Raw genomic sequence first — 906,276 nt, forward strand, 5'->3', positions numbered from 1 at the left:
CACGGCACTGTCGTGGTCGACTCCGAGGGCCGCACGCAGGGTGCGATCGTGGCCGACGTCGAGAAGTCCGACGGTCCGCTGGCGGGGCCGGATGCCGCCGCCCTCGGCGCAGTGCAGGGCGAGCGCGCGTGAACTGGGTCACCGACAACCTCGGGTTGATCTTCGACCTGACTCTGGTGCATCTGCGTCAGAGCATCATCCCGATCGTGCTCGGCTTCGTGCTGTCGCTTCCGCTCGGCTGGGTCGCGTGGCGCTTCCGACTGGTGCGTGGACCCATCATCGTGCTCACCGGACTCCTGTACACGATTCCGTCGCTCGCGCTGCTGATCCTGCTCCCGGCCGCGCTCGGCTACTCGGCCATCAGCGAGTCCAACCTCGTGATCGCACTGACGATCTACGCCGTCGCGATCCTTGTGCGTGCCGTCTCAGACGGCCTCGACTCGGTCGACGACGATGTGCGTCAGGCGGCGACCGCGACCGGATTCGCCGCCTTCCGCCGCTTCTGGGCAGTCGAGTTCCCGCTCGCGGGTCCGGTGATCCTCGCCGGTCTCAGAGTCACAGCGGTCAGCACCATCTCGCTCGCCACCGTCGGCATCCTGATCGGGGTCACGAACCTCGGCTATCTCTTCACGAACGGCCTCGAGCGCCGCATCATCGCCGAGGTGTTCGCCGGAGTCATCGCCGTCGTGGTGATCGCGCTCGTCATCGATCTGATCCTGCTCCTCCTCGGCCGGGCTCTCATGCCGTGGACCAGGGCGGCCGCGAAGCCCGCAGCAGCCCGTGCTCTCGCTGTGGGGGCTCCCGCATGAACCTCTTCCTCGAAGCCATCGCGTGGATGGTCGCGCCCGAGCAGTGGCAGGGGCGTTACGCGCTGCCGGTTCTCCTGGGGCAGCACCTCGCCCTGACCGTGATCTCGGTGGTGATCGCCGCGCTCATCGCCCTGCCGATCGGCTGGCTGATCGGCCACACGGGTCGCGGTCGCGAGATCGCCGTCGCCGTCTCGGGAGCGGCCCGCGCGATTCCGGCCTTCGGCCTCATGGTCCTTCTCGTGCTGCTGCTCGGGGTGCTCCGCATCCCCGAGGCCGCGATCATCACGTTCGTCCTGCTCGCCATTCCCTCGCTTCTCGCCGGGGCTTACACAGGACTCGAGGCGATCGATCGTCGTGTGATCGACGCCGCGAAGTCGATGGGAATGACCGGCTGGCAGGTTTTCTGGAAGGTTGAGGTGCGGCTCGGTCTCCCTCTGCTCGTGGGCGGCATCCGTGCGGCGCTGCTGCAGGTCATCGCGACCGTCACGATCGCGGCCTACGTCAATCTCGGCGGTCTCGGGTGGCCGATCATCCAGGGGATCCCCCTGCGTCGGTTCGACCAGGTGCTCGCCGGCGCGATCATCGTCGCCGTGCTCGCCCTGATCGTCGACCTGATCTTCGCGGCCCTGCAGCATGCCGCCGTGCCTGCGGGCCTGCGCACCGGTCGCCCCACCAGACGCCGGGCGCGGGCATCGGCTCGCCCCGCCGCAGTCGAACCGGCCACAGCCTGAATCGTCCATCATCCGTGATGTCCCCCACAGCAGTCCCAGAGAAGAGGAAGTCCATGTTCACAGCACGAGGCAAGCGTTCTGTCTTCGCCGTCGGTCTTGTCGCCGCGGCAGCACTCGCCCTGACCGCCTGCTCGTCGAGCAACCCGCTCGACGAGCCGTCCGACTCCGGCGAGAGCTCGGGCAGCGGCGACACGATCGTCGTCGGCTCGCAGGCGTACTACTCCAACGAGATCATCGCCGAGATCTACGCCCAGGCGCTCGAGGGCGCGGGCTTCGATGTCGAGAAGAAGCTCAACATCGGTCAGCGCGACGCCTACATGCCTGACGTCGAGTCCGGCGATATCAATGTCTTCCCCGAGTACACCGGCAGCCTGCTCGAGTACATCTCGGACGACGAGGTCGAAGTCACAAGCCCCGACGACGTCTACGCCGCGCTGCAGGAGGCGCTGCCCGAGAGCCTCACGGCTCTCGACTTCGCCGAGGCGTCCGACCAGGACTCGTACACGGTGCTGAAGAGCTTCGCCGAGGAGAACGATCTGACGACGATCGGCGACCTCGCGAACGTATCGTCCGAGGTCACGATCGGCGCGGCCCCCGAGTTCGAACAGCGTCCATACAGCCCGGCTGCGGCCAAGGAGGTCTACGGCGTCGACCTGACGTTCTCGGCCACCGGCCCGACCACGCTCGAGTCGCTGCTCGCCGGCCAGATCCAGGTCGCCGACATCTACACCGCCGACCCCGCGTTCGAGACGGAGGAGATCGTCGCTCTCGAAGACCCCGAGAACCTGATCATCTCGTCGAACGTGGTGCCGATCGTCTCGAGCGACATCGCCGATGACGTCTCCGATGTGCTGAACGCCATCAGCGCCAAGCTGACCGGCGAAGAGCTCGTCGCCCTCAACGTGCTGAGCACCGTCGAGGAGCAGTCGTCCGCCGACATCGCGAAGAAGTGGCTCGAGGACAACGACCTCGTCTGACACTGAGCCGTCTTCACACGAGAGTGCCCGGACCCTCAGGGGTCCGGGCACTTCTGTGTGCTTTCGTGAGACCGCGGTCCGTGGACGAGACCCACGTCTAGGGCGTGGGTCTCGTGCGGGATGGGGGGTCTCGCGGGAGGGGGCGAGAGGGGGAAGGAGTGCGGGCAGGCGGCTAGACCCGGGCATCCTGCCGCGGCACCAAGACCTGTTTGATGATGATGAGGATGGATGCCGCGACCGGCACTGCGACGAGTGCACCGAGCAGGCCGAGCAGCGTGCCGCCGGCGAGTGCGCCGATCACTACGAGCGCTCCGGGCACTGCGACGGCACGGTTCATCACGCGCGGTGTGATCACGTAGGCCTCGATCTGCATGTAGACCACATAGATGAGGGCGAACACCAGTGCCGCGAGGGGGTCGCTGAAGAGCGCGAGACCACTGCCGATGATCCAGAAGATCACCGATCCGACCAGCGGGATCAGAGTGATGCAGAATGCGACGGTCGCCATCAGCGGCGGGAACGGCAGACCGAGGAAGAGATACAGCAGGAACGTGAGTACGGCATTGCAGAAAGCGAGCACGACCATCCCCATGACGTAGGCGCCGACCGAGTCGGTGATCTGCTCGGTGATGTCGCCGGCGCGAGCGCGATCGCGAGCGGGGGCGAGGCGCAGCATCCCGGCCTTGATCGAGGGCAGTGTCGCGACGAAGTAGAGCGTGAGCACCAGAACCACGATGATTCCCGAGATGGCGTTGGCGATCGAGGCGCCGACCTGCAGCGCGCCTCCTCCGATCGTGGCGATGTTGCCCGGGTCGGTGAGGAACTTCTGCACATCGGCGACCAGGGACTCGAACTGGTCGCCGAACTGGGTCTCAAGGGTCGCGTAGATGTCGCTGCGGGTGAACTCGCGGATCATCCCCGGCACGGACTGGATGAAGCTCGCGACCTGTTCGATCACGACGGGCAGCACCGTCCACACCACGAGACCTGCCACGACGACGAGTCCGAGGATCGCGACGACCACGGAGATGGCGCGCGAGAGACCTCGTCGTTCGAGGAAACGCACGGTGGGGTCGAGTCCGAGGGCGGCGAAGAGGGCGAGCGCGATGTAGATGAGCACCGTCGACAGGTTCGCGACGGCCAGGCCGAGCACGATGGCGGCGAGGGCGCCGAGCGTCACGAGGAACCCGAACACGAAGGGGCGGTCGATGCGCGTCCAGAACGACCTGCTCGGCGTCATCGGCTCGACGACGCCAGCGCGAGGGCTGGGCGATGTCGTCGCGTCGTGCGGGGCGGTCGTCGCGACCGCGGTGGCCGCTGATGCAGGGGAGTTCGCGGTCGCGGAGGCGTCGGCGGATGCATCGGTCATCGGGGCCTCGCGTTCGGACGCCGGGGACGGGTCGGATGCGGCGGCGGACGCGCTCGACGACGGTTCGTGCTCTTCTCGGCTCATGTGCTCACGATAGCGTCCGATCGGCGCCCGGCCCGGGAGCATCCGCGTGGTCACGAACGGTGCTCCAGCCCCGTGTTTCCGTAGAGTAGGGGGCATGACCGCCGCCGAAGACCCCCGGGCTGAACTCCTCCGACTGCGCTCGAGCATCGACAACATCGATGCGGCACTCATCTTCATGCTCGCCGAGCGCTTCCGCGCCACGCAGCAGGTCGGGCAGCTCAAAGCCGAGCACGAGATGCCGGCATCCGATCCGGGACGCGAGGAGCAGCAGGTCGCACGCCTCAAGGCGCTGGCCGAGGACGCGCACCTCGACCCGGAGTTCGCCGAGAAGTGGTTCAACTTCGTGGTGGCTGAAGTCATCCGCCATCACACCGAAGCCGCCGAGGGGCGATGATCCGGCCTTCCGGGCGAGTGACAGTGTGTGCAGCACTCACCCGCCCGGGGACCGAACTAAGTTTATTGAATAAACTATGACTGAGGGTACGCAGAACCACCAGGTCTGTCAACCAATTCCGACTCCGGGACCGGCACCATGCTGAACGGCGACGACGCACTCGACACGCAGGCGTCGGTTCGCCGCGCGAACCTGCGTCGGGCGCTGCAGCTGGTGTTCCGCAACCCGGGCTCTGAGACGAGGGCGGGGATCGCCCGCGCCACCGGTCTCACGGCAGCGACCGCCTCATCTCTCGTCGCGGAGCTCATCGACCTGCAGCTGATCGTCGACGGCGAGCAGGCTGCGAGCACCGGCGGCAAGCGGGCGACGACTCTGAGCATCGCGGCCGAACATCACGTCATCCTCGTGCTCGTGATCCGACCGACCGATGCGCGCATCGCGCTCGTCGCGCTCGATGGCACCGAGGTCGAGACGCGCAGGGTCGCGTTCTCCGACGCGTCACGGGATCAGATGCTCGACGACGCCGTGGCCGACATCGCGGCCGAGTACTCCGGTCGACTGCTCGTCGCCGGAGTGCAGCTGCCGGGCACGACCGACGGACGCCGGGTGTTCGAGAGCGTGCAGCTCGGCTGGACGGATGTTCCGCTCGCCGATCGTTTCGAAGCAGTGCTCGGGATTCCCGTGCTGCTCGTCAACGACGTGGATGCCGAGGCGATCGCCGAGGCGGCAAGAGAAGGCGAGTCCTCGGGGTACCGGCTGTTCGTCCACATCGGCACCGGCATCGGCGCGGCGGTGACTCTCGATGGCGAGCTGGCTCCGGGGCCTCGCGATCGCGCGGGCGAGATCGGTCACGTCCAGGTGGAGTTCGGCGATGACGCGCGCACGTGCCGTTGCGGCCGGCGGGGCTGCCTGGAGTCGGCCTCGTCGATGACGGCCATGCTCGGCGACGACTTCGATGACGCCATGGACGACGAGACGATCGCCGCGCTCGCCGCGTCTGCCGACGACGAGCATCTGGCTGAAGCAGCCCGGGCTCTCGCCCGCACCATCAAACTCATCGCTGCAGTGCTCGACGCGGCCGAGGTCGTGATCGGCGGGCCCGCACGGGCGCTGGGCGAGCGGTTCCTGCCACTCGTGCAGGAAGAGGTCGACTACACCGCGACCGGCACCGCGAACGTGCCGGTGCGATACGCCGACTCGGATGCATCGATCTCGACGGGCGTCGCCCAGGTGGCGCTCTCGAGCGCGTTGGGCGTGCGCTGGAGTCCGGCGCAGCTGCGCGCGGCATCCGCTCTTCGCGACTGAGGTGCCGACCCAGCGCCACCGCCGTTCGTAATTCAGCATGAACGGTGTCGACACGCCGGTTTGCGACCGAGGTCGCGCGGATCCATCGACCTCATGCTGAATTGTGAACGCGGGCTGGGCGTGCTCCATGCGGAGGACGCCCAGCCCGCGTTCCGAGATCTCGTCTCGTGTCGGGGTGATCGCGAGCCGGTTCTACTTCACGCTGCCGGCGGTGAGGCCGCCGACGAGGCGCTTCTCGATGAGCATGAACAGGATGACGACGGGCAGGATCGCGACGATCGAGACGCCGAACACGTACTGCCAGCTCGTCTCGTACTGACCGACGAACTTGGTCAGCGCGACCGACAGGGGCTGGTTCTTGTCGGTGGAGAGGATGACGAGCGATGCGGCGAACTCGTTCCAGCAGGCGACGAACGTGAACACGATCGCGGTCACGATGCCCGGCCAGACCAGCGGCAGGTTGATCTTGAAGAGCACGGTGAAGCGTCCGGCGCCGTCGATCTGAGCGGCCTCGTCGATCTCCTTCGGGATGCCCGCGAAGAACGAGTGCATGATCCACACAGCGAACGACAGGTTGAACGCGGCGTTGATGAAGATCATCGCGGCCCACGTGTCGCTGAGTCCGAGCACCGTGAACTGGCGGAACAGACCCGAGGTGAGCACGGCCGGTTGCAGCATCTGCGTCACGATCACCAGGAACAGGAACACCATGCGCCCGGGGAACTTGAAACGGGCGGTGTAGTACGCGGCCGGCAGCGAGACCAGCAGCACGAGCAGCGTCGCGAACACGGCGATGATGATGGTCGAGATCAGGTTGTAGGGCAGCGGGGTCTCGGGGGTCGACCACATCGAGATGTAGTTCTCCCAGTGCCACTCGATCGGCAGGTAGGTCGGGTCGACCGAGCGGATCTGCGACTTCGTCTTGACGGAGCCGAAGAACATGATCAGATACGGCAGCACGAAGATCGCGAGCACCAGGATGCCGGCGGCCATGCGCAGGATGACGCGGGGCAGCGTGACCTGGTCTTCGGTGTATCGGCGCTTGCGCCCGGGGATGCGGGGTGCGGCGTCGTCGCCTGCGGTGGTGACGAGGGCGGTCTCGGTCAGGGTCATGATCAGACCTCCTTCATGGGCTTGACGGCCTTGACGTAGATCGCGACGATCACGATCACGATGAGGAAGGCGACGACCGAGAGAGCGCTCGCGACGTCGACCTTCTTCTGCAGCTCGATGTACTTGAAGATCATCGTCATGATCGTGTCGGCGCCGTAGCCGGGGATCGATCCGGTCATCACCTTGAGGATCGGCAGCGAGTTGAAGACGTTGATGATGTTGATGAGCACCGCGACCGCGAGGGCGCTGCGCAGTTGCGGCAGCACGATGGTCCAGTAGGTGCGCGTCGCTCCGGCGCCGTCCATCTTGGCGGCCTCGAGAGTGTCGGCCGGAACGGTCTGCAGCCCGGCGAGGATCGTGTAGGTCGTGAACGGCAGTGATACGAAGATCGCGATCACGATCGACCACGCGAATGCGGTGGCCGGGTTCTTGGTCCAGCCGTAGCCGACCGCGTCATCGGACAGCCCGATGTCGTAGAGGAACTTGTTGAAGACCCCGAAGTACGGCTCGAGGCTGTAGTAGAAGACCATCGTCGTCATCACGACGGATGCCGCCCACGGCACGATGACCGCCATGCGCACGATCTGCCGACCCGGGAAGGCCTTGTTGAGGATCTGCGCGAGTCCGAGCGAGATCAGCACTGTGAAGGTCACGACCGCGACGACCCAGATGATCGTGCGGAAGATGATCGGCCAGAACTCGGCGAACGTGAACACCGTCACGAAGTTGTCGAAGCCGACCGAGCCCTTGTCGAGGCCCGAGAGCGAGATGTCGCGGGTGGAGTTGAAGAACATCACCCCGGCGGGGAACAGCACCACGCCGATGATGAGCAGCAGCGCCGGGGCGATCCAGGGCAGCGCCTGGAGGAGGTCCTTCCCTCCGGGCTTGCCGCGGGTCGCGCCTGGTCGGCGCCCCGGGGTGCGGGGGCGGCCGGTGGCCGCCCCCGCGAGGTTCGAGGATTCTTTCGTCTGGCTCATGGGAAAACCCGAACCTCTCCGTCGCTTGGTGTGGGCAGTGTCAGCGGGACTCAGCCCGCGTCGACCTGTGCCTGGATCTCGGTCAGGACATCCTGAGCCGGCTTCGACTGCAGCTGGCCGAACAGCGCCTTGAAGGCTCCGTCGGTGGCCGACCACTTCTCGTTCGTCGACGGGTAGAACTGCGCGTCGGGCAGCACCTCGAGGAACGGCGCGAGCGCCTCCTCGCCGGCGAGCTGCTCGGCACCAGACTTGGTGACGGGCAGGAAGCCCTCGGCCTGCACCCACGGCACGTACACGTCGGCCGAGTAGTAGTAGTCGAAGAAGGCGGTGATCGCCTCCTGCTTGTCGCCGTCGTTCTGGAAGGCCATCAGCTGGTCCATGACGCCGAGCGTGAACGGCGAGCCGTCTTCGGTCGGGATCGGGACGATCGAGTAGTCGAGCTCGGGGTTGCCCTCTTCGATCTGGCCCACTGTCGGCGGCAGGCCGACCTGCATGCCGATCTTGCCCTGGATGAAGATGTCCATCAGGGGCGAGCGCTGGGTCGAACCGGGGTCCGCCTGGGTGGCACCGGCGTCGATCATCTTCTTGATCTGCTCAGCACCTGCGAGGTTCTCGGGGGTGTCGATCGTGATCTCCGAGGCATCGCCGAACGAGCCGCCGCCGCCCCACAGCCACACGGCCGCCTCGGCCTGAGCCTCTTCGGAACCGAGCGGCATGCCATAACCGGCCACGCCGCCGCCGAGCGCCGACACCTTGGTGGCGGAATCGAGCAGCTCGTCCCAGGTCGTCGGAGCCTCGACACCCGCCTGCTCGAGCAGCGCGTTGTTGACGAACAGTGCACGGGCGGATGCGATCAGCGGCAGCGCGTAGGCGGTGCCGTCGACCTCGGCGTTCGCGAGGAACGCGTCCTGGAAGTCGGAGTAGGTCTCCTCCGAGACCACGTCCTCGACCGGGTAGAGCAGCTCGTCGCCGACGAATCCGGCGAACGGTCCGCCGTTGTAGATGTCAGGAGCCTCACCGGCCTGGATCTTGGTGGAGACGACCTTCTCGAGGTTGTCCCACGACTGCACCTCGAGGTCGACTTTGATGTCGGGGTTCTCTTCCTCGAACCCTTCGATCACGTCTTCCCACAGGCCCTTGGTGGCGTCGGAGTAGCTGGGCACCAGAAGGTTGAGCGTCGTCTCGCCGTCGGCGTCTCCGCCGCCTCCTGTCGAGCCGCCGAACCCGCACGAAGCGAGCGTGAGCGTGGCGGTTGCCGCCAGGGCAACGGCGCCGAATCGCAGTGACTTCTTCATGTGTATTGCATTCCTCACTGTGTAGGTGGTGCACAGTCGCAAGCACAACTCACGCGACGGTGCGTGTGATCGCCTTCCCTTGGTGGCTGGGCGATCGGTTCAAGCCGGATCGGCTCGAGGAACCCTTCATGGACCGGATCTCCGGAGGGGCGGTGAAACTTGTTCGATTATTTGTCAGGAGAATAAACAAATCAAGAGGAACCTTGCATGATTTCCTCGTGTCGAAATACTATGATCGAATCGACAGCTAAACGATCACAAACTTGCAACATCTGGTCCGGAGGGCCCGACATGACCGAACTTCTGCCCGGCGCACACATGCGCGAAGAACTGAACTCGCAGCCCGAGACCTGGGCTCGCGCGGCCGATCTCCGTGATGCGCAGGCGCTGCTGCCGGCATCCGGAGCCCGCATCGCGGTCGTCGGATGCGGCACCTCGTGGTTCATGGCGCAGTCGTATGCGTTCCTCCGCGAGACCGCGGGGCAGGGCGAGACCGACGCGTTCGCGGCATCCGAGTCGTTCGTCGACCGCGGCTATGACGCCGTCGTCGCGCTGACGCGCTCGGGCACCACGACCGAGGTGCTCGAGCTGGTCGAGCGCATCAAGGGCCGTGTGCCCACGATCGGCGTGATCGGTGACGAGACCTCGCCGCTCGTCTCACTGGTCGACGACGCCGTGCTACTGCCGTTCGCCGACGAGAAGTCCGTCGTGCAGACGCGCTTCGCGACGACCGCTCTGGCACTTTTCCGTGCATCGCTCGGCGAAGACCTCACGGGTGCGATCGACGATGCCGCCGCCGTGCTCGCCGCAGACTACGACGACGAGCTGCGCGATGCCGAGCAGTACTCGTTCCTCGGTCGCGGCTGGACCGTCGGCCTCGCGCACGAGGCCGCCCTGAAGATGCGCGAGTCGTCGCAGTCGTGGACCGAGTCGTACCCCTCGATGGAGTACCGCCACGGTCCGATCGCGATCGCCGCACCCGGCCGCGTGACGTGGCAGTTCGGCCAGGCGCCCGAGGGACTGGCCGCGCAGGTCGAGGCCACGGGGGCGCGTTTCGTGCAGCATCCGGTCGACCCGCTCGCCGACCTCGTGCGCCTGCACCGTGTCGCCCTCGACCGCGCCGTCGCCAAGGGTCTCGACCCCGATCAGCCTCGCAACCTCACGCGATCCGTCATCCTGGATGCATGACCCGATCCACCCGCGGAGATCTCGATGACCAGCCCTGAGGATGCCGCGAGCATCACCGACGTCGTGAGCGACGCATCGAGCGAGAGGCTCGCGGCCGCACGTCCACTGGGCAGCGGCGCTCCGGTGCTGGCCTTCGACGTGGGGGGCACCGACATCAAGTCGGCGCTGTTCGACGCAGACGGTACGGCCCTCGGCCTGCGCCGCACGCCGACCCCGGTGGCCGACGGCGATCGCACCGAGGTGCTGATCGAGCGGCTCGGGGTGCTCGCCGCCGAGCTGCGGGCGGACCACCCCGACGTGGTGCCGCAGGCGGCCGGGCTCGTCGTGCCGGGGATCGTCGACGCGGATGCCGGGCTCGGCGTCTTCGCCAGCAACCTCGGCTGGCACGACTCGCCGCTGCGAGATCTCGCTTCGGCGAAGCTCGGCCTGCCCGTGGCGTTCGACCACGATGTGCGCGCGGCGAGCTGGGCCGAGCACCGCCTGGGCGGCGCTCGCGCGTACTCGAACTCGGTCGTGCTGGTGATCGGCACCGGCATCGCGGGCGCGCTGCTCGTGGGCGGAGAGCCCTACACGGCGGGCGGCTATGCGGGCGAGATCGGTCATTCGCCGATCGCCGACGGACCCGTGTGCGCGTGCGGCGCCCGAGGCTGCCTCGAGGTCGTCGCGTCGGCCGGTGCCATCGCGCGCCGTTATCGCGAGGCGACCGGCATCACCCCCGACGGCGCCAAAGACGTGATCGCCCGCGCCGCTGCCGGCGATCGGATCGCCTCGGAGATCTGGAACTCGGCGCTCGACGCCCTCACTCTGTCGCTCGCGCAGCTCACCGCGGTCATCGCACCCGAGGCGATCGTGATCGGCGGGGGGCTCTCCCGCGCCGGCGGAGCGCTCTTCGACGAGCTGCGAGCCCGACTGGCTGAGCGGCTCAGCTTCCATCGCCTCCCCGAGCTCGTGCCCGCCGAGCTCTCGGGCAACGCCGGCATCCTGGGCGCGGCACTGCGCGCGAGGGAGCTCGCATGATCCTCACCGTCACCCCGAACCCCGCCCTCGACCTCACCTGGCACGTCGAGCGACTCACTCTCGGCGAGACGCACAGAGCGGATGCCGGTGCGGTGCGCGCCGGCGGCAAGGGGCTCAACGTCGCCAGGGTCGCGCACGCTCAGGGCGCCTCGGTGCTCGCGGTGTCGACTGCCGGTGGCCGCAGCGGCGTCGAGCTCGCGGCTGAGCTCGGTGCCAGCGGGGTGCCTCACCGACTCGTGCCTGTGGTGGGAGCGACTCGGCAGAGCATCGCCCTGGTCGACGAGGCGCTCGGAGACACCACGGTCGTCAACGAGCGGGGTATGAACCCGACCGATCCCGAGTGGGCCGCGCTGCTCGGCGAGGTCGTCGACGCTCTGCCCGGCGCGCAGGTGCTGGTGATCTCGGGCAGCCTTCCGCCCGGGGCGCCCGAGACGCTGCTCCCTCTGCTGATCGGCACGGCGCGAGACGCGGGCGTGCCGGTGATCGTCGACACGTCCGGTCCTGCGATGTTGCACGCGGCGGATGCCGGAGCATCCGTGCTCAAACCCAACGCCGCCGAGCTCGTCGAGGCGACCGGCATCACCGATCCGGTCGAGGGCGCCCGCTCGCTGATCGAGCGCGGCGTCGACCTCGTGCTGCTGTCGCTCGGCGCCGAGGGGATGCTCGCGGTCACGGCATCCGAGGTGCTGCACGCCCGCCTCGACGCTCCGCTCGCCGGCAACCCGACCGGTGCCGGTGACGCCGGAGTGGCCGCCTGCGCGGTGCTCTATGCCGACGGCATCCGTGACCCGGCAGCCATTCTGCGACGCGCGACCGCCTGGTCGGCTGCCGCTGTGCTCATGCCGCTCGCCGGCGAGATCTCCGACGAGTGGGAGGCGCTCGAGCAGCGTCTGCTCGTCGCCCCCTACGACCCCACCGTTCGAGAGGACCCTCTGTGACCCTGGTCTCCGCCCGCGAACTGGTGACGGATGCCGCAGCACGCGGCATCGGCATCGGCGCGTTCAACGTGATCCACCTCGAGACCGCCGAGGGGCTCGTGCGCGCCTCCGAGGCGGCGCACCTGCCGGTGATCCTGCAGATCTCGCAGAACTGCGCCGACTATCACGGCGGTCTCGAGCCGATCGCGCTGGCGACTCTCGCGATCGCCCGCCGGGCAGCGACGCCGGTCGCGGTGCACCTCGATCACGCCGAGCGCCCCGAGCTCGTCGACGAGGCCATCGCCCTCGGATTCGGCTCGGTCATGTTCGACGGCGGCGCGCTGCCCTACGACGAGAACGTGGCGATCACGGCTGCCGTCGCCGAGCGGTCCCACGCGGCCGGCGTCTACATCGAGGGCGAGCTGGGCGAGGTCGGCGGCAAAGACGGCGCCCACGCTCCCGGAGTCCGCACCGACCCCGACGAGGCGCGGGCGTTCGTGGCCGCGACCGGCGTCGACGCGCTCGCCGTGGCCGTGGGTTCGTCTCACGCGATGACCGACCGCACGGCATCCCTCGACCTCGAGCTGATCTGCCGGCTGCGCGAGGCGCTGCCCGTGCCGCTCGTGCTGCACGGCTCGTCGGGCGTCGCGGATGCCGTGATCGCCGACGCCGTGCGCGCGGGAATGACCAAGATCAACGTCTCGACGCACCTGAACGGGTTCTTCACCCGGGCGATCCGCTCGACGCTCGACGCCGACGAGAAGCTCGTCGACTCGCGCAAGTACCTGTCGCCGGCGCGTGAGGCGCTCGCCGGGGAGGCCGCGCGGATGCTGCGGCTGTTCGCCCTCGTGCCCGCCGGAGTTGCGGGGTTACCAGCGTGAACACGGGCAGGATGGTGACATGAAGCGCGCCGCCCGCCTGAATGCGATCCTCGACCTGCTGGCCGAGGACGGCGAGGTGAACGTCGACGAGCTCGTCGAGCGCTTCGGCGCCTCGGCCGCCACCACCCGTCGCGATCTCGACTCACTCGCCGAGCAGCGTCTGCTCACCCGCACGCACGGCGGGGCGGTCGCGCACTCGGTCGCCTACGAGCTGCCGATCCGCTACAAGAGCCACCAGCGCGCGCACGAGAAGGAGAGCATCGCCCTGGCCGCCGCCGCGCTCGTCGCGCCGGGCATGGTCGTCGGGTTGTCGGGCGGAACCACCACCACGGCCATCGCCGCAGCGCTCGCCGCCCGAGACGATCTCGCGGCGGGGCCCGGCATCACGGTCGTCACCAACGCCGTGAACATCGCCGCGCAGCTCGCGACACGGCCCGACATCAAGGTCGTCGTGACCGGTGGGGTGATCCACTCGCGCAGCTACGAGCTGGTGGGCCCGTTCGTCGAGCAGCTGCTGAGGGGTGTGCGGCTCGACATCGCCTTCATCGGAGTCAACGGGATGGATGCCGCGGCCGGAGCCACCACGCAGGACGAACGCGAAGCCGCGGTGAACCGCATGATGGCCGAGCGCGCCCGCCGTGCCGTGGTCGTCACCGACAGCAGCAAGATCGGCACGGTGGCGTTCGCGGCCGTCGGCGGCTCGGAGCTGTTCCCCGTGCTCCTGACCGACGACGGGGCGGATGCCGCTGCGCTCGCCGCGTTCCGCGACGCGGGCTACGAGATCCTGACGGCCTGACCTGAGACCCGTGCAGACTCCTGGTGGGGGTGCCGCGACCCCTCTCGCGGCACCCCCGGAGTAGATGGTGTCCTGTCGTTCCCTCACACTCCCCAGTGCACGAGGGTTTCCCCAGTTCGACTGCGCCTCCCTCGCGCTTCGTTTCCGAAGCCCTTCGCTGGCACCTTCTGGAGATAAGGAGCGAGCCACCGATGTTCTGATACATCGAGTGGAGAAAAGATTCAGAGTCCGCTTCCGTGGCACTGGAACGGCGCACTGAGTCCGGTGGATTCGGATGCCGCGGCCAGCGCGACGGCCGGTCGTGCACCGGCCGCCAGCTCGATGTGCACGGCGCCGAGCAGCTCGCAGGCGATGTCGTCTGCCACCACCACGGGTGCGGCGATGACACAGCCGGTGCCGGCGTGCAGCCAGACCCGCGTCATGCCCAGTGCCTCCTCGCCCCAGCGCACCGATGAGCGGCCCAGCTCGCACGCCGAGAGCACCACGGTGTCGGGCGCGCGCGAGATCAGGTCGACGTCGTAGCCGAACAGGGTGCCGTCGAAGAGCTCGAAGCCTGAGAACAGGGGGTTGTCGACCGCGTGGCGGCCGTGGGCGGCGATGTGCAGCACGTCGACCTGCTCGGCGAGCTCGGTGACGGCCGACACTCGCGCGCGCTCACCGGTGAGCAGCCGGGCGTCGGTCCACGCCTCGGCAGCCCGACGCACCTCCTCTTCGGCCCGCGCGACCCGAGGGCCGGTCGCGAATCCGGCCGTCGGACTCGCCGCCGCTGCGTCCTGTGCGCGTTCGGGCGCGGCGCGCGAGGAGTCCGGCAGCGGAGACGCCGACGACGAATCGGTTCGTCGAGGCGGCTCGCCGAGCAGACGCGACACCGAGGTCGCGATCGTGAACGGCGTTCCGCGCATTCCGGGGAGCATCGCCCAGGGGATGCCGCCGAGGATGCCGGGAACCGTCAGGGCGAGACGAGCAGCCCCACCCGACGCCGCGCGGGCAGGTGCGAGGAGTGCGTCGTCGAGCCGGCGCAGCCTGTCGTCGAGCGATCGCGCCACGACGGGGGCCATCGCGCCGCCACGAGTGAGGGCGGCCACGTCGAGGTCGGCGCGGAGTCCGTCGAGAGCGGCCTCGATGTGCGGCAGCGACAGCTCGACGATCGACGAACCGGATGCCGTCACCACGACGCAGAGCAGCTCCTCGCGCGTGAAGACATAGGCGAGGATCGCCGTGTCACCGTCGAGACGAGCCCTGGCCTCGAGCAGTCCGAGGCGCTGGTGGTTTCCACCGACACCGGTCGACGACCACTGCCGGTCACGCACCCGATCCCGCAGCTCGCGTACACGCGCATCAGTCGTCCAGTCCGACCCGGCGAGCTCTGCGCGCAGCATCCGCAGTTCGGCGAGGTCGGCCGAGAGGTCTGCGTCATGCGGCGGGCGCACCGGAGCGACCTGCTGGCTCAGATGCCTGGCGCGCTCCGACCACTCGAACAGCACCTCGGGGTCGCGCGACCGGGCGGCGGCGGCGAGCCCCGTGAACATCAGCTCGGTGCCGTGCATCGCCACGGACGCCTGCAGGTCGAGCGCGCCGAACGACTGCTGCCACGCGGTGAGCAGGTCGAGGCCCTCGGCTGCGGCACGGCGGGCGTCGGCATCCCTGCCTGCAGACGCCGCTCGTACCGCCCGCACCTCGTGAGCGCGCAGGCGCAGCGGAGTCGGGGCGTCGGAGGTGAGCCGCGGCATCCGCCCTCCGTCCGTGAGGCGCGCGGTGAGAGACAGGGCAGTGGCCTCGGTGCGGAACCCTCCGCGGGTGAGCGCTGCGGCGGTGCGCGCGAAGTCCTCGGCATTCGGCGCGGCCTTCGGGTGGGCGAGCAGCCGGGCCTCCAGCCGCACCGCCTCGGCCCGGGCGGCCCAGCTCTCACTCCCCAGCGCGGTGAAGCGACGGGATGCGGTCGCGGCTGCCCGCTCGGCAGCAGGGGCGTCGTGCCGCAGCAGCGATCGTGCGAGGTGGAACTCGGCTTCGCCGCGCGCCTGCCGCATCCGCTGTGCACCGAACCGCACCGCGACCGTGCCGAGCAGTTCCTCGGCCTCTGTCGTCAGGCCCGCATCGCGCAGCACCTCGGCGCGGTCGAGGTCGCTGATCGCTGCTGCGAGGTCGCTCGTGGCGGCCAGAATCGGCCTCGATCGGGTCATCAGCCCGAGCGCCGTCACGAGGTCGCCACCGAGCAGTGCGGCATAGCCGAGGTTGTGGCGGGCTTCGGCGAGTGGTGCGTCTGCCCCGTGCGCCTGATACGCGGCGATCGCTCGCTGCAGATCGGCCGAGCAGTCGTCGAGCCGGTGTCGCTGCATGCTGACGATCGAGCGACTCATCAGGCAGTTGGCGCTCTCGATCGATCCCTCGTCGAGACCGTCGATCGCCTTCGTGAGAAACAGGTCGGCCTCATCCAGGCGTCCGCCGTGCATGAGGAGCGTGCCCAGCTGCCCGTTCGCGAGGGCGATCGTCTCATCGCTGAGGCCAGGGCGCGACAGTGCTTCACGTGAGAGCCGCTCGGCCTCCGCCGGCTGACCCGTCTGGGCGAGCACGTAGGCCATGGTCCCGTCGATGCGTGCGCGCAGATCGCTGTCGTCGGTGCGCGCGGATGCGGTCGTCAGAGCACGCCGCGCCTGCGCGAACCGTCGGGAGTTGGCTGCGTCGACGCCGCGCTGATGCAGCTCGAGAGCAGACAGGGGCACTGCACCAGAATGCCGGTATGTCTGGTCTCGCGGAAGTCTTGCGGCCGCATCCGGCTCCCCGACCTAGGCCGGATGGCTGATCGACGCCCGGATGGCTGACCGTACTGACCCTGTTCGGCAGCCACTCGGGGGATCTTCAGCCATCCGGCCGCCGTGCCGAGCCATCCGGCTTCCGTGCCGAGCCATCCGGCTGCCGTGCCGTCCCGGCCGACGTGCCGAGCCGGCCGCGGCTACCCGCCCGCCACCGGGGAGGGCAGTGTCTTCAGCACGGCGGCGACGGCCTTGGCCGCGGCACCCGCGGTGACACCCTGCGCAGGCACCGAGCCCAGCTGTGCGGCGATGCGACCCGCGACGTACGGCGCCGCGAACGACGTGCCGCTCCAGATCGAGAAGCCTCCGCGATAGTCGTCGGGGTCGATCGTCTCGCGGCGCAACCCGTCGACATCCGCTCTCGTGGTCGCCTGCTCGCCTCCGACGAAGGCCGGTGACGTGCTGACCACGGCGGCGCCGGGCGCGTACACCTGCACCCACGGGCCGATGTTCGAGAACAGCGCGACTGACCTGGTCGAGGGATTCAGGGCGCCGACCGACACATGCGGGGCATCCTTGTCGCGGGGGATGCCGTTGTCGGCTCCGGGCCAGGGCCAGAGGGATGCCGGGAAGGACGGACGGTCGATCGCATCGTTGCCCGCCGAGCACACCACCACGCACCCGAGCTCACGCGCCGCCGTCAGCAGGGCGTGCAGCGTCGTGCTGAAGAAGCCGTCCTTCGGCGTCTCGTGGTAATACCCGAGTGACAGATTGAGGACGTCGATCGGATGCCCTGTCGAGGGGTCCTCGCGGTGTCGCCGCAGCAGCTCGACGACCTGCGCGACCGTCGTCAGGAACGTGCTCTCGTCGATCACGCCGAGCGCTCCGGCCATGCGGATCGACAGGATGTCGGCATCCGGGGCCGTCTGGCGGATGATTCCCGCGATGAACGTGCCGTGCCCGGCGACCGCGTCGATCTCTCCGTCGAGCTGCCCGTAGAGGTCGGGGTAGCGCTCGGGATCGGCGTCGTCAGTGAGACCGATCGGCACGCCGTCGAGCTCGATGTGCCGGGTGACGATGTCGTCCGGCAGCCAATCGTGCACGCCGCACCCTGTGTCGAGCACCGCAACCACCGGGCGGCGACCTCGTTTCGGGGCGGCCGTGCGCTGCGGAGCCGGCCCGAGCCACGTCACCGGCTGGCGGGCGCCTCGCCCGGGCTCGAGGTAGTCGTCGCTGCCGCCGACTCCTCCGCCCGCGCCGCGCACCGGGTTGGTGCGGCTGAACGGGTTGGTGCGGCTGAAGGGATTCGTGCGGCTGAACGGGTTGAGCCCGACCGGATCGATCGACAGCACGTGCTCGAGGCTGGTCCGCGGCATCGGCGTGCCCGAGCTGCGGCGGGCGCGCTGCAGCACGCGCCACGCATCGGGCGGAACCGGAGACTCGCCGCGGGTCGGCTCGTCGGGGGTGGTCAGACGGGCGCGGAGGAAGCCGGGCACTCCTGGGACCAGCGGATCGGCCGCGCGGAGAGCATCCGGAGATTCGATCTCGAGATTCCAGCCGAACGAGCCGGCCGCGTCGCGCAGCTCGCGGATCTCCTGGTCGTAGGCCTCCTGGCCGTTCTCCTGATCCTGCGTGATCAGCAGGCGCTCCTGCAGATACGCCGTGGGGAACGCCCTGACGCCGTCGACGGGTTCGACCGACGGATCGAGAGCCGTCCCCCGCCTGATCGATCCCTCAGCTCGGTCCTGCCAACTCCACCCCTTGGGCTGCTCCATCGTGGGTCCTCTCCTCGCGGGCGAAGCCGCGTCCTGTGCGGGAGTTCCCGCGGTGTGTGCGGGATGCCCCGCGTTCCGTGAGAGAGATCCTGCGAGCTGCGGGAGTCGCCCAGCGGGTGGTGTGCGCGGGCCGTCCCGCGATGTGCGCGGGTGGTCCCGCGGTGGATCACAACTCGAACTGCGGGGTCGTCACGGTTTGCTCCTGATCACCGACCGTCGTGTGGAGGCGCACGAGAGTCAGTCCGTGGGGCACATCGTCGAACATGAAGCGACCGGTGTCGTCGGCCGTCGTCGTGCGGATGTGCTCGCCCTGCGCGAGTTCGATCGCACCCGATGTCGAGTCGACCCAGCCGTCGACGCGGTGCGCGCCCGTCGCGGTGCGCGTGACGTGCAACAGGATGCTGGTGGTGCCGTCGCTGAACTGCAGGGTCAGCGCGTCGGCGTCACCGCGTACGGCACCGAGCGGCTCGTCGATGAGGGTGAGCAGCGCGTACTCCTCCGACAGGCCCTCGGCCGCGACGGTCGCGATCATGCGATCGATCAGGGCGGCGGGCATCGGATCGACGTTGCGCCAGAGTGAGCGCAGCTGCGCGAACAGCTCGGCATCCTCGTGGTTGTCGCCGCCGTGGGCTCCGTCGTTCTCGCTCATGAGCTGCGCTCCGTTCGTGGTGTCGACGCGTCTAGCAGGTCACGCAGCTTCGCGAGGCAGCGCTGGCGGGTGGGGCCGATGCTGCCGACAGGCATCGCGAGATCGGCGGCGAGGCGGGCGTAATCGGGTCGCTCCTCGAAGGCGATCACGCGCAGCAGTCGTTGGCATCGATCGGCGAGGCGATGCACCGCGACCCAGAGGCGCCGGTTCTCGTCTCCGACGGTGGCATGGTGCTCGGCCGACTGCTGCTCAGGAAGCAGTGCGTCGAGAGCATCCGACTCCGTGGTGTCGACCCTGTTGTGCGCCTTGCCGGCCCGCCAGGCCTCGCGGCGGGCGGTGGTGGTGAGCCAGGCCGAGACCGCCTTCGGGTCGCTGATCGAGCGGTGCCCCCGAACCAGTTGCAGCCACGTCGTCTGGATGACGTCTTCGGCGAGCGTGCGCTCGAGTCCGTAGGCGCGCACGACATGCCAGAGCACAGGCGTCATCAGCCGCACGAGTCCGTCCATCGCGCGGCTGTCGCCGTCTCGCCATGCGTCGAAGAATTCGGCGGCTCGCCTCCAGCGAGCCGCGCCGTCGTCCGGTGCAGGATCGAGGCCGGCGCCATCGGGTGCGCCGTCGATCATGAGTCCCATTGTGATCACACCAGTCAGGAGCACGGCAAGAGCTTGCTGATACATGGACTCGGTGTTTTTTTCAGGGCGTTAGCGTGGAGGGGTGATCGCTCTCTCCGTCGTGCTCTTTCTCAACGCCGCTTTCAACGTGCTGGTGTGGCCCCGCTTCTACAAGCGCGTCGCGACAGACCCGCGGGCTCGGGATGCAGACGGCAAGGCCACCACGTTCTTGAAGGTGCACGCCGTGCTGATCGCGATCGCCCTGGTGCTCGCGCTGGTCTCGGTGATCGTCGGCGTCGCGGCGCTCGCCGGAGCGCTCTGAGGGGCAGGCCGAAGACGGTCAGGCCCTAGAAGGTCAGCTCCGGGTGACCGGCTGCTGCAGCTCGGTGATCCAGTCGGCCTGATCTTCGGATTCCGACCGCAGGTAGACCTCGCGGCACGCACCGACGGCGGTGGCGCCGCCGTCGGTGATCGCCTCGTTCAGCGCATGCCAGCTGTCGTCGATCGTCGCCATCGTGCCGAGGTGCATGGCGGTGAACGCAGAATCGACGGCCGGCAGCTCGACGATGACGAGCCCGTCGACCGCGGGGCCGTCGTAGACGAAGCCGACCGTGATGCGCACGCCGTGCTTGTTCATGCCGTACTCGGCGATGGGGAGCCCCGGGGCTCCGCCCGCGGCGATCAGGGCGTCGGCGACCCGGTCGAACAGAGGGCCCACGACAGCCGCGACCTCGGGCTGCGAGGCGACGGTCTCGGTCAGCGACGCGAGTCGGGCGAACGGGAGTGGCTTCTCGCTGATCTCCAGGGCTGACATCATCGTCTCCTCAGGTCGTGGGTGCGTGCCGCCGATCCTACGCGCGCGCACCGACATCCGTCACGTGCGATCTAGCGTCGGCGGCCTCCACGCGTCATCCGGCCCGATCGCGGCCGAGACCCTCCGACTGATCACACGGAGCTGGCGTCTCTGCGCCGCGGTGAGACTCTCGAACACCAGTTCGCGCACGAGCGCATGATGCGCAGGTGTCGACTCGACGACCTTGTCGTGCCCGCTCGGCGTGAGGATTCCCAGCGTGAACCGGCCGTCTGTCGGATCGGTCTCGCGCCGGACCCACCCCTTCGCCTCCAGGCGGGAGACCGCGCGCGAGAGTCGCGAGAGGGTGCAGCTGGCATAGCTCGCAAGGACGCTGAGACGCAGTGTGCGATCGGAAGCGGAGTCGAGCGCGAACAGGATCCCGTGCTCGAAGTGGGTCAGCCCGCTGTCGCGCTGCAGCTGCGCGTCGAGAGCGGTCGGCAGCCGTTCGAGCAGGGTGGCGACGGGCGCCCAGATCTCCAGCTCCTCCGCGCTCAGGGGGTCGTCGATCGAGTGCTCAGGCATGTCATGAGCCTACGCCATCCACGCCCGATTGACTTGCTCACGCAAGTGAAGACCCGTACAGTTACTTGCCCAAGCAAGTCAATGCGCGCTGAAGACCGGCGCGAGAAGGAGTGATCATGGACCTGGGGCTGCAGGGCAAAACGGCGTTCATCAGCGGATCGACGCAGGGGATCGGCTATGCGATCGCGGCCGCGCTCGCCGCGGAGGGCGCCGAGGTGACGCTGAACGGGCGCGATGCCGAGCGTCTCGACGCCGCGGTCGAGCGTCTGCGCGGCGAGCACCCGGGCGCGCGAGTGGCGGGTCTCGCGGCCGACTTCTCGAGTGCCGACGAGGTGGCGCAGCTCACCGAGTCGCTGGGGGATGTGGACATCCTCGTGAACAACGTCGGACTCTTCGGCCTCGCCGACTTCGCATCCGTCGGTGATGAGGACTGGGCGCGGTACTTCGAGGTCAATGTGATGAGCGGCGTGCGGCTGTCTCGCGCGCTTCTGGGCGGAATGCTCGAGCGGGGTTCTGGCCGCATCGTCTTCATCAGCAGCGAGTCCGGCGTCAACGTGCCGGCCGACATGGTGCACTACGGCATGACGAAGGCGGCGATGCTCGCAATCGCGAACGGTCTGGCGAAGCTCACCCGGGGCACGGCGGTCACGGTCAACACCGTCCTCGGCGGCCCCACATTCTCCGACGGAGTGGCTGCATCCGTGGCGGCGGTGGCCGAAGCGCAAGGCCTTCCCGCCGAGGCGATGAAGAGCGCGATCATCGGCCAGAACCGAACCACCCTGTTGCAGCGGTTCATCGACCCGACCGAGATCGCGAACCTGGTCGCGTACCTGTCGAGCCCGCTGTCGTCCGCGACGAACGGTGCCGCCCTGCGCGCGGACGGGGGTGTGCTCACCGGGATGCTGTGATGGAGGACACCGCTCAGGCCACCTCGTACTGCTTCGCGTGCTCGGCCCACCGCGACTCGACGGGCAGAGCGCGCAGCGCGCGGTTGCCCAGTGCGAGGGCGACGGCGACGATGCAGAGCGCCGCGCACACGAGGATCGTCCATTCGCGGCCGATCCAGGTGAGGCCGAAGCCGGCGATCAGAGGCGCGAGCGGCATGGCGCCCATTCCCAGCACGCCGGCCGCGCTGTTGGCCCGACCCAGCAGCTCGGTCGGCGTCGCGACCATGAAGTAGCCCATCATCCCGGCGTTGAGCGCCGGAAGCAGCACCACCGAGGCGCCCAGCACGATGACGATCGCCCACGGCTCTGTCACCGTCGCGAGCACCACCGTGCCGACGGCGCCGCCCGCGAGACCGGCGATCGCGAGCACTCCAGTACGAATGCGCGGCACGAGCAGCGGCGCCACGACGGCACCTGCGAGCATGACCGCACCGACTCCCGCACCGAGCGACCCGATCAGCAGCTCGGAGTATCCGGCCTGCTGGAGTGCGTACATGACGGTCGTGATCGCGGCGTTGAAGCCCAGGTTGATGATCGTGATGATGATGAGCACGCCGCCGAGGTCGGGGCGTGAGAACAGCCAGGCGAACGCCTCTCGCAGCTCGGCCCACGCGCTCGTCCTGGCCGGGGCGGTAGCTGCAACATCGGCGGCCGACTCCGTGGGGAGACCCAGACCATCCGCCGGATCCAGGGCGAGTCCCGCCGTGACACGCCCGTCTCCGACCGGATGCTCTGAGCTTTCCGTGTCCCCGCCCGACCCCTCATCCGCCCCGGTGTCCGCGATTCCGGCGTGCCGCGCCTCTCGCCGCAGCATCCATGCCGTGACTGCGGCGACCGCGTGGCAGAGGGTCATGACGACGCCGACCAGCCAGCCGCCGACGCCGAGCAGGAGCCCGCCCAGGGGGCCGCCGGCCAGCTGCAGCGCGGCATCCCGCCCCTGGTTCGCGGCCTGAGCCCTGCCCATCGCGTCGTCGGGCACGATCTCCTTGATCGCGCTCTCGCCGGCGACGTCGAAGAGCCCGCCGCGGGCGGCGAGCAGCACGTTCGCCGCGAGCAGGGTGCCGAAGGTGAGGGCGTCTGCGAGAGCCAGCAGGGTGAATGCCGCTGCCAGCAGGATGCCGATCAGCGAGCCGATCAGCATGAGCAGGATGCGACGATGCCGGTCGGCCAGGACACCGCCGACGAGTGTGAGGACCAGCCGCGCGACCATTCCTGCGCCGCCGATGACACCCGCCTGCGCCGGGTCGTTCGTGACGATCAAGGCGAGCAGAGGGATCGCGAAAGCGAACAGTGTCGCCGCGAGACCCTTGCTCGTGTCGCTCACGAGCCAGGTCAGATACCGGGCGTTGCGCCAGAGCCGGTGGGGTGCGGTCACGGTCGTCGTCATGACGTCGAGAGTAGTTCCGCAAGAAGAATTGCGCAACTACTCTTGCGCAATGATTCGTGCGAGTAGGATCTGAGCATGGGCGACGGCACTCACGGTGAAGATCCCGTATGGATGACGACGGCCATGCTCAAGGCCTACACGCATCCGCTGCGGCGACAGATCCTTCGTCTGATCGCCCGCCGCGATCACATGCGCGCGGCCGACATCGCCGCCGAGCTCGACGTCGCCGCGAACAGCGTCAGCTTCCACATGCGCACTCTCGCTGACGCGGGCCTCATCGTCGAGGCTCCGGAGCATGCGAGAGATCGTCGCGACCGCGTCTGGGCGCCGGTGAAGGGCGCGATGAGCGTGGGCGACCCCGACCATCCGGTGGCCGACGAGGAGCTCGGCGGAGCCGTGGTGCGAGCCCTGGCCGCCGAGCATCAAGACCTTCTCCAGCGTGTGATCGCGTGGTCGCCCGCGTACTACGGGGGTCGAGCCTCGGGAATCCACGCCGTGTTCCAGCAGCGCACCACCCGGCTCACCGAGGCGGAGTTCACGGCGGTCATGGAGACCTTCGACAGGGCGATGGCAGAGGCCGAAGCCGCGCACGATGACGACGACCCCGAGGGCCGCTTCTGGCAGATCGACCTCGTCGCCGCAGACGACACGATCTGACTCCTACGCGCCCTCCGGCTCGGCGGCGGACTCGCCCTCGGTCTCCTCTTCCGGCTCCCGGTGGCCGCTGAGGATGAGGATGCGGCGCAGCTGCATGGCCGCGAGCACGCCGGGGCCCATCGACCGCCGCACATCGATCGTGCGGTCGTCGACGGTCGCGAGCAGCAGCCTGATCGCGCGGGCCGCCTCACCTCGGGCACGATGATCTGCAGGCGTGAGCGGGTCCTGCTGCGCGATGACCTCGGCGACGGCGTGGCACGCGGCCGAGAGCGGTTCGGGCAGCGCCGCATCGAGTTCGAGTCCGCCAGGGCGGTCCCAGATGGTGTCGGCGACCTCGTCGGAGATGTCGCGGATCAGGTGCGCGATGCGATCGAGTCGCGCGAGTTCCTCGTGGATGTGCCGCGTCTCTCCTCTGCGCCCGAACGCGCGCGGGTTGCCTCGTCGGCTGTCGTCGGCGTCAGACAGTGCGGTGTGAAGCTCCGACGTCGTGTCGGCCAGCGACGCCGCGTCGTTCGCCCACTGCTGTCGTTCCGGCGGCCAGGAATCCGACACGGCCGAGCCGATGTCGTGCAGATGCTCGCTCAGCTGCGTGCGGAAGGCGTCGACCTTCGCCGCGGCGGCGAGAGTGAGCGGAGCAGGGGCGATCACCAGGTTGACGATGAACCCGACGGCCACGCCGACCCCCATCTGCACCAGGTAGCCCAGCGAGTAGTCTTCGGCATCCTGGCCGCCGACGATCAGCACGAAAAGCGCAGCCATGGGCACGTACTCGCGCCCGACGCCGAACCAGCCGGTGCCCGAGACCAGCACTCCGACGCCGACGACGGCGGGGATGCTCCACCACGTCGGGCCGACGGTGAGCACGACGACGGCGGCCAGTCCGATGCCGGTTGCGAGCCCGAGCAGGGTCTGCAGCCCCGATCGCACCGAGCCCATCAACGTCGGATACATGCTGACCAGCGCGCCGAGCGGAGCGTAGTAGGGGTACTCGTCGGTGACTCCGGGCGTGTGCGGAGCGATCAGCCACGCGAGGCCGACCGCCAGTGCGGTCTTGGCGACGAGCAGCAGTCGGGCGGGGTCGACCGCCTCGCGCAGTGAGCGCACGATGCCGGGGCGGTGCGCGCGCACTCGTGTTCTGATGTTCGTCACGGCATCCTCTCGTCGTCCTCCCCGAAAGGTGACGCTAGCCGCTCGGCATCCGTGCTCGCACCCGGTTGCATCTGGCGGTGAGGGCGGGTAGCGGTCGGAACGTGCCGACGCCGGCCGCCCCGTGAGGAGCGACCGGCGCCGAGTTGTGACCGAGTGGTCAGGGGATGGCCTTGCGGAAGGCGAGGAACGAGATGCCCGCGAGCACCACCGTGGCGACGAGGCCCCACAGCGCGAGACCGAGAGCGCCCGCGTCGAGGATCGCCCGCCACACCTCATCCCACAGCTCGAGTCTCGTGGCGAGGAACGCCAGCCCCACGAGGATGAGGCCCAGACCGACGCTCGCGATGGTGAGCACGGTGGGTCCCCAGCTCTTGTAGATCGTTGCTCCGGTGAAGCCGACGACGAACAGGAAGAGGGCGAGGGTGAAGTAGACGGTGAACGCCCCGAGCGGACCCGCCTCCCACAGCCACGGCAGGTAGAACACGTAGCCGTTCACGCCGTAGCCGTTGGTCAGCGTCTCGATGCCGCCGCCGATCAGGAAGACGACGCCCATGAGCGCGCTTCCGAGGATGGCGGTGAGCAGTGTGCCGAAGTAGAAGTCGCGTCGGGTGATGCTCATCGCCTGAGAGAACGGGAAGGTGAGGGTCATCGCCGAGAGCCCGATGGCGAAGAAGTACCAGAGCGGGGCCTGGCCGCCGCCGCCGTACTTCGGCTGGTCGCCGGGGATCATCGCGTAGATCAGCACCGAGATGACGACGGCGGAGCCGAGGACGATCAGCGGCACCCAGATGAATGTCTGCCGGTTGATGAGCTGCAGGCGGATGACGTTGAGTGTGCGTCGCATCAGCGGACCTCCTCTTTCGTGGCGGAGGCTCTGGTGGCAGAGCCCGCCTCGGCCTTCTGGGTGAGACGCACGATCAGTTGCTGCAGCGAGACCGGGGCCAGATCGAGACCGGATGCCGTGACCTCGGCGCGCTCAGCGGGCGACAGCGCTCCGAGTACGGTGACGGAGGCGACTCGGCCGAGCGCCTCGCGGTGCAGCACCTCGCGATCGGCGGCCCAGGCGTCGACCTTGCCGGCCTCGCCGACCACGGTGACGGCACGGTCGCGCACAGCATCCGTGTCTTCGTTGAGCAGGATCTGCCCGTTGTCGATCACGATGACCTTCTCGATGAGGTTCGACACCTCGTCGATCAGGTGTGACGACAGGATGATCGTGCGCGGGTGCTCGGCGTAGTCCTCGAGCAGCCGGTCGTAGAAGATCTGCCTGGCGACCGCGTCGAGTCCCAGGTAGGGCTCGTCGAAGAAGGTCAGCTCGGCGCGCGAGGCGAGGCCGATGATGACTCCGACGGCCGAGAGCTGTCCGCGCGAGAGCTTCTTGATCGTCTGCTTCATCGGCAGCTGGAACTGCTCGATGAGTTCGTCGGCGAGCTCCTGGCTCCAGTTGCGGAAGAACAGGCTGGCGGCCTTGAAGGCATGACGCGGGTAGGCGTCGTCCGGGTACTTCTGGCTCTCGCGAACGAAGCAGACCCGGTTGAGGACGTGCGTGTTCTCGTAGGGGTGCTCGCCGAAGACGCGCACGGTGCCCGACGACTCGAAGTTCTGCGCGGTCAGGATCGACATGAGCGTCGTCTTGCCGGCTCCGTTGCGACCGAGCAGTCCGTAGATCGCGCCACCCTCGAGGGTGAGCGACACGTTGTCGAGCGCGTTCTTCTCCTTGTAGTGCTTGGTGAGGTTCTGCACCTCGATGACGGCGGTCATGCGGGGGTCGTCCCTTCTGTCTGTCGTGCCGGTGATGTCTGTGGTTCCAGGGCCGCGCGCTCGCGGAGCAGTGCGGCGAGGTCGTCGGTACCGAGCCCCAGCGTGCGGGCCTCGGTGAGGAGCGGGTCGATGTAGCGATCGGCGAACGCCGCGCGGCGTTCGCCGAGCAGCAGGTCTTTCGCACCGGTGGCGACGAACATGCCGATGCCGCGGCGCTTGTACAGAACTCCCTTGTCGGTGAGCATGGCGACTCCCTTGGCTGCTGTTGCGGGATTGATCCGGTAGAAGCCGGCGAGCTCGTTCGTCGACGGGGCCTGTGCTTCTTCCGCGAGCGAGCCGTCGAGAATCGAGTCCTCGATCTGCTCGGCGATCTGGAGGAAGAGCGGCTTGCCTTCTTCGATCACGAGTCCTCCGCTGGGTTAGTGGGTTAGTTACTCGACTAGGTAACCACTGCACCTGGGATATGTCAACCCGTTTCTCGGGCAGGCAGCCGTGCGGGGTGCCGGGCGCGTGCCGCGCCTCGCGCCGTGCCCCGTGCCGCGCCTCGCGCCGTGCCCCGCGCCGTGCGGGGCCAGTTCTGCATCCGAAAAGCCGAATTGCGGTGCGAAACTGACCCCGCCTGGCTGATGCGGTGCGGAACTGACCCCGGATGGGCGGTGGCGGTGGTGGTGGCGCCGGGAACGGTGTCAGCCGCGCAGGTCGCGCGCGCGGAAGGCGAAGACCGACGCCGCGACGAACACGAGAGCCAGGCCCCAGGTGAGGGCGAGCCCACCGGCATCCACGCCCTCGGCGAGGGGCGGCTGACGGTACACCCAGGCGTACGGGGAGAGCGCGTTCAACCACTCGAGGTCGTCGGACTGTCGGGCGATCGCCTGCAGGACGTACCCGACCACGGCGATTCCTGCGCCGACGCCCGTCGCCCAGATGCGGCGACCCGTCGCTGCGCCGGCGAGCAGAGCGGCGGATGCCGTGAGGAACGAGAGTCCGGTGAGCGCGGCGCTCGCTCCGACGATGCGCCAGCCTTCGAGGTCGAGCTCGGCCGAGTCGTTCAACGCCCAGACGACGAGCCCCGAGAAGACGCCGAGCCACAGCAGTCGCACGAGCACGGCGAAGGCAGACTCCAGCGCATACTGGCCGCGGCCGATGCCGTGCGCGAGGTCGAGTTCGGCCCGCCCGCTCTCTTCGGCGCCGGCGATGGCGGCCGAGCCCCAGGTGACCGCTGCGATCGTGAACAGAAGGAAGCCGATCAGGCCGAAGAACGTGCTCTGCGCGTATCCGGCGCCGGTCGCGATCTGGTCGTACCCGAGGGTGTCGACGAGTTCCTTCGGCAGCGACGAGATGATGGCCTCGAGCTGGCCGTCGCCGGCGAGACTCGGATACAGCGGCAGATAGAGGAACAGCACCGCGGCGAGGCCGGCGGTCCATCCGAGCAGGCTTCGCCACGACTCGCGCAGGCTGCGCCGGAACACGGGCAGGATGCCGTTCATCGCTGCTCCTCCCTGTCGCGTCGCGATCGTCGGGTCGCGGGTCGGGCGGATGCCGGAGTGGCAGAGGCGCCGTACAGACGCAGCACCGACTCCTCGAGGTCCGGTTCCTCCACGGTCAGATCGCGCACCTCGAACCGGGCGAGCACCTTGACGAAGGGGTCGATCGCGCCGTCGACGGTGCCGGACAGGCTCAGGACGCCGTCGGCATCGTGCATCTCGACCCCGGTGAGACCGGGCACGCGGTCGAAGTCGGCGCGGGTGGATGCGGCATCCGACGTCGCGATCTCGACGCGCACCCGTCGGATCGAACCCAGCCGCAGCGAGGCGACGGCGCCGTCGGCGACCACCCGTCCGTTCGCGAGCACCGCGACCTCGTCGGCGGTCTGCTGGATCTCGCTGAGCACGTGCGAGCTCAACAGCACGGTCTGCCCTGCATCCTTCGCCTCGCGCACCATCTGCAGGAACTCGCGCTGCACCAGCGGGTCGAGGCCGCTGGTGGGCTCGTCGAGGATCAGCAGCTCCGGGCGGTGCATGAAGGCCTGGATCAGCCCGACCTTCTGCTTGTTGCCCTTCGACAGCGTGTGCACGGGACGCGTCAGGTCGACGCCGAGCCGGTCGGCCAGCTCGCGACCGGTGCGCAGCGTCGCCGCGGAATCGCGCTCGCCCGAGACCTGGGCGTAGAACGCCAGCATCCGGTGTCCGCTCGATCGCCCTTCGAGGTGCAGCTCGCCCGGCACGTAGCCGATGCGGCGGCGCAGCGCTGCGCCGCCGTGCCGGGGGTTCTCGCCGAGGACGCGCACCGAGCCGGATGACGGGCGGATGACGTCGACGAGTGTGCGGAGGGTCGTCGTCTTGCCGGCCCCGTTGGGGCCGATCAGCCCGAAGACGGTGCCTGGGCGCACGTGCAGGTCGAGCTCGTGCAACGCGATGCGACTGCCGTAGCGCTTCTGCAGACGGTCGATCTCGATGGTGTCGGTCATGATGCGTCTCCTCTCGGGGTGTTCCCCTCGGCCGCGAGCGCGTCTCGCGCGCCGTCGAGCAGTGCGGTCGTCGAATAGATGCCGTGAGTGAGCAGTTCGAGCGTCGGCAGGGTGGTGCGCAGGAGCCCCGCCGGGCTCAGCTGGTCGGTGCCCAGTGCGCGAGCGATCTGCGCACGCATGACGACGGGGGCGAGTCCGATCAGCGTCAGCAGCATCGTCGTCATCTCGGGGTCGCTCATCGGCTCGAGCATCCCGGCCTCGCGCTGATCGGCGAGCACATCGCGGGTGTTGGCCAGGAAGCTGTCGAACAGGCGATCGGCGGCGGCCGAGCCGTCGGCGAGCATGCGCGCGAGGTAGTCGATGTAGGGTCCGTAGCGTTCGAGGTCGTTGAGGGCGGTGCGGATGCGGTCGCGAGTCGGCGCGACGATGAGGTCGTGGTCCTCGTCGATGAAGACGCCCACGACGTAGTCGTCGCACGCCGTGCGCAGGGCGTTCTTGTCGCCGAAGTGGTGCACGATCAGCGCGGGGCTGACGCCGGCCTCCCTGGCGATCGCGCGCATGCTCGCACCGTCGTATCCGTCGCGGGCGAAGGCGGCGATGGCGGTGTCGCGGATGCGGGCGCGAGCCGTGATGTCGTCAGAAGCTGAACGCATGTACAGCATACTAAACACATGTTCAGTCGCTGTCAAGAGGGGGCGCTCTCGCGTCCAAGGATGCGACGGCTCTGATCGATGCGGCTGAGGCCGTTGTCCCCACCGGGCGGATCAGTCAAGCACTGCACGCGCTGACGATCGCCGCGCAACTCATCGATGAGAGCGACGGTGGTCCGGGGAGTGAGCGTGTCGCCGCACTGCGGGCGTGGCTGGACGCTCGCTTCCAACCGGGATCCTTCGACCATGAAGAGAGCACGGGCCTGTTTCACAGACTCACCGAAAGAGAACGAGAGGTGTCCGCGAATGTGGCGGAAGGGCTCACGAATCAGCAGATCGCGGAACGGCTGCACTTGAGCGTGCGCACGGTGGAGAACCACATCCATCGGTCGATGCGGAAGGTGGGCGCGACGAGCCGGCAACAGCTGGCCCGCATCTTCGACTGAGGATCGCTCACGCCACAGACGTCTCGGTCCGCCCCGATACCCTCAGGGAAATATCGGTCGACCGGCGGTTTCTCGGTCGAATGATGGGTACGTCACTCAGAGACGCCGACGCGAATACCCAATTCTCGATCCTCTACCACTCATGATCGCTCGCACCCGGCTCTTCCCTCGCCAGCCGGAGATGTCATAGACGTGTCAGCCACTCCTGGACATCGCCGCGCTACTGCGCAGTAGGGGAACTTTGAAAATGCGAACTCGTAGAACCGATAGCGGACGCCGCCGGAAGGCCACCGCTGTAGGCGTGACGCTCGCCATCGCAGCGGGACTGCTCACACCCATCGCCATTGCGAATGTGGCCCAGGCAGCGACCGAACTGTTGGTCGACTCCCTCGGTCTCGAGGCTGCTGCAGGCTCTCTCACAGACGGCATATGCGAGTCCACCGTCGGAACGTGCACTCTGCGCGCGGCCATCCAGGAATCCAACGCCATGAACGGCGCCCCCGGTGAGGTGAAGATCGGGGTCGACCCCGACTTCGCGGGTGGAAACATCGCGATCACGAACACCGCCGCCAACCGGATGGTGAGCACGAACCTCTACGCGGCGAACGGTGCGGTAGCCGGTGGCGTCGGTGGAGACAGCGGCGCCAGCTACGAGGTCACCGCGCCGGTCACGATCGATCTGGAACACAAGATCACTGTCCATCCCGCAGGAGCAGGCGACCTCGCACTCGTCCCGTTCCACCTCAACGGGCCCGACATCATCCTTCGTGCCGTCGACGATGTCTGGGGAGGCGAGACCTCCATCTACATCGGACCGATGGCCAAGCGCGTCACCCTCGACGAGATCGAGATTCAGACGGGGACCTACTACCCCGAGCGCTTCTTCGTCGTGCGAGGGGGAGCCGAAGAGATCACGGTCTCGAACTCCACGATCGGCGGCTTCGCCTCCAACGAGAGGGATTGGAACTGGGGCGTGGTCGACGGGACCAGTGCGTCGTTCCCCGTCAAGGGGCTGACTGTCACCGGCAACACCTTCGTCGCCGGCGACGCATCCGGCGCCTGCAACGGAAGCACGGCCGCGGGATGCACCTCGACGCCGGTCGACGCCTATGAGCAGCACATCACGGACCTCGAGTTCACCGACAACGTCGTGCCGAACATCAACCGCTCCTCCTCCTCTGAGGCTCGCGCCCTCGACCTCCGGTACGCCACCGTGGGAGAGCTGAAGGTCAGCGGCAACGCGTTCACCGCCCCCTACTACCGCGCTCGGCAGGCGGTGGTCGACCTGGCATACGCCACCCTCGACAGCTTCGAGATCATCGGCAACGACTTCACGCAGATGTCGGGCAACGGCGATGTCGACGACTCTGCGGCGGCGATCGTGCTGCCCACGGACAGGCGCATCGGCTCCGCCGGCACGATCGCAGACAACCAGTTCGTCGCGACCGGAACCATGAACACCCAGGCCGTCTACTGGGACGGTCTCGAGCCGCCCGACTCCGCGACGAACCTCGCCGACTCGCGCGTCTCGATCGTGGACAACCACTTCGACGGATTCTCGACCAGCACCTCCCGTTCCGGCATCCGGATGACTCAGACCGGCGTGGTCGAGATCGCTCGCAACACGTTCGGCGCTCGGTCCGGAAGCCAGGCCAACACCGTCCTCGAGGAGTTCACCGGCAACGGCTCTGTCGCGGCGACCCTCGTCAGCAACATGAACGCGTCCGCGAACGCGAAGCTGAACACGTGGTGGCCGACCGCGCGCACCAGTGCGAACGTCCAGACCACTCCGATCGTCGCAACCGAGTGCACGGTGCCGCTGGAAGTGGCCCCGCCCGCCGATGCGGTCAACACCACCGACTACACCGCAGGGCGCTATCCCGCCGTGCCCGTCGCGCTCGACGTCTACTGGACTCAGGGCAACGACGCGGAGGTCTACCTCGGCCGCTACGACGTCGCCGCCGACGAACGCCAGACGCTGCAGGTCGCTCTGCCCATGCCCGGTGACGAGCTGCTCGAGACGAACAACGGCGTCGGCCCCGTCGACCCGATCTCGGGAGCGGTGACGGGAGCCCTGCGGGTGCAGACGATCGAACCGGGCACGGGCGCCGCTTCGCAGTACTCGCGAGTCGCAGTCATCGACGGCAGCTGCCGTCCGGTGCTCACCATCGCGCAGGCCACCACGCAGAACGAAGAGACGCACGCCCGCGACCTGCACTTCACGCTCACCTCGTCGATGCAGCTCGACACGTCGACGGTGGCCAGCGATGACTTCGTCCTCGAGGCGACGAGCGCCACGTCCGAGGGACTCGACGGTGTCATCGCCGGCATCAGCACCATCGACCCCGGCAGGCTCAACCCCCGTATCGTCTCGGTCACGGAGGTCGCCGGAAGCTCGGGAACGCAGTTCGATGTGGTCGTCCGCGTCGACGACACCGCGCAGGTGACCGTGACCATCGGCGAAGGTACTGTCGCCATCCCCACGGGGCTTGCGAACATCAGTGCAGCGACCACCGGGAACGAGCGCGCCACCGACAACGTCGTGACGTTCGTGAACCCCATCTCCGCTCAGCCGAGCAAGTTCACGGTCGTGACCGGCGACGAACGGGGCAAGAACTTCACCTACATGCTGGCGGCCGGTGCGCCCGCTCCGACCGAGCAGCTGAAGTTCACGACGAGCATCAGCCAGCCCGCTGGAACGCCCGAGCTGTCGCTGAGCACACCGGCGCCGGTGATCAACGGCGGAGCGTCGCAGACGACTGCCATCGTGGTGACCGCTGCCGCGGGCGACGCGGAGGCCGGTACGAAGACGACGATCGCGGCGACCGTGGCGAGCGGCGACACCAACTACGACGGTCTGCTCGTGCCGGATGTGACCCCGTACCTCTACGCCACCGACCCGGTGATCAACATCGCGAAGCGCGCGTACATCGACGTCGTCGATTCGTCCTCCGTGGCGCAGATCGAGGCCACAGGTACGCCCGCTCCGCGCGACAGCCGACTCACCGACGGACAGCCCGTGTGCTTCGTCTACACCGTCAGCAACACCTGTGTAGACGACTGGGTCACGGTTCTCCGCGACATCCAGGTCAGGGACTCTGACGAGCGGCTCGGCGATGCCGGATTCATCGGCACCGTCCCGTCGCTGGCAAGCGGTGACTCCGTGAAGCTGTTCTCCTGCGTGTCGCTCATCCCCGAGGACACCACGGCAGGCGGCCCGATCGCAGAGTCAGGTGAGGCCCCGTGACGACGCGCGAAAGACGCAGACGGAGCCTTCGGCGACCGGGCTTCGCGGTCGCGGCCCCCCTCGTGGTCGGAGTGCTCATCGCCGGCGGATCGGCAGTAGGGACGTATGCCCTGTGGTCGGCCAGTACGTCGGCCAGCCTCGGCGACATCACCGGTGGCAACCTCCGGCTCGTCTCGATGGATACCACCTGGAGTCAGGTCTCTCCGGGAACCGACAACCCGGAGGAGCTCCCGCTCACCGGTACGCCCACGGACTTCCGGGTGATGCCCGGAGACGTCATCACGATCACCCAGAACGTCGAGTCGTACCTCCAGGGGGACAACCTCAACGCGGGGCTCGCGGTCGACTACGCGAACGGGAGCGACGCCGCTCAGGACGTCGAGGACGGACTGATCGCGCTGTCGTTCCACATCGAGAACGAGGAGGGCGTTCAGGTCGCGCCAGAAAGCGGATCCGCTCCCTTCGGCACGACTCTCGCGATCGGCGGCCTGACCGGCACCGATCAAGGTGTCACGGATGACTGGAAGGTCGTCATCTCTGCAGAGATCCTCGGCGACTACGACTGGGTCGACGGTGAGTCCCTCGACGACGCACCCGCCCAGTGGGCAGCCGGGAACATCGTCATCTCGCTCGAGCAGCTTCGCGAGGGATCCGGCTATGTCGAGGGAGGCAACCCATGAGTCGCAAGACCGACCGCGTGGCCGCAGAGCTGCGCAGGCGCGACCGCGGTCGCGCATACGCAAAAGCCGTGATCGGCGGGCTCGCTCTGGGAGCTCTCGCTGCCTCCACTGTTCCGGCGGCATACGCGCTGTGGGCGATGGATGACTCCGTCGGCATCCCTGCGTTCAACCTCGGGCGGGTCGCCTTCGCGGCGGCGCCGACCGACGGCTCGACAGGCCTCGTCTACAGCAAGGACGGCGCCTCTGTCGAGCTCACCCTTCCGGGCGCGAAGGTGGCTGAGGTTCTCGGCCAGACGGGGCCCGACGCGGCGCCGATCATCTGGACGTTCGATGCCACCGGATGGGCCGACGGCATCACCGGCCTCGTCTACGACGTGTCCGTCACCTCGCAGGTGGCAGGCGACGGCTCGGTGCATGACTTGAGCACCGGGGTCGGGGAAGAGAACACACTTCTCAAGTACTCCACCCTCAAGGTGTATCCCGCTGACGCCGGAGGCGGCTGCGCAGATGTGCCGGCGACTCCCGAAGCGGCCGAAGGGGAACTGCGGAAGAACGTTGTGGTGTTCGAGGCTCAGGAGCATGAGCTCCAGGCGCCGGGCGCCGGAACCAGCGGCGGATCGAGTCAGACGTGGTGCGCGGCGATGTCCTTCATCAACGCGCCCGATGGCAGTTATGTCAATGATGCGTACGCGCAGGGGACCGCCGAGGACGGCAAGGCCTACGGGGCTCTGGACACGTGGAACACGTCTGTCAGCTTCCCGCCCTCGTTGCCGTTGCTGGGCACCTACCTCAACGAGGCCGAAGCCACCGGCGTCGCCGAAGACCAGACGCGACCGCGCGACGTGGATGTCTGGAGTGCGGCGCTGTACCCGGACCCGAGCAACGAGCCGGACATCACGATCGTCCTCGACCCCGCAGTGACCAACCTCAACGCGGCAGTGCCGCAGCCCAGCGATCACTTCGCGACAACGACTTCGAACGAGTAGCACCGTTCGGCACAGACCTCGACGACTACCTGGGCGTCGGGTGAACCAGTCCCTTGTAGAGGGGCTACAAGCAGAAAGAGAAACATGGACAACCACGCATCAACCATCGTTGTCACGGAGGAGCGTAAGCGTCGCCGCGGACTGGTTTGGGTCGGGCTGGGTACGGTCGCGCTCCTTGCGGGGGGCTCGACGTTCGCGCTCTGGAGCGCCAACGACGTCTTCGCCGGCGGCGAGATCACGGCCGGTGACCTCAACCTCGTGCAGACCGCCGACACCTCGTTCTACGACGTGTCCGCCGACCGATCTGACGCGACCGACACCCTCCCGGGCACCGACGGCACTCAGCTCGGCCACCTGATCGACGACGCCTCCTGGCGCGCCGTCCCGGGTGACAAGGTCGCCGCGGCGTTCTCCGCAGACGTCACGCTCGAGGGCGACAACCTCGTCGGCAGGCTCTCCGTCGCCGGTCTGGACGCCATGATCGACGGCAACGCATCCATGACCTGGTCTTACGAGGTCTACAACGAGGGCGCACTGCTCGTCTCCGAGACCGCGGTCCCCGCGGACAGCAGCCTGTTCTACCTGTCTGCACCCGCAACCGGTCAGGCTGACGGCGTCGACGACGGCGCTCCCATGGTCGCCACCGCAGGTGGCACTGCAGCGTCGACCGTCTTCCAGATGACGGATGCCTCTGAGGACGTCACCGTGGTCCTCTACGGCACGTTCGACAGCACCGCCGGTGACGACGGCAAGGCCACTGTCGCGGCGGACGGCAGCTACTCGGATCAGACCGACGCAGCCACGGGTACCCGCGAGGATGCCCTGACCGTCGACACCCTCGCCGAGCTGAAGCTGCAGCTCGACCAGGTCCGCGACACGGGTTCGCAGTTCAAGTAAGCAGTTCCGAGCAGTGGGGCACCCGCGTCAGCGGGTGCCCCACGTCAAGGAGAAGAAAGTGCCTCGCAACCGAATCAGATCTCCCCGGACCCGGCCCGGCGCCGGCCTCCGTCTGGCTCGGGTGCCGGGCTCGCTCTGGCAGGCGCTCGGTGCCGTCCTGGGGGCGATCGCAGCTGGCGTCATCATCGTCGTCATCGCGACTCTGTTCCTCGTCCCTCGCATCCTCGGGGGAGACAGCCTCACCGTGCTCACCGGTTCGATGGAGCCCGGCCTCGGGCCCGGCGACGTCGTCGCGGTGCGGGGGATCGCCCCGGAGGAGGTCTGCGAAGACGTCTCGATCGGCGACATCGTGACCTACTACCCCACCCCGAACGACCCGGCACTCATCACCCACCGTGTCATCGCCAAGACTGTCGGCAACTACGAGGACGGCACTTCCTGTCGACTCATCCTGCAGGGCGACGCCAACTCGGCCCCCGACGAGCCCGTCTCTCCCGAGCAGGTGCGTGGCCTGTTCATGTACGGCATTCCCGCCGTGGGCTGGGCGCGGAGCTGGGTCGAGGACAACAAGATCCTCGTGTTCTCGATCTTCGCCCTCGTGGCAGCGGGGGTCTACGCACTCGATCGGGCACGCCCGCGAACGCGCGTTCGCGCCATAGCAGGGGCGCTGACTGCGCCGGATACGGCTCCGCCGTCTCCTGACGGGAACCGCGAGCCCGGCGCTGACGCGTCGCTCCGGGCACGAGAACTGGACCTTCGTGAGCGAGAGCTTGCTCTTCGTGAGCGCGAGATCGCGCTTCTGGAACAGAAATTTCACTCAACTGCAACCGCTTCAACGTCTCCGTGAGAGGAACACCCATGAGTGCCTATATCGACGTCTCCGGCGACAGCTACTCTCTGAGGCAGCCATCGCGACTGGCGCGCGGCGCGCGATTCCTCGGCGCCATCGCCCTGGTGCTCGCTGTCCTCATCGCGCTGGGGTTGTCCATGGCCCCCGCCAGCGCCACCGTCTTCGGGACTCGCACTCCGACGGAGGAAGCTCCCGGCGGGGCTGCCGGGGCCGAGACCTACGCCACGGGAACCGCCGGCATCACATCGAGCAACGCCACCCAGGCTGACCTGGTCTCGGGCCGCTGGGATGGGCATACGGTTCACCTGGACTGGCGAGGCTCCGAATACGCGACTGCCCAGGCGAGCTTCGTGGGCGAGCGTCTGGTGTCGCCAGGAGACCACGTCTCTCGAACCCTGCATGTTCGCAACGACGGCCCGTCCGACGGCGTCATGGCTGTCGGTCTCGTGCTGGCGGAGACCGTGCCCGCCCTGGCCGCCAACCCGGAACTCGGCGACCACGTCACGCTTTTCTGGGACATCGCCGGCGTGAGCGGCTCAGCGCCGTTCTCCGATCTGCTCGCGCTCGACGACGGACGCCCCGAACTCGTGCAGGTGCAGGTGCCGCGCGATACGGATGTTCCCGTGACGGTCGGCTTCGACGTGCCGGCGGCTCTGACCACTCAGATGAGCGCGAATGCTGAATCGACCGAGCTGCTGTTCGACGTCGTGGTCCAGCTCGAGGGTGACTCGAGCACGACACCCCCGATCCTTGCGGCGACGGGCGGCAGCGCGGCGATCGCCGCGGCGCTCGTGGCTCTCGCGCTCGGCATCGCTGCGACAGGGCTGCTCCTGCTGGCCGCTCGCCGTCGCCGTTGCGACGGGTGTGATGACGCGATCGGACGAGGCGCACCCTGGGTCGCTCGGCGCACCGCATCCGGTGATCGAGAGACGCTGTGCATCGGATGCGCACCTGCGCCCCTTCGCGCCGCCCTTGCCCTGCCGGCCTAGGACCAAGTCGGTTCGGGACGGGCCGTCGAACGGGGCGGGCACGTGCCTTGCCTTGCCTCGTTCTGGCTCGCCGGCTCGGGCGCTCCTAGTCTTGAGGGGTGGACTTCCCCTATAGCCGCCTGCGCCGCCGGCCCGACGTCGAGGCCGATAACCTCCAGGCCTACGACGCGACCGATCTGCTGCTCGTCGAGCGCGCGCTGTCGCTCGGGGTTGATGGGCGAGAGATCGCGGTCATCGGCGACGAGTACGGTGCGATCACGCTCGCGCTGACCTCGGCCGGACTCGACGGCATACGCGTGCACCAGGACCTGGCGACGGGGCGTCGCGCGCTCGTCCGCAATGCGGCGGAGCTCGATCTCACCGGATTCTCGTCGCACGAGCTCGATGCGACTCTGCTCGACGGTGCACGACTCGTGCTGCTGCAGCTGCCCAAGGCGCTCGCAGAGCTCGAGGAGATCGCGGATGCCGTGGCACGCTGGGCCGCGCCCGATGTCGTGCTCGTCGCGGGCGGTCGTGTGAAGCACATGACGATCGCGCAGAACGAGGTGCTCGGGCGCAGCTTCATGCAGGTGCAGGCCGAGCGCGCGGAGCGCAAGTCGCGGCTGGTCGTGGCATCCGCTCCCCGGCCGGTGCCGGCAGAGCCGCCGTTCCCTGTGACGGCGCGGCACGACGGCCTGGTGCTCGTCGCGCACGGCGGTGCCTTCGCGGGGGCGCGCCTCGACATCGGCACGCGCGTGCTGCTCGAGGTGCTCGGCCTCGCCGGTTCACAACTCAGCACGGATGAGCCGGAACGGACGGAGAATGCCCATGAATCGGCCGATGCGGCCGATTCATGCTGCGTTGTGAACGGCGAAGAGTCGAGCCCCGCCCCGGTCGTGGTCGATCTGGGCTGTGGCACCGGCGCACTCGCCGCCACATATGCCCTCGCGCACCCCGACGCGCGCGTGATCGCGACCGACCGATCCGCCGCAGCCGTTGCTTCGGCACAGGCCACCGTCGCCGTGAACGGTGTCGCCGAACGCGTCACGGTCATGCACGACGACGCGGGTTCGGAGCTCGCCGACGCGAGTGCCGACATCGTGCTGCTCAACCCGCCGTTCCACCTCGGCAGCAGTGTGCACACCGGAGCCGCGACCCGTCTGTTCGAGGCCGCCGCCCGCGTCCTCCGCCCCGGCGGCGAGCTGTTCACGGTCTTCAACTCGTCACTCGGCTACCGCGCCGAGCTGACCCGGCTCATCGGCGCGACCGAACAGGTGCATCGCACTCCGAAGTTCACGGTGACGCGCAGCATCCGTCGCTGACCGCATCCGCGCCACGCCCGACCGCGCACGCGCGTCCGAAACCCGCGCAATCCCCCGGTCAGCCGCCGAAACTGAACGCCGATAGAATTGCCGGATTTGCCCCTGACCGGCCATTTCGTTACGTTGGTTGATGGGCCTGACGGCCCGAAGACCAGTCCGCGATCACGTCCTTCTTTCGAATGTGCTGTGCTGCGAAGAGGCGTGGACGTACGGTCGATGCTCTATCGCGGTGGATCCGAAATCCGCCGTCCGCGCCGCCACAGCACCATGTCGAAACGGCCGGGAGGATCACCCGGGCGTAACCGAAGCAGGCTCAGCCCCCGAAGCCGAGCCGCAGGGGAAACGTGTCCGAAATCGCTCTTGAAGCGCGCAATCTGTACAAGGTGTTCGGGAAGAATCCGAGCAGTGCCGTCCGTCGACTGAAGGCCGGTGAGAGCAGATCCGAGGTCGGCGACGCAGGAACCGCCGCCGTCATCGACGCCAGTTTCACCGTGAACCGGGGCGAGATCTTCGTGATCATGGGCCTCTCGGGCTCCGGCAAATCCACCATCATCCGCATGCTCAACGGGCTGCACGAGGCGACAGACGGATCCGTCGTCGTGAACGGCGACCCGATCACGGGCATCCCGTCGTCGCGACTGCGTGAGATCCGCCGCGATCGCATCTCGATGGTGTTCCAGCACTTCGCACTGCTGCCGCACCGCACGGTCGCCGCGAACGTCGCGTACCCGCTCGAGCTCAAGGGCGTCGGCAAGGACGAGCGGCTGAAGAAGGCCGACGAGATCCTCTCGCTCGTGGGTCTCGAAGGGCAGGCCGACAAGCTGCCGTCCGAGCTGTCGGGCGGAATGCAGCAGCGCGTGGGCATCGCCCGTGCGCTCGCCGCCGATTCCGACATCCTGCTCATGGACGAGGCGTTCAGCGCCCTCGACCCGCTGATCCGCCGCGAGATGCAGGAGCAGCTGCTCGAACTACAGGAGAAGCTGCAGAAGACGATCGTCTTCATCACCCACGACCTCAATGAGGCGATGTTCCTCGGCGACCGCATCGCCGTGATGCGCGACGGTCGCATCGTGCAGATCGGCACGCCGGAGGACATCCTGATGGACCCGGCCAACGACTACGTCGAGCAGTTCGTGCAGGATGTCGACCGCGCCCGCGTGCTCACGGCCGCGAACGTCATGGAGCGCCCGCGCCCCGTCGTCGCCGACACCGCCGGTCCGCGCACGGCGCTGCGCCAGATGCGCGACGCGTTCATGTCGGCCACCTACGTCACGGGTCGCGATCGCAAGCTGCTCGGCATCGTCACCGACCGGGATGCCGTCAAGCTGGTGCGTCAGGGCGTGTCGACGCTCGAGTCGATCATCAAGCCGGTGCCTCAGAGCGTGAGCGAGGACGAGGTCCTCATGAACCTCTTCATCCCGTCGGTGGAGTCGCCGCTGCCGCTGGCAGTGGTGGATGCCGCGGGGCGCCTGACCGGCGTGATCCCGCGCATCACCCTGCTGGCCGCCCTGGGCCCCGGCCCCGGAGCCACCGGCGAGCTCACCCTGCCGCTGCTGCCGATGCCGCAGGCCGAGATCGATGCCGTGCTCGACGACGGATGGACCGCCGACCCGCCGGTCGCTGAGCGAGGAGCGCAGCACCGAGACGAAACGCAGCAGACGACAGAGGAGGTGCGCTGATGGATGGTTTCCGCATTCCCCTCGGCAGCTGGATCGCGACAGGGGTCGACTGGATCAAGACGAACCTCGACGGCCTGCTCGACGTCATCTCGTTCGTCGTCAGCTTCCTGGTCGACGGGCTCACCCGCGCGCTGCTGAGCCCGCACTTCGTCGTCATCATCGTGATCGCCGCGTTCATCGCGTGGCTCGTGCGTTCGTGGCAGCTCGCGATCGGCACGGTCATCTCATTCGTGCTCATCGTGGCCATGGGCCTGTGGGTGCCGGCGATGCAGACGCTCGCCCTGGTGCTCGTCGCCGCGGTGATCGCTGTGCTGATCGCGGTGCCGCTCGGCATCTGGTCTGCCCGCAACGCCACCGTGCGTGCGGTGCTCAAGCCCGTGCTCGACTTCATGCAGACCATGCCGGCGTTCGTCTACCTGATTCCGGCGATCGTGTTCTTCAGCATCGGTGTGGTTCCCGGACTCGTCGCGACCGTGATCTTCGCGCTGCCCCCCGGTGTGCGACTGACCGAGCTCGGCATCCGCGGAGTCGACTCCGAGACCGTCGAGGCGGGCCAGGCGTTCGGCGCCAAGCCGGGTCAGATCCTGCGCGGCATCCAGCTTCCGCTCGCGATGCCGACCATTCTCGCCGGCGTCAACCAGGTCATCATGCTCGCGCTGTCGATGGCGGTCATCGCCGGTATGGCGGGTGCTGACGGCCTCGGAAAGATCGTCGTCGAGGCGATCTCGACCATCAACATCGCCAAGGGCGTCGAGGCGGGTCTGGGCGTCGTGCTCATCGCCGTCTTCCTCGACCGCGTCACGGCAGCGCTCGGCGACCTGGGCAGCAACCGCTCGTCGCTGCTCGGCCTGCTGGCGCGTCGTCGCACGCAGAAGCGCCTCGCCGCGGCATCCGCATCGGCATCGGCATCGGCCGACGCTCCGGCATCCGCTCCCGCATCGGCTGAGGCAGCCGATGCGAAGGATGCCGCAGACGCGGCCGAGCGACTGAAGGAATCCCCACGTCGCACCGCCGTCGGCGGTGGCGTGCACTGACTCATCCCTCCCACAAGAGAACACGCAACACAGCAGTACACAGCAACACAGCACATACATACGGAACGAGAGAGATACACATGAAGAAGAAGCTCCTGACCATCGCGGCGATCGGCGCCGCAGCGACCCTGACCCTGGCCGGATGCAGCGGTGACGGCACCGGCGGCACCGGTGGCGGCTCGGGCGGCGGCGACACCGGATCGGGCGACAAGGGCACGATCACGCTGGGCTTCCTGCCCTCGTGGACCGACGGCCTGAGCACCGCCTACCTGCTGCAGGATCAGCTCGAGAAGATCGGCTACACGGTCGAGATGAAGACGCTGACCGAGGCGGGCCCGCTGTACACCGGACTCGCTCAGGGTGACGTCGACATCTACCCGTCGGCCTGGCCCGAGCTCACTCACGCCGAGTACATGAAGACCTACGGCGATGACATCGAAGACCTCGGCGCGTACTACGAGAACGCCAAGCTGACGCTCGCGGTTCCCGAGTACTCCGACCTGAACTCGATCGAGGATCTCGCGGGCAAGGGCGCCGAGCTCGACGGCAAGATCTTCGGCATCGAGCCGGGCGCCGGCCTCACGGCGCAGACCCAGAAGATGATGCCCGAGTACGGTCTCGACGGCGAGTACGAGCTCGTCACCTCGTCGACCGCGGCGATGCTCACCGAGCTGAAGTCCGCGACCGACAAGCAGGAGGACATCGTCGTGACGCTGTGGCGTCCGTTCTGGGCCAACGACGCCTTCCCCGTGAAGGACCTCGAAGACCCCAAGGGCGCCATGGGCGAGGCCGAGGCCCTGCACTTCCTCGGCACGAAGGGCTTCGCCGAGGAGTACCCCGAGGCGGCTGAGCTGATCGAGCAGATCAAGCTCGACGACGCGCAGTACGGCTCGCTCGAAGACATGGTCGTGAACGAGTTCGGCGAGGGCAAGGAAGCGGATGCCGTCGACGCGTGGCTCGAAGAGCACGGCGACGACTTCGACTGGGTCGTCACCGAGTAAGACAGCACTCAGCTGACCCGACCCCTCGGTCGTTGAGCGAAGACGACGGAGTCGACTGAGACGAAACGCGGTACCGATCGTGCATCGGTGCCGCGTTTCGTCTCGCTCGGCTTCGCCGGGCTCGCTCGACGAGCGCCTACGGGTGGCGACGAAGGCGGTGGCGCAACCCCCTCCGCGGCGTGGTGCCGCGAGCGTAGCCTGTGCTCGTGGACGGGTTCGCGGCGGTCGACTTCGGGTTCGCTCGCGAGGTCCTGCAGCGGGGCATCGCGGCGCTGTATCTCGTCGCGTTCCTCTCGACCCTGAATCAGTTCCGTGCGCTCCTCGGCGAGCACGGACTGCTGCCGGCGCCGGTGCTGCTGGACTGGATCGGCGAGAAGAGCGAGCGGCGGCGGATGCTGCATCCGACCCTCTTCCTCCGCATCCGATACTCCGATCGGCGACTCGCGCTGCTCTGTGGGGCAGGGATCGTCGTGTCGGCGCTGCTCGTGATCGGCGTCCCGCAGTGGGGGCCGCCGTGGGTGCCGATGCTGTGCTTCCTCGCGCTGTGGTTCGGATACATGTCGGTGGTCAGCATCGGTCAGACCTTCTATTCGTTCGGCTGGGAGATGCTGCTGCTCGAGGCGGGGTTCCTGGCCGCGTTCCTCGGCTCGAACGACCAGCCGCCGCCGACCGTCGTGATCGTGCTGTTCTGGTGGCTGCTGTTCCGGGTCGAGTTCGGCGCCGGCATGATCAAGATCCGTGGCGGGCAGGAGTGGCGCGACCTCACGGCCCTGACCTATCACCACGAGACGCAGCCGATGCCGGGTCCGCTCAGCCGTCAGGCGCATCTGCTGCCCCGGTGGTTCCACCGCGGCGAGGTCGTCGGCAACCACTTCGCGCAGCTGGTGGTGCCCTTCTTCGTGTTCGCGCCGCTGCTGTCGGCGTGGGTTCCCGGGCCGGTGCCGCAGATCATCGGGGCTGTGGCCGCCGTCATCGTGATCGCGACGCAGGTGTGGCTCGTCGCCACCGGCAACTTCGCGTGGCTGAACTGGGTGACGATCGTCATCGCCTTCTCGGCGATCGGGATGCCGGTCGGCGAGCGAGCGGATCCGGACGGGACTCTCTGGCCCGGCATCCCGTTGTACTGGTTCGTGATCACCACCGCCGTGGGACTGCTCGTCGTGACACTGAGCTGGCCGTCCCTGCGCAATCTGTTCGCGCACCGTCAGCTGATGAACGCGAGCTTCAACAGGTGGCAGATCGGCAATGCCTACGGAGCGTTCGGCACCGTGACCAAGGAGCGCATCGAGATCGTGGTCGAGGGGTCGGTCGACGACGACGGGCTGCTGTGGCGTGAGTACGAGTTCAAGGGAAAGCCGGGTGATGTGCGCCGCGTCCCCCGCCAGTTCGCCCCGTACCACCTGCGACTCGACTGGCTGATGTGGTTCCTGCCTGTCGGGCGCTCACTCGACGACTGGTTCACGGTGTTCCTGCTGCGGCTGCTCGAGGCGGATGCCCCGACGCTCGCCCTGCTGCGCACCGACCCGTTCGACGGCGAGCAGCCTCGATGGGTGCGAGCGGTGTCGTATCGCTACCGCTTCGCGACGCGGACCGAGCGGCGCTCCGACGGTGTGGTGTGGGTGCGCACCCGGCGGCGCATCGTGCTGGGGCCGCTCGGGTTGAAGTAGGCCGGGTGGCGGCCTCTTCTGTCGGCATCCGTCACTCTGGCTCACGTCTTCGGGAGGAGAACTGCTCTTCGGGCGGAGCTTCCGCGCTGATTCCTCCTCCCGAGGCGCAGTTCTCCTCCCCCGGGGGCGTCCCAGACCCGGCGCCGAGCGCGGCGAAACGCCCCGGCCGGGCGCGGGGCCCGGACGGAGCGTTCCGTCTCACTGCAGACGTTCAACTGACCTTCTTGCGGTAGGCGATGATCGCGAACACGTAGGCGACGATCAGGATGCCGACGCACCAGGCGAGGGCGACCCAGATCTCGGTGCCGACCGGCTTCTCGGCGAACAGCGCCTGGATGGTGTCGACGATCGAGGTGACCGGCTGATTCTCGGCGAACCATCGCACCGGGCCGGGCATGGTCTCGGTCGGCACGAACGCCGAGCTGATGAACGGCAGGAAGATCAGCGGATATGAGAAGGCGCTCGCCCCGTCGACCGTCTTCGCACTCAGACCGGCGATGATGGCCAGCCAGGTGAGGGCGAGGGTGAAGAGGAACAGGATGCCGATGACGGCGAGCCACGCGAGCGGGTCGGCTCCGGTGCGGAATCCCATCAGGAATCCGACGCCGAAGATGATCGCCAGCGTGATGCCGTTGGCGGTGAGCGAGGTGAGGACGTGCGCCCAGAGGACGCTCGATCGCGCGATCGGCATGGAGTGGAACCGTTCGAAGATGCCGCTCTGCAGATCGTTGAAGAGCCGGAACGCCGTGTAGGCGATGCCGGATGCGATGGCGATGAGCAGGATGCCGGGAAGCAGGTAGTTCACGTAGTTCTCGGCGCCGGTGCTCTCGCGGAGTGCGCCGCCGAAGACGTACACGAACAGCAGCATCAGGGCGATCGGCGTGACCGCCGTCGTGATGATGGTGTCGGGGCTGCGGAAGATGTGCCGCATCGAGCGGCCGGTGAGTGTCGCGGTGTCGGCGACGAAGTGCGTGCTCATGCTGCGTTCTCCTTTCCGGTTGTGGAGCCCGACTTCGGGCCGACGAGGGTGAGGAAGATCTCCTCGAGGGTGGGCTGCTTCTCGACGTACTCGACCTTCGCCGCGGGCAGCAGGCGCTTGAGCTCTGCGAGGGTGCCGTTCGCGATGATCCGGCCCTCGTGGAGGATCGCGATGCGGTCGGCCAGCTGCTCGGCCTCGTCGAGGTACTGCGTGGTGAGCAACACCGTGGTGCCGGTGTTCGCGAGCTCCGTGATGACGTCCCACACCTCGATGCGTGACTCGGGGTCGAGTCCGGTCGTCGGTTCGTCTAGGTAGATCATCTCGGGATGTCCGACCAGGCTCATGGCGATGTCGAGGCGACGGCGCATGCCGCCCGAGTAGGTGCCGACTTTGCGAGCGCCGGCATCCGTCAGGCGGAACCGCGTAAGCAGGTCGTCCGCCACCTTCGCGGCGTCGGGCAGGTGCCGCAGCTTCGCGACCAGCACGAGGTTCTCTCGTCCGGTCAGGATCTCGTCGACCGCAGCGAACTGCCCGGTCAGGCTGATCTTCTGCCGCACGGCGAGCGGATCGGCGGCGACGTCGACTCCCTGCACGACGGCTGTGCCGGCATCCGACTTCAGCAGCGTCGAGAGGATGCGCACCACGGTGGTCTTTCCTGCGCCGTTCGAGCCGAGCAGGGCGAAGATGGATCCCTTCTCGACCTCGAAGTCGACGCCGCGCAGCACGTGAAGATCCTTATAGGACTTCTCGAGGCCGCGAACGGCAATGGCGGCGCTGGTCATGATCGTGTCTCCTTCTTCCTCGCGTCGTCGACCGCCTTGATCAGGCGGGCGCGCTCCTTGTCGATCCACTGGGTGCCGCCGTAAGCCCGGGCGTAGGTCTCGGCGAACTCGACCGCGTCGTCGCCGACGATGTCAGTGACCGGCGTCGCGCCGATGGCGGCGCGTTCCCACAGGTCGGCGAGGTCGACGAAGATCTGCACGAGAGTGTCGCCGTCGGTGATACCGCCGTAGTACATCGTGTAGCGGTGCTGGGCGCTGGCGACCGACCGGTAGGGTTCGGGCAGCGCGTCGATGCGCTTCTTCGCATCGCGGTACTGCTTCTTCTGTTCGAGCGATCCGGTGATCGCTTCGATCCACTTCGCGGCCATGTCAGTTCTCCTCGTTGTTCGTGTCGGTGTTGTTCTTGTCGTCGGTGCGCAGGCTGTCGATGCGTTGCGTGAGGAAGCTCCAGGTCTTCCAGAACTCCCCGAGCTCCTGCGTGCCTGCCGGGTTGAGGGAGTACACCTTGCGAGGTGGCCCCTTCTCGCTCGGCACCTTCTCGACGTCGACGAGCTTCTTCTGCTCGACGCGCACGAGCAGGGCGTAGATCGTGCCCTCGGCGATGTCGGTGAATCCGTGGTCACGCACGCGGGTCGTGATCTCGTATCCGTAGGCCGGCTGCTCGGCGAGGAGGGCCAGGACGATGCCTTCAAGAGTGCCCTTGAGCATCTCGGTCATCTGTTTGCCCATGAGGGCCTCCGTTCGTTGGTTCAGTACTCAGTGTTGCTGGGTACCGGTACAAAGTAACACTGAGTACTGGTACTTAGCAACACCGAATACTAAACTTCTTCGGAAGTGACGAGGTGGCGCCGTGCGCAACTCAGCACCGATTGCCCAGATCACCGCTGAGCGGGCGAAATCAGCAGGGGAACCGAGCATCCATGCTGAGTTGTGAACGCTGCTCGAGAGGGATGCTGTCCGGGGAACCTCGATTCACCCCGCTCGGGTCGTCCCGGCCATGCGGGGTCGATTTCGCATGTCCGTGGTGATGCGGGGTCGATTTCGCATCAGAAACGGGCCTGCGCGGTGCGTTTATGACCCCGCGTCGCCACGCGGGGCGCTGCGGGCGCCGCCGGGCGGCGAGCCGGTCAGCCGTTGAGGCGCGCCATCGCGACCTGCGCCTCGAGCAGCGGCAGGATGCGGTCTCGGTCGGGCTGCGGGCAGATGTCGAGCGCGTTCGCGAGTTCGAGCGCCAGCGCGGCATGACCCGCGGCATTCGGGTGGAACGGGTCGCCCATCAGCCCCCACGGCACTCCGCCGTTGCCGAGCTCGGTGAAGCGGGCGTGCTGGTCGACGAGGATCACATCGTCGCTCGCGGCGACCTGGCGCACGGCATCCGCGAATTCGGCGATCCTCTCGCGGCCGGGGGCGTTCGCGACGTCGATCGACGGCGGGGTCTGCAGCACCGGAACAGCGCCGGATGCGCGCACACGTGAGACGAACTCGCGCAGCGAGGCGGCGAACGCGGCGGCCTCGACCGTGACCCGATCGGGGCCGGTCGCCATGTCGTTCGTGCCGATCATGAGGGTGACGATGTCGGGCCGCCACGTTGCGACGCGGCGATCCCAGTCGTCCAGGATGTCGGTGAGGCGGTGTCCGCTGATCGCCGTGTTGATGACGGTGTCACGTGTGCGCGCGAGCTCGCCGCGGATCAGTTCGTGCAGATGCTCGGCATAGCTGCGGCCGCCCTGCGTGTGCACGAGTCCGTGGGTGATCGAGTCGCCGGTGATGACCCAGTTCAGCGGCTCGGGGCCGGCGAGCGACGCCGCGATGCGGCTGAGATCGGATGCGGCGGAGGCGGGGGAGACTGCATTCGGCACGCCCTAGAGCCTAGCGGCGGCGTGAGTGGAAGACTGGTCTCATGTCCTCCCCACTGCTCGACCACCTGCTCGCCCGCATCGTCGACAGCGGCCTGCTCGATGATCCGGTCGCCGAGAACGGTCTCGTCTACGGCCGGGCGACCATCGACGCCGCCGGTGCGGTGGTGAAGGTCAATGTCGACCCCGAGCTGGAGGACGACGAGGAGACCCTCGATGACGACGCGCTGATCGAGGCGATCACGCGCATCCTGTCGGTGTCCGAGACGCGGTGGCGTGCGGTGATCGACGAGGTCGCCGACGACATCGACGAGGCGGTCGACGATGAGCCGGTGCTCGAGCAGATCGACCTGCGCGACGATCTCGAAGCCACCTCCGTCGTGGTGTTCGCCGACGCGGTGCTGATCGCCTTCGACGCGCCGAGGCAGTTTCCGGACTCGCGGATCCTGGTGCAGCTCGACGACGACCTCGAGGTCGCCAACATCGAGGTGCGCGACCGCGACGGTGCCGAGGTCTAGACGGTCGACGACCTCGGCGGGCTCACCGGCGACGACCGCCGAGCCCGCCGGGCCTCACAACCACTTCTTGTACTTGAACACCCCGTAGAGGGCGACCGCGAAGGCGGCCATCGCGCCGATCGCCATCGGGTACCCGTGCGCCCAGTGCAGCTCGGGCATGATCTCGAAGTTCATCCCGTAGACCGTGCCGACGAGCGTGGGCGCGAAGATGATCGCCGCCCAGGAGGAGATCTTCTTGATCTCGTCGTTCTGCGCCAGCCCTGCCTCGGTCTGCCGTCGTGCGACGAGAGCGGAATGCACGGTGAGGGCGTTCTCGAGGATCGCGCGGAAAGAATCGACCCGCTCGTTCACACGGATGACGTGGTCGAGCACATCGCGCAGCGACCGCTGCAGCTCCTCGTCGATGCGGTACTTCTCCGACCCGCGGCGCAGCCATTCCAGCATCCCGGCGAGCGGATGCACCGCCCGCTGGAAGTTGATGACCTCGCGCGAGAGCTCGTAGATGCGGCGCGAGAGGGCGTCGTCATCGCTGTCGCCGAAGAGCTGGTCCTCGATCTCGTCGATGTCGTTGAGCAGCCCGGTGACGATCGGCTCGTACCCGTCGACCACCTCATCGAGGATCGCGTAGAACACGGCTTCGGGCCCCATCGCGAGCAGCTCGGGGTGCGCCTCCATGCGGCGGCGGACCGCTGCGAGGTCGGGAGACTCGGCGTGGCGGATCGTCACCACGAAGTCGGGGCCGACGAACAGGTGCAGCTCGCCGAATTCGATCGACTCCTGCTCGTCGCGATAGCGGGCGGGGCGCAGCACCGCGAAGAGCGTGTCGCCGTAGCGCTCGACCTTCGACCGCTGGTGGCCCGAGAGAGCGTCCTCGACGGCGAGTGGATGCAGGTCGAACTCGCGCGCGACGGAGGCGACCTCGATGGGGCTCGGTCGATACAGGCCGATCCAGGCGATGCCGCCGTGGGCGTCGAGCGACCGGTAGGTCTCGTCGAGGTTCTTCGGGGTCTCCACTCGGCGTCCGTGCACGTACACGCCGTTGTCGATGAGGGCCATGATGGGCTCCGTTCTCGCAGGCGCACGCCGAATCAGAGAGGGCGTGCGCAGAATTCGTCAGGGGGCGGAAGACGCCGCCGACGGCTGCGGAGCAAGACCTGCGGGTGCGGAGCCGAAGCTCAACGCACGGATGCGGTCAGACGCGACGCAACGAAGGCGGCGTCGCAACTATCACCGGACATCGCCATCACCGCCTCTCGCGCTCTGAAGGGGTCACGTGACCCGGTGTGCCAGCATACTCCCGCCGTCTGGACGCGGGATCCATGGGTGTAGTGGCGGGACTCCGCACGATTCGAAAAAGCTCGTACCTCCGTCATCTGCGGAAAAGACGACTTTTCAGAATCCTGGTGTATTCTGAAAACCTCACGATTCCGCGCGGTGCGGATTCGCGCGATTATCAGAAGGAAGCGTCGCTGATGAGTTCAGCACCCACCGAGAGTCAGGTATTGCGTCTCGTCACCGAGCGGATTCGCGACAGGATGCCACCCGGCTGGACATTCGATCCGAGTGGGGCCATCGGAGAGCGTGGTGGTGCGGATGCGTTGTTCGTCTTGGTGTCACCAGATCACCGAGCGGCTGAGGTGATCATCGAGGTCAAGGCGACTGTTCCCAGTGGCCGACACGCCCTCGGCGTGCTCCAAGTGCTTCACGAGCGAGCGCGGGCTCACGGCGCCATCCCATTGCTCGTCTCGCGGTATATCCCTCCGCCCGTGCGCGAAAACCTGCAACGAGCGGGAGTGTCGTACGCGGACGCTACCGGCAACATGATGCTGTCGGCCATCGATCCGGGGTTCTATCTCGCGGATCGGGGCGCGGATAAGGATCCCTGGCGCGCTTCTGGGCGTCCTCGTGGGACATTGAAAGGCGACCCGGCGGCGAGGGTAGTGCGGGCGCTGCTCGACTTCGCGCGCCTGTGGCGCGTGAGTGAGCTGATCGATACGTCTGGAGCGTCCACAGGCGCGACGTATCGGGTGCTCGAATATCTCGATGGCGAGGGTCTTGTCGAGCGTGAAGGTGACGGACGTTGGCGGGTGCCCTCATGGGAGCGACTACTGCGCGCGTGGGCGGTCGACTACGACCTCCTCAAGGAGAACACTGTCAGTAGATACCTCGACCCGCGAGGCATCGAGCACTTCCAGACGACCCTCCGCGACCGGGGCGACAAGTACGCCGTGACCGGAGCGGTCGCGTCGCGGGATTGGATCGCAGTCGCCCCCGCGCGATCTGTGTTCGTCTACGTCGATGACGCGCAAAGTCAGGCGGCGGGGTGGGGGCTGCACCCCACAGAAGTGGGTGTGAACGTTGTATTGCTCGAACCACGCAAGGCTGGATCTGTGCATCTCGATCGCACAGGAAGGCTCGAGAACGGCGTGACGCGAGTCTCGGCGGCGCAAGCTGCGGTCGATCTCCTGAACGGACCCGGGCGCGATCCCGCTGAGGCGGAGGCGCTTATCGGATGGATGAAGGAGGATGAAGGCTCTTGGCGACTGAATTGAACCCGGAAACCATACTGGCGCGCTCGGGTCTGCTCGACGCTTTGCACGCGCTCGGCACCCACCGCGAATCGGTTGTTCTTGTGGGCGCGCAAGCCATCTACCTTCGAACGGGCACGGCGGCCGTCGCCCTTGCAGAGTTCACGACTGATGCGGATCTCGCTATTGATCCTCGCCGTCTCGAGTCCGCACCTCTTCTGGAAGCGGTACTGACGGAAGGTGGCCTGATGCGTGACCCCCGGAACTCGAATCCCGGCGCATGGCTCTCTGGTCGGGGTGTGCCGATTGACGTCATGGTGCCTGCCGCCGTTGCAGGCCCTGGAAGACGGAGCGTGGCCCTTCCTCCACACGACAGCAGTGCGATGCGCAAAGCCGTCGGACTTGAGGCCGCGCTCGTCGACAACTCGATCATGACCGTTGGAGGGTACGAGGCAGGCGATAGCCGCGTCTTCGATGTTCGGGTGGCGGGCGCTGCAGCTCTACTCGTCGCGAAGCTGCACAAGGTAGGAGAACGCCTGGATGATCCTCGTCGCAGCGACGCCAAGGACGCGCACGACATCTTCCGCATCCTCGTTGCGACGCCGACCGGCGCACTCAAGAATGGGATTGACGGTGCGCTCAGGCACGACGTGAGTGCTGGAGTGACGTCTCGGGCACTCGTTATGCTCCAAGAGCTCTTCGCCGAGGGAGCGGGTGCGCCCGGCTCGGCGATGGCGGGGCGGGCGGAGGCAGGTATCGGCGATCCGGCTCAGACTTCGCTCGCAGCAAGCGTTCTCGCGGCCGATCTGCTGCGATCCCTCAATGAGTGATGACTCTGCGTCCAGATGTTCGCGCTTCAGCAGGTTCTGTACGCGCCATCTATGCCACCGCTCGCGTCAGCAGGCGTCGATACCGACGAGTTCGGCGCTCTTCTGCCACAGCGCCTCGGCGAGGGAGGCATCCTCGATGCGGGGGTTCACGCGACGTGTCAGCACTCGCTCGTCGTAGTACTCGCCCGAGATCCAGGTCTCGTCGGGCGTGCCCTCGATGAACCAGCTCAGGGTGCTGCCGCCCTTCTCGCTGGTGATCAGCAGCAGGCGCTTGAGCGGGGTGCGGTAGACGAACCGCATGAGCGTGTTCGAGTCCGAGGCGAAGTTGGTCTGCACGGTTCCGGGGTGGAAGGCGACCGACGTCACTCCCTCGTCGTGGAACTTCGTGTGCAGGCTCTTCGTGAACAGCACGTTCGCGAGCTTCGCGTCTCCGTAGGCCCGGTTCGCGCTGAAGTTCTTGCGGTTGTCGAGGTCGTCGATGTCGAGCTTTGCGAAAAGGCGGTGCGCGACGCTCGACGTGTTGATGATCGCCGCGCTGCCCGTGCGCAGCTGGGGCAGCAGCAGGTTCGTCAGCAGGAAGGGCGCGAGGTGGTTCACCTGCATGGTCTTCTCGAAGCCGTCGACCGTCGGGGTCGGGTCGCCGAAGATACCTCCCGCGTTGTTCGCGAGCACGTCGATGCCGCCGTCGCCGACGGCATCCGCGATCTTCGTCGCGAGCTCGCGCACGTCGTCGAGCCTCGCGAAGTCGGCGGTGAACCACTCGGCACCCGTGTCGGCGGCGACCGCCCGCGTCTTCTCGACAGAGCGGCCGACCAGGATCAGTCGGTGGCCGGATGCTGCGAGTTGACGCGCTGCGGCTGCGCCGATGCCGTCGGATGCTCCGGTGAGCACGACCGTCTTCGGGGTCATGAGGCTGCCTTCGGGGCAGGCTCGGCAGCCGCGTCCATCGCACGGCGACTGCGCGCGACATAGACGGTGTTCGACGATGTCCCGCCCGTGACGGCGTTCGCGAAGTCGACCACGTGGGCGATCGCATCATCGAACACCGCGTGCATCTCGCGCATGAAGTCGTCGTCGGGCGGATCATCCGACCACAGCGCGAAGACGCCACCGGCTGCGAGGTGCCGGTCGAGTGCGCGCAGGCCGTCTGCGGTGTAGAGGTCGGCGTGGGTGGGGTCGAGCTGGTGGCGCGGCGAGTGGTCGACGTCCAGCAGTATCGCGGAGTATCCGCGGTGGTCATCGCGCGGTGCTGCCCGAACCAGGGCGAAGAAGTCGTCTTCGACCAGAGTCGTGCGCGGGTCTTCGACGAGCTCAGCCGAGACGGGCAGCAGCAGCCTTTGATGCCAGCCGATCACCGCGCCGAGCCGGTCGACCACGGTGAGCGAGGCCACACGCTCATCGCGCAGCGCCGCGACGGCCGTGTATCCGAGCCCGAGGCCACCGACGAGGACCGAGAGATCGTCGCCGTCGACAGCGGCCAGGCCGAGGTTCGAGAGCTCCTCCTCCGCCACCGTGAACAGGCTCGACATCAGGTATTCGTCGCCGAGCCTGACCTCGTAGACCTCCTGGCCGACAGCGGGCTCGGTGCGTCGGCGCAGTGTCAGCTCGCCGATCGGCGTCTCCTGCCAGTCGAGCTCTTCGAATCTCGTGATCACTGCGGAGTCTCCCGGTCGTCGTCTGCGCTCGGCTGCGCGGGCTCCCCTGTTCTGGCCCGGGGCGGGGGAGCTGTCGTCGCGGAGGGCAGGACGATCCGCTCGGGCTCCGGAGCAGGCGCGTCTGCAGGGGGCGCGGGCGTCGCGTGCGCGGGCAGCTCGCGGGCCACCTGCTTCTCAAGCACCTGCACGGCTTCGTCGCTCAGCAGGATCAGCCCTTCGAGCTCGTCGCGCACACGGCGGTACGCCACGTTGCGCTCAGCCTGCGTGGCGGATTCGTCGACGGCGACCTTGAGCAGCTGCTGTGCGCGGTCGAGACGCTTGCGCTCGGGGTCGGTGAACGTCGAGTCGCGCAGTCTGCGGGCATCCTTCTCGGCGATCTCGAACGCCACAGCATACGCGCCCACCGCGTCGAGGTACTCCGAGACCTGCCGCTCGGTGACAGTCGAGTCGGCGGACGGAGGGCGCAGTGCATCCGCTGTCTTCTTGGCCCGCAGGAACGCGGCGACCAGCGGCTGGCGGCCGTCGCTCATGGCGGGGAAGGCGATGAGCTTCGCGACGTCGAGCTCGTAGTCGAGCCAGCGGGCGGTGATCTCGTCGTGCTCTGAGAAGAGACGCTCGAGCAGGGTGTTCGGTGCGACCGAGGCCCGTGTGTCGACGACCGCCGGGCCGATGCGCTTCGCGCGGCCGCTGCGGGCCTCGAGCTGCGCGGTCTTGATCTCCGCCTTGAGTCGCAGAGTCTCGATGCGTCGTTCATGGCGGCGCTTCGCGCTGCGCTCCCACGCCTTCGCGGCACCTCCGGCCATGCCGAGGATGGGGAAGACGAGCCACCAGTAGTTGCCCGCAAAGATCCAGAAGCCCCGGATGAACTCGTCCATGATGTCCTCAGCCTACTTCTCGGGTCAGGCGGCGTCGTGGCGATCGACCGGCCCGAGGTCGGGCGCGAGGTGCGAGCGCGGCTCCTGTGGCGGCGGTATCTGAGCTGATCGTTGGGCCGCGACGGCTGCCGGGGACCAGCATCATGGCATTGCCGCAATGGTGGGTCCGCTATCCCAGAAGATCGGTGATCTCAGGTCCGCCGTCGCTGCCGACGAGCGTGAGACTGAGTTGGGCCCGCTCAGACAGCTGCAGGGCGCTCTCCGAACGGGCGATACGCGCGTGCGTGATTCGATCTAGTCCTGCCCCAACCAGGGGTGCGCAGGTTCGTAGCGTCGCGTCACGAGCGAGAGTGTTTGTCGAGCCCCCATGCATCACGATGTTGCGTTGGCGATAGAGCCTGCGCATTGCGCTGCGTACGTGCGCCTCGACGTCGTGCAGCGTTGGGCGCTTGGCAGACATCAGGCGGATCATGCGCGACTCCGCGGCCCGATCGGACGGTGATCGGAGAGACAGGCTTTGGCCGCTTGCAAGGGCGGACGCAACGATCGCGCTTCGCTGCTGGTTGGAGGATGCTACTGCCAATCGTTTCGACACAAGGTCCTGAGTGGCCGGAGAGTGCTTGTATGAGAGGGCCGTGAGATCAGCTCGCGGCCAAGAGCACGCCACGAGCGATGCCAGCCGGTCGGCTGCGATAGCGCCTCGACCAGCTTTCGAGTCCTCGGCGTCTTGTGATGAGACCAGGAGCGCCTCGACCGCCGCCCAACCGGATGCGATCGCGGGGCCCGGAGAGCCGAGGTTGAGGACTGACGCTAGCTCGAGGGCGTCGTCCAGGTCGGTGCGGTCGTTGACGTCGTAAAGGCGGGACTCAGCGACGAGGGACAGCACAAATGCACCGCGACTCGTCCGTTCGAGTCGAAACGGGTGCTCCGATCCCGAGACCCAGATCGATCCCTGCGGTTCGGGAGCCTCATCGCGACCGCGTGCGAGTGTCGCGCGCGACACAAGCCGATCGACTCGCTCGGTTGCGAGCAGTGCTGCGCCGAGCGGATCGCGGCTCCGTACCCGGTAGGTGAAGCCTCCTACTTGCCGCACCCCTGAGGTGTTGCTCCCGTTGTCTGTCAGCCACTGGCTCACAACAGAAGCAGACCGCCACGTCGGTTCTCGTTGAGTCAGGGCCGTATTTGCCCGTGGCACGGAGCGGAAAGGAACCACGACGTCATAGTCCTTCTCGGGGCGGGTAGCTAAATCCGCTGCGGACACGAGGAGGCCCTTGAGTGTCGATTGCGTCCTGATGTGTTGGTGAACCCAGCTTCGGAGGAATGGGAGGCTGTACCCCGAGTCCAGTAGATGGGCTCCGACCGCGCGCGCAAACCGCTCGATCGACGGCCGCTTGCCGCCCCGAAGCAAGCCTAACCATCGGTCGATGTAGCCGGTGGCCGCCATCTCAGACAACTCCCGAAGGCGACGGACATGTCGGGTTCCATCCTGGAGCGAACTGCGGAGCGTCTCCGTGAGGTGTTTGCGGAACGCTGCCTCGCCGATCGCGGGATCGCGACCGGCAATCCGCTCGGCGTCTTTTGCGAGCCATGCAACCGCTCCGTCGCTCAGCACTCTTCTCGCCCGCCACTCGGTCGCTTCGATGAGTTCATCCAGCACAAGGCATGTCCCGACATCCCACAACCGTCTTTGCCATGGCGAGGTTGCTTGGAAGAAGTCGAGCAGCCGCGCCCCCACCAGGTCTGCGTACAACGAAGAACCGAACGCTTCGTCTGCTGGCGCGACGATTCCACTGGCGGTGACTGCGGCGTTGCTCATCATGCGATCATGCCGTAAACTTCAGACAGGCGTTACCGCGCCGAAAGACTAAAAGTGGAGCACCGCCTTCGGGCCGTCCTCCACTTTCTTTCGTTTCAGAGAACAACGTCCGAAGTCCCATGGCGGTCTCACCCGCCCCCAGCCTTCGCGGGCGTGCCGGAAGAGGATGCCCGCGCACCAACGCTGACTCGCTAGAGGCGCCTGGGTTCCGAGATCGTGATCGGGATGCAGAACCGATCCCGAAGTCTGGGGTCCGAACTCGTGCCCGGGATACAGAACTCGCCCGGCGCGTCGAGTCCGGACCTGTGCCCGGCGGACGCTCCCGGTTAGCCTGTGCGCATGATCATCGACGATTTCCCGCGTGACCTGCTGATGACCGGGGTGATCTTCGGGATCGCCGCATTCGTGTGGGCGGGGTGGGCGCAGGAGCGTCCGCCGAAACACTGGATCTGGCGCGTGATCCTCGGTGTGCTCAGTCTCGGCGGCGCGGCTCTGGCCGGGATCAGTCTGCCCGCGGCGATCCGCAACTGGTCGGCGCCGACGGCGATCAGCTGGGGTGGCACGGCCTCGACCTGGTATCTGGTGGTCTTCTGGATCGAGGTTGTCGTGATCATCGTGCTCGCGATCTGGGCGACGAGACGCAAGCGCACCGACCTCATCGCCCCGCTCGTGCTGGCGGTCGTCGGCATCCACTTCATCCCGCTCGCTTGGGTGTTCCAGCAGCCGGTCTTCGTGTTCGCCGGCGCACTCATGGCCATTGCCGCGCTGGCCGCTGCGCTGGTGCCCGACAGAGACGCCGCCCGGAGCTTCTGGTGCGGCATCGTGGCGGCGCCGATCCTGCTCATGGTAGGCACGATGTGCGCGGCGATCGCGTTCGGGAGGCTCTGAACCGGCATCCTGGCTCTGAGCGGACTGCAAATACTCAATTTCCGTAATTACGAACTTTTGATAAGTTCGGATCATGGAACCCGACGACCAGAGCACGATCGAGCGCCGACTGGCCGACCTCGAGCACGAGGTCGCACGGCTCTCCGCACTCGCTGGTCACTCCGCCGCATCCGCTGACGGTGCGGAAGACGGTGCGGAATTGGAGGGGATGGATGCTGCGTCAGACCCCGCCGGCTCCGACGATCCGCTCTGGTTCGTGAACGAGCTCGGCCGTCGCGCGCCAGGTGTGGTGATGATGGCCGGTGCGGTCGAGACGCAGGCGGGGCCGGTGCGCTGGCAGTACGGGCTGCATGCAGAAGGGCTGCTCGCGCACGATTGGAGCGATCTCGCCCGTCCGCTCGAAGCCCTGGGGCACCCGGCACGCATCGAGCTCGTGCGCCAGGTGATGCGCGGAGCGCACACGACGGCCGAGCTGCTGCAGCTCGAGCACCTCGCCTCGTCGGGCCAGCTCTACCACCACCTGCGGCAGCTCGTCACTGCGGGGTGGCTCGTCTCTCCGCGCCGCGGGTACTACGAGGTGCCGGCTGCCCGCGTGGTGCCCCTTCTCGTCCTGACCATGATCGCTTCGAGCTGAGGAGCCCACCGTGACCACCCCCTCGATCCCTTCCCCCGACCTGCACGACCACCAGAGCGCACCGGATGCTCCGCGCCGCCGCCCCACTCGAGCGATCCTCGCCGTGATCGGCGCGGCTGCAGTCGTCGGTGTCGCGCTCGGTGCGGCGATCGGTCCGCAGCATCAGACGGTCAGCGCGTCGACCGCGGGCGATGAGGCGCTCGCCGACCGCATCCGCTCTCTGCCCGGCAGTCTCGACAGCTTCCGCGCACTCTCGGTCGCCGAGATCGGCCCCGACGGGGCCGTCTTCGCGGGACTCGGCGATGCCGACCCGGCGGACCCCGGGGCCCCGACCGCCGACACGGTGTTCGAGCTCGGATCCATCACCAAGACCTTCACCGGCGCGCTGTTCGCCGATGCGATCGAACGCCGCGAGGTCGACGCCGACGATCAGCTCGCCGAACATCTTCCCGAGCTCGAAGGAACGGCCGCCGGTGAGGTGACGCTCGCGTCGCTGTCGCAGCATTCCTCGGGTCTGCCCGGACTCGGCGCCACGGCTGAGGCGGAGGCACTGAGCGGCGTCCTCCTCAACGAGAACCCCTACGCGACCACCACGACCGAGCAGCTGATCGCCGACGCCGCGGTCGCGCCGGTCGACCCCGATCAGGGTTCGGTCTATTCGAACTTCGCCGTCTCGCTGCTCGGAACGGCGCTCGTCGAGGCGGCGGATGCCGGTGACTACGCGGCGCTGCTGAGAGAGCGCATCACGGAACCGCTCGGCATGGACGACACGATCGTCGCCGCGACCGCCGACGAGGTGCCCGCCGATGCTGTGCCCGGATTCCTGGTCAACGGCGTTCCCGCTCCTCGGTGGTGGGGAGAGGGCTACCTGCCCGCCGGCGCGTCGACGTTCACCACCGCGGCAGACCTCGCGCTGTGGGCGCAGGCCAACCTCGACGGCAGCGCCCCGGGCACAGCAGCCCTCGACCCGACCGCGCCCATGGGAGAAGGGGTCGAGATCGGATGGGGATGGATCACATCGGCCGCGTTCGACGGCGACGGCCTGCAGACCTGGCACAACGGCGGAACCGGGGGATTCCGCACCATGCTCACGCTCGACCGCGAGGACGGCACCGCCTTCCTCGCGCTGTCGAACACAGTGGCCCCGGCCGACTACATCGCCATGTCTTATGTGTCGGGCGCGCCGATTCCCGCGGTCGACGGTGCATCCGTCGGCATCGCGTGGGGCATCTTCGGGCTCGCACTGGTGCTGAGCCTGGTCGCCCTGATCCGCGCGTTCCGGGTCAAGGCGCTGCTGCCGTCGATCGGCGACCTGATCTGGGCGGCCTTCGGCCTCCTGCTGCTTTGGCACAGCGGGCCGTGGTTCTCCGTCGGCGGCTGGCTGTGGGGCATCGCGTTCGCGCCGGCGCTCGCCGCGATCGGCATCCTCGTTCTCCGGGCGTCGCGGGCTCGCCTGCCCTTCGTCCCTCGCCGCCGCGCCTGGTACTGTTGGGCGGTCGCCGTGCTCGGCGCGGTGCTCGCCGTGGGGGTCACCTTCCTCTGGTGACCTGGTGCCGCGCCGCCCGATCTGCCAGGTCGTCGGGTGAGGACGGCGGGGCCGCCCGATCTGCCCGGTCGTTGGGCGAGGACGGCGGGGCCGCCAGACCCGGTCGTTGAGCGAGGACGGCGGAGCCGCCCGAGACGAAACGTCGCCACTGCACCGGAGGCCCCGGCTCAGAGTCCGAGCTTCTCCGCGCAGGCGACGCAGTGCGTGGCGAAGGGGCGAACCTCGAGCCGTGCTTCTGGAATCGGTCGGCCGCAGTTCGCGCACATGCCGTAAGTGCCGGCATCCAGGCGAGCGATCGCATCATCGACCTGCCGGAGTTCGGATGCCGCCGCCTCGGCGAGCCCGGTCAGCCGTGACCACTCCGACGAGAGTGTGACGCCCTCGGGGTCGTGCTCGTCGTCGTCGTTCGAGCCCTCCCGGTCGTGCATCAGCTCGGCGAGGGTGGCCCCGGTCGCTGCGACTCGCTCTGCAGCCCGGGTGCGCAGCTGTTCGAGGCGAGCACGGGCATCAGGGGTCATCTGCGCACTCTAAGACGGGGCTCCGACATCCGGCCCGCCCGACCATCGGCACCAGTCGTTCACCCAGCGTTCCGTTTCGAGTACGGCGGTCTCGTAATTCCCTGTCACCTTCGCGAGTTGGAATACTCGTGTTCTCGGAATTCGGGAACATCTCCTCCCGAAAGGTCATCATGCGCCGCTTCACCCTGCCCGCCGTCGGCCTCCTCGGCCTCGCCGCCCTCGCCCTCACCGGCTGCCAGAGCCCGACCGCCGAAGCGGCTCCCGCCGACCCGAACGCTCCCATCACGATCGCGACGCTCCCCGTCGGCGACGACCCCACCGCCGAGAACCCCATCGAGGTCTTCGCCGAGCTGCTCGAAGAATCCACCGGCCGCGACGTCGAGATCACCGACGTGCCCGACTATCTGAGCGTCGTCGAGGCGATTCGCGCCGACCACGTCGACATCGGCATCATGAGCGGTTTCCCCTCGGCCCTCGCCGTCAACACGGGCGAGGTCGACGCACTCGTCGCCTTCCAGGGCGACGGCAAGCCGGTCTCGACCTGCGTCGTGCTGAATGATTCGCCGGTCCAGACGGTCGAGGACCTCGAGGGCAAGACGGTCGCGTTCGCCGATCAGGCATCGAGCTCGGGCTACTTCATGCCGGTGTACATGCTGTTCGAGGCGGGCCTCGAACAGGGCACCGACTACGAGGCGATCTTCGCGGGCGGCCATGAGGGCAGCTTCGCGGCCCTGCAGCAGGGACAGGTGGATGCCGCCTGCACCGCCGTCATGCTCACAGAGCTCGGTGCCCCGATGTTCCCCTTCGCCGACGGCGAGTGGCGCGCGGTCGGCGAGAGCCCTGCCATGGACATCCAGGGTGCGGTGCTCGGCCGTCAGTCGCTCGATGACGAGACCCGCAAGGTCATCCAGGACGGCATCGCCGAGGTCTTCTCGCCCGAGAACGCCGAGGCCCTCGGAGCCTACGGATCGTTCGCCGCGTCCGAGCAGACCGTCGACCCCGACGGCTCGTCGTTCGAGTCCTTCGCTGAGATCGCCGCGGTCGCCGGCGTCGAACTCAAGGACCTCAAGTGACGAACCCGAGCGTTTCGTCTCGCTCCGCTCGCTCAACGAGCGACGAAGTCCTGGTCGTTGAGCGACGAGCGGAGCGACGAGACGAAACGTCCTCCACCCGCACCCCTACCGCCGAGCTGCGTCAGTCACTGCCGCTCGTGTCGGTGCGCGACCTGAGCGTCGCGTACGACATCACCACGGTGCTCGACGGCGTCGACCTCGACCTGTTCCCCGGTGAGATGGTCGCGCTGCTCGGCGCTTCGGGTTCGGGCAAGTCGACGCTGATGCGCAGTCTCACCGGCTTCGCGCCCATCTCGGCCGGGTCGGTGCGCGTCGCGGGACACGATGTCACCAACCTCGCCCGGGGCGAGCTGCGCACCCTGCGGTCTGATGTCGGCCAGGTGTTCCAGCAGTTCAACCTGATCCCGCGACTCAGCGTCATGACGAATGTGCTCACCGGAGCGCTGCACGGTGCCGGTCCGATCAACATGATCGGCGGCTTCTCGGGCGCGCATCGCCGCCGCGCGCTCGAACTGCTCGACCGGGTCGGCATCGCGCACAAGGCCAATGCCCCTGCGCGCTCGCTCTCGGGCGGCCAGCAGCAGCGCGTCGCGATCGCCCGCGCACTCATGCAGCAGCCCAAGGTCATCCTGGCCGACGAGCCGGTCGCGTCACTCGACCCCAAGCTCGCCGACTCGGTGCTCGAGCTGCTGCGCGAGATCGCGACCGAAGACGGCATCCCGGTGCTGGTCAGCCTGCACGTGCTGCCGCTCGCGCTCGCGCACAGCGACCGCATCATCGGACTGCGGCACGGGCGGATGCTGGTCGCCGGCGCCACATCACAGCTGGATGCCGCGGCGCTGTCGCCGCTCTACGACGACGAGGAGCACGACGATGACGCTCACCACTGACCCGCGTTCGACGGGCGGCCCGACCGGCAACACGGCGGGTGGCAAGGCAGACCGTCCGAACATGCGCCCCGCTCTCGATGCGGGGGAGCGGTCGCGCCTGGAGCGCGCCTTCCGCATCCCGCGTGCTCGGTTCCTGATCGGTCTGCCGATCGCGGCGCTGCTGCTGATCTGGTCGTTCAACGGCGCCGAGTTCAACTTCATCAAGCTGGGCGACGGCGCCGTCAACATGGGCGAGTTCCTGTCGAGGCTGTTTCCGCCGGACTTCTCGAAGATCGGCACGATTCTCGCGCTGCTGCTCGAGACGTTCCAGATGGCGGTCGTCGGAACCGTGCTGGGCGCTGTGCTGTCGCTGCTCGCCGCGTTCGGAGCGTCGTCGAACATCGCACCCAAATGGGTCTACTACCCGACGCGCTGGGTGATGAACATCATCCGCTCGGTGCCCGACCTCGTCTTCGCGCTCATGTTCGTCTCGGCCGTCGGACTCGGCCCGTTCGCCGGCATCCTGGCCATGACGCTCGGATCCATCGGATCGATCGGCAAGATCTTCGCCGAGGCCATGGAGCAGGTCGACCGCGGACCCGTCGTCGCGATGGAGGCCGTCGGCGCTTCCAAGCGGCAGGTCATCCAATACGGCATCCTGCCGCAGTCCGCACCCCTGCTCACCTCGTACACACTGCTGCTGTTCGAGGGCAATGTGCGCGGAGCGACCATCCTGGGCCTCGTCGGCGCCGGTGGAATCGGCCTCGAGCTGACCACCGCGATGCGCATGTACGACTACGGCCACCTCAGCGCCATCATCATCTGCATCATCGTGCTCGTCACGGCGATCGACCAGGGCAGTGCCCTCATCCGAAGGAGAATCACATGACCATCGCAGACATCGACCTCGTGCTCAGCGCCCCCGTCAACCTGCGCGATCTCGGCGGAATCCCGATCGACGGCGGCGTGCTGCGCGAGGGGCTCGCCATCCGCACCGACGACCTCGCCTACGTGCCGACCGAGGTGGCTGCACAGCTGGTCGCCGCCGGGCTCACCGCGATCATCGACCTGCGCTCGCCGCTGGAGGTCTCGGTCACCGGTCGCGGACCGCTCGCCGACTACCCCGTGGCCTACCACCACCTGCCGTTGATCGCGGATGTCGGGGAGTCGATGAAGCGGGACGCCCCCGAGCTCACCCACGACGCGATGGGGCGGATGTACCTGCGCATGGTCGAGGTCGCCGCACCACAGCTCGTCACGGCGCTGAACGTGATCGCCCACACCCCGGGAACCGCGGCGTTCCACTGCGCCGCCGGACGTGATCGCACCGGTGTCGTCGCGGCGATGCTGCTGCTCGCGCTCGGAGCGGCAGATGACGACATCGTCGCCGACTACGCCCTCACCGGCGGCAACATGGTCGCGATCATGCAGCGCACCGCTCCCGTGATGGGCGCGATGTGGAAGGCGCTCGGCTTCGACGCGGATGCCGCCGGCGCGAGCTCCGCACTGCTCGGAGGTTCGATGGAGGTGTCAATGCGCACCCTGCTCGACACTCTTCGCGAGCAGCACGGCGACGCTCTCGCTCCGCTGCGAGCGGCCGGGCTGTCGGAAGCGACGATCGCACGTCTTCGCGAGCGGGCGCTCGCCGCGTGACGACCGTCGATGTGGATGCCGGGGCGGCGGTCCGTCGTCGCCCCGGTCGTCCGCGGGATGAAGACATGGACGGCATGATCCTCGCCGCCACCCTCGAGATCATCGACGCGGGGGAGGACGTGACGGTCAGCCGCGTGGTCGCGCGCAGCGGGGTGAGCCGGGCGGCGCTGTACCGTCGCTGGCCGTCGCTCACGACGTTGATCGCTGCGGCCCTCGATGTCGGGCGTCTGGTGCCGCCGGAGTATCCGGACGATGTCGATCTTCGCGATGCGCTGTTCGACGGGCTGGGGCTCGGCGAGAACGGAGTGGCGCTGTCTGTCGCGGCATCCGGCTATGCAGAGGAACGTTTCCGTCAGCGCATCCGTCTGGTGATGGCCGACCGTGCCCTGCAGAAGGCGTACTGGCAGTCGCACGTGTCGCGCCGACGAGTGCCGTTGCTGAACGCGCTGCGCGCAGGGATCGCTCGCGGCGAGCTGCGGGCTGATCTCGATGTTGAGGCGTGCTTCGACGCGATCGCCGGCGCCGCGTACTACCAGATCGTCGTGCGCGGCGACCGGATGGACGACCCCGCAGTAGCCACCCGCATGCGCTCCGCTGTCGAGGTGGTCTGGCGCGGGATGGTCATCGCCTGAGCCCCGCCCCTGTGTTCCGGTGCGTTCGGCTGTTGGATTCCCGGATGGCGGGCGAACCGTCGTTGTCCTTCCAGCCATCCGGGATTCGATCAGCCATCCGAACCCAGACGAAGGGCATCCGATCCGCGCCCAAGTGTGCGGGCTGGGCTGGCGGGTGCGTTCGGCTGATGGATTCCCGGATGGCGGGCGAATCGTCGTTGTCCTTCCAGCCATCCGAGATTCGATCAGCCAACCTGGCGTCAAGCGTCCAGCAGCCTCAGCCACCCCGCGAGCCTGTCACTCGCCCGGATGTGGGTCGCCTCGCGGGCGCCGCCGTCGAGCAACCTGAAGCCGCGCCGGCCGGGGTGGCGTCAGCGTACTTGCCTGCCGTGCCGCCAGCACGTTCTGCCGGGTGGCGTCGATGCGCCTTCTGGGGTGGTGTCAGGTGACCCGCGGGGGTGGCGTCAGCGCGCCTCGGTCGTCTCCGCACTTGATACGACCTGAACCGTGTCTGTCCGCACGCCGGGGTGGTCGCGTTCGAGCGCTGCGCCCTCCATGTCGACGTTGGGGAGGATGCGGTCGAGCCACCGCGGGAGCCACCAGGCAGACCGGCCGAGCAGATGCATCAGGGCGGGCATGAGCAGCATCCGCACGACGAAGGCGTCGAGCAGCACACCGAAGGCGAGACCGAAGCCGATCGAGCGGATGATGGTCGACTCCGAGAAGATGAAGCCGCCGAACACCGAGACCATGATGAGCGCCGCAGCGATGACGACCGAGCGGCCGGCCCGGAAGCCTTGCGCGACGGCATCCCGAGCCGAGGCGCCGTGCACATACGCCTCGCGCATGCCCGAGGCGAGGAACAGCTGGTAGTCCATCGCCAGCCCGAACAGGATGCCGACGAGGATGACCGGCAGGAAGCTCAGGATCGGGCCGGTGCTGTGCAGGCCGATGATCTCGGCGCCCCAGCCCCACTGGAACACCGCGACGATGAGGCCGTACGTCGCGAAGAGCGAGAGCACGAAGCCTCCGGTCGCGATGATGGGGACGAGCAGCGAGCGGAACACGACGATCATGATGAGCAGCGACAGCCCGACGACGACCACGAGGTAGAGCGGCAGGACGCCGGCGAGTGCCTCGGAGATGTCGATGTTGGTCGCGGCCTGCCCGGCGACGCCGAGCGTGATGCCCCCGTCGAGCTGCGGCAGAGCACGGATGTCCTGCACGAGCTTCTCGGTCGACGCGCTGTTCGGGCCCTCGGCGGGGAGCACCTGGAACGCGAGCAGGGTGTTGTCGTCGGAGGTCGCGATCGGCGCGACGGCCACGACGTCATCCTGGTCGGCGATCTTCTGGGCGACCTCGACCTGCGTGGCGAGCAGGTCGTCGTCGCTCACCGCGTCATCGAGAGTCGCGGTGACGAGCAGCGGCCCGTTGGCTCCCTGGCCGAACTGCTCGTCGACGACGTGGAACGCACGATAGCTGGTCGAGTCGGAGGGCTCGCTCGCGCCGTCGGGAAGACCGAGGCGCATCGACATCGAGGGGATCGCGACGATCAGCAGCGCGATGACGCTGACGAGCACGGTGACGACCGCGCGCAGCGTCGACATCCGCTTCACAGGCTTGCCCGCGGCGTGCGGCTGCCCGATCGTGGCGCGAGCCTTGCCGCTGAGCAGTCGCGTTCCGACGAGCCCGAGGATCGCGGGGGCGAGCGTGATCGCGACGAGCACGGCGACGGCGACGCAGACCGCTCCGACCGTGCCCATGAGCCCGAGGAAGGGCACGCCCGTCACGTTGAGGGCCAGCAGGGCCACGATCACCGTGGTGCCCGCGAACACGACAGCGGTGCCCGAGGTGCCGGTGGCGAGGCCGATGGACTCGCGCACCGGAACGCCGTTGAGCAGCTGCTTGCGGTGCCGGTTCACGATGAAGAGCGAGTAGTCGATGCCGACGGCGAGTCCGAGCATCACACCCAGCACCGGAGTGACGGACGCCATGTCGACGACGCCCGAGAAGGCGAGGGATGCGGTCACGCCGACGCCCACGCCCACGACGGCTGTCACGATCGGGAGTGCTGCGCCGATGAGCGTGCCGAGCATCACGATCAGCACGACGGCCGCGAACGCGAGGCCGATCGCCTCGCCGACGCCGAAGATCTCGGGAACGCCCTGGGCGATGTCGGTGCCGAAGTCGACCTCCACGCCGTCGATCGGCGACGAGTCGAAGTGCTCGATCGTGCCCTGCTTGACCTCTTCCGAGAGCTCGAGGCGGGGGTCTTCGAACGAGACGTTGACGATCGCGGTCGAGCCGTCATCGGATACGACGCCGATGCCGTCCGTCAGATCGAGCAGCGTGGATCCGAGGTCGGCCTGCTCGGCGTTGGACTCGAGCTCGGCGCGCGAGTCGTCGATGGTCTTCTGCTGCGCGTCGAGCTCGGTTGCCTGCGCATTCAGAGCGTCGATCTGCGCATCCAGAGCGGCGAGCTGCTCGGCGGGAGCACCGCCCGCTTCCGCCTGCGACCGCGCGGTGGTCAGCTGCTCGAGTCCGGCCTCGAGCTGGGCCCGACCGTCGTCGAGCTGCGACTGACCGGCATCCAACTGGGTGCGGCCATCGGTGATCTGCGCCTCGCCGTCAGTGAGCTCCTGCTCCTGATCGGCCTGCTGCTGCTGGGCGTCGAACGGGTCGACGACCGAGGCCACGCCGTCGAGATCTTCGGCGCTCGTCGCGAGGTTCGAGATCTCCTGCTTCTGCTCCTCGGTGAAGGCTGAGCCGTCGGTCGTCTGGTAGACGACGGTTCCGGTGCCGCCCGCGGTGTCGGGCAGCTTCTCGGCGAGCTGGTCGGTGACGGCTCCCGACGCGGTGCCCGGGATGTCGAAGCTGTTGCTCAGCGTGCCGCCGAGAGTGAGGAAGGCGCCGACGCCCAGTCCGAGGATGACGACCCACGAGACGATCACCGTCCACGCCTTGCGTGCAGCGAACGAACCCAGGCGGTACAGCAGTGAAGCCAAAACGATCTCCTTCAGACGGATAGATCATACGGGGCGTCTCGTCTAGTGTTCTGTGGTTATCCTGAACGTGTGGTGAACGAGCATCGAAGCGGCCCCGTGCGCAGCACGGCTGCCCGTGAGGCGATCCTCGACGCGACGTCTCGCCTGTTCCACAACCAGGGGTACGACCGGCTCACGATCGAGGGCATCGCGAAAGAGGCAGGGGTCGGCAAGCAGACCATCTACCGCTGGTGGCCGTCGCGCGGAGCCCTGATCGGCGAATGCCTCGCCGAAGGTCGACTCATCCCCGTCGACTTCGTCGTCCCCGACACCGGAGACCTGGCCGCGGACGTCGAGACCTGGCTTCGCAGCGTGCTGTCGATCCTCGAGGCTCCCGAGGGAGGCGCTCTGCTGCGCTCGCTCGTCGCAGCCGCGACGGAGGATGCCGGCGTCGGAGCACACCTCGGTGAGAGCCTCGGTGTCGAGAAGTACCTCACCGAGCGCATCCGCGGTGGCATCCGTGACGGACAGCTCGCTGAGGACGCGCCTGTCGAGCAGCTCGGACGAGCGATCCTCGGAGCGATCATCGTCGAGTCGCTGGGGCGCGAGCACCATGACCCCGATTCGATCGTGCGGCTGACCCGCTTCTTCTTCTCTCGGTAGTCCTCCGGCGCGGGCTGCGACTCATCGCACGGCCAGCGAGTCTGGGCGCAAGGAGGCGACGACCGGCCCTGTTCCTGGGGCTGCTGCGCATCTTCGGCCTCACCGAGCCACCGCCGTCTGGCTGCCCGTCTGCGCGTCCAGGCCCGATCGGTGCCCGAACGCGAACGATGCCGCATCCGCTCCTCGCCTCGGCCGGGCAGCCTTCGTCGTCATCTCACTCACTGCGGCGTCCACGCGGCTCTGACGCGAGACGAGCACGAGTTCGGTGCCGTCGCTGCTCTGTTCGACCGCGACGCGTCGACTCTCGGCGATGCGGTTCATGACTCCCACGGCGAATCCACGGAGGAAGCCGCTGCGTGCCCGACGCCTTTCGCCCTCGCGACACTCGGCATAGAGGTCGCGGTGCGTGAGCCACCATGCGCGCATCGCGACCATGGCCTGCACCTCGAGGCTCGCGGTCAGCGTCTGCGCCTGCTGCACGTCCGACGCATGACCCACCAGATAGAGGGCGGCGACCGTCGGGAACTCCCCGACGAGAGGCCGCACGGTCTCGAGCGCTCGGGCGACTCCGATCCCGATCTCGCGCAGGTCTTTCGCGTAGACGCCGCGGAACAGCATCCGCTCGGTGATGATCTGCTCCTGTGCCTGCCCCAGGAGCCCCCGTCGTTCGTCGATCTGCGCCTGCTCGATCCCGTATTTCACGATCAGGCGCTCGGCGTGCTCGGTCAGTGCCTCGGCCTCTTCAGGCGTCGTGCTCTCGGCCTTCGCAAGCAGTTTGGCGATCAGGTCGAGTTTGGCTTCGGTCATGGCATCCCCCTTGGATCTGTGATGCCTCGAATCCTGCGCGGGGGTGCCTACATTCGGGCATCGGATTCCGGGCCCTGGGGATATCTCCAGACGAGTGGATGCCGGTGCAGAAGACGACGCCGCTCCAGATGCAGGCTCAGATCACAGATGCAGGCTCAGAATTCGGTTTCTGGACCTGCAACTGTCATTCGGGCATGCACCTGTGACCCAGGGTGACCTGTGATCCGAGCCGGCGCGTGGCGACGGAGCAGACGAAACGGGCAGGCCTCAGCCCAGGATCAGCGTGATCACGGTCGCGCCGCCGCCACCGAGGATGAGCGCGATGATGACGCTCCAGGCGATGATGCGCAGGCGACGATTGCGCTTCTCCCCGAGATCGCCGTAGTCCTCGCTCAGCCCGTCGCCGCTCATGCGCTGACCGGCTCGCTGACCGTCGGGCCGAAGGCTGCGGGCAGGGTGGCCTGCGAGCGCTCGCGGATCTCGGCGACGGGAACCGTGAAGACGTCCTGCACCTCGAGCTTCGCGCCCTCGGAGTCGGTCACGCCGATGCGCATCACCGGGTAGTCGCGGCCTTCGCAGAGCCCACGGAACTTCACGTCGTCCTCACGCGGAACCGTCACGATGACGCGACCGGTCGACTCGGAGAACAGGGCGGATGCGGCATCCACACCGTCGCGCTCGATGATCTCGTTGAGCCAGACGCGTGCGCCGACGCCGAAGCGCGAGACGCCCTCGGCGAGGGCCTGTGCGAGGCCACCCTCCGACACGTCGTGCGCCGACGAGATCAGCCACTCGTCACGAGCCGCGCCGAGCAGGCCCGCGAGGCGCTTCTCGCCCGCGAGGTCGACCTTCGGCGGCAGTCCACCGAGGTGCTGGTGCACGGTCTCGGCCCACGCCGAACCCGACAGCTCGGTCGAGGTCGTGCCGAGCAGGTAGATGTTCTGGCCCTCGTCCTGCCACCCCGAGGGGATGCGGCGCGAGACGTCGTCGATGATGCCGAGCACGCCGACGAGCGGGGTCGGGTGGATCGGCACGTCGCCGGTCTGGTTGTAGAACGAGACGTTGCCGCCGGTCACAGGGGTGCCGAGCTCGTAGCATCCGTCGGCCAGGCCGTCGACGGTCTGCCCGAACTGCCACATGACCTCGGGGTTCTCGGGAGAGCCGAAGTTCAGGCAGTCGGTGATCGCGGTCGGCACGGCGCCGGTGACGGCGACGTTGCGGTACGCCTCGGCCAGGGCCAGCTGTGCGCCCGCATACGGGTCGAGCTGGCAGTAACGGCCGTTGGCGTCGGTCGAGATCGCGAAGCCCAGGCCCGATTCCTCGTCGACCCGGATCATGCCGGCGTCGTCGGGGAACGAGAGTGCCGTGTTGCCGAGCACGTAGTAGTCGTACTGGTTGGTGATCCAGCGGGTGTCGGCGAGGTTCGGCGAAGCGACCAGGTTGAGGAACTGCTCGCGCAGCACCTCGGGGTCGTTCGACCGGGGCAGGTTCTCGGCGGCATCCGCCTGCAGTGCGTCGATCCACGTCGGGTACGCGACCGGGCGGTCGTAGACCGGGCCGTCGACCGCGACGGTCGAGGGGTCGACGTCGACGATGCGCTCGCCCTGCCAGTCGATGATGAGGCGGCCGTCTCCGGTGACCTCGCCGAGCACCGAGGTCTCGACGTCCCACTTATCGACGACCGCGAGGAACGCGTCGAGCTTCTCGGGGGCGACGATCGCCATCATGCGCTCCTGCGACTCCGACATGAGGATCTCCTCAGCCGTGAGCGACGGATCGCGCAGCAGCACGTTGTCGAGCGAGACCTTCATGCCGCTGTTGCCGTTGGCCGCGAGCTCGCTGGTGGCGCACGAGATTCCTGCGGCACCGAGGTCTTGGATGGCCTCGACGAGCTCGTCGCGGTACAGCTCGAGGCAGCACTCGATGAGCACCTTCTCGGCGAACGGGTCGCCCACCTGCACCGCGGGGCGTTTGGTGGGGCCGGTGCTGTCGAACGAGTCGGATGCCAGGATGCTGGCGCCGCCGATGCCATCGCCACCCGTGCGGGCACCGAACAGCACGACCTTGTTGCCGACGCCGGTGGCGTTGGCGAGCTTGAGGTCTTCGTGACGGAGCACGCCGACCGCGAGAGCGTTCACGAGGGGGTTGGCCTGGTAGACGGAGTCGAAGACCGTCTCGCCGCCGATGTTCGGCAGGCCGAGGCAGTTGCCGTAGAAGCTGATGCCGCTGGTCACGCCGTGCACGACGCGGGCCGTGTCGGGGTGGTCGATCGCGCCGAAGCGCAGGGCGTCCATGATCGCGACCGGGCGTGCGCCCATCGAGATGATGTCGCGGACGATGCCGCCGACGCCGGTGGCCGCGCCCTGGAACGGCTCGATGAACGAGGGGTGGTTGTGCGACTCGGCCTTGAAGGTGACGGCCCAGCCCTCGCCGACGTCGATGACGCCCGCGTTCTGGCCCATGCCCACCATCAGGCGTTCCTTCATCTCGTCCGAGACCTTCTGACCGAAGCGGCGCAGGTAGTTCTTCGACGACTTGTAGGAGCAGTGCTCCGACCACATCACGGAGTACATCGCCAGCTCGCCGGAGGTCGGGCGTCGGCCCAGGATCTCCTTGATGCGGGCGTACTCGTCATCCTTGAGGCCCAGCGCTGCGTAGGGCTGTTCCTTCTTCGGAGTCGCGGCTGCGTTCTCGACGGAGTCGGGGACGTGCTTGTGGGCAGGTGCAGGGGCGGTGGTCACGCGCACTCCTAGATGAGGGGCCGGCGGGGCATGGCCAGTCTACCGGGGGATGCCGGGGCCGATCGCCGGTCAGGACGCGGCGGCGAAGCGGGGTTCCCGTGTCGAGGTTCTGTGGTCGAAAAGGCGTCCTCTGCGCGGTGGGTGGTCAGAAAAGCATCCGAATCGTGGTTGAGGGATGCGTTTTTGACCACCCGAGGAGCGCTGCGCGACATCGCCGGTCAGGATGCGGCGGCGAAGCGCCCCGCGAGAGTGCGGGCGGCCTCTGCGAAGGCGGGCGGGCCGACGACCGTGAACGGGGCATCGAAGCGGGTGATCGAGGCGAGGATGCCGACCCACGACCACGATCCGACCGTGACGCGACACGAGGTCTCGTCGATGGGCTCGACAGTGCCGTCGCCACCGATCCACTTCGCGACCTCTCGGGCAGGCAGAGCGAGCACGAGCTCGCCGATGCAGGGCCAGCGGTCTTCGGCATCCGATCCCTTTGCCCGCGCCGCGAGGTAGGTCTGCGCGTCGGCCGAGGGCAACTCGCGCGGGGTGAAAACGGGGCCGGTCGGGATGCGCAGGGCCATGCGATCGAGTCGGAACGTGCGCCAGCCGTCGGCCTCGAGATCCCAGGCGAGCAGGTACCACCGGCCCTCCCGGGCGACGACGGCGTGTGGTTCGGTGCGCCTGGCCGGGCGGTCGCGGCGCTCGCCGTAGTCGAAACGCAGCACTACTCGATCGCGCACAGCCGCGCTGACTGCCTCGAGTACCGCCGGATCGACCCGCGTCTCGTTCTCGGCGCCGGTGAAGCGGATGCCGTCGACCCGATGTCGCAGGCGCGACGGCATCACCTGCCGCACCGTCGCGAGCGCCCGCGCGGCGCCTTCGTTGATGTCGATCCCCGTTGCCGGCACGCTCTGCAGACCGACCGCGATGGCGACGGCCTGCTCGTCGTCGAAGAGAAGAGGAGGAAGCTCCGAGCCCGCCGCCAGCCGGTATCCGCCGTCGGGACCCTTGATCGCGCTGATCCGGTACCCCAATTCGCGCAGCCGATCGACGTCTCGTCGCACCGTGCGGGGAGTGACATCGAGCCGGTCGGCGAGCACCTGCCCCGGCCAGTCGCGCTGCGTCTGCAGCAGCGAGAGCAGGGCGAGCATGCGCGAGGAACTGCCGGTCATATCTTCATTCTGCGGTAAGTAGAGGACTGAAACTGTCCGCTTCTGCTGTGAGTGTGAGTCTCAACGGCATCCCCGCCGTTCGAATCCAACGAGGAGACCCCATGACCATCGCAACCACCACCCACCTGAACTTCCGCGGCACCGCCCGTCAGGCGCTCGAGTTCTATCAGGGCGTCTTCGGCGGAGACGTGACAGTCGCCACCTACAGCGACGTCGGGATGCCGGCGGGCGTGCCCGGCGCAGACAAGGTCGTGTTCGGGCAGGTAGAGAACGCCGACGGCTTCCGGCTGATGGCGTATGACATCCCCGGCGCATCCGAGGACCCGGACGCGACGGCGGGCACGACCTCGCGCGAGAACGGGACGACCATCACCGACCGCACGTTCTTCCAGTCGCTGCGCGCAGACTCGCTCGATGAGATCACCGGATACTGGAACGCTCTCGCAGACGGCGGCTCTGTCGTCGAGCCGCTCGTTTCGTCGGCCTGGTCGCCCGGATTCGGGATGCTGACCGACCGTTTCGGTGTGACCTGGGTGCTCGACGTGAAGGCGGCGTACGCGGGCTGAATCGGTTGGCGTTCACAACTCAGCATGAACTGCGTCGAATCGGCCCGAAACCGCAGATTTCGATCCGGATCGTCAGGTTCTTGCTGAGTTGTGAACGCCGGAGGGTGGTGCTACCCGTCGGGGAGCTGACGGCTAGCCCTCGCCGCCTTTGCCTTTGTCCTTCTCGCCTTTGTCGCCCTTGCCGGAATTTCCGGGGTTCCCGTTGTTCCCTGGGTTCCCGCTGTTCCCGGGGTTCCCGCTGTTCCCGGGGTTCCCGCTGTTCCCGGGGTTCTCGCTGTTCCCTGGGTTCCCGGGGTTCCCGTTGTTCGCGGAGTCCTCGGGGTCGGAGACGACCTCGACGGGGGCTGCCGGCGCTTCCGCGGGCACTTCCACGGGCGCTGGCTCGGCCGGCACTCGGACCACCGGTACAGCCGCTGTTCTCGAGAACTCGGCGGATGCGGGGGCGGTGAATGCCGTGAGCCCGGCGACGATCGCCCCCGTCGCGACCAGCCCGGCAGCGCCGGCGAGCACGCGGTTACGGGTGCGGGTGCGAGAGGCAGCGCCAGCACCGGAGCCAGCGCCGACACCGGTGACCGCCGTGGCGCTGGTGTCCGGGGTTGCCGGGAGCACGGCCGTCGCACCGGTCGGCGACGAGTCGACGGCATCCGATCGCCCTGCGTCGGATTCCGCCGCGGCGCCCGCGGTCGGGTCCGCGCCGGGATGCTCCGCGGGGGCCGCGCCCACGGTCGGATCCGCATCCGCATCCTTCGCGGGGGCCGCGCCCGCGGTCGGGTCCGCGCCGGCCGACGCGACGATGGCTGCCGCCGCCGCAGCGACCGCGGAACCGTTGGCGTCAGCGGCGTAGCCCCGGAGCAGACCGCGTGCGGCACGAGCGACCTCGGCCGCCGTCGGTCGCTCTTCGGGCTCGAGCCGCGTCATGCGGGTCAGCAGATCGCGCCACTCCTCGGGCACCGTCTCGGAGATCGCGGGCGGTTGCGCGAGTCGGGCGATCGCCGCTGCGCGTCCGGAGCCGAGCGCGGCGTACCCGGTCTCGCCGCTCAGGGCCTCCAGCACCACCAGGCCCAGCGCGAAGATGTCGACCGGAGTGCTGGGGTCGGCGTCGCGCAGCTGTTCCGGCGCCATATAAGTGAGTGTGCCGAGCACGATCCCCGGGGTCGTGAGCCGAGTGTCCTCGATCGAGCAGGCGATGCCGAAGTCGGCGAGCTTCGCGGTGACGGGGCGGCCCGAGCGCCCTCGAGCCAGCAGCACGTTCGACGGCTTGACGTCACGGTGCACGATTCCCGCGGCGTGCACTGCAGCGAGACCCTCGGCGAGGTCGCGGGTGATGCGCGCGACGTCTCGCGGCGGCAGGGGACCTTCGGCCATGCGCGTGGCGAGCGTCGGTCCGTCGACGAACTCCATGACGAGGTACTGGGGTCGTCCGGGGGCGAGCTGCGCGTCGTAGAGCGTCACGAGCGAGGGGTGACTCAGCGAGGCGAGGAGCGCCTTCTCGGTGTGCGCCCGCTCGATCGACGCGACCGGGCCCTCGCCGTGGATCATCTTGATCGCCACGATGCGCCCGAGGTGAGTGTCTTCGGCGCGATACACGGTCGCCATGCCGCCCTGCCCGACACGGTCGTGCAGCACGTACCGTCCGTCGAGGAGCGCCGCCGTCGGGGACACCACTTCCAGGGTCATCGCTTCGTCCTTGCACCAGCATCCGGGTCATGCATCAGAAGAACCTAACCGGCGTGAGCGGAGCTCGTCACAGGGCTTGACGTGGTGGCGAATTGGTGAGTGTGTCGCTGTGGCGGGTTCGAGGTTGCGCAGGTGCCGCGCATCACGATGCGGCCCCGCCGGTCGAGGGTCTGATTCGGTGCGGGGTCAAAAGTGCATCGGAAACGGCCGGTTCGGATGCGTTATTGACCCCGCTCCGCCGTGATCATGGCCCGCCCGACGACGGGGCGACGCGCTGTCAAGGGTCTGCTCCCTCTCAGGCCCCTCGCGTAGAAAGGTGGCAGATCGAAAGGACGTGGCATGGCCGCAGGCGACATCGAGACCTTCCAGCGTGACGGGATCTGGTTCAACCGCATCGAGGGCGAATCGCGCACCCTGGGTTCGAGCTTCGGCACTCAAGACGAAGCCGTTCGGGCCGGCCGCGGAGCAGCGGCCGCGCGTCAGGTCCGGCACACCGTGCGCGCCGACGAGGGTCCGTCCGACACCGGAAACCTGCACGACTGGCATCCACGCGACCTCATGAACTGATGCGCCCTGATTCTGTGGAGCGATCAGAGCGACGGATGCTGTTGCAGGCCTGCATCAACGGCGCCCATCCGGCGACAGAGCACCCGGCGTTGAGCGCCGACGCGACCCTCTCCGCAGCCGACGCGGCGCGCGCCGTTGCCGCGGGAGCGAACGCGATCCACGTGCACCCGAAGGATGCCGCGGGTCACGACAGCCTTGCTGCCGCTGACGTCGAACGATGGCTGCGGGCTCTGAGAGCCGCGTGCCCCGACGTGCCGATCGGCGTGACGACCGGAGCGTGGATCGAGCGCGACGTCGAGCGGCGGTTGGCCGCGATCGAGGAGTGGACGGAAGTCCCCGACTTCGCATCCGTCAACTGGCACGAGACAGGCGCCGACGACGTTGCCGAACTGCTGCTGAGCCGAGGAGTGGGAATCGAAGCGGGCATCTGGGACGCGACAGGCCTCGAGACCTGGAGTCAGTCGCCTGTCCGCAGCCGATGCACACGCGTGCTCATCGAGCTGCCCGACGAGGCCGCCGAGGTCGTGCGGCGCCACGCCGAGGGGCTGATCGCGCACGTCCGGCTCGACGAGCCGAGCATCCCGATCCTGCTGCATGGGGAACTGCGATCGGCGTGGCCCGCGTTCACGCTCGCCGTCGAGCTCGAGCTCGATTCGCGCATCGGACTCGAAGACACACTGTCTCTGCCCGACGGGCGGACCGCCCCCGACAACGCGACGCTGGTGCGCACTGCGGGCGGGATCGCCTTCGCCGGCTGACCGGACCGGCATACTGACCGTCACTCGCCGAAACGAGAATCGCGCGGCGGGAGGGCCTTCCTTAGTGTGGAAGCTTCACGCTGTGAAGGAGTACTCGTGTCTGAGACCACGACCACGACCGCCGGTCGCGCCGGTCGTTCGGCGACGGCGATCGCATGAGCATCCGTCGTTCCGATGCCGTCGTCCGATGTCGGTTCGTGGGCTGAGGGCCGCTCGCCATGACCGATGACCGCGCGCGCACTGACCCGCATCCGTTCGACTCCCGCACGAGGTTCGACCTCGATCGGCCCGAGAGCCGCAAGTGGAGCCTGCACCCCGGGCGCATCGGCGCGTGGGTCGCCGAGATGGACTTCGGCGTCGCGCCCGTGATCGCCGATGCAATGCACCGAGCGATCGACGAGGAGAACCTCGGATACCTGTCGCCACCGCTCGCCGCCCGGCTCGGTGAGGCCACCGCCGAGTGGATGCAGGGCGAGTACGGCTGGGCGATCGATCCCGAGCGCGTGCATCCGGTGTCCGATGTGATGGCCGCGCTGCGGGTGGCGGTCGAGGAATATGCGCCCCCCGGGTCGCCCGTCATCGTGCCGACGCCCGCATATATGCCGTTTTTGACATATCTGCCCGCGATCGGACATCCGGTGATCGAGATCCCCGGTGTCGAGGTCGACGGGCGCTGGCATCACGACCTGCAGCGCATCGATGAGGCGTTCGCCGCAGGTGCTCGCACGCTCGTGCTCTGCAACCCGCACAATCCGACCGGCACGGTGGTCGAGCGCGCTGAGCTGGAGGCGCTCGCGGAGATCGTGGGGCGCCACGGCGGCCGGGTGTTCGCGGATGAGATCCATGCGCCGCTGCGCTTCGACGGCCGACCGTTCATCCCCTATGCATCCGTGTCGGAGGCGACGGCCGCGCACACCATCACCGGCACGAGCGCGTCGAAGGCGTGGAACATCCCCGGACTGAAAACCGCTCAGCTGATCACCTCGAATGACGCCGACCAGCAGCTGTACCGCCGGTTCGGGTTCTCGGTGCAGCACGGCGCCGCGACGCTCGGCGTGGTCGCGTCGACTGCGGCGTATCGCGAGGGCAAGCCGTGGCTCGACGGAGTGATCGACTACCTCTACGAGTCGCGACACCTTGTGGGATCCCTTGTCGCCGAACACCTTCCCGGCGCGATCTATCGCCAACCGGACGCGACCTACATCGGCTGGATCGACACGAGCGAGCTGGGCATCGAGGGTGCGCCTGCAGCGTTCTTCCGCGACCGTGCCGGAGTCGTGCTGACGGAGGGCGCGCTGCTCGGACGAGGGTACGAGGATTTCGTGCGGGTCGTGTTCGCGACTCCGCGGCCGATCCTGCGCGAGGCGTTCGCCGCGATGGGGGATGCCGTTCGGGCACGCTGACGCGAGCATCCGCTCGGTGGCGCAGTGCCGATCGCGCCGGTTCCCGGGATCGATCGCGTTCAGCGGATCGATCGCGCCCCGAGCGTCGTTGCGCCTCGCGGGCGCCGGATGCGGGGTCGAAAACGCATCTCCCGCCGGATGCGGGGTCAAAAACGCATCCCTAGTGGGCCTTTGCGGTGCGAAACTGACCCCGCACCGCCGGGGGGTCGAGAACGCACCGCGCCACACAACCTGTCTGGGCAGTACAGCTAGACCCGCGGCCCGGCGTCGAGTCCGAATCGCTCCGCTGCTGCCGCGAACTCCAGGTCGAAGGTGAGGATGCTCTCGATCGCATCGCCGATCTCGAGCGCGGTGGCCAGGTGCAGCGCATCCAAAGTGCGTAATCCGCTGTGCAGCTCGACGGCCCGCGCGAGCGTGTCATCGCTGAGTGAGACGAAAGCCACGCGATCGAGCAACTCCTGCGCGGCATCCGTGCTGATCGCGCGCCGGTCCGCGACGGCATGCAGTTCGACCGCCAGCAGTCGGGAGGAGACGAAGGCCGTGCCGTCGGCGAATGCCCGGCGCATCGCTGCACTGCCGTCCTCGTCGATGAGTGCCTTGGCCGCTGCAGAGGTGTCGAGGTAGATCACAGCCGGTCGGACCGAAGGTCGTCGAGGATGTCTCGGGTCGAGCGTTCACTCGTGGCGGCGGGTGTGGGGAGCGCCCCGGACTTCGATGGCATCGTCACGCGGCCCGACGACACGAGTCGCTCCCAGGCGGTCTGTGCAGGGGGAGCCAGCTCAGCGATCGGGCGCCCGCGGTCGGTGATGATCAGCCGCTCCCCGGCAGCCACTCGCGCCAGCACCTTCGCGGTCTGCTGATTGAGTTCCGTCTTCGTCACCCTGGCCATACCCCCGATTCTACGCTCGATCTAGTAGAAGTAGTAGATCGCGTCTCTTGCTCGCTCTCCCTCATCCTGCGCGGGGGTTCGGACATTCCGCCCTGGTCATATGCGGGTCAATGACCAACGTGCAGGCCTCATCATGCGGGGTCGATTTCGCATCCGAAACGGCCGGTTCCGATGCGAAATTGACCCCGCATCGGCTAGGAGCGAGACGAGACGCGGTCAGGCGGTGCGGTCGCGCAGCGCGGCGGTGATGCGGTCGACCGCCTCGGCCATGACCGGGCGGGGCAGGGCGAAGACGAAGCGCGTGTATCCGATCGCGGCCTCGCCACAGGCGGCACCATCCGTCATCGCGACCCCGGCGTGCTCGCGGAACCACTCCCCGAGATCCCCGGTCAACCCCGTCTCGCGGAAGTCGAGCAGCGCGATGTAACTGCCCTCGGGCACGATCATCCGCACGCCGGGCAGCTTCTCGTCGACGAGCTGCGCCAGCATCCGTCGGTTGCCGTCGAGGTACTCGACCACCCCATCGAGCCACTCGCGCCCGCCGGTGTAGGCCGCGATGTTCGCGACGACGCCGAGCGTCGAGGTGCCGTGTCCTGCCCAGAATCCGAGGCTCTCCCAGAGCGCGGCGTCGGCGTCGTTCGAGAGGATGACCTGCGCGCACTTCAGGCCGGCGAGGTTCCACGCCTTCGACGCAGACGTCGCGGTGAGCGTGTGGGTTGCTGCGGCATCCGATATTGAGGCGTAGGGGATGTGCTGAGCCGGCGCGTAGACGATGGGCGCGTGGATCTCGTCGGAGAACACCCGCCCGCCCGCATCCGTCACGACCGAGGCGATCGCGAGCAGCTCGTCACGGGTCGCGACGGTGCCTAGGGGGTTGTGCGGGTTGCAGAGCACCAGCATCTCGCCGCCGTCGCGGAACGCCTGGGCGACGGCATTCAGGTCCATGACCCAGCGTCCGTCGACCTCGACGCTGGGCACCTCGATCACCCGGCGGCCGCGCATCGGCGGCACCAGGAGGAACGGCATGTATGCGGGCGTCGGCACGATGATCGCCGAGCCGGGAGTCGTGAAGTGGTCGATCGCCAGTTCGAATGCGGCGATCACATCGGGCACATGGTGCACCCGCTCGGGCGAGATCTCCCACCCGTACGAGTCGGAATACCAGCGGGCCGTCGCCTGCGAGAGATCCTTCGCGAGCTTCTCGGGCAGGTATCCGGTGACGCCCAGGTCCAACGCATCCTTCACGGCGGTGCTGACGGCAGGGGCGAGTCCGAAGTCCATCTCGGCCACGAACGCGCCGATCATGTCGGGGAAGGTCGTCCATTTGAGGCTGCCCGCCGCGCGCAGGTCGTCTTGAGTGATCTGGTCGAACGTGCCCGTGGTCATACTTCAATCCTTCCATCCATGGGGAGCCCTCGGTCCGGATGCGGAAGGTCTGAGCTGTGCACTCGTCGACACCTGCATGTCCGGATCACACATGATGCCGAGAACGACGGGTTCGGCCTGTATCCGTGATGTGAGCCTGCATCTGTGAGGGCCGCCCGAGCGCGGCCCCGCACCGAGGGCGTGCCGCGTGCGGGGTCACTTCCGCACCGGAAACCGAGGCCAGCGATGCGTTTTTGACCCCGCACCGAGAGCGCTCGCCCGAGCCACACCATTGAGCCACCCCCGCACCCGTGCCAGGATTGCCCCGACTCGGCTCACCGGGGGCGGGGACGAAGGGATTCTCATGCAGCTGGCGATGATCGGACTCGGCCGGATGGGTGCAAACATCGTGCGCCGCCTCATGCGCGACGGGCACGAGTGCGTGGTCTATGACGTGAATGCCGATGCGGTGCAGGCGCTGGTCGCCGAGGGAGCCACGGGCGCAGACAGCATGGCCGACCTGGCGTCGAAGCTCGAAGCGCCGCGGGCCGTGTGGATGATGGTGCCCGCCTCGCTCACGGGCATGGTGGCCGATCAGGCGGCGGAGGTGCTCGATGAGGGCGACATCCTGATCGACGGCGGTAACTCGAACTACCGTGACGACGTGCGCCGGGCGAAGACCTTCCGTGAGCGCGGCATCCACTATGTCGATGTGGGCACGAGCGGTGGCGTCTTCGGGCTCGACCGCGGCTACTGCCTGATGGTCGGCGGCCCGGACGAGGCCGTGCAGCGCATCGAGCCCGTGCTGCGCACGATCGCCCCGGGCGTCGGCGAGATCGAGCGCACCCCCGGTCGCACGGGAGACCTCACCCCCGAGGAGCAGGGCTACCTGCACTGCGGACCGTCGGGCGCGGGGCACTTCGTGAAGATGGTGCACAACGGCATCGAGTACGGCATCATGGCGTCGATCGCCGAGGGCCTCAATCTGCTGCACAACGCGGATGCCGGAGTGCGCGAGGCCGAACACTCCGCCGAGATCGCCCCGCTGGAGGAGCCGGAGTTCTACCAGTTCCCGATCGACACGTCGAAGGTCGCGGAGCTGTGGCGCCGAGGATCCGTCATCTCGTCGTGGCTGCTCGACCTCACGGCCGCCGCGCTCTCCGAGAACCCGACGCTCGACGGTCTCGCCGGCCGGGTGTCCGACTCGGGCGAGGGGCGCTGGACGGTCAAGGCCGCGGTCGACGTGGGGGTGCCCGTGCCGGTGCTCGCGGCGTCGCTGTTCGAGCGCTTCGCCTCGCGCGGTGAGGATCAATTCGCCAACCAGGTGCTGTCGGCCATGCGTCTGCAGTTCGGCGGACACCAGGAGCTCCCCGCCGGAGACGTGCTCGAGGCCGGCTCGCGCAAGGCCGACTCCGACAGCGCATAACCGAGTTCTCCCGGTTCGCCGAGTGAGGTCCGCGGAGGTCCGCGTTCACAACTCAGCAAGAATCGGGGTCGTGCGTGGGCTCGGCCCCGGAATCCCGCGGGACCGATGCGTCGGCCGACTCGTTCGTCCTGAGTTGTGAACCGGCCGACCCGGCGCCGCCAGCCAGAGACGAAGCCCCGACCCGAGAAAGGCATCCACATGACCACCGTCACGCGTCGAGCCACCCCGCACGACGCCGACCGCCTCGCCGAGATGCTGCACGCCTTCAACACGGAGTTCGACACCGAGACCCCGGGGGTCGAGGTGCTCGCCGAGCGATTGCGCACGCTGCTGGCCGGAGCCTCGACCTTCGCGGTCATCGCCGACGACCCTGCCGCGGGAGTCGCGCTCGTGACCCTGCGCCCGAACGTGTGGTCTGGCGGACCGGTCGCGCTGCTCGACGAGATGTACGTCTCGCCGGAACAGCGCGGCACGGGCGTCGGGAGCGCGATCCTGCAGCAGATGGTCGAGATCTGCAGGGAACTCGGCGTCGCAGCGATCGAGATCAACGTCGACGAGTCGGATGCCGGCGCGATGCGCTTCTACGAACGGCACGGGTTCAGCGGCGCCGACCCCGACACCGGCGAGCGGGCGTTCTACTTCTATCGGTCGCTGGAGGCGGGCGGCTAGCTGCTCCGCACACGCGGCCGGTTAGTCTGACGCCATGGATCCCTTCCTCACCATCGTCCTCTTCTACGTCGCCGGGTTTTTGATCGGCATCCTGATCCTGTGGCTCGTGATCTACACGGCTGTTCGATCTGCGCTGACGTCGCACCGCCAGGCCCTGGCAGAAGAGGCTCGACCGGCGCGGCCCTACGTCGGGCGGTGAATGTGGGCACGGTTTTCACGCTCTCGGGCGCGGAAGCCGCCGGGCTCGACCCTGAAATCCTCGACGTCTGGAGAGCCGCCTTCGGCGACGCCGAGGATGCCGAAGAGTGGCGATCATCCGTCTGGGATCGGCATCGATCGCGGGCGGGGTTCCGCCTGGTCACGGCGCGTGACGGCGAGCGGATGCTGGGCTTCGCGTGGGGACACACCGGCGAGCGGGGTCAGTACTGGTCTGACTTCATCTCGCGCGAGGTCGGTCGGGGTGTCGACGACTGGATCGGCGGTCATTTCGAGTTCGTCGAGCTCGCGGTGATGCCCGATGCGCGAGGCCGCGGAATCGGGCGTCGATTGCACGACGCGCTCCTCGCCGATCTGCCGCATGAGCGGGCACTGCTGTCGACGTCGGCCCGCTCAGATGATCCGGCCGTTCGTCTCTACTCGTCACGCGGATGGGTCACCCTCGCGACCTATGGAGAGGATCGGCAGGTCATGGGGCGGGTTCTCGCCTAGACCAGGCGCGCATCGACTCGAGAGATCAGTCGCAGGCGATCCCGTCACCGTCGCGGTCGAGGTCATAGATGTCCGAGCCGACGATCTGCACCGGGCCCTGCACATACGCAGGTCCGTTCCCGCTGCCTCCCGCGCAGTCGACGTCGCTGGAGATCGGCACGCACGCTCCGGTGTAGTTCGGATCGCATCCGCCGCCGCCCTGCTGCACGAGCGGAACCGGCGCAGGTGCGGGAGCCGGCGCGGGAGCGGCGACGGGGGCCGGCGCTTTGCTCCCGATCGCGGTCACCTCGGCGACCGGCGGCACGGAGACCGCCTCGCTGACGACCTCGCGAGACACTTCCACGCCATCGACCAGGGTGACCCGATACGTGATCACCTTCACGCCGTTCACGCCCGCGGCGACGAGCGCTGTGGCGCCTTGATCGAGCTGAGGGTCGTCGACGGTGGTCGCCTCGAACGCAACGGGCACTTCTTCGGTCGCCGTCTCGAACGTGGTCGGCGTGGGGGTCGGGCTGGGCGCCGGAGTCGATGTCGTCACCGCTGCGAAGTTCTGCGGCTCGGATGCCGTCGGTGTGCCTCCGCTGTTCGCGCTCGCGATGCCGCCGCCTGTGACCAGCAGTGCGGCGAGGCCCAGGGCGACCACGCCCGACATCCTCGACCGGAGCCCGAGCGCGGGGAGAGGGCGAGCGACCATCACATAGAGGGCGACGCCGACCATGACCGTGGCAACCAACAGGATGGCGATCGGCGACAGCCGGGCGAGCACTCCTCCGACCACGAGTGCGCCGATGATGATCCCGGCGTTTCGCCAACCCGCCCGTCGCTTCGTGGCAACGGATGCTGCGGGTGGGGCAGGCGGAGCCATCTGAGTCGTCACGGCCGCAGCTGGCGACGGTGATGTGGCATCCGTCCAGCGATGGCCGTCCCACCAGCGCAGCTGATTCGGATTCTCCGGATCTGGATGCCAGGAGGCAGGCGGCAATGACATGAGAGTTCCCCTCGACAGTGAGGCGACGAATCGCCAGCGCCCCCAGAGCGCTGTGACCTGTATATCGGTATGTGGACGCGGCGTACAAGTAACGATTCAGTCCTGATCGCTTCGACCGGCGACGCACCATGGCCGCGATGAGCGTCCGCGCTCGCCGCTATGCTGCTCCGATGACCAGCCAAGAGCAGGAGCCCGCATCGTCGTTGATCCATCAACCCCCGGAGCTGCAGCGACGACGGGTGTTCGCGATCACCATGCTCGCGCTGTGGGTGGCCGCACTCGGGCTCTCGATCTTCGGTCTCGTGATGGGGAATCCCAACTGGCTGACCCTCATTCTCGGCACGGGATTCACGGTCTACTCGCTGGTGTTGCTACGCCGCGTTCGGAAAGACGTGCAGGCTTTCGAGACGGAACACGGGGTCGACGCCGCCATCCAGCGCTGAGGTCGCCCCGAGCGGATCGACGGCGCCCCGATTCCACCTGAGCGAGCCGCGGCGCAAGATACTGCACTGTCCTCATATGTATGCTTTGCTACTTCGTGCGGTCGCGATGGCAGGCAAAGACGCCGACACGTCTCTCGACTGCTCGAGCGGGCCTCGGGCACCCGAACCATCCCGGGGTCCGCTCGACAACCTCGGGGACGCGAGTGCCGACGAACGGGCGCGCGATCGCGCGCCCGAGAACTCCCGAGGCACGTGCGCGCCGGGAGGGATGCTGGTCAACCGCATCTGATCCAGCCTGAACAGACGCCAGCCGCGGCGGCCTTAGGCAACTGCCCCGCTTCGAAAGCCCCCTACGGCCGCAGCAAGTCGATCTCTGAGCGATGGCTGTTTGATGGCCGAGCGTGTTGCCTGAATGAGACGGACGGCCCGCGCGTGACTCTTGGCAATCGATCGTGCCGCACTTCGCGATCCCGCCCCTTGGATCGTCCAGTCGAGTGATACCCGTCGCTTGTTCCCTCTTCGCCACAGAGTCGAGGCCGTAGAGACGACGAGGGCAGTCATCAGCCCGATACCAGTCGCGAAGCCGCGCGACGTCCACGTCGGGATAACGATGAAGAAGAACAGCAGCGACACCGCGACCCCTACCAACCATCCGAGGATCCGAGTCAATCGATCGGACGCAGCCCGCACGGTCGATACCGCGAACAGGCAGGCGGACGTTTGCAAGGTCGTGAGCGTCGCGTACATGGTGACCGCGAAGCGCGGGTCGAGAGTGGTCGTTGAATCCACCTGGTCCGCCGAGGCGACGAACGCGGCCATCGCGACTCCTGCCCCGGCAGCGACCACGACGTTTGCGATCAGGACAATCCATACGGGCCTGCGCGATCGAACGCGCAGGGTTCTCGAAAGCGCACGCATGGTGACTCGCGTGCGTTCGGCTTTCGCGAGAGCTAGCTCGCGTTCGAAGACGATGAATCCTCCAAGCTGGACAGCAAGGAACAATGTCGCGCCGAGGACCGGGACGATCACGAAGAGAGTTCCAGCAATCCCGGGCTTCGCGATGCAGGCGATCACGATCAGCAGAAGCGCCGGAACAAGCGAGCTCACCATTGCTTCTGCGATCATGCCCAGAGTCCGCTGAGTCTTCGCCGCGTCGACGGTTGCGGCCAGCTGCCCGCCGATGACGATGGCATAGAAGGCCAGAAGGATTGGCACGAATACCCCGAACGCCCAGCCGATGTGACCCAGGACTGCCTCCCCTGCCGCACTAGCCAGGCTCCAAACCACGGTTCCATCTAGCCCAGGCAGCGTCGCTATCAAAGAAGCGAGGACTACCATACGAGGCTTAGCGCGGCAATTTCTGCGAGCGATTCTCGAGTCGGCCGGGAAGCTTGAGTGTCGGAGATAGCGTGTCTGCCAGTCATGGAGACAAACCTATGGATGAGAACTGCAGCGTGCGGGAGGACACCGATACTCTGGGTTCACCGCCTGCATCGAAGGAGATCGGCGAGATGAGACCCCTGCGCTACTCGATCAACGTCACGCTCGACGGCTGCGTCCATCATGAGGCGGGGGTCGCTCCCGATGGGGAGCTGATGCAGTTCTGGACCACCGAGATGCAGCGGGCGGATGCCGTGCTCTATGGCCGAACGACCTACGAGATGATGCAGTCGGCCTGGCGTCGCCCGGCATCCGGTGTGTGGCCCGACTGGATGGATGAGTGGGAGGTCCCGTTCGCGGAAGCTCTCGACAGTATGCCGAAGTTCGTCGTGTCGCGCACGATGGATGCCGTCGATTGGAACGCCGAGCTGGTGAGGGGCGACCTGGCCCAGACGGTTCAGCAGCTCAAGCAGCCGCCTGGCGAAGGACTGTCCGTCGGTGGCGTGACTCTTCCCCTTGCGCTCACCGAGCTGGGGCTGATCGACGAGTACACGTTTGTCGTGCACCCGATCATCGCCGGCCACGGGCCGCGGCTGCTCGACGGGTTGAGCGAGCGCACCCGGCTCGAGCTCATCAACCGCCGCGAGTTCGCGTCGGGAGCGGTGGCGACGGCGTATCGGCCGGTGACCTGACGATGGTGCGGCGGTCACTCGTAGCGGCGGTGCCGTCTGTGCCTCGAGACGCGTTGCACTTCTAGCCCGCGATATCAGACGTCGATCGGGCGCGCGACGGACGATCGCGAGCCCACTTGCTGGAGTTATTGCGTCGGTTCGATTGACGCGCCGATCGACCGTGCCAGCGCACGCGAGCCCGTTGAGCGAGGCCGGCGGAGCGGCCCGAGTCGAGACGCCGCACCCTCGTTTCGTCTCAGTCGACTTCGTCGTCTTGCTCAACGACCGGTCCCCAATGAGCTCCATTCTCGCAACCCAAGCCCGACACCGGCATATCAGTTTGTGTCCCCATATGTATGCTTTTATATCTCAAATGGACGATTTCGATGGTGAAGAAGACGTATTTGACGCCATTCGAACACCGGCGCCGCATCAGTGCCGGTGCGCCCGTCCATCCGACGAAAGGAACATCACTATGCAGATCGAATTGCGCGGTGTCGCCGAAGCGTGCCTCGACCGCAGCACGCTCGAGATCGAACGATCGATGCCGCTTTCTGTGGAAGACATCTTCCGCGAGCTCGGCGACCTGGACGAGCGGATCGAACGGGCGTTCATCGACGCGGAGACCCAGCAGGTGCGCAGCTATGCGCGCATTCTCGTCGACGGCAAGGTCGCTCGTCTCGAGGATCAGGTCGACGACGACTCGCGCGTCATGGTGTGCGTCGTCGCTCCGTGTGACGGCTGATCAGACGTCTCCCTCGGTGCGGTGGTCGAGCTCACTGCTCGGCCACCGCCCTCGTCCAGCCCGCCGCCGCACCTCTCAGCGCGAAAGAAAGAGCATGGAGTTTCAGGACACGAGATACAACCGACAGCTGTTGATGCCGCAGATCGGGGAGGCCGGCCAGCGGCGCCTCTCTGAGGCCAGCGTGGTCACCGTGGGAGCCGGCGGCGTGAAGTCTCCTCTGCTTTACTACCTCGCCGCGGCAGGTGTCGGACGCATTCACATCATCGACTTCGATGACATCGAACTCAGCAACCTCAACCGCCAGATCCTTTACCGGACACACGACATCGGCAGGCTGAAGGCAGAGACGGCAGCCGAGGAACTGCGAGAGCTGAACCCGTCCATCGACATCTCGTACTCCACCGACAGAGTCACGCCGGAGAACATCGACGAGATCCTCGGCGGCTATTCCGTCATTCTGGAAGGCGGGGATGGACCCGAGCAGCGCCTCCTGTGCAATGCGTTCGCCCTGCGCACGCGCACCCCCATGGTTCACGTCAGTGCCCAGTACGGATACGGGTACGTGTTCACGATGGTGAACGAAGAAGACCCCTGTCTCCAGTGTGTGTACCCCGATCTGCCCGAGAGTCGCAGAGGACCGGTTCCCGTATGGGGCATATCCACGGGTCTCTCCGGAGTCCTGGGTGCCAATGAGGTGCTCAAGACCATCCTCGACAAGGGCGATCTCGCTCGTGGATATCTCCTGTCGTTCTCGAACTTCCAGAACGACTTCATTCGAATCCCCATCGAGAAGCGGGACGAGTGCGCGGCATGCGGCCGCAGATGAGCGACACCGCGAGTGCGGTTCGACGCGCCGCTCTCTTCGGCTCCGCCATGGATGCGGTGGGAACAGGCGCATTCGTCAGCGCGGCGGCGATCTTCTTCGCGACCCAGAGCGGTGTCAGCCCCGTGACCGTGGGAATCGGGCTTACCATCTCGGCGGTGAGCGGCGCGGCGGCTTCGGTTCCCGTGGCCCACATCGCCGATCGTCTCGGACCGCTGCGCGTGTTCACCCTCTCCTATGCGCTGCGTGCCATCGGCATGCTCGGGTGGCTCTTCGTCGGTGGTGACGTCGCCTTCCTCGTCTACTCGGCAGTCTTCGGCGCCGTAGACCGCTCGGCGGCGTCGCTCACCCGCAGCATCATCGCTGCTCCCCTCCCGGAGGACGAGGCCGTGCGCCTCTTCGGTCGCATGGCCCTCCCCACCAACCTCGGCTACGGACTCGGCGCCGGCCTCGCCGGGCTCGTGATGTTCTTCGACTGGCCGCTCACCGTCGTCCTGATCGTCAATTCGGCATCATTCGTCGCGGTCATCATCATCTACCGGTCAGCTCTGCACGGCCGAGATGTCTCAGATGCGCGCGTGCGGCCCTCCGCATTGACGTCGTGGACCTCATTCACGACCGCTTTCGGATCGCCACAGCGACTCAACATCACCTGGGAGAACTTCGTGTTCTCGTTCCACCGAACACTCCTCAATGTGTACCTGCCCCTCTTGGTGGTCACTCATTGGGAAGATTTCGCCTGGATCGTCCCCGCCGCATTCGTCGTCAACGCCGCGGTCGTCGCATTCACCCAAGAGAAGGTGAACATCTGGGCGACTGCCGGCGCTCACCATGCCATCGCCTGGGCCGCTTCCGGGATCATCCTCGGAGTATCCGTCCTGCTGCTGTCGACGACGGTGCCCACCTCGGAGAACACGAGGGGAGTGATCGCGCTGGTGGTGCTCATCCTGCTGCAGATCCTCGCCGAGATCCTGCACTCCGCTGCCCTCGCGGTCTACATGGTCAAGCTCAGCAGGCGTGACGCGCGGACCACCGACATGAGCGCGATGAACCTCGGCGGACAACTGCAGAACGTCGTCGGGCCCTCCGTCTTCGGCGCCATTGTGAGTCCGCACGCATGGGTTCTCGGCGTCGCCGTCGGCGGCTGCATCATCATCACCGGACTGCGTGCATCCGCAGTCGGCCGCCGAAGGTGGTTCGCCGATGACTGACTCCGACGCCGGAGAGCGTTGGGATTGGGAGTACAGCATCCGCAACAGCGGTCGGAGGGACCCTCTACCCATCGTCGACGCCGTGATCGAGATCGCTCAGCCCGAGCAGCGTCTCCTCTACATCGGGATCGGCGACGGGCGGAACTTCCTCCCCCTCATCGACGCCGGTCTCGACATCGTCGGATGCGAGATCTCGAGGGTCGGCATCGATCGGCTTCTGGAAGAACGGCCGGACGTTGCGAACCGCGCTTTCTTCGGGAGCTTTGACGACGTCTTCGGCGGGGCTGACTTCTTCGACGGGGTCGTGGTCTCGCGCGTCCTTGTCGACAGCGACCTCAGCGTCACCGAGGCTCGGCTGCGAAGCGCTCGACGACTGCTGCGCCCCGGGGGCTTCATCGCTGCCCAGTGGACTGCCGCCGGCACCGATCCCTGGCCCGGATGGACCCGAGCCGACCTCGACGAGAAGGCGAACCTGCACCTCACATACGAAGACGACGGGGTGCGCAAGGTCTACCTCTCGTTCAGAGGATGCGTGGAACTTCTCGAGGGTGCAGACTGTGCGGTCGAGAGTGGCCTCACGGCCGTCGACCTACCGCGCGTCGCGGCGCCCGGAGGAATCGTTCGAGACTGGATCACCATCGCCAGCCCCACGGGGTGAGGGGCCACCCAGAGCCCGCGTCGAAGGAGATCGGCGAGATGAGACCACTGCGCTACTCAATCAACGTCACGCTCGACGGCTGCGTCCATCACGAGGCGGGGGTCGCTCCCGATGAGGAGCTGATGAGCTTCTGGACTGCCGAGATGGAGCGGGTGGATGCCGTGATCTACGGCCGAACGACCTTCGAGATGATGCAGGAGGCCTGGCGTCGCCCGGCATCCGGCGCGTGGCCCGACTGGGATGGGAGAGTAAGAGATCCCGTTCGCAGAGGCCATCGACCGCATGCCGAAGCACGGGCCGCGGCTGCTCGACGGGTTGAGCGAGCGCACCCGGCTCGAGCTCATCAACCGCCGCGAGTTCGCGTCGGGAGCGGTGGCGAACACCTATCGGTCGGTGCGCTCGGCTTGATCACGGCGATACCTGTCTGCTCCCCGCCGCGTCACCAACGCGGTGAAGCCGGCGTAGGCGCCGAAGATCGCCACATGTCCCAGCACGAGGATCCACAGGCCGGCGCCGGCCTGATAGACGAAGCTCAGGTAGATCAGCAGGAGGATGCTGCCCAAGGATCCACCGATGCCTGCTCCGATGGCCATACTTCGGTCGACCTTCGATGCGTCGAAGTAGCTCGGCGCCGTGAACCTTTCAACGAACGCGCCGAGTGCCGCGGTCAGACCCGAGACGATGCCCGTGATGACCGTCGGAATCATGATGAGCGGGATGAGCCAACCGATGGAGGCTTGCGAATCGGGCAGGTGACGGATCATCATCACCGCCTGCACTGCCGCCATCACCACGGTGAAGAGCACGAAGCCGAAGACGGTGAGGGCGAGGGTCGGGACGCGCGTCTTCGAGACGCGTCCGCCTGGGGGAGCAGCGCGCCGTTCGTGAAGATCATCCCCCATGCCGCGACTCTATTGTCGGCACGGTCCAGGGGCGCGGAGTCCTGCTCCGACCTGTCACAGGTGTCCGTGAGTGCAACCGCTGGACGCCCTGCGGTGAACGCCCCCCGGAGTCGTCGGTAGCCTGTTCTAGTGCCCCGTCCCCGAAGTGAAGCCGCGCGCCAATCCGTGCTCGAGGCGATGCGCGCTGCCGTCGTCGCTGGCACCTACGAAGCGGTGACGATCGAGGGACTCGCCGAGACCGCAGCAGTCTCCAAGCAGACGATCTACCGTTGGTGGCCGTCGAAGGCGGCGATCCTCGGCGAGGCGCTGCTCGAGGGAGACCTGCCAGGAGCGGACCCCGCAGTCGCGATGAGCGACGACATCCGGGCCGACCTGCACGCGTGGTTCTCGGCGATGTCGGCCGGGCTCGCGAAGCCCGAGGGTGTCGCACTCGCCCGGGCGCTGATCGCGGTGACCGCCACCGACCACGAACTCGGCCTGGCGCTCAACGAGCGTCTCGCGGCACCGATTCGCTCGTGGGTCGCCGAACGGATCGCGCGCGGGCAGTCGGCAGGCGAGATCCGGGCCGACGTGGATGCCGACGCGATCGCCGACCAGCTCGTCGCCATGGCGTCGTACGCGGCGCTCATCGGTCAGCCCTTGAGCGCAGAGCGCGTTGACGAGACGGTGACGCGACTGCTGCGAGGGATCGCGCGGTAGGCAGTGCGTGCCGCTCGTTGCGAAGCGGTAACGGCGGCAGTTTGTGGCAGGCTCGGCCGATACGTTTAGGCCGATGAAAACTCCACTCCGCCTCGCGACGGCTGTCGCTGCTGTCTTCCTTCTCGCCTCCTGCAGCGCTCCCGCTGCTGACACGACCGACGCGACGTCGGCTCCGACCGAACAGGTCGAAGAAGTAGAGGAGGCACCTGAGCCCGTCGATCTCACCGGCGTGTGGAAGCAGACGAACTCCGGAGCAGAAGACAGCTTTCAGTCGGCCACGATCGCCGGGCAGACTATCGAAGTCTTCTGGAACAGTCCCGACATGCAGGCGATTTACTGGGCCGGAACGGTCGAGGTCCCGACCGACGGGTCGACGTCATTCACCTGGGATTCCGCGAACGACAAGACCAAGACGGACAACGCCCTCATGGCGTCGAGCGATGACACGAAAACCTTCACCTATGCCGACGGTGAGCTTTCGTATGAGCTCACAGCTCTCGGCACGACGATGACGGTTCGCCTCGCGAAGCAGTGATCGGCTTTCTCTGATGCTCTCGCTGGACTGGATTCTCCGAAGCGCCGACGTCAGGCCCGACGAGGCCATGGTGATTCGCCATGCCTACGTGCGTGAACATGAGGACAGCGGGCTCCAGGGCATCCATGCCGACTCGACCGACGACGAGATCCTTTACTACACGAGCCGGCAGAGTGCGACGCAACGAGTCTTTCCCGTCACACCCCCGCGGTATTGGATCGTCTTCATCCGTGAAGACGGAGGCCGTGCTCGGTTCTGGGCTGTTGTCGAAAACCACGGTGAGGCTTGGAACGACGGCAGGCAGCGCGCTTTCACCCTGACGGTGTCGGAGCAGATGGCCGACCTGCGGAACAGGCTCGTCATCGGCTGGAAGTCTCCCCGCGCCTGGTGGATCAACGGGGGAACGGCCGCTCCGTACCCGGTGCTGGAGATCGCAGATGCCAAGCCGATTCCGTTCCCCGGGTTCGATGGCCTGGTTCTCGACTACCCCCAGCTTCAGGCGGTCATGCGTGACCACCGATACGCGTCGTGGCGCACAGCACTGGCTTCGGTGAAGGGGATATATCTGATCACCGATACGCGCGATGGTCGTCACTACGTCGGCAAAGCCGATGGGGCTGAGAGCATCCGTCAGCGTTGGGCGGTCTACGCCACGAACGGACACGGTGGGAATGTCGAGCTGCGGAATCTCGATCCTTCGACCTTCCGATACTCGGTTCTCCGCGTATTCGATCCGGCGACGCCCGAGCGCGACGTCAACGAGGCTGAGGATCACTACAAGCGTGCGCTTGACTCGCGACGCTGGGGATTGAACCGAAACTGAGCGCGGAGCCGATCGACGAGACGGTCGCTCGGCTGCTGCGGCAACCGCGCGGTAGGCAGTTCGGGCGAAGTCGACGGCGGATAACCTTGCCATGAGTACTCGACGTCGACGACGGGAGCTGAAATGGTCATCGCTGACATCACCGTCGTTCCGGTGCCGACGGAACGCAAGGCCGCATACCTCGACTTCTCGAAGCGGATGGCGGAGGTCTACCGCGATCACGGTGCCATCAGCGTCGTGGACTACTGGCAGTCGAGCGATTCAGCCGACCCGGCTGACTTTCACGCAGACGGGGCGTCGTACGAATCGGGCGAGCTCAAGAGCATCGCCGAACTCGTAGGAACGAACGCTGGGGAGTCGGTCGTGGTCACGGTGACGACCTGGCCGTCGCGCGAGGTTCGTGATCGCGGGACCGCTGCCGTCACGAGCGATCCTCGCGTGCTCGAGACGCTCGATGAAGACCCCGTCTTCGATGGAAGTCGCGTGATCGGCGACAGCTTCGAGATCGCGATGAGCGTTCAGCAGGAAGAGTGACGGGCTCCGGTTACGGGGTGCAGTAGGCGAGCATCGCGTCGGTCGCTGTGCGCATCTCCGTCGTCGCGGCGTCCAGGCCCGTGATGTCACCCGCGATGGCCTTCTCGCCTTCGGCGGCGAATGCGTCGATGCTCGTCGTCCACGAGTCGCGGAGTGTGACGAACTCCTCGGGACCGTCGACACCGCGGATGTTCTCGGCGACGTTTCTGACCTCGTCGAGCGCAGCCTGTGCGGCCTCGGGGGTCGGCGAGCTGACGCTGCCGATCACGCCGGTCACCTGCGCGGCCTGAGCTGCGACCTGTCCGCAGGCCGCGATGGTCGAGGCCTGCGAGCATCCGGACAGCAGCAGGATGCCGACGGCGAGCGTTGCGAGCGCGGGGAGCTTCTTCATGCGAGCCACTGTAGGCGGGGGAGATGTGAGGTCTACGATCCTTGCTGTTCGCCGTCCCGGATGAGGCAGAGAGAAGGCCCCTGCACAGCATCGCGCGCGGTGGCGCGACGCCGTGGTTGGTCTCACACGAGCGACCGCCCACTATTGCGAGGACAACCGCGACCGCACGCCAGCACCTGAACTGCCGATCGTCACTTGTCGTTTTGCTGCAGCCTGGGACGAAGCGAGATGGAAAGAGTCGCGGTACACCTCGCGTCCCACCGCATCGGGATCCGGTCGCGCGCCTGCACCACGGTCTAGAGACTCTGTGCGGCGATGTGTCCTACGTCTACTTGGTGGGTAGTCCTCCGGGTCCAGAAGGGATGCCCCAGGCTCGCGACATACGAGCAGGCGCAGAGCACTTCGTCCGGCGGCGGCGTAAACAGGTATGCGCCTCTGCTGTCTGTTCTTGCGGCATCATGTGATGAACCACGTTCGAAGGGGAACACATGGCGACCAAGACTGCACGAATCAAGGCCGGCTTCACACTGGGAGGCGAGCAGGCAGAGGCAGACCCGCTCGCCGGTGAAGCGTTCGTAGAATCGGGACTGTATGAGGTGATCGCCGATCGCCGCGACCCTCGGTGTTTTCTGATCGGCCGAACCGGGTCCGGCAAGTCCGCGGCGCTTCAGCACCTCGAAGACACTGAGCCGGACCATGTGATTCGGATCACGCCTGAAGACTTATCCCTGCCTTACATCACTGATCTTCAGGTGATTCGGTACATGGACTCGCTCGACGTGAAGCTTGATCTCTTCTGGATCGCGCTGTGGAAGCACGTACTTCTCGTCGAAATCATCCGCCACCGATACGGTGTCACCTCGCCCGAGACAAAGCAGCGATTTCTCGTGGGACTGAAGGAACGACTGGTTAGGCAGCCCGGGAAGCAAGCCGCACTCGACTATCTTGACGAGTTTGAAGGAAAGTTCTGGTGTGACGCCGATGAGAGAGTTCGTGAGATAACCGACAGGTTCACGGAACGGTTGGGCGTCGATGGGAGCGTCTCCGCTTCAGTGGCGTCCTTCGGTGTGAAGGGCGCCGTCTCTTCTGCCACCGAACAGACAACTGAATCCAAGTCGGAGATGGCCGACCGCTACCAGCGCATTGTTAACGAAACGCAGTTGTCAAAACTGAATCAGATGCTCACGGTCCTCAACGACGAGATTCTGGATGAAGCGAACTTTACGTATGTTGTGATAGACGATCTCGACAGAGACTGGGTGGATGAACGACTGTCGAATGACCTCATTCGTTGTCTATTCCGAACGGTGCTCGACATGCAACGCGTCGCGAACTTGAAGATCGTCGTCGCCCTGCGATCCAACATTTTTCAAGAGCTGGATTTTGCTGCTAGCGGTGGGCAAGAAGAGAAGTTCCGAGCTCTGGTGCTTGAGATGAGGTGGACTAAGCCATTGCTCGAGGAAGTTCTTGATGAACGCGTCAAGCTTGCGGCTGAATCGTCGAATCTCACTGCCAAGTCATTTCGTGACCTCACGCCCCATTCCAATAACACGCGCGGGAATCCCATCCAGTACATCCTGCAGCGCACTTTGCTTCGGCCCCGCGACGCGATCGCCTTCGCCAACCAGTGCTTCGCTGTAGCAGCGGGGAAGCACCGGCTGAGTTGGGAAGACATCCAAGCGGCTGAGCGGCAGTACTCCGCCAATCGGTTGCTCGCACTCCGCGACGAATGGAAGCAAACTTACCCAGGAATCGACCAAGTTGTCGTCAAGTTTCGCGGCGCACCGGCACGAATGACCAGAGACGAGTTTCAGGATCGCCTCGATGAGTGCATGCTGCTTATGACTGCTCCAGAGTTCACGGGTGTGAGGTGGATGACGGATCTGTCACGCGCAATGTGGGAATCTAGCGCTGGCGAAGCTTCCTGGAATGAGCTTTACCAACCGCTGCTGGCGTTACTTTACCGAATTGGACTTGTGGGTTGTGCGCTTACAGGAAGCGCCGCACCGCTGTTCTTCGCCGACGACGCTCTTCTCGTGGAGTCTGAGTCAACCGTGGACCGTTGCGAGTGGTTTCACGTGCACAGGATGTTCCATAAAGCGCTCGACGTTGTTCGTACGGGCGAGCGGAGGGAGCAACAGGCGTCATCTGCGCCGAGCCAGAGTGCCAAAGCCGAAGATGTTTCGCAATCAGTGAGTTGAGCCCGCAAGGATGACAGTTTATTGAAATGAGGAGGGCCCCTCCCGTTCGGGTCGGGAGGGGCGTGGTCATCGGGCTGCTTACTGCACCGACCATCCACCATCGGATGCCAGCACCGCACCGTTGATGTTCACGGCGTCGTCCGACAGCAGGAACGTGATCGATGCGGCGAGGTGCTCGGCGGTCGCGACCGTCGGGATCGCCTGCTGGAACGGGGCCAGGCGGCCGGAGCCGTACTCCGACATGTTCGGGGGCATCGGGATGCCGGTGGCGACGCCGCCCGGAGCGACGGAGTTCACGCGGATGCCCTTCGGTCCGTACATGAAGGCCGCGGACTTCGTGACGCCGACGATGCCGTGCTTGCTGGCCGTGTAGGCGTTGCCCGACGCGTTGCCGCGCAGACCCGCTTCGCTCGAGACGTTGAGGATTGAGCCGCGGCCGGCCTTCTCCATGATCGGGAGCACCGCGCGCATGAGCTTGAACGGGGCGGTGAGGTTGATGGCGATGACGCGGTCCCAGACGGCATCCGTCGTCTCGCCTGCGGGGGAGAAGTCGTCGTTGATGCCGGCGACGTTCGCGAGGGCGTCGATGCGGTCGCCCGCGGCGGCGATGACGGCGTCGATCGCGTCCTGCTTGGTGAGGTCTCCGGCGACGGTGGTGATGTCGGCATCCGGCAGCTCGGCCTTCAGCGCGTCGAGCTTGTCGGCGGCGATGTCGGAAGCGATGACGCGTCCGCCTTCGCGGGCGATGCGGGATGCGGTGGCCTTGCCGATTCCGGACGCCGCACCCGTGACGATCACGGTCTTGCCGGCAAAACGTCCGGTGGTGGGCTTCTCGATCCAGCCCTCCGACTCGTCGGCCTCGGGGATCTCGCCGCCGTTGGCTGCGCGCACGAGGTCGTCGACGACGGACTGCGGCAGCTGTCCCTGGCTCATCGCGACGAGCTGCTGCAGCGGCAGTCCGAGCACGGGGGTGAGGAGCTCGGGGTCAGCGTCCGTCTGCTCGAAGAGCGCGCGGATGAGCGGCCCGCCGGTCGGGTCGTTCAGCCAGTCGCCGATGGTGGAGTGCGCGGTGAGGGCCATGAGGGTGCTCCTTGGGCTTAGGTTTCGCAACGGTGCGTCTACTTATGAAACAGTGTAAACCCGAACGCGATCGTGTGCTCACAGCGAGGGCAGCCCGTCCATTGGCGGGTACTCTGATGTCCCCGCACCGGCTTCTGGCGGACCGACGCGTGGCGAGCTTTGGGGTGTCCGATCTCGAAGACGCCTCAGCATCCGCCGCCACCGGCGGCGACATTCTCGATGATTTACGTGCGGGGCGCTCACCGGGACGGACCTCGGGTCAAACGCCATCAGTATCAGGCTAACCTCGAGCCGCAGTTCGCCCACTTAGCCTTGACGCGTTGGCGCCCGCGCTCGCTGGGACACCCATGTCTGGTGCGACTAGTCGTGCGACTCTGCGGCTGCCCGACGGATGGCGATCAGAAAAGGTTCGTCCTTTGGGCGCGTCGTTTCATCCAGTTCGGAGTAGGGCTCGATCGACTCGTGTCTTGGGTTGATACCGAGCATCCACGCCGACCAAGCGTCGTGGACATCCTCTGCTTGCACATTGATGCCCTTCGCGCGCATGAGTACGGCGCAGGTCAAGAAAAGTCGCTCGGCTCCATCCTGCACGGAGCTGTCCTCGGGGAGCGCAGAACGTATGCGCGCGGCATCGGCGGCCAGATAGTTCACCGTGGCAACAGCCTCCCAGCCAAGAGCGTCACGTACAACAGCCCGAACACTATCGGCACGATCCGCTCGACGTTGCCAAGTTGACGGAGGCCGGCCTTCACCTTCACGAGACGCACCTCTGGCGCATCACCCTCGCTGAGCACGGCCCACTCCTCAAGGAACGGTTTCACCGGCAGGTGGTCCGCCTCGATCTGGTTGATCACCGCGAACTTCGCCTCGCTTAGCTTCCGGTAGTTGCGCAGGAGAAACCACCAACATGCAGCGACTGCGATGCCGGCCACGCAGACCGAGATCGGCAACAGGGCCGGCACGTCGGTCTCGCTGCGCAAACCCACTACAGCGACAAGCATCGTGTTCACCGCCAAGAAGGAAGCATTTGCGAGCGCACGCCGCGCGGACATGCGGTCCGCCATCTCGACCGCCAACTTGTAGATCTCCATCACCCGAGGGTCGGGCGACGGAGCTAGAGTCTGCCGACGCCTCAAGATCAACGTGGGCCGCCCACGAGGGCTTTCAGGTTGTCCCAGGTCCATGTGAAGAGCTTGTCGCTAGCGGTTGCGGTGCTCGGCTTCGCGCTGCCAGTCTTGTAGCCCGCGAGCAGGAAGTAGGGCACGCCCTCTTCCTCTGCGATGCGCAATTCCTCGGCTACGCCAACCGGGTGTGTGTTCTGTCCGCATAGGACGATGACCAGCCCCGCGGCCTTGACGCGACGTCGGGCCTCGGCCCTCCAGTTTGGCCACGCGGTTTTAATGGGCCAGTCCGCGATCTCGAACGGCGTTTCAGGGTTCTTTGCCTGACCGACGAGCAGGTCCTTCAGACGTGCCTTGTTGTCGTAGTTAAGACTAATGAATGCGCGCTTAGCCAAGAGAGGCTCCCTAGAAAGCTACGTGTGCCGAGATGAATCTCGACAAATGAGATCGTGTCACGAACCACCGACATCGAGATCGTTCCTTGATGCAGGCAATGCGACCGCCAGTCCTAGCACCGCGGCCACCTTCGCTAAAGGCGCCGTCGATACGTCGTCGCCGCGCTCAATTCGCGCGACCGTGGGTCGAGAGGCGTCCGCACGCTTGGCAAGCTCGCGTTGGATCCAGGGGCACGCGATGCGCGAATCGCGATTTTGACCGCAATCTCCGGCATCGTCGCGCCGGACGTCTGATCGCGGTTCTCGGTCGTCGTCACACCATGGGCTTGACGTGTGACTCGATGAAGGCGATTTCGTTGGGGTCGAGCTTGTGCCTCGCGTAAAGCTGTTGGTCAATCTCGGGGATCGATCTCGACCAGTCGATCTCCGACCCGGTCGTGAAGTCTTGAGCCGGCACATACTCCCAGACGCGCGCAAGATTGTCCTGCGTGACTTTCAACACGCCAAGCAAGGTGCGCGCGAACTTGGACTTCACGTACTTGAGGCACGCCTCCGCCTGGGCCTGAGTATCGAAGGCGCCGATGGTGATGAACGTGCCTGTCACTGCCGTCGCGGGCTCCAACGCGATCGGGGGAGCAAGCGTCTCGCCGAATGCTCCAGACCCGTTTGCCTTTGGCAGCGCGACTTTGTGCTTGAAAAGCGCAACGGGGCCCGTGATGTAGTCGCTACGGATCCAGCGATACGAGCGCTTCCTGCCATCGAGCCCAAGAACGCGCATGTATTCGGCGCCATCAGTGGGCCTCTCTTCAAAGAAGACCGCAGCGAGACGCTCGAACGCTCGCGAGTCCAACTTGAACTGATTCCCGCCCGACATCAGCGCTCGCAGTTGAGGATGCTCGTTGTGCATGGTTTGCGTGTAGCGGTAGACGCGATCATTTGAGATTCCGAGAGACACCAGCGACGAGCTGTGCTGTTCAGTGAGCTTGTGGATGATCGAGTTCAGCTCGGGGTACTTGGTGAAGATTCCGATCGGCTCGCCGGTACGCGTGGTGTCGCGATACGTGACCACGACACCACCCTTGATGTCAGTTCCGGGAAAGAGGGAAGCACTGTCGGGCACGTAATGGGGAACCGTGAGATGCGGATCTTCTAGCATCTTTGCATTCCAGGCCTTCGGCGTGTACCCGGCGTTGAACAGGAACCGGGCGGGAGTGATAAGTACCGCCTTCTCGCCTACTTCGTAGGCCGCCTCCATGAAGCGGTGGTAGATAGGCATCTGGTTGGTTGCGTCGCCCTGAGCTTCCTCTTGGTAGGGAGGGTTGCCGATGACGACGTCGAACTTCTTGCTCATGATCAGTTTCCTTCCGTCAACATCTCGTCGACGATCTGCTCGCGCTCCTGGGCACTCATCCTGGTGATGTCACCGAACCTGAAGTGTCCGGATTCCTGAAGCCATTCGCGACGCTCTGACACGCCGCCCGAGACCGACTCGATCGTGATCTTGTGCAGCAGCTCGTTGTGGCTCATCTCGAAGATCTGCTTCGTGAGAATGTGGCGCAGGCGTTCTTCGCGGTCGGGGATTTTGTCCGCAAGACCCGCATCGAGGCGTCGCACTAGCTCCATCAGGAACAGGCCGGCGGTCGAGAAGAGGTCAGCGAATGTCTTCGACTCGTCCGAGAAGATGCCAGGGTTATCCGACTCCAGCGCATCGACCATCGTCTCGACAACCACGCGGGGGGTGAAGACCAGCGACGTCTTCTGGTGCGGGATATACGCGAAGATGTCCTCAGTCTGCGACTCGTCGAAGTAATCAGCGAGCGCCTCTTTCTTGTCGAGGAACTCCTGCACGGCCTTGTCGAAGACTGCCTCATCGAACATCCCCGGGATCGAAACAACAGTGCCATCCTCCTCGGTGACGTCCTGCCCATCGCGCAACACGCGGAAGTCAGCCTCAGTGATGCCGGTGATCTCCTCGAAGACGTGGTCAGGTGTGTAGTCATCGAAGTTCGCCAGACGAAGATCTCGGTCCCCGTACGCCATGAGGAACATCGGGATCGTGCGTGAGAACCCGCGCAGGTGCGAGCGCGCGTCATCCATCGTCTGGTTCGCGCGCTTCTGTTCCTTCTTCGTCTCTTCACGGCTCACGACGTCGTGAGTGATCGCGTCGGTGCGCGCATTCACCAGCGCGAGGATGTCGGCGTTGAACGACTCATCGTGCGCAACCTTGTCCTGCACGATGGCCGCAGCGTCCGCTTCAGTGGCGGCATCCTCCAACGCATCCTCGAATCGCTTCTCAGCGATGCTTCGCTCCGTGAGAACGCGCTCGACGTCAGCCATCACACGGGCCTCGGTCTGCTTCTCATCCCGCTCGACCTGCTTGGCTGAGAGTCCGTACTCCTGGGCGAGCTTGTCACGAATCTCGCGGACCTTATCGTTCACCAGCTTCGCGACCTGTCGAGCGGTGGCCAGCGGCGACCCCTCGCGATCAACCGGCGCGATGTCCTCGATGCGCCAGACGGGCTTGCCGAGCTCCGCAACCTTGGGATTGATGACGGTCTCGACGTCGACCTGGACGTTGCCGTCCGGGTCAAAGGAAGGGGCCGGCTCCGGGAGGCCGATAGTGCCACCCGACTTCGTCTTGCCCTGCTTCGCCTCCGGCAGCTTCTCCAGGATTTCCTTGACGTGCTCCGAGTACCGGAAGATTCCCGCCACGTTGGCGAACAGAAGGTTCGAGAGGAATCCACGGCGAACGACTTCACGAGCTTTGTAGACCTGCGGGAAGGTCAATACCTGTGCGGCATCGAGCTCAACCATTCGGCCCTCGGAATCTTCACCGATGACGGGGAAGAAGTTCAGGAGCTCACGAATGTTCTCCTGTCGTACGCTCTGGTCGCCCGACGGGGTCGAGCTGAGGTTGTTGGCGAACGCGTCGAAGATCGTGAGCGTGCGCTCGGGAGCGAAGTCGAAGATGTACGCATTCTTCTTCTGGAACACCGTGCCGGCGCGCTCGAACGTGCACGGGTTCTGCGCACGGAACGCCGCCTGCATGTAGAGCGCCGGCGACGAGAGATTCGACAGCATGATGACTGCAGTCCATTCGGGTACAGTGACGCCCGTCGTGAGCTGCCCAACCGACAGTGTGATCGTCCTGCCGCCGACGTTCTCGGCTGCGTCGATCGCGCCGCGCACGGTGTCCAACGACTTCCCGACAACAGCCAGATCGGCATCGTCGTTGCGCCCATCACCAGCAGCGAGGACGACCTCGTAGTCCTTAAACACGGGATGGTTCTTCAGGAGACGCCGGAGCGCCTTCGCAGAGGCCACCCGGTTCAGCAGCCAGAACGAGTGACGGATTTCATCGCGCAGCTCGGGAGTCGAGAACGGGTACTTCTCGTTCGTCGCGAGACAATCGAGGAACTTTATGACCTCCGCCTCGTGCTCGAAGAAGCCGCTGTCCTTCGTGCTGAAGAACTCGTTCAGATCGAACGTGTAGTCGATGTTCGCGCCATCCTCGTCGCTGGCAACACCGACGGCAAGTTGATCCGTGATCATCCGCGAGATCTGGTATGTGAGCATGTTGAGGCGTGGGAGAGCGCCGTACGGATTCTCTACGGCATCGTCGTCCCAGTTCTCGCGAGCCATCTGCTCGTCCTCATACGTCCAGTTGAAGATCTGCTCGTTACCGAACCGCCCAGAGCTCAACGCTTTGAACGGGGTGCCAGAAAGGTGCAGCGTCCACGCGCGAGTGATCTGGTCGAACGCGACATCGGTCTTTGTCGTATCGACACCCTCATGGGCCTCGTCGATGACCAACAGGTCCCACTCAAAGTCAGCGATGTGCCGAAGCTTCCTGTGAACCCCGCCAAAGTACTGCGAGCCCTTGAGGTCCTGGAGGGAGACGAATTCGACGATCCTAGGGTCTTCGCTCGCGTCATCTGCAAGGTGCTTCACCCACTGATCGCGCGTCATCGCAGAGCGTGAGGCGAGCGACGGCGACTCAGACACGAACTTATACGTCGTCTGGTGCCCGATGAAGCGGGAGAAGTCGTCGAACCACGAGTTGGCGATCGCGGGCCGGTTTGTGACGATGAGCACCTTCCTTGCGCCGATCTTCCGCATCAGATCATAGGTCGTGAGCGTCTTTCCGAACCGCGGCTTGGCGTTCCACAGGACTTCATTGCCGCCCTCGTTGAACACCGAGAGCGCTTGCTCGACCGCAGCGCGCTGTTCGGGGCGCAACTCATAGTCGTCCTCGCCCACCATCTGGAAGTCAGAGAAATCCTGGCCTGCGAACGAGTTGAAGTAGTCGAGAGAAGACTTCGACGCGCCCCTGAACTTGTGCCATTCGGTGCGCTCGGGCTTGAGCTCGCGCTCCACGCCGACCTGACGCAGATACGCGTGGAAGTCGCCATCGCGGAATGCGCCGCCCGCTTCCGAGGTGAAGAGGGCGCGACGCGACCAGTTCTGCACCTTGGCCACGGACAGCTGCGAAGCCTGCTGGTTGATGCGCGTGGCGGCACTGTCCTGCTCCGTGTAGCCGATCTTCTCCCAGCCGTCGTATTTCGGGATGTCAGGCGTCGACCACGAGTAGATTAACGGGGTGATTTCTCGGTAGGTCTTGATGTCCGGGCTAGTCATCGGCTCTCACTTCCTTGTGAACTTGGTCGATTCGGCACTGCTGGTAGGTCGCGTAGACCGTGAAGTCGAAAGCGCCGACACCTGCTCCACGAAGCGAGGCAAGAGTGAACGGATCGCGCTGCACGAGGCCGGGCACGTTGAGTACCCGGTGCCACCATGAGAACTCAATCGGCTCGCCGTTGGCATCGAGGCCTGTGAGCGTGTCTCCCAGCGCAACGTTCGCACCGATGAGGTACACCGCTGAGCGGTACATGTTCGTGCGGGAGCTGCAGACCACGCCATGGGCTGCATGGAACGCAGCGAACTCAGCGAGCAGTCCAGCGCGTGCCGCGATCAGATTGTCTTCCAGCAGCTCAACACCGTAGATCGACGCGAGCGCGAAGAGCGACTCGGTCGGCCAGAACTCCGGCTGATAGCGCTTCTCGATGGCGTGAAGCTTGCGCCGCAGAATCGCGATCAAGAAGTTGCCGTCTCCAGCGCTCGGCTCAAAGAAGGTCTTGTCGACGAACCCCGGCCCGGTCTCCAGCTCAGCACACACCAGATCGAGCATCTGCTCCACCATGCGGCGAGGAGTAAATACCTCGCCGTGAGCTTTCACTCGTTCGCGTGACTTGATGAGCTCTTCGCTCAGTTCATCACGCGAGGCCACGGTAAAAGCTTGACCGTCTGGCCTGAGGGGTGCGGCGGTCATGACTCTCTTCTGGGGTGCAGTGGTGTTGCTTGTATAAACAACTTACGTGATTGCTCTGGTCCGGCGGCGAAGTCGGGACCTCGTGTCACCTGTACTTCGTTCCGTTTGTGTTCGCGGATGGGGAGGAAAGCTCGATACGCATGTGCTGATCATGGCGCGTCAGTGATTCGTGAAAGGATCATCGCTTCTGCGCATTCTGGTCAGAGCCCACCGACGCGACGAGCGCACGCCCCAGCTCTGCAACCCGTGTGACCAACTCCTCCGGCCCGCCGCTCGCATCCACCGCATGCGCAACAACCGTCGTCCCGGTCGACGCGATCTCGTACCGCCGCGGCTCCACATCTCCTGACACATACAGCAGATGCACCTCGGGCACATGCGCTGCGATCGCGTATGCCAGCCCTTGGTACACATCGGCATTCGGGGGCGAGCCATCATTCTCGCCCCACACCTTGTACTTCGTGTCCGCCACAGCGACAACCCGGCCGCGATGCGAGATGACGATGTCCGGCCTCATCCTCACTTTGCCGCCGGTGTCCAACCGCCAGTCCGACACCTGCAGATCGACCTCGAAGCCGTCGGGTCTAAGCGATGCCCGCAGCACCGACCCGACGAAGTCCTCGTACACCTTCGCGACCTTGAGCAAGAACGCCGAGCCGGAACTCGCGCCCTCTGCGTGCGCCCACGATGTCGCCTCGAGGATCCATTGCGCGAGGCGCAGCGCCGGCTGGTAATGCGCGTTCAAGCGAGTCTCGGCCGGCAGAGTCACCCGACCGCCAGTCCGCAGATCTGAGATCTCGGAGAACATTCCGAGCAGCGGGCCCAGTTCGTCGACGATGTGACGGGGCAGCTGCTCGAGCCGCACCAGCGCGCGCAGCGCCGCCTTGACGATCCGGTTCTCCGCGACGTCCTCGGTGTAGTCGTCGTAGGTCAGCTCGACCGGGACCGGAATGCCAGGCCGCGCCTTGAGCTGGCGCGCCACATCCCATCGGCCCCGAATCACCGTGCCCGTCTCCTCGACGGACACATAGCCCTTCAGCAGCCCCCGTCCCGTCGCTGCCTCGACCGCTTGGATCAGCGCTGAGGCCAGAGCCGACGGCAGATGTTGATCGGCCGCGAAGGCGAACGTAGCATGGCTCACGTCAGCCTGCACGCCCGAGTACGACGCCATGAAGATCAGGCTCCGCAACGGAGTCTTCGGCCTAATGATCAGTCGAAGTTCGTCGAGACCGACGACTCCCACACGCGTGACGTCGGTGATTCGCCAGATTCCCGAGTCCCCTGTCGGAGACACGCGACAGAACTTCAGCTCTTGCAGACGCACTGCCTGTGACGTGGTCAGCGAGACGAAGGATTCGCCTTTCTCAGCGATCTCCTCGACACGGATGCCGAACGTCGTCGAGGTCATGTCTCCGACGCTGCCGCCTCGGCGCCAGACGCGCCGAGACCGGCGAGCAGCGTCTTCAGCCCGTACTTCACGTGCACGTCGACACCGGTTCCGATGTGACGCTCCTCGAGCAACGGCAGGATGCTCTCCTCCCACACCGCGTGCAGGTCGTCCTCTTGGAGGTCCTCTGTTCGAAGCAGATGACTTGGACCTACGCGATCTTCGCGATCGCGAATGCTCGAGTTGAGGCGCTCGAAAAGCTCGGCCACTGGCAGGGTCTGCGGGTGGTGCGCCGCCCAGCGAACGAGGATGTCCTTCACCGGCGCGACATCGGGGTGCAGCTCGAAGAACGAGAAGCGGCGGCGCATGGCCGAGTCGAGAAGCGCGATCGATCGGTCCGCGGTGTTCATCGTGCCGATAATGAGCACGTTCGCCGGGAGGGTGAACGATTTGCCGCCGTCATCACCCGAGCCCGCATACAGCACGTCGATGGCGTCATCGCGGTACTCGAGCAGGTAGTAGAGCTCACCAAAGACTTTGCTGATGTTCGCGCGGTTGATCTCATCGATCATCAGCACGTGCGGAACATCCGGGTTCTTGCGCGCCTCGTCCGCGATCTCGCGGAGCGGGCCGCGCGTTAGAGAGAACGACAGCTGGCCGGCAGCATCCGTCACCGGCCGATATCCGGCGAAGAAGTCCTCGTACGTGTACGAGGGGTGGAACTGGATGCGCTTGATGACGCTGCCCGGCTTGCCGAGTCGGTCCGCGAGGGCGCGGGCGACGTAGGTCTTGCCAGTTCCGGGCGGGCCGTACAGGATCACCTGCCCGCGCCGGTGGAGAGCGCTCGTCACCTTGCCGAGCCATGCTTCATGCAGGTGGGTGGCGTCGGCGAGTTCCGTGAGGCTGATCTCTGAGGGCAAGAACCCCCGCGGGTGTGGGACGTCGGGCGAGGGATCCGACAGCGGAGAGGACTCGAGTTCATGCTCTACGTCGTCTCCCTTCTTCCACCGACCCTCAAGATCGCCATAGAGAGCGATGGGCTTGCCTTCTTTTACCTGCAGAGCAATCACGATCTTCTGGAGGTCAGCATCCGGATCATCGGAGAAATCGCCACCGATCTCTCCGATAAACGCGTCGCGGATCCGCGCACGATGGTCAAGCGATATCACCGGTCCGAAGAACCCGGGATGCACAAGGTAGAGCAGCGAGTATCGCTGGGTAGGGAATCCGTCGTCCTTGCCGAGGACGAGCTCGCGCCAGCGGAGGGGGTCGTCGAGAGCAAGCTGCTGCTCCTCATCACTCAGTTCGCTCCAGTCGAGGAGGACATCCAACACGACGGTAATTGCACGGTTGATATGACCCTGCATCCCGCGCCCGGGGTTGAAGGCGCCGCCGGTAAATGCGGCGTCGAAGACTCGTGGAATCTCCACAGGGTGGCGCATGGCCCCAAGGACTGACTCCACCCGTTCTCGCTTCTTTGCGTGACCCATGACCTTGGCGATTGGGAGCAGCTGAAACGCCAGCACCTCGGCCATGAGAAGCTTTACATCGTCCGTCGCATCGGCGAACTGCAGCTCGAGGTTCGCATTGAAGCCCTTTCCTTCGACCTTCTCCGCTGCCGTCCATAGGGCGTGCAGTTCGCGAATGTTCCCTGGGGTCCAGACCTCGCGAGACGGTGCGAAAGCGGACAGCCCTCTTCGGAGTCCCTCCTCGACGACTACCTCGGCCGCAGCAAGCAATGTTCGCTGGCTAGAATCTCCGCTCACCCAGCGCTCCGGGAGCGCGCGCTCGATCTCGTTTCGTTCGTTATCGCGCTTGATGGCTTTCAGCCTTTGGGCTTCGGTGAAGAGCTCATTGCCCGGATGCTCATCGAGTGCGGCGAGGCCGCTCGCCGTGATGGCCCATTCCCCCGCGAGGGATGGGTTCTTCCGCAGCCAGCCCGCCGGGACGAACTCGGAGCTGGCGAAGCGCCAGTTTGTTTCGCCTCGAGGCTTGTTCGCCGTGTTGATCTCCGACTCATACGGGGTGAGGGGGGCCCGGGCCAGCGATTCTCTCCAGATGTCGCCAACAGGAACATACGAGCCATCAGGTGCTCGCTCAGCGAGGATCTCAAGCGCAATCCGCACTCGCTCGGCCGTTTTGAGTTCTTTCTCCATCGTGCTCCTCGGATCAACCTGTTGCGAGTCTAAGAGAGTGAAATTCGTCCGGAAGGATGCTCAGGCCCTACCACCGCTCACCTTCTTGAACCACAAGGCGACCTGCGACTGGAATAGTTCACGGACCAGATCATTGTCGAGCGCGCCGTCTACTCCGCGCAGTCGGCCCTGCGTAAGTTCTCCGCACACCACAGACCATGCGTATCCGATTGCAAGGGTGAACGAGCTGGCAACCGCTCCCGAGATCACACCGCCAACAAGCGTGCCCGCTCCCGGGATGAGCTTCAGCAGTCCCGCGACAGCGCTTCGCCCAGCAGCGGAGACGGCCACGGTTGCCGCGGTTGCCGCGATCGACGCGGTGTCGACTCTGACGCCATAGATCGCCGCTACTCTCGCCATCATCCCGAGTTGTATGGGAACGAGCACGCCTGCGTCAGCTACAGGGATGGGGATGGCGCCGACCGTCAGCGCCGCCGTGGCGGCCGCGCGGACAGCTGTTTGAGCCTGCTTGCGCTTTCTTGCCAGATCGACCTTTTGGGCTGCAGCGAACGCAGCTTCAACACCCTCGGGAGCTGCGCGAAACGTCGCATCGACCAGGTTGGTGAGCCCATGCTGGACTTGACCGGTGAAGTCATCGGCAGTCGACATTACAAGGATCGGACGGCCCCCTACAATCGGCAGGTCGAGCGCCGCGATGTGATCCGCAAGAGCCAGTGCATCGGTGTGGTACTCGCCAGCTCGCGACTGTACCTGCGTCAAGACCGCGACGACCGGCAGATCAAGCGCATGCAGGCGACGGATGAACTCCGCCTCGGTGTCCTCGAACCGGCGGTCGGTCGATCGGACGCAGTACCAGGCGACATGGATCTGCTCACGGAGCGGCTGCTGACGCATTCGCTTCAGATACTCGCTGAGTTCCTTGATCAGCTCATCGGTGTCCTTGCCGATCTCGAGCCCGCGGGTGTCCAGTAGGCCGAGGAAGCCAGAGCGGTGGATGTAGAGATGCTCATCCATGGTCACGGGGTCGCCGACTCCCGTGGGGGCAACCTCCTCGCCGAAGATCGCATTGATGAGGGTGGACTTGCCGACGCCGGTCTTGCCGAAGATAGCGAGGTTAAAGCGGCCGATTTCATCCGCCTGCTCTTTCCATTGAGTGCGAAAGTCGTTCTCAGAAAAGGTCTCGCCTGTCATCGCACACTCTCTCCGAGGCCGGAGCCTCTGACTTAGCCGGGGTGCCCCTCGATCTTGATCAGCGTATCGGGGTGCTGACCGCGTCCGTCGATAGGCGCGTGGCTGACGAGACGCGCGCGCGAGTCGGTCTCGAAACGAATCCTCCGGCTAGTCATCCCCGCATTCGCTGACTCCTGCCGTTGATCGTCGGCGCCGGCTGAGTCCGTCCGCAGGCAAACGATCACCCGAGCGGAGCGTGCGGATACTTAAGTCGTCGCGGCGGCCGGTTCGCGGTGTTCGAATGCAGTGCTGTGCCGGGTGCCGACGAGATCATCAACCAAACCGAGACCGACGTTCTGAGTTCCGTCACCGAGCAGGTCAGCCTCCTGCTCAACCTGGCTCCTATCGAGACGGACGAGTTCACCGCCCTGGTGCCAATCACGCATGGCGGGAGAGTCGTGGTGAGCACGAGCGCCTGGATGCCTGCAGCGGATGATGCTGATCAGGGTGGCATCTGTCGCCGTGTTCGTTCGGAGTGATGCAGAGAAGCTCGCGGAGCTCGTCTCTTTTGTCGAAGAAGGGTTGCTCGCATTGGAGGTTACTAGTCGCATCCCGCTGACCGAGCTTCCCGGGTTGCATCCGAAGGCGGCCGGGCAGAATCTCGGTCAAGGTCAAGGTCAAGGTCAAGGTCAAGGTCAAGGTCAAGGTCAAGGTCATCGTCATCGTCATCGTCATCGCGTAGCGTCTGCCGAGCACACAACGCTGGCGTCCGCAACGTCAATGACGAGTTCGATGGGTCGCTTGTCGAGGCGTCCGTGAGTGCCGCTATGGTGAGGGAAACGAATTGGGCTTGCACAGCAAAAATCCTGTGGAGAGACTATTGACTTATCACATCTACGTCGACAAATCAGGCGCGCTAGAACTATTCACTGGACGCGACGAAAAGCTACTTGAACAGGGTTCCTTCGTGCTTGAGTCCGGTGGATCTCAAGCCGTTGCAAAGCTCGCGGACGGATACTGGGACGTGTGGCTGCGGATACCCAATGACTCATCAGAACCGCTTGGCGTCGCCAGACCGGGAAAGCGGATCGGAGAAGTTCATATGAAGGAAGGCTTCCCGCATATTTGGGAAGCGTATCAATGGGCAGACGATGGCTCAGGGGTCGCGACCGTACCATCACCGTACGGCTCCGGTTCGATCGGTGCAGCAGTACTGGAGTTGCTCAGACTGCGCTGAGCGGGTCGGGAAGTATGGGTTCTACAGTCTCATCGACGCCCCGTCAGAATTTTCGAGGCCCGAGTGGACGTTCGATTGACCCATTAACGTTCTTGACCTGATGAATCCGCGCCATTTCGACGGCTCATAGGTAGGGGCTAGACCCGCTCCCGCCAGGAGATCCCGCGCCCGGCAATCCGCCTCCCGGCCTCCTCGGCCGCGACCGGCTCACCAACATCCGCACCGACCTCAAGTCCCACAACTGAATGCACGATGGTCCCGTCATACACGTGCACGAGGTTGTACCCCTGCGCAGCATCCTGCCCGCGTGTCGCTCCCACCGGCTGAGCGAGATCCTGCCCGTACGCACTCGACGATGCCGCCGACACCGGAACCCCCGCGAACGTGCCGAACGACGGGTGGTGCACATGCCCCGACAGGATCCCCCGCACATCCGACCCCGCCAGCACCGCAGCCAGCGCCGCCTGTTCGCGCAGCTCGACAGTCACGGCGAGGTCGAGCACCGTCGGCAGCGGCGGGTGATGGATCAGCAACAGCGAACCCTCCGGCGCAGGCGCCGACAGCTCCGCAGACAGCCACTCCAACTGAGCCTCGTCGACCCGCCCCCAGTGCTGCCCGGGAACCGTCGAATCCAGCACGATCACCCGCATCCCACCGAACCAGCGCACCTCGACGACAGCATCCGAAGCGCCACCGGCAAGCCCCAACTCCGCCCGCATCGCCCCGCGCTCGTCGTGGTTGCCCATGGCCCACACCACCTCACACCCCAGCGCATCCACCGCTGGCTCCACCAACTCCCGCAACCGCCGATACGACGACGCGTCCCCTCGATCCGCGAGATCCCCCGTGAACAACAGGGCGTCAGGCTTCAACCCCGAAGACACCAACCGCGACAGCACAGATGACAGGTTCGCATCGGCATCCGCCCCACTGCCATACAGCGGTGCGCGTTCACCGGGAAGGTGCGTATCGGAGATGTGCACGAAAGTGTGCGATGGGCGAGAGTGCTCGGTAAGGATCATTTCTCTTCCAGTGAGACGACGAACAAGTACAAGACAGAAGTCAGACGGCGGCGGCAGTCGACCCGGGCACGAGGGTTCCGACGAACGGCTGCCGGACGGTCTCCGCAGAATCAGAATCCGAATCCGCAGTCAGCAACCGCTGCATCGTCTCCACAGCCGCGGCGGCAACCGCCTCGACCGGAATCCGCAACGTGGTCAGCCCCAGCAGATCCGCACCGGGCAGGATGCCGTCGCACCCCGTCACGCTCACATCCCCGGGCACAGCCAGCCCCGCAGCACGCAGGGTGCGCATGACCGCCAACTGCCGATAGTCCGACGCGCACATCACTGCCGTCGCCCCAGAACGCACGGCATCCACCGCCTCATCCACTCCGTCGGTCGGCGCCGCTCCCGCCGACACCAGAGTCACCGACGCCCCGCCGGCAATCAGCGCCTCTTCCATCGCCGAAGCCCGCAGATGCTCAGCGAACGAGACATCCTCGGCACCCGAGAGCACGACCACGCGCCGATGCCCCAACGACAGCACATGCGCCGCCAGCATCCGCCCATGCTCCGGGTCGTCGTAGTGCGCAGTATGAATCCCCTCAGCCGTCTCGACGCGCCCCGCGCGCACGATCGGCACCTGGTCGGCGAAGGGCTCGAGCTGCGCGGCCGTGATGCCACCGGTCGCGACGATCAGTCCGGCGACGCGCATGCCGAGCAGCCGGTGCAGCGCGTTGACCTGCTCGGCTCCCTGTTCGTCGGCGCCGATCGTCACGGTCACGAGGTCGAGGCCACGCCTATGCGCTTCATCTTGCAACCGCGAGAACAGCAGACCGTAGGCCGGGTTGCTCGCGTCGCGCAGCATCAGCCCGACCGTGCCGGTGCGCCCGGCGGCGAGCTCGGCGGCCATCGTATTGCGCACGTATCCGAGGCGCTCGGCCTCGGCGAGGATGCGCTCCTGCGTCTCGGGCGCGAACCGCCCCTCGCCCTTCAGCGCTCGGGTCGCCGTCGCCCGGGAAACCCCGGCGGCCGCCGCCACGTCGCTCACCGTGACTCGCAAGCCAGGCCCACCGGGCTCCACAGAACTCACGCGCGAGCCTTCTTGGCCTTGCGGGGCGCTCCGGCGCGCGAACCTCGTCCATACACGAGATACATGGTGACACCCATGATGATCATCAGCAGCACTGTGTAGACGAACGTGATCGGCATCGCGTCGAGATTGTTCTCGCCGCGCGTGCTCTCTTGAATCGCCACACCGAGCGGCTTGAACAGCGGGTGGTAGAGGAAGATCGCCGCGTCGTAGTCGTCGAGCAGGCTGTTGAAGTTCAGCGCCGTGATCGCCGCGGCCGTCGGCAGCACCAGCGGAACCAGCACCTTGCGGAACGTCGTCAGCGACTTCGCTCCGAGAATGCGCGAGGCGTCTTCGAGCGAATCCGGCACCGACGCGAACCCGGCCTTGAGCAGACGCAGCGTGAACGGGATCTTCACGCAGATGTAGGCGATGAGCAGCAGGATCGGCGTGCCGGTGAGCACGAGTCCGCCCACGATCGCCCGGGGCTCGTCGAACGCGGTCACCAGGGCGAGCGCGATCAGCACGATCGGCAGGATCCACGGGATGTGCAGCACATACTCGATCGCGGTGGTCAGCAGGTTGCGGTGCTTCTGCAGCATCCGCGCCACGAACAGCAGACCGCCGACCACGACGATCGAGGCCACGGCGCTGTAGACCACGCTGACGATGAACGGACGGATCGCCTCGGCGCTCGAGAACACGGTGATGTAGTTGTCGAGGGTGAAGCTGTCGAGCGTGATGGACCCGGCGAGGATGCTGCGCGCATCGACGAACGAGAAGATCACGATCAGCACGACCGGGATCAGGTAGATCACCCACAGCAGGTAGGCGACGACGTGCACGACGACGTTCGCGAACGGGTTGCGGATCTTCTGCTTCTGGATCGGCGTCGCAACCTTGGCGACCGAGAAGTACACGCCCGACTTCTCGAAGCGGTTCATGATCGCGAGCAGGATGATCGTCGCGATGCCCAATACGATCGCCAGGAGAGCCGCGATGTCTCGAGTGATCGGGCTGCGCGAGAGGTCGATGATCAGCGGCGCCACGGTCTGGAAGTCGGGCCCGCCGAGCACGAGCGGAGCGGTCAGCGCCCCGAGCCCGATCAGGAAGGTCAGCACGGTCACGGCGAACAGCATCGGTTTCATCACCGGCAGCACGATGCGGCGCAGGATCGTCCACGTCGAGGCGCCCATCAGCTTCGCGGCCTCGATCGACGCGTAGTCGACCTTGCCGAGCGATGACGACAGGAACAGCATGTGGTTCGTCGTGGTCGCGAACGTCATGACGAAGACGACGGCGAAGTATCCCGAGAACCAGTCGCGGTCCATGTCGGGCCACCAGTTGACCATCATGTTCGTGAAGAACCCGAACCGGCCGTAGATGAAGTTGTAGCCGGCGGCCAGCACGATGCCGCCGTAGATCAGGGTGGTGGCATAGCCGAGCCAGAGGATCTTCGCGCCGCGCACCTGGAAGTACTTCGTCACCAGCACGATGAACACACCGACCACGTTGACCGTGATCGAGAGGGTGATCGCGAGCACGAAGCTGTTGCCGAGCGTCTTCAGCGCGCGCTCGCTGCCGAACAGTTTCTCGACGGCACGGATGCTGAACTGCCCGTCGGGGAAGAACGTGACGCCGAGCAGTGCGGCGTTCGGCAGCACGAGGAACGCCGCGGCGAACCAGATGACGATGATGCCCGTGATCCAGGCGAGCGGCGAGCGGAGCATCGCCTTCACGCTGCCGGGCTTTCCTCGTTTGCGGGGCCGCGGTCCCGGCGTCTGACCCTCGACGACCGCGTGGGTGGTCAAGGAGCCGGCTTCTCCGGTCACGGCCGCTGACGGCGGGACCGCGGGGTCTGTGTTGTTCTGCGAGTTCTGGGGAGTCGACATGTCACGCCGCCGGGTACTGCAGGATCCAGCGGGGATCCACGTCGACGCGCACCGCGTCGCCCGGGTTCCACTGGCGGGCGCTCGCCGCAGCCGGAACGCTGACGCGCAGCGCAGCATCCTCGGCTCTCACCGTGTAGACGCTGTGGCTGCCGTGGTAGGTGCGATCGACGATCGTGCCATCGAGCGAGGCGGATGCTGTCGAGCTGTCGCCGGCCTCGGCGAGGTGCAGCTTCTCGGGCCGCACATAGCTCTCGGCCGTCGCATCCAGTCCGCCGCCGAGGCTCGTGATCTGCGCCGGGCTGAGGCGGTTGTTCTCGCCGATGAACCGGCAGACGAACGGCGTCGCACTGCGGTCGTAGATCTCCTCAGGAGTGCCCACCTGCTGCAGTGTGCCGGCGTCGAGCACGGCGATGCGGTCGCTGAGGGTGAGGGCCTCTTCTTGATCGTGGGTGACGTAGACCGTGGTCACGCCGACCTCGTGCTGCAGGTCTTTCAACTGCTCGCGCAGCTGCACCCGCAGTTTGGCGTCGAGGTTCGACAGCGGCTCATCGAGCAGCAGGATGCTGGGGGTCAGCGCGAGCGCGCGGGCGATCGCCACGCGCTGCTGCTGCCCGCCAGAGAGCTCCGACACGTTCTTCTCGAGCTGCGAGAGCGCGAGCCCGGTGCGGTCGGCGATCTCGTCGACGCGACGGCGCTGCTCGGCCTTCGACGTCTTCTGGATCGACAGCCCGAACGCGATGTTCTCGCGCACGTTCATGCTGGGGAAGAGCGCGTAGTTCTGGAACACCATGCCCACGCCGCGCTTCTCGCTCGGCACACGCGTGACGTCGCGCCCGTCGATCAGGATGCGCCCGCCGGTCGGCTCGACGAACCCGGCGAGTGCCCGCAGGGCGGTGGTCTTGCCGCATCCGGACGGACCCAGGAGGGTGAAGAACTCACCCTCCTGGATCTCCAGATCGAGGTGCGAGACCGCATGGTGATCGCCGAATGCGACCTCGACATCTTCGAAACGGATCATGCTGTCTTTCCGGCTAAGTGGTGAAGAGGGGTTCGGTTCGATCAGCCGATGTACTCGAGCGTGACCTTCTCGACCCACGCGCCGAGGTTCTCGCTCACGAAACCGAAGTCGATGTCCTGACGGTCGAGGGTGCCCATGAGCTCGACGACCTCGGGGTTGGCCTGCTCGACCGCGCCCTCGTTGACGGGCATCGAGTTGAACTCGGCCGCGAACTCGCCCTGCACCTCGGCGCTGCCGAACCAGTCGATGAACTCCTGGGCCTTCTCCTCGTTGCCGGTGCCGTTGATCTGCGCGATCTGCTCGGTGACATACGGCACGCCGTAGTCGGGCACGATCATGCCGGTCGTGGTGCCGTACTCCTCGTCACGGGCGGCGATGCCGCTCGAGGGGAGCACGCCGTAGTCGATCTCGTCACGCGTGATGCGGGCGTAGAGGTCGGTGCCCTCGACCGCGGGCGAGCCGTTGGCGTAGTACGCCTCGACGAGCTCCCAGCCCTCGTCGCTGACGTCCAGGTCGCCGTCTTCGTCGAGGTGACGCGACAGGATGCTGGCGAGCACGAGCTGCGGGGTGGCCTGGCCGAGTGCGGGGTTGACCTCGTAGCGGCCCGCATACTCCTCTGTCCAGAGGTCCTCCTCGTCGGAGGGCGCGTCGGTGATCCTGTTCTCGTCGTAGACCGTGACGATGGCCTGCTCGACGAGCGGCCAGAAGGCCCCGTCGGCGGGGTCGCCCGCGTCGGCGGGAACCTCTCCGCTCCACTCGGGCTCGTAGGCCGTGATCGCCTCTTCAGCCTTGAGCTGCTCGAAGAACATGTTGTTCAGACCGAACACGACATCGCCGACCGGGTTGTTCTTCTCGGCGATGATGCGGTTGGTGAGGTCGGCGCCGCCGAGGCCCACGATCTCGATGTCGATGCCGGCATCCGCTGCCTTCTCGGTGATCCACTCGCCACGGCCGTCGCTGTTCGAGTTGGTGTAGACGATGAGGGTCGCATCCGACCCGCCGTCGCTCGAGCCGCCGTCGGGCTCGGTGCTGCCGCCTGTGCAGCCGGTCAGGGTCACGGCCGCCACCGCAGCGATTCCCAGGAGAGACCAGCGCTTCTTTCGGATGTCGACCATGGTCGCCTTTCTCGTCATCGAGGTGTGTCTGATCTGACTTTACCCCGGAGTTGTGGTTTATGTACAACGATTTGTCTGATTCTTAGCCGCGTTCGCGCGACCGCACTCAAGATAGGCGGCGGAGATGAACACACGGGGAGTGCGGGGTGAACGGTGCCGTGATGAAGAGCATCGACTTGCGTCCGACGCGGTCGCCGAAGTGGCCGAAGAGAATGCCGCCGATCGGCCGGGAGACATAGCCGGCGAGCAGGATCACGAACGACAGCGCGGCGCCGAGAGCCGGGTCCATCGTCTCGGGGAAGAACAGGATCGGGAACACCAGTCCGGCTGCTGCGCCGTACAGCAGGAAGTCGTAGTACTCGACCGTGGAGCCGAGGAAACTCGAGATCAGTGCTCGGCGCGACTGCTTGCGGGTCGGCTCGTACGTCGCCGTATCGTGGCGCGAGGTGAGTGATTCTTCGGTCATGGTGTCTCCCCAGATGGCCGGAACTCGCCCGCGCATCGTCGCATCGGGCGCTCCCGAGCATCGGGCACGGAAGCCCGACCGCGAACGTCGTGTGCCGCAGGGTGGAACGGCGGCGTGGTCCGGGGGATGCCGGCGAGACCCCTCTTCTGGGGTGAGGCTCGTGTCGTGGCGGTGGGTCTCGCGCAGGGATGTGGGTCGTGCGCTCGTGGGGTGCCCGCTTCTCGGCGAGACCCCTCTTCTGGGGTGAGACTCGTGTCGTGCGGGTGGGTCTCGGCCCGGGATGTGGGTCGTGCGCTCGTGGGGTGCCCGCTTCTCGGCGAGACCCCTCTTCTGGGGTGAGACTCGTGTCGTGCGGGTGGGTCTCGCCGCGAAAGCTGGGTCTCGCCGACCGGCCAGCCAGCCCGCCGGCCAGCCTGCCCGCCGGATCTGCGACTACTCGAACCCGCCGGTGAGCCTTCCCCGCATCCGCTGGCTGCTGTCGTTCATCCCGACGATCTCGACCGTCTTGCCGAGCGCCGTGTACTTCGTCTCGATCGCGTCCAGAGCCGCGACCGTCGATGCATCCCAGATGTGCGATCCGCTGAGGTCGATGACGACGCGATCGGGATCCTCCGGGTAGGAGAACAGCGTCGTCAGGTCGTTGCTCGAGGCGAAGAACAGCTCGCCGGTCACGGTGTAGGTGACGACGTCGCCGTCGACCGAGCGGGTCACCGAGACGAAGTGCGCCACCCGCCGCACGAACAGCACCGACGCGACGAGCACCCCGCCGACGACACCGACCGCGAGGTTGTGCGTCAGCAGCACCAAGACGACGGTGGCGATCATCACGAACGTCTCGCTCTTCGGCATCCGCTTCAGGGTCGACGGCTTGACGCTGTGCCAGTCGAAGGCTCCGATCGCGACCATGATCATCACCGCGACGAGGGCCGCCATGGGGATCGTGCTGACGAAGTCGCCGAACACGACGACCAGCAGGAACAGGAAGATGCCGGCGCAGAACGTCGAGATGCGGGTGCGTGCGCCCGAGGCCTTGACGCCGATCATGGTCTGGCCGATCACGGCGCATCCGCCCATGCCGCCGAAGATTCCCGAGAGCATGTTCGCCACGCCCTGCGCCCACGACTCCCGCGTCTTGTTCGAGTGGGTGTCGGTGATCTCGTCGACGAGCTTCGCGGTGAGCAGCGACTCCATGAGTCCGACCAGCGCGACCCCGAGCGCGAACGGCGCGATGATCGTGAATGTCTCCCACGTCAGCGGCACGTTCGGGATGAAGAGCTCGGGCAGGCTCTTCGGCAGCTCGCCCTGATCGCCGACCGTCGGCACCGTGATCGCGAACGCCATCACCACGGCGGTCACGATGATCACCGACACGAGCGGCGCCGGCACGATCGTGGTGATCTTCGGCATCGCGATCATCACGACGATTCCCAGCGCGACCAGCGGATAGACCATCCACGGCGCGTCGATCAGCTGCGGGAACTGCGAGCTGAACACGAAGATCGCCAGCGCGTTCACGAACCCGACCATGACGCTGCGCGGAATGAACCGCATCAGCTTCGCGACGCCCAGCACTCCGAGGAGCACCTGGAAGATGCCGGCGAGGATGACCGTCGCGATGAAGTAGTCCATCCCGTACGCCGGCGCGACCGGTGCGATCACGAGCGCGACGGCTCCGGTCGCCGCTGTCACCATCGCCGGACGCCCACCGAGGAACGCGATCGACACCGCCATGATGAACGACGAGAACAGACCCACCTTCGGGTCGACGCCCGCGATCACCGAGAACGCGATCGCCTCGGGGATCAGCGCGAGCCCCACGACGAGGCCCGCGAGCACTTCGCGCGTCAGCATCCGCGGACTCTTCAGCGCCTGAAGCACCGTGGGGTTCGCCCGATAGCGGGCACGATCGTCGACCGCAGTTGCAGACATGGGGATGCTCCAGAGAGGGTGCCCGGTGGTGGGGCAGAACAGTTAAGGGTACGGCGGATGCTGGAGGGGCGCGTCCCTCCGGCCGTTGAGCGAGCGCTCTCACGGGGATGGCGCGTGTCGTCTCCGTCGGCTTCGCCGTCTCCGCTCAACGACCGAGAGAAGCACCTGGGAGCGATGTGCTCACTCTGAGGATGAAAAGCGCGGCGGAGTGACAACTCTATGAGCGCATTTCATGGGCTATCTGCGCTCAGATTTTGCACATACGCCGCTGCGGGCGGATACTCATCCCATCCGCGCCGCACGTCTCGGCCGGGGAAACGACATGCACAGCACCCCTGCTCTCGCACCTGAGACGACCATCGCCATCGTCGGCGCTGGCCGTCTCGGCGGCGTACTCGCACGAGCGCTGCGCACAGCGGGCTTCGTCGTCCTGGGTCCCCTCGGGCGGGACGACCGGATGCCGGATGCCGATGTCGCCCTGCTCTGCGTTCCCGACTCGGCCATTGCGGCGGTGGCCTTCGCCGCGCGGCCCCATGCGCGCCTCGTCGCCCATGTCTCGGGTGCGACGCCGCTCACCGACGTCGACTTCAGCCTGCACCCGCTGCAGACCTTCACCGGCAAGGAGACGTCCGAGGCCTTCCGCGACATCGGCGTGGCCGTCGACGGCCGCACGCCAGAGGCGCTCGAGGTGGCCGAAGCGCTCGCGCGGGCGCTCGGTGCGAACCCCTTCCGCGTCGACGACGCCCACCGCGCGGAGTATCACGCCGCGGCATCCTTCGCCTCGAACTTCGTGCTCACCGTGCTCGATGCGGCCGAACACCTCGCGCGGGATGCCGGGGTGGATCGCGCACACCTCGCACCGCTCGTGCGCCAGACGGTCGACAACTGGGCGGCATCCGGCGCAGCATCCGCACTCACCGGGCCGATCGCTAGAGGTGACGAGGCGACCGTGGCGCGGCAGCGCGCAGCATCCGCCGACTACCGAGAACTCTTCGACGCACTCGCCACCGCCACCCGCGCGGTCGCTGGACGCGCACCGCGCGCGGCCACCACCGACACGAACGACGCGGACACGACCGCCACCGACACGACCACCGACACGACCGCCGATCACGCGGCCACGACCGAGGAGCCCGGGGCATGAGAATCCTGCGCACGATCGCCGAGGTGCGAGCAGCGGTCCGCGACGCCAAGGCAGCGGGCCGGTCGGTCGGACTCGTACCGACCATGGGCGCGTTCCACGAGGGGCATCTCTCGCTGATGCGCGCGGCACGGGAGCAGGACGCCCTCGTCGTCGTCTCGCTGTTCGTCAACCCGACCCAGTTCGCCGCGAACGAAGACCTCAGCACCTACCCGCGCGACGAGGCTCGCGACGCCGCGCTCGCCGAGGCCGAGGGCGTCGACATCCTGTTCGCACCAAACCCGGCCGAGATCTACCCCGACGGCTTCGCCACGAACATCCACGTCGAGGGCATCACCGATGTGCTCGACGGCGCGAGCCGCGGGCCCCACCACTTCGACGGGGTCGCCACGGTCGTCACCAAGCTGTTCGGCATCGTTGGCCCCGACGTCGCCTACTTCGGCCAGAAGGATGCGCAGCAGGTGCTCGTCGTGCGCCGGGTCGTGCGCGACCTCGACCTCGACGTGCGGATCGTGGCCTGCCCGATCGTTCGCGAGCCCGACGGACTCGCCATGAGCTCGCGCAACGTCTACCTCGACGCGGGCGCACGCTCCCAGGCGACCGCACTCAACCGGGCGCTCGACGCGGCGGATGCCGCCCACCGAGCGGGGGAGCGCGACGGCATCCTGCCTGCTGCCCATGCTGTTCTGGCGGAGGCGGGAATCGACGCCGAATACCTGGAACTCCGGGATGCCGAGACCCTGCAGCCCGTGACCCGCATCGAACGAGACGCGCTGCTGCTCGTCGCCGCCCGTGTGGGTGCCGCGCGACTCATCGACAACCACCTGCTGACCGCCACCTCGGCCATCGAGAGCGGCTCGACCACCGAGACCAACACGACCCCCGACGGAAAGGGCGACGCGTGATGCGACGCACGATGCTGAAGTCGAAGATCCACCGCGCGACCGTCACGGGCAGCGATCTGCACTACGTCGGCTCGATCACCGTCGACCCCGACCTGCTCGAAGCCGCCGACATCCTGCCGCACGAGCAGGTGCACGTCGTCGACGTCGACAACGGTGCGCGCTTCGAGACCTACACGCTGGTCGGCGAGCGCGGGTCCGGCGTGATCCAGGTCAACGGTGCCGCCGCCCGCCTCGTGCGCACCGGCGACACCATCATCGTCATCTCCTACGCCGACTACTCGCCCGAAGACCTCGCCGATTACGAACCCGTCGTCGTACACGTCGATCGGTCGAACTCGATCGTCCGCGTCGACGACGCCGTCGGTGAACTGGTGGTGACCTCATGAGCGCCCACGCCGCACCGACGAAGCGCCTGACCCTGCGCGATCTCGACGCGAAGAAGCATGCGGGTGAGCCCATCGTCATGGTCACCGCCTACGACTTCCCGAGCGCGCAGATCGTCGAAGAAGCCGGCGTCGACATGGTGCTCGTCGGCGACTCGGCCGCGATGACGGTGCTCGGCTACGACAGCACCGTTCCGGTCACGACCGACGAGATGCTGATGCTCACGAAGGCCGTGCGGCGCGGACTCACCAAGCCGCTGCTCGTCGGCGACCTGCCCTTCGGCTCATATGAGGCATCGGACGAGATCGCCATCGCGACCGCGCAGCGCTTCATCAAAGAGGCGGGCGTCGACCTGGTCAAGATCGAACGCGGCGGCGCCACCGTCGAACGTGCCCGCGCGCTCGTGAATGCCGGCATCCCTGTCGTCGGACACGTCGGACTCACGCCGCAGACCGCCACCTCGCTCGGTGGATACCGCGCACAGGGGCGCACGGCCGATGCCGCGCTCGCCGTGATCGACGACGCCCTCGCGTTGCAGGATGCCGGAGTCTCGGTGCTGGTCATCGAAGCAGTGCCGTCGGAGGTCACCGCGGCACTCGCGCCCCTGCTGCGCATTCCGCTGATCGGCATCGGAGCCGGAGCGGATGCCGACGGCCAGGTGCTCGTCTTCCACGACCTGCTCGGCATCTACGCCCGCGGAGTCGCCAAGTTCGTCAAGCGCTATGCCGACGTGCGGGGCGTGTCGGTCGCCGGGGTCGCAGCCTATGCGAGCGAAGTGCGTGAGGGCGTATACCCAGGGCCCGAGCACGGGTACGGGATGGCCGACGGCGAGGCCGCACGGCTGCAGGAGCTGCTCGCGGGGCGGTAGGCCGCGGCATCCGGCATCCGGCATCCGGCATCCGGCATCCGGCGTCCGGCATCCGGCGTCCGGCATCCGGTTTCCTGTGCGCCAGCGAAGGCGATGTGCGCTTGCGAAGTCCGGATCCCGCGTCTCCGGCCTTCGGAAGCGCACGCGGACTTCGGAAGCGCACGCGACGCGCGGGCGACTTCCCGATCCTCACGCCTCCCAGCGAAGGATGTCGCCCGGCTGGCACTGCAAGACCTCGCACAGTGCGTCCAGGGTCGAGAAACGCACAGCCTTGGCGCGGCCGTTCTTCAGCACTGCGAGATTCGTCGGGGTGATGCCGATGCGCTCGGCCAGCTCGCCGACTCCCATCTTGCGCCGCGCCATCATCACGTCGATGTCGACCACGACGGGCATCAGATCACCTCGTTGTCGAGCTCCGCGCGCAGCGACTGTGCTTCGGTGTCGCGCTCGATCGCCTGCCGCAGCAGCGCCTTCATGACGACGACGAGCAGGGCGATGCCGCCGAGCACCACGCCCGCGCCGCCGATGAGCGCCACAAGTCCCGGTGCGGCCGAGCCCGGTGCGAGTATCGCAGCGAGGATCCACATGAGCGCTGCGGCCACGAGGATCGCGCCGATGATCACGTCGATGTAGCGGAACGACGAGGTCGAGAAGATCGATCCGCGGCGCACCTTCGTCAGCAGCATCCACACGCAGATGCCGAAGACCTGCAGGGTTCCGACGCCGAGAACCATGATCGATACGAGCGCGATCCGGCCCCACAGCTCTTCGGCGCCGAGGTCGATCCACAGCAGCGGCACGATGAGCGCCTGCACTGCCACGGATCCGATCAGCGCCAGCACGATCACGACTTTCAACACGACGATCGTCGACTTCGCCATGACTCCACCTCTCATCGAGAAACAACAGAAATCTATCGTTAATCGTTCGATATGGGAAGTCGGCGGATGCAGGGGCGCGGCCCTTCGGGAGGAGAACTGCCGCTCCGGAGGAGATCTGCCGCTGGAAGTCGGCGCTTCAGGAGGGGATCTGCCCCTCGGGAGGAGGGATTCGCGGGAAGTCTCCTCCCGAGGCGCAGTTCTCCTCCCGAAGAGGTCGGGTTCTCCTCCCGAAGAGGTCGGGTTCTCCTCCCGAGGGTGAGGGCTTCGTGATGCGCGTCTTGCCGATGCGGCCTGCCGAACGGGGGCGCGTGCCTACTCCGCGCGGCGCACCCGAAGCACCAACGCGACCACTGCGAGCACGATGACCGCGACCCCATATCCCACGCACACCGCGCCGAGCCCGAACACCCCGACCAGGGTTCCGGCGACGACGGCGGGCACTCCGAATGCGAGGTACGCGAGCAGGTAGATCACGGCGAACGTGTCGGCGCGGTCGGTGGCGGGGATGCGCGGTGCGAGCGAGGCGACGACTCCTGAGAAGGCGGTGCCGAAGCCCATGCCGGTCACGGCCGTCGCAGCGAGGTAGAAGGGGAGCGACTCGACGCCGAGGGCGATGAGCGACAGCGCTGTTCCTGTCGCGAGGGTGGCGGTGCCGAAGATCACAGAGGTGCGCGGTCGGCGATTGCGGAACACGAACGCGGTGATCGCGCCGACGCCCGCCAGCATCGCGACTGCGAGCCCCTGCCAGACATGGGCTTCGCCGCCGAGCTCGGTGCGCACGATGGTGGCGCCGAGCGAGAGGAAGAGGCCGCCCGTCGCCCACCCGGCGATGATCGCCGGTGCGCCGCGCCAGAAGTCCGAGCGGATGCCGGCGGGCACCGACAACCGGAAGCTCAGCGACCGCCACGCCCCCGCATGCAGCGGCGCGGTCTCGGGTGCGAGGAAGAACAGCGTGGCGAGCACGAGGTAGATGACGGTGAGTGGCGCGAAGACGTCGAACAGCGGCTGGCCGGTCACGTCGAGGGCGATGCCCGAGACGAGTGCGCCGAGCGCCAGCCCGATTCCGGGGCTCAGGGCATTCCAGAGGGCGGCGACCCTCGAGCGTCCGCCGGGTGCCAGATCGAGCGCGGCGGCCGAGAGCGCGGCGATGAGCACGCCACTCGCGGCGCCCTGCAGGATGCGCGCGAGCATGAGCGTCGCGACCGAGTCGGCGTGCCAGAAGAGCAGCATGCTTGCCGCGAGCAGCAGCAGTCCGCCGATCGCGACGGGGCGGCGTCCGATGTGGTCGGAGAGCGAGCCGGCCGAGAGCAGCGCGAGCAGCAGGGCGATCGCGTAGACGGCGAAGACCGCACTGATGACGATCGCGTCGAAGCCGATCTCGGCGGCGAGCACGGGGTAGAACGGCGAGGGAGCGCTCGCGCCCATCATCATCGCGATCTGCGTCACGATCGCCAGCGCGAACCCGAACCGCGGGCGGCGGATAGCGGATGCTGACGCCGTGGTTGTGGCGGTCGGTGACGTGGTGGTCATGCGTGCTCCCGCAGGGTCGGTCTCGAATCATTGGGTTCGACAATCATCGAACTATCGGAGCGTACTCGCGTTCCATCGATTGTTCAACTATTCTCGAACCATGCCAGGCGAACTTCCGCATCCGGATCGCTCCGAGATCCAGCTCACTGACGTGCTCTTCGCGCTCAGCGACCCCGAGCGCCTGGCCATCGCGCGGCAGCTCGCCGACGGTCCGCTCGACATGGCTGCGTGCCACGCGACCGATCCGAACCTCCCCAAGTCGACCAAGTCGCACTTCATGAAGGTGCTGCGCGAGGCGGGCGTCATCCGCAACGAGCCCCTCGGTCGACGGCGGATGCTGACGCTGCGGCGCGACGACCTCGACGCGCTGTTCCCCGGGTTGCTGGAGTCCGTGCTGCGCGGCTGAACTCCGGGCCGCGGGCGCGGAGCGAGCTCGCCGCCTCGGGAGGAGATCTGCTCCTCGGGAGGAGAGATTCGCGCGACGCCTCCTCCCCAGGGACAGTTCTCCTCCCGAGGGTGTGCAAGACCTACCGGAAGTACGACGCCCCGTTGAGGTCGAGCACCGTACCCGAGGCCCATACGGCAGTGGGTGAGGTGAGGTAGGCGACGGCATCCGCCACCTCTTCGGGTGTGCCCACGCGGCCGAACGGGCTCTGCTCGCGGATGCTGTCGCCCTGCTCGCTCTCGAGCTTCGCCGACTGTCGCTCGGTCGCCACCATGCCCGGCGCGACGGAGGTCACCGAGATGCCGTGCGAGGCGAGCACCAGTGCCATCGACTGGCCGAACGCCTGCAGCCCCGCCTTCGTCGCGGCGTATGCCGGATGGTCGGCCTCGCCGCGGAACGCTCCACGCGACCCGACGTTGACGATCGCCCCACCCGATCGGCGCGCGATCATGTGCTGCGCCACGAGCATCGTCACATTCGACGCTCCGAGCAGGTTGACCGACACCATCGCAGACCACGCGGACTGCCACTCGGCATACGACGTCGAGTCGACGCGATGCTCGTTGGCCGCACTCGGCGCCACCGCAGCGTTGTTCACCAGGATGTCGAGTGAACCCAGGGCGGCGATGGCCTCATCGACCACGCGCTGCGCCTCGGCAGGATCACCGAGATCGCCTCGCGCGAGCGCATGACCGGAACCCTCGAGCGATGCGAGGGTCTCTTCTGCGGCGACCCGATCCCGGCCGTAGTGCACGACGACCCGGTCACCTCGTCGAGCGAGCACCTGCGCGACCGCGCGGCCGATGCCGCGCGAGCTGCCCGTGATCAGCGCATGCGCCATCTCAGGACGCGACCTGTGCGCGACCGATCGCGCGCACCGGGGGCTCGATCTCGGCCCAGACCGAATCGAGTGAGAGGTGCAGCACGCCGGCGATCGCCGCGATGGTCGAGAAGGCGGGCGTTGCGACGCGTCCGGACTCGATCTTGCGCAGGGTCTCGGGCGAGACGCCCGCATCGAGGGCGACGCTCAGCATCGACCGCTCGCCACGTGCTCGTCGCAGCAGGGCGCCGAGACGCTCTCCGCGTTCGACCTCGGCGGGAGTCAGCGGCATCCGAACCATCATGTGCCCATTCTAATCCCGGGATAGTATTACCGGGATAGTTATTGGAACTGATGCCGGATGCGGAGACAACCATGATCGAGATCCTCAACGACGACCAGCTCGCCCGGGCGCGGGAAGCCGGCGCGCTCGTCGGCAGCATCCTGCAATCGCTCAAGCAGCGCACGACGGTCGGTGTGAATCTGCTCGACCTCGACCGCTGGACCAAGCAGATGATCGAGGATGCCGGCGCGGTGTCCTGCTACGTCGACTACGCCCCGTCGTTCGGCCGCGGGCCCTTCGGTCACTACGTCTGCACGGCAGTGAACGATGCCGTGCTGCACGGGATGCCGCACGACTACGCCCTCGCCGACGGCGATCTGCTCACCCTCGACCTCGCCGTCACGCTGCGCGGGATCTCGGCGGATGCCGCCATCAGCTTCGTGGTCGGCGGCGGCGGTGGCGGCGGCGGTGCCGGTGCCACCGCCAGCGCAGCATCCGATCTCGCGATGATCGACGCGACCGAGCGCGCGCTCGCCGCAGCCATCGCCGTGGCTCGCCCGGGCGCCCGCATCGGCGACCTCTCGCATGCGATCGGCACGGTGCTCAGCGATGCGGGCTACCCGATCAACCTCGAGTTCGGCGGCCACGGCATCGGCTCGACGATGCACCAGGACCCGCACGTCGCCAACGACGGACGCCCCGGCCGCGGTTACACGCTGCGCCCGGGCATGCTGCTCGCGCTCGAGCCCTGGGTCATGGCCGACACCGACGTGCTGGTCATCGACGAAGACGGCTGGACCCTCCGCAGCGCCATCGGCTGCCGCACGGCCCACACCGAGCACACGATCGCGATCACCGAGACCGGCGCCGAGATCCTCACGCTCGCGCGCTGAGAGTCACTTCTTCTGCGACCCGCTCCGCACGCGGCGCACCGCACGACCGGCCAGGTCTTTGAGCCGCCCGCCGGGCCACTGCCGACGCAGTTCGACGGTGCCACCGCGTCCGGCGACGGGCGTGCAGGTGCGACCCGCGAACAGCGGTGAGCGTCCGGCTGCGGCGAGCGTCTCGGCATCCGCGGTGAGGGGGACGTCGAAAGTCCAGCCCGCGCGACGCACCGTCACGAACAGCTTCGCGCCGCGCGTCTCATCATCGGGCCGGAACACCCTCAGAGGGTCGATGGCGACGGCGATCGCGCCGAGATTCCGCGGTTGCAGACGCGCCACGCGACGCTCGACTCCGGCGGCCTTGTCGCGCCACAGCAGCTCGACATGATCGTTCTGCAGCTCGCGCCCTGCTTCGACGACCCCGGTCGGCAGGCCGTCCATCGCGATGGGCAGCGATGTCATCACGCCCGTGCCGGACTCGAACACGAGAGCGTCCTGCCCGTCGCGGGTGATCGAGACATCGATCGTCAGATACAGCCCGCCGCCGCGCGACCACCGCGCTGAGGTCACGACCGCGCGGCATGCGAGCTCGGCCTCGAAACGGGCGAACGTCAGCAGGTCGGCACGCCGGTCGGCGCGGAGCAGTGCGGCTCGGATGCGGTTCGGAAAGGCCAGGCCCCCGTCGACACCGGGACCGAAGCGACGTCGCGCGAGCGGGATCACGACGTCGAGCAGACGTGCGCGGTACTCCTCGGGATACCCGGCGTACTTCTTGCCCGACACCCGCTTGAGGATCTTGCCGCGGAACCAGTGCCGCAGCAGCCTGTCGCGCAGGCGCCCGGGCTCGGTGTACCGCTCGACCAGGTCGAGAACGGCCTCGAGGTGGGGGAAGTACGTCTCGGGTTCGATCCGCGATGAACTCGCACTGCCCGCGTGCTTGACCCACGCGTAGCACGGCTGGCTCGCGAGGATCGAGATCGTCGACGCCTCGAAGTATGCCCGCATCACGAACAGGTGATCCTCGAGCCGCACCTTGCCGTCGGGGAAGCGGATGCGCTTCTCGCGCAGGAACGAGGTGCGGAACATCTTGTGCGGCGTGAGCATCTCGAGCAGCGGATCCTGGCCGAGGCGGGCGCGCGGGATGTCCTTCCGGAAGATGCGACTCGGCAGCCGGCGTCCGATGCCCACCTCCTTGCCGACCACGACATCGGATGCATGCTGGTCGGCGTAGTCGCACAGGGCTTCGAGGGCGCCGTCATAGAGCCAGTCGTCCTGATCGACGAACTGGATGTACGTGCCGCGTGCATCGTCGATGCCGTGGTTGCGCGGGGTTCCCGGCCACCCCGAGTGCGGCAGGTACGCGACGCGGATGTAGGGACGATCGCGCGCGATCTCGACCAATCGGGCCGCTGTCTCCTCGCCCGAGCCGTCGTCGCACAGCAGCACCTCGAACCGGTCGTGATCGAGTGTCTGTCGATCGAGAGAGGCGATCAGCTCGTCGAACGCCGCCCCCGGTCGGAACACGGGGACGACCACGCTCACCCGGACGGAAGTGGACGCAGGGGAAACGGCAGGAGAATTCGACATCACCATCAGTGAAACATCGCCGGCTGTGGAGCGCAGGGGGCTTGCTTTCAGGAATACGCCGTGCCATCGGTACCGGATTCCCACCCGGCACTCAGCCTTAACGATATATCGTTGACTATCGCTCACCATTTCCGGGAGGTCATCATGAACAACGCATTCCCCTCGAACCCGTTCGGCGGATCCGGCTTCGGCTCGGGCCCCGGCGGACCCGCATCCGCGATCTTCGATGCCATGGAGCAGCTCCGCAAGACGTTCGAGCAGCGCCCCAGTGGCGGCTCGCGCATGGCGAAGGGCGACGTCCGCACCGCGGTGCTGTCGCTGCTCGCCGAGAAGCCGATGCACGGCTACCAGATCATCAACGAGATCGCCGACCGCAGCGGCGGCACGTGGAAGCCCAGCGCAGGCTCGGTCTACCCCACGCTGCAGCTGCTCGCAGACGAGGGCCTCATCGAGGCTGACGAGCAGAACGGTCGCAAGACCTACTCGCTCACCGAAGCCGGCCGTGCCGTCGCCGCCGAGCACACCGAGACGCGGGCGCCGTGGGAGTCGCAGTCGAAGGGCGAGGGCTCGCACGACAACCCCCGCTACAGCGCACTGCCCAAGGCCGGCGTCGACCTCGCCGCGGCAGCTGCGGCCGTCGGCCGCAGCGGCAGCACCGAGCAGGTGCAGCAGGCGGTCGAGATCCTCGACGAGGCCCGCCGTAGGCTGTACTCGATCCTCGCTCAGGACTGATCGCACACGACCCAGGGACGACACATGACGGATGCTGCGGCGCAGGGCGCCCATCGTGCCCGGTACCGCCGCATCGTGTCGTTCGCGGCGCGCGAGTTCCTCAAGGTCTGGTGGTTCGAGCTCGTCCTGCCGCGCTTCGGCATGAGTGCGCTCGCAGAGCGCACCCGCGCCCCGCGCATGCAGCGCTTCGCGAAGCGGTTCCACGTGCTCGCGGTCGAGCTCGGCGGACTCATGATCAAGGTCGGGCAGTTCATGTCGTCGCGCCTCGACGTGCTGCCCCCTGAGATCACGAAAGAGCTCGAGGGGCTGCAGGACGAGGTTCCGGCCGTGCCGTTCTCCGGCATCCGCGCCGCCGCCGAGGCCGAACTCGGCATGCCGCTCGAGCAGGCGTACGCATGGTTCGACGAGAATCCGGTGGCCGCGGCATCCCTCGGTCAGGCGCACCGCGCGCGCCTGTCTGCGCAGGATGCCGCCGACACCGGCCTCGGCGACGTGGTCGTCAAGGTGCAGCGCCCCGGCATCGACGAGATCGTCGCGGTCGACCTCGCGGCTCTGCGCCGCGTGGCGCGGTGGGCGATGCGCGTCAGGCTCGTCAGCGACCGGGTCGACGCCCCCGGCCTGGTCGAGGAGTTCGCGCAGACGAGCCTCGAGGAGATCGACTACCTGCACGAGGCCGCGAGCGCCGAGCGTTTCCGCGAGAACTTCGCCGGAGACCCGCGCGTCAGCGCCCCCGAGATCGTCTGGGAGCGCTCGACGCGTCGCGTGCTCACGCTGTCTGACGTCACGGCGATCAAGATCAACGACACGGATGCTCTGCGCGCGGCGGGCATCGATCCGTCGGAGGTCGCGGATGTGTTCGCCGAGGTCATGTTCGACCAGGTGTTCACGCACAGCTTCGTGCACGCCGACCCGCACCCCGGCAACATCTTCGTGACGCCCGAGCCGGAGTCCACGGCGGGCAGGAACTTCCGCCTCACCTTCATCGACTTCGGCATGATGGCCGAGGTGCCCGACACTCTCCGCAACGGCCTGCGCACGCTGCTGATCGCGGTCGCCGGTCGCGACAGCCGCGGGCTGGTCACCGCAGCTCAAGAGATCGGCGTGCTGCTGCCGTCGGCCGACACCGCCGAGCTCGAACGGGCGCTCCGGGCGCTGTTCGCCCGCTTCGGCGGCATGGGCTTCGCGGAGCTGAGCAAGGTCGACCCCCGTGAGTTCACGGACTTCGCCGACGAGTTCGGCGACATGGTGCGCTCGCTGCCGCTGCAGCTGCCCGAGAACATGCTGCTGCTGATCCGCGCGGTGTCGCTGACCTCGGGCATGTGCTCGAGCCTCGACCCCTCGTTCAACGTGTGGGATGCCGCCGAGCCCTACGCCGCACGGCTGCTGCGCGACGAGTCGGGCAACCTCATGCAGGACATGGCGCAGCAGGCCATGGAGACGGCCGCCGTCACCTATCGCCTGCCCAAGCGCATCGACGCGATCATCACCCGCGTCGACGACGGCAACGTCACGTTCGACACGTCGGCCCTCGAACGCCGCCTCGACCGACTCGAGGGCATCGCCCGACGCATCGGGTCGGGGGTGCTGTTCGCCGCGATGCTCGTCGGCGGCGCGCTGCTCGTTCCTTCCCTTCCGCCGCTCGGCATCACCCTCATCTGCGTCTCGGCGCTGCCGCTGCTGCACTCGGTCTTCGGCGGGCGCCGCGGCCTGCGCTGACGCGGCTCGCGGCGTCCGGCAATACCACCTCTCAATCGAGATGCGGCTGTTCGTGCGCGCCTCGTCCGCGTGAGGTTCGCCCGCACGCGCCGACACGAACCGTCACGTGTCATCCGTGAGAGTTCTGAGCACTCTCGGAGCAAAGAATCGTCGATCATAGGTGTCACCGGGTACTTGGCGGAGGATGCGCAGATCGACGAGTTGACCGACAAGCTTGTTCGCCCGCGTGTACGACAGGTTCAGATCTGACTCCACCTTTCGCACGGTGAAGGATGGATTGGCTACGGCAAGATCGACCAGCGCGTGGGCGGAGTCTGCTCGAAGGGTGGAGGCTCTCACGAGTTCTTTTAGTTCCGTCTGTACTGCCACTAGCGCGACCATTTGGCGACGGGTCTGATCCGCCGCGGCTTGCAGACCGCGTGCGAAAAAGCGTACGAAACTATCCCAGTCTCCGTCGGCGCTGACTCCGAAAAGCATGTCGTAGTAGTCCTGGCGGCGCGACTCAAACCAAGGTGACACCGTGAGCGTGGGTTCCTCGAGCACTCCACTGAGCTGGAGATGCAACACGATGAGGAACCGTCCCAGTCTGCCGTTGCCGTCGCGGAAGGGATGGAGAGTCTCGAACTGGTAGTGAGACATCGCAGCTGCAACGACTGGATCGATGTGGCCGCCGTGAGGCCGCTGCATCCAATCGGCGAGATCGCGCAGGTTCGCCTCCAGCTGGAGGCCGGGGGGCGACGGGATGAATCGGGCCGCATGCGCGGGAAACCCGAGCACGTCGGCATCGGGACGTCTGCCGATAACGACCTGGTTGTCTCTTACCCGCCCCGACACGGCATGCAAGGGCGTGCCCCTCATCAGGACTCCCTGTAGCTCGCTGAGCAACGAAACGGAGATCGTCTGCCCTCGCGCGATCTTGTCGAACCCAAGGTTGGCCATTCGAACGTAGTTCAGGACCTCGACGAGTTCGGCGGTGGAGGCGTTGTTCTCGTCGGCTGTGAGAACGGCAGCCAGAGGAGCGTACGTCCCCTCGAGCGCGGAAGTGCTCTGTGCCTCTCTTCGCAACGTGGGCAGCCGGAGCAGCTGAGGGTTCGGTAGTTGCCGGGAGGTACTGTCGAGTGCGGCCAATGCCGCGCGGGCATCGGACACGGCCAAAAAGGTTGCAGTGGTCAGATCGGGCATTTCGCTCGCGAGGGGCACCGGCACGAACGCTTTGTGGGCCCAGGGCCCGAGTTGGGGGTCGTGGCCGTCGATCGGCACGAGTGATCCCATGGCTGAGTTCTGGAACATTTGAAGGTCCACAATGTAACTCTATGGGGTCATGAAGCACATTTGAAGTGCGGGAATGTTCCTTTCGTGTTGAGCTATGTCTGCTGCGATCGGAGCCTGTCCTCGGCACGGCATTCGATCCGGCCGCAGAATGCCGGCATGGGAGAATTGGTTCCCATGGACACTCCGGACGACAACCCCACCTCACGGACCGACGCTCCGAAGACCAACACCGCAGCAGTCCGCCAAGCCGCGAAGGCCACGGAAGCCGCGCAGAAGATCGTCCGCGACATCGCCGCGGTGCCGCCGCGCGGCGTGCACCCGGCGCTCGTGCCCGGCGTCTCGGTTGAAGAGACCGGTCGCACGTACCGCACCGATCCGCTCGTCTTCGGCATCGCGGTCGCGCTGACCATCGCCTTTATCGCCTGGGGAGTCTTCGCGGGCGACAACCTCTCTGGAACGACCGCGACCGTGCTCGCATGGGTCGTCGAGTACTTCGGCTTCTTCTTTACGACGATCGCCACCGTCATCCTCGTCTTCATGCTGTTCATCGGCTTCAGTCGCTACGGACGCATCCCGCTCGGCCGTGACGACGAAGAGCCCGAGTTCTCGATGTTCTCGTGGATCTCGATGCTGTTCGCCGCCGGCATGGGCATCGGTCTCGTCTTCTGGGGCGCGGCCGAGCCGCTGACCTTCTTCGAGACCCCTCCGCCCGGCACCGTCGAAGCCAACACTCTCGAGGCCATGCACACCGCCCAGGCCCAGGTGCTCTACCACTGGGGCCCGCAGGCGTGGGCCTTCTACGCACTCGTCGGTGGCGCGATCGCCTATGGTGCGTTCCGCCGCGGTCGCACCCCGCTGATCTCGTCGATCTTCGCTCCGCTGCTGGGCGAGGGCCGCACGACCGGCCCCCTCGGCCGCACGATCGACATCTTCTCGATCATCGTGACCCTGTTCGGCACCGCCGCATCGCTGGGCCTCGGAGCCCTGCAGATCGGCCACGGCGTCGAGATCGTCAGCGGCATCGGCGAGCTCGGCAACGGTGTGCTCATCGCGGCGATCGCCGTGCTCACGGCCTGCTTCATCGCATCCGCCGTCTCGGGCGTCTCGAAGGGCATCCGCGCGCTGTCGAACATCAACGCGGTCGTCGCGCTGCTGCTCGCCTTCTTCGTGTTCTTCGTCGGCCCGACGCTGCTCATCCTCAACGTCATCCCCTCCGTCGCCGTGCAGTTCCTCGGCGATCTGCCCGAGATGGTCGCCCGCTCGGCATCGCAGGGCGATGAGGCGCAGATGTTCCTGTCGAGCTGGACGATCTTCTACTGGGCGTGGTGGATCTCGTGGTCGCCGTTCGTCGGCATGTTCATCGCCAAGATCTCGCGCGGCCGCACGCTGCGCCAGTTCGTGTCGGTCGTCATCGTCGTGCCCGCCGTCATCTCGCTCGTGTGGTTCGCGATCTTCGGCACGACGGCGATCCAGCAGCAGATGGACGGCGCGAACCTCACCGTGGATCCGCCCGAGGAAGTGCTCTTCGGCGTGCTCGAGAACCTTCCGTTCCCGCTGATCACGAGCATCGTCCTCATCCTGCTCATCTCGATCTTCTTCATCACCGGTGCCGATTCGGCCTCGCTCGTGATGGGCACGCTCTCGCAGCAGGGTCGCCCCGAGCCGTCGCGCTGGGTCGCTGTGGTGTGGGGTGTGCTGGTCGGAGTCATCGCCGCGGTGCTGCTCGTCACCGGCGAAGAGGGCAGTGGGCTCAAGTCGCTGCAGAATGTCACGATCATCGCCGCTCTGCCGTTCGCGGTGATCATGGCGTTCATGATGGTCGCGTTCATGAAGGACCTGCGGCGGGATCCGATGATCCTGCGCGAACGCTATGCCCGTATGGCCGTGCGCCACAGCGTCATGGCCGGTCTCGAGGAGTACGGCGACGACTTCGCCCTCGTGCCCGTCGAATACGACCACTCCGAAGACGACCTCGCCTGGATCGACGAGGCCGACGTCGACGACAGCCTCGCCGAGGTCTACGCGACGGCGACCGAGGCGATCGACATCATCCCGGCCTCCGACGGAACCGCTGCGGATGCGGGTGCCGATGCGGATGCGGATGCTGATGCGGATGCCGGTTCGGGTTCGGACCCCGGTTCAGACGCGGCCGGCCTCGCCGAGCGCCCTTCCTGACTTCACGCCGAATCGACCCCGCACACGGCTTCTGCTCGGTGCGGGGTCGATTTCGCATCGGAATGGGCCGTTTGGGGTGCGAAAGTGACCCCGCACGCGGTCCCGGATGCGAAAGTGACCCCGCACGCGAGTCGCGAGGGGGCAGCAGGCAGGGAACTCAGCTGACGACGGATGCCGCGCCCGAAGCGGATGCCGAACCTGCCGCACCCGAAGCGGATGCCGAACTCGCCGCGCCCGAAGCGGATGCTGCACCATCCGCGACCGTCTCGACCGGCACCGCCGCAGCGTCGGTGATCCTCGCCGCCATGCCCGCGAAGATGAAGCCGTGGAACGGCAGTACGCCGAGCCAGTACAACCGGCCGGCGAGCCCTCGGGGGAAGAACACGGCGCGCTGCTCGTAGCGCGACCCGTCGCCGTCGGGCAGGGCGCGCAGCTCGAGCCACGCATCGCCCGGCACCTTCATCTCGGCGCGCAGGCGCAGCAGTCCGCCGCTCGCGGGTGACGAGTCGGTCGCTCGTCCGGGCTCCTCGACGGCCTCGACGCGCCAGAAGTCGATCGCGTCTCCGACCCGCGCCTCTGCCTTGCTGCGGCGTCCGCGGCGAAGGCCGACTCCGCCGACGAGGCGGTCCATCCACCCGCGCACAGCCCACAGGAACTTCGACGAATACCAGCCGTTCGACCCGCCGATGCCGATGATCACTCGCCACAGGCTGTCGACCGGTGCGGCGGTGCGCAGCTTGCGGGTATCGGTGAACACGGTGCGTCCGGCCCAGTCCGGGTCGCTCGGCAGGGGATCGCTCGGAGCGCCCGAGACTTCGGCATCCTGCCAGCTCGTCTCGATGGTGTCGGCGGCGTCGCGACCCAGCGCGAGCGAGACCGCCGTGCGGTACGGGGTCAGCCCGCCCTCGGGCTGCGGAATCAGCTCGTCGATCGCGTGGTCCTTCACGATGCACTCGTTCTGCAGCGACGCGACGAGCGGGCGTGCGATCGACCGCGGAACCGGCGTCACGAGATTCACCCAGTGCGAGGCGAGACCGGGGGTCAGCACCGGCAGAGAGGCGATCGCACGCTGACGGAGTCCGGCTTCGAGCGCATAGCCGTTCATCATCTGGCCGTAGCGCAGCACGTCTGGCCCGCCGATGTCCACTGCGCGATTCACCTCGTCGTCCACGCGGGCAGCACCCAGCAGGTAGTGCAGCACGTCGCGCACGGCGATCGGCTGGATGCGGTTGCGCACCCACTTCGGCGCCGGCATGTACGGCAGCACATCGGTGAGGTGACGGATCATCTCGAACGACGCAGAACCCGAGCCGATCACGACGCCCGCCTGCAGCACCAGCGTCGGCACACCCGACTCGAGGAAGATCTCGCCGACCCGCACGCGCGAGCGCAGATGCGGCGACAGCTTCACGTCGTCGGGGTGCAGGCCGCCGAGGTAGACGATGCGTCGCACGCCGGCCTTCGCCGCGGCATCCGCCACCGTGGTGGCCGCTCGCTCATCGCTCTCTTCGAATCCCTTGCCCGCGGTCATCGAGTGGATCAGGTAGTAGACGACGTCGACGTCTTTCATGGCCTCGGCGACGGCATCGGCATAGTCGGCCGAACCCTCGACGATCTCGCACTCGGCACCCCAGGGGAAGGATGCCGCTCGTGCGGCGTCACGCGCCAGTGCGCGCACCCGGTATCCGGCGTTCAGTAGTCGTGGTGTCAGCCGTCCGCCGATGTATCCGGTGGCACCGAGCACCAGGGCGCGAGGCGCGGATCCGTCGTCGCGGGGGAGGGCGCGCAGGGCCTCTTCGTGCCCGGTGGGCTGCGTGAGCTCGGTCATGACTCGAGCGTAGGCGCGATACTCGAAATTTTCACTAGGCTGGCGAATCACTAGTTCATCTAGTAATCTTTTGGCCGAGGAAGGGAATCGCATGTCGACAGCAGCACAGCACGCCACACGGCGCGATCTCCGCTCGCGCCGACTCGCCCCGATCGACTCCGTCGATCTCGCTCCGCTCTCGGCCCGTGATGCGGTCGGTCGCGCGACCGGAATCCGCCGCATCCCACTGGCCCCCGCCCGCCCGCCGCTCTGGAAGTCCGCCGGAGTCGCCGGCCTCATCGCGGTGATCGCTGCAGCAACTTTGCCGCTGGCTGCCTCCGCACTCGACATCCCCCTGTGAGTCGACACCACAGGATCCCGACCACAGACCACCGCTGAGAAGAGAAAGGAGCCCCCCATGGGACTCGATGACAAGATCAAGAACGCCGCACAGGACATCGCCGGCAAGGCGAAGGAAGCTGCCGGCAAGGTGACCGACAACGAGAAGCTCGAGGCGGAGGGCCGCGCCGATCAGGCGAAGGCCAACGTCAAGAAGGCTGGCGAGAACGTCAAGGACGCTTTCAACAGCTGACACCAGCGACACAGCGCGGGGAGGTGGCGGAAGCCGCCTCCCCGCCGTTTGTGCGTTCCGTCCTCTGAGACGCGGATGCCGCAAGAGAAGGAAGATGGCACGATGTCCGATCCCCTGAAGAGCACCACCCCGAACCTGTGGCAGCGACTGATCCGTCGTCTGCGACCCGGCGCGGACGAACCACGACGTCTCACGGTCGACGACGTCACCGTGGTCGACCGCCCGATGCTGCGCCGCGCAGTCGCCGGCACGGTGGTCGGCAACCTCATGGAGTGGTACGACATCGGCATCTACGGCTATCTCGCCGTGATCATCGGCCGCGCGTTCCTGCCCGATGCATCAGCCGGTGCGCAGTCGCTCTTCTCGCTCGGCGTGTTCGCGGTGACCTTCATCGCCCGTCCGCTCGGCGGCGTCGTGCTCGGCCAGCTCGGCGATCGGCTCGGCCGTCAGCGCGTGCTGGCCTTCACGCTGATCATGATGGCCGCGGCGACGTTCCTCATCGGCGTGCTCCCCGACTTCTCGGTGATCGGCATCTGGGCGCCGATCCTGCTCATCGTGCTCAAGCTCGCGCAGGGCTTCTCGACCGGTGGCGAGTATGCCGGTGCCACGACGTTCATCACCGAATACGCGCCGGACAAGAGTCGCGGGTTCTATGCCTCGCTGCTCGACCTCGGGTCGTACATGGGCTTCGCGATCGGCGCCGCGTTCGTGTCGATCCTGCAGCTGACGCTGTCGGCAGAGACGATGCAGGGCTTCGCCTGGCGCATCCCGTTCCTCGTCGCACTGCCGCTCGGGCTCATCGCGATCTACTTCCGTCTCAAGATCGAAGACACCCCCGCCTTCCAGGAGGCGAAGGAGTCGGCCGAGCGTGCAGCCGACGACGCGCAGAAGGCCGCCGATGCGCCGAAGGGCGTCCTCGCGCTGATCCGCGCGTACTGGCGCGAGCTGCTGACCGCTTTCGTGCTCGTCGCCGCGGCCAACACCGTCGGCTACGCTCTCACGTCGTACATGCCGACGTACCTCACCGGCACGCTGGGCTATGACGAGGTGCACGGCACGCTGCTCACGCTCCCGGTGCTCGTGGCGATGGCCCTCAGCATCCCCCTGACCGGCAAGCTGTCCGACCGCATCGGGCGCAGGAAGGTGCTGTTCATCGGCTCGATCTCGGCGATCGTGCTCGCGGTGCCGTCGTTCCTGTTCATGATGCACGGCGAGATCTGGTCGACCCTGCTCGGGCTCGTGCTGCTCGCCTTCCCGGTGACCTTCTACGTCGCGAACCTCGCGTCGTCGCTGCCCGCGCTGTTCCCCACGTCGTCGCGGTACGGCGGCATGGGCATCTCGTACAACCTCGCCGTCGCGCTCTTCGCCGGCACGGCGCCGGTCGTCATGGAGGCGCTCGTGCAGCTCACCGGCTCGTCGCTCGCGCCGGCCTTCTATGTCATCGGCACGTCGATCGCCGGTTTCATCGCCGTGGTCGTGCTCAAGGAGTCGGCGCGCAGGCCGCTGCCCGGCGCGATGCCGAGCGTGCAGACGATCGAGGAGGCCGTCGAACTGGTCGAGACGCAGGAGGAGAACCCCGATCTCGATCTCGACGAGCTGTTCCCCGAGCGGGTGGTCGTCGCAGCGGATGCCGAGGGTGAGGCGAACGCTCAGGCGAAGACCGACCCCGGAAGAGTCTGATCAGAGCGTCGGGTGGCCGGCCGATCCGTCGGCCGGCTCTCGGCGATCACTCGCCGGAGGACTCGGATTCCTCGTGCGAGCGGATGACGTCGCGCAGTTCCTGGTCGAGATCAGACGCCTCTTCGATGGCCGACGTCATGCCGGCGAGGAAGCGGGTGACGACCGCGCGCTCCTTGTCGCTCATCTCGTCGACGAGCGCCAGCATCCGCCTGTGCATCGCACCGAGGGTCTCGCGCACCTCGTCGTCGCTGCTGACCGTCGGCACCACGATTCCGGCGCGTCGATCGGTCGGATGCGGCTCCCGCTTCGCGTGCCCGCCCTTCTCGAGGCGGTCGATGAGGGTCGTCGTCGATGCGGTCGAGATGTCGAGCATGCGGGCGATGTCGATCGCGCGCACGATGCGTCCGGCCCGCTGCTCGCGCAGCAGGAAGCGCAGGGCGACGAGGTCGGTCTCGTTCATCTTCATCGAGATGCGTGTGCGTTCCCGCATCGCGGTCTCGGCCGATCGGTAGCGACGCAGCAGGTTCAGGACGTCGACGGTGCTCGCGCTGTCTGCCTCGGGGTACCAGTAGCCGGAACGGCCGAACTCCTCAGAGCGCTCCATCACGCCACCTCGCCATCATCGCTCAGGCTTTCTTCACTTCCACGGGGTTCCGCCTCGCGTGCGAGCATCTCGGCCGCGCCGGACTCGACCTCGGCCGGCACGATCCGCAGGATCCCGCCGGTGATGGCGTCATGTTCGGCGGTGACGATCTGATCGATCCGCCACGCAGGCACGGAGGGAAAGTCCGCGCGCAGACGGTCGATCATGTCGGCGTACATGATGTACCCGGCATCCTCGAGTGCGAATCGCTCGACCATGAGGCCCCTTTCCCAGAATTCCATCATCTCACCTCATCAGAGTGGCTGGTCGCATTGGATTTCGCTAGGCAACCTGGTTACCTGTTTGTCGAGTACCATGGAAGGGTCAGGGGGTGACGCATGAGCAGCAGTACCGAGATGGCGACGCGGGCGAGTGAACTCGTCGCGCGTGTCGATGAACTTCGCAGGGCCGAGGCCCAGTTCGGACGACGTCTTGCCGCCGTGCGCGCGCCGAACGACACCGACCGCGAGGCGATGAGGTACATCCTCGACGCCTCTGACGACTCCCCGGCGACGCCGGGCGGCCTCGCCGCTCATTTGAACGTCAGCACGGCCGCGATCACCAGTCTGCTGCGTCGCCTTCAGGAGCGCGGTCAGATCGTGGTGGGGCCGCATCCTGCCGACGCCCGCTCCAAGGTGCTGCGTCCGTCGCTGCGCGATCTCAACGCGCAGGCAGATGAGTTGACGCAGCGCATCGAGTCGCTCGCCAGTGAGTTCACCCCGGATCAGACCGACGCGATCACTCGGTTCCTGCGACGCCTGGCCGAGGAGATCGGCGACCTCCCGTAGCTCGGACTGTGATTTAGCTAGGTAACCTAGTAATCTATTTCTCAACGGAGTTTTCGTTGAGGGAGAGATCATGGGACGTCTGACGTACGGCAACACAGCAACGCCGATCGAACTCGACGATCGGCTAATGACTCACCTGCGGCTCGTGATCGTGACGAAGCTGCGACGCAATGAGTCGTTCCCGCTCACGCTCGCGATGGGCGACGGCATCGCCGAGACCATCTGGGTGCACGCGTCGATTCCCCTGCGCTTCTCCATGTCGCAGGAGGTGGATGTCGATCGTGCGCTGGTGGTGGCGATGATGAACGCCGCCAGCTCCGCGGGAGGCCTCGATCTCACGCGCGAGGAGTTCGCCCGGGTGGTCGACGGCTCCCGCACCCTGCACGCGATGAGTGCGTGACCCATGTCTGCACGCATCAGGAATGCCGCCAAGGCCGTGACCAGTGCGCGGGTGCGCTCGGCATCCCGGCCCCGAGGCCTGTGGGTCGAGGTCGATCCCGGCTTCCACGTCGGGAACGACCGCAGGCAGTTCCTCGGGTCGATCACCGGGACGCCCCGCGAGGGATTCCGTGCGTTCGGGGCGCAGTCCGATTTCATCGGTCAGTTCGATCGCCTCGACGACGCGAAAGCCGCGGTCGCTGCGGCGTCGGTGATCACCGAGGATGCGGCCCAGGTCGAACCGCTTCTGGGCTGAGAGCGCGGAGGCAACGACTCCGGCGCCGGAACGATGATTTTCGACGACCCCCTCGGGCGTGTACCGTCGTTGCTATGACTTCGATCGAATCGATTCGACGCCCCGCCGTTGACCGGGCCACCCGTCGCGCACGAATCGCGGTCTCTGCGCTGTTCCTCACGAACGGCGCCCTGTTCGCCAACATCCTGCCGCGGTACCCCGAGATCAAGGCCGCTCTCGAGCTCGACAACGTGGGCTACGGCCTGGCGATCGCCGCATTCCCCGCCGGAGCCATCGCCGCCGGGCTGTTCGCCGCTGTGCTGATCCGCCGATTCGGCTCGGGGCGGATCGCCGTGATCGGCACGATCGCCACAGGTCTCGGGCTGCTCGCCGCGGCGCTCGCGCCCTCCGGCATCCTGTTCGCCGTCGCCCTGCTGCTCGGCGGAGCTTTCGATGCGATCACCGACGTCGCGCAGAACGCGCACGGACTGCGAGTGCAGCGGCGCTACGGCCGCTCGATCATCAACTCGTTCCACGCGATCTGGTCGATAGGTGCGGTGCTCGGTGGCGGCATGGCTGCGGCGGCGATCGCCCTGCAGCTGCCCCTCGGTGTGCATCTCGGCATCTCGACCGCGGTGTTCGCGGCGGTCGCCTTCACGGCGCTCTGGTTCTGCCTGCCCGGTCACGATGAGGAGGCGGATGCCGAGGCGACGGCCGAACCGGTCGAACTGCAGACAGCGGTGCGTCGTGGCCTGAGGCCGCGCACCGTGATGATGCTCATCGCGCTCACGCTCATCGCTATGGCCGGGGCGATCGCCGAGGATGCCGGCAACTCGTGGGCGACCCTCTACCTCAGCGAGTCCCTCGGCGCCGCGGCCGCGATCGCGCCCCTCGGGTTCATCGCCCTGGTCGGAGCGCAGTTCATCGGACGGATGCTGGGCGACGGCATGACCGACCGCTTCGGCCAGCGCGCCGTGGCCCGCGTCGGAGGCCTCATCGCCGCCGGGGGAATGGCCCTCGCGCTCATCTTCCCGAGTGTGCCGGGAACGATCGCCGGATTCGCCGCGGTCGGCTTCGGCATCGCGACGCTCATCCCGGCGGCGATGCATGCGGCGGATGAACTGCCGGGTCTGCGACCGGGAGCCGGGCTCACGATCGTGTCGTGGCTGCTGCGGCTCGGGTTCCTGCTCTCACCGCCGTTCGTCGGCTTCATCGCCGACACCGAGAGTCTGCGGGCCGGGCTGATCGTGGCACCGGCCGCGGCAGTGGTCGCGGTGCTGCTCGCCGGCGTGCTCGAGAAGCGTCGCCCGCGGGGGTAAGTGGCGAGCGGCGGGCTTGCACCGCGCGACGGTCACCACTTCGGGGGCCGACACGCCACTTGCCGAACCGGACGCGGTTCGGGGGACGACATCTGGTGTGTCGGCCCCCGAAGCGGGGGCGTCCGGGAGGCCCCGAGCGAACCTCAGAGGGCGGTGTAGCCGCCGTCGACGAGGTGGTAGCTGCCGGTGATGAAGCTGGCGGCGTCGCTGGCGAGGAAGGCGATGAGGTTCGCGACCTCGTCGGCCTGGCCGAGACGGCCGATCGGGTGCTTGCTGACGAGGAACTCCTTCGCAGCGGCATCCATGCTGGCGAGCAGCGGGGTGTCGATGAAGCCGGGGCCGACCGAGTTGACGCGCACGCCCTGAGCGGAGTACTCGAGGGCGGCCGACTTGGTCATGCCGACGACCGCGTGCTTGGCCGCGACATAGGCGGGAGAGCCGGCGAAGCCGACGCTGCCGAGAATCGAGGCGATGTTGACGACCGAGCCGCCGCCGTTCGCGAGGATCGAGGGGATCTGCGCCTTCATGTTGCGGAACACGGCGTTGAGGTTGATCGAGATGACCTTGTCCCACGCGGCGTCGTCGTATTCGGCGGTGGGGGCGGATGCTCCGCCGATGCCCGCGTTGTTGACGCCGATGCGCAGCGGGGCGAGAGTGTTCGCGAGCTCGACCGAGCTGGCGATCCAGTCGGTGTCGGTCGCATCTCCGACGGATGCCTCCGCGGTGCCGCCGGCGGCGCGGATCTCTTCGACGACCGCGTTCGCGTGCTCCGCGTTCAGATCGTTGACGACCACGGCTGCGCCGTTCTGAGCGAGCAGCAGAGCGGTCGAGCGTCCGATTCCGCTGCCTGCTCCGGTCACGATCGCCGAGCGGTTCGAGACGTCGTACTGAGCCACGAGTGACTCCTCTTCCGGACGGTCGCGGTGCCGGGAGATCTTCTCGGACGGTCCGTCCTCGGCTTCCAGCCTACGCCTCCGAAGAGGAGATGGATTCGTCTGAATGAATCTCGGCCGGTCAGTCCAGGATCCGGATGGAGGCGCGCTCGACGACCGGCATCGGAATGAGCACGGCGTCGAGCGGGCGCTCACCGAGCAGCATCTCGACCGCTGTGCGCCCCATCACGTCGTAGGGGAGCCGGGCCGTCGTGAGCCCCGGTCGCTGGAAGCCGGCGAGCTCCTCGTCGTCGAAGGAGGCCACCGAGATGTCGTCCGGCACCTTCAGCCCGCGCTCCGCGATCGCCTGATACGTGCCGAATGCCACGCCGTCGTTGCCGGCCAGGATCGCCGTGATGTCGGGGTGCGCGTCGAGCATCTGCAGCGTGCGCGTGTATCCGATGTCGGGGTTCCACTCGGGGACGTCCATGATGAACGGCTCGACGCCGGCCTCGGCGAAGGCGGTGCGGATGCCGTCGAATCTCGGTCCGATGGTCACCGAGTGCAGGGGGGACGAGACCGCATGCGGGTTGTTGCCGATCACGCCGACGCGGCGGTGGCCGGCATCCGTGAGCAGGCGCGCCATCGCATGGCCGGCGACACGCTCGTCGGGGAGTACGGAGGGGTGGCCCGTCGTCGACGTGCCGTTGACGATCACGACCGGTACGTCGGCGGGTGTCTCGGGCACCTCGATCATGCGGGCGCCGAGAAGTCCGATCAGGATGCCGTCGACCCGGCGATCGATCATCGCCTGGATCTCGTCGGAGATGGTGGCGTCGTCGCCCTCGGTCTCGGCGATCAGAACGGTGTGGCCGTGCTCCTTCGCCGCAGACAGCAGGCCGCGGATCATCTCGGAGGCATAGCGAGTCACGGTGATCTGATCCGAGATGAACCCGAGGGTCTTCGTCTTTCCGAGGCGCAGGCTCTGGGCCGCGGGATTCGGCCGGTAGCCGAGCTCCTCGGCCGCGGCGCGGACCCGGCGCGCGGCATCGGCGGAGAGGCGCGAACCCGGCCGGTCGTTGAGGATCATGCTCACGGCGGTCTTCGACATGCCCGAAAGCGCGGCGACGTCGGCGAGCGTCGGCCTGCGATCGACGTTCTTCGGCACCGAGTTCCTCCTGTCGTGACGTCTCCAGCTTAGGCAGTGCATGCGGTGCCGCGGAACCACGGCGGTTGAATTGATTTAGCAAAATCGTTGCGGCCGCACATCGGCGGTGCTAATCTCGGCGATGCTGAATCAATTTAGCTTTGTCGTCGGGACTCACTTACCTCGCTGCGAAGCCATTCACTCAGGAGAGAACATCGTGGTTGATCTCACTCGCAGGGCTCTGTTCGGCGCGATCGGACTGGGGATCGTGGGCACCGTCGTCTCATGGCCGAGACTCACCGGTGCCGACATCCCCGGGCGCGGCACAGACACGCTGACGGTCGCCCTCTTCGGCACCGCGCAGGACGCGGTGGCGCGTCAGGCGCTGGTCGACGGCTTCCAACGCAAGCACCCCGGCATCTCGGTGCGCATCGTGGCCATCCAAGGACAGGACTGGAGCGAGTACTTCGCCAAGATCCTCACGATGATCGCGGCCGGCACGCCACCCGATGTCGTCACGGTCGCGACCGAGGGGGCGCAGCTCTTCGCGTCGCGCCTCGCGCACCCGCTCGACGCCTATGTGCGCCGCGACGCGTCGGAGATGCAGGAGTACTTCGACGACGTGAATCCGACGCTCATCGAGGCGTTCATGTACCAGGGCAGCCTGTTCCAGATGCCCGACAACTTCAACGCGGCGAACGTCTTCTACAGCACGACGGCCATGGAGCGCGCGGGGCTGGAACGCCCCGCCGACAACTGGACGCTGGAGGACTTCCTCGGCACCGCCCGTGCGATGAAGAACAGCGCGTCGGGGCAGTTCCTCCCGTACTTCTGGAACAACAGACTGTGGGGCGGCGTCGTGCCCTGGCTGTACGTGAACAACACGAGTTTCCTGCGCGAGGAGAAGGCGACCGGGGGCGATTGGCTCTGGGACCGTTTCTATCCCGACCAGCCTGCCCGCAGCGGAGGCTATGTGTGGAAGCAGGCCGACGCGCTCAACGAGCACGCGGTCGAGAGCTTCTCGGTGCTCGAGCGCATGGTCTCGGAAGGACTCGCCGCGAACCCCGCCCAGGGCGGCGGAAACGAGCTGGTCTCCCTGTTCTCCACGGGCTCGGTCGGGATGACGCCCGCCGGAGGCTTCTGGGTCAGCGGCCTCGAGGAGGCGGGCGTCGCGAACGACGCCTATGACGTGACCTACTTCCCCCGGATGGCGGGGCAGCGGCACCAGTTCGGGGCGGGAGGCTACGCGATCATGGAGACCTCGCCCCGCAAGGACGAGGCGTGGGAGTGGCTCAAGTACTGCGTCTCGGTCGAGGGCATGACCATCGCCCACCCGAAGCCCGACTCGTCACTCCCTCGTCGCTCGCTCAACGCCGAGCTCTACGGCGCGGGGGTGGGGCCTGCGAACTGGGAGGTCTTCTACGACACGCTCGACAAGTTCCCCGACACCGGTCCGATGCCGGCGCCGCCCCAGCAGGCCGCCGTCGAATCCGCTCTGCTCAAGAACGTGGTGTCGACCATCACGAACGGTCCATCCGGGGTCCGCCGAGGGCTCGAGACCATGCAGCGAGATCTCGAGCTCGCGCTGGGGGGAAACTGATGTCCGAGAACACCACCCGCACTCTCACCGTGCCGCCGGGGTCCCGACGCGAGACCAGCACGGTCGCCCGTTCGGGGCGATCCATCATCTGGGTCTTCCTGGCACCCACCCTGATCGGCCTCGGGCTGTTCAACTTCATCCCGATCATCGGGTCGTTCGTCCTGGCCTTCTTCCGCTGGGACATCATCTCCGAACCGGTCTTCGTCGGATTCGACAACTTCGTCGACCTGGCCGCCAACCCGACCGTGAGCGTGTCGTTCCTGAACACCATCGGCTTCGTCGTCGTCGCCGTGATCCTGCAGCTCGCGGTCGCGCTGGTGCTCGCGGTGCTCGTGCAGTCGAGGATGCCGAACTGGCTGCGCACCTTCTTCCGGTCGGCGCTGTTCTTCCCGCTGATCCTGTCGGCGGCATCCGTCTCGCTGATCATGGCGTACCTGTTCAATCAGGAGTTCGGGCTCGTGAATCAGACGCTCAACCTGATCGGCATCGCCGATGTCGGATGGTTGACCACCGGACTCGGCGCGAAAGTCGTCGTGCTCCTGGTCTACGTGTGGCAGAACTTCGGGTTCACGTTCCTGCTCTTCATCGGCGGGCTCGCCGCGATCCCGAGTGAGGTCTACGAGGCATCCTCGCTCGACGGCGCGGCGGGGTGGACCCAGTTCCGCATGATCACGCTGCCCCTGGTGAGTCCGACGCTGCTCGTGGCATCCGTGATGGCGATCATCAACGCCCTGCAGATCTTCGACCAGCCGTGGGTGCTGACCCGCGGTGGCCCCGGTGATGAGACCCGCACCGCCGTGATGGTGATCTATGAGTCCGCTTTCCGACAGCTCGACTTCGGGGGCGCGTCGGCCATCGGCATCGTGCTCACACTTCTCATCATGCTCGTCACGGCCATCCAGTTCCGGCTGAGCCGCCGATTCGTCTTCTACGGGTGAGGCCCATCATGACAACGACAGTGGTTACGAAGCGTTCCTGGCTCTACACCCTCGGCACGGGCGGCAAGTTCGCCCTGCTCGGACTCGCGGCCCTGCTCACCCTCGGGCCCGTCGTCTGGACCCTGATCACGGCGCTGTCGCCGACCGACAGCGTGACTCAAGAGGTCAGTGTGGGGTTCGGAGCCTTCGCCGACGTCTTCGCCAAGATCCCGATCTGGCTCTACGCGTGGAACAGCGCCCTGGTGGTGATGCTGGTCGCCGCCGGTCAGATGCTCTCCGCCGCGATGGCCGGCTATGTCTTCGCCAAGTTCGAGTTCCGCCACAAGAAGCTGATGTTCGCGCTGATCCTCGCGACGATGATGGTTCCGCTGCAGGTGACGATCGTCCCCGTGTTCATGCTGGTGAGGGGCATGGGCCTCGCTGACACCCTGCTCGCGCTCATCGTGCCTGCGCTTCCCACCGCGTTCGGTACCTTCCTGATGCGGCAGTACTTCATGGGCATCCCGACCGAGCTGGGCGAGGCCGCTCAGCTCGACGGGGCCGGACCCTGGCGCACGTTCTTCGGGGTCTATCTGCCGCTGGCCACGCCTGGACTCGCGATCGTCGGCATCCTCGCTTTCAACTATCACTGGAACGAGTTCTTCCGACCGCTCATCATGACCATCAGCGACCAGAACTTCACGCTGCCGCTCGGCCTGGTGACGCTGCAGGGCAACCTCGGCACGGGCAGCGTCTCGACGGTGCTCGCCGGGGTGATCCTCTCGATGATCCCCGCACTCCTGGTGTTCTTCTTCGGGCAGAAGCCTCTGCGCGAAGGCCTCACGGCGGGCGTCGGCAAGTGACGCACGCCCTCCTCAAGTAGAAAGACGACTGCCCCGGTGACCCCCACTAACCTCTCCCCGGTCCGCACCACTCGCCCGCGAGCGCACTTCGCGCCCCGGAACAACTGGATGAACGATCCGAACGGACTCGTCTTCCACGACGGCCTGTACCACCTGTACTTCCAGTGCAACCCGCACGGGGTCTCGCACGCCGACGTGAGCTGGGGGCACGCCACGAGCACCGATCTCGCACGATGGACCGAGCACGACCCGGCCATCCTCTGGGACGACACGGCGCAGATCTACTCCGGCTCCGTCGTCGTCGATCACGGCAACACCTCAGGGTTCGGCACGGCCGAGGAGCCCCCGCTGGTGGCGCTCTACACCGCGGCCGCCGACGGGCACCAGGCGCAGGCTCTCGCGTACAGCACCGACGGGGGATACGTCTGGACGAAGTATCGGAGCAACCCGGTGCTCGACCGGGGCACGAGCGACTTCCGCGACCCGAAGGTGTTCCGCTACGACGACGGGGCCGACGCGTACTGGGTCATGGTCGCGGTCGAGGCTGAGGACCGGCAGGTGCTGTTCCACCGCTCCGACGACCTCACGACGTGGACCTATCTGTCGTCCTACGGGCCGGCCGGCCCCGTCGGCGGAGTCTGGGAGTGCCCCGACATGTTCCGGCTCGTCGTCGACGGTGATGAGGACGACGTGCGGTGGGTGCTGCTCATCAGCCTCAACCCGGGAGGCATCGCTGGGGGTTCGGGAACCCACTACGTCGTGGGTGAGTTCGACGGCACGACCTTCCGGGCGACTTCGCCCCTCCCGACTCCCGCGCCCGAGCTCCTGGTCGACCGCAGCCAGTCGCGTGAGGAGCTGGAGGCGTACGACTGGATCGACTTCGGTCCCGACTGCTACGCCGGCGTCACGTTCGACGGCCTCGCCGGGAACGAGCGGACGCTGATCGCCTGGATGGACAACTGGCAGTATGCCGGCAGCATCCCTCACGATGAGTCCTCCGAGTACCGCAGCGCGATGACTCTTCCTCGCAGGCTCTCGCTCACCCGCGACCGCAGCGGACTGGTGCGTCTGCGGCAGGCGCCGGCGATCGAGGTCGGACCCGATGAGATCACCGAGCTCGGCTCGCTGACGGGTCGCGTCGCCGTAGCGGCGGGGTCGGGGGATGCCGGCCCGGCGGATGCTGCGCTGGCGGATGCGGTGCGGATCCGTGTCACGGCGACGTTCGACGATGCAGACAGCGTCGAACTGCGCATCGGGGCCGTAGACGGCGGCGAAGTCGTCATCCGGCAGAGCCGCGCGAGCGGACGCATCGACGTCGTCCGACCCGATGTGGTGCCCCCCGCGGGGGTGGGCGCGTCGATGTCGATGCCCGTCGCGCGTGCGGGGGAGATCGATTGGGAGATCTGGATCGACGCCCTGAACGACCGGGTGTCGTCGCTCGAGCTGTTCGCGGAGGACGGCGACCGGGTGCTCACCGCGTTGATCCCCGCATCCTCACACCGCACCTGTGCGCTGGCGGCCGTGGGGGGAACACTGCGCGAGGCGCGCGTCGCTCTCGCAGAGGTGCCGCGCTGACGGTGTCGTGCTGAGGTAGCCGGCGCGACGGCTGCGGTCGCGCGAAGTCATCGACCCATCGCGGAATACCCCGAGAGGGTATACGCTTGTTCTTTATACCCCCCAGGGGTACTAGAACGAGAGATGGAGACATGATGACGAAGAACGAGTTCCAGGTGACGGGCATGACCTGCGGGCACTGCGAGATGTCGGTGCGCGAAGAGGTCTCCGAGATCCCCGGTGTCGAAGACATCCAGGTGAGCGCGCAGACCGGAAAGCTCGTCGTCACCGGCTCGGCATCGATCGACGATGCGCAGATCCTGGCCGCCGTCGCAGAGGCAGGCTATTCGGCGGTGCGGACGGCATGAACGCCGGCGCACGGCTCGGCCTCTTCGGGGCGGGCCTCGTGGTGGCGTTCGGCGCGGCCTTCGGGCTCGCCGGCGTCATCATTCCCGCGAGCGCGGTGAGTGACTGGACGAAGGGTGCGGAAGTGGACGATCACGATGCTCATGTCGAGAGCGCTGCGGGCGCGGGTGAGTCGGCGACTGCCGCTGCAGACCTGAAGGGCCTTTCGCTCGGCCTCGACGGATACGTGCTGTCGCCGGTGGAGGCGCCGGCATCCCCGGGTGAGCCCGGTGAGCTGGCATTCCGGATCGAGGATGCCGCAGGCACCCCCGTCACGGCCTATGCCACGGCGCACGAGAAGGAGCTGCACCTGATCGTGGTGCGCTCAGACGGGAGCCGGTTCCGTCACGTGCACCCGTCGCTCGACGAGGCCACGGGAACGTGGTCGCTGCCCTGGGAGTGGACGGAAGCCGGAACCTATCGCGTCTTCGCGGACTTCACGCCCGCAGGCGCCGATGCCGCATCGCTCACGCTGACCCGCACGGTTCAGGTGGCGGGAGAGGTCACGCCCGTCGCGCCGGAGCCGACCCGTGTCGCGCAGGTCGACGGCTACACGGTCTCGGTCGACGGGGATCTCGAGGCGGGCACGATCGGTGATCTCACCTTCACCGTGACTCGCGACGGCAGACCCGTCACTTCCTTGGAGCCGTATCTGGGGGCCTTCGGTCACCTCGTCGCGCTGCGCGACGGCGACCTGGCTTACCTGCACGTGCACGCCGCGGGTGACGAGCCCGCAGCGGGAGAGACGTCAGGACCCGAGATCGCGTTCGCCGCCGAGGCTCCGACTGCGGGGCGCTACCTGCTGTACCTGGACTTCCAGGTCGACGGCACGGTGCGCACCGCAGAATTCGTGCTCGACGCCGGTCAGTCTCACGGCTCGACCGAGTCTGAGGGCGATTCGCACGACGACGGGCACTGAACCGTCGAGCCCGCCCCTGCCGCAGCTGATCGCTGCGGCCCACAGCTGCAAGCCAGAGAAGGAACGAACATGAGCACGTCAGCACCTGCGAACGCGGGGACCGGAGTCGAGCTGGAGATCGGCGGCATGACCTGCGCCTCCTGCGCGATGCGGATCGAGAAAAAGCTGAACAAGCTCGAGGGTGTCGTGGCGACCGTCAACTACGCGACCGAGAAGGCCAAGGTCACCGTCCCGGAGGGTTACGATCCGGCCGCGCTGATCGCCGAGGTCGAGAAGACGGGATACTCGGCGTCGATCCCCGCCCCGAAGGGTGCGAAGAACGATGCCGGGTCAGCCGGGGATGCCGACTCGGATCCTGAGCTGCGGTCGCTGCGCAACCGACTGATCGGCGCGATCGTGCTGACGGTGCCCGTGATCGCGATGGCCATGATCCCGGCGCTGCAGTTCACGTACTGGCAGTGGGCGTCGCTCGCGCTGGCGGCCCCGGTGATCGTCTGGGCGGCGTGGCCGTTCCACCGAGCCGCGTGGATGAACCTCAGGCACGGCACCGCCACGATGGACACGCTCATCTCGCTGGGCACATCGGCCGCGTTCCTCTGGTCGCTGTACGCGCTGTTCTTCGGCACGGCAGGCACACCCGGCATGACGCACCCGTTCGAGTTCTCGCTCGCCCCGTCCGACGGGGCCGCGAACATCTACCTCGAGGTCGGCGCCGGCGTGACGATGTTCATCCTCGCCGGGCGCTACTTCGAGAAGCGGTCGAAGAAGCAGGCGGGTGCCGCGCTGCGCGCGCTGCTCGAGCTCGGCGCGAAAGACGTCGCCGTGCTGCGCGGTGGCGTGGAGACGAAGATCCCGGTCGAGGATCTGCGGGTGGGCGACCAGTTCATCGTGCGGCCGGGCGAGAAGATCGCGACCGACGGTGTGGTGGTCTCGGGCACATCTGCCGTCGACGCGTCGATGCTCACCGGTGAAGCGGTGCCGGTCGAGGTCACCGAGGGCGACACCGTCACCGGCGCCACGACCAACGTCGGCGGGCGGCTCGTGGTTCGTGCGACCCGGATCGGCTCCGACACCCAGCTGGCGCAGATGGCCCAGCTCGTCGAGGACGCTCAGACCGGGAAGGCCGAGGTGCAGCGGCTCGCCGACAGGATCTCGGGCGTCTTCGTGCCGATCGTGATCGTGATCGCCGTCGTCGCGCTGGGCGGCTGGCTCGGCGCGGGGTTCCCCGTGAGCGCGGCATTCACCGCGGCGGTGGCCGTGCTCGTGATCGCGTGCCCGTGCGCGCTCGGTCTGGCGACGCCCACTGCGCTGCTGGTCGGCACCGGGCGCGGTGCACAGATGGGAGTGCTCATCAAGGGGCCGGAGGTGCTGGAGTCGACCCGCAGGATCGACACCGTCGTGCTCGACAAGACCGGGACGGTGACCAGCGGCAGGATGACGCTCGTCGACGTGGTCGTCGAAGCCGGCACCGACCGCGCGGAACTCCTGCGGCTGGCCGGTGCGCTGGAGGATGCCTCGGAGCACCCGATCGCCCAGGCGATCGCCAAGGGTGCGACGCAGGAGGTCGGGACCCTGCCGATGCCAGAGGACTTCGCGAACATCGAGGGCAAGGGAGTGCAGGGGATCGTCGACGGTCACGCCGTGCTCGTCGGCCGGGATTCGCTCCTCGCCGAGTGGTCGCAGACGTTGAGCCCCGAGCTCGCGTCGATGAAGGCCGACGCCGAGGGCGAGGGCAAGACGGTCGTGGCGGTGGGCTGGGACGGCCAGGCACGCGGCATCCTGGTCGTGGCCGACACGGTGAAGCCCAGCAGCGCCGAAGCGATCGCCCAGCTCAAGGCGATCGGGCTGACGCCCATCCTGCTCACCGGAGACAACGACGCGGTCGCCAGGCGGATCGCGGCGGAGGTCGGCATCGACGAGGTCATCGCCGAAGTGCTCCCGAAAGACAAGGTCGACGTCGTCACGCGACTGCAGCGCGAGGGCAAGATCGTCGCGATGATCGGTGACGGCGTCAACGACGCCCCCGCCCTCGCTCAGGCAGACCTCGGCATCGCGATGGGCACCGGGGCGGACGTCGCGATCGAAGCATCCGACATCACCCTGGTGCGCGGAGACCTGCGCAGCGCGGTCGACGCGATCCGGCTCTCGCGCAGGACGCTCGGAACCATCAAGACCAACCTGTTCTGGGCCTTCGCCTACAACGTCGCGGCCATCCCGGTCGCCGCGCTCGGAATGCTCAACCCCATGCTCGCCGGCGCGGCGATGGCACTGTCGAGCGTCTTCGTCGTCGGCAACAGCCTCCGCCTGCGGGGGTTCCGGAGCGTCGCTTCGCCTGCGCGGCGGGCCGAGCAGGCACCGCGGCTCGGTGCGTGACCAGAGCGCCGTGCGGTCGAGATCGACCCCACGGCGCTCTCCTGTCACGGAACGATGACTGCGCGTCCGCGAATGCTGTTCGCGGCGAGATCCTCGTAGGCCTGGGGGCCGTCGTCGAGAGAGTAGGTCTTGGTCTGCACGTGGATCTTTCCCGCGCGTGCAAGATCGAGCACCTCGATCAGTTCCGAGCGCGATCCCCAGTAGGGGATGCGCACGGCCGCGTCGTACGCGATCGAGCCGAAGCCGAGGGACATGCTTCCGCCGCCGATGCCGACGATCGTCACGTCCGAATCGAGAGCCGCGACGCTCTGCGCCAGGGCCATCGTCGGGTTCGCTCCGACGAAGTCGAACACGGCATTCGCGCCGAGGCCGCCGGTGATCTCGCGGATCTTCTCCGCCGCTGACGCATCGCTGATCAGCACGTGGTCTGCGCCGACTTCGGTGGCGAGCTCGAGCTTCTCGTCGTTCACGTCGAGCGCGATGACCGTGGCGCCAGAGAGCGCCTTCAAGATCTGGATGCCGACGTGGCCGAGCCCACCGGTGCCGATGACCACGGCGTAGGTGCCTGCGCCGAGCTTCGGCAGCGAGCGCTTGATCGCGTGGTACGGAGTGAGGCCCGCGTCGGTGAGAGAGACGTTCTGCACGGGGTCGAGGTCGCCCAGCGGCACGAGGTGGCGGGCGTCGTCGACGATCATGTACTCGGCCATCGAGCCCTGGCTCCCGAGACCGGGAGGGCGGATGCCCTCAGCGGCGGCGTTCGTGCAGTAGTTCTCCATGCCCTGCGTGCAGTTGTGGCAGCGACCGCAGCCCCAGGGCCCATAGACCGCCACGGCATCCCCGACCTTCAGCGTCGAGTCGACGCCCTCGCCGATCTCGTGCACGATGCCTGCGCCCTCATGGCCGAGCGTCAGGGGCAGCGGATAGCTCTGCTCGAGGTAGTCCTTCTCGGGGAGGGTCATGACGTAGTCGTCGGAGTGGCAGACGCCGCCTGCGGTGATCTTGAGCAGCACCTGGCCGGGGCCGGGCTTCGGGATCGGAATGTCGACGACGACCGGGGGCTTGCCGATCTCGACGTAGCGGAGAGCTTTCATGGTGTCTTCCTTCCAGCAGATCGAGTGGTCTGCCGCGCGGTGCGGAAGGCGGGAACGCTCGACCCTGCCACTTCAATTATCGAACGAACCTCTTGACATCCACCTCTCTCAGGCATAACGTACAACCAAATGGTTGCACAAAGAGAACTGAGCGAAGCGGAGGTCGACCGTGTGTTCCACGCACTGGCGACGTCGACCCGGCGTGACATCCTGCGCCGGACGATCGAGCGGGAGCAGTCCGTCTCGACCCTCGCCTCCGAATACGAGATGTCGTTCGCCGCGGTGCAGAAGCACGTGGCCGTGCTCGAAGCAGCGAACCTCATCGTCAAGCGCGCCGAGGGACGCGAGCGGCTCGTCCGCGCGAACCCCGAGATGATCGCCCGAGCCAGGGCGCTCCTCGCCCGATACGAAGAGCTGTGGCGGTCGCGCATCGCCCGACTCGACGAGCTGCTGGCCGACCCTGCGGCGAACTCAGGGACCGGTCGGTCCGACGACGACACCATCGATGAACCACGAACCGAAGAAGGAGACTGACAATGCCTGTCACCGATGTCACCACTGATGCCGAGAACCTGACGATGACCCTCGTCGCGGACTTCGCGGCCCCCGTCGAGCGCGTCTGGGACGCCTACAGCGACCCGCGCCAGCTCGAGCGCTTCTGGGGTCCTCCCGGATGGCCGGCCACGTTCACTGCCTGGGACCACACCGTCGGCGGCAAGGCGAACTACACGATGAACGGCCCCCGCGGCGAGAAGGCCTCCGGCACGTGGGAGTTTCTGCGCATCGAAGCGCCCCACAGCCTCGAGGTGCTCGACGCGTTCGCCGACGAAGACGGCACACCCGACCCCGACCTGCCCTCCATGCGCATGGTGTTCACCTTCGAGCCCACCGATCAGGGCACACGGATGGTCACCACGAGCTACTTCGCGTCGGCGGACGCACTCGAGCAGGTCGTGGCTATGGGTGCGGTCGAGGGCTCGAGGCTCGCGATGAGCCAGCTCGACGCTGTGCTGCAGGACCTCCGCGATTACGCGCAGGGCAAGGGTACGCAGGTCGAACTGCTCGACGACACCCACGTGCGCATCACGCGTCTCGTCGAGGGTCCGCGCGACCTGGTCTGGCGTGCGCACAACGACCCCGAGCTCATGAAACAGTGGCTGCTCGGACCCGACGGGTGGGAGATGACCGAGTGCGTCGTCGCGACCGAAGCAGGCCAGACCTACCGCAACTCGTGGGCTCCCGTGGGCGACACCGAGGGGCAGCCGTTCGGCTTCGAGGGTGAGGCGCTGCTCATCGACGCGCCCCGTCGGTCGGTGCAGACCGAGCGGATGATCGGGATGCCGGTGGAGACGCTGAACGACCTCAACCTCTACGAAGAGGACGGCGCGACGCTGATCACCCTCTACATCGAGTACCCCGACAAGGAGACGCGCGACATGATCCTCGCCACCGGCATGGCCGACGGCATGGAGACGTCGTACGCCCGTCTCGAGCGAGAGCTGCTCGCGGTCTGACGTTCACAGCGCCGGCGCGGCCGGGGTGCGGGGTCGATAACGCATCCCGGCTTCGCTGTGGGGTCAATAGTGCACCGCATCCGCGGGTTTCCGGTGCACAAGTGACCCCGCACCGGCCGCAGCCGCACCACCGGCCGCAGCCTCACCACCGGCTGCACCGGCCGCCCGCTCAAGCGGGAGAGGTCACAGCGCGGCCTTGCGATCGGCGCGGCGCGGCCTGCGCGTCGACCAGATCGCCAGCGCGATGAGCACCGGCTGGAAGAACAGACGCACGAAGCGCTTCATGTCGGTGTCGAGGCCGAAGGCATCACGGTGCTGCGTCCACTGTGCGATGTTGCCGGGGAAGACCGCGACGAAGAACAATGCCGTGATCACGCCGACCAGCCCGCGACGCTTGCGCGCGACGAGCAGGGCCGCGCCGAGACCGACCTCGACGACACCCGAGGCGAGCACGGTCACATCAGGATCCAGCGGCACCCAGTCCGGCACCTGCGCCCGGAACTCGTCGCGGGCGAAGGTCAGGTGCGAGACGCCGGCGAACAGGAGGAAGGAACCGAGGAAGACCCGGCCGACGGTACGCGCGACACTCTTCTTGGGCATGGTGCGAGTGTACGCGGGCTCTGCTGCCGAAGCGCCGCCTGCCTCAGATCAGGCGGCGCAGCGCCTCTTCGAGCGAGATGCCCTGCGCTTCGGCGCTGTCGCGCAGCCGCGCGTGCTCATCGCTCGAGAGTGCCAGGCTCACCACGATCGGATCGTCGACGGGGGCGTCGAGGCCATCGAGCAGATCGGATGCCTCGGCCCAGAGCGGTTCCGCGATGACCGTCGTGGCGGCGGGGGCGGAAGACGTCGCCGCGGTGGAAGGAGCGGTGACTGAGGAAGCATCGGATGCCGGCGCCGCCGCAGCGATCGGTGCGGATGCCGCGGCGGCAGCCCCGGCATCCGTCGCCATCGTGAAACCGGGGCCCCGGCGCGGCTCCTGCTTCGCCTGGTAGGCCTTGGCCGCAGCGTTCGCGCGCTCGTCGGCCGCCTCGTTCAGGGGGTGGCCGGCGTGGCCCTTGACCCACGAGAACTCGACGTCGCGCCCGCGGATGGCCTCGTCGATGCCCTCGAGCAGATCGCGGTTCAGCACCGGCCCGCCGTCTGACTTGCGCCAGCCCTTGCGCTTCCACCCCGGCATCCACTTGGTCACCGAGTCGATCACGTAGCGGCTGTCGCACTCGATCATCAGCTTCTCGGAGATGCCCGCGGTCGCCTGCAGCAGTTCGAGCACGGCCCGCAGCTCACCCTGGTTGTTGGTGCCGTGCGGTGATCCGCCCGCGGCCCAGTTGTCGTCGTCGATGTACCAGGCCCAGCCGTTGGGGCCGGGGTTGCCCAGGGCAGAGCCGTCTGCGGCGGCGGTGATCGTCATCCCTCAACCGTAGCCGCGACCGGCGACACCGCCCGCTGGCCTGCGCCTTTCGCGCGCTGCCCGGCCGCGACATAGTGTGGGGTGATGCCTTCCGACTTCACCTGGAACTCCTGGATCGGCAGCGCGGTGGCGATCGGCACCGCGATCGTCGTCGCCGCAGCCGCACTCGCTCTGCTTGCTCTGGTCGCCGCCCTGATCAGCCGGCGAGTGCCGTGGGTGCGTGATCTCGCCCGTCGAGTGCGCAACGCGATGATCGTGACGGCGGCGGTGGTCGCGATCTGGATCGCCGCGTCCGTCACCGAACCCGCAGAGCAGTCGTGGTGGCCGGCGGTCTCGAGGATCTTCTTGATCGCCACGATCCTGACCGGGTCGTGGCTTCTCGCCGCATCGGTCTCGTTCGGCTTCGAGAGGCTCATCGACCGCGAAGAGACAGTGCTCGTGGGTCCAGAGGCGCGTCGTCGTCGCACGCAGCTCCTCGTCATCCACCGCCTCGTGCTGGTCACGATCGGCGTCCTCTCGCTGGGCACCGTGCTGTTCACCTTCCCCGAGATGCGCGCGGTCGGCACGAGCCTTCTCGCATCCGCCGGCATCGTCAGCATCATCGCCGGCCTGGCCGCGCAGTCGATCCTCGGCAACCTCATCGCAGGAGTGCAGGTGGCGTTCACGGATGCCGTCAAGGTGGGCGACGTCGTGGTCATCCAGGGGGAGTGGGGCCGTATCGGCGAGATCAACCTGTCGTACGTGGTCGTCTACATCTGGGATGAACGGCGACTCGTCGTGCCCTGCAGCTACTTCACGACCACGCCGATCGAGACCTGGACCAGGAGATCCGACAAGATCCTCGGCACGGTCTACCTGGATCTCGACTGGCGGGTGCCTATGGACGAGCTGCGTCAGGAGTTCCAGCGCATCGTCGAAGCGTCGCCGGCGTGGGACGGTCGTTCGTCCGACGCGGCGGTCACGGAGGCGCAGGGCGGGTTCGTCACTGTGCGTCTGGTGATGTCGGCCAAGGACTCGGGAGATCAGTGGACGCTGCGCTGCGAGGTGCGGGAGAAGATCATCGGCTGGCTGCAGCGGGAGCACCCTGACGCGCTTCCGCGCACACGGGTGGATCTGGCGCCGCAGCTCGCGGACTGACGCCCCGAGCCGTCGCCGACGTCAGTCTTCGGGTTCGGGTTCGGGGTCGGGTTCGCGGTTCTCGATCGAGAACGACTCGGGCGCTGGCGGTGCGACGGGGAAGGCGACCGAACTGACCGACACACCCGCGCCGAGTCCCAGGCCGATCGACAGCGGGTCGACCGTCGGCACCTCGTCGAGCACCTCCGACTCCGAACGCTCGAGCGGCTCAGAGGGCAGAGTCCACTGGTTCTCTTCTTCGTCGGTGCGCTGCTGGAAAAGTCCCATGGGTCCCATTCTCGACCTGCCACACGGCAGGGCGGCCGGATTCACACCGGATTGATCGGTTCAGGCGGATGCCTCACGCACCGCGTCGGAAAGTGAAGTATCCCGCGACATGGCCGTGGTTGACGACGCCGGTTCCGGTGCTCAGCATGCGCGCCGAAGTCGTCGCGCCTGACTCCACGAATGTGTAGCCCGTGTGCTCGAGTCGCCAGCCGATGCGCTCGATCTCGCTGAGGAAGTAGCCGACGTGGTCGTCGCTCACGAAGTCGTTCTCCGCAGAACCCCATGACGACGGCTGTCCGGTCAGACGACTGACCTCCGCCTGCAGGTGCAGCAGTGCATCGCCGCGGTCGTATGCGTCCCGCGACAGCTGCAGCAGGCGCGTGGCCTCTTCGGTCGTCGGCATGATGTTCCCCCTCTTGTCGTCTTCCATCATCCACAGCGATGTCGATCCGCTGCGGTCGGCTCGCACGGTGCGGAGGCGTCAGGCGGATGCCTCACGCACCGCGTCGACGAGTTCTCGCCACGGGCCGTCGAGTGCGGAGTCGGGAAGCTCGCGCTCGCGCTCTTCCGACGGCGTGCGCACTCTGATCAGCCAGACGAAGCGGTCTGCACCCGAATCGGCGTCGCTGTCGGCATCCCACGGGCAGCTGTCGATCATCGCGATCCAGTGGTTCGTCTCGGCCGGGTCGGGTTCGACCCGCCACTTGCGACGGATGCCGGCGATGCCGCCCGAGCGCACAACCGCGATGACGACCTGCGGGTCAGTCGGTGCGGGGGACTCGCTCATCTTCATAGACTCCCACGGTCGCCCACGCACGTCGAGCGGCTGCGCCCGTGGCGTCGTCGATGGCGGATGCCGCGGCGACCGTCGCATCGGCGAACTCGGTGAAGTTCGCGGTGCTCGACAGGCCGCCGGTGAGTGCGCGATACCAGACGGTTCCGGCGGTCTCCCACGCGTTGCCGCCGAGGTCGATCGCGAAGAGGGCGAAGGCGCGATTGGGGATGCCGGAGTTGATGTGCACGCCCCCGTTGTCTTCGGTCGTGCGGACGAAGTCGCTCATGTGCGCCGGCTGCGGATCTTTGCCCAGTTCGTCGTCGTCGTAGGCGGTGCCCGGCTCGATCATGGAGCGCAGGGCGCTGCCCTGCACGGCATCCGTGAAGATCTCTGCCCCGATGAGCCAGGTCGCCTCTTCTGCGCTCTGCCCGAGCAGGAACTGCTCGGTGAGCGCGCCGAAGACGTCGGCGATCGACTCGTTCAGCGCACCCGGCTGCCCCTGGTACTCGAGGTTGGCGGTGTACTGCACGACGCCGTGCGCGAGCTCGTGACCGATGACCGTGGTCGATGAGGTGAAGCCGACGAACACCTCGCCGTCGCCGTCGCCGAACACCATGCGCTCGCCGTCCCAGAAGGCGTTGTCGTAGTCGACGCCGTAGTGCACGGTCGCGTCGAGTGGTGCACCGGCGTCGTTGAGCGAGTTGCGGCCGAAGGCGGAGAGCAGCATCTCGAACGTCGCCCCGAGTCCGTCGAACGCCTCGTTGACCGACACGTCGTCGACCGGGCCGTCGTCTTCGCTGCGCACGATCGCACCGGGGAGATTCTGCGTGTTGCCGGCGTCGCTGATCGTGCGATTCGGAGCGTCTGACAACTCGGCGACCAGGTCGCCGTTCTCGTCGATCGAGAGGTCGAGACGTGCGCGGAACGGCGGTCTGCCTGCCGTGAGCGTCTGCCGCGCGGCGGCGGCGGCACGGGGGTAGCGGCCCGACTCGGCGAGGCGCGCGAGCAGGTACGAAGGGACGACTCCTGGTATTTCGGTGTGGCTGCTCATGTTCAGACCCTACGCCGGGGGTCCGACGTTCTGGCAAGGGCGATGCGGTTCGGCGGGCTGATGCGGCGTACGCCACGGAAGGCCGAATGCACCTGAGAAGGCCGGATTCTCGGCATCCGGCCTTCTCTGGCGCACATGGCCTCCGCAAGCGAACTGGGCATGGCGCGGCAAGCGACCTGGGCATGGCGCGGCAAGCGACCGGGGCTGCCCGACGCCGCCCCGACGCTCCCAGGAACCACGCCCGCGAACTCGCGTAAAATCGGCACAATGACCGATGCTCCCTCCGACGCTGCACCCGACCTCGGACCCGGCATCGACCCCGAAGACCTCGCCACCACGCTGCGGGTGCTCTCGGAACTGCACCAGATCGACAACGAGCACCCCGACTTCGTGGCCGTGCGCCATGCGACCGCCGCGATGTTCAAGGCCGTCAAGCGCGTGCGTCGCAAAGAGATCCGCGATGCGATCGCCGACGCCGACAGGGCCGTCGTCGCCCGCACCGCCACCGGCGCCCCCGACCGCATCGACGACGAGACCCGCGGCCACGATCTGGCGACCAGCGTCGTCGACGCCCCGATCGCCGGCGAACTGCTCAAGCCCCGCAACTGCTACATCTGCAAGCAGCCGTACACGCTGGTCGACGCGTTCTATCACCAGCTCTGCCCCGACTGCGCGCGCTTCAGCCACGGCAAGCGCAACGCTCGCACCGACCTCACCGGCAAGCGTGCGCTGCTCACCGGCGGCCGCGCCAAGATCGGCATGCACATCGCACTGCGGCTGCTGCGCGACGGCGCGCACACCACGATCACGACGCGATTCCCTCGCGACGCGGTTCGGCGCTTCTCGGCGCTGCCCGACTCGGGTGACTGGCTGCACCGCCTGCGCGTGGTCGGCATCGACCTGCGCGACCCCGCCCAGGTGATCGGTCTCGCCGACTCGGTCGCGGCTCAGGGGCCGCTAGACATCCTGATCAACAACGCCGCGCAGACTGTTCGCCGCTCGCCGGGCTCCTACTCACTACTGGCGGATGCCGAGCTGCAGCCGCTTCCCGACGGTCCGCTGCCTGAAATGGAGACGTTCGGTCACACCGTCGACCCGCATCCGCAGGCGCTGCAGGCATCGGTCGACTCGCATCCGCTGCTGTCTGTCGCGGCCCTCGGCGGCACCGTCGCCGAGCAGGGAGGCCAGGCGCTGACCGCCGAAGACCTCGCACGGCTCGCCATGGCCCCCGGGTCGTCGTCGCTCGAGAAGCACGCCGACGGCACCGCGATCGACGCCGGCGGTCTCGTGCCCGACGTGAACACCTCGAACAGCTGGGTGCAGTCGATCGACCAGGTCGATCCGCTCGAGATGCTCGAGGTGCAGCTCGCCAACACGACCGCGCCGTTCCTGTTGATCAGTCGTCTGCGCGCCTCGATGGCCGCATCGTCGGCGAACCGCAAGTACGTGGTCAACGTCTCGGCCATGGAGGGGCAGTTCTCGCGCCGCTACAAGGGCCCCGGACACCCGCACACCAACATGGCGAAGGCCGCTCTCAACATGCTCACGCGCACCAGCGCCGGCGAGATGCTCGAGACCGACGGCATCCTGATGACCGCCGTCGACACCGGCTGGATCACCGACGAGCGCCCGCACTACACGAAGGTGCGTCTGGCCGAGGAGGGCTTCCACGCACCGCTCGACCTCGTCGACGGAGCCGCCCGCGTCTACGACCCGATCGTGCGCGGCGAGGCCGGCGAAGACATCCACGGCGTCTTCCTGAAGGACTACGAGCCCAGCCCCTGGTGAGTCCGGCCCTGGGCTGAGGGCCGTCCGGCGTTCGACATCCGGTCGTTTGGCATCCGGCAGCCGGTCTCCGACGTCCGGCATCCGGCGTCCGGGTTCCGGCCATCTGGCTGACGATTCCCCGTATGGCTGGCTGAACGCGCCTCGCCGGTCAGCCAGCCGGGAATCGGTCAGCCAAATGGGCGGGAGCCGTTTACAGGAGCGGTGTCATCGAGCGCGTATCTCGAGGTTCGCCGACGCCCAGCTGCCGAGCTGGTCGAGGATCGGCAGCAGTCCGCGACCGCTGTCGGTCAGCGAGTACGAGACCGTGACCGGCGGGCCGGCGTCGACTGCGCGGGCGACGAGCCCTGCCTCGGCGAGTTCGGCCAGGCGGTCGGAGAGCACGGTGTCGCTGATGCCCGAGACCGCGCGCCGCAGCGAGACGAAGGTCGAAGGGCCGCCGCCGAGTGACGAGACGATCATGCCGTTCCAGCGTTTGCCGAGCACGCTGAAGGCCAGTGTGACGGCGGCGTCGCACACGTGACGCTCTTCGTCGATCTCGGCCATGCGACCATCCTACCTGTGCTACGTTAACGCGAGTCGCTAAGAAAAACAGAGTGACTACGAAAAACGAAAGGCACTTCTCATGTCCCTGTTCCGCCTGGATGCCAGCATCCTTCCCGCGTCGTCCGCCAGTCGTTCGCTCGCCGACCTCGTCGAAGCAGAGTGGACCGCGTCGCACCCGGACTCCACGGTCACCCGCCGCGATCTCGCCGCCGACCCCGTGCCCGCGACCGCCTGGGCGGATGCCGTGACCGGCGGCTTCGTCGACGAGGCGCAGCGCACTCCCGCTCAGAACGAGGCCCGCGCCCTCGCCACCACCTTCGCTGACGAGCTGATCGGCGCCGACGCGCTGCTGTTCGCCGTGCCTCTCTACAACTACGGCGTCTCGCAGCACTTCAAGACCTGGTTCGACCTGGCCTACACGGACCCGCGCATCGACCCGCAGGGCACCGCTCTTCGCGGCAAGCCCGCCACTCTCGTGACCGTGCTCGGCGGCAACTACGCGCCGGGAACCCCCAAGGAGGGCTGGGACCACTCCACCGGATGGCTGCGCCGCGTGCTCGAGGACGTCTGGGGCCTCGACCTGCGCATCGTCGAGCGGCCCTTCACCCTCGTGGGCGTCAATCCCGCGCTGGACGCCTTCGCCGACACCGCCCGCGAGCTCAAGGAGAACGCCGAGCAGTCGGCGCGCACCTACGGCCGCGAGCTCGCCGCACTCCGGAGCGACCAGGTCGCCTGACCTCCCGGCGGCGTGAGCGGACACCACGTCGCCACCCGTCCATCCCGGCCTGTCCATCTGCAGGACGAAAGCACGGATGCAGGATCGGAACACGGTTTCCGGGCCTGCATCCGTGCTTTCATCCTGCATTCGGTGCGGGGGTAGGCGCTCGGCCGAGAGGCCCCAGCCGAGAGGTCTCAGCCGAGAGGGGTCAGGCGAGCGGCCCGGGGAACGGATGCGGCAGCCACACCGTCACGTTCAACCCGCCGCCCTCGACAGCCGTGAGCACGAGCGAGCCGTCGTGCGCCTGCGCGATGCGCTGCACGATCGCGAGGCCGAGGCCGACACCCACGTGATCGTCGCCATCCGCGGGCCCGTCATCGCGCCCAGGTTCGCCAGCGCGAGCACCCCTCACAGCACTAGTACTCCCGACACCTCGAGCTCTCCCCACGCTGCGGGTGCGGTCGGCGCCCCGCTGGAAGGGCTCGGCGAGCGTCGCCACAAGATGGGCGGGCAGTACGTCTCCGGTGTTCTCGACCACGAGCGCCACGGCATGCGGCAGCGTGTGCATGCGCACGACGACGGTGCCGTCGACGGGGCGATTGTGCACGATCGCGTTGTGCACGAGGTTGGTGATGAGCTGCTGCAGCAGGGCCGGCGAACCGAGCACGTTCGCGGTGTCGCCGCCGACGTCGATCGTCACGTCGCGACGCTCGGCGAGCGGAAGCAGTGTCTCGGCTGATTCCTCGGCCAGCAGCGAGAGGTCGACCGGCTCGCGAGTGAACGTGCGGCGCTCGGCGCGGCTGAGCATCAGTAGCGCCTCGGTCAGCTCGATCGCGCGGGCGTTCACCTCGTACAACCGGTCGATCAGCGCGTCGACGTCGCGATCGGGGTCGTTGCTCGCGACCTCGAGCATCGTCTGCGAGATCGCCAGCGGTGTGCGCAGCTCGTGCGAGGCGTTGGCCGCGAACCGCTGCTGTTCGGCGAGGTGCGCCTCGAGCTGCTCGAGCATCGAGTCGAACACGTCGGCGAGGTCACGGAACTCGTCGCGCGGGCCCTCGAGCGCGACGCGGTGCGAGAGCGACCCCTGAGCCGCGAGCTGCGCGGCTTTCCCGATGCGGTCGAGGGGAGCCAGCATCCGACCGGCGATGATCCAGCCGCCGCCCAGCCCGATCGCGAGCAGCACGAGCATCATCACGATGGCGGCCGGGATGAAGGCGCGGATCAGATCAGAGCGGTTCGGCACGAAGAAGTCGTTGCTGATGTTCACATCTGGCACGTACCGCAGCAGGTAGAGGGCGACGGCCGCGAGCAGCCCGATGCCCGACACCACGACGACGCCCGCATAGCTCAGGGTGAGCTTCCAGCGGGCGCTCATGCCGCGGCGCCGTTTCGGGCGGATCGGGTCAGCCATCGGCATCCGTCCCGATGCGGTAGCCGACGCCCGGCACCGTGAGGATCAGCCAGGGCTCACCCAGTCTCTTGCGCAGCGACGAGACGGTGATGCGCACGGCGTTCGTGAACGGGTCTGCGTTCTCGTCCCATGCCCGCTCGAGCAGCTGCTCGGCGCTCACGACTCCGCCGGCCGCATCGATGAGCACCTCGAGCACCGCGAACTGCTTGCGGGTGAGGGCGACGTATCTGCCATCGCGGAACACCTCGCGGCGGAACGGATCGAGCCGCAGCCCCGCGATCTCGAGCACGGGCGGCCGCACACGCTGGCGCCGACGGTCGAGCGCGCGCAGCCGCAGCACGAGCTCGCGCAGCTCGAAGGGTTTGGTGAGGTAGTCGTCTGCGCCGATCTCGAACCCGGTCGCCTTGTCGTCGAGACGGTCGGCCGCGGTGAGCATGAGGATCGGGATGCCGCTGCCCGACGCCACGATCGAGCGGGCGACGTCGTCTCCCGACGGGCCGGGGATGTCGCGGTCGAGTACCGCCAGATCGTAGGAGTTGATGCTGAGCAGCTCGAGCGCCGTGTCCCCGTCGCCGGCGATGTCTGCGGCGATGGCCTCGAGTCTCAGTCCGTCGCGCACGGCCTCTGCGAGGTAGGGCTCGTCCTCGACGATCAGCACCCTCACGACACAGCTCCCATGTGCTCAGAGCTTACGCACCCCGACATATCGGGAGCATATGCAAAAGCGCATACGGCGTCGCAACAGGCCCCCTTCTTGACTGAGGACATGAACACACGCACTGCCCTCAGACAGCGACGCCTCACCGCGATCATCGGTGTCGCCCTGCTCGCCGCGGCCATCACGGGCTCGGTCGTGCTGATCGGCCAGCAGTCGCTGGCCTCGGCATCCGTCCCTCCGACCGTCTCGCCTGCATCTCTCACCGAGGCCGACGGAATCATCCGCGATGAGGGCGCCGTGTCGGTGTTCGACGAGACGCCCGCCGTGACCAACCTCGACTCCGATCTGCTCGCTGCCGTGCGTGCCGCCGCTACTGCCGCCGAACGCGACGGCGTGCGCATGCATGTGAACAGCGGATGGCGGTCGGCCGAGTACCAGCAGGTGCTGCGGCAGGATGCCGTCGTCGAATACGGGTCTGAGGAGGAGGCCGCGCGCTGGGTCGCCACCCCTGAGAACTCGGAGCACGTGTCGGGGGATGCGATCGACCTCGGTCCGCTCACCGCACAGGACTGGTTGGCGCAGCGCGGCGATGAGTTCGGTCTCTGCCAGATCTACGCGAATGAGCGCTGGCACTTCGAACTGCGTCCGGCGGCCGTGGCGAACGGCTGCCCGCTGATGTACGACGACCCGACCGCCGACCCGAGGACTCAGCGATGACGACCGCGCTCACGACTGCGCACCTCACGCTCTCGCGCATGCACGCACCGACCCTGCGCACGCTGCCCGACGCGATCGCGGCGAACGTCGAGCGGATGCGGTCGGCCACCGACGCCCGCATCATGGCGGTCGTCAAAGCCGACGGTTACGGCCTCGGCGCCGTCACCGTCGCTCTCGCCGCGATCGGCGCCGGGGCCGCGTGGCTGGGCGTGACCGATGCGGGGGATGCCGCAGAGCTGCGCGATGCGGGCATCGAGGTGCCGATCCTCGCGTGGCTGAACCCGGCGGGGGTCGACGTCGCGCAGGTCGTCGCGGATCGCGTCGACGTCGCGGTCGGCTCCGTCGACGAGCTGCGGCAGCTGATCACCGATGCGTCGTCGCTGCCCGGTGGACGCGTGCGGGTGCATCTGCACATGGACACGGGGATGTCGCGGGGTGGGGTGCCGCTGCAGGACTGGGCCGAGCTGCTGCGGGTCGCTCGCTCGGGCCGCGACCGCATCGAGGTGGTCGGGGTCATGGGGCATCTGCCAGACGCCGACGCTGCTGACCCTGCGATGAACGCCCCGGCTGTGCTGCGGATGAGACACGCACGGGATGCCGTGCTGCGCGCCGGGTTCGGCCCGCTGATCGTGCACCTCGCGGCGACGTCCGGCACGCTGACCGACCAGGCGACGCACTTCGACATGGTTCGCGTCGGCGCCGGGCTGGTCGGCATCGACCCATCGGAGACCGTGTCGCTGCAGGGGGCCGCGCGGCTGACGGCGTCGGTCGTGCACAGCAGCGTCGTGCCTGCGGGCACTCCGATCGGGTACGGCGGCGCGTACGTGACCGAGCGTACGACCCGCCTGAGCGTGATCGGCGTCGGGTACGCCGACGGCATCCCGCGGGAACTCGCGCCGGGCGCAGCCGTCGCGATCGACGGCATCCGCTGCCCGATCGTCGGGCGGGTCTCGATGGACCAGATCGTCGTCGATACGGGTGAGCTGGTCGTGCCCCGGGGTACGACCGCCGTCGTGTTCGGACCCGAGGCGGGCGCGGTGCCGACCGTGCAGGAGTGGGCGAGATGGGCGGCGAGCATCCCGCACACGATCGTCACGGGCATCGGAGCACGGGTCGAGAGGGCGATCGCGTGAGAGTGCTGGTCATCGGAGGAGGTCAGAATGCCGAACACGAGGTCTCGCTCGCATCGGCGGCGGCGGTCGCAGAGGCATTGCGTGTCGGAGGACACGACGTCAGCACGGTGACGATCTCGCGCGAAGGCGTCTGGGAGGTGGTGGGCGTCTCGGAGGGTGCCACCGCCGCCCACTCTCTCGCTCTCGCAATGCCGCTCATAGCCGCCACGGATGTCGTATTCCCCGCGGTGCATGGAGCGCTGGGTGAAGACGGCGTGCTTGCTGCGCTGTGCGCACTCGCGGGGGTTCGCGTGGTCGGATCCGGTCCGCGGGCGGGGGCGATCGGGATGGACAAGTGGGCGACGAAGCTGGTCGCCGAGGCAGCGGGGCTGCGCACGGCCAGGGGACGTCTGATCGATGCGGCCGACTGCGGGGACTTCGAGTTCGAGGGCCCCGTGGTCGTGAAGCCGGTGTCGGCCGGATCGAGCTACGGTGTCTCGCTCGTGCGTTCGGAGCTGGAACTCGGGTCCGCGATGCGCGAAGCGGCGCGGTTCGACCGACGCATTCTCGTAGAGGAGGTCGTGCACGGGAGGGAGATCGACGTCGCCGTGATCAAGCAGGCCGGCGGAGTGCGCTGGGCGGCCCCGCCGCTCGAGATCCACGCCGCAGGGCTGTTCGACACCGGCATGAAGTATGACGGCAGTGCGCAGTTCACGGTGCCGGCGCAGCTCTCGGCTGCCGAGACGACGTCGCTCGCGCGGGCGGCGCTGACCATGTTCGACGCTCTCGGATGCGCAGGTGTCGCGAGGATGGACTTCTTCCTCACCGCCGAGGGGCCGGTGCTGAACGAGGTCAACACGATGCCGGGGTTGACCGCGGCATCCCAGGTGCCGCGGATGTTCGCGGCAGCCGACGTGTCGTACGTCGCGCTGGTGTCGCGCCTCGTGCGCGCCGCCGAGGTGCCGGGGCGGTGAGCGCGCGCGTCGGCTGGCCCGATGTCGTGAAGGGCGTCTGCATCATCCTGGTGGTGCTCTGGCATGTCGTGACCAAGCACGCGATCGAGGTCGACGGCGCCGGTGCGATCACCGGCGCCTGGGCGACGCTGAACGCACAGCTGCTGCCGCTGCGGATGCCGCTCTTCTTCCTGATCTCGGGGATGTTCGACGGCAGCGTCGTGAATGCTCCCGCGGGGACCCCATGGCGGCGTCGGGCCGGGCGGCTCGCTGCGGCCTACGTCATCTGGGTGGTGATCCAGACGTTCGTGCTCGCCCTCACGCCGGACTTCGACACCGCCAGAGCCGAGAACGGATGACAGCTGCTGGCGCAGCTCACGATCAGCCCGACGAACCTCTGGTATCTGCTCGCCCTCGCGGTGTATCTGCTCGTCGCACGCCTGGTGCGGCACGTGCCGACTGCCGTGGCGCTACCGGTCGCGTTCGTGATCGCTGCGGTCGCGGCTGCGGGGGTCATTCCCGACCTCGGCAACCTGTGGCAGCTGGTGCAGAACCTGTTCTTCTTCCTCGCGGGGTTGCGGATGCGGTCCCTGATCGAACGATTCGCTGCGGCATCCACTCCGCTGCGCACGCTCATGCTCGGAATGGCATATGTCGTCGCGGCCGGTGCGGTCGGAGTTCTCGGCATGCGTCAATGGCCCGGCGTCTGGCCGCTTCTCGCGGTCGTCGCCGTCGAGTTCGGGGTCGCGGCATGCGCGATCATCCATCGGCACCTGGGTGTCGTCGCTCGGCCGCTGCGGTGGGTGGGGCAGCGCACGCTGCCGATCTACGTCATCCACATGATCCCGCTCGCCCTGATCGACGGCGCGCTGCGCGGAGCCGGGTGGGTGGCGACACCGACGGTCGAGGTCATCTGGCCGATCGTGCTCACCGCGGTGGTGATCGCCGTCTGCCTCGCGGTGCATGCCGGCCTCGTGCGGGTGGGGCTCGGGGTGCTCTTCGACCCGCTGCGACCGATCGACCGTATCGCTGAGGCCCGGACGGCTCAGGCCCGGTTGGCTGGCTGAGGCCCGGCTGGCTGCGGTACGGATGGCTGGCTGAAGCCCGGATGGCTGGCTGATGAGCCTCATTCGGTCAGCCATCCGGGTGAGGGCCAGCCATCCGGCCGGCTCAACGCCGGCCGCCTCAGAGCCGATCGACGCCCGTCACCGTGAGCACGGCGGCGCCCTCCTCGTCGGAGGCGGCGAGGTCGACGGTGGCGGAGATGCCCCAGTCGTGGTCACCGGCCGGATCGTCGAGGATCTGACGGACGGTCCACTCGGTCGCGCCTTCGGTTATGAGCAGCAACTGTGCGCTGCGCGCGTTCGCCCCGGTGAGGAACTCATCATGGTCGGCGAAGTAGCCGTCGAGTGCATCTGACCAGGCATCGGCACCGAATGACGGGTCGAGCTCTGCGAGCGCCGAGACGTCTTCACGGGCCGCGAGCTGCACCCGGCGGAACAGCTCATTGCGCACGAGGGTGCGGAAAGCGCGGGTGTTCGATGTCAGGCGCTTCGGAGCAGGTGGCACGATGGGCTCGTCGTCCGGTCCGTGCAGCACGCCGTTGACCAGCTCCTCCCACTCGTCGAGCAGGCTCGAGTCGACCTGGCGCACGAGTTCGCCGAGCCACTCGATGAGGTCGCGCAGGTCTTCGTCCTTCGCCTCTTCGGGAATGGTCTGCGACGCCGCCCGATACGCATCCGACAGGTATCGCAGCACCACGCCCTCGGAGCGCGCGATCTTGTAGTACGCGACATATTCCCCGAACGACATGGCCCGTTCGTACATGTCGCGCACGACCGACTTCGGATGCAGTTCGAAGTCGCGGATCCACGGCTGCGCGGCGCTGAAGGTCTCGAACGCGGCCGTGAGCAGCTCATCGAGGGGCTTCGGGTAGGTGATCTCCTCGAGCAGCTCCATGCGCTCGTCGTATTCGATGCCCTCGCGCTTCATCGCGGCGACGGCCTCGCCGCGGGCGAGGAACTCCTGCTGCCCGAGGATGGCCCGCGGGTCGTCGAGCGTCGACTCGACGATCGAGATCATGTCGAGCGCATAGGAACCTGTGCCCGTGCCGGCGGCCGGATCGCGGTCGAGCAGCTCGAACGCCGCGAGGGCGAACGGCGACAGCGGCTGATTCAGGGCGAAGTTCGGCTGCAGGTCGACCGTGAGGCGGATCTCACCGTCATCCGTCTGCTCGACGACGCCGGACTCGAGCAGGGTGCGGTAGATGCCGATCGCGCGCAGCGCCAGCTCGCGCTGCCTCTTGCGGGGCTCGTGGTTGTCATATACCAGGGCGCGCATATTGCCGAAGACGTCTCCGCCGCGACCGATCACGTTGAGCATCATGGCGCTCGTGATCTGCATGTGCGAGGTCAGGGTCTCGGGCTCGGCGTCGATCAGCTTGCGGAACGACGGCTCGCCCCACGACACGAACCCGTCGGGTGCCTTCTTGCGGATGATCTTGCGCTTCTTCTTCGGGTCGTCGCCGGCCTTCTTGATCGCCGCGATGTTGTCGCTCTCGTGCTCCGGTGCCTGCGCGACCACAGTTCCGGCGGTGTCGAAGCCGGCGCGGCCCGCTCGTCCCGCGATCTGGTGGAACTCGCGCGCGCTGAGCTGCCGCATCCGGGTGCCGTCGAACTTGGTCAGAGCCGTGAGCAGCACCGTGCGGATGGGCACGTTGATGCCGACGCCGAGAGTGTCGGTGCCGCAGATCACGCGCAGCAGGCCGCGCTGGGCGAGCTGCTCGACAAGTCGTCGGTACTTCGGCAGCATCCCGGCGTGGTGAACGCCGATGCCCGCACGCAGGAACCGCGAGAGGGTCTTGCCGAAGGCGGTGGTGAAGCGGAATCCGCCGATCAGTGCCGCGATCTCGTCGCGCTGCTCGCGCGTGGCTACCTTGGTGCTCGACAGCGCCTGCGCCCGCTCCATCGCGGCGGCCTGCGAGAAGTGCACGACGTAGATCGGGGCCTGGCCGGTGCCCAGCAGGTCGTCGATCGTCTCGTGAATAGGCGTCGTCTCGTAGAAGTAGTGCAGAGGCACGGGGCGCTCGACACCCGTGACGGATGCCGTGTCGCGGCCGGTCCGGCGGGTGAGGTCGCTCGACAGCTGCGACACATCGCCGAGGGTCGCCGACATGAGGATGAACTGTGCCTGCGGCAGCTCGAGCAGCGGTACCTGCCATGCCCACCCGCGGTCGGGGTCGGCGTAGAAGTGGAATTCGTCCATGACGACCTGGTGCACCGCGGCATCCGTGCCCTGACGAAGGGCGAGGTTCGCGAGGATCTCGGCGGTGCAGCAGATGATCGGCGCATCGGGGTTGACCGAGGAGTCGCCCGTGATCATTCCGACGTTCGAGGCGCCGAACACGTCGATGAGGCTGAAGAACTTCTCGCTGACCAGCGCCTTGATCGGTGCCGTGTAGAACGAGCGACGACCCTCGACGAGCGCGACGAAGTGCGCGCCCACCGCGACGAGCGACTTGCCGGTGCCGGTGGGCGTCGACAGGATCAGGTTGTTGCCCGAGACGATCTCGATGACCGCCTCGTCCTGCGCGGGGTAGAGGCTGATGCCGGTCGACTCCGCCCATTCGACGAACGCCGTGTACACGGCATCCGCATCGGATCCGTCGGTCAGCGTCGTGTGGTCGAGGATCGCAGGCATGGTCCCTTGATCATCCCATCTCGAGGCGCCGGCAGACGCGTCCGGTATTCAGCAAGGAACCGGAGGAGACGGTCGGGATCGGGCGATTCCAAGCGCTCAGCCGACGTGCATGCTGAATTGTGAACGGCTCAGACCGAGGTCGCGGCGCGCAGCGCGATGCGGATCATGTCGCCGAAGGTCTGCTCGCGCTCCTGGGCGGTGGTCTGCTCGCCCGTGACGATGTGATCCGACACGGTGCAGATGGCCAGGGCCCGGCGGCCGTGGAACGCAGCGAGGGTGTACAGGCCGGCGGCCTCCATCTCGACGCCGAGTGCGCCGTGCTGCACGAACGGCTCGGTGAGCTCGGGGCGGGTGCTGTAGAACTGGTCGCTCGAGAACAGCAGCCCCACGTGCACGGCGGCGTCGAGCGGCTCGGCCTCGCTCGCCTCGACCGCGGCGCGCAGCAGGCCGAAGTCGGCGACGGGTGCGTAGTCGAGTCCGTGGAAGCGCACCCGGTTGATCCCCGAATCGGTGCACGCGCCGTTCGCGATGACGATGTCGCGCACCTTGAGCTTCTCGGTCAGTGCTCCGCATGATCCGACGCGCACGATGGTCTGCACGTCGTACTCCTCGAACAGCTCGCTCGCATAGATCGCCATCGAGGGCTGACCCATTCCCGAGCCCTGCACCGAGACGCGGTGGCCGTTCCAGGTGCCGGTGTAGCCCAGCATCCCGCGGGTCTCGGAGTACAGCTCGGCGTCGTCGAGGAAGTTCTCGGCGATCCACTTCGCGCGCAGCGGGTCGCCAGGGAACAGGACGATGGGGGCGATCTGACCGGGCTGTGCGGCGATGTGCGTGCTCATGGATCCAGCGTAACCAGGGCACTGATGTGGACGCCGGGAGGGCGGCTCAGCCCTCGCGTCGCCGCACGATCTCGCCGATCCAGATCGGGGCGAAGGGGGAGGTGCAGCCGGGGGCGGTGGGGTAGTCGGCGAGCACCTGCAGGCGCTCGCCGATCTCGAGTGCCCTGGCCCGCAGCTCGGGGTGGAAGATGCCGATGTTCGCGAGCGTCTCGTTCATCGCCCACTGCAGGCGCTTCGGTGCATTCACGAGGTCACGCTCGATCAGGTCGAGCAGGTGCTCGAGGTCGAGGCCCTCGGCATCCTTGGCCACGCGCACGGTCGTGAGCGACCAGGCGGCAGCGGCGACCGTGGGGTCGGAGTCGTCGAACCAGCGCAGTCGCAGCTCTTCAGCGAGCGGGGTCTTCTTGGCGACGTAGTTGACGAACCAGTCGTTGACCTTGGGAGCCTGCGTCTGGCGCAGCATCGCGTCGAGCTCATCGGAGGTGAACTCGCGCGGTTTGCAGATGAGCAGCGCGAGCAGGCGGGCTGACGTTTCTCCGGTCGCCCACAGCTCTTTCGCGAGGGGCTGGTCGGTCTTGATGCGCTTGGCCACCCCGCGGAGCCGGCTCAGGTTCATGCCGTGGTCGTCGCCGCGCTTCTCGTTGGCGGCGCGCATCTTCGGATCCTCGAGCGCGGCCAGTTCGGCGAGGGCTTCGGGCACGGTCATGTCAGACATGAGACCAGGGTAGGCCTCGGGCGCTTGTCAAGGCCCGGGTTTCTGCGAGCGTCGGGCCGTAATCTCGCATGCACGCAGACCGAACGCCGACGAGAGGAACGCGCATGACCCGCGACAGCAATGACATCAGCACCGAGTCGTCTCCCGGCGCCGAGGAGAACGACAACCTCGGCAGCGAAGACAACAAGGGCGAGCCGGCGACGGCCGTCCCCTCGGGCCCGGCCTCAGACGACGACGGCGACGTGCTCGCCGACGACCCCGAACAGGACTGACACAGCGACATCGCGTTCACAACTCAGCATCAATCCCGCGAGGAGCCCAAGAATCGTCTCCAGGGTGCCCGTAAGCGGACGAATGTGCTGAGTTGTGAACGGGGCAGCGCGCTCACTCCTCTTCGACGAGCTCCCCGCGGATGCGCCGGAGGTCTTCCATCAGCGACCCGATCAGGATCCAGTGCGTCGACGACGGCGGTCGGATGACGAGCGGCGCGGTGAGCGCGGGGATCGCCGAGGTCAGGGTCTCAGGCTCGGGTGACACATCGGCGATCTGCACGGCCAGCCGCACGTCGTGCCCCGCACGTCGCAGCTGCTCGGCGATCGCCGTGACGGCCGGCTCCTGGCCGATCGAGTCGTCGTAATGGTCGAAGTATGCGCGGGTCATGCCGATGGTCTGCGTCACGATCGGCGACAGCCGCTCGAGCAGCGCACGCATCTCGCGGAGTTCCTCGCGGTGCGTCGAGCGACGCGGGTTCAGGGTGAGGGATTCCTCGCCTGCCGCGATGGAGGCCTCTGCGGCATCCTTCATCGGGCGTAGCAGCCGCGCCTCGAGCATGAGCTCCTGCAGCTTCGCGGGCGTCTGCGGTTCAGGCAGCGCATCGGCCAGGCGGTCGAGGCTCGCGGCGAGCTCGCTGCCGAGCAGCCCGAGATCGCGGCGGGCGGGAGCCACGAGCACCGGCGGCACGATCAGCGCGTTCACGACGATGCCGATGACCACCCCGATGAGGGTCTCGAAGATGCGCGCGATCGCATAGTCGGGGGTCGAGCCGAGTGCGAGCACGAGCATCGCCGAGATCGCGACCTGGTTTCCCGTGCCGGGGGTCGCCTTGAAGGCCCACGCGACCAGCATCGCCACGACGATGGCGAGCAGCACGATCCAACTCGGCGAACCCAGCAGCAGGCCGAGCGCCACCGCGATCACGACGCCGACGATCACACCGATGCTGCGCTCGAGCGCCTTCGACAGCGACTGGTTGACGCTCGGCTGCACGACGAGAAGCGCCGCGATCGCCGCGAACACCGGCAGCTGCCCCGGAACCACCCACCCGGCCAGCAGCCACGCGGCGATCGTCGCCGCGGCGGACTTCACCACCTGCAGCAGGGGTGAGCGCTTCGAGGCGCGGATCGCGGCATGGATGCGCATGTGCTCAACGCTACTCGCGCGCATGCTCGGTCGCGGCGCCCTCGATGTCAACCCCATCGCGCATCCCAGGCGCATGCACCTGAATGGGACCACACGAACGACGAACAGTGAGGAGCATCACATGGCGCAGATCATCGAGACCATCGACGTACACGTTCCGGTCGACATCGCTTACAACCAGTGGACGCAGTTCGAGAGCTTCCCCCACTTCCTCGACGAGGTCGAGTCGATCGTCCAGATCGACGACACCCACAACCGCTGGACCGTCAAGGTCGGCGGAGCGGTGCGTGAATTCGACGCCGAGATCACCGAGCAGCACCCCGACGAGCGCGTCGCCTGGAAGAGCGTCGGCGGCGACACCGAGCACGCGGGCGTCGTGACGTTCCACAAGCTCGAAGAGCTCACGACTCGCGTGACGGTGCAGATCGACTGGGAGCCCGAGGGCCTTCTCGAGAAGGTCGGCTCGCTCGTGGGCGCGGGCTCGCACGCGGTGAAGAAGGACCTCAAGAACTTCAAGGAGTTCATCGAGAAGCGCGGCGCCGAGACCGGTGCCTGGCGAGGCGACGTCGACGCCTGATCGACCCCTGATCCGAGGCCCGGCCGGTGGTGCCCCCATCACCGCCCGGGCCTCTTTCGCTGCCTGCACGGCGCCTGCCTGCGGCTGGCCCGCGGTCGCCTAGGGTGCTCCGGCGCAGAAGATAGGGCATCCTCCCGATGCCGACACGGCACCTCAGAGCGGAGTGTAGGGACATCCCAACTGAGGAGATGTCATGTACGAGCACCCCTACTTCGCCGAGAAGATCAGCGAGTACGAGAACGAGCGTCTGGAGCGGGCGGCCGAACGCCGCCGCTTCCTCGCCCAGCACGCCGATCAGATCGTCCCGCGGGCTCCGGGCGCGGTCAGGCGTCTAGGACAGCGGATGCTGAGCGCCCTCACCCATCCGCGGTCGACTGCGCCGGATGCTGTCGCGAACGCTGCGCCGGATGCTGTCGCCTCGCCCGTCGCCACGACGGCTGCTCCGCGTGTGGCGCGGGTCGCCGCGCCCGCCGAGATGGCGACCGCTGCACCAGTCGACCGGTGCGTCGCCGTCGCCTGCGACCCCGTGCCGGCTCGGTGAGTCCTACCTCTCTGCAACAGGTCGCGTCACCCCGCCCGGATGTCGGAGGGGAGTGGGACGATGAGTGCATGTCACTCTCCGCCGCGGGCGCTGCGATGGTCGGCCGGGAGGCCGAGATCGCGGTCATGCGCGGGCTGTTCGACCGAGTCGTCGAAGGGGTTCCTCTCGCGGCGCTCGTCGAGGGCGAGGCGGGCATAGGCAAGTCCCGGCTGCTGCGCGAGTTCGGCGCCGAGGTGGTCAACCGAGCCGATGTGCACGTCGGGTGGTGCCTCGATCTCGGAGCATCGCGCACACCGTTCGGGCCGATCACCGGAATCCTTCGCTCGATCGTCACCCGCATGGGCGCAGATCGCGTGCGCGAAGAGCTCGGCGTCGGCGTCGAGGCTCTGGGCATGCTGCTGCCCGCGCTCAATCCCACAGAGCGTTCGCAGAGCAGCCCCGACAGGCTGCGCGATGCCATCGCCGCCCTCATCGAGGCCGCAGCCGAGCACGCGCCGCAGGTGCTCGTCGTCGAAGACCTGCACTGGGCAGACGAATCGACCCTCGCGCTGCTCTCCTTCCTGCTCCGCACGCTGACCCACGGGCGCATCCTTCTGCTCCTCACCTGCCGCTCCGACGATGTCCGCCGCGGAGACGCGGTCAGCCGGTTCATCGGCGAGGCCACCCGTGCCCGCCTGCTCGAGCGGGTCACTGTCGAGCGGCTCGAGATCTCGGCGGTTCGCCAGCTCGCCGAATCGATCACCGGGCAGCCCCTCAGCGACGTGGCGCTCGAGCGCATCCAGGACCGCGCCGAGGGAGTCCCCTTCTTCGTCGAAGAGCTCGCGGGCTGCTCTTCGGGGCCGCTACCCGGCAGCCTGCGAGATCTGCTCCTGGCCCGTTTCGACCGCCTCAATGACGACGCGAGACGAGTGGTGCAGGTGGTGTCGGGGGCCGAGCGGCCGCTGACCCATCCGCTGGTCACCCAACTCGCGGGGCTGCCCGAAGTGCGCCTCGATGAGGCGATCCGCGAGGCGACGCTCAGCGGCATCCTGGTCGTGGCCGACGACGACTACCGATTCCGGCATGCGCTGCTGCGCGAGGCCGTGCACGACGATCTGCTTCCGGGCGAGAGGGCGCGGCTGCACCGAGCGTATGCCGAGGCGCTGGAGGAGAACTGCGACGACTCCGACACCGCCGACTCGGCCGCGCTCGCCTATCACTGGCAGCTCGCGCAAGACGACCGACGAGCGCTCGCCGCGGCCGTCGCCGCGATGTTCGACGCCAAGTCGCGGTTCGCCTTCGCGAGCGCAGCCCGATTCGGAGAGCTCGCCCTCGATCTGTGGATCCAGGTTCCTGATGCCGAGAGCGTCGTGGGCCTCGACCGCCTCGAGATGCTCCGAACGCTGGGGTCGGTGCTGCGCAATGCCGGTGACGGCGAGCGGGCGCTCGCTGTGGTCAATCTCGCGCTCGACGAGGTCGACCCCGACGCCGTCGACCCACGGATGCACGCTCGGCTGCTGCGCGACAAGGCCTATTACATGATGCATCTCGGTCGCTCAGGGCCGATCCAGCTGCTGCAGCAGTCGCTGGAGATCCTCGAGCGGCAGGTCGACGACGATCGACTGCGCGCTTCGGTGCTCAACCAGCTCGCGAGTCGGTACATGATCGCCGGGCGCCTCGACGAGGCGATCGCCCTGGCGACCGAGGCGGGCACGCGCGCCGTGCGGGCAGGTGCCGAGGGTGAGGCGTCGATCGCCGCGAACGTGCGCGGCGGTGCTCGGGCTCACCTCGGTGATCTCGAGGCCGGGCACCGGGAGTATGCGGTCGCACTCCGTCTGGCACACGGTGCGAGCCCCGAGATGCGATACCGAGTCAACTACTCCGACCTGCTCGGCCTGCTCGGGCGCTATCGCGATGCCGTCTCGGTCGCCGAAGACGGCCTGGCCAGAGCGCGAGCGTTCGGCGTCGAGCGCACGACCGGCGCGATCATGGCGCAGAACATGGCCGTGCCGCTGCTCGAGTTGGGCGAGATCGAGCGCGTCGAGGGTCTGCTGGCCCGTGAACGTGCTCAGCGGACGCTGCGCATCTCTCATATGTACTCCACGATGACCCGCGTGCGGGTGCTCTCGTGGCGGGGGCGGCACGACGAGGCCGCCGAGATTCTGCGCGAGTGGCACCCCGCGTTCGAGGAGACCGGTCGGGTCGAGCGGCAGATCTGGTACGACGAGGTGATGATGCGCGTCGCCGTCGCCGAGGGGCGCGGAGACCTCGCAGGGGCGCTCGACGAGATCCGCGCGATGCTCGCCGATGAGGGTCCGGTGTTCCTGCACCAGAGGCGGCTTCTGCTCGAAGCGGGCTGGTTGATCGCCGAGCTCCGGGCGGCAGGTGTCGACGTCGCTGAGGCAAGCGACGAGGTCCGGGCCGCGTGGCTCGCCCAGCCGGAGCAGCTGCTCGGCGACGCGTGGTGGTCGATCCTCGATGCCCTGCTGGTGCCTTCGGGGCCGGCGCTGCGGGCGGCCGTCGACCTGGCGGACTCAGACGACGTGCCGGTGACCTTCCGTGTGACCACGCGGCTCGAACTCGCGCGGCTGCTGGTCGGGGCAGGGGAGCGGGCCGAAGCGGCAGCGGTCCTCGGACATGCGCTGCACGAGGCCGAGCGGCTCGGCCACGTGCCGCTCGTGCGCATCGTGAGCGGGTTCTCCGCGGCGGCGGGCCTGTCCGCAGCATCCGGCATCGTCACTGGCGCGGCTGATGCCGACCCGCTCACGGCACGCGAGCGGCAGGTGCTCGACCTGATCGCCGAGGGCCTGAGCAACCGACAGATCGGTGAGCGGCTCTTCATCAGCGTCAAGACAGTGAGTGTTCACGTGTCGGCTGTGCTGCGAAAACTCGGCGTCAGCACGCGCACCGAGGCGGCGGTTCTTCAAAAGAATCAGAACTTCGGGGTTTCACGTCAGGATGCCGTGGTACGTTGAGCTTGCGCGTATGTCGGACGTTCCGTCACGGCGCAGGCCGCGCAAGCGGCCGTTTGAAAAAGAAAGTAGAAAACACATGGCCACTGGCACTGTGAAATGGTTCAACGCTGAAAAGGGCTTCGGCTTCATCGCTCCCGATGACGGCACGGACGACCTTTTCGCCCACTACTCGGCAATCACCGGCTCCGGTTTCAAGGAGCTCCGTGAGAACCAGAAGGTCGAATTCGACGCTGAGCGTGGCCCCAAGGGCATGCAGGCTGCGAACATCCGCGCTCTCTGAGCGCGAGCAGACTTCCTGAAGCCGGTCGGATCCTCACGGATCCGGCCGGCTTTCTGCATGCCCGGGGGACTTCCTCGAGGCGGGCATGATCGACGAGCCCCGCCGCTCAGTTCCCGCGCGGGGCCAATACTGCATCCGAGTGGGTGCGCGGGGTCAAAACCGCATCCGAATCGGGCGTGGGCGATGCGTTTTTGACCCCGCACGCGGGGCGCGGATGGCTGCCCGGTGCGGGGCCAATACTGCATCCGGATGCTGGCGGGGTCAGTTCCGCATCCGAAGGCCGGTGCGGGGTCAAAACCGCATCTGAATCGGGCGTGGGGGATGCGTTTTTGACCCCGCACGCGGGGCACGGATGCCGGCCAACGCCGAGAACCGAGATGAGGCTTGCCTAACTTTCTGTTAGATTAGGCCAGGCTTACCAAAGCCTGGCGCCCCTCCGCGCCGCACCCCCTCATCCCAACCCGAAGGGAATGCCTGTGCGCACCTCTCGTCTTCTCGCCGCCGGTGTCGCCGCCGCCCTCGCCCTCGGCCTCGGCCTCACAGCCTGCGCGACGTCGTCGAACGACTCGAACTCCGACTCCGCCGGCGGAAACTCCGCTGATGACAGCGCCTTCCCCGTCACGATCGAGCACGTCTACGGCGAGACCACGATCGAGGAGAAGCCCGAGCGTGTCGCGACGGTCGCGTGGGCCAACCACGAGGTGCCGCTGGCCCTCGGCATCGTGCCGGTCGGCATGAGCAAGGCGAGCTGGGGCGATGACGACGACAACGGCATCCTGCCCTGGGTCGAGGAGAAGCTCGACGAGCTCGGTGGCGAAGAGCCCGTGCTGTTCGACGAGGCCGACGGCATCGACTACGAGGCCGTCGCCGACACTCAGCCCGACGTCATCCTCGCCTCGTACTCCGGCCTGACGCAGGAGGAGTACGACACCCTCTCGAAGATCGCCCCGGTCGTCGCGTATCCCGAGGTCGCCTGGGGCACCCCGGTCGACGAGATGATCGAGATGAACTCGAAGGCACTCGGTCTCGAGGCCGAGGGTGAGGCCCTGATCGACGACCTGCACGCCGACGCCGAGGCCGCTCTCGAGGAGAACAGCGCGCTCAAGGACAAGAAGGTCCTGTTCGCCTACATCGACCCGAGCGACCTGAGCCAGGTGGGCTACTACACCGCGATCGACACGCGCCCCGGCTACCTGCACGACGACCTGGGCCTTCCGCTGCCGTCCGTCGTCGAGGAGAACGCCGACAGCGACCAGTTCTACCTGACGGTCAGCTCTGAAGAGGCCGACAAGTTCGCTGACGTCGACGTCTTCGTGACCTACGGCGACGACTCGCTCATCGCGACGCTGCAGGCAGACCCGCTGCTGTCGAAGATCCCGGCCATCGCCGAGGGCCGCATCGCGATCCTCCCGGATGCCACTCCGATCGCCGCTTCGGCGAACCCCTCGCCGCTGTCGATCCCGTGGGGTCTCTCCGACTACCTCGGCCTGCTGGCGGCACCGCTCGCCGCGAAGTGACCTTCAGCGTCACCCTCGCGCACTGAATTCCCGTGACCGCTGTCACCATGCCCATGCCGGGCGCCGCAGACCTGCGGCGCCCGGCATGGGCGCGCTCGCTCTGGCTGCTCGTCGGCCTCGGAGTGCTGCTCGTGCTCTGCATCCTGTCGATCTGCTTCGGTGTGCGCGCCGTGAGCATCGACGACATCTTCGCCGCGCTCAGCGGGCAGGATGACACGCTCGCCCAGGCCGCGATCATCAAGCGTCTTCCGCGCACCGTGCTCGCGATCCTCGTCGGCGCGGCTCTCGCCCTCTCCGGCGCGACGATGCAGGCGGTCACCCGCAACCCGATCGCCGACCCCGGCATCCTCGGCGTCTCGAACGGCGCCTCGCTCGCCGTCGTCATCGGCCTCGCGTTCATCGGCCTCACCGACGCCTACAGCCAGATGGCTCTCGCCATCATCGGAGCCGCTCTCGCCGCGGCCTTCGTCTACACGGTCGGCTCGCTCGGCCGCGGTGGCGCCACACCTCTCAAGCTCGCCCTCGCGGGTGCGGCCACGTCGGCCGCTTTCGCCTCGCTCATCAGCGCCATCATGCTGCCGCGCGTCGACCTGCTGCAGGCTTTCCAGTCGTGGCAGATCGGCGGCGTCGGCGGTGCCGAATGGCCGCGCATCGCGATCACCGCTCCGGTGCTCGCACTCGGAGCGCTGATCTGCTTCATCAGCGCTCGGGGCATGAACTCCCTCGCCCTCGGCGATGACATGGCCAAGGGGCTCGGCGAGCACGTGTTCCGCACGCGCCTCATGTCGGCCCTCGGCGCCGTGATCCTCGCCGGCGCGGCCACCGCGATCGCGGGTCCGATCGGCTTCGTCGGTCTCGTCATTCCGCACGTCTGCCGGATGCTGATCGGTACCGACCATCGCTGGCTTCTGCCGTTCTCTGCGCTCGCCGGCGCTGCTCTGCTGCTCGCGAGCGACATCGTCGGTCGCGTGATCTCGCCGACATCGGAGGAGATCCAGGTCGGCATCATCACCGCCATCATCGGCGCCCCGTTCTTCATCTGGATCGTCCGTCGTCAGAAGGTGCGTGAACTGTGAGCACCATCGACCGGGCTGCGGCCCAGACTCCTGCGGCATCCGAACGCACTCGCGACTCCGTTGCGGCGATCATCGCCGGCCGTCGTTCGCGCCACCGCCGCCACGCCGTCGCGACCATCGTGCTCGGCGCGATGCTCGTGGTGCTGTTCACCGTCGCCCTGATGATCGGCAACACGTTCTATCCGCTCGACGACGTGATCCGTGTGATCCTCGGCGAGACGGTTCCCGGCGCCTCGTTCACTGTCGGCGAGCTGCGCCTGCCTCGGGCGGTGCTCGCTGTTCTCGCCGGATTCGCGTTCGGCATCGCGGGCGTCTCGTTCCAGACGCTGCTGCGCAATCCGCTCGCCTCGCCCGACATCATCGGCATCTCGAACGGCGCGGGCGCCGCAGCCGTGTTCGGCATCGTGGTGCTGTCGCTGAACGGTCCGGTCGTCTCTCTGCTCGCGCTGGGCGGCGCGATCGTCACGGCAGGGGTCATCTACCTGCTGTCGATCAAGAACGGCTTCGCCGGCACGCGCCTGATCCTGATCGGCATCGGCATCGCGGCGATGCTGCAGAGCATCATCTCGTACATGCTGTCGAGAGCGGCGAGCTGGGACATCCAGACCGCGATGCAGTGGCTCACCGGCAGCCTGAACAACGCCTCGTGGGAGCGCGTGATGCCGCTCGCGATCGCCGCCGCAGTGCTCCTGCCGCTGCTGCTCTCGCAGGGTCGGGCACTCGGTGCGATGCAGCTCGGCGACGACTCGGCATCCGGTCTCGGTGTGCGGGTCAACACCACCCGCCTGCTGTTCATCCTGGGCGCCGTCGCGCTGCTCGCCTTCGCGACCGCCGCCTGCGGCCCCATCGCCTTCGTCGCGTTCATGGCCGGTCCGATCGCCGCCCGCATCACCGGCCCCGGCGCGAACCTGCTGCTTCCGAGCGCGTTCGTGGGGGCCGTGCTGGTGCTCGGAGGCGACCTCATCGGCCAGTTCGCGTTCGGCGAGCGCTACCCGGTCGGCGTCATCACCGGTGTGCTCGGTGCTCCGTACCTCATCTTCCTGCTCATCCGCACCAACCGCTCGGGAGGCTCCCTGTGACCGAGGCGCACACCCTGACGGCCGAGTCCGTCACCCTCGCCTATGGCGACCGCACGATCATCGACGGACTCGACCTGGCGATCGCCCCCGGCAAGATCACGACGATCGTCGGAGCGAACGGATGCGGCAAGTCGACGCTGTTGCGCTCGCTCGCGCGCCTGCTTTCGCCGACCGCCGGCCAGATCGTGCTCGACGGCAAGTCGGTGCACGCGCGCCCCACCAAGGAGGTCGCTCGCATCCTGGGTCTGCTGCCGCAGTCGCCCGTCGCGCCCGAGGGCATCGCCGTCGCCGACCTCGTCGGTCGTGGTCGGCATCCGCATCAGAAGATGCTCGCCCGCTGGAGCGCCCACGACTACGAGATCGTGGCGGATGCCCTCGAGGCGACCGGCACCACCGACCTCGCCGACCGCAGCGTCGACGAGCTCTCGGGTGGCCAGCGTCAGCGCGTGTGGATCGCGATGGCGCTCGCGCAGGAGACCGACATCCTGCTGCTCGACGAGCCGACCACGTTCCTCGATGTCGCGCACCAGGTCGAGGTGCTCGACCTGCTCACCGACCTGAGCGTCTCGCGCGGCACCACGATCGTCATGGTGCTGCACGACCTCAACCTGGCCGCCCGCTATGCCGACGAGCTCGTCGCGATGAAGGAGGGCAGGGTGCACGCCACCGGTGCTCCGCAGGACGTCGTGACCGCGCAGCTCGTCGAAGAGGTCTTCGGCCTCGCGAACCAGATCACCATCGACCCGGTCTCGGGAAAGCCGATGGTCACCCCTATCGGAAGGCATCATGTCCGCTGAGACGACGACCGAACGCCCCACCTACGTGCTGGCTCGCGCCGAGGTGCGCGCGGTCGAACGGGTGTCGCCGAACTTCGTGCGCGTCACGTTCGGCGGTGACGACCTCTTCGAGTTCGGCACGCCGGGAGACGTCTTCGACTCGCGGATCAAGATCGTGTTCCCGCCGGCATCCGGCATCCTTCCCCAGCTCGACCGCGAGACCGACGACTGGTGGGGGTCGTTCCTCGCCGTTCCCGAGGAGGAGCGCGGATCCATGCGCACCTACTCGGTGCGCGACCTGCGGGTGACGGATGCCGGCACCGAGCTCGACGTCGATTTCGTGCTGCACCTGGCACCAGGACTCACGGGTCCCGCGTCGAGGTGGGCCGATGCGGCCACCGCCGGCCAAGAGCTGTTCATCGTCGGACCACGTCGAGGGGTCGCTGCGGCGGCCCACGGTGGGGCCGAATACGAGCCCGGCACCGCTGCGTCGGTCCTTCTCGCCGGTGACGAGACTGCGGCTCCCGCGATCGCCCGCATCCTCGAGGACGCCCCGAACGACCTGCGAGGCTGCGCGTTCATCGAGGTGCCGTCGCCCGCCGACATCCTGCGCATCGACGCTCCCGCGGGAGTCGAGGTGCACTGGCTGCCCCGCGATGCCGGTGAGCCCCACGGTGTGCGGCTCATCCCCGCCGTGCTCGAGTACCTCGGCGATGCGGATGCCGCCGACGAGCTCGATGTGAAGGACATCGAGTCCGAGGACCTGCTCTGGGAGACGCCCGACTACTCGGGCCTCGGCGAGGAGATCGCGGCGGCGGATGCCCCCGCCGAGCGCTACTTCTGGATCGCCGGCGAGAGCGGCGTCGTCACGACACTGCGCCGTCACCTGGTCAAGGACCTCGGCATCGACCGCTCGCAGGTCGCCTTCATGGGCTACTGGCGCCGCGGCGTAGCTATGCGCGGCTGAGGCGCCGTCGCTCGGCGAATCTCACCAAGCGCCGACGCTTCTCAGGACGCGCTCCACGTGACCGGCGGCAATCGGGGCCTGGGGCGAGCCCTCACCCTCGCCGCCCTGGATGTCGGACACGCGGTGGTGGCGACGGTCAGAGGCGACCACACGCTGCCCGACCACGAGCGGCTGACCGTGATGAACCTCGACGTGCGTGACCGCGCGGCGGCACACGAAGTCGTAGAGCACGCTGCCGGGGTGCGCGGCAGCATCGACGTGCTCGTGAACAACGCCGGCTACGGCGTGATCGGGGCCGTCGAAGAGGCCTCGGAAGAGGATGCTCGCGCGATCGTCGACACGAATCTGCTCGGACCCCTCTGGCTGAGCCAAGCGGTCATCCCGATCATGCGCAGTCAGGGCAGCGGCCACATCGTGCAGATCTCGACGGTGGGAGCCGTCGGGACGATGCCGATGCTCGGCCTCTACAACTCCACCAAATGGGGCCTCGAGGCGTTCAGTGAGGCGATGGCGGGGGAGGTCGGACGATTCGGCGTCCGCGTCTCCCTGATCGAGCCGGGCGCGCTCGACACCGAGTGGGCGGGCTCGAGCATGCGGTTCAGTTCGCCCCTGGCCCCCTACGACGGCAACGAATCGAGATGTTCGGCACTGCCGAGGTGCCCTGGCCTGCGGCTGAGTCGGGAGGCGGCACGACACCGCAGGGTGCTGCCGCGGCGATCCTCGCCCGAGTCGGGGCGACGGACGATCCCCGCCTCCGCGTGCTCGTCGGTGACGACGCGCCCGCCCAGGTCGCAGCGGCTCTCTCGCTGCGCCAGAAGGACTACGCCCTCGATCCACGCTTCCCGACCGCTTGACGCGCTGCCCTGCCGTGCGCCGTCGACGCGAGCGCTCGTAGTGTGAACGACTTGGTGGCGCACGGGGATGCCGCGTCGTAGCATCCCAGTGAGATCGTTCGCCGATGGAGGAGGCCGCAGTGACGCAGCACACGCTCGAGCTATCGGAGGTCGATCTGGTCTACGACGTTCACGGGCCGCTGCCGACCGTGGATGGTCGCCCTCCGCTGATGATGATCGGCCAGCCGATGGACGCGAGCGGATTCCAGGCCCAGGTGAAGCTGTTCGACGATCGCACCGTCGTGACCTACGACCCGCGTGGGTTGGGCCGCAGCACGCGCAAGGACGGCGGCGTCACGAACGAGCCGGAGACCCAGGCCGAGGATGTCCACGCGATCATCGAGGCGCTCGGCGCCGGCCCGGTAGACATGCTCGCGAGCAGCGGCGGTGCGGTGACCGCACTCGCTCTGGTCACGGCACACCCGGGTGACGTCGCGACCCTGGTCGCCCACGAGCCGCCGATCGACAGCGTGCTGCCGGATGCCGAGGCTGTCCACCGTGCGCGGGTCGCTTACACGCAGGTGTATCAGGACAAGGGGTGGGGCGCAGGGATGGCGGCGTTCGTCGCGATGACCTCGTGGGAGGGCGAAGTCACCGATGAGTATCTCGCGCAGCCAGCGCCTGACCCCGCGGCATTCGGGATGCCGACCGATGACGACGGCTCGCGGGACGACCCGTTGCTGTCAGAACTCTCGTGGGCGGTTCCCCTCTACGTGCCGGACATCGAGGCTCTGAAGGCGGCGCCCACCCGGATCGTCGTGGCCGTCGGAGAGGAGTCGCTGAAGGTCTACACCGGCCGCACTGCGATCGCCCTGGCCGAGCAGCTCGGCCAGCAGGCGACGGTCTTCCCCAGTCACCACGGCGGCTTCATGGGCGGCGAGTTCGGCTATGCCGGTCAGCCCGAAGCGTTCGCGGCGAAGCTCCGCGAGGTGCTCGACCGGGCGTAGGGCTGCGGCTGCAGCGTGGGCGTCCTTACGCGCTCTCGCGCACCACGAGCTCGGTGTCGAGGATGACGGAGCGGGGGGAGGCGCCGGCGATGACCTCGAGCAGCACGGCGACCATCTTCGCGCTGATCTGATCCCAGGGCTGACGCATGGTCGTGATCGGCGGCTCGTGGGTCGCGGCGAGGCCCGAGTCGTCGAAGCCGGCGATCGCGATGTCCTCGGGCACACGGCGCCCGGCGCGGCGGGCGGCGGCGATGGCTCCGGCGGCCATCCGGTCGGATGCGGCGAAGACCGCGTCGACGTCGTGCTCGAGCATCCGGGTCATGGCCGCCTGCCCTGACTCGAACGAGTAGTCGCCCACCTCGACCAGGGTCTCGTCGAACAGCTCGCCGAGCTCTTCGCGGAAGCCGACCAGGCGGTAGCGACCGCCGGGGGTGTCGTCGGGACCCGTGATCATGCCGATGCGGCGGTGGCCCTGCGCCACGAGGTGCGCGGCCATCGTGCGGGCCGAGGCGACCTCGTCGACCGAGATCGTCGAGAGCTCGCGTTCGTGTCCAAGGGGCAGTCCGCAGCAGACGGTGGGGATGCCGACCTCGATCAGCTGGTCGAGCAGAGGATCGGACTCGTGCGACGAGATCAGCATGACGCCGTCGACGTGCCCCGCACTGAGGAACTGTGCGACGCTCTCGCGCTCGGCAGGGGTTCCGGCGACGAGCAACACCAGGGTCATCGCCCGCTGTGCCAGGGCTTCGGCCGCACCGCGCAGCAGCAGCGCGAAGGTCGGGTCATCGAACAGCAGCTGCTGCGGTTCGGTCAGCAGGAACGCCAGAGAACCGGCGCGGCCCGTCGCCAGACTGCGGGCGTGGTGGTTGGCGGTGTAGCCGGTGGCGAGGATCGCCTCTTCGACAGCCTGCCTGGCATCGGGGGACACCCAGTGCCCGCCGTTGATCACCCGCGAGACCGTGCTGCGGGACACCCCCGCCTGCGCCGCGATCTGGCGGATCGTCGGCTTGCGCTTCGCGCTGACATCACTCATCGCCTGTGACTCTACCCACAGCATCCCGTCCAGCGGTAGTCCAACCTGGGACCGGTCTCAGTTCGATAACGGCGGTTGTGGCCGAGGGGCAACCTGGGGTAGAACTGAGACCGGTCCCAGTCAGTCTCATGAGTCAGGCTGAGACCGGTCCCAGTCGATTGAGCGACTGCACGACGGGACCGCACCACGAACCACACCGACCCGATGGAGTGCCGATGACCTCGCCCCACGCCTGGCCTGAGCTGCGCGGAATCGCCTATGGCGGCGACTACAACCCCGAGCAGTGGTCGCCCGAGACGTGGCGTGACGACGTCATCCTGATGCGCGAGGCCGGGGTCAACCTGGTCAGCGTCGGCATCTTCTCGTGGGCGCTCATCGAGGTCGCCGAGGGCGAGTTCGACTTCGCCTGGCTCGACGAGCTGCTCGACCTGCTGCACGCGAACGACATCAAGGTCGACCTCGGCACGCCCACGGCATCCCCGCCGGCGTGGTTCTTCGCGAACCACCCCGACGCCCATGTGATCGACCGCGAGGGTCGCACGATGGGCTTCGGCTCGCGCGGCATGGCCTCGCACTCGTCGCCGGCCTACCGCGAGGCGATCGTGCGGATCGCGGATGCACTCGCGACGCGCTACGCGCAGCATCCGGCCGTCGTGCTGTGGCACGTGCACAACGAGTACGGCGTTCCCGTCGGCGAGGACTACTCGCCCGCCGCGGTCGCCGCCTTCAGGCTCTGGCTCCAGGAGAAGTACGGCTCCCTCGACGCGCTGAACAGCGCGTGGGGCACCGCCTTCTGGGGTCAGCACTACTCGGCATGGGAGCACGTCGGTGCCCCGGCCATCGCCCCGAGCGTCGTGAACCCGGCCCAGCGCCTCGACTTCGCGCGCTTCACGGATCACCAGCTGCGCGCATGCTTCATCGCCGAGCGCGACGCGATCCGCGCGCACGCCACGCAGCCTGTCACCACGAACTTCATGGCCAACCAGAGCTGGACCACCGACCTCTGGGCCTGGGGCCGCGAGGTCGACATCGTCTCTGACGACCACTACCTGTGGGCCGCCGACGAAGACGCGCACATCGGGCTCGCGATCGCGGCCGACCTGAGCCGCTCGGTCGGCGGGGGCAAGCCGTGGATCCTCATGGAGCACTCGACCTCGGCCGTCAACTGGCAGCCGCGCAACATCGCCAAGCGTCGCGGAGAGATGAAGCGCAACTCCTTCACGCACCTCGGCCGCGGGGCCGACGGCATCCTGTTCTTCCAGTGGCGCGCGGGCCGCTCGGGTGCCGAGAAGTTCCACTCCGCGATGCTGCCGCACGCCGGCACCGAGTCGCGGGTCTTCCGCGAGGTCGTCGATCTGGGCACCGCGCTCGGCCGCCTCGACGAGGTGCAGGGCAGCACGGTCAAGGCCGACGTCGCGATCCTCTGGGACTTCGAGTCGTTCTGGGCACAGGACCTCGAGTGGCGCCCCTCCGAAGACGTCACGCACGCCGCCCAGGTGCGCCGCTTCTACGAGCAGCTGTGGCGCGACGGCATCACGGTCGACTTCGCTCTGCCCGGGCAGGACCTCTCGGGCTACCGCCTGGTCGTCGCGCCGGCGCAGTATCTGCTCAGCACCGCGGATGCCGCGAACCTCACCTCGTACGTCAAGGAGGGCGGCACGCTGCTCGTGTCGTTCTTCTCGGCCATCGTCGACGAGAACGACGCCGTGCACGCCGGTGGCTTCGTCGCCCCGCTGCGTGACGCGCTCGGCCTCACGGTCGAGGAGTTCCTGCCGCTGCGCGAGGGCGAGAGCCACGGACTCGACTGGGTCGACCACGAGGGCATCGTCGCCGACGTCTGGCAGGAGGACATCGCGCTCGAAGGAGCCGAGGTCGTCGCGAACTTCTCGGGCGGCCCCGGCGAGGGCGAGCCCGCGATCACGCGCCACCGCCACGGCGCCGGCACCGGCTGGTACGTCGGCACCCGACTGGATGCCGCGGGAATGCGCGCACTCCTGCACGAGGTCTACGCCGATGCCGACGTCACCCCGTCGGGTGTCGCCGAAGGTCTCGAGGTCATCACCCGCCACGGCGCCGACGCGGTCTATCGCATCGCCGTGAACCACCGTGATGACGACGTCGAGCTCGAAGCCGCAGGCGTCGAGCTCCTCAGCGGCGCCGAGATCTCGGGCGCCCTGACCATCGCGGCGCGCGGCGTCGCCGTCATCCGCACCTCCCACTGACAGCACGACCCGCACGACCCTGCACCACCTCGAATCACACAGCAACACCCACCCCGGTCGCGATGACGCGCAGCGCATCGTCGGCCACGACAGATAGGAAAACGCATGCGCAAGCACATCGGAGTCGGCGCACTCGCTCTGGCCGCGGCCGTGGTCCTCGCGGGCTGCTCCGCCGGCGCACCCGAAGGCGGCGACGACGCCGCATCCGGCGACGGCGCGGAACTCGTCATCTGGACGGATGCGGAGCGCGAAGCCGCGATCACCGCCGCCGCCGAGGCATTCGAAGAGGAGACCGGAGCCACGGTCACCCTCGTGCAGAAGAACTTCGAAGACCTCCGCAACGACTTCATCGCGCAGGTCCCGACCGGCGAGGGCCCCGACATCACCGTCGGCGCCCACGATTGGCTCGGCGCGCTGGTCGCGGCCGGTGTCGTCGACACGATCGACCTCGGCGACAAGGCATCGGAGTTCGAGCAGGTCGCCCTCGACGCCATGACCTACGACGGCCAGCTCTACGCGATGCCGTACTCGCTCGAGACCATCGCTCTCGTGCAGAACGTCGACCTCGTCGGTGCTGAGGCCCCGGCCACCTGGGACGACATGATCGCGAAGGGTGTCGCTGCCGGCACCGAGCGTCCGTTCGTCATCAACACCGGCGGCGAGACCGGCGACGGCTACACGATGTACGGACTGCAGACGTCGTTCGGCGCCCCCGTCTTCGTGCAGGACGACACCGGCTCGTACACCAGCGAGGTCGGCATGGGCGGAGCGCCCGGCGAGGCGTTCGCCACCTGGCTCGGCGCCAACGGCTCGAGCGGCACCGGATACATCTCGACCACGATCGACTACGACATCAACAACGAGCTGTTCGCGTCGGGCAAGGCCCCGTACACGATCCAGGGCCCGTGGGCCATCAGCGCCTTCGAGGGTGTCAACGTCGCCGTGAACCCGATCCCCTCTGCGGGTGGCGAGGCCGCCGCGCCGTTCGTCGGCGTGCAGGGCTTCTACCTCTCGAGCAAGAGCAAGAACGCGCTGCTCGCCCAGGAGTTCCTCACGAACTACCTCGGCACCGAAGACGCGCAGCGTGCGCTCTACGAGGCCGACCCCCGCATCCCCGCGTGGTCGACGCTCGCCGAGGAGGTCTCGTCAGACCCGATCACCGCCGGCTTCGTGGCATCCGCTCAGTCCGGCGTTCCGATGCCGTCGATCCCCGAGATGGGCTCGGTCTGGGATCTGTGGAACGCCGCGCAGGCGCAGATCATCAACGGCGCCGACCCCGTGTCGACGTGGAACACCATGGTCGCCGACCTCGAGACGACTCTCGCCGGTTGACCCCGCCAGACGGGGAGGGGCCCGAAACCCTCCCCGTCTCGCGATCCTCAGACAGGACGCACACATGACGATCCAGGCACCTCCGGCCGAGGCCCCCACCCCCGTGGTGAAGCCCTCGCGCGAATCCCACGCCCGCCGCTTCCGCGGCCTCGGCTGGGGCTTCCTCATCAAGCTCGCGCTGATGGCGTTGGTCAACGCCTTCGGCATCATGACCGCGATCTCGGCCTGGAGCGCCGAGTCTTGGATCGTCCTCGGCGTCGTCGTGCTACTGGTGATCATCGCCGACTGGGTGTACTTCACCCGCAAGGCGCTGCCGCTGAAGTACCTGCTGCCCGGGCTGATCTTCCTGCTCGTCTTCCAGGTCTTCATCTTCGGCTACACGGCGTACATCGCCTTCACGAACTACGGCACCGGTCACGTCGGCACGCAGGAGCAGGCGGTCGAGGCCGCGCTGATCCAGGGCGAGCGTCGCATCGACGGCTCGTCGGACTACCCGCTCTCGATCGTGCAGCGCGGCGGCGAGCTCGGCTTCGCGATCGTCGACGACGACGGTGACGTGCAGGTCGGATCCGCGACCGAGCCGCTGACCACCGCATCCGATGCCGAGATCGGCACCACCGGCGCCCCGAGTGAGGTGCCCGGCTGGGAGGTCGTCCCACGGGCGACCGTGCTGACCGACCCGACACTCGGAGCGACGATCAAGGACCTCAGGGTTCCGGTCTCGGACGACCCGAACGACGGGTCGATCCGCACCCGCGAGGGGTCGACCGGCTCGGTCTACGAACCCACGCTGGTGTGGGATGCCGAGGCGCAGACGATCACCGACACGCAGTCGGGCACGGTCTACACGGCCACGGATCTCGGCGCGTTCGTCGCCGAGGACGGCACGGCGCTGCCGACCGGTTGGTCGGTGAACGTCGGCTTCGCCAACTTCGTGAAGCTGTTCACGGATGCGAACCTCGCCGGCACCCTGCTGAGCGTCACCGTGTGGACGTTCGCCTTCGCGATCCTGTCGGTCGTACTCAGCTTCGCCGTCGGACTCGGTCTCGCGATCGTCTACAACGACCCCCGCGTCAAGGGCCGCCGGTTCCTGCGGGCGCTGTTCATCCTTCCCTATGCCTTCCCGGCGTTCATGGCCGCGCTGCTGTTCCGCGGCATGTTCAACGCCGAGTTCGGCGTGATCAACGACCTGTTCTTCTTCGGCTCGCAGATCAACTGGCTCGGCGACCCGTGGCTGACCCGAGCCGCGGTGATCTTCGTGAACGTGTGGCTGAGCTACCCGTACTGGTTCCTCGTGTGCACGGGCGCGCTGCAGTCGCTGCCGGGCGAGACCCTCGAGGCCGCCGAGATCGACGGCGCCAACAAGCTGCAGCGCTTCCGGGCAATCGTGCTGCCGCTGCTGCTCGTGTCGACCGCACCCCTGCTGATCGCCTCGTTCGCGGTGGCCTTCAACAACTTCACCGTGATCTACACCTTCAACAACGGCGGGCCGGCCATCGCCGGCGCTCCGTACGCACTGGGCTCGACCGACATCCTCGTCTCGGCCATCTACGACGTCTCGGGCGTCTCGGGTGGTGCGGCCGACTACGGCCTCGCGAGCGCGCTGTCGATCATCGCCTTCATCGTGGTCGGCCTCATCTCAGCGCTGAGCTTCCGACAGACCCGCAAGCTCGAGGAGTACCAGTGATGAGTGAGACAAGAGTCATCGTGACCGGTTCATCGAAAGAAGCGGATGCCGCGCGCGCAGGCGCCCGACGGCGTCGGTGGTGGAGCGAGGTCGGCTGGAAGTACATCCTGGCCGCGGGCGTGCTGTTCTTCGCCGCGTTCCCGCTCGTCTACGTGCTGTCGGCGTCGCTCAACCCGAACGGCAGCCTCGCGGCATCCAGCGCCCTGTTCAGTGCGTTCGACCCCGCGAACTACATCGCCCTCGGCGAATCCCGCTACTGGGTGTGGTTCGGCAACACCCTGCTGATCGGCGGCGTGACCGCGGTCGGCTCCGTGCTGATGGGTGCCTGCGGCGCCTACGCGTTCTCTCGCTTCCGCTTCAGCGGTCGACGCGCGAGCCTCACGACGCTGCTCGTGCTGCAGATGTTCCCGCAGGCGCTCGCCTTCATCGCGATCTTCCTGATGCTGCAGACCATCGGCGACGTGGTTCCGGCGCTCGGCATCAACTCGAAGATCGCGCTGATCTGCGTCTACCTCGGCGGCGCACTCGGTGCGAACACCTTCTTGATGTACGGGTTCTTCAACACGATCCCCGTCGAGATCGACGAGTCGGCGAAGATCGACGGCGCCAGCCATGCGCAGATCTTCTGGCGGCTCATCATGCCGCTGGTCGTGCCGATCCTCGCGGTCGTCGCCCTGCTCGCGTTCCTCGCGGCCTTCGGCGACTTCATCCTGTCGAAGATCATTCTCACCTCCGAGGACAACTGGACCCTCGCCGTCGGCATGTACCAGTGGGTCTCGAACCAGCTGACCTCGCGCTGGGGGCTGTTCGCCGCCGGTGTCGTCGTCGCCGCCGTGCCCGTGCTCGCGCTGTTCTTCTCGCTGCAGAAGTACATCGTCGGCGGGCTCACCCAGGGATCCGTCAAGGGCTGATCCTCTCTTCCTGCACTGCTCGAAAGGCCGTCATGCACCGTCGCACGCGTTCCCTTCTCTCCACCGCCCTGGCCACGGTCACCGCCGTCGCCCTGATCGGGGTCGCGCTGCCGGCGTCGGCCGCGTCGTCCGCGGCATCCGTGCCCGCGGCCGTCGCATCCGCCGAGCCGGTGGATGCCAGCATCACCGTCCCGCGAGTCGAGAACCTGCCCGCCGACTTCATCGGCGGCGTCGACGTGTCGTCGGTGCTGTCGCTCGAGGAGTCGGGCGTGGTGTTCCGTGACGCCGCGGGCACGCCCGGCGATCTGTTCGAGATCCTCGCCGACGCCGGGGTCACCGACGTGCGCGTGCGCGTGTGGAACGACCCGTTCGACGCTAACGGCAACGGCTACGGCGGCGGCGACGTCGACGTGGATCGGGCGATCGAGATCTCGCAGCGGGCGACGGATGCCGGGCTCGGCGTACTCGTCGACTTCCACTATTCCGACTTCTGGGCCGACCCCGCGAAGCAGCAGGTGCCCAAGGCGTGGGAGGGCCTGACGGCCGATCAGGTCGCCGCGGAGGTCGGCACGTTCACCCGCGATGCCGTGCGACGACTGGTGGATGCCGGAGTCGACCTGCGCATGGTGCAGGTGGGCAACGAGACCAACGGCGGCGTCGCCGGAGTGCGCGGCTGGGACGACATGGCGAAGGTGTTCTCGGCAGGCTCGGCCGCCGTGCGCGCCGAAGCGCCCGACACTCTCGTCGCCGTGCACTTCACCAATCCCGAGCGCGCCGGCTTCTATGCCGACGTCGCCGCGCAGCTCGACCGCCGCGACGTCGACTACGACGTGTTCGCGTCGTCGTACTACCCGTTCTGGCACGGCACACCCGAGAACCTCACGTCGGTGCTCTCGCACATCGCCGAGACCTACGGCAAGAAGGTCATGGTCGCCGAGACCTCGTGGGCGTTCACGCTCGACGACGGAGACGGCCACGGCAACGTGATCGACCTGCCCGCCGAGGCGACGCAATACCCCGTGAGCGTGCAGGGTCAGGCCGATGCGGTGCACGCGGTCGTGCAGGCGGTCGCCGACGTCGGCGAGGCCGGCATCGGCGTCTACTACTGGGAGCCCGCGTGGCTTCCGGTGGGGCCGCCGTCGCAGCTCGAGCAGAACAAGGTGCTCTGGGAGCGCGACGGCTCGGGGTGGGCTTCGAGCTTCGCGGGCGAGTACGAGCCCCATGATGCAGGCCAGTGGTTCGGCGGATCGGCGTGGGAGAACCAGGCGCTGTTCGGCTTCGACGGCACGGCATCCGATGCCCTGAACATCTTCTCGTACGTGCGCACCGGGGCCCAGGCTCCGCGGGCGGTCGAGTCGGTGCAGCCCGTGGCGCTGCAGCTGGTCGAGGGTGATGCGGTCGACCTGCCCGACGAGGTGTCCGTGCTCTACAACGACGGCTCGTCGGAGCAGCAGGCGGTCACCTGGTCTGACGCGGCGCAGTACATCGAGGGCATCGGCGAGTACGCGATCTCGGGTGTGACGGATGCGGGCCTCGCGGCCTCCGCCACTGTGACGGTCGCCGCGCGGAACTTCCTGCGCAACCCCGGCTTCGAGGATGCGGACACGAGCATGTGGAGCGTGAACGGATCCGGGCTCACGCTGCGTGCGTGGGACGACCCGCGCAGCGGAACCCACTCGGCGCACTTCTATTCGGCATCCGCGTACTCGTTCGAGCTGTCGCAGACGGTGACCGGGCTGCCCGCAGGGTCGTATGTCGCGCGGGCGTCGCTGCAGGGTGACGGGGAGGGCGCCGACGGACGGGCGTCGCTGTCGCTGTCGGCCCCGTCGACCGCCGGTGCCGCTGCGGCCTTCGGGTTCGACGGCTGGCGGGTGTGGTCGACGCCGACGACCGACGCGCTGCAGGTCGGGGCCGAGGGCACGGCTGTCGTGCGAGTCTCCGCGGCTCTTCCGGCGGGGGCGTGGGGAACGATCGACGATCTCGAACTCGTGCGCGAACCGGTGCCCGGTGCCGATACCTCACAGCTGCGCGAGCGGCGCGATGCGGCTGCGGCTCTCGACCTGGCGGCGTATGTCGAGGCGTCGACGGATGCGGTGCCGGGTGCGATCGCGCGAGCCGACATCGTGCTCGCGGCGACCAGCCCGAGTGCATCGGCTGTCGCGGGTGCGCTGGATGCACTGGATGCCGCCGTCGACGCGCTCGTGCTGAAGGACTCGGCGACGGCCGCGCCGGCGCGGGGAGTGCTGTCGCACGACAACGGCCATGACACCGGGCTGCTCGACGGCGACTTCACGCTCACCATGAACCTGTGGTGGGGGTCGAACGCCACGAAGCTCCGGGTGTTCGAGAACGGCACGCTGATCGAGACGGTGCCGCTCACCTTCGGCGGGAGCGCGGCGCAGACCGCGCAGGTCGCCGTGACCGGGAAGGGGAACGGCAGCTACGTCTACACCGGCGAACTGGTCAACTCGAGGGGCGTGACGGCGGTGAAGCCCGTGACGGTGAAGGTGACGGATGCCGCCCCCGGCGTGCCCGTGCTCTCGGCCGACAATTGGGACGGCGACGGCTCGTACACGCTCACTGCCGACATGTGGTGGGGCACGAACGCGACCTCGTACCGCCTGTACGAAGACGGCGCGCTGATCTCCCAGGGCGACATGGTCGCGAGCAGTCCCGCCGCGCAGCGGGTGGCGGTGCCGGTCGCCGACCGTGCGGTGGGGAAGCACACCTACCGCGTCGAATTCGTGAACGCCGCCGGCAGCACCCAGAGCAAGACGCTCACGGTGACCGTCAAGCGCTGACGGCGCACGGCGAGAGCCCGGCATCCTGAGGCGGATGCCGGGCTCTCGGGCGGTTCGCGGATTACTTGCTGAGGAAGTCCTTCAGTGCGGCGTTGACCTCGTCGGCGTGGGTCCAGAGCAGACCGTGCGGGGCGCCCTCGACCTCGACGTAGGTCGCGGCGGGCACGGCCTGGTGGAACCGGCGGGCGGTGGCGTCGATGGGCAGGATGTTGTCCTTCGTGCCGTGCAGGATCAGCGTGGGCTTGCCGGCGTCGCGCACGGCGTCGACATCTCCACGGAAGTCCTCGATCCACGACGAGACCACGGCGTAGGCCGCGACCGGGGCGCTGGTGACCGAGAGGTTCCAGTTGGCGTCGACGACCTGCTGGCTGATGCGGCTGCCGAGGTTCTCGTCGAGGTTGTAGAAGTTGTTGTAGAAGTCAGTGAACCAGGCGTAGCGATCGCCCTTGGCTGCGGCCTCGATGCCGTCGAAGACATCCTGCGGCACGCCCTCGGGGTTGTCGTCGCGCTGCACCAGGAAGGGCTCGAGCGAGGCGAGGAACGCGAGCTTGGCGACCCGGTCGTGGCCGTACTTCGCGACGTAGCGGGCGAGCTCGCCGGTGCCCATCGAGAAGCCGACGAGCACGACGTCGCGCAGGTCGAGGGTCTCGAGCACCGTGTTGAGGTCGGCGGCGAACGTGTCGTAGTCGTATCCGGTGCCGACCTTCGACGACTGGCCGAATCCGCGGCGGTCGTAGGTGATGACGCGGTAGCCCTGCGCGAGCAGCTCGCGGGTCTGGCGCTCCCAGCTGTGTCCGTTCAGCGGGTACCCGTGGATCAGGACGACGGGCTGGCCCGATCCCTGGTCTTCGTAGTAGAGCTCGATCGGGGTGCTGTTCTCGTTTCCGACGGTGATGTAACCCATGATCCTGATCCTTTTCGGTGTGGTGAGAACGGTCGTTCTCGGCTGATGTTGTCCACTGTAGAGAACGCTCGTTCTCATGTCAAGTACACTGAGGACATGACGGAGCAAACGGTGCGTGAACAGATCCTTGCGGCGGCGGACGAGCTCTACTACCGCAAGGGATACGCGGCTGTCGGCATGGACGAGCTGAGGGCCGCCGCCGGCGTGTCGCTGCGGCGCCTCTACGCGCTCTTCCCGTCGAAGACCGACATCGTCACGGCGGTCCTCGCCCGCAAGCACGGGGAGTGGGAGTCGGGTCTGACGGGGGCGGTGGCGGATGCCGGTGCTGACCCGCGCGACCGACTGCTCGCCGTCTACGGGTATCTCGAGGACTGGTTCTGCACCGACGACTTCCGCGGCTGCGCCTTCATCAACGCGTTCGGCGAGCTCGGCGGCACCAACCCCGAGGTGGCGAAGATCGTGCGCGACCACAAGGCCTCGTTCCAGGAGTACATGGCGGGGCTCGTCGTCGCGGCGGGGGCGCCCGCATCCCTCGCTGCACAGCTGTCGATCCTCGCCGAGGGTGCGCAGAGCACCGCGGCCATCGCCGCGGATCCGCAGGTCGCCGTGCAGGCGCGCAATGCGGCCGAGGTGCTGATCGACGCGGCCGTCGCGGCCTGAGAGACGATCTTCGCCGAAGATTTAGCTAGCCTGGCTAGCGTTTTCGGGTGCCGGTGTCAAGGCTGGTGCGCTCCCGTGCCCGCGCGCGTATGGTGCGAGCATGGAATCCCGGATGCAGGACATCGGTCGCCAGACGATCATCATCGCTTCGGCGACCTTCATGCTGATAGCCGCGGCCGTCGGATCCGGCGCGTTCGGCGGCACCTCGGTGAGCGAGCTGCAAGATGGCGCGCTCTCGGCCCAGGGGTCGTATCTCGCCCCGGCCGGCCCCGCCTTCTCGATCTGGTCGCTGATCTACCTCGGACTCATCGCCTACACGGTGTGGCAGGCGCTTCCGGCGCAGCGGGCGGACGAACGCCAGCGCGCGGTCGGCGGATGGATCGCCGCTTCGATGATCCTGAACGGGCTCTGGCTCGTGACGGCGCAGTTCCTGTCGCTTCCGCTGACGGTGCTCGTGATCGCGCTGCTGCTCGCCACTCTCGCCCGGGTCATCGTGATCCTCGGCCGCAGCCGCGCCCGCACCTGGCCCGAGCGCATCGTGGTCGACGGTGCGAACGGCCTGCACTTCGGCTGGGTCACGATCGCGACCGTGGCCAACACGACAGCGTGGTTCACGCAGATCGCCCCGGCAGCGTGGGCAGACCAGGCCGAGATCTGGGCCGTCGCCGTGCTCGCCGTCGTGCTCGTGATCGGCGTGGCCAGCGCCCTCGTCACTCGGCGCATCGCCCCTGCCCTCGCGACCGCGTGGGGTCTCGGCTGGCTGGCCGTCGGTCGTCTGACCGGCGAACCCGAGAGCACGGTCACCGCGATCGCCGCGATCGTCGTCGCGGTCGCCCTCGTCGCGGCGGGTGTCTGGGGAGTGCTGCGTCGTCCTCGCGCCGACATCGCCCTCTGACTCTGCGCTCGGTCGCGAATAGCCTGTTCTCATGAGTGCGGATCAGCTGAGCTTTCACACGACGATCGGTGTCGAGGTCAAGGGCGAGACGTGGAGCTGTGTCGAGATACCCGGTTCCGCTGAGTTCTTCGGCACCGGGAAGTCCGTCAGGGTCGACGCCAGGGTCGACGACCTCGTCATCGAGAACGTGGGTGCGATGGTGACGGGCACCGGTGGCCACATGGTGTCGCTGAATGCGAAGGCGCGTAAGTCGCTGGGGAAGGACATCGGTGACACGGTCGCGGTTACGATCACGAAGCGTTGATCACGCACACCGTTCACTGTTCAGCACAGATCTCGGCGGCGATGCCGGAAGCCCCCGGATTCTGACGTCGGAGCCACGCTCATGCTGAATTGTGAACGGAGAGCGACCGAGACCTTTCAGAGGACGAGCCGGTAGCCCATTCCCGACTCGGTGAGCAGGTGCTCCGGAGTGCTGGGCTCGGCCTCGAGCTTCTTACGCAGCTGCGACATGTACAGGCGCAGGTAGCCCGAGTCGGAGACCTGCTCGCTGCCCCAGATCTCCTTGAGCAGATCCTGCCGGGTGACCAGGGCACCGGGATGCCGGGCGAGGTGCTCGAGCATGCGCCACTCGGTGGGAGTGAGGTGAACTCGGGAACCCGCACGCGTCACCGTCTTCGTCGAGAGGTCGACCACGACGTCACCGAACCCGACGGTCGACTCGCCTCCGGCGGGCACCGACCGACGCGACAGCGCCCTCAGCCGCGCGAGCAGCTCGTCGACCTGGAACGGTTTGGTGACGAAGTCGTCGGCTCCGGCATCCAGCGCCTCGACCTTGTCGGCCGAACCGGTGCGACCCGAGACGACGATGATCGGCACGGTGGTCCAGCCGCGCAGCGCCTGGATCACCTCGATGCCGTCGAGTCGCGGCATGCCGAGGTCGAGCATGATGATGTCGGGGTGCGTCTGCGCGGCGGCGGCCACAGCAGCGGCACCGTCGGCGGCCACGACCACCTCGTAGCCGTGGGCGGCGAGGGTGATGCGCAACGCCCGCACCATCTGCGGGTCGTCGTCGGCGATGAGGAGCTTCACTCCGTCTCCTCCTGCGTGAGATCGGGTTCTCCTGCCAGAGGCAGTGAGATGACCATGGTGAGTCCACCACCCGGGGTGTCCTCGGGTGTCAGGGTACCGCCCATGCCCTCGGTGAACCCGCGCGACAGCGCGAGGCCGAGGCCGAGGCCAGCGGTGTTGTCGGTGTCGCCGAGACGCTGGAACGGCTGGAAGATGCGGTCGTGCTTCTCAGCCGGCACGCCCTTGCCCCGGTCGATGATGCGGATCTCGGCGTGGTCGCCGATGGTGCTCGTCGACACGATCACGCGACTGTCGGTCGGCGCGTGGCGGTGCGCGTTCGCGATGACGTTCACGAGCACCCGCTGCAGAAGCACCGGATCGGCCGCCACGGCCGGCAGATCGGCATCCAACGCCAGCTCCACGTCGTCGGGACCGAGGGCGAGTTCGTCGACGGCCGCGAGCACGGGACCCGCGACGTCGAGTCGCATGTTCGAGACGGCGAGAACGCCAGCCTGCACGCGGCTGACATCGAGCAGATCGGTGACGAGTGACGACAGGGTGGCGAGGCTCTCGTCCGCGGTGGCGAGCAGCTCTTCCCGATCGGATGCCGACAGGCCGTGCGCCCCGCGGAGTCCACCGATCGCGGCGACCGCCGAAGCGAGCGGGCGACGCAGATCGTGGCTGACCGCCGAGAGCAGGGCGCTGCGCACCTGGTCGGTCTCGGCGAGAGCAGCGACCTCGCGCGCGGTGGCGCGCAGATCGGTGTGCTCGATTGCGGCGGCGAGCTGGGCGACGATCGCGTCGAGCAGGCGCCGAGCCGGGGTGTCGAGGGGTTCGCCGTGAAGTTCGAGCACGGCGGGTGCTGGCCCGCCTGCGCCGACGGTGACAGTCGTGGCTCGGCCGTCGGGGACGGGTTCGCCGTCGCTCGCCAGCACTTCGCCGTCGGCGGTGAGCAAGCGCACGCCCGTGAGACCGAACGCCTCGCGGGTGCGGCTGATCATGGCGAGCACGGCGTTGTCCCCGCGGAGCACATTGCCGGCGACGGCGGCGAGCAGCTCGGCCTCGGCGACAGCGCGCTGGGCCGTGCGCGCTCGTCGGGCGGCCTGGTCGACGATGATGCTGACGAGCACGGCGATCACGACGTAGAGCGCGAGCGCGAGCACGTGCAGAGGGTGGGCGACCGTGATGGTGAAGAGCGGTGCGACGAAGAGGAAGTCGAGCGTGATGCCTGACAGCACGGCGGCGAAGACTGCGGGGCGTGCCCCGCCGACCAGCGCCACCACGACCACGAGCAGCTGGTACGCGAGCACCTCTGCAGTGATCGATTCGGGGCTGCGGAAGGTGAACAGCATCCACGACAGCAGTGGCCCGAACACCAGCGCCACGACGAACCCGAGCAGCTGTCGGCGCCATCCGAGCGCGCCCCCGGTGATGCGGGGGAGTGCAGCGCGTCCGCCCGCGGCGGCGTGCGTCACGATGTGCACGTCGATGTCGCCGGAGCGGCGGATGACCTCCGATCCGATGCCGGGTCCGGTCAGGGCCGCCGCGAGGCGACCGCGGCGGCTGACGCCGATCACGAGCTGCGTGGCGTCGGCGCCGTGCGCGAACTCGACGAGAGTGCCGGGGATGTCGTCGCCGATGATCTGGTGGAAGCTGCCGCCGAGCGACTCGACGAGCGACCGCTGTGCCGCCAGAGTCCCTGGAGTCTCGTCGCGCAGTCCGTCCTGCGTGGCCACGTGCACTGCGAGCAGCTCGCCGCCGGCCGAGCGGGCGGCTATCCGCGCACCGCGGCGCAGCAGCGTCTCGCCCTCGGGGCCGCCGGTGAGGGCGACGACCACGCGCTCGCGTGCCTGCCAGGTGCCCTCGATGCCGTGGTCGGCGCGATAGCTGCGCAGCGCGCTGTCGACCTCGTCGGCCAGCCAGAGCAGCGCGAGCTCGCGCAATGCGGTGAGGTTGCCGAGGCGGAAGTAGTTCGACAGCGCGGCGTCGATGCGCTCGGCCGGATACACGAGGCCGGCCGACAGCCGGTCGCGCAGCGACTGCGGCGCGAGGTCGACGACCTCGATCTCGTCGGCCGCGCGCACCACGGCATCGGGGATCGTCTCCTGCTGCGCGACGCCGGTGATCTTCTCGACCACCGCGTTCAGCGACTCGATGTGCTGCACATTCACGGTCGTGACGACGTCGATGCCCGCATCGAGCAGTGCGTTGACGTCCTGCCAGCGCTTCGTGTTCTGCGAACCGGGGGTGTTGGTGTGGGCGAGCTCGTCGACGAGGGCGATCTCGGGGCGACGCGCGAGCACCGCCTCCAGGTCCATCTCGCTCAGAGGCACGCCTCGGTGCAGGTCGATGCGACGGGGCACCTCGGGGATGCCGATGGTCTGCGCCGCCGTCGCCGCGCGCTCATGCGTCTCGACGATCGCGATCACGACATCGCGGCCCTCATCGAGCAGTCGGCGACCTTCGACGAGCATCTCGAAGGTCTTGCCGACACCGGGCGCTGCGCCGAGCAGCACGCGGAGTCGGCCGCGCCGCGGCATCCGCTCTGCCGTCATCAGCCCTCCTGCTCATCGAGCGCGAGATTGAGTTCGGCGACGTTGATGCGCTCTTCGCCGAGGAATCCCAGATCCCGCCCTTGAATCCTAGACTCCACGAGGTCGCGCACCTGCTGCTCGGGCAGGCCGCGCTCGTCGGCCACCCGCGGCACCTGCAGCAGGGCGTAGGCGACGCTGATGTGCGGGTCGAGGCCCGAGCCGGATGCCGTCACAGCGTCGGCCGGCACGGCGCCCGGGCTCACGCCCTCGCGCCCGGCGATGGCCGCCTGGCGCTCGCCGATCGACGCGACGAGATCGGGGTTCTCTGGGCCGAGGTTGCTGCCACCCGAGCTGGTTCCGTCGTAGCCGGCGCCCGCGGCAGAGGGGCGTGACTGGAAGTACTCGGGAAGGGCCTCGCCTTCGGCATCCGTGAAGGACTGACCGATCAGCGAGCTGCCCTTGTCGTCGGCAAGCGGCGAGCCGTTCGCCTGCCACGGAAGGAGCAGCTGGCCGATGCCGGTGACGACCAGGGTGTAGCCGACGCCGAGCACGAGGGTGAGCACGAGCATCGCGCGGATGGCGACGCCGGCGGTGCGGGCCATGGTGCGGGTGGAGGACATGAGATGCCTTTCAAAGTCGGAGGGTTGTGTGTGACCACTGCGGGGGCCGACACGCCAGTCGGAGGACCGGCGACGGGGTTGCGTCCGACATCTGGAGTGTCGGCCCCCGATCTGGGGTCAGAAGCCGGGGATGAGGGTGATGACGAGGTCGATCAGCTTGATGCCGATGAACGGTGCGATCACTCCGCCGAGGCCGTAGACCAGCAGGTTGCGCTGCAGGATCTGCGAGGCGCTCGCCGGCCGGTACTTCACTCCGCGGAGTGCGAGCGGGATCAGGAAGACGATCACGATCGCGTTGAAGATGATCGCGCTGGTCACGGCGGATGCCGGCGAGTGCAGCTGCATGATGTTGAGCGCCGCGAGTCCGGGGAAGACGCCCATGAACATCGCCGGGATGATGGCGAAGTACTTGGCGATGTCGTTGGCGAGCGAGAACGTCGTGAGAGCTCCGCGGGTGATGAGCAGCTGCTTGCCGATGCGCACGATGTCGATGAGCTTGGTCGGGTCCGAGTCGAGGTCGACCATGTTGCCGGCCTCCTTCGCCGCCGACGTGCCGGTGTTCATCGCGACGCCGACGTCGGCCTGGGCGAGAGCGGGGGCGTCGTTCGTGCCGTCGCCGGTCATGGCGACGAGTCGGCCGCCCTCCTGCTCGCGCTTGATCAGCTCGAGCTTCTGCTCAGGAGTCGCCTCGGCGAGGAAGTCGTCGACCCCGGCCTCCTTGGCGATCGCGGCGGCGGTCAGCGGGTTGTCGCCCGTGATCATCACCGTGCGGATGCCCATGCTGCGCAGCTCCTCGAACCGCTCGCGCAGGCCGTCTTTCACGATGTCCTTGAGGTGCACGACGCCGAGCACACGGTCGGTGGCCTCGGCAGCTGCCCCGGCCCCGGCCACTTGGCTGGAGATTCCCCGGTCGGCTGACTGATCGACGGCATCCGCCCAGCCATCCGTGACCTGTCCAGCCATCCGGGCCGAAGAAGAGCCCGCCGCGCGCTTCACGGCGACGACCAAGGGGGTGCCGCCGCTCGAGGCGACACGGTCGGTGAGCTCGGTCAGCTGGGCGTTCGTGTCAAGTCCGAGCCAGGCGCTGATCGCCGAGCCTGCACCCTTGCGGATCTGCGTGCCATCGGGCAGGTCGAGGCCCGACATGCGGGTCTGTGCAGTGAACGGCACGACGACCGCTCCGGCCGGCTCGGCGATCCGGATGCCGTGCGACGCGGCCAACTCGACGATCGACGCGCCTTCCGGGGTGGGATCGGCGAGGGACGAGAGCGCGGCGACGCGCAACAGCTCCTCGGCGTCGACTCCTGCGAGAGGCAGCACCTCGTGGGCGCGGCGGTTGCCGTAGGTGATGGTTCCGGTCTTGTCGAGCAGCAGGGTCGTGACGTCTCCCGCGGCCTCGACGGCACGGCCCGACATGGCGAGCACGTTGCGCTGCACGAGACGGTCCATGCCGGCGATGCCGATGGCCGAGAGCAGGGCGCCGATCGTGGTCGGGATCAGGCACACGAGCAGGGCGATCAGCACCGGGATGCTGACGGGCGAGGCCGCATACGACGCGATCGGGTTGAGCGCGAGCACCACCACGACGAACACGATCGACAGGCTCGCGAGCAGGATGTTCAGCGCGATCTCGTTGGGGGTGCGCTGGCGGCTCGCGCCCTCGACGAGGGCGATCATGCGGTCGACGAACGTCTCGCCGGGCTTCGAGGTGATGCGCACGACGATGCGATCAGACAGCACGCGTGTGCCACCGGTGACGGCGCTGCGGTCGCCGCCGGATTCGCGGATGACGGGGGCGCTCTCGCCCGTGATGGCCGACTCGTCGACGGTCGCGATGCCGGCGATGATGTCGCCGTCGCCGGGGATCAGCTCACCCGCCGTGACGATCACGATGTCGTCGCGCTGCAGCTCGGCCGATGAGACGTCGACAGCGTCCGACCGCTCGGCCAACGCATCCGCTGCGTCATACCTGACGACCTTGCGGGCCATAGTGCTGGTGCGGGTCTTGCGCAGGCTCGCGGCCTGCGCCTTGCCGCGGCCCTCGGCCACCGATTCGGCGACGTTGGCGAACAGCACGGTCAGCCACAGCCAGATCGCGATGCCCCAGGTGAACGGCGCGGGCACCGGGGTTCCGCCCGAGTCGGCGGGGCCGCCGAGGAACGGCTCGGCGATCGCGAGCACCGTCGTGAACGCGGCACCGACCCAGACGAGCAGCATCACAGGATTGCGCACGAGAGATGCGGGGTTGAGCTTGCGCAGCGCTCCCGGAAGAGCCTGGGTCAGCTGCGCCCAGCCGAACGAGCGGGGCGGTTCGGCGGGAGTGGCTTCGGATGCCGCAGCATCCTGCTGTTCTGGGTCCCCGCTCGTTGAGCGAGCGGAGCCTTCCTCGGTCGTTGAGCGAGCGGAGCGGGACGAAACGTGAGATGTCATGTCAGACGAGTCCTTCAGCGAGGGGTCCCAGTGCGAGCACGGGGAAGTAGGTGAGTGCCGTGATGATGACCGTGACGGCGGCGAGGAGGCCGACGAACTGCGGTCGGTGCGTGGGCAGGGTTCCGGTGTTCTCCGGCACGCGCTGCTGCGCGGCGAAGGATCCGGCCAGGGCCAGCACGAGCACGATCGGAAGGAACCGGCCGAGCAGCATCGCGATGCCCAGTGCGGTGTTGAACCACGGGGTGTTCGCAGTGAGGCCGGCGAAGGCGGAGCCGTTGTTGTTCGACGCCGAGGTGAAGGCGTAGAGCACCTCGCTCATGCCGTGCACACCGGGGTTGAGGATGCTGGTCGCCTCGACGTCGGCGCGGATGCCGGGGATCGCGAAGCTCAGGGCCGTGCCGATCAGCACGAGCGTGGGCGTCACGAGGATGTAGAGGCTCGCGAGCTTGATCTCCTTCGGGCCGATGCGCTTGCCGAGGTACTCGGGGGTGCGCCCGACGAGCAGTCCACCGACGAACACCGCGATGATCGCGAGCACGAGCATGCCGTACAGGCCCGAGCCGACGCCGCCGGGCGCGACCTCGCCGAGCATCATGTTGAGCATCGGCATCATGCCACCGAGCGCCGTGTACGAGTCGTGCATCGAGTTGACGGCACCGGTCGAGGTCAGGGTGCTGGCGCTACCGAAGAGGGTCGAGCCGAGGATGCCGAAGCGCACCTCCTTGCCCTCCATGGCGGCGCCGGCGAGTTCGGGTGCTGAGCCTCGGCCGGCGAGCTCGAGGGCCGAGAGCGCGAAGGTCGAGACCAGGAAGATCGTGCCCATCACGGCGGCGATCGCGTAGCCCTGGCGGTTGTCGCCGATCATGCGACCGAACGTGCGGGGGAGTGAGAACGGGATCACGAGGATCAGCAGGATCTGCAGCAGGCTGGTCCATCCGGTCGGGTTCTCGAACGGATGCGCCGAGTTGGCGTTGAAGAAGCCGCCGCCGTTGGTGCCGAGCAGCTTGATGGCCTCCTGTGACGCGACCGGTCCGCCGGGAATGGTCTGCGTGCCGCCCGAGACCGTGGTCACATCGGTGAAGCCGGCGAAGTTCTGCACCACGCCGCCCGCGATCAGGGCGATGGCGGCGATCAGAGCGATCGGCAGCAGGATGCGTCCGAGCCCGCGGATCAGGTCGACCCAGAAGTTGCCGATCGTGGTCGAGCCGCGGCGCGAGAGGCCGCGGATCAGCGCGACCGCGACGGCCAGACCGACGGCGGCCGAGACGAAGTTCTGCACAGTGAGGCCCGCGAGCTGCACGGTGTAGCCCATGGTCTGCTCGGGCGAGTACGACTGCCAGTTGGTGTTCGCGACGAACGACGCCGCGGTGTTGAAGGCGAGCCCCTCGGGCACGGCCGGGAGTCCGAGCGACTGGGGCAGGAAGCCCTGCAGACGCTGCAGCCCGTAGACCAACAGCAGACCGACGATCGAGAACGCGAGCACGCTGCGGGCATACGCCCGCCAGGTCTGCTCGGATGCCGGGTCGACGCCGATCAGGCGGAAGATGCCCCGCTCGGCCTTCAGATCACGGGGAGTGCTGAAGACGCGCGCCATGTAGTCGCCGACAGGGCGGTAGAGCAGCACGAGGGCGACGACGAGCACGGCGGCTTGCAGGATGCCGAACCAGAGTTCGGTGCCGGCGCCCATCAGAACTTCTCCGGGGCGACGAGAGCCACCACGAGGTAGACGACGGCGGCCACGGCGAGGGCGGCGGCGATGATCTCGAAGACGATCACAGTCGTTCCACCCCCTTCGCAACCAGGGAGACGAGGGCGAACAGCGCGAGAGTCAGCGCGATGTAGATGATGTCGAGCACGAGACTCGATACAACTCCCGTGCAGACCGGAATATCGCGATCCTCACGCTTTGCCTACGGGGGCGTGCAGGATGCATGCGACTTGCTCACAACTCGGGGTCGTACGGACTTTTCTCGCGCCGCGTTGTCGCATCCGCTCGTCGCCGTTCGTGGTTCAGGTAGGAGGCGACCGGTTCAGGGGCCTCAGACATGAGAGGCGCGGTGACGACGTGTACAACGATCCGATGATGGCGAGTGTTCTCTACCGACTTGAGGCCGAAGAGGCGGAGCAGACCATCGAGCGGCGCCGCGTCGCCCTCGAGCACCCCGGCATGATCAGGCGGCCGTCACTGTGGGCTCGCGCTCGCCGCGTCTGGGAGGGCGCCCCTTCTCGCCGAAGCCTCGAAGGGGAATGATCGTGATGACGGCCGGTTCGCTGCAGGTCCCGCTCGTCCGACCGGATGGAGAGAGCACGCATGACTCGAGGGGGCGGCATCCAGGGGTCGCGGTGCGGAATGACGCGATGACGGCGGATGCCGGGCGGTCGCGTCGCGCTGATATCGATGAGCGAGTCGCCCACGTTTACCGCGAGGAGTGGGCGAGGATCGTCGCCGGGCTGACTCGGCGCTGCGGTGATCTCGGGCTCGCCGAAGAGATGGCCGCCGAGGCGTTCGCCTCCGCTGTCGAGCGGTGGCCGGGCGAGGGCGTGCCGCCGAATCCGGCTGGGTGGATCACCACCACGGCCTATCGCAAGGCCATCGATCGGCTGCGCCGGGAGTCGTTCCGCGACGCGAAGCAGCGGGAGGCGCTGATGCTGCAGGATCCCGAACCTCCCGAGCCGACCGGCGCCATCGATGACGACCGGCTGCGCCTGCTGTTCACGTGCTGTCACCCGGCCCTGTCGCTCGAAGGGCGCGTAGCTCTGACCCTTCGTGTGGTTGCCGGCCTCACGGTCGAGGGGATCGCGCGAGCCTTCCTGATGCAGGAATCCGCCGTGCGGCAGCGCATCACGCGGGCGAAGTCGAAGATCAAGACCGCGCGGATCCCCTATCAGGTTCCCGCGCCCGAAGACCTGCGCGTGCGCATCGACGGGGTGCTGGCCGTGCTCTATCTCGTGTTCAACGAGGGCTACTTCGCGTCCGGCCCCGACGTGCCGGCGCTGCGCACCGAGCTGACCACCGAGGCGATTCGGCTCACAAGACTCATCAGAGAGCTGCTGCCCGACGACGCAGAGGTCGCGGGGATCCTGGCACTGATGTTGCTCAGCGAGGCGCGCTCTCCGGCCAGGATCTCGACTGAAGGCGAGCTGGTGCGACTCGATGAGCAGGACCGCGGGCTGTGGAATCGTGAGCTGATCGACGAAGGCCTGTCGCTTCTCGCCCGACTGCGTGGCTCGGCACCCGGTCGTTACACTCTGCTCGCCGAGATCAACGCGGTGCATGCGTCCGCGGCGGATGCGGGGCGCACAGACTGGCAGCGCATCGTCGAGCTCTACGAGCAGTTGGAGCGCGTCGACCCGAGTCCGGTCGTCACTCTCGGCAGAGCCGTGGCGATCGCCGAGCGGGACTCGCCGGAGCGGGCTCTGGTCGTCGTCGAGTCGCTGCGCGATGTACTGGCGGACTTCCACGGCTTGCATGTGACCCGGGCCGAGCTGCTACGCGCAGCGGGCAGACCAGCGGATGCCGTGGACGCCTACGACCGCGCGATCTTGCTCGCGAGCAACGACGCCGAGATCGCCCACCTGACCCGGCGCCGCGACGAGATCGCGGTGCCACCGGTGCCCGGACCCTCCGGGACCATGACGAACGGAGAGAGCAGATGAGCAACAAGTACCTCGTGATCCACATGACCGACCCGACCGGCGAGACGATGCCGCGCGATGCCGACCAGCGTCTGCTCGGTGAGTGGGCGCAAGAGGGTGACGCGGCCGGACGGCTGGGCGACGGCGCACCCGTGGCCGGCCCCGAAGAGGCGAAGTCCGTGGCGGTGCGAGACGGCAAGGTGCTCGTCACCGACGGCCCGTTCCCCGAGTTCAAGGAGTGGTTCGCGGGGTATGACATCGTCACCGCCGAGTCGATCGACGAAGCAGCGAGCTTCATGGCGAAGCATCCGACCGCCGTGATGGGGAGGGTCTACATCCTGCCCGTGGTGAAGCTCCCCTGGGACGAGGACTGAGGCCGCGCTCGAACGCGCTCTGCGCAACTGAAATGCTGCTATACAGCTTTCCGGTGAAGACGCATTACCGTACAATGGGGTGATGTCTACCGCAGAGTTCCATGGTTATGTCGGCGTCCAGAGCCGAGGCCTCATCGCCCTGCCTGCCAGCGTCCGCGAGCGTCTGCATCTGAACGAGCCGGGGACGCAGCTTGAGGTGACCGAGCGTCCGGACGGAGTCGTGGAGCTTCGTGCGGCGGTGCCTGTTCCCGCCGACCAGGCGTGGTTCTGGACCGAGCGTTGGCAACAACGCGAGCGCGAAGTGGATGAACATGTGAGTGCCGGCCGGGTGGCGTCCTTCGCGAACGGGGATGCCTTCCTCGAGAGCCTCGATGCCGTCGAGTCGGAGCAGTGAAGTTCGAGACCACCCCGAGCTTCGATGGCGATGTGCGCAGGCTGAAGCCCGCTCATCTGGCCGAATTCAGGAAGGTTCTGCGAGAGAAGTTCATTCCCGCCTGCGACGCATACGCCGAGGCCCCATCCACTCCGTGGCCGGCATCACTGAGAGTGAAGTCCGTGCGATCAGCCCCGGGGATACTCGAGATGACATGGTCGTTCTCCTCGCCTGACGGTCGCGCCACGTTCGAGATCGTCACCGTCCAAGGTGAGCTGCGCATCCGTTGGCGTCGCGTCGGCGACCACGACGTCTTCAGGAACCCGTAGGCGACAGCTCAGCGAGGAAGCCGAGTGGTCTGCCGCTCGAGGCCCGTGTGCCGGTGGCAGTTGGCACCGCGCGTCTGAGCCGGACCCGGCACCAACCGCGACCGCAACCAGCATCGTCGGCACTGACTGCCACCGGAACGAACGCGCAGCGGCCCCACCGGATCTACACTCAGCGAGTGAGTGCGACGCGACGGCGGCTGGGAGCGGGGACGATCATCGTCCTGGCGCTCATCGCCGTGGCACTGGTCTGCATCGTCACGGGCGTTCTTCCGCCCTCGGATGCCGGGGCGCTCGGCGCCCGCATCGCGCCGGTGCTCGGGTTCGTCATCGCGATCACGATCGTCGCGGAGCTTGCCCGGGATGCCGCGGTGTTCGACGTCGTCGCACAGCGTCTGGCTCGGTGGGGGCAGGGGCGCGTCATCCTGCTCTGGTTGTCCGTCGTGGTGCTCGCCGTCATCAGCACGGTGTTCCTGTCGCTCGACACCACGGCGGTGATCGTGACGCCGGTCGTGGTCGTGCTCGCGCAGAGCGTCGGCATCCCGCCCCTGCCGTTCGCACTCGTCACGGTGTGGCTGGCGAACACGGCATCCCTCGCACTGCCCGTCTCGAACCTCACGAACCTGCTCGCGGCGCGGTCGATCGGTGACGACCCGCTCGCGTTCCTCGCGCTGAGCTGGGCGCCGACGCTCGTCGGGGTGCTCGTGCCCGTGGTGATCCTCACACTGCGACATCGGCGCACGCTCTTCGGCGGGTATCGCGCTCCGACCGGCGGAGACCCTTCCGACCGGGTGCTCTTCTGGGCGGCCTCCGGCATCCTGCTGCTCCTGATGCCCCTGCTCGCACTGACCCATGACGTGTGGATCCCTGCGACGGTCGCCGCGCTCGTGCTCATCGTCGTGTTCGGCATCCGGCGTCGTCATGTGCTCCGACTCTCGCTCGTGCCGGGGCAGGCGATCGGCCTGGCGGCGGCCCTGTTCGTCGTGGTCGAGACCGCGCACGCGAACGGCATCCTCGACTTCCTGTCGGTCCTCGCGACCAGCGGCCACGCGCCCGCAGAGCTGCTGCGTCTCTCGGCAGCGGGCGCGCTCGCTGCGAACGGGGTCAACAACCTGCCCGCCTACCTGATCCTCGAACCCACAGCCGGCGACCCGGTCGCGCTCATGGCACTGCTGATCGGGGTGAACCTCGGCCCGCTGATCACACCGTGGGCGTCGCTCGCCACGCTGCTCTGGCACCACAGAGTGGTGTCGCTGGGGGTCGAGATCCGCTGGGGCAGCCTGATGCTCTGGGGTGCGATCGTCGCCGTGCCGACGGTGCTGGTGGCCACGCTCGTGCTCACGTTCGTCGCTGGCTGAGACCGATCATTCCGGCGCCGGCCCCGGGTAGGGAAAAGGGCAGCGACTCAGGTCACGGGATCTGGGGGAGGTCCGCAGCACGACATGGGGAGTGTGTGCCGGGTGAGGGTCGCTGCCCTACGCCTCAACGCTACGCACATCACGTCCGATCTGGTGAAATTTCAGTGCCTGATGTATGGTGCGTCGGCATGACACCGGCATAAAGTGTGCCCGTGGGCGACATCAGCGCATCTCTGCCGATTCGGCCGCGGCAGCTGATCCGCGACCAGGTCTTCGCCACGCTCGCCGAAGAGATCATCTCTGGGCGCATGCAGCCCCTCGAAGAGATCCGCGACCAGGATCTGCAGGCCGAATACGGCGTCTCCCGCACGCCCATCCGCGAAGCCCTGAACCGCCTCGCCGACCTCGGGCTCATCGAAGTCAGCACCAACCGGTTCACTCGCGTCGCCCCGGTCGATCTCGACGCACAGGCCGACCGCGTCGAGACCGCCGTCGCGATGATCGGATACTGCGCGGTCAAAGCCGTGCCGACCTACACCGACGAGCAGGTCGCGTCGCTGCAGGAGCGCATCGACGGACTGCTCGCCGCCGGCCTCGCAGGAGCCTCCACCCGCGAAGGTCTCAGCCTCTGGTATGCGCTGTGGGGTGAGATCGTGCTGAGCGCCCACAACCAGACGATGATCGACATCCTCGACGGGCAGCTCGCCCTGCACCTGACCAGAACCGTGCCCGCGCAACCGGTCGCCGCCGAGCTCGTCGACTTCATGCGCACGGGTCTCGAGCAGCTGCGCGCGCTGTTCGAGCGACGAGATGGCATCGGCGTACGCGAGATCATCGAACCGCTGTTCCTGAGATCGACGATCGATCCGCTCCGCGCGGCGGCTGCGTTCGCCGCCGCATCCGCCTCCAGCGACCCGACACGCATCGGCCGATCACCCGGGGAATGACATGCCCGACCGGCGGATCGACAGACTGAACTCCACGCGACTGCTGGGAGGGGTCGAGCAGCCACTGCCTCTCATCACCTCGAGAGCGGATGCCGTCGTCGACTCACTCGCGCACTCGATCGAGTCGGGCGAACTGGCCCCCGGCGATCCCCTGTCGGTCACGGCCCTCGTGCAGCGCCTCAACGTCGCCGCCGGCACCGTGCGATCCGCCCTCGGCGCACTCGAGGCGATGCACCTGATCGACCACCGACTGAACAGGGCGTCGGTCGTCGTGACACCGACCCCCGCGTGGTTCGTCGCCGTCGCCGCCGAATGCTCGGGCCTGTCGATCGCGGCGGCCGACCTCGGAATCGCGCAGGCGACCGAGGCGCAGATCGCCGAGTTCGCCACGAGGGCGGCGACCGTCAGAGAGCTCTGGGAGACCGACGACAACGACCAGGCCGTCGGGGCAGAGGGACTGTGGGAGCTGCTCGACCTGCTCGCGGCGTTCTCGCGCAATCGATACCTGAGCACCCTGCACGCGTCGAAGAGACCGGCGCTGGTGCTCGGCATCCGCTCGCTCTGCCGACCTCGCAACCCCGCGATGCTGCGATCGGTCGTCGACGCGCTCGTCACCGCCGCGCGCGATCGCGACCGTCTCGAGGCGACCGACCTGGTGAGAGACCTCTACACCTTCGTGGTCGACGGAGTCACAGACCTCTGACCCGCTCCGGTCGCAGTCTGCGTCGCTCGGACGGACCCGAAGCGGCACGAACTGCGACTGGAACGTACGAGTGGCAGGGGCGAGGGCAGGCGCGAGATGGGCTCAGACGCGCCGCATCTCGGCCGCGAGTGCCGCGTTCGTCTCGTCGAACCGCCCGGTGATGTTGTCTCGCACCTCGGGAGACTTGTTCTGGCTCAGCTTGGCGCGCGCATCGAAGCGGTCGACACGCATCCTCAGGCCCACGGTGCCCTTCGCCGCGCGACGCGTGCCGGCCTCATCCTCCGACAGGCTGCGCCCGTGCGGGGTGCCCTTCTCGAAGTGGTCGGTGAGCTGCGCGAGCATGGCGTAGTTCTCCTCCTCGCTGAGGATCTCGGGTGTGCCGTAGAGGTGGGCCGTGACGTGGTTCCAGGTCGGCACCAGGTCTCCCGGCGCGTAGAGGCTGGGCGACACGTAGTCGTGCGGGCCCTGGATGATCACGAGCACTTCGTGGTCTCCCAGCTCGTGCAGCTGCTCGTCGGGGCGGCCGAAGTGACTCGCGATCACGATCTCGTGCTCGTCTTCGATCAGCAGCGCGGGATAGTGCGAGGCGACCAGTCCGGTGCTCGCGGGCGACACGAACGTGGCCCACGGGTTGCCGCGGATGAGGCGCTTCACCTCGTGTGGGTCGGTCATCAGGTAGCGGGGCGTGTGGCGCATGAGAAATCCTCTTTCAGGGGTTTGTGGCGGGTCGGGGACGGTTCAGACGAGTGCGCACCGCGAGAGCGGCGCACAGGATGACGGCTATGCCGCCCAGTGCGGTGGGCCAGCCGATCTGCTCGTGAAGAAGCAGTGCGGCCCAGGCGATGCTCATCACGGGCTGAACCAGCTGGATCTGGCTGACAGGGGCCATGGGCCCGATCGCGAGCCCGCGATACCAGGCGAAGAATCCGAGGAACATGCTGACCACGGCGAGGTAGGCGAAGGCGAGCCATTGCACGGGCGAGGCGGTCGGCGGGTCGGTGAACGCCGAAGCCAGGCTCAGCGCGAGCATCAGCGGCGCCGCGAGCACCAGCGCCCACGAGACGGTCTGCCATGAGCCGATCTCTCGCGCGAGCAGCCCGCCCTCGGCGTATCCGATGGCCGCCGCGAGCACCGCCCCGAACAGCAGCAGATCGGCCCAGTGGAGTTCGCCGAGACCGCCGTTCTGCAGCGACGCGAAGACGACAGCCGCGGCGGCACCCAGGGCGGCGAACCACCAGAACTCTCGTCCGGGATGCTCTCGAGTGCGCAGCACCACCATCACGGCGGTCGCTGCCGGCAGCAGGCCGATCACCACGGCGCCGTGGCTCGCGGGCGCAGCGGTCATCGCGAACGACGTCAGCAGGGGGAATCCCACGACCACGCCGCCGGCGACGATCGCGAGTCGCCACCACTGCGCCCTGGTGGGCGGATGCTGACGCGTCGCCGCCAGCGCCAGGGCGGCGAGTGCTGCGGCGACGACCGCGCGGCCGGATCCGATGAACAGCGGCGAGAGGCCGCCGACCGCGATGCGGGTGAAGGGGAGAGTGAAGGAGAAGGCAGTGACGCCGAGGAGACCCCACCAGAGTCCGGCGCGTGAGGATAGCGGTGTACGCGGCCGGACGATAACGCTACTCTGTTCCTTCATGAGTGAGGATAGCAGTGACCGGATCGTGGCCGGACTCCGTCGGTGGATCGCATCGGCTCCACCGGGCGCCCGCGTGCCGTCGAATCGTGCCCTCGTCGCCGAGTACGGTGCGAGTCCCGTCACCGTGCAGAGGGCCATGGCACGCTTGGCGCGACTGGGTCTGGTCGACTCGAGACCGGGGGCGGGCACGTTCGTGCGGGCGCAGCGACCGCCCCGCGCTGCGGACTACGGCTGGCAGACATCCGCCCTCGGGGCGCCTCCCGCCCGACTGGCCGGCCTCACCTCGACGCAGCGCACCGTCGCCCCCGATGCGATCGGCATGCACTCGGGGTACCCCGCCGTCGAGCTGCTTCCCGAGCGGCTCGTCCGCCAGGCGATCACCCGCGCGGCACGCACCTCCGCGGCGCTCACCCGCTCCCCGGCCGCCGGGCTGCCCGAACTCCAGGCGTGGTTCGCCGCCGAGCTCGCAGCATCCGCACCGGCAGACGTCACGCCGGCATCCGCGAGAGACGCCCTCGTGATCGCGGGCAGCCAGAGCGGGCTGAGCTCGATCTTCCGGGCCGTGGTCGGTGCAGGCCAGCCGCTGCTGATCGAATCGCCCACCTACTGGGGTGCGCTGCTCGCCGCTGAGCAGGCCGGGGTCGTCCTGGTGCCGATCCCCTCGGGTCCGCACGGCCCGGATCCGGATGCCGTCGAGCGCGCCTTCATCGAGACCGGGGCTCGCGCGTTCTACGCGCAGCCCACGTTCGCGAACCCGTCCGGTGCCAGGTGGCCCGCGTCGACAGGCCTCGCCGTTCTCGAGAGCGTGCGACGACACGGTGCCTTCCTCATCGAAGACGACTGGGCGCACGACCTGGCGATCGACGGCGAGCCATCGCCGCTCGCCGCGCTCGACGACGACGGCCACGTCGTGTATCTCCGTTCGCTGACCAAGAGCGTGTCACCGGCGCTGCGGATCGCCGCGGTGATCGCCCGGGGGCCGGCGCGCGAGCGCATCCTCGCCGACCGCGCCGCCGAGTCGATGTACGTGAGCGGGGTGCTGCAGGCGGCTGCCCTCGACGTGGTGACCCAGCCCGCATGGCGGAGCCACCTGCGCGGGTTCCGCGATCAGCTGCGGACTCGGCGCGACCTGCTGCTCTCGAGCCTCGCCGAGCACGCTCCGACCGCGACCGTCGATGTGGTTCCCGCCGGCGGCCTCAACCTGTGGGCACGGCTTCCCGACGGAACCGATGTCGACGCGGTCGTCCGGGAGTGCGAGTCCCGCGGACTCGTCATCTCGCCCGGGGCGGAGTGGTTCCCGGCCGAGCCTTCGGGCGCCTATGTGCGCCTCAATTACGCCCACGCCGACCCGTCACGGTTCACGGAGGCGGCCGAGATCCTCGGCGGTGTCCTCGCGGCATCCTGACGGCTGCCCCATCGAGCGGCCACCTCGTCGAAGCCGACATTGCCGACTGAGACCCACCGCGTGCGCGTGGGTCTCAGGCAGAAAGGTGGGTCTGGTGCAGAAAGGTGGGTCTCGGGCGAGAAGGTGGATCTCGCCGGAAGGGCGGGCAATCAGCTCTCCGGCGGGCCCTCGGGGCGGTGCGCGCGACGACCCTGCACGACGACCGGCCGTCCTGCGCGCTCCTGCCCGGGCAGCGGTCGCGAGCGCCGACCGTAGATGAGCTCCGACGAATCGAGCAGCCACGGCACCAGCGTGATCGAGACCCCGTGCACGAGCATCAGCTGGTTGGCGAGGCGACGCGAGCGCCGGTTGTGCAGGAACGTCTCCCACCAGTGCCCCACGATGTACTGCGGCAGGTAGACCGTGACCACCGACGAGCCGTGCTTCTCGCGGTACTGGGTGATGAACTGCGTCACCGGCTGCGCGAACGACCGGAACGGCGACTCGACGATCACCAGCGGGATCGGCACCAGGTGGTCGGCCCAGTCCTTCTGCAACTGCGCGGCATCGTCGGATGCCACGGCGACGTGCACCGCCAGCGTCTTGCCGTGCTTGGCGGCGACCGCATAGTCGATCGCCTTGATGACCGGTTTCTGCAGGCGGTTGACGAGCACGATCGCCAGGTCGCCTGTCGCGCCGAACTTCGTCGTGTCGTCGATCGCGATCTCGTGCTCGACGTCGCGGTAGTACCGCTTCACGCCCATCATCAGGAACGCCAGCACCGGGATCGCGAAGAACACCAGATACGCGCCGTGCGTGAACTTCGTGATCGTCACGATCAGCAGCACGGCGACCGTCATCGCGGCGCCCACCGAGTTGATGATCAGACCGATCTTGGCCGAGCGGCGATCGGATGCCGAGGCGCCGTCGACCCCCGAGCCCGGCGTCTCCTCAGCCGGGCCGCGAAGGATGCGCCTCCAGTGACGCACCATGCCGATCTGCCCGAGCGAGAACGACACGAAGACGCCGATGATGTACAGCTGGATCAGCGTGGTGAGCTTCGCCTGGAAGATCACCAGCACGGCGATCGCCGCGATGCCGAGCATGATCATGCCGTTCGAGAACACCAGGCGGTCGCCGCGGGTGTTCAGCGACTTGGGGGCATAGCCGTCACGGGCGAGCACCGAGCCGAGCAGCGGGAAGCCGTTGAACGCCGTGTTCGCCGCGAGCAGCAGCACGCACGCGGTCGCCGCCTGGATGATGAAGAACAGGATGCTGCCGCCACCGAACGTCGCCGAGGCGATCTGCGCCATCAGGCTCGGCTGCGGGTTCGAGCAGTCGAACCCGATCAGGTCGCACGAGTTCTCGGCGTAGTGCACGCCGGTGATCAGCGCGAGCGCGGTGAGACCCGCAAACAGGCAGGCGGCGATCGAGCCCATCAGCACGAGCGTGGTCTGCGCGTTGCGCACCTTGGGCGTGCGGAAGGCGGGCACGCCGTTCGACACCGCCTCGACGCCGGTGAGGGCCGAGCATCCGCTCGAGAACGCGCGCAGGATCAGGAGGATGACGGCGGCCTGGCCGAGGTCTTCGGAGTGCACGGCGAACTCGGCGCTCGACGCCACCGGCGCATCACCGAGGAACGTGCGGAAGAGCCCCGTCACGATCATGAAGCCGACCGAGCCGATGAACACGTACGTCGGGATGGCGAAGACGAGCGAGGCCTCGCGCACCCCGCGCAGGTTCACGATGATGATCAGGATCACGAATCCGACCGCGAGCTCGACCCGCGCCGGGTCGAGCCCGGGCACGGCCGAGATGATGTTGTCGACACCGGAAGCGACCGACACGGCGACCGTCAGCACGTAGTCGACCAGCAGGGCCGCCGCCACGATGACGCCGGGAATCTCGCCGAGGTTCTTCGAGGCGACCTCGTAATCACCGCCACCCGACGGATAGGCCTTGATGAGCTGGCGGTAGCTGAGCACCACGACGATCAGCAGCACGACGACGGCCACCGCGACGATCGGCGTGAACGACAGGAAGGTGAGACCGCCGATGAGCAGGATCATCACGAGCTCCTGGGGCGCGTAGGCGACCGAGCTCAGCGCATCCGACGCGAAGATCGGCAGTGCCATCTTCTTCGGGAGCAGCTGATCATCGACCTGCGCGCTCGTCAGCGGGTCGCCGATCAGGATGCGCTTCACGCGAGGAGGAGCGTCTGTGTTGCCGCGGGTTTCTTCTGACACGTCGGGCGACACTACGCTCTCGAACGCTTCCCTCACGGGTTCCTCACGGAATCCCTACGGGTGCTCGGGCGTCCCTAACGGAATCCTCACGGCCCCCGGGTGCCGGTCTCCGTCAGTCCTGATGGGGGCGGGGCATGTACCACTCGGTGAAGGCGGTCGCCCGCCCCTCCGCATCGAGTCGGACGATCCAGAGGTTCACGTAGTCGCGCTCGTCCGGATACTTCGTGCGCCCCTCGATCACGACGAATTCATCGTCTTCGCGCACTATCCACCAGTCGAACGTCCACGTGTCCGGTTCGTCGAGGTCCTCGAGCCAGCCCGCGACGATGTCGGCTCGGCCGACGCGCGGCTCGGCGTCGGGGCTGGTGAGGTAGATCGCGTCTTCACTGAAGAGCGCGGCGATCTGCTGTGGATCGTTCGACCTCCAGGCCTCGACGTACGCCTCGGTCCACTTCTCTCCTGCGCTGGTCATGTCCTCCGTTCTAGACCCGGCCTCCGACATCGTCAAGGTTCTCGACTCCATCGACGATGCACAGCCACTTCCGATCACGGACGGATAACGTCGAAGGCATGACGTCCCTTCAGGTCACCGACGACGCGATCCAGCAGACTCGGGAGCTCCGCGACGAGTTCCAGCGCTTCCTGCGCGAATACGAGTTCGGCATGCGGGAGGTCGAGACGAAGATCGGGATCCTGCGCGACGAGTTCACGCACCACCACGCATACAACCCGATCGAGCACGTCAAGAGCCGGTTGAAGACTCCCGACAGCATCGTCGAGAAGATCGCCCGCAAGGGCATCGCCGAGCCGGACTTCGAGCGCATCCGCTCGGAGATCACCGACATCGCCGGCGTGCGCGTGACCTGCAGCTTCGTCGCCGACGTGTATCGCCTGTTCGACCTGCTCACCGCACAGGACGACGTCACGGTGCGCACCGTGAAGGACTACATCGCCACTCCGAAGGAGAACGGCTACAAGAGCCTGCACGCGATCATCGAGGTGCCGGTGTTCCTGTCGACCGGGGCGCTCGCGGTGCCGGTCGAGGTGCAGTTCCGCACGATCGCGATGGACTTCTGGGCCAGCCTCGAACACAAGATCTACTACAAGTTCTCGAACCAGGTGCCCTCGCACCTCGTCGAGAGCCTGACCGATGCGGCCGAGGCCGCCGCGGAGCTCGACAGTCGGATGGAGCGCCTGCACCGCGAGGCCCACGGCGTGCCGCAGCGCCAGCTCGCGCCGCCGCCCCCGCCGCACGTCGTGCAGGTCTGACCCGCCGCCCGCGAGCGCGGCGGTGTTGCCCGCAGTCGCACACCCCTGGGAACATGGGCAGGTGGTGAAAACGCAGCAGCCCCCGGTCTCCGACGTCGAGCAGATCATCGGGGAGCTCCCCGGTCTCGATGATCGCGGGCGCCAGCTCTGCGAGTGCGACCACGGTGACGACGAGGCGTATGCCGCGTGCGGACGCAAGGCCAAGTGGCGCGTGACCGTCGACTGCGTCTGCGGGGAGAACCACCCTCGTCGTGTCGAGATCCTCTGCTCCAGATGCCTGCGCACCCTGCGTCAGCTGCAGGACCGCGACACCATCACCGCGCGCCGCCTCTAGCGACAGCTCTCACGCGACCATCCGTTCGCGTCTCCGCTCCGAACAACCGCTGACCACACCGTCGGCGGTGCGAAGGAGCAGACCATGGCACAGCGCAGCAAAGACCCTCAGCGCAGCAAGGGCAGACGATTCATCTTCTGGGCCGCACTCTCGGGTGTGATCAGCGGAGCCGTCTTCCTCGCCACCGCCGAGCTCTTCGCGCTGATCTTCGCGCGCTCGGCGAGTCCGATCCTCGCGGTCGGCGGGTTCGTGATCGACATCGTGCCGCAGCCGTTCAAGGAGTTCGCGATCGCGACCTTCGGCGAGTACGACAAGATCGCGCTGCTGGTCGGTCTCGGTCTCGCGGTGGTGATCGCGTCAGCGATCGCCGGAATCCTTCAGCTGCTCCGTCCCCCGCTCGGCGTGATCGCCCTGCTGGTCGCGGGCGCGCTCTCCACCGCGGCGATCGTGACCAGGGCGGGTGCCACGCCCCTCGCGTTCCTTCCTCCCGTTCTCGGAACCATCGCGGGCTCGATCCTCATCGTCCTCCTGATCCGCCGTCTGAAGACGTGGAAGGTGTCGGCCGTTCCTGTCGTGATGACCGACCGCAAGGGCGAGGGTCTCGTCGCGACCGGCTCGGAGACGGTGGGCCAGGATGCCGAGCAGCCGCCGAAGGCGATGGGGCGCCGTCAGTTCTTCATCCTCGCGGGCATCGCCAGCGCCTCCGCCGTCGTGGTCGGCATCGCCTCGCGTGCGGTGAGCATGACCGTCGCCTCCGTGGCGACGATCCGCGAGGCGCTCACGCTGCCCTCGCCGAAGTCGACCGTGACCGTGCCGAACGGCGCCGAGCTCGACATCCCCGGCCTCACCCAGCTCTTCACCCCCAACAAGGACTTCTACCGTGTCGACACGGCGTTGACGGTGCCCACCATCGACCCCAGCACCTGGCGCCTTGTGATCGACGGCATGGTCGATCAGCGGGTCGAGATGAGCTTCCAGGACATCCTCGACATGGGCCTCGATGAATACGCGATCACCCTCACATGCGTCTCGAACGAGGTCGGCGGCGACCTCGTCGGCAACGCGAAGTGGCTCGGTGTGCCGCTGCGCGATGTGCTCGCGAAGGCCGGCGTGAAGTCCGGAGCCGACATGGTGCTCTCGAAGAGCGTCGACGGCTACACCGCGAGCACGCCGCTGTCGGCGCTGACCGACGACAACATCGACGCGATCCTCGCGGTGGGCATGAACGGCGAGCCGCTGCCGCTCGAGCACGGGTTTCCGGTGCGCATGGTCGTGCCCGGTCTGTACGGCTACGTGTCGGCGACGAAGTGGCTCACCGAGCTGAAGGTCACGACCTTCGACAAGGATGAGGCCTACTGGACTCCGCGCGGCTACAGCGCCGAGGCGCCGATCAAGTTCGCCTCGCGCGTCGACACCCCGAAGGTCGGCCAGGCGGTCGACGCCGGACGCATCCCGATCGCGGGTGTCGCCTGGGCGCAGACCGTGGGAATCGAGCGCGTCGAGGTGCGCATCGACGAGGGCGATTGGATGCCGGCGACGCTGTCTGCCCCGGTCAACGAGAACACCTGGGTGCAGTGGTTCATGGAGTGGGATGCCACTCCCGGCACGCACTATGTGGCTGTGCGGGCGATCAACAAGAACGGCGACATGCAGATCGAAGAGCGTGCGCCGATCGCCCCGAACGGCTCTTCGGGCTGGCAGCGGTCGCTCATCCGCGTCTCGTGATGTCGGCGCGTCCCGCCGGCTCTCGCCCTAGGGTGGGAGCCATGACGTCGCTCCCCGCCTGCGTGATCACCGTCTCCGACCGCTCATTCGCGGGCGAACGAGAAGACCGGGGCGGACCCATCGCGGTCGGCCTGCTGAGGGATGCCGGGTGGCACTGCCCGGATGCCGAGGTCATCGCCGACGGGGCGACCTCCGTCGCCGACGCGCTGCGTCGGGCGGTCGCCCGTGGCGTGCGGCTGATCGTGACGACGGGCGGAACCGGCGTGGGCCCGCGTGACCAGACCCCGGAGGGCACGCGTCGGGTGATCACCCGCGAGGTTCCGGGCATCGCAGAGGAGCTGCGTCGCAGTGGTCTGGCCGACACTCCGCTGTCGGTGCTGTCTCGCGGCGTCGCCGGCGTCGTCGACCCGGCAGGAGTCCTCGTGGTCAATCTTCCCGGGTCGCCTCGCGCCGTGGCATCGGGGGTTCCCGTCGTGCTGACCGTCGCCCGACACGTGGTCGACCAGGTCGAGGGCGGTGACCACTCGTGAACGAGGTGCGGATCGCCGCGATCTCAGACGAGCGTCTCGACGTCGACGCGCACCTGGCCGCCGTCGACGACCCTGCCCTGGGTGGCGTCACGACCTTCATCGGCCGCGTGCGCGACAACGACCCCGACGCGGCGACTGCCGTGGTCGGGCTCGAGTACAGCTCGCACCCCGACGCCGAGTCGACGCTGCGACGCATCGCCGAGCAAGCGGCAGCGGATGCCGTCGGCGACGCCAGGGTGGTGGTGGCTGTGAGTCACCGCATCGGTCGCCTCGACGTCGGCGACGCGGCCGTGGTCATCGCGGTCGCCGCGGAGCACCGGGCGGAGGCCTTCGACGTGTGTCGCGCGGTGATCGAGGACATCAAGACGTCGCTGCCCGTGTGGAAGCGTCAGGTCGAGTCCGACGGGTCGACGTCGTGGAAGGGCATCGGCGGCTGAGCTGCGGCCCTGATCAGCCGCGGCGGCCGGCTCAGCCCGTGCGCTTCCGAAGTCCGTGTGCGCTTCCGAATGCCGTTTCCGGCATCCGTGGACTTGCGAAGCGCACAATGACTTGCGAAGCGCGCCCCCACGTCCGCCGTCCCGCGCGCGACGGTCACATGCGCGGAAGCGTCATCCCCCGGCGAAGGGCGGCAGCACGTCGATCAGCTGAGCGTCGTCGAGCGATCGGTCGTCGTCGCTGCGTACGCCGTCGACCATGACCGCGCAGCGCGGAAGGATGTCGGCGAGCGCCGGATGGTCCGCCACGACCGCGGCGCGGAGGGCCTCGAGCGAGGTCTCGCCGCGTTCCTCAGCGTCGACGCCCGCGGCCTCGGCGGCGGCGGCGAAGTATCGCACCCGGGTCATCGCGATTCTCCCTCGCGCACCCAGTCGCCCGAACGGCCGCCCGACTTAGCGACGATGCGCACGTCTTCGATGACCACAGACCGGTCGAGGCCCTTGATCATGTCGACGATCGCGAGCGCACTCACCGAGACGGCCGTGAGGGCTTCCATCTCGACGCCCGTGCGGTCGGCGGTGCCGACGGTCGCCTCGACGTGCACACCGTCGTCGACGATGTCGAGCTCGACGTTGGCCCGGTGCACGCCGATCACGTGCGCGAGCGGCAGCAGCGTCGGGGTCGACTTCGCGGCCTGGATGCCGGCGATCCGGGCGACCGCGAGCACGTCGCCCTTGGGTGCGGTGCCGTCACGCAGCGCCGCGATCACGTCGGCACTGCAGCGCACGAAGCCGCGCGCGGTGGCGGTGCGGACGGTCGGCTGCTTGCCGGTCACGTCGACCATGTGGGCGTGGCCGGCCGAGTCGAGATGCGTGAAGCTCATTCGACCAGCATGACATCGATCGCATCGCCCACGGCGACGGCCTCGACCTCTGCGGGCACGATCGCGAAGGCGTGCGCACGGGCGAGACCGCCGGCGAGATGCGAGCCAGAGCCGCCGGCGGTCGCCGGGCGCACAGTCCTGTTCGCGAGGTCGACGACGGCGGGAAGGTACTGACGCCGCCCGGGAGGGGTGGTCCAGGCAGCATCGGCGGTGAATGATGCGCGAGGGCGATGGATCTCGGTGCGACCCTGCAGCGCGAGCAGCGCCGGCCGCACGAAGACCTCGAACGACACCGCGACGCTCACGGGGTTGCCCGGCAGGCCGAACACGAGGGTGCCGGTGTCGAGCACACCGAACGCCTGCGGCTTGCCCGGCTGCATCGCGACGCTCGCGAACTCGACCTCGCCGCGGCCGTCGAACGCTCCGCGGACGGGCTCGTAGGCGCCGGCGCTCACCCCACCCGTGAACACGATCACGTCGGCACCGCGCTCGACCGCCGTCGCCGTGACGGTGCGCACGGCCTCGGCGTCATCGGCGACACGGGCGGCGAGCACGACCTCGGCGTCGGCATCCGCGACGAGCATCTCGAGCAGGGGACCGTTGGAATCGGGGATGCGGCCGCGGGTCGCAGTCTCGCCCGGCTCGAGCAGTTCGCTGCCGGTCGAGACGACGGCCACCCGCGGCGCTCGGGTCACGGTCACGTTCTCGACCCCGGCGGCGACGGCAGCCGAGAGCTGGAAGGCGCCCAGACGCTCGCCGGCATGCACCACGGCATCCCCGGCTCTCAGGTCGGCGCCACGGCGACGGATGAAGGCTCCGGCAGCGGCCGGCGCGCGCAGCACACGCACGTCTCCCAGGGAGTCGGCGAGACCGTCGGCAGTGTCTTCGAAGGGCACGATCGCATCCGCCGCGGTCGGGGCAGGCGAGCCGGTCATGATGCGCGCGGCCTGGCCTGCCGCGAGTGGCGGGTCGTCAGACACCCCGGCAGGCAGGTCTGCGACGACGCGCAGCACGACCGGGTTCTCTTCGGATGCCGAGGCGACATCCGCCGCTCGCACCGCGAAGCCGTCCATCGCGGAGTTGTCGAAGAGGGGGATGTCGTGGGCTGCCGTCGCGGGCTCGGAGAGGGTGCGGTGGGCGGCGTCGCGGATCGCCCGTGTCTCACCGCGCAGGGTGCGCACGGCGTCGAGCACGCGGGTGAGCTGCTCTTCGACCGACCGGCGGCCTCCGCCCGCGGCGCTCATGCCGACACCGCCGAACGGATCGCGATCTCGTGCTGTCTCGAAGTGAGGGCGTCGATCATGGCGAGGCGTCCGAGCAGCGGCTCGCCCGCGCCGGTGACGAGTTTGACGACCTCGCCCGCCAGCATCCCTCCGACCTGCACGCACAGCGCGCCGAGCACGCCGACCTGCGCGCAGCTGGGTGGCTCGCCTTCGGTTCCGAGCGGGAAGAGATCGGTCAGCACGACCGGATCGTGCTCGGGCGGGTTCGACCAGAACACGGTGGCCTGGGCGTGCCACTCCTGCACGGCTCCCCAGACGAGAGGGATGCCGAGGGCCTCGGTCGCGGCCGCGACGTCGCGGCGCGTGGCGAAGGAGTCGCTGGTGTCGACCACGATGTCGGCACCGGCGAACAGGCGCCCGGCGTTCTCGGAGTCGAGTCGCTCGGCGGCCAGCAGCACCTCGGCGTCGGGCGACAGAGCGGTGATCGCGCGAGCGGCGGAGGCGGTCTTGGGGCGGCCGATGTCCTCGACCCGGTGCGCGAGCTGCCGCTGAAGGTTGGTGAGCTCGACCACGTCGTCGTCGATCACGGTGATGGTGCCGATGCCGGCCGCTGCCAGCGCGAGCAGCACGGGGGAGCCGATGCCACCCGCTCCGACGACCGCGACGTGGGCGGCCGAGAGTCGGCGCTGCCCCTCTTCGCCGATGCCCGCGAGCACTGCGTGCCGAGCCGTGCGGACGAGCTCCGCCGGATCGAGGGCGGGGGCGGGGGTGACGAGCGGCTGCATGGCACCAGGCTATGCCCGGGGTGCGACGTTGCGGTGAGCTGAGCGAGATTCGTCGTTGTTCAGGACTGAACGAATACGGACGAGGTGTTGTTCATCCGCAGATGCGGTCGATTCTGCCTTCTGCAACCGCATTCGCGGTAATGTTCACGCATGCAGACCTTTCGAATCGCCCGCGCCGCGCAGCTGCTCGGCGTGAGCGACGACACCGTGCGGCGCTGGGTCGATCAGGGGCTGCTTCCGACCACGGATGCCGTGCCTGCCGAGATCCCCGGTGATGCCCTCGCAGCGCGGGCAGTCGAGCTGGCCGATGAGGCACACGAGACGAGCGACGCCCACTCGAGCGCCCGCAACCGCTTCGTCGGCATCGTGACCCGTGTGCAGATCGACGGTGTGATGGCGCAGGTCGACCTGCAGTCCGGCCCGCATCGCGTCGTCTCCCTCATGTCGGCCGAAGCGGCACGCGATCTGCACCTCGAGGTGGGGTCTCTGGCCACGGCATCGGTCAAGGCGACGCAGGTCGTCGTCGACGTGCCGAAGGGCTGACATGCGCCGCACGCCGCGCAGAACCATCGCGATCGCACTGGCTGCCGCCGCGCTGGCGCTCAGCGGGTGCGCGGCTGGGAGCCAATCGCCGACCGAAGGCGCCGGGGGCGCGGTGAGCGGCGATCTCACGGTCTACGCCGCTGCGTCGCTGTCGGGCGCCTTCGACGAGATCGGCGACGCGTTCGAGCAGGAGAATCCCGACGTGCGGTTCACCGGCGTGTACGACGGCTCGTCGACGTTGGCCACCCAGCTGCTCGAGGGTGCACCCGCCGACGTGTTCGCCTCGGCGGACGAGGCCACCATGCGCAAGCTCGAGGATGCCGCGGTCGACCCGACCCTGTTCGCCTCCAACACTCTCGTGATCGCGGTTCCCGTGGGCAACCCTGGCCGCGTCGAGACCCTCGCCGATCTGGCCGACGTCACGACGGTGCTCTGCGCACCCGAGGTTCCCTGCGGCGCGGCATCCACGACCCTGTTGTCGTCGACCGGAGTCGATGTCGACGCAGCGAGCCTCGAGCAGAACGTCACCGCGGTGCTCACCAAGGTCGCAGCCGGTGAAGCGGACGCCGGGCTCGTCTACGCCACCGACATGGTCGGGCGTGACGATGTCGAGGCGATCGTGCCCGACGGCGCCGACGAGGTCGTCAACCACTATCCGATCGCAGCGCTGTCTGAGGCATCGAACTCGGCCGGCGCTGAGGCGTTCATCGCGTTCGTGCTCTCCGAAGAGGGCCAGCGGATCCTCGCCGACCACGGCTTCGGGGCGCCGTGAGCGCCGCGGGATCGCACGGATACGCGCCGCGCACGCTGGCGATCCCGGCGCTGATCGGCTTGGCGTTCCTCATCCTGCCGCTCGCGGCTCTCGTCGCCCGCGTCGAGTGGTCGACCTTCATCGCCGACGTCACGTCAGAGGCCGCACGCTCGGCGCTGCTGCTCTCGCTCGGCACGGGGCTGATCGCGACGCTGCTGTGCATCGTGATCGGTGTGCCGCTGGCACTGACGATCGCCCGCTCGGGCCCGCGCCTCGCCGCCGTGCTGCGGGCGGCCGTCACGGTGCCGCTCGTGCTGCCGCCGATGGTCGGCGGCGTCGCGCTGCTCTACCTGTTCGGACGAGCGGGGTGGTTCGGCGGTCTCGGTCTCTCGTTCAGCACCCCGGCCGTCGTGCTCGCGCAGACCTTCGTGGCGCTGCCGTTCCTGGTGCTGGCGGTCGAAGGTGCCGTGCGCACCTCCGGCGTCGAGTACGAGCGCACGGCCGCGGCGCTGGGCGCCGGACGCTGGACGATCCTGCGCCGCATCACTCTGCCGCTCGCGGCGCCCGGCATCGTCGCCGGGGTGGTGCTCTGCTTCGCTCGCGCGATCGGCGAGTTCGGCGCCACGGCGCTCTTCGCCGGCAACCGCCCCGGGGTCACGCAGACCATGCCGCTCGCGATCTACACCGCCTTCAACGGCGCAGGCGTGACGCAGGGGGCCGCAGTCGCCCTCGCGCTTCTGCTGCTCGCCACCGCGATCCTCGTGCTGCTGCTCGTGCGCGGATGGCGTCCCGGGGCGGCGCGATGACCGGCGCCGAGGGCCTTCGTGCCCACGTCGTCGTGCAGCGTGAGCACTTCGTCGTCGACGTCTCGTTGCAGGTGCCCGCCGGCGCGACCGTGGCCGTGATGGGTCCGAGCGGCGCGGGAAAGTCGACGCTGCTGCAGGCGATCGCCGGACTCCAACCGCTCGATGCCGGAGAGATCGCGGTCGAGGGGCGCGTCGTCGATCGTGTCGAGAAGCCGCGGCTGCGCACCGAGCCGATGCGCCGGGAGGTCGTGCTGCTGGGGCAGAAGCCGAGGTTGTTCCCGCATCTGTCGGCGCGCGAGAACGTCGCGTTCGGCCCGCGCGCTGCGGGCACGGACGCACGCGCGGCCCGTGCGGGTGCCGACGACTGGCTCGCGCGCGTCGGGCTCCCCGGGTCCGGAGAGCGGATGCCGCACGAGCTGTCCGGGGGTGAGCAGCAGCGCGTCGCCGTCGCTCGGGCACTCGCCGCATCTCCCAGGGTCGTGCTGCTCGACGAGCCGCTCGTCGCCCTCGACCCCGAAACAGCCGGCGACATCAGGCGGATGCTGCGCGACCAGCTCGTCTCGACCACGACCGTCGCGGTCACTCACGATGCGGCGGATGCCGTCGCGCTCGCCGACCGGTTGATCGTCGTCGAGTCGGGCCGCGTCACCCAGTCGGGGCTGGTGCGCGATGTGCTCGCCGCCCCGGCATCCGGTTTCGTCGCCTCCATCGCCGGGGTCAACCGCCTGGTCGGGGTCGCGAGTGGGGGAACGTGGCGCAGTGGCGACGTGCGGCTGACCAGCGCGGATCCGGCCTCGCGTGCGCTCGCGGCGACCGACGGTGCCGCGCTCGCCGCGGTCTTCCGCCCAGGGGATGTGCGGGTCGCCGAGGCTGGCCAGGAGTCGTGGCCGGCTGTGGTGACGCGGATCGAGCCCACGCTGGGGGGCGTGCGCGTGCACACCGATGCCGGGGCCGTCGACCTGTCGCTGGATGCTGCCGGAGGGGTGGCGGTCGGCGATGGGATCCGGCTGCGGATCGACCCGGCGCTGGTGCGGTTCGTCTCGGTGCTCTGAGCTGCAGCCAGCTTCGTGATCAAGTACCCCGCCGTGCTGAAGAAGCTATTCCGTCATGCCCTCGTTGACAGCTTCGGCACGAAGGGTGAACCCGCCGAGCTCGATCGCCCTCGTGGCAGCCCGCATCGACTCTTCGATGCTGTCTGTGGACGCACGCGCCTTCTCCGACTGCACGAACTCGACGACGATCTCATGGTCCCCCGGCATCGGAACGACCGCGAGTTCGAAGTCGCTGCCGTGCGTTTGCAGAAGTGAAGTGAAATGGATTCAAGCTATCCAGGTCTCGGGGGGGCGAGCAAGAGGGATGGGAAGAGTCGACCGAGTAGATGACCCCGTGGAGACCTGGCAATATGCCGGTGCTCCCGGCGGTGCGAACCCCCGTGCCGTACGCGCGGGTAGTCTCGGAACATGTCGGGGAGTGGGGAAGCGCGATGACGGCCGTACCGGTCGTGATCGGTGTGCGCTCGCCGAATCCCGTGATCGCAGCTGGTACCGCGCCCGCATCGCAGGGCCTCGTCGACACCCACGGCCGAGTCCACCGCGATCTGCGCATCTCGCTGACCGATCGCTGCTCGCTGCGCTGCACGTACTGCATGCCCGAGCAGGGCAACGAATGGCTCGCGCGCACCAGCATCCTGTCGACCGACGAGATCGTCGAGGTGGCGCAGGTTGCGGCCTCGCTCGGCATCCGTACCTTCCGCCTCACCGGCGGTGAGCCGCTGCTGCGTGCCGACATCGTCGAGGTCGTGCGGCGGGTCGCCGCGATCGAGGGCGAAGACGGACCCGTCGAGGTCGCGATGACCACGAACGGCATCAGCCTCGCGAAGAAGCTGCCCGACCTGATCGACGCCGGCCTCACGCGCCTGAACATCAGCATCGACACGGTGGATCGACAGCGCTTCGCCGACCTCACTCGGCGCGACCGCATCGACGACGTGTTCGAGGGCATCGCGGCAGCGGCGGCATCCGAGCTGCGTCCGCTCAAGCTCAACACCGTCGCGATGCGCGGTGTGAACGACGATGAGCTTCCCGAGCTGGTGGCGTTCGCGATGGAGGTCGGTGCGCAGCTGCGCTTCATCGAGCAGATGCCGCTCGACGCCGGGCACACGTGGGATCGCGCATCGATGGTCACGCGCGAGGAGATTCTCGAGAAGCTCGGCGCACGGTGGAACCTCGAGCCCGTTCCCGGGCGCGGCGGAGCACCGGCCGAGAAGTGGCGCATCGACGGCGGCCCGCACGAGGTCGGAGTGATCGCCTCGGTCACCGCCCCGTTCTGCGGTGCATGCGACCGGCTGCGCCTGACGGCCGACGGTCAGCTGCGCAACTGCCTGTTCTCCAATGCCGAATACGACCTGATCGGGGTGCTGCGCGGCGACGGAGCATCCGAGTCCGATCGGCGTGCCGGCGGGATCGCCGACATGCTGCGCTCGTGCGTGCACGGCAAGCTGCCGGGGCACGCGATCAACGACCCCTCATTCCTGCAGCCGGCCCGCGGCATGAACGCCATCGGCGGCTGAGTCAGCGCCGCTTCGCGTTCACAATTCAGCAGAGAACGCGCGTTCCGCGCGTCCAGAGTGCGGATCCGGCGCAGTTCCGGCTGTTGATGCTGAATTGTGAACGGCGAGAAGACGCCTCAGTCGAGGAACTCTCGCGCAGCCGCCGACAGTGCCGTGACGCCGACCTCGATGGTCGGGTGGATCTCGGGCGCGAAGAACGGCGAGTGGTTCGTCGGGATGTCCTTGTCGAGTGTCCCGGCCGCCGCGGACTCCGCGAACTTCGCGGCGTCGATCCCGCCCCAGAACCAGAACACCAGGGGCGCGCCGGTGTCGCGGGCGAACCACGAGACGTCCTCGCTGCCGGTGAACATGCCGGGGTCGATGACGGCAGCCTCGCCGAGCGCACGCTGCAGCGCCGACGTGACGCGTGCCGTGGCATCCGCATCGTTGATCGTCGGCGGCAGGGTGTGGTCGGTGCGGATCTCGGGCTCGCGCTCGGCTCCGGATGCCGCAGCCTCGGCGCGCACGATGCGCTCGACGCTCGCGAGCACCTTGTCGCGCATCTCGTCGTTCGGGTAGCGCAGGCTGAGCTCGAGCTTCGCCTCGGCGGGAATGATGTTGTTCTTGAGGCCTGCGTGAATCGAACCGACCGTCACGACGGCGACGTCGCGGGGGTCGACCTCGCGCGAGGTGATGGTCTGCAGTCGCATGACGGTCGCGGCCGCCATGACGACGGGGTCGATCGTCGAGTGCGGGCGCGAGCCATGACCGCCGCGACCGTGCAGCACGACGGTGAGGCCGTCGGATGCCGCCATCTGCGTGCCCGGGCGCACGCCGATCGTGCCGGCGGGCAGGGGAGTGACGTGCTGGCCCAGGACGACATCGGGGTGCGGCACGAGGTCGCGCAGCCCGGCGTCGAGCATGGCGCGGGATCCGGCTCCGTACTCCTCGGCCGGCTGGATCAGCACGACCACGGTTCCAGACCAGTCGGCCTTCTCGGCGACGAGCTTCTCGACCGCGCCGATCATGGCGGTGACGTGCATGTCATGACCGCAGGCGTGCATGACGGGCACGGTGTTGCCGGAGGGGTCGATGCCGGTCGCGGTGCTGGCATAGGCGAGGCCGGTCTCTTCGCCGACGGGCAGCGCGTCCATGTCGGCGCGCGCCCACACGACGGGGCCTTCGCCGTTGCGCAGGATGCCGACCACGCCGGTGACGCCGATGCCCTCGTGCACCTCGAGGCCGAGATCCCGCAGGTGACCGGCGGCGATGCCGGCGGTGCGCGTCTCCTGGAACGAGAGTTCAGGGTGCTGGTGCAGGTCTGTGTAGAGCGCTTCGAGGTCGATCGTCATGGCCCCGAGCCTAGTCGCGGCGGTCAGTCGCGGCGGTACGACTCCAGTGTCGGTCCGGGGTGCAGCACGCCGTTGACGATCGAGCGGATCGCGAACTCGCTGGCCTCGCCCAGGTCGAAGACATCGCGGTGCAGCAGCCACTGCAGCTGCAGCCCGTCCATCACGGCGAGGATGCTGGCCGCAGCGGTGGCGACGGTGTCGGGCTCTGTCACACCCTCCTGCGCGCACAGCAGGTGGAACGCGTCGGTCACCTCGCGCCGCAGGGTCGTGTAGCGCTCTTCGAAGTACTCGCGGCCGGGGTGGTTGTCGGTCACCGACTCCGACGACAGCACGGTGTAGGCCTGCACGATGCCGGGACGCAGCTCGTTCGCGACGGCCGTGCGCACCAGGTGCAGGAAGAGCTCGGGCCCGCCGGGGATGTGCTTCTCGGCGAGGTCCTCGACATCGGCCTGGTCGCGGTAGGCGAGCACCTCGAGCAGCAGCTTCTGCTTCGAGCCGAAGTGGTGCAGCACCCCGGCGTGGGTGATGCCCACCTGCTCGGCCACATCGGCGAGGGTGCCGTTCGTCGAACCCTTGTTGCCGAAGATCTCGACGGCGGCTTTGAGGATCTGCTCGCGCTTCTCCCGGGTGGCAGGCCGGACGGACGTGTGGGCGACAGCATCCTTCGACATGGTCCATCCTCTTCTGCACCGAATCCTGCACTGGATCGTACTTGCCAACTCTACTTACTGACGGGTAACCTCGCACCAGCTTACTTTCTCGCCAGTAAGCGAATGAGGTCGGATGCCCGCGCACCGACAGCCACACAGCACAACGACCCGTGCCCAAGGAGAAGCAATGAAGCTCAGAAAGTCCATGATCGCTGTCGCGGCGATCTCCGCCCTCGGCGTCTCGGCCCTCGCCGGCTGCGCAGCCGGCGGATCGAACGACGCAGACAGCGGAGCCGGTGGTGCGGCCCTGACGATCGCCAAGCCCGACGGTGCGATCACCACCGAGTCGAACAACCCCTACGTCGGCGACTCGTCGGCCTCGAAGTACGGCTACGGCAAGGTCATCTTCGAGACCCTCGCCCTCGTGAACCAGACCGGCGACCGCGGTGTCACCCCGTGGCTCGCCGAGAGCATCGAGTGGAACGACGACTACACGGCGCTCACCGTCGTGCCTCGCAAGGACGTCACCTGGAGCGACGGCGAGCCCTTCACCGCCGACGACATCGTCTTCACCTACGAGCTCGTCTCGACCCCGGCGCTCGACACCGCGGGCCTCAAGTTCGAGGGCGCGACCGTCGAGGGCGACGCCGTGACGCTGAACTTCGGCGAGTCGAAGTACGTGAACCAGGCCCGCGTGCTGCATGTGCCGATCGTTCCCAAGCACATCTGGGAGAACCTCGACGAGCCCGCCACCGACCCCGTCAAGGGCGACGACCTGGTCGGCACCGGCCCCTATGCGCTGTCGAACTGGTCGACAGAGTCGGTCACCCTCGAGGCGCGCGACGACTACTGGGCCGGCGACCTCGCTGTTCCCGAGCTGCACTACGTCTCCTACGGCGACAACACCGCTCTGACCACCGCGCTCGCGCAGGGCGAGGCCGACTGGGCGCAGGCGTTCATCCCGCAGATCCAGGAGCAGTTCCTCGACGCCGACCCCGAGCACAACAAGTTCTTCGTCGCGCCGACCACCGGCTCCGCGACGCTGTTCATGAACCTGCAGCAGAAGCCGTTCGACGATGTGGCGTTCCGCCAGGCCCTCGCCTGGGTCATCGATCGCGACGCGTACGTCGACATCGCCCGCGAGGGCGCGAGCGAGCCGGTCTGGTCGGTCACCGGACTCTCGTCGATCCTCGAAGACGAGATCCAGCCCGAGTTCCAGGGCCAGGAGTACTCGGTCGACGCCGAGAAGGCGCGCGATCTGCTCGAGAGCGCCGGTTACACGTGGAAGGACGACGCGCTGATCGACCCCGACGGCACGCCTGTCTCGTTCACGCTCTCGGTGCCCTCGGGCTGGAGCGACTGGAACACCGCGCAGGAGCTCATCGCCGAGGACATCACCGAGTCGATCGGCGCCGAGGTCAAGATCGACATGCCCGACTGGGGCGGCTGGGCAGGACCCCGCGACGACGGCTCGTTCTCGGCCATCATCCACTGGCTCGAAGACAGCGGCACGGCCTATGGCCTCTACACGTCGACGATGGACCCGCGCTGGATCTCGCCCGAGGGCATCGCCGGATTCAACTTCGGTCGCTTCGAAGACCCCGCGGCGACCGAGGCGCTCAACACCTACGCCAACGCGTCGTCCGATGACGAGCGCACCGCGGCCATCACGACGCTCGAGCAGATCTTCGTCGAGCAGGTCCCGGCGATCCCGCTCGGAGCGCACCCGCTGCTCGGCGAGTACAACACCCGCAACTACGTCGGGTGGCCTTCGGAGGAGGACCCGTATGCCTCGGGCGACCCGACTCAGCAGAACATCGTGCAGATCCTCACGAAGCTGAAGCCGGCCGAGTAAGCAGTCCCGGGGGCGCGTTTCGTCTCGGTGCTTCGCTCCTCGCTCAACGACCGGTGATTCCCGGTCGTTGAGCGAGCGGAGCGAGGCGAAACGCGCCCCACCCGACCGACGAAGGACCCCTCATGTCAGAACCCCTGCTCACCGTGCGCGACTTCTCCGTCGTGTACGACGTCGATCCACCCGTCGAGGCGGTGAAGAACGTGACGCTCGAACTGCAGCGAGGAGAGATCCTCGGTCTCGCAGGAGAGAGCGGATGCGGCAAGACCACCCTCGCGTACGGCGTGCAGCGCCTGCTGCGGGCACCGGCCGTGATCGCGGGCGGCAGCGTGACCTTCCACGATGCATCCGGTGTCGATGTCGACATCAATGCGCTCGACGTCGACGCGATGCAGAAGTTCCGCTGGGACAAGGTGTCGATGGTGTTCCAGGGTGCGATGAACGCACTCAACCCGGTGGCGACGATCGGCTCGCAGCTCGAGGACGTGTTCGAGATCCACCGCCCCGGCATGAATCGCAAGCAGCGCAGGGCTGAGGCCGAGGAACTTCTCGAGATCGTCAAGGTCGGCCGTCAGCGCACACGTTCGTTCCCGCACGAGCTGTCGGGCGGCATGCGTCAGCGCGTCATGATCGCGATGGCCCTGGCCCTGCGTCCGCAGCTGATGGTGATGGACGAGCCGACCACGGCTCTCGACGTGCTGGTGCAGCGCGAGATCCTCAAGCAGATCTCGCAGCTGCGTCACGAGTTCGGCTTCTCGGTCATCTTCATCACCCACGATCTGCCGCTGCTGCTCGAGATCAGCGACCGCATCGCGATCATGCGCGAGGGCGAGATCGTCGAGCTCGCCTCTGCCGAGCAGATCTGGACGAACCCGCAGAACGACTACACGAAGACACTGCTGTCGTCGTTCCCCCGTCTCACCGGTGCGAGAGGAGTGCTGACCCGATGACCACTCTCGAGTTCGCCGATGTCACCAAGGTCTACAACGTCAGAGGAGCCGGTCAGCTCAAGGCTCTCGACAACGTCAGCTTCACCCTGAACTCCGGCCAGACCATCGGTCTCGTCGGCCAGTCGGGCAGCGGCAAGTCGACCATCGCGAAGATCCTCACCCAGCTCGAGACCCCCACGTCGGGCGAGGTACGTCTCGACGGCAAGCCCATTCCCCGGCGCGGCAAGGGCCTGCGGAAGTACCGCCAGCAGCTGCGCATGGTCTTCCAGGATCCGTTCGCCTCGCTCAACCCGTACCACTCGATCAGATACCACCTCGAGCGGCCGATCCGGCTCGACGACGTGGTGCCCAAGAACGAGACAGAGGCCGAGGTGCGCCGGCTGCTCGAACGCGTGCGCCTCGATGCGGATGCCGTGATCGACCGCCGCCCGCACGAACTCTCCGGTGGCCAGCGTCAGCGCGTCGCCATCGCCCGTGCGCTCGCGTCCCGTCCGTCTCTGCTGGTCGCCGACGAGCCCGTCTCGATGCTCGACGTGTCGATCCGCCTCGGGGTGCTGAACCTGCTCGCCGATCTGCAGCGAGAAGAGGGGCTCGGAGTGCTCTACATCACCCACGACCTCGCCACCGCGCGGCATTTCAGCGACAAGATCATGGTGCTCAACCAGGGTCGCGTCGTCGAGTACGGCGACGCCGACGACGTCATCCTCAACCCGCAGGACCCCTACACGCGCGAGCTGCGGGCGGCGTCTCCCGACCCCGACAAGCACTTCGCGACGACCGGCTCGCACGGAGGTGCACTGTGACCACCGCATCCCCTCAGCTCCCGATCGCCGACGACGACCGCGACGCACTCGAGGTCGGCACCACCGCGACCACCGCGCAGAAGGGGAGGAAGCTCGTGCCCTGGCGGTTCTTCGCCGGACGCGCCGGGTTCTACCTGTTCACCCTGTGGGCGGCCATCACGATCAACTTCTTCCTGCCCCGGTTCATGAAGGGTGACGCGGTCAGCTCGTACCTCGCGCGCAACCGCAACGTCAGCCCTGAGGCGGCCGACTCGCTGCGCGTTCTGCTCGGCATCGACACCGACAAGTCGATGTGGCAGCAGTACCTCGACTACTGGGCCATGCTGTTCCGCGGCGATCTCGGCATCTCGACTCTGCACGGTCTGCGGCCGGTCACCGAGGTGCTGGCATCCGCTCTGCCGTGGACGCTCGGCCTGGTCGGCATCGCGACGATCATCTCGTTCGCGCTCGGCACGGTGGGCGGCGCGATCGTCGGCTGGAAGCGCGGCAGCAGGCTCGACGCGCTCATCCCGATCACGACGTTCTTCAACACCATCCCGTACTTCTGGCTCGGACTCATCGCGATCGCCATCTTCTCGTCGACGCTCAAGTGGTTCCCGTCGTCGCACGCCTATGACAAGGGCCAGTCGCCCGAGTGGAGCCTCGACTTCATAGGCCAGGTGATCATGCACGGCACGCTGCCGGCGGTCACGATCATCATCGCGTCGCTCGGCGGATGGATGCTGGGCATGCGCAACATGATGCTCACGGTGCTCGACGAGGACTACATCACGGTCGCACAGGCCAAGGGCATGCCGAACAAGCGTGTTCTGTGGGCGTACGCCGCCCGCAACGCGGTGCTGCCGCAGATCCAGAGCTTCGCACTCTCGATCGGGTTCATCGTCGGCGGCACGATCGTCATGGAGATGGTCTTCAGCTACCCGGGCGTCGGCAAGCTGCTGCTCGACGCCACCAATGCGAAGGACTTCGCCCTCATGCAGGGCGTGTTCCTGGTGATCACGCTGTCGGTGCTGGTCGCCAACATCCTGGCGGACATCGTCTACGCATACCTCGACCCGCGCACGCGCCAGACGGAGGCCTGACATGAGCGTTCCCACCTCGACCGACACCACGGCCCCGGACGGCAGCACGATCCCCACCGGGATGCCGGAGACCGCGACGTTCCGCACTGCGAGCGACGCGACGCCCCCGCGCAAGACGTTCTGGTCGCAGCTCGCGCAGTCGTTCGCGATGTTCCGCAACCCCAAGTCGATCGCCGGCCTGATCATCCTCGGGGTGTTCGTGCTGATCGCGATCTTCGCGCCGCTGCTCGCACCCTACGGCCCGACGCAGAAGGACCGCACGGCTCTGCGCCAGCCGCCGTCGCTCGATCACTGGCTCGGCACCACCCACATGGGTGAAGACGTGCTCAGCCAGCTGATCTTCGGCACGCGCGGCGTCGTCGTGGTCGGCTTCCTCTCGGCCATCATCGCCACGATCATCGCCATCACGATCGGCGTCATCGCCGGATACGTGCGCGGTTGGAAGAGCGAGTCGCTCTCGGCTCTCACCAACGTGTTCCTGGTGATCCCCGGCATCCCGCTGATCATCATCGTCGCCTCGCAGTTCGAGAACCCGCCGCTGATCGTGATCGCCGCGGTGCTCGGGCTCACGGGCTGGGCGTGGGGTGCGCGCGTGCTGCGCGCGCAGACCATGTCGCTGCGCAACCGCGACTTCATCCAGGCGGCCCGCGCCAACGGCGAACCGCTGCACCGCATCATCACGGTCGAGATGCTGCCGAACCTCATGGCGCTGATCGCGTCGAGCTTCGTCGGCACGGTGACCGCGGCGATCCTCGGCCTCACCACCCTCGCCTTCATCGGCGTGATCCCGGTGAGCAATCTCAACTGGGGCACGATCCTCTTCTGGGCGCAGCAGAACGGCGCCTTCCCGCGGCTGTGGTGGTGGTACGTGCCCGCCGGCCTCTGCATCGCGATCATCGGCGTTGCGCTGTCGCTCATCAACTTCGGCATCGACGAGTACGTCAACCCGAGGCTGCGGTCGGCGGGTGAGCGCGCCCGTGCGATGAAGAAGAAGGGGCTCAACGTGAACGACCCGGTGACGGCGGTGCGCAGCGTTCCGATGACCGACTCGGGTACCGTGCAGAGCGCCGCGGATGCCCAGACGAACCAGACACACGACACGAAGACACAGAACACGAAGTGATGACCTCTCAGACCCTGACCGAATCCCTGCCCTACCTCGACCCCGAGCTGCCGATCGCCGCGCGCGTCGCCGACCTCCTCGACCGCATGACGGTCGAGGAGAAGGTCGGGCAGATGCTGCAGCTCGACGCCCGCGACGACCTCGATGACCACGTGCTCGGCAAGCACGTCGGCTCGATCCTGCACACCTCGCCCGAGCGGATCATCCGCGCGAACGAGCTGACTTCGCAGACGCGGCTGCGCATCCCGCTGCTCGTGGCCGAGGACTGCATCCACGGCCACTCCTTCTGGCCCGGCGCGACCATCTATCCCACGCAGCTCGGCATGGCGGCGACGTGGGATGCCGAGCTGGTCGAGAAGGTCGCGCGGGCGACCGCGGTCGAGGTCGCGGCCACCGGCATCCACTGGACGTTCTCACCGGTGCTCTGCATCGCGCGCGACCTGCGCTGGGGCCGCATCGACGAGACCTTCGGCGAAGATCCGTTCCTGATCGGCGAGCTCGCCTCGGCCATGGTGCGCGGCTACCAGGGCGAAGGCCTTGATGACCCGACCGCGATTCTCGCGACGGCCAAGCACTTCGCCGGGTACTCCGAGACGCAGGGCGGGCGCGATGCGAGCGAGGCCGACATCTCGCGGCGCAAGTTGCGGTCGTGGTTCCTGCCGCCGTTCGAGCGGGTCGCCCGCGAGGGATGCCGCACGTTCATGCTCGGCTACCAGACCACCGACGGCGTGCCGATCACGGTCAACGACTGGCTGCTCAGCGACGTGCTGCGCGGCGAGTGGGGCTACACCGGCACCCTCATCACCGACTGGGACAACGTCGGCCGCATGGTGTGGGAGCAGCACGTGCAGCCCGACTACGCGCACGCCTCGGCGGCTGCCGTCAGCGCCGGCAACGACATGGTCATGAACACGCCGGGCTTCTTCGAGGGCGCACTCGAAGCGGTGTCGAACGGGCTCCTCGCGGAGGACGCCTTCGATGACGCGGTCGCCCGCATCCTCACCCTGAAGTTCGAGCTCGGCCTGTTCGAAGACCCGCGGCTGCCGCAGGACGACCTGGATGCCGTGGTCGGCAGCGCCGCGCACGCCGAACTCAACCTCGAGACCGCCCGCCGCTCGATCGTGCTGCTCGAGAACGACGGGACTCTGCCGCTCGATGCCGCGTCGCCCCTGAAGGTCGCCGTGGTGGGTCCGCTCGCCGACGACGCGCAGACGCAGCTGGGTGACTGGGCGGGTGGCTCGGGTCAGGCCGGGTGGCTCGACGGACAGCCGCGCGAGATGATCACCACCGTGCTCGACGGCATCGCAGGCGTCGACGGGTGGGCGGTCACGCATGCGCGCGGCGCCGAGATCCTCACGCTCGAGCAGGACCCTCGCGGCGCGAAGTTCCCCGACGGACAGCCCCGGCCCGCGGTTGTGGTGCCGAGCGCACCCGACGAGACGCTGATCGCCGAGGCGGTGGCGGCTGCGGCGGCATCCGATGTCGTCGTCGCTGTGGTCGGAGACCGCATCGAACTCGTCGGCGAAGGACGCTCGACCGCGACACTCGAACTGATCGGTGGGCAGAACGCCCTGCTCGACGCACTGATCGCGACGGGCAAGCCCGTGGTGGTCGTGCTGCTCGCTTCGAAGCCGCTCGTGCTGCCGGCATCCGTGTCGCAGGCCGCGGCCGTCGTCTGGGCGGCGAACCCGGGCATGCAGGGCGGCCGCGCGCTCGCCGAGATCATCTCGGGTGCGGTCGAGCCGTCAGGGCGACTGCCGATCTCGTTCGCGCGCCACGTCGGCCAGCAGCCCACGTACTACAACCAGATCCGCGGACAGCACGGCGACCGCTACGCCGACCTGACGCAGTCTCCGGCGTGGGCGTTCGGTGAGGGGCTCTCGTACTCGACCGTCTCGTACGGCGACCTGTCACTCGCATCGACGACGCTGGGCCGTGACGAGACGATCGTCGCCGAGGTGACGGTGACGAACACGGGTGCGCGTCCGGTGCGCGAGACCGTGCAGGTCTATGTGCGCGACTCCATCACGAGCGTGAGCTGGGCCGACCGGGAGCTCAAGGCCTTCCGTCAGGTCGACCTCGCACCGGGGGAGTCGGCGCGCGTGCGCCTCGAGCTGCCGGTCGCGGAGTGCTCGATCGTGGATGCCGCGGGCGACCGCCTCGTGGAGCCCGGCGCGTTCGAACTGCTCGTGGGTCCGAGCTCGCGCGACGAGGTGCTGCTGGCGACGCCGTTCACTGTCGTCTGAGCCCCGCGCCGCCCGCGCCCGTGCTCCGGGCCCCTCGAGACCGTGATGCTCGTGTGAGACCCGCGTTCTGCACGCGGGTCTCACGCGGAGATGTGGGTCTCACGCGGTGGTGCGGGTCTCACGCGGAGATGTGGGTCTCACGCGGTGGCGTGGGTCTCACACGGCGACGAGGATCTCGCCGGCTCGCGCGTCAGTCCTCGTCGCGCAGGCGCTGCGGGCCCGCGCCCTGGCTGCTGAGGGTGTCACCCGGGTTGAGCAGGCCGCACGCCTTCATCGACAGGCAGCCGCAGCCGATGCATCCGGTGAGTTCGCGTTCGAGGCGCTCGATGCCCTCTCGGCGCTTCTCGAGCTCCCGTTTCCAGCGTCGTGACGCGCGCTGCCAGTCCTCGTGGCTCGGTGTCTGCGTCAGCGGCACGTCGGCGAACGCGTGCTGCACGTCGGCGAGGGGGATGCCGAGGCGCTTGGCCACCGTGATGAGCGAGACCCTTCGCAGCATGTGGCGGGCGTAGCGACGCTGGTTGCCGGCCGTGCGGGTCGAGGCGATGAGGCCGAGACTCTCGTAGAAGTGCAGGGCCGAGGGGGCGACCCCGGTTCGCCTGCTCATCTCGCCGATCGTCAGCGGCTCGTCAGGTCCGTGGACGCTGCGGTCCGTGTCGGCGTCTTCGTTCATCCCGACCTCCTCGATTTGACCTCAAGTGTACTTGAGGTCATACGGTTGCAACCGTGACCCGAACGGAGACCGCCACCCTATGACCTATGTGATCGCCCTTCCCTGCGTCGATGTCAAGGATCGTGCGTGCATCGACGAGTGCCCTGTTGACTGCATCTATGAGGGCGAGCGCTCGCTGTACATCCACCCCGACGAATGCGTCGACTGCGGTGCGTGCGAACCCGTCTGCCCCGTCGAGGCGATCTACTACGAAGACGACTTGCCGGAAGAATGGCAGGACTACTACAAGGCCAACGTCGAGTTCTTCGACGAACTGGGATCCCCCGGTGGCGCCGCGAAGCTCGGCATCATCGAGCGCGACCACCCGATCATCTCCGCACTTCCGCCCCAGGAGGCACCCGAATGAGCAGTCAGCAGCACCCCGCAGCACCGGTCCCCTCCGAGGTCGGTGAAGGACTCAAGGCCGCGTTCCGCGCGCATCCGGCGGGAGTCGCGATCATCACGGCGTCGACGCCCGCGGGCCCGGTCGGACTCACGGCATCCAGCGTCGCGTCCGTCGCGGTCGATCCCGCCGCGATCGTCTTCTCGGTGACCAGGGCGACCGGCAGCGCCGGGGCGATCCTCGGCGCCGACACCTTCGTCGTGCACCTGATCGACGACGAGCACTCCGCTCTGGCGCAGAGCTTCGCCGTGAGCGGCGCCGACCGCTTCACACCAGACCAGGGCTGGAGCAATCTGCCCACGGGTGAGCCGTATCTGCCCGGAGCGCGCGTGGCGATGCGAGCGCACCCGATGACGACTGTCGCGGTCGGCTCGTCGACCGTGGTGATCGCCGAGGTCGACGAGGTGCTCCTCGGGCAGCCCGGCCGCCCGCTCGTGTACCTCGACCGCCGATTCCACTCGCTGCCGAACGACCAGAACTCGCACGACCAGAACTGAAACCCCACCGAAAGGAACAGCATGACCTCTGCGTACACCCTCCCCGAGCTGCCGTACGACTACTCGGCTCTCGCCCCGCACATCTCGGGCAAGATCATGGAGCTGCACCACTCGAAGCACCACCAGGCCTACGTGACCGGCGCCAACACCGCCCTCGAGCAGCTGGCTGCGGCCCGCGACTCGGGCGACTTCGCCGCGGTGAACAAGCTCGAGAAGGACCTCGCCTTCAACCTGGGTGGTCACATCAACCACTCGGTGTTCTGGGAGAACCTCTCGCCCGACGGCGGCGGCAACCCCGAGGGTGAGCTCGAGGCGGCGCTGACCGACGCGTTCGGCTCGATCGACGCCTTCCGCGCCCACTTCACGGCGACCGCGCTCGGCGTGCAGGGCTCGGGCTGGGCCGTGCTCGCGTGGGACAGCGTCGGCGCTCGTCCGGTCATCTTCCAGCTCTTCGACCAGCAGGGCAACGCGCCGCTCGGCGTCACCCCGCTGCTGCAGCTCGATGTCTGGGAGCACGCCTACTACCTCGACTACCTCAACGTGCGGGCCGACTACGTCAAGGCGTTCTGGGAGCTCGTCAACTGGTCTGACGTGCAGCGCCGCTTCCAGGCGGTGCAGGAGAAGACCGCCGGGCTCATCGTCGCCCGCTGAGTCACGAACATCCCGTCGGCAGCCCATTCGGCTGACCGATCCCCGGTGGGCTGGCGAATGCCGCGGCATCCGTCAGCCCACCGTGCGATTCCCAGCCATCCGTACCGTGACGTCCGGGCCGCGGCATCCGTGCCGCGGCATCCGTGACGGCCGAGACGCCCCACCGATCAGCGCAGCTGGGCGAACCTCTCGACCTCGCGCGTGGGTCCGACCACGAGCACGATGTCGCCGTCGCCCAGCACCGTGGTCGCCTCGGCGTTGCGCCACTCGCCGTGCGTCGTGCGGTACGCCGCGATCGTGACGCCGTAGGTCGAGCGCACCGCGCCGTCCGTGAGGGTGATGCCCTGCAGATGCGCGGGCGCGACCGTCTTCACCACGGCATAGCCACGATCGATCTCGAGGTAGTCGGCTGCGGCGCCGCGCACGAGGTGTGCGACGCGGCGCCCCATGTCCTTCTCGGGATAGATGACGCGGTGCACACCGAGCTGCTCGAGCACGGCGCCGTGTCGTTCGTCGACGGCTTTCGCCCAGATCACGGGCACCTTCATGGTCAGCAGCAGCGAGGCGGTGAGGATCGATGCGGTGACGTCGCTGCCGATCGCGACGACGACCCGGTCGAACTCGCCGATCGCCAGCTGCTCGAGCACGTCGATGCGCGTCGAGTCGGCACGCACCACCTGCGTGAGCTCACCGTTGAGCGATTGCACCAGATCTTCGTCGGCGTCGATCCCGAGCACTTCGGTGCCCGACGCCATCAGCTCGAGAGCGAGCGACGTGCCGAATCGGCCCAGGCCGATGACGGCCACGGAGTCGGCCTCGGCGATCCGCCGGGCATCCTGTCTGAAGGAGAGGAACTTGGACACGAGGGTCCTATCGTGCGTGGTGAGTGCGTCGATCAGCCGATCGCGGGGCGCTCTTTAGGAAGATCGTAGGCGGTGGGTCTTTCGCGCAAGGCCAGAGCAGAGCCCAGTGTCAGGGGTCCGAGCCTGCCGAGGAACATGAGTGCGACGAGGATCAGGTGTGCGGCCGGCGGTAGATCTGCCGTGATCCCCGCCGAGAGGCCGACGGTGCCGAAGGCCGACACCACCTCGAACAGCACGCGGTCGAGATCGAAGTCGGTCATCGCCAGGATCGCGATGACCCCGGCCATGACCGCGCCGAGTGCGACGATCACGACGGTGATCGCCTCACGGTGCACGGCGCGCGAGAGCCGCTTTCCGAAGATGTTCACCGCCGCACCGCCGCGCAGCTCCGTCCACATGATGAAGAAGAGCACCGCGAAGGTGGTGACCTTGATGCCGCCCGCCGTGCCCGCCGGCCCGCCGCCGATGAACATCAGCACGTCGGTTCCCAGCCAGGTCTCGTCGTGCATCTGAGTGATGTCGACGGAGTTGAAGCCGGCCGTGCGCGCCTGCACGGAGTGGAAGAACCCGGCGAGGATGCGGTCACCGGGCGAGAGAGCGCCGAGGGTTCCCGGGTTGTCCCACTCGAACAGCAGCACGTACGCGGTGCCGATCACGAGCAGCGCGATCGTCGCCGAGAGCACGATGCGGGTGTTCATCGTCCAGTGCAGCGGGCGGCGGAACTCGCGTCGCAGCTGTCGGAGCACCGGGAAGCCGAGGCCGCCGAGGATGATCGCCGCGCAGATCGGCAGACACACCCAAGGGTCGCCGACGAAGCCCATCAGGCTGTCTGTGTAGAGGGCGAATCCCGCGTTGTTGAAGGCGGAGACGGCATGGAACACGGCATGCCACGCCGCACGCGCGGGGTCGTAGCCATAGCCCGTGAGGAATCGCACGAACAGCAGGATCGCGACGATCACCTCGATCACGAGGGTGGTGACGAGGATGCCGGTGGCGATGCGCTTCATGCTCCCCGCGCCGGGCGTCTTCGTCTCGGTGCTCGCAAGCATCCGTGATCGCACCGAGAGGCGTCGCGCGAGCACGAGGCCGACGAGCGCCGCGAAGAGCATGATGCCCAAGCCGCCCAGCTGGATCAGCGCCAGGATCACGACCTTGCCGAAGGGGCTCCAGAAGACCGCGGTGTCGACGACCACGAGCCCCGTCACGCAGACGGCGGAGGTCGCGGTGAACAGGGCGTCGATCGGCGGCGTCCAGGTGCCGTCGCTCGACGAGAGCGGCAGCATGAGCAGCAGCGTCCCCGCGATGATCACCGCTCCGAACCCGGCGGCGATGACCTGGGCGGGGGCGAGGCTACGACGCCGACCGGCGGCGCGACGGAGCAGGGTCACGGATGGACACTACCGGCAACTGGGGGCTCCTGCGGAATGCCGCACCCGGTGAGTGCCGCCGCCCGAGTTCACGCCCCTCGGGAGGAAGTCCGCCGGGAGGAGATCCCCCCTCGGCAGGAGATCCCCCTCGAGAGCAGGGCACGCCTTCGGGAGGAGATCACCCCTCGGGAGGAGAATGCCGCGGCATCCGTCCTCCCGAGGCGCAGTTCTCCTCCCGAGAGGTTGCGATCAGGCCAGCAGCTCGCCCGCGAGGGCCTCGATGCGCTGACGGATGTCGTCGCGGATCGGACGCACGGAGTCGATACCCTGGCCGGCCGGGTCGTCGAGCTTCCAGTCCTCGTAGCGCTTGCCGGGGAAGAACGGGCACGCGTCGCCGCATCCCATCGTGATCACGACATCGGATGCCTGCACGGCTTCGGTCGTGAGCACCTTGGGCTGCTCGGCGGTGATGTCGATGCCGAGCTCGCCCATCGCCTCGACCGCGATCGGGTTGATCTGGTCGGCGGGCATGGAGCCGGCAGAGCGCACCTCGATGCGGTCGCCGGCGAACTCGCGGAGGAAGCCCGCGGCCATCTGCGAGCGTCCGGCGTTGTGCACGCACACGAAGAGGACGGAGGGCTTGGTGGTGGTCGTCATGATGTCTCCAGGGTAAGCGAGCGCGCGGGTTCGGGCGACGTCGACGGAGTCCTGCCGATCTGGATCACGGTCGGTGCGGCGCAGCAGCTTCCGGCATCCGCTTCACCGAAGTCGCCTGATCCACCGCAGACGCCGGTGTCGGGGAGGGCGAGCTCTTTGCGTGCTGCGGCCTCGTGATCTCCGGCCAGCTGTGCGGCGACGCTGCGCACCTGCTCGTACCCCGTCAACGCGAGGAATGTCGGCGCGCGGCCATACGACTTCGCACCGACGATGAAGAGCCCGGGCTCCGGCTGCGCGAGCTCGCGTGCGCCGGTCGCCGACACCGAGCCGCACGAGTGGATGTTGGGGTCGATCTCTGCGGCGATGCCGGCGACGGCCTCGAGGGAGGTGTCGAGGTCGATGCGCAGCTCCCGCAGGATGCCGGTGTCCGGCCGGAAGCCGGTGAGCGCGAACACCCGTCCGACAGCCGCCAGCTCGCGGCCGTCCTCGGCGACGATCGTCATGCCGTCGACCTCAGTGCGGAACTCCGCGACGCGGAATCCCGTGACCAAGTCGACCACGCCCGCGTCGATGACCTTGCGTGCGCGAGATCCCAGCGCGGCGCGCTCCGGAAGCTCGTCGCCGCTGCCGCCACCGAAGACGTTCGCGGCGCTGCCGCGGCGAAGCAGCCAGGTCACGCGGGTTCCCGGTGCCCGGCGAGCCAGCTCGCTCAGGCGCAGCACCGTGTGGGTGGCCGAATGGCCGGCACCCACGACGACGACGTGCTCGCCGGCGAGCTCTGACACGTCGGCCGGGATGCGGTACGAGATGAGGTCGGATGCCGCCCGTTCGCCGACTGCAGGGAAGCCGTCGGCGCCTGCCGGATTCGGCATGCCCCACGTGCCGCTCGCATCCACGACGGAACGGGCGAGGATGCGGGACTCGATTCCGTCGACGTCGACGGTGTGCACGACGAACGGCGAACTCTTGCGCCCTGCGTCGACGACCTTGTCGCGCCCCTGGCGGGCGACTCCTGTGACGGTCGTCGCGTAGCGGATGCGGCCTCCGAGGGCACCCGCGAGCGGCGCCAGGTAATCGCTCACCCACTCCGCCCCGGTCGGGTATCCCGACGCAGGAGCGCTCCACCCCGTCGGCTCGAGCAGGCGACGCGCGGCGGCGTCTGTCAGCTCGGGCCATGCCGAGAACAGGCGCACGTGGCCCCACTCGGAGACGGCGGTCGCAGGCTCGCGTCCCCGTTCGACGACCACGACGTCTTCTCCGCGTTCGACCAGATGTGCTGCTGCGGCAAGGCCCTGCGGCCCCGCTCCGATCACGACGACGGGCAGTTCAGACATCGCATCTCCTCAGATCGAAAATCATCAATATGAAAAGCGTCGCGCACGTATCGAAGAATGTCAATACGTGAGAGTATGGTCGCATGACGCTTCCGGTGACCATCCAGCAGACTTCGTGCTGCGCACCGGGTGCTGCAGCCGCCCTGCCCGTCGCCGAGGCCGAGCGCATCGCGCGCCTGTTCAAAGCTCTCGGGGATCCGACGCGCATCCGCCTGCTGTCACTCATCTCGTCTGCAGAGGGCGGCGAGGCTTGCATCTGCGATCTCACCGATCCGGTCGGCCTGTCGCAGGGCACCGTCTCGCACCACATGAAGCTCCTGTCCGACGCCGGCCTCGTCACTCGCGAGCAGCGCGGCAAGTGGGCGTACTTCTCCCTCGCCGATGGCGCGCTCGACGCGGCGGGCGAGGCGCTGCGACAGGTCTGATTCGTTCAGGCGCCCCGCGGTAGGCTGGTTCTGTGGCCCTTCACTCGATCGCCGGCTCGACGCGCGCTCCGCACGAGCTGCGTTCGGCGACCCCGATGAGGAAGTCGATGCGGGTCGTCATGCACCCGGGCACGAACGGCTGGACCAGCGTCTGGGGCACACTCTCACACGGCGAGATCGCGGGCTGCCCGCCGCCACGCGACTAGATCACGCCTCGATGGGGTGTGGTCTTCCGCGCCGTTCACCCCTTCTCCCGCGTGAGGTCTCTTCGTGTCCATTTCTTCCACCCGTTCCCGTCTCCGTCTGGCTCCGCATGAGCTGTGGCGCGGCATCCGCAACAACGCCCGCAGCGACGTCCTCGGCGGTTCGCTCCTGCTCGCCGCAACCGTCGCTGCGCTGATCCTCGCCAACACGTCCGCGGTGTCGTGGTACGAGTCCGTGCGCGACTTCACCTTCGGCATCCCCGAACTGCACCTCGACCTCAGTGTCGGCGCCTGGGCGGCCGACGGTCTGCTGGCGATCTTCTTCTTCGTCGTCGGACTCGAGCTGAAGGAGGAGTTCGTCACCGGGCGCCTGCGAGACCCTCGTCAGGCAGCGCTGCCGATCGCCGCCGCCGTCGGCGGGGTGATCGTCCCGGCGGTCATCTTCGCCGTGATCAACGCCGGCGACGGTGACGCCCTGCGCGGCTGGGCGATCCCGACCGCGACGGACATCGCCTTCGCCGTGGCCGTGATCGCCGTGGTCGGCAAGTTCCTGCCGCCGGCACTGCGCGTCTTCCTGCTGACGCTCGCGATCATCGACGATCTGATCGCGATCACGATCATCGCGACGTTCTACACCGACACGATCAGCTTCCCGTGGCTCACGCTCGCGCTGCTTCCGCTCGCCGGATTCGCCTTCCTCGTGCAGAAGGGCGTCCGTGCGTGGTGGATCCTCCTGCCCCTCGCCGTCGCGGTGTGGGTCTGCATCCACGCCGCAGGAATTCATGCGACCGTCGCCGGCGTGCTGCTGGGCTTCGTCGTGCCCGTCGTGCCCACCGAGCGTGCACGTGTGCCCCGGGGAGTGGATGCCGAGGGCGAGCCGGTGTACGACGGCCTCGCCCCGCACTTCGCCGATCGCTGGGGAGTGGTCGCGACGCTGTTCGCCGTGCCGGTCTTCGCCTTCTTCGCGGCCGGAGTCACGATCGGCGGCGTCGAGGGACTGCGGTCGGCGCTCACCGACCCGATCGCGATCGGAATCATCGTCGGACTCGTCCTGGGCAAGCCGATAGGCATCCTCGCGACCACCTTCCTGCTCAGCCGCGTGCCGGCGCTGCGTCTCGACGAGACGCTGCGCTGGCCCGACCTGACGGGCATGGCCTTCATCGCGGGAATCGGATTCACGGTCTCGCTGCTCGTCGGCGAACTCGCCTACGGGTCGAGCTCGGTCGCCGACGAGCACGTCAAGATCGGCGTCCTGCTCGGCTCGCTCATCGCAGCGGTCATCGGCGGCGGCATCCTCGCCCAGCGGAACGCCGCAGCACGACGGACGCGACTCGAGGTCTGATCAGGCAGGGGCTCGCGACAGATGAGTCGCGAGCCCCTGTGAGATCGGTGTCCGGCAGCGTCGGCCGGCCTCTGAATCCGCTCAGCCGCGGCGCGAGCGCTGCTCGCCCTGCACCGGGATCGGGCCGGTGACGCTCAGCTCGTCCTCCCAGCACTGGATCCCCGTGACCTCCGGCATGCGCGCCCTCGTGAAAACGGGGTCGAGTCCAGCGCGGCGCTGATCGGAGTAGTCGCGCAGCAGCTTGAACGCGATTCCCGACAGCAGTGCGATCGCGACGAGGTTGACGACCGCCATCAGCCCCATGATGCCGTCGGCTGTGTTCCAGATGATGTCCGCCGAGGCGATCGAGCCGAGGAAGATGATCACGACGACGAGCACGCGGTAGGCGGTGAGGACCGAGGGCTTGCTGCTGATGAACTCGATGTTCGATTCGCCGTAGTAGTAGTTGCCGAGGATCGAGCTGAACGCCAGCAGGAAGATGATGATGCTCAGGAGCACGTTCGACCACTCGCCGAGGTTGCCGACGATCGCGTTCTGAGTGAGGCCGATTCCCCGGGTCGCGTTCGCGAGGTCCGGCGTCGAGACGAGGATGATGAACGCGGTGATCGAGCACACGAGGAACGTGTCGAAGTAGACGCCGAGCGTCTGCACGAGTCCCTGCTTCACCGGGTGCGTCACGGCCGCGCTGGCTCCGGCATTCGGGGCGGAACCGAGTCCGGCCTCATTCGAGAACATGCCGCGCTTGACGCCCGTCATGATGATGGTTCCGAGCGCGGCGCCGACGACCTCGTTGAATCCGAACGCCTGGGTGTAGATCGAGGCGAAGACCTCGGGGAGGCGCTCGAAGTTCATGCCGACGATCACGAGGCCGAGCAGCAGGTAGCCCAGTGCCATCGCCGGCACGACAGCCTGCGTGACGCTGGCGATGCGACGGATGCCGCCGAAGACGACGAGGGCGGTCAGCACCGCGAGCACGGCGCCGATGACCCAAGGGATCCACCCGATCTCGCCGCCGAAGCTCGATGAGATGGTCGCACTGATCGTGTTCGCCTGCAGGGAGCTGAACGCGAACGGGAAGCAGATGATCAGGATCACCGCGAACAGGATGCCCATCCACCGGGCCTTGAGGCCGTGCTGCATGTAGTACGCGGGACCGCCGCGGAAGCCGTCCTTGTCACGCACCTTGAACGCCTGGCCGAGCGTCGACTCGATGAAGCTCGATGCTCCGCCGATGAACGCCATGGTCCACATCCAGAAGATCGCGCCCGGGCCGCCGATGGCGATCGCGGTGCCGACGCCTGCGATGTTGCCCACGCCGACGCGAGACGCCGCTGAGATGGTGAACGCCTGGAACGCCGAGACGGACTGCGGCTCGCCGTTCTCCTTGCGCGGGGTGCGATCAGTGAGAGTGCGGAACATCTCGGGGATCATCCGGAACTGCACGACGCCTGATCTCGCGGTGAAGTAGAGGCCGAGGACCACGAGGATCGGCAGCACCACCCACGTCCAGAGTCCGTCGCCGGCGGAGAGCACGAAGTCGTTGAGCGCGTCCATTGAATCAGTATGACGGGATGCTGCAGGGCGCTGCGGTATTCCGGTTCTAGACGAGTCGCGCAGTCGTCCCGCGGACGTTCAGCTCGTAGGGGAGTTCGGCGGGTATCCCCGTGGCCTCTCCGTCGGCGAGCTTGGCGAGCACGGCATCCGCTGCACGCTCACCCTGGCCGAGAGGGAACTGGTCGACGGTGCTGAGGCGGAAGAACTCGCCGAGCTCATGGCCGTCGATGCCGACGATGGAGAGGTCGTCCGGCACCGCGAAGCCGAGGTCGCGGGCGGCGAGGATCGCACCGATCGCCATCTCATCGGATGCCGCGAACACGGCGGTGGGCCGGGGCCCCGGGCGTCCGAGCAGCTGCTTCGCCGCGCGGTATCCGCCCTCGACGGTGAAGTCGGCGGGTTCGAGGAAAGCGGGGTTGAGGGGGATGCCGGCCTTCGCCAGCGCCTTCTCGAACCCGAGACGACGATTCGTCGGGATGTGGAAGTCGATGTCGAACTCGGGGTTCGCGCCGATGTGGGCGATGTCGTGGTGCCCGAGACCGATCAGGTGCTCGGTGGCGAGCTGTGCGACGGCGACGTCATCGACGGTGAGCGTGTCGAGCTTGGGGTTGGGGCCGCCGATCGCGATCACCGGCAGGCCGAGGTCGAGCAGGTGCTGCGTCTCGTCTGCGTCGAGCTCGATCGACACCGCGATCACGGCGTCGACCCGCTGCCGCCGCAGGAACGTGTCGAACACGTGGCGGCGCACATCCTTGTCGGCGGTGATGTTGTAGAGGGTGATGTCGTAGCCCTCGCGCATCAGCGCGGACGACACCCCCGACAGCACCGTGCTGAAGAACCAGCGGTCGAGAAACGGCACCACCACGCCGATGTTGCGGGTGCGACCCGATGCCAGGCTCGAGGCGCGAGACGACACCACGTAGCCGAGCGCCGAAGCCGCCTCCTGCACGCGCTGGCGGGCCGACTCGGACACGTGGCCCCGGCCGCTCAGTGCGCGCGAGACCGTCGCGGTCGAGACGCCGGCGAGCCGGGCGACCTCATCGATGCTCGCCATGGGATTCCTCTCTGAACCGTTCCGGTCGCAGTTCGTGCCGTCGGCTGGTGCCGTGGGCGGCGCGAACTGCGACCGGAGCGTGATGCGAAGTTACGCCGTGGTGTACCAGACAGCCGTGTCGACCGGCACAGCGCCGCCGTCGAACAGCTGGCTCTGCAGGATCACGAACGCGTCTGCGGGCAGCGGGATCGGCTCGGTGCCCAGGTTGGCGAGCACGTGCACGTCGCCGCGGCGGAATGCGACCGCATCCGCTCCTGCGTCCTCCCACACCAGCGAGCCGCTGCCGAAGCCGTACTCGCGGCGTCCGGCGAGCAGGCGCTTGTAGAGCGCGAGCGTCGAGGCCGGGTCGACCTCTTCGACATCGCGCGAGTACGAAGCCCAGTCGGCCGGCTGGGGCAGCCACGACGCGCCGGTCTCGTTGAAGCCGAACGCCGGAGCATCCGCCTCCCACGGCAGCGGCACGCGGCATCCGTCTCGTCCGTAGCGCTCGCCGTTGGTGCGGAACCACGTCGGGTCCTGGCGGAACGCGTCGGGGATCTCCATCGCCTCCGGCAGACCGAGCTCCTCGCCCTGGTACAGGTAGGCCGACCCGGGGAGAGCGAGCATCACGGTCGTCGCCGCGCGGGCGCGGGCGAGGCCGATGGCGGTGTCGGGCTTGTGCGGGGTGTTCGGGCCGATGCCCTCACCCTGCGGGTTCTCGGCGGTGAGCGCGAGACGCGACGCGTGGCGCACGACGTCGTGGTTCGACAGGACCCAGGTGCTCGGAGCACCGACCGCGCCGAACGCGTCGAGGGATTCGCGGATCACGGCGCCGAGAGCCTTCGCGTCCCACTCGGTCATCAGGTACGGGAAGTTGAACGTCTGGTGCATCTCGTCGGGGCGCACCCACAGAGCGGTCTGCTTCAGCGTCGGCATCCAGGCCTCGCCGCACAGCGCGCGGTCGCCGTCGTATTCGGCGAGCACCTTGTGCCAGTCGCGGTAGATGTCGTGCACGCCGTCCTGACCCCAGTACGGCACGTTCGCCTCGCCGCCGCCCATCGAGTCGGCGTCGGCCGGCGGGGTGTAGTCGGGCAGGCCCTCGGCCTTGATCATGCCGTGAGCCACGTCGACGCGGAAGCCGTCGACGCCGCGGTCGAGCCAGAAGCGCAGGATCGAGCGGAACTCCTCGCGCACCTCTTCGTTGTTCCAGTCGAAGTCGGGCTGCGTCGGGTCGAAGATGTGCAGGTACCACTGGCCCGGCGTGCCGTCGGCCTCGGTGACGCGCTCCCACATGCCGCCGCCGAAGACGGACTCCCAGTTGTTCGGGGGGAGTTCGCCGTTCTTGCCCTTGCCGTCGCGGAAGATGTACCGCGCGCGCTCGGGGCTGCCGGGGGCTGCCTTCAGCGCCTCCTGGAACCAGGCGTGCTGAGCGGACGAGTGGTTCGGGACCAGATCGACGACCACGCGGATGCCGCGCGTGTGCGCCGCGTTGAGCATGGTGTCGAAGTCATCGAGCGTGCCGAAGAGCGGGTCGACGTCGCGGTAGTCGGCCACGTCATAACCCGCGTCGCGCTGCGGGCTCGTCATGAACGGGCTCAGCCAGATCGCGTCGACGCCGAGCTCCTTCAGGGAGTCGAGTCGGCTGGTGATGCCGGGCAGGTCGCCGATGCCGTCGCCAGAGGCGTCGGCGAAAGAACGGGGGTAGATCTGGTAGATGACCGCGGTGCGCCACCACTCGGAACCGGGGGCTGCGATCTGCTCAAGCTGTGCCATGGCATCAGGTTAGTGCAAACGCTTGCAGGTCTGCCACCATTGCGATCGAATCGATTCGGGCGAGCAGTATTCCGCGGCGCTCCGCAGCGACTTGCAGCCCGGGAGTATGCTTCGGGCATCCGACGACTGGAGGCTGTCATGGTTCCCGAGATCAACTATTGGGCCGTTCTGCTCGCGACCGCTTCGAGCATGATCGTCGGCACGATCTGGTACTCCCCGAAGGTGTTCGGCACGCGCTGGTCGAAGCTCGCGAACGTCGACATGGACCGGCCGGGTTCGAGCGCGACGATGGCGATCATCACCACCGTGTTCGTGAGCTTCGCGACGGCCTGGGTGCTGGCCGGAGCATCCGCCATCGCCTGGCACTTCTACGACGGGTCGTTCTTCTGGGCCGCGGTCGTGACGGGTGTGTTGCTGTGGGCCGGATTCACCGCAGCCCGGTTCATCACGCACGATGCGTTCGAGGGGCGCCCGACCGCGCTGACCACCATGAACATCGCTCACGAGCTCGTGACGATCGTGGTCATGGCGCTGATCATCGGGGTCTGGCCGCCGGCGCTCGGCTGACTCGTCGCGGGTCTCGCGGGTCTCGCGGGGTCGACACGCCGGATGCGCCGAAAGACTAGACCTTTGCTCCTTCCGTCGTTACTTCCTGGTATGCCAGCATTTTGGTAGTGGCCTCCTGGTCGCCAGCGGACCGCACTCTCGGGCCGCGGTTCCGACCGAGGGGGTCTTGATGTCCGGTTCGTCGCGTCGATCGGCTCCATGGATGATCGCCGCCGCGCTCGTCGCTGCAGCGCTGGTCGCGGGCGCGACGACCGCAGCCTCCGGTGATGGCCCCGCCGACGACCCCACGGCCGCGCCCGACCCCAGCCTGTCTGTCGCCCTGGCCTACGAGTTCCTCGACGCCCGCGTCGACGAGTTCTGCGATGGCGCCGGGCGCTGCCTCCCTCGCAGCTACGAGGGCGGCTTCTTCACCGACCTGCCGACATGGGACTTCACGCCCTCCTTCGTCTACGACGACGCACTCGTGGTGATCGCGTACACGGCCCGCGGGCTGCCGGACGACATCCGTCGCGCGCAGACCGTCGGCGACACCCTGCTGTTCGTGCAGGAGAACGACCCGATCGGCGACGGACGCGTCCGCACGTCGTACGAGCCGCACGGCATCCGGCAGGGGCGAGTCGAGATCACCGGCCCCGGCACGTTCACGGGCAACCAGGCGTGGACGGGAATGGCGCTGGCGCGTCTCTTCCACGCGACCGGGGAGCAGAAGTACCTCGATGGGGCGGTGCGGATCGCCCAGTGGATCCAGGCGAACACCGCCGACACGGTGCGGGCGCCCTTCGGCTACACCGGGGGTGAGCTCGAGAACGGCTCGTCGCTGGAATGGAAGTCCACCGAGCACAACAGCGACATCGCCGGCTTCTTCACGCAGCTCGCCCAGCTCAGCGGCGACTCCGTGTGGGCCGACCGGGCTGCCGTCGCCGCGACCTTCGTGACGGCGATGCAGAGTGCCGACGGTCACGTCGACACGGGCACGCTGCTGGACGGCTCCACGGTCAACACCCGCCCGATACCGCTCGACGCGCAGACATGGAGCTCGATCGCCACCGGCGACCCGCGCTACGACGTCTCGCTGGACTGGACGCTCGCCAACCTGATCGCCACCGACGGGCAGTACCAGGGGGCGTCGATCAGCGACGCCGACGTGTCGAAGGTGTGGTTCGAGGGATCAGGCCACCTGGCGCTCGCGCTCACGCTGCGCGATGCCGTCGGCGACGCCGACCGGGTGGAGTCGCTGCTGAACAGCATCCGCCTTGCCCAGCGCGATGCGCCCAACGGTGATGGCAAGGGGATCGTCGCGACGTCGACCGACGGCCTCGACTCGGGCTTCGGCGACCTCTACTACGCCAGCCTGCACACCGGCGCGACGGCGTGGTACCTGCTCGCGGCCGCCGGCGACAACCCGTTCAGCCTCCCCGCCGACTGACCGGAGGCTCGGACTTCCGTCGGCTCGGTTGCGTGGCCGATTTCGCACCCCTCGTCCCGATGCGGGGTCAATAACGCATCCGATTCGGGCGTTTCCGGTGCGAAAGTGACCCCGGCTGCGTGCGGGGGTGCGAAAGTGACCCCGGCTGCGTGCGGGGGTGCGAAAGTGACCCCGGCCAGCAATGCGGATGCCGCGGCGACCAGGCACCGCTGCGCTGCTGACGGGCGCTGCTGACAGGCGCGCCTGCGTGCCCTTCGACTGCGGGCGGTGCTTACGCGGCGACGCGGGCGACCGCGGCGACTGCGCTCGTGAAGAAGTCGAGTCCGTCGAGGCCCGAGCGCATCGCGGCCGAGGTGTCGGGTCCGAAACCGGCCTCGGTGGCGTGCTCGGGGTGCGGCATGAGCCCCACGACGTTGCCCGCCTCGTTGGTGAGTCCGGCGATGTCGCGCAGCGATCCGTTGGGGTTGACACCCGCATAGCGGAACGCCACGAGGCCCTCGCCCTCGAGACGGTCGAGCGTCTCTTCGTCGGCGATGTAGCCGCCGTCGGCGTTCTTCAGGGGGATCGTGATCTCCTGGCCGGTGCGGAACCGGTTGGTCCAGGCCGTGTCGGAGTTCTCGACGACGAGCTTCTGGTCGCGACGCACGAAGTGCTGGTGGTCGTTGCGGATCAGGCCGCCGGGCAGCAGGTGCGCCTCGACGAGCATCTGGAAGCCGTTGCAGATGCCGAGGATCGGCATGCCCATGGCGGCCGCGTCCTTGACCTCGCTCATGATCGGCGACAGTGCGGCGATCGCTCCGGCGCGCAGATAGTCGCCGTAGCTGAAGCCGCCCGGCAGCACGAGGGCGTCGACGCTCTCGAGGTCGTGCGAACCGTGCCAGAGGGCGACGGGCTCGGCGCCGGCGATGCGGACGGCGCGCTGCGCGTCGCGGTCGTCGAGCGAGCCGGGGAAGGTGATGACGCCGATGCGCGTGGTCACTCGGCGACCTCGATGCCCACGACGTCTTCGATCACAGAGTTGGAGAGCACCTCGTCGGCGAGGCGACGGGCCTCGGCGAGGATCTCGTCGGTGACCTCGCCCTCGACGGTGAGCTCGAAGCGCTTGCCGATGCGGACATCGGTGAAGCCCTCGACGCCCAGGCGGGAGAATGCGCCGGAGACGGCCTTCCCCTGCGGGTCGAGCAGTTCGGGCTTGGGCATGACATCGACGACGATGGTGGGCATGAACGGCTCCGGAAGTCGCGGGCGGACGGGCGCCACCAGTCTACCGGCTCGAGACTCGCTCGATTCGCGTGGTGATGAGGCTCAGGCGTGGAAGACCGTGTGCAGGTCGCCGATGGCCTCGCGGCCGCCCAGGCCGTCGATCTCGAACAGCACCGAGATGCCGATGACGTGGCTGCCGAGGCGCTCCACGAGCTCACGTCCGGCGGCGAGCGTGCCGCCCGTGGCGAGCACGTCGTCGATCAGCAGCACGCGCGATCCGGCGGGCAGGTCGTCGTGCATCTCGATCGTCGCGGTGCCGTATTCGAGGGCGTAGTCGACGGATGCCGCGGGGCGGGGCAGCTTGCCGGCCTTGCGGATCGGGATGAGTCCCACGCCTGCGGCGATCGCGGCGGCTCCGGCGAGGATGAAGCCTCGTGCCTCGATGCCCGCGACCACGTCGAACTGCCCCGCGAACGGCGCGATGATCGCGTCGGTCGTCGCCTGGAGGGCCTCGGCGTCGGCGAGCAGTGGCGTGATGTCGCGGAAGATGATCCCCGCCTCCGGGTAGTCCGGGATGCTGCGGATCAGTGATTCGGCGCGGACGAGGGCGGGGGAGAGTTCGGTGTCGGGCACTGGTCAAGGGTACGTCGGGTCCGAGCCGCGCGACGATTCGCGGAGGTCCGGACGTTTCACGGAGTGTTCGGCGCCCATCGTCCGCGATCCGTCGCATGATCCGCGAAGCGTCGCCGCCGCGAGGGCTTGACTTCGTGGGAGCGCTCCCATAGAGTCTCTCTTCAATGCATGGGAGCGCTCCCACAGAGTGACCACGGGAGCCCCCGCGCATCGCCCCTGAGCACCACCAGCACCACCCCCGCACTACCCACCACAAAGGAGTGAACTGTGAACACACGTGCCCGCAAGCGGATCCTGACGACAGCAGCCGTCGCATCCGTCTCCGCCCTGGCCCTCGCCGGCTGCGCCTCTTCCGACTCGGGTGACAGCGCCACCGGTGACGAGAAGGTCACGCTGACCGTCACCACGTTCGGCACCTTCGGATACGACGACCTCTACGACGAGTACGAGAAGGCGAACCCGAACGTCACGATCGAGGCGACCAACATCGACACCGGCGGCAACGCCCGCACCGACGCGTTCACGAAGATCGCCGCAGGCTCGGGTCTCAGCGACGTCGTCGCGATCGAAGAGGGCTGGCTCGGCGCCATCATGGACGTCTCCGACACCTTCGTCGACCTGCGTGACTACGGCATCGAAGACCGCAAGGCCGACTGGGTCGACTGGAAGTACGGACAGGCGACGGATGCCGAGGGCCGTGTGATCGGCTACGGCACCGATATCGGTCCGAGCGGCATCTGCTACAACGGCGCAGCTTTCGAGGCGGCCGGACTCCCGAGCGACCGCGAGTCGGTGGCCGAGCTGCTGAACGGCGATTGGGAGAACTACTTCGCGGTCGGCGCCGACTACACGGCGAAGACCGGCAAGGCCTGGTACGACCACTCCGGCTTCGTCTGGAACGCCATGGTCAACCAGCTCGACGAGGGGTACTACACCTCCGACGGCGAGCTGAACGTCGAGGACAACGCCGAGCTCAAGGAGCGCTTCGAACTGCTCGGCACCGCGACCGAGGGTGGCCAGTCCGCCGCCCAGACCGCGTGGGACTGGAACGGCGGCAAGTCGTTCGTCGACGGCACCTTCGCCACGTTCGTCTGCCCCGGATGGATGCTCGGAGTCGTGCAGGGCCAGGTCGAGGCCGGCGGCGGCGATGCTGCGACCGGCTGGGACTTCGCCGACGTGTTCCCCGGCGGCGCAGCCAACTGGGGTGGCGCCTTCCTGTCGATCCCCGAGAGCTCCGAGCACAAGGAAGCCGCGGCCGACCTGGCCGACTGGCTGACGCAGCCCGAGCAGCAGGTCAAGCAGTCCGCAGCCGCGGGCAACTTCCCCTCCACAGTCGAGGCGCAGGAGACGCTCTCTGCGGAGGCGACGCCGAACGCGTTCTTCAACGACGCTCCCACCGGTGCCATCCTCGCCGAGCGTGCGAAGGGCGTCGTGGCGCAGTTCAAGGGCGCCGATGACTCGGTGATCCAGGAGAACGTCTTCGGTCCGGCCCTCAGCGGCCTCGACCGCGGCGAGACCGACACCCAGGGCGCCTGGGATGCCGCGGTCAAGCTCCTGGACGAGCTGGTCGACTGACCCGAGACCTCTCCGGTCGTTGAGCGAAAAGGGCTCACCGCGCGTTTCGTCTCGGTGCTTCGCTCCTCGCTCGACGACCGGGGGTGGCCTCCGCATCCGGTCGTCGAGCGAAGACGACGAAGTCGCCTGAGACGAAACGCGTCACCCGAAGAAGGAACCCTCATGACTCTCACAGTGGAACGCCGCGAGACGGCATCCGAACTGCCGAAGACGAATGCCGCCGGCCGGCGTCCCTGGCGGCACCGCCTCTCGCGGTTCGACCAGAACGCCTCCCCGTACTTCTACATCTCGCCGTTCTTCCTGCTGTTCGGCCTGGTCGGACTCTTCCCGCTGCTCTACACGGTGTGGGTGGCCGTGCACGAGTGGGACCTGCTCAAGGGGCAGGGCGAGTTCATCGGCGCCGGGAACTTCGTCGAGATCCTCGGCGACGCGATGTTCTGGAACTCGATCTTCAACACTCTGAGCATCTTCCTGCTGTCCGCCATTCCGCAGCTCGCGGTCGCTCTGGTGATCGCCTACCTGCTCGACCGCGGCCTCCGCGCTCCGACGTTCTGGCGCATGAGCATCCTCATCCCGTTCGTGGTCACGCCGGTCGCGGTCGCCATCATCTTCTCGAGCATCTTCAACGAGGCCGACGGTCTCGCCAACAACCTGCTCAATCTGATCGGCATCGCCGACCAGGAGTGGAAGCACGACACCGCACTCTCGCACCTGGCGATCGCCGTGATGGTGAACTTCCGCTGGACCGGCTACAACGCCCTCATCCTGCTCGCCGCGATGCAGGCGGTGCCGCGAGACCTCTACGAGTCCGCCGCCATCGACGGCGCAGGAGCGGCCCGTCGCTTCTTCTCGATCACGATCCCCACGATCCGCCCGACGCTGATCTTCGTGATCATCACGGCCACGATCGGCGGTCTGCAGATCTTCGCCGAGCCGCGCCTGTTCGACGTCTCGACCGCGGGTGGCATCGGCGGCAGCGACCGGCAGTTCCAGACGACCGTGTTGTTCCTCTGGGAGCTCGCGTTCTTCCGTCGAGACCTCGGCGAAGCATCCGCCGTGGCGATCCTGCTGTTCCTGCTCATCGTCGGCATCGGAGTGATCAACTTCCTCATCTCGAGGCGGATCTCGACCGGGGACGCCCCGAAGAACCGCGCCGCACGCCGACGCGCACGCACCGCCGCGGCCGCGGCTGCGACGGCCGCCGCTGCCGGCACGACGATCGCCACCACGACAGAGGAGAACGCGCGATGACCGCCACCCAGGCGCTGAGCGTCCCCGAGAAGATCCGCAGGCGGCGAGGCGCCGTCGGCGGAAACGCCGGAATCGGCAGCCGCCCCGGCTTCCTCACCTACGGCCTGCTCGCCGCATTCATCATCGGCAGCGTCTACCCGCTGTGGTGGTCGGTCGTCGTGGCGAGCGGCACCAACTCGACGCGCGGCGAGACCCTGCCGCTGATCCCCGGTGGCAACTTCTTCGCGAACGCCGCCAAGGTGTTCGATGCGATCCCGTTCTGGCTGGCGCTGGGAAACTCGTTCCTCATCTCGGGCATCATCACGATCTCGGTCGTGACGTTCTCGACACTGGCCGGATACGCGTTCGCCAAGCTGCGCTTCAAGGGTCGCGACGGGCTGATGATCTTCGTGATCGCGACCATGGCGATCCCGACGCAGCTCGGCATCATCCCGCTCTTCATGCTGATGCGCGAGCTCGGCTGGACCGGGTCGATCGGTGCGGTCATCGTGCCGACCCTGGTCACGGCCTTCGGTGTCTTCTTCATGCGTCAGTATCTGGTCGACGTGATCCCCGACGAGCTGATCGAGGCGGCGCGCATGGACGGCGCGAACCAGTTCCGCACCTTCCTCACCGTCGGCCTCCCGGCGGCTCGGCCCGCCATGGCGATCCTCGGCCTGTTCACCTTCATGACCGCGTGGACCGACTACCTGTGGCCGTTGATCGTGCTCTCCCCGCAGAACCCGACTCTGCAGACGGCGCTCAGCCAGCTGCAGTCCGGCTACTACATCGACTACTCGATCGTGCTCGCCGGCGCGGTGCTCGCGACCCTTCCGCTGCTCATCCTGTTCGTCATCGCAGGGCGTCAGCTGGTCAGTGGCATCATGGCGGGCGCGGTGAAAGGATGACCCCTATGACCCGTGCTTTCCCCGAGAACTTCCTGTTCGGCGCCGCGACAGCGGCGTACCAGATCGAGGGGGCCGCTTTCGAAGACGGGCGCACCGCGTCGATCTGGGACGCCTTCAGCCGCGAACCGGGTGCGGTGATCGGCGGCGACAACGGCGACGTGGCGTGCGACCACTATCACCGCTACCCGCAGGACGTCGCGCTCATGAAGGAGCTCGGTCTGCAGACCTACCGCTTCTCGACCTCGTGGTCGCGGGTGCGTCCTGACGGCGGCGCGGTCAACGCGAAGGGCGTCGACTTCTACGAGCGCCTCGTCGACGAGCTGCTCGCGAACGACATCCTGCCGTGGCTGACCCTGTATCACTGGGACATGCCGCAGGCACTGCAGGAGACCGGCGGCTGGACCAACCGCGACACGGTCGGCCGCTTCCTCGAGTACGCGGGCACGATGCACGACGCGCTGGGCGACCGCGTGAACGTCTGGACCACTCTGAACGAGCCGTGGTGCTCGTCGTTCCTCTCGTACACCGGCGGCGAGCACGCCCCCGGGCACACGAGCGTCGCCGAGGGGCTGCTCTCGGCCCACCACCTGCTGCTCGCCCACGGTGAGACGGTGCGTGAGCTGCGCGGTCGGGATGCGAGCCTCAACCTCGGCATCACCCTGAACCACACCGTCGCCGACCCCGCCGACCCGACGAACCCCGCGGATGTGGATGCCGCTCGTCGCGTCGACGGTCAGTTCAACCGCTGGTTCCTCGACCCGATCTACCGCGGCGTGTACCCGGACGACATCATCAGGGACATCAGGGCGGTGGATGCCGACGCCGTGGCGCGATTCGCGGATGCCGTGCACGACGGCGACCTCGAGACGATCTCACAGCGCATCGACACGCAGGGCGTGAACTACTACCACGGCGATTTCGTGTCCGGCACGGCGCCGGCGGAGATGCCCGTCAGCGGAGGGCCGGCGACCGGGCGGGCCGCCCGCAGTCCCTACCCGTCGAGCGAGGGCATCTACGCCGTCGAGCGCGGTCTGCCGCGCACCGCCCAGAACTGGGAGGTGCAGCCCGAGGGGCTGACCCGCCTGCTGCAGCGCGTGTGGACCGAGTACGCCCAGCCCGCGGGAACCGTGCTCTACATGACCGAGAACGGCGCCGCTTACGACGACGTCGCGGTCGTCGAAGACGGCGAGACGCGCGTGCATGATGAGGATCGCACCGAGTTCCTGCGTCTGCATCTCGCAGCCGTGCTCGACGCGGCGGATGCCGGAGTCGATGTGCGCGGCTTCTTCTACTGGTCGATGCTCGACAACTTCGAATGGGCGTGGGGCTACGACAAGCGCTTCGGCATCGTGCGCGTCGACTACGACACTCAGGAGCGGAGTCTGAAGGACTCCGGTCGGGAGTACGCTCGCATCATCGCCGCTCGCGCTCTCTGACGCCGGGCGGCGGCAACTGGGAGCATCCGGCCTCGCCGCCGGACGGAGGGAGAGTCGTGTCATCACGAGCGACCATCGAAGAGGTGGCATCGGCCGCAGGAGTCTCACGGTCGACGGTGTCGCGCGTCGTCAACGGCTCGACGGCGGTGAGTCCTGAAGCCCTCGAGTCGGTGAAGCGCGCCATCGAGCAGCTGAGCTACGTGCCCAACCGAGCGGCTCGCTCGCTGGCGTCGAGGCAGACGCACGCGATCGCGCTGATCGTGCCCGAAGACACCACGCGCTTCTTCGGCGACCCGTTCTTCGCAGCGATCGTCGCGGGCATCACGGGTGCGCTCCGAGGCTCGGACTACCTGCTCAACCTGCTCATCGCCAGCGACGACCCCGGCGACAAGATGACGAGCTTCGTGCGCAACGGCGGTGTCGACGGTGCGCTCATCGTGTCTCACCACACCAGCGATGCGTTCATCGACCGGGTCGCCGACGCGGTGCCCGTGGTATGGGGCGGGCGACCGGTGCGGATCCGCGAGGGCGACTACGTCGTCGACGTCGACAACGTCGCCGGGGCCCGCACGGCCACCCAGCACCTGATCGATACCGGGCGCACGCGCATCGCGACGATCTCGGGGCCCGTGACGATGGTCTCGTCGGTCGACCGTGTGCAGGGGTTCCGCAGCGCACTGGCTGACGCGGGTCTCTCGCCGTTCGCCGAAGAGGCGGGTGACTACAGCGAGGTCAGCGGAGCGGATGCCGCCCGCCGCATCCTCGCCGAGGGCCGCCCCGACGCGATCTTCGTCGCCAGCGACCTCATGGCCCGCGGTGCGCTCACCGCGCTCCGCTCGGCCGGCATCCGTGTTCCCGAAGACGTCGCGCTCGTCGGGTTCGACGACTCGTCCGTCGCGCTGAGCACAGACCCGCCGCTCACCACGATGCGGCAGCCCATGTACGCGCAGGGCGAGGCGATGGCCGGAGTGCTGCTCTCACGCCTCGCCGGTCGTGACCCCGCGCACACGACGATCCTGCCGACCGAGCTGGTGGTGCGCGCCTCGTCGTAGCAGCCGTGCAGCGGTTCGGCCCGGCGCGCCAGGGGAACACGGATGCGGACCATACGCCCCTCCAGGTCGGTCCGCATCCGTGAGTCTTCGGACGATCAGCTGATCCGGTACTGGTGCCGGCGCCGAGATAGCTGATCGATGTTCGCAGGCCACGGCAGCGTCGCCCACGGACCGTGGCGCTTCGCCGTCACTGCTGCCGCGAAGTCGGCCCAGACATCGCCGTACTTCTCGAACGATTCCTCGTCGAGGTTGCCGTCGCTCCAGTGCATGACGCGTCCGGCGATGTAGCTCAGGCCGAAGTCGGTCCACGACACGAACGACGGCCGAGTGTCGACGCTGATCCGGTGGATGATGCGACGCGCCTCGGCGACGTCGGCGTACCCGAGCGCCACACCCCAGGTCGCCATCGCCACGGCCTGGCCGAGTGCATATGCGTCGAGGGTGCGGACGTAGAGGTCAGGCGTCACGACCTCCTTACCGACGCGCTTTCGCACCTCCTGCTCGATGTGCGCGATGCCGCGGGAGAACGGTCGCGCGTCGCGCTCGTCTCCGCCCTCGGCGGCGATCGCGGCGAGCCTCGGTGTCGGTGGTGGAGAACAGCTCGGAGGCCGCAAGCCTCGGGGCCGCGCGAACCATCCTGTGGTGCTCATCACACTCCTGAGGGTGAGGCCGGGGTCACTCATAGCTTGAACAACTATTCAGTCGCTAATATATAGCGTCCGGGGGAGAAATCGAAGTCGTCCGATGCTGGGGAGCGGGACACGAATGGCACGTTCAGACGAACACAACCGGGCATCGCGAGAACGGTCTCGCGAAGCCATCCTGCGGGCAGCGATCGAGATGTTCGCCGAGCGCGGGGTCTCGGGTGCGAGCATCGCCGAGATCACACGGCATGCCGGGGTGGCCCAGGGGCTCGTCAGCTATCATTTCGGCGGCAAGGAGCAGCTCGTCGCGGCTGTGATCGATCGTTGGTACGAGGCGCTCTTCGAGATCCCTCAGGTCGAGGGTTCTGCCGATGTCCGTCTCGCGGGGATCATCGACGGTGCGCTCGCAGCCGCTGGCTTCGCACTGCCGCTGCAGCGAGCGGTCTTCGCGATGCAGCAGCAACCCGGCACGCACCGCATGTTCGCCGAGGCGGAGACGCGGTTCATCGAGCAGGCGATCGCGTCGGAGAACGCGGTGCGCGCGATCTTCCGCGAGAGGGGGGCTGCGGATCCTCCGCTCGAGGAGATCATGCTGCGCACCACCCTCGAGGGCGTCTTCATGAAGTACGCCGTCTATGGCGACACCTATCCGCTCGAAGACGCGCGACGCTGGGTGCGCCGCCTCTACGGCCTGCCCGAGCCCGAGGCGCCGCTTCCGCTGACACTCGCCCCGCGCGATCCTGACGCGAGGACGAGGGCCTCCGGGGCCCTGCGCGACGAGGAGTGACCGCGCCGCGGTCGGCCGTCGACCGCTGGCCGTGTCAGCCCAGCTGCATCCGAGCGAACGCACCGAGCACGACGCGCTCCGACTGCACGAGGTAGCGCTCGAGCTCGGCCGCGCCCTCCTGCGCACCGCGCGTGAGGAAGGTGTCGAGCACGGCGCGGTTCTTGCGCACGAACGGCTCGTGGAGCGATCTAGGGTCATCGATCTTCAGGAACGCCAGTCTCAGCTCGGCCGCGAGGTCGCGATAGGTGCGGGCGAGGCGCGGGCTGTCGGCGAGATCGACCAGGGCGACGTGGAACGCCATGTTCGCGCTGCCCACCGCGCGCCAGGTCTCGCTGTCGTCGAGGAGCGCATCGTGGGCGGCCGCCTCTGCGGCGAGCACCGCCTGCTGCATCCGCTGCACCGAGGGGTGCTCGGGCTCGGAGTGCAGAAGCGCCGTGCACTCGATCACCCGGCGTGCGCGGTAGATGTCGATGACGTCGGCGATCGACGGCGAGGCGACGGAGACGCCGCGGTGCGGCACGTGCTCGAGAAGGCCCTGCTCGGAGAGCGCGCGGAACGCCTCGCGCAGCGTGTTGCGCGCGACACCGAAGTGCTCGGCGATGGCCGACTCCGACAGCCGTGAACCGGGGGCGAAGGCTCCGTCGATGATCTGCTGACGGAGCGCATCGGCGAGCATGCCCTGCTGGTTCATGCCTTCATCGTAGGCGGCTGGCCCGGCCGATTGTTCGAGGAGGGAGCACTGACAACATGCGAATGCAACCCGGTCGTAGCACAGCCGAAACAAAGTTGTTGAACAATAATGCTCGATCCGTTCTACACTGGGTGTCACTCGACACCCACCAACGACGATGGGAAATCCCCCGCAATGTCAGAGAACACCGCACCCCCGCTGTCCGCAGAAGACGAAGTCCGCCTCGCCGGAGCGAAGAGACGCGCAGGGCGCAGCGCCGTGATCGGCGCGATCTTCCTGATGGCCACCAGCGCCATCGGCCCCGGATTCATCACCCAGACGGCCACGTTCACCGCGACGATGGGGGCCGCCTTCGCGTTCGCGATCCTCGTCTCGATCCTCGTCGACATCGCGGTGCAGCTGAACGTGTGGCGCATGATCACCTCCTCGGGCAAGCGCGCCGGAGAGCTCGCCAACAGCGCCATCCCCTTCTCGGGTCACCTGATCGCCGTGCTCGTCGTGATCGGCGGTCTGGCCTTCAACATCGGCAACATCGCGGGCGGCGGACTGGGCCTGAACGCCCTGCTCGGCATCGATCCCAAGCTCGGCGGTGCACTCACCGCGGCACTCGCGATCATCATCTTCCTCATCAAGAAGGCGGGCCCGGTGATGGACATCGTGCTCGTGGTCCTCGGCGTCGGCATGATCGTGATGACCGTGATCGTCGCCGTGATCGCCCAGCCGCCGATCGGCGAGGCCCTGCGGCAGACGTTCGTGCCCGACGAGCTGAACTTCGCCACCATCACGACGATCGTCGGCGGAACCGTGGGCGGATACATCACCTACTCGGGCGCCCACCGCTACCTCGACTCCGGTCACACCGGCCCGGAGCACGCCGGCCCCGTGATGCGCGCCGCAGCGAACGGCATCCTCGTCACCGGCATCATGCGCTACGTGCTGTTCCTCGCGATCCTCGGTGTGGTCGCCTCGGGCGTCTCGCTCGACCTGTCGAGCCAGGCGGCGAACCCCGCAGGGCAAGCCTTCGGCGCCGTGCTCGGCGACGCGGGACTGCGCATCTTCGGGGCGATCTTCTGGGCCGCTGCGATCAGCTCGGTGATCGGCGCGGCGTACACGTCGGCGACCTTCCTCTCGACCTTCACGAAGAAGCTCAGGGGCGGCTGGCCGCTGCAGCTGGCCACTGTCGCCTTCATCGTCGTGTCGCTGATCGTCTACCTGTCGATCGGAACGGCGCCCGCTGCGATCCTCGTCTTCGTCGGCGGTTTCAACGGACTCATCCTGCCCATCGGCCTCTCGGTGTTCATGTACATCGGCTGGTTCCGTCGTGATCTGCTGGGCTCGAAGAAGTACCCGATGTGGCTGCTGATCGCCGGCACGGTCGTCACGCTGCTCACCTGGTACATGGGCATCGTCTCGGTCGGCCCCATCTTCGCCTTCCTCGGAACCGGAGCGTGACCCCATGACATCGATCGACCTGAACTCCGACCTCGGCGAGAACGTCCCCGACCGCATCGTCAGCGATGACGAGAGCATGCTCGGTCTCGTGACGAGCGCGAACGTGGCGTGCGGCTTCCACGCGGGCAGCCCCGAGGGCATCCGCGAGACTCTCGCCAACGCGGTGGCCGGAGGCGTCGTGATCGGCGCGCACCCCGGCTACCGCGACTACGAGAACTTCGGTCGCACGAAGGTCGAGATCGACTCGGCCACGCTGCAGGCCCACGTCGAGTACCAGCTCGGAGCACTGATCGGTCTCGCCACCGCCGTCGGCGGAAAGGTCGCCTACGTCAAGCCCCACGGAGCGCTGTACAACACGATCGCGCGCGACGAGAGGCAGTCGAAGGATGTGGTGGCGGCCATCCGCGCGATCGATCCGAGCCTCGTGCTGCTGGGGCTGGCCGGCGGCGTCGTGCTCGACGTCGCCGAGCGCGCAGGGCTTCAGACTGCGGCAGAGGCGTTCGCCGATCGGGCGTACCAGCCCGACGGTCAACTCGTCTCGCGCACCGAGACGGGCTCAGTGCTCCACGATCCCGTCGCCGTCGCCGAGCGCATGGTGCGCCTCGCCGGCGAGGGAGTGATCCGCGCGGTCGACGGCACCGACGTGCCGGTCAGTGCGCAGTCGATCTGCGTGCACGGGGACAGCCCCGGTTCGGTGGCCATGGCGGCCGAGACCAAGCGGATGCTGCAGGACGCGGGCATCACGATCGCGCCGTTCGCGGGCGTCTGACATGACCGTTCTCGCGACCGCCGGCCAGCTCGCCGATGCGCGTGCGGCGCGTGCCGCCATCCGCGCAGGGCTCTCCGAGCCGACCAGCGGGGTCGCGGTCGGACTCACGCAGGCGAATCTCATCTCCGTGCCCGCGGACTGGGCCTTCGAGACACTGCTCTTCGCACAGCGCAACCCGAAGCCGTGCCCGGTGCTCGAGGTCATCGAGCAGGGAGAGGTCGAGTCACGGCTCGCGCCGGGCAGCGACATCCGCACCGACATCGGTCGGTATCGCATCTGGCGCGACGGCGAACTGGCCGAAGAGGTCACAGACGCGACGGCAGCCTGGGCGGAGCATCCGGATCTCGTCTCGTTCCTCATCGGATGCAGCTTCACGTTCGAATCCGGACTCCTCGAGGCGGGCATTCCGATCCGTCATCAGGAGCTCGGCCGCAATGTGCCGATGTACCGCACCACCGTGCCCTGCGTTCCGGCGGGCCGTCTGAGCGGTGAGATGGTCGTGTCGATGCGCCCGATCGCGGCCGACCGAGTGGCGGATGCCGTGCAGATCTCGGGCCGGACCCCCGCGGTGCACGGTGCTCCGGTGCACATCGGGGATCCGGCATCCCTCGGAGTCCTCGACCTGGCCCGGCCCGACTTCGGAGACGCCCCCGAGATGCGCGACGGAGAAGTGCCGGTGTTCTGGGCGTGCGGCGTCACCCCACAGGCCGCGATCATGGCCTCGAAGCCGCCGTTCGCCATCACGCACGCACCGGGCTACATGTTCATCACCGATGTGCCGGATGCGGAGTACATCGTCTGATGCGCATCCTCACCGCATCCGATCATGCGCTTCTCATCGAGGCGACCGACCTCGACGAGGCGATGCGTCTGAACCTCGCCTGGGACGAGGTGCGCGGTGTCGTCGAGCGCATCCCCGGCGCTCGCACCGTGCTCGTGCGCTTCGATCCGCTCGTCGTCTCGGCCGCCGACCTCGCAGACGTGCTCGCGGCGACCGAGATCGACACCGCCCACCTGCCGACCACCGGTGAGGTCACGGTGCCGGTGCGATACGACGGCGAGGATCTCGACGAGGCGGCGTCCCTGCTGGGAGTGTCGGCGTCAGAGCTCGTGAACCGCCACCTCGCTGCCGATTGGAAGGTCGCCTTCTCGGGCTTCGCCCCCGGGTTCGGCTACGTGGTGAGCAGCGATCCGCTGTTCGACGTGCCCCGGCGCTCGTCACCCCGCACCCGCGTGCCTGCGGGATCGGTGGCGCTCGCCGGAGCGTTCACCGGCGTGTACCCGCGAGAGAGTCCGGGCGGATGGCAGCTCATCGGTCGCACGGACGCCCTGATGTGGGACATCGACCGCGACCCGCCTGCCCTGCTGTCGCCCGGCACGACCGTGCGGTTCGAGAGCGTGCGCGAGCAGGTCGTGATGCCGGCACTGGTGTCGGAGAACGCAGATGAAGCAGCCGACACCCGGCGCGGCGCCGATCGACACGCCGCCGCGGCAGCGCCGACTCCGGGTTCTCCAGCACCCGCCGCGGTCGAGATCGTGCGTCCGTCACTGCAGCTCCTGGTGCAGGATGCCGGTCGCCCCGGCTTCGCGGCGCTCGGCGTCTCGGCGTCAGGGGTCGCCGATCGTCGCGCGATGCGCGACGCGAACCGTGCAGTGGGCAATGCGTCCGACGCCGCCGTGCTCGAGAGCGTCGGGGGTGCGGTGCTGCGCTTCCGTGGTGCCGGGGTCGCCGCTGTCGCGGGTGCCGTCGGCTCTCTCGCACTCATCGATGCCGGCGGCGTGACGCGTCAGATCGACCACGGCGTGCCCTTCGCCACGGTCGACGGCGACGAGCTCACCCTCGGACACCCCGCCAGTGGACTGCGCTACGTCATCGCCGTCCGTGGCGGTGTGGCCGCAGAATCGGCGCTGCACAGCCGCGCGAGCGACACCCTCGCCGGTCTCGGGCCAGCGCCGCTCGCCGCGGGCGACGTGCTCGGTGTGGGCGACTCGGCACCGCATCCCGTCGAGCCCGAGACCACACCGCGGACGCTCCCTGCTCCCGGCGACCTCGTCGACCTCGAGATCACTCTCGGTCCGCGTGACGACTGGTTCACGACCGCAGCGCTCGCGGGCCTCACCGGCCAGGAGTGGACGGTGACGCCGCGCTCGGATCGGGTCGGCATCAGGCTCGAGGGCGCCGTGCCCCTGGAGCGGTCGGTCGGTGGCGAGCTGCCCAGCGAGGGAGCAGTCACCGGCGCGATCCAGGTGCCTCCGGACGGTCAGCCCGTGCTGTTCCTGCCCGATCATCCGCTCACCGGCGGATATCCGATCATCGGTGCTCTCACCGATCGCAGCCTCGACCTCGCCGGCCAGCTGCCGCCCGGCGCGCGAGTTCGTTTCATCGTCAAGGAGACCTCATGACCAAGGTGCTGATCGCGAACCGCGGAGAGATCGCCGTGCGCGTCATCCGCGCCTGCGCCGAAGCCGGATACACGTCGATCGCGGTCTATGCCGACCAGGATGCCGACGCGCTGCACGTACGACTCGCCGACGAGGCCCTGGGCCTCGGGGGAGACACGGCTGCGACGACCTACCTCTCCATCGATGCGCTGCTCGCTGCGGCGCGGAAGAGCGGCGCGGATGCCGTGCACCCCGGCTACGGATTCCTGTCGGAGAGCGCGGAGTTCGCGCGAGCGGTCGAGGGCGCCGGTCTCATCTGGATCGGACCCTCGCCCGACAGCATCGACGCGCTCGGCGACAAGATGACCGCGCGCCGGATCGCGCAGCGCGTCGGAGCACCGTTGGCGGCCGGCACCGACCAACCGCTGGCCGGCCCGGCAGAGGCCGTGGCGTTCGCCGAGCAGCACGGGCTTCCGATCGCCATCAAGGCTGCATTCGGCGGTGGTGGGCGAGGTCTCAAGGTGGTGCGGGAGCTCTCCGAGGTTGCCGAGGCCTTCGACGCCGCGACCCGTGAGGCGATCGCCGCGTTCGGCCGCGGCGAATGCTTCGTCGAGCGGTTCCTCGAGAGCCCACGCCACATCGAGGTGCAGGTGCTCGGCGACGGGCTCGGCGGCATCGTGGTGGTCGGCGACCGCGACTGCTCGATGCAGCGACGCAACCAGAAGCTCATCGAGGAGGCGCCGGCTCCGGGGCTGTCGAAAGATCAGCGCGCGCGGTTCCATGACGCGGCCAGGGCGATCTGCGCCGAGGTGCAGTACCGCGGTGCGGGAACCGTGGAGTTCCTCCTCGCCGCTGACGGCACGATCTCGTTCCTCGAGGTGAACACCCGGCTCCAGGTGGAGCACCCGGTCACGGAGGAGGTCACCGGCACTGATCTGGTGCGCGAGCAGTTCCGCATCGCCTTCGGCGAGGGGATCTCCTTCACCGAGACCCCGACACCGACGGGGCACGCGATCGAGTTCCGCATCAACGCGGAAGACCCCGGTCGCGGCTTCCTGCCGAGCCCCGGCCGCGTCGCGTCACTGCGCATCCCCGGTGGCCCCGGGGTGCGGTGGGACAGCGGGATCGAGGCGGGCGATGTCGTGCAGCCTGCCTTCGACTCGATGATCGCGAAGCTCGTCGTGCACGCCGACAGCCGTGATGCGGCACTCGTGCGGGCGAGACGGGCGCTGCGCGAACTCGAGGTCGGGGGCCCGGCGACCGTCATCCCGTTCGATCTGCTCGCGCTCGACGACGAGGCCTTCGCCACCGAGACCTTCGCGGTGCACACGCAGTGGATCGAGAGCACGTTGCTGCCGCGCTTGGAGCCACAGCTGCGGCCGGCCCCGGCTCCGGATGCCGCTCTCCAGCGCTTCCCCGTCGAGATCGACGGACGCCGCGTCGTGCTCGGGCTGCCGGTCGGTCTGCTCGCCGGACTCGGCGGGCTGGCGGATGCGGGAGCAGAGCCGTCGACATCCGATCCGACCGAGCTGCGCTCGCCGGCGCCCGGCACGCTCGTGCGCTGGCTCGCCGACGACGGTGCGAGCGTTGCGGAGGGTGACCCGGTGGCCGTACTCGACGCGATGAAGATGGAGACCACGGTCGCAGCTCACCGCACCGGCGTCCTGTCGCACCGGGTCGAGCTCTCCGCGATGGTCGCTCCCGACGCGGTCCTCGCGATCATCGCCTGAGCGCGACTCGCCGCCGCACGCGAAGATCCCGGATGCCGCAGCTGCAGCATCCGGGATCTTCAGGTTCGCGGGTCGAGCGTGATCAGGCGGGGTCGCCGCCCAGCGGGCCCACGGCCTCGAGGGGCCTCGGGTCGTCGGCGCCGGTCTTGCGCGCGCGGGCGATCGCGTTGCCCACGTGGTAGATCAGCAGCGCGGCGACCGTGCCGAGCACGATGCCGCCGAAGGCGAAGTCGCCGAGCTGCATCGAGAATCCGGCGACGCCGATCACGAGCGACACGGCGGCCGTGTACTGGTTCACCGGACGCGAGAAGTCGACCCTGCTGTCGACCCAGATCTTGATGCCGATGATGCCGATCAGGCCGTAGAGAGCAGTGGTCGCACCGCCGAGCACGCCGGCGGGGATCGAGTTGAAGACCTCGCCGACCTTGGGCGAGAACGCCAGCAGGATCGCGAAGAGCCCGGCGACCCAGTACACGGCGGTCGAGTAGACGCGGGTCGCGGCCATGACGCCGATGTTCTCGCCGTAGGTCGTCGTGCCGGATCCGCCGAAGCCGCCGGCGATGGTCGTGGCGACACCGTCGGCGATCAGCGCGCGACCCGTGTGCTTGTTGATGGCGGGGTCTTCGGTCATGGTTGCGACGCCGCGCACGTGGCCGACGTTCTCGGCGACGAGCACCAGGACGACGGGGAGGAACATCGCGATGGTCGACCAGGTGCCAGGGGCGATGAAGTCGGGGAGCTGGAACTCGGGCAGGCCGACCCAGGGTGCGTCGGCGATGAGCTCGGCGGGCGTCTTGCCGCCGCGCAGGGCGTTGGGTACGTCGAAGGACCCGGTGAAGGCGGCGTAGATGAAGCCGACCGCGACGCCGAGGAAGATCGAGATGCGTCCGAGGAACCCGCGGAACAGCACCGCGAACAGGATGATCGCGACGAGCGTGATGGTCGCGGTCACGGGGTCGAGCTGGAAGTTGTTCCACGCGGTCGGGGCGAGGTTGAAGCCGATCAGAGCGACGATCGCACCGGCGACGACCGGAGGCATCAGCGCGTCGACCCAGCGCAGGCCGGCGAACTGCACGACCAGACCCACGGCGGTGAGCAGGATGCCGACCGCGACGACTCCCGCCAGGGCTGAGCCGGTGCCACCCGCAGCGACCGCGGCGGTGATCGGCGCGATGAACGCGAACGACGAGCCGAGGTAGCTGGGCAGCTGGTTCTTCGTGATCAGCAGGAAGATCAGCGTGCCGAGGCCGCTGAACAGCAGCGTGGTCGAGACCGGGAAGCCGGTCAGGGTCGGCACGAGGAACGTGGCACCGAACATCGCGACGACGTGCTGGGCGCCGATCGCGATCGTGGCCGGCCAGTTCAGGCGCTCTTCGGGCTTGACGACGGCGCCGGGCTCGACAGTGCGGCCGTTTCCGTGGGTCTTCCACAGGGGCATGCGGGCTCCTCAGGATCGGGGGAGGGGGAGTGCTGGAGCAACACTACCGATTCCTGAGTGTTCCCTGGGTGCGCGTGGACGCTCCCTCGGGCGGACTTCTGCGCCTCGGGAGGAGAATTCTCGAGGATCTCTCCTCCCGAGACGCAGTTCTCCTCCCGGGAGGGTGTGGCGTCAGGCTCCGAGGCGCTCGATCAGCTCGCGGTAGCGGGCGGCGGTGCGCTCGACGATGTCCTCGGGAAGCACGGGCGGCTCGCCCTGCTTGTCCCAGTTCGAGGCCAGCCAGTCGCGCACGATCTGCTTGTCGAAGCTCGCCATGCGCTCGCTCGGGGTCGAACCGATGCGCCAGGCCTCGGCATCCCAGTAGCGCGACGAGTCGCTCGTGAGCACCTCGTCGGCCAGGCGCAGCGTGCCGTCGCCATCCGTGCCGAATTCGAACTTGGTGTCGGCGAGGATCAGGCCCTTCTCCTCCGCGATCGCAGCGGCCCTCGTGTAGAGCGCGAGCGAGACGTCGCGCAGCTCGGCTGCCCGCTCGGCGCCGACGAGCTCGACGACCCGCTCGAAGGTGATGTTCTCGTCGTGCTCGCCCATCGGCGCCTTGTATGCCGGGGTGAACAGCGGCTCGGGAAGGCGGTCGCCGTTCTGCAGGCCCGCAGGCAGCGGGATGCCGCACACGGTGCCGCTCTCGGTGTATTCGGCCCAGCCGGTGCCGGTGATGTAGCCGCGCACGACGCATTCGACCGGCAGCATCTCGAGCGACTGTGCGAGCATGGCGCGGTCGGCGACGCTCGCGGGGATGTCGCCCTCGACGAGGTGGTTCGGAACATCGCTGAGCCGGCTGAACCACCAGCGGCTGAGACGCGTGAGCAGCGCGCCCTTCTCGGGGATGCCCGGCGACAGCACGAAGTCGAACGCACTCACGCGGTCGGAGGCGACTACGAGGATGCGGGTGTCGGCGGCGTCATCCGAGGCGTACAGGTCGCGGACCTTGCCCGAATAGATGTGGCGCCAGCCGGGGATGGTCTGCGCGTTGCTGTCCGAAGGTGTGCTCACCCGCCCATTATCCCGGTAGACGTCGCCGGTGTCGTGTCAAGGGCTGGTGCGACCGCTGCGGCATCGGCGACGCTCGAACCGAGGAAGCGGAGGAACCATGACGAAGGACCTATCGACGGGTGATCGGGTGAGCTGGAACACGCCCCAGGGACGAACGCACGGCACGGTGGTGGAGAAGCGGACGAAGGACTTCCGGTTCGCCGGGCAGAGCTTCACCGCCTCGGACGACGAACCGGCTTACATCGTGAAGTCGGAGAAGAGCGGCGACGAGGCCGCGCACAAAGGTTCGGCGCTCCGGAAGCTGAGCAGCTGAGCTGAACCCCGCCGCGGTACGGCTCGTGTACGCGGATCGGCCGCTCACGCCGGAGCAGCTCGCCGCCACGCTGAGGTAGAGCGGGCGAACTCGGCGTCCGTCTTGTCGACCGGTATGAAGGAGCGTACAGTCCACGTGGACTATTTGAGGTGGAGCACGTGTCGAACGAACCTGCGGAGCGACTGACCCCGATGGGGGTGATGATCCTGGCGCTGCTGCGCGAGGGCGACATGCATCCCTACGAGATGGTGCGCCTGATGCGCGCTCGCCGCGATGAGCGACCGGCCCGCCGAGTTCCGCATCGCGCTCGCTGAGGCGCACAACCTCGAGCGACCCGACGTCATCGAGTGTCTCCACTCCCGACGTGAGGCCCTCGACGAGGGGCACGTGATGCACCGCGACGGACTGATCGGTGCTCGACGAAAGGGCGCACCCGAGCAGGTGCTCGTCGAGTTCGAGCGCCAGGAGGTGCTGCTCGAGGCCGAGCTGCGCTGGCTCGACTCGCTCCTCGACCGGCTCGAGGCCGAAACGTTCCCCTGGGGGCCCACGGCTTTCGAGAACACCGACCGCTACCTCGCACAGCGAAAGGCTGCACAGCAATGACCGAGTCTCCCTCGACCGGACGTCCACCCGCGGCATCCTCGTCCTCCGGTCCGTCGACCGGCACGTTCGCCGCCGGTCAACGCCCGGCCAGCCCGTGGCCCGCACTGTGGGCGCTGGTCATCGGCTTCTTCATGATCCTCGTCGACACCACGATCGTCTCGGTCGCGAACCCGGCCATCAAGGCGGCGCTCGACCCCACCACCAACAACCTCGACAACGTGGTGTGGGTCACCAGCGCCTACCTGCTCGCCTACGCGGTGCCGCTGCTGATCACCGGACGCCTCGGCGACCGCTTCGGCCCGAAGAACATCTACCTCATCGGCCTCGCGATCTTCACGCTCGCATCGCTCTGGTGCGGACTGTCGGGCTCGCTCGAGATGCTCATCGCGGCGCGCGCAGTGCAGGGGCTGGGTGCCGCCTTCATGACGCCGCAGACGATGGCCGTCATCACGCGCACGTTCCCGCCCGACCGTCGCGGCGCGGCCATGGGCTTGTGGGGCGCGACCGCCGGTGTCGCGACTCTCGTCGGACCCCTGGTGGGCGGGCTGCTCGTCGACGGCTTCGGCTGGGAGTGGATCTTCTTCGTGAACATCCCCGTCGGCATCGTCGCGTTCGTGCTCGCCTGGCGTCTCGTGCCGAAGCTGCAGACCAGTCCGCATCGCTTCGACATCCTCGGCGTCATCCTGAGCGCCGTGGCGCTGTTCCTCATCGTCTTCGGACTGCAGGAGGGCGAGAAGTTCGACTGGGGCGTCATCTGGGGGCCGATCTCGGTGTGGAGCCTCATCATCACCGGCCTCGTCGTGCTCGCCCTGTTCATCGTGCAGCAGGCGCGCACGCGCAGTGAGGCGCTGGTGCCGCTCGCGCTCTTCCGCGACCGCAACTTCTCCGGCGCGAACGTCGCCATCGCCGCCGTCGGGTTCACGGTGACGAGCATGTCGCTGCCGATGATGTTCTTCCTGCAGACCGCGCGAGGGCTCACTCCGACCGAAGCCGCGCTGCTGCTCATCCCGATGGCCGTGCTGTCCGGGGTGCTCGCGCCGTTCGCCGGCAAGCTGCTCGATCGCGTCGACCCGCGCATCATCCTCATCCCCGGTCTGCTCTGCGTGGTCGTCGCCCTCATCTGGTACTCCGCGCTGATCAACATGGGCACCGAGATCTGGATGTTCCTGCTTCCCTCCGCCCTGATGGGCATCGGCAACGCGGGAATGTGGGGGCCGCTCGCGACCACCGCGACCCGCAAGTTGCCGCCGCGCCAGGCGGGTGCCGGTGCGGGCATCTACAACACGACCCGTACCATCGGATCGGTCATCGGCTCGGCATCCATCGCCGCATTCATGCAGTCGCGCCTCGAGGCGAACCTGCCGGGTCTCGCCGATGCCCCCTCGGGCATCAGCGGCGGCGGTTCGCTCCCGCCCGAGGTCGCCGAGGGGTTCGCCTCAGGAATGTCGCAGGCGATCCTGCTTCCCGCGTGCGTGATGGTCGTGGCTCTCGTCGCATCGCTGTTCCTCGGACGCTACGACAAGACGGATGCAGCGGCCCCGTCCGCACCCGCGGAGGCGCCCGCTCCCGCGGCGTGACCCGCCATTGACGATGAGCCGGGTCTTCTGCACCATCGTGCGGAAGACCCGGCTCTCCACAGTCGCCGGGTCGCCGCGGCGAACCCGATTCGCTCGGGTGGCGACGCTGGCTACCGTCGGTCCGTGCCGACGGTCATGCGGGTTCGCGGATACCGATTCTTCTTCTACAGCAACGAGGGATCGGAGCCGCCCCACGTACACGTGGAGCATTCCGGAATGACTGCCAAGTTCTGGCTTGCGCCCGTAAGCTCTGCATCAAGATCGAGGTTCAGCGACGATGAGCTGCGCTCACTGCAGCGTCTCGTGAACCGGCATCGGCATCGTTTCGAGGAGGCGTGGCATGAGCATTTCGGTGGATGACGCGGTCGCCGTCGGCGTCTCTTTCGACGATCGAGAGATGCATGTGCGCATCAGGGACGGACGGACGATCAGTGCACCTCTCGCGTGGTTCCCGCGTCTTGCCACCGCGACGGCCGCGGAGCGCAGGGATTGGCGACTGATCGGCTCAGGGGAGGGCATTCAGTGGAGTCGGCTCGATGAAGACGTGTCGATCGCGGGGTTGCTGCATCACCCCTGACCGGTCGTCGAGCGAGGCCGGCGAGCCGCCCGAGCTGACACGCGCTGACCGGTTTGCGCCCGGGAATGCCGATGTGATGTCATCGGGCGATGACGATCGAGCTCACGAGGCCCACCACTGACCTGTTCGACTCCTGGGCGGCGGCCGTCGCCGAATTCGGCGACGGGCACGTCGACGGATCAGGTCTCCAGACACCTGTCACCCCGGACCGCGCGACGCTCGATGCCCTCATCGAGAAGTCGACGCTGCTGGCCGACACCACGGCCGACCTCCCCGAGGATGCCGTGCACAACGACCTGTATTGGATCGTCGACGACGGCGAGGTCGTCGGGTTCCTGTCGTTCCGGCACGAGCTCAACGAGTGGCTCCGTGAGGCGGGCGGCCACATCGGGTACTCGGTGCGCGAGTCGCGACGGCGTCAGGGCTACGCTTCAGCGGCGCTGCGTCTCGGGTTCGAGCGGGCACGCGAGATCGGACTCGACCGCGTGCTCGTCACGTGCGACGACGACAACGTCGGCTCGTACCGCACGATCGAGGGTGCCGGAGGCGTGCTGCAGGACGTCAGCGACCAGTCGGCGCGGGGCCACGCGATGCTCCGCCGATACTGGATCACCCTCTAGCCGCGAGCGCCGGGGCGGGCACGACGTCGGACGTCAGGCCGGGCTCGCCGCGGTGACGGGCGGATGCTGCGGCGGGGCGCGCGCGGCATCCGAAGCTGTGCCCGTCTGAAGCGGTGCCGATCCGAACTCGTGCCTGCCAGAGGCCGGGCACTCGGGCTACTCCGCGACGCGGGCGGCGATGTCGGTGCGGAAGTGCGAACCGTCGAGCGTGATGCGGCCGATCGCCTCGTAGGCACGGTCGCGCGCGGTGCGGAAGTCGGATGCCACGGCGACGACGTTCAGCACCCGACCACCGGTCGCGATCAGCGAGCCGCCGGGTGCATCGGGGCTGGCTGTCGCGGCGTGCACGAGGCGCACACCCTCGACGGCCGCCGCATCGGCGAGGCCCTCGATCGGCCGGCCGGTCTGCGGCGCCTCGGGGTAGCCCTCGCTGGCGAGGACGACCGTGATGGCGACGTCGTCGCTGAAGACCGGCTCCGGCTGGTCTTCGAGAGTGCCGGATGCTGCGGCGAGCAGCAGCTCCGACAGTGGAGTCACGAGGCGAGGCAGCACGATCTGCGTCTCGGGGTCGCCGAAGCGGGCGTTGAACTCGATCACGCGCACACCGGCGGGAGTCAGGATGAGACCCGCGTAGAGGAGGCCGATGAACGGGGTGCCTTCTTCGTCGAGCTGACGGATCACGGGCAGGGCGACATCACGCGTGACCTCTTCGACGAAGGCCTGCTCGCTGCCGAACTGGTCGGCGAGCCACGGCAGCGGAGAGTAGGCGCCCATGCCGCCCGTGTTGGGGCCTTCGTCGCCGTCGAGCGCGCGCTTGAAGTCCTGCGCCGGGCTGAGCGCGCGCACGGTGTCGCCGTCGCTCAGGAAGAACAGCGAGACCTCGGGGCCCGAGAGGAACTCTTCGATGAGCACGGGGCCGGAGGGCAGATAGTGCTCGGCGTGCGCGAGGGCCTCGGCGCGATCCGAGGTCACGATGACACCCTTGCCTGCGGCGAGCCCGTCGGCCTTGACCACGTGGGGGGCACCGAGGTCGTCGAATGCGGCCTCGACCTCGGCGGTGGTGGTGGCGCGCACCGCTCGTCCGGTGGGCACGCCGGCGGCATCCATGATCCGCTTGGCGAAGGACTTCGACCCCTCGAGCTGAGCCGCGGCCTTGCCGGGGCCGAAGACAGGGATGCCGTGCGCGCGCAGCACGTCGGCGACACCCGCGACCAGCGGCGCCTCGGGTCCGACGACCACGAGGTCGACGCCGTGCTCGTTGGCGAACGAGGTCACGGCCGCCCCATCGAGCATGTCGAGGGTGACCGGCGTCGCGTCCTGCGCGATTCCGGCGTTGCCGGGGGCGACGAAGATCTCGTGCTCCGCGGTCTCTGCTCGCAGAGCGAGGATGATCGCGTGCTCACGGGCACCGGAACCGAGGACGAGAATCTTCACCCGTCCAGACTACCGAGGCGGGCGCGCGCGTTTCGGCTGGTTGCGCCTCAGAGTTCGACCGGGCGCTCCGCCGAGGCGTCCCATGGCACGGTCCAGCCGGCGGCGTCGAACAGCGCATCGAGCACCATCGCCGTGAAGCCCCACACGATCGTGCCGTCGACATCGAACGCCGGCCCCTTCCAGGTGCGACCCATGCGGTGGATCGTCGACGTGAAGCGGGTCGCCGGGTCGAGCAGCTGCGCCACGGGCACTCGGAACACATCGACCGTCTCGGCATGATCCACGGCCGCGACGCGCGACGGCGAACGCCACCAGCCGAGTACGGGGGTGACCATGTGGTTGCTCGCGGCGAGCGGGATCTCGGTAAGAGTGGCGAGGATCTCGACGCCGGCCGGGTCGAGACCCGTCTCCTCCTCGGCCTCGCGCAGGGCGGTGGCGACGGCATCCGCATCCGACTCCTCGGCCCGGCCACCCGGGAACGACACCTGCCCGGGGTGCGACGACAGCGTGGCCGCTCGGCGCTGCAGCAGCACGTCGAGGTCTGCGGCCATGGTCGCGGAGTCGGTCTGCGCCGGGATGCTGTCGAGCTTGCCGAACAGCACGAGCACGGATGCCGCATGAGCGTTGCCGTCGACCGGAGGCAGGGGCCTCGTCCAGCCCTCACTGCGCTGCGCCGCGGCGAGCAGCTGGGCTCTCGCGCCGTGCAGGGTATCGGGACTGTGGCTCATCGCCTCGAGCCTATTCCTGCGCCGGGCGGTGGGGGCGGATTCCTGTGTACGCCAGCGGAGTCGATTCGCGCGTGCGAAGGCCGAATCGTCGCGGCGCGGCCTTCGCACGCGTGAATCGCCTCGCGAAGCGCACACGCCCGCAGCAACGAACCGGCTCGGCGTACCCTGTTCCCATGCCCTCCAGGAAGATCGACATCATCGACGGCCGCGCGGCGCTCGATGAAGTCGGGAGAGCGGATGCCGCAGGCGAGAAGCCGCAGCGCACCGATCTCGCGACGGCCGTCCGCTACCTGCTGCAACTGCTCGACGAGAAGGCTCCGGGCAACAGCGTCGAGGTTCGAGTGCCGCCGTTCGGCGCGGTGCAGGTGATCCAGGGCCCGCGGCATACGCGCGGCACTCCGCCGAACGTCGTCGAGATGGACCCCGCGACCTGGATCGCCGTCGCCACGGGCAAGGAGCACTGGTCGGATGCCGCGGGTGCGGGCCGGGTCAGTGCCTCAGGCACCCGCGCGGATCTGTCTGACGTCCTGCCGCTGCGTCCCTGACCGAAGACGTCTGACCTGTCCAGACGCCAGCCCGAGGCCGCATCACGGCGACGCCGAGATGCTCGGCAGACCGGCACCCCACCCACAGGCAACGGTGGGAGAATGGATGCATGTCCTCCCACGATTCCTCCCAGACGGTCGAGGCGACCGTCCGCCGCGTGCCGCGCTTCGGTGTGTTCATGGGCATCGGCGTCGTGCTCGGAATCATCGCCGCCGGCATCCTGACGATGATGGGCAGCTTCGAACCCTCTGAAGCGGCAGGCGTCGTCTACCCGCCCGGACAGGTGTTCGGATTCCTGCTGCTGTGGACCGTGCCGATCGGCTTCGCCCTCGCGAGCGTCGTCGCGCTGATCCTCGAGCGCCTCGCCCGCCGCCACGATCACGTCGTGACGGTCGAGCACGAGACGATCATCGAGAACGACTGACCCGGTCGCGCGCAGCAGGCCCGGTCAGGCCAGCTCTGCGATGATCGGCCGGATCGCCGCGTCGAACGACACCACGTCGCGCCGCAGTCCGTCGGTCACCGCGACCGTGAGAGCGCCGATCCACCAGATCCCCCGCTGCGAGAACGGCAGCACCTGCACGTTGAGCTCGAACGAATGCGCACGCCGCCCGATCTCGCGCTCGAACTCGGCGATCGCACTCGCATAGGCACGGTACGCCTCGCCGCCGATGTTGCCGTTGCCCGACCTGCTCGCCATCGAGCTGCGGATCGACGCGACGTAGCGATCGTGCGCGACGCGGGCGAAGTGCATCGCCGACTCCGCATGCGGCGCGATCGCCGCGGCGAGCTGCTCGGCTCCGGTCGCGGGCAGCGCCACGAGCGTGTCGAAGCCCTCGACGAGTTCGAGCGGCACGCCGGAGGGGTGCGCTCGGGGTTCGACCGTCATGTCCCAGTAGTCGCGCCACTGCTTCTCGAGCTCGGGCGTCACCTCGACGGCATCCGGTGCTCTGACGGGCAGATCGCGCAGGCTCGGAAGGTCTTCCGGAGCCCGGATGCCGAGCGATTGGCGCAATGCGAGCGCGACGAGCACCGGAACGCTCGCGTCTTCGCGGATCAACCACTGCGGCTTGTCGGCCATGGCCCCATCGTAGGAGATCGAGGGCGGGGAGAGGAGGGCCCCGCGGGCGGTAGGCTGGAGGGGTGGCTGCCTCCCCCACCAATCCCTATTCCGAAGCCGGCGTCGATACCGCTGCAGGCGATCTCGCCGTCGAGCTGATGAAATCTTCCGTGCGCGCTACGCACGGCCCTGAAGTGCTCGGCGGTGTCGGCGGATTCGCCGGACTGTTCGACGCGAGCGCGCTGCGCGACTTCCGTCGCCCGCTGCTCGCGACCAGCACAGACGGCGTCGGCACGAAGGTCGCCATCGCGCAGGCCATCGACAAGCACGACACGATCGGCCAAGACCTCGTCGGCATGGTCGTCGACGACATCGTCGTGGTGGGCGCCAAGCCGCTCTTCATGACCGACTACATCGCCTGCGGCAAGGTCTTCCCGCAGCGCATCGCCGACATCGTGCGCGGCATCGCCGAGGCGTGCACCGCCACCGGCACCGCACTCATCGGCGGCGAGACCGCAGAGCACCCCGGTCTCCTCGGCCCGCGCGACTACGACGTGGCAGGAGCCGCGACCGGAGTCGTCGAGGCCGACGGCATCCTCGGGGCCGATCGCGTGCAGGACGGCGACGTCGTGCTCGCCGTCGAGTCCAGCGGACTGCACTCCAACGGCTACTCGCTCGTGCGCCACATCGTCACGAACGCCGGCATCGGCTATGGCGACAACGCCGCCGACTTCGGCAAGACCTGGGGCGAGGCTCTTCTCGAGCCGACGCGCCTCTACACGCTTCCGCTGCTGCGTCTGATCGAGCAGCTCGGCGGGGGAGTGCACTCGCTCAGCCACGTCACCGGCGGCGGCATCGCGGCGAACCTCGCCCGTGTGCTCCCGCAGGGCAGCTGGGCCGAGGTCGACCGCAGCACGTGGTCGCCGAGCCCGGTCTTCCGCGTGCTCAGTGACATCGCGGGATCGACGCTGGAATCGGCCGAGGGCACCTGGAACCTCGGCATCGGATTCCTCGCGATCGTCGCGGCCGACAAGAAGGATGCCGCCATCGCGGCGCTCGCGGCAGACGGCATGCCCGCGTGGCAGGTCGGAACCGTGGGCTTCGGCGCGCGTCCGGCAGGAGAGTTCGAACAGGGCGCCAAGGGCGTCGACGGTGGAGCTGTGCGCCTGGTCGGCGCCTATGCGGACGGAGCGAAGTAAGAGTCCATGTGCGGCATCGTCGGAATGGTGGGCTCTGCCCCGGTCAATCAGGACATCTACGACGCACTCCTGCTGCTGCAGCACCGCGGCCAGGATGCGACGGGCATCGCGACCGCTGAGGCGAACGGCGTGATGCACAACGCCAAGGCACAGGGCATGGTGCGCGAGGCGTTCCGCACCCGTGACATGCGCGGGCTCCTCGGCAACGTCGGGCTCGGTCACGTGCGCTACGCGACCAAGGGCACCGCATCGAACGAAGAGGAGATGCAGCCGTTCTACGTGAACGCGCCGTACGGCATCATCCTCATCCACAACGGCAACCTGACGAACACGCGTGAGCTCACGGCCGACATGGCCCAGCGCGACCGCCGTCACCTCAACTCCTCGAGCGACACCGAGCTGCTGCTCAACGTGCTCGCCGGCGAGCTGCAGAACACCACCTCGACGGTCGACCTCGATGCAGACCGGGTCTTCGAGGCGGTCGAGCGCACTCATGAGCGCATCGAGGGCGCCTACGCCGTCATCGCGGTCATCGCCGGCTACGGCCTGCTCGCGTTCCGCGACCCGTTCGGCATCCGCCCCCTCATCCTCGGCCGTCGTCCGTCGACCGTCCCCGGCGCAGAGGGCCGGGACGAATGGGTCGTCACGAGCGAGTCGCTGGTGCTCGAGAACGCCGACTACGAAGTGGTCCGCGAGGTCGAACCCGGCGAGGCGATCTTCATCACGAACGAGGGTGAACTGCACAGCAGGCAGTGCGCGAAGGATGCGACGCTCGCGCCGTGTGCGTTCGAGTACGTCTACCTCGCTCGACCCGACTCGGTCATGAACGGCGTCTCGGTCTACGAGTCCCGCCTGCGCATGGGCGACAAGCTGGCCGACACGATCGCCAAGCACGTGCCGATGGACAAGATCGACGTCGTCATGCCGATCCCCGACTCGTCTCGGCCCGCGGCCATGGAGGTCGCCCGCAAGCTGGGCATCGAGTACCGCGAGGGCTTCTACAAGAACCGCTACGTCGGCCGCACCTTCATCATGCCCGGCCAGGCCGTGCGCAAGAAGAGCGTGCGTCAGAAGCTGAACGCGATGTCGACCGAGTTCCAGGGCAAGAACGTGCTGCTGATCGACGACTCGATCGTGCGGGGCACGACGTCGAAGGAGATCATCCAGATGGCGCGGGATGCCGGTGCCACCTCGGTGACGTTCGCGTCCGCAGCGCCGCCCGTGCGGTACCCGCACGTCTACGGCATCAACATGCCGTCGCGTCACGAGCTCATCGCCCACGGGCGCACGATCCCCGAGATCGCCGCCGTGCTGGGCTGCGACCACCTGGTCTACCAGGAGGTCGAAGACCTCAAGTCCGCGATCACCGAGGGCTCCGTGCTGAGCGACCTCGACATGAGCTGCTTCGACGGCCGGTACGTCACCGGCACGGTCTCCGACGAGTACCTCGCGTGGGTGGAGGGGTCGCAGACCTCGTGACCTCGGGTGCGCAGCCGCTCTGGCGGGGTCGCGCCCTCGCACTGATCGGCATCGTGCTGGTCGCCTTCTCGTTGCGCTCGGCCGTGGCATCCCTGTCGCCCGTGCTCGACCACGTCGCCGACGACTTCGCGGTGTCGTCGGTCGTCGTGGGTCTGATCGGCGCAGCGCCGCCGGTGTGCTTCGCCGTGTTCGGCCTGCTCACCCCGCTGTTCGAGCGCCGTTTCGGACTCGAACGCGTGGCGGTGGTCGCGATCGCGCTGATTGCGACCGGACTTGTGCTGCGCAGCCTCGCCGTCGACTCGACATCGCTGCTCGCCGCGACGGCCGTGGTCTTCGCCGGAGTCGGCTCGGGCAACGTGCTGCTGCCGCCGCTGGTCAAGAAGTACTTCCCCGATCGGCTCGGTCTGATGATGACCGTGTACTCGACGACCATGGCCGTGTCGACGTTCGTGCCGCCGCTGGTCGCGGTGCCGCTCGCCGACTCGGCGGGGTGGCGGGTCTCGCTGGGCCTGTGGGGCGTGTTCGCCGCGATCGCGCTGGTGCCGTGGGTGGCGATGCTGGTCACGAGTCGAGCGGATGCCGTCGCTGCCGCACCTGTCCGAGTCGACCCGGCCTCGGCAGAGGCCGAACGCGACGGGCACGACGCAGCGTCCATGGCGACCGGCCCGATCGCGACGAGGCCAGCGAACCCCCGGGTCTTCGGTCGGCTGTGGCGCCTGCCGATGGCCTGGTCCATCGCGCTGGTGTTCGCGGCATCGTCGACGCTGGCCTACGTCTCGTTCGCATGGCTGCCATCGATCATGATCGACGTGGGTGGCGTGACACCGGCGAACGCGGGGCTGCTGCTCTCGCTGTTCGGTCTGATGGGTCTGCCGTGCTCTCTGCTCGTGCCGATCCTCATCGTCCGGTTCCAGGCCACGCGCCCCGTGTTCTTCATCTCGATCGCATCCGGCCTCATCGGACTCCTCGGATTCATCTTCCTCCCGACAGTGGGACTGCCGATCTGGGTCGTGTTCTTCGGTCTCGCACCAGGGCTCTTCCCCCTCGCACTCGTGCTGCTCAGCATCCGCGCACGCACGCCCGAGAGCGCCGTGGCGCTCAGCGGGTTCGTGCAGAGCATCGGATATGCGGTCGCCGCGGTGTTCCCGCTGCTGATCGGTCTGCTGCACGACGCGACCGACAGCTGGCTGGTCCCGCTGTGGGTCCTGGTCGGCGTGCTGGTCGCCGTGATCCCCGCAGGATGGGTCGCGGGTCGCCGCCGCACGATCGAAGAGGACTGGGAGCGCCGGCACGGTCGCTGGTGACTGCGCCTGCGTCGAACGGGGCGGCGTGAGGCTCAGCGCCCGGGGGAGCTCAGCGCGCCCGTACCTCGTCGCCGACGCTGATGGTGCCGCCGAGCCACTCCGCTGATCCGTCGGCCTCGTCCTGCGGCGGAAGCAGCAGTCGGCCGAGCGTCGGCTCGTCCTGGTCGAACGACTGGGTGAGGGTCTTGAGCACCTTCGCGTCGCGAGCGCCGGTGTCGGGATTGGCGTGTGTCGCCAGGCATCGCACGATCGGGCCCGCGGTGCGGAACGACACCTGACCGATGCTCAGTTCACCCGTCCAGTCGAGTTCTGACCACGGGGCGACATCGTCGATGACGACGTTCGAGCGGAATCGGCGGTCATCGATGCTGAAGCCGAGGGCGTCGCTCAGCGCGTCGACGCTGCCGCGACTGTGCACCGAGACGTAGCCGCGAGCGCGGTCCTGGAATCTCGACGTCACTCCATCGCCCACCAGCACGAGTGGCAGTCGCCCCGGGCGTCCGAGCCGCCGGCCCTCCGCACTCGCGAGCACGAACTCGGTCACGGCATCCGCGAGCTCCACACGACCGGCGTCGTCGAGTCCCGCCTCGACGAGCAGTGCTCCGGCGTGCTCGATGCGCACGCGCTGCCGAGCATCGTCGTAGTCGGTGCGCAGCGCCGCGAGCCCGGGGAAGTCCTGCAGCGAGAGGCCCTTCGCCTTCGGCCAGTGGTCGAGCCCGTCGCGGTGCTCCGGATCGGTCGCATCGGCGAAGCGGAAAGCCAGCACGCGATCGCCCGCGATCCGGCCGTCGGGTTGCACGGTCAGCGAATCGACGGATTCGGGAGTGAAGCCCTTGATCGGGTGACGGAAGAGCGAGACGACACGAGCCATGAGGAGATCCTCTCAGGTCGATCGATCGGTACCCGTTCCGGGTACGACGAAACCCCCGTGCATCGCACGGGGGATTCGACGACGAACGAATCGGCTGTCAGGCCTTTTCGAGTTCGTCCTCGTCTTCGTCCGCATACTCGTCGGCCCACTTATCGACGTATGCGTCTTCAGCGTCGCTCGGGTGCGCGAGTTCGCGCTCGAGCGCCGAGTAGTTCACCGACGGACTGAACGACTTCAGTTCGCGGGCGATCTTGGTGTGTTTCGCCTTTTGACGGCCACGGCCCATGCCTGAGACCCCCTCACGAGTTAAGCTGCGGACAATCATCTGCCCGAGTCATTCACGACACCGGCTGAGGGCCGGTAAGAGTAGCATTCAGAATAGCACGCGGCCAGACCGCACTGGCCCGTTGGCAGCTGGTGAAGGGAGCGATCGTCATGACCGACAACACCTCGACGCCCAACGACGAGGCCGCACAGAACGCGACACTGCAGAAGGCCGTGATCGTCGGGATGCAGCCGGGGCAACCCGAGCGCGTGATCGAAGAAGCGGCGCGGTTCGCACGCCTCCTCCGGGTTCCGCTCGTGGTCGCACACGTCGACGTCACGCGCTTCGTCACCTACGAAGATCCCGATGGCTATGTGCACTCGGCCCCCATCGACATCAACCTCAACGCCGGAGCAGCCGAGTTCGAAGCCGTGCAGGCCGAGGCCGCTGCCGCCCTCGACGGAACGGGCCTGACCTGGACGGCGCGTCAGCTCGTGGGCGACCCGGCTCTCGCCATCAAGCAGCTCGCCAACAAGCTCGATGCTCAGCTGATCGTCGTCGGCACTCGCAAGCGCGGCATCGGAGAGTCGATCCGGGAGTTCTTCACCGGATCGGTCGCCGCCCGGCTCGCGCATCGTCAGCAGCGGCCCGTGATGGTCGTGCCCCTGCAGGAGTCGGTTCCCGACTCGCAGCCCGAGATCTGGACCGAATAGGGTTCGTCCGTCCTTTCCCGGTACGGATGGCTGGTCGATGCCCGCCCGGCTGGTCAGATCGACCGGATGGCCCATCCGACCGGGAGAGCGTCAGCCATCCGTACGAGCAAAGCCCCTCTCGTCGAGCGACGGGAGGGGCTTCGGACCGTATGGCGAGGCGAGGTCAGCGCCCGAGTGACGCCAGCGCCGTCGTGATTCCACGCGCGGCAGCGTCCAGGCCGTCCTCCAGCTGCGTGACGACGGATGCCGGCAGCGTGCCGCCCTTAGCCACATGGGTGCGGAGGTCGGTGCGCACTCGGGCGCGGAAGGCGTTGATGACGGCATCCGCCCGATGCATCTCCTCGCGGCTGATGATGCGCTCGTCGTCACCTGCGGTGCGCGGGCGCGACTTGGATGCTGCGCGGTCGTCCTTCTCAGCCGTGGCCAGGTCGGCGCGAAGGCTCTTCATGGCCTCCTTGACGCTCTGACGCACCTCATTGGCGATCAGTCGCACCGAGTCGGTGAGGCCCGCCTCGATGCCAGCGAGGTCGCCTTCCCGCGAGGTGAGCTCGGCGCGTCCGGCACCCGTGATCGAGTAGATCGTGGTGCGGCCGTCGACGGTCTTGCTGACCAGGCCCTCTTCTTCGAGCTTCGCGAGCCGCGGGTAGATGGTGCCGGCGCTCGGCGTGTAGGTGCCACCCGTGCGATCGGTCAGCGCCTGGATGATGCCGTAGCCGTGCTGAGGCGCCTCGGCGAGCAGCGAGAGCAGGTAGAGCCTGAGGTCGCCGTGGGAGAAGACTGCGGGACTCATGCTTCCTCCCATTCGGGGTCGTTCTCGATCGAGCTGGGCGTGCGGCGAAGAACGGTGACGCCGCCCGAGACGGAGTTCGCGCGCAGGTCGACGAAGCGACCGGCGAGCTCGCCGGAGGAGCCGGTGTAGTTGTTGATCCCTGAGGATCCGCGTTCGACGCCGTCGATCAGCAGACGTCCGCTCAGCGAGCGCACGACGTAGTTCGCGGCGAGCGACTCGTCGAGGCGCACAGTGGTGCCGCCCGAGACCGAGTTGATGTTGATCGCGTTGACGTCGCCGGCGGCGTCGACCAGGGTCGACCCCGAGACGATGTCGACGGTGGCGCGACGGATGGTGCCGGTCACTGCCACGTCTCCCGAGACGCTGTTCGCACTGATCGAGCCCGTGAGGCCGCGCACCTGCACGTCGCCCGACACCGAATTGACCGTGAGGTCTCCGATGAGGGTGTCGACGATGAGGTCGCCCGAGACGGTGTTGAGGCGGGCGTCGTTGCGGATGCCCGAGACGAGTGCGCCGGCGCTCACGACGCCGAGATTGAGGGCGATCGAGCGGGGCACGGCGACGCTGACCTCGGCCTTGGGGCCGCCCGAGCCGAAGTTGCGGAACACCTCGAGGAAGTTGTCCCAGCCGAGCTGCGGGTGGTCGATCTCGACCTCGCCGTCATTCGCCTCGATGCGAAGGTCTTTGGTGGTGACACCGTGCACCTCGATGCGGATGCCGGGTTCGTCGTGCGCGATGACGTCGACCTGACCGCCGACCAGACCGATCTTCAGTCGGATGACGTTCTCGATGTCGATGACGCGTTCTTCGCCGGGGGCGATGAGCCACTTCTCGGTCATGTCTGCTTCTCCTGGTTCGAGGGAACACGATATATCGTGTGTCGCAAGAATAACACGATATATCTCGATCTTGTCAAGAGGGGGATGCGTGGGTGTGCGGTTTGCAGGATCCCGGCACGTCCGCAGGACGATTCGGCCCGGATTCTCATGCAGACGGGCTTCGGTCCTGCAAACGGGCCAGGGGTCCTCAGATGAGCGGCGGGGTGTGCCAGATGCGGTCGATGTAGTCGCGGATCGAGCGGTCGGACGAGAAGAACCCGGTGCGGGCGACGTTGAGAATGGCTGAGCGGGTCCAGGAATCCTGGTCGGCGTAAGCGGCATCCACTCGTTCTTGTGCCTCGATGTATGACGCATAGTCGGCGAGCACCATGAAGCGGTCTTCGTAGAGCAGGTTCGAGACCACGGGCTCGAACACCGAACGGTCGCCGCGAGAGAATGCACCGGATGCGATCAGGTCGATCGCCCGGCGCAGCCCCTCGTCAGCCTGGTAGAACTCCTGGGGCCGGTAGCCGCGGGCCGACAGGTCGGAGACCTCGGGCTCGCTCTTGCCGAACAGGTAGAAGTTGTCGTCGCCCACGAGCTCGCGGATCTCGACGTTCGCCCCGTCATCCGTGCCGATCGTGAGGGCGCCGTTCAGCGCGAACTTCATGTTGCCGGTTCCCGATGCCTCCTTGCCGGCGAGCGAGATCTGCTCCGACAGGTCGGCTGCGGGGATCACCCGCTCGGCGAGGGTCACGTTGTAGTTCGGCGGGAAGACGACCTTCAGCCGGCCCTCCAGTCGCGAGTCGGTGTTCACGACCTCGCCCACGGCGTTGATCAGGTGGATGATGCGCTTCGCCATCGCGTATCCGGGAGCGGCCTTCGCGCCGAAGATCGCGGTGCGCGGCACGACATCCGACACGGCGATCCGCCCCGAGATCACGCCCTCGTAGGTCGTGACGATGTGCAGCACCTTGAGCAGCTGCCGCTTGTACTCGTGCAGACGCTTGACCATGACGTCGAGCATGTGGCCGTCGCTGATCTCGACGCCGCCGCGCTCGCGCAGCACGTCGCTCAGGCGGCGCTTGTTCGCGGCCTTCACCGAGGCGAAGGCGGTGCGGAACTCGGCATCCTCAGCGAAGGGTTCGAGTTCGCGCAGGCGTTCGAGGTCGGTGGCCCAGCCCTCGCCGATCGCGGCGGTGATGAGCGACGAGAGCTCGGGGTTGGCGAGACGCAGGAACCGTCGAGGTGTGACGCCGTTCGTGACGTTCGTGAACTTCTCGGGGAAGAACGCGTCGAAGTCGTGGAGCACCTTGTCGCGCAGCAACTGGGAGTGCAGCTCGGCGACGCCGTTGACCTTCGCTCCGGCAACCGTCGCGAGGTAGGCCATGCGTACGGAGCGCACCGGATGCTCGGCGATGATCGACATGTTGCGCACGAGCATCTCGTCATCGCCGAAGCGCTTGCGCACCGCCACGAGGAAGTCGTCGTTGATGCGATAGATGATCTCGAGGTGGCGGGGCAGCAGTCGGCCCAGCAGTTCGACCGGCCAGACCTCGAGGGCTTCGGGAAGCAGCGTGTGGCACGTGTAGGCGAAGCACTGCTGCGTGATCGCCCACGCGGCATCCCAGTCGAGGTGCTTCTCGTCGATGAGCACGCGCATGAACTCGGGCACCGCGATCACCGGGTGCGTGTCGTTGAGCTGGAAGATCACGCGCTCGGGCAGGTTCGCGAGGTCGAAGCCGTCGGCGAGCATGTTGTCGAGGAAGTCGTGGATCGATGCCGCGACGAAGAAGTACTGCTGCTGCAGGCGCAGCTCCTTGCCCTGCGGAGTCGAGTCTTCGGGGTAGAGCACCTTCGAGATGTTCTCGGCGTAGGTCTGGGCCCGCACGGCCTCTTCGTAGTCGCCCGAGTTGAAGATGCGCAGGTCGAAAGCGCTCGTGGCGACAGCGCTCCAGAGTCGGAGAGTGTTGACTCGGCCGTTCTGGAACCCCGGCACCATGTAGTTGTACGGCACGGCCTGCACGTTCCACGCGGGGATCCAGCGGCTGCGCGTGACACCCTCGTCGTCGTACTTCTCGGTGTGGCCGCCGAACGCGATGGTCTGCGCATCTTCGGGCCGGGCGAACTCCCACGGCGAGCCGAGGGTGAGCCAGGAATCGGGCTGCTCGACCTGCTGGCCGTCGACGAAGGTCTGGCGGAAGATCCCGTACTCGTAGCGGATGCCGTAGCCGATGCTCGGCACGCCCATCGTGGCGAGCGAGTCGATGAAGCAGGCGGCGAGTCGACCGAGCCCGCCGTTGCCGAGGCCGGGCTCGACCTCGTGGGCTCGGAGCTCGTCGAGGTCGATGCCACACGATGCCAGGGCCTCGGCCGCCACGTCGGTGAGGTCGGCGGCGAGCAGGTTGTTGTCGAGCTGGCGGCCGAGCAGATACTCCGCCGAGAGATAGCAGACACCCTTCGCCTGGGTCTCCTTCTGACGACGCAGATCTTCGAGCCAGCGCGCCATCAGGTAGTCGCGCACGGTGTGCGCGAGGGCGAGGTAGCGATCATTGGCGCTGGATGCCGACAGCGCGACGCCCCGATCGAGATTGAGGTTCTGCAGGAAGCGCTTCGTGAACTCATCCGCGGTGCTCGGCGGAGCGATCACGGGAGCGAGGGCGAGCGGATGCGTGGCGGAGTGTGATTCGGGCACGTGTCGACCGTAGCGAGCGCCGGGTCGATTCGTGTGACGAGCGGATGAAGAATATCGGTCGGGCACAGCGCTTGACCTTGACGCTGCGTCAACTTCTACCGTGGAGTTATCGAAGAACGGAACCACGGAAGGAGGAGGCGATGAGCGGTCGCGACTGGTCGATCCAGGAGATCGCCCGACTCGCGGGCACCACCAGCAGAACGCTGCGTCACTACGACGACGTCGGCCTACTGCCACCCTCGCGCATCGCGCACAACGGCTATCGCCACTACGACGAGGCCGCGCTCGTGCGCCTGCAGCGCATCCTGCTGCTGCGCGAGCTCGGACTCGGACTGCCGCAGATCGCCGAGGTGCTGAGCCCGGTGAATGCGCGGCAGAGCGAGGAGTCCGCTCTCGAAACCCACCTCGCGCTGCTGCGCGAGGAGCAGAACCGGCTGGCGCGTCAGATCGCGTCGGTCGAGAACACCATCAACGCACTGAAAGGAGGTGAAGAACTCATGGCAGAGAACATGTTCGACGGTTTCGACCACGCCCAGTACAGGGAGGAGGTCGAAGAGCGTTGGGGTCGCAAGGCCTACGCCGACAGCGACCGCTGGTGGCGAGGGATGACCGACACCGAACGAGCCGACTGGCAGCAGCGCGTCTCCGACCTCGGTCGCGACTGGATCGCCGCCGCAGAGAGCGGCATCGACCCGGCATCCGCCGAGGCTCAGGACGTCGCCCGCCGCCACGTCGAGTGGCTCACCGGCATCCCGGGAACCCCCGCGGCCGTGCCGGGCGGTGACGTGAAGGGATACGTCATCGGGCTCGGCGAGATGTACGTCGCAGATCCGCGCTTCGGCGCGAACTACGCGACGTCGGGCGGTGGCACGCAGGGCGCGGCGTTCGTCCGCGACGCGCTCCGCATCTACGCGGAGGGCAACCTGTAGGACGCCGCGCGGCATCCGCATCCGCCTCCGCGCCCGTCAGCCTCCGCTGCGGGGTCAATTTCGCATCGGAACCGCGTGGTTCAGGTGCGTTTTTGACCCCGCACGGCGTCGGGCGTGCGTTTGTGACCCCGCACGGCGTGGGAGGTGCGCAATTGACCGCACGAGCGAAGCGACGAGACGAGACGCTCCGCTTTGCACAGATCGAGACACCACGGCAAGGCCGAGATCGGATGCCGGGAGTGGGCGTAGGGTCGGGTCATGGGCCACCGCCGCAGACGCACCGATGCCGCGCCGCTCTTCGCCGCCGCAGCTGTCGCCTACACCGCGAACGTCGCCCTCGGTTCGGCCGTCGCCGCCAAGGTCATCGACACCAGCAACTTCCGCTGGCTGCATCATGCGATCTACATCGCCACGTGCGTGGCCGCCGCCACTGCCGTCTCGTCCGCGATCTGGGGCAGGCCGAAGCACTCGAGCCGCCGCGCCGCACTCGCGCTCGCGCCGGTTGCCGCGCCGCTCGCCGCCATCCCGTACCTCGGCACGCACAGCCGCCGGCATCCGCTCGTCGCGCTCGCCGCAGCACCGTTCATCGTCGCGGGCCTCATCTGCTCGCGCATCACCACCGACCGGAAGTGAACGCATGGAACTGCTCGACGCCATCCGCCGCCGCAAGACCACGAACGGGCCGTTCCTGCCCGACCCGGTGTCGGAGGAGCATCAGCGCATCCTGCTCGAGGCTGCGGGCCGCGCACCCTCGCAGCTGAACAGCCAGCCGTGGCGGTTCGTGGTCATCGAGAACCGCGACACGATCGATCAGATCGCGCGCATCTCGGGCGAGAGCATGACCGAGGCCATGTCGAACGGCACGTTCTTCGAGCGCTACAAGCCGTACTTCCGCTTCAGTCAGGCCGAGATGGAGGAGAAGCGCAGCGGGATGCTGTTCGACAAGCTCCCCGCGGCCCTCCGCCCGTTCACGAGCCAGGTGTTCACGAAGCGCGGTCAGAAGCTGATGAACACGTTCGGCGTGCCCAAGACCCTGGGCGAGGAGAACCACAAGCTGGTCGGCGGCTCTCCGCTGCTGCTCGGCGTGATGCTCGATCGCAGCGAGTACCGGCCCGGCCAGCTCTCGTCGTTCTACTCGGTGTTCAGCATGGGCGCCGCGATGGAGAACGTCTGGCTCACCACGGTCGAGCTCGGCATGGGCATCCAGTTCATCTCCTTCCCGATGGAGGTTCCGGGTCGCTGGGACGAGATCGTGAAGCTGCTGCGCGTGCCCGACGATCTCGAGCTCATGGCCGTGTATCGCCTCGGCTACCTGCCGCCCGAGCAGCGCCGCCCCGCGATCGACTGGTCGAGCCACCAACGTAAGCTCGCCTCGCAGTACGTGTTCCGCGAGAACTGCGACGAGCCTCAGCAGGGCTGGGACGCTCCGCCCCCGGGTGCTGACGCGCCGCGGGCCTGACGCTCAGCCGTGGATCACCGCGCGGTCACGCACCAAGTGCTGTCACTCTTTGGCCCGTCCTGATGACTTCCGGGGCTTCAGCGGAGGCACGTGGAGTTTCGGGATGGCCCGGATGAGGAACTTGTCGAAATGGGGAACTGTGAACGCCGCGAACCCGTGCTCGGGGGTGTACAGAAGTCCCATGTTGATCAGTTCCGCGCGCGTGGGACCGAGATTCTGAGACGTTCTGCCCATGACGTCTGCCACGTCCGAGGCCTTCTGTGGCTCTGAACCGAGCTGTGCCATCGCCCGGAGATAGGCGCGCTGCAGCTCCGTCGCGCGATCGAGACGCACCCGGAAGAATGATTCATCGAGCTTGGACTCGTAGGCGGGGACGGCAGCCTCGACGTCCTCGCGAGAGATGACTGGGCCGTCCGCGACGGTCCACACGGCATAGCCGAGCTCCTGGAGGAAGTACGGATACCCCCCTGTGAGGGCTAACGCTTCGTCGAGCGCGTCGTCGTCGTACGCGGCACCCTCGTCCGCTGCGGGTTGGGTCAGAGCCAATCGCGCATCGTCCTCGATGAGATTGCCGATCGACGGAAACTTGAAGAGTCTCTCTGCGTACGATTTCGCATCGCCAGCGAGCTCAGCGATCTGCGGAAGTCCTGCCCCGACCAGAGTCACGGGCAGCTTGCGCTGAACCATTTTGTGGAGTGCTTCGATCGTCGCACCCAACTGGATCTTGCTGAGGAACTGGACCTCGTCGAACAACAGAACGACACCGCGGCCTCTCTCTTTCGCGGCCTCGCCGAGCGCGACGAACACGTCTGTGAGATCGAGAGCCAGGTTCGCGTGATCAGCGAATCCTTCGGCTGCGTCGACGTCCAGGCCGGCGGTCCATGCGCCTGTGGCATCGACGGTGAGAGTGAATGATCGCAATACTGCTGCAGCATGGGTGAAGCGATCGGTCCACTTCGCCTTCGGAGACAACTCGAACAACGCTGTGCGCAGTTTCGAGGCCAGCGCAGTGCGGAAATGAGCTTCGTCGTTCTTGCTCACCTCGAGCTCGAGCACCACCCAATCCTTCGCGAGCGCCTTCGTGCGGAACTGCCCGAGGAGAACCGTTTTGCCGACCCCACGCAGGCCGGTGATGATCATCGATTGCTCGGTTCGGCCATGCTCGATCCGCGCGAGCAGTAGATCGAACGATCCGAGCTGGTCATCTCGTCCGACGACGGCTTGAGGCTCGGCGCCAGCGTTCGGAGTGTATGGATTGGTGAGTGCCTGCACAGAACGATTTTACGTCTTTTAGGGTGGTTTATTGGAATACAATAAACCACCGAAAGCTAGATAAACAACGAGCCTCAGCCCCCGCTCTTGCGGGGCAGGGGCTTCAGATCCTGCAGCGCCGGGCCCTCGATGCGCGTGCCGTCCGCCTCGAATCGCGACGCGTGCAGGGGGCAGTCCCAGGTGCACTCCTCGTCGTTCCAGGCGAGCACTCCGCCGAGGTGCGGGCAGACGGCCGAGACCGCACGGGTGACTCCGCCGACCGTCGAGATGGCCACGGGGCGTCCGCTGCGGTTGGCGACCACGCCTTCACCCTCCGACGGCTTCGGAACCGGCACCGGGTTGCGCTCGGCCTCGACCCATCCGCTCGTGGCGGCCGCAGCGACCTTCGCTCCTTCGGCGGCTCCTCTGGCGAGATCGGCCGGCACCGTCAGCCTCGTGCCGAGCTTGACCATCCATGACGGTCGGTCATGCCAGCTGGCCCCGAGGATCTCGGCGGTCAGGCGAAGAGCCGCGGCCGGCGCGTTCGACAGGCCCCACTTGGCGTATCCGCTCGCGAAGCGGATGCTGCCGAGCCCCCGCGGCATCGCACCCACGAACGGGATCTGATTGTGCGACTCGTAGTCCTGCGCCGACCAGCGGTGCGTCTCTTCGGCATCCGGAAAGTACTGCCTCGTCCAGTCGATCAGATCGTCGACCGCGGCGGCCTCGCTGTCGGAGCGCCCGACCGGATGCCCGTTGCCGCCGACGATGAGCTGCGCCGTGCCGCCCGGGCCGTCGGCGGAAGAGACCGGACGGATCGACCGGCTGGGGGAGTCGAGCGAGATGAAGGTCGACTCGGGCACCTCGCCTGATACGCGGAACGAGACGCAGTACGAGCGGAAGGCGCGCATCTTGGTGAAGTACAGCCCGCGGTCGAGGATCGGATAGCCGGTCGCGATCACGATGTGCTCGGCGAACATGGGCCCGACCGGGGTCTCGACGCGCGGTTCGGGAAGCACGTGAGTGGCGGTCACCCTGACTCCCGTGTGCAGTGTGCCGCCGGTCGCGAGCAGCTCCTCCGCGAGCGCCTGAGCCACGAGCGCAGGGTCGATGGTCACCTGATCGTCGAGGGCTGTGGCGCCGACGACGGGGAACGCCGCCTCACCGAGCTCTGCCCGTGTGAGCATCCTCGTCTGAAGGCCTGCTTCGCTCGCCGCCTCGTGCACCGCGCGCACCGAGTCGAGACTGCTCGGATCCTGCGCATACGAGTGGTCGATCCGACGCTCGTAGCTGACCCCCGCGTGGTCCGCGAAGCCGACCAGCCAGTCCATGCCCTCACGGTTTGCCTCGACGTACGCCTGCAGAAGGGAGGCGGAGTGGTGCCTGCGGATCTCGGCGAGGCGCTTGCCCTGCAGCAGGGTGAGCTTGCCGGTGTTGCCGCCGGTCGCCAGCTCGGCGACCTCGCCAGCCTCGATCACAGCCACATCGAGCCCCGCGCGCGTCAGCATGACCGCGGTGGTGAGGCCGGTGAGGCCCGCGCCGACGATGATCACGTCGTGCCGTGCGCCGGGGTCGAACGGTGTGCCGATGGGCGGAGTCCGGTCGAGCTTCCACAGTGGCTTCATGGCATCAGTCTTCGCCTCGGCGTCGCTCCGTCACACCCGGTTGACAATCAGCGGATGCGTTGCAACCGCGCGGCTAGAGTTGTCGCGTGACTCTCCGCAGCCTCCTCCTCGTCTTCGCAGGAGGCAGCATCGGCACGGCGGCGCGGCTCGGGGTCGCACTCTGGATCCCGGATGCCGGGGGCTTACCGGTCGCCACCCTCCTGGTCAACGTGATCGGGGCGCTGCTGATCGGCATCCTCGCCGCGCGACTGCCGCAGGCCACGGGGCAGACCACGGGGCTGCGGGTGTTCCTCGGCACCGGTGTGCTCGGCGGCTTCACGACCTACAGCGCCTTCATGACGGGCACGGATGCGCTCTGGGCGGATGCTCCGCTGCTCGCGTTCTCGTATGCGGGCGGCAGTCTCGTGCTCGGCCTTGCCGCTGCTGCTCTCGGGCTGCGTCTCGGCCGCCCTCGCCCGAGGGCTCATGTCGAGGGAGCCCGCTCGTGACCCCGTTGCTGTTCATCGGAGCCGCGCTCGCCGGAGGTGTGGGAGCCGCGCTGAGGTACCTCGTCGATGTCGGCATCGCGAGGGTCGCCGGGCGGCGCTTCCCCTGGGGCATCTTCGCCGTGAATCTCACCGGATCGTTCGCCCTGGGTGTCGTGACCGCGGCGCTGCCCGACCAGGCATTCCTCCTCGGTGCCGGTCTGCTGGGCGGCTACACGACCTTCAGCACCGCGATGCTCGACACGGTCGCGCTCTGGCGTGACGGCGAGCGCAGGGCATCCGCGTTCAACGCCGTCGGGATGCTGCTGCTCGGTCTGCTCGCGGCCGGCCTCGGTCTGGCCTTCGGCTCGCTGCTCTGAGCTCGCTGCTCTGAGCTCGCTGCTCTGACCACGCTGCTCTGACCACGCCACAGCGGGCGCAGATCTGTGCTTGCGCGCCTCGCCTCGATCAGGCTATTCTCCTTGCTAATCGTTTAACTGCTAACCGTTTAACAGACACGATCCCGACGCAGCGACGATTCCCTGCACCGTCAAAGGAGACATCGATGCCCCGCACCTCCCACCGCGCCCTCGGCGCCCTCGCCGCGTCCGCGGCAGCCGTCCTCGCTCTCAGTGCCTGCTCACCCGCCGCCGGAGGCGAGAGCTCGTCGGGCGGCGATGTGACCCTCAGCTATGCCATCTGGGACGAGAACCAGAAGCCGGCGATGGAGGACATCGCGGCGGCGTTCGAGAAGGAGAACCCGAATGTCACGATCGACATCCAGGTGACTCCCTACAAGGAGTACTTCACCAAGCTGCAGACCGCCGCCACGGGCGGGTCCGCCGCCGACGTGTTCTGGATGAACGGTCCGAACTTCCAGCTCTACGCCTCGAACGGCCAGCTCGCCCCGCTCGACGACGCGGGCGTGGATGCCGCCGACTACCCCCAGGGCCTGATCGACCTCTACACGTTCGACGGGGCGCTCTACGGGGCACCGAAGGACTTCGACACTGTGGCGCTCTGGTACAACAAGGCGCTCTTCGACGCCGCCGGCGTCGAGTACCCGAGCGCAGGCTGGACCTGGGACGACTTCACCGCGGCCGCCGCCGCGCTGACCGACCCGGGGAAGGGCCAGTTCGGCGTCGCCGCGAGCCAGTACGGGCAGGAGAACTTCTACAACTCGATCGCCCAGGCGGGCGGCGAGGTCATCTCGGCCGACGGCACCGAGAGCGGCTACGGCTCGCCCGAGGCGCTCGCCGGCATCGAGCTGTGGACCGACCTGATCGAGGCGGGGTCGTCGCCGACCGCGCAGCAGATGACCGACACGAACCCCGAGGACTTCTTCCTGTCGGGCAAGGTCGCGATGTTCCAGAACGGCTCGTGGGCAGCGATCGCCTACGGCGACAACGCCGACATCGCCGACACGGTCGACGTCGCTCCGCTCCCCGAGGGGCCGGAGGGCAACCAGAGCGTGATCCATGGCGTGGGCAACGTCGCCAACGCGAAGAGCCCCCACGTGGCCGAGGCCAAGGCGTTCGCCGCCTTCGCGAGCGGCGAGCAGGCGGCCGAGATCCAGGCCGAGACCGGCACCGTGATCCCCGCGTTCAACGGCACCCAGCAGGGCTGGGTCGACGCGCTGCCGCAGTACGACCTGCAGGTCTACATCGACGCTCTCGACACCGCGGTGCCCTACCCGGTCTCGAAGAACACGTCGGCGTGGACGAGCATCGAGAGCGAGGTGCTGTCGCAGGTCTGGTCGGGCGCGGTCGCCCCCGAGGCAGGCCTGAAAGACCTCGCCGGGCAGATGCAGGCGGCGCTGGATGCCGAGCAGGAGTAGTCGCTCATGACCGTCACCGCGTCGCCCCCGCGCGCGAAGGCAGAGCGGATGCCGGAGGCCACGAGCCCCGGCATCCGCCGCCGGCGGCGCAACCCGGGCGCCTCCCCGTGGTGGGCTCTGGTGTTCATCGGACCCACCGCCCTCGGCATCGCCGTGTTCTACCTGTGGCCGACGGTGCGCACGCTCATCATCTCGTTTACCAAGTCGGGGCCGTTCGGCGGCGCCGAGTGGGTCGGGATCGAGAACTACGCCCGCCTGTTCCAGGACCCCGAGCTGATCGGCGCGCTGCGCAACACCGCGCTCTACACGGTCATCGCCCTGATCGGCATCCCTCTGGCCGTCGGCATCGCCGCGCTGCTGAACACCTCGGGCCTCAAGGGACGCAGCGCCTACCGCACGCTGTACTTCATCCCGGTCGTCACGATGCCCGCCGCGATCGCACTGGTGTGGCGCATGATCTACAACGGCGATTACGGAGTGCTCAACGCCGCGCTCGGCTCGGTCGGCATCGAGGGGCGCAGCTGGCTCACCGATCCGAACACCGCCCTCGTGGCCATCGCGGTCGTGGGCATCTGGGCAGGCCTCGGAACCAACATCGTCATCTTCCTCGCCGGTCTCCAGGGCATCCCCGACACGATCATGGAGGCCGCCGACCTCGACGGCGCCGGCCCGGTGCGCAAGTTCTTCTCGATCACGATCCCCCTGCTGTCGCCGTCGATCTTCTTCGTCAGCGTCATCAGCGTGATCGGCGCCCTGCAGGTGTTCGACCTCATCTACATGATGCTGGGGCGCAGCAACCCGGCCATGCCCAACACCCGCACGGTCGTGTACCTGTTCTACGAAGCGGGTTTCCTCGACAACGACCGGGGCTATGCCGCCGCCGTCGCCTTCCTGCTGCTCGTGATCATCCTCGTGCTCACGGTCGTGCAGTTCCGTCTGCAGAAGAAGTGGGTGCACTATGAGTGACGTCTCGCTCGACACGCGCGCCGTCGTCAGCGCCTCGCCCGACCGCTCGGCAGGGCGAGCGGGCAAGCCCCGCAACCGCGCGATCTGGATCGTGCACGTGGTGCTCCTGGTGGGCGCGATCCTGATGGTCTTCCCGTTCATCTGGCAGCTGCTGACCTCGTTCAAGACGCTGTCGGACTCCGTGCAGGTGCCGCCGAGTCTCCTCCCGCGCGAGTGGGTGTTCACGAACTTCGCCGAGGTCTTCGACTCGATGCCCTTCGCGCAGATGTTCGCCAACTCGGTGCTTCTGACCATCGGGCGCACGATCGGTCAGGTCGTGCTGTGCACGATGGCCGGCTACGCCTTCGCCCGCATCCCGTTCCCCGGACGCAACGCGCTGTTCGTGGTCTTCCTCTCGGTGCTCATGGTGCCGTCGCAGCTGTACCTGCTGCCGCAGTACGAGATCATCCAGGCGCTCGGGTGGCTGAACACCCTGCAGGCGCTGATCGTGCCCGGGATCTTCAGCGCGTTCGGCACGTTCCTGATGCGACAGTTCTTCATGTCGATGCCCGCCGAACTCGAGGAGGCGGCGCGCATCGACGGGGCGAATCCGTGGCAGACCTTCTGGCGGATCATGGTTCCGCTCGCGAAGCCTGGCATCATCGCTCTCGTGGTGTTCACTGTGCTGTGGTCCTGGAACGATCTGCTCTGGCCGTTGATCGTGACGACCGACCCCGCCAAGATGCCGCTGTCGGTCGGGCTCTCACAGCTCGTCGGCATCCATGGCACCGACTACCCGGTGCTGATGGCAGGAGCGCTGCTCGCGACTCTGCCGATGCTGGTGACCTTCATGATCCTGCAGCGGCAGTTCATCCAGGGCATCGCCTTCAGCGGATCGAAGGGCTGACCCATGGCAGAGCGCAGGCAGCAGTCGACGACCTCGCGGCGTCCGACCCTTCGGATGGTCGCCGAACGCGCGGGGGTCTCGACGGCCACCGTGTCGTATGTGTTCTCCGGGCGATCGGGTGCGGCCTCCGGGTCCGGCGTCGCCGAAGCCACAGCCGCCAGGGTGCTCGCGGCGGCCGACGAGCTCAACTACCGTCCGAACATCGCGGCGCGCACGATCCGCACCGGTCGCAGCGGCATGGTGCAGCTGTCGCTGCACATGCTCAGCGACCCCTGGTCGCTCGCGGTGGCGGATGCCGTGAACACCGAGGCGAACAAGCACGGACTCACGACGCTGATCCTCGCCGACGGCGACTGGCACGCGGCACTCGACAGGGTCGAGAGCGACGTCGCCTACCTCGACGGCGTGGGGATCGACGAGGATGCCGAGCGCAAGCTCGCCGATCTCGTGCAGCGCGGTCAGCGGCTCGTGGTGTTCTCGGAGCACCTCGAGCCCGCCGGCTTCGACGTGGTGCGCTCCGACGCGATCCCCGGTTGCGAGCTCGCGATGGACCACCTGCTCGAGCGGCGCACGGCGATCGGATGTCTCGCCGCCGAGGGCGCCGTGCGTCTCGCGCCGACCCAGGTCACCCGGTACACGCCGTACCTCGAGAGGATGGCCGCCGCGGGTCTCGATGTCGATCCCGACTGGACCGTCACATACACCGAGGGGCAGGCCAGTGCCTTCGCCGCGGCGGTGCGGCTGCTGTCACGCGCAGACCGGCCCGACGCGATCTACGCGACCACCGACTTCGCGGCCATCGCGGCCATCAATGCGGCGCACATGCTCGGACTCCGGGTGCCGCACGACGTGGCCGTGATCGGCGTCGGCAACACTCCCGACGCGCAGCTCATCGCCCCCACCCTGACCACGGTCGGCCCGACCGACTTCTACGACCGGCAGGCGCGCATCATCATCGACCGCGCGCTCGCCGCCGACGATTCAGCCGGGCAGCTGCACGAGTTCGCCTGGTCGCTGTTCCCCGGCGCGTCGACCGACGTCGACGCGCCCACCGCTCATTCGCGCTGACGCTGCCGTCTGCGCGCACATCTCTACTCTCAGAAGGGCCACCGTGGATCTCACCATCGGACTCATCGGCTTCGGCGCGCGCGCCACACTGCGCGAGGAGGTGCACCGCCCCGGTCGGGGGTCGCGCATCACCGCGGTCTGCGACCCCTCGGAGCGGGCTCGTGACGACGCCCGGCGCCTGCTTCCGGATGCTCTCGTCACCGACTCGCTCGACGAGCTGCTCGCCTCAGGCATCGACGCCGTCATGGTGCTCACGCCCGACGACACGCATGCGGCGCTCAGCATCCGCGCCCTCGAAGCCGGTGTCGCGGTGTTCTGTGAGAAGCCTCTCGCGATCGACCTCGCCGACGCCGACGCCATGCTCGAGACGGCCCGACGCACCGGAAGCCGCCTCTACATCGGCCACAACATGCGCCACATGCCGGTGATCACGCTGATGCGCGGGCTCATTCAGGACGGCCGGATCGGCGACGTCAAGGCCGTGTGGGTGCGCCACTTCGTGGGGCACGGCGGCGACTACTACTTCAAGGACTGGCACGCCGACCGCCGCCGCACGACGGGACTGCTCCTGCAGAAGGGGGCGCACGACATCGACATCATCCACTGGCTCGCGGGCGCCTACACCGAGCAGGTCGCGGCCATGGGCGAGCTCAGCGTCTACGGCGACATCACCGACCGCCGCGACCGCACCGGAGAGCGGATGCCCGACTGGTTCAGCGTCGACAACTGGCCGCCGACGTCACTCACAGGGCTCAACCCGGTGATCGACGTCGAGGACATCTCGATGGTCAACATGCGCCTCTCCGGCGGCATCCTCGCCTCGTACCAGCAGTGCCACTTCACGCCCGACTACTGGCGCAACTACACGGTGATCGGCACCGAGGGGCGCATCGAGAACGTCGGCGACACGGCCGGCAGCGAGGTCAGGCTGTGGAACCGCCGCCACCGCGGAGCCGCCGACGCCGATGAGACGTTCATCGTCCCCGAGGCGGAGGGCGCAGGTCACGACGGAGCGGACGCGCTGCTGGTGGCGGAGTTCCTGCGATTCGTGCGCGACGGGGGAATCACGGAGACCTCGCCGGTGGCGGCTCGCGAAGCCGTGGCCGCCGGCATCCTCGCCACCGAGTCGCTGCGCGGCGACGGCTCGGCCATCGAGATCCCCGCGCTGGATGCCGATCTCGTCGCCTACTTCGAGCGCGGTCAGGTCGAATAGGCGGCGCGCCGGGCGCCTGTCGTACTGGCGGCGCCCGTCGTCGCCGCAGCGCCCCGAGCGAACCCTCAGGTTCGGGCTGCAGAATGTACAAACGTACATGTACGCCCGTACAGGGGTGATCGCTGGGGGTCCGGAATGAGCGATGGCACGCGCCGCCGCCGTGACCCTGAAGCGCGCCGTCTCGAGATCGTCACCGCCGCCGCAGAGCTGATCGTCGAGATCGGTGTCGACGCATTGACGCACCGCAAGGTCGCAGCGCGAGCCGGGGTGCCCCTCGGCTCGACGACCCAGTACTTCGCCACCCTCGACGACCTGCGCGAAGCGGCGATCGGGGCGCTGGCCGCCGAGATCGAAGCGCGCATCGACGCGACCCGGCGAGCCGTGGTCATCGAGGGAGTGACGCCGGAAGGACTCGCTCGCCTGGTGCGCCGAGGGCTCGACGACGCCCGCGCTGTGCAGGCCGACCGAGCCGTCGTCACCGCCGCCGTGCACGACCCGCGTGTCCGTCAGTTCGCCCGACTGTGGTCGGACGAGATCGTCGGCTTCATCGCCCCCGTTCACGGAGTCGACAGAGCCAGGGCCGCAGCCGTCTTCATCGACGGCGTACTCTGGCACTCTCAGATCCACGACGAGCCGCTCGACGAAGAGCTCATCCGCGACGCCCTCGCCGGGATCCTCACTCCTCAGGCGTCGAACCCCGCACCCGCCGCCGCAGCATCCGCCTGATCAGCAGAGAGAGAATCCGCCTTGTCGAACCTCGCCGTCCTGAGTCTCAAGAACCGCGCACTGATCGCGTTGATCACGATCGTCGCCGCCGTGTTCGGTGGACTCGCTCTGACGAACCTCAAGCAGGAGCTCATCCCGTCGCTCGAGCTGCCCAACCTGATGGTCATGACGACCTACCCCGGCGCCTCGCCCGAGGTCGTCGAGAACGACGTCTCGACGCCGATCGAGTCGGCGATCCAGGGTGTTCCCGGCCTCGAGGGCACGACGGCCACGAGCACCACGAACGCCTCGATCGTGCAGGCGACCTTCGCCTACGGCACGAATCTCGCGACCGCGGAGCAGAAGATCCAGCAGGCGATCAACCGCATCTCGGGTGAGCTTCCCGAAGACATCAGCCCCCAGGTGCTGGCGGTGTCGATCGACGACTTCCCGGTGATCCAGGTCGCCGTCACGGGGTTCGATGACGCCGAGAACGCGCAGGCGGAACTCACGAGCGTCGCGATCCCGGAGCTCGAGGACGTCGACGGCGTCAACGCCGCGCAGCTCATCGGTGGCGTCGGCCAGCGCATCACGATCACGCCCGACGTCGCGAAGCTCGCGGCAGCCGGTCAGAGCACGCAGGCCATCACCACGGCCCTGCAGCAGAACGGCACGCTGTTCCCCGGCGGCGACATCACCGAGAACGGTCAGACGCTCACGGTGCAGACCGGTGCGAAGATCACCTCGGTCGAAGAGCTCGCCGCGCTGCCGCTCGTCGGCACGAACGAGACGATCGGCGACGTCGCCACCGTCGTGCAGAAGACCGATCCGATCTCGTCGATCTCGCGCGTCGACGGCGAAGACGCCCTCTCGATCTCGATCACCAAGCTGCCGGCCGCCAACACCGTCGAGGTCTCGCAGGGGGTCATCGCGGCGCTCGACACCATCGGCGAGGCGTTCCCCGACGCCGAGTTCACCATCATCTTCGACCAGGCGCCGTTCATCCAGCAGTCGATCGAGACCCTGGCGACCGAGGGAATGCTCGGGCTCGTCTTCGCGGTGATCGTCATCCTGGTCTTCCTGCTGTCGATCCGTTCGACGCTGGTGACGGCGATCTCGATCCCGACCAGCGTGCTCATCACCTTCATCGGCCTGCAGGCGTTCGGCTACTCGCTCAACATCCTCACCCTCGGTGCGCTCACGATCGCGATCGGCCGCGTGGTCGACGACTCGATCGTCGTGATCGAGAACATCAAGAGGCACTACGTCGGCGATGCCGACAAGGGCGATGCGATCCGCCTCGCCGTGCGCGAGGTGGCGATGGCGGTGACATCGTCGACCATCACCACGGTCGCGGTGTTCCTGCCGATCGTCTTCGTCGGCGACATGGTCGGCGAGCTGTTCCGCCCGTTCGCCGTGACCGTGTCGATCGCCATGGTCGCCTCGCTGCTCGTGTCGCTGACCATCGTGCCGGTGCTCGCCTACTGGTTCCTGCGCCCAGGCAAGCCGCTGCTCGACGAGAACGGTGTGCAGATCGACCCGGAGCACCCGGATGCACCGCTGACGCCGCTGCAGCGCGCCTACCGTCCGATCCTCGGCTGGACGCTGAAGCACTCGGGCGTGACCGTGATCCTCGCGGTCGTCGTGCTGGGTGCCACGCTGGCGGCGGCGCCGCTGATGAAGATCAACTTCCTCAGCGACTCCGGTCAGAACACGATGACCGTCACTCAGGACCTCGGACCCACCGCGAGCCTGGAGACCAAGTCGGAGGCGGCGATCGCCGTCGAGGATGCGCTGCTCGACATCGACGGCGTCACCCACGTGCAGGCCTCGATCGGCTCGAGCGGCTCCGCGCTGCGCGATGCGTTCTCGGGCGGCGCCGGAGTCACGTACTCGGTGCTCACCGACGGCGACGCCGACCAGGAGAAGCTGCGCGCCGCCGTGCAGGACGCGATCGAAGACCTCACGGACGTCGGCGAGGTGACCGTCGCATCGTCGGCCGGATTCGGATCGAGCGACATCGAGATCACGGTGTCGGCGTCGAACTCCGACGACCTGCAGGCCGCGACGACTTCCGTGGTCGACGAGCTCGACGGACGAGAGGGCATCGGACAGGTCACCGACAACCTCGCGGCCGCTCTGCCGTACCTCGCCGTGGTCGTCGACCGCGACGCCGCGGCGCAGCGCGGGCTGTCGGAGGTGGCCGTCGGGTCCATCGTCTCGAACACGATGCGCCCGCAGCAGGTCGGGACGGTCGAGATCGACGACACCGCGCTGACCATCTACCTCGCGTCGTCCGAGCCGCCCACGACCGCGCAGGCCCTGCGCGAGCTGGCCATTCCGAGCGCGCTCGGTGTCGTGCAGCTGCAGGACATCGCCACGGTCGAGGAGCGCAACGGCCCGACCTCGATCACCACCGAGCAGGGACGCCGCACCGCGACGATCACCGTGCCCCCGGCATCCGACAACCTCGCTGTGGCGACCCAATCGGTCACCGAGGCGCTCGCCGCGGTCGACCTGCCCGACGGCGCATCGGCCGAGGTCGGCGGTGTCGCCTCGCAGCAGGCCGACTCGTTCTCGCAGCTCGGTCTCGCGATGCTCGCGGCGATCCTGATCGTCTACGTCGTGATGGTCGCGACCTTCAAGTCGCTGCGGCAGCCGCTGCTGCTGCTCGTCTCGGTGCCGTTCGCGGCGACCGGCGCGATCCTGCTGCAGATCATCACGGGCGTGCCGCTCGGCGTCGCATCGCTCATCGGTGTGCTGATGCTCATCGGCATCGTGGTGACCAACGCGATCGTGCTGATCGACCTCGTGAATCAGTATCGCGAGAAGGGTCTGTCGACGATCGATGCCGTGCGGGCCGGCGGCGAGAAGCGTCTGCGGCCGATCCTGATGACGGCTCTCGCGACGATCCTCGCCCTGACGCCGATGGCGCTCGGCATCACCGGACACGGCGGGTTCATCTCGCAGCCGCTCGCGATCGTCGTGATCGGTGGGCTGCTGTCGTCGACCGTGCTGACGCTGATCGTGCTGCCGACGCTGTACAACCTCGTCGAGGGTGCGAAGGAGCGGCGCCATGCCCGCAGGGCGGGTTCGGGCGATGACGGGTCTGCGCCGGCGGGCGAGGGCGAGCCTTCCGACGGGCCCGCGCCAGCGGACGGGCTGGCCCTCGCGAGTGTCTCGTCCGGCGGCACAGCTGGCGCTTCCGAGCTGCCGCACGCGAACCAGCTGACGCGACGGGAGCTTCGCGAGCGCGGCGAGTAGCCGCATCCCTCGTTCACAATTCAGCAGGACTGAGCTCGATGCCCGTCCGGGAGCGTTTCCCGGGCGGGCATCGGCGCGTTGATGCTGAGTCGTGACGCGGGGGCGAGCGAGATCAGTCGAGCGTGATGCCCCATTCGAGGGTCCAGGTCTCTCCGGGATTCAGGCGGCGCAGGCCGATCCCGCTGTTCAGGGCATCGGCGGGCGCGGTCATGGGCTCGATCGCGACGGCGAGGGACTGCCCCGGATACTTGTCGGTCGTGTAGACCTGCACGAAGTCGAATCCCGCACCCTGCCAGAGGGTGAGCCGGCGCCCGTCCGGTGCGGTGAGCGAGTGCCGCACGAGTCCGTCGGCGTCGCGTTCGAGGCCGGTGAATCCCGTGTCGAGGGTGAGGTCTCCGAGGCGCACGCCGTCGCGCAGCGCAGCATCCGCCGGGTGGGTGCCCGTCGGCAGCATCCGCTCGTCGGTGGTGACGGCGGTCTGTGCCGGCACGCGCAGCACCAGTTCGTGCGGATCGACATCGCCGATCGTGACGAACGGATGCGTCCCGAGTGCAACCGGTGCGGCCGTGGCGGAGCGGTTGGTCAGCGCGTGCGTCACGTCGATCCCGTCGGCGCGCAGAACGTAGGTGACGCTCGTCTCGACCAGATACGGGTAGCCCGTCTGGGGGAAGATCGTCGCACTCAGCGTCGTCCCTGAGGCGGTCTCGGAGAAGTCGTAGGCCGTGAACCGCAGCAGTCCGTGGCTCGCATTCGTGAACTTCGGCTCCGTGATGGCGAGCTGCCGCTCGGTGCCATCGTCGTTCCAGAGTCCGTCCCTGACTCGATTCGGCCAGGGTACGAGCACCACGCCCGAGCACGAGGGCGTCGGCGAGTCGAGCGGATACGGAGCGATCAGGTCGACGGAGCCGATGCGAAGGGAGCGGAGCGAGGCGCCGACCTGCGCGATCTGAGCGCTGACGTCGCCGAGCTGGAGGTGCACCTGTGTGCCGGTGAGGGATGCGGAGTTCACTCCGCAATCGTATGGCGACCCGCGTCGGCCATGGGACTGGGGACTCTTTCAGGTGCGACCGCTACACTTGATGCGTCGGCTTCGGACACCCGCGCAGTGCGCGGACGTTTTTGTGTAAGAAGTGTGAGTCCAGGGGCCGATGGTGAGCGTCGCTCGACGCTAATCAACCATCACATGAATGGCCCCGGCCGCTGACAGTCCGGAAACCCCGCGTGGTCGTATCCGATCGCGCGCAGGGTACCGCGCGTGTGCGCGACGCCGTTCTCGTGGCGAGAACTCAGAAGGACACCCCATGCCCAAGAACAAGAAGCCCCGCGGCGGACGCCCCGCCGCCAACTTCGAGCCGCGTTACGGCGCGAACAAGACGTCGTTCCACGACCGCCACAACGGTGGCCGTGACGGCGCGCGCGACACCCGCGATTCCCGTGATGCTCGCGGCGGACGCGCGGATGCCGGTGAGCGGCGCACCCCGGCGGCCGGATTCGACCGTCGCCCCGGCAGCCGCAGCGTCGGCCACCGCGGCTACCGCCCGGCCGAAGAGGGTGGCGCGCCCAAGCAGCGCTGGTCGTCGCAGGAGCGCGCGGGTCGCGACGAGTCGCGCGGCATCCGCAACCGTGCCGAGTCGGGTCGCCGCGAGGCGCCGCACAACCGCGACGACCGTCCTCGCTACAACGACCGCTCCTCCACGGGCTTCGACCGCCCGCGCCGCGATGACCGTGGCGGCCAGCGTCCGACCGGTCCCGGCACGTACCGCGATGAGCGCACCGGCCAGCGTGACGACCGTTCTCGCCGTGACGACCGCGGTGCCGGCACGCAGCGCCAGGGCTTCCGCGACAACGATCACCGCGATGGCGGACGCCCGGGTCGTGACGACCGCCGTGACCAGCGTTCCGGTGGCTTCCGCGACGACCGCGGTGGTCAGCGCTTCACCCGCGACGACCGTCCTGCGCGTTCGGGTGACCGCACCGAGCGTCCGCGCTTCGACCGCGCAGCATCCGAGCGTCCGCGCTTCGACCGTGATGACCGTCCTCGTCGTGACGACCGTGGCGCGGGCCCGCGTCGTGATGACCGTGGCGGCGCCGAGCGCTCCGAGCGCTCGTACGACGCCGACCGTGCGCGTCGTGCCTTCGACCGTGACCGCACTCAGCGGTCGATCGAGGGTGGCCGCGACGAGCGTTCGCGTCCCTCGACCGGTGGCGCGTACCGCACCGATCGTCCCCGCCCGCTGACGTCGGACACCCGCGGGCGGCCGTCGCGCAACGAGCGACCCAGCCGCAACGACTGGAACGCCACATCGAGCGCGGCACCCGGCAAGAAGTTCGAGCCGACCGACGACGTCGTACACGAGCGCCTCGAGGCGAAGTCCGTGGCGGCCGTCGAGGTCGACGGTGTGACCTTCGGCGACCTCGGTCTCGGTTCCAACATCGTCGAGACACTCGTCGGCATGGGAGCGGCGACGCCGTTCCCGATCCAGGCCGCCAGCATCCCGGCAGTGCTCAAGGGTCGCGACGTCCTCGCCCGAGGCCGCACCGGCTCGGGCAAGACCATCGCCTTCGGTGCTCCGCTCGTCGAGCGCGTGCTGCAGTCGCAGGCAGGCAAGCGTCGTGAATTCGGCCGCAAGCCCCGCGCGATCATCCTCGCTCCGACGCGCGAGCTCGCGCTGCAGATCGACGGCACGATCCAGCCGATCGCCCGCAGCGTCGGCCTCTTCACCACGCAGATCTACGGTGGTGTGCCGCAGGGTCGCCAGGTGGGTGCGCTCAAGAAGGGCGTCGACATCGTCATCGGAACGCCCGGTCGTATCGAGGACCTCATCAACCAGGGCAAGCTCGACCTCTCGGACTGCCGCATCGCGGTGCTCGACGAGGCCGACCACATGTGCGAGCTCGGATTCGTCGAGCCCGTTCAGCGCATCCTGCGTCACACTGCCGACGGCAGTCAGAAGCTCCTCTTCTCGGCCACGCTCGACCGTGAGGTCGCAGCTCTCGTCGACGAGTTCCTCGTCGACCCGGCCGTCTACGAGGTCGCCGGTGAAGACCAGGAATCGAGCACCATCGAGCACCGCGTGCTCGTGATCGAGCACCGCGACAAGGCCGACATCCTCACGTCGCTCGTCGACCGCGACGGCAAGACCCTCGTCTTCGCCCGCACCCGCGCCTACGCCGACATGCTCGCCGAGCAGTTCGACGACGCCGGCATCCCCGCGGTCTCGCTGCACGGTGACCTCAACCAGGCCAAGCGCACGCGCAACCTCGAGCGTCTGACGTCGGGTCGAGTGAACGTGCTCGTCGCCACCGACGTCGCCGCCCGCGGCATCCACGTCGATGACATCGATCTGGTCGTCCAGGCCGATGCGCCCGACGAGTACAAGACGTACCTGCACCGCTCGGGTCGCACCGGCCGCGCGGGTCGTTCGGGTCGCGTCGTCACGCTGATCACGCGTCAGCGCCAGCGTCGCATGACCGAGCTGCTGCAGCGCGCCGAGATCGACGCGCCGTTCGAGAACGCTCGTCTGAACGACGACCTGATCGAGGAGATCGCCGGTCGCATGCCGACCGCGTCAGACCTCACGGCCTGATCCGTCACTTTCGAAGGCCCCGACCCTCCTGCATCCGCGGGGGCGGGGCCTTCGCCATGTGAAGGGTGCGAGGCGCTGCGCCTGGGGAGGAAAACTGCGCCTCAGGAGGAGCATTTCGGGCTTTTGGTCCTCCCGAGGCGCAGTTCTCCTCCCGAGAGGCGCTGAAGAGTCCTGGGAGGCGCTGAAGAGTCCTGGGAGGCGCTGAAGAGCGCCGAGAGCACGTCAAGAGTCCCTTGAGGTGCTCGAGAGTGCGCGAAGGCGGCAGTCGGATGCCGCGCGGCGGCGCTCCCGTCAGGTCAGCGCGTGCTCGTGGATCGCCGTCGTCAGCGTCGTGCCGTTGAGGTCGAGGTAGAGCACCTGCTCGGTGATGGTGAGGGTCATGGTGTTGCGCCGCTCGATGAGCGGTGCGGCGGAGTCGATGAAGCCCGGGTCGAAGCTGAAGACCCGGATGGCCTCTGAGCGGTGGATGCGCTTGTCTGCCCAGGGAGCCATGACCTTCGCCGGGTCGCGGTGCGTGTAGACGACGGTGCGCTCGGCCAGTCGGCTGCCGTAGTGCAGGCGTTCGGCGTCGGGTGCTCCGATCTCGATCCAGGCCGTGATCTGGCCCGTGAGGTCGCGCACGAGGACGGCCGGCTCGTCGGTCTGCGAGATGCCGCCACCGAACGTGATGCCCTCGGCGAACTCGAGGCCGTACGCGAGCACGCGGGTGAGCATGTACTCATCGGTCTCCGAGGGATGCCGCGCCGCACGCAGCGAGAAGTCGTCGTACACACCGCGATCCATGTCGGCGAGTTGGACTTCGAACGTGTGCATGGTGGAGCCGATAGCCATAACGACCGAGCCTACGCGCCCTGGTCGCCGCGCTCGACCGCTGCGCCCCCAGAAGCGCTGACCTCAGAACAGCATCGGCTGCGCGGGGGCGGGGGTCGGCGTGAATGCGGGTGCCGGGCGGCCGTGCGGTGCGGACGCCCGGATGCCGCGCACCGGGTAGTCGTCTTCGTGCTGGCCGTCGAGGCCGTGCAGTCTGATCAGCGGTCGTGCCCGCTTGGCGAGCCATTGCCGATAGCCCTTGGGCGCCTCGGCTGAGACGCCCGGATACAGACCCCGATATGACGAGACGAGGTCGGGACGGAACTCGCCGAGCCACTGCATGAACCAGGGCTTCACGCCAGCACGCAGGTGGAGAGCGCCGTAGATGACGCGATTCGCACCCGCCTCCTTGATGCGACGCAGGGCCGTGTCGATCGCCTCGACCGAGTCGGTCATGTGCGGCATGATCGGCATCAGGAACACGGTCACCCGGAATCCCGCATCCCGCAGTGCGCGCACCGTGTCGAGTCGTGCCTGGGTCGTCGGCGTGCCCGGTTCGATCGCCTTCTGCAGCTCGTCGTCGTACATCGCGATCGACATCTGGATGTCGACGGGCACGCGCTGCGCCGCCTTCACCAGCAGGGGGATGTCGCGTCTGATCAGCGTGCCCTTGGTGAGGATCGACATCGGGGTGCCCGACGCGGCCAGGGCCTCGATGATCCCCGGCATGAGCTTGTAGCGGCCCTCGGCGCGCTGATACGGATCGGTGTTCGTCCCCAGAGCGACGGTCTCGTGCTCCCAACTGCCTTTGCGCAGCTCTCGCTCCAGCACTTCGACGACGTTGACCTTCACGACGATCTGCGAGTCGAAGTCCGAGCCCCCGTCGAGATCGAGGTACTCGTGCGTACCCCGAGCGAAGCAGTTGTGGCTGATGACGCCGTTGGCGACGAAGTCTCCTGTGCCGGTCGTGATGTCGAGGAGGTCCTGCTTGCCCGGGAGTTGGGCGATGCCGACGACCTTCAGGTCGGCGACGCTCTTCACCGCAGTCCCCTCGATGGAGAGCTTGCGAGTGATCGCCGGCGAACAGATCGCGAAGAATCGTTGGCGGCTAGGAAGCCCGCCGACGACCCTGACCGTTCGCACCCCGTTCGGGCGTGCCCCTTCGACGAGGTGGGGTATATGGAACTCGCGCATGCCACGCTCGATCAGCGTGATGATGTCCGCGTCCTTGTTCGAAATCCGCAGGACGCCACGGGAGCAGCTGCCCTCCGCATCGAAGATCCCGGCAAGGAATCCCGCGAACCAGTCAGGTTCCGGTGCTTCGGGAGTCTTCACCAGGGATTCGATCGTCTCGACGTGACGCCTGGCGGCCGTGTGAATCGCGTCCGCAGCACTGCGCGTGTCGCTGGCGACCGCGAAGGGGCGAGTTCTCGTCGGCACCCCCTCCTCCTCGAGGAACCGACGAGTCCTGTCGAGAGCCTCCCGGTCGATGAGCGCGAGACGGAAACTGTGGATCTCGCGTGTTCTGGTCTCGCTCGCGTACGTGCCGTGGAAGATCATGCCGTCGCCGCGAATCATGCCCGAGAGATAGCCGCGGCGATACCCGGTCGAGAGCACATCGACTGACGCCCCGGCGGTTCCGACCCCGAATCCCATGAGCCGATTGTTGGTCGTGAGATGCGGACGTTGCCCGGAATCGGCATCCGACACATGCTTCCAGCCGCGCTCCGTCAAGAAGCGGTGATCTCCACTCGCGACGAGTTCCGTCCCGTCGGCGAGCGTGACTCTGTGTGCACGCTTCCGCGTCGACCATTTCGCCTTGATGGTCGTGCGAACGTAGCGTCGATAGCTGCCCTGTCGCTCGGTTCCGATGATCTCATCGCCGATCTCGAGTGAACTCAGAGGGCGCTGACGCCCGTCCGCGCAGAGGATCAGAGTGTCCGGCGATAGGCAGTACACACACGCATGACTGCAACCGCGGTAGGGGTTGATGGTCCACGCGAACGGCATGCGCGATGCGCCGGGAACATGGTTGAGCGCGGACTTCGACAGCACCTCATGGAAGGTCATGCCCGCGAAGTCGGGAGTGGTCACCGTGCGGAGCACACCGGTGCGCTCTTCGAGGCCGGGCAGCGCTGCGGCATCGACGTCGCCGAGTTTCTGTCCTTGCCACCGCATATCGACCATTCGAACATAGATACGATACAAGGTCAACCCGGAGTGGGACTTCTGTTCGATCGGACTTAAGGGACAATGGGAGCATGTCCTTCCCGCCGCAGCCTCAGCATGCGGCACAGCGCTCCCCGATCCGCGGACCCGCATTGCCCATCGGTCTCGCGGTCACCACGATCGGCATCCTGCTGTCGATCGCGGGCGCGCCCATCGCCACTTCGGTGCCCGCCGAGATGGCGATGCCGGAGCCGCTGGCGGTGCAGGAGGTGCCGGCGGTCGAGGTCGGCGCGACCACGGCGGCCGACCCGTGCTCAGAGCCGAGCGTGCTCGAGGCGATCGCGGTCGCCGACGATTCGGCGATCATCGCCGGCTTCGGCGGCGGCGAGAGCTTCCGTGCCGCCGTCGTCGCGGGCAATGCGCCCTGCATCGCGCTCGATGACCCCGCCCATGTCTGGGTGGTCGTGAACAAGGCGCGTCCGCTCGTGCCGGTCTCTTTCGCTCCGTCTTCGCTCGCCGACCTCCCGGTGCAGATGACGACTCGCTCCGGGCAGGCCCGGACAGATGTCGCTGCGGCGGTCGGAGAGATGGCCGACGCTGCGGCCGCCGAGGGGGCGGGGCGCATCGGCGCGAACAACGGCTACCGGTCGTACGACCTTCAGGTCGCGACTCACGCCGCGCATGTGCGCAACAGCGGCCAGGCGGGGGCGGATGCCTCGTCGGCGCGCGCCGGACACAGCGAGCACCAGACCGGGCTCGCCCTCGATCTCGTGGCCTGCGACTCGTCGTGCGGAGCCATCGAGGCGTTCGGCGCGACCGTGCAGGGCGAGTGGATCGCGGCGAACGCCTGGGAGTACGGCTTCATCGTCCGCTACGAGCAGGTCGGTTCGGGCATCACCGGGTACAAGCCCGAGCCGTGGCATCTGCGCTACCTCGGCCGTGAGCTCGCGGCCGCGTACCACCAGGGCGGATACCACACGCTGGAGGAGTTCTTCGGGCTCCCCGCTGCTCCCGATTACGCGCACTGACCGCAGAGCGACGGTCTCGAAACGGCCGGATTGCGGCATCCGACAATGGCGGTACCCAGTCCCACGGTTTGTGGGATGCATTCTCACAACGGGCTGTCGTGGTGTCGGCGACCCGGCATAGAATCGCCGGAGCAATGACGCACGAACGTTCGGGAGGACGCCATGGAACGCGACATCTACGAAGAGGATCACGAGGCATTCCGCGACCTCGTCAAGGACTTCGTCAAGCGCCACGTGAACAACGAGGCCATCGAACGCTGGGACGCCGCGGGTGAGATCGACCGGGCGACCATGCTGGCGGCCGGCGAGGCGGGCCTGATCGGTCTGTCCGTGCCCGAGGAGTTCGGCGGCGCCGGCATGCTGCAGGACTACCGATTCCGCACCATCGTGATGGAGGAGGTCATCGCGTCGGGCGCAGGTTCGCTGGCGGGTGCCTTCGGCATCCAGGACGATCTGGCGGTGCCGTACCTCGTGCACATGGGCACGCAGGAGCAGAAGGAGAAGTGGCTGCCCCGCATGGCCACCGGTGAGGTTCTGGGCGCGCTCGCCATGACCGACCCCGGCGCCGGCTCGGACCTGCGCGGCATCAAGACCAACGCCAAGAAGGTCGAGGGCGGCTACATCCTCAACGGCGCCAAGACGTTCATCTCCTCCGGCTCGACGGCCGACGTCGTCGTGACCTTCGTCAAGACCGGCGAGGGCAATCGCCCCGACGCGTTTAGCCTGCTGCTCGTGGAGAAGGGCATGGAGGGCTTCGACCAGGGCAAGAAGCTCAGCAAGATGGGCTTTCACGGCTGGGACACGGCAGAGCTCAGCTTCACCGACGTGTTCATCCCCGACGAGAACCTGATCAGCGGCAAGGAGGGTCAGGGCTTCATCCAGCTGATGCTGAATCTGCCGCTCGAGCGTCTGTCGATCGGTGTGGCCGCGGCCGCAGCCGCCCAGGCGGCGCTCGACTGGACCGTCGCGTACACGAAGGACCGTGAGGCATTCGGCGAGCGCATCGCCGACTTCCAGAACACCCGCTTCCGTCTCGCCGACATGGCGGCGACCACCGATGCGATGTGGGCCTACATCGACCGCGCGCTGCTCGCCTACAAGAACAGCACGCTCACCGCCGAGGACGCCGCGAAGGTCAAGTTCTGGGCGACCGAGCGCGAGTGGGAGGTGCTCGACATCGGCGTGCAGCTGCACGGCGGCTACGGCTACATCATGGAGTACCCGATCGCGCGGGCCTTCACCGATGCCCGTGTGCACCGCATCTACGGCGGCACGAACGAGATCATGCGCGACCTCGTCGGTCGTCAGATCGTCGGCAAGCGCTGACGCATCGCAGGTTCGAAGGGCCCCGGATGCCGGCATCCGGGGCCTTTCGCGTGCGCGGCGGGTCTGTGCCTAGTGGATCGTCCTCACCGGGCACGGATTCGGACGGCAGGCGCGACGCGCCGGAGCCGGATGTCGGATCACGGCAGGCCGAACGCCGGGATCCGAATCTGTGCTCGGTAGACATCCGGCCGGAGCTGGCGGGCGGTCGAAGAGTGGTAAGAAGGATGCTACTCGAGTAGCATCTCACCATGACGAACGCCAAAGTGAGTCTGAGTCTGAGCGAAGGAGATATCGCGTTCCTCGACCTGGAGACACTGAGCGGTAGGTACGCCTCTCGCTCGGCCGCGGTCCAGGATGCTGTTCGGCTCCTGCGCGAGAGTCGACTCGCCGATGCTTATGCAGAAGCCTTCGCCGACGGGTACGACGACGAGTGGGACGCCGCTGACACCGATGGGCTCGCGTCCGCATGACGGATCCATCCATCCCCCTCTTGCGACGGGGGCAGATCGTCCTCGTGTCCTTCGATCCGGTGATCGGATCCGAAACGAGCAAGACCAGACCGGCGGTGCTCGTGAGCAACAACGCCGCGAACGCTGTGGCCATGCGGTCACCGCGCGCAACCGTGACCGTCGTGCCCGTCACGTCCAACATCGTCCGGCTATGGCCGTTCCAGGTGCTTCTACCCGCCGATGCGACCGGTCTCGCGCAGGATTCGAAGGCGCAGGCGGAGCAGGTGCGCACCGTCGCCGTCACCAGGATCGTGCGCCCGATCGGCTGGGTGCCGGCCGATCTCGTCGCCGCGATCGATGATGCCCTTCGACTGCATCTCTCGCTCTGAGGCTCGAGCGCGTTCAGCTCGAGGTGTAGAGAGCGGAACCCGGGCGCGGGCACAGCTTCGGAGCGCAGCCGGCGACGCGCCGTCGCAGGGGCGATCGCTCAGCGTGGCATCGCCCGACTCCGAAGTTGTGCGCGGGAGCGGGGAGGTAGGCGGTCGCGACGTCAGCGCGGCAGGCGTGCTCCGACGCCGGCCCTCCGCAGCCGGTCGGCGATCAGGATGCCGAGGGCGGTGGCTCCGAGGCAGCTGGCGAGGGTGACGGCGAAGAACGTGATCTGCAAGGGGAGCTCGAAGCTGCCGAGGTTGAACGACGCCCACGCGAGCACCGGGTAGACGACGCCGACGATCGCGGCGCCGAGGTAGTGCAGCCAGGTTCCCCAGTAGCGCCACAGCACGAAGAGGAACGGCAGTTCGGTGAACGCCGCCCACCACAGGTTGGTGGCCACGCTGCTGAAGCCGTATCCCGAGAACGGCACGATGACGAGCCCTGTCAGCAGGCCCACCAGCAGACCCACGAGGGGGCGGCGCAGCAGGCGCAGGGCGATGACCGAGGGAAGCAGCCACAGACCGGCCAACCCGACGCTGACGAAGGGGAGACCCGGGAAGAGGACCGTCGAGATCCAGTTCGCCGGGGCCAGCAGCGCCGCACCGGCGACGCCCAGCGCGGCACACGTCAGGAGGATCGCCGTCGGGACGCGGAAGCGCGAGCGTCGGCCGGTGCGGGGTCGATTCTGCATCTCAGGCGGCGACTTCCGGTGTGTTTCTGATCCCGCCTCGGGCGTCCGGTGCGTTTCTGACCCCGCCTCGGTCCCCTGACCCGTGTTCGGCTTCGGCTCCGCAGCATCCGTCCCGCTCATGAGAGGGGCTCCGCTGCCGCGTCGCGGGCTGCCTTCGACGTGGGCGACGCCGCGCCGATCTTCCAGTATCCGCAGAAGCTGACCGCGTTCTTGTCGACACCGCGCTCGCCGACGAGATGCTTGCGGGCGCCGGAGGCCAGGGACTGCTCGCCGGCCGCATAGGCGTGGAACGGCGCCTCGGGCAGTGTCAGTTCGCGCAATCGGGCGAGGGCGAAAGACCCCGGGTCGAACTCGTGCGGGCGCACGAGCCAGACGATGTCCACACCCGACGGATGCGAGAAGTCCAGCGCATCCTCCTGGGACGGCACCTCGATGATCGCCGTGCCTGCGGCGTGCGCGGGGAGCGAGGCGCAGATCGAGGCGATCGCGGGCAGCGCCGTCTCATCGCCGACCAGCACGACGCGATCCGTTCCGCGCTGCGGGTTGAACGTCAGCCCCTCGTCGATGATCAGCACGTGCTCGCCGGGCGTGCAGGTCTCCGCCCATCGCGACGCGGGGCCGGCAGTGCCGTCGGCCGCCGACCCGTGCAGCACGAAGTCGACGTCGATCTCGGCACCCGACTCGTCGGTCGCCGGGCGATACTCGCGCACGCTGTAGTTGCGCATGACGGGTCGCTCGCCGTCGGGGATGCGCAGGAACTTGAGATACCCGAACATCTTGTTCGCCTTCGCGGGAACACGGTCGAGGCCGGCGTCGCCGCCGATCGGCAGGAACAGGCGGAACCACTGATCGAAGCCCATCGGACGGAACTCCTCGACCTCGCCTCCCCCGAGAGTGACCCTCATCCAGTGCTCGGAGAGGCGCTCGGTGCGCAGCACGCTGAGATGGATGAGCTCGGCAGACTCGGGCTTGACCAGTTTGCTGTATGCCATGCGGGCGCCTTTCAGGGCAGCTGCCAGGGGAAGAAGAGCACGAAGATCGCGGCGGATGCGGCGATCGAGACGACGATGAAGACGGTGTCGCGCGTGCGGAACGGTACGAGGTGGCGTTCGGTGCGCGTCGTGTGGGCGCCGAAGGCGCGGGAGTCCATCGCGAGAGCGACGCGTTCGGCGTGACGGATCGCTCCGGCGAGCAGCGGCACGATGTAGCCCCAGCCTCGGGCGATGCGCGCGAACGGACCGCTGCCGCCGTGATGGCCACGCACCCGATGCGCGGCGCGGATCACTGAGAGCTCGTGGCCGAAGCGCGGCACGAACCGGAAGGCGGCGAGGGCCGTGTAGCCGATCCGGTAGGGCACCCGCAGCTGCTGCACGCTGGCGCGCACGAGGTCGGGGCCGGTGGTGGTCAGGCCGCCGATGAGCGCCAGGGCGACGATCGAGCCGAGGCGCAGAGCCGTGGCGAAGCCGATCTCGAGAGCGCCCTGATACAGCGTCCAGGAGCCGATCTGCAGCGCGGCACGGGTGTCATCGACGAGCGATGCATCGACCCACAGCGAGAACCCGACTCCGATCGCGAGCATGCCGACCGGCAGCGCGACGAACAGCAGCGCGGCGGTTCGCCACGTCACGCGGGAGCCTGCGACGATCAGCGCGAGAGACAGCACAAGAAAGACGGCGGGTGTGGCGAGGTCGCGCACGAAGATCAGCAGCACCATGGCCGGGGCGACTCCGACGACCTTCGCCAGCGGGTTGAGCGCGTACAGGAACTGACGAGGAGAGGATGCCGAGACGGCGGCGTACGGGTCGAAGGCGCGCGCGCTCATGCGATCGCCTGCCCCGCGTCGGCCAGCACGCGCTGCAGTGTCGGGAGTCGGAGTCCGGCCTCGACGAACGGAGACTCATCGCGGAAGAGCACGTCGGTGCGATCGGCGGCGTGCACTCGACCGTCCCTGAGGATCACGGTGTGCGAAGTGTGCTCGGCGACGAGCTGGAGGTCATGGGTCACGATGACGATCGTCGTTCCCTCAGCGCGCAGGTCACGCAGCAGGGCGAGGAGCTCGGAGGCCCGCGCGCGATCCTGACCGAAGGTCGGCTCGTCGAGCGCGAGCACCTTCGGGCGGGTGATCAGGGCCGTGCCGACCGAAAGGCGGCGCTTCTCTCCGCCCGACAGCAGGAACGGGTGCACATCGGCTTTGGCTTCGAGTCCGAAGCGGGAGAGCATGGCATCGACGCGCTCGCGCGTCTCGGCATCCGGCGTGTGCCGCAGCCGAAGCCCGTGTGCCAGCTCGTCGAACACCGTGTGCGCGATGAACTGGTGCTCGGGGTTCTGGAACACGAACCCGATGCGGCTCGCGAGCTCGCGGGGCGACGCCGAGCCGGGGTCGATGCCGTCGACCGTCACCTGCCGCTTCGGCGGCGGCACGACTCCGGCGAGTGACTGCAGCAGGGTGGTCTTGCCGGCACCGTTCGTGCCGATGATCGCCGTGAGGGTTCCCGGCTCGATGTCGAGATCGATGCCGTGCAGGATCTCGGTGCGGTGGCGGCGCACGGTGAGGCCGCGCGCGCTGATGATCGGGGCGGTCGTCGGTCGCGAGGGTGCATCCGCCTGCAGGACGGACGCACGGATGCCGGATGAGACAGCGGTTTCTGATCCTGCATCCGTGCCCTGGTCCTGCAGACGGGACACGGCGGGAGTCGTGGACGCCGTGAGCGTGGCAGGGGTAGCGGCCCCAGCGAGTGCCGTGGCGAGCTCTGCGGGCGTGAGCGGCAGCTCGTCGAAGTGCGTCCCGGCATCCTGCATCCGCAGTGCCGCCAGAGTCGCCCCGGGGAGCCAGACCCCCATGGCCATGAGTTCGGCGGCGTGCGTGCGGATGATCTCTGCCGCCGGGCCGTCGAACGCCACGCGACCCGCGCGGTCGAGCACGATCGTGCGGGTGACGAAGCCCATCGCCGCGTCGAGGTTGTGCTCGACGAGCAGGATGGCTCGATCGCCGGCCGCGATCACATCGGTCAGTGCGGCGTAGACATCGTCGATGCCCTGCGGGTCGAGGTTCGCCGTCGGCTCGTCGAGCACGATCAGGGGCGACCCCATGGCCAGAGCGCACGCGATCGCGAGGCGCTGCCGCCCGCCGCCCGACAGTCGGTCGGGATTCTCGTCTCGGCGCTCCCAGAGACCGACGCGACCGAGCGCATCCGCAGTCCTGGCGCGCACCTCGTCGAGCGGGAGCAGCAGGTTCTCGGGGCCGAATGCGACCTCGTCGTAGACGGTGCCGGTGACGATCTGCGCATCCGGGTCCTGGAAGACCATTGCGACATGGGTGCTCAACGATGCGGTGTCGGCGTCGGCCGTGCTGACGCCGCCGGCGTGGACCGACCCCGTCATGGTCGCCGGCACGGCATGCGGGATGAGCCCGTTGAGCGCGAGAGTGAGCGTCGACTTGCCCGAACCCGAGGGGCCGAGGAGCAGCACGACCTCGCCGGGTTCGATGTCGAAGGTGACGCGCTCGGGAGAGGGGCGCACAGCATCGGCGTGGGTGATCGAGAGGTCACGCACGCTGAGAAGGGGCGCGGATGAGCGCACGGCATAACCCCGGTTTCGGCGATCGGTACCGTTCTAACTTAGCTGAGCCTTACCTGAATCACCACGCGTCGGATGCGGTGGATCAGCGCCGTGCGACGCCCGCGCGACTCAGCGACGAACCGATCGCGAGCCCGGCTGCCGTCCACGCGATCGGACCGAGCACAGCGATCACCAGGTAGGCGATCTGCAGCCACGGAGCGAAGGCTCCGAGGTCGACCGCGAAGAACACCACGACTGCGACGATCACCCCAATCACGCCGGCCGAGATGAAGAAGCGCCAGGGCCCCCACGAGCGGTAGCGGGTGAGCGCGGCGATGCCCTCCTGGATCGCGCCGAACAGCAGCGCGGTGCCGATGAAGCGCAGCGTCCAGGCCGGGTTGAACGCGCTCGAGATGAAGGCGGCGATGACGTGCGTGATGAGGGCCACGAACGGTCGGCGCAGCACCTCCTGGGCGATGATGCCCGGCAGGACGTGCGAGCCGAGGACGAGGCCGTAGAGGTACGGAGTGACCACGATGACGACCGGCGTGATGAGGCCGGCGATCCCTCCGAGAATGCCTGTGGCGACGCCGATCGCCGCGCAGACCAGCAGCACGCGGGTCGTCAGGACGGGGGAGGGGGCCACTCCTCCAGCCTACTGTCGACCATTGGCGACTCGACTGGCCGTTCGGCCAGTAATAATCCCCGACTCTGGTGTGTGGACGGAAGCCGGGCGTAGCTTGAACGGCGGTGCGGTAACGCAGTCGCACCGTGATCATCGGGAGAAGCGCATGGGTCGAACACCCCTCCGGATGGCAGCGGCCACAACCCTGGCAACGCTGTTCATCGCATCGACGGCAACCGCCGGCTACGCGAGCACGGAGGAGGTGAATCACCCCACCCCGGTCGAAGGCACGCCCGGTCACTACATCGTCGTGCTGAAGTCCGATCCACTCGCGAGCTACACCGGCGACGTCGACGGCCTCGAGGCGACGAAGCCCGCCGAGGGCGAGCAGCTCGAGCGGCAGTCGCAGGACTCGCAGCGCTATGTCGAGCATCTCGAGTCCGAGCAGCAGACGATCGCGCAAGAGGTCGGCATCACCCCTGAGAACACCTACCAGGTGGTGCTCAACGGCTTCAGCGCCGACCTGTCGGGAGAGCAGGTCGACAAGCTCCGGGCATCGAAGGACGTCTACGGCGTCTACCCGGACTTCATCCGGCACCCCGACGCGCAGACCGCGACGGACTTCCTCGGTCTCGGCGATGACAAGAAGGGCCGCGGCGGCGTCTGGCAGCAGACCGGCGGCGTCGACAAGGCGGGCGAGGGCGTGGTCGTGGGTGTCATCGACACCGGCATCGCCCCCGAGCACCCGTCGTTCGACGGCAAGAAGCTCAAGAAGCAGCCCAAGAACGACAAGCGTCACAAGGGAAGCCAGCCGTACACCGACGGCACTTTCGTCTACTTCGACAAGTCGGACGGCGGTCAGTTCCAGGGCACGATGGTCGAGGCCCAGGAGTGGGACAAGGGCGACTACTCGTCGAAGCTCATCGGAGCCCAGTACTTCTACACCGGCGCCGAGGCGGCCGGATTCGACTTCCAGTACGACTACCTGTCGCCGCGTGACGGCGACGGCCACGGGTCGCACACCGCGAGCACGGCGGCCGGCAACTTCGGCGTGAAGGCCTCGATCGAGGACGTCGACTTCGGCAAGGTCTCGGGTGTCGCACCAGGTGCCAAGGTCGCGGCCTACAAGGCCTGCTACGTCGGACCCGACGAGGCGGTCACGACCGACGACATCTGCGCGGGCAGCGACCTGATCGCAGCGATCGACCAGGCCGTCGCCGACGGGGTCGACGTGATCAACTACTCGATCGGCGGCGGCGCGGCATCCACCGTCCTCGCCCCCGAGGACATCGCGTTCTTCAACGCGGCAGCAGCGGGCGTCTTCGTGGCGACCAGCGCCGGCAACGACGGCCCCGACTCCGTCACGGCCGATCACGCGTCGCCGTGGTACACCACGGTCGCCGCCTCGACGATCCCCACGTGGGAGGGTACCGTGCAGTTCGACGGCTTCGCCCAGGCGGGCGCGTCGGTGAGCGTGCCGTTCGGCACGACGGTCACCGGGCCGTCGATCTACGCGGGCGACGCGCCGGCCGCAGGTCAGGCTGCCGCCGATGCGGCTCTGTGCCTTCCCGGCACGCTCGATGCGGCGAAGGTCACGGGGCACATCGTGGTCTGTGACCGAGGCGGCAACGCTCGCGCCGAGAAGTCGCAGGTCGTGAAGGATGCCGGTGGCATGGGCGTCGTTCTCGTGAACGTGCCCGGTGCCGCCGACTCGCTCGACAACGACTTCCACGCCGTGCCGACCGTGCACCTCGCGTCGGTGCACCGCGCGGCGGTGCTCGCCTACGTGCAGGGCGGCGTCGACCGTCCGATCACGCTCGTGGGCGAGAACACGACCGGAGTGGTGACGCCCGTGCCGCAGATCGCCGGATTCTCGAGCCGCGGCCCGATGCTGGCAGACGGCAGCGACATCATGAAGCCCGACATCGCCGCCCCCGGAGTCGCGATCCTCGCAGCCACGCAGAACGCTCCGGGCGAGAAGCCGACCTTCGGCATCCTGTCGGGCACGTCGATGGCCTCTCCGCAGATCGCCGGTCTCGCAGCGCTCTATCTCAGCGAGCGGCCCAACGCCAAGCCCGCCGAGATCAAGTCCGCGATGATGACCACCGCGTACGACACGGTGAACCCCGACGGCTCTGCCAACAAGGACCCGTTCCAGCAGGGCGCAGGTCAGGTCGACCCGAAGCGCATGCTCAACCCGGGTCTGCTCTATCTGAACGACGTGCCCGACTGGGTGGCGTTCCTCGAGGGCAAGGGCCTGGCCGACTTCCCCGGAGAGCCGATCGACGGCAGCGACCTCAACGTCGCGTCGATCTCGATCGGGTCGCTCGCGAGCGCGCAGACGGTCACCCGCACGGTCACCGCGACCGAGAAGGGCACGTTCACGGCATCCGTCGATCTGCCCGGCGTGAACGCGACGGTGCAGCCGTCGACGCTGAAGTTCGACAAGCCGGGTCAGACCGCGACCTACACGGTCACGTTCGACAACCAGAGCGCGCCGGTCGAGCAGTGGGCGACCGGATCGCTCACCTGGACGAGCAAGAAGAACACGGTGCGGTCGCCGATCGCGGTGTTCCCGGTCACGGCGGATGCTCCGGCCGAGGTCGAGGGCACGGGAGTCGACGGTGCGACCACGGTCGACATCACTCCCGGCGTCGACGGCGCTCTCGCGCTCGGGGTGTCGGGCCTGACTCCGTTCACGCTGCTGGAGGACCCGGACGGCCGTGTCGTCGGGCACTCGGGTGACGAGGCATCGGGCGACGCGAACAAGGACGTGTCGTGGATCGTCGACGTGCCGGAGGGCACCACGCTCTCGCACTTCGACCTCGACTCGTCGGATGACACGGGCAGCGACCTCGACCTCACGGTCTATCGGGTCGTGAGCCCTGACGACCTGCGCTACTACGAGCGCTGGCAGTCGGCGACGGGCTCGGCCGACGAGCAGGTCACGTTGCCGGCTCCGACGGCGGGCACCTACCTGGTGGTCGCGAACGTCTACTCGACCTCGGCTCCGCTGACGTGGGACATGACCTACGCCAACGTGCAGCCCGAGGGCGAGGGCGCGTTCACGGCGACCCCGAACCCGATCGAGGCCGTGCGCGGCCAGGCGACGAGCTACGAGCTCAGCTGGACCGGCCTCACCGCCGGCACCCGCTATCTCGGACTCGTGCAGTACGGAGAATCCGCCGTGCGCACGATCGTGACGGTCGACGCGCAGTAGCGGTCACCGACGACGCCCCGCGTTCTCCGGAGCGCGGGGCGTCGTCGTGCGGCAGCGTCAGATCTTGCGACCGCGGGGCATCAGCCGCACGTCGGGCAGGGGAGGCGCGGGGATGCGCACGTCGTGTCCCTCGACGACGCCGAAGCGATCGGATGCCGCCTCCCACTCGGTGCGCGCCTCGACGATCTCTTCGTGATCACGACCGGCGAAGTTCCACCACATGACGATCTCGTCGGCGAAGGGTTCGCCGCCGATGAGGAAGAGCAGCGCACCCTGCACGCTCGACACCTCGACGGCATCCCTCGAATCGCCGAGGTAGAGCATGTCGTTCAGTGCGACGTCGTGCGTCGCCACCACAGCATCGCCCTCGACGAGCAGCAGGGCGTGCTCCCACTCGGGTCGCAGCGGCAGTCGGATGCTCGTGCCGGCGCGCACTGCGATCTCGGCACCGACGATGGGGGTGTGCACGGTGGCCGGCGAGGCGACGCCGGCGAACTCGCCGAGCACGACGGTGGCCGCGGCCGCAGTGCCCTCGTCGGCCTGAAGCGCGACCTGGGGCAGATCGGTGTGGCGCTCGAACCCACCCGGTCCCTGGCGTGCGCCGTCGGGCAGCACGACCCAGAGCTGCAGGGCGTCGAGGGGAATGGGGTCTTCGCCGATCGAGTACTCGGAGTGCGAGATGCCGTTTCCGGCGGTCATCAGGTTGAGCTGCCCGCGCCGCAGGTCGGCGTCGCTGCCGAGCGAGTCACGATGGCGGATCTCGCCGACCAGCGGCCAGGTCACGGTCTGGAGTCCGATGTGCGGGTGCGGCTCGACGCGCATGCGGGTGTCGGCGGGGCCGAACCGGTCGAGGAAGCACCAGGCGCCGATCGTCGGCAGATTGCGGTGCGGCAGCACGCGCAGCACGCTCATGCCGCGCACCCCGCCGAGGGGGACCTCGCGCGGTTCGAGGACGATGCGGCGCTCGCCGATTCGGGGCGCGGCCCCGTCGACCTGGCCGGACGCGGTCTCCGTCATCGGATTCTCCTTCGCGTGGGTGCGTCTGCACTCGGGAGCGCGAGAGACTCATAAGCTCGGCGGATGATCGCTCGACGCACTCCCATTATCCTGCTCACCCTCGGCGCATCGGTCGCCCTGCTGTCCGGCTGTGCCTCGGGCGGGGATGCCGGCTTCTGCGGCCCGCTGCTCGAGGACTCGCAGACGTCGGCAGCCGCCTTCGCACCGGTGATCCCGGGGATGAACACCGAGGGGGATGTCGCAATGAGGCTCGCGCTCATGGACAAGGTCGAACCGACCGCGGAACTGGCCGACGACCTCGAGGCATGGAAGGGCTATCTGACGGTGGCGGCGGATTCGATCACCGACGACCCCACCGCGCTCATCGACGCGTACGACGACGACGTCAAGGCGTCAGGCGAAGCTCTGTCCGACTATTACTCGGGCACCTGCCTGCAGTAGTCCGGCCTCGGCGGGGTCCGACCCGAGTCACGCCTCGGCCGGTGCAGTCCCCGGCCGCTTCGGCCAGCGGATCTCCGCGCCGGTGATCTCGTGCGTCGTCAGGTACTTCGCGATGTACGGGCACAGCGGCACGATCGCGTCGCCGGATGCGGCAGCATCCGTGAGCGCCTTCTCGGCGAGGATGCCGGCGAGACCCTGCCCCTGGAACGCGGGGTCGATCTCGGTGTGGATGAAGCGGATGGCGCCGGGGCGCAGTTCGAACTCGGCGTAGCCGGCGAGCGTGTCATCCGAGCGGATCTCGTAGCGGGATTCTGCGTCGTCGCGGGTGACGGTGATGTCGGTCATCGGAATCTCCTTCGGGCGTCTGCGTCAAACCTACGCCCGCTGAGTCGTGGAGGGGCGGGCCGAAGTCGGCGGGGGTCGTTACGCTGGAGGGATGCCGCAGACTCCCCGTGACCCGTACGAGGATCTGCCGTACGCAGATGAGCCCTGGGACGGCAACTGGGAACCCTCCGAGCCGCCCGAGCCCATGGACTGGGAGCCTCAGGGTGCCGGGTTCGAGCCTCCGCTGGACTGGGGGCCCGGTCCTGTGACGCCCGTGACGACGAAGGCCGGGCGGTCGGCGTCTCGCCCGACGACGTCCTCCGCGGCATCCGCCCCCGTGGCGCGGCGCGCCACTCCCAGCCGGTATCCGTCGGCGGCCGAGGCGCTGCACACGGTGTTCGGCTACGACGAGTTCCGCGGCGACCAGGCGGCGATCGTCGATCAGGTCATCGGCGGCGGCGACGCGGTCGTGCTCATGCCGACCGGTGGCGGAAAGAGTGTCACCTATCAGGTGCCCGCTCTCGTCCGCGAGGGCACGGGGCTCGTGATCAGCCCGCTCATCGCGCTCATGCACGATCAGGTCGACGCGCTTCGGGCGAACGGTGTCAATGCCGCCTATCTCAACTCCACGCAGGCGATCGACGAGCGGCGCGAGGTCGAACGGGCGTATGTCGCCGGCGAGCTCGACCTCATCTACGTCGCCCCCGAGCGATTGTCGTCGCCGCAGACGACGGCGCTGCTGCAGCGAGGCACCCTCAGCGTCATCGCGATCGACGAGGCGCATTGCGTGTCGCAGTGGGGTCATGACTTCCGCCCCGACTACCTCGCGCTCGGAGACCTGGGCGAGCGGTTCCCCGGGGTTCCCCGCATGGCGCTGACGGCCACCGCCACCCGCGCGACGCACAAAGAGCTCACCGAGCGCCTGCGGCTCGACACGGCCAAGCATTATGTCGCCAGCTTCGATCGGCCCAACATCCAGTACCGGATCGTGCCCAAGGTCGATCCGCGCAAGCAGCTGGTCTCGTTCATCCGCGCACAGCCCGAAGGGTCGGTGGGCATCGTCTACGCACTGAGCCGCAAGTCGGTCGAGCAGACAGCGACGTACCTCGCGGCGCAGGGGTTCGACGCTCTGCCGTACCACGCGGGTCTGCCCGCCGACGTGCGCGCGAAGAACCAGTCGCGGTTCCTGCGCGAAGACGGTGTGGTGATGGTCGCGACGATCGCGTTCGGTATGGGCATCGACAAGCCCGACGTGCGTTTCGTCGCCCACATCGACCTGCCGAAGTCCGTCGAGGGGTACTACCAGGAGACCGGTCGCGCGGGCCGTGACGGCGAGCCGTCGATCGCCTGGATGGCCTACGGCCTGGGCGACGTGGTGCAGCAGCGCCGCATGATCGATCAGAGCCCCGGTGATCGCACGTTCAAGATGCGCCTCGGGCAGCACCTCGACGCGATGCTCGCTCTGTGCGAGACGGTCGAATGCCGTCGCCAGAACCTGCTCGGCTACTTCGGCCAGGAATCACAGCCCTGCGGCAACTGCGACACCTGTCTCGAGAACCCCGAGACGTTCGACGGACTGGTTCCCGCGCAGAAGCTGCTCTCGACGATCGTGCGACTCAAGCGCGAGCGCAATCAGTCGTTCGGCGCCGGGCATCTGATCGACATCCTGCGCGGGGCCTCGACCGAGCGCATCCGTCAGCAGGGCCACGAGAAGCTCGCGACCTACGGCATCGGCGCCGATCTGTCGGATCAGGACTGGCGCAGCGTCGTCCGCCAGCTGCTCGCGCGAGGGATCATCGTCGCACAGGGCGACTACGGCACGCTCGCCCCCGGCGAGCAGTCGGTCGGTGTGCTGAAGGGCGAGACACCCGTTCCGCTGCGCAAAGACACGATCGGCCGACCCGCGTCCAGTCCACGGGCGCGCAAGGCGAGTGCGGCGGATGCTCTCGACGCCGGCGACCGTCCGCTGTTCGAGGCGCTGCGTGCGTGGCGCGCCGAGACCGCGCGCGAGCAGGGGGTTCCCGCCTACATCGTCTTCGGCGATGCCACGCTGCGCGCGCTCGCCGAGCACAGGCCGGCCTCGCTGGCCGACCTCGACGGCATCACCGGCATCGGCGCCAAGAAGCGTGACGCCTACGGCGAGGGCGTGCTCGCGGTGATCGCCGCGGCCTGACCCGCGGCGCATCCCGCGGCGCATCCCGCGGCGCATCCCTCGACTCGTCGCTCAGCGCAGGGGAAGCACATCATCGAGGTGTGCCGTCAGGTGCGCGGCGATGTCGACCGCGTCGCGGTCGTACAGCCATTGGTACTGCAGGGCTACGCGGTCTACAACCCGCTGCAGACCGCCCGATTCGGCACGTGGCCGGTGCTGAGCGACCTCGTCACGACGTGGGGGCCGATGGTCGTCGCCGCGACCTGGGGATCGATCATCCTGCAGGTGGCGTTCCCGCTCATGCTGCTCACGCGGCCGACGCGTCTCATCGGTCTCCTCGGCATCCTCTCCTTCCACATCGGCATCGGCGTGCTGATGGGGCTGCCCTGGTTCTCGCTCACGATGATCGCGATCGACTCGATCTTCATCCGCGATCGGACCTGGGCGCGTCTGAGCTCCGGCACGAGACGGCGTTGGGATCAGGCGCAGACCGCCCCGCCCCGCCCCGCAGGCGTGGAGGTCTGAGGTCGCGCTCTCGCGCGGACTGTGGTCTGACGACAATCCGTCGGAGAGTTGTACCCGCAGGTAGTTGGAGGATGCATACACAGCAGTTCACTCCTGGTTGTGGCAGACCTACCATGGACGTATCCCCACTTCCCTCTGAGAGGAACGCTCATGGTCGACGCCGCCGTCCGTCCGAAGACGACTCGCCCCCACGCCGATAACGCAGACGCGAACCTGCAGTTCGATGTCGCCCGCGTCACCGACCTGCTGATGGGCACCTGGGCAGACACCCGCCGTGAAGCGCGCGAGCTGATCAAGGACTCGGCTTTCTGGCGTGACGACGAGCTCGGCAAAGACGAGCACCGCGAGCGTGTGCTCAGCCAGCTGCACCTGCTCGTCGAGAACAAGGCCGTGCACCGTGCGTTCCCGAAGTCGCTGGGCGGCGAAGAGAACAACGGCGGGAACATCGCCGGCTTCGAGGAGCTCGTCGTCGCCGACCCGAGCCTGCAGATCAAGTCGGGCGTGCAGTGGGGCCTGTTCGGTTCCGCGATCCTCCAGCTCGGCACGACGGAGCACCATGAGAAGTGGCTGCCCGGTGTCATGGACCTCTCTATCCCCGGCGCTTTCGCGATGACCGAGATCGGGCACGGCTCCGACGTCGCCGCTGTCGGGACGACCGCGACGTACGACGCGAGCACCCAGGAGTTCGTGATCAACACGCCGTTCCGCGGCGCGACCAAGGAGTACCTCGGCAACGCCGCCCTGCACGGAGTCGCCGCGACGGTGTTCGCGCAGCTGATCACGAACGGCGTCAACCACGGCGTGCACTGCTTCTACGTGCCGCTGCGCGGCGAAGACGGCGTCGACCTGCCGGGCATCGGACGCGAGGACGACGGACTCAAGGGCGGCCTGAACGGCATCGACAACGGCCGTCTGAGCTTCGACCACATCCGCATCCCCCGCACGAACCTGCTCAACAAGTACGGCGACGTCGCTGCCGACGGCACGTACTCGAGCGCGATCGACAGTCCCGGACGTCGCTTCTTCACGATGCTCGGCACGCTGGTGCAGGGCCGCGTCTCGCTCGATGGTGCGGCTTCGTGGGCCTCGGCTCTCGGTCTGAAGATCGCGATCACCTATGCCACGCAGCGCCGTCAGTTCGACGGGGCCGACGGGCAGGAGGTCGTGCTGATGGACTACGGCAAGCACCAGCGCCGCCTGCTGCCTCGGCTGGCCACGACCTATGCGCAGATCTTCGCGCACGACGAGTTCCTGCAGAAGTTCGACGGAGTGTTCTCGGGTCGCACCGACACCCCCGACGACCGCGAGGATCTCGAGACTCTCGCCGCGGCCCTCAAGCCGCTGTCGACCTGGCACGCGCTCGACACGCTGCAGGAGGCGCGCGAGGCCTGCGGCGGTGCCGGCTTCATGTTCGAGAATCGCCTCGTGGGTCTCCGGGCCGACCTCGACATCTACGTCACGTTCGAGGGTGACAACAACGTGCTGCTCCAGCTCGTCGGCAAGCGGCTGCTGACCGACTACGCCCAGCAGTTCACGGGCAAGGATGCCGCGGCTCTCGCCAAGTTCGCCGTCGGGATGACCGCGGGCAAGCTCTTCCACGGAGCGGGCCTGCGTCAGTTCGGCCAGTCGGTCGTCGACCTCGGTCAGGTCTCGCGCTCGGTCGAGAACGGTCTGCGCGAGGAACAGCAGCATCTGCTGCTCGCCGAGCGCGTGCAACAGATGGTCGCCGACATCGCCGGTCGTCTGCGCCCCGCGGGCAAAGACAAGGTGCTCGGCGCGAAGCTGTTCAACGAGAACCAGGCCGAGCTGATCGAGGCGGCCCGTGCGCATGCCGAGCTGCTGCAGTGGGAGGCGTTCACGGATGCCGTCCATCGCGTCGAGGAAGCCGACACGAAGAAGGTGCTCACCTGGCTGCGTGACCTCTTCGGACTGCAGCTCATCGAGAAGCACCTCGCATGGCACCTCATCAACGGGCGTCTCTCGACGCAGCGCGCCGCCGCGGTCTCTCGCTACATCGACCGCCTGTGCGCCCGGCTGCGTCCGTACGCCCTCGACCTGGTCGACGCCTTCGGATACGAGCCCGAGCACGTCCGCGCGCCGATCGCCTCCGGTGCTGAGCGAGAGCGCCAGGACGAGGCCCGCGAGTACTACGCGGCGCTCGCAGCATCCGGCGAGGCACCTGTGCTGGAGAAGACGCTGAAGAAGAACGCGAAGCGCTGACGCAGCGCACTGCCTGAACGCGTGGCCGGGGTTTTAGCCGGACAACGAGAACCGGCCGGGATCGTGAGATCCCGGCCGGTTCTTCGTGTCGGTGTGATGAGGGCGGCTCGTGCCCAGAGACTATGCGCCGGGCTGGGGCGGATAGGGCGCAGCGGGCGGCTGCGGGCCGGCTGCCGGAGGATGCGGATGCGGATGCCGCGTCGGAGGGTGCTGAGCCTGTGCGTACTGCGTCGGTGCGTGCTGCGCTCCCGGATACGGGGAACCCGTCGCGTCGCCGGGGACGGCGGTGCGGGGATCCGTCAGCCGGGATTGCGAGCGTACGCGCAGCAGCACCGCAGTGAAGGTGAGGTACATCAGTCCGGCTGCTGCGCCTCCGCCGTAGAGGAGCAGAGACGGCACGAGCGTGTTCATGCTGCGTGGCAGAGCGACGAGCAGGTTGAAGGCGACACTCGGTGCAGCGATCATCACGACGCTGCCGAAGAGCAGCACGACCGCAGGAAGGACGAGCGCGAAGGGCGACCAGCGGCTCACGGTGATGCCGGCGATCACGAGCAGCGTGCCGACGATCGTCGCGGAGGCCGCGTCGGGTCGCAGATCGAACTGGAACCGCTGCAGGGCGAAGAGCACCCCCTCGGCGATGCCCCACGTGATCGCCCAGGCGCCTGCGGCCAGCAGCAACGGTGCGATGACGACGCCGATCGCACCCAGCGCACCGCCCTTCGGCCGTGGATCTCGGCGGACGAGCGCGAGCACCAGGCCCATCGCGCTCAGCGCGGCGAGTATCACCAGCGGCAGGCCGTAGACGAGGCCGTCGACCCACTCGCGGGGTGCGACGCGGTAGATCCACGTCAGCGTCACGGGGAAGAACGCGGCGATGAGCGGTGCGATCATGAACGCGCCGACGACGATCAGTCCGGCTGAACTCCAGACGCCGGTCAGGACGACGACGATGAGCAGCACGACCCCGAGAGTCTGCAGCAGCAGAGGGCCGATCAGCGGCCCGAACTCGCCATCGAAGCCATACGCGAAGAGCGTGAGATTCATGGTCTGTCCGCCGAGGGACAGGAGTATCAGGGCGATCGGCGTGAGCACGAGGGCGATCGCGCTCGTGATCAGGCGTGCGGTCATGGTCGAACGGCGCATAGGACTTCCCCTCCGGAGTCGTAGCCCCACCGTATCGACTGCACTGCGCGGGTGCACAGCCTTGCGCGAGTAGTGTCGACCTGGCCCATCCGCACCGAATCGAGGAGTCCGAGATGACCCGTGTCAACGCCTACGCCGCACCCAGCGAAGCCGCACCGCTCGAGAAGACCGTCATCGAGCGTCGAGAGCTCGGCCCGAACGACATCCTGATCGACATCGCCTTCGCCGGCATCTGCCACTCCGACATCCACACCGTGCGCGGTGACTGGGGGCCGCAGAGCTACCCGCTCGCGCCGGGCCATGAGATCGCCGGCATCGTGGCCGCGGTCGGGGCCGATGTCACGAAGCACTCCCTCGGCGACCGCGTCGGCGTCGGATGCCTGGTGAACTCCTGTGGCGAATGCCGCAACTGCCGGCGCGGCGACGAGCAGTTCTGCTCGAACGGCGCGATCTTCACCTACGGCAGCACGGATCGCGACGGCACCATCACGCAGGGTGGATACTCCGAGCAGGTCGTCGTGACCGAGTCCTTCGCCGTGCGCATCCCCGATGCGCTCGCGCTCGACGTCGCAGCACCTCTTCTCTGCGCGGGGATCACCACGTACTCCCCGCTGCGGCACTGGAACGTCGGCCCCGGCACGCGAGTGGCGGTCGTCGGGCTCGGTGGACTCGGACACATGGGCGTGCAGATCGCCCACGCGCTCGGCGCCGAAGTGACCGTGCTGTCGCAGACCCTGAACAAGAAAGACGACGGCCTGCGCCTCGGAGCAGACCACTACTACGCGACGAGCGATCCTGAGACGTTCCGCTCGCTACGCGGATCGTTCGACGTCATCCTCAACACGGTCAGCGCCGTCGTCGACCTTCGCGCCTACCTCGGTCTGCTCGACGTGGGTGGGTCGATGGTCTGCGTCGGGGCTCCGGCAGAGCCACTCTCGGTCAATGTCTCGTCGCTCATCGGCGGACGGCGGTCGCTCGCCGGGTCGAACATCGGGGGCATCCAGGAGACTCAGGAGATGCTCGACTTCTGCGCCGAGCACGGCATCGCCTCCGAGATCGAGGTGATCAGCGCGTCGCAGATCAACGAGGCCTACGAGCGCGTGCTCGCTTCTGACGTGCGCTACCGCTTCGTTATCGACGCCGCGACCTTCGCGGACTGACGGTAGAGAGGGGAGCTCCCGGGGTACGCCCGGGGAGCTCCTCTGTTGTTCGGGCTCGCTGTCGGCGGCTCGCTTCGCTGAGATTGACATCGCTGGGGATTGTCTGGGTTCCCCCCACCTCGTCCGCTTTCTCTCACCTCTGCTCGCCTCTCACCTCTGCTCGCCTCTCACCTCTGCTCGCCTCTCACCTCTGCTCGCCTCTCACCTCTCTTCTTCCTCCCTCTCGTTGTTCCGTCTTCTTCCTTCCTTTTCCTCTTCGTGTCGCATCGCGTCTCGCGTCTCGCGTCTCGGGTCTCGCGTCTTCATCTCTCGTCTTCGTCACTCCTCTCTGTAGACGTCCTTTCTCTGTTGTCCTCTGCTCCCGCTTCTCCTTCGGCGCTCGTCATCACTTCTTCGGGTTGTCTGCGCGTGCCGGAGGTGCGACGATTCTGCGCTGTATTGGGAGATTGGAATATGGCTTTGATCGGGGGTAAATGCGAGCGGTTTCGGGTCTCGAATGTCGGTGGCTGCGGGTTGACTAGGGGGTATGAACAGCACTGCGGAGCTTCTGGATCGGGTCATCGCTGACCTGGATGCGGTGCTGTCCGACGACGCGCTGGCGGGGCTGAGCGATGCGGAGCGGGTCGCGGTGTTGCAGGGTGCGGGGGCGGCGTTCCGGCGTGCCGAGGCGGTGATCGTGGAGACGGTTGCGACGGCTGACATGGGTGACTTTCCGCATGCGGCGGGGTGTCGGGGGCTGACTGAGTTGTTGCAGCGGACGCTGTTGGTGGATGTGCGGGGTGCGAGCCGGGTCGACAGGGTGGTCGATCTGGTGCGGCGGCCGTTGAGTCTGGCGGGGGAGAGGATGCCGGCGCGGTGGTCGGAGATGCGGTTGGCGCTGCTGGACGGGGTGGTCGGTGTCGCGGGGTTTCTGGCGGCGACGGGTCCGATCGAGCGGGTGTGGGATCGGCTCAGCGTCGAGCAGCGGTTGGCGGCCGATGTCGCATTGGCGGGGTGTGCGCGCGGTCACGGACTCGACGCGGGGGACGACGAAGACCCGGATGCTGATGAGGCCCGGGATGCTGATGAGGATGTGGCTGGTCCGTCGCCGACGGTGCAGGACTTGAAGGGCCTGGCGGAGGATCTCGCGTCGATGTTCGACCCGGATGGTGAGGAACCGAAGGATGAGGATGCGCGTCGTCGGCGGGGGATCACGATCGGCCGGTTGAAGGACGGCATGCATGCGATTCGCGGGTACCTGACCCCCGAGGCGGCGGCGCAACTGCAGGTGATCATGGATGCGTTCCTCAACCCGAAGGGTGACGGCCCGCCGATGCCGGGGGTGTTCTTCGCCCCGAGTGACGGTTCCGGTGGTGACGTGGATTCTCCTGATACCGACTTTTCGCCTGCTGACGCTGACGCTGACGCTGACGCTGACGCTGACGCTGACGCTGACGTGGAGGCGGATCCGGAGGAGACCGATCCGTTCAACTCCGATCCGCGGTGTGTGCTCGATGACCGCACCGCGGCGCAGAAGCGCCACGACGCCCTGACCGCAGCTCTCGGCATCGCTGCCCGGCACAAGGACACGCCCACCCTCGGTGGAGCATCACCGGTCGTCGTCGTGACCGTCGACGCGAAAGACCTCGCCACCCACACCACCACTGCGACCGGTGCGACCGGTGCCGCCGGTGCCGTCTTCGGAGGTGCCGCCTTCGGAGCCGCTGGGGGCGGAGCGAGTGGAGTGAGCGGTAACGGTGGGTGGGCGACGATCCCCGGATCCGGCGCCCATGTGCCCGTCTCGGTCGCGGCGCAGATCGCGTGCTCGGGAGCGATCCAGCGGGTCCTCATGGATGAAGGCCGCATCATCGGGATCACGACCACCGACCGGGTGTTCACGGTGCACCAACGGCGGGCGATCATCGCCCGCGACAAGGAATGCCTGATCCCCGGATGCCACGTCTCCGCGTCGTGGTGTGAGATCCACCACGTCACCGAACACTCCAGGGGCGGCCCGACGCATACGGATAACGGTGTGCCGTTGTGCTGGTGGCACCACCGATCCCTCGGCACCTCCGGATGGGAGATCCGCATGAACGACGGACTCCCCCAGGTCCGCGGACCGGCATGGTGGGACCCCGCACAGCGATGGCGCACACCTCGACTCAGCCTCCCCGACCCGGTGGTCGTTCGGCGTGCACCGATTCGAGTCTGACCAAGCTGTGGTGCTTCTCGCGGATGTCGACATGGGGTGCCACCGCAACAGTGTGCCCGCATGAGCAGCGGGCGTTCAGTCCATCGGATCGGGCTAGCGGTAGAACTCGAGGAAGTTACTGCGGGTCGTGGCATGCAACTCATGGATGAGGTCGCCGGCGCGTTCGCCGTCGCGGTCCTCGAGCGCGGCGGTGATGGCGCGGAGGAACTCGAGCGCCTGTTGCGGGGTGCGCAGGTTCTCGCGCGGCGTGAGGAACCGCACGAGCTGCAGCGACATCGTCTCCGCCTTCGTGCGCAGCACCGAGTTCGGCGAGGCGCGGACGACGACGAGGAAGTACTCGCGGATCGCCTGCCCGAGTGCCGCGAGGTCGTCACCGTTCACCGCCTCGTCGACGCGTGACAGCTGGCGTCCGAGCTCGGCGATCTGATCGTCGGTCAGGTCGGCGCTGTTCGAGCGGGCGACGTGCTCGTGGATCGCACCGGTCACGAAGAGACCTTCATTGATGGCGGCGACGTTCACTGGAGCGACACGCGTGTGGCGGTGCGGCACCAGCTCGACCACGTCCTCCTCGGCGAGTCGATTCAACGCCTCACGAATCGGCGTCCGCGACGAGCCGAGCCACGTCATGAGCTCCTCGTCATGAAGGATCTCGCCGGGTTCGAGGGTGCCATCGAGGATGGCGCCCAGGATGGTGTCGTAGACGTCGTCGCGCAGCAGGCGCCGCGGCTGTGGTGCGTCAGTCGTAGGCATCAGGCCACCTCGTTCTCGGTCGACGTCGATGACGTTGATGATGGCGACGCAGTCGATTCGGCCGCATCGCGTGCCATCACGCTTGCGGCGCCCGCGGTGAAGTACTCCTGAGCGGCTTCGGCTGCGGCGTCGGCATCGCCCGCGGCAGTCGCAGCGGCGAGTGCATCCAGAGCAGCCGACGTGCCCGTCGCATCGAGCGCTCCAGGGCGAGCCGTGATCATCCGGGTGACATGGGGAACCGATTTCTCGCGGATGCGCAGCACGAGCGTGTTGCGGTATCGGTCGAGGAACACGTTCATCAGCGCGTCGACGATCCGAGCGCGCTCGAGCGCGTCGACGCTGCGGCTCACGTGGTCATGAAGAGTGCGGATCTGCTCTTTGTCAGCGTCAGTGAGCAGCGGAACGGCCTCGCGGATCGTCGCGGAATACACCACTCCGAGCATCTCCATCTCCTCCGTGAAACGCGTCGTGTCCAACGGCGCGACCCGGGTTCCGCGCTGGGGGAGAACCTCGATGAGTCCCATCCCGGCCAAGCGGTTCACGGCCTCTCGGATCGGGGTGCGCGACGCCCCCAGCCATGTCTCGAGCTGCTTGTCGGAGATCGGCTCGCCTGCGGCCAGGTCGCCGGAGACGATCGCATCCAGAAGCGTGTCGTAGATCTGGTCACGGAGCAGCTTTCGAGGCATCCGTGCTGGCGTTGTAGGAACCGGCATGTTCTCGATGCTAACCCGCAAAAATCTAAATATCTAATATATCAATTGGGGCGGCCTCGCGACTCAGGCCGCCATCACGCGGCGTCCGCCATCGGCGCCGGCACTGACACCGGGGCCGGGGCCGGGGCTGAGGGTGAGGGTGAGCCCACTCTCGCCACAGCCGCAGCCGCATCCGCAGCCGCAGCCGCAGCTGTATCCGCCCCCGCATCCGCATCCGCAATCGTCCTCGCGATGCGTGCGATCTGCTCGCTGGCGCTGCCATCGCCGTAGGGGCACGGGAGATCGGCGAGATGGTCGGCGCCGGCCTCGAGCATGCGGTTCGCAGTCGCGGCGATGTCGAGTTCGGGGGTGACGAGCTCGGCGAATCCTGCGTCGACGGATTCGGGTCGCTCGGTGCTGCGTCGAACCACCAGAAGCGGACGCTGAAGCACCGTGCACTCCTCTTGAAGTCCGCCGGAGTCCGACACGAGAAGACTCGCACGCGACGCGAGGGTCAGGAACTGCACGTGATCAGCCGACTCGGCGATCAGGATGCGGTCGAGCAGGGGAGTGAGGCCGAAGCGGTCGATCGCGGCGCGCGTCCGCGGGTGCGCGAGCATCAGCACCGGAGCATCGATGTCGCCGATCGCGTTCAGCACCCTGGAGAGCGCCTCGCGGGTGTCGGTGTTCTCGGGGCGATGGATCGTCGCGAGAACGAACCGCTCGGGCACGCGGCCTCCGGGGAAGAACGTCTCGATCGGTGCCGGGTCCTGCATCAGCGACTGCTGCGTAGCTTCGACGATGGTGTTGCCCGTGACGATGATGCGTTCGGCGGGGATGCCCTCGCGACGGAGGTTGTCGGCGTTGTGCGCGGTGGCCGCGCAGTGGATGTCGGCGAGAACGCCGACGACGAGGCGGTTCAGCTCCTCGGGCATCGCACGATCGTGCGAGCGCAGCCCCGCCTCCACATGGATCACCGGGATGCCCGCGTAGTTCGCCGCCTGCGCTCCCGCCGACACCGCGTTCGTGTCGCCCTGCACGATGACCGCTTTCGGTGCCCTCTCGGTGAACAGGGTCGTGAGTGCGCGAATCGCGGTCGCGATCTGGGTGCCGCGATCCTGCCCGCCGACGCCCTGCAGCACGACGTCGGGTTCGCCGATGCCGAACTGCTCGAGGAACTGGCCGGACAGCTCCCGGTCGTAGTGCTGCCCGGTGTGCACGACGAAGGCCCGCTCTCCGAGCTCGCGGATGACAGGGGCGAGCTTGATGATCTCCGGCCGCGTGCCGAGCACGACCGCGATGTCCCTCCGGTCGATGACCGTTGCCAGGCCCTGCCGCACTGCCGTCCCCGGATCCTGCTGCTTCACGTCGACTCCCAAATATCAGTGGATTTGTGCTTACCACTTAAGTATGTCATTCTCTAATCATCCAATATGTTAGTTTGATGAGAGAGGCGGGTAAATGCTGATGGGCTCCCTGGAAGAGCAGCTGCGCCCGCAACTGCTCAGCGGCCTCGCATACGAGCGGCTGCTGGCGGAGATCATCAGCGGTCGGCTCGAGCCAGGACAGCGGCTGCGTCTCGACCTGCTCGCGCACAGCTGGGCCGTGTCGCGGACTCCCGTTCGGGAGGCGCTGCAGCGTCTCGCGGACATGCGATTGGTCCACGTCTCACCGAACGCGGGAACCCGCGTCGCTGCATGGTCTAATGCCGACATGATCGAGCGTGCCCGCATCGTCGGTGCGCTGCTCGAGGGAGTAGCGCTGGCAGCTCCGACGGCAGATCGTGGCACCGATCGCGAGGCGGATGGCGCGGCGGGGGATGCTCTTCTTCCCGATTCGAGCTGCGAACTGATGGTCTATCTCGACCTCGCTGAACGGCTCATCTCCCGCGATCTCCGTCGCCTCGGCGCGCACCTCGTGCGAGACCACATCGACCCGCTCCGACTCTTCGTCGATCGAGAGACTGCCCACCGGCACGGCGTGAACCTCGAGCCCGGGCGCAGGCAGCGCCGAGAGCTGCTCACCGCTGCGCTCGCCGCCCTCGATCGACGCGATGCGGTCACGGCCGGCGAGACGCTCGCCGCGTTCTCGGCGCGCTTCGTCAGTGCTCTCGCACCCGCACCCGCATCGGCATCCGCGCCCGCCTAGCTCGCGTCTTCCGTCGCCCCCTGCCTCCCCGGCAAAACCGCACTGATCAGTGCACTACCTGGCTCGCGATGCCCCGTGCGGCGAGCTCATTCGAAAGGAAACACATGAACAAGTCCACCAAGATCACCGCAGGTGTCTTACTCGGCGGCGTCGCCCTTCTCGGAGCTGTCGCGCCCGCGAGCGCGCAGACCCCTGGTACGGCCGTCGGCACACTGGCGCAGGCGGCGTTCGCATCCGATGCCTGGGTGCAGGGCGCGCAGCCGACACTGAGCGCGACGGGCACGGCCGTCGTCGACCTTCCGGCGGTCGGGGCGACCGGCACGATCTCCAGCGGAGGGCTGTGCCTCGACTACGCCGCTGCGGGCGAGCCCATCGCGGCGGTGTGCGACGGCTCCGCGAACCAGCTCTTCAGTGCCGAGCGGAGCGCTGACGGCGCGACCTTCTCGCTGAACGCGGTGAATCGACCGATCGAGACCCGCCGTCTCACGATCGGCGCCTCCGCGGACCAGGGCAAGCTCATCCTTCGCGCATACTCGACCGCAGGCACCCCCTGGCTCAAGAGCGGACTGACCGCGAGCCACTCGAGCGTCGTGCTCGACGGCGCCTCGGGCGGCCTCATGCCCACGTTCTCGGGAACGGGCGAACCCGGCCTGTCGGTCGAGGTCCGCGGCCAGGACGACATGCTTCTCCTCACCACCGTGGTCGCCCCGAACGGCACGTGGAGCGCGCAGTCGACCGTCGAATTGCCGGAGCAGTCCTACACCGTGACCGCGGTGCAGAACGACGGCACCGATACCAGCACCGACGAGCTCACCTTCACGGTCGTCGCAGCCCCGATCGCTGACCCGCTGCTCGCGGGTGGTGCGGCGATGGTGCTGGCAGTCGGCGCCGCAGCCGTCTTCGGCATGCAGAGCCGACGCGCAGCTCGCGTCGCATCCTGAACCCGCCCCTGTCGCATCCGAGCCCGCCGAACGAAACGAAGGAAGACAACATGTACGGAGCGAATCCCCCCATCGTCGGCACGGCCCTCGGCGGCACGCTCGCCGCGACAGGCGCCGATCCCACATGGCCGCTTGTCATCGTCGCTGTGTGCATGGCGGCAGGCACGTTATTACTGATCCGCGATTCGTATCTCCGCCGCTCGGCGGGGAATGTCGTCGACGCCTGATCGGCTGTCGCGACGCAGAGCGGGTGCGTTCGGAGATCTCCCCATCGCCGAACTCCACCCTTCGATCGGCACCCCACTTCGTCGATCGACAGTCCGCAGCGCCGGTCCGACCGCTGATCTCCCCATCAGTCGGTCGGATCGCCCGGCGATCCCCGTGATCGGCGCACCAGGACACCGGGTGTGGACGAGCTCTTGCTCGTCCACACCTTCTTTTTTCGCCCTCGCTGCGTTGAACCGAGGGCACCTCTCCGCAGCCCTGTGCGGCACCTGTGAAGTATCAGATGAATTGAAGATTAGATGATCTAATCATGTAAAATATCAACGTCGGAACAACTCGACATCCATTCCTTTCCAGAGACGAGCGCAGCCATGACCACCGCCCACCCGATCGTGCGACACGAGCCCTTGCGACGGGACCGTGGGCCGGCGGCGACGCCGGCGGCATTGCCCGTGCGGCACCACAGGCTCGACCGTGCCGCACGCGTCGTCTTCGCGCTCGCACTGGTGGCAGGCATCGTCTGGATGCTGGTGCAGGCAGACGTCGTCCGTGCCTGGGAAGCGCATCTCGCCGCGTGGTGGATGAATCCGTGGGTCGATTGCGGCGCGACCGCCTTCGAAGACACCTACATGCTCTGGATCAGCGAGAACCACCTCGTCGGTTTCCAGGTCACGGCAGAGTGCACCGCCGTCATCCTCCTCGCCCCGCTGCTTGCCGTCGGCGCCGGACTCATGCTCTCGACCCGGGTGAGCTGGCTGCGGGGGGTCATCGGCATCACCGCCTCGGCGGTCGTGATGCTGCTCGTCAACCAGGTGCGGCTCGCGCTGATCGGCTGGTCGACCCAGCAGGGAGGCCTCGAGGCGGGCTACGAGTTCGGACATCGATTCGCCGGCTCGGTCGTCGGCATCGCGGGGTTCGCGCTCGGCTTGATCGTGCTCATCGCTGTGACAGGCTTCCGCCGTCGTGGTGGTCGTCCTCGTGGCCGTTGATCGACTGACCCCGCCAGGCCGCGCCACAGGATCCTCATGACCTCTCTCCTCGGTTCCATCTCCCTCGTCCTGACGGTGATGTTCCTCGCGTACATGACCTTCATCCTCATCCCCTACGTCCGGCATCGAAAAGAGCAGCCGGGAGACCCCGCACTGTTCGAGTGGCACATCTTCGTGCCCTGCCGTGATGAGGCGGCGGTGATCGCGACCACGATCGCACGGCAGCGCGAGAGGTTCCCCGCTGCTCATCTCTGGGTGATAGACGACGACAGCGACGACGACACCTCGGCGATCATCCAGGCACACGCCGACCTCGACCCGTTCGTGCACCTCGTGCAGCGCCGCCGCCCGCTCGCGCGCACAGGCAAGGGCGACGCGCTGAACACCGCGTACGACCACCTGTGCCGTTGGCTGCCTGCCGACGCCGATCGCGACCGCGTCATCGTCGCAGTCGTCGACGCTGACGGGGAGATGGCGGCGAACGCGCTCGCAGCGGTGGCCTCGGACGACTGCTTCGGCGACCCCGTCGTGGGAGCCGCCCAGATCACCGTGTGGATGAAGAACCGCGACGACCGGACGCCTTATCCGGAGAAGGGGCGAATGGCGAACGCCTTCGCCCGGTACCTGATCAGGATGCAGGACGTGGAGTTCCGCACTGTCATCCTCGCGATGCAGTCGCTGCGGTCCAAGACCGGCACCGTCGGGCTCGGCGGCAACGGGCAGTTCACCAGGCTCTCCGTGCTCGATCGGATCGGCGAAGGGTATGGAGCGCCGTGGCACGGCGCGCTTCTCGAGGACTACGAGCTGGGGCTGCACGTGATCCTTGCCGGGTATGAGAACCGCCAGGTCCACGACACGTACGTCGCGCAGGAGGCACTGCCGAGCCTGCGCCGCTTGCTCGCCCAGCGCACCCGGTGGTCGCAGGGCAACATCCAGTGCGTGAAGTACATCTCCGACATCGTGCGTTCGCGACACTTCGACAGCTCGGGAGTCCTCGAGTGCCTCTACTACCTCTTCCTTCCGTTCCTCCAGATCATCGGGCTGATCGTCATCGTCCTCACCCTGGTGTTCCAGGGGGCCGCCATCGCCTCCGATCCGGCCGCGCTCGAGGGGCTCGTCGACCATGCCTGGGCGTTCGTTCTGCTCGGGCTGCTGTTCGGAATCGGCCCGTTCGCCATCTGGGGAGTGCTGTACAAACTGCGTTGCGAGCCCGGGGCGACGTGGCTGCAAGCCGTGGGCTGGGGCGCGGGACTCTTCTTCTTCGTGCAGTACATCCTGATCTCGGTGACCAGAGCGATGCTTCGAGTGGCATTGCGCCGCAACGGCTGGGCGAAGACGCGTCGCAACGCCGAGACCCACGTGGTCGGTCCGGTCGCGGTCGATGTCTGATTCGCCCGGGGATGGCGGTGAGGAGCGGTCCTCCGGCTCGGGCGCAGGCTCAGGCAGGGGAGCAGGCGTTCCGCCCCGTTCGCGGATCGGCATCATGGCGTGCGCCGCTGTGGCGATTCTTCTCGACGGTGCCATGGCGCTCGCCGGAGCGAGCATCCTGTGGCACAGCGGCGGTCGCACGGTCGTCGACGGCGCGTGGGTCTTCCAGGTGGGCTGCATCCTCATCGTCGCTGTGATGCTGGGTGTCAGACCACGTCTTGTCGCGTCGGTCAACGTCGAGTGGATCGTGATCGGGGCGGATGTCGCAGGGCTCGTCTCGCTGATCGCAGTCTGGCTCTCTTCCGGGCGCTACTTCATCGGCTGGCTCGCGACCTTCGGAGCGCTCGTGCTCATGCTCGCGTCGATGTGGCAGCTGCTCGCCGTCGTCATCACCCGCCGCACGCCTGTGTCAGCATCGCCTCGGTGGCAGGGGCGAGAGCGGGTCGGAGGGTCGCTCGCCTCGGTGCGCGCGCTGTCGGTCTGGGCGGGCCTCGCCGCTCTCCTCGTGCTGGCGCCTGTCCATGGCGGCGACCCCGACATCCTCAGCGGGCTCGTGGTCCTGATCAGCGGCGCGACCTTTCTGTCCTTCGCGGCGCGCACCTGGATCACCGCCCTCGCCCGTGCGTCCTGATCCGCGCACTCATGTCGGCGGTCGTCGCTAGCGTGGGAGGATGACCTCTCTCATCACCGGCCCCGACCGACGCGAGCGATGCGGCTGGGTCGGCGACGACGCGGAATACCGCCGGTATCACGACGAAGAGTGGGGCACGCCCCTGCACGGCGACAGGGCGCTGTTCGAGAAGATGGCGCTCGAGGGTTTCCAGGCGGGGCTCTCGTGGATCACCATCCTCCGCAAGCGCCCCCGCTTTCGCGAGGTCTTCGCCGGATTCGCGCCCGAGCTGGTCGCCGAGTTCGACGAATCAGATGTGGAGCGGCTCATGGCGGATGCGGGGATCATCCGCAACCGGGCGAAGATCGAGGCCACGATCGGCAACGCCCGCATCGTGCGCTCGATGGCAGAGGGCGAGCTCGACGAGCTGATGTGGTCGTTCGCGCCGGAGCCCGGCATGCGACCCGCGTCTTTCGCAGACGTTCCGGCGGTGACGCAGGAGTCGACGGCGATGAGCAAGGAGCTGCGTCGTCGAGGCTTCAGATTCGTCGGCCCGACCACCATGTACGCCCTGATGCAGTCGGCGGGCATGGTCGACGATCATGTCGCGGGATGCTGGCGAGCCTGAGCCGAGAGGTCGGCGAAGCGCGCCTTCGAGATCATCCAGGCCCTCGATATACTCGTTGATCGGGGGGATCGTCCAGCGCAGCGCGCAGGGCGAATGCAGAGCGCGGTCTCCCATCCGACCGTGAGGAGCATGGGTGGCCACGCGCATGGCATCGACACCGCCGACGCTGGCGGGGTACAGCTATGTGCGCCCGCTGGGCTCCGGCGGGTTCGCCGATGTCTTCCTGTACGAACAGGACATGCCGCGACGCGTCGCCGCTGTGAAGGTGCTGCTGGCGGATGCGGTGAACCGCGAGGTGCTGCGCACCTTCAACGTCGAGGCTGACATCTCCGCGAGGCTCAGCGCACATCCCTCGATCGTGACGATCTACCAGGCGTCGATCTCTGCCGACGGTCGCCCGTACTTCGCCATGGAGTACTGCCCCGACACCATGAGCGCCCGCTACAAGAAGGCGCCGTTGGCGCTCGCCGACGTGCTCGACACCGGCGTGCGCATCGCCGGTGCGCTCGAGACGGTGCACCGGGCAGGGCTTCTGCATCGCGACATCAAGCCGTCGAACGTGCTCATCAACTCCCTCGGGGCTCCCGTGCTCGCCGACTTCGGCATCGCGGCCGCCGTGATCGACGAGGGCGACGGCGAGACGATCGCGATGTCGGTGCCGTGGAGCTCGCCGGAAGTGCTGCAGGAGCGCGTCTCGGGGTCGGTTCCGAGCGAGATCTGGAGTCTCGGCGCCACGCTGTACACGCTGCTCGCCGGACGAAGCCCGTTCGAAAGGGCAGACCGCGGCTCCAACTCACGCGACCAGCTCACCGATCGGATCATCAAGGCGCGCTACACCGCCGTGCCCGTCGACGGCATCCCCCCGATCATCGACGACATCTTCGCGACCGCGATGCACCGCGATCCGGCCAAGCGGTTCGCGAGCATGGCCGACTTCGCCGAACGACTCCGCTGGGCGCAGTACGAGCTGGGCCTGCACCCGACGGCGTTCGAGGCGGCATCCGCTGAGTGGGCCGCCGCGGCTCCCGTCAGCTTCTCGGACTCCACCGCCCGCGGCCCGGTGATCACGACGGTCGCACCGGACTCGCGCCGCGCAGAGCGTGCCGCACGACAGCAGGCGATGCCGCGCGACCGCGACGAACTGCCCGCCGCGCGTGCGAAGACCCGCTCGCCGCTCGTCGCCGGTGTGATCGGCGCGCTGATCGGAGCCGCAGCGCTCGCCGCAGTCGGCATCGTCGCCCTCCACCTCACCGGAGTTCTGTGATGGCGATCGGCGATCGCGCCCGCGCGCAGGCGAACCCTCGATCGCGGGGGCGCCTGATCACGGCGATCTCCGGCATCGCCGCTCTGGCAGTGGTGCTCACGCTCGCCATCACGGCGCAGGGCTACCAGTCGCAGGAGGTGCCCCGGCTCGAGTCGTCGGTCTGGGTCATGCGCGACAGCGGTCAGTACGCACGCGTGAACACCGAGCTCGCCGAGATCGACACGGTGCGCAACGTCGACGACCCGGAAGCGGTCTGGCAGAACGGCTCCGCGGCGGTGATCTATGCGCAGGGCAACAGACAGCGCTGGGACGTCGACCCTGCAAGCCCCTCCGATCTGCTCTCCGACTCGTCGGAGGAGGGCACGCCGATCGCGTCCGAGCCGACACCGGCCGGCACGCGTGAGATCCTCTCCGCCGGGGCGTACGTGGCCTATCGCACCGACACGGGTCAGGTGTCGGTGACCACGCTCGACACCGGCGCGGCCACCGCTCTCGTAGACCCGTTCGCGGGCGTCGAGGTCGAGGAGGGCGAGGATCCTCCGACGTACACAGCGGATGCCATCGGGCTCTCGCCCGAAGGACTGCTGGTGCTCTACTCCTCGGACGAGGGCGCGATCAGGCGGTTCGACATCGACGAGCACCGGTTCCTCGGCGATCCCGAGTCCGTCTCCGCAGCTCCGGATGCCGCAGAGGGCCTGGCCCTCACCGTTGTGGGAGAGCGCTGGGCCATGCTCCAGACGGGCACGGGCGAGCTGTGGCTGCAGGGTCGCGACGAACCGATCGAGCTCGATGTCGCCGAAGACGCGCGCCTGCAGGAGGGCGCCGACGCAGGTGAAGCCGTGTCGATCGCCGACTCCGACGGCCTCGTGTCGGTCGACCTCGCCTCGGGCGAGTCCGAGCGCGTGGCGGAGGCGACTGGCGTCCCCGCCACGCCGGTCGTCGTCGAGGGCGAGATGTACGCGGCCTGGCTCGACACCGGTGCGGGAACCCTGTGGGCGGATGGCGAGACCGTTCCGCTGCGTGTTCCGGACGAGGCCCTCGACTCCTCGACGATCGAACCGGTGTTCCAGGAGAACGGCGATCGCGCGGTGCTGAGCGAGATCGGCACCGGTCTCATCTGGACGGCCCCTGACGGCGTGCTGATCCCGCTCGAGCAGTGGGCGATCGAAGACGACACCGAGCAGCAGGAGGGCACGATCATCGTCGAGGACGTGGCCGAGCAGATGCCGCCCGTCGCCGTCGACGATGCGTTCGGCGTGCGCGCGGGCGAGCAGGTGATCCTGCCGGTGCTGCTCAACGACCATGATCCGAACAAGAAGGACGTGCTGTCGATCGACCCCGAGTCGGTCTCGGGGGGACTCGGCGACCCCGCGTTCGGCGATCTGACTCTCGTCGCCAACGGGCAGTCGCTCGTCGTCGCCGTCAAGGCGGGGTCGGGGCAGGCCAGCTTCACGTATGCGGTCACCGACGGCGCCGCCGTGTCATCACCGGCGACCGTGACGCTGAACGTCGTCGATCAGGAGAGCAACTCCGCACCCGTGTGGTGCGGGGTCGACGCCTGCCAGCAGGAGTGGCCGACACCGCAGCTTCTTCCCGGCGGCAGCACCGTCGTCTCGGCCTTGTCGGGCTGGGTCGACCCCGAGGGCGACCCGTTCGTGCTCAGCGACGCCTACGAGACCGACTCCTCGTCTCCCGTCATGGTCGTGCCGATGGCAGACGGGCGGGTGGCCATCCGCCACACCGACCCCAATGCCGCCGACGCGGTGATCTCAGTCACCGTCGTCGTCGAGGACGTGCACGGTGCGACCGCCGAGAAGACCCTCGATGTGCAGGTCACCGGCAGCCCCGCCCTGGTCGCCTCGCCTGTGGCGCTGACGGCCCGTGCCGGAGAGCTGCAATCGGTGCGCATCTCCGACCACCTGTCGGGCGGATCCGGCTCGTACCGTCTGGTCGACGCCGTGCAGACCGCGGCGACGGCTCAGGGGCTCGAGGTCAACCCGAACGCGGCATCGGGCACCGTCGAGATGACTGTGGCCGAACCCGGCCAGTACGTCGTGACCTACACCGCTCAGGACGTCTCGACCCAGGCCGAGCAGTCGGCTGTCATCCGCATCACCGCGGTCGACGGATCCGCCGGCCTCGCGATGGCGCCCCTCACCGCGTTCGTGCGCGAGGGTGAGGACACGACGGTCGACGTGCTCCGTGCTGTGCAGAACACCAGCGGGCGCGTGCTGATGCTGGCGGATGCCGTGAGCTCCACGCCGCAGCTCGGCGTGCGCGTGGTCGGCAACGAGAGCATCCGTGTGAACGGCACGACGGAGGACGGCGAGCCCGGGGTGATCGGCAAGGCCACCGTGACCGTCGCCGACGGAACCGGAGCCGCGGTGCAGGGCACGGTCACGGTCTTCCTCACTCCGCCGTCGACCGTCACCCGCCCGATCGTGTTCCCCGATGCGATCACCGTCCGCGCCGGTTCGCTCACGCGCATCAACGTCGCGGCGAACGATGTCGCCCCGCGTGGCGAACCCCTGGTCGTGCTCCCCGAGGTGACCGGGTCGGGCGAGTCCGGCGAACTCGTCTTCGCCGACCGCAACGCGCTGCGCTACCTCGCGCCCACGACGCCGGGCACCTACCGCCTCACCTACTCGGTGTCGCTCGAGCGCAATCCGGCTCTCTCCGACAACGGCGTCGTGACTGTCACGGTCGTTCCTCCGGGCACGAACCGCGCGCCGACGCCGTCGACACTGACGGGTCGGGTCCTCAGCGGCCAGACGGTGTCGCTGCCCGTGCCGGCGACCGGCATGGACAGCGACGGCGACCGAGTGACCCTCGCGGGCATCGACCAGCCTCAGAAGGGCTCCGGCACGGCGACGATCTCCGCCGACGGCGATGCGATCGTCTACCGGGCGCCCGCCGCCGGCGTCGACGGCGGCCAGGTGACCTTCCGCTACACGGTGCGCGATCCTCAGGGCGAGCAGGGCACAGGCGTGATCCGGGTCGGTGTGCTCGACGCCGACATCGACGATGCGGCTCCCGTGACCTTCAGCGACTACGTGCGCGTCGAGGCGGGCTCGACCACCCCGATCGTCCTCGACCCGCGTCTGAACGACCTCGACCCGGCGCAGAGCGACCTCGAGATCACCGAACTCGTGCCCAACGCGCCTCCGGTCAAGGGCAACCCGCTGTACGACCGCCTGAACGCGCTGATCGACTCCGACACCTCGCTCGAAGACGGCCGCATCGTGCTCCGCGCAGGCGACACCGCCGGTACGAATTCGTACTTCTACACTGTCAGGTCCACGCGCACGTCGAGCACGTCGCAGGGGCTCATCGTGGTCACCGTGACCGACGGCGCCGTCGCCGACCAGCCGAGCGTCGCCGACACCGTGCTCACCGCGCGCGACCGGGAAGACCTCCCGGAGCGCGGCATCGATGTCGTGACCGACCGTGTGAGCTGGCCGTCGGGTGATGTCTCCTCGCTCACGCTGAGCCTGTGGGGCGACCAGCCCGGATTCACGGTGCAGGGCGACCGCATCGTGGGTGCCGCGCCGGAAGACGGTGCGCTGGTGCCGTTCCAGCTCAAGGGCAAGGGGGCCGGAGGTCGAGACGTGGTCGCCTACGGGTTCCTGCGCATTCCCGCCTTCGACGACATGCAGGTGCAGCTGAAGCCCGGCACGACTCCCGTCGTGGTCGACGAAGACGCGTCGGTCTCGTTCGACGCGGCCGACTACGTCGACCTGATCTCCTCGGACGCCGTCGAGGTGGGGTCCGGGCAGTTCAGCGCGCAGCGCGCGGCCGCGTCGTGCTCCGCCGAGGGGTCGGGCGGCGTGACCTACCAAGCCGGCAGGGAAGCGCCATGGTCGGACACCTGCCTGGTTCAGGTGCGGCTGCAGGGTCAGGAGCGCTGGTCGTTCATCGACGTGCCGATCAGCATCCGTCCTGCGGAGCCCCAGCTGCTGCTGTCGTCGATCTCGCACACGATCGCTCCGGGAACCACCGAGACGGTCGACATGTACTCGAACATGGCCGCCTGGGAGGGCGGCCGCGAGGGCGACGCCGGATCGCTCGAGTATCGGATCGTGTATTCGGGGTCGGCCTTCATCGTCACGCGCACCGGCTCTCAGCTGACCATCGAAGCGCGAGCGGACGCCAGGCCGGGCAACACCGAGAACGTCAGCGTCACGGTGCCGCAGTACGGTGAGCCGTCGGCATCGGTCCGCCTGGTCGTCGGCGCGGCTCCGCCCGATGCGCCGCGGGGCGCGACCTTCACGACGCAGTGCATCGTGACGAACCCGAGCTGCACGATCGATGTCGTCGACGTGGCGGGGGAGTACGACCCCTTCGCGGGCAAGCCGGGATCCGGCCTCCGACTGATGTCGCTCGGCGCGGGTTCGCGGTGCGATGTCGCGTCGGTCTCGACCTCGGGAAGCACGTCGATCACTGCGACCTGGCCCGGCGGAGGGCAGGCGCCGGGTGGCCAGTGCATCATCCCGTTCGTCGTGTCGGATGCGCAGGGGCGCACCGGCACCGGAACCCTCACCCTCGACCTGCAGGGCTTCCCGCAGGCGCCCGCCAGCGTCACGACCGTCGGATTCACTCGCTCGACCGTGGTGCTCGACGTGCCGCTCGGCGAGGCAGGGCGCGCGCATCCCGGCGTCACCGGCGTGACGATCCTGCAGGACGGATCGCCGGCGAACGCGTCGTGCAGCCCGGCGGGAGGCGTCTACCGCTGCACCGTGAACGGGCTCGTCAACGGGGCACCGCACGTCTTCACCGCCGCGGCCGTCAACGCGGTCGGAACCTCAGCGGCGACGTCACCGCACACCAGTTGGGCGTATGCCGCCCCAGAGGTGTCGGACGCGACCGCCACGCCCGTCTATCGACCCGACGGCACCGAACGCGGACGCGGCATCGTCGAGCTCGCGGTCGCCGCGTCGGACGACTCGCTCGCCTTCCGCATCGAGGAGACCGGCCAGGTCATCAACCGCACCGGTGCGACGACGACGGCCGAGATCGCGTTGTCTCCGGGCCCGCAGAACATCACGATCGTCCCGATCAGCCAGTTCCAACCGCCGACGGGCGACGGCGGCAATGAGGGCGGAGCCTTCCGCACGTCGGTCACGGCCGCGGGAACCGTCTACTTCGACCCCGCAGGCACTCAGGCGCGCGCGACGTCGAACACGTCGATCGACGTCTCGGGCGTCGCTGCCCAGCCCAACGGCAGCGCCCTCGGAGTCGACGTCGTCTATCTCGCGTGGCGCTCGGGCGATGCGAGCTGCAGCGCCGACGGCAACGGGCGGCTGCGCGTCTCGGGCGCGGAGGCGCAGTCGTCGTCCCCCACGCTCGCCCAGCTCGCCGAGTACTCGACCTATCGAGTCAAGGCCTGTGCCTCGAACGGTTTCGGCGTGGCGGAGTCGAACACCACCGAGGTCTTCACCTTCACGTTCGTCGAAGGCCCCAAGGGCAAGACCAACTACACGGTTGCGACGCAGCCCTCGGTGCAGGACAACCGCTATTCCTACGGCCTGGAGTCGCCGCCCGAGATCGATGCGCGGGACGGCTTCATCGCGCGGTACAACCTGTACGGATCGTGGCTCGAGAACTTCGAACTGAGCTCCGACGCGTCGCCGCTGCCGGTCGTCGCGCGGTCCTGCCACTCGGTGCTGACCACCTACTGCTCCGATCCGATCGAGATCACCGCGAGGACCGTGCCGACGACGGTGGCCGTGCAGTTCCAGGAGTGCGTGCCGGCGAATCCTGACGACCTGTTCGTCGTCAGCCGCGCTGCGCGCGGATCGTACTCGACCATCTTCACCCCGGACATCGTCGACGGGATCTCCGTGATCGACACGAGGATCACCTGGACGGGCGCCTACGCCCCGCTCAAGGCGATCACGCACCGCGCGCCGCTGTGCACGCAGCCCGAGCCGGATCCGGTCGACCCGCCTGATGATCCGACAGATCCTTCCGAACCGACCGACCCCGAGGGATGAGCGCTCAGATGACGACTCCCTACGCCCCACCGCCCTGCACCGCGCAGGCGCCCGAGACGAATACGGTTGCCCTATGCCCGCTCCCTCCGTTGCTCCCGTGACCATCGCTCCCGAACAGGCCTCCTGGTTCGCGGAGACGTTCTCGATCCTCGCCGCCAACGTCGAACAGGCCATCCTCGGCAAGCGGCACGTGATCGAGCTGGCGCTCGCCGCGGCCGTCAGCGGCGGGCATGTGCTGCTCGAGGACTTCCCAGGCACCGGCAAGACGGCCCTCGCCCGAGCCATCGCCCAGACCGTCACGGGCACGAGCACGCGCATCCAGTTCACCCCCGACCTGCTTCCGGGTGACGTGACGGGCATCACGGTCTACGACCAGAAAGAGGGGGCGTTCGAGTTCCACGCCGGCCCCGTCTTCGCGAACATCGTGCTCGCAGACGAGATCAACCGGGCGAGCCCGAAGACGCAGTCGGCGCTGCTGGAGGTCATGGAAGAGGGCACGGTCACGGTCGACGGCGTCACGCGTCCGGTGCCGTCGCCCTTCCTCGTCATGGCGACGCAGAACCCCATCGAACAGGGTGGCACCTACCGGCTGCCCGAGGCGCAGCTCGACCGCTTCATGATCAAGACGTCGATCGGCTACCCCGACGAGGCGGCGACCATGCGCATCCTTCAGGGTGCTGCGCAGCCGAAGCACGTGCTCGACGGCATCGTCGGCACCGACACGATCCTCACGATGGCCGAGATGACCCGCGGCGTGTATGTGAACCCGCTGGTGTCCGACTACATCATGCGCATCGTCGATGCGACGCGACGCGCCTCCGAGGTGCGTCTCGGCGCCAGCGTGCGAGGCGCGATCGCGCTCTCCCGCCTCGTGATGACGTGGGCGGCGAAGAGCGGCCGCACGTTCGCCACCCCCGACGACGTCAGAGAGCTCGCGGTCGTGGCACTCGCGCACCGCCTCGTGCTCGAGCCTGAGGCCGAGTTCGACGGCGTCACCGCGGTCGCCGTGGTGGGGCAGATCCTGCTCGACGTCGAGCCGCCGCGCGAGAACGGCACTGCGTGAGCTTCAGCACCGAGTCCCGTCTGACGCGCACGACGGCGGGCACCAGCACGTCGACGCGCACGTCGACGGTCACGCGCTACGACCGCACGCGCCGAGGACCCGTCCGCGGCGCCGTCTTCGGTGTCCGCCGTGCAGCCCGAACCACGCGACGCGCGACCCGCACGGCGGTCGCGTGGGTGCGGGAGACGGTCACGTCGGCCGGGATGCTGGTCGTCGTGGCCCTCGTGCTCTGCATCGCCGCAGGGCTGCTCTTCGGATGGGTGGAGGCCTGGGCGGTGGCGGCGATCGCGCTGGTGCTGCTGATCGCGTGCGTCCCTTTCATCCTCGGCGCCCACGACTACCGCATCGAGCTGACGCTCGATCGCGACCGCGTGGTCGCCGGTGCGGAGATCGGTGCGACGCTTGACGTGCGCAACAACGGCGAGCGTCTGTCGCTGCCGGGCATCGTCGACGTTCCCGTGGGGGAGGGACTCGTCGAAGCACACGTTCCGCTGCTGCGCCCCGCCGCCCACCACCGCGAACAGCTCACGATCGCCGCGCACCGTCGCGGTGTCATCGACGTCGGACCCATGACCATCACCCGCGGCGACCCGATCGGCATCCTCCGGCGGGAGCTGCGATGGCCCGACGTCCAGCGCATCCATGTGCACCCGGTCACGGTTCGTCTGCCCAGCACGAGCGCGGGCCTGATCCGCGACCTCGAGGGCACGCCGAGCTCGACGCTGGTCGACGCCGACCTGTCTTTCCACGCGGTGCGCGAGTACGTCGTGGGTGACTCGCAACGGCACGTGCACTGGAAGTCGACAGCGAAGACCGGAAAGCTCATGGTGCGTCAGTACGAGGAGTCGCGTCATGCTCGCATCGCGATCATCCTCGACCTCGACGCCGAGTCGTATGAGAGCGATGACGAGTTCGAGAACACGGTCAGCGCCGCCGCATCGCTCGCTCTGCAGGGGGTGCGTGACGGCCGCGAAGTGCTCTTCTCGGTGAGCAACGAGATCCCTGAGCACAGCCGCGCCGAGGTGCTGTCGATCCGCACCCTTCCCACCGTGACGCCCAAGGCGCTGCTCGACGCGACATCGACCATCGATCCGGCCGACCGCGTGATGCGCCTCGAGGCCGTCGCGGCGCTCACCGCGCAGTCCTACCCCGATCTGTCGATCGGATTCCTGCTGACGGGCTCGCGCATGCCGCTCGAGCGGCTGCGCCATGCCGCGGTCAAGCTGCCTGCGGCGGTCGAGGCGGTCGCGGTGCGCAGCGAGCTGGGCGAGCAGCCCACGATGCGCACGGCACGGGAGCTCGCCGTGATGACTCTGGGCGCGCTGGGCGATCTTCCGCAGATGCTCGCTCGTGGAGCGCTGCGATGAGCGCCGCGGGCCCCCGGCGCGGTGTCGCGAGGTCGCGACGCTCGTTCCCGCTCTCAGCCGTGACGCTCTGGGCGCTCGGATATGTGCTCGTCGGTGTCGGCCTCGCGACGGCGGCTGCGTGGCCGGTCTACGAGTCCCCCCGAGCACTGGCGGTCGGCCTGATCGGCGGACTTCTCGGCATGGCCGTCGCCGTGCTGACGCGGGTGCTCCGGTGGGGCATGCTGATCGGATCTCTCGCGGCGGCCGGCACCTACCTGGTCGTCTCGGTTCCGCTCGCGATCCCTTCGGCGCTCTCGTCGATCCCTGCGTTCCTCGGCGGCCTCCGCGACGCGGTGCTGGGGGTCGTGCTCGGGTGGAAGCAGATGCTGACGCTGAACCCGCCGCTCGGCGAGTACCAGGCGGTGCTGATCCCGTTCCTCGTCGTGATGCTGTTCGGCACGTTCATCGCGACTCTCCTCGTGCTCGAGGGCGGCCGTCGGGCCACGATCGCGGTTCCCGTCGTGACGGCGATGAGCGTCTTCGGCATAGCCTTCGGGGTGAGCGGCACGACGGCTCCCGTCTCGGTGCTGGGCGTGGCGCTTCCGGCTCCGCGGGAATGGCTGATCGGCGTCGCGCTCTTCGTGACCGCTCTCGTCTGGCTGGTCGGCCGCTCGCGACTGCAGCGTGCGCAGGCGCTGCGCACCGTCGCCGCGGCGAACATCTCGCGTCGGGCGACCCCGGTGTGGCTGACCATCCGTCGTCATCTGCTGTCGGCAGGGCTCGCCGTGATCGCCCTGGTCGCCGGATTCGCCGTCGCACCCGCGGCGGCCGGGTGGAGCGACCGCTCGGTGCTGCGCGACGAGGTCGAGCCCATGATCGTCGTGCAGCAGCAGGCGAGCCCGCTCAGCGCCTACCGCTCGTGGTTCGCCGGCGGCAGTCTCGATGACACGGTCGTGCAGATGGAGGGCGACCCGGGCGCACTCGAGCGCCTCCGACTCGTCACCCTCGACTCGTATGACGGCGAGGACTTCCACATCGCACCCGACGACCGGTTCAGCAGGTTGCCCCGCACAGCGATGCCGGGTGCCGGTCGTGTCTCGCTCGGGATCACGATCGGAGACGCGTACCGCGGCATCTGGGTGCCGTCGCCGGCGGGTCTCGCCGAGGCGCCCGACTTCTCCGGCTCGCGCGCCGAAGCGCTCGCCGACGGCTTCCATGTGAACTCCGGCGGCGATACCGCGATCACCGTGGCGGAGGCGCCCGGCGGCGGAGAGGGACTCGTCCCGGGCGACCGCTACACCGTGCTCGTCGACGCGCCAGGTGCCCCCGGCGAGGTCTCCGCGCTGCAGGGCGGCACCTCGAACCTCGACACCGACCTGTATCCGGCGCTCACCGAGTGGGCCGAGATGCAGGAGCAGCCCCGCACGGGAGCCGGATACCTCGAGATCATCGATCGCCTGCGTTCGCGCGGCTACCTCAGCCACGCGCTGATCGACGACGACGCGGCAGCGGGGTGGATCGCGTCTCTGAAGGAGTCGGAGGGCTACGCGTTCGCGCCGAGCTATGCGGGGCACTCCGCCGCCCGTATCGAGGAGCTGTTCACCGACATGGTCGAGCAGGAGCGAAGGGCCGGGTCTGATGCCGCACCCGAACTGCTGGTGTCCGCCGTCGGCGACGACGAGCAGTTCTCCGTGGCGGCTGCGCTGCTCGCCGAGCACTGGGGACTCGAGTCCCGAGTCGTGATCGGCGCACGGCTCGCGGCGGCAGAAGAGGTTCCGGGCATTCCGGCCTGCACCGAGACCTGCACGGGCGCGAACATGAGCGCCTGGGTCGAGGTCAGGGGCTCCGGCGGCGAGTGGATGCCGGTCGACACCACGCCGCAGTATGCGATGCTGCCGAGCTCCATCACCGAGGGCGAGCAGCTGCCGGAGCATCCGACGGTGCCGGAGCAGCCGCGCTCCGAGGCGCTCGACCCGCCTCAGGCGCAGAGCGACTCGAACAACGACGCGCCCCCGCTCGAGGCGCCGCAGTCCGAGGTCCTCGCCTTCCTTCTGCCGATCCTCCGAGCGGTGGGGCTCGGCCTGCTCGCTCTCGCGCTGCTCGCTCTGCCGTTCCTGGTGCTGCTCTTCGCCAAGAGGCAGCGCGCCAGAACTCGCCGCACGGCCGAAGACCCCGAGGTGCGTCTGGCCGGGGCCTGGGAGGAGCTGGTCGACGTGTACGCCGATCACGACGTGTCGATGGATGCCGAGGGCACACGATCGCAGCGGGCTCTGTCGACCGACCGCGAGGCTGCTGACCGCCTGGCGGTGCTCGTCGATCGCGCGGTCTTCGCCGAGCATCCTCCGACGAACGACGATGCGAGCGCCGCCTGGGCGATCGTGGATGCCGAGCGAGCCGAACTGGCAGCATCCGGCAAGTGGTGGCACCGCATCGCCAGGCGCGTGCGGCCGGCGTCGTTCATCGCCCGGATGCGGGCTGCGGGCGGTCGGGGCTACACAGGAGCCAGGCCTGCTCTCGCTACGCTCGGTGTGACAGGGTCGTTCGGCGACCGGAAGAAGGGGAACCCATGATCGCGCCCGTGGATAGCGGCTTTGCCATGATGCTCGCCATCGTCGGCGGCGTCGGCCTGCTCGTCGGCCTCGCCGTCTATCTCTGGTACGCCTTGGCGCTGTCGCGTCTGTTCCCGCGCCTCGACGGAGAAGGCTGGAAGGGCTGGGTGCCCGTCCTCAACGAAGCCGAGATCCTGGCGCGAGGAGGAGTGCCCGCGTGGTCGGTGGTGTTCTACTTCATCCCGATCGTGCAGCTGTACGGCATCTACCTCAAGGTCGTCGCGACCCACCGCATCAATCGCAGGTTCGGTCGCGGCGCCGGCATGACGGTCCTCGCCATCCTGCTGCCCCCGGTCTGGGCGACCGTCCTCGCTTGGGGCGCCCCGCCGTACCCCGAGGGCGAACGACTGGCCGCGCTGCAGCCGGGTTCTCGCCGCAACGCGCAGCCCGCCGCCGCACCGGCCAGGGATGCGTCGGGCTACACGATCCCGTCGCTCGCTCCGCACGCCCCGAATCAGCCGGATGCCCCCGCGTTCGTGTTCCCCGACTACGCCGCGCCGACCCGTGCGAACGCGCAGTCCCCGGCGGATCCGGGGGGTGCGACCGGCGCTCCCTCGGGTTCCGACGGCGGTGCCCCGTCCGCATGGGGAGCGCCGCCGCAGAAGCCGCAGTCCCCGGTCGGGCCCCCGCCTGTTCCCGGGGCGACGCCCGCCGCGGGAGCCCCGCCCGTTCCCGGAGCCCCGCCCGTTCCTGTCGCCGGGCAGCCTCCGGCTCCCGGTGCCCCCGCTGCATCGTTCGCTCCGCCACAGCCTCCTGCTCCTGCTCCTGGCTTCGCGCCGCAGCCGCCTGCCCCGCAGCCGCCTGCCCCGCAGCCGCCCGCCCAGGTAGCTGCCCCCGCTCCCGCGTCTGCGCCTCCGGTCGATGCGCACCCGACGACCGGAATCATGGCAGCGATGGGCGGCGACCCCGTGGCCCCTGTCACGCCGCAGGATCCTGCGCGTCAAGAACCCACCGCTGACGACATCGCGGTGCAGCCGCCTGCGCCTCCCGCGCCCGTATCCACGCCTGCCTCTCCGTTCGAGACGCCGGCAGAGCATGCGTCGTCCGCGCCGCCCGCCGGAGAACCGCAGCGCGCGGTGCGGCCCGCGCCGCCGTCGTTCCGCGACGGCGGGCTCTCGTCCGAGCACCCGCAGATGCCGACGATCCGTCCGGTCCCGTCGGCGGCCGGTGATGTTCCGGTGGCTCCAGAGGTCCCGTCTGCCGCAGACCTGAGGGTGGCCGAGACGCCACCCGCACCTGCCGCAGATGCGCCCGCGGTGCCGCGGGCGCCTGCCGCAGAGCCCCTTGCGACGCCCCTGGGCGGCCTCGCGGCGGATGTCGACAAGACGGTCGTCACCCCGCGTCCGACAGACGATGTCGACGACGACCTCGACGCCACGGTCGTCGTCGCCCGCAGGCGCGGCGTGCGTCGCTCGCTGGTGCTCGATGACGGGCGCACGTTCTCGCTGTCGGGCGCGAGTGTCGTGATCGGGCGCAACCCGATCGGCGAGCCGGGCGAGCAGCGGCTCGCGATCTCCGACACCACCCGCACGCTGTCGAAGACCCACGCCCGACTCGTCGTGCATGACGACGAGTGGCGCCTCACCGACCTGCACGCCACGAACGGCGTCGTCGTGGTCGAGGAGAACGGCACCGAGACGCTGCTCGATCCGGGCGAGAGCGTCACCGGCAACGGCCGCTTCATCCTCGGTGAAGTGGGGATGCACGTGATCGCGGAGCGCGATTCGTGACCGTCTCGTCGGTTGTCCTGAACGTCGCGTCCCTGACCGACACCGGGCTCAAGCGCACCGCGAACGAGGACTCCGTGCTCGTGGCGTCCCCCGTCTTCCTCGTCGCAGACGGCATGGGCGGACATGAGGCCGGCGACCGCGCGAGCGCTGCGGTGGTCGACGCGTTCGAGCCGCTTCGCGGGCTGACGGTCGAGGTCGCCGACATCGGCGACGCCCTGAGCCGAGCCTCGGCCGTCGTCGACGACATCTCCGCCGACCACAAGCGCGGGGCGGGCAGCACGGTGACCGGTGTCGCACTCGTCGATCACGAAGGCGCTCCGCACTGGCTCGTCTTCAACGTCGGCGACTCCCGCGTCTATCGGCACCACGGCAACGAACTGACTCAGCTGACGATCGATCATTCGCTGGGGCAGGAGCTGGTGGATGCCGGTGAGCTCCGCGCAGAGGATCTCTCGACGTTCTCGCAGCGCAACGTCATCACCAGGGCGATCGGCGCGCCCGACAGCACTGCCGACAGCTGGCTGCTGCCGGTGGTCGACGGCGAGCGACTGCTGCTCTGCTCCGACGGACTCAGCGGTGAGGTGAGCGACGAAGCGATCCGGGCCACGCTGACCATGAACGGCCGACCTGAGTCGGCCGCTGCGGCTCTCGTCAGCCGTGCGCTCAAGGCGGGTGGTCGCGACAACGTGTCGGTCGTCGTGATCGATGTGATCTCGGGAGGCGCGCGCACGCGTCCGGACGACAGCGAGGCCGGCCGCGAGGCCGCATCCACCTCTCTCACCGACTCGAGCCTCGAGGGCACCACGATCCCGGTTCGCGTCAGATGACCGACGACGAACCCGAGGTCGAAGAGACCGTCATGCTGACCCGTCGCGATCGGCGCCGGGGTGGGGCGGTCGCGGCTCCGTCGACAGCGCCGACCGAGTCGGAGACGGCGAAGGCCGTCGCGGACGGCGCGGTGGGTGCCGATGATTCCGCGGACGCCAGGGACGCCGACTCAGCTGACGATAGTGCGGGGCCCGGGGACCTCGATGAGGCGACCGTCGTCGTCGACCGGAAGACGTCGAGATCCGATGCACCGGCCGATGCTCTCGAAGGAGAGCAGGAGCAGGAGCAGGAGCTTCTCGATGAGGCGACCGTGCTCGTCTCCCGCACGCCGCGGCGTGTGCGACGGAAACGATCGGAACGCCCCGACGAACAGGGCGATGCCTCCGGCGATCCTGCCCCTGCCAACGAACCCGGTGCGGCACCCCTCTCGTTCGAGGCGCCGATCGACGCTCCGGCACCGGAGATCTACCGACCGCGTCCAGCGCCCCTCGGCCCTTCCGCGCCTCCCGTGGTGATCGGCGCCGCCGCGCCCACGCGCGCGGTGGATCCGGAGCTCCCGTCCGTCGCGAAGCAGGGCCTGCGATGGAGCACGGCCACCCTCCTCGGGTTCGCAGCCGCCTGTGTCGTCTCCGTCGCCGGACTGGTGGCGCTGGGCTTCGTCGTCTTCGCCTGACACTCGCACCCGGGCCTCGAGCGCCTCAGCCGAACCGCTCATCGCCGGCGCCGGGCCCCGGGCTGTTGAGCAGCCCGCCCTCGCGTTCGGCCTCGGCCGGGTCCACGGCCGGCTGCTCTCTGCGGCGACGCAGCACGATGAGGATGCCGAGCACGCCGAGCAGGGTCGCCCCGCCGATGGTCGTGAACAGCGCGGCCTCCCGTGTGAGCAGGAACGGCGAGGCCCCGTGGTCGGGGTCTACGGCCGCGGCGGGAGGGCGGGCCGCGCTCTCGGTGGTGTCGAAGTAGGGGCTCACCGGCCCTCGGGTCGTCTCGTCCGGGAGCAGCTCGATGGCGGCGAACGGCTGGATGAACCCCCAGCCGTTGACGTCGTCGCGCTTGTCGGCATCGTCGCGCAGGGCCGTGGCGGTGAGTCGGTACGCCCATCCGGCCGGCGGGTCCTCGGGGTGCGCCTCGGCCACCAGCGCCGCGGCGGCGCTCGCGTATCCGGTCGCGAAACTCGAAGCGGGAGCGTCGGCGGCGAAGATGCAGTCTCCGCCGCCGAGCGCCGCACTCAGCACGTTCATGCCGGGTGCCGTCACGCCGACCTGGGGGCCGTGGATCGATGCATCGTTCGCGCGGCCGCTGGGGTCGGCGGCACTGACGCCGAGCACCTGCTCGTACGCCGCCGGGTAGCGAGGGCCGTCCTCCGCATCCGGGTCCGACGCCCTGTTGCCGCCGCTCGCAACGACCAGGGCGCCGACGGCCGAGGCGTGCTCCACTGCCGCGCGGAGATCGGGGGAGTCGGTCGTCTGCGACATCGAGACGTTGATGATGTCAGCGCCGTTGTCGGCAGCCCAGTGGATGCCGTCCGCGATGCGCTGCGACGTCGGTCCGAAGCCCTTGTCCTTGTCCTGCTGCTGGTCACTGCGGAAAACTCGCACGGAGAGCAGCTGCGCGTCGGGTGCGAGCCCGACGACCCCGGAACCGTCGACCGGCTGTGCCGCGATCTGGCCGGCGATCGCGGTGCCGTGGCCGGTGGTGTCGGTCAGACCATCGGCGCGCTCGCCGTCGCCCACGAGGTCGACACCGCCGATCACGACTCCGGCGAGATGCGGGTTTCCCGCATCGATGCCCGAGTCGACGATGGCGACGACGACCCCTCTGCCCGTGGCGACGCGGTTGGCCTCCTCCGCGCCGAGCAGAGCGAGGGCCTGCGGTGCCTCCGGACTGTAAACCACAGTGCCCGGAGTGCAGGCATCGCCGGCGGTGGCGGCCGGCACGGCCGAGCCGTGCGCCGCGAGCGATCGCGCAGTGGAAGCGGTCGGTGCGCTGGGTGCCGCTGCCGATGCCGGTGCACTCGACAGGATGGCGCCGAGCGCGATCGCGCCCACCAGGAGGGTCGGAAGGGCGGCTCTGCGTCGCCGCATCACTTCGTCCCTGAGCCGGGCGACTCTCTGGCCGCGTCGGAGGTCAGCGCAGGGCCGGCCGCGAAGAACTCGATCCACGCGTCGGACACGCGCCCGACGTCATCGGGGGAGTAGCCGAGCTGAGCGATGGGGCCGGTGGCCGCATCCTCTGCGCTCTGCTCCGCGGCGGCGCCGGGGATCGCGAACGCGGTGCCCGATTCGTCGATGAGCACGGCCAGGCCGACCGAGTCGTCGGATGCTCCGCTCACTTCGACGAGGGCGCCGCCGCCGACCGAGACGTCGACGCCGGAGCGCTTTTCCGGCAACTCGGTCGTGGTCGCTCCGAGCACGGTGCGTGCATCGTCGGTGACCATCGCGCACGGCGTCTCACCTGCCGCGAGCGTCGTCAGCGGCAGGGTCGGCCAGTCCTCACCGCCGACATACGGAAGCGTCTCCACGTCAGCGATCTCCGCGGGGGACACCTCCTGTTCGGCGCCGGCGTCCTGCCCGCTGCCGAGCAGGTAGAGCTGGTAGGCGAGTGGACTGAGGCGAGCGATCTCGCCGGTCGCGAGCGCCACATAGCGCTCCTCCGCCGGGCTGCCCTGCGTGTGGATGATCGTCCCCGCCGTCAGATCGGTGCCGGGAACCGAGGCTCCCATCGCGTTGAGGCTGATCGGCTCGAGATCGTCGCCCGACTCGAAGAGATTGAGCCAGCGTCCGTCGACCTCGAGGATGTCGCTGGTGCCGAGTCCGACGGCGCGGAGCACGGCGTTGGCATCGTCCGCCGGAACGGCGTAACGGAGACCGTCGGCGATCACGAACAGCTCGTCGCCGCGCTGGACGACGGCGCCGGTCCCGGTCGAGATCTGGGCGATCGGCTTGCTCGACAGCGATACCGACGCGCCGGCGGTGTCGTCGATGCAGGCCGTCCACGAGGAGTTGATCAGGGCGCTCGGTGCCGGCAGGTCGTCCGGTGCGCCGAGGATGCCGATCGAGGGGCCGACCGGGATGCCGTCGAGTGCGGCCTGATCCGTGCGTACGACCTTGAACTCACCGGCGGGGATCAGCAGCCGCGCACTGGCCGTGTTGATGACCGGATACAGGGTTCCTTCCACCGAGACGTAGCGAGCCCCGGTGTCGGTGGCGACGATGAGGCGGTTGTTCTGCCAGTCGCCGGGGAGTCCCGGCTGCATGATTCCCCAGAACACCCCGACGAGGATGACGCCGATCGTGAGCGCGACTCCTGCGACGACCGCGCGCAGCGGCTTCGCAGGGTCGAGCTCCTTGCCCCCGGGGGCTCCACCGGTGAACGCCGAGAGCAGTCGTCGCCTGCTGAAGCCCTGGGCTTCGATCAGATCCTTCTTGGTCGCCATGGGTCAGACGAGCCCGGCCGTCGTGACGCCGAGCGGCAGCAGCAGCGCGAGGGCGAAGACCTCGACCGTGTCGCCGAGCCTCGTGAGCCGCAGACGTGCCTTCGGTGTCAGCAGCGTGAGACCGACGAGGATCACGGTGGCGACGACGAGGATGAGGAGCATCCAGGTGCGGACATCGGGAAGGGCCAGGGCTACGGTGACACCGGTGGCGGCGAGTCCGATCGCGCCGATCGCCATGAGCACGAGCACACCGAGGCGGGCGTAGATCTGTCGCGACTGGAACATCATCCCGACGAATGCGAGCACGCACAGCAGCGCGCCCCAGACGCCGCTTGCGGCGACCAGCGGCGTCGCAGTCAGGGCCGCGAGGCCGAGCGCGGCTCGGAGTGCGATCAGGGTGCGCGTGCCTGCCGCGGCGCGACGCTTGACCTCGTCGGCGTCGATCGGCTCCGGCGCCGCGAACATGTCGGCATCGCTCTGCGGCGAGATGACCCGGATGCGGGTGGAGCTGAGCGCGAGCCAGGGGATGCCGTTCGCGAGCAGTGCGGTGGTGGCGAGCATGATCGCGTACGGAGCGAGTGCGTCGCCGAAGATCGCGGCGGTGGTCGCGGTGATGCCGATAGAGGCGCCGAGCGCGATGGGCACGAGGTGGATCTCGGGCTTCTCCTGCGTCACGGCGAGGCCGACGCCGCCGACGATGACGAGGCCCAGGCCCATGGCGGCGAGCGGCCAGCCCCAGATGCTCTGCACCGGAACGGCGAGGAAGCCCGCGAGTCCGCCGTAGGCTGCGGCGGTGAGACCGAGTGCGTGTCCGGCCTCCGGCTGATGGAGACGCATGAGCACGGCAGCCGCGACGCTGAGCACGATGGCCCCCGATGCCGCGATGATCGCCGGCACGAGGGAGGTGGGCGGAGTCGCGACCAGCAGGAGCGCGCAGAGGGCGAGGAAGGTGAGACTGACGAAGAGGGCGGTGCGCGAGCTGTCTGCCGGCGTCCAGGAGCCGTGCTGCTCGGCCGTGGCGTCGATCACCGCTTCGACGACGTCGTCGTAGACACGCGGCTCCTGCATCAGGCCGCCGCGGACGAGTGTCAGAAGCTCACCGTCGTGCACGCCCTGCGCCGCTGCTCCACGAGCGGGGTCGAGGGGTGTGCCGTCGGCCCGCTGCAGCGAGTAGCCGCCATGCGTGAGCGTCGGGTCGAGCACACCGAGACTCCGAGCGAAGCCGGGGATGATCTCGACGAGCGGGATCTGCGACGGCACGCCGACATCGAGCCGGCGGTCGTCGCTGACGACGGAAAGCCGCAGCACGGTGCCTGCCGTTGCGCTGCTCTGAGTCATGGAACGATGCCCCCTCCATGGTGTGCAGCCGAGCGGGAGGAGACCCGTGGCTGCGCATTCCGCCTTTCACCCTAGTTGAGGCGTGCGGCAACGCGTAGTCGCGGGGCGGGACGTTTTCTCCTTCGACCGCACGATCACCGCGCGGATGCCGGCGGGGTCGGCTCCGCGATTTCTCCATCGAACGCACGAACGCCGCGCGGATACGGCTCGTGTCCTGGCGCATCCGGACGATCTGATCTAGCCTTTCACCTGAAACGAATCGTGGGGGGTTGTTTCGAAGTCGTCCCAAGACAGGGATGCGCTCCCCCGCACGTGTGTCCGTGAGGACCGGAGGGAGTGAGTTATGGCTGATGTCATCTCCGCAGAAGAAGGGGCTCTGCGCCGCGGAGCCCAGGCGGTGCGGGAGACCAAGTCCGGGATCGACCAGCAGACCAAGAAGGTCCGCAGCGAGATCGAGCAGCTGCGCGGCTTCTGGACGGGTGCGGCTGCCGCATCGTTCTCGACGCTGATGTCCCGCTGGGACGAGCAGGCTCGTCAGCTCAACGAGGTCCTCGTGACGCTCGAGGATGCCCTCGCCGGCACCGAGCGCGACCAGGCCGCAACCGAAGAAGCTCACCAGCAGACCATCTCGGGCCTCGGCTCGATGATGGGTTCCTGAGCGAAGACCACAGAGATTTCAAGGAGAACATGATGCAGTCGATGTCAGTTCGCCCGGAGCAGGTCAACGCTCTGGCAGCGCAGATCCGCAGCGGGTCGCAGGGTATCCGTTCAGAGCTCGACCGTCTCGAGTCCGAGGTCGGCAAGCTGCGTGCGGCGTGGGATGGTTCCGCGCAGCAGGCCTACGACCAGGCTCAGGCCAAGTGGAACCGCTCGCTGAGTGAGATGCAGCAGCTTCTCACCCAGATCGCGGGCAAGACCGAGGAGATCTCGGGCCAGTACGTCCAGACCGACAAGTCGGCCGCCGGACGCTTCGGAGCCTGATCCCGTGGCGCGGGCCCGACGCAGAGATGCGCCGGGTCCGCGCCGTCTGCTGTGCTGTTCGGCGACTGAGCCGGAGGGCGCAGCAGATGTCACGGGAATCGCCGTTGTCAACAGGGAGGGACGTCGATGGTCATCGCATTCGACTTCGAGCAGATCTTCGCTGAGCTCAAGCGCATCTCGCGCGAGCTCGAGCATTTTCCGGCGGCTGAGGAGGTCGCGATCGTCGAGGGCGGTGTGTCGGAGACGACCAGCACCTTCCGGGGCGACCTGCGCACCGCGGCGCTGACGATGGGCTCGGCCACGACGAAGACGATCGAGGCGTTGAATCAGGCGCAGAACACGATCCGTGCGGCCGTCATGCAGATGGCGGAGCAGGATGCGGCCCTCGCCGATGAGAGCAAGATGATCATCCAGCTGCTGGATTCCGCGGTCGCCCAGGCCGACGAGACTCCGGTCGCGGCGGGAGCCAACCGCACCGGCGACGGCGGTGGCGCAACCGAACCCCGTGTCGATGTCGACGCCGGAGCGGATTCCGGCGATACGACCGTCGAGGCCGACTACTGATGAGGCGTCCGCACCGCCTCCTCGCGGTGCTCGGCGCGATAGCGCTGGGCGGGATGATCGCCGTGCCGTCGAGCGCGGCGGCGGAGGACCTCGCCTCGGGCCTGTGGTGGTTCGACCGCGGAAACGTCCAGGAGGCCCACGACGCCGGTTTCGACGGCTCCGGCGTCACGGTCGCGGTGATCGATACGCAGATCAATCCAGACGTCGTCGGGCTCCGCGGTGCTGATCTGCAGGTGCCCGAGAACACCTACTGCCACGACGCCGCCGGTGCTCCCATCCCCGCCGTGTCCACGGACTACGTGGCCGCCGCACACGGCACCAACGTCGTGTCGATGATCCTCGGCACGGGGGAGGCACCCGCTGGCGGCGTGCCGATCAAGGGCGCCGCGCCCGGCGCCACGGTGAAGTACTACTCCGCCGGTCTCGAAGATCAGGATACGGGCGAGGTGTCGTGCGCGCTCGAGAACGGTGAGCAGTCGACCACCGATGATCACGGGTTCGCGGCCGAGGCGATGTCCTTGGCCATCTCCGATGCGATCGACGAGGGTGCGGACATCATCTCGATCTCCAGCACGGGCTACGTCTTCCTCCTCGGGGCGACCGCCAAGGCTGTCGCGGCAGGAGTCCCGATCATCGCCGGCCTTCCGAATGAAGGCGGAGTCGGCGGTCAGCCCGCCGGTCTGAACGGCGTGGTGGGGGTGCAGGCATTCGGCTCTGACGGAGCGATCGCCACGTGGCCGAGCGGAGAGCCCAACCTGAGCGACGACGTCGGGACGGCCGCGCCCGGAATCGGGATCCTCGTGCAGGGCACCGAGGCGTCCTGGGACGAGCAGGAGCTGGTTCGCGGCACGTCGTTCGCGACGTCGATCGTCTCCGGATTCCTCGCGGTGGTGAAGCAGAAGTATCCCGAGGCCACGGGCAACCAGCTGCTCCAGACCCTGATCCATAACTCGGGGACCAAGGGTGAGCACGAGCCCGAGTGGAACAACAGCACGGGATTCGGTGCCGCCTCGCTGACCGGCATGCTCGCGGTCGACCCGACGAAGTATCCCGACGAGAATCCCTTCTTCGACGCGGACGATCCCAATGCGGTGCCGAATGCCGATGACGTGGCGACGTTCGCCGCGGATCTCGAGGTCGACTCCTCGCCCGAGCCCACGCAGACGAGCGCTGCACCCGAGCAGCCCTCGGCAGACGGCGCGGGCGTGACGCCCTGGGTGATCGGCGGCGGCGTCGTCCTGCTCATCCTGCTCGCCGGCGGCATCGTGCTCGCCGTCACACTCACCAGATCTTCGAAACGACGCACCGACCACACAGGGGGGCAATCATGACCGGCAGGTACGAAGCCGAGTTGAATCGCATCCGGGCCATCGAGGACTGGCGGATCCCCAAGGCCGCAGCGCTGAGATCCGCACTCGATTCCCTGCACGACGCGATCACGACGGTCACGTCATCCGAGGCCTGGGACAGCAAGACGCGGGATGCCGCGAACGCGGCCCTGAACGACATCCAGAACCAGATCCGAACCATCGGCGACGCCGTGACCGCCATCGACTCGGCGGTCACGTCGGCGAACAACGCCCGCCGAGCAGCCAACGACGCCGAGCTGCCGTCGTCGACGGTCGATCCGTTCTGGTCGAACGTGGCGAAGGGAGCATCCGTCGTGGTGCATCCCGTGCTCGGTCCGCTCGCGGCCGACAAGGCGATCGACGTGATCGGTGATTTTCTGGGTAACCAGCGCGAGGCAGAGGCCGAGCGCATGGTGAAGAGCATCGAACAGTCGCTCGAGCGGCCCAGCGCCTCGCTCCGATCGTCGACCGAGACCCTCCGCGCAGTCCAGTACGTCAAGTACGACGACGGTCCCGGGGGCGGCGACAGCGGGGGCGACGGGCCCTCGATCGACAGCCCGTCCATCGAGTACCCCGGCGGTGGCAGCGGTCCATACGGAGTTCCCGGCGGCGGATATCAGCCTGGCGGTAGCGGTGGTGTCGGCGAGTACCAGCCGCCGGTGCAGACGAACCCGGAAGATCCGCAGTATCCGACGTTCCCGACCGACCCGACGTTCCCGACCGACCCGACGTTCCCGACCGACCCGACGTTCCCGACCGACCCGACGCTCCCTGCCGATCCGGCCTTGCCGGACGGCCCCGGAGGAGTGGACATCGATGATCCCACGGTCGACTTCCCGGGCGGCGGAGTACTGCCCGGCGGCCCCGGTGGCGGAAGCGGTGGCGGCTATCCGCTGAACCCCGGCGGAACCTTCCCCGGAGGGGGGACCCCTGGTGGTCTGCTCCCCGGTGGTGCGGGCGGCGGCGGTATCGGCGGGATCGTCGGCGGTGGTGCCGGCGCGGCGGCGATCGCCGCGGGGTCGAAGATCGCCGGAATCGGCAGCGTGGGCGCCCTCGGCAGCTCGGGCCTCGGCGGTGCGTCCGGAGCAGGGCTCAAAGCGGGTGGCGGTCTTCTCGGCAACTCCGCGCTCGGCGGCGGCGCCGGCGGTTCGGGCGGCGCGGCAGGTTCTGCTCGCCCCGGGGGCATCGGCGGTGTCGGAGGCGTCGGAGGTGCCGGTGGCGTCGGGGGTGCCGGTGGGGCCGGAGGTGCGACCGGTTCGTCGGGCGCAGCCGGCTCGGGCATGCGTCCCGGCATGGGCATGATGGGCGGCGCGGGAGGCGACGAGGAGGAGAAGGCCAAGCGCTCCGGTCTCGGCGGACCGATCGCCCCCAAGCTCGAGGACGAGGACGAACGAGGGCCTCGCGCCAAGGGCGCGCAGGCGGGCTCTCGCGACGACCACGCAGGCTGATCCGCGTGAGCGGAAGAGGGGGCGTGCGGCCGAGGCCGCACGCGGTCGATAGGGTGCAGGTGTGTCAGTCGATATCGTAGAGCGCCGCCGCATCGTGCTCCAGAGCGAGGATCGGCGCATCGATCTCTCGCTCCCGTTCGACGAGACCCTCGACGAAGCACTCATCCTCAGTGGACTCTCGACGGCCGATCGTTTCGTGACGATCGGTCCGGGCGGATTCGAGATCCCCGGTGACACCGAGTGCGAAGACCTCGTGGACGGAGGTCTCTACGCGCTCATCGACCGCACGGCGCTGGCGCCGCAGGCTCGTCCCGCGGTCGCGGGCACACGGCCGTCACGTGCAGACCACGGTGCCCGATGGTGGATGCTCGCGGTCAGCGGGCTGCTGCTCGTCGCGGTCTTCGCGCAGGGCGCAGGAGGTCCACTGCTCAGGCTCCTGATCGGTCTCTTCCTCGTGGTCGGTGCCGTGAGCGGAGCGGTGGCATGGTCGCGCCGGGATTCGGCGGCAGGCGTGCGCGGCATCCTCGGCGTCCTCGCTCCGGTGCTCCTGTCGTTCGCCGCGGGCGCTCTTCTGATCCCGGCTGAACTCGATGCGAGTGCGCACCTCTCCGCCGCCTCCGGTTTCCTCGCGGCCGGCATCACCACAGCGGTCATCGCCGTCTCGGCCCGAGCTCGTCCGATGCGGGCGGCCGCAGGGACCGCGACCGTGCTCCTCGTCGGCCTCGCGGCGGTCTGGGGCCTCGCGCTTCTGCTGCGCTGGGGTCCGGCCGAGGCCGCGGCCATCTCGCTGGGACTCGTCCCCCTCGGACTCCGCGCTCTGCCGAGCAGTCTGGTGAACCTCCCCGAGGGGTACTTCATCGACTACAAGCACTTCATGACCAGTCGCTGGACGGTCCGAGGGACCATTCCCGAATCCGTCGGGCTGCTGCGACCCGAGCGCATCATCGCCGTCGTCGACGATTCCTCGGCACGACTCATCGCCGGGACAGCGGTGCTCAGCATCGTCGCCGCGCTGATGACCCCCATCGCGTTCCTCCGTCCATGGCCGGACGATCCTTTCGTGATCTCCGGCGGTATCGCGCTTCTCGTCTGCGTGGGCCTCGCGCTGCTGCTGACGCCCCGACACACGACCTCGCGCATCCTCCGCTGGCTTCCCCGTGCGTCCGCCGCCGTCGTGTTCATGGTCGCCGGCCTGCAGGCAGCCGCTGCGCTGGGCGCTGGCTTCCAGGTGCTCGGGGCCCTCGCGCTGTTCGCCGTCGGTCTCACAGCGGTCGCCGTCATCATCCCCGTCTCGCGCGGAGCGAGCTCGCTCATCTGGTCGCGCTTCGGAGACGCCTTCGAATGGCTCGCCGTCGCGCTCGCCCTCCCCGCGGCGCTCCTCTACGCGAATGCGCTGTCTCTCGTTCGTGGAATGATGGCGGGATGAGCGGGAACGGCGAACCACAGCTCCGGCCGGGCGGTGGCACCATCCCACCCGTGCATCCGGGGCCCAGCCAGCCCGGGGAGATCCCTGCGCTGCCGCCGGCGTTGATCGCGGCTCCGCCCGGTGTCGACGGCGCTCCGCTCCGATCCGGATCCACGCCTCCCGCGCCCACGCCGATCGCCCAGACTCGGGCCAGAGCGAGACGCCCTTCTGACGGGCTCGGCCCTGCTTTCCTGGGCGTGCCCGCAGGGACGGCAGCGAGGATCGCCGCCTTCACTCTCGATGCCGCTGCAGTGATCCTCGCCGCGGCGATCGTCCTCATCACCACCCGCAGCATGCTCCTCGCAGGGCTCACGGTCGCCGAGCTCGCGATCTTCCTGTGCGTGCTCGAAGCGCGCACCGGTCTCACCATCGGCAACGCCGTGCTGCGTCTGCGAGCCTCTCGCGGCGACCGGCCCTTCTCGCCGGGCATCGGTCGCCAGTTCGTGCGCGCGATCATCACCGGCGCCGGTTTCCTGGTGGCGGTCGGCAGCTGGGTCGTCGTCGCGTCGAGCGCGTGGGATCGCGGCGGACGCCGTCAGTCCTGGGCGGATCGCGTCGCCGGCACCGTCGTGGTCTCGGTCCCGCCCCGTGCAGCTGCCGAAGCACAGCAGAAGGCCTCGGTCATCGAGGCCGCCGCCCCGTTGGCGCCGCCGCAGGTCGTGCCCCTCGGTGCACACCCGTCCGTCGTCGACGAGGACTCCGAGCCGACCGACGCCCGCGCGGCCTCGCACCGCACCGAGACTCCCGCACCCGCGGCACAGGGCGACGACAGGCCGCTCTTCACCGTCGCGCCGGCAGCAGCACAGCAGAGCGATGCCGCTGCCCCGGCATCCGAGTCCGGAGCGCTCCTCCTGATCTTCGACACCGGGCAGCGTGTCCAGCTCGGGCTGCCGCTCGCGGCGAACCTCGGACGCGCGCCGGTGGCCAGCGTGCACGACGACCGACTCGTGATCGTGACCGACCCCGACTCCTCGGTGTCGAAGACGCACCTGCGTCTCGAGCACTCACGCGGCCGCACCTGGGTCACCGACTTCGGATCCACCAACGGCTCCGACATCCGATCCGACGACGGGCAGACGACCGAGCTCGTCGCGGGCGAGCGCGTCCTGCTCGACGACGCCGATCGCGTCAGGATCGGCAACCGCAGCTTCACCATCAGCCTCCTGCTGGGCACCGACAGCAGCGCCGGAGAGAGAGCATGACAGGACCCCGTCTCGCGCCGCCCCGCGTCCCCTCCGGAAAGCTCCCCGTTCAAGCGCCGCCCGAGCTGCAGCCCAACGACGGCGGCATGGGAATCCTCGGATCCCTTCTGCCGATGCTGGGCAGCGTGGGTGCGATCGTCATGGTCACGATGTCGAACCAGTCGGTGACGGGTCTGCTCACCGGAGGCATGTTCCTGCTGTCGTCGCTCGGTTTCGTGGCGGTGAACGGCTGGCGTCAGCGATCGCAGCGACAGGCTGCGACCCTCGGCGCACGCCGCGAGTATCTCGCGTACCTGACCGAGCTGCGTCAGACCGTGCGGGTCGCAGCCCGGCAGCAGCGCCGCGCCGCGAACTGGCACCTTCCTGCACCTTCAGCTCTCCCGTACATCGCCGAAGAGCGCACCAGGGTCTGGGAGCGCGGCATGAACGACCCAGACTTCCTCTCGGTGCGCGTCGGAACGAGCGACCAGCCGCTGTGCGTCTCGCTCGAGGCGCCCGAGCTCCCTCCGCTCGCGCAGCTCGACCCGGTCGCCGCCTCGGCCGCGCATCGTTTCATGCTGACGCACGAGCTGCAGAAGAACCTTTCGCTCGGCATCACGCTGCGCGACTACGCCCGCGTCGAGATCACGGGAGACGAGACCGAGTCCCGCGGTCTCGCGCGCGCCATGCTGCTGCACCTCGCGACCATGCACGACCCCGACACGGTGCAGATCGTCATCGCCGCTGACGCGGCCGTTCTGCCGCAGTGGGAATGGGCCAAGTGGATGCCGCACACGCATTCGCGCACGGTCAGGGACGGCCTCGGTGCCGCCCGCATGATCGGCTCGCAGCTGTCCGAGCTCGAGGACATGCTCCCCGCCGAGGTCCGTGAGCGGCCGCGCTTCGCCCGTGACGGGTCCGGCCCCAAGGTGCCGCACATCGTGATCCTGACGGATGGTGTCACCACCTCGTTCAACGACGTGCTCGTGAGCGGTGGCGGCGTGCAGGGGGTGACCGTGATCGACCTTCCCTCCCGGTGGGGCGATCTCGAGGACCCGAACGCCCTGCGCATCGCGTTCGAACCAGGCGGCAAGGGCAGCCGAGCCGAACTCGTCAGTCTGCAGGTGTCCGCGCGCCCGTTCGAGGCCGACGCGATCAGCATCGTCGAGGCCGAGGCGACCGCTCGCCGGCTCATCGCCCTCTACTCGGGCGGCACGACGATCACGAAGAAGAAGAGCTCGACCGATCAGGCTGAGCTCGTCGAGCTGCTCGGCCTTCCCGACGTCCGTGACCTCGATCTCGACGCGGCCTGGTCGCCTCGACTCGAGCGGGACCGACTGCGGGTGCCCATCGGGCAGACGGAAGACGGCAGCCCGCTGATCCTCGACATCAAAGAGTCGGCTCAGCAGGGCATGGGCCCGCACGGACTCATCATCGGTGCGACCGGTTCGGGAAAGTCGGAGGTGCTCCGCACGCTCGTGCTCGCGCTCGCGATGACGCACTCGCCCGAGCAGCTCAACTTCGTGCTCGTCGACTTCAAGGGTGGAGCCACCTTCGCAGGCATGGCTGACATGCCGCACGTGTCGGCGATCATCACGAACCTCGGCGAGGAGATCTCGCTCGTCGACCGCATGCAGGATGCTCTGCAGGGCGAGATGGTGCGCCGTCAGGAGCTGCTCCGGGCGACCGGACCGTTCGCCAACGTCGCCGACTATGAGAAGGCCCGCCGTGGCGGTCGCACCGACCTCGCTCCGCTTCCCGCTCTCCTCATCGTCGCCGACGAGTTCTCCGAGCTTCTGTCAGCCAAGCCCGAGTTCGTCGACACCTTCGTGAACATCGGCCGACTCGGCCGTTCGCTGCAGGTGCATCTGCTGCTCTCGTCGCAGCGCCTCGAAGAGGGCAAGCTCCGCGGCCTCGACACGCACCTGTCATATCGGATCGGCCTGCGCACCTTCTCGGCCGCCGAATCCCGCACCGTCCTCGGAGTCCCCGACGCCTACCACCTGCCCACGCAGCCCGGCGCCGGAATCCTGAAGTCCGACACCGAGACCATGACGCAGTTCCGTGCCGCCTACGTGTCAGGACCCCCGCCCCGCCGTCGGCGCCGTGCGGCATCCGGTTCTGCGCAGAGCACCGGATCGACAGCCGTCGAGCTCTTCACCGCCGCGCCGGTGTGGCGGGCCGAGACGACGGTCGAGGAGCCCGAGGTCATCGTCGACGCCGAGCCAGAAGAGAAGCGCAACACGTTCGAGATCGCCGTCGAGATGATGAGCGGACGAGGGCAGGCGGCCCACCAGGTGTGGCTGCCGCCGCTCGAGACCCCCGCCACCCTCGATCAGCTGTTCGGCGATCTCGTCGAAGACCCGGCCCTCGGACTCATCTCCCCGCGGTGGAGGAGTGCGGGCGCGCTCACCGTGCCGCTCGGAATCGTCGACGTGCCGCTCGAGCAGCGCCGCGAGAATCTCGCCATCTCGCTCGGAGGCGCGGCCGGTCACATGGCGATCGTCGGCGCGCCGCTCAGCGGCAAGAGCACCCTCGCCCGCACCGCGCTGGTCGCCCTCGCCCTCACGCACACACCGCAGGAGGTGCAGTTCTTCGTCATCGACTTCGGCGGTGGCAGTTTCACCGGCCTGCAGCGGTTCACGCACATCAGCGGCGTGGCCACGCGCTCGGAGCCCGACATCGTGCGCCGCACGGTCGCCGAGGTCACGAGCCTGCTCAACGCGCGCGAGGTGTACTTCCGTCAGAACGGCATCGACTCGATCGACACCTACCGGCAGCGTCGCGCGCAGGGGCTCGCGGATGACGGGTACGGCGACATCTTCCTCATGGTCGACGGCTGGGGAACCCTGCGCGCGGAGTTCGAGATGCTCGAACCGCAGATCCAGGCCATCGCCGCGCGCGGACTCACCTACGGCGTGCACATCATCATCACGGCGTCGCGCTGGATGGAGGTCCGCGCCAACATCAAGGACCTCATCGGCACCCGCATCGAGCTGCGTCTCGGCGACCCGACGGACTCCGAGGTCAACCGCAAGGCCGCCGAGAACGTCACGGCGATCCCCGGTCGCGGTCTCAACGAGAACGGCCTGCAGATGCTCACGGCGCTGCCGCGCATCGACGGCGTCGACGACGCATCCTCGCTCGCCGGCGGCATCGACGATCTCGTCACCCGCGTGGCATCCGCGTGGCACGGCCCCGCTGGGCCCAAGCTGCGTCTGCTACCCTCGCGCATCAGCCACGCCGACCTCCGGGCAGTGGCCGCTGCTGCGTCGGCGGACGGCTCGGAGCCGCGTGAGATCCTGCTCGGCATCGACGAGGCGAACCTCGCGCCGTTCTCGATCGACCCGCTCGATGAGCCGCTGCTCTATCTCTACGGCGACGCCGACTCGGGCAAGTCGTCGATGCTCCGTGGTGTCGTGCACGAGATCACGCGCCTCTACGGTCCGACCGAGGCGAAGATCTTCGTCGTCGACTACCGCCGCGCGCTGCTCGGCGAAATCCCGCAGGAGTACCTCGGCGCCTACCTCACCTCGCACGAGATGACCGAGGGCGGGATGAGCGAGCTCGCGCAGTTCTTCCAGAGCCGCATTCCCGGTCCCGATGTCACACCCGACCAGCTGCGCTCTCGGTCGTGGTGGAAGGGTGCAGAGGGCTTCGTGCTGATCGACGACTACGACCTCGTGTCGACGTCGCAGGGCAACCCCGTCGCGGTGCTCGCCCCGCTGCTCGCGCAGGCGGCAGACCTCGGCCTTCACGTGATCCTCACGCGTCGCACCGGTGGAGCGAGCCGTGCCGCCTACGATCCGATCATCCAGCGCATGACCGACCTGGGCGCCACCGGCATCCTGCTCTCGGGAAACCCCGAGGAGGGGCAGCTGATCGGCAAGGTCAAGGCGGCCCCGGCCATCCCCGGCCGTGCTCAGATCGTCAGCCGCGACCGCGGGCTGGTCGCCGCCCAGCTGCTGTGGGTGCCGCCGAGCTATCAGTGATCGTGAGCGAGACGACCACGGTCGAGACGGTCTGGGTTCCCGGCCACGCCGGATGGCCGGGCCAGCAGCGTTCGACGACCGGGCTGACCGTGCTGGGTGTCGTGATCGCCACCGCGATCCTGTTCTATGCGGCGACGCTGGTGGCCGACCCCGCCCCGGCCATGAAGGTTCTCGGAGCGGGAGTCGTCACGACCGTCGGTGTCGCGGTCTGGCTGCTGACGACCCACCTCAGGGTCTCGCGCGTGACGGTCGTCCGCCCGGTCGTCGACGGACCGAGCATCGTGTTCGGTGGCGTTGCGCAAGCCGTCTGGCCGTTGCGCGCTCTCGTCCTGGCGGGGATGCTGCTCCTCGCCGGGTGGACATGGTCCGTCTTCACCGTTCCTGCGGAGCGGATGACGATGCTCACGTTGTTGGGAATCCCCGTCATCGGGCTCGCCGTGGTTGTCGCCGGCGCACGAGCCTGGTTCACTCCGCCCTCTCGTCATCGACTGACGCTGCGCCCTGACGGCCTCGAGCTGCGAATCCCGCGCAACGACGTGAGAGCGACCTGGGACGAGTTCTCAGACGCATCGCTGGACGGTGACCGTGTCGTCATCCGGACGACGACGACACGTCCGTCATCATGGGCGACCCGCGATCTCGCGAGTGATCCGGTTATCCTCGCCGAGCTCGCGTCGTTCTACGCGCATCATCCCGAGGCGCGAGCCGAGATAGGCGCTGCGACCCTCGCGCGTCTGAGGTCCGGAGACTTCTGAGAGGCCGGGGTAGCGAAACGCCCGAGCCTGAATCGGACGTCAACGGGTCGCGTCGGCGAGGTGACGTGCGTCGTGGCTCAGCACCTTGACGATGATGCCGTGGCGACGCAGCTCCTTGGCTGTGCGTGCACCCTCTTCAGCGTCGCGGCCCAGAGCGTTGATGTTCGCCACGACGAGCACGTCTCCGGTCTTCAGCGTGCCGATGAGGCGCGACAGTCGATCGCTCCAGCTCTCGAGGATGTCGGGGGCGGGATGACGGAAACCCTCGATCGGCACCCCGAACCGGGTGAGGTCGTCTCGCTGCTCGACCACCGAGGGCATGCCCTCGCGCGAGACCACGAGTCCGACCAGGCGTGACCCGTCGGGGCGTGCGAGCCAGAAGTCGCGGTTCTGCTGCAGTTCGGTGAAGCACTTGGGGCACTCCGCGGCCGCGTGCGGCAGATGCAGCGGACTCGTCAGGGCCTCGTCGACGGATGCCGTCGCCTTCATGGGATCGATCGTCTCGCTCATCGCGCACCTCCGGCATCCATTCTGCCCTGATCGGAGCCTGCGCGGTGACCTTTCAGAGCATCCCGAGTGCCCGAACCGCTTCTCGTTCCTCGACGAGCTCGGCCACCGAGGCGTCGATGCGCGCACGCGCCCAGTCGCTGATCTCGAGCCCCTCGACGATCTGCCACTCTCCGTCGACCGAACGCACCGGGAACGACGAGATCAGACCGGCCGGAACGCCGTACTCGCCGTGCGAGACCACTCCGGCCGAGGTCCAGTCGTCGGTGCCGTGCACCCAGTCGCGCACGTGCTCGATCGTGGCGTTCGCGGCGGACGCCACGGAAGACGAGCCGCGCACCTGGATGATCTCCGCCCCACGCTTCGCGACCCGAGGGATGAAGGTCTCGTCGAGCCACGCGGGCACATCGCCGACGATGGCCTCGAGGGCACTCGCGACCGGCTTGCCGCCCACGGTCGCATGCGAGACGTCGGGGAACTGCGTCGCCGAGTGGTTGCCCCAGATGGGCACACGGCGAATCGTGTCGACCGGCACCGCGAGTGTCTGCGCGAGCTGCGCCTTGGCGCGATTCTCGTCGAGTCGGGTGAGCGCGGTGAATCGTTCGGCGGGGATGCCTTCGGCCGAGGCCGCGGCGATCAGAGCGTTCGTGTTCGCCGGGTTGCCCACCACGGTCACCCGAACCCCGGGCGACGCGTTCGCGGCGATCGCCGCGCCCTGCGGGCCGAAGATGCCGGCGTTGGCCGCGAGCAGGTCTCCGCGTTCCATCCCGGGACCGCGCGGACGAGCGCCGACGAGCAGCGCGAGGTCGCACCCGTCGAAGCCCACGGCGGGGTCGTCGGTCACCTCGACGTGCTCGAGCAGGCCGAACGCGCCGTCCTGCAGCTCGAGGGCCGCTCCCTCGGCGGCGCCCAGCCCCTGCGGGATCTCCAGCAGTCGCAGCCGCACCTTCTCTTCGGGGCCGAGCAGGTCTCCGGCGGCGATGCGGAAGAGCAGTGCGTATCCGATCTGTCCGCCTGCACCCGTGAGCGTGATCGTGGTCGTCATGACTCGAGCCTACGACCGTGAAGGGGCCGCCGTGCAGAGTACCCTCGTGGCATGACCTTCAACCCTGACGCGGATGTCTCCGGCAACACCGCCCGCCGACGCGGACGCGGCGCCGTCGTCGCCGGAGCGGGCGGTGTGGGCCTGCTCGGCATCATCGCCCTGATCGCCGGACCGCTGCTGGGCATCGACCTGACGGGCCTGTTGGGCGGCGGCGCGACCGGCGGCGGGTCGGAGCCGTCCGAGGGAAGCGTGATCGAGAACTGCCTGACCGGCGAGGACGCCAACGAGAACGTCGACTGCCGGGTGGCAGCCTCGCAGCTCGCGCTCGACGGCTACTGGGAGGACCACGTCAAGGGGTACCGCCCGCCGCAGCTCATCATCGTCGACGGCGCCACCTCGACCTCGTGCGGTACCGCGTCGAACGCCGTCGGTCCGTTCTACTGCCCGCCCGATGAGACGGTCTTCATCGACCCCACGTTCTTCGACCTCATGCAGCAGCAGTTCGGTGCGTCTGCCGGCGACCTCGCGCAGCTCTACATCGTGGGCCACGAGTGGGGACACCACATTCAGTACATCACCGGGGTGATGGATCAGTACCCGAACAACGGCACGGGGCCCGACAGCAACGGCGTGCGCATCGAGCTGCAGGCCGACTGCTATGCGGGCGCCTGGATCGGGCAGATGACCCAGGAGAAGGACCCGGACGGTGTCCCTTACCTGTTGGAGCCGACCGAGGCGGAGATCACCGACGCGCTGAACGCCGCGAACACGGTCGGCGACGACAACATCCAGGAGCAGTCGTCCGGTTCGGTCAATCCCGAGAGCTTCACGCACGGCACCAGCGAGCAGCGCAAGTTCTGGTTCGCGAACGGATACCAGAACGGTCTCGATGTGTGCGCCGACCCCCTCACGGCAGCACCCGGAGAACTGTGACCATGAACCTCGACGCGCTGTATCCGTCCATCGAACCGCATGAGACCGGCGAGCTGCTCGTCGGCGACGGGCATCGCGTCTATTGGGAGGTCAGCGGCAACCCCGCGGGCAAGCCCGTGGTGTTCCTGCACGGCGGTCCGGGGAGCGGCACGTCCCCCTGGCAGCGCCGGTTCTTCGATCCGGATGCCTATCGGATCGTGCTGCTCGACCAGCGCGGCTGCGGGCGTAGCACCCCGCACGCGAGCGCACCCGATGCCGACCTCCGCTTCGTCACCACCGCGCACCTGATCGCCGACATCGAGCTGCTCCGACGCAACCTCGGCATCGAGCGGTGGCAGGTGTTCGGCGGATCCTGGGGCAGCGCGCTCGCGCTCGCCTACGCGCAGGCGCATCCGGATGCCGTCAGCGAACTGATCCTGCGGGGCATCTTCACGCTCCGCCGCGCAGAGCTGGAGTGGTTCTACGAGGGCGGCGCCGCCGCCCTGTTCCCCGACCTCTGGGAGGAGTTCATCGCTCCCATCCCGGTGCTCGAGCGCTCGCACATGATCGAGGCCTATCACCGGCGTCTGTTCGATCCCGACCCGGCCGTGCACGAACCGGCGGCAGTCGCCTGGTCGCGGTGGGAGGCCTCGACTGTCACCTTGCGGCCGGATGCCGCGCAGATCGAGGCGATGTCCGACTCGCACACGGCAACCGCCTTCGCCCGCATCGAGAACCACTTCTTCGTGAATCGTGGATGGTGGACCGAGGGGCAGCTGATCGCCGGTGTCGACGGCATCCGTCACATCCCGACCGTCATCGTGCAGGGGCGCCACGATGTGTGCACGCCGATGATGACCGCGTGGGACCTTCATACCGCCTGGCCCGAGGCCGAGTTCGTCGTCGTCGACGATGCCGGACACTCGGCGACCGAGCCCGGCATCCAGCGAGCACTGCGAGCCGCGACCGACCGCTTCGCCGGCTGATCCCGCCCGGCGGCCGAGCGCACCTCAGGCGCGCAGCGCAGCGGTCAGAGTCTTCAACAGCCCGATCGTGCCGCCGTTCGCACGGAATCGCGTGAGGCCCTCGCTCACCGCCGCACCCGTCCGCGAGGAGACGAACCACGGCGGCTTGGGCAGGATGCTGAAGCGCCCGCCGCCGTTGACGATCGGAAGCGACCGCGGGAACGGCCGGAAGGGCCCACGGATCACCGAGCGCTCGACGCGATCGAGCAGGAGCGCGTTGTGGACGATGCCGATGCCGCTGCCGACGTCGGCGATCGTGCTGCCGGGGAACCCTCCCCAGGTCATGGTCGGGGTGATGAAGCCGAAGGCGGTCCAGCCGTTGATCGCGATCGAGCCGTAGCGAAGGGCCGCGATCGAGCGGTCGAAACCCGCGCCGAGCATCTTCTCGGTCGACGGGTCGATCAGCAGGTTCGCGCCGAGCGTGCCCTGCAGCCGCTCGTTCGCGTAGGCCACGGCCCCATCGAGGAACTCCTGACCGGTGCCGGGCACCGAGACGACGCCCAGCACTGGAGCGAAGTACTCCGTGCTCTGCAGAGCCGTCGCGTCATCGTTCTCAGAGATCTCGACCAGGAGGCGATCGCCGAGCACGAGGGCGTCGGGGTACGCGTCGGTCGCGAGGTGCATCCGCGAGGGGGCGCCGGGGTACCAGATCGGCCGTTCCGGAGCGTTCGCGTAGGCGCGGCGCAGAGCGGCTCGGAAGTCGTCGGCCTGAGCCCAGTCCGACGACAAGATCACGACCTGCCCGGCGATGCAGTTGTGCCCGCTGTTCTGCAGGCGCATGGTCGCGACGTGCTCGGCCTGATAGGTGAGATCGGCCTCTGTCCATTCGCCGGGAACGACGATGATGGGCGACACACCACCGAGCTCGGCCGTGATGGGCTTCTTCAGCAGCGGGCGATTCTCACGGCGTCGACGTGTTGCCGCCGCTCCCGTGCCCCACACGATGGCGTTGAAGGTCGCGTCCGATCCCGTGACGTGCACGTGTGCGAGGTCGGGGTGGCCGGTCAGGTAGGCGCCGACCTCGGGTCCGCCGCGGGTGATGCGCAGCAGCCCAGGGCCGATCAGGGGCGCGAGCGCCCGCTTGTAGATCGGCACGAGCGCATCCTGCGTCGGATTGACCTTGAGCAGTGCCGTGCGGTTGTGTGCGAGCAGCTCGTAGAAGACGTCGAGCACGGGGATCGAGGTGATGTTGCCGGCGCCGAGCACGAGGCCCACGCCCCCTGAGCCCGACGGAGTGCGCTGTGCGAGCCCGGCTGCGGCGCGCGCGCCGTTCGGAGTGACGCCGGGTTCGAGCCAGACCTCGCCCGTGTAACCCGAGAGCAGGAACCGGTCGATGCCGGTGAGGGGGAAGGCGTGCACGCGAGTGCGTCCCCCGGGAGCCCGGTCGATCGTGATGCCGTCGAGCGGGTTGGTGCCGTTCGCGAGGCGCGAGAGCGTCGCGATGTAGGCGTCCAGGGCGCCGAGCACGCTGTAGGGTCCGCTGAGCCATTCCTCTCCGCGCAGAGGATGCCGGCCGTCGAGGCCCTTCGACGCGGCTGCTGTGTTCGCCCAGTCCTCGGCGGCGGCGGCGACGCTCGAGCGCACGGCTCGCAGGAGGGTGACCCGCTGGGCGAGCGTCAGGGAAGACCAGGTGCTCGCACCGGCCTGCAGATCGTGGATCGCGGTGTCGAGCCGATCGCGCTCGGCCTCGCCGGGCTCCGGGGTCGTCGTCGAAGCGGCGGGCGTTGTCGCAGAAGTCATCGGCGTCTCCTTCGGGCGGGCTCCCAGCTTATGCGGCGCACTCCGGTCAGGCGTCGATGTCGGCGCGGCGCAGGCGGTAGCGGCGCAGCGTGAGCAGGCTGGCCGCCATCAGCAGGGCGGGAAGGATGCTGAACGCGAGCACGATGCCCGTGATCGCGGCATCCGGCTGCTGCGCGGTCGCGCCCGCGACGCTCGAGACGTATCCCGTCGCGGCGAGCGTGAGGGAGACCGCGCTCGCTCCGAGCGCGAACCCGACGGTCTCGCCCGCCGTCCACACGCCCGTGAAGGTGCCTGCCCTGCCTCTTCCATTGCGGCGCTCGTCGTGCGAGATCACATCGGGCAGCATCGCCATGGGCAGCGACTGCAGTCCGGCGTAGGCGATGCCAGCCACGGCGATCGAGCCGTACATCCAGGTCCCGGGCGTCCAGACCGCGAGAACGAGCGATGAGGCGGCGATCAGGAAGATGATGCTGGCGAGGGTGAATGCCCGCTCCTTGCCCAGGCGTCGCGCGACGAGTGTCCAGCCCGGCGTCGCGAGCAGGGCAGGCCCGACGAGCGCCAGGAACACGAGCGTCACGGCGTCTTCCGAGCGCAGTACCCAGGTGGCGACGTACTGCGCGCCGGCGAGCATCGTCCCGGTCGCGAGCGCCTGCAGCAGGAATGTGCCGAGGAGAGCGCGGAACGGCTGACTGTCCCGGAGAGTGCGCACGCCGGCGGCGTACTGCTCCCGGAGTCCCGTCGGAGCGACCGCCGTCGGGCGTTCGTCCGCGTCCATGTGGCGGGCGGCGGCATCCGCTGTCCGCGATGCGATCAGCATGCCGACGCCGATGACCACGCCCGCGACCGCGCCCATCAGCAGGTACCCGGTGACAGGGTCGGCGCTGGCGCCCCTCAGCTCGGGGCCGCCGGCGCCGAAGAGCAGGATGGACGCGGTGAGCACCACGACACGCCACCCGAGCAGCCGGGTGCGCTCGTCGTAGCCCGAGGTCAGTTCGGCGGGCAGCGCGACATACGGCACCTGGAAGAGACTGAAGGATGTCGCCGAGGCAAGGAACGCGAGGAGCACACAGACGGCGCCGGCGGTGGGCCCCCAGGACGGCGGCACCGCGAAGGTGAGCGCGAAGAAGACCGGAAGGGTGAGGGCGCCGACGACCATGAATCCCCGACGCGACCCCGTCCGCGCGTACTGACGGTCCGACGCGGCGCCGATCAGAGGGTCGATGACGACGTCCCAGATCTTCGCGCCGGTGACGATGAAACCGGCGGTGAGCGCGGCGACACCGAGGTTGTCGGTGAGGAAGTACGTCAGCACCAGCCCGGGGAGCGTCGCGTACCCGCCTGTGCCGAGCGAGCCGATCGCGTAGAGGGCGACCGTGCGGGCGGACAGGCGGACGGATGCTCGTTCGGGCCGAGCCGCGGTGCTCATCGCGCCAGTGTATCGGTGCGCGAAGAGCCCGCTTCAGGTCAGATGAGCGAGAGCTCGCGGAGCTTCGACTCGACGTCTGCGTTCGACGGCTCGACGTGGTGCGAGGAGTCGGGGTAGACCACGACGGGGATGTTCATGCGGCCCGAGATGTCCTTCGCGATGTCGGCCGCAGACGGGTCGGCGACGAGGTCGACGTAGGTGTACTCCACGCCGAGCGAGTCGAGCTGCTTCTTGGTGCGGATGCAGTCGCGGCACCAGTCGGCGCCGAACATCGTGATCGCGGAGTCTGCAGGAGAAGTCATGTATCCAGCGTAGAGCCGCGTGGCTGGACGGGCGCCGAGATGAAGATGCCGACAATCGATCGTTGCTTACTAAGGGTAGCCTTACCTATAGTTGGAGCATGAACAGCGCGTGCGAGCATCTCGAAGACCCCGACTGGGAGAACATCGAGGGGGTCGTGCTCATCGCCGGCGATTCGACCGATGCCGGAGCCATCGCCGCGATCGCCGCGCGGCTGCCCTGGGACGCAGAGGGGGTCATCCTTCTCGAGGCTGCCGCGCGCATCCAGTTCCGCCACATCGACGTGCCCGAAGGGGTATCCGTGCGCTGGCTCCTGCGCGGCGACGGCATCCGTCAGCACGCGAAGGGCGAGCGCCTCGCGAATGCCGTGCACTCCTGGTGCGTCGAGTGGACGTGCGCGGAGCCCGCGCTGCAGTGGACGGTCTGGCTCGGCGCTCATACACCGCCGCACGTGGCGAGGATGGCGCGCAGCCTGCTCGGCGTCACCAACTGAGTCTGCGAGTCCGATGTTCGCCGACTCGGTGTCCGCGGGCGGGTTCAGCGGGTCGCGAGCGCCGGAGCGCCGACGGTGGCACCGGCGCTGATCGCATCGAGCGCGCGGCGAAGCGACGAGCTCGACGTGTGCGCCGTGTACGGGAAGTACACGACCTCGACGCCCACCTCCGCGAACTCCCGCTCGAGCCGCAGACCCTTGTCGGTGCCGCGCCAGTCGTCGCCCTTGAAGAAGTGCGTGAACTGCACGTCTCGCCACGAGTCCATCTTCGACGGACTGGTCTCGACGTACACATCGTCGACGAACGAGATGTGACGGACGATCTCCGCCCGCTCGGCGGTCGGGATGACGGGCTCGATGCCCTTCACCTGTCGCAGCATCTCATCGCTGACGACACCGGCGACGAGAATGTCGCAGTGCTGCTTGGCGTGACGAAGAAGGTTGAGATGCCCGACGTGAAACAGGTCGAAAGCACCCACGGCATAGCCGATGCGCGTCCCCATGATCTCCCCAGATCAGTAATTCCCCAGAAGGCGGATCCCCATCCGCCCAGCGACTCCCACAGCCGCATCCCGTCACTCTAGCAGGTCGCCGTTTCCCCCTGCATAGGAACACATGGAACTATGGAGTCCGCAGTGCTGTCGGCACAGGGGAGGGGGCGCACAGTGGGGACATCGGTCACCGTCATCGTGCCGACCTTCAACGAGCGCGAGAACGTCGCTGAGCTCGTGGCCCGCACCGCCGTCGCGCTCGCCGCCTACGACGCGGAGATCCTCTTCGTCGACGACAGCACCGACAGCACGGCCGCCGAGGTCGAGCGCGTCGCCGCCGACGCCCCGCTGCCGGTCAGGGTCATCCACCGCACCGACAACACCGGCGGACTCGGGGGAGCCGTCGTCGTCGGGCTCGAGGCCGCGCACTCCGATCTCTGCATCGTCATGGACGGCGACCTGCAGCATCCGCCCGAACTGCTTCCCGCTCTACTGCTGCGCCATGACGACGGCGATGCCGATGTCGTCGCCGCGTCGCGCTACATCGGCGGTGGCGACACGAGCGGTCTCGGCACTGCCGTGCGGTTCGGGGTATCCCGGTCGGCCACCTGGCTGACCCGATCGATGTTCCCGATCCGCCTCGCCCGCAGCACCGATCCGATGACCGGCTTCTTCCTGGTCGATCGCACGCGCCTGGACCTCTCCTCTCTCAAGCCGCAGGGCTTCAAGATCCTCCTCGAGATCCTCGCCCGCACCGATCTGCGCATCGCCGAGGTGCCGATGGAGTTCGGCGAGCGACGCCACGGAACCTCCAAGGCGAGCCTGCGTCAGGGGGCGACCTTCGTCGCGCACCTCGCCAGACTGCGATTCGGCAAGATGTCGCTGTTCGCGATGATCGGTGTGATCGGAGCGGTCGCCAACCTCGGCATCATGTGGCTGCTGACGCTGGCCGGCGTTCCCTATATCTGGGCGGCGATCATCGGCGCCGAGGTCACCATCATCGGCAACTTCATCCTGCAGGAGCGATTCGTCTTCGCGGATATGCGAACGGATGCGCGCGGGCTGGGCGGTCGCTTCGCGGCGTCGTTCACGTTCAACAACGTCGAGGCCGCGCTGCGGATCCCGGTGATGGCGCTGATGGTCGAGACATGGCATATATCGAGTGTGCTCGCGACCGGGCTGTCGCTCATCGTCGCCTTCTTCGCGCGCTTCCTCTTCCACTCTCTCGTCGTATATGCGCCGAAACGGCACGCGAAGGTGGATGCGACGACGGGCGAACCGAAGCCCGACACCGCGACCCTGCGCATCATCCGGGCGATCGATGCCGAGGCGATGAAGCCCGGCGAGCTCTGAGCTTCGCGGAGAATTCCGTAGATAACGATGATGTATCGTTCTCCCTGGGGGAGGGATCCGAGCTCCGTCGGTTCCGACGAGCGCTGTTGCCGGCTTGACCGGCTGCGATGCGCAAAGGAGAACTGTTCAGGCTCGGCGTAAGAAGCAAGATTCTTCATGAAAAGGGCCCGACTTTCGATATGACTTTGCTCCGCGACATTTTCCCCAGACGCCAGCGAGACCGTCCCCGCGCGCGACCTATGTTGGTCGCCAGCGTGATCGCCGCGATCGTCGTGTGCTGCGTCGCATCTCCGCAGCCCGCGATGGCGGCGGAGACCTACGACATCCGCCCCGGATCGACGAGGACGATTGCGATAAGTTCCGCGTCGAGCGCCGATGTGAGTGCTCGGGCGACCCTGAGCCTCAGCACGCTCCCGAAGGCCGGGACGAGTGTCTACACATCCGTCGAAGCCCGGACGGGCAAGGGCGGTGCCTACGTCGCTCAAGCGCGCGTCTACTCGACTGGCATCACGGTTGTCACCATCAAACGCAACAACACGACAGGCGCCGGGCACACGTCGACTTCGCTCTCCTCCGCGAAGCGACTGCCAGTGAAGCTCCGTGCCGGAGAACGACTCTCGATCAACCTGACGGTGTCGGGAACTTCCGAGGTCAAGCTCACGACGACGACTCGGATCGGTCAGGGCGCCAGCGTTTCTGTGAAGGCGTCTGACAAGTCGAAGAATCGATTGCAATCCGGGTCGAGCCGACTCACTCTGTACGCGCAGCAATCAGGCGGAAAGTTGAGCGCGCGCGTACTGGAGCTCAAAGCCGTCGCTGCACCGCAGGCGCCCGCGCCGGCTCCCAAGCCCACGCCGTCTTCCCCGCCCGCACCGGCTCCCAAGCCCACCCCGGCTCCCAAGCCCACCCCGTCTTCCCCGCCTGCACCGGCTCCCAAGCCCACCCCGGAACCGTCGCGGCCGGCGAACCCCAGTGGCGATCTACCAGACGCCACGAACACGGGGGTACCGCAGGGAACTGCTCTCTCCGTGCACAACGGTGACCTTGTCGTCGAGAAAGCGAACACGGTGATCGACGGTGTTGAGGTGCGCGGTTCCATCATCATCAAAGCGCCGGGGGTCGTCATCCGGAACTCCCGCATCGTGGGCGGGCAAAACGCCAACAGCGTCGGTCTGGTGTCCAACGTTGTCTCCGGTCAGCCCTTTACGATCAGGGATTCCGAGATCTACGCGGCGTACGAGAATCCGCGCTGGAACGGCATATTCGGGTCGAATTTCGTCGCAGAACGCGTCGAGATCTATAACGTGGTGGATCCGATCCGCATCATCGGCAACAACGTCACGGTGCGAGCCTCATGGCTGCACGACAGCTCGTATTGGGCAAGCGATCCGCTCCGCAACGGGGCGGCGACGCACGACGATTCGATTCAGATCGAGGCGGGCGGTTCCATTCTCATCGAGGGCAACAGGCTGGAAGATGCGCATAATGCAGCGATTCAGGTGACTCAGAACAAGAGCCTCGCACAACTGGGCACTCTGACGATCCGGGATAACTACATCCAGGGCGGGGCATGCAGCATCAACATCGCCGCCACGCCGCAGCCCATCCGCCCGTCGATCGTGGGCAATGTCTTCGGGCCGGAGCGTCTCCACCGCACATGTGCGGTGATCGCTCCTCAGACGAATGCCCCATCACTCAGTGGAAACATCTGGGAGGCCACCAAGGCCGTTGCCAACTCCTTCGTTGTCCTGGACTGACATCGGACGCCGATGCCCAGCGGCATGACCGACGATGAGGCCCGGCGCTCGTGAGCGCCGGGCCTCATCGTCGTGATATCCAGCCGCTCTGTGGCCGAGGGGGCTGGTATGGCCATCCTCGCCGGGGAAGGAAGCGCGGGTCAGGCGGCCTGCTTTGCGCGCCGACGGCCGTACTCGTCATGCGCATAGCCCGTCGCGGCGGCGACCATCCCCGCCCCGCGGTACGCGGTTCGTAGCCCGCGGGCACGATGAGGCAGAGATCCTGACACGGCGCCGAGCACCCATCGACCAGCACCGCCGACGATACGGACTGCACCCCGTGCCGCCATTCTCGCGCGAGCACTGACGCGTGCCACCGCGGTATCGGCGAGTGCGATCGTCACCCGAGTAGAGGTGTTACCGAAACGGAACGTCCGCATGAGTACCCAGGCGCGTGTGAATCTCCCAGCGTCCTCCTGTTCCACCACGACGGCATCCTCGGCCCACCGGATGGTTCCCCCTCGCGCGGTCAAGAGTCGAGTGAACATGCTGTCGCTACCGCCGGTCAGACCGAATCGCTCGTCGAACCTCAGCCCGAGGCGCTGAATCTCAGCGATGTCCAGGAGCAGATTGTTCGTCGCAGCCTCGGTCATCAGCTGCTCATGCCTGCGTTGTGGCCGTATGAAGGCGCCGCTCGCTCGGACCCATTCTTCAGTATCGCTGGGGAAGGTGGTGACGACCTTGCCCGCCACTGCGGTCGGCGAGAAGCGACGGTAGACGCTCAAGAGCGCGGTAAGCCAGCCCGGTTCGGGTGCCTCGTCGTCGTCGATGAAGATGACCGTCGCGGCATCCGCGCACTCTGTCAGAGCTCGATTCCGCACGGCAGCAATCCCCGGCGACGGTTCCACGACGTACTGCACGCCGAAGGACTCAGCAGTCGCGCGTCCTGACCCAGCGGGATCGTTGTCGATCACGAGGATCATGGCATTGTCCGGCGGATGCACCTCATGGAGCTGCATCTCGACCGCGTGCAGTGCGCGCACCAACGCCTTCGGCCTACGAAATGTCGGTATCGCGATCACATGTCGATTCACCGTCGTTCTTTCCTTCGCGCTTGGTCTCCCGCGACGCGCAGATAAGCGTCTGCGTGGAGTCTCCCGGCCTCGGACCAGCCTCGTCCGGAGAGATCGGGGCCGACTGGGCGATCCGCGGAACGCGACTGAGAGAGCGCAAGGTCCAACGCAGCGCCATCGAGGGCTCCGTCGAACTGCAGCACCCACCCGGCCCCAACCTCTTCAGCGAGCGCGGCATTGGTCGGGTTGGCGGGTACGACTACAGGCCGTGACAGAGAAAGAGCGGCCAGAGCAGCCCCGGAATTGTGCATCTCCCGATATGGCAGCACCACGACCTCGCTCGAGGTCACGAGAGCGACGAGTTCTGCCTCGCTCACATACCGGAGCTCGGCTTGAGCGTCCGGCAATGCAGGTAGCCGTTGGGCGACGAAGGCAGCGGTGTCTTCGTCGGCTGGTTTGCCGGCGAGTCTGAGCGAGATTCCGGGGGTCTTCGCCTCGCCGAACGCCTGTAGCAGCCGGTCGATGCCCTTATACACTTTCAGCAATCCGACATATCCGATCCGACCGGGCACCATGTCCTCCTTGCGGAACTGGGCGAACCACTCGACGTAGTGTCCATGCGGAATCACAACCGAGGGCGTCCCGGGTTCATCCGGGGTCGTCGGAGTCAGATGAATCCGAAGCTTCGTCCGTCGTTCGAGCATCCGCATCAACGTCGCGTCCATGCGACCTGCGTCACGCAGGCTGAGATTGTGCACCGTCCGAACCACCGGAATGCGACGCACTCTGATGCGCAGCAGCAACAAGGCCATCGCGACACGCTTCGCTGAGCGCGTGAGCGGCGTACGTCCCGCCAGCAGAGTGTCCGCCCAATGCACGTGCAGCACATCGACCCCGCCGAAAAGCGCGGAGTGCCACCGGAAAGGCAAGTGCTCGATCCGAGGTTCGGCCTCGAGGGCAGCGGCGAGCTGCACGATGTACGGATTCGTCGTCGGCCTCGGCACGCCGAACGTCTGCATGACACGGAGAGTCCCCACAACGCCCCCTTCCCAATGAGACAATGTACCGTCTGAACCCGCCAGCGGGTGCAGCAGGGCATACTGATCCTCGTGAGCACGCATGCTGAAGTTGGGGAATCCGGCGCGTTGGAGTCATTCGCGCAGACGCTCGCGCGTCTCCGTTCCGCGCAGAAGGGACGTGCTGCGGGCGCGCCCGCGTACTCGATCTACGTGAATCGACCGGTTGGGCGGTTCTTCGCGGCGGTCGCATACCGTTTGGGTGCGACCCCCAATCAGGTGACCCTGGTCAGCGCGCTGTTCACGTTCACGGGCATCGCCCTGATCGCAGCCGCCCCGGTGACCCTGCTGTCCGGTCTCGCGATCTGGCTTCTGCTCGCGGTCGGCTATGCGCTCGACTCGGCAGACGGGCAGGTTGCTCGTCTGCGCGGGGGTGGGTCCCTTGCAGGGGAGTGGCTCGACCACTTCATCGACGCCTTGAAGATCAGCAGTCTCCACCTCGCGGTGCTCGTTGGCCTGGCGCGCGTCGATATCCTGCCCGTCGGGATGCTTGCTTTTCCGTTGATATTCGCTGTGGTGGCCAACACGACCTTCTTCGGGATGATCCTCAACGACCTCCTGAAGGGCAAAGCGTCCGTGGCCTCGTCCACGGCCGTGGGAGGTGGTGGGAGCATGCGCTCGTTCCTGCTGTTGCCGACCGACTTCGGCATCCTCTGCGCCGCTTTCGTTTTCTGGGGCTGGACCTCCGGATTCATCCTTCTCTACGGCGCACTGGCTGTGTGCTGCCTGGTCTTTCTCATCGCGGCCGCGATCAAATGGTTCCGCGACATGAGGCGGATCGATGGCGAGCGGACCCGATGAGCATCCGGTCGGCGCTCCTAATCGTCAACTACGGTTCGCGCCGTCTGCTGGAGGAGAACCTCGCGAGGACTGCGGTTCCCGAGAACATGGATGTCGTCATCGTCGACAACCTCAGCACGCCCGAGGAGCGTGCGGAGCTTCTCGCTCTCAGCGCGCGTGCCGGCTGGAACCTGCTGTCGCCGGCGTCGAATCTGGGGTTCGGCGGAGGCATGAACCTCGCGGCCAGCGCGGCGATAGCGCGCGGAGCGGAGGTGCTCGTGCTGCTCAACCCTGACGCATACATCCCCGAGGACGGACTCGCGCGCCTCGTGGCGGCGGGCTCCGAGCCCGGCACCCTCGTCGCGCCGATGGTGTTGCGTCCCGACGGCGGCCACTTCTCCTCGGCGATGGAAGTGGATCTCGCCACAGGATCCCTTCGCAGGGCGGTGGGCGGGCGCCGGTATGCCGCCTCAGCCATCTGGGTCAGCGGAGCCTGCCTGGCGGTGGGGGCTGAGCTGTGGAACCGCGTCGGCGGCTTCGATGACGACTACTTCCTGTACTGGGAGGATGTGGATCTCTCCGTCCGCGTGGTTGCGGCTGGCGGTCGAATCAAGGTGGACGAGAGCATCGTCGCTGTCCACAGCCCTGGCGGCACCCAGGGGGGCGGCCGGTCCAAGTCAGCGATCTATTACCGTTTCAACACCCGTAACCGTCTGGTGTTCGCTGCCAAACATGTGCCGCCGGCCGCACAGCGACGTTGGGTGCGTACCGCGCCGAAAGCGGCGTGGGACATTCTGCTTCGAGGTGGGAGGCGCCAGTTCGTGCGGCCGCTTCGCACTCTGTGGCCCGCGGCTCGGGGAACATGGGAGGGATGGCGCTTCGTGCGCACTGCAAGAGAGGCAGCGACGCGTCATGGGTGAGAGTTCGTCGAAGCGGGTCGTCGCATTCATCGGCGCGTACCACGGTCTGGGCAACCGGCTCCGGGTGACGCTCGGAGCGCTGTCGCTGGCGCGGACACAAGGGCGTTCGTTCTCGTACACCTGGCCCACCGGGAGGCGATTCGGCGCCGATCTGACGGACCTCTGGCGATTCGACGAACGCAGGATCTCGGTTGCGGAATCACGCCTGCTCTCGCTGCGGCATCCCTACCGGAATCACTCGCTCGAATGGATGGAATCGGCTGCAGACGACAGCGTGTGGCAGATTCGCACTCCGCACGCCCTCACTTTGCCGCCGGATTCCGAGCCGTGGGGGCGACTGCTCCAGCGGCTCGAGCCGGTTGCCGCCATCGAGGATCGGGTGCGCGCCTTGCATGGTGAGAGATTGATGGGCCGACCCTACGTCGGCGTGATGGTCCGGACTCACGCGGTCTCGAACGCTCAGACACTGGAGCACTCTCCCGTCGAGTGGTATGTCCAGCGGATGAAGGAGATACGCGCGGAGCGCGATGTGAGCTTCTTCGTATCAGCGGACACGCCTGAGGCGCAGCAGACGATCCAGGACGCCATCCCCTCCACCTTCGCGCTGGAGGACAAGGGCGGGTACAACACCCGGAGAGCCTTGGAGTCGTCTGTCGTCGACCTCTACCTTCTCGCCGGAGCCGGGCATCTCATCGGTCCGCACTTCTCCAGCTTTCCTGAGGTGGCTCAGCAGCTGGCGGGTCCCGGACTCCGTCTCGAGACCAGCCGGTCGACGGCGGACTCGAGACTCACCGCGGACGACGTCCTCGAGTTCGCCGCTGATCCGCTGCGGCCGTTCGACAGGTCGATGCGATGACCGACGGGCAGACGAAGGGCCTGACGTTCGTCACGGTCACCTTCCGTGCGGAGGACGCACTTCTCCGGCTGCAGGCCCGTTCTATGGCGCGGTTCCTCGATGCCTCGGTGGTGGAGACCATCATCGTCATCGACAACGGCTCGCCGGGGCTCGGGACGCGTGCTCGCAGAAGTCTCCTCTCCGAGTACGGAGTGCTTGCGCCGCGAGTCCGGATCGGCCGCGCCGAGGAACTGACCCACCTGCCGTTTGCGTCGGGCTGGACCCTCCAACAGGTGCTGAAGATCTCGGTCTCCACAACCGTCGAGACGCCGTGGTATGTGTTGCTCGACGCGAAGAATCACTTCGTGAGGTCGGTCGCACGCAGCGACTTCGTCGCGCCCGATGGGCGGGCTCGTGGCGGCTTCCACAGCTACGCAGCGCATCCGCTTCTTCCTCGGCTGCGCACGACACTGGCGTACCTCGGATTGAGCGAGTCGCTTGCCGACCGATTCCCACCGACGTCGACGCCGTTCGTGATGAACACAGAAGTGGCGCAGTCCGTCATCGCCGACGTCGCCGACCGTTCGGGCCGCCCTTTCGCGGAGGAGTTCGTGAAGCAGAATCTCTCGGAGTTCTTCCTGTACTCGGGCTGGGTTGCGCGACGCAGTGGAGGCTGGTCGGAGATGCTCGACGGAGAAGCGATCCAGTCGCCGACCGTCTGGGGTGGAGCCGCTGACGGCGCGGGCGTGGGCGCCGCGCTGGCGGAGGTGACCCGATGGGAGGCTCCCCTGTTTGCTGTGCATCGCAGGGCGATGGGACGGCTGGATGCTTCGGGTACTGCGATGCTCGCGGATTTCTGGACTGGACGAGAACTGTTCGCCGATGAGCGGGAGGTCCGGCGATTCCTTCGTACCGCCAAGCGGGATCGCGTGCTCGATGCCGTTCGATCCCGGGTGAGACGGACCGTCGGGTCGTAGTTCTCATCGACGTGTGCACCGGTCGGCGACTTTTTGCTTGCCTTGTGCGCGAACCGTGATATTCTGGCGCTGAAGGGCCGTCTGCGTGATTGGGGCGCGCGGCTCTCTCCCGCGTGGGGCGGGAGATTCACTGGGGAATTATCTGTCGCGCGTCTTCGCGTGACAGCCGTCGTCTGGGGAGATGACCATGGGGAACAAATATTCGAGCGTACTCGGATGCGGGAGAACCGTGCTCGGCGCGTCAGCTGTGCTCGTAGCTGGGCTGCTGCTCGCTGGATGCACCTCGGAACCGATCGCTGACGGATCGCAGAACTCTGATCCTGTCGCCACGGCCACTGTGCCTGCGCCGGGCGGGGGGACGGTTGACGACGTCGTCGTGGCTGAAGAGGATCAGCCCGTTCCAGCTGCCGCCGCGGTAGAGACTCCGCTGGATCGACCCGCGGAACTCGACGACGGGATGGTCATCGCCGTCACGGAGGCTGAACGAGTAGAGACCAAGGCTGAAACCCCCGGGGAGATCGCTGGTCCGGCCGTCGCGGTGCGACTGAAGATCACGAACGGCACCGATTCGACCGTCGATCTCAGCTCGGTGATGGTCTCGCTGACCGGCGCTGACGGCGCCTTCGGTCAGCCGACCACTTCCGCTCCCGCCGCGCCCTTCTCCGGCGAGATCGCCGCGGGCGGCGATGCAGTGGGCACCTATGTCTTCGGTATTCCCGCAGAGCAGCGGGACGACCTTTCCATCACAGTCGAGTATGTGGCGGGCGCGCCGGTTGCGCTGTTCGTCGGTGAGATCTAGGAGATACCCGAATGAACCGTCCTTCTCGCCTCCGCCGCCTCTTGGCGATGCTGGTGGCCTCGACAGTGATAGGCGTGGGCTTCGCGACCGGAGTGGGGGCTCCTGCATCTGCTGCTGATCAGCGCGCGCCCATCGAACAACGCAATGAGAGCACGGTGACGGCCGACCCCTTGCCTACGGTGCAGATCGACTCCGGCATCGTCCTGGCGCAGGTGATCAACGGCAACACCGTCTACGCAGGAGGTACCTTCTCCAATGCCCGCCCGGCGGGTGCGGCGCAAGGGGCCAACCTCATGCCCCGTAGCAATCTGCTCGCCTACGACATCAACACCGGAGTCGCGACGGCCTTTGCGCCGCAGATCAACGGCACGGTGCGAGCGCTCGCAGTGTCGCCCGACGGCACGCGTCTTTACGTCGGTGGCTCTTTCAACTCCGTCGACGGTCAGACCCGTTTCAACTTCGCAGCGTTCGACACTGCCACGGGGCAGCTGGTCTCCTCGTTCAAGCCGGCCATGGGCGGTTCGTATGTGAACGCAATCGTCGCGACCGACTCGACGATCTACATCGGTGGACTGATCGGCGCCGCCGGCGGGCAGGTGCGCAAGAATCTCGCCGCAGTGAGCCGCGCCGGCGCGGTTCTCGGGTGGGCGCCCACGACCGATCGTCAGGTCGACACGATGGTAATGGATCCGACTCAGGAGAAGCTCCTCATCGGCGGTCGCTTTGCGATGGTGAACGACGCCTCGCAGAGGGGCCTCGCGGCTCTGGACGTGAACAACGGTGCGGTCTTGCCCTGGGCGGTCACCGCTACGGTCAAGAACGGGTGGGGAACCGGCAGCAGCGCCGGAAAGGCCGGGATCTCGACCCTGACGACGGACGGCTCAGCCGTCTACGGCACAGGGTGGGTGTTCGCCGACAAGACGGTCGGCAACCTCGAGGGTCTCTTCGCTGCCGAGGCGGGTACTGGAGCGGTGCGCTGGATCGCGGACTGCCACGGCGACCACTACGGCGTGTACTCGGACGGCACGAACGTCTACAGCACGGGTCACGAGCACGATTGCCAGACCGCCGGCGGCCTTCCGCAGGCGTACCCCGCGCCCGGAAACCTGAGGCACGCCACGATCTACACGGCGGCGCAGAAGGGAACCCTGACCACGTCGCCCTCAGTCAACTCGATCTATGCCGACTGGGGCGGTTACCCTGCGCCGGCTGCGGTGAACTGGTACCCGGATTGGACTACAGGCACGGCGTCGGGCTCGGGCCAGGCGGGTTGGACGGTCACCGGCAACGGGGAATACGTCGTCGTCGGAGGTGAGTTCCCCTATGTGAACTCCCAGCGCAACCAGGGGATCGCACGTTTCTCCACGCACCCCGCCGGTGGCGCCAAGCAGGCTCCACGGCTCACGGGCGCCGCATGGGTGCCCGTTGCGAAGTCCGTTCGCGCCGAATCCGTGCGTGTCTCCATTCCCGCGAACTGGGATCGGGACGATCTCAACCTGACATACGAGCTCTGGCGCGACGGCGCAGCGGCACCTGTCTCCTCAAAGACTGCCAGCTCCACCTTCTGGAATATGCCGCAGGTGACGCTCGAGGACACGGGGCTGCCCTCCGGCTCTGCTCAGACGTACCGCGTGGTGGCTCGAGACGGTGACGGCAATGCGACATCGAGTGCTTCGGTATCGGTGACGGTAAGTTCGACGCCGCCCTCTGAGTACGCGAACGCTGTGCTGAACGACGACCCGGCCACCTATTGGAGGCTCGGCAATCGAGATGGTGCTGTCGACTGGGCTGGGTCCAACGACGGCGTCGTCGGTTCGGGCGTGACTTGGTCAGCCGGAACTGCGATCGGTGCGGACGCAGGCGGTGGTTCCGCTAATTTCAATGGCTCGGCTTCGAGCGGTATCGCTTCGCCTCGGAGCGTGGCCGGTCCGTCGACGTACTCCGTGGAGATGTGGTTCAACACGACCACCTCTTCGGGAGGCAAGCTCATCGGTTTCGGTAATGCTGCGACGGGCAACTCGGGAAGCTACGATCGTCATCTCTATATGCAGAATGACGGGCGCCTGGTCTTCGGGGCTTACCCCGGCGGGGTCAGAACCATCACCTCTCCGTCGTCATATCGGAATGGTGCCTGGCACCACGTGGTGGCTTCTCAGGGCGCCGGCGGCATGAAGCTCTACGTTGACGGCGTGCTCGTCGCTTCCGATCCGAACACGACCACGGCCCAGGCGTATGACGGGTTCTGGCGCGTGGGCGGAGACAACCTGGGCGGCTGGCCGAATCAGCCGAGTTCATCGTCGTTCAGCGGGCGGATCGACGAGGTCGCTGTGTATCCCACAAGTCTGAGCGCTGATCAGGTCGCCGCTCACTACGCAGTGGGCGCGGAACTGGCTCGACCCAGCGCGGACGCCGTTGCAACAGGTGACGACCTCGCGTGGACGCTCGACGCATCGGGATCCACCGCGCCGGCAGGTCGGTCGATCGTTCAGTACTCCTGGGATTTCGGTGACGGTCAGACCGCGACAGGGGTCACCGCATCGCACGTCTATCAGGCGGCTGGAACGTACGAAGTAAGGGTGACCGTGCGCGACAGCGCCAACATGACAGCGACGAAGTCCATCTCCGTCGTCGCCACAGCGCCGCATCTCGCTCCTACCGCAGTCATCACCTCCGCACCTGCGGGTCTGTCGGTGGCGTTCGATGCCTCCGCGTCGACCACGACGGACGGTGCGACTCTCGCCTCGTACGCCTGGACTTTCGGGGACGGAGCGACGTCCACAGAAGCGGCGCCCACCTATACCTTCCCGGCAGCCGGAGAATACACGGTGTCCTTGACGGTGACGGACAGCGAAGGAGCGGTGAGTACGCCGGCGACCTCACAGGTCACAGTGACGCACCAAGCGCCGACGGCGGGTTTCACTTCGACGGCGACGGGACTCACCGCCACCTTCGACGCGACGTCGTCGACAGCTGCAGACGGCGCGGCCCTGACCTACGCGTGGGACTTCGGCGACGGAAGCACCGGTTCAGGTGTGAGCCCTTCGCACCCGTACGCAGAGAATGGTACCTACTCGGTGACTCTCACGGTCAGCGATAGCCTGGGCGCGATCAGCGAGCCTGTCGTGAAGAGCATCAGCGTCGCGGCTCAGAACTTCGTCGCCCAGGATGATTTCGAGCGTCAGTCAGGATCTGGTTGGGGAACCGCACCCGTCGGCGGCGTCTGGACCGGTGCGGCCGGTCTCAGCGTCGAGACGGGAACGGGGCGGATCACGATGAATCCGGGGCAGACTCGTTCGAGCATGCTCAGCGGCGTCAACGCGGGAGACCTGAATGTCACTGCTCAGGTTTCGGTGAATAAAGTCGCGAACGGAGGTGGCGTGCACTTCAACCTCCTTACACACAAGAGCTCGGCCGGTGATTATCGGGCGAAGCTCCGTATCTCGCCGACCGGTGCGGTTACGGTCAGCCTCGCCCGACAGCTCGGAACAACCGAGACGCAGCTGGTCAGCAAGGTGCTAACCGGCTACACGCAGACCGCGAACGCCGAGCTGCTGATGCGGTTGGAGACCGTAACGGTTTCGGGAGTGACCGCGCTGCGGCTCAAGGTCTGGCCAGCAGGCGGCAGTGAGCCGGCCGAATGGTTCGTCACCGCGTCTGATGCCACAGCCGAGCTGCAGGGCGCTGGACAGATCGGGGTGCTCTCGTATCTGTCGGGGAGCACGACGAACGCGCCGGTTGTCGTGGCCGTCGACAATGTGACGGCGATCGGACCTGCAGTGGACCCGCCACACGCCGATCCTGTCGCGACCTTCACAGCGAGCGCCACCGATCTCGCCGTGGCTTTCGATTCCTCAGGGTCCGCAGCGTCGGACGGAGCGACCATCGCCGCCTACGCATGGTCGTTCGGCGATGGTTCGACATCGGCCGAGGCGAATCCTACGCACACTTACGCTGCTGCAGGCACATACCCCGTCACCTTGACGGTGACGGACAGTGAGGGCTCGGCGAGCGCGGCGTTCGCCGGAAATGTCACGGTCACCGCGCCGCCGGTTGCAGGCGACCCCGTCGCGCAGGATGACTTCGACCGAAACATCGATCCGGGACTCGGCACTGCACCGTTCGGCGGCGCCTGGACAGGCACAGCTGGACTCAGCGTCGCTGGCGGAACCGCGCGATTCGCGACCGGGCCAGGCCAGACGAGGTGGGCTGCACTCGCCGGGGTGAGCGTGCTCGACTCCGACGCGCGCGTGGTCGTCGCTACCGACCGTGTGGCGAACGGTGGTGGTGCTCACGTCAACCTGACTTCGCGCAAGACGGCGGCCGGAGAGTATCGCCTGAAGCTGCGGATCGCCTCGTCCGGCGTCGTCACGGTGAGTATCGCCAAGGTAGTTGGCGGTGTCGAGACGATCATCGCGAACCGCTCGTTGTCGGGATACACTCATTCGGCCAACGCGCAGCTGAATCTGCGTCTGCAGCTCCTGAGCGTTGGCGGGACCACCACCCTCAACGGGAATGTGTGGCCGGTCGGAACTACAGAACCGGCCGCGTGGACGGTCACGACGACCGATTCGCAGGCGGAACTGCAGCAAGCCGGGCAGGTGGGCATGCTCACGTACCTGTCCGGTAGCGCGACGAATGGGCCGGTTGCCGTACTGTTCGACGACTTGCTGGTGAAGTAGAGTCACTCCGAGACTCACGAAGGTGACGCCTGTCCGCCCCCGGTCGGACGGGCGTCACTTTTTACCGCGTCAGCATGAGCTTCACGAACTCGACCAGGCTCTTCAGATCGTGCCGGAACACCGGGAAGACCAGGAGCAGACCGACAACTGCTCCGCCTGCCAGGATTCCGACGCCGATCGATGCGACGGAGGGCAGGCCGGTCGCGTTCACGCCATAAGCCGCGAGCGCAACGCCGCCGGCGAGCAGAAGAACTCGCGCGGCTCCTGCATAGAGGCGACGTACCGGCATCGGCGTGATCCGCGCGAGCCATGCGATCGAGAGCGGCCAGGCGATGGCGGGTGCGATGGCGAACGCGACTGCCACGCCGACTAGCCCGAACATCGACCCCACCGCGATGCACGCTGCTTTGATGAGCGTGGTGACGATGGTGTAGCGGAACAGCTGCTTGCCGAGACCACGCGAGAGGTAGACCCAGTACCCCACGTACGACAGGGTCGTCAGCATCCCAGCGATCGCGAAGCACCTCACGATAGGGGCGGCGTCGCCCCACTGCGAACCGAGCATCACCGAAACCACCGGTTCTGCAAGGCCCACCAGCAGTGCGAGCGGGATCCCGAGAGCGTAGCCGAGGGCGAGCTGCGCAGAGGCGATGTAGGTGTCGAAGCGCGGCCGATCCTCCTGCACTCGAGACAGGACGGGGAGCGCGACGCCCTTCATCGGTGCCCGCACCTGACCGAGAGGCGTCATCACCAGTTGGAATGCGCGGTTGTAGAGACCGAGGGATGTCGTTCCGAAGCGCAGTCCGATGATGACTGTGTCGATCTGCGATCCACCGTAGATGAGCATGTTGGTAGCGACGATGTTCCACCCGAAATGGAGCATGCTCCGAATGCTGTGCTTGCGCGATGGCAGCCTAGGCAGCCACCGACCCGCGATCACGGAGCCCACGAGCATCGCGGTTCCGAGCACCAGTTGTTGAAGGACAAGTGCCCAGTACTCGGCTCCGAGCAGCGCTGCAGCGATGCCGGCGGCGAGAGCCAAGGCTGTCGCGGTCACCTCCGTGATGGCGAGCGCTCGGAACTTGAGCTCGCGCGACAGATTCGCGCGGTGCTGGGTGGCGAGACCGTTCAAGAGGAACAGCGGCGCGAGCCACTGCACGACTCCCAGGATCTCAGCCTCGCCCGTGATTGATTCAATCGGCCAGGAGAGGAAATACAGTGCCACCGTGAGCAACACCCCGATGCCGGCGTTGACCCAGAACAGGTTGTCGCGCTGCCCGGTGGTGAGCTCGGGGGCTTGAATGGAGGCAGAGGTGAGTCCGAAGTCCCGGAAAATTTCGCCGACACCGACGACCACGAGGACGATGGCCAAGAGACCGTAGTCGTGAGGAGACAGCAGACGGGACAGGATCACCACTCCGAGTAGCTGGAGCACGATCTTTGCGATCTGAGCCAGTATCGTGAAGAACGCTCCCCGTGCGGCGGTGTGCGCCAGTGACGGACTCACGACTGTCGCATTGCCTGGCGGACGCGGCGGCGCGTGCCGCGCAATACCCTGACGAATGTGCGCGGGTCGCGGAGGCCTTCGGTGAAGAACCGAAACCGACGATATCTCGGGGGCACGCGGCCGGCCAGACGCGAGCCGATCAAACGAGCCAGGAGATAGCGACGCCGGGTCGTCTGCAGCGGCTGCGCACCCGCTAGCCGCGACATATCGAGGGGGCGAACGGCGATGACACCTTCGGAGACTGCCTCGAGGATGACGTCTCTCCCGCGTTGCGTTCTTGCGATCAGCGCGCTCATGCCTGCGTCCTCGGCGAATTGCGGGTAGCCCCGTTCGTCTGTCGCCCAGGAGTCGGCCGATACGATGTCGGCAGATTCGCCCACACCGTCGACGCAGACTTTGCAACGCCATTGAGTCGTCGGTCCGAGAGTGCTGCCCCAAGAGCTCTCATACTCCGCGTCCACGCGATTCTCACCCGATACAGCGGTGAACCGACCCGGCCATCCCTGGCCGCGGTACCAGAGGTCATCGACTTTCGATTCCGGCGGCATGCCCAAAGACGACAGGAGAGTGTCCGTAGCCTTCTGGCTGGGCGTCCCGGCGCAGAAGAACGAGAGAATGAGCGGAGCGTTGGTGCCGCTGCCGGCAAAGGCGCGCAGCGCTGATGCCTCGCAGGGCTTGGCGGTGACCGCCGAGGCGGTGAGCGCATCGGGGTGAGACAGGGTGGCAAGCGGCGCGTAGCGTGAGCCGGCTGCGGCGATTGCCTGTTCTCTGGTCATGATCTTCACGGCGACGGAGCGCCGGGGTTCCGCCGGGTCCTTCGCACCGCCGATGATGCTGGCTGCGCGCCCGGTGGCCACAAGCCAGGAGTGCAGGGCCGTGAGCGCTCCTCCGCTGCTGCCAGCGAACCGCACCTCCTCGTCGACAGCCCACGCCTCCCACGCTTCGACATAGTCGCCGAGCAGATCGTGACGGTGACGCCCGGGGATCCGTGGCGCACGAACGATCACACCTGGACACGACCTGTCGAACAGGCGCTGGGCATCGTCGATCTCGTCGGGCGCTCCGATCGAGACAGGCCGCAGGTACCCGTCCGCGTCGTAATCCATCCGCAGCGCTCGGTCGAGATGCGTGCATAACCCACAGCCACTGCATGCGTCGCGACTGACGACCTCGTCTACCCGAGTGCGCACCCCGCTCACGCGAGCTGCTCCAGCCTTTGTGCGACGGAACCGAGGAGGGATCGACCCGTGGCTCGGGCATCGACGGCGCGCTGCGCGAGACCCGGCGCCCTGACCTGGGCCATCACTGCGTGAAGGCCCAGATCCCGGTCATCCAGCGGAACCACGTGCTCCCAGCCCAACTCGCTCATCAATGGCCGGAATTTGCGAGAGTAGGCCATCGCGACGGCTGGCGTTCCGGTGGACAATGCGTTCAGGCACGCGTGCATCCGCGCCCCGATGACGAGCTCGGAGCCGGCAATCACTGAGCGAGCATCTTCGAGATCGATCGGCACCCGCACGTCGATGAGACCGTCGAACTCCTTCTCGAGTTCTCGCGAGACGGGCACGTCGTTGTCAGGGTCGTGAGAGTCGAGGACGTGGGGGAGCAGGGTCACCCGGCGTCCTTCCGCGATCAGGGCGGGAATGAGTGAGCGGATGAGTTCCCGGTAGCGCTCGCTGTCCACGTGATCGCTCCCTCGCCACAGCAATCCGGACACGTTGAGGAGCACGTCCGACAATTCTCCGGTCGTCGCTGGCTGGTCGATTCCGAAGACCAGGTCGGTGGCGCTGACGTCCACCGGGCGGCCTAGCCGAGCCGAGGCCGCTGCGCTGATCGGGTCTCGCGCGAACACGAGGGAGGACCGCCGCAGATTACGTCGTGCGAGCAAGCGGCCCTGCCTGCTCGTGAACGGGCCGATCGTCTGCGGAGCAAGGGCGGTGGTCATGCCGGTCTGGCTGGCGAACTCATGGACGAGCGACATCTTCGCATGGCGCTCCGCGCCATAGATGTCAGCGAAGCTGTCCCCGGAGCGAGTGTCCCAGAGGAGATCGAATTGCGACAGCCAATCCATCATTCCTGCCCGCCCCAGCACACGCTCCTTGACAAGCGATCGCGGACGGCCCCACGGGATGGACTGCGGGCGGTTGCCGAAGTCGATGAGCGTGAATTCGGCGTCCGGCCAGACGCGACGGAGCAAATCTACGGAGCCGCGGCCCAGTGCTCTCACTCCGAGGTTGGGCGATGTGTCCCCAGCCCATGCAACCAGTACTCGCACTGTTTTCCTCCCCAGGATGACCGTAGCCACCGGTCACATTATACCGTGGCGGTCGTTCGGGGTTCCTATATTGCAGGGCGCCGAGTGGCCCCGCCGAGTATCTTCTCCACCCCGCGCGCGAACGGGCGGGGGGCTTGGAACAGCCACCTGATGGGGATGCGCTCTTTCCACAGAGCGAGCGCCCAGCCGACGAGCACCGCTGCTACGAGGTTGATGCAGGCAAGTATCAACGGTTGCAGATGGTCGCCCGCAGCGAGGGTGACGAGTGCCATCACGGGGAAGTGACTGACGTAGAACACGATCGAGGATCGTCCGACGAACCGCAGCATCGGTTGCCCACGGCCCCGGCGCTCGAGTCGGGAGAACAGGGCAGCGCACAACAAGGCTCCGGCGACGCTGATCGGCGCGCCCCATACCGAATACTGCAGTTGGTCCGTCCACAGGCATGCCGCAATGCCGAAACCGATCACGGGCACGCCGGCCAGAAGTATTGCGCGACCGTGAGTCGCCTGCTCGAGCGCACTCGGGTGCCGGGCCAGCCAGTTGCCGACGAAGAAGAAGACAGCGAAGTACGCGAGTCGCTGCTCGACACTCCCATAAGGGAGCACGAGCCCCGCTGCGGCAGCCAGACCTATTGGAATCCACGCGGGAAGCCGAGAGAACATGGGCGCGGCGAGATAGTAGACCGCGATGAAGAAGAGGAACCAGAGGTAGGAGGTGGCGTACCACGCGCGCCAGTGCCACCAGGGCAGGCCCTCCACATCCAAGAATGTTGCTTTGGCGATGAGCACCCACACCACATACGGCCACACGATCATGGCCAGCTTCCCTGCGATATACGTCGGTAGCGGTTTCTGCAGCGAGCGCGCCAAGAGCAAGCCGGAGAGAAGCATCAGCGTCGGCATGCGATACGGCATGAAGAAGGCATTCGCCGAACGGATGAACTCGGGCATCTGAACGTCGTAGAGCTCGGGGACCGCGCTGGCATGCCACAGCAGCAGCAGCACGATGGCTAGACCACGGACGCTGTCCATCCACCCTATGCGCGTCGAATCGTCGGTCGCTGCTCGGCTCACAGTGGACGACGCTATCATCGACTCTCGGGGAGGCACAGTGGCTGGAAATCCGCTCACCACGGTCGCGGTGCTGTTGATCGCAGCGAACGCGGGACTGGCGCTGTGGTTGCTGTATCGCCGCGACTCCCGATGGGCCGTGGCGCTTTGGGCTGCTGCGCTGTTCTTCACGCCCGTGTACGTCAATTTCTCCATCCAGTCGATCACCCTGACTGTGCTGGACATCCTGACCATCGCGAGCCTCGCCGCCTGCGCGCCGCAATCGAAGCTCCGATGGACCGTGATCGACACACTTGTGGTCGGCGCATTCCTGTCGATCTTTCTCGGACTCCTCTTCGGCGGCGTCCCTGGGCACGTCCAGTACTCCGTGCTCTCATGGCTACTGCCATATGCCTGGGGGCGAGTGGCGTTCGCCCAGGTGGGCATGGAGTGGATCGCGATCTGCATCAGTGTGGGGGCAGTGGGTGCCTCCGTCCTTGCGATCGCGGAGTTCCTGAGCGGCAGTAATCTCTTCGTCACCCTTCCCGGCGTCGCCGGGGAGATGTGGACGAGTCTGCAGTACCGGGGCGGATTGCTCCGTGCGGAGGGGGCGTTCGGCCATTCCATCTCGCTCGGCTCGAGCCTGGCGGTCTCGAGCGCCTTCCTGCTCGCCACGCCGTGGCGACTGTGGGTGAAGGCGACGGCCTTCGCGATCGTGACGACCGCAGTGGTCATGACCTTCAGTCGAATCGGACTCGTCGGACTTGTGCTCGTCGTCGTCTTCGCCGCCCTCTTCCTCGGGAGATACATCCGGCCCGCGCATCGCATTGCTGTCTCCTGCGTGACTTTGATCGCGACTGCGGTCGCGATGCCCCTGATCTCCACGGTCTTCGATGACGCGGGGGAAGAAGCGGCAGGAAGTGCGGAGTATCGGGCCGACCTGTTGCCCCTAGTGCGTCAGATGGTCTACATCGGAGTGACCCCCGCTCGAGAAGTGTCCGCCGACGGTATCGACTACTACGGCGGCTTCCAATCCATCGACAGCGCTCTGATCCTCACTGGACTGAGGCACGGGCTCATTCCTTTGGCTCTATTCGTAGTGATGTTGGCCGTTTGCGCGGCGGTGGTGTTCAGCGGCAGGGGGAATCCAGCCGCGGTGGCGGTGCTGAGCCAGCTGCCGGCGTTGGCTACCGTCGCGCTCATCACGCAATACGCGCAGTTCCTCTGGTTCGTCGCGGGCGTGGCCGTCGCGGCTTGTAGTGTTGAGTCCTCTCGTCGTCGGTCCGCTCTCATCACGTCCGGCGATGAGCGATCTATCTTGGAGGTCCCGTGAACCCGTCACAGAACGCAGCCGCACGACTCCCGGGTGTGCTGCTCCAGCTGTGGTGGGTCGTCGTCCTCGTAGCGATCGTCGGCGGTGCCGCCGCATTCGGATACAGCTCGACACGTACGCCCATCTACCACTCGAGCGCCTCGATCTATTTCTCCATGCGATCGGCGACAAGTGGCTCCGACATCAACCAGGGTTCCGCGTATACGCAGAACCAGATGCTCTCGTTCGCTTCGCTCGCCACCTCCGGCGCCGTGCTCGAGCCCGTGGTCGAGGACCTAGCCGAGGCGGGCATCGACATCTCTCTGCCGCAATTGCGGCGGGCGGTCGCTGTGACCATCCCGCAGAACACGGTGATCCTCGATATAACCGCCGCGTCGGCCGACCCCCGCGACGCCGCAGAGATCGCCAACTCCGTCGCTGACAATCTCACCGAGGTCGTCTATGACATCGCGCCGAAGGACGATCGCGGTGAATCTACAGTGGGTGCGCGCGTGATCGACCCGGGCGCCCCCGCCCAATTCCAGTCCTCACCCAATAAGTCGCAAGATGCGGTGCTGGGTGTCGTGCTGGGCGCATTCGGTGCTCTCTTCGCGCTATCGGCTTGGGCACTGTTGGACCGCCGAGTGCGTTCCGTCGCGGCCCTCGAGGGGGTCACCGACCTGCCGGTCCTCGGGTTGGTTCCCCGTCGCCGCAACCCCGCGCAGGGTGCAGCCTTCCTCATCAGCCCCAATGGATCGGCAGCAGAGGCATTCCGGCAGGTTCGGTCGGCACTGCGATTCTCGGCGGTCGAGCATCAGATCGGCGTTCTCGCGGTCACTTCCTCCATCGCAGGGGAGGGCAAGACGACCATGTCGGTCAACACAGCCCTCGCGTTCGCCGAGATGGGAAATCGAGTGCTTCTCGTCGACGCCGATCTTCGGCGGCCTAACGTCGCGAACGTCCTGGGTCTCGAGAATGCGGTTGGCTTGGCATCGGTGCTTGTCGACGCCGTCACCTTCGACGATGCCGTGATCAGCACCGCAGGAGTCGACGTGCTCACTGCAGGTGAGCACGTGCCGAATCCTGCGCAATTGCTTGCCTCCCAGAAGATGACGGAGCTGGTGGAGGGCCTCCGCCCGCGGTACGACTTCGTGGTTATCGATACAGCTCCGCTGCTCTCGGTGGCCGACGCAACGATCATCTCCCAGTATGTGGACAGCACGATCGTTGTTGTGAATACGCGAAAGACGACACGTGCGCAGTTGGAGCGCTGCCTGGCCGCGCTCCGAGGGGTTGGGGCGAATCTGGCTGGCCTGGTGCTCAACAACGTGCGCGAGCAGAAGAAAGAGAAGTACCTGTATACGATGGAGCCGTAGCGACGTGAGGCTGATCTGGGGTCAGCCGGCGACATCGCTCCAGAGCGGGAGGCTTCGGTGACGGCGATCCTGTTCGTGTGCAAGGCGAACATCTGCCGTTCGCCTGTCATGGCCTTTGCCTTCGCCTCATCCGCCGCGAAAAACGTCGACGTGGCGGTGAGCAGCGCTGGCACGGCAACCTCGTCAGGCCTCGGGATCTGCGAGATAGGTGCTGCGGTGATCGCAGCCGAGCCCGAGGGCATCGCCTACGCAGAAAGACATCATTCCACTGCCCTGGATGCGGGGCAGCTCGCGCGCCATGACTTGATCGTCGTTGCATCCCGCGAGGAGCGCGCTGCAACCGCTCGACTGCTGCCCAGTAGCAGGGGTGGCCTCTTCACTCTCCGGGAAGCCGTCGAACTGGGACGAAAACCGTTCGATGCAGCGGAACTGAAGTTGGTTCAAGGTACCCTGCGCGCCGAGTCCCTTGCTGCGTACGCCTTTCTTCTCGATGCACGACGGGGAACGCTCGACCTTCAGCCGCGAAGAGGGCTGTTCACACGGGCGGCTTCGCCGATGGCGCAACTGGACATCCCGGACTTTCATCATGGACGACGGAGGGCGCACGTCCAGGGGGTGAAAGGGGTGCTCGCAGAGACATCAGCTCTCGCGACGCAGGTCTCTCGAGGAATGCATCAGATTCAGCAGCTCAGCCAGTCGTGAGCGGGCCCGTGGCCAGGCCGAGGGCTTGGGCGATTCGTCGTCGATACAGCTCGGGGGCGTGCCGCTCTTGGGCGTCGACGCGGCTTCGCGGGGTCGCCGCTACCACTTCGGGCCAACGGGCGACGATGTCGGCGAGCGCCTGAGCGAGGGCCTCTGGGCTGTCGGGCGCGATCAATAATGCTGTGTCGTACCCATTCGCAGCCTCACGCAGACCGCTGCTGTTGCTGACCACGACCGGACGGAGGGCAAGCACGCCCTCAACGGCCGTATTCCCGAACGGTTCATCGACCCGGGAGGGGACGACGAGAACATCGGCCTGGTCGAGGAACGGCCATATATCCGGGTGGAAACCGGCGAATGCGACGTCTACGGCCAGCTCTTCGGCGAGGGCTCGCAGCTCCTCCTCGAACCACTCATACCCCGGGAAAACGGCCCCGAGCAGAGTGACGGTCGCCCTTTGCCCGGCGCGCGCCAGCTCGCCAGCGGCGCGGATCGCGACGTCCGGCCCTTTTCGCGGAGAAAGGCGCCCGACGTAGAGAACGCGTAGGGTTCCTCCCAATCGCGACCGCGGCGGTGATGGATCAGGAGGTGATGCTACGCCGTTGTATACGACCTCCACGCGATCGGCGAGCGGAGGAATGGAGTGTCGGAGAGTCTCGAGGCTGAACCGGCTATTGATGAGCGTGCGATTCGACACCAGGTGCGGGAGGTAGAGCAGCGCGTTCACCAGGCGGTTGCCGGAAGCTTCTGCTTCGTGAATGTGGCTCACCGCATGGCAGCGACGCAGCCGAGCGATCACTGGCCACTGCGGGATGATGATGGTCGACACATAGACGATGTCAGGGCGCACCTCGCTGATCAGCCGCCAGGATGCGCCGAGACCGCGGAACATGTCGCGGAACAGCGTCGGCAGGCCACGGGGCGTGAGCAGGACCTTTCTCAGGACGAGCATCGGAATGATGACGACTTCTGCGCCGGCTCTGCGGAGTTCGACGTCGAGCATTCCACGCCCCGGCAGTGCGACGACGACGCGCGCACCGCTCTCGACGAAGCCGATGACGCTCTCGAGCAGCATGCGGTCGGAACCGAACATCTCGGCACCCGGGTGTGCGACGAGGATGGTCCGGGAAGAGGAGCCGGTCACCAGTCCTCCGCCCGTCGGCGCGCACGGCGAGCGATCCTGTGCACGCTCTCGCCCGATGAGAGCCGTCGAGCGAGATCTTCGTAGGCGTCTGCCACCTCATCCCAGCGGAACACCGCCTGCGCCCGCTGCTGAGCGCGGGGTCCGCTGTCGCGCGTCCCGGCATGGTCGGCCTCGGCACGCTCGAACGCCGCTGCCGCCTCCTCCGGTGTGGTGAAGAACCATCCGTTGCCGTCGAGCACCTCACGATTGAACGGCACGTCGAAGGCGATCGTCGCCGTGCCGGCGCCCATCGCCCGCAGCAGCGACGGGTTCGTGCCTCCGACGGAGTGACCGTGATCGTAGGTGAGCGCGTGGAAGTACAGTGCGTCGAGGAGCTCCTGGTCGTAGACGCCACCGACGAGGCGAATGCGTTCGTCGCCCTGGGCGGCCCGCTGGATCTGCTCTGTGTACTCGTTGCTGTACGGGGCGGAGCCGACGACGACGAGCGGCAGGTTCGCGGAGCTCCGACGGAAGCCCTCCACGATCTCGAGCACGTGGTTCTCGGGTTCGAAACGGGCGACGATCAAGTGGTAGCCGCCGGGACTGAGGTCGAGTTCGTCGAGGCGGGCGTCGGCGACGGCGTCGAGGATCGGAGCGCCGTAGCGGATCATCTCGGTGGGCACGTCGAACTGATGCGTGTAGTAGTCGGCGATGCCGGGCGCGTCCGCGATCAGCGCGTCACCCGTGCGCACGCCGAACTGCTCCGCCCACCGGTAGTAGGCCTTGCCGCGAGGCCCCCATTTCGATCTTCGCCATTCGAGCCCGTCCATGTGCAGGGCGGTGGGCACCCGTCGCAGGCGGAACAGCGGCAGGAACGGCGAGTTCGCGGCGTTGAACACGAAGGCCGCGTGCGGACGCCGTCGGAAGATCAGGTGGAGTGCCGAGAATCCGGTATGGCTCAGCGTCTCGATCTGCTTCACGGGGACCGCGGGGAGATGCACCACCCGCATCCCGAGGTACTTCTTCTCGCGGCTCTTCGAACCTCGCGTATAGACGACGACGTCGTGACCTCGATCTGCGAGTCGTCGACCTACCTCTTCGACAGCGGTCTCGAATCCGCCGTAGGCCGCGGGCACCCCCCGTGTCCCCACCATCGCAATGGTGAGGGCATTCCCCTTGATCATGTACTCAGTATGCCCCGCTGGGCCGCACCATGACCTTGGCGGTGCGCCACATGATCTGCAGGTCGTTCATGACCGACCAGTTCTCGACATAGCGCAGGTCGAGGCGAACGCTCTCGTCCCACGAGAGGTCACTGCGTCCGGACACCTGCCACAGGCCCGTGATGCCGGGCTTGATGTACAGACGACGGAACACTGTGCCGTCGTAGGCGGTGACCTCGGTCGGCAGCGGCGGACGCGGACCCACGACGCTCATGTCGCCGATGAGGACGTTCCAGAACTGCGGCAGCTCGTCGAGCGACAGCTTGCGCAGGATCCGGCCCACGCGGGTGACACGCGGGTCGTCCTTCAACTTGAACAACAGGCCGGCTCCCTGGTTCTGCTCTTTGAGCGTCGCGAGCTGCTGCTCGGCATCGGTCTTCATCGAGCGGAACTTCATGATCTTGAAGGTGCGGCCGTCTCGTCCGACGCGCTCCTGCGAGAAGAACAGGGGGCCCGGAGAATCCAGCTTCACGAGCAGCGCGAGGATCGGCGTGATCAGCGCGATCGGGATGAGCGCGACGGAGGCGACGATGATGTCGAGCGCGCGCTTCAGCACGTGCTGACCGCCCTCGTACGAGGGGATCTGCACCTGGATCAGCGGAAGGCCCTCGACCGGGGCGAACGAGATGCGCGGCCCGGCGACGTCGGTGAGGCGGCTCGACAGTACGAGTTCGGCGGCGGTGCCCTCGAGCTGCCAGCTGAGGTGCTTCACGAAGTCGGGCTCGCCGTCGGGGCGGCTCGCCACGATGATCGTGTCTGCGCCCAGCTCGGCGGCCACGGTGGAGACGGAGTTGACGTTGCCGAGCACCGGGAACTGCGCTCCGCGGGCTTCGACGTCACGTGCGTTGCCGTCGAGCAGCGTCGCGCCCACGACCTGGTACCCGGAGGCGCCGATCGGGTGCAGGGTGCGGATGACGTACTCGACGTCGTCGCGGTTGCCGACGACGAGCGTGCGCGAGGCGAAACGCCCTCGCGCACGCTGCGCCGTCAGCCAGTGCCGCCACGCCCAGCGGGTGACGAGCAGCGTGAGGACACCGAGCGGAAGGCCGACGAGCAGCACGAGCTGCATCGTCTGCCAGCCGAGCACGACGCTGAGCATGGCGATGATCCCGAACGCCAGCCCGCTTGCGTGTGCCACACCGCGATACTCGGTGGCGCTGGCGCGGAACAGCGCTGCGTCACGGGTGTGCAGCGCGCCGAGCATCAGATACCAGAGCGAGGCCAGCAGAATGCCGTTGCGCAGGGCCTCTTCCCCTGCGACACCGGTCATCACCTGGCCCGCTGCTGTGATTCCGACCGCGAACACGATGACCCCAGCATCCGTGATCCGCAGCCGCATCCGATAGCGCCGCTCCCACTGGCGGCGCCGCTCCAGCGTTGCGGACACGCGAGGTGTGACCACCGTGCGCGTGACCGACTTGGCGGCTCGCGGGGCAGCGACCGGCGTGAAGACCGACCCCGTGCGAGTGATGCTCAAGGCATCCTCGACGGAAGTCATGCCGAAGCCCCTTGAGCCCTGAATGTACGCAGAATTCCCCAGTGCGCCATAGTTATCCCCAGATATTCCCCAGACCACGGACCCCACGTCCATGGCATCGTCTGCGTCCCGACCCCTCGGGTCCTGCTGCATCCGTGATCCCAAATCACGAGTAGCGGTCACCGTCCCACACGGTGTTGCTGGCAGCAGGCACTGCAGACTTCGTTCACTCTAGCGGAACCGAACGTTCAGCGGAAGATAATTCCCGCGAGTGGATCAACCTTTATTCCAGTACGCGTGCTCGGATCGGGAATGGCGCCGATATTCTGACCGCGTGACCACCACCTCCGCGCCCCGATTCCATCTCAGCCGCATGCTGCCCAGGGATCCCGCGCAGCCCCACCGCAGCGCCAGCACACTCGAGCTGTTCTTCGATCTCGTCTTCGTCGTCGCCGTGAGCATCGCCTCGGCCCAGCTGCACCACGCGCTGAGCCACGGCGACTTCGTCCACGGCATCACCTCTTATGCACTGGTGTTCTTCGCGGTGTGGTGGGCGTGGATGAACTTCACGTGGTTCGCCACCTCGTTCGACACCGACGACTGGCTCTACCGCGTCACCACGATCGTGCAGATGGGTGGAGTGCTCGTGCTGGCGGCCGGGATCCCCGCAGCGTTCGAGCACGGCGACTTCACCCTTCCGGTGATCGGCTACATCGTGATGCGCCTCGCGATGATCGGGCAGTGGCTGCGCGCGTCACGTGGAGCGGGGGAGCTGAAGGCCGCCACCCGCCGGTACGCCTTCGGCATCGCCGGCGTGCAGGTGCTGTGGGTGCTGTTCCTGTTCATCCCGTCCGGACCACTGCAGCTCGTGGCGTTCGTGGCGTTCGCTCTCGTCGAGGTCGGTGTGCCGGTGTTCGCCGAGCGCCGCGGGCAGACGCCGTGGCATCCGCATCACATCACCGAACGCTACGGTCTCTTCACGCTCATCGTGCTCGGCGAGAGCCTCCTCGCCTCCGCCAACGCGATCATCGAGGCAAAGAACGAGCTCGACTCCTTCGTTCCGCTCATCTCGATCTCGGTGCTGACGCTGGTGGTGACCGCATCGCTGTGGTGGATCTACTTCTGGCCGCCCCACCACCGGGCGATCACGACGCTCGGCCGCACGCTCCGCTACGGGTACTCGCACTATTTCGTCTTCGCCGCGGCCGCCGCGTTCTCCGCCGGAATCGAGGTCGAGCTCGACGTCCTGACCGGCGCGAGCCATCTCTCCCAGCCCGTCGCCTCGCTCACGGTGGCCATCCCGATCGCGATCTTCCTGCTCGGCATCTGGTGGATCGCTATCCGCGAGCACGCCGACAGGGTGGTGAACACGGTCATCCCGCTCGGTGCGGCCGTGGTGCTGCTCGACTCGATGCTGCCGATCCCGGTGGTGATCACGGCCGCCGTCCTCGTCGTGATCGTGGTCGTGCTCGTCTTGCATCCACCGGTTCGCCGGGAGCCATAGAAATCGCATAGGCGCGGCATAGCTCGCTGATCGCATCCTCCGTGACCATGGGTACATCGACACCCGTCCACACCGAGAGGAGCACGATCATGAGCCGCATTCCCGAACCCGTCCAGACCCCTGAGGGCCCGACCTATGAGGGGCGGCTGCTCGACCGCGCCGACGAGGAGGTCGTCGATCAGGGCGCCGCGTTCGACATCCGCACCCTGGTGACCCGCCGCGGCGTCCTCGGGCTCGCCGGTCTCGGCGTGGGCGCGATGGTCCTCGCCGCGTGCGCGCCGTCGGAGAGCAGCACGTCGAGCTCGGGCGACTCGATATCGACGACCGACACCGGAGGCTCGTCTGGGTCGACGACCACGACCGCGGCGGGGGAGATCCCCGATGAGACCGCAGGGCCCTACCCCGGCGACGGATCGAACGGGCCGGATGTCCTCGAGGATTCGGGCATCGTGCGTCAGGACATCACGACCTCGATCGACGGGTCGGCGACCGCCGACGGCATACCGCTCACCTTCGAGCTTCAGGTCATCGACCTCGCCAACGGCAGCGTCCCGTTCGAGGGAGTCGCGGTCTACGCATGGCACTGCACGGCTGAAGGCGAGTACTCGATGTACTCCTCCGGCCTCGAGGACGTCACCTACCTCCGCGGAGTGCAGGTCGCGGATGCCGAAGGCAGGGTCTCGTTCACCTCGATCTTCCCCGGTTGCTATTCGGGCCGCTGGCCGCACATCCACTTCGAGGTCTACCCCGACGTCGACTCGATCACCGACTCGGCCAACGCCATCGCCACGTCCCAGCTGGCGCTGCCGGAGGACGTCTGCGCCACCGTGTACGCCGACTCCCGGTACCCGGGATCCGCGCAGAATCTCTCGCAGACGAGCCTCGCCGGAGACAACGTCTTCGGCGACGACTCCGCCGCGCTTCAGCTGGCCACGGTCACCGGTGACGTGGGCACGGGATACTCCGCAGCGCTCGTGGTCGGCGTAGACACGACCGCGACGCCGAACGCGGGCTCCGCACCGTCGGGCGGCGAGGGCGGCCCCGGGGGCGGCGGTGAGCCGCCGTCCGACTGAACGCGAATCACGCACTCCACACAAGAGAGAAGGAAGACATGCTTCAGAACCTCACAGGGTGGCACGCCCTGATCATCCTCGCGATCGTCGTACTGATCTTCGGCGCCGCGAAGCTCCCGGCCCTCGCAAAGAGCGTCGGGCAGTCCATGCGCATCCTCAAGTCGGAGGTCGCAGAGACCTCGAGCGAGGCGCGGATCGAGCCGGCTCCGAGCATCGGCAACCCTGCGAGCGACTCCGCCGACGTCGTCAGGCCTGCTCTGCGGGCCGCGGAGTAGACGGTGTCCGCGCTCGCCGCTGACGCCGTCGAGGCGAGCAGATCGCCCGCCCCGACCAGGATGCCGCTGTCGTCTCACCTGCGGGAGGCGCGCAGGCGCTCGTTCCGTGCGGTGGCGGCGCTCCTGGTCGGGGTGGCGGCCGGGTATCTCCTATCCGACCAGATCCTCGAAGTCGTCAGGGCCCCCATCACTGCGCTCGCCGAATCGCGTGACGCGAGCCTGAACTACGACAGCATCACCGGGGCCTTCGACCTCAAGCTCAAGATCGCGCTCTTCGCGGGTGTCGCTCTGTCGAGTCCGGTGTGGATGTACGAGATGCTCGCCTTCCTGGCCCCCGGCCTCAACACCAGGGAGAAGAAGTACACGTTCGGGTTCCTCGCGGCATCCGTCCCCCTGTTCATCGGCGGCTGTCTGGCGGGTCTCCTGCTCTTCCCCCACATGGTCGAGCTGCTCGCGAGCTTCGCTTCGACCGAGGACAGCACCCTGCTGCAGGCGTCGTACTACGTCGACTTCATCCTCAAGATCGTGCTCGCCACGGGTATCGCGTTCGTTCTTCCCGTGTTCCTCGTGATGCTGAATCTGCTGGGCGTGGTCTCGGCCCGGGCGATCGCGAGGAGCTGGCGGATCGTCATCGTCGCCATCGTCCTGTTCAGCGCGATCGTGACGCCCGCGGCCGACGTGCTGTCGATGTTCCTGATAGCGGTTCCCATGACGGTGTTGTTCGTGGTGGCGCTGCTCATCGCCTGGATCCATGACCGCACCGCCGACCGCAGGGCGGCTGCTGCGGCAGACGGCGCGACGGAGGGATGACGATGTTCGGACTCACCATCGAGAAGCTGCTTCTGGTGGCGCTGATCGCGGCGGTGATCATCGGTCCTCGACGGCTTCCGGAGTACGCGGGCCGTCTCGGGGCGCTCGTCCGCCGGGTCACCCTGCTCGCAGGCGATGCGGCGCGGCGAGTGGAGTTGGAGATCTGAGTGGAGAACATCCGCCAGGACTGGACCGCATTGGATCCGCGGCAGTACGACCCGCGGCGGATCATCCGCGACGCGTGGGCGGCGGGGGAGGTCCCTGAGACGAGCGAGCGGAGATCGATCGATCCGAGGGCAGACGAGGCGACGGCAGACGAGGCGACGGCAGATGATCCGACGGCAGACGATCCGACGGCGGATGTCGTCGATGACACGCGGCCCGAGGCCGCGGGTGCCTGGATCGTGGCGGGATCCTCAGGCCACCCGCGACGTGTGTGGGTCCCGGCCGGCGGCTGAATCATCGCGCACCGGTGATGCCGACCTGCTAGACTGATGGAGCACCGTGTGTTCTGGCCCTATCTAGGCCGTCCACGGAGCCACTGATCAGGGCCATTCCGGACCATGTGCATCGATGCGCGCGGTATCCGCCCTTGATCTCACATCTTGCGGGTCGCGACATCGCGCGCCCGTCACACAGCAATGAGTATGACCATGAGCATGACCACTTTCCCTCCTTCCGATCCGTTGACCTGGAAACAGGCCGATGCAGACGTGCACGTCGCGACGCGATCCGGCGAGTTCGCCGGTTTCGTCGAGTTCGACGGCACGACGCATCTCGCCCGAGACCAGCGCGGGACCGAGGTCGGCGCCTTCGCCTCCCTCGACGACGCGCGCGAGGCCCTCGAGGCCGCCAGTACCTCGAAGCGCCGCACACGCGCCTTCTCTTTCGCGCTCCCGCGCGCGCTCAGGAGCCGTCCGCGACGAGCCCGCGCCTGACCGTTTCATTCACAGCACCTGTGAATCGTCAAGGGGTGTCGACGTATTCCCCACGGCGCATGTGCGGGGGGTTAGGTTGAGTTAAGCGTTGGGCGATCTGCCTTGGGCTTACCACAGCTCAAGGGCTCCAATCGACGGGAGAGCAACATCTCCATTTCTCAGGTCGAAAAGACCGCAGCCACGCTCGGACCGGTACGTCAGACGTATGCCGGTAACGCAGACATCCCCCCGATGACGCACGCTTACAAGCAGGTGTCGCAGGTCGTCCGGGAAACCGGCCTCCTGCAGCGCGCCGGATGGTTCTACATCTTCGTCGCCGCCGGCCTCGCCGTCGCTCTCGGAGGGCTCATCACGGGCTTCATCCTGCTCGGCGACAGCTGGTTCCAGCTGCTCATCGCCGCTGGGCTCGGCCTCGTCCTCACGCAGGTGGCGTTCCTCGCCCATGAGGCGGCGCACCGCCAGATCCTCACTTCGGGCCCGGCGAACTTCCGCCTCGCTCGCATCCTGGCCGCCGGCGTCGTCGGCATCAGCTACTCGTGGTGGGACTCCAAGCACACCAAGCACCACGGCAACCCGAACCAGGTCGGCAAGGACCCCGACATCGAGGTCGACACGATCTCGTTCCTCGAGACGGATGCTGCGCAGTCGCGCGGCATCGTCCGCCTGATCACGCGCAAGCAGGGGTGGCTGTTCTTCCCGCTGCTGACGCTCGAGGGGCTCAACCTCCACTATCTCGGCGTTAAGCACCTGGTGACGAGCAAGAAGGCCAAGGGCCGCTGGATCGAGCTGGGCCTGATCGCGCTCCGCTTCGCGATCGTTCTGGTCCCGGTCTTCCTGATGCTCCCGCTCGGCATGGCATTCGCCTTCATGGGCGTGCAGCTCGCCGTCTTCGGCGTCTACATGGGGGCGTCTTTCGCCCCGAACCACAAGGGAATGCCGATCATCGACCCGAACGCTCGCCTCGACTTCTTCTCGAAGCAGGTGCGCACCTCGCGCAACATCCGCGGCGGATGGTGGGCCACCTGGCTCATGGGCGGTCTCAACTACCAGGTCGAGCACCACCTGTTCCCGAACATGCCGCGTCCGAACCTCGCCAAGGCCCGTGAGATCGTCCGCGACTACTGCATCGCGAACGACGTGCCGTATACCGAGACGAGCCTCCTGCGCTCGTACGCGATCGTCATCGAGTACCTCAACCGTGTCGGCCTCGCCGCCGGTGCTGATCCGTTCGACTGCCCCGCGGCCGCCCAGTTCGTCCGCGCGTAGACTGCCCACGACGTCGATTCGAACGGCCCTCATCCCTCGGGATGGGGGCCGTTCGCGTATTGAGTCGTCGTCTAGATCAGGCCGAGTTCGAGCGCCAGCGTCACGGCGCGCGTGCGGTCGGAGACCTCGAGCTTCTCGAACACGTGGATCAGGTGGGTCTTCACCGTCGCCTCGCCGATGAACAGCTCTCGAGCGATCTCCGGGTTGCTGCGACCTGCGGCGACGAGTCGGAGAACCTCTCGTTCCCGCGGGCTCAGCTGAGGTCTGCCCGGTCGCTCGCCGCGCATCCGCGTGACGAGCGTGGCGGCGATCGTCGGGGCGAGGACTGTATGGCCTCCGGCGACGGCGCGGATTCCTGCGACGATCTCCTCCTGCGGTGCAGCCTTGAGGAGGTAGCCGCTCGCTCCTGCCTCGATCGCACCGAGGATGTCGTCGTCGGTCTCGTACGTCGTCAGCACGAGCACGTGCACCTCAGGCAGCTCGGTTGCGATGCGCGACGTCGCCTCGATGCCCGAGGTGCCTGGCATCCGGAGATCCATCAGCACCACATCGGGGCGCAGGCGAGCGGCCAGGTCGACCGCCTCGGCGCCGTTCGACGCCTGCCCGACGACTTCGAGACCCGGATCGAGGGCGATGAGTCCCACGATGCCGGACCGCACGATCGGGTGGTCATCGGCGACGATGACTCGGATCATGGCGTCGTCTCCATCTCCGCGTCGACGTCGGCGTCGGCGTGCAGCGGGATGCGCACGGTCAGGTCGGTGCCTGCCCGGGCCCCGTCTGCGACGGTCAGGCTGCCGCCGACGAGAGCGACCCTGTCCCGCATCCCCGCAAGGCCGAATCCGCGGTCATCGTCGATCGAGACACCGCCGAGTCCGCGGCCGTCATCGCGGATGCGGAGCTCCGCCGAATCGGAGATCGCCAGCGTTATCTGAGCGGATGCGGCGCGGGAGTGCTTGCGCACATTCGCGAGGCCCTCCTGGGCGCAGCGCAGCAGGACGACCTGCACGTCACGCGCCAGCACGGCATCCGATGCCGACACGTCGACACGCATGCCGGTCTCTCTCGCGAATCGGTCCCCGAGGCGGCGGAGCGCGTCTCCGAGGGACTCGGCGGACGGCGCGGGCGAGGTCACGGCCACGAGAGCCCTGGCTTCGACGAGCGCCTCTCGTGCCGCGCTCTCGATAAGCTCGATCGCCGCGGGTGAGCCGTCGAGGCGGGCGCGCTCTGCGAGCATGACGATGCTCGTCAGGCTCTGGGCGATCGTGTCGTGGACGTCGCGAGCGAGACGAGCGCGCTCCTCGATCGCACCGGCTTCTCGGCTCGCGGTCTCGAGGCCCGCCTGAGCAGCGGTCAGATCCGCCAGCAGATGCTGGCGCTCGACGCCCCACTCGGCGATGCGCGTGATCCATAGGCCGAGAGCGAGGCTGAACGCGGTCGACAGCCCGGACGAGATGAAACCGGTGCTGAGGGCGTCAGCGGTGAAGTCGCCCCAGTAGCCGTACGCGAGGCCGAGCACGACGCCGTTGCCCACCGTGACCAGCACGGCCTGCAGGGTCGACCGTGACGTCATCCAGATGAGCGGCAGCACCAGGGTCTGCAGCAGCAGCATGTTCGGCTCGATCGCGACGCCCACCGCGAGGAGCGAGATCATCCCGATCTGCAGCAACGCCGAGACCGCCGGGGCAGGGTCTTCGACGCCCTCGTGGATCCCCACATAGGCGCGGGCACCGAACGCGTAGATGAGGAAGACCCCGACCGTGATGGCGACGAGCACCCAGCGTGATCCGGCGAGGTTCTGGGGGAGGGTGAGGGAGAGCCCGGCCACAGCGAGCAGGAGCGCGGTCGCGGCGATGTCCCACCCCAGGCGCTCTCGACGGATCACGCGACTCATGCGCACCACTCTTCCACTGTTCCGCCCACCCCGATGCGCGGCCCGACGCCGCGAAGACGTCGTACCGCGCGACGGGGCGACAGCGATGCCGGTGTCATCCGTTGTGTCGGATCCAGCGGAAGGTCGCGCGGCTGAGGATGAGGCCCACGATGAGCCAGATCGCGAGCATGATCGCGACGAGACCGAGTGCCCACTCGCCGCCCGGTTCTGCGGCCTTGAACGAGTCGGGCAGGATCGCCGCGCGCATCCCTTGCGCGATCCATTTGAGCGGGAAGACGCCGGCGACGTTCTGCAGCCATTCGGGCAGCGCCGAGAAGGCGATGTAGACGCCGGAGATGAACTGCAGCAGCAGTACCACCGGGATCACGACCGCCGATGCGGTCTTGCCTGAACGGGGGAGCGCCGACAGGGCGATGCCGAGCAGCGTGCACGAGAGAAGGCCGAGCGCGAACACCCAGGCGAAGAGGCTCCAGGACTCGGCATCCGAGGGCAGCTGCACCTTGTAGAGCACGACCGCGACGGTGAGGAGCAGCGCCATCTGCAGGATCGCTGTCACGAAGACCTCGCCGATCTTGCCGATGAAGTACGTAACGGGCGAGATCGGGGTGCTGCCGAGGCGCTTGAGCGTGCCGTCGCTCTTCTCCACGGCTATCTCGATCGACAGGCCCTGCACTCCCGAGAGGAAGATGCCACCCGCGATGAGTCCGGGGAGGTAATAGGTCGCCATACTGACCTTGTCGGCGCCCTCGCCGACGTCGCCGGTGAAGATGGTCGCGAAGATCAGGTACATCACGGTGGGGAACAGGAACGTGAAGAAGACCTGATCGCCCGCGCGGAAGTACTGTCGCAGCTCGAAGCCGATGCGACGCACGCCGAGCCGGATCGTGCGGGGGAGGCCGAAGCGCGTCGGCGCGGTCGTGGTGCTCATGCCGGCTCCTTCAGGTCGGTGCGGCTGTCGTCTGTCGTGGGGTCGGCGGCGGATGCGGCGTCGTGCTCCCGGATCAGGCCGAGGTAGATGTCCTCGAGGGTCGGGCGCACGACCTCCAGGGTGTCCGGTTCACCGACCGTTCTCTGCAGCTCCGCGACGAACGCTCCGGGGGCCGATGTTCGCTGCTCATGACGCGTGCCCGTCGCATCCCGCCAGCGCACCACCGGCGTGCGTGCGTCTGGGCCGCCGATCTCGTCGATCGGTCCGATCGCCGCTATCCGCCCCGCGGTGATGACCGCGGCACGATCGCCGAGCTGAGCCGCTTCATCGAGGTAGTGGGTGGTCAGCAGGATGCTGGTTCCCTCGGCTTTGAGCGAGCGGATGAGGTCCCAGAACTGGCGTCGCGCTTCAGGGTCGAACCCCGTGGTCGGTTCGTCGAGGAACAGCATCTCGGGCCGACCGATGATCCCCAGGGCGACGTCGAGGCGGCGCTGCTGGCCGCCTGACAGCTTTCCCGCGCGGGAGCGCTGCTTCTGCTCGAGGCCCACCGCCGCGATCACCTCATCGATGTCGCGGGGGCGCGGGTAGTACCCGGCGAACTCGGTGAGCAGCTCACGCACGGTGAAGTTGCCCGCTTCGCCGGTCGACTGCAGCACGATGCCCAGGCGTGCCTTCCAGTCCAGCCCGCCGCGCTGCGGGTCGACGCCGAGCACACGCACCTCGCCGGACGTGCGGTGTCGGTACCCCTCGAGGATCTCGATGGTCGTCGACTTCCCCGCACCGTTCGGGCCGAGCAGCGCGAACGTCTCGCCCCGGCGGATGTCGAAGCTGATACCGTCTACGGCGGCGAACCCGCCGTAGTCCTTGCGGAGGTCCTGAACCTCGATCACGCTGTCTGTCATGTTCCCAGCGTGCCTGCAGACGAGCTCGCGCGGTAGCCGTGAAACGACGGACTCGGGCATCCACCGATCGGTGGATGCCCGGCGGGGACAGAAAAGGGGGCGTGAGCGGAGTGTCCGCTCACGCCCCTTCCGTCAGGCGATGGAGATCAGCGCGAGGTCTTCTCGTCGGCCTCGACGACCTCGATGGTGATCTTGCCGTCGATGGTCTCGGCGTCGTCGTCGAGGATCTCGTCGTCGAGGGCTTCGTCGCCGCGGAACTCCTCGACGGGCTCTGCGGTCTCATCCTGGTCGTCTTCGATGATCTCGGCATCGAGCGGGTCGACGTCGTCGTCAGCGTCCGCCACCGTGGCGACGGCGTCGCCGGTCTGCGGATCGCTGAAGATGCCCTCCGGGCGGATCAGCTCGCGCACCTCGGCCATGAAGCTGGCGAGCTGCTGCTGCTGCCAGCGCAGCTGCCGTGCCTGGTCTTCGGCATCCCGCAGCACCGCGGAGGTGTGTCCCGTCACCGAGTCGACGATCTTCTGCGACTTCACGCGTGCGCGGTCGAGCGTGTCGCGGGCACGCACCTGAGCGTCCGCTTCGATGGTCTGCGCCTGCGAGCGCATCAGGCGCTCGTAGTCGTCGGCCTTCGCAGAGATGCGCTGTGCGTGATCGAGTGAGGCGGCGACCTGCTCGTTGGCATCGTTCGTGATGCGCTCGGCGTGCGCGACGGCCTGGTTGTGCAGCACGAGGAACTCCTGCTGGGCGTCATCCTGGCGTCGGGTGAGCGTCTCCTCGAACTCGAGCACGCGGGCGTTCATCTCGCGCACCTCGCGCTCAGCCTCGGCGCGCAGCTGGGTCGTCTCACGGGTGACGAGAGAGCGGAGCGCTGCGGCGCCCTTCTCGGCCTCGGTGCGGATCGCGGTGGCCTCCTGCGTGGCCTGGTGCACCCGCTCGGCGGCGTGCGCAGCCTCGCGCTCGAGCGTCGCCTGGTGCGCGGTGTACTCGGTGTCGATCTTCAGGCGCACCTGGTCGGCATCGTGCTGAGCGTGCGCGATGATGCGGGTGACATCGGCATCCGCCTCGGCACGTTGCGTCGTGACCTCTTCGCGAGCTGCGGCCATCAGGCGGTCTGCCTGCACCGCGGCGTTCTGGATGAGCACGTTGGCCTGCTCTTCCGCGACGCGGAGGATCGCCTCGAACTGCTCGCGCGACGGTGCTTCCTGGCCGTCGGCACGCGGGGTGTCGACGAGCTCGTTGGTCAGGGTGGCGACCTGCTGCTCGGTCTCCGCGGCCTTCGCCTTGGTGGCGAGAAGCTCGGCCTCGAGTTCTTCACGGGCGATGCGCTCTTCTTCGCGGAGCGCCTCGACGGCGTCTTCGTGGCGCGCCTCGGTGGCGGCGAGCTCGGCCTTCGCCTGCTGCAGCTGGTTGCGCAGCGCGCTCAGAGCCGAATCGACCTCGGCCTTGTCGTAGCCGCGGAACGAGGCGGCGAAGCCGGACTGCTCACGCGGTGTCTCTTCGATCAGCTTGTCGAAGAAGTCGGGAGTCCGGTCGTCATTGGGGGATTCACTCATTGGTCGGCCTTTCCGGCGCAGGTCACAGAGGGACTGAGGGCTGTGATGAGAAATGGTGCCGTCGCGAGGCCGGCTGTGGTGGGGCCGGGTGCGTCATCAGCAGCTTCAGCCTAGTTGCGGCAGCTGTGAGATGCACCCGATGTTCCGGTACGCGACGCGGTGTCGCTCTAGTCCGACATCCAGGTGCCGGTCGCCTCGTCGCGCCGGTGGTGGATGGGTCGTCCGGGAGAGACCGCGATGCCCCTGGCGTGGGCGGCGGCGGAGACGCCCGAGCGCAGGTCTGCCCAGAACTCCGAGGTGTTCGGCACTCCCAGGTACTCGCGGATCCGCTCGACCTCCAGCCGGGCTCCGTCCTCATCGTCGTCGAGCCGCACGATCGCGTCATCCGGCTCGACGAAGCGGATGCCGTACACACCGCCCTCGAGCCGGGTGAACTTGCGCGGCTGCTGCAGCACGACGACGTCGACGACCTCGCGCGCCGTCGTCTCGGACGTGTGCAGCACCAACGTCGTGCCCAGTTCGTCGAGGATCCCCGTAAGGCGGGTCGTCGCGTAGTGCCGCCCTGCTCGGTCGCCGGCCGCGTCCGTCGAGCGGCGGACCCAGCGGGGGATGAAGATCGCCAGCACGAGGATCGCGCCGATCACGGCGATGTAGATGAGCGGATTGTCCACGGATCCAACCTACGGGCAGGGCCGGACACCGACACCCTTGGAGGAATTTAGCTACAGTGCTACATTCACAACATGACGACTATTCGCGACGTACGGGCGCAGTTGCGCCGGCGACTGCTGATCAGCTATCGCGTCGACCCCGAGGTCGCCGCCTCGCTGCTGCCCGCGGGGTTCCGCCCACGAATCATCGACGGCTCTGCGGTCGCCGGCGTGTGCGTGCTGGGTCTGGAATCGGTCCGGCCGAGCTGGTCGAACAGTCGACGGGGTCTCCGCTCCGAGAACGCCGCTCATCGGATCGCCGTCGAGTGGGATGGCCCCGACGGCGTCGAGCAGGGAGTCTTCATCTTCGAACGCCACAGTTCGGCATGGCATCCGGTGCTGTTCGGCGGGCGCCTGTTTCCCGGCGTGCATCGCAGGGCGCGATTCCGGATCGAGGAGTCCGGCGATCGTTACGCGCTCACGATGGAGGCGGCCGGGCGCAGCCTCACCGCGGACGTCGAGGTGGTCGGCGAGTGGTCCAGCACGCTGTTCGCATCGATCGACGAGGCGTCCGACTTCTACCGCTCCGGTCGCGTCGGGTGGTCACCGACCAGAGATCGACGCCGGGTCGAATCTGTCGCACTCGCGTCCGACACCTGGAAGGTCGAAGGTGCTCGCCTGCACCACCTTCGGTCGTCGTTCTTCGAGGCACTTCCTGCCGGGGCTGCGGTCTTCGACAGTGTCGTCGTGATGCGCGATCTTCCGCTGACCCTCTCCGACGCCGGCGACCGGCGGGATGCCGCGGTGCTCAGCCCAGCAGGAACATGATGAGGACCAGCACGGGCAGGCAGCCGAGCGTGGTCAGCAACACGGTGTCACGCGAGATGGTCTCGCCGATGTCGTAGCGCTGCGAGTAGTTGAAGACGTTCTGAGCGGTCGGGAGTGCTGCGAGGATGACGACGATCAGCACCTCGGCCGACGACAGCCCGAAGACGAACTCGGCCACGCCCCAGGCGATCAGAGGCATCGCGATGAGCTTGAGCGATGACGCGAAGATGATGTCGCGGCGGTGTCCGGGGGCTCCGAGCACGCGCTGGCCGTGCAGTGAGATGCCATAGCTGATCAGCAGCACCGGCACGGCCGCGTCGGCGATCAGCTGCGCGGGCTCCATGACGATGGGCGGAACGGTGAGGCCCAGCACCGAGACGAGGGTTCCGAGGAGTGAGGCGATGATGATCGGGTTGGTCGCGGTGCGCATGAAGGTCTTGCGCAGCGATACCCGGTCGCTCGTGACGGCGTCGAGGATCGTCAGCGAGACCGGCGTGAAGACCAGCAGCTGCAGGAGCACCACCGGAGCGGGATAGGCGGCGCTGCCGAGCAGGTAGAGCGACAGCGGGATGCCGATGTTGTTCGAGTTGACCTGCCCGGCCGACAGGGCGCCGATCAGCGTCTCTCCGACGGGACGCTTCCACCAGAGCCGCGCCACCAGGGTGTAGATCGCGATGATCGCGACGGCCGCTATCGCTGAGACGGGGAGCAGCGACGAGAAGAGCATCTTCGCATCGGCATGGGCGAGCACTGTGAAGAGCAGGAACGGCGACAGCACGAAGAAGATCAGGCGGCCGAGCACATGCCGCGCATGCGGGCCGAGCAGATCGATCCGGCCGAGCACGTAGCCGAGCGCGATCGCGACCCCCACGACCGCGAATCCGGTGAACGTCTCGAGCATGGTTCGAGCGTATCCAGCCCGGAGTCAGGCGGTCGCCACCGGCCGATCGCCTGCGGCGCGTTGGCCTAGCAGTTCGAGCGTCACCACGTCAATGGTCGAGCCCCGATCAGCGTCAGGACGCGCCTCGCCAATACGCTGGCAACACGACGAGCCGCATTCTGCTGCTCGACCGTCGGTCGAACCAGACGGTGCCCTCGAGTCTCTCGGTCTTGAGCGCCCACATGGGGGTGGGTGCGCATGCGGACCTTCTCATCGGCTGATCCGGTCCCCCCGTTCGGGCGCGGGGGACCGGAACCAACTCCTCGGAGTCGATCCGCTACTTCAGACGGAGCATCCTCTGCACGGCCTTCACGCCGGCGTTCGCACTGCGGGCGCGCATCGCAGACTCGAGCTCCTCGAGGGACTCTCTCGTGTTCACTCGCGGCTCACCGAGGTAGAGATCGCGGAACACCAGGTACCAGAAGTCGCTCAGCATCAGTCGATAGAGATCGTTAAGCGCACGGTCGGTCAGGAATTCGAACAGCTCGACATGGGCCTCGATCCATCCTTCGCCGGACTCGACCGACTCGATGGCGTCGCCGATCAGCTCGCACGCGATGGCGAGGTCTGCCTCGGACAGTGCGAGCGCGGCCTCGCGGATGATCTCCCCGCCCTGCGACGCGGCGAACTCGCGGGTGATGCGCGAGCGCTCGTCTGTGATGTCGGTGACCATCGAATAGCGATTCGCGTGGACTTCCATCAGCCCCGCTCGCGCGAGCCGCTGCACGGCCTCTCGAACCGGAGTGCGTGTGACGCCGAGGTCGTCGGCGATCGCCTTGTCGCTCAGCTTCGCGCCGGGCGCATAGGTGCCGTCAGCGATCGACGTCGCCAGTCGACGGAAGAGCTCTTCGGCTCCCAGGTTCCGCTGAGCCCCAGGCGCAACGGGCAGGTCAGGTCCCATATCGATATATTACTTCGCATAGGTCGGGCGGGATATCGACGGCGAGAGGCGCAGTGCGTGTCTATTCTGCTGCAGCCGCACTCGTGAGCTGCATCGACGAAGTCGCCGTCCTCAGGTCGACGAGGACCCGCGGCTGACGCGCCGGTTGTGAAGAGTCAGTGCGACGAGCGCCGCGACGGGACCGGCCAGAACCACCATGATCGTCCAGTGCCACCCTGCGGTGCTCACGAGCGCACCACCGAGCACGATGAGACCGGCGCCGACGGCCCGCAGCGCGATCGACCTGCCCGGGGTCTTCTGAGGCTTGCGGCCGAAGGGGACTCGTGTCGTCGCGTTCGCCCGCAGAGCCATGCCGAGGGCGGTGTGGAAGATCACGATCCCGACGCCGGCGGCAGCGAATCCGAAGACGAACATGGCATCGACGCTATCAAGTGCGCTGTGCGGCGGCCGAGTCGCCCCAGGGAAGCACAGAGACCCCCGTGCGTAGAGCCGGTAGGCAAGGCGTATTTAGGGTGGAGAGGAGTTGCGACAGGGGAGTTTCATGATGTCGGCAGAAGGCGACTGGACCGTCCGCCCCAGGCAGGGGGTGGGGCGGCTCGAGTGCGGGATGTCCCCCGCGCAGGTGGATGCTCTCTCGGATGTCTATGGTGCCGTGAGCGGACGAGGGAACGACAGGGCCGCCGACGCGCTTCTGCATGAGACGCTCGAGATGTTCGGCGGCGCGATGGGTCCGGAGGAGAAGGATGCTCTCCTCGCGGCATACGCAGAGAGTGGTCCTCCTGCGGAAGCTCTCACGGAGGCGCGCGGTGATCCAGGCGTGATTCTCGGCTACGAAGCCGATCGCCTGGTCCAGATCATGCCGGCCATCGGCCAGCGGCCGTTGCTGCTCGATGGGCGGGACATGTTCTCGCTGAGCGCGGCAGAGGCTTTGATGCTGCTGGAGCTGCGGAACGGCGGGCCCGGGCGCTACGCCGACACGGAGGCGGCGTTCGACAACCTCGCCATCTCGGTCGACGGGTTCTCCCTCACCCAGCGCGATGACGGCGTGCGGACCTTAAGTGAGACCGATGCGCGCTTCGGGCAGCGAACGGTGACGGTGCGCCGGCATCCCTACCTGGCTGAGGACGCGATGGACCGGTTCGTCACCCATCGACTCGCGTGAACCTGCGCCGCCGGGAAAAGCGGAAACCCCCGAGCGGAACGGCATTGCTGTCGATCTGGCTCTGACTGAAGCCTGTCGACACGCGACTGCTGCGACGCCGAGGACCGGACGCACCGCAGGTGGCGCAGCCGGCCGGAGGTCGGCCTTGAATGAGTAAAGAAAGTTCTCACAGCTCTCGCCCGTGAGTTCTGAGCCGACCATCCCGTCAGGTTGGTGGGTCGCTCGCGACCACCCCGCAATATCGAGGCGGGTGGTCGCGTGGCTCGGCGACACGGGCTGTGTGCGTTATAAGTCACTTCCCCTTGTGTGCGTTATAAGTCACATATAGCTATCGCAGGTCCCGCCGCCGCACGAAACCTCGTGGAGTCCTTCTCAAACTGGATTCATGACAGAGAAGACTTGGCGTCGACAACGGTGAAGGTGGAGTTCTCCCAGTCAGACTCCTTCAAGACCGGCAGGCCGATGACCTTCAATCGGAGCATGGCGCTCCAGTGGAGCAGGGTGGAGGATGGCCCTGCGCCGGTGATGGAGAGGAAGATCGTTGGGGGCGTTGGGATCCCACACGTGGCCCGTGGAGCGAGAATCCGCGCGGATGGTTCGTAGCAGGATATGGGCCTTTCCGTCGATTGTCCTCCGCAACCTCTGAAGCGCTCAGACTCATGATGTCCCCAGGTCGGCCAGCGGCTTTGGCGAGCCTGTTCCGGGAAGATGCCTCGTTGAGCGAGTCGATTCAATGGCTTCAAAGTGTCTATCTCAAGCGACTGGAAGGTGACGAGCAAGCGAGTGAGCTCGAGAAGCTTGTTCTTCGGATTCTTGCTGATGGCCTACTTCCCGAGGGCATGACCGTCGAGAAAGTTGACTCGACTGGTCTCTGGGTGACCACCCCTGAGGGCCGAAGCGTTGCATTAACAGAGCTGAGCGATGGATACCGCACGGTGACGGGGCTTGTTCTCGACCTCGTAAGGCAAGTCTTCGTGGAGAACGGTGGCGCGATTCCAACTGACGGAGATGATAATCGCGTTGCAATCACTCAAGACGGAGTGGTGCTCATCGACGAGATCGATGTGCACCTTCATGTGTCCTGGCAACGGCGAATCGGATTCTGGCTCAAGGAGCATTTCCCAAACATCCAGTTCATCGTCACCACCCACAGCCCCTTCATCTGCCAAGCTGTGGACCCCGGCGGCTTGGTGCGGCTCTCACCTCCATGGGAGGAGGGACCCGCCGCGGAGATAGTCGAAGGAGAGACCTTCAACAGGGTCGTCAATGGTTCAACGGATGACGCCCTTCTGACAGATCTTTTTGGTCTCGACACGACCATCTCAGATCGTGCGAACGACACGCGCGCGCGAATAGCTCAGCTCGAAGCGCGCGCTGTCTTGGATGAACTGGACGAAGCGGGTCTGAAGGAGCTACAGCGGCTGCGATCCTTTGCTCCCACCTCGCCCACGGCCGTAGCGGATGTCGCACGGCGAGGGAACTCGTGATCGGTCTTTCGAGGCTTCCACTAGATGAGGATACGGAAACAGCGCTTCAGGCACGTCAGGACAAGGTCAACTCGTCCTCGGATCCCAAAGCAACTGCTGCCGAAGAGTGGCGGAAGCTCGGCAGTAAGCGTCGAAGGGCGCTGCTGAGCAACCTTCGCTCCATGGCTTCTGGTATCGAACGCTGCATGTACTGCGAAGACAGTGGCGGGACGGACATCAAACATTTTCGCCCCAAGAGCACATACCCCGCTTGGGCCTTCCAGTGGGAGAACTATCTTCTCGCGTGCTCTCACTGCAACAGCAACGAGAAGCGGAATCAGTTTCCGCTCTTGCATAGCGGCCAACCCGCGCTAATCGACCCGACCGTCGTCGATCCGTCAGTCCACTTGATCTTCTCGCCCACTACAGGGCGCTACGAGGCTCGCGATGGTGACATCATTGCCGCGAGGTCCATCGAAGTCTTCGGGCTTAATCGGCAGGTCTGTACACAGGGTCGACAGGACATGTGGGACAACTTGCTCGACATCATCGCGTCCTACGAAGCCAGGCCTGACCGGCGAGCTGGGATCCTGGGACGGATTTCACGTTATCCCTTCCAAGGTGTGCGACTGTACTTGCGGAGGACTTGGGAATCGAGTAGGCGGGACATTCTGCTTCCGGCTGAGACGATTGAGGTGCTGACGAGGTATCCCGAACTCCTCTGATGGATGCTGAATGGCGGTGGCGGAAGAGCATCCGTGACAGTGGGTTCAAATCCCACCGTCACCGCCATGGAAACCCCCGAGAAATCGGGGGTTTTTCCGTATCCGGGGTCGGGCGTGATGCATTTTTGGTGCAGATTTTGACGGACCTCGACGCGATCGTGCCGTGCGGTAGCAGCAGACCGGACCATCCCCGGGTGACCGTCCCAGGTGGAGACACGTCAGGCGGAATCCCCCTGAACCACGGTGAGGATATCCCCGACGCTCATCTTCTCCGGCAGGTGCGGATCACCGAGTCCGGCTCCGGATCTCGGATCTTCCGTAGTCAAAGATCTACGACGCGGACCTCATCCTGTTCAGCGCTACTGGTGCTTAGTCTCCTGGGCACGTCGGCGTGCCTCTGCGTCTAGATCCCGCCGCCTGACAGCGGCCGGGCGGCTGAGCCGCCAACGCAGCCCCAAGGGTGTGTGTGTCGCCCTCGTCGCCGTCGGTCGCGTGCTCCGCGATCCAGAGGTCTGCGGCTTCGTCCCTCCCGAATGCTCGCAGGATTCCGGCCAGCGCGTCGACCTCGGGGCAGCTGAGGCGCACGGCCAGGTCGTCGGCGGTGTCCCCGCGGGAGCACACGGAGGCGAACTCGGCCACTGCGTCGAGGAGGGTCGGCTTCTCCGGTGTGGGGCTGGTGGTGATGGTGTCGGACATGGCGTTTTCCCCTCGATGGTGGCGCGGGCTACTGCTACGGATGCCACCCCAGCGCCTATAAAGGAGGGCGAGGGTCCGTCGAGTCAGGCCCTGCTCCTGGTCGAGCTCGCGGCAATCGCTGTCAGCTCTCCCCTCGACCGAGCGCCCGTTTTGCGGAGCAGATTCGACACGTGGAACTTGACGGTGTTGTCGCTGATTCCCAGTTGATCCGCGATTGCACGATTGCGAGCTCCCGATGCCACCAGGCGGAGCACATCGCGCTCCCGCGGGCTGAAGTTCACCGAGTCCTCGAGCGGCTCTGCTTCTGCCGGGGGGTCGAGCGGGAGCCGGATGTCGAGGGATGTCCCCCAGCCTGTCGTCGACGACACCTCCAGGTCGCCGTCGAGAGTAGCGACACGTTCGGCGATGGGCCTGATCGCGTCGTCGTGGGCGCTGATCTCGCCCTGACCGTCGTCGCGGATGCCGATGAGCAGGTTGAGGCCGTCGCAATCCCACTGGATGCGCACCCGTTTCGCCTCCTCCTGGTCGACAAGCGCGAGCACCGCGCTGCGAACGATCGCGCGAGCCGCATGAGCCACCTCCCCTGGCAGCGCCCGCCCACCGGTCGGCGGTTCGACGAACTGCACGTCCAGGCCGCCGAAGCGCGCGAGCGGACGAAGGTCGGTACGGAGCCGCGCGAATGCCCCATCCACCGGCTCCAGCATGGTGCCCAGCTGCTGGTCGGTCGTGCTGCGCAGCTCGATCAGGGCAGCGGATGCCAGATCGAGCGCCGTCGCGCGGCTTGCGCGGTCCTCCAGTCGCGTCGAACGAAGGACCGCGAGAATCGACTCGAGCGTCACAGCATGCCGATCAGCCTGTTCGGCCATCGCCTGCGCGTGCTCGACCTGAAGCCTGCGAGAGACCGGACCGAGCTCGTTGTTGTTGCTCACCGCTTCAACCTACCCGGCCAACCTGTACCTACCGCAATGGGTAGGTACACTCTACCGCCGGGCGGGCGCGTCGCTGCCGCAACCCGGCGACCATGGATACATGACTGCTGTGGACCGTGACGTATCGACGCCCTCGCCACCCGACGTGACGGCATCCCTTTCCCTCATCCTGGAGGAAGTCAGGGCGACGACCGACGCGGTGATGACACACCGAGTGGACGACCTCGACAACCTCGCCGAAACCCTCGCGAATGCCAGGCGGATCTTCGTGCTCGGGGCGGGCCGTTCCGGCATCACCCTGCAGATGACTGCCATGCGCCTCATGCACCTCGGTCTGACCGTGCACGTCGTCGGCGACGTGACCACGCCGGCGATCGGCCCCGGCGATGTGCTGCTGATGGCAAGCGGCTCAGGAACGACGACATCGATCGTTCGTGGGGCGGATGCCGCGGTGAAGGCTGGCGCGAAGGTCGCCGTCATCACAACAGCCGCAGCGTCGCCGTTGGCTGCGCTCGCCACCGCCGTGGTGGTCGTGCCGGCCGCGGGAAAGCTGGACCGTTCCGGCACCGTCTCGGCGCAGTACGCGGGCGGTCTGTTCGAGCAGACCGTCATGCTGCTCGGCGACGCTCTGTTCCACAGCCTATGGCTGCGTTCGGGGCAGAGCGCAGACGAGCTCTGGCCCCGGCACTCGAATCTTGAATGACACCACCTCCTTGTATACGCGGAGGCTCGCACCACAACCAGAAAGAAACACTATGAAGTTGCAGTTCGCCATGGACACCCTGACCACCGAAGCAGCGCTCGAGCTCGCCGCTGCCGCCGCGCCACATGTCGACATCCTCGAACTCGGCACGCCGCTGATCAAGAGCGCGGGCCTGTCGGCGATCACCGCCGTGAAGGCTGCGCACCCGGACAAGATCGTGTTTGCCGACCTCAAGACGATGGACGCCGGCGAGCTCGAGGCCGACATCGCGTTCGCCGCGGGCGCTGACCTCGTCACCGTTCTCGGTGTCGCCGGTGACAGCACCATCGCCGGAGCGGTGAAGGCCGCGAAGAAGCACGGCAAAGGCATCGTCGTCGACCTGATCGGTGTCGCCGACAAGCCCGCCCGTGCCCGCGAGGTCGTCGCCCTCGGCGCCGAGTTCGTCGAAATGCATGCAGGACTCGATGAGCAGGCGGAAGAAGGCTTCACCTTCGCCACTCTCCTGCGTGACGGAGAAGCATCCGGTTCGCCGTTCTCGGTCGCCGGTGGTATCAATGCGAGCACCATCGCCTCCGTCCAGGCATCCGGCGCGCAGGTCGCCGTCGCTGGCGGAGCCATCTACGGCGCACCAGACGTCGGCGCCGCTGCCGCCGAATTGCGCGCCGCGATCGCCTAGCCCGAGTCGATGTCTGCATGGGGTCGCGGAACACCCACGAACCCATGCGGCCTTCGATTGCACCCTGACTGACCACCGTGACCACCCCCCCCCTACGCGTCTGTCTCGGTGACACGAGAGGGTCAGACGGATACGCGGATGTCGTGGATGATCTGGAGAGACAGCGCGTTCGATTTCGGGAGAGCGGACAGCGACGGTGGCTGGACACCAAGCTCCAGGTATGCCGGGTGGAGTGCGCCAACGACCCCGCCCGCCGCGTTTGTGCGATCCCTGCTCTGGGCCACGCCTCGAGCATCATTTGATTCCGCGTTCGCTCAGCAGGACTGAAGCACCGAACGCACGCGCGTGCGCCAACGATTGCACTCCCGTCGGCGAGTGTGCTTCTTCTACCCGGCTTTTCAATCCGTCATAGACGGAGTGGTTGCACCGTCCCCCTCCTTGGTGCCCACTCCGAGCGGGGTGCCTCGACCTGTATGGCGGGCACCCCGTGCTTCATGCGATACCCAGACGCAGGCGGTCCGGTCTGCCGGTGGCTCTCCATGTGACGATCGGGATCGTGCCGGCGAGACAGATGACTTCGCCGGCACGGTCGTCCGATTTGGGCGGGCGACGAGGGGCGTGTGCGGGATACTGGTGATGCACCCGGATCATGGGTAAGTTCATGTACGAGGGCGGTCAGAAGGTCGAGATCGAGGACCGTGCTCTGACTCATGTGCAGCTCGTCACCACGGCAAAGTTGCGTCGCGCGGAGCCGTTCCCGTTCACCTGGCGGGAAGATGTCAGCATCGGTGGCGGCCGGACGACGGTGTGGATCCACCCGGGCAGCAACCTCGTGTTCAAGTACTACGGGAGCCGCACACCCCCGGTCAATCGCGCGTGGATAGACGCGTTGGCGTTCACGGCGAACTCGCCGTCCGGCCTCTACATGGTCCCGGAGCCAGCGGAGAGCACCAGGCTGGAACAGGACCTGGAGCCTGCCTCAAAGTAGCCCGCTGGCGCAACCCCTTTCGGTGACGGAGCGGGGTCCTCGTAAGGTGCTCTCTATGCATGAGCGGACGGTGGAGCAGACTCACGTCAGCATCGACGGCTCTCGTTTCGTGCTTTCCCCGTCGCAGGACGTGGACGCGTTATGCGAGCAGCTGGAAGCTGCCGTGGCGGGGGCGGGATTGGTCGTGCGGTTCACGACGATGGAGGGCCGTCAGGTGAGAGCGTTGATCACGCCGCGTAGCCGGGTGCTGATCACCGATGAGAGCGTCATGTACGAGTCGGACGACGCGGTGCTGTCGCTGGGCGCGTCCGGGAACTGGGATCTGCTCTAGGCGTTGCTGGCCTCGAGCTCGGTCGTCTCCAGGACCTCATCGACGAGCATGATCCCGCCGCTGGAGTTCGCTGTGTACATCAGCTGTTCCACCCACTTCACGTTGATCTGGGGCTCTTCGGGTTCATCGAACACGAACCGCAGCGGGATCGAGGGGTGAACCCAGATTGTGGAGCGCCCGCCGGGCTCTCCTTCGGGGTGCTTCCAGGACAGAGTGAAGGACTCGTTGCGGCGCAGCTTGGTTGCGAGGACGATCTTCAGGTGTGCGAGAGCACGGTCCTCGATATGGATCGCATCATCGGATGCCCCGTAGTGAAGAGTCGCCATAAGCTCACCCTAGCGGCGGCAGTGACCGGTGCCGCACGCAATCGCGCCGTCGAAAACCAGCGTGTGTCAGGCGGATCCTGACCAGGGGGCGCCGTGTTCCGCGCGTCGGGACGGAGGTGGGTGATCGGGCGGCTGCTGAAGACTCTGGGGGGAGGGAGAGCAACCGCCCGACCGCGTCGAAGATACCGGTCCCCAGGAAGGTGCCCCCACCCATCGATGTCGCAGACGCGAAGCAACAGTCCCACCTTTTCCCAGGTCGCGCAAGACTACCTTCGAGTAGGAGCCGCGCAGGGAGCCAGTTCAGGGGAGCTGGTCGAGGACGAGTTCACCACGCGCGGCGACGTGCTCCATCATCCGCTCGATCCGTGCGGGGTCGCTAGGCCGCAGTATATCGGCCACGCATACGAGCGACCCTACGTCGTGCGCTGGGCGACGTCGATAGATCGCCGGTCCCCTCGCGTGTTCGGAGTACTGACCACGAGAAACCGAGTCTCCTCCACACCGGGATTGGAGAAACGATGAGCGAGGCCGGATGGGATCTCGACTCCCCGCCTGGGGCCCAGCTCCACAATGCCGTCGGCGGTCTGCATCTGAGGTGTGCCCTCAAGCACGTAGAAGAACTGTGTCGCGGTGTCATGCACATGCCACTCTTCGCCGGCTCCGGCCGGCACGCGCTCTTCGATCACCGACAACCCTGGTGTGTCGAATAACCGCCACCCATCGGACACCCCACCCCAGATGTAATGCTCGACGTTCGTGGTATCGACTGACTTGCGCATGATTCGATTCTCCCGGACGCTCTCGCGACTTCCACCGTCTGGATAGCCAGCGGATGCGGCGATCGCCCGTCGGAAACGGTGCTGCTGGCACATCTCAGCTCTACTCATAGCGAGAGGCAGGAACCGGTTGGCGCGATCACGGACGCCGCTCTGCGACTTCCGAAGCTTCGAGTCGGCACTCACTCGATGAGAGCGACGGCCCACCAACGACCCGAGAAAGAGCCACGATTGGCGAGCCGCCGCAGCGACACCATTGCTTTGGCAATTCCGTGGTGAGGATGAGGACGACGTCGGTGAGCTTCCAATCCAGCTCTTCACATCGTTGCTGTGCCGCGCGCAGATCTGCCAGCGTGGGCATTATGGCGTCGACGGGGACGATGAATGCCTCGAGGTGGAAGAATTGACCTTGGTCTCGCACGCGCACGGCCACTTCTCGAACCCAGGGCAGTGTCTCGAGGTACTCGAGAACGGCGTCGGATGCGGGGTGTGGTTTGTGATCATCGAACGTGGTGGCGCGGGTGTCCATGAGGTCGGTGATCGCAGCGCGGGTGTTGCGCAGTCCGTCCCGGAGGATACTGCCGGCGATGAACGTTGCTGCGGCCGAGTCGGCCCACCAGTATCCCAGGCCGATGCCTCCGACGCCGACGCCGACGATGGAGCCCGCCGCGGTCATCCAGTCGGCTTTGTTCATGTCGGCGTCGGCGTAGAGGACTTTGTTGTGGAGGTCTTTCGCCAGTCGCATCTTGACGCGACCGAAGTAGATCGGAAGGGGGATGGTTAGTGCCATCACGCCCATCATCAACCATCCGGACCAGATCACGGTGCCGAACAGTTGGACGGAACCGATGGGTGGCCGGTCGCCACTGATCAGCCCGGTCACGGAATCGAAGAGCAGGAAGGCGCCCATGGTGCAGAGGGCCACGCCGGCGACGAGGTGCACGACTCCGACCGAGCGGAAGAACCCGTAGGGGTACGTGTCGGACGGGGGTTTGGTGATGATGCGGACCGCTATCAGGAAAGCGATCGGGGGTGCCAGAGACAGCAGGTCTTCGATCCACGCCGCCTTCATAGCCTGCGAGCTGCCCATCACAAGGTTCACTCCCGTGATGGCGACAGCGAGGAAGCCGATTGTGAACCATTCGATTTGGATCGCGCGACGCAGCGTCTTCTGTTGCGCGGGGGGCAGGGTCGGGTGCGCCGTGTTCAGTTGTCGTCTCCGTGTTCGAGAAGGAATGTTTCCAGCGTCGTCAGGAACTGGTTTTCACCGAGGGCGGTCAACATCACATGCTTCTTCGTTGCCCCGGCGACCTGTTCGTCGTCGTAGGGGGCGGTGATCGCCGCTTTGTCGGTCCATGGAGTGTCATCGGTGAACCCGCCGATGACAACATCAAGGGAACCGGTGTGGAGGTGGTCGGTGAGGATGGCTTCACTTCCCTCTGTCCACACAATGGTCGCGTCGATCGACTCGGCGAATTTCTCGACGAGTCGCACGTCCTCCCCGGATGGTGTGTCTGGGTCTGTGGTGTCTGTCCACGGTGGGTTGTGGGTGATTCCTACGCGTAGGTCGCCGCCCTGGGCAGTGCGGAGAGTGCCATCGACGTCGGCGGGTATCCCCGCACACCCGGAGAGCATCATTGCGGCCGCGACAATCCCGCCGATCGCGGACGCACTCCACCGTCGTTTGATTGACATCTGATTCCCCATCTGGTTGCTGTGGACAAGTGCGCGGTGTGATCGGCACCCACCTGCAGGCGACAGTTCAGGCAGCGATTGCCCGGCTGAGGTCGTCATCCCACCCTGGGGATTGCGCCACGCCAGGGGGCTTCTGGGTATGGAACCGGGCATCACCCTGTTCCGACGGTGGGCCCGAGTGCCAGGATCCTCGACGAACGATGATCACCCGGATTCCTCTCGGGTCAGGCGGACACGACGGGATCTCGATCGGTTTACAGCTACGCGGCTTCGGCATGGTTCTGACACTCAATGCAGGCGGATGCATGGGGGACCACTTCGAGGCGTGCTGGCGCGATCTGTCGCCCGCATCGCACGCACTGACCGTACGTGCCCGCGTCCAGCCGCTCCAGAGCCGCGCTGATCTGTTGGATCGTGACGCGGTGCGCCGCTGCTGTCTGGTACGCGACAGGGTCGATGGTCGGAATCGCGCGAGGCTCCAGTTCCGCCAGAAGACTCTGACGCTCCTGGAGGCGCTGCTCGAGCTGCGTCCTCATATCGAGGGTGTGGGGGGTCTCGACCGTTACGTCAGAGAGGGGGAAATTTGCCATGACTGCTCCTTTGGGTACAAAAAAAGCGCCGCTTCCGCGACGCGCTGGGTGACCGGGTGGCCCGACGACGGGTCTACGGGGATGCAGCGCGGGATGGGGACCGGAAGAGCAGGTCGCCGCCGGTGAACCGGGGCGGAAGGACCTCGTGCCGCGCACCTGCGATGTCGACCACACTCGTCACGACGGAGGCGTCTGCGAGGCGCTCCGAGCGAATGGGGTCAACACCGGTGGTCATGGCCCTCACCATAGCCTCACCTACAGAAAACGCAAGTTACCCACCTCGGTAGGCGAGCCGGTTGCGTTAACCCCCCGGCTAGCTAGGGTGAGGGCATGGCAGCCCTTCTTGCTTAACGCAACGCTCTCGTTGCACAGCCGGCTGCCCGCTCCCGGGTTGCTGCGGATTCTTCCCCCAGTGACGGTTCGCGGTTCTTGCGTGTTCGACGGGCTCCACCGCAGCGCGCGTAACGCCTCGTAGCCACGTGCGCCGCGTCCTCTGGGATGCGCTCTCTTGCCGTACCCAAGGAAGCCCCATGACCACCGAACACAGCCCCGCCGTACTCATCGGCGAAGCCGCGACAGCGCGCATTGCCGCGCTGCAAGAAACGCTCCATCGTCTCCGCGAACGTGAAACCCGCACCACCGCCTCGCGCGTATCGTCCTTCGATGCGGAGATGCCATGCGAATGACACACCACCGCAGTTCGCGGCACGTCGTCGAGGTGACCGGCGACCCCCTGCAATGCCTCAGCGCCACCGCAGAAGCCAAAAGTTCCGCGTCCTTGCCACCGAGCGTGAGCGTCATCGGGATCGACGGCACCAGCGCACACACCAGAGCCGGACTGGCAGCCCTCCTTCGCCGCCACAAGCGCAACATGTCGACAGTCCCCGCCTCGCTGTCTCACGTCATCGTCGTCATCGATCACCCCCACTGCACCGACGCGTGGACGACCTCGAAGGTTCACCGATGGGCCATGTCCATCCATCGACGCATCCAACGAGCACGCGGCATCGACACCGACGTCACCGCACTTCTGGTGAACCGAGACGTCGACCCCCACCTCATCTGCGAACGTATCCTGGAGCTCGCAGGGCGCCCTCCAGGAGTAAATCCGGCAGCAGTGCACACCATGCACGACATTCGTGCACACACCATTGCCCAAGCATCCGCAAACGACTTCATCTGAAAGGAAAGGCCTTTTCCTACACCGCGACTGCGCGGCGGATTGCAAAGTTGACTTCCCTTGGAAGACGGCTATGGTCAGAGGTTCATCCGCCAGCCAAATAGGGGAAGCGAGTTCTGATGCCCGGTAAGTCACCAACCACACGTGGAGCGAAAAAGGTCGCTCAGCTGTCGATCAAGGAAAAGCGAGCGGCCAAGCGCGAAAAGCGCGAACCCGACGTCTTCCTCAAGCCGCGCAAGGGAGCGAGCCGCTGATCGGCTGACCGGGGGACCCCTTGGGTGCGAGGAGTTCCCCGGTCGCAACCGACCGCTCGCAACCGTTCAGGAGCAGGATGCAACCCTCGACAGTGTTCACCATCGGTCACTCCACACACCCGATCGAGGAGTTCATAGCGCTGCTCGAAAACAACGGCGTGCAACAACTCATCGATGTGCGGACGGTTCCCGGCTCGCGACATAACCCGCAATTCGGCGCGCAGGCGCTTGAGGAAAGCCTGACGGACGCAGGCCTGCACTATGCGCGGATGGAAGAACTCGGCGGTCTCCGCCACACACCAGTGAATGTGGAGAGCATCAACGGCGCCTGGCGCAACAAAAGCTTCCGAAGCTACGCCGACTACATGCAAACCGAGCCCTTCGCGCGTGGAATAGACCGTCTGATCGATCGAGCAAAAGAGAAGACTGTGGCGATCATGTGCGCGGAAGCGGTCCCGTGGCGCTGCCACCGGTCTCTCATCGCGGATGCGCTGCTCGTTCGCCACATTTCTGTGAAGGACATCATGAGCGCCACCTCCACCAAACCCCACACACTCACGTCGTTCGCGTCGGTGGACGGGCAGCGGGTCTGGTACCCGCCCACTAACCTGGAAGGGCAACCGTAGGCATAGCGAGCCTCTCGCCGATGTGACCGAGTTGTCATTCCGAGAATGGATGTCGTCCACCATGGGCACACTGCACTACGGCGGGTCGGAAGCGCCGATCCACATCGAGGAACGTGCCCTCGCACACCTCAAAGTGATCGTCGCCACCAAGCTCCGCCGCAACGAGTCTTTCACCCTGTCCTGGCGTTATCCGGAAGGGGACCCTGAAGGGCGCAGCACCATCTGGCTACACCCGTCGATCCCACTGCAATTCACCTTCGATGAGCTCGAACCCCCGCAACTCAACCTGCAATGGATCCACGCGCTGATGGAGCCAGCCAACAGCTCCGGAGGCGTCACGTTCCTCGAGGGAGTCCTGGAAACACCCACAGGATGACCCCCACTCGAGTGGGAACGATACTACGCGGGCCCGCCTTGCGTATTGCGCGTTAAAGACTCTCTAGCCGAGGGGCAGCCTTCTCGAAACGATGAGTTCCCCAGAACCGAGGTTCCGAGAGGGCTCGTCACAGATGCGTGACATCGCCTCGTTGCGTGTGGCGTAGCGCCCCAGACGCTCCGCAAGTAGCCCCAGCTACTAACCAAACGTTACCATCCATGTCCACCAAAAGGGGGACAGGGCGGCCAAGCTGCAGCGGCGCGGCGATTGCTACAGGAACTTACCGCAGTGCCCTCTCGACGTGCAGACGAAGGTCCTCCACGACATCCGTCGCAAACCACGGGTTCCTGGCATGCCAGCGAAAGTTCAGCGGCGAGGGATGCACCAGCGGGAACCGTTCGGGAAGGAACTGCTCGTAGTTCCGCACGGTATCGGTCAGAGTCTGTGTGGTGGCGATCGGTAGATATGCCTGCTGGGCATATCTACCGATGAGAAGGGTCAATCGGATACTCGGCATCAACGCGAAAAAAGGTGGGTGCCACCGGGCGGCGACGCCTTGTCGCGGAGGCGCATCACCCGATCCGTTCCGACCGGGTCCGGGGTAGTAAAAGTCCATCGGCAGGAGAGCGAACTGTTCCGGGTCGCGGAATTGTCTTTCCGTGACCCCCAGCCATTCCATGAGCGTGGCGCCACTCGCGTCGTCCCAGGGCACCCCGCTGGCTTGTGCACGCCGACCCGGCGCCTGACCGATGACCGCGACACGGGCGCCCGCGCCCGCCGTATATACGGGATCTATGCCCTGCTCTCGGAAACCGCTGTTGGCGACATCGTGGATCAGCTCATGGCGAAGTAGAGCGAAAGGATCAGGAGCTTCGACGTTGCTCAAGAAGTCTCCTGACATCGACTCGTTCACCACACGTCGGTGTCTTCTCCTCCCGAAGAAGAGTACGAGCGGCACCATCATGACAGGTCGCCGGAGACCCATCGCTGTGCACCACTCGCCACCAAGGACTGTCATCTTCGAGCCGTGCCACCAGCCGGCCCGCCTGCCGGGGATGAACCCCCCACCAGCGCAGCAATCTCGCCGTAGGTGATCACCTGGCCCGAGGGAACGGCGTCGACGATTCGCCGAACCTCTTCCAGAAGACTCACTACTGCCTCCAAGTGCGGGTCTAAGGAGTGCATCATCTACGTTAGCGAACGGCGCGACCACAAAGATCAGACGCAGATGGCCTTCGACTATCTGGTCGGCCGTCAAGGATCAGCGCGGCGTCGCACGCGGGTCTGTGACTGGCACCATCAGTAGGGTAGGTCGCATGGCCATCCTGTTTTACGGTCCAGGCACCGAGCCGATTCACATCGAAGATCGTGAGCTCGCTCATCTCAAACTGGTGATTGCGACGAAGCTGCGCCGCAATGAGAGCTTCACGCTCTCCTGGAAACACCCCGACGGTCGTTCAACGATCTGGATTCATCCCTCGATTCCGTTGCGGTTCGTGTTCGAAGAACCGGAACCACCGCAGATCAACATGAATGGGTGGAGCAGCTCATGCACACGGCGAACTCCAGCGGCGGGATTGCGCTCGTCGATGAAATGCTGGACACGCCCGAACTCGAGCAGGCCTAGAGCAGATCCCAGCTCCCCGACCCATTCAGCGAAAGCACGGCGTCGTCGGAATCGACATGCACGTCCTCTTCAGAGATCACAACCCGGCTGCTCGGGGTGATCAGCGCTCTCACCCGTCGCTCATCCGCGGCTACGAAGAGCACTGCCCTCCCCGTCCCCGTGACGGCAGCTTCCAGCCGATCACACAGCTGCTCGATGTCCTGCGAGGGAGCAAGGACAAAACTGGAGCCGTCGATGCTGACACGAGTCTGCACCACCGAACGCTCACACATGCCAGAACCCTACATACGAGTGCTACGCGCTCGAAGGGGGGGGGCAATCACGCGCGGATTGAGGCAGTCTCCGAGTCGCGCTCCAACCGTGTTCCTTCTACCGGTTCAGGCGTGAGGTACAGCACCGTGGGGGAGTTCGCGCCAAAGGCGAGAGCATCCAGCCAGGCGCGGTTGATCGCTGGCGCTCGACTACCGAAGAATTTGAACACCATCGAACTGCCCGGGTGGATCCAGACGCTTGTGCGGCCCCCACCAGTGCTCACGTCTTCCTTCCACGTGAAAGTGAAAGGTTCACCGCGCCGCAACTTCGCAGTCATCACGAGCTGAAGATGCGTGAGAGCACGATCTTCGATCTCAACCTTCGGCCCACCCTCGTAAATAAACTGGCTCTTCCCAGATGAAGGTGTAGGTCGGCCGGGCGCGTCGGTCCGCAGATAGACGTCGAGGTCTCCCGACGATGGAGGTTCCTACGCCATCCATCCGAAAGACCTCGACGTGCCCGACGCTACCCCGCCGGCCGGCTTCGGCCGCCCTGACCTAACCGCCTTCGCGGCTCATCCCAATCGGCTCTGCTCGGGTCTGCTGACCCTCTCGACGAGAACGCAGCGACATCACAGCCACCCAACCCCGACCGTCCGGGAAGCCGGGGCACGTCACATGGGCTGTGCTGCGGGCGTGTCGAGTGGGTAGTCCAGGGGCGACGCACGAGCGTCGACGCGACGTGCTGAGAGGTGGTTCCAACCGAGCGCTAGGACACAAGCTACAGGCATGGCGATAGGTCAGGAACGGCGTCGCTCCCTGCGCAGGAGGGAGCGCAGAGTCTCGGCGTTTGCGTAGCCGACCCGTAGCGCGATCTCGGCGGAGGTGAGGTCCGTGGTTGCTGAGAGGTGTCGAGCTCGTTCGGTGCGAAGCCGTTGGACGAAGCCGAGCGGAGTGAGGTTGAGCGCCGCACGGACTCGTCGTTCGAGGGTGCGCCGGCTGGTGCCGAGCGACTGCGCGACGAAGGCGACGTTGAACGGTTCGTCCAGGCGGGCGCGCACGAAGCGTTCGAACTCGACGACGATCGGGTCCTCGTGCCGGAGATGTTCGTAGGCGACGAAAGCCGCCTGCGACGGGCGCTCGTCGATGATGAGGAGCTTGGCGACATGTTGGGCCAGGTCGGGGCTGATCGATCGCACGAGTGAGAGCGCGAGGTCGATGTGGGCGAAGGCGGCGCCGGCGGTGACGAGGTTCCCGTCGACCACGACCATGGTGTCGAGATCGAGGGCGACGGTCGGATAGCGCTTCCGGAACTCCGGCCCCAGGAACCAGCTGGTCGTCGCCCGCCGATGATGCATCCGTCCTGTCTCGGCGACGGCGAACACGCCGGTGCACGCCGCGGCGATCCGGGTGGTCGCGTCGTCGAGGCGCCCGAGTGAGGCGATGACCGAACGAGCATCTCGACTCTGGAGGGCGTCGTGGGTCGCGGCGGCCGTGAGGGTTCCAAGCGCAGGGACGACGACCACGTCGAACTCTCCGGACTCCGGCAGCGGGTGGTCCACCGACAGGGTCATCGATGCCGTCGTGGTCACTCGCCGTTTCGGTCCGAGGATGGCGAGTTCGATCGGGTCGATCCGCGGGTCGACATCGCCGCGGGCTCCGTCGGCCACCCGCACGATGTCGATGATCGACGCGATAGCCGAACCGAAGCAGCCGTCGATCGCGATCAGTCCGATACGCATGACGTAAACAATAGCAATACTGCCGTATACGCCACTCCCCACCGGCCCTCGCTCGTCATACGCTGAACTCGTCCCACGAAGAACCCCGACGTCAAGGAGAGTCCCTCATGTCCACACCCGCATCACTTCCGTATGCCTTCGTCGCCAAGATCGTCGCGGCCGATGGACAGCACGACGCGGTCGCCGATCTGCTCGCCGGCGCTGTCGCACTCGCCAACGAAGAAGTAGGAACGATTGTCTGGTTCGCGGTCAGGACCCACGCCGACACCTTCTGGATCTTCGATGCATTCCCCGACGAAGCCGCTCGCGACGCCCACGCCAACGGCGCCATCGTCGCAGCCCTGATGGCCAACCAGCACCTCCTCGGCGCAGCACCCGAGATCCTGGCGGCCGACGTCCTCGCGTCCAAGCTCCCGTAGTCCGCCAACGCACGAGACGATCGCGCCCCGCCGAGTCGGTCCGCAGATAGACGTCGAGGTCTCCCGACGATGGAGGTTCCTACGCCATCCATCGGAAAGACCTCGACGTGCCCGACGCTACCCCGCCGCCCGGCTTCGGCCGCCCTGACCTGACCGCCTTCGCTCGACTCGACGGCCTCGGTCTGAGCGTGATCGGGCAACGACTTGAACCGGATCGTGCGGTCCTCGCGTGCCGCGTGGTGGAACCAGATCAGTGGTGCCGACGGTGCGGCAGCGAAGGCGCCGCTCGTGACACCGTGATCCGGCGGTTGGCCCACGAGCCGCTGGGCTGGCGACCGACCGTGCTGGAAGTTGTAGTGCGCCGCTACCGCTGTGCAGACTGCGGACAAGTGTGGCGCCAAGACACCAGCGCCGCGGCGGAGCCACGCGCGAAGCTCTCGCGCACCGGGCTGCGGTGGGCGCTGGAAGGGATCGTGGTCGCACACCTCACCGTCGCCCGTGTCGCCGAGGGACTCGGGGTCGCGTGGGACACCGCCAACAACGCGGTCCTGGCCGAAGGCAAGCGGCTGCTGATCAACGACCCCACGCGGTTCGAGGGCGTGAAGGTGATTGGCGTCGATGAGCACGTCTGGCGCCACACCAGGCGTGGCGACAAGTACGTCACCGTGATCATCGACCTCACCCCGGTCCGCGATGGCGCCGGCCCAGCAAGGCTGCTGGACATGGTCGAGGGCCGGTCGAAGGCGGCGTTCAAGACCTGGCTCGCCGACCGCGACGACGCCTTCCGTGACGCGGTCGAGGTGGTCGCGATGGACGGCTTCACCGGGTTCAAGACCGCCGCTGCGGAGGAGATCCCGGACGCGGTCACGGTGATGGATCCCTTCCACGTCGTGCGCGTGGCCGGTGACGCCCTCGACAGGTGCCGGCGCCGGGTCCAACTCGCGATCCACGGGCACCGTGGGTTCAGGGACGATCCGCTCTACAAGTCGCGGCGCACGCTGCACACCGGCTCGGACCTGCTCACCGACAAGCAGAGCGACAGGCTACGCGCGCTGTTCGTTGATGACGCTCACGTCGAGGTCGAGGCGACCTGGGGTGTCTACCAGCGGATGATCGCCGCCTATCGCCACGAGGACCGGCAACGTGGCCGCGAGCTCATGGAGAAGCTGATCACCGACCTCAGCGCCGGCGTCCCCAAGGTGCTCACCGAGCTCGCCACCCTGGGCCGGACCCTGAAGAAGCGAGCCACCGACGTGCTCGCCTACTTCGAACGACCCGGCACCAGCAACGGGCCGACCGAGGCACTCAACGGACGGCTCGAACACCTGCGCGGCTCCGCACTCGGGTTCCGCAACCTGACCAACTACATCGCCCGAAGCCTGCTCGAGACCGGCGGCTTCAGACCCCAACTCCTACACCCCCGATTGGGATGAGCCGCTTTACGCGGAATCGGTGGACTTCAAAGCGGGCACGGCGACCGTCGAGGCTATCAACATCCGGATCAAGCAGGAGGGGGTCGTCAGGCAGGGTTTCCCGAAGACGGAGAAGTCGTCCAGGGTCACGCCACTGCCCGAGGCGACGATGGCTATGCTCGCTCGGCGCCGCGATCGCCTTGAGGAGTTCACGCCTGCTCTATTTCCCACTCCGTTGATGAAACTGAGGGATCCGTCGAACACTCAGCGCGAACTGCGAGAGAGCCGCGATTCACTCGGTTACCCCGAACTGTCGACGCACTCGTTCCGCAAGACCGTGGCGACTGTCCTGGGTAAAGCCGGGATGTCAGTTAACGAGGTTGCTGACTACCTCGGTCATGAGAACCCCAGCTTGACGATGGAGACCTATCTCCACACGCTGCGCAACGACCCCAAGCCGGCGCGAATCCTCGAGGAGCAGCTCAAGGGCCTGTTTTGAAAGTGCGGGGTTTTTGCGGGGTGTCCGACTGTTAGACCCTCTCCGGGGCAGGGCACGCCCGTGTCGGCGCAAGGCAAAACCCCCGCCATGTAGAAGCTAGGCGAGGGTTTCTGGGACCGTTGTAATGACGGTCCTTGTGGCTCCGACGGGCGTCGATCCCGTGACCTCACGATTTTCAGTCAGATTTGCGCCTCATCGCCTGGATTCCTTGGCGCTCACACTCGCGGAGTTGCGGTGATCTGTGTGATCTATGTGATCACCTCGATCGTCTTTCGCGCCGGGAGTTGTGGTCAAACTGTGGTCAAAGTGGTCAGCCGGCACGCGAACTCCACGTTGTTCCAGGAAGCTAGCCATGCGTCGAAGCTCAGCTAAGGATTCGGCCACGCGGTTGCGGAGATGCCCCAGATCGTTGAAGCCGGCGAACTTACGATTGACCTGAAGCGCCCTCGCTAGCGACTCCGTATGGTGCGCGACTTCTCGTCGTTGCATTTCATAGCTTCGAAGCGCAACCAGGGCAGCGGTTTCTTCAGGCGTCTCCGCGTTCACATCCATGAATAGTCGGTGCCCCTCGAACGGGAGGGACAGCCATTCGAGGAAGTCGATCGCGGACATCGTCGCGATCTCCTCACTGACTCCTGGAATCCCTGTCGGCTCGTAGGGACGGTGGTGGTCGACGAGGATCTGCTGTGGTGCAACGCCCAATGCTCTGGACAGCTCGAGAAGCTCGACGACTGTCAGATCGAGCTTGCGCCCCAGCTCGATGTTGCTGACGACCTTCGCGCTGAGGCGTGCGTTAGGGATAGCGGCAGCTAGCTCGCGAACGGATCGGAATCCGCGACACAGACGCAGCTCTCGGATGCGCTCACCGATCGAGCGCGCAAACGAATCTTTCCCCGATTCGGACCAATCCATCCCTCCATGGTGTCTCACACTTCAGACGTTGTCATCGTCGAAGCAAGTGCTCACAGAGAACGAGCACAACGAAACGAAGGGGACATGATCATGGATGACTCACTACTTACGCCCGCGGAAGCCGCCCTCATCGCCGGAATGACGACTGGCGCGCTGGCCCGGCTTCGCTACCTCGGCAAGGGGCCCGACTTCTACAGGCTGGGACCTCGAACGATTCGCTACGCGCGTTCTGAAGTCGTTGAGTGGATCCGCCAGAGCCGCACCACGGCGAGCGGCAGGTGACCCGGTTGGTTACTCAGATACCTGAGCTCGCGGACGCGCTCGATTCTGCTCAGCGGGCTATTCGCCGATACTGCGTTCTGCCGGACGCGGCGTCGTATGACGCAGTGACGCTGTGGGCGGCCGCATCCCACGTGGTTCCCGCCCTAGATGTTGCACCGAGGTTGGTGATCCGATCAGCCGAGAAACGATCGGGGAAGACGCGCTTGCTCGAGGTGCTGAGCCTGCTGGTCAACGACCCTGTGCGATTCGCCGACGTCAGCGTTCCGTATCTCTTCCGACGCATCGAGAAGGCAGGGGACACCCCGCCGACGTTGATGCTCGACGAGGCGGACGCGATCTTCTCAGCGGGACGGCCGAGTGAACGCTCCGAAGCCCTCCGCGGAATCCTCAACACCGGATTCCAGCGGGGTTTCGTATACGGCCGGGTCGAGAAGCCGAACAATCAGCTGAAGGAGTATCGAGTCTTCGCCCTGGCAGCGATCGCTTCGATCGGCGCACTGCCGGACACTATCGAAGACCGAGCGATAGTACTCACTATGCGTCGGCGTTCGGGAACTGAACTCGTTGAGCAGTTCCGGCTTAGGGACGCAGGGGAGTACCTCGCCGTAGTGCGCCATCGCCTGCATCGTCTGCTCACCGACCACCAAGATGAGATAGCCGGTGTCCGCCCCGAACTGCCGGTGGAAGACCGCGCAGCTGATCTTTGGGAGCCGCTCGTCGCAGTGGCCCATCTTGCAGGAGACGAATGGATCAATCGCGCCTGGACGGCAGCAATCACCATGGTCGAGCAAGCGCGAGAGGACGAGAGCTCCGCGAACGTCGGCTTGGCGCTTCTGGAAGCCACTCGCGAAGTACTCAACTCGTACCGCGATGGCGCATGGATCGGCAGCGTCCAGCTGGTCGAAGCCCTCAGCAAGGTGCCCGAATACCGCGATTTGGCAAGTGCGCTGGGAGTCGCCGGAGTCGCTCGGGTACTTCGTCTATACGGAGTCCGACCCGCCAACCATCGTGTCGGGGAGAGCGTGCGAAAGGGATATCGACTCGTCGATCTCCGCGACGCATGGATGCGGTACCTCCCCTCTGCGCTTTCGCCCGCTACAGGAGCTACGCCGCTACTTCCGCAGAGAGATCAGGAGGAAGCAGCCACGCGACAAGCTACACATCCGCTACGCACCGCTACCCACGAAGCGAACCGAGGGCAAGGGAATGCGGAGCATCCCGCGGCAGCCTCTGTTTCCCACATCGAAGAGGTGACGCATGTGCGGTCATGAATCCTGCAGAGCAAGCTATACGGTTAGGGCCCCTAATTCGGCTTGTCTGTCCAGTCGAAGTTTCTCCCGTTCGCTGCGCTGGGCATGGAGAGCATGATGGTCGACCGCGCAAGCCAGAACCGCCGACGGCCGAACGCACCCGCCTCGCGTCAGATTGTCCACAAGGTGAAAGTTAACGAGGAGGAAGAGGCCGCACTGGTCGCTCGCTCCACGGAGCAAGGCGTGACCGTTGCTCGACTACTCGTCGAGTCGGCACTGTCACCCGAGCCCGGCGAGACGGCCACCGATCGAAGGAATGCCCTGGAGATGTTGTTCCGTATCGAGCGACTCATCTCGAACATCGCAAGCAACGTGAATCAGATCGCGAGAGTAGCGAACACTACGGGCAGCACCGATCTGTCATCTCTACGTGAACACCTTCAGCAGGCGAAGGCAGCGTACGAATCCATTGATCGATGCGTCGAACGGTTCTCCTTATGACCGGGACTGGGCGACCGAAGCCCAGGAAGGTCTCTTTCTACGTCGATCTATCGCTCGATGAGCGTATGCGGGCGGCCATGCTCAACACGATGGTCGCAGAAGGACACCGCTCCCTGTCGGACTTCTTGAGCAACGCCGTGCTCTACGAGCTTGCTCGTCTCGAGGCGCGGTACAACTCGGGGGAGCCATTCGTGGTCACTGCTTCGGGCTCGGTTCCTCGGGGCCGACCGCCGGCGCTTCGGGCGCGGTCGAGAAGTGTCGGCGATTGAACACGGTCTCGTAGATGTCGTCACTGATGAGGCCGCGGCGCGCCGCGTCGTCGATCTCCGACCAGGTGCCAGGCGGATCGACGATCAGCGAGTCATACCCGTTGGTATGGCCGCCTTGCACGTAGGGGAACCGCGTGAGTTCGTCCACAAGCTGCGCCCGATCGATGAACCTGGCGGCATAGCGCTGGCATATCTCGTACGGCGTCGCGCCGGAGAATCCGTCCAGAGGCATTGTCACCTTAGCGGCCGTGCGGAGTGCGCTGAGCACTGACGGCTGGGCCATCCCGAGCCATCTGGCGATCTCGCGTTGGCTGTATCCGTGCTGGTCGAACCGGCGCAGCTCGCGCCGGTAGTCCAGCTCAGCCATCTCTTTCCGATGGCGCGCGGACACCGCCGCACGGGCCCAGTCCGGAACCTCTGAGATCGCCATATCTATCACCCCTGATAGGGAATTCTATCTCGTCCATAGTGATTACTATCGGACGAGTGCTCGTCGCACGCTAGAAGTTCCGACTCCGCGCACGCGCGCGATGCTTGCCCAGCTCCGCTGCCCGGTACGCAGGCGTTCGGCCTCAGCAATCCGCTCGGGTGTCATCACGGTCGGACGGCCGCCGACACGACCCTGACTGCGCGCGTACTCGAGACCGCGGAGGGTGTTTTCCCGGATGGTATCGACGCGGAGCTGCGCGAACACTGCGACGATGCCGTAGAGAGCTCGGCCCATCGGCGTGGTCGTGTCGATCATGGGCTCTGTGAGGCTGACGAGGTTCACCCGCCGCGCGTCCAGGTCCTGCAGCGTCTCGATCAGGATGCGTTCACTGCCGGCGAGGCGGTCGAGTCGTCGGACTTTGAGAATGTCGCCCGCTCGCAAATAGTTCAAGCACTCGAGCCATGCGGGCGGTCCGTGGAGCGGCTCGATTCGCCGTGGTCGACGAATACCCGTTCGCAGCCGGCGGCGCGCAGCTCGGCCTCCTGTGCTTGGGGGTTCTGCTCGCGCCTGGAGACGCGGGCGTATCCGACTTCGTGTGCCATGCCGAAAACGCTACAGCCGACGTATCGGGGCGTTTGGGTTTCGGCAGGGGGTTTCGGCGGGCCACGTACCGGCGTGTCGCGCAGATGATCGCAATCGGCGACGAGACCGTCGTAATCGATCGTTTACGGCAGGCGCACGAGTTCTCGTCGGACTCGCACCGCTAGAGCTACCAGTCACGCGGGAATGCACACGACTGGCCTTGAGTTGGATACCCCCAAGGGGTATGTTTTAATCATGAACGGGTACACCGACAACAAGGCTGATCTGCGTAAGCGGTTGAGTCGCGTCGAGGGTCAGGTGCGAGGGATCGCACGGATGGTCGACGAAGACAAGTACTGCATCGACATCCTCACGCAGGTTTCTGCAGCGACGAAAGCGCTTGAAACGGTGGCGTTGTCGCTGCTGAGCGATCATCTGAGTCATTGCGTCGCCGAGGCCAGCGCTGAGGGCGGCGAAGTCGCGGCAGAGAAGGTCCGCGAGGCTAACGAAGCCATTGCCCGCCTGGTCCGTTCATAACCGCCACGTCTGTCTACTTGAAGGAGCACACGATGACTGATCGCATTGAACTTGGCCTGAAGGACGAGAACGCTGGCTGCGCGTGCTGTGCCGTTCCATCGAACACCGAGGCATCCACACCCACTGCGGCCTCGTCTTCCTCGGAAGAGGTTTTGGTTGCGGGTATGACGTGCTCGCATTGCGTGTCGAGCGTCAGTGACGAACTGACGGCTGTGGACGGTGTCGAGTCCGTCGACGTCGACTTGAACGCCGGCGGCATCTCCCGCGTGACCATCCACAGCGCAGCACCGGTCGATCCTGCTGCTGTGAGGGCTGCGGTCGAAGAGGCCGGCTATACCCTCGCGACCAGCCAGGCCTGAGTCGCTAACTGTCTGCACCCGGCTCGACCGGGCGCATCCGAGCAAGGAGTTCCGATGAGCCAGCATGACGAACATAGCCATCACGCCGCGCACGAGAACCACGGCAGCGCGCCGACAACGGAGCATGACCACGCGGCGATGAGCCACGATCACGACACTTCGCCAGAACATAGCGGCCATGGTGGTCACGGCGGACATGGTGGCCACGGTGATCATGTCCGCCAGTTCCGGCGGTTGTTCTGGATCATGCTGATCCTCGCGGTCCCGGTTGTCGGGTTCTCGATGATGTTCTCGATGCTGCTCGGATACCCACTGCCAGACACCGCCTGGGTCGGGTGGATCTCCCCGGTTCTCGGAACCGTCATGTATGTGTGGGGCGGTGCCCCGTTCCTCACCGGCGCGGTGAGTGAGCTTCGCGCCCGTAAGCCCGGGATGATGCTGCTGATCGCCCTCGCGATCACGGTGGCGTTCCTCGCGTCATGGGGTGCGAGTCTGGGCCTGTTGCACCACGAGTTGGATTTCTGGTGGGAGCTGGCCCTGCTGATCGTGATCATGCTGCTTGGTCACTGGATCGAGATGCGCTCTCTCGCGCAGACCACCTCGGCACTGGATTCCCTTGCCGCTCTGCTGCCCGATGAGGCGGAGAAGGTAGAGGGCGACACGACAACCACTGTCGCGCCTGCTGACTTGCTGGTGGGGGATGTCGTGGTGGTGCGCCCCGGCGGGCGGGTCCCCGCGGACGGGCGGATCGTGCAGGGCTCGGCGAGCATGGACGAGTCGATGATCACTGGCGAGTCCCGGCCGGTGCGCCGTAGCGACGGCGATCAGGTGATCGCCGGCACGGTCGCGACCGATTCTGGTGTGCGGGTGGAGATCACTGCGATCGGTGAGGACACTGCTCTGGCGGGGATTCAGAAGCTAGTGACCGAGGCGCAGAGTTCGTCGTCGCGGGCGCAACGGCTCGCGGATAAGGCGGCGGGGTGGTTGTTCTGGTTCGCGCTCGGCGCTGCCGCGATCACCGCGATCGTGTGGACGGTCGTCGGCCAGCCCGACGCCGCGGTGATCCGCACGATCACCGTGCTCGTGATCGCCTGCCCGCACGCTCTCGGCTTGGCGATCCCACTGGTTGTGTCGATCGCGACGGAGCGCGCCGCCCGTGGGGGTGTGCTGATCAAGGATCGTCTCGCGCTGGAGAGCATGCGTACCGTCGACACGGTCCTGTTCGACAAGACCGGCACCCTCACTAAGGGCACCCCCGCCGTTACCGCGATCGACCCCGTTTCCGGCACCGATTCCGACCAGTTGCTGGCGTGGGCTGCGGCCGCGGAAGCGGACTCCGAGCACCCCCTCGCCCGCGCGATCGTGAACGCGGCCAAGGAGAAGAACCTCACCGTTCCCGCGTCCTCTGACTTCGAGTCGTCCCCGGCTGTCGGAGTTCGTGCGCGTGTCGATGGACACGTTGTGCAAGTCGGTGGACCGTACATGCTCGAGCAGGAGAACGCCCACGAGCTGCCGGTTGCCGACGAGTGGCGCAATGAGGGTGCGATCATCCTCCACGTCCTCGTCGACGGCAAGGTTGCGGGCGCTCTACGGCTGGCAGACGAGATCCGCTCCGAGTCGCGTCACGCAGTCGAGGCCCTCCATGAGCGCGGTGTGCAGGTGGTCATGATCACCGGTGATGCCGATGCGGTCGCCGCCTCCGTGGCGGGCGAGCTGGGCATCGATCGTTACTTCGCCGGGGTGCGACCGGAGGACAAGGCCTCGAAGGTCAAAGAGCTGCAAGGCGAAGGCCGGAAGGTCGCGATGGTCGGAGACGGTGTGAACGATGCGCCTGCGCTCGCGCAGGCGGATGTCGGTATCGCCATCGGTGCGGGAACGGATGTCGCGATCGCCTCCGCCGGCGTCATCCTCGCCAGCGACGACCCCCGGTCGGTGCTCTCGGTGATCGAACTGTCCCGAGCCAGCTACCGGAAGATGAAGCAGAACCTCTGGTGGGCCGCCGGCTACAACCTCCTCTCCGTCCCGCTCGCAGCAGGCGTACTCGCCCCCATCGGTTTCGTGCTCCCGATGTCCGTGGGTGCCGTGCTGATGTCGTTGTCGACCATCGTCGTCGCGCTCAACGCGCAGCTGCTGCGCCGGCTGGACCTGCGCCCCGACGCAGTGGCCAGCAAGTAGCAAGAAACAGTCGGGACGACGGACGTAGGCTGATAGGAACGGGAGGTGAGTATGTCGCTGATCAACGTCGCACAACAGGTGCGGGGACCGCGCACGCTCACTCACACCGTCTTGGCCGTCATCGCGGTCGCCGTGGGCATCATCGCCGGCCTGCTGGCGATGCACTCCTTCAACTCGCACGCGACAACTGCCGGCCACCACGACACCGTCGCTGTCAGCACTCAAGCCGGAGCGTCCGACCATCATCGCGATGCGTCCGCTTCCGCCGTCTTGCCGGACTCACCGCAAGTGGACGCGGGATGCGCGACGTGCGGGGGCACGGACTCGATGACGTGGATGGCGTGCGTCCTCGCGCTCCTGGTCGCCACAATCCTGCTCGGACGGATCGGGCTCGGCTGGCGGCACTCGACACTGATCGAAATGCTCACGGCCGCGACGACGCGCTGGCCCGCCCGCGCTCACGCCCTCCCGCCACCCCCCTCTCTCACGGTCCTCTGCATCAGTCGCACGTGATGGCGCGCTAGCCCGCTCTGCGGGCACGCACCCCTGGCACCGGCAGTAGCCGGGCCTCATCACCGACCCTTGGAGAACACTCATGAAGATTCGACCCGCGGCGATCGCCGCACTCACCCTCACTGCCCTTCTTGCCCTCACGGGCTGCGCCGGAAACACCGGTTCCGGCGACGGCATGGAAGGCATGGACCACGGCGGAAGCTCGTCCGCACCCGCCGACACAGTAGACGCGAACGACGCCGACATCATGTTCGCCAGCATGATGAAGGAGCACCACGCACAGGCCATCGAGATGTCCGACGTCCTCCTCAGCAAGGACGGCGTCGATGAGCGCGTCGTCGCTCTCGCGGAAGAGATCAAGGCCGCTCAGGAGCCCGAGATCCAGAAGATGGACCAATGGCTCGAGGACTGGGGCGCGGATATGGGCGACATGGGTGGCATGGATCATGGCGACGGCATGATGTCCGAGGACGACATGCAGGCCCTCGAAGATGCCACCGGTCCCGATGCTGGCGCTCTGTTCCTCGAGCAGATGATCCAGCACCACGAGGGCGCTGTCGACATGGCGCAGGAAGAAGTCGACAACGGTCAAAACAGCGACGCCATCGCACTCGCTGAAACGATCATCGACACGCAAACCGACGAGATCGCCACCATGAAGGAGATCCTCGCAACTCTGTGATCCCCGGGGTGGGGTGCGGGGCTCCCGCACCCCACCTCGTGATCTGTTGCGCACACCATCATGCGAACCCTCAAGAAGCTCACGTTGCCCACTTTTCGACAGCGACACCGAGCGGCACTCACGCTCTCCACAACGATCGCGGCCAGCATTGTGCTGGCCGGCTGCGCGGCACCCGCCGAGCCCACCACCGGGCACGACCACGCCGCGTCCATCAGCCACGTCCACGCGATCGTGCCTAACCCCTCCGAGGACGGATACCTCCTGGGTGCCCATGACGGGATCTACACGGCCACACCGGATGGGGAGGTCGGCTCGCGTATCGAGACGACCGACTTCGACGCGATGGGCCTCATCACCGTCGGTGACGCTCTCCTCGCGTCCGGGCATCCCGGACCGACCACGCCCCCAGAACTCGGCTCCCCCAACCTCGGAATCATCCGGAGCGACGACAGCGCCAGATCTTGGACGCCCGTCTCGTTCACTGGCGAGAAAGACTTCCACGTCCTTGCCGCCGGGAAGAACGACACCCTCTACGGGATCGCCTCGGACTCCGCGGAGCTCCTCCGCACCGACGATCTCGGTGAGACCTGGTCGCCGGTCGGAGAAATCCTGGCGTTCAGCCTCGTCCTCGACAACGCGGGACAACTGATCGCTGCCACCCCAGACGGGCTGCAAATCAGCACTGATGAGGGCGCCACCTTCGCGCCCCTGAACGACGCACCTGCGCTCTACCTCCTCGCCGTATCGCCTGACGGCAAACAGCTGGTCGGTGTCGGCCGCGGCGGGCAGATCTGGGCCAGCACAGGATCCAACGCCGAGTGGGTTCCCGCCGGCGTCACCCATGGCTCCGCACAAGCGCTCGCGACCACAAACGACGGCGCAATACTGGTCTTCGACGACAGTGGGTTGACCGCGATAGACAACTAGACGCGACGGAGATTTCTCCAAGAGAACGGCGCTCACTACCCCAGGTCCGCCGAAAGTGCCCGCCGTTAGGAGGTTTCGACAAGCCATAGCGGCGGGCCTTCGAGCGCCGACCAACTACGTCTGCCGCAAACGATCGTTTTCGGTGGGCCTCCGACCGCGAGCTTCTCATCAACGCTGACCCTGGTGAGACTGGACGTGAACACCCCTCGTGAGCCTCAACGCCGATCGTGGCCGGACAGTGATCGATCTTCAGGTCTGCGTCTCATCGATCGATCGCTCAGTGCGACGGTTCCGCGCCGAGCACCGTCAGGGGACCTTCCTCGGCGGTCGGGGGTTCGAAGTGGTCGAAGTAGTCTGCCGCGACGTCGTTGGAAAGCGCATAGTCGTCCGCGTGCTCGTGGCTCCGTGCCGCGAGTCGTCCCAGTGCGACTGCCCTTGGCGTCGCGAGATAGATCGTCTCAGGCACTACTCCAAGCGGGCGCAGCAAGTTCCGATAGATGAGACGGGCACGCTTGGACCAGAACGAGAAGTCGAGTACCACGTCTTGGTCAGCCGCGACGAGCGCGATGAGGCGGGCGCGGAGCTCCTGCTCGATCTCTTCATGCACATCGCTCGGCAGGGGCATCGTCCGGATGCCCCTGCGCCAGGCTTCCTGGTCGAATGAAAGACGAACCATGCCTTCCGCTTCCAGTCGCCTCGCAACGGTCGACTTTCCGGATCCCGCCGGCCCGCACATCAAAACAACTCTGATCATCACTCCGACGATAGCCCCGCCCGCTCTGGCAACGATCATTTACGGCAGACGCGAAGGTCAAACCGGGCGTAGTGAGGCAGCCGCTCCCCGCCACGTCTCGATGGCAACTCGTGTTTCAGGCGCGATGCACGATTCGCTAAACCAGGCTTCGAGATCCAAGTTCCCGTACATGTCGCGGAACGCGGATTCTGCGGTGTGGCCGAATCGGCCAAGGATTTGCTGTCGTTCTTCGACCTCAATAGATCGTTCGTGCAGCGCAGCCATCGCGTCCGCGTTCGTGAATGACTTGAGGTAGTCGGCGACGGCGGCATCGTCGGTGACATCGACCGCCCTCAGGAGTACGGCGGCGACGAGGCCGGTTCGATCCCACCCTGCCGAGCAGTGGAAGAGGATCGCTCCATCATCGGCGTCAGCGATCGCGTTCAGTACAAGCGCGAGTCTGTCTGGAAGCGCCTGGAGGTGCGCGAGATAGTAGAGGGGCGTGCCCCACCGGCCATCCTCTTCATACTGCTTCCAGAAGTCCGTCTCATCGCTGCCGTCAAGATCTGCGCCCAGACCGCACGCAGACGACCAAACGTGGATTTGCGACGAAGCGCGAGGCAGACAACTACCTTGCGACGGTCGAAGTTTCGAAAATGCGAGGTGAGTGGCTTGACCCATCACGCTCGAAAGTGAGCGTTGCAGACGTCGCCGGGGAGTGGATCGCCGGCCAGGTGCAGATCAAGCCGAGTACGCTCTCGGGATACCGATACACGCTTGACCGGCACGTTCTGCCGACGTGGGGGAGCCGGCGGCTCGTCGAGATAGGTCACGGCGAGGTACAGGCGTGGATCACGAGTCTGGCGGAGGGCCTGGCGCCGTCGACTGTGCGCCAGATCTACTTCGTTCTCGCGGCCCTCATGAAGTACTCCGTGAGGGATGGTCGGATTAATCGCGACCCGACCGATGGTGTGCAGATGCCGCGGAAGCGCGCGACCGACCGTGGGTACCTTTCCCATGACCGGGTGGCGTCTCTCGCGCGGGAGTGTGACGGACACGCGGATCTCATCGCCTTCCTCGCCTACACCGGGCTCCGGTGGGGAGAGATGGCTGCGCTGAAGGTCTCGTCGATCGACTTTTCCCGTAGGCGCGTCGACGTGAAGGAAGCTCTGACCGACGTGCGCGGAACGCTTGTGCGTGGAACACCGAAGACGCACGAGCGCCGCTCTGTGCACTTCCCTGCGTTCCTGGAGCTTCCGCTGCGCGCCAGAGCGGCTGGAAAGCAACCCCAGGAGTCTCTCTTCGTCTCTAGTCGTGGCCTGGAGATGCGCAACGGCAACTTCCGCAAGCGGGTGTTTCTCCCGGCGCTCAAGCGTCTTCAGGAGCGTGACGCGCGTTTCCCGACAGTGACAGTGCATGATCTGCGTCACACGGCCGCATCGCTGGCGATCTCGGCAGGCGCAAACGTGAAAGCTGTGCAACGAATGCTGGGCCACGCATCGGCCGCGATGATCCTCGACGTGTATGCCGACCTCTTCGACGATGATCTTGACCATGTGGCAGGTCGTCTCGACGATGCGGCTCAGCAAGGCGTGGCCAAAATGTGGTCAAGTCCTTCGCCGGGGTAAAGCAAAACCCCCGCCATGTAGAAGCTAGGCGAGGGTTTCTGGGACCGTTGTAATGACGGTCCTTGTGGCTCCGACGGGCGTCGATCCCGTGACCTCACGATTTTCAGTCGTGCGCTCTACCAACTGAGCTACAGAGCCATGCGACTGGCAAGACCTGCCGCATCTAGACGAAAGGCCTTTCTCGAAGAGAAAGGCCCGTCGCTTAGAGCGACCCTGACGGGACTTGAACCCGCGACCTCCGCCGTGACAGGGCGGCACGCTAACCAACTGCGCTACAGGGCCATACTTGTTTTCAATTGTACCGGAAGGAGTGACCCCAACGGGATTCGAACCCGTGCTACCGCCGTGAAAGGGCGGCGTCCTAGGCCGCTAAACGATGGGGCCGAAGTCTGTCCCGGAGGACTTCCTTGCCGACGCTCAAGCATAAGGGAAGATCTGAGCAAAACGGAAATCGAGGGCGAGCCTGCTGTCCCCCGGGCGTGTTCAGGAGGACGATGGACTCGTATCGCTGTGTCCTCTCGCGCTGTCCGCCATATGGTGCGGATGTGAAAGAAGTTGTTAGTGTGGCATTTGTGAAACCGGCGGAAGGGGCCGCGTGAACGACAAGGACTCGACGACGGGTGCTGCTGCGGCGGCATCCGACGACTGCGGCTGCGCGCCGACGCCCGCGGAGAGCCGTGCGTTCTGGAAGGACCGCTCGGTCACCCGTCGCGGCGCCCTCACTCTCGGCGCGCTCAGCGTCGTCGCCCTCAGCGCCTTCGGCGTCTCCAATGGTGTGACCGCCGCGTACGCGGCGACGTATCCCAGCTGGGACGACGTGCAGAACGCCATGAACAACGAGTCCTCCAAGGCCGCCGAGGTCACCCGCATCGAGGGGCTCATCCAGTCGCTCAAGCAGCGGGTGGCAGACGCGCAGGCCAAGGCCGTCCTCGCCGGCGAGGAGTACAACGCCGCTCAGCTGGCGTACTTCGACGCCATCGCCGTGGCAGACGAGCTCCAGTCGAAGGCCGATGAGCAGGCCCTCGTCGCCGACGATGCGACCAAGAAGGCCGCACAGCTCGCCGCGCAGCTGTATCGCAACGGCGGCGACGACACCGCCCTCGAACTCTTCTTCGCCGGATCGGCCGACAACGCCGACCAGCTGCTCTCTCGTCTCGGGACGATGGACAAGGTCTACCAGTACAACCAGACGGTGCACGACAACGCTGTCGCCGCACGCAACTCGGCCCAGGCGCTCACAGATCAGGCCGTCGTCGCCCGCACCGAGCGCGACCGCCTGCAGCAGATCGCCGAGCAGAAGATGATCGAGGCCCAGGCCGCAGCCGACGCCGCTCAGGCGGCGCTCGACGAGCAGTCGGCCAACCTCGCGACGATGCAGGCACAACTCGCAGCTCTGAAGGACGCCACGGCGACGACCGTGGCCGGCTACCAGGAGGGCGTGCGCGTCGCGGAAGAGGAGCGCAAGCGCCGCGAAGCAGCCGAGGCTGCTGCTGCTGCTGCAGGCAATGGCGGCGGTGAAGGCGGTGGCGGCGGAGGTGTCGGCGGATCACCCGGTTCCGGCGGCTGGGTCCGACCGCACGGCGGCTACCGGAGCGCCGGATTCGGCTCTCGACCCAAGCCCTGCGCGGCCTGCTCGGGCTACCACTACGGCGTCGACCTCGCCAACGGCTGCGGTGCGGCGATCTACGCGGCGCAGTCCGGCACCGTCGACTACGCCGGACCCCGGGGCAACTACGGCAACTACATCCGCATCCAGCACGGCGGCGGAGTCGCTTCCGGCTATGCGCACATCAGGGACGGCGGGTTCGCTGTGCGCAGCGGCTCGTGGGTGAACTCCGGTCAGGTCATCGCATACGCGGGCAACACCGGAGCATCCGTCGGCTGCCACCTGCACTTCGAGGTGTACATCAACGGCGGGTACACCAACCCCATCACCTTCCTCGCAGATCGCGGCGTCTCGGTCTGAGATCCGCGTCGGCAACGACGAAGACCCCCGGCCGCAGCGCGGATCCGGGGGTCTTCTTCGTTCAAGCGAGGGGTCAGTGACCCTGCTCGCCGAAGCGGACGATCGCCTCGTCGAGGATGCGCTGCGCCTCTGCGGCGTCGCCCCACGCGTCGACCTTGACCCACTTGTTGGGCTCGAGGTCCTTGTAGTGCTCGAAGAAGTGCTCGATCTCCTTCTTGGTGAACTCGGCGACATCGCCGATGTCCTGGATGTGTGCCCAGCGGGGGTCCTTCGACAGCACGGCGACGAGCTTGTCGTCTCCGCCGGCCTCATCGCTCATCTTGAGCACGGCGACCGGGCGCACCTCGACGACGACGCCGGGGTAGATGGCGTGGTCGAGAAGCACGAGCACGTCGAGCGGGTCGCCGTCCTCGCCGAGGGTGTTGTCGAAGTAGCCGTAGTCGGCGGGGTAGCCGAAGGTCGTGTAGAGCACGCGGTCGAGGTGCACTCGTCCGGTCTCGTGGTCGACCTCGTACTTCACGCGGCTGCCGCGCGGGATCTCGATGACGGCGTCGTGTGCGCCCATACGTGTGCTCCTCAGAAATGACGGTTGGATGCCGCGCACTAGCCTACCCGCGGCCGGCGGACGGCCTCGGCGCCCGCCGCGCCGCACGGTTCAGCAGCGTCGTCACGACCCCGGTCAGCAGCAGCACCAGGAGGCCGGCATAGCCGATCGCCGGGACGAACACCGCGAGCGCGAGGGCGATCAGGAACAGGATGATCGCGGCGAGGTCGCCGATCACTCCCGCCCGCAGGATGTCGACGGGGGTGGTGGTGAAGTCGGGATGACGCAGCAGATAGAGCCACCCCGCGAGAGTCGTGATCTGGGTGAGGATCAGCGTGCCGATGTAAACCACGGGCTGCAGCGAGTCCGTCTCCATCTGCCCGATCATCGCGGTCGGCACGGGCAGCCAGACGATGGTCGCCATCCAGGCGATGTTGATCCAGAGCAGCGGGCCGGTGATCCACTCCACGTCGCGATACTGACGGTGGTGGCCCATCCAGAACGTCGCGATGAGCACGAAGCTCAGCCCGAAGCTCAGTAGCTGACCCGAGTGTTCGATGAAGAATTCGGCCGTGCTGAGCTTTCCGGAGGCGGCTTCCGACACGGATTCCATGAGCGGCAGGATCAACAGGGTCATCGCGATCGCGACGACCGCATCGACGAGAGCCTTGAACCGCTCGGTCCTGAACCGCACTGGGTGATCCGTCACGGCGCCAGGTTAGGACGCGGAGCGCCTCGAACGCGAGCGCGGCGCGGCGATCCGCCCTCGTGATCTACCGTTGGTCTGTGCCGTCGCTCTCACCCGCCATCGCCGAGATCCGCCTCGCCGTGCGCTCCGCGCTCGCCGATCTGTCCGAGGGGTCGACCGTCGTCGTCGCTCTGTCCGGGGGAGCGGATTCGCTCGCGCTCGCCGCGGCCACGGCGTTCGAAGCCCCCAAGCTCGGAGTCCGGGTGGGCACGCTCACGGTCGACCACGGTCTTCAGAGCGGATCGGATGCTGTCGCCGCCCGCGCGGCGAAGACGGCGGCGGCCCTCGGGCTCGATGCTCTCATCGTCAGGGTCGAGGTGGGCGAGGAGGGTGGCCCGGAGGCCGCGGCCCGCGACGCGCGGTACAGGGTGCTGAAAGACGCCGCAGCGGATGCCGGTGCCTCAGCCGTGCTGCTCGGACACACGCTCGACGACCAGGCCGAGACGGTGCTGCTCGGCCTCGCCCGCGGATCCGGGGCGGCGAGCCTGCAGGGGATGGCGCCGGTCCGCGAGGACGATGACGGGCTGCGCTGGGTGCGACCGCTGCTCGCGGTGCGGCGGGAGACCACACGGGCGTTCTGCACGGCATCCGACCTCGAGGTCTGGGACGACCCGCACAATGCAGAGCAGCGATTCGCCAGGGTGCGTGTGCGCGAACGGGTGCTTCCGGTGCTCGAAGCCGAGCTCGGCCCGGGCATCGCCGAGGCATTGGCGCGCACGGCCGAGCAGCTGCGGGAGGACGCCGAGGCGTTCGACGAGATGATCCACGAGACCATCGAGGACATCGTCGAGCACGCCGAGGCAGGGATATCGGTGAGCGTCGCTGCGCTCGCCGCCAACCCGGCGGCTCTGCGCAACCGGATCATCCGACTGGTCGTCGACAGCGAGTTCGGCGTGAGCCTGACGCGGCTGCAGACTCTCGAGGTCGCACGGCTCGCCACCGACTGGTCGGGTCAGGGACCCATCGACCTGCCCGCGTGCTCGGCGTCCAGGCTCGGCGGGCGCATCGTCTTCACCGCCCGCTGAGCGGCGAACGCGCGTCCTACTTCTTGCCGCCGAGCAGACCGCCGAGCAGATCGCCGATGCCGCCGCCAGACGAGCTGCCGCCCCCGAGGATGCCGCCGAGCAGGTCTCCGATGCCGCCGCCGCCAGACGAGCTGCCGCCCCCGAGGATGCCGCCGATCACATCGCCGATGCCGCCGCCACCCGACTGCGCCTCTGCAGTGCCGGGCTTCGCGGACTTGTCTTTCGTGGCGTTGGCGATCAGGCCCATCACGATCGGCGCGAGGATCGGGAGGAGCTTGCCGAAGTCGATGCCGGCGGTCTCCTTCGACTCGGTGAGCTTCTCGGTGACCTTCTTCTCGTCATCGCCGAGGATGTGCGAGACGATCTTGCCGCCGTCGGCCTGATCGATGTCGTCGACCTTCTTCGCGGTCCCGGTCTTGCCCTGGTGGCGCTTGAGCGCGTTCTCGATCGCCGCAGAGCCCTCGCTCGTGGACGCGTTCTTCGCGAGGCCGCCGAGCAGTACGGCGCCACCCTGCTCGACCGCCTCCTTGGCGACGTCGGGGGAGACTCCGAGTTTCGCGGCGATGTCGTCGATCGGGACCTGCGTGAGGATGTCGTCGAGTGCCATGGGTGAATCCTTCCGTCTGCGGGCGCGCGCCCGTTCCAGCGCCAGAGTAGTGCCGATGCCGGACGTGCATCCAGAATTCTGGTCGCCGATCTGCGGATCCTGGGCGGGAGCATCGGTGCGCGTCGCCTAAAATCGATCCATGCGCGCCGCGGAGATCCAGGACGACCTTGCTCAGATCCTCGTCACAGAGGAGGAGATCATCGCCAAGCTCGATGAACTCGCGACTCGGGTCGCGGCCGACTACGCGGGCAAGGAGATCATCCTCGTCGGCGTGCTCAAGGGAGCGGTCATGGTCATGGCCGACTTCGCACGCGCGCTTCCGTTCCACGCCCCGATGGACTGGATGGCGGTCTCGAGCTACGGGGCGAGCACCAAGTCGAGTGGTGTCGTGCAGATCCGCAAAGACCTCGACACCGACCTGAACGGCAAGCACGTGCTGATCGTCGAGGACATCATCGACTCGGGCCTCACCCTCAGCTGGCTGCTCGAGAACTTCGAGTCGCGCGGTGCGGAGTCGATCGAGGTGCTCGCACTCCTGCGCAAGCCGGAGGCCGCGAAGGTGGTCATCGACTGCAAGTACGTCGGATTCGACATCCCCACCGACTTCGTGGTCGGCTACGGCCTCGACTACGACGAGCGCTACCGCAACCTGCGCGATGTCGCGGTGCTCGCTCCGCACGTCTACAGCTGATCACCCGTCGCCCGGGTCGTTGAGCCTGTCGAAGGGTACGCCGTGGGTGAACGCACAGCGGCCACCTAGGGCACGCGCGATACGCTGATCCGACCATGGATGTCAAGAAGCTCACTCGGAATCCGCTGATCTACGTCGCTCTGATCGGTCTGCTGCTGTTCGGCGGCTTCCTGCTGATCTCGAACCTCGGCGCGCCCAAGCAGATCACGACCCAGGAGGGTCTGGAGCTGCTCTCGGGCAAGACGGTCACCGAGGTCGTGAACACCGACGGAGACCAGCGCGTCGACATGACCCTGTCGAAGGCGTTCGAGGGCTCGGAGAACGTGCAGTTCTACTACGTCGACGCGCGCGCTGAAGAGGTCGTCTCGGCCATCAACGCCGCCGAGCCGAAGGACGGCTTCAACGACGCCGTGCCTCGCGCGACCTGGTTCGACGGCATCCTCTCTCTTCTTCTTCCTCTCGTGCTGCTCGGTCTGCTGTTCTGGTGGCTGCTCTCGTCGATGCAGGGTGGCGGCAGCAAGGTCATGCAGTTCGGAAAGTCCAAGGCGAAGCTCGTCAACAAGGAGACCCCGACGGTCACCTTCGCCGACGTCGCCGGCGCCGACGAGGCGATCGAGGAGCTCCACGAGATCAAGGAGTTCCTGCAGGACCCGGCCAAGTTCCAGGCCATCGGCGCCCGCATCCCGAAGGGTGTGCTGCTGTACGGCCCTCCGGGAACCGGAAAGACCCTGCTCGCCCGTGCCGTCGCAGGCGAGGCGGGAGCCCCGTTCTACTCGATCTCGGGGTCTGACTTCGTCGAGATGTTCGTCGGCGTCGGTGCATCGCGTGTCCGTGACCTGTTCAACCAGGCCAAGGAGAACGCTCCCGCGATCATCTTCATCGATGAGATCGACGCCGTCGGTCGTCACCGCGGCGCCGGTATGGGTGGCGGAAACGACGAGCGCGAGCAGACGCTCAACCAGATGCTCGTCGAGATGGACGGCTTCGACCCGAACGCGAACGTCATCGTGATCGCGGCGACCAACCGCCCCGACATCCTCGACCCGGCACTCCTGCGCCCCGGCCGCTTCGACCGTCAGATCGGCGTCGACGCCCCCGACCTGCGCGGGCGCCAGAAGATCCTCGAAGTGCACAGCAAGGGCAAGCCGCTGGCCAAGAGCGTCGACCTCGAGGTCGTCGCCCGCAAGACCCCCGGCTTCACCGGAGCGGATCTCGCGAACGTCCTCAACGAGGCCGCACTGCTGACCGCACGCTCGAACGCGCAGCTGGTCGACAACCGTGCGCTCGACGAGGCCATCGATCGTGTCATCGCGGGCCCCCAGCGTCGCACCCGTGTGATGAAGGACAAGGAGAAGCTCATCACCGCGTATCACGAGGGCGGTCACGCTCTCGCTGCGGCGGCGATGAACTACACCGACCCCGTCACGAAGATCACTATCCTGCCCCGAGGCAAGGCGCTCGGCTACACGATGGTGCTGCCGCTCGACGACAAGTACTCCATCACCCGCAACGAGCTGCAGGATCAGCTGACCTACGCCATGGGTGGTCGCGTCGCTGAGGAGATCGTGTTCCACGACCCGACCACCGGCGCCTCGAACGACATCGAGAAGGCGACCTCGATCGCCCGCAAGATGGTGCTCGAGTACGGCATGACCACACTGGTCGGACCGGTCAAGCTCGGCAGCGAGGGCGGCGAGCCCTTCGCCGGTCGTGACATGGGCAGGGGACGCGAGTACTCCGAGAAGGTCGCCGAGCGGGTGGATGCAGAGGTGCGGGCGCTCATCGAACAGGCTCACAACGAGGCTTACGAGGTCATCAGCACCAACCGTGACATCCTCGATCGCCTCGCCCTGTCGCTGCTCGAGGAGGAGACCCTCGATCACAACCAGATCGCCGAGATCTTCACCGAGGTGAAGAAGCTCCCCGAGCGTCCGCTGTGGCTCTCGAGCGAGGACCGCCCCGTGTCGGAGCGGCCCCCGATCGAGGTCCCGAAGAAGGACGTCTCGCTGGTGGCATCGGTCGAAGCGCCGGCCGCGGCTCCGCGCACGCAGCCCGGATCGGCGGGAGCCGGCCAGGCTCGACCTGCGACGGCCTGACCGGTGTCTGTCGACCGCGCGCGTGTCGAGCGGCTCACCAGGGAATTGCTCGAGGCGATCGGCGAGGACCCTGATCGCCCGGGTCTGAAGCAGACGCCGACGCGCATGGGCGACCTCTATGCGGAGTTCTTCGCGGGTGTCGGCGAGGATCCTGCTGCCCCTCTCGCGCACACGATCAGCGTCTCTCGAGGCCCTGCTCCCGACACGCTTCCGTCGGGTGCCGTGCTGCTGAGAGACATCCGCTTCCGGTCGGTGTGCGAGCACCATCTGCTGCCGTTCGCGGGGCGCGCGCACATCGCCTATCTGCCGGGCGAGCAGGTCGTCGGACTCGGAGCGCTGGTGCGTGTGGTCGAGATCCTCGCCGGTCGCCCTCAGGTGCAGGAGCGCCTCGGTGAGCAGATCGCCGACACGATCGCCGAGCACCTCGACACCCGTGGCGTGCTCGTGGTGCTCGATGCGAGCCACGGCTGCGTGACCATGCGCGGTGGGCGACAGCCGGAGGCCTCGACGCTCACGATCGCCGCCCGTGGCGAATACACCGAGCCGATCGCCCGGGCCGAGCTCATCGCGCTGATCGGATCTTCAGGCTCGGGGACGGCACACGGATGACGGGCATCTGGGGCATCGTCAACGTCACGCCCGACTCGTTCAGCGACGGCGGTCGTTACCTCGACGTGGATCGGGCCGTCGAACACGGCCTGCGGCTGCGTGCTGAGGGAGCCACCGTGCTCGACGTCGGCGGCGAGTCGACCAGGCCCGGCGCAGAGCGGGTGGGGGCAGAGGAGGAGCAGCGGCGTGTGCTCCCGGTGATCGAGCGTCTCGTCGCCGCGGGCGCGCCGGTCAGCGTCGACACCCTCAACGCTTCGACCGCCGCTGCTGCGGTGCGAGCAGGGGCGCGGGTCGTCAATGACGTGTCCGGCGGTCTGGCCGACCCTGACATGCTCGCGGCGGTCGCCGAATCCGGCGCCGACTATGCGATCGGCCACTGGCGCGGCTTCTCATCCGATATGTACGCGCACGCCGAATACCGTCGCGCAGCACGCGAGGTCGCAGGTGAGCTGCACGAGCGGATGGGCGAGGCTGCGGCATCCGGTATCGCGCCGTCGCGATTGATCGTCGATCCGGGCATCGGGTTCTCGAAGAAGGGCGACCAGAACTGGGGCGTGCTGCGCGGACTCGACGAGATCGTCGCCCTGGGGCCCCGCGTGCTCGTCGGCACGTCTCGCAAGAGGTTCCTCGCGCAGACCATCGATGCGGACCCGGCGACGGTCTCCGAAGCGCGACGCGACCTCGCCACGGCGGTCACGAGCGCGCTCGCCGCGCGCGCCGGAGTCTGGGCCGTCAGAGTGCACGACGTCGGCGCCACCCGCGACGCTCTGGCCGTCGTGCACGCCTGGGAGGGATAGACCATGGATGTCCTCGACGAGATCGTCCTGACGGGGCTCACCGTCTTCGGCAGGCACGGGGTCTACGACCACGAGCGCGAGAACGGCCAGGAGTTCACCATCGATCTGCGCCTCAGGATGCCGCTCAGCGGCGCGGCAGCATCGGATGATGTCGCCGACACCGTGCATTACGGAGAGCTTGCCGAGAAGGTCGCCGAGGTGGTCGCGGGCGAGCCGGTGAATCTCATCGAGACGCTCGCAGAGCGCATCGCAGGTGTCGCGCTCGCCGACCCCCGGGTGCACGACGTCACCGTCACGGTGCACAAGCCGCACGCACCGATCTCGCTCACGTTCTCGGATGTCGCGGTCACGGTGCACCGGGCGCGGCAGCGATCCACTGAGGAGGCATCGCGATGAGTCGCAACCTGGCCAACCCGCCGAGCCTCCCCGGTCCCCGACCCGGGCGGGACGAATCCGTGGCCGTCGTCGCCTTCGGCGCGAACCTCGGTGATCGCGAAGACACGATCCGTGCCGCAGCAGAGCGCATCTCGCGACTGCCGCTGGTCAGCGACGTGCGTCTGTCGTCGCTGTTCGAGACGGTGGCGCTGCGGCTCGACGGGCCGGATCCGGAGGCCCCCGGATACGTGAATGCGGTCGCGCTGGTCAGCACCCGCCTGGCCCCGTCGATCCTGCTCGGCATGCTGCACGCGATCGAGGACGAGCACGGTCGCGAGCGCCATGAGCGCTGGGGTGATCGCACCCTCGACCTCGACCTGATCGCCTACGGCGAAGAATCAGCCGACGACGCTGGGCTGCAGCTGCCGCACCCTCGCGCCTTCGAGCGGCTGTTCGTGCTCGAACCGTGGCTCGAGCTCGACGGCGACGCCGTGCTGCCAGGCAGGGGCCGTGTCTCCGAGCTCGTCGCCGACCTGCGCCGCCGGGAGCACTCATGAAGCGCACTTCGCTCGGACTCCTCGCGGTCCTCGCCGTGCTCGCCGCCGCCGGGGGCTTCGTCCTCGATCACGTGCTGACCACGATGGGCCGCACGACGTTCACGCCGTCGCTGCTCCTGCCCGTGCTGCTGCTGCTCATCGCCGCGGCTTCGCTGGCGGTCGCCTGGCCGGTGCGGGCGAGCGTTCGCAACGGCATCCGCATCGATCCGTTCCGCGCGACCCGTGCCGTGACTCTCGCCCGCGCGTCGAGCCTGGTCGGGGCGATCATGGCCGGGTTCGGCGCGGGGCTTCTGGCGTTCCTTCTCTCCAGGCCGATCGATCCCCCGGTAGGGTCGACTGTGGCGATGGTGGCACTGATCGGAAGCGCGATCGTGCTCGCCGTCGTCGCGCTCATCGCCGAACAGTTCTGCACCCTGCCGAAGGATCCTGATGACTCAGAACCCAGAGATCGAGCCGGGGACCCCGGCACCGCTTAGTTCGGCGGAGGTCAGCGACCTCGCGGCCCTCGACCAGGGCACGTATTCGCAGCTGCGCACCGCGCGCAACGAGGCGAGGCTGGAGCTCGACGGCACCTGGCACCAGATCTCGCCGCGCTACGTGGTCTCTCAGGTGCTTCAGAATCTGATCTTCGTCGCGGTCGTGCTGGCTGCGGCCCTCGTGCTGGCGCTGGTGCTCGACCAGACCTGGGTGTGGATCCCGGCGGGCGTCATCGTGCTCATCACGCTGATCACGCTCGTGATCCTTCCGCGGCAGGCCAAGGCCATCGGGTACATGCTCCGCGACGACGACATCGTCTTCCGCAAGGGCATCCTCTGGCAGCGCATGATCGCCGTGCCCTACGGCCGCATGCAGCTCGTCGACATCACGCAGGGGCCCCTCGACCGTTCCTTCGGCGTCTCCCAGCTCAAGATGGTCACCGCTGCCGCCACTACGGGCGTGCAGATCCCCGGACTCGCACAGGCCGCCGCCGAGGCACTGCGCGACACCCTCATCGCCGTCGCCGAGACCCGCCGGACGGGCCTGTGAGCGAGCAGTCTTTCCCGTCGCCCCCGGCGGCGGCCGAATCCCCGGCGCGAGCCGCGACCCTCGCCGACGGTGAGTGGCACCGGATGCACCCGCTCACCCCGCTCTTCAAGGGCGGGCTGGCGCTCATCATCATCGCGGGCATCGCGATCGCCAACCTGCGCGATCGACTCATCGCCTGGTTCGTCGAGTTCTTCACGCCCGAAGAGGTGAACTACGACGACTACTCGGGTGGCGATCCCGTCGACTGGGTCTTCGAGAACAACCTGCTCATCATCGTGCTGCTCAGCGTGCTGGCGCTCGTCGCCGTGCTCGTGCTCATCTTCTGGTTCGTGTGGCGTTTCCAGCAGTTCCGGATCACCGGTGATCACGTCGAGGTGCGCAAGGGCATAGTCTTCCGCTCGCACCGGCGCGCGCCGCTCGATCGGGTTCAGGGCGTCAACCTCACTCGCCCGTTCCCCGCGCGCATCATCGGACTCGCGAAGCTCGAGGTCGTCGGTGCGGGCACCGACTCCAACGTCGAGCTCGAGTACCTCGCGACACCGCGCGCTGAGGCGGTGCGGACCGACATCCTGCGCCTCGCTTCAGGTGCGCGCGCGGCGAGACTGACCGCGGCGGATGCAGCGGCCGGGGTGCGCCCGTCGGACGCCGTGGGTTCCGTGGCCGGCGGGCCGGGTTCGGCGCGAGCGCAGCTCGTCGGGTCGGTGAACGCCGGGGTCAACGATCTGATCAGCGGCGTCGACCTGGCCGATGTCGAGCCGGAGAGCGTGGTCAAGATCCCGACGGGTCGCCTGGTCGGCTCGCAGTTGATCTCGAGCGTGCTCTGGTTCGTCTTCTTCGGCATCATCTTCGGCGTGGCGGTCGGCGGCATCGCGATCGGCTTACTGATCGACGGCGATCCGATCGGCGGGTTCCTGGGCCTCGGCATCACGCTGGGCATCGGGATCCCCATGATCATCGCGATCGTCGGAATCACCTGGGCGCAGATCTCGAAGTCGCTGCGCTATTCGATCGCTCCGACGCCCGACGGCGTGCGCATCACCTACGGTCTGCTGACGACCGTGACCGAGACACTGCCTCCGGGGCGCATCTTCGCCGTCGAGGTCACGCAGTCGCTGCTGTGGCGTCCGTTCGGTTGGTGGACGATCAGGATCAACCGCATGAGCGGCAAGAGCGCCGCACAGCAGTCGTCGGGTTCTGCGCAGCAGTTCAACGTCGTGCTGCCGGTGGGCAAGCGTGCCGACGTCGAGCGAGTGCTCGCGCTGATCCTGCCGGATGCTCCGGTCGCCGACATCCCGCTCGTCTGGGAACACGGCATCCTCGGTCCGGTCGACGGCGATCCCTATCGGACGATGCCGCGGCGCGCATGGTGGCGCAGACCTGTGTCGTGGAAGCGCCACGGCTTCGCGCTGACCGAGTTCGGACTGCTGCTCAGACGAGGAGTCGTCTGGCGCAAGCTGGCCATCTTCCCGCTCGCGCGACTGCAGGGCGTGTCGCTCTCGCAGGGACCCATCGACCGCGCACAGCGCGTGTCCGGTGCGCAGGTGCACTCCGTGCAGGGGCTCATCACGGGGTATCTGTCTGGTCTCGAGCGTGACGACGCTCTGTATCTTCTCGACGGCGTGAGCTCGGCAGCGGTCGCCGCCGCAGCGCGCGATCACACCCACCGATGGGGCGAGTACGTGACGGATGCCGAGGGTGCACAGGTTCCCGGGTACCCGGGCGCAGGGGCTGACCCCGCTGCGACCGGGCTCGAGGGTTCTGCGCCGCCGCCTCCTGCGCCGCCCGTCTCTCCGGCGCCTCCCGCGCCTCCTGCCGCTCCGGTCGGTTCGCCACCTTCGCCGCCTGTGTCTCCGCCGCCTGCGCCTCCTGTGGCTCCTCCGGCACCGCCACTGGGTCCGCCCGCGCCGCCTGTCTCTCCGCCGCCTCCCGCGCCGCCGGCTCCGAACGGTGAGTGATCCTTCGCGCCGTGATGGGCGACTCGGGGTCGGCATCATCGGTGCCGGGCGCGTGGGGCCGGTCATCGGTGCGGCTCTCGCCGGTGCGGGACACGCGGTCACGGGGATCACGAGCGGCTCGGACGACGACCGGGCGTCAGCGGTGCTGCCGGACGTGCCGATCCTCGATGCACTCGAGGTCGTGCGCCGCAGCGAGCTCGTCGTGGTCGCCGTGCCGCACGACCAGCTACCCGCTCTGATCTCAGGCATCGCCGAGGTCGGAGGCTGGCAGCTCGGCCAGCTCGTGCTGCACACCGACCCGGGTCACGGCATCGAGGTGCTGCGCCCAGCGGCCGCGAGCGGAGCCATCCCGCTCGCCGTGCATCCGGCGATCACCTTCACGGGAACCTCTGTCGATCTGCGTCAGCTGCAGGCGAGCTACGCGGCGGTCACCGCACCCGCGGCAGTACTGCCCATCGCGCAGGCCCTGGCCGTCGAGATGGGGTGCGAGCCGGTGGTGATCTCCGAGGCGGATCGTGAGGCCTATGCCGACGCGATCCAGACAGTCACCGAGTTCTCGCGCTCGATCATCGCGCAGTCCACCTCCCGCCTCGGCGAACTCGGCATCGAGAATCCCGGCGGATATCTCTCCGCGCTGGTGCAGTCGACCGTCGAGCGGGCGCTCCGAGACGCATCCGGGCCGCCACCGCTCCTCTGAGGTCAGCGGCCGCCCGAGAAGCCGCCGCCTCCGCCACCACCCGAGAATCCGCCGCCGAACGATCCGCCGGCGCTCGACGAGCTGCTGGCGCTCGGCGCCGAGTACGTCGCGGAAGCGTGCGAAGAGGCGGCGAACGCCATGAGCTGACCGTGGACGAACGGCGTGCTGGGGTCACCGATCCACGTCGCCCCACGCTGCTCGAAGGAGTACACGTGCTCGAGCACGGCGCCCCACTCGTTCTCCATGCCGAACAGCATCGCGTAGGGGAGCAGGCGCTCGTAGACGACGATCACGTTCGCGCTGCCGTCCTGCCGTCGCTCGGCACCGGAGTACGACTGCAGTATCTGCAGCCGATCGGCTTCGGCGACGCGGATGAACTCCCGCACACCCATGAGGTACTCGTACTGCCGAGCGCCCTCGGCCGAGAGGACCGTGTGCTTCGAGAAGCCGTAGAAGGATGACAGCAGCACGAGGAGCGCGCCGAAGGCGATCGCCACGAACGCGGGGATCGCCGTGACCCTCCCTGCGATGATCCCCCATAGGCCCAGGGCGAAGCCGGCCAGCACGACGGCGATCGCGCACCACTGCAGGATCATCGCGCCCCTGCTGCGCGCCTTCGTGGTGAGCCCGCGCGAGACAGCGGCCTCGATGCCGCGCTGCGACAGGCTCTTCATGCGGGCGGCGAAGTCCTCGCTCGAGCTGGGCAGCTCGGCGACACCGTCGGAGTCGGCGCCCGCGAACAGAGCGTCCAGCGCCTCGACATCGAGGTGGTCGGGAATCCGGCCACCCGGAAGGCGTCGCAGCCGCGGCTGTTCGGCGTCTGTTCCCTCTTCGATGCGGAGCGTGCCGCGCACAGCCAGGTGGACGATTTCCGCGGGGATCGGGTCTTTGGCTCCGGGCACGATCGCGGCGGCCAGCAGCGGCGGCAGGGAGTCCGGCACGTCGTACTGGGCGACGATGATGCCGCTGGCCGTGCGCCGGTTCTTCTTGAAGGTCGAGACGGCGAACCAGCTGGCGATCGAGAGTCCGAGCCCTACGAGCGCCGCGATCGCGGGCACGGTGTCGGTCACGGGGTCGGGCTGCCGAGCCGAGGGCTGCGCTGCGGTGCCCGGCTCGAACCCGACGGCGATCGTGATGCCCTCGCCGGGTGACAGCTCGTTCGCCTCGACGTCGAGCTGCGAGCCGTCGGAGGATGCGGTCAGGTCGCATTCGTCGGTCGAGCCCTCGTAGCCGGCATAGCAGCGCGCGTCGCCGGTCATCCGATCGGTCATCGTCTCATCGAACGCGACCTCGGCGTGGAAATCCTCGATCGGCTGGGTGCTGTCGAGGGGGAGCAGATCCCAGTAGAACTCGTCGACGCCCGAGTCGGCCGCGAGGATCACGTCGCGCATCTCGTACTCGATGACGTAGGTCGTGAGTCCGCGCACGTAGTCGTCGTCGCCGGTGAGGATCAGCAGCAGTCCATCCTCGGTGTCGGTCTCGTAGGGCACATCGGCCCCGGTCTCGTCGGTCACGGAGAGCACCCGTGCATCGAGCCAGGCATTCTCGTAGCTCGTCGGCAGCCCGCGGACGATCCCCTTGTTCTGGTCGAAGTCGGGGAATCGCGCCGTCAGCGTCTCTGTGATGTGCATGCGGGCGCGCCCGTCGTCGTCGAGCCCCACCTCGTACCGTGCATCCCACGACGCGTAACTGAAGTCGTCGACGTCCGCGCGGACCACCGTCGCATCGGTCGCTGAGGATGCGGGCGGCGCTGCTGCGGCGGCGGGAGCCGCTGACGCGAGCAGCGCAGCGGCAGCGAGGCCGGTCGTGACGAGAGCGCGGGCGAGTCTGGTGGCTGCCATGCTTCGAGGCTACCCAGACTCGACCGCGGGGTGAGGGACGCGACCTCGGTAAACTGGACACGACTTTCAAGGAGCCCCGAATGACTGACGCGTCTGCCGCGCCCGACACGACCACCGCCGCGACCGAAGAAGACGTGCACGAGCAGAAGGCCGTGCGCCTGGCCAAGCGCGAGCGTCTGGTCGCGAACCGAACGGATGCCGGCGGGGGAGCCTTCCCGGTGAGCGTGCCCGTGACGCACCAGATCCCCGCGCTGCGCGCCGAGTACGGCGAGCTGGAGGCCGGTGCCGAGACGGGTGTCGTCGTCGGAGTCGCGGGTCGCGTGGTCTTCAGCCGCAACACCGGCAAGCTGTGCTTCGCGACGCTGCAGGCCGGCGACGGCTCGCGCATCCAGGCGATGATCTCGCTCGCCAACGTCGGCGAGGAGTCGCTCGCCGACTGGAAGGAATATGTCGACCTCGGCGATCACGTGTTCGTGCACGGTGAGGTGATCTCGAGTCGCCGAGGCGAGCTGTCGATCATGGCCGACGCGTGGGCGATCGCCTCGAAGGCCATCCTGCCGCTGCCCAACGCCTACTCCGAGCTCAGCGAGGAGGGGCGTGTGCGCAGCCGCTATCTCGATCTGATCGTCCGTGAGCAGGCGCGCACCACCGTGCGCGCCCGTGCCGCGGTCAACGCGAGCCTCCGAGCGACGTTCGGCAGCCACGACTATCTCGAGGTCGAGACGCCCATGCTGCAGGTGCAGCACGGTGGAGCATCCGCTCGTCCGTTCGTCACGCACTCCAACGCCTTCGACACCGAGCTCTACTTGCGCATCGCGCCCGAGCTGTACCTCAAGCGGGCCGTCGTCGGTGGCATCGAGCGTGTCTACGAGATCAACCGCAACTTCCGCAATGAGGGTGCCGACTCGACGCACAGCCCGGAGTTCGCGATGCTCGAGGCCTACCAGGCCTACGGCGACTACAACCAGATGGCCGCTCTGACGCAGGAGCTCGTGCAGCAGGCGGCGATCGCCGTCGCGGGTTCGACCACGGTGACCTGGGCCGACGGCACCGAGTACGACCTCGGCGGCGAATGGGACCGCATCTCGATGTACGAGTCGCTGTCGGCGGCCTCGGGCCGCACGATCACCCCGAGCGACTCGGTCGAGGACCTGATCGCCTTCGCCGAGGCGAACGACGTCGACCTGCCCGCTCAGGCGACGCACGGCAAGCTCGTCGAAGAGCTCTGGGAGCACTTCGTGAAGGGCGACCTCGTGCGCCCCACCTTCGTGATGGACTTCCCCGTCGACACCTCGCCCCTCGTGCGCGAGCACCGCTCGATCGAGGGTGTGGTGGAGAAGTGGGATCTGTACATCCGCGGCTTCGAGCTGGCGACCGGATACTCCGAGCTCGTCGACCCCGTCATCCAGCGCGAGCGGTTCGTCGAACAGGCGAAGCTCGCCGCTCGAGGCGACGTCGAGGCTATGCCCGTAGATGAGGAGTTCCTGCGGGCACTCGAGCACGGCATGCCGCCGTCCGGCGGAATGGGCATGGGGATCGATCGCCTGCTGATGGCGATCACGGGGCTCGGCATCCGCGAGACCATCCTGTTCCCGCTCGTCAAGTAGCGGGTGTCGCGCCGCGTCTGAACGCCCACTCCGGCAGCATCGCCGCGTTGATCATCGTCTCGAGCAGGGCTGCGAGGCCGTACTCGGGATCGATCGCGCGCACGAGATCGAGGTACTGTGCGGCGTGACTCGAGCGGCCGAGCGCCCACGAGAGCCACGCCGCAGCAGTGAGCGGCGCGGGTCTCGTGGCCCGAGGCGCGAGCGATGCGGCGGTGCGGACGAGTGAGAGGGCGACCGCCAGCCGCTCCGGATCGGGCGTGGGTCCTCGCCCGAGGAAGACATCACCGAGGTCGTCGGGCACGGTCGACCCTGTATCGGCGAAGCTGAGCTGCGCCTCGAGCGTGCGTTCGCCGCCACGGACATCCGAGGCCCACTGCGTCAGCGCCACATCCCTGAAGAGCGGTCGCTCGAGGCACCAGAGGAGCGCGGCGGTGGCGAAGGGCGGCAGGTCGTCGGGCGATGCGAGTACGGCTTCGAAGAAGGCCGGGATGTCTTCGAGGAGGACGAGCGCAGCGATCGCCTGGGGGTTCTCGGTGCCCGTCGGCCCGGGCTTTCCGCCCCGTGCGAGGAGGTCGGTGACGTCACGCAGCGCTCGCCCCACCCTCTCTCTGTCTGCGAAGCCGGCCGCCGGCAGGACGGCACCGGACATCTGATCGCCCGACACATCGCCGACGCCGGGAACCTCGGGGGCCGCGCGATCGAGAGCGCGGAGCTGCGGGTCGCCGTCGAGGTAGCTCGACCAGCCGCCCGAGGTCACGCAGAGCGCGTCGACGATGCGCAGGCCGGCGTCCTCCGCCCGCCCGAGGAGTTCGTCGACCTCGACCGCGAAAGGCAGGACGAGCCCGTCTCGCGTCTGCTGCACCGCGTCATCCGTGTAGACGACGAGGGCGACGGCATCCGTCCGCTCGACCCTCGCGACCAGGCCGACCGCGGCATCCGCATAGTCCTCGAGTTCGACGTCGTCACGGGGGAGGTCGAGTCTCATCGCACCGTACGTGCGTGTGCCTCGGAACGGCAGCAGGACGAGGCTCTCGGTCGGGGTGAAGCCTGCGAGGGAGGGGACGATGCTGAGGAACTCAGCGGAGCCGGAAGCACGGAGCAGTGTTGTCATCCGGCGAGTCTCATCGGGCGGACGCCGTCGTGGTTCGATTCCACAGCCTCGATGGTCGATCCGCTTCGGGCCCTCGAGTGTGGAGGACTAGTGGGTCGCGTACCATGGAGTCATGGAGAACTTCTGGCTCGCAGCCGCATGGTCGATCATCCCGACCATCGGGGTGAGCGTCGTGTTCTTCTTCGTTCTCCGCGGAATCCTGCGGTTCGATCGCACCGAACGCAAGGTGCACGCACGGATCGAGGCCGAGGAGCGGGCTGCGCGCGGTCTGCCGCCGCGCTCCTGAGCAGCGTCGGCCCCATCGGATACTGTGTAGCCAGCGCACCTTCGTCGGTGCCCACTGACGCGACCGGCGTCGCAGTGCCGACCGGCCGAGAGGACGAGGGATGACGCCCGAGATCTGGGCTTGGTGGACCGCGGCGTTCCTGATCGCCCTCGACCTGACGATCCGCATCACGGCGATCATCGTGATCCCGCGCAACCGGCGACCCACTGCGGCGATGGCGTGGCTGCTCGCAGTATTCTTCATCCCGTTCATCGGGGTCTTCCTCTTCCTGCTCATCGGAAACCCGCGTCTGCCCCGCGCCCGGCGGCGCAAGCAGGATCAGATCAACGAGTACATCGCCGAGACGAGCGAGCATCTGCACTTCGGCACCCTGCGCCCGGATGCCCCGAGTTGGTTCCCCCCGCTCGTCGAGATGAACCACAGGCTCGGAGCCCTCCCGATCTCGGGCGACAACGGTGCGCATCTGATCGCGGACTATCAGGATTCGCTCGACGCGATGGCCGACGAGATCCGCAAGGCCGAGGACTACGTCCACATCGAGTTCTACATCCTCCAGGCCGATGCCTCGACGGACAACTTCTTCCGGGCGATGGAAGAGGTCGCAGAGCGCGGCGTGCACGTCCGCGTGCTGCTCGACCACTGGGCGAACAGATGGAAGCCGAAGTATCGGCAGACCGTCAAGCGGCTCAACGATATGGGTGCGAACTGGCATCTGATGCTTCCGGTGCAGCCGCTGAAGGGACGCATGCAGCGGCCCGACCTGCGCAACCACCGCAAGCTCGTCGTCGTCGACGGCAAAGTGGCGTTCCTCGGCTCTCAGAACGTCACCGACTCGACCTACAACCTTCCCAAGAACATCAAGCGCGGGCTGCACTGGGTCGATCTCATGGTCCGCATCGACGGACCCGTCGTGCTGAGCGTGAACGCCATCTTCCTCAGCGACTGGTACAGCGAGACTGACGAGGTGCTGCAGGAGATCGACATCTCGCACGCCGAGACGGGGTCGGGAGACCTCGACTGCCAGGTCGTGCCGTCGGGGCCGGGGTTCGAGGTCGAGAACAACCTGCGTCTCTTCCTCGGGCTGCTCTATGCGGCCAAAGAGAAGATCATGATCGTCAGCCCGTACTTCGTTCCGGATGAAGCGCTGCTGCTCGCCGTCACCGCCGCGGTCGACCGCGGTGTCGCGGTCGAGCTGTTCGTCTCCGAAGAGGGCGACCAGGCGATGGTCTATCACGCGCAGCGCAGCTATTACGAGGCGCTGCTCAAGGCCGGGGTGCGGATCTGGATGTACCGTCGGCCGTACATCCTGCACACCAAGAGCCTCACGATCGACGACCAGGTCGCCGTGATCGGCTCGAGCAACATGGACATGCGCTCGTTCGGTCTGAACCTCGAGGTGTCGATGCTGGTGCGAGGCGAGGAGTTCGTCGCCGAGATGCGCGAGGTCGAAGACGTGTACCGCTCGCTCAGCAGGGAGCTGACGCTCGAGGAGTGGATGCAGCAGCCTCTGCGTTCGACCGTCCTCGACAACCTCGCGCGCCTCACCTCCGCGCTGCAATAGGGCGCGTCGACGGGGTACCCGCGGGGGAGCGCGGCCGGTACCCTGTGTGCATGGAATCGCCATCGCGTGTCGTCGCCGCACTCTCATCCCTGGCTGCCGTGCTGCTGATCGCGGGGTGCACGATAGGTCCAGGGGCCACCGGGTCGCAGGCGACCTCGAACCCCTCGAGCGGGCCCGGTCAGAGCACCGACGACTCGGATGACGTCGAGGGCACGCTGCTCGACGACGGCCGCATGTTCGCGGTCGTGACCTGGGGATCCTCCACCTGTGTTCCGCAGGTCGACACGGTGTCGGCCGAAGGTCAGATCGTCTCGGTGACACTCGTCGAGCCGGAGTCCGAGGGAGACGGCGAGAAGGCCTGCACGGCCGACCTGGCGTCCCGAGCGAGCATCGGTGCGCTGCCGGAAGGGGTCGATCCGACGAAGGAGGTCACGCTGCAGGTGACCTACGGCGATGCCGTCGACGACGTCGATCTCGACGGCGACCCCTCGTTCACCGGCACCCCCGGCTCGTCGACCGAGTACACCCCGAGCGCCGGGTGGTTCGACGACGGCTCGCTGGTGCTGCTCACCTGGGGTTCGTCGAGCTGCGCCCCCGTGGTCGAGAACCTCGAGGGGTCGGGCGCCTCCGGCACGGCGACCTTCGCGACAGACGAGGACCAGGTGTGCACCATGGACATGGCGCCGCGTGCGACGATCCTCGAGTTCGGCGAAGACGCCGTCGAGGACGACGCCTTCACCCTCACACTCGTCGGCGGCGGCCTCGACGGCACGGTCGAGGTGCGCGGCTGACGCAGTCGTCGGAGGGTTTCCGACCCGCGGGGGTCAGAGCGACGCGACCGGGTGGTCGGCGGGAAGAGCCAGCAGGAGCGCTCCTGGGTCCACGCGGCAGGTGACGCGCACGGCCGTCCCGAACTCATCGCCGTCGAGCTCGATCGAGGTGGGCGACGTCACGGCGGCCTCGGCGGCGGCTCCGCGGAAGTAGTGCACCGACGCATCCCTGCCCCGACGTTCGAGCACCCGCCGGCCCGCGCGCGAGCGTCGCAGCACCGAGTTGTCCCACCAGATCTTGCGCCAGACTCCGAGCCAGCCCCACATGCCGGTCGGCTGGATCACCGCGACATCGAGGATGCCGTCCGTGATCGAGGCGTCGGGGATCAGGGAGATGCCCGCCGGCAGAGTGCCGCAGTTCGCGAACAGGATGCTGTGCACCTTGGTCGAGTGCAGGCGTCCGTCGTCGATCTGGAACACGGAGCGGAACGGCTCGGCGCCCACGAGCGACCTCGCGGCTCCGTCGACGTAGGCGATCCACCCGACCGATCTCTTGAGGTCGGGGCGGGTGTTGGCGATCATGTCGGCATCCAACCCGACGCCCGCGAGAACGACGTACGCGTGTTCCTCGTGCTCGCCGTTCTCTCGCGTCAGGCGTGCCCAGCCGATGTCGATCGCGTGGCGGAACTCGCCGAGCGCCGCGCGGATCATCTCGTCGGGGTCGGCGAGCGGAAGACCCAGGTTGCGCGCCAGCAGGTTTCCGGTGCCGCTCGGCAGGATCGCGAGTGGCACCCCCGTGTTCGCGATGGCTTCGGAGACCGCGCGCACCGTGCCGTCTCCGCCGGCCACGAGCACGACATCCACAGCTCGGGCGAGGGCCTGGGCCGTCGCTCCCTGACCGGGGTCCTCGATCGTGGTCGGATAGAAGGCCGGGTGCTCCCACCCGGCCTCGCGCGAGAGGACTCGGACCCTGTCCCGCAGATGCTTCTCGTCGACTTTGATCGGGTTGTACACGAGCGCCGCCTGTCGCCTGGCGGGGGCGCTCTTCGTCATGGCGCTACTCTAACCCGGGCGTCGGCGGCGCCTGACCGCGGCTGACGCGCCCGGGACGCACCATAGACTTGGTGGATGATCGACCTCGCACTCCTCCGCGACAATCCGGAGATCGTCCGCCGCTCTCAGGCCGCCCGTGGCAACGACCAGGGCACCGTCGACATCGCACTCGAGGCAGACCGATCGCGTCGGGCGGCGCTCGCCGCGTTCGAAGAGTTGAGGGCCGAGCAGAACGCGTTCGGCAAGCAGGTGGCGAAGGCCCCCAAGGAAGAGAAGGCGGCGCTCGTCGCGCAGGTCAAGGACCTCGCCGAGCGTGTCAAGCAGGCGCAGCAGGCGGCGAACGAAGCCGCCGAGACCCTGGCCGCTGCTCTCGCACGCATCGAGAACGTCGTCATCGACGGCGTTCCCGCGGGTGGCGAGGCCGACTTCGTCGAGCTGCGCCGAGTCGGCGAGGTGCCCGCATTCGACTTCGAGCCGCGCGATCACCTCGAGCTCGGCGAGATCCTCGGCGCGATCGACATGGAGCGAGGCGCGAAGGTGTCGGGCGCTCGCTTCTACTTCCTCCGAGGCATCGGCGCGCGACTCGAGATCGCGCTCATGAACCTCGCGCTCGACAAGGCGCTGCAGAACGATTTCATCCCGCTGATCACGCCCACCCTGGTGCGGCCGGAGATCATGCAGGGCACCGGATTCCTCGGCGAGCACGCAGACGAGGTCTACCACCTCGACAAGGACGACGACCTGTACCTCGTGGGGACCAGCGAGGTCGCGCTCGCCGGATACCACAAGGACGAGATCCTCGACCTGGGCGAGGGTGCGCTGCGGTACGCCGGCTGGTCGACCTGCTATCGCCGCGAGGCGGGCTCTCATGGCAAGGACACCCGCGGCATCATCCGGGTGCACCAGTTCAACAAGCTCGAGATGTTCGTCTACACGAACCCCGAGGATGCCGAGGCGGAGCATCTGCGCCTCGTCGCGCTGCAGGAGGAGATGCTGACCTCGCTCGGCCTCGCCTACCGCGTGATCGACGTCGCCGCGGGTGACCTCGGTTCGAGCGCAGCGCGCAAGTACGACATCGAGGCGTGGGTGCCCACGCAGGGCGCCTTCCGCGAGCTCACCTCCACCTCGAACTGCACGACTTATCAGGCGCGCCGCCTCGACATCCGGCACCGGCCCGAGGCCCACGAGGGGCAGACGTCGAAGACGCAGCCCGTGGCGACGCTCAACGGCACACTCGCGACGACCCGATGGATCGTCGCGCTGCTCGAGACGCATCAGCAGGCCGACGGCTCTGTGCGCGTGCCAGAGGTGCTGCGGCCGTACCTCGGCGGGCTCGAGGTTCTGGAGCCGACCGCATGACGGCTCCCTGGCTCGTCGGACTCGACGTCGACGGCACGATCATCCTGCAGGACGAGACGATGAGCCCCGGCGTGCCCGAGGCCGTCGCGCGGCTGCGGGATGCCGGCCATGAGGTGACGATCGCGACGGGACGCAGCTGGATGGCGACGCGTCGCTGGGTCGAGCAGCTCGAGCTGACCCCGCAGTTCGTGGTGTGCTCGAACGGAGCGGTGACCATGCGTCGAGTGGGCGATGAGTGGGAGCGGTGGCACATCGAGACGTTCGACCCGTCTCCCGTGCTCGCCCTGCTGCGCGAGCGCCTGCCCGAGGCTCGCTACATGGTCGAGCTCGGCTCGGGGCTGCGGCTCTACACCGAGCATCTGGACGACTGGACGCTCGACGGCGGACGGCAGGTCGGCTTCGAGGAGCTGGTCGCCGAGCCGGTCTCCCGTGTCGTCGTCGTGTCGCCGGGGCACGACGAGGAGGACTTCCACCGCCTCGTCGCGGACGCAGGGCTCAACGAGGTCTCGTATGCGATCGGCTGGACGGCCTGGCTCGACATCGCGCCGCAGGGCGTCGACAAGGGCACGGCGCTCGAGCGCGTGCGCACCGAGCTGGGCTTCGAGCGCGGTCAGGTCTTCGTGGCCGGCGACGGACGCAACGACATCGGCATGTTCGGCTGGGCGCTGGGGCTCGATGGCCGTGCCGTAGCCATGGGGCAGGCGCCCGCAGAGGTCAAGGATGCCGCGGGCGAGGTGACCGGCGACGTCGAGGACGGCGGCCTGGCGATGGCCCTCAACACGCTTCCAGCAGCCGCCCAGGTCAGCGCGAGAGAATAGAACTCGGCTAGACTCACGGCTTGTCGGCAGATTCGTCTGTCGGGAGGGTTGTCCGAGTGGCCGATGGAGCTGGTCTTGAAAACCAGTGGGCAGAGATGTCTCGTGGGTTCGAATCCCACACCCTCCGCATTCCAGGGAACGGTGTCCCCCCGCACCGCACGCTGAACCGAAAGGTCCCGAGTGAGTCCTCACACCCGACGACGTCGTACCATCGCACGACACGGGCAGCTCCACTCGCCGGGCCCCGTCAGCCAGCTTCTGACGTTCATCGCGATCGGCCTCGCCGTCGTGCTGGTGAGCGGCTTCGGCGTCGCCTCGTACATCGTCTACGACCTCTCGAGCACGGTCTCGGCCAACGCGGTCGAGCTGGACAGCACCGAGCAGCTGCCGCCTGACATCAGCGAGTACGAGGGCGGGTTCAACATGCTCCTCACCGGTGTCGACACGTGCGAAGAGGCCTATGCGCAGTACTTCGGAGAGCGCTGCACCGGCGCGGACTCCGAAGGCACCCTCAATGACGTGAACCTTCTCCTGCACGTGTCGGAGGAGCCCCGCCGAATCACCGTCGTCAGCCTGCCCCGCGACATGATGGTCCCGATTCCCGAGTGCGAGGACGCCGAAGGCGACGTGCACTCCGCGATGAGCAAGCAGCAGATCAACACCGCGTACACCGACGGCGGACTCAACTGCGTCGCGAAGACCGTGTCAGACCTCACCGGTCAGGAGATCCAGTTCGCGGCGTCGGTCACCTTCGGCGGCGTGATCGAGATCACGAACGCGATCGGCGGCGTCGAGGTCTGCCTCGCCTCTCCGATCAAGGACCGCTACACGGGCCTCGACCTGGCGGCCGGAAACCACGTGATCGAGGGCATCACGGCTCTGCAGTTCCTGCGCACCCGACACGGCGTCGGAGACGGCAGCGACCTCGGACGCATCGGCAACCAGCAGCAGTACATGTCGAGCCTCGCGCGCACGCTGATCAGCGGCGAGACCCTCGGAAACGTCCCTATGATGCTGAAGCTCGCGACCACCGGTCTCGACAACGTCGAGGCGAGCACCTCGCTCGCCGACCCGATGAAGATCGTCCAGATCGCGCTCGCGGTGAAGTCCGTGCCGTTCGAGGACATCGTCTTCCTGCAGTACCCGACGTTCGCCGACCCGGCCGACCCCAACCGTGTGGTGCCGGACAAGGAGTCCGCCGAGGCCATGTGGACCGCGATCAACGAGAACGCCCAGCTGCAGGTCACGCATCAGAACACCGAGAACGACGGTGTCGTGGTGACGGATCCTGCCACGCAGACTCCTGCGGAAGCCGGCGGGGAGGCGGCGACGCCGGATCCCGCGGCGACCCCGGAGAACGTGGTGGCGCTGCCTGACACGATCAAGGGAAACTCGGCCGCGCAGCAGACCTGCTCGAACGGCAACGTGCGCTGACGTACTCGCGCTGACCGCACGATCGATTCCGAAGAACCGTCCCTCCTGCCAGTCAGGGTGAGGGCGGTTCTTCGCGTTCAGCGGGGGGCGTCTCCGGCTGATCGGTCGTCGGGTAGAGCACGTCCATGAGGGCGCCGATGATCCCCGGCATGTCGACCGAGCGATCGATCATCCACTGCAGCTGCAACCCGTCGGCGACCGCCTGGATCACCCGCGCCATGGTGTCCGGGTCGAGTGTCGCTCGGTGGGCGGCATCCGGGGCGAAGGAATGGGTGATGCTGTCGCGGAGTCTTTCGCTGCGCTCGAGGAAGTACTGATGAGCCGGATGTGCGGGGTCGACGGCGTCGACCGAGAGGCGGGAGAACAGCTCGACGACGCCCGGGACCTCGGTGTTGTGGCGGATGACGTCGATGAACGCGGACTTGCCGTCGGCCGGGTCCGGCGCCTGCGGCATCATGCCGTCGTGTTCGTCGCGCTTGCGCAGCACCTCGGTGAAGAGCTCCTCCTTGCTGCCGAAGTAGTGCAGGAGCGCGGCGGGGGTGACGCCGACGAGTTCGGCGATCTGTTTGAGCGAGGCGTTCTGATAGCCCTTGCGGCCGATCACGTCGAGAGCGCTCTCGAGGATCTCCTCGCGTCTGGCGACGCCCTTCGCGTATGAACCTCGTCGTGCCATCCCTCGAGAGTAATCCTGAACATCGTTTGAGATCCAATACTTACTGGCATATAGTTTTCGCAAGACACCGCCGTCGCCGCGAAAGGAACACCATGACCGATACATCGGCATCCGATCTCACGCTCGAGGAGAAGGCATCGCTCACCAGCGGTGCCGACTTCTGGACGACGAAAGCCATCGATCGCGTCGGCCTACCGTCGATCATGATGACCGACGGCCCGCACGGCCTGCGCAAGCAGGCAGGCGGCACCGATCACCTCGGTCTCTCGAGCAGCGTGCCGGCGACCTGCTTCCCGCCGGCTGTCGGCATCGGATCGTCTTTCGACCCGGAGATCATCGAGCGGGTCGGCGCGGCCATCGGCGTCGAGGCGGCCATCGAAGACGTCGCGATCGTGCTGGGCCCCGGCATCAACATCAAGCGGTCGCCGCTGTGCGGGCGCAACTTCGAGTACTTCTCCGAAGACCCGATCGTCTCGGGCGTGCTCGGCGCTGCCTCGGTGCGCGGCGTGCAGTCGCAGGGCGTCGGGACCTCGCTCAAGCACTTCGCCGCCAACAACCAGGAGTTCGACCGCATGCGCGCGAGCTCCGACGTCGACCCGCGTCCGCTGCACGAGATCTACCTGCGCGGCTTCGAGCGCGTCGTCAAGGACGCCGAGCCGTGGACCGTCATGTGCTCGTACAACCGCATCAACGGGGTCTACACCTCGGAGGACCCGTGGCTGCTCACGCAGGTGCTGCGCGACGACTGGGGCTTCGACGGTCTGGTCGTGTCGGACTGGGGTGCGGTGAACGACCGCGTGGCGGGCGTCGCCGCCGGTCTCGACCTGGAGATGCCGTCGTCGGGCGGGCGGACGGATGCTCAGCTCGTGGCCGCCGTGCACGCGGGAGAGCTCGACGAGACCGTGCTCGACACCGCGGCCGACCGCGCGATCGACCTCGTGCGCAAGGCTCAGCAGCGCCCGGCCCTCGCAGGCCCCCTCGACGTCGATGCGCACCATGCACTCGCGAGAGAAGCGGCCGGACGCTCGATCGTGCTGCTGAAGAACGACGGCGACGTGCTGCCGCTCGCCGCCGAGCAGCGGATCGCCGTGATCGGAGCCTTCGCGACCGAGCCGCGCTTCCAGGGGGCCGGATCCTCGCTGATCAACCCCACCCGCGTTGACAGGGCGCTGGACGAGCTGCGTGCCGTCGGAGGAGACAACGTCATCTACGCGGCCGGCTTCGCGGTCGAGGGTGGCGACATCGCAGCATCCGGTCGCTCTGCCGACGACCTGCGCGCCGAGGCCGTCGCCGCGGCGTCCGCAGCCGAGGTCGCCGTCGTGTTCCTCGGCCTCCCTGCCGCCGAGGAGTCCGAGGGCTTCGACCGCGAGCACATCGATCTGCCGGCCGCTCAGCTGGCGGTTCTCGATGCCGTGATCGCGGCGAACCCCGCCACGGTGGTCGTGCTCTCGAACGGCGGCGTCGTCGCGCTGCCGTTCGCCGACCGAGTGCCGGCGATCGTCGAGACCTGGCTGCTCGGGCAGGCCGGCGGCGGCGCGGTCGCCGACGTGCTCTACGGCGCGGTCAACCCGTCGGGCAAACTCACCGAGACGGTGCCGGTGCGGCTGGAGGACAACCCCTCGTTCGGCAGCTTCCCCGGCGAGTTCGGTCACGTCCGCTACGGCGAGGGCGTGCTGGTCGGGTACCGCTGGTACGACGCGAAGGGTCTCGACGTCACCTTCCCCTTCGGGCACGGTCTCTCGTACACGACGTTCGCGTACGGCGAGGCCGCGGTCGAGGCGCGCGCGAACGGCGACATCGTCGTGCGGGTCGATGTGACCAACACCGGAGCCCGCGACGGCCGCGAGATCGTGCAGGTGTACGCGGCCCCGGTCGTCTCCGTCGTGCAGCGCGCACCTCGTGAGCTCAAGGCCTTCGCCTCGGTTGCTCTCGCTGCCGGCGAGACCCGCACCGTCGAGCTCGTCGTCCGCCGTGAGGACCTCGCCTACTGGGACGTGCGCGTCGACCGCTGGATCGTCGAGAGCGGCGAGTACACGGTCGAGGTCGCCGCATCGAGCCGCGACATCCGCTCTTCCGCGACGGTTCAGGTCGAGGGAGACGTCGTCTCGCTGCCTCTCACCATGAACTCCTCGATCGGCGATGTCCTCGCCCACCCCGTGGCGGGCCCGATCGTCATGGGTGCCCTCGGCGGATTCCTGGGAGAGCTGAGCGGGGCCGACTCGTCGGCCGCCTCGATGATGCCGAACGACGAGGCGATGCAGAAGATGATGGCGTCATTCCCGATCGGTCGGCTGATCGGCTTCCCCGGGGTCGACGTCACGCACGAGCAGGTCGAGCAGCTGCTGGAGGGCGCGAACGCGGGAGTGCTGACGCAGGCCTGATCGCAGGCCGTCTGAACGCCGGAAGCGCCCTCTCCGTCGTGCGACGGGGAGGGCGCTTCGTCTGCGGCGATTCGATCGTGCCGCGTGCTGCAGGCTCTCAGGCCGGAAGCACGAGCCCGCCGTTGCGCCGGTGGGGCAGGCCCGCGAGCGCCGCATCGCGGAGGACCTCCGGCAGCAGGGACTCCGGGGCGTCCTGGAACGTCAACGGGCGCAGGAAGCGACGGATCGCGGACGCGCCGACCGAGGTGTGCAGCGAGGTCGTCGCCGGCCATGGGCCGCCATGCTGCTGCGACCACGTCACAGCGACGCCCGTCGGCCACCCGCCGAAGAGCACTCGCCCGGCGCGTTCCTGCAGCAGCTCGAGTGTCTCGGTCGGATCCTCGCCGGGCTCGGCATGCAGGGTCGCGGTGAGGCTGCCGGGCACGGTCTCGAGCGCCGCGTGCAGATCGGACTCCGAGTCGTACCTGACGATGAGCGTCACGGGTCCGAAGCACTCCTCGAGGAGCACTTCGGGGCGCTGGGCGACCGCGCGGGCATCCGTGACCAGCGCGACCGGTCGCACGCCGTCGACCTCGACGCCCTGGGCGATGACCGAGACGGACGGGTCGTTCTCGAGGTGGGCGAGACCCGACGGGAAGGCCTCGGTGATGCGATCGGTGAGCAGCGGTCCTCCCGATGCCGAGGGCACCGCGGCGGCCACGGCATCTTCGAAGCCGGTGCCGCCGGGCACGAACACGACGCCCGGTTTGGTGCAGAACTGCCCGACGCCGAGGGTGAAGGATCCGACCAGCCCCTGGGCGAGCGATTCGGTGCGAGCGGCGGCAGCGGCTGCGGTGATCACGACCGGGTTGATGCTGCCGAGTTCACCGTAGAACGGAATCGGGTCGGGGCGCCCGGAGGCGAGATCGAAGAGCGCACGGCCGCCCGACACCGACCCGGTGAATCCGGCGGCGCGGATGAGCGGATGCTGCACGAGCGCGTTGCCCGCTTCTCTGCCCGTGACGAGCGCGAGGGATCCTGCGGGGGCGCCCGCCTCCTCGAGCGCCGCGGCGACCAGCTCGGCGGTGCGGATCGACAGACGAGGGTGCCCCGAATGCGCCTTCACGACGACGGGGTTGCCGGCGGCCAGCGCCGACGCCGTGTCGCCGCCGGCGACCGAGAACGCGAACGGGAAGTTCGAGGCCGAGAAGACGGCGACGGGGCCGAGGGCGGTGAGCATGCGTCGCAGCTCGGGGCGAGGGGGAGCGGCCGTCGCATCGGCGTCGTCGATCGTGAGTTCGAGGTACGACCCCTCTTCGACGACCGTCGCGAAGAGCCGCAGCTGGCCGCTGGTGCGGGCGACCTCGCCCGTGAGGCGGGCCGCGCCCAGCCTCGTCTCCTCATCGGCGATCGCGACGAGCTCGCCGACGTGGGAGTCGAGCACATCGGCCGCGGCGCGCAGCCAGCCCGCACGGTCTGAGGAGGAGGAGCGACGCCAGACCGGGGCCGCGGCGGCGGCGGCGCGGACGATCGCGTCGAGATCTTCGGGGGAGGTGGTCACGAGTGATCCTTTCCAGCGGGGAGGGAGGAGGCGGCCCCGAGAACGGGGGAGAAGCGGATGCCGAGACCCTGGTGCTCGTTCTCGGTGAGGAAGCCGTCGGCAACGGTCACGGGCGAGGGATCGGCCAGAGCGCCGAGCGCGCCGAATCCGGCATCCTCCACATCCTCGACCAGAGGTTCGGACACGGTATCGGGCAGCGTCAGGGAGAGCTGTCCGGAGAGTTCGGGCAGCAGGTGAGGATGCAGGGGCGCGCCGTGTGCGGCGGCGAGCTCGGCGATGCGGAGGAAGGGGGTGATTCCGCCGACGCGCACGATGTTGGGCTGCACGATCTGCGCGGCGCCTGCGCGGAGGAAGTCCTCGAACCGATGCGCGGTGTGCAGGTTCTCGCCGACCGCTATCGGCACGTCGATGCGACGGGCGAGCTCGGTGTGTCCGGCGAGGTCGTCGGCCCGCAGCGGCTCCTCTATCCAGGCGAGGTCGAAGCGCGAGAGTGCGTCGACCGATGTCGTGGCGCGGTCGAGATCCCAGCGTTGGTTGGCGTCGATCATCAGACCGCGTTCGGGCCCGAGCAGCTCGCGCACAGCGGATACGCGCTCGACGTCGTCCGTGAGATCGGGCTTGCCCACCTTGATCTTCACGGCGTCGAACCCCGCGTCGATCCAGCGCTGCACCTGGGCGAGCAGCTCATCGAGCGAGTAGTGCAGATTCACGCCCGAGCCGTAGGCGCGCACGCGCTCGCGGCGGCGGCCGATCAGGCGCGACACCGAGGTGGCGGACGCGCGTGCCTCGGCATCCCACAGGGCGAGGTCGAGTCCTGCCAGCGCGATCGTCGTGATGCCACCGCCACCCGCTTCGTGCAGGTGCTCCCACAGGCCCTGCCAGACCTCGCCGGGAACGGCGGAGCGACCCACGGCGGCGAGGGCGATGTCGTGCTCGAGCAGGGCATGCACCGCGGGTGCGCCGATCTGCGGGCTCCAGGAGAACCCCCATCCCTCGGCTCCGTCGGAGCGCACGACATGGGTTGCGATCACGCCGACGGAGGTCACGTCGGCAGCCCACGGACGCGTCAGCGGCACCCGCTGCAGACGCGTCGTCAGACTCCGGATCGTGGTCACAGCAGCGCGCGTCCTGCCGCGAGGATCTCGGCGAGGTGCGCCTCCTGCGCCGACGTCGGGTCGACGAGCGGGGCGCGGACGGATCCGACAGCGAGGCCGGAGAGTCGCAGCCCCGCCTTGATGAGGGAGACGCCGAAGCCGGGTGTCTCGTCGCGCAGCTCGACGAAGGGGCGATAGAAGCCGTCGAGCAGTGCCAGACGGCGTGCCTCATCGCCGTCGGCGTAGGCGCGGTAGTAGGCGTTGGCGATGTCGGGTGCCATGGCGAAGGCCGCCGACGAGTAGAGGGGAACGCCGATGCCGCGGTAGGCGCCCTGGGTGAGTTCGGCGGTCAGCAGCCCGTTGAAGAAGGCGAAGTCCTCGCGTCCCTCTTCGGCGACCGCGCGCACGATCAGCTGCATCGTGCCGATGTCGCCGGTGCCGTCCTTGAAGCCGACTACTCGCGGATTCGCGACGAGACGACGGACGGTCTCGACGGAGTACTGCGCGCTGCCGCGGTGGTAGACGATCACCGGCAGACCGGCGGCCTCGGCGATCTGCTCGACGTATGCCGCGAGGCCCGCCTGCGTGCCGCCGACGAGATACGGGGGCAGCACGAGCAGTCCGTCGGCGCAAGCATCCGCCGCTGCCCGCGCCACCTCGATCGCGTGCCCGAGCGGGCCGCCGGCTCCGGCGATCACCGGCACTCGACCGGCGACTGCGGCGACCGCGGTGCGGGTGACCGCTGCGGCCTCGCTCGCTGACAGCGCATGGAACTCTCCGGTGCCGCAGGCGGGGAAGACCCCGCCCGCGCCGGCCTCGACGCCGGTGGAGACGTGTGTCGCGAGCAGGGTGTGGTCGATCGTGCCGTCGGCGGTGAACGGGGTCACCGGGAAGAACAGGATTCCATCGAAGTCCATGTCGAGCCTTTCAGGAGATGGACGCAGCGGCGGTTGCGGCGGCGGATGCGGCGGCGAGTTCGGTGCGCCAGGCGCGGGTGGGTCGCCAGCCGAGCAGCCGGGCGGCTTTGGCGGACGAGAACGCGGGCGCATCGTCCGTGAGCTCGGTCGCCGCCCGCTCGGTGCCGGGGTGGAACTGCGGCAGCAGCTCGCTCAGGGGGCGGCGGGCGAGCGCGTCGTCGGCGCCGACGAAGAACCGCTCGCCGTTCGGGATGTCGTCGAGGGCGACGAGCAGGGCGTCGGCGAAGGCCGCGACGTCGCGGGCATCGACGTAGTTGAAGAGCGCCGGAGCCGACAGTGCGGGGTCGTCGAGGCGCTCGAGCACGGTGTGTCCCTGCTGGGTGGGTGCGCCGGCCCATTCCTCGGGGGCGATCACGTAGCAGGGGCGGAAGGACGCGAAGCGCACGTCGTCGCCCGTCTGGCGCCTCAGCATGTCGATCGTCTGCTCGATCAAGAGCTTCGACAGGGCGTAGGCGTTCCAGGGTTCGGTGGGTGACGCCTCGTCGAGGGGGAGGCGCTCGGGGGTCCAGCCGCGCGGTGCGCCGTAGCCGATCACCGTCGGGCTCGACGCCGCGACGATGCGGTGGATGCCTGCACGCACAGCTCCGCCGAGCACCGACTGCGCGAGTGCGGCGTTCGTGCGCAGGATCACATCTTCGGGCGCACTGAAGGGCACGGCGATCGCCGCGAGATGGATCAGCGCATCGGCCTTCGTACCCGTGAGCGCCGACGCCGTCGCTTCGGCATCGGTGAGATCGAGGGAGAACTGCGTGATCCCCGCACGGTCGAGGTGTGCGGTGGGCTCGCGATCGACCGAGACGAGCTCGTGCCCGGCATCCGCGAGTCCGGTCACGAGCGTGCGACCGAGGCGTCCGGACCCGCCGGTGACGACGATCCTCATCGGCGTGCGAGCAGGGCGATGCCGAGCTCGTCGACCTTCACGGGGAGCCCGGTCTCGAGCGAGCGGTTGCCCGCGATGCCGACCGCGATGGATCGGATGCCGTCGGTCCAGTCGGCGGGGCGCGCGAGCGGATCATCGCCCGGGCCTTCGAACACGTCGGACAGCAGCAGCGCGTCGCCGCCGCCGTGCCCGCCGTCGCCGCCCTCGATCGGCACCTCGTATGCGGCCTCCCAGTGGCGCTGCACGATCAGCCGTTCGCCCTCGGGGCGCAGTGCGGTGGCGCCGTCGCCTCCCGAGAGGCTGGGGTCGATGTGCGGGTGCAGTCCCTCACCGGCCAGCACGGCACCGCGTTCGACGACCTCGAGCTCGACCCGGCCGAGCGTGCCGTTGACCGCGACGCGGTAGCCCTCCCACGGCGAGTGCGCGTTGAGCGAGTACGACATCGTCGCGCCCGACGCGTAGTCGACCACGAGAGCGAGGTTGTCTTCGATCGTGATGCCCTCGCTGAACACGTCGAGGTCGCGCTGATACCCGTCATGCTGCTCGGCGTCGAGGTAGAGCGCGGTGAGGCGCTCGTCGGTGCGGAGGTCGAGTTCGAACAGGTCGCCGTCGTCGTGCGTGCCGCGCGCCGGTCGCTCGCCGAGGCCGCGGCTCGCGGCGTTGTCCGCCCCGTAGAAGCGCAGTCCGCCCGATGCGAAGACGCGGGTCGGCTGCGAGCGGATCCACCAGTTGACCAGATCGAAGTGGTGGCTCGACTTGTGCACGAGCAGTCCGCCCGAGTTCTTCTTCTCGCGGTGCCAGCGACGGAAGTAGTCGGCGCCGTGGTTCGTGTCGAGCATCCACGAGAAGTCCACCGAAGTGACCTGCCCGATCGTGCCGTCCTGGATCACCTGACGCAGCGCGCTGTTGCGGGGGGAGTAGCGGTAGTTGAACGTCAGCACGACCTGGCGGCCGGTGCGCTCGACGGCGTCTTCGATGCGGGCGGCGCTCGCCGCATCGATCGTCAGCGGCTTCTCGACCACGACATCGGCACCGGCCTCGAGCGATCGGACGATCAGCTCGGCATGCAGGTCGTCGCGGGAGCAGATGATGACCCGGTCGACGCGCTCGTCACGGATGACCTGCTCGAGCTCGTCGGGGGTCGCGAGGCGAGGTGCGGGGGCGCCTGCCTCGACGGCGCGTGCCGAGTGGTAGGCCGCGCGCACGGGATTCGGTTCGATGATCGCGACCAGTTCGGCGCGATCCTGGTGGGCTCCGGTGATCGCCTCGACGTACATCTGTGCACGGACTCCGGCACCGGCGAGGGCATAACGCAGACGGGACATCGATACTCCGAATCTCAGGAAACGTTTTCTCACCGTAACAGGAATCCCGCCTCTCCGGAAGCTCGTCTTCGTGGATCGGCCCATGTCGGACGTGGACAGGAACCGGTTTCCCGACTACGTTGAGCAGGATGAAACTCATCGACGACGTGAGCTCCTACCTCAACCCGATCATCGATGCCGATGTTCCCGACCCTGACGCCATCCGCGTCGGAGATCGCTTCTACCTCGTGGCATCGAGCTTTCACCGTGCCCCGGGTCTGCCGATCTTCGCATCGGACGATCTGGTGAGCTGGGAGCGCATCGGCTACGCGCTCGACGGCTCGGTGCCGGAGGAGTGGTTCACGCAGCCCCGGCACGGCGGGGGCGTGTGGGCGCCGTCGATCCGGCACCAGGACGGACTCTTCCACGTCGTCTACCCCGACCCTGATCAGGGGGTGTTCGTGGTCACCGCGGCAGACCCTGCCGGGCCATGGTCAGAGCCGCACCTGTTGCTCCCGGGGCTCGGAATCATCGACCCATGCCCCCTGTGGGATGACGACGGCCGCACATATCTCGTGCACGGCTGGGCGCGCTCTCGGGCCGGACGCAAGAACATCGTCACCGTGATCGCGGTCGATGCCGAGCTGAGGAACCCGATCGGTTCTGCTGTCGATGTCATCGACGGCGACCTGCTCGAGGGGTTCTCCACTCTCGAGGGGCCCAAGTTCTACAAGCGCGACGGGGAGTACTGGATCTTCGCCCCGGCTGGCGGAGTCGCCACCGGCTGGCAGACAGTGTTCCGTGCGCCGACGCCGTTCGGTCCGTACGATCACCGCATCACCCTCACGCAGGGGGAGACGCCGGTGAACGGCCCGCACCAGGGCGCGTGGGTCGACGACGGTCATGGTGGCGACTGGTTCCTGCACTTCCAAGACCGGGGGGTCTACGGCCGGGTGCTGCACCTGCAGCCGATGGCGTGGGGCGCCGACGGATGGCCGGTGATGGGTGAGGCGGTGAGCGGGGGCGACGCGCAGCCGGTGCTGCGGCATTCGACCCCGTTCGGCACGGCGCAGGGATCACGCACTCTCGTGCGATCCGACGATTTCGTCGACGGGCGGCCGAGCAGTCACTGGCAGTGGGAGGCGAGAGTCGATCGGCAGGCGGTGATCGGCGAGGGGCCGGGGCTGGGATTGCGCAGCAGCCCCGACGGCGGCAACGTGCGCACTCTGCCACGGGTGCTCTCGCAGAACCTTTCGGGTCAGCCGTGCGTCGCTCACGTCGAGGTCTCGCTGCAGACCTCGGGCGCGGGGGAGCGCGCGGGGATCGCCGTGCTCGGCAGGGACTATGCCTGGGCGGGTGTCCGACGGGCGGATGCCGGCATCGAGGCCGTCGTCGCGGTGCGCACCCGTGACGACCAGGCGGAGCGCGTGGTCACGACGATTCCGCTCGACGACGCTCGCATCCGGGTGGGCATCGCCGTGGATGCCGACGCCCGCGTGCGCTTCACGCTCGGCACGACCCCGGTCGATCCACAGTTCACCGCAGTCGAGGGGCACTGGGTCGGCGCGTCGCTGTCGCTGTTCGCGGCGGCTCCGTTCGGCGCGCCCGAGGCGATCGGACGCTTCGAGGACTTCACGATCGACGCGCAGGAAAGCTGACCATGACCACCAGACGAGCACGCAGCGCCCCCACTCGCGAGACGACGATCAACGACATCGCACGTGTGGCCGGGGTCTCGAAGGCGACCGTCTCGCGCGTCGCCAACGGCGTGAGCACCGTCAACGAGGAGATCGCACAGCGGGTCCGCGCGGTCATCGACGAACTCGGATACACACCGAGCCAGACCGCCAGATCGTTGTCGCTCGGCTCGAGCCGCACGGTCGGGGTGCTGCTGCCCGACCTGGGAAACCCGATGTTCCACCAGGTGCTGCACGGCTTCAACCGCGCGGCGTCGAAGGACGGTTATCACGTGATCGTCACGGATGCCTTCGAAGATGCGGACGCCGAGGCCGAGCTCGCCAGGGACCTTCGCGACCGCACCGATGCCGTCGCGCTCTTCGCACCTCGGATGCCGAGGGAGAGTCTGTTGCAGCTGCTGCCGCGCGTGGCGCCGGTCGCCGTGTTCAACCGCACGACCGGCAAGAACGCCGGATCGGTGCTCATCGACTACCACGAGGGGATACTCCTGCTCGCGCGTCACCTGATGCAGCTCGGTCACCGCCGCATCGCCTTCCTCGCCGGCCCCGCCTACGCGCGGGCGAACTGGGAACGCGAGCGCGGACTCGAGGAGCTGCGGACTGCGGAGTCCGACGTCGAGATCATCGATGTGCCGTGCGGTCACTCCTTCGAAGACGGCTACGAGGTCTGGCCGGCGCTGCGAGCGACCGAAGCCACGGCAGTGATCGCATACAACGACGTGGTGGCTCTCGGGCTCCTCGGCCGTCTCTCGGAAGAGGGGGTATCGGTGCCGGGGGAGATCTCGGTCGCCGGGTTCGATGACATCCCCTTCTCGCGCTTCTCCTCTCCGTCTCTCACCACGATGACCTCACGGTTGGCGGAGATCGGCGCGCGCATCTGGGAGGTGCTGCGCGCCGAGATGACCGAAGACCCGATCCGTGAGCCGATCATGTTCTCGCCCGAGCTGGCGGCGAGGGCCAGCACCAGGGAGATCGCGTGAGCGCCGATCTGCTCGTGACGCAGTCCGGCGGCATCCGCTATCACGACGGCATCGATGTCGACCCGCTGCTGTCTCCGCGCCCATATCTGACCGCCGCGACGACGGGCGGCGTCGCCGCGACCGCCGTCGGCCCCGATGACCACCGGCATCACCTCGGCATGAGCGTGGCGATCCCCGACGTGAACGGCACGACGTTCTGGGGTGGACGCACCTTCGTGCGCGGCGAGGGCTCGCGGATGCTCGCGAATCACGGCCGTCAGGTGGAGCGTTCGCGCGATGTCGGCCAGGGGAGCGTCACCCAGGAGCTGGTCTGGGTCGCCCCCGACGAGACTCCGTTGCTGGACGAGCGGCGAACCATCGTCGCTCGCGCTGGCAGTGATGGGATCGACGTGCTCTGGAGCACCGTGCTGACCGCGGCCCATGGTGCAGTCAGCGTCGGCAGCCCGCAGACCAACGGCCGCGACGGCGCCTTCTACGGCGGAATCTTCTGGCGGGCCTCGTTCCTCACCGGTCGGGTGCGCTGCGCGGACGGTGAGGGTGCGGATGCCGCGCACGGCTCGCTCTCGCCGTGGCTCGCCGTCGACGGCCCGGGCATCTCGCTCGTCGCGACCACCTCGAACAGCGACATGCCCTGGTTCGTCCGCGCGGACGGCTACGTCGGCTTCGGCCCCGGGGTCGCCGTGACCGGGCGCCGCACCCTGGCCGCCGGTGAAGACCTGCACCTCGACCTCCGCGTCGCTGTCCTCGAGCGCCCGCCTGTCGACCCGGCGGCCGTCGCGCGACGGCTGGATCGTCTGAGGCCATGACCGGCGGACTGCAGCGGCTGCTCGAGCGGGCGCATGCCGCCGACATCGCCATCCACTCGTTGGCGGTCAGTGTCGACGGAGACGACCTCGTCCGAGCAGGAGTCTCGCCGTGGGGGCACGACGTGCCGCATCGGATGTACTCGGTGTCGAAGTCGGTCACGGCTATCGCGGTCCTGCTGCTCGCGGAGGAGGGGCGGCTGGGCCTCGCCGACCCGATCGCCGGCCACTTCCCGGAGATGGGGGCAGTGCATCCGTGGCTCGCCGCCACGCGCATCGACGACATGCTCGCGATGACCGGACCGCACAGTCGCACCACCTACGACGCCGATGGCGACGGATGGCTGGAATCGTACTTCCGGGTGCCGCCGACCCATCGCCCCGGCACGCTGTTCACCTACGACACCAGTGCGAGCTACGTGCTCAGCGCGCTGGTGGAACGGCTGTCGGGAATGCCGATGCTCGACTACCTGCGGCCCCGGCTGCTCGAGCCGTTGGGCGTGGGACGCACCATGACGTTCCTCACCGGGCCCGAAGGGATCAGCCACGGCGGATCGGGGCTGATCGCCGCGCCGGGCGACATGCTGCGAGTCGCGGAGGCGGTGAACGGCACGATCGGGGTGCTGCCGACATCCGTCCGAGACCGGCTGATCGAGCACCGCAGCAACCCGGCGACGCAGACCTGGGGCGCGGCCCTGCGCCACGGGTACGGACGGCAGATCTGGTTGCCCGGCGAAGGGGGCTGGCTGATGTTCGGTCTGGGGGGTCAGCTGGTGTACGGAGACCCGTCGCGGCGGCTCGCCGCGGTGGTCACCGCGGACACGACCACGCTGGCCAGCGGCGACCAGCGGCTCGTGGACCTCCTGGTGTCGGTGCTCGGATGCGAGTTCGGAGGCGACGTGATGCTGCGCCCGCCGACACCGCCGCACGACCCGGTGTCGGCGCGGCCTCTGCGCGGCGCCTGCACACTGGTCTCCGGCGAAGGAGCCCCGCCACGGCTCACCGTCGAGCTCGACTCCGACGGCGGCGAGCTCGATGTCGCCGGGTACGCTCTGCGGTTCGACACCGCGCGCCCGACCGTGACCACGCTGCCGATCGGCGACGCGGTCGTCACCGCGGGCTGGTCAGCGCCGGGCGTGCTCGACCTGCGGGTGAGCGCGGCCGCCGCCGACATCGCATCGGTGCGGCTGCGCCTGGTCGTGACAGATGACGGCATCCTCACCGTCATGTCGCAGGGCTTCGGCCCCGCGATCGGATCCGAATGGACCTGGCGAGGCAGCTACCTGGCCCCCTGATGCCGTGAGGCTCGGTCCCTGCTGGGAGCGTGCCTCTCGACGATCGGGCGCTCAGCCCTTGACCGAGCCGATCAGCGCACCCTTGACGAAGTAGCGCTGCACGAACGGGTAGACGATCAGCATCGGCAGGGTGGCGACGAAGATCACGGCCATCCGTATCGACTGCGCGGGCGGCACCACGTCGACCGCCGCACCGTCGGCATTCAGGCCGCTGGCCACGATCACGATCTGGCGGAGCAGCACCTGCATCGGCCACAGCTCGGAGCTGTTGATGTAGAGGATGGCGCTCTGGTAGGTGTTCCAGTAGTAGACGGCGTAGAACAGCCCGATGGTCGCGATCGAGGCCAGCGAGAGCGGCAGCACGATGCGCCAGAAGACGCCGAGCTCGCTGCAACCGTCGATTCGCGCGGCCTCCTCGAGGCTCTCCGGGATGCCCTGGAAGAAGCTGCGCATGATCACGAAGTTGAAGGCGTTGATCGCCACCGGGATGATCAGCGACCACAGCGAGTCGATCAGGCCGAGGTTCTTCACCACGATGAAGGTCGGAATCATGCCACCCGAGAACAGCATCGTGAACAGCACCAGGAAGTTGATCACCCGGCGGCCCTTCAGGTGCTTCTTCGACAGCGCATAGGCCATGAACGCCGTGAGGATCAGGCTGATGAATGTGCCGCCGATCGTGACGATGGCGGACACACCCAGGGCTCGGAAGATGGTCGGTGTCGAGAGGATGTAGCGGTACGCGTCGAGACTGAAGGTCTCGGGCCAGAGGATGAACGGCCGAGTCGCCAGCTCGCCCGGCGTCGCCAGCGAACTGGCGAGCACGTTCACGAACGGCAGCAGGCACGCGAGAGCGAATGCTATGAGGATCACGGCGTTGACCACCATGAAGACGCGGCGGCCAGGCGTGACCGAGCGGCGCTTGCGTGCGGCTTCGCGCACGCGGATCGGGACAGTGGCGTCGTCGACGCGGGGCAGGGTGCTGGTCATGACGAACTCCGGGGGGTTGCGGTGCGCACCGCGAACAGTGCGGCGGAGACGAGGAAGAAGAAGGCGACCGGGTAGAGCACGAACTGCGTGCCGAACAGGCAGGCGAGTCCCGCGGCGAGGAAGAACAGGCCGGTCGCCCGGCGGCGCGGGCGCAGTCGGGCGAAGAAGAAGCCGATCGCGGTGCACAGCGCGACGATGATGAACGAGAACCCGAACCACGCGGCCATCGTGTTGAGCACGACATGCGCGTCGGCGTCGGCCAGGTCGAGGCCCGCAGCCCGGAGGGCGGGGACGATCGTCGATTCGAGGGTGGCGTCGTCGCTGCGGGTGATCACCAGGGCGAAGCCGCCCTGCAGCACGGCGCACGCGGCCATGCCGATGCCGGCGATGATGAGCTCGGCCCGGCGCCGGAACGGGGGAGCCGTGACATCGGCCTCGCGCACAGCCGTGGTGGTCACCTCGTCACCTCCACGGAGTCGTCGGCGACGAGGTCGGGCCCGATCACTCCGTCGAGACGGAGAGCCGAGATGCGGAGACCGGTCGTGAACTGGGCCTGGATCCCTGCAGCAGCCATCGCGGGGACGCCATCGGCCATCGCCGGGACAGCGGGTTCGGCATCCGGTGCGAACGAGATGCTCACGTGGTCGAGCGAGACATCGTCGAGCGGTGCTTCGGGCAAGCCGGAGATGAACGCGGCGCAGGACTGCACGTTGGTCGCGGTGATGTGCGACAGGTGGATGCCGCGGAACCGCGGCGTCCCCCCGTCGACCGGCTGCGGGGTGCGATCGGACACGATCGGCAGCTTGCCGTCGGGTCCGCAGAAGTAGAAGGGGTTGATGACGAGCGGGCACATGACCCGGTCCATCACGATGTTGGACACGCGTATGTCGGCGACGGTGCCGCCGCGGCCGCGGCGCGACTTGATGCGGATGCCACGGTCGGTGCCCTGGAAGACGCAGTTCGAGATGACGACCCCGCGCACGCCGCCGGACATCTCGCTGCCGATCACGACGCCTCCGTGCCCGTGGATCATGGTGCAGTTCGTGATCGCGATGTTCTCGCACGGCACGCGACCGGGTGATCCCTCGCTGCCGGCCTTGATCGCGATGCAGTCGTCGCCGACGTCGATGTGGCAGTCGCTGATGCGCACGTTCCTGCACGACTCGGGGTCGATGCCGTCGGTGTTGGGGGAGTCGGGCGGGTTGATGATGCGGATGCCGGTGATGCGCACGTCGTCGCTGAGCAGCGGATGCACGGTCCAGGCGGGGGAGTCGCGCAGCGTCACACCGGAGATCTCGACCCGCGAGCATCCGTGCAGACCGATCAGCGTCGGACGCGGGTGCTCCAGGGCTCCGGCGCGGAACGCCGCCCACCACCATGCGCCACCGCCGTCGATCTCCCCACGGCCGGTGATCGCGATGTCGACAGCATCCGTGGCGTAGATGCACGGGGAATGGATGGTCGTCGCGGCGCCCTCCCAGCGAGCCGCGACAGGCGGGTAGAGGGCGGGATCGGCGACGAAGCGCAGCACGGCCCCCGCCTCGAGGTGAAGCTCCACGCGGGAACGCAGGCGCAGAGCACCGGTCTCGTGCACACCGGGGGTGACGCTCACACGTCCGCCGCCGGCATCGGCCGCCCGGTCGATGGCATCCTGAAGCGCGCGCGTGGTGCGCTCGACAGTGCTCTCGATGCTCTGCACCTGCGTTCCGGTCATGTCACTTGCTCTCGGCGTACGAGGCGGTGAACTCCTCGATGATCGTGTCGAGTCCCTGTCCGCCGAGCTTGTCGATCGCGGCCTCGTAGCCGTCCATGTCGATCTGACCGACCATGTACTTGTTGTACGCGTCGTTCGCTGCCTGCTGGATCGTCGACCAGCTCTGATCGAATGCCGCCGAGGTCAGCGGCTGCGTCGGGTCGACGACGGCGAACTCCGCGTTCTCGGCGATCTTCTCGTTGCCCTCGTCGACGTACGGAGCGGAGCTCTTGAACGTCGTGACGATGTCGGACGGTCGCGACGAGTTGTAGGGCTGCACCTCCTGCTCCCACTTGGCCTGATCGGCGATCGTGACGACGCCATCGCCATCGACCGTGTAGTGCTCGTCTTCGATGCCGTTGGTCATCAGTGCGAACGCCTCCTCATCGAGCAGCTTGTCGATGAACGCGAGGACCGACTTCAGCTCGGCCTCGTCCTTCACCTGCGTGGTCGACAGCGCCAGCCAACCGCCGAAGCCTCCGTTGGTGTCCGAGAGGGTGCGACGCGGTACGTCCTCGAAGGTGATGTCGTTGATGAGGGCCCAGGCCATCGGGGTGTTGGGATCGGCGCTCAGCGCGAGGTTCATGTAGTTCTTCGCCTCGAACAGACCTGTCACGACGATGCCGCCCTTGCCCTGCGCGATCGCATCCTGCTGGTTCTGCTTCTGCATGGTCACGAACTCGCTGTTCACCGCGCCCTGCTCGTACAGGCCGCGATACCACTCCATCGCCTCCTTGAACTCGTCGGTCTGGAAGGTCGGGACGACCTCGTCGTCGTCGGTGACCGCCCAGTTGTTGCCTGCGCCGAAGTGGCCCGCCAACGATTTGAAGCCGAGCTTGAAGCTCTCCAGTCGGTCGATGAAGCCGGTGGTGTCGTTCTGGCCGTTCCCGTCCGGATCCTGCGTCGCGAACGCCACGGCCACCTCACTGAGCTCCTCGATGGTGTGCGGCGTCTCGAGACCGAGGTTGTCGAGCCAGTCCTGGCGGACCAGCACTCCGTAGCGGGCCATCGGCTTCTGGAACGGCACGCCGTACAGCTGGCCGTCGATGCGGGCCGAGGCGATCGTCTGCTCGTCGATCTTCGACAGGTTGGGGTAGTCCTTCAGATACTCCTCGACGTCCCAGAACTGACCGGAGCGAAGCGCCTGACGCACGGACGTGTTGGACGTGTTCGTGATCGAGGTGATGTCGGCGAGGGAGTCGGACGCGAGTGCGGCGTTGATCTTCTCGTCTTTGGACGCATCCGGCACCCACTGGAAGTTGAGCTCCGTGCCGGTGTACTCCTCGAGCGCGGTCTGGATGGGACCATCGGCTTCCGGTGTCGTCGGTGTGTGGAGCATCGTCATCCAGGTGACGCTCTCGGCGGGCTTCACATCGCCGCCGTCTCCCGTCGTATCGCCCGACGAGCCGCACGCGGTGAGCGCGAGTGCTGCGACGGTGACGGAAGCGACGGCGATTCCGAGCATGGAGTGATTCCTCATTGTGATCTTCCTCTCGCAAGGTGGAGCAGGGCCGGCGAGGTCTCGCGCGGCGTAGGGGGTGAGGTCGGGGTCTCTTCGGCGGTGAGCGTGCCGAAGACGGTGCGGGTGACGGCGCCGACGGCCGCGGCGGGGATGCCGACTCCGAAGAGCACGAGGATCGGCAGTGCGCAAGTGGCGAGCAGCCACACGACGGCGACGACTGCGGCGGTTGCCACGATCGTCCAGTGCAGCGAGCCGAGGCCGATGAGCAGCGCGGCGACGATCTGGCGGTGGATGCCGCGGATATCGGTGGCCGCCATCACCGGGAACACGTACGCGCTGATGATGCCGATGGCGACCAGTGCCACCACGTTGACGAACTGCAGCAGCCAGCTGGAGCCGGTGAAGATGTTGGTGACGACGATGGCGGTGGCGGCGAGGAGGATTCCGCCCATCGCGGTGGCCGGCCAGTAGCGCGCGCGCAGGTGTCCGATGAAGGCGGCGGTGACCGGCGGAGTCTCGCCCCGGCGGAACCAGCCGTCGATGTATGCCGCGACAGCGTAGGAAGCGGGGCCGATGCCGAAGACGACGAGTCCGAGCGCGGTCGCGGCGACCCAGAGCAGGTTGAGGTACGCCACCCGGTAGACGGCCCTCAGGAAGAGGTTCAGGCGCATGAACGCTTCGTAGGAGAACATCAGTACACGCCCTCCTCGCCGAGTTTCTTCGCGAGTCTGTTGGCGCCGATGACGAGGATGAGTCCGACGAGCCCCTTGAAGAGACCGACCGCGGTCGCGTAACTGAGCTGGCCGTTCTGGATTCCGGCGGTGTACACGTAGGTGTCGAAGATCTCGCCGACCTCGCGGTTGAGCGAGTTCAGCATCAGGAACATGTGCTCGAATCCGAGCTCGAGGAAGTCGCCGATCGCGAGGATGAACATCACGATGATGGTCGGGCGGATCGCCGGGAGGGTGATGTGCCAGGTCTGGAGCCAGCGCCCGGCGCCGTCGAGCTCGGCGGCCTCGTAGAGCTCCATGTCGACGCCGGTCATCGCGGCGAGATAGATGATCGTGCCCCAGCCGGCGGTCTTCCAGATCTCCTGGATCGTGTACAGCGGTCGCAGCCAGTCAGGATCTGTGAGGAACGGCACCGCCTGCATCCCCCAGGATTCCAGCAGCGCGTTGATGCTGCCGCCGTCGGTGGTCAGCAGCACGTAGAAGAGCGAGACGACGATGACCCACGACATGAAGTGCGGCAGGTAGATGACCGTCTGGATGCTGCGCTGGAACAGCTTCGATCGCAGTTCGTTCAGCATCAGCGCGAGGATGATGGGAACCGGGAACGCGAAGATCAGCAGCAGCAGTGACACGGTCACGGTGTTCACCAGGAGCATCACGAATGTGCTCTCGCTGAAGAACCGGATGAAGTGCTCGAAGCCGACCCAAGGGCTGCCACCGATGCCACGGAAGGGCGAATAGTCCTGGAAGGCGATGACCAGGCCGCCCATCGGCACGTACTTGAAGACGATGAAGTACAAGATGCCGGGGATGGCCATGAGGTACAGCGCGCGCTGGCGCCAGATGCTCTGCCACCACGGGCGTTTCCGGTACGTGGCGGGCGCGTTCCCTGCCGTCGCGTCAACGCTCACCATCGGTGCGCCTTCCTGTTCTCGTCATCGAGGTCGGGTGTCGAGGAGCGGAGAAAGCGTTTCCTCGAGTAACCGGTTTCCCGAGATTAGCATGGGAGGCAGGAGTCGACAACAGGCAGTTCCGTGCACGCACGCCAAGGTGTTCGCGGGTGCTCTCGGTCCGATCTCGGACCGTGCTCGTGTGGTGAGTTCGGGCCTCCGCGGTCGACCCGGCCAGCAGGTGGAAGTGCGCCTACCCGGGGCTCAGCTCCTGGCAGGGCCGGTGCTCGCGCGGACGACCACCTTGGGTGTGAAGGATGCGGAGGAGACGGCCTCGCCTCCGGTCAGCAACGCATGCATCGCGTCCCAGGCCAGACGCCCGATCTCGGCGGCGGGCACGGTCGCCGTCGTGAGCGGCGGCGTCGTGTACGCCGCGAACGGAATGTCGTCGAAGCCGGTGATCGAGAGATCCTCCGGCACCCGCAGGCCCCGGGTCGTGACCGCTGACAGCAGGCCCATCGCGACGAGGTCGTTGAACGCCAGGACGGCGGTCGCGCCGCTGTCGATGACGGCGTCGGCCGCCGCGGCGCCGCTGTCGAAATCGACTCCGGCGGGGATCTCGACGAACTCGAGGTCGCCGACCTGCTCGGCATCGGCGATCGCGCGCGCGCGTGCCTCGCCCGATGTGCTGGCGACGACTCCCGAGAGGAAGGCCATGCGGCGGTGGCCGAGGTCGCGCAGATGTGCGATCAGCTCGGTCATGGCGGCCTCGTAGTCGGCCGCGACCGTCGGCACGTCGACCTGCGGTGGCCGGTTGATCACGACGGCGGGCCCGACGGAGGCCAGCAGAGTGGAGAGCTCGCTCTGCGGCAGACGCGGGGCGCAGAGGATCACGCCGTCGGTGCGTCGCCGGGTGGTGGTGGCCAGTTCGACCTCACGGTCGACCTGCTCAGCGGTGTCCGAGATCAGCACGTGGTAGCCGTCGGTCGCGGCGGCGCGACTGAGGCCGTGCAGGATCGCCTGGAATGTCGGGTTGCCGAGGTCGGGGATCATGACCGACACTGTCTGCGTCTGCCCGAGCACGAGGCTGCGAGCGAGGGGGTTCGCCGTGTAGCCGAGTTCGGCGGCCGCCGCCTGCACTCGTTCGACGAGGAGCGGATCCACCGTCGGGTTCCCGTTCATGGCGCGTGACACGGTCGAGAGCGAGACCCCGGCGAGCTTCGCGACGTCGGTGATGCCTGCTCGGGTGGAGCGTGTCATCCGGATCCCCTCTTCCGCGACTGGTGGTGGATGTGGTCATATGTGAGAAAACGTTTGCTAGGAGTTCTCATGGTCGGGTCGCATAAGGATCGTATCGAGAAGCAGGACAGAGTGGCCCGACTGCTGCGGGGCGCCGGGGCATCGATCCTGATGACCTCCCACGAGGCGGTGTCGTGGTACCTCGAAGGTGTGCGCACGCACGTGTCGCTGGCGGGCCCGCCGGTGCTGGCAGTGCGGGCGAGTTCCGACGGTGACACGCTGTTCGTCGCGGACAACGAGGCGGATCGGCTGATCGACGAGGAGCTTCTGCCGACGGATGCCGAACGCATCGTGCGGGTTCCATGGTGGACTCCGCCGGCGGTCGCGGCGGCGGAGGATGCGTGTTCGGCGTCGGCTGTCGGTGAAGCGGCGGTTGCCGGCGACCTGCGCGCGGCGCGGGCACGGATGCTGCCGGCTGAGATCTCTCGCTACCGCTCGCTCGGCCGCGATCTCGCCTGCGCGGTGACCGATGCTCTGGCGTCCGGCGTCGGGCCGGAGCGGAGCGAATGGTACGTGGCATCCGTCGTCGCCGCCGGGCTGATCTCGCGGGGTATCGATCCACTGGTCGTACTGGTGACGGGAGCGGATCGAGTCTCGTATCGGCATCCGCTGCCCACGGCTGCACTGCTGGGGGAGCGCGCCATGATCGTGGTGTGCGGGCGCCGTCACGGGCTGATCGCCAACGCCACGCGCTGGATCGGTGTCGGCATCGACGACGAGCCGATTCTCGGAGTGGAGCGCGCGTTCCTCGACGCCTCGGTGCCGGGAGCCCGCCTCGACGCGGTGTTCGCGGCGGGGTGCTCCGCCTACCAGCGCTTCGGATTCGATCCCGAGGAGTGGCGGCGGCATCATCAGGGCGGGCCGACCGGGTATGCCGGACGGGACCCGCGCGCCACGGCATCCACCCTCGATCCGCTCGTCGTGAATCAGGCGTTCGCCTGGAACCCGTCTGCGCCCGGCGTCAAGGTGGAGGACACGATGCTGCGCAGCGCCGCGGGCTGGGAGGTGCTCACCGTCGACGAGCGCTGGCCGTCGGTCGAGTACGAGGGGATGCGGCGTCCGACCACGCGCGGCTACTGAGTCGCGAGCCCGGTGGGCGCAGCCCGGCGGACCGAGTCAGACGGCGAATGCGGCTCCGACCTCGCTGAACAGCGCGCCTGAGCGCGCCGCCCGTTCGACGATCTCCTGGATGCCGTCGATCGTCGAGAGCGGTGCCTCACGGTCGGTGAGGATGGTGATCTCGGAGGCAGGCACAGGCGCAGGCGAAGGTGCGGTGCGCACTGCCTCGAGCACCGCCATGAAGGCTCCGCACTCGATCAGCGGCGCTGCCAGCGGGGTGGAGTGCTCGCGATGGTCGAACAGCTGCTCGACCAGATCGGTGCGACCGGTGCGCTCGACGCGCCCGTCGGGGTATGTGAGCTCGTCCGACGTGTATGCGAACAGCACGTCTGCCTCGCGCGTGTGCACCTCGATCAGCGGGGCGGCCTGCTCGGGGCTCGCGAGAGTCAGCGCTGCGGTGACCCGTCGCCCGTCGCGCAGCGTGACGCGCAGGCTCGAGGTGTCGTCGGCCTCGATCTCGTTGGCGCGGAACAGCTCGAGCTCGATGCTCTCGACGTCTTCGCGACGGCGTGCGCCCCCGATCCGCAGGGCGGTGGCGACGGCGTGTGCGAGGGGGTTGGTGACGACGCCGTCGACGATCGGAACCCCGTCGAGCAGACGCTTGCCCGCCCAGGCTGAACGCGTCCAGTACGCGGCGTCTCGCGACCAGGTCGCCCAGGTCGCGACCGACGTGGGCGTGCCGAGGGTCGCGAGGTCGGCGAGGGCGTGCGACCCGAAGCTCTGGAAGCCGATCTGCACGCTGCGCCCCGAGGCCTGCTCGGCTGCCAGCAGGTCGACGAACTGCGACATGGTCGCGACAGGGGGCTTCTCGAGGTAGACGTCTGCGCCGGCTGCCAGGGCGGCGAGCGCGAGGGAGTGGTGGGTCCCGGTCGGGGTCGCGATGATGATGACGTCGGGTCGCACCCCCGCCGAGAGGGCGGCGTCCAGACTCGGGTACGCCGGAGCATCCGCTCCGAATCCTTCCACGGGGGCCCCCGCGGGGTCGGCGACGGCGACGAGTCGCGCGCGGTCGGACAGGCGCTCGAGATTGCGCAGGTGCGAGGCGCCGAATCCGCGAGCGCCGACGAGCAGTACGTCATGGATCATCGTGTGCAGCCTTCCCGGGTGTCCGTCCATCGTAGAGGAAAGCGTTTACCGACGAAAGATCGGGCGTCGGTGATGAGTCGAAGTCCTCCCAGCCCGGCCGGATGGCTGGTCGAATCCCGGATGGATGCCGAGAAAGGGTGTTCTCGGCATCCATCCGGGATCCGGGCAGCCACGTGTGCAGCCGAGTCGGCACGGGCGAGATTAGCCGCCGGTCGAGCGGCGGACGATCAGTTCGGGCGGGAACACGGTCTGCCGCGGGATGCTCTCGGGGTCGGCCGCCTCTTCGAGCACGATCCGCAGCGCGGTGCGGCCGATCATGCGGCTGGGCTGACGGATGGAGGACAGGGGCACCGCAGCTGCGGCGGCGAACGGGTTGTCATCGAAGCCGATCAGTGCGATCTCGTCCGGCACGAGCACACGCCCGCCGGAGACGAGTGACTGCAGCAGCCCGAGGGCAAGCAGATCGTTGGCGGCGAACAGTGCATCCGGCCATTCGCGCCGGGGGCGGGTGAGCAGGCGGGCGCCCGCGGCGACACCCTCTTCGACGGTCATCGCGGCGGTCGGCACGACCTCGAGTTCGACATGCACTGCTGCGTTCTCGGCCGCGGCACGAGCACCGGCGAGACGGTCGGTGACCTGCCGCATGTCGAAGGGGCCGCCGACGAACGCGATGCGCCGTCGTCCGCCCTCGATCAGGTGTTCGACGGCCAACCGCCCTCCGGCGACGCTGTCGACCGACACCGAGGAGAAGCCGCTGTCTGCGCTGAATCGGTCGACGAGAACGGTGGCGATGCCGCTCGCGCGGAACTTGCGCAGCTGCGTCATGACATCGCCGTAGGGGGCGATGAGCAGCCCGCGCACCTGCTGCTCGCGGAAGAGATCGAGATACACCTTCTCGCGTGACGGGTCGTCGTCGGTGTTGCCATAGAGAATGGCGATGCCGTGGCTCGACGCCTCGTCTTCAGCGCCGCGCACGACATCGTTGTAGAACGGATTTTGCCCGTCGAGCACCACGAATCCGACGGTGGTGCTCACGCCGGCCCGGAGCTTGCGGGCGGCGTCGTTGCGCACGTAGCCGAGTTCTTCGATCGCCTGGGTGACGCGCTCGACCGAGTCGCTCGAGACCTCGTCCGGACGATTCAGGACGTTCGAGACCGTGCCGACTGAGACGCCCGCACGCACGGCGACATCGCGGATGCTGATCGGCATTCGGCTGTCCTCTCGTCGTCGGGCGGATCACGCTTCGGCATCGGGGGTTGACCTGAGGCCGGCATCACATACACTAGCCTGAAACGAGCTTGAATCGATTCAGGTAAGTTCATTCCGATCATCATCCCCCTCAACGGAGAGGAAAGCCAGTGGTAGACGCAGCCTCCGCCCGAAGCGCTCCCCCCACCGCGCTCGAGCTGCATCGGGTCGTGAAGTCCTTCGGCCCCGTCGTCGCACTCCGCTCCGGCAGCCTGACGCTCCGCCCCGGTTCCATCCACGCCCTCATCGGCGAGAACGGCGCGGGCAAGTCGACGATGGTGAAGATCATGGCCGGTCTCTACCGCCGCGACTCGGGGGACTTCCGCCTGCACGGCGAAGACGTCGACTTCACCAGCACCGCCCAGTCGAAGGCCGCGGGCATCGCGGTCATCTATCAGGAGCCGACGCTGTTCCCTGATCTCTCGGTGACGGAGAACATCTTCATGGGGCGACAGCCCACGGGGTTCCTCGGTCGTATCGACCGCAAGGCGATGCGCACCGAGGTCGACCGGATCTTCCGCCGCCTGGGCGTGACGCTCGACCCTGACCGCATCACCGAGGGCCTGTCGATCGCCGACCAGCAGATCATCGAGATCGCCAAGGCGATCTCCCTCGACGCGAGTGTGCTGATCATGGATGAGCCGACGGCTGCACTCAGCGGCGTCGAGGTCGACCGTCTGTTCGCCGTCGCCCGGAGCCTGCGTGACGAGGGCCGCGCGATCCTCTTCATCTCGCACCGCTTCGACGAGGTGTTCGACCTGTGCGACACCGTCACCGTCATGCGCGACGGCGCCTATATCGACACAACAGCCATCGCCGAGACGACGGTCGATGAGCTGGTCCGTCAGATGGTCGGACGCGACGTCACCGAGTTGTTCCCCAAGCAAGAGGCCGTCGTCGGAGAGCCGCTGCTCGAGGTCACGGGACTCACCCGCCCCGGTGTCTTCCACGACATCTCCTTCACCGTGCGTGCGGGCGAGATCGTCGCACTGGCCGGTCTCGTCGGGGCCGGGCGCTCCGAGGTCGCCCGCGCGGTCTTCGGCGTCGACCCGTACGACCAGGGACAGGTGCGGATGCTCGGCGCAGGTGTGGCGCGCCGCAACCCGACCGCCGCGATGCGCAGCGGACTCGCGCTCGTGCCTGAAGACCGCCGCAAGCAGGGCCTCGTGATCGACGCGGGTGTCGGCGGCAACATCACGCTCGCCATCCGTCGTCGGCTCTCGAAGTGGGGTCTGATCACCAGTGGCATCGAGAACCGAGCGGCGAAGGAATGGGCATCGCGCCTCGAGGTCAAGACGCACGCGCTCGACACTGTGGCATCCACCCTCTCCGGCGGAAACCAGCAGAAGGTCGTGCTGGCCAAGTGGCTGGCCACCGACCCGCGCGTCCTGATCATCGACGAGCCCACCCGAGGCATCGACGTCGGCACGAAGTCCGAGGTGCACCGGCTGCTCTCGCAGCTCGCGGGCGAGGGGCTGGGAATCCTGATGATCTCGTCCGAGCTGCCCGAGGTCCTCGGCATGGCAGACCGGGTGCTGGTCATGCGCGAAGGCCGCATCACTGCCGAGATATCCCGTGACGACGCCACCAGCGAGAACGTCATGTTCGCCGCCACCCACTCATCGGAGCTGCACGCATGAGCGCCATCACCACGGCACCCGCGCCCGCCGCCGCCAAGAAGTCCTTCGGCGGAGTCGGCCGTGCACGGGAGTTCGGCATCCTCGCCGCGCTCGTGCTCGTCGTGATCGCCGCCACGGTGAAGAACCCCAACTTCCTGTTCAGCGCCGACGGGTGGCGAGACCTGCTGCTCACGCCGTCGATCCTCATGCTCGTCGCCGTCGGCCAGGCGATCGTCATCATCACCCGGAACGTCGATCTCTCGGTCGGTTCGGTGATGGGCCTGACGGCATATCTGACCGGACGCCTGTTCGTCGACGTGCCCGGGATCCCGATCGTTCTCGTCGTGATCGCGGCCGTGCTGCTCGGCGCCTTCCTCGGCCTCGTGAACGGCGCGCTGGTCGCGTTCGCGAAGGTGCCGGCGATGGTGATCACCCTCGGCACTCTGTATGCCTACCGCGGCATCAACGTGCTGTGGACCGGCAGCGACCGCATCAACGCCTCCGATATGCCCAAGGACTTCCTCGCGCTCGGCACACAGCAGATCCTCTTCATCCCGGTGCTGTCGATCGTCGCGGTGATCGTGCTCGCCCTCGCGGCCTGGTATCTGCGCAACACCCGCAGCGGCCGTGAGTATTACGCGATCGGATCCGACCCGTCCGCCGCCGAGCTCTACGGGCTCAAAGTCACCCGCCGTGTGCTCTCGGCATTCGTGCTCTCCGGTGCGCTCGCCGGACTCGCGGGCGTCTTCTACGCCGCCCGGTACGGGTCGATCAGCTCGCAGGCCGGCAGCGGCTGGGAGCTGGATGCCGTCGGCGCCGCCGTCATCGGCGGCATCGCGATCACCGGTGGAGTCGGCACCGTCTGGGGTGCGGCGATCGGCGCGATGCTCCTGATGACCATCAACCGCGCGCTGCCGATCCTCGGCATCCCCGACTTCTGGCAGCGCGCCGTCGTCGGCGTGCTGATCATCGGGGCCATCGTGCTCGACCGGGTGCTCGCGGTCAGACAGAGACGCCAGCTCATCGAGGCGAGGGACGAATCATGACCACCACGACGACGACGGGGTCGATCCGCGTCATCCGCGACTACGACCGACCGCTCTGGCGGCGCATCTTCATCAACCGCGAGTTCGCGATCATCGCGCTGCTCGTGTTCGTGACCATCGTCGCTGCGGTGTCGATCCGCGGCTTCGCTCAGCCGATCACCGCGAACTACCTGCTGCTCGATGTGGCGCCGATCCTGCTGATCGCACTGCCCATGACCCTGGTGATGATCACGGGCGAGATCGACCTCTCGGTCGGATCCATGGTCGGACTCGCCAGCGTGGTGACGGGCGTGCTCACCGAGTCGGGTGCCCCGTTCGAAGTAGCCGCCCTCGCGGCACTCCTGGTCGGCGTCGTGGGCGGTGCGTTCAACGGCTTCCTGGTGACGACCGTCGGTCTGCCGTCGCTCGCCGTCACGATCGGCACCCTCGCGCTGTTCCGTGGTCTCGCTGTCGGTCTGCTCGGCACCACCGCCGTGACCGACTTCCCCGAGACCTGGACCGCACTGGCGAAGGCGAAGATCGCCGGCACGACGATCCCGTACATCGTGATCCCGTTCCTGATCCTGTTGGTGCTCTTCGCGGTGCTGCTGCACTTCACGCCCTTCGGGCGAGGCGTGTTCGCGATCGGGCTGTCGAAGGATGCCGCACGGTTCTCCGGCGTGAACGTCGAACGGACGAAGTTCATCCTGTTCGTGCTCTCGGGTGTCGTCGCCGCCTTCGCCGGCATCTTCTACACGCTGCGCTTCGGCAGTGCTCGAGGTGACAACGCCACGGGGCTCGAGCTGCAGGTGATCGCGGCCGTCGTACTCGGCGGTGTGTCGGTCTTCGGCGGCAGGGGACACCTGCACGGTGTCGTCGCGGCGGTGCTGCTCATCGGGGTGCTGGGCAGCAGCCTGCGTCTCGCCGGCGTCACCTCGGACGTCATCAACATCATCACCGGCGGGCTGCTGATCTTCTCGGTCGTCGCGGCCAGCGCCCTCGCCTGGGTGCAGCGTGTGCGTGCGAAAGCCGGTCCACCACTGCGCGTAGCGGCCTCTCCCGCACCATGAGGCAGCCTCTCATCGCCGGCATCCGCCCGCGGTGATCATCACGAAAGGAAGAACAATGATGTTTGCACGTAAGAAGATCGCGGGCTTCGCGGCTGTCGCCGTGGCCGCAGCGCTCGTGCTGACCGGCTGCGCCGACACCAGCGACGGATCCGGTGGCTCGGGTTCAGAGGGTGAAGGCGGATCCGACAACCTCGCGATCACGTTCCTGCCCAAGAATCTCGGAAACCCGTACTTCGACACCTCGAGTGAAGGCGGCAAGACCGCCGTCGACGAGTTCGGCGGCACGTTCGCCGAGGTCGGACCAGCCGAGGCCACGCCCGACGCGCAGGTCAGCTATATCAACACCGCGACGCAGCAGGCCGTCGGTGCGCTCGTCGTCTCGGCGAACGACCCGAAGGCGATCTGCGACGCGCTGAACGAGGCCCGTGACGCCGGCGTCAAGGTCGTCACCTTCGACTCCGACACGAACCCCGAGTGCCGCGACCTGTTCATCAACCAGGCCGACTCCGAGGGCATCGCCAAGGTGCAGGTCGACCTGATCGCCGACCAGATCGGCGGAGCCGGCGAGGTCGCGATCCTGTCGGCATCCGCCAACGCGACCAACCAGAACGCCTGGATCGACCTGATGAAGGAGTACGTCGCCAGCGAGTACCCCGACATCACGATCGTCGAGACCGTCTACGGTGACGACGACGACCAGACGTCGTTCGACAAGACCGCAGCCCTGCTGCAGAGCCACCCGAACCTGAAGGGCATCATCTCGCCCACCACGGTCGGCATCGCGGCTGCGGCTCGGTATGTCTCGACCTCGGACTACAAGGGCAAGGTCGCGATCACCGGTCTCGGCACCCCGAACCAGATGCGCGAGTACGTCGAAGACGGCACCGTCACCGCGTTCGCGCTGTGGAACCCCGCCGACCTCGGCTACCTGGCCGCATTCGCCTCCAAGGCGCTGATCGAGGGTGAGATCACCGGCGAAGAGGGCGACACCTTCGAGGCCGGCGACCTCGGCGAGTACACGGTCGGCGCCGACGGCGTCGTGCTTCTCGGCGACCCGTTCGAGTTCAACGCAGACAACATCGGCGAGTTCGACTTCTGAGTCGAATCGCATCGTGAGGGGCGCCGGGGCTTCGGCTCCGGCGCCCCTTTCGTGTGTCGGTGGCATTCCCGGTGCCATGGCGCGGGCTCTCAGCCGGGACGGATGGCTGGCGAAAGTACGGATGGATGCCGGGAGAGGGTGGTTTCGGCATCCATCCGGGGATCGGCCAGCCAAGTGCGCGGCTGGGTGCCCGCGGACGGGTCGGGGCTTCGGGATGGGTGCCGGGAGCGGGCGGGTCAGCGCGGGTCGAAGCGCTCGGGCTCGTGGGTCGCGGCGACGAGGGCCCGCAGCTCCTCGAGAGTCGCCGGGGCGGCGCCCAGGGCGCGCGCCTGCACGAGCACGTTGCCGAGGGCGGTCGCCTCGACAGGGCCCGCAAGCACCGGAAGGCCGGTGCGATCAGCCGTCGCCTGGCACAGCAGGCGGTTCAGCGAACCGCCACCGACCAGATGGATGCTGTCGAGCTCGCGCCCCGACAGATCGGATGCCGTCTGCACGGCATCCGCGAAGGCGGTCGCGATCGACTCGACGATCGACCGGGCGAAGGCGGGTCGCGTCGTCGGAGCCTCGGCCCCGAGCAGGGCCGCGATGCGCACGGGCATGTCTCCCGGTGCGCTGAGCGACGCGTCGTTCGCGTCGAACAGCGGCACGTCGTCCGTCACGGCGGAGGCCGCGGCCAACAGCTCGGGCAGGTCGATCGACGAACCATCTTCCGCCTCCCAGGCGCGCACGGTCTCGCTGAGCAGCCAGAGTCCCGTCACGTTATGCAGGAAGCGGTAGCGCCGGTCGACGCCGAGCTCGTGCGTGAAGTTCGCCTCGCGTGCAGCATCCGTCAGCACGGGCTCCGTCAGCTCGACGCCGACCAGCCCCCAGGTGCCGCACGAGATGTAGGCGGAGTGCGGGGTCGACAGGGGAGCGGCGACGACGGCGGATGCTGTGTCATGCGACCCGACCGCGATGACGGGCAGGTCCTTGCCGATGCGCGCCACCAGATCGGCGCGCAGCACACCGACCGTCTCGCCCGGGTCGACGAGCGTCGGCAGGATGCTCGACGGGATGCCGAGGCGCTCGGCCAGCACGTCGTCCCATTGCCCCGACTCGACGCCCAAGAGGCCCGTCGTTGACGCGTTGGTGCGCTCGGCGACGGCTGTTCCCGTGAGCAGGAACGCGATGAGGTCGGGGATCAGCAGTGCGGTGTCTGCCCCGGTGAGGCGCGCATCGACGCGGTACTGGTAGAGCGTGTTGAACGGCAGGAACTGCAGTCCGTTGCGCCCGTACAGCTCCGCGAAGGGAGCGATCGCGTGCACCTCGTCGACTCCGCGCGCGGTGCGGTCGTCGCGATAGTGGAACGGCTCGGCGAGAAGCTCGCCGTCCTTCAGCAGGCCGTAGTCGACGGCCCACGAGTCGATCCCGACGCTCTCGATGCCCGGCTCACGACGTACCGCTTCGGCGAGCCCTTCGACGACATGCTCGTACAGAGCCCCGAAGTCCCAGTGCAGGCCGTCTTCACGCTCGACGGGACCGTTCGGGAACCGCGAGACCAGTTCGAGGTCGAGCCGGCCGTCGCCGATCCGGCCGATCATGACGCGACCGCTGGTCGCCCCGAGGTCGACGGCGGCGACGGACCGGACGGTCATCGCAGGAACGCCGCGGCGACGCCGGAGTCGACCGGGATGTGCAGACCGGTGGTGCGGCTGAGCTCGGGTCCGGTGAGCACGTAGACGGCATCCGCCACGTTCTCGGGAACGACCTCGCGCTTGAGGATCGTGCGGTTGGCGTAGAACTGGCCGAGGTCCTCTTCGGCGACGCCGTAGGTCGCTGCGCGGTTCGCACCCCAGCCTGAGGCGAAGATGCCCGAGCCGCGTACGACGCCGTCGGGGTTGATGCCGTTGACGCGGATGCCGAACTCGCCGAGTTCGACGGCCAGAAGTCGCACCTGGTGCGCCTGGTCGGCCTTGGTGGCCGAGTAGGCGATGTTGTTCGGGCCGGCGAAGACCGAGTTCTTCGACGAGATGTATATGATGTCGCCGCCGAGCTTCTGGTCGATCAGCACGCGGGCCGCGGCCTTCGACACCAGGAACGAGCCCTTGGCCATGACATCGTGCTGCAGGTCCCAGTCCTTCTCGGTGGTCTCGAGCAGGGGCTTCGACAGCGAGAGCCCGGCGTTGTTGACGACGAGGTCGACACCGCCGAACGCGAGCACGGCGTCGTTCAGCGCCGCCTGGATGGCATCCGCATCCGCGACGTTCGCCGCGACGCCGATCGCGACATCGGTGCCGCCGAGCTCGGCCGCGGCAGCCTGGGCCTTCTCGAGGTCGAGGTCGGCGATGACGACGCAGGCACCCTCGGCAGCGAGACGGGTGGCGATGGCCCTGCCGATGCCGCTGGCGGCGCCGGTCACGAACGCGATGCGCCCCTGGTGCGACTTGGGCTTCGGCATCCGCTGCAGCTTGGCCTCTTCGAGCGCCCAGTACTCGATGTCGAACTTCTCGGCGTCGGAGATGGGGGAGTAGGTCGACAGCGCCTCGGCTCCCCGCATGACGTTGATCGCGTTGACGTAGAACTCGCCGGCGACGCGGGCGGTCTGCTTGTTGGCGCCGTACGAGAACATGCCGATGCCGGGGACCAGCACGATGAGCGGGTCGGCGCCGCGGATCGCGGGCGACTCGCTCGTCGCGTGTGCGTCGTAATAGGCCTGGTAGTCGGCACGGTACTCGGTGTGCAGCTCGTGCAGCCGGGCGATCTGCTCGTCGGCGGATGCCGTGACCGGCAGGTCGAGGATGAGCGGCTTGACCTTGGTGCGCAGGAAGTGGTCGGGGCAGCTGGTGCCGAGAGCCGCGAGCTCGGGAGCGCGCTCCGAGGCCAGGAAGTCGAGCACGACGTCGGAGTCGGTGAAGTGGCCGACCATCGGCTTGTCGGTCGACGCGATGCCGCGGATGGTGCCCGCGAGGGCGGCAGCGCGCTCGCGGCGCTCTGCCTCGGGGAGGGCTTCGAAGCCGCCGCGCACGCCGCCGAACGGGTCGGCCTTGCCGTTCGCCTCGATGTAGGCGGCGGCGGTGTCGATGATCCACAGCGAGTTGGCTTCGGCCTCCTCCGACGTGTCGCCCCAGGCGGTGATGCCGTGGCCGCCGAGGATCGTGCCGATCGCCTGCGGGTTCTTCGCCTTGATCGCGGCGATGTCGAGTCCGAGCTGGAAGCCGGGGCGACGCCACGGCACCCAGACGACCCTGTCGCCGAAGATCTTCGCGGTCAGCTCCTCCCCGTCGGCGGCGGTCGCGATCGCGATGCCGGAGTCGGGGTGCAGGTGGTCGACGTGCGCGGCGTCGACGAGTCCGTGCATCGCGGTGTCGATCGAAGGAGCGGCGCCACCCTTGCCGTGCAGGCAGTAGTCGAAGGCGGCGACCATCTCGTCTTCGCGCTCGAGGCCGGGGTAGACGTCGACGAGCGCGCGCATGCGGTCGAGACGCAGCACTGCGAGCCCCTGCTCCTTCAGCGTTCCCAGATCGCCGCCCGATCCCTTGACCCACATCAACTCGACCGGCTGCCCGGTGACGGGGTCGGTCTCGGTGCCCTTCGCCGACGTGTTGCCGCCGGCGTAGTTGGTGTTCTTGGGGTCGGCACCCAGGCGGTTCGACCGCTCGATGAGGGCGGCGGCGGTGGGGTTGGTCATGACTGTTCCTTGTGCTCGGGAGATGTGGCGAGGATGCGGGCGGCGAAGCGGTCGATCGATGCTGTCGCTGCTGCGAGTTCCGGATGGTTGAGGTGGCCGTGGCGGGTGCCCGGCTCGGTGGAGATGTCGAGGTCGATGCCGGCGTCGCGCAGCGAGGCGCCGAAGGCCTCACCCGAGACGCGCAGCTCGTCGACCTCGCCGTTGATCATGATCGTCGCGGGGAAGTGCGAGAGCTGGGCGGGGGATGCCGAGCCGGGCACGGCGTAGACGTCCCCGCTCTCGGCGGGCGCTCCCAGATAGTTCTCGTACATGACGCGCACGGACTCGGGGCCGAAGGTGTCGGCCTCGGGGTCGGCGTCGAGCGCGGCGCGCAGCGCGGCATCCGGCGTGCCCTGCACAGCGTGCAGGGTCGGATAGGCGAGCACGGCGAGCGAGGGGAAGGGGCCGGGCCCATGACTCAACCGGAGAGCTGCACCTGCCGCGAGGTTTCCGCCGGCGCTGGCTCCACCGATCGCCCACGGGCCCTCTGCCAGGCCGGAGTCGATCGCCCAGCGGAACGCCGTTTCGATCTCGTCGGAGGCGACGGGGTAGTGCACGCCGTCTCGCTCGGGTGCTCCCGCTGCCGCAGCCCACACTCGGGGGAACGGTGCGAGCGCATAGTCGACCGACACGACGACGATGCCCCGGTCGGCGAAGCTCTGCGCGACCCAGTCGGCTTCGGGCATATCGATCTCGCCCGCGGCGAACCCGCCGCCGTGCACCCAGACGAGTCCGGGGCCCGCGGGGTGCTCCGGCTCGTACACCCGCACACGCAGCGGGCCATGCGGTCCGTCGAGAACCTGGTCTCTCACAGCGTCATCCGTTCTGTCGATGGGACGTCGGGGTACGGGGATCGGCTCCCGCACCCCGACGAGTCAGGGGTGCGCGCTCAGGCGCCCCAGCCGGCCTGCACTCCGCCGACGCGGTCGGCGGCGATCTTCTGCTGGTAGCCCGACTCGGCGTAGGCAGCCATCGGGTCGGCGGCGAGACCGCGCGACTCGCGCCACTCGGCGAGGGCCGGGCGCACGTCGGTGTAGAACGCGTCCATGAAGACGGCGTTCGCGGCCAGCACGTCGCCCGACTTCTGCGCCGCGGTCAGTGCATCGCGGTCGACGATCAGCGCGCGGGCCGTCATCTCCTGCACGTTGAGCACCGAGCGGATCTGGCCGGGGATCTTGTCTTCGACGTTGTGGCACTGGTCGAGCATGAACGCCACATCGGGGTTGTTCAGCCCGCCGCCGCGCACGACCTCGAACAGGATGCGGAACAGCTGGAACGGGTCGGCTGCGCCCACGATCAGGTCGTCATCGGCGTAGAAGCGCGAGTTGAAGTCGAACGACCCGAGCTTGCCGAGGCGCAGCAGCTGCATGACGATGAACTCGATGTTGGTGCCGGGGGCGTGGTGGCCCGTGTCGAGGCACACCATGGCCTTGTCGCCGAGCGAGGAGACCTGGGCGTACGAGGTGCCCCAGTCGGGAACATCGGTGTGGTAGAAAGCCGGCTCGAAGAACTTGTACTCCAGCACGAGTCGCTGGTCATCGCCGAGTCGCGCGTAGATCTGCTGCAGTGACTCCTGCAGGCGGTCCTGTCGACCGCGGAGGTCGGCCTGACCCGGGTAGTTCGAGCCCTCGGCCAGCCAGATCTTCAGGTCGCGGCTGCCCGTGGCATCCATCACGTCGATGCAGGCGAGGTGGTGGTCGATCGCCTTCTGGCGGATCGTCGGATCCTCATGAGTCAGGGCGCCGAACTTGTAGTCGTCGTCCTGGAAGGTGTTCGAGTTGATGGTGCCCAGCGTCACGCCGAGGTCTTCGGCGTGCTTGCGCAGGTCGGAGAACGAGTCGACGAGATCCCACGGGATGTGCAGGGCGACAGAGGGGGCGAGCGCGGTGTACTTGTTGACCTGCGCGGCATCCGCGATCTTCTCCCACGGGTCGCGCGGCGTGCCCGGCGTGCCGAACACCTTGAAACGGGTGCCGGAGTTGCCGAACGCCCAGCTGGGGAGCTCGATGCCCTGCTGCTCGAGAGCGGCGAGGTTGTCGGACGAGAGGATGCTCATGAGGCGCTGCCTTCGGTGTCGTTGCGGTTGTCGGTGTCGTTATCGGATGCGGGGGAGCCGCCGGTATCGGCGAGCTGGTCTTCGAGGTGGAACACCTCGGTGAGTGCGGTGGCGGCCTGGTCGGGGCGCCCGTCGAGATCGACGAAGAAGCGGCCCATCTCGGCCTCCCAGCGAGCGGCGACCGAGGATGCGGCGAGGTAGGCCTGCGCCGTGGCGTCATCATCGGTTTCGTAGTAACCGACGAGCGTGCCGCCCTCGGCCAGGAACAGCGAGTAGTTGCGACGACCGGCGGCCGCGATCTCGGCCAGCATCTCGGGCCAGACGGGTGAGTGACGGGCGAGGTATTCGTCGAGCAGTTCAGGACGCACCTGCAACTGGAACGCGACGCGGGTCATGGTGGTTCTCTCTTCATCGAGGTTTTGAATCGTTTCATTCAATGTCTCAACACTAGCATGGCCGGTCGCTCTGTCAAGCGACCGGCCATGCCTCGGATGGATCGGCTGATCACCTCACCGTCACGGTCACGCTCTTCGAGGCCGTGGTGCCCGCAGCGTTCGAGAACTCGGCGACATAGGCGTAGGTGCCGGGGGCGCGTCCGGTGATCGCCGTCTTCGCGCGCTGCGCCGAGGGCGAGGCGGCCACGAGGGTCTGAGTGTCGATCAGAGCGCCGTTCTCGTACAGCCGGTACTCGGTGCCGTTCGTGCCCCACCAGAGGTCGGTGGTCACGGTGTAGCTGCCGTCGCGATCCCAGTTGTCGTGGCTGACCACAGGCACCCCTGGTGCGGCATCCTTCACCTTGACCGTGACGGATGTCGTGGCCGTCGTGCCCTTCGCGTTGACCAGCTCGCCCGTGTACACGTACGTGCCGTCGGTGCGGCCGCTCACCGAGACCGTGGTGAGCTGGGCTTTCGGCGAGTCCGCATCGAGGAGCTTCGTCGCGATGAGCGCGCCGTTCTCATAGAGTCGGAACACCGCGCCGTTCACGCCGTGCCAGAGGTTCATCGACACCGTGAACTCACCGTCGTGCAGACCGGTGTCCCAGCCCGAGTCCGTCGACAGCGTGCCACGGGCGGGCTTCGCTGCCGGTCGCTCGTCGTCGTAGACCAGGATCTGAGCCTCCGCGCGGGTGACGAGACCGTCGTGGTTGACGGCGTTGACCGTCACCGTGTGGGTGCCGACGAGCTCGGCCAGCTCGATGGCCTGGCCGGGCGCGACGGGTTCTCCGTCGAAGGCGATGTCGAGAGTGCGCACCCCCGACTCGGGGTCGGCAGCCGTCACGTCCACCGTGAAGCTCGACGTGCTCGGGAACAGAGCGCCGTCCGCAGGCATCCCCGACACGACGGGAGCTGTCTGATCGACCGCACCCGAGGGGTCGCCCGTCACCGCGATGCGCGGCGCCGGCGGCTGTTCCATGCCGTCGCCGAGGAAGAAGCTCGTGTGCGGCGGCTGGTTGTATCCGGTGTTCTGCCACGCGACCGAGAGCCGGTACACCGGGTCGTGCATGAGGGTCCGCAGGCGCAAGTCCGTTTCGTCGGTGGTGGAGTAGACCCGCAGCTCGGTCGAGTCGTCGGAGCGCCAGGCGATCTCCTCGCGCCAGTCGCCGAACAGATCAGCCTGCAGGTTCGGGGTGCCCTTGGTGCTGTTGTTGGAGAGTGCGCCCGCAGCCTCCAGGATCACGTCGCTGGACTCGGTCTCCCAGTTCCACTTCGACACCGTCGGCACGCCCGTGGACGTCTCGGCGTTCCAGTCATGGTCGACGATCTCCCGCAGCGGGTCTCCGTCGAACCAGGCGAGGAAGTTCGCTGCAGGAATGCGGTCGCCGATGAGCTCGCCCGTGGACGATCTCAGCTGGCCCACGGGGGAGTCCCACGCGGCGTCGCCGCCGATCGCCCATCCCTCGGCGCCCTCATGCCGGGGATCGATGTCGCCGGATGCGGCACGACCGGTGTCCCTGGCGGCGGGGACGGACCAGAGAATTGCACCCGTGCGGGCGTCGCGCATCGTCGCGCCGGCGTTGCCCGAGGCGTTCATGTCCTCGTGTGCCGCGAACACCTCGAGGCCGGGGTTCGAGGGCACGAGGTCCGAGACGTGGATCGCGTCTCCGTGCCCGAGCTCGGTCGAGTAGAGCACCGAGCCGTCATCGTCGACCGTGGCTGAGCCGAAGACGATCTCGTCCTTCTGGTCTCCGTCGACATCGGCCACAGACAGATTGTGGTTGCCCTCGCCGTAGAGGCCCTCGTTGCCGGCGTCGTTCGAGTCGAGCACCCACCGCTGCGTCAGCGTCGTGCCGTCGAAGTCGTACGCCGCCATCACGGCGCGGGTGTAGTACCCGCGGCTGAAGATCGCGCTGGGGTGCTCGCCGTCGAGGTACGCGGTCGCCGCCAGGAAGCGGTCGACCCGGTTGCCGTAGGCGTCGCCCCAGGAGCCGACGTCGCCTCGAGCCGGCACGTAGTCCACGGTGTCGACCGCGGCCCCCGTCAGTCCGTTGAAGACGCTGAGGTACTCGGGCCCGGTGAGCACGTACCCCGTGCTGTTGCGGTGGTCGGCGCTGGCGTTGCCGATGGGCTGCCCCACGCCGTCGATCGTGCCGTCGGCTGTCTTCATCATCACCTCGGCGCGTCCGTCGCCGTCGTAGTCGAACACCTGGAACTGCGTGTAGTGCGCGCCCGCCCGGATGTTGACCCCCAGGTCGATGCGCCACAGACGTGTGCCGTCGAGACGGTAGGCGTCGAGGTACACGTTGCCGGTGTATCCCGCCTGCGAGTTGTCCTTCGAGTTCGAGGGGTCCCACTTGACGAGGATCTCGTACTGCCCGTCGCCGTCGAGGTCTCCGACGCTCGCGTCGTTGGCGCGGTACGAGTACGGCTGTCCGTCCTTCGTGTACGCGTCGGCAGGCTTGTCGAGAGGGATCGAGAGGTGGTCTCCGTCCTGCACTCCGAACTCGTCGGTCACCGTGACCTCGCGATCGTCGAGGAGGCTCGTGACGAAGTACGTCGAGTCGCCCGAGCCGTCGGCGTCGAGGAGGTTGGTCGAGTCGGCGATCGGCTCGTCCGTGATGCGAGTGCCGTCACGGTAGACGTGGAAGGCGATCGCGTCGGGGTCGGTCCCGAGCATGCGCCAGCTGACCAGCACGCCGTCGTCCGTCTGCACCGCTGCGGGCGCGCGGTCGAGATACTCGGCCTGCCGCTGCAGCACGGTGGCCGCCTCGGTGCTCAGCTGTGCCGAGTCGGGCCCCGCACCGCCGGCATTCACCGCGACAGCGGTGTAGTGGTACGGGATCGTGGTCAGCACGGCCGTGTCGACGAAACGGTTCGTGGTGGCGAAGCCGGCGAGTTCACCGCGCTCACCCTCGATCTCGGAGCGGAAGACCATCGTGTAGACGGCGGTGCTCGGCTGCGCCCACGAGATCTCGACCTCGCGCTTCTCGAGGCGGTCGACCGCGAGCGCGGTCGGTGCCGCCGGCGAATCGACAGCCGGGTCGACCAGAGACACGTCGACGGATGCCGAGGGCACCGACTCGAGCCCGGTCTGGTCGACCGCGGTCACGTGATACGCGTAATCGAGTCCCAGGCGGGCGCCGGCATCGACGAACGAAGCCGTCGTCGTCTCGCCGACCAGGGTCGCCGCCTTCTCGAACGCCGAGGTGCGGTACACCTTCCAGGTCATCCCCGGCTCGGCGGTCCAGGCGAGGGAGACGGTCGGCGCAGCGGGATCCGCGTTCACGTCGGTCACCTCGAGGCCGGCCGGGCCGAGCAGGATCGGAGTCACCTCGATGCCGTTGAGGCGTGTTCCCGCGGCGGCGCCGTGCACACGCACGGTGAGCTGACCGTCGGTGACGAGCACAGGGCCGCGGACCGAAGCGTTCACGGCGCCGGATCCGGCGTTGCCTGTGCCGAAGGCCTTCCCTTCGATGTCGAAGTTCGTCCGGGTGGAGCCGATCCAGTCGCCCGAGTAGGTCTTGACCGAGTAGGTGCCGTTCGGCACGTCCAGCAGGAACTCGCTCGAGTCGCCGGGCAGGACGAAGTCGCGCTCGAGCTCGCTCGCACCACCCGCGCTCCCGCGATCGCGCCCGGCGTTCGCGGCCAAGGGGGTCGCGAAGCCGAATCCGCCGTCAACCGTGTATCCGTCGTCGGGGTTCACCTCGGTGTAGCCGGGCATCACGACCCCGCCGGTGAGCTGGAAGTCGAACTTCCATCTCGCCTGCTTGGTCGAGAAGCTCACGGTGTTCGACGCCTCCGAGACTCCGCGGCCGTTCACCGCGAACACGCGGTAGCGGTACCCCGCGCCCTCGGCGAGGCCCTGCACGATGGCACTCGTCTGCGTGGTCGTGGTCACCAGCGACCAGACCTGCTCGGGGTCGGCGGTGGCCTGGCGTTCGATGCGGTAGATGTCGGCGCCCGACGATGCGCTCCACTGCAGCACGGCACCCGCATTCGAGATGGATCCCGCCACGAGGTTCGCCGGTGCGGCCGGCACCGCGGCGGGCGGCTCGACGTCGACGACCTTCGCGGCGAGGGGGTCGTCGAGAGCGGCGACATCCTGGGCGATGAGGCGAGCCATCTGGATCGCGCCGTAGTCCTGGAAGTGCGTGTCGTCCTGGGTGCCGGCCGGACGCCCGGGGAAGATGCCCGGATCGACCCAGAGGAACACCGACTTCGCGGCCTCGGGACCGATCTCGTCGAGGTAGGTGCGGCTCGACGCCGAGAGGTCGACGAGCGGGACGCCCTCCTCCTGCGCGAGCTCGATCATCTTCGCCACGTACTCGGGGAAGCTCACGTTGGCCGCACCGGTGGTCGCGTCGAAGCTGCGGCGCGAGACGGGGGTGACGAGCACGGGGGTCGCGCCGCGCTGGCGGGCGCCGTGCACGTAGCTGCGCAGATACTCCTTGTAATCGGCGGGAGACGCGTAGCGATCGTCGACGCCCTGAGTCGCGTCGTTGTGGCCGAACTGCACGAACAGATAGTCGCCGGGGCGGATTCCGCGAAGGATCTCGTCGAGGCGGCCCTGCGTGATGAAGTTCTTCGAGGACCGTCCGCCGATCGCGTGGTTCGCGAACGCGACGTCATCGGCGAAGAACCGGTCGATCATCTGACCCCAACCCGCCTGCGGTGCGAACGTGTCGGTGTAGGTCTGGACGGTCGAGTCGCCGGCGAGGTAGACCGTCGGCAGCGCTCCGGGTGCCCGGTTGGTCTGGCGCGTGATGGTGAGCGCGTCGAGTGCCGCCGCCGACCCGCCGACCTGCAGGGTCAGGCGCCCGTCGACGAGCGCGATCGGGAACGCCATCTCGAGATACTCCCCGGCGGGCTTCGCGGTCGTCTGCACCTTGGCGATGCCCTCCGCGGTGATCGCGATCTCGCTGGCGGCGGTCCGGTCGCCCGCGATCACGTTCACGATGTAGTCGCCCGCGCCGAGCTGCACCTCGAAGGTGCCGCCGTGCGCGGCGACGTGGTCTCCCCGCAGCGGGTCGTCGCCGCCGCGGTCGACGTCGGGCTCGGGGGAGGTCGGGGCGGTGCTGAAGCCGTATCCCCACTCGTCGGAGAACCCGACGGCGGATGTGACGCCGACGGCGCCATCGGCGAGGGCGCCGGGGCCGAAGTCGAAGACGATCCGGTCGCCGGCCGGCAGGGGAGCGGGAGCTGCGTAGACCGTCGAGTCGACGGCGGCGGAGGCACCGGAGGCGCCAGCCGCGTTGCGCGCGGTCACCCGGTACGACCACTCCTGCGACGTGTCGACCGTGTCGGTGAACGCGGGGGCGGTGACGGTGGTGACGGCGGAGAAGAGCCCATCGGCATCCGCACGCTCGACGACGTATTCATCGGCGTTCGGCGTCGCGGTCCAGGTCAGTGCGACGGCATCCTTCGTCACCTGCGCGACCGCGAGCCCCTCAGGAGTCGCCGGCACGGCGAGGGCAGGGATCGCTCCGCTGCGCACCTCGGCGGTGCGGGCGGATACGAGCCCGTATGAGTTGACGGCCTCGACCGCGTAGGCGAACGAGTCACCTTCGGCGACGTCGGTGTCGGAGAACGTCGTCGTCTCGATCTCGGCGATCTGACTGAACTCGCCGACCGCATCGCCATCGACGTCGGCTCGCAGCACGCGGTACGCCGTGGCGCCTTCCGAGGTCCCCCAGGCGAGATCGACCGTGTTCCAGGCGGCCTTGGCGACCGCGAGGTCGGCGGGCACTGCGGGGAGCACCGGTGCGACGACGAGTCCGTTGATGTAGGCCCCGAGGCCGCTTCCCGTGAAGCCCACAGTCAGCTGTCCGTCTTCGACCTTCGTGCGGAATGTCTCAGTGGTGGAGCCGCCCCTGGTGGTCGTGAGCCGTGTCTGCGCGACGCCCTCGAGCGTCAGCGTCGCGTTGGTGCTCGACGCCGTCGTCAGCGCATCGCCGATGGTCACCGTCACGTCGTACTCGCCCGCGGGAACGCTGTCGAGCAGGAAGCCCCAGGAGGTGCCGGCGATGAAGTCCTCGGCGACGGGATCCGCCGGTGTGCGGTTGCCGGTGCGGTCACGGTCGAACAGCGCGACGCCGTCTGGAACCGTCACTCCCCACCCTGACGCGGCGGTGTAGAGCGAGGTCGTGAGCACCGGCTCGTATCCCTCGGCGACCGGGCTCGCCGCTGTGCCGAAGTCGAATCGCCAGGCGCCGTCTGCGGCCGGTTCGAGGGCGGCGGCGGCCGGAACGGCGGTCATGGTCGCTCCGATCACGGCCGCGATCGTGACGGCGGCGAACCCGGCGCGCAGGCGCGGGAACGAGTGGGGCTTACGTGCAGAACGAGTGGAATGCTCCACGGTTCCTCCTTGGACATCACTGGCTAAGGGGTACGGCTGAGATACCCGCGTCGGTGCGGATATCACGTGGGGGAGCCGAGGCGAAGAGACCACTGCGTCTCGGCCGATCGATGGATCCGGAACTTCCGGAAAACGCATTCCCGAGAGTTGGCACCGATCCTCGCACGCTGCCGCACGCGGTGGCAAGAACTTTCTTGAGACGTTTCAGCGCGCCACGCCGCGGCAGGCGACGCGAGTCGCCGGGCGACGGATGTCGGGTCGACGGGTCGCGCTAGAGAGCGCTCACCACGGCGTTGTCGAGCTCGTCGGCGTCGACGCCGGGCCGGACTGCAGCGTTGGTGAGCAGCACCCAGGCCACCCCCGCGTTCGGGTGCACCCAGAACTCGGTGCCGGCCCACCCGCCGTGACCGAAGACATCGCGGTCGACGAGACCGGGTGCCCGGGACCGCAGATTGAACGTGAAGCCCCAGTCCTGGCCCCGCTCGTCGGGGTATGGATCGAGGCGCGGGATGTCTCCCGTCAGTGGGCGCCGCATCATCGCGAGGCCGGCCGGAGACAGGATGCCGTCCTTGTGGCCCTGAGTGATGCGCAGCAGCTCGGTGCCGAGGTGCAGCAGATCCTCGGCGCGCCCCAGCAGCCCTGCGCCGGGTGCTCGCGTGACATGGAACCGGTCGAGGTCGAGCCCGCCGGCCGCTGCATCGGGAACGCCGACCGACTGTGCGGTGTCGAGGGTCAGGCCGATCGCGCCGATGCTCTGCGCCCACTCGAAGGTGCCGGCATCCCATGTCGTGTCGGTCGCGTGCTCGATCAGCGCGGCGATGCCTTCGAAAGCCAGCGTGGAGTACCGCGATGCGGTGCCCGCCGCGAAGTCCCGGCCCTGGCGGAGCAGCTCGTGGCGCAGCGGAAGCGGGGTGTCGAGGGCGGGCTCGGAGATGCCGGAGGTGTGCGATGCGAGATGCCAGAGCCGCACGATGTCATCGCGAGACGACCCGAAGTCCGGCAGTGCCTCCGTGAGGGGGGTGTTCGGGGTGAGCAGGCCTCGCTCGATGGCCCTGGTCGCGGTGATGCCCGTGAGCACCTTCGTGATCGAGAACAGCGGGTACACGGCATCCGTCGCGACTCCGAACCCTTCGAGGTCGACGATCCCGTCTGCGGTGGCCATGCCGACCACGGCGGTCGGCAGGCGCTCCGCCTGCACGTGACGGCGCGCCCAATCGAATGCTGCGTCGAAGGTCATGTGTGCTCCTGCCGATTCGGGTGGTCGCGCTTCCGCGAGGGGTGCGGTGACTCTACGATAGGACCATGGCACAGAAAGCGCTTTCCCATCCGGCCGCGCTCATCGACGGTCGGCATCCGACGCGCTCTGTGCTGCGCCTGGTCGCCCGCCGCCCCTGGCGGTTGACCTTCGCGATCACCGCCTTCGCGATCAAGGAGATCCCGCTCTGGTTCCTGCCGGTGATCACCGCGGCGATCATCGACGTGGTGGCGAGCGACGGCGATGTGACCGAGGTGCTGTGGTGGTTCGCGCTCGCCGCGGTGCTTCTGCTGCAGAACTATCCCAACCACATCATCTACACGCGCAACTTCATGACCGTGGTGCGCGATCTCGGCGCCGACCTGCGCAACGCCCTCACCGCCCGGCTGCAGAGTCTCTCGATCGGCTACCACACGCGGATGAGCTCGTCGATCGTGCAGACGAAGGTCGTGCGCGACGTCGAGAACGTCGAGCTGATGCTGCAGCAGGTCACGCATCCGCTGCTGTCGTCGACCATGGTGATGCTCGGAGCGCTCGGGATGACGGCGATCACCGTGCCGCAGTTCCTGCCCGTCTACGCCCTCGCCGTGCCCATCGCCATCGGCATCCGCTACGGGATGCGCAATCGCTCGCAGCGCCGCAACGAGGTCTTCCGACGCGAGATCGAGACGCTGTCGGCCCGCGTCGGCGAGATGGCGTCGCTGATTCCGGTGACTCGCGCTCACGGACTCGAAGAGACGGCGATCAGCCGTGTCGCGGGCGGTGCAGACGGGGTGCGCAGGGCCGGCCTCGACCTCGACCTGCTCAACGGGCGGGTCGCGTCGATCTCGTGGGTGGCGATGCAGCTGCTCGGTGTCGCCTGCCTCATGCTCGCCGCCGTGTGTGCCCTCACCGGCTTCCTGCCGATCACGCCCGGCGAGGTCGTGATGCTCTCGAGCTACTTCACCCTGTTGACCGGCGGTCTCACCCAGCTGCTGATGCTCATCCCGGTCGGCGCCCGCGGGCTCGAGTCGGTGCGCTCGATCGCCGAGGTGCTGCAGGAGCCCGATGTCGAGCAGAACTCCGGCAAGCGCGTCGTCTCGGCGGTCGCCGGTGAGATCGTGCTCGACTCGGCGACGCATCGCTACTCGGATGCCGACGAGGACGCCCTGTTCGAGATCGATCTGCGCATCGCGCCCGGCGAGACCGTCGCGTTCGTCGGTTCGTCGGGGTCGGGCAAATCGACGCTCCTGAACCTCGTGCTGGGGTTCGTCAGACCCACGAGCGGCCGCATCGTGCTCGACGGAGCCGACATGCAGGAGCTCGACCTGCGCACCGTGCGTCGGTCGATCTCGGTCGTGCCGCAGGAGTCCGTGCTGTTCGAGGGCTCGGTCTTCGACAACATCGCCTACGGCATGCCCGATGTCACGCCCGCACGTGTCGAACAGGCTCTGCGAGACGCCAACGCGTGGGAGTTCGTGAGCGAGCAGCCGCAGGGGTGGCACACCGTCGTCGGCGAGCGAGGCGCACGCCTCTCGGGTGGTCAGCGTCAGCGCCTCGCCATCGCCCGTGCGCTCGTCCGCGACCCGCGGATCCTGCTGCTCGACGAGGCGACCAGCGCACTCGACCCCGAATCGGAGAGCCTCGTGAAAGAGGCGCTCGAGCGGCTGATGCGGGGGCGCACCACTCTCGTCGTCGCGCACCGTCTGTCGACGATCAGGCAGGCCGATCGCATCGTCGTGCTCGAGCGCGGGCGCATCGTCGAGCAGGGGTCGCACGACGATCTGCTCGCCGCAGACGGGCGATACGCTCGGTTGCACCTGGTGCAGAACGGCATGAGATGACCCCGACTCACCGTCCTGAGGAGGACCGATGACTTCTGTCAAGACACTTCGCGCTGCCCTGGTGGGCACCGGAGCCGTGGCGAACGCGCACGCGCGCTCCGTCGCCGCGTACCCGCGCGCAGAGCTCGTCGCGGTCGCCGATCTCAGCCCGGAGAAGGCCCAGGAGTTCGCCGAGAGGTATGGCATCGCCGCCGCCTACGGCGACCTCGACGAGATGCTCGCAGCCGAGCATCCTGACGTCGTGCTCATCTGCACGCCGCCGGGGCCGCACCGGTCGCAGTCTCTCGCCGCCTTCGCCGCAGGCGCACACGTGATCGTCGAGAAACCGCCGGCGCCGTCGCTCGATGAGCTCGACGACATGCGGGCCGGCGCCGAGGCTGCGGGCAGACAGCTCGCGGTCGTCTTCCAGCAGCGCACCGGAACCGCCGCGGCGCACGTGCGCTCGCTGCTGCAGAGCGGTGCGCTCGGACGCCCGCTGGTGGCCGTGTGCCAGACGCTCTGGTTCCGCGACGCCGACTACTTCGCCGTGCCGTGGCGCGGCAAGTGGCAGACCGAGGGCGGTGGCACGACGCTCGGGCACGGCATCCATCAGATCGACCTGCTCGCGCACCTGCTGGGCGACTGGTCGTCGGTGCAGGGCAGGCTCTGGCGTCTCGACCGCGAGACCGAGACCGAGGACGTCTCGACCGCCACGATCGTCTTCGAGCAGGGCGTGGTCGCTCAGCTCATCACTAGTGCGGTGTCGCCCCGAGAGGCGAGCTCGATCCGCATCGACACGCAGAAGGCCACGATCACGGTCGATCACGTCTACGGGCACGGCCACGAGAACTGGCGGGTCACGCCGGCGCCGGGCTTCGAATCGGAGGCCGAGGGATGGGGCTTCCCGGATGTCGAGGAGCGCAGTGATCACGAGCCGCTGCTGCGTGATGTGTTCGACGCTCTGCTCGACGGAGGGCCGCTTCCGGCGACCGCGGATGCTCCGGCCCGTTCGCTCGAGATCGTGGCGGGGATCTACGCCTCGGCCGCGGGTGACGGCGCCGTGATCACTCCGGAGATCCTGGCTGCGCACCCAACCCACCGCGCCGGATTCGCGAGCCCGGTCACCGATCTGCGCCGATGAGAGAGCTCTACCGCGACCCCGTCTACGACGGCGCGACCGACCCGAGGGTCGTGATCGACGCCGACGGACTGTGGTGGATGTTCTACACGCAGCGTCGCGCGAGCCTCGCGGACGCGGGGCCGGGGGTGTCATGGATCCACGGAAGCCGGATCGGCGTCGCGACGTCTCACGACGGAGTGCACTGGCGCTATGACGGAACGCTCGAACCTGCGGCATCCGATCTCGTCCTCGAGCCCGGCCCACCGCCCGCTGAGGTCGATCGCACCCACTGGGCGCCCGAGGTCGTGTGGGACGGCGAGCGGTGGCGTATGTATCTCACCGAGATCGACGGCATCCCCGACCGCTGGCCCGGGTTCGTCCGCTCGATCGTCGAGTACGTCTCGGACGATCTCCGCCACTGGGCGAGGCGCGGCCCGCTCGCGCTGAGCAGCGATCGCGTGATCGATGCGGCCGTGGCGCGCACACCCGACGGGCTGTGGCGTCTCTGGTACAAGGACGAGGCGGCGGACTCGGTCACCATGGTCGCCTCATCGCGTGATCTCGATGTCTGGAGTCTCGACGGCGTGGCGATCGGCGGGAGGCCGCACGAGGGGCCGACGGCGTTCGAGTTCGGCGGGTTCTGGTGGCTGATCGTCGACGAGTGGCGGGGGATGGGCGTCTATCGCTCCCACGACGGCATCGACTGGGGGCGTCAGGGTGACGGCGATGCCGTGATCCTCGCGGATCTGCGGGCAGGGGGCCATGGCAATCACGGAGCGCACGTGCGCGACGGCGACGACCTGTGGTTCTACTTCTTCGGTGCGGCGGATGCGGCCCCGGTGCACGCGGCCACGGGGGAGCAGAGGCGAGCGGCGGTGTATCGGTTGGGTCTCGAGGTCGAGGCCGGGAACCTCGGCGTGAAAGACTGGAAGATCCCGCGGTAATCGATGTAATCCCCGCCGCGAATTGACGGTTGCGAAACGTTTCAATCTGGATTAGCGTGCAGGTAAGCGTTTTCCCCGCACTTCGGAGATCGCCCCCCGCACCACATGGACACAGGCGTTCCGCGGCATTGCCGAACGAGGACGTTCACCAGAGAGGACAACGATGTTCAGCAAGAAGCGTCTGGCGGCCGCAGCGGCCGTCGCCACCAGCGCAGCGCTGGTACTCGCCGGCTGCGCCGGCGGCGGCAGCCCCGAGGGCGAGCCCACCTACGACCCCGACGAGGAGGTCACCCTCGACCTCGCGTTCTGGGGCAACGACGTCCGCGCCGATCTCTACAACCAGGCGATCGAGGCGTTCAACGAGGAGTACCCGAACATCACCGTGAACGCGACGTTCCTCGGGTTCCCGGAGTTCTGGGAGAAGCGTCAGACCGAGGCCGCCGGTGGCGGACTCCCCGATGTCATGCAGTTCGACTACTCGTACCTGCGCCAGTACTCCGAGAACGGCCTGCTGCTCGACCTCGAGCCCTACCTCGGATCCGTCATCGAGACCGACCCGCTGCCCGAGAACATCCTCAGCATCGGCGTGGTCGACGACACGACCTACGGCATCGCGACCTCCACCAACGCGTGGGGCCTCTTCACGAACCCGGCGCTGCTCGAGACGGCAGGCGTCGAGGAGTTCGCCGGCGGCGACTGGGCCGACTACTCCGACTGGGTCTCCGAGGTCACCGATGCGAGCGGCGGCGCGTTCTGGGGCGGATCCGACTTCTCGGGCCGTATCCAGAACCTCGAGCTGCAGCTGCGCAGCGAGGGCAAGAACCTCTTCGACGAGGACGGCACCCCCGGATTCGACGAGGAGCGGCTCAAGGAGTTCTGGGAGTCCGGAGCGGACCTCCGCGACGGAGCGGGCGTGCCCCAGCAGGTCGTCGAGGAGCTGAACCCCCTCGGTGCGTTCGACTCCGCGAAGACCGCCAGTGAGCTCACGTGGGACAACTTCGGTGCGGGCTACCTCGCCAACCTCGGCGAGAGCTACACCGAGCTCGGCCTCGTGGCCCCGCCCGTGACGGAGGAGGGCGCGAAGGACCTCTACCTGAAGCCGTCGATGCTGCACACGATCTCGGCCAAGACCGAGCACCCCGAGGCTGCGGCGACGCTCGTCAACTTCCTGGTCAACTCGCCCGAGTCCGGCGAGATCTTCGGCACCAACCGCGGCCTGCCCGCCTCCGAGACCGCTCTCGAAGCTGCGGAGCTCGACCCGCTGAGCCAGCAGGTCAAGGACTACGAGGAGTCCATCGCCGACCGCCTCGGCGACGCACCTCCCGTGCCGATCGTCGGCTACGGCACCCTCGAAGAGAAGTTCCGCGTGCTGGGCACCGAACTGAACTTCGGCACCACGACCGTCGATGACGCCGTGGAGCAATTCTTCGCCGAGATGGACGTCGTCCTCAACCAGTGATTCCGTCGGTGGGCCGGGTGATTACCGCCCGGCCCACCGCACCCCACCCACTTCGGAAGGAGCTGTCATGAGCACGACGGCGACGAGGACGATCGTCACGGACGAGAAGTCCGGACGAGGGCGAACGCTGCGCAGCGGCCGACGCCCCGAGAAGGAACTGGCACGGCCCGGTCAGCGCGCACGTCTGCGCCGCGAGACCGCGACCGGGTATGCGTTCCTCACCCCCTGGCTCATCGGCTTCTTCGGCCTGACCGCTGTGCCGATGATCTACTCCCTGTACCTCTCCTTCACGAAGTACAACATCTTCCAGCCGCCCAAGTGGATCGGGTTCGACAACTACATCCGCCTGTTCACGAGCGATCCGAACTTCATCCAGTCGGCGCAGATCACGCTCGTCTACGTGTTCATCGGAACACCGATCACGCTGGCCGCGGCGCTCGGCGTCGCGATGCTCCTCAACTACCGCGACAAGGGCGCCGGCTTCTTCCGCTCGGCGTTCTACGCCCCGTCGCTCATCGGCGGATCGGTGTCGGTCGCGATCGTATGGCGGGCGATGTTCTCGTCCGACGGCCCGGTCGACAGCGGCCTGCAGATCTTCGGCGTCGATCTCGGCGGATGGATCGGAAACCCGAGCCTCATCCTCCCGATGATGATCCTGCTCGCCGTATGGCAGTTCGGGGCCACGATGGTGATCTTCCTCGCCGGTCTCAAGCAGATCCCCAAGGAGCTGTATGAGGCGGCCGAGATGGACGGGGCGAACGCCTACCGTCGCTTCCGCGCCGTCACCATCCCGATGCTCTCTCCGGTGATGTTCTTCAACCTGCTGCTCGGCCTCATCGGCGCCTTCCAGGTGTTCGCCTCGGCCTACATCATCTCCAACGGCACCGGCGGACCCGCCGGCATGACGAACTTCATCACCGTGTACCTGTACAAGCGCGGGTTCTCCGACGGACAGATGGGCTATGCGGCAGCGATCGCATGGGTCCTGCTGATCGTCGTCGCGATCATCGCCTTCATCCTGTTCCGCACCCAGCGGTCGTGGGTGCACTACTCGGGAGACGACAAATGAGTGTCACAGAAGCCGTCGTCACGGCATCCGCCCCTTCGCCCCGCCGGCGCGTGAAGCGCAAGACGTGGCAGACCGTCATCTGGTTCATCGGCCTCTTCGTGCTCACCCTGGTGGTGCTCTACCCGCTGCTGTGGCTGTTCCTGTCGACGTTCAAGCCGAACTCCGAGTTCGGTCAGAACCCCGGCCTGTTCCCGCAGGCGCCGACGATCGACAACTACGGCAAAGTCATGGAGGGCATCGCCGGAGTGCCGATGTGGCGCTTCTTCCTGAACTCGCTGATCCTCGCGGCATCCGCCGTGGTCGGCACCGTGCTCTCGTCGGCTCTCGCCGCCTACGCGTTCGCCCGGGTGCAGTTCAAGGGCCTCGCGGTGCTGTTCGCCGCGATGATCGGCACGCTGCTGCTGCCGTTCCACGTCGTGATCATCCCGCAGTACATCATCTTCAACCAGCTCGGATGGGTCGACACCTTCATCCCGCTGATCCTGCCGAAGTTCCTGGCCACCGAGGCGTTCTTCGTCTTCCTGCTCGTGCAGTTCATCCGCCAGATGCCGCGTGACATGGACGAGGCGGCACGCATCGACGGTGCAGGTCACTTCCGCATCTTCTGGGCGATCATCCTGCCGCTGATCAAGCCTGCGCTGATCACCTGCGCGATCTTCTCGTTCATCTGGGCGTGGAACGACTTCCTCGGGCCGCTGCTCTACCTGACGAGCCCCGAGAACTATCCGCTGCCGATCGCGCTGCGTCTCTACAACGACCAGACGTCGTCGTCGGACTACGGCGCGACGGTCACGGCCTCGTTCGTGGCTCTCGTGCCCGTGCTGCTGTTCTTCGTGGTCTTCCAGCGCTTCCTCGTCGACGGCGTGGCCACGCAGGGATTGAAGGGCTAGCCATGTCGGTCATCAGCGCAGAACGTCGGGAGCACCGGGCGGCCAAGCGTGAGGCGCGTTCTGGCGCGGGCCCCACGGTCGCCGGCATCGAACCGGGGGCCAACCCCGGAGCGACTGCGAAGTTCGGTCTGTTCGGCGAGGTGCTCACGATCGGTCTGATGATGACCGTCGTGGCCCTCGGCGTCGTCACCCTGCCGATCGCGCTCGCCGCCGGCATCCGCCATCTGCGCCGATTCGTCGCCGCGGAGGACTCGCGGGCTGGTCTGTTCTGGGACGACGTGCGTGCCGGCATCCTGCCGTCGCTCATCGTGGGCGTTCCGGCCGTGCTGATCGCGGGCGTGCTCGCGCTTGACGTCGCACTCGCCGGGTCGGGAGCACTGCCCGGCGGTGAGGTCATCGCGATCGTCGGCTGGGCGGGGCTGCTCGTTCTCTCCGTCGCGATCCTCTACACCGCAGGCGCGTGGTCGCCGTCGCTCGGGTGGAAGGTGGCCGTGCGTACGGTGCCTGCGGCCATCCGAGCGGATGCCGCAGGAGCCGGATACATCGCCGCCGCGGCCATCTTCACCGGGGTCGTGACCTGGGCGCTCGCGCCGCTGTTCATCGCGGGGATCGGCTGTGCGGCGCTCGCCGTCGTCGCCGTGCCCGCGCGTCGCAGGCGCGGAGTGCACAGCGCGGAATGAGAAGGTAGTCGTTGGCGCACGCGCGGACAGACGGAGGCAGGCCATGGCGGTAGGAGTGAAGGACGTCGCGGCTGCGGCCGGCGTCTCGGTCGGCACCGTCTCGAACGTCCTCAATCAGCCGGAGCGCGTATCGGCCAAGACGGTCGAGCGCGTGCAGCGGGTGATCCAGGAGCTCGGTTTCGTGCGCAACGACGCGGCCAGGCAGCTGCGCGCCGGTCGCAGCCGCAGCATCGGACTCGTGGTGCCAGACATCGGCAACCCGTTCTTCGCCGAGGTGGTCAGGGGAGCGGAAGACCGAGCCGCGGATGCCGGCATGACCGTGCTTCTGGGCAACAGCGACGAACGAGACGAGCGCCAGCTGGCGCATCTCGAGCTCTTCCAGGAGCAGCGGGTCAACGGGGTGCTGCTCACGCCGGCCACGGACGATCTCACCGCCGTGCACCGCTTCGCCGCCGGGGGGATGCCGGTGGTCCTCGTCGACCGCGAGGTGGAGGAGGGCGTGCTGCCCTCGGTCTCGGTCGATGACGTCGAGGGCGGGCGTCTGGCCGCAGACCATCTGCTGTCTTCGGGGCGCCGTCGCCTGGCCTTCGTCGGGGGTCCGCAGTCGGTGCAGCAGGTCGCCGATCGTCTTCGCGGAGTGCGGCTCGCCGTCGCGGCGCACCCCGATGCGACGCTCGAGGTGTTCGAGCAATCGGCGCTCACGGTTCTGCAGGGGAGGGCAGCAGGCGAGGCGATCGCGGCGCGGCCTGCGGATTCGCGCCCGGATGCCGTCTTCGCCGCCAACGACCTGCTCGCCGTCGGACTGCTGCAGGCGTTCAGCTTCGGCTCCGGCATCCGCGTGCCCGAGGACATCGCGATGGTCGGATACGACGACATCGACTTCGCCTCCGCCACCGTCGTGCCGCTGAGCTCGGTGCGCCAGCCGGCCAGGCTGCTCGGCTGGACCGGCGTCGACCTGCTGCTGAAGGAGCTCGACGGCGTCGAACACGACCGTCGCGTGCGGTTCCAGCCCGAACTCATCGTGCGGGAGTCGAGCTCGGGCTCGGTCTGAGGCGACCCCGGTCGTTGAGCGAGACGACGAAGTCGACTGAGACGAAACGTCGCGACCCCTTCAGCGGAGCCTGCCCCGTTTCGCCTCGGGCCGCTTCGCGGGCCTCGCTCAACGATCGGTACGGCGATTCGTGACTACCCGCTGAACCCGTTATGCTTGCAAGGTGCATCCGATCTTCACGGAGCGGATGCCTGGAGACGTCGCATAGTCCGGCCGAGTGCACCACCCTGCTAAGGTGGAGTCCCCTCACGGGGACCAGGGGTTCAAATCCCCTCGTCTCCGCAGTATCAACACCCGATGAGAATCGGTTTCTCGGGTCTGTGTCTATCCGCCGTACGAGCCGTCGAGAACTTCGACAGTGCTCTGCGAATCGGGATACTTCACGCGGGTCGAGACCTCGTTCTGACCGAGATCGACGCAGATCGACGAGATGCTGTCGAGATGCTCATTGAACGAGTTGAGGTCCTCGGGGAGGATGACGGTCGGCGTCTTACGTTCGGGCGCGTCATCTCCGGCGGCTGCGATGGCGTTCTTCAGGTCGCCGTCGGGCAGAGAGATGCCCTCGCGGAGGTGATCGCCGGCTGTCGCCAGAGCCGTCGGATCTGCGGAGATCATGCTCGCGTTGGCCTGCTCCGCCACCGTGTCGACCCACGAGCACGCCGAGTCGTTGAGCGTCGTCGTCGTCTCATCGTCCATCTGTGGCATGGCGACGAGGCTAGCGAACGTGATGTCGATTCTTGCCTTCTGCCGGCGGTAGCCGATCTGATCGACGACGATGACCGCGGTGCCCGATGCCTCAGCGGCGCTGACGGTCTCACATCGGCGTTATCCGAAAGTGAGCAGAACGTTCGCTCGGCGTAACAGCGACTCGTCTCTCCGCGAAACACCGGTTCCCTACGTTCGGACTACGGACAGAGGAGGGCTCGTGATCGCTCGAAGCAGCACATCGGCAGATGTCGTGGTGGTCGGTGCAGGCATGGTCGCGCATCGTTTCGTCGAGAGTCTGCTCCGGTCCGAGGGCGATACGCGCTCCGTCACCCTGATCGGCGAGGAAGCACGAGCGCCCTACGACCGCGTCGGGCTGTCCTCATACTTCGCGGGTGCCAGCGCCGAAGACCTCGAGCTCGACGCCGGCGTCCTCGCCGACGACCGAGTGCGCTTCATCCGAGACGACCGGGTCATCAGCATCGATCGCAGCGCGCGGTCGGTGCGCACGCGGTCAGGCGCGATCCATGCGTACGGCACGCTCGTGCTCGCGACGGGTTCGTATGCACTGCGCCCGGCGATCGACGGGGCGAAACTCCCCGGGTGCTTCGTGTATCGGACGATCGACGACCTCGCGGCGATCCGTGATTTCGTCGCACACCGAGAGGTGCAGCTCGGGCGCCCGCTTCGCGGCACGGTCATCGGCGGCGGTCTGCTCGGACTCGAAGCAGCCGGGGCGCTGCAGGGACTCGACGTCGGGTGCACCGTCGTGCAGTCCTCCGACCGGCTCATGTCCGCGCAGCTCGACCTGGCGGGCGGAACGGTGCTCCGGCGCCTCATCGAATCGAAGGGGATCTCGGTCCGAACCGGGACGCGGACGACACGCCTGGACCCGGATGCATCCGGGGCGGTCGCGACACTGCAGTTCCAGGACGGCACCATGCACGACACAGACATCGTGATCTTCACGGTCGGCGTTCGTCCGCAGGATTCGCTCGCGAGGCTCGCTCAGCTCGACGTGCATCCGTCCGGCGGTGTGCTGATCGATTCCCGGTGCCGCACCGCCGATGAGCACATCCTCGCGATCGGTGAGGTCGCCAACTACGACGGGCGCTCGGTCGGCCTCGTCGCCCCGGGGTACGCGATGGCAGAGGTGGCGGCGACCCGACTGCTCGGGGGCGATGCGACGTTCCCCGGGTACGACGAATCGGCCAAGCTCAAGCTCTCGGGTGTCGACGTCGCGAGTTTCGGCGACGCGATGGCCGTCACCCCGAATGCGCTCGACGTGGTCTACACCGACCCGGTGAGCGGCGTCTACAAGAAGCTCGTCCTCTCCGACGACGCGAAGACGCTGCTCGGTGGCATCCTCGTCGGCGACGCCTCGGCCTACGGGTCGCTGCGTCCGCTGGTGGGCGCACCGCTGGGTGCCGACCCCGCCGCCTATCTGCTGCCCGAGGCCGGTGCCGCCCTCCCCGACAACGAACTCCCAGACGACGCGGTCGTCTGTTCCTGCTCGAACGTGACCGCCGGGCGTATCCGCGGCGCCGTCCACGCGGAGGGCTGCGCGGATGCCGCAGCCGTGAAGGCATGTACCAAGGCGGGCGCCACGTGCGGATCGTGCATCTTCGCCGTGAAGAAGATCGTCGGGCAGGAGATGACCAAGCTCGGGCAGACGACCTCCGATGCGTTGTGCGAGCACTTCACGATGTCACGCCGGCAGCTCTTCGACGCTGTGCGGGTGTCGGAGCTCTCGACTTTCAGTGCGATCATCGGGCGCTTCGGCACCGGGCGTGGCTGCGACATCTGCAAGCCTGCGCTGGCCAGCATCCTCGCCGTGCTGGTCGGAGCGCATGTCCTCGACGGTGAGAACGCTTCGCTGCAGGACACCAACGATCACGTGATGGCCAACATGCAGAAGGACGGCACCTATTCGGTGGTGCCGAGGATGCCGGGTGGTGAGGTCACGCCGGCGGGTCTCATCGCGATCGGCAACATCGCCGAGTCGTACGGCCTCTACACGAAGATCACGGGCGGACAGCGCATCGACATGTTCGGTGCCCGTCTCGAGCAGTTGCCGCAGATCTGGCAGCGACTGGTCGACGCCGGCTTCGAGTCGGGACAGGCGTACGGCAAGGCGCTGCGAACGGTGAAGTCATGCGTCGGCTCGACCTGGTGTCGGTACGGAGTGCTGGACGCGGTGGGGATGGCGGTGCGGCTGGAGCTGCGCTACCGCGGGCTGCGAGCGCCGCACAAGCTCAAAGTGGGCGTCTCCGGGTGCGCACGGGAATGCGCGGAGGCTCGTTCGAAGGACGTCGGAGTGATCGCGACCGAGACGGGCTGGAACATGTACGTCGGCGGCAACGGCGGGTTCTCGCCGAGGCACGCCGAGCTTCTCGCTTCTGGTCTCGACGACGAAGGGCTGATCCGCGCGATCGACCGCTTCTTCATGTACTACATCCGCACGGCGGATCGTCTGCAGCGCACGGCCGGGTGGTGCGCAGAGCTCGACGGCGGGCTGGACGGACTGCGGTCGGTGATCTTCGACGACGACCTCGGCATCTGCGATGACCTCGACACGGCGATGGCCGTGCACGTCGATCGGTACGAGGACGAATGGGCCGCGACCCTGCGGGACCCGGTGAAGCTCCGGCGGTTCGAGTCGTTCGTGAACGCGACGGACACCCCCGACCCCTCCCTCGCCTACGTGCCGGAACGAGGCCAGGTGCGCCCGGCCACGGCGGAGGAGCGCAGCGACGGTTCGGTGTTGATCGCGGGCACGACGCTGGAGGTGCGGCGGTGACCACCACCGGCAGTCGGGTTCGAGTGTGCGCCGTCAGTGATCTGGAGATCGAGCGCGGCAGGGCTGCGCTCTTCGGGACGGTCCAGGTCGCACTCTTCCTGCTGGCGGACGCCTCGGTGCACGCCGTGTCGAATCTCGACCCGTACAGCGGTGCGCACGTCATGTCGCGCGGCATCGTCGGCAGCCGGGGCGAGGCGGCGACCCTCGCGTCGCCGATGCACAAGCAGGTGTTCGATCTGCGCACGGGCGAATGCCTCGAGACGCAGGGCAGGGAACCCGCTTCGCTGCGGGTGTGGAGCGTGACCGTCGTCGACGGTCACGTCGAGCTCGACATCGAGGAGATGCGATGACCGTGATGCTGGGTGTCAATCTGACCGGACGCGACGTGCTGCTCGTGGGCGGAGGTGCGGTGGCCGCGAAGCGGCTCCGTCGCTTCCTCGCCGAGGGCGCGAGTGTGCGGATCGTCGCACCGGCGCTGCACGAGGACACTGTGCGGCTCGTCGAGAGTCACGGAGTCGCCTGGCAGGGTCGGGAGTTCCGCGCGGCGGACCTCGCGGGCGCGTGGCTGGTGCACACCGCGACCGGCGACGTCCACGTGGATCGCGCGGTCGGCGAGCAGTGCGAGCTGCAGCGGGTCCTCTGCATCAACGCCTCGGACGGCGCACACGGATCGGCCCGGTTGACTGCCCAGGCGGAAGTCGGCGACGTCACGGTCGCGGTCACCAGCACCGTCGGCGCGGATCCTCGCCGCTCCATGGCCGTGCGCGATGCGATCATCGCTCTGGTCGGTGACGGCCGACTTCCGCTCCGGCGCCGGCGGGGCGCGCACAGCGGCCGGGTCGACCTGGTCGGTGGCGGTCCTGGTCCCGCGGATCTGATGACCGTGCGCGCGCGGAGACTGATCGCGGAGGCGGATGTGCTCGTCACCGATCGACTCGGACCGGCAGCCGAGATCGTGCAGGGACTCGACCCCGATGTCGAGGTGATCGACGTGGGCAAGCAGCCGGGGCGCCACCCGGTCCCGCAGGAGGAAATCAACCGGATCATCGTCGAGCGCGCCGCTGCCGGTTTGCGGGTGGTGCGTCTCAAGGGCGGCGACCCGTTCGTCTTCGGGCGCGGGGGCGAGGAGATGCTCGCGTGCCTCGCTGCAGGTGTCCCGGTCGACGTCACCCCGGGGATCACGAGCGCGATCGCGGTGCCGCAGTCGGCCGGCATCCCGGTCACGCATCGCGGCACGGCAGCCGCCTTCCACGTCGTGAACGGGCAGGGCGGGCTCGGGCCGGGTACCTTGGAGGCCATGGCTGATGCGACGGTGACGACGGTCGTCCTGATGGGCGTCGCAGCTCTCGGACGTCTGGTGGAATCCGCGATCGCGCACGGCGTTCCGAAGGACCGTCCGGTCGCATTCGTGGAGAGCGGGCACACGCCGCAGCAGCGCACGACGCGCACGACCCTGGGACGTGCCGTCGAGGACGCCCTCGCCGTCGGGCTGCGCAATCCCGCCGTGATCGTGATCGGAGAGGTCGCGAGCGAGCGCCTGCTGCTGCCCTCGCCGTCGACCATCGGGGCTGCTCTGGCGTGACGACCCGTGCCCCCCTCTCGCCGGCTCTGGCCGGATGCACGATCGTCGTGGCCGCAGACAGGCGCGCGGGCGACCTCGTCACCGCGCTCGAACGCCGCGGGGGGCAGGTCTACCGTGCGCCGGCGTTGAGCATCATCCCGAACGAAGACGATGAGGATCTGCTCGCCTGCACCCGGGATCTGATCGCGGATCCGCCGGACATCGTGATCGTGACGACGGGTGTCGGGTTCCGCGGCTGGATCGACGCAGCGCACGAGAACGATCTGGCAGAAGAGTTGTCGACCGCGCTCACAGATGCCCAGTTCGTCGCTCGGGGGCCGAAGGCGCACGGCGCGATCCAGCAGGCGGGGTTCGCAGCCGACTGGGTTGCGGAGTCCGAGACCTCGGCGGAGGTGGGGGAGTACCTCACGGCTGAAGGCGTCGCCGGGCGTCGCATCGCGATCCAGCACCACGGTGCGGGTGCCGACGGACTCGACGCGTTGCTCGCCGACCTCGGCGCCGATGTCGTGAGCATCACGGTCTACCGCTGGGGGCCGCCGCCCGACCCGCAGATCGTGCACCGCTCCGTGGTGCAGGCCGGCTCCGGCGAGGTCGACGCCGTGCTCTTCACCTCCGCGCCGGGTGCAGCCGAGTGGGTCAGGGCCGCGATCCGCGCTGACACGCTCGACGCGATCCGCCGACGCGCGGAGACACGACGTCTGCTGCTCGCAGCCGTCGGCCCCATCACGGCGACACCATTGCGCAGTGCTGGGCTGCACACCACTCTCGCCACGCGCGGAAGGCTCGGTTCGCTGGTTCGCTGCGTCGTCGACCACTACGCCTCCGGAGCAGCCCCGCAGCGGCGAACGGCTGCGGGCATCATGGAGATGCGCAGCCGCGGCGTGCTGCTCGATGGGCGCTTCGTGCCGCTCTCGCGTGCCGGCTCCAGCATCCTCAGCGAACTCTTCGATGCTGCGGGCCGGGTGGTCTCGAGGGAAGAGCTCGGGCTCGTGTTGCCGCGGGGCGGCGAGAACGCGCACGCCGTCGAGATGGCGGTCGCGCGGCTCCGTGAGGCGCTCGGTGGAGCGACCGCCATCCAGACGGTCGTGAAGCGCGGGTATCGGCTCACCATGGAGGACACCGAATGACCACACTCGTCGCTTGCTCTCACGGCACGGACTCACCGGCGGGCCGGCGCACGGTCGAGGCGCTCGTCGACCTCGTGCGGCTGCGGATACCGGACTCTCGGGTCGTCCAGGCGTTCGTCGACGTGCAGGAGCCCACGGTGCTCGATGTGATCGAGCAGGAGCGGGTGCTCGACGACGTCGTCGTGGTGCCGCTGCTGCTGTCGGTCGGCTTCCACACGGCCGTCGACATCGCCGACGCCGTGCGGCCGCACGACAACGTCCGGCAGGGGGAGCCGTTGGGCACCCACCCGCTGATCGCCGAGGTGCTGGCCACCCGTCTGCGTGCGGCCGTCGAGGGCATGTGGCTCCCTGGCGACCACGTCGTGCTCGCTGCCGCCGGTTCGAGCAATCCGGCAGCCGTCGCCGATGTCACTGCGGCGTCGGAGCACCTCGCTCGCCTCATCCCCGCCCCGATCACGATCGGATACGCCTCGGCGATCGATCCGAAGATCGGGGAGGCCGTCGCCGCCGCACGGCGAGACGGGGCGACACGGGTGATCGCGGCGAGCCACGTCCTGGCTCCCGGATACTTCGCCGGACTCGTGGAGAAGTCCGGCGCGGACCGGGTGTCCGCGCCCCTCGGTGCCGACGTGCGGATAGCGGACGTCATCATCGATCGATTCCGCTCCGCCTGACGGGCGTGCGAAGCGCCGGGCACGGCGAACGGGGAAGAGGGCGGATGCCGCAGCATCCGCCCTCTTCCCCTCGGTGTCAGACGCGCGAGGGCTCGAGCTCCGAGCCGGCCTCCTTGCGGGTCGCCGAGGTGGTGTCGACGGGTGCTTCGGCCACGACGGAGCGCGCCCGGCGCAGAGCAGCGCGGGCTTCGCGGGCCTTCCGAGCCTTCGGGCGTCCGTGCGTGAAGTAGATCGGCAGCCCGACGAACACGAGACCCCCGACGAGGTTGCCGACCACGGTGGGCAGCTCGTTCCAGACGATGTAGTCCCACACCGTGAAGTCGGCGCCCATCAGCAGGCCGGACGGGAACAGGAACATGTTGACGATGGAGTGCTCGAAGCCCATGTAGAAGAACAGCATGATCGGCAGCCACATCGCGACGATCTTGCCGATCGTGCTGTCCGAGACCATCGCCAGCACGACGCCCGTCGACACCATCCAGTTGCAGAGCACGCCACGGATGAACAGAGTCAGCATCCCGGCTGCGCCATGGTCGGCGTACCCGACCGTGCGACCGTGTCCGATCTCGCTGATCGCCTCGCCGACGGCGCTCGGCGCGGTCGAGAAACCGTAGGTGAAGTAGATCGCCATCAGGATCGCCACGAGGAAGGCGCCGCCGAAATTGCCGAGGAAGACGAGGCCCCAATTGCGCATGAGTGACCCGAACGTCGCTCCGGGGCGGCGGTCGAGCACGGCGAGCGGCCCGAGAGTGAAGACTCCGGTGAGCAGGTCGTACCCGAGCAGATAGAGCATCACGAACCCGACCGGGAAGAGCACTGCGCCCAGGAGCGGCTGACCGGTCTGCGTCGAGACCGTGACGGCGAAGGCCGCGGCGATCGTCAGCAGGGCGGCGCCCATGAAGGCGCGGATGAGGGTGTCGCGAGTGGACAGCTGCAGTTTGTATGCGCCGGCGTCGACCATGCGGGTGGCGAGCTCGGCGGGCTTGATGTATGACACATGACCTCCACGGGACGGGAGCACGGATGCTCAGCTGAATCGAGCATGGACGAGCGGCGTTTCCGGCGAGCACACGCGACGTTACGTCTGTGGAGCGAACGCCTCACTTCATCGATCCGGCGGTGTGAGATGTGCAGCCCCAGGCGAGCTGCTCCGTAGTGGATTTCCTGGTCAGATGCTCATTCTGCGTCCTGTGCGGCGATGGCATCCGCGAGGTACGACGCCGTCGTGCTTCCGCTCGCCGAGACGACGTGACGCGGAGTCCCCTCGGCCACGACCGTCCCGCCGAGGTCTCCGGCGCCGGGACCCATGTCGATCACCCAGTCGGCTTGAGCCACCACGCGCATGTCGTGCTCGACCATCACGACCGTGTTGCCGGCATCCACCAGATGCTGAAGATGCACGAGCAGTCGATCGCTGTCGGACGGATGCAGTCCCGAGGTGGGCTCGTCGAGCAGGTACAGAGTGTCGCCGTGCTGGGCGCGCCGAAGCTCGGAGGCCAGCTTCACGCGCTGCGCCTCGCCGCCGGAGAGCTCCGTCGCCGACTGGCCCAGCGGCAGATACCCGAGTCCCACGTCGAGGAGGGCATCGAGGTGTCGCGCGACGTCGGCATCGTCGGCGAAGAGAACCCGCGCGTCGTTCACACTCAGGGCGAGTACGTCGGCGATCGTGTGCCCGTGGAGTTGAATCTCAAGGGTGTCCGGGTTGTAGCGGGTGCCGCCGCACGTGCTGCAGGGCGCATGGACGGTGGGCAGGAAGAGCAGCTCCACCTCGACCGTGCCCTCGCCCTTGCAGGTGGGGCATCGTCCGCTCGGCAGATTGAACGAGAACCGACTCGCGGCATATCGCCGCCGGCGGGCTTCCGGAGTCGCGGCGAACAGAGCGCGGACGCGGTCGAAGAGCCCGGTGTACGTCGCCACGTTCGAGCGCGAGGTGCGGCCGATCGGCTTCTGGCTGACCTGCACGACGCGGCGCACGCGGCCGGCGGGACCGGAAACGCGCCCGGTCGTCTCGGCCATCGGCGAGGAGAACAGCGGATCTGCGGTCGTGCTGCCCTGCTCGTCTCCCGACGCGTCGAGCGTCGAGCTGTCCACCTCGCTGGAGAGGCTCCTCTGCAGCAGATCGGGCAGGGCCTGGGTGACGAGAGACGATTTGCCCGAGCCGGAGACGCCGGTGACAGCGGTGAGGCAGCCGAGGGGGATCGACACCGAGACGCTGCGGAGATTGTTCCGTGAGACATCGGTGAGCACCAGCTCGCCGTCGGGCTCGCGGGATGCGGGTGCAGGTGGCGCCGGCCGTTCGGTGTGCAGATCATCGGCGAACAGGTAGCGCCGGGTCTGGGAGTGCTCCGCCTCTCGGAGCCCGTCGATCGGACCGGAGTAGACGATCTCGCCGCCGGTGGCTCCCGCGCCGGGGCCGATGTCGACGATCCAGTCCGCGTGCCGGATCACATCGAGGGAATGCTCGACGAAGAAGACCGTGTTGCCCGAGTCCCTGAGCGAGCGGAGGATGCGCACGAGTGCTTCGCCATCGGCGGGATGGAGTCCGGCAGACGGCTCGTCGAGCACGAACATGACCCCGAACAGCTGAGAGAGCACCTGGGTCGCGAGCCGCATGCGTTGCAGCTCCCCCGACGAGAGGGTGGGGGTCGAACGATCGAGCGAGAGGTAGCCCAGACCGAGCTCGATGATGGGAGAGAGCCGATCGCGCAGCTCGTCGACCAGCCGGTGCGCCGCGAGTTGCTTCTCGGGCGAGAGTGCCCCGCCGTCGGATTCGCCGCCCGACCCGCCGTCGGACGTGTCGAGGGCGGTCTCGAGCAGAGCCTCGAGGTCGGCCAGCGGCAGCGCGGCCATCTCCGTGATGTCGAGACCGGCGAACGTCACGGCGAGCGCTTCGGGCTTCAGCCGGCGTCCGTCGCACATCGGGCAGCGGACGCTGACCATGAAGCTCGCCGCCTTCTCGCGCATCTTCGCGCTCTTCGAGTGGGCGAAGGTGTTGAGCACGTACTGCTTCACGCCGACGAACGTGCTCATGTACGACGGTTCGATGCCGGCGGCTACGGCCTTGCGCACCTGCGCCGGACCGCGGTCGGTGAACACCGGAACCTGCGGGGACTCCTCGGTGTACAGCACCCACTGGCGCTGCTCCTCGGGCAGATCGCGCCACGGGATGTCGATGTCGTAGCCGAGGGAGACCAGGCTGTCGATGAGCTGCTTGCCGTGCCACGCCCTCGGCCAGGCGTCGAGGGCACGGTCGCGGATCGACAACGACTCGTCGGGGACCATGAGGTGCTCGGGCACGTCGTACACCTGCCCGATCCCGTGGCACTGCGGGCAGGCGCCCTGGACGGTGTTCGCGGAGAAGTCCTCGGCGAACAACGGTTCCGCCCCGGGCGGGTATGTGCCGACGCGCGAGAACAGCATGCGCACGACGTTGCCGATCGACGTGGCGCTGCCGACGGTCGATCGAGCGCTGCCGGCGGTGCGCTGCTGGGGGAGGGCGACAGCAGGGGGCAGTCCTTCGATGGCGTCGACGTCGGGGATGTCGACCTGGCTCATCAGGCGCCTCGCATAGGGCGCCACCGACTCGAAGTACCGACGCTGGGCTTCGGCGTAGAGGGTGCCGAACGCGAGGGAGCTCTTTCCCGAGCCCGAGACGCCCGTGAAGGCGACGAGCGCGTCGCGGGGTATCGCGACGTCGACGTCGCGCAGATTGTGCACACGTGCGCCGGTCACGACGATGGCGTTCGACGTGCCCGAAAGCTTCAACCGTGGGGTCCCGTCCATCATGGACCTCTTCTCGTATCTCGCGGTCAGCGGGGATGAACGCGCAATGGGGATGATTGCGACGATCGCCGACCCTGCGCCACGCTACCTCGCCCATCCGACTTCGTGGGTGTCCTTGACAGCGGTCGGTCGATCGGGAAGAGGGCGGGGCAGGATCAGTCGAGTCCGACGAAGGCATGTCGGATCATGACGGCGGCGGCGCAGCGGATCCACGGCCATCCGCCAGAAAGCACTATCCTGAAGGCCTTCCCCCGCCTGCATAGGAGCATCGTTCATGCCCATCGCCGCTGATGATCCCCGCCTGACGCACGCCTACGAGGCCGCGTCCAGCCGCTACACCGACGTGCCGTTCCAGCGCGCGGGCTCGAGCGGCGTCCAGCTGCCGAAGGTGTCGCTGGGCCTCTGGCAGAACTTCGGACGCGATCGCTCGTTCGACAGCCAGCGCGAGATCGTGCTGCACGCGTTCGACCGCGGGGTCGTGCACATCGACCTCGCCAACAACTACGGCCCGCCCTACGGATCGGCCGAGTCGACGTTCGGCGCGGTGCTCGACAGCGGCCTGGCGCGCTACCGCGACGAGCTGTTCGTCACGACCAAGGCCGGCTATGACATGTGGCCGGGGCCGTTCGGCGACGGCGGCTCGCGCAAGTACCTCACGCGCTCTCTCGAGCAGAGCCTGCAGCGCATGAACACCGACTACGTCGACGTGTTCTACTCGCACCGACCCGATCCTGAGACGCCGCTCGAGGAGACGGTGACGGCGCTCGTCGACATCGTGCGCAGCGGAAAGGCGCTCTACGTCGGCATCTCGAACTACCCGGCGGAGCTCGCCCGTCAGGCCTATGAGCTGCTGGTAGACCAGGGAGTGAGGCTGCTGCTGCACCAGCCCCGGTACTCGCTGTTCGACCGCACTCCCGAGGCCGAGCTGTTCCCGGCGCTGCGCGGGCTGAAGGTCGGCAGCGCAGTGTTCTCTCCGCTCGCTCAGGGGCTGCTCACCGGCAAGTACATCGACGGCGACGTCCCCGCCGACTCGCGCGCGGCGAACAGCCATTTCCTCAACGGATCGGCCCTCACCGACAGCTACCTCGAGCGCATTCGCGGCATCGACGGCGTGGCGAAGGAGGCGGGGCTGTCGATCCCGCAGCTCGCCGTGGCGTGGGTGCTGCGCGACCCGGTGGTGACGACCGCGATCATCGGAGCCTCGCGCACCGGCCAGATCGACGACGCCGTGGCTGCGAGCCAGGTCGAGCTGTCGGATGACGTCATCGCCGCTCTCGAGGAGTTCGCCGCCGCACCCGGCACCAGCGTGGTCTGAACACGCTCCGCGATCGGGATTCCATGCTGACGTCCTGCCCTGCACGCGCTGTCGGGCGGGCCTCCTCGGACTTTTCTGAGGCCGTCGCGTAATATTCCGGGCGCCAGCGGGTCTGGTTAGTGGAAGCCCCTGCGAACGGGAGCATCCGCAACGGATCCCGAGGAGCTTCAGATGACCATCGCCCACGCCGAGCTACGGACGCACCAGTGGAGTCATCGCAGCCCCGTTCCGCTGCCCGAACTCGCCTTCCAGCACATCCTTGCGGCGATCCTGCGGGGTGAGTACGTGTCTGGCGACCGGCTCGACACTGCGCGCTTCGCGCAGGAACTGCACATGTCGCTGAACCCGATCCGCGAAGCGATCATCCGGCTCAGGGACATCGGATTGGTGGAGGTCACGCCGGCCCGGTACACCAAGGTCGCCGACTTCAGCGCCGCCGATTCCTGCGCTGCCCTCAGCTATGCCGGCGTCCTCGCCGGCACGGCGCTCCGCAGGGCGCTGCCGACGACCAGCGAGGGAGTGCGCTCAGAACTCGCAGCCCATGCCGAACAGATCGGCGACGCTGACGGCGCCGTCAGCCGCAACGCCGCGGTGATCGGGTTGCTCACCGCCGTGGCCGACCTCATCGAGCATCCTCGGCAGGCGATCCACCTCGTCGAGGCCACGATCCTGGTGCAGTGCGCCCTGCAGTTCTCCGGGGTCACCCGCGGTGACGGCGTGACGCAGGTGCGATCCGCCGCGACCGAAGCCGTCGCGCACGCGATGCGCGCCGCAGACCCGGACGCGGCTGAGTCAGCCGTCCGCGCACTCTTCGAGAACCTCGTCTAGTCCACGGTCTCCGTCTCGAGATCAGGGTGCTTCGCCCCCTCGATTCGGAGCCGCCTGACTGACCCGTCGATAGAGTCGATGCATGGCTGCGACGAAGGTGTTGTTCATCGGTGGAACCGGAATCATCTCCTCGGCGGCGAGTGCGCTCGCCGCATCCCGAGGCATGGAGGTGACGCTGCTGAACCGCGGGCACTCGCGTCGGGAGCCCGCGGAGGGCGTCGAGGTGCTGACGGCCGACATCACGGATGCTGCCGCGGTCGACGCCGCGCTCGCCGGGCGTGAGTTCGACGTCGTCGCCGACATGATCGCGTTCACGCCCGATCAGGTGCAGCGCGACATCGACCGCTTCGAGGGCCGCACGGGGCAGTACGTCTTCATCAGCTCGGCATCCGCATACCAGAAGCCGGTCGCGCGTCTGCCGATCACCGAGTCGACGCCGCTGCGCAACCCGCACTGGCAGTACTCGCGAGACAAGATCGCGTGTGAAGATCTGCTCACCGCCGCCTATCGCGAGCGTGGATTCCCGGTCACGGTGCTGCGCCCCTCGCACACCTATGACAGATGGACGATCCCGGCCTTCGGTGGATGGACGGCGATCGACCGCATCCGCCGTGGCGAGGAGATCATCGTGCACGGAGACGGCACGTCTCTGTGGACCCTCACCCACTCGAGCGACTTCGCGGTCGGGTTCGCCGGCCTGCTCGGAAATCCGCTCGCCTATGGCGACACGTTCCAGATCACCAGCGACTTCGTCTACACGTGGAACGAGATCTACTCGATCCTCGGGCATGCTGCGGGTGCGGAGCCGAAGATCCGTTACGCGACGAGCGCGGCGATCGAGGATGCTGCGCCCGAGCGCGCCGGTCAGCTCACGGGCGACATGGCGCACTCGGTCGTGTTCGACAACACGAAGATCCGCCGGGTCGTGCCCGACTTCAACCCGGTGGTGCCTCTGCACACGGCGGCGCGAGAGATCATCGAGTGGCACGACGCGAACCCCGACCTGCAGCGCGTCGACCCCGCCGTGAACGCCCTGTTCGACGGCCTGCTCGCCTGACGCAGGATCAGCCGGCGGCGAGCACGGCGAGCACGTTGCCTGCCGGGTCTGTGAACCAGGCGATATCGGGCCCGCGATCGGGGCCGCCCCGAAGGATGCCTTTGTCGTCGGTGTCGAACTCCGAGTCGTCGTAGATCTTCGTCAGGACTCCGCGCCCGTTGAGCTCATCGACCGCGGCGTCGATGTCGTCCACCGGGAAGTTGAGGATCGTGAAGCTCGCGGGCTCATGATTCGGCTTGGCGTAGACGAGGATCGACCCGCCGTCGGGCAGGCTGATGTCGAGAAACCCCATGGCGTTCGTTGTGACGTTCATGCCCAGGGTGTCGCCGTAGAAGGAGCGGGCGGCGTCGATGTCGTCGACGCTGAATCCGCTGAACGCGTGTGCTGTCTGAAAGGCGGTCATGCGTTCAGCATGCGCCGCTCGCCGCGAGGTGTCCAGACCCCTATGGGTGCACCTGGTTGACGAGACCGTCGCCGGCGAGCAGGCGGGTGACGTTGTCATCGAGCAGGCGTGCCGCACCCACGGGCCGGTTGCCGGCGATGTGCGGGGTGATGAGCAGGTTCGGTGCGTCCCACAGCGGATCGGATGCCGCGAGTGGCTCGGACTTCGCGACGTCGATCGCCGCGGCGCGCAGCTGCCCTGACTCGAGCGCTGCGATCAAGGCGCCCTCATCGACCGTCGCACCCCGGCCGACGTTCACGAACACGGCGCCGTTCTTGAGTGCTGCGAACACCCCGGCATCGAACAGATCCGTGGTCTCGGCGGTGGCGGGCAGGATCGACACCAGCACGTCGGTGTCTGACAGCACGTCGGCCGCATCGGCATCCGCATGCACCTCGAAGCCCGACCGCTCGCCGGCGGTGCGCGCGATGCCCTGCACCTCGGCGCCGAGTGCGGTGAGCGATGGCGCGAGCGTCGAAGCGATCGATCCGAAGCCCCAGATGGTCACGCGAGCACCGGAGAGCGTGTGCAGCGTGCGGGTCCCGGCAGCGCTCTGCTCGTCGTTGAACTCCTCGTCCCAGCGGTGCTCGCGCTGGGCATCGCGCAGCCGGTCGAGTCGGCGCACCGCGCTCAGGATCAGCGCCAGGGCGTGCTCGGCGACGGGACCGTCGTGCAGCGAGCGACCCGAGCAGATGCGCACGTCCGCCGCGAACCCGGCGTTCAGAACGGCGTCAGCTCCCGAGGCGAGCGCCTGCACCAGCTGCAGCCGGGGGAGTGTTCGGGCTGCGTCCTGCAGCCACGACGACGAGTTGTGCCAGACGACCAGCACCTCGGCGTCGCGGTGCTCCTCGGGGATGTCCGCGTCGATGTCGTAGACGACGGTGTCGACGTCGGCGGTCAGCGGCAGCTCGATGGTGTTCGGGATCAGGATCTTCATGTGCGTCTCCAGTTCACGGCGGTCAGCGGGGGGATTCGGTCGACTCGCGCCAGATCACGGTGAGCAGGTCGTCGGGTTTGGTCGGCGGCTCTCCACCTCGCACGGCGGCGATGAGGCGGTGCATCGAGTAGGCCCCCAGTCTCTCGCGGTCCTGCGAGACGCTGGTGAGCGAGGGCACGAGGAACGCGCTCTGGGGGTGGTCGTCCCACCCGGTCACGGCGACGTCGTCTGGCAGCTTCCATCCGCGCCTGGTCGCCGCGCGGATGGCGCCCGTCGCGACGACGTCGTTCGCCGCTATCACCGCGAGGGGCGGTGCGTCCGAGGAGAGCCCCTCGACGGCGGCCTCACCCGAGCGACCGCTCCAGTCGCCGTCGATCACGCCGATCGACTCGAGGCCGAGTCGTGCCACGGCATCGAGGTATGCCCGCCGTCGAGACTGCGCGGAGGGGAAATCTGGCGGGCCGGCGATATGCAGGAACCGCCGATGGCCTTGCGCCGCGAGGCGTTCGATCATCTCGGCGACGGGCCGCGCGTCTGTCAACGCCCCGGCCATGTGCATCGCGTCGTCGAATTCGCCGACGGAGACGACGACGGTGCCGAGCGTCGGCTCGTCAGCTGTGTCGCCTGTGGCCCTGTCTGCGGTCGCGGCGCCCGGGAGCGGAGTGAACGACAGGATCCCCTCGTACTGCCCCGAGTCCCTGACTTCGGCGAAGCGCGCCTCTCGCTCGTCAGGTTCCTGCGGCAGGCTCACCACCTCGACGACGTACCCCTCGTCTCGTGCGGCCGAGATCGCACCCGACAGCAGGGTGAGCGGGTTCATCGTTGCGATCGGCACCACGACCGCGAGTCGCCCGGTGCGGTGGGTGCGCATGGATCGGGCGGCGAGATTCGGTCGGTAGTTCAGCTCGGCCGCAGCCCGCAGCACCTTCTCGCGGGTGGCCTCCGAGATTCCGGCGCGCCCCGTGAAGACGAAGGACACCGTCGACTGCGACACTCCGGCGAGGTGTGCGACGTCATGGCTCGTTGGCCGTTTCTCCATGGCATCCGTCCTCTCGGGGGTTGACGTGACCGGTGCGCTTCTCGATAGTATCTACTACGTCTTAGTAATACGTAGTAATACCTCATCGAGGAGGCAACGAATGCTCAGGATCGGCATCATCGGCACCGGCGGGATCGCCGACGCGCACATCAGCGGATACCTCGCGTTCCCCGACGAGTGCGAGGTGGTGGCGCTCGCCGACGTGATCACGGGCCGGGCGGCGCAGAAGGCCGAGGCCTTCGGGCTCACGGATGCGGCGGCATTCGACGATCCGCTCGAGATGATCGCCCGCGGCGGCCTCGACATCGTGAGCATCGCGACCCCTCCGTCGACGCACGCGTCGCTGGCGATCGCCGCCCTCGACGCGGGGATCCACGTGCTCGTCGAGAAGCCGATGGCACCCTCTCTCGAAGAGTGCGATGCGATGCTGGCCGCCCAGGAGCGCTCGGGCAGACTGCTCTCGGTCGTCGCACAGAACCGGTTCCGCGACGACCTCGCCGCTCTGAAAGACGTCGTCGACTCAGGTCTGCTCGGCTCGATCTCGCACGTGCGCGTCGACTCGGCGTGGTGGCGCGGACTGCCCTACTACGACCTCTGGTGGCGCGGCACGTGGGAGAAGGAGGGAGGCGGATGCACACTGAATCACGCCATCCACCACATCGACCTGCTGCTGTGGCTGCTGGGGAGTCCGACCGAGATCACCGCCATGCTCGCCAACGCGCAGCACGACAACGCCGAGGTGGAGGATCTCTCGGTTGCGATCTTCCGGTACGACCGCGGGCTCGCCCAGCTGACCAGCTCGGTGGTGCATCACGGTGAGGAGCAGGCGATCGTGATCCAGGGCGCGGATGCGCGGGTGTCGCAGCCGTTCTCCGTCGTCGCAGAGCAGTCCAGACGCGACGGATTCCCCGAAGACGGGGGAGCGCCCGATGTCGTGGCGCGCATCGAGGCTCTCGTCGCCGGCCGCACGCCGCTCGCGCACCTCGGCCACGAGGGTCAGATCGGCGATCTGATGGCGGCGATCCGCGACAGCCGCCCGCCGATCGCCGGGGGTCACGACGGCCGCAACGCGGTCGAGGTGGTCACCGCCATCTACAAAGCGGGGTTCGAGCGCCAGCTCGTATCACTGCCGATCGCGGCGTCGGACCCGTACTACCGAGCCGGGCAGCTCGTGGCGCACGCTCCGCACTTCTTCGAGAAGACCTCGTCGCTGGTGGAGGCGGCATCGTGACCGCATCCTCGTTCCCGGGGGGCACCTCGCTGTCGCATCTCGACGTCTACACTGACCCCGCGCCCGACGGCATCTGCGGCGGCAGCCCCCACATGCACCTCGTCTCGACCGAGGCCTACGTCGTGATCTCAGGTGACGGCGCCCTGCAGACGATCGACGGCGACGGATTCCGTGAGACGCCGCTGTCTGCCGGGTCGGTCGTGTGGTTCACCCCCGGCACCATCCACCGCGCCGTGAACCGCGGCGAGCTGCGAGTCGTCGTGCTGATGAGCAACGCCGGGCTCCCGGAGGCGGGCGATGCGGTGCTGACCTTCCCCGCCGACGTCGTGAACGACCCTGACGCGTATGCCGCAGCGGTGTCACTCGGAGACGACCCCGCCGAACGCGCGGCACGAGCCGGACGGCGACGCGACCTCGCGGTGACGGGGTTCGAGTCGCTGCGGGATGCCGTGGCCGCCGGCGACCGCACCGCGCTCGCCGCATTCCACACCGCTGCCGCAGCGCTCGTGCGCGACCGAGCCCAGACATGGCCCGACCTGGTGCGAGAGCGACCGCTGGCGCAGGCCGAGCACTCGCTCGCGCTCGCCGAAGCCGTCGCATCCGGCTCTGTGACCCACCTGGCCGAGGCCCGCGTGCACCGGGCCGTACCCTCGGTGGGAGAGCGCGGATTCGGCATGTGCGGACGCCTGCGCACCTATGACGTGAACGATGATGACGTGAACGATGAGGAGACCTCGCGATGACCCGCACCTACACCTTCGATGCGCTGCCGGAGCCGGTCGTGGGCCCCGGTGAGTTCGTGTTCGCCGCGGTGGGGCTCGACCACGGCCACATCGTCGGAATGGTCGAGCAGCTCATCGATGCGGGCGCCACTCTGTCGCTCGTCCACGACCCGGACCCTGCGAAGCTCGCCGACTTCGTCGAGCGGTTCCCGCAGGCGCGGGCGGCCGCCAGCGAGCAGGAGGTGCTCGACGACCCGCATGTGCGACTCGTCGCGAGCGCCTCGATCGCCAACCAGCGGGCTCGGCTCGGTGTCCGCGTGCTCGACGCCGGCAAGGACTTCTTCGCCGACAAGCCCGCGATCACGACGATGGACGACCTCACCGCGGCCCGCGAGGCCGTCGCTCGCACCGGGCAGAAGTTCGCCGTCTACTACGGCGAGCGGGTGCATTCCGAGGCGGCGATCCTCGCCGGCCAGCTGATCGACCAGGGCGCGATCGGAACCGTGCTGCAGGTCGCATCGTTCGGCCCTCATCGCATCGGCACCGGACGCCCCGACTGGTTCTACGACCCCGAGCAGTACGGCGGGATCATCTGCGACATCGGCAGTCACAACTTCGAGCAGATGCTCTATTACACGGGTGCGACCGCCGGGGAGGTCGTCAGCTCGACGGTCGCGAACTACGCGCACCGTGAGACTCCGGGGCTGCAGGACTTCGGCGACGCCCACGTGGTGCTCGACAACGGCACGACCGGGTACGTGCGCGTGGACTGGTTCACCCCGGCAGGGCTCGACGTCTTCGGCGACGGGCGCACCGTGCTGCTCGGCACCGACGGCTACATCGAGCTGCGCAAGTACACCGACATCACGACCGACAACGGCGGCGGTCAGGTGCTGCTCGTCAACCAGGACGGACAGTTCCGGTTCGACGCGACGGGCAAGACGGGGTTCCCGTTCTTCGGTCAGCTGATCCGCGATTGCCTCGACCGCACCGAGCACGCGATGACGCAGCAGCACGCCTTCACCGCGGCCGAGCTGAGCATCATCGCGCAGCGCGACGCTCGGGTGCTCGCCGGCTGACGGCTTCCGCCTTCGGCATCCGCCTCCACCTCGCTCATCACCTCTTCGGGAGGAGGACTGCGCTTCGGGAGGACGGATGCCGTGCATCGCTCCTCCCGAAGCGCAGATCCCCTCCCGAGGGCATGTGTGTCCGGGGCGCGCGCGAACTCAGCCGACGATCAGGGCAGCCTGGCGCGCAGCGCCCAGCGCCACGTACTCACCGGGCTCCGGCACCTCCACGGGAAGGCCGAGGATCTCGGGCGCGATGCGGCGCACGGACTCCGACTGCGCGCCGCCGCCGATCAGCAGGGCTCGTTCGAGAGGGATGCCGAGGTCGCGCAGCGCATCGAGACCGGCGCCGAGTCCGCTCAGCATCCCTTCGACGGCAGCGCGGGCCAGGTTCTCCCTGGTCGTGGATGCCAGTGTCATGCCCGAGAGGGATGCCGTGGCATCCGGCAGGTTGGGTGTGCGCTCTCCCTCGAAGTAGGGGAGCAGAGTGAGGCCGTCGGCGCCCGGCGATGCCTGCAGGGCGAGATCGCTGAACTCGCCGTGCGTGACTCCGAGCAGCGCCGCCGTCACATCGACGACCCGGGCTGCGTTGAGCGTCGCCACGAGGGGGAGGAAGTTGCCCGAGGCATCGGCGAACCCGGCAACGGTGCCGCTCTCATCGCTCAGCGGGGTGGTGCTGATCGCACACACCGTGCCGGACGTGCCGATCGACACGACCGCGTCGCCGGGTACGGCACCGAGGCCGAGCGCCGCGGCGGCGTTGTCTCCCGCCCCCGCGCCGACTCGCCGGCCTTCGGCATCCGTCACGAACTCGTCGTGCGCGAGCACCCGCGGCAGGATCGCATCGTGCCCCAGGGCGGCGACCAGCAGGTCGCGGTCGTACTCGCCCGTCGACGGGTTCCAGTAGCCCGTGCCCGAGGCATCCGACCGATCGGTCACCAACTCGTCGAGCATCGGATTCTCGGGGCCGAAGCCGCGCAGGCGCCACGTCAGCCAGTCGTGCGGCAGGGCGACCGCGGCGACCCGCGCCGCGTTCTCGGGCTCGTGATCGCGAAGCCAGCGCAGCTTCGTGATCGTGAACGAGGCCACCGGAACGAGCCCGGTGCGCACGGCCAGCTCGGACGCTCCGAACTCGGCGATGAGATCCTGCGCGGCACCCGCCGACCGGGTGTCGTTCCACAGCAGCGCATCGCGGATGACCCGACCGGACTCATCGAGCGCGACGAGTCCGTGCTGCTGGCCGCCGATCGACCACGCGGCGATGTCGTCGAGCGACCCCGCCTCGGTGATCGCCGCGTCGAGAGCGCGCCACCAGGCTTCGGGGTCGACCGACGTCCCGTCGGGGTGCGACGCGCGACCGGAGCGGATGACCGCTCCGGTCGCCGTGTCGACGACGACGGTCTTGCACGACTGGGTCGACGAGTCGACCCCGAGAACCAGCGGCATGCCGATCAGCGAGCGCCGAGCAGGTGCTCGGTCGCGAGCTGCTGCAGACGGACGAAGCCGAAGCCCTTGCCGCCGAAGTAGGAGTTCGCGTCGAAGTCCTCGTAGGCCGAGCGGTCGGCGAGGAAGTCGTCGTAGCTCTCTCCGGGGTTCAGGGTCGGCGTCGAGAGCTCGTCGACGCGGGCTGCCGCGAGAGCCTCCTGCACCTCGGGGTCGGCGCGGAATGCCGCTGCGCGCTCCTTGAGCAGCAGGTACGTGCGCATGTTGGCTGCGGCCGACTCCCAAACGCCCTTCTCGTCTTCCGTGCGGCTCGGCTTGTAGTCGAAGTGACGGGGGCCGTCGTAGGCCGGGACGCCACCAGGGCCGCCGTTCTCGAGCAGATCCACGAGCGAGAAGGCGTTGTGCAGGTCGCCGTGACCGAAGACGAGGTCCTGGTCGTACTTGATGCCGCGCTGACCGTTGAGGTCGATGTGGAAGAGCTTGCCGTGGAACAGTGCCTGCGCGATGCCCGCGGTGAAGTTGAGCCCGGCCATCTGCTCGTGCCCCACCTCGGGGTTCACGCCGACGAGTTCGGGACGCTCGAGCGAGTCGATGAAGGCGATCGCGTGGCCGAGGGTCGGCAGCAGGATGTCGCCGCGCGGCTCGTTGGGCTTCGGCTCGATCGCGAAGCGGATGTCGTAGCCCTTGTCGGTCACGTAGTCGCCGAGCAGGTTCACGGCCTCGCGGTAGCGCTCGAGCGCCTGGCGGATGTCCTTCGCGGAGTCGTACTCGGCGCCCTCGCGGCCACCCCACATGACGAAGGTCTTGGCGCCGAGCTCTGCGCCGAGGTCGAGCTGACGGAACACCTTGCGCAGCGCGTAGCGACGCACGTCGCGGTCGTTCGAGGTGAAGCCGCCGTCCTTGAAGATCGGCGCGCTGAAGAGGTTGGTGGTGACCATCGGCACGACCAGGCCGGTGTCGGCGAGTGCGCCCTTCAGGCGGTCGATCTGCGTCTGGCGTTCGGCGTCCGTCGAGCCGAAGGCGAACAGGTCGTCGTCGTGGAAGGTCAGGCCGTAGGCGCCGAGCTCGGCGAGCTTCTCGACGGCGTGCACCACGTCGAGGGCCGGTCGGGTCGGGCCGCCGAACGGGTCGGCTCCGTTGTAGCCGACGGTCCACAGACCGAAGGAGAACTTGTCGTCACGGGTGGGAGTGGGCATGTCTGCTCCTGTGCAGGTCAGCGAATAAGTTGTGCTTCACAACATATCTCATGACGGGAGGTGCGTCCACCCCCTACAGTGAAGGGATGCCGTCGCAGTCGAGCCCCGCGCTGGGCACCCGCCCACACAATCTCTCGCTCATCCTGCGGCTCGTGCACGAGAACGGCGCCCAATCGAGAGCAGCTCTCACCGAGCAGACGGGGCTCAACCGCTCGACGATCGCCGACCTCGTCGCAGAGCTCGTCAGACGGGGTCTGGTCGACGAACGGGTGCCCGACGTCCCCGGTCGCGTGGGTCGACCCTCGCCGGTCGTGACGGCCTCGGCCCGCGTCGTCGCGATCGCGGTGAACCCCGAGGTCGATGCGATCGAGATCGCTGCGGTCGGTCTCGACCGCAGCATCCTCGTGCGCGAACGCCTGCCGAACGAGACCGTGCCGACACCTGCAGTCGTCGTGGCGACGATCGCCGAGCGCATCGCCGCGTGGCGTGAGGGCGCGCTCGCGGACGTGCGGATCGCAGCAGTCGGTGTCGCCGTGCCCGGTCTCGTGCGCACCTCCGACGGAGTCGTGCGCAACGCGCCCCATCTGGGTTGGACCGACGTGCCGCTCGCCGAACTCGTCAGCTCGGCCACGTCGTCTGCGGCATTCGTCGACAACGATGCGACGCTCGGGGCGATCGCGGAGCACCGCTACGGCGCCGGCCGGGGGATCGACGACATCGTCTACCTGAACGGAGGCGCGTCCGGCATCGGCGGCGGCCTGATCGTGAACGGCAAGCCGGTCGCCGGCGCGGGCGGATACGCGGGGGAGTTCGGTCAGAACAGGCCGCGGATATCCGCAGACACCGATCGACGCACCGCCGATGGCGTGCTCGAGGCCGAGGTGAGTCGCCGGCTGCTGCTCGACGCGGTGGGCCTCGATTCGGCGGATGACGAGACGCTCGACGCCGAGCTCTCGGAGTCGCAGTCGGCGGTGGTGGCCGACGAGATCACGCGTCAGGCGCGCGTGCTCGCGGGGGCACTGGCCAATGCCGTCAACGTGCTCAACCCCGCACTCGTCGTGCTCGGCGGGTTCCTGGCGACGATCGCCGACCTGAGGGCGACTCAGATCGCTGACGACGTGCAGGCGTTGGCGATGTCGGAGAGCGCGGAGGCACTGGAGATCCGTCCTGCCGCTCTCGGCGCCGACAGGCTGCTGATCGGCGCGGCCGAGCTGGCCTTCGCAGACCTGCTTGCGGATCCAGGGGAGCGCAGCTGACCCTGCGGGGCGCCTGATCGGATCCGACGCGGAAAGTCGGGTCACGGGACACCCTCGGATCGCACGATGGTGAGGAAAGGAGGACCTCATGATCGGAACGCTCAACGCACTGGTCGATCTCGTCGAGGCCGACGCCGCAGCCGATATCGACGTCGCCGGGTTCGCGCGCGTCCACGGGACGACGGAGTACCACCTGCGGCGGATGTTCTCGGCTCTGGCCGGAATGCCGCTGTCGGAGTACGTCCGCCGTCGCCGGATGACGCTCGCCGGTGCGGAGCTCGCCGCAGGCGCCCCGAACGTGCTCGATGTCGCGGTGCGGCACGGATACGGCTCGATCGAGGCGTTCGGTCGCGCGTTCCGCGCCGTGCACGGGATCAATCCGGTCGATGCGCGCCGAGACGGGGGTCCTCTCCGCACACAACCCACGCTCCGGTTCCGCCTGAGCGTCGAAGGGAGCATCCAGATGGACGTCACCATCATCACCACCCCCGATCTCGTGCTCGTCGGCCACGCCGCGCGAGTGCCGCTCATCCACGAGGGGGTCAATCCGCACATTCAGGCGCACATCGCCTCGATCGCAGCCGAAGAGCACCTCAGGCTGAAGGCGCTGAGCGATGCCGAGCCCGGCGGAATCCTCGCCGTCACCGGCGATGTCGCACCGGATGCTCCGGAGGGCACGGAGCTCACCTATCTGCACGGCGTCTCCGTGTCTGCGTCGACCGCGGTGCCCGACGACCTCGACGTCATGAGGGTGGAGGCGGGTGCGTGGGCGGTCTTCGCCGCCTCGGGGCCGTTCCCCGAGACCCTGCAGACCCTGTGGGCCGCGACGGCGACCGAGTGGTTCCCGTCGAACCCGTGGCGGCTGCGTCCCGGCCCGTCGATCGTGCGATACCTGGAGTTCACCGGCACCCATGCCTCGTGCGAGCTCTGGTTGGCGGTCGAACAGGCGTGACCCGATGTCCGCCTCTCGTGCGACACTGTGGCGACGGTCGGATGCCGATGCCACCGTGAGAGGACCCGCGATGGCGATCGACCCCAAGAAGTCACTCGACGCCTACCGGGCGAAGCACGGTGAGTTCCGCATCCTCGAGGTGCCCCCGATGCAGTACCTGATGGTCGACGGCGCGGGTGACCCCAACAGTGCCCAGGCGTATCAGGATGCGGTGTCGGCGCTCTTCCCGCTCGCCTACACGCTCAAGTTCGCGAGCAGGGAGCAGCTCGGGATCGACACGGTCGTGATGCCTCTCGAGGGGCAATGGCACGCCCCCGACATGGAGTCGTTCACCTCACGCCGCGACAAGTCGGCCTGGCAGTGGACTCTCATGATCATGGTGCCGGAGCACGTCACCCCCGAGATGTTCGACCGCGCGGTCGACACGGTCGAGGAGAAGCTCGCGAAGAAGAAGCAGGCCCCGCCCGCGCTGCGGTCGGTGCGGCTCGAGACCCTCGACGAAGGGCTGTGCGTGCAGACCCTGCACGTCGGGTCTTACGACGACGAGGCCCCGGTGCTCGACGAGCTGCACCACCGGTTCATCCCCGAGAGCGGTCTGGCCATGACGGGGCTTCACCATGAGGTCTATCTCAGCGATGTCCGCCGGGTCGAGCCCGCGAAGCTCCGCACGATCCTGCGTCAACCGGTGGAGCGGGTCAGCTGACCAGTGCCGAGCCCGCTCGGCACAACCCTTCCGACGATCTTCGCGTCGGGCGATATCCTGCTCGGATGACCTCAGCAAAGGATGCCGCGCGCACGGCGCAGCGATCCGATGCATTCCGACGCGTGGCGCGGGCGGGCTTCGTCGTGGTCGGCCTCGTGCACATCATCATCGGGGCGATCGCCGTCTCCATCGCCTCCGGCGGCGGCGGGGATGCCGACCAAGACGGTGCGATGGAGCAGATCCGCTCGACGCCCGTCGGCGGGCTGGTTCTCGGGCTGGTCGCGGTGGCGCTCGTCGCCCTGGCCGTGTGGCAGATCGCCAGCGGTCTCCTCGCGGGCGGCAAGGAGCCTCGCAAGTGGGGGATGCGGGTCAAGCTGATCGGCATCGCGGGTGCGTACCTCGTGATCGCCGGCCTGGCGCTGATCTTCGCGTTCGGAGGGCATGTCGAGTCAGAGACGACGCTGCGCGCCCTCAGCGCGGTGATCCTCGGCGCTCCCGGCGGAATCGTGCTGCTGATCATCCTCGGTCTGACCGTGGCGGGTGTGGGGGTCGGGTTCATCGTCATCGGGTTCACCAGAGGCTTCGAGAAGACGATGGATGTTCCAGACGGGCCCTCGCGGCCCGGAATCATCGCCCTCGGCGTCGCGGGCTACATCGCCAAGGGCATCGCGATCACGGTGACCGGCCTGTTGTTCGTCGTGGCGGCGTGGACGCAAGACCCTGAGAAGGCCGCGGGCCTCGACGGGGCACTGCGCAGCCTGGTCGACCTGCCCCAGGGGCGCGCGATCCTCTGGCTCGTCGGGGTGGGACTCGCCGTCTACGGCGTCTTCTCTATGGTTCGCGCGCGCTTCTCCCGGATGTGACGTTCGGCCTCAGCCGTTCGCGGGCTTCTCGCTCCACAGCGGCAGGAAGACGCCGAGCCCCTTCGCGACCGTGACGAGCGCGATCGACTGCGCCACCACCGTGCCCACTCCCGGCGCGACGCACACGACGGGCAGGGTCGACGCGGCGTGCTGCCCAGGACGCTGAAGAGCCCGACGTCCGATCCGAAAAGTTTTTTTCACGGCCCGTCATAAAAACTCTGCGCCGCGGTCTGGGTATATGACGGGCAGCTTCTGCTTCCTGTTCGCACTGGGACACACACGACTTTCGGGGACAAGGCACTCGCCTCTCCTGCTCGCCATATGTGGCGGACGGGATCGGCGCGCCGGGATTGGGACATTCATGAGCATTAGCTCACACCACCGCACGCCGGAGCGTTCGTCACGCTCCGGCGGCGCGCCTCGCCGACGGGCGATGACGCGACTGCTCGGCGTGCTCGCCATCGCCGGCGTGCTCGTCGCCGGCGCGACTCTCGCCCCCAACGGCGACATCACTGCCGCGGCGACGGTGCCAGGCACTCCGGGAACACCTCAGCCGGGTACGCCGGTGTACACCGAGAACTTCTCGAACCAGAACGCGTCGCTCGCGCCGATCAGCATCCTGAACTACACGGGTGGAGCAGCCGCAGCCAACTCGACGTACACGGCGTCGACGCAGTACACGCCCGCAGGCAACCAGTGCAACGGCTGGATCATGAGCAGCGTCACACCGACCGCCCCTCTCACCGACCTCGGCTGCACCAACAACCTCACGACGACGTGGCCGACGCTGCAGCAGATGGCCGCGGCACTCGGAACCGCACAGGGGCAGACGGCGGCTCAGGCCACGACCAACCAGGTGCTCACGTCGTACACCAACGCTCTGAACGGCACCATCGCCGCGGGCACGCAGTTCCGCACCGTCAACACCATCCCGGCGATCGCTGGCCACTACTACGCCGTGTCGGCGTACTTCGCCGCGGTCAACTGCCCCGCAGCCGGTGGCGCGAACCAGCCGAAAGAGACGTTCAGCCTCCTCGTGAACGGCAGCCCGATCGTGCTCAGCACCGGGCTGAACCCCTGCACGAACAACACCTTCTGGGGCACCCAGACCGCGAAGCTGCAGTCGGCGGCCTACCAGGTGCCCGTCGGTACCACGGCGAACCTCGGACTGACGCTGTACAACGCGACCGCCACGGGTTCGGGCAACGACGTCGCCTTCGACCTGCCGCAGATCGTCGACGTGACACCGCAGCTCGACAAGGCGTTCAGTCCGACGGTGATCACGAACGGATCGACCTCGACCATGACGCTCACTGTCACCAACACGAGCGACCTCATGGCCAAGAGCGACTGGTTCATCACCGACGCTCTGCCGACGAACCTCAGGATCGCGGCGGCGCCGAACGTCGGCGGATCCTGCGTCCAGCGCACCGGCGCGGCCTACGTGGTCACGGCGCCCGCAGGCGGAACGTCGGTGTCGGTCACCGGCGGCGACCTCGCCTTGGGCCAGGCATCGTGCACGATCACGGTCGACGTCACCTCGACGGTCAACGGCACCTACATCAACGGCCCGGCCAACATCACCACAAACCTGAACCCGCCGGCCAATGCATCGCTCGAGGTCATCCAGCCGTCGATCGACATCGTCAAGCGCATCACCGCCGTGAACGGTGTGGCGGTCGACAGCGACACCGACCCCGACAAGGTCTACACCGCGGTCGGCGACGTGATCACCTACTCCTTCGTGGCGACGAACACGACCCCGAAGGCGCCGACCAACACGACGCTCAACACCAACCTCACGAACGTGAACATCACCGAGGATGCCTTCTCGGGTGTCGGTGACATGAGCAGCCTCTCGTGCACCCCGGCCCAGGGCTCCACGCTCGCCAGCGGAGCGACGATGACCTGCACGGCGACGTATGTGGTGCAGCAGGCCGATCTCGACAACGCTCCGCTGACCAACGTCGCGCGCGCCACCGGAACCCCGGCGGTCGGTCCGAACGTGACCGACACCGATGACGAGATCATCCCGGCGGTGTGGACACCCGAGATCGTGCTCGACAAGACCGCCTCGGTCGTCGACGTCGACCAGGACGGCGTGACCGGACTCGGCGACCACATCATGTACGAGTTCGACGTCACCAACGCCGGCAACGTCACGGTCGCGAACGTCACGGTTGTCGACGACCTGCTGACGGAGCGCAACATCACCGTGACCTGCACGCCCACGACGATCGCGCCGACCCAGATCTCGCACTGCGTCGCGAACGCGCCGTACGTCATCGATCAGGCCGATGTCGACGCGAAGATCGTCATCAACACGGCCTACTCCACGGGTGCCGACCCCGATGGTGGCCCCGTTCAGTCGAACGAGGACAGCACCGAGACCCCCATCGAGCCGTTCCGCATCCCGCTGCAGATCGAGAAGGTCGGCGAATCGTCCGACGACAGCTGGGTGCGTATGGACGGATCCTCGTTCGAGATCCTCGAGGATGCGAACGGCGAGCCGGGCGCCGCGCTTCCGTTCACGATCAACGATGTCGAGACCGGCCTGTTCCAGATCGACAGCATCCCGGCCGGCACCTACTGGCTGAGCGAGTTGAACGCACCTGACGGGTTCAGTCTGCTCGCGGCTCCGGTGAAGTTCGTCATCAACCCCGACCGCACCGTGAGCGTGACCGCGGGCGGCGATGAGGCGGTGACTGCCGCCGGTCAGCTCATCACGGTGCGCGACGTACCCGCGATGACCCTTCCGACCACCGGGGGGACGGGCGCACTGCCCTACATCCTCGCCGGTTCCCTGACCGTGCTCGCCGCGGGCGGGCTGGCCCTCTGGGTCCGCCGACGCGATGCACGTCCCGACACCACTGACCCGCAGATCTGATCTGCACTTTCCACCAACAACCACCTGTAACCCACCAGGGCGACCTGGCCACCTAGAGAGAGACACAGTGAACACTCCCACCAACGGACGCGGATCCCGCGTCGCGGCAGGTCTGCTCGTCGCAGGCGTCGCCGCGCTGACCCTCGCAGCGCCCGCAAGCGCTGCAACGCCGAACCTCGTCGACCCGGATGCTGTCGGTTCGCTGACGATCCACAAGTTCGAGGCACCCGAGACCCCGACCGGTCTGCCGAACGACGGCACGGAGCAGAACGTCGCACTGGCACCGCTGCCGGGCGTGGGCTTCACGGTCTACAAGGTCGACACGATCGACCTGACGAGCAACCAGGGATGGATCGACGCGAACGACCTCGCCGACCTCGACCCCGACAGTGTCGCCGACATCACCGCTGCCGGATACACGGCCAGCGCCGTCGGTGGCGAGACGCTCACCGACGCGAACGGTGAGATCGCCCTGGCGAACCTCGACCTCGGCCTGTACTTCGTGGTAGAGACCGCTCCGCTGGCAGGTTCGACCGGTGTGGCTCCGTTCCTGGTGACCGTGCCGCTGACGGACCCCGCCGATGACAGCACCTGGCTGTACGACGTGCACGTCTACCCGAAGAACGCCCTGACCGAGGCGACCAAGACCGTCGAGGACTCGGAAGACGTCAAGCTCGGCGACGAGATCGACTTCACCATCACGGGTGACATCCCCAACGTCGCCGTCATCGACGCCTACAAGATCGTCGACACGCTCGACGCGAAGCTCGACTACGTCGGCGCCGCCGTCTCGCTCGTCGACGGAACCCCGCTCGCCGCGGGCGACTACACGATCGTCCACGACGCCGCGACCAACGCGGTCACGGTCGAGTTCACCGCCTCGGGTCTCGCAGTGCTCGCGGCCAACCCCGCGACGCAGGTGCAGGTCATCGTCACGACCGAGGTCAACACGGTCGGCGAGATCGCCAACACGGCAGTGCTCTACCCGAACGCCGGTTCGTACACCGTCGAGCCGGGCGAGCCCGGCGGACCCACCGTCACCCCCGAGGTCATCACCAAGTGGGGCGACATCACGATCGAGAAGACCGACAAGGCCGGCGCACCGCTCACCGGCGCCGTGTTCTCGGTGTACCCGACCCAGCAGGACGCGATCGACGGCACCAACGCCATCGCTCTCGCCGGCTCGACCGAGTTCGCAGTCGCCGCTGACGGCACCGTGACCATCTCGGGTCTGCGCTACTCCGACTGGGCTGACAACGCCACGGTCGCCGTGGGCGAAGACGGCTACCAGTCGTACTGGCTCGCCGAGATCGTCGCACCCGACGGATACGAGTTGCTGGCAGCTCCGATCGAGTTCACCGTCACCGCGGCCACCACGGCTGTCGGCGTCGACCTCGAGGTCGTCAACGTTCCCTCGAACGCCGGCTTCACCCTGCCGCTGACCGGTGGCACCGGCACGACCCTGTTCCTCGCCGGTGGCGTCATGCTGCTCGGTGGAGCGGTCCTGCTCGCCATCCGCAGCCGCCGCAAGGCCGCCGCACAGGCATAACCCGAAAGACCGGCCGTGCGGGGGAGGTGGCATCCCTTCCCCCGCACGGCCCATTCGCTTTCCCTTTCTTCTTCACCTCCTCCGAACAGAGAGCGCAGCATGACCCTCATCGATGCATCCACACCGGATGCTCCGGCTAGACCCGCCATGCGTGCCACCGCGCGCAAGACGCGGTGGGGTTGGAGCCAGTCGATCGTCATGCTCATCGCGACGATCGGCATCGTGGTGCTCATCTATCCGACCGCCGCGTCGTGGTTCTCTGCGTGGAGCCACGACACCGATGTCGACGGCTACGTCCAGTCCGTCGAGCAGATCCCGGATGAGGCGGTCGACGAGATGCTCGCCGCGGCCGAGGAGTACAACGAGAACCTGCCGACCGGGCCGCTGCGCGACCCGTATGCACTCGGCGCCGACGGTCAGCAGACGGCGATCGGCGAGGGCGCGTCTGCGTACTTCGACACCCTGGCCGCTGAGGGAACCGACACGATGGCCCGGATCCGCATCCCGCGAATCCAGGTCGATCTGCCGGTCTTCCACGGCACCGACGAAGAGACGCTGTCTCGCGGAATCGGCCACCTCTACGGTTCGTCTCTTCCTGTGGGCGGTGCCGGAACGCACTCGGTGCTCACCGGGCACAACGGCTTCGTGCAGGCGACGCTCTTCGACGACATCGACGAACTCGTCGAGGGTGACGTCATCGTCGTGAGCGCGCTCGGCGAAGACCTGTACTACGAGGTCGACCAGACCAAGACCGTGCTGCCCGACGACGCAGAGGACCTGCGCCAGGTCGCCGGGAAGGACTACCTCACGCTCGTCACGTGCACGCCCACGGGCGTCAACACCCACCGTCTTCTGGTGCGCGCCGAACGCATCGACGCTCCGACCGAGGATTCCTCCGTCGTCACGATCGCGGACACGACCGACCCGGCTGGATTCCCGTGGTGGGCACTGCTCGTCGCCGGCGTCCCCGTGCTCACGTTCATCGTCGTTATGCCTCGTCGCAAGAGCAGGAACCGCAGCGGCAGGCGAGCGACGCACCTTTCTGCTGACTCAGACTCATGACGATCGACGTCGCAGTGGACCGAACCGACTCCCGCCACGAGGAATCCGCTGAGACCGTCCGGGCTCAGCGACCGCGGCGACGGGGCGGTCTGCTGTTCGCGAGCATCGTACTCGTCGGACTCGGGCTGTCCTTCCTCTCGGCATCCGTGCTCGCCCCCGACCTCGTCGACAAGGTGACCGGTGACGCCAAGGTCTCGGTGCTGAAGCAGTTCCATCAGATCTTCGCACCCGACGAACTGCCGACCATCCGGCTCGGGGCCGAGGGCGGAATGGTCGAGCTCGACCACTGCGACGGCACCTTCACCGAGATGGTCAGCTATCGGATAGACGACGTGCTCCCGCTCTTCGCCGCACACAACAACTGCGGCGGCGATGTGATCCTCGGATGGGATATCGGTCAGCGGGTCACGGTGGCGGGCTCAGACGCCATCTACGAGGTCGTCGAGGAGAGACACACTCCCAAGTGGTCGAACGTCGAGAAGCTCGCCGGCATGACGGGCGAGTTCATGGTGCAGACCTGCTTCTACGGCGAGAACAAGATGCGCTTCCTGTCGCTCGCTCCGGTGGGCCCGGCGGCGAGCGTCGGCTGATGCGCGTCTCATCGAAAAACTCAGACGGCCGACGTCATGTTTTCCGGTCATACCGGTCTTGTAGGTATGGCCATCGGCCGCGCGTCGGGTTCCCGGCCGACGCCCGCACAGCAGAGATCGACCGCTCCCCGGCCGAACCCTCTCCCCGCGGAATCGACTCTCACGAGAGTCGGAGGGACGAGGCATCCCCACTGCCTCGTCCCTCATTCATCTCCGGCGCATCGATCGCGACGCCGGTCCTGACAGCATCCGGAGCAGCATGAATCTCGGCCCTGACACCGACGGCGATGACGACATCCCGGGTGAGCCGTCCGATGCCCAGATCATCGACGCCGTGCGGGGTGGCGACATCAGTGACTTCGCCCTCCTCTGGCGTCGTCACGTCGACTCCGCCCGACGCGCTGCCAGGGCGATCTCGCCGTCATCGGATCCCGACGATCTCGTGAGCGAGGCGTTCGCGTCGATCCTCCGGGTGACAAAGGCGGGCGGCGGTCCGAGCGACGCCTTCCGGCCCTATCTCCTCGCCACGCTGCGCAACACGGCCTCGCGGTGGGCGCGGAACGGGAGTGCGCTGTCGCTCGACATGGTGTCCGAGCGCGACCTGTCACCCGAAGACGGCGATGCCTTCGAGCGCATCGCCGAGCGATCCAGCATCGCCGCGGTGTTCGGCACGCTGTCGGCGCGGCACCGCACCCTGCTCTGGTATCTCGAGGTCGAGGGGATGAAGCCCAGAGAGCTCGCACCGCTGATGGGAATGACCTCGAACGCCGTCTCCGCGCTGGCCGCGCGTGCACGAGACAGCTTCCGTCGAGCCTGGCTGGAGGCGCACATCCACGACCCCTCCCGGTCGGAAGAATGCCGGTGGTTCTGCGAGCGCGTGGTGGCCAGGCGAGGTCGCTGGGTGGGCGGCGACGACGCCGGTCGCTTCAGCGAGCACATGAACACGTGCGGCGGATGCCGGATCGTCGCCGCAGAGATCGACACCGTTTCGCAGCGGCTGCGTTCGATCCTGCCCGCGGCGCTGCTCGGCGGCGCGGCGGCGGCGATCTACACCGCCGACGCATCGGCCGAGGCTCATGTCATGGGGGCTGACCCGTCGCCGGGTTCCGCCGGGGCATTCGTGTCAGACGACGGTGCGACGGCATCGTTCGGCGCCGGCCCTCCTGTCGCAGCGCACGGGGCGGCGTCGGCGGTTCCGGTCGGCGGCCTGACGGCGCTGGCGGCCACCGCTGTCGTCGTCGTCGGAGCTGTCATCTTCACGGGCAGCGCGCTGAGTCTGTCAGCCGCGGACTCCGATCGTTCCGAGATCGCCCGGTCCTTCCCTGAGGCGTCGATCTCCGGTGAGGCCGGCCCGGTTCTCGAAGGTCTGCCCGGACTTCCGATCCGGACTCCCGCGTCGGAGCCGACTCCCGAGCCGCAGCCGGCACCTGAGCCGGCACCTGAGCCGGCACCTGAGCCTGATCCGGTTCCGGCACCGGACCAGGCGCCTGCGCCGGACTCCGCCGAGAGCGTGCCGCGAGAGAGCCCGGCACCCGTCGCCGACGGTGAACATCAGCAGGCTGCGAGCAGCGACGACAGTCCTGCTCCGTCTGCGGTCCTGCCGGGAACGACGCCGACGATCGACGACTCAGCCGAGACGCCTCCTCCCGTGGCTGCATCGGAGTTCCGCATCACGCAGTCGATCGCGCAGAATTCTCTCGTCCCGGATCCACTGGCGGGGACCGGCACTCCGGGCGCGCTCGTCACCGTGGTCGATGAGAACGGCGCCGTGCTCGACACGGCTCTCGTCGATGACGACGGTGTGTTCGTGGTCGACGTCTCGGGCGAAGCGGCGCACCAGGGCATGACGCTCAGTGTGCGCCATCGCGACGACGAGGCCGGAGTCACCGAATGGGCGCCAGACATCGGACCGCTCACCTTCGCGACCCCGACCATCGCGCGTGCCGATCAGGATGCCTGCCCCGATGCATCGCTCGTCGCGGTGAGCTGTCTGCATCTGCGCGCCGAGCCGGACGCCTGGGTCGAACTGCTCGACGAGCAGGGCAGATCGCGCGCTGTCCGGCTTCCGGCCAGCGGTGTCGACGGGCTCGTCATCCGTTCCGGAGCGGATGAGCCGTTCGTCGCCGCTCGATACATCGACCCGACGACGAAGCGCGCCGGCGTGACCGTCCTCCTTCCGGCGGCCATCGGATGAGTGCTCAGACCGCGTCGTTCGACGCGCCCGACAGCCGAAGCCAGAGCCAGAGACGGGTGTCGGGCGCATCGAGATCGATCCCCAGCTCGGTGCGCACGACATCGAGCCGATATCGGACGGTGTTCTGGTGAACGTGCAGCGCATTCGCCGTCTCGCGCACGCTGCCGAGCTGGTCGAGATAGACCCGCACGGTGCGCGTCAGCTCGGTGCCCTGAGCGGCGTCGTGCGCGGCGAGGATGCTCGCGGAGTCGCCGACGGCGGTGTCGAGGCCCTCGATCAGATCGCCGACCTGCAGGATCGCGAGGCGATCACGCATCTCGTCGAACGTCGCGACGTGGATGCGCCGGTCGCCGTCATGGCGCGACGAACCCACGAGCACGCCGGCGACGGCTCCGGCCTCGCGGTACGAGCGAGTGATGCCGTTGATGTCATGGGCGCGCGTGCCGATGCCTGCGATCAACGCGTTGTCGATGCGGGCCATCGCCTGAGTGAAGGTCTCGACCGCTGCCGCGCGAGGGCCCGGGATGAGCGTCACGACCTGGGAGCCGACGACCGCGCTGTGCGAGCCGGGAAACGCGGCGCTCGACACACTGATCGCCAGATGGAGCACGCGGTGCAGCCCGCGCACAGCCTCGACCTCGTCGAAGGTGTCGACCCGGAAGCACACGACCGTGCAACCGGCTTCGGGGCGGATGAGCAGCTGCGAGGCAGCGCCGCGGGCATGCCGACGGTCCTCGAGAAGCGTGCGCAGAAGCCCCGAGGTGCGCTGGTCGCGGTCCCCCGCGTCCTCTCGGGCACGAAGCAGATGCTGGGCCACGATCGGCCCCATGTCCTGCAGCAGCGATCGAGTGCGAGCAGCCTGCGAGGGGTCGATCTGGATCACCCAGAGCGACCCGAGCAGTTCTCCGGACGCCCTGATGGCGATCCCCACACGGCCGAACTGGTCGGTGTCCGAGGGGAAGTGCCGCGCCTCGGTGGCGCGGAGCAACGATCGATAGCGGGAGTCGGACGTGATCGCGAGGTCCTCCTGCAGCAGGAGAGTGGTGCGTCGTCGGGCGTCGTCGATCGGCTGCTCGCTGTGCGTGGAATACCCCACGACCTGGCCCGTGGAGTCGACGATGCTGGCCGCTCCGTCTGCCAGAGTGGCGATGGCGTTGGCGAGTCCGAAGAGATCTCCCATCCGCACGCCCGTGACCTGCCCGATCGAGTGAGCACCGAGCAGCGATCGCAGGACGTCCGCGACCTGTGCCCAGTCTCCGTCGCCGAGGCGGAGCACAGGGAGGGCCGGGTGCTGATCGGTCGACGTCCACTCGTGAGCGTTGCTGTCTTCGGGGGTGCGCAGCACGAGAGCGGCCGCCCCGGCATCGACCAACTCGGCCATGAGCTCCGCGACGTGCATCGGTGCGACGCCGGCACCGAGCACGATGCGGTCGACGTATTCGGAGGACGGCGCCGACGGATCGTAGAACTCCACTCCGGTGAACGTCCTCGAATCGAAGCGGGTGCTTCGGGCAGCGGCGAAGAGTCGCCCGTCACTGACCCGCAGTGCGTCTCGCAACGTAGGCGTTTCGGGATGGATCTCGGGGACCGTCATGGAACCTTCTCTATTCAGTGCGGAGAACTCTCATACGAATCTACATACCGGTCAGATCGCTTAGTGGCGAGACTGGTGAATGAGAAGTCGAAGGGGACCCCAGTGAACAACCCACCCGTTGCTCCCGACTCGATGCGTGCGACCGGGGTGACACCGTGAGCGCTTCGACTGTGCGCGAGCTGCGCACGCGGACCGACTCCGAGGTGAGCGATGACGAGCTCGTGCTCGCCACCCGCGCGGGGGACAGCAGGGCCTTCGGTGTGCTCTGGGATCGTCACTCGCCGGCCGCACTTCGCGCCGCGCGTTCGATCACGAGCTCGATCGATCCGGAGGACCTCGTCAGCGAGGCCTTCGCCAAGACCTTCAGCGCGATCCGCAACGGCGGCGGTCCGACCGACGCCTTCCGGCCCTACATCTTCGCTGCCGTGCGCAGTGCCGCGGCCACCTGGGGCGGCAAGCAGAAGGACGTCGTCGCCCTCGAGTACATCGACGAGCTGCCGGTCGAGCACACCGACGATTCGCTCGACCTGCTGTCAGACAAGGCACTGCTGACGGCGGCGTTCAAGGATCTTCCCGAGCGGTGGCGCACCCTGCTCTGGTACCTCGAGGTCGAGGGCATGAAGCCGCGAGAGATCGCGCCGCTCATGGGTATGACCCCGAACGCCGTCTCGGTGCTGGCAGCGCGGGCCAGGGAAGGGTTCAAGCTCGCGTGGCTGCAGGCGCACATCAAAGAACCGGGACGCGACCCCGAGTGCCGATGGACCTGCGAGCGCATCGTGGCGCAGGGCCGCAAGCGCCATGTGGCGCGCGCCGACCGCGCGCGCTTCGACGCGCACCTCGAACGCTGCACCCGATGCACGATGGCGAGTGCCGAGATCGAGCGGGCGTCGTCGAAGCTGCGGGCCGTGCTGTTGCCCGTGATCATCGGCGGACCGGCGGCGGCAGCCTATTCGGCGGGATCTCCGGCGCCCGCCGCAGCTGCCGCCGTGAGCTGGATGCCTCGGGGCAGGTCACAGTGGTTCGTCGCCGGTGGATCTGTCGCCGCGGCGACGGTGGTCGTCGCGGTCGCTGCAGTCGCCGCGCAGCTGGCGCCGGTAGGCCCGGATGTCGACGAGTCGTCGGCTCTCGTGGTCGCATCGCCGGCTCCGATCGCATCGCCAGGATCGGCAGGGGCCCCCGCGCCGACCGAATCCCTGGCACCGACAGAACCTCCGATCGAATCGGAGGCCTCCGAGCCCATCCCCGAGGAGCCGGCCGATCGCGAGGTCGTCGAGGATGCGATCGACGTGCCTCAGGTTCCCGCGGACATCACTGAGCCTGCGCCACCGGGTGACGCGCGAACGCAGCCCCCGGTGCGCCCGCCGTCTGCCCCTGCGCAGCAGCCCCCGGTCGTGGACCCTCCGGTGGTGGATCCGCCGGTGGTGGATCCACCGGTCGTCGATCCTCCGGTTGAGGTTCCTCCGGTCGAAGTTCCTCCGGTCGTCGACCCTCCCGTCGATGTGCCGGTGACGATCTCCTGGCCCATCCCGCCGACGACGGCTGTTCCGCCGACGATCACCGGCACCGGGACTCCGGGTGCAGCAGTCGAGATCGTCGACGAGACGGGCCGCATCATCGCCGCGGCGATCGTCGGCGCGGACGGAACCTTCGCGGTGCGCCCCGACGTCGACACTCTCTACCAGGGCATTTCGGTCTCGCTACGGCATACCTCGCCGACCACGGGCGAGCAGACGGTGAGCGAGTCGACCGGGCGCACCTACTTCCCCGTGCCGGGCCTCGCCGAAGACTCGGACGGCGTCATCTCCCGCACGGATTCCGATGGCGACGGCAGGCGCGATGACCTCACGCTCGATGTGCGCGGCGTCGCCGGCTCGACGGCATCCGTATCCCTCGACGGGGGCCCGGCGATGACCGTGCTGCTCACGGATGCGGCGACCATCGTGTCGTTCGTCGACATCCGGCCCGGACTCCATCGGGTCGAGCTGCGCTATGTCGACCCGGCGACGGGCGACCTCGGGCTCGCAGACACCGACCACATCCTCGTCCGGCCCTGACCGTCTCCGACGGCGCGAAGGGCACCCCGTGGGCTGCGCCAGATGAGAAGCTAGAAGGATGAGCATCTCTCGCGAATCCGACGTGATCGCCCCACCGGGGGGTGGCGCTCTGACCGATGTCGAGGTGCGGCGCCTCCGTGAGGACTTCCCGATCCTGCGCGCCGAGGTCAACGGGCATCCCCTGATGTATCTGGATTCGGGCGCCACCTCGCAGCGTCCGTTCGCCGTGCTCGACGCCGAACGCGAGTTCGCTTCGACACTGAATGCCGCCGTGCATCGCGGAGCGCACACTCTCGCCGCCGAGGCCACCGAGGTGTTCGAGGACGCCCGTGCCACGGTGGCCCGGTTCGTGGGCGCCGACGAGGGTGAGATCGTCTGGACGTCGAACGCCACCGAGGCCCTCAACCTCATCGCCTATTCGCTCTCGAACGCGTCGCTCGGACGCGGGGGAGCGGCCGCCGAGCGGCTTCGTCTGCGCGAGGGCGACGAGATCGTCACCACCGAGATGGAGCACCACGCGAACCTCATCCCGTGGCAGGAGCTCGCGGCTCGCACGGGCGCGACCCTGCGGGTGATACCGCTCGACGACGACGGTGCCCTCCGACTCGATGCCGCCGCCGACCTCATCACCGAGCGCACGAAGCTCGTCGCGTTCACCCATGTGTCGAACGTGCTCGGCGTGATCAACCCCGTCGAGCAGCTCGTCGCCCTGGCCCACGCGGTCGACGCGATGGTCGTGCTCGATGCTTGTCAGTCGGCTCCTCATCTGCCGCTCGACGTGCGCGCGCTCGACGTCGACTTCGCCGTACTGTCGGGGCACAAGATGCTCGGCCCCACCGGCATCGGCGCTCTCTACGGGCGACGTGAACTGCTCGAGGCCATGCCGCCGTTCCTCACGGGCGGTTCGATGATCACGACGGTCACCACGACGGAGGCCGCCTACCTGCCACCGCCGCAGCGGTTCGAGGCCGGAACCCAGCGAGTCTCGCAGGCGATCGCGCTCGCCGCGGCGATCGACTATCTGACCGCGGTGGGCATGCCGCGCATCGCCGCGCATGAGGCCGCCTTCGGCAGGCGTCTCGTCGACGGCCTCACGGCCATCGACGGGGTGCGTGTGCTCGGTGCCGGCATCGACCTGCCGCGTGTCGGGCTCGCGAGCTTCGACGTCGACGGCATCCACTCGCACGACGTGGGGCAGTTCCTAGACGATCGGGGCATCGCGGTGCGCGTGGGACACCACTGCGCGCAGCCACTGCATCGTCGCCTCGGCATCACCTCGTCGACCAGGGCGAGCACCTATCTGTACACGACCGACGCCGAGGTGGATGCCGTGATCGACGGCGTCCAGGGTGCGATCGAATTCTTCCGGAGGGGCGCATGAGCGACCTGCAGAACCTTTATCAGGAACTCATCCTCGACCACTCCCGGACCCCGTATGGGTTCGGGCTGCGCGGCGAGATCGCGGCGCAGTCGCATCAGGTGAATCCGACGTGCGGTGACGAGGTCACTCTGCAGGTGCACCGCGACGCTGACGGCGGCATCGAGGCGATCGCGTGGGAGGGTCACGGATGCGCCATCTCGCAGGCATCCGCCTCGCTGCTCGCCGAACTCGCCGAGGGACTGACGATCGATGAGCTCGAGATCCGCATCGCCGCGTTCCGTGAGGCGATGCGCTCGCGCGGCAAGATCGAGCCGGATGAAGAGCTGCTCGGCGACGCAGCCGCGCTCGGGGGTGTCTCGCGCTACGTGGCTCGCGTGAAGTGCGCCATGTTGGCGTGGGTCGCGGCGGAGGACGCACTCCACAAGGCATGAGCGTCGGCGCTATGCGGTGCAGGATGGAATCATGCCTCTTGATCTGAATCCGCTCCGCGCCGACCGCTTCGCCGATTGGCGTGAAGCAACCCGGGCACGCCTGGTGACCCTGCGACAGGGGTCGGGGATGCACGTCGGCGGGGACGCCGTCTCGGATGTCGACGCCGTCCTCGTAGACCTGCTCCCCGCCGGCCACGAGACCGAGACCTCGCTCATCCTCACTATCGATGACGAGGGCACCCGCGTCGGCACGGTCTGGCTCGCAGCGAACAACGGGGTGCTGATCATCGTCGATCTCGCGTTCGCGATCGAGCCGACCGAGCGACAGCTCGACGACCTGCTCGACGAGCTCCGGTCGTTGGCACGCAGGCAGCAGGTCGGTCGCCTCAGCATCGCCCTGCATTCCTCCGACACCGCAGGGAGAGGCTTCGTCGAGGGGCGAGGGTTCGAGGTCGCGTCGATCCGGATGCTTCTCGAGCCGCTGCCGTCTCGCGAGCCTCGCGTTTCCGGTGGCCTCGTCGTGACGCCGATGACTCCCGAGCGCTTCACGAGCTTCGCCTCGGCATCCGAAGCGGCGTTCGCCGAGGACCTCGTGGCATCCGGCCGGTATTCGGCGGAGGATGCGGCGGTCGAGTCGCACCGGCAGATGGAGCTCGAGCTCCCCGACGGCATCGATTCGGAGGGGCAGGAGCTGTTCACCGCCCATGTCGACGGCGCCGAGGTCGGGGTGCTGTGGATCGGCATCCGCAACCGAGGCGGACGCCCGCACGTGTTCATCCTCGACATCGAGATCGCGGCTGATCAGCGCCGCAAGGGCTACGGTCGCGACCTCATGCTCGCGGCCGAGCACGAGGCGGCGCGGCTGGGTGCCGACTCGATGGGGCTGCATGTCTTCGGCTTCAACACCTCGGCGATCAACCTCTACGAGAGCCTCGGCTACCACCGGATCGAAGAGCGCTTCCTGCTCACGGTGTGAGCGCGACACACGGAGTCATGCGGGAATAGCAGCGCCCGGCACACGTTGGTCCGAGCATGACTACTCTCGGAATCATCGGTGCAGGACACATCGGCAGCCAGGTCGCACGGGTCGCGGTGGCCAACGGCTATGACGTCGTGATCGCGAACTCGCGCGGACCGGAGACCCTCGCAGACCTCGTCGCGGAGCTCGGAGATCGCGCGTCGGCCGCGACTGCCGCCGACGCTGCTTCGGCTGGCGACGTCGTGGTCGTCACGGTGCCGCTCGGCAAGATCGACCAGCTGCCTGTCGAGCAGCTCGCGGGCAAGATCGTGCTCGACACGAACAACTACTACTTCGAGCGCGACGGACACATCGACGCCCTCGACCGCGGTGAGACTACCACGTCGGAGCTTCTGCAGGAGCAGCTGCCGACCTCGCGCATCGCGAAGGCGTTCAACCACATCTTCGCGGCCGACATCACGACCGACGGTTCGCCGGCGGGCACGCCCGATCGACGCGCGCTCGCCACGGCCGGCGACGACGCAGAGGCCGTCGCCTTCGTCACCCGCTTCTACGACGAGGCCGGCTTCGACACGGTCGACGTCGGCCCGCTCAGCGAGTCCTGGCGGGTCGAGCGTGACCGGCCGGCGTATGTCGTGCGCCAGAACGCCGACGAGCTGAAGGCGAACCTCGCGATCGCGAACCGTCTGCCCTGACGCAGGACGGTGAGGAGCGGATGCCGACGCATCCGCTCCTTCGCCATCTCCGCCGTTCGACGAAGCGCCGGAGCCGTAATATATGCGCTCCGGTGGGATACCAAACTTGTCCGCCAGGTCACAGAGTGACATAATTCCGGCATGGTGGGGGTGGGGACTACCGGCGAACTCGAGTCGGTGCGAGTGACGCGCGTTCTTCGAGATGACATCGTGCTCGGTCGGCGCGCCCCGGGATCACGTCTCATCGAACGGGACATCGCGGCTGAGCTCAACGTGTCGCGGCTGCCCGTGCGCGAAGCGATCCGCACTCTCGTCAGTGAGGGAGTGGTCGTCGCCCGCCCGCGGACCTGGGCCGTCGTGCGGGAGTTCACGCATCGTGACATCCGAGATTTCGGAGAGGTCCGCGAGGCGATCGAGACCCTGATCTTCGTCTTCGCCGCCGAACGCCACACCGACGAGGGCATCGCGCGGCTCCGCGCTGCCTACGAGCGCGAGCTCGCCGCCGCATCCGCGGGTGAGGTCGAAGCCGCCCGCATCGCGGCGGGCGAGTTCCACGAGATCTCCGCCGAGCTGGCCGGCAACGACATGCTCAGTGAACTCATCGGAGTGTTCGTCACGCGCCTGCGCTGGCTCTTCGGGCAGCACGACGATCTGCTCGCGATGGCCGAGGAGCATCGCCTGATTCTCGAAGCGGTCGAGGCTCGTGACACCGACACCCTCCGCTGGATGATCCCCCGCCACCTCGCCAGCGGCCAGGAAGCAGCGGAACGGCGTCTCAGCGATCAGGCCTACTCGGCCTGAGCATCCGGCCGGTCCCGCCCTGCCGCGGACGCGCACCGGTCTGGAGAGTGATCTCCGGCGAGGATATATTGGCCCTACGGAATCGTTCCGGAAGTCGTCGTGTCCTGGGGAGCGATATGAGAGCCGTCGCCGTCGTCGCCGGGGGCCTGCTGCTGCTCGGTGGAACGGTGCTCATCGCGGTTGCCGATCAGCAACGCGTGGAGGCGCTTGATCAAGCGAAGGCGGCCGTGGTCGAGGCCGAAGAGCGGCTCGACGTCGCGCGAGACGCGAACCTCCGACTCGCCGAGCAGCTGACCGCCCTGCGCACGGTCATCGCCGACCAGGAGACGCTGCTCTCCGACACGACGGGTCTCCTGCCATGAGGCGGTCCCGGTGATCCGGCGGGTCCTCTCCGTCGCCATGGTCGCCACACTGATGCTGGCTGCTGGCGTGGTCTCTCGTGCTGTCGCGCTCGACGAGGACAGGGCGGCTGCGATCGCCGAACTGCGGTCGCTCGCGCAGTCGACCCGCACGGCGGAGATGCGCACAGATCACCTCGAAGGGTCGATCGCGATCGCCGAGAAGGACACCGCTGCACGCGCCGCCGTGCTCGAGGTGCGGCCCGCGTTCGTCGTGGAGATCGCCGCGCTGCGCGAGGCGATGGAGGGAGCCGACGGCAAGATCGACACGTCGGCGCACCGAGCAGCGGCGATGTCGGCTCAGGCGTCGGTGCTCGCCGAGCGGAAGGACCCGGCGACCGTCATCGCCGCCACAGCCACGGTGCACTCGCTCATCGACAGGGTCGGGCAGGACGTCGGCAATTGGGAGGCGGCGCAGTACGCGGCGCCGTCGGGCCCTGCCTGGTCGTCGAGCGGGCCGGATGGGTTCGCACGGGTGCGCGCAGCCCTCGACCGGGTCGGCGGCGGGGGAGTCGGCCTCTACGAATCGGCCTCGTGTGCGGGAGGGACCGCGCCGGCGTGCGCGAACAGCAGCGGTTACATCAAGTACCGTGCCGACATCGTCGGCTGGAGTGCAGACCAGCTGAACTGGGCGATGGCGCACGAGCTGGCCCACATCTACCAGTTCCGGGTCTGGGGTGCGCTGACCTCGTCGGACGTCTACCGCTCGTCTTTCGGGGGCGACCCCGAGTTCCTCGCGAACTGCATGGCGGTCGTGCGCGGCTACCCCGGGCCCATCGGGTGCGACAGTGAGCAGCAGGCGTGGGCGTCGGGGATCTGGGTCGGCGCGGTCCGCTGAGTCAGGCGATCGGGGTGGTCGTGTCGATGGCCTCGCGCAAGGGGCGGCGCATGACCCGCCAGTAGCCCGTCGGTGCGAGGCGAGCGAGCACATCGATCAGACGCGCCTCCCGCCCGATCATGCTGCGCGCGCGGCGACGCTCCGTCGCCCGCACGATCTGCGCGGCGGCATCCGCTGGCTCGGTGTGGTACATCGCTGCCTGCGCGCCTGCGGCGCGTGCGGCGACCGCGGGGTCGATCGCCGCGGCATAGCGTCCGTGCAGGATGATCCCCGTGCGGACTCCGGCGGGGTACACCGCGCCGACCGTCACCGACGTGCCCTCGAGCTCGTGCCGAAGTGCCTCGGAGAACCCGCGCACCGCGAACTTGCTCAGGGAGTAGGGGATGCGTCCTGCGGGCGCGGCCAGCGCGTACACGCTCGCGAGGTGGGTGATGTGCGCGGCGTGAGCCGAACGCAGGGCGGGCAGCAGCGCCTTCGTGATCGACACGGTTCCCCAGAGGTTCACGTCGGTCAGCCAGCGCATCTCCTCCATGGTCAGCTGATCGATATCGCCGAGCATCGACGACCCCGCGCACGTGATCAGGGCGTTCACGCGGCGGTGCGCCGCGGTGATCTCGGCGGCCGCAGCGAAGACGGCGTCGTCGTCGCGCAGGTCGACGACGTGCGTGGTGACGGTGGTGCCCTCGAGTTCGGCCGCCAGGGCTGCGAGTCCGTCGGCGTTGTGGTCGATGAGCGCCAGATGCACGCGTCGGCGGGCCAGCAGGCGGGCGATGTCAGCCCCCATCCCGCTCGCGGCGCCGGTGATGACCGTCGTGCTTCCGGTGAGCGTGAGACGCTTCATCGCATCCCTCCTGGCGGCGATCGGGAGTGCAGCCGGTCGTGGAGCAGGTCTCGCGACCCGATTCCGATCCATTCTGGCCCACTGCAACCGAGAGCGATACCGGTACGCTCGAAGCAAGGAGGTAGCGGTGGGACGAACTGCAGATGCCATCGCAGAAGGCGTCGCGATCGCGACCGCTGCGGCGCGCCTCGCCGTCAAGAATCACATCCTCATCGGCACGATCGCCGAGAACGGGGTCTTCGACACGGACAAGTACATCGCCGACGCGCGCGAAGCGCTGCGGGCGATGGCCGAGGAGTCCGAAGAGGTCGAGCGCAACCTGACCGAGCTGCGCAAGCGCGCTCGCGGGCGTCACTCCGATCCCTCGGGCACCCACGACTACCGCGACCGCGACGTGCGCAACCTGCGTCGGCGGGCCAAGCAGTCGCACGGGGTCGCGACCAAGCTGCGCGACATGATGGAGGACGAGGCCGCACTGCGTGTCATCGTCGAAGAAGCTCGTGAGGGCGCCTGGGCCGACGTGCGGCACAACCTCGATCGCCGGCTGCGCGTCGAAGGCATGCGGCCCGATCAGGACCCCGATTACGAGCGCATGCGCGAGGCGCGGATGCAGGCGCTGCGGCTCGTCGATCTGCAGGCTCTGTCGTCTCTGCAGCGCGCGAAGGCAAAGCGCAAGAAGAAGCAGAACACGCCCGACGGTGACGAGTGAGCCCTCGTTTCGCTTTCGCGTCGCGTCTGTTGTAGGCTGTTCTACGGCCCGCTGAGCGGTCCAGGAGCGCCCGTAGCTCAATGGATAGAGCATCTGACTACGGATCAGAAGGTTAGGGGTTCGAGTCCCTTCGGGCGCACATCAGCTGAAACCCCCGTCGCGAAAGCGGCGGGGGTTTTGCGTTCTGGGGGGCGAGCGCGGGCAGGAGCGGGGCGTGACGCCGCGTCAGTCCCCGGGGTCAGTCCCAGGAGGATCCGGCTCGATAGGCTCATGGCCATGACGCTTCCCGAGCAGGCCCAGAGTAATCGTGCGTGGCACGTGGTCGCCCTCGTGGCCGGAGTTCTGGCGATCGTGTCACTCTTCGTGGTACCCAGCGGGATCGTCGGGTACCTCGTCGCGATCGCGATCGCCTCCGTGGCTGTGATGGTCGGTCACCTGGCCGTGCGGCGTCGCGGCGCGTTCCGTGCCGCGGCCATCGTCGGGCTCATCCTCGCCTATCTGGGGTTGATCGCGCCTGTCGGACTGCTCGTGGTCCGGCTCACCCGAATGTTCGCCGCCTGAGCGGCCTCAGTCGAGCAGGCTCGTGATGGCCGGGTCGCGGCGGGCTACCTCTGCCGCCGTGCCGACGATCACGTGCCGCATCGCGGCGACCGCGACGGCGGGCGTGACGTCGGCGCGGTGCGCCAGGCTCACGGTGCGCCTCATCATCGGGTGCGAGATCCTGACCGATCGCAGCGCCGGCTGATCGAGCAGCACCATCGCCGGAACCACGGCCACGCCGACTCCGCGTTCGACGAAGCGGAGCAGCGCATCCATCTCTGCGCCCTCGAGGACGACGGTCGGGGTGAGTCCTGCCGAGCGGAACGCCGCATCGGTGGTCGCCCGCAGCTCGTAGGTCTCGTCGAGGGCGATCAACGGAAGAGTGGCGAGGTGATGGAGGGTCATCGACGACGAGCTCGACACCGGAGGCTCGGACGCCGCAGACACCACCACGAGTTCCTCGGTCAGCAACGGCATCCGAGTCAGACTGAAACCCGAAGGCGGGGGTCCCTCCGACTCGGTGATGAGCGCGATGTCGACGGCCCCGACGGCCAGCTGGTCGACGAGCAGCCTCGACCCGCTCTCGGTCAGATGCAGGTCGACGCCGGGATGTGCCGCATGGAAGGTGCTGATGGCTTCGGCGACGAGGCTGATGCAGAGGGTGGGCGGCGCTCCGAGACGCACGCGTCCGCGGCGGAGCCCTGCGAGCTCGGCCATCTCCTCACGGATCGCGTCGGACTCTGCGAGCATCCGCTGCGCGCGGGGGAGCAGCGCCTCTCCGGCCGCGGTGAGGCCGATGTGCCCGCGAGCCCGGTGGAAGAGCTCGGCGCCGAGTTCGCGTTCGAGGGTCGAGATCTGTCGACTCAGTGACGGCTGGGCGAGGTGCAGGTGCTCGGAGGCGCGGGTGAAATGACCGAGGCGGGCGACCTCGACGAACCCGCGGAGCTGCTCGAGGTTCATGTTTTCAGTGTATCGATACCAGTAGAACAATGCATTGGAGTTATTAGTGCACCCTACCTAGCGTGGAGGGCATGAGTACTCGCGAACGTCAGATCTCCACCACGGTCCTCGTCATCGGCACCGGCGGCTCCGGGCTGCGGGCGGCGATCGAGGTCGCCGAACACGGCATCGACGTCCTCGCCGTCGGCAAGCGCCCCCGACAGGATGCCCACACCTCCCTCGCCGCCGGCGGCATCAACGCCGCGCTCGGCACCATGGACGAGGGCGACAGCTGGCAGCAGCACGCGGCCGACACCATCAAAGAGAGCTACCTGCTCGCGAACCCCCACACGGTCGAGATCGTGACGCAGGGTGCTGAGCGCGGCATCCGCGACCTCGAGCGCTGGGGCATGGACTTCGCCCGCGAACACGACGGGCGCATCTCGCAGCGGTTCTTCGGAGCCCACACCTTCCGTCGCACCGCGTTCGCCGGCGACTACACCGGGCTCGAGATACAGCGCACGCTCGTCGCCAAGGCCGAGCAGCTCGAGGTGCCGATCCTCGACCACGTCTACATCACGCGTCTGCTCGTGCGCGACAACGTCGTGTTCGGCGCCTACGGCTTCGACCAGTCCGACGGCACGCGCTACCTGATCCACGCGGATGCCGTGATCCTCGCCGCCGGCGGCCACAACCGCATCTGGCGCCGCACCTCGTCGCGCCGCGATGAGAACACGGGTGACTCGTTCCGGCTCGCGGTCGACGCCGGCGCCCGGCTGCGCGACCCGGAGCTCGTGCAGTTCCACCCCTCCGGAATCATCGAACCCGAGAACGCGGCCGGAACCCTGATCTCCGAGGCCGCCCGCGGCGAGGGCGGCATCCTGCGCAACGCGCTCGGCGAGCGGTTCATGTCGAAGTACGACCCCGAGCGCATGGAGCTCTCGACCCGCGACCGCGTCGCGCTCGCCGCGTACACCGAGATCGCCGAGGGGCGTGGAACCGAGAACGGCGGCGTCTGGCTCGATGTGTCGCACCTGCCGCGCGAGACGATCATGACCCGTCTGCCGCGGGTGTACCAGACGATGATGGAGCTGCAGATGCTCGACATCACCACCGAGCCGATCGAGATCGCGCCCACCGCGCACTACTCGATGGGTGGCGTGTGGGTGCGTCCTGACGACCACCAGACCGACGTCGACGGACTCTATGCGATCGGCGAGGCGTCGAGCGGGCTGCACGGAGCGAACCGCCTCGGCGGCAACTCCCTCATCGAGTTGCTCGTCTACGGCCGCATCGTCGGTCAGGCGGCCATGGCGCACGCGGCAGGGCTCGACGCCCAGCGTCGGTCAGCGGATGCGGTGGCGCAGGCCCGTGCCGAGATCGACGACCTCCTCGTCGCCGACGGCCGCGAGAACGTGCGGGCGCTGCAGCGCGCGATCCGCAACACCATGACGCAGCACGCGGGTGTCGTGCGCTCGGAGGAGGGGCTGCGGGCCGGCCTCGCCGAACTCGACATGATCGAGGGGCGCATGGAGGACATCGGCATCCACCCCGACATCGCCGGGTTCCAGGACCTCGCGCACGCGTTCGACCTGAAGGCGTCGGCACTCGCCGCACGAGCCACGCTCGAGGCGGCGCTGGAGCGCCGGGAGACCCGCGGATGCCACAACCGCAGCGACTACCCCGACACCGACCCGACGCTGCAGGTCAACCTCGTCTGGTCGCCCACGGGCGGTGTGACGCACGAGTCGATCCCTGAGATCCCCGCCGAGATCGCCGAGCTCATGCGCGAGGTCGACACCGAGGGCAAGCTCGTCGAGTAGCCCCTCCCGAACTCGCTCCCGTCGCCGGGTGCATCGCGACGGGAGCGGCCGGGTGGCCGAGCGAGGTAGGAGTCGCTCAGTCGCCCTCGTCGGTCTCCGGACCGTCGATGACCCCGATCCCGACCGCTTCATGGTCGGGCTCGGGGTCGTTTCGCGTCGGGGCCTTGGGCTCTTCGGAGGGTTCCTTCTCGGTGCTCGGCTCTTCGAGCTCGTCGTTGCTCGGAACTTCGGAGGGGCCCGCGTCTTCGGGGGAGTCGGCCTCCGCCGGCTTCTCGGCGGTGCTCCCCGTGTCCTTGAACTCGCCGACGTCGCCGGAGGACGGCGTCGGGGTCGGCGTCTGCGCCTCGGGGGTGAGGTCGGAGGTCGCGTCCTGCTCAGGCGTGCTGTTCGTCATGGTCGTCCCTTTCGCATCGAATGCACCACCAGGATCCGGCTCCGATTCCGCGGCGAGAAGGGCCTTGACGGCAGTGCCCCCATCCGTCTTCCCGCGCACGACGTAGGCTGAGGAGGTGACAGCGTACGTCTCGGCCTTCGACCTCTTCTCCATCGGAGTGGGGCCTTCGAGCTCCCATACCGTCGGGCCGATGCGGGCGGCGCTCGAATTCGCCCATCGCCTGCGCTCGACAGGAGCGATCGATCGCGTCGCGCGCATCGGGTGCACGCTGTACGGCTCTCTCGGCGCCACCGGAATCGGACACGGAACACCGGATGCCGTGGTCGCGGGCCTCCGCGGACTCGCCCCGGAGACCTGTGATCCGGCCGATGTGCGGGCGGCGTGGACAGATCTCCGCGACGGTGCGACGGTGCGAATCGACGGGTCTCACGAGATCCCGTTCTCGAAGACCGACATCGTGTTCGAGCCTCGCACCCGACTGCCCGGTCACCCGAACGCCATGACGATCACCGCGTGGGATGCCGCGGGGGGCGTCGTCGCCGAGGAGACCTACTACTCCGTCGGCGGCGGGTTCATCCGTCGGGATGGACAAGACGCGAAGCTCGCCTCGGCCCCGCTGCCGTACTCGTATGCCGATGCCGCGTCCCTGCTCGCGCTGTGCGACGAGCACGGACTGTCCATCGCCGAGGTCGCGCGTCTGAACGAGACCGCCGAGCGCCCCGAAGAGGAGGTCGCCGCCGGACTCGACGCGATCTGGGATGCCATGGCGGCGTGCGTCGACAACGGACTGCACTCTGACGGTGTGCTGCCCGGCATGCTCAAGGTCAAGCGTCGCGCGAGTGCGATCCGTGGGCAGCTCGAAGAGGCCGAGGCCGACGGGCATCGGGAGCTGCCGGGGGAGTGGTTGGGTGCTTTCGCGCTCGCCGTCAACGAGGAGAACGCGGCGGGCGGTCGGGTCGTCACCGCTCCGACGAACGGTGCCGCCGGCATCCTCCCCGCCGTCGCCATGTACTGGTGGCGGTTCCTCGCCGACTCGGGCCTCGGCGTCGGCAACGCGGTGACGCCCTATGGCGAGCTCGTCGGCAGTGCATTGCTCGGCTTCGGCGCGGAGGCGTCGCTCGTCGCGGTCGGAGCGATCGACGACCCCGACGCGGTCGCCGAGGCGAACCGCCGCCGCGGCATCCGACGCTTCCTGCTCACTGCTACTGCTCTCGGATCGTTGTTCAAGGCGAACGCGTCGATCTCGGGGGCCGAGGGCGGATGCCAGGCCGAGGTCGGCTCCGCGTGCGCGATGGCCGCAGGCGGCCTCACTGCCGTGATGGGTGGCACGAACCGACAGATCGAGAACGCCGCCGAGATCGCCATGGAGCATCACCTCGGGCTCACCTGCGATCCGATCGGCGGCCTCGTGCAGATCCCGTGCATCGAGCGCAACGCGATCGCCGCCTCGACCGCGGTCACGGCTGCGCGCCTCGCGCTGCGCGGTGACGGCAGCCACTACGTGTCGCTGGACGCCGTCGTGGAGACCATGCGCCAGACCGGCATCGACATGTCGACCAAGTACAAGGAGACCAGCGAGGGCGGCCTCGCGGTCAACGTGATCGAGTGCTGAACTGAATCGTCGTGTCGGCGGTGGCGGTTAGCCTCCTTCCAGGGAGGTGCTGATGGATTCGATCTGGAGACCGGGCAGCCGACGACGACGTGAGCAGCCGATCGTGGCCGTGCGGGCGAACAGCGATGCGCCCGCGCCGGGGCGGCTCTGGCCGACGACGATCCCCGCGGTGGCGCAGGTGCTGCGCGAGGGGATCGACCTCGCACCCGGCGTCACCTTTCTCGTCGGTGAGAACGGCAGCGGCAAGTCGACCATCGTCGAAGGGATCGCCGTCGCCTACGGGCTCTCGCCCGAAGGTGGGTCGAGGCAGGCGAAGCACAGCACGCGACCGACAGAATCGCCGCTGTCGGAATGGCTGCAGCTGCAACGAGGTGTCGGTGCCGACCGGTGGGGCTTCTTCCTTCGGGCCGAGACGATGCACTCGTTCTACACATACCTTGAAGAGAATCCCTCGTCGAGCGGCGACGTCCCCTTCCACGAGATGAGTCACGGCGAGTCGTTCCTCGCGCTGCTCGACAGCCGTTTCGATTCGCCCGGCTTCTACTGTCTCGACGAACCGGAGGCCGCGCTGTCGTTCCAATCGACGCTCGCGCTGATCGCCGTGCTGCAGCGCATCGTCGACGGCGGCGGCCAGGTGCTGTGCGCCACGCACTCGCCGGTGCTCGCGGCTTTCCCGGGAGCGCAGATCCTCGAAGTGGGGGAGTGGGGCATCCGGCCCGCCGAGTGGAACGAGCTCGAACTCGTCAACCACTGGCGGTCGTTCCTGCAGGACCCGCCCCGGTATCTGCGGCATCTGCTCGACTAGCGAGCCGAGCGGTTCTTGGTGTGCTTCGTGGGCACGGCGGCCCAGGGATCCTCCGGCCAGGGATGCCGGGGGTATCGTCCCCGCATCTCGGCGCGCACCTGGCCGTACGGACCTGACCAGAACGAGGCGAGGTCATCGGTGACCGCGAGCGGACGCCCCGCGGGCGACAGGAGATGGAACAGAACCGGCACCCGCCCGTCGACCAGCCGAGGGGTCTCCGCCCAGCCGAAGCACTCCTGCAGCTTCACGGCGACGACCGGGCGAGCGGTGGCGTCGTCGGGGTCGGGATAGTCGATGCGGATGCGGGATCCGCTCGGCACCTCAAGACGCTCCGGGGTCAGCTCGTCGAGGCGCGCCGCCTCGGGCCACGGCAGCAGTCGGCGAAGTGCCGACGACAGAGAGATCCGCCCCGCCGGCGTGCCACCGGCCAGAGCGTCGAGTTCGGGCGCCAGCCACTCATCGAGAGCCTCAAGCAGCCCGGCATCCGACACATCGGGCCAGGGTGCGCCCAGCTCGCGTCGTAGCAGGCCCAACCGACGGCGCAGCGCGGCGGCCGTGTCAGACCAGGTGAACATGCCGAGTCCCTCACGCCGGATCGCGCGGCGCACGGCATCGCGCCCCTCCTGCGCCGACGCCCGCACGGGCGAGGACGAACGCAGGATCGCGCCGACGCGGCGTTCGCGGCGCGCCTGGACGCGGCCCGCCGTGAACTCCGCCTCGACACGGTCGGTCATCAGGTGATTCGCCGCGCGCTCCATCTGCGCCTCGGTGAGCACGGCCGCCGATCGGATGATCGCGCCGGAGCCGGCAGCCGCCCGTGCCGAGGCGCGGGCGACGTCGGCGACGGCGAGCCATTCGACGGCCGAGAGCGGACCACGCACCCCCGCCCGGGTGCCGGACGCCAGCAGGAACGTCGCTCCCTCGGCGGTGCGCTCGACACGATGGGCGATCCGCTCGGGAAACGCCAGCGCGATCACGAGGCCGACGCCGTCGAGTCCTGATCGCGCGTCCGGTGCCTGTCGGACCATGCGCTCGAGGCGATTCGCGTCGTCGCGCCATCGACGCGCATCCGGTGCGCGTCCGCCCCGCAGGGCGATGAGGGCCTGGGCGACGTCGGCCTCGGCGATACGCAGGTCGCCGCCGAGCACCGCGACGACCTCGGCCGCAAGACGGCTGCCGACGACCGGGCTGCCGTCGCGGAGAGCGCGGGCGAGCCGAGGATCCGCAGGAACCCGAGCGAGTGCGCGGCCCTCGGCGGTGGCGCGACCCTCGTCGTCGATCGCGCCGAGACCGCGAAGCACCGAGACGGCATCGGCCAGGTTGTCTGCGGGCAGCGGATCGATCATGCGCAGACCCGCGCCGCCCGGAGCGCCCCAGCAGGCGAGCAGCAGAGCGGCATCCGCGAGGTCGGTCACCGCGATCTCGGGGGCCGGGCGTGCGGGAGCCGCCGCATAGGAGCGCTCGTCGACACAGCGGATGACGGTGCCGGGGCCCTGTCGTGTCGCTCGACCAGCGCGCTGCACGCACGACGAACGCGACGCGGCGGTCGTGACCAGGCCCGTCATGCCGCGGGTGGCATCGCGCTGCGGATGCCGCGACAGACAGCTGTCGACCACCAGACGCACACCCGGCACCGTGAGAGAGGACTCTGCGAGCGACGTCGTGACGATGATGCGCGGGCGGTCGTCCGGGGAGCGGCCGCGGATCACGGCATCCTGTTCCGCCGCGGGGATCTGGCCGTGCAGCTCCCGCACGTCGAACGCGTCGCTCGCGTCGCGGATGCGGCGGGCGATCTCCGACACCTCGCGCGCGCCCGGTGCGAAGACCAGCACGTCGGCGTCGCGGTTCTCACGGACCATGTCCAGAGCCGCTGCGGAGGTTGTGCGGGCTACGTGGTGGAGGAAACCCCAGGTGACCCCGCGCTCATCGAGGCGCGGCGTCGGGCTCGGAGCCCAGCGCTCGACGAGCGGGAAAGCCGGGACGTCGTGGTCGACGACCGGAGCCGGAAGGTCATCCGTGCCGAGCACTGCGGAGATACGCGCGGCGTCGAGCGTCGCCGACATGGCGACGACCACGAGGTCGTCCCGCAGCTCGCGCACCTCCGAGAGCAGACCGATCAGCAGATCGTTCTCGAGTGCGCGTTCATGCACCTCGTCGATGATCACGGCATCGACGCCGTCGAGTCCTGGATCGTCGATCATGCGTCGCAGCAGCACCCCGGCGGTGACGAACTCGACCTGGGTCTGCGGTCCCGTTGAGCGCTCGCCGCGCACGGTGAAGCCCACGCGGGTGCCCAACGGCGAGCCGTCGAGCTGTGCGAGGCGCCGTGCGGCTGCGCGAGCGGCGACACGACGGGGCTGGGTGACGATCACTCGTCCGGTCGACCGCGATGCGAGGAGCGGCGGCACGAGGGTGGTCTTTCCCGTGCCGGGCGGCGCGCTCACGACCACCGACGAGCTCGCGTCGAGAGCCGCGGAGAGCTCGTCGAGAGCAGCCGCGAACGACAGGCCTGCGCCGATGGCGGCGAGGTCGAAGGCGGCGGGTGGCATGCCTCCAGTCTGCCGGGTCCGACGTGCGGCGTTCACAATTCAGCAGGACTCCGGTCGATGTGCCCTGGAAGACGATCCCGCGCCACCGACGCAGCGATTCATGCTGAGTTTTGAACGGAGGTTCCCCGAGATAGAACGACGGATGCCGCGACCGATCCGGCCGCGGCATCCGCTGTGTTCTGTGTGCTGACTACTCCGCTGCAGGAGCCGGCGGTGCGGGCGGCGGCGGAGTGGTCGGGGTCGACTGGCGCGGCGCCGGAGCAGTGGCAGCGGCCACACCCTCGCCGATGCCACGGCCCACGGCCTGACCCTGGATGATCGACGCGAGGTCGAGGCCGGTCGCCGAGCTGACGCTGTCGAACACCGACTTCAGCGCCTTCGCGCTGTCGGCGCCGACGAGGTCCGAGGCGCCGCCGTCGCTCGAGCCGCCGATGATCGAGACGTTGCCGATCGCGGCGTAGCCCTTCGAGAACTCCGCCATGATCGACGGCAGCACATCGAGCACGCGCTGTGACAGGAACGCGTCCTGGTTCGACGCGATGGCCTTCGCCTCTGCCTCGACGGCTGCGGCTCGCGCCTCACCCTCGGCACGGATGGCGTCTGCCTCGGCGTTCGCCCGCAGGCGTCGAGCCTCGGATTCGGCCTCGGCCTGAGCACGCAGTGCGTCGGCCTCACCGGTCGCGCGGGCGATCGCTGCTGCGGCCTCACCGGCGGCCTTGGCCTTATCGGCCTCGGCCTGCTGCTCGGCGATGCGGGTGCGGGCCTCTGCCTGCTTGACCTGCTCGATCGCGCCGGCCTCTGCGGCACGCTCACGCGTGTAGAGCTCGGCCTGGGCCCGGGTCTCGGCCTCGTATCGCTGGGCATCGGCGACGCGCTTGACATCGGCGTCGAGCTGAGCCTGGCGGTTCTCGGCCTGCTGCTGCAGAACGGCCTGCTGAGCCTGTTCACGGGCGAGGTTCTCTGCCTGCTCGGCCTCGGCACGCGCACGGCCGATGCCGGCGTTCGAGTTCGCCGTGTTCGTGTCGAGCGCGGTCTGCTCGATCAGGTTGGCTTCCTGGTTGGCGATGTTCTTCTGGTTGATCGCACGGTCGGCGTTGGTCTGCGAGATCTCGGCGGACTGACGCTTCGCCTGGATCTCGGGAGCACCGAGCGACTGGATGTAGCCGACCTTGTCGGTGATGCCCTTGATCTGGAACGAGTCGAGGATCAGGCCCTGCTCGGCGAGCTCCTGCGAGACGTCGGCGGCGATCTGGTCGGAGAACTTCTTGCGCTCGCGCATGAGCTCGACGACCGAGAGGGTCGCGACGATTCCACGCAGCGCACCTTCGAGCTGCTCGGTGGTGAACTGCTCGATCGCCTTGTCCTGCGAAGCGAAGCGCTCGGCGGCTCGACGCACGAGGATGGGGTCCGAGCCGATCTTCACGATCGCGACGCCGTCGACGTTGAGCGTGACGCTGTCGAGAGACTGCGCCTCGGCATTGAGCGAGACCTGGCGCGATCGCAGCGAGATGATCTCGTGGCGCTGCGTGATCGGGTTGACCAGCGACTTGCCGTTCACGATGACCGTGACGGGCGACTCCGACATCTCGTCTTTGGTCGAGCCGTCTGCGCCGATGACGGCGCGCGCCACCTTCTGTTTGCGTCCCGAGATGACGAGCGCCTCATCGGCGCGCGCGACCTTGATCCAGCTGCGTGCGAACAGCAGCAGGATGAGCAGGACGACGATAGCGATGGCTATGCCGATCCCGACGATGATGAGGATGCCGACGATTCCGGCGATCTCCATGGATGACCTCCCTGGTTCCCCCCGAGGGGGCGGTCTCAGATGCCGGCGCGGCCGCGCGGGCGTTCACGCTCCACCCTGCCAGAGATCGGGGGATGCCGTCGAAGGAGTCGACGACTCGGGATGCGCCTCGGGAGGAGAAATGCTCTTCGGGAGGAGCCTCCAGCCCGAGGTCTCCTCCCGTGGGACAGATCTCCTCCCTGGGGCAGCGGTCCTCCCGTGGGGCAGATCCCCTCCCGAGGGCAGATCTCCTCCCGTGGGACAGATCTCCGTCGGGTCAGGACGGGGCCGGCACGCTGCTCAGCGGCCGCGGAGCTTCTCCGCCAGATCGCGCAGCGTCTTCAGCTCGGCGTCGTCGAGCCGCGACATCCGCTCGGCGATCGACCGGCCATGCACCGTGGCGACACTGCGAAACTCGCGGACGCCGGCATCCGTGGCCCTGATCAGCGCACCGCGCCCGTCGTCGGGGTCTGGGCACTTCGCGACGAGCCCGCGGGCGACCATACGGTCGACGAGACGAGAGACGCTCGGCTGGCTGATCAGCATGTTCGCGGTGACATCGCGCAGGCGGGCTGACATGCCGGGGGACCGGGTCACCGTGAGTAGGACGTCGTATTCGGCCTGCCCGAGTTCGGTGTGATCGAAGTCGGTGTTCATCTCGGTGAACAGCTCGTGCTGTGCGCGGAACAGGCTCTCCCAGGCCTCGAGGGCGAGCTTGCGATCGGTCATGGAGAACAGCGTACTGGCAACAGTAAAGGGCCGGTCGGAGAGGCTCCCGACCGGCCCTTGTCCCTTGCACCAAGAGTGTCCTGCAATCACATGCGGTGTATGCCACAGCAAACATTCACCGTGCGATCACTCTATAACGGCGAGATAACGAATGCAACGGTTTGGTCACGGAATCTTCGGTGCTTGTGAGGATGCGATCGGCCTCGACGCCGGGGCGGAAGTGATGAGGGTGCCTTGTCGGATGACGCGTCAGGAACCGTCGCGAAGATCGCCGAGCGTCGCCGCCGTGTATGTGACGGCATCGAAGCGCACGTCGCAGCCGTTTCCCATGGGGCTCTGGGCTTCGAGCCCGACAGTGACCTGCTGTTCTTCGGCCCCCAGTGCGAACCCTCGAACGAAGTCCCATCGCGTGCCGTCGACCGATGCGTGGAAGGCGTAGACCGTTCCGATGCGTGCGATGCGCAGCCAGACCTCGTCGCCCTCGACGAGGAACGCGTTCGCGTCGTCCGAGACTCCGCGGGTGACGACCGACACGACCATGGGCTTTCGATCGGGGGAGAACTCGAAGCAGAGCTTGGCCCACAGCGTTTCGTCGGCCCAGACGATCAGCACGCCGGCATCGAACGTGTCGGTGAAGTCGACGTGAACTCGAGCGGTCAGAGTGAAGTCGCCCTCAGCGGGACGACCGGTCAACGAGACCGCGTTCAGCTGACTCTCCGCAGCCACGCTGCCGCTCCCGCTCGGGTCGACGAAGAAGTCGCTGTGCGGCTTGGCCGTCACCAGGACGCTGTCTGCCTCTACTCGCCACGGCCAGTCCTCGGAGGGGTGCAGCGGGAAGGGGACGCCAGGGAGATCGACTCGAGTGTTCATCACACCATTGTGGCCAATCGAGATGCCTCGCAGATGAGAGACGGTCGACGCCGTCGGGTGGTGGCCAGCCCGGCTGAACGATCAGGACTGTCCTTTCGGACAGGGCGATCCCGTGCGCCGGGCGGGGGTGCTCGAGAGCCGTGCTGGCGAGGCTGGAGACATGAACATCTCCACATCTCCGCCGCTCCAGGCGCGCGGACTGCACAAGTCCTTCCATGGACGCGCTCGCGTCGACGGAGTCGGTTTCACCATCGAGTCAGGGAGGGTGGTCGGGCTGCTCGGGCCCAACGGCGCCGGCAAGACGACCACGATCCGGCTGCTGCTCGGACTCATCGCGGCGGACCAGGGCGAGGCCCTGGTCTTCGGCCGCCGTTACCGCGACCTCGAGCGGCCGGCGACGATGGTCGGCGCTGTGCTCGACGCCGGTGGCCTGCACCCCGCTCGCACCGGACGTGAGCACCTGCGCATCGCCGCGGCCCGCGCCGACGTCGCGATCGAGCGCGTCGATGTGGTCCTCGCCGAGGTGGGCATGACCTCCGACGCCGACCGCCGGTCCGGTGGCTATTCGCTCGGCATGAAGCAGCGCATCGCGATCGCCGCAGCTCTCCTCGGAGAGCCGAAGCTGCTCGTCCTCGACGAGCCGTCGAACGGCCTCGATCCGGCAGGCATGCGCTGGCTGCGTGATCGCCTACGTGCGTTCGCGGATGCTGGCGGTACGGTGCTGCTCTCTTCGCATCTGCTCTCCGACGTGCAGGACATCGCCGACGACATCGTCGTGATCGCCGATGGACGGGTCGTCGCAGACGTGACGCTGGCGGATGCCGTCGCCACGGCGAGCGGAGATCTCGAGGGCTACTACCTCCAGGTCACCGGAATTGCGGGGGTGCGCTGATGTTCCGCGCAGAACTCCTCGGACTGACCACCACCACGGCGACGAAGGTCAGCGCGCTCGTCGCCATCGTCGGGCTCATCCTGACGCAGTTGATGTTCGTGACCGTGCTCCCCGCGCTCGCTCGCGGCGACATCGGTCCCGGCGCAGCGGCGCTCGGTGCCGACCTCCCCGTGCTCGACCTGACATCGGCGACGGCGCAGCTCGACGCGATCAACCCGCTCGGCGCGTCGATGGGAGGCGGATCGATCGGCATCGCGCTCCTCGCCGTCGTGCTGCTCGGCACCCTCGCCGGCACCAGTGACGACCGGTACGGCGGCATGGTCGGAGCAGCCCTCGCGTCGCCGCGACGCGGTCGCATCGTCGCAGGCAAGGCCACGGCCGTCACGGTCGTCGGTGTCGTCATCGGCGCCGTCATGGCGGTCGTCAGTCTCATCGCCCTGCTCATCGCGCTCGCGATGACAGGAACGCCCTTCATCGTCGGCGCCGGGGACGTCGCCGCCACCCTCGGACGGGGTGTCGTCGCGGTCGCGGGCCTCGCCCTGATCGGCCTCGCGGTCGGCATCCTGGTGCGGACGCAACTCGCCGGCATCCTCACCATGCTCGCGGTGCTCTTCGCCGAGCCCCTCCTCACCGCCATGACCTCGCTGATCGGCGGCGGCTCCGCGCCGGTCTGGACGCAGTTCCTCCCCGTCGCGCTCGCGCAGAACGTCATCCACGGCGGTTCGGCCGACGTTCACGTCGGAGTGGCGCTGGCGGCCCTCGCCGCACTCACTGCGGCGGCGCTCGCCGCGGCATCCGTCGCTCTCTCCCGGCGCGACCTCTGATGCCCGACCCATCCGACAGCAAAGGAAACACCATGAACGGCAGCCCTACACCCCAGAACCAGCCCGCCCCCAGACGCAGGATGCGGACGGTGATCGCGATCGCGGCCGCCGCCCTGCTCGTTGCGGGAGCGATCACGGCCGGCGCGCTCTTCCGGGCATCCGATCGACCGGCATCGTCCGCGGATGCTGCGACGACCGGCGATCTCGAGACGAGATTGCAGTCTCTCGTCGATGCCGGCTACCCGGCGGCACTCGCGTCGGTGACCTCGCCGGACGGCGAGGTGGAGAACGCCGTCGCCGGCGAGGGCGACATCGAGACCGGCCAGGCGCCTCCGCTCGACGCAGAGGTGCGGATCGCCAGCAACACCAAGATGTTCGTCGCGACGATCGTGCTGCAGCTGGTCGATGAGGGTCTTGTCGACCTGGACGCCCCGATCGACACGTATCTTCCCGGGCTGATCAGGGGAGCGGGGATCGACGGCGCCGGCATCACCGTGCTCCAGCTGCTGCAGCAGACGACCGGTCTGCCGGAGTACGCCGACCAGATCGCGGCCGATGCCTTCGGCGCGCAGAAGAGGTACATCTCTCCGCGGGACATGCTCGACATCGCCCTCAGTCGTCCTGCGAGCTTCGCGCCGGGGGAGAAGTGGGAGTACAGCAACACGAACTACCTGGTGCTCGGGCTGCTGATCGAGGCGGTCACCGACCGTGCGATCGCACAGCAGATCGAAGAGCGCATCGTGACACCGCTGGCACTCGAGCACACGTACTTCCCCGCTCCGGGTGAGCTCCCGCTCCGCGGCGAGCACCCCACCGGCTACCATGCCGACGTTCCGGGAGAGCTGCGTGATATCTCCACCATGGACACCTCATTTGCCTGGTCGGCCGGCGCCATGGTGTCCACCCCGGCAGAGCTCAACACCTTCATGCGCGCGCTGCTGAACGGGGAGCTGCTGAGCGGTGCGGCGCTCGAGACGATGAAAACCTCTGTGCCGGCAGGCGATGAGCTCTGGCCGGAGGCCGAGTACGGACTCGGTCTGCAGCGGTACCCCCTCAGCTGCGGAGGATTCGCCTGGGGACACGGCGGTGACATCCCCGGCACCCAGACGCGCAATGCCGTCGCGCCGGACGGCACTGCCGCCACGATCGCGGTGACCGCGCTGCCCTGGGCAGTGGTCTCCCCGGACGACGAGGAGGTGCTGCTCGAGCAGTACCGGATCGTCGTCGAAGCACTCGACGAGACGCTGTGCGATCGGTGATCACACCTCGGTCCACTCCGGGTCCTGCCCCCAGACGGGGGCGGGGCGCGGCGTGGTTGACTGAGTCCATGACCCCTGCGGAGCCGCCCTCCCGCGCCGAACGCGTGCGCCGCGCGATTCCGCCGGCGCTCGTGCTCGCTGCGGCGATCGGCTATCTCGGCGCCGACCTGTGGATCGACGAGCTCCCCGCGACAGTGCCGGGCGATGTGTCGCCGTTGGTGCACGCCGCTCTGGTCGCCCTGCAGGCCGTCCTTCTCGTGTTCCGCCGGCGCGCACCCATCATCGTCTTCGCCGGAGCCGTGCTGCTCGACGCCGTGATCCTGGCGACCTCGGCGGGGGAGCTGGGGGTCGGCTCGCTGGGCGTGATCCTCGCCGCCTATGCGATGGCCCGGCGCAGCCCGCGCAACCCGGCGCTGACGGCGCTCGCCCTCGGCGCGCTCGTGACCACCGGAGTCGGTGCGAGTGCGCTGCTCTTGGGGTCACGCGAATCGGCGCTCGTCCTGATCCTCACCGTGATCGCCCGCGTGGTCCTGCAGTACGCGGCTCCCGCCGCCGTCGCCGAGTATGTCCGCGGTCGCGAGCGTCTCGCGGATGCACTGCAGGAGCAGGCGCGGATGGCCGAGCACGAGCGGCGCGAGCGCGCCGAGCGCGAGGTGCGTGCCGAGCGCGAGGCCCTCGCCCGGGAACTGCACGACATCGCCGGACACCACCTCTCGGGGATCGTCGTGAGCGCCCAGGCCGCCACCGCTCTCACCCGCAGTGATCTCGACCGGGCGCGGGAGATGATGCAGACGGTGCAGGACGATGCCCGCATCGCGCTCGCCGACCTCCGACGGACGGTCGGGCTCCTGCGCAGCGACGACGACACGCCTTCCGGTGCTCCGAGCCCCGTGCCGACCATCGCCGGCATCGGAGCGCTCGTGGACGCCGCGCGGGAACGGGGTCAACGCGTCGCTCTCACCACTGCCGGGGATGCTCGTCCGGTGGGTGCGCTCGCCGAGACCACCGCGTACCGGATGGTGCAGGAATCGCTCGCGAACGCCGCGAGACACGCGCCCGGAGCGGCGTGCGCCGTCACCGTACGGTTCGGAGCGGATGCCGTGCAGATCACGGTCGCCAACGAGCCGTCCGCCGAAGGCCGAACACGCGAGACGACGGAGAGGTCGGGCGTCGGCTACGGGCTCTCCGGCATGGCGGAGCGGGCCGAACTCATCGGGGCGCACCTGTCGGCCGGGCCCGACGACGGCGGCGGATGGACGAATCGCCTGGACATCCCCTTCGACGGACGGAGCGCCCCATGATCCGTGTCCTCATCGCCGACGACCAGGCCGTCGTGCGCGCAGGCCTCGCCGTCATCCTCGGAGCCGAGGCCGACATCGAGGTGATCGGCGAAGCGGTCGACGGCGCCGACGCCGTGCGTCTCGCCCGCAGCCTCCGCCCCGACGTCGTCTGCATGGACATCCGGATGCCGGGATCAGACGGCATCGCGGCCACCCGCGAGATCGTCGGAGACGCCGCCCTGGCGACCGACGTGCTCATTCTCACCACCTTCGATGTGGACGCCGACGTCTTCGCCGCTCTCGAGGCCGGTGCCGCCGGGTTCCTCCTCAAGGGCGCCGACGAGCACACACTGCTCGGCGCGGTCCGCTCGGTGGCCGCCGGCGACGGAACCCTCGACCAGCGGCTGACTCGTCGCATCCTGCACGAGTTCGGCGAACGCCGTCGAGCGAGCACCGCGCAGATGCCGGCCGAGGGGCCTCCGCTGACCGAGAGGGAACTGGACGTGCTCCGGCTCCTCGCCGAGGGGCTGTCGAATGCCGAGATCGCCGACCGCCTCTTCGTCGAGCTGACGACCGTCAAGTACCACCTCGCCGGCATCCTCCAGAAGACCGGAGCCCGCGACCGCCTGCAGGCCGTGCTCTGGGGAATCAGGGCCGGGATCGTCGAAGCCGGGTGACAGCGGTCGCGCAGTCGAGAGCCACACGGGGCTCGACGTCTATCCGTTCTGATTCGCGTCCCGCGACGTGGGCTCGATGAGCCGGAACAGCCCGGTCATGTCGCCGGAGCTGAAATCGCGAGAGGCGTAGAGGCCGGCGCCCTCGGCGGTCGAGAACAGTCCGACGAAGGCCGTTGCGGGGGCGACCTCAGCGATTCGCTCGGCGAGTCGGTCCAGCATGCGCGCCCCCAGGCCGGTTCCCTGGAAGGCCGGGATGACAGCGAGATCCTGCACGTAGAAGTACTTCACGCCGTCTCCGACGACGCGCCCCATGCCCACGGGCTCGTCGCCGGCATACGCGACCACGCCGAAGGTGGAGCCGGCCAGCGAATCCGCGATCGTCGCCCAGTCGAAGGCGTCGTGCCAGCCCACCGACTCAGCAATCGATCGATGCTCTGCCGCAGTGGCCACGCGGTCGAGGATTGTTGTCGCGTCGGTCATCTCGTTCCGTTCGTGTGTCTGGGGTGTAGCGATGTCGACACCCGGATCGCCGTGATCGAGCGCTGCCGAGCAGTCTGCCACGGTCAGCGCGGTCAGGCGAACGTGCCCAACGCGCGCCGGTAGCTGTCGCTGTTCTCCCGTGTCGCAGAGGTCGTGAGAAGGGCGTTCTCGCCGACTCTGTGGGTGAACTCACCTGCACAGGGAATGGTCACGATCTTCGTCAGGCCGGCACGCCACGCCGGGATCAGTGCCGGCAGATCCCGCCGTTCGGGTTGGTCTTCGAGTCGTGCCGGCATCGCCGCCAAATGAGCCTCCGCTCCCTTCTGCGACCAGGTGGCGAACGATCCATGGTCGAACGCGGTGTCGCCGAACTCGTCGCGCCAGCTGGGTCCGACTATGCGGTGGAGAAGCTCAGCGCGTTCGGGTGAACCGTCAGCGGTGGTCCGAAGCTCGTCGAACAACCGCGGATCCTGGTCGCGGCCGGCGTGAGCCAGGGCCGCATGCCAGATGCGGGGCCACGTGGCACCCCACTCGTCGCGAGTGGCGGCACGGACTGCGGGATCCGGAACGGCGACGGGCGTATCCACCAGCAGCGGAGGCAGGTCATCGCCTTCGGGCTGCAGTTCGTACGCTTCCCGCAGCCAGAGCAGCTCCATGAGGATGTGCGGGCTGTCGTCGACCGTGATCGACATGTCGTGCGGCCACGGGTTGCCCGGCATCGGTGCGCTGGATCTCATGGTCCCCCTTTCCGGCCCACCCATCCTGGCGGTCTCGCCTGCTCGAAGCAACGACCTGCAGGGGTTGCAGTCGAAGTTGGGGCGGAGTGCATCGACGTGCACTCCGCCCCATCTCGATCCTGAGGTCAGCCCGCGGCGGGCGCGATCTCGTTCGGCGTCACCTCGAGCTCGGTGCTCGCGAGCACCTCACCGGTAGTCAGGTCGACCGCATGCACGCTGTTCGCTGCCGGTTCGGTGACGTAGGCGATGTTCCCGGCGACGACGATGGCGGGGTGGGCGTCCTGCCATTCGGCCGGGCCCTCCCACGCCTCGACGACGGGGAAGCTGTCGGTGATCTCGCCGGACTCCGGGTCGAGCACGTGGATCGATCCGTCGCTGCTGAGGATGTACGCGAGGTCCTCCGGTCCGCGCACGACGTCGCGGAAGGTGTACTCGACGCCCTCGGGAAGGTCGACGACCTCGAGCGTCTTGGCCTCGGTGTCGATCAGAGTCACGGCGCTGAGCAGGTAGCCCTCGGCGTCGATGTCGTTCTTGTAGTCTCCGACGATGATCGGGCTGGTCTCGCTGACGTAGGCGTTGCCCATGCGGCCGTAGGGCTGGTCGGGAGCATCGACCTTCGTGATCTCGCCGTCGTGGTAGATGATCGCGCCGTTCTCGCAACCGAAGACGACGGCCTCATCCTTCGCGGTGCCCTCGCCGTGCACGCCGGGGCACTGGTCCGACGACGCGATCTCGGCGCCCTCAGCATCCTTCGCGACGATGCCGTTGCGGCCGTCGGCGTTGCCCACCGTGGTCAGGAAGGTGCCGTCCTCGAGCACGACCGAGACGCCGTGGTGCGCCTCGACACCCGGGATGGTCTCGACGTCTGGAAGGCCGTCTGCGCTCGCCAGGTCTGCGGTGTCGAAGATCGTGGTGTCGCTCGTGCCGTCGGCGTAGAGCACGGTCTTGTCGGCATGCCGAACGACGTGACCCGGGGTGTCGGCCTCGAAGATCGTGTCGGTGAGCTCGGGCTCGTCGGTCGATCCGGCGGCCGTGTCGAGCACCTGGAAGCCCTCGCTCATGGTGACCATGACGTGTCGGTCATCGCCTGCGGGGTTGAGGCGCGTGAACGGCTCGGACTCGAAGTCGGCCACGGTGTCGAGGGTCTCGCCGTCGAGCACGAGGATGCCGCCCTCATAGGCGACCGCGACGCGGGGGCCCGGTTGCGAATCGGAACCGCTGCCGTCGGGGGTGGATGCCGGCGCGGTCGAGCCGCCGGCGGCGCACGACGCCAGCGTGACGACGGCGCCGAGCGCCGCGGCGCTGATCAACGCGCGACGAAGGGGGGAGGTTCGCATGTGCTTTCCTCTTTCTCTGTGGTGAGGCCTCACTGGGTGAGACCGGTGGTGATGCGTTCGGTGTTGACGCGCATCATGGTCAGGTAGTCGGGTGCGCCCTCGTCGGGTGCGGTGAGCGACTCGGTGAAGAGCTCGATGACCTCGACTTGCACATTCGCCTCGCTCGCGAGGGCCTGCACCAGGCGGTCCGGCGAGGAGGACTCCGCGAAGATCGCTGGCACCCCGGTCTCCTCGATCGCGTCGACGAGGTCGGCGAGGTCGGATGCCGAGGGTGCGGCGAGCGTCGTGCCACCGGGGATCACCGCGCCGACGATGTCGAAGTCGAAGCGCTGAGCGAGGTAGCCGAAGACGTGGTGATTGGTGACCAGCGCGCGTCGATCATCGGGGATCGTGGCGAAGGCGTCGGCCATCTCCGCGTCCAGCTCTCGGAGCTCCTCGCGGTAGTCCGCGATCGTCGAATCGAGCGCCTCGACATCGATGCCGTCGAGCTCTGCGAGCACCGGCCCGACGGCATCGACCACGTCGATCATGCGCTCGGGGTCGGTCCAGAAGTGCGAATCCGGCATCCCCGCGGCGTCGCCCTCGCTGTAGTCGAGCACCTCGATGACATCCCCCGCCACGAACGCGGGCACGTCGGCGGCCCCGTCGAGGTGCTGCTGCAACCCCTCCTCCAGGCCGAGCCCGTTGGACACCAGCAGGTCGGCGCTGCGCAGAGTGGCAGCCTCCTGCGCCGAGATCTCGAACGAGTGCGGGTCGGCGTTGGGCTTCATGAGCGTCACGACCTGCGCCTGGTCGCCGACCAGCTCTTCGACGACGTCGCCGAGGATGTTCGTCGAGACGACGATGGTCGGGCGGGAGTCGCTTGCTGTCGAGCAGGCGGCGAGGCCAGTAGCGGTGAGGCCGACGAGGGCGAACGTCGCGAGGAGGCGTGCGGGGCGCATGTCAGCGTCCTGTCTCGGCGACGAACGCCGGTTCGGTGGCGGTGTCGAAGGTGCGGGCGACGCGCGCGGCATCCGCGTAGTCGATCTCGTAGAGCCTGTGCTCGGCCGGTGCGCTCAGGTAGGCGCGGTGCTGATCGGCGATGAGCGTCGGCGTCATGCCTGCGGCGAGGGACTCGGCTGCGAGTGGCGGTGTCTCCGCGAGCACGGCACCACTTTCGTCGTCCAGCACGAGCACGCGGCCGTCCTGCGCGAGAGCGAGCAGGTGGCCGTCTTCGTCGTCTACCGCAGTCACGTGCACCAGTGGTGCGGGGGAGGGGAGGAGAGTCCACGACCTCGCGCGGGTGTCGAGCACCCAGATCCCTTCGGAGCCGGCGAGCCCCGCGACGGTCGGGCGTCCCTCGCGGTTGTCGAAGTCCGTGACGGCCGGCGCAGTCGTGCCTTCCGGGTAGGGGATGCGCTCCACTTGCAGCTCATCGCCGTCGACGTGCGCGAGGAGGGCGCCGTCTGCGCATCCGACGACCGCACCGACCCGCGTGGTGATCGTGCCGGCGGGAGCAACGCACGACTCATCGAGACCGGTCTCCTCGCCATCGGCGGTGTACCCGCGCACACTCGTGCCGATGCCGTCAGTCGCCTCGGTGACCAGTGCGAACGAGCCCACCGGCACGACAAGACCGTCGTGCGGCTCGCGCTCGATTCGGAACAGCTCGCTGATCTCGCGCTTCGACAGCGCGTGGGTGTCGAGCAGCACGGCATCGCCGGAGCCCGCGAACGAGATGCCGGTGCCGCCGGTCGTGGAGAGATTGGTCGTCGCGATGGTGGCGTCGCCTTTTCCGTCCACCGCGCCGAGCAGAGCGGGTTCAGCGCGGTAGTAGTGGAAGTGATCGACGTGATCCCAGGTCCAGACGCCGCTGTCGACGATCTCGACTCCGTCGCTCGTCTCTGCGAACAGGTACCGTCCGTCGGTCGTCATGTCGGTGGGCGCCGGGATCTCGCCTATGTCCGTGACGCGCTCGTCGAGCAGGTCCAGGTGGCTGACGGTGCCGTGCGGATCGATCGAGGTCAGGCCGAGCTGCGGTTCGGCCACCTCTTCCGCGCCGGCGATGTCGCCGTGCCCGTCGTCCGTCGTTCCGCTCGAGGGCGGCTCGGCGGGGGTCGTGCCGCAGGCGGCGAGAGCGACCGTGAGGGCGCCGGTCAGGGCGAACAGAGTGATGCGAGAGCGCACGGGGTCCTTCCTTGTCGTATGTCGTGCGGGAGGTCGCGTCGTCGCGACAGCGGGGTCAGACGTGTTGCGTCCGGGCCACGCGAGAGTCGAGGGCTGCCCGCACCGTCCACGAGAGGCAGGCGAGCAGGATCGCGGATGCCGCGACGGAGGCGCCGGCTGCCGTTGCGGCGTACCAGGACGCGAGAAGGCCGAGGAGCACGGCGGCCACGCCGAAGAGCGCGGACAGTGCCATGCGGGTCGGGATGCGGGTGGTCCAATGGCCGGCGGCGACGGCCGGGGCGAGCAGCAGTCCGACGACGAGCATCGAGCCGACCGCCTGGTAGGACGCGACGACGGCGAGAGTCACGAGCCCGACGAGCGCCGCCTGTGCGATCTGCGGACGCAGCCCCAGCACCGATGCGATGCGCGCGTCGAGGGACAGGGCGACGAACGAGCGGTGGAACAGCGCGGCGACCATCAGCCCGATCGTGGCGGCCGCGGCGAGCAGCACGAGGTCGCCGGAGCTGATCGCGAGGATGTCGCCGAACAGGATGGCGGTCGCATCGGTGGCGAAGCTGCCGGAGTGGGAGATGATGATGACCCCCAGCGCCAGCATCGACACGAACAGCAGCCCGATGCTGGTGTCGTACGAGAGGCGAGCGCGCCGCTGCAGCGCGCCGATTCCCAGGCTCATCGCGATGGCGCTGAGCGCTCCGCCGACGAGCACCGGCAGCGAGAGCACGGTGGCCAGGGCGACGCCCGGAAGCATGCCGTGCGCCAGTGCTTCGCCGAGGAATGCCATTCCGCGGATGACCACCCACGTGCCGACGATCGCGCAGAGGATCGCGACGAGCGCCCCGCCGAGCATCCCCCGCTGCAGGAAGTCGAGGGTGAACGGGTCGAGAAGTCCGGTCGGATGAGCACTCACAATCTGCGAGCCTAGACGTTTTTGAGAATGATTATCAAACTCATAAAGTGAAGTCATGACTTTTCTCGGATCGGTCCAGACCGTGGCCGCACGCCTGACGGGCATCAACGTCTCCTTCGACGGTCGCGCCGCGCTGTCGGGCATCGACGTCGACGTGCCATCGGCGACGGTGACCGTCATCACCGGCCCGAACGGAGCCGGCAAATCGACGCTGCTCGAGGTCCTCGCCGGAACGCGGGAGCATGCCGGCGAGCGGAATGTCAGCGGGAGCGTCGCCTTCGTGCCGCAGCGAGCGGCGATCCCGCAGGGGCTCCCGGTCTCAGTGAGAGACGTGGTGAGCGTCGGTGCGTGGGGCCGGCTCGGACTGTGGCGACGAATGGATGCCACGTCGCGCGAGCTCGTCGAGCGATCGATGGATCGACTCGACATCGGCGCGCTCTCACGGCATCCGTTCGCGTCTCTCTCGGGTGGTCAGCAGCAGCGCACCCTGCTCGCCCAGGGTCTGGCACGTGACGCCGACCTGCTGCTGCTCGATGAACCGACGACGGGTCTCGACGCGACGAGCGGACTCCGCATCCGAGAGGTGCTGCGCGAGGAGGCGGCGCGCGGTGTCGCCGTCGTCTGCGTCTCGCACGACCCCGCTGTCATCGGCGATGCCGAGCACGTGGTCGCCCTGATCGAGGGGCGAGTTCGCGTCGACGGCTGATCCGTCGTAGAGCCTGCTGACCTCTCTTGACCTTGACACCATGACAAGGTGTGAAGTGTGATGCGGAGGTGGTTTTCATGAACGACAACAGCCCGACGGCACAGGTGACACGGCTTCGCGATGCTCTGCGCGCAGCCGACGCGTCCGCTCGACTGCAGGCAGCTCTCACGGCGGGCATCCGTGCAGACGACGCATATCTCTCGACCCTCATCGACCGGTGTGCGGTGGAACCGGACTTCTACGTGCGCGACATGCTCACGTGGGCGATCACCCGTCACGATCGCACCCGGGCCGTCGACCTCTTGCTGCCTGAACTCCGTTCCGCGAACCCGCAGGCACGGAGTCAAGCACTGCACAGCCTGTCGAAGATCCAGGACCCTCGGGCCTGGCCGGCAATCACGACCGACCTGCTGCGCGATGCGGATGCAGAAGTCGCAAAGACGGCATGGCGCACCGCGGCAGGACTCGCGCCCGAGAGCGAACGCGGCGAGTTGGCTCGTGAACTCGGGAGGAACTTCGGCCGGGGCGATGGAGAGCTCCAGCGCAGCCTCAGCCGCGCGATCGCCATGCTCGGTCCCGCGGCCGAACCAGTGGTCGAGGAGGCCTCCGAGTCCAGGGACCCGGGCGTTCGAGCTCACGCTCTCGCCACTGCGCATGTGATGGCGAACCCCGACGACAGCTTCGAGACCGCCGTCGAAGAAGCACGACGCGTGGCCGCGCTTCGCGCTGCGCCGACGATCGAGGGCCACTGACCGTGCTGATCGGCGAGGTCGCACGGCGAAGCGGAGTCAGTGCACGGATGCTGCGCCATTACGACCGCATCGGTCTCCTTTCGCCATCCGCGCGCACGGCGAGCGGCTACCGGCAGTACACGGAAGCGGACCTGCAGCGACTCTTCCATGTCGAGAGCCTGCGCTCGCTCGGATTCAGCCTGTCGGAGATCGCGACGAACCTCGACATCGACGACTTCGCCCCGGGGAAGCTCGTCGACCAACTCGCTGAGCGCGCTCGGGTGAAGCTGATCGCGACAGAGGAGCTTCTGTCACGGCTCGAACGAATAAGAGCGAGCGAGCCTCGCGGCTGGTTGGACGTGCTGCGTATCGTCGAACTCATACGCGGGTTCGACTCCAGCAGTGCGTCCGACCGGCAGCGGTTGGCACTGTCGTTGGACACGGTCGACGAAAGCAGCACCGCAGTTCTCGTGGAGGCCGTGCTTCGCGAGACTGAGCCGAACGTGGCCGGTGCGCTCCTCTGGTCGATCGCTCGAATGGGTGACGCCGCCGTACCCGCACTCACTCGAGCGCTCGACTCGCACGAGCAGTCGCGATGCCGTCGCGCGCTCGAAGCGCTGCTGAAGATCGGGACGCCGAGATCGCTGGCCGTCGTCGCTGCACGAACCGCCCACAGCGATGGACACGTGCGCGCGCGGGCCAACCTCATCGCGGGCGCGAACGGCGACGACCGAACCGTTCCGTCGCTGGTCACGATGGTGGCGGTGGGTGAGTTGGATATCGAAGCGGCAGAGGCGCTCGAGACCCTCGCTCAGAGCGAGCAGGGTGCGAGGCGCGTGGCCCGCCAGGCCGGCATCGCCACCCATGCCGCGGACGCGAACGGGCGCCGACGCCTCGCGGGAATGCTCGCCTCCATACCGGGCGCGGAAGCGGAAGCGACTCTGCGCCTGCTCGCGACCGCCGCCGACAGCGCCGTCGCACTGACCGCCCGTGCCCACCTCCAGGCTCGCGCCACCTGAAGGAGACGAGGGGAGGCTGCCCGCTAGAGCAGCCGGCGCTGCGAGGCCCACACCGTGAGCTCGTGTCGCGAAGACAGCTGCAGCTTCCGCAACACCGATGAGACGTGCGTCTCGACCGTCTTGATCGAGATGAACAGCTCGGCGGCCACCTCCTTGTAGGCGTAGCCGCGGGCGATCAGCCGCATCACCTCCTGCTCGCGCGCCGACAGTCGGTCGAGTTCGTCGGTCGTCGTGGCGATCTCGCCGGCGACAGCGCCGAACGCATCGAGCACGAACCCGGCGAGCCGCGGCGAGAACACCGCATCCCCGCCTGCGACGGCGTGCACTGCGCGGCTGACCTCCCCGCCCGATGAGCCCTTCGTGATGTAGCCGCGCGCCCCAGCGCGAATCACTCGCACGACGTCGGCTGCGGCATCCGACACGCTCAGGGCCAGGAACCGGGCCGTCGTCGGCAGCGAGCCGCGGATCACCGACTCGCCGCCGGTGGAGTCGTCGCCGCTGCCGCCGGGAAGGTGCACGTCGAGGAGCACGACATCGGGCACGGTCTCGCTGATCATCGCAATGGCGGACGGCACGTCGGCCGCCTCGCCGACCACCTCGACGCTCGCGTCGAGATCGGCGCGGAGCCCCGAGCGGAAGATCGAGTGGTCGTCGACGATCACGATCCGGATGCTGTCAGCCACGAGCGTCCTCGCCTTCATCCGTGTTCCCCTGCGCGTTCGGCGCCTGCGCGTTCGCCGCTCCCCGGGGCACGGTTGACAGTCGCAGATGCACCTCGGTGCCGCTCTCGTCGCTGCGCACGGTGCCTGAGCCCCCGGCTCTGCGCATCCGACCGATGATCGACTCCCGCACGCCCAGGCGGTCGCTGGGCACGTCATCGAGCCGGAAGCCGGAGCCTCGATCGCGCACGAACACGTCGACGTCGGTCGTGGTGCCCTCGATGTAGACCGAGACCTCGCCCGTCGCGTGCCGTGCTGCGTTCAGCATCGCCTCTCGCGCCGCCGCGGCGAGTTCCCCGCTCGCGCGCTCCGTGGAGAGGCCGGCCGAGACCACGTCGATCCGCACCGGATAGTCGAGCTCGAGGCCCCCGGCGTAGTCGCGCAGGTCGGTCGCCAGATCGCTGTCGGCCGGGGCATCGCCGTCATACAGCCAGGCGCGCAGCTCACGCTCCTGCGCTCTCGCGAGCCGAGCCGCCTCGCTCGATGCTCCCGCCCTGTTCTGGATCAGCGCGAGAGTCTGCAGCACAGAATCATGCAGGTGCGCGGCCATCTCGCTCCGCTGCTCTTCACGGATGCGCCGCACACGCTCGCCCGCCAGGTCGCGCCACCGCGGGATCAGGGTCGACAGCAGCACGGCGAGGATCCCGGCGAGCGGGACCAGCACGAGCGCGACACCTGTGCTGCCGACCGGCCGGGTCAGGAGCAGACCGAACAGCATCGCGAGGAGTGCGACCGAGAGGATCCGGACCAGCATCGTGTGCCGAGGTCCGCGGGCGGTGTCGGTCCGATCGATCAGGGTCGCCCACAGCCCGGCCCCGGTCGCCGCCCCCACGGTGCCGAACATGACCACGGCCGCCGCATCCGGTGGAATCGTTCCTGAGAGCCAGTCGCTGCCCCCACGCCAGAAGAGCACGATGAGCATGCCGACGGCTGCAGGTGCGAGCAGCATCCAGGCCACGGGCACCCGTCGCGTCGGAGTGTCGTCGCCGTCCGTCCAGGGCGTGAAAGCCCAGCACCAGGCGTAGAGCAGGATGCCGGCCCCGCCGCACATCGTGAGAGCGATGAAGAGCGCACGGACCATCCACACCCGCACACCCAGGTGACGGGCGAGACCGGCGCTGACACCCGCGACCAGGCAGTCGCGGTCGCGCGTCAGCACTGGACGCGGCTCGGGCTGGGGGTCTTCTCCCGCTCGCGGCGACACGGCGGTGCGAACGGGTCGCGCAGAGGCGGTCGCGGAAGAGGACATGCCGCCATCCAATCATTCGTCGCGCGGATCCGGGGCCTCCCCGGACGAGAATCAGGGGCCGCTCAGGGGTTCACCCCATGGCAGGGATCCGACCGGGGGAGACAGGATTGACGCATGACGATTCCGACTGCGCCACCGCCTCCCGCCGACCAGGCCGCCCCGCCGAGGCCGGCCGTTCCGCACGGCGCCGAGCGCTTCCTCCTGTGGGTCGCCGGTCTCGGCGTCGCCCGCTCCGACGGCTGGCTCGGTGGGGTCGCCGCCGGCATCGCGGCCCGGCTGCGGATCGATCCGCTGATCGTGCGCGGCGTGCTCGTGGTGGCAGCGCTCTTCGGTCTGCCGGTGATCTTCCTCTACGCCCTGGCCTGGGCGCTGCTGCCGGATCTCGACGGCCGGGTCCACGTCCGCGACCTGCTGCATCGGGACTACCAGCCCGTGCAGCTCGGTCTTCTGGGCATGGCCATCGTGGGGCTGATTCCGACGGCTCCGCTCACCGGACGCCTGTTCGGGTTCGGATACGAGAGCTGGTCGGCGCTGGCGGTGTTCAGCTGGATCGTCGGGCTGGTCGTCGTGGGCGGCCTGCTCTTCCTGATCGTGCGTGCTGCGAGCCGCACCCCGGGTGCTTCCGCGCCTGATCTGCCGGTGGGTTCCGCAGATCAGGCGGCCCCGGCGGCATCCGTTCCCCTCGGCGGTTCGGGTACCGCCGAGGGGACGGATGCCACATCCGCAGACGCGGAGTACACGGCGCCCGCCTCCTTCGGCGACGACGTCGCGCCTGCTCCTCCCGCGCCGCTGCCCTCCGGGGTGGAGGACCCCGCCGAGGTCGCCGCGTGGCGGACCCAGCACCGGGCGTGGAAAGAGCAGGATCAGGCGTGGCGCCGGCGGCAGCAGGATGCCGAGCGCATGGCCCGCGACGAGGTCAGACGCGAGCGTCAGGCGGAAGCCGCGGTCTTCGCCGCCGAGGCCGCGGAACGCCGTCGCATTCGACGCGCCTCCCGTCCGCGCGCCGGCTTCGCGATCGTCGCCTCAGTGCTCGGCCTCGCCATCGTGGTCGGCGCCCTGGTCGGGCTCGGCAGCGGCGACGCCGCCGTCGGGGGTGCCCTCGGCCTGCTGTCGGCGGCGCTGGTGCTCGCGATCGGAATGATCGTGGCAGGTGCCCTCCGACGGCGCGGCGGCTTCCTCGCCTTCACGACCGTGCTGACGCTCGTCGCCGGACTTGTGGCGGGCGGGTTCTCGGCCTTCCAGGGCGTGAGCGTCGGGTGGGCATCGATCTCGAACAACGAGGCGGCACACGTGCGCCAGCCGTTCGGCGACCTCTACATCTCACTCAACCAGCACCGGGACGCTCCGCGCCCGATCGTCGTGGAGAAGGGCGCCGGTACCACCTGGATCTCGGTCGACCCCGGTGTGCAGCTGCAGCTGCGGGCGACCGTCGGAACCACCGACGTGAGCTGGACGCGCGTCGAGGCCGACACTGGCACGATCGTCGACAGCGGCACGTGGACGGCGACGGAACGCGGCGGGGACTCGGTCGTGGCCGAGGCGATCTCGGCCGAGAACGCACCGACGACGACCGTGCAGCGCGTGACCATCGATCAGGACAGCGGCGAGATCAACATCACCCTCATCGAGGCTGAGGAAGAGGACGAACGATGAGCACTCAGACGACCACCGAAGCGGGAACAGCAGCGGCGACCGCGGCATCCGCACCCCACACCGAAGCGGTCACCCCGCCGCGCACACGCTGGGCGGCCATCGTCTGGGGTGTCCTGTTCGCCGCCGTCGCGGCGACCTCGCTGTGGCTGATCGCCGACGACGACCGCCGCTCGGGCGTCGCCGACTGGGCGCTCACCCTCACGCCCGTCACGATCAGCACTCTGATGATCCTGACCATCGGCGTGCTCGTGCTCGTCACCGGTGCGTCGGCGTTGCTCCGGACGGTGCAGCGCCGGACGACCGTCAGCGCCCCGCGGTCTCCTCGTTCGAGCGCCACATCGCTTCACTGACCCGCGAGGGAGAATCGTGCTCGTGCTCTAGCGCCGCGCGTTCGTAGAGAACGGTCACTGCCTCAGCCAGGGCCGAGTTCACGCCCGCGTCCTTCGACGCGGCGGTGACGTGCTGCATGGTGGTGACGGTGGAACCGATGGTCGATGTGTCAGCAGGATAGGCCCGGTGGTCAGAGTCGTGAGCGAACTCCGGGCCGATCTGAGCGGCGAGGTTCACCATCGCCGCCAGATGCGGCGCGATCACTTCGCCGGCGATTCCGTGTGCCTTCGCCAGCGCTGTGCCATGCGCCCATGCTGCGAGGGTCGTCCAGAACACACCGAGCAGAGCCGTGTCGAATGAGGCGGGTAGCTCGTGGCGACTGCCGAGCACCGAGACGTCTGGGGCGATCGACGCCAGCACCGGCATCGCGTCGTCGAGGTTCGACGTCGCCCCTGATATGAGCATGCGCGAATCGGGCTGACCGACGATCGTCGAAGGGGTCAGCATTACCCCTGAGAGGTAGCGCATGCCACGGTCGCGCGCCCACTCGCTCAGCGCCAGGGCGGTCGCAGGCGTATCAGAGCTGAGGTTGACGATGAGTGTTCCGGCTGCCGCCTCGGATGCATCTTCGAGGATGCTGTGTGCCGCAGCGTTGTCCAGGACGGAAAGAATGCTGAGGTCGGCGCCAGCGAGCGCCTCGGCTGCATCGGCAGCTACCGATGCCCGACTGGCGAAGGCTGACGCGCGGCCAGCGGTTCGATTCCACACCGTGACCGTCTGGCCCTGGTCGATCAGGTGGGTGGCTATGGCGGCACCCATGTGCCCGAGTCCGAGTACTGAGATCTTCATGACAGTCAGCGTGGGGGACTGCCAGCCGGATGGCAAGTAGCCACCTTTAAGTGCGGTAGCCACCTGAATGACAGTATTGACGCATGGCAGCGATCTTCAGCGGAAGTCGATACTCATGTGGGTTGGATGCCGCAGTGTCCGTGGTCGGAGGCAAGTGGAAGCCCCTGATCCTCTGGCAGCTCCACGCTGCGCCCAAACGACATGGTGTGCTTCGCCGCTCGATGGCCGGCATCAGTGAGAAGGTGCTCACTCAGCAGCTCCGCGAACTCGAAGCGCATGGCATCGTGCGCCGGGAGGTGTTCGCGGAAGTGCCGCCGCGCGTCGAGTACTCGCTGACCGAGCTGGGGCAGAGTCTCAACGAGGCACTGCGTGCGCTCGGCGACTGGGGTGAGGAACACGCAGATCACATCCTCACCCTGTCCGACACGGTGTGACACGTGGCGGAGGTCGCGAGAAGACCGCTTTCGAGGGCTGCTTCATTTTTTCGTTCCTGCTGCGCCGGGGCGGATGGCGTCTGATTCGAGATGAGTGATGCGCAGCACGACGTTGCCCCGCTTGCGTCCGGTGTCGACGTAGCGATGCGCCTCGACGATGTCGGCCAGATCGAAGGTCCGGTCGATGACGGGCCGGAAGCGACCGGAATCCGCGAGGCTGACGAGGTACGCGAGGTCGTCTGCTCCTGGTCTGCCGACGTTCCAGGTGACGAACTTGCCCGAGCGGCGGGTGTGCCAGCGGCTGCTCACCATCGACCGCAGATCGCTGATGACGAGCAGCAGCGCTCCTCCGGGGTTGATGAGTCTCCCCACCCGGCTGAAGGGGGCGTTGCCGACGCAGTCGACGATCACGTCAAACGTGTCGCCTCCCGCGGTGAAGTCCTCTCGCGTGTAGTCGATGACCCGGTCGGCGCCGAGTGATGTGACCAGCGGGGCGTTGCCGCCGCTCGTCACGGCGGTGACGTCGGCTCCGAGTTGCTTCGCGAGCTGGATCGCGGCGGTGCCGACCGCACCGGAGGCACCGTTGACGAGTACCGAGGTGCCAGGGCCGATCGCGACCTGCGTGAAGAAGCACTGCGCGGTGATGCCGCCGAACACCAGCGTCACCGCCTCCTCGAAGGTCATGGTGTCGGGAGCCCTGGTGATCGGGCCGTCGGCGGGCAGGCGCACGTACTCGGCGTGACCGCCGAACGCTCCGCCCGTCGAGGCGATGACCCGGTCGCCGGGCGCGAAGGCGGTGACGCCCGCGCCGACCGCCGCGATGACTCCCGCGGCGTCCATGCCCAGGATCGGCCGGCTGGGGCGGAGCACGCCGAGCCCGATGGCGGCGAGCACCCCGAGGCCGGCAGGGATGTCGCGAGCGCGGGCTCGGTGGTCGCCGACGCTCACCGTGCTCGCGTGCACCCGGATGAGCACCTCGCCGGGCTTGGGAGAGGGGATCGCACGCTGATCGAGGTGGACCTCCTCGGGGGCGCCGAAGCGGCTATAGACGGCCGCGGTCATGGTCGTGTCAGTTGTCATGACTCGATGCTCGTCGTCTCGGCGATGCGCGTCATCGGCCGGGAGACCCGAACCGGTCGGCCGAAAGTACGGCTCCGAGTCCGTGCCGACGGCCGATGCCCTGGGCGCTCGATCAGGCGAGCATCGAGACATGTCGCAACAGATCAAGGCCACCCGCCCGACCGCCGAACAGAAGGAGCAGCGTCGGCGATCGAAGAGCGGCTGGCTGGCGATCACCGGCCTTCTGCTGCTCAGCGCCCTCCCCGTGCTCGGCGGCGTGCTTCGCCTGCAGGAGGTGAGCGGGGAACCCGCAGAGACACTTCTCTTGGCATCGACGGTCACGATCGTCGCGCACATCGTGGCGATGACCGCGTACTGCATTCTCGGGGCCTTCCAGTTCTCGCCGGCTCTGCGCACGCGGCGCGGTTGGCACCGCACGGCCGGCCGTGCACTGATCCCCGCCGGATTCATCGCGGCGCTCTCAGCCCTCTGGCTCGCGGTCTTCTTCGGTGGCCCTTCCGATGAGCTCGCGCTCGCGATGGTCCGCCTCGTCTTCGCCGTGGCGATGACACTGTTCCTCGTGAGGGGCGTCATCGCGATCAGGCGCCGCGACTTCGTGGCGCACGGAGCCTGGATGACCCGGGCGTACGCGACCGCCGTCTCGGGTGGAACCCAGGCACTCGTCTTCGCGGTGTGGACGATCCCTCTCGGCGACGTCGACGCGTTCGGAGAGGCCTGGCTCGTCGCGGTGGGCTTCCTGATCAACAGCGCCGTGGCGGAACTGCTCATCCGACGACGGTCAGTCCGCCAGCCGGGCGGGGTGTCGCGCCGTGGTGCGCTTGTATCATGACACCGTGACCGGGCTCGTGCGTTCCGCGTGGGGTGCGCCGAGCGCTGTGCCCCCTCCTCCTCTCCGGGTCTGGCGGGATTGGGCCCTCCTGGTCCTCGTCGCCGTGTCGGCCGTGGTCGAGGGCTCTCTCAGAACCGACCTGTCGCAGCCGCTCCTCGCCGTGATCGCGCTGCTCGCCGTGCTGCCGACCGTGCTGTGGCGCCGCACGAAACCGCTCCTCATGCTCGTCATCGTGATGGTGCCGCTCGATCTTCTGCTGCCCGACTCGGCGCTGTATTCGAGCCTCTTCATCACGGTGATCGTGTACTCCCTCTACCGCTGGGGGTCGGGTCGCGACCTCGTGCTCGGGTCGGGCGTGCTTCTCGCAAGCCTCGCCCTCACCTTCGCTCGTGGGGAAGGCGTCGATGAACTCATCGGTGGATTCGCGCTGCTGTTGTCGGTGGCCCTGCTCGGCATCGCCTTCCGCTACCGGGCGGGGGCGCGGCAGCGCAGCCTCGACCGCATCCGGATGCTCGAGCGCGAGCACCTGGCCCGCGACCTGCACGACACGGTCGCCCACCACGTCTCGGCCATCGCGATCCGCGCCCAGGCTGGCATCGCAGTGGCGGAGCGAGACCCTCGCGCAGCGCAGGACGCGCTCGGCGTGATCGAGGCGGAGGCAGCCAAGACGCTGAGCGACCTGAGATCGATGGTGCGGGTGCTGCGGCAGGGCGAGACAGCCGAGCTCGGGCCGAGTCCGCGGCTGGACGACATCGAGCAGCTCGCCGGAACGAGGCCGGGAGGTGCGGCAGTCGTCGTGGAGGTCGCAGACGATGGTGACAGCATCCCGCCGCCCGTCGCCGCCGCGGTCTTCCGTCTCGCGCAGGAGTCGGTGACCAACGCCCTCCGTCACGCACGGCAGGTCACCCGTGTCGACGTGCGAGTGCAGGCAGACGCAGGCGGGGTGCGGCTGAGCGTGACGAATGACGGAGACGTCGCCGCGTCGCCGACGCCCGGCTTCGGCATCATCGGCATGATGGAGCGCGCCGCACTGCTCGGCGGCACCTGTCAGGCGGGCCCGGCATCCGGCGGCGGATGGGTCGTCACCGCGGTGCTGCCCCGTGTCGGGTGGGCGCCATGACGATCCGAGTGCTCGTCGCCGACGACCAGGAGCTCGTGCGCACCGGGCTGAGCATGATCCTCGGCGCCCAGCCCGACATCGAGGTCGTCGGTCAGGCGGCCGACGGCAACGAAGCGGTCGCCCTTGCCCGCAGCCTGCGACCCGACGTGTGTCTGTTCGACATCCGGATGCCCCACCTCGATGGCATAGAGGCGACCCGCGTGCTCGCCGGCCCCGGGGTGGATGACCCGATGGCGGTCGTCATCATCACGACCTTCGACCTCGACGAGTACGTCTTCGCGGCACTGCGCGCCGGTGCCAAGGGCTTTCTGCTCAAGGACGCAGGGTCGGAGCTGCTCGCCCAGGCGATCCGCGCTGCTGCGAGCGGGGATGCCCTGATCGCGCCCAACGTCACGGTGCGACTGCTCGAGGCCTTCGCCGGGTCACGCCCAGCCGCGCCACCCCTGCAACCGGTCGAGCCGCTCACCGAGCGCGAGGAGCAGGTGCTCGCGAAGGTCTCGGCTGGTCTGAGCAACGGCGAGATCGCGCGCGAGCTGTTCATCACCCTCAGCACGGTGAAGACGCATGTCGCGAGCCTCATGACCAAGCTCGATGCCCGCAACCGGGTAGAGATCGCCATCTGGGCGCATCAGACGGGGCGCATGCGCGCTCGAACCGCGGGCGAGGAACCACAGGGCCGATGACGGCGGATGCGGTCTCAGCGCTCGGCCGCACTCGCCTCCCGCACCTTCGCCTGCCCGACCGACCAGACGAACTCGGGCGTCCGGCCGTTCACGGCGTGGTCGCCGAGCTGTCGGGCCTTGAAGATCCACGGGTTGTGCGATGACACCGTGCGGGCGTTCCGCCAGTGGCGATCGAGAGCGATACCCGACCGCACGGCAGAGGCGCCGAGCGTGTCGAACAGCCGCGAGGCGGCGCGGGGCACCAGGTCGGTGAGCACGATCTGCGCCTGCGCGGAGCGGAGTTCGGCCGCGATCACGGCAGCCTCTGTCTCCGGCGTGCCTACTACGTCTGCTGCATGTTGCACCGCTCGAGCGACGTCGAGCACGAGCGCTCTGGCCGTCGTACTCGTCGCCGTCAGCTCTCCGACGATCTGCAGGATCTGAGGGTCGTCGGCCACTCGTTCGGCGCTGCCGTGGCTGTAGGTGCGAGTGCGTGCCCGCACCTGAGCGACCGTGTCGCGCTCGATCGCGGCGGCGATCCCGGCCAGCACCGACAGCAGCGTCAGCTGATACACCGCCGTCTGGAAGGGGAAGCGTGACGTGAACGGCTCGACGTCGTCATCGTCGACCGAGGCGTCCGTGAACACGGCCGTGCCGGTGCCCGTCAGCGGCTGCCCGAAGCCGTCCCAGTCGTCGGAGACCTCCACTCCGTTCTGATGCCTGCGGATGAGGGCGGTCACGGTCGTGCCGTCGAGATCGACGGTCGCGTCGATCCACTCCGCGAAGATGCTGCCCGTCGTGTAGAACTTGCGTCCGTCGACGCGCCAGCTGCCATCGGGGCGCCGGGCCAAACGCGTCGCGTTCGTGCCCACTGCGGCTGCACCGTTCTCCGACCACGCGTTGCCGACCAACTCCCCGTCGGCGATGCGCTCGAGCCAGCGGGAGCGCCGCTCGCTCGGCGTCGCAGCCAGGATGTGCTCGACGTACGCGATATGGCCACGGAAGATCTGCGGCAGGTTCGAGTCGGCCGCGGCGAGCTCGATCAGCACCTCGGCGAAGGACTCCCAGTCGAGCCCGAAACCGCCGTGCTCGATCGGCAGCCTGAGCCGGCCGAAGCCCGCTTCGCGAAGGGCGGCGACCTCGGCGAACGGCAGCTCGCGATCCTGCTCCCTCGAGACCGTGCCCGCCCCGATCTCGGCGAACACGGGGCGCAAGCGCTCCCGGATGGCGTCGAGCCGTCGTGTCTGCTCGACCATCAGGTGTACAGCGAGATCGGCTGGAGCTCGCCGTTCAGCGTCCAGGCGCCGACCTCGAGCTTTTTGTAGTCGATGGGGTCATGCAGCGAGTGCGTGCGGATGTTCCTCCAGAACAGGTCCAGGCCCACGTCCGCGCGGGCGGAGCTCGATCCGGTGATCTCGAAAATCCTGTTCGCGACCTCGATGCCGACCTCGGTAGAGACGACCTTGACCTTGGCGATCTCGATGGCGAGCTCCCCGCGGCGCTCGGCTGTCACGCCGTCACCCTCGGCCACGACCTCGTCGAAGAGACGTCCGGCGCGGTCCGCCAGCGCCTCGACCGCCGCGATCCGCGACGAGAACTCGCCGACGACGCGCTGCACGAACGGGTCGTCCCGGTACGAGTCGGCCTGGCTGAGGAACCAGGCGCGCGGACGCGCGCGGACGATGTCGAGCCCTCGGGCGAGCGCACCCTCGGCGATGCCGAGGTAGAGGTTCCCGAAGGCGAGCTGGATGCCTGGCGTGATGAGAGTGGAGAACGGCTCGTCGCCGAGCTCGCCGAGCACATCGTCGACCGAGACGCGCACGTCTTCGAACCGGACGGAACCGCTCGCCGACAGTCGCTGTCCCAGCGCGTCCCAGTCACCGAGATACCGGATGCCGTCACGGTCGTGGTCGAGCACGACGAACAGCACCTGGCCGTCGCGCTGGCCGCCGCGGACGAGCGCGGCCGCCAGCACGACGTCGCCGGCCGAGGCGCCGGTCGAGAAACGCTTGAGGCCGTTGAGTCGATACCCCTCTCCGTCGACGGTCAGCTCGAGGTCGGGGTCGGTCGGGTTCACGGAGTCGCCCCACACCCATCGGCCCTCGGTGGTCTTGCGGTGCCATTCCTCCTGCACCGACGGTTCGGCCGCGAAGCCGATGTTGCCCGAGTTGATGTAGTGGTAGGCGAGGACCTGGGCGACCGAGGCGTCGGCGCGGGACAGGATGCGGATGACGAGGAAGGCCGTCTCCCAGTGCGCGCCGCCACCCCCGAACTCGGCGGGCTGCAGCATCGTCACCAGCCCCGCATCGCGGAGCAGGTCGAGCTCGACCGTCGGGTCCTGATTCGCTCGGTCGCGCTGCAGCGCATCGCTCTCGAGCTCGGCGGCGACGCGCTCGGCGACGCTGCGCCAGTGTGCGCGCTCCGCGGCATCCGCCGTTCCAGTCCAGCGGCTGCGCTTCGTGGTCTCTGCGATGACGCTCATCGTGCGCCCTCCTTCTCGGTGAGTTCTGTCAGGTCGTCGGGTTCGGCGGAATCGGCGGCTGCAGGGTCAGTGACCCCGGCCGCGGCATCCACCAGCGGCCCGCCGAGCGTGCCGTCGAGGGCCGACGCGGCGCCCTCGTAGGCGCCGCGGTAGGCGTGCGCGGGATGCCACTCCGGCACCACGGCGGAGCCATCGCCGCTGAGTCGCCCGCGCAGCGTGCCCTCGGGGTAGTCGTCCCAGGTGCGCCCGCGGAGGCGGAGTTCGGGGACGAGGTGATCGACAATGTCCTCGAACGATGCTGGCGTCACGACGTAGGCGATGTTGAAGCCGTCGACGCCTCCGACTTCGATCCATCGTTCGAGCTCGTCGGCCACGGTCTGCGGGCTGCCCACGATGACGGGACCGATGCCGCCGATCCCGACGTAGTGGGCGATGTCGCGAGGCGTCCACTTGCGATCCGGATCGGCTTTGGTGAAGACCGAGAGAGCGGATCGTCCGGCATCCGTGTCGACGTACTCCAGCGGCACATCGGGGTCGTACTGCGACAGGTCGAGTCCCGTCCACCCGGCATAGAGCGCCAATGCGCCCTCGACCGAGACGTAGCGGCGGTAGTCATCCAGCTTCGCCTGGGCCTCTTCGTCGGTCGCCGCGACGACGACAGTGACCAGGGTGAGGATCTTGACCGAATCCCGCGGGCGTCCGAGAGCCTCGGCGCGATCGCGGATGTCATCCGTCACCGGACGCGTCGCCTCCGGACGCAGCCCGTTGATGAAGATCGCCTCGCCGTGCTTCGCGGCGAACTGGCGTCCGCGGGGTGACGCGCCCGCCTGGAAGATCACCGGGGTCCGCTGTGGGCTGGGTTCGGCGAGGTGGATGCCGGGAACCCGGTAGTGCCGCCCCTCGTGGCCGATCGGGTGCACCCGTGCCGCATCCGCGAAGACGCCCGATTCGCGGTCACGCAGCACCGCATCGTCTTCCCACGACCCCTCCCACAGCTTGTAGGTGACATCGAGGAACTCCTCGGCGATCTGGTAGCGGTCGTCGTGGGCGATCAGCGCGTCGAGTCCGAGGTTGCGGGCCGCGGAGTCGAGGTAGCTGGTGACGACGTTCCATCCCACACGTCCGCGCGTGAAGTGGTCGAGGGTCGAGAAACGGCGGGCGAGTGCGTACGGCTGCTCGTAGGTGGTGGCGACGGTCACACCGAACCCGAGGTGCTCGGTGGCGTGCGCCATCGCGGAGATCTGCACGACGGGATCCCCGAGCGGAACCTGCGTCGCGTCCCCGAGCGCGGTGGCGGCGGAGTCGCGGTAGACGTCGTAGGTCCCGAGCACGTCGGCGATGAAGATCGCATCGAACCTGCCGCGCTCGAGGGTCTTCGCGAGATCCACCCAGTAGTCGAGGTCGTGGTAGCGGTCGGCCTGGTTGTCGGGGTGCCGCCAGAGTCCAGGGGCCTGGTGAGTCACGCAGGTCATGTCGAAGGCGTTCAGGATGATGCGGCGTGACATGGTGCTCCTCAGGAGATCGGGGACTTCGCGACCATAGCCACTCGAGCAGTGCTGCGACCCGCCCGATGACTCCTCGCGTCGCTCCACGACGAACTGTTACGTCCGCGATGCGGTGGTCCCGGCGCGGCTCCTAGCGTGAGCGCCGATCTGCTTCCCCGACCCGACGCCTGAGGAGCCCCCATGCCATTCCTTCCGAGCCGCAGCCGAAGCCGCATCCTTCTCGGTGCCGCCGCTCTGACGGCCGCGACCATCGCCGTCGCCGGCTGCGCGACTCAGGCCCCCGAGCCGGGAGGGGCAGGCGCCGACGGGGACTTCTCCGGCCAGACGCTGAACGCACTGCTGATCACATCGCACGAGGGGGCCGGCAACTGGCTCAAGGAGCACTTCGAAGAGGAGACCGGCGCAGAGGTCAACCTCACGATCGTGCCCTACGACGAGATCGGCTCGACCCTCGCCCTCGACCAGCAGTCGGGCGCCAACACCTTCGACGTCGCGGCTCCCTGGTACGTGTCGATCGGCGACCTCGCCGAAGGCGGTTCCATCCAGGATCTCACCGAGTGGATCGACGAGACCCCGTCGCTCGACACCGACGACTTCATCCCGTCGATCAACGACCCGTACACGCTGGTGGGCGACCGCCGTTACGGTCTGCCCTTCGACGGTGACACCCACGTGCTCTTCTACAACGAGGAGATCCTCGAGCGGAACGGCATCACCGAGCCTCCCGCGACCTGGGACGAGTACCTCGCCGATGTGAAGACCATCACCGAGAACGAGGGCGATGAGGGCGTCTACGGGTCGGCGATCTTCGGCCAGAAGTCGCCGCTGATCCTCGGTGCGGCCTACGCGAACCGGCTGGCCGGCTTCGGCGGCGAGTTCGTCGATGACGACGGCAAGCCCACGATCAACTCCCGGGAGGCGGTGGCCGCTGCCGAGGCGCTGGTGGATGCGGTGCCCTACGCCTTCCCGACAGCAGCCGAGACCGACTTCGGCGTCGGCAACGGCGCGTGGTACGACGGCAAGGTCGGCTTCATCGAGAACTGGACCGACTTGGGGGTGGGTTCGGAGACGAATCCCGATTCGAAGGTCGCGGGCAAGTGGGGCGTGACCACGTTGCCCGTCGGCGGCGAGAACACCGAGGCGCGGGCCTCGCTGGTGGCGGGCTTCACGTGGGTCATCGCGGCGAACACCGAGAAGACCGACCTCGCCAAGGCCTTCATCGAGTACGCCTCGTCCAGCGAGGTCAACTCGGAGCTGATCGTGGCCGACCCGCAGACCGGCATCGACCCGAACCGGGAGTCATCGCTCGAGAGCGAGGCCTACGGCGAGACCTACCCCGACCTGCAGCGGGTCAACCGCACGACGCTCAGCGGTTCGCTCGCATGGCCCACCGGGGAGAACGCCTCTCAGGCGGCGCAGATCCTCACCGACGAGCTGGCGAAGCTCATCGCGGGGGAAGGCGGCACCGCCCAGGAGACGCTCGACCGCGTGCAGGCCGAGTGGGAAGAGATCCTTGGCTGACGCCGCCGCGATCCGCGTGCGTGCCGCCCGCACGTCCGGCCGAGTGCCGAGACGGGCGGGCGGTGCCGCGCTGCTGCTCACGGCGCCGACCATCCTGTCGATCGTCGTGCTCGGGGCGTACCCGCTCGTGTTCGTCCTCGCCGCGGCGTTCACCGACTCGACGCTCGGGCGCCCCTTCCAGGAGTGGGTCGGGACGGCGAACCTGGAGACGATCCTCTCGGATGCCGACGTTGTCGCCTCCTTCGTGCGGACGGTCGTCTACGCGGTCATCGTGGCCGTAACGAGTGTCGTGCTGGGGGTCGCCATCGCGGTCGCGTTGGAGCGGGCGACCCGCTCGGGTGCCGTCGTGCGCACTCTTCTCCTGCTCCCGTTGATCACGCCGCCGGTCGTGGTAGGCACGCTGTGGAAGCTCGTGTTCAACCCCGGCGGTGGGCTGCTCGCGACGCTTCTCCCGGGCCTCTCGCTCGCGCCGCTGTCGACCACCGCCTGGGCACTGCCCGCGGTCGGACTCGCCGACGTGTGGCAGTGGACGCCGCTCATCGTGATCCTCGTCTACGCCGCCCTGCTCACGCAGGATCCGTCGGTGCGCGAGGCCGCCTCTCTCGACGGCGCCCACGGAACAGGCCTGTTCCGGCACATCACGTGGCCCGCGATCGCAGGCACCGTGATCGCCGCCCTCTTCATCCGGCTCGTCATCGCGCTGAAGGTCTTCGACCTCGTCGTCGTGATGACGTCGGGCGGACCCGGTCAGGCCTCGACCGTGACCACGTATCTCATCCAGCAGGTCGCTCTCAAGGAGTTCGACATCGGCCGGGCATCCGCGATCACTCTCGTGTTCGCCGTCATCGTGACCGTGGTGACCCTCGTGGTGGCGGTGTTCGCTCGAAAGGCCCGACATGACTGATCGAACAAGCCGCCTGCGTCCGGTCGCGAGCAGCGTGCTCTTCGTGGCGCTCGTCGCGACCCTGGTTCCGCTCGCCTATCTGTTCTCAGTGTCGCTGATGGGTCGGGATGAGACGGTCTCGGGAGTGCTGTGGAGCGCTGATCCGCACTGGTCGAACTGGGGCGAGGTGATGGCCACCGACATCCCGCGTTCGATCCTGAACTCTCTGGCCGCAGCTCTCGGCGGCGCTGCCGTCTCACTGATCATCGCCGTCCCCGGCGCCTGGGTCATCGTGCGCCGCAACGCCGGCGGTCGCACGCTCGCCGCGACTCTGATGAGCCCGTGGCTGCTTCCGCCGATCGTCGCGGTGGTCCCGCTGCTGACGCTCCTGCGAACGGTGGGGCTGAACAACACGCTCCTCGGACTCACGCTCGTCTACGCCCTCGTCAACGTCCCCGTCGCCGTCTGGCTGCTGGAGGGCTTCATCCGCAGGCTCCCGGTGGAGATCGAGGAGGCGGCGCGGATCGACGGTGCGGGGACCTTGCGGATGCTGTGGTCGGTCGTCGTGCCGCTGCTGCTGCCGAGCCTCGTCGCTATCGGGATCATCGTCGCCATCCTCAACTACAACGAGTTCCTCCTCGCGACCTTCCTCACGCAGAGCGTGGACTCGCAGACCTTCCCGGTCGCGCTGTCGCTCTTCTACGGAGACCGCACGCCGCACTTCGGCAAGATCGCGGCCGCGTCCTTCATCGGTGTGATTCCGGTCTTCGCCGCCGCGGTGTTCTTCCAGCGCTGGCTCGTGGGAGGGCTGACCGCCGGGGCCGTGCGCTGAGGCGGGGACCGTGCACCTCAAGCAACCCATGCCGGTATATCGGCGTTGTATACCGGTTGCCGCGTAATCCCGGGGCATTTTCCTGATCTCTTAGATGGGTCGCGACTGGGAGCGACTCGAATCGGATGGGGAAGACGATGACTGGGGAGCGTGGTTTCGTGCGTGCGCGCAGAAGGACGATAGGCGAGGCGAAGGCAGCCGGCGGAGCGAGGAACCGAGGGCGAGGCATCGCGGCGATAATCGTGGGGATGGTCATGGCACTGGCGGGCCTTCTGGGGTCTGTCGTGCCGGCCGCCGCGGCTCCGAGCGTGACTTATCCCGGAGCGATCGGCAGCGTGTCGCTCGAGAATGCGAACGGCGGCGGGCCGCTGGTGCAGTGGCAGACCGTCCGGATCTCGGGTGCGTGGGCGGTGCCGGCCGGAGCACAGGCGGGAGAGACCTTCGGGATGACGCTCCCCGCCGAGTTCAGCCGGCAGTCGGCGGGAGACTTCACGATCTCGGATCCGGTGACGGGCCTGGTCATGGCCGACTGCGTCGTGGCTGCGGGTGCCGGGCCGGACATCGTGTGCACTCTCACCGAGGCGGTCGAAGGTCTTGAGGAGGTGGGCGGCTCCTTCTGGATGAAGGCGAGAGCCTCGCAGACGACGACCAGCGAGACGGTCGAATTCGACCTGGGCGACACGGTCGAGATCGTAGACCTCCCGGGTGATGGCGGAGTGGTTCCCGAAGATCCTGCTGAGGAGGAAGAGCCGTACAAGTACGGTGGGCTGACTGCGACCGATGGGCTGTTGAAGTGGGTCATCGGGATTCCGAGCGGCTATGTCGACGACGGCTCCTTCACGATCAGGGACACGCTCGATTCGGGCCTCACGGGACATCACTACACCGGCGACGTGAAGCTGATTCAGCGCGCGGTCGTGAACGGCGCACTGGTCGGAGACGCGAGGGAGGTCGATCCCTCTGCCTACGTGATCGATCTGGCAGAAGACGGGCGTTCGTTCGAGTTCGCAGCATCCGGTCTGCCGGCCGGAGGGTTCGCCTACGAACTGGTCTACTTCACCCAGGCGGACGCGCCGGTGTCCGAGGGCGACATCTTCGGCAACCGCGCGATCGTCGACACCTTCGAGACATCTGCGACCCACACGGTCGTCGAGTCCGGAGGGGGCGACGGCAGCGGCGTCGCCTACACGACGTTCTCGATCACCAAGGAGATCACGGGCGCGCAGGCGGACGCCGCTCGCGACGCGACCTACACGGTGCAGTACTCGGTCAAGGGCTCGGATGCCCCCGCAGCCACGATGTCGGTTCCCGTGGGGGAGCCGGTGATCAGCGCCCGTGCGCCGCTCGGATCGACCTTCGTGATCGAGGAGATCGACCTGCCGGAGATCGAGGGAGTGACATGGGGTGAATGGACGATCGCCGGTGAGGGCGTCGTCGACGGCAGTGATGGCACCTACGAGGTGACTCCGGGAACGACTGCCGGCGTCGAGCTCACGCTCACCAACATCGCCAACCTGGTGCCGGTCGTGACCCCGACGCCCACTCCGACGCCGACTCCGACTCCGACTCCGACTCCGATCCCCACCGCGACTCCGACTCCGGTGACCACGCCGTCTCCGACCCCGACTCCCGTCACGACGCCGTCCCCGACTCCGACCCCGGTCGCCGGTGGACTGGCTCTGACGGGAGGCGAATCCGGTGCAGCATTCCTGTCCCTCGCATTCGTGCTGGTCGTCGGCGGCGGACTGGCCACGGGCATCGCCGCGAAGCGCCGGTCGAGCGCCGCGCGTCGCTGACGTTCGTCACGCACCGAAGCCCACCCGCTCTGCGCGGGTGGGCTTCGGTGCGTGCGGCGCGGTGTCTCAGCGGATCGCGTAGACGGCGCTGCCGACGATCACAGCCACGATCGTGGTCCATCCGACGATCGCGACTGCCTGCCAGATGAGGATGCGGACCTTGCCGACGCCCGACGCGGCGAGCATCGTGGCCGTGAAATGCGTGGGCAGCAGGAGCGGACCGAGCAAGCTGACGCCCGGCACGCCGTAGCGCTCGAAGGCCCGCTGGAACTTCTCACGGCGGGCGCTGCCACGGTCAGAACCCGCGGAGTCCGCAGGCACCGACTCGACGGCTCCGCCGCCGGCGACCACAGCCTGCCGGCTGCGCGACCGGTTCACGATCGCCGTTCGCGCCCCCGAGCTCGCGATGACGAGCACGGCGACGCAGAGGAAGTTGCCGATGATCGCCGCGATCGCCGCGACGAAAGGATTGATGCCGCCGATGATGCCGATCGACACGGCACCCTCGCCCTCGATGAAGGGGATCGCCCCTGCGAGGGCGACGATGAGTGGCTGAACGAGTTCGGGCACCTGGGCGACGAAGCCCTGGAAGGTCTCGATGAGATTCATGGGGTGGCTCCTGCCGGTCTGAGTGACGGTGTCTCCGTCGTGATGCACCCAGTCCATCGCTTCTCGCCCGGCCGCGGCAGTGTCGGAGCGTCACTGCTTTCCGGGTGGTTCGCCCGCGGCATCCGTGACATGTGTCACGCCCGTATTCTGGGGGCATGAGCAGCACTTCTCCGGTCGCCGACCACTCCGGTGACCCGCCACCCGGCGCGCGTCAGCTCGCGCGGGGCATCACCGCGACCTGGTGGTACACCTTCTCGGCCGTGGTGTTCCTCGAGCTGTTCCTGGTGCTGGTCTGGACGCTGCAGGCGCTCGCCGATCCGGCTGGCGCGGTGGCGCCGTTCGTCGTGGGTCTGGGGGGCCTCGTCTGGTGGGCCTCGACGATGGTGCTGCTCGTCGACTACCGGCATCGGTTGGATGCGGAGCCCGGCATCGCCTGGACGCGCATCGGGCTGCCGCTGCTGGTGGCGATCGGGTACGGACTCGTGGCCGGACTGATGATCGACAGCTGGCTGCTCGCACTCATGCCCGTCGCTCAGTCGGTCGTGCTGCTCAACTGGCCCAAGGGCATCCGCCTGCGGGTCGTCGTCTTGACCACTCTGCTGCTCGTGCTCGTCGCCTTCGTCGATGCGGCAAGGGGAGCGGCCGACATCGGCCTCCCCGGGTGGATCCCCGCGTTGTATGCGATCCTCATCCCGGCGATGTCGGTGAGTTCCCTCTGGTGGTGGGACGTGCTGGTCACGGTCGATCGCGCCAGGGCCTCGGAGTCCCGCCTCGCAGCGACACAGGAGCGTCTGCGCGTGGCCACAGATGTGCACGATCTGCAGGGACATCACCTGCAGGTGATCGCCCTGCAGCTCGAACTCGCCGAGCGACTCATGGGGATCGATCCCGACGCGGCTCTGGAACAGCTGCAAGCGGCCAGGGTGAGCGTCGACGAGGCTCGCCAGGGCACCCGCGACCTTGCGACGCGCTTCCGCTCGGTGCCGCTGGGAGACGAGGTCGCGAATGCGCGAGACCTTCTCACGGCGGCCGGACTCGACGTCGAGGCCGACATCGCGCCCGACGCCGACGATGCGCCGTCATCGGCGCTCGCGCCCGTGATCAGGGAGACCACGACCAACGTCCTGCGGCACGGCGCCGGCAGGCGCGCCCGTCTCTCGCTCCGCCGGGTCGCCGACGGATGGCGCTACGAAGTCGCGAACGATGTGGCACCCCGCGCCGGAGACGAGCCCGTGGGGTCGGGGCTCGACGGTGTGCGGCGACGCATCTCGGAGGCCGGCGGGACCCTGGAGGTCAGGGAGGACGCCGGCGAGTTCATCGTCTCGGTGACGGTGCCCGACTCTGAGACGCAGCCCGTCGACGGAGAGGGACAGCGATGATCCGGGTGCTTCTCGCCGACGATGAGGGCATGATCCGTTCGGCCCTCGCCGCGCTGCTGCGCCTCGAGGGCGACATCGAGGTGGTGGCCGAGTGCGCCGACGGAGAGCAGGCACTCGCTGCCGCGCTGGCTCTGACCCCCGACGTCTGCCTGCTCGACCTCGAGATGCCGGGGCTCGACGGCGTAGAGGTCGCCGAGAGGCTGAACCGAGCAATCGTCACGCGCTGCGTCGTGGTCACCCGTCACGCCCGCCCGGGGGTGCTGCGGCGGGCTCTCGCATCAGGCGTCGCGGGCTTCCTGCCGAAGTCCCGAGGCGCCGATCAGGTCGCCGATGTGATCCGCAGGGTCGCGGCGGGAGCTCGCTACGTCGACCCCGAGATCGCGGCAGACGCGCTGAGCGATGAGCGGTCGCCCCTCACCGATCGTGAGCTGGACGTGCTGCGTGCGGGGCGCCGCGGTGAGACCACGACTCAGATCGCGAGGGCGCTGTCGCTCGCTCCCGGGACGGTGCGCAATCACATCTCCGCAGTGCTCGCGAAGCTGTCGGTCGGCACCCGGCAGCAGGCGGTGCTGATGGCTGAGGAGCGCGGCTGGATCTGACGCCGGGGCGACGATCCCGCGAAGACCAGGAGGGCGGGTGGGGCCGTGGGAGGTGCCCCACCCGCGAGCCGCTCAAAGGGGAGAGTGCGGCTCAGACCGGAAGCGGGCTCTTGTTCCCCCTGGCCGACTTCTGGTCTCATGTGCAAGACCCGAAAGCTCACCGAAAGTGACGCCGGGGTCAGAATCTCGCTGAAGCCCCTTCGAGTTCAGTGCTCATGACGCGACTCGTCGTCATGATGATGACCGCCGTGCTCGTCTTCCAGGATCATGCCGACCGAGGTCGCGCAGGCGTCGCCCTTCCACGCTTCGAGGCCCTCTCGCACAGCGAAGATCGCGATGACGAGCCCGGCGACGGCATCGGCCCACCACCAGCCGAGCAGGCTGTTGAGCGCCAGACCGATGAGTACCGCAGCTGACAGGTAGGTGCAGATCAGCGTCTGTTTCGAGTCGGCGACGGCCGTGGCTGATCCCACCTCGAATCCCGCTCGTCGCTCGGCGAACGACACCAGCGGCATGATCACCACACTGAGTGCGGTCAGCACGAGACCGACCGCGCTGTGCTCGGGGCGATCGCCGCCGAACAGCGACAGCACGGACGACGTCGTGACGTAGATCGCGAGCGCGAAGAACGCCACGGCGATCACTCGCAGTGTGGGCTTCTCCCAGCGCTCGGGATCATGCCGCGTGAACTGCCAGGCGACGGCAGCGGCCGACAGCACCTCGATGCTCGAGTCGAGTCCGAAGCCGATCAGCGCGGCAGACGACGCGGCCGACCCCGCGGCGATCGCGACGACGGCCTCGATCACGTTGTAGACGATCGTGAACGCCACGATGAGGCGGATGCGGCGATGGAGCGTCGCGCGCCGATCGGGGGTGAGAGTGGTCGCCGACATCAGCAGCTGCACCCGTCTCCGTCGCAGCAGTCGGGTTCGACGATCAGCGTGACGCGCATCAGCTCGTCGAGGGCCGTGGCGAGGTGCGGGTCTGCGAGCGCATAGCGGATGCGGCGTCCGTCGGGCACGCTCTCGACGAGTCCGCATTCACGCAGACACGCGAGGTGGTTCGACAGGAGCTGACGGCTGACCCCGAGCTCGTCCGCGAGATCCGAGGGGTACGCCGGCGACTCGCGAAGAGCAAGAAGGATGGCTGCCCGCGTCGCATCCGACAGTGCGTGGCCGAGGCGAGCGACGGCGGCGGTATGCGTGGGCGAGGCGGTGAGGGTCACGATGTAACAGTACACAGAATGCTGAATTCAGAAAATTGTGTACTCATGCTGCTTCGGCAACATCCGTGAAATCTCACCTCGATATCGTGATCGGCGGTGGACCCGAATCGAGAGGAAGACATGAACGTGACGGTCGAACGGGTGGCATGGTCGCATCCGTATGGCGAGCGGCTCAGAGCTGCGCAGCGCAGCGAACTCGATGCGCGGTACGGCAGTGATGATCACGAGCCGGGCGTGATCCCCTCGGCCGATGACGTGCCGGTCTTCCTCGTAGCTCGGGACGGCAGCGGTCACGCGGTCGTGTGCGGCGGTCTCCGGCCCCTCCATCCGGAGGTGCTCGGATCGGATACGGCGGAGATCAAACGGATGTACGCCGCGCCCTCTGCGCGCGGAACGGGCGCGGCCGTCGCCCTGCTGCGCGCGCTCGAGGCGGAGGCGCGGCAGCTCGGCATCCGGTCTCTGGTGCTCGAGACCGGCACCGCTCAGCCGGATGCCGTGCGCTTCTACGAGCGCGAAGGGTACGTGCCGATTCCGCTCTTCGGACACTACGTCGGCAGCGACCTGTCACTGTGTTTCGCGAAGGTGCTCGACGCCGCCTGAGACGGTTCAGCGCGGCGGCGCGACGATCACTGCAGACTCAGGCGGCAGCGCGACGGTCCGCGCCATCATCCGGCCCGGCACCGTCTCGAGCAGGATCCGCGAATCGGGGCGCAGGTCGAACTCCACCTCGTCTGCGGTGAGGTTCACCAGCACGGCGAGCTCGCCGCGCTCGATGCGGTAGGCCCGATGCTCGGGCGCGCCATCGAGATGCGAGACCGAGACGACGTTGTGTGACATCTCGGGGTCGGTGAGTTCGGGCACCTCGCGCCGCAGCGCGATCAGGCGTCGATACAGATCGAGCATCCGAGCGTGCTCCGGCGTGCCGACCTCGCTCCAGTCCAGCCGCGATCGCTCGAAGGTCGCAGGGTCCTGAGGGTCGGGCACTGCGGCGGGGTCCCATCCCATCCGCGCGAACTCCGCGATCCGCCCCTCGGCCGTGGCTCGCGCGAGCTCGGGTTCCTGATGAGAGGTGAAGAACTGCCAGGGAGTCGAGGCTCCCCATTCCTCGCCCATGAACAGCATCGGGGTTCCGGGAGCGGTCAGGGTCAGCACCGCGGCGACGGCGAGCCGATCGGACGACAGCGACGCGGTGAGCCGGTCGCCGGCTGCGCGGTTGCCGATCTGGTCGTGATCCTGCGCGAACGTGACCAGACGCCAGGCGGGAACGCTCGACGGCAGCGGAGCGCCGTGCGCTCGCCCGCGGAACGACGAATATGTGCCGTCGTGGAAGAACCCGCCCTGCGTCACCTTCGCGACCGCATCAGGCGCGGCGAAATCGGCGTAGTACCCGTCGGTCTCGCCGGTGAGCGCGACGTGCACCGCGTGGTGCCAGTCATCCGACCACTGCGCGGTGAGACCGTATCCTCCGGCCGCACGGGGGAGGACCATGACGGGGTCGTTGAGATCGGACTCGGCGATCAGGCTCAGCGGGCGATCGATCTCGCGCGACAGCGCATCGACCCGCTCCGACAGCTCGTGCAGGAGATGCGGTGTGCTCTCGTCGTGCAGGGCGTGCACGGCGTCGAGGCGCAGACCGTCGACGTGGAAGTCGCGCAGCCACATCAGGGCGTTCTCGATGATGTACTCGCGCACGGCCGATTCGTCGAGGTTCACCGAGTCGCCCCACGCCGTGTGCTCGCCTTCGCGCAGGTAGGGGCCGAACTCGGGCAGGTAGTTGCCGCTCGGGCCGAGGTGGTTGTAGACCACGTCCTGGATCACGGCGATACCGCGGGAATGAGCGGCGTCGACGAACCGCTGGTACGCGGCCGGGCCGCCGTATCCCTCGTGCACGGCGTACCAGAGCACGCCGTCGTATCCCCAGTTCCACTCGCCGCTGAACGCGTTGACCGGAAGAAGCTCGACATGGGTGATGCCGAGCTCGACGAGGTGATCGAGATGTCCCGCGAGCGAGTCGAGCGTGCCCTCCGGCGTGAAGGTGCCGACGTGCAGCTCGTAGATCACTCCGCCGTCGAGCGGCCGGCCGCTCCAGTCGGCGTCGCTCCACTCGAAGCGCGTGGGGTCGAACAGTGCAGAGGGGCCGTGCACGCCTCGAGGCTGTCGGCGGGAGCGGGGGTCGGGGCGCAGCTCGGAGCCGTCGCCGAGGAGGAAGCCATAGCGCTCGCCCTCGGCCATCGGCACATCCGTGCTCCACCATCCCGACCCATCATCCGCCCGATCGAGATCGTGTTCCGAGATCGTCGTGCAGGCGGGGGTGAGACGCCGCAGCCGCACCCTGTCGACGCGTGGAGCCCAGACCGAGATCATCGCTCATCCACCAGGAGCGCGACCGGATACGTGTCGAGGAGGTCGGAGAGAAGGATCGGCCCCCTCCCGAACCGACGGCCCGTGATCGCGTCGGTCGCGGGCAGCTCGCGGCGCAGCAGCACGGTGTCGCCCCAGCCGCCGCGGCGGGCGAGTCCCCAAGGCAGACGCGTCGCGACCGCGAGCACGCCGCCCCGGTCCATGGCGACCGCATGATCCGATGCCTCCCCGGCGACGCCGCCCGGGCGATATCGGTAGAACAGCTCGCGGTTGTCCCGGCGCAGACGCAGTGCGCGAGAGGTGACGAGCATCTTCGCGAGACCCGAGTCGTCGACAGGGGGGAGGATGCCGCGGGCGACATCGTCGTCGAGCCGCCGGAGCATCGCCGATCGTTCAGCGAAGTCCACGGGCCGCCGATTGTCGGGGTCGACGAGAGAGTGATCCCACAGCTCTGTGCCCTGATAGACGTCGGGCACGCCGGGGGCGGAGAGCTGCAGGAGCTTCGCAGACAGCGAGTTCACCCGGCCGTGGTCGATGATCTCGTGCACGAACCCGTCGACGATCGAGCGGGCATCTCCGTTCGCCGCGTGTGCGATCGACTCGATGCCCTTCTCGAACTCGAGGTCCGGATGCTGCCATCCGGTCGACTCCGCGGCCTCGCGCGCCGCCTTCAGACCGTAGGCGAGCAGTCGCTCGGATGAGATCGGCCAGGCTCCGACCGCAGCCTGCCAGAGCAGCGAATCGAGGGGGCCGTGTCCGGTCGAGGCGACGGCCCGGAGCTCGGCCAGCACCTCGGCCCAGCGATCCGGAATCTCAGCGAGCACCGAGAGGCGCGCGCGAACGTCTTCGGATCGCTTCGTGTCGTGCGTCGACAGCGCCGTGAGCGAGTGCGGCCACGACGCGAGCCGTGCTCGCTGCGCATCATGGAACCCGTCGACCGAGACGGAGGCGATCGACGGGTCGCCGCCGACCTCTGTCAGGGTTCCGAGGCGGGTGTGGCGATAGAACGCGGTGTCCTCGACACCCTTCGCCATGACGGCGCCCGTCACCTGCGGAAAGCGCTCAGACACCTCGAGCGTCGTGTCGAGCAGCAGCGGCTCCAGCTCGGCGATCGACGCCGCGAGGTCGGGGCGTCGGCGCGCGGCGTCGTCGAGCGCGTGCTGCAGGTGCTCGCGCCCCGCGGGCAGGTACGCCCTGTAGACGGGGAAGCTCGCGACGATCTCGGCCAGCGCGTCCTCCGCGCCGACCACACCGAACGGCAGGGCCCTCACCAGGCGGCGCACCTCGGACTGCAGCAGCTCATCTGCGATCATCCGCTTGGTCGAGTGGATCAGGTCGTGCCACGACTGCGCCGCGGGCAGACCGGTCTCGGATCGCAGCCGCTCGTCGAGTCGGTCGAGGGCCGCCACTCCGTCGCCGTCGATCAGGACGCGGTCGATCTCGCCCATCGCGTCGTAGCCGGTCGTACCGTCGGTGCGCCACCACGAGGGCAGCTGCTCGCCCGGTTCGAGGATCTTCTCGACGACCGTGTACGCGCCGCCGGTGATGTCTGCGAGTCGCTCGAGGTAGCCGCCGGGGTCGGTCAGCCCGTCGGGGTGGTCGACCCGCAGCCCGTCGACCAGCCCGTCGGTGATCCACCGCGCGATCTCCTCGTGCGACTCGTCGAACACATCGGGCATCTCGACGCGGATGCCGGCGAGCTCCGAGACGGCGAAGAAGCGGCGATAGTCGAGGTCGGTGTTCTGGTCCTCCCAGAACCGCAGCTCGTAGTGCTGGGCGTCCAGGAGTGCCGGCAGGTCGTCCGCGAACTCTCCGGAGCCCGGTGCCAACGGCAGTACGTGGTCGAAGTACGACAGCGTTCCGTCGGGGGCGTCGTCGGCGGGAGTGGTGTCGACGACGATGTCGCCGGCCTCGAGGACCTCTGTGAGCGACGAGCCCAGGATCGGCAGACGCACGCGCCCTTCGGACAGCCGTCGGTCGACGTCGAACGCCACCGCATGACGTGACGAGCGTCCGAGCCTCAGCAGATCCCACCACCAGATGTTGGCGCGGGGGATCGCCACGCCGACGTGGTTCGGCACGATGTCGACGAGGATGCCGAGCCCGGCTGCGCGCGCGGCGGCGGCGAATCGCTGCAGTCCCTCGCGGCCGCCGCGGTCGTCATCCACCCGGGAGTGGTCGACGACGTCGTACCCGTGGTCCGATCCCGGCACGGCGGCCAGGAGCGGCGACAGGTAGGCCCACGACGCACCGAGGTCGGCCAGGTAGGTCGTGACCGAAGCCGCATCGCCGAGTGTGAAGCCCGAGCGGATCTGCAGACGATAGGTCGAGAGCGGGCGATGAGTCATCGAGGCAGCTCCGGGGTGGGCGCCGGCGCCGGGGCCTCGGCCTGCTCGGTCTGGATGCGCAGCGACGCTTCGACCGAGTTGTCCGTCGACACCACCGTGCGGTCGGCGTCTCGCAGTACGAGAAGCGAGTGTGCCTCGAGCGAGACCGTCGCACCGGGATCCAGCGATGCGCCGTCTGCTCGCTCGCCGGCGGTGTCGATCATGACCTCCCATGCGTGGCCGTGCCGCTCATCCGGAAGCGCGACCTCGACGGGATCCGTCCCGCTGTTGAAGTAGACGAGGAAGTTCTGGTCGGTGACAGGCCGACCGCGCCGGTCCTTCTCGCGGATCCCCTGACCGTTCAGGAAGACTCCGATCGCGAGACCGAAGCCGGAATCCCAGTCCTCCGGTTGCATACGTCGGCCATCCGGACGCAGCCAGACGACGTCGGGTACGCGCTCGCCGTCTTCCGACCTCACCGGACGGCCGTCGAAGAAGCGGCTGCGCCGGAACGTCGGGTGGTCGCGGCGAAGCCGGGCCACCGCTGCGGTGAATTCCACGAGCGGCAGGTCGGCCGACTCCCAGTCCACCCAGGTGAGCTCGTTGTCCTGTGCGTAGCCGTTGTTGTTGCCGTCCTGGGTGCGCCCGAGCTCGTCGCCGTGCGCGATCATCGGCACACCCTGCGACAGCAGCAGAGTTGCGAGGAAGTTGCGCTGCTGCCGGGCGCGGATGCGGTTGATGCCCTCGTCGTCGGTGGGACCCTCCGCGCCGTTGTTGTCGGAGCGGTTGTGGGATTCCCCGTCGGCGTTGTTCTCGCCGTTCGCCTCGTTGTGCTTCTCGTTGTACGAGACGAGGTCGCGAAGCGTGAAGCCGTCGTGAGCCGTCACGAAGTTGATCGATGCCACCGGGCGGCGACCGGAGTGCTCGTACAGGTCCGCCGAGCCGGTGAGACGCGAGGCGAACTCACCGAGCGCCTGGGGCTCACCGCGCCAGAAGTCGCGCACCGTGTCGCGGTACTTGCCGTTCCACTCCGTCCACTGTGGAGGGAAGTTGCCGACCTGGTATCCGCCCGGGCCGACATCCCAGGGCTCGGCGATGAGCTTCACCTGCGAGACGATCGGATCCTGCTGCACGAGCTCGAAGAAGGCCGCGAGTCGGTCGACGTCGTAGAACTCGCGCGCGAGGGTCGAGGCGAGGTCGAACCGGAAGCCGTCGACGTGCATTTCCGTGACCCAGTACCGCAGCGAGTCCATGATCAGCTGCAACGCGTGCGGGTTGCCGGCGTTGAGACTGTTGCCCGTGCCGGTGTAGTCGGTGTAGTAGCGGCGGTCCTCTTCGAGGCGGTAGTAGGCCTCGTTGTCGATGCCCCGCATCGAGAGCATGGGCCCCATGTGGTTGCCCTCGGCGGTGTGGTTGTAGACCACGTCGAGGATGACCTCGATGCCCGCCGCGTGGAGCGCACGCACCATGGCCTTGAACTCCTGCACCTGCTGACCGTGCTGCCCGCTGGAGGAGTAGTCGTTGTGCGGCGCGAAGAAGGCGAGAGTGTTGTAGCCCCAGTAGTTCGTGAGGCCCTTCTCCTCGAGGGTCGAGTCGTAGATGAACTGATGCACCGGCATCAGCTCGATCGCGGTGACGCCGAGGTGCACGAGATGCGCGATGACCGACGGGTGACCGATCGCCGCATACGTGCCGCGCAGCTCCTCGGGGACATCGGGGTGCAGCTGGGTGAGCCCCTTGACGTGCGCCTCGTAGATCACGGTCTGCGCATAGGGGATCTTCGGGAGGCGGTCGCCCGCCCACTCGAAGAACGGGTTCACGACCACGCCCTTCACCATCGTCGCGCCGGAGTCCTCGTCGTTGCGCGAGTCGGGGTCGCCGAAGTCGTAGCCGAACAGGGGCTGCCCCCACTCCACCCGACCCGCGACCGACTTCGCGTAGGGGTCGAGAAGGAGCTTGTTCGGATTGAATCGCTTGCCCTGGGCGGGGTCGTAGGCGCCGTGCACGCGGTACCCGTACAGCTGTCCCGGCTGCACGGAGGGCAGATAGCCGTGCCACACGAACGCGTCGACCTCTTCGAGCGGAATCCGCTCTTCATTGCCGTCGTCATCGAAGAGGCACAGCTCGACCTTCTCGGCACCCTCGCTGAACAGGGCGAAGTTCGCGCCCTGACCGTCGAAGGTCGCACCGAGAGGGTACGGGGAACCAGGCCAGATCTCGCGGCTCACTGAGCGCGCCGCTTCGAGACGGCGCGGTGCAGGACAGTCCGCACCGCGTCGTGGAAGTCGTGCACCTGAGCGATCTCGTCTGCGTGATGATAAGGGTGGCCCACGTAGCAGACGAAGACCGGATGCACGTGCTCGACGTATCCGACCGGACCTTCGTGGAGCACGACGTACCGATCGAGGTCGACACGTTCGTAGAGGGGCTCGGCCGGCGTGGAGGCTTTCATGGGAGCCTGGCCGTCCGCGGGCTTGTGGTCATGCGCGGTATGGGTCTTCGCAGTCATGAGGGCTCCTGTTCTGTTGATGGGCTCCACGCTAAGAGATCCGAGTTCTCAGGGGAACACCATTGCCTCCGCGGGACGAACGCGCTATGTCGTGAGAGCGGGTCGGGGCAGTGCAATCACCCCGCGGCCACCTGCGAGAATGGAAGCCCCGTGCCGATCCCGAACCGAGGAGCTCCCGTGCAGTACATCTCCACCCGAGGCGGCATGCAGCCGCTGCCGTACTGCGAGACCCTGCTCGAGGGGCTCGCTCCCGACGGTGGACTGGCCGTGCCCGAGACGATGCCCACGGTCGACGGTGAGACGCTCGAGCGCTGGCGCGCCCTGACATACCCGCAGCTCGCCACGGAGGTGCTCGGGCTCTTCGCCACGGACATCCCCCGCGCCGACCTCGCACGCATGACCGAGGCCGCGTACGAGCCGTTCCCCGAAGAGGTCGTGCCGCTGCGCTCGATCGATGACGACCTCACTCTCGTAGGTCTCTCCGAAGGGCCGACGCTGGCCTTCAAGGACATGGCCATGCAGTTCCTCGGCCAGGTGGTCGAGTACGCGCTCGAGCGCAAGGGGTCGGTCCTCAACATCCTCGGCGCGACCTCCGGAGACACCGGATCAGCCGCCGAGCACGCTCTTCGCGGCAAGGACCGCATCTCGGTCTTCATGCTGTCCCCGAAGGGGCGCATGAGCGCATTCCAGCGGGCGCAGATGTTCTCGCTCGATGACGAGAACATCCACAACATCGTGGTCGACGGTGTGTTCGACGACTGCCAGAACCTCGTCAAGTCGCTTGCGGGCGATCTCGACTTCAAGCGCGCTCAGAACCTCGGTGCGGTCAACTCGATCAACCTCGCCCGCATCACCGCCCAGGTCGTCTACTACTTCTGGGCATGGCTGCGCGCGACGGATGCCGGCGGATGGACCGAGGTGTCCTTCACGGTGCCGTCCGGCAACTTCGGCAACATCCTCTCGGGCTTCTTCGCGAAGGAGATGGGGCTGCCGATCCGTCGCCTCGTGCTCGCCGCCAACGAGAACAACGTGCTCGACGAGTTCTTCCGCACCGGCGTCTACCGGCCGCGGAGCGCGGCCCAGACGCTCGCGACCTCGAGCCCGTCGATGGACATCTCGAAGGCCTCGAACCTCGAGCGCTTCATCTTCGAGCTCGTCGGGCGCGATGCCACCCGCGTGGTGAAGGCGTGGCAGGATCTCGACACCCAGGGCTTCTTCGATTTCACCGCCGATCTCGCTCGTTTCGTCGACGAGTTCGGTATCGTCAGCGGCACCTCGACGCACGCCGACAGGCTCGCGACGATCAAGGCGGTCTACGAGGCGACGGGCGACATCATCGACCCTCACACCGCCGACGGGGTCAAGGTCGCCCGCGAGAACATCGAACCGGGTGTGCCGATGCTCGTTCTCGAGACCGCGAAGCCGCAGAAGTTCGCCGAGACGATCCGCGAGGCGATCGGTGTCGAGCTCGAGTACTCGTCAGAGCTGCGCGCCATGCTCGATGCTCCTCAGCTCCGCACCGAGATGGCCGACGATGAGCAGGAGCTCCGCGCCTTCGTCGAGGCGAAGGCCCTGCGCTGAGCCGGACCTGCTAGGTCGAGGGGCGACTCACTCGGGGTCGCCGTGCAGCATCCACGGCACTCCGAACCGGTCGACGAGCATCCCGAAACTGCCGCCCCACGGGGGAGTGTCGAGCGGCATGGTGATCGCCGCGCCGTCAGACAGGGCGTCCCACACCTGCTGCGTCTTCTCCTGCGAGTTTCCGCTGAGCGAGACCGAGAATCCCTGCGGCGGCTCGAACGGGATGCCGTCGGGGGTGTCTGACGCCATGAGCACCAGGCCGTCTGGCGTCGTGAGCTGCGCGTGCATCACGAGATCGTGCTGATCGGGGTTCTGCACCATGTCGGGGAACTCGCCGAACACGTTGATCTCGAGGTCACCGCCGAGGATGCCCTGATAGAACTCCATCGCCTGTCGCGCTTCGGTGCGGAACGAGAGATACGGATTGAGTGTGGCCATGACTGCCCCCAGAGATGTCAGGCGGGGCCGCCGTCGGCCCTGCTGCGGCTCATTCTGCGCCGGGGGTCGGACATCCGCAAGAGCGACTCCTCGCTCAGTCGGGGAGCGCCTTCACAGCGGCCGTCAGCACCTGAGGGACCGTCGGCACGCCTTCTGCCCGGAAGACCTCTGCGCCCGAGGCATCGCGGATGATGACCGTGGGGGTGAAGCGGATCTCGAGCGCCTCGGCAGCATCCGGCTCCGAGGCGACGTCGATCTCGGTGACGGTCGCGTCGGGAAGGTAGCGCACCGCATCCGCCACGACCGCGCGGGTTCGAGAGCAGGCTCCGCAGAACGCGGAGGTGACCAGCGTGAGTTCCATCGCTCTCCTCTCGGTTCTCGATGTGCAACCCGGCACCGGCCCGCCGTGTTCCCGGAACGAGGTCAGAACTCGGTGCGTTTGACGAGGCCCCGATTCGTGCGGATGTGCTCGTAGTCCCACTGCACGACCCGGGACTCCGACAGCCAGACGGCGAGACGGTCGGTGTCGATCTCTGACGCGTCGACGAATCTCGCCTCGGCCGCCTCGAACGAGCCGGAGGCGACGAGCCCGGGCTCGGCGAACGACTGGCCGCTCCAGAACATCAGCCGCACGGCATCCTTCAACCGGTCGTATCCCACGATCGGATTGCCGTCGAGGAACCAGACGGGGTGCGCGTGCCAGACCTTGGCGGTCGCCTCGGGGAGTCCTCGGTCGATCTCGTCGGCCAGCCGCTCGCAGATCTCACGATCTTCGTGTGCGAGCCTCTGGTGGTAGTCGTCGATCTCCGGCGCACGGGTCATGGTGCGAGTATGCCCCGCGCACGCACTTGCGTCGAGAGTCAGGTGCGAGGCGTCGTGGCCCGAGGGTGCAGCATGCCCGAGAGGGCGCCGAGCGCAGCACCCACGAGGGTGTCGACGATACGCTCCCACGCGACATCCATCGAACCGATCTCGCCGGTTGCCGCACCCGTCAGCAGGAGCACGAGCGGCGTGATGAAGACGAGAGCGAGAGCGTAGTGGCGCACCACCACGAGCTCGATCGTGAACTGCAGGGCGCCCAGAAGCAGCGCCAGCCAGAGACCCGACGGATGCAGCAGGGCGAGCAGCGCGTAGACTCCCGCGCCGACGACGGTCCCGAGCATGCGGTGCAGTCCGCGCTGCACCGCGGCGCGGCGGGCTGCCGCGACCCCGATGACCGCGACGGCCGATCCGACGATCCAGTACGTCCGCGTTGGGTCGATCACCAGCCCCAGCAGAACGCCGACGACGGCGACGAGGGCGACTCGGACCACCAGCATGCGCGAATCGGCCGTGAAGGCGGGCCCGGGCAGGAGCTCACGCAGCGGCCGGGCCGAGATCGACCGTGCGCGAGGGCGCAGAAGTGGCGTCATCGCGATCAGATAGGAGAACACGCATCCGGCCGCGAGCGCGGCGAGGTAGACCATCGGTGCGATCGGCGAGCTGACGATCACATGGGCCGAGAGTCCGAAGACCAGCACGAAGAAGAGGGGCCCCGGTGGGCCGAGCCGGAAGCCGAACGACAGAGCCGCGCTGACGACCGCGACCACCACGACGCCGATGCTCACGAGCCATGCGTTCGCAGAGGCAGCGACTCCGAGCGCGGCGCTGGCGATCAGGCCCGCGGCGACGAAGGGCAGGATCCTCGCGCGATCGATCACCGGGGCGGTGCCCGCGAAGAGCACCGTGAACGCGCCTGACGCCGCGACGTAGCCGAGCGACGGCTGGCCGAGCAGAGTCATGACGGCGATCGGCACCGCGATGCCCAGAGCCGCCTGGGTCGCGAGGTGCCAGCGCGGACCGCGCTTGGGTGCCAGGGCGAACAGGCTCATCCCTCCATTGTCTCGCGGTGTCGTCGCCCCGAGTGACGGCCGTGAGCCGTTCCGGTCGCGGTTCGTGCCGCTCCGCTCCGTGCCACGCGGCACGAACTGCGCCCGGAGCGCGGCTGGAAGCCGATGATCGGCCCGGCGCTACGATGGCCGACGTGACAGAACCTCGACCGGGAATCGCCGAACGGCTCTCGCAGATGATCCAGCTCCCGACCGTGTCGGCCGAGCTGGACGAGCGCGGAACCGAGCCGTTCGAGGCCTTCGTCGGACTGATCGCCGACCTCTATCCGCTCGTCCACGAGCACCTGACGCTCGAGCGGCATACCGATTTCGGACTGCTCTTCCACTGGTCGGGCAGAGGTGCCGGAGCCGACGGGCCGGTCGTGCTGATGGCGCACTACGACGTGGTCCCGGTGGATGAGAGCGATCCGTGGACGCATCCTCCGTTCGCGGGCGTCATCGCCGACGGGGTGGTCTACGGCCGCGGGGCTCTCGACGACAAGGGGCCGCTGATCGTCGTGCTCGAGGCGGTCGAGAATCTGCTCGCCGAGGGGTTAATCCCCGCACGGGACGTCTATCTCTCGTTCGGCGGCAACGAGGAGACCTTCGGCAGAGCAGCCGAGGAGATCGCGCGGGTGCTCCGCGAGCGAGGCATCGTCCCGTGGCTCGTGGTCGACGAAGGCGGTGCGGTCGTCGAGGCGCCGCTGCCCTTCGTCCCAGGGCGAGCGGCGATGATCGGCGTCGGTGAGAAGGGCATCATGACGCTCACTCTCTCGGCGCGCGGCGAGGGCGGCCACGCATCGGCACCACCCTCTCTCACGGCGGTCCGGCGGGTGGCGAGGGCTGTGGATCGGCTCGGTCCGCGGACGTTCCGACCTCGTCCGTCGAAGGCGATCGGGCGGATGCTGTCGCAGCTCGGCGCTCAGACCCCCGGCCCCGCGCGGCATCTGCTGCGCCTGCTCGGCTCCGCCCCGCTTCTGACCGGCCGGCTGTTCGCCGCGCTCGGGGGCGAGCCCGCAGCTCTCGTGCGCACGACGGTGGCTCCGACGATGCAGTCGGGCGGCACGGCGGCCAACGTCCTGCCCTCGCAGGCGTCGGCGACCGTGAACATCCGTATCGCTCTGGGCGAGACGACACAGCAGACCGTGCTGCGGGTGCGTCGGCGCATCCGGGATCCGCTCATCACGGTCACCGTCGAGGAGGCGAGCGAGCCGTCGCCCGAGTCGGCGACCGACAACGCCCAGTTCGCGCTGCTCGCCGATGCGCTCGCGGTCTCGCATCCTGGAGTCCCCGCCGTGCCGTATGTGATGATGGCGGCTACGGACTCCCGTCACTTCCACCGCTTCGCGCCCGCTGTCTACCGCTTCGCGCCGCTCGACATGTCGAACGCGCAGCGGGCGTCGATCCATGGCGTGGATGAGAGCGTCGAGATCGCTGCGCTCGAGCGAGGGGAGCGGTTCCATCGGTCTCTCCTCGAGAAGCTAGGGTGATCTCACCCCCTGACGGGCGTCTCGCCGCCCGACCCAGCCCTTTCACCGAGGAGCCGCGATGACGCGCACCCGTACTCTGGGAACCCTCGCCACGGTCGTCGGCTTCCTCGCCTTCGTCGAGTTCACCAGCGGCGTGCTGCAGGGGTACTACACGCCCATGCTCACCGACATCGCGCGGCATCTGGGCATCCACGACGCCGACGTCAACTGGTTGGAAGGCACGCAGCTCATGCTCTCGGCGCTCGTCGTGCCGGCGTTCGCGAAGCTCGGCGACATGGTCGGTCACAAGCGGATGCTGCTGATCTCGACGGCGCTGACCGCCGCGGCGGCGCTCGTCCTGCCGTTCACGGACTCATTCCCCGTGTTCCTGATCGGCTGGACGCTGATGGGCTTCTATGTCGTCTGGCTGCCGCTCGAGATCGCTCTCATCTGGTCACGCTCCCGCCGGATGGAGGGGCGATCGTCGATCACGGCGAAAGCCGCAGGGCTGCTGGTCGCGGCGCTCGAAGGCGGTGCGATCATCGGTGCTCTCGTCGGCGGTGCGCTGATCGACGTCCTGCCGTTGACGGTCGTGCTGCTCATCCCTGCACTGCTCGTCGTCGTCTGCTTCTTCGTGATCCTGTTCGGGGTGCAGGAGTCGCCCGATCCGACCGGTGGTGTGTTCGACACGGTCGGCGTCGTGCTGATCTCGCTCGCCCTGATCTGCTTCACCGGTGGTCTGAGCCTGCTCCGCCTCGAGGGCGGGCTCGCCAATCCCTGGTCATGGGCGGTCGTCGTGCTCGGCATCCTGCTGGTCATCCCGTTCGTGCTCTGGGAACTGCGCTGCGACGACCCGCTCATCGACGTGCGCATGTTCCGCTCACCGGCCCTCGGTCCCGTGTTCCTCACAGCCGGACTCTTCGGGGTGAGCGTGCTGGGAGCCCAGGCCCCGCTCTCGACATTCGCCCGCACCGATCCGGGCGTCTACGGCTATGGCCTCGGAACCACGGGCTTCGCGACATCGCTGATCATCGGGCTGTACCTGATCGCGATGATCGCGGGTGCACTGCTCTTCCCTCTCGTCGCTCGGGCGCTGACTCCGCGGATCACCCTGATGGGCGCGTCTCTCCTCGTCGGCATCGGTTTCCTGCTGTTCCTGCCGTTCCATGATTCGTATCTGCAGGTGGTGACCAACATGGTCGTCGTCGGCCTCGGCTCCGGAGCGCTGGTGGCGGCGCTCCCCGCGGCGGCGGCATCGGCGGCCCCCGCGACGCAGACGGGTGTCGCGACCGGGCTCACGAACTCGGTCAAGACGGTCGGTGGAGCGATCGCCTCGTGCATATTCGGGATCGCGCTGCTCAACGGCGTGAGCGGAGCTGTCGAAGGCACCGCCGGGTCGTTCGCCGGGTACGTCACGGTGTGGGTGGTCTGCGGTGTGACGGCCCTCGTCGCCGCCGCGATCCTGGTCTTCGTTCCGAAAGAGGCCTTCACCGACCGGACGGATGCCGAGGCCGTCGCCACGCCGATCGTCTGACGTCAGCCGGGGTCGAGGTCGAGGATCCGGGCGATCTCGGGCCAGGCCTGCACGCCGAGGGCTGCATCGGCAGACGGCGTGCCGCCCCGAGCCATGTGCACGCCGCCGGTGGAGGGAGACTCGCCGGGGAGGAGCAGCCGATGCCCCGCATCCGGATGCTGCACGACCGTCGTCGGCCTGCCATGGGCCTGACGACGCTGCGCGATCGCCTTTACGAATGCGGCGCTCGGCCATACGCGGTCGTCGCCACCGGCGATCAGCAGAAGGTCTCCGGAGATCCGCTCGACGGGAATCGTCGCCGCCTCAGTGAGCGCCGGATCGAGGTTCAGGCTCGACGAGTACAGCGGAAGATACTCCGGCGGATCGGTGGTCGGCGTCCATGCCGGGTCGAATTCGACCGCCGGCAGCGGAGAACCTCGCAGAGTCCAGTGCGACGACCACCGCCCCTCTGCCAGCCCCGACCAGACGACGGACGAGGGGGAGACGGCGATGGTCGCGTCGACCTCGACGGTGGTCGCGGTGACGAGGGCCGCCTCGGCGCCGAAGGACGTTCCGAAGATCGCCACGCGATCGTGGTCTCGTCGCAGCAGCTCGATCTGGTCGATGAACAGTTCTATCGGAACCTCGTGGGGCGCGGGTCGCTGGCCGATGCCGCCGAACCAGCGGATCGCGCGCACCCGGGCGCCGCGACGGCTCAGGAGATCGGCGCGAGCGGATTCGAGGCGCCCACTCGAACCGGCGAGCAGCAGTACTGCAGTCCCGCAGGGGCGCTCGGGGGTGGCGTCGTGGATGTCGTCCGGGGCGATGGGTGAAGTCACGTGTTGTGCCTGACGTCAGTCGCGGTCGAGACCGAAGGTGCGCTTGACCACGGCCTGCATGTCACGGTCGAGCCCGTCGATGCGCGTGTTCACCGTGTCGAAACGGGCGTTCATCTCGTGGCGGAGTCCGCCGATCTGAGCGTTCATCTCGCCGCGGAGTCCGCTGATCTCGGTGCGTACGACGCGGATGAACAGGGTCGAGACGACCGTCAGCATGCCGAGCATGAGCGCGGTGAAACACCCGATCATCGTCCAGATCTGAGCGTTGTTCATGAGGTGCACCCTGTCATCCTCGCATCGTTCCACTCCGATGATCGGAATCGAGGTCGCTGTATACCGTCATCCCGAGCGGTGGGAGCAACTCGATCGCAGGGCCGCGTGTGCAGGAGGGGTGGGCGGTGACTCCTCGTCACTGCCCACCCCTGGTCAGTCGCCCTGCGCGCGAGGGGGGTTGTGCATGAATTCGACCCGGATGCCGCTGGCATCCTCGACGAACGAGGCGTAGTAGTCCTCGCTGAACCGCTCGTAGATCTTGGGTTCACGGACAACGGTCCACCCTGCGGCGACGGCGACCGCGTGCAGACGGTCGACCTCATCGCGGGAATCGACGGCGAATGCGAGATGCTGCCATCCGACGCGTCCGTGCACGTGCGGGCCGCTGCCCTCCTCGCGCGGGGCGAAGATGATGATCTCGGTCTCCTCGCCGTGATGCCAGGAGATCCCGTTCTCGGCTTCGGCCCCGAACTCATACCCGAGGGCGGTGAGCACGGGGTGGAACTGCGCGCGCCCGCGCTCGACGTCGTCGACGGTGATGCCCAGGTGATCGAGAAGTGCCATGCGACCAGTCTTGCAGGCTGGCATCCGACGCCTCGGGAGGCTCAGTGCGGCGCGTGGTACTCGGCTTCGCCGCGCTTCCAGTAGCCCTTCACCACGGCACGCCCGGGGTCGATGCCCCAACGGTCGAGCAACGCGCGGCCGGGCTTGACGATCGACTGCTCGGCCGCGATGAACACGAACGGGTCGTCACCGATCGCATCCTCCGCCACCAGGTCGTCGAGGAACGCGATGAGCGCGGACCCCGAAGGCTCGGCACTCCGATGCAGCCACTCGATGTCGACGGGCGCTTCGATGTCGACCTCTCGGCCGGCCGAGACCGTCTCGATCACGATCCGGGCCGGAATGCCCGCGGGGATGAGCGCCGCGAAGCGCCGGATCGCGGGGATGGCCGTCTCGTCTCCGACGAGCAGCCAGGAGTCGGGGCTGCCGTTCAGCACGGCCGACCCGCGCGGACCGCCCACACCGATCGATGACCCCAGAGGAGCAGTCGCCGCCCAGGGCGCCGCGACACCCGAGTCGCCATGCACGGCGAATTCGACGTCGAGCCAGTCCTCGCCCCACGCGAGCGGTGTGTACTCGCGACTCGGCGCAGCCCGCATCTCCTCGACCGATCCCACCGGGCCTGCAGGGAAGAACAGACGCATGTGGTCGTCGGAACCCGGGGAGTCGAAGCCCTCGAGATCGCTGCCCGTGAGGCGCACGCGCACGAAGTCGGGTGCCAGCCATTCCCGGGCGCTCAGCGTGACGGTGCGGAAGCGCAGATCGAGGCCTCGGCGCTCGATGGAGAAACCGGATTTCGTATCGCTCATAAAGTAAGGCTAACCTATCTTCGAGGCGGAGTTAGGGGAACCTAAGTCCGCCTGTCCTGCGCCGCCCGCGCGCACCAATCACCGCAGAACAGGAGTCTCTCCATGTCCATGCCCAGAATCCTCAGCGCCACGAGCGTCGGTCTCGTCGGTCTCCTCGCCCTCGCCGGCTGCGCCTCCGGAGCCGAAGCCGAGCCGGCGGAGACCGCGGCCGCCGCCGACTCGGTCACGATCGAGGACAACACCGGATCGCACGAGATCGCCACTCCTCCCGCCTCCGTCGTCGCACTGGACAACCGGACCTTCCAGACCCTCTCCGACTGGGGTGTCGAGCTCTCCGCCGGCGCGGTCGCGCTCATGCCCGACACCGTGTCATACCTCGACGACGACTCGATCGTCGACATCGGCCTGCACAGCGAGCCCGACCTCGAGGCGATCGTCGCCGTCGAACCCGACCTCATCATCAGCGGACAGCGCTTCACTCAGCACAACGAGGCCATCGCCGAGCTCGTGCCCGACGCCACGATCATCGATCTCGAGCCTCGCGAGGGCGAACCCTTCGACGAGGAGCTCAAGCGGCAGGTGACCGTGCTCGGCGAGATCTTCGGCACGCAGGATGACGCGCGGGCACTGGTCGACGACTTCGACGCGGCGGTCGAGCGGGCGAAGGCCGCCTACGACGACGCCGACACGGTCATGGCCGTGAACACCTCGGGTGGCGAGATCGGCTATCTCGCCCCGACCGTGGGTCGCTCCCTCGGGCCGATCTACGACATCCTCGGGCTGACCCCGGCACTCGAGGTCGCCGATGCCTCGGACGACCACCAGGGAGACGACATCTCGGTCGAGGTGATCGCCGCCTCGAACCCCGACTGGCTCCTCGTGCTCGACCGCGACGCCGTCTTCGCCGCAGAGACCCCCGACTACGTGCAGGCATCGGAGATCCTCGAGAACTCCGAGGCACTCGCCGGCGTCACGGCCGTCGCTGACGAGCAGATCGTCTACATGCCCACCGACACCTATCTGAACGAGGGCATCCAGACATACACGACGTTCCTGAACGACTTCGCCGACGCCCTCGAGGCCGCACAGAAGTAGGTCGCTCGGCGGCATCCGCTCGAGGGCGGATGCCGCCGGTCGGCGTCTCACGATGACCCGCACCGCGTTCTCCACCGAGCCGCCCCGGTCTGCCGGGCGGCTCTTCGACGTCAGGCTCCTCGTCGGCATCCTCGTCGTCGTCGCCCTTCTCGTCGTGTCCCTGTTCACCGGGGTCTACGACATCGCCGGGGCCGCTGACGGTGCCGAGATGTTCCAGATCACTCGCGTCCCGCGCACGATCGCCCTCGTTCTCGCGGGGGCCGCGATGGCGATGGCCGGACTGGTGATGCAACTCCTCACCCAGAACCGCTTCGTCGAACCCACGACCACCGGCACCACCGAATGGGCAGGGCTCGGTCTGCTCACCGTGATGGTGCTCGTGCCGAACCCCTCGATCCCGCTGAGGATGGCAGGCGCGATCATCGCGGCCTTCATCGGCACCATGGTGTTCTTCGCCTTCCTGCGGCGGGTCTCGCTGAAGTCGTCTCTCATCGTCCCGATCGTCGGCATCATGCTGGGGGCCGTCGTCGGGTCGGTATCGACCTACTTCGCGCTCGCGACCGACTCGCTGCAGGCTCTCGGGGTCTGGTTCGCAGGCAGCTTCACCTCGGTGCTCCGCGGACAGTACGAGATGCTCTGGATCGTCGCGATCGTCGGAGTGGTCGTCTTCATCGTCGCCGACCGTCTCACGATCGCAGGGCTGGGGGAGGAGATCGCGACGAACGTCGGGGTCGACTACAACCGGGTGATCCTGCTGGGCACAGCGCTCATCGCCGTCACCACGGGCGTCGTCACGGTGGTCGTCGGCAACCTTCCCTTCCTCGGGCTGATCGTGCCCAACGTCGTCTCGATGGTCCGCGGCGACGATCTGCGCAGCAACCTGCCATGGGTATGCCTGCTCGGCATCGCGATCGTCACAGTCTGCGACATCATCGGACGGACGATCATCATGCCGTTCGAGGTGCCGGTGTCGCTGATCCTCGGCGTCGTCGGGGCGATCGTCTTCATCCTGCTCCTGCTGAGGCAGCGTCGTCGTGGCTAGCGCGACAGCGGTCGGCACCCGCACCTCCGGATCCTTCACGACGCCGCGCGCGCGGCGTCGGTACATCATCGTGCTCGGCATCCTCGTCGTCCTCTCCGTGGCCTTCGCCTTCGCTCTGCTCGCATGGGAGAACCCGATGCCGATCGGATCGCCCGGGTTCTGGCGCATCGCGAAGCTCCGGGTGACGAACGTGACCGTGATGGCCGTGGTCGCAGTGGCGCAGGCGATCGCTACCGTGAGCTTTCAGACGGTCACCAACAACCGCATCATCACGCCGTCGATCATGGGATTCGAGTCGCTCTATCGCGTCGTGCAGACGACCACGGTGTACCTGTTCGGCGTCGCCGGTCTCGTGGCGATCCAGGGTGTCTGGCAGTTCGGTCTGCAGGTCGTGATCATGGTGGGGCTGGCGATGGCGCTGTACGGATGGCTGCTGTCGGGGCGCTACGGCAACCTGCAGATCATGCTGCTCATCGGGATCATCATCGGAGGGGGCCTCGGAGCGATCTCGACCTTCATGCAGCGGCTGCTCACGCCCAGCGAGTTCGACGTGCTCGCGGCGCGACTGTTCGGCAACGTCTCCAACGCCGACGCGTCGTATCTGCCTCTCGCGATCCCTCTGTGCGTCGCGGCCTCGGCGCTGCTCTGGATGAGGTCCAGGAGACTGAACCTGCTCGCGCTCGGCCCTGACGTGTCGCGTTCGCTCGGACTCGACCACAAGCGCGAGCTCTACATCGTGCTCTTCCTCGTCGCCGTCCTCATGGCGACATCGACCGCGCTGGTCGGGCCCATGACGTTCCTGGGCTTCCTCGTCGCGACCCTCGCCTACCAGTTCGCCGACACGTACGACCATCGACTCATCTTCCCCGTGGCCGTGCTCACGGCCTTCACGATCCTCGCCGGGGCGTACTTCGTCATGAAGAACGTCTTCTATGCGCAGGGCATGGTCTCGATCCTCATCGAGCTCGTCGGCGGAACCGTCTTCCTCATCGTCATCCTCAGAAAGGGCAGGCTGTGATCACACTCGACGGCGTCCGCCGCGACTACAGCGACGAGGTCGCGATCGGCCCCGTGGACCTCGAGATCCCCGCCGGCGGGATCACCGCGCTGATCGGTCCCAACGGCGCGGGCAAGTCGACGCTGCTCACCATGATCGGACGGCTCGGCGGCATGGACGCCGGGGCGATCGAAATCGCCGGCTACGACGTCGCGACCACGAAGTCGAAGGACCTCGCGAAGATCGTCTCGGTGCTCCGCCAGGAGAACCACTTCGTGACGCGGCTCACCGTGCGCCAGCTCGTCGGATTCGGGCGCTTCCCGCATTCGCAGGGCCGGCTGACCCGCGACGATGAGGAGATCATCAGCAGAGCGATCGACTTCCTCGACCTCGGCGACCTGGAAGGGCGCTATCTCGACGAGCTCTCCGGAGGCCAGCGACAGCGGGCCTACGTCGCGATGGTGCTGGCGCAGGACACTGCGTTCGTGCTGCTCGACGAGCCGCTCAACAACCTCGACATGAAGCATGCCGTGCAGATGATGAAGCACCTGCGTCGGGCGGCTGAGGAGCTCGGGCGGACGATCGTGATCGTGCTGCACGACATCAATTTCGCGGGACACTACGCCGATCACATCTGCGCCATGAAGGACGGTGAGGTGGTGGAGTTCGGACCACCCTCCGAGATCATGACCGGTGAGGTGCTCACTCGAGTGTTCGACACATCGGTGCAGGTGGTCGAGGGTCCCTCCGGTCCCCTGGCCGTGTACTACTGACGGCTCAGAGCTCGACGCCGTGGTCTTCGTCGTTGACGCCGGCGTTGCGGCCGCGGCGGGATTCGTAGCCGATGAACCAGCCGAGCCAGACGATCGCGGCCAGGAGGATGCCGAGCCAGACGTTCTGGAAGATCAGGCCGATCACGACACCGAGGATGAGAAGCCCTGCGGTGACGGAGAAGCGGAGTACGTTGCGCGACATGGGCTCAGCCTAGGGGCGATCCTCTCGTCGGGGGAGGTCAGCGACTGCGGTGGTCTTCGGGAGAGAGCCGTGGTCCTCGACGGGGCTCGCTCACTCCGCTCGCGAAGATGAGCCGGATGACGCGCTGGCGGTGGCCTGCCCACGGGGCGAGCAGATCGAGCATCCCGTCGTCATCGGTGCGATGCCCGGTGAGCGCGTACCCGACCTCATGGGCCAGGTGGTAGTCGCCGACGCTCACCGCGTCCGGATCACCGAGTGCCCGGATGCGCGTCTCGGCCGAGGTCCACACACCGATGCCGGGGAAGCTCGTCAGCACACGGTCGCGCTCGTCGCCGGTGGATGCGGCCAGCAGCGCGCGGGAGATGCTGTCGGCCCGCTCGGCGACTCGCACGATGGTCTTCGACTGCGGTGGCTGCACCGCGACCCGATGCCAGTCCCATGAGGGGATGCGACGCCACTCCGCCGCGGTCGGCGCGGTGTACATCGGGCGCGGGGTCGGGCCGGGTGCGCGTTCGCCGAACTTCGTGACGAGCAGCCTCCAGGTGCGGAAGGCCTCGAGACCGGTGACCTTCTGCTCGATGACGGCGCACGCGAGGGCGTCGAACACCACGCCGGTGCGGGCCAGGCGGATGCCTGGCGAACGACGGGCGACCTCGGAGATCAGCGGATGGTGCGAGGGATCGAAGCCCGAGGGGTCGTCGCCTGCGCCGCACAGGTCGGGCACGGTGTCGAGCGCGTGATCGGCGCCGCCGCCCCACGCGGTGGCCCGGATCTCTCCGCTCTGCGCGCGCAGCGCCAACGTCGCGGCGCCGAGCGGAGTCCGGAGGGTGCGCCAGATCACCGGACCGTCGAAGACCATGGTCGGGTCGCCGGGGCCTCGCCGCAGCATCCCGACCGTCGAGCGGAGATCGACGGGTGCCGCGGGCCGATACACGGTCTCTCGCGGTGCGCCGGAAGGAGCCGCGTCGGCGGCTCCGGCATCCGCGGTCAGGGTCATGCGCCCCACCATACGTGGCGGGCCTGACACTCGGATCAGAAGCGGTCGGGCGAGGGGGTGCCGTGGCCGTAGCGGATGACGACGTCGGCGTGACGGTCGAAGCGGTAGCCGATGCCGCGCACGGTGCGGACGATGTCCTCGTAGCGGCCGAGTTTCGCGCGCAGACGCCGCACGTGCACGTCGATCGTGCGCTCGCCGGGGGTCTCGTCGTCCTGCGCCTGCCACAGTGCCGAGACGAGTTCGCTGCGCTCGATCGTGCGCCCCTCGCGGAGCACGAGGTACTGCAGCAGCTCGAACTCCTTGTAGGTGAACGCCGCGGACTCTCCGTCGATCAGCACGCGCTTGCGCGAGATGTCGACGACGACGCCACCCTCTTCGTCGGTGGTCTCCTCTTCTGCGGCGGCCTTGGTGCGCGCGATCGCACCGGGCTCGTGCAGCGCCAGGCGGACGACGTCGAGGTCGCGGCCCCCAGATCCGTGTGGGGCGAGTGCGACGGTCGCGTGCGTCTCGGCGCCGGGCGCGAGCTCGGCGAGAGTGCGGCGCAGGGCGTCGACCAGGAGGGGAAGGCTGACTCCGGCTTCGGCTGCCTTGATCTCGTCGAGACCGACGTAGAGGGCGAAGCCGCGGGGCGAGCGGACGGCGGGAAGATCTGCGTCGAGCGGGGCGGCCGCGGGTGCCGATGCGGCGGTGCGGACGGTTGCGGTGGCGGCGGGACGCTCGAGAAGTGCGGTGTTCGACATGATGATGAAGTCCTCAGGACGTGAGCCGGGAAGGGGCTCTGATGCGTTGCATGAATGACCGGGCGAGCCGGAAGAGCGAGCAAAGGGTGGATGCTCGATGACCCATACCTCGCAGATCGCGAGAAGTCAGGTCAGACGGAGTGGCTGTTCGTTCAGCGACACATTCGGCAACACATGCCAACGCGACCGGGCATCATCATCCCGGCAGTCCTGTTCGCCTCCTGGGCGGACAAAGGGCTTGCGTTGGTAGTCATGGGGGGATTATGTCGGAAGAAGTCCGTGCGTGTCAAAACGGCCGACCGTGGTGGGGGCGGGCGTAACGTGGTGAGGGTGACCATTTCGACGCTCGCATCCGGTTTCATCCTCACCGACGAGAAGGACGCCTCGCGGTACACGCTGACGCGCGACGGGCAGCTGGTGAGCGTGCTCGACTACCGCGACGACGGACGCACGATAGCCCTGACGAGGGCCTTCACGATCCCCACTTTCCGCGGCCACGGCTACGCGGGGACTGTCGTCGAGGGGGCAGTCGCCGACATCGAGGCGCGCGGAGATCGAAAGGTCGACGCGGTGTGCTGGTACGTCTCCGACTGGTTCGAGGCGCACCCCGAGCACGCGGCTCTGCTGCGCTCGCGCTGACGCATCGTCGTGTGACGCTGTGTTACACGACGACGTTCGTCCGGTATTATGGATACCCTGCTCAGCCCCGTCGGCTGAGGTGGTCAGGCGCTGACGCGCGCTGGTCCGAGGCTCGAAACCTCCGGCATCGTTCCCGACACCGGAGGTTCTTCCATGTCATCGTCCTTGCGCGCCCGCCCCCAGACCCGGTGGTGGGCGCTCGTCGTCATCTCTCTCACGCAGCTGATCGTCGTTCTCGACGGCACCATCGTCAGCATCGCCCTGCCGCAAGCCCAGGCGTCTCTCGGTATGAGCGACGGCCAGCGTCAGTGGGTCGTCACGGCATACGCCCTGGCCTTCGGCGCACTGCTCCTGCTCGGCGGCCGCATCGCCGACTACGTCGGCCGCAAACGTGTCTTCATGATCGGCATGGTGGGCTTCGGCGCCGCATCCCTCTACGGCGGCCTCGCGCAGTCGGGGTGGGAGCTCATCCTCGCCCGCGGCCTGCAGGGCGTCTTCGCCGCACTTCTCGCTCCGGCGGCTCTCGCGCTGCTCACCGTGACCTTCCCCTCGGGGCGTGAGCGCAACACGGCGTTCGCGGTCTTCGGGACCGTCGCGGGAACCGGCGCTGCCGTCGGCCTGCTGCTGGGCGGATTCCTCACCGAGTTCACCGACTGGCGATGGTGCCTGCTGGTCAACCTCTTCTTCGTCGCGATCGGCCTCGTCGGCGGAGCGCTCTTCCTCACCGAGAGCAAGGCGGAGGGCGACAACCGATACGACGTCTGGGGTGCGATCACCGTGACCCTCGGTCTCGGATCGCTCGTCTACGGCTTCAGCCTCGCCGAGAACGGCTGGGGCGACCCGCTGACCATCGCGTTCCTCGTTCTCGGTGTCGTTCTGCTCGCCGTGTTCGTATGGGTCGAGAGCCGTGTGTCGCAGCCGCTCCTTCCGCTGCGTGTGGTGGCCGACCGGGTCAGGGGCGGTGCCTTCCTGATCCAGGGGGTCGCCGGCGCGATCATGATCGGCGCCACCCTCTATCTGACCTTCCACCTCCAGTTCGTGCTCGGCATGGGCGCACTCCAGGCGGGAGCGGCGACCCTTCCGCTCCCGATCGCGACGATGATCATCGCTCCCATCGCGACGAAGCTCCTCACGGTGATCGGGCCGCGTCCGATGATGATCGTCGGGCCGCTCATCGCGGCAGCCGGTCTGTTCCTCCTCTCCGGGATCACCCCCGATGGGGCGTATCTCGTGCAGATCGCGCCGGGGCTCGTGCTCCTCGGCATCGGAATGGGCTTCGTGTTCATCCCGCTGCAGAACCTGGCTCTCACCGGAGTCGCGCCGCACGACGCGGGCATCGCCTCGGCCGTCGCCAACTCGGCCATGCAGATCGGCGGATCGATCGGACTTTCCGTGTTCACGGCCGTGTACGCGGCGTCGGTGGGCGGGCATGCGCAGACCGAGCTCTCCCCGTCGCAGCTGACCGACGCCTACGGGTGGGTCTTCATCGTCGCGTCGATCCTGATGGTCGTCGCCGCCGTGATCGCCGCCGTCATGGTGCGCGGCACGAGGGACGAGCTGATGCCGTCGCAGCCGGGGCTCGCCGTCGGCGCGCACTGAGACGTCCACGGCATCCGTTCCGCTCTGATTCCCGTCATTTCGGGGGCCAGGAACGGATGCCGCGGCACGCCTGGGGCCGAATGTCGGTGGGGGTTCGTAGCGTGTGAGTATGCGAATCCTGCACACCTCCGACTGGCACATCGGCCGCACCTTCCATGGCAACTCGACCATGGACGCGCTGGCCGAGGTGCTCGGAGCGCTCACGGTGCAGGTTCGGGAGAATGCGGTCGACGTCGTCATCGTCGCCGGTGACGTCTTCGATTCGGCGACGCCGGCCGGCCCGGCGTACACGCTTCTCGGCGACGCGCTCGTCGCGCTGCACGAGACGGGCGCCCGCGTGATCGTCACGAGCGGCAACCACGACTCCGCCGCTCGTCTCGGGTTCCAGGCGCGGCTGCTCCGCGACGGCATCCACGTGCTGACCGATCCGCTCGCGATCGGCACGCCGGTCACGCTGAGCGACGCCGATGGCCCTGTGCACTTCTACGGCATCCCGTACCTCGAGCCGGCCATCGTGAGACAGCACTGGATCGGAGCAGATCTGCGCACGCAGGCGCAGACGCTCGCGCATGCGATGGATCTCGTCCGCGTGGGGATGCAGGCGCACCCGGGGCGATCCGTCGCGATCGCGCACTGCTTCTCCGCGGGCGTCGACGCCACGGTCGGTCTCGAGCGCGAGGTGCGCCAGGGGGGTCTCGACGTCGTGCCGCTCTCGGTCTTCGACGGCCCAGACTATGTCGCCCTCGGGCACATCCACGGGCGCCAGCAGATCAGCGAGCGGGTGCGCTATTCGGGCGCTCCACTGCACTACAGCTTCGGCGAGCAGAGCAAGCCGCGCGGTTCGTGGCTGGTCGACCTCGATGCCTCGGGCCTGTCAGCGGTCGAGTGGCTCGATCTGCCCGTCCCTCGTCGCCTGGTGACCCTCACGGGCACCCTCGACGAGATCCTGTCTCCCGAGAACATCGCGGCGCACTCCGACGACTGGGTCTGCGCGGTGTACACCGATGCGCTCGCCCAGACCGAGCCGATGCGTCGCCTCCGCGAGCGGTATCCGCACTGTGCCATGGTTCAGCACCAGCCGGCTGAGACATCCGCGGAGGTCGAGCGCTCCTATGTCGATCGGCTGCGCGGTGCTGTCAGCGACCCCGTGCGCATCGAGGCCTTCCTCGAGCACGTCCGCGCGGGCCATGGTGCCACCGAGCGCGAGGGCGAGCTGATCCGCGAGGTCCTCGATGACCGCGTCCGCGCCGAAGCCCTCATCTAGTCCGGTGGCGACTCGATCTCATCCGATGACGACTCGATCTAGTCCGGTGGCGACCCGATGCAGTCCGGCGATGCGTCACCGCGATCATGCTCCGAGAGTGAAGAAGGTGCTCTGATGCAGCTGCACCGACTGGAGGTCGAAGGATTCGGCCCGTTCCGCGAGCGGCAGACCGTCGACTTCGATGCGTTCGCCGACGACGGGATCTTCCTGATCGCCGGGCGCACAGGTGCCGGCAAGTCCAGCATCCTCGACGCCGTCTGCTTCGGCCTCTACGGCGGAGTCCCGCGGTACGAGGGTGGCGAGAAGCGGCTTCGCAGCGATCACTGCGAGCCCGACGACGTCACCGAGGTCGTGGTGGAGTTCAGCACTCCGGCAGGCCGATACCGCGTCATGCGTTCGCCCGAATACGAGCGCCCCAAGAAGCGCGGCGGGGGCATGACGGTGCAACCCGCAGCCGTGCAACTCCACACGATGGTCGGCGGCGAATGGATCGGTCTCGCCGCGAAAGAGCGCGAGGCCGCCTACGAGCTCGACGAGATCCTGCAGCTCAGCCGCGAGCAGTTCCTGCAGGTGATCCTGCTCGCGCAGAATCGCTTCTCGGAGTTCCTCCTCGCGGGGAGCAAAGAGAGACAGTCGTTGTTGCGGCGGCTGTTCGGCACCGAGCGGTTCGAAGACGTGCAGGCGCGGTTCGACGAACGACGCAAGGCGGCTGAGCAGGCCCTCGGGGCACGCCTCGCAACGGTGTCCGCCCGCCTCGAAGAAGGCGAGCGGCTCGTCAGCAACGCCGACCTCGGCCACGACAGCGAGGGGCAGGGAGAAGACAGGGGCGCGATCGAGTCAGAGCCTGTCGCGGTGACGAACGAGGAGCGCCTCGACGGTCTGCGCCGTGCGAAGGCTCGTGCCGATTACCGCGCGGAACGTCGAGCGGCTGAGCGCCTCGAGGCGGAGAAGCAGTCGGATGCCGCCGACGCCGCGCTCGCGATCGCGCGCGAGGAGCAGCGGGCACAGATCGAGCGAGATCGGGCCAGGGCCGCGCTCGCACGCCTCGAGGCCGACGAGCCGCACATCGCCGCTGCGCGCAGCGAGCTGCAGAACGCCAGAGCTGCGGAGTTGCTGCGCGGCCCGATCGCGACCGCGGCAACAGCGGCGGCGGCGCACGAGACGGCACTCGAGGCCGAGGAGCGAGCGCGAGCGGCCTGGGAGGCGCACGACATCGTCGCGGACGATCTCGCCGAATGGGCTGCCGACCGCACCGCGCAGATCGGTGCCTGGCAGCGGGCGGCGGAGCTGGAACGCTCTGCGTCAGCCCTCGACGCCGAGTTGGCTGCGGCCTCCGATGCAGTCGCGGCGGCGACCGCGCGCATCGAAGCAACAGAGGCCGATCGTGTCGCTCTTCCCGCACAGCTCGACGAGCTCACACTCGCGCGCGACGCGGCGAGGCAACTCGCCGGTCGCGTCGGAGACCTGGCCGCAGCGCGGGATGCTGCTGCAGTGCGGCATGCGGCGGCGCTCGAGGCAGTCCGTCTCAGAGCCACCCATGCCGACGCCGAGCGGGAGCTCGCCGACGCGAGTGTGGCGCTCGCTGCTGCTCAGGCAGCGCTGGCTCAGCTCAGGCAGCGTCGACTCGACGGATTCGCGGGGGAGTTGGCGACGTCGCTGCACGAGGGTGAGGCGTGCCCGGTATGCGGGTCGCACGAGCACCCGGCTCCCGCCGTGCATGCCGATCCTGTCTCTGCCGACGACGTCGACGAGGCCGAAGCCGCACGTGACGCCATCGCGCAGCGCGAGCGAGATGCGGCGGAACTGACATCGACACTGCGTGCCGACCTCGCCGCGGCGATCACGCGCGCAGACGCTCGAGAGGTCGATGAGGCCCGCGCAGAGCTCGACGCGGCCACAGCAGCGCACGCACAGAGCGCGGATGCCTCCGAACAGCAGACCGCTCTCGAGCAGCAGCGTGAGGTTCTGCTCGAGCGCATCCGCCGTCTCGACAGCGACCGCGAACGTGATTCCACGGCGCTGGCTGCGGCGCGCGAAGCGCACGCGCTCGTGGCGCAACGCGTCGCCGATACGCGGGAGGCGATCGCCGAGGCGAGAGGATCCTACGAGTCCGTGGCCGAGAGGCTCACGGCCATGCGCGCCGAGGTGCAGGCCGCTCTCGCGCTCGTCGAGGCGGTCGCAGAACGGACGCGCAGGGCCGAGGCGGCGACTGTTGCGAACGCCGAACAGGACGCGGCGCTGGAAGCATCGGAGTTCGACGGCGTCGCTGCGGTCGAGCTGGCACTCCGCACCGCCGCCGCGCAGGCGGCTCTCGAGAGCCGAGTCACTCAGCACTCCGTCCAGCGAGAGAAGGAGCGCGCGATCCTTCTCGACCTCGAGCTCCGCACACTTCCGGAGGAGACGATCGACCTGGGGCCTGCCGAGCTGCTGTCCCTCACCGCGCGGCAGCGTTGGTCCGCCGCGGTCGACGAGGCAGGGCGGGCGGCAGGCGTGTCGGAGCAGCTCACTGCGGTGATCGAGGCCACGGCATCAGAACACGCCCGCATCGCAGACGACGCAACCGACTACGAGGTTCTGCGAGGACTCGCCGACACGATCGCCGGGCGAGGGGCGAACGTCCGCAAGATGACGCTCGAGACATTCGTCCTCGCCGCTGAACTCGAAGAGATCGTCGACGCCGCGAACCGCCGACTCAGCGACATGTCGACGGGGCGGTATCAGCTGCGCCACTCGGATGCGCTGGCCGCCCGCGGGGCTGCGTCAGGGCTCGGCATCGTCGTGTTCGACGCATTCACCGGCCAGACCCGGCCCGCGCAGTCGCTGTCGGGTGGCGAGACCTTCCTGAGCTCCCTCGCCCTCGCTCTCGGACTCGCCGAGGTGGTCACGGCGCGAGCCGGCGGCATCCGTCTCGACACCCTGTTCATCGACGAGGGGTTCGGCTCGCTCGACGGCGACACTCTTGACGTCGCCATGCGCACGCTCGACGAACTGCGCCAGGGCGGCCGCACCGTCGGTGTCATCAGTCACGTCGAGGCGATGCAGGAGCAGATCCCCGCGCAGCTCAGGGTGCGTGCGACGTCGAGCGGCCCGAGCGTCATCGAAGCGCGCTGAGACTGGGCGTCCCCTCGCCGGAGGGAGCAGGTTTCCGTGGACGCCTGTTCGTCAGACGCCGTACTCCCGGCGGATCACGTCACGCAGCTGCACGCTGCACCGCGCGATCGCCTCGCGGAAGTCGACGAGCGCGCCGTCCTCAGCTCGGTCGGAGATCGCGCGGAACGCGCGGATCGGCACGCCGAACTGCTCGGCGACCCAGATGTACGCGTAGGTCTCCATGTCGACCAGACCGGCACCGGAAGGGCGGATGACGGCAGTGATGCCGGCATCGCCGACGAAGCTGTCGCCGGTCGCGATCAGCACGCCCTCGCGGCCGGTCGACACGCGCGCGGGCAGCGACACATGCTGACCTGCGACACCGTCGAGGTCGAACACGTCGTGCTGCAGCGCGCTGCCGATCTCATGCACGGTCGCTTCGAGGTCAGTGTCGATGCCGCCGGCCGTGCCGACGACCACCACCTCGGAGTACTCCTTGGCGTCGAGCGCACGGGTGAGGCCGAACACGGCCTGCATCTTGCCCTCGCCGGTGACGAGCTGGTCGAATCCCTCGAGCTCCTCCGGGAACGCTGCGAGTTCGGAGGCCATGGCTGCGACGAGAAGTTTCACTCCGCCATCCTGCCAGGTCGATCGGCCGCCGCGAAGCCCTGCGCGTGCGGCCGACGTCATCTCGATGTAACACTGGGGGAGGATACTGGCGTCGGGCAGACCGGAGGAACACATGACCCTGCAGCAGCAGATCTCTGAAGCACTCGGCGTGAAGCCTGAGATCGATCCGGCAGCCGAGGTGGAGAGCCGCGTCGGCTTCCTCGTCGACTACCTGCGCACGACGGGCGCGAAGGGCTTCGTGCTCGGGATCTCGGGCGGTCAGGACTCGACACTCGCCGGACGACTCGCACAGCTCGCGGTCGAGCGTGTCCGCGCCGAGGGCGGAGAGGCGAAGTTCCTCGCCGTCCGCCTGCCGTATCGGGTGCAGAAGGATGCCGCGGATGCCGAGGCTGCCCTCGAGTTCATCGCGCCCGACTCCTCGGTCGAGGTGAACATCCAGAACGGTGTCGACGGCGTCGAGGAGGACATCGAGTTCGCCGTCACGAGCGACATCAGCGACTTCAACCGCGGCAACATCAAGGCGCGCGTGCGCATGGTGACCCAGTACGCGCTGGCGGGGCACGATGGACTGCTCGTGATCGGCACCGACCACGCGGCTGAGGCCGTCACGGGTTTCTACACGAAGTTCGGCGACGGCGCGGCCGACATCCTTCCGCTCTCCGGTCTCAGCAAGCGTCAGGGCCGGTCTCTGCTGCTGCTGCTCGGAGCACCGGATCGTCTCGCCTACAAGGTGCCGACGGCCGACCTGCTCGACGGTCAGCCCGGTCGGGCCGACGAAGACGAGCTGGGGCTCACGTATGAGCAGATCGACGACTTCCTCGAAGGGCGTGAGGTCGACCCCGACGTCGCGGGTCGCATCGAAGCCCGCTACCTCGCGACCCAGCACAAGCGCAACCTTCCGGTGACGCCAGAAGACACCTGGTGGCGCTGACACGCGTCGCCTCGTGATCCCGTGTCGGATGCCGCGGCTAGTGTCGAAGCATCCGAGGGAACGGGAGAATCGTGCGGATCGACACTCAGGCGCAGCGCGTCATCTGGAGCGCGAGCGACCTCAAGGCGGCCGCCGAATGCGAATTCGCCTGGTGTCGAGCGATCGATGCGAAGCTGGGCCGCGTTCCCGCCGTCGAAGAGCCTGAGGACGCGACTCTCGCCAGGGCCGCGCTGCTCGGAGACGTCCATGAGCAGAACGTCCTGGCGCGGTACCTCGACGAGCTCGGTGCCGATCGCGTGCATCTCGTCGAGAAGGTCTCGTCCGTCGACGCCGAGGCCCTCGCGGCGGCTGTCGACGAGACCGTGGGAGCGCTCGGCTCCGACGCCGTCGTCGTCTTCCAAGCCGCCTTCGCGACACCCGAATTCGTCGGGTTCGCCGACTTCCTGAAGCGCGACGACGACGGGCGCTGGCGGGTGCAGGATTCCAAGCTCGCCCGCAAGGCGCGGGTCACCGCACTCATGCAGCTGGCGGCATATGTCGATCAGCTCGATCGGCTGGGCATTCCCCGATCCGACGAGGTCGATCTCATCCTCGGCGACGGAACACTGAGCACCCACGCAGTCGACGACCTCCTTCCGCTGTTCCAGGTGCGCAGAGCGCGCCTGCGTGCGCTCATCGCCGATCGTCGAGTCGACGAGGGCTCCGCCGGTGCCGCGCTGGCGTGGGGCGATGACCGCGGCGACCTCGAGGTCGTGGCCTGCGGGCGATGCGCGACGTGCGAGGAGCAGGTGATCGCGCATCGCGATCTGCTGATGGTCGCGCGCATGCGGCCCGTCCAGCGGGCACGGCTGCGGGCGGCCGGGATCGAGACCATCGATGCCCTGGCCGACGCAGCCACGCCTCCTGACGGCATGAACACCGACACGTTCGAAACGCTGCGGGCGCAGGCGAGGCTGCAGATCCGCGCGGATGCCGAGGGCGCGCCGACCTATGACGTGCACTATGCCGCGGCGATCCACACCCTGCCCGTGCCGAGCCACGGCGACATCTTCTTCGACTTCGAGGGCGACCCGCTCTACACCGAGCCGGCGCCTGACGGGGAGGCCCACTGGGGGATTGACTATCTCTTCGGATGGGTCGACAACACCGACCAGTACACGGCGCTGTGGGCCCACGACTTCGCGGCGGAGCGAGAGGCGTTCGAGCGCTTCCTCGACTTCGTGAAGGTGCGCAGAGCCGCGCACCCCGGCATGCACATCTACCACTACGCCCCCTACGAGACCTCGCACCTCGTGGCGATGGCCGCGAGGCACGGCGTGCGCGAGGGCGAGATCGATCGGCTGCTGCGTGAAGGAGTGTTCGTCGACCTCTATCCGCTGGTTCTGCGCACCGTGAGGGTCGGCACGAGGTCGTACTCGATCAAGAAGCTCGAGCCGCTCTACATGGGCGAAGACGTGCGCACGAGCGACGTGCAGAAGGGCGACGACTCGATCGTCCAGTACGTGGCGGCCCGCGAACTCGCGGCGGCAGGGGAGCAGGAAGAGGCGGACGCGGTGTTCGCCGATCTCGCCGACTACAACCGCTACGACTGCGTGTCGACGAGGCGCCTTCGCAACTGGCTGATCGACATCGCCCGGAAGGAGGGGGTGACCCCCGCCCCGCCCGATGAGGCCGACGAGGTCATCTACGAGCCGTCCCCCCGGTCGGTCGCGCTCCTCGCCGACGCGGAACGGGCCGTAGAGGCCGGCGGCGACGGGCAGGTGCATCGCATCGCGGCGGCAGCGATCGACTACTTCCCCCGAGAGGCCAAGAGCTTCTGGGTGTCGCACTTCCAGCGACTGCGCGAGCCCGTCACGATGTGGGACGGCACTCGCGATGTCGTGCGAGTCGATCGCATGTCGTCGACGGTGCAGCGAGACTGGAGCGTCGGTGAGGGGCGCCGGGTGATGTCGCGTGCCATCGAGATCCGCGGCGAGGTGTCGCCGGGAACGACCCTCGGCGCCGGATCACAGCCGTTCGCCCTGTACCCGGTGCCCGCGCCTTTCGACACCGATGCCCCGTCCCGCGCGGTGCACGTCCCGCACACGGTCACGGTCGCCGAGGCGCTCGACGACGGCTATCTGATCACCGAGACGGCGATCCAAGGACAGACCTGGGACGAGCTGCCTCTCGCTCTCACCCCGGCGGCGCCGCCGCGCGTCGTCTCGCTGCAGGGCGCGATCGACGAATGGGCCGACACGGTCCATGCGGCAGCGCCCGGGTTCCCTTCTGATGCGGCCACCGACATCCTGCGCCGGATCCCTCCGCGGACGCTCTCGGGCAGCCTGCTGCCGGAGAGCGGCGGTGACACGATCGATGCGATCGTGCGCGCCGTCCTCGATCTCGACCGCAGCTACCTCGCCGTGCAGGGCCCTCCGGGCACGGGCAAGACCTACACGGGCTCGCAGGTGATCGCGCGACTGGTGAAGGAGCACGGCTTCACGATCGGCGTCGTCGCGCAGTCGCACGCGATCATCGAGAATCTGCTCGAGCGAGTGGTGGCCGACGGTGTTCCCGCGGCGCAGGTCGCCAAGTCCCCGAAAGACCCGTCGAAAGACCCGTCGTACACGGTGATCCCCAAGAACGGTATGGCCGCGTTCCTCGGCGAGCACGCCGAGCACGGCGCCGTGGTGGGCGGCACCGCCTGGGACTTCAGCAACACCGCTCGGGTGGAGCGGGCAGGCCTCGACCTGCTCGTGGTCGATGAGGCGGGGCAGTTCTCGCTCGCCTCCACGATCGCCGTCGCGGCAGGCGCCAAGCGGCTGCTGCTGCTCGGAGACCCGCAGCAGCTTCCCCAGGTCAGCCAGGGCGCGCACCCCGAGCCCGTCGACACATCGGCGCTCGGCTGGGTCATGGACGGCGATGCGGTGGTGCGACCCGACTACGGCTACTTCCTGGCACGCTCATGGCGTATGCATCCCCGCCTCGCCGCGCCGGTGTCGAAGCTCGCGTACGCCGGGCAGCTCGCGTCGGCTCCCGGCACCGAGCGGCGTGCGCTCGAGGGCATCGATCCCGGTCTGCACATCGTCCCGCTCCGCCACCGCGGCAACGCGACGCAGTCGCCGGAGGAGGCCGACGCGGTGGTGGCACTCGTGCGCGACCTCGTCGGGCGAGCCTTCACAGACAACGATGCCGACGCCACGGTCCGTCCGCTCGCGCAGACGGACATCATCGTGGTCGCGCCCTACAACGCACAGCGTCAGACCGTGCACGACGCGCTCGCCGCGGCGGGCTTCCCCGACGTCCCGGTCGGCACGGTCGACAACTTCCAGGGCAAGGAGGCGGTGGTGTCCATCACGTCCCTCGCGGCATCCAGCGGACGCGATGCCCCACGCGGTCCGGAGTTCCTGCTGCTGCAGAACCGACTGAACGTGGCGATCTCGAGAGCGCAGGTCGCGGCATACCTCATCCACTCACCGGCCCTGCTCGACGACCTGCCCCGCACACCCGAGGGGGTCGCTCGCATGAGCGCCTTCGCGCGGCTGGTCGGTGCGGCGAGCTGAGGCAGCACCGTGAACAGCGAGGTAGAGCGATGACCCACACGATCGATGAGATCCTGCGCGCGTCGGCGGCGTGGGTCTGGTTCCCCCGCGACAGCGATCAGCAGAAGAATCACCTGCAGCTGGTCCGTTACCCTGCGCGCTTCGGCGGCGGAGTGCGGGGCTCCCAGGTCGACTCTGATGCCGACCCCGTCACCGTGCTCGACCATGCGATCGAGCACACGAGGGCCTGGCGCGAGACGGAGTTGCGGTTCTGGACCAACGCGTCCGATCGCCCCGATCTCGAGGAGGAACTGCGGCGGCGAGGAGCGGAACATGTCGACACGGTCGCCGTGTTCGCTCGCCCGATCGAGGGATCGATCGTCGACGTCCCCCTCGGGATCAGCGCAGAGGTCGTGCGGACGCTCGACCAGGTTCGCGAGGTCGACCAGATCAACGTGCCCGTCTGGCAGCAGCAGCCACTCGACGAAGAAGGGCTCCGCGTCGAATTCGATGAGATCACATCGAATCTCGACGCGGGAAAGATCTTCCGCGTGCTCGCGCGATTCGACGCGGACGGCGAGGCGGTGAGCACGGGTGGCTGCACGATCGCCGACGGGTTCGCCCGGCTGTGGGGCGCGGCCACGCTCGAGCACGCGCGGGGGAGAGGTGCCTATCGCGCCGTCCTCGCCGAACGGCTGAGAGTGAGCGCCGCACTCGGAGCCACGACCGCCCTCGTGAAGGGTCGCACGGCGACGTCGGCGCCGATCCTCGCGGGAGCCGGATTCACGCACCACGGAGACGAGCGCGGCTACCGACTCACCGTGTGAGTCACGTCATCGGAATCGTCGGCGACAGCGAATACCCCGCCGACCGTGCTGCACCGGTGTGCAGACTCCGCTTCGCCCGGGGAGATGCGGTGATCAGGCCACGCTGTCGCCGAGCTCCTCACGCAGAATCCGTGCTCCTGCCGCCAGCGCGCTCAGCTTGTCGAGTGCGACCCGCCTCGGCAGTGGTGCCATACCGCAGTTCGAGCTGGGAATCAGCAGCTCTGCGTCGACGAACTCGAGCGCGCGGCGCAGGGTGTCGGCGACTTCTTCCGGAGTCTCGATCTTCTCGCTCGACACATCGATCGCCCCGAGCATGACCTTCTTGCCGCGGATGAGCTCGATGAGGTCCATCGGCACGTGCGAGTGGTGGCTCTCGAGCGAGATGATGTCGATGGACGACCCCTGCAGAAGCGGGAACGACTCCTCGTACTGCCTCCACTCCGCCCCGAGGGTCGCCTTCCAGTCGTTGTTCGCCTTGATCCCATAGCCGTAACAGATGTGCACAGCCGTCTCGGCGTTCAGCCCTTCGACGGCGCGCTCCAGGGCCGCGATGCCCCAGTCCTTCATCTCATCGAAGAAGACGTTGAACGCGGGCTCGTCGAACTGGATGATGTCGACTCCCGCGGCCTCGAGCTCTCTCGCCTCCTGATTGAGGATCGTCGCGAACTCCCACGCCAGCTTCTCGCGGCTGCGATAGTGGCGGTCAGCCAGGGTGTCGATCATCGTCATCGGGCCCGGCAGCGCCCACTTGATCGGCTGATCGGTCTGCCGGCGCAGAAACGCCGCGTCCTCCACGAAGACGGGCTTGCGGCGGCTCACTGCACCCACGACAGAGGGCACGCTCGCGTCGTAGCGGTCGCGGATGCGGACGGTCTCGCGCTTCTCGAAGTCGACGCCGTCGAGGTGTTCGATGAACGTGGTGACGAAGTGCTGGCGAGTCTGCTCGCCGTCGCTGACGATGTCGATGCCGCGTCGACGCTGCTCGTGCACCGCGGCTCGCAGCGCATCATGCTTGCCCTCGGCGAGTGCATCGCCCTCGAGCTCCCAGGGCGACCAGAGCACCTCCGGTCTTGCGAGCCATGCCGGCTTGGGCAGGCTCCCGACGATCGAGGTGGGGAGGAGAGCTCGCCCGGTCGTCGAGCCAGCGCCGGTCATCGGACGGGAGCCGGGTAGGCGGCGGCCCACTGATCCAGCACGCGCCGGTGGGGCGTCACGAAGTGCTCGTCCGCGTAGCGTCCCTGCACGACTGCGAGCTGGCTGCGCTCTTCGCGGTCGTACGTGATCTCCGTCTGCTGGAAGTCTTCATGCGCCAGGCTCGGACGGTACACGCTCTCTGCGGGCGTGTTCGCGTTGTAGATCTCGGGCCGGTAGATCTTCTGGAAGGTCTCCATCGTGCTGATCGTGCCGATGAGCTGCAGATCGGAGTAGTCGCTCAGAAGATCGCCACGGAAGTAGAAGGCGAGCGGGGCGACGCTGCCGCGCGGCATGAAGTACCGCACCTGCAATCCCATCTTCCCGAAGTACTCGTCGGTGAGCGAGAAGGAGTCCTGGACGTACTCGGCGCCGAGCACGGGGTGGTGATTGCCGTTGCGGCGGTACGTCCTGCTGGTCGAGACGCTGATGCAGATGACCGGCAGCGTCGGGAACCGCTCCTGATACGCGTCGGACTCGAGGAAGTGCTGGAAGAGCTTGCCGTGCAGCACGCCGAAGTCATCGGGAGTCGCGAATCCGCCGGCGGCTGCGCTCGCCGCGGGCAGGACGACGCTGAAGTCGTAGTCGCGAAGGTAGGAGGAGAAGTTGTTCCCCACGATCCCTTGGTGACGCTCTCCGGTCAATCGGTCGACGATGTGGATGTCGAGGACTTCGAGGACCGGGAACTCCCGATCTTCGCCGTCGGCGAATCGCAGCTGCACGGAGACGATGTCGAGCTCGACCGAGTAGCGGTCGCCGTCAGGGCTGTCACCGCGTGCGAGATCGTTGAACCGACGGTCGATCATCGTGAGGGCATTGCGGAGGTTCTGCTGGCGCCGCTCACCGCGGGCGAGGTTGGCGAAGTTGGTGGTGATCCGCGAACTGTCCGACGGGGCGTAGTCCTCGTCGAAGCGCGTGGTGGTGATGCTGAACGTGATCTCGTTCGCCATGAGGGGCCAATCCGGGAGAAGAGAGGCCGGCTCGGCCTCGCGAAAGCTGTGTTCTCATGGTGCGGCCGCAGCGAGGCCATCGGGTAATTCGGCTCCACTATGCGGTGATATAGCCTTCTCCTATGCCCAGGCGATCGAGCGGTATCACGCTGCAACAGCTCCAGTACTTCATCGAGGTCGCCGCGGAAGGTTCGATCACCGCCGCGGCCGACGTGCTCTATGTCGCTCAGCCCACCATGTCGGCGGCGATGAAGGACCTCGAGAACCGGGTCGGCCGTGCTCTTCTGACCCGCTCGGCCAGGGGCGTCACGCTCACCAGCGACGGGTCGGAGTTCCTCGGATACGCCAGACAGATCGTCGAGCAGGCCGAGCTGCTCGAGCAGCGCTATCTGGGGCGGCCGCCGTCACGCCGCCTTCTCGGGGTGTCGACGCAGCACTATTCCTTCGCCGTCGATGCGTTCGTGCGGATGGTCAAGGGCTCGAGCGCGGCCGAGTACGAGTTCTCACTGCGCGAGACCCGCACGTGGGACATCATCGAAGACGTGCGGACGCTGCGCAGCGAACTCGGCATCCTCTTCCGCAACGACTTCAACCGGAACGTCATCGACAAGCTGCTGCGAGACTCTGGTCTCGCGTTCCATCCGCTCTTCATCGCCGAGCCGCACATCTTCGTCTCGCGACGGAACGCGCTCGCCTCTCGAGAGCGGGCGACGCTCGACGATCTCGTCGGTCTGCCGCGGCTCACCTTCGACCAGGGGGCGAACAACTCGTTCTACTTCGCCGAGGAGATCCTGTCGACCCTCTCGAGCTCGCGGGAGATCAGGGTCTCCGACCGAGCGACGATCTTCAACCTCATGATCGGGCTCGACGGCTACACGATCTCGACGGGCATCATCAGTGACGATCTCGATCCCGAGATCGTCGCTGTGCCCCTCGACGTCGACGATCACATCGAGATCGGATGGGTCGGGCGCACGGCGATCCCCCTCACCGAGCAGGCGAAGCGGTATCTCGTCGAGGTGCGCGACGTCGTCGCGGGCTTCGGCGTGGCGCTGCTCGACGAGGGCGAGTCGGCGATGCCTCAGACGGTGCCGTAGAGGCGGTCTCCGGCGTCGCCGAGCCCGGGGACGATGTAGCCCTTCTCGTTCAGACGCTCGTCGAGCGCGCCGAGCACGATGGTCACATCGCGGTCGCCGACGAGCGCCTCGATCGCGGCGAGACCCTCCGGCGTTCCCAGCAGGCAGATGGCCGTGACGTCCTTGGCCCCGCGGTCGAACAGGAACTGGATGGCCGCAGCCAGCGAGCCACCGGTTGCGAGCATCGGGTCGATGGCGAAGCACTGGCGGTCGCTGAGGTCATCGGGGAGACGCTCGGCGTAGGTGGTCGGCTCGAACGTCTCTTCGTCGCGGACCATCCCGAGGAACCCGACCTCGGCGGTCGGCAGCAGCTTGACGAGACCTTCGAGCATGCCGAGACCTGCACGCAGGATCGGGACGACGATCGGACGCGGCTCGGAGATCTTGACGCCCATCGTCGTGGTCACCGGAGTGGTGATCTCGACCGGACTGACCTTCACGTTGCGGGTCGCCTCGTACGCGAGCAGCGTCACGAGCTCTTCGGTCAGCTGGCGGAAGACCGGCGACGGTGTGCGATGGTCGCGCAGCACCGAGAGCTTGTGAGTGACGAGAGGGTGGTCGGCGACGTGGACACGCATGCTTACAGGCTAATGCGCCGGACGCCCCCGTACGACATCGGATGCGCGGGGCGGCTTCTGCGGCTGTCGTAGGCTCGACCCATGACCGCCGCCGACATCATCGCGATGCGCCGCGCGCTCGAGCTCGCGGCCGACGCCGCGGCAGCGTCGGAGATCCCCGTCGGCGCGGTGGTGCTCGACGCCGAGGGGCGGATCTTCGCGGAGGGTCGCAACAATCGCGAGGCGACCGGCGATCCGACCGGTCACGCCGAGGTCGAGGCACTGCGTGCTGCCGCGGCATCCGCCGGCTCGTGGAATCTCGAGGGCAATACCCTCGTCGTCACGCTCGAGCCCTGCCTCATGTGCGCAGGGGCGATCCTGCAGGCGCGAATCAGCCGAGTCGTCTTCGGCGCCTGGGACGACAAGGCGGGGGCCGCCGGGTCGATGTACGACGTGCTGCGCGACCGTCGGCTGCCGTATCGTGCCGAGGTCATCGGCGGAATCCAGGCAGACGACGCCGCGGCTCTGCTGCGGGACTTCTTCGAGCAGCGCCGCTGACGGTCGCCGACGTGGTGCGAGTCAGTCCGAGGACTTGAGCACGAACACGTCGGTCGACGGCTCCGGATCGAGCGACGGCCGATACACGTCGGGCTCGATGTAGATGACCCTGGCCGTCGGCACGGCCTCGCGGATGCGGGCCTCGATCGCGTCGATGTCGACGGCGGCCTCGCGCAGCGGCTTGTCGGAATTGAGCGCGATCTTCGCGGCCACCATCAGCTCGTCGGGGCCGAGGTAGAGGGTCTTCATGTGGATGATCTTCTCGATCTCGTCGCCCGCGTTGATCGCGTCGACGATGCGATCGTGATCGGCCTGCGTGGCTCCCTCACCCACGAGGAGGCTCTTGGTCTCGACTCCGAGCACGATCGCGATGACCACGAGCAGGATGCCGATCATCAGGGTGCCGAGAGCGTCGAACAGCGGGTTGCCGGTGATCACGGTGAGGCCGACGCCGAGCAGCGCGAAGGTGAGCCCGGTCAGTGCTCCGACGTCTTCTAGCAGCACGACGGGCAGCTCCGGTGCCTTCGCGCGGCGGACGAACGACACCCACGACTGGCCCTCGTCGCGCACGAGGTTGCTCTCCTTGACGGCCGTGCGCAGCGAGAACGACTCGAGACCGATCGCGACGACGAGCACGACGAGCGGCAGCCACCACCAGGTTTTGTCGAGCTCGTGCGGGTTGGTGAGCTTGTCGATCGCCTCGTAGATCGCGAACAGGCCACCGACGGAGAACAGGATGATCGACACGACGAAGGCGTAGACGTAGCGCTCCCGGCCGTAGCCGAACGGGTGCGCTCGGTCGGCCCCGCGCTTCGCCTTGCGCCCACCCACCATGAGCAGCAGCTGGTTGCCGGAGTCGGCGACCGAGTGGATCGCCTCCGCGAGCATCGACGCGGATCCTGAGAGCGCCCAGGCGACGAACTTCGCCAGGGCGATGCCCAGATTCGCCAGGAACGCCGCGAGAATGGCCTTGCCGCCGCCGGATGCACTCATGCGTCGAGTCTAGATCCGCTCGTCCGTGGTCGCCCGGAGCGCCCGCCGTAGGATGACGACATGGCTGATTCTCTTCCCGCTCTCGCGTTCCTCGGTGCCGGTTCGATGGGCGGCGCGATCCTCCGAGGGGTCGTCGCATCCGGGATCCCCGTCGACGGAGGCATCACCGCGACGAACCGCTCAGCCGAGAAGGCGGCGGCCTTCGCCGACCTCGACGGCGTCACGAGCATCGCGCTCTCCGAGACACCGGACGGCAACGCGCAGGCGGCACAGTCGGCTCGGATCGTCCTGGTGGGCGTGAAGCCGGCGATGGTCCCCGATCTGCTGCGCGAGATCGCGCCCTCTCTGCCCGACGACGCGATCGTGGTGAGTCTGGCGGCCGGGGTGACCCTGCAGACCTTCGCCGACAACCTCGGCGCCGACGTCCGTGTCATCCGCTCGATGCCGAACACCCCGTCGACGGTCGGCAAGGGCGTCACGGGTCTCGCGGCGGGAGCAGCCGCATCCACCGACGACCTCGCTCTCGTGCACCGTCTCTTCGCGACTGTGGGTGCAGTCGTCGAGGTTCCGGAGTCGCAGATCGACGCCCTGTCGACGATCTCGGGGTCGGGCCCCGCTTACGTCTACCTGCTCATCGAGGAGCTCACGAAAGCCGCCGTCGGCATGGGCTTCAGCGAGGGCGACGCGCGAGTCATGGTGGAGCAGACCTTCATCGGAGCGACCGCACTGCTCGACGCCTCGGGCGAGGAGCCGTCCGAGCTCCGCCGCCGGGTCACGAGTCCCAAGGGCACCACCGAGCGAGCCGTCGCGGTGCTGCAGGATGCTCACCTGGACCGGACGTTCGCGGAGGCCGCGGATGCGGCGCTGGCCCGGGCGAAAGAGCTGGCGGCCGGCGGCTGACATGCAGCTGCGGTTCACGGGTCAGATCTGGTTCTGGCGCGGACCGGCGCCGTTCCACTTCGTGACCGTGCCACCCGCCGAGAGCGAGAGGATCGGCGAGGTCGCGAGCGTCGTCACGTACGGGTGGGGGATGATCCCCGCATCCGTGACGATCGGGCGCACGAGCGTGACCACGGCACTGTGGCCGAAAGACGGCGGCTACATCGTGCCGATCAAGAAGGCGCTGCAGGATCGTGAGGGCGTCGGGATCGACGACGTCGTCGAGATCATGCTCGACATCGACGCCTGAACTCGCGAGGGCACCAGCCGCTCAGCGGTCGAGTGCGGCGAATCGCTCGATGTCGCTGTTGGTTCCCGAGACGATGATGAGGTCGTGGTTCGTGACGATCGTGTTGGCCTCGGCGTAGCGGAACGGCTTGCCGGGGCTCTTCACCCCGACGACGGTGACCTTGTACTTGCTGCGCACGCCGGACTCGTTCAGACCCACGCCGCGGATGAACTTCGGCGGGTACATCTTCGCCAGGACGAAGTCGTCGTCGAAGCGGATGAAGTCGAGCATGCGACCGGAGACGAGGTGGGCGACGCGCTCGCCGGCCTCACGCTCGGGGTAGATGACGTGGTTGGCGCCGACGCGGGCGAGGATCTTGCCGTGTGACTGCGAGACGGCCTTGGCCCAGATCTGGGGCACCTTGAGGTCGACGAGGTTCGCGGTGATCAGCACGGATGCCTCGATCGACGAGCCGACGGCGACGACGGCGACCTGGAAGTCCTGAGCGCCGATCTGACGCAGGGCGTCGATGTTCTTCGCATCGGACTGCACGGTGTGGGTGACGCGGTCCGACCACTTCTGCACGAGCTCGAGGTTCGCGTCGATGGCCAGCACTTCGCGGTCGAGGCGATCGAGCTCGCCGGCACACGCGGCACCGAACCGGCCGAGACCGATGACGAGGACGGGAGCATCGCTCCGGAGTACTTCAACCAACGATCGGCCTTTCGACGGGCAGCGAGTAATACTGCGATCGCGATGTCGCGGCGACTGCCGCGGCGAGAGTCACTGTACCAACGCGCCCCATGAAGACGGTGGTCGCGAGCACGTACTTGGCGGAATCGGGGAGTTCCGCGGTGAGGCCGGTCGAGAGGCCGACGGTGCCGAACGCGGAGATCACGTCGAACAGCACATGACTGATGTCGGCCTTGGTGATCTGGGCGATGATGATCGTCGACAACGCGACGATCGTGGCACCCCACGCGACGACGCTGAGTGCCACCCGCTGCACGTCGCTGGGGATGCGGCGGCCGAAGACCTCGACCGACTGGCGACCCTTGGCCTCGGACCACACGGCGATGGCGAGTACTGCGAGAGTCGTGACCTTGATTCCGCCGGCGGTGGATGCGGAACCGCCGCCGACGAACATCAGCATGCTCGCGGCCAGCAGCGACGAGCCGTTCAGGTCGTCCATCTCGATCACGTTGAAGCCGCCCGAACGGGTCATCGCCGAGAGGAAGAACGCCTGGAATGTGGTGTCTGCGGCATCCATCGACCCGAAGGTCTTCGGGTTGTTGTACTCGAGGATCAGGAAGACGGCTGCGCCGAGCACGAACAGGAGAACAGTGGTGACGAGGGTGAGCTTGGTGTGCAGTGACCACTTCTTCACATGCCACACATGCTTGGCCAGTGTGTAGATCACGGGAAAGCCGATGCTCCCGAGGAAGACGCCCACCATCAGCAGCGACAGCACGAGATAGTCGTCGGCGAAGACGGCCACGCCGCCGTCGTTGGGAGCGAACCCGGTGTTCGTGAACGCCATCGCGGCGAAGTACGGCGCCTCCCACAGCGCGGCGATCGGGTCGACCTCGGCCAGGACCAGTGCGGGGTAGAGGAGGATCGCGAGAGCGCCCTCGATGATCAGCGCCGACACCGCGACGGTGCGCAGAAGCTGGCCGACCTCGCCCAGTCGAACGGTCTGGCTCTCGTTCACGACACCGCCGTGCGCGCGCAGCGGGTTCGTGTCTCCGGCGGCCATGAGCTTCGCACGCAGACCGAGTCGCTTCGAGATGACCAGGCCCATCAGAGAGGCGAGCGTGAGCACGCCGAGGCCACCGATGTTCACGCCGATGAAGATCAGCACGTGCCCAAACGGAGACCAGTGATTCGCCATGTCGACGGTGGCGAGGCCCGTGACGCAGATGGTCGACACAGCGGTGAACAGCGCATCCGCCAGCGGCGTGACTGTGCGCGATGCCGACGCGATCGGCAGTGACAGCAGCACGGTGAACACGAGGATGAGCAGCGCGAAGATGACGATCGCGAAGCGTGAGGGCGACGAGGTGATGAGGTGCTTGCCCCACGATGCGACGTTCTGAAGACGCTGTCGAGGTGACGACGCCGAAGCGATGCCCGACATCGAGTCCCCCTTCGCTTCACCTCGCCACGCACCGCGGCTGCTCGACGTCGATCGCCGAGCCTTCGTCATGGTACTCCGTGCCAGGGACGACTACCCTGATCACATGACGGACATCTTCGACGTGATCGCAGACGGTACGAGGCGAGACATCCTCCAGCTCCTCCTGCGACGCACCACCGAAGGGGACGCCGGCACGAGCGTGAGCCATATCGTCGCCGACCTCGGCATCAGCCAGCCCACAGTGTCGAAGCATCTGAAGGTGCTCCGCGAGGCCGAACTGGTCAGCGTGCGCGAAGACGGCCAGCGCCGCTTCTACAGCCTCGCCGTCGAGCCTCTCGAGGTCGTCGACGACTGGCTCGTCCCGTTCCTCATGGACGCCTACGGCGATGACGCGCCGGACATCGCCTACCCCGGGCAGCCACTGCCCGACTCTGCGGCACACGCCGCAGAGGTGGTCGGTCGTGCGGCGGCATCTGCGAAGCACGTCGTCGCCAACGCGTTCAAGCGCTTCGGCGGCTGACGCCCCGACGCACGTCGCCCCGGACGCACGTCGCCCCCGACGACAACGGGGGGCCTGTCATCGGGGGCGTGGCCGCGGGCCCCAGCCCGCGTGACTCGGACGGTGCCATCGTGAGTCGTGGATTCAGCATCCCAGCGCAGCCTGAGCGGTTCCGGCATACGTCCTATGTCTGCGCTGTGACGAGCGTGAGCCGTCCGGGGGAGTCGTTCCTCAGCGCCGCGCGGCTCTGCGTCGGAACAGCCACGCACCCCACACGACCGAGCTGGCCAGGATCAGGACGCACCACCCGATCGCCCACAGCGGCTCAGTCGCCAGCGGAGCATCGGTGAGCAGGCCCCGGATCGTGTCGACGATCGGCGTGATCGGCTGGTAGGTCGCGACGGGCTGAAGCCACTCCGGCATGCTCGCCACGGGCACGAACGCGCTGGAGAGATAGGGGAGGAACAACAGCACGAACCCGTATCCGTTCGCGCCCTCCGGTGACCTCGCCGCCAGACCGATCGCGGCGAACAGGTAGGTGATCGCCAGGATGTACAGGGCGATGAGTCCGGCCAGCGCCAGCCATTCGATGAACGACGCATCGGGGCGGAAGCCGACGAGAATGCCCACGACGATCACGATGGCGGTGGCCACCAGGTTGCGCAGCAGGCTCGCCACGACATGACCCGTGAGCACCGCCCCCGCGCGCAACGGCATGGTGCGGAAGCGGTCGATGATCCCCGTGCGCATGTCGTTTGCGACGTACACGGCGGTGGAGGACGCTCCGAAGCCGGCGCACGTGAGGATGATGCCGGGCACGACGTAGTCGACGTATGCACCGGAGGGGTCGATCGCGCCGCCGAACACCCACGTGAACATCAGCATGAGCATCACGGGCAGCAGGATCGCCATCAGCAGCGATTCGCCGTCGCGCAGCGAGTGACGCAGGCTCCGGCCCACGAAGACGGCCTCGGCGGTCAGGCCCCCCAGACGTGGGCGCGGCCGGAATGTGGAGGGCGGTGTGAGGGTGACCGCTGTCGTGGCGTTCATGAGTGCTCCTTCGTGAGCTCGGCGACGGGCTCGGTCGTCGTGACCGCGAGGAAGACGTCGTCGAGGGTCGGCCGGCGAAGCGAGACGACGCCGTCGAGGCCCTCTTCGTCGAGGCGATCGAGCGCTCGCCGCAGGTCGGCGACCGTGCCGTCGGTCGCGATCTCTCGCACCAGGTCACCCTGCGCGTCGTGCAGCTCGACCGTGTCGCCGCCGATGCGCGCCTTGAGCTCGTCGGCGGTGCCGAGTGCGGCGATCCGACCCTCGTGCAGCACCGCGATGCGATCGGCGAGCTGATCGGCCTCCTCGAGGTACTGCGTCGTGAGCAGCACAGTCGTCCCCGCGGCCGCGACTGTGCGGATGAGCTCCCAGAGATCGCGCCTGCTTCGGGTGTCGAGGCCCGTAGTGGGCTCGTCGAGGAAGAGCACCTCGGGAGTGACGACGAAGCTCAGAGCGAGGTCGAGACGCCGCCTCATGCCCCCTGAGAAGGTCCGCACGGATCGCGTGGCCGCATCCGTGAGGTCGAAGCGTGAGATGAGCTCGGCCGCCCGGCGTGCCGACTCGATCCGGGTCATGCCTGCAAGCCGGGCGAACATCACGACGTTGTCGATCGCGGTCAGACCGTCGTCGACGGCGGCGGACTGTCCGGTCAGGCTGATTCGTCGCTGGACCTCTCGAGCTTCGGTGCGCGTGTCGAACCCGGCGACGAGAGCACGGCCGGCGTCTGCGGTCGTCAGCGTCGTGAGGATGTTGATCGTGGTCGTCTTGCCCGCGCCGTTCGGCCCCAGCAGTGCGAAGACCTCGCCGCGTGACACGGTGAACTCGAGGTCGTCGACCACTCGTTTCTTTCCGAAGGCCTTGCTCAGCCCGCGGACTTCGATCGCCTGATTCATCGGTGCTTCCCTTCCATACTGGAACTGTGTACGGGCAAAACTGTGTGCGTGATACTCAATTGTGTATGACAGTAACACACTGTTTACGAAATATACAGAAGTAGGATGGCCGCATGACCGAGATCGAGCCTCCGGAGCTGCCGCGCGGAATCGCACTCGCCTGGGGGGTCGCGACGAACCCTCAGCGGGGACCCAAGCGCGAGATGAGCGTAGAGCGCATCGTCGACGCCGCCGTCGAGTTGGCGGATGCCGACGGGATCGGCGCCGTGTCGATGGCTGCCGTCGCGGCGGCGCTCGGATTCACACCCATGTCGCTGTATCGATACGTGAGCGCGAAGGACGACCTGCTGCTGCTCATGCAGGAGCAGGCCACGGGGTTGCCGCCGGAGACGGTGCGAGAGCTCGACGGCTGGCGCGCGAGGCTCCTTGCGCTGTACGCCGAGCAGGTGCTGCTGTATCAGCGCCACCCCTGGATGCTGTCTCTGCCGATCAACGGCTCGCCGATCACGCCCCACAGCTCTGCGTGGCTGGACGCGAGTCTCGAGGCGCTGGAGACGACGCCGCTCTCGGCAGATGAGCGCATGGCCGTGGCGCTGGCGGTCACCGGGAACGCGCGGTGGTGCGGAATCGTGCAGGCCGGCTACACGGAGCAGGCCCGAGGCAGCGGACTCGGGCCGGATGAGGTGGCACGCCGCGAGTCCGAGCTCTACGACCGCGTCATCACGGCAGACGAGTTCCCCGCGCTGCGCCGTGCGATCGACGACGGGGTGTTCACCTCGCCCTCCGATCCGTTCCGATTCGGCATCGAGCGCGTGTTCGACGGTGTCGCCGCCTACATCGACTCCCTCGACCGCGGAGCGCCGGCTCAGCCGGTGACCGACTGGATCGCCCTCGACCCGGTCGAGCTCACGGGTGATCGACGCCTCAAGGAGGCGCAGAAGGCTGTGCGGGAGGCCGAGAAGGCGCTCCGGCTCGCGCACAAGGCCGAGCGTCAGGCGCTCCGCGAGGCTCGCGAGCGAGTGGCGAGAGCGGCCAAGTCCCGCTGATCAGGTGATCCTCACTGATCACACACGCCACATGGGTTTACACGCGTCCCAGATTCCCCCTAGAGTGTGCACAAATCGAGAAAGGGGTACGTGGGATGCCCGAGGTTCCAGATGTCCGGTTCCTTACGGTGGCTGAGGTCGCCGAACTCATGCGCGTGTCGAAGATGACCGTCTATCGAATGGTGCACGCTGGGGAGCTGCCTGCCATTCGCTTCGGTCGCAGTTTCCGGGTTCCGGAATCCGCGGTGGCCGATGCTCTGCAACGACCGATAGCCGACGTCGGCTGACGCTCTCGTCTCGGTCTCGAGAGCGCGTGCGGCGAGAGCTCCACTGTTTGCTAGACTGATCCGAGGCATTTTTCCGTGCCCGTACCCGGGTGTCCGTCACCGACGACACCCAGCCACTGACTTAGTGAGGTTTCCGTGGGTTCTGTCATCAAGAAGCGCCGCAAGCGCATGGCGAAGAAGAAGCACCGCAAGCTGCTTCGTAAGACTCGCCACCAGCGTCGCAACAAGAAGTAAGCGACCAGACACGAGCGCCTGTCTCCGGACGGGCGCTTTGTGTCTCTGCCCCCGGTTTCCCACTCGTCGCAGGAGCATGCCATGAAGTCGATCACCGTCACCGAGCTCGCCGAGCGTTCGAACACTCCGCTCATCGATGTCCGCGAGGTCGATGAGTTCGCCGCCGGACACGTTCCCGGCGCGGTCAACATCCCGATGTCCGAGATCGGCAACCGTCTCGAAGAGCTTCCTGCAGAGTCGTTCGACGTGATCTGCCAGGCCGGCGGACGCTCGGCACGCGTGGTCGAGGCGCTCGAAGCCCGCGGTTACGACGCGACCAACGTCGAGGGTGGAACGGGCGAGTGGATCGCTCAGGGCCGCGATGTCGAGGTGCCGTCGGCGTGACCACGCTGACCCTCATCGGCAAGCCCGACTGCCACCTGTGCGACGTCGCGTCCGAGATCATCGACTCCGTGGTCGCCGAACTCCCTGACGCGGCTGCCGAGCGCATCGAGATCGTCGAGGCGTCGATCAAGGACGATCCCGCACTCTACGAGCTGTGGTGGGAGAAGATCCCGGTCGTCCTCATCGACGGGGAGCTGCATGCGCACTGGCGCCTGTCGGCCGATCGGCTGCGCGATGCGCTCGAATCCGCCGTGCAGCACGACGCACTGGAGAAGGAAGCGCGATGATCCGTCACGTCGTCACCTGGAAGCTCGCCGCAGACGATGCAGCGACGCGCTCCGAGCAGGCCGCCGAGGTCGCTCGCAGGCTGAATGAACTAGACGGCGTCGTGCCGCAGCTTCGCTCGATCTCTGCGGGCGCGAACATCGCATATCCCGACGCGAACTGGGACGTCACCCTCGTTGCGGACGTCGATTCGATCGATGCCCTCGAGGAATACCAGGTGCACCCGGCTCACGAAGAGGTCGTGGCGTACGTGCGCTCGGTGGTCGCGTCGCGCGTGGCCGTCGACTTCGAGGTCTGAGCCGCCGGTCTGCAGCTGTCGATCCGACGGGAGCAGGTGGAGTCATGGGCGAGATCACCTGGCGCGACGTGACCGTCGTGTGGGCGCGGCCCCCCGACCTTCAGGGGTTCACCGAATCCGACGCCGCCGCGATGGGGCAGGGGCAGATCGACCGCTTCCGCGAGCTGACCGGCAGGCGGGCCCAGGGGTTTCTGGCGGGGAGGGCACTGATCCGCGAACTCGTGCGCAGATTGCACGGCTCCGACGAGGTTCGGCTCTCCAGCCGCTGCGCGCGATGCGGCGCGGATCACGGCCGGCCGCGCTCCGCCGGCGTCTCGCTCAGCGTGAGCCATGCCGAGGATCTGGTCGTGGTGGCGGCGACAGCGGGGTCGACCCTGCTGGGCGTCGACGTCGAGCAGGCGACAGCCGATGGCCGCCTCGACGGGTTGGGGCCGCTGTTCCCCGACGGCAGCGCTCCGGATCTCGCGGCGTGGACGCGCATCGAAGCGGCCGTCAAGGCGGATGGTCGCGGCTTCGAGATCGAGCCGCCTGAGGTACTCCTGCAGCCGCGCTCCGATGGCGTGGAACCGCGCGTGTGGTCGGCGACGCTCCCCGGGCGCCGGGAGCCCCTCGAGGTCACGACGCTCATCGGGCCGCCCGGATACGTGCTGAGCGTCGCGGTCGGCTGATTCTCTGCCGTCAGCGCTGCCGTCAGCGCTGCCGTCAGCGCTGGCGCCGGGCAGCGGGGAGCGCGGGAAGCGGGAGCTCGTCGATCCAGGTCCGCACGAGGGCGCGCGCCTGGCCGCCGGCGACCTCGTCGACCAGCCCGAGGAAGTCGTCGCTCGTCACCGCGAGCCGAGCGAAGCGCGACGTCCACTCGCGCGTCAGAGCGAAGAACCGCTCGTCGCCGATCGTGAGACGCAGGGCATGCAGGGCGAGGGCGCCGCGCTTGTACACGCGGTCGTCGAACATGTCGTTCGGGCCGGGATCCGAGAGCACGAGGTCTTGGGGGAGTGTGCGGAGAGCGGCGTGATGCATCAGGGCCTTCGCGTGGGCGGTGGGCCCTCCCGCGGCCTCGGACCACAGCCACTCCGAGTAGCACGCGTATCCCTCGTTCAGCCAGATGTCCTGCCAGCGGGCGACGCCGACGCTGTTGCCGAACCACTGGTGTGCGAGCTCGTGCGCGATCAGCCGCTCGCTTCCACCCAGGCCGTCGACGTGGTTGGCACCGAAGATCGCCATGCCCTGAGCTTCGAGCGGGATCTCGAGCACGTCGGGGGTGACGACGATCTTGTACGACTCGTAGGGGTACGGGCCGAAGGCCTCGACGAACGTCTCCATCATCTGCGGCAGTGCGGCGAAGTCGGAGCGCACCCTCGGCGCAAGCGCTCGGGGGTGGAACAGCCGCCCCGGCGTCGCGCCGAGCTCGACCCTGTCGTCGTCGTACTGACCGAGCTGCACCGTCATCAGATACGTGGCCGTCGGCACCGGCTGGTCGAAGGTCCAGCGAGTGCGGCCCCGCTGCGTAGACCGGGTGGCGGCGCCGCCGCTCACGACGGTGTATTCGGGGTCGGCGGTGAACTGCAGGCGATACGTCGCCTTGTCGGAGGGGATGTCATTGCACGGGAACCAGGTCGGAGCGCCGGTCGGCTGCGACGCGACCAGCACGCCGTCCTCGAGCTCTTCCCAGCCGAGGAGTCCCCACCGTGTGCGGCGAGGCGACGGGGCACCCGAGTACTCGACGGTGACGGTGAGTTCCTGACCGCTCGCTCGCTCGCCGCCGAACGTCACCTTGAGCCGCCGGTCGTCCTGCCGGAACGAGGCGGCTCGGTCGCCGCTCACCCGCACCTTCGTGGCCTTGAGTCCGACGAGGTCGAAGGACACGTGCTTGGCCGACTCCTGCATCCGCAACCGGATCGTCGCGATGCCCGTGAGGCGGTTCGTCGTCACGCGGTAGTCGATGGCGAGGTCGTAGTGCAGCACCCCGTAGCGCCGATCACCGCTGTGCGGGGTGTACGGGTCGACGTTCATGCGTCGGAGGCCTGGTAGGAACGCACCTTGACGGCACGCCACGGGCCGATCGGGTTGCCGCTCCACCTGCTGCCGACGGGCACGAACTCGCCGCGCATCACGAGCGACGCAGGGCCGACCGTCGCATCCGCTCCGATCGTCGCCGCGGGGAGGATCACGCTGTGCGGCCCGAGGGTCGCACCGTTCTCGAGGGTCACTGCGTCGATGCTCATCACTCGATCATGGAACAGATGCGTCTGAACCACACATCCGCGGTTCACCGTGGCGCCGTCGCCGAGCGTCACGAGATCGGGCTCGGGCAGCCAGTAGCTGTCGGTCCAGACGCCTCGACCGATCTTGGCTCCGAGTGTGCGCAGCCAGATGGCGAGGGCGGGCGTACCGGAAGCCGCGTTCGCGAACCAGAGGGCGGCGACCATCTCAGTGAACGTGTCGGACACCTCGGTGCGCCAGACGAAGCTCGACCAGAGCGGATGCTCTCCGGCACGGATCGGCCCGACGATGATCCACTTCGCCGCTGTCGTGACGAGGGCGGCGATCGCGCCGGCGGCGAGCATGACGGCGCTCGAGAGCACGACCGCCCAGCCGAGCCCCCATGTCTCGACCACCGCGGCGAGCGTGAGCATCACGGCGAGTCCGATCGCGCAGGTCACGAACACCGGGATGATGCGCCCCAGCTCCCAGAGCGCTCGCGCGACGCGCAGACCGGTGCGGGGGCGATAGGTGCGCTCGAGGTCGGAGTCGTTGACCACCCGACGCAGTCGCGCGGCGGGCGAGCCCAACCACGACGACCCGGCCTTCGCCTTGGGCGGCGCGACAGACAGCACGGCCACGAGGCCGTCGCGGGGCACGTTGTGCCCGCCGGCCGCCATGCCGGAGTTGCCGAGGAACGCGCGCTTGCCGATCCGCGCCGTGCCCAGTCGCATCCACCCACCCTGCAGTTCGTAGGTGGCGACCATCGTGTCGTCGGCGAGGAATGCGCCGTCCGCGATCGTGGTGAGCTTCGGGATGAGCAGCACCGTCGACGCCTCGACATCGCGACCGACGTCGGCACCGAGGGCGCGTAGCCAGAACGGCGTGAAGCTGCTGGAGTACAGGGGGAAGAGGAAGGTGCGCGCAGAGTCGAGCAGGCGTTCGGTCGTCCACGCCTGCCACGCGACGCGGGAGCGCACCGGGTACACGCCCTCGCCCAGGCCGACCCCGAGCACGCGCACGAGAAGCAGCACGAGGGCGGCGAACACCACACCCGCGAGCAGCACGGCGGGAACGAGCAGCGCCAGGACGCCGGGGATCGCGGCTGCGAGGGAGTCGGCTCCTCGGATGTTGAGTGCCACCACCCATGCGCCTGCGGCCAGCGAGACGACGGGCAGCAGGCCGAGGAACGCAGACGATGCGGCGTACGCCCACAGCCAGCGGGTGCGGCTCGGCGGACGACCGGCCGCGAACGGCTTCGAGACACCGCCGATGCGTGCTGCCGGGGATCCGGCCCAGCGCTGCCCTGAGCGCACGCGCCCGAACACGGCGGAACCGGGTGCGATCTCGGCGCCGCGGCCGATCTTCGTGCCGGGAGCGAGGGTGCTGCGTGCGCCGATCGTCGAGTCGGCGCCGATCCGGATGCCGCCGATGCGCACGGTGTCGCCGTCGATCCAGTACCCGGTGAGGTCGACCTCGGGCTCGATCGAGGCCCCGGCCCCGATGTCGAGCATGCCCGTGATCGGGGGCACCGTGTGCAGATCGACGTCCTTGTGGATCCGTGCGCCGAGCGCCCTGGCGTAGTAGACGACCCAGGGCGCACCCGCGAGGCCCACCGGGTCGACCTGCTGCGCGATCTGCTCGGCGAGCCAGAGACGCAGGTGCACGCCGCCGCCCCGCGGGTAGTCGCCGGGCCGGAGACCGGCGAGCAGAAGGCGGGCAGCGACCGCGGCGATGGTCATCTTGCCCAGCGGGGTCACGAAGATCACCAGGCCGACGACGATCGTCCACACCGGAACGGCGGGAAGAAACTCGAATCCGGGGGTCAGGCGCAGGAGCCAGCTCGCGGTGAGCACGAAGAGCAGCCAGCGGATGCCGGTGAACACGAACAGCGGCAGCCCCGCGATCGTCTGCACCCACTGCATCCGCCGCGGTGTCGGTGCCTGCTGGCTGAAGACCCGCTCAGCGGTGTCTTCGTCGTCGGCTTCGTCGTCGACGGCATCGGCCATCTGACGAAGCCTCGGCAGATCGTAGACGTCGGTCATCGTGAACTCTGGTGCGCGGGTGCGCAGGCGCGAGACCAGCTGCGCGGCAGCGAGTGAGCCGCCACCGAGCTGGAAGAAGTCGGCGTCCTCATCGCTCGGGCGGACGCCGAGCACGGCGAACCACTGCTCGGCGAGCCAGGCGGCGGTGCCGGAGAGCGACGATTCGCCCTCATCGCCGGAATCGAGAGGCCACGGGAGCGCCGCCTTGTCGACCTTGCCGGAGGTGCGGACGGGCAGGTCATCGACGGTCGCGAGCAGCGGAATCAGGGGAGCGGGCAGCATCTCGGCGAGCTCGCCGCGCGCCACCTGCCTGTCGAAGCCCTCGTCGGGGACCACATAGCCGACGAGGATCGGCATTCCGGCCTCGGTCTTCTGCACGACCACGGTCGCCGCCGAGACGGAGCTCAGTCCCTGCAGCGCCGTCTCGACCTCGCCGAGCTCGATGCGGCGCCCGCCGATCTTGACCTGGTCGTCGGCACGGCCCTGGAAGATCAGGCCCTCGGGCTCGACGCGCACGACATCGCCGGAACGATAGGCGCGGTCCCAGCCGAGCGTCGGCATCGGCGCGTACTTCTCGGCATCCTTGGCGGGGTCGAGATAGCGGGCGAGGCCCACGCCGCCGATGATGAGCTCTCCCGCTTCGCCGTCGGCGACGCGCTGACCTTCTGCATCGACCACGGCCAGCGACCAGCCGTCCAGGGGCAGGCCGATGCGCACCGGACCCGTGCCGTCCATGAGCGAGGCACACGCGACGACCGTGGCCTCGGTCGGGCCGTACGTGTTCCAGACCTCGCGTCCGTCGGATGCCAGCCGCGCGACCAGCTCCGGAGGGCAGGCTTCGCCGCCGAAGATCAGCAGGCGCACGTTCTCGATCGCATCCTGGGGCCACAGGGCTGCGAGCGTGGGCACCGTCGAGACGACCGTGATGCCGTGCCCGAGCAGCCAGGGACCCAGATCCTCGCCCGACCGGACCAGAGCCCTCGGCGCCGGAACGAGACACGCGCCGTGGCCCCAGGCGAGCCACATCTCCTCGCACGATGCGTCGAACGCGACCGAGAGGCCCGCGAGCACGCGGTCGCCGGGGCCCAGCGGAGCATCCTGCAGGAACAGGCGCGCCTCGGCGTCGACGAAGGCGGCCGCGGAGCGATGCGAGACGGCGACGCCCTTGGGCACCCCGGTCGAACCGGAGGTGAAGATGATCCACGCGTCGTCGTCGACGGTCGGCGGTGCGACGACGGGCACCGCCGAGGTGCTCGGGTGCGGCGTCGCGCTGGAGAACAGCTCCCTCGCGTCAGAGGTGTCGGCGGGGCGGTAGCCCGCGTCGGTGATCATGCCGACGATGCGTGCCTCGCGGAAGACGAGATCGGCCCGCTCCTGGGGGTCGTCCGCATCGACCGGGACGTATGCCGCGCCGGCGGCCATCGTGCCGAGGATCGCGATGTAGAGATCACGGCGGCCGGAGGTCATCCTGATGCCGACGCGATCGCCCTGACTCACGCCCTGCTCTCGCAGAACGGCGGCGGTGCGCCACACCTGCGCCAGCAGCTCCGCGTAGCTCAGCGCGCCGTCGGCGTCTTCGACTGCCGATGCATCGGGATGCCGCTCGGTGGTGTCCCGGAGGATGTCGATCAGCGTGCGGGGGAGTGGCGCCTCGGCAGCGCGGTCGAGCGCCTCCTGCACGTCAGTTCGCAAGGAGGTCGAGCAGTGCGGCCTTCGACAGCCGCGAGTATCCGGTGCGGCCCTCGGCGCGGGCACGGGCCCGGAGCTCGACGACAGTGAGATCGCTCAGCTCGGACGCAGAGGCTTCCGCCGGTGCGGTCTTCTTCGGCGTCGCCCTCTTCGTGGTCGTCGCCTTCTTCGCAGCAGGGGCGGCAGGCGTCGTCGGTGCCTTCGGTGCGACCGCGGGCGCCGCCGGCTCGGTGGTCTTCGCGGCGGGAGACGTGGAACCGTCGGGCGTGGTCGTAGCCTTCTTCGACGCCGATGGGGCCTCGGTGGACGGCTTGGTGGCGGACTTCTTCGCGCCCGACTCCTTCGCCTCGGACTTCTTCGCGCCTGGCTTCTTCGCCTCGGACTTCTTCGTGTCGGACTTCTTGTCGGCCTTCTTCGCCTCGGCCTTCTTGTCGGCCTTGTTCGGAGCCTGCAGACGCGCGGCGGCCTCGTGGAGGCGCTCGGTGGCGGCGGTGGCCGCCTTCGCGACCTTCTTCGGACGGTCGGCGATCTTCTTCTTCGATGCGCTCGCCGCGTCCTTCGCGTCCTCGACGAGAGGCTTGAGCTTCTTCGCCGCCTTCTTCGGAAGGGTCTTGATCAGCTTCTTGGCGTCCTTCGCGGCATCCTTGGCGGCATCGAGTGCTGCCTCGGCGTTCCGGTGGGCGGGGGTCTTCTTGGCCATGATCGATCCTCCTGTGCGACCCGAGCGCGTCCGCCGGGTGTTGGCAGAGAGGATACTCAGGCAAGGTGAACAATCGGTGCCGCGTCGGCGGTGCGCCATGTCATATCCCGTCACACTTGCAACACAAATGTGATCCGCTGAAGGCGGCTGGCGACCGGTCGGGCCGGGCGGTGCATGTTTAGATGTTCTCCTACCCCTCCGTGGGCAACCACACCCTCGTCGTTCAGGAGCTGACATGCGCCGTCGCAACATCATCGCCGGGATCGCGCTCGCCGCGACCGCCACTCTCGCCCTCGCCGGCTGTGCGACGGGCAGTGGAGACGCAGGCTCGGGCGAGCCCGCGGCCGGTGACGAGTACGGCCTCATCGAGGCGGGCACCCTGACTGTCTGCTCCGACATCCCCTACGCTCCGTTCGAGTTCGAGGGCGGCGACAACGGCACCGGCTACACCGGCTTCGACATCGACCTGCTCGACGCGATCGCCAAGGAGCTCGACCTCAAGCTCGCGGTGCAGGACGTCGGATTCGACGCGCTGCAGTCGGGCACGACGCTCGCGGCCGGCCAGTGCGACGTCGGCGCCTCGGCGATGACGATCACTGACGAGCGCAAGGCCAACATCGACTTCTCCGAGCCGTACTACGAGTCGCTGCAGTCGCTGCTGGTGCGCACCGACTCGGGCATCGAGTCGATCGACGACCTCTCCGGCAAGAATGTCGGCGTGCAGCAGGGCACCACCGGCGAGGCGTACGCGACCGAGAACGCCGAGGGCGCCCAGCTCGTGCAGTACCCCTCCGACGGCGAGCTGTGGCCCGCGATGCAGGCCGGCCAGATCGACGCGATCCTGCAGGACCAGCCGGTGAACCTCGAGCACGAGAAGGCTGACAGCGCCTACAAGATCGTCGAGGAGTACGAGACCGGCGAGTCCTACGGCTTCGCCTACGCGAAGGGCGAGAAGGATGCGCTGCGCGAGGCGGTCGACGGTGCGCTGCAGGATCTCCGCGACAGCGGCGACTACCAGACGATCTACGACACCTACTTCACCGCGAAGTAATCGGCGAGCGACGTAGGACAGGGAGACCTTGACAATGGCGTTGAGGCGCACCACGAAGAGCAAGCTGTATCGGTACACCGTCTATGCGATCCTGATCGCGGTCGTCGTCTGGCTGATCGTCAGCACCGACTGGGCGAGGATCGCGCAGCTCTACTTCAACCCGGAGATCGCCGCCAAGATGCTCCCGGGCATCATCACGACGGCGCTCGTGAACACACTGTGGTTCACGGCGGTCGCGTTCGCGGGAGGTCTGCTGCTCGGCATCCTGCTGGCGCTCATGAAGCTGTCGAGCATCGGGCCCTTCCGCTGGATCGCGACGGCATGGATCGAGCTGTTCCGCGGGCTTCCCGCGATCCTCACGATCTTCGCCATCGCCTTCATCCTGCCGATCGGACTCGGCGTGCCTGGGACCAAGCTCGGTGGCCCGGTCGTGCTCGGACTGATCGGTCTGATCCTGGTGGCGTCGGCCTACATGGCCGAGACGATCCGCGCGGGTATCCAGGCGGTTCCGAAGGGGCAGACCGAAGCCGCGCGCTCCCTCGGCATGTCGCCCATGAAGACGACCTTCTGGATCGTCGTGCCGCAGGGCTTCCGCATCATCATCCCGCCGCTGACCAACGAGTTCGTGCTCCTGCTGAAGGACACCTCGCTGCTCTTCGTCGCGGGATCCTTCATCTGGTCGAAGGAGCTCACGAACTTCGCGCGTGACGCGAGCACGCAGAACGCGAACGGAACGCCGCTGATCATGGCGGCGGCCCTCTACCTGATCGTGACGATCCCCCTCACGCGCTTCAGCGCGTACCTGGAACGAAGGATGTCGAGGCAGCGATGATCACCGATCTGATTGACGTCCACGCGCCGGCGATCGACCTGCAGGGGCTCGTGAAGAGCTTCGGCGACAACGAGGTGCTCAAAGGCATCGACCTCACCGTCACGAAGGGCGAGGTGGTGTGCATCATCGGCCCGTCGGGCTCCGGCAAGTCGACCCTGCTGCGCTCGGTGAACCTGCTCGAAGAGCCCACCGGCGGCAAGGTGCTCATCGAGGGCATCGACATCACCGACCCCGATGTCGACATCGACCGGGTGCGCACGCGCATCGGAATGGTGTTCCAGAGCTTCAACCTGTTCCCGCACCTCGATGTGATGGGCAACCTCATGATCGCGCAGCAGCGCGTGAAGAAGAGGTCGAAGGCCGAGGCCGAGAGAGTCGCGAAAGAGATGCTCGGTCGCGTCGGACTCTCCGAGAAGGCAGACGCCTTTCCCGGGCACCTGTCGGGCGGTCAGCAGCAGCGCGTCGCGATCGCGCGTGCGCTGTGCATGAACCCCGACATGATGCTGTTCGACGAGCCGACCTCGGCGCTCGACCCCGAGCTCGTCGGCGAGGTGCTGCAGGTCATGCGCTCGCTCGCCGATGAGGGGATGACCATGCTGGTCGTCACGCACGAGATGGGCTTCGCCCGCGAGGTCGGGTCGCGACTGATCTTCATGGACGGCGGATACATCGTCGAAGAGGGCGACCCCCGCGAGGTGCTCGCCAACCCGCAGCATCCGCGTACGCAGGACTTCCTGGCGCGAGTGCTCTGATCCTCGGATCACCCGCGCAGACAGAGACCCCCTCCCGCTGATCCAGCAGGAGGGGGTCTCTGTATGCGCGTCGGCGGCGAGTCAGCCGCGCGGATGCACGGTCACAGGCTCGGGCGCGACCGCGATGCGCACCCGATCTCCGAAGGCCGGGTGGATGCCGGGAGCATGCTGGAGGCGCACCAACTCACCCGACTCCGTGCGCACGAGGGTGCGGCGCATGCTGCCCAGGAACGTGCTCTCCTGCACGAGGGCGTCGGTCGCGGCATCCGCCTCGGACGCGAAGTGCACGTTCTCCGGGCGCAGGTAGACGTCGACGGGGCCGTCGGCCGGTGACTGCAGGGGGAGCTTCTGGCCCCACACCACGACGTGGTCGCCCTCGGCGACGCCCGACACGACGCTCGAGAGACCGACGAACGCGGCGACACCCGCCGTCGAGGGTGTCGTGTAGAGCTGCTCGGGAGTGCCGATCTGCTCGACGGTGCCTGCGTTCATCACGGCGATCCGGTCTGAGACGGCCAGGGCCTCCTCCTGATCGTGCGTGACGAACACGGTGGTGATGCCGAGGCGAAGCTGGATGCGACGGATCTCGTCACGCAGCTGCACGCGCACCTTGGCGTCGAGGGCTGAGAGCGGCTCGTCGAGCAGCAGCACCTTCGGCTCGGTGACCAGAGCGCGGGCGAGCGCCACTCGCTGCTGCTGACCGCCCGAGAGCTGATGCGGGAAGCGGTCGGCGAAGTCGGCGAGCCCCACCAAAGCCAGGGCGTCGAGAGCCCGCTTGGCTGCCTCGGCCTTGCCCACCCCGCGGCGCCGCAGCCCGAACGCGGTGTTCTCCGCCACGCGCAGGTGCGGGAACAGCGAATAGGACTGGAAGACCATGCCGATGTCGCGCTTGTTGGTCGGAACCCGCGAGACGTCTCCGCCGTCGAGCAGCACGGCTCCGCTGTCGAGACCCTCGAGCCCGGCGAGCACCCGCAGCAGAGTGGTCTTGCCGCAGCCGGAGGGGCCGAGCAGAGAGACGAACTCACCCGGCGCGATGTCGAGGTCGACTCCGTGCAGCACCGTGTTGCCCGAGTAGCTCTTCACGATGCTCTGCAGCTGCACACGCGTGCCCTCGCCGGCCTCGGCGAGGAGCATGTTGTCGGCGGTCTGGGGGAGGGTCATGAGCGGGCCTTTCCGTTGCCGCGCGCGACGCGGCCGATGAGGAGGAGCAGGAGGAAGACGAACAGCAGCGCCAGCAGGGTGAAGATGGCCGGTGCGTACGGGTCCTGCTTCTGGACGACGACCATGGCCGTCTGGAACACCTGGCGGTTGAGGAGCGACGCGATCGTGAACTCGCCGAGCACGACGGCGATCGAGATCAATGAGGCCGCGAGCAGACCCTGGCGGAGGTTTGGGGCGAGCACCTTCAGCACCACCGTCGGCCAGCTCGCGCCGAGTGAGCGCGCGGCCTCAGCGAGGGTGCGCAGGTCGGCCGCATCGATGGACGCCTGGATCGACCGGTACGCGAAGGGCAGCACGGTGATGCCGTAGGCGAAGGCCAGCGTCCAGGTGCCGGTGCCGAGCGAACGGCCGATCTGCAGGTAGATCGGCGCGAGACCGACGACGAGCACGATCGCGGGAATCGAGATCGGCAGCAGCACCGCGAACTCGAACACCGGCTTGAGCTTCGCGAAGCGCAGGTTGACCAGGATCATCGTCGGCGCGAGCAGGAGGAGCACGATCGCGAGCGTCACCACGGCCAGGATCAGCGAGTTGCCGAGGCCCATCCAGATGGGCTTGATCGCTGCCGACTTCTCGGGGTCGAACAGGGCGGCCCACCGCTCGAGGCCGAGGGTCCCGTCGGTCTGGCGCAGCGTATAGAGGAAGGTCGAGACCAGCGGGATGGCGAAGAACGCGCCGACGACGATACCGATGATCCAGCGGGTCGCGAGAGAAGGGCCGAGACGGTTCATGACTGCCACCTCGCGGCCCGTCGTTGGATGAGCGAGTACAGGGCCATGACGACTCCGACGATCACGATCATGCCCAGCGCGAGTGCGCCGGCCAGGTTCTCACGGCCGAGCACGGTCTCGCTGGTGAGCGCTGCGCGGATCTGCAGCGGGACGATCTGCGCGCCCTGGCTCGCGAGGGCCGCGGCCGTGGCGTACGACGAGAACGCGTTCGCGAACAGCAGCAGCAGGCTCGCGAGAAACGAGGGGGCCAGCACCGGGATGCCGATGCGCAGCCAGAAACTCGAGCTGGTGCCGCCGAGCGTGAGGTTCGCCTCGGCCCACTGCGGCTTCAGCGCGGCGAGGGCGGGCATGAACGTGATCACCATGAGAGGGATCTGGAAGTAGATGTACGGCAGGATCAGGCCGGGCAGCTCGTAGAGCCAGGTGCCGTTCTCGAAGATGTCGAAGCCGAAGGTGTCCTGCAGGAACAGCTTGAGCACGCCCTGGATGCCGATCGTGGCGATGAAGGCGAACGCGAGCATCACGCCACCGAACTGCGCGAGCACGCCGGCCGCGGCATCCACCGTTGAGCGGACGGCCCCGTCGGGGTTCATTCCGAGGAGGGCATAGCAGACCAGTGCGCCCACGATCGCGCCGACGACGGCGGTCAGCAGCGACAGCCCGGCCGAGTTCGCGAACGTGGCGAGCACGACGGGGTCGCCGAGGGCCGAGACGTTCGCCCACGTGAACGAGCCGTCCTTCGTGAAGAAGCCCGAGCCGATCGCGAGGATCGTCGGCACGGCGAGGAAGAGCAGCACGTAGGCGGCGAAGGGCACGAGACCGAGCCAGGCCGCTGACGGCGCCGAGCGCCGGGGCCCCGAGCTGACGGGCCCGGCGCCGGCCGGAGTGAGGGGGACGGGGGCGGATGCCGTGGCATCCGCCCCCGTCGTGGTGGCAGTGGTCACTGGACCGCCGCTGCCCACTTCTCGCCGAGCAGCGTGCCGGCGTTCGTCGACTGCTCCTCGGTCGGGACGACCGTCTCGCTCGGGACCTCGGGAAGCGCCGCGGCCAGGTCGGCGTCGATCGTGCCGGCCTCGGTCATGGCCTCCATGCGAGCCGGACGAGCGCCGCCCTTGAGCCACAGGTTCTGCACCTCGTCGCTGTAGAGGAACTCCTGCCACAGGCGTGCGGCCGCCGGGTTCGGGGCATCCTTGTTGATCGCCTGGTTGTAGTAGCCGGCGTAACCGGTGCCGTCGAAGACGACGACCTCCCAGTTCTCGTTGTCAGCCTTGTGCGAGGCGTTCAGGTAGTCCCAGTCGAAGACGACGGGGGTCTCGCCGCTCGCGACGGTCGCGGTGGTGACGTCGACCTTGAGCAGGTTGCCGGCCTTCTGCAGGTCGGAGAAGAAGTCGATGCCCGGCTGGAAGTCATCGAGCGTGCCGTCGGACTGCACGGTGGCGAGGCCCACGGCGGCGAAGGCCGCACCGGCCTGCGTCGGGTCGCCGTTGATGGCGACGGCGCCCTTGTACGCGGCATCCTTCAGGTCGTCGAGCGATTCGGGAGCGTCGAACTTCGAGGAGTCGTAACCGATCGACATGTATCCGCCGTAGTCGCCGACGAAGAGTCCGGTCGGCTCCTTGAGCGCGTCGGGGATGTCGTCCCACGTCTGCACCTGGTACGGGGCGAACACATCGGTGTTCTGCAGGGCGACCGTGAGGCCGAGGTCGAACACGTCGGGTGCGGTGTCGAGGCCCTCGTTCGTCTTCGCGGCCTGGATCTCTTCCGCGCTCGAGACGTCGGGTGATGCCTCGTTGATCGTGATCTCGGGGTACTTCTCGGCGAAGAGGTCGAGGATCTCGCCGTAGTTGGCCCAGTCGCGCGGAAGGGCGATGACGTTGAGCTGGCCCTCGGCCTTGGCGGCCTCTTCGAGCTCGGCGAAGGAGCCGAAGTCCTCGACCGAGGTGGCTGCTGCGGCGTCGACCTCGTCGCTGCCGGCGGCCGGGGCCTCAGCGCCCGTCGCGCAGGCGGTCAGGCCGAGCGCTGCGGTGGTGAACAGGGCGATGCCGGCGCCGATGCGCGCGCGGCGGTGGAAGTTTGTCATCAGGGTCCTCTCGGTGCCCGGCGTTGCGCGCCGGATTCGGGTTGCGAGAGGACACTATGAGCCGCGGGTTGCCGATCATCGCGGCCTCGGTGAACGCGAGGTGTCCGGGTCGTGGCGGGTCGCCCACGCTCGGCTTGACGCCGGTCGTCGGGGTGACGTGCGGTCTGACATCCTGGACGGATGGACATCGGCAGTGTGCTCGGGCTCGAGCAGCTCACCTGGGGCACGCTGATCCTCATCGTCATCGCGGCGTTCGCCGCTGGGTGGATCGACGCGGTCGTGGGTGGCGGCGGGTTGCTGCAGCTGCCTGCGCTGCTGCTGATCCCCGGGATCTCGCCGATCCAGGCCCTCGCCACCAACAAGCTCGCCTCCGTGTTCGGCACGGCCACGAGCAGCGTCACGTACTACCGTCGAGCGAAGCCCGACATTCGCACGGCGCTGCCGATGGCCGTGATCGCCCTGGCCGGATCGTTCGGCGGGGCAGCCGTCGCGACGATCCTGCCGGCCGCGGCATTCAAGCCGATCATCGTCGTCGCGCTGCTCGCCGTCGCCCTCTTCACGGCGTTCCGCCCACAGATGGGCGCGGCGACGCGCCTGCGGTTCAGCGGCCACAAGCACCACATCATGGCAGGGCTCGCCGGACTCGTGATCGGGTTCTACGACGGGCTGATCGGACCGGGAACCGGGACCTTCCTGGTGATCTCGCTCGTCGCACTGCTGGGGTACGACTTCCTGCAGGCGAGTGCGAAGGCGAAGATCGTGAACCTCGCCACGAACACCGGCGCGCTGCTCCTCTTCATCCCACACGGTGCCGTGCTGTGGCTGCTGGGCGGGATCCTCGCGGTGGCGAATGTCGCCGGCAGCTATCTCGGCTCGCGCATGGCGATCTCACGCGGCACGACCTTCATCCGCGTCGTGTTCCTCGTCGTGGTGGTCGCCCTGATCGCCAAGCTCGGCGTCGACGTGTGGAACGAGAACATCGCGCCCGCGCTCGCCGCCCTGCGCTGAGCATCCGTCCGTCCCGCGCGTGCGCGTCGTGAGTCCGATTGCTCTTGGTAAGGCCGGTTCGAGGGGATTCGGACTTCTGGGGCGCACTGTGACTTGTGTGGCGTGCGGCCGCGGCGGCGCTGAGCATCCGTCCGTCCGCGCGTACGCGTCGTGAGTCCGATTGCGCTTGGTAAGGCCGGTTCGAGGGGATTCGGACTTCTGAGGCGCACTGTGACTTGCCAGGCCCGCGGCCGCGCCCACCCCACGCCCACGACCAGGGCCGCGGCCAAGCCCCCCGCTGCGCTGAGCATGCGAAGAGGCCCCCTCCTGCGTGAGCGGGAGAGGGCCTCTTTGTGCGAGGGTCAGGCCTCGTCGTCCTCGGGCTCGAAGTCGACGCCGGCCTCGGCACGCTGCTCGGGCGTGATCGGAGCCGGAGCAGCAGTCAGCGGGTCGAAGCCGTTGCCCGACTTCGGGAACGCGATGACGTCGCGGATCGACTCGGTCTTCGCCAGGTGCTGCAGCACGCGGTCCATGCCGAGCGCGATTCCACCGTGCGGCGGTGCGCCGAACTTGAACGCGTCGAGGAGGAATCCGAACTGCTCCTGCGCGACCTGGTCGCTGATGCCCATGACCTCGAACACGCGCTTCTGCACGTCTTCGCGGTGGATGCGGATCGATCCGCCGCCGAGCTCCGAGCCGTTGCACACGATGTCGTAGGCGTAGGCGAGAGCCGAACCGGGGTCGGTGTCGAACGTGTCCTGGAACTCGGGCTTGGGCCCCGTGAACGCGTGGTGCACGGCGGTCCACGCTCCGGCGCCGACGGCGACGTCACCGGATGCCACGGCATCCGCGGCCGGCTCGAACATCGGGGCGTCGACGACCCACGTGAACGCGAACTCGTCGGGGTTCAGGTAGCCGAGACGGCGGCCGATCTCGACACGGGCGGCGCCGAGAAGAGCGCGGCTCTCCTTGGTCGATCCGGCGGCGAAGAACACGCAGTCGCCGGCGGAGGCTCCGACGAACTCTGCGAGCCCGGCCTGTTCGGCCTCGGAGAGGTTCTTGGCAGCGGGGCCGCCGAGCGAGCCGTCCTCGTTGAAGAGCACGTACGCGAGGCCGCGGGCGCCGCGCTGCTTGGCCCAGTCCTGCCAGGCGTCGAGCTGCTTGCGCGGCTGGCTCGCGCCGCCGGGCATGACGACGGCACCGACGTACTCGGCCTGGAAGACCCGGAACGGGGTGTTCGCGAAGTACTCGGTCGCTTCGACGAGCTCGAGTCCGAAGCGCAGGTCGGGCTTGTCGGAGCCGTACTTCGCCATGGCGTCGGCATAGGTCAGGCGCGGCAGCGGGGTCTGCACCTCGACGCCGATCGTCTTCCACATCGCTTGGATGAGCGTCTCCATCAGCGTGATGACGTCTTCCTGGTCTACGAAGCTCATCTCGATGTCGAGCTGCGTGAACTCCGGCTGACGGTCCGCCCGGAAGTCCTCATCGCGGTAGCAGCGAGCGATCTGGTAGTACTTCTCGACGCCGCCGACCATGAGCAGCTGCTTGAACAGCTGCGGCGACTGCGGCAGGGCGTACCAGCTGCCGGGGTGCAGGCGCGCAGGCACGACGAAGTCGCGAGCACCCTCCGGAGTCGAGCGGGTGAGCGTCGGCGTCTCGACCTCGGTGAAGTCCTCGCCGTGCAGCACGTCGCGGACGGCCTTGTAGACGTTCGAGCGCAGACGCAGAGCGGATGCCGCCGCGGGGCGACGAAGGTCGAGATAGCGGTACTTGAGGCGCGCCTCCTCGCCGACCGTCTCGGTGTCGGCGACGGCCGTCGACACCTGGAACGGCAGCGGAGCGGACTCGTTCAGCACCTCGACGTCGGTCGCGATCAGCTCGATCTCGCCGGTCGGCAGGTTCGGGTTCGCGTTGCCGTCGGGGCGACGCGAGACCTCGCCGGTGACCTTGAGGACGAACTCGTTGCGCAGCGGGTGCGCCACCTCTTCGTCGCGGATGACGACCTGGGCGATGCCCGATGCATCCCGAAGATCGATGAACGCGACTCCTCCGTGATCACGACGGCGATCGACCCAACCCGAGAGGGTGACGGTCTGACCGATTTGCTCGGCTCGCAGTGAGCCTGCCGAGTGGGTGCGAAGCACGGAGGATTCCTCCTGATCTGGGAAATGATGAACCCGCCCATTCTACGGGGGCGGTGTCGCCTCCTCCGCCGGTGGCATATCGGTCAGTAGGATCGCCACGACAGCCGCTCGACCAGCGAAAGGGTCATCATGGACTCCAACGGCATCTCGGATCTCTACGCATCGATCTTCTCCGGCACGACGGGCCTGATCGCCCTCGTCTTCTACGTCCTCGTCGTCATCGGCCTGTGGAAGGTGTTCACGAAGGCCGGCTACCCCGGCATCCTCGCGATCATCCCCATCGTGAACGTCGTCTTCCTCGTCAAGATCGCCGGGATGTCCGGCTGGCTCGCGCTGCTCTATCTGATCCCCATCGTCGGTTTCATCTTCGGGATCATCGTCGCGATCAAGCTCGGCGAGCGGTTCGGCAAGGGCGGGCTCTTCTCGTTCTTCCTGCTCTTCGTCTTCCCCTACATCGGGTATCTGGTCATCGGCTTCGGCGAGTCCCGCTACCGCGCGGTCTGACATGGTGGCGTCTCGACTGCACCTCGTCCGACACGGTGAGGTGCACAATCCGAAGCGCGTGCTCTACGGCCGGCTGCCCGACTACCACCTGAGCAAGGCGGGGCGGGAGATGGCCCAGGCGGCCGCCGATCATGTCGCCTCGCTCGACAGACCGGTGGTAGCGCTGTACTCCTCGCCTCTGGAGCGTGCGCAGGAGTCGGCCGAGCCTTTCGCGACGCGGTTCGACCTGGTGCCCGAGATCGACATCCGCATCATCGAGCCGACCAACGTGTTCGAGGGCACGCAGATGCGCCGTTCGCTGATGAACCCACTCAACTGGTGGCACCTGCGTCAGCCGTCGCTGCCGAGCTGGGGCGAGCCCTACGCGTCGATCGCCGAGCGGATGCTGGGCATGATGGGCGAGGCCTGGCGATCGGTCGACGGCGGTGACCTCGTGATGGTGTCGCACCAGGCGCCGATCTGGATCACCCACCTGCGGGTCGCGGGTCTGCCGCTGCAGCACGATCCCCGCACCCGGCGCTGCGCACTGTCGAGCGTCACCTCTTTCGAACTCGTCGGCGACGTGTGGCGAGAGGTCGCGTACGCCGAACCCGCAGCCACAGGCGGTGCGGTCGACGTCGGGGCGGTCTGACCCTCGGGTCGTTTGCCGCGTCGCGCAGCCGCGCTCAGGGCGCCGTGAGTGACTTCGGCGCCCGGGGCCGTATCAGTGCATCGGGCGGCGCACCCGCACGACCGCGTCGACCAGAGTGACGTCGTGACCGCGCCAGGTGACGGCACGCTCGACGGTGGTGTTCGACTCGATGACCCAGTCGGCGCTGAGGTCGAGGGATGCGACGACCTCGGCGGGAGTGGGGAGCGGCGGAGCGTCCGGATCGTGGTCATGGCCGGAACCCGGAGGGGATGCCGCATGGCCGACGACCAGCAATCGGCCGCCGGGTGCCACCGCCGAAGCCGCCCGACGCAGGATGGCCTCGCGGGGGAACTCGAAGGGGGAGTGCAGGAACGCCGACGTCACGAGGTCGTACTCCTGCGTCGGATGCCACGTGGCGAGGTCGGCCTGCTGCCAGGTCACGCGGTCGGCGAGCCCCTCGCGCGTCGCGTGAAGCGCGGCGACCTCGAGAGCAGCGGCGGAGAGATCGACGGCCGTGACCGTCCACCCGTGTCCCGCGAGCCAGAGCGCGTCGGCGCCCTCGCCGCACCCGAGCTCGAGTGCGCTGCCCGGCGTCAGTCCGGCCACCTGAGCCTCGACGGTCGCATTGACTCGACCGCTCCACATGCGTCCGTCCTCACCGCGGCCGGTGCGATAGCGGTTCTCCCAGAACTCGGACGCGTCGACGTCAGTGCCCGCTGGTTCGTGTGGCATCGCCGTCATGCTTTCCGGGCTTCAGCCAGCGTCGCGGCGGCGGCGGCGACCTCTTCGGCGATGAGCTCACCGTTGACGGTCAGTGCCGCAGTGGCACCGGATCCCATTGCGATCGGCACCAGTGCCCCCGGATTGGCGGAGTTGCCGACGGCCCACACTCCCGCGACGCTCGTGCGGCCGAAGGCATCGACCTCGGTCCACTGCCCCATCGGTGAGTCGACGCGGTCGGCGCCCAGCTGGCGCAGGGGGTCGTCGAGGGGCACGAGTGCGGGCTCGGCGAACACCACGTCGAGCGGCACGACGGTGCCGTCCTCCAGGGCGAGTCCGGTGAGACGGTCCCCGTCGACGGTCACCCGCGAGACGGCTCGATCTTCGAGTCGCACGCCCCGGTGCTCGAGCAGGCGACGGTCGTCAGCGGACAGAGGGCCGGCGAGAGCGGTGAAGACGGTGACGTCGGGGGAGTAGGGGAGGATCATGTGCACCTTGTGCACTCCGCCCGCAGACCCGAGGAGGACGCCTATCGCGCGGCCGGTCGCCTCGTAGCCGTCGCAGTACGGGCAGGCGACGACCCCGCGCCCCCACTGCTCGGCGAGACCCGGGATGTCGGGGAGCACGTCGCGAGAGCCGGTCGCCACGATGAGGCGACGAGCGCTCTCGACCGCGCCGGATTCGGTGACGATCTCGAAAGCGCCGTCGACCGCACGGGTCTCGACGACGTGTGTGCGGCGGATGACTCCGTCGGCGGCCCGCACCTCGCGGTACCCGTCGTTCACGAGATCGATCGGAGAGTATCCGTCGCGACTCAGCACGCCGTGCATGTGCGGCGCGAAACGATTGCGGGGCTGGCCACCGTCGAGGACCAGCACCCGGCGGCGTGCACGCGCGAGGATCAGTGCTGCACTCAGGCCGGCGGCACCTCCTCCGATGATGATGACGTCCCATCGGTCGCCCGACTGAAGCGGGGTCGGGGTGCTGGGTTCGGTGCCGGTTGCTGAGGTGGTCGGGGAATCGCTTGTCATGGTCCCAGAGTCCGCTAGCCTGATCGGATCAGCAACAATCGATGCTGAAACAGCAAGAAGGAGATCGTATGCCAGACGGCACCCTCGCGCTCATCGGCCCCAGGCTGAAAGGGTGGCGGGAGAAGCGCAGCATGACTCTCGCAGAGCTGTCGCGGGTGACGGGCATCTCCTCGAGCACGCTGTCTCGTCTGGAGGCCGGCAAACGCGCTCCGAACCTCGAGCTGGTGATCCCGGTCGCCCGCGCCCTGCGCCTGGAGCTCGACGACCTGGTGCCGCGATCGGCTCCCGATCCGCGTGTCGCGCGCAAGACGAAGCGCGCCGGAGAGGTCTGGTACGAGTCTCTCTCGCCCGAGATGAGCCCGGTCCAGACCTACAAGGTGACGCTTCCCGCGAATCCCGCAGGTGTCGTGGTGACACCTCAGCCGCAGGTCCACGACGGGCAGGAGTGGCTGTACGTGCTGTCGGGTCGCCTGCGACTCGTGCTCGGTGAGCAGGATGTCGTCCTCGGCCCCGGCGAAGCCGCCGATTTCGATACGCGCATCCCCCACTGGCTGGGGGTCGCCGGGGCCGGACCGACGGAGTTCCTGTCGATCTTCAGCAAGGACGGGAAGCGCATCCACCTCCGTGCCCGCACCGCCGGGTCCAGCGTCTAGACAGATCTCGCGTCCGGCCCATGCATAGGAACCCCCGCGTAAACTGGGAATCGTGCCACTCGCCTCGACGGTTCGTCCGATCCGCAGCGGCCGCTCCTCCCGCATCCGGCCTTCTCGCCGCGCGGTCGGTGTCGCGCTCGCCGCGGTACTAGCCATCGGTCTGAGCGCCTGCGCTCCCGATCCCGTGAACGATTCGTTCCTGAGCGGTGACAACCCCGGTTATGTCGCGGCCGACGGAGCGATCGTCGAGATCCCGGTCGCCGAGCGCGGTGAACCCGTCGTCGACTTCGGCGGCGTGACCGAGAACGGCGACGACTTCAGCAGCTCCGAGCTTGCGGGCAAGGTGACGGTCGTCAACTTCTGGTACGCCGGCTGCGCACCGTGTCGCCTCGAGGCGGAAGACCTCGAGAGCGTGTGGCAGGAGCACGGCGGAGACGACGTCGCCTTCCTGGGGATCAACACCCGTGATCAGGCCGACACCGCCAAGGCGTTCTCGGCGGAGTTCGGCGTGACCTACCCGAGTCTCATCGATGTCGACACCGCTGAGGCGAAGCTCGCCTTCGCATCGTCGGTGCCGATCCAGGCGACCCCGACCACTCTCGTGCTCGACAAGCAGGGCCGGGTCGCCGCCCGGATCATCGGGCCGATCGACGGCACCTCGATCCTTTCGACGCTCGTCAAGGACGCGCTCGCGGAGGACTCGTGAGTCTCTCGGGAGCGGCGTGAACCCCGAAGCCATCATCGGATCGGGAGCCCTCTGGCTCGCGATCCCCGTCGCGATGCTCGCCGGCCTCGTCTCCTTCCTGTCGCCGTGCGTGCTGCCGTTGGTGCCCGGCTACCTCGGGTTCCTCGGGGGAGCCGTCGCCCCTCGCCGCGCGGCGAACACCACGGACGGCACCGCCGTCTCGACGGTCGAGGCTCCCGCCCGCAGTCGACTCGTCCTCGGTGTGCTGCTCTTCATCCTGGGTTTCACCCTCGTCTTCATCCTCTACACGGTGCTCAGCGGCACGTTCGGCGTCTTCTTCATCCGCTGGGGTGACCTGATCACTCGCATCCTCGGAGTCTTCATCATCGTCATGGGCCTGATCTTCCTGGGCGCCTTCGGGTTCGCGCAGCGCGAGATCCGATTCCACGTCGACTCCAAGGTGGGCATCATCGGCGCACCGCTGCTGGGAATCGCGCTCGGAATCGGCTGGGCTCCGTGCATGGGGCCGACGCTCGGCGCGATCATCGCTCTCTCGTTCAACGCCGGCGATCCGGTGCGCGCCGGATTCCTCGGCCTCGCCTACTCGCTGGGCCTCGGCATCCCGTTCCTGCTCGTCGCCCTCGGTTTCGGGTGGGCCACGAAGACGGTCGGGTTCCTCCGTCGCCACATCCGCATCGTGAACATCATCGGCGGCGTGCTGCTGATCGTCCTCGGCGTGCTGATGGTGACCGGGCTCTGGACCGACATCATGTCGCGACTCACGGTGGTGATCGGCAGTGTCCCCCTCCCGTTCTGATGAGAACACGACGCATCGGAAGGATGACGTGAGCAGCACAACCGAGAGGTCCAGCGATCCGCTGCGGCCGTCAGACCACGTCGACGGCGAGGAGTCGATCACCCAGCCGCGCCTCGGCTTCGTGGGCTGGCTGCGCTGGGGCTGGCGTCAGCTGACCTCGATGCGCACCGCGCTGATCCTGCTGCTCGTGCTCGCGATCGCCGCGATCCCCGGCTCGATCTTCCCTCAGCGGATGGCCGACCCCAACGGCGTCACGGAGTGGGAGCGCAACAACCCCGATCTGTTCCCGGTGCTCGACTCGCTGAAGCTGTTCGACGTCTATCTGTCGCCGTGGTTCTCGGCGATCTACCTGCTGCTGTTCGCCTCGCTGGTCGGCTGCGTGATCCCGCGCATCCGGCACCACGCCAAGGCGCTGCAGGCGAGGCCGCCCCGCACTCCCGCACGACTGAAGCGGCTCGCCGACTTCCGCGCTGTCGAGCGCGCCTCGACGGACGCGCCCGCCGACGCTGCGACGACGATCGACATCGCGACGAAACAGCTCAAGGCTCTCGGATACCGCGTGGAGCGCTACGACTCGGGGCGCACCTCGTCGGTGTCGGCCGAGCGCGGCTACTGGCGCGAGACCGGCAACCTTCTCTTCCACCTGGCCCTCGTCGGCGTGCTGATCACCGTGGGCGTCGGGGGCGGGTTCGCCTACACCGGCCAGCGAGTGCTGGTCGAGGGTGAGACGTTCGCCAACACGCTGCTCGACTACGACTCGATGAACCGCGGCCGGTTCGTCAGCGACGGCGCCCTCGCGCCGTACTCGATGCGCCTCGACAGCTTCGACGTCACCTACCAGCCCTTCGGCGAGCCCGGCTCCGGTCAGGCGGGCGACTTCTCGGCCAACGTCACAGTGCAGGAGAACGGCGAGGAGCGCACCGGCTCGGTCAAGGTCAACGAGCCTCTCGGCGTCGCCGACGACAACGTCTTCCTGCTCGGCAACGGGTATGCCCCGACGATCACGGTGCGCGACCCCGACGGGGAGGTCGTGTTCACGAACAGCACGCCGTTCCTGCCGCAGGACAACAACATGACCTCTCTCGGTGTCATCAAGATCCCCGACGGGCTCAGCGAGCAGATCGGCCTCGTCGGCTTCTTCTATCCGACAACGGGTGTGCTCGACACCGGTGCGTTCTTCTCGGGCTTCGGCGATCTGACCAACCCGACCCTCACGCTCGACGTGTACACGGGCGATCTGGGCATCAACGAGGGCGTGCCGCGTTCGGTCTACGTGCTCGACACCTCGGACATGACGAAGGTGACCGGACGCACGACCGATCTCGAGTCGATCGAGCTGGCCCCCGGGGACACGGCCGACCTGCCGAACGGACTCGGAACCGTGACCTTCGAAGACGAGTCGCCGGCAGGGGCCACCGACGCCTCGCAGTCGGTCAAGCGCTTCGCCTCGCTGCAGATCCACCGCGACGCGTCGGGGCCGTGGGTTCTCGGCTTCGCGCTCCTCGCGCTCGGCGGACTCATGCTCGCCCTGTTCATCCCTCGGCGCCGAGTGTGGGTCAAGGCGACGGCAGATGGTGGCGTCGTCTCCCTCGAGTATGCGGGTCTCGCACGCGGCGAGGATCCGACTCTCGCCACGGCTGTCGACGACCTCGTCGCCGGTCACGCGCGTCTGATGGACGCGGCGGGAGTGACGACAGCGGTCGAGGCGCCGGAGCCGACCGACATCGACTCCGACCAGGCTGAGACGGCGTCCGAGAACGTCCGCGAGGGTGACCCCGAACGCCCCGCATCCGACACCCCGAAAGTAGACTGACACCATGTTCGATCTCGAAGTGATCTCGCCGATCCTGCTGTGGACGGCGATCGCGATCTACGCTGCGGCCTTCGTGGCCTACGCCTTCGACCTCGCCCGCCGGTCGCAGCTGTCCGCCGATGCGGCGAGCGTGCGGGAGTTCGAACTCGTCGGTGCCGGAGCGAGTGCGCGCGGTGCCAAGGGAGCGAAGGGTGCCTCGGCATCCGACTCCGTGGTCGCCCCGCAGCGTTTCGTGATGGCTCGCATCGGCACCTCGCTCACCGTGCTCGCCTTCATCTTCCACCTCGCCGCCACGCTCACGCGCGGTTTCGCGGCCGGGCGGGTGCCCTGGGCCAACCTCTACGAGTTCGCGATGATGGGCACGCTGCTGATCGTCGCGGTGTTCCTCGCGGTTCTGACGCGCATCGATCTGCGCTTCCTCGGCACGTTCATCACCGGTCTCGTCGTCGTGCTGCTGGGGCTCTCAGCCACGAACTTCTACGTCGAGGTGTCGCCTCTGATGGACCCGCTCAAGAGCGTGTGGCTGGTGATCCACGTCTTCGTGGCATCCCTCGGCACCGCGTTCTTCGCCCTGGCGTTCGCGCTGTCGGTGATCCAGCTGATGCAGTCCCGCCGCGAGCGGCTGATCTCCGAGGGAGCCGAGAAGACCGGTCCAGGCTTCCTGCGCACCTTCCCCGGGTCGGAGCGCCTCGAGAGCATGGCCTACCGCTTCACGATCATCGGGTTCATCCTCTGGACGTTCACCCTCATCGCCGGTTCGATCTGGGCCTATTACGCGTGGAGCCGCTTCTGGGGCTTCGACGTCAAGGAGACGTGGACCTTCGTGATCTGGGTGCTCTACGCGGGGTACATCCACGCTCGTGCGACGCGCGGTTGGCGCGGCAACCCGTCGGCCTGGCTGGCGATCGTGGGCTTCTCGGCCGTGCTGTTCAACTTCACGATCGTCAACGTGTTCTTCAAGGGTCTGCACGCGTATTCGGGCCTCAGCTGAGCGCCCGAGCGGACCTCATCTGAACGAGCGCAGTCCGAACGGGATCACTTCGGAGTGCTCGACGCCGTCTTCGTACCAGACGAGCTCGGCCTCGCTGATGGTCTCGGCGGGGCGCGAGCTGAGCGAGCGACGGGATTTGTGCGACAGCTCGGTCCACGCCGCGGGTGCGAGCGTCTTCGCGTAGATCACCGACAGGTGGAACGTCCAGTCCTCCGTGCTGCGCTCGTCCAATCGACGGAAGTCGGTTGCCTCGAGAGCCTCACTGAGATTCGCGTAGGCCGACACGAGCGACGGGGTTCGTCTCAGGCGCAGGATGACGACCTGCCACGGAGCCGGGAACACGTCGACGGCCTCGGCGACGACCTCGATCGGGCGCTGCGCCACCGCCCATTCGCGGATCAGGGCGAGCAGGTCTTCCCGACGCTCGGGCTCGTGGAATGCGCGGAGCGTGACGTGCTCGGTGTGCGGGTGCGGAGCGTCCATCCGGCCGAGGGCCGACCTCTGCTCTGCCCGGTAGACGTCCGACACCGCTCTCGTCGGGCGCAGCACGAGATACTGCTGCCCCTCGAGTGACTCGAGCTGGGCGGGAGAGGTCATGAACGGGCGACGCATCTTCTGATCGTACGTGCGTGGGGCCGTGTGCGAATACCGCCTGTGCCCCGGCGGGCACGACTTCGGACGTGGACGACGACGCGCCGCGAATCGAGAACGAGTCGCGGCGCGTAGGCGGGTGTGGTCCGAAGCCGTGCCCGCGCGCGGTGCCGGAGAGACGCTCAGGCGGTCGCCAGAGCCGCTCTCACCGACGTCGTGCGACGCAGGGCGACCGCGACGGTCGTCGCGACGAGTGAGAGCACCGCCCACACGATGAGGCCGGCGGCTGCGCCTCCGTTCGCGGCGATCAGTCCGTCGAACGCGGGGGCGGTGGGCAGGGAGGCACCGAGATCCGCGAGCCAGCCGGGCACCGTCGAGATCAGCCCGGTCGCGATCGCCAGCACCCCGACGAGCGTGCTGATCCAGCGACCGATGCCGCCGAAGACGGCGACGAGCGCCTGGTTCACAGCGGCGAAGACGACGCCGGCGAGCACGGCGATACCGGCGAACGCCCACCAGGTCGCGGCATCGTAGCTCGCGACGAACTGCACGATCAGGGAGACCAGCAGGCCCTGAGCGGCGCCGATGGCGGCGACCGGAGCGAAGGCGCGCAGCGCGAGTCCCGCAGATGAGCGTCGCGACGTGAGAGTGCGCGCGGTGTGCGCGCGCATCACGAGGAACGAGGCGAGAGCGCCGAACCACAGCACCACTGCCGTGAGCAGCGGGATCGCGGTCGGACCGAAGATCGTGGCACCATCGGCGCCCTTCGACGCCACAGGGTCGGCGATCACCGAGGCGAGCGAGGTCGACTCGGAGTCGCTGAACGAGGGGAGGGACTCGGATGCCGTGCGCAGGCCCCCGGCGAGATCACCCGTTCCGGTGGCGAGGGTGTCGAGGCCGGTCGCGAGCTCGGAGGCGCCGGTCGCGAGCTCGGTCGTCCCGTCGGACAGCTGAACGGCTCCGGTCGACAGTGCTCGGGCACCGGCAGCGGACTCGTCGAGACCTTGGGACGCCAGCTGGTTCAGGCCGTCCGCGAGGCTCGTCGCGCCGGCGCCTGCGTCACCGAGCTGGGTCGCGAGGGTCGTGAACGCGCCGGGAAGAGTCGCGATCTGCGGTTCGACGGCCGTGAGATACCCCGATGCGGTTCCCGCTGCTTTGGCGGCTGCTCCTGCGTTCGCGGCCTCGGTCGCGAGCTGAGCACACAGCTCTCCCGAGACGGCAGGATCGCAGCTCGCTGCCATCGTGCCAAGCGTCTGCGCGAGGCTCGCGGTCTTCGTCGCGGCGTCGGTCGCGGCATCGGTTCCGGTCGCGACGGCCCCCACGAGCGCGGGCATCTGCCCTGCCTGGGTGTTCAGCTCCGTCGCCCCTGCGGTCAGTCCGGTGCCGATCTGACTCGCGCCGCCCGCAGCCTCGCGGGTCTTCGTCGCGAGCGTGTCGAGCCCGGAGGCGAGCGACGAGGCGCCGTTTCCGAGTTCGGTGGCGCCAGAGGCGAGCTGTGTCGCCCCGTCGGGGATCGCGGCCGCGCCCGTCGCTGCATCGCGTGCACCGGTGGCCAGCTGGGCGGCGCCGTCGGCGGCCTCTCCGATCTGATCGCCGATCGTGGTGAAGCCGACGAGGATGTTCTCGGTGGTGGCCTCCGACAGCAGCGTGCCCATGCTCGAGGCGGCGACATTCGCGATCTGACTCGTGATGAGGTCGTCGGCGACGAGCCCGTCGTCCGGCGTGGTGACCTGGATGGTCGCCTGCTCGGCGTCACCTCCGCCGTCTGAGATCGCCTGCCCTGCCGAGGTCGCGGCGGCCGAGAACTCCTCGGGGATCGTGATGACGGCCTGATATGACCCGTCAGCGAGCCCGTCTGCCGCGTCATCCTCGTTCGAGATCACCCAGGTGAGGTTGGAGTCGAGGTCGTCCGATCCTTCGACGAGTCCTGACGCGAGCTGTCGACCCAGCGGCGTCAGCTGTCCGTCGATCTCCACGGGCTCGTCGAGGTTGACGATCGCGGCGGTCATCGAGTCGAGGCGCTCGGTCGGGTTCTGCAGTGCGGCGACCAGGATGCCGCCCACGGCCGCGGGCAGCAGCACGACGCCGAGGATGGTCAGCCACGTGATGGGCTTGCGCGAGCGGGCGCGTTCGATGGGGAGGGTCATGCGTTCACCTCGGTCGATTCGGTGGTGCCGTCCACGGTGCGGGGCACCGAGGACTCGGGTCGTGTCTGTGCTGCGGGTGCGTCGATATCGATCACGTCGGCGGGCGTGCGGCCGGCGTCTGCGAGGATCTCGAGGCCGATCTCGGCGTCAAGCGCAGTGAGCAGGATCGCGGTCGTGCTGCGGGAGTCCCGCAGTCGTGCGGCGAGCTGATCGCGTTCGGGGCGCGAGAGCCGGTCGGCTGCGTCGATCACCACGAGCGCGGGCCGTCCGCGAAGCGCCTCGGAAAGGTCTGCCGACAGGCTTCCGGCATCCGCGGTCATGACCGCTCCGACATGCGCGCGCACCCATGCCGCGCGTCCTGGAAGCAGATGGCCGGCGACGCGGAGACGTCCGTCGTCGGGAGTCGCACGGCCGGCGATCAACAGCGCCAGGGCACGCAGCGCGCCGGGGGACGAGCCGGTGAGCACAGCGGACCCGCCGGGGGAGAGGCGCAGGTGGAGGCCCGAGATGCCGGCATCCGTCACTGAGAGATCGTCGGCGGCCACGACCGAGTCGTCACCTGGCCATTCCGCCAGGTGACGCTCGCGTTCGACCGCCTCGCCCTCGATGTCGACGCTCGGAAGGATCTTCTCCAGCCACGCGGGGATCTCCCATGCACGCTCGCCGAGAATGGCCATGAGAGCGGGGATCAGCGTCATCCGCACCAGGAACGCGTCGATCGCGATGCCGGCCGCGAGGCCCAGCGCGATGGGCTTGAGCGAGGAGTCGCCTTCGGGTACGAACGCCACGAACACGGCGAACATGATGAGTCCTGCAGCCGTGACGACCTTCGCAGACCCCGTGAAGCCGCTGCGCACGGCTCGCAGCGCCGCGGCGCGACGCGTGGCTCGGTCGGGGCGCTTCCCGTCGGGGTCGTGCACGAAGTCCTCGCGCATGCGCGACACCAGGAAGACCTGGTAGTCCATCGCCAGCCCGAACAGCACACCCATGAGGATGATCGGCATGAAGCTGATGATCGGGCCCACCTTGGCGACGTGCAGGGCATCGGCGAACCAGCCCCACTCGAACACCGCGCCGACGATGCCGAAGGCGGCCACGATCGAGAGCAGGTAGCCTGCGGCGGCGGTGATCGGCACCCAGAGCGAGCGGAACACGATCGTGAGCAGGATCAGCGAGAGACCGATCACGAAGATGCCGAAGGGCAGCAGCGCGTTGCCCAGTTGGTCGGAGATGTCGATGCCGACGGCGGTGAAGCCGGTGACCTTGAGGTCGATCCCGAACTCGTCGAGCCATTCGTCATGATGCGATCGCAGCTCGCGCACCAGGTCGGCCGTCGCGGGGTCGTCGGGTGCCGTCTCGGGGACGATCTGCACGATGCCGGTGTCGGCGGTCTCGTTCGGGGTCGCGAGGGCGACCTCCTTCACTCCGTCGATCTTGGCGACCTCGTCGCCGAGGTCTTCCATCAACGTGAGGGGGTCGGTCGAGGTGACGATCGTGCCCGTGAGGATCATGGGTCCGTTGAAGCCGGGGCCGAACTCCTCGGCCACGAGGTCGTAGCTCTGCCGCGCCTCCGAGTCCTTCGGCAGCACGCCGGCGTTCGGCAGCGCGAGGTTCAGGCTCAGAGCAGGCACCGCGACGATGCCGAGGCCGATCACGACGGCGAGCGACACGAGAATCGGGCGCTTGGTCACGCCGGTCACCCAGCGCTCGCTGAATCGCACACGCGGAGCGGGAGCAGGCTTGCCCTTCTTCGCCTTCGGAGCCTTGCGCGGCCGGCCCGCCACCCGGCCCTTCATGAAGCCCAGGAATGCGGGGGTGAGCGTCACCGCGATCGCGACGGCGACCGCGACGGCGGCGGATGCCGCGATGCCCATGGTCGTCAGGAACGGGATGCCGGCGAAGCCGAGTCCGATCAGTGCGATCAGCACGGTCACACCGGCGAACACCACTGCGGAGCCGGCCGTGCCGACGGCGCGAGCAGTGGACTCCTCGGGGTCGACCCCCTCGCGCACCTGGTCCTGGTGCCTGGCCATGATGAACAGCGCGTAGTCGATGCCGACCGCGAGGCCGAGCATGAGGGCGAGGAGAGGAGTGGTCGACGAGACCGTGGCGAAGGCGGTCGCGGCGAAGATCCCCGCCATCGAGATGCCCACGCCGAGCACCGCGGTGAGCAGCGGGAGCCCTGCGACGACGAACGATCGGAAGGTCACGATCAGCACGAGCAGGGCGATGAGCAGGCCCACCGCCTCGGTCAGTGTGACACCGGGGATGGAAGTGGCGAACAGTTCGCCGCCGAGAGCGGTCTGGGAGCCGTCGGGGAGCTCGTCGGCGAGTTCGGCCACGACGGCGCGCAGGTCGTCCTGGGTCTCGTCCGAGACGTCGGACGCCTGACCGTCGAACTGCAGGCTGATGATGCCCGCGGTCTCGTCGTCGTTGACCATGCCGCTGACCATCTCGTCGAACGGGGACGTCGCAGAGAGCACGGAGTCATCGAGATCGGCGAGCCGGTCGACAGCATCCTCGATGTCGGTCCGATACGCATCATCGGCGATCGAGTCGCCGTCCGCGGCGACCACGATGATCTGCGCGCTGGTTCCGCTGACCTGGGGGAAGGAGCGGTTGAGCTGCTCGAGACCCGCCTGGGATTCGGTCCCCGGGATCGAGAACGAGTTGTCCGTTCCTGCCCCGAGCACGAGCGCGCCGGCGCCGGCGATGCCGAGCGCGAGGAGCCAGGAGACGAGGACGCGCCACGGGTGCCGGTATGACCAGCGGCCGAGCGAGGACAGGAGTGTGGACACGAGGCTCCTCAGGAAATACGGGCCGGATACACAGGTGTATCCAATACATACCTGTATCGTAAGGTGGTCCGAGCCCCGGAGTCTGTGTACGGGGTGTGAGAATGTGAGGCAGGAGGATTCGATGACGACACCCGCCACTCGCAGCCGGGAGAACACGCGAGCCAGGCTTCTCGACGCAGCTGCGCAGGTCTTCGCAGAGGTCGGCCTCGACGGCGCCTCGGTCGAAGCGGTCTGCGACCGCGCCGGGTTCACTCGTGGAGCCTTCTATTCGAACTTCGAGTCCAAGGACGAGCTGTTCCTGATGCTCGCCGGCAGCGTCGGCGAGCAACGCGTCAACGGTGTGCGCGCCCGAGTCGCGGAGATCGCCGCAGAGGGCGGCCTGTCAGAGGGGTGCGATCCGGTCGAGCTCGTTCAGCGCATCATGGATGCCGGCGGCGATGACCGGCTCGGCGTGATGCTGATGAGCGAGATCCGGATCCGCGCCCTGCGCGATCATCAGTTCGGCGCGGCCTACCTCGTGCAGGAGCGCGAGATGGTCTCGAGCATCGCGGTGATCATCACCGACATCGTCTCGGTGAGCTCACTCGAGATGAAGGTTCCGGCCGAGGATGCCGCCCGCATGCTCATGATCCTCTGGGAGGGCATGACCGTTCGCGGTGCGATGGCCGGCCAGGACTCCGATCAGTTGCGGCGCTCCGGCAGCGAAGAGCTGGGCAGGCTCGTGCAGCTGCTGCTCGCCGAGTGACGGACCTGCTCGGCCTGCAGATGAGCGCGGCTCAGCGCGCGGTGAGCGTTTCGTAGCAGCGGCTGAGGCGATCGAGCCACCAGTCGCGACGGTCGTCGTCAGCGGCGAGTCGAGTCAGTGCGGCCGCATCCGGCGTCACACGTCCGGCGGGGATCGAGCCCTCGACCGGCCGCAGGTCGGCGACGTCGTCGAGGAACAGGGATGCGGTGCCGAGCCCGCAGTCGTAGTCGAGCGTCGGCAGGGCGGCGGCGAGCGCCGCCCCCTGCGAGAGCCCGATCGCGGTGTCGAGCGCACTGGAGACGACCACGGGAAGGCCGGCGGCGGTGATGATCTGCAGCGCGTGGGTGATTCCCCCCAGCGGCTGCGCCTTGATCACGAGCAGGTCGGCTGCCTTCTCCCGAGCGACCGCGAGCGGGTCGGACGACTTGCGGATGCTCTCGTCGGCCGCGACCGGGATGCCCATGTACTTCACACGGGTGCGCAGTTCGGCGAGCTCGGGCACCGTCGCGCAGGGCTGCTCGACGTACTCGAGATCGAACTCGTTGAGGGCGTGCACCGCATGCTCGGCCTCGTCGACGTTCCAGGCCCCGTTCGCATCCACGCGGATGCGGCCTTCCGGACCCATCGCCTCTCGCACGGCTCGCACGCGAGCGACGTCGTCCGCCAGCGTCTGGCCCGGCTCAGCGACCTTGACCTTCGCGGTGCGGCACCCGGCGAAGCGGGCCAGCACCTCGGCGACCCGCGCCGCCTCGATGGCGGGGATCGTGGCGTTCACGCCGATGCGCTCGCGCAGGGGCGCCGGCTGCGACCGCCACGCGAAGTCGATCGCCGCGGCGAGCCAGGTCGCTGCTTCGGCATCCTCGTACTCCAGGAACGGGGAGAACTCCGCCCAGCCCTCGGGGCCTTCGAAGAGCAGCGCCTCTCGGGTGTCCACTCCGCGGAAGCGGGTGTGCATCGGAAGCGAGACGACCCTGGCCGAGGCGAGCAGATCTGCGAGCGGTGGGAGCATGTGCTCATTCTGCTCTGTCCGAGCCGCCTCCGGGGATCCGCCGTGCCGACGGAGTCTCCTCAGATCAGACGCTTCTGCAGTTCGCCCAGTCGTTCGCTCGGGCGGAAGCCGAGCAGCGTGTTCACGGCGAGCATGTGCGCATTCGATTCCGCGTTATAGGTGTAGACGGCGCGCGCCTGAGGCGCCTCGCGGTGCAGCATCCGCAGGTTGGCGACCTTGACCGCGATGCCGAGCCGGTGACCTCGGTCGGCCGCACGGACGAGGGTTCCCCACTGATACGCGTTGCCGTCGTCGGTCGACACGACGAGCTGCGAATAGGCGGCGGCGTCGCCGTCCGGCGCGAGCGCGATCGTCCCGAACGAGATGCGCCCCTGCAGCTCGAGCAGCTCCTCGCTCTCGCGGATGCTGTCGACGTCGGGCTTCTGCGGTTCGATGTCGAGCTCGCCGGTCGGCGCCTCGGTCTCGAGCGTCGCGTCGAGGATCGTCCAGCGCTCGACGACGTCGTCGGGGATGCGGCCGACCCAGCTGCGGATCTCGTACTGCGCGATTGCAGCTGCGATATCGCTCTCGATCCGGTCGAGCAGTGCGGGGTCCACAGGCAGGGGCAGCCTGCTCTGCACGTCGCCGAGAGCGAGGCTGTATCCGTGTCGCCTCGCGAACTCGCGGCCGGGGGACCCCGCTCCCTCCGAACCGAGCTCGAAGGGCCACGACGCCGAACCCTGCGCTGTCGTGCGGTCGGATGCCACGGCTTCGCGCTCGAGGAAGGCGAGTGCCTCCGTGCCGATGCCCCGTCGTCTGTGGCGCGGCGGCACGCTGATCGCGAGGTGTGCGACGTGCGTGTTGTCCTTGAGTGGCAGTCCGAGGCTCGCGGATCCGACGACGTCCGCGCCGTCGCGGAGCAGATAGGCGCGCCGGTCGACGACGGCCGATTGCTGCTGCAGCTCGCTGCGGCTCTCCGCCCGAGACCAGACGACGGCATCCGTGCCGCGGTCTGCTCGTTCGGCGGAGGCGTAGCACTCCCACCACGCACGCACCTCGGCGTCGTCGAACGGATCTATCCGGGAGATCTCGATCGTCATTCCCCCCACGGTAGTTGCTCGACCGGAGGGGCCGAGGGCATGCCTCGCGGCTGATGGCCCGTCACATAAATGTGTGATTGACAATGGTGTGTGACACACAGTAATGTGATCGACATGAACGAGACCCTCGACACGCATCTGCAGGAACTGCGCCGCGGCACCGTGGTGCTGGCCTGCCTGCAGCTGCTGCGCACTGCGGGGTACGGCTACGGACTGCTCGAAGACCTCGAGCGCCGCGGCTTCGCCACCGACGCGAACACGCTGTACCCGCTGCTTCGCAGGCTCGAGAAGCAGGAGTACCTCACGAGCGAGTGGAACACCGACGAGGCGCGGCCTCGCAAGTTCTATCGCACCTCGGAAGCCGGCATCCGGCTCGCCGACACTCTCACCGAAGAATGGCGATCGCTGACCGCGGCGATCGCGACCCTCACAGCTGAGGAGCACTGACATGACCACGACAGCCACGCTCACCGAGCGCTACATCAGCGCCACGATCCGCAGCCTCAGGCCCGAGGTGCAGGACGACGTTCGCGCAGAGCTCGAAGCGTCGATCGCGGATGCGATCGACGCGAGACTCGAGCAGGGGGAGACGCCCTCCGCCGCCGAACGCTCCGTCCTCACCGAACTCGGCGACCCCGGCATCCTCGCAGCGGGCTATGCCGACCGCCCGCTGCACCTCATCGGGCCGAAGTACTACCTCGTCTGGTGGCGGCTGTTGAAGCTTCTGCTGATCATCGTTCCGATCTGTGCATTCGGCGGTGTCATGCTCGGGCAGCTCATCGACGGCGCCCCGACGGGCGAGATCATCGGCACGGCCGTGGTGGCGGCTCTCGGTTCCATCGTCCACGTCGGGTTCTGGGTGACGCTCGTGTTCTTCGTCCTCGAGCGCACCGGCGCCGACACCGGAGTGAGGTGGAGCGTCGACCAGCTGCCCGAACCCACGCAGAACGGTGCCGGTCGCGCCGACGCCATCGCCTCGATCGTCTTCCTCGTGCTCGGCGCGGGGGCGGTGTTCTGGGACGCGTTCGTCGGCTTCTTCCCGACCGAGGGCGCTCCGATCGCCCTGCTGAACCCGGCGCTGTGGCCGTGGGGCATCACGTTCCTCCTCGCGCTCTTCGTCGCAGAGGCGTTGTTGGCCGTGGTCGTCTACGCCCAGCGTCGCTGGACGATCGGCACCGCGGTGGTCAACACTGCGCTCGCCGTGGTCTTCGCCGCCTGGTCGCTCACGCTGCTGCTGCACGGAGCGCTGATCAACCCAGAGTTCCTGAGCTTCGTCTTCACCGACAACGGAGTGACCGATGAGACGATGCGCATCCTGACCGTGATCACAGGCTTCGCTCTCGTCGCTTTCCCCCTGTGGGACATCGTCGACGGATGGATCAAGACCGCTCGCGCTCGCCGCAGCTGACCGCAGTACCCAGACGGCGTCGCCTCTTCGGGGCGACGCCGTCTGCGTGTGCAACCCCCGCGGGAATAGGCTGGATGCTGTGACCAGCGCATTCGTCTCAGACCTGTTCGACCCGGACGAATGGGTGCTTGCGCCCGGCGCCGAGGACTACACCGACATCACCGCCCACGTCAGCACGGACGGCGGCGTCGCCCGCATCGCGTTCAATCGCCCAGAGGTGCGCAACGCCTTCCGTCCGCACACGGTCGATGAGCTCTATCGTGCACTCGACGACGCACGGCAGAACCCTCGCATCGGTGCTGTGCTGCTCACGGGCAACGGGCCGAGTCCGAAGGACGGGGGCTGGGCGTTCTGCTCGGGCGGAGACCAGCGCATCCGCGGCCGCGACGGCTACAAGTACTCCGACGACGAGAAGACCGTGCACGACCCCGCGCGGGCCGGTCGCCTGCACATCCTCGAGGTCCAGCGCCTCATCCGCTTCATGCCCAAGGTCGTCATCGCCGTCGTCCCCGGGTGGGCGGCCGGTGGCGGGCACTCGCTGCACGTGGTCTGCGACCTCACGATCGCCTCGGCCGAGGAGGCGCGGTTCAAGCAGACCGATGCCGACGTCGGCAGCTTCGACGCCGGCTACGGCTCGGCATACATGGCGAGGCAGACCGGTCAGAAGTTCGCGCGCGAGGTGTTCTTCCTCGCGGAAGAGTACTCGGCCCAGCGTGCCTACGAGGCGGGGGCCGTGAACCGGGTCGTTCCCCACGCCGAGCTCGAGCGCGAGGCGTTGAAGATGGCGCGCACCGTGCTCACCAAGTCGCCCACGGCGATCCGCATGCTGAAGTTCGCGTTCAACGCGGTCGACGACGGGCTCGTCGGGCAGCAGGTTTTCGCGGGCGAGGCCACGCGTCTCGCCTACGGCACCGACGAGGCGGTCGAGGGCCGAGATTCGTTCCTCGAGAAGCGCGACGCCGACTGGTCGTCGTTCCCCTGGCACTACTGAGCGGATCGAGACGGACATGGTCGCGCTGACGCCGACGGATGCCGAGGATCCGGCCGAACTGCGCGACGCCCTGGCGCGGGCGCTCGACGGCGGGCCGGCACTCGGGTTCGGGATGCTCGGTGATGCACCGACGTGGGTGCCGGACGGCACAGCCGTGGTGATCGCCACCTCCGGCTCGAGCGGCGTTCCCAAACGCGTCGCTCTGAGCGGCGAGGCGCTGCGCGCGAGTGTCGAAGCCACGGCGGCGAGGGTCGGCGGCGGACGCTGGCTGCTCGCCCTCCCGGCCGGATACGTGGCCGGGCTCCAGGTGGTCGTGAGGTCTCTGATCGCCGGCACGCACCCGGTCGCGTTGAGCGGTCGCTTCTCACCGGAGTCCTTCGCCGATGCGACGCTGTCGATGCTCCGACCCTCTCCCGGGACATCCCTATCGATCCCCGAGCTGTACACATCCCTCGTGCCGGCACAGCTGTCGACGCTGCTCGATGCCGCGGATGACGCGCCCGTCCGGGCCGCGCTGCGGGCGTACCGCGCGATCCTGGTCGGGGGGCAGGCGCTGCCGGTGCCGCTGCGGGAGCGTGCCGCCGATCTCGGCGTCCGGCTCGTCCGCACGTACGGTTCCACCGAGACCAGCGGAGGGTGCGTGTACGACGGCGTTCCCCTCGACACGGTCGCCGTGCGCATGGTGGACGGCGAGCTGCGTATCGCCGGGCCGATGCTCGCTGACGGCTACCTCGGTGACGGGGAGCTGACGGCGAAGAACTTCTCGCGTGACGAACACGGCATCCGCTGGTATCACACAGGCGATCTCGGGCTCTTGGACGACGGCGTGGTGCGGGTGCACGGTCGTGCCGACAACGTGATCGTCTCGGGCGGCATCAACATCTCTCTCGACCGCGTCGAGCGTGTGGTTCGCGGCGTACCAGGACTCACGGGTGCCGTGGTCGTCGGTGTGCCGGACGAACGATGGGGCGAGGCCTCGGTCATCGTCGCGCCCCGGGGCGAGGCGCTGCGGCGCAGCGAGGCCGAGCAGCTCGCGCACGCGCGGGAGATGGTCGCCGACGAGCTCGGCAAGCATGCGCGCCCCGTGCGGCTGATCATGGTCGACGAGCTCGCCGTGCTGGCCTCCGGCAAGCCGGATCGCGAGACGATCCGGCGGGCCGTCCTCGAGCTGCACTGACGGTCGATTCCGTTCTGCAAGAGGTTTCTTGCCAGACTGAGTCATGGCCACCTACACGCACGGACATCACGAGACCGTTCTCCGGTCGCACAGCAGCCGCGACATCTCGAACTCCGCCGAGTACCTCCGCCCGCACCTGGCCGAGACCACCAGGCTTCTCGACGTCGGAGCCGGGCCCGGCAGCATCACGGTCGACTTCGCAGTGATCGTCGCCCACGTGACGGCGACCGAGATCGATGAGAACGCGCTCTCACTGTCGCGCGATCTCGCGTCGAGCAAGGGGCTGCACAACCTCGACTTCGCGGTTGAAGACGTGCATGCGCTGAGCTTCGCCGACGACACCTTCGATGTCGTGCACGCGCACCAGGTGCTGCAGCACGTCGGTGATCCCGTGCAGGCGCTTCGCGAGATGCGCCGTGTGACGGCGCCGGGGGGTGTGGTGGCGGCACGCGACGCCGACTACGCGGGCTTCATCTGGTTCCCCATGCTGCCCGAGCTCGACCGATGGCTCGATCTCTACCGGCGGGCGGCACGAGCCAACGGTGGAGAGCCCGACGCCGGACGACGTCTGCTCGCCTGGGCACGCGCGGCCGGGTTCGACGACGTGACCGCGACGACCTCCAACTGGACCTACGCGACTCCCGAGGATCGCGCATGGTGGGGTGGCATGTGGGCAGACCGCATCCTCGAGTCGGCGCTCGCCCGGCAGTTGGTCGACAGCGACATGGCGACGTCGAGCGACCTCCAGGCGATCAGCGATGCCTGGAAGCGCTGGGCCGACGACGGTGACGGGTGGTACCTCGTGCCGCACGGCGAGATCATCGCCCGCGCCTGACACGCGCCGCGGATACATCTGCAGGCGGATGCGAGGCGGATGCCGTGCCGCGTAGCGTGGGGGAGTGATCCGCCCGCTCTCCCGTACGGCGCTCGTGCTCGACATCGTCGGGGCGGCGCTGCTCTTCGTCATCCTCACGCCTTTCTCGGTCGTGTTCTACGGTCCGGGGACGATCGGCCAGGGAGTCGACGGTGCTGCGGTCGCGGCGGTCGTGATCGCGGGCATCCTGATGTTCGGCGGCGTCGCGATCGGCAGGCTCGCTCCCGGGCTCGCGCTCGCCGCGGCCTGGGCGGGGGCGATCGTGCAGATGCTCTCCGGATTCGGGCCGCTGCCGATCGACGTCGCCATCCTCCTCGTGCTCTATGCGACTGCCGCCTGGGGGTCGCGGGTCGTGTTGTGGTGGGGATTCGGCTCGGCGCTATTCGGGGCTTTGGTATCGGCGGTCTACCTGGTGGTCGTCACCGGTGTGACCTCCGGAACCAGCGGCTGGGATCAGCTGACCACCGGCACTCTGCTTCTCGTCGTCTCGGTGCTCGCTCTCGGCTTCGCGTGGGTCTGCGGCCTGCTGTGGCGCGTCATCCTCCGCGCTCGGCGCACACGATCCGCGCAGTTGGAGGCGGAGTCGCTCGCGGCTGAGGAGCAGGAGCGCGTGCGAATCGCCCGCGACATGCACGACATCGTCGCGCACTCGCTCGCCGTGGTGATCGCCCAGGCCGACGGCGCCAGGTATGCAGCCGCCGCGAAGCCCGAGATGGCCACCGAGGCGCTGGGCACCATCGCCCAGACCGCTCGCAGTGCCCTGAGCGACGTGCGCCTGCTGCTCACCCAGCTGCGCCACCGACAGGGTGACGGCCCCCAGCCGACGCTGGCAGACCTCGAAGCGCTGTTCGCGCAGGTTCGTCAGGCGGGCGTCGAGCCCCGCATCACCGTCGATCCGATGCCACCGGGGGAGCCGCCGGGGGCGATCCAGCTCGCGGTGTACCGGATCCTGCAGGAGGCGCTCACCAATGCCATCCGACACGGCGACGGGGCGGTCGATGTGCACCTCGCCTGGCTTCCTGATCGCGTCGACATCCAGGTGCGCAACACCGTGGGCGGCGAGCAGCCGCAGATCGGCGCCGGCCACGGAGTGATCGGCATGCGCGAACGCGCGCAGCTCGTGGGCGGTAGCCTTCAGGCGGAGCGTCAGGGCGCACAGTTCGTCGTCGCCGCCTCGCTCCCGATCGGAGAAGTCGCATGATCAGGGTCGTCCTCGTCGATGATCAGGCGCTGTTCCGCGCCGGGGTCCGCATGCTGCTCGCCTCGCAACCCGACCTCGACGTGGTCGGCGAAGCGGGCGACGGCCGAGAGGGCGTCTCCCTCGTGCACGCGACCCGACCGGATGTGGTGCTGATGGACATCAGGATGCCGGTCATGGACGGCTTGGCCGCGACCGCCGAGATCCTCGCTCAGCCCGACCCTCCCCGCATCGTGATGCTGACCACCTTCGACCTCGACGAGGCAGCCGCTCGCGCCATCCGCCAGGGGGCCAGCGGGTTCCTTCTCAAGGACGCCGACCCCGAGTTCCTCCTCGCGGCGATCCGCACCGTCCACTCCGGTTCGAGCGTGATCGCCGCCTCGGCCACGCGTGAGCTGTTCGAGCACTTCGCCGAGGCGCCGAAACCGGTGCCCGTGCAGTTCTCGGCGCTGACCGACCGTGAGCGCGAGATCTTCGCGCTCGCAGCCAGGGGGCTGTCGAACTCCGAGATCGCCGCTCGCGAATACCTCAGCGAGGCGACCGTGAAGACCCACATCAGCCGCATTCTGACGAAGCTCTCCCTGCGCGACCGCGTGCAGCTCGTGGTCTTCGCCTTCGAACACGGGCTCGCCTGACCTCACTGCGCGCCGCGGGATCATCCTTGCGATGTAGACGGATGCGCCGTCAGGGCGACGCGGTGGCACACCCGCCGTCCGTAGCGTCGAAGGCATGGAGATCACGACCACCGACCTCGGGCTCGCAGCCCGCGTCCAGCACCTCACGAAGACCTACGGCGCCGGCGAGGGCACCGTCCACGCGCTGGACGACGTCAGCGTCGGCATCCGCCGCGGGCAGTTCACCGCCATCATGGGTCCGTCCGGTTCGGGAAAGTCCACGCTCATGCACATCATGGCCGGCCTCGACACCCCGACGCAGGGGAGGAGCTGGATCGGCGACACCGAGATCACGGAACTCGGAGATCTCGACCTGACTATCCTTCGCCGGCGTCGAGTCGGATTCATCTTCCAGGCGTTCAACCTCGTGCCGACGCTCACTGCCCTCGGCAACATCATGTTGCCGTTCGAGCTCGACGGACGCCGACCGAGCGCGATCGAGAAGGCGCGCATCGATGGATTGATCGAGACCCTCGGGCTCGGCTCACGGCTGCAGCACCGACCGCATCAGCTGTCGGGCGGCCAGCAGCAGCGCGTCGCGATCGCCCGTGCGCTCGCCACGGCACCCGACCTGGTCTTCGCCGATGAGCCGACCGGAAACCTCGACTCGAAGACCGGACGCGAGGTGCTGCAGCTGCTCGCGACCGCGAGCCGCGAGCACGGGCAGTCGATCGCGATGGTCACGCACGACGCGATCGCGGCGAGCTACGCCGACCGGGTGCTGTTCCTCGGCGACGGGCGGATCGTCGCCGATCACCCGCGTCAGAGCGCTGAGCAGATCTCGGCCTACATGCTCGCCGCCGAGGTCGCGGCATGAGCGCCGTCATCGACTCCCCGACCCGCACGGTCGTCGCGCAGACCTCCGCGACCGGTCCGCGCCTGGCCTGGCTGCGCGACCGAGGGATGGGTGCCAGCGTCCTCGTCGCGACGCTCTCGGCGGCCTTCGGAGTGGTGCTGGTCGAGACCGCGGCCTACCTCGGAGCGGTGCTGCAGGCCGACCCGTTCATCGGCGACAGCGAGACCCTCGCATTCGTGGTCGGGCTGCTCTCGGTACTCCTCACGGGCGTCGCGATGTACGTCGCGGCGATCGTCACCGCCAACACCTTCTCGACGATCATCGCCGGGCGCACGCGTCAGATCGCACTGATGCGCCTCATCGGCGCGACCGCACGGTCGCAGCGCGCGGAGGTCGGCAGGCAGGGCCTCGTTGTCGGCGCGATCGGTGCGGCACTGGGCCTACTCGCGGGTCTCGCGATCGCGGCTGTCGGCGTACAGATCGGATCCGGACTGATCGAGAACCTGCCGACCGGGTTCACCCTCGCCCAGCCGTTCATCGCCCTGCCCGTGATCGGCGTCGCTCTCACCACCTGGGCTGCAGCCTGGGCGGGATCCAGACGCGTGCTCACCGTCACACCGCTGCAGGCGATCGGCGGCTCGGTCGAGCGCAGCCACGAAGAGATGTCGCGCCCCGGGCGTCACATCGGCGCATGGGTGCTGCTGGTCGCCGGCACCGCCCTGCTGGCGGCAGGCGTCGCCGTGGGTCTCGCGCATCCGCTCGGGGTGGTCGTGGCCTTCTTCGGCGGGCTGCTGTCGTTCACGGGACTCGCGCTCGGATCGGTGCTCTTCATGCCACCCGTGCTGCGACTGGTCGGGCGGATGTTCGGATCGAGCGCCACCGCACGGCTCGCGGCCGAGAATGCTCTGCGCTATCCGGAGCGCTCGTCGCGCATGGCGATCGGTGTGGTGATGGGGGTCACGCTCGTCACGATGTTCGCCGTCGCGCTCGAATCGGTCAAGCAGATGCTGATCGGTCAGGTAGAGGGCGAGACGCCCGCCGAGTTCTTCACACCGTTCGACGCCTTCGCGTCGGTGATGATGGTGCTCGTCGCCGTGACGGCGGTGATCGCCGCGGTCGGCCTGGTCAACCTGCTGACCATCGGCGTCGTGCAGCGTCGCCGCGAGCTCGGGCTCCTCCGCTCGATCGGACTGTCCAACGGGCAGGTGCGTCGCATGGTGCTGCTGGAGGCCGCGCACATCACGGTGGCCGCGACGCTGACCGGGTTGATCCTGGGCATTGCTTACGGATGGATCGCGGCGCAGTCTCTGCTCGGATCCGTGCCGACCCTGCCCGACTTCGAGCCCGCAGGGCTCGTGGCGCCTCACGTGCCGTGGCTGCCCGTCGTCATCATCGTCGCGGCGACCGCTGTGCTGACCCTGGTCGCCGCTGCGACGCCGACCCGTCTCGCCACCCGGGTCGCTCCGGTCGACGCACTCGCCGCAAACTGACGGCGGCCGTGCGCCCAGAACGCCCCGTGACCCAATCGGTCATCGGGGCGTTCTGGCGCATCCGGTCGTTCTAGGCTGGACGGATGCCGTCTCCGTTCGACCAGTCCACTTATCAGGTGCGCCTCGAGTGGGGTGTCGATGGACTCGACCGCCTCGCACCCGCCGATGTCGTCGTGGTCGTCGACGTGCTCCGTTTCTCATCGACCGTGGCAGACGCCGTCGCATCCGGGTCCGCGGTCTCGCTCGACGACGCACGGGTGTGGTCTCGCAACGGCGCAGCGGTCGCCGCCCGCGCCGGTGAGGCCGTGGTGCTGGTCGGAAGTCTCCGCAACGCCTCGGCGGTGGCGCGAGCGATCGCGACACTGCAGGATCGCAATCAGGCGCGCACCTCGGTGAACGTGATCGCGGCGGGCGAAGCCGACGCCGACGGCGCGGTGCGGTTCGCAGTCGAAGACCACCTGGGGGCCGGAGCGATCGTCGCCGCATTGACCGATCTCGGCATCGACCACACCGCGCCCGATGCGGCCGTGGCGGCCGAGGGGTTCCGAGCGCTGAAGCGGGCGCTGCGCCACATGGTCAGCGCCAGCGGGTCGGCACGCGAGCTCGCCGAGGGGGTCGCAGCGACCGATCGGATGCGGGCATCCGGCGTCGTCCCGACGACGCCGTCGAGCGCCGCCGAGCTCGATGCCCTCGATGTCGTGCCCGTGCTGCGCGACGGCGTCTTCGTCGCGTTCGACTGACCCGTTCGGCCAGGCTCGCAGCGACGGAATCGCCGGAACCCCGCGATGGAGCGTCTCGCCGACGTCGACTCGCAGCGCGGTCGGCAACAGGCCGTGCACTCGGCGCGGGTTTCGGCACTCGCGACGTAGGGTCGTGGCATGAGGTTCGTCCCCGCTTTCATCGTCGATGCCGTCCTGGTGCTCGTCTTCGCCGTGATCGGCCGTGCCTCGCACGGTGAGAGCCCGGGTGGGTTCCTGGTCACCGCCTGGCCTTTCCTCGTCGCGCTGCTGGTGGGTCACGTCGTGGCCGCGCTGCTGCCGGCGAGGCCGCGTCGTCCGTGGTCGCTGGTCTGGGGCGCCGTCGTCTGGGCGGTCACGGTCGCCGGCGGACTCCTGTTGCGGGTCGCAGCGGGGGATACCGCTCAGATCGCGTTCATCATCGTCACGACACTCGTGCTCGGAGTCTTCCTCGTCGGCTGGCGAGCCGTGGCAGCAGTCCTGCGCAGGCGCGCGGGACGTCCGAGCGACAACAGTCCGGTACACGAGGGATCTGCCGACGTGGCAGACGACGAGAGCGCCGACGATGCGGTTCCCGACGAGGAGCGGTCACAGGCGGAGTCGGCTCCTGAGACTGATCCCGAAACGGGCCCGCAACCGCGCTGACCGCGGCGGGCGGGTGCGGGGTCGATTTCGCATCCGTACCGGTCGCGTGCCGAGCGTTCTTGACCTCGCAGCGCGCCGGTGGGCTGTCAGCGCGACATCTGGGCGGCGAGCCTCGTGTCGGCCGTGATCTCGCGACGTGTCCAGTCGAAGAGGTAGCGGGCGTCGTACGAGCGAGAGCATCGCGCGCACGACGTCGCGCGCGACGGGCGCCGGTGACGGTAGGTGACGTGACCGGCGGGGCACCGACCGACCCACGGCGCGAGCTCGACCGCCGTCTCGCCATGATGTGTCGTTCCACCGACATAGCCCAGGTCGCGGGCCACGCGCTTCCAGGTCGCGCCATGGGCAGCCTCGTGACCGGCGAGCGCATGCGCCACCTCGTGCAGCAGCACCTGATGGATCTCGTCGTCCTCGAACCGAGCCGCCAGATATCGGGACACGGTGATGCGCTTCTTCGTGTAGTCGCACTGCCCCGCTCGACGCTTGGCATGGTCGAAGCCGAACGACCAGCTGTCGTCGAGGTGCATCGTGATCAGTGCCTCGCCCCAGACGCGCACCCGGTCAAGTTCCGCCATGCGATCAGGCTAGGCCATACCGCCGACATCGCCGCTCAACAGGATGTCAGCCGGCGACGAGCTGCGTCGTACGGCGCCGTTCGGCCGCTTCGATCGCGAGCAGCACCGTCTCGAGCTCCCGGTCCTGGGCTCCCGCTTCACGGCGCAGGAACAGAGACTGCTTGAAGCTCTCGCGGGCAGTCTCGTAGTCACCGGCTTCGTAGGCGTTCTTGCCGTGGTGGTGATGCGCGAACGCCGCGATCGAGACCCAGCGCTGCCCTTCCGCCTCCGCGGCGCACGTGGCGAGCTCCTGTGCGGCGGCGGCGTGTGCGCCGCGGTACTGCAGGATCGTGGCGTGCAGCACTCGGGCACGCAGGACGTCCTTGCGCGTACCTGCCATGCGCGACTGGCGCACGGCTTCGTCGGCGAGGGGGAGCGCTTCGTCGAGACGGTCGAGGACCTTCAGCAGCCAGACCCGCTCCAGCAGAGCCGGAAGGCTCCGCTGACTCTCGATCTCCTCCAGCCGCGCGGCACATTCACCGAGGTCGACCAGCTCGCGAAGGCTCTCCTGGTCGTATCCCTGGATGAAACTCATTGCTCTCCTTCCGCAGCGTCCCCCGTCAAGTGTGCCTCGCGACGGCGCCGTCGTCGGGGCGGCACGCCCCACGGCGCCGCATCCGGATCGTGATCCGCGAGATCAGAACGCTCAGCGAAGGAACAGCGAGGCATCCGGGCGGGGGGAGGCCACGGCATCCGCGTCCGTGACCACGCGTGCGCCCTGCACGAAGGCGGTCGCCTCGGCGCCCTGGGCGATCTTCGCAGGATGGGGTCCGGCGGCCAGTATCCGTGGCAGCCATTCGCTCGGCAGGGGAGCGGCCGAGGCCGCGATCACGAGGTTGCCGAACCTGCGGCCCTTCAGCACCTGCGTATCGGCGAGGACGCCGATCTCGGGCAGCACCTCGGCGATCGTCGCGACCTGACGCCGCGCGAAGGCGAGGCCGGGGCCGTCGGCGACGTTCACGAGCAGCACGCCTCCGGGTGCGAGAAGCTCGGCGAGTTCGCTGTAGAACTCGATGCTGGTGAGGTGGGCGGGCGTCTGGGCACCCGAGTACACGTCGGACACCACCAGATCGCAATTGCCGACGATGGCCGACGGAAGACGGCGGACACCCTCGCGGGCGTCACCGATGCGCACCCTGATCGACGCGCCTCTCGGCAGCGGAAGGTGCTCGCGCACGAGTGCGGCCAGCGGGGCCTCGAGCTCGATCACCTGCTGCCGCGAACCCGGCCGTGTGGCCTCGATGTAGCGGGGGATCGTCAGCGCTCCCGCTCCGAGGTGCACCGCGGTGAGAGGCCCTTCCGCGAGCTGGTCGATCACGGCGCCCATGCGCACGATGTACTCGAAGTGCAGGTGCGTGGGGTCATCGAGGTCGACGTGCGACTGAGGGGTGTCGTCGACGATGAGCTCGAAGCCGGTGGTGAACTCCGACGGCACGATGCGGGCGGTGCCTCCGTGGTCGAGACGGGCCTGCGGGTGCTCGGTGTCCTTCGCTCGCGTCCTGCCCATGCTCCGAGACTACGCGCTCACCGCGCTCTGAGACCTCCGGGCAAGAGCCCCGGAGGCGCCGCGAGCCTGCTCGCCGAGGCCGATGTTACGGCCGGATGACGTTTCCGAGAATAACTTGCAGGGAATTAGTTAGTGATGAATACTTTTTCCTACGTGGTAGGCACCCGATGCCGCCAGGACGTTCAAAGAGGAGATCCCTGATGCACAAGCGCATTCTTCCGGTCGTGGCGCTGGGCGCCGCGGCCACACTGGGCCTGGCGGCCTGTGCCGGTGACGGAGCAGCCACCGGCGGAGCCGTCGACGGAGAGGGCCAGGAGCTCACCGTCTGGATCATGAAGGGCACGAACCCCGACGCGACCGCGTTCTACGACGAGGTGTCGAGCGCCTTCGAAGACGAGACCGGAGCCACGGTCAAGATCGAAGAGATCCAGTGGGCGGATGCTCATGACCGCTTCGTCACGTCGATCGCGGGCGGCACGACGCCCGACATCGCCGAGACGGGCACCACCTGGACGGCGGAGTTCGCGGACGCAGGCGCGCTCGAGCCGCTCGATGAGTACGTCGACGCGGAAGACGGCCTGCGCGACGACCTCGTCGAGGGCCTCGCGGTCGCCGGCACCTATGACGAAGAGCTGTACGGCATGCCGTGGTACGCCGGTGTCCGCTCGATCGTCTACCGCACCGATGTCTTCGAGGAGCTCGGTCTCGAGGCTCCGAAGACGTGGGACGACATCGTCACCGCCGGTGAGGCGATCAAGGCCGCAAAGCCCGACATGCTGCCGTTCCCCGTCGCGGGCGACGCCGAGTTCCAGGTGTACCCCTGGGTCTGGGGCGCGGGCGGCGAGGTCGCCACCCTCGACGGCGAGACCTGGACGAGCGAGCTCGACAGCGACGAGTCGCAGGCCGGCATCGAGTTCTACACCGGACTCGCGACCGAGCACGGCTTCTCCTCCGCCGGTGCCACGACGTGGAAGGAGACCGATCTCCGTGACTCGTTCACTCAGGGGAACGTCGCCATGATGCTCTCGGGATCGTGGACCCCGAAGGCGCTGATCGAGGCGAACCCCGAGCTCGAGGGCAAGATCGGCGCAGCCGTGATCCCCGGTGAGGACGGCGGAATCGCTCCGTCCGTGCTCGGAGGCTCGCACCTGTCGGTCTTCAACACGACGGAGAACGCCGACCTCGCGTGGGAGTTCGTCAAGCTGATGACCACCGGAGAGTTCGCCGAGCAGTGGGCTGACGAGACCGGCTACTTCCCCGGTGTCCAGTCGGCGATGGAAGAGGCTCTCGCCTCGACCGACCCGCTCGTCGCCCCGTTCGCGCAGCAGATGGTCGAGGGCGGCGCATCCGTGCCCGTCACCCCGAACTTCGGAGCCGTCCAGGCGAAGAAGACCACCAACTCGATGATCCAGGCGATCCTCGGCGGGCAGAAGGACGTCGCCACGGCGACGAAGGATGCCGCAGTCGAGATGACCGAGCTGCTCAACAAGTAAGGCTGTATCCCTTCATGTCGATGGTGCAAGCGCCACTGCCGGCCACGAAGGCGGAGTCCACCTCCGCCTCCGTGGCCGGCGGCCAGCCCCGGCGGCGAGGACTCTCGCTGCTCACGGCCCGTCCCTGGCTTCTTCTCGCTCCCGGGCTGGTCATCCTCGCGGTGCTCATGCTCTGGCCGCTCATCCAGGTGTTCATCTTCTCGCTGCAGGACTACGGTCTGCGCGAGATCAACACCGGCGAGAACAACTGGATCGGCGTCGACAACTACGTCGAGGCGCTCACCAACCCGACACTCTGGGCCGTCGTCCTGCCCAACACCGTCGGATTCGCAGCCGTCGCCGTGTTCGTCACCGTGGCGGTCGGCACGCTGGTCGCGCTGCTGCTCGCGAAGCTGGGCACGGTCTGGCGCACCATCGTCTCGAGCTGCATCATGGTCGCGTGGGCCATGCCCGCCGTGACCGGCACCTACGTCTGGACGTTCATCTTCGATGCCGACCGAGGCATCTTCAACACCACCCTGCAGAACCTCGGCCTGATGGACGAGCCGGTCAACTGGTTCACCAACCAGTGGTCGTTCTACGCGATCGTGCTGCTCAACGTCGTGCACCACGGCTTCCCGTTCGTGGCGATCACGGTGCTCGCCGGTCTCCTCGGCGTCTCGAAGGAGATGCTCGAGGCCGCAGCACTCGACGGGGCCAACGCCTGGATGCGCTTCTGGAAGATCATCTTCCCGACGCTCAAGCCCGTCTTCTCGGTCGTCATCATCCTGTCGACGATCTGGGACTTCAAGGTCTTCGCGCAGGTCTATCTGATGCCCGGCGGTGGGGGAGGCAACCGATCGGTGCTCAACCTCGGCGTCTGGTCGTATGTCGAATCCTTCGGCCAGAACCGCTACGGCTTCGGAGCCGCCCTCGCCGTGCTGCTCACCCTCGTGCTGATCGGCATCACGATCGTGTACATCCGTTCCCTCATGAAGGAGGACGAGCTGTGAATCCCCGCCCGTCCGCCATGTCGCGCCTCGGCACCGGCATCGCGATCGCCGCCGTCCTGATCTTCACGCTGTTCCCCGTGTACTGGATGGTCTCCAGCGCCCTCGACGGCAAGGCCTCCAGCGGTGGGCAGTCGTTGCTCCCGCAGGAGTTCACGTTCGACAACTTCGCGTACGTGCTCACCGACGGCGGCTTCGGCACCTATCTGCGCAACTCCGCGATCGTGGCCCTCGTCACGGTGCTCGTCAGTGCGCTCGTATGCCTGCTCGCGGCGGTCGCCGTCGCGCGCTTCCGCTTCAAGTTCCGCACCACCATCCTCATGATGATCCTCATCGTGCAGATGGTTCCGCTCGAGGCCCTCGTCATCCCGCTGTTCCTGCAGGTGAAGAGTCTGGGGCTGCTCAACAGCATCCTCGGTCTGATGGTCGTGTACGTCGCGCTCTCACTCGCCTTCGGAATCTGGATGCTGCGCGGATTCGTCGCCGCGGTTCCGGTCGAGCTCGAAGAGGCCGCGTACATCGACGGCGCCAGCTGGTGGCGGATGTTCCGCTCGATCCTGCTGCCGCTCGTGATGCCCGGCCTCGTGGCCACGAGCATCTTCAGCTTCATCACGGCGTGGAACGAGTTCATCTTCGCCATGACGATCCTCGGCAGCGCGACCGACCAGTACACGGTGTCGATCGGTCTGAAGTCGTTCTTCGGCCTGCACTCCAACGACTGGGGCAGCATCATGGCCGCGTCGACGATCATCACCATCCCCGTCATGATCTTCTTCGTGATCGTGCAGCGTCGCCTCTCGGCCGGCATGGTCGCCGGAGCGGTGAAGGGATGACCGACGAGCTCAGGCGCCTCGCGAATGCGGTGCTCTGGCCGGGCTTCCTCGGCACCGAGGCACCCGACTGGCTTCTCGCCGAGCTGCACGACGGCCTGGCGGGCGTGGTGTACTTCAGCCAGAACGTCGGCGACGGGCTGTCTGCCCTGAGCGACGAGATCCTTCGCGCGAATCCCGACGCCCTGATCGGGATCGACGAGGAGGGCGGCAACGTCACGCGCCTCGAGTCCACGGCGGGGTCCACTCTCCCAGGGGCGGCCCAGCTCGGGATCGTCGACGATGTCGAGGCGACGAGGGATTCCGGTGCCGAGCTTGCTCGACGAGTCGCGGCGATCGGAGCCAACGTGGTGCTCGGGCCCGTCGCCGATGTGAACACGGATCCGCGAAACCCCGTGATCGGCGTCCGGTCCTTCGGCAGCGACGAAGAACTCGTGGCCCGACACGTGCAGGCGGCGGTCGACGGTCTGCAGAGCAATGCGGTCGCTGCGTGCGTCAAGCACTTCCCCGGACACGGCGACACGCATCTGGATTCGCACCACGCGCTGCCCGAGATCTCGCTCGGCATCGAGGAGTTCGAGCGCGTGCACCTCGCGCCGTTCCGTGCTGCGATCGCCGCGGGGGTCGATGCCATCATGACCGCGCACATCGTCGTTCCCGCATGGGGGCACGAGCCGGCGACGCTGAATCCGCGCGTGCTCGGGATGCTGCGCGACTGGGGCTTCGACGGTGTCATCATCACGGACGCCCTCGACATGGCGGCCATCCGCGAGACCGTCGGCATCGGCCAGGGCGCCGCACGTGCCCTCGCGGCCGGCGCCGATCTGCTGTGCATCGGCAACCCCACGAACCGGGGCGAAGCGACAGTCCCCGATCAGGACAGACGAGACTTCCTCGCCGCCCGCGACGGGATCCTCGCGGCCGTGAGCGACGGCTCGCTGCCGAGAGAACGACTCGCCGCTGCAGCCCAGCGGGTCACACGTCTGGTGGAGACCCTCCACGCCCGTGCCGCGACCGCGCCTCCCATCGACTACGACGGACCCGAGATCGTCCGACGAGCGATCACCGGTGCGACAGCGGATGCCGAGGCGCTCGCGGTCGTCGACGCCCGCCGTCGTTCGACTCTCGCCGTCGACAGCGCCTCCGCGTATGTGGCTGAGACGCTCGCCGCCGACGGCCACCGCGTTCGTCTCGACGTCGCGCGCACGTCGATCGACGAGCAGGACGCGGTCCTCGAGCAAGCAGTTCTGGCCGAGGGCTTGACTGTCATCCTCCTGGATCGGCCTGACGCCGACGACGCGCAGCGCTCGCTGGTCGAGCGCGTCGCTGTGCGTGATCCCGAGGCGGTCGTGGTCAACGTCGGGCTCGCGGCTCGGCGACCGCTGCCGCTTGCCGTCGTGGAGGTCGCGTCCGCGAGCAGGATCGGTGCCCAGGCCGCCAGAGATCGACTGACCGGCGGGCCCTCGCGCCGCGCCGATCAGACGCCCGGCAGCGCAGGTGGGGCCGACTGAGGCAGGATGACACCGTGGACGACGATGTTCTCGCGCTGGTGCGCCGATCCGTTCCTCGACTGAGTGCTGCAGAAGCACGGGTCGCGGAGACGATCCTCGGCGACCCCACGCTCGTCGTCGATCTCGCCATCAACGACCTCGCGCAGCTCTGTCACACGTCCCTGTCGACCGTGGCCCGATTCGCGCAGTCGCTCGGTTTCAGCGGATACCGCGAGCTGCGGGTCGCGGTCGCTCGCACGGTCACGCTCGCCCAGGCGCAGCGGGCGCGTTTCGGTCTCGACACCACGGCGATCGACCCTGACGACGAGCCGTCGGCGATCGCCGCGAAGCTCGCTGCTCAGGAGATCGACGCGATCGAGAAGACGGCGCTCGGGCTCGATGCCGACGCACTCGACCGAGTCGCGAGAGCCGTCGTGGCGGCCCGCCACGTCGATCTGTTCGGCCAGGCGGCCTCGTCGTTGACCGCCCAGGACCTTCAGCAGAAGCTCGCGCGCATCGGCTGCTCGGTCGCGCACTCCGCCGATCCGCATCTCGCCCTCACGACGGCGTCGCTGCGCACCTCGGACGACGTCGTCATCGCCTTCTCTCATGGAGGAGAGACTCAGGAGGTCGTCCGCGCCGTCGAGATCGCCCGAGACGCCGGCGCGCTGTCCGTGGCGATCACGAGCGCCCCCGACTCGACGCTCGCGCTCGCGGCCGATATCGCGCTGATCACACATGCGCAGGAGTCGCCGTTCCGCATGGCGGCGATGTCGAGCCGCATCGCGCAGCTGGCACTGGTCGACATCCTCTTCGTGCGCGTCGTGCAGCACCGGGGCGAACCCGTGGTCATCCCGCTGCAGCTCACGCACGACGCTGCGGCGTCCCGCCGCCATCGCTAGAAGCTGCCGCCGAGGCGCTCGTGCGATCGTCAGCGGGTGACTGCGATGTCAGGGGGAGCGGCGCCAGCGGCGATCAGTCGATGTGATCGCGGGTGCTGGCCAGCGCTCTCGTTGCGATCCTGTGCGCGCGGGCGAGGCTGCCCGTGAGGGAGAGCCCGGTCAGCACGCCGGCGAGGAACCCCGCGGCGAACGCGTCTCCCGCGCCGATGGATTCCACGACGGGGACGTCGAGCGACCTGCTGTCGGTGCGCTCCGCTCCGTCGAACGCCACGGCGCCGTCGGGGCTCGTGGCGATCAGATACCTCGGCTCGGGGAACAGCTCGCGCAGACGATCCGGCTCGGCGGTGCCGAACACCGACTCCGCGTCGGGTCGAGTGCAGAACGCGATGTCGGCGCGACGGACGTAGTCCGAGATCAGTGCGCGCCCCTCATCTTCGCGTCCGCGCCAGAGTGCGGGGCGCCAGTTCACGTCGAAGCTGAGCAGTCGACCGTCGCGGGGCGCATCGAACAGGGCATCCTGCGCTGCGCGAGCGGAATCCGAGAGGGCGGGCGTGATTCCCGAGGTGTGCACCAGAGCTGCCTGAGCCAGAAGAGCGGATGCTGCGGGAGACTCGAAGGTCGCGGGCGACAGTGCCGCGGCCGCCGAACCCGAGCGGTAGTAGTGCATCGTCCCGTCGATGGAGCCGTCCGGGCGAGGTGACAGCTCTTTGACGTAGAGACCGGTGGGGGCCTCTACGTCGACGTCCACGGCCGAATCGTCGACCTCGTGCCTGCGCAGCTCGGACGTGAGGAACCGCCCGAAGCCGTCGTCACCCACGCGAGAGACGACAGCGGTGCGGATGCCCGCCGATGCCAGCGCGATCGCGGTGTTCCACTCCGCACCGGCGAGGGACCGATGGAAGGTGCGCACGTCTTCGAGGGGCGCGGCGGTGGCGGGGACGAAAGAGACGAGACCCTCGCCGACGCAGACGGCGAGGGGATATGTGTCGGGCACGTTCTGGAGGCTACCGGATCGACCCCGGCACCGGACATCCGTAACAGGAATGCAACCTGGAGGTGTTTGCATCGGTATGCGCACTGGGTAGCGTCGAGTCATCACCGTTCCGGATTCGACGATGTCTCCGGGATGCGCACAGCAGCGCTCGACAGGAAGGTCACACAATGCACCACACAGTCATGCGTCGGCGAGGACTCCTCGCCGTCACCGGAGCCGCACTCGCGGCACTGGTCCTCTCCGGATGCGTCGCCAGCGAGCGCGGCGACGACAGCGGAGAGGCTGCCGGAGATGTCGACGGCACTTTCGTGTTCGCCGCATCCTCCGACCCGGCCAGCCTCGACCCGGCATTCGCCCAGGACGGCGAGAGCTTCCGTGTCTCGCGGCAGATGTTCGAGGGCCTCGTGGGCACCGAGCCGGGCACGGCCGACCCGGCGCCGCTGCTCGCCGAGTCGTGGGAGTCGTCCGAAGACGGCATGAGTCACACCTTCACCCTGAAGGAAGACGTCACGTTCCACGACGGCACCCCGTTCAACGCCGAGGCAGTGTGCGCGAACTTCGACCGCTGGTACAACTGGACCGGCCTCGCCGCATCAGAGGCGTTCGGCTACTACTACAACAAGCTCTTCAAGGGCTACGCCGACAGCCCGTCGGACGCCGTCTACAAGTCCTGCACCCCTGACGGCGACTACTCCGTCACCATCGACCTGAACAAGCCGTTCGCCGGCTTCGTCGCGTCGCTGTCGCTGCCGTCGTTCTCGATGCAGAGCCCTTCGGCGCTGCAGGAGTTCGGCGCCGACGACGTGAGCGGCTCCGCCGAGGCTCCTGTGCTTTCGGAGTACGCGATGGGTCACCCCGTCGGCACCGGCCCCTTCCAGTTCGACGAGTGGGCACCGGGCGAGCAGGTCACGCTCAAGGCGTACGGCGACTACTGGGGCGAGCCCGGCCAGATCGACGAGATCATCTTCCGCACCATCGACGACCCCACGGCTCGTCGTCAGGCGCTCGAGTCCGGTTCGATCGACGGCTACGACCTCGTCGGCCCCGCCGACACTCAGGCGCTCGAGGACGACGGATTCACCATGGTGTCGCGTCCTCCGTTCACGATCCTGTACCTCGCGTTCAACCAGGCGATCCCCGAGCTGCAGGACCCGAAGGTCCGTGAGGCGCTCTCGTACGCGGTCGACAAGGACGCGCTGATCAGCCAGGTCCTGCCCGAGGGCACCGAGAAGGCGATCGAGTTCGTGCCCGACACCGTCAACGGCTACAACCCCGATGTCACGACGTACGACTACGACCCCGAGAAGGCCAAGTCGCTGCTCGCAGAGGCCGGCTACGACGAGGCCAACCCGCTGAAGCTCACCTTCAACTACCCGGTCAACGTCTCGCGTCCGTACATGCCGGACCCCGAGCAGATCTTCACGGTTCTCTCGTCGCAGCTCGCCGAGGTCGGCGTCGAGACCACCCCGGTCTCGGAGGAGTGGGTCGAGTACCTCGACCGCACGACGGGCACGGCCGACCACGGAATCCACCTGCTCGGCTGGACCGGCGACTACAACGACACCGACAACTTCGTCGGAGTCTTCTTCGGACAGCAGAGCTCTGAGTGGGGCTTCGACAACCCCGAACTGTTCCAGAAGCTGAACGAGGCCCGTGGCGTCTCCAACCTCGAGGACCAGACGGCCCTCTACGAGGAGATCAACGAGATGGTCGCGCAGTTCATCCCCGGCGTCCCGCTCGCGCACCCGGCGCCGACTCTGGCGTTCGACCCGCGCGTCGAGAGCTACCCCGCCAGCCCGGTGAACGACGAGGTCTTCACGGACATCGTCCTCACCGAGTAGGTCTGACCGACTGAGATGCCCACCCGGGTCTCCGCGCTCGCCGCGGAGGCCCGGGACCGGCGTACCTTCTGATCAACGGAGACCTCTTGCTGCGCACCATCGGCAGGCGACTGCTTTTCCTCATTCCCACACTGATCGGCCTCAGCATCCTGCTGTTCGCCTGGGTCAGGGCCCTGCCAGGCGGCCCGGCCGTCGCTCTTCTCGGCGAGAAGGCGACTCCGGACGCCATCGCCAGAGTCAACGAACTCTACGGCTTCAACAAGCCGATCATCGAGCAGTACTTCATCTGGATCGGACGCCTGCTGCAGGGCGACTTCGGCACATCGATCCAGACCAACCGGCCCGTGACGGAGGAGTTCTTCCGTCGCTTCCCGGCCACGATCGAGCTGAGCGTCGTCGCGCTCATCTTCGCCATCGGCGTCGGCATCCCGCTCGGGTACTGGGCCGCGCGTCGTCACGGCAAGTTCACCGACCATGCATCGGTGGTTCTGAGCCTCATCGGCATCACCATCCCGGTGTTCTTCCTGGCCTTCATCCTGAAATACGTGTTCGCGGTGCAGCTCGGGTGGCTGCCGTCGGACGGGCGTCAGGATCCGCGGATAGATGCCACCCACCCGACGGGGTTCTACGTCTGGGACGGCATCATCACCGGGGAGTTCGACGCCTCGTGGGATGCGCTCGTGCACCTGGTGCTCCCGGCACTCGCGCTCGGAACGATCCCGCTCGCGATCATCGTCCGCATCACCAGGGCGAGCGTTCTGGAGGTTCAGAACGCCGACTATGTGCGCACCGGTCGGGCGAAGGGCGTCGGGTCGTCGACGCTGCGCAGTCGCTTCATCCTGCGCAACGCGATGCTGCCGGTGATCACGACCATCGGCCTGCAGACCGGGCTCCTGATCTCGGGGGCGGTGCTCACCGAGACGGTGTTCGCTTTCCCCGGCATCGGCTCCTTCCTCGCGAGGGCGATCTTCACTCGGGACTTCCCGGTGCTCCAGGGATTCATCATCTTCATCGCGATCGCCTACGCGCTGATCAACCTGGCGGTCGACGTGTCATACAGCTTCATCGATCCGAGAGTGCGGGTGCAGTGATGGCCCGTCTCGTTCTCCGAAAGGGGGTGGCGTCATGACCATCTCGCTCCCACCCGCACAAGGCCCCTCGGCAGCGAGCGGCTCGGTCGTCGACACCGTCGCCGTCAATCAGGCCGGCCTCAAGGAGGGGCCGGGCGGGTTCTGGCGCGACGTGTTCCGCCGCCTCCGTCGCAACCCCACCGCCTGGATCGGCGCCGGCATCGTCCTGGTGTTCATCCTGGTGTCCGTGCTCGCTCCGATTCTCGCGCCGTACCCCGAGACCGCGCTCCCCGGAGCGAAGTACATCACTCCGACGAACATTCCAGGACCAGGGGAGCTGCCCGAGTTCCCTCTCGGCCTCGACCGCTTCGGCGGCGACGTGCTCTCCAAGCTCATCTGGGGTGCGCAGGCATCGCTGCTGATCGGTGTCATCTCCACCGCACTGGGTCTGGTCGGCGGAATGATCCTCGGGCTTCTCGCCGGCACCTTCGGCGGATGGGTCGATACGCTCATCATGCGCATCGTCGACATCATCCTCTCGGTGCCGAACCTGCTGCTTGCCGTCTCGATCGCCGCGATCCTGGGCCAGACGCCCTTCGCGGTGATGATCGCGATCGGTGCATCGCAGGTTCCGATCTTCGCGCGCCTGCTGCGCGCGTCGATGCTGCAGCAGCGATCGAGCGACTATGTGCTCTCGGCCCAGACACTGGGTCTCGGCCGTGGGCAGATCACGATGTCGCACGTGCTGCCCAACGCGATCGGCCCGGTCATCGTGCAGGGCACGCTCACGCTCGCGACGGCTGTCATCGATGCGGCTGCACTGTCGTTCCTCGGTCTCGGCGGCGGTCGCCCCGAGACGGCCGAGTGGGGGCGCATGCTCACCTACGCGCAGGCAGAGCTCGCCATCGCGCCATGGCTGGCATTCCTACCTGGTATCTGCATCGCGGTCACCGCACTCGGCTTCACCCTGTTCGGTGAAGCTCTGCGCGAGGCCATGGACCCGAGGACGAGAGCACGATGAACGCTGCGAAAGAGAACCGGGCGCCGGACGCGCCCCTGCTGTCGGTCGAGGGCCTCGCCGTCGACTTCGCCACCATGGACGGCGTCGTGCACGCCGTCGAGGGCGTCGACCTCGAGATCGCCCCTGGCGAGACCGTCGCGATCGTGGGGGAGTCGGGGTCGGGCAAGTCGACGACCGCGATGGCCATCATCGGACTGCTCGCCGGGGGCGGTCGCGTCGCCGCGGGCAGCATCCGTCTCGACGGCCGTGACATCACGCGTGCCTCCGAGAACGAACTGCGCACGATCAGAGGGCGTGACATCGGCCTCGTTCCGCAGGACCCGATGTCCAACCTGAATCCGGTCGCCAAGATCGGCACCCAGGTCGCCGAGACTCTCCTCGCGCACGGTCTCGCCACTCGGCAGAACGTGAAGGAGAAGGTCGTCGAGGCGCTCACGGCCGCAGGCCTGCCCGACCCCGAACGCCGCGCGAAGCAGTATCCGCACGAGTTCTCGGGCGGCATGCGGCAGCGGGCGCTGATCGCGATCGGTCTGGCGTGCAAGCCTCGTCTGCTGATCGCGGACGAGCCGACCAGCGCGCTCGACGTCACCGTGCAGCACACGATCCTCGACCAGATCGGTCAGATGACGCGCGAGCTCGGCACCGCGGTGCTGCTCATCACGCACGACCTGGGTCTCGCCGCCGAGCGGGCCGAGCGCGTCGTCGTGATGCACCGAGGCAAGGTCGTCGAGCAGGGGCCTGCGAAGCAGATCCTCGAGGCGCCGCAGCATCCGTACACCCAGTCGCTGGTGGCAGCGGCCCCCTCGGTCGCGGCGGCACGCCTGCGGCCGGAGGCGTTCCGCGTCGAGCAACGGCCCGCCGACGAGGCGGATGCTCCGGCGACGGCGGATGCTGTCACCCCCGGGGTGTCGGCGGCCGACAACATCGTCGAGTTCGAGCATCTCACCAAGGTGTATCCGGTTCGAGGGCAGAAGGAGGACTTCGTCGCCGTCAACGATGTCTCCCTCGCGATCCCTCGGGGCGAGACTGTCGCGATCGTGGGCGAGTCCGGGTCGGGCAAGACCACCACGGCGCGGATGCTGCTGAAGATCATCGAGCCGACGAGCGGCCTCATCCGATACGGCGGGAAGGACATCGCCTCCCTCGACCGCGCGGAGACGAAGGACTTCCGTCAGCGGGTGCAGCCGATCTTCCAGGATCCGTACTCGAGCCTGAATCCGATGTTCACGATCGAGCGCCTGATCTCCGAGCCGCTCGACTTCTACAAGCGGGGGAGTGGTGCAGACCGGCGCAAGCGCGTCCGCCAGCTGCTCGACGACGTGGCGCTGCCGCAGTCCATGCTGCGGCGGTATCCGTCGGAGCTGTCCGGCGGACAACGGCAGCGCGTCGCGATCGCCCGAGCGCTCGCCCTCTCGCCCGATCTGATCGTGTGCGATGAGCCGGTGTCGGCGCTGGACGTGCTCGTACAGGACCAGATCCTGAAGCTGCTCGGCGACCTGCAGACCGAATACGGGCTCAGCTATCTGTTCATCTCGCACGACCTCGCCGTCGTGCGTCTGATCAGCGACTACGTGTGCGTGATGAAGGACGGAGCGCTCGTCGAGGCGGCTTCGTCGGAGGAGATCTTCACGAACCCTCGCGATCCGTACACGCGGCGTCTGCTGGCGTCGATCCCGGGGAACGAACTCAACATCGCCTCCTGAGGCGATCCGCGGAAGATCCTCTCGGCCTTCTTCGGGTGCCAATACCGCAGCATCCGAAGAAGGTCAAGGATTGAGCTTGCCATGTCGCAAGTTCCTGCGTATAGTTGGTAGTTGCGCTCGCTTCTCCCTGCCCTCATATGGTGGTCGGCATTCCGTTGAGCATCCGGGCGCACACTCACCTGACGACAAAGGAATCGAGAAGCCCTGCGGGGCTCACGGAGGTTATTCCCTTGGCTGCTGCTCGCAACGCATCCACCACCACCACCACTAAGAACGGACGCGGAGCATCCCGTCTTTCGTTCGCCAAGATCTCCGATACGCTGACGGTCCCTGACCTTCTCGCTCTGCAGACCGAATCCTTCGGCTGGCTCGTCGGCAACGACGCCTGGAAGGCTCGTGTCGCAGAGGCCAAGAAGGCCGGCCGCACAGACGTGAACGAGAACAGCGGCCTCGGCGAGATCTTCGAGGAGATCTCCCCGATCGAGGACCTCGGCGAGACGATGCAGCTGTCGTTCACGAACCCGTACCTCGAGCCGGAGAAGTACTCGATCGAGGAGTGCAAGGAGCGTGGCAAGACCTACGCCGCTCCGCTGTACGTCGAGGCCGAGTTCATGAACCACCTCACGGGTGAGATCAAGACCCAGACGGTCTTCATGGGCGACTTCCCGCTGCAGACCGACAAGGGAACGTTCATCATCAACGGCTCCGAGCGCGTCGTCGTCTCGCAGCTCGTGCGTTCGCCCGGTGTCTACTTCGACAAGACCCCCGACAAGACGTCCGACAAGGACATCGTGTCGGCGCGCGTCATCCCGAGCCGTGGTGCATGGCTCGAGTTCGAGATCGACAAGCGCGACCAGGTCGGCGTGCGCGTCGACCGCAAGCGCAAGCAGTCGGTCACCGTGTTCCTCAAGGCGCTGGGCATGACCAGCGAGGAGATCCTCACGGAGTTCGCCGGCTACACCTCGATCGAGGAGACGCTCGCGAAGGACACCATCGTCACGAAGGAAGACGCGCTCCGCGACATCTACCGCAAGCTGCGTCCGGGCGAGCAGGTCGCTGCCGAGGCTGCGCGTGCGCTGCTCGACAACTTCTACTTCAACCCGAAGCGCTACGACCTGGCGAAGGTGGGTCGCTACAAGATCAACCACAAGCTCGGTCTCGACGCCCCGCTGACCGACTCGGTCCTCACGGTTCAGGACATCGTCGCGACGATCAAGTACCTCGTGCGTCTGCACGCAGGCACGGAAGAGACCTTCCCCGGCATCCGCTCGGGCAAGAAGGCCGACATCCGCATCGCGACCGACGACATCGACAACTTCGGCAACCGTCGCATCCGCGCGGTCGGCGAGCTGATCCAGAACCAGGTCCGCACCGGTCTCTCCCGCATGGAGCGCGTCGTCCGCGAGCGCATGACCACGCAGGACATCGAGGCGATCACGCCGCAGACCCTGATCAACGTGCGCCCCGTCGTCGCCGCGATCAAGGAGTTCTTCGGAACCTCGCAGCTCTCGCAGTTCATGGATCAGAACAACCCGCTCGCGGGTCTGACCAACAAGCGCCGTCTCTCGGCTCTCGGCCCCGGTGGTCTGAGCCGTGACCGCGCAGGTGTCGAGGTCCGTGACGTCCACCCGTCGCACTACGGACGCATGTGCCCCATCGAGACCCCTGAAGGCCCGAACATCGGTCTGATCGGTGCTCTCGCGACCTTCGCGCGCATCAACTCGTTCGGCTTCATCGAGACCCCGTACCGCAAGGTCGAGGGTGGCATCGTCACCGAGCACATCGATTACCTGACCGCTTCCGAAGAGGTCGACTTCAACATCGCGCAGGCGAACGCCCCGCTCGACAAGAACGGTCGCTTCCGCGAGAGCCACGTCCTCGCACGTCCCAAGGGCGGTAGCGGTGAGGTGGATCTCTTCCTCCCCGAGGAGATCGGCTACATCGATGTCTCGCCGCGCCAGATGGTGTCGGTCGCGACCTCGCTCGTGCCGTTCCTCGAGCACGACGATGCTCAGCGCGCGCTCATGGGCGCCAACATGCAGCGTCAGGCTGTGCCGCTGCTGCGCAGCGACTCGCCGCTCGTCGGAACCGGTATGGAGGGCTACACCGCCATCGACGCCGGCGACGTGCTCACGGCTGAGAAGCCGGGTGTCGTCACCGAGGTCTCCGCAGACCGCGTCACCGTCATGCTCGACGAGGGTGGAACGCAGGACTACCACCTGCGCAAGTTCGACCGCTCGAACCAGGGCACGTCGTACAACCAGAAGGTCGTCGTCAACGAGGGCGACCGCGTCGAGGTCGGAGAGGTCATCGCTGATGGCCCCGCCACCGAGAACGGCGAGCTGGCACTCGGAAAGAACCTCCTCGTCGCGTTCATGACGTGGGAAGGTTACAACTTCGAGGACGCGATCATCCTCAGCCAGGACCTCGTGAAGGACGACACCCTCTCCTCGATCCACATCGAGGAATACGAGGTCGACGCCCGCGACACGAAGCTCGGCAAGGAGGAGATCACCCGTGATCTCCCCAACGTCAGCCCTGAGCTGCTGAAGGATCTCGACGAGCGCGGCATCATCCGCATCGGTGCCGAGGTCCGCCCCGGCGACATCCTCGTCGGCAAGGTCACGCCGAAGGGCGAGACCGAGCTGTCGGCTGAGGAGCGTCTGCTCCGCGCGATCTTCAACGAGAAGAGCCGCGAGGTCCGTGACACCTCTCTGAAGGTGCCCCACGGTGAGCAGGGCACGATCATCGCCGTCAAGGAGTTCAACGCCGAGGACGGCGACGACGAGCTCGGCTCCGGCGTCAACCGCCGCGTCGTGGTCTACATCGCCCAGAAGCGCAAGATCACCGAGGGTGACAAGCTCGCCGGTCGTCACGGCAACAAGGGTGTCATCGCGAAGATCCTCCCGATCGAGGACATGCCGTTCCTCGCGGACGGAACCCCGGTCGACATCGTGCTGAACCCGCTGGGTATCCCGGGTCGAATGAACTTCGGCCAGGTGCTCGAGACCCACCTCGGGTGGATCGCGAAGCAGGGCTGGAAGGTCGAGGGAACCCCCGAGTGGGCTGCGAAGCTCCCGAAGGATGCCTTCGAGGCCGCCCCCGGCACCAAGGTCGCCACCCCGGTGTTCGACGGTGCGAGCGAGGAGGAGATCGCAGGTCTCCTCGACGCGACCATCCCGACTCGCGACGGTGTCCGCCTGATCGACTCCACCGGAAAGGCCCAGATGTTCGACGGCCGCTCCGGCGAGCCGTTCCCGGCGCCGATCTCGGTGGGCTACATGTACATCCTGAAGCTCCACCACCTGGTCGACGACAAGATCCACGCGCGTTCGACCGGTCCGTACTCGATGATCACCCAGCAGCCGCTCGGTGGTAAGGCGCAGTTCGGTGGCCAGCGATTCGGTGAGATGGAGGTGTGGGCCCTCGAGGCCTACGGTGCCGCATACGCGCTCCAGGAGCTCCTCACGATCAAGTCCGACGACATCCTCGGCCGCGTCAAGGTGTACGAGGCGATCGTCAAGGGCGAGAACATCCAGGAGCCCGGCATCCCCGAGTCCTTCAAGGTGCTCATGAAGGAGATGCAGTCGCTCTGCCTGAACGTCGAGGTCCTCTCGGCAGACGGCACGCTCGTCAACCTGCGTGACACGGACGACGAGGCCTTCCGCGCTGCGGAAGAGCTCGGCATCAACATCTCCAGCCGCTTCGAGGCCGCCTCGATCGACGAGATCTAAGGTTCAGGCCGCCGACTGAGCAGCATGCTCGGTCGGCGGCCCACCTCCCCGATTTCTTCAAAAAGAATTCCTACACAGGAGAATTTGTGCTCGAGTCAAACACTTTCGATGAGCTTCGCATCGGTCTGGCCACCGCGGACCACATCCGCGCCTGGTCCTACGGCGAGGTCAAGAAGCCTGAAACCATCAACTACCGCACCCTGAAGCCGGAGAAGGACGGTCTCTTCGGAGAGCAGATCTTCGGCCCGTCCCGTGACTGGGAGTGCGCCTGCGGAAAGTACAAGCGTGTCCGCTTCAAGGGCATCGTCTGCGAGCGCTGCGGCGTCGAGGTCACCAAGTCCTCGGTCCGTCGTGAGCGCATGGGTCACATCGAGCTCGCCGCACCCGTCACCCACATCTGGTACTTCAAGGGTGTTCCGTCGCGTCTGGGCTACCTGCTCGACATGGCGCCGAAGGACCTCGAGAAGGTCATCTACTTCGCCGCCTACATGGTCATCTCGGTCGACGAGGATGCTCGTCACCGCGACCTGGGCACGCAGGAGAACAACATCCGTCTCGAGCTGAAGACGCTCGGAGACCGTCGCGACGCGAAGATCGCCGAGCGCCTGGCACGCCTGGAGGAGGAGCTCGCTTCCCTCGAGGCCGAGGGCGCCAAGGCCGACGCGAAGAAGAAGGTCAAGGACGCCGCCGAGAAGGAGATGTCGCTCATCCGCAAGGGTGCCGACGAGGCGATCGCCAAGCTCGAGCGCGTGTGGGAAGACTTCCGCACCCTCGAGGTCGGCGCACTGCGTCCGGAAGACGACGTCTTCCACGAGCTCCAGGACCGCTTCGGTCAGTACTTCGAGGCCTACATGGGTGCCGAGTCGATCCAGCGTCGCCTCGCGGCGTTCGACCTGGCAGCAGAGGCCGAGAGCCTGCACCTGCAGATTTCCGAGGGCAAGGGTCAGCGCAAGATCCGCGCGATCAAGCGTCTGAAGGTCGTCAACTCGTTCCTGGAGACCGGCATGAGCCCGGCCGCCATGGTTCTCGACGTCGTCCCGGTGATCCCGCCGGAGCTGCGCCCGATGGTGCAGCTCGACGGTGGCCGCTTCGCGACCTCCGACCTCAACGACCTCTACCGTCGTGTGATCAACCGCAACAACCGTCTTCGTCGCCTGATCGACCTCGGTGCCCCCGAGATCATCGTCAACAACGAGAAGCGGATGCTGCAGGAGGCCGTCGACGCACTGTTCGACAACGGTCGCCGTGGTCGTCCCGTCACCGGTACCGGCAACCGCGCCCTGAAGTCCCTCAGCGACATGCTGAAGGGCAAGCAGGGTCGCTTCCGTCAGAACCTGCTCGGAAAGCGTGTCGACTACTCCGGCCGTTCGGTCATCATCGTCGGACCGCAGCTGAAGCTGCACCAGTGCGGTCTGCCCAAGCAGATGGCTCTGGAGCTCTTCAAGCCGTTCGTGATCAAGCGCCTGATCGACCTCGGTCACTCGCAGAACATCAAGGCAGCCAAGCGCGCTGTCGAGCGCACCCGTCCCGAGGTCTGGGACGTGCTCGAGGAGATCATCCGCGAGCGTCCCGTGCTGCTCAACCGTGCACCCACCCTGCACCGTCTGGGCATCCAGGCCTTCGAGCCTCAGCTCGTCGAGGGCAAGGCCATCCAGCTGCACCCGCTCGTCTGCGCGGCGTTCAACGCCGACTTCGACGGTGACCAGATGGCTGTCCACCTGCCGCTGTCGGTCGAGGCTCAGGCCGAGGCCCGCGTGCTGATGCTCGCGTCGAACAACATCCTGAAGCCGTCCGACGGCCGCCCGGTGACCCTGCCTTCGCAGGACATGATCATCGGTCTGCACCACCTGACCACGGTCAAGGCGGGCGCAGCCGGTGAGGGCCGCGCATTCGGTTCGGTGGGCGAGGCGATCCTGGCCAAGGACGAGGGAACCCTCGACCTGCAGGCCAAGGTCCGCATCCGCATCCCGGGTCTGACGTTCCTCGAGGGCGAAGCTCCCGAGGGCTACGAGCGTCACGGTCTCGTCGACGCATCGCTCGGCCAGGCGATCTTCAACGACACGCTGCCCAAGGGATACCCCTTCGTCCGCGAGCAGGCTGACAAGAACAAGCTGTCGCAGATCGTCAACAAGCTGGCTGAGGAGTACCCCAAGGTCGAGACGGCTGCGTCGCTGGACCGCATCAAGGACGCCGGTTTCTACTGGGCCACGCGCTCGGGTGTGACCGTCGCTCTGAGCGACATCCTGACGCCGCCGAACAAGGCTGAGATCGTCGCCGGCTACGAGAAGCAGGCCGCGAAGGTCCAGTCCCAGTACGAGAAGGGCCTGACGACCGACACCGAGCGTCGCCAGGAGCTCATCAAGATCTGGACCGAGGCCACGGACGAGGTTCAGGCCGCGATGCGGGCGAACTTCCCCGAAGACAACACCATCAACCGCATGGTGTCGTCGGGTGCTCGTGGTAACTGGCTGCAGATCCGGAACATCGCCGGTATGCGTGGTCTCGTCAACAACCCCAAGGGTGAGATCATCCCGCGTCCGATCATCTCCTCGTACCGCGAGGGACTGTCGGTGGCGGAGTACTTCATCGCGACGCACGGTACCCGTAAGGGTCTGGCTGACACCGCTCTGCGTACCGCCGACTCGGGTTACCTGACCCGTCGTCTGGTGGATGTCTCGCAGGACGTCATCATCCGCGAAGAGGACTGTGGCACGTCGAAGGGCCTCGAGCTCCCGATCGCCGCTCCGAACTCGCAGGGCGAGCTGGTGCGCGACGCGAACGTCGAGAACTCGGTGTTCGCTCGTACGCTGGCCTCCGACGTGGTCGACAGCAAGGGCGAGGTTCTCGCTTCTGCCGGTGACGACGTGGGTGACGTGCTCATCGACAAGCTGGTCGCACTGGGGGTCGAGAGCATCAAGGTGCGCTCCGTCCTCACCTGTGACTCGGCTGTCGGTGTCTGCGCACAGTGCTACGGCCGTTCGCTCGCGACGGGTAAGACCGTCGACATCGGAGAGGCCGTCGGCATCATCGCGGCCCAGTCGATCGGTGAGCCCGGTACCCAGCTGACGATGCGTACCTTCCACACCGGTGGTTCGGCTTCGGCCGATGACATCACGCAGGGTCTGCCCCGCGTGCAGGAGCTCTTCGAGGCGCGTACCCCCAAGGCTGCGTCGCCGATCGCAGAGGCCGACGGTCGCATCACGATCGACGAGACGGACAAGGCCAAGAGGCTCATCCTGACGCCCGACAACGGCGACGAGGAAGTGATCTACCCGGTCCTGAAGCGTGCGACGCTTCTGGTCGAGGACGGTCAGCACGTCAGCGTCGGTCAGCCGCTCCTGGTCGGAACGCTCGACCCCAAGGAGGTCATGCGTGTCATGGGTGCCCGCGAGGTGCAGCGTTACCTCGTCGGTGGCGTCCAGGGCGTGTACCGCTCGCAGGGTGTGCCGATCCACGACAAGCACATCGAGGTCATCGTCCGTCAGATGCTCCGCAAGGTCACCGTCGTCGATCACGCCGACACGACCCTGCTTCCGGGTGAGATGGTCGACCTCAAGCGCTACCAGGCGATCAACCGCGAGGCTGTGGCAGAGGGCAAGCGCCCCGCGTCCGGTCGTTCGGAGCTGATGGGTATCACGAAGGCGTCGCTCGCGACGGAGTCGTGGCTGTCGGCCGCCTCCTTCCAGGAGACGACCCGCGTGCTCACCGAGGCTGCGATGCAGGGCAAGCGCGACCCGCTGGTCGGTCTCAAGGAGAACGTCATCATCGGTAAGCTCATCCCCGCCGGAACCGGTCTCTCGAAGTACCGCGACGTCACGGTCGAGGCCACCGAGGAAGCCAAGAGCGAGCGCTACCCGAACCGGATCTTCGCATCCGACGGCGCGTACGCTGACGGCGACTTCGGCTACGTCGACTTCGACGCGTTCTCGACGGACGACATCACGCCGGGTACGTACAATTGACGTACTGAGTGAGTGAGAAGGCCCCGGGCGATTCGCCCGGGGCCTTCTTCGTGCCCGGATGCCGTCGGCACGGCGACCTGTCTTGTGTTTCGCGGGCACAACTTCGGAGTTGGGTGGCGACGCGCCGTCACGGGGGCCGTCAGCCCGGCGTGTCGTGCCCGGCATCCGAAACGGTGCCCGGGTTCGGAGGTGCCGGGCTGTCGGCGGCAGCCAGACGAACCGGTCAGTCGAAGAGATACGCCACGATGCTCGAGGTGTAGCCGTCGGGGGCCAGGTTCGAGTACCGGGTGTCGATGAGGATGTCGTCGCGCCAGAACAGGGTGCGGCCGTCCGTCACGGGGTACTGCTCGTTCGGCCAGGTCTTCTCGCACCGGGTTCCGCCGTCGGGGGTGAAGCAGCTGAACCCCTCGGTCGTGACGAGCGCGTTGAGCATGTCGAGCGCGGGGCCGCGGTTCATGAGAGAGATGGTCGTGACGAGGCTGGTGGTGTCGGCGCGGGGATCGCGCCAGATGCAGGTGAGGATCCCGTCGTCGCCGACGCCGGAGGGGCCGGCGCTCGCATCGTTGAGGGGGATGCCGTCGAGCTGTGCGAGTACGTCGTCCGACAAGATGGCACGGCAGTCCGTCGGCAGCGCGATCGGCGTCGCTGTCGGAGTGGGGGACGCCTTCGGGCCCGCCGACTCATCGGGCGTCGAACTCGACGACGGCTCCCCGGATTCGCTCGGCGCGGCGGATCCCGAGCCGGAGGAACCGCAGCCGGCGAGCACTGCGACGAGCAGGAGAGCCGCAGCTCCGGCGGCGATTCGCGCGTTCATGCGCTCACCGTAGCGCTGAAGGGGTCTGGCGCAGGGAAGCCGCGCGAACCGTCGCAGAAGCCGCTCGCGCGGTAGTGTCGGCAGAATGAGTGATGAATCCTCCCGAGCATCCGGTGCTGTCGTCGTCGGAGATGCGCTGATCGACGAGATCCACGACGGCGGCGGGGTGCGAGAGCTGGTCGGCGGCGCGGCGCTGAACGTCGCCGTAGGCCTTCGCCGGCTGGGTGTGCCGACGACACTGATCGCGATGGTCGGAGAAGACGAAGCGGGTGCGCACATCCGCGAGTACCTCGACGATCACGACGTGCGGCTGATCGCGAGCGAGGCGCCGCTGGGCTCGTCCCGTGCGATCGTCCAGCGCGGGCCGGACGGCGAGCCCGTCTACGTCTTCAATGAGGCGGCGCAGAGGCGCAGCATCCGCTATTCCGATGAGGCAGTCGACGCGATCGCCGATTCGGGTCTCGTGGCCGTCAGCTGCTTCCCCTTCGACGTGCCTGCCGAGGTCGATGCGCTGCTCGAGGCTGTCGGCGATGCTCGTCTCGCCGTAGACCCGAACCCGCGTTCGGGGATGCTGAGTGACCGTGCCGAGTTCGTGCGCGGTTTCGAGCGTGCGGCTGCCGGGGCATCGATCGTCAAGGTCGGCGCCGATGATGCGTCGCTTCTCTATGACGGCGATCTCGACGCCCTCAGGGCACGGTTGCGTGCCCTCGGTGTCAGCGCGGTCCTCGCGACCGCGGGTGCGGATGGCGCGGCGCTCGAGTCGGATGCCGGAATCGTCACGGCGCCGATCTCGACGCTGCCCGGTCGCGTCGTCGACACCGTCGGAGCCGGCGATGCGACCCTCGCCGCTGTGGCCGCGGGATTGGCGCACGGCACGCCCTCCGATGCCGACGGGTGGCGGCAGCTGCTCGTTCGAGCGATGGATGTGGCCGCCGCGACCTGTCGCGCCGAGGGCGGCCTGCTGCGGACTCCGGAGTCACTGGCCGACCCCGACCAGGGCGTCTTCGGGAGCTGACCGCTCGATTTCTCACGCCTGCCCTCGGCAGGTATGATTATCTATCGTGCCCCCGGTTGGCTGTCGAAGTCGGACGGGTGCGCTCTGGCGAGTTACCCAAGCGGCCAAAGGGATCTGACTGTAAATCAGACTGCTCAGCATTCGGGGGTTCGAATCCCTCACTCGCCACCACACGATGAGAAACGCCCCCGTACTGCGGGGGCGTTTCTCATTTCTGTGTTCTCGGACTCTGAGCCTGTTGTCCTGTCGTGGCGAGGATCTGCTCTCCTAGCCGACGCTCACGACTTCGGGCCTCTGTTCGGTGGAAAGCGCATCAGTTCCCTGCCGGGCGGCCTCGGCGTCGGAGAGCGGGGGACGGCGGGGCCACCAGAAGGCGTCTTTGGTGATGAAGGCGAGCGCCGGGACGATGACGGTGCGCACGAGGAGCGTGTCGATCAGCACACCGATGCAGACGATGATGCCGATCTGCGTCAGCGTGATGAGTGGCAGGACTCCGAGCACGGCGAACACCGCGGCGAGCAGGATGCCGGCGCTGGTGATCACGGCGCCTGTCGCGGCGAGAGCGCGGATCATTCCCTGCGTGGTCCCGAGGTGTTCGGCCTCCTCTTTCGCTCGAGTGACGAGGAAGATGCTGTAGTCGACGCCGAGCGCGACAAGGAACAGGAAGCTGAACAGCAGCACGTTCGTGTCGATGGCGGGGAAGCCGAAGAGCGGGGACTGGAAGAGCCACCAGCTCAGCCCGATGGCCGAGAAGAAGCTGGCCACGACGGCGATCAGGAGCAGCAACGGCGCGACGAACGCCCGAAGGAGAAGGACGAGGACGACGAAGACCAGCGCAAGGATGAGCGGGATGAGGAGAGCCTGATCCCGAGCCTGCGCATCGGCCACATCGAGCGCCTGGGAGTCGAGGCCGCCGACGAGCCCCTCGCCGGATCCGACGTCATCGAGAGCCGCGCGCATGCGCTCCACTGTCGCGAACGCCGCCTCGGTCTCGGCGCTGGCATCGAGGGTGACATCGATCCTCGCCAGCTCATCCGTCGTCTCTCCCATGGTCGCCGAATCGACGCCGTCGAGATCTCCGAGGGTGGCAACGGCCGCGTCGGCGTCATCGAGAGGGACGACGACGATCGCGGGGGAGGTGGTCCCGGCCGAGAATGCATCGGCGAGAACCTCCTGGCCCTGCACCGCCTCAGGCTTCTGCAGGAAACGGTCATTCTGCGACAGTCCGGTCTGCACGAAAAGCAGGCCGCTGGCCATGGCGCCGAGCACCACGAAGCCGACGGACGCCACCAGGACCGGCCGCTTGGACACCCCGCGACCGAGCTTGCCCCAGACGCTGCGCGAGATGGCGTCGGGCGAGTTGAACCGGGGGATGTAGGGCCAGAACAGACCGCGACCGAACAGCACGAGGGCAGCGGGGAGCACGAAGAGCGCGAAGAACATGGCGACGAGGATCCCCACGGCGCACGCCAGTCCCAGCGCACGGTTGCCGGCGATCTCGGCGAGAAGCAGAGTGAGGAGCGCGAGAGCGACGGTCGATCCGCTGGCGATGATGGCCGGACCCGCTCCGCGAAGAGCCCGTTGCATCGCTTCCCTGCGATCCTCGTGCAACCGCAGTTCGTCTCGGTATCGGGCGATCAGCAGGAGCGCATAGTTCGTTCCCGCGCCGAAGACGAGCACCGACAGGATGCCGGTGATCGACGCGTCGAGCTGGATGCCCACGGCACTCGCCACCTGTCGCGCGACGATCCCGGCGAGGGCGTCTGCCAGGCCGATGACGACCAGTGGGACGATCCACAGCCAGGGGCTGCGGTACGTGATCAGAAGAAGTACCGCGACGACGATGACGGTGGTGAGCAGCAGGGTGAAGTCCGCTCCGTCGAAGACAGCGGCGATGTCGACTTCGAAACCCTCGGCGCCGGTGAGATAGACGCGTACCCCATCGAGATCCGCGGCGGAGATGTCGCGGATCTCCTGTGCGCGGGCGGACTGTGCTGCGACGTCGGGCTCCGGCTCGAGGGGCACGATCGCCAGTGCGACCGTTCCGTCGTCTGAGATCTGCGCGGGTGGGACGGCACCGTCGCGTGAGAGATCCGCCAGATCGCCGAAGGCCTTCTCATTGATCAGAGCGAGGGCGTCAGCGTCCAGCTCGCCATCTTCGGCGGCGAACACGACGAGCGCAGAGGTCGCCTCCGCACTCGTGAACTCCTCCAGAAGCTCGTCGACCTTGACCGATTCCGCCGACGAGGGGAGCCCCACGGAAGGGGCGGTTTCGGACTCCTCGCTCCCCGCGAGCGCGAAGAGCGCGGCGGCTGCGACCGCGGTCACGACGAGGATGATCCATGACGTCTTGGCGGACGTCAGGAAACGGGTCAGAGCACTCACGAGAATTCCCCACCTTGGATAGTAGTTCGATGATCGAATTATATGACTATCGAAAGAGAGTAGCGATATCGTGGAGGGTATGCAAGCGAGCGAGGGGCCATCACCAGAGATCGAGAGAGCAGCGTTCGCGCCTGCCCGACCGGCGACGGCGCTGCTGCGAGACTTCCTCGAACTCAGCGAGCTGTTCGAGTCCTCCCTCGCCGACGAGCTGGGTGTCAACCCCACCGACCTCCAGGTCATGGAGCACCTGATCATGAGCGGACCGCTGGCTCCGACCGAGCTCGCTCGGAGAGTGGGGCTCTCTGCGGGGGCGACCACCACTTCCGTCGATCGCCTCGTCGCGCTCGGGCATGTCTCGCGAGAGCCTCGCCCGAACGACCGTCGAGGCATCCTCGTCGCTCCGCGGCCCGAGTCCCGCGACAAGGCGATGGGGCGTCTGATCCCGATGATCATGGGTGTCGATGCGGAGCTGGACTCCTTCACACCACAGGAACAGGACGTGATCACCAGGTACCTCCGACAGGTCACCGAGTCACTGCGCGTACACGCCAGCATCGGGATCTCGGCCCCGGACTGAGAAACGAGTCGCGGATGGCGCGGCTTGCAGCGATCTCCGACGCCCGCCGTGTCCAGGGATTTCTAGACGGTGTTCAGAAATCCCTGGACACCTCGGTGCAGCGGGCGCATAATCTGATCCACAGGACATGGTCTCAGCAAAGGAGCACGCCATGAGCGATCCGAATGAACCGACGGAGCTGTTCGACTCGGCCTCGGGGCCGACCGGCGCGTCGATCACCGATTGGACAGATCTCGGACGGGAGATGTGGGCCTACCTCACCGGTCGTGGCGCCGCCGTCAACTATACGTTCGACGACATGACCGTCGAGGTGCCTCGCGACATCGGACCTGACGCGCCGCGGGCGACGTGGAAGTTCAACGGCACCCTACGGGTGACGACCAGCGACAGCGCGTCCGGTGGCACGGGCTCGGTCTGAGAACGAGCTTCTCCGATGATCCGCCTCGATATCGACCTGCAGGTCGAGCAGGCCAGCCCGGACGACGGCCCTCCGACGCGGTTCAGCGTCAGAGCTGAGGGTCAGGAGGTCGTCGTCACGCTTGAATCCACCCCGGGGCTCGGCAGCATGAGCCGTCGTGACCTGACTCAGCTCGTACCGCTCGCCGATGGACTCGCGCGGCGCGGAATCCGTGTGCGTGTGGAAGGGCCGCGGGGGACTCTCGTTCAGTTCGGGGATGTGAAATCGGGGCCCGTGGGCCGGGCGATCGCCGGCTCCTCGCACATCAAACTGGGGCATCTCTCGACGCTTCTGTCTGAGGCCCAGCACCGGGAGCACGGCAGCGGCTTCCGGCTTCCCGTCCCTCCCTCGACGCCGTTCCCCCTCGTCCCCACGGTGGCCCGGAGAGTGCGGCGGCGAGTCACGACGACCCACTACCTTCCCGGCTCCGGTCGTCCTCGGTTGATCTTCGCGGTCGGCTCGGGCGACTGGAACCTCAGCAGGCCTCGAGAGTTCGACCTGCTCCCGGGGCGCACGGTCATCGGTTCCGGACCAGACGCCGACCTGCGGTTGGAGGGGCTCGAAGCCCGCCATGCCGAAGTCCGTCATAACGACGACGACGAGTACGTCCTCTATTCGTACGCGGCGACCGGCGGTGGTCGACCGAATCTCCCGCACAGCACGGAGAACGCCAGGATCCTGCGGACCGGATCTCGCATCGAGATCGGGCCATGGCGCCTGGCGTACTACCGGGAGGAGTTCGCCGACCACGGGCGTCCCTTCGGTGGACGCCAGGGAGGCGAGTACGAGTTCCAGAAGCAGCAACCGGTGCGACCGTACGGCTCGGGCGAGCTCGGCTGACCGCTTCCGCCCAAAGGAGGGGAGCCCCATCGAGCTCGGGGTGCTCAGGGCGCGGCGCGCGTTTCGTGAGCAGCGATGTGCGGCGGCTACAGTCTCAGGCGAACCATCTACGAAAGAGGCACTGCTGATGACTGACCAGACGAGGCTCGCGCAGCTGGAGAAAGAGCACGTCGACCTGGTCCTGCGTCGGTTCGACCGCGCGGACGCATGGCAGCTCGGGAGGTCCATCGCAGAGCGGGCGCTGGCGCAGGGAGCTCCGGTTGCGGTCGATGTGCGCACCGCCTCCGGCATCCTGTTCCACGCATCGCTGCCTGGTGCGACGGCCGACAACGACGCCTGGGTGCAGAAGAAGGCCGCGACCGCCCTGCGGTTCGAGACCAGCACCGCGCTGCTCGAAGCACGTGTCGCCAGCGGCGGGCGCGACATGTTCGAGCCTGGATGGCTCGACCCCGTCACGTATGCGGTCGCCGGAGGCGCGGTGCCCATCCGTGTCGAAGGTGTGGGCGTCGTCGCCGTCGCGACCGTGTCGGGGCTTCCGTCAGCGGATGATCACGACCTCGTCGTCGAGGGGATCACGGCGTTGGAGCTGCTCGCCGGGTGAAGCACCGAGCGCTCTGCTCGCGCAACAGCGCCACGAGCAGTGTCCGCAAAGGGTTCCGCATCGAGTTCCTCATGACTCTTCAGTGTCTCGAGCCCAGGAATCGTCTCAGTAGTCGGGGTGCAGGCGCAGCCGTGAGGCGATCTGTGCTGCCTGCTCGGCGGGCGTCAGCGCGATGTCGATCTCGATCGCCCTCTCGTCGTCTTCCAGCGGCTCGAGCGTGGCGAACTGCGAGTCGAGCAGCGTGGCCGGCATGAAGTGACCCTGACGGCGCAGCATCCGATCGAGGATCAGTTCGCGCGAGCCGGTGAAGTGCACGAACGTGACCGCATCCCGGCGAAGCACGTCGCGGTAGCTGCGGCGCAGCGCCGAGCACGTGACGATGCCGGGCTCGCCCGCCTCGACGCGTTCGTCGATCCACTCGGCGATGCGGTCGAGCCAGGGCCAGCGGTCGTCGTCGTTGAGCGCATGGCCGGCCGCCATCTTGGCGACGTTCGCCTCGGGGTGCAGGTCGTCGCCCTCTTCGAAGGCCCAGCCGAGCCGGCCGGCGAGCATGGCCGCGACTGTCGATTTTCCGGTACTGGCGACGCCCATGAAGACGAGGACGGGTGCGTTGACGGACATCATGGCGCGCTCAGACGAAGAGGCTCAGGACGAGGACTCCGGCGAGGCCGGTGACCGAGATGAGGCATTCGAGTACTGTCCATGACTTCAGAGTCTGCGGGATGCTGAGGCCGAAGTACTCCTTGATGAGCCAGAAGCCCGCGTCGTTGACGTGCGACAGGAACACCGATCCCGAGCCGATCGCGAGCACGAGCAGCGCGACCATGGGGGAGTCGAGAGTCTCGGTGAGCGGCTGCAGGATGCCGGCGGCGGTGATCGTTGCGACGGTCGCCGATCCGGTGGCGATGCGGATGACCACGGCCACCAACCAGGCGAGGATCAGCACCGAGACCGAGGAGCCGGAGACGAACTGGGCGATCACGTCTCCGATGCCGGTGTCGACCAGCACCTGCTTGAAACCGCCGCCGGCACCGACGATCAGCAGGATGCCGGCGATCGGGCCGAGCGACGATCCGACGATGTCGTTGATCTTGGTGCGGTCGAAGCCGGCGCCGCGTCCGAGGATGAAGAAGCCGGCGAGCACGGCGATGAGCAGCGCGATGACCGGGGTGCCGAGGAAGTCGAGAGCGAGCTTCCAAGGGGCGTCCGACCCTGCGGCCGAGATGTCGGCGACGGCCTTCGCGAGCATGAGGAACACGGGCAGCAGGATGCTGAAGAGCGTGGCGCCGAACGAGGGGCGACGACGCTGTTCGACGCCCTCGTCCTCTTCGGTGACGAACAGCTCGGGCACTGGCACATCGACCCAGCGCTCGGCGAAACGCGCGAAGAGGGGACCCGAGATGATCACGGCGGGGATCGCGACGATCACACCGAAGGCGAGAGTGAGGCCGAGGTTCGCTCCGAGGGCATCGATAGCCGCGAGAGGGCCGGGGTGCGGGGGCACGAGGCCGTGCATGGCCGAGAGGCCGGCGAGCGTCGGGATCGCGATGCGCATGAGCGGCGCACCCGAGCGGCGGGCGACGAGGATGATGACAGGCACGAGGAGCACGAGGCCGACCTCGAAGAACATCGGAAGGCCGATCACGGCGCCGATGAGTCCCATGACCCAGGGCAGCGAGCGGGCGCTGGCCCGGCTGACGAGAGTGTCGACGATGCGATCGGCGCCGCCCGAGTCGGCGAGGAGCTTGCCGTAGATCGCGCCGAGCGCGATCAGGATGCCGACGCCACCCATGGTCGTGCCGAAGCCGGTCGAGAAGCTGGTGACGGATGCGCTGATGTCCATGCCCGCGATTGCGCCGGTGGCGAGTGCGCCGATCGTGAGCGAGAGGAAGGGGTGCAGCTTCACCCAGGTGATGAGGACGATGATGATCGCGATCCCCAGTACTGCTGCGGTGATCAGCTGACCAGCGGGGCGGTCCGGCGTGGCAGTGTCGGTGACTGCCGCCATGATCGCGTCGGTGGCGGGGGTGAAGAGTGCCATGAGCTTCCTTGATCCGGGCGTGGTTTACGACCTTATGCCGTACATAATAAGCACGCATACCACGTCATGCGCAACATAATCGAAACATGAGTGTGAGATGCACCGTCTGAGGAGCCGGAGACGGGCATACTCGACATATGACCGTCTCCGGCGCCGGAAGCCCTGTGCACGACTCGCTCGTCGCCGAGCTCGGTAGGGCGATCGTCGACGGTGAGCACCCGCCGGGCTCGCGGATGCTCACTGTCGAGCTGGCTAGCGAGAGAGGCGTGTCCCGCTCGGCCGCGCGTGAGGCCGTTCGCGTTCTGGAGTCCTTCGGACTCGTCTGGGTCCGCCGCAAGTCCGGCGTCGAGGTGCGGCCCAGGGCCGACTGGAACGTCTACGCCCCCGAGGTCATCGCGTGGCGTCTCGCCGGCCCGGGCCGTGACGAGCAGCTGCGAGAACTCAGCCAGCTGCGATCCGTCATCGAGCCGCTCGCAGCGCGTCTCGCGGCCGGCGCGGCCACCTCGGAGCAGAGGGTCGACCTCGTCTCGCTCGTCGTGGCGATGGGGCAGGAGGACCACGAGGCCGATCGCGAGCGATACCTCATGGCCGACATCCGATTCCACCGGCTCCTCCTCGACGCATCCGGCAACGGGATGCTCGCCGCGCTCGGCGGCACGGTGGAGGCGGTGCTCCGCGGGCGCACCGCCCACTCCCTCATGCCTCACGTGGCCAACCAGAACGCGGTGCAGTGGCATCGCGATGTCGCGTTCGCGGTGGCGAGCGGCGACGCGGATGCCGCGGCGACCGCCATGCGCAACATCGTCTCGGAGGCTGACGAGGCCATGCAGCGCGCCGCCGAGTAGCGCCGCGCCCATGCGTCTGCGGCGCGAAGCGGGTGACACCGAGGCCCTGCATCCGTCACACTGAGTGCCATGGGATCAGCGTTGACCACCATAGGACTCCCCGTCGCCCTCGGCATCATCATGCTGGGGCTCGGTCTCAGCCTCACGCTCGCCGACTTCGCTCGAGTGCTGAAGCAGCCGAAGGCGGTGATCATCGCGCTGCTCTGTCAGCTCATCCTCCTGCCGGCGATCTGCTTCGGTCTCGTGCTCCTCTTCGAGTTGCCGCCTGTGCTCGCCGTCGGCATGATGATGCTCGCAGCCTCTCCGGGAGGCACCACCGCGAATCTGTACAGCCATCTGTTCCGTGGCGACATCGCGTTGAACATCTCGCTCACGGCCGTCAATTCCGTGATCGCCGTGATCACCCTGCCGCTCATCACGAACTTCGCGATCGCGTACTTCCAGCCCTTCGACGACCAGCTCGGTCTGCAGTGGGCGAAGGCTCTCGAGGTGTTCGCGATCGTCCTGCTCCCCGTCGCCCTCGGCATGCTCATCCGCCGACTCGCACCGAAGTTCGCCGAGGGGATGGACAAACCGGTGCGCATCGCCTCGGTCGTGATCCTCGTCGTCGTGATCGGCGGGGCCGTGGCCTCGAACTGGTCCCTGCTGGTGGCGAACTTCACGCAGCTCGCACTGATCACCGTGCTGTTCTGCGTGATCAGCCTCGCGATCGGCTTCCTCGTGCCGCGTCTGCTCCGCGTCGGCCGACGTCAGGCGATCGCGACCTCGTTCGAGATCGGCATCCACAACGCGACTCTCGCGATCGTCATCGCCCAGTCCGTGCTCGGATCCGTCGAGCTGAGTCTGCCGGCGGCGGTCTACGGGGTGCTGATGTTCTTCGTCGCGTTCGGCTTCGGGTTCCTCATCCGCGATCGCTCGGAGCCCGCGGACTCGGCCTCCGCACCGACTCGAGCTTCATAGACTGGTCGGATGCGAGCGCTCACCGAGGCAGACATCCGTTCGTCCTTCGTCAACGCGGATGCGGACGAGCTGCGAGTCATGGAGATGCCGCACGACTTCGTCCTCGTCGACTGGGACTACCTGGACTTCTTCGCATGGCGCGATCCGAGCGCCGGGCGTCGCGGCTATGTCCTGACCCAGCATGAGGGGGAGATCTCCGGAGTCGTCCTCCGAGTCTCCGACCCCGGCCGCGGGCGTTCGGGGATGTGCAACATCTGCCACACAATGCAGCCAGGCAACCAGGTGGCGCTCTTCTCGGCCCGACGTGCCGGCGAGGCAGGGCTGCGCGGAGATTCGGTGGGAACCTACATCTGCGCAGATCTCTCGTGCCACGAGAACGTGAGGCTTGCGCACCCCCTCGCGCCCAACGAGGTGCTGGCACCCGGACAGGTGGATATGCGCCTCGACGGCACCCGACGGCGTATGGAGGCTTTCGCCAAGCGGGTGCGGGACGAGAGCTGATCGCAGTTAGCCTGGTGGCCAACGTCCTGTGCTCGAAGGAGAAGCCATGAACGATGCCATCCTGTTCGCCGTCGACGGGGGACTGGCCCGGCTCACGCTGAACCGCCCCGCGAGGCTCAACGCCTTCAATGCCGATCTGGCGCACGCCTGGCGCGATGCGACCGCAGAGGCCACGTCGCGGTCAGACGTCAAGGCGATCCTGATCGACGCCGCCGGCCCGGCGTTCTGCGCCGGCGGCGACGTGATCGACATGGCGACGGCCATGGGGTCCGCAGACGACATCACCGCGCTCGCCGAGGTGATCAACACCGGCATCCGCTCGCTCACCGAGTCGGCGGTGCCGGTCGTCGCCGCAGCACATGGCACGACGGCAGGCGGTGGGCTCGGGATTCTGCTCAGCAGTGACTACGCCGTCGTCGGTTCGCGGTCTCGCCTCGGCAGTCTTTACGCGAACATCGGGCTCACCCCCGACCTCTCGGTATCGGCCCAGCTCGCTCGGGCGGTCGGACAGCGTCGGGCGTTGCAGCTGGTGCTGCAGGACCGCCTGCTGTCCGCCGCCGAGGCCGTGGAATGGGGCCTCGTCGCCGAGGCTGTCGAAGGGTCGGACTCGGCGGACGAAGCCGACCTGGTGCGAGCCCGCGCCGAAGAGGTCGCCCGCTTCTGGCTGGCCGGTGCCGCAGAGGCCTATGGAAACGCCAAGCGACTCGTTCGCTCGCAGCCCGAGCGAACGTTCGCAGAGCAGCTGAGCGAGGAGGCGCGGTCGATCGGCGCCGCCATGGCGACGCCGGATGCCCAGGCTCGGATCGCCGCCTTCGCCGCCTCCTCCGCGCACAAACGCTGACCGCTGCACCGGAGCCGATTCGCTCCGATGTATCCACGGATCGCGCCGCCGCTGGCTGCCTTCGCGGCGTCGCGTGCAAGGATGAACGCAACGCCGCCCAACGAGAGGAACGCGATGACGCAGCCGGAGATCGCCCAGCAGCCCCCTGCGCTGGTCGAGAAGACGAACATGTCACTTCTCATCAGAGGGGCGATCTGGATCGCCATCGGCGCGCTCATCGCCGCCGCGCTCGTCTGCGTCGTGTGGGTACTGGTCGGCGATCAGGACGGGTTGATCGGCCGGGCCTTCCTCACCATCCTGCTGCTCGCGGCGTTCGCAGGCATCGCGATCCTCGAGGCCGGACTCGCACCGAACCGTCCCGACTGGCTCGCCCTGTCGAGCATGGTCAGCTGGATCGTCGCTCTGCTGGTCGGAGCCGTCAAGATCTGGCTGCCCGAGGACGATCAGTTCTTCACCGGCGCCGAGCGCTTCTTCCAGCTGCTCCTGGTCGTCGGAATCCTCCAGCTCGCCCTGTTGCATGTTCGGCTGTTCACGCCGGCCGCGCAGCGCCACGTGACGACGTTCACCCGCATCATCTACATCGCGACGATCGTGTTCCTCGGCGGTCTCGTGGCCATGCTGATCTTCTTCCTCACGTTCCCGAACACCTTCGACTACGGCGAGCTCTACTGGCGCATCGTCGTGGCGCTCACGATCCTCGCGGCGGTGGGAACCACGTTGATCCCCCTGCTGAACGCTCTGTTCGCTCCTCGCAAGCCTGCAAGCGCTCGTGCCGCCGTCGCTCACGGCGTCGCTGCCGCTCCCGCATGGCCGACGTACGCAGACGGTCGCACTCCACTGCCGGTGCTGCCCGACGGTTCGCCGGACTGGAACGCCTACTACACGGGTCACCCGTCCGCTCAGCCTCTTCAGGCCCCGCAGCAGGCGCTGCCGGCCGCTCCGGCCCCGCAGCCGTTCCCGGTCGCACCCTTCCCGGCCTCCCCGGACCCGTACTCGCAGGCACAGCCGGCGCCTCCTGTGCCGCCGGCGCCAGATGCCCCCGCTGCTTACCCCGCAGCTCCGCCGGCTCCGCCGTTCCCGCCGCAGTGAGCCTCGAACTCGAGCTCGCCGACCTCGCCTCTCGGATCGCGCGCGAGGCCGGCGACCTGGCACGCACGCGTCGCGCCGAAGGCGTGCACCTCGCCGCGACGAAGTCGACGATCGCAGACATCGTGACGGACGCCGACCGCGAGGTCGAGCTGCTCATCCGTGAGCGCCTGCGGGTCGCTCGACCGGGCGACGGCTTCCTCGGTGAGGAATCGGAGGCCGAGCGGGGCGAGAGCGGAATCACCTGGGTCGTCGATCCCATCGACGGCACGGTGAACTACGCCTACGGGATCCCCTCCTATGCCGTGAGTATTGCGGCGGTGCGCGGCAGCGCCGTTGCGGGGGAGTGGGAGGCCCTCTCCGCAGCCGTCTATGCCCCGGCATCCGCAGAGATGTTCACCGCTGCGAGGGGCCACGGCGCGTTTCTGGGAGACGCGCGACTCTCGGTCACGACCGAGACATCGGCTGGTGCGCTGCTGGCCACCGGCTTCGGGTATGACCCGGCGACGCACGACGGCGACCTCGCCACCGTGCGCAGGATCATGTCAATCGCCAGGGATCTCCGTCGTGCCGGTGCGGCCTCGCTGGACCTCGCGTTCGTGGCCGCCGGGCGACTGGACGGCTACTTCGAGCGCGGCCTGAAGCCCTGGGATCATGCGGCAGGCGCGCTGCTCGTCACCGAGGCGGGAGGCAGCGTCTCGCTGATCGATCGAGACTCGACGAGACCCATGCTCATCGCAGGTGGAATCGAGGTCCACCGACGGGTGCTCGATATTCTTCGAGATGAAACGTGAACGATTCATGGCATTCACAGGTGGATCAGGCTAGGGTTTATCCGATCGTTACTTTCATCGGCCCGAATCGGTGAAGGTCCTAAGCGCCCCCGAGCTTGACGTTTTAAACCCGAGAGAATCTGACTTGCCCTTCGAGAATCCCCAGGCTGCCTCTGCGCCCACGCGCCGGTCCAGCCGTCTCCGCACTGCGGCCTTCGAGGCCTCTGCGGCAGGAGTGACAGAAGCCGTCCCCGAAGCTGCACCCGTTTCCGAACCCGCGTCCGTCGCCTTCGAGACTCCGACTTCGCGCCGCGCCGCGCGCCAGCGTCTGAACACCGCAGAGGTGTTCATCGCCGCGAGCGCGGTCGCCGCAGCGTCTGCAGCATCCGACTTGGCAGATGTCGTCGCGGTCGAGCCGACGGAGGCTCCCGAGGTCGTCATCGAGCCGGTTGCGGAACCTGCCGTCGAGCCCGCGGCGATGCCCGAGATGGCTGATGACGCTCACCCGGAGCCTCAGCAGGCCGATTCGGGCGATGCCGGGCACCGCTCGAGCTCCGACGATGCTTTCGAGACCGCGGCCCGCGCGTTCCGCCGCGCCGCGCCCAAGAGTGCGTCCATGCCGACCGTCGAGCCCGAAGCCGCTGCGGCTGAAGAGACGCCTGTCGAGCACGTCGCCCGTCGTCGCCCGTCGGCCCGCAAGTTCCTCACAGTCGGCGCAACCGTCGGCGTGATGAGCCTCGCCGGACTCCTCGCGGTCGGAATGACGCTTCCTGCTGAGGCTGTGGCCGCAGTGCAGGGCACGCAGGCGATCACGGCGACATCTCTCGTGGCCGCGTCGGGCTCCAAGTCGGCGGACAAAGCCGGCGACGAGATCCAGGCCTTCGTCACCTCCTCCGATGTGCAGAACGAGTCGCTCGCAAGATCCGACAGCTTCTCGACCGTCTCCCTGATCCAGGTGGCATCCGAAGAGGGCATCAACTACTCCAACGAGGTCTTCACCAACGACGCCGAGGCCGCGATCCAGTGGCCCTTCAAGGTCGGCGTGGGCATGAGCTCGGGCTACGGCATGCGCTGGGGTCGTCTGCACGAGGGCATCGACTTCGTCCCCGGCGAGGGGGCGCCCATCCAGGCGATCGCCGACGGCGTCGTGCGCACCGCCACCGAGCAGGGTGGCGCCTACGGCGTGACCGTCTACATCGATCACGTGATCGACGGACAGATCGTCACGAGCCACTACTCGCACATGCAGTACGGCTCGCTGCAGGTCAAGGCCGGTCAGACCGTGAAGGTCGGCGACATCGTCGGGCACACGGGCAACACGGGCCGTTCCTACGGCGCGCACCTGCACTTCGAGATCATCATCAACGGAGGCACCATCGACCCGCTGCCGTGGTTGCGCGAGAACGCGGGCCGCACCTCGTATTGACACCTCGATTTCATGAGGACGCCACAGTGATGGTATTCTCGTGTGGTTGCCCCGCGAGGGGCAGCACGCCCCGATAGCTCAGTGGCAGAGCACTTCCATGGTAAGGAAGGGGTCGTCAGTTCAATCCTGACTCGGGGCTCACAGCGTTCGTATCTGCGATGCGGATGCGGTGTGGCAGGGTAGCTCAGCTGGTCAGAGCGCACGACTCATAATCGTGAGGTCGCGGGTTCAAGCCCCGCTCCTGCTACAGACTGAAACCCCCGGGAAACCGGGGGTTTTGTCGTATCGGGCTCAGGGTCGATCCGATGGTCGCATGGCGCCCGTCCGAACGCATGTGGCACGGCACGACGATGTCAAGGGGATGCCGTCTCGGGGCTCTCGGCGGTCACACTGATCGTCCAATACCCCCGACGATAGGAGCGATCATGTCAGACCCCCAGGCGGGCCCCGATGAAGGCGCCGAGATCGACGCGACCGGCGTGGATGCCGACTTCGTGACGAACGACCCTGATCCCGAGATCGATCCCGCTACGCCGGGTGAGGATCAGAAGGCCGACGGCGACAACGCGGATCACCCTGACGAGCTCGAGGTCGGCGACCTTCCCTGACGCTGCAGATACCACGGGCCCGCTCCTCGACGTGAGGAGCGGGCCCGTGGGCTGTGCGCGGAGCGTCAGCGAGCGGTCGGGGGCGCGTCGTTGTCGACGACGACGCGGGCAGCGCCATCTGAACCGGCGGCGGGCCGAACGATCGTGCCTCGCTGCTCGGCTTCGAGGCGCTCGGCCTCCTCGCCGCTGATGGCTTCACCTCGGGCGACGAGCCCGGCCTGGTCCGACAGCGGGATCTGCTTGAGGAACAGCGACAGCACGAGGGCCAGCACGATGAACGGCACGAGGAACCAGAACACCGGCGCGAGAGCATCCGCGTACGCCGTGACGATTCCGTCTCGGACTTCGTCTGGCAGTGCATTGAGCGTGGCGGGGTCGATGGTCGACGCCGCCTGAGATGCATCCTCAGGTGAGGCTCCGGCGTCGGCGAAGACGCCGAGCAGGTTCTCGGTCAGGCGAGTCGTGAAGATCGTGCCGAACACTGCGGTGCCGAGCGAGGCGCCGACCTCGCGGAAATAGTTGTTCGTGCTGGTCGCGGTGCCGATCTCGCCGGCGGGGACGGCATTCTGCACGACCAGGACGACGACCTGCATGATCAGGCCGAGTCCGGCGCCGAACACGAACAGGAACGCGCAGATCAGCCAGATCGGCGTCTCGGCCGAGAGAGTCGTCATCGCCACCATCGCGATGCCGGTGAGGATCGTTCCGACGATCGGGTAGACCTTGTACTTGCCGGTCTTCGAGATCGCGATGCCCGAGAAGATCGAGGTTCCGATCAGACCCACCATCATCGGGATCATCAGCAGACCGGATGCCGCGGCGGAGGCGCCGGACGACATCTGCAGGAATGTAGGCACGAAGCCGATCGCGGCGAACATACCGATGCCGAGCACGAGCCCGATCGCGGTGGCGTTGACGAAGATCGGGTTGCGGAAGAGGCTCAGCGGGATGATCGGGTCCTGCACCTTCGCCTCGGTGATGACGAAGGCGGTCGCTGCCACGACGAGACCGGCACCCCAGGCCCAGGTCGCGAGGGAATCCCAGCCGAACTCCTTGTCGCCGCCGAAGTCTGTGAAGAAGATCAGGCAGGTCGTCGCGATCGACAGGAAGATCACGCCGAAGATGTCGATCGGCTTCTCGGCCTTCTTGCTCGGCAGCTTGAGGGCGACCAGCGCGATGATGAAGGCGGCGATGCCGACCGGGATGTTGATGTAGAACGCCCACTGCCACGTCATGTGGTCGACGAAGAACCCGCCGAGCAGAGGACCGGCGACAGCCGACAGGCCGAAGACGGCGCCGAGCGGCCCCATGTACTTGCCGCGCTCGTTGGCGGGCACGATGTCGGCGATGATCGCCTGCGACAGGATCATCAGTCCGCCGCCGCCGAGACCCTGCAGCGCGCGGAAGGTGACGAACATCCAGAAATCGGTGGCGAACGCGCAGCCGACCGAGGCGAGCGTGAAGAGGGCGATCGCGACCAGGAAGAGGTTTCGACGACCGAGGACGTCGCCGAACTTGCCGTAGATCGGCATGACGATCGTGGTCGCGAGCAGGTATGCGGTGGTGATCCACACCTGGTGATCGACGCCGCCGAGCTGCCCGACGATCGTCGGCATCGCGGTCGACACGATCGTCTGGTCGAGACTCGAGAGCAGCATCCCGGCGATCAGGGCGCTGAAGATGATCCAGATGCGCCGCTTCGTGAGCAGGAAGGGCGCATCCTTGGTGGCTGTGGCGGACATTCAGTCGGCTTTCTGTGATGGTGCGAACACGGCGCGTGCGATCTCGAGGCGTCGCCCGACGAGATCGCTGAAGGAATCGGTCGAGTGATGGTGCAGCAGCTGATCCATGCACAGGCGCACCAGCGCGCCGACAGTGTGGACCATGACCTCGGCGTGCAACTCGGCATCGGCGCCCTTGCCGCTTCGTCGCACGACGAGCTCCATGTCGCGACGCTCGTTCTTCGCCAGCTGTTCGAACGCGGCCTTGAGCAGGCGAGGCTCCTGCTCGATCACGGCGAACATGGCGGGCGCGTCGTCGAGCGGATTGAAGAGCTCGAATCGGGCGATCGTCAGTCGGAGGAAGTCGTCGAGCAGCTCGCCGCTCTGGGCGACGAACTCGGCTTCGAGGGCCTCCTGTCGGGAGTCGATCGCGGCGAACCCGAAGACGGCGTTCTCCTTGCTCTCGAAATAGTTGAAGAACGTGCGCCGCGAGACGCCCACCTCTGCGCAGAGCTCCTCGACCGTGAAGCCGGCGAAGCCGCGTTCGGTGGTCAGGCGGCGCGCCGCATCGGTGAGGGCGCGGGTCGTCTCACGCCTGCGCTGCTCTCGCAAAGAATCTGCACTCTCGCTCATAGAGTGCAATATTGCACTCTCAACCTAAGAGTGCACTGTGAAGAAATTCCCCGACGATTTGTGACGAATCGTTCGTAGCATCCGTCTTAGTGGTGTCGCTGCACTGCGGCCCTCCCCGCTGGGGATCCCACACACTGATGAAGGAGCACATGATGGCGAACGTCTCGAACGCGCAGCAGCCCAAGGTCCAGGTCGCCCCGGCAGGTTCGACCGTCGCCTCGACCGGCCAGACGATCATCGAGAACGGCGTCGTCGCCAAGATCGCCGGCATCGCGGCTCGTGAGGTTCCCGGCGTCTACGCCCTCGGTGGCGGAGCAGCGCGCGCGGTCGGAGCCATCCGTGACGCCCTCAACTCCACCGACCTCACCCAGGGCGTCAGCGTCGAGGTCGGCGAGACCCAGGTCGCCATCGATGTGACGATCGTCGCCGAGTACCCGGTGTCGCTGCAGAAGGTCGCCGATGACGTGCGCGAAGCGATCTCCGTCGCGATGAGCGAGTTCGTCGGCAAGCAGGCTGTCGAGGTCAACGTCACGATCAACGACGTGCACATCCCCTCAGACGACGACACGAGCGACGACACGGTCGCCACCGACGCCGGCGCGGAGACACGTGTCCTGTAGCCCCGCGAGGTGCGTATCAACCATCGGATCAGCATCTCGTGACCGCGTCGTCGGATCGTCGATCCGATCCGTCGGCGCGTCTGCTCCGAACATCTCACGGGGTACGGAAGAGGGAGTCGACGCATGGGTGGGGAACGATTTCGCTCTGCTCTCGAGCAGGCCGACGACCGGATCGTCGCCGGTCGGGCGATGGACGGCGACGTGGCAGCGTTCGCGGTGCTGGTGCGCAGGTACACGCCGATGATGCGTGCGTACACGCAGCGGATGCTGAACGCCTCGGCCGATGTCGACGACATCGTCCAGGAGACGTTCGTGACCGCGTGGCAGCGCTTCTCCGAGCTTGACGACCCGGCGAAGGTCAAGAGCTGGCTGATGCGCATCGTGAGCCGCAAGGCGGTGGACCGTATCCGCGCGCTGCGACCGACGCTCGATGTCGATGACATGGAGCAGGCGGCTCCCTCGCACGACGCGCCCGCGCGTGTGGTGGAGGCGCGCGCAGGGATCGAGGCGCTCGGTACGGCGCTGCAGGAACTGCCCGCTGCTCAGCGCGAATGCTGGGTGCTGAGGGAGATGGGCGGCTACTCGTACGACGAGATCGCCACGGAGCTCGACATCTCGGTGTCGACGGCACGTGGTCTTCTCGCTCGAGCCCGAAAGTTCATGATCGTGCGAATGGAGGCCTGGCGATGACTGAAGAGCAGGAAGCTCCCGACGTGCGTCAGCTCGGACTCGAGCCGGGTGATCTCGACGGACACACGCTCGAAGAGCTGAGCGACTATCTCGAGGCCGGCAGGCTTCCGGTCGATGCGTCGATCGAGGGCTCACCCGGGTGCCAGCTCGCACTCGACGCGCTCGAACGCCTGCAGGGTCTGGGCGGACAGCTGATCGAAGCGGATGCCGCGGCGAGTCCGGAGGTCGACGACAGCTGGGTCGACCGCATCCTCTCGGGGATAGCGATGGATGCCCGTGCCGGACGCCGTGTCCCGTTCGCCGACCCCGACCCGTCCGTCGACTTCGGCATCACGGAGGGGGCGGTCCGAGGACTCATCCGCTCGGCCGAGAACGCCGTACCGGGCATTCTGGTCGGTCGATCGACTCTCGACGGAGACGTCACTGTCGTGGGCGAGCCGATCCGGATCGCGATCGAGGTCAATGCCGTCTACGGGGAGTCGATCCCGACGGCGGTCGAGCGGCTTCGTGAAGAGGTCGCCGAGCGTCTGCGCCGGCAGACTGACCTCACCGTGACCGCGATCGACGTCACGGTGCGGGATGTCCAGAGGATCAGCAGTGCGGCGGAGGAGGCCTCATGAGCACGACAGCCCTACCGGGACTCGCCGAGCGGATAGAGGCGGCGGTGCTGGCGACGCCCGGCGTGCGCAGCGTCTATCGAGCGGGTTCGCTGGTGTCGAACCTCGTCGGAGCGGGGGCCGTGGCGGTCGGCATCAGCAGGATCGATGAGCCTCTCGTGGCCGTCCGAGTGGTCGACGGCGGGGTCGAGGTCGAGGCATCGCTCGGCATCGAGTATTCCGCCAGTGCTCTCGATCTGCTCCGAGACGTCCGCGCGGCCATCGGGAAGGTCCTCGCGGAAGACGGGCGGGGGACCGTCGGAATCGTGCTCACGATCGCGTACGTCCATCCGCGAGAGGCATCGTCGGACTGAGCGCGTGAGCACACGGAGGCGCCGATCCTGGGTGAGGATCGGCGCCTCTCGGCAGTCGACGGGTGATCAGGCGATCGTGCGGAGGCCGTCGACGAGGGGCGTGGTCGGCCGACCGATGAGCCGGGCGAGGGTGCCGTCGGTATCGGCGAGGGCGCCTGCGGCGATGCCGGCGTCGAGAGCGACGACGAATCCTGCCGTGCCCTCATCGAGACCGGCTGCCTGGAGGGCGGCGAGCTGCTCGTCGGCGGTCAGCGGCTGATACTCGACGTCGCGACCCGTGACCTCGGCGATCGCAGCGGCGAGATCGGTGTAGCCCCATGCGACGTCTCCGCCGAGCTCGTACACCTGGCCGAGGTGACCGTCTTCGAGCAGCACGACGGCTGCGGCTTCGGCGAAGTCCTTGCGGCTCGCGGAGGCGACACGTCCGTCACCGGCTCCGGAGGCGAGCACACCGGTCTCGGCTGCGCGGGCGACGTCGGCGGCGTAGTTCTCGGTGTACCAGTTGTTGCGCAGGATCACCGAGGGGAGACCGGATGCGGCGATGAGCTCTTCCGTGGCCTTGTGCTCGGGTGCGAGCACGAGATCGCTCGTCGTCGCCTTCGGAGCGCTGGTGTAGACGAACTTCGTGACCCCCGCGGCTTTGGCGGCGTCGATGACGGCCTGGTGCTGGGCGACCCGCTGGCCCACTTCAGAGCCCGAGACCAGCAGCACGCTGTCGACGCCCTCGAGCGCCGCCGCGACGGAGGAGGGGTCGGTGTAGTCCAGCCGTGCGACCCGCACGCCGAGATCCGCGGCCTTGGTGACGTCGCGCGCTCCGGCGATGATCGACTGCGGGTCGGCGCCGCGCTCGAGGAGGCTGGCGATGACGAGGCGTCCGAGGTTACCGGTCGCGCCGGTGACGAGGATGGTCATGGGGTGTCCTTTCGTAGGTGACAGGAGCGACAACCTCACCACCGGTGATGAACATTCCAAACTTTGGGTACACACTTTGAAGTAAGGTACGTACATGACGGTTAGTTATGCGCAGATCCGGGAGGCAACTCCGCAGATCTTCGAGCCCGGATGCAGCACGCGAGTGATCCTCGACCACGTGATGAGCAAGTGGGGGGTGCTGGTTCTCTCGTCGCTCTCCGACGGCACACGTCGCTGGGGCGAACTGCGCCGCGAGGTCGGCGGCATCAGCGAGAAGATGCTCGCCTCCACCCTGCGCACCCTGGCTGACGATGGGCTCGTGCACCGGGAGTCCTTCCCGACAGTGCCGCCGCACGTCGAGTACAGCCTGACTCCGCTCGGCCGCGATCTCATGGAGCGGATGCTGCCGCTCGTCGAGTGGGTCGCCGACCACGCCGACGGAATGATCGATCGCGATTAGGTCGACGGATTCCGTCGCAAGTCACTGCAGGTAGCCACGAAATCCGTTGGTCAAAGAAAACGATTGACGCGATAACCGCAGTAGCCCTATGTTCTGAACATGTCAGCTACGACGCCGATCCATCTTGAACGCCCCGACGGCAAGGGCCTCGCCGCAGGCACTCTCGGTCTGTGGGGCTCGACCGTCATCGGGCTGGCCTCCACGGCCCCCGTGTACTCGCTCGTCGCCACGCTGGGCTACGTGGTGTTGGCCGTCGGCGCACAGGCGCCGATCGCCTTCATCATCGCCTTCGTGCCGATGCTGCTGATCGCCTTCGCCTACCGCGAGCTGAACAATGCCGTTCCCGACTGCGGCACCACGTTCACGTGGGGCACCAAGGCGTTCGGACCATGGGTGGGCTGGATGGGCGGATGGGGCGTCGCGGTCGCCGGCATGGTCGTGCTCGCGAATCTCGCCCAGATCGCCTCGGTCTACTTCTGGTCGCTGATCGGGTTCGACCTGGAGAACAACGACTGGCGGATCGTCCTCGTCGCTGTGCTCTTCATCGCCGCGATGACCTGGGTCAGCTGGCGCGGCGTCGAGATCGGCGAGCGTATCCAGAACGTCCTGCTCGGCATTCAGTACCTGGCTCTCGCGATCTTCGTCGTCGCGGCCCTCTGGCAGTTCTTCGCCGGCACCGCGCCGAACCCGACGCCGTTCGAGATGGAGTGGTTGAACCCGTTCGCGTTCACCAGCTGGCCAGGCTTCACCGAGTCGATCCTGCTCGCTCTCTTCATCTACTGGGGCTGGGACACTTGCCTCGCACTCAACGAGGAGACGAAGGATCCCAAGAAGATCCCCGGCCGCGCAGCGTTGCTGACGACCGTCATCCTGCTCGTCACCTACGTCGGCGTCACGGTCGCCGCGATGATGTACGCCGGTCTCGGTTCGGAGGGAACCGGGCTCGGCAACGAGGCCAACGCCGACGACTTCTTCCTGGCGATCAAGGACGGCCTGCTCGGTCCGTTCGGCTGGGTGCTCGTGGTCGCAGTCGTGCTCTCGGCCATCTCGTCGACGCAGACCACGATCCTCCCCACTGCCCGCGGCACCCTCGCGATGGGCGTGTACCGTGCTCTGCCGGCGAAGTTCAAGGAGGTGCACCCGACCTACAAGACGCCGTCGTTCTCGACCATCGTCATGGGAGTCGTGGCCATCGCCTACTACATCGGGATGACCCTGATCAGCGACGACATCCTCCAGGACTCGATCCTGTCGCTCGGTCTGGCGATCGCGTTCTACTACGCCATCACCGGATTCGCCTGTGCCTGGTACTTCCGCAAGGACCTCACCCGCTCGACGCGTGATTTCCTCTTCAAAGGGCTGTTCCCGGTGCTGGGTGCGGCCATGCTCACCTGGGCGTTCGTGCAGTCGGCGATCGACATGTGGGATGTGGACTATGGCTACACAGTCCTCTTCGGCATCGGCGGCACCTTCGTGATCGGCATCGGAGCGCTCGCCTTCGGCCTCGTGCTCATGTTCGTCTGGTACCTGTTCCCGCGGTCGAAGAGGTTCTTCCGCGGCGAGAGCCTCAACCGCGACACCCAGGTGATGGTGCCCGACGAGCCTGGCCTGATCCGTTCGATCGATGGCGGCATCTGAGCTGCGGCATCCTGTCCGAGCCGGATCGCGCGCGGGTACGCCCTAGGCTTTATCCGTGCGCATCCGGCTCGACATCGCCTATGACGGCACCCACTTCCGCGGGTGGGCGAAGCAGCCGACCCTGCGCACAGTGCAGGGGACTCTCGAAGCCGCGCTCGCGCGCATCGTCGGCTCCGACGTGCAGTTCGTGGTCGCCGGACGGACGGATGCCGGAGTGCACGCCCTGGGCCAGGTGGCGCACGTCGACCTCGACGAGGCGCAGTGGTCGCGCATCGAATCGCGTCAGGGTCGGGCGCCGCAAGACCCCGCAGCGTCGATCGCACGGCGCATGCGCGGTGTGCTCAGCGCGTATCCCGACGCGACGGTGACCCGTAGCTCGATCGCCCCCGACGGATTCGACGCCCGTTTCTCGGCGGTCTGGCGACGCTACCGGTATCGGCTTGCCGACTCGACCGCAGGGTACGACCCTCTTCGACGCCACGACACGACCGCGCACCGGGGTGTTCTGGACGCACAGGCGATGGATGCCGCTGCGCGGACGCTCATCGGCCTGCACGACTTCGCGGCATACTGCAAGCCTCGTGAAGAAGCGACGACCATCCGGACCCTCCTCGACTATCGCTGGTCGCGCGACGCCGATGGCGTGCTCGTCGCCGAGGTCAAGGCCGACGCGTTCTGCCACAGCATGGTGCGCGCACTGGTGGGTGCGTGCGTCGCGGTGGGAGAGGGGCGGCTCGACGTCGACGACCTGGTCGTGCTGCGCGACGCGCTCACCCGCACCAGCGAGTTCAAAGTGCTGGCGGCCCGCGGGCTGACGCTCACCGAGGTGGGGTATCCGGCCGACGAGCTGCTCTCGATCCGGGCGGAGCAGACACGCGCTCGCCGCGACTCCACGACAGCATGACGGGGCGCGATGCGGCGTTCGTCGAGGTCTCGTCTGCAGGCTGGGCGTTCTGGCGGGCGCTCCTCGACACCTGCGTCGGCCTGATCGTCGGCTCGCTCTACACCTTCCTCGGCATCGTCGTGATCGGCATCGTGGGGGAGGAGGCGCTGTCATCGCTGTATTGGCAGGTCGACCTCGATCCGCTGTTCCGCGCGAGCATGGGCGTGATCCTGCTCGTCGCCGCAGTGCTCGCGATCGGTGTGCCCTTCGTCTTCGTCGCCGAGCGCTACGCCGCCCTGCGTGCCGTGGAATCGAGTGCGGGTGCCGATCCGAGCGCCGTCCCGCAGCGGTCGCTGCGACTCGAACTCAAGGCGGCGCCCGCCTCTCACCTGCAGACCACCGGCCTGGTGCTGTTCTGCTGCCTCGCGGGCCTCGGAGGCATCTTCGCGCTGGGCGTTCTCTTCACGGAAGACCTGCGTGAGGATGCCGTGAGCTGGGTCGCGCTCCTCGTCTTCGCGGTGCTCGCCTTCGGTGCCGAGATGCTCCGTCGCATCGGGCGCCGGGCCGTCGAGCGCGACTCCGCACGCATGGGCACGCAGTGGGGGCGCTGGAAGAGAGGCGTTCCTCGCGCGCAGCAGGCCGATGCCGAGCGTCGGGCGGCCGCTGTCGCAGCGGTCGTGCCGCGTTGGCTCACGGCCCCCAGCGCTCGGCTCCTCCATCGGATCGCGACGGTGCTGCTCGCGGCGACGTTCATCTCGCTGGCCGCGTTCATGCTCTCGGTCTTCATGCGCCAGCAGTGCCGCACCTGCGACCCGGTCTACTGGGACGAGCCGATCGAGAACGGCATCGACCTGTTGAGCCTGAGCAGCGGTGTGGCGATCGCCGTGTGCGCGGCGCTCGGCATCCTCGCCTGGGTCGGAGGCGTCGTCCTGCAGTTCGCGAGGGAGAGCGCGCTGAGTCGATGGGTGGCTGACGGCGCCGCCCGTCGCATCGACGTGGGTCTCGTCGAGTCTCTGCTCTCAGGCAACCGGGCTGCGGTCCGGTTGCAGCTGGGACTCTCCGCGCTCGGCGCGGGAGCCGTCGTCGTCGGTGTGGGTGCTCTGTGGGCCGAGTGGAGTGCGATGGATGCGTCATCCGTGCTCGGGGCCGCGGCGATCCTGATCGTGCTCGGGCTCATCATCGGCTGGTCCGACGCCCCGCGCAGCCGTCGCCAACGACAACTCGCCAGAGACGCGCTCTTCCCGGGCGATATCGGACCCGCGGGGGAACTGTGACGAATCGCCCGGACGACCGCAGTGGTGCGTTCGCCGCTGCTCTGCGAGCAGCGATCTCTGAGCGCGGGGTCACTCTCGCGCGTCTGCAGAGTCAGCTGAAGGACGACGGCAACCCGGTCTCCATGGCGACGTTGAGCTATTGGCGCTCGGGCGATCGCCAGCCCGAAGGTGCGCAGTCGCTGAGCGTCGTCGAGGGAATCGAAGATCGCCTCGGTCTGCACAGGGGACACCTCGCCAGTCTGCTGCTTCCTTCTGCGCGCCTCGGACCCATCGCGCCGCCGCGCCTGCCCTTCGATGAGGAACGCGAGCAGCGCGAGACCGAAGAGACGCTGCAGGCGCTTCGTGCGGCACCGCAGGACGCGCTGCGAGACCTGTCGACGCACGTGACGGTGTTCGTGGGCGCGGACGGTGCGGCGGAGAAGACCGTCATGCGCTCGCTCGTGCAGTCGACGAGGGGCACGATCGCCGAGGTCCCGCTCATCGACGTCGCCCCGATGGAGACCGATGTGATGTCGGTGATCTCGGACGTCGTGGGCGGCCATGTCGACCGCGAGTATCTGCACCCGGGGCGGCTGCTGTCGGGGGTGGTGATCGCGCTCGATGAGCCGATCGCCCCGGGTGGCACGACCCTGTTCGAGTTCGCTGAGACCTTTCCGCCCGGATACCCGCCGAGGCAGTCCGCGTGGCATGCCACCTCGCGGCAGGCTCGGGAGAGCCTCGTCTGGGTGCGCTTCCATCCGGATGCCCTGCCCACCTGGTGCGAGGAATACGTGGAGACGGACGACGAGTACGTCTCGACGATGCGCTCGGTGCGCAGTGGCTCCGTGCATCTCGCTCGGCACGGCTTCGGCCCCGGCATCATGGGCATCAGGTGGGGATACGACGAGTGACGCCCGAGAGTCGCGGACGCCTCGAGGACATGCGTTTACCGAACGGACGGGCGATTTCCACCGGAATCCAAGACTGACGCACTACCGTGAAGTGCGATGAAGGTCATCTCCTACAACCTGCAGAAGCACCGCGCCGCAGGCGAACTAGCGGCACTGGTGTCGGCGCACGATCCTGACATCCTGTGCCTGCAGGAGTGCGATGTCGCAGATCTGCCAGAGACGATCGGCGACCTCACGCTCGCCGACGCGACGCAGGGGAACCGTCTGGGACTCGCCATGTTCTACCGAGCCAGCGAGTTCCACCTTCAGGCGATCAAGACGATCGAGCTCAAGAAGTCGTTGCACGACCGCATCGCCAAGCCGGCACATGAGCGGGTTCTGGGCGCACGGCTCAGAGACATCGATGCGGGGCGCGAGTTCATCGCGGCGTCGTTCCACGCAGCCCCGCTCACCGCGTTGAACTCGCTGCGTCGCCATCAGATCAGGGCTGCCCTCACCGAGCTCGCGACCCTCGGCGAAGGGCTGCCTCAGCTGATGGTCGGCGACTACAACTACCCGGTCTTCAAGGAGAACCTGGGTCAGACGATCCGCGAGCACGGATACGCGCTGACGCTGAGCGACGACCACACCTACACCCGCTATCGCGTGTTCCGTGGTCACTATGATTTCGCCACCTCGGTCGGCTTCGAGATTCAGCGGGTCACCACTCTTCCGCAGGGGATGAGCGACCATCGTCCGATCCTGGTGACGACGCAGTTCGACTGATCGCCGAGCGGCTCGGTTTGGGAGAACGTCGGGAATGACGTAAGCTGTCACTTTGGTACTCGACTGCCGAGCACTAACGAACGTGAGCCCTCCACTGGCGTGTTCATCCCTGTAGGGAAGAACCACCCCGGAGTGGGATTCACGAACTTCTCCGTTCGAACAAGAAAGCAGCACTATCGTGACGCGCACTTACTCCCCGAAGGCTGGCGAAGTCCAGCGCGACTGGGTCGTCATCGACGCCACTGACGTCGTTCTCGGCCGCCTGGCCTCGCACGCCGCTACGCTCCTGCGTGGCAAGCACAAGCCCACCTTCGCCAACCACATCGACTCGGGTGACTTCGTCATCATCGTGAACGCCGACAAGGTCGCGCTCACCGGTCAGAAGCTCCAGAAGAAGCTGGCCTACCGCCACTCGGGTTACCCGGGCGGACTGAAGTCGGTCACCTACGCCGAGCTCCTCGAGAAGAACCCGATCCGCGCTGTCGAGAAGGCCATCCGTGGCATGCTCCCCAAGAACAGCCTGGGCCGTCAGCAGCTGTCGAAGCTCAAGGTGTACGTCGGTGCCGAGCACCCGCACGCCGCACAGCAGCCGCAGACGTACACCCTCGACCAGGTCGCCCAGTAAGCGCCGTAAAGACTTAAGGACATACTCGTGGCTGACATCCAGGACACCACCGAAAACCCCCAGAACTTCTCGACCTCGACTCCCGAGACCGACGCAGTCGAGGCGGCTCCCCGCCCCGTGCTCAGCGTCCCGGGTGCCGCTGTCGGCCGTCGCAAGCAGGCCATCGCCCGCGTGCGTCTCGTCCCCGGCTCGGGAACGATCACGGTCAACGGCCGCACGCTCGAGGACTACTTCCCGAACAAGCTGCACCAGCAGCTGATCAACGACCCGTTCACGATCCTCAACCTCGCCGGCGGCTACGACGTCATCGCGCGCATCTCCGGTGGTGGCCCCTCGGGTCAGGCCGGCGCGCTGCGTCTCGGCATCGCTCGTTCGCTCAACGGCATCGACGAGGAGAACAACCGTCCGACCCTGAAGAAGGCCGGCTTCCTCTCGCGCGACGCTCGCGTCAAGGAGCGCAAGAAGGCTGGACTCAAGAAGGCCCGTAAGGCGCCTCAGTACTCGAAGCGTTAAGGTCAACCGCTCCGATGCCGATCTTTGGCACGGACGGTGTGCGAGGACTCGCCAATGGCATCCTCACCGCCGACCTCGCGCTCACCCTGGCCCAGGCGACTGCTGTCGTCCTGGGCCAGGGCCGTACTGCGGAGGCTCGCAAAGCCGAAGGCAAGCGACTCACCGCAGTGGTGGCTCGCGATCCGCGCGTCTCCGGTCACTTCCTCACTGCAGCGGTCGCCGCAGGGCTCGCCTCCTCCGGCGTCGACGTGCTCGAAGCCGGGGTCATTCCGACCCCTGCGCTCGCATTCCTCGTCGCCGATCGTGACGCCGACTTCGGTGTGATGATCTCCGCCTCGCACAACGCGGCACCCGACAACGGGATCAAGATCTTCGCCCGCGGCGGTGTCAAGCTGCCCGACGTCGTCGAGCAGCGTATCGAAGAGGCGATGGCGGGCGAGAAGCTGCGACCCACCGGTGCCGGCGTGGGCAGGATCGACCGATTCTCCGACGCTGAAGACCGCTACGTCGTGCACCTGCTCGGCTCGCTGCCGAACCGGCTGAACGGCATCAAGGTCGTGCTCGACTGCGCCCACGGCGCCGCATCGGGTGTGTCTCCCGAGACCTTCCGCGATGCGGGTGCCGACGTCACCGTGATCGGTGCCGACCCGGACGGCTGGAACATCAACGACGGCGTGGGATCGACCCACCTCGACCAGCTCGCCGAGGCTGTCGTCCGTCTCGGCGCCGACATCGGAATCGCCCACGACGGCGACGCCGATCGCTGCCTGGCTGTCGATGCGCAGGGCAATGTCATCGACGGTGACCAGATCATGGCGATCCTCGCAGTGTCGATGAAGCAGCGCGGTCACCTGACCGATGACACGCTCGTCGCCACCGTGATGAGCAACCTCGGCCTGCACGTCGCCATGCGCGAGCACGGCATCACCGTGCGCCAGACCGCGGTCGGTGACCGCTATGTCCTCGAGGACATGGACCGAGGCGGCTACGCCCTCGGCGGCGAGCAGTCGGGCCACGTCATCATGAGCGAGTTCGCCACCACCGGCGATGGACTGCTCACGGGGCTGCACCTGGTCGCTGAGATGGCGCGCCAGAACAAGACGATCGCCGAACTCGCGAGCGTGATGACCGTGTACCCGCAGGTGCTCATCAACGTGCGCGACGTCGACAAGGACGCGCTCGAGTCCGACGCCGTCGTGAAGGAGGCCGTGCGCGAGGTCGCCGCCGAACTCGGCGACACCGGTCGCGTGCTGCTCCGCAAGTCAGGAACCGAGGCCCTCGTCAGGGTCATGGTCGAGGCGGCGGATGCCGAATCCGCTCAGGCGTACGCCGACCGGCTGGTCGCCGTCGTGCGCGAGCGACTCTCGCTCTGAACCGTCGAGCGCGCCGTGCGGCACCGACCTCGGGTCAGCCGCGCGGCGCGCTCCAGTTCAGCTGCTCGATGTACCGCAGCAGCACGCCCTCGCGCAGTGCCCACGGAGACACCTCGAGTTCATCGACGTCGAGCGCGGTCATGGCGGTGTGCAGCGAGACTGCGGCGGCGACGATCTGGAACGTACGATCCGCGGTGATGCCGGGGAGCTCCTGCCGCGCGGACGCGGGCAGGCGGGCCAGTCGAGGGATCCACGACCCCAGTGAGGCGCGGGGCAGCACCATGCGCTGGATCCCCGACCACCCCGGCACCGGATAGCCGGCGAGTCTGGCCAGCGACCGGATCGCCTTCGACGACCCGACCACGTGATCGGGCCGCGGCAGTGCCGTGAACCGGGGGAGCACCTCGGCGAGCGTGGCCGTCGCGTGCTCGCGGAGTCGTTCGACGTCGTCTTCGCCGGGAGGGTCGTGGGGCAGGAACTGCACGGTCATGCGTCCGGCTCCGAGCGGGACGGATGCCGCGGCATCCGGCAGCTCATCCCCGCCCGCCGCGACCTCGAGCGAGCCGCCGCCGATGTCGAGCAGCAGCAGCTGTCCCGCCGACCAGCCGAACCAGCGCCGTACGGCGAGGAAGGTGAGCTCGGCTTCAGTCTCTCCGTCGAGTACCTGCAGCGGCTGGCCGAGGGCCGCCTCGATGCGCGCGATCACGTCGGCACCGTTCCGGGCGTCTCGCACCGCGCTCGTCGCGGTGGCGAGCAGCTCATCCACGTTCTCTTCTTCGGCGACCGTGCGCGCTCTGGCGACTGCCGACTCGAGCGCGAGCACGCCCTCTTCCGAGATCGCCCCGTCGTCGGTGAGGTACCGCATCAACCGCAGGACGGTGCGGTCGCTGGTGGTCGCCAGCGGCCGACCACCGGGGCGAACATCGGCGGCGAGCATGTGGACGGTGTTGGAACCGATGTCGAGTACTCCCAGGCGCACGGATAGAGACTACTCGTGCGCCGTTACGATGTATCCGTGACCACCGCCGACCCCACGCTGCCGCTGTCTCCGTATCGCGAGATCGGTCGTGACGAATGGGCACGATTGGCGGCGGGACTCGACCAGCCGCTCACCGAGACTGAGGTCGTCGAACTCCGCGGCATCGGAGACCGCCTGGATCTCGCCGAGGTTCGGGAGGTCTACCTGCCCCTGAGCCGGCTGCTCAGCCTCTACGCGACGGCCACGAAGCGACTGGGAGCCGCCACGAGCTCGTTCCTGCAGGAAGACGACTCGACGACCCCGTTCGTGGTGGGAGTGGCAGGATCCGTCGCCGTCGGCAAGTCGACCATCGCCCGCCTGCTGCGCGAGCTGATGAGTCGGTGGCCGGGCACTCCTCGGGTCGAACTCGTCACGACAGACGGGTTCCTGCACTCGAACGCCGAGCTCGAGCGCAGAGGCCTGATGGAGCGCAAAGGCTTTCCCGAGTCCTACGATCGGCGGGCGCTGCTCGAGTTCCTCACCGAGGTGAAGAGCGGGGCTGCAGAGGTGCGGGCGCCGTTCTACTCGCACATGCGCTACGACATCGTGCCCGACGCTCATGTGGTCGTCCGGCGTCCCGACGTCGTGATCGTCGAAGGACTGAACGTCCTGCAGCCACCGCCGGCACCCAACGACGTGGCCGTCAGCGACCTCTTCGACTTCTCGATCTTCGTCGACGCCGACACCTCGCACATCGAGAAGTGGTACGTCGACCGGTTCCTCGCTCTGCGCCAGGGAGCCTTCTCGAACCCTTCGTCGTACTTCAACGTCTTCGCCCATCTCACCGACGAGGAGGCGATCACGACCGCGCTCGGCTACTGGAACGAGATCAACATGCCGAACCTGGTCGAGAACGTGATGCCGACCAAGCACCGAGCCCGGCTCGTGCTCAACAAGGGCGTCGACCACAGCGTCGAGAGCGTGCTTCTTCGCAAGCTCTGAGCAGGTTCGGGGGTTCGTTCGGAACCTTCGCAAAAACCCCGCCTTACTCTTGACCACATGTGTGGAATCGTCGGATACGTGGGCCCGCGCCCCAGCCAGGACATCCTGCTCGCAGGGCTTGCCCGTCTCGAGTACCGCGGCTATGACTCGGCAGGCGTCGCGGTCATCGACGGCGACGGCTCGCTGGGCATGCGCAAGAAGGCGGGAAAGCTCGCCATGCTGCGCGACTCGCTCAAGGATGCGGCCCTCGCCGACGGCAACACGGGCATCGGGCACACCCGCTGGGCCACTCACGGTGGCCCCACCGACGAGAACGCGCACCCGCATCTCGCCGATGACGACAAGCTCGCCGTGATCCACAACGGCATCATCGAGAACTTCGCCTCGCTGCGCGACGAACTGCTCGCCGACGGTGTGGCATTCCGCAGCGAGACCGACACCGAGGTCGCGGCCGCGCTGCTCGGTCGTGAGTACCGCAACAACGGCGGCGACCTGCAGGGGGCGTTCCGCGCCGTGGTCAACCGCCTCGAGGGCGCGTTCACCCTGCTCGCGATGCACCAGGACCACCCGGGCCTCGTCGTCGGCGCACGACGCAACTCGCCTCTGGTGATCGGCCTCGGCGAGGGCGAGAACTTCCTCGGGTCCGACGTCGCCGCGTTCATCGAGCACACCCGCAAGGCGCTCGCGATCGGCCAGGACCAGATCGTCTCGATCACCCCGGATGCCGTCGCGGTCACCGACTTCTCCGGCACGCCGGTCGAAGCCGAGCCGTTCGACGTGTCGTGGGATGCCGCCGCTGCGGAGAAGGGCGGATGGTCCAGCTTCATGGCCAAGGAGGTCGCCGAGCAGCCCGAGGCGGTCGCCAACACGATCCGCGGTCGCATCCAGGGCGATCAGGTCGTCATCCCCGAGCTCGACGGCCTCGACGAGCTGTTCCTCGGCATCAACCGCATCATCATCACCGCGTGCGGCACGGCCGCCTACTCGGCGCTCGTCGGCAAGTATGCGATCGAGCAGTGGGCGCGGATACCCGTCGATGTCGAGCTGGCGCACGAGTTCCGCTACCGCGACCCGGTGATCGGCGATGACACCCTCGTCATCTCGATCAGCCAGTCCGGCGAGACCATGGACACGCTGATGGCGGTCAAGTACGCGAGAGAGCGTGGAGCACGCACTCTTTCGATCTGCAACACGCAGGGCGCCACCATCCCGCGTGAGTCCGATGCCGTGGTCTACACGCACGCCGGCCCCGAGGTCGCGGTCGCGTCGACCAAGGCGTTCTCGGCGCAGATCACCGCTCTGCTGCTGCTCGGTCTGCACATGGGGCGCGTGCGCGGATCGGTGCAGGATGCATCCGTCGACGTCGCCGAGCTCACTGCCCTCCCCGAGAAGATCGCCAAGGTCCTCGAGAGCGAGCAGGAGCACGTCACTCAGCTCGCCGGCTGGATGGCCGACACCCGCTCGGTGCTCTTCCTCGGTCGCCACGTCGGCTTCCCGATCGCGCTCGAGGGCGCGCTCAAGCTCAAGGAGATCTCGTACATCCATGCAGAGGGCTTCGCCGCCGGCGAGCTCAAGCACGGTCCGATCGCCCTGATCGAGCCCGGGCAGCCGGTCTTCGTCCTGGTGCCGTCGCCCCGTCACTCGGCCGTGGTCCACTCCAAGGTCGTCTCCAACATCCAGGAGATCCGTGCCCGCGGTGCCCGCGTGATCGTCGTGGCCGAAGAAGGAGACGCGGCGGTCCTGCCGTTCGCCGACGAGGTCATCCGCATCCCGCTCGCCGGAGCGATGTTCGAGCCGCTGCTCGCGGTCGTCCCGCTGCAGATCTTCGCCATGGCCCTCGCCACGGCCAAGGGCCTCGACGTCGACCAGCCGCGCAACCTCGCCAAGTCCGTCACCGTCGAGTAGGCCGCTCTTCCGTTTCTGGGACGGATGGCTGGAGATATCTCGACTGGCTGGCGGACGCAGGATGCTGTGCCAGCCAACCGGGGGATCCTCAGCCATCCGGCTCAGGAACGTCCACGCGCCAGTGCGCTCGTGATGGCGCCGGCCACGACCTCCCAGTCATGGATGATCATGGCGTAGTCGAAGCGGAGCGTCTCGTACCCCAGACGGGATGCCTCGGCTTCCCGTCTCAGGTCCCGGTGACGCTCCGAGTGGCCATCGTGATTGCCCTTGCCGTCCGCCTCGAGGATGACGCGCCCCTCAAGCACGAAGTCGACCCGACCTACCCCGTCGATGACGACCTGCGTCGAGACCTGGATGCCCAGGAGATGCAGCCGCAGCCTGACGATCGACTCGAGCCCGCTGTCTGCATCGTGGCGGGCGACGTCGACGAGCCATCGGGCGCGCGCGGGGAGTGCAGCGCGGATGCGACGCCGTGCGGCTGCTCCGATCAGGCGTTGCGCCCATGCGGACTCGAAGGCGGCGAAGAAGAACTCGTCGCCATGGCATCCGTACGAATGCACCAGCGCCGCCTCGACCGGAGCCAGCCCCAGATGCATCCGTCCTGCGCGGTAGTGCTCGACGCAGAGGCAATCGTGGTGAGGGTGCGTGCGCCCCGCCTGACCCAGCCACACGTGGGGGTGCTCCTCGTCGTCGAGCACCCAGACGCCGTGCAGTCGGAGCGCACCGGAACATGTCAGTGCGCCCCCATGGAGGGCCGCTGTGCGCACATTCGACGCGCACTCCGGCGCGGCGAACACTCCGGCGCGGATGCGGATCAGTTCACCGCGACGCACCGCGATCGAGAGGTCCTTGCGCGTGCACCCGAACGAGGCGAATCGTGATCCGCGGGTGATTCCGCCGTGCAGTTGGACGAGGGCGAGTGGCGTGGGCATCGGTCGATCCTCTCGCGAGCACGCGTGGCGCGGTCGCGGTCACCGCACCATGGGGATCGATCTCGTCGCGATGCGGGTTGTGCAGGAATGGTCAGCCCGGCCGCATGGCTGAGGGTTCCCCGCCTGGCGGGAGGCATGAGCGTGATGGGGCAGCCAGGCGGGGAACGGCCAGCCATCCGGGGTGGGGTGGCAAGGACGGACGGGAGAGACGGGACGGGAGGGGCAGGACGGGGCGGGAGCAAAGGAGGCGGATGCCGCGACTAGGCTGAACGGGTGATCATCGGGACCGGCATCGACCTCGTGGACATCCCGCGGTTCGAGCGCACGATGGAGCGCACGCCGCGGCTGCTGGAGCGGCTGTTCGCGCCGGGGGAGCGGGCGCTGCGCCTTCCCTCCCTGGCCGCGAGGTATGCCGCGAAGGAAGCCCTGATCAAGACCCTCGGCGGCTCCGACGGGGTGCACTGGATCGAGATCGAGATCGCCTCCGAGGCGTCGGGTCGCCCGCACTTCGTGCTCTCGGGGTCGACCGCCGACGTCGTCGCCGAGCGCGGCATCACCCGACTGCACCTGACCCTCACCCACGATGCAGGCCTCGCCGCCGCATTCGTGGTGGCAGAAGGAGAGCCCCTGTGACCGTTCCGTTCCGCGAGGCCCGCATCGAGCTCGATGCGATCAGCGACAACGTCCGACACTTCCGTCTTCTCACCGGCGTGCAGGTCATTGCCGTGGTCAAGGCGAACGCCTACGGTCACGGCGCCGCAGCCGTGGCCGTCGCGGCCCTCGCCGGCGGTGCGACCCGCCTGGGCGTCGCCGAGATCCCCGAGGCTCTCGAGCTGCGTCGTCAGGGCATCACGGCTCCGATCGTCGCGTGGCTGCACGCGCCGGGTGAGCGGTTCGACCAGGCGGCAGCGCACGACATCGAGGTGGGCATCTCGTCGTTCGACCAGCTAGAGGCCGCCGGTGCCGTCGCCTCGGTCGATCGTCCGGTCGGCGTGCACCTGAAGTTCGAGACGGGTCTCTCGCGCAACGGCATCGCACCGGCGGACTGGCGGCGCGTGCTCGCCGAGGCTGCGCGTCTCGAACGCATCGGACGGCTGCGCATCATCGGGCTCTTCAGCCACCTCTCGAACACTTCGCCTCAGGACGACCGCGAGGCCCTGGCGAAGTTCGAGGAGGCGGTCGCCGCGGCGGCCTCGTTCGGCATCCACCCCGAGATCCGGCATATCGCAGCGACCGCGGCCGCGATCGACCTGCCGGAGATGCGACTGGATGCCGTGCGCATCGGCATCGGCATCTACGGCCTCTCGCCTTTCGGCGACCGCTCCTCGGCAGAGCTCGGGCTTCGCCCTGCCATGACCTTGCGCGGTGCGATCGCCGCCGTCCGCCGCGTGCCGGCGGGAGCCGGGGTGTCGTACGGATACGACCACCGCACCTCGCGCGACACGACGCTGGTGCTCGTGCCTCTGGGCTACGCCGACGGAGTGCCGCGCCACGCCTCCGGACGCCTGCCGGTGTCGATCGGCGGGCGTCGGTACACCAACGTGGGCCGGATCGCCATGGACCAGTTCGTCGTCGACGTCGGCGATGCCCCGGTGTCGATCGGAGATGAGGTCGTGCTGTTCGGCGACCCGACCCTCGGGGTTCCCTCGGCGGCCGAGTGGGCCAACGCCGCCTCGACCATCGACTACGAGATCGTCACGCGCATCGGCCCGCGCGTGCCCCGGCGGTCGGCATGAGCGTCGACCCGGCCTTCCTCGGACGCCGCGAGATCGAGACGTCGGATGCCATGGAGCAGCTCGGCTTCCGCATCGGCGAGCAACTCGAAGCCGGAGATCTGCTGATCCTCACCGGGCCCCTCGGCGCGGGGAAGACGACGTTCACGCGAGGGCTCGCTGAGGGGCTCGGAGTGCGCGGGCCCGTGCAGAGCCCCACGTTCGTGATCGCGCGCACTCACCCCTCGCTCGTCGGACGCGCCCCGCTGGTGCACGTCGACGCCTACCGTCTCGGCTCGGGCGCCGAACTCGACGACCTCGATCTCGACCTCGCGCGATCGGTCGTCGTGATCGAGTGGGGACGCGGAATGGCCGAAGACCTGACCGAGACCTGGTGGGACATCGAGCTCGAGCGTCCGGTCGGGGGCGACGACGATCTCGACCCGTCCGAGCTCGACGCGGATGCCCCGCGGCACGTGACGATCACGCGCGGCGGGCGCTCAGCGATCACCGGCTGAACGGCGACTACCCTGGAGAGGTGATCCTCGCCGTCGACACCTCCCTGGGCACCGCCGTCGCCCTCATCGACGACGACGGCACACGTCTGTCCGATGCATCGGCCGCCGACCCTCTCGGTCACGCGGAGGTCATCGGCGAGCTGCTCGTGCGAGCCCTCGACGAGACCGGAAGCGGATCGATCGATCAGGTGGTGGCGGGCATGGGTCCCGGCCCCTTCACCGGCCTCCGCATCGGCATCGCGACCGCGCGCACCTTCGCGATGGGCCGGGGAATCCCGGTCGTTCCCGTGCCCAGCCACTTCGCCGCGGCGCTCACCGCGATCGAGCGAGAAGCCATCACCGGCCCGTTCGCCATCGTCACCGACGCCCGTCGGCGGGAGGTCGCGATCACCGTCTTCGAGGGGACGGATGCCGATGGCATCCCGAACATGGTCGCCGACACGGTGCTGGTCGCGCGGGCCGACGCAGACGAGCACCTCGACGGCGTCCGTCGCATCGATGTCGAGACGCTGTCGGCCGTCGATCTCGCCCGCGTGGGCGCCCGAGCGGTGGTCGCAGGGCGCACGCTCGCGGGGTCTGAGCCGCTCTACCTGCGGCAGCCCGATGTCACCGTGCCCGGAGCGCCGAAGAAGGTGGGGCTATGACTCTGCGCGCAGCGACGCCCGACGACCTCGACGCCATCATGGCCATAGAGCATCGTTCGTTCCCGACCGACGCATGGAGCCCTCAGGCCATGGCGCTGGAGCTCGCGAGCCCGCACGGCCGCTATCTGGTCGACGAGCATGACGGTGTCATCATCGGCTACGGGGGAGTGCGCGCTCTGCAGGGGTCGCGCGATGCCGACATCCAGACCATCGCCCTCGATGCAGAGCACAGGGGTGCCGGTCGCGGTCGTGCGTTGCTGCGGTCGCTTCTCGCTGCCGCGGCCGAACGCGGAGCCCGAGAAGTCTTCCTCGAGGTGCGCGCCGACAACCCGGGCGCAGAGGGTCTGTACCTCTCCGAGGGGTTCGAGGAGATCGGCCGGCGCCCTCGCTACTACCAGCCCGACGATGTCGATGCGATCGTGATGCGCCTCGTGCTGCAGCATCCGCGTTCCTCGCATCCTGACGAATCCACTGTGGATGCCGCGAAGGAGGCCACCGCATGACCGAGCCTCTGGTGCTGGGCATCGAGACGAGCTGCGACGAGACGGGCATCGGGATCGTCCGCGGGCGCACCCTGCTGTCGAACACGATCGCGTCGAGCATGGACGAGCACGCCCGCTACGGCGGTGTCGTGCCCGAGGTCGCCGCCCGGGCCCATCTCGAAGCCCTGCAGCCGTCGATCGATGTCGCGCTGGCCGAGGCCGGGGTGCGGCTCGACGACCTCGACGCCGTCGCCGTGACCAGCGGACCGGGTCTCGCAGGGGCGCTCATGGTCGGCGTCGGCGCCGCGAAGGGTCTCGCCGTGTCGCTCGACAAGCCGCTGTACGCGGTCAATCACCTGGTGGGCCACATCGCCGCCGACATCCTGACCCCCGACTCCGAGCCTCTCGAGTACCCGACGATCGCGCTGCTCGTGTCGGGAGGGCACACGTCGCTGCTGCACGTGCGCGACCTCACGACCGACGTCGAGATGCTGGGCGAGACCATGGACGACGCCGCGGGCGAGGCGTTCGACAAGGTCGCACGTCTGCTGTCGCTGCCGTACCCCGGCGGCCCCGAGATCGATCGGGCCGCACTTGACGGCGACCCGAATGCGATCCGCTTCCCGCGCGGGTTGTCGCGGGCATCCGACCTCGCGAAGCACCGCTACGACTTCTCGTTCTCCGGGCTCAAGACGGCGGTCGCACGCTGGATCGAGCGCTGCGAGGCCGAGGGCGTGCCTGTCCCTGTCGCCGATGTGGCCGCGAGCTTCCGTGAGGCTGTGGTCGACGTGCTGGTGACGAAGGCGCTCGCCGCGTGCGCGGACCTCGGCGTGCCGCGCCTCCTGCTGGGCGGCGGGGTCATCGCCAACCGACGTCTCCGCGAGGTCGCGCTCGCCAGGGCTGAGAAGGCGGGCGTGACCGTGCGCATCCCGCCCCTGTCGCTCTGCACAGACAACGGGGCGATGATCGCCGCGCTCGCCGCGGAGCTGATCTCCTCGGGTCGACGCCCGTCGACGCTCGCGTTCGGAGCCGACTCCACCCTTCCGGTCACCGAGATCCAGGTCGACGAGCGCGTCGCGGTGATGTGATGAGCGACGTGCCACGCACGCCCGATCCGGTGGGTGCAGAACCAGCGTCCGGCGCCGCACTGCCTCCGACCCGCATCGAGCGTCCGAGCGGCGAGGTCGAGAATCCGGCGGGTTCGGCGCGAATCCCGGGGTCGCGCCGCGAGGGATACACGAAGCTGCCGACGGGGCCGGTCGGCGTCGAACCGGTGGTCGTCAGCGGTCCTGTGGCCGACGACATCGGGCGCCGCACCGAGTGGGCGCCGTCGACAGACGCGTCGGCCGTCGACGACACCCGCCTCGCCCCCTGGGCGCTGATGGCCGCCATCGTCGCCCTGGCCTCGTCGTTCTTCGTCGGATGGGGCATACCGATAGCCATCATCTCCGTGATCGCGTCGATCATGTCGCTGCGTCGGCCCGTCGAGAGTCGCGCCATCGCGCGCTGGGCGCTCGTGCTCGGTCTGTGCGCGACCGTCTACAGCCTCGGCTGGCTCGTCTGGGCCGGGATGCAGTTCGAGAGACTCGGATAGCGGATGCTCGACGCGGAAGAATCCGTCGAGCTCCAGGCTCTCCAGGCGCGGGCCTACGGTCGTGCCGGTGCGCTGAGTGAGGCGGAGGCCGCGCGGTTGCGCGAGCTGGAGGCCGGGAGGACGCGCAGGGCAGAGCCACCCGCGCCGACGGCTGCGGAGCCGCGATCCGCACACACGGACCCCGCCGCGTCGAGCGTCGTCGAAGGAGACGGCGCCTCGGTGTCTGAGGAGGCCATCGCCACCGGGACGACCCGCGTCGACTCCGCTCTCGCTGCTCTGCGACAGCACTGGCGCCTTGCCGTCGCGATCGCCGCGGCGTTCGCCGTCGTCGGCGTCGTGCTGGGGTGGCTGATCTTCGCCGATCGTGGTCCTGCACCGATGCAGCTCACCGCTCAGCAGGAGGAGTGGCAGAGTGCGATCGTCGCGTCGGGCGGCTTCGACCCCGGTTCTGTGCGCGCCATGACGCAGGAAGAGGGCGTCGTGATCTGGTTCGCGACGAAGAACGAGAGCGCGGACGTGTGCCTCGTGCTCGGTCACGAAGACGTGACTGCTCCCGCGTGCACGACGCGCGAGCAGGCGAGGATCCTGGGCGTGAATGCGACGCTCACGAAGCCCGTGGAGCAGAACCAGAACTACGATGTGCAGGCGCAGATGTTCCTCACCCAGGACGGGGAGCCTGCCGTGATCACCCGCAGCTACATCACCTCGCCGCAGTCCTCTTCCATGTTCGCGAGCCCGGAGGAGGCGGAGGCGGCGACGACGCTCGCCGAACAGACCGGCCTGGACCGGCGCACGATCCAGGTCGTGGGCTACGACGACCAGGTGCCGATCTGGACAGGGATCGACGCCTCCACCCAGCGATACTGTCTCGTCTATGACGGGTCCATGCCGGATCCTCCGATGGCGTGCGACGACGGCCAGATGCTCGCCGATGCGGACCGGACGCTCGCGCTCGACGTCGTAGACGATGGTGAGACGACCCGCTACGAGTATCAGTTCGGCTACGGTCAGCAGTACCTCACCGTGACGAGGGGCTGGGAGAGCGACGATGCTGCAGGAGAGTGAGTCCGCCGAGCTGCGCGCCCTGCAGGCCAGAGCATACGGGCGCGGCGGCGGCCTGACCGAGAATGATGCGGCCAGGCTGCGCGAACTCGAGTCCATGCGCGTCGAGCCAGACTTGACGGTCCGCGCCGCGGCTGCGGCGGGCCCAGGCATCGATGCGGTCGACGTGCTGCGTTCGCCTGAGGACTCGAGGCCGCCGCATGCCGGGGCACCCGTTTCCGTCCCGACGAACGGAAACCCCTCCGAGGATTCCTCCGAGGATCCCGCCGACGAGGAAGCCGTCGGGCAGCAGCCCCTCGAGGCCCGAGGCCTTCGCGCGGCGATCCGACAGCACTGGAAGGCTGCTGTCACCGCATCCGCAGCGATGCTGGTGATCGGTCTCGGCGTCGGATGGGCAGTCTTCGGGCACACGGGTGACGCCGTGGCGCTGAGCTCCGAGCAGCAGCAGCGACGCGCCGAGCTGCAGGCGGAGGGCGGATTCGACCCGGGCAGCCTGCGGGCGATCGGCCAGGACGAGGACGCCCTCGTCTGGTACGCCACGAAACAGGAGGGCGAGACGGTCTGCATCACGCTCGACGCCGCAGGCAAGTCGGCGGATCAGTGTCAGTCGGCCGCGGATCTCGCGAACGGGAACGGGATCGGGGTCAGTGCGAGTGTCACCGCGCCCGGCGAGGGTGAGGAGAGTCCGGAGGAGATCTGGGCATCTGCTGCACGCGCGATGAACGGTGAGGTCGTCGGGATCATCCAGCGCTGGCGCTCGGACCAGAACTCCTGGCTGTCGCAGTTCCAGGGGGACGAGCGGGAGCGGGCCGAGCTGCTGATCGACGAGGGCTTCGAGGAGTACTCGTTCTCGGTCGTCGGCTACTTCCGCGATGCCCCCGTGTGGCGCGCACAGCGCCTCGAGAACGATGACGTCCAGGACTGCCTGATCGTCGACGCCGTCGAGAGCGTCGACTGTCGCGCGTCGGGAGACGAGGGGTACTCCGGCGACGGCATCGAAACCCGAGGAGTCACCGTCGACGAGACGGGGGCCGTCGCTGCGGAGTGGAGCGTGCGCCTCGCGTACACACTGAACGGCACGCCGTACCTCGTCGTCTCCGGCGACAGCGCAGCGGCCGCCGCGGAGCAGACGGTGAGCCCGGGCGAGACGCTCGAACTCGGCGGCGAGAAGCAGGATCCGATCCAGGTCGACATCCCGTCCGACGACTCCGACGGCTAGCGCCGCAGGTCCGCCCGACGCTACTCGGGTGCTGGCACCCGATCGACGAGGATCGCGCGGCGCTGATCGCCCACGCGGGTGAGGATGAGCGTCGCCGCCCGATCGCCCCGCAGCGTCAGCTTCTTGCGGAAGGCTGCGGGGTCGATGTCCATGCCGCGCTTCTTGATCTCGAGCGAGCCGACATCGTTCGCCTTGAGCACGGCGTTGATCGCCTTGGGATTGGCGGGCATCGTCTCGCGTACCCGGAACGACTGCACGAACGGACTCGTGAGCGCCGTGTCGGAGCTGAGGTAGGCGATGCGCTCATCGAGCATCCCCGCGTCGAGACTGCGTGCGACGTCGCCGATCAGACGCGCCCGGATCACCGCGCCGTCCGGCTCGTGCAGGAAGGCGCCGAGACCACGCACGGGTGCATCCTCCGCATCCGCTCCCGCGGTGAGCTCGTGCGAGCGCTCGCCGCGGATCACGAGAGCGGACCGGCGGATGCCGTCGCGAGCCAGCGCTCTCGTCCACAGCACCAGCTCGACGACGCTGCCCTCTGCGCTCACCCACTGCGCCTCGGCGTCGACAGGAAGAGAATCCCGGTCGTGGCCCGGGCCGAGCTTGATGCCGGTCGAAATGCGGGACGCCACGTCGAATGCCCAGTCGAGTGGGGGAGAGTAGTCACCGGACGACACGCGCCGCGTCTCGCTGTGGCCCGCGGTGCGACGGGCCGGGTCCATCCAGATCGCCTGTGTCTCGTCGTTGTCGACCGGCACGTGGGCTTCGGCGGTGCCGTGCGTCACGACCGCGCTGTCGCCGAAGGGTGCGAGGTTGTAGGCGGCGATCGCCGCGGTCACCTCGTCGGCATCGACGGCGATCACGTCGAGTCCGGCGCCGGCGAAGGCGAGCGAGTCGCCGCCGATGCCGCAGCCGAGATCGGATACGCGGGTGATCCCTGCCCGGCGCAGTCGCTGCGCATGCCGCGCGGCGACGCCCAGCCGGGTGGCCTGCTCGAGCCCGGCGCGGGTGAACAGCATCCGCGATGCGAAGTCGCCGAACTTGCCCTTCGCCTTGGCCCGCAGACGCGCCTGGCCGACCACAGCCGAGACCAGTTCGGGGGAGTGCCCGGCGGCGCGCAGCCGAGAGACGATGCGGGCGACATCGGCGACCTGTTCGACAGGGCCGAGTTGGTCGAGCGCCTGCAGGCCTTCGGGGGTGAGCAGGGCGCGCAGCTCGGAGATCTCCACGCCTCCAGCTTAGGCGGCGGCATGTTCGCCCCATTGGCACTCGCATTGCGTGAGTGCCAGCGGAGCGCCTAGACTGAATTAGCACTCTCGGGTTGAGAGTGCGAAAAGTCTTCCTGTCAGCGTCAAGAAAGAAGAGGTAGACCGTGTCGGTTTCCATCAAGCCGCTCGAGGATCGCATCGTCATCAAGCAGGTCGAGGCAGAGCAGACCACCGCGAGTGGCCTGGTCATCCCCGACACCGCCAAGGAGAAGCCCCAGGAGGGCGAGGTCGTGGCCGTGGGCCCCGGCCGCATCGATGACAACGGCAACCGCGTTCCGCTCGACGTCGCCGTGGGCGACCGTGTGCTCTACAGCAAGTACGGCGGCACCGAGGTGAAGTTCGGCGCAGACGAGTATCTCGTCCTGTCGGCTCGCGACGTGCTCGCAGTCGTCGTCCGCTGAGACAACGTCTTCGGAAGGCCCGGATGCATCATGCATCCGGGCCTTCCTGCGTTTCCGCACGTTGTCAGGCGGGCGGGAACCCGTTCAGCGCGTCTGGAGCAGTTCGAGGGCCGCTGCGGCAGCGCTGCCGGCAGGCGCACTGTACGCGAGGATGCGCTGGCCGTCTCCCTCGGGCAGGTGAAGGACCTCGTAGCCGAGCGTGAGCTCCCCGACGACCGGATGCCGGAAGCGCTTGCTGCCGCTCGTGCAGAGCTTGACCATGTGCCCTGCCCAGAGCTTCGCGAAGTCCGGGCTGCTCAGGCTCAGCTCGCCGATGAGCTCGGCCAGCTGGCGGTCGTCGACGAATCGCGCGGCGACGTATCGCAGCGATGCCACCGCCAATGCAGCCTCTTCCTGCCAGTCGGCGTACAGATCACGCGTGTGCGGATCGAGGAACAGCATCCGGAGGTTGTTGGGTCGGGCTGCCGGCCGCGACGGCGCGTCGACCTCGACATGGCCCGCCATCAGAAGGTGCCCGGCGCTGTTCCAGTCGAGGATGTCGGTGAAACGCCCCAGCAGCACAGCCGGAACTCCCATGGCGTGCAACAGCTGCGAGGCGCCCCGATGCGGCTGCTCGGGCCTCCGGGGTCTGCGGGCAGCGGCTGATCTCGGGCGCGCCAGCGCTCGGAGATGCGCATGCTCGTCGGCGTCGAGCTGCAGTGCCCGGGCCAGGCTGTCGACGACCGCGTCGGATGCGTTCTGCGACTGGCCCTGCTCCAAGCGGGTCAGGTAGGTCACCGAGACCCCGGCCAGTCGCGCGAGCTCTTCGCGGCTGAGGCCCGGAACCCTGCGCCCACCGAAGCTCACCACTCCGACGTCGTCGGGCGTGACGCGATCCCGCCGAGAGCGCAGGAACTCGCCGAGCTCGGTCACCGGCCGTTCTGAGGCGATCGGCCTGGTGAGCGCGGTGTGCGGGTCCATGGTGCCATTCTCCACGGCCCTCGCACGCGCAGCCTGTCCCTGGCAGTGCTAGTCGCGAGAGGGGACTGGCTGCCCCATACCGCGGGGCGGAGGCTGAGGACCGTGACTCATACCGACTCGACTCTCTCCGCCACGACGCCGCAGACGACTGATCGCTTCACCCCGGCGCAGACGCTCGCCATGGGCGTCCTTCTGACGGCGAACTTCACTCTCGCCGTCGACTTCTCTATCCTCAATGTCGCGCTGCCGCCGATCGGGCGAGAGCTCGGCTTCGACACGGCGTCGCTGCAGTGGATCGTGACCGCTTTCGCGATCTGCGCCGCGTCGTTCACCCTGTTCTTCGGGCGGGTGGCCGACCCGCTCGGGCGGAAGCGGCTGTTCCTGGCCGGGCTCGTGCTGCTCGGTGCGGCGTCGGTCGTCGGCGGACTCGCCACCACACCGGGCGTGCTGCTGGCCGCTCGTGTCGGTCAGGGGATCGCCACGGCGATGGTCACCCCGGCGGCTCTCGCGCTGATGACCACCATGTTCCCCGAGGGACGGGCACGCTCGCGGGCGCTCGGGCTCAACGGGGCACTCATGGCAGCGGGGTTCACGTCGGGAGCGGTGCTCGGAGGGCTGCTCACCGGAGGCGTCTCGTGGCGCTGGGCGTTCTTCATCAACGTCGCGGTGGCCGCTGCAGCCCTGCTCGTCGGGGCCTTCGTGCTTCACGAGCCGAGGCGCGTCGCACGGGCTCGCCTCGATGTCGTCGGCGCCGTCACCGTGACAGCCGCTCTCGTCGCGCTCGTCTTCGGCATCGACTCCGCGGGGCGCGTCGGCTGGGGCGACCCGGGCACCTGGGCGCCGCTCGGTGTCTCCGCGGCGTTCTTCGTGGTGTTCGCGCTCGCCGAGAGGCGGGCGACCGAACCGCTCATCGCCCCGTCGCTGCTGAGGAGCACGCAGATCGCGTGGGGCAACCTCGCCGGCCTCCTCGCGTTCGCGACCGAGACGTCGCTCGTTTTCCTGCTGACCATCTATCTGCAGGAGATCCTCGGGTACACCCCGATAGCGGCCGGGCTGATGCTGGGAGTGCTCGGTCTCGGCACCGTGCTCGGCGGCCTCCTCGCGCCCCGCGTCATCGGCAGGGTCGGATCGTCGCGTGCGATCGTCGTCGGATTGATCGTCCAGGCCGCCGCCACCTTCCCGCTGGCCTTCGCTTCCGAAGAGCAGGCCTGGGCGATTCCGCTGCTGATTCTGACTTTCCTCGGCGGCGTGGCGAATCTCGTCGCGATCGTCGGCTACGTCGTGACGGCGACGGGGTCGGTTCCCTCGGAACAGCAGGGGCTGGCGACCGGTCTCGTCACGATGAGCCAGCAGGTGGGCATCGCACTGGGCACACCGGTGATGGCAGCAGTGGTCGCGGCATTCGCCGGTGCCGGCCTTCTCGCCGGGCTGCAGGCGGCGATCGGCCTCAACGCGGTGATGGCGCTCTCGACCGCGCTCCTCGTCGCCGTCGTCCTCAGAAGTCCGCGAAGCCGCTGAACGGCCGGGGATGCGCCACCTTTGCATCGATTCCCGCCAATGTCCGACCGGCGGCTGCTGCTGGTCGGATGCCGCTCGGCGACGGGCGTAGGGTTGTGCGGTGACCCCGACGAACGCCGCATCCCGAGCCACTCGGACAGCGGGAGTCGCGTACGCCGGGGGCGCGTACCTGCTCTGGGGCGTGCTGCCCCTCTACTTCCTGCTGCTCACGCCGACGGGGCCGTGGGAGGTGGTCGCGTGGCGGGTGCTGCTGTCGCTCGTCTTCTGTCTGCTGCTTCTCACCGTGACGCGCGGCTGGGCGGCGTTCGGTGCGATCATCCGGCAGCCGGGGCTGCTGGCATGGACCGCTCTGGCCGGCGTCCTGATCTACGTCAACTGGCAGGTGTTCCTCATCGGCACCCTCTCGGGGCACATCGTCGAGACCAGCCTCGGGTACTTCATCAACCCGATCACCACGGTGCTGCTCGGAGTGTTCGTGCTCAAGGAGCGCATCCGCAGGCTGCAGTGGGCTGCGATCGGCATCGCCGCGGTCGCCGTGATCGTGATCGTCCTCTTCTACGGCTCGTTCCCGTGGATCGCCCTGTCGCTGACTGCCTCGTTCGGCGTCTACGGGCTCATCAAGAAGAAGATCGGCCCCGCGGTCGATGCGATCAGCGGTCTCACCCTCGAGTCGTTCTGGCTGATCCCGATCGCCGTCGTGCAGCTGATGCTCGTCGCCGCCACCCCTGAAGGACTCACGATGGGCTCCCACGGCGTCTGGCATGCGGTGCTGCTCGGCTTCGCGGGAGTGGCGACGGCGGTGCCGCTGCTGCTCTTCGCCGCCGGCACCAGACGCGTCAACCTGACCGTCATCGGGATGATCCAGTTCGTCACGCCCGTCATGCAGTTCATCATCGGCGCGGTGGTGCTCGGCGAGCCGATGCCGCCCGAGCGCTGGGCGGGGTTCATCATCGTCTGGATCGCGATCGGCGTCTTCGTCGTCGACCTCCTGCTCGCGATGCGGCGCGGTGGACGCGTGAACGTGGTTCGTACGACCTGACCCGCTCGGCGCGTTATCCATCCGAGACCGTTCTGTATCACACCGTTAACGCATCGCAACAATTGAGTGACATCGCCGCGTATACGTTTGTTGCACTGGGACGGCGCTCGAGTCGTTCCGCTTCATCGAAAGCAAGGAGCAACATGAGCGTCTTCACCAGCTCGCGTGCCGTCAAGGTCCTCGGCGGCATCGCCGTCGCCAGCATCAGCGCCATCGTTCTCGCCGGATGCACGGGGGCTGCGACCGACTCAGAGTCGGAGGCCCCTTCGTCCGAAGAGCGACAGGAGCTCACCCTCAACATCGGCACGGTTCTGCCGCAGACCGGAGCACTCGCGTTCCTCGGCCCGCCCGAGGAGGCCGGAGTGGGTCTCGCTGCAGCGGAGATCAACGAGGCCGCGAAGGGCATCACCATCGACGTCGAATACGGCGACTCCGGCGACCCCGACAACAAGGCGTACGAGACCACGGTCCCTCGTCTGCTGGGCAATGACGTCCAGGCACTGATCGGTGCGGCATCCTCCGGTGTGACCAAGCTCTTCCTCGACCAGGCGGTCGGAGCCGGCGTGATCACCTTCTCGCCTGCGAACACCTCGCCGGACTTCACCGACTGGGATGACAACGGCCTGTACTGGCGCACCGCCCCGAGCGACCTGCTCCAGGGCGAGGTGCTCGGCAACCTGATCGCCGAGGACGGCCATCAGTCGATCGGCATCATCTACCTGAACGACGCCTACGGCAACGGCCTCGAGTCGGCGCTCACGGAGACCTTCGAGGGTACGGGCGGCGAGGTCGTCGCATCCGAGTCGTACAACGCGGGAGACACCAACTTCAGCGCTCAGGTGTCGACGATCATGGCGCAGAACCCTGACGCCATCGCGGTGATCGGCTTCGAGGAGACGTCGACCATCGTTCCGTCGTTCGTGAACAGCGGCTTCGACGGCGCGAACTTCTACTTCGTCGACGGCAACACCTCCCAGTGGGGTGACACGATGCCGGTCTCCATCGAAGGCTCGAAGGGCACGCAGCCCGGACCGGTTCTCGCGGACGACTTCCAGGACCGCCTGAAGGCGCAGTGGCTCGAGCAGGGCGACGGCGCTGAACTCGCCGACTTCAACTACGCCGGCGAGTCGTATGACGCCGTCGTGCTGCTGGCACTCGCGTCTCTCGCTGCGAACTCCAACGAACCCGCAGACATCGCAGCAAGCCTGCAGGAGGTCTCCGGCGGTTCGGGTGATGGCGAGAAGTGCGAGTCCTTCACGGACTGCGCAGACATCATCCTCGACGGCGGAGTGGCCGACTACGACGGCTACTCCGGTGGCGTCGCGTTCGACGACGCAGGCGACCCGACCGAAGCGACCATCGGCGTCTTCCAGTACGGTGCAGACAACATGCACAGCCGCCTCGACTGAGCGAACTGTGAAACGAGGGACCCCCGGCATCGCCGGGGGTCCCTTCTTCGTCCGTGACGTGGATACGAAGACACCCAGAGACCAAGACGCAAGAAGACAGGACGAAGGGGGCGGATGCCGAAGCATCCGCCCCCTGTTCGAGTGCGCTGTCAGTCCTGGCCGAGTGTGCCGAGGTAAAGGCCGATCACCTTGGGGTCATTCAGCAGATCGCGTCCCGTTCCCTCGTACGCCACGCGCCCCTGGTCGAGCACGTAGCCGCGGTCGCAGATCTGAAGGCAACGGCGAGCGTTCTGCTCGACCATGATGGTCGTGACGCCGGCCTTGTTGATGTCGGAGACGCGGATGAAGGCGTCGTCCTGACGGACGGGGGAGAGGCCGGCGCTGGGCTCGTCGAGCAGCAGCACGGCCGGATCCATCATCAATGCGCGACTCATCGCCACCATCTGGCGCTCACCTCCGGAGAGCGATCCCGCACGCTGCTTGAGCCGCTTGCCGAGCTCGGCGAAGATGCCGGTCACGAACTCGAGGCGCTCGTTGTACGCTTTCGGCCTCTGGAAGAGCCCCATCTGCAGGTTCTCCTCGATCGTGAGCGAGGGGAAGACGTTGTTCGTCTGCGGGACGAATCCCACTCCGCGCTGCACGAGCTTGTCGGACTTCAGCCCGACGATGCTCTCTCCGTTCACCGAGATGCTGCCGGCGCGAACCTTGACCATGCCGAAGATCGACTTCAGAAGGGTCGATTTGCCGGCACCGTTGGGCCCGATGATGCCGATCAACTCGCCTTTGTGGGCGGTGAGGTTTGAGCCGTTGATGATGTTGATGCCGGGCAGGTACCCGGCGTCGAGGTCGGTCACCTGGACGACGACCCGATCGGTGCGCGCTGCTTCGTCTTCGACAGCGCCGGTGAGGGAGCTCGGGGTCACTTCTTCTCCTCCTCCTCGGGAGCGGCCGCGGCCGCCTCCTCGATCTTGATCTCTTCCAGGAGTTCGGCCGCTGACGCATCCAGCTCGCCGTCGACCCGACCCGTGACGACGCCGAGATCGACGTCCTGATGGGCCCCCAGGTACGCGTCGATGACCGACTGGTCCTGCATGACGGTGTCGGGGGGACCTTCGGCGACGATCCGTCCCTCAGCCATGACGACCACCCAGTCCGCGATGTGGCGAACCATGTGCATGTCGTGCTCCACGAACAGCACAGTCATGCCGAGTTCTTTGAGATCGAGGATGTGATCGAGAAGCGACTGGGTGAGCGCAGGGTTCACTCCGGCCATCGGCTCGTCCAGCATCACCAGCGTCGGATCGCTCATGAGAGCGCGGGCCATCTCGAGCAGCTTCCGCTGACCTCCGGAGAGCGATGCGGCATAGTCATCAGCCTTCGCGTCGAGCTTGAAGCGCACGAGAAGGTCGCGTGCCTTCGCCTCGATCTCCGTCTCCTGGCCACGCCAGATGAACGGCAGCATGCTCGCCCAGAACTTCTCGCCCTTCTGGCCGGTCGACCCGAGCTTCATGTTCTCCAGCACGGTCAGAAGCGACAGCGCCTTGGTGAGTTGGAAGGTCCGGACCTGCCCCATCTGCGCGACCTTGAACGAGGGGATGCCGCTGAGCTGACGTCCGTCGAAGCTCCACGTCCCCGAGTTGGGCTTGTCGAATCCGCAGAGCAGGTTGAAGAGAGTGGTCTTGCCTGCTCCGTTGGGTCCGATCAGAGCCGTGATGGCTCCGCGGGGTATCTCGAGGTGCTCGACGTCGACGGCGGTGAGGCCGCCGAAGCGTCGAGTCACGTTATCGGCGATCATGATCGGATCGTTCTTGGGGACGCCGGGGACGTTGTCGCCCGTGGCGAGGCCCGTGGTCTTCGGTCGCGAGATGCTCCCCGTCGCCGGGGGCACGCCGACGGAGTCGGAATCCCCTGCAGGAGATGCGCTGTTACTTGACAAAGGTCAGCTCCCTCTTGTTTCCGAGAATGCCCTGCGGTCGGAAGATGACCAACAGCATCAGTGCGACGCCGACGAACACGAATCGCAGCGTCCCCGCCTGGATCGGCGAGATCGGCAGAATGCCCTGCTCGGCGAGCGCGGGAAGGACACTGTCGAGGAAGGCCATGATGACCCAGAAGAGAATGGATCCGAGAACGGGACCGAACACGGTCGCCGCGCCTCCGAGCAGAAGGATGGTCCACACGAAGAACGTGAGGCTCGTCGTGTACGTCGCCGGGACGACCGCCGAGGGAAGCGCGAAGACGACGCCGCCGAGAGCCCCGAAGATCCCGCCGAGCGTGAGTGCCTGCATCTTGTATCCGAAGACGTTCTTGCCGAGCGAGCGCACGGCATCCTCGTCCTCTCGGATGCTCTTCAGCACGCGACCCCAGGGGCTTCGCATCAGTGACCACACCATGAACACCGCGATCGCCAGCAGGATCAGGCCGAAGACGCGCACCCAGAGATCATTCGCGGTGTACGTCCACGGACCGAAGCCGTATGTGCCCTCGGGGAAGGGGTTCGCCGCGCGGAACCCCGCGTGGTACCCGCCGAGGCCGTCCGCGGAGTTGGTGTACTCGTCGAACACCGTGGTGGTGAACAGGAGCCGCACGATCTCGGCCGCCGCGATCGTCACGATGGCGAGATAGTCGGCGCGGAGTCGCAGTGTGGGTATTCCGAGGATCACGGCGAAGACCATCGCCATGACCATGCCGATGATGATTCCGAGCCACCAGGGCAGCCCGAACGAGATGATCGAGATCGCGTAGCTGTATGCGCCGATCGCCATGAAGCCCGCCATGCCGAAGTTCAGCAGGCCCGCGTAGCCGAAGTGCACCGCGAGTCCCGTCGCCGCGAGCGCGTAGGCGATCGTCGTCGGGCTGAAGAGCCAGCCGGCGGTGTTGTTGAGAATTCCTCCCCAATCCATGTCGCTCCCTAACCGAGTCTCTCTTTACGGCCCAGGATTCCCTGAGGCCTCACGAGCAGAATGAGGATGAGCACCGCGAGGGCACCCACGTACTTGAGGTCGGACGGTAGCCACAGAGTGGAGACCTCGACGAGGAGTCCGACGATGATCGCACCGACCAGCGCTCCGAACGCCGTGCCGAGACCACCGAGCGTCACCGCCGCGAAGATGAGCAGCAGGATATGCACGCCCATGTCCCAGCGCACTCCCGGTCGGAAGTAGCCCCAGAGGATGCCACCGAGTGCAGCGAGCGACGCGGACAGCATCCAGACGATCCGCACGACGCGATCGACGTCGATGCCCGACGCCGCCGCGAGACCGGGGTTGTCCGAGATCGCTCTGGTCGCCTTGCCCACTCGGGTCTTCACCAGCCAGAAGGCGACACCGACGAGGACGACGATGCTGATTCCCATCGACATCATGCTGACAGGGGAGAGCCGGATGGCCCCGAGGATCTGGATCTTCGGGGAATCCGCTCCGGGGAGCTGCGTGGTGGATCCGCCGAGGAAGAACTGGAACGTGTAGCGGATGGCGAGGGAGAGCCCGATGCTCACGATCATCAGCGGAACGAGGCCGATGCCCTTGCGACGGAGTGGACGCCAGAGACCGGCGTCCAACGCCCATCCGAATGCCGCGCCGACCACGACGACCACCGGAATCGTCAGCCACATCGGCACGGCGAAGGTGACACCCACCAGTACGGCCATGATCGCGCCGAAGGTGACCATCTCGGCGTGTGCGAAGTTCGTGAGACCTGTCGTTCCGTAGATGAGCGAGACGCCGATCGCGGCCAGAGCGAGGAGCAGACCGAAGTTCAGCCCGTTGATGATGCGTTCGACCACCTGGTCGGCGAACGACGTCGTCTCACGGACTCCCTCTCCGAGGAAGAGGTTGATCACCTTCGACCCGGTGAGTCCGAACTCGACCTCCTGAGACGCGGACTCGCCTTCGACGATCACGCCGTCCGGCAGTGTGGACTCGTCCACAGTGAGGGTGTATGCCTCCTTCTCAGGCACGTAGAGACGCCAGCGCCCGTCGGCGTCGGTCACGGTCTCGGCGTCGAAACCGTTGCCTTCGATCGTCACGGTGACGTCCGGTATGGGAGCGTCGTCGAGCGTGATCACGCCCGAGAAGTAGAAGTCCGTCTGTTCCTGGTCGCTGCCAGGAACGTCCGGTGCGGAAGCATGCGCTCCGCTCGGCGCACCGAACAGCACCATCACGGCTGCGAGGAGAAGACCGACGAGAGTCGCCGCCCAAGGGGCCACGCGTCTCGTGGTCGAGAAGGTCGGACTCACAGAGCCTCCAGTCCATTCCATAGGTCATGCATCAGCATTGATGTAGACGGTACGAGCGTAATGTGTCGGTTCTGTTTCAACCACCACACCGGCAGGTCTCGGGTCGATAACTATGCGGGTCTTGAGTCGCCGTCGCCGTCGCCGCTCGCGTCGCCACCCTATCGCCTGCGGAATGAAATCGCGGGTCCGGCGCTTAGAATTGGTACACCCTCGCCCCCAGATCGCCCCCGCAGGAGGACAATCCATGGACCAGCACGACCCCTTCGGCTTCGTCGGACTCACGTACGACGATGTGCTGCTCCTCCCGGGGCACACCGACGTCATCCCGAGCGAGGCCGACACCTCGTCGCGGATCACTCGCCGGATCTCGGTCGCGACACCGCTGCTGTCCAGCGCGATGGACACCGTCACCGAGTCTCGGATGGCCATCGCGATGGCACGAGAGGGCGGCATCGGCATCCTGCACCGCAACCTCTCGATCGCCGACCAGGCCGCGCACGTCGACCGCGTCAAGCGCAGCGAGTCGGGCATGATCACCGATCCGATCACGACGACGCCGGACGCGACCGTCGAAGAGGTCGACGCGCTCTGCGCCAAGTACCGCATCTCCGGCCTTCCGGTCGTCGACGCCGACGGACGCCTCGTGGGCATCATCACGAACCGCGACATGCGCTTCGTCTCGGGCTTCGAGCGTCAGACCACCTTCGTGAAGGACGTCATGACGTCGGAGGGACTCGTCACCGCACCGGTGGGCGTCGCCGCAGGCGAGGTCATCGCCCTCTTCGCGCATCACCGTGTCGAGAAGCTGCCGCTCATCGATGAAGACGGCAAGCTCGCGGGCCTCATCACCATCAAGGACTTCGACAAGAGCGAGAAGTATCCGCTGGCCACGAAGGACGACCAGGGTCGCCTGCGCGTCGGTGCGGCCATCGGCTTCTTCGGAGACGCCTGGGAGCGCGCCGAAGCGCTGCGCGACGCCGGCGTCGACGTGCTCGTGGTCGACACGGCCAACGGCCAGTCTCAGGGTGTGATCGACCTCGTCAAGCGGCTCAAGGCCGACGAGAGCTTCGCGCACATCGACGTGATCGGCGGCAACGTCGCGACTCGCGAGGGCGCTCAGGCGCTCGTCGACGCGGGAGTCGACGCCGTCAAGGTCGGCGTGGGTCCCGGCTCGATCTGCACCACTCGCGTCGTGGCGGGCGTCGGAGTGCCCCAGGTCACCGCCGTGTACGAGGCTTCGCTTGCCGCGCGCCCCGCCGGTGTGCCGGTGATCGCCGACGGCGGGCTGCAGTACTCGGGCGACATCGCCAAGGCGCTCGTCGCCGGTGCCGACGCCGTGATGCTCGGCTCGCTGCTCGCCGGCACCGACGAGTCGCCGGGCGAGATCGTGTTCCAGTCGGGCAAGCAGTTCAAGCAGTACCGCGGCATGGGCTCCCTCGGAGCCATGCAGACCCGTGGCAAGCAGACCTCGTACTCGAAGGACCGCTACTTCCAGGCCGACGTGCCGAGCGACGACAAGCTGATCCCCGAGGGCATCGAGGGTCAGGTGCCGTATCGCGGCCCGGTCGGCGCCGTCGCCTACCAGCTCGTCGGCGGACTGCGCCAGTCGATGTTCTACGTCGGCGCTCGCACCATCGAGGAGCTCAAGCAGCGCGGCAAGTTCGTGCGCATCACCGCGGCCGGGCTCAAGGAGTCGCACCCGCACGATGTGCAGATCGTGGTTGAAGCGCCGAACTACAAGCGCTGAGACAGAGACAGACAGAGGGCCGGATGCGACAGCATCCGGCCCTCTGTCGTGCTGCGCGGTCGATGCGGTCTATTGGTATGCCAGTATTTAGAGACACCCGCTCGACTTCCCCTCGAGCTCTCCGCGCGAAGGGCGCAGGGAGTGACATGCCGGACGCTGATCGGCAGGGGACTTCCCCAATGAGAGCCGCAGATATGCCCCAGGATGCTCCCCGCGTCCTCGTCGTCGATGACGACCCTGACGTCGCCCTGCTCGTGAAGACCGTGCTGGAGAGGCGGGCCGGGTGCGAGGTCTCGGTCGCGCACGACGGCCACGCCGCCGTCGCGGCACTCGAGACCTTCACCCCCGACGTGGTCGTCACCGACATCGAGATGCCAGGTCTCGACGGCCTCGAGCTGCTGGCAGCGCTGCGTCGCGATGATCCGCTGCTGCCCGTGATCGTGATGACCGCGCATGTCTCGGTCGAGTACGCGGTGTCGGCCCTGCGCGCGCAGGCCGACGAGTTCCTCACGAAGCCGCTCGACAACGGGAAGCTCGTCGAGGCAGTGCTGCGGCTCGCGACCGAGGGTCGAGTGCGACGTGAAGCGGGCCGCACCAAGGAGGTCGTGCTCGCGATCGGCGCGCACCCCGACGACGTCGAGATCGGCGTCGGCGGAATCCTCGCGGCGCACGCCCAGGCCGGCGATTCGATCACCATCCTCACCCTCTCGCGCGGTGCTCGGGGCGGAGACGCCGACAGCCGACAGCACGAGTCGCTCGCGTCGGCCGAGATCCTCGGCGCGCGGCTGTTCGTCAAAGACCTCATCGACACCGAGATCTCGGGCGGCGGCACCACGGTGCGGCTGATCGAGGAGGTCGTCCAGGAGGTGCAGCCGACCATCGTGTACACGCACTCGTCGAACGATCGCCATCAGGACCACCGCGCGGTGAGCGAGGCGACCATCGCCGCGACCCGCCGGGTGGGCACAGTCGCCTGCTACCAGAGCCCCTCGGCAACGATCGACTTCCGGCCGACGCGGTTCGTGCGCATCGACCAGTACCTCGACCAGAAGCTGAGACTGCTCGAGTGCTTCGGTTCGCAGACGGCTACCCGCGATTACCTCGAACCCGACTTCGTGACGGCCACCGCTCGATACTGGTCGCGTTTCGGCGGGGGAGCGGCCGTCGAGCCGCTCGAGGTCGTGCGCGAGACCGCCGAGTTCATCGGCGCCCACGAACTCACTCGAAAGGAGAGCTGATGACCGCGCGCGTGCTGGTGACCGGTGCAGGGGGCCCTGCCGGTGTGGCGGTGATCCGCTCTCTCCTGGGCCGATCCGACCTCGAGGTCTTCGCAGCCGACATGGACGGCTGGGCCAGCGGGATCTACCTCGTGCCGCCGACGCACCGGCGACTCGTGCCACCTGGGCGCGACGAGGACTTCGTCTCGACGATCGCCCGCATGGTCGAGGATGATCGCCTCGACCTCGTGATCTCCACGGTCGATGTCGAGCTCGCGGCACTCGCCGGCCGACGCGACGAGCTGGCCCCGGCAGTGCTCGCCGCGCCCTCGCAGGACACGCTGTCCGTGGCACTCGACAAGCTGCTGCTCGCCGAGCGCTGCGAGGCGACGGGACTCACGCCGCGCACCGTGCTCGCGGGCCCCGACGCTCTGGCAGTCGACTGGGAGTTCCCGGCCTTCGCCAAGCCCCGCCAGGGCGCGGGCAGCCGTGGCGTGCGCCTCGTTCCCGACCGGGCGGCGCTCGAAGCGCTGCCCGAGGATGAGGGCCTCATCGTGCAGGACTTCCTCCCCGGCGAGGAGTACTCGGTCGATGTGATCGCAGACGCCTCTGGCTCGGTGGTGGCTGCCGTGCCCCGGACCCGTGCCAGGGTCGACTCGGGTGTCGCGATCGCCGGACGCACGGTGCACGACGACGAGCTCGAGAGCGCCGCGGCGTCGATCGCTCGGGCCATCGGTCTCGTGGGCGTCGCCAACGTGCAGCTGCGGCGCGATCGAGCCGGGCGGGCCGTTCTCCTCGAGGTGAATCCCCGGTTCCCCGGTGCTCTTCCGCTCACGATCGCCGCAGGGGTCGACATCCCCTCACTCGTCGCCGATCTGTTCCTCGGCCGGGAGATCCCGTCGAAGATCCCCTTCCGCGAGGTCGCGACGGTTCGGTTCCTCGAAGACGTGATCCTCGAGGTCGACGAGGTCCTCGTCTCGGCGCACGCGGGGCATCAGGAGGAACTGTGATCCACGCGCTGCTCCGAGGCGATCACCACGTGCATTCGACGTTCTCGGATGACGCGGTGTCGACTCTCGCCGAGAACGTCGCAGCGGCCTCGGCAGCGGGGCTCACGACCGTGCGCCTGGTCGACCACGTTCGGCAGTCGACGCCGTGGGTGCCCGACTACCTCGCCGCGGTGCGCGCGCTGCGCGTGCCCGACGGCCTCACCGTGCTGACCGGTGTCGAGGCGAAGGTCCTCACTGCCTCGGGCGATCTCGACATCCCCGAGCTGCCCACCGGGATCGACCGCATCCTGATCGCCGACCATCAGTTCCCCGGCATCGACGGGCCGCTCGGTCCGAGCGTCGTGCGAGAGCGGATCGAGGGCGGCTGGGCACCGGAGGACGCGCTGGATCAGCTGGTCTCCGCGCTGATCGCGGCCATGCGACGTCACCCTGGGAACCAGCTGGCGCACTGCTTCTCGATCCTGCCGAAGATCGGGCTCTCGGAGGACGACCTCGGTGCCGAGCGCGTCTCGGCCTGGGCGACGACGGCGGCCGAGACCGACACGATCGTCGAGGTGAACGAGAAGTGGGGGTGCCCCGGCATCCCGCTTCTCGACGCGCTGCACCGCGCCGGCGCCGAGATCGTCGCGTCGACCGACAGTCATGTGGCCTCCGACGTCGGACGCTATTCGCGCGTGGCCGAGATCCTCGACGGATGGAGGTCTCACTGATGGTCGATCTGAGCTGGCTCGAGACCGTCGTCGTCGTGATCCTCCTCGTGTGCGTGCTCGTCGGGACCCTTCCGGTGATCAACACGGGGCTGCAGTTCCTCGTTCTGCCGATCCACTCCTTCCGGAACCACTACGGCCGGGCCGCGCCCCACCATCCGCGCGTCGCCGTGCTGATCCCGGCCTGGAATGAGGGACTGGTCCTGGGGCAGGCGATCGAGCGTCTGATGCAGCTCGAGTACCCGGCCGACCGCCTGCGGATCTTCGTGATCGACGACGCATCGACCGACGACACACCCGAGGTGGTCGCATCGAAGGCTGCCGCGTTCCCCGGGCGCGTGACGCACCTGCGACGCGACAAGGGCGGCGAGGGCAAAGCGCACACACTCAACCACGGACTCGACATCGTGCTCGCTGACGAGTGGACCGAAGCGGTGCTGATCATGGACGCCGATGTGATCTTCGCGCGGGATTCGCTGCGCAAGATGAGCCGACACCTGGCCGACGAGAAGGTCGGGGCCGTCACCGCCTACATCGCCGAGGGCAGTCGCGACCGCAACTACCTCACCCGGTTCATCGCGATCGAGTACGTGATCGGGCAGCTCTCGGCCCGTCGCACCCAGAACGTCGGGGGAGCGATCGCATGCCTGGCCGGGGGTGCCCAGCTGCATTCGCGCGCGAACCTCGAGGCCATCGGCGGTCGTATCCCGACGGGCACGCTCGCCGAGGACACGATGACGACGTTCGAGGGCCAGCTGGCAGGACGCCGCATGGTCTTCGAACCCCACGCGGTCGTGCTGGCGGAGGAGCCCCGCACGATCGACAGTCTGTGGAAGCAGCGCCTGCGGTGGGCCCGCGGCAACGTGCAGCTGACCTCGATCTACCGCCATCTGTGGTTCCGCCCCAGCCGGGCGCACAACCTGGGCAGCTTCGCATTCGGTCTCGCATGGTTCACCATCCTGCTGCTGCCGGCCTTCATGCTCCTCGCCGCCACCGCTCTGCTCGTGCTGCTCATCCTGCACAGCGAGATCGCGGAGTTCGTCTTCCGTTTCATGTGGATCTCCGCGGCCTGCATCTATCTGTTCTCGATGCTGTACGCGGTGCAGCTCGACGGGCGCATCGGTCGGCAATCCTGGCGCGAGGCGCTGATGTTCCCGGGGCTCGGCGCGCTGATCCTCATGGCGATCGCCCTGTTCCCGTGGCTGTTCGAGGAGGGGCTGAACAATCTCGGCCTCGCCGTCACTGACGAGACCCGGTTCGCCTGGGCCGTCGTCTTCTATCTGTGGGGGCCGATCTCGATGCTCGGCATCTGGCTCGCCCGCGCGGTGGAGCGCCTGCCGGGAGGACGCTTCTTCGCCGGCCTCCTGCTCTACGTCTGCGGGTACGGCTCGCTGCTGTGCGCCATCACCGTGGATTCGTACATCAAGGAGTGGCGCCACGCCGACGCCGCATGGATCAAGACCGAGAAGATCGGACGGGTCGACTCATGACCGAAGCACCTTCGAGAAGCACCGAGGAGGAGGAGATCGCCGCCGACGCGCGTCGCGAGAAGCTCCTGATCCCGCAGGCGCTTCTCGCTCTGGGCGTCGTCGTCGTCATCGTGATCGTGCGAGAGCTGTTCCTGCGATGACCGGGAGGCCGCTGGCCCTCGTGGTCGAGGACAGCGCAGATCAGGCGGCTCTGCTGAAGCGCTATCTCGATCGCGAGGGGTTCGACGTCTTCGCGGCGGCGGACGGCGAATCGGCGATCGCCGCGTTCGAGACGATCTCTCCCGCCGTCGCCGTGCTCGACCTGCTGCTCCCCGGCATCAGCGGCACCGAGTTGGCGCGTCTCATCAGGGTTCGCTTCCCGGACTGCTTCCTCATCGTGAGCTCGGTGCTCGACGTCGCCGACTACCCCGACGCCGACGCCGCGCTGCCCAAGCCGATCATCGGTGCGGATCTGCGAGCGCTCCTACGAGATGTGACACGATGACGCCGACCAGCACCGTGCAGCAGTCGATGGAACGAGGATGGCGCCGCTACCTCGACAACCCGACGCCGCTGATGAAGCAGGGGCCGACGGCGATCGCGGTCGCCGTCGCGGCGGTGCTCATGTGGGCGGTTCCGGGGATCCCCGTGACCGATACGGCCTTCGCGGTCTTCGGTCTCGTCACCATCGCCGCAGTGACGGCACTCGCCGCCGCGCTCTCGGCTCGGGGGGTGTACGAGGGCTGGGTCGTGATGCTCATCCCGATGATCGACATCGTCGCGTTGGGTGCCATCAGGACCGGCACCGGCGGGCCGGCGTCGCTCTTCTCGTCTTTCGTCCTCCTGCCCGTGATCTGGATCGCGGCGGCACCGGGGCGCAGGCAGGTCGTCATCGTGGCGGTGCTCTCGTCTGTCGCGCTCGTGATGCCGAACATCGCCGATCCACCCGACGACCCGGCCGACTGGCTGCGCGGTGTGATCGGTCCGTTGGTCTTCGCGACGGTGGGGGCCATCGTCAACGAGCTGTCGCGCCAACAGCGTCTTCGCACGAGCCAGGCCGAGGCCCACGTCGTCGAGCGCACGGCGGCTCTCGCGGCCAACGAGGAGATCCTCGAGCAGCTGAAGTCGAGTGAGCAGCAGTACCGCGCGCTGTCGGAGTCCTTCACCGCCCTGTGGAACTCGATCACCGGCCAGGCCGTGATCGCCACGGACAACGACGGCACGATCACCGCGTGGAATCCGGGGGCGGTGCGCCTGCTGGGCATGCCGGTGCCGGAGGCGCTGGACGACGTCCGAGTCGATCGGTTCTTCGAGGCCACCGTGCTCGCGCAGTTCGCGCCGGAGGGCGCGGAGCACACGGCCGGTGAAGTGCATCCGGGGATTCGGGCTCTGTTCGCCGACGCGGATGCGGGATTGCCGGTGGACTCGAACATCGAGGTGGCGACCGTGGGTGGGTCCACGGTTCCCGCCCGCATCACGGTCACCCCGTATCAGGACTCGGACGGTTCGCGGCACGGCTACCTGCTGGTGATCACGGATGAGACACGGGCGGTCGAGGTCGCCCGCATGAAGGACGAGTTCGTCGGGATGATCTCGCACGAGCTGCGGACACCGTTGAGCGCGATCATCGGATTCCTCGACCTCCTGCAGAACGATCCGGCCCAGCCCCTCACGGCGGATCAGCAGGAGTTCGTCGACATCATCGAGCGCAACGCGCAGAGACTCCTGAACCTGGTGGGCGACCTGCTGTTCACGGCTCAAGTCGAGTCCGGCAGATTCCCGCTCGAGCGCCGTGAGGTCGACATCGCCGAGCTCACGCGCAGCGCCGTCGCCTCGTCGGGACCGCATGCCCAGCGCGAGGGGATCGAGCTCATCGCAGAGGTGCCGGATGGCCCTGTGCGACTGTCGGTGGACGCCGGCCGGATCGGCCAGGCGCTCGACAACCTGCTCTCGAACGCGATCAAGTTCACCGCCGCCCGCGGACGCGTCACGGCGAGTGTCCGCTCGGTGGACGGCGGCATCGAGATCGCCGTGCGAGACACCGGCGTGGGCATCCCCGAAGACGAGCAGGGAATGCTCTTCACGCGGTTCTTCCGCGCGTCGACCGCGACCCGCAACGCGGTGCCGGGAGTCGGTCTCGGCCTGACCATCACCCGTGCCATCGTGCTCGCGCACGGCGGCAGCATGGACGTGACGAGCAGGGAGGGCGTCGGCACAGAGTTCCGGATGGTTCTGCCGGCGGCGCCGCGGACCGAGGCGATCCAGGTCGTCGGCCGCCGAACGTGATCACCGCGCGCGCCTGATCCTGATAGCCTGGTCGGCTCGCCATGCGGGCGGAAGGACGGCCACGCACGGTGGGATACATAGATGTTGCAGGGGTCTCGCTGAGCCTTCCTGACGGCAGGCCGCTGCTGGACGAGACGACCTTCCGGGTCGGAGCCGGTTCGACGAGCGCGCTCATCGGGCCCAACGGCGCGGGCAAGACGACGCTGCTCCGCATCATCCGCGGTGATCAGGCCGCGGATGCCGGTGTCGTGACGATCGACGGCGGACTCGGTGTGATGGATCAGTTCGTCGGTCACGGCGAGCCGGGGCAGACCGTTCACGAGCTGCTCGTGCGGGTGGCACCCCGGCGCATCCGCCAGGCCGCGCAGGCGCTCGAGGCGGCGGAGGACGCGCTGATCGAACGAGACGAGCACGACACCCAGATGGCCTACGCGACGGCCATCGCCGAGTACGCGGATGCCGGCGGGTACGAGCACGAGACCGTCTGGGACCAGTGCACGGTCGCAGCTCTGGGCGTGCCGTACGAGCGCGCCCGCTTCCGCGAGCTCACGACGCTGTCGGGTGGCGAGCAGAAGCGGCTCGCCCTGGAGGCGCTGCTGCGCGGGCCCGACGAGGTGCTGCTGCTCGACGAGCCCGACAACTACCTCGACGTGCCCACGAAGCGCTGGCTCGAGGAGCAGCTTCGACAGACGCCGAAGACCGTTCTTCTGGTGTCGCACGACCGCGAGCTGCTGGCGTGGGCGGTCGACCGGCTGATCACGCTCGAGCCGGGCGGCGCGGGCGCCTCTGCCTGGGTGCACGGCGGCGGCTTCGCGACGTACCACCAGGCACGCAGTGACCGCATGGACAGGCTCGACGAGCTCCGCCGCCGGTGGGATGAGCAGCACGAGAAGCTGCGCACGATCGTCGCGAACCTCAAGGTGAAGGCATCGGCGAACGACGGATTCGCGTCGCGATATCAGGCGGCGCAGACCCGTCTGCGCAAGTTCGAGGAGGTGGGCCCGCCCGAGGAGCGGCCCCCGGCTCAGGACTTCGACATGCGACTGCGCGGCGCGCGCACGGGCAAGCGCGCGGTGGTCGCGCAGGCGCTCGAGCTGAGCGGGCTGATGCGGCCCTTCGATGCCGAGGTCTGGTACGGCGATCGGGTGGCCGTGCTCGGGTCGAACGGCTCGGGCAAGTCGCACTTCCTCCGGCTGCTGGCCCGCGGCGGCAGTGACCCGGACGCGACGCTGGGTCACGTGACCTCGACGGGCGAGCAGCTCTCGCCGGTCGAGCACAGCGGGCGGGCCACGCTCGGCGCGCGCGTCGTGCCGGGGCTGTTCGCCCAGACCCACGCGCATCCGGAGTTCGTCGGACGCACGCTGCTCGAGATCCTGCACCGAGGCGACGAACGGCGGGCAGGGATGCCGAGGGACGCGGCCAGCTCGGCACTCGACCGATACGGCCTCGTGCGCCAGGCGCAGCAGACCTTCGAATCGCTCTCCGGTGGGCAGCAGGCGCGCTTTCAGGTGCTGCTGCTCGAGCTCTCGGGCGCGACGCTGCTGCTGCTCGATGAGCCGACCGACAACCTCGACATCGAATCGGCCGAGGCGCTCGAAGACGCGCTGCAGCGCTTCGAGGGAACCGTGCTCGCGGTCACTCACGACCGCTGGTTCGCGCGCTCGTTCGATCGGTTCCTCGTGTTCGGATCGGACGGCGAGGTCTACGAGTCCGACGCTCCGGTGTGGGACGAGCGTCGAGTGACACGGGCGCGCTGAGTCAGGGCAGGCGGAAAGGCGCGGCCGCGAGAGCGGAGGGATCGAGTGCCAGGTCTGCAAGCGTCGCACCCACGCCCGGTGCGAACTTGAACCCGTGCCCCGAGAAGCCCGCGCCCACCACGATCCGTCCCCGCCGGTCGAGCACGAAGGCACTGTCGTCCGTCGAGGTGTAGGTGCAGCTGATCGGCACCGCGGATGCCGGATCGAGACCGGGCAGCCATTCGCGCACGTAGTCCGCGAGAGCGTGCGCGTGCGTGACGGCGTGCGGACGGGCGTCCGGATCGACGACATCGCCCGCCCGATGGAACCCGACCTTGACGCCTTCGCCCGGTGTCGGCATGCCGTACACCGTGGCGGGATAGCGGTCGGTGTCGACGTAGTGGTTGAAGGACGGCCAGGTCGATCCGGCCTGGGGCATGAAGTGCGCGGGGAACTCCTCGGTGACCTCCAGACGAGGCAGGCGGATGCCCGGCAGCATCCGCTCGGTCCAGGCACCGACCGTGACGACGGCGACGTCCGCCCGCACCCGACCCTCGGCCAGCACGATGTCGACGCCCTCGTCGGTCTCCTCGATGCGCGCCACGGGGGTCTCCCAGCGCACCTCGCCTCCCGCCGCGACGATGCGGCGCTCGAGCTCGCCCAGTGCGGCGGACGCCCGGGCGACGCCCGCGTCGCGGGAGAACAGCACGTCATCGCCGAAGCGCATGCCCGACCAGCGCGATGATGCCTCGCCGGCCGTCAGGATCTCGGCGTGGATGCCGCGCTCGATCAGGCGCTGCTCGATCGCCATGAGGTCGACATCGCCGTACGTGAGCAGGCCGTGCAGGCGCAGCAGCGGCTCGCCGTCGGCCTGCCCGAGGGCATCCCACCCCTCGCGCGCGCGCACGAGCAGGTCGAGGTAGTGCTCTTCGTCGTAGGCGTTGTTGAAGTTGCGCGTCGCGCCGTGCGATGCGCCCTGGTGGTGTCCACGGGCGAAACGCTCGAAGACGACCGGCTTCAGCCCCCGCCGCGTGAGTTCCCACGCGGTCGCGAGGCCCATCACGCCTCCGCCGATGACGGCGACCTCCATCGCCTCCGACATATTGCCTCCCGAGCTCCTTCTCAGTCTCCCAGCCGTCGGCGTCATCGCGTGCGCCCGGTAGTCTGGGGTGGTGACCATGGAGATCGAGCTCGGCCGAGGCAAGCGTGCGCGTCGCGCGTACACGTTCGATGACATCGCGGTGGTGCCTTCGAGGCGCACCCGCAACCCGGAGGATGTGTCGACGGCCTGGACCATCGACGCCTTCGGCTTCGGCATCCCGGTGCTCGGCGCCCCGATGGACTCCGTCGTGAGCCCTCAGACGGCGATCATGCTCGGACAGCTCGGCGGACTCGGCGTCCTCGACCTCGAGGGCCTCTGGACCCGCTACGAGAACCCGGAGCCGCTTCTGGCCGAGATCGCCGCGCTCGACGAGGGTGAGGCCACTGCGCGCATGCAGCAGCTCTACTCCGAGCCGATCAAGCCGGCGCTCATCACGCAGCGCCTCGCCGAGATCCGCGAGGCAGGCGTGACCGTCGCCGGATCCCTGACCCCGCAGCGCACGCAGGAGTTCTACGACACCGTCGCCGCGGCAGGCGTCGACCTGTTCGTCATCCGCGGCACCACGGTGTCGGCCGAGCACGTCTCGAGCGTCGACGAACCGCTCAACCTCAAGAAGTTCATCTACGACCTCGACGTCCCCGTCATCGTCGGCGGAGCCGCCACCTACACCGCGGCACTGCACCTGATGCGCACGGGGGCGGCCGGCGTCCTCGTCGGATTCGGCGGGGGAGCGGCATCGACCACCCGCGCCACTCTCGGCATCCATGCTCCGATGGCCACGGCCGTCTCGGACGTCGCCGCCGCCCGTCGTGATTACCTCGACGAGTCGGGCGGACGCTACGTGCACGTGATCGCAGACGGCGGCGTCGGAACGTCGGGCGACATCGTCAAGGCGCTCGCGATGGGGGCAGATGCGGTCATGCTCGGCGTCGCGCTCGCCCGCGCCACGGACGCACCCGGTCGCGGCTTCCACTGGGGTCCCGAAGCGCACCACCCGAAGCTCCCCCGCGGCCGCCGCGTCGAGGTCGGCGGCATCGGCACGCTCGAGGAGATCCTCTACGGTCCTGCCCCCGTCGCCGACGGCACGTCGAACCTGATCGGGGCGCTCCGCAAGTCGATGGCCACCACCGGATACTCCGACCTCAAGGAGTTCCAGCGGGTCGAGGTCGTCCTCGCGCCCTACGAGGCCTGAGGCACGCACGACGCTGTGACTTCTGCTGCTCTGTTCCCGCCCACGCTTCGCGAGGTCATGCTCCGGGGACGCTGGATCGGGATGCTCGTGCTGTGCCTGGTGGTCGCCGGTGTGTTCGCGTGGCTCGGCCAATGGCAGCTCGAGCGTGCGATAGAGACGGATCCACCTCCTGCCGGCGCGACCGAGCAGGTGCGCCCGTTGGCCGACGTCGTCGAGCCGGGGCAGTATCTGCCCGAACCGCTCGTCGGGCAGAAGGTCGAGACGACGGGGACCTGGATCCCCGATGACTTCCTCATCGTGGCGAGCCGCTTCAACGACGACGTCGAAGGCTACTGGGTGACCGGTCAGCTGCGGGTCGCTGAGCGCACGTCGATCGCGGTGGCCATCGGCTGGACGGCCGACCGTGCGGTCGCCGATGCGGCGGTTGCGGAGCTGAACGAGGGCGACGCGGAGGTGTCGATCGTCGGGCGGGTCATTTCGGACGAGGGGCCCTCCCTGCCGCCGAAGGACGATCCGCAGCGCATGGACCGGATGTCGACAGCCGCGCTCCTGAGCCACTGGCATGACATCGACGACCTCGATGTCTATCGGCCGTACCTGGCCTCGGTCACCGCGACCGCAGGTCTCACCGACATCTCTTCGCCCGCGCCCGACGAGCAGTCGCCGGTGAACTGGCTCAACATCTTCTATGCCGCCGAGTGGGCGATCTTCGCCGGGTTCGCCTTCTATCTCTGGTACCGACTCGCGAAGGACCAGTGGGAGCGAGAGGTCGAGGAGTTCGAAGACGCCGTGGCCACAGCCGGCGATCCCGCCTGACTCGACCCGCATTCGCGCGGAGGCCTGCGCGCATCTGAGCGCTTGCTCGCACGATGTTCCACCTTCGTCAGGGGCGCCTTCGGACGTTCGGTGAGGGCTTGGTTACCAATCGGAAAACTCCGTTGAGGTTGTCCGAGGGCCTCCGTATGCTCGCTCACATGTGCGTCAGCTGAGAGCTCGCACAGCCGCGGTTTCACGAGATCCGTCGCCAGACCACACCCGAGGAGACAACACAGATGATGTCCGCTCCCGACGCCGCGAACCGCCAGGTTCCCGGGTCAGATCGCAGAAGTCGGGGGCGTCTCGGCGTTCTCGCCGCCACCTGCGTCGCCGCACTGGGCGCCAGCGCCCTGATCGTCGCGCCAGCCTCCGCAGATGTCTCGGGAACCGGGGTGGTGATCAACGAGGCGTACCTCTCCGGAGGCAGCGCCGGTGCCGCGTTCACGAACAAGTTCGTCGAGCTCTACAACCCCACGGCGGCACCCGTCACCCTCGACGGGCTCTCACTGCAGTACCGATCCGCGACGGGCACCGCAGCCTCCAACGGCGTCGCACCGCTGACCGGCGTCATCCCCGCGGGCGGCCACTATCTCGTTCAGGCAGGCAGCAACGGAGCCAACGGCGCCGCACTGCCCACGGCCGACGCCGTGAGCACCCTCAACCCCAGCGGCACGAACGGCACACTCGCACTCGTCGAGGGCACGGCGGCGATCACGCTGACCCCCGGCTCGGTCACAGGTGTCGACGGTGTCATCGACGTGCTCGGCTACGGCACCTCGAACACGTTCGAGACCGCCGCGGCGACGCCGCCCGCAGGGAACACCGACGTCAAGTCGCTCAACCGCACCGGCGGCAAGGACACCGACGACAACAAGGCCGACTTCAGCCTGTCGCCGACCATCACGCCGCAGAACGCCGGCACCGTTCCCGATCCGGACCCGGACCCAGAGCCCGAGCCCGAGCCGACCGAGGTGTCCATCGCCGAGGTGCAGGGCACGACGGACGTCTCGCCGCTGAACGGCCAGACCGTCACGGTCGAGGGCGTCGTCACGGCCGACTACCGGACCGGCGGCTACAAGGGCATCGTCATCCAGACCGAGGGCTCCGGCGGGTCGAACGACGCGACGCCGGGAGCATCAGACGGTGTCTTCGTCTTCCTGAACGCGCTCGCTCCCACGCTCGCGATCGGAGACCTCGTCTCGATCACCGGCTCGGTCAGCGAGTACTTCGGCCAGACCCAGCTCAACCCGGCGTCGCTGAACGGCATCTCCGTGGTGCAGGCAGGCGTGGGCGTTCCTGAGGTCACGCCTCTTCCTGACGCCGCAGTCGGCGTCGACCGCGAGCAGTACGAGAACATGTACGTGGCTCCCGCGGGCACATACCGCCTCGCGTCCAGCCACCAGCTCTTCAACTTCGGAACGCTCTGGTTGAACGCCGGCGCCGACCTGAACGTCAAGAGCACCGAGACCACGCGTCCGGGCGCCGAGGCCTCGGCGATCGCGGCGGCCAACCGGGCCAACCGCATCCTGCTCGATGACGGATGGTCGATCCAGGTCTCGAACAGCGGCCACCCGAACGACCAGCCGTACTTCACCAAGGACCTCATCGTCCGCAACGGCGACACCGTCGACTTCAGCGACAGCGGATACGTGCTCCAGTACGGCTTCGACGACTGGCGTCTGCAGCCGGTCGTGCCGATCGACAGCACCTCGTCCGCCGAGCTGAAGGTGGGATTCGAGGCGACGAACCCTCGCGCTGACTCGGCTCCGGCGGTGGGCGGCGATGTGCAGGTGGCATCGTTCAACGTCTTCAACTACTTCACGACGCTGAAGAGCGAGAACTCGAACGCCCGGGGCGCGGCGAACGCGGCCCAGTTCGAGATCCAGAAGTCGAAGATCGTCGCGGCGATCAACGGACTGGACGCTGAGATCGTGTCGCTGATGGAGATCGAGAACTCGATCAAGCTGGGCGGCACCCTCGATGAGGCGCTCGCCGACCTGGTCGACGGACTCAACGACGCGCTCGGCAGCGAGGAGTGGGACTACGTCCGCACCCCCGACGAGCTGAACGACTCGGCGACGACCGACTTCATCACCAACGCGATCATCTACAAGAAGGATGCCGTCGGCACCGTCGGTGAGAGCCTCACGGTCACGGATGAGACGGTGTGGAACAACGCGCGCGAGCCGATCGCGCAGGCGTTCGACATCGACGGGCGCGTCGTCACCGTGGTGGCGAACCACTTCAAGTCGAAGTCGGCGCCCGAGGGCGGCGGCACCGAGCCGGCTGACGGTCAGGGCTTCTTCAACGCCGATCGTGTGAAGCAGGCCAACTCGCTCAAGAGCTTCACCGAGGAGATCGAAGAGGTCACGGGGAGCAGCGACATCCTGCTCATCGGCGACTTCAACGCCTACGCGAAGGAAGACCCGATCGAGGTCTTCACGAGTGAGGGGTGGAGCGACGTCGCAGGCGAGAAGGCGCCGGGCCAGCACACGTACACGTTCGACGGCGAGCTCGGCTCGCTCGATCACGTGCTCGCGTCACCGTCGCTGGCCGAGTCGATCACGGGCGCAGGCGTGTGGAGCATCAACTCTCCGGAGTGGAGCGATCGCGGATACGCGTTCGGCGCCACCGAGGCGGGCACGCCGTTCCGCTCCAGCGACCACGACCCGATCGTCGTCGGAGTCTCTTCTGAGATCCCGCCGGTGAGCATCGACGTCGTCACGATGAACGATTTCCACGGGCGCATCGAAGCCGACGGGGCTGCCGCGGGCGCGGCGGTCGTCGCGGGAGCGGTGCAGCAGTTCCGCTCGGAGAACCCGAACACGATCTTCGCCGGCGTCGGCGACCTGATCGGGGCCTCGACGTTCACCTCGTTCATCAACGACGACAACCCCACGATCGACGCGCTCAACGCGGCCGGTCTCGACGTCAGCGCTGCGGGCAACCATGAGTTCGACCAGGGCTGGGAAGACCTGCGAGACCGCGTGCAGGACCGCGCGGACTGGGAGTACATCTCGTCGAACGTGTTCGTCACCGAGACCGGCGAGCCCGCGCTCGCACCGGCATGGGTGAAGGAACTCGACGGCGTGCGCGTCGGTTTCGTCGGCGCAGTCACCGAAGACCTCGACTCGCTCGTGTCCCCTGAGGGCATCGCGGATCTCGAGGTGCGCAGCATCGTCGATTCGGTGAACGCCGTGGCCGACGACCTCCGCGACGGAGACGCAGCCAACGGAGAGGCGGATGTCGTCATCCTCCTCGTCCACGAGGGCGCTTCCAGTGCCGAGCTGTCGAGCATCACTCCGGACTCGCCTCTGGGCGAGATCGTCTACGGGGTCGATGAAGACGTCGACGCGATCGTGTCGGCTCACACTCACCTCGCGTACAACCACGTCATCGACGGCCGCCCGGTCATCTCGGCAGGGCAGTACGGCGAGAACCTCGGTCTCATGAACCTCCAGGTCGACCCGAAGACGAAGGACCTGATCTCGATCACCAACGAGATCAAGCCCCTCACCTCCGGCGGAACCGCCCTGTACCCGGCGGTTCCCGAGGTCGCCGACATCGTCGCGAAGGCGAAGGCCGAGGCAGACGTGCTCGGCGCGGTCAAGGTCGGAGACATCACCGCCGACTTCAACCGCGCTCGCCAGGCGAACGGCTCGGAGAACCGCGGTGGCGAGTCCACCATCGGCAACTTCGTCGCCGACGTGCAGAAGTGGTCGACCGGTGCCGACATCGCGCTGATAAACCCGGGCGGCATCCGTGCCAACCTGACATACGCCTCGTCGAACGCGAACGACCCGAACGGCAACGTCACCTACCGCGAGGCGGCGACGGTGCAGCCGTTCGCCAACACGCTGGTGACGCTGTCGCTCACAGGCGCGCAGCTCAAGGGAGTGCTCGAGGAACAGTGGCAGCCGGCCGGTTCGGCGCGACCGTTCCTCAAGCTCGGCGTCTCGGAAGGGCTCGTCTACACCTACGACCCCGCCGCGGCTCAGGGTTCGAGGATCACCTCGATCACGCTCGACGGCACGCAAATCGACCCGACGGCGAACTACACGGTCGCAGCGAACTCGTTCCTGGCAGCGGGTGGAGACAACTTCTTCACCTTCCGCGAGGGGGCGGGCAAGCGCGACACCGGCAAGATCGATCTGCAGTCGATGGTCGACTGGTTCGACGCGAACCAGACGGCCACTCCCGACCTCGCGCAGCGCGCGGTGGGTGTCTCGGTCAGCGCCCCGGATGCCGACGGCTACAGCGCCGGTGACCAGGTGACCGTCGCGCTTTCGTCGCTGGCGTTCAGCGCGGGGGAGCAGGCGCCGGGTGAGGTGACGCTGTCGCTCGGCGGCACGCAGCTCGCCGCCGGTGCAGTCGACCCGACGATCGTCGACGCGACCGATGAGGGCGGGCGCTCGTCGCTCGGCTTCACGGTTCCGTCGGGCGTCTTCGGAGAGCAGGTGCTCACCGTCGCCGTCGCCGGGACGGGCACGACCGTGCAGGTGCCGTTCACGATCGCGGGTGAGGAACCGGCCGAGTTCGCCGGCTCGATCGACCTCGGCTCGTCGAAGGTGGCCGCGGGCAAGAAGCTCACGGTCACGGGCGAGGGCTACCTGCCGGATGAGACCGTGACCGTCGAGCTGCGACCGAAGAAGGGATCGGCCGTCGAGGTCGGCACCGTCCAGGTCAAGACCGACGGCACCTTCTCGACCTCGGTGACGGTGCCGAAGAGCACTCAGCCCGGTAAGTATACGGTCGCGGTGTCGCAGGCAGACGGAGACGAGGCGACCGCCACGGTCACCGTCAACCGCGCAGGCGGCATCGGCGGGATCATCGGCGGCATCATCGACTGGCTGTGGGATCTCCTCAACGGTTGGTTCTGATCTGATGCAATGACGAGCGGGCCGGGGGAGGGATCCCCCGGCCCGCTTCGTCGTCCGGAGCCTTCGTGCACGCACCGAAGGAATAACCACATCGCTACTTGTTTTTAGTTTGTTTTCTGTTGTATCGTGTGGGAAAGTTTCCCACCCGCAACGGAGCAACGGAGCAGCGATGTACGCGATGGAGCGACAGCAGGGCATCGAACGGATCCTGGCCGACGACGGACGAGTCTCGGTCGTAGACCTGGCGCACCGCTTCGACGTGACGACGGAGACGATCCGCCGCGACCTCGCAGCGCTCGAGGAGACGGGTTCGCTCGTCCGCGTGCACGGGGGAGCAGTCGCGAAAGACGACAGCACGAATGAGTCCTCGGTTCTCGAGCGCATCCAGCAGCACGGCCCCGCGAAGCGGGCCATCGCCGACCGCGCTCTGGCGGCGCTGGGCCCTGAGTTCCACGGCTCCGTGTTCATCGACGCGGGCACGACCGCTGCGGCCGTGGCCGAGGGGCTGTCCGCTCGCGCCGCCACCGCGCCGCAGGGATACCCTTCTACGAACGGCTCGCGTGCACGCGTCGAGGCTGTGACGCACTCCCTGACGATCGCTCCGGTGCTCGCGGTCGCGCAGGACATCTCGCTCACCGTCATCGGCGGCCGGATCCGCGGAGTCACGGCCGCGGCGGTCGGCGCCGAGACGGTCGCGGTGATCGGTCGTCTGCGACCTGATGTCGCATTCATCGGGACCAACGGAATCTCCGCCGGTTTCGGTCTCAGCACTCCGGATCCTGAAGAGGCGTCCGTCAAGGCCGCCATCGTCCGCGCGGCACGTCGGGTGATCGTGGTGGCGGACTCGAGCAAGCACGACAGGGAGCTGCTCGTCTCGTTCGCGTCTCTGAGTGACATCGACGTGCTCGTGACGGATGCGGAGCCGCCGGCAGACCTCGCGACAGCGCTCGCCGACGCGGACGTCGAGGTGTGGATCGCATGATCGTCACCCTGACCGTCAATCCCGCACTCGACCGGACGATCGCGCTCGAGGCACCTCTGCGACCCGGCGAGGTGCAGGCCGCTCTATCGTCGCGGGAAGAGGCCGGGGGCAAAGGCGTCAACGTCGCGCGCGTGATCGCAGCGGCCGGCGCCGACACCGTGGCTGTGCTGCCGCTCGCGGTCGATGACCCATACCGCACCCCACTCGCCGCAGCATGCGTCGCGACGATCCCGGTTCCCGTTTCGCGGACGATACGGACGAACCTCGCGATCACGGATCCCGACGGGGTCACCACCAAGGTGAATCTCGCCGGGAGCCCGTTGAGTCCCGCGGATTCGAAAGCCGTCGTCGAGGCCGTCGTCGAGGCGAGCGCGGATGCCGGATGGCTGGTGCTCGCGGGGTCGCTTCCCGAGTCAGCCGTCGCCTCGTTCTACGTCGACGTCGTCCGTGCCGTGCGCGAACGGTGGGGGGATCGCGCGCCGAGAATCGCCGTCGACGCCTCGGGCCCCGCCCTCCGCGAGGTCGTCGCGCACGGAGCGGTCGACCTGATCAAGCCGAATGACGAAGAGCTCGCCGAGCTTCTCGGAACGGCCGTGGATGGGGCGAGCCCCGAGGATCTCGTCGACACCGTACGCGCCGTCGTTCCCGACCGCGTCGCAGCCGCGCTCGTCACCCTCGGCGGAGCCGGTGCGGCACTGGTGACGGCTCGGGGCGCATGGTTCGCCGCCGCGCCGCGGATCCGCCTGGTGAGCACCGTCGGTGCCGGAGACAGCTCGCTCGCGGGATACCTGCTCGCCGACCTCGCGGGAGCGGATCCTGCGGCCCGACTCACCGCAGCTGTTCGCTACGGCGCCGCCGCGGCGTCACTCCCCGGGTCTCAGGTGCCGACACCGGCCGACCTGGGGCACCACGACATCTCTGTCCGATCGATCTGATCACTGACGACCACTGGAGGTCATCATGTCCGACACCATCACCGCCGAGCTCGTCAGCATCGACGTGCCGCTCGGCACCGACAAGGCGGCTGTCATCCGCGCCCTCGCAGAGCGGGTCGCCGAGCAGGGGCGCGCCCGCAGCGGCGAGGCGCTCTTCGCCGACGCCTGGGCCCGCGAGCAGATAGACGAGACGGGCCTTCCCGGCGGTATTGCGATTCCCCATGCGAAGAGCGCGTCGGTCACGACGGCCACTCTGGCGTTCGCCCGGCTCGAGCCCGGCGTCGACTTCGGCGCGCCTGACGGTCCCGCCGACCTCGTCTTCCTCATCGCTGCACCGGACACCGCCGCCGAGGCTCACCTCGCGATCCTGTCCAAGCTCGCCCGCAGTCTGATGCAGGACGAGTTCACGGGTGCGCTGCGGGCTGCGGGTTCTGCCGACGAGGTGGTCCGGATCGTCGACGCCGCGATCGCAGATGAGCCGGTCGCCGGTGAGCCCGCCGATGCACACGACAAGGCGCAGCCGGTGACTCCTGCCGTATCCTCTGCGGCAGGAGGAGCCCCGACAGCGAGGATCGTCGCGGTCACCGCCTGCGCCACAGGAATCGCGCACACGTTCATGGCCGCCGACGCACTGACCGCCGCCGGCCGCGAAGAGGGCATCGACCTCGTCGTGGAGCCGCAGGGTTCCAGCGGGTACAAGGCGCTGCCGCAGAGCGTCATCGATGAGGCGGACGCGGTGATCTTCGCGGTCGACGTCGATGTGCGCGAGCAGGAACGCTTCGCGGGCAAGCCGGTCATCCGCTCGGGCGTCAAGCGCGGCATCGAGGAACCGAAGCAGCTCATCGCCGAGGCGATCGCCGCGGCGGGCGATCCCTCAGCGGCGCGGGTCTCCGGAACCACGGCCTCTGTCGCATCCGGTGCCTCGTCCGCTGCCGCCCCGCAGTCGATCGGTCGGCGGATCCAGCGCATCCTGCTCACGGGTGTGAGCTACATGATCCCGTTCGTCGCGGGTGGTGGTCTGCTCATCGCACTCGGATTCCTGTTCGGCGGTTACGAAGTGAACGCCGACAACCAGGCGTTCACCGTGATCCTCGAGAACGCGCTGTGGGATCTTCCCGCGGGCGGGCTAGGGCAGTACATCGGATCGGTGCTGTTCGTGATCGGCGCGACCTCGATGGGCTTCCTGGTCTCGGCACTCTCCGGGTACATCGCCTTCGCCATCGCGGACCGACCCGGCATCGCCCCCGGGTTTGTCGCCGGTGCCGTCGCGGTGCTCATGAACGCCGGCTTCATCGGCGGCATCGTCGGCGGTCTGCTCGCCGGTGTGGTCGCCTGGGCCATCGGCCGCATCGACGCCCCGCGCTGGCTCCGCGGCCTGATGCCCGTCGTGATCATCCCGCTCCTGGCGTCGCTTGCGGCATCCGGTCTCATGCTCCTCTTCCTCGGTCGACCGATCGCCTGGCTGATGCTCGTGCTCAACGACTGGCTGACGGGACTCGCCGGCACATCGGGAATCATCCTGGTGGGGGTGATCCTGGGGCTGATGATGTGCTTCGACCTCGGCGGCCCCGTCAACAAGGTGGCCTACGCCTTCGCGACCGCCGGACTCGCCTCAGCCTCCACCGACAACCCCACTCCGTACCTGATCATGGCCGCGGTGATGTGCGCAGGGATGGTGCCTCCGCTCGCCATGGCGCTCGCGTCCACCGTGCTCGACCGCCGGCTGTTCACTCCGGTGGAGCGCGAGAACGGCGTCGCGGCGTGGCTCCTGGGTGCGTCCTTCATCAGCGAAGGGGCCATCCCGTTCGCTGCTGCGGACCCGCTGCGGGTGATTCCCGCGTCGATGCTCGGAGGAGCGGTGACGGGTGCGCTGAGCATGGCACTGTCGGTGCAGTCCCTCGCACCGCACGGGGGGATCTTCGTCTTCTTCGCGATCGATCCCATCTGGGGCTTCCTTCTCGCGCTGGTGGCGGGAACGCTTGTCAGCGCGTTCGCCGTGGTCGGCCTCAAGCGCTTCGCGAGGTCGAAGACATCGAGCGAAGTACCCCTCGCCGCTGCGGCGGCCTGACCACCGGCGCGGAACTCGCGTCGGGACACGAAACGAAGGAGAGAGATCGACATGACAGAACGACAGGCGATCATCGCGAGCGGCTCCGGCCTGCACGCTCGTCCGGCCAAGCTGTTCGTGGCGGCCGTGCAGGAGAAGGGCATACCCGTGACGATCTCGACGGGCGGTGGTGCCGAGCTCAACGCCGGCAGCATCCTCGCGCTCATGGGCCTCGGGGCATCGAAGGGGACGACCGTCACTCTGCGCTCCGATGCTGAGGGGGCGGAGCAGGCCCTCGACGAGCTGGCAGCGCTGCTCGAGACGGATCTCGACGCCGTCTGAGGTCGCCCTTCCTCTCGGGCCGTCAGCCCCTGACCTCACGGGGTCAGGGGCTGACGATCTCGACCTCGGCCTGGGTGAGCGCTGCGGCGAAGTCGGGTGCAGGGGAGGCATCCGTGACCAGGTAGTCGGCCCGATCGAGGGTCGTGACCTGGGCGAACAGCCGTCGGCCGAACTTCGACGAGTCGGCCAGGATGGCGGTGCGGTCGGCGCGCTGGATCATCTCGGCCATCATGTTCGCGTCGCCCATGTTCGACGTCGAGAAGCCCGCCTCATCGATCGCGCCCACGGCGATCAGCGCCAGATCGCAGCGGATGTCGACCTCCGGTCCGCCCGGGGTCATCATGAACGTCACGGGTCCGGTGGTGGCCTGGGTGATCGCGCGCACGGCGCCACCGAACACGTAGAGGTCGCGGAAGGCCGAGGGGGAGATCTCGGCGGGGATCCGCAGATTGTTCGTGGCGATCGTGAGGTCGCGGTGATTGCGAAGGGCCCGCGCGAGGGCCAGGGTGGTCGTTCCGGCGTTGAGCATCACGACCGCGCCGTCGTCGATGAGCCCCGCGGCGAGGCGAGCGATCGTCTCCTTCTCCTCGGTCTGCATCCGCAGGCGGACGTCGAGCGCTCGGTCCTTGAGCTGCCCCTCCGCACTGACGGCTCCTCCGTGCGTGCGGATCACGACGCCTTCGCGGTCGAGCTGATCGAGATCGCGACGGATCGTGTCGATCGAGACGTGGAAGTGTTCGGCGAGGCCGCCGACGGTCACTTCTCCCACCTGCTCGACGTACGAGGCGAGATCCGCCTTCCGGCCCGCCGGGAGGCGGCGCTTGGGTGACGGTGCGGTTGCTTCCATGCACACATCTCTAGCACATAAGAGCGAGGAAGTCGGCAGACTTCAGCAGAAAACTGCAGATCGGATGCGGTGGAGGTTGGGTCTGCAGCGCCCGCCGTGGCGGGGAAGTGGGATGAATCTGTGAGTACATCCATCGAATAGCGCAAAGAAGTGCTTGACGTTCTCGCAAATGACGGCATAACATTGCTCAAAACCGCATGAACAAGCATCGAAGCGCGTGTGCGGCACGATCTCGAAGAGGAGAAGTGATGATCACAGTGGGACGAGGGCGACGCATTCTCAAGCTCGCCGGCGCCGCGACAGCAGCCGTGACAGTCCTGGCCGTGGCTGGGTGCGCGGCAGGCGACAGCGGAACCGACGGCGGGGACGGCGGAGACGTCACGATCGAATTCGCGCAGTGGTGGGAGCCCGAACTCCCCGACGGCGAGTTCCGGGCGCTCATCGACGAGTTCGAAGACGCGAACCCGGGCATCACGGTCGAGCTCGTGAGCGGACCGTACGCATCGACCAAAGAGCAGCTCTTCGCCGGAGCAGCATCCGGCACCATGCCCGACGTCGTCGGTCTCGACGGCGCGTGGGTGAACGACTTCGCCTCTCAGGGCGTCATCTCCGACCTGAGTGCTCTGATGGAGGAATACGACTACGACGACAGCGAGCTGGCCAGCCAGATCCAGGTCGATGGCAGCACCTACATGATCCCGGTCGTGAACTTCGTCTACCCGATGTTCACGAACGACAGCCTGCTGGCAGAGGCGGGCGTCACCGCCCCGCCCACCACCCGCACGGAGTTCGCGGATGCAGCCTCGAAGGTCTCGGCGCTCGGCGGCGATGTCTCGGGCTGGGTCCTCCCGCTCTCGCTCGAGGCTCCCAACGGCGTGCAGAACGACGTCATGTCGTGGGTATGGGCCTCTGGCGGCTCGATGCTGAAGGACGGCCAGCCCGACCTGACGAACGACGACGTGACCTCGGCGGTCGATTTCATCGGCGGCATGTGGGACGACGGCTCGATCGCCTCGGGCTCCTTCACGATGAAGGAGCAGGACAAGGTCGAGGAGTTCACCAACGGTCGGGTCGGCATGATGATCGACTCGCTGGCGCACATCAACCTGATCCGCGAGACGAACCCCGACCTGCAGTTCTCGATCTCGGCGCTGCCGGCTGAGGACGGCTACGACGGCGAGCGGGGCATCCCTTACGCATCCTGGGGAATCGGCGTGGCCGAGAACTCGGAGCACAAGGAGGCGGCGTTCAAGCTGGTCGAGTTCCTGATGAGCGAGCAGACCAACTCCGAGCTGTCGACGATGGCCAACGCCTTCCCCGGCAACTCGACGTCGGTTCCCGGATTCGTGGAAGACGATGAGCTGTTCGCGCAGGCATTCGAGATCTACCAGGCCGGTTACCCCGCCAACGAGTTCACCGGGCTCCCGGTCGCCGAAGAGCTGATGCGTCAGCTCGGAGAGCAGCTGCAGTCGGCCTTCGACGGGCAGCAGTCGATCGACGACGCGCTCCAGAAGGCACAGGAGGAGTGGGTCGGCGAGTTCTGATCCTCCGCCTCCCCACCTGAACGGGGTGCCGCATCGCGACGAGTGCGGTGCGGCACCCGACCAACCAAGGAGCACCGGTTCTCATGAGCCTGAAGATGTCCGACGACACCGAGGTGATCGTCACAGGGGTATCGCTGTCGCGGCGACGCCGACAGCTGCGCAAGACCACGGAGTCGTACGGATTCCTCTCGCCGACGATCATCCTGCTGTTCGTGCTGATGATCATCCCGATCGTGATGGTGATCGGCTACTCGTTCCAGGACAACGTGATCCTGAACAAGTCGCCCGAGTTCGTCGGAATCCGGAACTACGTCGAGATCCTCTCGGATCCCGGCTTCTGGAAGGCGACGGGCAACACCATCCTGTTCACGGTGGTGAGCGTCGCCGCTCACCTCGTGCTCGGTCTCGCGTTCGCGATGATGCTCAACAGCCCGCTGCTCGGCCGGTTCTCGCGCTCCCTCTTCCGGGCTCTCTACGTGCTGCCGTGGCTCTTCACGGTCGCGGTGATCGCGGTGCTGTGGCGCATGCTCCTCGCTCCGAACGGCGTGGTGAACTTCCTGCTCAACACCGACATCGAGTGGCTCGCCTCTCCGCAGCTCGCGCTGGGCACCATCATCTTCATCAACATCTGGGCCGGCTACCCGTTCTTCATGGTGAGCCTGCTCGCAGGTCTCCAGGGGGTCCCCGCCGAACTGCACGAGGCAGCGACCGTCGACGGCGCGAGCAGTGTGCAACGGTTCTGGAACGTGACCATCCCGCAGCTGCGCCCCATCATCATCAGCCTGGTGCTGCTCGACCTGATCTGGACCTCGCAGCAGTTCGCCCTCATCTGGATGACCACGGGTGGCGGACCGATCGATGTCACGGAGGTGCTCAGCACCTTCACCTACAAGCTCGCCTTCGCCAAGTACGACTTCTCGCTCGCGGCGACCTCCGCCGTGCTGGTCCTGCTGATGTCGATGGTGCTCGCCGTGTTCTACGTCCGTCACCAGAAAGCGAGGGACTGATCATGGCTCTCACCGCAGTCAACCAGCGCCGTGTCGCGAAGACCGGCCTGACCATCGGTCTCCTCATCGGCGCGGTCTTCGCCGCCGGCCCCGTGCTGTGGATGCTGTCGAGCTCGTTCAAGTCGAACACCCAGATCTTCGAGCTGCCTCCGCGGCTGATCACCGACACGTTCTCGTTCGACGCCTACATCGCGATCTTCACGAACCCCGAGACCATGCGGTTCTTCCTGAACAGCTACATCGTGGCCGGGTCGGTCACGATCCTCACCCTGATGGTGGCGATCCAGGCGGCCTACGCGTTCAGCCGGTTCGAGTTCCGCGGCAAGCGCATCCTGAACGTCGTGATCGTCAGTGTGCAGGCTGTTCCGCCCATCACGCTCCTGATCCCGTACTTCGGACTCATGGTCGCGCTCGGCCTGTACAACTCCTACCTCGGGCTGATCCTCACCTACATGGTGTTCACGCTTCCCTACGCGATCATCATGATGACCGGCTACTTCAACACCCTGCCGAAGGAGCTCGACGAGGCCGTCCGCGTCGACGGCGCCGGGTCGATGACCGCCCTCTGGCGCATCCTGGTGCCGATCTCGGTGCCCGGCATCGTCTCGGTCGGCATCTACACGTTCATGATCGCGTGGAACGAGTATCTGTTCGCCCTCACGCTGACGCGCACCATCGACATGCGCACCGTGCCCATCGGCATCCAGCTGCTCATGGGCCAGCACTCATACGAGTGGAACCAGATCATGGCGATGAGCGTGCTCGGGTCGATCCCCGTGCTCATTCTCTTCCTCATCTTCCAGCGGTACTTCATCAGCGGTCTCACGGCGGGGTCCGTGAAGAGCTGACGTCGTCCGACGGATTCACCACCACCACGAAACAGGAGAAACACGTGCTCTACACCGGCAAATCCATCCTCGATGTCGCCAACGAGAACAACTTCGCCATCCCGGCGTTCAACATCAGCGACTGGGCGATGTTCAACGGCGTCATGGACATCAGCGAGGAGAAGACCGCCCCGGTCATCATCGCCATCCACCCCGACGAGGTGTCTCACATCACGACCGATCTGATCGCGGCGATGCACTCCCGTGCGCACCGCTCGAGCGTGCCCGTCGCGATCCACTGGGACCACGGCGGCAGCTACGAGCAGATCATCACCGCGATCAAGGCCGGTTTCACCTCGGTCATGATCGACGCCTCGCTGCTGCCGTTCGACGAGAACGTCGCGCTGACCCGCAAGGTCGTCGACGCCGCGCACGCCGTGGGCATCCAGGTCGAGGGCGAGCTCGGCACCATCGGGGCGAACGACAGCTACGGCGAGTCGGGCGCGGCCGAGATCATCTACACGAACCCGGTCGACGCGGTGCGCTTCGTCGAGGAGACCGGTGTCGACAGCCTCGCCATCGCGATCGGCACCTCGCACGGCCTGTACCCGAGCGACAAGAACCCCGAGCTGCGCCACGATCTGCTCGAAGAGATCAAGGCGGCGATCGGCATCCCCCTGGTGCTGCACGGCGGTTCCTCGAACCCGGATGCCGAGCTCCGACGCGCGGTCGAGCTGGGCGTCAACAAGATCAACATCTCCAGCGACATCAAGGTGTCGTACCACAACCGCATGCGCGAGATCCTCGGCACCGATCAGCGTCTGCGCGAGCCGAACGCGATCCAGCCGATGGCGCTTGAAGCCATGAAGGCCACGGCTGCTGAGAAGATCGACCTGTTCGGTGCGGACGGCAAGGCCTCGCTGTACTGAACCTCGACCTCGGAAGGATGATCGGCGACGTGGACAGAACGCTCGTACTCGGACTCGGCGGCACCGTCGACTACGAGCTCACGTGGGATTCGTCGGTGTTCGACAGGCTGGCACACGCACACGGTGTGCGGCGGCACGAACTGACCACCACGGCGCCGATCACCGACGAACGCTCCCTGCTGGTGGCAGTGCTGGCGTGCGTCGCCTCGGGAACCGGTGCGGAGAGGTTCGTCGCATCGTCGCAGGTGATCGAAGACTTCGTGTCGCACTTCGTGTACTCGATCACGCTCGGGGGCACGGGTGTGCGGGCGGGCCTCGTGCTCGACGCACTCGGCATCCCGAGCGTCCAGCACCTCGTGAGCATCGACGACAACGTGCGCCGGCTGCTGCCGGAGTCGATCTCTTACATCTCGTCGGCGACCGAGGACACCCTCGATCCGCACCTCATCGTGCAGTACCCGGTCGGTGCGCACGTGCGGCTGACGGACGGCGATGTGCTGTCGCCCGCGCCCAACCGACTGATCTTCGCCAATGATCCGCCGAACAGGCGGATGCTGCTCTCTGGCGACCTCGCGTCCGCTCTCGCCGATGCCGGAGTCTTCCTGGTCTCCGGGTTCAACACCATGCAGGATCACGACCTGCTCGAACTCCGACTGGCCGAGGTGCAGCGGGCGATGCGGAGTCTTCCGCACGACTCCCTCGTCTACTACGAGGACGCGGGCTTCTACACCCGCGACTTCGCCGAGACGGTGCGTGCGCGACTGCTGCCGCAGATCGACGTCTACGGCATGAACGAGGACGAGCTGCAGGAGTATCTGGGGCGATCGGTGAACCTCCTCGACCCGGCCGACGTCATCCGCGCCCTCCGCGAGGCGCACATGATCATCCCGGCGCGGGCGCTGGTCGTGCACACCCGGTACTGGGCGATCGCGACAGGGCCGGATGCCGTTCGACACCGAGCCGCGCTCGACAGTGCCGTGCGGGTCGCCGCCACCCGCTACCGCGTCGGCGACGCACTGCGGGCCGACGACGTCGATGACACGGCCGCGATGCCCCGCCACGGGGGAGGAGAGTCTCTGATCGCTGCGGTCGAGGCCGCTCTGCCGGATGCCGTGGGCGTCGCGGCGTTCTCGCTCGATGTCGCATCGCCCACGACCGTCGGTCTCGGAGACACGTTCGTGGGCGGTTTCCTCGCCGGAGCCGTGCGATCGACGGAGCACGTATGAACCCCATCCTGCTGCCGTCGAACAGGCCGGCCGAGCGCTTCTACCGCGGCGGCGCGCGCATCAGCGCCTTCCGAGGAGAGGACGGTGACGCGCCTCGGGAGCCGGAGGACTGGATCGGCTCGACGACCACCGTCCGCGGCGAGCCCGAACTCGGTCTCAGCACGCTCCCGGACGGGCGCGTGCTGCGTGACGCCGTCGAGCAGGATCCGGTCGCCTGGCTGGGCGACGACCACGTCGCGCGGTGGGGTGCCGACACCCGACTGCTGGTGAAGCTGCTCGATGCCGGACAGCGGCTGCCCGTGCATGCGCACCCGCATGACGACTTCGCGGCGACGCATCTCGGTCGCGCGCATGGAAAGGCCGAGGCCTGGTACATCCTGCAGGGAGGGACGGTGCACGTCGGCCTGCGTCAGGACGTCGAGGCGGCTGATCTCGCCGTCCTGATCGATCGGCAGGACGCGACGACGCTGCTCGGTCTGCTGCACGAGGTCGAGGTCTCAGCGGGTGACGTGGTCTGGGTGCCGCCGGGTGAGCTGCACGCGATCGGGGCCGGTGTGCTGCTGCTCGAGCTGCAGCAGCCGGAGGATCTGTCGATCCTGCTCGAGTGGGGAGACTTCGCGATCGACGGCGCAGCTGTCGGGCACCTCGGCCTCGGCTTCGCACTCGCGCTCGCCGCGGTGAACAGGGCGGCGCGATCCCGCGACGAGCTCGGGATGCTCGTGCGCACGGCGCCGGGGTCCGGATCCGCATTTCCCGTGGCTGCCGACGAGTACTTCCGACTCGAGCGGATCCCCGTCGACGGCTCGGCGGTGATCGGACGCGGTTTCGCGATCGTGATCGTGAGCCGGGGGGAGGTCACGATCGATGGACGGCGACTCCCTGCCGGCTCAGCGCTGCTCGTGCCGGACGCGGCCGGTGCGCTCGATGCGACCGGCGCGGGCGAGCTGCTCGTAGCGCGCCCGCCCGCTCCCTGAGCCGGAATCGGCGCGGATGCTCCCCGGCTAGACTGGAGCCATGCCCGAACCGAAAGTCGCCAGCTTTCCGGCGATCCGTGGTGCGCTGAAGTTCTACCAGATCGCGTCGATCATCACCGGAGTCATGCTGCTCCTGCTGGTCACCGAGATGGTGCTGAAGTACACGCCGATCCATCTCGAACTGTTCGTCGGCGGGTCCGGTGGGCCCGTGTGGTTCGCCGGCGTCCTCGCCGGGGCGGACTGCCAATGGTGGTCGCTCTTCGCACCCTGGACGAACTCCTGCGAGATGACCTCTCTCGGCGACGGATTCAACGTGTCGCTGTTCATCCTCGTCGCCCACGGCTGGTTCTACGTCGTGTACCTGTTCGCGTGCTTCCGCATGTGGAGCCTGATGCGCTGGCCGTTCCCGCGGTTCATCCTGCTCGCGCTCGGCGGTGTCATCCCGCTGCTGTCCTTCTTCATGGAGGCCATCGTCGCCCGTGAAGTCAAGACCTACCTCGCCACCCGTGAGGCCGCTGAGGCCTCCACCCCCGTTACGGAAGGTGCCCGTTGACCGAGCAGTCCGAGACCCAGCAGCGCCCCGCACTCGTCGTCGATTTCGGCGCGCAGTACGCTCAGCTGATCGCCCGTCGAGTGCGTGAGGCCGGTGTCTACAGCGAGATCGTGCCGCATACCGCCACGGCCGCAGAGATCGCCGAGAAGAACCCGGTCGCGATCATCCTCTCGGGTGGTCCGTCCTCGGTCTACGAGGAGGGCGCTCCCCGCCTCGACCCCGCCGTCTTCGATCTCGGCGTGCCCACGCTCGGCATCTGCTACGGCTTCCAGTACATGGCGCAGACCCTGGGTGGCGAGGTGGCGAACACCGGCCTCCGCGAGTACGGCGCGACGGATGCCGTCATCTCGGGTGACGGCGGCACGCTGCTCGCCGGCCAGCCCGCCGAGCAGAACGTCTGGATGAGCCACGGCGACCAGGTCGCCAAGGCGCCGGAGGGCTTCGATGTGCTCGCCACGACCGACGCCACCAAGGTCGCGGCGTTCGCGAACGAGGAGCGCGGCTTCTACGGCGTGCAGTGGCACCCCGAGGTGAAGCACTCCGACCACGGCCAGCGCGTGATCGAGAACTTCCTGCACAAGGGTGCGGGACTCGCCTCCGACTGGAACAGCGACAACGTGATCGCCGAGCAGGTCGAGCGCATCCGCGAGCAGGTGGGTGACGCACGCGTCATCTCGGCGCTCTCGGGCGGCGTCGACTCGGCCGTCTCGACCGCTCTCGTGCACAGGGCGATCGGCGACCAGCTCACCGCGGTGTTCGTAGACCACGGACTCCTCCGCAAGGGCGAGCGCGAGCAGGTCGAGAAGGATTATGTCGAGTCCACCGGCGTCCGTCTGATCACGGTCGACGCGGCAGACGTCTTCCTCGGTCACCTCGCGGGCGTCACCGACCCCGAAGAGAAGCGCAAGATCATCGGTCGCGAGTTCATCCGCGCCTTCGAGAAGGTGCAGCTCGACCTCGTCGCCGAGGCGAAGGCCTCGGGCGGCGCCCCGGTCAAGTTCCTCGTGCAGGGCACGCTCTACCCCGACGTCGTCGAGTCCGGCGGCGGCGCAGGAACGGCCAACATCAAGTCGCACCACAACGTCGGCGGGCTCCCCGATGACCTCGACTTCGAGCTCATCGAGCCGCTGCGCGCCCTGTTCAAGGACGAGGTCCGCGCGATCGGCCGCGAGCTCGGCATCCCCGAGGCGATCGTCGGCCGCCAGCCGTTCCCCGGCCCCGGCCTCGGCATCCGCATCATCGGCGAGGTCACGCAGGATCGCCTCGAGATCCTGCGTGAGGCCGACGCGATCGCGCGCGAGGAGCTCACGAAGGCGGGACTCGACCAGGACATCTGGCAGTGCCCCGTCGTGCTGCTCGCTGATGTCCGCTCGGTGGGCGTGCAGGGCGACGGCCGCACCTACGGGCACCCGATCGTGCTGCGTCCGGTGTCGAGCGAAGACGCCATGACCGCCGACTGGACGCGTCTTCCCTACGACGTGCTGTCGAAGATCTCGAACCGCATCACCAACGGCGTCCGCGATGTCAACCGCGTCGTGCTCGATGTGACGTCGAAGCCGCCGGGAACCATCGAGTGGGAGTGACGAAGGAGCTCCCACTCGCGTAGGCACTGCGTGGCACTCGACCGCGCCAGCGGGCGAGTGGGAGTGAATCTTTCTCTCCCGCGCAGATGAGATGAACGGGCACGGACCATCACGGTCCGTGCCCGTTCGCGGTATTTCGGGCAGGATGAGCGTATGACCAAGGCGCGGACGAAGATCACGGTTATCGGTGCGGGCAGCGTGGGGGTGAGCGTGGCGTATGCCGCGCTGATCCGGGGGAGTGCTGCCGAGGTCGCGCTCTACGACATCGCGACCGACAAGGTGGATGCCGAGGTGCTCGACCTCGCGCACGGCACGCAGTTCACGTCGGCGGCGGTGAGCGGCGGCTCCGATCTCGCCGTCGTCGAGGGCAGCGACGTGATCGTGGTGACCGCGGGGGCGAAGCAGCAGCCAGGGCAGACCCGCATGGAGCTCTCGGGCATCAACGCACGGCTGCTCGAGACGCTGATGCCGCGGCTCGTCGAGCGCGCTCCGGACGCGGTGTTCATCATCGTCACGAACCCCGCCGATGTGATGACCGTCGTCGCGCAGCGCGTGTCGGGGCTTCCGCCGCATCGGGTGTTCGGGTCGGGCACAGTGCTCGACACCTCACGTCTGCGCTGGCGTCTCGCGCATCGCGCGAACGTGAGCACGGCGAGCGTGCACGCCGACATCGTGGGCGAGCACGGCGACACCGAGTTCCCGCTCTGGTCGAACGCGACGATCGGATCGGTGCCGATCCTCGACTGGCCCGCCGACGAGCCGTTCACCACCGAGGAGCTCGACCGCATCGCGATCGAGGTGCGCGACGCCGCCTATGCCGTCATCCGCGGCAAGGGGGCGACGAACCTCGCGATCGGCGTCAGCTGCGCCCGCATCGCCGAGGCCGTGCTGCACGACGAGCGCGCCGTGCTTCCGGTCTCGACGGTGCTCGACGGGGAGTACGGCATCCATGGCGTGGCACTCTCGGTGCCGTCGGTCGTGGGTGCGGCCGGCGCTGTTCCGCTCGCCGAGACGCCGATGAGCGACCACGAGGAAGCCCTTCTGCAGGCCTCGGCCGATGCGATCCGCGTGGCGATCGAGCAACTCGGCTGATCGCCTCGAGACAGACTCAGAACTTTTTTCGGCATGGATGTCGATCTGAGGCGTCCGCGTTCGACGTCTTCAATGAGAGGGTCGACAGGCGGCCCCACCACAAGGAGAACACCATGAAGTACATGCTGATCATGCGCTCGAACGACGACGCGGTCGAGGCTTACAAGGAGATGCCGTTCGAGCAGGTCATCGAGGCCATGGGCAAGTACAACGAGTCGATGATCAAGGCCGGCGTGCTGGCTGCCGGTGAGGGCCTCAGCGACGCCGCCGAGGGATTCGTCGTCGACTTCAGCGCAGAGACCCCGCTCATCACCGACGGCCCCTACGGAGAGACGAAGGAGCTGTTCAACGGCTTCTGGATCCTCGAGGTGTCGAGCCGTGAAGAGGCAGCGGAGTGGGCGAGCCGGGCGCCGCTCGGACCGGGTTCGTTCCTCGAGGTGCGACGCGTGACCGACGAGTCGGACTTCCCGGCCGACAACGAGTGGATCGAGAAGGAAGCCGGCTGGCGCGAGGAGCAGGCGCAGCGCGCCCAGCAGTGAGATGAGCGACTCTCCGCACCGCGAGGCGGCTCGCTCCGCACCCGACGAGGGCGCGCGGCGAGCCGTCGCCGCCGTGTGGCGCATCGAGTCCGCGAAGATCGTCGCGACGCTCACGCGCGTGGTCGGTGACTTCGGCCTGGCCGAGGACCTCGCGCAGGAGGCGCTGCTCGATGCTCTGCAGCAGTGGCCCGCCGACGGCGTGCCACGCAACGGGGCGGCGTGGCTCACGGCAGTGGCGAAGCGCAAGGCGATCGACGGCTGGCGCCGTCGGGAACGGCTGGACGATCGCATGGCCGTGCTCGCCCACGACCTCGAGCGTGAGCAGGCAGAGGCGGTGGACGCGCCCCCCTGGGACCCGGATGCCGTCGACGATGACGTGCTCCGACTGATCTTCATCTCGTGCCACCCGGTGCTCTCGCGCGAAGCTCAGGTGGCGCTGACTCTGCGCGTCGTGGGCGGACTGTCGAGTGAGGAGATCGCCCGGGCTTTTCTCGTGCCGACGGCGACCGTGCAGCAGCGCATCGTGCGGGCCAAGAAGACCCTCGCCGCGGCGAACGTCCCCTTCGAGATGCCTCCTCGCGAAGAGCACACGGCACGGCTGGGGGCGGTCCTGGGCGTGCTGTATCTGATCTTCAACGAGGGGCACGCAGCCAGCAGCGGCCCCGACTGGATGCGCCCTGAGCTGAGTCTCGAGGCCATCCGGCTCGCACGCGTGCTGGCGGCGCTGATGCCGCGCGAGCGTGACGCGCACAGCCTCATCGCCCTCATGGAGCTGACCGCCGCACGGTTCCCCGCCCGAGTCGATGCGCACGGCGACCCCGTGCTGCTCGCGGATCAGGACCGTCGTCGCTGGGACAGGGGCCGCATCGCTCGCGGGCGTGCGGCCTTGGGCGCTGCGGATGCCATCGGCACAGGTCGTGGACCCTACGGTCTGCAGGCCGCCATCGCCGAATGCCATGCGGTCGCCGCATCGATCGACGAGACCGACTGGGATCGCATCGTCGTGCTCTACGAGGCGCTCGGCCGCATCGCGCCGTCGCCCGTGGTCGAGCTCAATCGTGCGGCGGCCGTCGCGATGGCGACGGGACCGGCGTCCGCCCTGCACATCATCGACGGGCTCGCGTCTTCGGGCGCACTCGCCGGATACCACCTTCTTCCCGCGACACGGGCGGAGCTGCTGCTGAGGCTCGGGCGTGACGACGAGGCTCGCAGCGAGTTCGCCGTGGCAGCGTCGCTCGCGGGCAACGATCGAGAACGTGCTCTGCTGCGGGCCAACGCCGAGGAGCGCTGAGCACGACCCACACACAGAGAACCGCCCTCTTCGCCAGCGACGCTGGAGAGGAGGGCGGTTCCGGTAGTGCGGTGTGTCAGCTGCGGGCCTTGCTGCCGCGACCGACGATCAGACCGTAGATCAGCAGCACGATGATCGAGCCGCCGATGGCGAGGAGCCAGGTACCGAGGTCCCAGAACTCGGTCAGAGGACGGTTCAGGATCAGGCTTCCGAGCCATCCGCCGAGGAAGGCGCCGACGACGCCGAGCAGCAGCGTGATGAGCCATCCGCCGCCCTGCTTTCCGGGCAGGATCAGCTTGGCGATTGCTCCGGCGATGAGGCCGAGAAGAAGGAATCCGAGAAAGCTCATGTTCAGCTCCTTTGTTTCGTGAGCCCCGGGGTGCCAGGGCTCGTGTGATCCATGGTGCCCTCTCAGCTGATTATCAGCCAACCCCTTGCGCTGAGGCCCCCGGGTATGCGAAGAGGCCCGCCTCCCCCAAGGGAGACGGGCCTCATCGAAGTGATTCGCGTCAGTTGTTGCCGCGGATGATCGCGATCATCCGCAGGATCTCGACGTAGAGCCAGACGACCGTGACCATGATGCCGAAGGCGCCGAGCCAGCCGTACTTGCGGGGAGCGCCGTTGCGCACGCCCTGCTGGATCTGGTCGAAGTCAAGCACCAGCGAGTACGCGGCCATGATGACGACCAGGACGCCGATGATCAGTCCGAGCGGGATGCCCATGATCTCAGCGCTGTACAGACCGAAGGCCTGGCCCTGGGGCAGGACGCCGGTCCACATCAGGACGAGGTTGAGGAGCGAGAAGACGAGGTAGCCGACCATCGCGATCATGAAGATCTTGGTCGCCTTCTTCGAGGCGCGGATCTTGCCGCTCGCGAAGAGCGCCAGCGTCACACCGACGACCGAGACGGTCGCGAGCGTCGCCTGCATGACGATGCCGGGCCAGATGACCTCGAAGAATGCCGAGATACCACCGATGAAGAGTCCCTCGAAAGCCGCGTACGCGAAGATCAGCGCGGGACGAACCTTCTTTCGCGAGGTGAACGAGATCACCATGGCGAGCACGAAGCCACCGAGCGCGCCGACGATCCAGGGCAGCATGTTCGGCTGGAACTGGTCATACGGGTTCTGCTCGGGGGCCGCGACGCCGCCGAGCGTCACGAACCAGCCGACGGCTGCGGTGACGAGCAGGATGGCGAAGAGTCCGGCGGTCTTCCAGACGGTGTCCTCGACGGACATGCGGTCGGTCTCGATCGCGCCGGCCGGGGGAGCGGCGTACATGCCCTCCAGCTGCGCGTTCGCGGCGGCGTCCATCGTGCCGTGCTGGAACGACGCGGCCTGCGCACCCTGAGCGCCCTGCGGCGCACCCGGGTAGGTCGCGACGTTACGCGGGTCCTGCTGCTGGAACGCCGGGTTGTTGAAGGCGAAGTTGCTCATGTGGGCCTCACTCCAAAGTGGGTTGTAGGTCGCTTTCCTCCACGATACCCGGAATGCGGGGTCATCAGGGTGTCCTACGCTGAGAGCGTGCCCAGGAAATCGCCTCTCGTGATCGGGCATCGCGGTGCGCCCGGCTACCGTCCGGAACACAGCCGTTCGTCGTACGAACTGGCACTCGCGATGGGGGTGGATGCGGTCGAACCCGACGTCGTCGCCACGAAGGACGGCGTGCTCATCGTGCGGCACGAGAACGAGATCTCGGGCACCACCGACGTCGCGGAGCATCCCGAGTTCGCCGACCGCAAGACGACCAAGCGCGTCGACGGCCAGGCGCTGACAGGGTGGTTCTCCGAGGACTTCACGTGGGATGAGCTGTCGACGCTGCGTAGCCGTGAACGGCTGCCCGAAGTGCGGCTCTCGAGCGCGAGCTTCAACGACTCGCAGGCCATCCTGCGGCTCACCGATGTGCTCGACATCGTGCGCGACGGGTCGATCGAGCACGGGCGCGAGATCGGCGTCGTGCTCGAGGTCAAGCACGCCACCTACTTCGCGAGCATCGGCCTCGATCTCGCGCCACTGATCGAGCGCGACCTTCGCGCCGCCGGGTGGGCCGACGGCGAGCTTCCGCTCATCATCGAGTGCTTCGAGTCGACGATCCTCGGCGAGCTCAAGGCGCGGGGGATCGCCGCCGCCTACATCTACCTGATCGAGGCCTCGGGGCGCCCCTTCGACCTTCTGGTCGCGCGGGGCAGGCAGGCGCTGACCTACAAGGCCACAGTCACCCCGCAGGGCCTCGACGGGCTGGTCGGTCAGGTCGACGGCATCAGCGTGAACAAGCGGATGCTGCTGACGCCGGGCAACTCGATCGTCGCCGACGCGCATGCCCGGGGACTCACGGTCTTCACGTGGACGTGCCGACCCGAGAATGCGTTCCTCTCGGCGGAGTTCCGCGGCGCGGGTGGCAAGAGCGCCTACGGCGACTACGAGGCGGAGTGGGACGTGATCAAGCGCTCCGGCGTCGACGGGGTCTTCGTCGACCACCCCGATCTCGGCGTCAGCTTCTTCCGCGGCTGAGGCCTCGCTCAGAGGGTGCGGTCGGCTCAGAGCGGACCGAGCACGTCCTGCACCGGTCGCTCGAGATGCAGCGCTCGCAGGGGCGTGAGGATCTCCCGCTCCTCGAAGCGGAAGTGCGACTCCATGATCGCCCCGATCCCGTCGAGGTGTCGCTCGATCGCGTCGGCGCTCTCACCGCTGTCCACCGCTGCACGCATGCCGCCGAGCAGGTGAGCGAGCATCGAATGATCCTGCATGAGCTTGTCGATGACGTCGCCGAGCTCCGGATGCTCTTCTCTCAGTGCGGGGAACAGCGCGCGGTCCTCGCTCAGGTGATGCCCGTCGAGGGCGGAGCAGAAGCCGATGCAGAACAGCGCGAGCTCGCGTGCGGCATCCGGCGACGCCGACTCCTGCTCGAGCGCTGTCCGGGTGGCCTCGAGGGCCGCGCGGAGTCGGGTGTGAGCCCGGCGGAGTTCTTCATCCCAGGCGATCAGGCGATCGGCATCCATCCCGGCCAGTCTAGGACCGGCGTCGGTGTCAGAGGGTGCGGTCGAACGCGCCCTTGCGCGACACGATCTCCTTGCCGAGCGGCATCAGCGAGACGGGCACCATCTTGAAGTCGGCGATGCCCATCGGGATGCCGATGATCGTGACGCAGAGCAGAAGGCCCGAGACGATGTGGCCGATCGCCAGCCACCAGCCCGCAAGGATCACCCAGAGCACATTCCCGAGGAACGAGCCGACCCCGGAGGTCGGCTTGCTGACGATCTCGCGCCCGAACGGCCAGATCGCGTAGCGAGCGATGCGGAACGAGGCGATGGCCCAGGGGATCGTCACGATCGGGATGCACAGCAGGATGCCCGCCAGCATGTAGCCGAGGAAGAGTCCGAATCCGGCGAAGATCAGCCAGATGATGTTGAGGATCGTGCGCACCGCCTGATTCTCGCACCGCAGCCTGAGCATCCGCCCTCTCCCGGCCGCGTCTCGGGTCGATGGCGAACCGCCACCGATCGTTCACCATCCGTGCACCTGGGGGTCGTCGGGTGGCCACGCGGCGTCGCTGATGTGGAGTCATACCCGTCTGATTCCCCCAGGAGCCCCATGTCCCGCCTGCAATCCGCGGCTGCGGTCACGACGGTCTGCGCGCTCAGCGCAGCCGCTCTGCTCGCCGTGCCCCTCGCCGCCACCGGAGCCGAACTCGGCATCCGGATCAACGAAGTCGAATCCAGCGGGGGCGTTCCCGGAGACTGGATCGAGTTCGTCAACACCTCCGACGCCGTCGTCGATCTGAGCGGCTTCGTCGTCAGGGACAACGGCGACGACGAGTCGTATGTGTTCCCCGAAGGATCGTTCGTCGAACCCGGAGCCCACCTCGTGCTCGATGAGGCAGGCGCCGGAGTCGACGGCTTCACCTTCGGTCTCGGAAAGGACGACCAGGTTCGTCTGTTCGACCCGAGCGCGATCCTCGTCGATGAGACCGCCTGGACGGCTCACGCCGCTGTCACGTGGGGTGCCCGCGAGGTCGCAGGCACGGTCGAGTGGGCGGAGACCACCGAGTCCACGAAGGGCGCGGCCAACGTGTTCGCCCCGGATGCCCCTCTCGGCGGTTCGATCGTCATCAACGAGGTCGATTCGCAACCGGCGGACTGGGTCGAGTTCCACAACTCCGGAGACGCGGCACTCGACATCTCGGGCTACGAGATCCGCGACAACTCCGACGATCACCGCTGGCAGTTCCTTCCGGGGACACAGATCGCCGCCGGCGGATTCCTCGTGGTCGAGGAGGGCACGATCGGCCTCGTCGACGGCGCCGAGACCGCGTTCCGCGATCCGATCGGGATCGGCAGCGCCGACCGCATCCGGCTGTTCGACGCCGGTGGCGCGCAGATCGACGACACTCTGCCGTGGGAGGGCCACGCCGAGATCGACGGCGACTCCGCCGCCGCGACTCTCGCGCGCTGCCCTGACGGCGAGGGCGCCTTCGTGCTTGCCCACCCGACCATGGGCGCCGCGAACTCGTGCGTGATGCCCGACGTGGTCATCAACGAGATCGAGTCCAACGGCGACGCGACAGACTGGGTCGAGGTGGTGAACTCCGGCAGCACGGCGGTCGACCTCTCCGGCTGGACGCTCATGGACGGCGATCCGGTCGGCCACGCAGCTGAGACGACTCCGCTGCCTGCGGGAACCGTCCTCGAACCGGGTGCACATTTCGTCTTCGATCAGCCGACGGACTTCGTCTTCGGCCTGGGCAACGGCGACACGGTCACGGTGCGAGACGCGAACCTCAACGTCGTGGATGAGCACGTCTACGATGTGCACGCGGCCGGCGTCCTCGCCCGCTGCGCAGACGGCAGCGGAGACTTCATCGACCTCGCGGTCTCGACCAAGGGGCAATCCAACGCGTGCGGCAACGCGGTGCGGATCAACGAGGTCGAGTCCGACGGCGGCTCGCCGGGCGACTGGGTCGAGCTCGTCAACCCGACGGCATCCGTCCTCGACGTCTCCGGCATCATCGTGAAAGACGACGACGACACGCACTCATACGCGATCCCGGCCGGTACCACGATCGGTGCGGGCGGATACCTCGTCGTCGAGGGCGCCGACCTCGGCTTCGGGCTGGGCGGCGGTGACACCGTGCGCCTGTTCGACGACGGTCTGCTGGTCGACTCGACCACGTGGGGCGAAGGCCACGCCGCGACCACCTGGGGGCGGTGCCCCGACGTGACCGGAGCATTCGCCGTCACCGCGGAGAGCACCAGGGGCGCGGCCAACATCTGTGCCGGAGAGATCGAGATCGCGCCGTGGCCCGGCTCTGCCGAGGTCCGAGTGCTCGACACCGCGCCGACCTTCCTCGAGGACAGCTCGGGGCTCGACGTGCAGGAGACCGCCGACGGATCGTTCCTCTGGGCCGTCGACAACGGCGACGGTCGCATCTGGAAGCTCGAGGCCCACGCCGACGGCTCCTTCTCGCAGATCCCCGGCTGGGAATCAGGCAAGCGCGTGCGATTCCAGAAGGATGCTGCGGACCCGGGCGCCGCCGGCCCCGACACCGAGGGCATCACCGTCGACGGCGACGGGGCGGTCTACGTCGCCTCTGAGCGCGACAACAGTGCGAAGGGCGTGAACCGGAACACCGTCCTGAAGGTCGATCCCGAGGCGTCCGCCGGTGATCTCGTCGCCGAGCAGGAGTGGGATCTGACCGCGCTGCTGCCGGACGTGGGAGCCAACCTCGGCATGGAGGCGGTGCAGTGGGTGCCTGACAGCGCACTAGAGGGCGCGCTGTTCGACATCAACAGCGGCACGGCGTACGACGCCGCCGACTATCCCGGTCACGGTGGCGGTCTCTTCTTCGTGGCTGTCGAGGACAACGGTCACGTGTACGCGTTCGCGCTCGCCGCCGACGGCCAGGCGACCCTGGTCTCGGAGATCGCACCGGGCCTGACCGGGGTCATGGCACTCGACTACGACAGCGTGCTCGATGTGCTGTGGACGGTCTGCGATGACGGCTGCCAGGGCCAGTCGGCGCAGATCACCCTGAACGGCACGGCTCAGCCCGGCCTCGCTCACTTCGCTCGCCCCGCCGGAATGCCGGACATCAACAACGAGGGATTCGCGACGGCTCCTGCCTCGCTGTCGGTCGACGGTGAGCGCCCGGTCTGGTGGTTCGCCGACGGCTTCGCATCGGAGGCGTTGCGCGTCGGCACCCTCCCCGGCGTGACCGGAGAGAACCCGGGAGAGAACCCCGGAGAGATCCCGGGCGAGAACCCGGGCGCGAACCCGGTCGAGAACCCGGGTGGGAACCCGGGTGGCGAAAACGGCGTCCCCGCCCCGAGCGGGCTCGCAGCGACCGGGGCGGAGGTTCCGGTCGCGATGATCGCCCTGGCGCTGATGCTCGTCATCGCCGGCGCGCTGGTCGCCCGCCGACGTCGTCACTCGGCCTGATACGACGCATCGACACGAAGACGGGCTGGTGCACGATGACTCGTGCACCAGCCCGTCCTCTCGTGCGCTGTCGCCGATGTGCGAGCGGTCAGAGCCCCAGCACGGCACGCGCGCCGTCTGAGTCCGCCTGGCGGTACTCGTCGGCGAGACGCGCGGCTCGTTCGGCCGCGAGACGCAGGGTGCCGGCGTGCAGTCGCCACTGCGCGTCGAGCGCGGACGAGCGCCGGGTGAACGCATTCTGCGCCTCGCCGTCCCAACGACTCTGCAGGTCTCGCGCCGAGCCCGACAGGGAGTCGAGGGTCTCGACGATCGACGCGGCCGACGCCGCTGTGCTCGCGGCGGCCTCGGCGAGGAGATCCGGATCGACCTTGAGATCCATGGCCGGTCAGCTCTCCAGCCCGGGCGACGGGTAGCCGCGTCGCGCATCGGATTTCAGGCTCGTCGCGATGTCGGAGTCCTCGCCGAACAGCTCGGCACTTCGCTCGGCCAGTGCCGACATCGCCTTGTGCTGGGCCATCGCGATGGTCTCGAGCGTCACCTGCGCCAGGGCGGGCAGCGTGAGCGCTTCGGCCGCGGGGCCGAACTCGAGCCCGGCGAGCTTGCCGCCGACCTTCGAGCTCACGGTGACCTCTCCGCGAGGGCTGCGGGCCGACTCGACGAGCGTGTCGACGTCGGCCGCGAGGGCCTGCGCGCGCGCCTGGTTCTGCTGCGCCTGCCGATTGATGTCATCGAGCTGCTTGCGGGCGGCGGCGAATCCCTCATCGATGCCGAACGTGCTGTCGTCCATGTGGTCCTCTTTCATTCCTGCACTGTCACGCCGGTCGGAACCTCGGGCACGTCTCCGGGCCACGATCCGAGCCGCTCGCGGTTCTGCGCGCCCTGATCCTTGTCTTCCATGAGGTCGATGGCGGCAGTGCTGTACGGGCTCGGTGACGACGTGGAGTCGCGCGCCCAGCCTGCCTGTGCGGCGGCGGCGGCCACGTCGAAGCCCCCGCTCGAGGATGTGCGCACCCTGACGTCGATGCGCGCATTCGGCATATAGCCCTCGCGCACGGACCAGACCGATGCCACGACGAAGTCGACCAGCGCGGCCCCGTCGGCGATCGCGAAGCCCGGCTCGACTTCGAGACCGACCGCGTACCCGGTGTTGCCCTTCACGTTCGGCTTGTCGCCGCCGGCGATGTCGGAGACGACGATGCCGGGGATCGACTCGAGGGACTCGCGCATCTCGGCCAGAGTCTGTCCACCTGACGCGGCATCGTGCGGGATGTCATTCTGGGCACCGCCACCGCCACCGCCGCCGCCGAAGGCGCAGCCGGTGAGCGCGAGCACGCTCATGGCGACCGCGGAGAGGGCGAACCAGCGCTTAGCGGCCATATCTCATCATGTCCTCGAGTCGGTACTGCATGTCGGCCCAGATGCTGACATCCGAGATGCCGGCGTAGGCCGGATTGGTGTTGCCGGGGAATCCCATTCCCGTCAGGATCGTCTCGTCGTACGCGCCGGTGACTTCGAAGACGCCGTGGCCGTCGACGTTGCGAAGTCGGAACGCGACCTCGCCCGGATACTCCGGGTGCCCCGGCTGGGCGGCGATCACGAAGCCGTCGGCCGTGACCTGCTGCACGACGATGTCACCTGCGGTGACCCCGGGGATGCCCATCCCGAACAGCGACGTCTTGATCGTCTGCCCCTCGCCGGTGAGCTGCATGTTGAGCTGCGAGTTGTCGCCCTCGCGAGAGGGGAGGAACACATGGCCGAACTCCTGCTGGAGCATCTGGTTCAGCTGCTCGGTGGTCATGTCCGTGGCGCCGAGATCGAACTGGTGCGAGTAGCCCAGGTCATAGTCGCCGCGGATCTCGTGATCAGAGCCGGGATACGGAGTGGGTCCGGGGTTGTAGGTGTCGCCCAGGCTTCCCGGCGGGATCGCGCCGGGCAGGCCGCCCAGCGGGCCGAGGAGCGTGCCAGGGGGGAACTGCGCGAGCAGCTCGCCGAGCAGGTCTTCCAGCCGCTGGTGGAAGGGGATGATCGCGCGGTAGAGATCCGTGGCGAGACGCAGCATCTCGCGCAGGGCCTGCAGAGCGCGGTCGATGTTCGACGTGACCTCGGACACGACCTGCGCGCAGTTGTCGGCGAACTCCTGAATCACCTGCGCCTTCTTGTCGAGCTCCCATGGCCAGCTGCCGAACAGGAAGTCCTTGATGCTGCCGCCGACGGTCGACAGCAGCTCGAAGCCGGCGCACACGAGCGAGCGCATGATCTCCACCGCACGCACACACAGCTGGAGGGCCTGGCTCATGACCTTCGACCAGTCGGCGATCGAGTGCGTCGCCGCGGTGAGCACGCGCAGCGAACCCTCGACCACGAGAGCCGTGATGCCCTGCACATGACCGCTGATCTGGGTGAGAGCCTGTTGGTAGAGCGCAGAGGTCGATTGCACATCGCCTGCGTATGTCTCCCATGCGTGGGACGCCTGGTAGAGGCCGGCGGGGTCGCCGGTCACCTGCTCGAGCAGCTGCTCCAGCGGGCGGACGAACTGCATGATCTCGGATGCGAAGCCGCTGAGCCCGCCGCCGCAGTCGTCGCCGGCACCGCCGCCGGCCGGAAGCTGACTGCTCCAGCTGCCGGAGGCCAGAGAGGCGGCTGCTGCGTCGGCCTCGGGGAGTACGGCGGTGCTCACCTCAACCCTCCGACGCGATGCGATCGAGGTCGGCGCGGCCGGTGTCGTCGACGGTGTGGAATCCCTCGACGGCCTTCTGCACGCCGTCGGCGGTGCGCTGCGAGACGGTGCCGACGAAGCCCGCGGCACCCTCGACGACACTGCCGATCGAGTTCAGCACAGGCGGGATGAACGCTCCGATCGGGCCGAATGCCATGCCAGGCACCGCGGAGGAGATGCTGTTCCGCGACGCCGCGAGTTGCGATGCCGCCTCTGTCAGGGCAGTGCGCACGGCATCGTAGGCCTCGCTGCTGACTTCGATCTGCGCCATCTGTTCGAGCTCCCCCGTGAAGTGCGTGCCGGACCGCCGGATCGGCGAGCAGACGGATTCCACGATATGTCGGCATCATGCGGATGCCAAGCTCCCACCACGGCGGGTGGATCCTTCCCGCCGGCAGTGTCGGTGGCGCGGCCTAGACTCGTAGAGCCATGACCGAAGCCCCCCTCATCGTCCCCGGATCCGTCGGCCCCCGCTCCACCGGAGCGCAGGGGCAGGACGACCTCCTCGCCGGCCTCAACCCGCAGCAGCTCGAGGCGGTGACCTATCGCGGCCCCGCGCTGCTGATCGTGGCTGGCGCAGGTTCGGGCAAGACCAGCGTGCTCACCCGCCGCATCGCCTCGCTGCTGAGGGCGCGAGAGGCCTGGCCCAGCCAGATCCTCGCGATCACCTTCACCAACAAGGCAGCCGGTGAGATGCGCGAGCGAGTCGAGGCGATCGTCGGCGAGGCCGCTCGGGGCATGTGGATCTCGACGTTCCACTCCGCCTGTGTGCGGATCCTCCGGCGCGAGGCCCAGCAGTTCGGGTTCACCAAGTCGTTCACGATCTACGACTCGGGCGACTCGCGCGCGCTGATCAAGCGTCTGGTCAAGCAGCACGAGGCCGACGCCTACGGGCTCACCCCCGGTGCCGTGCAGTCGCGCATCTCGAAGCTCAAGAACGAGCTGTCGGACGCCGACGCCTACGCGCGTCAGGCGAACATGAGCGACCCGGCCGAGCGGATCTTCGTCGAGCTGTTCGCCGACTACCAGCGTCAGCTGCAGAAGGCGAACGCGTTCGACTTCGACGACCTGATCGGGCAGACGGTGCACCTGTTCCGTGCGTTCCCGCAGGTCGCAGACACCTACCGCCGTCGTTTCCGTCACGTCCTCGTCGACGAGTATCAGGACACGAACCACGCCCAGTACGCGCTCATCCACGAGCTCACGCGGCCGGTGACCGGCGAGAGCCCAGATCCGTATGCCTCCAACGGCATGATGATCTTCGAGCCCGAGACCACTCCCGAGCTCGAGGGCGCCTCGCTCACCGTGGTGGGTGACTCCGACCAGTCGATCTACGCCTTCCGCGGCGCCGACATCCGCAACATCAGCGAGTTCGAGCGCGACTTCCCCGGTGCGCGCGTCGTGCTGCTCGAGCAGAACTACCGGTCGACCCAGAACATCCTCTCCGCGGCGAACGCCGTGATCGGCAACAACTTCGACCGCAAAGACAAGAAGCTCTGGAGCGACAAGGGCGACGGCGACATGATCGTCGGCTTCACCGGGTACTCGCAGCACGATGAGGCGCAGTTCGTGGCCGACGAGGTCGAGGCGCTGCACCGTGCCGGGATGCCGTACTCCGAGGTGGCTGTCTTCTATCGCACGAACTCGCAGTCGCGCGCACTGGAAGAGATCTTCATCCGCTCGGCCGTGCCCTACAAGATCATGGGCGGCACGAAGTTCTACGAACGTGCCGAGATCAAAGACGCTCTCGCCTATCTGGTCGCCGTCGCGAACCCCGCCGACGAGATGGCGGTGCGACGCATCCTCAACAAGCCCCGCCGCGGCATCGGCGATGTCACCGAGACGGCGATCGCCCGCTTCGCCGAAGAGCACGACATCACGTTCCGCCAGGCGCTGTCCGTGCCCGAGCAGCTGGGCTTCGGCCCGAAGATCCAGGCCGGCATCGCCCAGCTCGATGCCGTGCTGGCCGAAGCGACCGAGATCATGCTCCCCGCCTCCGGCGAGGTGCCCGCACCCACCACCGTCGCCGACGGGCTCAGCGTGCTGCTGTCGAAGAGCGGCTACCTCGATGCGCTGCGCGCGAGCCGCGACCCGCAGGACGAGGCGCGTGTCGAGAACCTCGACGAGTTCGTCGCCGTCGCCCGCGACTTCGCACGCAACAATCCCGACGGGACGATCGTCGACTTCCTCACGGAGGTCGCCCTCGTCTCGGACGCAGACGATCTCGACGACGAGTCGGGTTCGGTGTCCCTGATGACTATGCACACCGCGAAGGGACTCGAGTACGACGCGGTGTTCGTGACCGGCGTCGAAGAGGATCTCATCCCGCACCGCATCTCGGCCGGAGAGCCGGGCGGCCCGCAGGAGGAACGTCGGCTCTTCTACGTCGGCATCACCCGCGCACGCAAGCGTCTGCACCTGTCGCTCGCGATGACCAGGGCCCAGTTCGGAGAGGTCTCGGTCGCCATGCCCAGCCGTTTCCTGCAGGAGATCCCCGCTGGGCTCATCGACTGGCGCCAGTCGCCGGGTGACGTCAACTCTCGCGGTGGCATGCAGTCCCGCGCGCTCAATGCGCGCCGAGGCGGCGGATTCGGTGGCTCCGGTTCGGGCGACCGATTCGGCGTGAAGCAGTTGCCAGGGCGCGACTCGCTCAAGCCCCTGTCGACAGCGATGGACAAGTTCCCCAACCGGGTGACGGCGAAGATGCGCGACAACGGCGACCTCGAGCTCGTCGCCGGTGATCGCATCCGCCACTCGGACTTCGGCGAGGGACGAGTCGATGCGGTGACGGGCGAGGGGGCCAAGCGCATCGCGCACGTGCGTTTCGATTCCGCCGGCCAGAAGAAGCTGTTGATCAAGGTCGCGCCGATCGAGAAGATCTAGCCCTGTGGCGGGTTAGGCTGGCTGATATGGCCCTGTTCTCCCGCCGCAAGAAGTCCGCTGACGACGCCGTCGCCGACCAGACCGAGACTGAGACCGAGACCGAGGAGTCTGCCGTCGACGCTCCGGAGGCGGAGGCAGCCTCCGAAGCCGCCGAGGTCACGCCCACGATCGGGATCTCCGTGCAGGCGTTCCGCGGTGTGGGCGCGCAGGCCGGACCCGAGGTCGAACTGCCCGACCCAGACGCGGCTCCCGCGGCATCCGCACCGACCGCCGCACAGGCTCCCGCGGCACCGGCCGCGGCACCTGCGCCCGTGGTCGAGCCCGAGCGCAAGCTGCCCCTGGCACCCGCGCTGCCACCCGAGCAGACCGAGACCGTCGCGGGCATGAAGGACAACGTCCTGCTGCGCGAATCGCTCAAAGAGGTCGAGCAGGGTGCGACCAACGAGCAGCTTCTCGGAGTTCTCCGCCAGGCGCTGCAGGGCCACATGTACATCCGGGTGAACGGCGATGCTCGTGCGCAGATCAGTGAGGGCAAGCCCCTCGCTGTCGCGGTGGTGCGCGATGGCGAGCGGCAGTTCATGCTGGCGTTCAGCTCGGCGGCCGCCGTGCGCGACTCCGTGCAGCTCGAGAAGGACCCGACGGCGACCTCGGCCGTCGCCCAACCCGTCACGTCGGTTCTGCAGCAGGTGGTCTCCGGTGATTTCGCCGGCCTCATCGTCGACAACGCCTCGGCCCCGCACCGGGTGGTGTTCCCGACCGAACTGCTGCAGAAGGCCCTCGAGCAGGCGGATGTCGACATGACCGTCAAGTCGCTCATCGCCGCCCCGCGGGAGCAGGACACCGCCTCGAAGGTCGGTGAGGCGCTCGCGACGAAGCGCATGTGGGTCGCCGTCAACGAGGGCAACCCCGGAGGACAGGTCGGCATCGCCGAGGCGCAGACTCCTGACGGCAAGCGGTTCCTGCAGCTGTTCTCGCACCCGCTCGAGGTGCTCGCGCTCGGTCGCGGCGACCGACCGCTGCCGTTCGAGCCCCTGCAGCTGGCGAAGATCCTGTCGAGCCACATCGACATGGCCGGTGTCATCATCGACCCGGCCGGGCCGAGCATCGTGGTCGAGCGCGATGCGCTCACCTCTGTGCTGATCCTGGCGATCGACATCGACGACTGACGGGCTTCCGCGCGTCGCACCCGCCCCCTAGGGTCGGAGCATGGCCTCAGAACGCGTGCCCCTGACCGTCATCGATCCTGATGGGGAGCGCGAGGTCGTGCTCTCCAGCCCGAACAGGGTGGTGTGGCCGAAGGACGGCATCACGAAGGCCGAGCTCGCGGAGTACTTCCAGCTCGTCAGCGCTCCGTTCCTCGAGGCGAACGGCAACCGTCCCGTCTCGCTCGAGCGCTTCCGTGACGGGCTCGGCAGTGACGGCTTCTTCTCGAAGAACCCGCCCAAGGGCACGCCCGACTACGTCGACGCGGTCACGGTGACTTACAACAGCGGGCGTCGCCATCCGCAGATCGTGCTCAACCGACCCAGCGCGATCGTCTGGGCGGCGCAGATGAACACGATCGTGTTCCACCCGTGGGCGTCGCTCGCCTCCGACCCCGACAACCCGGTCGAGTTGCGGATCGACCTCGATCCACAACCGGGAACCGGGTTCGCCGATGCCATTCCCGCCGCACACGCGCTGCGAGAGGTGCTCGGCGAGGTCGGGCTCGACGCGTTCGTGAAGACCAGTGGCAACCGCGGGCTGCACGTGTTCGCACCGATCGAGGCGACGCACGAGTTCCTCGACGTGCGGCACGCCGTGATAGCGGCCGGCCGAGAGCTGGAGCGACGGATGCCCGAGCGGGTCACGATGAGCTGGTGGAAGGAGGAACGAGGGGAGCGGGTCTTCATCGACTTCAACCAGGCCAACCGCGACCGCACGATGGCCGGTGCCTACAGCCCTCGGGCTCTCCCCGGCGCCACTGTCTCGACTCCGGTGCACTGGGACGAACTCGACGACCTCGACCCCGCCGGGTTCACGGTGCGCAGCATTCCGAAACGACTCGATGAGGTCGGAGATCCCTGGGCGGGCAAGCAAGACAAGCCCGGTCGCATCGACACGCTGCTGGAGTGGTGGCAGCGTGACCTCGGGGCGGGTCTGGGGGAGCTGTCGTTCCCGCCCGAGTTCCCGAAGATGCCGGGCGAGCCCCCGCGTGTGCAGCCGAGCAAAAAAGTCGAGGGCAACTGGGACGCGAACGGCGACCCGATCGACGGGTGAGCCTCAGCCGATGACGGCGGCCAGGTCGTATCCGGCCACCGTGTCGAGCTGGTCGTAGGTGCACGAGCGGGCATCCCGGTCGGGACGCCAGCGCTCGAACTGCACTGTGTGCCGGAATCGCGAGCCTTCGAGCTGGTCGTAGCGGACCTCGAGCACGAGCTCGGGTCGCAGACGCACGAACGACACGTCCTTCGATCCGCTGAAGCGCGAGCGCTCACCCTCTCCGGTGACGGCATCGCCCGCATCGTCGCGCTCCACCAGCGGGGCGAGCTCCTCGACGAGTTCCCTTCGGCGTGCATCGCTCCATGCGGCTACGCCGCCGACCTGCCGCAGCGTGCCATCGGCATCGTAGAGGCCGACGAGCAGCGACCCGACCCCCGATCCCGATTTGTGCACGCGGTATCCGAGCGCGACCACGTCGGCCGTGCGCGCGTGCTTAATCTTGACGAGGGTGCGCTTGCCCGGCGCGTACGGCTGATCGAGCGGCTTGGCGACCACCCCGTCGAGGCCCGCGCCCTCGAACTCGGCGAGCCAGCGCACTGCCGCGTCACGATCGCGGGTGGTGCGCGTGATGTGCAGGGGATGCTCGACCTCGGCCATCAGCGTCTCCAGGCGCTCGCGACGCTCGGCGAACGGAGTGCTCAACAGGTCTTCGTCGTCGACCGCCAGCAGGTCGAACGCGATGAACATCGCCGGTGTCTCTGCCGCCAGCCTGGTGACTCGTGAGGCTGCGGGGTGGATGCGCTGGCTCAGAGCCTCCCAGTCGAGCCGCTGCGCCCCCGCCGGCCCCGTGGCGACGACGATCTCGCCGTCGAGCAGGCACGGGCCAGGCAGCAGACGGGGGATCGCTTCGACGAGCTCGGGAAAGTACCTGGTCAGCGGCTTCGCCCCGCGGGAGCCGATCTCGACGCTGTCGCCATCCCAGGCGATCAGCCCACGGAATCCGTCCCACTTGGGCTCGAACAGCAGCCCGCCGGTGGACTTCGCGGGGTCAGGGACGGATGCTGCCGCCTTCGCCAGCATCGGGGAGGGGATCTCGTAGCGCATGGGTCCATCCTGGCGGCGGCGGCGCCGCGGCAGAAGGGCGACTTCGGGGCTGTCAGCCGAACAGGTCGTCGAGCGAGACGCGGGTGCCCGCATCCTTCAGCGCCGTCCGGGCGGCGTGCCATCCGGCCATGCCGTTGACTCCGGGCCCCGGCGGGGTCGAGGCCGAAGCGAGATACACGCCGTGCATCGGCGTGCGCCAGGGGGCGGTGCCGAGCACGGGTCTGCGAAGCGCCTGCGGAATGGTGAAGGCGCCGCCCAGGATGTCGCCGCCGATCTCCGACGGGTTGATCGCCTCGCGCGACGACGCGGGCACGGAGTGGTGGGCGAGGATGAGGTCGCGGAATCCGGGCGCGAACCGTTCGACCTGACGGGTGATGAGCTCGGTGGCGTCGAGGTCGGAGCCCTGCGGCACATGGATGTACGCCCACAGCACCGCCTTGCCCTCGGGAGCTCGGCTCGGATCGAAGACCGATGGCTGCACGGACAGCACGTAGGGGCGATCGCTGATGCGGCCGCGGGCGACGGCGTTCTCGCTCTCCCAGATCTCGGCCGCCGATCCGCCGATGTGCACGGTGGGCGACTGCCCGACCTCGGCGTTGGTCCACGGGATGGGGCCGTCGAGCGCGAAGTCGACCTTCGCGGCAGCAGGCCCGTAGCGATAGCCACGGATCGCCCGCGCGTACGACGCGGGGATGTCGGGGTGGGTGAGGGTGAGCCGGGGCGACGTGTTCAGCATCAGCAGATCACCGCGGGCGGGGTCGCCCCAGTCGAGCGATGCCAGGTCGGTGATGTGGGCGCCCGATTCGACGGATCCGCCATGGGCCTCGATGTCGGCGACCATGCTGTCGGCGATGTTCTGCGCACCGCCGCGCGGGTACATCCACCCTCCGGCGTGCGCCTGCGCGGCCAGCAGCAGCCCGGCGGCGGCGCCGGCGAGGGAGGGGAGGGGAGTGTTCGCGTGCGCCAGAACGCCCGCGACCAGGCCCGCGGCCTCTTCGGTGCGGAAGGTGCGCCGGGCCAGGGGCGTGCCCTGCTCGAGCATCCGCAGCGCGAACCGGAGAGCTGTGATCGGCTCGCGGGGAATCCGGAGCATCTGATTTCCGGTGAAGTCGACGACACCCTCGACATGGGTGCTGAGCGGGCGCAGAAGCGACAGCCAGGCGCGCTCGTCGGCGCCGAGCCCCGCTGCGGTGCGCTCGATGTCGCGCCAGGCGATGCCGGCTCTGCCTCCGTCGAGCGGGTGCGCGTAGGAGACGTCGGGCAGAATCCAGTCGATCCGGTCGGCGAGGCCGAACGCCTGGAAGAACGACGACGAGAGCGCGGCCGGATGCACCGCGGCACAGACATCATGGCGGAAGCCGGAGAGGGTCGACTCGGCGGTGCGGACTCCGCCGCCGATGGTGTCCGCCGCCTCGAGGACGCGCACCTCGTAGCCCGCTCGGGCGAGGGTCACGGCCGCCGCCAGGCCGTTCGGTCCGGAGCCGATGATCGTCGCGCGTGCCATTCGGCCAGTCTTCCATGCCCGGGCGTGAGATCCTTGAGGAAATGAATGAAGTTCAGGGCCCGACCCCCACAGGCAACTCCCGTCCGTACCGAACCCTCGCGGAGGCGCTCCGAGCGCACCGCATCGCCGAAGAGAACCATGAGTTCATCGCGGCGATCACGGATGCCGTCGGCATCTCGTCCTACATCGACCGAGGCCGCTACATCGAGGCGATCCGCCGCGGTGAGGGCGCCTCGCTGCACATCGGCAAGACCTACACCAACGGCTTCGCCGAAGATGAGGTCGTCGTCGTCGGCTCCACACCCCTGCGTCTGCGACCCAGCGAGGGCCGTGCTCCGTACTTCTTCGTGACGCACCCGAGCGAGTTCCGACCCATCGCTCCGGTCAAGGCGAAGCGCACCACGACTCCTCGAGTCGCGGCGGCGCCGAAGGCCGAGCGTGCGACGAAGACGAGCGAGCGCGACTACGGCGTGTGCGACGTGTGCTTCATGGTGAAGACGCCCGCCGGCGGTTGCGGCTGCGACTGACGCCCGCGGTCACCGCGTCTCGAAAGGCACCCCGGTGAGCTTCTCGGACACGTCCCAGATCCTCCGGGCCGACGCATCGTCCCGCAGACGCGAGTAGAGCTTCTGGGGCGCGGGCGGGCCGCCGAGGTGACCGATCCCCGACGGCCCGTAGAACCCTCCGCCGACGGCATCCGCTGAGGTCGCCGCGTAGAGCGCGGGAAGTCCTGCGGACTCGGCGGTGCCGACGATCAGACCTCGGCGTGAGAGCGCGTCGATGACGCGGCGCGCTGGCGTCTGCGTCGCGCGGCCGAGATCCGGCTGCGCGGCCAGCAGGTTCGTCGGTGCGACCCCCGGGTGCGAGAGCAGGCTGGTGATGCCCCATCCCTCGGCCTCGCTGCGTCGCTGAAGTTCGAGCGCGAACATTCCGAACGCGATCTTGGACTGGCTGTAGGCGCGCATCCCGTTGTACGAGCGCTCCCACTGCAGGTCGTCCCAGTTGATGCCTCCGCTGTCGGCCGCGACGCTGATCTGCGACACGACCCTGGCTTCACCGGCCACGAGCAGGGGGAGCAGCCGTCCGACGAGTGCGAAGTGCCCCAGATGGTTGGCACCGAACTGCAGCTCGAAGTCGTCCGCCGTGGTGCTGCGGTCGGGCGGCGTCATCACTCCGGCGTTGTTGATGAGGATGCTGATCGGCTCTCCGTCGTCTTGCAGCGTCGATGCGAATGCGGCGACCGAGTCGAGCGACGAGAGATCGAGATCCCGCAGCGAGATGCGTGCCTGCGGAGTCGTCTCACGGATGCGAGCGATCGCCGCCTCGCCCTTGGTCCGATTGCGGACGGGCATGACGACCTCCGCGCCCGCGGCGGCGAGACGCGTGGCGATGCCCATCCCGATTCCGTCGCTTGCTCCGGTGATAACGGCGCGCGCACCGTGGAACGGCGGGATGGTCTGTTCTGCGTTCTTCCGCGGCATGTTCTCTCTTCTTCCTCGTCGGCTCCGATGCTCTCCCGTGTCCGCCGCGCGAACCAGGGATCGTCGATCCGTGGATCGCGCGGGAGTCGGCTGGTAGAACAGAGACGACGGCGGGAGAAGCGCATGGCGGTGGACCGACGGGGGCTCGCGGAGTTCTTGAGAACGAGGCGCGAGGCGCTGCAACCCGAGGATGTCGGGCTCGCCCGCGGAGAGCGGCGACGCACCGACGGCCTGCGAAGAGAGGAAGCGGCTTCGCTGTGCCACATGTCGACCGACTACTACGCGCGGCTCGAACAGGAACGCGGGCCCCAGCCCTCCGACCAGATGGTGGCGGCGATCGCCCAGGGACTGCACCTCTCGCTGGCAGAGCGAGACCATCTCTTCGCCCTCGCCGGTCACACGCCACCGGCGCGGGGCGCCGAGAGCGACCATGTGAGTCCGGGAATGCTGCGGATCTTCGATCGACTGTATGACACTCCCGCCGAGGTGGTCACCGAACTCGGCGAGACTCTGCGTCAGAGCCCGTTGGGCAGTGCCCTGGTGGGGGATCTCGTCGGTCTCCGTGGCCCTTCGCGCAGCATCGGATATCGATGGTTCACCGACCCCTCCGCCCGGCTGATCTACGACCCGGAGGATCATCCGTTCCTCTCCCGGCTGTGGGTGTCGGGGCTGCGTGAGATCGCCGCTCGTCGGGGCCCTGGGTCTCGGGCGGCGCGTTATGTCGAGCTCCTGACGGACCGGAGCGAGGAGTTCCGACGCATCTGGAAGAAGCACGAGGTAGGCCTTCGCCCCGGCGCGACCAAGCGCTTCATACATCCCGAGCTCGGGCGTCTCGAGCTCACGTGCCAGACGCTCGTCGATCCTGAGCAGTCGCACTCCCTGCTGGTCTACACCGCGGCGCCGGGCAGCGAGAGCCACGAGAAGCTGCGGCTTCTCTCGGTGATCGGTGGTCAGAGATTCGTCGGCGATCCCGCGCCGACCACTTCAGGCGGCAAGACCGACGGCTGACCCGCGACAGGCGCCGACCGCCGGATCAGGCGAAGGCGCTCATCCCGGTGATGTCACGGCCGAGCAGCAGGGCCTGCACGCTCTCGGTGCCCTCGTAGGTGTGGATCGCCTCGATGTCGGCCATGTGCTGCATCACGCCGTTCTCGAGCAGGATGCCGTTGCCGCCGAGCAGATCGCGGGCGATGGACGCCACGCGCCGTGCCGCGCGCGTGTTGTGGAACTTCGCCAGTGACGCCTGCGTGGGGCGGAGTTCGCCGGCCGTCTCGAGGTCGGCCAGGCGGCGGCAGTAGAGCTGCATCGCGGTGAGGTCCTCGAGCATGTGGGTGAGTCGCTCCTGCACCATCTGGAACTTGGCCAGCGGCTTGCCGAATTGGATGCGCTGCGTCGAGTAGGCGAGCGCGGCCTCGTAGCAGGCGGTCGCATGACCGAGCGCCGACCAGGCGACGCCCGAACGGGTCGCGTAGAGCACGATCGAGGCGTCCTTGAAGCTCTTCGTCCCCGGCAGCACGGAGTCCAGCGGCACCCGCACGTCGTCGAGCACGATGTGCGCCTGGTGGATGGCTCGGAGCGATGCCTTGCCGCGGATCGGGGTCCCGGTGTATCCGGGGGTGTCCTGTTCGACGAGGAAGCACCGCACGGCACCGTGCTCGGCCGCGGTCTCGTCATCGACACGGGCCCACACGAACGTGATGCCGCCCGAGGCGCCGTTGCCGATCCACTTCTTCGTTCCGCGGATGACCCATTCGTCGCCATCGCGGCGTGCGACGGTCTCGAGCGAGACGGAGTCCGACCCGTGGTCGGGTTCGGTGAGGGCGAAGGAGCCGAAGACTGAGCTGTCGGCGAGCGCCGTCAGCCACTTCTCCTGCTGCTCGGGTGAACCGAAGAGCGCGAGAGTGCGCAGTGCGAGCCCGCCCTGCACGGCGAGCACGGTGCCGAGAGACCCATCGCCGCGGGAGATCTCCATGTTGACGAGCCCCGCCGCGAGAGGGGAGAGGTGAGTGAGCGACGGATGCTCGATGCCGTCGACGACCAGGTCCATCTCGCCCATGCGGCGGGCGGCGTCGAGCGGGTACTCGGCGCGGTCCCAGGCATCCGCCATCTGCGGTCCGACCTCGTCGATGTACGCCTTCGCGCGATCCCAGGCGGCACGATCGGCGTCGGGGATGCCGGCGAAGACGGCGTAGTAGTCGCTGTCCTGTCGCCCGGTGATGTCGTACGACGAGACGCGCTCGCCGGGCAGGGGGGAGGCTGCGGTGCTCATGGTGACTCCTTCGTGACACCAAGTATCGTACTCCTCGATACTCGGTTCCACGACTCCGGATGCGGCGATCTGAGTCCGGAAGCGCACGCCAGTGCTATTCGGAAGGGAGTCGCGTCACGGCGAACGTCGTCGACGCGTCGCCAGGATAGTCAGCGACGAGTGTCCGGGTGAGATCCTCCCCGGGGGAGAGGAGCTCTTCGGGGAACGCGCCGACGATCGTGTAGCCCCCCGGATAAACGAGATAGGCGAGCGGTGCGAGCTCGGGATCCGTCGCTTCGACGTGCACGTCACCGCCGATGCGGAACGGGGCCGCCTCGATGCGGGTGGTGGACGCTTTGGCGTCGATGAACAGCAGCAGGGTGAAGGATGTCTCCAGTTCCCATTCCGAGGTCTGCTCGTTCCACATGACCTCGAGGCTGGCTTCGTTGGGCTGTTCATCGAGGTCGTATGTGAAGGCGACTGATCGATGATTCTCATCGCCATCGATCGTTCGCGTTTTACTGTCGATGACGACGTCCTCGATGCGCTCTGCGGCGAGGAGCACCGCGTCCGTGCGAAGCGTGTGGAAGTCCCCGTACTCCGCAATCGGCTTGTTCGTCGTCTCCACCTCGATCGCGTGCTGATCGAGCTCAGACGCCCTGGTGGCGTCACCCTCCGAGATCGCCGTGAGATAGTCCTTCACAACCCCAGTGGGGTCGCGTCGATCAGGGGTCGGCGCCGAACAGCTTGTCGCTGCCATCACCAAAGTGATGAGCACGATTCCTGCGCTGAGGTGCCTACTGGATCTGCGCAAACCTCGGTCCTTCCCAACGAATAACCGTAAAGTCGACTGCATTGATCTTGTTCTCGGTGCTTTGAGTCGAGGTGATCAAGATCTGCATTGTGCTGATCGCAGCAGTAGCGACGCCGCCGAGAGTGATGAGGAACGAGATGACGGCTCCCCACACCCCAGCGATCGCAGCGGGGCCCGATGCGGCCACCGCCGCGACCAAGCTGAAGATCGCTCCAACGACACCGAAGATCGCTGCTGTGGCTCCCCCGCATAGGAGTGTGAGCTGTACGTAGTAGTTCTCGATGTCGTCGGCATGGGTTCTCAGCACATCCTCGAAAACCGTCATGGCTGACTCCACGCGTGCGAGATTGTCTGGTTGCTCGCTGATCGCGACTTCGTACGCGCGACTCGCCGGCAGATCATCCCAGGTCATATAACCTTCGAGGTCGTCGGCGCTGATCTTCAGATGGGCAACCGCGTCACCGATCCCATCGAGCGCGGCGGCGGCCGAGCGAAGCTCATCGGGGCTGCCGAGAAACTGCGTCATCTCGCGGAGAACGTCGATGTACTCGAGACACTGCTCAAGGACGGCGAGCACCATTGTTGTGAGCTGCTCGACCAGCCAATCGATCAATACGTCGGGAATCGCTGGTGCGACGGTACCCAATCGGGTGTTGATGAAAACCTCGACGGCAACGCGGATTAGATCAGGGGCGACCCGCATCGCCTGCCGCACGCACTCCTCTGCCTCGTCCAACTGATCGAGCATCGTCTCTCGCAGATCATCGACGTAGCTCACAGCGAGTCCATCTCGGTCTCAACCCGGCGGATCTCCTCTTGTGAGTAGTCTTCCATCTCCATGTATTCAATTGCGTTGTCGAGCAGCGCGCGAGCGATACCTTCGAAGACTTCCTCGCCGTCGTGCACGTAGTCACGAATACTGCTCAATTGAGACGTGACCGCGGCGTGGAGCCTGTCCGCACCGGAGACGATGGAGAACGTCGGCAGGTCGAGCTCGAGGGCGTCGATCTCTTGCACCCAACCCTGGAGCCTCAGGCTCCAGGGTTGCCATGAGTTGTTCGCGTCGCCGCGAAGCGCTTGTTCATCGTATTCAGGCATTGGGCCCCCCCAAGTCGATCGATCAGGTGAAGCGTTCGTACGTGTCGGAAGCCACGGCGGCGTGCTGTGCAAGGCGAAGGATCTCCGCAGCGATCGCATCATCGGAGAGCGATTTCAGCCACCGATCGGTCGCAGTGATCTGGCGCACAGTCCCGAACGACGCCGTGACCGAGAGCTGCCGCAGGTCGTCTTCGATCGTCACGGACGGCGGTTCGCCACCCGCGACGAGGGCGGAGAGACTCGCGCTCACGGCCTGGGGCGGTAACTCGACCCGCGCGTGCGCGAGCTGGAAAGCTGCGTTGATGGCGCCCAAATACTCTTCCGGTGAGCGCTCACTTTTCGCGCCTGAGAACTGGAACCCCGTGACGAAGCCTCGCGCATCCAGTTCGACTGCCGCATGCGATGACCCGTGCGTATCGAAATCGGAAAATTCCTCTGAGATCATCCGGGTTCGTCGGCGTATATCGCCCTGCAGAGCTGCAGTACGTTTCAGCAGCCCACCCAGCCGGTCGATCACCGGTTCCCTCTCGGGCATGGTCATGACCAGCGGGCCGCAATCTTCGCGCGGCCGCGAGAGTATCGCGCGGCGCTGTTGCCCGCGGCGGTGCTCGCGAGCTCGAGGATGCGGTTCATCTCCGCCAGCCGCGTCGTCCACAGGGCCTGCGCGCGGGAATAGGCATCGGTCGCCTCACCGTTCCATCCCGATCGCAACGTGCTCACCTCGGCATCGAGATGCGCTAGGGCTTCGGCGATGTCGTCGTGGGCCTGGGCGATGACCATACCGGCGGTCGATATCCGGCTCGGATCGTACGCTCTGACGGGTGTCATGACGCCAGCGTAGCCGCTGCACGGAGGAGAACGCATGTGTTCACCGGAGTATCGGAGAACGGCTCAGTGGAGCGATGCCCCGCTACTCAGTCGAGCTGCGTGCGCAGGCGCCGGGTGACCTCGGCGATCGGCATCGAACGGGGGAACACCGCGACGACGACGTCGTCCGGCGCCTCGGCGACCGCTTCCGAGGGCACGCCGTAACGGCGGCGCACGTCGGCGAGGGCCGTCTGCAGTGTCGAGAGCGGCACCTTCTTCTTGCCGCGCAGCAGCTGCCGCAGCACATGGTTGTGCACCGCGGTGACGAGGGCCGAGAACCCGACGGCATCCAGAGGGTCGATGCCGGGAAGCGAGCTGCGCAGGTAGTCGTCGAACAGCCGCTCGTAGCGGAACACCGTGATGATCTCGCGCTCACGGAGCACCGGCACCTGACGCACGATCTGGTAGCGCCGACGCGCGAGTTCCGGGTCGTGCGCGAAGTGGGCGAAGACCGACTCGGATGCCGCGCACACTGCGCCCCAGGGGTCGTCGTGTCCCTCGGCGAGGAACGTCCGCAGCTGCTCGAGCAGCACCTCGTGGTCTGCGAAGACGACATCCTCTTTGCCGCCGAACTGGCGGAAGAACGTCGAACGCGAGACTCCTGCGGCCTTCGCGATCTGCTCGACGGAGGTCTGATCGAAACCCTGTGATGCGAAGAGCTCGAGTGCAGCGGCCACGACGCCGGTGCGCAGTTCTGCGGATTCGTGCATGGGACGAGCCTAGACCTCGGCTATGGATGCGCGCGCCGGCGTCGTCACGATGTCCGGCGCTGTGTCCAGACTGGCCGATGAGCTGTCGGAGCCCACGGTCGAGAGTGTGACCGCAGCTCTGCGGGCCGGTGTGCTTCTCGTCACTGCCCTCCCGAACGGCGACTCGTCGACCATCCCGGAGCTGATGACCACCAACGGCGTGGTGAACGTCGCGTCGGTCGATGCGTCGGCCCAGCCGGCGAAGAACAAGGCCGGGGGCGAAATGATCAACGATGACGTCGATGTCGTCGCGCCCGGCATCGAACTCGCAGGCCGGGGCTGGGACGGGACATCGGGCATGTCTGCCTGGTCGGGAAGCTCCGCGGCGACGCCGGTTGTCGCCGCCGGGAGAAGAGCACACTCCGATCGCGGCAACGCGTTTCTGAGCGCTGTCGACAGCGTCGACTACCATGGGTCGTCGGAGGGCGGGGCGCGTTGGCGTCCCTGACGGAGGGGAAGATCATGGCAGCGCAGATCGGTGCTGACTTCGAGCAGATGCTCGAGAACATCCACACGCTCGTCAAGAGTATCGAAGCGGCCGGAGTGGGGTCGCGTGGCACGGAGATCGACGGCCTGCGGACGAATACGACCTCGACGTACCTCAACTCCGCATCGGACTACACAGCGGGTCTGGAGAGGATGATCGCCGAGCTCAGCGCAGACACGGCGGCTTTCCGCGACGCACTCAAGGCTGTGGTCGATCAGAAGCAGGAGTCCGAGGAGAGCCTCTCGGCTGCCCTGGCTCAGATCGCGCAGGTGGTGGACGACCCGACGCTCGTCTCATCGGCTCAGCTCCAGAGCGCCACGGAATCGCCGGTAGCGAGCGGCTCGTCGTCCTCGACGGGAACCGCGGAGGACGACGACAGCGGTTCGGTCAGCTACTGATGCTGCGGCGTCGGTGGAGTGCAGCCGCCCTCGTGATGGCGTTCGTCGTCGCGGGTGCTGTTGCGCCTGGAACGGCTGTGGCTCAAGACTTCTCGTCGGGAGGTCCGCTGTGGTACGTCGACGCGACGAAGATCTCCGCGATCCACGACGCAGGAACCACCGGAGAAGGTGTGACTATCGCGGTGTTCGATGGGGGGATGTACCCAGAGATCTCGAACCTGCAGGGTGCGGACATCGAAGTGCGCGATCTCGCGCAGTGCCCAGACCCGACAGCTCCTGCCCCAACGGCGTTCGCGGCGCTGCAGCACGGCACGTCGGTCACTTCATTGATCGTGGGTAACGGGACGTCGGACAACGGCTCCGGCCCGGTGGGGATCGCTCCGGATGCGAGGATCCTCTACTACGGTGCACTGCAGACCGACTGTGATGTCGATGCCTTCCCCGTTGCCCTCGCGGACGCGGTCGCGCAGGGCGCCGACATCGTGTCGATGTCGGGGGGATACCGGCGTCTGGACGACGAGCTTTCGCAGCCCGCTGCCGCCGCAGTCGCGGACGCGCTCCGAGCGGGAGTTCTGGTCGTGGCCAGCCTTCCGAACGCCGATTCCGTGTGGGAGAACGAGCTCGGCGACATCAATGGCGTCGTGAATGTGGCAGCGGTCGACGCCATGGCCCAGGCGGCCAAAAAGCGCGATGGATCTGACATGGCCAACGACGATGTCGATGTGGTCGCTCCCGGCGTCGATGTCGCGGGCCTAGGCTGGGACGGCACGTGGGGTATGTCCGCGTGGTCGGGCAGTTCCGCCGCCACCCCGATCGTCGCTGGGGTGCTCGCCCTCGGAGTGCAGAAGTGGCCCGACGCCACAGCCTCGCAGCTGCTGCAGTCGCTGATTCGCAACACCGGGTCGACTCCGCACGAGCTCGAGTGGTCGAACAGGTTCGGCCATGGGATCGTCAACGCGACTCGCCTGGTGGAGGAGGATCCATCGCAGTACGCGGACGAGAACCCGCTGTTCACAGACGGGCAGGTCCCGACGTTCGACGAGGTCTACGCACCGACGGACCCTTCATCTACTGATGGCCCGGAGCCGGATGGAGACGGAGCGCCGGCTGTGCTCCCCTGGATTCTCGTGGGCGGCGGAGCAGTCGTCGTGGCCGCGATCGTGATCGTGGCAGTAAGTCGCAGAAAGAGTGGAGGGCGCGAAGATGTATAACCCAAACGTGTGTACACCGACGATGTTCGAGGACGAGCTGCGTGCTCTGACGAGCATGCCCTCATTCTCCGATCCGCGATTGAGCGATCGTGTGAGCGCTGTCATCGAACTCCGTAAGGCGATCAAGGCGGTTCGCGAGATTCCGGGCTGGAGTGGTGACTCGGAGGGCGACGCGCAGAATCTCCTCGATCGCATGGAAGGCAACGCCAACCGCATCCAGGCAGAACTAGCGGCGATGCAGATCAAGCTCGGCGGTGCTTCGTCCCTGACCAGGAATGCAGCATCCGATGCTCTCTCGGCATTGCCCTCCGCATCTGCCGAGGGCATCCTGGCCGACGCCGGCCGAAGCCTCTCTGGAATAACAGACGGGTGGGGCGGCCTCGACACGGGTGAGCTGGTGGCTCAGGAGGAAGCGAAGCTTGCCGCCGAGCGCGAAAACGCGGCGATGAAGGAGCTGACGAGGATTCGGTCCACGCTCTCAGGTCACGCGGCGACCCAGTTCAGGGACGAGCCCGCGCGTGACAACGCCGACACCACCTCGGTCCCGCTCCCCGTGATCGACGTCGACGGCATCGACTCGCGCGTCCCTCCGGTCGGCAGCAATGGACCGTCGGCGGGCGGCAGCGCGCCGCAGGGCGGCACCGGCGTCGGTACCTGGACCCCGCAGCCTGGCGGCGGGTGGGTGCCCGGAGGCGATGGCGGCTCGGGCGGCGGCAATGGCGGCTCAGGCGGTGGCAACGACGGCTCAGTGGGTGACAACGACTTCGGCAACGGCGGCAACGGCGGCTCAGTGGGTGACAACGAATGGGGCAACGGCGGCAACGGTGGTGACACCGGCTGGGGCAACGGCGGCACAGGCGGATCCGGAAGCGGCGGCGCAGGTGACCCCAGCGTCGACTCGCCGATCGGCGGCACCCTGCCCGGATACCCCGGCGGCGGCAGCGGCGGTGGCGGAGGTCTGCTCAGCGGTGGATCCGGTGGCTCGGGCACGCTCGGCGCAGCGGTCGTGGGCGGTGCGGGAGCCGCGGCTCTGATGGGCGCACGCTCGGCGTCTCTCAGCGGCACGAGCGGCGCGAGTCTGTTCGGCGGCGGTGGAAGCGGTGCAGGTGCAGGTGCGGCGACTGCCGGACGTGGACTGCTCGGCATGAACGGCTCGACCGTCCCAGGAGGCTTCGGGGCGGCAGGGTCCGCTTCCGGCTCGGCGTCCGGCGCTGCCGGTGGATCGGCCGCCGGCGCGGGTGGCCGTTCGATGGCCCCCGGCATGATGGGCGGAGCATCCGGCGACGACGATAAGCGGCGCGAACGCTCCGGTCTCGGCGGACCGATCGCCCCCAAGCTCGAAGACGACGAGGAGACAGGGCCCCGCTCGCGTTCCGCCCAGGCGGGCAGTCGCGACACGCTTCGCTGAACCCGATCTCCATACCGGTATGCGCTCCCGGCGGCCCTTTGGCCGCCGGGAGCGTTCAGTTCGAGGTAGTAGGCTGGGCAACTGGTCGATGTCTCGACATCGAGAGAATTACCAGACAGCAGCCCAGTGAAGGAACCACAGTGGATCTGTACGAGTACCAGGCACGAGACGTTTTCGAAAAGTACGGAGTGCCGGTTCTCGCCGGCATCGTCGCCGACACCCCTGAGGAGGTGAAGGCAGCCGCTGAGAAGATCGGCGGAGTCGTCGTCGTCAAGGCCCAGGTCAAGACCGGTGGTCGTGGCAAGGCCGGCGGCGTCAAGGTCGCGAAGACCCCCGAAGAGGCATACGAGGCGGCCAAAGCCATCCTCGGTCTCGACATCAAGGGCCACGTCGTCAAGCGCGTCATGGTCGCGCAGGGTGCGCGCATCGCCGAGGAGTTCTACTTCTCCGTGCTGCTCGACCGTGCCAACCGCTCCTACCTGAGCCTCTGCTCGGTCGAGGGCGGCATGGAGATCGAGGAGCTCGCGGTCGAGCGTCCCGAGGCACTCGCTCGCGTCGAGGTCAACCCGCTGACCGGCATCGACAAGGCGAAGGCCGTCGAGATCGCCCGCGCCGCCAACTTCCCCGAAGACCTCATCGAGAAGGTCTCCGACGTCTTCGTCAAGCTCTTCGACGTCTACAAGGGTGAGGACGCGACGCTCGTCGAGGTCAACCCGCTGGTCCGCACCGAAGAGGGCGACATCATCGCTCTCGACGGCAAGGTCACGCTCGACGACAACGCCTCCGAGATCCGTCACCCCGAGCATGAAGCGCTCGAAGACAAGGACGCAGCCGACCCGCTCGAGGCCAAGGCCAAGAAGAGCGGTCTGAACTACGTGAAGCTCGACGGCGAGGTCGGAATCATCGGCAACGGTGCAGGGCTCGTCATGTCGACGCTCGACGTCGTCGCCTACGCCGGTGAGAACCACAACGGCGTCAAGCCCGCCAACTTCCTCGACATCGGCGGCGGAGCGTCGGCTGAGGTCATGGCCGCAGGCCTCGACGTCATCCTCGGCGACCCGCAGGTCAAGAGCGTGTTCGTGAACGTCTTCGGCGGCATCACGGCGTGCGACGCCGTCGCGAACGGCATCAAGGGCGCTCTCGAGACCCTCGGCAGCGCAGCCTCCAAGCCGCTCGTCGTGCGCCTCGACGGCAACCGCGTCGACGAGGGTCGCGCGATCCTCGCCGAGTACGCGCACCCGCTCGTCACACTCGCCAGCACCATGGACGAGGGCGCCGACAAGGCCGCCGCACTCGCCAACGCCTGATCGCAGAGAGACACAAGGACTAAAGAAATGTCGATCTACCTCAACAAGGATTCCAAGGTCATCGTCCAGGGCATCACCGGCGGCGAGGGCACCAAGCACACGGCGCTCATGCTGAAGGCCGGCACCCAGGTCGTCGGTGGCGTGAACGCCCGCAAGGCCGGCACCACGGTCTCGCACACCGACAAGGACGGCAACGCCGTCGAGCTCCCCGTCTTCGCCTCCGTGGCCGAGGCCATGAAGGAGACCGGCGCGGACGTGTCGATCGCCTTCGTGCCGGGTGCGTTCACGAAGGACGCGATGATCGAGGCCATCGATGCCGAGATCCCGCTGCTCGTCGTGATCACCGAGGGCGTCCCCGTGGGCGACTCGGCCGAGGCCTGGGCCTACGCGCAGAGCAAGGGCAACACGACCCGCATCATCGGACCGAACTGCCCCGGCATCATCACCCCTGGTGAGGCGCTCGTCGGCATCACGCCCGCGAACATCACCGGCAAGGGCCCGATCGGTCTCGTGTCGAAGTCGGGCACCCTGACCTACCAGATGATGTTCGAGCTGCGCGACCTGGGCTTCTCGACCGCCATCGGCATCGGCGGCGACCCGGTCATCGGCACGACGCACATCGACGCGCTGGCTGCGTTCGAAGCCGACCCCGAGACCAAGGCGATCGTGATGATCGGCGAGATCGGCGGCGACGCCGAAGAGCGTGCGGCCGAGTACATCAAGGCGCACGTCACCAAGCCGGTCGTCGGCTACGTCGCGGGCTTCACTGCTCCCGAGGGCAAGACCATGGGCCACGCGGGCGCCATCGTCTCCGGCTCGGCAGGCACCGCTCAGGCGAAGAAGGAGGCCCTCGAGGCCGCCGGTGTCAAGGTCGGCAAAACGCCGTCCGAGACCGCCGCTCTCATGCGTGAGATCGTCGAGTCGCTCTAAGAGCTAGACTGGACAGGAAGGCCCCGGACTCCACTCCGGGGCCTTTCTTTGTTCCCGCTCAGCATGGCAAGATCAACGGAACGGCGACACACATCCCAGGAGGCGCGATGTCCGCATCACCGACGCCCGGTTCTCCGATTGCCGGTGCCACGACAGCGTTCGCACCGCCGGGATGGTATCCGACGGGTTCGCCTGGGCTCTCCCGGTGGTGGGACGGTACCCGATGGACGGATCACATGGCTCGACCGTCCGGGGTGTTCGACGCGGGATCCTATCGACGGATGCTCCTGACGATGATGATCGTGTGGCCCGCGCTCGCGATCATGTACGCCGTCGTCTTCATCGTCTTCGGCGTCATGTGGGGCTGGAACATAGTCCTTCTCACATCCATGGGTCTGCCCGCGGTCGCCTTCGCGATCGGGGCAGTCGTGGTGGTCGTTCTGGTGCGACGTCGGCTTCGCGAAGTGCCCGTCGCGGCCGAGCTCACACAATGAGTCCGAATCGAGTGCGGGCGGAATAAGCACGTCCGATGCGGCCGGGGCGACCTGAGCCCGATCCGCTGATCCTGAGAACGACGGAGGGGCGGATGCTGCTCGCATCCGCCCCTCGTCGTTCCTGTGTCGCTCAGGCGACGCCGAACAGTGCCTCGATGGGGCCTCGTGCGAAGAACACCACGAAACCGGCGGCGACCACCCACAGCAGTGGGCTGATCTTCCTGGCCTTGCCCGAGAGCGCCTGGATGAGCACCCAGCTGACGAAGCCGGCGCCGATTCCGTTGGCGATCGAGTAGGTCAACGGCATCACGGTCACGGTCAGGAACACCGGCAGCAGCACGTTGAACTCGGTCAGATCGATGTACTTGATCTGCGCCATCATCATCGCTCCGACGATCACCAGCGCCGCGGCGGCGATCTCGGTCGGCACGATCGACGTGAGCGGTGTGAGGAACATCGCGAGCAGGAACATGCCTCCGGTGATCAGGTTCGCGAAGCCGGTGCGCGCACCCTCTCCGATACCCGCTCCGGACTCGATGAAGACGGTGCTCGACGACGACGAGGTACCACCACCGACGATCGCGCCGACACCTTCGACGACCAGTGCCGACTTGATGCGCGGGAAGTCGCCGTTCTCGTTCGCGAGACCGGCTTCTTTGGCGAGACCGGTCATGGTGCCCATGGCGTCGAAGAAGTTCGAGAAGACCAGGGTGAAGACGATCATCACGATCGCGACGAGGCTGACCTTGCTGAAGTCGAAGCCGAAGTCGACCGCGCCGACCAGGCTCAGGTCGGGCAGGCCGAACGGCGAGCCGGTGAGCGTGGGGACCGTGAGGCCCCAGCCTCCGGCGTTGCCGTCTGCTGCGGCGCCGAGGTGCCAGATCGCCTCGACGATCACCGCGAGCACCGTGCCCGAGACGAGGCCGATGAGCAGCCCGCCCTTGACCTTGCGGGCGACCAGGATGCCGGTGACGATGAGCGTGACGATGAAGAGAACGGTCGGGACGGTCGCGACGGAGCCGCCGACTCCCAGGCCGACCGGCGGGGAGGCACTGCCGGTGGCGGTGACGAAGCCCGAGTTGACGAAGCCGATGAAGGCGATGAACAGGCCGATTCCGACCGTGATCGCGATCTTGAGCTGGAACGGCACAGCGTCGAAGATCATCTTCCGAAGGCCGGTGGCCGCGAGGAGCACGATCACGAGACCGTTGATCATGACGAGCGCCATGGCCTCGGGCCAGGTGACCTGGCCGACGACCGAGAACGCGACGAAGGCGTTGATGCCGAGGCCGGCTGCGAAGCCGAAGGGCAGGCGGGTGATGAGACCGAAGAGGATCGTCATCACGCCGGCGGTCAGCGCGGTCGCGGCGCCGACGGCGCTGAAGTCGAGGGTGTCGCCTGCGACATCGGCCGAGCCGGACAGGATGATCGGGTTGAGGATCACGATGTAGGCCATCGTGACGAACGTCACCAGACCCCCTCGGATCTCGGTGCCGATCGTGGATCCGCGCTTGCTGATCTCGAAGAAGCGGTCCAGGGCGTTCGTGGGTTCGGCCGTGGAGCGGGTGGGGGACGGGGCAGTTGTCATCGGGAAACCTCCGCAGGCGACGATATCGTGTCGCGCGAGTCGCGCGCGCCCCCAGGCGACGACAGGGTTCTCGTCGTAGTCTCGATTCGATATGCAACGCCTCCTCGTCGCGCTCCTCGCCGCCTTCGATGCCGCTATCGCTGCGGCGGTCGGTCTCGTGGTTCTGCTGGCGCCGCTCACCCTGCTCTGGACGCTCTCGTTCGGAGTCACGGCCGACTGGGGAGCCCTCTGGCCGCTCACCGGCTCACTGTGGCAGTTCGGCCACGGCGTGCCGCTGAGCATCGAGGTCTCGACCGAGGTGCTGCGCACCACAGGCATCGCGCCTGACGCCGCCGCCTTCACGCTCTCGGTGGCCCCGCTCGCGTTCCTCATCTTCACTCTGCTGTTCGCGGCTCGCTCCGGCGCCCGTGCCGCCCGTGCCGGCGCGTGGCTGCTCGGCACGCTCTCGGGGTCTCTCGCGTTCGCGGCGATCGCAACCGGCGTCGCGCTGACCTCCCATCACGCCGCGGTCGAGACGTCCGTCGCGGAGGGCATCCTGCTTCCGACCTCCGTCTATCTCGTGGGCGCCGTATGCGGGGCGGTGCGCATCGCCTGGGAAGACGGCGACGGCGGCATCCTCGACCGCATCCACGATGTCGCCGACTCGTGGGGCGACTGGGGGCCGGTGCCGAGCGCAGCGGTGCGCGGTGCGGCCTTCGCGGTGGTGGGGGTCACCGCGGTCTCGGCGCTGGCCGTCGCTGTTCTCGTCGCGGCACGAGGTGGGGAGATGGTGGCGCTGTTCCAGGCGGCTCGAGTCGATGCGCTCGGTGCCGGGATCATCACGCTCGGGCATCTCGCCTATCTGCCCACGATCATCGTCTGGGCGGCCTCCTGGCTCGCCGGCCCCGGATTCGCGGTAGGCGTCGGCACTGCTGTGTCTCCCGCGGGCACCCAGCTCGGAGTGGTCCCGGGCATTCCCGTGCTCGGCCTTCTTCCCGAGAGCACCTCGATCTGGATGCTCATCGTGATCATCCTCCCGATCGGAGCCGGAGCGTTCGCAGGATGGGCCGTCCGCTCGCGCCTCGTCTGGGAGGGCACGCCTCTCGGATTGGCTCCCAGGGCGGCGATCGCCGCGGGCATCGGCGTGCTGACCGCCGCGGTCGCCGCGGTCGCCGCCCTGCTCGCCGGAGGATCTATGGGCCCTGGGCGGCTCGCCGAAGCCGGACCTGGGGCGCTGCCTTTCGCCCTCGCTCTGGGCGGCGAGGTCCTGCTCGGCGCGGCGATCCTGCTGCTGTCGCCTCGGAACCGGGACGAGCTCGCAGAAGAGCGCACCGATCGGTGGGTCGCCGAGATGACGGCGTCCGACACCGTCTCGAGCGAGCGCGACGATGCGATGGTCGGCTGGCCCGACGCATCGCGCGACCACGACGCATCGCCCGACCACGACACCGCGCCGCTCGATGGCGCGGGGGGATTCCGGCTGCCGAAGCGCGACCCGGGGGATCCCGTCGGCTGACATGCGGGTCGGGCCCCGACTTCGGCCCCGATAGACTGGGTGCGTGCTCACGGTCGCCGTTCTCATCTCGGGCACCGGCTCGAACCTTCGCGCCCTCCTCGAGGCTGCTCGCCACCCCGATTTCCCTGCGCGGGTGGTGGTCGTCGGCGCCGACCGCGAAGCCGACGGCCTCGCCCACGCCGAGGAGTTCGGCATCCCGAGCTTCACGGTTCCGTGGCACGAGCACGAGTCTCGCGAAGCATGGGGCGAAGAGCTCGGCCGCCAGCTCGCCGTCTGGAACGCCGATCTCGTCGTGCTCAGCGGCCTGATGCGTCTGCTTCCCGCAGGGCTCGTCGCTGACCTCGCGCCCCGGCTGATCAACACGCATCCCGCCTACCTGCCGGAGTTCCCCGGCGCACACGGAGTGCGCGACGCGCTCGCCGCGGGCGTCTCGGAGACCGGCGCGAGTGTGATCGTCGTCGACGACGGCGTCGACACCGGGCCGATCCTCGCGCAGGAGAGGGTGCCGGTCGTCGCAGGCGACACCGAGCACAGCCTGCACGAGCGCATCAAGCCCGTCGAACGCCGACTGCTCATCGACGTGGTGCGCCGCATCGCGACCGGCGAGCTCTCGCTGACCCCCGCACCCTGAACCGATCCACGCACGCACCCCCTCGCACGAAGGAGCCCATCATGGCCGGACCCCGCCACGACCATTCGCTGTACCGCGACCGCGACACCGTCCCGGTGCGCCGAGCGCTCGTCTCGGTGAGCGACAAGACCGATCTGCTCGTGCTCGCCGAGGCGCTCGCGGGCGCAGGTGTGCAGATCGTCTCGACCGGCTCGACCGCGTCGACCATCCGTGAGGCCGGGTTCGAGGTGACCGATGTCGCCGCCGTCACCGGTGTCGCCGAGATGCTCGACGGTCGCGTGAAGACCCTGCACCCGAAGATCCACGGCGGTCTGCTCGCAGACCTCCGCCTCGAGGACCACGAGCGTCAGCTCGCCGACCTCGACATCGCGCCGTTCGAGCTCGTCGTGGTGAACCTCTACCCCTTCGTCGAGACGGTCGCCTCCGGCGCCGAGGGCGACGACGTCGTCGAGCAGATCGACATCGGCGGGCCCGCCATGGTGCGCGCCGCCGCCAAGAATCATGCGAACGTCGCGATCGTCGTCTCGCCGCAGTCGTACCCGGGCATCATCAGCGCCATCGAGAACGGCGGCACCACTCTGACGCAGCGTCGTGAGCTCGCGGCCCGCGCCTTCGCACACACCGCCGCGTACGACACGGCGGTCGCCTCCTGGTTCGCCGAGGGCACACTCGGTGAGGGCGAGGACCTGCCCACCCACCTCACGATCCAGGCCGAGCTTCTCAACACGCTGCGCTACGGCGAGAACTCGCACCAGCGCGGCGCGATCTACACGCGCGTCGGCGGCCACGGCATCGCGCAGGCGACGCAGCTGCAGGGCAAGGAGATGTCGTACAACAACTACGTCGATGCGGATGCCGCGCTGCGCGCCGCGTACGACATGGTGAAGCCGGCGGTCGCGATCATCAAGCACGCGAACCCGTGCGGCATCGCGACCACCGCGCCCAACGCCCTCGACCCGATCGCGAGCGCCCACATCCGCGCGCACGAGTGCGATCCCGTGTCGGCGTACGGCGGCGTGATCGCCGCGAACGGCACCGTGACGCTCAAGATGGCCGAGAACCTCAAGGACATCTTCACCGAGGTCATCGTCGCTCCGTCGTTCGAGCCCGCAGCGCTCGAGGTGTTCAAGGCGAAGAAGAACCTGCGTCTGCTGCAGCTGCCGCAGGACTGGCAGCAGGAGCGCATGGACGTGCGCCTGGTCTCGGGAGGTCTTCTGCTGCAGGATGCAGACCGCTTCCCCGACGACATCGTGTCTGTGGCGAAGAACTGGGAGCTCGTCTCGGGCGAGCGCCCCAGCGACGAGGAGATGGAGAACCTGATCTTCGCGTGGAAGGCGTGCCGCGCCGTCAAGTCGAACGCGATCGTCCTCGCGAAGGACAACGCCACGGTCGGCGTCGGCATGGGTCAGGTCAACCGCGTCGACTCGTGCCGGCTCGCCGTCGAGCGTGCCGGTGACCGTGCGGCCGGCTCGGTCGCGGCATCCGATGCGTTCTTCCCCTTCGCCGACGGCGCGCAGGTGCTCATCGACGCGGGCGTGAAAGCGATCGTGCAGCCCGGTGGCTCGGTGCGCGACGAAGAGGTCGTCGACGCCGCACGCAAGGCGGGCGTCACGATGTTCTTCACCGGAGAGCGTCACTTCTTCCACTGAGGACGCCGGCCTCAGGGCCGAAGAGCTTCCGAAACCCCTCGCACCGACGCCGGCGCGAGGGGTTTCGCGCTGTGTGCAGAGGGCGGGAGCTGGGCTCCACAGTGATGTCCGATTTCCGCCAGCCGGTGTCGGCGGTGCATGACAGAGTGGAGCCATGAGCTTCCCCGTGACCGACTTCGACGAGCGATATCGCGCGATCAGCGCACGTGACACGCGCTTTGACGGTCAGTTCGTGACGGCCGTCAGCTCCACCGGAATCTACTGTCGACCGAGCTGCCCCGCGCGCACGCCAAAGCCGCAGAACGTCACCTTCTATCCGACCAGCGCCGCGGCCCACGAAGCGGGGTTCCGCGCCTGCAAGCGCTGCCTCCCTGAGGCGGCCCCCGGCTCACCCGCGTGGGATCTGCGCAGCGACGTCGCGGCGCGCGCCATGCGTCTGATCGCCTCAGGCGTGGTCGAGCGAGAGGGGGTGTCGGGCCTCGCCGTGCGCCTCGGCTATTCGACGCGACACCTCACTCGGCTGCTCTCGACCGAGCTGGGTGCCGGGCCGCTCGCCCTCGCCAGGGCGCATCGGGCTCATACAGCGCGGATGCTGCTCGTCGGCACGGACATGCAGATCTCCGATGTTGCCTTCTCTGCGGGCTTCGCGAGCATCCGGCAGTGCAACGACACGATCCGCGAGGTGTTCGACCTGACGCCGGGCGAGCTCAGAGCCCGCCGGAAGATGCAGGCATCGGCCTCTCCCGGCGCGATCGACCTCGTCCTTCCGTACCGCGGACCCCTCGATGCGTCCGGCATCTTCCACTGGATGGCGGCCCGTGCGGTGTCGGGGGTCGAAGACGCCACAGCGACGTCGTTCTCGCGTCATCTGCGCATGGCGGGCGGGCCCGCGTGGTTCGAGGTGACTCAGGATGCGACGGAGCGACTGCACCTGCGTGCCCGCGTCGCGCAGCTCGGCGACCTCGCTCCGCTGGTGTCGACCGTGCGGCGGATCTTCGATCTCGACGCCGACCCGCTTGCCGTCGATCAGGCGCTGAGCACCCACCCCGAGATCGCTCCGCTCGTCGCGCGTACGCCCGGCATCCGCGTGCCCGGTTCGGCGGATCCGCATGAGATGCTGATCCGCGCGATGATCGGTCAGCAGATCACGGTCGTCGCCGCTCGCACCGCGCTCACGGCCCTGACCGAGGCGCTGGGGGAGCGCACCGAGCAGGGGCTCCTGTTCCCCACGATGTCGGCGATCGCCGAGCGAGGGGCCGAGGTGCTGCGCGGGCCGGGGGCTCGCATCAGGGCGATCATCGGTGCTGCTGCTGCGCTCGCCGACGGCTCGCTCCCGCTCACGGTCGGAGACGACGGCCTCGAGCAGCGAGCCGCGCTGCTCGCGATGCCGGGAATCGGGCCCTGGACCGCCGACTACGTGCGGATGCGCGTGCTCGGCGACCCCGACGTGCTGCTCCCCGGTGACGTCGCACTGCGTGCAGGGGCTGCCTCATCCGGGCTCCCGGGCGATCCGCGGCCGCTCGTCGCGTGGGCGGAGCGTGCCGCTCCGTGGCGCAGCTATCTCAGTGCTCACCTCTGGCGCGCGGCACCGGCGCGGCCTGTGCGCCGGACGCGCGCGTCCCAGACCGCCACCCTTGTGAAGGAGACCCCATGAACGCCATCATCCAGACCATCGAGACCCCTGACGGGCCGTTCACCATCCTCAGCGACGAGCGCCAGCGAGTGCTCTCCTCGGGATGGACGGCCGATCAGGCGACGATCGTCGCCCGACTCTCGAGCCAGGGCCGACCGACCCAGGTGCACGAGCGCGACACCGATGCGGCAGCCGCGGCGCTCGCGTTCTATGCCGGAGACCTCTCGGCGATCGACGCGGTCGCGGTGAAGCAGACGGGCACGGAGCTGCAGCGCGCCGGATGGGCGGCGCTGCGTGAGATCGAGCCGGGGGAGCCGTTGACCTACACCTCGTTCGCGGCGCGGCTCGGCAACCCCCGTGCGGTGCGGGCCGCTGCGTCGATCTGCGCCCGCAATGCTCCGGCGCTGTTCGTGCCGTGCCATCGCGTGCTGCGCTCCGATGGCACACTCGGTGGATTCGCCTGGGGCCTCGACGTCAAGGCGAGCCTGTTGGAGAGAGAAGCCGCGCGAGGGTGAGTCGCAACTGAAGCGTCGGCCGGCGCAGGAGTGCTGTCGTCCGTCGCCAAGACCGGTATCCCGGCATGCGACGCCGTCTGAGGGAGGACGACGTCGAGGAATCGGGAATCTCTCTTGCGCTCAGCTTGTTCACAGGAATAGGCTGGTGGGCTGTCGCACCGACCGGGACGACATAGCCGAGCCCTGAGGAGGACACCATGACATCGATCGCCGCTGTGCAGATCGCCGCTCTCGGCTCGACCCCGGTGCGCCCGCTCCGCTAGAGCCACTTTCCGACACGCACGACCTCACCGGATGCCGGACTCCGAGAGTCCCTTGCTGCGTCCGCCCCCTTCAGCAACCGCTTCCCCATACGAAACTCGTCTGAGAGACATGTCTTCCTCGCCTTCATCGCAGAACGCCTCCTCCTCTTCCTCCCTCTCCACGCCGGCCGCACTGTGGCGCCTGAAGCCCTTCGTGAAGCCCGTCATCTGGCGGCTCGCCGGAGGCGCTGCCAGCGCGCTCGTCGCCGCCATCATCGCCCTGATGATTCCGATCGTGCTCGAGCAGATCATGCGCGGCCCGGTGCAGACCGGCGCGCTCGACGCCATCGCCTGGGGCGCGCTCGCGGTCTTCGGTCTCGCCCTCGGTGAGGCGCTGATGGTCTGGCTGCGTCGCCAGTTCGTGCTCAACCCCGCGACCCAGGTCGAGTACAAGATGCGCACCGAGCTCTACTCGCGGCTCCAGACGCTGCCGGTCTCGTTCCACGACCGCTGGCAGTCGGGTCAGCTGCTGAGCCGCATGATGCAGGATATCGGCCTGATCCGCCGCTGGCTGGCATTCGGTCTCGTGCTGCTCGTGGTCAACGTGCTGACGATCATCATCGGCTCGGTGCTGCTCTTCCGCTGGCACTGGTTGCTGGGCGTCATCTTCATCGTCACCGCCATCCCGCTGTGGATCCGCGGCTACCTCTTCGAGAAGCGTTACGGCGCGCTCACACGCCGCAGCCAGGACCAGGCAGGAGACCTCGCGACGAGCGTCGAGGAGAGTGTGCACGGCATCCGCGTGCTCAAGGCCTTCGGCCGGGGCAAGCACGCCCTCGGCCGCTTCAGCCGCCAGGCCGAGACGTTGCGCGAGACCGAGATGAGCAAGGCAGGCGCGATCGCGTCGATCTGGTTCTGGCTCGACCTCATGCCCCAGATCGCCTTCGGCCTCAGCCTGATGTCGGGCATCTGGCTGATCTCGCAGGGTGAGATCGACGAGGCGCAGCTGTTCGCGTTCTTCGCCATGGCCGTGGTGCTCCGGTGGCCCATCGAGTCGATCGGCTTCCTGTTCTCGTTCATGCTCGATGCGCGCACCGCGACCGATCGCGTGTTCGACATCTACTCCGAGACGAACTCCATCACCGACCCCGAGAACCCGGTGCACATCGCGGAGCCCCGCGGCGAGCTGGCCTTCGAGGCCGCGCACTTCCGGTACCAGGACGCAGGAGCGCATGAGCGCGACCTGCTCGACGGCATCGACCTCGTGCTGCGACCCGGCGAGACGATGGCGCTCGTCGGTCTGACCGGTAGCGGCAAGACCACGCTGACCACGCTGCCGACGCGTCTCTACGACGTCACCGGCGGGCGGGTTACGCTCGACGGCGTCGACGTGCGGGATCTGCCGCTCGCTGAACTGCGCCAGCACATCGCGATGGCCTTCGAAGACGCCACCCTGTTCTCGGCGACCGTTCGTGAGAACGTGCTGCTGGGGCGCGCCGACCTCGACGTGCACAGTGAGGAGGCCGAGCGTGTGCTGCGCGAGGCGCTCGACGTCGCTCAGGCGGCCTTCGTGGACTCGTTGCCCGAGGGTGTCGAGACCGTCATCGGCGAAGAGGGACTGAGCCTCTCGGGCGGACAGCGACAGCGTCTGGCGCTCGCCAGGGCCGTCGCCGCCAACCCGAAGGTGCTCGTGCTCGACGACCCGCTGTCGGCGCTCGACGTCGACACCGAGGCGCTCGTCGAAGAGGCCCTGCGACACGTGCTGGCCGACACCACGGCCATGATCGTGGCGCACCGGCCCTCGACCGTGGCACTCGCCGACCGCGTGGCGCTGCTCGAAGCCGGCCGGGTCACCGCCGTCGGAACCCACAGCGAACTGCTGAAGACGAGCCGTCACTACCGGCATGTCATCTCGAGCCTCGAGGCCGAGGAGGCGGCGCGTACCGGCGCGATCCCGATCATCCGCGATGAGCAGGCCGAGATCGACGCCACAGTTCAGGCTGGGATCCGCGAGGATGCCGCCGAAAAAGACATCATCACCGAGAAGGAGGTGCAGCGATGAGCTCCGCGATCACCGGAACCCAGGACGAAGACCGCTCCAGCTACACCAAGGAGGAGAGCCGCGCGATCCGGCGACGGTCGCTGCGCCTCCTCGGCTCACTCGTCCGCCCGTTGAAGCGGCGGGTCCTGCTCGCCGCAGTGGTGCTCGTGATCTCGACGGCGCTCCAGGTCGCCGGCCCGATCCTGATCAGCATCGGGCTCGACCGGGCCCTGCCCGCCGTGATCGAGCGCGCCGACTGGATGCCGACCTTCATGATCGGCGGGATCTACCTCCTCGCCGGTGCTGTCGCGGCGGCGATGATCGCCTGGTACGTCATCATCGCGGCCAAGCTCACTCAGGCGGTGCTGCTCGACCTCCGCAAGCGGATCTTCCTGCACACTCAGCGCCTCAGCCTGGAGTTCCACGAGTCGTACACGTCAGGTCGCATCATCTCGCGACAGACGAGCGACCTGGACTCGATCAAGGAGCTTCTCGACGGTGGGCTCAACGAGCTCGTATCCGGCGTGCTCTTCGGTCTGTTCACCTTCATCGCGCTGTGTATCTGGGACTGGCAGTCCGGTCTCATCCTGGCGATCGGTGGAATCCCGCTGTTCTTCCTGATGCGCTGGTTCTACTCGCGCTCGCAGCTCGTCTACCGAGAGTCGCGCGTGATCAGCGCGAAGGTGATCGTGCAGTTCGTCGAGACCATGACGGGCATCCGTGCCGTCAAGGCGTTCCGCAAGGAGCCGCGCAATGACGAGGCGTTCCAGAAGATCGCGGGGGAGTACCGCGACGTGAACCGACGCTCGATGCTGCTGTTCGGCACGTTCGAGCCCGGTCTGATGGGCGTCGCGGCTCTGGTGCTCGGCATCGTCGTGCTCTGGGGCGGCATCCGGGTGTCCGAGGGGGCACTCACCGTCGGCGTGCTGCTGTCGGCTGTGCTCTACGTGCGCAACTTCTTTGCTCCGATGCAGGAGATCGCGATGTTCCTGAACTCCTACCAGTCCGCCACGGCGGCGCTGGAGAAGGTGTCCGGCGTGCTCGAGGAGGTGCCGACGGTTCCGGATCCCGAGAAGCCGGTGGATCTGTGGGAGTCGCGAGGACACATCGAGTTCGATGAGGTGACGTTCGGCTACAACGGAGAGAAGACGATCCTGCCGAACTTCTCGCTCGACATCCCGGCGGGGCAGACCATTGCGCTGGTGGGCACCACCGGAGCGGGAAAGTCCACGCTCGCGAAGCTGATCTCCCGGTTCTACGACCCGTCGATCGGAACGGTGACCCTCGACGGGGTCGACCTGCGCAAGCTGCATCCGAAGGATCTCCGCCGCGCGATCGTGATGGTGACGCAGGAGGCGTATCTGTTCAGCGGAACCGTCGCCGACAACATCGCGCTCGGCAAGCCCGACGCCTCGCTCGACGAGATCCGTGCGGCTGCCCGCGCGGTCGGGGCGGACGAGTTCATCTCCTCGCTGCCCGACGGCTACGGCACCGACGTCAACAAACGCGGTGGTCGCGTGTCGGCAGGTCAGCGTCAGCTGATCTCGTTCGCCCGCGCGTTCCTCGCCGACCCTGCGGTGCTGATCCTCGACGAGGCCACCGCATCGCTCGACATCCCCTCGGAGCGTCTGATTCAGGACGCGCTGCAGACGCTGCTCAAGGACCGCACGGCGATCATCATCGCGCACCGTCTCTCGACGGTCGCGATCGCCGACCGGGTGCTGGTGATGGAGCACGGGAAGATCATCGAGGATGACACTCCCGAGGCGCTCATCAGCGGCACGGGCAAGTTCGCGCAGCTGCACGCCGCCTGGCAGCAGACGCTGGTGTGAACGAGCGCGATTCCTGAACACCGAGGCCACGACCGATCACCGGTCGTGGCCTCGGTGGTTCGCCGTGGAGACGGCGGAGCGGTGAGGCGCAGGCCTGGGTAGCATCGAAGTATGGATCCGTTGCTTCTCGCCGTCGAGTTGTGGTGGATCGCGCCCGTCGCGGCCGGAGGGGTCGCCGCCGGGGCGGTCGGGTTGCGTCGTCGCAGCACGAGGAGCGGCCGCAGGCTCGAGTACGACGCGGCTCGGCATGATCTCAAGGCTGCCCGGCAGGCGGCGGTCGAAAGACGGATGGCCGTCAAGCTCGCTCGGGCCGATGTCGTCCGCATCTCCGCGGAACGCAGTGCTCGGCGCGCGACCCAGGAACAGGTGGCCGGCGCCAAGCGGATGCTGCGCGCGAAGGAGAACGACGCCAAGGCCGCTGCCGCAGACGTCCGCGCGAAGCAGGTGCGCCTCAACGCCGCGCGCGCGGCCATCCCCGCAGCATCCGCACCCCGCCCCCTCGAGCGCCTCCAGGCGCAGCATGAAGCCATCGTGGTGCGCTGGATGAACTACGAGACCGATGCCGGCCTGCAGATCGCGTACCCGGCGATGACCGACGTCAGACAGCCCGCGACAGCGGCGTATCTCCGGGCGGCAGCGCGCGCCGTTGAGATGCGCCGCGCCGCCACCGGGCGGGTCAGTGCTGAGGACTTCGCCGCGTACCGCGACGCCGTCGCCGACCTCGAGCGCGCTTTCGAGGCTGCCGAGCACGCCGCGAGAGTGCAGGCGGGCGAGACGACGTCAGCATCGTCGAGTTGGCAGGACGCCGCGCACGACGTGTTCAGCCGCTCGGCGGAGGCGATCGATCGTGCCGCTGGTGCCGCCGCGTCGGCCATCGCAGCGTGGAACGAGCGCAAGCGGCCGGGCAAGCAGTGACCGCCGCCTCCGATGAGGAAGCGGCGGCCGGTGCTCCATCCGAAGGGTCAGGCCCCGATCGTGCGTGAGGCGATGAGCTCGCGATACCAGTGCCCCGAGTCCTTGACGGTGCGCTCGAGGGTGTCGAAGTCCACGCGCACGATGCCGAACCTCTTGGCATAGCCGTAGCCCCACTCGAAGTTGTCGAGCAGCGACCACACGAAGTAGCCGCGCAGATCGACGCCCCGCTGGATCGCACGATGCGCGGCGGTGAAGTGGCGTCGGAGGTAGTCGGTGCGCTCGGGATCCGGCACCGAGCCGTCGTCAGCGACCTCGTCATCGAACGCGGCACCGTTCTCGGTGACCATCAGCGGCTGGGCGGGGAACTGCTCCGACAGTGAGACGAGCAGCTCCTCGAGCCCTTCCGGTGCGATGTTCCACCCCATCGCCGTGTAGGGCCCCGGCTGCTCGACGAACTCGACCAGCTGATCGCTGCCCGGCCATGCGGTGCCTCCGGCCGTGCCCTTGTGCCCGTCGTTCTGCTGCTTCTCCGAGACCCCGTCCCAGAGCCGCACCGTCGCGGTGGAGTAGTAGTTCACTCCGAGCACATCGATCGGCTGATGGACGGTGGCGAGATCGCCGTCGTGCACGAACGACCAGTCCGTGACCGAGGCCGTGTCCTCGAGGAGATCCGCGGGGTACTCGCCGCGCAGCATCGGATGCGTGAACGCGCGATTCGCCAGAGCGTCGATCCGGCGCATGGCCTCGTCGGCTCCATCGCCGACGCCGCGCAGCACATGGAAGTTCAGCGTCACCGAGTAGTCGGGGTCGCCGGTCGACGTTGCGCGGAGTGCCTGGATCGCACGCCCGTGCGCGAGGTTCAGATGGTGCACGGCGGCCAGAGCGGACGCCGGCTCGTGTCGGCCCGGCGCGTGACCGCCCTGCCCGTATCCCAGATAGGCCGAGCACCAGGGCTCGTTGAGCGTGGTCCACGTGTGCACCCGGTCGCCGAGCGCCGCGCCCATGATCGACGCGTATCGCTCGAAGGCGTCGGTCGTCGACCGGGAGGTCCATCCGCCTGCGTCTTCGAGGTACTGGGGGAGGTCCCAGTGATAGAGGGTCGCCACCGGCTTGATGCCGCGCTCGAGCAGTCCATCGACGAGACGCGAGTAGAAGTCGATGCCCGCCTGGTTGATGCCGCCATCTGCCGTGGGCACGATCCGCGGCCAGGCGATCGAGAAACGGTACGCCTGGAGTCCGAGGTCCGACATCAGATGGAGGTCCTGGTCGACGCGGTGGTAGTGATCGCAGGCCACGTCGCCGGTGTCGCCATTCCACACCTTGCCCGGTGTCCTGCTGAACGTGTCCCAGATCGACGGCGTCCGGCCGTCCTCGTCGGCCGCACCCTCGATCTGGTACGAGGCTGTCGCCGATCCGAATGTGAAGCCCTCGGGCAGCACGAGTCCGGATCCGCGGTAGTCGTCGGCGGGGGAAAGAGTCACCGGGTCACCTCCGTCAGGTCGGCTTCGTAGATCTTCTCACGGCCGTCCGGGCTCGTCACGGTCACGGACGCCGAGCCCGATCCGCCGGGGAACACCCGCAGTCGCAGGCCATCGTGATAGTCGTAGTCCGGCCTGTCGGCGCGGGCGCCCCAGGGGAGCGCCGTGCCCGGTCGCACATACAGCGGAAGCGAGTCGAACGAGTGGGTCTCTCGGCGCCAGCCCCCGCCCGAGACTGTCTCGCCGCTCAGCAGCGACGTCCACTCGCCCTCCGGCAGGTAGAAGTCCACCGATCCGTCCTCCGAGAAGACGGGCGCGACGAGCAGGTCGGTGCCGAGCATGTACTGCCGGTCGAGGTAGCCTACGGCCGGGTCGTCGGGGAACTCCAGCTGCATCGGTCGCATCACGGGCAGACCTGTCCGTGATGCGATGATGCCCTGCTGATACAGGTACGGCATCAGCTGCATCTTGAGGTGCGTGAATCGCCTCGTCACCTCGACGGCCTCCTCGTCGAACGCCCACGGCACCCGGTACGAGCTCGATCCGTGGAAGCGCGAGTGCGAGCCGAGCAGGCCGAAGGCCGTCCAGCGCTTGAACACACCGGCATCCGGAGTGCCCTCGAACCCGCCGATGTCGTGGCTCCAGAAGGCGAAGCCGCTGAGCGCGAGCGAGAGCCCACCGCGCAGAGTCTCGGCCATCGACGCGTAGGTCGATGTGGAGTCACCACCCCAGTGCACCGGCATGCTCTGCCCTCCGGCGGTCGCCGAGCGCGCGAACAGCACGGCATCGTCGGCGCCTCGCGCCTCGACGAGCACATCGTGCACCGCTCGGTTGTAGAGATCGGTGTACAGGTTGTGCATGCGCTCGGGGTCGGAGCCGTCGGCCCAGACCACCTCGGTGGGGATGCGCTCGCCGAAGTCGGTCTTGAAGCAGTCCACGCCCTGCGCGATCAGGTCGCGGAGCTTCGCCTGGTACCAGGCGGTCGCATCCGGGTTGGTGAAGTCGACGAGTCCCATCCCCGCCTGCCAGAGATCCCACTGCCAGACCGATCCGTCGGGGCGCACTACGAGGTAGCCCTGCTCGGCCGCCTCACGGAAGAGGGGGGAGCGCTGCGCGATGTACGGGTTGATCCAGACGCAGACGCGCAGGTCCTTGTCGTGCAGTCTCGACAGCATGCCCTCGGGGTCGGGGAAAACCCGGGAATCCCAGACGAAGTCGGTCCAGTTGAACTCGCGCATCCAGAAGCAGTCGAAGTGGAACACCGACACCGGCAGCTCGCGCGCCGCCATCTCGTCGATGAACGAGTTGACGGTCTGCTCGTCGTAGTCGGTCGTGAAGCTCGTCGACAGCCAGAGCCCGTACGACCAGGCAGGAACAACCGGTGGTCGCCCGGTGAGCGCGGTGTAGCGTCCCAGCACATCCTTCGGCGTCGGACCCGCGACGACGAAGTACTCGAGCACCTCACCGGAGACCGAGAACTGCACGCGCTCGACCGATTCGGAACCGATCTCGTACGACACGTGGCCGGGGTCGTTCACGAGCACGCCGTAGCCGCGATTCGAGAGGTGGAACGGGATGCTCTTGTACGCCTGCTCGCTGGAGGTTCCGCCGTCGGCGTTCCAGATGTCGACCGACTGACCGTTCTTCACCAGCGGCCCGAAGCGCTCGCCGAGACCGTAGATCAGCTCGCCGACTGCGAGGTCGAGCTGCTCGTGCACGAAGACGGATCCGTTCGGGGTCGATCCGCCCTGTCGGGCATTGTCGACGATGCCGGCATCGACCTGCGCGTCCGGGGCGAGTCGCACGTATCCCTGGGCCTTGTGCCCGCTTCCGGTCACGCGTCTGCCGTCGACCTCGAATGCGAGGCCCCATGGCGCACCCGGCGTGATCCGCGCGACGAGCGAACCGGCGTCGATGACGCCGCCCGCCTCGGTGATCGACACGGATGCCTCCCCGGATCCTGCTCCGGGGAGGCCGAACCCCCCATGCCAGCGTCCGCCCTCGTGGTGCGCGATGCGCACGCGCACGATCCCTTCGGCGGGAGACGAGAGCGTGGTCGTCAGCACGGGCCGGTTCAGAGTGTCGCCGCGCTTGGCGATCACCATGGTGGGCGCTGTGATGACGATGCCCCGCCCGTCGGGGGTGTCGTGAGTCTCGGCGATGTCGTAGGCCTCCTGCGCATACAGCGCGGTGACCCCTGGACGCAGTTGCCAGAACCCGTCGGTGAACTTCATTACTTGACTGCTCCTGCCGTGATGCCGCGTGTGAGGGTGCGTTGGAAGATGAGGAAGAAGATGAGAGTGGGGATGATGCCGAGCAGCGCGGACGCGCTCGTGGTCGTGACGTCCATGAGCCGGTCGCCCTGCAGCACGCTGATCGCCACGGGGACCGTCTGATTCGCGTAGGATGCGAGGAAGGTCAGCGGGATCAGGAACTCGTTCCACGTCCAGATGAAGAAGAAGATCAGCAGCACCGACAGGGTCGGGCGGCTGATCGGGAAGACGATCCGCCAGAGGATCTGCCAGCGACTCGCACCGTCGATGGACGCCGCTTCGAGGATCTCCTTGGGGAACGTGCCGTAGACCGACGACAGGAGATACGTGCCGAAAGCCGCCTGGATGACCGTGAAGACGATGATCACCGACCACACGTTGTCGTACAGGCCGACGGACTTGAACATGTAGTACAGCGGGTAGAGCAGCGCCTCCTGAGGCAGCAGGTTGGCGAGCAGGAAGAGCAGCACGATCCAACTGCGCCCGCGGACGCGGCCGATGCCGATCGCGAAGGCGTTGAGCATCGAGATCCCGACGGCGAGCACCGAGACGATGCCGGCGATGAAGATGGAGTTCCAGACTTTCTCGGGAAAGTTCACGCGCTCCCAGAACTTGATGATCCCGCCGAAGTCCAGGGTCTCGGGGAAGGCGAGAGGGCCCGACGTCGCGTAGTCCACCGGTGACTTGAACGAGTTGACCAGCACGAGGTAGAACGGCGCGATGACCAGCAGCGCGCCGATCACGACGAGCGCGAGCATGAGCCAGTCGACGGGGCGCTTCTTGGTCATGCCGCCGCGCGGGCGGCTCTGGGCGGGCTTGCCGGTGACGATGGCGGTGGTGGCGTGCATCAGAGACCCGCCCTTTCCTTGCGCTCGAGGGAGTTCTGCACGCGGATGAAGATGATCGACACGATCACGACGACGATGGTCAGCACGGTCGCGATCGTCGCGCCGTAGCCCACGTTCCGCTTCGTGAAGAACTCCTGATAGGCGTAGTACGCGGGCACCAGGGTGGCACCCGCGGGGCCGCCGCGCGTGATGATGTACACGGGGCCGAAGACCTTGAGGGCGGCGATCGTGCAGGTGAGCGTCACGACGAAGATCTCCGGGCGGATGATGCTCATCGTGATCGCGGTGAATCGCTGGAACCAGTTCGCGCCGTCGAGCTCGGCGGCCTCGTACAGTTCGGGATCGACGCGCTGGAGCGCCGCCATGAAGACGACGACGGGGTAGCCGAGCTGCACCCACACCATGACGACCATCAGCACGATGAGGGCTGACGGCATCTGGCCGAGCCAGTCGTAGGCGGGGATGCCGAACCATCCGAGGATCTGGTTGAGCGCGCCGTCGCCACCCGGCCGGACGATCCAGCCGATCACGATGCCGGCGACGGCGATGGGCAGGATCTGCGGGAGGTAGTAGGTCGCGCGCAGGAAGCTGCCGACCTTGCCGCCGAACTTTCGACCGACCACGTCGAAGAGCAGGGCGGCGACGATCAGACCGACGATCGTCGGCACCACGACCATGGCGATGATCATCCACACCGAGTTCGTGAACGAGGTCCAGAAGTCGCTGTCGGTGAGGATCTTCTGCCAGTTCTCGAGGCCGATGAACTCGGGCGCGCGCACTCCCTTCCACTTGGTGAAGGTCAGATAGACGTTCCAGATCAGCGGGACGATGACGACGACGAGCAGAAGCACGAAGCCGGGGAGCAGATACAACCAGTAGGCCCCGGTCCCGCCGCTGCGCTGCGGGATCGACGGCTCTTCGGGCGGCAGTTTCGTGCGGCCCTCGCGTCGGGTGACGAGTGACATGTTCATCTCCAGGAGGATGCGGGGGAGACGCCGTGCAGTCGTCGCCCCCGCGGGCGGATCAACGGAATTCGGACGTGCCCTCGTCGTACTGCTCGCCGAGGTTCGTGTTGGTGGTCTCCGCATCCTGCGTGCCGGTGATCAGACCCTGGAGCTCCTGCACGATCACGTCGTAGAAGCCGGGCGCGGGCCAGTCCGGGTAGAACGCGAGCCCGTCGGCGTCGAGCACGCCGTTGAACGTCTCGATCAGTGCCGCGCTCTTCTCGTCGGTGATGTCGGCGGTGTCTGCCGCGACCGGGAGGCCGCCGTTGTTGCCGATGATCGCCTGGATCTCCGGACGCATCGTGATGTCGATGAACTCGTAGGCGAGCTCCTTGTTCGCCGCGTTCTCGGGGACGACCCAGAGGTTGCCGGATGAGCCGAGCGAGAGGTCGGCGCCCGGGAACGCGGTCATCGTCCAGTCGAAGCCGGTCGCCTCGGAGACGAAGCGACCGAACCACCAGGAACCCGACACGAAGATGGGCGAGGTGCCGTTGATGAACGAGACACCGGCGTCTTCAGCCTTGACCGAGGAGACGTCCGAGGCGATGTAGCCCTTGTCGATGTAGTCCTTGAGCGTCTCGGACGCTGCGGTGACCTCCGGGCCCTGCCAGTCGACCTCGCCGTCGTACAGCTGGTAGGAGTCGACGAAGCCGCGGTCGCCTTCGAGCAGCGCGAGCTGGTACCAGAGCTGTCCGAGCGGATACTCGGCGCCGGCCTCGGCGAGCGGGGTGACGCCCTGCGCGACGAACGCGTCGAGGACGTCGACGAACTCGTCGTACGTGGTGGGGATCTCGAGCCCCGCCGCGGCGAACGCATCCTGGTTGTAGTAGACGCCCACGAACTCGCCGTAGTTCGGGACACCGAACCAGGTGTCGCCGCCCATGACGCCGTCGTCGGAGTACTTCGCGGTGGTCTGGAGCGAGGGAGCGAGCTTCTCGTCCCATCCGTACTCCTCGACGGCGTCGGAGATGTCCGAGATGAGCCCTGTGGAGGCGAGGAACCCGGCGGTCGCGTTGCCCTTGTTGAATTCCATGAGGTCGGGCGCGGCGTCGGTGTCGAGCACCTGGCTGGCCGTCTTCTGGATCTGCTCGAAGGACTTCTCCTCGAACTCGACCGTGGCCCCGGTCTCCTCTTCGAAGATCGCGATCGCCTCGGCCCAGGCCTTGCCCATGGCGCTGTCCGCGCCTTCGTAATGCCAGAGCTTGAGGGTGTCTCCGTCGCCGCCCTCGTCTGCCGAACCGGCGGTGCAGCCGCTCAGCGCGATGCCTGTCGCGGTGAGCGCGGCGAGAGCCGCCAGCGTCTTCGTCCTGCGTGTGGTGCGTGCCATCGTCGGCACTCCTTTCTCAGTGGCCCTGGGGCCGGACACTTCAGTGGGTCGGGTGTTCAGTTGTGATGAGGTAGTCGTCGAAGCGTTTCGACAACGGTGATGCGGCTAGGTTCTCCGCGGGCGGTCACTCCCGAGCGGGAGCGACCGATCCGGCGAGGTGGTACTCGGGCGGGATGAGATGGATCTGGGCGGGCATGCCCGCATCTTCGAGGCGCCGCACGGCGAGATCGACGGCGAGCTCGCACGACTTCTGGGGCACGAGCGGGATCGTGTCGATCGGAACGGCTAGTGAGGAGGTGTCGAACGATGCTGCGGCCGAGATCACCGACACGTCCTCGCCCACCGTCAGTCCGTGGGCGGCGATCGTCTCGAGGAGGGTCTCATGCACGTCGCCGACGGCATGCACGATGAATGCACGGACGCCCCGGCTCAGCGCCAGCTCAGCTGCGGCGCGTACTGCCGAGGCATCGGTCGTCGTGACGCCGGTCGTCGCCCAGTCGAGGTCGACTCGCCGCTGGGCGGCCCGGTCCTGCACGCCGAGGAGCAGTCGTCGGGGGAAGTTCGACTTGCGGTACGAGACCTCGGTCTGCCCGAGCAGCGTGACCGCGGTGTGCCCGGCATCGGCCAGGCGATCCACGGCGAGGTGCCCTGCGCCTTCGAAGTCGAGGTCGACGCAGGTCAGACCGTGCGCGTCGTCCGGGATCCCGATGAAGACGGTCGGGGAGCGTAGGGATCGGGCGATCTCGGCTCGCTCGTCGTCCGGCGCGACGTCGAGCACGAGGATGGCGTCGACCAGGTTGCTCGCGGCGACGCGGTTCATCCCCTCGGATGCCTGCTCGTCGGTCAGCAGCAGGATGTCGTAGCCACGGCGACGGGCGGCGACGGCTGTCGCGAGCACGAAGGCCATGTGCGTGGGGGCATGCGTGTCGGCGCGAAGGGGCTCGGTGAGTCCGAAGATCTGGGTACGGCGGCCGGCCAGCATCCGCGCTCCGGCGTCGGGCTCGTAGCCGAGCGTCTGCACCGCGTCCTCGATGCGCCGACGTGTCTTCTCCGAGACCGGACGCTTGCCGCTGAGCGCATAGGAGACCGTGCTGATCGACACTCCGGCAGCCTCGGCCACCTCGTGAATCGTCGTCATCAGGACTCCATCGTCGCTATCGGTTCATCGTCGAAGCGTTTCGCTCGTGCTTCCGAAAGCGATGATAGGCAGAGCCGGACGCCGCGCGCAACCCTTTTGTGGCCAACCGCAACAAATTCGTGTCCAAAGTCCGGGAGCGGTCCCATCGCATCACCGGACAGGGCGACGGGGCCTCGATGGGGGAGGGGATTCGAGACCCCGCCGCCGGTCTACGAAGTGATGCGGATCTGGGCGATGACCTCTGAGTACTCGGTCTCGCCGACAGGGGTGAACCCGACGCGCAGGAAGAACGCCTCGGGGCCGTCTTCTCCGGCCTCGTAGATGACGTTGACGTGATCGAAGCCGCGGGCACGGGCCTCTTCGATCAGGCTCTCGACCGCGAAGCGGCCGACGCCCTTGCCCTGGCCCTCGGCGTCGACGTTGATGCGCCACAGCACCGAGCGGAAGTGCTCCTCCGGAGCTTCGGCGTCGAAGTTCGCGCTGACGAACCCGACGACCTGGTCGTCCTCGAGGACGACCCGCTGCCAGGAGGTCTGCGGGTTGATGACCGTCGCCGCGATGCCGTAGGACACCGGAGCGAGGAACTGCTCCTGTCCGGGCTTGAGCGACAGGTTGTTCACGGCGACGATCGTCGCAGCGGAGAGTTCCACCATGCGCAGTTCGGACATAGTCACAGGCTAGCCCCTCCCAAGGGTCCCGTGCAGAAACCTCGACTTTCGTCAGGGGTGCCCCACCGCGGAATGCCGGAAGTCGATGTCAGCGCCTCCTCGCGGCGAACGTGCGCCGGGAGCGCCTCAGGTATCTTGGTATCGAGACAAATATGCCCTCGCGAACGGAGAACCTCCTGGTGACCGACGACGCCATCATCTACACCTACACGGACGAGGCTCCGGCTCTCGCCACCGCCTCCTTCCTGCCGATCATCAAGGCCTACACGGGACAGGCGGGCATCGAGGTCGAGACCCGCGACATCTCGCTCGGCGGACGCATCCTCGCCGCATTCCCGCAGAAGCTCGCGCCCGAGCAGCAGGTCGGCGACTCGCTCGCCGAACTCGGCGGACTCGCGACGCTCCCTGAGGCGAACATCATCAAGCTCCCGAACATCTCGGCCTCGATCCCGCAGCTCAAGGGCGCGATCGCCGAGCTGCAGTCCCAGGGGTACGACATCCCCGACTTCCCGGACGAGCCGACCTCCCTCGAGGAGAAGGACGTCCGTGCACGCTACGACCGCATCAAGGGCTCCGCGGTCAACCCCGTGCTGCGCGAGGGAAACAGCGACCGTCGAGCGCCTCTGGCCGTCAAGAACTACGCCAAGAAGCACCCGCACCGCAACAAGCCGTTCGCGGAGGGTTCGAAGACCCGCGTCGCGACGCTCGGTCACGATGACTTCAAGCACAACGAGCGCTCCTGGGTCGCCGCCCATGACGACGTCCTGAGCTTCCGTCACACCGCCGCTGACGGCACGGTGACGATCCTCAAGGAGGGGCTGAAGGTTCTCCCGCGCGAGATCATCGACGCCACGTTCCTCTCGGCCGCGCACCTCGACGCATTCCTCGCCGAGACGATGGAGACGGCGAAGAACGACGACATCCTCTACTCGGTGCACCTCAAGGCCACGATGATGAAGGTCAGCGACCCGATCATCTTCGGCCACGTCGTGCGGGTGTTCTTCAAGGACGTGTTCGCTCAGTACGGTGACAAGCTCGCCGAGGCGGGCCTCAACCCGAACGACGGTCTCGGGTCGATCCTCTCGGGTCTCGGCGCCATCGCCGGCGGCGAAGAGATCGCCGCAGCCTTCGACCGCGCGCTCGCCGAGGGCCCGCGCGTCTCGTACGTGAACTCCGACAAGGGCATCACGAACCTGCACGTGCCCAGCGACGTGATCGTCGACGCCTCCATGCCCGCGCTCGTCCGCAACGGCGGCAAGCTGTGGGGCGAGGACGGCGGCGAGGCCGACACGCTCGCGGTCATCCCCGACTCGTCGTACGCGAGCGTCTACCAGGCCGTCATCGACGACGTGATCGCGAACGGCCCGCTCGACCCCGCCACGATCGGCACCGTGCCGAACGTGGGGCTCATGGCCCAGGCGGCCGAGGAGTACGGCAGCCACGACAAGACCTTCGAGATCGCCGCTCCCGGCACGGTCCAGGTGCTCGACAGCGAGGGCACCGTGCTGATCGAGCACGAGGTCGGCGCCGGCGACATCTGGCGCGCGACGCAGACCAAGCACATCCCGGTCATGGACTGGGTCAAGCTCGCGGTCACGCGTGCTCGTGCGTCGGGAGTGCCTGCGGTGTTCTGGCTCGATGCCAACCGCTCGCATGACGCGCAGATCATCGCCAAGGTGCACCAGGGTCTCGCGACGCTCGACACCAAGGGGCTCACGATCACGATCCTCGCCCCCGAAGAGGCCACCCGCTACACGCTCGCGCGCATGCGTCACGGCCTCGACACCATCTCGGTGACCGGAAACGTGCTGCGTGACTACCTCACCGACCTGTTCCCGATCCTCGAGGTCGGCACCAGCGCCAAGATGCTGTCGATCGTCCCGCTGCTCGCCGGCGGCGGGCTGTTCGAGACCGGTGCCGGCGGCTCTGCGCCCAAGCACGTGCAGCAGCTCGTGGAGGAGAACTACCTGCGCTGGGATTCGCTGGGCGAATTCTTCGCGCTGGCCGCATCGCTCGAGCACTTCGCCGACCGCACGGGCAACGAGAAGGCCCGCGTCCTCGCGGAGACGCTGGATGCCGCGACCGGGACCTTCCTCGAAGAAGACCGCTCTCCTGGTCGCGCTCTCGGCACGATCGACAACCGCGGTAGCCACTTCTACCTGGGCCTGTACTGGGCGCAGGAGCTCGCGGCGCAGACGAAGGACCCCGAGCTCGCGGCGTCGTTCGCGCCGATCGCCGCCACGCTCTCGGAGAACGAGGAGAAGATCGTCTCCGAGCTCAACGCCGTGCAGGGCAAGCCTGTCGAGATCGGCGGATACTACCGCCCGGACGACGCACTGGTCGAAGCCGTCATGCGCCCGTCCACGACGCTGAACGGCATCGTCGACGCACTGAGCTGACACGGATCGAAGAAAGGAGGGGCCGGATGCGCGAGCATCCGGCCCCTCCTTCGTCGTTCTCCGCGAGCCCGGAAGGCCGTGTCCTTCCGAGTCGGCGATGCGCCGGCTCGGTCGGGGGAGCGAGGGTCAGTAGTGGACCGACACCTCGAGGCCGACGGGCGACCATTCGTAGACGTACTTGGCGACGTCGATCGGCATGTTCACGCAGCCGTGACTGCGCGGGTTGCCGAAGTCGTTGTGCCAGTAGGTGCCGTGGAAACCCTCGTCTCCATTGAAGTACGTGACCCAGGGGACGTTCGGCGTCTCGGTGATCGATCCGTCCGGCTCGCGGCTCTTCATCGTCTGCTCACGCACATGCGCGTAGACCCTGAAGTTGCCGGTGTCGGTGGGCGTCGCGCTCTTTCCCGACGAGATCGCCCACGAACGGACGACGGCGCCGTTCTCGATGAGGGTCGCCGTCTGAGAGCTCAGGTCTACATCGATCTTGCGAACCAGGTTGACTGATTCGAACGGAGTCTCGGTGACCTCGATGGGGAAGACGCCCTCGCCGGCCTCCAGCTTCGCCGCGACATCGGATGCGAGGTTCGAGGTGTCGCCGATCGCGCGGCCGTTCGTGCCCTCGGCGACGGTGCGAAGGATCTCGCCCCCGGAGTCGACGATGTTCGTCGCATTGACGGGCTCCCGGTTGACGGATGCCGGAAGGGCGTCGATCGTCGCCTGGATCGCCGCCTCATCCGCGACGATGCTCAGCTCGCCCTCGTCGTCGACGACCGAGAGCCAGGTCGAGGCGGTGGCCGGGTCGACGGGGACCGCACGCTCTTCGCCGATGTAGAAGCCGATCGAACCCAGCATCGTGTTCAGTGAGGTGGCAAAGGTCGTGGCATCTTCGTCAGTGACGGCGGGGGCCGCTTCGGCCGGACCGCCGGAGAACTCGAGGCTCTTTCCGCCGTCCGCGATCGTCGCGACGATGGCGGCGGTGAGGCCGTCGACGTCTACGGCCGTGCCCGGTGCCGAAGGCGTGATCGCATAGCCTCCGCCTGCGGCATCGAAGACGACGCCGGCGTCGACAGGGTCTTCGAAGCTCGCCGGCACTGCTTCGCGCAGCGCGGATTCCGCCTTGGTGGGGTCGAGAGTGATGTCGCCGGCGACGGGGTCGCCCATCCACGCGGTGACGTTCCAGAGCGGACGCTCCGCGAAGGCCGCATCGGCGAGCGCACTCGCGTCGATCGCGGCGCCGAGGTCGGCTCCGGTCAGGACGATGTCGTCACCGGCTCCCGTGAGAGTGACCTCGGTCTCGGCGACGTGAGCCTGGATGGTCTCTGCGGCGGCCCCGGGAGTGAGCCAGCCGACGGGGATTCCGGCGACTGTGGTGCCCGGAGCGATCAGGATCATCGATGCGGCGCCTGCGCCGAGGGCCAGGACTCCCACGCCGAGACCGATCCACAGGCCGAGGCGCTTCTTCTTGGGGGCAGGCTCGATCGGCGCCCAGGCGAGCTCCTGGTCGCCGCTGCTCGGCGGCTGGGAGTCGGTGGGCGCGTTGCCGGAGTCGCCGGGCGCGACGGTCTGCAGCTGGTCACCGGAGGCGGTCGCCTCGGTCAGCTTCTCGGTCTTCGCATCCTGCGCTGAGATCAGATCGGTCACGAACATCACCCCCCGGTTTCTCGCGTGTCCTTACCGATATGCTACGCGATCGCGTATAACGGGGAGACAACGGTCCGTGGACCTGTGGAGATCTCGATCGCGTCAGTCGGTGACGACCGCGAGACCGTCGATCTCGACGAGCATCTCCTCACGCGGCAGGCCGGTGAAGACGGTGGTGCGCGACGGCAGGATGCCGCTGGTCGTGTGCGCGGTCACGAAGGCGCCGTATGCGTCGTTCATGATCGCGAAGTCCTCGCGCTTGGTCAGGTACACGCGCAGCATCACGACATCGTCGAACGTCGCGCCCGAAGCCTCGACGATCGCCTTGACGTTCTCGAGGGTGCGCGTGGTCTGGGCCGCGACATCGCCCGGGAAGAGATACTCGTTCGTCTGGGGATCGACGGGGCCCTGACCGGAGACCTGCACGATCGGGCCCTTGCGGATGCCCTGCGAGAAGGTGTGGGCGGGGGCGGGCGCGGCGTCGGTCGACACTCGGATCTTCGCAGTCATGAGGCCAGCCTAGTAGCCTTGTTAGATGCCTCTACAAATCCCGGATCCTGTTCTCGGCACCTGGGCGAAGGGTTTCCCTTCGCGATCCGCGGGGCTCCGGCTGTCGGAGGTCGCCGGGGCCGGCCTGCACCTGTCCGACCTCGTGACTCCGGTGCTGACAGTGCACGAGGCCGCGATCGCCCACAACGAATCGACCGTCTTCGCGTGGGCGGAGCGCCAGGGCGTTCTCCTCGCGCCGCATGGCAAGACGACGATGGCGCCGGCGCTCTGGCAGCGGCTGCTCGATGCCGGGGCCTGGGGCATCTCGGTCGCGACGCCGTGGCAGGCCGAGGTCGCCGTCGAGGCGGGGGTCTCCACGGTGCTCATCGCGAACTCGGTCACGGATCGCACAGCCGCGCGTCATCTGGGCGAACTGCTGGCTGCGGATCGCGATCTCCGAATCCTCTGCTGGGCCGACTCCGTCGACACCGTCGGCATCCTCGCTGACGCCCTCAGGGATGTTGACCGCCCGCTCGACGTGCTCGTCGAGCTCGGCGGCAGGGGTGGCCGCACCGGTGCCCGCAGCGTGGGGGAGGGCGAGCGCATCGCGCAGGCGATCCTCGCATCGCCGGGTCTGCGGCTCGCCGGTGTCACGGGCTACGAGGGGCCGTTCGGCCCCGATCGGTCAGATGCGTCGGTCGCGGCGGTCGACGCCTATCTCTCGACGCTGGTCGAACTTCATCGACGTCTCGTGTACCCGCCCGACGTCCGTCCGGTGCTCAGCGCAGGGGGCAGCGCCTTTCCCGACCGAGCCGCGGCGATACTGGCCCCGCATCGTGACGACGCCGACATCGTGCTGCGGTCGGGGGCGTTCCAGATCCACGACGACGGCTTCTACACGCGCATGTCGCCGTTCGGCCCGCTGACGTCGACGGCGCCTCTGCGATCTGCCATGCACGCCTGGTCGCGCGTCGTCTCCCATCCCGAGAAGGGGCTCGCGCTCCTGGATGCGGGGCGCCGCGACGTGCCCTTCGACCTCGACCTGCCCGTTCCCCAGTCGGTCGACGGGCGGATCACGGCACTCAACGACCAGCACGCGTTCCTCGACCTCGCAGACGGGGCGAGTGTCGCCGTCGGCGACGTCGTGCGCCTCGGCCTGTCCCACCCGTGCACGGCCTTCGACAAGTGGCGCGTGGTGGCGATGATCGACGACCCGGATGCGGCGGATCCGCGCGTGATCGGAGCGGTCGCGACATGCTTCTGAGCGCGGAGAAGCCGGTGCGGGTCTACCGAGGTGCCACGGTGGTCGACGGCACCGGCGCCGAGCGGTTCGTCGCCGATGTCGCGGTCGAGGGGTCGCGCATCGTGGCGGTTATCCGCGAGGGTGACGAGAGCGTTCTGGAGCTGCCGGCGGATGCGGTCGAGATCGTCGCCTCAGGGCTGGTGCTGTCTCCCGGCTTCATCGACATGCACGCCCACAGCGAGCTGGCCGTGCTGCAGGGAGCCGCGCACGACGCCAAGATCCTGCAGGGCGTCACGACGGAGGTGCTCGGCCAGGACGGACTCGGCTACGCGCCTCTCGACGACGCCGCAGCAGAGGTGATCCCCGCTCAGATCGCCGGCTGGAACGGCATGCCGTCCACTGCCCCCTGGCGCTCGATGGGTGACCTGCTCACCGCGATCGACGATGTGTCGGTGGGCAACGCCGCCGTCCTCGTGCCACAGGGCAACCTGCGGATGATGGTGGTGGGTCACGAGAACCGCCCGGCCACAGCCGAGGAGATCGCGGCGATGTCCGAGATCCTCGGCGAGGCGCTCGACGCGGGAGCGTTCGGGATGTCGAGCGGGCTGACCTACACCCCGGGCATGTACGCCGACACCGCCGAGCTGGAGGCGCTGTGTCGTGTCGTCGCCGAACGCGGTGGGTACTGGGCACCCCACACCCGAAGCTACGGTGGGGGAGCCCTCGACGCCTATCGAGAGGCGCTCGACATCGGCCGCCGCACAGGGTGTCCGATCCATCTGACGCACGCGACGATGAACTTCGCACCGAACCGCGGCCGTGCGGCGGAGTTGCTGGCGCTCGTGGACGAGGCGCTCGACGACGGCGTCGACGTCACTCTCGACACCTACCCCTACCTTCCGGGCGCCACGACGCTGGCCGCCCTGCTGCCGAGCAGGCTCGCCGAGAGCGGAGACCTGCTGGCGACCATCGCCGCCCTCGACGAGGCAGGACGCGAGTCCGTTCGCGTCGAGCTCGAGGAGATCGGCTGCGACGGATTCCACGGCGAACGCGCCGACTGGTCGGCGATCCAGATCTCCGGCACCTCCTCGCCCGACCTCGCAGACCTCGTCGGGCGCACCGTCGACGAGATCGCCTCGTCGTCGGGCATGCGCGCCGTCGACGTCGTGCTGGACACGATCCTCGAAGACCGCGGCGCGACCGGCATCCTGATGCACATCGGCGACGAGGACAACGTCCGCGCGATCATGCGGCACTCGCGGCACTGCGGCGGCAGCGACGGGATCCTGATCGGCGCGCGCCCGCACCCGCGCGGCCGGGGAACCTTCCCCCGCTATCTCGGGCACTACGTCCGAGAGCTCGGAGTGCTCTCGCTCGAGCAGGCCGTGCGGCATCTGTCCGGCACACCCGCGATGCGGCTGGGGCTCGACCGGGGCGACGCGCCGCGAGGCGTGATCCGCGAGGGAGCGACGGCCGATCTGGTGCTGTTCGATCCCGAGACCATCTCGGCGGGGGCGACCTTCGACGCACCGCACCGGGCACCGATCGGGATCGACGAGGTGCTCGTCGGCGGCGTGCCGGTGGTGCTGGCCGGCCGCACATCCGGCGCGACACCGGGTCGCGCTCTCACGATGGCCCCCGCGGCTCATCGCGCGCCCGTCCCGAACATCCGCGCGGTGATCGACCCGGCCGCGGCGCCCTTCCACTGGACCGCTCGCACTCCGGTCATGGGCCCCGACGCACTCGCCCTGAGCGCATCCCGGATCGGTGGCCCTCGCGAGGCTCCGGACTCGACCCCCGCGATCACTCTGCTCGTCGACGAGTCCCTCACCGAGGAGCCTTTCGCCAGAGAGGGTGTGGGCCACGAGGCCTTCCGCGTCACGGTCGCCGCCCACGGGATCGAGGTCAGGGGTGCCGCCCCGGCCGGTGTGTTCCGGGGCGTCACCCTGCTGCGGCAACTGTGCGAACCGGGCGCTGACCGTGCGCGGATCCCCGCAGGCATCTGGGAGTCCGCGCCCGCCTACGCCTGGCGGGGCGTGATGCTCGACGTCGCGCGGCACTTCCGCCCCGTCGAGGATCTCGAGCGTCTGGTCGATCTGATGGTCGACCACCACCTCACGCACTTGCACCTTCACCTCACCGACGACCAGGGGTGGCGCTTCGAGGTGCCCGGATTCCCGCGTTTGACCGAAGTGGGCGCTCGCCGCGAGGAGACGCAGCTGGGCCATGGGCCTCACTCCACCGTCGAGCCGGGGCTGCATGAGGGGTATTACACGGATGCCGAGCTGCGCGGCCTGGTCTCCTACGCCGCCGAGAGGTTCGTGACGGTCGTGCCGGAGGTCGAGCTGCCGGGGCACATCCAGGCGGGCCTCGCCGCATATCCCGCGCTCGGCAACACGGACGTCGGCGAGCCTGTAATGGTGCCGTGGTCGCGTTTCGGCGTGAACCCGCGCACTCTCGCCCCGACGGACGGCGCTCTCGCCTTCGGGCGAGCGGCGATCGACGCGCTGTGCGATCTCTTCGATTCTCCGTGGATCGGCATCGGCGGAGACGAGGTCCCCGTGACCGAGTGGGCGCAGAGCGCTGCTGCGCGCGAGCGGATGCGCGAGCTCGGTCTCGCGACTCCGCACGACGTGCAGCCGTGGTTCACGGCTCAGTTCGTGGCGCACGTCCGCAGCCGCGGACGCACCGCCCTCGCCTGGGACGAGGTGCTCGAGGGCGACGTCCCCGACGGGGTGGAGGTCCTCGCATGGCGGGGCCCTGTCGCCATGCGGGAGGCGCTGCGACGTGGCATCCCCGTGATCGCGTGCCCCGACCTCGAGGTGTATCTCGACTATCCGCAGTCGGAGTCGGGGGAGGAGCCCATCAGGGTCGGACCACCGCTGCCGATCGAGCAGGCGTACACGCTCCGCATCGAGGACGGCGCGGCCGGCGGGCAGGCCAACGTGTGGACCGAGCACCTTCCGACGCGGGACCGTGTCGATTTCGCGATGTTCCCCCGGCTCGCGGCGATCGCCGAGCGGCTGTGGGACGGCGGCGAACCTCCCGCGTACGAGGGATTCGCCCGCAGGCTTCCGACCCACCTCAGACGCCTCGCCGCGTCGGGGGTGCGGTATCGTCCTCTCGACGGTCCGACGCCTGCGCAGAGGCGCCCTGGAGTCCCGGGGAAGCCTCTCACCCGTGAGGCGAGGCAGGAGATCGTGGCCGGACTCGTGGAGCGTCTGTCCGCCTCTCAAGACACCGCCGACGGGGTACTCTCGGCATAATGTAACGTTTCCGTAACCCTCCCTGTGCTACCAGAGGCAGGGGTTGCGAAATTTTTGTTCGTAAGGTCTACTAACAAACATGTCCGTATCGGATGGATCGCGTCCTTCGACGTCACCAGATTACGTCGCCGCGAGCGCGCACGCCTTCGGCCCGGGGCGCCACCTGCGCTCGCGATCGAAGGTGCTCCCGGAGCACGCTCGCGGCCACAACCGTGCACTCGTGCTGCAGACTCTCTACCACTCGGGTGCGATGAGTCGGGCGGACCTCTCGCGAGAGACCGGCCTGACGCGAGTCACCATCTCGGACCTCGTCGCCGAATTCATCGCCGACGGCATCGTCGTCGAGATGGGAGTGCGCGAGACGATCGGACCGGGCAAGCCGCCGATCCTCATCGACATCGACCGTGTCGGTCATCAGATCATCGGGCTCGACCTGTCGGGCCCCCACGCATTCGTGGGCGCTCTGCTCAGTCTCGACGGCGACGTGCTCGAGCGGCGCGAAGTGCCACGACCCGAGAACGCAGACGGCGACGCCGCCTACGCAGCCACCCTCGAGCTGGCGCGCGCGCTCGCGGAGACGGCCACACAGCCCATCCTCGGCGTCGGAATCGGCAGCCCCGGCGTCGTGCGCCCAGACGGGGTCGTGCTCAGCTCGCCGAACCTGGGGTGGAGCAACCTGCCGCTCGAGGCGAAGCTCGGCATCGATCTCGATCTGCCGGTGCTCGTGCGCAACGACGCCAATGCCGCTGTGCTCGCCGAATACACATTCGGCGAGGCGAAGGCCGACTTCATGCTCATCAAGATCGGTCGAGGAGTCGGAGCAGGCGTCATCACCGGCAGCCAGCCGCTTCTCGGCAGCCGCTTCGCCGCGGGCGAGATCGGGCACGTCGTGGTCGGCACAGACGGCGGGCCCCGCTGTGCGTGCGGCAAAGACGGCTGCCTCGAAGCCTGGTTGAGCGAGACGCGACTGCGCCCAGCCATCGCAGCCGCTCCAGACTCGCGTGACGAGATACTCCGCGACGCCGGCACCCGCATGGGCATCGCGATAGCCCCGATCGTGGCAGCCCTGGATCTGTCCGAAGTCGTGCTCTCGGGTCCCGAGGACCTGCTCGACGGCGTGCTGATCGACGCCGCGGTCGAGACCCTGCACGCGCGCACGCTCGAGGGTGTCTTCGAGGATGCGCTCATCCGGCGCACCCATCAGGACGACATCGTCCTGCGCGGCGCCGCCGTGATGGTGCTCTCCAGTCAGCTGGGCGTCTCGTGAGCCGCGCCTGCGGAAGCGACCGCGTCCGCGAGTCGAAGCCGAGCAGGAGCTCCATCCGATGACGGATGCGATCACCGTCGGCCTGTCCGGTCGGCCCATTCGAGTGGGCCTGGACGTCGGCGGAACCAAGATCGATGCTGTGGCCGTGTCGCCCGACGGAGACATCCTGGCGCGGCTGCGCCGTCCGACGGGATGGGGCGAGGATGCGGTCGTCGTCAGCATTCTCGATGCCGTCGACGCGCTCGCCCTCGAAGGAGGATTCGCCCGCTCGGCCGTCGAGTCGGTGGGTGTCGGCATCCCGGGGCTCGTCGACGCGGATACGGGTCGAGTCCTCCATGCCGTGAACCTCGGCGTCGAGTCGCTGGATCTCGCCGGTCTCGCCGGTGGGCAGCTGGGAGTCCCCGTTCGCGTCGAGAACGACGTGAAGGCGGCCGCGCTCGGTGCTGCAGTGCTGCGCGGCATAGACGGCTCCATGGCCTACCTCAACCTCGGCACCGGCGTCGCCGCCGGCATCGTCATCGACGGCACGATCTGGCGTGGCGCGCGAGGTACCGCCGGTGAGGTCGGTCACCTCTCGGTCGACCCGAACGGTCGGCTCTGCGGCTGCGGGCAGCGCGGCTGCATCGAGACCTTCTGCGGCGGTGGCGCGCTCGCTCGCGCGTGGAATCGACCGGGCGCTCTGCCGGTGCGCGACATCCTCGACGCGGCCGACGCGGGCGACGAGCGCGCCGCCGGTCTGCGCGCCGACCTGTTCCACGGCGCGGCTGCTGCCGTGCGGGCCCTCGTGCTCTCCGCAGACGTGGAACGCGTGATCATCGGCGGCGGCCTCACCTCGCTCGGAGAGAGACTGTTCGCGGGCGTCCGCGGCGCACTGCAGGCGGGCGCCGAGGCCTCGCCCTTCATGCGCTCACTGCACCTGGACGACAGGATCGAACTGCTCCCTGCCGGCTCTCCCGCCGCGGCCTTCGGGGCAGCGGTCGTCGGCGCAACCACCCCCTCTAAGGAGATCGTTTCCCATGGCTGAAGTCGTCATCGTCGAGAACGCAGAAGCAGCTGGCGCCCTGGTCGCCGCCGAGATCGTGGAATTGATCGACGGGCGTCCGGATGCCGTGCTCGGCCTCGCCACCGGCTCGACGCCTCTTCCCGTGTACAAAGCGCTGCGCGAGAAGCTCGCGGGTCGTGACGTCTCGCAGGTGCGGGGCTTCGCGCTCGACGAGTACGTGGGGATCGACCCGGCTCATCCCGAGAGCTACCGCTCGGTCATCACCCGCGAGGTCGTGGAGCCCCTCGGGCTCGACCCGCGCCGGATCCACGTGCCCAACGGCGCTCAGGACACGATCCAGCACGCGGGCGACGACTACGAGACGGCCATCGAGGCCGCCGGGGGAGTGGACCTGCAGATCCTCGGCATCGGCACCGACGGACACATCGGCTTCAACGAGCCGGGGTCGTCGTTCGCCTCGCGGACACGAGTCAAGACGCTCACGGTGCAGACACGGGAAGACAACGCGCGCTTCTTCGACTCGATCGACGACGTGCCGAAGCACTGCATCACCCAGGGTCTGGGAACGATCCTGCGTGCACGTCACCTCGTGCTGCTCGCCTTCGGCGAGGGCAAGGCTCAGGCCGTCGCGGATGCCGTCGAAGGGCCGCTGTCGGCCATCCTCCCCGGTTCGGCCATCCAGCTGCACCCGCACGCCACCGTCGTCGTCGACGAGGCCGCCGCGTCGCGTCTCAGGCTCGCCGACTACTACCGCTACACCTACGCCAACAAGCCGAGCTGGCAGGGCATCTGACCCGATCGGCGCTCAGGGGCGCGTGACAGGCCACGCGAGCGGCAGCAGGTGCTCGAGGCTGAGCGGCGCCAGCGGCAGCGTCTCGGCGTCGGTGGGGGTGATCCACCGCAGCTCGGCGAGTTCGGCCTGCACCACCACCTCTGCGGCGGCGATCGACACCGAGAACGCGTCGGCCACGACCCGGTGACCCGGCTCGTTCGCCGCCTCCGAGACGAACGTTCCGAGGGGCTCCAGGTCGGCCTCGTCGAGTCGCAGGCCGAGCTCTTCGTGCAGCTCGCGGATCAGCGTCTGCGACGGCGTCTCACCGGGCTCGGGCTTGCCGCCGGGCTGCATGAAGCGCGTCGTGCCCTGTTTGCGGACCACCAGCACCCTGCCGGCGTCGTCGACGATGACCGCCGCGCTGACGTGGATGTCAGGCATCGGGGGCGAAGACCTTGCCGGGGTTCAGGATGCCGAGCGGGTCGAATACGCGGGTGATCTGACGCTGCAGCTCCCACTGGTCGTCTCCCAGCTCGTCGGCCAGCCAGCGGCTCTTCAGCGTTCCGATCCCGTGCTCGCCGGTCAGTGTGCCGCCGAGCGCGATCGCGGCTCGGAACAGCTCGTCTGCGGCGGCCCAGACCTCAGCGGGGGGTTCGGTGCCCTCGAAGATGAAGTTCGGGTGCAGGTTTCCGTCGCCCGCATGCGCCACCGTGGGGATGGTCATCGAGTAGGCCTTCTCGATGCGAGCGATCTCGTCGAACATCGCGGGCATCGCGCTGCGCGGCACCGACACGTCTTCGATGAGGGTCGTGCCGAGAGCGGACATGGCGGGGTGCATCGCTCGGCGGATCGCCAGCAGACGCTCGCCTTCCTCTCGGTCGTGCGAGACCTGCGTCACACCATGGTGGGCCGTCAGGATCTCGGCGATCGTCGTGGCTTCGGCGACGGCGGCCGGGCCATCGGTCTGAATCGTCAGCTGCGCGCTCCCGGCTGCGGGGGAGGGCAGCTCGAGCAGGGCGGCGACCGCGGCGAGGCTGGCGGAGTCCATGAGCTCCATGATCGCCGGCTGCGCGCCAGACGCGGTGACCGCGGCGGATGCGGATGCCGCTGTGCGCACGTCGGGGAAGATCGCCGTCACCGTGCAGGTGGTTCCCTCGACGAGTCGGCGCAGCTTCAGGGTGGCGCCGACGACCACGCCGAGAGTGCCCTCCGAGCCGATCACGAGAGAGGTGAGGTCGAGTCCGGTCACGCCTTTGACGCTGCGGTGGCCGAGGCGCATCAGACGGCCGTCTGCGAGCACCAGGTCGACCCCGAGGACAGCGTCCTTCACGACGCCGTACTTCGCGCAGAGCAGCCCGCCTGCCCCGGTGGCGATGTTGCCGCCGACGGTCGAGATCGCGCGGCTGGCGGGATCGGGCGCCCACCAGAGTCCGTGCTCGGCCAGCACGTCGTTGAGGTCGGCGTTGAGGATGCCGGGTTCGACGACGGCGAGCAGGTCATCTGCGCGGATCTCGTGGATCGCGGTCATCCGACGGGTGGAGAGGACGATCTCACCCTCGCCGCCGTTCGCCGCTCCGGCGAGGCCGGTGCCCGCCCCGCGCACCACGACCGGGGTCTCCGTCCGGGTGGCGATACGCATCACGGTCTGGACGTGTTCGACGGTCTCGGCATGCACGACCGCGAGCGGCTGACCCGGCGCCGCGTGCCCTGACCGGTCGGCGCGGGCCTCTTCGAGGGTCGCGGCATCGATGTCGACGATGTCGCCGAGCGCGGCGACGAGCTGGTCGAGAGTGCTCATCGGATGCGACGCCGACCGCTCACCACGCCGGCTCCGACAGCGACCACGGCGAATGCGGTGCCGATGATCGGCTGGTCCATCAGCCACCACGCGATCGTGACACCGACGTAGATCAGCAGCTCGACCACGACCCGCAGGAACGGGTGCAGACGCAGCACAGGCCGAGGGGAGAGGAAGAGAGCCCAGATCAGGATCACGACGATCGGAGCGCCGATGCCGATGACGATGTTCCACGGGAACGGCCACATCGCGAATCCCCACAGCGCGAGCGTGCCCACGGCGACGATCAGGACCACCGATCGGATGATGTCGAGGGGAGCGATGCTGGGGCGGTCGACGCCGGGGACGGAGGCGGGATCCTGGGACATGGATCCAGTCTATTCGCCGCCGATGGCGGGTCAGAGCGCGGGGACGCCCTCTTCTGCAGCGGGGACGACCGCGTCGACTGCCGGCGAAGTCTCGTCGACGGGGGCGGTCTCTTCTTCGACCGTCGGCTCCACCGGAGGAGCCGTCTCTGTCGGAGCGGAAGGTTCGACGGGAGCGGCCGGTTCGGGAGCCGGGGTCTCGGGAACCACCTCTGCATCCGGAGTCTCGACCACGGTCGCGGGCGCTGTCTCGTCCGGGCCAGCGGGTGCCGCCACGTCCGTCGGCTCCGGCACGGGCACGGCCGTGTCGTCCGGCGTCGGCACGGGCGTGGTCTCGACGGCATCTTCGGCAGGTGCACCGCACGCGGGCGCGAGTAGAACGGATTTGGGGTTCACCCCGAGCGCCGAGAGGCTTGTGGTGACCGGCAGGAGCGGACCGGCCGCCGTCACATAGTGGATCTCGACGGTCGCGCCGAGGATGATCTGCACGAGTCCCGGGCGCAGCTCGATAGTTCCGGTTCCGGCGTCGCTCAGCGATGTGCTGTCCGCACCGCCGTGGCTACCGTCGAGCAGGGCCTCGATGTCGGCGCCCGGGTCACCGGACACGTTCAGAGTCACATACGTGATGGCTCGACCGTCGAGACAGATATCGGCGAGGGTCACCACGATCGGGGTCGTGGGTGCCGCGGGTTCTCCGGGGGTCTCTTCTCCGGGGGTTTCTTCGCCCGGGGTTTCTTCGCCCGGGGTCTCTTCTCCGGGGGTCTCTTCTCCGGGGGTCTCTTCTCCGGGGGTCTCTTCGCCGGGGGTCTCTTCCCCGGGGGTCTCTTCGCCGGGGGTCTCTTCCCCGGGGGTTTCTTCGCCGGGGGTCTCTTCTCCGGGGGTTTCTTCGCCCGGGGTCTCTTCTCCGGGGGTTTCCTCGCCCGGGGTCTCTTCGCCCGGAGTCTCTTCTCCCGGAGTTCCCTCCTCGGGGACATCCTCTTCCGGTGACGGCTTCGATGTCTCCACCGGAGAGGGCGCTGCGACGATAGCGGGCGCGATGTCCTCTGAGGGCTGAGGGGTGATGGGTGCGTCGACGGGGGGCGTGACCGGCTCGGGCTCGGGTTCGGGCTCCACATCGTCGTCGACCGGTGTCTTCTCGTCGGACATCGATTCGTCGGGCCCGACGTCGGAACTGATCGACGAGGAGTCCCTGTCGCCGGCGCTGGGAAGCGATGCGACCGGTGTCACTCCGGCGAGGGTCGGGACGATGGTCGCGGCCGCCACGACGCCCGCAACCACCAGGGCGGCTGAACCGGCGCCGACGAGCGCGCCGACACCGCTGAAGATGCCGCCGCTCGCAGCGCTGCCTGCGCCGCCTCCTGCTGCGCCGCCTCCAGCCGCGCCGCCTCCGGCTGCGCCGCCTCCGGCTGCGCCGCCTCCGGCCGTGCTGCTCGAGGAGCCGCCCGTTGCCGCTCCTGTGACGACGACCGCACCCTCGGTGATTCCTGAGGGCATGGCTGCGAGCGCGACGATCGGCGTGCCACCGCCCTGGAGCGTGGCGAGATACCCTGCGGCACCCGTGACGCCGAGGACGAGCGGCAGCAGCACGAGGGCGAGTCGCGTCGACACGTCCTTCGCCTCGGCGGCGACGATCATGCAGCGTGCGCATTCGTCGAGGTGCTGCTCGAGACGGTTGTGGTCTCGCGTGCTGAGATTGCCGCGTGAGTACGCGCCCAGGTGCTCGATGGTCCATTGGCAGTCGGAGCCGGCCGCCGCACTGCGGAGGTGAGCCTGGATCCACGCCTCGCGAAGCCCTTCGCGCGCCCGGAATGCGAGCTGCGAGACGGCGCCCGCCTTCATGCCGAGGAGCGTTGCGGCCTCCTGAGGCTTCATCTGCTCGATCTCGGTGTACCAGAGCACCTCCTGCCAGCGGGAGGGAAGGCTGCGGAACGCCTGCGCGGTCAGGCTGCGGTCGAGGGCCTCGTTGGCCGCCTGGTCTGTGCTGTCGGGGTCGGCGACGCTGTCGAGTTCGTCGATCGCGGATTCGCGCCGAGAACGCCCCCAGGCGGCGGCGGTGTTGCGGATGCTCGTGAACAGATAGGCGCGGAAGGAGCCGTTGGGCCCGCCGCCCTTGATGATCGCCTGATAGATGCGGGTGTAGGACTCCTGCACCAGATCGTCGGGGTCGATCGACGACGTGATCGACCGAGCGACGGACATACCGGACGGGTAGTGCCGCCTCCAGAGTTCACCGAAGGCCGCTGCGTCACCCGAGCGGGTGCGCAGGACGAGATCGGCGTCGGCGATCGTTTCGTCGTGCGAAGTGCTGTCCTGATCCACAGTCATCCATCTGTCGTGGAGCGCGAGTGCGCCTCCACATGAAGAGACGCGTGAACCCCATTTTCATCACGCGCCATCTCCATTCTCTCTCCAATCTCTCAGGCTTGCCACCCCTTCCGAGAAACTGATCGCAAATTTCTGGACTCCTATAAATGCCTGGTCACGGGCAGATCGATCGGTTCTGGAGGGCATCCTGAAAAAAAGATCTGGGAAATCGCGTAATGAATCGGCGTCGACGTCGTCTCATCACTAGAGACAGCCATGGGGCTCCACCGGGGGGCGGAGCTCAGGCGCTGGTGCAAGGGGTAAGTGCACCGGCATGGCGGGTCGGGCACCTCGGGGGAGGAGCGCTCGGCCCGCCAGCTCTCGCACATGGGAGGGAAATGTGACGGGGCCGCCGATCTGGGGAACGGCGGCCCCTCACCCACTCGGACGGCATGGCCGGAGCGAGCACGCCCGCGCCCCGATGCGCTCGCGACATCGCGCCGCGCGTCAGTGGGTTCATGGGCGATCGCCCACCCACACGCGCTCGACCCGCAGCTCTGCATCGAGAAGTACGGCGTCAGCGACGTAGCCGACCGCGAGGCGGCCGAGTCGATCGCCGTATCCGATCGCGGCTGCCGGAGTCTCGGTGAGTGCGCGCACCGCCTCCGCCAGCGGTGCTCCCGCAGCGGTCGCCCGGCGCAGCGCGTCGTCCTGGGTGAGGGTTGACCCCGCGATCGATCCGGTGTCGTCCGCGCGCGCGATGCCGTCTTCGACCGTCACACTCACGGTTCCCAGGTCATAGCGCCCGTCGGCACTGCCCGCGGCAGCCATCGCGTCGGTGATGAGCGCCACGCGGCCGGGTGCCGAGTCGAACACGAGTTTGATCACGTGCGGATCGAGGTGCACGTCGTCGGCGATCACCTCGAGCACGACACGGTGGTCGGCGGCTGCGGCCAGCACCGGCCCTGGCGCGCGATGGTGGATGCCGGGCATGGCGTTGAACGCATGGGTCAGCACGGTCGCACCCGCGTCGAAGGCCGCCACAGCCATCGCGGCATCCGCGCTCGTGTGGCCCACCGCCGCCACAGTTCCGGCCTCGACGATGAGTCGGATAGCGTCGAGTCCGCCCGGAAGCTCGGGCGCGATCGTCACCTGCCGGATCGTGCCGCGGCCGGCATCGAGCAGCCGAGCGACATCCTCGCTGCCCGGAGCCAGCAGCAGGGTCGGCTCGTGCGCTCCATGGTGCGCGGGGTCGAGGAACGGCCCCTCCAGATGCGAGCCGAGGATGTCGGCATCCGTCTGCATCAGGTCGGCGATCTGCGCCACGCGCTGCGCGAGGGCGTCGACCGGCGCGGTGACGAGTGAGATCACCGATCGGGTGGTGCCGTGAGAGCGGTGCAGAGCGCGAGCCGCGCGGATCGCTTCCGCGCCGTCGTCGAACGAGGCGCCGGCTCCTCCGTGGCAGTGGATGTCGATGAAGCCGGGTGTGAGCACGGCATCCGGTCCGGCGACGGCCGTCGCATCGACGACCTCGTCTGCAGCGCTCCAGGTCTGCCCGGTTCCGAGGGCGACGACCCGGCCGTCTTCGATCCGCACCCAGGCGTCCGCGACCTCGGCGCCGTGGTCGATCAGCCGGGCCGAGTGGATGACGAGCGACCCTGTCGCTGCGGAATCGGTGGTCATCGTTCGCTCCAGGGGATCTCGGCTGCGGGGTGGAAATCGATGCCTTCAGCCTTCCACAGCGGGGCCAGCCGCCCGAGCCGCACGCGGAACGATTCCCAGTCTCGACCGGCAGCGCTGCGCGGCGACCAGGCGACCTCGGCGTGAGCGGCAGCCCGAGGGAACACCAGCTGCTCGACCTCGCCCAGGGTGCGAGTGGTCTCGCTCCACAGTGGAGCCTCGACGCCGAGGATCGCCGCCTCGGGAACGTCGAGCGCGGCGGTCGGCTCCCATTCGTAGGCCGTGCGGACGTCGATGATCGCGGCCCAGGTCAGCCCGAGCGGGAAGTCGGCGGTGTACTTCATGTCGAGGTAGGCGACGTCGGCGGTCGACATGATGAGCGCGCCGCCGCGCTCGACGAAGTGCGCGGCCTCTGCGGCATGCGAGCCCTCGGGTGTCGTCTTGCCCCAGTACTGACCGATCGTGCCCTCGGCGATGTCCTTCGCCGCGCCGACCTCGTGCCACGCGAGGGGGATCTTTCCCTCCTCGAACACGATCGCGGTCGCGCGCTCGACGAAGTGATCGAAATCCGCCTGCGGGGTGCCCAGCGATTCGTCCCCGCCGATGTGGATGAACGGACCAGGCGTCATCTCGGCGAGCTCTCGCACGACGTCGCGCACGAACTCGTACGTGCGCTCCTCGTGGATGCGGACGCTCGAGTGTCCGACGCCCCACCCGAGATAGGGCTCGCCGGCCACGGGAAGCGGCTGGCCGAGACGCGCCGATTCGGCGATCAGGCTGTCGTTCATGACCGGATCCTCGACGAGCTCGGGGTACGCGACGCCGATGGCGTGCGTGTGTCCGGGAAGGTCGATCTCGGGGATGACGAGCATGTGCCGCTCGGCCGCGTACGCCACGATCTCGCGATAGTCGTCCTTGGTGTAGAAGCCTCCGGGGTCGCCGAGCGATGCGGTCGACGACGCGAGTTCGGTGAGCTTGGGCCACGAATCGATCTGGATCCGCCAGCCCTGGTCGTCGCTGAGGTGCAGGTGCAGGTGGTTGAACTTCAGGGCGCTGGTGCTGTCGATGAACTTCTTGACCTCGTCGACGTCGAAGAAGTGCCGCGTGACGTCGAGCATCACGCCGCGACGCTCGAATCGCGGCGCGTCGGTGATCTCGACGCGCAGCAGCGCCCAACCCTCGTCGCCGTCGCGGAGCAGCTGCAGCAGAGTCTGCACCCCGTAGAAGAGCCCTGCCTCGTCGCCGCCGACGACCTCGACGGAATCGGCGACCCTGAGCGTGTAGCCCTCTGGTGCGATGGCGGGATCGACGCGCAGCACGATCGCCGATGCAGTGTCGGCGGCGTCAGTGGACTGAGAGAAGCGGATGCCGCTGCGTCGCTCTGCGGCATCGATCAGCTGGTGTGCGGCCGGGGAGTCGCCGATGACTCGAGTGCTCTCGGAGACGGGCAACCGACCATCGCCGGCGATGGCAGAAGCGGGAAGAGGAACAAGGGGCATGGAATGGGGAAGGACCATGAACAAAACCTACCCTGCGCGGAGTCGGCAGCACAGGGAAATCCGCTATGCTTTCTCACGTCGCGACTGGCGTCTGGGTGGACTACCACCGGGGAGCGACTGACCACGGAATTCGACCGCGCGCCTGGGCCGATAGGTATACCCCTTCGAATCCGTCGTCAGAGGAGCAAGTCATGACCGATCGTTACTTCAACGCCCCGCTCGCCGAGGTCGACCCCGAGATCGCACAGGTTCTCGACCGCGAACTCGCGCGTCAGCAGACGTTCCTCGAGATGATCGCATCCGAGAACTTCGTGCCCGTCTCGGTGCTGCAGGCTCAGGGCTCGGTGCTCACCAACAAGTACGCCGAAGGCTACCCCGGGCGTCGCTACTACGGCGGCTGCGAAGAGGTCGACGTCGCCGAATCGCTGGCCATCCAGCGTGCCAAGGACCTCTTCGGCTCGGAGTTCGCCAACGTCCAGCCGCACTCGGGAGCGTCGGCCAACGCCGCCGTGCTGCACGCGATCGCCCGCCCCGGCGACACCCTGCTCGGCCTCGCGCTCGACCAGGGCGGTCATCTGACGCACGGCATGAAGATCAACTTCTCGGGCCGTCTCTACGACATCGTCGCCTACGGCGTGGACCCCGAGACTTCGACGATCGACATGGACGAGGTGCGTCGCCTCGCCATCGAGCACAAGCCCAAGGTCATCATCGCCGGATGGTCCGCCTACCCGCGCACGCTCGACTTCGCCGCCTTCCGCGCGATCGCCGACGAGGTCGGCGCCCTGCTCTGGGTCGACATGGCGCACTTCGCCGGCCTCGTCGCCGCAGGCCTGCACCCGAACCCGGTGCCGCACGCACACGTCGTCTCGTCGACCGTGCACAAGACCATCGGCGGCCCCCGTTCGGGCTTCATTTTGACGAACGACCCCGAGATCGCGAAGAAGATCAACACGGCCGTGTTCCCGGGACAGCAGGGCGGCCCGCTCATGCACGTGATCGCCGCCAAGGCGACAGCATTCAAGCTCGCAGGCACGCCCGAGTTCAAGGAACGCCAGGAGCGCACGCTGCGCGGAGCGTCGATCCTCGCCGAGCGTCTCTCGCAGCAGGACGTGAAGGATGCCGGCATCGGCGTGCGCTCCGGCGGGACCGACGTGCACCTGGTGCTGGTGGATCTTCGCGACGCCGAGATCGACGGCAAGCAGGCCGAAGACCTGCTGCACGACATCCACATCACCGTGAACCGCAACGCAGTGCCGAACGACCCGCGTCCGCCGATGGTCACCTCGGGTCTGCGCATCGGAACCCCGGCGCTCGCGACCCGCGGTTTCGGCGACGCGGAGTTCACCGAGGTCGCCGACGTGATCGCCCTCGCGCTGCTGCCCGGCGCCGACGTCGAGGCGCTCCGCGCTCGCGTCGACGCGCTCGCCGCAGTCTTCCCGCTCTACCCGGACCTGCAGCAGTGACCGCGAAGATCCTCGACGGCAAGGCGGCGTCTGCGGCGATCAAGGCCGAGTTGACCGAGCGTGTCGCCGCGCTCAAGGCGAAGGGTATCGTCCCCGGCATCGCGACCGTCCTCGTCGGCGCCGATCCGGCATCCCAGCTGTACGTCGGCATGAAGCACCGTCAGTCCGAGGCGATCGGGATGAACTCGATCCAGCGCGAGCTGCCGGCCGATGCCACGCAGGCCGACGTCGAGGCGCTGATCGACGAGCTCAACGCCGACCCGGAGTGCCACGGGTACATCGTGCAGCTGCCGCTGCCGAAGCACATCGACACGGATGCGATCCTCGAGCGGATCGACCCGGCGAAGGATGCCGACGGACTGCACCCGACCAACCTCGGTCGGCTCGTGCTCAACGTCAACAGCCCGATCCACACGCCGCTGCCGTGCACGCCGCGCGGTGTGATCGAGCTGCTGCTGCGCAACGACTACGACCTCGAGGGCAAGCACGTGGTGGTCGTCGGACGCGGAGTGACCATCGGTCGGTCGATCGGCCTGCTGCTGACCCGTCGTGACCTCAATGCGACGGTCACGCTGACGCACACCGGCACGGTCGACATGCCGCGCTACCTGCGCGAGGCCGATGTGATCGTCGCTGCAGCCGGGGTGAAGCACCTGATCCGCGCCGAGGACGTCAAGCCGGGAGCTGCCGTGCTCGACGTGGGCGTGACTCGTGAGACCGACCCCGAGACCGGCAAAAACCTGGTCTTCGGCGACGTGCATCCCGGTGTCGCAGAGGTCGCGGGCTGGGTCTCGCCGAACCCCGGCGGAGTGGGGCCGATGACCGTCGCGCTTCTCATGACGAATGTCGTCGAGGCGGCTGAGCGGCTGGTCTGAGCCGCCGAGCTGTCGTAGAGCGGAAGAACCTCAGAGAGGTCGCAGGGAGTCCACGGACCCCTGCGACCTCTCTGCGTTTCTGTGAGGCGGTGCGGATGCCGAGGTTCCGCCACCGGGCCGTCAGCCCAGTTCGTCCAGCATCCGACGCTGCTCGGGGGTGAGCCCTTCGGAGAGCTCCTCGCGGGCCTCTTCGGTGGCAGGCGACCCCGCGGAGGGGGCTGCGGAGTCGGGCGCTGACCTCCTCCTCGAACCTGAGACCTTGCCCTGCACGACGTCGTACAGCTCGCCGGCCTTCGCTCTCAGCCGGTCATCGACCTGGTCGTAGATCATCCAGCCGAAGAGCAGGAAGAGCGGCGGGAGCGCGAAGCTCCAGAACCCCGAGGCGCGGACGCCGCTCAGCCAGACGACGGCCACCCAGATGATCAGCTCGACGAGGTAGACGAGGACGTACTGGACGACCTTCTCGCCGGCCTTCGTGCGATCGGATGCCGACTTCGCTGCCGCCTTGCGGAACGCGCCCGTGAGCAGCGGCTTGAGGAAGAGCGCCGCGAGAGTCAGGACGACCGCGGCCCAGAGGGCGTTGAATCCGACCGAGACGCCGGCGGACAGCAGACCGATGAGCAGCAGGACGGCGACATTGAACACGTAGAGCGCGGCGAACCGGACGATTCCGTTCTTCATGCGACCAGACTTCCACACTCCCGGATGCCGTGGCATCAGCGGGGCGTGTTCTCGGTGGGAGATCAGCCCTGCGGGTGCAGGCTGCTCTCGATGTTGGTGATGCGTGCCTGTTCGTCGAAGCGGAACGTCGCGGTGCCTGTCGCATCGGCGACCGTGGCGCCCGAGAAGGACTCGTCGGTCCAGGTGAGGTTCCAGCCGGCGAGCCGGGCGGCATCCCATACGGCCGTGCGGGCGTCGGACAGCGCCAGGCCCGCGAGGATGCGGGGGAGGACGATCGCGGCGGATGCGACGGTGAGCGGAGGAAGAGGGGCATCGAGGAGGAACACCGCGTAGGTGCCTCCGCCGACGGGTGCGAGGTAGTAGGGAGCGCGGCCCGTGAGCTCGACGGCCACGGCGCCGACGGTGTGACCGGCCGCGGTGATCCACTCGGCGTCTCCGGTGGCGTCGGCGGGGAAGGGGATCTCGGTCTCGCTCAGCTCGGCGATGCCGTGCTGGGTGCCGTAGTCGCGAAGCTGTGCGGCGATCCCCGCCGGGTCGCCCTGTGGGTGCGCCCACGCCCAGAGCAGCGAACGCGGACCCGGGGCGATCGTCGCGACGAGGTGGGCGCGGGTGACGAGCTGACGGGTGGCATCGGCGTTCGAGGTGAACGTGAGGGTCCCCGCCGCCATGTCGGCATCCCAGCGGTTATCGCCGAGGTCCTCGAGAGCGGTGGCCAGGGAATCCTGGCGGAGGGCGGAGAACAGTGCAGCACGGTCTGCGAGCGGCTGGAGCGCGGCGAAGGTCATGACAACAGTCTCGCCCTGGCGGCTATGAATTCGCCAGAGCCTCGACTGCCGTCACCGGCTCGGCGCCGCGCCCCTGAGCGATCAGGCCACGGAGCCTGCACGCCGCCCGAACACCATTCCGGCGGTCAGACCGGAGCCTCCGGGGTAGTTCTTCGAGAACAGGCCGCCCAGCGCCTCACCGCATGCGAACAGGCCGTCGATGAGCGTGCCGTCCTCACGTTCGACGCGACCGTGGGTATCGGTCTTCAGTCCTCCGAAGGTGAAGGTGATGCCACAGGTCACGCCGTAGGCGTAGAACGGGCCTGTCTCCAGCGGCGACGCCCAGTTGCTCTTCGGAGGGACGACGTCGGCGCGACGCCCGTCCTTCACGGTGGGGTCGAACGTAATCGACCGGTCGATCGATCCGTTGAAATCCGACACGGTCCGCTCCAGAGCTGAGACAGGCACCCCGATTCGCACCGCCAACTCGCCGATCGTGTCGGCGGTCTCCACCGAGATGCCCGGCATCTCGTACTCCTCAGCCCGCAGCATCGGGCGGAGGGTCTGATCGAACAGCTGCCACGCGACCGAACCGGGTTGAGCGAGGATCTCGCGCCCGTACTTGGCGTAGGTGTAGTTGCGGAAGTCCGCTCCTTCATCGAGGAAGCGCGCACCGTCGCGGTTGACGATGATCCCGAGCGGGTACGACTGCCGCGTGAGACGGTTGGTGAGTTCACGATTCGACTCGTTGTGCTCGGTGAACGCGTCCCACTGCACGGAGTGGCACGTCGACCAGTCGCCGCCGCGAGCCGCGCCGATGCGCAGGGCTGCCGTGAGGAGCTCGCCGGTGTTGAACGGCGTGCCGCGCACCTTCGCGTTGGCCCAGCCGGTGCCGAGCTCGGCTTCGCGCATCTCTGGATCGGACTCGAAGCCTCCCGCGGCGATCACGACGGAGTCTGCGCGCAGCTCGCCGCCGTCGACGAGTCGAACGCCGACCACTCGATCGCCGTCCGTGACGAGGTCGGTGACGTGCTGGCCGTAGCGGATCTCCACGCCCTCCTCGATCGCGACGCGTGTGTGATCGGCGATGAGACCCTCGCCGCCGCCGACGTTGCCGATGTGCAGTCCACCCCAGAACAGGAACGACCCGTCCGGCCGATCGTAGGCCTGCCTCTCGTACATGAGCCGGTACTTCACGCCGAGCGAGGCGAGCCATTCGACCGTCGGGCGCGCTTCGGTGACCAGTACCTCGGTGAGGTGGGGGTCATTGCGGCCCTCGGTGACCTTGATCAGGTCTTCGCGGAAGTCCTCTGCCGAGTACGCCGGGACCGTGGAGCGGCTGTGGCGGTCGTCGTGCTCGATGAACGGGCGCAGATCGTCGAGTCCGTCGTGCGGAACCCGCGTCGCACCGGCGGTGTAGTAGCTGTTGCCGCCGGCCTCGTCGGGCGCTCCCCGTTCGAGCAGAACCACCCGCCGGCCACGTGCGGCGGCCGCATGAGCCGCGGTGAATCCGGCGTTTCCGCCGCCGACCACGATGACATCGATCTCGCGCACAACATCCTCCTTGACAGATATATCTCGACATCGAGACATATCTGAGAGGGTACGTCGGCTCGTGAGACGGTTTCGGATTAGGACATATTGAACATATTGAGCCCGCAGGTGTTCATAATCCCGGGGTCACCCAGCGGTACAGGTTCTGCGGTCGCCCTGCGTCGCCGTACTTGGGCTTCACCTCCACATCGCCCCGGTCGAGGAAGTACTCCAGGTACCGACGCGCGCTCACCCGTGACATTCCGAGCGTCTCGCCGATCTCGGCCGCCGCTGCGGGCTCGTCGCGGCGCTGCAGATCGTCGGCGACGACCCGTGCGGTGCTCTCCGACAACCCTTTCGGCAGTGCCGTCCGACGCCGTACGGGCGGTCGTCCCTGCAGCGCGTCGATCTGCTCCTGACTGAGGGCCGTCATCGGCAGCGCGCTCGCCTGCGCGCGGCGGGCGGCGTAGCGGCGCAGCCGTGCACTGAAATCCTCCTGCTGGAACGGCTTGAGGACGTAGTCGATCGCTCCGAGTTCGAGAGCCTGACGAACGAGTTCCGGTTCGGGTGCCGCAGTGACCATGATCACGTCCAGTGGGCTGGCGGATGCGGCTCTGATGCGGCGCAGCAGCTGCAGCCCGGACGCATCGGGCAGGAACATGTCGAGCAGGGCCAGGTCGACGTCACCCGCTGCGAGACGAGACGCCGCCGCTTCGGCGGTGAGCTCGGCACCGACGACCTCGAAGCCGTCGAGCTGCTCGAGGAAGCTGCGGTGCAGGCGCGCGACGGCGAAGTCGTCCTCGACGATGAGTACTCTGATCGGATCGCTCACGCGTTCGGCTCCTTGTTCGCGGTGTCGTCGTCGGTGGGCGTGGCTGACGGCAGGTGCGCGGTGAACCGGGCACCGCCGGCGTCGGCGCGGCCGACGCTGACGAAGCCGCCACGCTCCTGAACATAGGCTCGGACGACGTCGAGCCCGATCCCGTGGCGCCAGGCGTCGGCGGTCTTCGAGGTGTTTCCGGGGGCGAAGACGGCTTCGGCCTCGTCGTCGGCGAGACCCGCGCCGTCGTCATCGACGACGATGTCCAGACCCTCCGCATCTCCGCGCAGGAACACATCCACGCTGTCGTGCGCTGCCTCGATCGCGTTGGAGACCAGATTGCCGACCACCGTGATCTCCTCCGGGCCACAGACGAATCCGGTGTCTATCCGGCTGTCGTCCGTGAGCGCGAGTTCGATTCCGCGCGTCTTCGCCTGCGCCTGACGTGATGCCAGCAATGCGGCCATCAGCGGTGACCGAAGCGGCGCCCATTGTCGAGCGTCACCCGGACGCTCGCCGCGAGGGAGCGCCGCGAGGTAGGCGCGAGCATCGTCGAGATCGCCGAGACCGAGGAGGCCCGAGACGACGTGCATCCGGTTCTCGAAGTCGTGGGTCTCGATGCGCAGCGTCTCGGTTCTGGTGCGCTCCAGCTCGAGCGTCTCCAGCATCGCGTCCAACTCGCTGCGATCTTGGAGGACGACCATCGCCCCCACATCGCGGCCGTCGGCGATCGCCGGCGACCGGGTGGCGATCAGGGTGCGACCGGCGGCGGTCACCTGGCGGGTCAGTCGCTCGGTGTCTGCGGTAAGGACGATGACTACGCCGCACTGGTGGTGCCTGCGGATTCGGAGATCCAGACTCTCGACGACTTCGTCGAGGTCTGGGAGGCCGATCCGCAGGGAACGTCGATCGCGGGCGGATCGCTCGGCTCGATCGATCATCTGATGACGGGCACACTCGCCAGCAGGATCGGCATCGAGCCGACGCAGGTGAACTACATCGCGTACTCCGGAGGCGGGGAGGCGCTCTCGGCGATGCTGTCCCACACCACCACGGGTGGCATGTCGGGCTACAACGAGATCGCCGGTCAGGTGGAGGCCGGCCAGCTCCGCGTGCTGGCCGTGTCGTCGGCGGAGCGGATGGAAGGCGTCGATGTGCCGACGTTCATCGAGCAGGGGATCGACGTGAGCATGTCGAACTGGCGGGGTTTCGTCGCACCCCCAGGACTCGACGAGGCGCAGATCGAGGAGCTGTCGGCGATCGTCGACGAGATGCGCGACTCGGACGCCTGGCAGGAAGTGCTCGAGCGCAACAACCGGACGGATTCGTACCTGCCGGGGGCGGACTTCACGACCTACCTCGAGGAGCAACAGGACGAGGTCGACATCATCATCGAGGAGCTGGGACTGTGACTGTGACCGACGAGACCTTCTCCGATCGCGACATCGGACCTGCCGTCACCTTCCGTCTGCGACGCGACTCCTGGTGGACCGGGCGAGGGGATCTCGCCGTCGGCATCCCCACCCTCGTGGCTGCGGGTCTGCTGCTGCTCGGCACGGTGACGATGGACGTGCGCGGCGAATCGGAGCCCGGACCGCAGTTCTTCCCGGTCATCGTCATCGGTCTGCTGGTGCTCACCGGCGGGTGGCTCACGATCGCCGCCCTGCTGCCTCGGCGCAGCGAGCCGGAGGTCTGGCACCGCCCCGACATCTCCGAAGACATGCTCGCCGATCTCTCCGGTACGAACACCGAGGTCATCCAGCTCGAGGCGTCGAGGCGGCGGTTCCGCAGGGGTCGGGCGGATGCTCCGCCGGTGACGACGGATGCCGTCGCTGCCGAAGACCAGGCGCCGGCTTTCGACTGGCGTACCTTCGGTCTGGTGCTGGGCGCCGTGGTCGTCTTCGCGGTGATGCTCGAACCGGTCGGGTGGATCCTCAGCGCCACGCTGCTGTTCTGGATCGTGGCCTACGCGCTCGGCAGCAGGAGACCGGTGTTCGACATCGGCGTCGGACTGCTGCTGAGCTCTCTCGTCCAGCTCGCCTTCGGCGCGGGCCTGGGCCTCAACCTGCCGTCGGGCTTCATCGGATGGATCTTCTGACATGGACCAGATCACGCTTCTGCTGGAGGGCTTCGCCGGAGCCCTCACACCGATCAATCTCCTCTGGGTGCTGGTCGGAGCGGTGCTCGGCACCGCGGTCGGGGTGCTCCCCGGGCTCGGTTCATCGATGGCCGTGGCGCTGCTGCTGCCGATCACGTTCAGCCTCGACCCCATCGCAGCCTTCATCATGTTCGCAGGCATCTACTTCGGCGGTCTGTTCGGCGACTCGACAGCGGGCATCCTGCTGAACACACCGGGCAACTCCTCGGCGATCGCCTCGTCTTTCGAGGGCAACCGCATGGCGCGCAGTGGACGCGCCGGCAAGGCGCTGGCGACTGCCGCCATCGGTGCGTTCCTCGGCGGCATCCTCGCCACACTGGTCACCGTGTTCGCGATGCCGCTGCTCGTCTCGATGGCGACGATGTTCGGCCCGGCGGAGTACTTCGCGCTCGCCGCCTTCGCGTTCCTCGCCGTCAGCTCGGTGGTCTCGGAGTCCATCATCCGCGGCCTGCTCTCGCTCGGGGTGGGCCTGGCGCTGGTGCTCATCGGCATCGACGGTCCGAGCGGCACGGAACGCTTCACCTTCGGCATCCCGCAGCTGTTCGACGGCCTGTCGATCGTGGTGATCACCGTGGGGCTCCTCGCGCTCGGTGAGGTGTTCGCCGTGGCCTCCCGCATCCACACCGAAGACGGGTCGGCGCAGACGATCGCACAGGGCCGCGCGCGCCTGAGCTGGTCGGACTTCCGTCGCGCGCTGCCGGCGTGGCTGCGCGGCACGGGCTTCGGGCTGCCGTTCGGGATCATCCCTGCCGGCGGTGCCGAGGTGCCGACCTTCCTGGCCTACGGACTGGAGAAGCGGCTGGCGAAGGCGGGGAACGACACGGATTTCGGCACGGTGGGGAGCATTCGCGGCGTCGCCGCCCCGGAGGCCGCCGCGAACGCGACGGCGGGTACCGCGATGGGCGCTCTGCTCGCACTCGGCCTGCCGACCTCGGCGACGGCGGCGATCATGCTCGCCGCCTTCCAGCAGTACGGACTGCAGCCGGGGCCGCTGCTCTTCACACGCACCCCGGAACTCGTGTGGACCCTGATCGCCTCGCTGTTCATCGGGCTGGTCGCCCTCTTGATCCTCAACATGGGCTTCGCGTCGCTGTGGGCCAAGCTGCTGCTGATCCCCAAGCACTATCTGTATGCGACGATCACCGTCCTCGCGGTGCTGGGCGTGTATGCGATGGGCTCGTCCGTCGTCGACGTCTGGGCACTCATCGCCATCGGTCTGATCGGCGTGCTGATGCGCCGCTTCCGCATCCCACTCGCCCCGGTGATGATCGCCGTGGTGCTCGGCCCGCTGGCGGAGACCGAGCTGCGCCGAGCGCTCGCCGTGTCGGCCGGGGACCCGATGGTGCTCGTCTCGAGCCCCTTCACGATCACCCTGTACGCGATCCTCGCGGTCATCGCCGGGATCTCGGTCGTGCAGCACATGCGCAACCGCCGTCGGGTGGCCACCGCGGCCGAGTCGGTCACGGTGTGAGGGGCGGAGTCAGTAGCTCGTGTGCGCGGTGGCGTCCTGGTCGGGGATCCACTCCGCCGCGAGCTTCTCCGTCGCACGCGCCAGGATCGACACGTCGGCTGCGACCAGAACGAAGGACGCGCCGGCGTCGAGGTAGCGGCGAGCCGTCGCCGGAGAGAATGCATTGACGCCGACGGGCTTTCCTGCACCGCGCACCGTCGTGATCGTCTGTTCGACGGCGGCGATGACATCCGGATGCTCCTGCTGCCCGAGCAGCCCCATGGATGCGGCCAGATCACTCGGACCGA

The 906,276-nt window shown here is 67.8% G+C and carries 861 protein-coding genes, 9 tRNA genes, 5 pseudogenes and 1 riboswitch (2 of these 876 running past the window's edge); of the genes and pseudogenes, 524 read left to right on the plus strand and 351 right to left on the minus strand.

The annotated features are described in order from the left end of the window. The 4 genes in view from FIV50_RS00565 to FIV50_RS00580 are tightly spaced (at most 53 nt apart) and all read left to right on the plus strand, a layout consistent with a single transcriptional unit that may run on beyond the window. A protein-coding gene (locus FIV50_RS00565; RefSeq protein ID WP_258184347.1) for an ABC transporter ATP-binding protein crosses the window boundary here: on the plus strand, positions 1 to 132 show its 3' end. 756 nt of this gene lie to the left of the window's left edge; only the last 132 of its 888 coding nucleotides appear in the window; its start codon lies beyond the left edge, outside the window; its stop codon occupies positions 130 to 132. After that, positions 129 to 809, plus strand: a complete 681-nt coding sequence (locus tag FIV50_RS00570; protein WP_140035727.1) for an ABC transporter permease — start codon at positions 129 to 131, stop codon at positions 807 to 809. The genes FIV50_RS00565 and FIV50_RS00570 overlap by 4 nt, the downstream gene beginning before the upstream one ends. Continuing rightward, on the plus strand, positions 806 to 1,540 hold the full coding sequence (locus FIV50_RS00575) for an ABC transporter permease (RefSeq protein ID WP_140035728.1): 735 nt from the start codon (positions 806 to 808) through the stop codon (positions 1,538 to 1,540). Before FIV50_RS00570 ends, FIV50_RS00575 begins: the two co-directional genes overlap by 4 nt. 53 nt (positions 1,541 to 1,593) lie before the next feature. Further along, complete coding sequence (locus tag FIV50_RS00580; protein WP_140035729.1) at positions 1,594 to 2,517, plus strand: ABC transporter substrate-binding protein; 924 nt, start codon at positions 1,594 to 1,596, stop codon at positions 2,515 to 2,517. A gap of 172 nt (positions 2,518 to 2,689) precedes the next feature. Here FIV50_RS00580 and FIV50_RS00585 read toward each other — a convergent pair whose 3' ends face one another. After that, positions 2,690 to 3,970: an AI-2E family transporter gene (locus FIV50_RS00585; RefSeq protein WP_258184348.1), complete on the minus strand. Its 1,281-nt coding sequence runs from the start codon at positions 3,968 to 3,970 to the stop codon at positions 2,690 to 2,692. A gap of 94 nt (positions 3,971 to 4,064) precedes the next feature. On the opposite strand from FIV50_RS00585, the gene FIV50_RS00590 reads away from it, so the two are divergent. Together FIV50_RS00590 and FIV50_RS00595 are read left to right on the plus strand one after the other, a co-directional pair. Continuing rightward, positions 4,065 to 4,364 (plus strand): chorismate mutase, encoded by a 300-nt coding sequence (locus tag FIV50_RS00590; protein WP_042541193.1) that lies wholly within the window; start codon positions 4,065 to 4,067, stop codon positions 4,362 to 4,364. Between the two features lie 138 nt (positions 4,365 to 4,502). Beyond that, the gene (locus FIV50_RS00595) at positions 4,503 to 5,669 is read left to right on the plus strand and encodes an ROK family protein (RefSeq protein ID WP_140035730.1); all 1,167 of its coding nucleotides are present in this window, start codon (positions 4,503 to 4,505) and stop codon (positions 5,667 to 5,669) included. A gap of 192 nt (positions 5,670 to 5,861) precedes the next feature. Here FIV50_RS00595 and FIV50_RS00600 read toward each other — a convergent pair whose 3' ends face one another. Genes FIV50_RS00600 through FIV50_RS00610 form a run of 3 tightly spaced genes read right to left on the minus strand, consistent with a single transcriptional unit; the run spans position 5,862 to position 9,054 of the window. After that, entirely contained in the window at positions 5,862 to 6,782 is a 921-nt protein-coding gene (locus FIV50_RS00600) for a carbohydrate ABC transporter permease (RefSeq protein ID WP_171821966.1), read from the minus strand. Between the two features lie 2 nt (positions 6,783 to 6,784). Beyond that, entirely contained in the window at positions 6,785 to 7,759 is a 975-nt protein-coding gene (locus FIV50_RS00605) for a carbohydrate ABC transporter permease (RefSeq protein ID WP_140035731.1), read from the minus strand. A 50-nt stretch (positions 7,760 to 7,809) separates the two neighbouring features. Continuing rightward, positions 7,810 to 9,054 carry an extracellular solute-binding protein gene (locus tag FIV50_RS00610; protein ID WP_140035732.1) on the minus strand — a complete coding sequence of 415 codons (1,245 nt, stop codon included), beginning with the start codon at positions 9,052 to 9,054 and terminating at the stop codon, positions 7,810 to 7,812. Between the two features lie 291 nt (positions 9,055 to 9,345). Between FIV50_RS00610 and FIV50_RS00615 the strand changes: the two genes are divergently transcribed. The 5 genes from FIV50_RS00615 to FIV50_RS00635 are packed head-to-tail and all read left to right on the plus strand — an operon-like array spanning position 9,346 to position 13,853. Then, positions 9,346 to 10,242: an SIS domain-containing protein gene (locus FIV50_RS00615; RefSeq protein ID WP_140035733.1), complete on the plus strand. Its 897-nt coding sequence runs from the start codon at positions 9,346 to 9,348 to the stop codon at positions 10,240 to 10,242. Between the two features lie 24 nt (positions 10,243 to 10,266). Next, complete coding sequence (locus tag FIV50_RS00620; RefSeq protein WP_140035734.1) at positions 10,267 to 11,259, plus strand: ROK family protein; 993 nt, start codon at positions 10,267 to 10,269, stop codon at positions 11,257 to 11,259. Next, positions 11,256 to 12,197 (plus strand): 1-phosphofructokinase family hexose kinase, encoded by a 942-nt coding sequence (locus FIV50_RS00625; protein ID WP_140035735.1) that lies wholly within the window; start codon positions 11,256 to 11,258, stop codon positions 12,195 to 12,197. The genes FIV50_RS00620 and FIV50_RS00625 overlap by 4 nt, the downstream gene beginning before the upstream one ends. Further along, complete coding sequence (locus FIV50_RS00630) at positions 12,194 to 13,057, plus strand: class II fructose-bisphosphate aldolase (protein WP_140035736.1); 864 nt, start codon at positions 12,194 to 12,196, stop codon at positions 13,055 to 13,057. Before FIV50_RS00625 ends, FIV50_RS00630 begins: the two co-directional genes overlap by 4 nt. 19 nt (positions 13,058 to 13,076) lie before the next feature. Beyond that, positions 13,077 to 13,853: a DeoR/GlpR family DNA-binding transcription regulator gene (locus FIV50_RS00635; RefSeq protein ID WP_140035737.1), complete on the plus strand. Its 777-nt coding sequence runs from the start codon at positions 13,077 to 13,079 to the stop codon at positions 13,851 to 13,853. 221 nt (positions 13,854 to 14,074) lie between these two features. Here FIV50_RS00635 and FIV50_RS00640 read toward each other — a convergent pair whose 3' ends face one another. The 4 genes from FIV50_RS00640 to FIV50_RS00655 form a co-directional block, all read right to left on the minus strand. After that, a complete protein-coding gene (locus FIV50_RS00640; RefSeq protein WP_258184349.1) occupies positions 14,075 to 16,573 on the minus strand; it encodes a CHAT domain-containing protein in 2,499 nt (832 codons plus the stop codon). A 230-nt stretch (positions 16,574 to 16,803) separates the two neighbouring features. Then, positions 16,804 to 18,378, minus strand: coding sequence for a S8 family peptidase (locus tag FIV50_RS00645; RefSeq protein WP_140035738.1), 1,575 nt, complete (start codon positions 18,376 to 18,378; stop codon positions 16,804 to 16,806). A gap of 166 nt (positions 18,379 to 18,544) precedes the next feature. Beyond that, positions 18,545 to 19,027 carry a hypothetical protein gene (locus FIV50_RS00650; RefSeq protein ID WP_140035739.1) on the minus strand — a complete coding sequence of 161 codons (483 nt, stop codon included), beginning with the start codon at positions 19,025 to 19,027 and terminating at the stop codon, positions 18,545 to 18,547. Next, positions 19,024 to 19,650 (minus strand): RNA polymerase sigma factor, encoded by a 627-nt coding sequence (locus FIV50_RS00655; RefSeq protein ID WP_258184350.1) that lies wholly within the window; start codon positions 19,648 to 19,650, stop codon positions 19,024 to 19,026. The genes FIV50_RS00650 and FIV50_RS00655 overlap by 4 nt, the downstream gene beginning before the upstream one ends. Before the next feature lie 91 nt (positions 19,651 to 19,741). Here FIV50_RS00655 and FIV50_RS00660 point away from each other — a divergent pair, with 91 nt between their 5' ends. Continuing rightward, positions 19,742 to 19,960, plus strand: a complete 219-nt coding sequence (locus FIV50_RS00660; RefSeq protein WP_140035740.1) for an SCO4848 family membrane protein — start codon at positions 19,742 to 19,744, stop codon at positions 19,958 to 19,960. A 33-nt stretch (positions 19,961 to 19,993) separates the two neighbouring features. On the opposite strand, the gene FIV50_RS00665 is transcribed toward FIV50_RS00660, so the two are convergent. Both FIV50_RS00665 and FIV50_RS00670 read right to left on the minus strand, forming a co-directional pair. Then, positions 19,994 to 20,452, minus strand: a complete 459-nt coding sequence (locus FIV50_RS00665; RefSeq protein ID WP_140035741.1) for a GyrI-like domain-containing protein — start codon at positions 20,450 to 20,452, stop codon at positions 19,994 to 19,996. A gap of 60 nt (positions 20,453 to 20,512) precedes the next feature. Then, positions 20,513 to 21,013 (minus strand): MarR family winged helix-turn-helix transcriptional regulator, encoded by a 501-nt coding sequence (locus FIV50_RS00670; RefSeq protein WP_140035742.1) that lies wholly within the window; start codon positions 21,011 to 21,013, stop codon positions 20,513 to 20,515. Positions 21,014 to 21,129: 116 nt separating this feature from the next. Here FIV50_RS00670 and FIV50_RS00675 point away from each other — a divergent pair, with 116 nt between their 5' ends. Next, on the plus strand, positions 21,130 to 21,921 hold the full coding sequence (locus FIV50_RS00675; protein WP_140035743.1) for an SDR family NAD(P)-dependent oxidoreductase: 792 nt from the start codon (positions 21,130 to 21,132) through the stop codon (positions 21,919 to 21,921). A gap of 13 nt (positions 21,922 to 21,934) precedes the next feature. Here the strand turns inward: FIV50_RS00675 and FIV50_RS00680 are convergent, their stop codons facing one another. Further along, the gene (locus FIV50_RS00680) at positions 21,935 to 23,347 is read right to left on the minus strand and encodes an MFS transporter (RefSeq protein ID WP_140035744.1); all 1,413 of its coding nucleotides are present in this window, start codon (positions 23,345 to 23,347) and stop codon (positions 21,935 to 21,937) included. Positions 23,348 to 23,422: 75 nt separating this feature from the next. On the opposite strand from FIV50_RS00680, the gene FIV50_RS00685 reads away from it, so the two are divergent. Further along, complete coding sequence (locus tag FIV50_RS00685; RefSeq protein ID WP_140035745.1) at positions 23,423 to 24,004, plus strand: winged helix-turn-helix domain-containing protein; 582 nt, start codon at positions 23,423 to 23,425, stop codon at positions 24,002 to 24,004. Positions 24,005 to 24,007: 3 nt separating this feature from the next. Here the strand turns inward: FIV50_RS00685 and FIV50_RS00690 are convergent, their stop codons facing one another. The 7 genes from FIV50_RS00690 to FIV50_RS00720 all read right to left on the minus strand — a co-directional run bounded on the left by FIV50_RS00690 (position 24,008) and on the right by FIV50_RS00720 (position 30,034). Beyond that, positions 24,008 to 25,153 (minus strand): FUSC family protein, encoded by a 1,146-nt coding sequence (locus FIV50_RS00690; RefSeq protein WP_258184351.1) that lies wholly within the window; start codon positions 25,151 to 25,153, stop codon positions 24,008 to 24,010. 157 nt (positions 25,154 to 25,310) lie between these two features. Further along, positions 25,311 to 25,997, minus strand: a complete 687-nt coding sequence (locus FIV50_RS00695; RefSeq protein ID WP_140035747.1) for a hypothetical protein — start codon at positions 25,995 to 25,997, stop codon at positions 25,311 to 25,313. Continuing rightward, positions 25,997 to 26,914, minus strand: a complete 918-nt coding sequence (locus FIV50_RS00700; RefSeq protein ID WP_140035748.1) for an ABC transporter ATP-binding protein — start codon at positions 26,912 to 26,914, stop codon at positions 25,997 to 25,999. Before FIV50_RS00700 ends, FIV50_RS00695 begins: the two co-directional genes overlap by 1 nt. Then, complete coding sequence (locus FIV50_RS00705; RefSeq protein ID WP_140035749.1) at positions 26,911 to 27,318, minus strand: GntR family transcriptional regulator; 408 nt, start codon at positions 27,316 to 27,318, stop codon at positions 26,911 to 26,913. Before FIV50_RS00705 ends, FIV50_RS00700 begins: the two co-directional genes overlap by 4 nt. A 282-nt stretch (positions 27,319 to 27,600) precedes the next feature. Then, positions 27,601 to 28,401, minus strand: coding sequence for an ABC transporter permease subunit (locus FIV50_RS00710; protein WP_140035750.1), 801 nt, complete (start codon positions 28,399 to 28,401; stop codon positions 27,601 to 27,603). Continuing rightward, on the minus strand, positions 28,398 to 29,381 hold the full coding sequence (locus FIV50_RS00715) for an ABC transporter ATP-binding protein (RefSeq protein WP_140035751.1): 984 nt from the start codon (positions 29,379 to 29,381) through the stop codon (positions 28,398 to 28,400). Before FIV50_RS00715 ends, FIV50_RS00710 begins: the two co-directional genes overlap by 4 nt. Then, complete coding sequence (locus FIV50_RS00720) at positions 29,378 to 30,034, minus strand: TetR/AcrR family transcriptional regulator (RefSeq protein WP_181164279.1); 657 nt, start codon at positions 30,032 to 30,034, stop codon at positions 29,378 to 29,380. The genes FIV50_RS00715 and FIV50_RS00720 overlap by 4 nt, the downstream gene beginning before the upstream one ends. 305 nt (positions 30,035 to 30,339) lie before the next feature. Here FIV50_RS00720 and FIV50_RS18005 point away from each other — a divergent pair, with 305 nt between their 5' ends. The 12 genes from FIV50_RS18005 to FIV50_RS00780 all read left to right on the plus strand — a co-directional run bounded on the left by FIV50_RS18005 (position 30,340) and on the right by FIV50_RS00780 (position 44,808). Continuing rightward, positions 30,340 to 30,477 (plus strand): helix-turn-helix domain-containing protein, encoded by a 138-nt coding sequence (locus FIV50_RS18005; RefSeq protein WP_219846233.1) that lies wholly within the window; start codon positions 30,340 to 30,342, stop codon positions 30,475 to 30,477. Between the two features lie 301 nt (positions 30,478 to 30,778). Continuing rightward, positions 30,779 to 33,724, plus strand: coding sequence for a hypothetical protein (locus FIV50_RS00730; protein ID WP_140035753.1), 2,946 nt, complete (start codon positions 30,779 to 30,781; stop codon positions 33,722 to 33,724). Next, a complete protein-coding gene (locus tag FIV50_RS00735; protein WP_140035754.1) occupies positions 33,721 to 34,404 on the plus strand; it encodes an alternate-type signal peptide domain-containing protein in 684 nt (227 codons plus the stop codon). Before FIV50_RS00730 ends, FIV50_RS00735 begins: the two co-directional genes overlap by 4 nt. Then, positions 34,401 to 35,390, plus strand: coding sequence for a hypothetical protein (locus tag FIV50_RS00740; RefSeq protein WP_140035755.1), 990 nt, complete (start codon positions 34,401 to 34,403; stop codon positions 35,388 to 35,390). The genes FIV50_RS00735 and FIV50_RS00740 overlap by 4 nt, the downstream gene beginning before the upstream one ends. An 84-nt stretch (positions 35,391 to 35,474) precedes the next feature. Then, entirely contained in the window at positions 35,475 to 36,287 is an 813-nt protein-coding gene (locus tag FIV50_RS00745; RefSeq protein ID WP_140035756.1) for a SipW-dependent-type signal peptide-containing protein, read from the plus strand. A gap of 58 nt (positions 36,288 to 36,345) precedes the next feature. Next, complete coding sequence (locus FIV50_RS00750) at positions 36,346 to 37,134, plus strand: signal peptidase I (RefSeq protein WP_181164280.1); 789 nt, start codon at positions 36,346 to 36,348, stop codon at positions 37,132 to 37,134. 11 nt (positions 37,135 to 37,145) lie between these two features. Beyond that, positions 37,146 to 38,126, plus strand: coding sequence for a hypothetical protein (locus tag FIV50_RS00755; protein WP_140035758.1), 981 nt, complete (start codon positions 37,146 to 37,148; stop codon positions 38,124 to 38,126). Positions 38,127 to 38,224: 98 nt separating this feature from the next. Then, positions 38,225 to 39,427 carry a class I SAM-dependent methyltransferase gene (locus FIV50_RS00760; protein WP_140035759.1) on the plus strand — a complete coding sequence of 401 codons (1,203 nt, stop codon included), beginning with the start codon at positions 38,225 to 38,227 and terminating at the stop codon, positions 39,425 to 39,427. Positions 39,428 to 39,771: 344 nt separating this feature from the next. Further along, on the plus strand, positions 39,772 to 41,106 hold the full coding sequence (locus FIV50_RS00765) for a quaternary amine ABC transporter ATP-binding protein (protein WP_258184353.1): 1,335 nt from the start codon (positions 39,772 to 39,774) through the stop codon (positions 41,104 to 41,106). Further along, positions 41,106 to 42,140, plus strand: a complete 1,035-nt coding sequence (locus FIV50_RS00770) for an ABC transporter permease (RefSeq protein ID WP_140035760.1) — start codon at positions 41,106 to 41,108, stop codon at positions 42,138 to 42,140. The genes FIV50_RS00765 and FIV50_RS00770 overlap by 1 nt, the downstream gene beginning before the upstream one ends. Positions 42,141 to 42,220: 80 nt before the next feature. Beyond that, positions 42,221 to 43,141: a glycine betaine ABC transporter substrate-binding protein gene (locus tag FIV50_RS00775; protein ID WP_140035761.1), complete on the plus strand. Its 921-nt coding sequence runs from the start codon at positions 42,221 to 42,223 to the stop codon at positions 43,139 to 43,141. A gap of 206 nt (positions 43,142 to 43,347) precedes the next feature. Next, positions 43,348 to 44,808 carry a lipase maturation factor family protein gene (locus FIV50_RS00780; protein WP_140035762.1) on the plus strand — a complete coding sequence of 487 codons (1,461 nt, stop codon included), beginning with the start codon at positions 43,348 to 43,350 and terminating at the stop codon, positions 44,806 to 44,808. Positions 44,809 to 45,019: 211 nt separating this feature from the next. Here FIV50_RS00780 and FIV50_RS00785 read toward each other — a convergent pair whose 3' ends face one another. From FIV50_RS00785 to FIV50_RS00805, 5 genes are all read right to left on the minus strand, one after another. Continuing rightward, entirely contained in the window at positions 45,020 to 45,787 is a 768-nt protein-coding gene (locus tag FIV50_RS00785) for an ABC transporter permease (RefSeq protein ID WP_140035763.1), read from the minus strand. Continuing rightward, positions 45,784 to 46,569 (minus strand): ABC transporter ATP-binding protein, encoded by a 786-nt coding sequence (locus FIV50_RS00790; protein WP_140035764.1) that lies wholly within the window; start codon positions 46,567 to 46,569, stop codon positions 45,784 to 45,786. The genes FIV50_RS00785 and FIV50_RS00790 overlap by 4 nt, the downstream gene beginning before the upstream one ends. Further along, on the minus strand, positions 46,566 to 46,937 hold the full coding sequence (locus tag FIV50_RS00795) for a DUF1048 domain-containing protein (RefSeq protein ID WP_140035765.1): 372 nt from the start codon (positions 46,935 to 46,937) through the stop codon (positions 46,566 to 46,568). The genes FIV50_RS00790 and FIV50_RS00795 overlap by 4 nt, the downstream gene beginning before the upstream one ends. Before the next feature lies 1 nt (position 46,938). Next, positions 46,939 to 47,298 (minus strand): PadR family transcriptional regulator, encoded by a 360-nt coding sequence (locus FIV50_RS00800; RefSeq protein WP_140035766.1) that lies wholly within the window; start codon positions 47,296 to 47,298, stop codon positions 46,939 to 46,941. A gap of 398 nt (positions 47,299 to 47,696) precedes the next feature. Next, entirely contained in the window at positions 47,697 to 48,428 is a 732-nt protein-coding gene (locus tag FIV50_RS00805; protein ID WP_140035767.1) for an SGNH/GDSL hydrolase family protein, read from the minus strand. Between the two features lie 41 nt (positions 48,429 to 48,469). Here FIV50_RS00805 and FIV50_RS00810 point away from each other — a divergent pair, with 41 nt between their 5' ends. After that, complete coding sequence (locus FIV50_RS00810) at positions 48,470 to 48,943, plus strand: cytochrome C5 (protein ID WP_140035768.1); 474 nt, start codon at positions 48,470 to 48,472, stop codon at positions 48,941 to 48,943. A 54-nt stretch (positions 48,944 to 48,997) separates the two neighbouring features. On the opposite strand, the gene FIV50_RS00815 is transcribed toward FIV50_RS00810, so the two are convergent. Continuing rightward, positions 48,998 to 49,999 carry a magnesium and cobalt transport protein CorA gene (locus tag FIV50_RS00815; protein ID WP_140035769.1) on the minus strand — a complete coding sequence of 334 codons (1,002 nt, stop codon included), beginning with the start codon at positions 49,997 to 49,999 and terminating at the stop codon, positions 48,998 to 49,000. A 347-nt stretch (positions 50,000 to 50,346) separates the two neighbouring features. On the opposite strand from FIV50_RS00815, the gene FIV50_RS00820 reads away from it, so the two are divergent. Together FIV50_RS00820 and FIV50_RS00825 are read left to right on the plus strand one after the other, a co-directional pair. Continuing rightward, a complete protein-coding gene (locus tag FIV50_RS00820) occupies positions 50,347 to 51,495 on the plus strand; it encodes a hypothetical protein (protein ID WP_140035770.1) in 1,149 nt (382 codons plus the stop codon). Next, a complete protein-coding gene (locus FIV50_RS00825; protein WP_219846234.1) occupies positions 51,480 to 52,301 on the plus strand; it encodes a GSU2403 family nucleotidyltransferase fold protein in 822 nt (273 codons plus the stop codon). Before FIV50_RS00820 ends, FIV50_RS00825 begins: the two co-directional genes overlap by 16 nt. 66 nt (positions 52,302 to 52,367) lie before the next feature. Here FIV50_RS00825 and FIV50_RS00830 read toward each other — a convergent pair whose 3' ends face one another. The 4 genes from FIV50_RS00830 to FIV50_RS00845 form a co-directional block, all read right to left on the minus strand. Next, positions 52,368 to 53,210: an SDR family NAD(P)-dependent oxidoreductase gene (locus FIV50_RS00830; RefSeq protein ID WP_140035771.1), complete on the minus strand. Its 843-nt coding sequence runs from the start codon at positions 53,208 to 53,210 to the stop codon at positions 52,368 to 52,370. Next, entirely contained in the window at positions 53,207 to 53,956 is a 750-nt protein-coding gene (locus tag FIV50_RS00835) for a spermidine synthase (RefSeq protein WP_140035772.1), read from the minus strand. Before FIV50_RS00835 ends, FIV50_RS00830 begins: the two co-directional genes overlap by 4 nt. Next, positions 53,953 to 54,831, minus strand: coding sequence for a hypothetical protein (locus tag FIV50_RS00840; RefSeq protein ID WP_181164281.1), 879 nt, complete (start codon positions 54,829 to 54,831; stop codon positions 53,953 to 53,955). The genes FIV50_RS00835 and FIV50_RS00840 overlap by 4 nt, the downstream gene beginning before the upstream one ends. Positions 54,832 to 55,000: 169 nt before the next feature. Then, entirely contained in the window at positions 55,001 to 56,647 is a 1,647-nt protein-coding gene (locus FIV50_RS00845) for an integrase (RefSeq protein ID WP_140035773.1), read from the minus strand. A 339-nt stretch (positions 56,648 to 56,986) separates the two neighbouring features. Here FIV50_RS00845 and FIV50_RS00850 point away from each other — a divergent pair, with 339 nt between their 5' ends. The 3 genes from FIV50_RS00850 (at position 56,987) to FIV50_RS00860 (ending at position 59,715) form a co-directional block, all read left to right on the plus strand. Continuing rightward, on the plus strand, positions 56,987 to 57,535 hold the full coding sequence (locus tag FIV50_RS00850; RefSeq protein ID WP_140035774.1) for a hypothetical protein: 549 nt from the start codon (positions 56,987 to 56,989) through the stop codon (positions 57,533 to 57,535). A 73-nt stretch (positions 57,536 to 57,608) separates the two neighbouring features. Then, the gene (locus tag FIV50_RS00855; protein WP_140035775.1) at positions 57,609 to 58,169 is read left to right on the plus strand and encodes an ArsR/SmtB family transcription factor; all 561 of its coding nucleotides are present in this window, start codon (positions 57,609 to 57,611) and stop codon (positions 58,167 to 58,169) included. Between the two features lie 10 nt (positions 58,170 to 58,179). Next, positions 58,180 to 59,715 carry a serine hydrolase domain-containing protein gene (locus tag FIV50_RS00860; protein WP_140035776.1) on the plus strand — a complete coding sequence of 512 codons (1,536 nt, stop codon included), beginning with the start codon at positions 58,180 to 58,182 and terminating at the stop codon, positions 59,713 to 59,715. Between the two features lie 167 nt (positions 59,716 to 59,882). Here the strand turns inward: FIV50_RS00860 and FIV50_RS00865 are convergent, their stop codons facing one another. Further along, positions 59,883 to 60,233, minus strand: a complete 351-nt coding sequence (locus tag FIV50_RS00865; RefSeq protein WP_140035777.1) for a TraR/DksA family transcriptional regulator — start codon at positions 60,231 to 60,233, stop codon at positions 59,883 to 59,885. A 128-nt stretch (positions 60,234 to 60,361) separates the two neighbouring features. Here FIV50_RS00865 and phnD point away from each other — a divergent pair, with 128 nt between their 5' ends. The 5 genes from phnD to FIV50_RS00890 are packed head-to-tail and all read left to right on the plus strand — an operon-like array spanning position 60,362 to position 64,460. Then, positions 60,362 to 61,306: a phosphate/phosphite/phosphonate ABC transporter substrate-binding protein gene (phnD, locus tag FIV50_RS00870; protein ID WP_258184354.1), complete on the plus strand. Its 945-nt coding sequence runs from the start codon at positions 60,362 to 60,364 to the stop codon at positions 61,304 to 61,306. Beyond that, positions 61,303 to 62,196, plus strand: coding sequence for a phosphonate ABC transporter ATP-binding protein (locus tag FIV50_RS00875; protein WP_258184355.1), 894 nt, complete (start codon positions 61,303 to 61,305; stop codon positions 62,194 to 62,196). Before phnD ends, FIV50_RS00875 begins: the two co-directional genes overlap by 4 nt. Next, entirely contained in the window at positions 62,180 to 63,064 is an 885-nt protein-coding gene (gene phnE, locus FIV50_RS00880) for a phosphonate ABC transporter, permease protein PhnE (RefSeq protein WP_258184356.1), read from the plus strand. The genes FIV50_RS00875 and phnE overlap by 17 nt, the downstream gene beginning before the upstream one ends. Then, entirely contained in the window at positions 63,061 to 63,828 is a 768-nt protein-coding gene (locus FIV50_RS00885) for a tyrosine-protein phosphatase (protein ID WP_140035779.1), read from the plus strand. The genes phnE and FIV50_RS00885 overlap by 4 nt, the downstream gene beginning before the upstream one ends. Continuing rightward, complete coding sequence (locus FIV50_RS00890) at positions 63,825 to 64,460, plus strand: TetR/AcrR family transcriptional regulator (RefSeq protein ID WP_140035780.1); 636 nt, start codon at positions 63,825 to 63,827, stop codon at positions 64,458 to 64,460. Before FIV50_RS00885 ends, FIV50_RS00890 begins: the two co-directional genes overlap by 4 nt. Before the next feature lie 443 nt (positions 64,461 to 64,903). On the opposite strand, the gene FIV50_RS00895 is transcribed toward FIV50_RS00890, so the two are convergent. After that, positions 64,904 to 67,444, minus strand: coding sequence for an MMPL family transporter (locus FIV50_RS00895; protein WP_140035781.1), 2,541 nt, complete (start codon positions 67,442 to 67,444; stop codon positions 64,904 to 64,906). A 72-nt stretch (positions 67,445 to 67,516) separates the two neighbouring features. On the opposite strand from FIV50_RS00895, the gene FIV50_RS00900 reads away from it, so the two are divergent. Next, the gene (locus FIV50_RS00900) at positions 67,517 to 68,086 is read left to right on the plus strand and encodes a TetR/AcrR family transcriptional regulator (RefSeq protein WP_235558896.1); all 570 of its coding nucleotides are present in this window, start codon (positions 67,517 to 67,519) and stop codon (positions 68,084 to 68,086) included. A 99-nt stretch (positions 68,087 to 68,185) separates the two neighbouring features. On the opposite strand, the gene FIV50_RS00905 is transcribed toward FIV50_RS00900, so the two are convergent. The 4 genes from FIV50_RS00905 to FIV50_RS00915 all read right to left on the minus strand — a co-directional run bounded on the left by FIV50_RS00905 (position 68,186) and on the right by FIV50_RS00915 (position 72,797). Next, the gene (locus FIV50_RS00905; protein WP_140035782.1) at positions 68,186 to 68,893 is read right to left on the minus strand and encodes a DUF2786 domain-containing protein; all 708 of its coding nucleotides are present in this window, start codon (positions 68,891 to 68,893) and stop codon (positions 68,186 to 68,188) included. A 267-nt stretch (positions 68,894 to 69,160) separates the two neighbouring features. After that, on the minus strand, positions 69,161 to 69,304 hold the full coding sequence (locus FIV50_RS17560; RefSeq protein WP_181164282.1) for a hypothetical protein: 144 nt from the start codon (positions 69,302 to 69,304) through the stop codon (positions 69,161 to 69,163). Then, entirely contained in the window at positions 69,301 to 71,634 is a 2,334-nt protein-coding gene (gene purL / locus FIV50_RS00910; RefSeq protein WP_140035783.1) for a phosphoribosylformylglycinamidine synthase subunit PurL, read from the minus strand. The genes FIV50_RS17560 and purL overlap by 4 nt, the downstream gene beginning before the upstream one ends. 218 nt (positions 71,635 to 71,852) lie before the next feature. Next, positions 71,853 to 72,797 (minus strand): helix-turn-helix transcriptional regulator, encoded by a 945-nt coding sequence (locus tag FIV50_RS00915; protein WP_140035784.1) that lies wholly within the window; start codon positions 72,795 to 72,797, stop codon positions 71,853 to 71,855. 101 nt (positions 72,798 to 72,898) lie between these two features. Here FIV50_RS00915 and FIV50_RS00920 point away from each other — a divergent pair, with 101 nt between their 5' ends. After that, a complete protein-coding gene (locus tag FIV50_RS00920; protein WP_140035785.1) occupies positions 72,899 to 73,363 on the plus strand; it encodes a VOC family protein in 465 nt (154 codons plus the stop codon). A 132-nt stretch (positions 73,364 to 73,495) separates the two neighbouring features. Here the strand turns inward: FIV50_RS00920 and FIV50_RS17980 are convergent, their stop codons facing one another. Continuing rightward, complete coding sequence (locus tag FIV50_RS17980) at positions 73,496 to 75,040, minus strand: serine/threonine-protein kinase (protein ID WP_140035786.1); 1,545 nt, start codon at positions 75,038 to 75,040, stop codon at positions 73,496 to 73,498. A 339-nt stretch (positions 75,041 to 75,379) separates the two neighbouring features. Between FIV50_RS17980 and FIV50_RS00930 the strand changes: the two genes are divergently transcribed. From FIV50_RS00930 to FIV50_RS00940, 3 genes are all read left to right on the plus strand, one after another. After that, positions 75,380 to 75,607, plus strand: coding sequence for a DUF2188 domain-containing protein (locus tag FIV50_RS00930; RefSeq protein ID WP_140035787.1), 228 nt, complete (start codon positions 75,380 to 75,382; stop codon positions 75,605 to 75,607). Further along, the gene (locus FIV50_RS00935) at positions 75,607 to 76,365 is read left to right on the plus strand and encodes a 3-keto-5-aminohexanoate cleavage protein (protein ID WP_258184357.1); all 759 of its coding nucleotides are present in this window, start codon (positions 75,607 to 75,609) and stop codon (positions 76,363 to 76,365) included. The genes FIV50_RS00930 and FIV50_RS00935 overlap by 1 nt, the downstream gene beginning before the upstream one ends. Before the next feature lie 218 nt (positions 76,366 to 76,583). Beyond that, positions 76,584 to 77,768, plus strand: a complete 1,185-nt coding sequence (locus FIV50_RS00940) for a MalY/PatB family protein (protein WP_140035788.1) — start codon at positions 76,584 to 76,586, stop codon at positions 77,766 to 77,768. Between the two features lie 248 nt (positions 77,769 to 78,016). Here the strand turns inward: FIV50_RS00940 and FIV50_RS00945 are convergent, their stop codons facing one another. From FIV50_RS00945 to FIV50_RS00955, 3 genes are all read right to left on the minus strand, one after another. Next, on the minus strand, positions 78,017 to 78,397 hold the full coding sequence (locus FIV50_RS00945) for a type II toxin-antitoxin system VapC family toxin (RefSeq protein WP_140035789.1): 381 nt from the start codon (positions 78,395 to 78,397) through the stop codon (positions 78,017 to 78,019). Then, on the minus strand, positions 78,394 to 78,657 hold the full coding sequence (locus FIV50_RS00950; protein WP_140035790.1) for a type II toxin-antitoxin system Phd/YefM family antitoxin: 264 nt from the start codon (positions 78,655 to 78,657) through the stop codon (positions 78,394 to 78,396). The genes FIV50_RS00945 and FIV50_RS00950 overlap by 4 nt, the downstream gene beginning before the upstream one ends. A gap of 216 nt (positions 78,658 to 78,873) precedes the next feature. Beyond that, positions 78,874 to 80,043, minus strand: a complete 1,170-nt coding sequence (locus FIV50_RS00955; protein WP_140035791.1) for a MalY/PatB family protein — start codon at positions 80,041 to 80,043, stop codon at positions 78,874 to 78,876. Positions 80,044 to 80,386: 343 nt separating this feature from the next. On the opposite strand from FIV50_RS00955, the gene gnd reads away from it, so the two are divergent. From gnd to FIV50_RS00970, 4 genes are all read left to right on the plus strand, one after another. Continuing rightward, positions 80,387 to 81,448, plus strand: a complete 1,062-nt coding sequence (gnd, locus tag FIV50_RS00960) for a phosphogluconate dehydrogenase (NAD(+)-dependent, decarboxylating) (protein WP_140035792.1) — start codon at positions 80,387 to 80,389, stop codon at positions 81,446 to 81,448. A gap of 198 nt (positions 81,449 to 81,646) precedes the next feature. Next, positions 81,647 to 82,117 (plus strand): GNAT family N-acetyltransferase, encoded by a 471-nt coding sequence (locus tag FIV50_RS00965; RefSeq protein ID WP_140035793.1) that lies wholly within the window; start codon positions 81,647 to 81,649, stop codon positions 82,115 to 82,117. Positions 82,118 to 82,151: 34 nt separating this feature from the next. After that, a complete protein-coding gene (locus tag FIV50_RS17565) occupies positions 82,152 to 82,316 on the plus strand; it encodes a hypothetical protein (protein ID WP_181164283.1) in 165 nt (54 codons plus the stop codon). Continuing rightward, positions 82,313 to 82,825 carry a GNAT family N-acetyltransferase gene (locus FIV50_RS00970; RefSeq protein ID WP_181164284.1) on the plus strand — a complete coding sequence of 171 codons (513 nt, stop codon included), beginning with the start codon at positions 82,313 to 82,315 and terminating at the stop codon, positions 82,823 to 82,825. The genes FIV50_RS17565 and FIV50_RS00970 overlap by 4 nt, the downstream gene beginning before the upstream one ends. Before the next feature lie 25 nt (positions 82,826 to 82,850). Here FIV50_RS00970 and FIV50_RS00975 read toward each other — a convergent pair whose 3' ends face one another. Next, positions 82,851 to 83,813 carry a G5 domain-containing protein gene (locus tag FIV50_RS00975; RefSeq protein WP_140035795.1) on the minus strand — a complete coding sequence of 321 codons (963 nt, stop codon included), beginning with the start codon at positions 83,811 to 83,813 and terminating at the stop codon, positions 82,851 to 82,853. Positions 83,814 to 83,983: 170 nt separating this feature from the next. On the opposite strand from FIV50_RS00975, the gene FIV50_RS00980 reads away from it, so the two are divergent. Beyond that, positions 83,984 to 84,256: a hypothetical protein gene (locus tag FIV50_RS00980; RefSeq protein WP_140035796.1), complete on the plus strand. Its 273-nt coding sequence runs from the start codon at positions 83,984 to 83,986 to the stop codon at positions 84,254 to 84,256. A gap of 321 nt (positions 84,257 to 84,577) precedes the next feature. On the opposite strand, the gene FIV50_RS00985 is transcribed toward FIV50_RS00980, so the two are convergent. Further along, complete coding sequence (locus tag FIV50_RS00985) at positions 84,578 to 85,471, minus strand: hypothetical protein (protein ID WP_140035797.1); 894 nt, start codon at positions 85,469 to 85,471, stop codon at positions 84,578 to 84,580. Positions 85,472 to 85,767: 296 nt separating this feature from the next. On the opposite strand from FIV50_RS00985, the gene FIV50_RS00990 reads away from it, so the two are divergent. From FIV50_RS00990 to FIV50_RS17985, 6 genes are all read left to right on the plus strand, one after another. Then, complete coding sequence (locus FIV50_RS00990; protein ID WP_140035798.1) at positions 85,768 to 86,328, plus strand: dihydrofolate reductase family protein; 561 nt, start codon at positions 85,768 to 85,770, stop codon at positions 86,326 to 86,328. Between the two features lie 352 nt (positions 86,329 to 86,680). After that, positions 86,681 to 87,052 carry a MoaD/ThiS family protein gene (locus tag FIV50_RS00995; RefSeq protein ID WP_140035799.1) on the plus strand — a complete coding sequence of 124 codons (372 nt, stop codon included), beginning with the start codon at positions 86,681 to 86,683 and terminating at the stop codon, positions 87,050 to 87,052. A 94-nt stretch (positions 87,053 to 87,146) separates the two neighbouring features. Further along, positions 87,147 to 87,878 carry a HesA/MoeB/ThiF family protein gene (locus FIV50_RS01000; protein ID WP_140035800.1) on the plus strand — a complete coding sequence of 244 codons (732 nt, stop codon included), beginning with the start codon at positions 87,147 to 87,149 and terminating at the stop codon, positions 87,876 to 87,878. Beyond that, complete coding sequence (locus tag FIV50_RS01005) at positions 87,875 to 89,086, plus strand: MFS transporter (protein ID WP_181164285.1); 1,212 nt, start codon at positions 87,875 to 87,877, stop codon at positions 89,084 to 89,086. The genes FIV50_RS01000 and FIV50_RS01005 overlap by 4 nt, the downstream gene beginning before the upstream one ends. Then, positions 89,079 to 89,744 carry a methyltransferase domain-containing protein gene (locus FIV50_RS01010; RefSeq protein WP_140035802.1) on the plus strand — a complete coding sequence of 222 codons (666 nt, stop codon included), beginning with the start codon at positions 89,079 to 89,081 and terminating at the stop codon, positions 89,742 to 89,744. The genes FIV50_RS01005 and FIV50_RS01010 overlap by 8 nt, the downstream gene beginning before the upstream one ends. A 282-nt stretch (positions 89,745 to 90,026) precedes the next feature. Continuing rightward, positions 90,027 to 90,152, plus strand: a complete 126-nt coding sequence (locus FIV50_RS17985) for a hypothetical protein (RefSeq protein ID WP_308810381.1) — start codon at positions 90,027 to 90,029, stop codon at positions 90,150 to 90,152. Here the strand turns inward: FIV50_RS17985 and FIV50_RS01020 are convergent. Then, positions 90,128 to 90,646, minus strand: coding sequence for a hypothetical protein (locus FIV50_RS01020; protein ID WP_140035803.1), 519 nt, complete (start codon positions 90,644 to 90,646; stop codon positions 90,128 to 90,130). The two genes, FIV50_RS17985 and FIV50_RS01020, sit on opposite strands and share 25 nt — an antisense overlap. A 129-nt stretch (positions 90,647 to 90,775) precedes the next feature. Between FIV50_RS01020 and FIV50_RS01025 the strand changes: the two genes are divergently transcribed. From FIV50_RS01025 to FIV50_RS01040, 4 genes are all read left to right on the plus strand, one after another. After that, positions 90,776 to 91,345 (plus strand): TetR/AcrR family transcriptional regulator, encoded by a 570-nt coding sequence (locus FIV50_RS01025; protein ID WP_258184358.1) that lies wholly within the window; start codon positions 90,776 to 90,778, stop codon positions 91,343 to 91,345. A 73-nt stretch (positions 91,346 to 91,418) separates the two neighbouring features. Beyond that, complete coding sequence (locus FIV50_RS01030; RefSeq protein WP_140035804.1) at positions 91,419 to 91,880, plus strand: hypothetical protein; 462 nt, start codon at positions 91,419 to 91,421, stop codon at positions 91,878 to 91,880. A gap of 13 nt (positions 91,881 to 91,893) precedes the next feature. Next, entirely contained in the window at positions 91,894 to 92,703 is an 810-nt protein-coding gene (locus tag FIV50_RS01035; RefSeq protein WP_258184359.1) for a GIY-YIG nuclease family protein, read from the plus strand. Between the two features lie 123 nt (positions 92,704 to 92,826). After that, on the plus strand, positions 92,827 to 93,237 hold the full coding sequence (locus FIV50_RS01040; protein ID WP_140035806.1) for a DUF1428 domain-containing protein: 411 nt from the start codon (positions 92,827 to 92,829) through the stop codon (positions 93,235 to 93,237). Between the two features lie 10 nt (positions 93,238 to 93,247). Here the strand turns inward: FIV50_RS01040 and FIV50_RS01045 are convergent, their stop codons facing one another. Further along, positions 93,248 to 93,628, minus strand: a complete 381-nt coding sequence (locus FIV50_RS01045) for a hypothetical protein (protein ID WP_140035807.1) — start codon at positions 93,626 to 93,628, stop codon at positions 93,248 to 93,250. A 488-nt stretch (positions 93,629 to 94,116) separates the two neighbouring features. On the opposite strand from FIV50_RS01045, the gene FIV50_RS01050 reads away from it, so the two are divergent. Further along, positions 94,117 to 95,829 carry a P-loop ATPase, Sll1717 family gene (locus FIV50_RS01050; RefSeq protein ID WP_140035808.1) on the plus strand — a complete coding sequence of 571 codons (1,713 nt, stop codon included), beginning with the start codon at positions 94,117 to 94,119 and terminating at the stop codon, positions 95,827 to 95,829. Between the two features lie 78 nt (positions 95,830 to 95,907). On the opposite strand, the gene FIV50_RS01055 is transcribed toward FIV50_RS01050, so the two are convergent. The 11 genes from FIV50_RS01055 to FIV50_RS01105 form a co-directional block, all read right to left on the minus strand. Then, positions 95,908 to 96,909: an SDR family NAD(P)-dependent oxidoreductase gene (locus FIV50_RS01055; protein ID WP_140035809.1), complete on the minus strand. Its 1,002-nt coding sequence runs from the start codon at positions 96,907 to 96,909 to the stop codon at positions 95,908 to 95,910. A gap of 360 nt (positions 96,910 to 97,269) precedes the next feature. Next, positions 97,270 to 97,560 (minus strand): DUF7701 domain-containing protein, encoded by a 291-nt coding sequence (locus tag FIV50_RS01060; protein WP_140035810.1) that lies wholly within the window; start codon positions 97,558 to 97,560, stop codon positions 97,270 to 97,272. Beyond that, a complete protein-coding gene (locus FIV50_RS01065) occupies positions 97,557 to 98,000 on the minus strand; it encodes a RipA family octameric membrane protein (RefSeq protein ID WP_140035811.1) in 444 nt (147 codons plus the stop codon). Before FIV50_RS01065 ends, FIV50_RS01060 begins: the two co-directional genes overlap by 4 nt. A 47-nt stretch (positions 98,001 to 98,047) precedes the next feature. Beyond that, entirely contained in the window at positions 98,048 to 98,425 is a 378-nt protein-coding gene (locus tag FIV50_RS01070; protein ID WP_140035812.1) for a hypothetical protein, read from the minus strand. A gap of 57 nt (positions 98,426 to 98,482) precedes the next feature. Continuing rightward, a complete protein-coding gene (locus tag FIV50_RS17825; RefSeq protein ID WP_258184360.1) occupies positions 98,483 to 98,821 on the minus strand; it encodes a helix-turn-helix transcriptional regulator in 339 nt (112 codons plus the stop codon). Further along, positions 98,739 to 99,776: an Eco57I restriction-modification methylase domain-containing protein gene (locus FIV50_RS01080; protein ID WP_140035813.1), complete on the minus strand. Its 1,038-nt coding sequence runs from the start codon at positions 99,774 to 99,776 to the stop codon at positions 98,739 to 98,741. Before FIV50_RS01080 ends, FIV50_RS17825 begins: the two co-directional genes overlap by 83 nt. A 2-nt stretch (positions 99,777 to 99,778) precedes the next feature. After that, entirely contained in the window at positions 99,779 to 103,063 is a 3,285-nt protein-coding gene (locus tag FIV50_RS01085; RefSeq protein WP_140035814.1) for a DEAD/DEAH box helicase, read from the minus strand. Further along, positions 103,056 to 103,754: a methylase gene (locus FIV50_RS01090; RefSeq protein ID WP_140035815.1), complete on the minus strand. Its 699-nt coding sequence runs from the start codon at positions 103,752 to 103,754 to the stop codon at positions 103,056 to 103,058. The genes FIV50_RS01085 and FIV50_RS01090 overlap by 8 nt, the downstream gene beginning before the upstream one ends. A 178-nt stretch (positions 103,755 to 103,932) precedes the next feature. Continuing rightward, positions 103,933 to 105,162, minus strand: a complete 1,230-nt coding sequence (locus tag FIV50_RS01095; protein ID WP_140035816.1) for an McrC family protein — start codon at positions 105,160 to 105,162, stop codon at positions 103,933 to 103,935. After that, positions 105,159 to 107,297: an McrB family protein gene (locus tag FIV50_RS01100; RefSeq protein WP_140035817.1), complete on the minus strand. Its 2,139-nt coding sequence runs from the start codon at positions 107,295 to 107,297 to the stop codon at positions 105,159 to 105,161. The genes FIV50_RS01095 and FIV50_RS01100 overlap by 4 nt, the downstream gene beginning before the upstream one ends. Before the next feature lie 60 nt (positions 107,298 to 107,357). Continuing rightward, positions 107,358 to 108,488 (minus strand): GTPase family protein, encoded by a 1,131-nt coding sequence (locus tag FIV50_RS01105; RefSeq protein WP_140035818.1) that lies wholly within the window; start codon positions 108,486 to 108,488, stop codon positions 107,358 to 107,360. A gap of 290 nt (positions 108,489 to 108,778) precedes the next feature. Between FIV50_RS01105 and FIV50_RS01110 the strand changes: the two genes are divergently transcribed. Together FIV50_RS01110 and FIV50_RS01120 are read left to right on the plus strand one after the other, a co-directional pair. Then, positions 108,779 to 109,006 carry a hypothetical protein gene (locus tag FIV50_RS01110; protein WP_140035819.1) on the plus strand — a complete coding sequence of 76 codons (228 nt, stop codon included), beginning with the start codon at positions 108,779 to 108,781 and terminating at the stop codon, positions 109,004 to 109,006. Positions 109,007 to 109,347: 341 nt separating this feature from the next. After that, entirely contained in the window at positions 109,348 to 109,704 is a 357-nt protein-coding gene (locus tag FIV50_RS01120) for a hypothetical protein (RefSeq protein WP_140035821.1), read from the plus strand. A gap of 137 nt (positions 109,705 to 109,841) precedes the next feature. Here the strand turns inward: FIV50_RS01120 and FIV50_RS01125 are convergent, their stop codons facing one another. From FIV50_RS01125 to FIV50_RS01155, 7 genes are all read right to left on the minus strand, one after another. Continuing rightward, entirely contained in the window at positions 109,842 to 110,687 is an 846-nt protein-coding gene (locus FIV50_RS01125; protein ID WP_258184361.1) for a metallophosphoesterase, read from the minus strand. Positions 110,688 to 110,766: 79 nt separating this feature from the next. After that, positions 110,767 to 111,798 carry a LacI family DNA-binding transcriptional regulator gene (locus tag FIV50_RS01130; protein WP_140035823.1) on the minus strand — a complete coding sequence of 344 codons (1,032 nt, stop codon included), beginning with the start codon at positions 111,796 to 111,798 and terminating at the stop codon, positions 110,767 to 110,769. Beyond that, positions 111,795 to 113,669, minus strand: coding sequence for an ABC transporter permease (locus FIV50_RS01135; protein ID WP_308810382.1), 1,875 nt, complete (start codon positions 113,667 to 113,669; stop codon positions 111,795 to 111,797). The genes FIV50_RS01130 and FIV50_RS01135 overlap by 4 nt, the downstream gene beginning before the upstream one ends. A 1-nt stretch (position 113,670) precedes the next feature. Next, positions 113,671 to 114,687, minus strand: a complete 1,017-nt coding sequence (locus FIV50_RS01140) for an ABC transporter ATP-binding protein (protein ID WP_140035824.1) — start codon at positions 114,685 to 114,687, stop codon at positions 113,671 to 113,673. A 41-nt stretch (positions 114,688 to 114,728) separates the two neighbouring features. Further along, entirely contained in the window at positions 114,729 to 115,802 is a 1,074-nt protein-coding gene (locus FIV50_RS01145; protein WP_140035825.1) for an extracellular solute-binding protein, read from the minus strand. A gap of 106 nt (positions 115,803 to 115,908) precedes the next feature. After that, positions 115,909 to 116,268 carry a hypothetical protein gene (locus FIV50_RS01150; protein WP_219846235.1) on the minus strand — a complete coding sequence of 120 codons (360 nt, stop codon included), beginning with the start codon at positions 116,266 to 116,268 and terminating at the stop codon, positions 115,909 to 115,911. A 432-nt stretch (positions 116,269 to 116,700) separates the two neighbouring features. After that, positions 116,701 to 118,197, minus strand: a complete 1,497-nt coding sequence (locus FIV50_RS01155; protein WP_140035826.1) for a SulP family inorganic anion transporter — start codon at positions 118,195 to 118,197, stop codon at positions 116,701 to 116,703. A gap of 322 nt (positions 118,198 to 118,519) precedes the next feature. Here FIV50_RS01155 and FIV50_RS01160 point away from each other — a divergent pair, with 322 nt between their 5' ends. From FIV50_RS01160 to panB, 4 genes are read left to right on the plus strand one after another with little or no spacing between them, the layout of a single operon-like run. Continuing rightward, positions 118,520 to 119,341 carry a Rossmann-like and DUF2520 domain-containing protein gene (locus FIV50_RS01160; protein WP_140035827.1) on the plus strand — a complete coding sequence of 274 codons (822 nt, stop codon included), beginning with the start codon at positions 118,520 to 118,522 and terminating at the stop codon, positions 119,339 to 119,341. Continuing rightward, positions 119,338 to 120,243 carry a pantoate--beta-alanine ligase gene (gene panC, locus FIV50_RS01165; protein ID WP_140035828.1) on the plus strand — a complete coding sequence of 302 codons (906 nt, stop codon included), beginning with the start codon at positions 119,338 to 119,340 and terminating at the stop codon, positions 120,241 to 120,243. Before FIV50_RS01160 ends, panC begins: the two co-directional genes overlap by 4 nt. Next, positions 120,243 to 120,629, plus strand: a complete 387-nt coding sequence (gene panD, locus FIV50_RS01170) for an aspartate 1-decarboxylase (protein ID WP_140038568.1) — start codon at positions 120,243 to 120,245, stop codon at positions 120,627 to 120,629. Before panC ends, panD begins: the two co-directional genes overlap by 1 nt. Beyond that, positions 120,626 to 121,495 (plus strand): 3-methyl-2-oxobutanoate hydroxymethyltransferase, encoded by an 870-nt coding sequence (gene panB, locus FIV50_RS01175; RefSeq protein ID WP_140035829.1) that lies wholly within the window; start codon positions 120,626 to 120,628, stop codon positions 121,493 to 121,495. The genes panD and panB overlap by 4 nt, the downstream gene beginning before the upstream one ends. Before the next feature lie 189 nt (positions 121,496 to 121,684). Here the strand turns inward: panB and FIV50_RS01185 are convergent, their stop codons facing one another. The 3 genes from FIV50_RS01185 to FIV50_RS01195 all read right to left on the minus strand — a co-directional run bounded on the left by FIV50_RS01185 (position 121,685) and on the right by FIV50_RS01195 (position 123,906). Next, complete coding sequence (locus FIV50_RS01185) at positions 121,685 to 121,888, minus strand: helix-turn-helix domain-containing protein (protein ID WP_140035830.1); 204 nt, start codon at positions 121,886 to 121,888, stop codon at positions 121,685 to 121,687. Beyond that, on the minus strand, positions 121,888 to 122,376 hold the full coding sequence (locus FIV50_RS01190; RefSeq protein ID WP_140035831.1) for a DUF2975 domain-containing protein: 489 nt from the start codon (positions 122,374 to 122,376) through the stop codon (positions 121,888 to 121,890). Before FIV50_RS01190 ends, FIV50_RS01185 begins: the two co-directional genes overlap by 1 nt. Positions 122,377 to 122,688: 312 nt before the next feature. After that, positions 122,689 to 123,906 carry an MFS transporter gene (locus tag FIV50_RS01195; protein ID WP_140035832.1) on the minus strand — a complete coding sequence of 406 codons (1,218 nt, stop codon included), beginning with the start codon at positions 123,904 to 123,906 and terminating at the stop codon, positions 122,689 to 122,691. A 100-nt stretch (positions 123,907 to 124,006) separates the two neighbouring features. Between FIV50_RS01195 and FIV50_RS01200 the strand changes: the two genes are divergently transcribed. Further along, positions 124,007 to 124,312: an ArsR/SmtB family transcription factor gene (locus tag FIV50_RS01200; RefSeq protein WP_140035833.1), complete on the plus strand. Its 306-nt coding sequence runs from the start codon at positions 124,007 to 124,009 to the stop codon at positions 124,310 to 124,312. A 121-nt stretch (positions 124,313 to 124,433) separates the two neighbouring features. On the opposite strand, the gene FIV50_RS01205 is transcribed toward FIV50_RS01200, so the two are convergent. Both FIV50_RS01205 and FIV50_RS01210 read right to left on the minus strand, forming a co-directional pair. Then, the gene (locus FIV50_RS01205) at positions 124,434 to 125,192 is read right to left on the minus strand and encodes an SDR family NAD(P)-dependent oxidoreductase (protein WP_181164286.1); all 759 of its coding nucleotides are present in this window, start codon (positions 125,190 to 125,192) and stop codon (positions 124,434 to 124,436) included. 1 nt (position 125,193) lies between these two features. Next, the gene (locus FIV50_RS01210; RefSeq protein WP_140038570.1) at positions 125,194 to 125,472 is read right to left on the minus strand and encodes a helix-turn-helix domain-containing protein; all 279 of its coding nucleotides are present in this window, start codon (positions 125,470 to 125,472) and stop codon (positions 125,194 to 125,196) included. Between the two features lie 74 nt (positions 125,473 to 125,546). Here FIV50_RS01210 and map point away from each other — a divergent pair, with 74 nt between their 5' ends. After that, the gene (map, locus tag FIV50_RS01215; protein ID WP_140035834.1) at positions 125,547 to 126,347 is read left to right on the plus strand and encodes a type I methionyl aminopeptidase; all 801 of its coding nucleotides are present in this window, start codon (positions 125,547 to 125,549) and stop codon (positions 126,345 to 126,347) included. A 3-nt stretch (positions 126,348 to 126,350) separates the two neighbouring features. Here map and FIV50_RS01220 read toward each other — a convergent pair whose 3' ends face one another. Further along, complete coding sequence (locus FIV50_RS01220; RefSeq protein ID WP_181164287.1) at positions 126,351 to 127,880, minus strand: glycosyltransferase family 2 protein; 1,530 nt, start codon at positions 127,878 to 127,880, stop codon at positions 126,351 to 126,353. Between the two features lie 189 nt (positions 127,881 to 128,069). On the opposite strand from FIV50_RS01220, the gene FIV50_RS01225 reads away from it, so the two are divergent. Both FIV50_RS01225 and FIV50_RS01230 read left to right on the plus strand, forming a co-directional pair. Further along, positions 128,070 to 128,657, plus strand: coding sequence for a PadR family transcriptional regulator (locus tag FIV50_RS01225; protein ID WP_140035836.1), 588 nt, complete (start codon positions 128,070 to 128,072; stop codon positions 128,655 to 128,657). Between the two features lie 24 nt (positions 128,658 to 128,681). Further along, the gene (locus FIV50_RS01230; RefSeq protein WP_140035837.1) at positions 128,682 to 130,373 is read left to right on the plus strand and encodes an ABC1 kinase family protein; all 1,692 of its coding nucleotides are present in this window, start codon (positions 128,682 to 128,684) and stop codon (positions 130,371 to 130,373) included. A 102-nt stretch (positions 130,374 to 130,475) separates the two neighbouring features. Here the strand turns inward: FIV50_RS01230 and FIV50_RS01235 are convergent, their stop codons facing one another. Beyond that, entirely contained in the window at positions 130,476 to 131,675 is a 1,200-nt protein-coding gene (locus FIV50_RS01235) for a Fic family protein (protein ID WP_181164288.1), read from the minus strand. A 144-nt stretch (positions 131,676 to 131,819) separates the two neighbouring features. Here FIV50_RS01235 and FIV50_RS01240 point away from each other — a divergent pair, with 144 nt between their 5' ends. Then, positions 131,820 to 133,820, plus strand: coding sequence for a BCCT family transporter (locus FIV50_RS01240; protein ID WP_140035838.1), 2,001 nt, complete (start codon positions 131,820 to 131,822; stop codon positions 133,818 to 133,820). A 157-nt stretch (positions 133,821 to 133,977) separates the two neighbouring features. On the opposite strand, the gene FIV50_RS01245 is transcribed toward FIV50_RS01240, so the two are convergent. After that, positions 133,978 to 135,648, minus strand: a complete 1,671-nt coding sequence (locus tag FIV50_RS01245; RefSeq protein WP_181164289.1) for an SDR family oxidoreductase — start codon at positions 135,646 to 135,648, stop codon at positions 133,978 to 133,980. A 91-nt stretch (positions 135,649 to 135,739) separates the two neighbouring features. Between FIV50_RS01245 and FIV50_RS01250 the strand changes: the two genes are divergently transcribed. From FIV50_RS01250 to FIV50_RS01260, 3 genes are all read left to right on the plus strand, one after another. Continuing rightward, complete coding sequence (locus FIV50_RS01250) at positions 135,740 to 135,988, plus strand: hypothetical protein (protein WP_140035839.1); 249 nt, start codon at positions 135,740 to 135,742, stop codon at positions 135,986 to 135,988. Between the two features lie 57 nt (positions 135,989 to 136,045). Next, complete coding sequence (locus FIV50_RS01255) at positions 136,046 to 136,219, plus strand: CsbD family protein (RefSeq protein WP_140035840.1); 174 nt, start codon at positions 136,046 to 136,048, stop codon at positions 136,217 to 136,219. A 102-nt stretch (positions 136,220 to 136,321) separates the two neighbouring features. Then, the gene (locus tag FIV50_RS01260; RefSeq protein WP_181164290.1) at positions 136,322 to 137,899 is read left to right on the plus strand and encodes an MFS transporter; all 1,578 of its coding nucleotides are present in this window, start codon (positions 136,322 to 136,324) and stop codon (positions 137,897 to 137,899) included. A 46-nt stretch (positions 137,900 to 137,945) separates the two neighbouring features. Here the strand turns inward: FIV50_RS01260 and FIV50_RS01265 are convergent, their stop codons facing one another. Both FIV50_RS01265 and FIV50_RS01270 read right to left on the minus strand, forming a co-directional pair. Beyond that, positions 137,946 to 138,503: a MarR family winged helix-turn-helix transcriptional regulator gene (locus FIV50_RS01265; RefSeq protein ID WP_140035842.1), complete on the minus strand. Its 558-nt coding sequence runs from the start codon at positions 138,501 to 138,503 to the stop codon at positions 137,946 to 137,948. Further along, positions 138,503 to 138,760 (minus strand): hypothetical protein, encoded by a 258-nt coding sequence (locus FIV50_RS01270; RefSeq protein WP_042537280.1) that lies wholly within the window; start codon positions 138,758 to 138,760, stop codon positions 138,503 to 138,505. Before FIV50_RS01270 ends, FIV50_RS01265 begins: the two co-directional genes overlap by 1 nt. A 120-nt stretch (positions 138,761 to 138,880) precedes the next feature. Here FIV50_RS01270 and FIV50_RS01275 point away from each other — a divergent pair, with 120 nt between their 5' ends. The 4 genes from FIV50_RS01275 to FIV50_RS01290 all read left to right on the plus strand — a co-directional run bounded on the left by FIV50_RS01275 (position 138,881) and on the right by FIV50_RS01290 (position 141,322). Next, positions 138,881 to 139,330: a MarR family winged helix-turn-helix transcriptional regulator gene (locus tag FIV50_RS01275; protein ID WP_140035843.1), complete on the plus strand. Its 450-nt coding sequence runs from the start codon at positions 138,881 to 138,883 to the stop codon at positions 139,328 to 139,330. 70 nt (positions 139,331 to 139,400) lie between these two features. After that, positions 139,401 to 139,730, plus strand: coding sequence for a DUF7882 family protein (locus FIV50_RS01280; protein WP_140035844.1), 330 nt, complete (start codon positions 139,401 to 139,403; stop codon positions 139,728 to 139,730). Between the two features lie 3 nt (positions 139,731 to 139,733). After that, entirely contained in the window at positions 139,734 to 140,024 is a 291-nt protein-coding gene (locus tag FIV50_RS01285) for a hypothetical protein (RefSeq protein ID WP_140035845.1), read from the plus strand. 74 nt (positions 140,025 to 140,098) lie between these two features. Then, the gene (locus FIV50_RS01290) at positions 140,099 to 141,322 is read left to right on the plus strand and encodes an MFS transporter (RefSeq protein ID WP_140035846.1); all 1,224 of its coding nucleotides are present in this window, start codon (positions 140,099 to 140,101) and stop codon (positions 141,320 to 141,322) included. Positions 141,323 to 141,465: 143 nt separating this feature from the next. Here FIV50_RS01290 and FIV50_RS01295 read toward each other — a convergent pair whose 3' ends face one another. Together FIV50_RS01295 and FIV50_RS01300 are read right to left on the minus strand one after the other, a co-directional pair. Further along, positions 141,466 to 142,218: an SDR family NAD(P)-dependent oxidoreductase gene (locus FIV50_RS01295; RefSeq protein WP_140035847.1), complete on the minus strand. Its 753-nt coding sequence runs from the start codon at positions 142,216 to 142,218 to the stop codon at positions 141,466 to 141,468. A 118-nt stretch (positions 142,219 to 142,336) separates the two neighbouring features. Beyond that, entirely contained in the window at positions 142,337 to 143,362 is a 1,026-nt protein-coding gene (locus FIV50_RS01300) for a LacI family DNA-binding transcriptional regulator (protein ID WP_140035848.1), read from the minus strand. 196 nt (positions 143,363 to 143,558) lie between these two features. Here FIV50_RS01300 and FIV50_RS01305 point away from each other — a divergent pair, with 196 nt between their 5' ends. The 7 genes from FIV50_RS01305 (at position 143,559) to FIV50_RS01335 (ending at position 151,972) form a co-directional block, all read left to right on the plus strand. Then, positions 143,559 to 144,941 carry an extracellular solute-binding protein gene (locus FIV50_RS01305; protein WP_140035849.1) on the plus strand — a complete coding sequence of 461 codons (1,383 nt, stop codon included), beginning with the start codon at positions 143,559 to 143,561 and terminating at the stop codon, positions 144,939 to 144,941. Beyond that, complete coding sequence (locus FIV50_RS01310) at positions 144,941 to 145,879, plus strand: carbohydrate ABC transporter permease (RefSeq protein ID WP_219846236.1); 939 nt, start codon at positions 144,941 to 144,943, stop codon at positions 145,877 to 145,879. Before FIV50_RS01305 ends, FIV50_RS01310 begins: the two co-directional genes overlap by 1 nt. Positions 145,880 to 145,887: 8 nt before the next feature. After that, entirely contained in the window at positions 145,888 to 146,721 is an 834-nt protein-coding gene (locus FIV50_RS01315; RefSeq protein ID WP_140035850.1) for a carbohydrate ABC transporter permease, read from the plus strand. A gap of 36 nt (positions 146,722 to 146,757) precedes the next feature. Then, the gene (locus FIV50_RS01320) at positions 146,758 to 148,296 is read left to right on the plus strand and encodes a glycoside hydrolase family 32 protein (protein ID WP_258184362.1); all 1,539 of its coding nucleotides are present in this window, start codon (positions 146,758 to 146,760) and stop codon (positions 148,294 to 148,296) included. Between the two features lie 134 nt (positions 148,297 to 148,430). After that, a complete protein-coding gene (locus FIV50_RS01325; protein ID WP_140035852.1) occupies positions 148,431 to 148,643 on the plus strand; it encodes a heavy-metal-associated domain-containing protein in 213 nt (70 codons plus the stop codon). Next, positions 148,640 to 149,599 (plus strand): heavy-metal-associated domain-containing protein, encoded by a 960-nt coding sequence (locus FIV50_RS01330; protein WP_140035853.1) that lies wholly within the window; start codon positions 148,640 to 148,642, stop codon positions 149,597 to 149,599. Before FIV50_RS01325 ends, FIV50_RS01330 begins: the two co-directional genes overlap by 4 nt. A 69-nt stretch (positions 149,600 to 149,668) precedes the next feature. Then, entirely contained in the window at positions 149,669 to 151,972 is a 2,304-nt protein-coding gene (locus FIV50_RS01335; RefSeq protein ID WP_140035854.1) for a heavy metal translocating P-type ATPase, read from the plus strand. A gap of 44 nt (positions 151,973 to 152,016) precedes the next feature. Here the strand turns inward: FIV50_RS01335 and FIV50_RS01340 are convergent, their stop codons facing one another. Further along, on the minus strand, positions 152,017 to 153,063 hold the full coding sequence (locus tag FIV50_RS01340; protein WP_140035855.1) for an NAD(P)-dependent alcohol dehydrogenase: 1,047 nt from the start codon (positions 153,061 to 153,063) through the stop codon (positions 152,017 to 152,019). 129 nt (positions 153,064 to 153,192) lie between these two features. Between FIV50_RS01340 and FIV50_RS01345 the strand changes: the two genes are divergently transcribed. Both FIV50_RS01345 and FIV50_RS01350 read left to right on the plus strand, forming a co-directional pair. Beyond that, positions 153,193 to 153,597, plus strand: a complete 405-nt coding sequence (locus FIV50_RS01345) for an ArsR/SmtB family transcription factor (RefSeq protein ID WP_140035856.1) — start codon at positions 153,193 to 153,195, stop codon at positions 153,595 to 153,597. A gap of 2 nt (positions 153,598 to 153,599) precedes the next feature. After that, the gene (locus FIV50_RS01350; RefSeq protein ID WP_140035857.1) at positions 153,600 to 154,577 is read left to right on the plus strand and encodes an SRPBCC family protein; all 978 of its coding nucleotides are present in this window, start codon (positions 153,600 to 153,602) and stop codon (positions 154,575 to 154,577) included. A gap of 183 nt (positions 154,578 to 154,760) precedes the next feature. Here the strand turns inward: FIV50_RS01350 and FIV50_RS01355 are convergent, their stop codons facing one another. Beyond that, entirely contained in the window at positions 154,761 to 155,177 is a 417-nt protein-coding gene (locus tag FIV50_RS01355) for a DoxX family protein (protein WP_140035858.1), read from the minus strand. A gap of 43 nt (positions 155,178 to 155,220) precedes the next feature. After that, complete coding sequence (locus FIV50_RS01360) at positions 155,221 to 155,985, minus strand: ribonuclease H family protein (protein ID WP_140035859.1); 765 nt, start codon at positions 155,983 to 155,985, stop codon at positions 155,221 to 155,223. Between the two features lie 84 nt (positions 155,986 to 156,069). Here FIV50_RS01360 and FIV50_RS01365 point away from each other — a divergent pair, with 84 nt between their 5' ends. Next, positions 156,070 to 157,122: a mechanosensitive ion channel family protein gene (locus FIV50_RS01365; protein ID WP_140035860.1), complete on the plus strand. Its 1,053-nt coding sequence runs from the start codon at positions 156,070 to 156,072 to the stop codon at positions 157,120 to 157,122. Between the two features lie 21 nt (positions 157,123 to 157,143). Here FIV50_RS01365 and FIV50_RS01370 read toward each other — a convergent pair whose 3' ends face one another. The 4 genes from FIV50_RS01370 to FIV50_RS01385 form a co-directional block, all read right to left on the minus strand. Further along, positions 157,144 to 157,389 (minus strand): hypothetical protein, encoded by a 246-nt coding sequence (locus FIV50_RS01370; RefSeq protein WP_140035861.1) that lies wholly within the window; start codon positions 157,387 to 157,389, stop codon positions 157,144 to 157,146. A 73-nt stretch (positions 157,390 to 157,462) separates the two neighbouring features. Continuing rightward, a complete protein-coding gene (locus tag FIV50_RS01375; RefSeq protein ID WP_140035862.1) occupies positions 157,463 to 157,792 on the minus strand; it encodes a hypothetical protein in 330 nt (109 codons plus the stop codon). Positions 157,793 to 157,870: 78 nt separating this feature from the next. Further along, entirely contained in the window at positions 157,871 to 158,176 is a 306-nt protein-coding gene (locus FIV50_RS01380; protein WP_140035863.1) for a protealysin inhibitor emfourin, read from the minus strand. Continuing rightward, entirely contained in the window at positions 158,151 to 159,215 is a 1,065-nt protein-coding gene (locus tag FIV50_RS01385; protein ID WP_181164291.1) for a M4 family metallopeptidase, read from the minus strand. The genes FIV50_RS01380 and FIV50_RS01385 overlap by 26 nt, the downstream gene beginning before the upstream one ends. 267 nt (positions 159,216 to 159,482) lie before the next feature. Here FIV50_RS01385 and FIV50_RS01390 point away from each other — a divergent pair, with 267 nt between their 5' ends. Then, positions 159,483 to 161,003, plus strand: coding sequence for an SDR family NAD(P)-dependent oxidoreductase (locus FIV50_RS01390; protein ID WP_140035864.1), 1,521 nt, complete (start codon positions 159,483 to 159,485; stop codon positions 161,001 to 161,003). 204 nt (positions 161,004 to 161,207) lie between these two features. On the opposite strand, the gene FIV50_RS01395 is transcribed toward FIV50_RS01390, so the two are convergent. Continuing rightward, a complete protein-coding gene (locus FIV50_RS01395; protein WP_140035865.1) occupies positions 161,208 to 161,546 on the minus strand; it encodes a winged helix-turn-helix transcriptional regulator in 339 nt (112 codons plus the stop codon). A gap of 79 nt (positions 161,547 to 161,625) precedes the next feature. On the opposite strand from FIV50_RS01395, the gene FIV50_RS01400 reads away from it, so the two are divergent. Beyond that, entirely contained in the window at positions 161,626 to 162,282 is a 657-nt protein-coding gene (locus FIV50_RS01400; protein ID WP_140035866.1) for an FMN-dependent NADH-azoreductase, read from the plus strand. Positions 162,283 to 162,472: 190 nt separating this feature from the next. On the opposite strand, the gene FIV50_RS01405 is transcribed toward FIV50_RS01400, so the two are convergent. Continuing rightward, positions 162,473 to 163,639, minus strand: a complete 1,167-nt coding sequence (locus FIV50_RS01405; protein WP_140038574.1) for a sensor histidine kinase — start codon at positions 163,637 to 163,639, stop codon at positions 162,473 to 162,475. A 28-nt stretch (positions 163,640 to 163,667) separates the two neighbouring features. Further along, the gene (locus FIV50_RS01410; protein WP_140035867.1) at positions 163,668 to 164,339 is read right to left on the minus strand and encodes a response regulator transcription factor; all 672 of its coding nucleotides are present in this window, start codon (positions 164,337 to 164,339) and stop codon (positions 163,668 to 163,670) included. A gap of 102 nt (positions 164,340 to 164,441) precedes the next feature. Here FIV50_RS01410 and FIV50_RS01415 point away from each other — a divergent pair, with 102 nt between their 5' ends. From FIV50_RS01415 to FIV50_RS17830, 4 genes and pseudogenes are all read left to right on the plus strand, one after another. Further along, positions 164,442 to 165,050 carry a M15 family metallopeptidase gene (locus FIV50_RS01415; RefSeq protein ID WP_140035868.1) on the plus strand — a complete coding sequence of 203 codons (609 nt, stop codon included), beginning with the start codon at positions 164,442 to 164,444 and terminating at the stop codon, positions 165,048 to 165,050. Continuing rightward, on the plus strand, positions 165,047 to 166,183 hold the full coding sequence (gene alr, locus FIV50_RS01420) for an alanine racemase (RefSeq protein ID WP_140035869.1): 1,137 nt from the start codon (positions 165,047 to 165,049) through the stop codon (positions 166,181 to 166,183). The genes FIV50_RS01415 and alr (FIV50_RS01420) overlap by 4 nt, the downstream gene beginning before the upstream one ends. Further along, complete coding sequence (locus tag FIV50_RS01425; protein WP_258184363.1) at positions 166,180 to 167,136, plus strand: D-alanine--D-alanine ligase family protein; 957 nt, start codon at positions 166,180 to 166,182, stop codon at positions 167,134 to 167,136. Before alr (FIV50_RS01420) ends, FIV50_RS01425 begins: the two co-directional genes overlap by 4 nt. Next, a pseudogene (locus FIV50_RS17830) lies at positions 167,133 to 168,182 on the plus strand (acyltransferase family protein). The gene FIV50_RS01425 and the pseudogene FIV50_RS17830 overlap by 4 nt, the downstream one beginning before the upstream one ends. Positions 168,183 to 168,300: 118 nt before the next feature. Here FIV50_RS17830 and FIV50_RS01440 read toward each other — a convergent pair. From FIV50_RS01440 to FIV50_RS01450, 3 genes are all read right to left on the minus strand, one after another. Then, a complete protein-coding gene (locus tag FIV50_RS01440; protein WP_140035872.1) occupies positions 168,301 to 170,814 on the minus strand; it encodes a DEAD/DEAH box helicase in 2,514 nt (837 codons plus the stop codon). 128 nt (positions 170,815 to 170,942) lie between these two features. Then, positions 170,943 to 171,656, minus strand: coding sequence for a purine-nucleoside phosphorylase (gene deoD / locus FIV50_RS01445; protein ID WP_140035873.1), 714 nt, complete (start codon positions 171,654 to 171,656; stop codon positions 170,943 to 170,945). A gap of 46 nt (positions 171,657 to 171,702) precedes the next feature. Then, positions 171,703 to 172,371: a DNA alkylation repair protein gene (locus FIV50_RS01450; protein ID WP_140035874.1), complete on the minus strand. Its 669-nt coding sequence runs from the start codon at positions 172,369 to 172,371 to the stop codon at positions 171,703 to 171,705. A 104-nt stretch (positions 172,372 to 172,475) separates the two neighbouring features. Here FIV50_RS01450 and FIV50_RS17570 point away from each other — a divergent pair, with 104 nt between their 5' ends. Then, complete coding sequence (locus tag FIV50_RS17570) at positions 172,476 to 172,643, plus strand: hypothetical protein (protein WP_181164294.1); 168 nt, start codon at positions 172,476 to 172,478, stop codon at positions 172,641 to 172,643. A gap of 112 nt (positions 172,644 to 172,755) precedes the next feature. Here the strand turns inward: FIV50_RS17570 and FIV50_RS01455 are convergent, their stop codons facing one another. Next, positions 172,756 to 173,790 (minus strand): FUSC family protein, encoded by a 1,035-nt coding sequence (locus FIV50_RS01455; RefSeq protein WP_042538197.1) that lies wholly within the window; start codon positions 173,788 to 173,790, stop codon positions 172,756 to 172,758. A gap of 121 nt (positions 173,791 to 173,911) precedes the next feature. Here FIV50_RS01455 and FIV50_RS01460 point away from each other — a divergent pair, with 121 nt between their 5' ends. The 11 genes from FIV50_RS01460 to FIV50_RS01510 all read left to right on the plus strand — a co-directional run bounded on the left by FIV50_RS01460 (position 173,912) and on the right by FIV50_RS01510 (position 185,397). Next, complete coding sequence (locus FIV50_RS01460; RefSeq protein ID WP_056376412.1) at positions 173,912 to 174,367, plus strand: SRPBCC family protein; 456 nt, start codon at positions 173,912 to 173,914, stop codon at positions 174,365 to 174,367. A gap of 193 nt (positions 174,368 to 174,560) precedes the next feature. After that, entirely contained in the window at positions 174,561 to 174,908 is a 348-nt protein-coding gene (locus FIV50_RS01465) for a hypothetical protein (RefSeq protein WP_140035875.1), read from the plus strand. Positions 174,909 to 174,976: 68 nt separating this feature from the next. Then, positions 174,977 to 177,862 (plus strand): helix-turn-helix transcriptional regulator, encoded by a 2,886-nt coding sequence (locus FIV50_RS01470; RefSeq protein ID WP_140035876.1) that lies wholly within the window; start codon positions 174,977 to 174,979, stop codon positions 177,860 to 177,862. Positions 177,863 to 177,938: 76 nt separating this feature from the next. Then, complete coding sequence (locus FIV50_RS01475; protein WP_042538190.1) at positions 177,939 to 178,142, plus strand: cold-shock protein; 204 nt, start codon at positions 177,939 to 177,941, stop codon at positions 178,140 to 178,142. Between the two features lie 476 nt (positions 178,143 to 178,618). Next, positions 178,619 to 179,659, plus strand: a complete 1,041-nt coding sequence (locus FIV50_RS01480; RefSeq protein ID WP_140035877.1) for an iron-siderophore ABC transporter substrate-binding protein — start codon at positions 178,619 to 178,621, stop codon at positions 179,657 to 179,659. 53 nt (positions 179,660 to 179,712) lie between these two features. After that, positions 179,713 to 180,735, plus strand: coding sequence for a FecCD family ABC transporter permease (locus FIV50_RS01485; protein ID WP_140038576.1), 1,023 nt, complete (start codon positions 179,713 to 179,715; stop codon positions 180,733 to 180,735). Then, on the plus strand, positions 180,732 to 181,814 hold the full coding sequence (locus tag FIV50_RS01490; RefSeq protein ID WP_375137387.1) for a FecCD family ABC transporter permease: 1,083 nt from the start codon (positions 180,732 to 180,734) through the stop codon (positions 181,812 to 181,814). The genes FIV50_RS01485 and FIV50_RS01490 overlap by 4 nt, the downstream gene beginning before the upstream one ends. Further along, positions 181,811 to 182,611: an ABC transporter ATP-binding protein gene (locus FIV50_RS01495; RefSeq protein WP_140035878.1), complete on the plus strand. Its 801-nt coding sequence runs from the start codon at positions 181,811 to 181,813 to the stop codon at positions 182,609 to 182,611. The genes FIV50_RS01490 and FIV50_RS01495 overlap by 4 nt, the downstream gene beginning before the upstream one ends. After that, entirely contained in the window at positions 182,601 to 183,557 is a 957-nt protein-coding gene (locus FIV50_RS01500) for a siderophore-interacting protein (RefSeq protein WP_140035879.1), read from the plus strand. The genes FIV50_RS01495 and FIV50_RS01500 overlap by 11 nt, the downstream gene beginning before the upstream one ends. Positions 183,558 to 183,614: 57 nt before the next feature. Next, on the plus strand, positions 183,615 to 184,457 hold the full coding sequence (locus tag FIV50_RS01505) for an SDR family NAD(P)-dependent oxidoreductase (RefSeq protein ID WP_258184364.1): 843 nt from the start codon (positions 183,615 to 183,617) through the stop codon (positions 184,455 to 184,457). A gap of 73 nt (positions 184,458 to 184,530) precedes the next feature. Beyond that, positions 184,531 to 185,397: an alpha/beta fold hydrolase gene (locus FIV50_RS01510; RefSeq protein WP_140035880.1), complete on the plus strand. Its 867-nt coding sequence runs from the start codon at positions 184,531 to 184,533 to the stop codon at positions 185,395 to 185,397. 25 nt (positions 185,398 to 185,422) lie between these two features. Here FIV50_RS01510 and FIV50_RS01515 read toward each other — a convergent pair whose 3' ends face one another. Further along, positions 185,423 to 186,430: a LacI family DNA-binding transcriptional regulator gene (locus tag FIV50_RS01515; protein WP_140035881.1), complete on the minus strand. Its 1,008-nt coding sequence runs from the start codon at positions 186,428 to 186,430 to the stop codon at positions 185,423 to 185,425. A 215-nt stretch (positions 186,431 to 186,645) separates the two neighbouring features. On the opposite strand from FIV50_RS01515, the gene FIV50_RS01520 reads away from it, so the two are divergent. The 5 genes from FIV50_RS01520 (at position 186,646) to FIV50_RS01540 (ending at position 195,383) form a co-directional block, all read left to right on the plus strand. Further along, positions 186,646 to 188,652, plus strand: a complete 2,007-nt coding sequence (locus FIV50_RS01520; protein ID WP_140035882.1) for a beta-galactosidase — start codon at positions 186,646 to 186,648, stop codon at positions 188,650 to 188,652. 105 nt (positions 188,653 to 188,757) lie between these two features. After that, positions 188,758 to 189,984: a sugar ABC transporter substrate-binding protein gene (locus FIV50_RS01525; RefSeq protein WP_140035883.1), complete on the plus strand. Its 1,227-nt coding sequence runs from the start codon at positions 188,758 to 188,760 to the stop codon at positions 189,982 to 189,984. 64 nt (positions 189,985 to 190,048) lie between these two features. Then, positions 190,049 to 191,671 (plus strand): ABC transporter permease subunit, encoded by a 1,623-nt coding sequence (locus tag FIV50_RS01530; RefSeq protein WP_140035884.1) that lies wholly within the window; start codon positions 190,049 to 190,051, stop codon positions 191,669 to 191,671. Then, positions 191,671 to 192,582: a sugar ABC transporter permease gene (locus FIV50_RS01535; protein ID WP_140035885.1), complete on the plus strand. Its 912-nt coding sequence runs from the start codon at positions 191,671 to 191,673 to the stop codon at positions 192,580 to 192,582. The genes FIV50_RS01530 and FIV50_RS01535 overlap by 1 nt, the downstream gene beginning before the upstream one ends. Positions 192,583 to 192,614: 32 nt before the next feature. Beyond that, complete coding sequence (locus tag FIV50_RS01540) at positions 192,615 to 195,383, plus strand: glycosyl hydrolase 53 family protein (RefSeq protein WP_140035886.1); 2,769 nt, start codon at positions 192,615 to 192,617, stop codon at positions 195,381 to 195,383. 61 nt (positions 195,384 to 195,444) lie between these two features. Here the strand turns inward: FIV50_RS01540 and FIV50_RS01545 are convergent, their stop codons facing one another. Beyond that, positions 195,445 to 196,287, minus strand: coding sequence for an alpha/beta fold hydrolase (locus FIV50_RS01545; RefSeq protein WP_140035887.1), 843 nt, complete (start codon positions 196,285 to 196,287; stop codon positions 195,445 to 195,447). Positions 196,288 to 196,383: 96 nt separating this feature from the next. Here FIV50_RS01545 and FIV50_RS01550 point away from each other — a divergent pair, with 96 nt between their 5' ends. The 3 genes from FIV50_RS01550 to FIV50_RS01560 all read left to right on the plus strand — a co-directional run bounded on the left by FIV50_RS01550 (position 196,384) and on the right by FIV50_RS01560 (position 198,146). Next, on the plus strand, positions 196,384 to 196,947 hold the full coding sequence (locus FIV50_RS01550) for a TetR/AcrR family transcriptional regulator (RefSeq protein WP_140035888.1): 564 nt from the start codon (positions 196,384 to 196,386) through the stop codon (positions 196,945 to 196,947). 100 nt (positions 196,948 to 197,047) lie between these two features. After that, a complete protein-coding gene (locus tag FIV50_RS01555) occupies positions 197,048 to 197,842 on the plus strand; it encodes a tryptophan-rich sensory protein (RefSeq protein WP_140035889.1) in 795 nt (264 codons plus the stop codon). A gap of 31 nt (positions 197,843 to 197,873) precedes the next feature. Next, positions 197,874 to 198,146 carry a DUF1905 domain-containing protein gene (locus tag FIV50_RS01560; protein WP_140035890.1) on the plus strand — a complete coding sequence of 91 codons (273 nt, stop codon included), beginning with the start codon at positions 197,874 to 197,876 and terminating at the stop codon, positions 198,144 to 198,146. 116 nt (positions 198,147 to 198,262) lie between these two features. Here FIV50_RS01560 and FIV50_RS01565 read toward each other — a convergent pair whose 3' ends face one another. The 6 genes from FIV50_RS01565 to FIV50_RS01590 all read right to left on the minus strand — a co-directional run bounded on the left by FIV50_RS01565 (position 198,263) and on the right by FIV50_RS01590 (position 206,273). Next, the gene (locus FIV50_RS01565; protein WP_140035891.1) at positions 198,263 to 198,934 is read right to left on the minus strand and encodes a response regulator; all 672 of its coding nucleotides are present in this window, start codon (positions 198,932 to 198,934) and stop codon (positions 198,263 to 198,265) included. Then, the gene (locus tag FIV50_RS01570; RefSeq protein ID WP_140038578.1) at positions 198,931 to 201,453 is read right to left on the minus strand and encodes an ATP-binding protein; all 2,523 of its coding nucleotides are present in this window, start codon (positions 201,451 to 201,453) and stop codon (positions 198,931 to 198,933) included. The genes FIV50_RS01565 and FIV50_RS01570 overlap by 4 nt, the downstream gene beginning before the upstream one ends. 14 nt (positions 201,454 to 201,467) lie before the next feature. Beyond that, a complete protein-coding gene (gene kdpC / locus FIV50_RS01575; RefSeq protein ID WP_140035892.1) occupies positions 201,468 to 202,067 on the minus strand; it encodes a potassium-transporting ATPase subunit KdpC in 600 nt (199 codons plus the stop codon). A 117-nt stretch (positions 202,068 to 202,184) separates the two neighbouring features. Beyond that, on the minus strand, positions 202,185 to 204,497 hold the full coding sequence (gene kdpB / locus FIV50_RS01580) for a potassium-transporting ATPase subunit KdpB (RefSeq protein WP_258184365.1): 2,313 nt from the start codon (positions 204,495 to 204,497) through the stop codon (positions 202,185 to 202,187). A 1-nt stretch (position 204,498) separates the two neighbouring features. After that, positions 204,499 to 206,184: a potassium-transporting ATPase subunit KdpA gene (kdpA, locus tag FIV50_RS01585; protein ID WP_140035893.1), complete on the minus strand. Its 1,686-nt coding sequence runs from the start codon at positions 206,182 to 206,184 to the stop codon at positions 204,499 to 204,501. Beyond that, complete coding sequence (locus FIV50_RS01590) at positions 206,184 to 206,273, minus strand: potassium-transporting ATPase subunit F (protein ID WP_056276367.1); 90 nt, start codon at positions 206,271 to 206,273, stop codon at positions 206,184 to 206,186. Before FIV50_RS01590 ends, kdpA begins: the two co-directional genes overlap by 1 nt. A gap of 304 nt (positions 206,274 to 206,577) precedes the next feature. Between FIV50_RS01590 and FIV50_RS17575 the strand changes: the two genes are divergently transcribed. The 7 genes from FIV50_RS17575 to FIV50_RS01625 all read left to right on the plus strand — a co-directional run bounded on the left by FIV50_RS17575 (position 206,578) and on the right by FIV50_RS01625 (position 212,214). Then, positions 206,578 to 206,748, plus strand: coding sequence for a hypothetical protein (locus tag FIV50_RS17575; protein WP_219846238.1), 171 nt, complete (start codon positions 206,578 to 206,580; stop codon positions 206,746 to 206,748). 5 nt (positions 206,749 to 206,753) lie between these two features. After that, complete coding sequence (locus FIV50_RS01595) at positions 206,754 to 208,154, plus strand: RNA polymerase sigma factor (RefSeq protein ID WP_308810383.1); 1,401 nt, start codon at positions 206,754 to 206,756, stop codon at positions 208,152 to 208,154. Next, positions 208,151 to 208,507 (plus strand): YciI family protein, encoded by a 357-nt coding sequence (locus tag FIV50_RS01600; protein ID WP_140035894.1) that lies wholly within the window; start codon positions 208,151 to 208,153, stop codon positions 208,505 to 208,507. Before FIV50_RS01595 ends, FIV50_RS01600 begins: the two co-directional genes overlap by 4 nt. Before the next feature lie 82 nt (positions 208,508 to 208,589). After that, positions 208,590 to 208,901 carry an AbrB/MazE/SpoVT family DNA-binding domain-containing protein gene (locus FIV50_RS01605; RefSeq protein ID WP_140035895.1) on the plus strand — a complete coding sequence of 104 codons (312 nt, stop codon included), beginning with the start codon at positions 208,590 to 208,592 and terminating at the stop codon, positions 208,899 to 208,901. A 484-nt stretch (positions 208,902 to 209,385) separates the two neighbouring features. Then, positions 209,386 to 210,564 (plus strand): SLC13 family permease, encoded by a 1,179-nt coding sequence (locus FIV50_RS01615; RefSeq protein ID WP_181164296.1) that lies wholly within the window; start codon positions 209,386 to 209,388, stop codon positions 210,562 to 210,564. A gap of 212 nt (positions 210,565 to 210,776) precedes the next feature. After that, positions 210,777 to 211,511: a GntR family transcriptional regulator gene (locus FIV50_RS01620; RefSeq protein WP_140035897.1), complete on the plus strand. Its 735-nt coding sequence runs from the start codon at positions 210,777 to 210,779 to the stop codon at positions 211,509 to 211,511. 1 nt (position 211,512) lies between these two features. Next, entirely contained in the window at positions 211,513 to 212,214 is a 702-nt protein-coding gene (locus FIV50_RS01625; RefSeq protein ID WP_140035898.1) for a GntR family transcriptional regulator, read from the plus strand. Between the two features lie 102 nt (positions 212,215 to 212,316). Here FIV50_RS01625 and FIV50_RS01630 read toward each other — a convergent pair whose 3' ends face one another. Together FIV50_RS01630 and FIV50_RS01635 are read right to left on the minus strand one after the other, a co-directional pair. After that, a complete protein-coding gene (locus FIV50_RS01630) occupies positions 212,317 to 212,910 on the minus strand; it encodes an FMN-binding negative transcriptional regulator (protein WP_140035899.1) in 594 nt (197 codons plus the stop codon). A 13-nt stretch (positions 212,911 to 212,923) separates the two neighbouring features. Continuing rightward, complete coding sequence (locus FIV50_RS01635; protein WP_140035900.1) at positions 212,924 to 213,859, minus strand: DMT family transporter; 936 nt, start codon at positions 213,857 to 213,859, stop codon at positions 212,924 to 212,926. Here FIV50_RS01635 and FIV50_RS01640 point away from each other — a divergent pair. Next, positions 213,858 to 215,264, plus strand: a complete 1,407-nt coding sequence (locus FIV50_RS01640; protein ID WP_140035901.1) for an aminotransferase-like domain-containing protein — start codon at positions 213,858 to 213,860, stop codon at positions 215,262 to 215,264. The genes FIV50_RS01635 and FIV50_RS01640 overlap by 2 nt on opposite strands. Positions 215,265 to 215,413: 149 nt before the next feature. Here FIV50_RS01640 and FIV50_RS01645 read toward each other — a convergent pair whose 3' ends face one another. After that, entirely contained in the window at positions 215,414 to 217,501 is a 2,088-nt protein-coding gene (locus FIV50_RS01645) for an APC family permease (protein ID WP_140038582.1), read from the minus strand. Positions 217,502 to 217,601: 100 nt separating this feature from the next. Continuing rightward, on the minus strand, positions 217,602 to 217,961 hold the full coding sequence (locus FIV50_RS01650) for a nuclear transport factor 2 family protein (RefSeq protein WP_140035902.1): 360 nt from the start codon (positions 217,959 to 217,961) through the stop codon (positions 217,602 to 217,604). A 98-nt stretch (positions 217,962 to 218,059) separates the two neighbouring features. Here FIV50_RS01650 and FIV50_RS01655 point away from each other — a divergent pair, with 98 nt between their 5' ends. The 5 genes from FIV50_RS01655 to FIV50_RS01675 all read left to right on the plus strand — a co-directional run bounded on the left by FIV50_RS01655 (position 218,060) and on the right by FIV50_RS01675 (position 221,784). After that, positions 218,060 to 218,758, plus strand: a complete 699-nt coding sequence (locus FIV50_RS01655; RefSeq protein ID WP_140035903.1) for a GTP pyrophosphokinase — start codon at positions 218,060 to 218,062, stop codon at positions 218,756 to 218,758. Between the two features lie 61 nt (positions 218,759 to 218,819). Next, positions 218,820 to 219,092: a hypothetical protein gene (locus tag FIV50_RS01660; protein ID WP_140035904.1), complete on the plus strand. Its 273-nt coding sequence runs from the start codon at positions 218,820 to 218,822 to the stop codon at positions 219,090 to 219,092. A gap of 84 nt (positions 219,093 to 219,176) precedes the next feature. After that, the gene (locus FIV50_RS01665) at positions 219,177 to 220,817 is read left to right on the plus strand and encodes a molybdopterin-dependent oxidoreductase (RefSeq protein ID WP_140035905.1); all 1,641 of its coding nucleotides are present in this window, start codon (positions 219,177 to 219,179) and stop codon (positions 220,815 to 220,817) included. A 41-nt stretch (positions 220,818 to 220,858) separates the two neighbouring features. Beyond that, complete coding sequence (locus tag FIV50_RS01670; RefSeq protein ID WP_140035906.1) at positions 220,859 to 221,347, plus strand: MogA/MoaB family molybdenum cofactor biosynthesis protein; 489 nt, start codon at positions 220,859 to 220,861, stop codon at positions 221,345 to 221,347. Beyond that, on the plus strand, positions 221,344 to 221,784 hold the full coding sequence (locus FIV50_RS01675; protein WP_140035907.1) for a molybdenum cofactor biosynthesis protein MoaE: 441 nt from the start codon (positions 221,344 to 221,346) through the stop codon (positions 221,782 to 221,784). Before FIV50_RS01670 ends, FIV50_RS01675 begins: the two co-directional genes overlap by 4 nt. Positions 221,785 to 221,955: 171 nt before the next feature. Here FIV50_RS01675 and FIV50_RS01680 read toward each other — a convergent pair whose 3' ends face one another. The 4 genes from FIV50_RS01680 to FIV50_RS01695 are packed head-to-tail and all read right to left on the minus strand — an operon-like array spanning position 221,956 to position 224,673. Continuing rightward, on the minus strand, positions 221,956 to 222,189 hold the full coding sequence (locus FIV50_RS01680; protein WP_140035908.1) for a MoaD/ThiS family protein: 234 nt from the start codon (positions 222,187 to 222,189) through the stop codon (positions 221,956 to 221,958). After that, complete coding sequence (gene moaC, locus FIV50_RS01685; RefSeq protein ID WP_140035909.1) at positions 222,186 to 222,665, minus strand: cyclic pyranopterin monophosphate synthase MoaC; 480 nt, start codon at positions 222,663 to 222,665, stop codon at positions 222,186 to 222,188. The genes FIV50_RS01680 and moaC overlap by 4 nt, the downstream gene beginning before the upstream one ends. Further along, positions 222,662 to 223,909, minus strand: a complete 1,248-nt coding sequence (locus FIV50_RS01690) for a molybdopterin molybdotransferase MoeA (protein ID WP_140035910.1) — start codon at positions 223,907 to 223,909, stop codon at positions 222,662 to 222,664. Before FIV50_RS01690 ends, moaC begins: the two co-directional genes overlap by 4 nt. Next, positions 223,906 to 224,673, minus strand: coding sequence for a HesA/MoeB/ThiF family protein (locus tag FIV50_RS01695; protein WP_140035911.1), 768 nt, complete (start codon positions 224,671 to 224,673; stop codon positions 223,906 to 223,908). The genes FIV50_RS01690 and FIV50_RS01695 overlap by 4 nt, the downstream gene beginning before the upstream one ends. A 150-nt stretch (positions 224,674 to 224,823) precedes the next feature. Here FIV50_RS01695 and FIV50_RS01700 point away from each other — a divergent pair, with 150 nt between their 5' ends. From FIV50_RS01700 to FIV50_RS01715, 4 genes are read left to right on the plus strand one after another with little or no spacing between them, the layout of a single operon-like run. Beyond that, positions 224,824 to 225,216 (plus strand): TOBE domain-containing protein, encoded by a 393-nt coding sequence (locus FIV50_RS01700; RefSeq protein WP_140035912.1) that lies wholly within the window; start codon positions 224,824 to 224,826, stop codon positions 225,214 to 225,216. 1 nt (position 225,217) lies between these two features. Beyond that, entirely contained in the window at positions 225,218 to 225,988 is a 771-nt protein-coding gene (modA, locus tag FIV50_RS01705) for a molybdate ABC transporter substrate-binding protein (protein WP_140035913.1), read from the plus strand. Beyond that, positions 225,985 to 226,773, plus strand: a complete 789-nt coding sequence (gene modB / locus FIV50_RS01710; RefSeq protein ID WP_140035914.1) for a molybdate ABC transporter permease subunit — start codon at positions 225,985 to 225,987, stop codon at positions 226,771 to 226,773. The genes modA and modB overlap by 4 nt, the downstream gene beginning before the upstream one ends. Then, positions 226,770 to 227,825, plus strand: a complete 1,056-nt coding sequence (locus FIV50_RS01715; protein ID WP_258184366.1) for a sulfate/molybdate ABC transporter ATP-binding protein — start codon at positions 226,770 to 226,772, stop codon at positions 227,823 to 227,825. Before modB ends, FIV50_RS01715 begins: the two co-directional genes overlap by 4 nt. A 45-nt stretch (positions 227,826 to 227,870) precedes the next feature. Here FIV50_RS01715 and FIV50_RS17580 read toward each other — a convergent pair whose 3' ends face one another. Then, on the minus strand, positions 227,871 to 228,032 hold the full coding sequence (locus FIV50_RS17580) for a hypothetical protein (protein ID WP_181164297.1): 162 nt from the start codon (positions 228,030 to 228,032) through the stop codon (positions 227,871 to 227,873). Between the two features lie 224 nt (positions 228,033 to 228,256). Between FIV50_RS17580 and moaA the strand changes: the two genes are divergently transcribed. Beyond that, complete coding sequence (moaA, locus tag FIV50_RS01720) at positions 228,257 to 229,342, plus strand: GTP 3',8-cyclase MoaA (RefSeq protein ID WP_140035916.1); 1,086 nt, start codon at positions 228,257 to 228,259, stop codon at positions 229,340 to 229,342. A 116-nt stretch (positions 229,343 to 229,458) separates the two neighbouring features. Here the strand turns inward: moaA and FIV50_RS01725 are convergent, their stop codons facing one another. Beyond that, positions 229,459 to 230,673 (minus strand): amidohydrolase, encoded by a 1,215-nt coding sequence (locus FIV50_RS01725; protein WP_140035917.1) that lies wholly within the window; start codon positions 230,671 to 230,673, stop codon positions 229,459 to 229,461. A gap of 23 nt (positions 230,674 to 230,696) precedes the next feature. Beyond that, positions 230,697 to 231,344 carry a TetR/AcrR family transcriptional regulator gene (locus FIV50_RS01730; RefSeq protein WP_140035918.1) on the minus strand — a complete coding sequence of 216 codons (648 nt, stop codon included), beginning with the start codon at positions 231,342 to 231,344 and terminating at the stop codon, positions 230,697 to 230,699. A gap of 166 nt (positions 231,345 to 231,510) precedes the next feature. Between FIV50_RS01730 and FIV50_RS01735 the strand changes: the two genes are divergently transcribed. The 6 genes from FIV50_RS01735 (at position 231,511) to FIV50_RS01760 (ending at position 239,379) form a co-directional block, all read left to right on the plus strand. After that, entirely contained in the window at positions 231,511 to 233,178 is a 1,668-nt protein-coding gene (locus FIV50_RS01735) for an ABC transporter substrate-binding protein (protein ID WP_140035919.1), read from the plus strand. Positions 233,179 to 233,300: 122 nt separating this feature from the next. Then, positions 233,301 to 234,125, plus strand: coding sequence for an ABC transporter ATP-binding protein (locus FIV50_RS01740; protein ID WP_140035920.1), 825 nt, complete (start codon positions 233,301 to 233,303; stop codon positions 234,123 to 234,125). Beyond that, entirely contained in the window at positions 234,122 to 234,928 is an 807-nt protein-coding gene (locus FIV50_RS01745; RefSeq protein WP_140035921.1) for an ABC transporter ATP-binding protein, read from the plus strand. Before FIV50_RS01740 ends, FIV50_RS01745 begins: the two co-directional genes overlap by 4 nt. Next, positions 234,925 to 236,010 (plus strand): ABC transporter permease, encoded by a 1,086-nt coding sequence (locus tag FIV50_RS01750; RefSeq protein ID WP_140035922.1) that lies wholly within the window; start codon positions 234,925 to 234,927, stop codon positions 236,008 to 236,010. Before FIV50_RS01745 ends, FIV50_RS01750 begins: the two co-directional genes overlap by 4 nt. A 1-nt stretch (position 236,011) precedes the next feature. Beyond that, positions 236,012 to 237,133: an ABC transporter permease gene (locus FIV50_RS01755; protein ID WP_140035923.1), complete on the plus strand. Its 1,122-nt coding sequence runs from the start codon at positions 236,012 to 236,014 to the stop codon at positions 237,131 to 237,133. Beyond that, positions 237,133 to 239,379: a glycoside hydrolase family 3 N-terminal domain-containing protein gene (locus tag FIV50_RS01760; RefSeq protein WP_140035924.1), complete on the plus strand. Its 2,247-nt coding sequence runs from the start codon at positions 237,133 to 237,135 to the stop codon at positions 239,377 to 239,379. The genes FIV50_RS01755 and FIV50_RS01760 overlap by 1 nt, the downstream gene beginning before the upstream one ends. Positions 239,380 to 239,569: 190 nt before the next feature. Here FIV50_RS01760 and soxR read toward each other — a convergent pair whose 3' ends face one another. Next, on the minus strand, positions 239,570 to 240,049 hold the full coding sequence (soxR, locus tag FIV50_RS01765; RefSeq protein ID WP_140035925.1) for a redox-sensitive transcriptional activator SoxR: 480 nt from the start codon (positions 240,047 to 240,049) through the stop codon (positions 239,570 to 239,572). Positions 240,050 to 240,128: 79 nt separating this feature from the next. On the opposite strand from soxR, the gene fdxA reads away from it, so the two are divergent. Genes fdxA through FIV50_RS01780 form a run of 3 tightly spaced genes read left to right on the plus strand, consistent with a single transcriptional unit; the run spans position 240,129 to position 241,639 of the window. Next, positions 240,129 to 240,455 carry a ferredoxin gene (gene fdxA, locus FIV50_RS01770; RefSeq protein WP_042538086.1) on the plus strand — a complete coding sequence of 109 codons (327 nt, stop codon included), beginning with the start codon at positions 240,129 to 240,131 and terminating at the stop codon, positions 240,453 to 240,455. Next, the gene (locus tag FIV50_RS01775) at positions 240,452 to 240,988 is read left to right on the plus strand and encodes a flavin reductase family protein (RefSeq protein WP_140035926.1); all 537 of its coding nucleotides are present in this window, start codon (positions 240,452 to 240,454) and stop codon (positions 240,986 to 240,988) included. The genes fdxA and FIV50_RS01775 overlap by 4 nt, the downstream gene beginning before the upstream one ends. 21 nt (positions 240,989 to 241,009) lie before the next feature. After that, positions 241,010 to 241,639: a superoxide dismutase gene (locus FIV50_RS01780; RefSeq protein ID WP_140035927.1), complete on the plus strand. Its 630-nt coding sequence runs from the start codon at positions 241,010 to 241,012 to the stop codon at positions 241,637 to 241,639. 167 nt (positions 241,640 to 241,806) lie between these two features. Here the strand turns inward: FIV50_RS01780 and FIV50_RS01785 are convergent, their stop codons facing one another. From FIV50_RS01785 to FIV50_RS01800, 4 genes are all read right to left on the minus strand, one after another. Next, complete coding sequence (locus FIV50_RS01785) at positions 241,807 to 242,502, minus strand: potassium channel family protein (RefSeq protein WP_181164298.1); 696 nt, start codon at positions 242,500 to 242,502, stop codon at positions 241,807 to 241,809. 32 nt (positions 242,503 to 242,534) lie between these two features. Then, positions 242,535 to 243,890, minus strand: a complete 1,356-nt coding sequence (locus FIV50_RS01790; protein ID WP_140035928.1) for a TrkH family potassium uptake protein — start codon at positions 243,888 to 243,890, stop codon at positions 242,535 to 242,537. A 228-nt stretch (positions 243,891 to 244,118) separates the two neighbouring features. Continuing rightward, positions 244,119 to 244,526 (minus strand): arsenate reductase ArsC, encoded by a 408-nt coding sequence (locus FIV50_RS01795; RefSeq protein WP_140035929.1) that lies wholly within the window; start codon positions 244,524 to 244,526, stop codon positions 244,119 to 244,121. Beyond that, entirely contained in the window at positions 244,523 to 245,860 is a 1,338-nt protein-coding gene (locus FIV50_RS01800; protein WP_140035930.1) for an FAD-dependent oxidoreductase, read from the minus strand. Before FIV50_RS01800 ends, FIV50_RS01795 begins: the two co-directional genes overlap by 4 nt. Positions 245,861 to 245,943: 83 nt before the next feature. Here FIV50_RS01800 and FIV50_RS01805 point away from each other — a divergent pair, with 83 nt between their 5' ends. The 3 genes from FIV50_RS01805 to nhaA all read left to right on the plus strand — a co-directional run bounded on the left by FIV50_RS01805 (position 245,944) and on the right by nhaA (position 247,830). Continuing rightward, on the plus strand, positions 245,944 to 246,285 hold the full coding sequence (locus FIV50_RS01805; RefSeq protein ID WP_140035931.1) for an ArsR/SmtB family transcription factor: 342 nt from the start codon (positions 245,944 to 245,946) through the stop codon (positions 246,283 to 246,285). A gap of 32 nt (positions 246,286 to 246,317) precedes the next feature. Beyond that, positions 246,318 to 246,491 carry a hypothetical protein gene (locus FIV50_RS17760; RefSeq protein ID WP_219846239.1) on the plus strand — a complete coding sequence of 58 codons (174 nt, stop codon included), beginning with the start codon at positions 246,318 to 246,320 and terminating at the stop codon, positions 246,489 to 246,491. Between the two features lie 64 nt (positions 246,492 to 246,555). Beyond that, positions 246,556 to 247,830 (plus strand): Na+/H+ antiporter NhaA, encoded by a 1,275-nt coding sequence (nhaA, locus tag FIV50_RS01810; protein ID WP_140035932.1) that lies wholly within the window; start codon positions 246,556 to 246,558, stop codon positions 247,828 to 247,830. Positions 247,831 to 247,911: 81 nt separating this feature from the next. Here the strand turns inward: nhaA and FIV50_RS01815 are convergent, their stop codons facing one another. The 3 genes from FIV50_RS01815 to FIV50_RS01825 form a co-directional block, all read right to left on the minus strand. Next, positions 247,912 to 249,384 (minus strand): alanine/glycine:cation symporter family protein, encoded by a 1,473-nt coding sequence (locus FIV50_RS01815; protein ID WP_140035933.1) that lies wholly within the window; start codon positions 249,382 to 249,384, stop codon positions 247,912 to 247,914. Between the two features lie 46 nt (positions 249,385 to 249,430). After that, positions 249,431 to 250,438, minus strand: coding sequence for a LacI family DNA-binding transcriptional regulator (locus FIV50_RS01820; RefSeq protein WP_140035934.1), 1,008 nt, complete (start codon positions 250,436 to 250,438; stop codon positions 249,431 to 249,433). Positions 250,439 to 250,528: 90 nt separating this feature from the next. Further along, a complete protein-coding gene (locus FIV50_RS01825) occupies positions 250,529 to 252,190 on the minus strand; it encodes a glycoside hydrolase family 13 protein (RefSeq protein ID WP_140035935.1) in 1,662 nt (553 codons plus the stop codon). 138 nt (positions 252,191 to 252,328) lie between these two features. Here FIV50_RS01825 and FIV50_RS01830 point away from each other — a divergent pair, with 138 nt between their 5' ends. Together FIV50_RS01830 and FIV50_RS01835 are read left to right on the plus strand one after the other, a co-directional pair. Next, positions 252,329 to 252,757 carry a DUF1761 domain-containing protein gene (locus FIV50_RS01830; RefSeq protein ID WP_042538072.1) on the plus strand — a complete coding sequence of 143 codons (429 nt, stop codon included), beginning with the start codon at positions 252,329 to 252,331 and terminating at the stop codon, positions 252,755 to 252,757. A gap of 202 nt (positions 252,758 to 252,959) precedes the next feature. Further along, positions 252,960 to 254,183, plus strand: a complete 1,224-nt coding sequence (locus tag FIV50_RS01835; protein ID WP_258184367.1) for a hypothetical protein — start codon at positions 252,960 to 252,962, stop codon at positions 254,181 to 254,183. A 271-nt stretch (positions 254,184 to 254,454) separates the two neighbouring features. On the opposite strand, the gene purQ is transcribed toward FIV50_RS01835, so the two are convergent. The 3 genes from purQ to FIV50_RS01850 all read right to left on the minus strand — a co-directional run bounded on the left by purQ (position 254,455) and on the right by FIV50_RS01850 (position 256,019). After that, entirely contained in the window at positions 254,455 to 255,162 is a 708-nt protein-coding gene (purQ, locus tag FIV50_RS01840) for a phosphoribosylformylglycinamidine synthase subunit PurQ (protein ID WP_140035937.1), read from the minus strand. Continuing rightward, positions 255,159 to 255,407, minus strand: a complete 249-nt coding sequence (gene purS / locus FIV50_RS01845; RefSeq protein ID WP_140035938.1) for a phosphoribosylformylglycinamidine synthase subunit PurS — start codon at positions 255,405 to 255,407, stop codon at positions 255,159 to 255,161. Before purS ends, purQ begins: the two co-directional genes overlap by 4 nt. Before the next feature lie 81 nt (positions 255,408 to 255,488). Continuing rightward, positions 255,489 to 256,019, minus strand: a complete 531-nt coding sequence (locus FIV50_RS01850; RefSeq protein WP_140035939.1) for an adenine phosphoribosyltransferase — start codon at positions 256,017 to 256,019, stop codon at positions 255,489 to 255,491. 267 nt (positions 256,020 to 256,286) lie between these two features. On the opposite strand from FIV50_RS01850, the gene FIV50_RS01855 reads away from it, so the two are divergent. The 5 genes from FIV50_RS01855 (at position 256,287) to FIV50_RS01875 (ending at position 262,220) form a co-directional block, all read left to right on the plus strand. Then, entirely contained in the window at positions 256,287 to 257,594 is a 1,308-nt protein-coding gene (locus tag FIV50_RS01855) for an ABC transporter substrate-binding protein (protein ID WP_140035940.1), read from the plus strand. A 162-nt stretch (positions 257,595 to 257,756) separates the two neighbouring features. Continuing rightward, complete coding sequence (locus tag FIV50_RS01860; protein WP_140035941.1) at positions 257,757 to 258,845, plus strand: carbohydrate ABC transporter permease; 1,089 nt, start codon at positions 257,757 to 257,759, stop codon at positions 258,843 to 258,845. Continuing rightward, complete coding sequence (locus FIV50_RS01865; protein ID WP_140035942.1) at positions 258,842 to 259,732, plus strand: carbohydrate ABC transporter permease; 891 nt, start codon at positions 258,842 to 258,844, stop codon at positions 259,730 to 259,732. The genes FIV50_RS01860 and FIV50_RS01865 overlap by 4 nt, the downstream gene beginning before the upstream one ends. A gap of 5 nt (positions 259,733 to 259,737) precedes the next feature. Then, a complete protein-coding gene (locus FIV50_RS01870) occupies positions 259,738 to 261,168 on the plus strand; it encodes a GH1 family beta-glucosidase (protein WP_181164299.1) in 1,431 nt (476 codons plus the stop codon). A 56-nt stretch (positions 261,169 to 261,224) separates the two neighbouring features. Then, on the plus strand, positions 261,225 to 262,220 hold the full coding sequence (locus FIV50_RS01875; RefSeq protein ID WP_140035944.1) for a LacI family DNA-binding transcriptional regulator: 996 nt from the start codon (positions 261,225 to 261,227) through the stop codon (positions 262,218 to 262,220). Positions 262,221 to 262,315: 95 nt separating this feature from the next. Here the strand turns inward: FIV50_RS01875 and FIV50_RS01880 are convergent, their stop codons facing one another. After that, positions 262,316 to 262,870, minus strand: a complete 555-nt coding sequence (locus FIV50_RS01880; protein ID WP_181164300.1) for a DUF1266 domain-containing protein — start codon at positions 262,868 to 262,870, stop codon at positions 262,316 to 262,318. Positions 262,871 to 262,985: 115 nt separating this feature from the next. On the opposite strand from FIV50_RS01880, the gene FIV50_RS01885 reads away from it, so the two are divergent. Further along, a complete protein-coding gene (locus FIV50_RS01885) occupies positions 262,986 to 263,651 on the plus strand; it encodes a TetR/AcrR family transcriptional regulator (RefSeq protein WP_140035946.1) in 666 nt (221 codons plus the stop codon). A gap of 34 nt (positions 263,652 to 263,685) precedes the next feature. Here the strand turns inward: FIV50_RS01885 and FIV50_RS01890 are convergent, their stop codons facing one another. Continuing rightward, entirely contained in the window at positions 263,686 to 264,342 is a 657-nt protein-coding gene (locus tag FIV50_RS01890; protein ID WP_140035947.1) for a GntR family transcriptional regulator, read from the minus strand. Between the two features lie 174 nt (positions 264,343 to 264,516). Here FIV50_RS01890 and FIV50_RS01895 point away from each other — a divergent pair, with 174 nt between their 5' ends. The 5 genes from FIV50_RS01895 to FIV50_RS01915 are packed head-to-tail and all read left to right on the plus strand — an operon-like array spanning position 264,517 to position 270,675. Then, positions 264,517 to 265,794 (plus strand): NRAMP family divalent metal transporter, encoded by a 1,278-nt coding sequence (locus FIV50_RS01895; protein ID WP_140035948.1) that lies wholly within the window; start codon positions 264,517 to 264,519, stop codon positions 265,792 to 265,794. A gap of 4 nt (positions 265,795 to 265,798) precedes the next feature. Next, on the plus strand, positions 265,799 to 266,563 hold the full coding sequence (locus tag FIV50_RS01900; RefSeq protein ID WP_140035949.1) for a LamB/YcsF family protein: 765 nt from the start codon (positions 265,799 to 265,801) through the stop codon (positions 266,561 to 266,563). A gap of 1 nt (position 266,564) precedes the next feature. Then, positions 266,565 to 267,365, plus strand: a complete 801-nt coding sequence (locus FIV50_RS01905) for a putative hydro-lyase (RefSeq protein ID WP_140035950.1) — start codon at positions 266,565 to 266,567, stop codon at positions 267,363 to 267,365. Continuing rightward, a complete protein-coding gene (locus FIV50_RS01910) occupies positions 267,365 to 268,966 on the plus strand; it encodes an urea amidolyase family protein (protein WP_140035951.1) in 1,602 nt (533 codons plus the stop codon). Before FIV50_RS01905 ends, FIV50_RS01910 begins: the two co-directional genes overlap by 1 nt. Continuing rightward, positions 268,963 to 270,675, plus strand: a complete 1,713-nt coding sequence (locus tag FIV50_RS01915; protein WP_140035952.1) for an acetyl/propionyl/methylcrotonyl-CoA carboxylase subunit alpha — start codon at positions 268,963 to 268,965, stop codon at positions 270,673 to 270,675. Before FIV50_RS01910 ends, FIV50_RS01915 begins: the two co-directional genes overlap by 4 nt. An 82-nt stretch (positions 270,676 to 270,757) precedes the next feature. On the opposite strand, the gene FIV50_RS01920 is transcribed toward FIV50_RS01915, so the two are convergent. Next, positions 270,758 to 272,113, minus strand: coding sequence for a uracil-xanthine permease family protein (locus tag FIV50_RS01920; RefSeq protein WP_140035953.1), 1,356 nt, complete (start codon positions 272,111 to 272,113; stop codon positions 270,758 to 270,760). Between the two features lie 171 nt (positions 272,114 to 272,284). Next, positions 272,285 to 273,163: a phosphoribosylaminoimidazolesuccinocarboxamide synthase gene (locus tag FIV50_RS01925; RefSeq protein ID WP_140035954.1), complete on the minus strand. Its 879-nt coding sequence runs from the start codon at positions 273,161 to 273,163 to the stop codon at positions 272,285 to 272,287. A 97-nt stretch (positions 273,164 to 273,260) separates the two neighbouring features. Here FIV50_RS01925 and FIV50_RS01930 point away from each other — a divergent pair, with 97 nt between their 5' ends. From FIV50_RS01930 to FIV50_RS01960, 7 genes are all read left to right on the plus strand, one after another. Further along, a complete protein-coding gene (locus FIV50_RS01930; RefSeq protein ID WP_140035955.1) occupies positions 273,261 to 273,476 on the plus strand; it encodes a DUF2945 domain-containing protein in 216 nt (71 codons plus the stop codon). 158 nt (positions 273,477 to 273,634) lie between these two features. Then, on the plus strand, positions 273,635 to 273,790 hold the full coding sequence (locus tag FIV50_RS17835) for a hypothetical protein (protein WP_258184368.1): 156 nt from the start codon (positions 273,635 to 273,637) through the stop codon (positions 273,788 to 273,790). Beyond that, positions 273,750 to 274,079, plus strand: coding sequence for a hypothetical protein (locus tag FIV50_RS01940; protein ID WP_258184369.1), 330 nt, complete (start codon positions 273,750 to 273,752; stop codon positions 274,077 to 274,079). The genes FIV50_RS17835 and FIV50_RS01940 overlap by 41 nt, the downstream gene beginning before the upstream one ends. Beyond that, a complete protein-coding gene (locus FIV50_RS01945) occupies positions 274,076 to 275,656 on the plus strand; it encodes a DHA2 family efflux MFS transporter permease subunit (RefSeq protein ID WP_140035956.1) in 1,581 nt (526 codons plus the stop codon). Before FIV50_RS01940 ends, FIV50_RS01945 begins: the two co-directional genes overlap by 4 nt. 135 nt (positions 275,657 to 275,791) lie before the next feature. Further along, positions 275,792 to 276,016, plus strand: coding sequence for a DUF4160 domain-containing protein (locus FIV50_RS01950; protein WP_219846281.1), 225 nt, complete (start codon positions 275,792 to 275,794; stop codon positions 276,014 to 276,016). Continuing rightward, a complete protein-coding gene (locus FIV50_RS01955) occupies positions 275,997 to 276,233 on the plus strand; it encodes a DUF2442 domain-containing protein (protein ID WP_140035958.1) in 237 nt (78 codons plus the stop codon). Before FIV50_RS01950 ends, FIV50_RS01955 begins: the two co-directional genes overlap by 20 nt. A gap of 89 nt (positions 276,234 to 276,322) precedes the next feature. Continuing rightward, positions 276,323 to 276,853 (plus strand): GNAT family N-acetyltransferase, encoded by a 531-nt coding sequence (locus FIV50_RS01960; RefSeq protein WP_140035959.1) that lies wholly within the window; start codon positions 276,323 to 276,325, stop codon positions 276,851 to 276,853. 156 nt (positions 276,854 to 277,009) lie between these two features. Here the strand turns inward: FIV50_RS01960 and purD are convergent, their stop codons facing one another. Together purD and FIV50_RS01970 are read right to left on the minus strand one after the other, a co-directional pair. Next, on the minus strand, positions 277,010 to 278,287 hold the full coding sequence (gene purD / locus FIV50_RS01965; protein WP_140035960.1) for a phosphoribosylamine--glycine ligase: 1,278 nt from the start codon (positions 278,285 to 278,287) through the stop codon (positions 277,010 to 277,012). A 47-nt stretch (positions 278,288 to 278,334) separates the two neighbouring features. Beyond that, a complete protein-coding gene (locus tag FIV50_RS01970; protein ID WP_140035961.1) occupies positions 278,335 to 279,015 on the minus strand; it encodes an NUDIX hydrolase in 681 nt (226 codons plus the stop codon). Positions 279,016 to 279,188: 173 nt separating this feature from the next. On the opposite strand from FIV50_RS01970, the gene FIV50_RS01975 reads away from it, so the two are divergent. Both FIV50_RS01975 and FIV50_RS01980 read left to right on the plus strand, forming a co-directional pair. Beyond that, complete coding sequence (locus FIV50_RS01975; protein ID WP_140035962.1) at positions 279,189 to 279,560, plus strand: sterol carrier family protein; 372 nt, start codon at positions 279,189 to 279,191, stop codon at positions 279,558 to 279,560. Between the two features lie 110 nt (positions 279,561 to 279,670). Next, positions 279,671 to 279,985: a potassium transporter Trk gene (locus FIV50_RS01980; RefSeq protein WP_140035963.1), complete on the plus strand. Its 315-nt coding sequence runs from the start codon at positions 279,671 to 279,673 to the stop codon at positions 279,983 to 279,985. A gap of 24 nt (positions 279,986 to 280,009) precedes the next feature. On the opposite strand, the gene FIV50_RS01985 is transcribed toward FIV50_RS01980, so the two are convergent. Then, the gene (locus FIV50_RS01985; protein WP_140035964.1) at positions 280,010 to 280,642 is read right to left on the minus strand and encodes a zinc-binding alcohol dehydrogenase; all 633 of its coding nucleotides are present in this window, start codon (positions 280,640 to 280,642) and stop codon (positions 280,010 to 280,012) included. A 62-nt stretch (positions 280,643 to 280,704) separates the two neighbouring features. On the opposite strand from FIV50_RS01985, the gene purM reads away from it, so the two are divergent. From purM to FIV50_RS02000, 3 genes are read left to right on the plus strand one after another with little or no spacing between them, the layout of a single operon-like run. After that, entirely contained in the window at positions 280,705 to 281,820 is a 1,116-nt protein-coding gene (purM, locus tag FIV50_RS01990) for a phosphoribosylformylglycinamidine cyclo-ligase (RefSeq protein WP_140035965.1), read from the plus strand. A 6-nt stretch (positions 281,821 to 281,826) separates the two neighbouring features. Then, positions 281,827 to 283,299 (plus strand): amidophosphoribosyltransferase, encoded by a 1,473-nt coding sequence (gene purF / locus FIV50_RS01995; RefSeq protein WP_140035966.1) that lies wholly within the window; start codon positions 281,827 to 281,829, stop codon positions 283,297 to 283,299. Continuing rightward, on the plus strand, positions 283,272 to 284,603 hold the full coding sequence (locus tag FIV50_RS02000) for an MFS transporter (RefSeq protein ID WP_258184370.1): 1,332 nt from the start codon (positions 283,272 to 283,274) through the stop codon (positions 284,601 to 284,603). The genes purF and FIV50_RS02000 overlap by 28 nt, the downstream gene beginning before the upstream one ends. Before the next feature lie 49 nt (positions 284,604 to 284,652). Here FIV50_RS02000 and FIV50_RS02005 read toward each other — a convergent pair whose 3' ends face one another. Together FIV50_RS02005 and FIV50_RS02010 are read right to left on the minus strand one after the other, a co-directional pair. Next, positions 284,653 to 285,474 (minus strand): MOSC domain-containing protein, encoded by an 822-nt coding sequence (locus tag FIV50_RS02005; protein ID WP_140035967.1) that lies wholly within the window; start codon positions 285,472 to 285,474, stop codon positions 284,653 to 284,655. 97 nt (positions 285,475 to 285,571) lie between these two features. Next, positions 285,572 to 285,760: a DUF3073 domain-containing protein gene (locus tag FIV50_RS02010; RefSeq protein WP_042537993.1), complete on the minus strand. Its 189-nt coding sequence runs from the start codon at positions 285,758 to 285,760 to the stop codon at positions 285,572 to 285,574. A gap of 149 nt (positions 285,761 to 285,909) precedes the next feature. Between FIV50_RS02010 and FIV50_RS02015 the strand changes: the two genes are divergently transcribed. Beyond that, positions 285,910 to 286,452 carry a universal stress protein gene (locus FIV50_RS02015; protein ID WP_140035968.1) on the plus strand — a complete coding sequence of 181 codons (543 nt, stop codon included), beginning with the start codon at positions 285,910 to 285,912 and terminating at the stop codon, positions 286,450 to 286,452. A gap of 163 nt (positions 286,453 to 286,615) precedes the next feature. Here FIV50_RS02015 and FIV50_RS02020 read toward each other — a convergent pair whose 3' ends face one another. The 3 genes from FIV50_RS02020 to FIV50_RS02030 form a co-directional block, all read right to left on the minus strand. Beyond that, the gene (locus FIV50_RS02020; RefSeq protein WP_140035969.1) at positions 286,616 to 287,242 is read right to left on the minus strand and encodes a PadR family transcriptional regulator; all 627 of its coding nucleotides are present in this window, start codon (positions 287,240 to 287,242) and stop codon (positions 286,616 to 286,618) included. Further along, on the minus strand, positions 287,239 to 288,081 hold the full coding sequence (locus tag FIV50_RS02025; RefSeq protein WP_140035970.1) for a DUF4097 family beta strand repeat-containing protein: 843 nt from the start codon (positions 288,079 to 288,081) through the stop codon (positions 287,239 to 287,241). Before FIV50_RS02025 ends, FIV50_RS02020 begins: the two co-directional genes overlap by 4 nt. A 187-nt stretch (positions 288,082 to 288,268) precedes the next feature. Next, entirely contained in the window at positions 288,269 to 290,755 is a 2,487-nt protein-coding gene (locus FIV50_RS02030) for a glycogen/starch/alpha-glucan phosphorylase (protein ID WP_140035971.1), read from the minus strand. Positions 290,756 to 290,895: 140 nt separating this feature from the next. Between FIV50_RS02030 and FIV50_RS02035 the strand changes: the two genes are divergently transcribed. The 3 genes from FIV50_RS02035 (at position 290,896) to FIV50_RS02045 (ending at position 293,143) form a co-directional block, all read left to right on the plus strand. Next, a complete protein-coding gene (locus tag FIV50_RS02035) occupies positions 290,896 to 291,684 on the plus strand; it encodes a MerR family transcriptional regulator (protein WP_140035972.1) in 789 nt (262 codons plus the stop codon). Positions 291,685 to 291,942: 258 nt separating this feature from the next. Continuing rightward, on the plus strand, positions 291,943 to 292,317 hold the full coding sequence (locus FIV50_RS02040) for a hypothetical protein (protein ID WP_140035973.1): 375 nt from the start codon (positions 291,943 to 291,945) through the stop codon (positions 292,315 to 292,317). 4 nt (positions 292,318 to 292,321) lie between these two features. Beyond that, entirely contained in the window at positions 292,322 to 293,143 is an 822-nt protein-coding gene (locus FIV50_RS02045; RefSeq protein ID WP_140035974.1) for a nitroreductase family protein, read from the plus strand. A gap of 42 nt (positions 293,144 to 293,185) precedes the next feature. Here FIV50_RS02045 and FIV50_RS02050 read toward each other — a convergent pair whose 3' ends face one another. Further along, positions 293,186 to 294,415 (minus strand): ATP-binding protein, encoded by a 1,230-nt coding sequence (locus FIV50_RS02050; RefSeq protein ID WP_140035975.1) that lies wholly within the window; start codon positions 294,413 to 294,415, stop codon positions 293,186 to 293,188. A gap of 74 nt (positions 294,416 to 294,489) precedes the next feature. Continuing rightward, entirely contained in the window at positions 294,490 to 296,019 is a 1,530-nt protein-coding gene (locus tag FIV50_RS02055) for an FAD-dependent oxidoreductase (RefSeq protein WP_140035976.1), read from the minus strand. Positions 296,020 to 296,105: 86 nt separating this feature from the next. Between FIV50_RS02055 and FIV50_RS02060 the strand changes: the two genes are divergently transcribed. From FIV50_RS02060 to FIV50_RS02100, 9 genes are all read left to right on the plus strand, one after another. Beyond that, the gene (locus tag FIV50_RS02060) at positions 296,106 to 296,507 is read left to right on the plus strand and encodes a fluoride efflux transporter FluC (protein ID WP_140035977.1); all 402 of its coding nucleotides are present in this window, start codon (positions 296,106 to 296,108) and stop codon (positions 296,505 to 296,507) included. Continuing rightward, positions 296,504 to 296,863 carry a fluoride efflux transporter FluC gene (locus tag FIV50_RS02065; protein ID WP_140035978.1) on the plus strand — a complete coding sequence of 120 codons (360 nt, stop codon included), beginning with the start codon at positions 296,504 to 296,506 and terminating at the stop codon, positions 296,861 to 296,863. The genes FIV50_RS02060 and FIV50_RS02065 overlap by 4 nt, the downstream gene beginning before the upstream one ends. A gap of 185 nt (positions 296,864 to 297,048) precedes the next feature. Then, positions 297,049 to 298,320 carry an ABC transporter substrate-binding protein gene (locus FIV50_RS02070; protein WP_140035979.1) on the plus strand — a complete coding sequence of 424 codons (1,272 nt, stop codon included), beginning with the start codon at positions 297,049 to 297,051 and terminating at the stop codon, positions 298,318 to 298,320. Between the two features lie 6 nt (positions 298,321 to 298,326). Next, positions 298,327 to 299,286, plus strand: a complete 960-nt coding sequence (locus FIV50_RS02075; RefSeq protein WP_140035980.1) for a carbohydrate ABC transporter permease — start codon at positions 298,327 to 298,329, stop codon at positions 299,284 to 299,286. After that, on the plus strand, positions 299,279 to 300,172 hold the full coding sequence (locus FIV50_RS02080; protein WP_181164301.1) for a carbohydrate ABC transporter permease: 894 nt from the start codon (positions 299,279 to 299,281) through the stop codon (positions 300,170 to 300,172). The genes FIV50_RS02075 and FIV50_RS02080 overlap by 8 nt, the downstream gene beginning before the upstream one ends. A 3-nt stretch (positions 300,173 to 300,175) precedes the next feature. Continuing rightward, positions 300,176 to 301,240 carry a LacI family DNA-binding transcriptional regulator gene (locus tag FIV50_RS02085; RefSeq protein ID WP_140035981.1) on the plus strand — a complete coding sequence of 355 codons (1,065 nt, stop codon included), beginning with the start codon at positions 300,176 to 300,178 and terminating at the stop codon, positions 301,238 to 301,240. 43 nt (positions 301,241 to 301,283) lie between these two features. Then, positions 301,284 to 302,453: a Gfo/Idh/MocA family protein gene (locus FIV50_RS02090; protein ID WP_140035982.1), complete on the plus strand. Its 1,170-nt coding sequence runs from the start codon at positions 301,284 to 301,286 to the stop codon at positions 302,451 to 302,453. Positions 302,454 to 302,588: 135 nt separating this feature from the next. Next, on the plus strand, positions 302,589 to 303,179 hold the full coding sequence (locus FIV50_RS02095) for a TetR/AcrR family transcriptional regulator (RefSeq protein WP_140035983.1): 591 nt from the start codon (positions 302,589 to 302,591) through the stop codon (positions 303,177 to 303,179). A 21-nt stretch (positions 303,180 to 303,200) separates the two neighbouring features. Next, positions 303,201 to 306,422, plus strand: a complete 3,222-nt coding sequence (locus tag FIV50_RS02100; protein ID WP_140035984.1) for an efflux RND transporter permease subunit — start codon at positions 303,201 to 303,203, stop codon at positions 306,420 to 306,422. 112 nt (positions 306,423 to 306,534) lie between these two features. On the opposite strand, the gene FIV50_RS02105 is transcribed toward FIV50_RS02100, so the two are convergent. Then, entirely contained in the window at positions 306,535 to 307,431 is an 897-nt protein-coding gene (locus FIV50_RS02105) for an aldose 1-epimerase family protein (protein WP_140035985.1), read from the minus strand. Between the two features lie 292 nt (positions 307,432 to 307,723). On the opposite strand from FIV50_RS02105, the gene FIV50_RS02110 reads away from it, so the two are divergent. Then, positions 307,724 to 310,009: a DEAD/DEAH box helicase gene (locus FIV50_RS02110; protein ID WP_140035986.1), complete on the plus strand. Its 2,286-nt coding sequence runs from the start codon at positions 307,724 to 307,726 to the stop codon at positions 310,007 to 310,009. Between the two features lie 291 nt (positions 310,010 to 310,300). On the opposite strand, the gene FIV50_RS02115 is transcribed toward FIV50_RS02110, so the two are convergent. Continuing rightward, positions 310,301 to 310,840 (minus strand): YaeQ family protein, encoded by a 540-nt coding sequence (locus FIV50_RS02115; RefSeq protein WP_140035987.1) that lies wholly within the window; start codon positions 310,838 to 310,840, stop codon positions 310,301 to 310,303. 63 nt (positions 310,841 to 310,903) lie between these two features. Beyond that, the gene (locus FIV50_RS17840; protein WP_258184371.1) at positions 310,904 to 312,997 is read right to left on the minus strand and encodes an intein-containing Rv2578c family radical SAM protein; all 2,094 of its coding nucleotides are present in this window, start codon (positions 312,995 to 312,997) and stop codon (positions 310,904 to 310,906) included. An 83-nt stretch (positions 312,998 to 313,080) separates the two neighbouring features. On the opposite strand from FIV50_RS17840, the gene FIV50_RS02130 reads away from it, so the two are divergent. The 4 genes from FIV50_RS02130 to FIV50_RS02145 all read left to right on the plus strand — a co-directional run bounded on the left by FIV50_RS02130 (position 313,081) and on the right by FIV50_RS02145 (position 316,180). Continuing rightward, positions 313,081 to 314,016: a M15 family metallopeptidase gene (locus tag FIV50_RS02130; protein ID WP_140035988.1), complete on the plus strand. Its 936-nt coding sequence runs from the start codon at positions 313,081 to 313,083 to the stop codon at positions 314,014 to 314,016. A gap of 162 nt (positions 314,017 to 314,178) precedes the next feature. Continuing rightward, on the plus strand, positions 314,179 to 315,342 hold the full coding sequence (locus tag FIV50_RS02135) for an acyl-CoA dehydrogenase family protein (protein ID WP_140035989.1): 1,164 nt from the start codon (positions 314,179 to 314,181) through the stop codon (positions 315,340 to 315,342). A 248-nt stretch (positions 315,343 to 315,590) separates the two neighbouring features. After that, positions 315,591 to 315,812: a ribbon-helix-helix domain-containing protein gene (locus FIV50_RS02140; RefSeq protein ID WP_140035990.1), complete on the plus strand. Its 222-nt coding sequence runs from the start codon at positions 315,591 to 315,593 to the stop codon at positions 315,810 to 315,812. Next, complete coding sequence (locus tag FIV50_RS02145) at positions 315,809 to 316,180, plus strand: type II toxin-antitoxin system PemK/MazF family toxin (RefSeq protein WP_140035991.1); 372 nt, start codon at positions 315,809 to 315,811, stop codon at positions 316,178 to 316,180. Before FIV50_RS02140 ends, FIV50_RS02145 begins: the two co-directional genes overlap by 4 nt. Before the next feature lie 161 nt (positions 316,181 to 316,341). On the opposite strand, the gene FIV50_RS02150 is transcribed toward FIV50_RS02145, so the two are convergent. The 5 genes from FIV50_RS02150 to FIV50_RS02170 form a co-directional block, all read right to left on the minus strand. Further along, positions 316,342 to 316,914: an ECF transporter S component gene (locus tag FIV50_RS02150; RefSeq protein WP_140035992.1), complete on the minus strand. Its 573-nt coding sequence runs from the start codon at positions 316,912 to 316,914 to the stop codon at positions 316,342 to 316,344. Positions 316,915 to 317,030: 116 nt separating this feature from the next. Next, entirely contained in the window at positions 317,031 to 317,906 is an 876-nt protein-coding gene (locus FIV50_RS02155; RefSeq protein ID WP_140035993.1) for a siderophore-interacting protein, read from the minus strand. A gap of 11 nt (positions 317,907 to 317,917) precedes the next feature. After that, a complete protein-coding gene (locus FIV50_RS02160; protein WP_140035994.1) occupies positions 317,918 to 318,736 on the minus strand; it encodes an energy-coupling factor transporter transmembrane component T in 819 nt (272 codons plus the stop codon). Next, entirely contained in the window at positions 318,733 to 320,493 is a 1,761-nt protein-coding gene (locus FIV50_RS02165; protein WP_140035995.1) for an ABC transporter ATP-binding protein, read from the minus strand. Before FIV50_RS02165 ends, FIV50_RS02160 begins: the two co-directional genes overlap by 4 nt. An 82-nt stretch (positions 320,494 to 320,575) precedes the next feature. Then, complete coding sequence (locus FIV50_RS02170; protein WP_140035996.1) at positions 320,576 to 321,118, minus strand: ECF transporter S component; 543 nt, start codon at positions 321,116 to 321,118, stop codon at positions 320,576 to 320,578. Between the two features lie 166 nt (positions 321,119 to 321,284). On the opposite strand from FIV50_RS02170, the gene FIV50_RS02175 reads away from it, so the two are divergent. Further along, on the plus strand, positions 321,285 to 324,317 hold the full coding sequence (locus FIV50_RS02175) for a S8 family peptidase (protein WP_181164302.1): 3,033 nt from the start codon (positions 321,285 to 321,287) through the stop codon (positions 324,315 to 324,317). A 57-nt stretch (positions 324,318 to 324,374) separates the two neighbouring features. Here the strand turns inward: FIV50_RS02175 and FIV50_RS02180 are convergent, their stop codons facing one another. Then, on the minus strand, positions 324,375 to 325,334 hold the full coding sequence (locus FIV50_RS02180; RefSeq protein ID WP_140035998.1) for a pirin family protein: 960 nt from the start codon (positions 325,332 to 325,334) through the stop codon (positions 324,375 to 324,377). 63 nt (positions 325,335 to 325,397) lie between these two features. On the opposite strand from FIV50_RS02180, the gene FIV50_RS02185 reads away from it, so the two are divergent. After that, positions 325,398 to 325,775 carry a hypothetical protein gene (locus tag FIV50_RS02185; protein WP_140035999.1) on the plus strand — a complete coding sequence of 126 codons (378 nt, stop codon included), beginning with the start codon at positions 325,398 to 325,400 and terminating at the stop codon, positions 325,773 to 325,775. 27 nt (positions 325,776 to 325,802) lie between these two features. On the opposite strand, the gene FIV50_RS02190 is transcribed toward FIV50_RS02185, so the two are convergent. After that, positions 325,803 to 326,120, minus strand: a complete 318-nt coding sequence (locus tag FIV50_RS02190) for a GNAT family N-acetyltransferase (RefSeq protein WP_140036000.1) — start codon at positions 326,118 to 326,120, stop codon at positions 325,803 to 325,805. A gap of 91 nt (positions 326,121 to 326,211) precedes the next feature. Between FIV50_RS02190 and recQ the strand changes: the two genes are divergently transcribed. The 3 genes and pseudogenes from recQ (at position 326,212) to FIV50_RS02205 (ending at position 330,996) form a co-directional block, all read left to right on the plus strand. Continuing rightward, positions 326,212 to 328,272, plus strand: a complete 2,061-nt coding sequence (recQ, locus tag FIV50_RS02195) for a DNA helicase RecQ (RefSeq protein WP_140036001.1) — start codon at positions 326,212 to 326,214, stop codon at positions 328,270 to 328,272. A gap of 138 nt (positions 328,273 to 328,410) precedes the next feature. Continuing rightward, positions 328,411 to 328,776: pseudogene (locus FIV50_RS02200) on the plus strand (HTTM domain-containing protein); the annotation flags it as partial. Positions 328,777 to 328,926: 150 nt separating this feature from the next. Next, positions 328,927 to 330,996: an acyl-CoA dehydrogenase family protein gene (locus FIV50_RS02205; protein WP_140036002.1), complete on the plus strand. Its 2,070-nt coding sequence runs from the start codon at positions 328,927 to 328,929 to the stop codon at positions 330,994 to 330,996. Between the two features lie 120 nt (positions 330,997 to 331,116). Here FIV50_RS02205 and FIV50_RS02210 read toward each other — a convergent pair whose 3' ends face one another. After that, entirely contained in the window at positions 331,117 to 332,124 is a 1,008-nt protein-coding gene (locus FIV50_RS02210; RefSeq protein ID WP_140036003.1) for a hypothetical protein, read from the minus strand. A gap of 128 nt (positions 332,125 to 332,252) precedes the next feature. Here FIV50_RS02210 and FIV50_RS02215 point away from each other — a divergent pair, with 128 nt between their 5' ends. Together FIV50_RS02215 and FIV50_RS02220 are read left to right on the plus strand one after the other, a co-directional pair. Then, positions 332,253 to 333,299, plus strand: coding sequence for an NAD(P)-dependent alcohol dehydrogenase (locus FIV50_RS02215; protein WP_140036004.1), 1,047 nt, complete (start codon positions 332,253 to 332,255; stop codon positions 333,297 to 333,299). A gap of 526 nt (positions 333,300 to 333,825) precedes the next feature. Next, on the plus strand, positions 333,826 to 335,493 hold the full coding sequence (locus FIV50_RS02220) for an HNH endonuclease signature motif containing protein (RefSeq protein ID WP_140036005.1): 1,668 nt from the start codon (positions 333,826 to 333,828) through the stop codon (positions 335,491 to 335,493). A gap of 93 nt (positions 335,494 to 335,586) precedes the next feature. Here FIV50_RS02220 and FIV50_RS02225 read toward each other — a convergent pair whose 3' ends face one another. From FIV50_RS02225 to wecB, 3 genes are all read right to left on the minus strand, one after another. Next, the gene (locus FIV50_RS02225; RefSeq protein ID WP_140036006.1) at positions 335,587 to 336,243 is read right to left on the minus strand and encodes a GntR family transcriptional regulator; all 657 of its coding nucleotides are present in this window, start codon (positions 336,241 to 336,243) and stop codon (positions 335,587 to 335,589) included. Then, complete coding sequence (locus FIV50_RS02230) at positions 336,243 to 336,956, minus strand: GntR family transcriptional regulator (RefSeq protein WP_140036007.1); 714 nt, start codon at positions 336,954 to 336,956, stop codon at positions 336,243 to 336,245. Before FIV50_RS02230 ends, FIV50_RS02225 begins: the two co-directional genes overlap by 1 nt. A gap of 74 nt (positions 336,957 to 337,030) precedes the next feature. Then, complete coding sequence (wecB, locus tag FIV50_RS02235; protein WP_258184372.1) at positions 337,031 to 338,302, minus strand: non-hydrolyzing UDP-N-acetylglucosamine 2-epimerase; 1,272 nt, start codon at positions 338,300 to 338,302, stop codon at positions 337,031 to 337,033. Positions 338,303 to 338,396: 94 nt separating this feature from the next. On the opposite strand from wecB, the gene FIV50_RS02240 reads away from it, so the two are divergent. The 15 genes from FIV50_RS02240 (at position 338,397) to FIV50_RS02305 (ending at position 359,410) form a co-directional block, all read left to right on the plus strand. Then, entirely contained in the window at positions 338,397 to 339,083 is a 687-nt protein-coding gene (locus tag FIV50_RS02240) for a GntR family transcriptional regulator (RefSeq protein ID WP_140036008.1), read from the plus strand. A gap of 104 nt (positions 339,084 to 339,187) precedes the next feature. Continuing rightward, entirely contained in the window at positions 339,188 to 340,024 is an 837-nt protein-coding gene (locus FIV50_RS02245) for a hypothetical protein (protein ID WP_140036009.1), read from the plus strand. Between the two features lie 50 nt (positions 340,025 to 340,074). Beyond that, entirely contained in the window at positions 340,075 to 340,251 is a 177-nt protein-coding gene (locus FIV50_RS17585; RefSeq protein ID WP_181164303.1) for a hypothetical protein, read from the plus strand. Positions 340,252 to 340,620: 369 nt separating this feature from the next. After that, positions 340,621 to 341,238 carry an exosortase/archaeosortase family protein gene (locus FIV50_RS02250; RefSeq protein WP_140036010.1) on the plus strand — a complete coding sequence of 206 codons (618 nt, stop codon included), beginning with the start codon at positions 340,621 to 340,623 and terminating at the stop codon, positions 341,236 to 341,238. 36 nt (positions 341,239 to 341,274) lie between these two features. Then, positions 341,275 to 342,627, plus strand: coding sequence for a glycosyltransferase (locus FIV50_RS02255; protein WP_140036011.1), 1,353 nt, complete (start codon positions 341,275 to 341,277; stop codon positions 342,625 to 342,627). Positions 342,628 to 342,736: 109 nt separating this feature from the next. Continuing rightward, positions 342,737 to 343,297 (plus strand): hypothetical protein, encoded by a 561-nt coding sequence (locus FIV50_RS02260; protein WP_140036012.1) that lies wholly within the window; start codon positions 342,737 to 342,739, stop codon positions 343,295 to 343,297. A gap of 40 nt (positions 343,298 to 343,337) precedes the next feature. Further along, positions 343,338 to 343,904, plus strand: a complete 567-nt coding sequence (locus FIV50_RS02265; protein WP_140036013.1) for a DNA-3-methyladenine glycosylase I — start codon at positions 343,338 to 343,340, stop codon at positions 343,902 to 343,904. Positions 343,905 to 344,037: 133 nt separating this feature from the next. Further along, positions 344,038 to 345,168: a serine/threonine-protein kinase gene (locus tag FIV50_RS02270; RefSeq protein WP_258184373.1), complete on the plus strand. Its 1,131-nt coding sequence runs from the start codon at positions 344,038 to 344,040 to the stop codon at positions 345,166 to 345,168. Next, on the plus strand, positions 345,168 to 351,161 hold the full coding sequence (locus FIV50_RS02275) for an Ig-like domain-containing protein (RefSeq protein WP_140036014.1): 5,994 nt from the start codon (positions 345,168 to 345,170) through the stop codon (positions 351,159 to 351,161). The genes FIV50_RS02270 and FIV50_RS02275 overlap by 1 nt, the downstream gene beginning before the upstream one ends. Before the next feature lie 97 nt (positions 351,162 to 351,258). Next, entirely contained in the window at positions 351,259 to 352,224 is a 966-nt protein-coding gene (locus FIV50_RS02280) for an AAA family ATPase (RefSeq protein ID WP_140038588.1), read from the plus strand. Next, positions 352,221 to 353,591: a DUF58 domain-containing protein gene (locus FIV50_RS02285; protein WP_140036015.1), complete on the plus strand. Its 1,371-nt coding sequence runs from the start codon at positions 352,221 to 352,223 to the stop codon at positions 353,589 to 353,591. Before FIV50_RS02280 ends, FIV50_RS02285 begins: the two co-directional genes overlap by 4 nt. Beyond that, on the plus strand, positions 353,588 to 356,140 hold the full coding sequence (locus FIV50_RS02290) for a transglutaminase domain-containing protein (RefSeq protein ID WP_140036016.1): 2,553 nt from the start codon (positions 353,588 to 353,590) through the stop codon (positions 356,138 to 356,140). Before FIV50_RS02285 ends, FIV50_RS02290 begins: the two co-directional genes overlap by 4 nt. Before the next feature lie 26 nt (positions 356,141 to 356,166). After that, on the plus strand, positions 356,167 to 357,909 hold the full coding sequence (locus FIV50_RS02295; RefSeq protein WP_140036017.1) for a DUF5684 domain-containing protein: 1,743 nt from the start codon (positions 356,167 to 356,169) through the stop codon (positions 357,907 to 357,909). Continuing rightward, positions 357,906 to 358,736 (plus strand): PP2C family protein-serine/threonine phosphatase, encoded by an 831-nt coding sequence (locus FIV50_RS02300; protein WP_140036018.1) that lies wholly within the window; start codon positions 357,906 to 357,908, stop codon positions 358,734 to 358,736. Before FIV50_RS02295 ends, FIV50_RS02300 begins: the two co-directional genes overlap by 4 nt. Then, positions 358,733 to 359,410, plus strand: coding sequence for a hypothetical protein (locus FIV50_RS02305; protein WP_140036019.1), 678 nt, complete (start codon positions 358,733 to 358,735; stop codon positions 359,408 to 359,410). The genes FIV50_RS02300 and FIV50_RS02305 overlap by 4 nt, the downstream gene beginning before the upstream one ends. A 25-nt stretch (positions 359,411 to 359,435) precedes the next feature. On the opposite strand, the gene FIV50_RS02310 is transcribed toward FIV50_RS02305, so the two are convergent. From FIV50_RS02310 to eccD, 3 genes are read right to left on the minus strand one after another with little or no spacing between them, the layout of a single operon-like run. Next, positions 359,436 to 360,818, minus strand: coding sequence for a S8 family serine peptidase (locus FIV50_RS02310; RefSeq protein ID WP_140036020.1), 1,383 nt, complete (start codon positions 360,816 to 360,818; stop codon positions 359,436 to 359,438). Continuing rightward, positions 360,818 to 362,170 (minus strand): type VII secretion protein EccB, encoded by a 1,353-nt coding sequence (locus FIV50_RS02315; RefSeq protein ID WP_140036021.1) that lies wholly within the window; start codon positions 362,168 to 362,170, stop codon positions 360,818 to 360,820. Before FIV50_RS02315 ends, FIV50_RS02310 begins: the two co-directional genes overlap by 1 nt. 3 nt (positions 362,171 to 362,173) lie before the next feature. Next, positions 362,174 to 363,508 (minus strand): type VII secretion integral membrane protein EccD, encoded by a 1,335-nt coding sequence (eccD, locus tag FIV50_RS02320; RefSeq protein ID WP_140036022.1) that lies wholly within the window; start codon positions 363,506 to 363,508, stop codon positions 362,174 to 362,176. A 343-nt stretch (positions 363,509 to 363,851) separates the two neighbouring features. Here eccD and FIV50_RS02325 point away from each other — a divergent pair, with 343 nt between their 5' ends. The 9 genes from FIV50_RS02325 (at position 363,852) to FIV50_RS02365 (ending at position 375,243) form a co-directional block, all read left to right on the plus strand. Then, the gene (locus FIV50_RS02325) at positions 363,852 to 364,166 is read left to right on the plus strand and encodes a WXG100 family type VII secretion target (RefSeq protein ID WP_056309991.1); all 315 of its coding nucleotides are present in this window, start codon (positions 363,852 to 363,854) and stop codon (positions 364,164 to 364,166) included. Between the two features lie 41 nt (positions 364,167 to 364,207). Then, positions 364,208 to 364,489, plus strand: coding sequence for a WXG100 family type VII secretion target (locus FIV50_RS02330; RefSeq protein ID WP_079113895.1), 282 nt, complete (start codon positions 364,208 to 364,210; stop codon positions 364,487 to 364,489). A 126-nt stretch (positions 364,490 to 364,615) separates the two neighbouring features. Then, positions 364,616 to 365,053, plus strand: coding sequence for a hypothetical protein (locus FIV50_RS02335; RefSeq protein ID WP_140036023.1), 438 nt, complete (start codon positions 364,616 to 364,618; stop codon positions 365,051 to 365,053). Continuing rightward, complete coding sequence (locus FIV50_RS02340) at positions 365,053 to 366,384, plus strand: S8 family peptidase (RefSeq protein WP_258184375.1); 1,332 nt, start codon at positions 365,053 to 365,055, stop codon at positions 366,382 to 366,384. The genes FIV50_RS02335 and FIV50_RS02340 overlap by 1 nt, the downstream gene beginning before the upstream one ends. Continuing rightward, positions 366,381 to 367,850: a hypothetical protein gene (locus FIV50_RS17770; protein ID WP_219846240.1), complete on the plus strand. Its 1,470-nt coding sequence runs from the start codon at positions 366,381 to 366,383 to the stop codon at positions 367,848 to 367,850. The genes FIV50_RS02340 and FIV50_RS17770 overlap by 4 nt, the downstream gene beginning before the upstream one ends. Before the next feature lie 61 nt (positions 367,851 to 367,911). Beyond that, a complete protein-coding gene (locus tag FIV50_RS17595; RefSeq protein WP_181164305.1) occupies positions 367,912 to 369,276 on the plus strand; it encodes a hypothetical protein in 1,365 nt (454 codons plus the stop codon). Then, on the plus strand, positions 369,273 to 370,517 hold the full coding sequence (locus tag FIV50_RS02355) for an FHA domain-containing protein (protein WP_181164306.1): 1,245 nt from the start codon (positions 369,273 to 369,275) through the stop codon (positions 370,515 to 370,517). Before FIV50_RS17595 ends, FIV50_RS02355 begins: the two co-directional genes overlap by 4 nt. Beyond that, on the plus strand, positions 370,514 to 374,488 hold the full coding sequence (gene eccCa / locus FIV50_RS02360; RefSeq protein WP_140036027.1) for a type VII secretion protein EccCa: 3,975 nt from the start codon (positions 370,514 to 370,516) through the stop codon (positions 374,486 to 374,488). The genes FIV50_RS02355 and eccCa overlap by 4 nt, the downstream gene beginning before the upstream one ends. A 2-nt stretch (positions 374,489 to 374,490) precedes the next feature. Further along, positions 374,491 to 375,243, plus strand: a complete 753-nt coding sequence (locus FIV50_RS02365; RefSeq protein ID WP_140036028.1) for a hypothetical protein — start codon at positions 374,491 to 374,493, stop codon at positions 375,241 to 375,243. A gap of 39 nt (positions 375,244 to 375,282) precedes the next feature. Here FIV50_RS02365 and FIV50_RS02370 read toward each other — a convergent pair whose 3' ends face one another. Together FIV50_RS02370 and FIV50_RS02375 are read right to left on the minus strand one after the other, a co-directional pair. Continuing rightward, positions 375,283 to 375,753 carry a recombinase family protein gene (locus tag FIV50_RS02370; RefSeq protein ID WP_052493032.1) on the minus strand — a complete coding sequence of 157 codons (471 nt, stop codon included), beginning with the start codon at positions 375,751 to 375,753 and terminating at the stop codon, positions 375,283 to 375,285. Positions 375,754 to 375,805: 52 nt separating this feature from the next. Then, on the minus strand, positions 375,806 to 376,795 hold the full coding sequence (locus tag FIV50_RS02375) for a malate dehydrogenase (protein WP_140036029.1): 990 nt from the start codon (positions 376,793 to 376,795) through the stop codon (positions 375,806 to 375,808). Between the two features lie 51 nt (positions 376,796 to 376,846). Between FIV50_RS02375 and ypfJ the strand changes: the two genes are divergently transcribed. Continuing rightward, positions 376,847 to 377,728 (plus strand): KPN_02809 family neutral zinc metallopeptidase, encoded by an 882-nt coding sequence (ypfJ, locus tag FIV50_RS02380; protein WP_140036030.1) that lies wholly within the window; start codon positions 376,847 to 376,849, stop codon positions 377,726 to 377,728. Between the two features lie 2 nt (positions 377,729 to 377,730). Next, positions 377,731 to 378,693, plus strand: a complete 963-nt coding sequence (gene pip / locus FIV50_RS02385) for a prolyl aminopeptidase (RefSeq protein WP_140036031.1) — start codon at positions 377,731 to 377,733, stop codon at positions 378,691 to 378,693. A 24-nt stretch (positions 378,694 to 378,717) separates the two neighbouring features. On the opposite strand, the gene FIV50_RS02390 is transcribed toward pip, so the two are convergent. The 3 genes from FIV50_RS02390 to FIV50_RS02400 are packed head-to-tail and all read right to left on the minus strand — an operon-like array spanning position 378,718 to position 382,200. Then, complete coding sequence (locus FIV50_RS02390; RefSeq protein ID WP_140036032.1) at positions 378,718 to 380,472, minus strand: aldehyde dehydrogenase family protein; 1,755 nt, start codon at positions 380,470 to 380,472, stop codon at positions 378,718 to 378,720. A gap of 46 nt (positions 380,473 to 380,518) precedes the next feature. Then, the gene (locus FIV50_RS02395; protein ID WP_140036033.1) at positions 380,519 to 381,898 is read right to left on the minus strand and encodes an MFS transporter; all 1,380 of its coding nucleotides are present in this window, start codon (positions 381,896 to 381,898) and stop codon (positions 380,519 to 380,521) included. Between the two features lie 38 nt (positions 381,899 to 381,936). Then, complete coding sequence (locus FIV50_RS02400) at positions 381,937 to 382,200, minus strand: glutaredoxin domain-containing protein (protein ID WP_140036034.1); 264 nt, start codon at positions 382,198 to 382,200, stop codon at positions 381,937 to 381,939. Between the two features lie 98 nt (positions 382,201 to 382,298). On the opposite strand from FIV50_RS02400, the gene FIV50_RS02405 reads away from it, so the two are divergent. Further along, positions 382,299 to 382,691, plus strand: coding sequence for an SIP domain-containing protein (locus tag FIV50_RS02405; protein ID WP_140036035.1), 393 nt, complete (start codon positions 382,299 to 382,301; stop codon positions 382,689 to 382,691). A 44-nt stretch (positions 382,692 to 382,735) separates the two neighbouring features. On the opposite strand, the gene FIV50_RS02410 is transcribed toward FIV50_RS02405, so the two are convergent. Continuing rightward, positions 382,736 to 383,194, minus strand: coding sequence for an adenylyltransferase/cytidyltransferase family protein (locus FIV50_RS02410; protein ID WP_140036036.1), 459 nt, complete (start codon positions 383,192 to 383,194; stop codon positions 382,736 to 382,738). A 120-nt stretch (positions 383,195 to 383,314) separates the two neighbouring features. Here FIV50_RS02410 and FIV50_RS02415 point away from each other — a divergent pair, with 120 nt between their 5' ends. Further along, positions 383,315 to 384,535 carry a glycosyltransferase gene (locus tag FIV50_RS02415; RefSeq protein WP_140036037.1) on the plus strand — a complete coding sequence of 407 codons (1,221 nt, stop codon included), beginning with the start codon at positions 383,315 to 383,317 and terminating at the stop codon, positions 384,533 to 384,535. 254 nt (positions 384,536 to 384,789) lie between these two features. After that, positions 384,790 to 386,292 (plus strand): right-handed parallel beta-helix repeat-containing protein, encoded by a 1,503-nt coding sequence (locus FIV50_RS17600; RefSeq protein ID WP_181164307.1) that lies wholly within the window; start codon positions 384,790 to 384,792, stop codon positions 386,290 to 386,292. A gap of 140 nt (positions 386,293 to 386,432) precedes the next feature. Here FIV50_RS17600 and FIV50_RS02425 read toward each other — a convergent pair whose 3' ends face one another. Together FIV50_RS02425 and FIV50_RS02430 are read right to left on the minus strand one after the other, a co-directional pair. Next, positions 386,433 to 387,365 (minus strand): glycosyltransferase family 2 protein, encoded by a 933-nt coding sequence (locus FIV50_RS02425; protein WP_308810384.1) that lies wholly within the window; start codon positions 387,363 to 387,365, stop codon positions 386,433 to 386,435. After that, positions 387,362 to 388,363 carry a glycosyltransferase gene (locus FIV50_RS02430; protein ID WP_219846242.1) on the minus strand — a complete coding sequence of 334 codons (1,002 nt, stop codon included), beginning with the start codon at positions 388,361 to 388,363 and terminating at the stop codon, positions 387,362 to 387,364. The genes FIV50_RS02425 and FIV50_RS02430 overlap by 4 nt, the downstream gene beginning before the upstream one ends. 90 nt (positions 388,364 to 388,453) lie before the next feature. On the opposite strand from FIV50_RS02430, the gene FIV50_RS02435 reads away from it, so the two are divergent. From FIV50_RS02435 to FIV50_RS02460, 6 genes are all read left to right on the plus strand, one after another. After that, positions 388,454 to 389,221: a CDP-alcohol phosphatidyltransferase family protein gene (locus FIV50_RS02435; RefSeq protein ID WP_258184376.1), complete on the plus strand. Its 768-nt coding sequence runs from the start codon at positions 388,454 to 388,456 to the stop codon at positions 389,219 to 389,221. Beyond that, positions 389,218 to 390,120, plus strand: a complete 903-nt coding sequence (locus FIV50_RS02440) for a glycosyltransferase (protein WP_181164310.1) — start codon at positions 389,218 to 389,220, stop codon at positions 390,118 to 390,120. Before FIV50_RS02435 ends, FIV50_RS02440 begins: the two co-directional genes overlap by 4 nt. Further along, a complete protein-coding gene (locus FIV50_RS02445; RefSeq protein ID WP_140036041.1) occupies positions 390,113 to 390,976 on the plus strand; it encodes a hypothetical protein in 864 nt (287 codons plus the stop codon). Before FIV50_RS02440 ends, FIV50_RS02445 begins: the two co-directional genes overlap by 8 nt. Next, positions 390,973 to 391,932: a DUF6492 family protein gene (locus tag FIV50_RS02450; protein WP_140036042.1), complete on the plus strand. Its 960-nt coding sequence runs from the start codon at positions 390,973 to 390,975 to the stop codon at positions 391,930 to 391,932. The genes FIV50_RS02445 and FIV50_RS02450 overlap by 4 nt, the downstream gene beginning before the upstream one ends. A gap of 181 nt (positions 391,933 to 392,113) precedes the next feature. Then, positions 392,114 to 392,731: a DUF4352 domain-containing protein gene (locus FIV50_RS02455; RefSeq protein ID WP_140036043.1), complete on the plus strand. Its 618-nt coding sequence runs from the start codon at positions 392,114 to 392,116 to the stop codon at positions 392,729 to 392,731. Between the two features lie 11 nt (positions 392,732 to 392,742). Next, complete coding sequence (locus tag FIV50_RS02460; RefSeq protein WP_140036044.1) at positions 392,743 to 397,410, plus strand: PKD domain-containing protein; 4,668 nt, start codon at positions 392,743 to 392,745, stop codon at positions 397,408 to 397,410. A gap of 61 nt (positions 397,411 to 397,471) precedes the next feature. Here the strand turns inward: FIV50_RS02460 and FIV50_RS02465 are convergent, their stop codons facing one another. The 4 genes from FIV50_RS02465 to FIV50_RS17605 all read right to left on the minus strand — a co-directional run bounded on the left by FIV50_RS02465 (position 397,472) and on the right by FIV50_RS17605 (position 402,226). After that, positions 397,472 to 398,917 (minus strand): lipopolysaccharide biosynthesis protein, encoded by a 1,446-nt coding sequence (locus FIV50_RS02465; protein ID WP_140036045.1) that lies wholly within the window; start codon positions 398,915 to 398,917, stop codon positions 397,472 to 397,474. Beyond that, entirely contained in the window at positions 398,914 to 400,023 is a 1,110-nt protein-coding gene (locus tag FIV50_RS02470) for a Coenzyme F420 hydrogenase/dehydrogenase, beta subunit C-terminal domain (RefSeq protein ID WP_140036046.1), read from the minus strand. The genes FIV50_RS02465 and FIV50_RS02470 overlap by 4 nt, the downstream gene beginning before the upstream one ends. 89 nt (positions 400,024 to 400,112) lie before the next feature. Beyond that, positions 400,113 to 401,222: a polysaccharide pyruvyl transferase family protein gene (locus FIV50_RS02475; RefSeq protein WP_258184377.1), complete on the minus strand. Its 1,110-nt coding sequence runs from the start codon at positions 401,220 to 401,222 to the stop codon at positions 400,113 to 400,115. Between the two features lie 35 nt (positions 401,223 to 401,257). After that, positions 401,258 to 402,226, minus strand: a complete 969-nt coding sequence (locus FIV50_RS17605) for an acyltransferase family protein (protein ID WP_181164311.1) — start codon at positions 402,224 to 402,226, stop codon at positions 401,258 to 401,260. Positions 402,227 to 402,305: 79 nt separating this feature from the next. Here FIV50_RS17605 and FIV50_RS17610 point away from each other — a divergent pair, with 79 nt between their 5' ends. The 3 genes from FIV50_RS17610 to FIV50_RS02495 are packed head-to-tail and all read left to right on the plus strand — an operon-like array spanning position 402,306 to position 405,634. Beyond that, positions 402,306 to 403,577, plus strand: coding sequence for a hypothetical protein (locus tag FIV50_RS17610; RefSeq protein WP_181164312.1), 1,272 nt, complete (start codon positions 402,306 to 402,308; stop codon positions 403,575 to 403,577). A 35-nt stretch (positions 403,578 to 403,612) separates the two neighbouring features. Then, positions 403,613 to 404,932 carry a polysaccharide biosynthesis tyrosine autokinase gene (locus tag FIV50_RS02490; RefSeq protein WP_258184506.1) on the plus strand — a complete coding sequence of 440 codons (1,320 nt, stop codon included), beginning with the start codon at positions 403,613 to 403,615 and terminating at the stop codon, positions 404,930 to 404,932. A gap of 57 nt (positions 404,933 to 404,989) precedes the next feature. Further along, positions 404,990 to 405,634 carry an arsenate reductase/protein-tyrosine-phosphatase family protein gene (locus tag FIV50_RS02495; RefSeq protein ID WP_140036050.1) on the plus strand — a complete coding sequence of 215 codons (645 nt, stop codon included), beginning with the start codon at positions 404,990 to 404,992 and terminating at the stop codon, positions 405,632 to 405,634. Here FIV50_RS02495 and FIV50_RS02500 read toward each other — a convergent pair. From FIV50_RS02500 to FIV50_RS02510, 3 genes are read right to left on the minus strand one after another with little or no spacing between them, the layout of a single operon-like run. Continuing rightward, the gene (locus FIV50_RS02500) at positions 405,621 to 406,778 is read right to left on the minus strand and encodes a glycosyltransferase family 4 protein (RefSeq protein ID WP_258184378.1); all 1,158 of its coding nucleotides are present in this window, start codon (positions 406,776 to 406,778) and stop codon (positions 405,621 to 405,623) included. The two genes, FIV50_RS02495 and FIV50_RS02500, sit on opposite strands and share 14 nt — an antisense overlap. Beyond that, the gene (locus FIV50_RS02505) at positions 406,775 to 407,941 is read right to left on the minus strand and encodes a DUF1972 domain-containing protein (RefSeq protein WP_258184379.1); all 1,167 of its coding nucleotides are present in this window, start codon (positions 407,939 to 407,941) and stop codon (positions 406,775 to 406,777) included. The genes FIV50_RS02500 and FIV50_RS02505 overlap by 4 nt, the downstream gene beginning before the upstream one ends. 4 nt (positions 407,942 to 407,945) lie before the next feature. Beyond that, on the minus strand, positions 407,946 to 409,478 hold the full coding sequence (locus tag FIV50_RS02510; protein ID WP_140036051.1) for a sugar transferase: 1,533 nt from the start codon (positions 409,476 to 409,478) through the stop codon (positions 407,946 to 407,948). Between the two features lie 352 nt (positions 409,479 to 409,830). On the opposite strand from FIV50_RS02510, the gene FIV50_RS02515 reads away from it, so the two are divergent. The 8 genes from FIV50_RS02515 (at position 409,831) to FIV50_RS02550 (ending at position 415,323) form a co-directional block, all read left to right on the plus strand. Further along, positions 409,831 to 410,961 carry a low temperature requirement protein A gene (locus FIV50_RS02515; RefSeq protein WP_140038594.1) on the plus strand — a complete coding sequence of 377 codons (1,131 nt, stop codon included), beginning with the start codon at positions 409,831 to 409,833 and terminating at the stop codon, positions 410,959 to 410,961. 89 nt (positions 410,962 to 411,050) lie between these two features. Next, positions 411,051 to 412,034 carry an intradiol ring-cleavage dioxygenase gene (locus tag FIV50_RS02520; RefSeq protein ID WP_140036052.1) on the plus strand — a complete coding sequence of 328 codons (984 nt, stop codon included), beginning with the start codon at positions 411,051 to 411,053 and terminating at the stop codon, positions 412,032 to 412,034. Positions 412,035 to 412,072: 38 nt separating this feature from the next. Next, a complete protein-coding gene (gene tatA / locus FIV50_RS02525; RefSeq protein WP_140036053.1) occupies positions 412,073 to 412,309 on the plus strand; it encodes a twin-arginine translocase TatA/TatE family subunit in 237 nt (78 codons plus the stop codon). A gap of 3 nt (positions 412,310 to 412,312) precedes the next feature. Then, positions 412,313 to 413,119 (plus strand): twin-arginine translocase subunit TatC, encoded by an 807-nt coding sequence (gene tatC, locus FIV50_RS02530; RefSeq protein WP_308810385.1) that lies wholly within the window; start codon positions 412,313 to 412,315, stop codon positions 413,117 to 413,119. Next, positions 413,116 to 413,286, plus strand: coding sequence for a Sec-independent protein translocase subunit TatA/TatB (locus FIV50_RS02535; RefSeq protein ID WP_140036054.1), 171 nt, complete (start codon positions 413,116 to 413,118; stop codon positions 413,284 to 413,286). The genes tatC and FIV50_RS02535 overlap by 4 nt, the downstream gene beginning before the upstream one ends. Continuing rightward, positions 413,287 to 413,577: a hypothetical protein gene (locus FIV50_RS02540; RefSeq protein ID WP_140036055.1), complete on the plus strand. Its 291-nt coding sequence runs from the start codon at positions 413,287 to 413,289 to the stop codon at positions 413,575 to 413,577. A gap of 195 nt (positions 413,578 to 413,772) precedes the next feature. Continuing rightward, entirely contained in the window at positions 413,773 to 414,057 is a 285-nt protein-coding gene (locus FIV50_RS02545; protein ID WP_140036056.1) for a hypothetical protein, read from the plus strand. 147 nt (positions 414,058 to 414,204) lie between these two features. Next, positions 414,205 to 415,323: a fatty acid desaturase family protein gene (locus tag FIV50_RS02550; RefSeq protein ID WP_308810397.1), complete on the plus strand. Its 1,119-nt coding sequence runs from the start codon at positions 414,205 to 414,207 to the stop codon at positions 415,321 to 415,323. Positions 415,324 to 415,394: 71 nt separating this feature from the next. On the opposite strand, the gene FIV50_RS02555 is transcribed toward FIV50_RS02550, so the two are convergent. The 6 genes from FIV50_RS02555 to FIV50_RS02580 form a co-directional block, all read right to left on the minus strand. Then, on the minus strand, positions 415,395 to 416,018 hold the full coding sequence (locus FIV50_RS02555) for a response regulator (protein WP_140036058.1): 624 nt from the start codon (positions 416,016 to 416,018) through the stop codon (positions 415,395 to 415,397). After that, complete coding sequence (locus tag FIV50_RS02560) at positions 416,015 to 417,217, minus strand: sensor histidine kinase (protein ID WP_140036059.1); 1,203 nt, start codon at positions 417,215 to 417,217, stop codon at positions 416,015 to 416,017. Before FIV50_RS02560 ends, FIV50_RS02555 begins: the two co-directional genes overlap by 4 nt. 94 nt (positions 417,218 to 417,311) lie before the next feature. Further along, a complete protein-coding gene (locus FIV50_RS02565) occupies positions 417,312 to 418,145 on the minus strand; it encodes an ABC transporter permease (RefSeq protein ID WP_140036060.1) in 834 nt (277 codons plus the stop codon). Further along, the gene (locus FIV50_RS02570; protein WP_140036061.1) at positions 418,142 to 419,047 is read right to left on the minus strand and encodes an ABC transporter ATP-binding protein; all 906 of its coding nucleotides are present in this window, start codon (positions 419,045 to 419,047) and stop codon (positions 418,142 to 418,144) included. The genes FIV50_RS02565 and FIV50_RS02570 overlap by 4 nt, the downstream gene beginning before the upstream one ends. A gap of 146 nt (positions 419,048 to 419,193) precedes the next feature. Beyond that, positions 419,194 to 420,600: a cell division initiation protein gene (locus FIV50_RS02575; RefSeq protein ID WP_140036062.1), complete on the minus strand. Its 1,407-nt coding sequence runs from the start codon at positions 420,598 to 420,600 to the stop codon at positions 419,194 to 419,196. A 167-nt stretch (positions 420,601 to 420,767) separates the two neighbouring features. After that, positions 420,768 to 421,271, minus strand: a complete 504-nt coding sequence (locus FIV50_RS02580; RefSeq protein WP_140036063.1) for a hypothetical protein — start codon at positions 421,269 to 421,271, stop codon at positions 420,768 to 420,770. A 72-nt stretch (positions 421,272 to 421,343) separates the two neighbouring features. On the opposite strand from FIV50_RS02580, the gene FIV50_RS02585 reads away from it, so the two are divergent. Further along, entirely contained in the window at positions 421,344 to 422,078 is a 735-nt protein-coding gene (locus FIV50_RS02585; protein ID WP_140036064.1) for a DUF2071 domain-containing protein, read from the plus strand. On the opposite strand, the gene FIV50_RS02590 is transcribed toward FIV50_RS02585, so the two are convergent. The 3 genes from FIV50_RS02590 to FIV50_RS02600 form a co-directional block, all read right to left on the minus strand. Further along, on the minus strand, positions 422,059 to 422,979 hold the full coding sequence (locus tag FIV50_RS02590; RefSeq protein WP_140036065.1) for an AEC family transporter: 921 nt from the start codon (positions 422,977 to 422,979) through the stop codon (positions 422,059 to 422,061). The two genes, FIV50_RS02585 and FIV50_RS02590, sit on opposite strands and share 20 nt — an antisense overlap. 316 nt (positions 422,980 to 423,295) lie before the next feature. Beyond that, entirely contained in the window at positions 423,296 to 423,919 is a 624-nt protein-coding gene (locus FIV50_RS02595) for a GntR family transcriptional regulator (RefSeq protein WP_140036066.1), read from the minus strand. Positions 423,920 to 424,030: 111 nt separating this feature from the next. Next, a complete protein-coding gene (locus tag FIV50_RS02600; protein WP_140036067.1) occupies positions 424,031 to 424,333 on the minus strand; it encodes a hypothetical protein in 303 nt (100 codons plus the stop codon). 127 nt (positions 424,334 to 424,460) lie between these two features. Here FIV50_RS02600 and FIV50_RS02605 point away from each other — a divergent pair, with 127 nt between their 5' ends. The 3 genes from FIV50_RS02605 to FIV50_RS18010 all read left to right on the plus strand — a co-directional run bounded on the left by FIV50_RS02605 (position 424,461) and on the right by FIV50_RS18010 (position 427,272). Then, positions 424,461 to 425,081, plus strand: coding sequence for a hypothetical protein (locus FIV50_RS02605; RefSeq protein WP_219846243.1), 621 nt, complete (start codon positions 424,461 to 424,463; stop codon positions 425,079 to 425,081). 716 nt (positions 425,082 to 425,797) lie between these two features. Continuing rightward, positions 425,798 to 426,568 (plus strand): AAA family ATPase, encoded by a 771-nt coding sequence (locus FIV50_RS02610; RefSeq protein WP_181164315.1) that lies wholly within the window; start codon positions 425,798 to 425,800, stop codon positions 426,566 to 426,568. Then, on the plus strand, positions 426,565 to 427,272 hold the full coding sequence (locus FIV50_RS18010) for a retron system putative HNH endonuclease (RefSeq protein ID WP_181164316.1): 708 nt from the start codon (positions 426,565 to 426,567) through the stop codon (positions 427,270 to 427,272). The genes FIV50_RS02610 and FIV50_RS18010 overlap by 4 nt, the downstream gene beginning before the upstream one ends. Before the next feature lie 369 nt (positions 427,273 to 427,641). On the opposite strand, the gene FIV50_RS02620 is transcribed toward FIV50_RS18010, so the two are convergent. Both FIV50_RS02620 and FIV50_RS02625 read right to left on the minus strand, forming a co-directional pair. Continuing rightward, on the minus strand, positions 427,642 to 427,968 hold the full coding sequence (locus FIV50_RS02620) for a hypothetical protein (protein ID WP_140036069.1): 327 nt from the start codon (positions 427,966 to 427,968) through the stop codon (positions 427,642 to 427,644). A gap of 83 nt (positions 427,969 to 428,051) precedes the next feature. Then, entirely contained in the window at positions 428,052 to 428,897 is an 846-nt protein-coding gene (locus FIV50_RS02625) for a helix-turn-helix transcriptional regulator (RefSeq protein ID WP_258184380.1), read from the minus strand. Between the two features lie 100 nt (positions 428,898 to 428,997). Here FIV50_RS02625 and hxlB point away from each other — a divergent pair, with 100 nt between their 5' ends. From hxlB to FIV50_RS02645, 4 genes are all read left to right on the plus strand, one after another. After that, positions 428,998 to 429,600, plus strand: coding sequence for a 6-phospho-3-hexuloisomerase (gene hxlB, locus FIV50_RS02630; protein ID WP_140036070.1), 603 nt, complete (start codon positions 428,998 to 429,000; stop codon positions 429,598 to 429,600). A gap of 52 nt (positions 429,601 to 429,652) precedes the next feature. Next, positions 429,653 to 430,276, plus strand: a complete 624-nt coding sequence (hxlA, locus tag FIV50_RS02635; protein WP_140036071.1) for a 3-hexulose-6-phosphate synthase — start codon at positions 429,653 to 429,655, stop codon at positions 430,274 to 430,276. Positions 430,277 to 430,925: 649 nt separating this feature from the next. Further along, entirely contained in the window at positions 430,926 to 431,264 is a 339-nt protein-coding gene (locus tag FIV50_RS02640) for a DUF7882 family protein (protein WP_140036072.1), read from the plus strand. 55 nt (positions 431,265 to 431,319) lie between these two features. Beyond that, on the plus strand, positions 431,320 to 431,595 hold the full coding sequence (locus FIV50_RS02645; RefSeq protein WP_140036073.1) for a hypothetical protein: 276 nt from the start codon (positions 431,320 to 431,322) through the stop codon (positions 431,593 to 431,595). On the opposite strand, the gene FIV50_RS02650 is transcribed toward FIV50_RS02645, so the two are convergent. From FIV50_RS02650 to FIV50_RS02670, 5 genes are all read right to left on the minus strand, one after another. Beyond that, positions 431,592 to 431,921 (minus strand): DUF7882 family protein, encoded by a 330-nt coding sequence (locus tag FIV50_RS02650; protein WP_140036074.1) that lies wholly within the window; start codon positions 431,919 to 431,921, stop codon positions 431,592 to 431,594. The two genes, FIV50_RS02645 and FIV50_RS02650, sit on opposite strands and share 4 nt — an antisense overlap. A gap of 413 nt (positions 431,922 to 432,334) precedes the next feature. After that, positions 432,335 to 432,700: a cupin domain-containing protein gene (locus FIV50_RS02655; protein ID WP_140036075.1), complete on the minus strand. Its 366-nt coding sequence runs from the start codon at positions 432,698 to 432,700 to the stop codon at positions 432,335 to 432,337. 136 nt (positions 432,701 to 432,836) lie between these two features. After that, positions 432,837 to 433,934 carry a cation transporter gene (locus tag FIV50_RS02660; RefSeq protein WP_140036076.1) on the minus strand — a complete coding sequence of 366 codons (1,098 nt, stop codon included), beginning with the start codon at positions 433,932 to 433,934 and terminating at the stop codon, positions 432,837 to 432,839. Continuing rightward, positions 433,904 to 434,392: a transporter substrate-binding domain-containing protein gene (locus FIV50_RS02665; RefSeq protein ID WP_140036077.1), complete on the minus strand. Its 489-nt coding sequence runs from the start codon at positions 434,390 to 434,392 to the stop codon at positions 433,904 to 433,906. The genes FIV50_RS02660 and FIV50_RS02665 overlap by 31 nt, the downstream gene beginning before the upstream one ends. A gap of 260 nt (positions 434,393 to 434,652) precedes the next feature. Then, complete coding sequence (locus FIV50_RS02670; RefSeq protein ID WP_219846244.1) at positions 434,653 to 434,982, minus strand: TraR/DksA family transcriptional regulator; 330 nt, start codon at positions 434,980 to 434,982, stop codon at positions 434,653 to 434,655. A 530-nt stretch (positions 434,983 to 435,512) separates the two neighbouring features. On the opposite strand from FIV50_RS02670, the gene FIV50_RS17615 reads away from it, so the two are divergent. From FIV50_RS17615 to FIV50_RS02685, 4 genes are all read left to right on the plus strand, one after another. Then, on the plus strand, positions 435,513 to 435,668 hold the full coding sequence (locus tag FIV50_RS17615; protein WP_181164317.1) for a hypothetical protein: 156 nt from the start codon (positions 435,513 to 435,515) through the stop codon (positions 435,666 to 435,668). Between the two features lie 104 nt (positions 435,669 to 435,772). Next, entirely contained in the window at positions 435,773 to 436,165 is a 393-nt protein-coding gene (locus FIV50_RS02675; RefSeq protein ID WP_219846245.1) for a hypothetical protein, read from the plus strand. A 328-nt stretch (positions 436,166 to 436,493) separates the two neighbouring features. Further along, positions 436,494 to 437,042 (plus strand): DUF488 domain-containing protein, encoded by a 549-nt coding sequence (locus tag FIV50_RS02680; RefSeq protein ID WP_140036079.1) that lies wholly within the window; start codon positions 436,494 to 436,496, stop codon positions 437,040 to 437,042. 61 nt (positions 437,043 to 437,103) lie between these two features. Beyond that, positions 437,104 to 437,418 carry a DUF7882 family protein gene (locus FIV50_RS02685; protein WP_140038600.1) on the plus strand — a complete coding sequence of 105 codons (315 nt, stop codon included), beginning with the start codon at positions 437,104 to 437,106 and terminating at the stop codon, positions 437,416 to 437,418. Between the two features lie 280 nt (positions 437,419 to 437,698). Here FIV50_RS02685 and FIV50_RS02690 read toward each other — a convergent pair whose 3' ends face one another. Beyond that, positions 437,699 to 438,304, minus strand: a complete 606-nt coding sequence (locus tag FIV50_RS02690) for a uracil-DNA glycosylase family protein (RefSeq protein WP_258184381.1) — start codon at positions 438,302 to 438,304, stop codon at positions 437,699 to 437,701. A gap of 430 nt (positions 438,305 to 438,734) precedes the next feature. Between FIV50_RS02690 and FIV50_RS02700 the strand changes: the two are divergent. Continuing rightward, positions 438,735 to 439,045: pseudogene (locus FIV50_RS02700) on the plus strand (DUF7882 family protein). Here the strand turns inward: FIV50_RS02700 and FIV50_RS02705 are convergent. From FIV50_RS02705 to FIV50_RS02715, 3 genes are all read right to left on the minus strand, one after another. After that, positions 439,042 to 439,317, minus strand: coding sequence for a hypothetical protein (locus FIV50_RS02705; RefSeq protein WP_140036081.1), 276 nt, complete (start codon positions 439,315 to 439,317; stop codon positions 439,042 to 439,044). The pseudogene FIV50_RS02700 and the gene FIV50_RS02705 overlap by 4 nt on opposite strands. Positions 439,318 to 439,364: 47 nt before the next feature. Continuing rightward, a complete protein-coding gene (locus FIV50_RS18035; RefSeq protein WP_140038601.1) occupies positions 439,365 to 439,751 on the minus strand; it encodes a DUF7882 family protein in 387 nt (128 codons plus the stop codon). A gap of 345 nt (positions 439,752 to 440,096) precedes the next feature. Continuing rightward, positions 440,097 to 441,038: a GlxA family transcriptional regulator gene (locus FIV50_RS02715; protein WP_087136509.1), complete on the minus strand. Its 942-nt coding sequence runs from the start codon at positions 441,036 to 441,038 to the stop codon at positions 440,097 to 440,099. A 107-nt stretch (positions 441,039 to 441,145) separates the two neighbouring features. On the opposite strand from FIV50_RS02715, the gene FIV50_RS02720 reads away from it, so the two are divergent. The 3 genes from FIV50_RS02720 (at position 441,146) to FIV50_RS02730 (ending at position 443,368) form a co-directional block, all read left to right on the plus strand. Then, positions 441,146 to 441,457, plus strand: coding sequence for a putative quinol monooxygenase (locus tag FIV50_RS02720; protein ID WP_033107114.1), 312 nt, complete (start codon positions 441,146 to 441,148; stop codon positions 441,455 to 441,457). Positions 441,458 to 441,564: 107 nt separating this feature from the next. Then, complete coding sequence (locus FIV50_RS02725; RefSeq protein WP_140036082.1) at positions 441,565 to 442,890, plus strand: ISL3-like element ISPfr2 family transposase; 1,326 nt, start codon at positions 441,565 to 441,567, stop codon at positions 442,888 to 442,890. Positions 442,891 to 442,909: 19 nt separating this feature from the next. Continuing rightward, on the plus strand, positions 442,910 to 443,368 hold the full coding sequence (locus tag FIV50_RS02730) for a tyrosine-type recombinase/integrase (protein WP_140036083.1): 459 nt from the start codon (positions 442,910 to 442,912) through the stop codon (positions 443,366 to 443,368). Between the two features lie 192 nt (positions 443,369 to 443,560). Here FIV50_RS02730 and FIV50_RS02735 read toward each other — a convergent pair whose 3' ends face one another. Continuing rightward, entirely contained in the window at positions 443,561 to 444,280 is a 720-nt protein-coding gene (locus FIV50_RS02735) for a helix-turn-helix domain-containing protein (RefSeq protein WP_140036084.1), read from the minus strand. Positions 444,281 to 444,364: 84 nt separating this feature from the next. Here FIV50_RS02735 and FIV50_RS02740 point away from each other — a divergent pair, with 84 nt between their 5' ends. The 4 genes from FIV50_RS02740 (at position 444,365) to FIV50_RS18015 (ending at position 446,582) form a co-directional block, all read left to right on the plus strand. Beyond that, positions 444,365 to 444,562 (plus strand): helix-turn-helix transcriptional regulator, encoded by a 198-nt coding sequence (locus FIV50_RS02740; RefSeq protein ID WP_258184382.1) that lies wholly within the window; start codon positions 444,365 to 444,367, stop codon positions 444,560 to 444,562. A 212-nt stretch (positions 444,563 to 444,774) separates the two neighbouring features. Beyond that, complete coding sequence (locus FIV50_RS02745; RefSeq protein ID WP_258184509.1) at positions 444,775 to 445,833, plus strand: DUF3631 domain-containing protein; 1,059 nt, start codon at positions 444,775 to 444,777, stop codon at positions 445,831 to 445,833. 96 nt (positions 445,834 to 445,929) lie between these two features. Continuing rightward, entirely contained in the window at positions 445,930 to 446,313 is a 384-nt protein-coding gene (locus FIV50_RS02750) for a plasmid mobilization protein (RefSeq protein ID WP_181164318.1), read from the plus strand. Between the two features lie 65 nt (positions 446,314 to 446,378). After that, entirely contained in the window at positions 446,379 to 446,582 is a 204-nt protein-coding gene (locus FIV50_RS18015) for a ParB family protein (protein WP_375137390.1), read from the plus strand. Here the strand turns inward: FIV50_RS18015 and FIV50_RS02755 are convergent. After that, a complete protein-coding gene (locus tag FIV50_RS02755; RefSeq protein ID WP_181164320.1) occupies positions 446,509 to 447,012 on the minus strand; it encodes a hypothetical protein in 504 nt (167 codons plus the stop codon). The genes FIV50_RS18015 and FIV50_RS02755 overlap by 74 nt on opposite strands. Positions 447,013 to 447,057: 45 nt before the next feature. Further along, positions 447,058 to 447,614, minus strand: a pseudogene (locus FIV50_RS02760) (recombinase family protein). 235 nt (positions 447,615 to 447,849) lie between these two features. Here FIV50_RS02760 and FIV50_RS02765 point away from each other — a divergent pair. From FIV50_RS02765 to FIV50_RS02790, 6 genes are all read left to right on the plus strand, one after another. Beyond that, positions 447,850 to 448,131: a metal-sensitive transcriptional regulator gene (locus tag FIV50_RS02765; RefSeq protein ID WP_129172372.1), complete on the plus strand. Its 282-nt coding sequence runs from the start codon at positions 447,850 to 447,852 to the stop codon at positions 448,129 to 448,131. A 32-nt stretch (positions 448,132 to 448,163) separates the two neighbouring features. After that, entirely contained in the window at positions 448,164 to 448,490 is a 327-nt protein-coding gene (locus tag FIV50_RS02770; RefSeq protein ID WP_129172371.1) for a heavy-metal-associated domain-containing protein, read from the plus strand. Positions 448,491 to 448,544: 54 nt separating this feature from the next. Then, positions 448,545 to 450,665: a heavy metal translocating P-type ATPase gene (locus tag FIV50_RS02775; RefSeq protein ID WP_181164321.1), complete on the plus strand. Its 2,121-nt coding sequence runs from the start codon at positions 448,545 to 448,547 to the stop codon at positions 450,663 to 450,665. A gap of 51 nt (positions 450,666 to 450,716) precedes the next feature. Continuing rightward, positions 450,717 to 451,178: a DUF6153 family protein gene (locus FIV50_RS02780; protein WP_129172369.1), complete on the plus strand. Its 462-nt coding sequence runs from the start codon at positions 450,717 to 450,719 to the stop codon at positions 451,176 to 451,178. A gap of 82 nt (positions 451,179 to 451,260) precedes the next feature. Further along, positions 451,261 to 451,860 (plus strand): DUF305 domain-containing protein, encoded by a 600-nt coding sequence (locus tag FIV50_RS02785; protein ID WP_140036088.1) that lies wholly within the window; start codon positions 451,261 to 451,263, stop codon positions 451,858 to 451,860. 84 nt (positions 451,861 to 451,944) lie between these two features. Further along, positions 451,945 to 452,787, plus strand: coding sequence for a F510_1955 family glycosylhydrolase (locus tag FIV50_RS02790; RefSeq protein WP_258184385.1), 843 nt, complete (start codon positions 451,945 to 451,947; stop codon positions 452,785 to 452,787). 277 nt (positions 452,788 to 453,064) lie between these two features. On the opposite strand, the gene FIV50_RS02795 is transcribed toward FIV50_RS02790, so the two are convergent. Both FIV50_RS02795 and FIV50_RS02800 read right to left on the minus strand, forming a co-directional pair. Beyond that, on the minus strand, positions 453,065 to 453,580 hold the full coding sequence (locus tag FIV50_RS02795; protein WP_227991645.1) for an AAA family ATPase: 516 nt from the start codon (positions 453,578 to 453,580) through the stop codon (positions 453,065 to 453,067). Positions 453,581 to 453,598: 18 nt separating this feature from the next. Beyond that, positions 453,599 to 454,201: a tyrosine-protein phosphatase gene (locus tag FIV50_RS02800; protein WP_140036090.1), complete on the minus strand. Its 603-nt coding sequence runs from the start codon at positions 454,199 to 454,201 to the stop codon at positions 453,599 to 453,601. Between FIV50_RS02800 and FIV50_RS02805 the strand changes: the two genes are divergently transcribed. Beyond that, complete coding sequence (locus FIV50_RS02805) at positions 454,087 to 455,148, plus strand: tyrosine-type recombinase/integrase (RefSeq protein ID WP_375137400.1); 1,062 nt, start codon at positions 454,087 to 454,089, stop codon at positions 455,146 to 455,148. The genes FIV50_RS02800 and FIV50_RS02805 overlap by 115 nt on opposite strands. 65 nt (positions 455,149 to 455,213) lie before the next feature. Here the strand turns inward: FIV50_RS02805 and FIV50_RS02810 are convergent. The 3 genes from FIV50_RS02810 to FIV50_RS02820 all read right to left on the minus strand — a co-directional run bounded on the left by FIV50_RS02810 (position 455,214) and on the right by FIV50_RS02820 (position 455,532). Next, positions 455,214 to 455,286: transfer RNA gene (locus FIV50_RS02810), tRNA-Phe, on the minus strand. A 70-nt stretch (positions 455,287 to 455,356) separates the two neighbouring features. Next, positions 455,357 to 455,430 (minus strand) — tRNA-Asp (locus FIV50_RS02815). Between the two features lie 29 nt (positions 455,431 to 455,459). Beyond that, positions 455,460 to 455,532: transfer RNA gene (locus FIV50_RS02820), tRNA-Glu, on the minus strand. A 211-nt stretch (positions 455,533 to 455,743) separates the two neighbouring features. Here FIV50_RS02820 and FIV50_RS02825 point away from each other — a divergent pair. Further along, the gene (locus FIV50_RS02825) at positions 455,744 to 457,114 is read left to right on the plus strand and encodes a peptidoglycan DD-metalloendopeptidase family protein (protein WP_140036092.1); all 1,371 of its coding nucleotides are present in this window, start codon (positions 455,744 to 455,746) and stop codon (positions 457,112 to 457,114) included. 73 nt (positions 457,115 to 457,187) lie between these two features. Here the strand turns inward: FIV50_RS02825 and FIV50_RS02830 are convergent, their stop codons facing one another. Both FIV50_RS02830 and FIV50_RS02835 read right to left on the minus strand, forming a co-directional pair. Further along, positions 457,188 to 457,679, minus strand: coding sequence for an inorganic diphosphatase (locus FIV50_RS02830; RefSeq protein ID WP_042536967.1), 492 nt, complete (start codon positions 457,677 to 457,679; stop codon positions 457,188 to 457,190). A 43-nt stretch (positions 457,680 to 457,722) separates the two neighbouring features. Then, entirely contained in the window at positions 457,723 to 458,367 is a 645-nt protein-coding gene (locus FIV50_RS02835; protein WP_258184386.1) for a TMEM175 family protein, read from the minus strand. Between the two features lie 77 nt (positions 458,368 to 458,444). Here FIV50_RS02835 and tilS point away from each other — a divergent pair, with 77 nt between their 5' ends. Next, complete coding sequence (tilS, locus tag FIV50_RS02840) at positions 458,445 to 459,431, plus strand: tRNA lysidine(34) synthetase TilS (RefSeq protein WP_140036093.1); 987 nt, start codon at positions 458,445 to 458,447, stop codon at positions 459,429 to 459,431. A gap of 16 nt (positions 459,432 to 459,447) precedes the next feature. On the opposite strand, the gene FIV50_RS02845 is transcribed toward tilS, so the two are convergent. Then, complete coding sequence (locus FIV50_RS02845; protein WP_140036094.1) at positions 459,448 to 460,038, minus strand: DUF937 domain-containing protein; 591 nt, start codon at positions 460,036 to 460,038, stop codon at positions 459,448 to 459,450. Between the two features lie 139 nt (positions 460,039 to 460,177). Between FIV50_RS02845 and hpt the strand changes: the two genes are divergently transcribed. The 10 genes from hpt to FIV50_RS02895 all read left to right on the plus strand — a co-directional run bounded on the left by hpt (position 460,178) and on the right by FIV50_RS02895 (position 468,841). Beyond that, complete coding sequence (hpt, locus tag FIV50_RS02850) at positions 460,178 to 460,729, plus strand: hypoxanthine phosphoribosyltransferase (protein WP_140036095.1); 552 nt, start codon at positions 460,178 to 460,180, stop codon at positions 460,727 to 460,729. Positions 460,730 to 460,824: 95 nt separating this feature from the next. Further along, on the plus strand, positions 460,825 to 462,825 hold the full coding sequence (ftsH, locus tag FIV50_RS02855; protein ID WP_140036096.1) for an ATP-dependent zinc metalloprotease FtsH: 2,001 nt from the start codon (positions 460,825 to 460,827) through the stop codon (positions 462,823 to 462,825). Positions 462,826 to 462,828: 3 nt separating this feature from the next. Further along, positions 462,829 to 463,434, plus strand: a complete 606-nt coding sequence (folE, locus tag FIV50_RS02860) for a GTP cyclohydrolase I (RefSeq protein WP_140036097.1) — start codon at positions 462,829 to 462,831, stop codon at positions 463,432 to 463,434. Then, a complete protein-coding gene (gene folP, locus FIV50_RS02865) occupies positions 463,431 to 464,231 on the plus strand; it encodes a dihydropteroate synthase (RefSeq protein WP_140036098.1) in 801 nt (266 codons plus the stop codon). Before folE ends, folP begins: the two co-directional genes overlap by 4 nt. A 3-nt stretch (positions 464,232 to 464,234) precedes the next feature. Beyond that, on the plus strand, positions 464,235 to 464,627 hold the full coding sequence (folB, locus tag FIV50_RS02870) for a dihydroneopterin aldolase (protein WP_140036099.1): 393 nt from the start codon (positions 464,235 to 464,237) through the stop codon (positions 464,625 to 464,627). Then, positions 464,624 to 465,163, plus strand: coding sequence for a 2-amino-4-hydroxy-6-hydroxymethyldihydropteridine diphosphokinase (folK, locus tag FIV50_RS02875; RefSeq protein WP_140036100.1), 540 nt, complete (start codon positions 464,624 to 464,626; stop codon positions 465,161 to 465,163). Before folB ends, folK begins: the two co-directional genes overlap by 4 nt. Beyond that, positions 465,160 to 465,639: a DUF3180 domain-containing protein gene (locus FIV50_RS02880; protein WP_140036101.1), complete on the plus strand. Its 480-nt coding sequence runs from the start codon at positions 465,160 to 465,162 to the stop codon at positions 465,637 to 465,639. The genes folK and FIV50_RS02880 overlap by 4 nt, the downstream gene beginning before the upstream one ends. Next, positions 465,593 to 466,189 carry a PH domain-containing protein gene (locus FIV50_RS02885; protein WP_140036102.1) on the plus strand — a complete coding sequence of 199 codons (597 nt, stop codon included), beginning with the start codon at positions 465,593 to 465,595 and terminating at the stop codon, positions 466,187 to 466,189. Before FIV50_RS02880 ends, FIV50_RS02885 begins: the two co-directional genes overlap by 47 nt. Further along, positions 466,186 to 468,144, plus strand: coding sequence for a PH domain-containing protein (locus FIV50_RS02890; protein WP_140036103.1), 1,959 nt, complete (start codon positions 466,186 to 466,188; stop codon positions 468,142 to 468,144). The genes FIV50_RS02885 and FIV50_RS02890 overlap by 4 nt, the downstream gene beginning before the upstream one ends. Next, positions 468,137 to 468,841 (plus strand): DUF2520 domain-containing protein, encoded by a 705-nt coding sequence (locus FIV50_RS02895; protein WP_140036104.1) that lies wholly within the window; start codon positions 468,137 to 468,139, stop codon positions 468,839 to 468,841. The genes FIV50_RS02890 and FIV50_RS02895 overlap by 8 nt, the downstream gene beginning before the upstream one ends. A gap of 2 nt (positions 468,842 to 468,843) precedes the next feature. On the opposite strand, the gene FIV50_RS02900 is transcribed toward FIV50_RS02895, so the two are convergent. Then, positions 468,844 to 470,682, minus strand: a complete 1,839-nt coding sequence (locus FIV50_RS02900; protein WP_140036105.1) for a DUF2207 domain-containing protein — start codon at positions 470,680 to 470,682, stop codon at positions 468,844 to 468,846. 80 nt (positions 470,683 to 470,762) lie between these two features. Here FIV50_RS02900 and lysS point away from each other — a divergent pair, with 80 nt between their 5' ends. Then, positions 470,763 to 472,289, plus strand: a complete 1,527-nt coding sequence (gene lysS, locus FIV50_RS02905) for a lysine--tRNA ligase (protein ID WP_140036106.1) — start codon at positions 470,763 to 470,765, stop codon at positions 472,287 to 472,289. Here lysS and FIV50_RS02910 read toward each other — a convergent pair. Next, positions 472,282 to 473,400 carry a DUF4192 family protein gene (locus FIV50_RS02910; RefSeq protein WP_140036107.1) on the minus strand — a complete coding sequence of 373 codons (1,119 nt, stop codon included), beginning with the start codon at positions 473,398 to 473,400 and terminating at the stop codon, positions 472,282 to 472,284. The two genes, lysS and FIV50_RS02910, sit on opposite strands and share 8 nt — an antisense overlap. 112 nt (positions 473,401 to 473,512) lie before the next feature. On the opposite strand from FIV50_RS02910, the gene FIV50_RS17625 reads away from it, so the two are divergent. The 3 genes from FIV50_RS17625 (at position 473,513) to FIV50_RS02920 (ending at position 476,038) form a co-directional block, all read left to right on the plus strand. Then, positions 473,513 to 473,686, plus strand: a complete 174-nt coding sequence (locus tag FIV50_RS17625) for a hypothetical protein (RefSeq protein ID WP_164481682.1) — start codon at positions 473,513 to 473,515, stop codon at positions 473,684 to 473,686. A gap of 100 nt (positions 473,687 to 473,786) precedes the next feature. Then, positions 473,787 to 475,247, plus strand: coding sequence for a cardiolipin synthase (gene cls, locus FIV50_RS02915; protein ID WP_140036108.1), 1,461 nt, complete (start codon positions 473,787 to 473,789; stop codon positions 475,245 to 475,247). A 50-nt stretch (positions 475,248 to 475,297) separates the two neighbouring features. Further along, entirely contained in the window at positions 475,298 to 476,038 is a 741-nt protein-coding gene (locus FIV50_RS02920; RefSeq protein WP_140036109.1) for a hypothetical protein, read from the plus strand. A 33-nt stretch (positions 476,039 to 476,071) separates the two neighbouring features. Here the strand turns inward: FIV50_RS02920 and FIV50_RS02925 are convergent, their stop codons facing one another. Beyond that, the gene (locus tag FIV50_RS02925) at positions 476,072 to 477,070 is read right to left on the minus strand and encodes a diacylglycerol/lipid kinase family protein (protein ID WP_140036110.1); all 999 of its coding nucleotides are present in this window, start codon (positions 477,068 to 477,070) and stop codon (positions 476,072 to 476,074) included. Positions 477,071 to 477,145: 75 nt separating this feature from the next. On the opposite strand from FIV50_RS02925, the gene serS reads away from it, so the two are divergent. From serS to FIV50_RS02945, 4 genes are all read left to right on the plus strand, one after another. Then, entirely contained in the window at positions 477,146 to 478,429 is a 1,284-nt protein-coding gene (serS, locus tag FIV50_RS02930; RefSeq protein WP_140036111.1) for a serine--tRNA ligase, read from the plus strand. Further along, entirely contained in the window at positions 478,426 to 479,247 is an 822-nt protein-coding gene (locus FIV50_RS02935) for an HAD family hydrolase (protein WP_140036113.1), read from the plus strand. Before serS ends, FIV50_RS02935 begins: the two co-directional genes overlap by 4 nt. A 42-nt stretch (positions 479,248 to 479,289) precedes the next feature. Further along, positions 479,290 to 479,374 (plus strand) — tRNA-Ser (locus FIV50_RS02940). Positions 479,375 to 479,427: 53 nt separating this feature from the next. After that, positions 479,428 to 480,681 (plus strand): LCP family protein, encoded by a 1,254-nt coding sequence (locus tag FIV50_RS02945; protein WP_140036115.1) that lies wholly within the window; start codon positions 479,428 to 479,430, stop codon positions 480,679 to 480,681. Between the two features lie 52 nt (positions 480,682 to 480,733). Here the strand turns inward: FIV50_RS02945 and FIV50_RS02950 are convergent, their stop codons facing one another. Beyond that, positions 480,734 to 481,354 carry a TetR/AcrR family transcriptional regulator gene (locus FIV50_RS02950; RefSeq protein WP_140036116.1) on the minus strand — a complete coding sequence of 207 codons (621 nt, stop codon included), beginning with the start codon at positions 481,352 to 481,354 and terminating at the stop codon, positions 480,734 to 480,736. A 92-nt stretch (positions 481,355 to 481,446) separates the two neighbouring features. Between FIV50_RS02950 and FIV50_RS02955 the strand changes: the two genes are divergently transcribed. After that, positions 481,447 to 483,735 carry a glycoside hydrolase family 3 C-terminal domain-containing protein gene (locus FIV50_RS02955; protein WP_140036117.1) on the plus strand — a complete coding sequence of 763 codons (2,289 nt, stop codon included), beginning with the start codon at positions 481,447 to 481,449 and terminating at the stop codon, positions 483,733 to 483,735. A gap of 97 nt (positions 483,736 to 483,832) precedes the next feature. Here FIV50_RS02955 and FIV50_RS02960 read toward each other — a convergent pair whose 3' ends face one another. The 5 genes from FIV50_RS02960 to FIV50_RS02980 are packed head-to-tail and all read right to left on the minus strand — an operon-like array spanning position 483,833 to position 489,551. After that, the gene (locus FIV50_RS02960; protein WP_140036118.1) at positions 483,833 to 485,275 is read right to left on the minus strand and encodes an aldehyde dehydrogenase (NADP(+)); all 1,443 of its coding nucleotides are present in this window, start codon (positions 485,273 to 485,275) and stop codon (positions 483,833 to 483,835) included. Further along, positions 485,272 to 486,390, minus strand: a complete 1,119-nt coding sequence (locus FIV50_RS02965) for a mandelate racemase/muconate lactonizing enzyme family protein (protein ID WP_258184387.1) — start codon at positions 486,388 to 486,390, stop codon at positions 485,272 to 485,274. The genes FIV50_RS02960 and FIV50_RS02965 overlap by 4 nt, the downstream gene beginning before the upstream one ends. Then, complete coding sequence (locus FIV50_RS02970; protein WP_140036119.1) at positions 486,387 to 487,286, minus strand: 5-dehydro-4-deoxyglucarate dehydratase; 900 nt, start codon at positions 487,284 to 487,286, stop codon at positions 486,387 to 486,389. Before FIV50_RS02970 ends, FIV50_RS02965 begins: the two co-directional genes overlap by 4 nt. Positions 487,287 to 487,296: 10 nt before the next feature. Next, the gene (locus tag FIV50_RS02975; RefSeq protein WP_140036120.1) at positions 487,297 to 488,226 is read right to left on the minus strand and encodes an NAD-dependent epimerase/dehydratase family protein; all 930 of its coding nucleotides are present in this window, start codon (positions 488,224 to 488,226) and stop codon (positions 487,297 to 487,299) included. After that, positions 488,223 to 489,551: a Gfo/Idh/MocA family protein gene (locus tag FIV50_RS02980; protein WP_140036121.1), complete on the minus strand. Its 1,329-nt coding sequence runs from the start codon at positions 489,549 to 489,551 to the stop codon at positions 488,223 to 488,225. The genes FIV50_RS02975 and FIV50_RS02980 overlap by 4 nt, the downstream gene beginning before the upstream one ends. 128 nt (positions 489,552 to 489,679) lie before the next feature. Between FIV50_RS02980 and FIV50_RS02985 the strand changes: the two genes are divergently transcribed. The 4 genes from FIV50_RS02985 to FIV50_RS03000 are packed head-to-tail and all read left to right on the plus strand — an operon-like array spanning position 489,680 to position 494,305. After that, positions 489,680 to 491,188, plus strand: a complete 1,509-nt coding sequence (locus FIV50_RS02985) for a glycoside hydrolase family 43 protein (protein ID WP_140036122.1) — start codon at positions 489,680 to 489,682, stop codon at positions 491,186 to 491,188. Between the two features lie 2 nt (positions 491,189 to 491,190). Continuing rightward, positions 491,191 to 492,207 (plus strand): LacI family DNA-binding transcriptional regulator, encoded by a 1,017-nt coding sequence (locus FIV50_RS02990; RefSeq protein ID WP_140036123.1) that lies wholly within the window; start codon positions 491,191 to 491,193, stop codon positions 492,205 to 492,207. Beyond that, entirely contained in the window at positions 492,204 to 493,013 is an 810-nt protein-coding gene (locus FIV50_RS02995; RefSeq protein WP_140036124.1) for a PmoA family protein, read from the plus strand. The genes FIV50_RS02990 and FIV50_RS02995 overlap by 4 nt, the downstream gene beginning before the upstream one ends. Continuing rightward, on the plus strand, positions 493,010 to 494,305 hold the full coding sequence (locus FIV50_RS03000) for a serine hydrolase domain-containing protein (protein WP_140036125.1): 1,296 nt from the start codon (positions 493,010 to 493,012) through the stop codon (positions 494,303 to 494,305). Before FIV50_RS02995 ends, FIV50_RS03000 begins: the two co-directional genes overlap by 4 nt. A gap of 51 nt (positions 494,306 to 494,356) precedes the next feature. Here the strand turns inward: FIV50_RS03000 and FIV50_RS03005 are convergent, their stop codons facing one another. From FIV50_RS03005 to FIV50_RS03035, 7 genes are all read right to left on the minus strand, one after another. Then, positions 494,357 to 495,295 carry a carbohydrate ABC transporter permease gene (locus tag FIV50_RS03005; protein ID WP_140036126.1) on the minus strand — a complete coding sequence of 313 codons (939 nt, stop codon included), beginning with the start codon at positions 495,293 to 495,295 and terminating at the stop codon, positions 494,357 to 494,359. Beyond that, on the minus strand, positions 495,292 to 495,753 hold the full coding sequence (locus tag FIV50_RS03010) for a hypothetical protein (RefSeq protein WP_140036127.1): 462 nt from the start codon (positions 495,751 to 495,753) through the stop codon (positions 495,292 to 495,294). The genes FIV50_RS03005 and FIV50_RS03010 overlap by 4 nt, the downstream gene beginning before the upstream one ends. Further along, complete coding sequence (locus FIV50_RS03015) at positions 495,750 to 497,009, minus strand: glycoside hydrolase family 28 protein (protein ID WP_140036128.1); 1,260 nt, start codon at positions 497,007 to 497,009, stop codon at positions 495,750 to 495,752. Before FIV50_RS03015 ends, FIV50_RS03010 begins: the two co-directional genes overlap by 4 nt. 1 nt (position 497,010) lies before the next feature. Beyond that, entirely contained in the window at positions 497,011 to 498,513 is a 1,503-nt protein-coding gene (locus FIV50_RS03020) for an extracellular solute-binding protein (protein WP_219846246.1), read from the minus strand. An 11-nt stretch (positions 498,514 to 498,524) separates the two neighbouring features. After that, on the minus strand, positions 498,525 to 499,202 hold the full coding sequence (locus FIV50_RS03025; protein WP_140036130.1) for a YesL family protein: 678 nt from the start codon (positions 499,200 to 499,202) through the stop codon (positions 498,525 to 498,527). Further along, complete coding sequence (locus tag FIV50_RS03030) at positions 499,202 to 500,155, minus strand: ABC transporter permease (RefSeq protein WP_140036131.1); 954 nt, start codon at positions 500,153 to 500,155, stop codon at positions 499,202 to 499,204. The genes FIV50_RS03025 and FIV50_RS03030 overlap by 1 nt, the downstream gene beginning before the upstream one ends. A gap of 240 nt (positions 500,156 to 500,395) precedes the next feature. After that, on the minus strand, positions 500,396 to 501,391 hold the full coding sequence (locus FIV50_RS03035; RefSeq protein WP_140036132.1) for a LacI family DNA-binding transcriptional regulator: 996 nt from the start codon (positions 501,389 to 501,391) through the stop codon (positions 500,396 to 500,398). 69 nt (positions 501,392 to 501,460) lie between these two features. Here FIV50_RS03035 and FIV50_RS03040 point away from each other — a divergent pair, with 69 nt between their 5' ends. Continuing rightward, positions 501,461 to 502,510 (plus strand): M24 family metallopeptidase, encoded by a 1,050-nt coding sequence (locus tag FIV50_RS03040; protein WP_258184388.1) that lies wholly within the window; start codon positions 501,461 to 501,463, stop codon positions 502,508 to 502,510. Between the two features lie 36 nt (positions 502,511 to 502,546). On the opposite strand, the gene FIV50_RS03045 is transcribed toward FIV50_RS03040, so the two are convergent. Next, positions 502,547 to 503,635: a Gfo/Idh/MocA family protein gene (locus FIV50_RS03045; protein ID WP_181164323.1), complete on the minus strand. Its 1,089-nt coding sequence runs from the start codon at positions 503,633 to 503,635 to the stop codon at positions 502,547 to 502,549. Positions 503,636 to 503,836: 201 nt separating this feature from the next. Continuing rightward, positions 503,837 to 504,844 carry a LacI family DNA-binding transcriptional regulator gene (locus tag FIV50_RS03050; RefSeq protein WP_140036134.1) on the minus strand — a complete coding sequence of 336 codons (1,008 nt, stop codon included), beginning with the start codon at positions 504,842 to 504,844 and terminating at the stop codon, positions 503,837 to 503,839. A 149-nt stretch (positions 504,845 to 504,993) separates the two neighbouring features. Between FIV50_RS03050 and FIV50_RS03055 the strand changes: the two genes are divergently transcribed. From FIV50_RS03055 to rhaS, 4 genes are read left to right on the plus strand one after another with little or no spacing between them, the layout of a single operon-like run. Beyond that, positions 504,994 to 506,523 (plus strand): sugar ABC transporter ATP-binding protein, encoded by a 1,530-nt coding sequence (locus tag FIV50_RS03055; RefSeq protein ID WP_140036135.1) that lies wholly within the window; start codon positions 504,994 to 504,996, stop codon positions 506,521 to 506,523. Then, positions 506,520 to 507,548: an ABC transporter permease gene (locus FIV50_RS03060; RefSeq protein ID WP_140036136.1), complete on the plus strand. Its 1,029-nt coding sequence runs from the start codon at positions 506,520 to 506,522 to the stop codon at positions 507,546 to 507,548. Before FIV50_RS03055 ends, FIV50_RS03060 begins: the two co-directional genes overlap by 4 nt. Further along, a complete protein-coding gene (locus FIV50_RS03065; protein ID WP_140036137.1) occupies positions 507,545 to 508,597 on the plus strand; it encodes an ABC transporter permease in 1,053 nt (350 codons plus the stop codon). Before FIV50_RS03060 ends, FIV50_RS03065 begins: the two co-directional genes overlap by 4 nt. 55 nt (positions 508,598 to 508,652) lie before the next feature. Beyond that, positions 508,653 to 509,696 carry a rhamnose ABC transporter substrate-binding protein gene (gene rhaS / locus FIV50_RS03070; RefSeq protein ID WP_140036138.1) on the plus strand — a complete coding sequence of 348 codons (1,044 nt, stop codon included), beginning with the start codon at positions 508,653 to 508,655 and terminating at the stop codon, positions 509,694 to 509,696. 236 nt (positions 509,697 to 509,932) lie between these two features. On the opposite strand, the gene FIV50_RS03075 is transcribed toward rhaS, so the two are convergent. From FIV50_RS03075 to FIV50_RS03105, 7 genes are all read right to left on the minus strand, one after another. Further along, positions 509,933 to 511,330 (minus strand): rhamnulokinase, encoded by a 1,398-nt coding sequence (locus tag FIV50_RS03075; RefSeq protein WP_140036139.1) that lies wholly within the window; start codon positions 511,328 to 511,330, stop codon positions 509,933 to 509,935. Then, positions 511,327 to 513,363 (minus strand): bifunctional aldolase/short-chain dehydrogenase, encoded by a 2,037-nt coding sequence (locus tag FIV50_RS03080; RefSeq protein WP_140036140.1) that lies wholly within the window; start codon positions 513,361 to 513,363, stop codon positions 511,327 to 511,329. Before FIV50_RS03080 ends, FIV50_RS03075 begins: the two co-directional genes overlap by 4 nt. Next, the gene (locus FIV50_RS03085; protein ID WP_258184389.1) at positions 513,360 to 514,214 is read right to left on the minus strand and encodes an alpha/beta hydrolase; all 855 of its coding nucleotides are present in this window, start codon (positions 514,212 to 514,214) and stop codon (positions 513,360 to 513,362) included. Before FIV50_RS03085 ends, FIV50_RS03080 begins: the two co-directional genes overlap by 4 nt. A 77-nt stretch (positions 514,215 to 514,291) precedes the next feature. After that, positions 514,292 to 515,458 carry an L-rhamnose isomerase gene (rhaI, locus tag FIV50_RS03090; protein WP_140036141.1) on the minus strand — a complete coding sequence of 389 codons (1,167 nt, stop codon included), beginning with the start codon at positions 515,456 to 515,458 and terminating at the stop codon, positions 514,292 to 514,294. Then, entirely contained in the window at positions 515,455 to 515,853 is a 399-nt protein-coding gene (locus FIV50_RS03095) for an L-rhamnose mutarotase (RefSeq protein WP_140036142.1), read from the minus strand. Before FIV50_RS03095 ends, rhaI begins: the two co-directional genes overlap by 4 nt. Positions 515,854 to 515,962: 109 nt before the next feature. Beyond that, positions 515,963 to 522,250: a rhamnogalacturonan lyase family protein gene (locus FIV50_RS17990; protein WP_375137391.1), complete on the minus strand. Its 6,288-nt coding sequence runs from the start codon at positions 522,248 to 522,250 to the stop codon at positions 515,963 to 515,965. Positions 522,251 to 522,521: 271 nt separating this feature from the next. After that, entirely contained in the window at positions 522,522 to 523,487 is a 966-nt protein-coding gene (locus FIV50_RS03105; protein ID WP_140036143.1) for a serine hydrolase domain-containing protein, read from the minus strand. 65 nt (positions 523,488 to 523,552) lie between these two features. Here FIV50_RS03105 and FIV50_RS03110 point away from each other — a divergent pair, with 65 nt between their 5' ends. From FIV50_RS03110 to FIV50_RS03150, 9 genes are all read left to right on the plus strand, one after another. Then, positions 523,553 to 525,328, plus strand: coding sequence for an ABC transporter ATP-binding protein (locus FIV50_RS03110; RefSeq protein ID WP_140036144.1), 1,776 nt, complete (start codon positions 523,553 to 523,555; stop codon positions 525,326 to 525,328). A 28-nt stretch (positions 525,329 to 525,356) separates the two neighbouring features. Continuing rightward, complete coding sequence (locus FIV50_RS03115; protein WP_140036145.1) at positions 525,357 to 526,448, plus strand: Gfo/Idh/MocA family protein; 1,092 nt, start codon at positions 525,357 to 525,359, stop codon at positions 526,446 to 526,448. Continuing rightward, positions 526,445 to 527,371, plus strand: a complete 927-nt coding sequence (locus FIV50_RS03120; RefSeq protein WP_140036146.1) for a hypothetical protein — start codon at positions 526,445 to 526,447, stop codon at positions 527,369 to 527,371. The genes FIV50_RS03115 and FIV50_RS03120 overlap by 4 nt, the downstream gene beginning before the upstream one ends. Before the next feature lie 163 nt (positions 527,372 to 527,534). Next, on the plus strand, positions 527,535 to 528,830 hold the full coding sequence (locus FIV50_RS03125; protein WP_140036147.1) for an ABC transporter substrate-binding protein: 1,296 nt from the start codon (positions 527,535 to 527,537) through the stop codon (positions 528,828 to 528,830). A 67-nt stretch (positions 528,831 to 528,897) separates the two neighbouring features. After that, a complete protein-coding gene (locus tag FIV50_RS03130; protein WP_140036148.1) occupies positions 528,898 to 529,899 on the plus strand; it encodes a carbohydrate ABC transporter permease in 1,002 nt (333 codons plus the stop codon). Then, positions 529,896 to 530,789: a carbohydrate ABC transporter permease gene (locus FIV50_RS03135; protein ID WP_140036149.1), complete on the plus strand. Its 894-nt coding sequence runs from the start codon at positions 529,896 to 529,898 to the stop codon at positions 530,787 to 530,789. Before FIV50_RS03130 ends, FIV50_RS03135 begins: the two co-directional genes overlap by 4 nt. A 2-nt stretch (positions 530,790 to 530,791) precedes the next feature. Continuing rightward, on the plus strand, positions 530,792 to 531,469 hold the full coding sequence (locus FIV50_RS03140) for a hypothetical protein (RefSeq protein ID WP_140036150.1): 678 nt from the start codon (positions 530,792 to 530,794) through the stop codon (positions 531,467 to 531,469). A 43-nt stretch (positions 531,470 to 531,512) separates the two neighbouring features. Then, positions 531,513 to 532,520, plus strand: coding sequence for a LacI family DNA-binding transcriptional regulator (locus tag FIV50_RS03145; RefSeq protein WP_140036151.1), 1,008 nt, complete (start codon positions 531,513 to 531,515; stop codon positions 532,518 to 532,520). Between the two features lie 193 nt (positions 532,521 to 532,713). Further along, positions 532,714 to 532,802 (plus strand) — tRNA-Ser (locus tag FIV50_RS03150). A 42-nt stretch (positions 532,803 to 532,844) separates the two neighbouring features. On the opposite strand, the gene FIV50_RS03155 is transcribed toward FIV50_RS03150, so the two are convergent. Beyond that, on the minus strand, positions 532,845 to 533,225 hold the full coding sequence (locus FIV50_RS03155) for a hypothetical protein (protein WP_140036152.1): 381 nt from the start codon (positions 533,223 to 533,225) through the stop codon (positions 532,845 to 532,847). A 220-nt stretch (positions 533,226 to 533,445) separates the two neighbouring features. On the opposite strand from FIV50_RS03155, the gene nirB reads away from it, so the two are divergent. Genes nirB through FIV50_RS03180 form a run of 5 tightly spaced genes read left to right on the plus strand, consistent with a single transcriptional unit; the run spans position 533,446 to position 539,408 of the window. Next, entirely contained in the window at positions 533,446 to 536,025 is a 2,580-nt protein-coding gene (gene nirB, locus FIV50_RS03160; RefSeq protein ID WP_258184390.1) for a nitrite reductase large subunit NirB, read from the plus strand. Continuing rightward, positions 536,022 to 536,375 carry a nitrite reductase small subunit NirD gene (nirD, locus tag FIV50_RS03165; RefSeq protein WP_140036154.1) on the plus strand — a complete coding sequence of 118 codons (354 nt, stop codon included), beginning with the start codon at positions 536,022 to 536,024 and terminating at the stop codon, positions 536,373 to 536,375. The genes nirB and nirD overlap by 4 nt, the downstream gene beginning before the upstream one ends. Continuing rightward, positions 536,372 to 537,607, plus strand: a complete 1,236-nt coding sequence (gene cobA, locus FIV50_RS03170; RefSeq protein ID WP_140036155.1) for a uroporphyrinogen-III C-methyltransferase — start codon at positions 536,372 to 536,374, stop codon at positions 537,605 to 537,607. Before nirD ends, cobA begins: the two co-directional genes overlap by 4 nt. Next, on the plus strand, positions 537,604 to 538,734 hold the full coding sequence (locus FIV50_RS03175) for a uroporphyrinogen-III synthase (protein WP_140036156.1): 1,131 nt from the start codon (positions 537,604 to 537,606) through the stop codon (positions 538,732 to 538,734). The genes cobA and FIV50_RS03175 overlap by 4 nt, the downstream gene beginning before the upstream one ends. Further along, complete coding sequence (locus FIV50_RS03180) at positions 538,731 to 539,408, plus strand: sirohydrochlorin chelatase (RefSeq protein WP_140036157.1); 678 nt, start codon at positions 538,731 to 538,733, stop codon at positions 539,406 to 539,408. Before FIV50_RS03175 ends, FIV50_RS03180 begins: the two co-directional genes overlap by 4 nt. A 76-nt stretch (positions 539,409 to 539,484) precedes the next feature. On the opposite strand, the gene FIV50_RS03185 is transcribed toward FIV50_RS03180, so the two are convergent. Together FIV50_RS03185 and FIV50_RS03190 are read right to left on the minus strand one after the other, a co-directional pair. Then, positions 539,485 to 540,405 carry a formate/nitrite transporter family protein gene (locus tag FIV50_RS03185; protein ID WP_140036158.1) on the minus strand — a complete coding sequence of 307 codons (921 nt, stop codon included), beginning with the start codon at positions 540,403 to 540,405 and terminating at the stop codon, positions 539,485 to 539,487. A gap of 179 nt (positions 540,406 to 540,584) precedes the next feature. Further along, the gene (locus FIV50_RS03190; protein WP_181164324.1) at positions 540,585 to 543,194 is read right to left on the minus strand and encodes an excinuclease ABC subunit UvrA; all 2,610 of its coding nucleotides are present in this window, start codon (positions 543,192 to 543,194) and stop codon (positions 540,585 to 540,587) included. Positions 543,195 to 543,465: 271 nt separating this feature from the next. On the opposite strand from FIV50_RS03190, the gene FIV50_RS03195 reads away from it, so the two are divergent. From FIV50_RS03195 to FIV50_RS03205, 3 genes are all read left to right on the plus strand, one after another. Then, on the plus strand, positions 543,466 to 544,506 hold the full coding sequence (locus FIV50_RS03195) for an aldo/keto reductase (RefSeq protein ID WP_140036159.1): 1,041 nt from the start codon (positions 543,466 to 543,468) through the stop codon (positions 544,504 to 544,506). A gap of 171 nt (positions 544,507 to 544,677) precedes the next feature. Beyond that, the gene (locus tag FIV50_RS03200; RefSeq protein WP_140036160.1) at positions 544,678 to 545,334 is read left to right on the plus strand and encodes a GntR family transcriptional regulator; all 657 of its coding nucleotides are present in this window, start codon (positions 544,678 to 544,680) and stop codon (positions 545,332 to 545,334) included. Positions 545,335 to 545,416: 82 nt separating this feature from the next. Further along, the gene (locus FIV50_RS03205; protein ID WP_140036161.1) at positions 545,417 to 546,391 is read left to right on the plus strand and encodes an NAD-dependent epimerase/dehydratase family protein; all 975 of its coding nucleotides are present in this window, start codon (positions 545,417 to 545,419) and stop codon (positions 546,389 to 546,391) included. A gap of 7 nt (positions 546,392 to 546,398) precedes the next feature. On the opposite strand, the gene FIV50_RS03210 is transcribed toward FIV50_RS03205, so the two are convergent. Genes FIV50_RS03210 through FIV50_RS03220 form a run of 3 tightly spaced genes read right to left on the minus strand, consistent with a single transcriptional unit; the run spans position 546,399 to position 548,809 of the window. Further along, on the minus strand, positions 546,399 to 546,794 hold the full coding sequence (locus tag FIV50_RS03210; RefSeq protein WP_140036162.1) for a VOC family protein: 396 nt from the start codon (positions 546,792 to 546,794) through the stop codon (positions 546,399 to 546,401). A gap of 40 nt (positions 546,795 to 546,834) precedes the next feature. Continuing rightward, on the minus strand, positions 546,835 to 547,770 hold the full coding sequence (locus FIV50_RS03215) for an NAD(P)-dependent oxidoreductase (RefSeq protein ID WP_140036163.1): 936 nt from the start codon (positions 547,768 to 547,770) through the stop codon (positions 546,835 to 546,837). Positions 547,771 to 547,792: 22 nt separating this feature from the next. Continuing rightward, positions 547,793 to 548,809 (minus strand): LacI family DNA-binding transcriptional regulator, encoded by a 1,017-nt coding sequence (locus FIV50_RS03220; RefSeq protein WP_140036164.1) that lies wholly within the window; start codon positions 548,807 to 548,809, stop codon positions 547,793 to 547,795. Between the two features lie 100 nt (positions 548,810 to 548,909). Here FIV50_RS03220 and FIV50_RS03225 point away from each other — a divergent pair, with 100 nt between their 5' ends. From FIV50_RS03225 to FIV50_RS03235, 3 genes are read left to right on the plus strand one after another with little or no spacing between them, the layout of a single operon-like run. Further along, positions 548,910 to 550,040: a Gfo/Idh/MocA family protein gene (locus tag FIV50_RS03225; protein WP_140036165.1), complete on the plus strand. Its 1,131-nt coding sequence runs from the start codon at positions 548,910 to 548,912 to the stop codon at positions 550,038 to 550,040. Then, complete coding sequence (locus FIV50_RS03230) at positions 550,037 to 550,783, plus strand: cupin domain-containing protein (RefSeq protein ID WP_140036166.1); 747 nt, start codon at positions 550,037 to 550,039, stop codon at positions 550,781 to 550,783. The genes FIV50_RS03225 and FIV50_RS03230 overlap by 4 nt, the downstream gene beginning before the upstream one ends. Further along, on the plus strand, positions 550,780 to 551,841 hold the full coding sequence (locus FIV50_RS03235) for a Gfo/Idh/MocA family protein (protein ID WP_140036167.1): 1,062 nt from the start codon (positions 550,780 to 550,782) through the stop codon (positions 551,839 to 551,841). Before FIV50_RS03230 ends, FIV50_RS03235 begins: the two co-directional genes overlap by 4 nt. A 147-nt stretch (positions 551,842 to 551,988) precedes the next feature. Here FIV50_RS03235 and xylB read toward each other — a convergent pair whose 3' ends face one another. Beyond that, positions 551,989 to 553,275 (minus strand): xylulokinase, encoded by a 1,287-nt coding sequence (xylB, locus tag FIV50_RS03240; RefSeq protein WP_140036168.1) that lies wholly within the window; start codon positions 553,273 to 553,275, stop codon positions 551,989 to 551,991. 5 nt (positions 553,276 to 553,280) lie between these two features. Then, positions 553,281 to 554,468 carry a xylose isomerase gene (gene xylA, locus FIV50_RS03245; protein ID WP_140036169.1) on the minus strand — a complete coding sequence of 396 codons (1,188 nt, stop codon included), beginning with the start codon at positions 554,466 to 554,468 and terminating at the stop codon, positions 553,281 to 553,283. A gap of 86 nt (positions 554,469 to 554,554) precedes the next feature. Between xylA and FIV50_RS03250 the strand changes: the two genes are divergently transcribed. From FIV50_RS03250 to FIV50_RS03290, 9 genes are all read left to right on the plus strand, one after another. Then, entirely contained in the window at positions 554,555 to 555,724 is a 1,170-nt protein-coding gene (locus tag FIV50_RS03250; protein ID WP_140036170.1) for an ROK family transcriptional regulator, read from the plus strand. Between the two features lie 88 nt (positions 555,725 to 555,812). Next, on the plus strand, positions 555,813 to 556,676 hold the full coding sequence (locus tag FIV50_RS03255) for an AraC family transcriptional regulator (RefSeq protein ID WP_140036171.1): 864 nt from the start codon (positions 555,813 to 555,815) through the stop codon (positions 556,674 to 556,676). Positions 556,677 to 556,746: 70 nt separating this feature from the next. Next, positions 556,747 to 557,379: a GyrI-like domain-containing protein gene (locus FIV50_RS03260; protein WP_140038611.1), complete on the plus strand. Its 633-nt coding sequence runs from the start codon at positions 556,747 to 556,749 to the stop codon at positions 557,377 to 557,379. Between the two features lie 65 nt (positions 557,380 to 557,444). After that, a complete protein-coding gene (locus tag FIV50_RS03265; protein WP_140036172.1) occupies positions 557,445 to 558,242 on the plus strand; it encodes a DUF1206 domain-containing protein in 798 nt (265 codons plus the stop codon). Positions 558,243 to 558,603: 361 nt separating this feature from the next. Then, positions 558,604 to 561,129, plus strand: a complete 2,526-nt coding sequence (locus FIV50_RS03270) for a DUF7507 domain-containing protein (RefSeq protein WP_181164325.1) — start codon at positions 558,604 to 558,606, stop codon at positions 561,127 to 561,129. A gap of 67 nt (positions 561,130 to 561,196) precedes the next feature. Beyond that, positions 561,197 to 562,678 (plus strand): SpaH/EbpB family LPXTG-anchored major pilin, encoded by a 1,482-nt coding sequence (locus tag FIV50_RS03275; protein ID WP_219846247.1) that lies wholly within the window; start codon positions 561,197 to 561,199, stop codon positions 562,676 to 562,678. 99 nt (positions 562,679 to 562,777) lie between these two features. Then, the gene (locus tag FIV50_RS03280; RefSeq protein WP_219846248.1) at positions 562,778 to 563,740 is read left to right on the plus strand and encodes a class C sortase; all 963 of its coding nucleotides are present in this window, start codon (positions 562,778 to 562,780) and stop codon (positions 563,738 to 563,740) included. Further along, positions 563,737 to 564,330 (plus strand): hypothetical protein, encoded by a 594-nt coding sequence (locus FIV50_RS03285; RefSeq protein WP_140036175.1) that lies wholly within the window; start codon positions 563,737 to 563,739, stop codon positions 564,328 to 564,330. The genes FIV50_RS03280 and FIV50_RS03285 overlap by 4 nt, the downstream gene beginning before the upstream one ends. 259 nt (positions 564,331 to 564,589) lie before the next feature. Continuing rightward, on the plus strand, positions 564,590 to 566,524 hold the full coding sequence (locus FIV50_RS03290; RefSeq protein ID WP_140036176.1) for a sigma-70 family RNA polymerase sigma factor: 1,935 nt from the start codon (positions 564,590 to 564,592) through the stop codon (positions 566,522 to 566,524). Positions 566,525 to 566,528: 4 nt separating this feature from the next. On the opposite strand, the gene FIV50_RS03295 is transcribed toward FIV50_RS03290, so the two are convergent. Then, complete coding sequence (locus tag FIV50_RS03295) at positions 566,529 to 568,118, minus strand: PucR family transcriptional regulator (protein ID WP_140036177.1); 1,590 nt, start codon at positions 568,116 to 568,118, stop codon at positions 566,529 to 566,531. Positions 568,119 to 568,273: 155 nt separating this feature from the next. Here FIV50_RS03295 and FIV50_RS03300 point away from each other — a divergent pair, with 155 nt between their 5' ends. The 8 genes from FIV50_RS03300 (at position 568,274) to FIV50_RS03335 (ending at position 575,695) form a co-directional block, all read left to right on the plus strand. Next, the gene (locus tag FIV50_RS03300) at positions 568,274 to 570,172 is read left to right on the plus strand and encodes a sigma-70 family RNA polymerase sigma factor (protein ID WP_140036178.1); all 1,899 of its coding nucleotides are present in this window, start codon (positions 568,274 to 568,276) and stop codon (positions 570,170 to 570,172) included. A gap of 58 nt (positions 570,173 to 570,230) precedes the next feature. After that, complete coding sequence (locus FIV50_RS03305) at positions 570,231 to 571,553, plus strand: cysteine desulfurase (protein WP_140036179.1); 1,323 nt, start codon at positions 570,231 to 570,233, stop codon at positions 571,551 to 571,553. After that, on the plus strand, positions 571,550 to 571,984 hold the full coding sequence (sufU, locus tag FIV50_RS03310; protein WP_140036180.1) for a Fe-S cluster assembly sulfur transfer protein SufU: 435 nt from the start codon (positions 571,550 to 571,552) through the stop codon (positions 571,982 to 571,984). The genes FIV50_RS03305 and sufU overlap by 4 nt, the downstream gene beginning before the upstream one ends. Before the next feature lie 31 nt (positions 571,985 to 572,015). Continuing rightward, positions 572,016 to 572,960: a GNAT family N-acetyltransferase gene (locus tag FIV50_RS03315; protein WP_140036181.1), complete on the plus strand. Its 945-nt coding sequence runs from the start codon at positions 572,016 to 572,018 to the stop codon at positions 572,958 to 572,960. A 56-nt stretch (positions 572,961 to 573,016) separates the two neighbouring features. Further along, the gene (locus FIV50_RS03320; RefSeq protein ID WP_140036182.1) at positions 573,017 to 573,658 is read left to right on the plus strand and encodes an NADPH-dependent F420 reductase; all 642 of its coding nucleotides are present in this window, start codon (positions 573,017 to 573,019) and stop codon (positions 573,656 to 573,658) included. A gap of 141 nt (positions 573,659 to 573,799) precedes the next feature. Beyond that, complete coding sequence (locus tag FIV50_RS03325; RefSeq protein ID WP_140036183.1) at positions 573,800 to 574,459, plus strand: GntR family transcriptional regulator; 660 nt, start codon at positions 573,800 to 573,802, stop codon at positions 574,457 to 574,459. 116 nt (positions 574,460 to 574,575) lie between these two features. After that, positions 574,576 to 574,821 carry a hypothetical protein gene (locus tag FIV50_RS03330; protein WP_140036184.1) on the plus strand — a complete coding sequence of 82 codons (246 nt, stop codon included), beginning with the start codon at positions 574,576 to 574,578 and terminating at the stop codon, positions 574,819 to 574,821. A 10-nt stretch (positions 574,822 to 574,831) separates the two neighbouring features. Continuing rightward, the gene (locus tag FIV50_RS03335; protein ID WP_258184391.1) at positions 574,832 to 575,695 is read left to right on the plus strand and encodes a hypothetical protein; all 864 of its coding nucleotides are present in this window, start codon (positions 574,832 to 574,834) and stop codon (positions 575,693 to 575,695) included. 1 nt (position 575,696) lies between these two features. On the opposite strand, the gene FIV50_RS03340 is transcribed toward FIV50_RS03335, so the two are convergent. Further along, positions 575,697 to 576,536, minus strand: coding sequence for an SDR family NAD(P)-dependent oxidoreductase (locus FIV50_RS03340; RefSeq protein ID WP_140036185.1), 840 nt, complete (start codon positions 576,534 to 576,536; stop codon positions 575,697 to 575,699). Positions 576,537 to 576,663: 127 nt separating this feature from the next. Between FIV50_RS03340 and FIV50_RS03345 the strand changes: the two genes are divergently transcribed. The 3 genes from FIV50_RS03345 to FIV50_RS03355 all read left to right on the plus strand — a co-directional run bounded on the left by FIV50_RS03345 (position 576,664) and on the right by FIV50_RS03355 (position 577,806). Next, positions 576,664 to 577,245, plus strand: a complete 582-nt coding sequence (locus tag FIV50_RS03345; RefSeq protein WP_140036186.1) for an asparagine synthase — start codon at positions 576,664 to 576,666, stop codon at positions 577,243 to 577,245. A 66-nt stretch (positions 577,246 to 577,311) separates the two neighbouring features. Further along, positions 577,312 to 577,384, plus strand: a tRNA-Arg gene (locus FIV50_RS03350). A gap of 137 nt (positions 577,385 to 577,521) precedes the next feature. Further along, positions 577,522 to 577,806 (plus strand): hypothetical protein, encoded by a 285-nt coding sequence (locus FIV50_RS03355; RefSeq protein WP_140036187.1) that lies wholly within the window; start codon positions 577,522 to 577,524, stop codon positions 577,804 to 577,806. Between the two features lie 6 nt (positions 577,807 to 577,812). On the opposite strand, the gene FIV50_RS03360 is transcribed toward FIV50_RS03355, so the two are convergent. Then, entirely contained in the window at positions 577,813 to 578,745 is a 933-nt protein-coding gene (locus tag FIV50_RS03360; protein WP_140036188.1) for a LysR family transcriptional regulator, read from the minus strand. 71 nt (positions 578,746 to 578,816) lie between these two features. Between FIV50_RS03360 and FIV50_RS03365 the strand changes: the two genes are divergently transcribed. Beyond that, entirely contained in the window at positions 578,817 to 580,547 is a 1,731-nt protein-coding gene (locus FIV50_RS03365) for an L-aspartate oxidase (RefSeq protein ID WP_140036189.1), read from the plus strand. 76 nt (positions 580,548 to 580,623) lie between these two features. Here the strand turns inward: FIV50_RS03365 and FIV50_RS03370 are convergent, their stop codons facing one another. Beyond that, positions 580,624 to 580,941 carry a hypothetical protein gene (locus tag FIV50_RS03370; RefSeq protein WP_140036190.1) on the minus strand — a complete coding sequence of 106 codons (318 nt, stop codon included), beginning with the start codon at positions 580,939 to 580,941 and terminating at the stop codon, positions 580,624 to 580,626. Positions 580,942 to 581,056: 115 nt separating this feature from the next. Here FIV50_RS03370 and FIV50_RS03375 point away from each other — a divergent pair, with 115 nt between their 5' ends. Beyond that, positions 581,057 to 582,553: an L-serine ammonia-lyase, iron-sulfur-dependent, subunit alpha gene (locus FIV50_RS03375; protein ID WP_140036191.1), complete on the plus strand. Its 1,497-nt coding sequence runs from the start codon at positions 581,057 to 581,059 to the stop codon at positions 582,551 to 582,553. A gap of 52 nt (positions 582,554 to 582,605) precedes the next feature. Further along, a complete protein-coding gene (locus FIV50_RS03380) occupies positions 582,606 to 583,358 on the plus strand; it encodes an AAA family ATPase (RefSeq protein WP_140036192.1) in 753 nt (250 codons plus the stop codon). On the opposite strand, the gene hrpB is transcribed toward FIV50_RS03380, so the two are convergent. From hrpB to FIV50_RS03400, 4 genes are all read right to left on the minus strand, one after another. After that, the gene (gene hrpB, locus FIV50_RS03385; RefSeq protein WP_140036193.1) at positions 583,355 to 585,907 is read right to left on the minus strand and encodes an ATP-dependent helicase HrpB; all 2,553 of its coding nucleotides are present in this window, start codon (positions 585,905 to 585,907) and stop codon (positions 583,355 to 583,357) included. The two genes, FIV50_RS03380 and hrpB, sit on opposite strands and share 4 nt — an antisense overlap. A gap of 190 nt (positions 585,908 to 586,097) precedes the next feature. Then, positions 586,098 to 587,693: an SPFH domain-containing protein gene (locus FIV50_RS03390; RefSeq protein ID WP_140036194.1), complete on the minus strand. Its 1,596-nt coding sequence runs from the start codon at positions 587,691 to 587,693 to the stop codon at positions 586,098 to 586,100. Between the two features lie 297 nt (positions 587,694 to 587,990). Continuing rightward, positions 587,991 to 588,419 (minus strand): MarR family winged helix-turn-helix transcriptional regulator, encoded by a 429-nt coding sequence (locus tag FIV50_RS03395; RefSeq protein WP_140036195.1) that lies wholly within the window; start codon positions 588,417 to 588,419, stop codon positions 587,991 to 587,993. A gap of 249 nt (positions 588,420 to 588,668) precedes the next feature. Continuing rightward, positions 588,669 to 589,289, minus strand: a complete 621-nt coding sequence (locus FIV50_RS03400) for a DUF1349 domain-containing protein (protein WP_140036196.1) — start codon at positions 589,287 to 589,289, stop codon at positions 588,669 to 588,671. Between the two features lie 160 nt (positions 589,290 to 589,449). Here FIV50_RS03400 and FIV50_RS03405 point away from each other — a divergent pair, with 160 nt between their 5' ends. The 5 genes from FIV50_RS03405 to FIV50_RS03425 all read left to right on the plus strand — a co-directional run bounded on the left by FIV50_RS03405 (position 589,450) and on the right by FIV50_RS03425 (position 594,221). Further along, positions 589,450 to 590,181, plus strand: coding sequence for an ABC transporter ATP-binding protein (locus tag FIV50_RS03405; RefSeq protein WP_140036197.1), 732 nt, complete (start codon positions 589,450 to 589,452; stop codon positions 590,179 to 590,181). Continuing rightward, complete coding sequence (locus FIV50_RS03410) at positions 590,181 to 591,005, plus strand: hypothetical protein (RefSeq protein ID WP_140036198.1); 825 nt, start codon at positions 590,181 to 590,183, stop codon at positions 591,003 to 591,005. The genes FIV50_RS03405 and FIV50_RS03410 overlap by 1 nt, the downstream gene beginning before the upstream one ends. A 32-nt stretch (positions 591,006 to 591,037) precedes the next feature. Beyond that, on the plus strand, positions 591,038 to 592,264 hold the full coding sequence (locus tag FIV50_RS03415) for a serine hydrolase domain-containing protein (RefSeq protein WP_140036199.1): 1,227 nt from the start codon (positions 591,038 to 591,040) through the stop codon (positions 592,262 to 592,264). Positions 592,265 to 592,332: 68 nt separating this feature from the next. After that, complete coding sequence (locus FIV50_RS03420) at positions 592,333 to 593,565, plus strand: sensor histidine kinase (RefSeq protein ID WP_140036200.1); 1,233 nt, start codon at positions 592,333 to 592,335, stop codon at positions 593,563 to 593,565. Further along, on the plus strand, positions 593,562 to 594,221 hold the full coding sequence (locus tag FIV50_RS03425) for a response regulator (protein ID WP_140036201.1): 660 nt from the start codon (positions 593,562 to 593,564) through the stop codon (positions 594,219 to 594,221). Before FIV50_RS03420 ends, FIV50_RS03425 begins: the two co-directional genes overlap by 4 nt. A 39-nt stretch (positions 594,222 to 594,260) precedes the next feature. On the opposite strand, the gene FIV50_RS03430 is transcribed toward FIV50_RS03425, so the two are convergent. The 6 genes from FIV50_RS03430 to aztB form a co-directional block, all read right to left on the minus strand. Then, positions 594,261 to 594,701: a GNAT family N-acetyltransferase gene (locus FIV50_RS03430; protein WP_140036202.1), complete on the minus strand. Its 441-nt coding sequence runs from the start codon at positions 594,699 to 594,701 to the stop codon at positions 594,261 to 594,263. 92 nt (positions 594,702 to 594,793) lie between these two features. Beyond that, positions 594,794 to 595,438, minus strand: coding sequence for a hypothetical protein (locus FIV50_RS03435; protein WP_258184392.1), 645 nt, complete (start codon positions 595,436 to 595,438; stop codon positions 594,794 to 594,796). Positions 595,439 to 595,563: 125 nt separating this feature from the next. Beyond that, the gene (gene aztD / locus FIV50_RS03440) at positions 595,564 to 596,775 is read right to left on the minus strand and encodes a zinc metallochaperone AztD (protein ID WP_140036203.1); all 1,212 of its coding nucleotides are present in this window, start codon (positions 596,773 to 596,775) and stop codon (positions 595,564 to 595,566) included. 29 nt (positions 596,776 to 596,804) lie between these two features. Beyond that, on the minus strand, positions 596,805 to 597,716 hold the full coding sequence (aztC, locus tag FIV50_RS03445) for a zinc ABC transporter substrate-binding protein AztC (protein WP_140036204.1): 912 nt from the start codon (positions 597,714 to 597,716) through the stop codon (positions 596,805 to 596,807). A 1-nt stretch (position 597,717) separates the two neighbouring features. Further along, entirely contained in the window at positions 597,718 to 598,941 is a 1,224-nt protein-coding gene (locus tag FIV50_RS03450; RefSeq protein WP_140036205.1) for an ABC transporter, read from the minus strand. A gap of 55 nt (positions 598,942 to 598,996) precedes the next feature. Further along, complete coding sequence (gene aztB, locus FIV50_RS03455) at positions 598,997 to 599,848, minus strand: zinc ABC transporter permease AztB (protein WP_258184393.1); 852 nt, start codon at positions 599,846 to 599,848, stop codon at positions 598,997 to 598,999. A gap of 55 nt (positions 599,849 to 599,903) precedes the next feature. On the opposite strand from aztB, the gene aztA reads away from it, so the two are divergent. The 3 genes from aztA (at position 599,904) to FIV50_RS03470 (ending at position 602,304) form a co-directional block, all read left to right on the plus strand. Further along, positions 599,904 to 600,554 carry a zinc ABC transporter ATP-binding protein AztA gene (aztA, locus tag FIV50_RS03460; RefSeq protein ID WP_140036207.1) on the plus strand — a complete coding sequence of 217 codons (651 nt, stop codon included), beginning with the start codon at positions 599,904 to 599,906 and terminating at the stop codon, positions 600,552 to 600,554. 77 nt (positions 600,555 to 600,631) lie between these two features. After that, positions 600,632 to 601,306 (plus strand): HEAT repeat domain-containing protein, encoded by a 675-nt coding sequence (locus FIV50_RS03465; protein ID WP_140036208.1) that lies wholly within the window; start codon positions 600,632 to 600,634, stop codon positions 601,304 to 601,306. A gap of 2 nt (positions 601,307 to 601,308) precedes the next feature. Then, complete coding sequence (locus tag FIV50_RS03470; RefSeq protein ID WP_140036209.1) at positions 601,309 to 602,304, plus strand: MerR family transcriptional regulator; 996 nt, start codon at positions 601,309 to 601,311, stop codon at positions 602,302 to 602,304. A 23-nt stretch (positions 602,305 to 602,327) separates the two neighbouring features. On the opposite strand, the gene FIV50_RS03475 is transcribed toward FIV50_RS03470, so the two are convergent. Continuing rightward, positions 602,328 to 602,987 carry a LuxR C-terminal-related transcriptional regulator gene (locus FIV50_RS03475; protein ID WP_140036210.1) on the minus strand — a complete coding sequence of 220 codons (660 nt, stop codon included), beginning with the start codon at positions 602,985 to 602,987 and terminating at the stop codon, positions 602,328 to 602,330. Further along, on the minus strand, positions 602,980 to 604,272 hold the full coding sequence (locus FIV50_RS03480; protein ID WP_140036211.1) for an ATP-binding protein: 1,293 nt from the start codon (positions 604,270 to 604,272) through the stop codon (positions 602,980 to 602,982). Before FIV50_RS03480 ends, FIV50_RS03475 begins: the two co-directional genes overlap by 8 nt. 114 nt (positions 604,273 to 604,386) lie before the next feature. Here FIV50_RS03480 and FIV50_RS03485 point away from each other — a divergent pair, with 114 nt between their 5' ends. Further along, positions 604,387 to 605,925, plus strand: a complete 1,539-nt coding sequence (locus FIV50_RS03485) for a PspC domain-containing protein (RefSeq protein ID WP_140036212.1) — start codon at positions 604,387 to 604,389, stop codon at positions 605,923 to 605,925. Next, positions 605,922 to 606,275, plus strand: a complete 354-nt coding sequence (locus tag FIV50_RS03490) for a hypothetical protein (RefSeq protein ID WP_258184394.1) — start codon at positions 605,922 to 605,924, stop codon at positions 606,273 to 606,275. Before FIV50_RS03485 ends, FIV50_RS03490 begins: the two co-directional genes overlap by 4 nt. On the opposite strand, the gene FIV50_RS03495 is transcribed toward FIV50_RS03490, so the two are convergent. Then, positions 606,229 to 607,167 (minus strand): NAD(P)-binding domain-containing protein, encoded by a 939-nt coding sequence (locus tag FIV50_RS03495; RefSeq protein WP_219846250.1) that lies wholly within the window; start codon positions 607,165 to 607,167, stop codon positions 606,229 to 606,231. The two genes, FIV50_RS03490 and FIV50_RS03495, sit on opposite strands and share 47 nt — an antisense overlap. Before the next feature lie 71 nt (positions 607,168 to 607,238). Here FIV50_RS03495 and FIV50_RS03500 point away from each other — a divergent pair, with 71 nt between their 5' ends. Next, positions 607,239 to 607,538 carry a winged helix-turn-helix transcriptional regulator gene (locus FIV50_RS03500; RefSeq protein WP_258184395.1) on the plus strand — a complete coding sequence of 100 codons (300 nt, stop codon included), beginning with the start codon at positions 607,239 to 607,241 and terminating at the stop codon, positions 607,536 to 607,538. 42 nt (positions 607,539 to 607,580) lie between these two features. On the opposite strand, the gene FIV50_RS03505 is transcribed toward FIV50_RS03500, so the two are convergent. Then, positions 607,581 to 608,618, minus strand: coding sequence for an NAD(P)-dependent alcohol dehydrogenase (locus FIV50_RS03505; RefSeq protein ID WP_219846251.1), 1,038 nt, complete (start codon positions 608,616 to 608,618; stop codon positions 607,581 to 607,583). A 130-nt stretch (positions 608,619 to 608,748) separates the two neighbouring features. Between FIV50_RS03505 and FIV50_RS03510 the strand changes: the two genes are divergently transcribed. From FIV50_RS03510 to FIV50_RS03520, 3 genes are read left to right on the plus strand one after another with little or no spacing between them, the layout of a single operon-like run. Beyond that, on the plus strand, positions 608,749 to 609,447 hold the full coding sequence (locus FIV50_RS03510; RefSeq protein WP_181164327.1) for a DUF2306 domain-containing protein: 699 nt from the start codon (positions 608,749 to 608,751) through the stop codon (positions 609,445 to 609,447). Between the two features lie 4 nt (positions 609,448 to 609,451). Then, positions 609,452 to 610,567, plus strand: a complete 1,116-nt coding sequence (locus FIV50_RS03515) for a sensor histidine kinase (protein WP_140036216.1) — start codon at positions 609,452 to 609,454, stop codon at positions 610,565 to 610,567. Further along, on the plus strand, positions 610,564 to 611,250 hold the full coding sequence (locus FIV50_RS03520; RefSeq protein ID WP_140036217.1) for a response regulator: 687 nt from the start codon (positions 610,564 to 610,566) through the stop codon (positions 611,248 to 611,250). Before FIV50_RS03515 ends, FIV50_RS03520 begins: the two co-directional genes overlap by 4 nt. A gap of 14 nt (positions 611,251 to 611,264) precedes the next feature. Here the strand turns inward: FIV50_RS03520 and FIV50_RS03525 are convergent, their stop codons facing one another. From FIV50_RS03525 to FIV50_RS03535, 3 genes are read right to left on the minus strand one after another with little or no spacing between them, the layout of a single operon-like run. Next, entirely contained in the window at positions 611,265 to 612,485 is a 1,221-nt protein-coding gene (locus FIV50_RS03525; RefSeq protein ID WP_140036218.1) for an acyl-CoA dehydrogenase family protein, read from the minus strand. Next, positions 612,485 to 613,711: an acyl-CoA dehydrogenase family protein gene (locus tag FIV50_RS03530; RefSeq protein ID WP_140036219.1), complete on the minus strand. Its 1,227-nt coding sequence runs from the start codon at positions 613,709 to 613,711 to the stop codon at positions 612,485 to 612,487. The genes FIV50_RS03525 and FIV50_RS03530 overlap by 1 nt, the downstream gene beginning before the upstream one ends. After that, positions 613,708 to 615,216 (minus strand): LLM class flavin-dependent oxidoreductase, encoded by a 1,509-nt coding sequence (locus tag FIV50_RS03535; RefSeq protein WP_140036220.1) that lies wholly within the window; start codon positions 615,214 to 615,216, stop codon positions 613,708 to 613,710. The genes FIV50_RS03530 and FIV50_RS03535 overlap by 4 nt, the downstream gene beginning before the upstream one ends. Before the next feature lie 180 nt (positions 615,217 to 615,396). On the opposite strand from FIV50_RS03535, the gene FIV50_RS03540 reads away from it, so the two are divergent. The 4 genes from FIV50_RS03540 (at position 615,397) to FIV50_RS03555 (ending at position 620,248) form a co-directional block, all read left to right on the plus strand. Next, positions 615,397 to 616,737 (plus strand): ABC transporter substrate-binding protein, encoded by a 1,341-nt coding sequence (locus FIV50_RS03540; RefSeq protein ID WP_140036221.1) that lies wholly within the window; start codon positions 615,397 to 615,399, stop codon positions 616,735 to 616,737. Further along, positions 616,730 to 617,641, plus strand: coding sequence for a carbohydrate ABC transporter permease (locus FIV50_RS03545; protein ID WP_258184396.1), 912 nt, complete (start codon positions 616,730 to 616,732; stop codon positions 617,639 to 617,641). Before FIV50_RS03540 ends, FIV50_RS03545 begins: the two co-directional genes overlap by 8 nt. Then, the gene (locus FIV50_RS03550; protein WP_140036222.1) at positions 617,634 to 618,452 is read left to right on the plus strand and encodes a carbohydrate ABC transporter permease; all 819 of its coding nucleotides are present in this window, start codon (positions 617,634 to 617,636) and stop codon (positions 618,450 to 618,452) included. Before FIV50_RS03545 ends, FIV50_RS03550 begins: the two co-directional genes overlap by 8 nt. 248 nt (positions 618,453 to 618,700) lie before the next feature. Next, positions 618,701 to 620,248, plus strand: a complete 1,548-nt coding sequence (locus FIV50_RS03555) for an Ig-like domain-containing protein (protein ID WP_140036223.1) — start codon at positions 618,701 to 618,703, stop codon at positions 620,246 to 620,248. Between the two features lie 66 nt (positions 620,249 to 620,314). On the opposite strand, the gene FIV50_RS03560 is transcribed toward FIV50_RS03555, so the two are convergent. Next, a complete protein-coding gene (locus tag FIV50_RS03560) occupies positions 620,315 to 620,857 on the minus strand; it encodes a small multidrug efflux protein (RefSeq protein WP_140036224.1) in 543 nt (180 codons plus the stop codon). A gap of 155 nt (positions 620,858 to 621,012) precedes the next feature. Here FIV50_RS03560 and FIV50_RS03565 point away from each other — a divergent pair, with 155 nt between their 5' ends. Continuing rightward, the gene (locus tag FIV50_RS03565; protein WP_140036225.1) at positions 621,013 to 622,236 is read left to right on the plus strand and encodes a sensor histidine kinase; all 1,224 of its coding nucleotides are present in this window, start codon (positions 621,013 to 621,015) and stop codon (positions 622,234 to 622,236) included. Further along, entirely contained in the window at positions 622,233 to 622,835 is a 603-nt protein-coding gene (locus FIV50_RS03570) for a response regulator transcription factor (protein ID WP_140036226.1), read from the plus strand. The genes FIV50_RS03565 and FIV50_RS03570 overlap by 4 nt, the downstream gene beginning before the upstream one ends. A 206-nt stretch (positions 622,836 to 623,041) precedes the next feature. Here the strand turns inward: FIV50_RS03570 and FIV50_RS03575 are convergent, their stop codons facing one another. Together FIV50_RS03575 and FIV50_RS03580 are read right to left on the minus strand one after the other, a co-directional pair. Beyond that, the gene (locus tag FIV50_RS03575) at positions 623,042 to 623,728 is read right to left on the minus strand and encodes a cation transporter (protein ID WP_140036227.1); all 687 of its coding nucleotides are present in this window, start codon (positions 623,726 to 623,728) and stop codon (positions 623,042 to 623,044) included. Further along, a complete protein-coding gene (locus FIV50_RS03580; RefSeq protein ID WP_219846284.1) occupies positions 623,728 to 624,063 on the minus strand; it encodes an ArsR/SmtB family transcription factor in 336 nt (111 codons plus the stop codon). The genes FIV50_RS03575 and FIV50_RS03580 overlap by 1 nt, the downstream gene beginning before the upstream one ends. Positions 624,064 to 624,180: 117 nt before the next feature. Here FIV50_RS03580 and FIV50_RS03585 point away from each other — a divergent pair, with 117 nt between their 5' ends. Beyond that, a complete protein-coding gene (locus tag FIV50_RS03585) occupies positions 624,181 to 624,660 on the plus strand; it encodes a GNAT family N-acetyltransferase (RefSeq protein WP_140036229.1) in 480 nt (159 codons plus the stop codon). Positions 624,661 to 624,666: 6 nt separating this feature from the next. Here FIV50_RS03585 and treZ read toward each other — a convergent pair whose 3' ends face one another. The 4 genes from treZ to FIV50_RS03605 are packed head-to-tail and all read right to left on the minus strand — an operon-like array spanning position 624,667 to position 631,257. Continuing rightward, positions 624,667 to 626,424, minus strand: a complete 1,758-nt coding sequence (gene treZ / locus FIV50_RS03590) for a malto-oligosyltrehalose trehalohydrolase (RefSeq protein WP_140036230.1) — start codon at positions 626,422 to 626,424, stop codon at positions 624,667 to 624,669. Continuing rightward, complete coding sequence (gene treY / locus FIV50_RS03595; RefSeq protein ID WP_140036231.1) at positions 626,421 to 628,769, minus strand: malto-oligosyltrehalose synthase; 2,349 nt, start codon at positions 628,767 to 628,769, stop codon at positions 626,421 to 626,423. Before treY ends, treZ begins: the two co-directional genes overlap by 4 nt. Next, positions 628,766 to 630,976 carry a glycogen debranching protein GlgX gene (gene glgX, locus FIV50_RS03600; RefSeq protein ID WP_140036232.1) on the minus strand — a complete coding sequence of 737 codons (2,211 nt, stop codon included), beginning with the start codon at positions 630,974 to 630,976 and terminating at the stop codon, positions 628,766 to 628,768. The genes treY and glgX overlap by 4 nt, the downstream gene beginning before the upstream one ends. Further along, positions 630,973 to 631,257 (minus strand): hypothetical protein, encoded by a 285-nt coding sequence (locus tag FIV50_RS03605; protein WP_140036233.1) that lies wholly within the window; start codon positions 631,255 to 631,257, stop codon positions 630,973 to 630,975. The genes glgX and FIV50_RS03605 overlap by 4 nt, the downstream gene beginning before the upstream one ends. Before the next feature lie 177 nt (positions 631,258 to 631,434). Here FIV50_RS03605 and thrC point away from each other — a divergent pair, with 177 nt between their 5' ends. Then, the gene (gene thrC, locus FIV50_RS03610) at positions 631,435 to 632,838 is read left to right on the plus strand and encodes a threonine synthase (protein ID WP_140036234.1); all 1,404 of its coding nucleotides are present in this window, start codon (positions 631,435 to 631,437) and stop codon (positions 632,836 to 632,838) included. Between the two features lie 27 nt (positions 632,839 to 632,865). Here the strand turns inward: thrC and FIV50_RS03615 are convergent, their stop codons facing one another. The 4 genes from FIV50_RS03615 to FIV50_RS03630 form a co-directional block, all read right to left on the minus strand. Beyond that, positions 632,866 to 633,276 (minus strand): VOC family protein, encoded by a 411-nt coding sequence (locus FIV50_RS03615; protein ID WP_140036235.1) that lies wholly within the window; start codon positions 633,274 to 633,276, stop codon positions 632,866 to 632,868. A 94-nt stretch (positions 633,277 to 633,370) separates the two neighbouring features. Continuing rightward, the gene (locus tag FIV50_RS03620; protein ID WP_140036236.1) at positions 633,371 to 633,637 is read right to left on the minus strand and encodes a thioredoxin domain-containing protein; all 267 of its coding nucleotides are present in this window, start codon (positions 633,635 to 633,637) and stop codon (positions 633,371 to 633,373) included. Between the two features lie 62 nt (positions 633,638 to 633,699). Then, entirely contained in the window at positions 633,700 to 634,098 is a 399-nt protein-coding gene (locus FIV50_RS03625; RefSeq protein WP_140036237.1) for a DUF1801 domain-containing protein, read from the minus strand. 38 nt (positions 634,099 to 634,136) lie between these two features. Continuing rightward, positions 634,137 to 635,147 carry an FUSC family protein gene (locus tag FIV50_RS03630; RefSeq protein WP_140036238.1) on the minus strand — a complete coding sequence of 337 codons (1,011 nt, stop codon included), beginning with the start codon at positions 635,145 to 635,147 and terminating at the stop codon, positions 634,137 to 634,139. Between the two features lie 143 nt (positions 635,148 to 635,290). Here FIV50_RS03630 and FIV50_RS03635 point away from each other — a divergent pair, with 143 nt between their 5' ends. Further along, on the plus strand, positions 635,291 to 636,634 hold the full coding sequence (locus tag FIV50_RS03635) for a M20/M25/M40 family metallo-hydrolase (RefSeq protein WP_140036239.1): 1,344 nt from the start codon (positions 635,291 to 635,293) through the stop codon (positions 636,632 to 636,634). A gap of 58 nt (positions 636,635 to 636,692) precedes the next feature. After that, positions 636,693 to 638,147: an MFS transporter gene (locus FIV50_RS03640; protein WP_140036240.1), complete on the plus strand. Its 1,455-nt coding sequence runs from the start codon at positions 636,693 to 636,695 to the stop codon at positions 638,145 to 638,147. Between the two features lie 2 nt (positions 638,148 to 638,149). Here the strand turns inward: FIV50_RS03640 and FIV50_RS03645 are convergent, their stop codons facing one another. The 4 genes from FIV50_RS03645 to FIV50_RS03660 all read right to left on the minus strand — a co-directional run bounded on the left by FIV50_RS03645 (position 638,150) and on the right by FIV50_RS03660 (position 640,611). Beyond that, complete coding sequence (locus FIV50_RS03645; RefSeq protein ID WP_140036241.1) at positions 638,150 to 638,965, minus strand: acyl-CoA thioester hydrolase/BAAT C-terminal domain-containing protein; 816 nt, start codon at positions 638,963 to 638,965, stop codon at positions 638,150 to 638,152. A gap of 15 nt (positions 638,966 to 638,980) precedes the next feature. Next, positions 638,981 to 639,238 carry a hypothetical protein gene (locus tag FIV50_RS03650; RefSeq protein WP_258184398.1) on the minus strand — a complete coding sequence of 86 codons (258 nt, stop codon included), beginning with the start codon at positions 639,236 to 639,238 and terminating at the stop codon, positions 638,981 to 638,983. A 153-nt stretch (positions 639,239 to 639,391) separates the two neighbouring features. Further along, positions 639,392 to 639,802 carry a VOC family protein gene (locus FIV50_RS03655; protein WP_140036243.1) on the minus strand — a complete coding sequence of 137 codons (411 nt, stop codon included), beginning with the start codon at positions 639,800 to 639,802 and terminating at the stop codon, positions 639,392 to 639,394. 41 nt (positions 639,803 to 639,843) lie between these two features. Then, on the minus strand, positions 639,844 to 640,611 hold the full coding sequence (locus FIV50_RS03660) for a siderophore-interacting protein (protein WP_140036244.1): 768 nt from the start codon (positions 640,609 to 640,611) through the stop codon (positions 639,844 to 639,846). A 102-nt stretch (positions 640,612 to 640,713) separates the two neighbouring features. Between FIV50_RS03660 and FIV50_RS03665 the strand changes: the two genes are divergently transcribed. From FIV50_RS03665 to FIV50_RS03680, 4 genes are read left to right on the plus strand one after another with little or no spacing between them, the layout of a single operon-like run. Beyond that, positions 640,714 to 641,706 (plus strand): siderophore ABC transporter substrate-binding protein, encoded by a 993-nt coding sequence (locus FIV50_RS03665; protein ID WP_140036245.1) that lies wholly within the window; start codon positions 640,714 to 640,716, stop codon positions 641,704 to 641,706. A gap of 52 nt (positions 641,707 to 641,758) precedes the next feature. Then, positions 641,759 to 642,748, plus strand: a complete 990-nt coding sequence (locus FIV50_RS03670) for an iron chelate uptake ABC transporter family permease subunit (RefSeq protein WP_140036246.1) — start codon at positions 641,759 to 641,761, stop codon at positions 642,746 to 642,748. Next, positions 642,741 to 643,766 carry an iron chelate uptake ABC transporter family permease subunit gene (locus FIV50_RS03675; protein WP_140036247.1) on the plus strand — a complete coding sequence of 342 codons (1,026 nt, stop codon included), beginning with the start codon at positions 642,741 to 642,743 and terminating at the stop codon, positions 643,764 to 643,766. The genes FIV50_RS03670 and FIV50_RS03675 overlap by 8 nt, the downstream gene beginning before the upstream one ends. After that, positions 643,763 to 644,518, plus strand: a complete 756-nt coding sequence (locus tag FIV50_RS03680; protein WP_140036248.1) for an iron ABC transporter ATP-binding protein — start codon at positions 643,763 to 643,765, stop codon at positions 644,516 to 644,518. The genes FIV50_RS03675 and FIV50_RS03680 overlap by 4 nt, the downstream gene beginning before the upstream one ends. A 4-nt stretch (positions 644,519 to 644,522) precedes the next feature. Here the strand turns inward: FIV50_RS03680 and FIV50_RS03685 are convergent, their stop codons facing one another. The 3 genes from FIV50_RS03685 to FIV50_RS03695 are packed head-to-tail and all read right to left on the minus strand — an operon-like array spanning position 644,523 to position 646,457. Continuing rightward, positions 644,523 to 644,720 (minus strand): hypothetical protein, encoded by a 198-nt coding sequence (locus FIV50_RS03685; protein WP_140036249.1) that lies wholly within the window; start codon positions 644,718 to 644,720, stop codon positions 644,523 to 644,525. Positions 644,721 to 644,757: 37 nt separating this feature from the next. Next, positions 644,758 to 645,717, minus strand: a complete 960-nt coding sequence (locus tag FIV50_RS03690) for a DNA-3-methyladenine glycosylase family protein (RefSeq protein WP_181164328.1) — start codon at positions 645,715 to 645,717, stop codon at positions 644,758 to 644,760. Positions 645,718 to 645,752: 35 nt separating this feature from the next. After that, positions 645,753 to 646,457, minus strand: coding sequence for a winged helix-turn-helix domain-containing protein (locus tag FIV50_RS03695; protein ID WP_140036250.1), 705 nt, complete (start codon positions 646,455 to 646,457; stop codon positions 645,753 to 645,755). Between the two features lie 330 nt (positions 646,458 to 646,787). Between FIV50_RS03695 and FIV50_RS03700 the strand changes: the two genes are divergently transcribed. The 4 genes from FIV50_RS03700 to FIV50_RS03715 all read left to right on the plus strand — a co-directional run bounded on the left by FIV50_RS03700 (position 646,788) and on the right by FIV50_RS03715 (position 653,070). Further along, positions 646,788 to 647,096 carry a GNAT family N-acetyltransferase gene (locus tag FIV50_RS03700; RefSeq protein ID WP_258184399.1) on the plus strand — a complete coding sequence of 103 codons (309 nt, stop codon included), beginning with the start codon at positions 646,788 to 646,790 and terminating at the stop codon, positions 647,094 to 647,096. A gap of 153 nt (positions 647,097 to 647,249) precedes the next feature. Further along, positions 647,250 to 648,695 carry an MFS transporter gene (locus FIV50_RS03705; protein WP_140036251.1) on the plus strand — a complete coding sequence of 482 codons (1,446 nt, stop codon included), beginning with the start codon at positions 647,250 to 647,252 and terminating at the stop codon, positions 648,693 to 648,695. Positions 648,696 to 648,804: 109 nt separating this feature from the next. Next, positions 648,805 to 649,959, plus strand: coding sequence for an exonuclease SbcCD subunit D (locus tag FIV50_RS03710; protein ID WP_140036252.1), 1,155 nt, complete (start codon positions 648,805 to 648,807; stop codon positions 649,957 to 649,959). Positions 649,960 to 650,073: 114 nt separating this feature from the next. After that, the gene (locus FIV50_RS03715) at positions 650,074 to 653,070 is read left to right on the plus strand and encodes an AAA family ATPase (RefSeq protein ID WP_181164329.1); all 2,997 of its coding nucleotides are present in this window, start codon (positions 650,074 to 650,076) and stop codon (positions 653,068 to 653,070) included. A gap of 51 nt (positions 653,071 to 653,121) precedes the next feature. On the opposite strand, the gene FIV50_RS03720 is transcribed toward FIV50_RS03715, so the two are convergent. Continuing rightward, positions 653,122 to 653,679, minus strand: coding sequence for a phosphorylase family protein (locus FIV50_RS03720; protein WP_140036254.1), 558 nt, complete (start codon positions 653,677 to 653,679; stop codon positions 653,122 to 653,124). A gap of 112 nt (positions 653,680 to 653,791) precedes the next feature. Here FIV50_RS03720 and nadE point away from each other — a divergent pair, with 112 nt between their 5' ends. The 3 genes from nadE (at position 653,792) to FIV50_RS03735 (ending at position 658,958) form a co-directional block, all read left to right on the plus strand. After that, the gene (gene nadE / locus FIV50_RS03725) at positions 653,792 to 654,610 is read left to right on the plus strand and encodes an ammonia-dependent NAD(+) synthetase (RefSeq protein WP_140036255.1); all 819 of its coding nucleotides are present in this window, start codon (positions 653,792 to 653,794) and stop codon (positions 654,608 to 654,610) included. 71 nt (positions 654,611 to 654,681) lie between these two features. After that, complete coding sequence (locus FIV50_RS03730) at positions 654,682 to 658,152, plus strand: TM0106 family RecB-like putative nuclease (protein ID WP_140036256.1); 3,471 nt, start codon at positions 654,682 to 654,684, stop codon at positions 658,150 to 658,152. A 29-nt stretch (positions 658,153 to 658,181) separates the two neighbouring features. Beyond that, entirely contained in the window at positions 658,182 to 658,958 is a 777-nt protein-coding gene (locus tag FIV50_RS03735) for a hypothetical protein (protein WP_140036257.1), read from the plus strand. Between the two features lie 93 nt (positions 658,959 to 659,051). On the opposite strand, the gene FIV50_RS03740 is transcribed toward FIV50_RS03735, so the two are convergent. Further along, positions 659,052 to 660,113 (minus strand): methionine synthase, encoded by a 1,062-nt coding sequence (locus FIV50_RS03740; protein ID WP_140036258.1) that lies wholly within the window; start codon positions 660,111 to 660,113, stop codon positions 659,052 to 659,054. Continuing rightward, entirely contained in the window at positions 660,110 to 661,099 is a 990-nt protein-coding gene (locus FIV50_RS03745; protein ID WP_140036259.1) for a putative oxygenase MesX, read from the minus strand. Before FIV50_RS03745 ends, FIV50_RS03740 begins: the two co-directional genes overlap by 4 nt. A 122-nt stretch (positions 661,100 to 661,221) precedes the next feature. Here FIV50_RS03745 and FIV50_RS03750 point away from each other — a divergent pair, with 122 nt between their 5' ends. Then, the gene (locus FIV50_RS03750; protein ID WP_140036260.1) at positions 661,222 to 662,196 is read left to right on the plus strand and encodes a LysR family transcriptional regulator; all 975 of its coding nucleotides are present in this window, start codon (positions 661,222 to 661,224) and stop codon (positions 662,194 to 662,196) included. Here the strand turns inward: FIV50_RS03750 and upp are convergent. Then, complete coding sequence (gene upp, locus FIV50_RS03755; RefSeq protein WP_042538962.1) at positions 662,181 to 662,813, minus strand: uracil phosphoribosyltransferase; 633 nt, start codon at positions 662,811 to 662,813, stop codon at positions 662,181 to 662,183. The genes FIV50_RS03750 and upp overlap by 16 nt on opposite strands. A gap of 81 nt (positions 662,814 to 662,894) precedes the next feature. Here upp and FIV50_RS03760 point away from each other — a divergent pair, with 81 nt between their 5' ends. Continuing rightward, a complete protein-coding gene (locus tag FIV50_RS03760; RefSeq protein WP_140036261.1) occupies positions 662,895 to 663,350 on the plus strand; it encodes a nucleoside deaminase in 456 nt (151 codons plus the stop codon). Between the two features lie 21 nt (positions 663,351 to 663,371). Here the strand turns inward: FIV50_RS03760 and FIV50_RS03765 are convergent, their stop codons facing one another. Beyond that, on the minus strand, positions 663,372 to 664,343 hold the full coding sequence (locus tag FIV50_RS03765) for a cation diffusion facilitator family transporter (RefSeq protein WP_140036262.1): 972 nt from the start codon (positions 664,341 to 664,343) through the stop codon (positions 663,372 to 663,374). A gap of 60 nt (positions 664,344 to 664,403) precedes the next feature. Here FIV50_RS03765 and proC point away from each other — a divergent pair, with 60 nt between their 5' ends. Together proC and FIV50_RS03775 are read left to right on the plus strand one after the other, a co-directional pair. Next, a complete protein-coding gene (proC, locus tag FIV50_RS03770; protein ID WP_140036263.1) occupies positions 664,404 to 665,243 on the plus strand; it encodes a pyrroline-5-carboxylate reductase in 840 nt (279 codons plus the stop codon). Position 665,244: 1 nt separating this feature from the next. Next, the gene (locus tag FIV50_RS03775; RefSeq protein WP_140036264.1) at positions 665,245 to 665,532 is read left to right on the plus strand and encodes a DUF1905 domain-containing protein; all 288 of its coding nucleotides are present in this window, start codon (positions 665,245 to 665,247) and stop codon (positions 665,530 to 665,532) included. Between the two features lie 21 nt (positions 665,533 to 665,553). Here FIV50_RS03775 and FIV50_RS03780 read toward each other — a convergent pair whose 3' ends face one another. Then, positions 665,554 to 666,225: a potassium channel family protein gene (locus tag FIV50_RS03780; protein ID WP_140036265.1), complete on the minus strand. Its 672-nt coding sequence runs from the start codon at positions 666,223 to 666,225 to the stop codon at positions 665,554 to 665,556. After that, a complete protein-coding gene (locus FIV50_RS03785; RefSeq protein ID WP_140036266.1) occupies positions 666,218 to 667,648 on the minus strand; it encodes a TrkH family potassium uptake protein in 1,431 nt (476 codons plus the stop codon). The genes FIV50_RS03780 and FIV50_RS03785 overlap by 8 nt, the downstream gene beginning before the upstream one ends. A 103-nt stretch (positions 667,649 to 667,751) precedes the next feature. On the opposite strand from FIV50_RS03785, the gene FIV50_RS03790 reads away from it, so the two are divergent. Next, the gene (locus tag FIV50_RS03790) at positions 667,752 to 668,168 is read left to right on the plus strand and encodes an ArsR/SmtB family transcription factor (RefSeq protein WP_140036267.1); all 417 of its coding nucleotides are present in this window, start codon (positions 667,752 to 667,754) and stop codon (positions 668,166 to 668,168) included. Between the two features lie 210 nt (positions 668,169 to 668,378). Here the strand turns inward: FIV50_RS03790 and FIV50_RS03795 are convergent, their stop codons facing one another. Beyond that, a complete protein-coding gene (locus FIV50_RS03795; RefSeq protein WP_140036268.1) occupies positions 668,379 to 669,197 on the minus strand; it encodes an ABC transporter permease in 819 nt (272 codons plus the stop codon). After that, the gene (locus tag FIV50_RS03800; RefSeq protein WP_140036269.1) at positions 669,194 to 670,087 is read right to left on the minus strand and encodes an ATP-binding cassette domain-containing protein; all 894 of its coding nucleotides are present in this window, start codon (positions 670,085 to 670,087) and stop codon (positions 669,194 to 669,196) included. The genes FIV50_RS03795 and FIV50_RS03800 overlap by 4 nt, the downstream gene beginning before the upstream one ends. A gap of 113 nt (positions 670,088 to 670,200) precedes the next feature. On the opposite strand from FIV50_RS03800, the gene FIV50_RS03805 reads away from it, so the two are divergent. From FIV50_RS03805 to FIV50_RS03835, 7 genes are all read left to right on the plus strand, one after another. After that, positions 670,201 to 671,133, plus strand: coding sequence for a TetR/AcrR family transcriptional regulator (locus FIV50_RS03805; protein ID WP_140036270.1), 933 nt, complete (start codon positions 670,201 to 670,203; stop codon positions 671,131 to 671,133). A gap of 95 nt (positions 671,134 to 671,228) precedes the next feature. Then, complete coding sequence (locus FIV50_RS03810) at positions 671,229 to 671,420, plus strand: helix-turn-helix domain-containing protein (protein WP_042538977.1); 192 nt, start codon at positions 671,229 to 671,231, stop codon at positions 671,418 to 671,420. A gap of 135 nt (positions 671,421 to 671,555) precedes the next feature. After that, entirely contained in the window at positions 671,556 to 671,654 is a 99-nt protein-coding gene (locus FIV50_RS03815) for a 30S ribosomal protein bS22 (RefSeq protein ID WP_003792170.1), read from the plus strand. A gap of 81 nt (positions 671,655 to 671,735) precedes the next feature. Further along, the gene (locus FIV50_RS03820) at positions 671,736 to 672,038 is read left to right on the plus strand and encodes a rhodanese-like domain-containing protein (protein ID WP_140036271.1); all 303 of its coding nucleotides are present in this window, start codon (positions 671,736 to 671,738) and stop codon (positions 672,036 to 672,038) included. Further along, the gene (locus tag FIV50_RS03825; RefSeq protein ID WP_140036272.1) at positions 672,035 to 672,325 is read left to right on the plus strand and encodes a glutaredoxin family protein; all 291 of its coding nucleotides are present in this window, start codon (positions 672,035 to 672,037) and stop codon (positions 672,323 to 672,325) included. Before FIV50_RS03820 ends, FIV50_RS03825 begins: the two co-directional genes overlap by 4 nt. After that, positions 672,322 to 672,621 carry a Dabb family protein gene (locus tag FIV50_RS03830; protein WP_140036273.1) on the plus strand — a complete coding sequence of 100 codons (300 nt, stop codon included), beginning with the start codon at positions 672,322 to 672,324 and terminating at the stop codon, positions 672,619 to 672,621. Before FIV50_RS03825 ends, FIV50_RS03830 begins: the two co-directional genes overlap by 4 nt. 44 nt (positions 672,622 to 672,665) lie before the next feature. Beyond that, on the plus strand, positions 672,666 to 673,289 hold the full coding sequence (locus FIV50_RS03835) for a 4'-phosphopantetheinyl transferase family protein (protein ID WP_140036274.1): 624 nt from the start codon (positions 672,666 to 672,668) through the stop codon (positions 673,287 to 673,289). A gap of 34 nt (positions 673,290 to 673,323) precedes the next feature. On the opposite strand, the gene FIV50_RS03840 is transcribed toward FIV50_RS03835, so the two are convergent. From FIV50_RS03840 to FIV50_RS03850, 3 genes are read right to left on the minus strand one after another with little or no spacing between them, the layout of a single operon-like run. Then, positions 673,324 to 674,631, minus strand: coding sequence for a M1 family metallopeptidase (locus FIV50_RS03840; RefSeq protein WP_140036275.1), 1,308 nt, complete (start codon positions 674,629 to 674,631; stop codon positions 673,324 to 673,326). Next, complete coding sequence (locus FIV50_RS03845) at positions 674,628 to 678,545, minus strand: Pls/PosA family non-ribosomal peptide synthetase (protein ID WP_140038620.1); 3,918 nt, start codon at positions 678,543 to 678,545, stop codon at positions 674,628 to 674,630. The genes FIV50_RS03840 and FIV50_RS03845 overlap by 4 nt, the downstream gene beginning before the upstream one ends. A gap of 1 nt (position 678,546) precedes the next feature. Beyond that, entirely contained in the window at positions 678,547 to 679,254 is a 708-nt protein-coding gene (locus FIV50_RS03850) for a histone H1 (RefSeq protein WP_140036276.1), read from the minus strand. A 235-nt stretch (positions 679,255 to 679,489) separates the two neighbouring features. On the opposite strand from FIV50_RS03850, the gene FIV50_RS03855 reads away from it, so the two are divergent. From FIV50_RS03855 to FIV50_RS03865, 3 genes are read left to right on the plus strand one after another with little or no spacing between them, the layout of a single operon-like run. Then, the gene (locus tag FIV50_RS03855; protein ID WP_140036277.1) at positions 679,490 to 680,305 is read left to right on the plus strand and encodes a transporter substrate-binding domain-containing protein; all 816 of its coding nucleotides are present in this window, start codon (positions 679,490 to 679,492) and stop codon (positions 680,303 to 680,305) included. A gap of 34 nt (positions 680,306 to 680,339) precedes the next feature. Continuing rightward, the gene (locus FIV50_RS03860) at positions 680,340 to 681,137 is read left to right on the plus strand and encodes an amino acid ABC transporter permease (RefSeq protein WP_140036278.1); all 798 of its coding nucleotides are present in this window, start codon (positions 680,340 to 680,342) and stop codon (positions 681,135 to 681,137) included. Beyond that, entirely contained in the window at positions 681,134 to 681,889 is a 756-nt protein-coding gene (locus FIV50_RS03865; protein ID WP_140036279.1) for an amino acid ABC transporter ATP-binding protein, read from the plus strand. Before FIV50_RS03860 ends, FIV50_RS03865 begins: the two co-directional genes overlap by 4 nt. Positions 681,890 to 681,970: 81 nt before the next feature. Here FIV50_RS03865 and FIV50_RS03870 read toward each other — a convergent pair whose 3' ends face one another. The 4 genes from FIV50_RS03870 to FIV50_RS03885 are packed head-to-tail and all read right to left on the minus strand — an operon-like array spanning position 681,971 to position 685,921. Continuing rightward, entirely contained in the window at positions 681,971 to 683,050 is a 1,080-nt protein-coding gene (locus FIV50_RS03870) for an ABC transporter ATP-binding protein (protein WP_140036280.1), read from the minus strand. Continuing rightward, positions 683,047 to 683,841 carry an ABC transporter permease gene (locus FIV50_RS03875; protein ID WP_140036281.1) on the minus strand — a complete coding sequence of 265 codons (795 nt, stop codon included), beginning with the start codon at positions 683,839 to 683,841 and terminating at the stop codon, positions 683,047 to 683,049. The genes FIV50_RS03870 and FIV50_RS03875 overlap by 4 nt, the downstream gene beginning before the upstream one ends. After that, positions 683,838 to 684,785, minus strand: coding sequence for an ABC transporter permease (locus tag FIV50_RS03880; RefSeq protein WP_258184403.1), 948 nt, complete (start codon positions 684,783 to 684,785; stop codon positions 683,838 to 683,840). The genes FIV50_RS03875 and FIV50_RS03880 overlap by 4 nt, the downstream gene beginning before the upstream one ends. Continuing rightward, a complete protein-coding gene (locus FIV50_RS03885; protein ID WP_140036283.1) occupies positions 684,782 to 685,921 on the minus strand; it encodes an ABC transporter substrate-binding protein in 1,140 nt (379 codons plus the stop codon). Before FIV50_RS03885 ends, FIV50_RS03880 begins: the two co-directional genes overlap by 4 nt. Positions 685,922 to 686,101: 180 nt before the next feature. Here FIV50_RS03885 and FIV50_RS03890 point away from each other — a divergent pair, with 180 nt between their 5' ends. Next, positions 686,102 to 686,929 (plus strand): sulfite exporter TauE/SafE family protein, encoded by an 828-nt coding sequence (locus tag FIV50_RS03890; RefSeq protein ID WP_140036284.1) that lies wholly within the window; start codon positions 686,102 to 686,104, stop codon positions 686,927 to 686,929. Positions 686,930 to 687,270: 341 nt separating this feature from the next. Here the strand turns inward: FIV50_RS03890 and aspS are convergent, their stop codons facing one another. Further along, entirely contained in the window at positions 687,271 to 689,052 is a 1,782-nt protein-coding gene (gene aspS / locus FIV50_RS03895) for an aspartate--tRNA ligase (protein WP_140036285.1), read from the minus strand. Between the two features lie 129 nt (positions 689,053 to 689,181). Here aspS and FIV50_RS03900 point away from each other — a divergent pair, with 129 nt between their 5' ends. Continuing rightward, entirely contained in the window at positions 689,182 to 689,556 is a 375-nt protein-coding gene (locus FIV50_RS03900; protein WP_140036286.1) for a DUF5684 domain-containing protein, read from the plus strand. A 1-nt stretch (position 689,557) separates the two neighbouring features. Next, on the plus strand, positions 689,558 to 690,187 hold the full coding sequence (locus FIV50_RS03905; protein WP_140036287.1) for a histidine phosphatase family protein: 630 nt from the start codon (positions 689,558 to 689,560) through the stop codon (positions 690,185 to 690,187). A gap of 72 nt (positions 690,188 to 690,259) precedes the next feature. Here FIV50_RS03905 and FIV50_RS03910 read toward each other — a convergent pair whose 3' ends face one another. After that, a complete protein-coding gene (locus FIV50_RS03910) occupies positions 690,260 to 690,919 on the minus strand; it encodes an SAM-dependent methyltransferase (protein WP_140036288.1) in 660 nt (219 codons plus the stop codon). 5 nt (positions 690,920 to 690,924) lie between these two features. Further along, positions 690,925 to 691,938 (minus strand): NAD(P)/FAD-dependent oxidoreductase, encoded by a 1,014-nt coding sequence (locus FIV50_RS03915; protein ID WP_140036289.1) that lies wholly within the window; start codon positions 691,936 to 691,938, stop codon positions 690,925 to 690,927. 68 nt (positions 691,939 to 692,006) lie between these two features. Between FIV50_RS03915 and FIV50_RS03920 the strand changes: the two genes are divergently transcribed. From FIV50_RS03920 to ccsB, 5 genes are read left to right on the plus strand one after another with little or no spacing between them, the layout of a single operon-like run. After that, a complete protein-coding gene (locus FIV50_RS03920; RefSeq protein ID WP_140036290.1) occupies positions 692,007 to 692,591 on the plus strand; it encodes a helix-turn-helix domain-containing protein in 585 nt (194 codons plus the stop codon). A gap of 52 nt (positions 692,592 to 692,643) precedes the next feature. Then, entirely contained in the window at positions 692,644 to 693,297 is a 654-nt protein-coding gene (locus FIV50_RS03925) for a TlpA family protein disulfide reductase (RefSeq protein WP_140036291.1), read from the plus strand. A 16-nt stretch (positions 693,298 to 693,313) separates the two neighbouring features. After that, positions 693,314 to 694,093, plus strand: a complete 780-nt coding sequence (locus FIV50_RS03930; protein ID WP_140036292.1) for a cytochrome c biogenesis CcdA family protein — start codon at positions 693,314 to 693,316, stop codon at positions 694,091 to 694,093. Between the two features lie 28 nt (positions 694,094 to 694,121). Further along, the gene (gene resB / locus FIV50_RS03935) at positions 694,122 to 695,906 is read left to right on the plus strand and encodes a cytochrome c biogenesis protein ResB (RefSeq protein ID WP_140036293.1); all 1,785 of its coding nucleotides are present in this window, start codon (positions 694,122 to 694,124) and stop codon (positions 695,904 to 695,906) included. 4 nt (positions 695,907 to 695,910) lie between these two features. Next, positions 695,911 to 696,897, plus strand: coding sequence for a c-type cytochrome biogenesis protein CcsB (ccsB, locus tag FIV50_RS03940; protein ID WP_140036294.1), 987 nt, complete (start codon positions 695,911 to 695,913; stop codon positions 696,895 to 696,897). A 15-nt stretch (positions 696,898 to 696,912) separates the two neighbouring features. Here the strand turns inward: ccsB and FIV50_RS03945 are convergent, their stop codons facing one another. From FIV50_RS03945 to FIV50_RS03955, 3 genes are all read right to left on the minus strand, one after another. Beyond that, entirely contained in the window at positions 696,913 to 697,509 is a 597-nt protein-coding gene (locus tag FIV50_RS03945; RefSeq protein ID WP_258184404.1) for a 2'-5' RNA ligase family protein, read from the minus strand. A 161-nt stretch (positions 697,510 to 697,670) separates the two neighbouring features. Further along, on the minus strand, positions 697,671 to 699,635 hold the full coding sequence (locus FIV50_RS03950) for a YhgE/Pip domain-containing protein (RefSeq protein WP_140036295.1): 1,965 nt from the start codon (positions 699,633 to 699,635) through the stop codon (positions 697,671 to 697,673). After that, positions 699,632 to 702,433: an MMPL family transporter gene (locus tag FIV50_RS03955; RefSeq protein ID WP_140036296.1), complete on the minus strand. Its 2,802-nt coding sequence runs from the start codon at positions 702,431 to 702,433 to the stop codon at positions 699,632 to 699,634. The genes FIV50_RS03950 and FIV50_RS03955 overlap by 4 nt, the downstream gene beginning before the upstream one ends. Positions 702,434 to 702,554: 121 nt before the next feature. Between FIV50_RS03955 and FIV50_RS03960 the strand changes: the two genes are divergently transcribed. After that, positions 702,555 to 703,178 (plus strand): TetR/AcrR family transcriptional regulator, encoded by a 624-nt coding sequence (locus tag FIV50_RS03960; RefSeq protein ID WP_140036297.1) that lies wholly within the window; start codon positions 702,555 to 702,557, stop codon positions 703,176 to 703,178. A 31-nt stretch (positions 703,179 to 703,209) separates the two neighbouring features. On the opposite strand, the gene FIV50_RS03965 is transcribed toward FIV50_RS03960, so the two are convergent. Next, a complete protein-coding gene (locus FIV50_RS03965) occupies positions 703,210 to 704,187 on the minus strand; it encodes an o-succinylbenzoate synthase (RefSeq protein WP_140036298.1) in 978 nt (325 codons plus the stop codon). 59 nt (positions 704,188 to 704,246) lie between these two features. Further along, positions 704,247 to 705,266: a GNAT family N-acetyltransferase gene (locus FIV50_RS03970; protein ID WP_140036299.1), complete on the minus strand. Its 1,020-nt coding sequence runs from the start codon at positions 705,264 to 705,266 to the stop codon at positions 704,247 to 704,249. Positions 705,267 to 705,380: 114 nt separating this feature from the next. On the opposite strand from FIV50_RS03970, the gene FIV50_RS03975 reads away from it, so the two are divergent. From FIV50_RS03975 to FIV50_RS04025, 11 genes are all read left to right on the plus strand, one after another. After that, entirely contained in the window at positions 705,381 to 705,713 is a 333-nt protein-coding gene (locus FIV50_RS03975) for a PadR family transcriptional regulator (RefSeq protein ID WP_140036300.1), read from the plus strand. Position 705,714: 1 nt separating this feature from the next. Continuing rightward, positions 705,715 to 706,674, plus strand: a complete 960-nt coding sequence (locus FIV50_RS03980; RefSeq protein ID WP_140036301.1) for a permease prefix domain 1-containing protein — start codon at positions 705,715 to 705,717, stop codon at positions 706,672 to 706,674. Positions 706,675 to 706,753: 79 nt separating this feature from the next. Then, positions 706,754 to 707,665: a 1,4-dihydroxy-2-naphthoyl-CoA synthase gene (locus FIV50_RS03985; protein WP_140036302.1), complete on the plus strand. Its 912-nt coding sequence runs from the start codon at positions 706,754 to 706,756 to the stop codon at positions 707,663 to 707,665. 16 nt (positions 707,666 to 707,681) lie between these two features. After that, a complete protein-coding gene (locus tag FIV50_RS03990; protein WP_140036303.1) occupies positions 707,682 to 708,842 on the plus strand; it encodes an AMP-binding protein in 1,161 nt (386 codons plus the stop codon). A 43-nt stretch (positions 708,843 to 708,885) separates the two neighbouring features. Further along, positions 708,886 to 709,677: a class I SAM-dependent methyltransferase gene (locus tag FIV50_RS03995; RefSeq protein WP_140036304.1), complete on the plus strand. Its 792-nt coding sequence runs from the start codon at positions 708,886 to 708,888 to the stop codon at positions 709,675 to 709,677. 64 nt (positions 709,678 to 709,741) lie between these two features. After that, on the plus strand, positions 709,742 to 710,917 hold the full coding sequence (locus tag FIV50_RS04000) for a sensor histidine kinase (protein ID WP_140036305.1): 1,176 nt from the start codon (positions 709,742 to 709,744) through the stop codon (positions 710,915 to 710,917). Beyond that, positions 710,914 to 711,549 (plus strand): response regulator, encoded by a 636-nt coding sequence (locus FIV50_RS04005; protein WP_140036306.1) that lies wholly within the window; start codon positions 710,914 to 710,916, stop codon positions 711,547 to 711,549. Before FIV50_RS04000 ends, FIV50_RS04005 begins: the two co-directional genes overlap by 4 nt. 94 nt (positions 711,550 to 711,643) lie before the next feature. After that, positions 711,644 to 712,405 carry an ABC transporter ATP-binding protein gene (locus FIV50_RS04010; protein ID WP_140036307.1) on the plus strand — a complete coding sequence of 254 codons (762 nt, stop codon included), beginning with the start codon at positions 711,644 to 711,646 and terminating at the stop codon, positions 712,403 to 712,405. Then, entirely contained in the window at positions 712,402 to 713,874 is a 1,473-nt protein-coding gene (locus tag FIV50_RS04015; protein ID WP_140036308.1) for an ABC transporter permease, read from the plus strand. The genes FIV50_RS04010 and FIV50_RS04015 overlap by 4 nt, the downstream gene beginning before the upstream one ends. 83 nt (positions 713,875 to 713,957) lie before the next feature. Beyond that, positions 713,958 to 714,614, plus strand: coding sequence for a 2-phosphosulfolactate phosphatase (locus FIV50_RS04020; RefSeq protein ID WP_140036309.1), 657 nt, complete (start codon positions 713,958 to 713,960; stop codon positions 714,612 to 714,614). 138 nt (positions 714,615 to 714,752) lie between these two features. Further along, complete coding sequence (locus tag FIV50_RS04025; protein WP_140036310.1) at positions 714,753 to 715,256, plus strand: DUF3054 domain-containing protein; 504 nt, start codon at positions 714,753 to 714,755, stop codon at positions 715,254 to 715,256. 86 nt (positions 715,257 to 715,342) lie between these two features. Here the strand turns inward: FIV50_RS04025 and FIV50_RS04030 are convergent, their stop codons facing one another. The 3 genes from FIV50_RS04030 to FIV50_RS04040 all read right to left on the minus strand — a co-directional run bounded on the left by FIV50_RS04030 (position 715,343) and on the right by FIV50_RS04040 (position 717,377). After that, positions 715,343 to 715,831, minus strand: a complete 489-nt coding sequence (locus tag FIV50_RS04030; RefSeq protein WP_140036311.1) for a SprT-like domain-containing protein — start codon at positions 715,829 to 715,831, stop codon at positions 715,343 to 715,345. A gap of 46 nt (positions 715,832 to 715,877) precedes the next feature. After that, positions 715,878 to 716,405 carry a hypothetical protein gene (locus tag FIV50_RS04035; RefSeq protein WP_140036312.1) on the minus strand — a complete coding sequence of 176 codons (528 nt, stop codon included), beginning with the start codon at positions 716,403 to 716,405 and terminating at the stop codon, positions 715,878 to 715,880. Between the two features lie 111 nt (positions 716,406 to 716,516). Then, a complete protein-coding gene (locus FIV50_RS04040) occupies positions 716,517 to 717,377 on the minus strand; it encodes a spermidine synthase (protein ID WP_140036313.1) in 861 nt (286 codons plus the stop codon). Positions 717,378 to 717,577: 200 nt separating this feature from the next. Here FIV50_RS04040 and FIV50_RS04045 point away from each other — a divergent pair, with 200 nt between their 5' ends. Genes FIV50_RS04045 through FIV50_RS04065 form a run of 5 tightly spaced genes read left to right on the plus strand, consistent with a single transcriptional unit; the run spans position 717,578 to position 723,081 of the window. Beyond that, on the plus strand, positions 717,578 to 718,870 hold the full coding sequence (locus FIV50_RS04045) for a sugar ABC transporter substrate-binding protein (RefSeq protein WP_140036314.1): 1,293 nt from the start codon (positions 717,578 to 717,580) through the stop codon (positions 718,868 to 718,870). A 14-nt stretch (positions 718,871 to 718,884) separates the two neighbouring features. Next, positions 718,885 to 719,862 (plus strand): carbohydrate ABC transporter permease, encoded by a 978-nt coding sequence (locus tag FIV50_RS04050; RefSeq protein WP_140036315.1) that lies wholly within the window; start codon positions 718,885 to 718,887, stop codon positions 719,860 to 719,862. Further along, on the plus strand, positions 719,859 to 720,692 hold the full coding sequence (locus tag FIV50_RS04055) for a carbohydrate ABC transporter permease (RefSeq protein ID WP_140036316.1): 834 nt from the start codon (positions 719,859 to 719,861) through the stop codon (positions 720,690 to 720,692). Before FIV50_RS04050 ends, FIV50_RS04055 begins: the two co-directional genes overlap by 4 nt. Beyond that, on the plus strand, positions 720,689 to 722,200 hold the full coding sequence (locus tag FIV50_RS04060; RefSeq protein ID WP_140036317.1) for a glycoside hydrolase family 3 protein: 1,512 nt from the start codon (positions 720,689 to 720,691) through the stop codon (positions 722,198 to 722,200). Before FIV50_RS04055 ends, FIV50_RS04060 begins: the two co-directional genes overlap by 4 nt. Before the next feature lie 14 nt (positions 722,201 to 722,214). Continuing rightward, positions 722,215 to 723,081 (plus strand): MurR/RpiR family transcriptional regulator, encoded by an 867-nt coding sequence (locus FIV50_RS04065; protein WP_140036318.1) that lies wholly within the window; start codon positions 722,215 to 722,217, stop codon positions 723,079 to 723,081. A gap of 73 nt (positions 723,082 to 723,154) precedes the next feature. On the opposite strand, the gene FIV50_RS04070 is transcribed toward FIV50_RS04065, so the two are convergent. After that, positions 723,155 to 724,075 carry a sugar kinase gene (locus FIV50_RS04070; protein WP_140036319.1) on the minus strand — a complete coding sequence of 307 codons (921 nt, stop codon included), beginning with the start codon at positions 724,073 to 724,075 and terminating at the stop codon, positions 723,155 to 723,157. A 167-nt stretch (positions 724,076 to 724,242) separates the two neighbouring features. On the opposite strand from FIV50_RS04070, the gene FIV50_RS04075 reads away from it, so the two are divergent. From FIV50_RS04075 to rpoC, 6 genes are all read left to right on the plus strand, one after another. Further along, on the plus strand, positions 724,243 to 725,916 hold the full coding sequence (locus FIV50_RS04075) for an ABC transporter substrate-binding protein (RefSeq protein WP_140036320.1): 1,674 nt from the start codon (positions 724,243 to 724,245) through the stop codon (positions 725,914 to 725,916). 86 nt (positions 725,917 to 726,002) lie between these two features. Then, a complete protein-coding gene (locus tag FIV50_RS04080) occupies positions 726,003 to 727,007 on the plus strand; it encodes an ABC transporter permease (protein WP_140036321.1) in 1,005 nt (334 codons plus the stop codon). A 34-nt stretch (positions 727,008 to 727,041) separates the two neighbouring features. After that, positions 727,042 to 728,007 (plus strand): ABC transporter permease, encoded by a 966-nt coding sequence (locus FIV50_RS04085; RefSeq protein WP_140036322.1) that lies wholly within the window; start codon positions 727,042 to 727,044, stop codon positions 728,005 to 728,007. Further along, positions 728,004 to 729,710 (plus strand): ABC transporter ATP-binding protein, encoded by a 1,707-nt coding sequence (locus tag FIV50_RS04090; protein ID WP_140036323.1) that lies wholly within the window; start codon positions 728,004 to 728,006, stop codon positions 729,708 to 729,710. Before FIV50_RS04085 ends, FIV50_RS04090 begins: the two co-directional genes overlap by 4 nt. 230 nt (positions 729,711 to 729,940) lie before the next feature. Then, positions 729,941 to 733,444 carry a DNA-directed RNA polymerase subunit beta gene (gene rpoB / locus FIV50_RS04095; RefSeq protein WP_140036324.1) on the plus strand — a complete coding sequence of 1,168 codons (3,504 nt, stop codon included), beginning with the start codon at positions 729,941 to 729,943 and terminating at the stop codon, positions 733,442 to 733,444. A gap of 86 nt (positions 733,445 to 733,530) precedes the next feature. Next, a complete protein-coding gene (gene rpoC / locus FIV50_RS04100; RefSeq protein ID WP_042539086.1) occupies positions 733,531 to 737,406 on the plus strand; it encodes a DNA-directed RNA polymerase subunit beta' in 3,876 nt (1,291 codons plus the stop codon). A 223-nt stretch (positions 737,407 to 737,629) separates the two neighbouring features. On the opposite strand, the gene FIV50_RS04105 is transcribed toward rpoC, so the two are convergent. Then, positions 737,630 to 738,220: a DUF3558 domain-containing protein gene (locus FIV50_RS04105; protein ID WP_140036325.1), complete on the minus strand. Its 591-nt coding sequence runs from the start codon at positions 738,218 to 738,220 to the stop codon at positions 737,630 to 737,632. A gap of 85 nt (positions 738,221 to 738,305) precedes the next feature. Here FIV50_RS04105 and FIV50_RS04110 point away from each other — a divergent pair, with 85 nt between their 5' ends. Beyond that, positions 738,306 to 739,235: a carbohydrate kinase family protein gene (locus FIV50_RS04110; RefSeq protein WP_140036326.1), complete on the plus strand. Its 930-nt coding sequence runs from the start codon at positions 738,306 to 738,308 to the stop codon at positions 739,233 to 739,235. 86 nt (positions 739,236 to 739,321) lie between these two features. Next, positions 739,322 to 739,406, plus strand: a tRNA-Tyr gene (locus FIV50_RS04115). Between the two features lie 96 nt (positions 739,407 to 739,502). Here the strand turns inward: FIV50_RS04115 and FIV50_RS04120 are convergent. Next, on the minus strand, positions 739,503 to 741,620 hold the full coding sequence (locus FIV50_RS04120) for an MMPL family transporter (RefSeq protein ID WP_140036327.1): 2,118 nt from the start codon (positions 741,618 to 741,620) through the stop codon (positions 739,503 to 739,505). Positions 741,621 to 741,699: 79 nt separating this feature from the next. Between FIV50_RS04120 and FIV50_RS04125 the strand changes: the two genes are divergently transcribed. The 4 genes from FIV50_RS04125 (at position 741,700) to FIV50_RS04140 (ending at position 744,095) form a co-directional block, all read left to right on the plus strand. Next, positions 741,700 to 742,197 (plus strand): MarR family winged helix-turn-helix transcriptional regulator, encoded by a 498-nt coding sequence (locus tag FIV50_RS04125; RefSeq protein ID WP_140036328.1) that lies wholly within the window; start codon positions 741,700 to 741,702, stop codon positions 742,195 to 742,197. Between the two features lie 151 nt (positions 742,198 to 742,348). After that, on the plus strand, positions 742,349 to 742,615 hold the full coding sequence (locus FIV50_RS04130; protein WP_140036329.1) for a hypothetical protein: 267 nt from the start codon (positions 742,349 to 742,351) through the stop codon (positions 742,613 to 742,615). Between the two features lie 15 nt (positions 742,616 to 742,630). Further along, positions 742,631 to 743,494, plus strand: coding sequence for an FHA domain-containing protein (locus FIV50_RS04135; RefSeq protein WP_140036330.1), 864 nt, complete (start codon positions 742,631 to 742,633; stop codon positions 743,492 to 743,494). Between the two features lie 127 nt (positions 743,495 to 743,621). Beyond that, complete coding sequence (locus FIV50_RS04140) at positions 743,622 to 744,095, plus strand: heme-degrading domain-containing protein (protein WP_140036331.1); 474 nt, start codon at positions 743,622 to 743,624, stop codon at positions 744,093 to 744,095. A 105-nt stretch (positions 744,096 to 744,200) separates the two neighbouring features. On the opposite strand, the gene FIV50_RS04145 is transcribed toward FIV50_RS04140, so the two are convergent. Then, positions 744,201 to 744,716, minus strand: coding sequence for a gluconokinase (locus FIV50_RS04145; protein ID WP_375137401.1), 516 nt, complete (start codon positions 744,714 to 744,716; stop codon positions 744,201 to 744,203). Positions 744,717 to 744,726: 10 nt separating this feature from the next. Continuing rightward, on the minus strand, positions 744,727 to 746,136 hold the full coding sequence (locus tag FIV50_RS04150) for a GntP family permease (protein ID WP_219846253.1): 1,410 nt from the start codon (positions 746,134 to 746,136) through the stop codon (positions 744,727 to 744,729). 137 nt (positions 746,137 to 746,273) lie between these two features. Between FIV50_RS04150 and FIV50_RS04155 the strand changes: the two genes are divergently transcribed. The 10 genes from FIV50_RS04155 (at position 746,274) to FIV50_RS04195 (ending at position 753,176) form a co-directional block, all read left to right on the plus strand. After that, entirely contained in the window at positions 746,274 to 746,981 is a 708-nt protein-coding gene (locus FIV50_RS04155) for a FadR/GntR family transcriptional regulator (RefSeq protein WP_140036333.1), read from the plus strand. A gap of 69 nt (positions 746,982 to 747,050) precedes the next feature. Beyond that, a complete protein-coding gene (locus FIV50_RS04160) occupies positions 747,051 to 747,941 on the plus strand; it encodes a bile acid:sodium symporter family protein (RefSeq protein WP_140036334.1) in 891 nt (296 codons plus the stop codon). Between the two features lie 9 nt (positions 747,942 to 747,950). After that, positions 747,951 to 748,442, plus strand: coding sequence for an FBP domain-containing protein (locus FIV50_RS04165; protein WP_140036335.1), 492 nt, complete (start codon positions 747,951 to 747,953; stop codon positions 748,440 to 748,442). Positions 748,443 to 748,488: 46 nt separating this feature from the next. Continuing rightward, positions 748,489 to 749,283: an enoyl-CoA hydratase/isomerase family protein gene (locus FIV50_RS04170; RefSeq protein ID WP_140036336.1), complete on the plus strand. Its 795-nt coding sequence runs from the start codon at positions 748,489 to 748,491 to the stop codon at positions 749,281 to 749,283. A gap of 114 nt (positions 749,284 to 749,397) precedes the next feature. Further along, positions 749,398 to 750,372 carry a hypothetical protein gene (locus FIV50_RS17630; protein WP_181164331.1) on the plus strand — a complete coding sequence of 325 codons (975 nt, stop codon included), beginning with the start codon at positions 749,398 to 749,400 and terminating at the stop codon, positions 750,370 to 750,372. Further along, positions 750,369 to 751,163 carry an inositol monophosphatase family protein gene (locus FIV50_RS04175; protein WP_181164332.1) on the plus strand — a complete coding sequence of 265 codons (795 nt, stop codon included), beginning with the start codon at positions 750,369 to 750,371 and terminating at the stop codon, positions 751,161 to 751,163. Before FIV50_RS17630 ends, FIV50_RS04175 begins: the two co-directional genes overlap by 4 nt. 124 nt (positions 751,164 to 751,287) lie before the next feature. Next, on the plus strand, positions 751,288 to 752,568 hold the full coding sequence (locus FIV50_RS04180; RefSeq protein WP_140036338.1) for a M23 family metallopeptidase: 1,281 nt from the start codon (positions 751,288 to 751,290) through the stop codon (positions 752,566 to 752,568). Between the two features lie 67 nt (positions 752,569 to 752,635). After that, positions 752,636 to 752,707: transfer RNA gene (locus FIV50_RS04185), tRNA-Thr, on the plus strand. Between the two features lie 34 nt (positions 752,708 to 752,741). After that, positions 752,742 to 752,815 (plus strand) — tRNA-Met (locus tag FIV50_RS04190). Between the two features lie 178 nt (positions 752,816 to 752,993). Continuing rightward, on the plus strand, positions 752,994 to 753,176 hold the full coding sequence (locus tag FIV50_RS04195; RefSeq protein ID WP_056375780.1) for a hypothetical protein: 183 nt from the start codon (positions 752,994 to 752,996) through the stop codon (positions 753,174 to 753,176). A gap of 65 nt (positions 753,177 to 753,241) precedes the next feature. Here FIV50_RS04195 and FIV50_RS04200 read toward each other — a convergent pair whose 3' ends face one another. Together FIV50_RS04200 and FIV50_RS04205 are read right to left on the minus strand one after the other, a co-directional pair. Continuing rightward, positions 753,242 to 754,918, minus strand: a complete 1,677-nt coding sequence (locus tag FIV50_RS04200) for an MDR family MFS transporter (RefSeq protein WP_140036339.1) — start codon at positions 754,916 to 754,918, stop codon at positions 753,242 to 753,244. Further along, positions 754,919 to 755,530: a TetR family transcriptional regulator gene (locus tag FIV50_RS04205; RefSeq protein WP_140036340.1), complete on the minus strand. Its 612-nt coding sequence runs from the start codon at positions 755,528 to 755,530 to the stop codon at positions 754,919 to 754,921. It lies immediately after the preceding gene. A gap of 152 nt (positions 755,531 to 755,682) precedes the next feature. Here FIV50_RS04205 and FIV50_RS04210 point away from each other — a divergent pair, with 152 nt between their 5' ends. The 4 genes from FIV50_RS04210 to FIV50_RS04225 all read left to right on the plus strand — a co-directional run bounded on the left by FIV50_RS04210 (position 755,683) and on the right by FIV50_RS04225 (position 757,810). Beyond that, entirely contained in the window at positions 755,683 to 756,150 is a 468-nt protein-coding gene (locus FIV50_RS04210) for an Asp23/Gls24 family envelope stress response protein (RefSeq protein ID WP_258184408.1), read from the plus strand. 123 nt (positions 756,151 to 756,273) lie between these two features. Then, the gene (locus FIV50_RS04215) at positions 756,274 to 756,840 is read left to right on the plus strand and encodes an RNA polymerase sigma factor (RefSeq protein WP_140036342.1); all 567 of its coding nucleotides are present in this window, start codon (positions 756,274 to 756,276) and stop codon (positions 756,838 to 756,840) included. Beyond that, complete coding sequence (locus tag FIV50_RS04220) at positions 756,837 to 757,460, plus strand: Asp23/Gls24 family envelope stress response protein (RefSeq protein WP_140036343.1); 624 nt, start codon at positions 756,837 to 756,839, stop codon at positions 757,458 to 757,460. The genes FIV50_RS04215 and FIV50_RS04220 overlap by 4 nt, the downstream gene beginning before the upstream one ends. After that, positions 757,457 to 757,810, plus strand: a complete 354-nt coding sequence (locus FIV50_RS04225) for a hypothetical protein (RefSeq protein WP_140036344.1) — start codon at positions 757,457 to 757,459, stop codon at positions 757,808 to 757,810. Before FIV50_RS04220 ends, FIV50_RS04225 begins: the two co-directional genes overlap by 4 nt. A gap of 66 nt (positions 757,811 to 757,876) precedes the next feature. Here the strand turns inward: FIV50_RS04225 and FIV50_RS04230 are convergent, their stop codons facing one another. Continuing rightward, positions 757,877 to 758,722, minus strand: coding sequence for an SDR family oxidoreductase (locus FIV50_RS04230; RefSeq protein WP_140036345.1), 846 nt, complete (start codon positions 758,720 to 758,722; stop codon positions 757,877 to 757,879). Positions 758,723 to 758,816: 94 nt separating this feature from the next. Here FIV50_RS04230 and FIV50_RS04235 point away from each other — a divergent pair, with 94 nt between their 5' ends. The 9 genes from FIV50_RS04235 to glmM all read left to right on the plus strand — a co-directional run bounded on the left by FIV50_RS04235 (position 758,817) and on the right by glmM (position 767,143). Beyond that, positions 758,817 to 759,182: a winged helix-turn-helix transcriptional regulator gene (locus FIV50_RS04235; protein WP_140036346.1), complete on the plus strand. Its 366-nt coding sequence runs from the start codon at positions 758,817 to 758,819 to the stop codon at positions 759,180 to 759,182. 99 nt (positions 759,183 to 759,281) lie between these two features. Further along, the gene (locus tag FIV50_RS04240; protein ID WP_140036347.1) at positions 759,282 to 760,820 is read left to right on the plus strand and encodes an APC family permease; all 1,539 of its coding nucleotides are present in this window, start codon (positions 759,282 to 759,284) and stop codon (positions 760,818 to 760,820) included. 55 nt (positions 760,821 to 760,875) lie between these two features. Further along, positions 760,876 to 761,724 carry a tRNA pseudouridine(38-40) synthase TruA gene (truA, locus tag FIV50_RS04245; protein ID WP_140036348.1) on the plus strand — a complete coding sequence of 283 codons (849 nt, stop codon included), beginning with the start codon at positions 760,876 to 760,878 and terminating at the stop codon, positions 761,722 to 761,724. Further along, positions 761,721 to 762,977: a hypothetical protein gene (locus FIV50_RS04250; RefSeq protein WP_140036349.1), complete on the plus strand. Its 1,257-nt coding sequence runs from the start codon at positions 761,721 to 761,723 to the stop codon at positions 762,975 to 762,977. The genes truA and FIV50_RS04250 overlap by 4 nt, the downstream gene beginning before the upstream one ends. After that, on the plus strand, positions 762,974 to 763,867 hold the full coding sequence (locus FIV50_RS04255) for a hypothetical protein (protein WP_140036350.1): 894 nt from the start codon (positions 762,974 to 762,976) through the stop codon (positions 763,865 to 763,867). The genes FIV50_RS04250 and FIV50_RS04255 overlap by 4 nt, the downstream gene beginning before the upstream one ends. Positions 763,868 to 763,963: 96 nt before the next feature. Next, positions 763,964 to 764,632 carry an endonuclease/exonuclease/phosphatase family protein gene (locus FIV50_RS04260; protein ID WP_140036351.1) on the plus strand — a complete coding sequence of 223 codons (669 nt, stop codon included), beginning with the start codon at positions 763,964 to 763,966 and terminating at the stop codon, positions 764,630 to 764,632. 178 nt (positions 764,633 to 764,810) lie between these two features. Then, positions 764,811 to 765,257, plus strand: coding sequence for a 50S ribosomal protein L13 (rplM, locus tag FIV50_RS04265; protein ID WP_042539156.1), 447 nt, complete (start codon positions 764,811 to 764,813; stop codon positions 765,255 to 765,257). Between the two features lie 27 nt (positions 765,258 to 765,284). Continuing rightward, the gene (gene rpsI, locus FIV50_RS04270) at positions 765,285 to 765,770 is read left to right on the plus strand and encodes a 30S ribosomal protein S9 (protein WP_042539158.1); all 486 of its coding nucleotides are present in this window, start codon (positions 765,285 to 765,287) and stop codon (positions 765,768 to 765,770) included. A gap of 14 nt (positions 765,771 to 765,784) precedes the next feature. Continuing rightward, positions 765,785 to 767,143, plus strand: coding sequence for a phosphoglucosamine mutase (glmM, locus tag FIV50_RS04275; protein ID WP_140036352.1), 1,359 nt, complete (start codon positions 765,785 to 765,787; stop codon positions 767,141 to 767,143). A gap of 34 nt (positions 767,144 to 767,177) precedes the next feature. On the opposite strand, the gene FIV50_RS04280 is transcribed toward glmM, so the two are convergent. Beyond that, positions 767,178 to 768,122: a Ppx/GppA phosphatase family protein gene (locus FIV50_RS04280; protein ID WP_140036353.1), complete on the minus strand. Its 945-nt coding sequence runs from the start codon at positions 768,120 to 768,122 to the stop codon at positions 767,178 to 767,180. 36 nt (positions 768,123 to 768,158) lie between these two features. On the opposite strand from FIV50_RS04280, the gene coaA reads away from it, so the two are divergent. Beyond that, positions 768,159 to 769,103, plus strand: a complete 945-nt coding sequence (gene coaA / locus FIV50_RS04285; RefSeq protein ID WP_140036354.1) for a type I pantothenate kinase — start codon at positions 768,159 to 768,161, stop codon at positions 769,101 to 769,103. Between the two features lie 57 nt (positions 769,104 to 769,160). Continuing rightward, positions 769,161 to 771,008 carry a glutamine--fructose-6-phosphate transaminase (isomerizing) gene (gene glmS / locus FIV50_RS04290; RefSeq protein ID WP_140036355.1) on the plus strand — a complete coding sequence of 616 codons (1,848 nt, stop codon included), beginning with the start codon at positions 769,161 to 769,163 and terminating at the stop codon, positions 771,006 to 771,008. 101 nt (positions 771,009 to 771,109) lie between these two features. Here the strand turns inward: glmS and FIV50_RS04295 are convergent, their stop codons facing one another. Then, complete coding sequence (locus FIV50_RS04295; protein WP_140036356.1) at positions 771,110 to 771,940, minus strand: endonuclease domain-containing protein; 831 nt, start codon at positions 771,938 to 771,940, stop codon at positions 771,110 to 771,112. A 273-nt stretch (positions 771,941 to 772,213) separates the two neighbouring features. Between FIV50_RS04295 and FIV50_RS04300 the strand changes: the two genes are divergently transcribed. From FIV50_RS04300 to FIV50_RS04340, 9 genes are read left to right on the plus strand one after another with little or no spacing between them, the layout of a single operon-like run. After that, complete coding sequence (locus FIV50_RS04300; protein ID WP_042539168.1) at positions 772,214 to 772,573, plus strand: holo-ACP synthase; 360 nt, start codon at positions 772,214 to 772,216, stop codon at positions 772,571 to 772,573. Further along, a complete protein-coding gene (gene alr / locus FIV50_RS04305) occupies positions 772,570 to 773,676 on the plus strand; it encodes an alanine racemase (RefSeq protein ID WP_140036357.1) in 1,107 nt (368 codons plus the stop codon). The genes FIV50_RS04300 and alr (FIV50_RS04305) overlap by 4 nt, the downstream gene beginning before the upstream one ends. Next, entirely contained in the window at positions 773,673 to 774,170 is a 498-nt protein-coding gene (gene tsaE / locus FIV50_RS04310; RefSeq protein ID WP_140036358.1) for a tRNA (adenosine(37)-N6)-threonylcarbamoyltransferase complex ATPase subunit type 1 TsaE, read from the plus strand. Before alr (FIV50_RS04305) ends, tsaE begins: the two co-directional genes overlap by 4 nt. 20 nt (positions 774,171 to 774,190) lie before the next feature. Beyond that, a complete protein-coding gene (tsaB, locus tag FIV50_RS04315) occupies positions 774,191 to 774,814 on the plus strand; it encodes a tRNA (adenosine(37)-N6)-threonylcarbamoyltransferase complex dimerization subunit type 1 TsaB (protein WP_140036359.1) in 624 nt (207 codons plus the stop codon). Continuing rightward, positions 774,811 to 775,317, plus strand: coding sequence for a ribosomal protein S18-alanine N-acetyltransferase (gene rimI, locus FIV50_RS04320; protein ID WP_140036360.1), 507 nt, complete (start codon positions 774,811 to 774,813; stop codon positions 775,315 to 775,317). Before tsaB ends, rimI begins: the two co-directional genes overlap by 4 nt. Continuing rightward, positions 775,314 to 776,384, plus strand: coding sequence for a tRNA (adenosine(37)-N6)-threonylcarbamoyltransferase complex transferase subunit TsaD (tsaD, locus tag FIV50_RS04325; RefSeq protein ID WP_140036361.1), 1,071 nt, complete (start codon positions 775,314 to 775,316; stop codon positions 776,382 to 776,384). Before rimI ends, tsaD begins: the two co-directional genes overlap by 4 nt. After that, positions 776,384 to 776,890, plus strand: a complete 507-nt coding sequence (locus FIV50_RS04330) for a hypothetical protein (protein ID WP_140036362.1) — start codon at positions 776,384 to 776,386, stop codon at positions 776,888 to 776,890. The genes tsaD and FIV50_RS04330 overlap by 1 nt, the downstream gene beginning before the upstream one ends. Positions 776,891 to 776,893: 3 nt before the next feature. Continuing rightward, the gene (locus FIV50_RS04335; RefSeq protein WP_140036363.1) at positions 776,894 to 777,955 is read left to right on the plus strand and encodes a hypothetical protein; all 1,062 of its coding nucleotides are present in this window, start codon (positions 776,894 to 776,896) and stop codon (positions 777,953 to 777,955) included. Continuing rightward, positions 777,939 to 779,171 (plus strand): hypothetical protein, encoded by a 1,233-nt coding sequence (locus tag FIV50_RS04340; protein WP_140036364.1) that lies wholly within the window; start codon positions 777,939 to 777,941, stop codon positions 779,169 to 779,171. The genes FIV50_RS04335 and FIV50_RS04340 overlap by 17 nt, the downstream gene beginning before the upstream one ends. Before the next feature lie 20 nt (positions 779,172 to 779,191). On the opposite strand, the gene FIV50_RS04345 is transcribed toward FIV50_RS04340, so the two are convergent. Further along, positions 779,192 to 780,400: a class I SAM-dependent methyltransferase gene (locus FIV50_RS04345; protein WP_140036365.1), complete on the minus strand. Its 1,209-nt coding sequence runs from the start codon at positions 780,398 to 780,400 to the stop codon at positions 779,192 to 779,194. A gap of 143 nt (positions 780,401 to 780,543) precedes the next feature. On the opposite strand from FIV50_RS04345, the gene groES reads away from it, so the two are divergent. Next, a complete protein-coding gene (groES, locus tag FIV50_RS04350) occupies positions 780,544 to 780,840 on the plus strand; it encodes a co-chaperone GroES (RefSeq protein ID WP_039394204.1) in 297 nt (98 codons plus the stop codon). 84 nt (positions 780,841 to 780,924) lie between these two features. On the opposite strand, the gene FIV50_RS04355 is transcribed toward groES, so the two are convergent. Then, positions 780,925 to 781,800 (minus strand): helix-turn-helix transcriptional regulator, encoded by an 876-nt coding sequence (locus FIV50_RS04355; protein WP_140036366.1) that lies wholly within the window; start codon positions 781,798 to 781,800, stop codon positions 780,925 to 780,927. Between the two features lie 102 nt (positions 781,801 to 781,902). Between FIV50_RS04355 and FIV50_RS04360 the strand changes: the two genes are divergently transcribed. The 3 genes from FIV50_RS04360 to FIV50_RS04370 all read left to right on the plus strand — a co-directional run bounded on the left by FIV50_RS04360 (position 781,903) and on the right by FIV50_RS04370 (position 785,766). Beyond that, positions 781,903 to 783,318, plus strand: a complete 1,416-nt coding sequence (locus tag FIV50_RS04360; protein WP_308810388.1) for an MFS transporter — start codon at positions 781,903 to 781,905, stop codon at positions 783,316 to 783,318. 100 nt (positions 783,319 to 783,418) lie between these two features. Beyond that, the gene (rarD, locus tag FIV50_RS04365) at positions 783,419 to 784,357 is read left to right on the plus strand and encodes an EamA family transporter RarD (protein ID WP_140036367.1); all 939 of its coding nucleotides are present in this window, start codon (positions 783,419 to 783,421) and stop codon (positions 784,355 to 784,357) included. 143 nt (positions 784,358 to 784,500) lie between these two features. Then, a complete protein-coding gene (locus tag FIV50_RS04370) occupies positions 784,501 to 785,766 on the plus strand; it encodes an ABC transporter substrate-binding protein (RefSeq protein ID WP_140036368.1) in 1,266 nt (421 codons plus the stop codon). 149 nt (positions 785,767 to 785,915) lie between these two features. Here the strand turns inward: FIV50_RS04370 and FIV50_RS04375 are convergent, their stop codons facing one another. Genes FIV50_RS04375 through FIV50_RS04390 form a run of 4 tightly spaced genes read right to left on the minus strand, consistent with a single transcriptional unit; the run spans position 785,916 to position 790,003 of the window. Beyond that, a complete protein-coding gene (locus FIV50_RS04375; RefSeq protein ID WP_140036369.1) occupies positions 785,916 to 786,689 on the minus strand; it encodes an ABC transporter ATP-binding protein in 774 nt (257 codons plus the stop codon). Then, positions 786,686 to 787,702, minus strand: a complete 1,017-nt coding sequence (locus FIV50_RS04380; protein ID WP_375137393.1) for an ABC transporter ATP-binding protein — start codon at positions 787,700 to 787,702, stop codon at positions 786,686 to 786,688. Before FIV50_RS04380 ends, FIV50_RS04375 begins: the two co-directional genes overlap by 4 nt. Next, positions 787,692 to 788,669, minus strand: a complete 978-nt coding sequence (locus tag FIV50_RS04385; protein ID WP_140036370.1) for a branched-chain amino acid ABC transporter permease — start codon at positions 788,667 to 788,669, stop codon at positions 787,692 to 787,694. Before FIV50_RS04385 ends, FIV50_RS04380 begins: the two co-directional genes overlap by 11 nt. Positions 788,670 to 788,677: 8 nt before the next feature. Then, the gene (locus tag FIV50_RS04390; RefSeq protein ID WP_258184410.1) at positions 788,678 to 790,003 is read right to left on the minus strand and encodes a branched-chain amino acid ABC transporter permease; all 1,326 of its coding nucleotides are present in this window, start codon (positions 790,001 to 790,003) and stop codon (positions 788,678 to 788,680) included. 244 nt (positions 790,004 to 790,247) lie between these two features. On the opposite strand from FIV50_RS04390, the gene guaB reads away from it, so the two are divergent. From guaB to FIV50_RS04430, 9 genes are all read left to right on the plus strand, one after another. Further along, positions 790,248 to 791,750 (plus strand): IMP dehydrogenase, encoded by a 1,503-nt coding sequence (gene guaB / locus FIV50_RS04395; RefSeq protein WP_140036371.1) that lies wholly within the window; start codon positions 790,248 to 790,250, stop codon positions 791,748 to 791,750. Positions 791,751 to 791,944: 194 nt separating this feature from the next. Continuing rightward, positions 791,945 to 792,988 (plus strand): response regulator, encoded by a 1,044-nt coding sequence (locus FIV50_RS04400; RefSeq protein WP_140038626.1) that lies wholly within the window; start codon positions 791,945 to 791,947, stop codon positions 792,986 to 792,988. Then, entirely contained in the window at positions 792,988 to 793,977 is a 990-nt protein-coding gene (locus FIV50_RS04405; RefSeq protein ID WP_140036372.1) for an ATP-grasp domain-containing protein, read from the plus strand. The genes FIV50_RS04400 and FIV50_RS04405 overlap by 1 nt, the downstream gene beginning before the upstream one ends. Further along, complete coding sequence (locus FIV50_RS04410) at positions 793,974 to 794,687, plus strand: PHP domain-containing protein (protein WP_140036373.1); 714 nt, start codon at positions 793,974 to 793,976, stop codon at positions 794,685 to 794,687. The genes FIV50_RS04405 and FIV50_RS04410 overlap by 4 nt, the downstream gene beginning before the upstream one ends. Then, on the plus strand, positions 794,687 to 796,174 hold the full coding sequence (locus FIV50_RS04415; RefSeq protein WP_140038627.1) for a glycosyltransferase family 2 protein: 1,488 nt from the start codon (positions 794,687 to 794,689) through the stop codon (positions 796,172 to 796,174). The genes FIV50_RS04410 and FIV50_RS04415 overlap by 1 nt, the downstream gene beginning before the upstream one ends. Next, the gene (locus FIV50_RS17635) at positions 796,171 to 796,314 is read left to right on the plus strand and encodes a hypothetical protein (protein WP_181164333.1); all 144 of its coding nucleotides are present in this window, start codon (positions 796,171 to 796,173) and stop codon (positions 796,312 to 796,314) included. Before FIV50_RS04415 ends, FIV50_RS17635 begins: the two co-directional genes overlap by 4 nt. Beyond that, on the plus strand, positions 796,311 to 796,658 hold the full coding sequence (locus tag FIV50_RS04420) for a response regulator transcription factor (RefSeq protein ID WP_140036374.1): 348 nt from the start codon (positions 796,311 to 796,313) through the stop codon (positions 796,656 to 796,658). The genes FIV50_RS17635 and FIV50_RS04420 overlap by 4 nt, the downstream gene beginning before the upstream one ends. Further along, on the plus strand, positions 796,655 to 798,439 hold the full coding sequence (locus FIV50_RS04425) for a PAS domain-containing sensor histidine kinase (protein WP_258184412.1): 1,785 nt from the start codon (positions 796,655 to 796,657) through the stop codon (positions 798,437 to 798,439). Before FIV50_RS04420 ends, FIV50_RS04425 begins: the two co-directional genes overlap by 4 nt. 68 nt (positions 798,440 to 798,507) lie before the next feature. Next, entirely contained in the window at positions 798,508 to 800,196 is a 1,689-nt protein-coding gene (locus FIV50_RS04430) for an ABC-F family ATP-binding cassette domain-containing protein (RefSeq protein ID WP_140036375.1), read from the plus strand. A 1-nt stretch (position 800,197) separates the two neighbouring features. Here the strand turns inward: FIV50_RS04430 and FIV50_RS04435 are convergent, their stop codons facing one another. Continuing rightward, on the minus strand, positions 800,198 to 801,277 hold the full coding sequence (locus FIV50_RS04435; RefSeq protein ID WP_140036376.1) for an FAD-dependent oxidoreductase: 1,080 nt from the start codon (positions 801,275 to 801,277) through the stop codon (positions 800,198 to 800,200). 76 nt (positions 801,278 to 801,353) lie between these two features. Here FIV50_RS04435 and FIV50_RS04440 point away from each other — a divergent pair, with 76 nt between their 5' ends. The 7 genes from FIV50_RS04440 to FIV50_RS04470 all read left to right on the plus strand — a co-directional run bounded on the left by FIV50_RS04440 (position 801,354) and on the right by FIV50_RS04470 (position 812,471). Continuing rightward, positions 801,354 to 802,469 carry a GuaB3 family IMP dehydrogenase-related protein gene (locus FIV50_RS04440; RefSeq protein ID WP_042539210.1) on the plus strand — a complete coding sequence of 372 codons (1,116 nt, stop codon included), beginning with the start codon at positions 801,354 to 801,356 and terminating at the stop codon, positions 802,467 to 802,469. Positions 802,470 to 802,526: 57 nt separating this feature from the next. Continuing rightward, positions 802,527 to 803,285, plus strand: coding sequence for an SURF1 family protein (locus tag FIV50_RS04445; protein ID WP_140038629.1), 759 nt, complete (start codon positions 802,527 to 802,529; stop codon positions 803,283 to 803,285). Between the two features lie 236 nt (positions 803,286 to 803,521). After that, complete coding sequence (locus tag FIV50_RS04450; RefSeq protein ID WP_140036377.1) at positions 803,522 to 808,165, plus strand: ExeM/NucH family extracellular endonuclease; 4,644 nt, start codon at positions 803,522 to 803,524, stop codon at positions 808,163 to 808,165. 169 nt (positions 808,166 to 808,334) lie between these two features. Further along, complete coding sequence (locus tag FIV50_RS04455) at positions 808,335 to 809,147, plus strand: DeoR/GlpR family DNA-binding transcription regulator (protein ID WP_140036378.1); 813 nt, start codon at positions 808,335 to 808,337, stop codon at positions 809,145 to 809,147. Next, positions 809,144 to 810,082 carry a 1-phosphofructokinase family hexose kinase gene (locus FIV50_RS04460; RefSeq protein ID WP_140036379.1) on the plus strand — a complete coding sequence of 313 codons (939 nt, stop codon included), beginning with the start codon at positions 809,144 to 809,146 and terminating at the stop codon, positions 810,080 to 810,082. Before FIV50_RS04455 ends, FIV50_RS04460 begins: the two co-directional genes overlap by 4 nt. Positions 810,083 to 810,107: 25 nt before the next feature. Then, positions 810,108 to 812,150, plus strand: coding sequence for a PTS fructose transporter subunit IIABC (locus tag FIV50_RS04465; protein ID WP_140036380.1), 2,043 nt, complete (start codon positions 810,108 to 810,110; stop codon positions 812,148 to 812,150). 51 nt (positions 812,151 to 812,201) lie between these two features. Further along, complete coding sequence (locus FIV50_RS04470; RefSeq protein WP_140036381.1) at positions 812,202 to 812,471, plus strand: HPr family phosphocarrier protein; 270 nt, start codon at positions 812,202 to 812,204, stop codon at positions 812,469 to 812,471. A gap of 43 nt (positions 812,472 to 812,514) precedes the next feature. Here the strand turns inward: FIV50_RS04470 and FIV50_RS04475 are convergent, their stop codons facing one another. After that, positions 812,515 to 813,318 carry a DeoR/GlpR family DNA-binding transcription regulator gene (locus FIV50_RS04475; RefSeq protein ID WP_140036382.1) on the minus strand — a complete coding sequence of 268 codons (804 nt, stop codon included), beginning with the start codon at positions 813,316 to 813,318 and terminating at the stop codon, positions 812,515 to 812,517. 248 nt (positions 813,319 to 813,566) lie between these two features. Here FIV50_RS04475 and FIV50_RS04480 point away from each other — a divergent pair, with 248 nt between their 5' ends. The 11 genes from FIV50_RS04480 to FIV50_RS04530 all read left to right on the plus strand — a co-directional run bounded on the left by FIV50_RS04480 (position 813,567) and on the right by FIV50_RS04530 (position 824,883). Beyond that, positions 813,567 to 814,862: an ABC transporter substrate-binding protein gene (locus tag FIV50_RS04480; protein ID WP_140036383.1), complete on the plus strand. Its 1,296-nt coding sequence runs from the start codon at positions 813,567 to 813,569 to the stop codon at positions 814,860 to 814,862. Between the two features lie 83 nt (positions 814,863 to 814,945). Continuing rightward, on the plus strand, positions 814,946 to 815,869 hold the full coding sequence (locus FIV50_RS04485) for a carbohydrate ABC transporter permease (RefSeq protein ID WP_140036384.1): 924 nt from the start codon (positions 814,946 to 814,948) through the stop codon (positions 815,867 to 815,869). A gap of 2 nt (positions 815,870 to 815,871) precedes the next feature. Next, positions 815,872 to 816,717, plus strand: coding sequence for a carbohydrate ABC transporter permease (locus tag FIV50_RS04490; protein WP_140036385.1), 846 nt, complete (start codon positions 815,872 to 815,874; stop codon positions 816,715 to 816,717). Positions 816,718 to 816,761: 44 nt separating this feature from the next. Further along, positions 816,762 to 817,625 (plus strand): ketose-bisphosphate aldolase, encoded by an 864-nt coding sequence (locus tag FIV50_RS04495; RefSeq protein ID WP_140036386.1) that lies wholly within the window; start codon positions 816,762 to 816,764, stop codon positions 817,623 to 817,625. A gap of 29 nt (positions 817,626 to 817,654) precedes the next feature. Then, positions 817,655 to 818,851: an ADP-dependent glucokinase/phosphofructokinase gene (locus FIV50_RS04500; RefSeq protein WP_140036387.1), complete on the plus strand. Its 1,197-nt coding sequence runs from the start codon at positions 817,655 to 817,657 to the stop codon at positions 818,849 to 818,851. Then, positions 818,848 to 819,825: a class I mannose-6-phosphate isomerase gene (locus FIV50_RS04505; RefSeq protein WP_140036388.1), complete on the plus strand. Its 978-nt coding sequence runs from the start codon at positions 818,848 to 818,850 to the stop codon at positions 819,823 to 819,825. Before FIV50_RS04500 ends, FIV50_RS04505 begins: the two co-directional genes overlap by 4 nt. A gap of 40 nt (positions 819,826 to 819,865) precedes the next feature. After that, on the plus strand, positions 819,866 to 820,378 hold the full coding sequence (locus tag FIV50_RS04510) for a DUF3817 domain-containing protein (RefSeq protein ID WP_140036389.1): 513 nt from the start codon (positions 819,866 to 819,868) through the stop codon (positions 820,376 to 820,378). Next, positions 820,375 to 821,961 carry a glutamine-hydrolyzing GMP synthase gene (guaA, locus tag FIV50_RS04515; RefSeq protein WP_140036390.1) on the plus strand — a complete coding sequence of 529 codons (1,587 nt, stop codon included), beginning with the start codon at positions 820,375 to 820,377 and terminating at the stop codon, positions 821,959 to 821,961. The genes FIV50_RS04510 and guaA overlap by 4 nt, the downstream gene beginning before the upstream one ends. A gap of 153 nt (positions 821,962 to 822,114) precedes the next feature. After that, positions 822,115 to 823,053 (plus strand): L-lactate dehydrogenase, encoded by a 939-nt coding sequence (locus FIV50_RS04520; RefSeq protein WP_140036391.1) that lies wholly within the window; start codon positions 822,115 to 822,117, stop codon positions 823,051 to 823,053. A gap of 113 nt (positions 823,054 to 823,166) precedes the next feature. Continuing rightward, positions 823,167 to 823,592, plus strand: coding sequence for a YciI family protein (locus tag FIV50_RS04525; protein WP_140036392.1), 426 nt, complete (start codon positions 823,167 to 823,169; stop codon positions 823,590 to 823,592). 1 nt (position 823,593) lies between these two features. Next, complete coding sequence (locus tag FIV50_RS04530; protein WP_140036393.1) at positions 823,594 to 824,883, plus strand: RNA polymerase sigma factor; 1,290 nt, start codon at positions 823,594 to 823,596, stop codon at positions 824,881 to 824,883. Between the two features lie 76 nt (positions 824,884 to 824,959). Here FIV50_RS04530 and FIV50_RS04535 read toward each other — a convergent pair whose 3' ends face one another. Continuing rightward, positions 824,960 to 825,232, minus strand: a complete 273-nt coding sequence (locus tag FIV50_RS04535; protein ID WP_140036394.1) for a GlsB/YeaQ/YmgE family stress response membrane protein — start codon at positions 825,230 to 825,232, stop codon at positions 824,960 to 824,962. A 160-nt stretch (positions 825,233 to 825,392) separates the two neighbouring features. Continuing rightward, a complete protein-coding gene (locus tag FIV50_RS04540; RefSeq protein WP_140036395.1) occupies positions 825,393 to 826,319 on the minus strand; it encodes a Bax inhibitor-1/YccA family protein in 927 nt (308 codons plus the stop codon). Between the two features lie 87 nt (positions 826,320 to 826,406). Here FIV50_RS04540 and FIV50_RS04545 point away from each other — a divergent pair, with 87 nt between their 5' ends. Then, entirely contained in the window at positions 826,407 to 827,393 is a 987-nt protein-coding gene (locus FIV50_RS04545; protein WP_140036396.1) for a glycerophosphodiester phosphodiesterase family protein, read from the plus strand. 26 nt (positions 827,394 to 827,419) lie between these two features. On the opposite strand, the gene FIV50_RS04550 is transcribed toward FIV50_RS04545, so the two are convergent. Beyond that, the gene (locus tag FIV50_RS04550; RefSeq protein WP_140036397.1) at positions 827,420 to 827,881 is read right to left on the minus strand and encodes a hemerythrin domain-containing protein; all 462 of its coding nucleotides are present in this window, start codon (positions 827,879 to 827,881) and stop codon (positions 827,420 to 827,422) included. Between the two features lie 28 nt (positions 827,882 to 827,909). Next, complete coding sequence (locus FIV50_RS04555; RefSeq protein WP_042539456.1) at positions 827,910 to 828,305, minus strand: YccF domain-containing protein; 396 nt, start codon at positions 828,303 to 828,305, stop codon at positions 827,910 to 827,912. A 168-nt stretch (positions 828,306 to 828,473) separates the two neighbouring features. Between FIV50_RS04555 and FIV50_RS04560 the strand changes: the two genes are divergently transcribed. Further along, complete coding sequence (locus tag FIV50_RS04560; protein WP_140036398.1) at positions 828,474 to 831,317, plus strand: lamin tail domain-containing protein; 2,844 nt, start codon at positions 828,474 to 828,476, stop codon at positions 831,315 to 831,317. Positions 831,318 to 831,405: 88 nt separating this feature from the next. On the opposite strand, the gene FIV50_RS04565 is transcribed toward FIV50_RS04560, so the two are convergent. Genes FIV50_RS04565 through FIV50_RS04585 form a run of 5 tightly spaced genes read right to left on the minus strand, consistent with a single transcriptional unit; the run spans position 831,406 to position 834,304 of the window. Then, positions 831,406 to 831,696, minus strand: a complete 291-nt coding sequence (locus FIV50_RS04565) for a WXG100 family type VII secretion target (RefSeq protein WP_140036399.1) — start codon at positions 831,694 to 831,696, stop codon at positions 831,406 to 831,408. A 6-nt stretch (positions 831,697 to 831,702) separates the two neighbouring features. Continuing rightward, positions 831,703 to 832,104: a YbaB/EbfC family nucleoid-associated protein gene (locus FIV50_RS04570; RefSeq protein ID WP_140036400.1), complete on the minus strand. Its 402-nt coding sequence runs from the start codon at positions 832,102 to 832,104 to the stop codon at positions 831,703 to 831,705. A gap of 11 nt (positions 832,105 to 832,115) precedes the next feature. Beyond that, a complete protein-coding gene (locus FIV50_RS04575) occupies positions 832,116 to 832,694 on the minus strand; it encodes a hypothetical protein (protein WP_140036401.1) in 579 nt (192 codons plus the stop codon). Next, the gene (locus FIV50_RS04580) at positions 832,684 to 833,994 is read right to left on the minus strand and encodes a hypothetical protein (protein WP_140036402.1); all 1,311 of its coding nucleotides are present in this window, start codon (positions 833,992 to 833,994) and stop codon (positions 832,684 to 832,686) included. Before FIV50_RS04580 ends, FIV50_RS04575 begins: the two co-directional genes overlap by 11 nt. Position 833,995: 1 nt before the next feature. Continuing rightward, entirely contained in the window at positions 833,996 to 834,304 is a 309-nt protein-coding gene (locus FIV50_RS04585) for a hypothetical protein (protein ID WP_140036403.1), read from the minus strand. 158 nt (positions 834,305 to 834,462) lie between these two features. Between FIV50_RS04585 and FIV50_RS04590 the strand changes: the two genes are divergently transcribed. Genes FIV50_RS04590 through ligD form a run of 3 tightly spaced genes read left to right on the plus strand, consistent with a single transcriptional unit; the run spans position 834,463 to position 839,175 of the window. Continuing rightward, positions 834,463 to 836,916, plus strand: coding sequence for an ATP-dependent helicase (locus FIV50_RS04590; RefSeq protein WP_140036404.1), 2,454 nt, complete (start codon positions 834,463 to 834,465; stop codon positions 836,914 to 836,916). A gap of 26 nt (positions 836,917 to 836,942) precedes the next feature. Then, positions 836,943 to 838,082, plus strand: coding sequence for an SseB family protein (locus tag FIV50_RS04595; RefSeq protein ID WP_140036405.1), 1,140 nt, complete (start codon positions 836,943 to 836,945; stop codon positions 838,080 to 838,082). A gap of 40 nt (positions 838,083 to 838,122) precedes the next feature. Then, the gene (gene ligD / locus FIV50_RS04600; protein ID WP_140036406.1) at positions 838,123 to 839,175 is read left to right on the plus strand and encodes a non-homologous end-joining DNA ligase; all 1,053 of its coding nucleotides are present in this window, start codon (positions 838,123 to 838,125) and stop codon (positions 839,173 to 839,175) included. A 3-nt stretch (positions 839,176 to 839,178) separates the two neighbouring features. Here ligD and FIV50_RS04605 read toward each other — a convergent pair whose 3' ends face one another. Next, positions 839,179 to 840,222 carry an ATP-dependent DNA ligase gene (locus FIV50_RS04605; RefSeq protein WP_140036407.1) on the minus strand — a complete coding sequence of 348 codons (1,044 nt, stop codon included), beginning with the start codon at positions 840,220 to 840,222 and terminating at the stop codon, positions 839,179 to 839,181. A 52-nt stretch (positions 840,223 to 840,274) separates the two neighbouring features. Then, the gene (locus FIV50_RS04610; RefSeq protein ID WP_140036408.1) at positions 840,275 to 841,726 is read right to left on the minus strand and encodes a phytoene desaturase family protein; all 1,452 of its coding nucleotides are present in this window, start codon (positions 841,724 to 841,726) and stop codon (positions 840,275 to 840,277) included. 41 nt (positions 841,727 to 841,767) lie between these two features. On the opposite strand from FIV50_RS04610, the gene FIV50_RS04615 reads away from it, so the two are divergent. Continuing rightward, positions 841,768 to 842,253, plus strand: a complete 486-nt coding sequence (locus FIV50_RS04615) for a hypothetical protein (protein ID WP_140036409.1) — start codon at positions 841,768 to 841,770, stop codon at positions 842,251 to 842,253. Between the two features lie 9 nt (positions 842,254 to 842,262). Here the strand turns inward: FIV50_RS04615 and FIV50_RS04620 are convergent, their stop codons facing one another. Then, positions 842,263 to 843,207: an SDR family oxidoreductase gene (locus FIV50_RS04620; protein ID WP_140036410.1), complete on the minus strand. Its 945-nt coding sequence runs from the start codon at positions 843,205 to 843,207 to the stop codon at positions 842,263 to 842,265. A 123-nt stretch (positions 843,208 to 843,330) separates the two neighbouring features. Here FIV50_RS04620 and FIV50_RS04625 point away from each other — a divergent pair, with 123 nt between their 5' ends. Beyond that, a complete protein-coding gene (locus FIV50_RS04625) occupies positions 843,331 to 844,215 on the plus strand; it encodes a helix-turn-helix transcriptional regulator (protein WP_140036411.1) in 885 nt (294 codons plus the stop codon). Between the two features lie 25 nt (positions 844,216 to 844,240). On the opposite strand, the gene FIV50_RS04630 is transcribed toward FIV50_RS04625, so the two are convergent. The 7 genes from FIV50_RS04630 to FIV50_RS04660 all read right to left on the minus strand — a co-directional run bounded on the left by FIV50_RS04630 (position 844,241) and on the right by FIV50_RS04660 (position 848,944). After that, on the minus strand, positions 844,241 to 845,476 hold the full coding sequence (locus tag FIV50_RS04630) for an acyl-CoA dehydrogenase family protein (RefSeq protein ID WP_140036412.1): 1,236 nt from the start codon (positions 845,474 to 845,476) through the stop codon (positions 844,241 to 844,243). A gap of 94 nt (positions 845,477 to 845,570) precedes the next feature. After that, positions 845,571 to 846,158, minus strand: coding sequence for a hypothetical protein (locus tag FIV50_RS04635; protein ID WP_140036413.1), 588 nt, complete (start codon positions 846,156 to 846,158; stop codon positions 845,571 to 845,573). A gap of 94 nt (positions 846,159 to 846,252) precedes the next feature. Next, a complete protein-coding gene (locus FIV50_RS04640; RefSeq protein WP_140036414.1) occupies positions 846,253 to 847,047 on the minus strand; it encodes a hypothetical protein in 795 nt (264 codons plus the stop codon). Beyond that, a complete protein-coding gene (locus FIV50_RS04645) occupies positions 847,044 to 847,367 on the minus strand; it encodes a hypothetical protein (RefSeq protein WP_140036415.1) in 324 nt (107 codons plus the stop codon). Before FIV50_RS04645 ends, FIV50_RS04640 begins: the two co-directional genes overlap by 4 nt. Before the next feature lie 22 nt (positions 847,368 to 847,389). Continuing rightward, a complete protein-coding gene (locus tag FIV50_RS04650; protein WP_181164334.1) occupies positions 847,390 to 847,908 on the minus strand; it encodes a hypothetical protein in 519 nt (172 codons plus the stop codon). Next, positions 847,905 to 848,231 carry a WXG100 family type VII secretion target gene (locus tag FIV50_RS04655; RefSeq protein WP_140036417.1) on the minus strand — a complete coding sequence of 109 codons (327 nt, stop codon included), beginning with the start codon at positions 848,229 to 848,231 and terminating at the stop codon, positions 847,905 to 847,907. Before FIV50_RS04655 ends, FIV50_RS04650 begins: the two co-directional genes overlap by 4 nt. A gap of 50 nt (positions 848,232 to 848,281) precedes the next feature. Continuing rightward, entirely contained in the window at positions 848,282 to 848,944 is a 663-nt protein-coding gene (locus FIV50_RS04660) for a TetR/AcrR family transcriptional regulator (RefSeq protein ID WP_140036418.1), read from the minus strand. Positions 848,945 to 848,966: 22 nt separating this feature from the next. Here FIV50_RS04660 and FIV50_RS04665 point away from each other — a divergent pair, with 22 nt between their 5' ends. From FIV50_RS04665 to FIV50_RS17640, 8 genes and pseudogenes are all read left to right on the plus strand, one after another. After that, complete coding sequence (locus FIV50_RS04665; protein ID WP_140036419.1) at positions 848,967 to 849,431, plus strand: S8 family serine peptidase; 465 nt, start codon at positions 848,967 to 848,969, stop codon at positions 849,429 to 849,431. Positions 849,432 to 849,445: 14 nt separating this feature from the next. Continuing rightward, positions 849,446 to 849,868, plus strand: coding sequence for a hypothetical protein (locus FIV50_RS04670; RefSeq protein WP_140036420.1), 423 nt, complete (start codon positions 849,446 to 849,448; stop codon positions 849,866 to 849,868). Between the two features lie 77 nt (positions 849,869 to 849,945). Beyond that, positions 849,946 to 851,079 carry a S8 family peptidase gene (locus FIV50_RS04675; protein ID WP_181164336.1) on the plus strand — a complete coding sequence of 378 codons (1,134 nt, stop codon included), beginning with the start codon at positions 849,946 to 849,948 and terminating at the stop codon, positions 851,077 to 851,079. Between the two features lie 7 nt (positions 851,080 to 851,086). Beyond that, on the plus strand, positions 851,087 to 852,487 hold the full coding sequence (locus tag FIV50_RS04680; RefSeq protein WP_140036422.1) for a hypothetical protein: 1,401 nt from the start codon (positions 851,087 to 851,089) through the stop codon (positions 852,485 to 852,487). A 140-nt stretch (positions 852,488 to 852,627) separates the two neighbouring features. Beyond that, the gene (gene sucC / locus FIV50_RS04685) at positions 852,628 to 853,794 is read left to right on the plus strand and encodes an ADP-forming succinate--CoA ligase subunit beta (protein ID WP_140036423.1); all 1,167 of its coding nucleotides are present in this window, start codon (positions 852,628 to 852,630) and stop codon (positions 853,792 to 853,794) included. 27 nt (positions 853,795 to 853,821) lie between these two features. After that, entirely contained in the window at positions 853,822 to 854,724 is a 903-nt protein-coding gene (gene sucD / locus FIV50_RS04690) for a succinate--CoA ligase subunit alpha (protein WP_042539277.1), read from the plus strand. A 107-nt stretch (positions 854,725 to 854,831) separates the two neighbouring features. Next, positions 854,832 to 854,960: pseudogene (locus FIV50_RS17875) on the plus strand (DUF2510 domain-containing protein); the annotation flags it as partial. Then, complete coding sequence (locus FIV50_RS17640; RefSeq protein WP_181164394.1) at positions 854,961 to 855,218, plus strand: hypothetical protein; 258 nt, start codon at positions 854,961 to 854,963, stop codon at positions 855,216 to 855,218. It begins immediately after the preceding pseudogene. Positions 855,219 to 855,348: 130 nt separating this feature from the next. Here the strand turns inward: FIV50_RS17640 and FIV50_RS04700 are convergent, their stop codons facing one another. Continuing rightward, the gene (locus FIV50_RS04700; protein WP_140036424.1) at positions 855,349 to 856,806 is read right to left on the minus strand and encodes an NCS2 family permease; all 1,458 of its coding nucleotides are present in this window, start codon (positions 856,804 to 856,806) and stop codon (positions 855,349 to 855,351) included. A gap of 91 nt (positions 856,807 to 856,897) precedes the next feature. Here FIV50_RS04700 and FIV50_RS04705 point away from each other — a divergent pair, with 91 nt between their 5' ends. The 8 genes from FIV50_RS04705 (at position 856,898) to FIV50_RS04740 (ending at position 867,759) form a co-directional block, all read left to right on the plus strand. Beyond that, on the plus strand, positions 856,898 to 858,301 hold the full coding sequence (locus tag FIV50_RS04705; RefSeq protein WP_219846256.1) for a cell division protein PerM: 1,404 nt from the start codon (positions 856,898 to 856,900) through the stop codon (positions 858,299 to 858,301). A 43-nt stretch (positions 858,302 to 858,344) separates the two neighbouring features. Then, complete coding sequence (gene purN / locus FIV50_RS04710) at positions 858,345 to 858,932, plus strand: phosphoribosylglycinamide formyltransferase (protein WP_140036425.1); 588 nt, start codon at positions 858,345 to 858,347, stop codon at positions 858,930 to 858,932. 41 nt (positions 858,933 to 858,973) lie between these two features. Further along, positions 858,974 to 860,581 carry a bifunctional phosphoribosylaminoimidazolecarboxamide formyltransferase/IMP cyclohydrolase gene (purH, locus tag FIV50_RS04715; RefSeq protein WP_140036426.1) on the plus strand — a complete coding sequence of 536 codons (1,608 nt, stop codon included), beginning with the start codon at positions 858,974 to 858,976 and terminating at the stop codon, positions 860,579 to 860,581. Between the two features lie 154 nt (positions 860,582 to 860,735). Beyond that, positions 860,736 to 862,235: a DNA-3-methyladenine glycosylase 2 family protein gene (locus FIV50_RS04720; RefSeq protein ID WP_140036427.1), complete on the plus strand. Its 1,500-nt coding sequence runs from the start codon at positions 860,736 to 860,738 to the stop codon at positions 862,233 to 862,235. Further along, the gene (locus FIV50_RS04725; protein ID WP_140036428.1) at positions 862,232 to 862,729 is read left to right on the plus strand and encodes a methylated-DNA--[protein]-cysteine S-methyltransferase; all 498 of its coding nucleotides are present in this window, start codon (positions 862,232 to 862,234) and stop codon (positions 862,727 to 862,729) included. The genes FIV50_RS04720 and FIV50_RS04725 overlap by 4 nt, the downstream gene beginning before the upstream one ends. Before the next feature lie 372 nt (positions 862,730 to 863,101). After that, positions 863,102 to 865,033: an ABC transporter ATP-binding protein gene (locus FIV50_RS04730; protein ID WP_140036429.1), complete on the plus strand. Its 1,932-nt coding sequence runs from the start codon at positions 863,102 to 863,104 to the stop codon at positions 865,031 to 865,033. Beyond that, positions 865,030 to 866,844, plus strand: coding sequence for an ABC transporter ATP-binding protein (locus tag FIV50_RS04735; protein WP_140036430.1), 1,815 nt, complete (start codon positions 865,030 to 865,032; stop codon positions 866,842 to 866,844). The genes FIV50_RS04730 and FIV50_RS04735 overlap by 4 nt, the downstream gene beginning before the upstream one ends. 111 nt (positions 866,845 to 866,955) lie before the next feature. Then, positions 866,956 to 867,759 (plus strand): hypothetical protein, encoded by an 804-nt coding sequence (locus FIV50_RS04740; protein WP_140036431.1) that lies wholly within the window; start codon positions 866,956 to 866,958, stop codon positions 867,757 to 867,759. Positions 867,760 to 867,806: 47 nt separating this feature from the next. Here FIV50_RS04740 and FIV50_RS04745 read toward each other — a convergent pair whose 3' ends face one another. The 7 genes from FIV50_RS04745 to FIV50_RS04775 form a co-directional block, all read right to left on the minus strand. Next, positions 867,807 to 869,240: a GH1 family beta-glucosidase gene (locus tag FIV50_RS04745; protein WP_140036432.1), complete on the minus strand. Its 1,434-nt coding sequence runs from the start codon at positions 869,238 to 869,240 to the stop codon at positions 867,807 to 867,809. Beyond that, a complete protein-coding gene (yicI, locus tag FIV50_RS04750) occupies positions 869,237 to 871,471 on the minus strand; it encodes an alpha-xylosidase (protein WP_140036433.1) in 2,235 nt (744 codons plus the stop codon). The genes FIV50_RS04745 and yicI overlap by 4 nt, the downstream gene beginning before the upstream one ends. Further along, positions 871,471 to 872,358 carry a carbohydrate ABC transporter permease gene (locus FIV50_RS04755; protein ID WP_140036434.1) on the minus strand — a complete coding sequence of 296 codons (888 nt, stop codon included), beginning with the start codon at positions 872,356 to 872,358 and terminating at the stop codon, positions 871,471 to 871,473. The genes yicI and FIV50_RS04755 overlap by 1 nt, the downstream gene beginning before the upstream one ends. Then, positions 872,358 to 873,323, minus strand: coding sequence for a carbohydrate ABC transporter permease (locus tag FIV50_RS04760; RefSeq protein ID WP_140038630.1), 966 nt, complete (start codon positions 873,321 to 873,323; stop codon positions 872,358 to 872,360). Before FIV50_RS04760 ends, FIV50_RS04755 begins: the two co-directional genes overlap by 1 nt. A gap of 58 nt (positions 873,324 to 873,381) precedes the next feature. Further along, entirely contained in the window at positions 873,382 to 874,689 is a 1,308-nt protein-coding gene (locus tag FIV50_RS04765) for an ABC transporter substrate-binding protein (RefSeq protein WP_140036435.1), read from the minus strand. A gap of 124 nt (positions 874,690 to 874,813) precedes the next feature. Next, complete coding sequence (locus tag FIV50_RS04770) at positions 874,814 to 875,827, minus strand: LacI family DNA-binding transcriptional regulator (RefSeq protein ID WP_140036436.1); 1,014 nt, start codon at positions 875,825 to 875,827, stop codon at positions 874,814 to 874,816. Between the two features lie 209 nt (positions 875,828 to 876,036). Further along, complete coding sequence (locus FIV50_RS04775; RefSeq protein WP_140036437.1) at positions 876,037 to 876,495, minus strand: GNAT family N-acetyltransferase; 459 nt, start codon at positions 876,493 to 876,495, stop codon at positions 876,037 to 876,039. A 179-nt stretch (positions 876,496 to 876,674) separates the two neighbouring features. Here FIV50_RS04775 and FIV50_RS04780 point away from each other — a divergent pair, with 179 nt between their 5' ends. Beyond that, the gene (locus tag FIV50_RS04780) at positions 876,675 to 878,894 is read left to right on the plus strand and encodes an NADP-dependent isocitrate dehydrogenase (RefSeq protein WP_140038631.1); all 2,220 of its coding nucleotides are present in this window, start codon (positions 876,675 to 876,677) and stop codon (positions 878,892 to 878,894) included. 126 nt (positions 878,895 to 879,020) lie between these two features. Here the strand turns inward: FIV50_RS04780 and FIV50_RS04785 are convergent, their stop codons facing one another. Further along, entirely contained in the window at positions 879,021 to 880,541 is a 1,521-nt protein-coding gene (locus tag FIV50_RS04785) for a L,D-transpeptidase family protein (protein ID WP_140038632.1), read from the minus strand. Positions 880,542 to 880,637: 96 nt separating this feature from the next. Further along, positions 880,638 to 881,045 carry a RidA family protein gene (locus FIV50_RS04790; RefSeq protein WP_140036438.1) on the minus strand — a complete coding sequence of 136 codons (408 nt, stop codon included), beginning with the start codon at positions 881,043 to 881,045 and terminating at the stop codon, positions 880,638 to 880,640. A 25-nt stretch (positions 881,046 to 881,070) separates the two neighbouring features. On the opposite strand from FIV50_RS04790, the gene FIV50_RS04795 reads away from it, so the two are divergent. The 5 genes from FIV50_RS04795 (at position 881,071) to nagB (ending at position 888,596) form a co-directional block, all read left to right on the plus strand. Beyond that, entirely contained in the window at positions 881,071 to 882,288 is a 1,218-nt protein-coding gene (locus FIV50_RS04795; protein ID WP_140036439.1) for an alanine racemase, read from the plus strand. Beyond that, the gene (locus tag FIV50_RS04800; protein WP_140036440.1) at positions 882,279 to 885,533 is read left to right on the plus strand and encodes a family 20 glycosylhydrolase; all 3,255 of its coding nucleotides are present in this window, start codon (positions 882,279 to 882,281) and stop codon (positions 885,531 to 885,533) included. Before FIV50_RS04795 ends, FIV50_RS04800 begins: the two co-directional genes overlap by 10 nt. Before the next feature lie 79 nt (positions 885,534 to 885,612). Further along, positions 885,613 to 886,800 (plus strand): ROK family transcriptional regulator, encoded by a 1,188-nt coding sequence (locus FIV50_RS04805; protein ID WP_140036441.1) that lies wholly within the window; start codon positions 885,613 to 885,615, stop codon positions 886,798 to 886,800. Between the two features lie 58 nt (positions 886,801 to 886,858). Further along, on the plus strand, positions 886,859 to 887,824 hold the full coding sequence (locus tag FIV50_RS04810) for an ROK family protein (RefSeq protein WP_181164337.1): 966 nt from the start codon (positions 886,859 to 886,861) through the stop codon (positions 887,822 to 887,824). Then, positions 887,817 to 888,596, plus strand: coding sequence for a glucosamine-6-phosphate deaminase (gene nagB / locus FIV50_RS04815; protein ID WP_140036442.1), 780 nt, complete (start codon positions 887,817 to 887,819; stop codon positions 888,594 to 888,596). Before FIV50_RS04810 ends, nagB begins: the two co-directional genes overlap by 8 nt. 12 nt (positions 888,597 to 888,608) lie before the next feature. Here nagB and FIV50_RS04820 read toward each other — a convergent pair whose 3' ends face one another. The 6 genes from FIV50_RS04820 to FIV50_RS04845 all read right to left on the minus strand — a co-directional run bounded on the left by FIV50_RS04820 (position 888,609) and on the right by FIV50_RS04845 (position 896,239). Then, a complete protein-coding gene (locus tag FIV50_RS04820) occupies positions 888,609 to 889,016 on the minus strand; it encodes an NUDIX hydrolase (protein ID WP_140036443.1) in 408 nt (135 codons plus the stop codon). Continuing rightward, positions 889,009 to 890,373, minus strand: a complete 1,365-nt coding sequence (locus FIV50_RS04825) for an FAD-binding oxidoreductase (protein WP_140036444.1) — start codon at positions 890,371 to 890,373, stop codon at positions 889,009 to 889,011. Before FIV50_RS04825 ends, FIV50_RS04820 begins: the two co-directional genes overlap by 8 nt. Beyond that, positions 890,370 to 890,741 carry a YrdB family protein gene (locus tag FIV50_RS04830; RefSeq protein ID WP_140036445.1) on the minus strand — a complete coding sequence of 124 codons (372 nt, stop codon included), beginning with the start codon at positions 890,739 to 890,741 and terminating at the stop codon, positions 890,370 to 890,372. Before FIV50_RS04830 ends, FIV50_RS04825 begins: the two co-directional genes overlap by 4 nt. Before the next feature lie 30 nt (positions 890,742 to 890,771). Continuing rightward, complete coding sequence (locus FIV50_RS04835) at positions 890,772 to 893,063, minus strand: sigma-70 family RNA polymerase sigma factor (protein ID WP_140036446.1); 2,292 nt, start codon at positions 893,061 to 893,063, stop codon at positions 890,772 to 890,774. Between the two features lie 495 nt (positions 893,064 to 893,558). Continuing rightward, positions 893,559 to 894,725 (minus strand): N-acetylglucosamine-6-phosphate deacetylase, encoded by a 1,167-nt coding sequence (gene nagA, locus FIV50_RS04840; protein ID WP_140036447.1) that lies wholly within the window; start codon positions 894,723 to 894,725, stop codon positions 893,559 to 893,561. Further along, entirely contained in the window at positions 894,722 to 896,239 is a 1,518-nt protein-coding gene (locus tag FIV50_RS04845; RefSeq protein WP_140036448.1) for a beta-N-acetylhexosaminidase, read from the minus strand. Before FIV50_RS04845 ends, nagA begins: the two co-directional genes overlap by 4 nt. Before the next feature lie 52 nt (positions 896,240 to 896,291). Continuing rightward, positions 896,292 to 896,376: riboswitch (ZMP/ZTP riboswitch) on the plus strand. Positions 896,377 to 896,412: 36 nt separating this feature from the next. On the opposite strand from FIV50_RS04845, the gene glyA reads away from it, so the two are divergent. Both glyA and FIV50_RS04855 read left to right on the plus strand, forming a co-directional pair. After that, positions 896,413 to 897,687 (plus strand): serine hydroxymethyltransferase, encoded by a 1,275-nt coding sequence (gene glyA / locus FIV50_RS04850; protein WP_140036449.1) that lies wholly within the window; start codon positions 896,413 to 896,415, stop codon positions 897,685 to 897,687. Continuing rightward, positions 897,684 to 898,562, plus strand: a complete 879-nt coding sequence (locus tag FIV50_RS04855; RefSeq protein ID WP_140036450.1) for a bifunctional methylenetetrahydrofolate dehydrogenase/methenyltetrahydrofolate cyclohydrolase — start codon at positions 897,684 to 897,686, stop codon at positions 898,560 to 898,562. The genes glyA and FIV50_RS04855 overlap by 4 nt, the downstream gene beginning before the upstream one ends. 120 nt (positions 898,563 to 898,682) lie before the next feature. Here the strand turns inward: FIV50_RS04855 and FIV50_RS04860 are convergent, their stop codons facing one another. From FIV50_RS04860 to FIV50_RS04880, 5 genes are all read right to left on the minus strand, one after another. After that, positions 898,683 to 899,243: a hypothetical protein gene (locus FIV50_RS04860; RefSeq protein WP_140036451.1), complete on the minus strand. Its 561-nt coding sequence runs from the start codon at positions 899,241 to 899,243 to the stop codon at positions 898,683 to 898,685. 62 nt (positions 899,244 to 899,305) lie between these two features. Beyond that, positions 899,306 to 900,028 (minus strand): DUF6882 domain-containing protein, encoded by a 723-nt coding sequence (locus FIV50_RS04865; RefSeq protein WP_140036452.1) that lies wholly within the window; start codon positions 900,026 to 900,028, stop codon positions 899,306 to 899,308. Positions 900,029 to 900,109: 81 nt separating this feature from the next. Further along, positions 900,110 to 901,561 (minus strand): FAD-dependent tricarballylate dehydrogenase TcuA, encoded by a 1,452-nt coding sequence (gene tcuA, locus FIV50_RS04870; protein WP_258184417.1) that lies wholly within the window; start codon positions 901,559 to 901,561, stop codon positions 900,110 to 900,112. Between the two features lie 112 nt (positions 901,562 to 901,673). Further along, positions 901,674 to 902,372: a response regulator gene (locus FIV50_RS04875; protein ID WP_219846257.1), complete on the minus strand. Its 699-nt coding sequence runs from the start codon at positions 902,370 to 902,372 to the stop codon at positions 901,674 to 901,676. Then, positions 902,369 to 903,064, minus strand: coding sequence for a sensor histidine kinase (locus FIV50_RS04880; RefSeq protein ID WP_140036454.1), 696 nt, complete (start codon positions 903,062 to 903,064; stop codon positions 902,369 to 902,371). The genes FIV50_RS04875 and FIV50_RS04880 overlap by 4 nt, the downstream gene beginning before the upstream one ends. Here FIV50_RS04880 and FIV50_RS04885 point away from each other — a divergent pair. Genes FIV50_RS04885 through FIV50_RS04895 form a run of 3 tightly spaced genes read left to right on the plus strand, consistent with a single transcriptional unit; the run spans position 903,050 to position 905,989 of the window. Continuing rightward, positions 903,050 to 903,772 carry a Bug family tripartite tricarboxylate transporter substrate binding protein gene (locus FIV50_RS04885; protein WP_258184418.1) on the plus strand — a complete coding sequence of 241 codons (723 nt, stop codon included), beginning with the start codon at positions 903,050 to 903,052 and terminating at the stop codon, positions 903,770 to 903,772. The two genes, FIV50_RS04880 and FIV50_RS04885, sit on opposite strands and share 15 nt — an antisense overlap. Next, positions 903,769 to 904,458, plus strand: a complete 690-nt coding sequence (locus FIV50_RS04890) for a tripartite tricarboxylate transporter TctB family protein (RefSeq protein ID WP_140036455.1) — start codon at positions 903,769 to 903,771, stop codon at positions 904,456 to 904,458. Before FIV50_RS04885 ends, FIV50_RS04890 begins: the two co-directional genes overlap by 4 nt. 1 nt (position 904,459) lies before the next feature. After that, a complete protein-coding gene (locus FIV50_RS04895) occupies positions 904,460 to 905,989 on the plus strand; it encodes a tripartite tricarboxylate transporter permease (protein ID WP_140036456.1) in 1,530 nt (509 codons plus the stop codon). A gap of 9 nt (positions 905,990 to 905,998) precedes the next feature. Here the strand turns inward: FIV50_RS04895 and FIV50_RS04900 are convergent, their stop codons facing one another. Next, positions 905,999 to 906,276, minus strand: the final stretch of a protein-coding gene (locus tag FIV50_RS04900; protein ID WP_140036457.1) for an HpcH/HpaI aldolase family protein. Its footprint extends 532 nt past the window's final position; 278 of the gene's 810 nt are visible here — the last part of the coding sequence; its start codon lies off the right edge, out of view; its stop codon occupies positions 905,999 to 906,001.

It is taken from the genome of Microbacterium foliorum (assembly GCF_006385575.1).
Lineage (GTDB): Bacteria > Actinomycetota > Actinomycetes > Actinomycetales > Microbacteriaceae > Microbacterium > Microbacterium foliorum_B.

Coding starts and splice junctions, on each gene's coding strand:
- FIV50_RS01250 (WP_140035839.1), top strand. CDS start 135,740: ATGTCGACAGCAGCACAGCACGCCACACGGCGCGATCTCCGCTCGCGC.
- FIV50_RS01095 (WP_140035816.1), bottom strand. CDS start 105,162: ATGACCTCGACGACGTTCGGCATCCGTGTCGAGGAGATCGCTGAGAAA.
- FIV50_RS03025 (WP_140036130.1), bottom strand. CDS start 499,202: ATGTTCTCCTACGAAGCGTTCATGCGCCTGAACCTCTTCCTGAGGGCC.
- FIV50_RS02800 (WP_140036090.1), bottom strand. CDS start 454,201: ATGGGTCAAGCCACTCACCTCGCATTTTCGAAACTTCGACCGTCGCAA.
- FIV50_RS03210 (WP_140036162.1), bottom strand. CDS start 546,794: ATGACCGCCTTTCAGACAGCACACGCGTTCAGCGGATTCAGCGTCGAC.
- FIV50_RS03015 (WP_140036128.1), bottom strand. CDS start 497,009: ATGACCGGAACGCAGGTGCAGAGCATCGAGAGCACTGTCGAGCGCACC.
- FIV50_RS01440 (WP_140035872.1), bottom strand. CDS start 170,814: ATGCCTGCGATCCTCGACCACACGACGCTGACCGACGGATCCGATGCG.
- FIV50_RS01280 (WP_140035844.1), top strand. CDS start 139,401: ATGGGACGTCTGACGTACGGCAACACAGCAACGCCGATCGAACTCGAC.
- FIV50_RS04260 (WP_140036351.1), top strand. CDS start 763,964: ATGAAGGTCATCTCCTACAACCTGCAGAAGCACCGCGCCGCAGGCGAA.
- FIV50_RS02765 (WP_129172372.1), top strand. CDS start 447,850: ATGAACGGGTACACCGACAACAAGGCTGATCTGCGTAAGCGGTTGAGT.
- FIV50_RS01275 (WP_140035843.1), top strand. CDS start 138,881: ATGAGCAGCAGTACCGAGATGGCGACGCGGGCGAGTGAACTCGTCGCG.
- FIV50_RS01865 (WP_140035942.1), top strand. CDS start 258,842: ATGACCGCCACCCAGGCGCTGAGCGTCCCCGAGAAGATCCGCAGGCGG.
- eccCa (WP_140036027.1), top strand. CDS start 370,514: ATGACAGGACCCCGTCTCGCGCCGCCCCGCGTCCCCTCCGGAAAGCTC.
- FIV50_RS02460 (WP_140036044.1), top strand. CDS start 392,743: ATGAACCGTCCTTCTCGCCTCCGCCGCCTCTTGGCGATGCTGGTGGCC.
- FIV50_RS01325 (WP_140035852.1), top strand. CDS start 148,431: ATGACGAAGAACGAGTTCCAGGTGACGGGCATGACCTGCGGGCACTGC.
- FIV50_RS03630 (WP_140036238.1), bottom strand. CDS start 635,147: ATGAGCCTGTTCGCCCTGGCACCCAAGCGCGGTCCGCGCTGGCACCTC.
- FIV50_RS02755 (WP_181164320.1), bottom strand. CDS start 447,012: ATGGCGATCTCAGAGGTTCCGGACTGGGCCCGTGCGGCGGTGTCCGCG.
- map (WP_140035834.1), top strand. CDS start 125,547: ATGATCGAGATCCTCAACGACGACCAGCTCGCCCGGGCGCGGGAAGCC.
- FIV50_RS01975 (WP_140035962.1), top strand. CDS start 279,189: ATGCCCTCCAGGAAGATCGACATCATCGACGGCCGCGCGGCGCTCGAT.
- FIV50_RS00590 (WP_042541193.1), top strand. CDS start 4,065: ATGACCGCCGCCGAAGACCCCCGGGCTGAACTCCTCCGACTGCGCTCG.
- FIV50_RS02455 (WP_140036043.1), top strand. CDS start 392,114: ATGACCATGGGGAACAAATATTCGAGCGTACTCGGATGCGGGAGAACC.
- FIV50_RS02290 (WP_140036016.1), top strand. CDS start 353,588: ATGAGCGCCGCGGGCCCCCGGCGCGGTGTCGCGAGGTCGCGACGCTCG.
- FIV50_RS17840 (WP_258184371.1), bottom strand. CDS start 312,997: ATGCGGTGGCAAGGACAGAAACTCGGCGACGTCGATGCCGCAGCGCTG.
- FIV50_RS04060 (WP_140036317.1), top strand. CDS start 720,689: ATGACCGACGAGCTCAGGCGCCTCGCGAATGCGGTGCTCTGGCCGGGC.
- FIV50_RS01640 (WP_140035901.1), top strand. CDS start 213,858: ATGAGTGAGGATAGCAGTGACCGGATCGTGGCCGGACTCCGTCGGTGG.
- FIV50_RS02910 (WP_140036107.1), bottom strand. CDS start 473,400: ATGACAACACTGCTCCGTGCTTCCGGCTCCGCTGAGTTCCTCAGCATC.
- FIV50_RS00755 (WP_140035758.1), top strand. CDS start 37,146: ATGAGTGCCTATATCGACGTCTCCGGCGACAGCTACTCTCTGAGGCAG.
- FIV50_RS04585 (WP_140036403.1), bottom strand. CDS start 834,304: ATGGCGCAGATCGAAGTCAGCAGCGAGGCCTACGATGCCGTGCGCACT.
- FIV50_RS02130 (WP_140035988.1), top strand. CDS start 313,081: ATGTCCTTCCCGCCGCAGCCTCAGCATGCGGCACAGCGCTCCCCGATC.
- FIV50_RS02305 (WP_140036019.1), top strand. CDS start 358,733: ATGACCGACGACGAACCCGAGGTCGAAGAGACCGTCATGCTGACCCGT.
- FIV50_RS01260 (WP_181164290.1), top strand. CDS start 136,322: ATGTCCGATCCCCTGAAGAGCACCACCCCGAACCTGTGGCAGCGACTG.
- FIV50_RS03320 (WP_140036182.1), top strand. CDS start 573,017: ATGACTACTCTCGGAATCATCGGTGCAGGACACATCGGCAGCCAGGTC.
- FIV50_RS17615 (WP_181164317.1), top strand. CDS start 435,513: ATGACCACCGAACACAGCCCCGCCGTACTCATCGGCGAAGCCGCGACA.
- FIV50_RS17570 (WP_181164294.1), top strand. CDS start 172,476: ATGACCCGCGACAGCAATGACATCAGCACCGAGTCGTCTCCCGGCGCC.
- FIV50_RS03790 (WP_140036267.1), top strand. CDS start 667,752: ATGACGGACATCTTCGACGTGATCGCAGACGGTACGAGGCGAGACATC.
- FIV50_RS01800 (WP_140035930.1), bottom strand. CDS start 245,860: ATGTCTGAACTGCCCGTCGTCGTGATCGGAGCGGGGCCGCAGGGCCTT.
- glyA (WP_140036449.1), top strand. CDS start 896,413: ATGACCGATCGTTACTTCAACGCCCCGCTCGCCGAGGTCGACCCCGAG.
- FIV50_RS03195 (WP_140036159.1), top strand. CDS start 543,466: ATGCCCATCGCCGCTGATGATCCCCGCCTGACGCACGCCTACGAGGCC.
- FIV50_RS01375 (WP_140035862.1), bottom strand. CDS start 157,792: ATGCCGACGACCGAAGAGGCCACGCGCCTGCTGCAGCTGTCGCGGGAC.
- FIV50_RS04110 (WP_140036326.1), top strand. CDS start 738,306: ATGAGTGATGAATCCTCCCGAGCATCCGGTGCTGTCGTCGTCGGAGAT.
- FIV50_RS00995 (WP_140035799.1), top strand. CDS start 86,681: ATGGACGATTTCGATGGTGAAGAAGACGTATTTGACGCCATTCGAACA.
- FIV50_RS02415 (WP_140036037.1), top strand. CDS start 383,315: ATGGAGTCCGCAGTGCTGTCGGCACAGGGGAGGGGGCGCACAGTGGGG.
- aztC (WP_140036204.1), bottom strand. CDS start 597,716: ATGCGCCCCGCACGCCTCCTCGCGACGTTCGCCCTCGTCGGCCTCACC.
- FIV50_RS04735 (WP_140036430.1), top strand. CDS start 865,030: ATGAGCTCCGCGATCACCGGAACCCAGGACGAAGACCGCTCCAGCTAC.
- FIV50_RS02715 (WP_087136509.1), bottom strand. CDS start 441,038: ATGCGTATCGGACTGATCGCGATCGACGGCTGCTTCGGTTCGGCTATC.
- FIV50_RS03225 (WP_140036165.1), top strand. CDS start 548,910: ATGCTCAGGATCGGCATCATCGGCACCGGCGGGATCGCCGACGCGCAC.
- FIV50_RS04340 (WP_140036364.1), top strand. CDS start 777,939: ATGCTGCAGGAGAGTGAGTCCGCCGAGCTGCGCGCCCTGCAGGCCAGA.
- FIV50_RS03560 (WP_140036224.1), bottom strand. CDS start 620,857: ATGAATCTCATCGAGACCTTCCAGGGCTTCGTCGCCCAGGTGCCCGAA.
- FIV50_RS04425 (WP_258184412.1), top strand. CDS start 796,655: ATGACGCCGACCAGCACCGTGCAGCAGTCGATGGAACGAGGATGGCGC.
- FIV50_RS04615 (WP_140036409.1), top strand. CDS start 841,768: ATGAATGAAGTTCAGGGCCCGACCCCCACAGGCAACTCCCGTCCGTAC.
- FIV50_RS01055 (WP_140035809.1), bottom strand. CDS start 96,909: ATGGCCCTCACCGCGCACTCCACCATCGGCGACTGGCTGAACGACCCG.
- FIV50_RS03535 (WP_140036220.1), bottom strand. CDS start 615,216: ATGTCACGCCGCATCATCCTGAACGCCTTCGACATGACCTGCGTGACT.
- FIV50_RS02215 (WP_140036004.1), top strand. CDS start 332,253: ATGACCCGTGTCAACGCCTACGCCGCACCCAGCGAAGCCGCACCGCTC.
- FIV50_RS04450 (WP_140036377.1), top strand. CDS start 803,522: ATGATGTCCGCTCCCGACGCCGCGAACCGCCAGGTTCCCGGGTCAGAT.
- FIV50_RS03980 (WP_140036301.1), top strand. CDS start 705,715: ATGACCACGACAGCCACGCTCACCGAGCGCTACATCAGCGCCACGATC.
- FIV50_RS02985 (WP_140036122.1), top strand. CDS start 489,680: ATGAAACTCATCGACGACGTGAGCTCCTACCTCAACCCGATCATCGAT.
- FIV50_RS00575 (WP_140035728.1), top strand. CDS start 806: ATGAACCTCTTCCTCGAAGCCATCGCGTGGATGGTCGCGCCCGAGCAG.
- folB (WP_140036099.1), top strand. CDS start 464,235: ATGGATGTCCTCGACGAGATCGTCCTGACGGGGCTCACCGTCTTCGGC.
- FIV50_RS03970 (WP_140036299.1), bottom strand. CDS start 705,266: ATGACGATCGAGATCTCCCGGATAGATCCGTTCGACGACGCCGAGGTG.
- FIV50_RS02340 (WP_258184375.1), top strand. CDS start 365,053: ATGAGGCGTCCGCACCGCCTCCTCGCGGTGCTCGGCGCGATAGCGCTG.
- FIV50_RS17580 (WP_181164297.1), bottom strand. CDS start 228,032: ATGCCGGGGGACCATGAGATCGTCGTCGAGTTCGTGCAGTCGGAGAAG.
- FIV50_RS02390 (WP_140036032.1), bottom strand. CDS start 380,472: ATGACTTCTGCGACAACGCCCGCCGCTTCGACGACGACCCCGGAGCCC.
- FIV50_RS02085 (WP_140035981.1), top strand. CDS start 300,176: ATGGCAGAGCGCAGGCAGCAGTCGACGACCTCGCGGCGTCCGACCCTT.
- FIV50_RS02520 (WP_140036052.1), top strand. CDS start 411,051: ATGAGCCGCATTCCCGAACCCGTCCAGACCCCTGAGGGCCCGACCTAT.
- FIV50_RS04795 (WP_140036439.1), top strand. CDS start 881,071: ATGCCTCTACAAATCCCGGATCCTGTTCTCGGCACCTGGGCGAAGGGT.
- FIV50_RS02440 (WP_181164310.1), top strand. CDS start 389,218: ATGAGCATCCGGTCGGCGCTCCTAATCGTCAACTACGGTTCGCGCCGT.
- FIV50_RS02885 (WP_140036102.1), top strand. CDS start 465,593: ATGACTCAGAACCCAGAGATCGAGCCGGGGACCCCGGCACCGCTTAGT.
- FIV50_RS00930 (WP_140035787.1), top strand. CDS start 75,380: ATGGCCGCAGGCGACATCGAGACCTTCCAGCGTGACGGGATCTGGTTC.
- FIV50_RS03920 (WP_140036290.1), top strand. CDS start 692,007: ATGCCAGACGGCACCCTCGCGCTCATCGGCCCCAGGCTGAAAGGGTGG.
- FIV50_RS02830 (WP_042536967.1), bottom strand. CDS start 457,679: ATGGGCGCACACGACGCCGTCATCGAGATCCCGCGCGGCAGCCGCGTG.
- FIV50_RS03540 (WP_140036221.1), top strand. CDS start 615,397: ATGCCATTCCTTCCGAGCCGCAGCCGAAGCCGCATCCTTCTCGGTGCC.
- FIV50_RS01745 (WP_140035921.1), top strand. CDS start 234,122: ATGACCACTCTCGAGTTCGCCGATGTCACCAAGGTCTACAACGTCAGA.
- FIV50_RS01555 (WP_140035889.1), top strand. CDS start 197,048: ATGGAATCCCGGATGCAGGACATCGGTCGCCAGACGATCATCATCGCT.
- FIV50_RS01700 (WP_140035912.1), top strand. CDS start 224,824: ATGCAGACCTTTCGAATCGCCCGCGCCGCGCAGCTGCTCGGCGTGAGC.
- FIV50_RS01825 (WP_140035935.1), bottom strand. CDS start 252,190: ATGGCACAGCTTGAGCAGATCGCAGCCCCCGGTTCCGAGTGGTGGCGC.
- FIV50_RS04335 (WP_140036363.1), top strand. CDS start 776,894: ATGCTCGACGCGGAAGAATCCGTCGAGCTCCAGGCTCTCCAGGCGCGG.
- FIV50_RS04030 (WP_140036311.1), bottom strand. CDS start 715,831: ATGGCGGAACTTGACCGGGTGCGCGTCTGGGGCGAGGCACTGATCACG.
- ccsB (WP_140036294.1), top strand. CDS start 695,911: ATGTTCGATCTCGAAGTGATCTCGCCGATCCTGCTGTGGACGGCGATC.
- FIV50_RS01475 (WP_042538190.1), top strand. CDS start 177,939: ATGGCCACTGGCACTGTGAAATGGTTCAACGCTGAAAAGGGCTTCGGC.
- FIV50_RS02545 (WP_140036056.1), top strand. CDS start 413,773: ATGAGCATGACCACTTTCCCTCCTTCCGATCCGTTGACCTGGAAACAG.
- FIV50_RS00655 (WP_258184350.1), bottom strand. CDS start 19,650: ATGATCGACGGCGCACCCGATGGCGCCGGCCTCGATCCTGCACCGGAC.
- deoD (WP_140035873.1), bottom strand. CDS start 171,656: ATGAGCACGCACATCGCCGCACAGCCCGGTCAGATCGCCCCCATCGTC.
- FIV50_RS01135 (WP_308810382.1), bottom strand. CDS start 113,669: ATGTCGACTCCCCAGAACTCGCAGAACAACACAGACCCCGCGGTCCCG.
- FIV50_RS01500 (WP_140035879.1), top strand. CDS start 182,601: ATGTCCGCTGAGACGACGACCGAACGCCCCACCTACGTGCTGGCTCGC.
- FIV50_RS04200 (WP_140036339.1), bottom strand. CDS start 754,918: ATGTCCGCCACAGCCACCAAGGATGCGCCCTTCCTGCTCACGAAGCGG.
- FIV50_RS01270 (WP_042537280.1), bottom strand. CDS start 138,760: ATGGTCGAGCGATTCGCACTCGAGGATGCCGGGTACATCATGTACGCC.
- FIV50_RS01870 (WP_181164299.1), top strand. CDS start 259,738: ATGACCCGTGCTTTCCCCGAGAACTTCCTGTTCGGCGCCGCGACAGCG.
- hpt (WP_140036095.1), top strand. CDS start 460,178: ATGCGCGCCGCGGAGATCCAGGACGACCTTGCTCAGATCCTCGTCACA.
- FIV50_RS01355 (WP_140035858.1), bottom strand. CDS start 155,177: ATGCCCAAGAAGAGTGTCGCGCGTACCGTCGGCCGGGTCTTCCTCGGT.
- FIV50_RS02925 (WP_140036110.1), bottom strand. CDS start 477,070: ATGACGAAGAGCGCCCCCGCCAGGCGACAGGCGGCGCTCGTGTACAAC.
- FIV50_RS03525 (WP_140036218.1), bottom strand. CDS start 612,485: ATGGTCGAGCAGACACGACGGCTCGACGCCATCCGGGAGCGCTTGCGC.
- FIV50_RS00585 (WP_258184348.1), bottom strand. CDS start 3,970: ATGAGCCGAGAAGAGCACGAACCGTCGTCGAGCGCGTCCGCCGCCGCA.
- FIV50_RS01210 (WP_140038570.1), bottom strand. CDS start 125,472: ATGGTTCGGATGCCGCTGACTCCCGCCGAGGTCGAACGCGGAGAGCGT.
- FIV50_RS04005 (WP_140036306.1), top strand. CDS start 710,914: ATGATCAGGGTCGTCCTCGTCGATGATCAGGCGCTGTTCCGCGCCGGG.
- FIV50_RS02040 (WP_140035973.1), top strand. CDS start 291,943: ATGGGCCACCGCCGCAGACGCACCGATGCCGCGCCGCTCTTCGCCGCC.
- FIV50_RS02070 (WP_140035979.1), top strand. CDS start 297,049: ATGCCCCGCACCTCCCACCGCGCCCTCGGCGCCCTCGCCGCGTCCGCG.
- FIV50_RS03000 (WP_140036125.1), top strand. CDS start 493,010: ATGACCGGCGGACTGCAGCGGCTGCTCGAGCGGGCGCATGCCGCCGAC.
- FIV50_RS03775 (WP_140036264.1), top strand. CDS start 665,245: ATGCAGCTGCGGTTCACGGGTCAGATCTGGTTCTGGCGCGGACCGGCG.
- FIV50_RS01670 (WP_140035906.1), top strand. CDS start 220,859: ATGACGTCGCTCCCCGCCTGCGTGATCACCGTCTCCGACCGCTCATTC.
- FIV50_RS02175 (WP_181164302.1), top strand. CDS start 321,285: ATGGCAGCGGCCACAACCCTGGCAACGCTGTTCATCGCATCGACGGCA.
- FIV50_RS02255 (WP_140036011.1), top strand. CDS start 341,275: ATGACCTCTCTCCTCGGTTCCATCTCCCTCGTCCTGACGGTGATGTTC.
- FIV50_RS04085 (WP_140036322.1), top strand. CDS start 727,042: ATGACCATCTCGCTCCCACCCGCACAAGGCCCCTCGGCAGCGAGCGGC.
- FIV50_RS04755 (WP_140036434.1), bottom strand. CDS start 872,358: ATGCACGCCACCACCGCCATCGTCACCGGCAAGCCCGCCCAGAGCCGC.
- FIV50_RS03890 (WP_140036284.1), top strand. CDS start 686,102: ATGGACATCGGCAGTGTGCTCGGGCTCGAGCAGCTCACCTGGGGCACG.
- FIV50_RS04570 (WP_140036400.1), bottom strand. CDS start 832,104: ATGGACGACAGCACGTTCGGCATCGATGAGGGATTCGCCGCCGCCCGC.
- FIV50_RS04520 (WP_140036391.1), top strand. CDS start 822,115: ATGACCAAGGCGCGGACGAAGATCACGGTTATCGGTGCGGGCAGCGTG.
- FIV50_RS17575 (WP_219846238.1), top strand. CDS start 206,578: ATGATGGCGAGTGTTCTCTACCGACTTGAGGCCGAAGAGGCGGAGCAG.
- pip (WP_140036031.1), top strand. CDS start 377,731: ATGAACCTCGACGCGCTGTATCCGTCCATCGAACCGCATGAGACCGGC.
- FIV50_RS03850 (WP_140036276.1), bottom strand. CDS start 679,254: ATGGCCAAGAAGACCCCCGCCCACCGGAACGCCGAGGCAGCACTCGAT.
- FIV50_RS02210 (WP_140036003.1), bottom strand. CDS start 332,124: ATGACCGCACGCCTGATCACGAGCGCGATCGCCCTCGTGCTCACGCCG.
- FIV50_RS03075 (WP_140036139.1), bottom strand. CDS start 511,330: ATGACCGTCCGGTCCGTCGCCGCCGTCGACCTCGGGGCGACCAGCGGT.
- FIV50_RS04155 (WP_140036333.1), top strand. CDS start 746,274: ATGACCGTCTCCGGCGCCGGAAGCCCTGTGCACGACTCGCTCGTCGCC.
- FIV50_RS00950 (WP_140035790.1), bottom strand. CDS start 78,657: ATGGCCAGGGTGACGAAGACGGAACTCAATCAGCAGACCGCGAAGGTG.
- FIV50_RS03530 (WP_140036219.1), bottom strand. CDS start 613,711: ATGAGCGTCATCGCAGAGACCACGAAGCGCAGCCGCTGGACTGGAACG.
- FIV50_RS01625 (WP_140035898.1), top strand. CDS start 211,513: ATGCCCGACCGGCGGATCGACAGACTGAACTCCACGCGACTGCTGGGA.
- FIV50_RS04525 (WP_140036392.1), top strand. CDS start 823,167: ATGAAGTACATGCTGATCATGCGCTCGAACGACGACGCGGTCGAGGCT.
- FIV50_RS03235 (WP_140036167.1), top strand. CDS start 550,780: ATGACCCGCACCTACACCTTCGATGCGCTGCCGGAGCCGGTCGTGGGC.
- FIV50_RS00775 (WP_140035761.1), top strand. CDS start 42,221: ATGAAGAAGAAGCTCCTGACCATCGCGGCGATCGGCGCCGCAGCGACC.
- FIV50_RS01240 (WP_140035838.1), top strand. CDS start 131,820: ATGGACACTCCGGACGACAACCCCACCTCACGGACCGACGCTCCGAAG.
- FIV50_RS04010 (WP_140036307.1), top strand. CDS start 711,644: ATGGAGATCACGACCACCGACCTCGGGCTCGCAGCCCGCGTCCAGCAC.
- FIV50_RS02190 (WP_140036000.1), bottom strand. CDS start 326,120: ATGACCGACATCACCGTCACCCGCGACGACGCAGAATCCCGCTACGAG.
- FIV50_RS02330 (WP_079113895.1), top strand. CDS start 364,208: ATGTCAGTTCGCCCGGAGCAGGTCAACGCTCTGGCAGCGCAGATCCGC.
- FIV50_RS04730 (WP_140036429.1), top strand. CDS start 863,102: ATGTCTTCCTCGCCTTCATCGCAGAACGCCTCCTCCTCTTCCTCCCTC.
- FIV50_RS04810 (WP_181164337.1), top strand. CDS start 886,859: ATGACGGATGCGATCACCGTCGGCCTGTCCGGTCGGCCCATTCGAGTG.
- FIV50_RS02145 (WP_140035991.1), top strand. CDS start 315,809: ATGACGGATCCATCCATCCCCCTCTTGCGACGGGGGCAGATCGTCCTC.
- FIV50_RS04455 (WP_140036378.1), top strand. CDS start 808,335: ATGTACGCGATGGAGCGACAGCAGGGCATCGAACGGATCCTGGCCGAC.
- FIV50_RS01735 (WP_140035919.1), top strand. CDS start 231,511: ATGAAGCTCAGAAAGTCCATGATCGCTGTCGCGGCGATCTCCGCCCTC.
- FIV50_RS02395 (WP_140036033.1), bottom strand. CDS start 381,898: ATGAGCACCGCGGCTCGGCCCGAACGAGCATCCGTCCGCCTGTCCGCC.
- FIV50_RS01485 (WP_140038576.1), top strand. CDS start 179,713: ATGCCGGGCGCCGCAGACCTGCGGCGCCCGGCATGGGCGCGCTCGCTC.
- FIV50_RS02640 (WP_140036072.1), top strand. CDS start 430,926: ATGGGTAAGTTCATGTACGAGGGCGGTCAGAAGGTCGAGATCGAGGAC.
- FIV50_RS02140 (WP_140035990.1), top strand. CDS start 315,591: ATGACGAACGCCAAAGTGAGTCTGAGTCTGAGCGAAGGAGATATCGCG.
- FIV50_RS03905 (WP_140036287.1), top strand. CDS start 689,558: ATGGTGGCGTCTCGACTGCACCTCGTCCGACACGGTGAGGTGCACAAT.
- purS (WP_140035938.1), bottom strand. CDS start 255,407: ATGCCCACCATCGTCGTCGATGTCATGCCCAAGCCCGAACTGCTCGAC.
- FIV50_RS03750 (WP_140036260.1), top strand. CDS start 661,222: ATGCCCAGGCGATCGAGCGGTATCACGCTGCAACAGCTCCAGTACTTC.
- FIV50_RS01970 (WP_140035961.1), bottom strand. CDS start 279,015: ATGAGCCACAGTCCCGATACCCTGCACGGCGCGAGAGCCCAGCTGCTC.
- FIV50_RS00580 (WP_140035729.1), top strand. CDS start 1,594: ATGTTCACAGCACGAGGCAAGCGTTCTGTCTTCGCCGTCGGTCTTGTC.
- FIV50_RS04820 (WP_140036443.1), bottom strand. CDS start 889,016: ATGCCTGACATCCACGTCAGCGCGGCGGTCATCGTCGACGACGCCGGC.
- sufU (WP_140036180.1), top strand. CDS start 571,550: ATGAGCGACCTGCAGAACCTTTATCAGGAACTCATCCTCGACCACTCC.
- soxR (WP_140035925.1), bottom strand. CDS start 240,049: ATGAACGAAGACGCCGACACGGACCGCAGCGTCCACGGACCTGACGAG.
- FIV50_RS01155 (WP_140035826.1), bottom strand. CDS start 118,197: ATGTCTGCAACTGCGGTCGACGATCGTGCCCGCTATCGGGCGAACCCC.
- panD (WP_140038568.1), top strand. CDS start 120,243: ATGCGACGCACGATGCTGAAGTCGAAGATCCACCGCGCGACCGTCACG.
- FIV50_RS01190 (WP_140035831.1), bottom strand. CDS start 122,376: ATGGCGAAGTCGACGATCGTCGTGTTGAAAGTCGTGATCGTGCTGGCG.
- FIV50_RS03315 (WP_140036181.1), top strand. CDS start 572,016: ATGCCTCTTGATCTGAATCCGCTCCGCGCCGACCGCTTCGCCGATTGG.
- FIV50_RS03420 (WP_140036200.1), top strand. CDS start 592,333: ATGACCCCTGCGGAGCCGCCCTCCCGCGCCGAACGCGTGCGCCGCGCG.
- FIV50_RS01900 (WP_140035949.1), top strand. CDS start 265,799: ATGACATCGATCGACCTGAACTCCGACCTCGGCGAGAACGTCCCCGAC.
- FIV50_RS02665 (WP_140036077.1), bottom strand. CDS start 434,392: ATGTCAATCAAACGACGGTGGAGTGCGTCCGCGATCGGCGGGATTGTC.
- FIV50_RS01450 (WP_140035874.1), bottom strand. CDS start 172,371: ATGTCTGACATGACCGTGCCCGAAGCCCTCGCCGAACTGGCCGCGCTC.
- FIV50_RS00865 (WP_140035777.1), bottom strand. CDS start 60,233: ATGACCCCTGATGCCCGTGCTCGCCTCGAACAGCTGCGCACCCGGGCT.
- FIV50_RS01940 (WP_258184369.1), top strand. CDS start 273,750: ATGAGCGACCGGCCCGCCGAGTTCCGCATCGCGCTCGCTGAGGCGCAC.
- gnd (WP_140035792.1), top strand. CDS start 80,387: ATGCAGCTGGCGATGATCGGACTCGGCCGGATGGGTGCAAACATCGTG.
- FIV50_RS01945 (WP_140035956.1), top strand. CDS start 274,076: ATGACCGAGTCTCCCTCGACCGGACGTCCACCCGCGGCATCCTCGTCC.
- FIV50_RS03200 (WP_140036160.1), top strand. CDS start 544,678: ATGACCATCGCCCACGCCGAGCTACGGACGCACCAGTGGAGTCATCGC.
- FIV50_RS01805 (WP_140035931.1), top strand. CDS start 245,944: ATGACGCTTCCGGTGACCATCCAGCAGACTTCGTGCTGCGCACCGGGT.
- FIV50_RS02585 (WP_140036064.1), top strand. CDS start 421,344: ATGACGACTATTCGCGACGTACGGGCGCAGTTGCGCCGGCGACTGCTG.
- FIV50_RS03710 (WP_140036252.1), top strand. CDS start 648,805: ATGCGAATCCTGCACACCTCCGACTGGCACATCGGCCGCACCTTCCAT.
- FIV50_RS03400 (WP_140036196.1), bottom strand. CDS start 589,289: ATGAACACTCGAGTCGATCTCCCTGGCGTCCCCTTCCCGCTGCACCCC.
- FIV50_RS02750 (WP_181164318.1), top strand. CDS start 445,930: ATGGTCGACCGCGCAAGCCAGAACCGCCGACGGCCGAACGCACCCGCC.
- FIV50_RS03405 (WP_140036197.1), top strand. CDS start 589,450: ATGAACATCTCCACATCTCCGCCGCTCCAGGCGCGCGGACTGCACAAG.
- FIV50_RS02155 (WP_140035993.1), bottom strand. CDS start 317,906: ATGGCATACAGCAAACTGGTCAAGCCCGAGTCTGCCGAGCTCATCCAT.
- FIV50_RS01265 (WP_140035842.1), bottom strand. CDS start 138,503: ATGGAGCGCTCTGAGGAGTTCGGCCGTTCCGGCTACTGGTACCCCGAG.
- FIV50_RS02510 (WP_140036051.1), bottom strand. CDS start 409,478: ATGACTTCCGTCGAGGATGCCTTGAGCATCACTCGCACGGGGTCGGTC.
- upp (WP_042538962.1), bottom strand. CDS start 662,813: ATGCGTGTCCACGTCGCCGACCACCCTCTCGTCACTCACAAGCTCTCG.
- fdxA (WP_042538086.1), top strand. CDS start 240,129: ATGACCTATGTGATCGCCCTTCCCTGCGTCGATGTCAAGGATCGTGCG.
- FIV50_RS04045 (WP_140036314.1), top strand. CDS start 717,578: ATGCACAAGCGCATTCTTCCGGTCGTGGCGCTGGGCGCCGCGGCCACA.
- aztD (WP_140036203.1), bottom strand. CDS start 596,775: ATGCGAACCTCCCCCCTTCGTCGCGCGTTGATCAGCGCCGCGGCGCTC.
- FIV50_RS00920 (WP_140035785.1), top strand. CDS start 72,899: ATGACCATCGCAACCACCACCCACCTGAACTTCCGCGGCACCGCCCGT.
- FIV50_RS04625 (WP_140036411.1), top strand. CDS start 843,331: ATGGCGGTGGACCGACGGGGGCTCGCGGAGTTCTTGAGAACGAGGCGC.
- FIV50_RS00885 (WP_140035779.1), top strand. CDS start 63,061: ATGACCATCGCAGACATCGACCTCGTGCTCAGCGCCCCCGTCAACCTG.
- FIV50_RS02245 (WP_140036009.1), top strand. CDS start 339,188: ATGAACAAGTCCACCAAGATCACCGCAGGTGTCTTACTCGGCGGCGTC.
- FIV50_RS03250 (WP_140036170.1), top strand. CDS start 554,555: ATGCCGTCGCAGTCGAGCCCCGCGCTGGGCACCCGCCCACACAATCTC.
- FIV50_RS01540 (WP_140035886.1), top strand. CDS start 192,615: ATGCACCGTCGCACGCGTTCCCTTCTCTCCACCGCCCTGGCCACGGTC.
- FIV50_RS03510 (WP_181164327.1), top strand. CDS start 608,749: ATGTCGCAACAGATCAAGGCCACCCGCCCGACCGCCGAACAGAAGGAG.
- FIV50_RS01820 (WP_140035934.1), bottom strand. CDS start 250,438: ATGGCGAGCATCGATGAGGTCGCCCGGCTCGCCGGCGTCTCGACCGCG.
- FIV50_RS04505 (WP_140036388.1), top strand. CDS start 818,848: ATGAACCCCATCCTGCTGCCGTCGAACAGGCCGGCCGAGCGCTTCTAC.
- FIV50_RS04765 (WP_140036435.1), bottom strand. CDS start 874,689: ATGGCACGCACCACACGCAGGACGAAGACGCTGGCGGCTCTCGCCGCG.
- cls (WP_140036108.1), top strand. CDS start 473,787: ATGACGCCCGAGATCTGGGCTTGGTGGACCGCGGCGTTCCTGATCGCC.
- FIV50_RS01520 (WP_140035882.1), top strand. CDS start 186,646: ATGACCTCGCCCCACGCCTGGCCTGAGCTGCGCGGAATCGCCTATGGC.
- FIV50_RS00815 (WP_140035769.1), bottom strand. CDS start 49,999: ATGGCCCTCATCGACAACGGCGTGTACGTGCACGGACGCCGAGTGGAG.
- FIV50_RS01145 (WP_140035825.1), bottom strand. CDS start 115,802: ATGGTCGACATCCGAAAGAAGCGCTGGTCTCTCCTGGGAATCGCTGCG.
- FIV50_RS01955 (WP_140035958.1), top strand. CDS start 275,997: ATGAGCATTTCGGTGGATGACGCGGTCGCCGTCGGCGTCTCTTTCGAC.
- FIV50_RS04415 (WP_140038627.1), top strand. CDS start 794,687: ATGGTCGATCTGAGCTGGCTCGAGACCGTCGTCGTCGTGATCCTCCTC.
- FIV50_RS17770 (WP_219846240.1), top strand. CDS start 366,381: ATGACCGGCAGGTACGAAGCCGAGTTGAATCGCATCCGGGCCATCGAG.
- FIV50_RS00935 (WP_258184357.1), top strand. CDS start 75,607: ATGCGCCCTGATTCTGTGGAGCGATCAGAGCGACGGATGCTGTTGCAG.
- FIV50_RS02780 (WP_129172369.1), top strand. CDS start 450,717: ATGTCGCTGATCAACGTCGCACAACAGGTGCGGGGACCGCGCACGCTC.
- FIV50_RS01895 (WP_140035948.1), top strand. CDS start 264,517: ATGTCAGAGAACACCGCACCCCCGCTGTCCGCAGAAGACGAAGTCCGC.
- FIV50_RS03340 (WP_140036185.1), bottom strand. CDS start 576,536: ATGAAGCGTCTCACGCTCACCGGAAGCACGACGGTCATCACCGGCGCC.
- ftsH (WP_140036096.1), top strand. CDS start 460,825: ATGGATGTCAAGAAGCTCACTCGGAATCCGCTGATCTACGTCGCTCTG.
- FIV50_RS04830 (WP_140036445.1), bottom strand. CDS start 890,741: ATGTCCCAGGATCCCGCCTCCGTCCCCGGCGTCGACCGCCCCAGCATC.
- FIV50_RS02795 (WP_227991645.1), bottom strand. CDS start 453,580: ATGATCGTTGCCAGAGCGGGCGGGGCTATCGTCGGAGTGATGATCAGA.
- ligD (WP_140036406.1), top strand. CDS start 838,123: ATGGCCTCAGAACGCGTGCCCCTGACCGTCATCGATCCTGATGGGGAG.
- FIV50_RS00940 (WP_140035788.1), top strand. CDS start 76,584: ATGACCGATGACCGCGCGCGCACTGACCCGCATCCGTTCGACTCCCGC.
- FIV50_RS02560 (WP_140036059.1), bottom strand. CDS start 417,217: ATGAGTCGCGTGATCCGTCGAGAGCGCCTGGGGTGGGACATCGCCGCG.
- FIV50_RS04720 (WP_140036427.1), top strand. CDS start 860,736: ATGAGCTTCCCCGTGACCGACTTCGACGAGCGATATCGCGCGATCAGC.
- FIV50_RS01160 (WP_140035827.1), top strand. CDS start 118,520: ATGCACAGCACCCCTGCTCTCGCACCTGAGACGACCATCGCCATCGTC.
- FIV50_RS03060 (WP_140036136.1), top strand. CDS start 506,520: ATGAGCGCCATCACCACGGCACCCGCGCCCGCCGCCGCCAAGAAGTCC.
- FIV50_RS03265 (WP_140036172.1), top strand. CDS start 557,445: ATGACCTCAGCAAAGGATGCCGCGCGCACGGCGCAGCGATCCGATGCA.
- FIV50_RS04645 (WP_140036415.1), bottom strand. CDS start 847,367: ATGCCTGAATACGATGAACAAGCGCTTCGCGGCGACGCGAACAACTCA.
- FIV50_RS03760 (WP_140036261.1), top strand. CDS start 662,895: ATGACCGCCGCCGACATCATCGCGATGCGCCGCGCGCTCGAGCTCGCG.
- FIV50_RS04845 (WP_140036448.1), bottom strand. CDS start 896,239: ATGGTCCTTCCCCATTCCATGCCCCTTGTTCCTCTTCCCGCTTCTGCC.
- FIV50_RS01695 (WP_140035911.1), bottom strand. CDS start 224,673: ATGCAGCCGCTCGTCACCCCCGCCCCCGCCCTCGATCCGGCGGAGCTC.
- FIV50_RS02265 (WP_140036013.1), top strand. CDS start 343,338: ATGACCTCTCTCATCACCGGCCCCGACCGACGCGAGCGATGCGGCTGG.
- FIV50_RS03915 (WP_140036289.1), bottom strand. CDS start 691,938: ATGACAAGCGATTCCCCGACCACCTCAGCAACCGGCACCGAACCCAGC.
- FIV50_RS03095 (WP_140036142.1), bottom strand. CDS start 515,853: ATGACCCGCGTCGCGTTCCAGTTGCAGGTGCGTCCTGAACTGCTCGAC.
- FIV50_RS04330 (WP_140036362.1), top strand. CDS start 776,384: ATGAGCGACGTGCCACGCACGCCCGATCCGGTGGGTGCAGAACCAGCG.
- FIV50_RS00635 (WP_140035737.1), top strand. CDS start 13,077: ATGAAGCGCGCCGCCCGCCTGAATGCGATCCTCGACCTGCTGGCCGAG.
- FIV50_RS03105 (WP_140036143.1), bottom strand. CDS start 523,487: ATGACCTTCGACGCAGCATTCGATTGGGCGCGCCGTCACGTGCAGGCG.
- FIV50_RS04605 (WP_140036407.1), bottom strand. CDS start 840,222: ATGCGCTACGAGATCCCCTCCCCGATGCTGGCGAAGGCGGCAGCATCC.
- FIV50_RS03765 (WP_140036262.1), bottom strand. CDS start 664,343: ATGAGTGCATCCGGCGGCGGCAAGGCCATTCTCGCGGCGTTCCTGGCG.
- FIV50_RS03180 (WP_140036157.1), top strand. CDS start 538,731: ATGACCACACTCGTCGCTTGCTCTCACGGCACGGACTCACCGGCGGGC.
- FIV50_RS01100 (WP_140035817.1), bottom strand. CDS start 107,297: ATGGAGAAAGAACTCAAAACGGCCGAGCGAGTGCGGATTGCGCTTGAG.
- FIV50_RS04195 (WP_056375780.1), top strand. CDS start 752,994: ATGTCAGACCCCCAGGCGGGCCCCGATGAAGGCGCCGAGATCGACGCG.
- FIV50_RS03005 (WP_140036126.1), bottom strand. CDS start 495,295: ATGACCAGCACCCTGCCCCGCGTCGACGACGCCACTGTCCCGATCCGC.
- FIV50_RS01310 (WP_219846236.1), top strand. CDS start 144,941: ATGTCCGAGAACACCACCCGCACTCTCACCGTGCCGCCGGGGTCCCGA.
- FIV50_RS01045 (WP_140035807.1), bottom strand. CDS start 93,628: ATGAAGAAGCTCCCCGCGCTCGCAACGCTCGCCGTCGGCATCCTGCTG.
- FIV50_RS04550 (WP_140036397.1), bottom strand. CDS start 827,881: ATGGATGCCGATCGCCTGATCGCCTGGGATGAAGAACTCCGCCGGGCT.
- FIV50_RS03065 (WP_140036137.1), top strand. CDS start 507,545: ATGACCACCACGACGACGACGGGGTCGATCCGCGTCATCCGCGACTAC.
- FIV50_RS02845 (WP_140036094.1), bottom strand. CDS start 460,038: ATGGCACTCGACGACATCCTCACGCAGGTCCCGATCGACGACATCGCC.
- FIV50_RS02880 (WP_140036101.1), top strand. CDS start 465,160: ATGAAGCGCACTTCGCTCGGACTCCTCGCGGTCCTCGCCGTGCTCGCC.
- FIV50_RS01350 (WP_140035857.1), top strand. CDS start 153,600: ATGCCTGTCACCGATGTCACCACTGATGCCGAGAACCTGACGATGACC.
- FIV50_RS01400 (WP_140035866.1), top strand. CDS start 161,626: ATGTCCCTGTTCCGCCTGGATGCCAGCATCCTTCCCGCGTCGTCCGCC.
- FIV50_RS02110 (WP_140035986.1), top strand. CDS start 307,724: ATGCCCAAGAACAAGAAGCCCCGCGGCGGACGCCCCGCCGCCAACTTC.
- FIV50_RS04700 (WP_140036424.1), bottom strand. CDS start 856,806: ATGACAACTGCCCCGTCCCCCACCCGCTCCACGGCCGAACCCACGAAC.
- FIV50_RS01080 (WP_140035813.1), bottom strand. CDS start 99,776: ATGAGCAAGAAGTTCGACGTCGTCATCGGCAACCCTCCCTACCAAGAG.
- FIV50_RS03990 (WP_140036303.1), top strand. CDS start 707,682: ATGGTCGCGCTGACGCCGACGGATGCCGAGGATCCGGCCGAACTGCGC.
- FIV50_RS01775 (WP_140035926.1), top strand. CDS start 240,452: ATGAGCAGTCAGCAGCACCCCGCAGCACCGGTCCCCTCCGAGGTCGGT.
- FIV50_RS01835 (WP_258184367.1), top strand. CDS start 252,960: ATGATCGCCGCCGCGCTCGTCGCTGCAGCGCTGGTCGCGGGCGCGACG.
- guaB (WP_140036371.1), top strand. CDS start 790,248: ATGGACCAGCACGACCCCTTCGGCTTCGTCGGACTCACGTACGACGAT.
- FIV50_RS03565 (WP_140036225.1), top strand. CDS start 621,013: ATGAGCAGCACTTCTCCGGTCGCCGACCACTCCGGTGACCCGCCACCC.
- FIV50_RS01380 (WP_140035863.1), bottom strand. CDS start 158,176: ATGAGCGAGTCCCCCGCACCGACTGACCCGCAGGTCGTCATCGCGGTT.
- hxlA (WP_140036071.1), top strand. CDS start 429,653: ATGAAGTTGCAGTTCGCCATGGACACCCTGACCACCGAAGCAGCGCTC.
- FIV50_RS02740 (WP_258184382.1), top strand. CDS start 444,365: ATGATCATGGATGACTCACTACTTACGCCCGCGGAAGCCGCCCTCATC.
- FIV50_RS02770 (WP_129172371.1), top strand. CDS start 448,164: ATGACTGATCGCATTGAACTTGGCCTGAAGGACGAGAACGCTGGCTGC.
- FIV50_RS03135 (WP_140036149.1), top strand. CDS start 529,896: ATGAGTGTCACAGAAGCCGTCGTCACGGCATCCGCCCCTTCGCCCCGC.
- FIV50_RS03020 (WP_219846246.1), bottom strand. CDS start 498,513: ATGCTCGGAATCGCCGTCGCTTCCGTCACCGTCGCAGCACTCGCGCTC.
- FIV50_RS01980 (WP_140035963.1), top strand. CDS start 279,671: ATGTCCTCCCACGATTCCTCCCAGACGGTCGAGGCGACCGTCCGCCGC.
- FIV50_RS04630 (WP_140036412.1), bottom strand. CDS start 845,476: ATGAGCACCGCAGCCTCCCCCCTGCCCGGCGAGCGCGTCTCGTCGTAC.
- FIV50_RS01040 (WP_140035806.1), top strand. CDS start 92,827: ATGGTCATCGCTGACATCACCGTCGTTCCGGTGCCGACGGAACGCAAG.
- FIV50_RS03965 (WP_140036298.1), bottom strand. CDS start 704,187: ATGCTCCCACCGCTCGCAGATCTGCTCGCCTCGGCCAGGGTCGTCTCG.
- FIV50_RS03860 (WP_140036278.1), top strand. CDS start 680,340: ATGGCGTTGAGGCGCACCACGAAGAGCAAGCTGTATCGGTACACCGTC.
- FIV50_RS00795 (WP_140035765.1), bottom strand. CDS start 46,937: ATGGCCGCGAAGTGGATCGAAGCGATCACCGGATCGCTCGAACAGAAG.
- FIV50_RS02405 (WP_140036035.1), top strand. CDS start 382,299: ATGAACAGCGCGTGCGAGCATCTCGAAGACCCCGACTGGGAGAACATC.
- FIV50_RS00615 (WP_140035733.1), top strand. CDS start 9,346: ATGACCGAACTTCTGCCCGGCGCACACATGCGCGAAGAACTGAACTCG.
- FIV50_RS01195 (WP_140035832.1), bottom strand. CDS start 123,906: ATGACCACCACGTCACCGACCGCCACAACCACGGCGTCAGCATCCGCT.
- FIV50_RS01905 (WP_140035950.1), top strand. CDS start 266,565: ATGACCGTTCTCGCGACCGCCGGCCAGCTCGCCGATGCGCGTGCGGCG.
- FIV50_RS04460 (WP_140036379.1), top strand. CDS start 809,144: ATGATCGTCACCCTGACCGTCAATCCCGCACTCGACCGGACGATCGCG.
- FIV50_RS01545 (WP_140035887.1), bottom strand. CDS start 196,287: ATGGGTTACATCACCGTCGGAAACGAGAACAGCACCCCGATCGAGCTC.
- FIV50_RS04650 (WP_181164334.1), bottom strand. CDS start 847,908: ATGACCATGCCCGAGAGGGAACCGGTGATCGACCGGCTGGGTGGGCTG.
- FIV50_RS04075 (WP_140036320.1), top strand. CDS start 724,243: ATGCACCACACAGTCATGCGTCGGCGAGGACTCCTCGCCGTCACCGGA.
- FIV50_RS03395 (WP_140036195.1), bottom strand. CDS start 588,419: ATGACCGATCGCAAGCTCGCCCTCGAGGCCTGGGAGAGCCTGTTCCGC.
- FIV50_RS03585 (WP_140036229.1), top strand. CDS start 624,181: ATGAACGTGACGGTCGAACGGGTGGCATGGTCGCATCCGTATGGCGAG.
- FIV50_RS01345 (WP_140035856.1), top strand. CDS start 153,193: ATGGTTGCACAAAGAGAACTGAGCGAAGCGGAGGTCGACCGTGTGTTC.
- FIV50_RS03800 (WP_140036269.1), bottom strand. CDS start 670,087: ATGAATCAGGCGATCGAAGTCCGCGGGCTGAGCAAGGCCTTCGGAAAG.
- FIV50_RS01290 (WP_140035846.1), top strand. CDS start 140,099: ATGACTTCGATCGAATCGATTCGACGCCCCGCCGTTGACCGGGCCACC.
- FIV50_RS04565 (WP_140036399.1), bottom strand. CDS start 831,696: ATGGATCTCAAGGTCGATCCGGATCTCCTCGCCGAGGCCGCCGCGAGC.
- FIV50_RS03875 (WP_140036281.1), bottom strand. CDS start 683,841: ATGAACCGTCTCGGCCCTTCTCTCGCGACCCGCTGGATCATCGGTATC.
- xylB (WP_140036168.1), bottom strand. CDS start 553,275: ATGCCGCTGGTTCTCGGGGTCGACTCGTCGACCCAGTCGTGCAAGACC.
- FIV50_RS02095 (WP_140035983.1), top strand. CDS start 302,589: ATGAGCGATGGCACGCGCCGCCGCCGTGACCCTGAAGCGCGCCGTCTC.
- FIV50_RS00845 (WP_140035773.1), bottom strand. CDS start 56,647: ATGAGCAACGCCGCAGTCACCGCCAGTGGAATCGTCGCGCCAGCAGAC.
- cobA (WP_140036155.1), top strand. CDS start 536,372: ATGACCGTGATGCTGGGTGTCAATCTGACCGGACGCGACGTGCTGCTC.
- FIV50_RS17560 (WP_181164282.1), bottom strand. CDS start 69,304: ATGAGCGGCGACGGGCTGAGCGAGGACTACGGCGATCTCGGGGAGAAG.
- FIV50_RS02025 (WP_140035970.1), bottom strand. CDS start 288,081: ATGACCGAGAAGTGGCTCATCGCCCCCGGCGAAGAACGCGTCATCGAC.
- purF (WP_140035966.1), top strand. CDS start 281,827: ATGTGCGGCATCGTCGGAATGGTGGGCTCTGCCCCGGTCAATCAGGAC.
- FIV50_RS02180 (WP_140035998.1), bottom strand. CDS start 325,334: ATGACGGAGACCGCGTCCGGCCAGGTCGACGGGGCCGCGCCCCGAATC.
- FIV50_RS02325 (WP_056309991.1), top strand. CDS start 363,852: ATGGCTGATGTCATCTCCGCAGAAGAAGGGGCTCTGCGCCGCGGAGCC.
- FIV50_RS03625 (WP_140036237.1), bottom strand. CDS start 634,098: ATGACCCGTGCGCCGGAGATCGACGACTACCACCAGAGGCTCGCACAC.
- FIV50_RS03650 (WP_258184398.1), bottom strand. CDS start 639,238: ATGAACAACGCTCAGATCTGGACGATGATCGGGTGTTTCACCGCGCTC.
- FIV50_RS02555 (WP_140036058.1), bottom strand. CDS start 416,018: ATGATCCGAGTCATCGTCGCCGATGACCACCCGATCGTGCGGTCCGGC.
- FIV50_RS02600 (WP_140036067.1), bottom strand. CDS start 424,333: ATGTTCGTCTTCGGATTCGCTGCCGCCGGCGTCGGGATCGTGATCTTC.
- moaA (WP_140035916.1), top strand. CDS start 228,257: ATGACGGCCGTACCGGTCGTGATCGGTGTGCGCTCGCCGAATCCCGTG.
- FIV50_RS01525 (WP_140035883.1), top strand. CDS start 188,758: ATGCGCAAGCACATCGGAGTCGGCGCACTCGCTCTGGCCGCGGCCGTG.
- FIV50_RS04135 (WP_140036330.1), top strand. CDS start 742,631: ATGATCCGCCTCGATATCGACCTGCAGGTCGAGCAGGCCAGCCCGGAC.
- FIV50_RS03945 (WP_258184404.1), bottom strand. CDS start 697,509: ATGCGTCGCCCGTTCATGACCTCTCCCGCCCAGCTCGAGTCACTCGAG.
- FIV50_RS04770 (WP_140036436.1), bottom strand. CDS start 875,827: ATGACGACGATTCACGAGGTGGCCGAGGCTGCCGGAGTGTCGATCAGC.
- FIV50_RS01915 (WP_140035952.1), top strand. CDS start 268,963: ATGACCAAGGTGCTGATCGCGAACCGCGGAGAGATCGCCGTGCGCGTC.
- FIV50_RS03220 (WP_140036164.1), bottom strand. CDS start 548,809: ATGGAGAAACGGCCAACGAGCCATGACGTCGCACACCTCGCCGGAGTG.
- FIV50_RS02975 (WP_140036120.1), bottom strand. CDS start 488,226: ATGAGGATCGTCGTCACCGGCGGGTCCGGACGCCTCGGTCGCACGCTC.
- FIV50_RS04800 (WP_140036440.1), top strand. CDS start 882,279: ATGCTTCTGAGCGCGGAGAAGCCGGTGCGGGTCTACCGAGGTGCCACG.
- FIV50_RS03960 (WP_140036297.1), top strand. CDS start 702,555: ATGACGACACCCGCCACTCGCAGCCGGGAGAACACGCGAGCCAGGCTT.
- FIV50_RS01285 (WP_140035845.1), top strand. CDS start 139,734: ATGTCTGCACGCATCAGGAATGCCGCCAAGGCCGTGACCAGTGCGCGG.
- kdpC (WP_140035892.1), bottom strand. CDS start 202,067: ATGTCCTCCACCCGCACCATGGCCCGCACCGCCGGCGTCGCCATCCGC.
- FIV50_RS03705 (WP_140036251.1), top strand. CDS start 647,250: ATGTCATCGTCCTTGCGCGCCCGCCCCCAGACCCGGTGGTGGGCGCTC.
- FIV50_RS02565 (WP_140036060.1), bottom strand. CDS start 418,145: ATGAGCACCACGACCGCGCCGACGCGCTTCGGCCTCCCCCGCACGATC.
- FIV50_RS01780 (WP_140035927.1), top strand. CDS start 241,010: ATGACCTCTGCGTACACCCTCCCCGAGCTGCCGTACGACTACTCGGCT.
- FIV50_RS03615 (WP_140036235.1), bottom strand. CDS start 633,276: ATGGCCACACTCAATCCGTATCTCTCGTTCCGCACCGAAGCGCGACAG.
- FIV50_RS00840 (WP_181164281.1), bottom strand. CDS start 54,831: ATGGACGAGTTCATCCGGGGCTTCTGGATCTTTGCGGGCAACTACTGG.
- FIV50_RS03035 (WP_140036132.1), bottom strand. CDS start 501,391: ATGACACGCTCCACCCGAGCAGGCATCACCGACGTCGCGAAGCTCGCC.
- FIV50_RS01030 (WP_140035804.1), top strand. CDS start 91,419: ATGAAAACTCCACTCCGCCTCGCGACGGCTGTCGCTGCTGTCTTCCTT.
- FIV50_RS01730 (WP_140035918.1), bottom strand. CDS start 231,344: ATGTCGAAGGATGCTGTCGCCCACACGTCCGTCCGGCCTGCCACCCGG.
- FIV50_RS04400 (WP_140038626.1), top strand. CDS start 791,945: ATGCCCCAGGATGCTCCCCGCGTCCTCGTCGTCGATGACGACCCTGAC.
- FIV50_RS02075 (WP_140035980.1), top strand. CDS start 298,327: ATGACCGTCACCGCGTCGCCCCCGCGCGCGAAGGCAGAGCGGATGCCG.
- FIV50_RS00915 (WP_140035784.1), bottom strand. CDS start 72,797: ATGACCGGCAGTTCCTCGCGCATGCTCGCCCTGCTCTCGCTGCTGCAG.
- FIV50_RS01105 (WP_140035818.1), bottom strand. CDS start 108,488: ATGACAGGCGAGACCTTTTCTGAGAACGACTTTCGCACTCAATGGAAA.
- FIV50_RS04895 (WP_140036456.1), top strand. CDS start 904,460: ATGGACCAGATCACGCTTCTGCTGGAGGGCTTCGCCGGAGCCCTCACA.
- FIV50_RS01795 (WP_140035929.1), bottom strand. CDS start 244,526: ATGACGACCACCACCAAGCCCTCCGTCCTCTTCGTGTGCGTGCACAAC.
- FIV50_RS04205 (WP_140036340.1), bottom strand. CDS start 755,530: ATGAGCGAGAGTGCAGATTCTTTGCGAGAGCAGCGCAGGCGTGAGACG.
- panB (WP_140035829.1), top strand. CDS start 120,626: ATGAGCGCCCACGCCGCACCGACGAAGCGCCTGACCCTGCGCGATCTC.
- FIV50_RS17635 (WP_181164333.1), top strand. CDS start 796,171: ATGACCGAAGCACCTTCGAGAAGCACCGAGGAGGAGGAGATCGCCGCC.
- FIV50_RS02275 (WP_140036014.1), top strand. CDS start 345,168: ATGGCGATCGGCGATCGCGCCCGCGCGCAGGCGAACCCTCGATCGCGG.
- FIV50_RS01985 (WP_140035964.1), bottom strand. CDS start 280,642: ATGGCCGACAAGCCGCAGTGGTTGATCCGCGAAGACGCGAGCGTTCCG.
- FIV50_RS04610 (WP_140036408.1), bottom strand. CDS start 841,726: ATGGCACGCGCGACGATCATCGGCTCCGGACCGAACGGCCTGGCGGCG.
- FIV50_RS02055 (WP_140035976.1), bottom strand. CDS start 296,019: ATGAAGCCACTGTGGAAGCTCGACCGGACTCCGCCCATCGGCACACCG.
- tsaD (WP_140036361.1), top strand. CDS start 775,314: ATGACCGAGCCTCTGGTGCTGGGCATCGAGACGAGCTGCGACGAGACG.
- FIV50_RS01740 (WP_140035920.1), top strand. CDS start 233,301: ATGTCAGAACCCCTGCTCACCGTGCGCGACTTCTCCGTCGTGTACGAC.
- FIV50_RS17630 (WP_181164331.1), top strand. CDS start 749,398: ATGACGCAGCCGGAGATCGCCCAGCAGCCCCCTGCGCTGGTCGAGAAG.
- FIV50_RS04140 (WP_140036331.1), top strand. CDS start 743,622: ATGACTGACCAGACGAGGCTCGCGCAGCTGGAGAAAGAGCACGTCGAC.
- panC (WP_140035828.1), top strand. CDS start 119,338: ATGAGAATCCTGCGCACGATCGCCGAGGTGCGAGCAGCGGTCCGCGAC.
- FIV50_RS04020 (WP_140036309.1), top strand. CDS start 713,958: ATGCCGTCTCCGTTCGACCAGTCCACTTATCAGGTGCGCCTCGAGTGG.
- FIV50_RS02240 (WP_140036008.1), top strand. CDS start 338,397: ATGCTGATGGGCTCCCTGGAAGAGCAGCTGCGCCCGCAACTGCTCAGC.
- FIV50_RS04825 (WP_140036444.1), bottom strand. CDS start 890,373: ATGAGCACTCTCGACCAGCTCGTCGCCGCGCTCGGCGACATCGTCGAC.
- FIV50_RS03885 (WP_140036283.1), bottom strand. CDS start 685,921: ATGACAAACTTCCACCGCCGCGCGCGCATCGGCGCCGGCATCGCCCTG.
- FIV50_RS01085 (WP_140035814.1), bottom strand. CDS start 103,063: ATGACTAGCCCGGACATCAAGACCTACCGAGAAATCACCCCGTTAATC.
- FIV50_RS03715 (WP_181164329.1), top strand. CDS start 650,074: ATGCAGCTGCACCGACTGGAGGTCGAAGGATTCGGCCCGTTCCGCGAG.
- FIV50_RS03620 (WP_140036236.1), bottom strand. CDS start 633,637: ATGGAACTCACGCTGGTCACCTCCGCGTTCTGCGGAGCCTGCTCTCGA.
- FIV50_RS04435 (WP_140036376.1), bottom strand. CDS start 801,277: ATGTCGGAGGCGATGGAGGTCGCCGTCATCGGCGGAGGCGTGATGGGC.
- sucD (WP_042539277.1), top strand. CDS start 853,822: ATGTCGATCTACCTCAACAAGGATTCCAAGGTCATCGTCCAGGGCATC.
- FIV50_RS00790 (WP_140035764.1), bottom strand. CDS start 46,569: ATGACCAGCGCCGCCATTGCCGTTCGCGGCCTCGAGAAGTCCTATAAG.
- FIV50_RS02410 (WP_140036036.1), bottom strand. CDS start 383,194: ATGGGGACGCGCATCGGCTATGCCGTGGGTGCTTTCGACCTGTTTCAC.
- FIV50_RS03570 (WP_140036226.1), top strand. CDS start 622,233: ATGATCCGGGTGCTTCTCGCCGACGATGAGGGCATGATCCGTTCGGCC.
- FIV50_RS01570 (WP_140038578.1), bottom strand. CDS start 201,453: ATGCCGCGGCGCGGCCGACTCCGCGTGCTGCTCGGCGCAGCGCCCGGT.
- FIV50_RS03215 (WP_140036163.1), bottom strand. CDS start 547,770: ATGAAGATCCTGATCCCGAACACCATCGAGCTGCCGCTGACCGCCGAC.
- FIV50_RS01920 (WP_140035953.1), bottom strand. CDS start 272,113: ATGCCCCTGTGGAAGACCCACGGAAACGGCCGCACTGTCGAGCCCGGC.
- rhaI (WP_140036141.1), bottom strand. CDS start 515,458: ATGAGCATCCTCTCGTCCGACAACCTCGCCGCTCTCGAGCAGCAGGGC.
- tatA (WP_140036053.1), top strand. CDS start 412,073: ATGCTTCAGAACCTCACAGGGTGGCACGCCCTGATCATCCTCGCGATC.
- FIV50_RS03950 (WP_140036295.1), bottom strand. CDS start 699,635: ATGACCCTCCCCATCGAACGCGCCCGCTCGCGCAAGCCCATCACGTGG.
- FIV50_RS04165 (WP_140036335.1), top strand. CDS start 747,951: ATGCGAGCGCTCACCGAGGCAGACATCCGTTCGTCCTTCGTCAACGCG.
- FIV50_RS00800 (WP_140035766.1), bottom strand. CDS start 47,298: ATGGGCAAACAGATGACCGAGATGCTCAAGGGCACTCTTGAAGGCATC.
- FIV50_RS03785 (WP_140036266.1), bottom strand. CDS start 667,648: ATGTCGGGCATCGCTTCGGCGTCGTCACCTCGACAGCGTCTTCAGAAC.
- FIV50_RS04560 (WP_140036398.1), top strand. CDS start 828,474: ATGTCCCGCCTGCAATCCGCGGCTGCGGTCACGACGGTCTGCGCGCTC.
- FIV50_RS02955 (WP_140036117.1), top strand. CDS start 481,447: ATGACCGATACATCGGCATCCGATCTCACGCTCGAGGAGAAGGCATCG.
- FIV50_RS03140 (WP_140036150.1), top strand. CDS start 530,792: ATGTCGGTCATCAGCGCAGAACGTCGGGAGCACCGGGCGGCCAAGCGT.
- FIV50_RS02785 (WP_140036088.1), top strand. CDS start 451,261: ATGAAGATTCGACCCGCGGCGATCGCCGCACTCACCCTCACTGCCCTT.
- FIV50_RS02045 (WP_140035974.1), top strand. CDS start 292,322: ATGGAACTGCTCGACGCCATCCGCCGCCGCAAGACCACGAACGGGCCG.
- FIV50_RS02685 (WP_140038600.1), top strand. CDS start 437,104: ATGGGCACACTGCACTACGGCGGGTCGGAAGCGCCGATCCACATCGAG.
- FIV50_RS04215 (WP_140036342.1), top strand. CDS start 756,274: ATGGGTGGGGAACGATTTCGCTCTGCTCTCGAGCAGGCCGACGACCGG.
- FIV50_RS03810 (WP_042538977.1), top strand. CDS start 671,229: ATGCCCGAGGTTCCAGATGTCCGGTTCCTTACGGTGGCTGAGGTCGCC.
- rhaS (WP_140036138.1), top strand. CDS start 508,653: ATGATGTTTGCACGTAAGAAGATCGCGGGCTTCGCGGCTGTCGCCGTG.
- FIV50_RS00975 (WP_140035795.1), bottom strand. CDS start 83,813: ATGTCATTGCCGCCTGCCTCCTGGCATCCAGATCCGGAGAATCCGAAT.
- FIV50_RS04050 (WP_140036315.1), top strand. CDS start 718,885: ATGTCGATGGTGCAAGCGCCACTGCCGGCCACGAAGGCGGAGTCCACC.
- FIV50_RS03285 (WP_140036175.1), top strand. CDS start 563,737: ATGACGATCGACGTCGCAGTGGACCGAACCGACTCCCGCCACGAGGAA.
- lysS (WP_140036106.1), top strand. CDS start 470,763: ATGACTGACGCGTCTGCCGCGCCCGACACGACCACCGCCGCGACCGAA.
- FIV50_RS03795 (WP_140036268.1), bottom strand. CDS start 669,197: ATGAACGCCACGACAGCGGTCACCCTCACACCGCCCTCCACATTCCGG.
- FIV50_RS03555 (WP_140036223.1), top strand. CDS start 618,701: ATGGTCATGGCACTGGCGGGCCTTCTGGGGTCTGTCGTGCCGGCCGCC.
- FIV50_RS04805 (WP_140036441.1), top strand. CDS start 885,613: ATGTCCGTATCGGATGGATCGCGTCCTTCGACGTCACCAGATTACGTC.
- FIV50_RS02605 (WP_219846243.1), top strand. CDS start 424,461: ATGATGTCGGCAGAAGGCGACTGGACCGTCCGCCCCAGGCAGGGGGTG.
- FIV50_RS04655 (WP_140036417.1), bottom strand. CDS start 848,231: ATGCGTTCTCCTCCGTGCAGCGGCTACGCTGGCGTCATGACACCCGTC.
- glmM (WP_140036352.1), top strand. CDS start 765,785: ATGCCGATCTTTGGCACGGACGGTGTGCGAGGACTCGCCAATGGCATC.
- FIV50_RS02220 (WP_140036005.1), top strand. CDS start 333,826: ATGAACAGCACTGCGGAGCTTCTGGATCGGGTCATCGCTGACCTGGAT.
- FIV50_RS17565 (WP_181164283.1), top strand. CDS start 82,152: ATGGATCCCTTCCTCACCATCGTCCTCTTCTACGTCGCCGGGTTTTTG.
- FIV50_RS02920 (WP_140036109.1), top strand. CDS start 475,298: ATGGAATCGCCATCGCGTGTCGTCGCCGCACTCTCATCCCTGGCTGCC.
- FIV50_RS01880 (WP_181164300.1), bottom strand. CDS start 262,870: ATGAGCACCACAGGATGGTTCGCGCGGCCCCGAGGCTTGCGGCCTCCG.
- FIV50_RS01755 (WP_140035923.1), top strand. CDS start 236,012: ATGAGCGTTCCCACCTCGACCGACACCACGGCCCCGGACGGCAGCACG.
- FIV50_RS04535 (WP_140036394.1), bottom strand. CDS start 825,232: ATGAGCTTTCTCGGATTCCTTCTTCTCGGCCTCATCGCCGGAGCAATC.
- FIV50_RS03690 (WP_181164328.1), bottom strand. CDS start 645,717: ATGACCCTGACCGCGGATGCCGGAGCCGCCGACGCGGCTCCTTCCGGC.
- FIV50_RS01960 (WP_140035959.1), top strand. CDS start 276,323: ATGACGATCGAGCTCACGAGGCCCACCACTGACCTGTTCGACTCCTGG.
- FIV50_RS03480 (WP_140036211.1), bottom strand. CDS start 604,272: ATGTCCTCTTCCGCGACCGCCTCTGCGCGACCCGTTCGCACCGCCGTG.
- FIV50_RS18015 (WP_375137390.1), top strand. CDS start 446,379: ATGCGGGCGGCCATGCTCAACACGATGGTCGCAGAAGGACACCGCTCC.
- FIV50_RS03145 (WP_140036151.1), top strand. CDS start 531,513: ATGGCGGTAGGAGTGAAGGACGTCGCGGCTGCGGCCGGCGTCTCGGTC.
- FIV50_RS04025 (WP_140036310.1), top strand. CDS start 714,753: ATGAGGTTCGTCCCCGCTTTCATCGTCGATGCCGTCCTGGTGCTCGTC.
- FIV50_RS03115 (WP_140036145.1), top strand. CDS start 525,357: ATGACTTCTGTCAAGACACTTCGCGCTGCCCTGGTGGGCACCGGAGCC.
- FIV50_RS00620 (WP_140035734.1), top strand. CDS start 10,267: ATGACCAGCCCTGAGGATGCCGCGAGCATCACCGACGTCGTGAGCGAC.
- FIV50_RS03280 (WP_219846248.1), top strand. CDS start 562,778: ATGACCCTCATCGATGCATCCACACCGGATGCTCCGGCTAGACCCGCC.
- FIV50_RS03835 (WP_140036274.1), top strand. CDS start 672,666: ATGGGCGAGATCACCTGGCGCGACGTGACCGTCGTGTGGGCGCGGCCC.
- FIV50_RS04485 (WP_140036384.1), top strand. CDS start 814,946: ATGAGCCTGAAGATGTCCGACGACACCGAGGTGATCGTCACAGGGGTA.
- FIV50_RS01225 (WP_140035836.1), top strand. CDS start 128,070: ATGAACAACGCATTCCCCTCGAACCCGTTCGGCGGATCCGGCTTCGGC.
- FIV50_RS01515 (WP_140035881.1), bottom strand. CDS start 186,430: ATGAGTGATGTCAGCGCGAAGCGCAAGCCGACGATCCGCCAGATCGCG.
- FIV50_RS01385 (WP_181164291.1), bottom strand. CDS start 159,215: ATGAGCAGCCACACCGAAATACCAGGAGTCGTCCCTTCGTACCTGCTC.
- FIV50_RS01535 (WP_140035885.1), top strand. CDS start 191,671: ATGAGTGAGACAAGAGTCATCGTGACCGGTTCATCGAAAGAAGCGGAT.
- FIV50_RS04145 (WP_375137401.1), bottom strand. CDS start 744,716: ATGTCCGTCAACGCACCCGTCCTCGTCTTCATGGGCGTCGCCAGTACC.
- recQ (WP_140036001.1), top strand. CDS start 326,212: ATGCCGCAGACTCCCCGTGACCCGTACGAGGATCTGCCGTACGCAGAT.
- FIV50_RS03205 (WP_140036161.1), top strand. CDS start 545,417: ATGGCTGCGACGAAGGTGTTGTTCATCGGTGGAACCGGAATCATCTCC.
- FIV50_RS17985 (WP_308810381.1), top strand. CDS start 90,027: ATGCCGAAGCACGGGCCGCGGCTGCTCGACGGGTTGAGCGAGCGCACC.
- FIV50_RS03045 (WP_181164323.1), bottom strand. CDS start 503,635: ATGATCCATGACGTACTGCTCGTCGGCGCTCGCGGATTCGGCGCCTCG.
- FIV50_RS00980 (WP_140035796.1), top strand. CDS start 83,984: ATGACCAGCCAAGAGCAGGAGCCCGCATCGTCGTTGATCCATCAACCC.
- FIV50_RS01340 (WP_140035855.1), bottom strand. CDS start 153,063: ATGAAAGCTCTCCGCTACGTCGAGATCGGCAAGCCCCCGGTCGTCGTC.
- FIV50_RS03110 (WP_140036144.1), top strand. CDS start 523,553: ATGGCACAGAAAGCGCTTTCCCATCCGGCCGCGCTCATCGACGGTCGG.
- FIV50_RS04880 (WP_140036454.1), bottom strand. CDS start 903,064: ATGGTCGTCCTCCAAGATCGCAGCGAGTTGGACGCGATGCTGGAGACG.
- FIV50_RS00905 (WP_140035782.1), bottom strand. CDS start 68,893: ATGACCGAAGCCAAACTCGACCTGATCGCCAAACTGCTTGCGAAGGCC.
- FIV50_RS00710 (WP_140035750.1), bottom strand. CDS start 28,401: ATGAACGGCATCCTGCCCGTGTTCCGGCGCAGCCTGCGCGAGTCGTGG.
- FIV50_RS03830 (WP_140036273.1), top strand. CDS start 672,322: ATGATCCGTCACGTCGTCACCTGGAAGCTCGCCGCAGACGATGCAGCG.
- FIV50_RS03975 (WP_140036300.1), top strand. CDS start 705,381: ATGAACGAGACCCTCGACACGCATCTGCAGGAACTGCGCCGCGGCACC.
- FIV50_RS03840 (WP_140036275.1), bottom strand. CDS start 674,631: ATGAACGTCGACCCGTACACCCCGCACAGCGGTGATCGGCGCTACGGG.
- FIV50_RS04590 (WP_140036404.1), top strand. CDS start 834,463: ATGACCGAAGCCCCCCTCATCGTCCCCGGATCCGTCGGCCCCCGCTCC.
- FIV50_RS03290 (WP_140036176.1), top strand. CDS start 564,590: ATGAATCTCGGCCCTGACACCGACGGCGATGACGACATCCCGGGTGAG.
- FIV50_RS04230 (WP_140036345.1), bottom strand. CDS start 758,722: ATGACCATCCTCGTCACCGGCGCGACCGGTAACCTCGGACGCCTCGTC.
- FIV50_RS01360 (WP_140035859.1), bottom strand. CDS start 155,985: ATGACGATCACCGCCGCCGCAGACGGCTCTGCCCTGGGCAACCCCGGC.
- folK (WP_140036100.1), top strand. CDS start 464,624: ATGAGTCGCAACCTGGCCAACCCGCCGAGCCTCCCCGGTCCCCGACCC.
- FIV50_RS01465 (WP_140035875.1), top strand. CDS start 174,561: ATGTACGAGCACCCCTACTTCGCCGAGAAGATCAGCGAGTACGAGAAC.
- nagA (WP_140036447.1), bottom strand. CDS start 894,725: ATGACCACCGATTCCGCAGCGACAGGGTCGCTCGTCATCCACTCGGCC.
- FIV50_RS03660 (WP_140036244.1), bottom strand. CDS start 640,611: ATGAGCGATACGAAATCCGGTTTCTCCATCGAGCGCCGAGGCCTCGAT.
- FIV50_RS02775 (WP_181164321.1), top strand. CDS start 448,545: ATGAGCCAGCATGACGAACATAGCCATCACGCCGCGCACGAGAACCAC.
- hrpB (WP_140036193.1), bottom strand. CDS start 585,907: ATGCCACCCGCCGCCTTCGACCTCGCCGCCATCGGCGCAGGCCTGTCG.
- FIV50_RS01335 (WP_140035854.1), top strand. CDS start 149,669: ATGAGCACGTCAGCACCTGCGAACGCGGGGACCGGAGTCGAGCTGGAG.
- FIV50_RS02935 (WP_140036113.1), top strand. CDS start 478,426: ATGACGGCTCCCTGGCTCGTCGGACTCGACGTCGACGGCACGATCATC.
- FIV50_RS01950 (WP_219846281.1), top strand. CDS start 275,792: ATGCGGGTTCGCGGATACCGATTCTTCTTCTACAGCAACGAGGGATCG.
- FIV50_RS00645 (WP_140035738.1), bottom strand. CDS start 18,378: ATGGAGCAGCCCAAGGGGTGGAGTTGGCAGGACCGAGCTGAGGGATCG.
- proC (WP_140036263.1), top strand. CDS start 664,404: ATGGCTGATTCTCTTCCCGCTCTCGCGTTCCTCGGTGCCGGTTCGATG.
- FIV50_RS02250 (WP_140036010.1), top strand. CDS start 340,621: ATGACCACCGCCCACCCGATCGTGCGACACGAGCCCTTGCGACGGGAC.
- FIV50_RS03430 (WP_140036202.1), bottom strand. CDS start 594,701: ATGACCGACGCGACAACAATCCTCGACCGCGTGGCCACTGCGGCAGAG.
- alr (WP_140035869.1), top strand. CDS start 165,047: ATGACGACCGCGCTCACGACTGCGCACCTCACGCTCTCGCGCATGCAC.
- FIV50_RS04760 (WP_140038630.1), bottom strand. CDS start 873,323: ATGTCACTCGTCACCCGACGCGAGGGCCGCACGAAACTGCCGCCCGAA.
- moaC (WP_140035909.1), bottom strand. CDS start 222,665: ATGAGCTTCACGCATCTCGACTCGGCCGGCCACGCCCACATGGTCGAC.
- eccD (WP_140036022.1), bottom strand. CDS start 363,508: ATGACTCAGAGCAGCGCAACGGCAGGCACCGTGCTGCGGCTTTCCGTC.
- phnE (WP_258184356.1), top strand. CDS start 62,180: ATGACGCTCACCACTGACCCGCGTTCGACGGGCGGCCCGACCGGCAAC.
- yicI (WP_140036433.1), bottom strand. CDS start 871,471: ATGAAGTTCACCGACGGGTTCTGGCAACTGCGTCCAGGGGTCACCGCG.
- FIV50_RS03360 (WP_140036188.1), bottom strand. CDS start 578,745: ATGAACCTCGAGCAGCTCCGCGGGTTCGTCGAGGTCGCCCGCCTCGGT.
- FIV50_RS02620 (WP_140036069.1), bottom strand. CDS start 427,968: ATGTCCGACACCATCACCACCAGCCCCACACCGGAGAAGCCGACCCTC.
- FIV50_RS04125 (WP_140036328.1), top strand. CDS start 741,700: ATGCAAGCGAGCGAGGGGCCATCACCAGAGATCGAGAGAGCAGCGTTC.
- FIV50_RS00670 (WP_140035742.1), bottom strand. CDS start 21,013: ATGCCTGAGCACTCGATCGACGACCCCCTGAGCGCGGAGGAGCTGGAG.
- FIV50_RS03745 (WP_140036259.1), bottom strand. CDS start 661,099: ATGGCGAACGAGATCACGTTCAGCATCACCACCACGCGCTTCGACGAG.
- folP (WP_140036098.1), top strand. CDS start 463,431: ATGACGGGCATCTGGGGCATCGTCAACGTCACGCCCGACTCGTTCAGC.
- tsaE (WP_140036358.1), top strand. CDS start 773,673: ATGAGCGTCGACCCGGCCTTCCTCGGACGCCGCGAGATCGAGACGTCG.
- FIV50_RS01150 (WP_219846235.1), bottom strand. CDS start 116,268: ATGACCGAAGAATCACTCACCTCGCGCCACGATACGGCGACGTACGAG.
- FIV50_RS01600 (WP_140035894.1), top strand. CDS start 208,151: ATGAGCAACAAGTACCTCGTGATCCACATGACCGACCCGACCGGCGAG.
- FIV50_RS02950 (WP_140036116.1), bottom strand. CDS start 481,354: ATGGCACGACGAGGTTCATACGCGAAGGGCGTCGCCAGACGCGAGGAG.
- FIV50_RS02185 (WP_140035999.1), top strand. CDS start 325,398: ATGATCGCTCGACGCACTCCCATTATCCTGCTCACCCTCGGCGCATCG.
- FIV50_RS01245 (WP_181164289.1), bottom strand. CDS start 135,648: ATGACCGAGCTCACGCAGCCCACCGGGCACGAAGAGGCCCTGCGCGCC.
- FIV50_RS01370 (WP_140035861.1), bottom strand. CDS start 157,389: ATGGGACTTTTCCAGCAGCGCACCGACGAAGAAGAGAACCAGTGGACT.
- FIV50_RS01140 (WP_140035824.1), bottom strand. CDS start 114,687: ATGATCCGTTTCGAAGATGTCGAGGTCGCATTCGGCGATCACCATGCG.
- FIV50_RS04660 (WP_140036418.1), bottom strand. CDS start 848,944: ATGCACGAATCCGCAGAACTGCGCACCGGCGTCGTGGCCGCTGCACTC.
- modA (WP_140035913.1), top strand. CDS start 225,218: ATGCGCCGCACGCCGCGCAGAACCATCGCGATCGCACTGGCTGCCGCC.
- FIV50_RS04370 (WP_140036368.1), top strand. CDS start 784,501: ATGAGCGTCTTCACCAGCTCGCGTGCCGTCAAGGTCCTCGGCGGCATC.
- FIV50_RS02970 (WP_140036119.1), bottom strand. CDS start 487,286: ATGGACTTCGATGGAATCCTGTTCTTCCCGGTGACCCCGTTCACCGCC.
- FIV50_RS03330 (WP_140036184.1), top strand. CDS start 574,576: ATGAGAGCCGTCGCCGTCGTCGCCGGGGGCCTGCTGCTGCTCGGTGGA.
- FIV50_RS17980 (WP_140035786.1), bottom strand. CDS start 75,040: ATGACCCTGGAAGTGGTGTCCCCGACGGCGGCGCTCCTCGACGGACGG.
- FIV50_RS04665 (WP_140036419.1), top strand. CDS start 848,967: ATGGATGCGCGCGCCGGCGTCGTCACGATGTCCGGCGCTGTGTCCAGA.
- FIV50_RS03870 (WP_140036280.1), bottom strand. CDS start 683,050: ATGACCCTCCCCCAGACCGCCGACAACATGCTCCTCGCCGAGGCCGGC.
- FIV50_RS02430 (WP_219846242.1), bottom strand. CDS start 388,363: ATGCAGACGTTCGGCGTGCCGAGGCCGACGACGAATCCGTACATCGTG.
- FIV50_RS01530 (WP_140035884.1), top strand. CDS start 190,049: ATGACGATCCAGGCACCTCCGGCCGAGGCCCCCACCCCCGTGGTGAAG.
- FIV50_RS04015 (WP_140036308.1), top strand. CDS start 712,402: ATGAGCGCCGTCATCGACTCCCCGACCCGCACGGTCGTCGCGCAGACC.
- FIV50_RS04510 (WP_140036389.1), top strand. CDS start 819,866: ATGCCCGAACCGAAAGTCGCCAGCTTTCCGGCGATCCGTGGTGCGCTG.
- FIV50_RS04595 (WP_140036405.1), top strand. CDS start 836,943: ATGGCCCTGTTCTCCCGCCGCAAGAAGTCCGCTGACGACGCCGTCGCC.
- treY (WP_140036231.1), bottom strand. CDS start 628,769: ATGACTCATCGCCCGCTCTCGACCTATCGTCTGCAGATCCGCTCGGGC.
- FIV50_RS02575 (WP_140036062.1), bottom strand. CDS start 420,600: ATGAGTGAATCCCCCAATGACGACCGGACTCCCGACTTCTTCGACAAG.
- FIV50_RS03355 (WP_140036187.1), top strand. CDS start 577,522: ATGACGCTTCCCGAGCAGGCCCAGAGTAATCGTGCGTGGCACGTGGTC.
- FIV50_RS03735 (WP_140036257.1), top strand. CDS start 658,182: ATGACCCACACGATCGATGAGATCCTGCGCGCGTCGGCGGCGTGGGTC.
- FIV50_RS00625 (WP_140035735.1), top strand. CDS start 11,256: ATGATCCTCACCGTCACCCCGAACCCCGCCCTCGACCTCACCTGGCAC.
- FIV50_RS04405 (WP_140036372.1), top strand. CDS start 792,988: ATGACCGCGCGCGTGCTGGTGACCGGTGCAGGGGGCCCTGCCGGTGTG.
- FIV50_RS02400 (WP_140036034.1), bottom strand. CDS start 382,200: ATGACTTCTCCTGCAGACTCCGCGATCACGATGTTCGGCGCCGACTGG.
- FIV50_RS03550 (WP_140036222.1), top strand. CDS start 617,634: ATGACTGATCGAACAAGCCGCCTGCGTCCGGTCGCGAGCAGCGTGCTC.
- FIV50_RS01035 (WP_258184359.1), top strand. CDS start 91,894: ATGCTCTCGCTGGACTGGATTCTCCGAAGCGCCGACGTCAGGCCCGAC.
- FIV50_RS04725 (WP_140036428.1), top strand. CDS start 862,232: ATGAACGCCATCATCCAGACCATCGAGACCCCTGACGGGCCGTTCACC.
- FIV50_RS04355 (WP_140036366.1), bottom strand. CDS start 781,800: ATGGACCCGCACACCGCGCTCACCAGGCCGATCGCCTCAGAACGGCCG.
- FIV50_RS00965 (WP_140035793.1), top strand. CDS start 81,647: ATGACCACCGTCACGCGTCGAGCCACCCCGCACGACGCCGACCGCCTC.
- FIV50_RS02020 (WP_140035969.1), bottom strand. CDS start 287,242: ATGAGTCCCGCAGTCTTCTCCCACGGCGACCTCAGGCTCTACCTGCTC.
- FIV50_RS03695 (WP_140036250.1), bottom strand. CDS start 646,457: ATGTCGAACACCGCACTTCTCGAGCGTCCCGCCGCCACCGCAACCGTC.
- FIV50_RS02650 (WP_140036074.1), bottom strand. CDS start 431,921: ATGGCGACTCTTCACTACGGGGCATCCGATGATGCGATCCATATCGAG.
- FIV50_RS02225 (WP_140036006.1), bottom strand. CDS start 336,243: ATGCCTACGACTGACGCACCACAGCCGCGGCGCCTGCTGCGCGACGAC.
- FIV50_RS04160 (WP_140036334.1), top strand. CDS start 747,051: ATGGGATCAGCGTTGACCACCATAGGACTCCCCGTCGCCCTCGGCATC.
- purH (WP_140036426.1), top strand. CDS start 858,974: ATGGCCGGACCCCGCCACGACCATTCGCTGTACCGCGACCGCGACACC.
- treZ (WP_140036230.1), bottom strand. CDS start 626,424: ATGATCTCGGTCTGGGCTCCACGCGTCGACAGGGTGCGGCTGCGGCGT.
- FIV50_RS02135 (WP_140035989.1), top strand. CDS start 314,179: ATGGAACGCGACATCTACGAAGAGGATCACGAGGCATTCCGCGACCTC.
- FIV50_RS04475 (WP_140036382.1), bottom strand. CDS start 813,318: ATGGAAGCAACCGCACCGTCACCCAAGCGCCGCCTCCCGGCGGGCCGG.
- FIV50_RS01605 (WP_140035895.1), top strand. CDS start 208,590: ATGTCTACCGCAGAGTTCCATGGTTATGTCGGCGTCCAGAGCCGAGGC.
- FIV50_RS03305 (WP_140036179.1), top strand. CDS start 570,231: ATGAGCATCTCTCGCGAATCCGACGTGATCGCCCCACCGGGGGGTGGC.
- FIV50_RS00685 (WP_140035745.1), top strand. CDS start 23,423: ATGGGCGACGGCACTCACGGTGAAGATCCCGTATGGATGACGACGGCC.
- FIV50_RS04490 (WP_140036385.1), top strand. CDS start 815,872: ATGGCTCTCACCGCAGTCAACCAGCGCCGTGTCGCGAAGACCGGCCTG.
- FIV50_RS03390 (WP_140036194.1), bottom strand. CDS start 587,693: ATGGAGATCGCCGGAATCGTCGGCATCCTCATCATCGTCGGGATCGGC.
- FIV50_RS03490 (WP_258184394.1), top strand. CDS start 605,922: ATGAGCACTCAGACGACCACCGAAGCGGGAACAGCAGCGGCGACCGCG.
- FIV50_RS02505 (WP_258184379.1), bottom strand. CDS start 407,941: ATGATCAAGGGGAATGCCCTCACCATTGCGATGGTGGGGACACGGGGG.
- FIV50_RS03685 (WP_140036249.1), bottom strand. CDS start 644,720: ATGTCGCGCAACGTACTCCGCTTCTCCGTCACCGCAGGGCTTCTCATC.
- FIV50_RS01200 (WP_140035833.1), top strand. CDS start 124,007: ATGCCAGGCGAACTTCCGCATCCGGATCGCTCCGAGATCCAGCTCACT.
- FIV50_RS04090 (WP_140036323.1), top strand. CDS start 728,004: ATGAACGCTGCGAAAGAGAACCGGGCGCCGGACGCGCCCCTGCTGTCG.
- rimI (WP_140036360.1), top strand. CDS start 774,811: ATGACTCTGCGCGCAGCGACGCCCGACGACCTCGACGCCATCATGGCC.
- FIV50_RS02515 (WP_140038594.1), top strand. CDS start 409,831: ATGCTGCCCAGGGATCCCGCGCAGCCCCACCGCAGCGCCAGCACACTC.
- FIV50_RS04530 (WP_140036393.1), top strand. CDS start 823,594: ATGAGCGACTCTCCGCACCGCGAGGCGGCTCGCTCCGCACCCGACGAG.
- FIV50_RS04575 (WP_140036401.1), bottom strand. CDS start 832,694: ATGGCCGCTAAGCGCTGGTTCGCCCTCTCCGCGGTCGCCATGAGCGTG.
- FIV50_RS00675 (WP_140035743.1), top strand. CDS start 21,130: ATGGACCTGGGGCTGCAGGGCAAAACGGCGTTCATCAGCGGATCGACG.
- FIV50_RS04210 (WP_258184408.1), top strand. CDS start 755,683: ATGGCGAACGTCTCGAACGCGCAGCAGCCCAAGGTCCAGGTCGCCCCG.
- FIV50_RS03120 (WP_140036146.1), top strand. CDS start 526,445: ATGAGAGAGCTCTACCGCGACCCCGTCTACGACGGCGCGACCGACCCG.
- FIV50_RS04705 (WP_219846256.1), top strand. CDS start 856,898: ATGCAACGCCTCCTCGTCGCGCTCCTCGCCGCCTTCGATGCCGCTATC.
- nadE (WP_140036255.1), top strand. CDS start 653,792: ATGACCCTGCAGCAGCAGATCTCTGAAGCACTCGGCGTGAAGCCTGAG.
- FIV50_RS03665 (WP_140036245.1), top strand. CDS start 640,714: ATGTCCATGCCCAGAATCCTCAGCGCCACGAGCGTCGGTCTCGTCGGT.
- FIV50_RS04670 (WP_140036420.1), top strand. CDS start 849,446: ATGGCAGCGCAGATCGGTGCTGACTTCGAGCAGATGCTCGAGAACATC.
- FIV50_RS01395 (WP_140035865.1), bottom strand. CDS start 161,546: ATGGCCGAGATCGACGAAGAGCGTCACGTGTGCGACGCCGCCGTCACA.
- FIV50_RS03125 (WP_140036147.1), top strand. CDS start 527,535: ATGTTCAGCAAGAAGCGTCTGGCGGCCGCAGCGGCCGTCGCCACCAGC.
- FIV50_RS03370 (WP_140036190.1), bottom strand. CDS start 580,941: ATGACGAACAGCACGCCTGAGCAGGACGCGACCTCCGACCTCACCCCC.
- FIV50_RS02570 (WP_140036061.1), bottom strand. CDS start 419,047: ATGACAGACAGCGTGATCGAGGTTCAGGACCTCCGCAAGGACTACGGC.
- FIV50_RS03030 (WP_140036131.1), bottom strand. CDS start 500,155: ATGGTGAGCGTTGACGCGACGGCAGGGAACGCGCCCGCCACGTACCGG.
- FIV50_RS02010 (WP_042537993.1), bottom strand. CDS start 285,760: ATGGGCCGTGGCCGTCAAAAGGCGAAACACACCAAGATCGCCCGCGAA.
- FIV50_RS01930 (WP_140035955.1), top strand. CDS start 273,261: ATGACGAAGGACCTATCGACGGGTGATCGGGTGAGCTGGAACACGCCC.
- FIV50_RS03520 (WP_140036217.1), top strand. CDS start 610,564: ATGACGATCCGAGTGCTCGTCGCCGACGACCAGGAGCTCGTGCGCACC.
- FIV50_RS02705 (WP_140036081.1), bottom strand. CDS start 439,317: ATGTGTGAGCGTTCGGTGGTGCAGACTCGTGTCAGCATCGACGGCTCC.
- FIV50_RS00610 (WP_140035732.1), bottom strand. CDS start 9,054: ATGAAGAAGTCACTGCGATTCGGCGCCGTTGCCCTGGCGGCAACCGCC.
- FIV50_RS02355 (WP_181164306.1), top strand. CDS start 369,273: ATGAGCGGGAACGGCGAACCACAGCTCCGGCCGGGCGGTGGCACCATC.
- ypfJ (WP_140036030.1), top strand. CDS start 376,847: ATGACCTTCAACCCTGACGCGGATGTCTCCGGCAACACCGCCCGCCGA.
- FIV50_RS01010 (WP_140035802.1), top strand. CDS start 89,079: ATGACTGACTCCGACGCCGGAGAGCGTTGGGATTGGGAGTACAGCATC.
- FIV50_RS01650 (WP_140035902.1), bottom strand. CDS start 217,961: ATGACCAGCGCAGGAGAGAAGTGGACCGAGGCGTACGTCGAGGCCTGG.
- FIV50_RS02990 (WP_140036123.1), top strand. CDS start 491,191: ATGACCACCAGACGAGCACGCAGCGCCCCCACTCGCGAGACGACGATC.
- FIV50_RS01050 (WP_140035808.1), top strand. CDS start 94,117: ATGGCGACCAAGACTGCACGAATCAAGGCCGGCTTCACACTGGGAGGC.
- FIV50_RS04250 (WP_140036349.1), top strand. CDS start 761,721: ATGACGGGGCGCGATGCGGCGTTCGTCGAGGTCTCGTCTGCAGGCTGG.
- FIV50_RS02160 (WP_140035994.1), bottom strand. CDS start 318,736: ATGAGCGCGCGCGCCTTCGACCCGTACGCCGCCGTCTCGGCATCCTCT.
- FIV50_RS04835 (WP_140036446.1), bottom strand. CDS start 893,063: ATGACTGTGGATCAGGACAGCACTTCGCACGACGAAACGATCGCCGAC.
- FIV50_RS04105 (WP_140036325.1), bottom strand. CDS start 738,220: ATGAACGCGCGAATCGCCGCCGGAGCTGCGGCTCTCCTGCTCGTCGCA.
- FIV50_RS01860 (WP_140035941.1), top strand. CDS start 257,757: ATGACTCTCACAGTGGAACGCCGCGAGACGGCATCCGAACTGCCGAAG.
- FIV50_RS04130 (WP_140036329.1), top strand. CDS start 742,349: ATGAGCGATCCGAATGAACCGACGGAGCTGTTCGACTCGGCCTCGGGG.
- FIV50_RS02445 (WP_140036041.1), top strand. CDS start 390,113: ATGGGTGAGAGTTCGTCGAAGCGGGTCGTCGCATTCATCGGCGCGTAC.
- FIV50_RS01680 (WP_140035908.1), bottom strand. CDS start 222,189: ATGACCCGGGTGCGATACTTCGCCGCCGCCGCCGAGGCCGCGGGCGTC.
- FIV50_RS03130 (WP_140036148.1), top strand. CDS start 528,898: ATGAGCACGACGGCGACGAGGACGATCGTCACGGACGAGAAGTCCGGA.
- FIV50_RS00665 (WP_140035741.1), bottom strand. CDS start 20,452: ATGTCAGCCCTGGAGATCAGCGAGAAGCCACTCCCGTTCGCCCGACTC.
- FIV50_RS02035 (WP_140035972.1), top strand. CDS start 290,896: ATGAGCGGTCGCGACTGGTCGATCCAGGAGATCGCCCGACTCGCGGGC.
- FIV50_RS01560 (WP_140035890.1), top strand. CDS start 197,874: ATGAGTGCGGATCAGCTGAGCTTTCACACGACGATCGGTGTCGAGGTC.
- FIV50_RS03635 (WP_140036239.1), top strand. CDS start 635,291: ATGGCCGACGTGACAGAACCTCGACCGGGAATCGCCGAACGGCTCTCG.
- FIV50_RS04150 (WP_219846253.1), bottom strand. CDS start 746,136: ATGGCACTCTTCACCCCCGCCACCGACGCGATCATGGCGGCAGTCACC.
- FIV50_RS04860 (WP_140036451.1), bottom strand. CDS start 899,243: ATGAAGAACGGAATCGTCCGGTTCGCCGCGCTCTACGTGTTCAATGTC.
- FIV50_RS01020 (WP_140035803.1), bottom strand. CDS start 90,646: ATGGGGGATGATCTTCACGAACGGCGCGCTGCTCCCCCAGGCGGACGC.
- FIV50_RS01460 (WP_056376412.1), top strand. CDS start 173,912: ATGGCGCAGATCATCGAGACCATCGACGTACACGTTCCGGTCGACATC.
- FIV50_RS01655 (WP_140035903.1), top strand. CDS start 218,060: ATGACGTCCCTTCAGGTCACCGACGACGCGATCCAGCAGACTCGGGAG.
- FIV50_RS17585 (WP_181164303.1), top strand. CDS start 340,075: ATGTACGGAGCGAATCCCCCCATCGTCGGCACGGCCCTCGGCGGCACG.
- FIV50_RS03425 (WP_140036201.1), top strand. CDS start 593,562: ATGATCCGTGTCCTCATCGCCGACGACCAGGCCGTCGTGCGCGCAGGC.
- FIV50_RS01065 (WP_140035811.1), bottom strand. CDS start 98,000: ATGGAGATCTACAAGTTGGCGGTCGAGATGGCGGACCGCATGTCCGCG.
- FIV50_RS02315 (WP_140036021.1), bottom strand. CDS start 362,170: ATGGCGACCAAGAAGGATCTGATCGAAGCCCAGGGCTTCAGCAGGCGA.
- FIV50_RS02680 (WP_140036079.1), top strand. CDS start 436,494: ATGCAACCCTCGACAGTGTTCACCATCGGTCACTCCACACACCCGATC.
- FIV50_RS03900 (WP_140036286.1), top strand. CDS start 689,182: ATGGACTCCAACGGCATCTCGGATCTCTACGCATCGATCTTCTCCGGC.
- FIV50_RS01760 (WP_140035924.1), top strand. CDS start 237,133: ATGACCTCTCAGACCCTGACCGAATCCCTGCCCTACCTCGACCCCGAG.
- FIV50_RS00595 (WP_140035730.1), top strand. CDS start 4,503: ATGCTGAACGGCGACGACGCACTCGACACGCAGGCGTCGGTTCGCCGC.
- FIV50_RS00715 (WP_140035751.1), bottom strand. CDS start 29,381: ATGACCGACACCATCGAGATCGACCGTCTGCAGAAGCGCTACGGCAGT.
- FIV50_RS04240 (WP_140036347.1), top strand. CDS start 759,282: ATGTCAGCTACGACGCCGATCCATCTTGAACGCCCCGACGGCAAGGGC.
- FIV50_RS02735 (WP_140036084.1), bottom strand. CDS start 444,280: ATGGATTGGTCCGAATCGGGGAAAGATTCGTTTGCGCGCTCGATCGGT.
- FIV50_RS01415 (WP_140035868.1), top strand. CDS start 164,442: ATGAACACACGCACTGCCCTCAGACAGCGACGCCTCACCGCGATCATC.
- FIV50_RS03670 (WP_140036246.1), top strand. CDS start 641,759: ATGACCCGCACCGCGTTCTCCACCGAGCCGCCCCGGTCTGCCGGGCGG.
- FIV50_RS04790 (WP_140036438.1), bottom strand. CDS start 881,045: ATGACTGCGAAGATCCGAGTGTCGACCGACGCCGCGCCCGCCCCCGCC.
- FIV50_RS01635 (WP_140035900.1), bottom strand. CDS start 213,859: ATGAAGGAACAGAGTAGCGTTATCGTCCGGCCGCGTACACCGCTATCC.
- FIV50_RS04440 (WP_042539210.1), top strand. CDS start 801,354: ATGGAGATCGAGCTCGGCCGAGGCAAGCGTGCGCGTCGCGCGTACACG.
- glmS (WP_140036355.1), top strand. CDS start 769,161: ATGTGTGGAATCGTCGGATACGTGGGCCCGCGCCCCAGCCAGGACATC.
- FIV50_RS03190 (WP_181164324.1), bottom strand. CDS start 543,194: ATGATGGACGGGACCCCACGGTTGAAGCTTTCGGGCACGTCGAACGCC.
- FIV50_RS04235 (WP_140036346.1), top strand. CDS start 758,817: ATGACGGTTAGTTATGCGCAGATCCGGGAGGCAACTCCGCAGATCTTC.
- FIV50_RS17625 (WP_164481682.1), top strand. CDS start 473,513: ATGGAGAACTTCTGGCTCGCAGCCGCATGGTCGATCATCCCGACCATC.
- FIV50_RS01255 (WP_140035840.1), top strand. CDS start 136,046: ATGGGACTCGATGACAAGATCAAGAACGCCGCACAGGACATCGCCGGC.
- FIV50_RS00785 (WP_140035763.1), bottom strand. CDS start 45,787: ATGAGCACGCACTTCGTCGCCGACACCGCGACACTCACCGGCCGCTCG.
- FIV50_RS02080 (WP_181164301.1), top strand. CDS start 299,279: ATGAGTGACGTCTCGCTCGACACGCGCGCCGTCGTCAGCGCCTCGCCC.
- FIV50_RS03910 (WP_140036288.1), bottom strand. CDS start 690,919: ATGCCACACGAACCAGCGGGCACTGACGTCGACGCGTCCGAGTTCTGG.
- FIV50_RS03605 (WP_140036233.1), bottom strand. CDS start 631,257: ATGACTGCGAAGACCCATACCGCGCATGACCACAAGCCCGCGGACGGC.
- FIV50_RS04775 (WP_140036437.1), bottom strand. CDS start 876,495: ATGTCCGAACTGCGCATGGTGGAACTCTCCGCTGCGACGATCGTCGCC.
- FIV50_RS04225 (WP_140036344.1), top strand. CDS start 757,457: ATGAGCACGACAGCCCTACCGGGACTCGCCGAGCGGATAGAGGCGGCG.
- FIV50_RS03295 (WP_140036177.1), bottom strand. CDS start 568,118: ATGACGGTCCCCGAGATCCATCCCGAAACGCCTACGTTGCGAGACGCA.
- FIV50_RS02535 (WP_140036054.1), top strand. CDS start 413,116: ATGACGATGTTCGGACTCACCATCGAGAAGCTGCTTCTGGTGGCGCTG.
- FIV50_RS03995 (WP_140036304.1), top strand. CDS start 708,886: ATGGCCACCTACACGCACGGACATCACGAGACCGTTCTCCGGTCGCAC.
- FIV50_RS01185 (WP_140035830.1), bottom strand. CDS start 121,888: ATGCCCGTCGTGGTCGACATCGACGTGATGATGGCGCGGCGCAAGATG.
- FIV50_RS02655 (WP_140036075.1), bottom strand. CDS start 432,700: ATGCGCAAGTCAGTCGATACCACGAACGTCGAGCATTACATCTGGGGT.
- FIV50_RS01470 (WP_140035876.1), top strand. CDS start 174,977: ATGTCACTCTCCGCCGCGGGCGCTGCGATGGTCGGCCGGGAGGCCGAG.
- FIV50_RS03080 (WP_140036140.1), bottom strand. CDS start 513,363: ATGACCAACCCCACCGCCGCCGCCCTCATCGAGCGGTCGAACCGCCTG.
- FIV50_RS02015 (WP_140035968.1), top strand. CDS start 285,910: ATGACCGACAACACCTCGACGCCCAACGACGAGGCCGCACAGAACGCG.
- FIV50_RS02470 (WP_140036046.1), bottom strand. CDS start 400,023: ATGGATTACGACGCGGACGGGTACCTGCGGCCTGTCTCGATCGGAGCG.
- FIV50_RS01315 (WP_140035850.1), top strand. CDS start 145,888: ATGACAACGACAGTGGTTACGAAGCGTTCCTGGCTCTACACCCTCGGC.
- FIV50_RS03050 (WP_140036134.1), bottom strand. CDS start 504,844: ATGCCGATCAGCATCCGCGATGTCGCCGTGCGTGCGGGCGTCTCAGTC.
- FIV50_RS03575 (WP_140036227.1), bottom strand. CDS start 623,728: ATGTCGGCGACCACTCTCACCCCCGATCGGCGCGCGACGCTCCATCGC.
- FIV50_RS03865 (WP_140036279.1), top strand. CDS start 681,134: ATGATCACCGATCTGATTGACGTCCACGCGCCGGCGATCGACCTGCAG.
- FIV50_RS04420 (WP_140036374.1), top strand. CDS start 796,311: ATGACCGGGAGGCCGCTGGCCCTCGTGGTCGAGGACAGCGCAGATCAG.
- FIV50_RS03740 (WP_140036258.1), bottom strand. CDS start 660,113: ATGACCGGCGCTGGCTCGACGACCGGGCGAGCTCTCCTCCCCACCTCG.
- FIV50_RS04445 (WP_140038629.1), top strand. CDS start 802,527: ATGCTCCGGGGACGCTGGATCGGGATGCTCGTGCTGTGCCTGGTGGTC.
- FIV50_RS04785 (WP_140038632.1), bottom strand. CDS start 880,541: ATGTTCGTGACCGATCTGATCTCAGCGCAGGATGCGAAGACCGAGAAG.
- FIV50_RS03260 (WP_140038611.1), top strand. CDS start 556,747: ATGGCGATCGACCCCAAGAAGTCACTCGACGCCTACCGGGCGAAGCAC.
- FIV50_RS01725 (WP_140035917.1), bottom strand. CDS start 230,673: ATGACGATCGACCTCGAAGCGCTCTACACAGACCTGCACCAGCACCCT.
- FIV50_RS02980 (WP_140036121.1), bottom strand. CDS start 489,551: ATGTCCCGTCTGCGTTATGCCCTCGCCGGTGCCGGAGTCCGTGCACAG.
- FIV50_RS01890 (WP_140035947.1), bottom strand. CDS start 264,342: ATGAACCAGCAGGGCATGCTCGCCGATGCGCTCCGTCAGCAGATCATC.
- FIV50_RS00650 (WP_140035739.1), bottom strand. CDS start 19,027: ATGAGCGAGAACGACGGAGCCCACGGCGGCGACAACCACGAGGATGCC.
- FIV50_RS02450 (WP_140036042.1), top strand. CDS start 390,973: ATGACCGACGGGCAGACGAAGGGCCTGACGTTCGTCACGGTCACCTTC.
- FIV50_RS03410 (WP_140036198.1), top strand. CDS start 590,181: ATGTTCCGCGCAGAACTCCTCGGACTGACCACCACCACGGCGACGAAG.
- FIV50_RS04035 (WP_140036312.1), bottom strand. CDS start 716,405: ATGAGTTTCATCCAGGGATACGACCAGGAGAGCCTTCGCGAGCTGGTC.
- FIV50_RS04170 (WP_140036336.1), top strand. CDS start 748,489: ATGAACGATGCCATCCTGTTCGCCGTCGACGGGGGACTGGCCCGGCTC.
- FIV50_RS04540 (WP_140036395.1), bottom strand. CDS start 826,319: ATGAGCAACTTCGCCTTCAACAACCCGGCGTTCCAGCAGCAGGACCCG.
- FIV50_RS17605 (WP_181164311.1), bottom strand. CDS start 402,226: ATGGACAGCGTCCGTGGTCTAGCCATCGTGCTGCTGCTGCTGTGGCAT.
- FIV50_RS02645 (WP_140036073.1), top strand. CDS start 431,320: ATGCATGAGCGGACGGTGGAGCAGACTCACGTCAGCATCGACGGCTCT.
- FIV50_RS00855 (WP_140035775.1), top strand. CDS start 57,609: ATGGAACCCGACGACCAGAGCACGATCGAGCGCCGACTGGCCGACCTC.
- FIV50_RS00745 (WP_140035756.1), top strand. CDS start 35,475: ATGGACAACCACGCATCAACCATCGTTGTCACGGAGGAGCGTAAGCGT.
- FIV50_RS01005 (WP_181164285.1), top strand. CDS start 87,875: ATGAGCGACACCGCGAGTGCGGTTCGACGCGCCGCTCTCTTCGGCTCC.
- FIV50_RS00600 (WP_171821966.1), bottom strand. CDS start 6,782: ATGACCCTGACCGAGACCGCCCTCGTCACCACCGCAGGCGACGACGCC.
- FIV50_RS01595 (WP_308810383.1), top strand. CDS start 206,754: ATGACGGCCGGTTCGCTGCAGGTCCCGCTCGTCCGACCGGATGGAGAG.
- FIV50_RS00810 (WP_140035768.1), top strand. CDS start 48,470: ATGTCCTCCCCACTGCTCGACCACCTGCTCGCCCGCATCGTCGACAGC.
- FIV50_RS01665 (WP_140035905.1), top strand. CDS start 219,177: ATGGCACAGCGCAGCAAAGACCCTCAGCGCAGCAAGGGCAGACGATTC.
- FIV50_RS01910 (WP_140035951.1), top strand. CDS start 267,365: ATGCGCATCCTCACCGCATCCGATCATGCGCTTCTCATCGAGGCGACC.
- FIV50_RS02720 (WP_033107114.1), top strand. CDS start 441,146: ATGTCCACACCCGCATCACTTCCGTATGCCTTCGTCGCCAAGATCGTC.
- FIV50_RS00990 (WP_140035798.1), top strand. CDS start 85,768: ATGAGACCCCTGCGCTACTCGATCAACGTCACGCTCGACGGCTGCGTC.
- FIV50_RS02295 (WP_140036017.1), top strand. CDS start 356,167: ATGATGCTCGCCATCGTCGGCGGCGTCGGCCTGCTCGTCGGCCTCGCC.
- FIV50_RS00700 (WP_140035748.1), bottom strand. CDS start 26,914: ATGACCGCCGTCATCGAGGTGCAGAACCTCACCAAGCACTACAAGGAG.
- FIV50_RS03255 (WP_140036171.1), top strand. CDS start 555,813: ATGATCGGAACGCTCAACGCACTGGTCGATCTCGTCGAGGCCGACGCC.
- kdpA (WP_140035893.1), bottom strand. CDS start 206,184: ATGGGCGCCGGCACCGAACTCTGGTTCGGCATCCTGCAAGCCGCCGTG.
- FIV50_RS02590 (WP_140036065.1), bottom strand. CDS start 422,979: ATGCTCGAGACGTTCACCGGATTCGCGGTCGTGGGGGTCGCGATCGCG.
- FIV50_RS03040 (WP_258184388.1), top strand. CDS start 501,461: ATGGTCGGGTCGCATAAGGATCGTATCGAGAAGCAGGACAGAGTGGCC.
- FIV50_RS04740 (WP_140036431.1), top strand. CDS start 866,956: ATGGATCCGTTGCTTCTCGCCGTCGAGTTGTGGTGGATCGCGCCCGTC.
- FIV50_RS04465 (WP_140036380.1), top strand. CDS start 810,108: ATGTCCGACACCATCACCGCCGAGCTCGTCAGCATCGACGTGCCGCTC.
- FIV50_RS04865 (WP_140036452.1), bottom strand. CDS start 900,028: ATGACCTTCGCCGCGCTCCAGCCGCTCGCAGACCGTGCTGCACTGTTC.
- FIV50_RS04385 (WP_140036370.1), bottom strand. CDS start 788,669: ATGGATTGGGGAGGAATTCTCAACAACACCGCCGGCTGGCTCTTCAGC.
- FIV50_RS04620 (WP_140036410.1), bottom strand. CDS start 843,207: ATGCCGCGGAAGAACGCAGAACAGACCATCCCGCCGTTCCACGGTGCG.
- FIV50_RS00830 (WP_140035771.1), bottom strand. CDS start 53,210: ATGACCCCGAAGACGGTCGTGCTCACCGGAGCATCCGACGGCATCGGC.
- kdpB (WP_258184365.1), bottom strand. CDS start 204,497: ATGACATCTCACGTTTCGTCCCGCTCCGCTCGCTCAACGACCGAGGAA.
- FIV50_RS01830 (WP_042538072.1), top strand. CDS start 252,329: ATGGTTCCCGAGATCAACTATTGGGCCGTTCTGCTCGCGACCGCTTCG.
- FIV50_RS03505 (WP_219846251.1), bottom strand. CDS start 608,618: ATGACAACTGACACGACCATGACCGCGGCCGTCTATAGCCGCTTCGGC.
- FIV50_RS01390 (WP_140035864.1), top strand. CDS start 159,483: ATGACCGATGCTCCCTCCGACGCTGCACCCGACCTCGGACCCGGCATC.
- FIV50_RS04480 (WP_140036383.1), top strand. CDS start 813,567: ATGATCACAGTGGGACGAGGGCGACGCATTCTCAAGCTCGCCGGCGCC.
- FIV50_RS04470 (WP_140036381.1), top strand. CDS start 812,202: ATGACAGAACGACAGGCGATCATCGCGAGCGGCTCCGGCCTGCACGCT.
- FIV50_RS03325 (WP_140036183.1), top strand. CDS start 573,800: ATGGTGGGGGTGGGGACTACCGGCGAACTCGAGTCGGTGCGAGTGACG.
- aztA (WP_140036207.1), top strand. CDS start 599,904: ATGACTTTTCTCGGATCGGTCCAGACCGTGGCCGCACGCCTGACGGGC.
- nagB (WP_140036442.1), top strand. CDS start 887,817: ATGGCTGAAGTCGTCATCGTCGAGAACGCAGAAGCAGCTGGCGCCCTG.
- FIV50_RS00770 (WP_140035760.1), top strand. CDS start 41,106: ATGGATGGTTTCCGCATTCCCCTCGGCAGCTGGATCGCGACAGGGGTC.
- FIV50_RS02115 (WP_140035987.1), bottom strand. CDS start 310,840: ATGGCTATCGGCTCCACCATGCACACGTTCGAAGTCCAACTCGCCGAC.
- FIV50_RS01630 (WP_140035899.1), bottom strand. CDS start 212,910: ATGCGCCACACGCCCCGCTACCTGATGACCGACCCACACGAGGTGAAG.
- FIV50_RS02205 (WP_140036002.1), top strand. CDS start 328,927: ATGGTCGACGCCGCCGTCCGTCCGAAGACGACTCGCCCCCACGCCGAT.
- FIV50_RS00740 (WP_140035755.1), top strand. CDS start 34,401: ATGAGTCGCAAGACCGACCGCGTGGCCGCAGAGCTGCGCAGGCGCGAC.
- FIV50_RS02375 (WP_140036029.1), bottom strand. CDS start 376,795: ATGACGACCACGATCACGCTCACGGGTGCAGGCGGACAGATCGGATAC.
- FIV50_RS03155 (WP_140036152.1), bottom strand. CDS start 533,225: ATGCCACAGATGGACGATGAGACGACGACGACGCTCAACGACTCGGCG.
- FIV50_RS02150 (WP_140035992.1), bottom strand. CDS start 316,914: ATGCAGAATCGACCCCGCACCGGCCGACGCTCGCGCTTCCGCGTCCCG.
- FIV50_RS02310 (WP_140036020.1), bottom strand. CDS start 360,818: ATGCGGCGACGCAGAGCCGCCCTTCCGACCCTCCTGGTGGGCGCGATC.
- FIV50_RS01090 (WP_140035815.1), bottom strand. CDS start 103,754: ATGACCGCCGCACCCCTCAGGCCAGACGGTCAAGCTTTTACCGTGGCC.
- FIV50_RS00720 (WP_181164279.1), bottom strand. CDS start 30,034: ATGCGTTCAGCTTCTGACGACATCACGGCTCGCGCCCGCATCCGCGAC.
- FIV50_RS01455 (WP_042538197.1), bottom strand. CDS start 173,790: ATGCGCATCCATGCCGCGATCCGCGCCTCGAAGCGCTCACCCCTGCTG.
- FIV50_RS02595 (WP_140036066.1), bottom strand. CDS start 423,919: ATGGGACCTGACCTGCCCGTTGCGCCTGGGGCTCAGCGGAACCTGGGA.
- FIV50_RS01405 (WP_140038574.1), bottom strand. CDS start 163,639: ATGAGCGCCCGCTGGAAGCTCACCCTGAGCTATGCGGGCGTCGTCGTG.
- FIV50_RS02335 (WP_140036023.1), top strand. CDS start 364,616: ATGGTCATCGCATTCGACTTCGAGCAGATCTTCGCTGAGCTCAAGCGC.
- serS (WP_140036111.1), top strand. CDS start 477,146: ATGATCGACCTCGCACTCCTCCGCGACAATCCGGAGATCGTCCGCCGC.
- FIV50_RS01330 (WP_140035853.1), top strand. CDS start 148,640: ATGAACGCCGGCGCACGGCTCGGCCTCTTCGGGGCGGGCCTCGTGGTG.
- FIV50_RS03435 (WP_258184392.1), bottom strand. CDS start 595,438: ATGAGATCCAGCGCACCGATGCCGGGCAACCCGTGGCCGCACGACATG.
- FIV50_RS04220 (WP_140036343.1), top strand. CDS start 756,837: ATGACTGAAGAGCAGGAAGCTCCCGACGTGCGTCAGCTCGGACTCGAG.
- FIV50_RS01365 (WP_140035860.1), top strand. CDS start 156,070: ATGCCTTCCGACTTCACCTGGAACTCCTGGATCGGCAGCGCGGTGGCG.
- FIV50_RS01550 (WP_140035888.1), top strand. CDS start 196,384: ATGACGGAGCAAACGGTGCGTGAACAGATCCTTGCGGCGGCGGACGAG.
- FIV50_RS00680 (WP_140035744.1), bottom strand. CDS start 23,347: ATGACGACGACCGTGACCGCACCCCACCGGCTCTGGCGCAACGCCCGG.
- FIV50_RS00955 (WP_140035791.1), bottom strand. CDS start 80,043: ATGACCACGGGCACGTTCGACCAGATCACTCAAGACGACCTGCGCGCG.
- FIV50_RS04040 (WP_140036313.1), bottom strand. CDS start 717,377: ATGGGCAGGACGCGAGCGAAGGACACCGAGCACCCGCAGGCCCGTCTC.
- FIV50_RS03655 (WP_140036243.1), bottom strand. CDS start 639,802: ATGGCACTTCTCGATCACCTGGGCATCACCGTCGACGACGTCGAGCGC.
- FIV50_RS02230 (WP_140036007.1), bottom strand. CDS start 336,956: ATGCCGGTTCCTACAACGCCAGCACGGATGCCTCGAAAGCTGCTCCGT.
- FIV50_RS01715 (WP_258184366.1), top strand. CDS start 226,770: ATGACCGGCGCCGAGGGCCTTCGTGCCCACGTCGTCGTGCAGCGTGAG.
- FIV50_RS01690 (WP_140035910.1), bottom strand. CDS start 223,909: ATGAGCGCCGCGGGCGGAGGCCGCCGGTCGGTCGAAGAGCAGCTCACC.
- FIV50_RS03640 (WP_140036240.1), top strand. CDS start 636,693: ATGACGCGCACCCGTACTCTGGGAACCCTCGCCACGGTCGTCGGCTTC.
- FIV50_RS03270 (WP_181164325.1), top strand. CDS start 558,604: ATGAGCATTAGCTCACACCACCGCACGCCGGAGCGTTCGTCACGCTCC.
- FIV50_RS02670 (WP_219846244.1), bottom strand. CDS start 434,982: ATGGCAAATTTCCCCCTCTCTGACGTAACGGTCGAGACCCCCCACACC.
- FIV50_RS01000 (WP_140035800.1), top strand. CDS start 87,147: ATGGAGTTTCAGGACACGAGATACAACCGACAGCTGTTGATGCCGCAG.
- FIV50_RS03365 (WP_140036189.1), top strand. CDS start 578,817: ATGAGTACTCGCGAACGTCAGATCTCCACCACGGTCCTCGTCATCGGC.
- FIV50_RS03805 (WP_140036270.1), top strand. CDS start 670,201: ATGACCGAGATCGAGCCTCCGGAGCTGCCGCGCGGAATCGCACTCGCC.
- FIV50_RS03485 (WP_140036212.1), top strand. CDS start 604,387: ATGACGATTCCGACTGCGCCACCGCCTCCCGCCGACCAGGCCGCCCCG.
- FIV50_RS03415 (WP_140036199.1), top strand. CDS start 591,038: ATGAACGGCAGCCCTACACCCCAGAACCAGCCCGCCCCCAGACGCAGG.
- FIV50_RS01815 (WP_140035933.1), bottom strand. CDS start 249,384: ATGGACGCGCTCAACGACTTCGTGCTCTCCGCCGGCGACGGACTCTGG.
- FIV50_RS00605 (WP_140035731.1), bottom strand. CDS start 7,759: ATGAGCCAGACGAAAGAATCCTCGAACCTCGCGGGGGCGGCCACCGGC.
- FIV50_RS00850 (WP_140035774.1), top strand. CDS start 56,987: ATGATCATCGACGATTTCCCGCGTGACCTGCTGATGACCGGGGTGATC.
- FIV50_RS17640 (WP_181164394.1), top strand. CDS start 854,961: ATGGCTCGACCGTCCGGGGTGTTCGACGCGGGATCCTATCGACGGATG.
- FIV50_RS03465 (WP_140036208.1), top strand. CDS start 600,632: ATGAACGACAACAGCCCGACGGCACAGGTGACACGGCTTCGCGATGCT.
- FIV50_RS03820 (WP_140036271.1), top strand. CDS start 671,736: ATGAAGTCGATCACCGTCACCGAGCTCGCCGAGCGTTCGAACACTCCG.
- FIV50_RS02370 (WP_052493032.1), bottom strand. CDS start 375,753: ATGAGCGAGACGATCGATCCCATGAAGGCGACGGCATCCGTCGACGAG.
- FIV50_RS01885 (WP_140035946.1), top strand. CDS start 262,986: ATGGCACGTTCAGACGAACACAACCGGGCATCGCGAGAACGGTCTCGC.
- hxlB (WP_140036070.1), top strand. CDS start 428,998: ATGACTGCTGTGGACCGTGACGTATCGACGCCCTCGCCACCCGACGTG.
- FIV50_RS02005 (WP_140035967.1), bottom strand. CDS start 285,474: ATGGCTCGTGTCGTCTCGCTCTTCCGTCACCCGATCAAGGGCTTCACT.
- FIV50_RS01205 (WP_181164286.1), bottom strand. CDS start 125,192: ATGGCGCATGCGCTGATCACGGGCAGCTCGCGCGGCATCGGCCGCGCG.
- xylA (WP_140036169.1), bottom strand. CDS start 554,468: ATGCCCACTCCCACCCGTGACGACAAGTTCTCCTTCGGTCTGTGGACC.
- FIV50_RS04295 (WP_140036356.1), bottom strand. CDS start 771,940: ATGCCCACGCCACTCGCCCTCGTCCAACTGCACGGCGGAATCACCCGC.
- FIV50_RS02900 (WP_140036105.1), bottom strand. CDS start 470,682: ATGGCAGCCACCAGACTCGCCCGCGCTCTCGTCACGACCGGCCTCGCT.
- FIV50_RS03380 (WP_140036192.1), top strand. CDS start 582,606: ATGGATTCGATCTGGAGACCGGGCAGCCGACGACGACGTGAGCAGCCG.
- FIV50_RS03855 (WP_140036277.1), top strand. CDS start 679,490: ATGCGCCGTCGCAACATCATCGCCGGGATCGCGCTCGCCGCGACCGCC.
- FIV50_RS01230 (WP_140035837.1), top strand. CDS start 128,682: ATGACGGATGCTGCGGCGCAGGGCGCCCATCGTGCCCGGTACCGCCGC.
- FIV50_RS00695 (WP_140035747.1), bottom strand. CDS start 25,997: ATGCGACGCACACTCAACGTCATCCGCCTGCAGCTCATCAACCGGCAG.